Here is a 782165-nt window from a genome sequence, read left to right as displayed (position 1 = left end):
AAGTAGCCGGTGCCGTAAGCGTCGCAGACGCGAACATATTCAACCGGTTCCGGCTCGGCAGCAACGATAGCGTCAGCTGCAAGAACCGGCGTCGATGCAGCAAATGCTGCTGCTGATGCGAGCAAAACCATTCTGATGTTCATTTACCAATCCATTCCTTTGTCGATCGGGGCTGGCTTCCAATCGGGTAGTCGATTTGAAGCCGGCCCAGTTTGAACAGCCATCTCGGCGTGCGGATCGATCGAACCGCCAAACCGTCATCACATACAAGGCTCTCTCAGGCAATTCTCGATGCAGGCGAGAAGGGTCAGGTTCAGCAACTTTCCCCGCAAACGTGATTTTTATACAACAACTCCAGATATTTAGCCAAAAAAAACACAACAAGCGGTCCCGCGACGGAAACCTCCATCGCCGGCCGCAAACGCTACCTGCATCGTCAAATTCTTCACCGCCCGACCCCCTGTCGGACATATTGGTAAAGCCTAAAATCTACCGCCCGCTAATGAACATATACAAGGCAGCGGTGTAGAACATGGTGTCCTGAATTCGATACCAATGAGACAAAATGATGACATGACGCTCACTGATGTCACACACCATAACCTCGCAATCGTTACTAGGCTATATACTTTTCAGAGATTTTGGCGAAAACGGAGCCATTTTTCGCGTTTTTTCCGGCTTTTACTGCAGTTGCGACCGCTTTCTCGGGAAAGCCGCATTTCGCCCTGCACATTCATGCATGCAGTCGAATCGCCTGAGCGGCCAGACTCAGGCGTGACATACGCGACCGCGCCTATCGTCCCGATACAACCTGCCGGACACATTCGCGCAATCGCAAATCACACCGGCGTCAATCCTCGTTGGACTTGGCGTTCTCGAGAATCATGTAGTCCAGCGGCAACTGCGTCGAATACTTGATCTGCTCCATCGCGAAGGCGGAGGAGACGTCGCGAATCTCGATCTTTGCGATCATCCGCTTATAAAAGGCGTCATAGGCTGCGATATCGGGCACGACGACTCGCAAGAGATAATCGACATCACCGCTCATCCGGTAGAATTCGACAACTTCGGGGAATTCCGCGACCACCTCGGAAAAACGGCGCAGCCACTCGATCGAGTGGGTAGCCGTGCGAATCGACACGAAAACCGTGACCTTGGTGTTGACCTTCTCGGGATCGAGGATGGCAACCCGACGCTTTATGACGCCGTCTTCCTCCATTTTCTGGATGCGGCGCCAGCATGGCGTCGTTGACAGCCCCACTTTCTTGGCGAGGTCGGCAACGGCAAGGGTCGAATCTTCCTGCAAAAGACGCAGTATTTTTCGGTCGAGGCGGTCCATGCGCACGTCAGTCCTTTCGAATTATTTTCTTTGTATACCTCGATTCCGCGCGACGAAAAGAATTTTGTTTCAGGAAAGCAGCATTTTCGCCCGTGCCCGCAAGACAGGAAGCAATTCTTCCTCGAACCAGGAATTGCGTTTCAGCCAGCCGCTGTTGCGCCAGCTCGGATGCGGCAACGGCAGCACCGCCGGCGATCGGCCGGACATAAGGCTGTCGCGCCACCTCCGTACCGTCTCGGTCATACCGGCCTGCCTTCCGCCGGCCATATGCCAGGCCTGTGCATATTGACCGATGACCAGCACCAGTTCGATCTGCGGCATCGCCGAAATGACTCTTTGCCGCCAGAACGGCGCACATTCGCGACGCGGCGGCAGATCTGCCCTCTTGCCGTCGTAGCCGGGAAAGCAGAAGCCCATCGGCACGATGGCGAACCGGTCGCGGTCGAAGAATGTTGCCCTGTCAACATCGAGCCACGATCGCAGCCGGTCGCCCGAAGCATCGTCGAATGGCAGGCCGCTCTCATGCACGCGAAGTCCGGGCGCCTGCCCGGCGATCAGGATGCGGGCGTTCGAAGAAATCACGACCACCGGCCGCGGCTCGTGCGGCAACCGCCGCGCGGCGCCCTTTGCCGGCGCGTCGCGACAGATGCGGCAGGCGGCGATTTCACGTCGCAAAGTTTCCAGCTCGGCTTCGTCGGTCATCGCTTTACTCCCATCCGACGATCCGCCCGATGAGGCGCAGCGCCGCGTCGAAACCGGAATTCTGGCGGGCATGGTCGCGCACATCGCGCGGCCGCTCGAAACTTCCGGCCCACATCCCCGCTTTGGCAACCCTCGCTTCGGCCTCCTCCTTGCCGTACCCGCCATAGGAGATGGCCATGCCCCGCCGGACCATGGCGGCATTGATGTCTCCGCCTGCTCCATCGCGGCAGACGACGAGCAGCCTCTCGTAACGGTCGCGCCGGCTGCCCTGGCAAAGCGTTCCCGATACCAGCACCATCTCCTGCAGCGCCTGGCGCGCAGCGCGCCCGCAAGCCCAGACCGCTCCCGCCCGCTCGCAGCTCTGATTAAGCTCCGGTGCATCGATGCCTTCGAGACGGAAGCGTTCCCGCCCCAAAGAAAGACTGTCGCCATCGGCGGCATGAAAGGCGCCCACATGCTTTGTGGCCGCAGTATCGTTGACCTTGGCGGCGATCAGCGCCAGGAGCGCCAGGAGGGCAAAAGCGGTTACGCCGTCGCGAATCAGGCGCAGGCCCCGTGTCACGCTTTCGCCTCCTTAAAAAACAAATCCTTGGCAAAGATGGCAAACATCTTCTTAAGAATTGCCGGTTAAGCTCTTATCCACCCTGGGATGAAGTTTCAACGTGCACATGAGTACCGGCGTAAGCACATCGACCGACAAGATTATCGTCGACAGGTCGCGCAGCCACCGCAACAAGGCCGTTTCCAAGGCCGTGCGGCAGACGCGCGAACGTCTTCAGTCCGGCCATGCGTCCAATTCCTCCTTCGACCGTGATGTACTTAAGATGTACATCGCGTCGATGCTGCAGGGCGCGACGATCATGCCGCTCTTTGTCGTCATCATTACCGCCCTCGGCGTTTATTTCACCCAAGATACTCGATTGCTCTTCTGGGCGCTGCTGACGCTCACCTGCCACACTGGCAATATTCTGTTGGCGCGGCGCGCGCGCCGCCAGGAAATCACCTCCGAGAGCGCCCGCAAATGGCGCCGCCTGCTGCTCTCCGGCCAGTTCCTGGTCGGCTGCTGCTGGGCCGTCTTCGCGCTGCAGAGCTGCGACACCTGCGAGCCGTCGAGCTTCATTCTCTATAAGGGCGCAACATTGCTGATTGCGCTCTCCGTCACGGCGATGTCGAATTTCATGCTGACGCCTGCCGTGCTGGTCGCCTTCGCACCGGCGGTCCTGGCGCTTGGCGCCAAGAGTGGCCTGTCGCGCGACCTCCTCGAAATCAGCCTGACCGGGTTGTTCACGACCACCTTGGTCTTCTTCAACTACATCAGCGACCGGCTCTTCAAATCGAACCTCAGGATCCTCTCCTATCAGTCGGAGAAAGACGACCTGATCGCCGAGCTGGAAGTGGCGAAATCGATGTCTGACGAGGCGCGTCGTCGCGCCGAGGAGGCAAACCTCGCCAAGTCCCGCTTCCTTGCCTCGATGTCGCACGAACTCAGGACCCCGCTCAACGCCATTCTCGGCTTTTCCGAGGTGATGTCGGCCGAAGTCATGGGGCCGCTCGCCAATCCGACCTACAAGGAATATGCCGGCGATATTCATCGCTCCGGCCAGCATCTGCTTGATCTCATCAACGAAATCCTCGACCTGTCGCGCATCGAGGCCGGCAAATACGAACTGAGCGAAGAGGCGATCTCGCTTCTCGATATCACCGAAGATTGCATCGGCATGGTCCAGCTGCGTGCGCGCGCCAAGAATATCGCCATTTCGGATCAGTTCGAGCGGCAGTTGCCGGCCATCTGGGCGGACGAGAAGTCGATGCGCCAGGTGGTGCTCAACCTTCTCTCCAATGCCGTCAAATTCACGCCGCAGGGCGGCGAAATCCACGTCAAGGTCGGCTGGACGGCCGGCGGCGGCCAGTACATCTCGATCAAGGATAACGGACCCGGCATTCCGGAAGAAGAGATTCCCGTTGTGCTCTCGGCCTTCGGCCAAGGCTCGATCGCCATCAAGAGCGCCGAGCAGGGCACCGGCCTCGGCCTGCCGATCGTCCAGGCGATCCTTGCCAAGCATGACGGACAGTTCCTGCTGAAATCGAAGCTGCGCGAGGGCACAGAGGTCATCGCCATCCTGCCCGCCAAGCGCGTGCTCCAGAGCCTGCCGGCTGTCGAAGAGGCTCAGGCCGTCGCGCGCAAGCGCAAGAGCTTTGCCTGATTCAACCAAAAAACAGGTGTTTGCCGAGAACGAATCCGAGATAGAGACAGCAGGCGGCGATCATGCAGGTCACCGCGAAGGAGCCGAGATCCTTGGCATGTTTGCCGACGATCGAAATCTCCGGCGAAATCCGGTCGATCACTTCCTCGACGGCTGTATTCATCGCCTCCATCGAAAACAGCCCGAGAAATAGCAGAACCGCGACGACGATCTCGCCGGCGCTTGCCCCGACCAGCGCCAGCGCCACGAGCGACACGAAGAAAAATCCGAGCTCCTGGCGGAAGGCCGCCTCTTTCAGCACACGCAGAAAGCCCGCCCAGGAATAGCTGGCAGCGGCGATGAAATGCCGAAATCCGGTCTCTTTCGTCACCGCAGGCTTGGTCAAGACGCCCTCTCCTCTTCCCGTTGCGCCCCAGACCCGGGAAAGTCTTCGCCATCTCCCCCTTTGGTGAGCCAATAGGCAAATAGCGAATCCGACTGAACGGCGCAAGCGAACCGGAGCCCGCATCGCCGGTGCCGGCCGCAGCCTCAATGTTTGCCGCTAACACCCGCCTGCGCAAAGGTTGCCATGCCGGAATGGCAGGCGGCCGCCGCCTTGACGATGCCGGCGGCCAGTGCCGCACCGGTGCCTTCGCCGAGCCGCATCCCGAGCGCCAGAAGCGGCGTCTTGCCAAGCATCTCGATCGAGCGCAGATGCCCGGGTTCGGCCGAGACGTGGCCGATCAGGCAATGATCGAGCGCGGTAGGATTTGCGGCTTTGAGAATCGCAGCCGCGGCAGTCGCGACATAACCGTCAATCAGCACCGGAATGCGCTCCATGCGGGCGGCAAGAATAGCGCCGGCCATCGCTGCAATCTCGCGCCCGCCGAGCCGCCGCATGATCTCGAGCGGATCATCGAGATGGTCGCTATGCAGCGCCACTGCCTTTTCCACCGCCGCGATCTTGCGCTCCAGCATGTCGCCTTCAGAGCCGGTGCCGGGCCCCACCCAGTCGCGCGCCGAACCGCCATAGAGGGCATAATTGATCGCAGCCGCAATCGTCGTATTGCCGATGCCCATCTCGCCGATGCAGAGCAGATCGGTGCCGCCGGCGATTGCTTCCATGCCGAAGGCCATGGTCGCGGCGCAGTCACGCTCGGACAGAGCCGCCTCCTCGGTAATGTCGCCTGTGGGATAATCGAGTGCCAGGTCGAAGACTTTCAGGCCGAGATCATAAGCGACGCAAATCTGGTTGATCGCCGCGCCGCCGGCTGCAAAATTCTCGACCATCTGCTGCGTCACCGCCGGAGGAAAAGGGGTAATGCCGTGCCTGGTGACGCCGTGATTGCCGGCGAAGATTGCCACCAGCGGCCGGTTGACGGCCGGTGGGCGACCGGTCCAGGCGGCGAGCCAGAAGGCGATTTCTTCGAGCCGTCCGAGCGCACCCGGCGGCTTGGTCAGCTGCGCATCGCGTTCGCGTGCGGCCACCAGCGCGCGGGCATCCGGCCCCGGCAGGTCGCGGAGCAGGGTACGGAAATCGTCGAACGGCAGGCCTGAAACGCTCATCTGTGCGGTATTCCTATGAATCGGCTATTCTTGTTTTCACGCAAACCACTTGTTTGCGTCGAGCAAATCAGCTTCTTTGCGGTGGCTCTCTCTCTTAAAGCCGGCGAACGAAGCGAACAACACCAAAAGCGCCGCCGGGGCCTCCGGCAGAACGAAACAGAATGAAGATCAAGGATTATGCGGTCGATACCGCCCGCGCCGTCGCCTTCCTCAGCCGCCTTCCCATGCCGCCAGCGCTGTTCCACGGCTATGACGGCAGGCTCGGCCGCCTGGTGCGCGCCTTTCCCTTCGCCGGCCTTCTCATCGGCTTTGTCCCAGCCCTCGCTCTCCTCCTTCTTCTAGGCCTGCAAGCCGATCCACTGGTGGCCGGATTGGTCGCACTTGCAGTCCAGGCTCTTGCCACCGGCGCGCTGCACGAAGATGGCTTAGCCGATACGGCCGACGGCATCGGCGGCGGCAAGAGCCGCGAGCAGAGCCTCATCATCATGAAAGACAGCCGGATCGGCACCTATGGCGCCATCGCGCTCATTCTCTCCTTAGCGATCCGCGCAGCAGCGCTTGCCGCCATTGTCCGCCATTCCTCGCCGCTCGCAGCAGTCCTTGCCATTCCCGCCGTCGCGGCGCTGAGCCGCGGCGCGATCGTCTGGCATTGGCAGCGGCTGCCGCCGGCAAAGGCCGATGGCGTGGCCGCCTCCAACGGTCAGCCGGATGAGGCGGCGATGCATTTTGCGCTCGTTTCGGCCGGTCTCCTCGCAGCGCTTTTGATCTGGCCGGCCTTCGGCCTGCAGCCGCTCGTCGCCAGCCTGCTCGCCACCGGCATCGCAGGATTTGCCTGCACCGTCTTCATCCGCCGCCGGCTTGCCGGGCACACGGGCGACACGCTGGGGGCAACGCAGCAGATTTGCGAAATCGCCACTTTTTGCGCCCTTGCCACGGCTCTTTGAAACTCCGATATATCCTCCATGCAAACACCCTGCATTCACGTCTGTTCCATGGTTTCAGCCACCGGTTTTTGCGCCGGATGCGGCCGCACTCTTGAGGAAATTGGCGGCTGGATGACCTATACCGATGCCGAACGCGGCGGGATCATGGCGGTGCTGCCGGCGAGGCTCGCGGCTGCCACAAGGACCCACATGAAATCAAACCTCGCCGAACAGCCGGAGCGGCTCTGATGATCCGTTTGACTGTTTTTCTCGTCGTGATCGGCATCGGCCTTGCCGTGCTGATCCTCAACAATGACGGCAGCCGCATCCTCGGCCTGCAAAGCGACGATTTCGGCCGCGTCGTTTACCTGCTGCCGATCGCGCTGATGCTGTCGGCCGGCATCTGGGGAAGCCGGCGCCGCGTCGGTGAAACCATGCGCCAAATGATGATCTGGCTGGTGATCATCCTGACGCTGGTCACCGTCTATCTTTATCGCCAGGAAGCACTCGGAGTCGGCAACCGCGTGCTCGCCGGCCTCGTTCCCGGCCACGCCGTCGTCGTCACGACGAGCGAGGGCGGCAAGGAAATCATCCTGCACAAGCTGTTGAGCGGCCATTTCGAAGCCGACGTCAATGTCAATGGCCGAACGGTCGAGATGCTTGTCGACACCGGCTCCAGCATGGTGGCGCTCTCGCACGAGGATGCCGAACGCATCGGCATCGATCTCACCGGGCTCACCTACTCGATGAGGGTCATGACCGCCAACGGCCGCAGCCGCGCAGCCCCGATCACCCTCGACGAGGTGGCGATCGGTCCGATCATCCGCAACAACGTCGCAGCCAGCGTCGCCGAGGACGGCCGACTCGACCAGAGCCTGCTCGGCATGAGCTTCCTGGAAACGCTAGGCTCCATGCAGATGCAGACCGACGAATTGCGCCTGCGGGATTGAACCGGCGGATTAATTTATCCCCGATCCGCTTTCTGCAGGCTCTTGATGAGGAGCGTCGATAAAAGCTGCGAAAAGCGCTGCCGACAAAGCAAGCGACGCCGATGTCAGTAACATCGCGAACAGCGTCGGAATCGCGCCGGCCTCCCGGAGAAAAAGTCCGGCGATCGAAGCGATCAGCGCTCCGCCGGCGATCGACATGGCGGCGGCAAGTCCGGCAGCGGTACCTGCGAGATTGGCGCGAACCGACATCACGCCCAGATTGGCGGCGGGAAAGGTCAAACCGTTGCCGATGCCGATGAACATGCAGGGTCCGAAAAACGCCAGGACATGCGTGACGCCTGAGATCGACAGGATCAGCCCCAGCAGCAGGCCCATGCACGTCGACAGGCGCGCAATGACAAGTGTGGTGCCGAGCGATTTCCCCGCCAATCGGGCAGCGAGATAACTGCCGAGAATGAACCCTGCGGGAACCATTCCCATGAAGAAGCCCAGTTTTGCGCTCGATCCGCCGAACGAACCAACGGCCAGGGATGCGCCGCCGAGGAAGATATAGAGAGTGCCGGTGGAGCAGGCCATGCACAGCGTATACGTCCAGAACCGTGATGAGCTGAGAAGCTGCCGATAGGAAGCAAAGTAATTGCCTCTCGATCTTGAGGCGTGTCCGGCCGTTTCCTTCAGCTCGCGCATGGAGATGGCGAGGATGGCTGCGCCAAGCAGCGCCAGAGCGACGAAGATCGCCCGCCACCCAAACGCTTCATCCAGAACGCCGCCGAAGCTCGGACCGAGCATCGGCGCGATGGCCCATCCCATGGCGGCGTGGCCGATCCTGTTGGCGGCCTGGCGGTCACCCGCCGTCTCCTTGATGACGACGAGGGCAACGCAGAAGCAGGCGGCGATCGACGCCTGCATCACGCGAAACAACAGGAAAACACCGATATTGGGAGCTAACGCGCAGCCGATCGACGCAACGATGAAAATGGAAACGGCGATCAGCGCAACCGGGCGGCGGCCGTAGCGATCCGACATCGCGCCCGCGATAATTTCCGTCACGGCGTTGATGATCGCATAACCCGCAATCGAAAGATTGACGAGCGCGAAATCGGCCTGAAACGTGATTGCGATGTTTGGCAGCGCCGGCAGATATATGTTGACCGGCAAGACCGAGAGCGCCGTCAGCAGGAGAAGGATCGTGCGTCGGGGCGCCGCTGTCGGTGTCATGACCGTTTTCTCGGTCAGGCGGTTGCCGGGAGTCTGAACGGAATTGTCGCGTGTCATGGTCTTACCCGTCTTGTCAGCGAGATTTGTGGGAGAGTCTGACGAGGCGAGGCGCAAATTCAGGGCACAAAAAAAGCCCCGTCAGGAGCTTGATTTACCGCGCATGGGGCCGATCGCCGGATGGTTACACCATCCTGCCCATGCGCGTTATCACCACGACAAGAACCATAGCGATCTTCATGACCGCTATGGCTAGACCAATATTTCCACCTCGTCAACGTGAGGTTTCACCGTCTGTTGGAAATGCAATCCGGCGAACCCGTGCGGCCAATGGCGTAATGCGCACTTTACGGTAACGGCCGGATCTGTCACCTTCGCTCGCAAAACAACAAGACCACAAAGAGCAAGAAGAAACTCCTAGTCTGGTGGCACCCCGCATGTTCGATCGGCCTTGGCCTGAGGCGAAGGCTTGACCTATGAGTGCGACAGGAGTTTCGCGATGAATTCACTCTGGCCGATCGTCATCGGCGGCATTCTGCCCGCCATTTTCTGGGGCATTACCGCCATCTTCCAGAAGCAGAGCGCCATGTCCGCCACAGGCTCCGCCGTCTATCTGATCGCCTTCGGCGCCGCCTGTGCTCTCGCCGGCTTGGTCGCCGCGCTGATCTGGCGCCCCGCTCCCTGGAGCATCGAGGGCCTCGGTTTTGCCGCAACCGCCGGCGCCTGCTTCGCCCTCGGTACCGGCCTGATCAGCTTCGCGCTCTTCGCTTACGGCGTTCCCGTCTCGAAACTCGCGCCGATCTGGAGCTGTAACGTGCTGGTGACGCTGGCAATCGGCGCCCTTTACCTCGGCGAAGCCTCAGAGATCAACACACTCAAGCTCGCCGCCGGCACCCTCCTCATTCTCTCAGGCGCTCTCCTCGTCAACAGCGCCTGAGGGGAAATGCGCAAGATAAGACAATCAATAGGAGACAAGGGCTTCGCCGAAAATAGGTCGCCGCCTTACAACAAGCGGAACCGCAATACCGAAGTCAGACTCGCCTAAAGATGTCGGCCGTAACTCGCCGGCTTGAAAAATCGATGCGCGATCGCGAACCCCTGAAGGAACGGGGATCAGACCAGCAATAGATGCGCAGCTCACCCCCTTCAAGTCCGAATACATCGTAATCGCGAGATGGACGGCGGGATCGGCATGGTCGACAAGCTCGCAAGCAACATCCGGGGGGCATGATACCTCAGCAGAGATCGGCTCGTTTTGCCCCATGACCACGGCATAAGTAACTTTGACGGGTGCTGCGGCGTCGTGCGACCTGCTTTCTTGTGGATTTAAGCAGAGGAGCGTGGCGATCGCGAAGAATTCAAACACGCTGCTGATGATCATCCCTTGCCCCCGCGATCGATGACAGCAACGCTGGAAATTTTCCGTGTTAAAATTGCGGCGCGTCCTCATTGCCGCTCGGTCCTCTTTGTTTGTATTCTGCGCCTGCGCAATGCCGGAACCAGACATGACCCCACGACAACTGAAGACATTCCTTGCGGTCATCCGCCACGGAAACCTCACGCGCGCCGCTTCCGAGGTCAACCTCGCCCAGTCGAGCCTCAGCGACCAGATACAGGCGTTGGAAGAGGAATTGGGCGCCGAGCTCTTTGTTCGATCCCGGCAAGGTGTCGTCCCCACGCCGGCAGGGGCAGCTTTGAAGGCCTATGCGGAAGAGATCTTGGCGCTGAATGGCGAGGCGAAGGACGCGGTCCGCTCGGCCGCCGGCAACGCCGAACAATCGGTCATATTGGGCACGCTCGAAACCATCGCCGCTGAAAGGCTGGCGCCCTGGCTCTCCAGATTCCGTCGGCAGAACCCTGGCCTTGCTCTCAAACTCAAGGTTGGCGGCAGTGGCGAGTTGCACGCGCATTTGCAGCACGGCTCGATCGACGTCGCCTTCACTTTCGATCGCGGCCATGAGGACGAGCGGTTCGCGACGCGCCATATCTGCAGCGAACCGCTGGTGTTGATCGCGGGCCACAACTCGCAGCTATCCTCATTTGATAGCCTGGCGGCGCTGAGTACCGCACCCTTTGTTGCGACTGAGGCAGGCTGCGTCTATCGCCATCTGTTCGATACGGCCTTTGCAGAAGCGGGCGTGACGCCGCCGCCCATTGCGACGGAAGCAGACAGTATTGCGACGATCATTCGCCTCGTTGCCTCCGGCACCGGCTATGGGCTTGTCCCGCGCCTCGCGATCGGGTTGTCTCCGGCGCGTGGCGAAATCGTCGAATTGTCGTGGCCGGGCAAACCGCCAGCCGCTTCGCTGGTGATGACGTGGCGGCGCCGGCGCGTTCAGCCGCCTGCGCTCGCCCTTATCCTGCAGTCGGCAAGCGAAAATCTCTCGCAGGTCAAACCAGCCGATGTCCACCTTCGACGTGCAGGATCGTGCCTGTAGTGAAGCCGTTGCCGATGAGAAAACGGATTGCGTCGGCAATATCCTCCGGCTGCCCGACCCGACCTACCGGCAGGCGCTCCGCCATCGTGTTCAGCGTCGCATGCTTGGCGTCGCCGGCGACAAAGCGCCAGATCGGCGTATCGACCCATCCGGGTGATACGGCGTTGATACGGATGGGCGCCAACTCGACGGCAAGCGCTCTCACCAGGCCTTCGAGCGCCGCGTTGACGGCTGCGACCACCGCGCCACGCGCCGCCGGTCGATAGGCGGCGACCCCTGAGGTGTAGGTGATGGATCCCCCTGGCGGCAGGCCGATGGCGCCATGCTTCGCCAGAAGCAGCGGCCCGTAAAGCTTGCTTTCGACCACCCGCTGCGCCGCCGCAAGCTCGATCGACGGCAGAAACTGATAGGCGCCTTCGATATCGGCCGCCGTGCTGACGATATGATCCAGTGGTTCGCCGTCCTGAAACAGCGCGGCGACCTCCTGCTCGCGGGTTATATCGACGGCACGCGTCGCAAGGTTCGGATGATCGCCGAGGTGGCGGCGGGCTGCCGCGAGCTTCTCCCTGCTGCGCCCCACGATCGTCACCGACGCTCCCTCGGCAAGCAGGCGCATGGCAAGCGCCAGTCCCATGCCGGAACTGCCGCCGACGATCAACACCTTCACACCTTCAATCCTGATAGCAGTCATCTCGCATCTCCATTCGAATGAGACAGTAGATGCCCGAGACCGCAGCGGAAGAAAAACGGAAGAAATCGATAGCGTCATCGGAGTTTCCGATGAGCACGGTCAGTGTCAGTTGCGCAGCCGGTAACCGGTCTTGAAGATCCAGCCGAGCGTGCCGAGGCAGATCGCCAGGAACACCGTGATCATCGCCAGGCTGGTCGCCGGATTGACATCGGCGATCCCGTAGAAGCTCCAGCGGAATCCGCTGACGAGATAGAGGACTGGATTGAAGTGACTGACTGCCTGCCAGAAGGGCGGTAGCATGTTGATGGAGTAGAAGCTGCCGCCGAGGAAGGTCAGGGGCGGCACCACCAGCATCGGAATAAGATTCAGCTGCTCGAAATTACCGGCCCAGATGCCGATCATAAAGCCGAACAAGCTGAAGGTGACGGCCGTCAGCAGGAAGAACAGGATCATCATGAAAGGATGCTCGATCCTGACGTCGACAAAAAGATTGGCAGTCAGCAGGATAATGAAACCGATGATCATCCCCTTGGTCGCCGCCGCCCCGACATAACCGAGCAGGATTTCCGTCATCGCCACCGGCGCCGACAGCACCTCGTAGATCGTGCCGGTGAATTTCGGGAAATAGATGCCGAAGGAGCCGTTGCTGATGCACTGGCCGAGCAGCGTCAGCATGATCAGGCCGGGTGTGATGAAGGCGCCGTAGGATACCCCCTCCACTTCCTGTATGCGGGAGCCGATCGCCGCGCCGAAGACGATGAAATAGAGCGATGTCGAAATTACCGGCGAGATCACGCTCTGCAGCAGGGTGCGGCGCGTGCGCGCCATCTCGAAGAAATAGATCGATTTGATTGCTTCGACGTTCATTTTGCCGCTCCCACCAGCGCCACGAAGATGTCTTCGAGCGAACTCTGCCGCGTCGAGAGATCCTTGAAATGGATATTGTTCTCGCTCAGCCGGGTTAGCAGGGTCGCGATGCTCTCCTGCTCATTATCGGTATCGAAATCATAAGTCAGCCGGCAGCCATCAGCTTCCAGCGTCAATCCGTTGCCGGCAAAGCAGTCCGGCAGCCGCTCGAGCGGTTCGATGAGATCGAGAATGAGTTGCTTGCGGCCAAGCTTGGCCATCAGCGCCGCCTTGTCCTCGACGAGCAGCAATTGCCCGCCGTTGATGACGCCGACCCGGTCGGCGATCTCCTCGGCCTCTTCGATGTAATGTGTTGTCAGGATGATGGTGACACCGGAAGCCCGCAGCTGCTCGACGACATTCCACATATCCTTGCGCAGCGTCACGTCGACGCCGGCGGTCGGCTCGTCGAGGAAAAGGATCTCCGGCTCGTGGGAGAGCGCCTTGGCGATCAGCACACGCCGCTTCATGCCGCCGGAGAGCTGGCGCAGCATGTTGTCCTTCTTGTCCCAGAGCGAGAGCGCCCGCAGCACCTTCTCGATATGGGCGGGGTTGGCCTTCTTGCCATGCAGCCCACGGGAAAAGCTCACCGTATTGAACACTGTCTCGAACTGATCGGTCATCAGTTCCTGCGGCACAAGCCCGATCATGGAACGCGTGGCGCGGAAATCCTTGACGACGTCGTGACCGGCGACCAGCACCTGCCCCCCGCTCGGATTGGCGATGCCACAGATGATCGAGATCAGCGTCGTCTTGCCGGCGCCGTTCGGTCCGAGCAGCGCCAGAATCTCGCCCTTCTCCACGTCGAGGTTGATGCCTTTCAGGGCCTCGAACCCATTGGCATAGGTCTTGGTCAGGTTCTGAACGGAAATAATGGGCGCCATGCGGAACTCTTAAGGATTCTCGAAGTATTCGGCCCGCTATATAGTTCGTCTGTGACGATTTGACATCCTTCGGGAACGTGAACACTGCATTCACGCAGCGCCAACACCGTTACTGGCGACGACGGAGTCACCCGCTGGAGATATGGCCAAGATGCCAGCTTTTCGACTATCATCGCAATGACCAACCCGGGGAAAAGAAAGGTAACAGCCGGTTCGGAATGTCATCATATGGTGATCTTGATGCCCGATAAGAGAGCCGAGGCAAGCACCGGCATCCGCCCCGCCGCCCATCCCTTTGCGGAGCCGTTCTTCGGCGTTCTTGTTGCGCCCTTTACCGCTGCCTCGGCTTGTAGTGAAAGTTATTGTTCAGTCACGAAGTGTTTGGAGCCGGCGAGTATCACCTGTCCAGCCGCGTTCGTCTCAGCCGGCCGCTGCGCCGGCTTTCTTTTTATCGGTTCCCCGTAGCCGAGCCACCCTCACAACTCCTCGTAATTAAACCAATCAAAATCCGCGACCTTTCCCCGCCCCGACGTGTCGAAGGCAAACAGGCCGGCGAAAGCGCCGGTGAAGGAGCCGTGTTCGCCGCGTCCACCCTCGTCGGAGATCATCCCGGCGTCCAGCACCGGGCCGATCGGCTGCCAGGCGCCCTTGCCTTCGGTCTGCCAGAAGAACTGCAGGTCGTTCTCGCGAATCTCCATGGCGAGCTGAACGCGGCCCTCGGCGGCGATCGCCACCCCGCTTTCAGCCGGAAAGCTCAGGCGTCCGTTCGGATAGTCGCCATTGCAGGAAAGGATGGTGACGCAGCGGCCGAGTGTTTCATGCAGCGTGACGGCGAGCGCGTGGAACTTGTGGCGGTTATAATAATGTGTCAGCCCCGCGACCTGCTGATAGGTGTCGGGCGAAAACTCGATCACCGTCTCGGCGCGGAAGCTGTGATGCTCCTGCCGGCGGGCTACCAATGCCTGTTCGAACCAGGAACCGATGCTTTCGCGCCCGATCAACCGGAGATGGCCCGGACGGTCCGTCTGGTTGAAGATACGTTGCGGCTCGGGCGTGCGCAGCCACTGGAAATCAGTCGGCAGCGCCGTACCATCGAAACTGTATTCACTGCGCATCGGCTTTTCCACCGGCGCAGCACCAAAAAGACTCGGCACATCGACATCAGGCACGCGAGTTCCATTTTCGAGATAGAGCCAGTCATCGTCGCGCCAGACGCATTTCTGCAGGCTCGTCTCGCGCCCCAGCGTGCAGCGCCGCTTCGGCGGCAGCGGCCGGCCGCAGAGATGGGTGTGATAGGCCTGACCATCCGGCGTCTCGACGTATTGGCCGTGGCCGGCCCGCTGCAGCACCGCACCGGGGTGATCCTTGGAGGTGATGAGATGCATGTTGGGATGCATCTCATAAGGCCCTTCGATGCGGCGCGAGCGTGCCATGGTGACGGCGTGGTCGTAGCCGGTACCGCCTTCGGCAGTCGTCAGGTAATACCAGCCGTTCTTTTTGAAGAGATGCGGGCCTTCGACGAGGCCAAGCGGACTGCCGGCAAAGATGTTCTTGATCGGCCCCTTCAGCGCCTTCGCTACCGGGTCCCATTCCTGCAGCAGGATCCCATCGAAGGCGGGCGATTTCGGTGAGCCGCCGAAGCTTTCGGTGCGGTGGTTCCACTGCATGTTGACGAACCACTTGCGGCCGTCATCGTCGTGGAAGAGCGAGGGATCGAAGCCGGAGGAATTGACATAGACCGGATCGGACCATTCGGCCTCGATCGAAGGCGCGGTGACGATGTAGTTCGGCGCATCCTTGAAATTGCCGTCGAAGCGCTTGACGTCGGTATAAACAAGCCAGAACTGCCCGTCGGCATAGGAAAGGCACGGCGCCCAGATGCCGCAACTGTCAGGGTTCCCCCGCATGTCGAGTTGCGACCGCCGCTCGAGTGGCCGGCGCACCAGCGTCCAGTTTACCAGATCGCGTGAATGGTGGATCTGCACGCCGGGATACCACTCGAAGGTGGAGGTGGCGATATAATAATCCGCGCCGACGCGGCAGATCGACGGATCGGGGTTGAACCCGGGCAGGATGGGATTGCGGATCATAGTTGCGGCCTCCTCCTAGAGTATTTTGTGGTACGTACGTCATATACGGGGCTCACTTCTCGCCCTCATTCCTGTGCTGGTCACAGGAATCCAGCCGCCGCGCGTCTGCGCGGCGAAGGAGTCCCTTCAGCCCAAGGACTTAGGATGGGTGGATCTCTGTGACATCCCTCGGGCATGCCTGAGTTCACAGAGATGAAGGAGGGTGTGGCAACCAACTGCCCGAACTCCGGATCTTAAATTGCCCGACCTTCCCTATTCCCGCTCCGCCGACTTCGCCCAGAGATTGATGTCCGCCTCGCGTGCGTAGACGTCTATCTCGGCCAGTTCCTCGGTCTTGAATTCAAGATTATCCAGCGCCTTGACGCAATCGATGATCTGTGACGAGCGGCTGGCGCCGATCAGAGCCGAGGTCACGCGGCCGCCGCGCAACACCCAGGCGATCGCCATCTGCGCCAGCGTCTGACCGCGCCTTTCGGCAATCGCGTTGAGCTTGCCGATATTGTCGATGATCGATGGACGGATGAAGTCGCGCTTCAGGAAATGGTTCTGGGCTGCGCGGCTGTCGGCTGGGATACCGCCGAGATACTTCGTGGTCAGCATGCCCTGGGCCAGCGGCGAGAACACGATCGAACCCATGCCGACTTCGTCAAGCGTATCGAGCAGCCTGTCGTCTTCGACCCAGCGGTTGAGCATCGAATAGCTCGGCTGGTGGATCAGGCAGGGCGTGCCGAGATCCTTGAGAATCGCGGCCGCTTCGCGGGTGCGCTGCGAATTGTAGGAGGAGATGCCGACAAAGAGCGCCCGGCCGGAGCGGACGATATGGTCGAGCGCGCCGCAGGTTTCCTCGAGCGGCGTGTCTGGGTCGAAACGATGCGAATAGAAGATATCGACATAGTCGAGGCCCATGCGCTTCAGGCTCTGGTCGCAGGAGGCGATCAGGTACTTGCGGCTGCCCCATTCGCCATAAGGACCCGGCCACATGTCGTAGCCGGCTTTCGAGGAGATGATCAGCTCGTCGCGAAGCCCGGAAAACTCGGACCGCAGGATCTCGCCGAAAGCGGTCTCGGCGCTGCCGGGAGGCGGGCCGTAATTATTGGCGAGGTCGAAATGGGTGATGCCGAGATCGAAGGCCGTGCGGCACATGTCGATCTTGCGATCATGCGGCGTGTCGCCGCCAAAATTGTGCCAGAGACCGAGGGAAACGGCGGGAATCTTCAGGCCGGAACGGCCCGTGCGGTTATATTTCATCTTCGAATAGCGGTCTTCGGCCGGCTGCCAGCTCATCTGAAGGTCTCCTGAACCTGTCTTAAATCGCTTCCCCTTCGTATCCGCCCTAAGTGGCGGCCGAAAGCTAAAAACGTGTCCACGGTCCGACGCCGTCATCCTCGGGCTTGTCCCGAGGATCTACTGAAAGCGCGGCAAATCCTCGGGACAAGCCCGAGGATGACGAGACTATTGGAACAACCGCGCCGATACGGCAAGCGCACGGCGCGGGCCTCAATCACTTCAACAGCGCCTGCGCCTCTTCGATGCCAAGTGCCGCCGGCTGGGTGCAGGTCGTGGTGAGATCGATGAAACGGCCCTCCTCGCCCGATTTCAGGATCGAGGTCATGACGTCGACGCCGTGCAGCGTGCGGTCGAGCGAGCAGCGTGCGTCACGTCCCTCGATCAGCGACATCGCCATATCGGCAAGGCCGGCTGTGCGGTAGTTGGCTCGCGAACCGTTTGGGCTTTCCTGGTTGATCTTGCCGAAGGGATGGTCCCAGTATTCCAGCGGCTTGATATCCTTGTCGCGGCCGCTTGCCTCGACGGTGCCGCCGAAGAAGTTCGGGTCCGGCACGTAGAGCGAGCCGTCGGTGCCGTAGAGTTCCATGTTGGCATGGCGATGCGACCATACGTCCCAGCTTGCCGACAGCGTCACCGTGGCTCCGTTGACGAATTCGAGCAGCGCCTGGATCGTCGTCGGCGTCTTGACCGGGATGATCTCTCCATGGCGCGGTTGGCTGGTAATCGTGCGGGTCTCCGATGCCATCGAGGTCATGGCGCCGACGCGCTTCACCGGCCCGATCAGGTTGATCAGGTTGGCGATGTAATAGGGGCCGAGATCGAGGATCGGGCCGCCGCCTGGCAGGAAGAAGAAGTCCGGGTTCGGATGCCACATCTCCATGCCGGGGCTCATCACATAGCAGGCCCCCGAGGTGACCCGGCCGATGCCGCCGTCGTCGATGAACTTGCGGGCAAGCTGATGGGCGCCGCCGAGGAAGGTGTCCGGCGCGCAGCCGACGGCGAGATTCTTCGCCTTGGCGATGCGGCGAAGCTCCTCACCCTGCTCCAGCGAAAGCACCAGCGGCTTTTCCGAATAGACATGTTTTCCGGCTTCGAGGATCGCTTTCGACACCGGAAAATGCGCATCCGGGATCGTCAGGTTGACGACGACGTCGATCTCGTCATTGGCGAGAAGCGCCTCGATCGTCTGTGCCTTCACGCCATATTCCTTGGCGCGGGCCTCAGCGGCCTGCACGTTGATATCGGCGCAGGCCAGCACCTTCAGCCCTTTGAAGAGCGGTGCGAGCGAGAAATAGGTAGTGGAGATGTTGCCGCATCCGATGATGCCGACGCCAAGTTCCCTGGTCATGATGTGCCTCAATAAGTCTGGAAGGATGCGATCGAGCGGCTGATGTTGCGGTCGATGTCATTAGGATTGTCATGTTCGACGACGAAATGCTTGGCCCTGGTGCCGCGAAGCGCTGCAATCAACTTGGCCCACTCGACCTTGCCATGGCCGACGTCAGCCCAGCCGTCCTCGTCCTTCGCTTCGCCTGCCGGCGCAATGTCCTTGACGTGAACTGCGGTGATGCGCGGTCCGAGTTTCTCGATCCAGGCGAAGGGATCGGCGTCGCCGCGGATGACCCAGGCGATATCGGCTTCCCAGGAAATGTCAGGCGCGCCTTCGAAAATGCGCTCGATCGGCAGCGAGCCGTCGGCGAGCTTGACGAACTCGAAATCATGATTGTGCCAGCCGAACTCGTAGCCGGCGTCCTTGTAAGGCTTGCTCATCTCCTGCAGGCGCCTGCCGAAAGCAGTCCAGCCGGCGGCGTCGGCGGGACGCTGGTCGGCCGCCAGATGCGGCGCATAGATCGAATCCACGCCGAGAATCTTGGCGATGTTGAGCGATTTCTGAACGTCCTTTTCCAGGAAATCAGGGCTGAAATGGCCGCTCGCCATGACGAGGCCGTTCTTGTCGAGCTCGGCGCGAAGGCTCTTCAAGCCGGCATCGTCGAGGTCGGCATAGATGCCTCCGAAGCCCTCGACTTCCGCATAGCCCGCCTTGCCGAGCTTCTCGAAAATTGCCGAATAGGGCTGGAAATTACGCGCGCTGTAGAGCTGGTAGCTGAGTTTCGTCATCATATTCTCCTTGGGCCTCGTGCCCTCGCTTGGGAAGGATCAATCCGCCGATTGGCAGGAATGCAGGTCGTAGAACCGGAAATCCGGCAGCTTGCCGCGTTCAAGCGGCTCTGCCGGGGTGAAGGTGATGCGGCGGCTTTCTCCGGCCGCAAGATCGAAGGCATTGTCGGAATATTTGCCGTCCGTCTCGCTCTCGATCATCACGAAGAGCGCAAGTCCCTTAGCGGTGACGTTGATGTCGATCGCGCCGCTCGTCTCGACATATTCATGCGTGACGACAAGCCCTGACGGCTCCAGCTCCAGCGCCTTGTAGGTGCCGTTGACGTGGTGCCCCTCGCCGCCCATGCCGTTCGAGGCAGTGAAACGCCAGGCAAGCAGCGTTCCCTCGCCGATTTCTGCAACGTCGATGGTCGCGGCCGTCACCGCCGCATCCGGAGAGCAGACCGCCTGCACATCTTTCAGGTGCTTCCGCTCGCCTTTCATCGTCAGAACCGAGATCGAAAGATCGACGCTGACATCGGCGAGCGTGTCGTTGACCAGCGAGAAGCGGATCGTCTTGCCGTCCTCGGAAGGAATGGCCGCGACCGCCACCGGCTGGAAGAAGCGCTTGACGAGATAATGCATCGCCTTCCAGCGTCCGCCATAATCGAGGCTCGACCAGGAGGCGACCGGCCAGGTGTCGTTGAGCTGCCAGTAGATCGTGCCCATGCAATGGGGTTTCAGCGAACGCCAATATTCCACCGCCGTCTTGATCGCCAGGCCCTGCTGGATTTGGGAGAGATAGACGAAATTCGGAAAATCCTTGGGGAAGCGGAAATAGCGGAACATCGTGCCGGCGATGCGCTCGTTGCCCCCGGCATTCTTCTGATGCAGTTCCATGACGGGAGAAGCGATATTCATATCCTTCTCCTCGGCATAGGTCCTGATGACAGGCAGCGAGGTATAGGACTGGAAGCCGAATTCCGAGCAGAAGCGCGGCCGCACCGATCGGTAATTGTCGAATGACTTGTTCTCGTGCCAGACCGACCAGTAATGCATGTCGCCCGAGCCATCGGCATGCCAGGCATCGCCGAAATCGAGATAGCCGGAAGCCGGGCTCGACGGCCACCAGAGCGCGCCGGGCAGCGCCTTCTTCACCGCCTGCTCGATCGTCCGGTTGAGCCGATCATAGGAGACGAGATAGCGATCGCGATCCTTCCTCGATTCCTCGAACCAGGTCAGCGCCCCGACCAGCTCGTTGTCGCCGCACCAAAGCGCGATCGAAGGGTGCGAGGAAAGCCGGCGCACCTGGTAATTCACCTCGATCGCCACGTTCTCGAGGAAGTCTTCGGTCGAGGGATAGAGGTTGCAGGCGAACATGAAGTCCTGCCAAACCATCAGGCCCAGCCGGTCGCAGAGATCGTAAAAATGATCCTGCTCGTAGAAGCCGCCGCCCCAGACGCGGATCATATTCATGTTGGCGGCTTTCGCCGATTGCAGCAGGTCTTCTGTCTTCTCCGGCGAGGAGAGTGAATAGAGCGCGTCCGCGGGGATCCAGTTGGCGCCGCGGCAGAAGATCTCGCGGCCGTTGACCTTGAAGGCGAAACGGGCGCCTGACGCATCCGGGGTGGTGATCAGCTCGATGGTGCGAAGGCCGATCTGCCTCGTCACCGCCTCGTCGGACAGCTCGACGGAAAGCATATAGAGCGCCTGCTCGCCGCTGCCGGAAGGCCACCAGAGGCGCGGCTTGTCGATGTGGAAGAGATGGTTGACATGGGTCTCGCCATGGACGCCGACATCGAGGCGCACCCGCTCGCCATCGAGATCGAAATAGACCTGGGCAATGCTTGGCCCCTTCGAATACAGCGTTGCCGTGACCGTCAGATCGACCGAACCGTCGAGATTATGCGTCTGGCGGGTGACGACATGTTCGATGCGTGCGCTCTCAAGCCTTTTCAGGGCGATCGTGCCGTAAAGGCCGAGCGGCGCAATGGCGATATTCCAGTCCCAGCCGAAATGGCATTGCGGCTTGCGCAGCATGTTGCCGTCCGGGATCGGCGAATTGCCCGTGCTGTAAGGAACATAGAAGGGCTGCTGCTTCTGCCGCTCGGCGCCGACGGCGGGGTTGGAGGCAAACACGATGCGGATGACGTTGTCGCCGGATCTCAGCATGCTCGACACGTCGGGCCGATAGCGGCGGAAGCTGTTGTCGGCTTCGAGTGCCAGGAAGCCGTTGACATAAACGGAGGCGACTGTGTCGAGATAGTCGATATCGAGATACCAGTCGCCCTCGGCCTCTTGCAGCGTGAAGCTGCGCTCGACTGCCCATTCGCGCTCGGCGACCCACTGCACTTTCTCCTCGTTGCGGCCGAAATAGGGATCGGGGATCAGGGCCGCGCGATAAAGCGCCGTATGCACGTCGCCCGGCAGCGTGATGACGCTTTTGATCTCGCCATCGACGGAGGTCAGCTGCCACGAACCGGAAAGGTCAATGTTGAAGGGGGGCGGTTGTTGCGTCACAATTTCATTTCCGATTCACGTTTTTAAGATGGACGGCGCAGAGCCGCCGTCGGCAATTGTCGTTCGCTGCGCCCCCTTCGCCTCCGTTATGCTCGGGCTTAACCCGAGCATCTACTCGGCATCCGACGACCGCCGCGAGCATGGATCCTCGGGTCAAGCCCGAGGATGACGGAGAGCGGAGTTGGCCTCTTGCCAAGCTCGCGCCAGCTTGGGTGGAGCGTCGGTCGAATTCATTCAAACAGCCCTACGGCAAGCAGGCGGCGGCGCCATCCCCGGCCCCCGTCCGCAGAACCCTCTAAAGCCGCAACTCGCTCTCGGCATCGAACAGCGAGGCAACCGTCATGTCGAAGCTGAGCTTCACCTTGGCGCCGACGTTAAAGCGGCGGGCGCCGTTGACGCGGACCGACATCGTGTGACCGGCATGTTTCAGCCACAGAAGATTGTCCGCGCCCATCGGCTCCTCGATGTCGACGGTCGCGTCATGTTCCTCGCCGCCGGCGTTCTCGTTAACCTTGATGTGCTCGGGACGAACGCCGAGCACCACCTTGCGGCCGGGCTGCAGTGCCTCGTTGGCGTCATAGGCAGCCAGCGAGAAGTTGACGCCGTTGGCCGTAAAGGCGATCCCCTCGGCCGTCTTGACCAGCTCGCCACGCAGGAAATTCATCGACGGCGAGCCGATGAACCCGGCGACGAAGAGGTTGCGCGGCCGGTTGTAGATCGTCGTCGGATCGTCGAGCTGCTGGATGATGCCGCTCTTCATGATGGCGATACGGTCGGCGAGCGTCAGCGCCTCGATCTGGTCGTGGGTGACGTAGATCATCGTATTCTGCAGCGACTGGTGCAGGCGCTTGATTTCGACGCGCAGCTCCGAGCGCAGCTTGGCGTCGAGGTTGGACAGCGGCTCGTCGAACAGGAACACGTCGACATCGCGCACCAGCGCCCGGCCAATGGCGACGCGCTGCCGCTGACCGCCGGAAAGTTCGGCCGGCTTGCGCTTCAGGAGCGGCTGGATCTGCAGGATCTCGGCCGCGCGCGCCACGCGCTTGTCGATCTCGGCCTGCGGCACCTTGGCAACGCGAAGACCGAAGGAGAGATTCTTTTCGACCGTCATCTGCGGATAGAGCGCGTAGGACTGGAAGACCATCCCGATGCCGCGGTCCTTCGGCTCCTCCCAAGTGACGTTCTTGCCCTTGATGAAGATCTGGCCTTCGGAAGCATCGAGCAAGCCGGCAATGCAGTTCAGCAAGGTCGACTTGCCGCAGCCGGATGAGCCGAGCAGCACAAGGAATTCGCCGTCGTTGATGTCGAGATTGAGATCCTTCAGCACGCTGACCGATCCGAAGTTCAGCGACAGATCCCTGATCGAGACGCTCGAATTGGAGACAGTAGAATTCATGTTCATGTGATCACCCCTTCACTGCGCCGGCGGCGATGCCGCGAACGAAAAGCCGTCCGGAGACGAAATAGACGATCAGCGGCACCAAGCCGGTCAGGATCGTCGCCGCCATGTTGACGTTGTATTCCTTCACGCCCTGGACGGAATTGACGATGTTGTTGAGCTGCACAGTCATCGGATAGGTATCCGGCCGGGTGAAGACCACGCCGAACAGGAAGTCGTTCCAGATGCCGGTCACCTGCAGGATCATCGCCACGACGAAGATCGGCAGCGACATCGGCAGCATGATCTTCAGGAAGATCTGCCAGAAACCCGCGCCGTCGACGCGCGCCGCCTTGAACAGTTCTTCCGGCAGCGACACGAAATAGTTGCGGAACAGCAGCGTCAGGATCGGCATGCCGAAGATCGAATGCACGATGACGAGGCCGGTCAGCGTACCGTAAATGCCGATTTCGCGCAGGATGATGACGATCGGATAGATCATCACCTGATAGGGAATGAACGCCCCGATGATGAGGATCGAGAAGAAAAGCTCGGATCCCTTGAAGCGCCAGTTTGCCAGCGCATAGCCGTTTACCGAGGCGATGGCGATCGAGATGATGACCGACGGCACGGTGATGCGCACCGAATTCCAGAAGCCGCGCGACAGGCCATCGCAGTTCAAGCCCGTGCAGGCCTCCGCCCAGGCTTTCACCCAGGGCTCGAAGGTGATTTCCATCGGCGGCGAGAAGATGTTGCCGAGGCGGATTTCCGGCATGCCCTTCAACGACGTCACCACCATCACATAGAGCGGCAGCAGATAGTAGAGCGCCGCGATGGTCAGCGTGCCGTAGAGCATGATGTTGCGTGGCGACAGCGCCGGGCGCGGCTTTGGGCCGGTTGGTCCGTCGCCGAGCCTCCCCGAAACGGCATCGATACCGGCCGCCGTGGTGTTGAGAGTTGCAATATTAGCCACGCTTGCGCCCTCCTCCGAATTCCAGATAGGCCCACGGAACGATGATGATGGCGACTGTGACCAGCATCATCGTCGAGGCGGCAAAGCCCTGCCCCAGGTTCTGCGCCTGGAACATGTAATCATAGACGTATTTCGCCGGCACTTCCGAGGAGATGCCGGGGCCGCCCGACGTCTGTGCCACCACGAGGTCGTAGACCTTGACGATACCGGAAGCGATGATGACGATCGTCGTGATGAACACAGGCCGCATCATCGGAATGACGATGAGCAGATAGGTCTTCCACATCGGGATGCCGTCAACGCGCGCGGCCTTCCAGATATCCTCGTCGATGCCGCGCAGGCCGGCGAGCATCAGGCACATGACCAATCCGGTCCCCTGCCACAGCGCCGCGATCAGAATACCGTAAATGACGATTTCAGGCGTATAGAGCGGATTGAAGGTGAAGCTCGTCCAGCCGAGCGAACGCACCACCGACTGCACGCCAAAGTCCGGGTTCAGAACCCATTGCCACACGAGCCCCGTCACGATGAAAGACAGCGCGAAGGGATAGAGGAAAATAGTGCGGAAGGTGTTTTCGAAACGGATCTTCTGATCCATCAGCGCGGCGAGCACAAAGCCGATGACAAGGCTGAAGATCAGCGAGAGCACGCCATAGAGCGCCAGATTCTCGATCGCCGTCACCCAGCGAGGTGCCGCCCAAAGGCGCTCATACTGATCGATGCCGACGAAGCTCAACCGCGGGAGGAGCTTGGAATTGGTAAAGGAATAAAAGACCGTCCAGAATGTGCCGCCGACAAAGATCACCAACGCCGTCAGGATCATCGGGATGGATGCAATCTTGGCATTCAGATTGCGCAGTAACTTGATTGGCCGGCCGGCTTGCGCTTGACCCGTCATGAACACTTCTCCTCAAATCGCAACTGCGACCGCGGCAGAGCGGATTTGCCGTCTGCCATCCCCGCCCCGGTTTTCCGGGATGCCGGAGACACGCCACCGGCCGAACATTTATCCGGGAACGATCCGGCCCTTGCGGAGCCGGATCGCGAAGGCAGCGACTCTATCGATCAGTCAGCCGAAGCGATGATCTCAGCGAAACGCTTCTGCGCGTCTTCCGGCGTCATCGACGGATTGGCGAAGAATTCGGAGAAGAGGTCCTCCTTCTGCTTCTGGCTGTCGGCCGAAAGCAGCTGGTCGGTACCCTGGATCACGTTGCCTTTGGACAAAATATCGAGACCCTTCTTCATGCAGTCATTTGCGGCGGCGAGATCGACATCACCGCGCACCGGCAGCGAACCCTTCTTCAGATTGAAGGCAACCTGGGTCTTGGGGTCAAGCAGCGTCTTGGCAAGCACAGCCTGCGCCTTGGATTTCTCCTCATCCTTCAGCAGCGGGAAGTAGAAGGCATCGCCGCCGGTCGAAATGATCTCGTTGACGCCGAGGCCCGGCAGGCAGGTATAGTCGGTGCCGGCCTTCTGACCGGCGAGCGCGAATTCGCCCTGCGCCCAGTCGCCCATGATCTGACCGCCGGCCTTGCCCGTGATGACGAGGTTGGTCGCCTGGTTCCAATCCTGGACATTGGTGCCCTTGGACATACGGCGTGCATCGTCGGCGGCCTTGAAGACCTTGGCGATTTCAGGGCCGGCCGCAGCTTCCGCATCCTTGTCCTTGAAGACCTTGTTGAACGTGTCCTTGCCGGCAATCGCCACCATCAGTACGTCGAAGGCGCCTGCAGCCTGCCATGGCTGACCGCCGACGGCGAGCGGAAGGATACCGGCCTTTTCGAGAGCCGGGGCGGCGGCGACGAATTCGTCCCAGTTCTTCGGAACCTCGACGCCGGCCTTCTTGAAGGCGGCATTCGAAAGCCACAGCCACTGCCAGGAGTGGATGTTGACAGGTGCGCAGTAGATCTTGCCGTCGATGGTGCAGGAATCGAGCAGGCTCGACGGACGAATGATGTCCTTCCACTTCTCGGCGGTCGCGACATCGGTCAGGTCGCGCATCAGACCGGCCTGGACAAGTTCCTCTGCCTGACGGCCATGGTTGAACTGGGTGGCGCCCATCGGATCGCCGCCAGTGATGCGGCTGATCATGATCGGACGAGCAGTGCCGCCGGAGCCGGCGATCGCGCCGTCAACCCAGTGGTTGCCGGTGGCGTCGAATGCCTTCGCCAGCTCGGCGACGGCGGCGGATTCGCCGCCGGACGTCCACCAGTGCGTGACCTCGAGATCGGTGGCATTGGCGGCGCCGAACGGAAGCGCGACCGAGGCGGCAAGCAAGGCCGCCATCATACGGATTTTCATGAGTTCTCCTCCCTCACTGAAACGTTGCCGGAAAAACTTAGATCAATCGATTTCGCCACGCAACCGTCCGCCCGCAAATTTTTCGACGAAGGCCGGCATTGCTGTTTCTAGCTGTTCTGGGCTGCATCATTACTCCTCCTCACACCGCCGTTTCATTAAGCGATGCCGCATATGCACAATCACCTTATCACATTGTGAAAACATGATTATTACAGAGTTCTCGATCTACGGCTCGCTTTGCCCTTTTCGCTACCGCGGAAAAACGGGGCGTAAATGGCGGATTCAACCTGCGGGGACATTGCCGCAATGCACACAAGAAAAAGCGCTCGACATTTCTACTGTATCGTTACAGATTGCACTCTTTAGGGAGGCGCGATTTTGGCAGGCGGCGCACTTACGGCGCTTGAAAAAGCCTTTATAAGCGACACCAATTCGCGCGAGACAGGCCCACAGGGATGGAAAACAAAAGAAATTTCGGACAAGCAACATCGGCGCCGGCGGCGCGCGAGCGCCCGACATTGAAGACGATCGCCTTCATGACCGGCCTTGGCGTAACGACGGTGTCACGTGCGCTGAAAGACGCGCCTGACATCGGGGCCGAAACCAAGGAGCGAGTGCGCATGGTCGCCCGCCAGCTCGGCTACCAGCCGAACAGGGCGGGCGTGCGCCTGCGCACCGGCAAGACCAACGTCATCGCCCTTGTCCTCAGCATCGACGAGGAGATCATGGGGTTCTCAAGCCAGATGGTCTTCGGCATCTCCGAAGTCCTGTCCGGCACGCCCTATCATATCGTCGTCACGCCGCACTCCCACAGCAAGGACCCAATGCTGCCGGTGCGCTATATCCTCGAGACCGGCTCGGCCGACGGGGTCATCATCTCGCGCATCGAGCCGGACGATCCGCGCGTGCGGTTGCTGACCGAGCGCGGCATGCCCTTCGCCACGCATGGGCGCACCGACGCCGGCCTGACGCACCCCTTCCACGATTTCGACAACGAGGCCTTCGCCCATCAGGCGGTGGAGCGGCTGGTCAAACGCGGCCGCCGGCGCATTGCCCTGCTGCAGCCGCCGAGCAAGCTCACCTATTACGCCCATATTCGGATCGGCTTTCAGACCGGCCTGCACGATTACGGCGCCGAGGAAGTGCCGCTGCGCATCAACACCGACGCGCCGCTTGCCGATATCCGCGACGTCGTCGAGGTGATGATGCGCTCGGCGAACGCCCCTGACGGCATCGTCTGTTCGGCCGGCAGCGCGGCGATCGCCGTCAATGCCGGCATCGAGGCCGCCGGCAAGGCGCTGGGGCGCGATCTTGATATGGTGTCCAAGCAGTCGGTGCCGATTCTGAACTGGATCCGTCCCGAGATCATCACCGCCCAGGAAGATGTGCGCCAGGCCGGCCGCGAAATGGCCAAGGCCGTCATCGCCCGCATCGACGGCGTCGAGCCGGAACTGCTGCAAAGCATCAGCCAGCCGATCTGGCCGGAGAACGGCCGATAGGCGGGAGAATGAACCCTGCCCAGGATTCGCAAGCAGGCATCGGCTCGAAAAAGCCAAGATTGCCCGTCATCTCACAGCGAGTCACGGGGATATCGACAGAATGCAGCAAAGCGGCGTGCCCTATTTCAGCCAATGGGAAACACCCGGCATGACGCTGCCGGTACTTGCCGAGGGCTCGCAAGCCCTGCTCAGCGATCCGCTCTGGCGTCATTCGGGAGCCGGCACCATTGAGGAATATGCGCGCTGGGCCGTCAATGTCTGCGGCATGGCCTGTCTGAAGATGATCCTTGCCGCCCGTGGCGAAATCCGTCCGACCCTCGAACTTGCCCGTGTCTGCACCGCCTACGGCGGTTATGTCGTCAACGAGATCGACGCTTCGATCAAGGGGCTGATCTACGCGCCCTTTGTGCGCTTCGCAACCGAGCGTTTCGGGCTCGACGCCGAGACGATAACCGGCGTGGAAACCTCGGCCATTCCTGATCTTCTGTCGAAGCGCCGGTTCTTCATCGCCTCGGTGCATTCGGCCATTCGCTGGCCGGAGCGCGAACCGCCATCGAAGGGCGGCCATCTGGTGCTGGTGACGGCAGCCTTGCAGGAAACGGTCCGCTTCCACAATCCATCCGGCCACGACGAGGCGAGCCAGGCAGATGTAACGCTGCCGCTTGCCGTCTTCGACCGCTTCTTCGCCAATCGCGGCATATCTGTCGACGCCTGACCCTTTCAAAACCTGATCCTTCCGGAGGCTTGCATGACCCCTTCCCCCAACAGGCCGCGCATCGCCGTGCTTTTCGGCGGCCGCTCGGCCGAGCACGACGTGTCCGTGCTCTCGGCAACCAACGTCATGGGCGCGCTCAAGCCCGAAAAGTATGACGCCTTTCCGATTTTCATCACCCGCGAGGGTCGGTGGCTCACGAGCAGCTTCGTGGACGGCGCCTTGGCGACACCTTCATCGGGCACGGAAATCTGCCTCGTGCCGGGCGGCTGCGGCCGGGTGATGGCGATCCCCGCCAATGGTGCACCGCATGAGTTGGCGGCGATCGACATGCTGTTTCCCGTGCTGCACGGCCTCCATGGCGAAGACGGATCGGTACAGGGTGTGGCGCAGGTGGCGCGTGTGCCGCTTGCAGGCTGCGGCATCCTCGGTTCGGCCGCAGCGCTCGATAAAGAAATCGCCAAGCGGCTGCTCAGGGCGGCAGGCCTGCCGGTCGCCCGCGCCGTAACGATCCATGATGGGACGACCCCGTCGCTCGCAACGCTCGAGGCCGAACTCGGCCTGCCGCTGTTCATCAAGCCGGCGCGCCAGGGATCGTCGGTCGGCGTCGCCAAGGTCCATGCCAACCAGGAATTCGCAGGCGCTCTTGCCGAGGCCTTCCGCCACGATCGCACCCTACTCGCCGAGGAATTCATCGCCGGCCGCGAGATCGAATTCAGCGTGCTGGAGGATGCGGCTGGAAAGCTTTTCGTTTCACGCCCCGGCGAGATCGTCCCGGCGGAAAGCCACGGCTTCTACAGTTACGACGCGAAATACATCGACGAGTCCGGCGCGGCGCTGAAGGTGCCGGCCGAGCTGCCGCCCGAGGTTGAGGCCGCCATGCGCGACGCAGCGGCAGAAGCCTTCCGGGCCGTGGGCTGCGACGGGATGGCGCGCGTCGATTTCTTCCTGACCCCGGACATGCGCTTCGTCATCAATGAGCTCAACACCATCCCCGGCTTCACAGATATCAGCATGTATTCCAAGGCGATGGCGGCAAGCGGCGTCAGCTATGCCGAAGTCATCGACCGTCTTGTGGAGCATGGCATGGCGCGCGCCGGCCGGACTGTCTGAGGCAATGTCGGACAGCAGATGTCGGCGAGGTAAACCTCACCGTCTGCGAAAGATACACCACTGAAAGGACTGCCGGCCGCCGCCAGGTGTCGTGTGCTCCTCGCGCCAGTCGCGTTCGAGCGCGAAGGCGGAGGAAAATTCGGTCGCAAGCGCTGCCGCGTCGTAACGCTGGACCGGCAGGCCGCTGCACCGTTCCGGCCCGTCCGGCGCGAAGGTCGCGATGATCATGATGCCTCCCGGCGCCGTACCGGTTTCGAGCGCATGGCGATAGGCCAGCCGCTGCCCGGGATCGGTCAGGAAGTGAAAAACGGCACGGTCGTGCCATACATTGTATTGGCGGTCAGGTTTCCATGCGGTGACGTCGGCAACCAACCAGGTGATTCGAAGGGCGTCGTCCCCGAGCCGCGCCTTGGCGACGTCGAGCGCCGGCGCCGCGATATCGAGCACGGTGAGATCGGACCAGCCGCGCTCAACCAGACGGTCGACAAGGCTCGATGCCCCCCCTCCCACATCGATCAGCGAAGCCGTAGCCGTCAGCTGCAGCTCATCGAGCGCATGTAAGGAAGGACCCGGCGTCGGCTGATACCAGCTGACGCTGTCGGCAGCTTTCGTGCGATAGACCTCGTCCCAATGTTCCCGTTTCGCGTTCGTCATCCGGCACCCCATCTCTTGCGGATCCCGATCCTGACCCATTAAGATGTAAGGATTGAGATGTCCGCGAACCGCCCTACGCCGCGAATGTGACCTGAAGCCCGCGCCGCGATAGACGTCGGGACTGCCGATCAGCGCGCATCCGCTGGCGCCCATCTCCTCCAGCAGTCCGAGCCCCTTTGCGATCAGCGCCTTGCCGATACCCGGCCGCCGTCTCTCCGGCCTGACCGATATCGGACCCAGCCCAAACCAGCCCGTCACGCACGCCGCTGATCGTCACCGGCGAAAACGCCACATGCCCCAGCATCGCGCCTTCCTCATCGGCGACCAGCGATATCGTCAGGTCGCCGCTTGCGCGAAGTCTCCGGATGATCCCTGCCTCCGTGCCGTCGCGATAGGGCATGGGCGTGAAGGCAATCGACGTCAGATCACGGATCGGGTCGATATCCTCCGGCGTCTCGTATGGATGAGCATCTCAGCCCATTCCTCGGGGTGCACCAGATTAAATCCTACACTTTTCCCTGCTTGCGCGCTGGTATTGCACGCGCGCGGCACGCATAACCACGGAAAAGCCCGACGCAACGGCCGGGCTCTTCCTCGATCTCTTCTCGGCAAACCTCAGAAGGTCGCCGCACCGCTGCCCCAGGGGCCGTGGTGGAAATCCTTCCCGTCCAGGCGGTCGAAGCCGTGGGCGCCGAAGAAATCGCGCTGGGCCTGGATGAGGTTGGCTGTTCCCCTGCCCTGGCGGTAGGCGTCGAAATAAGTGAGTGCCGAGGTCAGCGCCGGCACCGGCAGGCCGGCGGAGATGGCGGCGGCAACGACGCGGCGCAGCGCCGGGATCGATTCCTTGACCATCTCGGAGAAGGCGGGCGTGACGATGAGGTTCGCAGCGTCCGGCGCCTTGGTAAAGGCCGAGGTGATCTCGTCGAGGAACTGCGAACGGATGATGCAGCCGGCGCGCCAGATCCGGGCAATGGTCGGCATCGGCAGCGACCAGTTGAACTCGCGCGAGGCTTCCGCCATCACCGCGAAGCCCTGGGCATAGGCGCCGATCTTGGCGGCAAAGAGCGCCAGCTCCAGATCCTTGTTCAGCTCAGGACCGTAAGCGATCGGGAAAGAAACGGCCTGCGTGCCGAAGATCTTTTCCGCCGCTTCGCGCTGCGACTTCATCGAGGAGAGGCTGCGGGCGGCAACTGCGGCTTCAATTGCCGTTGCCGGAATGCCCATGTTCTGCGCTTCGATCGCCGACCATTTGCCGGTACCCTTCTGGCCGGCCTTGTCGAGGATCATGTCGACCATCGGGCCGCCGGAAACCGGATCGGTCGCCGCAAGCACCTTCTCGGAAATCTCGATCAGGTAGGAGTTCAGCCGGCCCTTGTTCCATTCCCCGAAGATGCCGGAGATGTCGGAGGCACTCTTGCCGAGGCCGTCGCGCAGGATGCCGTAGATTTCGGCGATCATCTGCATATCGGCATATTCGATGCCGTTATGAATGGTTTTGACGAAATGGCCGGCGCCATCATTGCCGAGCCAGGCGACGCAGGGCTCGTCATTGTAGCGGGCGGCAATCGAGGTCAGCACCTTCTCGACGCGCTTCCAGGACTCTTCGGTGCCGCCGACCATGATCGACGGACCATGACGCGCACCTTCCTCGCCGCCGGAAACACCCATGCCGATGAAGGTGAGATCGGTATCCTTCAGGCGGTCGAAGCGGGCGACGGTGTCGCGGAAATTGGCGTTGCCGGCATCGATCATGATGTCGCCCTTGGAGAGGTGCGGGCGCAGCGCCTCCATCTGCTGGTCGACGGCATCACCTGCCTTGATCATAATGATGATCGGTCGCGGCGGCCGGATCGCGTCGACGAACTCTTCGATGGTCTTGCAGGGAATGATCTGCTTTTTCAGATCGCCGGCGCTTTCGTAGAATTCGTCGGTTTTCTCAGGCGTGCGGTTGAACACCGCAATTTTATTGCCTTTCTCCGCGATGTTGAGCGCCAGGTTGGAGCCCATGACCGCAAGGCCGATCAGTCCGATTTCTGCCTTTTCCACGACAAACCTCCGATGTGTCATTTGGACCGGTGTTGTGGCACTGTCTCGCTCAAACGGCAAGTCTGCCAAGGGTCTAATCGGTTCGCAAAAGCCAATGAAATGAAGCTTGCCGCGCCCGCTTGTCCGACAACCTGCCATCTGATCGGCAAGCAGCGATGTGGCGTGACCTGCCCGTAGCGCATCCGCAATGCCTATCTCATGCTATCATGGGTCTTTCGGGAGATAGTGCGTGGCAATTCTCCTGGCGGCCCGCGCCGGCCGCTATCGCGAATATGCGCCACCGCCGGCGTTGCGGCGCCATTTCAGTCGGCTCTGGTCGAATTCGCTTCACGACGGTCCACCGGCAACGGTGGCGATCGTGCCGGACGGCTATTGCGATCTGCTATGGATCGACGGCCGACTGGTCGTTGCCGGGCCTGACAGAACGGCGGCTTTTCCCCTTATCCGACCGGGCACAACCGTCATTGGTGCGCGGTTTGCACCCGGCGCCGCCGCACCCTGGCTGAAGACGCCGCTCTCGGCGCTGGTCGGCTGCTCGGTGCGGCTCAGCGACATCGGCCGGAAGGGCACGGCGGAGTTTGAGGCGCGGCTGGAAGATTGTCGCGACGCTGCGGACGCGATGGCGTTGTTCGCCCGACTGCTCGAAGAAGCCGCGCGCGTAGAGGAGGAGCCCGCCCCCGACGCCGCGGTGATTTTTGCCGCCGCCGAAAGCGGCTGCTCCCCGTCCAGCCTGCCCTACCGGCTCGACATCAGCGAAAGACAGCTGCGCCGCCGCTGCCACCAGCATTTCGGCTACGGCGCCAAGACGCTGGAACGCATCCGCCGGTTTCAGCGTTTCCTCGATCTCTGCCGCAGATCGCACGCGATGCCGCTGGCCCATCTTGCGCTCGAAGCGGGTTTTGCCGATCAGGCTCACATGACGCGCGAAGTCGGCGAACTCTCATGCCTGACGCCCGCCGTCATTTGCGATCAGCTCAACGCGCGGGAACTGCCGGATGACCGTTTTCGGGTCGGGCTGTTACTCTCGCTCGACCACTATCAAGGACCTGCAAGCCATGTCGACGATGCCCGCAAAAATCATCCACCAATCGATCGAGCGTGACTGGCGCGACGTCTACGACTTCGCCGGCAAGCCGGAGAATATGCCGCTCTGGGCCTCCGGCCTTGCGACCGGTCTCGAGCCCAATGGCGCCGACTGGGTCGCCCATGGACCTCTCGGCACCATCAAGGTGAGCTTCGTGCCCGCCAATGAATTCGGCGTGATCGACCATACGGTGACGATAGAATCCGGTCTCAGGGTCTATAATGCGTTGCGCATCGTGCCGAACGGCGATGGTTGCGAGATCATGTTCACGCTGCTGCGTCTGCCCGGCATGACCGACGCGCAGTTTTCCGCCGATGCCGCCCATGTCGAGAAGGACCTCGCCATGCTGAAAGCCCTGATGGAGAGATAGATGGCCGATAAGTCAGAAAACCACGATCGCCGCATCGATTATGTCGAGTTCAACGTCGCCGACATCGCCGCCGCCAAAGCCTTTTACGGCTCGGCCTTCGGTTGGCGTTTCACCGATTACGGGCCAAACTATTGTGAATTCGACGATGGCCGTCTGAAGGGCGGCTTCACCGATTTCGGGCCCGTGCGCCCGGGCGGCCCGCTTGTTGTCGTCTATGCCAATGACTTGGAGGAGGTGCTGACCTCAGTGGAAAGGGCCGGCGGCACGATCTGCCGGCCGATCACCGACTTTCCCGGCGGCCGCCGCTTCCATTTCCTTGATCGAGACGGTTATGAGCTCGCCGTTTGGGCGACTGCATAAGTTGAATCACCGATCCATCACGATCAGAGCGCCGATCACCGTGCCGCCCGCTTCGCGCAGCGGCGACATGCGACAGCGCACCTGCCGCGATGCGCCGCCGGTCGCCCGCTCATAAGTGTAGTCGATCTGCTCGCCGGCAAAGCAGGCATCCAGCTTACGTTTAGCGCATCCGGCAAAGCGTTCTTCGCCGATGAATTCGGAAATATGGCGGCCGATGAGGTCCATCGGCTTCCTGTTGAGATGGGCGCTGTTGGCCGCATTGGAATAGAGATAGCGATAGTCCCTGGTCAGCACCGCTACCCGATCCGGCAGGCTTTCGAGGATCGCCGCATTGAGAAACTGGCCGTTGTCGGTGTCGGGCACATAGGCTGCCGGCGGCTCGATGCGGACATCCTGCGGTGACGGCACCCGCCAGTCCGGCGCATGCGTGCCGAAATAGCCATCAAGCAGGTAGGAAAGCACCGCCGTATATTCCCGGACGCTTGCGCTGTCGTCGGCGTCCCGGGCGATAAGATGGCTGACGAACTGCAGCTGCATGTAGACATCCAGTAGATTGGCTGCCCGGCATGCGAGGATCGCCTCGACCAGCGGCTCGACATGCCGGTCGAGCGACATGACGCGCTGGTCGTCGCCCAGGCGTATGGCTTCTTCTATTTGCGTGCAACGCAAGGAAAAGGCTCGAAACAGCTCCAGCAAGACGCCTCTCACTCCCATTGTCCCAAGCGGTGTGTCCATAAACCGATATGGCTGCATGCGCCTTACGGTAGATTTTTCTCGCGCCCTGGTGGTGACGGGTAACATGAAGTGTACTCGGTTTCAATCCGAGAGCACCTGCCGCTTTTCACCGCTGATAAATTGGGGGGTGGACCTTCTTACGCGAGCGTCTTCTTGATCTGCCAGCGGTCGTGATACCAGAGCCACTGTTCCGGATATTCCCGCACCCAGCTTTCCACCTTGTCGTTGAGCAGCTGGGCCGCCGCCGGCAGGTCGAGATTGCCTTTTTCGTCGCGCGGCATATCGAGTCGTGGTTCGATTTCCAGGCGGTAGCGGTTTCCCGGCAGGCGAATGCAGCGCGCCGGATAGACCTCGCAATCGAACTGGCGCACCAGTTTCGGCAGCAGCGGATTGGTCTTCACCTCGCGCCCGAAGAAGGTGCCCTTCAGCCCCTTGCTGAATTTCTGGTCGACGAGCACGCCCACGCCCTGGCCCGCCTCCAGCTGACGCGCGAGCGCGAAGGAGGAACCGGCATGAGACGGCACCAGCTTGCCCATGCGGGCGCTGCGGAAATCGAACACTTTCTTGGCGACGTAAGGGTTGTTCGGCGGCCGGAACAGCACGGTCACCGTCAGCCCGAAGGCAGCACCCGCCACCGGCAGCAGCTCGAAATTTGCGGTATGGCCGGTGAACACGATGAAGGGGCGCGGATTGTCGCGCAGGTCAAGGAAGATCGGAATGCCCGAGACCTCTACCCTGCCCGGCTCCGACTTCTCGGGATCGTAATCGAAAAGTTGGTCGAGGAAGACGTATTCGGCCGCAAGCCTTCCCATATTGCCCCAGCTGGCCAGCGCGATCTCCTGGATCTCGGCCTCGCTCTTCTCGGGAAAGGCGTTGCGCAGATTGGTGAGCATCAGCCTGTGGCGGCGGGTGCGCCGGCCGAGGCGGCGCATCACCCTCTCGGCAAAGCGGATCGCGCCGTCGGCCGGAAACAGCTTCAGCAGGTTCAGGAAGCCGAACATCGCCTGCGCCACCAGCCATTGCTGGGAATTCCTGAGCGCCAAGACGATCCGGGTGATGATCAGCTTCACGAGCACTCAATCCATCTTCAGGATGATCTTGCCGAAGATCTGGCGCGATTCCATCCGCTCCAGCGCCCGATCGATATCGTCGAAGCCGACTTCGGTATCGATGACGGGATGGACGAGCCCACGGCCCATCTTCTGCATCGCATCCGCCATGTTTTCGATGCGGCAGCCGAAGGAGCCGAGGAGCTTCAATTGCTGCTGGAACAGCATCATCAGGTTCATTTCAGTCGAAACGCCGGAGGTCGAGCCGCAGGTGACGAGACGCCCGCCGCGCTTCATGCAGAGCATCGAACCGGCCCAGGTATCCTTGCCCACGTGTTCGAAAACGACGTCGACGCCCTTCTTCTTGGTGAGCTTGCGCACGACGCCTTCGAAGCGGTCGGTGCGGTAGTTGATGACGTGATCGGCGCCGAGCGCCTTCGCCTTCTCGATCTTGTCGTCGGAGCCAACAGTGGTGATGACGGTGCAGCCGATCTTCTTGGCAAGCTGGATCGCCGCCGTGCCGATGCCGGAGCCGCCGGCATGGACGAGGATCGTTTCGCCGGGCTCGAGCTTGGCATTATCGAACAGCATGTGCTCGACCGTGCCGAAGGTGACGGGCGCAAGCGCAGCCCCAATGGCATCGACGCCGGGAGGAGCCGGAACGAGCAGGCGCGCCGGCAGATTGACCTTCTCCTGCGCGAAACCGTCGAGATGGAAACCGTGCACGCCGGAAACGTGTTCGCAGAGATTGTCACGGCCTTCGCGGCACGGGCGGCAGAGCCCGCAGGTACGCGCGCCGTAGATCGAGACCAGCTGACCCGGCAGCACGTTGGCGACGCCAGGGCCGATGGCTTCGACGACGCCGGAGGCCTCCGCGCCGATGACGAGCGGCATCTTGCGCTTGGCGAATGCCATGCCGCGCCAACCCCAGACATCGATATGGTTGAGCGCCACCGCCTTGACGCGCAGCGTCACCTCGCCGGCGGCAGGCGCCTCCGGTTCCGGCAGGTCGGTGATCTCAAGCTTGCGGTCATCGATCAGTTGCAGCGCGCGCATGATGTATAATTCTTTCTTCTACGTGGATCGTCGTCATGCTCGGGCTTGTCCCGAGCATCTGCCAGCGGTCATTGAGTGACGAAAGTAGATCCTCGGGAAAAGTCCGAGGTTGAGTCAAAAACCGCTTCGTCCAAAAATCAAGGAGGGTCTCTAAGCCGGTTCGAGCGCCATGACAAGGCTGGCATTCTGCCCGCCGAAGCCGAAGGAGTTGGAAAGTACGGCCGAAACCTGGGCTTCCCTCTTCTTGTTCGGCACGACATCGAGCACGATCGACGGATCGGGATTGTTGTAGTTGATCGTCGGCGGCAGCGTGCCCGTCAGCATCGTCTGCAGCGAGAACACCGCCTCGACCGCTCCTGCCGCCGTCAGCGTATGGCCGATCATTGACTTGTTGGACGACACCGGAATGCCGACCAGCTTCTCGCCGAAGACGGCGGACATCGAGCCATATTCCATCTTGTCGTTCTCAGGCGTCGAGGTGCCGTGCGCGTTGATGTAGCCGATGCCGCTTTCGTCGATACCCGCATCGGCAAGCGCCGCGCGGATCGTCGCGATCGCGGGGCCGCCGTCGGGCGAAGACCGGGTGCGATGGAAGCTGTCGGCCTTGTCGCCGGCGCCCTTCATGATGCCGAGCACCTTGGCGCCGCGGGCGACCGCCGATTCCAGCGATTCCAGCACCAGCGTGGCAGCGCCTTCAGCGATGACGAAGCCGTCGCGATCCTTGCTGAACGGCTTGGAGGCCTTGGTCGGCGGATCGTTCTGCGTCGAAAGGGCCGACAGCAGCGAGAAGCGGATCAGTGCTTCGGCGCTTAGCGATCCATCCGTCGCAACGGTCAGTGCGCGGTCGGTACGGCCCTGGCGGATTGCCTCGATGCCGAGCTGGATCGCCGTCACGCCGGAAGCACAGGCCGTCGACAAGGTCACGGGAAGGCCGCGCGTGCCGAACCGGTCGGCGAGGCGCTCGGAAATCGCGCCGAACAGGGCCGCCTCGTGAAAGGCAGGATCCGGCCGCTGACGCAGCGCCGTCAGGAAGCGCTCATAAGCATCGCCGGGATGGTCGGCAGCCGGCGAACGGTCTGCAAGTTCGAAACGGGCGCTCCATTCCGGCTCGATCGGCGGCGCGGCAAGGAACAGCGGGCCGTTGAAATCGCCTGATAGACCGGCATCGGCCAGCGCCTCGATGGTCGTCTCGCGCGCAAAGGCATAGGAGCGCTCGACGGCGTTCGGCACGGGAATCTCGATGAAATCGACGGTGCCGGCGATCCGGGTCGACAGGCCTTCGGTCGGAAAGCGGTTGATCGCGTGGATCCCCGAGGTGCCGGAAGAAAGGGCTGCCCAATTGTCCTTCAAGCCCTGGCCCAGCGACGTGATGATGCCCATACCGGTCACTGCGACGATCGGCCGGCCGAGATGATCCTTGTAAGCGGAAGCTGTCATATCTCTATCCTCACGCCTCTGCGGAAAGAACGGCGACGCCCTCGCCGCGCTGGTGTCCGACCGTCGTTACGACGGCGGCCCTCGTGCCCGCCTTCATCGGCGCTTCATGAGCAGCGTCGAAGGGCGGAACCTTGGCCTTGGCATCGATGGCAAGGGCTGCGAGCGCCAGCCCCAGCGGGAAATGCGCCTCGATCGTGTGACCGGACACGCCGCCGAAGCCGCGGATTGCAGCACCGGGAAGCTGATGTTTCAGCACTGCCTTTTCGCGGGCGGCGATTTCATGCATGCCGGTCGAGCCCGAGAAGATTGCCGTGCTGTCCGGCGGCAGGTCGGCGGCAGGCTTCAGCAGCCGCTCCATGCGCACTTCGAAATTGCCGGCGCTACGGCTGCCGCGGTCGCCCTCGACGGCGCTGATCGTCGCATAGATATGCGCGCCGCGCTCTTCCGCATGCTTGCGCGATTCCAGCACCAGGAAGGCGCCGGCCGAACCGGTGATCATGCCGCCGCCTTCAAGGCCGGAGCGCGACCAGAGCGGTGCCCATTCGTCGCGCGTATGCGCGCCGATCGCTTCAGTGAGCAGGATCATGTCGGGACGTTCGGCAGCAAAGGCGCCGCCGACGAGCGCATGGGTGGATTCACCGGAACGGATGCGCCAGAACGCCGTCTCGACGGCGGAAACGCCTGAGGCTTCCTCGCCCATGAAGGTGCGCGAGGAGCCGGTGACCTTGTGAACGATGGAAATGTTGCCGGCCAGCAGGTTGGAAAGCTGCGCCAGGAAAAGCGTCGGCCTCAGCTCCGTCGTCAGCTTCTCATTGAGCAGCAACTCCCGGTCGTTGCGCTTCAGGCCCTCGTCGACGATCAGCGTATCGACGTTGATGTCGCGCTCGCCGCCGCCAGCCGCCACGATCATGTCCATCGTGCCGCATGCCTCGATATTGTCCTTGAAGCCGGCATCGTCCAGCGCGAGCCCTGCGGCGAAGACGCCGATGCGCTGCCAGTTTTCCATTTGACGCTGGTCGCCGCGCTTGGCGATCTGCTGCGACCAGTCGATCTCAGGCAGCGGATGCACCGGATAGGGTTTGAATTTCTCGGTCTCGACGATCACCTTCGGCGCACTTTCGGCCGAAAGCAGCGCGATATGTGCCTCCTTGCCGACGCCCTGACAGGTAACGATGCCGACGCCCGAAATGACGACGTCGTTTGCAGCCTTGCTCATCCAATCACTCCCTGCGCTGCGATCGCGTCGAGAAGCCTGACTTCGCCGGCGCGTTTTTTCACGATGTCGCCGAGCGGCACCTCGCTGAAGGGCATGGTGCGCAGTTTCAGTTGCGCATCGCAGACCTTCTTGCCGCCGCTGGTGATCTTGGCCTTGGTGACCGCGAAACCCGAACCGTCATGCTCCAGCACAGCTTCGATATCAAGCACGGCTTCCGGCTCGACAAAGGTGCGCATCTTGGCGCCGTCGACCGACATCAGGAAGGGCATGGCGGCGAAATTGGTGGCGGCAAGCACGAGCATGCCCGAAGCCTGCGCCATGGTCTCGATCAGGAGCACGCCGGGAACCAGCGGCATGCCGGGAAAATGGCCTTCGAAGACGGGGCTCTTGGCCGGCACGACGGATCGCGCCGCAAGCGTCCCCTTCTTCAGGTCCACCGCTTCGACGCGGTCAATCATCTGGAAATATTCCAGCAGCATTCGGATCCTCCGGCCCGACGGGCAAAATCTGCCCGCCGGTGACGCCTACTTAGGAACGAAACCGCCCGGCCGCCATATTCAGGGCGGCAGGGCGTTCGAAAAAAGACTGATATGTCGCTCAGGCCTTGGCCGCTTTGAGCTCGTCGATCTTGGCGCACAGGTTCTTCAGCACGAAATACTCTTCAGTGGAAACCTTGCCCTCATTGACTTCCTGCGTCCACTTTTCGAGCGGAATCTTGATGCCGAATTCCTTGTCGATCGCAAAGACGATGTCGAGGAAATCGAGGCTGTCGATACCGAGGTCGTCGATCGTATGGCTCTCCGGCGTGATCGTGGCACGATCGATCTCGCTGGTTTCTGCAATAATGTCGGCAACTTTATCGAATGTAGCGGTCACGCGCTGTACCTCATGAAATGACGATTTAGACCTCCTCATAGGCAAATCCACTTCAAAAGCCAATGCTTTCGTCCGGGCGTTGCGGCAATTTGGCAATGAGGTGTTGCCTAAACAGCAATGGAGTGCCGGACGTTGCGGAGTGTTGCACGCCCACGAAATGCGATGCAAGGCCGTCTCGGCGCGAGAGGGGCGGCTGTCCGAATCGAATAGATGACTTCCTTGGCCGAGGCGGCCACCGTCGCCGAAATTTGTGTTTTCCCCCGCACCCTGCTCGACCGCATGACAGCGGAGACGCCGGAGCTGCAGCGCAGCCTTCACGATCAGGCGCTCAACGAACTGGATGTTGCGCGCGAATGGATGTTGGCGCTCGGCCGGCGCACAGAGGAGGAAGAGGTCGCAAGCCTGCTCCACGTCATCGCCACCCATGCGAGCCGCAGACCGCCATCAGCACCATCCTTGACCCGCCGCTGTCGCGCACCGAAATTGCTGATTTTCGTGGGCTGACGATCGAAACCGTGAGCCGGCAGATGACCAGACTGCGCAAGCGGGGTGTCATCCCGAACGAGAACTCTAGACATATCGTCGTTCCCGATATGGATGAACTGCAGAAGGTCAGCGGATAACGGTCTCAACCGCGGGATTCAGAGCCAGATCAGCGCGTGATGACCACCCGGGTATTGGCGAGACCTGCCTCCCGCGCCAGTGAAAAGAACTCCGCCGCATTATCGGGATGCAGGCGAACGCAGCCATGCGAGGCCGGCCGGCCGAGACGCTCCAGATCGAAGGTAGCGTGAACCGCGTAACCGCCGTTGAAAAATACCGCGTAAGGCATCGGCGCGTTGTCGTATTTGCGGGAGCGGTGATCGCGCGACAGCCATTTGGCGCTCCACGAGCCGGTCGGCGTGACATAACCATTGCGCGCGGTCGAAACCTTCCAGCGATACTTGACGAAGCCGTTCTCGGTGACGGTCATCGTCTGCTTACCGATGCTGACATTGGCAACGAGCGTTGCTGCCTCAGCCGCCACCGGAGAAAACTGCAGCAATAAACTTGTGGCCGCGGCCGCAAAAATCGCCTTCATGATAACCCCTCTTCGCACCCGCGCAGTTTGATTGCGCCCTCACGACAGAGAGACTACGACGATACTTATTATATAGCTTTAACCCGAATGGTAATCACAATTCTAACGAGCGAAAGCGTAACCGAGACGCCGCAAGAGGGCGGCGCTTGTTCACTGAAGCTTACGCGCCGCCGACGGCCGCTTGAGCTGCTGGTAAGCCTTGTTCATCTTCTCGCGGATCGAGGCCATCGTCCCGAGATTATGGCCGCACGCCGCGCAGGTGATGATGTCGGCCTCCCGGATCTCGGGGCGCTCGAATTTCATCTTGGTGCTCTTGCACTTCGGGCACGGCAATTCAACCTGGACTGTCATTGCTCTTTTCCGGTCTGATTAGAGATGGGAGGCGCTTCGCATAAACCTTTGCGGCGGGAGTGTCCACTGCGGTGCCTCACGGCACATTCTACAGGAAACATAAAAACAGTCCGAAGATCAGACCGGTAAGCACCATGCAGCTGGCATAGAACACCGACACACCGTCCTCGATATCGCCGGCGGTGGCAACGTCCCGGCCGGCGTTGTTGATCATCGGCTCAGTCACGATGACACCGCCGTAGATGCGCGGGCCGGCGAGCTGGACGTTGAGAGCACCGGCCATTGCCGCCTCCGGTCGGCCGGAATTCGGCGAGCGGTGCAGGCCGCCGTCGCGCATCGCCACCCGGATCGCCTCGCGGCAGGGGCTCATGCCGCGCCGGATCCAGGCGCCGGCGGCAATCAAAAGGACGGAGAGCCGCGCGGCCGGCCAGTTGGCGATATCGTCCAGCCGAGCCGCGGCCCAGCCGAAATCGATGTATTTTTCCGACCTGTGGCCGATCATCGAATCCGCCGTGTTCAGCATCTTGTAAGCGAGCAGGCCCGGCAGCCCGAGGACGGCATACCAGAGGGCCGGCGCCACGACGCCGTCGGAGAAATTCTCTGCAAGGCTTTCGATTGCCGCGCGGCAGACGGCCGGCTCGTCGAGAGTCTCGGGATCGCGGCCGACGATGCGGGAGACGGCGTTCCGGCCCCCGGCAAGCCCCTCGCCGCGCAGGGCCGTGGCGACGGCCGCGACATGATCGGCCAGGCTCTTTTGCGCCAAGAAGATTGCCACCAGCCCGGCCTCCAGCACGAGGCCGGCGAGGCCGAAGAGCGCGAAAAACCGGTCGAACACGAAGCCTGCAGCAATCGACAGGACAAGCAGCGCCAGGATCGCCGCCACGCCGTTCATCCGGCGCTGAGAGCCCGTGAGGCTTGAGGGATTGAGCTGCTGGTCGGCGTAAGAGATCGCCGCGCCGAAGATGACGACGGGATGTGGCACCCGTGACCACAGCCATTGCGGATCGCCGACGATCCGGTCGAGCAGCAGCGCCAGAAGCAGCACGAGGAGGTTTTCGTCGATCATCATCGCTCAAATCCTTGAAGGGCTGCGCCAAGCCGCCTGTCCGCCGCCGGATCGGCTGTCAACCCGAAACGCAGCCAATCCGGCGCATAATCGAACTTGCGGACGAGAATATGATGCCGGCAAAGATGCGTGTAAATGTCGCTCGCCCTGCTATCGGCGACAAGCGTGAACAATGCCGTTCCCCCCCTGATCCGCAACCCGGCCGCGCTCAGCGCCGCCTGCAGCGCGGCGCTGCGTTCATCGAGACAACGGCGAATCGCAGCCACATCCGAACCAAGCAGCGAGGCGGCAAGCGACAGCGCCGGGCCGGAGACCGCCCACGGGCCAAGCCAGTCCTCGAACCGCGCGAGAATATCGTCGCGCGCGATTACAAAACCGAGCCGCAGGCCGGCAAGCCCGAAGAACTTGCCGAACGAGCGGAAGATTATCAGATTGGAAAGGTCTTGCGCGCGGGCCGCGAGGCTTAGCACCGGATCAGTATCCCCGAAAGCCTCATCGACAACAAGCAGCCCGTTTGCCGATTTCATCCGGTCGTGTAGAGCTGCCAACGCTTCGGCCGGCCATATCCGCCCGTCGGGATTGTTCGGATTGACGACGACGGCAAGCCGATATTGACCGCCGATCGCAGCGATATCGTCGACCGAGTCGACGGCAAAACCGGCCGAGGCGAAGGCGCGCGCATATTCGCCATAAGTCGGCGACACCACGGCGACTTTGTCGTCCGTCACGGCAATCCTATTGTCCGTCACGGCGACTTTATCGTCCGTCACGGCGACCCTATCATCCGTCACGCCGAGCTGGCGTCCCTGTCGAAGCAGGCGCGGCAGAAGCTGAATCACTGATTGCGTGCCCGGCACCGGCAGCGGCAGCATCTCGCCGCTGTCATAATAATCCTGCGCCGCCCGCCTTGCCTCGTCGACCAGATAGCTGTCCGGCAGACGGTGCCAGGCCCTTGTCGGGATCTCCGGCAGGGCGAGCGGGCATGGATTGATGCCGGTGGAAAGGTCGAGCCAGTCCTGCGGCCTGCCGCCAAAAGCGGCGGCTGCGGCGGTGATGCCGCCGCCATGAGCGATCGGCGCGCTCATCCGGTCGCTTTCGCAAGGTCGATCAGATGCATGTAGGAGCCCGCCACCTGGCCGCGCCGGAGCCCGACAGCACCGAGATCAGTGCCGAGCGCATCCTGCGCAGTAAACAGCCGCTTCCCCTCCCCCTCGGAGACGACTGTTGAATAGTGGAATTCATGCGCCGTCATGGTCCGCGCGAAGAAGGCGCCGTCGAGCGGGGTCACGCGGCGATAGCCGAGATGGCGCCGGCGCTTGGCATAGCTGGTGACAACAGGCAGCAGGCCGAGCATTTCGTGGCGCCTGCCCTCCGCATCGATCAGCCCATCGCCCAGCACCATGTAGCCGCCGCACTCACCGTAGATCCGAATGCCGCGCGCCGCCGCATCGAGCATGCCGGCGCGGAAATTCTGCGCTTGGGAAAGCCGCCCGGCATGCAGCTCGGGATAACCGCCCGGCAGATAGATCGCATCGGCATCAGCGGCCGGCGCCTCGTCGGCAAGCGGCGAGAAGAAGGAGATATCCGCCCCGCGCCGCCGCCAGCCCAGCAGCATATGCTCATAGGAAAAGGCGAAGGCAACATCGCGCGCCACGGCAACCCGGGCGCCGATCGGCATCAGTCGGTCGATATTGGCCGCAGACGGCCGGTTGAGGCCCTGCCTCGCGATGCGCAGCAGGAATTCGAAATTGCATTCCTCGGAAACGGCGTCCGCCGCATGGTCGATGAAATTCTCGAGGGTGGCATGTTCGCCGGCCTGGACAAGGCCGAGATGGCGTTCCGGCAAGGCCAGCGCCTTGTCGCTGCCGATCACCGCGATAACAGGCATGCGGATCGCTTCGAGCGCCTGACGCAGCATCGCCTCGTGCCGCTCGCTGCCGACCTTGTTGAGGATGACGCCGGCAACGCGCACATCGGCGCGGAAGCCGGCAAAACCTGATACCAGCGGCGCCACCGACTGCGACATGCGCGAGGCATCGACGACCAGCACGACGGAAAGACCGAGCTGGGCGGCAAGATCGGCCGCCGTCCCCTTCCCGTCCGCCGCCCCGTCGAACAGCCCCATCATCGCTTCGACCACGAGAATGCGGTCACCGGAACGGTGGAGCGTGGCATTGGCCGAGATCAGCTCCGGTCGCATTGCCCAGGGGTCGAAATTCAGGCAGGCCGTTCCGTTTGCCGCCGCATGGAAGGCGGGATCGATGTAATCGGGCCCGGCCTTTCCCGGCGCGACCGCGATGCCGCGCCGGCGAAGCGCCCTCAGCAGCCCAAGCGTTACCGTCGTCTTGCCGGCGCCGGAGGAAGGGGCTGCGATCAGGAGTCCGCTCATGCCGTCACCTTGCCGGAGCGCCCAAAAGGATCAGGCTGCAGCCGCCTGCCTGCAAGGGCGCCGAGCCAGTCGAGCGAGGCCCGCAGCCGCACCACTTCACCGACCACGACGATCGCCGGCGGCTCGAGCCCGGAGGCTTCAGCTGCATCGGTCGCTGCGCCGAGCGTCGTCTCCAGCACCTGTTGCGCGCCGGTCGCCGCGTTGCAGACGAAAGCCACGGGCTCGGACGCCGAGCGGCCCGACGCCATTAGATTGGCGCTGATCTGGGCGATATGCTTCATCGCCATATACATGACGATGACGGGAGAACCCTTGCCGATCGCTTCCCAATTGATCGCATCGGGCACAATTCCGGAGGAATCATGGCCGGTGAGAAAGGTCACGGCATGATTGATCTCCCGATACGTGACCGGAATGCCGGCATAGGCAAGCCCGCCGATGCCGGCGGTAATGCCCGGCACGATGCGGAAGGGTATGTTGTGCTCGACCAGCGTCAGCGCCTCTTCCCCGCCCCGCCCGAAGACAAAGGGATCTCCGCCCTTCAGCCGCAGCACTCGCTTACCGGCGCGCGCCAGCTTCACCAGCCGGAGCGAAATATCCCGCTGCTTGGCAGACGGCTTGCCGCCACGTTTGCCGGCATATTCCAGTTCCGCGCCTGGCCGTGCAAGCTTCAGACAGTCCTCGTTGACCAGCGCGTCGTGTACGACCACATCCGCCTCTGCCAACCCCTTGGCGGCAAGCAGCGTCAACAGCCCGGGATCGCCGGGACCGGCCCCAACGAGCCAGACACTGCCCGGCTCCAGCGCCGGCAAATGTGAGAATGGGCTGTTCATCATTTTGTTGATCTAGGCCCACCAAGGATCAAGGTCAACGCCGCCCGCGCCACCTCACTTGAAGTTGCTGAGACGGCAATGACTCACTTTACGAGGAAACGGATTCGAGTTCTCGGAAAAGCCGGGCAAGGCTATGAATGTTATAATGAATAACGCTCACCTCCATCGCATCGTCATCCTCGGCCTTGTGCCGGTCTGCTGCCCTAACAAACGGAGGCAGATGCTCGGGACAAGCCCCAGCATGACGAAAGAGGCGTTGGCAGCCCTTGTCAGCGGTGTGTAACCGACCTTCTACCGTATCAAGCCCGAAGCAATGTATCACGGATCAGCTCGAGCACCTTTTGCGACTCGATTCCCGTAGCGACGATCTGGCTCGGCAGTCCATCCCAGTCGCCCGGAGGGAAACGGCGGCCATCCGGTTTGACCACCGTCTGGCCATCGGCGATGCCGCCGCAGACGACGCGCACCGCGCCGGTGATGGTGGTGAAAAGCTCGGGCGCCACGACGTAAACAGCGGCGCAGCTGTCATGCACCATCATGCCGTCATCCACCGCATGGGTGTAGAAATCGATGTAATGCTGCGACAGCCCGTCGAGCAGCTTCACCGCGCCGTCGCCCTTGGCCGCCATTGCGCCGAGATAGCTGCGGCTCATCGTGGTGATCGAGGTGACGTCGAGGCCGATGACGACCACTTTCCACGGCGCCGTCATGACGATGTCTGCCGCTTCGGGATCGCCGTGAATATTGGCTTCGGCGACCGGCGAGACATTGCCCGGCACGTAGAAATTGCCGCCCATGATGACAACATCCTTCACCAGGCCGGCAATCTCGGGGTCTTCCTTCAGCGCCATCGCCAGATTGGTCATCCGCCCGACGGCCACCAGCCTGACTTCGCCGGGATTGGCCCGCACCGTGTCGATGATGAAGCGGTGTGCCGGCCGGGAATCGAGCGGCAGGTCGATTGTGTGAGGTACCTCGATATTGCCGAGGCCGTTGTCCCCATGCACCATGGCCGGCCATTCCCGCTCGGCGCGCGCCGCATCGATGGTGACGCTCGCGCCCTTGGCGACCGGTGCCGGAATATCCCATTCGCGCTTGAGGAAAAGCGCATTGCGCGTCGTCGTCTCGACCGAGGCATTGCCGAAAACGGTGGTGATGCCGATCAGATCGATCTCGGGATGGCGGTGCAGGAAAAGAAGCGCCATGGCGTCATCGACGCCGGGATCCGTGTCATAAATGACCTTGTGCATGATTGTCCTCTAGATATGATCGCTGACTTGCCGGTCGGCGCCGCGAGTTGCCGCCAACATAACGACCGTCAGGCTTTCTGCAACCCGATGCGGGCAATCGCCGCTGTCGAATGCGTGGATTTGATCTTGCCAAGCACCAGTTCGGCATCTGCGCCGATAGCCGCAAGCGCTGCCGATTCCGCCACGCCATGGCAGCCGACGCGGGCAAAGACGACGGCGGAGGGATTTTTGAGCCGCGGCGTTTCCTGCTCCAGCCGCAGTGCATCGAAGAAAACGGCAGGCACGGCAAAATGCACCGCAACGGCAAGGATCGCCGCTTCTTGCCCGCGGCTGTCGACGGAAGCGACAGCAGCAAGCTCCGACCCGCCGATGCCAGCCACCTTCAACGCCTCGCCGGCAAGCGCCAGCATCTCCGCAGGCGGCGTTCCGCGCTCGCAGCCGAGCCCGAGCACATGTCGCCTTGTGCTATCGAAAGAAATATCACTCATGGAAACCGTCGAATGCGCCCTCGCTGTGTCCTCGCAGCCATTGCAGCTTGGAAGGGGAAATGCAACAAGACCGGCGGAACGCTCTCCTGGAATAGCCTTTTGCCTGACATCGCCCTCCATCTGCTTCTGCTGCTCTGCGCGGCTGCCTTCTTTGCCGGTTTCGTCGATGCCATTGCCGGCGGCGGCGGCCTGATCACCGTCCCCGCCATGCTGATTGCCGGCATTCCGCCGCTGCAGACGCTCGGCACCAACAAGGTGCAGTCGATCTTCGGCGCCGCCTCGGCAACACTCGCCTATGCCCGCAAGGGCCATGTGCAGCTGCACGAACAGCTGCCGATGGCGCTGATGGCCGTGATGGGCGGGGCGATCGGCGCCGCCCTTGCCACCATCGTGCCCGGACAGGTGCTGCAGGCGATCATGCCGGTGCTGCTCCTGGCGATCGCGATCTTCTTTGCCGTCAAGCCGAACCTCAACGATCTCGACAAACACCGGATCATCACGCCTTTCGTCTTCGGCCTGACCTTCGTGCCAGCCATCGGCTTTTACGACGGCATCTTCGGCCCCGGCACCGGTTCCTTCTTCATGCTCGCCTTCGTCACGCTGGCCGGCTTCGGCGTGCTGAAGGCGACCGCCCATACCAAGCTTCTCAATCTCGGCTCCAACCTCGGCGCGCTCATCGTCTTCGCGAGTTTCGGCGCGATCCTGTGGAAAATCGGTCTGTTGATGGGTATCTGCCAGTTCCTCGGCGCGCAGCTAGGCTCACGGCTTGCCATGCGCATCGGCGCCAAGCTGATCAAACCGCTGCTCGTCATCGTCTGCCTGGCATTGGCGGTAAAGCTGCTCGCCGATCCCGCGAACCCGTTGCGCGTCTGGCTCGGCGCCTAACCGCCGACCCTCCAAGCGCCTCAGAACTCGACGCCTGCCTGGCCCTTGATCCCCGAGCGGAAGGGATGCTTGATAAGCTCCATCTCGGTCACGAGATCGGCAATCTCGATCAGCTCATCCTTGGCGTTGCGCCCCGTCATCACGACGTGCGTCGTGTGGGGCTTCTCTGTTTTCAGGAACGCCACCACCTCGCTGATATCGAGATAGTCGTAGCGCAGTGCGATGTTGATCTCGTCGAGCAACACCATCGAATTTCGCTCGTCGCGGATCAGTTCCTTGGCCTTTTCCCAGGCGGCCGAGGCGGCCGCAACGTCGCGGGCGCGGTCCTGCGTTTCCCAGGTAAAACCCTCGCCCATCGTGTGGAACTGGCAGAGATCGGAGAAATGCTTCTCGATCAGATCGCGTTCGCCGGTCCACATCGCCCCCTTGATGAACTGGACAACGGCTGATGGCTTGCCGTGGGCGATGTGGCGGAAGATCATGCCGAAGGCGGCCGACGACTTACCCTTGCCCTTGCCGGTATGGACAATGATCAGCCCCTTGCCGTCCGTCTTTGTCGCCATGATCTTGTCGCGTGCAGCCTTCTTCTTCGCCATCTTCTCGGCGTGGCGTGCATCATCCTTGGCCGCTTCGTTTTCCGGAGTTTCGTCGTTCATCGCTGCACCTCATTCAGTTGCGTGGCGACCAGGTCGAACCGGGCCGAATTGCTGCGCGGCGCCCAGAGCTCGCGGTCGATCGCCTCGCGCAGCCGCTCCTTCATCTCGTCGAATGCCGCAGGGTTCTTCTCGACCATGAAATCGCGCACGGCGGGATCGGCGACGAAAGCCTGATGGACCGCTTCGAAATGATGCGCGCCGACCGCCCCCGTCGTCGCCGCGAAGGCGAAGAGATAGTCGACCGTGGCGGCGATTTCGGCCGCTCCCTTGTAGCCGTGGCGCATGACGCCGGATATCCATTTCGGATTGACCACGCGCCCGCGCACCACGCGGCCGATCTCTTCCTCCAGCGAACGGATCACCGGCCGCTCGGGTCTCGAATGATCATTATGATAGATTGCGGGACGCGCGCCGCTCAGTGACTCGGCCGCAGCCGCCATACCACCCTCGAACTGGTAATAGTCGTCGCTGTCGAGCAGGTCATGCTCGCGGTTGTCCTGGTTCTGAACGACGGCTTGCACCGATCGTAGCCTCTCCTCGAACAAGCCGCGTTCGGCCTTGCCTTCCTCGCCGGCGCCATAGGCATAGCTGCCCCAGACGAGATAGGCCTCGGCGAGATCGGCGCGCCGCTCCCAGCCCTTTTCGTCGATCAGCGCCTGTAAACCGGCGCCGTAAGCGCCGGGTTTGGAGCCGAAGACCCGGTAACCCGCCCGCCGTTTCGCCGAGGCGGCGTCGAGGCCGGCGGCAGCAAGCCTTGCCGCTTCGCGGCGCATGCGCGCTGCGACCGGATTGTCGGCATCGTCCTCTTCGAGCGCGCCGACGGCGCGAACCGCCTTGTCGAACAAGGCGATCTGCTCGGGAAAAGCGTCGCGAAAGAAGCCGGAAATTCTGAGAGTCACGTCAACGCGAGGCCGCCCAAGCACCGCCTGCGGTATGATCTCATAACCGGTGACCCGCCGCGAGCTCATATCCCAGAGCGGCTTGACGCCGATCAGCGCCAGCGCCTGGGCGATATCGTCGCCGCCAGTGCGCATGTTCGACGTCCCCCAGGCCGTCAGGCCGAAGGTATCAGGCCATTCGCCGTGGTCCTGCACATAGCGGCGTACCAGCAGTTCTGCCGATTTCCTGCCAAGTTCGTAAGCCGCCGGCGTCGGCACCGCGCGGCTGTCGACCGAATAGAAATTGCGGCCTGTCGGCAGCACATCGGGCCGCCCGCGCGTCGGCGCACCGGAGGGACCGGGTGCGACGAAGCGGCCGTCGAGGCCGGCAAGCAGGCCGGATATCTCCGCCGGGCCGCAGGCAAGGATCGAGGGCTTGATACGGATCTCGATCTCGGAGAGCACCGCCTGCGTCGCCGTCCATTCCGCGGGGCAGACAATCTCGCCGCAGACGAGCCTGGCCGCCAGCAGTTCGATCCGCTCGACGGTGTCTCCGTTGGTCCGCCAGGGGGTGTCCAGGAGGTCGGCCAGGATTGATGGACGTGGGCCGGCCCAGGCAGCGGCCATGTCGCAGTCGAGAGGGTCAAAAGAAGGCCCCTCCCCAACCCCTCGCCACAGGTGGGAGGGGCTTGCTGGGCGCGCTATCTCGTCATCGACTTTGATCTCAGAGGTAACCGCGCGCTCAACGGTAAGTCCCTCCCCCTTGTGGGGAGGGGTTGGGGATGGGTTTTCCAACACATCCCCAGCAATCGCCCGCTGCAGGCTCGCGTCCCCGCCCTCACCCAGCCCGCGCGGCACCCGTGCCAGCGCCACGGTCAGATCCGTCAGCAGCCGCCCCTCGGGCGACACCCCGAACACATGCAGCCCGTCGCGGATCTGCATTTCCTTGAGGTCGCAGAGATAGGCGTCGAGCTTCTTCAGCGCCTCGCCTTCGCTTTCGCCGCTGCCGATGCCGGCATCCCGGTCGAGGCCGATGTCGGTGACAAGATCGAGAATCTGCCGGCTGAGCAGCCGGATGCGGCGCGGGTCGCCGCCGGAGGCCTCGTAATATTCGTCGACCAGCGCTTCCAGATCCTTGAGCGGTCCATAGCTCTCGGCCCGCGTCAAAGGCGGCGTCAGATGGTCGATGATGACGGCGGCAGCCCGCCGCTTGGCCTGTGTGCCCTCGCCCGGATCGTTGACGATAAAAGGATAAAGATGCGGCAGCGGTCCGAGGATCACCTCGGGATAACAGTTCTCCGACAGCGCCAGCGCCTTGCCCGGCAGCCATTCGAGATTGCCGTGTTTGCCCATGTGGATGACGGCGTCAGCGCCGAACTCGTGACGTAGGAAAGCGTAGAAGGCAAGATAACCGTGCGGCGGCACGAGATCCGGCGAATGGTAGCTTTCCTTCGGATCGATATTATAGCCGCGCGCCGGCTGAATGCCGACGAGAACGCCGCCGAAGCGGGCGAAAGGCAGGGCGAAGACGCCGTCGCGAAAATACGGATCGTTCTCGGGATCGCCCCAGCGAGCCCTCACCTCATCCTGAATCTGATTGGGAAGAGACGCCAGGAAACTGTTGTAACGACTCAGAGATAACGTCTCGCGGATCACCCGGCCGTCATGCCCTGAATTGGTCGGCCCCCGCATCAGATGTCGGATCAGCGCGTCGCCGTCGGCCGGAATATCGGCGGCCGGATAACCCGCTGCTTCCATCGCCCGCAGCACCTCGATGCTGCCGGCCGGCGTATCCAGGCCGACGCCATTGCCGAGCCGGCCGTCGCGATTCGGATAATTCGCCATGACAAGAGCAATGCGCCGGTCACGCGCCGGCGTGGCGCGCAGCCGCGCCCAATTGGCGGCGAGTTCCGCCGTATAGCGCACCCGGCCGGCGTCCGGTTCGCTGGCGACGATGCTCGTCTCGACCGCCGCGTCGTAACGCGCTGCCGTCTTGAAGGAGACCGCCCGCGCCAGCACCCGGCCGTCGACCTCTGGCAGCGCCACGTTCATGCCGAGATCGCGCGCCGACAGGCCTTGTGAGGAGGCGGCCCATGCCTCCCGCGACGAGGCCGACAGAATCGCCTGCAGCACTACCGCGCCGTTTGCCTCCAGCACCGTCGGCTGCCGGTCGGCTCCCGGTGCGGAAACCGCAAAACCGGTCGTATTGATCACGACATCGGGTTTCAGCGCCGAGAATACGCTCTCGAGAATGCCTGTGGAGACAGGATCCTTCAGGCTATAGGCAAATACCGGCAGCGGTCGTAGACCAAGTGCCTGCAAGGCGTCGATTATCGCTTCGATGGGGCGGGTTTCGCCGCTTTGGACGAGGGCGCGGTAGAAGCTGATGGCGACGATGGGGGATGTGGGTTCGAATTCCACCTTCTCCGACCCACGCTTGGCGGCCGAAGGTGGCGCAACATGCGAACCGGCAACCTGCCGCCACTCCTCCGCGCCGATTAGCCCCCGCTCCGGCCACCAAATTCCCGCCTTCATCAGCGGCACCGCCGGTGCCGGCTTCTCTCCTCCCGAAAGCATGGCCGAAGCATAATCGAGAAAGGCGCGTGCATTGGCATCGCCGCCCTCGATCAGATAGGCCCACAGGGCATTGAGATCACCGAGCCCGATGTTGGAAAACGGCGTCAGGCCCGCATCCGGTCTGGCATCGCCCGGCAGCACGGCAATCAGCGCGCCGACGCGGGACGCTGCCGCATGCAGGGCCTCCAGCGCATAATGGAAATAGCTGGCGCCGCCGAGTGCGCGCACGATAATGAGCTTTGCATGCCGTGCCGTCCGCTCGACATAGGTATCGACGGACATCGGGTGCTTGAGGCTCATCAGGCTGGCAAGCCTCAGCGACTGTGGCACACCACGCGCGCGATGGGCGGCCGCGATCGCCGCCAGCTCGTTGTCGGCCGCCGACAGGAACAGGATCTCGCCCGGCGTCTGCCCGAGGTCGATCGCCTCCTCGCCGTCGCTGATCGTTCCCTGCTGGGCCAGAAGCAGATGCATCGGTTAAGCCAGCGCCTCGATCGCCGATCTCACGGCGTCCTCATCCATCTCATGCAGGCCGATAACGACGAGGCGCGTAGCGCGCCTTTCACCAGTTGCCCAGGCACGATCGAAATAGTGATCGATGCGGCTGCCGACCGCCTGAAGCTGCAGGCGCATCGGCTTCCCGGAAACGTCGACAAATCCCTTGAGGCGCAAGACGTCGTGAGCAGCGATGATCGTCTTCAGCCGTCCGACGAAGCTGGCAACATCGACGATCGGGCCCAACTCGACGACGAAGCTGTCGAACTCGTCGTGATCGTGCGGCGTGCCGTCCTCATGCTCCAGTTCGTGGTGCGACTTGCGGTTGGCCAAATCATTTTCCGTGCCGATACCGAGGCCGAGCAGGATGCCGGCCGGAACCTCACCATTTCTCGCCTCGATCATCACGGGCTTGCGCTGTGTGCGGGAAGCGACCTCGTCGCGCACGCGGCCGAGACCGGCCACATCGATCAGATCGGTCTTGTTGAGCACGATCAGATCGGCGCAGGTGAGCTGATCCTCGAACAGCTCTTCGATCGGGCTTTCGTGATCGAGCGATTCATCCTCGCTGCGCGCTGCCTCGACGGCATCGTGGTCGTCGGCAAACCGCCCGGCGGCAACCGCCGCACTGTCGACCACAGTGATGACGCCGTCAACGGTCACCTGGGTGCGGATGTCAGGCCAGTTGAAGGCGGCGACCAGCGGCTGCGGCAAGGCGAGGCCCGAGGTTTCGATGACGATATGGTCGGGCCGCTGTTCACGTTCCAAGAGCTTTGTCATCGTCGGAATGAAATCGTCGGCAACTGTGCAGCAGATGCAGCCATTGGTGAGCTCGATGATATCGTCCTCGCTGCAATTTTCGGCGCCGCAGCCCTTCAGCACGTCGCCATCGACGCCGAGATCGCCGAACTCGTTGATGATGAGCGCGATTCTTTTGCCGCCGGCATTGGTGAGCAGGTTGCGGATCATCGTCGTCTTGCCGGCACCGAGAAAGCCGGTGATGACGGTTGCGGGAATCTTCTGGCTCATGAAATTTTAACCCTTCATTTTCAGCGGCAGGCCTGCCGCGATGAAATAAACTTCGGCGGCTTTCGCGGCGACCATCTGGTGCAATCGGCCTGCATGATCGCGAAAATCCCGCGCCATGCGATTTTCCGGCACGATGCCGAGCCCTACTTCGTTGGAAACGATGACAAGTTTCGCCTTTGTCTGCGGCAGCCACGCCGCGAGCGCGGCAGCTTGTAGCGCTATATCGCGCTCTTCCATCATCAGATTGGTGAGCCACAGCGTCAGGCAATCGACAAGGATCGCCCTGCCCGCCCCATCGATGGCCGCAAGCTTGCCGACAAGATCGAGCGGTTCCTCATGTGTCGTCCAGGACGGGCCGCGATCAGCCCTGTGCTGGTCGATACGCGTCTGCATCTCATCGTCCCATGCCCGGCCGGTCGCGATGTAATGGCACTCGAGGCCGCTCGATGTGACGAGGTTTTCGGCGAAGCGGGATTTCCCAGAGCGCGCGCCACCGAGGACGAGGGTGGAATTGGCGAGGAGATCGGTCATGCCTCGACCCTCCGGCCAGGGAGGGCGGTGCTTCGGTTTGCTCCGCTTATACTATAGCGGACCGACGAGGACGTAATACCCCCCTCTGTCCTGCCGGACATCTCCCCCACAGGTGGGGAGATCGGCAAGTCGGATGACCTTCGCCCAACATCGATTGTTTGGGGAAGCCGGTGCACCGATCCGATCTCCCCCCTTGTGGGAGAGATGTCCGGCAGGACAGAGGGGGGTGCCACATACTCGACGCAGGGGGCTGAAAGCCCTCCATCTGCCGCACGAGGCAGCGCCGAATTCAAACGTTCAGCCAAAACAACCTCCGTGCTGGCAGCGGGTCTCTTACCCAGGGTGAGCTTTTCGCCCGGCACGGAAGGCAGGTCTCCTGGCTCGCAGTTATCGGCCGCGATCAGGGCGGACCGGAAAACCGGTCGCCCCCGATCGTGCCAGCGGATCCGCCTCGCCTTCCCGGCTGCATCGGTGAAAAGGTGGACGATTCGTAGAAATAGAGGCGTCCGACCCCGGTTGATCACCATGCATTTCCAGTGGCTTTTCCGGCACGTCGCTCATCCCGCCCGCCTGCACGATTGCAGGTCGCCGGCCGGAAGGGCTTGATGCCGGATGGAAGACCCTGACCGCTCTACAGTCGCGGGGTCGGCTGTGATGAAGGCGCCCGGCTTGGGTCCGCCCCGTCACATTCCCTTTTCATCCGGAAGGACAACTGCCGATCCGGAACCATCCGTTATGTCAGGATGATCAGGCGACCATCCGTTGAGAGATGGTTAGGCAAGCCAGAGGATAGAGTCAACCGGCGTTGACGACCGACGCGCCGGCCGGGGACAGAAAGCTTCCAACAACACGACTTACTCTACCAAAACATCGTCTTTAATCAGAGACTTACCTCATAAGAATTTATCCCGCGCGCCGGCTTTTCGCCGCAATTGCATCGCAAGCGGACAGCACCGCCGCCCTTGACCGGGACTCTCCCCACCTAGTTGTCTAGCCATGCTTATGAAATTGGATCGGCGCCGTTTGCGCGCGCTGCGTGTTTTCTTCGACCCGGGACGGCTGCGCGCGCTGACCCGCCGCAGTGAAGTCGGCCTGTCGCTGGCGGGCGCCGTCGTCGGCATCGCCTCGGGGCTTGCCGTCACCGGCATGAGCTACGTTTCCAACCAGCTGCACCAGCTGGTCTTCGGCATTCCCGACACCGAAAGGCTGAGCGCGTCGGTCATCGAGGACAAGATGCTGCTGCTCACCGCGCCGGTCGTCGGCGGCGTTCTGCTCGGCATGCTGCTCCTGGTGCTCGCCAAACGGCGCAAGAAGCCGATGATCGACCCGATCGAGGCCAATGCGCTGCATGGCGGCCGTCTCTCCCTGACGGACAGCATCATCGTCGCGGTGCAGAACCTGATCTCCAACGGCTTCGGCGCTTCCGTCGGCCTGGAGGCCGGCTATACCCAGCTTGCCGCCGGCATTGCCTCCAAATTCGGCCTGAAGCTGCAGCTGCGCCGCTCAGACCTTCGCATTCTCGTCGGCTGCGGCGCGGCCGGCGCCATCGCCGCCGCCTTCAACGCGCCGCTGACGGGCGCCTTTTACGCCTTCGAGCTGATCATCGGCACCTATACGATCGTCTCACTGACCCCGGTCGTCGTCTCCGCCCTCGCTTCCACCCTCATCGCGAGATTGCTTGCCGAGGGCGATTTCACCATCGATATCGGCAGCTTCGGCTCGGTCGTGCCGGCCGATTATGTCCCGGCGCTGCTGCTCGGTGTCTTCTGCGCCGGTGTCGGCATTCTTCTCATGCAGGGCGTGGCCTTCGTCGAGGAGCTTGCGCGCAAAAGCTCGATCGCCCCGCCCTTTCGCCCGGCGCTCGGCGGCATCATCGTCGGACTTCTCGCGATGATCTCGCCGCAGGTGCTATCGGCCGGTCACGGCGCACTGCACCTCAACCTTTCCCGCGACGTGACGATCCCGGCCCTGATCAGCCTCTTTCTGCTGAAATCGCTGGCCTCGGCAATTTCGATCGGTTCCGGCTTCAGGGGCGGCCTGTTTTTCGCCTCGCTGTTCATGGGCGCCCTGCTCGGCAAGCTCTTTGCCTATTGCGGTCCCTATTTCGCCGACGCCACGCTGACGCCGGTCATCTATGCCGTGGTCGGGATGAGTTCGCTGGCCGTCGCGGTCATCGGCGGACCGCTGACGATGACCTTCCTGGCGCTCGAGATCACCGGCGATTTTCCGATCACGGCGCTGGTGCTTGCCGCCGTCATCACCTCCTCGCTCGTCGTGCGCTCGACCTTCGGCTACTCCTTCGCCACATGGCGCTTCCATCTGCGCGGCGAAAGCATCCGCAGCGCCCATGACGTCGGCTGGATTCGCAACCTGACCGTCAACAAGCTGATGCGCGCCGACGTCAAGACTGCAAAGGCGGGCATCTCTTTGGAGGAATTCAAGAAGGCCTTCCCGATCGGCTCGACCCAGCGTGTCATTCTCGTCGAGGAGAACGACAAATATGCCGGGCTCGTGCTGGTGCCCGAGATCTACGCCAACCCGACCGATGTCCAGGACGAGAGCCAGACGCTTGCCGATTTCGTCCGCTACCGCAATGACTTCCTGCAGCCGCAGATGAACGCCAGGCAGGCCGCCGCGATCTTCGACAAGAGCGAAAGCGAAGCGCTCGCCGTGGTCATCTGATCGAGCGCAAGGTGGTCGGCCAGCTCAGCGAAAGCCACACGCTGCGCCGCTACAGCGAAGAACTCGATCGCCGCCGCCGCGAGGTGTCGGGCGAGATCTGAGCCGCTATGAGGCGGCGCCGGCCAGCCTGAAGACGTCGGCCCTCTTCGAAACGCCGCGCAGCTCGAAAGACCCGAGATAGTCACAGGGCACGGAACAGGTCGCCGCGAAGCTCTCCGAGAGCAACAGGTGCTGCTCAAGCGTTCCGCAAAGCTTTTCCAGCCGCGAAGCCTCGTTGACGGCTCTGCCGATCACCGTGAAATCCAGCCTGCCGTGAGCGCCGACATTTCCGTAGAAAACCTCGCCGAGATGCAAAACGACATCGATGCCGATATCCGGCCCCCCGTTGCGCGTGCGCTCGCGATTGAGCTCTTCGTTTGCTTTCAGCAGACTTTCGGCCGAAGTCAGCGCCGCCTTGCAGGCCTTCTGCGGGTCATCGGCCTCTGTCGGAAAAATCGCCAGCACGCTGTCACCCATGAATTTCAGAATCTCGCCGGAATTTTCCTCGACATGCCGGTCGATCAGCTCGAAATGCTCGTTGAGAAACCCGACGATCTCCGCAGGCTGGTATACTTCGGTCAGCGCCGTGAAATTGCGCAGGTCGGCGAGCAGGATGGCGGCATCGATGGAGCCGCCCATTCCCCTGCGGGTTTCGCCTGCAAGGATACGCGCACTCGTTCTGGCGCCGGTATAAACCGCGAGGATTTCCGTCGCGGTTTTCGAAACCGCGACACGGTAAGCCGCCAACCCCAGAGCCGGCAACAGCCCCTGGATGATCCCCATCTGGTCGTCGGAAAATCCGCCGGGCGCATCGCTAGTGAGCGAAAAGCCCAGTCCGCGTAACGCGACCTCCTTCGGGAATTCGAAAATGCTGATGACGTGATCCGTGCCGCCGGCAAGCGCGAATTCGTGAAGCTCGGCATACTCGAGCCCCTCGCCTTTCGCCAGGTTCCATCGGCCGGTTTTTTCGCCGCGGCTTAAAAGGTGAAAGATCGGCGTCTTCTCGAAGCTGCGTTCCGTCTCGCTGCCATGCTCGGCATTCTCGAGAACGATTGCACCGCCCCGCTCGAAATTGGCGGCGACGCCGCGATACATGGGATGGAGGGAAGGCATTCTGATGCTTGCACGCCAGATCGAAACGCCGTCTGTGATCAGCCGGCCGCATAGACCGGCGACGAGATCGCCAATATTCTCACAGGTGATTCCTTGCTCGATAAGCCACTGAATATGATTGTTAATTTTTTCAATCTCCGAATGAGGGCGGCAACCCGAAGGAATCTTTCCGACCGTCGGGGCCGGCAGCCCGAGTGGCCGGGCAGGCGATGAAAGAGCGATATCGCGCGCTTCCGATTCATTAGCCTGCTTCCTGTCGCGATGCTACTCCCGGTCGAGTGAAAGCGATGCGCAATTCGGCCGCACCGCTGCGGCTAACCGAGCAGCCCCGCCAGCCAGTGCGGATCGAGGTGACGTTCCAATTCCCCGGCTATCTCATCGAGCGCCTGTTCGACGCTGTAACGGTAATTCCGCCGCTCAACGGATAGGCCGAAGCTCTGAAGCAGCCGGGCGCGGTAGGCGTCGCTGCCGAAAAGCCCATGCAGATAGGTGCCCATGATCCGCCCGTCGGCCGACACCGCTCCGTCAGGCGCACCGTCGACGATCGCCGATGGCCGAACGCAATCCGGGCCGCGGGTGACGCCGAGATGGATCTGGTAGCCGGCGAGCGATACGTCGTATTCGGTCGAACGGGCCTGGCTGTTGCGCACGGTCTTCTCAGGTGCCATTTCGGTCTCGATGTCGAGTAGCGCAAGCCCCGCCGCCTCGATTGTCCCGCCTTCGATGCCAAGCGGATCGCGTAACGTGCGACCGAGCATCTGGTAGCCGCCGCAAATGCCGATCACCCGGCCACCGCGCCGGACGTGCGCTGCAAGATCGCGGTCCCAGCCTTGAACCCTGAGAGCGGCGAGATCCGAAATCGTCGATTTCGACCCGGGAAGAATGACCAGGCTCGCATCGACAGGCAGCCGCTCGCCTGATCGCACGAAGACCAGTTCGACATCCGGCTCCGCTCTCAGCGGATCGAGATCGTCGAAATTGGCAATGCGCGGCAGCATCGGCACGGCGATTTTCAGTGCCCCCGTCCCACCCCTCACCAGCCGTTCGAGCACGACCGAATCTTCGGCCGGCAGGCGCGCGGCATCCGGCAGCCACGGCACGATGCCGAAGCAGGGCCAGCCGGTGAAGCCTTGGATGGCGCGGATGCCATCGTCAAACAGCGAAACATCACCGCGGAACTTGTTGACGATATAGCCCGCGATCATCGCCCGGTCGGCATCGTCGAGGATCGCATGGGTGCCAACCAGCGAGGCGATGACGCCACCGCGGTCGATATCGCCGACGAGCACGACGGACACGCCCGCCTTCGTCGCAAAGCCCATATTGGCGATATCACCGGCTCTGAGGTTGATTTCAGCCGGCGAGCCGGCACCCTCGACGACGACGAGGTCGGCGCCGGCAGCCACTGTTTCGAAGCTCTCGAGCACTGCGCCGAGCAGTCGCGGCTTCAGCCGTTGATAATCCCGCCCCTTCGCCTGTCCGAACACGCTGCCCTGCACGATGATCTGGCTGCCGTTTTCCGATTGCGGCTTGAGCAGCACCGGATTCATATGCACCGAGGACGGCGTCCGCGCGGCGAGCGACTGCAGCCATTGCGCCCGGCCGATCTCGCCGCCGTCGTCGGCAACCGCCGCATTGTTCGACATGTTCTGAGGCTTGAACGGACGGACTGCCAGCCCGCGATTGGCCGCCAGCCGACAGAGACCCGCGACCAGCACCGTCTTGCCGACATCCGAGCCGGTTCCCTGCAGCATGATCGCTCTTGCCATGGCCGTCGCCTTTCGTTGAGGCGAGGCCTACAATGGCCGCCGATCCCGGGTCAAGACTGGCCCCGATTAAGGCCTGGGGCCAATCAGACTTCAGCGAGGTCAAGACCTGGCATGTCCCCGCAAAAACGCGAAAACCGCGCATGGCCTTGGCTCTGCGCGGTTTGCCGAAAACTCAGGCGTCTTCGCCCCTACACGGCGAAGCTCGCTTCCTCCGGTACGCACTACCTGAACCGGAGAAGCAGCGGTTGTTCCAGCTGCGACCTCACTGATAGCGGCACATTCTTACCGGAGAGTTATTGAAGGCTTTCGCAAAGGTTAATTTTGACTTTTTTCAGCAGTCCCGGCGAATTTTCTTCCGAAAACCTTTCGGTGATCGCGAGTCCATCGGCGGCGCCAATTTCGGGCCATTGACATAAATTCTTCAAATTCAACTATTTAGGCTCGTAACCATGAGCAAAATGAGGTTGATTTCTGCGGGCGAACGCGTAGGCTTGATCAAAATGCACCATTGTTGAACATGACCTGCGATCCGCCGCCGAAGCCGCCAGGATGAACGGCGTCCGTGAACAGGACGGCTTGTTGTGGCATCGCCCGGCAGGCATCCTCCTCGGGCGCACCAAGCTTTGCAGATATTTTCTTCGGACCCAGCGGCGCGTCCGAGCAAAGAAAATTCGGGGAATGACAATGAAGACGCTTCTGATTTCGGCCGTCTTTGCCGCGGCCTTTTCCATTGCTGCGCCGGCTGCTGCCGACGATTGCGGCCAGGTGTCGATCGCCGAGATGAAATGGTCCTCGGCCGGCATCGCGGCAAACTTCGACAAGATCATTCTGGAAAAGGGCTATGGCTGCTCCGTCACCATCGTCGCCGGTGACACATTGCCGACTTTCGCCTCGATGAATGAGAAAGGCACGCCCGACATCGCTTCGGAATATTGGATCAATTCCGTCAGGGCCCTGCTCGATCAAGCCGTCAAAACCGGCCGGGTGGTGCAAGGCGCCGAGATCCTCGCCGACGGCGCCGTCGAGGGCTGGTTCATCCCGAAATTCATCGCCGACGCCAATCCCGACATCCGCTCTGTCGAGGACGCGCTAAGACATCCTGAGCTTTTTCCAGCCGAAGACGATACATCCAAGGGTGCAATCTACAATTGCCCGGCCGACTGGAGCTGCCACATATCGACGACCAACCTTTTTAGGGCGCTTGCCGCGGACAAGAAGGGCTTCGAGCTCGTCGAGACCGGCACTCCCGAACGGCTCGATGCGTCGATCGCCCGCGCCTTCGAGAACAAGGTCGGCTGGCTCGGCTACTATTGGGCGCCGACCGCCATCCTCGGCAAATACGACATGACGCGTCTGAGCTTCGGCGTCGGCCATAACAAAAGCGAATGGGACGGCTGCACCGCCGTTGCCGGCTGCACCAGGCCCCAGCTCAATTCGTACCCAGTCTCGCGCGCTTTCACGCTGATGACCAGATCCTTCGCCACCCGCTCCGGGCCCGTCACGGCCTATCTCAAGGCCCGCAAATGGGACAACGCGACGATCAACCAGGTGCTCGCCTGGCAGGACGAAAACCGCGAAAGCAACGAGGATGCCGCGATCCACTTCCTGCGCAATTACGAGAATCTTTGGACGAAATGGGTGCCGGCCGATATAGCCGAGAAGGTCAAGGCGAGCTTATAACCGCGGGACACGATCAACGACCGGACGATTCGAATGACCGCCAGCGTTCCCTTCCCCGACCGCGATACCGTCGCGGAAAAGCTCGCCGCGCTGTCGGAGCCAGACAAATCCTACCTGACGCTCGTCATGCAGAATGCCGTCCAGGACGACAATCTGCTCGACGGCCTGCGCCGCCACCTCGATTTTGCCGCGGGCTCGCCTTTCCTGAACTCGCTGAAACTCGAAAATCTTGGATTGTGGCTTGGGACCCAGGCGCCGGACCGCCTTCAAATCCGGCTGATGGAAACGGCGCGCTCCAGCCAGCATCCCGCATATCAGGCCTTCCGGACCGGGCTCAGCCGATCCGGCGGCCTAGAAAGGGCACATCCCCCGGCCACTCGTTAGAGTGGTCCGGACCCGGCCGTTCGATAGAATGGTCCGGCTTTAGGCGTCAGCCAGCCTGATAAGCCCGGCAAACCTGCCTACCGCTTACTTCTTCGCAGCGCGATCAACCGAGCGGCCGGCATCCTGCGTGGCATTCACCGTGTTTGCCGTGTCCTTACCTATGCCGCGGATCGTGTTGCCGCAGGAGGAAAGAGCAAGAAGAACCATAAAGGCTGCGGCAATTTTGGCCGTTGTCGTCATATCGAATATCCTTGTTTGAAATCAACCCCGAACGGCTGCTATGCCCGTTCGCGCCGATAACGCACAAGGGAACAAAAGGTTCAACCGCTGAAAGATATCCTTAGGCGGCAACAGCCTTCGCTCTTTCGGCAAAAGCGCTACGGATGCTGTCGGCCACCGTCTCGATCGGGCCTGACACCTGGGCGGCGGTCAGCAGCCGGATATCGAAGGAGCCGAGCTCCGGCAGCCCTTCCTGCAGTCCGAGGATCGCCATGTCCTCGCTTACATAAGAAAGCGGCAGCGGCGCGATGGCGAGATCAGAGAGCACAGCGGCGCGCTGCGCCATCGTGTGGCCGCTGAGATAGGCGACACGATAAGGACGCTTGTTGCGTTCGAGCTGGGAGAGCGCCTCCTGGCGCCAGATGCAGCCGTCCTCCCAGATCGAGATCGGCAGAGGATCGCGGCGATGCGCCGAACCGCAACGGGCGCCGGCCCAGACCAGCCGCTCGCGGAACACCACCTCGCCGCCGGTCGGGAACGGCCGCGTGGCGCAGTTGATCAGCGCCAGGTCGAGCCGCTGCTCCTCCATGCGCTTCTTGAGGCCAACGCTCATGTCGATCGTCACGTCAACCATGATGCCGGGATAGCTTTCGGCAAAGCTCTTCAGAATTCTCGGCAGCAGCCGCTCGCCGATATCCTCCGGGGCGCCGAGTCTCACGACACCGGTCAGCTCTGGCATGATGAAGCGCGATACCGCTTCGTTCGACAGCGCCAGTATGTTGCGGGCGTAAGAAAGCAGCATCTCGCCATGACGCGTCAGCGTCACCGAGCGGGCGTCGCGCAAAAACAGCGTCGCGCCGAGCTGTTCCTCGAGCTTCTTGATCTGCATCGAGACGGCCGACGGCGTGCGGAAGACGGCCTCGGCGGCCGTGGAAAAATTGCCCGTTTCGGCGATGGCGACGAAAGTGCGCAGCACATCGTTGTCAAGCAAAGGAATGGGACGGCGAAAGGGTAGGCTCATCGTCGCACCTTTCAATTTTTCTGATTTATAACCCCATATCATTTTGTTTGATTGAATGTCAATCGCTCCCCATAGTGTGTGTATCGGAAACGATGCAGCAAAGGAGGCTCAACATGGCGCAAACAAGCACCTGGAATATCCTACAGACCCTTTCCGCATTCAAGTCGCGCTGGCGCAGAGATGCAAACCACGAACATGCCCTCCGCGAATTGAAACGCTTCCCATCGCACCTGCTGGCCGATTGCCAGCATGAGGAGTTGCCTTTGCCGAGCGTAGCCGCTCGGCCGAGTCGCCACCTGAGGATCGTGGAATCGCGCGCCTAAATGTGCGCAGCCGAGGTTTTTTCGGATCTTGGCGCAAGGCCACAACGGCTGTCGGAAACACTCGCCCGTCAAAAGCTTTCCGCCCCCCCATTGATCCAGCCAGACCCTGCCGCCGAGACGTCGCGATCGGTATGATCCTTCCGTCGAACAGCGATCACATCCCGCCCATGAGCTTGAAGGCGATGATCCACATGGTCGCAGCGACCAGTGTTTCCAGCATCCGCCAGGCCGATGGCTTCGAGAAGAGCGGCCGCAGCCATGTCGCGCCATATCCGAGGGAGAAGAAGAACAGGAAGGAACCGGTCACGGCGCCTGCGGCAAAGGAAGCCTGCTGCCCCGGAAAACGCGTCGAGATTGTGCCGAGCAGCACCACCGTGTCGAGATAGACGTGCGGATTGAGCCAGGTGAGCGCAAGGCAGGTTGCGAGCGTCTGCCTGAAGCTTGCCGTTTTGGCCTCGGCCGCCGCGAGAGCGGCGTTCGACCGCAAGGCGGAATAGAGGCTTTTTGCTCCATACCAGGCGAGAAACGCGGCTCCTCCATAACGCATGACCGGGTCGAGCCAGGGCATGAACCTGGCGATCTGCTGCAGGCTGGTGACGCCGAGCACGATCAGTACCGCGTCGGACAGTGCGCATGCGAGGCAGACGGCAAACACATGCTCATTGCGCAGGCCCTGGCGGAGAACGAACGCATTCTGAGCGCCGATCGCGACAATCAGGCTGAGGCCCATCATCAGGCCGGTAAAATAGATTGAAAAATTCATCGCTTCGCCTTTCGCTTTCGACGAGACTTCGCTATCGCGGCGAGGCGAATTAGGGTAATTAATTTGCCTAACCTCAATTAAGCAGCGCTAATCCATGCTCGACTACCCCGCCCTCCGTACCGTCGCGACCGTTGTCCAGACAGGGAGCTTCGAACGCGCCGCGACCGTGTTGAACGTCACCCCTTCGGCCGTTTCGCAACGCGTCAAGCAGATCGAAGAACGTCTCGGCGTTGTGCTGGTTGTTAGAGGCACGCCGTGCACGGCGACCGAAAAGGGAGAATGGTTGTGCCGCCATATGGAAAATGTCGGTATGCTCGAAGCCGAACTCTTCGGCCACCTGCCCGCACTCGTTGATCCCGGCGAACCACGCCAGAGGGTGACGCTTCAGATCGCCACCAATGCCGACAGTCTCGGCACTTGGTTCGTGGAAGCGATGTCGACCTTCGCCAGAAACTCCTCTTATCTGTTGAATATCGCCGTCGACGATCAGGATCACACCGCCGAATGGTTGCAGCGCGGCCGTGTGATCGCGGCCGTCACCAGCCTGGAAAAGCCGATAAGGGGCTGCCGGCGTTTCGCGCTTGGCGTTCTGCGCTATCATGCGACGGCAACGCCCGACTTCGTCGCCCGTAACTTTCCCAACGGTGTGACCGCCGAGGCGATCCGCAACGCTCCGGCTCTGACCTTCAGCCAGAAGGACAGGCTGCAGAGCACCTGGGTCCGCCAGACCTTCGGACGCGATCTCGACTATCCGACCCATTGGCTCCCCTCGCCACAAAGCTTTGTCGAGGCAACCCTCTCAGGCATGGGATGGGGAATGAACCCGACTCAGTTGACCCGCGAGCATCTCGCGTCCGGACGACTGGTCGAACTGATTGCCGACACCCCCCTCGATGTTCCCCTATTCTGGCAGATAAACCGCTTTGCCGCCGATCGACTGGCGGAACTGACGCGCGAAGTCATCACCGTAGCAGGGCGCAATCTCGGAAAACACAGATCGAAAACCGATTCCCCGGGCCTCTGATCGCGCCTAGAAAACACCTGGAGCGATCAAACGTATGCCGCACGCGCTCCCTCTCGCCGGAGAATTCTCCAGGAACTGCGGCAGCCGACTTTGACGAGGCTGATGCCTGGCCCTTGCCGCTCTCGGTCGCTTCGATCTTGGCGATCTTCGCTTCCAGCGTCTCGATCGATTTCTCGATTGTCGCCTTCTCTTGCTCGTCCTTGTATCCGCGACAGAGCCGCCTACTTTTCGGCAAGCTGCGCTTCGAGAGAGGCAAGGTCATCCGACGAACTGGAAGACGAGGTTGAAGCGGCTGAACTCAAAATGGTGCCTTGACCATGAACATGACTTTCGATGATGAATGTCACCTTCTAGCCGCGGGTGGTAAAGGCCCATAAAAATAAAGTACCAGACAGTACTGATTAATCCGACGGTTTTGACCGCCTTCTACGCGATGGCGATGATCTCCAGCTCCTGGCCACCCGCCTCCACGGCATCGCCGGCAGCCTTGCCCATCAGAAGCCGCGCTACCGGCGAGACGTAGGAAATCAATCCGGCCTTGGGATCAGCCTCATCCTCTCCGACGATCCGATAAGTTTGCACGCGCCCATCGTTACGGCGGAAGGTCACCGTGCTGCCGAAGGCAACCACGTCTGTTGACGTAGGGTCAGGCATCAGCTGGGCGGTGCGAAGTCTTGCCGCTAAGTAGCGAAGATCACGCAATGGATTGGCAGTCTGCCGTCGCCTTTCATTCACATCTTCAATGATGCTCGCGGCATCATAGGCCTCACGCGCCTGCTGGAACTGCAGTTCGAGAGCCTTCAATCCCGCTTCCGTAACGAGATTCGGATGCGGCGAAACCGGACGGTCGGGCAATAGGGTTTCCGACGCGGTTTCGAAACTCTCTTCCTTGGTAAAGGCAACGGCCAATCAAAACTCCATGTCAGGCGCAGTGCGCGCCAATAACCGACGGGCAACATCGAGACCATACAATATACCGACTGCGAACGAACCGCCAATCTCCCCCATCGGCAGCGGCTTTCCCGGGCACGACCTCGGGAACGTCCCGCCGCGCACAGCGTTTATCGCCGCAGAGTGTCCTGGAGGATCGAATGTTCGGCCAACGGCGAAATGTCTGCGACAAGGATTGGAGCGAAATATGCCTTCGTTCCTGACAGATAGCATGCCGCTGACACCGAGCTGGTGGGATATCGCAGCGCGGATCGCACTGACGGTGCTCGCCGGTGGCCTCATCGGCCTCGATCGCGAGCGCGGCGGCCATGCGGCCGGCTTCAGGACGACAATCCTTGTGGCGCTTGCCGCCTGCCTGGCGATGGTCCAGGCCAATCTCCTTCTGTCCACTTACGGGAAAACCTTCAGCTACTTCACGCAAATGGACGTATTGCGCTTCCCCCTTGGCGTCCTGACAGGCGTTGGCTTCCTCGGCGGCGGAGCGATCCTCAGGCGCGGCGACATGATGACCGGCCTCACCACGGCGGCGACCCTGTGGTTCATGACGGTCGTCGGCCTCTGCTTCGGCGGTGGCCAGATTGTCACTGGAACAGTGGCGACGGCTGTCGCCTTCATCGTCCTGTCGCCAATGAAGCAGCTGGACGCCTGGCTGACCTGCGAACGCAAGGCGACGCTCGTCATCCACAGCTCTGAAGTCGATGTACCGGACTTATCGGCGGTGCTGAACCCCTTGGGATGCCGTGCCCTCTTTGTGGCATACGGGCCGACGAGCGATGGCCGAACAGGCGTGACGTTCGAGCTCCGATGGATGGCAAAGGACCGTGAGGCGTCATCCCGGGCGATTTTGAACGCACTTTCCGTCCATGATGTCGCGGGTTTCTCAATGCAATCGACGACGACCTGAGATCCCGGATGGCTTTCCTATTTGGAGGCGTGCTCGGGCTTTCCCTTTCTCTTGGTCGAGGCGAACTCCTCCAGCTGCTTTTCGCTCATGGACTCGACCATCTGTTTCGAAGCGCCCTTCAGTTCTTTCTTGGGCGTCTCGCCGCGCTTGGCCGAGAGTGCGGCGCCTGCCGCCTTCTGTTGGGCCTTGGACTTGGCTGGCATATTGAATCTCCTTCAGGTTTGGATCAACCGTCCCCAAGCTGGTACCCCAGCTCACCTCGTCGCCCTCCTTCACTTCCTTAGGTCATATGAAGTCCCTTGCGGCGAGCAGGCTGCGGCCGAAGCCGCAGCCGATTGCCCGTCAATTGATGGTGGCCCACTGGCTGCGGACGTCCCTGGCGTTCTTCGACAGGTGAACGTGAGCGTCGACATGATCGACCCAGTCGAGCGGAATCAGGTGATGCTTGCCGTCTTCAGAGTCGGTCTTCGTCAACTTGATGCGCGTAGGACCGTCGAGATGATCGACCGTGCCGACATGGGTACCATCGGCAGCCCGCACTTCCATATGTTCACGGATCTGATCTGCGGAAATCATTGTTTCCTCCTTTGCATCATTGTCAGTTACCAGACGGCAACGATGCGGCGCAGACTTGGTTCCAAAGCTTCTTGTCCCGCGTCGGAAACAGCGGCAGCGTGAGTGCCTTCGGGTCTCGGCGCAAGGGCTGCCCGATGCAGCGGCTACCGCTCATTAAGAGGTCGGCAGATAGCTGACATGCCGAGGACGGCCCTGATGGGTTTCCGCGATCTGCGTGAGTCTGCGATCACCGCATGTTTTCTCAGCTGATCTGGCCGCATATGGAAAGCCTGCCCGGGAGGCCACGGGCACATTCACCCGCTTCACTTCCGCGACGATAACGCGTCGGACATCCGTTGCAGGCCGCTCTGGAGGATACTTTTCGGACACCCGACATTGAGGCGAATGAAGCCCTCGCCACCCGGCCCATATACGCGGCCGTCATAAAGATTCACGCCGGCGTTTTCGACGAAGAACCTCTGGATCCCGTCCACCTTCCGGTCGAGCTCACGTGCATCGAGCCACACGAGAAATGATGTTTCGGGCAACATCGGCGTGATCCCCGGGAGATGCGCGAGGGCAAACTCCCGGACGAGCCGGACATTCTCGCCGATATAGATTGTCGCTTGATCGACCCATTGATCTCCAGTGCTGTAAGCGGTCTCAAGAGCAAGCCTGCCGAAATAATTGGCGTTCACCATGAACGACGTTTGCATGGCGAAAAGCAATGCCTCCCGGCGCGCCTTGTTGGCCACGGATAGGGTCGCCGACGGCACGCCAGCCAGATTGAAGGTCTTGGTAGGCGCAGTACAAATGAAAGACCGGTCCGCCGCATCTTCCGAAATCGAGGAAAACACGACATGAGGCAGGGTCGATAGTCTAATGTCGCAATGGATGTCGTCCGATATGACGAGCAGGCCATAGCGTGCGCAGATGTCGTTCAGTGCTTCGAGCTCCTCACGCGTCCAGGCTTTGCCGGCGGGGTTGTGCGGGTTGCACAGAAGGAAGACCTTGGCCCCGTTCGCAGCGAGCCTTTCGAAATCGTCGAGGTCCGGCTCGTATCGGTTGTCCCGGAGAAGCAATCGGTTGGTCAGCAAGGTTCTCTGGTTGCCGCGCACCACTTCGAAATATGGCGAATAGACGGGCGTCTGGACGATTACGCCGTCGCCGGGCTTGGTGAAGGTCCGCAGGATCACGGCGACAGCGGGCATGATGGCGGGTGCCGGCAGCAGGCTCTCCAACGCCGGAGCCCAACCGTGCCTTCGCTCGAACCAGGCTCGCACGATCTCATAGTGACGCGGATCCCGACGCGTATAGCCGTAGATTCCGTGATTGACAGCTTCGCGAAGCCGTTCGATCACGGTTTCTGGTGCGCGAAAGTCCATGTCCGCAGTCCAAAGCGAAAGCAGGTTCTCGCCTTCTACCCGTGGCGAGAATTCGTCCCATTGGTTTGCCCATTTCACGGATCCGAATTGCCTGCGGTCATAGATCCGATCAAAATCATACACTTTGGCAGCACCGTGACGAGACGCTGCCTTGGGTGAAGCCTTGCTGGCCATCGTTGTGTTTCCTCGTATTCTTCTTGTGGTGTCAGCGCGGGAATCTGCGGGCCGCGTGCTACTGACAATGTGCAAGGAGTCGCCCGCCCGCTCGGGCGAACCGCTCCGAATTCCTAGTGTTTGTGGCCGCGGGCCAATCGACGCTCCATGAACTGCGAGTAGCGCGACATGCCAAAACAGAAAATCCAGTAGACCAGTGCCGCAAAAAGGTAGCCCGTCGTCGAGATCGTTGGACCGGCCCAGCTCGGATCGACCCGAGCGGCCTCGACCGCCCTTAGAAAATCGGCGATCCCGACGACTGCCACCAATGTCGTATCCTTGAACAATCCGATGAAGGTGGAGACGATGCTCGGGATGACCACCTTGAGCCCTTGGGGGAGGATGATGAGCCGCATCGCATTGAAGTAGCCGATGCCAAGCGATTTCGCGGCTTCATGCTGGCCCTTCGGAATGGCTTGAAGGCCCGCGCGGACCACTTCTGCCATGTAGGCGGATGAAAACAGCGCAATGGCGATAAGGGGACGAAGCAGTCTGTCCGGCGTCAAATAGTCCGGCACGAAAAGCGGCATCATGAAATTCGCCATGAATAGCACGGTGATGAACGGCACCCCGCGCACGACTTCGATATAGATGACGCAAACCGCCCGCACGATTGGCAGCTTCGACATTCGGCCAAGCGCCAGTAAAACGCCGAGTGGTAGCGAAAAGACGATTCCGACGACCGACATCAGAAGGGTGATCAGGAGGCCGCCCCATAAAGTGGTGTCGATCACCGGCAGGCCCAGCATCGCCATGCCGCGCAGCAGCACAAGGGCCAGAATGGGATAGGCAATGAAGAACAGGAGCGCGGCCACGTCGCGACGGGGAGCTAGGTTCCAGAGGAGCCAGCCAATCAGAATGGCGCCGACAGCTTCCGTCAGATCGACGCGCCAACGTTGCTCTACAGGATATGCGCCGTAGCGCAGGTAATCGAATTTCTCGGCGATGAAGGGCCAGCAGGCACCGTCCGGATTTGCAAGGCATGCTTCCTTGCCACCCATCCAGGCCGCCTTGAATATCGCGAAGCTGAGAAAATCGTGAAGCAGCCACATCGCGATCACTGAAGAGGCGATCGTGAGCGTTCCCGAGAATGGGCTGGAGAACAGGTTCTTCCTCAGCCAACCACCCATGGCAAGACGGGCATCGACCGGTGGTTTCATCGATGGCAGGATGGAACTGTCATCATATGTCAGCGCGTGCTTGTCCATGGGTCACCTCTCTACGATCGCAAGCCGCTGGTTGAAGAGGTTCATTGCCATCGACGTGAGCAGGGAGATCGCGAGATAGACCGAGAGCGTGATGGCCATCACCTGGATCGCAGCGCCCGTCTGGTTCAGCACCGTGCCCGCAAAGACCTGCACCAGGTCCGGATATCCGATGAATACAGCGAGCGAGGAGTTCTTGATCAGATTGAGATACTGGCTCGTCAAGGGAGGAACGATGATACGCAGAGCCTGCGGAATAATGACGAGGCGGAGAGTCTTGCCGGGTGGCAGGGCGAGTGCATATGCGGCTTCGGTCTGTCCCCTGGGTATGGCCAGGATCCCTCCCCGGACGATTTCGGCGATATAGGATGCCGTGTAGACAGATAGGCCAATAAGGAGCGCTGCGAACTCCGGATACAGCTGATGTCCGCCCCTGAAGTTGAAGCCGACCAGTTTGGGCTCCAGGAACGACACCGGGTTTCCGATCGTAATAACAGCAAGTAGCGGCAAGCCAATCATGAGCCCGGCGCACGAAGCCAAGATCGGAAGCTGCCTGCCGGTTCGCTTTTGAACGCCCTGTGCATACATGTAGGATGCAGCCGACAAGACCACGGCGACCAGGATTGCGAGGCCGACCACACCGGCACCCGGATGAAGCTGGATTTCGGGAAAGATCAGTCCGCGGTTGTTGAGGTAGATGCCGCCCGGGATCGCGATGGACGCCTTTGGAGCCGGTAGCGGCTTCAGAACCGCGTTGTACCAGAAGAGAAGTTGCAGCAGGAGCGGAACGTTGCGGATAATCTCGACATATGATGCCGAGACCTGAGCGACGATCCAATTGTCGGAGAGTCGCGCCACGCCGAGGACGAAACCCAATATCGTGGCGAACAGAATGCCGAGACCGCCGGCGACGAGAGTGTTCACGACCCCCACCCAGAACGCGCGTCCATATGTCGATAGCGAGTCGTATGGGATGAGGGTTTGGTTGATGGCGAACCCGGCTGTTTCATTCCAGAAGTCGAGCGACAGCGGAATGCCGCGCGCGCTCATATTGGACACCGTCTGGATTCCGATGGCGGCGGTCAGCGCCAAGAGGCTGCCCGCGAGCAACGCCTGGTAGACAACACCTCTGACCCTTGGATCGTCAACGGACAGGTTCCGGCGCAGTTGGGAAGGGAGTGAAAGATCGGACATTTGTCATCCACCTGTCTTGAAGGAACTGGCGCGGCGATCCGCGCCAGCCTGTCAAAATTCCAACTAGCGGATGGGAGGGGCGTATTGCAGCCCGCCCTTGTTCCAGAGGTCGTTCGCGCCGCGGCTGATCTTCAGCGGCGAATCCTTGCCGATCGAACGGTCGAATATTTCTCCGTAATTGCCAACCTGCTTGATGACATCCGCCGTCCAAGTGTCCTTGAGGCCGAAATCCTTTCCGATGCTTCCCTCGACACCGAGAAGGCGGCCAATATTCGGATTGGCGGAGGATTTCATTTCGTCGACATTTTGCGACGTGACGCCGAATTCCTCTGCAGCGACCAGGATGTAGAGAGTCCACTTAGCGATATTGAACCACTGGTCGTCGCCCTGGCGTACGACCGGGCCAAGAGGCTCCTTCGAAATCAGGTCGGGCAGCACGACGCTGTCATCGGGCTTGGCCATGCGCATGCGGGACGCGTTCAAGGTCGAGCTGTCCGCCGACATGGCGTCGCACCGCCCTTCCTCGAAGGCCTTGACGACGGATTCTTCGTCCGCGAAGCCGACGCTCGTATAGGTGATATTCTGCCCTCGGAAATAGTCGGCGATGTTCAATTCCGTCGTCGTGCCCTGCGTCACGCAGATGGAGGCGCCGTTGAGGTCCTTGATCGCAGCGATGTTATCGGATTTGCGGACCATAAATCCTTGGCCATCATAGAAATAGGTGCCGGCGAACAGGATGCCGAGGGTCGAGTCACGCGACGATGTCCAGGTTGCGTTGTGCGCCAGGATGTCGATCTCCCCAGACTGCAGGGCCGTGAACCGGTCTTTCGGCGTGAGCGGAATGAACTTTACCTTCTGGGCATCCCCGAGCACGGCCGCCGCGACGGCCCGGCAATAGTCGACCACAAAGCCGGTCCATTTGCCGTCGTTGTCGGGAAGGCTGAATCCCGCAGTCGCCGCATTCGTGCCGCAGGTCAGCACCCCGTTTTTCTGCACTTTTTCGAGAGTCGTCGCCTGCGCGGCCGTGGCGCACAGCACGGTGGAAAGGCCGAGAAATGCTTTTATGATGGTTTTCATGGCAGGTCCCCTTTTGTTGATTACAGGGAGCGTCGCCGAAAGCCATTCATCAGTCAAATTCATATTCGTCATCACGAACATGAATAAGGTTCATTGTCTGGACATGATGGTCATCCCGTGCCGCTCACAGCACCTGGGCCTTCATGATTTCGACTTTTGTCTTTTGTGACCCGTCGTAGATTTGCGAGATGACTTGCGTGAGCCAAATCATGCCGGGATCTGTTGCCATGTGATGCTGAAGCAGCAATGACGTGCTTACGTTTTCGATCTTGAGCGGCGGCGCCACTACCTTCACCTCGCTCGCATCGTCGAGGATATGGAGAATTCCGTCCCCGCAGTGGGTAATGAATTCCGTTCCCCTGAGGACCCAGGGCAGTATGAGATAGTTCGATATCGTGGCGACGATATTCCGCTTCAATCCCGCCGCCTTGAGCGCAATATCTGCCAGGCCGGACGAGACGCCGTCGGCGGAAATCTGCAAATGGGACGCGGCAAGATAGGCATCCAGGGTCAAGCCATGCTTGGCGATGGCGCTGCCGCTCCAAACTGCGCAGAGCAGGCGGTCCTGGCCCAGTTCTATTCTCGCTACACGTGGATCGTCTCGGATCGAAGCACCGGTCAGGGCGCAATCTACCTGCCTGAGGTGGATGGCGTTGAGTATTTCGATGCCGTTGGCCGGTATGATGTTGAGCGTTGCGTGCGGGGCCTGCCGGGCAAATTCCCGCAACAATCCCGGGACAAAGACCATCGCATGGTAATCGGTGAGTCCCACACGGAAGTTGCGACGCGTCGATGCCGGATCAAATATTTGGTGCCTGTCGATCGAGGAACGTATCGTGCTCAGCGCGCCTGAAATCTCCGAGAGAAGCTCCACGGCGCGCGGTGTGGGACACATGACTGAGCCATCTCGCGTGAACAGGTCGTCGCGGAAGAGCATCCTCAGCCTTCCCAGTGAATGACTGATAGCAGACTGCGTTCTGCCCAGACGCTCCGCCGTGCGCGTGACGCTTCGTTCACGCATCATGATGTCGAAAACTCGGAGCAAATTCAGGTCCAAATCGTCGAATTGCATGGAGCCCCTCTGAAGTTGGTGCGTCGGCCCAGACCGATGTTCGTAGACGACTTTCTGCATGAAGGTAAGGCAAGCAACGGCACGGATCTTCGTTTCGCGGCTCTTTCGTGAGGTCCGGCATATTGCGGGCTCACTGGTGGGGCAGTCTTTCCTATCGGCGGAGGAGCTTCCGTCCCTGATGAACGACCATCAACAAGGCCGACCAACCGTTTGCGATCTAGGCCGGAAGCGGGGCTTTCCACCGCGCTAAGGAGATGCCAAGCTGGACCCCGTTTTGAGAGACTGCCAAGGTGCCTGATGAAACTGACTATTTACGACTGCGATGGCGTCCTTGTGAATAGCGAGGAGATTTATCTCGCTGCCGAACTTGAATTTCTAGCAAATGGGAAGCCTGCGCCGGACCTCTTTCTCCATGCAGCCACGGTAGAAAGCGGCCGGCATGCGTGTCATCGGCTTTACCGCTGGCAACCATTGCTCGGCAGATCCTGGTGAAAGCCTATTGCGATCCGGCGCGGATGATATTGTCGAAAACTACGACGACTTGGCAGCGGCGATTGAACGGTTCGCACGACCACATTGAGCGTCGCTTGCCGCTGGGTATTTTCTAGTCGCATCGTCCAGGAGGTACGCTGCCCGCCTGCTGGAGGTTCGAAGTGTCGATGAGTCCGAGAGCTGGCATCAAGGATATGCAGGCCAAGGAAGTGCCCCCGCGCGCCGAAGCAGTTGTCGTTTGGACGGAGAGCCGTACCCAGGCGGCCCACATGCGTCATCGCCCTCATTCGACATCGTGCAGCAGCTGGCGGACCGTTCGTTGCAGGTCAGCGTCCAAGGCTGCCGGCGGCAGTGATGATCTCCGCCGCGGTCGGGAAGATGCAGAGGCTGTTCGGCCCGTCGAGCGCTTCGATTTGTGCCCAGCCGATGGTGCCGTTCGCATCGACCAGGAAGTGCCCGACAAGCTGAGTAGCGTGCTTCTCGAATATTGCGTTATCGGCTTCATCAAGCTCGAAGCGGTCCTTGGCGTTGAGGATGGTGTTGGCTTCCATCGGCTGTACCGGTTCTGGCAGCTCGCCCGTTGGGTTGATGCGTGCCGCTTGGAATTGCGCCATCGTTGCGCCATATGGCCATTCGGGCTGTTCGCTGCTCGCATCGGGCAAGAACTCTGCATGCGGCACGCCGTAGGCGCGATGTGTGCGGCAGTCGGGGTCACACAGAAGCGTTACCGGCGTCGGCCGGTGGCGGAAATACAGGCGGGCGCGTTCCACCGGCGTGTTGATAACGGCCACGGTCTCCAGCCCGGCGGCGCGCAGGGTTGGCTGCACGCCGGCGAGCTGTTCTACCTGACGCCGGCAGAACGGGCAGTGCAGCCCGCGAAAGAAGCCGATCAAGAACGGGTGACCCCTCAAGTCGGCGAGCGAGACCGTTCCGTCGAAATTGGCCGTGGCCAGCGCAAACGCCGGCGCGGATTCTCCAGGCTGCAGCGGGCGCTTCTGGTCTGCCATGGGAATAATTCCTCTTTCTCCAGCTGAACGACCGAAATTCAACTGTATCACTTGTCGCAAGAAGGCCAAACGCTCGATGTTGAGTGACGAGGGCGGTTCGGGATGCCATTCGCAGCTCCGACCGGTGTCGAAGCCGCCCCCGGCCTCTTGCCAGCATCGGCCCATCAATCCGTGGCCACCCTGTCCTTCCCAGCGGTCCTGCTGCTGTCCGATCACCATGGATCATCCTTTTAGCGACAAAGCTGCCCCCGGGAGTGGGCACCGGATCATTCAAAATCGTTGATGTTATCCATAAACTCTATTCGTTTGAATGATGGGTTCGCGAAGGCCATATTAGCAGCATGGACATGGACGAACCTCCCATCGCCACCATGTCCCGGCTCAAGAAAGGAACCGAAAAATGACCACGCTCACCTATCGGGGTGGTGGCAAGACCCTCACCTCCAGCGAAGGCCGCTTCGATCTGGGCCATTATGCCCGCAAGCTCCTGCTCGCCTGGACGCGCTGGCAGACTGCCCGCGAAATCGAAGCCATGCCGTTCGACGTCCGCAAGGATATCGGCTGGCCGAGCACCGACGACAGCAAACACCGGACCATGTAATGAATGCGACATTCCTCCTGAGATGAGGGCGGCGTCTGCATCTTGCAACGCCGCCTTTTTCGTGTCCGCCATCTCGTTCCCCATTGGACTTCAGCCCCTGAATTTCAGTTGGCTGTGAGCTCTCTTCCACCCCGCCGGCGCCCTCGCCCGGGACTTGGCCGGTCAAATCGCGGTCAATGTCGCATATTTGCTCTTCCCGGCCGCATTTATCCATGCCAGTGTCGCTTTCAGGACATCGGCGCGACGCATTCCGCGCAACGAATAGTCATCGTCCCTCGAGCATGGATTTCGCTATGAACAGGATGCAGATCAAGAAGCGTTCACTGGTCTTCTTTATGGTACCGCAATTCACCATGCTGCCCTTCTCGGCCGCCGTGGACACCTTGCGCATCGCCAATCGCATGCTCGGCTATCCGGCCTATACCTGGCGGCTCGCCTCCCTCGACGGGGAAAAGGTCTATTCCTCCTGCGGCATCGGGGTCGAGGCGAATTCCTCGCTCGCCGAGGAACGCCGCCATCTCGGCGGCGAAAACCGGCCGGGCATGGTGCTCGTCTGTTCCGGCATCGATGTCGAGCAGTTCAACAACAAATCGGTCAATGCCTGGCTGCGCGAATGCTATAATCGCGGCGTTGCCGTCGGCAGCCTCTGTACGGGCGCACATGTGCTGGCCCAGGCCGGGCTCTTGAACGGCAAGCGCTGCGCCATCCACTGGGAAAACCTGCCGGGCTTCTCCGAAGCCTTCCCGCAGGCGGAGGTCTATGCCGATCTCTACGAGATCGACGGCAATCTCTATACCTGCGCCGGCGGCACTGCCTCGCTCGACATGATGCTGAACCTCGTCGGCGAGGATTTCGGCGAGAGCCTCGTCAACCGGATCTGCGAGCAACACCTGACCGATCGTGTGCGCAATCCGCACGACCGTCAGCGCCTGCCGTTGCGCGCCCGCCTCGGCGTGCAGAATGCCAAGGTGCTGTCGATAATCGAGCTGATGGAAGGCAATCTGGCCGAGCCGCTGTCGCTGATCGAGATCGCCGACGGCGCCGGCCTCTCCCGCCGCCAGATCGAACGGCTGTTCCGCCAGGAGATGGGCCGCTCGCCTGCCCGCTACTATCTCGAAATCCGCCTCGATCGCGCCCGCCACCTGCTGGTGCAATCCTCGATGCCCGTCGTCGAAGTCGCCGTCGCCTGCGGCTTCGTCTCGGCCTCGCATTTCTCGAAGTGTTATCGCGAACTCTACCATCGCTCGCCGCAGCAGGAGCGCGCCGAGCGCAAGATGACGATGGCGACGGCAAGGCAGGCGGTCGCCGCCTGAGGTGGCCGCAATACAAGAATCTGACCATTCCCTCTTCATGCTCGCCCTTGTGCCGAGCATCTAGCCACGGGTTGATAGGGCAGCAGATCCTCGGCACAAGGCCGAGGATGACGACCGGTGGCGACAGGTCACCCTACTGTGCTGCCTCCCCCGTCATCCTGGCGTCGGAATAGACCTGGTTGCGGCCCCGGTGTTTGGCCATGTAGAGGAACTGGTCGGCCGCGTTGAGGTAATTCTCGAAGGTTTCATAGCCGCCGATCTCGGCGATACCGATCGAAATCGTGACGCCGAGTTCCTCATCGTCGGCGGTGACCTTCAACCGCGATATATCCGAGCGGATCTCGTCGCAAAGCTTGGTCGCGGCAGCCGAATCCATCTGCGGGAAAAGGATGGCGAATTCCTCGCCGCCAAGCCGCGAGAGAAGATTGTCGCTGCCCTCGAAAATCGTAAACAGCCGGTTTGCGACCGCCTTCAGCACCTTGTCGCCAATTTCGTGACCGTAGGTATCGTTCAGACGCTTGAAATGATCGATATCGAGGATGGCGACGGAGCTCGGCACTTTCAGCCGCAGGCATTCGTTCACCAGCTTCGGGCCGTTGTCATAGAAGTAACGGCGATTGTAGAGGCCGGTCAGGTAGTCGCATGCCGCCGCCGCCCTCAGCTGCCGCATCTGCGCCAGCGTCTCGGCATTGTTGGCGATGCGGCATTGCAGCTCCTCGGCGACAAAGGGCCGGTAGAGGAAGTCGCTGGCGCCCGCCTTCAGGAAACTGGCTGACAGCATGCGGTCGTTGGACGAAGACACGCCGATCACGCGCAGCCGGTCCGAGCCGAAGCGATGGCGAATGCGCCGCGTCAACTCGTAACCGCTCATATCGGGCATATGGTGATCGGTAACGACGAGCTCGATATCGCTGTAGGCTTCGAGCGCGGCCAGCGCCTCCAGTCCCGAGCTTGCCTCGACGACGAGATATTGCTGCGCCTTCAAGAGGTCGACGAGCACCTGGCGTGCCGAGACGACATCGTCGACGACGAGCACCCGTGTCTTGCGGTTGGAGATCGCCCGGCGGACGGTAGCGACCAGATTGTCGAGCGCGAACTCATTGTCCTTCAGCACGTAATCGATGACATTGCGCTCCATGATCCTGTTGCGCGTGTTGAGATCGAACGTGGCGGTAAAGACGATCGCCGGGATATCGTGCTCGATCGTGCAGTCGAGCGCCTCGCCGTAAGGCGAATCCGGCAGGTTGAGGTCGACGACGGCCATGGTGTAGCCATGACCATCTTCAGCAAGTTCCCGGCGAAGCGCTTTCAGCGACGCGCAGGATTTGACGGCAAGCCCAAGTTCCGTCTGGAACCGGTGACAGAGCACGGCGGAAAACATCCGGGAATCCTCAACCAGAAGTATTTTGAGCCCGCCGGAGCGCAGCCCGATTCCATCCCGCTGAAAATCCGCTTGAAAGGCCACAGCCGCTATTCCCCCCTGCGCCGCACGGGCTCGACTCGGCCCTCCCCCCGGCGGGGCGGACGATAACCGAGAGGCCTGTGCGCGTGAAGGGGACAAATGGTGTTGTTACTTATAATTGCAAAAACTCGATGCCGGTCCCCGACCGGCATCTCCGCCTCACTGAAAATACTCAAGCTATGAGAGCCGTCAGGCAACCGCCCGCTCCTTGCGCATCGACTGGATTTGCAAAAGCGTATCGAGATTCTGGTTGACGCGGCAGTAGAACTCCTCGTCAATGAAGGGGCGCAGCATGAAATCATTGCCGCCGGCTTTCAGGAACCGCGCCGAAAGCAGCCGGTTCGATGAGGAGGAAACGCCGATGATGCGCAGCTCGTGCGAGCCGATATTCGCGCGGATGCGCCGTGTCAGTTCGAAGCCGTCAATATCGGGCATGTTATAGTCGGTGATCATCAGGCCGATATCGCGATTGGCCTTCAGGATCTCCAATGCCTTGCCGCCGCTTTCGGCAACGCTGACGCGGAAATTATAGCGTTTCAGCCGGCTCGACAACAACGCGCGCGCCGTCGCGCTGTCGTCGACGATCAGCACATGGTGGCGATGATTGGTCAGGAACCGGCAGATCGATTCCGCCAGCAGATCGACCGCGAAGATATTATCCTTGAGGATATAGTCGACGATGTCCTTGGCCATCAGCTTGTCGCGCATGCCGTCGTGGAAGGTCCCGGTGAAGACGATGGTGGGAATGGAAAGATCGACCAGATATTCGAGCGCTTCGCCGTTTTCGGCGCCGGGCAGATTGATGTTCGAAATCGCCAGCGTGATCGGATCGGAAGATCTGTCGTAGGCAAGCTGCAGATCCTCGAAGTTGCGGCAGATCTCGACGTCAATGTCGAACAACTCCTTGAGGCGTTTGCTGATCATCGAAGTGAACACGTTTGAATCTTCGGCGACAATAATTCGCGCGCCGGCAAACATCTCTCCGGAATATTGCATTCCCGAAATACCTAAAAACGCCATCGTAAACCTTTAATGTAAAATCCGTCCCCAGTTCCAACGGATACATCAATTGATTTGACTAATTATTAATCAGCACTGTGGATGCGAAAACGAAGAGACGACCCGATGACGCCGCTGCTGATTTTCTTGCAGATATGATTAAGAAATCAGGCGCGAAGCGCCGCGTTCTAGGCATTGAACGCTTTCGCCGACGACGATCAGATTTTCCTCTTGTCAATCGGGTTCCGACTGTCCGTCGCAGAGGCGGCGCGGCGGTCAACTCTCCACAACACCGATGGGGCGGTGGCTGATAAGGCTGAGACGCTGAAGCCCGCGCAGGCACTCGGCTGGCAGCGCGCGGGCGAAGCGATTATAAACGGGTAGTCGACCGACCCGCCGAGAGGTTTCCCATGACCCAATCCGACCCGGTGATCGAATGGCTTCTCGACTCCGACCCATCGATATCCGATGGCAGGTCATGCGTGACCTGCTTGACGCCCCGCAGCGGGAATGGATGGCCGAGCGGGCGAAAGTGGAGACCAAAGGTTGGGGCGCAAGGCTGCTTGCCTGCCAGGACGAGGACGGGCAATGGGCAGGTGGCGCCTTCCTGCCTGCCGGTTTTGACCCTTGCGAGTGGCGCGAGTACGGTCAGCCTTGGACGGCCACGACCTTTTCTCTTTCGCAACTGCGGGAATTTGGTCTCGATCCCACCTGTGAGCGGGTGAGGCGCACCGTCGAATTGATCGGCGCCAATGCCTATTGGGAAGAGGGCGGCCAGTCCTATTGGAAGGGCGAAGTCGAGGAGTGCATCAATGGCCGTACCGTCGCCGAGGGCGCCTATTTCGGTGTCGACGTCTCTTCCATTGTCGAGAGGCTGACCGGCGAGCGCCTCGAGGATGGCGGATGGAATTGTGAACGGTGCAACGGCTCCATTCGATCGTCCTTTGCCAGCACCATCAACGTGCTGGAAGGTCTGCTGGAGTTCGAGCGAGCGACCGGCGGTACGCCGCAATCCCGGGAGGCACGTAGAACGGGCGAGGAATTTCTGCTGAAGCGCAACCTCTTCCGCCGTCTCGGCACCGGCGAGCCGGCTGACGAACGCTTCCTGTACTTCCTGCACCCGAACCGTTGGCGCTACGACATCGCTCGCGCCCTCGACTATTTCCGCTCAAGCGCCCTCCTCACCGGCTCCACTCCCGATCCACGCCTCGGCGCGGCGATCGACCGTCTTCGCTGCCACCGCCTTCAGAACGGCAGATGGCCGCTCGACTGCACCCTGCCGGGGCGTGTCTGGTTCGAGATCGACGAGGGAGAAGGTCAGCCCTCGCGCTGGATCACGCTCCGGGCGATGCGGGTGCTCAGATGGTGGGATGCCCACGCCTCAGTCAATGCCTGATGCAAATCGAGCGCAGGACATGCAGACCGCTCCGCTGCTGCCCGATTCCCGCAGGTCTCTAGGCACAGCAGCCGCTCCCCGCCGCCGCCGGACCGCAGCAGGCTGCAGCCTTTCTGGTCTCCTCAGCGAGCCAGCGGTCGCGCGGTTTGCAGCTTGCCGGCCGCGGCGAAAGATCGACATGCACGGCCCCGCCACGCAAGATCGGCATTGCCGCGCAATAAAGCTGCATCGGCCGCACGCCGTCGCTCACTTCGAAGGTAAGCTTGGCCGAACCGTCGAGCTGCACATGCTCCGCCACCTTACGGACGATCGCACGGAATTTTCCGGCCGGCATATGCGTGCGATCCCCGTCGTCGATGTCCCAGAGCTGGATGAAGATCTCAGTCCAGGCCTCGGGATTGGCACCGCAATCAAGCGCCGAGAATTGGCCCGCCTTGACCTCGGTGATATGATAGCCCGGCTTCACCGGCTGGCCGTCGTAATGGAAAACCAGCGGCGCGTCCTTTTCACCGAAGAGCGCATCAAGCAGCAGGCCGAGGCTTATCTCCTCCGCCTGAATTTTATTGTTGTCGATGGCGTTCATCTGCGCTAATCCTCGTTTCAACTATTCAAGGATTATTGAAATATGGATCAACGTCAAGCCCTCGCCGCATTCGGCGCGCTTTCGCAGGAAACGCGTCTCCATATCATTCGCATGCTTGTCGTCTCGGGTCCTGACGGAATGGCGGCGGGCGCTATCGCCGAAAAGGCCGAGGTTTCGCCGTCCAACGTCTCCTTCCACCTAAAGGAGCTGGAACGATCCGGGCTGATCACCCAGCAGCGTGAATCGCGCTCGATCATCTACACCGCCAATTTCGAGGCGCTTGGCGGGCTGATCCGTTTTCTGATGGAGGATTGCTGCGGAGGGAACGCCGAAATCTGCGCGCCCGCCGCCGCCGTCGCCGCATGCTGTGCACCTGCAGCCAAGGAGGAACTGCAATGACCACAGACCGCGTCTACAATGTGCTCTTTCTCTGCACTGCCAATTCTTCACGCTCTATCCTGGCAGAGTCGATCCTCGAGACCGAGGGCAAGGGCCGGTTCAAGGCCTATTCCGGCGGCAGCCAGCCGAGGGGCGAAGTCAATCCATTGGCGCTGAAGGAACTGCAGGCGCTGGGTTATCCCGCAACCGGATTCCGCTCGAAGAGCTGGGACGAATTCGCCAAACCCCGCGCACCGGAGATGGATTTCATCTTCACCGTGTGCGACACCGCCCACGGCGAAGCTTGCCCTGTCTGGATCGGCCATCCGATGACCGCTCACTGGGGCGTCGAGGATCCGGCCGCCGTCGAGGGCAGCGAGGTCGAGAAGGGCCGCGCCTTTGCACAGGCCGCCCGTTTCCTGAAAAACAGGATCATGGCCTTCCTCAGCTTGCCCTTGGCCTCGATCGACAAGCTGGCGCTGGAGCAGCACCTACGCCAGATCGGCGCGATGGAAGGCACCACGGCGCAACCGACAGGAGCCGGCTGATGGCCTCATACGATCTATCGCGGCGACTGGTCGCGGAGGCGCTCGGCACCGCCATGCTGGTCTCAACCGTCGTTGGCTCCGGCATCATGGCGACATCGCTGACTGCGGATGTCGGCCTCGCTCTGCTCGGCAATACGCTCGCGACCGGCGCGATCCTGGCGGTGCTGATCACCGTGCTGGGGCCGATTTCCGGCGCCCATTTCAACCCGGCCGTCTCGTTGATCTTCGCCATGTCGGGCTCGCTGCAAAAACGCGACCTTGGCTTCTACGTGCTGGTGCAGTTTGCCGGCGGCGTGGCTGGCACGATCTGCGCCCATCTGATGTTCAACCTGCCGCTCCTGGAATTGTCGAGCAAGGTCCGCACCGGCGGCGCGCAATGGTTTTCCGAGGGGATTGCGACCTTCGGCCTCGTCGCGGTCATTCTCGCCGGCATCCGCTTCGAGCAGAAGGCAGTGCCATGGCTGGTCGGGCTTTACATCACCGCTGCCTACTGGTTCACCGCCTCGACCTCGTTTGCCAATCCGGCGGTGGCCTTCGCCCGCTCCCTGACCGACACTTTCTCCGGCATACGACCGATCGACCTTCCGGGGTTCTGGCTTACCGAAATCGCTGGTGCGGTCGCAGCCCTCCTCCTCTTCAACTGGCTGCTGCAGCCAGCCGAGACATCGTCAATCCTATCTTCCGAGGCAAAATTATGAAGGTCACCATCTATCACAACCCCGCTTGCGGCACCTCGCGCAACACGCTGGCGATGATCCGCAATGCCGGTATCGAGCCCGACATCATCGAATACGTCAACACGCCGCCGTCGCGCGCAGAGCTGGTCAAGATGATCGCCGATGCCGGTCTGACCGTGCGCCAGGCCTTGCGCGAGAAGGATACGCCCTACACCGAACTCGGCCTCGGCAATCCCGATCTGAGCGACGATCATCTGCTTGACGCCATGCTCGCCCAGCCGATCCTGATCAACCGGCCGTTCGTCGTCACCCCGCTCGGCACACGGCTGTCGCGGCCCTCCGAGTTGGTCCTGGAAATCCTGCCGGAGACGCACAAGGGCGCCTTCACCAAGGAAGACGGCGAGAAGGTGCTCGATGCCGAAGGCAAGCGCATTGTCTGACCTTCCAGCCACTTCGCCGGCCCATCTTCGCCAGCCGGATCCGGCGGCCTTGCGGCCGCGCTTCTCAACGCACAAGCCGCGCATCCTCATCCTTTACGGCTCGCTCAGGGCCGTGTCCTACAGCCGTCTGCTCGCGCATGAGACATCACACCTGCTGGAGCATTTCGGCTGCGAAGTGCGCATCTTCGATCCCGAAGGCCTTCCTCTTCCCGACGCAGCGCCGGTCGCCCATCCAAAGGTGCAGGAATTGCGCGAGCTCTCCGCCTGGTCGGAAGGACAGGTCTGGGTCAGCCCCGAGCGGCACGGCGCAATGAGCGGGATCATGAAGGCGCAGATCGACTGGATACCGCTATCGGTAGGTTCGGTGCGGCCGACGCAAGGCAAGACGCTCGCCGTCATGCAGGTATCCGGCGGGTCGCAGTCGTTCAATGCCGTGAATCAAATGCGCATCCTCGGCCGGTGGATGCGGATGATCACCACTCCCAACCAGTCGTCGGTGGCCAAGGCTTTCCAGGAGTTCAACAGCGACGGGCGCATGAAGCCCTCATCCTTTTACGACCGCGTGGTGGACGTCTGCGAGGAACTGGTGAAATTCACATGGCTGACGCGCGACGTCTCGGCCTACCTTACCGACCGCTACGGCGAGCGCAGGGAAGAAGCCGAAAAGCTTGAACGAGGCGTGGGCCTCAAATCCATATGACGCCCGTCGCTTCCGAACGGCCGCCCGTTGCCGCCATCCTCGCGCTCGGCCTGACGCAGGTCATCGGCTACGGCACCCTCTATTACAGCTTCAGCATCCTCGCGCCCGATATGGCGCGCGGGCTCGATTGGTCGGCGGAATGGATCTTCGGCGCGCTGTCGGCGGCACTGCTGGTCGGCGGCCTGGCGGCGCCCGCAATGGGCAGGTGGATCGACCGCTTCGGCGCTGGCCGGGTGATGACCATGGGCTCGGCCATTGCGGCGATCGCACTTGCCGGCTGCGCCTTTGCTCCCGGCAAGGCCGCTTTCGTCGTCGCCCTGATCGCTGTCGAGACAGCGTCGAACCTGGTGCAATATGGCGCGGCCTTCGCCCTGCTGGTTCAGATAAGGCCGCAGGTGGCCCAGCGCAGCATCACCTATCTCACGCTGATCGGCGGTTTCGCCTCGACCATCTTCTGGCCGATCACCACCGCGCTGCATGCCCACTTCTCCTGGCAGAGCGTCTATCTCATCTTCGCCGCGATCAATCTGCTCGTCTGCCTTCCCATCCATGCCTGGCTGGCGCGCAGTGCGGGCAATGGCAGCATCGGCGGGAAGAGCAGCGCGACGAGGCGCATCGAACCCAGCCTTCCCGCCGCCGCGCGCAGGCCGGCCTTCATCCTGATGGTGACCGGCTTCGCGCTGGAAAGCTTCGTCAACGCGGCACTTCTGGTCCATATGGTACCCGTCATGTCGGCGCTCGGCCTCGGCGCCATGGCCGTGATGGTCGGCACGCTCTTCGGTCCGTCGCAGGTGCTGAGCCGCTTCATCAACATGGTCTTCGGCGGCAGCCTGCCGCAGCTCATGCTCGCCGTCATCTCCGCCGTGCTCCTGCCGGCGGCTCTCGTCATTCTCCTCCTCACCGCGCCGTCGGTTCCCGGCGCAGTGGTCTTCGCCGTGATCTTCGGCCTCGGCTCCGGCCTCAGCAGCATTGTGCAGGGAACGCTACCCTTGGCACTCTTCGGAAGCGAGGGCTATGGCCAGCGGCAGGGAAAAGTGATGTCGGCCCGCCTCGCCGTCTCCTCGACGGCGCCGTTCGCGCTGGCCTTCCTGATAGGCAATATCGGCGTATCCTGGTCGCTGTCCATTACCGCCGCGCTCGGCGCCGCGGCCGTGGCGGCATTTCTCGCCATCCGACCGCTGATGCGGATGTCCGTGCCGGCGCACACGGCTCAGGCGCGCGGAGAGCCATAAGCCCCACGCCGCCGCTGCCTTATTTAACGACGGCCGAGCCCTTGATGATGTCGATCGTCTCGCCGCCGTCGAGGCCGATGCGGTCGCCGTCGGGCGTCGTCATGAAGCAGCCGGAAGGGCAGAGACTTTCCGAAGCCCCGGCATCGACCACGACCTCGACGCGCTGGCCGCCCTCGGTGATGACGAGCACCACGGCGGCAGGATCGGTATTGGTGACAGATGCCGCATGGACCGCCGGCGCGGCAAGCAGCGGGATAAGCAGAACGGCGGCAAATCTTGCCATCATGTGCGGCGGCGCGGGTGCGCCCTCCCCTCGAACGATCGGTGCTGCCCTCGGCAGCGATCCCAATGCAAGGGATCATGCACATAGACCTGTGAATGATGGCTGAATGACCCGTTCAGCTCTCCGCCGCCCGCCCGCGCAGCTGCCGCACCGGCCGATCCCCCTCCTCCATCGGCTTGTCCTTCGCAGTTTCCTCGCTCTCCGCCGGCTCCTTGCGTGCGGCCGGAAGGCTGGGCGCGGCATCGCGATGAATGGTGAGATCGCTCTGCGGCAGCGGGATCTCGATGCCTTCAGCCTTGAAGCGCCGGAGAATTTCCATCCTCAGATTGTTGCGCACCGTCATGCCGTCGCCCATGTCGGCCAGGAAGAAGCGCAGCTCGAAATCCAGCGAGTAGGGACCGAAGCGCAGGAATTCGACATGCGGCTCGGGATTGCGCATGACGAGCGGGATCTTCGCCGTCAGCTCCAGCAGAATATCCATCACCTTCTGCGGATCCGCGTCGTAGCTGACCGAAACCGGAATTTCCGAGCGGCCGATCTTGTTACGGTGCGTCCAGTTGCCGACAAGGCCGTTGATCAGCTCCGAATTCGGCACGATGATCGACTGTTTGCGGAAGGTCTCGATCTCAGTGGCGCGCACCGAGATGCGCTTGACGATGCCTTCGGCCGTGCCCGAGACGACATGGTCGCCGACCTTGAACGGCCGCTCGACCAGCAGGATTAGGCCGGAGACGAAGTTGGAGACGATGTTCTGCAGGCCGAAACCGATACCGACCGAAAGCGCCGAGGCAACGAGCGCCAGGCTCGACAGATCGATGCCGGCCGATGAAACGCCGATGATCGCCGCCAGGCCGACGCCGAGATAGCCGATGCCCGTCTTGACCGAATTGCGCACGCCGAGATCGACATGGCTGCGCGCCATCACATTGCTGTCGAGCCAGCGCTGCAGCCAGCGCGACAGCAGATAGACGCCGGCAAACAGCAGGATGCCGGTGCAGATGCCGAGCAGCGAGATGCTGATGCCGCCGAGCTTGACCTCGGTGAACAGCCGGTAGGCGATCAGCTGCAGGTCCTGCACATGGAAGCCCCAGAGCAGCAGGATTAGCGGCACGCCGACGACGAGCGCCACCGCATAGATGGCAAGGCCGACGAGCAGGCCGAACTGGTCGATCGCCACCGGCCCGAGATTAAAGCGGCGCGTCAGGAAGCGCGCGAAGAAGGTGTCGCCGAAGCTCTCCTGCCGCGAGATCGCCTTGCCGGAGAGCAGGCCGACATACATGGTGGCGACCACTGCGCCGGTGATGATGAGCTGCGTCGCGACGAAGCGCGCCAGCCCGACATAGCCTGCGAGCGCCGTGACGATGAGGCCGGCGCCGACGACGCGCAGGATGATCGCCATGCCGCGCGGCCAATGCCGGCCCGGCGCATCCGGATCGCCGCTTCTTGCCAGCATTGGCTTGCCGAAGGAGGCAGCGATCAGGATGATGCCGATGATCAGCGCGGCGATCAGGCTGCGGACCACGGTCAGCACCAGCGGCGAACCCATCGCCTCGCTGACCGTGCCGAACAGATAGTCGAGCCCGTTGACGACAGCCATCGCCAGCAGGCAGTAGCCGATCGAGCGGGCGCCGAGATTGGAAAGCTTCACCAGCCGCCAATGCGGTTCATACGGCGCGAAGATGGCGTTGACGAAGCGGCCGACGAAGTAGACGAGTCCGATCGTGCCGAACAGCGCGCCGATGACGGGTGCGATATCGGGCCGCAGCACGTTGAAACTGTTGAGGAAGAAGAAAGAAGTGACGAGCAGCACCGCAAGCGCCAGCGTGCGGATCAGCGTCGACCAGAAGGCGATCGACAGCCGGCCGATATAGGACGGATTCTCGACCGCCTCATCGCGGCGCAGATACGCGCCGAACAGCCGGTAGCTGCCGGAGAGCAGAATGAGCGCCGAGGCGAGCGACAGGAAGATCGCCGCAAACAGCGGGAAGCGCTTGAACTTCCAGACGAAGGCGGCCCAGCTCGACAGGGCCTGCGAGAATTCGCTGACCTCGTGCACGAAGGCGCCGGCGGCATCGTCGAGCACCGAGACGGAGATTTCGGTACGTCTGAGAAGCGTATCGGCGAAAAGCCGCCGTCGCATCTCGATAATCTCGTTGACAAGCTTCGTCACCGCGATCGACAGATTTTCGGCATCGCCTGTCACCGCGTTGATCTGCGCACGCTCGGCGGCAAGCGCATTGCGCTCCTGGGTGACGATCTCAGCCTCGGGCGGCTGTCCATCCTTCGGCGGATCGCCGATCTCGCCAAGGCGGTTTTTGATCTGATCGAAACGCGGCCTGAGATTGACCGAGATCGTGATGACGGCGCGGCTGAGTTCGTCGGCTTTGGCAGCAATCCCGACCAGCGCATCATCATTATCGGCATTCTGCTTGACGCTGTCCTGAAGCGAACCAAGCTGGACCTTCGCCTTCTCGAGTTCCTTCGCCGCCTGATCGGATGGCGTATCGACAAGCGGCGTCTCTGCCGCCGCCTGCGTCTGCGACTCCTGCGCCAAGGCTGCGGCACTCTCGAAATGGGCACCGGCAAGCGCCAGCGTCATCAGAAGAATGGTGCGAAGCAGGATCGTTCTCAGCCGCAAAAGCGCCTCCGGGACGGTTGTCGTCAGGATAGAATGTCAGCTTTTCATTGCAAACAAAGGCGACAGAAAGGCGGGAAATGCCTAAACGGCGCGCAGCGAACTTGAAAGACCTGCATGATAAGCGCTCAGAAGCCGGCGCCGGGCCGGGAGAGATAGTCACGCTCCGCAGCCGTCGCCTCCCGCCCGACGATGGCATTGCGGTGCGGAAATCGGCCATAGGCGGCAATCACATCGCGATGACGGATGGCGTAATCCAGGTATTCCGCGTCGCCGAGAGCCGTGAACAAGGCCACCGAACGTTCCTGCTCGTCGAGGTTTTCGGCATGTTCGAACGGCAGGTAGAAGAAGGTGCGACAGGCGGGCTCCACCGCCTGATCGGCGCCCGCTGCAAGCGCGAGCTTGGCTTCCCGCAGCGCCAGTCCGTCGGTTGCGAAGGCGAGTGGCGTGCCGCGATAGATGTTGCGGGGGAACTGGTCGAGCACGATGACCGCCGCCAGCCGGCATATCGGATCGGCCCGCCATTCGTCACTGATGCCTGCGGCCAGCGCCAGATGCGTGTCGCGGAAAACATCGCGGATCTCCACGTCGAGTTCCGGCGGCGGCTGGAACCACAGCTCCCGGCCGCATCGAACGAACCAGAAATCATAGACTTCGCGGGGCGCGCGGATCGTCGTCATGTCTGTCCTCCCCTTGCGTTAGGTTTGATGATGCGATGTCACTAAGCTATCGCGGAAAAGGATAATGCTGTGCCGTGCGGCCCCTGCCGGCACCTCTCCCCGAGGGTAGAAGAGACTCGTGACAACGTCTCGATTCCCCGTCTCCCTTCGGAAGAAGGTGCCCCTAGGGCGGATGAGGGGCGGCACGCCCTGCACCACATATCCTACTTCCCCTCATGCAACGAAAACACCAGCGTCGCCCTCGTTCCGTCATGACTGGGATCATAGGCGAAATCCGATTTCAGGCTGGCGGCCATCGCCGTCAATATTCGCGTCCCGAGCCCCGTCCCTCTGGCCGGGCTCTCAGGATCAAACCCCACGCCGTCATCCTCAACGATGACCCTCAGCACCTCTTCCGTCTGGTCGACACTGACCCGGATCTCACCCGTCACGCTGTCCGGATAGGCATATTTGAAGGCATTGGTGACGAGCTCGCTGACGATCAGTCCGAGCGTGATAACCTTGTCGGTCGCCAGATTGACCGGCGCCGCAGTCAGCATGATGCGATGCGGCCGCTTGTCGTCACGCATCGACGCTTCGAGTTCGGTCAGCAGGCTGTTCAGATATTCATCGAGCTGCACCGATCCGACCTGCCGGTTTGTATAGAGCCGGCGGTGCACGCTGGCGATGGCGTTGATGCGCATCTGCGTTTCGTGCAGAGCATCGATCGCCACCTGGTCCTTGGTCATCGAGGATTGCATGCGGATCAACGCACCGACCAGCCCGAGACTGTTGGCAATGCGGTGATTGACTTCGGCAAGCAGCATCTCGGCGAGATCGCGCTGCTGGCGGATCACCTCCTGCGCCTGCGCCGTCTCGCGGCGAAAACGCGTCCGCTCCAATGCCTGTTCGAGAGCAGCCGCGAGCAGATCAAAATAATCGGCCGAAATCCCCTTCAGCACGTAGTCATCGGCACCCGCCTTCAGCGCCGCGACCGCGATGCTGGTATCATCTGAACCCGTCGCATAGATGACCGGCGGATGATCGGGCATCGCTGTGATGCAGGGCAGAATGTCGAGGCCGGTTTCGTCGGCCAGCACGTGATCGAGCACGACGGCATCGATTCCGCCTTCGCCGAGCCTCGCCAGACCGGCAGCGCCGTTCTTAGCCCACTCGACCGAAAAGCCGCGCCTAAGCAGGTTTTTCTGCATCAGCAATGCCAGCCCCTCGTCGTCGTCGATATAGAGGATGTGGATCAGGCCGTCCGCATCGCCGCTAGAATTGCTCATTCCGTCTCCCGGCGTTCTCCCGCAGCGACGATGGACCGCAAGCGCCCGACTCGTCCGCATGGCAAAGTCGTATTGCATTGACCGCCCGAGGTAAACAGCCGCTACCCCTCGCTCTTGTCGCAGGCGACGCGAAAGGACAACAACGGAAAACCGGTACCGCAGAGCGGCCTGATTGTTTTCGTCGGCAGGTTAGTTTCTCTGAAATTTCCGATGACCCGAAACTTCCGCGCCCGCCTCCGACGGCAATTGCAGGAAGCGCAGCGACGAGACGACCCCGATCGCTCCGACCAAGACGAAGGCCCAACGAAAGTCCGCAAGAACGGCGGTTTCGGCCCCTCTGAGAGCCGCGGCAATGTTGAGCACGGCGGCCGCCACGGCCACGCCGAGCAGCATCGACACCTGCTGCAGCATGCTGGACAGCGTCGAGGCCGAGCTGCGCTGCGCCGGGCCTATATCGGCGAAAGCCAGCGTGTTCAGCGCGGTGAATTCCATCGATCGCGACAGGCCGGCGAGAAAAAGCAGCGCATGGATGAAAAACTGCGACGTATCAGGCGTCAGAAAACCGCAGGCGACGATCGAAAACGCTGCGATCAGCCCATTCAGCACAAGCACCGTGCGGAAACCGAAGAAGCGCAGGAGCGGCGTCGTCACCGTCTTCATGCCGAGATTGCCGAGGAAATAGACAAGCAGATAAGTGCCGGCGGCAATTGAACTCAGCCCGAATCCGAGCTGGAACAACAGCGGCAACAGGAACGGCGTCGCGTTGATGGCCACCCTGCAAGCCGTGCCCGCCGACAGCGTTGACATCGAGAAGGTCTGGACGCGGAAGGCCGAAAGGTCGAGAAGCGGATTATCGATAGTGAGGAAATGTCGCGTTGCCATGACGGAGAGCACGATGCCGGCTGCGAGCATTGATATGACCGGCAGGAGCCCGCCTTCCCATTTGACCGAGAGTTCCAGGGCGGCGAGCAGGAAGGTGAGCCCTGCCGCACTGAGCACGAAGCCGACGAGGTCGAGACGGCCGGCATCGGCCTCGCGCTGCTCCGGCACGAAGCGCAACACCAGTCCCATTCCGAGAACGCCGATCGGGATGTTGATGAGAAAGTTCCAGTGCCAGCTGGCATAGGTGGTGATGAAGCCGCCGAGCACCGGGCCGATCACCGGCGCGGTCAGCGCCGGCCAGGTGATCAGCGCGATCGCCTGGACGAGTTCGGACTTGCGGGCGTTCTTCAGCACGATGATACGTCCGACCGGCGTCATCAGCGCGCTGCCCGCCCCTTGGACGGCGCGCCAGAGCACGAATTCCGTGAGGTTGCCGGAGAACGCGCAGAACAACGACGCGACCGTGAAGACGCCGATCGACGTCAGGAAGACACGCCGCGCCCCGAACCGGTCGCCGAGCCAGCCCGACAGCGGAATGAAGGCGGCCATCGTCAGCATATAGACGGTGATGCCAATGCTCATCGACACTGGCTGAACGCTGAAGCTCGCCGCCATCTGCGGGAGCGAGGTGGCGACGATCGTGCCGTCGAGGATCTGCATGAAGAAGGAAACTGCAACGACCAGCGCCACGATCTTCGCCTGGCGGCCGCCCGCCACCTCTTGCCCCTGCTCGCTCGTCTCTGCCGTGGTCATCGATCTGCCAATGGAAATTCCGGGTGTCGCGACAGGGAACGGAAAGGAAGCTGATCGGAGGTCCGCCGCGGGAGGCGCGGACAAACCGCGCACTGGCTGAATACGCCTGTTGCCTCAGTCCGGAAAGGGTAAATCTCGCACTGCGACGGAATATTCTCGATGCGGCCCGTCCACTCAAGAAAAAGGCCCCACCGAAGCGAGGCCAAGTTTGAACCGTTCCGGGAAAACAGGAGCGGCGTTGAGGTCCATATCCCGCGAGCTCTCCCGCAGCGAGGCCAGATTTCGCCGTATCGGTACGCTTGCGAATGAAATTTCCCCAGATCACCCGAAAGACCGCTCCTGGAGATAGGTGAACTACCTGTGCACTGCAGCAACGATTGTCACTTGCAATGTTTATAAAAATAGATATCACTAAACATATTGCTAAACATGATGAGTGAGGAGTTCATGTGAGCATTCTCTGAAATGGGTGAACGTGCGACGCTGGCGGGAGCCGGCCTTGGTTCTGGGAGGAACTTATGCAGAAAACATCGAAAGCCCTTTTGGGGCTGGCCACGGCGCTTGTCACGTCGTCGGCATTGCCCAATCTCGCCAAAGCCGATGAACTGACGCTGTGTTGGGCCGCCTGGGACCCCGCGAATGCGCTGGTCGAGCTATCGAAGGACTTCACCGCCAAGACTGGCACGCAGATGAAGTTCGAATTCGTTCCCTGGACGAGTTATGCCGACCGCTTCCTCAACGAACTGAATTCCCATGGCAAGCTCTGCGACCTCATTATTGGCGACAGCCAGTGGATCGGCGGCTCGGCCGAGAACGGCCACTACGTCAAGCTCAACGACTTCTTCGACAAGGAAGGCATCAAGATGGATGACTTCGTGCCGGCGACGGTCGTCGGCTACTCGGAATGGCCGAAGAACACGCCGAACTACTGGGCGCTGCCGGCCATGGGCGATGTCGTCGGCTGGACCTATCGCAAGGACTGGTTCGAGAAGCCGGAACTGCAGAAGGAATTCAAGGCGAAATACGGCCACGATCTCGCGGCACCGAAGACCTATGACGAGCTGAAGCATATCGCCGAGTTCTTCCAGAAGCGCCAGATCGACGGCAAGACCGTCTATGGCGCCTCGATCTATACCGAGCGCGGCTCCGAAGGCATCACCATGGGCGTGACCAACGTCCTCTACGACTGGGGCTTCCAGTACGACAATCCGAAGAAGCCTTACGACATGGAGGGCTTCGTCAACTCGGCCGACGCGGTCAAGGGCCTCGAATTCTACAAGTCGCTCTATGATTGCTGCACCCCGCCCGGCAGCTCCAACGTCTACATGGTCGAATCCGCCGACGCCTTCAAATCCGGACAGGTCGCCATGCAGATGAACTTCGCCTTCACCTGGCCCGGCCTCTACAAGGACGAGAAGGTTGGCGGCGACAGGATCGGCTTCTTCCCCAATCCGGCTGAAAAGGCGCATTTCGCCCAGCTCGGCGGCCAGGGCATCTCGGTGGTTTCCTACTCCGAGAAGCGCGACGCCGCCCTGCAATACATCAAGTGGTTCGCACAGCCCGATGTGCAGGCCAAATGGTGGGAGCTCGGCGGGTTTTCCTGCCTGAACTCCGTCGTTAACGCGCCGGATTTTGCCAAGAGCCAGCCCTATGCCCAGGCCTTCCTGGACTCGATGGCGATCGTCAAGGATTTCTGGGCCGAGCCGAGCTATGCTTCGCTGCTGCAGGCCATGCAGAAGCGCGTCCACAACTACGTGGTCGCGGGCAACGGCACCGCCAAGGAAGCGCTCGACGGCCTGGTGAAGGACTGGAGCGACGTCTTCAAGGACGACGGCAAGATCTAGTGTCGGACGACGGGACAGGCGGAATCCCTCCGCGCGCCATCCTCACCAGGATGGCGGCCCGGATCGGCAGACGAGCCGGGCCGCCAGATCTTCCAAATCGCAATAGACTGGGTGAAGAATTGACAATTTCCCATTCCTCCATTGTCGAGAAGGCGGCCGATGCGACAGCAAGGGTAACGCCGGTCTCGGTCGCCCGGCGCGTCCGCGGCCTCTCCGACAGGGCAATCGCCTGGCTGTTCATTGCGCCGGCCATCACATTGCTGCTGGCGATCAACATCTTCCCGCTGCTATGGGCGCTCTATCTCTCCTTCACCAATTACCGCGCCAATCGGCCGAATGCGCCGGTGCAGGGCGTCGGCCTCGGGAATTACGAGCGCGTCCTCAACGATCCCGACATCTGGCAGGCGATGCAGACCACCGCACATTTCGTCTTCTGGACGATCCTGCTGCAGACGGTGATCGGCTTCACGCTCGCCTACCTGATCGACCGCAAGTTTCGCGGCCATGCCTTCTGGACGACAATCATCCTGATCCCGATGATGCTGTCGCCCGCTGTGGTCGGCAATTTTTGGCGCTTTCTCTATGAGCCGCAGATCGGGCTCTTCGCCTATGCCGTGTCGCTGGTCTCAGGCATTCCGACTTCCGATATCCAGATGCTCGGCAATGTCTCTTTGGCGCCCTGGGCGATCATCATCGTCGACACCTGGATGTGGACGCCCTATGTGATGCTGATCTGCCTCGCCGGCCTGCGCTCGATCCCTGACTATATCTACGAGGCGGCCGAGGTCGACCGCGCTTCGCCGGGGCGCCAGTTCTGGTCGATCACCGTCCCGATGGCCCTGCCCTTCATCATGCTCGCCGTGCTCTTCCGCGGCATCGAGAATTTCAAGATGTTCGACATGGTGACACTGCTCACCGGCGGCGGGCCAGGCTCGGTCACCGAAGTCGCCTCGATCACGCTTAAGCGCGCCGCGTTCGAAAGCTGGGCGACCGGCCGGGCCTCGGCCTTCGCCATCATCCTCTTCGTCGCGGTGTTCGGCCTCGCCAACATTTACGTCAAGGCATTGAACAAGGTGAAGCAACGATGAGTGCCGCTAACTCCGCCCATTCGGTCGTTGAACCGAGCCTGTCCAACAAGCGCATCGCCGGCACCATCGTCGTACTGTACGCGCTGATCACCCTCATCCCGCTCGTCTGGATCTTCCTGACCAGCGTCAAGTCGCCGCCGGATTCGATCAGCTATCCACCCAAGATCGTCTTTACCCCGTCGCTCGAGGGCTATTGTAACCTGTTCACGACGCGCACCCGGCAGACGCCGGATTATATCGCCTCGCTGCCGGCGCCGGTCGGCACTTGCGATGAGGTGACGCGCAAGCGGAACATGGTGATAGCAGGCCCGTCGAATTTCGTGCCGCGCTTCGTCAATTCGCTTGTCATCGCCTTCGGCTCCACCTTCCTCGCGGTCTTCCTCGGCACGCTCGCCGCCTATGGCTTTTCCCGCTTCAAGGTGCCACTCGCCGACGACCTGCTGTTCTTCATCCTGTCGACGCGCATGATGCCCCCGATCGCCGTCGCCATCCCGATCTACCTGATGTATCGCGAGCTCGGCCTGTCGGACACGGCGCTCGGCATGATCCTGCTCTACACCGCGGTCAACGTCTCGCTCGCCGTCTGGCTGCTCAAGGGCTTCATCGACGAGATCCCGCGCGAATATGAGGAAGCGGCGATGATCGACGGCTATACGCGGCTGCAGGCCTTCCGCAAGGTCGTGCTGCCGCAGGCAACGACCGGCATCGCCGCCACCGCGATCTTTTGCCTGATCTTCGCCTGGAACGAATATGCGTTTGCCGCCCTGCTGACCTCAGGCGACGCCCAGACCGCACCGCCCTTCATCCCGACGATCATCGGTGAGGGTGGGCAGGACTGGCCGGCCGTTGCCGCCGGTACGACGATCTTCCTGATCCCGATCCTCGTCTTCACCATCCTTCTGCGCAAGCAGCTGCTGCGCGGCATCACCTTCGGAGCCGTCCGCAAATGAACCATCTGATCCAAACACGCACCCCTGCCCGTCCGAAACGGCCGTTCTTCCTGCGGCGCGGCCCGATGGAGGCCATCGCCACCGTGCTGATCGGGCTCGGCTTCCTGATGCTGTTCCAGCCCTTCCTGCTGGTGCTCTACACCTATTCGCTGGTCACCCTGCTTGCAGGCACCGTCATGTTCATCATCGTTTCGAAATTCGCGGAGTGAACCATGGCGGACATCCGGATTGAAAATCTCCGCAAGGAATTCGGCAGCTTCGTTGCCGTTCAGGATTCGAGCTTCACCGTCCATGACGGCGAGTTCCTGGCGCTGCTCGGTCCATCAGGCTGCGGCAAGACGACGACGCTTCGCATGATCGCCGGCCTCGAGCTGCCCTCGAGCGGCAAGATCTATCTCGACGGGGAGGACGTCACCTTCAACCGCGCCAGCGCCCGCGACATAGCCTTCGTCTTCCAGCTTTTTGCGCTCTACCCGCATATGAATGTGCGCAAGAATATCGGCTTCCCCTTGCTGTCACAGGGCATGCCCAAGGCCGAAATCCGTCAGCGCGTCGACGAGACCGCGCGGCTCCTACAGATCGATCATATTCTCAACCGCTCAGTCTCCGGCCTTGCCGGCGGCGACCGGCAGCGTGTGGCGCTCGGCCGCGCCATCGTCCGGCGCCCGAAATGCTTCCTGATGGACGAGCCGCTCGGCACGCTCGACGCCGAGTTCCGCGAGGTCATGGTCCACGAGCTGCGCGAACTGCACAACCGCATCCATGCCACCACCGTCTACGTCACTCATGACCAGCACGAGGCAATGGCGATGGCCGACAAGATCGCCGTCATGAACCATGGCGTCATCGAGCAGTTCGGCACGCCGCAGGAGATCTATGCCAAGCCCGCGACCATGTATGTCGCCGATTTCATCGGCTCGCCGCCGATGAACTTCATGCGCTTCACCTCGGGCCTGAAAAGCGGCGACACGTCCATCCTGCTCGATGGCGTCGATGTCGCTGTTCCCGAGATCCATCAGGACATGGCCGAGAGCGAGCTGGCGCTCGGCGTGCGGCCGGAGCATATCCGCTTCAGCGATGCGTCGCCCCTTCGCGGCGCCGTCTACGGCAGCGAATATCTCGGCACCAATCAGGTCGTGGCTGTCGAAACTCGGGGCAGCCTTATAAAGGCCCGCGTTCCCGCCAATCGCACCTTCCGGATCGGCGAGACCGTCGGCTTGGAATTCAACCCGGTAAAACTCACGCTCTTCGACTGCACGTCGGGCCGCGCGGTGCCATCGCAGCTTTATCAGGAGACCCGGCATGGCTGACGTCGTCCTTCGGAACCTCGCCAAGCGCTTCGGCGATACTCAGGCTTTGGCCGATCTCGATCTGTCGATCCGCGACGGCGAATTCGTCGTGCTGCTCGGTCCCACAGGCGCCGGCAAGACCACGACGCTGCGGCTGATCGCCGGCTTGGAAAAGCCGGACAGCGGCCGCATCGAAATCGGTGGCCGCAATGTCGCCACTGAGGCGCCCGCCGAACGCGATGTCGCCTTCGTCTTCCAGCAATATTCGCTCTATCCGCACATGACGGTCTACGACAACCTCGCCTTCCCGCTGAAGGCGCCTGTGCGCAAGCTGAGCGCCGAGATGATCGACCGCCGCGTGCGCGAGGTCGCGCGCATGGTCCGGATCGACCATAAACTCGCCAACCGCTCGACCAGGCTTTCCGGCGGCGAGATGCAGCGTGTCGCGATCGGCCGGGCACTGGTGCGCCGGCCGGCGATCTATCTGATGGACGAGCCCCTGTCTTCGCTCGACGCCAAGCTGCGCGCCGAACTCCGCCTGGAGCTGAAGCGCATCCAGAAGGAGTTGGGCTCGACGCTGCTCTATGTCACCCACGACCAGGTGGAAGCCATGACCATGGCCGACCGTATCGGCATCGTTGCCGAGGGCCGGCTGATGCAGGTCGGAACGCCGCGCGAAATCTACAGCAATCCCGCCAACCTGCATGTCGCCGCCCGCCTCGGCCAGCCGCATATCAACCTTCTGCCGGCGGACCTGCTTCCCGGCGGCCAGCCGCCGGCTGGTACAAAAACAGTCGGCGCCCGCACCGAACATCTCGATATCATTGTCGGCAAGGACGCCAATGCCGAGATCGACTGGATCGAGCATCTCGGCGACCAAAACCATCTCCATATTAGAGCTGGCAATCACAAGCTCGTCACACTTGCAGATCCATATCTGGCGATCGCGCCGGGCGACCGGATCAGCCTGACGCTGCGCGATCCGCTTTATTTCGATGCGGCTGGACAGCGCCTATCCTGACCGGCAAACACACATGACGACGGCATGAAAAACAAACAGACGGGTCTCAATCGATGAAACACTTTTTCAACCGCAGGGAAACCATCGTTACCGAAGCTCTGGACGGTCTGCTTTTGACGAGCGGCAACGGTCGTCTCGCCCGCCTCGACAGCTTTCCCGACATCAAGGTGATCCTGCGCGCGGACTGGGACAAGTCGAAGGTGGCGATCATCTCCGGCGGCGGCGCCGGCCATGAGCCTTCGCATGCTGGCTTCGTCGGCAAGGGCATGCTGACGGCAGCCGTCTCCGGCGAAATCTTTGCGTCCCCGAGTGTCGATGCCGTGCTGACGGCGATTCGGGCCGTGACGGGCCCGAAGGGCGCCCTGCTGATCGTCAAGAACTACACCGGCGACCGCCTGAATTTCGGCCTCGCCGCCGAAAAGGCGCGCGCCGAAGGCTTTGACGTCGAGATGGTCATCGTCGCCGACGACATCGCCATCCCCGGCATCAACCAGCCGCGCGGCGTCGCCGGCACGCTGTTCGTCCATAAGATCGTTGGCTATCACGCCGAAAGGGGCGAGGACCTGACAACGGTCACAGCCCAGGCCAGAAGTGCGGCTGGCGATATCGTCTCGCTCGGCATGTCTCTCTCCACCTGCAGCGTGCCCGGCCAGGCGCATGAGGACCGTCTCGGCGCTGATGAAGGCGAACTCGGCCTCGGCATCCATGGCGAGCCCGGCCTTGAGCGTATCGCCATGCAGCCAGTCGCCGATATCGTCGCCACCATGGTGGCGCGCCTGTCGCCTGCGCTGCGCGAGGGGGCAAGTCACGCCCTCCTCATCAACAATCTCGGCGCCGTGCCGCCGCTCGAAATGACCGTCATCGCCAATGCCGTGCTGTCGTCATCGCTTGGCCGCCGCATCCGGCTGATCATCGGCCCAGCGCCGATGATGACTGCGCTCAACATGAACGGTTTCTCGCTGTCGCTGATCCGGCTGGATGCCGCGCGTGAAGCGGCGCTGACGGCTACGGTCGAACCGCATGCCTGGGTGCCGGCCGTCGAGCTCCACGAGATCCAGATCATCGCCGCGCCGAAAACATCAGCCGGATTGAACGGCGCGGCAGTGGCCGGGGAGAACAGCCGCAACCGTCGCCTGATCACGGCGCTCTGTGAGCATCTGATTTCGCAGGAAAGCGAACTCAATAGGCTGGACGGCCGCGTCGGCGACGGCGATACCGGCTCGACGGTGGCGACGGGCGCCCGCAGCGTGCTTGCGCGCCTGGACATGCTGCCGCTCGACCGGCCGGCGGCAACGCTCGCCTCGCTTGGCGATATTCTCCGTACCAGCATGGGCGGATCGAGCGGCGTGCTGCTGTCGATCTTCTTCACAGCGGCGGCAAAGGCGATGGCCGACAAGGCCGATATATCGGCAGCCCTTCTTGCCGGGCTCGACAGGATGACGTTCTATGGTGGAGCCTCAGTCGGCGACCGGACGATGGTCGATGCGCTCTCACCTGCCCTGCAGGCGCTCGCATCCGGCGATGTCGGCGCAGCCGCAAAGGCAGCCGCAGCGGGTGCGGAGTCGACGAAGACGATGACGAAGGCGAGAGCCGGACGCGCCTCCTATGTCGGAGAAAGGGATCTGGCGGGGGTTGCCGATCCCGGTGCGGTCGCCGTTGCTGGCGCGTTCGGCGTGGTGGCAAGCCTGGCCTGAGCGGCGTAAAGTTTGAGAGCCGCGCGGGAGATGTGGCGACAGGGAGGACGGCAGTGCAGGCGGAACCGATGCTGGTGGCAGGATTGATCGAGGTGTGCCGCGCGACGATCGCGGAGAATACCGATCACCTTTGCGCGCTCGATCGCGCCATCGGCGATGGCGATCACGGAACCAATATGCGGCGCGGCTGCGAGGCGGTGAGCGCCGAGGGCGAGAGCCTGTCCAACCTGCCCTTCCCCGACGCGGTGGAAAAGATCGGCCTGGCGCTGGTGATGAATGTCGGCGGTGCGGCCGGCCCGCTTTACGGCACGTTGCTGATGGAGATCGGCCGCGAGCTTCGCAAAAGTGAGGAAGCGGCCGATTTTCCGCAGGTGCTGAAACAGGCGATCGACGCGGTGGCAAGGCGCGGACGCGCCCATACGGGCGACAAGACCCTACTCGACGTACTCTATCCCGTGCATGCGGCACTGGCGAAGCGATCACCACTCGGTGACATCGCCCGCAAGGCCGAACGCTCCGCCAATAGGACCGCCGCGATGAAGGCGATGCGCGGGCGTGCGGCTTATCTCGGCGACCGTTCGATCGGCCACGTCGATCCCGGCGCGTGGAGCTGCGCGTTGCTGACCACTGCGATCTGCCGCTATCTCGGGGAGCAGCGGCCCCAATGAATGCAAGGACCGACATGACTGCTAAGACCGCAAACGTGGGTATCGTGATCGTCTCCCACTCGCCGCTGGTGGCACGCGGCATAGCCGACATGGTGCGCCAGATGGTCGGCGACTGCGTGCCGCTCGCCTGGTCGGGCGGCAACGTCCACGGCGAACTCGGTACCGATGCCGGCGGCATCCTGAGGGCGATCGAAGCCGCCTGGTCCGATGCCGGCGTCGCCGTCTTCGTCGATCTCGGCGGCGCCGAAACCAACAGCGAGATGGCGATCGAAATGCTGGGGCTTCCCCGTTCGGCGCTCGTCTCCATTTGCAACGCGCCTTTGGTCGAAGGCGCCGTGATCGCTGCTGCCGAAGCGTCGGGGGGCGCGTCACTGGCCAAGGTCGTCGCTACAGCCGAGGAACTGTCCCCCTGATGACGAACGGATTGCGTATTGAAAAACAGGAGCCTGGTCCATTGCATGTGAACTGCCAGACGGAGGTGGAAGTCAAGCACGGCGTCGGGCTGCATGCCCGCCCCTCCGTCACCTTCACGCGGCTTGCCAAGTCCTTCCCTTGTTCGATCGAGGTCGCAGTCAACGGCAGCGACGTTTGGCTGAACGGCAAGAGCATCATCAAGATCATGAATGCGAGAATCCGCAAAGGGTCTGTCCTCCGGATCCGCGCCGACGGCATTCTCGCCGAAGAGGCGATCCGTGCGCTGAAGGAACTCATCGAGCGCAATTTCGATGAGGAAAAGAAACATGGCCGAACCGCTTAGGCTGAAAGCAAAGAGCGCATCCCCGGGCGTCGCATCCGGCCCGGCCTTTCTCGCGGAGGAGCCGAAAGCTCCTTCCGCCGCCGAGCGGCCGGACGCCGGTCTCCCGCCTCAAATGGCCGGCGGATTCGGCGCGCTGGAAAAGGCGATCGATATCTCGATCGGCGAACTCGAGCGCCTTGCCGAGGGCGCCGATGCCGAAAGCCGCGATATCATCGATTTTCAGATCGAGGTGCTGCGAGATCCAACGATCGCGGAAGCGACCGGCGCGCGTATGGAAAAGGACCAGAACGTCGTCTTCGCCTGGGTCGCCACGCTCGACGCCTATATCAGCGAACTCGAAGCGGCCGACGAGGAACAGATGCGGGCGCGTGCCGTCGATATTCTCGACATCAAGAACCGTGTGCTCGGCGCGCTCGCCGGCACCCCGGTTGCCGATTTCCCGGCCGGCTCGGTCTTCGTCGGCAAGGACATGGAGCCAAGTCGCTTTCTCGCCCACGACTGGTCGAAAGGCGGCGGCATCGCGCTGTTTGCGGGCAGCACCGCCGGCCATGTCGCCCTGCTCGCACGGGCGAAATCCGTGCCGATGGTTGTCGCCACCGGGCGCTTTTCAGCCGCAGACGGCGATCCTGTCAGTGTGGATGGCGACGCCGGTGCGGTCATTCTGCAGGCGGGCGGCATGCTGATCCCGCCGCCGGCACCCACTCAAGTGCCTGCCGTCGACACGCAAACCGTAAGCGGCGAGCTCCGCACGGCGGACGGCGTGCCGATCCTCATCTCCATCAACATCAACGATCCCGCCGAGATCGACGCGCTCGATCCGGCAACGGCGGGCGTCGGCCTGATGCGCTCGGAATTTTCGGTCACTTCGCTCGCCGATGCCGCCAACGAGGAAAGGCAAGAGGCGATCTATCGCCGTGTGCTGGAACAGGCGGGGGAAAAGCCAGTGATCATAAGAATGCTCGACATCGGCGGCGATAAGCCGCTCACCGGCCTCGAAGACATGCCGATTCTCGAACCGGGCCTGCGCGGCATCCGGCTGCTGCTTGCCCGGCCGGAAATTGCCCGTGTGCAGGCCCGCGCCCTGCTGCGCGCCGCCGTCTACGGCAAGCTCTCGGTGATGCTGCCGATGGTGACTTTTCCCGAGGAAATCGACAGGATGCGCGAGATATTCCGGGAAGAAGCCGAAAGGCTCGGCCGCCGTTCGCTGCCACACCGGATGCCGCCGATCGGCATGATGGTTGAGGTACCATCGGCCGCATTGATGCTCGACACCTTCGGGTCGGCGGCGTTCTTCTCGTTCGGAACCAACGATCTCACACAGTATCTTGCCGCATCCGCCCGCGACGACATCAACGTCGATGCCGGCAAGGCCGCACCCGCCGTGCTCCGGCTTATTGCCCAGGCGGTGAAGCTTGCCGCCGGCAAGCCCGTTAGCATCTGCGGCGATATGGCCGGCGATCCCCGCTATCTCTCCGGGCTGCTCGCCGCTGGCCTCCGGCATTTTTCCGTGGCGCCGGCCCGGCGTCCCGCGATAAGCTCGGCAATCATCGGTCTCAATGCCGATGGCACAAAGGCAGCCGGAGAATAGAATGGCGCGCGAAGACACCGAAGACGCCATTATCGTCTACAAGTCCATTCTGGCGCAGATCATCGACAACAGGCCATCGGGCACGCGCCAGCGCCTGGCGACGGCGCTTGGCAAACATCGCAGCTTCGTTACCCAGATCACCAGTCCGACATATGCGACCCCGCTGCCGGCGCGCCATCTGGCAACCATCGTCCGTGTCTGCCATTTCAGCGCCGCTGAAGAGGAGCGCTTTCTCGAAGCCTATCAGGCTGCCCATCCCGGCAAGCTGCCGGATCTCGGCCATTCTGAGAAATTGCGGCACCTGTCGCTGATGGTGCCTGACTTCGGTGACGATCGCAAAAACCGCCTGCTCGAAGAGGCGATCTCCGATCTTGTGCAGAAGATCGTCGCGATTTCAGAAGCGAGTGAGCAGTGAACTGACGTGGCGTAATGCTTGGCTCTGGGAGGGGCTTGATGAAGAAGTTCATGAACACTGCGGAAACCATGGTCGCCGAAAGCGTCGAAGGCTTCGTGCGCGCCCATGAGGCCGTCGTGGTGTTCGGGGCCGAGCGCAAATGCATCCGCCGCCGCCACCTCACGTTGGGCAAGGTGGCGCTCATCTCAGGCGGCGGCGCCGGCCATGAACCGATGCATATCGGCTTCATCGGCCAGGGAATGCTGGATGCCGCCTGTGTCGGCCATATCTTCACCTCGCCGACACCGAGCCAGATCATTGCCGCCATTGAGGAGGCGGACACCGGCGCCGGCTGCCTGCTCGTGGTCAAGAATTACGATGGCGACCTGATGAATTTCGAAATGGCGATCGAGATGGCCGGCGACCGCCACAGCCTCGACATGGTCGTCGTCAGCGACGATATCGAGACGTCGAGAACAGGCGAAGGCCGCGGCCGGCGCGGCGTCGCCGGAACGCTGATCGTCGAAAAGCTCATAGGTGCCGCGGCCGAACGCGGCATGTCGCTTGCCGAATTGAAGCAGCTTGGCGAGGGATTGAACAGACGCTACCGCTCAATGGGTGTGGCCCTGAACGGCGTGACAGTGCCGCAGACCGAACGCAAGACATTTGCGCTCGGACCCGGCGAAATGGAAATGGGCGTCGGCATCCACGGCGAGCCCGGCCATGTCAGGCAGCCCTTCGCCGCCGCCGACGCCATCATCGGACATCTCTGCGAAACCATCGCCGATGACATCGCGGCAGCGCCGGGCATGCGAGCCCTGCTGTTCGTCAACGGCCTCGGCGGCACGCCGCCCGCCGAACTTTACCTCGCCTATAACAGCGCCCGCCGTTTCATCGAGGAAAGAGGCATTCCGATCGAGCGCTCGCTTGTTGGAACCTACGTCACCTCGCTCGACATGCAGGGGCTGTCTGTCACCCTTGCTTTGCTGACCGACGAGGAAATCGCTCTCTGGGACGCGCCGGTGGCAACGGCGGCACTGCGTTGGCCGTAACCGCAATCCAGAAATATCAGATGGAAAGCGGCGCCGAGGCCGCACCGCACCTGCCCTCCCGCGGCAGCGGCAGCCAGCCGCCGATGCGAAACGCGCCGGTCGAGAGATAGACGAGGTCGAGCACGTGCCAGTCGGCATGGCTGAGCTCGCTGCGGGAAAGCACCGGCTGCGGATCGACCGTCAGCGCCCTTCAATACCGCTCATCCCAGAATGCGTCGAACCATCCGGCTCCTCCGGCGGCTTCACCGCTGCGACGGAGAAATTCGCCTAAGCCTGGGCCGACGGCACCGGCCTTTTCGAAACACCACTTGCACCGTTGCGATTTAATCGGATGCGATATATATAGTTATTAAAACCCCGGACAGGATAGAGCCATGATCAGGTCTAAAACCGCAGAAAAGCCCGACACGGCTGCGCCCGCCTTCAAGGAGGCCGGCAGCAGGAAGCTGTCGACCTTCCTGTGCTTCGCGGTCTATTCGGCCAATCTCGCCTTCGGCCGCGCCTACAAGCCGATCCTCGACGCGCTCGGCCTGACCTATACGCAGTATATTGCCATGGTGGCCCTCTGCGAGGAGGACAACCAGACTGTCAGCATGCTGGGAGAAAAGCTGTTCCTCGAATCCAACACGCTGACGCCAATTCTGAAGAAGCTGGAGTCGGCCGGCTTTATCACCCGCCACCGCGATCCCGCCGATGAACGCCAGGTGCGTGTCAGCCTGACGCCAGCGGGGCGCGATCTTCTCGAAACGAATCCCGGCTCAGCCCTGATCGACGCCACCGGCCTCGGCGACGATTTCCCCGTCGTGCAGAAATCGGTGACGCGGCTGCGCGACAACCTGCTACGGGCGCAGGCGGAGCTGCAAAAATCATGATCGCCGCACATGTCTTCGCCTGGTGACATGCCCGAGATCGCAATCGGTGCATTGATCGGGAATGGGAGCGTTCTTTTCGCCAGGCGAAGTTCGGAGCGCAGGATGCACCCGGATCGGTGGAGCCTGCCGGGCGGTCACGTCGAAGACGGCGAAGATGCCGAAACCACACTGCGCCGGGAATTGCTGGAAGAAATCGGCGTGACGCCGCAGCACTGGCTGTTGGCCGGAGAGTTCGCTTCGGAAAGCCCGCCCGGGGCATCCGCCACCTTCCATGTCTATCACGTCGACCGATGGCAGGGCTCTCCGCGACTTATCGGCGATGAACACACGGCGCTCAGATGGTTTACCGCCGCGGAGATGGAATGCGAAACCGAACTGGCGCCGCCTCAGCTTGCTGAAATGCTTTTAAAATTGCTCAGACCGAAAACGAACCAAAAGGCATGATGACGCAGCAGAAGTGGCGCGCCCCTACAGCGCACGCTGCCGAGCTTCTTCAAGCGCGCCCTCCTCCATCATCTCGGCCGCCTTCGCGTAACCGCCTCCCATTCCATCGAGGAAATGCAGATGCGAACCCGGCCGCCCCGATGGCACGAGGCAGGTCATCAGCGCGTGAGACTGGCGGTGCAGCCCGAAGTCGATCTCACCGCGCGCTCGCGCTGTAATGAGCATGGCTTCGACGCTGTCGATCTGGTCCGGCGCGCAGTCCAGCGTCACGCGCAGGCCGTCGTCGAACTTGCGGAAATCCGAATTGGAGGCGACCTCCGACCAGCGTTTCGCGCTGACCTGCTTCTCTCTTGCAATACCCGTCCCTCCGGCAAGCGGATGGGACCGGCGCGGCGCGGCATCGAATACCGCGAGCACGCGTCTTGCCAGCGCCGCAAAGACCTCGGGGCGCGTGTGGTCGCGCGGCTCGACCAACAATGACAGGATCTCGCCGCGCTGGCTCGGGAACGGCGCCCAGTCGCAGCTCAGACCCGTCAGGTCAGGCTTCATCGCATAACGGCCCGGCTTGACCAGAAAGCGGCCATTCTTGATCTGCTGCTCCGCCCATTTGAGCCCGCCTCCGGCAAACATCGCATAGGTCGCGCTCTCGGAGGCGGCATAGCGCGCGATCCTGACGTCGCGCCCGTTGGCACGGATTTCGCCGACGGTGACGAGCCCGACACGCAAGTCGAGATGAAGCTTGGCTTTGGCGAAGCCCGCGACGTCACGCAAGGCCGATGTCGCCGCCATGATGCCGCTCGCCGGCAAGGCGAAGGCTGCTCCGTCTCCGCGAAACACGAAGGGAAAATCGAACGAACCCCGGGCATTGCCGAGGGCGGCGATGATCGATGCGCCGGCATAGTTGACGTCTTTATAGCGCCCCGACCGGATAGCTGCGGTCGACCTGGCGACATCGGTGATGCCGATCAGCCAATCGTCAGGCAATGGCTCGTAGACATCGGGATCGAGCACCAGCGAAAACTCGTCATAGGCCCGGTGCGACCCGGCGTGGCTGTTGATCATTGCAGGTTCTCCGGATCGGCAGGTCTGGCTGCTGGCTCAGAAACGGGTCTGCCGCCAATCGGCAGACCCCCGCTTGAAGCTCACGGCGCAAGGCCGGCCTTCCTGTTCAGATAAGCTTGGTTTCGACTTCGATATTGCCGCGAACCGCCTTGGAATAAGGGCAGATGCCGTGGGCCGCCTCGATCAGTTCCTGTGCGATCTCGCGGTCGATGTCTGCAAGGCTGACATTGAGTCGTGCACGCAGGAAGTAGGAGCCATTATCGCCGTTGAGCGTAATCTCGGCATCGACCTCGGGACCGGCTGGCAAGGTGATCTTCCGCTGCGCAGCGGCGAGCTCGATGGCGCCGATATAGCAGGCTGACCAGGCGGCCCCGAACAGGTTTTCGGCCGCCGGGTGCGGCTGCGGCAGCTTAATGTCGAGCGTGCCGTCGCTGCTGCGTGCATAGCCGTTGCGACCGCCGGCGATGTGGGTCTTGCCGGCGAAAAGAAGCTTCTCAGTCATTGTCGTATCCTTCGGTTTGGAAGTTCTTATCGTATCCGCTTAAATCGGATGCGCGTTAATATGCCGGATTGAATTTAAAGTCAACACTATTCCGATTTAATCGGATACGAGTTTATTTTCCTCAAGACTTGCCAGCCGCCCAGCCAGGCTCGACCGGTTGCGCATTCACGTCTTGTCCGGGAAGGAGGCCCGCTATAGGCTTGCCTCGAGACTCGGGGCTTCACGAGGAAGGTGGAGAGATGTCCGCCATAACCGAAGGCAATGCGGGACAATATGGCGACAGCCGCAAGCTCGCCGCCCGCGCCAGGCTCCATACCGAATACACCATCGCCGAAACGGGCTGGTTTCCATGGGTTGCCGCGCAGCTGCCTTTGAAACCGGCGGATCGCGTCCTCGACCTCGGCTGCGGGCCGGCATGGTTCTGGGCGGCAACGGCGGGTCTGCTGCCAGAGAATCTGCACCTGACGCTCGCCGACCTTTCGCCCGGCATGGTCGACGAGGCAGTGGCGCGCTGCGGCGCGCAGCCCTTCGGTTCCGTTCGAGGCTGCCGGGCCGATGCCGCCGCACTTCCCTTCGAAGACGGCGCCTTCGATCTAGTGATCGCCATGCATATGCTCTATCACCTGCCCGACCCTGCCGCCGGCATCGCGGAGATGGCGAGGGTGCTGGAACCGGGTGGATTTCTCGCGGTCACCACCAACGGGATCGGCAATATGCGCGAGATCTATCGCCTGACGACCGTCTTCGGCAGCGCGCCGGCCGATCCGGCCGCCGCAGCCTTTGGATATGACGCCGCCGAGCAAATGATGCGGACGCAATTCGGAAACGTCGCCATGTCGCAGTATCCGGCAAGCATGCGGATCACCGAGCCCGAGGATGTCTTCCTGGCTCTGACCTCTTATCCGCCCGGCGAAGGCGCCGGCGAGCCTCAGCTCAGCGGTTTCCGCCGGGCGATCGCCGATGCCTTCAGGCAAGGCAGCGGCGCGCTCGATGTCAGCAAGGAGACCGGGCTGTTCCTCAGCAGGAAGACGGCCTGATCGGATCGCCCTCTTTCAGGAACGCGACGGGCCGGAACAGAGCGGCCCTCAGACCTTCTCTTTCTTCCTGACCTTTTCCTTTGGCTCCACCGGTGCATCGGGCGTCGGGGCGAGCAGCTTGCGCAGTGATGCGATCTTGTCCTTCACCAGCGGCCGGAAGCGCGTCGCGCGGTAGGGCATGTCGGCCGCCCCGTAACCTTCCGGCCCGTCATCATTGCCGCGATGGATTTCCGCGAGCTTCACCCCGATGAACGTGCCGTCGACATAATGGGTATATTCGCCCACCCAGCGGATCGTATAGATCTCGCCCTTGCGGATCAGCTGGTCGATGCTGACATGCTTGAAGGTGTCGTTGATGCAGACGACCTTCTGGCCGACATGAAATTCATAGCTCGTGGATCAAACTCTCAAAAGGCAATCCGCCTCGCCGATCTATAGCGCGCCCGGCGACGAGGATGAACCCTTTTCTGCCGGCGGACTTCATGCCGCGTGAGCGCCTCTTCCTCTCAATGCAACAAGCTCAGTCGCAATAGACCTTGCCGCTCTTGCGGGAGCGCAGATCGAAGTGGAAGTGGTTCCAGTGTTCCGGGTTGCTGCCCGGCCCGAGCACCGTGCTGAAATAGCGGCAGCTATCGGTGCGCACCGCCTTCAGCAGCCGGCCCTCGCGCAGCGAGAACAGACCCTTCTTGCGCACGTCGATCTCGTGGCCATTCTTCAGCACGAACTTGCCGACGTCGATGGCGTTGCCGCGGGCATGTTCCGACATCGGATTGTATCGCTGACGGCTGTTGTTCATGCGCCGGCAGGAATAGCCGCCGAGCGGCTGGATCGTTCTGATGCCGCTCCAGTAGCGGAAGCGCGCGGATGGAGCGAGCTCATTCTTCACCCATTTGGCGAAGGCGAGCGTCACCTGACAGTTCAGCGTCACGGCCGGCTTCACGCCGATATTGCCGGAAAGTCCCTTCAGCGATACCGGATAAGGCACTTGGCAGGCCGGCCCTTGCGAGATCGGCGGCTTTTCGTCGAAGAGCACTCCCATGCGCTTCAGTTCGCGCCGGCAGGCAAGCTCGGAAGCCGGCATGACGCTCGGGTCGACCGGTGCGGCGGGCTCGCTCATCATCGGATAGTTCGGCCGCAGCATCGCCACTTCCTCGGCCTCGTCCTCTTCAGGAACGCGGGATGGCGCCGTGACCGGACTGCCGTCGCTCCAAGTGGGCGCACGGCTCATCTGCGACTGCGCTGCCGGCTGCGGCATTTCCCGCGGTGCCGGCTGGTGCATTGGTTGGTTGAGCTGCAGCGGATTGTCGGTGCCGATGCCGTCGACGACCGGCTCGGTGGCGTTGCCCTCGGCGATCTGCTGCTGTTGCTCCTGCGCCAGCCCGACGACGGGCTCTGCTCCGAGCTCATCATCCATGTTGACGCCGCCGGAAGGGATCGCAAGGTTTTGGGTGCCACCCCAGTTGCCGTTCGGCTGGCCGGCCGCCATCGCCTCGTCACTGTCGATCATCGGCAGTTTTCGCCCCTGCGCCCTCGGCGCGCGAGCCGCATGGCCGGCACCGGCAAGGTTCGGCGTATCGAGATAGTCGACCGAACCTTGCGTATTACCGACCGGGGCGCTGGCAACCGGATAGGACGCCTGGCTTTCCACGGGCGCCATGCGCACGGCCGGCGCCATGTGCGCAGCACCCCGAGACGGCGAAATCGAACTGACCCTGGTGCCGTTGTCGACATTGGCCGGCGGCACCAGTCCGTCGCTGATCGAACAGGTCGTCAGCGCAGCCGACAGCAGCACGGGCAGGAAGGCTCGCCGAGGAAAGGAAACAAACGCCATACTCTTATCGCTTCCGTGGGCCGGCCGCAGAGTGACCGAAAAAACTCGGTTCAATTTTAATTAAAAACGGTGAATGAAAACTTACCGGCACAATCTGGACGCGACGGGAATGAAAAAGGCGGCTTTCGCCGCCTTCCAACTTGCTGTGAACTCACGCTGCCCGTGTGTAACGGGTGTCCCGCTGCTGCTCCGCTCCGCGCAGGCGAAAATTCGCAAGCAGCGTCTTCAACTGAGTACTTTCGTCGGCGAGCGTGCGGCTTGCCGCCGTCGTCTCCTCGACCATCGCCGCGTTCTGCTGCGTCATCTGGTCCATGTGGTTGACGGAACTGTTGATCTCGTTCAGTCCGGTCGACTGCTCGCGCGCCGCCGTCGCGATCGAGGCGACGTGATCGTTGACCTGATTGACCAAGGCCTCGATTTCCAACAGCGCATCGCCCGTCGAGCGCACCAGTGCCACCCCGCCCTCGACTTCGGTCGCCGACCGGCTGATCAGTTCCTTGATCTCCTTGGCGGCGTTGGCCGAGCGCTGCGCAAGCTCGCGCACTTCCTGGGCAACGACGGCAAAGCCGCGGCCCGCCTCGCCGGCCCGCGCCGCTTCCACGCCGGCATTGAGCGCCAGAAGGTTCGTCTGGAAGGCGATCTCGTCGATGACCGAGATGATCTGGTTGATGCGGCTTGAGGATTCCTCGATCCGACCCATCGCCGTCACCGCATTGCGGACGATCTCGCCGGAGCGTCCCGCGCTCGCCTTGGTCTCGGCCACCATCTCGCGCGCCTCGTTCGCGCGCTCCGATGCCGTCTTGACCGTCGCGGTAATCTCGTCAAGGGCTGCGGCCGTCTCTTCGAGAGCCGCCGCCTGCTGCTCCGTACGTTTCGACAGGTTGCCGGTCGCTTCACTGATGTCGGAGGCGCTGTCGTTGACCACGCGGCTCGATTCGGCAATCGCGTGGATGACGCCGTTCAGCGCATCGACGGCCGCATTGAAATCATTCCTGAGCTTGGCGTAATCCTCGCCGATATCGTCGATCGCAACCGTCAGATCGCCGCCCGCCAGCTTCTCCAGGCCGACGCCGAGCGCCTGCATGGCGCGGCTCTGCCGCTCGGAGGCCGAGCGCAGGCTCGCCTCGTTGCCGCGGCGTTCGTCCTCGATCTGCCGTTGGCTTTCGTCTTCACGCCCACGCAGCGCGCTGCGCTCATCCACGGAGTCGCGCAGCACCAACAGCACCTTGGCCATCTGGCCGATCTCGTCGCGGCGATCGCTGCCGGCGATCTCCACCGACGCCTCTTCGGCGGCAATCGCATTCATCGCCGTCTTCAGCCGGGCGATCGGCGCCGTGACGCTGCGGACGATGGCATAAGCAATGGCAATCGTGGCAGCCGCACCGAGCAGGCAGAGCGCCGCCGCCCAGATCGCATTCTGGCGATAGAGCGCGGCGAGGTCGTCGGCGTAGACGCCCGTGCCGACGATCCAGCCCCAGGGCTCGAAACCGGCGACATACGAATATTTCAGCACCGGCTCGTCGGCGCCCGGCTTCGGCCAGTAATAATCGACGAAGCCCTTGCCGTCCTTCTTCACCTTGTTGACGAATTCGACGAACAGGAACTTGCCGGTCGGATCCTTCATCTGCGAGATATCGGTGCCGTTCAGCGCCGGCTTGATCGGATGCATCACCATCGCGGGACGCATATCATTGATCCAGAAATAGCCGTCGTCGCCGTAGCGCATCGCGCCGATCACGTCCTTGGCGGCCGTCTGGGCCTGTTCGCGGGTCATCGTGCCCGCCTGCTCCATCTTGTAATATTTGTCGAAGATGCCGAGCGCCGTCGCCTCCATCTTCTCCAAGCCCGCCTTCCGCTCCGCTTGCAGTTCGGAATAGGAGTAGTTCAGAAAAAAGATCATCGTCGCCGCCAATACGGCAAGCGTGAAGCCGACGAGGCAATAAAGGCGGGTGGAAATCTTGACGTTACGCATGAGGTTCCCGGCGATTCTTGGAGATGAGACCGATCCCATTGTGAACGACCGGAATTACTGGAGCGTAAAGCTTTATTAGAAAATTATTAAATAACGTAAGGGGATGCGCTGGTTGCATAATTCAACCGACTGAAATCGATGAAGATTTATCTTGGCGCCGACCGCAACATGCGTCGCGCCTCCGGTGCCGGGACCGAAAGGGATTGGTCTGCACACCGAGTTCGCCTAACCTTGGCTGCAGAATCGCAACGCACAGCCCGAAGGAACCCTCGATGACTGAAACAAAACCCAGAGGCGAACTGACGCTGCGCACCCTCGCCATGCCGGGCGATGCCAATCCGGCCGGCGATATCTTCGGCGGCTGGGTCATGGCGCAGATGGACCTTGCATCGGGCATCCGTGCCGCCGAGCGTGCGAGGGGCCGCGTCGTCACCGCCGCCGTCAAGGAGATGGCTTTCGAGCTGCCGGTCAAGATCGGCGACACGCTGTCGGTCTATACCGATATCGAGCGCGTAGGGCGCACCTCGATCACACTCATTGTCGAAGCCTGGGCGCATCGCGCCCGTTACGCCAAGATGGAAAAGGTCACCGCCGGCACCTTCATCATGGTGGCGCTCGACGAAGAGGGCAAACCGAAGGCCGTCCCCGAGGAGTGACAAGCTTCGGGGCGGAGGATCAGGGATGGAAACGGTCAGCTCGCCGGAGGTCTTCCTTCACATCAAGGGTGGTGATGGGCATGGTCATCAGCCTTTCTCTTGCTCGGGCTGCTCCCGATCGCAACTCACCCTCACACCTTCAAAAACTGCGACCCCTTGTCAAACCCCAACCCCGGAAAGATCTTCCCCGTCAGATCATCCACACCGACATCGAACTGCCGGTAGAGCATCGCCGCCGCCACCTCGCGCACGTCGGCAGTCGGCATCAGGTCGCGGTCATCGAGCAGCTGGCCGTCACTAAGCCCGGGCCACTTGCCGAGGATGCGGCCGCCGTTGATGGCGCCGCCGGCAATCAGGGCGCAGCCGCCGGTGCCATGGTCGGTGCCGGCCGAGCCATTCTGGCGGACCGTGCGGCCGAATTCGGTCATCGCCAGCACCACCGTCTTTGCCCATATCTCCGGTCCGAGCGTCGCCTTCAGCGTTTTGATCGCCTGCGTGAGATTCTGGGCCGGCTGCTTGAACTGGCCGGCCTGGCCGATATGCGTATCCCAGCCCGTGATCGAGAAGCTGGCGATGCGGTAATCGTCCTTCAGCATGTTGGCAGCGAGTGCCGCCACATCGGCCACCTTGTCGCCGCGCTGACCATCCTGTTCGGCCATTATCGAGGCGATATCGGCCCGTGTCGCCTCGGCAAGTGCTGCGGCAAACGGCGGATCGCCGGCATAAAGCCGCGCCAGGAACTGCATCTCGTCACGCGCCGGCGCCAGGTTGGAATCCGACGCCCAGACATCGACCTCGTTCGGCCCGGAGAGGATCAGCTCCGTCGACGTATTGACGTCGATCGCCTTGCGCGCGTCCGATCGCGGAATGACGGCGAGCGCCCGGTTCAGCCAGCCGGTCCTTTCCTCAGCGACGTGCTCGCCGCCTGACTCCAGCATGTCCTGCCCGTCGAAATGGCTGCGCTGGTCGCGATAGGGTGTGGAGACGGCGTGTACGAAGGCGAGCTCCTTGCTCTTCCACAGCGGCATCAGATCGGCGGCGGCCGGGTTAAGCCCGAAGTGCCCATCAAGATCGAGAAGCCCGGTCTCGGGCGTCAGCGCCAGCGTCGGCCGGAGCGCGGCAAAACCGGCATCGCCATATGGCTGCACCAGATCCAGCCCATCCATCGCGCCGCGCAGCACGATGGTGACGAAGCGGTTATCACCTGGCATCGCCGCGAAGGTGACCGGCGTGAACACCGGCGCGGCGGCAAGACAGCAGGCCGACGTCAGAAAGCCGCGGCGAGAAAGCGATATGCGGTTCATTGACAGCGTCATGGGCGGGGGCTCCAGAGCAAGTTCCGGAAAAGTGTCCAGCGGATTTCCGGTCAGAACCTGCGACAAAACAAATGAGCTAAGTAGACGAAGCGTTGGCTTGCCAACGAAAGTCTGCTTAGCGGCGGTTGAATTCCGGCGATGCCAGCACCAGCGTCAGGCCGCTGACCTTGTTCGGCGCCTGCGACACTACGCGGATCGTCTCGTCGCGCGCCGCATCGGCGAGCGTCGACTTCAGGAATTCGCGCGGGTCTTCATCGCGGCCGAACTGTGCTGCGGCCCGCCTTGCCCAGGCCAGCCGCTCGGCGAGCTGACTGCCGGTGATCCAGGCGGAAAAGCCCTCCTCGAAACCGGCCGGGCTCGGCGGCAGCCAGGTCGGCTGGCCCATGCGCTTCAGCGCGCCCTGCCCCAGCGCCCGCGCCGTCCGGAAGGCCTTGAGCCGCTTGTCCCTCGCCTCGCCGGCGGGATCGGTCGTTACCGGCGCCCCTGCCATGCCGGGCGTATTCGCCGCCATATCGCCGTCATCGGTGCCCTGCTGGTTGGCGGCCAGGAAGCTGCCGACGACGCCATTGACAGGGCCTGCATTCAGCGCCCTGAGACCGGCGACGACATAATCGAAGGGCTGGCGCGCCTTGGCGCCCTCGTTCTGCCACGCGGCGGGATGGTCGAGCATGGCTGTATAGACGGCTGTGAGATCGCCATCTGTGTTCTTCCAGGCCGCGGTCATGTCCGAGACCATTCCCTCGTCAGGCTGATCGGCAACGAAGTGAACCGCGAGCTTGCGGCTGATATGCGCGGCCGTCTTCGGATGAACGGCAAGATCATCGAGCATGTCGAGATAATCGTCGCGCGAGCGTTGGCGTCCGCCATAGCTGACGCCGAGCACCTCATGGGCGCCGGGCTCGGAAATATTGGGCCGGAAGGCGATGTCCATCTCCTTGCGGTCGATGGTGAGCCCCGTGAGCACCTTGGCCGCAGCGGTGACGTCCGCCTGGGTATAGCCGCTGCCGGCGCCGAGCGTGTGCAGTTCCAGAAGTTCGCGGCCGAGATTTTCGTTCAGTCCCTTGTTGCGCTTCATGCCGCCGGGCGAATCCGGCCCGAGCGAATCCGCCTGGTCGAGATAGATCAGCATGGCGGGATGGGCCGTGGCGCTGCGCAGGAGATCGCCGAACCTGCCGGATATGAACGGCCGGATCGCCTCGGCCTCATACAGCGGCACGATAAGGCGCATCGGCAGGCTTTTGTTGGCGCTGGTGGAGAAATGATCGGTCCAGAAGGTCGAAAGCCGCTCGTAGAAGCCGTATGGCGACAGCACTGCCTGCATCAGCCGCAGGTTCGCGTCATGCTGGAATTGCTGCTGCGCCTGACGCTGCACGCCCTTGCGCATCTCGCGCCGCGCCGGATCGTCTTCCGTCGTCTTCGCCTCCTGGCGAATCTGCTTCAACTGCTCCTGCAGGCTTAGGATTGCGCGGTGACGCATGTCGGGGCCACCAAGCGGAAAATCCGGCGTGGCCGCCGCCCCAATTGATAGCTGGCCAATCAGCTCATCCTTGCTTTGCGGCTGCGCCTCGCCGGGCCGGAATCCATAACCGAACCGGATCGTCGCCATCGTCGGAAAAGAGAGGCTCATGGCCGGTCAACTCCTGATCAATGAATAGTGATAGGCTGCCAGCCGATTACGACGGCAATCTGTAAGAAATGCGGCGATATCAAGACATGGACGATTTGTAATCTATTGAAAAAACTACCGTTTAAGCCCGAAAGATGAAGGATGCTCCGATTGCGATCAGCGCGAAGCCGATGGCGTGGTTCCATGTCAGGTTCTCGCCGAGCCAGAAGATCGAGAAGCCGGAAAACACGATCAGCGTGATCACCTCCTGCATCGTCTTCAGCTGCGCCGTCGTATAGACCGCCGAGCCGATGCGGTTGGCCGGCACCGCCAGGCAATATTCGAAGAAGGCGATGCCCCAGCTGACGACGATGGCGAGGAAAATGGCGCTGCTCTTGTGCTTGAGATGCCCGTACCAGGCAAAGGTCATGAAGATATTGGAGGCAAACAGCATGACGACGGGCCAGACGGCGGCAGGAGAAAATAACATGGAGAAACTCGGAAGCTGTGGAGGAAAACCGATCCGGCGGGGAGACGCCGGCCGGCCTTAACTACCATGCCGCCGCTTGACGGCAAGCCCCGCAAGCTCGCGCCAATTGTCTCAGGCGACACCGTCCGGGCGCAAAATCGCAGCCGTACCCGGCGAACAGGGCTGCCTATCTGGATCGCGGCATCCACCGACATCCGTCATGCTGAGGTGCGCAGCCCGGCAGGCCGAAGTCTCGAAGCACGCCGCAACGCTGCTTCTTGCATCCATCTGACGCCGAGCACCCGCCTCGTCCTTCGAGGCCCCTGCGGGGCACCTCAGGATGAGGCTCTCTGAAGCGATGGCGCATGCTTGCTATCTCGCGGTCGTCAAACCGCTGCCCTAGCCAGCCGCCACCCTGCCCCGGCACGCCCATGCCACCGACGCGAACGACCGCGGCCCATCCGGCTCCCCGGCCTCATAGGCCGCCCTCAATGCAGCATCGACCGCCTCCCGCTTGCCTCCCGCCAGCCCAGCCACATACTTCCCGAGAGGTCCCTCGCCGGCGGCGATCGGCTGCCAGTAATCATCGAAGCAGAGATAATCCATCCTGATCAAGAGCGAGGTCTCCTCGACGTCGACGAGGCCATGCGCGACGAAGCTTTCTCTCATTTCGCCCGGCCGCATCATCGGCTGGAAGCAATATTTGCGGCGCAGAGGCAGCGCGTTGTCGTCGAGCATGACGACCGTGTCCCACATCATCCGCATGCCCGACATGCCGCCATAATGATCCCAGACGGCGGCCGCGACCACGCCGCCAGGGCGCACCACGCGGGCCATCTCGGCCACCGCCTTGCCCGCCTCCGGCACGAAATGCAGAACCAGCAGCGATATCGCCCGGTCGAAGCGATCGTCATCGAAAGGCAGCGCGCAGGCATCGGCTTGCCGAATGGTAATGCGCGGATCGGTATTGCGCCGCATTGCCGCCTCCACGAAAACCGGCGAATAATCAATGGCGGCGATTTCTTGCAGGCCTGGCTTTTCCGCCAGCGTAAATGTCAGGCTGCCGGTGCCGCAGCCGACGTCGAGCACACGCTCGCCATCCGCAACACCGGCAAAATCGATCAGCATCGGCGCCAGCCTTTTGCTCCAGCGCCCCATCAGCCGCTCATAACCATCCGCATTTTCGACATTGAAACTAGACGGCATCGAAGCCTCCCTCTTCAACAACGATGGTCTATCGCCGCAGAGCCGAGCGATCCGTCGCCTTGCGCAAGGCGGGTGAGGCTCTCCGTCGTCCCCGGTTTGGGCCGGGAACGACGGAGAGTGTATCAGGTGGATGCCTTGCCGAGAACGCTCCAGTTGAAGCCGCGTGCCCAATCGGCATAGCTGTGCCAGCCGACATCGGGAAAATCCCGGCGCAGGGCGGCGATATCGGCGTCGTAGCCGGTGCGATCGAACCATTCGAACATCAGCGCCGCGTCCTCGCTCTGCTGCCGCATCGCGGCGATCGGCAGTTCCTGGTAGCGTATCGGCCGATCGAGCGCCTCGGACAGGATTTTCGCCTGCTGCTCGCCAGACAATTCGTCGCCGGCAATATCGAAACGCTTGCTGAATACCTGTTCGCGTCGCTCGGCCAGGGCTGCGACGAACGCCCCGATATCCTTGATGGTGACCTGTTGCAGCACACGTGCGGGCGGCAGCGCTGCCGCATAGACGCCCTGTCGGAGCCCATCGATCGCCCAAGGTGCCACCGTGTTTTCCATGAAGGCGACGGGCGCGCTGACCGTATAGGGGATGCCGAGGCCGGCGACATGCTTCTCGACAAGATACTTGCTGTCGAAATGCGGAATGCCGGTCTTCTTGTCGGCATCGCCGACGGAGGAATAGATCAGGTGACCGACGCCGGCGGCCTTCGCCGCATTGGCGACCGTGATGCCCTGGCGCGTTTCCGCTTCCGTCCCGGCCTCGTAGCTGTTGCCCATCAGGAACATCGTGTCGACGCTGCTTGCCGCCTTCGCCACAGATGCGCCGTCATCCAGGTCGCCGGCAACGACCTCGACCCCTGCCGCGGCCAACCGCCTTGCGCCGTCGCTGTCCGGCCTGCGTGAGATCGCCTTGACTCGGTGTCCCCGTGCGAGAAGCGCGTGCACGACCGCGCCACCCTGCTGGCCAGTGGCGCCCGTCACCAGAACGCTTCGTGTATTGCTCATTTGTCTGCTCCTTGTTGTGAACGATAGAGCAAAACTAAGGCCTGTCGGATTGAGCCATAATAGCATATAGTTGGGAAACATCGTACCATCTCAGGCTACAATGCTCGATCTCAACGACATTATGATTTTCGCCCGCGTCATTGAAGCCGGCAGCTTCACCGCCGCGGCGCGCCTGCTCGGCATGCCGAAGACAACCGTCAGCCGACGCATTGCCGCCCTCGAGCGCGAACTCGGCGTGCGCCTGCTGCAGCGCACGACCCGCAGCCTCAGCCCGACGGATGCCGGCCGCCTCTATTACGAGGAAAGCAGCCACGCGCTCCGCACGATCGAAGGCGCCAACCTGCGTCTTGCGGAAGCAAGGACGGAGCCCGCCGGCACGATCCGCATATCGGCGCCGGTCGGCTTCGGCGGCCACTTCCTGCAGGATGCGATCTTCGATCTTCTGGCGACCTACCCCAAGTCGAGGGTCGAGCTGCGACTGACCGACGACAGGCTGAACCTCGTCGAAAAGGGCATAGATCTCGCCTTCCGCACCGGCATCCTGGAGGATTCCACGCTGATCGCCCGCAAGCTAGGCTCTACCCATCGCTTGCTCTGCGCGAGCCCCGACTATCTCGCCCGCTGCGGCGCGCCCGATCGCCCGGCAGATCTCGTTCGCCACGACTGCATTATCGCCGGCCAATCCACCCATGCGCAATGGCTGCTCGAAGGCCCGGAAGGACAGGAAACGGTCACGGTCTCGGGGCGCTTCGCCGCCAATGAAATGCAGGCGGTCATGGCCACAGCGATCGCCGGCTATGGCATTGCCCGACTGCCCCATGGGGTCGCCAATGCTTTCATTAGGGATGGGCGGCTGTGCCGCGTTCTCGACGGTTACACGACCCCGGCCGGTGGCCTCTACGTCGTCTATCCCAGCAGCCGCCACCTTCCGCCTCTGGTCAAGACCTTTATCGAGCTTGCCGCCAGACGGTTAACCGCAGGAGCCGGCAGCAGCGACGACTTCGCCATTATATAGCGGTGGCCCGTCACGCTTCCTTCAGCACCACTTGCCGTCGAGGCTTTTCGATCAAGGTGGCGCTGACTTCATCGATGCCCGACGTCGACCGTGGTGCCCCGTGCCCGCGCGATCTTCAGAATACGCGGAGGGAACGCCGTGAGTTATTGCCAGAGAAAATCCGGTCCCGTACTCTGGGACGTCAGCTTGAAGGTGCCATCCGGCTGGATGACATATGTCTCGAATACGCGGTAGCCGAACTGGCCGAGAAAACTGTTCTTGACTACCGTTCCCGGCCGATAAGGCGAATGGACGACCTTGCCGCCATAGGTAATGCTGCCAGGAAGAGGCTCGGGAGGGCCGGCCGCGCTGGCACAGGCAGTGAGCGCGAGGACACTGGCGATAAGGGCGTGCTTCATCCGGCAATCCCCTGCATGTATGGGGGCAGGACGTTGCTCTCGACGCCCCCGCGTCACATTATAGCATTGCTGCCATCGAAATCCCTGCGCAAAGCCTGCGCCCGCGAGAGCGCGCCGGCAATCCTGTCATCGGTGAAAGGCTTTGGAATGACGTCCAGCGCGCCTTCAATGCCGTTTCCAATGTTCTCCGGGTTGCCGGTCACGAAGATGACATCGACGCCATAGCGGTCGATCAGCCGGCGGGCAAGCTGGGCGCCGCTCGGGCCGTCGGAGAGGCTGAGATCGACGAGAGCGACATCGCTTTTCGGTGCATAGGCCAGAGCCTGCTCGACCGTCGAAACCGGCCCGACCGTTTGGTGGCCGGCATCCTGCGCGATGCGTTCGAGTTCCAGGGCGATAACACCCTCGTCTTCAACTATCATCACTTTCATGGATTATCTCCTCCCGGCAAGCACGCCGGCGGACACAGCCCCGGCGACCCGCCCAACGCAACTCTCGCTCGAAAGTTTCCGTCTGAAGAGACATTCCTGTCGAAAATGGTAACCGATTCCGCAACACTATCGCGGGCTGCCGCTCGATGTGCGCAGCATGCCGTCCAGCGACCGTCACGGATACTTGTCGAGGAACCAGCCGAGGCGGGAATCGCTGCGGCATCGGGAAAACGGCAATTGGCACACGGAACGAATGCGGCTGATACCCCTCGCCATCCGTGTCGACCTCCATGCAGGCACAGGCATAACCATGGACGCCATGGGGGTAGACATATTCGCCGCTCGTCAGATCAGCAATATGATCCATTCCCTCGGCCTTGTAGCCGCTGCCGTTCTTCATGATGATCCAGCCGCCGGCAGCGTCATTGAGAGACCAGGTGGCTGTCGCCGGATTGTCCCGCCAGCCGCAGCGTTTTTCCGCCTGTGCTGCGGCGGGCACGAGAAGCATCATCAAATCAGTCGCATGCAACCTGGCGATCGGGTCCTCCGCACCCCCACCACTATGCACGGCCTGCGGCCGGCGAGGCGATCGTCTTGCCGGCCCATTCTCGGTTGCAGATCCGCAGCAGCCGCAGCGGATTTCGCTCAAGGCTTCTCGTTGGCGCTCTCGGCCCGGAACGCCGCCTCACCGGCATCGGAGACCTCCACCCATTTCTTGTCCGGCGCCGCATCCGGAACGTAGCTGTCGTGCCAGTTCCACCATTTATAGGTCGGCGTCTGCGGATAGCCGGCAGGCGAATCCTCCCAGACCTCCTGCCGGCCAAGCGGCGTGATGTCGAGGTAGTTCCAGGTGCCGCCCATCTGTTCGTCGCCGCGGTTATTGACGAAATAGGTGCGGAAGACGCGTTCGCCGTCGCGGTAGAACACGTTGGTGCCGTGCCATTCGTCGACGCCGAAATCCTTGTCGAAACTGTCGGTGATGGTCACCCACGGCATGCTCCACCCCATCCGCGCCTTCAGCCGCGCGATCTCGGCCTGCGGCGCGCGCGAGGCGAAGACCAGGCTCGTGTCGCGGGCGTTGAGATGGGCGACATGCGCGACCTGGTCGGCCACCATCGAGCAGCCGCGGCAGGCATGGTCGGGCCAGCCGAAGACACCGGGCTCGTAAAAGGCGCGGTAGACGATCAACTGGTGCCTGCCCTCGAACAGGTCGAGCAGGCTGACCTTGCCGTCAGGCCCTTCAAAGACATAATTCTTCTCGACGGCCATCCACGGCATGCGCCGACGCTCGGCGGCGAGCGCATCACGGGCACGGGTCTGCGCCTTCTCTTTCACCAGCAGTTGCTTGCGGGCCGCCTCCCACGCATCCGGCGATACCACCGCGGGGTTCTGCATGGACTGTCCGCCCGTTCTATTGTCGGCTGTTGCAGTCATCGCTTCGATCTCCTCATTGGGGCGAATTTCCGCGCCTCTTTCATCGAACCGCGGTTCTTCGCGCATTGGTCGGACATAGTTTCGCAGCGGAATTCGAACAGTGGGAGTAACAAGTGTGACCGTATTTTCGCCGCCGTCCACTGCAGCAACAGCCCGCGCCGAGAGGTCGGGCAGAGACTCGGGTGCGACGATTCTGACCCCGAGCCAAATGGAAGAGTTGCCAAAAGCCGCGGACTGACGGAAGCTTGGTGTCGGCCAGTGTGAACGGATTGCGTGAGATGACGACAGAATCCACTTACGGGGAGCCGGCCAGGCAGGGCAGCGCCAGGATCTGCCGCGGCTGCTGGGACCAGATGCATATGCCGATCCCCATCGGCGGCCCGCTCGCCTTGCCCTTCCGCGCCTTCGGCATCACCCGCAGCAAGATGAATCCCGATATCTGCACGATCTGCGAGCGCTCTTTCCAGTACGTCAAGAAGCAGCGCCAGATCACCGTCGACGCCACCATCCTGTTTGCCGATATCAGGGGGTTCACGGACCTGTCGGAGCGCATCGAGGCGGTGCAGCTGAGCGAGATCGTCAGCCTATTCCAGGATCGCTGCGCCCAGGCGATCTGGGCGCACGACGGCATCGTCAACAAGCAGATGGGCGACGGCCTGATGGCAATTTTCAACTTCCCGATCGTCAGCAAGGATCACGCCGCCGCCGCAATCCTGGCCGCCCAGGAGATCCAGCGCAACTGCGCCGCGACGCTGAGAGGCCTGGCGCTCGAGGCCCTGCCCGGCCGCACGCTCGGCGTCGGCGTCGGCGTCCACTCCGGCGAGGTCCAGATCGGCGAATTCTCAAGCTTCCGCAGCGATTTCACCGCAATCGGCGGCGTCGTCAACCAGGCCGCCAGGCTGGAATCCCAGGCCGCGGCGGGCGAGATCCTGGTCTCGGCGGAAACGGCGGCGAAGGCTCCCGACCTGGCGGCAGGCGCCGAAACCCGCATGCTGGCCCTGAAGGGCATCGAGCAGCCTGTGCGGGCACGTGTACTGGTCAAGCACTGAGCGACGGCGATTGCGGCCTGCCTTAAGCATCATCCCGCCGCCACCATGGCAGCCGCGATTTCTCACGCTGTGGTTGCGAAACATATTCGATTACCAGCCGGTTAATCCTCCGGAAACAAACATCGCTTATCTGTAAGCCGTTTTAACAGCTGGGGTTTCTCATGGGCAGTTTTTCTCTGTTTCACTGGTTGATCGTCTTGATCCTGTTCGGCGTGCCATTGTTCTTCGTCTTCAGAAAACCGCTGGTTGGGCCGAACCGCTTCGGCGGCCGGCCGCAGGCCATGGGTTTCGGCCAGGCGATTGGAAGCTATTTCAAGAACTATGTGAACTTCAGCGGCAGAGCGAGCCGATCGGAATTCTGGTATTCGGTACTCTTCGTCTTTCTCGTCGCCATCGCTTTGCTTGTCGTGGATCGGAGCGAAACCTTGAGCCGGATCTGGTCGCTTGCCACGTTTCTTCCGTGGATCGCCGTGGCCGCCCGACGCCTTCACGACATCAACCGAAGCGGATGGTGGCAGCTTCTTGGACTATTACCTCTCGTTGGATCGGTCGTTGTGCTCGTATGGTACTGCAGGGCGTCGACAATGGATGATTCCAGGGAAGCTGTTTTTGCTTGAGCAAGGTGTGAGGATGGTCCTCGCGGGTTGAGCGGGTCCGAGGCACCGGTCATCGTCGATACGCGGACTGCGGGGTGCGCGGTCCGCTTCTGACGACATCCGGAAGGGACCGGCCAGGTTGGCAAAAGCCCGCCTCTGCCTCAGTACTTCATGTTTCGCAATTCAGGAAAATCATAGTAACGCAGCCGCTTGTCGTGGCAGCGAGGGGCATTTTTTTTCAGGTCCACAATCATGTTGTTTTTCAAGGTAAGGCCGATATAGGACCAGTTTGAGTTGCTCCGCTCCGTGGTGCGCGTGCAATAAGCATAGATCTGCTTTTCCGGATCAAGCAGAACCAGGCTGGAAATCTCGGCCTTCACGAAGTTCCCCGGTTTAATGGTTCCCCGCAGAGCGTCAACATACTCGTGTCGAACTGCGCTGGAAGGCGGCCGCTGGGAGTCTGCAACGGATTGCGCCATCGCGGTTTGGCCGCCGGCAAGTGCCAGCAACGCAGCGCCAGCAAGGAATTTGATCTTCATTCAGTTGAATCTCCCGTATCGAGGTCGATAGACCGGCCTTTTCCAAAAGGGCTGTGGCTGCAAACAGCACCTCACAGCCCGTACTTCGAGGCTCCGCCCTGCAGGCCGCGCACCGCCGCATGAGGAAGGCTGGGAAGCCGCGCCGCCGCTCGCCAAAGCCTGGAGCGGCGACGCGGCCCGAGCCTTCGCGCCTGCGTCAGGTCTTCATACCGTTCATCTCAGGAAACGGGTAGTAACGCAGCCGCTTGTCTTTGCAGCGATTATCATTCGCCGTCGCGCCTAGGATTTGGCCCTCCGTGAAGGAGACGCCGAGATAGGCCCAGTCTCCCCAGCTGCGCTTAGGCACCACGCGTACACAGTAAGCATAGATCTTCTTTTCGGGATCAAGCAGCACAACGCTCGAAATGCGCGCCCAGACGACCTCACCCGCTTCGTGTCTATAACTTCTCTTGAATACGATGTTGATGAAGTTTCTGCCGGACGTCCTTCGAGGGAGGCCGCTGGGAATCTGCAACGGATTGCGACACAGGTGCGTTGCAGCCGGCCAGCATCAGCAGGACATCGCAAGCAAGGACTTTTATTCTCATTCAGTTGGATCTCCCAGAATCGAAGCGCAATAAACGCCGCTCATTCCTACAAACACAGCGGGAACAATATTTGCAATACACGAAAATCAATCACCCTGCGAATGTGACTGCACGACCGTGGATATGGCTGCGTCGCTCGACTTATACCGGAGGGTTCGAAATGGAGCTTGCGGTCCCATTCTCATCGTCGGCGATCGCCACGCCGGCTTCCAGCGCCGCGAGAATAAAAGCCTGTCGCACCGTCTCCGCCGGCATCCGCCCGGCAAGCCAGGCACGGCAGAAATCGATCGCCCTCTGCTGATGGACGCCGCCATTGACCGGCCAGTCGGAGACCAGTGCGTAAAGCGCGTCCTGCGGTGAGCGGAGAACCAGCCGTTCGCCCGTATCAAGATCGATCGAAATCGGTTTCTTCCAAACGGCGGAATGGTCGCTAATGGCAGTCGCACCTGAGGCTGAATTGAGAGGAAACTAACGGCGAAGGGCCGTTCCAGTTCCGGTGCGACACGGGACCGTGAACGGCGGCGGCGTTCTTCGGCAAGAGCCGGCTTACAAAAGCTTGTCATGCCGGCCGGACGCGGCAAGGCGTCGCTGGTTGCCCCGCTTGCGTGCTTGACCGGATGCCGCACCTCGCGGCCGCGTGTGGAAACTTCCAAAAGCTCGTCTTGCAAAATTCTATTGCAAGTAGATAGTCGCGCCCCGGGGAAATCCTATTGACGCGGAATGACTCGCTTGCGATGGCAGTGAGCGTGCATTCCAGTGGACACATTTCAGTGAGAATTTCGAATGAAGCCGGAAGAATTGCGCAGCACTGAATATTTCTACAACAAGGGCAAATTGCTGCGGGTTGTCCTGATCATACTTGCCGTCGTGACGCTCTGTACCTGGATCGGTTACAACCCGCCGGAGCACAAGGACCCGCGCGTGGTCAGACTCTTCGGATTGCTGGGCGCAGGGTTCTTCGGCCTGCTCGCATTGCTGCTCTCGAGCAAGCTCCTCTCCAGAGGCCCCGGCTTGGCGATATCGACAGCTGGTATCCGGCTTCCGACCTTCCCCGATCAGATCGTGCCATGGTCGGCCATCCGCCGCTTCGAAAGGGTCTGGAGCAAGAGATCGGATTTTATTGTCCTTCACCTTGATCCTGCTGCCACCAAGACTTTGATCAGGCGGGGGCTTGCGCCAATTCTCCCGGAATGGCTCGTCGGCTCACCTCTCAAGGTCAATATTCCCTTGCATATTCTGCATGGCCAGCCGAGCTCCATCTTCGACCAGTTTTCGGAGCTGGCAGCCGAAGCGAAGGAAGTGAAGCGGCTGGAAAGTCTGGACGCACAGCTTGCTCCGCAGGACGAAGACGAACCCCAGGCGCCAGCGCCGGTTCTCAACGAAGCCCGTTATCCCGTCTTCACTTACGCTCTTCTTGCCATTCTCATCGCTGTCTATGCCGGTGAGCTCGCCTTTGGCGTCGAGCCGACCGAAGCCGGCTCTCCTACCATTCGTACACTCTGGCTGCTCGGCGGCACGTTTCGCCACAACATCGTCGGCAACGGCGAATGGTGGCGGCTGTTCACTGCGCCGTTCATGCACGCAAGCATCATCCACCTTGCGCTCAATTGCGTTGCTCTCTGGGTCGCGGGGCGGCTGTTCGAGCGGCTGATCGGCTGGCGCTGGTTTGCAGCAATCTTCTTCGTCAGCGCCCTTGGCGGGTCGATCGCTTCCGTCTGGCTCAATGATGCCGGCACGGTGGGCGTCGGCGCCCCCGGCGGCATCGTCGGGCTTTTCGCGGCCGTGATCGCCGCGAGCTTTCGATTCCGGTCGACGCCGATCGCATCTACGCTGCAGGCTGGCGCGGCCCAGATACTGGTCCCTTCGCTGCTGCCGATCTTCTCTTCCACAAGAGACGGTCAGACCATCGATTATGCAGGCCATTTCGGCGGCGCCCTGACGGGCGCGGCGCTGTCGCTTCTGCTGTTGACCTTCTGGCCGCGCGCGCGGCCCACGCCGCGTTACGATAGGGTGGCGATCGCCGTCAGCGCCGTGTTCGTGATCATCGCGATGGGAGCGCTCTGGCCCATCATCAACGCGCGTCAGCTCTATCTCAACGATCCGATGGCCAACTATTTCGGCGGCAGGTACCAGCAGTTGATCGCAGCACTTGATATAGAGGCAAATCAGAACGGAACCACGGCCCCTTATGCCCGCATCTGGCGCTATTTCGCGCAAATGAGAGTCGGTAATCCGAAGGCCCTCGACGAACTCAGGGCAGCGGCGGGCAAGAGCGATCGGGCGGCATGGCCCTATCCCGTCTATCAGCTCTTTCTCGGCGAATTGAAGCCGGAGGATTTGGCGCTGAAGGCGGCCGACAGCAACCAGATCTGCGAGGCGATCTTCTACAGCGGCGAATGGTACCTGTTTTCAGGCGCCGCCGAGGAGGCGCGCCGACGGTTCCAGGCCGCCTTGCTGTCCTGCCCGGCAACCTTCATCGAGTACGAGGCGGCGGGATACGAACTGGCCAAGCTCGAGGTGAAATGATCACATGCCGCCGGCGCCCCACCTCAATAGAGCCTCATCCTGAGGCGCCCCGCAGGGGCCTCGAAGGGGAGACAGGTGCGCTGACATCGATGGCTGCAAGGAGCAGCGTCGCGGCGTGTCCTTCGAGGCTTCGCCCTACGGGCTACGCGCCTCAGGATGAGGAGCCCTGGTGGATGCCGCACCGATGATCATGGGCGCGGGAGGACACTGCCAACGCGGAAGCGGAAGGCTGTAGCCTCGAACGACGAGGCGGGTGCGCCGGTGCCGGATGAATGCAAGGCGCAACGTCGCGGTGTGTCCTTCGAGGTTTCGCCTACGGGCTAAGCGCCTCACGATGAGGAACGTTGGAGGATGCCGCGCCGTTCTCTTCACTCGAGCCCGCAAACGTCAGCTGCATTGTTGAGGAAAGCCGAACGATTCATTCGTTTCCCTTTTGTACTCTTTCCCTCTTCCCTTTCGCGCTGACTCTCTCCATATTCCCGCCATGGCCAAATCTCCGAAGAAATCCCCCGCCCCGAATGGCTTCGAGGAAGCTCCGCAATCGTCCTTCGAAGGCGCCCCGCTTTCAGGCTCCGTTGCCGACTGGGTGAAGCAGTTGGAGGCGGATGCGGAAGCATCGGGCGTCGAGAGCCAGCGTGATATCGCCTCCAAGGCCGGCAAGCATCGCAAGGCGGTGGAAAACGCGGCGCGCAAGCATTCCGAAGCCGTCAGCGTCAACAAGAAGGCGACGGTGGGCAAGACCGCCCGTGGCGTCTCCATCGGCGGCTCCAGCGATCCGAAGACGCGTGCCGCCGCCGGGCTCAACCCGGTCGCCGGCCTCGATATCTCGCTGGAGGATGCCGGCAATATTTCGCCTGGCGGCGTCACCGCCACGGTCGAGGCACTGTCGAAGCTGATCGAGAGCGGCAATCCGCTGCACAAGAACGGCAAGATCTGGACGCCGCACCGCCCTGCGCGCCCCGACAAGTCCGAAGGCGGCATTCGCATCCTGATGAAATCGGATTATGAGCCGGCGGGCGATCAGCCGACGGCGATCCGCGATCTCGTCGAGGGGCTGGAGAATGGCGACCGCAGCCAGGTGCTGCTCGGCGTCACCGGCTCCGGCAAGACCTTCACCATGGCCAAGGTGATCGAGGCGACGCAGCGCCCGGCCGTCATCCTGGCGCCGAACAAGACGCTGGCCGCCCAGCTCTATTCCGAGTTCAAGAACTTCTTCCCCGACAATGCGGTGGAATATTTCGTTTCCTACTACGATTATTACCAGCCGGAAGCCTATGTGCCGCGCTCGGACACCTATATCGAGAAGGAAAGTTCGATCAACGAGCAGATCGACCGCATGCGCCACTCGGCGACGCGCTCGCTGCTCGAACGCGACGACTGCATCATCGTCGCCTCGGTCTCCTGCATCTACGGTATCGGCTCGGTCGAAACCTATACGGCGATGACCTTCCAGATGTCGGTCGGCGACCGGCTGGACCAGCGCCAGCTGCTGGCCGACCTCGTCGCCCAGCAGTACAAGCGCCGCGACATGGATTTCACCCGCGGTTCTTTCCGGGTGCGCGGCGACACGATCGAACTCTTCCCCGCCCACCTTGATGATGCCGCCTGGCGCATCTCGATGTTCGGCGACGAGATCGACGCCATCACCGAGTTCGATCCGCTCACCGGCCAGAAAGTCGGCGATCTGAAATCGGTGAAGATCTACGCCAATTCCCACTATGTCACGCCGCGCCCGACGCTGAACGGCGCCATCAAATCGATCAAGGAAGAGCTCCGCCTTCGTCTTGCCGAGCTGGAAAAGGCCGGGCGCCTGCTGGAGGCCCAGCGCCTGGAGCAGCGCACCCGCTACGATATCGAGATGCTGGAAGCGACCGGCTCCTGCCAGGGCATCGAGAACTATTCGCGTTATCTCACCGGCCGCGACCCCGGCGATCCGCCGCCGACCCTGTTCGAATATATCCCCGACAATGCCCTCGTCTTCATCGACGAAAGCCATGTCACCGTGCCGCAGATCGGCGGCATGTACCGCGGCGACTTCCGCCGCAAGGCGACGCTGGCCGAATACGGGTTCCGCCTGCCCTCCTGCATGGACAACCGGCCGCTGCGCTTCGAGGAATGGGACGCCATGCGCCCCGACACCATCGCCGTCTCGGCCACCCCGGGCGCCTGGGAGATGGAACAATCCGGCGGCGTCTTCGCCGAACAGGTGATCCGCCCGACCGGCCTGATCGACCCGCCGGTCGAGGTCCGCTCGGCTCGCACCCAGGTCGACGACGTGCTCGGCGAGATCCGCGAAACCGCGGCCAAGGGCTATCGCACGCTGTGCACCGTGCTGACCAAGCGCATGGCCGAGGACCTGACCGAATATCTGCACGAACAGGGCGTGCGCGTGCGTTACATGCACTCCGACATCGACACCCTCGAGCGTATCGAGATCATCCGCGATCTGCGCCTCGGCGCCTTCGACGTGCTCGTCGGCATCAACCTCTTGCGCGAAGGCCTCGACATTCCCGAATGCGGCTTCGTCGCCATTCTCGACGCCGACAAGGAAGGTTTTTTGCGCTCGGAGACCTCGCTGATCCAGACCATTGGTCGTGCCGCCCGTAACGTCGACGGCAAGGTCATCCTCTATGCCGACCAGGTGACCGGCTCGATGCAGCGCGCCATGGACGAGACCGCCCGCCGGCGCGAAAAGCAGATGGCCTATAACCTCGAAAACGCCATCACGCCGGAATCGGTCAAGGCCAAGATCTCCGACATCCTCGACAGCGTCTACGAACGCGACCACGTCCGCGCCGATATCTCGGGCGTCTCGGGCAAAGGCTTCGCCGACGGCGGCAACCTGGTCGGCAACAACCTGCAGACCCATCTCAATGCGCTCGAAAAAAGCATGCGCGACGCCGCTGCCGATCTCGACTTCGAAAAAGCCGCCCGCCTCCGCGACGAAATCAAGCGCCTCAAGGCCGCCGAGCTGGCGGTCATGGACGACCCAATGGCGCGCGAAGAGTCGAAGGCGATGGAAGGCATCAAACGGAACGCCAAGGCCTCCCGCGAATCCCTTCTCCCCGCCGGGGGTCCGGAGGACGGGTCGAGACAAGCGGCTCGACCCCGGTCGGTGCCCGACAGGGCGGATGAGGGGGCCACATCCTCCTACTTCTCGCGCCCCTCCCTTGACGACATGGGCCCAGGCACCGACACGACCACGCCCCTCTTCCGCAAACCCCATCTCGACGAAATGGGCCGCGACCCCACCACCCCCGCCGGCAAGAGCCTCTTCCGCAAGAACGACCTCGACGAGATGACGGTCGGCCGCACGGAAAAGCCGGTGACCGGGCGCGTGCCGGAAAAGCCGGAGGCCTCAAAGGGCACAAAGCACTTCTCGCCATTGCTTGAAGGCCAGCCGGAACGCGATGACGGCGTGCGGCCGGTGGTGCGTGGACGCGTCGGCGCCGGGAGCTACGAGGAGCCGGGCGAGCAGAAGCGCAAGGGGCGGACGAAGGGAAAGACCGGGCGGCCGGGGCGGTGAACTTCAACGTTAAAAACGCACCGTGATCTCGGCAATTTTCTTTGCTCCTGAAAGACCGGCGACGTCTTCCTCGGTCGCCGCCCCATTCTCCTCCGTCATTCCTGTGCTTGTTACGGGAATGACGGAGGAGAGTGACCCGCCTCATGTCAAGGCAGAGAGGAGTTTGCCCGCCGCCGCGATGAAACCTATTTGCGAAGTGACCGCAATCGGCAGAAAAACCCAGCAAGCACGGCGACGAACAAACCGGTCCCCACCCATGCCCGAATTCCGCATCGACCCCTTCCCCTCGCCCGCTGACCTCAGCACGCTCTGGTCCGCCGCCTGGAGCACACCCGAAGCACCTGACTTCTCCCGAATCCTGCCCCGCAGCCTCGCGCATGTCGGCGCCTATCACGACGACAGCCTCGTCGGCTTCGTCAACGTCGCCTGGGACGGCGGCGTTCATGCCTTCCTTCTCGACACCTGCGTTCACCCCGACATGCGCCGGCAGGGCATCGCCACGCAACTGGTCAGGGAAGCCACGCGGATTGCCCGCGAGCGCGGCGCCGAATGGCTGCATGTCGATTTCGAGCCACACCTGACCTCCTTCTATCGCGCCTGCGGCTTCCGGCCGACAGAAGCCGGCCTCATCAAGCTGGCCTAGCCTCCCCCTCACCCAAACCCCATCCTCTCCTCGCCCTTCGCCAGCGCAAAATAAATCCGCTCCACGCGACAGGCCGCACTCCTCGCCCTCGCTTCATACCCCGCCGCCGGCCAGCCGCGCCGGGGGCTTCCATCGGCCGCGATCAGCCAATACCAGCGCTCACTTGAATCCATCAGGTCGATCTTGAAGATCCGTCCCATGCAGACGTCGCCGTCAAAGCCGATGAAATCGTCGCCGGGCTTTTCCTTCCAGGCGTGGCGCCATTTGCCCTTCGGCTTCTCACCGCTGGTGATCAACTCCCAGCTCTTCCAGCCATTATAGTCCGATTGCGCGGTCAGGGAGCCGTCATAGGGCCTATGATCGATCTGCAGGCAGCCCTCCAGAAACTCCGCCACAGAATGACAGAGGGTCGTCCACGCCTCGTCACCGTGCCGGGTCAGCTTGAAGGCAAGCTCGTCGGAGACGTTCCTCAAGGCTGCGGCGATGGCGGAGGCAACGCCTTCCTTGCTCGCCGGTTCGCCGCGCAGGCTGATGCAGAGATAGGTGCAGAGAAATTCCGCGGTATCCCGCGCGATCGGTTCGATGACATGCAGGTTGCGGCGCTTGCCGACCTGATAGCCGCCGAAATCCCGAATGCGGCGCTGAGACTGTTTGCGAAGGGCATTGTTGAGGAACGACCGCAGGAGCGTTCCGATATCATCTTGCATGCGTGGTCCTCTCCTCGTGAGGATGTGTTTGCCGCATGGTTTCGTGAATGGCTCCCGCCCGAGCCGGTGACATCAGAGCAATTCCGGACGCAAGACCGCCGCGGCTTGCCGGAACTGCGCTAGATCAGCGTCGGCTCGGGATCGTCCTCGACCTCGTCAATGATCTCGGGCCTGTCGTTCTTCGGCGAGCCGACATCCCGGCCGATTTTCCACATCACCATCAGTTCCGCCGGGAAAGGTTTCATCAGATCGTTCGGGTCCGGCTCGGGAGACAGCCAGCGCTCATAATCCTCGCGATGCAGGATAACAGGCATGCGATCGTGAATCTCCGCCATCATCGCGTTCGGCGCGCAGGTGACGATGGCGAAGTTGCGGATGGACACGCCCTTTTCGTCCTTCCACGTCTCCCAGATGCCGGCGAGCGCGAAGGCCGAGCCGTCCTTCATGGCGATGGCATAGGGCTGCTTGTTCTTGCCGGTGCCGTGAATGTCCTTCCACTCGAAGAAACCGTTGATCGGCACTAGGCAGCGACGCGAGCGGTAGGCGGCACGGGACATGCCGTTGGAACTGATGCCCTCGCAACGGATATTGACCGGCGGCGGCCGACCGCCGGGCTTTGCCCAGGGGGGCATCAGGCCCCATCGCCCTGCCACGAACATGGGACCTGACGTATCCGGTTCGCGCACGAGATCCCTCACGATGATCGGATAATCCTGCGACGGCGCGCCATTCCAGCGGGGAAAGCGATTTCCAAGCCCATCAATATCTCCGCCCTTCACGGCAAAGGGAAAATTGCTGATCAATTCTTCAAGCGACGTCTTGACGAAAATGCGTCCGCACATGGGTCCTCGCTGCCGGTAGAATATTGATGTTCCCATTATGTTCCGGAACGAAGTCCGGTCAACAAAGTCTCAGTTGTGTCTTCACCGCTATGCCCTTCCTGCCTTAGCACCGGGGCGGAGGGCCGATTTGCACTTGTAGCGAGAATTATATACGGCAGGAACGGGTATAAATTAAAAGACTAAAATACGACTTTTGGTTTGCAAATTCAAAGTTATTTTCCAGTATTTCGGCCTTAGTTTTCCGTTAAAAAACCAAGAAAAAATCACAATTTTTCATTGAAAACATCATTAATGGTTGGCATAGATCCCCGTGGGGTTATCTTCCGCCGAACCAATAAAACAGTTCTGCCGCGGAGTTCTGATTTTTCGAAGTACACGCATCTGTTTGGGGGTAATTTTAAATATGGCCTTGAATATACTAGACACCAACGGCGCCACAGTCACCAAGACCGGCGCCGAGTTCGAAGCCTACGACGTCATCCGCGACTCCGCAACCAATCCTTCCGCACCTGTCTCTCTCACTATCTCCGATTCCTCGGCCGCAGATCTGGCCGACGAATTGGGCTCAGTCTCGGCAACCGTGAACGGCTCGAGCGGCGACAACACGATCACGACGGGCGCGGGCAACGACAGCATCTCCGGCGGCGACGGTGCGGATACGCTGAATGGCGGAGCCGGTGATGACACGATCTACGGTAATGCTGGCAATGACACATTGATCGGCGGCGACGGCAACGATAGAATCACCGATGGCGGCTTTAACTTTGGGCCGGACGGCTTAGTGCCGGAAATCCTGAACATTGACGCCGGCAACGGCGACGACGTCATAACCATCGACAGCTTCGCCGCATTTACATCAGGAACGATTGATGGCGGTGATGGGATCGATGCGTTGCGCGCCTGGTCGCTCCATGGCCTGACACTCAACAATGTGGAAAACCTTGAAACGGCAGAGTTTCAGATCAGCGGCTCGAGCGCAGAGTTCGAGAGCTTTGATAGGATCGTCAGGTCTACCGACCCTTTCTTCAGCTATGACCCCTCGCTGGTGGTGACGGACAGCGCCCATCTCGATCTTTTCGACGAACTGGGAGATCTTGGGACTCTTGTCCGCGGCTTCTCCGGCATCGACGTCAAAACCGGCGACGGCGACGATGAGTTTGCGGGCAGCGAGGTCAACGACATTCTCGACGGCAGCGGCGGCAGCGACCTCATCAACGGTAACGACGGCAACGATAAACTGACCGGCGGCGCGGGCAACGATACCATCAATGGCGGCGCCGGCATCGACACGGCTGTCTTCGCAGGCGATTTCGCCAATTACTCCCTCGCAGTCGACAATGGCAGCCGCGTCGTGACGAGCGCGCTGGAAGGCACAGATAGGCTGACAGGTGTCGAGTTCGCGCGCTTTGCCGATGGCGTCTACGACTTCGCGACAGAAATCTTCACGGTCAACAGCACCGGGCCGGGTACCCCGCTGAATATCCTGGACACCAACGGCGCGATAGTTACCAAGACCGGCGCTGAGTTCGAAGCCTACGACATCATCCGTCACTCCGAAAGCAATCCTCTCGTCGCGGCTGACCTGGCCATCTCAGATTCCGGGACAGTTGACCTTTCCGACGAACTGGGCTCGGGCTCCGCAAACGTGACCGGCTCAAGCGGCGACGATGTGATCACGACAGGTGCAGGCAGCGACGCTATCGCAGGTGGCGACGGCACTGACACGCTGAACGGCGGCCTCGGAAACGATCGGATCAATGGCGGAGCTGGCAACGACACGCTGATTGGCGGTGACGGCAATGACCTGATCTCCGGCGGCGTGGGAAACGACGTCATCAGAGGCGGCGCAGGCAATGATACGATCAACGATGGTGAGCTCTTCGGCTCGACGCCGGAGGTCATCGACATCGATGCTGGGGACGGCGACGATTACATAGGCATAGAATCATTCGTTCCATGGAATTCCGGAACAATTGATGGCGGCGCAGGGATCGATATCTTGCGTGTCACGTCGCTCCAGGGCCTGACGATCAACAACATCGAAGTCCTTGAGACGGCAGGAGTGGCGGTCGCCGGTTCGAGCGCGCAGTTCGAAAGCCTCGACAAAATCGTCTGGTCGACCGATCCATTCGGTGATTTTCGCGCCTCTGTCGCGCTGACGGATAGCGCTCACCTCGATCTCTCCGATGAACTCGGAAATCTCGGATCGTTCATCGTCGGCGATACCTTCGGCATCGACGTCAAGACCGGCGACGGCGACGACGAGTTTACCGGCACCGACGGCAACGACATTTTCGACGGCAGCGGCAGCAATGACATCCTCAACGGCAATGCCGGCGATGACAAATTGACCGGCGGCACCGGCAACGACACCATCAACGGCGGCGCCGGCATCGACACGGCGTTCTTCGCAGACAATTTCGCCAATTATTCCTTCGCGGGGAACAGTGGTGATCGCATTCTGACAAGCGCTGTGGAAGGGACGGATACGCTGACAGACATCGAATTCGCCCGCTTTGCCGACGGCGTCTATGATTTCGCGACGGAAACGTTCAAACCTAACAATACTGCACCGACCAATATTCAACTCTCGAAAACCGCCCTCTCCGAGGATACGCCGATCTGGACGACGGTCGGCCTGCTCAGCGCCAAGGACGCCGATGGCGACGCCCTCACCTATACGCTGATCGACGGCGCCGGCGATCACTTCCGGCTGAAGGGCAATCGCATCGTCACCTCGAAGGCGCTGGATTACGAGACGGCGAAGTCGCACACGATCAAGGTGGCGGTCTCCGACGGCAAGGTCACGGTCGAGAAGGACATCACCATCAACGTGCTCGACGTCAACGAGGCCCCGGTCAACCAGGCGCCGATCAAGCTCGCCTTCTCGCGCAGCTCGATCTCCGAAAATGTCGCGATCGGCACCTCGGTCGGCCTGCTCTCGGCCGTCGACCCGGAAGGCGGCGTGGTCAAGTGGCGGCTGACCGATAATGCTGACGGCATCTTCAAGCTCGTCGGCAACAAGATCCAGACCAAGGCGGCCATCGACTACGAAAGCACCCATAGCCTGACCTTCACCGCGGAAGCCTATGACGCGGCCGGCAACGCCACCAGCCACGACTTCACGCTTGCCGTGAAGGACGTCTTCGAGCCGATGTCATCGAGCCTGGGGCATGAGGCGTTGATCTAGCACGACAGTTGCCGCCGACACAGAGATGCGTAGTTGGCGGCCTTCAACATTGGTGGGGCTAGCAGTCTTGAAAGCCCCACCGGTGAGACTCTTCCGGCGGTCGTCGCGGGCACCACCCGGAAACGGCAAGGCCGGCGGCCATGTCCGGCACCCTCCGAAAATGCCGCTCCACGTCGACGCTCGTTTCGGCTATGATTCTCCACCCATCCGAGGAGAGCCGCATGCGTCTGCCCACATTCATCCTCGCCCTCGCCGTCTCGGCTTTCGCGGCTCTGCCCGCCTCGGCGGAGACCTACAAGACGCCGAAAGCGCTGCTCAAGGCGCTTTACAGCTACGACACCGATAGAAGCGACGCCGAGGCGCCCTCGCCCTATTCGATCTTCTTTTCCGACCACCTGAACAAGCTTCTCCAGGCCGATCTCGACAACACGCCGGAGGGTGATGTCGGCGCGGTCGATTTCGACCCTGTCATTGCGGGCCAGGACGGCGAAGCGAGCAACGTCCGGATCGGCCAGCCGATCCTGCTGGGCGACAAGGCCGAGGTGGAAGTGCAGTTCAAAAACGGCGAAGAGGTGACGCTGTTCTACACTTTGGTGCGCGAGCACGGCGGCTGGAAGGTCGACGACATCGCCAATCAGAAAGGCGATGCTCCCTGGAGCCTGACCGCGCTGTTAGGGGATGCGCAGTAGGCGGCGGCAGACCCAAGCGCGCCGCCCCTCTTCTGCTCGTCAGAGAAGCGTGCCCGGCATGTCGGCAACGATAGAGCGCATGCACCGAGCGCGAGCAAAGAGCAATGCAGGGTTGCTGCGCACCGCCTCGTTCCGTTTCGACACGCCGATACCGCTATGGCACAGCCGTGCGAGCATCTGCCAACTTTTCGTCAAGTAACTGAATCTTCGGCATTTCCTGTCACGATAAACCGCATGCCACAATAATGGCGCTTGCCTTTTGACCGAAATGATGGCACGAATCCACCTACTCGGGCATTAGCATGCCGGTGACTGGACTGATGTGGCAATCCCTTCCGTTACGGAAGGAGACGCGGGAATACCCGCCTGCGTAGACGTTCTTTCCCCGTACGTGACTTCTCCGACTGACCCTTCGTCCCATCGATTCGGGGCGAAAGCTAAAGCCGTCCGCTTCCCCTCGGGGGCGCGGATACTAGACAGACTAAGGGAAAAGGACGATCCCAATGGCCACCAAAGGCACCGTAAAATTCTTCAACCAGGACAAGGGTTTTGGTTTCATCACGCCGGACGGCGGCGCAAAGGACGTTTTCGTCCACATCTCCGCGCTGCAGGCTTCTGGCATCCAGTCGCTGCGCGAAGGCCAGCAGGTTACATTCGACACCGAGCCCGACCGCATGGGCAAGGGCCCGAAGGCCGTCAACATCTCGGCTTCGTAAGTCGGATTTCCGCTTTCTGCGGCATGAACGGCGCTCCGCTAGGGGCGCCGTTTGCGTTTGCGCTTGCGAATTTGTCGATCGCACCGGCAAGTGTTATATGCGCCTTTGACGATAATCCGCCCGCGCGCGGCAGGAGCGGCACCCTGCCGCGGCAGCCTGCGAACACAGGAACAATGAAACGCCGATGACGCAGAAAAGGCCGATTTTTGCGGTCGCCCCGATGATCGACTGGACGGATCGGCATTGCCGCTATTTCCACCGCCAGATCAGCCGCCGGGCGCTGCTCTATACCGAGATGGTGGTCGCCGATGCGATCATCCACGGCCCGCGCGAGCGGCTGCTCGGCCATGACGTGGCGGAACATCCGCTGGCGCTGCAGCTCGGCGGATCGGATCCGGCCAAGCTTGCCGAGGCGGTGAAGATCGCCGCACCCTATGGCTATGACGAAATCAACCTCAACGTCGGCTGCCCCTCCGACCGCGTGCAATCGGGCACCTTCGGCGCCTGCCTGATGCTGACGCCGGAGACTGTGGCCGCATGCGTCGCGGCGATGAAGGCGGTCGCGACCGCGCCGGTGACGGTGAAATGCCGCATCGGCGTCGACGAGCAGGAGCCAGAAGAGGCCCTGCCCGCGCTTATTTCTCGTGTTCTCGATGCCGGCGCCGATGCGATCTGGATCCATGCGCGCAAGGCCTGGCTGAAGGGCCTCAGCCCGAAGGAGAACCGCGAGATCCCGCCGCTCGACTACGAGATCGTCTACCGGATGAAACAGCGCTGGCCCGAGGTCTTCATCGGCATCAACGGTGGCATCCGCACACTCGACGAGGCTGCGAGCCACCTCGCCCATGTCAACGGCGTCATGCTCGGTCGGGCGGCCTACCAGAATGCGGCGGTGCTTGCCGACGTCGACCACCGCTTCTTCGGTGCGCCGGCTGCAGAACCCGACTGGCCGGCGCTCTGTGAGCGGATGATGGCCTATGCCGAGCGCCATATCGCCGGCGGCGGCCGGCTGCAGCACGTCGCCCGCCACATGGTTGGCCTCTTCACCGGCCTGCCCGGCGCCCGGCGCTACCGCCAGATCCTCTCCACCGACGCGGCAAAAAGCGGCGCCGGACCGGAGGTGCTGGCGGCAGCCTTCGCGGCCGTGGATTTTTCCGGGACGGAGCAGGAAGCGGTCAGCGCCTGACCTAACGTTATCTCTTCGTCGCCACCCACGGCTTAAGACCGCGCCTTCGGCAGCAAGATCTTCTTCTCGATCCGGCCGGCCACCGAGAACACAAGGATTTCCGTTTCTCTGCCGATCCGGCTGCCATCCATCAGCCTGACAATATCGTCGACGCCGCCGACCGGGTTGGCGTCGATGGCAAGGATATAATCGCCCTCCTGCAACCCGCCCTTTGCCGCCGGCCCGTCCGGCTCGACACGCCGGATGCGAACGGAGGTCGTCTGCACTGTGCCCGCTGCAAGCGCCACCCGGCGAGGCAGCACGATCGTGTCGCCGGCAATCCCGATAAAAGCGCGCCGGACCTGGCCATAGCGGAGGATTTCCGAAACGACGAAATTGGCCGTATTCGACGCCACGGCAAAAGCGATGCTCTGCGCGCCCTGAATCACGGCGGTGTTGACGCCGATAACCTCGCCACCCGAGGACACCAGCGGCCCGCCGGAATTGCCGGGATTAAGCGCGGCGTCGGTCTGGATGACATCCTCCATCAGCCTGCCGCTTGCCGCCCGCATCGAGCGGCCGAGCGCCGAGACGATGCCGGCAGTGACGGTCCATTCGAAGCCTAGCGGGTTTCCGATCGCGATCGCGATATGACCCCTGCGCAAGCGCTGGGAGTCGCCGAGCGTCGCCCAGGCCCCCGTGCTCGCATTGGCCCGAACAAGAGCGATATCAGTGTCGATATCGCGGCCAAGCACACGCCCCTCGGTAATTAATCCGCCCGGCGTCGTGATGCGAACGAGCTTGGCGTCGTCGACGACATGGCTGTTGGTGACGATCAGGCCATCGGGCGAAACGGCAAAGCCCGAGCCGTGCCCCTGCCGGCCTCCCACCCGCTCGATCCGGCTGACCGCCGGCCCGACCATGTCGACGGCGGCTGCGATCGATTGCGAATAGGCATCGATCAGCGCCCGGTCGTCCCCGGGGGCGATGTCCTTATCCATGTAGCCCATGATCTGATCCTCTGACGGCAGCAACGGCCGTCCCGTCGCCGGCAAAGCAATCGCGGTTGTGATCGTTCGCCATGGCGGTGTCCGAGAGAAATAGATGGTTGGGCGTCGACCCGCGTTCAAGTGAGCGCCAGCGGAGCCCCGCAGCCCGACGCAACAGGAGGGAACGCGACCTAGCCGGACAGATATGTGGAACTATCGCGAGAGACAGGTTGAACGAATGGAAATAAAATGGCTCATTGCTGATATCAGCCCGCATTCGGCAGCTTGCCACAACCGAGATACGGGGATCAAAGGAATGTTCGCATCGCGTAGCAGTCAGGAAAAGCGCGCCATGTTCCGTCGTCACGACGGGAGGATGGGCACATAGCACGAAGATACGCCTATCAAACATCTGTTATATCAATGGAATAGAACCAGGTGTTCAATAAGAACATCATCATATCTTGAGTCGATGTTGATCCCCGCAGGCGCGGTCCCTGGCCCTAGCGTAACGCCGCTCGTGGCTTTGCCGATCCAGCCTGCAACGGTTTTAGTCCAATCCAACCAATCAAGGAGTCATGACATGAGCACAGTCACAACGAAGGACGGCGTCGAGATTTTCTACAAGGATTGGGGGCCGAAAACCGCCCAGCCGATCATGTTCCACCATGGCTGGCCGCTGAGCGCCGACGACTGGGATGCCCAGATGCTGTTCTTCCTCGGGAAGGGTTACCGCGTCGTAGCCCATGATCGGCGCGGCCACGGCCGCTCCACCCAGGTCGGCGACGGTCACGACATGGATCATTACGCCGCCGATGCCGCAGCCGTCGTCGAGCATCTCGATCTCAGAAATACCGTCCATGTCGGCCACTCCACCGGCGGCGGCGAAGCGACCCACTATGTTGCCCGCCACGGCGAACCGCAGGGCCGCGTTGCCAAGCTCGTCATCATCGGCGCCGTACCGCCGCTGATGGTAAAAACCGAAGCCAATCCCGGCGGCCTGCCGATCGAAGTTTTCGACGGTCTGCGCCAGCAGCTTGCCGCCAATCGCTCGCAGTTCTACTATGACCTCCCAGCCGGTCCGTTCTACGGCTTCAACCGGCCGGGCGCGAAAGTGTCGGAACCGGTCATCGACAATTGGTGGCGCCAGGGCATGATGGGCGGTGCCAAGGCGCATTACGACGGAATCAAGGTGTTCTCGGAAACCGACTTCACCGAGGATCTGAAGATCATTACCGTGCCGACCTTCGTCATGCATGGTGACGACGACCAGATCGTGCCGATCGCCGCCTCCGCCCTGCTCTCGTCCAAGCTGCTGCAGAACGCCACGCTCAAAGTCTACGAGAAATTCCCGCATGGCATGTGCACCACCCATGCCGATATCATAAACCCCGACATCTTCGCCTTCATCAAAGGCTGATACCCAGGCCGTCGGGCGCTGACGAGGCGCCCGACGGCCATGCCGTTTTCCGGTAAAACGGCTTTCGCATGAAACCGTTTTCGCCGATTTGCGTTTAGCGGCCATGAAAAGAGAACGCGAACCCTCATCAAAGGCTTACCGGCAGGATCGTTTCGAAAATACCGAGCGAGCCGCCAAGGAAACCATCGAGGCGGAGCAGCGGGCTCGTCGGGAAAAGACCCAGCGGCTAAAAGAGCTGCGCCTGTCGCAGCAGGGCGGCAAGGACCCGGCAACCAGGTAGATCTGTGCTGGAGCCGTCAGCCCGCCCATCTCCATGCCCTCGCCCGCGTCTTCGCGCGCCTCGATTTCAACGCCGCGCGTTTTTTTCAGAGGGGCATAGGGCGCTGCAACATCTTGAACCGTCACATTGGTTTTTCATTTCAGACGTTCGCCCATCTTGCGGAGCAAGGTCTGCGAAATTATCTTTTTTCGCAATAGCGATTCACGGCATCGAAAAAAGGGCAGACTGCGATGTCAGACAAGCTGTTCAGCACGCGTGACGAACCGCTCGCTTCGGAGGACCTCGCTGTTTGCAGACGTGTCCACGAAGCCCTTTGCAACAGGCTCGACATCGACAGATCAAGCGAGGAAGCCCATCGTCTCGGCGCCCTCATCATCGAGCTTTACCGGCAGGGCGTGCATGACGAGACCCAACTTTGCCTGCTTGCCGGCGGCAAGCAAGGCTGATCGGGCACGTCATCCCAGGTGTGCGATCAGAGGCCGGTGGTTTCCGCGCTCATCGATGCGGAGGTTTCAGTCGGATCGATAACCGGCGCGGATTCGGTCGTTCCCGATACCTCTTCCGCGCTGCCGGTGTCGGCTTCCGGCGTTTCCGCGGTCACGGCAGGATCTGTCGTCTCGCTGCCCTCGACCGCATTCTCGGTTTCGGTTCCCTCTGCAGGGGTTTCCGTCGCCGGGGCCTGCCCCGCCATGGTCTCCCGCATCTGGTCAATCGTGCCGACCGCCGTGCCGACGCCGAGTGCGTCCTTTGCCCAGCTCAAAACTTCCGGAGTGACCGTGCCCGTCTTGGTCGCGGCCGCAAGCGCTGCCGTGAGCGCCGCATCGCCCAGAAGCGGATCGTCGGCTGGCGGAGCAACGCCGTTCGCCATCTCATACTGCGCATAGGCAGTTGCGAATGCCGCGATCCCAGCCATGCGCGGATCCGCGGTCTTCATGAGGGCATGGAAATTGCGCTTTAGGGAGTTGAGACCGGCAAGCTGTGCCGCCGGTTTCTTTGCCGGCTTTTCCGCGGGCGCTTTAACAGAAGTCGCCACCTTGCCGACGCTCTTCGCAGTCACACCCCGCTTGGTCGTGTTTGTCTTGCCCGTCTTGCCGGTGGACTTGTTGGCACCGCGGCCGTTTTCAGCCTTTCCTCCCGATTTGCTGCTTCCGTTTCCGCCGCCGCTGCCATGGCTGCTGCCGCCGCCATGGCCACCACTCCCGCCGCCGCCTCCGTTGCCGCCGCCTCCGCCGTTGCCGCCACCACCGCCGTTGCCGCCACCGCCACCGCCGCCGTTGCCACCACCCTTGGCGAAGGCAGGCGAAAGATCGGTAAATACGATGTTGAGCGGCGCAAGCGCCAGGGTCGTAGAGAGACAGAGAAGGCCGATAATTCTGGAGAGCTGCATGGGTGGTCTTTCAGACATGAGAGTGACGCCGTTACATGCAGGTATTGAAGCAGCATCGCCATAAGGACTGGTTTAGCATCTACTTGCAATTTGAACTTCTTGCCGAATTTCGGCACGATCCATCTTCTGCTGATATTCGCCCAGAACCGCAGGATGCTGGAATATCGCGCAGAGTTTTATGCTTAGCGAGACCGTCGGAGCGTCATGCATAGGAGAAGCGGAGTCCCTGATCAGGTCTCTGCCACGGCCCCGACTGCGTTAGCAAAGACGCACATAGTCAGGGTCCCGCATCCCAAAAAGAAACTTATTTCCTTAATCCGCGTTATCCCCTCGATACATCCGTGACTCAAGGTGAGTGACATGAACAGATTCGCCATCATTGTCCTGTCGATAGCGACGGCCCTCTCCGGAACGCCGGCTTCGGCAGGCCCGGCCTTCGTGCCGAGCCCGATTCAATCGGCGGCCCAGCCGGCGCCGGGCGATGCCGATGCCCGGATCATGACCGTCGGCTGCAACAGGTTCTCGATCGTCTGCTCGCACTATGGCGACAGGCGCAGACATTACAGCGATCGCAGTTACTACCGTGACCGTCACTACTATCGCGACGACCGCTACGGCTGGGATCGCCGCTATCACCGGCGGTATCACCGTCATGACAATACCGGGGCCATCATCGGCGGCCTGGCAGCCGGCGCTCTGATCGGCGGCATCATCGCCTCGCAACCGCGAGCCTATGGTTCGCGTGGCTATAGCTCGCATGCCGAATATTGCTACGCCCGCTATCGGTCGTACCGCGCTTACGACAATACCTATCAGCCAAATTACGGCCCGCGCCGTCAGTGCCGCTGATCGGGTATGACAATCCCAACTGCTAGCCCCGCATCAGGATGCGGGGCTTTTTGCTGCGTGAGCGCAGGGCCCCACGTTACCGAGCAACGGTAACCGAGCACCTCGCCAGACTTCCCATCGGCCATGGATTGTGTTTGTCTTGCGGCTCCAGCCGGAGGATCTCACCTTCGGGGATTGGGAGGCACAGCTGCGCGATGACAGTCAAAGCTACAGCAGAGGCCGCCGGCCGTGTCGTCCTGCTTTCGCCCGATCTCGATAACTTGTCGGGTTTTGAAACGGCGCTTGCCGCCGGCTGGTCGCCCGATCCGCGCCGAGCCGGAGACGAGACCTTTATCATGGGCGAGCTTCGACGGCTGCGCCGGGACAGATCACGCTTCCTCGACGCCCTCAATCCTGATCCGAAGCGAGCCGTCCGATTGGGACGGGAGTCTCTGTGCACGCAGCTATTCTGGATCTGGGACGGCCTTCGTTTTATACCCGGCACAGAAGAGCTGCCGCCCGAGGTGTCGGGTCATGTCGGATATTCCGTCGTGCCATGGAAACAGGGCAATGGCCACGCAACCAGGGCGCTCAGGCTGCTGCTGGCCGTGGCGGAAAAGCACGGCCTCGCCCGTCTCATCATTCTCTGCAACGAGGATAACGACGCGTCACGGCGGGTGATCGAGCGCAATGGCGGCGAACTGTTCAAGCGCGGATCGCATCCATCTGACCGGCCCGATCGCACCAAATTATATTTCCGGCTACGGCCAGCGCCGGCTGACTAAAACCGAATGGCAAAAGGCGGACGGAGCGAAGCTTGCCGCCTCTGCCCGTCCGCCTGGGGCGTGGCTGAGCACTCGGTCAATCAGCGGCGGCCGGCTTCGGCTTCTTCTCCGTACATTGCGGCGGCGCACCATATTTGGCGGCGACGACGCCGACCAGGCTCGCGGCCGAAGGCATCGCAGGCGACGTATTCGGTTTGCCGCCGAGCCAGGATTTCATCCGCTGGCGCGAGGGAAGCGAGAGGTCCAACCCCTTCGGCTCCTTGCCTGCGATCACCATCGCCCGGTCGGCGGGCGATTTGATGCGGCTCGCAGCAGCGAAGCCGAAGCGCGTCGCCTCGATGGTGGCGTAAGCGAGGGGCGATATTGGAAGGTGTCCCGTGCAGCCCCCTCATCCGACCCTTCGGGCCACCTTCTCCCCGTTGGGGAGAAGAGGGAGAATGCCGCTTCCCCAGCGATATATCAGGCAACGCGCCTTTGAATAGACGCATCGTTTGGCACTGTACGCAGGCCTTGCTACCTCTTCTCCTTAGTGCGGGGAACGTGGCCCGACGGGTCGGGTGAGGTCGCACGGCACGCCTTCCACCTTCGCTGGCCGGAAAAGCAATTACGGTCAACGCGCTGGCCGTGGCTGTGGCCGGGTGCAGCTCGGTACCGCTCAAGGAGAGCGGGACGCTCTCCACCTATTCCAATCTCGGTGCGCCGAAGGGCCAGCTTTCGAAATCGCGCCTCTATCTCGATGGCCTCAGTCTTGCCCCGATCAAGACGGTCGCCATCCCACGCGCCATCTTCTCCCGCACCTCCAGAAACGCCGCCGTCAGCCGCGCCAGCACCGGCGAAGTCACCGTCCCGTTTGCTCCGCCCACCGGATCGGCAATGTGGATCTGTCGGAGATCCTCCATTAATTCGTCCCAAAGCGGCTGCCCGCCCTCTTCCAGAAGCTGCGCTCGAATGCTCAGATCCTCCGTCACCGGCAGGTGACGCCTCCCCCAGGCGCCGATCATGGCGAAGAGGGGCACGAGCTGGATCGCCGGCTCCGTCAGGCTGTAGATTGCCTTCTGGCTGTGGCTCGGGTCGTCCCGCTTGCTGATGAAGCCGAGCGAGAGCAGCCGTTTCAGTCGGGCCGCCAGGATATTGGAGGCGATGCCCTCCTCCGAATTGGTGAGCAGATCGCGAAAATGCCGGCGGTTGCCAAACATGATGTCGCGGATGATGATCAGGCTCCACCGGTCACCCAGCACTTCCATCGTCAGGTTGATCGGGCAGCCGGACCGCAACTCAATATCCACGGAGCATCTCCTATAAAAACCAGTTGCATTATAGGATCGCTTGTGAGAGAAAACAACTAGTTTCATATTGCAATCATGTGGAGGAGAGCATGGCCAAGGTGCGCGTTGCAGGGTTTTCCATTTCCGTGGACGGTTTCGGCGCCGGCCCGGAGCAAAGCCTGAATGATCCCCTGGGAAAGCGGGGGCCGGAAATGTTCGAATGGTTCTTCCATACCCGCACCTTCCGCGCCATGACGGGCAAGGACGACGGCTCTGAAGGCATTGACCAGGATTATGCCGCCCGCGCCATGGCCGGTTTCGGCGCCTTCATCCTCGGCCGCAACATGTTCGGCCCGATCCGCGGCGAGTGGCCGGACGATGCCTGGAAAGGCTGGTGGGGTCCGAACCCGCCTTACCATGCGCCGACTTACATCCTCACCCATTATCCGCGCGAGCCGATCGTCATGGAAGGCGGCACGACCTTCCACTTTATCACCGGGGGCATCGAGGAAGCGCTCGGCAAGGCGAAGGCCGCGGCGGGCGACAAGGACGTCAAGATCGGCGGCGGGGTCAGCACTGTGCGGCAATATCTGCAGGCGGGCCTGATCGATGAACTGCACTTCGCCATCGCTCCCGTCGTGCTCGGCAAAGGCGAAGCGATGTTTTCAGGCATAGACCTGCCGGACCTCGGCTTCCGCGTCACCGAACATGTCGCCAGCGAACACGCCACCCATATCGTGCTGGCGAAATAATTGCCGGCTCAGGCCGTCCGGGCAAGGCGGTCGCAAGGGTCGCCTGCTCGCGTCAGATCTAACCCGGCATCACTCGGTATACGCATGCCGTTCCCTCGACGCCCCGCAGCGGGGCCTCGAAGGCGGCCAGCCGGTGGCTGGAAAGCAACTGGGCGACACCAGCTGCCGAAAACAGCGCTTCGGAAATGCAGATCTCGCCGGCATCGGCCAGTGACTGCACCCGGGCAGCGACATTGACCGTCTGTCCGAAATAATCGAGGTTGTCGTTCAAGGTCACGGCGATGGACGGGCCGCAATGGGCGCCGATCTTCAGGATGATGCTGGGATCGCCATGTTCGCTGTTGAAGCGCTCGATTTCCCCAAGCATACGCAACGCCGCCGAAACCGCATCGGCCGGGCGGGAGAAGGCAGCCATCACAGCATCGCCGATCGTCTTGACGATTGCGCCCGAATGCTCCTGCACCGTGGCGCCGAGCAAGGCGAAATGTTCACGCACCAGCGCATAGGCGTTGAGATCGCCGAGCCGTTCATACATCGCCGTCGAGCCCTTGAGATCGGTGAACAGCAGCGTCACCTGGCGGATGCCGAGCCCTTCCCTCTCGTCGACGCGCTCGGAGCGGAACAGCCGCCGGAAGGTCTGGCGAGCCAGCAGCATGCCGCCCGACATGTAGGGATCGAAGTCGAGAACCGGCTTGGTGGTCTGCGCCAAGATTTCCGGCGGCCAGTTGATCAGCAGCAGCGACCCGCGCACAGCCGCCGAGTTCTCGATTTCGACGATGACAGGGCCCGGCCGCACCGCCGGCAGCGAAGCGGAGAACCGCTGCCCGTCATATCGAACGCGCAGGAGCGTCGGCACCGTCACGGGCTCGCCTGTCACCGGCAGCGCGAAGCTCGCCTGGGTCTGCACATTTATGCCGGCGAGCGCCCCGGCGCCGAGCTCCGCCCTCACCGTCGTGACGGATGCGGGGGCCAGGAAGGTCAGGCCGCGCACCATCCCCTTGAGGACATCGAGAAAGCGGGCCTGCTGGCCGGGCAGCCGCGCATCGCTCAGAAACCGCGCCTTCCAGTGAAAATCCTCGACCGAAAGCGAGCCGGGATCGTGAAACGGCAGCCGGCGCAACTGCGGCGACACCGTGAAGGTCACTTCGATGAAGTCGTCGAGGTCGGTTTCGCCGGAGACGTCGCAAAGGCCGCAGACATAGTGGGTCTTCAGCGTCCGCAGCGCGCCGAAACTGTCGAGCACCATGCCGGATTGGGGACAGACGACGTCCCAGCTCATCTCGAACAGACCGCTGCGCGTCGCATGGAGAAAGAGATCGATGCTTTCGGCCTCGGAGATCGCTTGGTCGCGCGCGAAAGCCAGCGGGTTGATGCGGTAGAGCGAGAAATCGTCGCCGCCGCGGATCAGGCTTTCGAATTTGGCGATGACGCGCGGGCTCCAGGACCGGGCAAGCTCCATCTCGGTCATCTTGCTGTCGAGGAGTCGTTCCTGAACATCGCTCATCTCACCTACGCCTCGATTCGCCAGGCCATGGGATCCACCGCGGCTCCCGCGATTATAGCAAAAAACAGGCGGTGCGTCCGCCTTCGGCAGCCTTGGACGCGGCAACGGCAAGGCTCGCCCGGCGGCCGCCGGATCGCGCCAAAATAGCTGTAGCTTTGCCTCGGAATAAGCGTAGAGTCGCTACGTCGGCCCATCGGATCATCGGCGAGACCGCTTGAGAGACCATATATGCTCTCGCCGCTTCAGGGGGAACGACCGTGCTCCTGTGCCAAATCCCGCTCGACGATTGCGAGATAGCCACTGTCACCGACGCCGTCCGGCAATGGTGCGAAGAGAGGAAGCTCGACATCGACAGCATCGAAGGCCGCCGTGCCATCACGCTTGCCGTCGATATCATCCAGGCCAACCCCGGCCACGGCCACGACCAGCTTCTTGCCGAACTGTCAAAACGGATTGCCCGTCAATAGCGGGCGGCCATCGACGCCAGACACGGCGCTGCGGGAATCGACAGGTGAACTGTTCAAGCCGCACCGATTATGCGCTGATGTGGAAACATGCCGTGACTTTTCTGGGAAACGGCCGCTTCCTTCGCCGAAGCCTGCCGTCCCCGGCTCTGCTTCATCCGAGCCTTTCCACATAGGCGCAGAACATATCCGCCATCGCGTCCGCATAGGCCTCGATCTCCGCCGAGCTGCGTGGAACCTCCGAAAACTGCTTTCCCACCGTGCCAAGCGTCGTGCCGATCAGGTCGCCGGCCAGCGCCCGGGTCGACTCCGGCGCCGATGGCAGCGCTTCGCGCATGAAAAGCTCGACGATCCGGTCGCCCGACGCCCTCGCCGCCTGTGCCTCCGGTGCATCGCGATAGAGCGGTGCCGCATCATGCAGCGCCACCCGCATCGCCGCCTCCTCGCACTCGGAGCGGAGAAAAGCGTGGACAAGGCGGCGCAGCCGGTCGAGCGGCGACCTTTGCCCATTCTCCAGGATCGTCGCGAGCAGGCCGGTCGTCTCGCGCCACTCGTCGCTCTGCAGCCGGAAGAGGATCGCCGCCTTGTTGGGAAAATACTGGTAGAGCGAACCGATGCTGACGCCCGCCCTTTCGGCCACCCGCGCCGTGGTAAAGCGCTGGGCGCCTTCCCGCGCCAAAACCTGAGCAGCGGCATCAAGGATCGCCGCCACGAGCTCGCTGGAGCGAACCTGAAATCCGGGCACTTGGCTGGTCTATCATGGCGGCGTCCTGCAATGCGATTAGCCGACGCGACGAATTATTCGTATTTTTTCGTCTCGCCCGCGTGCGCACCCTCGCCGCCGGCTACCTCTCGACACCGTTCGCCGACGATATCGAGCTGTCGATGCGGGTTTAAGATCGGGGGCGGCGGCATGGAGAGTGTTTGCCTTCGCTTACGCTCAGAGCACTCGCTCCCCCAGTCGCTCGCCCCTTCATCCGCCTGCCGGCACCGTCCCCCCGCTCGCTGGGGAGAAGGTGCAAGCCGCTTTGCCGCCATTCCGCTTCTCCCCTCGGGGGTCCGAAGGACGGGCGAGACCCGTGGCTCGCCCAGGCTGATGCCGGCAGGCAGATGAGGGGGCCACACGGCACATCCCCATTGGCTTGGGCAAAGCGAACAACCCACCGCCCCCTCCTCACACTCGCAGCCCATCTTGCACATCCCCACTCCCTCGCCTAAGGCAATGCAACCTCCCTTCCGCAAGGCCGCCCGGTGCTCCGCCTCATCCTCCACGCCCTCGCCGCTCTCATCCTGACGCTGCTCACCCAGATCGGTGGCGTCGCCTATCTCTTCGCCCTCGCCGCCGCGCGCATATGCGGCCTTAGGCGATTTCCTGCCAAACTCGCGCTCTTCCTTTTGTGCTACGCCGCCGCGACCGTCGCCACACAGTTTGCGGCACCGGCGTTCGGCCGCGTCCCACTCTCCTGCATGGCAGGCGCCGAAGACAGGCTCCTTGTCCACTCGCCTATCTACTGCGCGCTCAACCGCAACTACATCACGCCCAAACTTCGCGATCTCGCAGAGGCCCTCGCCACTCACATGGACCAGCAATTCCCCGGCACCGTCACCGTCGCGCTGGATGCGAATTTCCCCTTCGTCAACGGTTTCCCGCTGCTGCCGCATCTCTCGCATGCTGACGGCAAGAAGCTTGATTTCGCTTATTATTACAAGAATGCCGGGGGTGCCTTCCTGAATGGCGCCACCCGCTCGCCGATCGGTTATTTCGCCTTCGAGGAGCCCGGCCCGGGCGAGGAACTGCCCTGCGCGGGCCACCATGACTGGCTCACCACCCGCTGGAATTTCGATGCGTTGCAGCCATTGTTCCCGGCCTACCGGATCGAGGAGCAGCGCACTGCGGCGGCGGTCGCCTGGCTAACGACGGAAGGGGTCGCACGCTTCGGTCTGCAGAAGATCTTCATCGAACCGCATCTGAAGAACGCGCTCGGTATCAGCGACGCCCATGTCCGCTTTCAGGGATGCCGGGCCGCCCGCCACGACGACCACATCCATGTCCAGATCGAGTGCGAGCAGCCTCTGGCGACCGCCTATGGACATGGCCTGCTGGCCTATATCGAGACGGAATATTTCGGCGGAGCCGGTTCCCAGGCAGCCGCCGCATTCGCGGACGGAGACATGATATTCAGCGCCGCAAAACCGGATACGCGGGACCCGATCGGCCCGGACGACCCAATCAACCCAGCCTTACGACGTCTCGGCGTCGAGGCCACCGGCCATGTCGACGCGTTCGCTGCCCTGGGGCTCGGCCGCTTCCGCAGCCTCGAACACCTCGGCCTTGACGAAGACGAGGATGATTAGAGTCTGGTAAAATCTTTGCTTTGCCGCCGGATCGAACCCCGGCCGAGTGATGCGCCTGCCATTTTGATCGGGCGCCGCAACCATCCGTGGCAGCGCCTCTTTCCAGCTGCCGCCCGATTGACTATTTTCGCTGTCCATATCCCTAAACGAGAGGTTTGCTTGTGAGTGTCGGCCTGATTGCCCTGCTTGACGATGTTGCCGCGCTTGCAAAGGCGGCCGCTGCTTCCCTGGACGACGTGGTCGCTCAGGCGGGCAGAGCCGGCGCCAAAGCTGCCGGCGTCGTGATCGACGACGCTGCCGTCACGCCGCGTTATGTGACCGGCCTGTCGGCGGCGCGCGAACTGCCGATCATCGCGAAGATCGCCGTCGGCTCCCTCAAGAACAAACTTCTGTTCCTCCTGCCGGCAGCACTCGTCCTCAGCCTTCTGGTGCCGCAGGCGGTGACGCCGTTGCTCATGCTCGGTGGGCTCTACCTCTGCTACGAAGGCGCCGAAAAGGTCTACGAGCTCGTTGTGCCGCACGCAGCCCATTCACACGAGGCGGGGCTCGAGTCGATCAGCGTCGATCCGAAGACCTTCGAGGACGAAAAGGTCGCGAGCGCCATCAGGACCGATTTCATCCTGTCCGCCGAAATCATGGTGATCACGCTCGGCTCGCTGTCCGAGTCGGGGCTGGCGATGCAGGCGCTGGTTCTCGCCCTGGTCGGAACTATCATCACGGCTGCAGTCTACGGCGTCGTCGCTCTGATCGTGAAGGCGGACGATTTCGGCCTCTGGCTTGCCCAGCGCTCCTCCCCTTCTCAAGCAGGCGCGCCCCTGCGCATACTCGGGCGCGGCCTGGTGAAGGGCATGCCCTATCTTCTCAAGGTGCTCGGCCTGATCGGGACAGCGGCGATGATCTGGGTCGGCGGCGGCATCATCGTGCACGGCGCCGAAACCTTCGGCCTCGCCTGGCTGAGCCATCTCCTCCACGATACCGGGGAAGCCGTCGCCCATGCAGTACCGGCCGGCGGCGCCGTGCTTTCCTGGCTGGTTCAAGCGACCGGTGCGGGTCTCGTTGGCATCCTCATCGGGCTCGCGACAATCCCGGCCGTCGGCTATATCGTTTCGCCCTTATGGCAGTGGTGCGCGACACGCCTGCGCCGGATCAGGACCGCCTGAGCGAGCGGCAGCAGTTTTGACCGCGCCACGGGTGGCGGAGCAGGCACCATGATGGCTCCGAACCCACCACCTGCCGGTCGGGCGAGCAGGCAAGCGCATTGCGGCCCGACCGGATGTCCCGACGACTTAAGCATCATCAGCCGGCATCCCTTTCATCGTAAGCACGCTGCGCCGCAAAGATTGCGTCCATGTTCTTCTCCGCCAGCTCGGCCGCGCTCTGCGCCCAGTCCTTCGCCCTTCTCGGAACCCTGGTCGGCGCTTTTACCATGGTTATCGGCGCCGGCCCCCAAACGGCGCTGGAGTACCTCACCCACGCCGTTCATGATGCTGCTTTGATCACCGGCCTCGTCTGGCTAACACGGCGCCGCGCGTAAGCGGCGCCTATCGCAGCGGCAGCTCGTAGCTCCGTTTCAGCGTTTCCATCGGCACGTCGGTCTTGACGCTGAGCACGCTTGGAATGCGGGTCAGATGATCGGCCTGGAAGCGCCAGTAGCTGTGCAGATCGGCGGTGACGATGCGCAGCACGGCGTCGCATTCTCCTGTCGAAAGGTAGCATTCCATCACCTCCGGAAACCGTCGCACCGCCTCGGCGAAGCGCAGCGTCACCTCTGCATCCTGAGTCCGGAAGCACACGCGGGCGAAAACCGTCAGACCCGCCCCGACCTTTGCCGGGTCGAGCACGGCGACATAGCGATCGATGATGCCTGCCTCTTCCAGCAGCCTCACCCGGCGTAGACATGGCGAAGGCGACAGCCCCACCTCCCTTGCCAGCTCGACATTGGAAATGCGCCCGTCGCGCTGGAGCACGCGCAGGATATGCCGATCGATCGCATCCAAGGTGAGTGACATTTTAAAGCTCCGTAACACAGAATATTGGCATATCATGCCAAACTTTCGCAATTTCAGGGACGCTTCGCAAGCTTATTGCGTGAGCTTTGGCCTATCGTTCCAACGCATCGATATGGAGAAGAGCTGATGGCAAGAAAGATGGGAAAAATCGTGCTCGCTTATTCCGGCGGGCTGGATACGTCGATCATTCTCAAATGGCTGCAGGAGACCTATGGGTGCGAGGTTGTCACCTTCACCGCTGACCTTGGCCAGGGCGAGGAACTCGAACCGGCCCGCGCTAAGGCGAAGATGCTGGGTGTTCGGGACATTCGCATCATCGATCTGCGTGAGGAATTCGTCGGAGATTTCGTCTTTCCCATGCTGCGGGCCAATACGCTCTATGAGGGCCAGTACCTCCTCGGCAGTTCCATCGCCCGCCCGCTGATCGCCAAACACCTCGTCGCTGTCGCCCGTGAGGTCGGTGCCGACGCCGTCGCCCACGGCTCAACCGGCAAAGGCAATGACCAGGTCCGCTTTGAACTCGCCGTCAATGCGCTCGACTCCTCAATGGAGGTCATTGCCCCCTGGCGCCAATGGGATATCCGCTCCCGCGCCCAGTTGCTGGAATATGCCGCAAGGCATCAAATCCCCGTGCCGAAGGACAGGCGCGGCGACGCCCCCTTCTCGATCGACGCCAACCTGCTGCACACCTCTACCGAAGGTAAGGTGCTTGAAGACCCGGCGGAGATCGCACCCGATTACATCTATCAGCGCACGGTCGATCCTGTCGACGCTCCGGATCGGCCCGAGACTGTCGCGATCGGCTTCGAAAGCGGCGACCCGGTTTCGGTGGACGGCAGGCCGATGACGCCGGCCGCATTGCTCGCCGAACTCAACGAGCGAGGCGGGCGACACGGCGTCGGGCGGCTCGATCTGGTGGAAAACCGCTACATCGGCATGAAGTCGAGGGGCGTTTACGAGACACCCGGAGGCACGATCCTGCTTGCGGCTCATCGCGGCATCGAATCGATCACCCTCGATCGCGCCGCCGCGCATCTGAAGGATGAGCTCATGCCCCGCTACGCCGAGCTGATCTATAATGGGTTCTGGTTTTCTCCCGAGCGGGACATGCTGCAAGCCCTCATAGACCGAAGTCAGGCCTTCGTCAGCGGTGAAGTCACGCTGAGGCTCTACAAGGGAAACGCCTCGGTCATATCCCGAGTCTCCCCTTCCTCGCTCTATTCCCCCGATCTCGTCACTTTCGAGGAAGGGCGGGTCGCCTATGACCACCATGACGCCGAAGGTTTCATCAGGCTGAACGGATTGCGCCTCAAAAACTGGGCCGCCCGTAACGGAAGATACCGCGCCTGAGCTCGCAGCGGCGAGCCTGGTTGACCCGCTTCTGCCACCGATCAATCCGATCGGTAATCGCCACAGAATTTCAAACGATTTTAAAAATCAGCATCCCAGAGTTAATCGATTTTATTTTATTATTAAAATTTTTTTGTTGCGGCGCAAAAGAAACTCGGCATTAACTTTTACCAATGCTCAGTTTGTCGTTTGGAGAACTCGCATGACTGTGACATTTCCGCTGACCGAGAAGCGCGACGCAGAAGCGTTGCTCAAGCATTTGACGCTGCACAAACTCACCTATCCCGGAAACTGTGTCGTATCGCTCAAGGCGCACGTCGCCCAGGTTTCATCCTCGCACACGACAGCCCTCGGCACCGCCCGTACCGCCTGGTAGAAACTGCCGCTGACGATCCCCACCCTCACCTGCTTGCCGGCGGCCAGGTGGGGGTGACTTAGCCCCGGCACCCGGCATCCACCCGATAGCGCCGAGAAACCCATCGAGGCATTCGGGCTGAATCCATTGCACCGGTAGTTGCGTAGACATTCAGACGCCACCCAGCAGAAATCATCGGCTGCCAGTCACAGAAAAGCGATCATTGCGGTATTTACGGAGTTCCCACTCCCCGCAGTGCCGCCAGGGCGGAAACCGGATCCAGCTCGTGGCGGCAAATCGGATGCCTGACCCAAATGACCTATCTGAAACATGGCATGCTCGCTCTGGCATTAGTGCTGGCAGCCTTATTGCCCCTTCACCACGCGCAGGCCGAACAATGCGAAAAGGTCACCTTCGATGAGGCGAAATACGTCATCTGCACCTTGGAAGTGGGGAAAGTCGACCTGCGTCTATTCTGGAAGGGCGCCGACGGCGAGCCATACCGCGCCTTTTCAAACCTTGCCGAAGCCGTTCGCGCCGAAGGGCGAAACCTGACTTTCGCCGTCAATGCCGGCATGTACCGGGCCGACTTTTCGCCGATGGGACTGTATGTCGAGAACGGCAGGGAACTGAAACCGGCCAACATGGCAGCTGCCGAAAGCGCCGCCGGCCAGGTGCCGAATTTCTACAAGAAGCCGAATGGCGTGTTCTTTCTTGGTGAAGCAGGCGCTGGGATAGTACCGACCGGAAAGTATTTGAAGCTCGCCACCAAGCCGCGCTTTGCCACGCAGTCCGGTCCGATGCTCGTCATCGCCGGCAACCTCAACCCGATCTTCATCGCAGGCTCGACGGACCGAACCCGCCGAAGCGGTGTCGGCGTCTGCGAAAACGGAACTGTTCGCTTCGCAATCAGCGACGAGAGCGTGAATTTCCACGATTTCGCGCGGCTTTTCCGCGATCGCCTGAAATGCCGCGACGCCTTGTTTCTCGATGGCGGACGCGGCGTCGGAGTTTACAATCCGGCGATGGGACGCAACGACTGGTCCTGGCACGGCGGCTACGGCCCGATCTTCGGGCTGGTGGAATAGCGCTCCGTGGGAGGTGCGGCGCCCGATATGACAGGCAATCTTTCGGCTTCGTTCAAGTCTCAGGCAAAGCCGGCAAGGCTTCGTCGATGTCTTCAGGAATAAAACCGCCGGTCTGGCGTTTCCACAGGCGGGCAAACAGGCCATCCCGTTCGACCAGTTCGTCCGGCCTGCCTTCTTCCACGATCCGCCCGTGATCGAGCACCACGATCCGGTCCATCCTGGCAATGGTTGAAAGCCGATGTGCAATGGCGATCACTGTCTTTCCCTCCATGACGAGGTTCAGCCTTTCCTGGATGGCGGCCTCGGATTCGCTGTCGAGGGCGGAGGTCGCTTCGTCAAGCACCAGGATCGGCGCGTCCTTCAGCAGCACGCGGGCAATGGCGACGCGCTGGCGCTGGCCGCCGGAGAGCTTGATGCCACGATCGCCGACGAAGGCGTCATAGCCCTTGCGGCCCTCGCTGTCGGCAAGATCGGCGATGAAGGCATCGGCGCTCGCCATCTTCGTCACCCTTTCGATCTCTTCCTGCGTCGCCCCTGGCCGGCCGTAACGGATATTGTCGCCGACCGAGCGGTGCAGCAGCGCGACGTCCTGCGCGATGACGCCGATGGCGCGGCGAAGGCTTGTCTGAGTGACCGTGCGAATATCCTGTCCATCGATCAGGATCGCGCCCTCCTTAATGTCGTAGAAGCGCAGGAGCAGGTTTGCGAGCGTGGTCTTGCCGGCCCCCGAGAGGCCGACCAGCCCCACTTTCTCGCCCGGCCGCACCGTCAGCGACAGGGCGTCTATCACGGGCTTGCCCGTTTTATAGGTGAAGCGGACATTCTCAAACCGGATCTCGCCCTGTTGCACGGCAAGTTCGCTCGCATCCGGCCGGTCGCTGATCGTCGGCGGCGTCGTCATGACGGGCATGGCGTCCTTGATCGTGCCGATCGCCTGGAAGATCTGCTGGCCCATCTGCAGGAAGACGAAGATCTGCGAGGACAGGCGGTGGAGGATGTAGACCGCGCCGACGAACTCGCCGACCGTGAGGAAGCCTTTGACGAGGCCGGAAAATCCGATCGACAGCATGGCCAGCCACAGCAGGGTGTTGAGAACCACAACGGTTACTTCCGACGAGCGATAGATACGCTGCTCGCTATGCTGCGTCTGCACGGCCTTCTGAATGATGCGGCGGATTGCGCCTGCCTCACTGTCTTCGGCCGCAAACTGCTTGATCATCTGCATGTTGGTATAGAGATCGGTGATGGCGCCGGCCACCATGCTGCGCTGCTTGGCGGTGCGGCGCGAACGCTCGACGAAAACAGGCACGACCTTGGCGGTGAATGCGACGTTGAGCGCGATCCAGACGACAACCGGCACGGCAAGCTGCCAGGCCAGAGCGCTCAGCAGGATGACGGAGCCGACCAGTTGCATCAGGAAACGCGGGATGGACTGGAAGCCGGCAAGGATCTGCTGCTGGACGGCGGAAGACACCTGCTGCAGCCGCGAGGAAACCTGGCCGGCATAGAGATCATGGAAGAAGGCAAGGTCCTGGCGCTCCACCGCCTTGTGGCCCTGCCACTGAATGGCAGCCGGCATGGCGATGCCCAATGTATGCGAACTCAGCGTGTTGAGCGTGAACGAAACGATCGGCATCACGGGAAAGATCAGGAAGCCGAGGACAGCAAGCAGCAGCCACTCCTTCTCCAGGAAGGCGGCAGCACCCTGTTGCGTCACGCCATCGACGATGACCGAAAGCCCCCAGACGATCGTCAGGTTGATCACCTCGAACACCATGGAGCAAAGCGCAAGGGTGATCAGCACGCCGCGAAACATCGAAATGAAATGCAGAAGGACGGCCACGGGCCCCTTGGACGGCAGCGGCCGATAGGCAATATCGAGCGGCCTGATCCAGGTTTCGAAAGGACGATAGATCGCATCTGAAATCGACATTGGCCACCGGATCAAAGGGGGAAGAGACGTGGACTCAACTACGCCAGGTCGCATGGGATCATCTTCCGGCCTCAACCTCAATTAGAAATTTCAAAATGATCGAGTGGGCGTTATCGCGAATGGCTCGGGCCTGGGAAGCAACGTCGCAATGTCCAATTGCCGTCCCTATCCGATTGAGGCAGGATGCGGCGTGTGAAGAGGCGCAGAGGTTGAACGCACGCGCATGCTGACGGGCTCATGTCATTGCGGCAAGACGAGCTGGACGCTCGAGGGCGATCCCGGCTCGATTACCGCGTGCAACTGCACCCTCTGCCGACGCTACGGCGTTCTGTGGGCCTATGACTATGAGGGGGAGCGTATCGCTCTGATCGGGCAGACCGCGTCCTATACCCGCGCCGGCAGGGAGAACTCATCTCTCGAAATCCTGTTCTGCCCCTCCTGCGCCTGCATTTTGAGCTGGCGCGGCCTGCGGCTTCAAAAGGATGGCCGCCGCCGCATGGCCGTCAACATTCGGCTTGCGCCCCCGGATCTCGTGGCCGATTTGCCCATCGATCACTTCGATGGGCTTGAGACATTCGAAGACCTTCCCTCCCAGGGACGCCGCGTGCGCGATCTCTGGTTCTGAAACCCGCCATGCACCGGCCTAGGCCGAACAAAGATCGTCCGGGCGGCTCAGCCGCGCCGGGCGGCCTCGATCGCGGCAACGTCGATCTTCCGCATGGTCATCATCGCATCAAAGGCGCGCTTTGCCTCGTCACCACCTGCGGCCAGCGCCTCGGTCAGCACCCGAGGCGTAATCTGCCAGGACACGCCCCATTTATCTTTACACCAGCCGCATTGGCTTTCCTGGCCGCCATTGCCGACAATGGCGTTCCAATAGCGGTCGGTTTCTTCCTGATCCTCGGTTGCGATCTGAAATGAGAAAGCTTCGCTGTGTTTGAATGTAGGACCGCCGTTCAGTCCAACGCAAGGAATACCCGCAACGGTGAATTCGACAACCAACACGTCTCCCTGCTTGCCCTCGGGATAATCTCCCGGCGCACGAATGACAGCACCGACGGCGCTGTCCGGAAAAGTCGCGGCATAAAAGCGGGCGGCCGCCTCAGCCTCTTTGTCGTACCAGACGCAAATCGTATTCTTCGCCATCGCGAGGCCCCTTCGCTGTTCGTTTCCTGCTCCAACTGAAGTAAGAGCCGAACCGTCTTTCTCCAGCCTATGCAGAATTATTTCCTGCAGATGAGGATCGAGCTGCCACATCGGCGGTGCTGGCCATGGCAACGCATCGAGCCGCGGCCTCAAATCAACGCGGCAGAAGTCCGAGCCGGCATCGAATGGGGCCCGAAGCCGTCACATGAATCAAATTCCACGCGGCGTGGTTTTTGTGTCCCCAACACAAAACTCGTGTCAGACTGCCATACCTGCGCGACCATCGAGAGGCCGAAGCCATGCACAAGTACACCGTATCAATTACCCGCGAGATCGAGGCCGATAGCGCCGAGGAGGCCGCTCTGCTTCTGTATCAGGAATTATCAAAGGGGCCGATCCCTGACGGCTACTCGGTCACCGACGAGACGAACGTGACGACCGAGGTCAGGCTGGACCGGCATAAAGCTGACGAGTTTGCCAGCATCGATCATACCGCCGACCCCGGCAACTGGTAGATGCCAGGCAGCCCCGAGAAGACGCCGGGCCCGGCGCCCGCATCATTCTGATCCCGTCTCGCGGAAATACCGATCTCACTCGTTGTCTACACCATCGCTCTGTTTTATGTGCGTTCAGCGCGAAAAACCCCTCCGCCTCGCGCTCACCCTCCTGAGTTAGGAAAGAACGTGACCACACCAATCAAAGTAGCCGTCGCCGGCGCGAACGGCCGCATGGGTCGAGCCCTCTTGTCACTGCTGGCAGCCGATCCGGATTTTGCCTTCGTCGGCGGCATCGGCCGTGAGGCCGCCGCGGGCGCCGGGTTGATCGATCGTTCGGCCGCGATGGCGGCAGCCGACGTGATCCTGGATTTCACGACGGGAGCTGCTGCCGCCGAACTTGCCGGCTTATGCGCCGCGGCGGGCGGGCCGGCTCTGGTGATCGGCGCCACAGGTTTCGAGCCGGACGAGCTCGAGCGGATCGCCGAGGCCGCGGGCACCATTCCGATCCTGCGCTCCGGCAATTTCTCGATTGGCATCAACATGCTCGTTGGCCTCGTCAGCCAGGCCGCGCGCGCCCTTCCTGCCCATGGTTGGGATATCGAAATCCTGGAAGCGCATCACAACCAGAAGATCGACGCGCCGTCCGGCACGGCACTGATGCTCGGTGAAGCGGCCGCTGAAGGACGCGGCGTTTCCCTCGCCTCCGTCGAGCGGCGCGGCCGCGACGGCATCACCGGCGGGCGGCCGCCCGGCGAGATCGGCTTCGCCGTGCTGCGCGCCGGCGGGCTCGTCGGAGAACACGCGGTGCTGTTTGCCGCCGCCGAGGAAGTTCTCACGCTTTCGCATTCGGCTCTCGATCGCGGCATGTTCGCCCGCGGCGCGCTTGCCGCCGCCCGCTGGATCGCAGGGCGCGCGCCCGGCGAATACAATATGCGGGACGTCCTGGGCCTGACGTGAGAAGGGCGAACACACGCTGCCCGCACCACGACCAGCCCTCATCCTGAGGTGCTCCGAAGGAGCCTCGAAGGATCATCCTGAGGAGGTGCCTCGAAGGACGAGGGCGGGTGATCGGAGTATCGCCGAGGCGACAACGACTTCCGTTCCAGCCAGACCCACCGAGCAGAACAGCGTTATCTCCTCGGACGATCGCCGTCCGGGCGCTTTCCCGGCGATGATGTCGGCGAGATCGGCCATGCGATCATTGTTGCCGGAGCCAGTGAGGAAAAACGGCGAAGCATAGGCACGTGCCTGTTCGGGAGAATCCGTCGCGATCACGGCGGCGACATCGGCGACATCCAAGCTGAGTTCGTATCCTTGAAGCGTTTTCGGGCCAACGGTGTTGACGTGCACGCCGGGCTTCAAATCCCGCGCATGGACGACAGGTGTTTGACTCGTGGTCGCGCAGATGACGATGTCGGCGTCGTCAACTGCTTTCGAGGCGCTGTCGACCGGCTCCACGTCAAGCCCCAGGGCGTGTTGCATCTCGCTTGCGAAGGCTGCGCGATTTGTCTCGTCGCGGCTATAGACGCGGGCGCGGTCGAGGTTGCGAACGGCGACCGCCGCGGCAAGCTGGGATTGCGCCTGCGCCCCACTGCCGATGATCCCGACGATCCTGGCATCAGGCGCGCTGAGATGCCGGATGGCGAGCCCTCCGATGGCGCCGGTCCTCAGGCTGCCGAGGCGCTCGCCTAGAATGACGCCCTCGAGCCTGGCGTCATCGGCCGACCACACGGCGACGATCTGCGTATGCTCCGCCCCATTGAATGTGTCGTAGACGCGAAAACCCGCGATCGGCTTCTCACCCATGAGGCCTCCAACCGTGAAAACGAGATCGCCTCGATCGGGAAACGAAACATGATGCCGAGGTGGGGAGATCAAGCGATCGCCGGCTCTCGCGAGAAAGGCGGCCTCGAGCGCGTCGATGGCGATGGACATCAACGCGCCGCCCACCAGATCCTCGTCTCTCAGAATTCTCGTCATGGCACAGCTCCCGCTCATGTCCGCATCCTGCGACCCCAACCGCGGCTGAGGTCAAGAGCTGAGATAAACCTTTACGCGAAAAAGTCCGTGTGACGCCTAATCGACGATACGGCGCGCCATCATCACGTCATCGATCTCCCTGCCCTCCTCGAGCACCCCACCGGGAATCCTGCCGACCTCCGAGAAGCCCTGGCGCTGGTAGAACCGAATTGCCGCAGTGTTCTCCGCGCTGACGAAAAGTTCGAGCTGCCGAATCCCTGTCGCGCGCGCATGATCGGTAACCACGTCCAGCAATCTGCCCGCAAGACCGGTCCCGCGCAGGCTCTTGCTGATGTAGACCATGATGACCGTCGCACGATGGGACATTTTGCTCGAGCGCTGCCGAACTAGGCCGGTTACGCCGACAGGTTCGCCGTCCTGAAACGCCACGAACACCGGCTCATTCAGGCGATTGCGCCAGTCTACCTCCGAAAGAGCCTCCCAATCTTCGAGGCGGCTGGCAAAGGAGGATGGTTCCACACGAAGCGCTTCCAGTCGGATGCGCCGGAAAGATTCCACCTCGTCTGCCTCGATAAGCCTGATCGTCACACAGCTCACATCCATCGCAACCTCCTGCAAGCAACGCGATACTGTCAATATTGACAGTTCGGGCCGCTGCAATCGAGGCCGATGACGATAATAGTGATGCGGCACCGCAGCCGTGTTGATCCCCGACCTCAGCTCGCCGGCACCGGGCGGGGCGGGCAGCCTGAAATTACCGGCTGTTACTCTTTAGGCTGTATAATAGTGGCATCAAGCATGAGGAGCGTTACCAGTCTTCTGCTGGCAGTGGCGCGGATTTTGCAACGGACGCTGAAACAGTGGCGCCTCTCGTATCAACTCGATTTTTGGGCTGTGTTTGGGGTCCAGCAGCCATTGCGCGGTGCTCCCCTGGTCACTGCATCGGCGTTCCCACCCGACCGCCCTTTCGTGCAACCGATGAATTGAATGGATCCTCCGCCGGCGAATTCGTTGGCCGGAGGTCCCATTGGTCGGACCGTTGGACGGGCGGTTGATTGGGCGAAGGAGTTGACCCTACAACCAGGTCATCTGGCCGGGTCGGCGCACTGCCGACCGTCCCGGTCGCAGTGTCGTCGATCATTCGCTCGGCGACAAAATGGTTCGGCCCGTCCGTGTCGAACGGTGCGATCTGATGGATGACGACGAGAAGGACTACCCCAACCGTCGAGCACACCAGCGCGTAGACAACAAAATACTTCAGTGCATATCCCCCGCTGATTGGCAGAACGACATTGACAGAACTGCGAATGATATTTCCATATCTTTGGTGGATACTTATAGAAAAGGCAATAGATTTTAAAGTTACCCGGAGTGATTAAAAGCTACAGCAGGAAATCGCTAACAATATTTAAAATCAGCTCACGTATTGATCGATTTTATCCTAGGTGTCGCGGAAAAGGCGAAGGATCCTCATATAACGGCAATTTCCCGCGCCGCTCACATCCTCCGGTACCGCGCCCGAAATTGGCTTGGGCTGCAGCTTTCACGCGCGTGAAAGAGGCGCGAGAAATAAAACGGATCGTCGATGCCGATCCTGGCGGCGATGGTTTCAATCTTTTCATCGCTAGTGGCCAGCAATTGCTTGGCATGGTCCATGCGGACCCGGAGCTGAAATGCCTTAGGCGGCAAACCCGTTTCAGCCACGAATTTGCGGCGCAGCGTGGCCGGCGACATCCCGTGCTCCACGGCGAAAGCAGCAAGGTCGAGCGGCTGTAGCGCTCTCCCCCGCAACATCTCAATGATGTCGCCGGCATCAACCCGGCCCCCGCTCGCCGCAGCGCTCGCCTCCCTTGCGGCCGAGATCACGATGTTATGCAGCGCCGATGCCGCTGAGGCCTGGCCGAGAGGGGTGTCGTTGATGAGATCGACGTGCAGAGATGCGAAGAGTCGTACCACCTCCTCGACGTGGCGCAGCGCCACGACGGGCTGCCGCTCGGCGATCAGGCGCAGGCGCACGAAATCCCGCGTGAACGAACCGTCGAACAGCGCCCATCGCTCATCCCAGCCGCCCTCGTCCGGCCCATAGGAATGGCGGCGATTGGGAAAGAGCCAGAAGAGAGCTGGTCCCTCGATATGCCGGCGCCCGCCGGCGGCGGTTTCCAGGAAGCCCTGCCCGCGCTCCACCAGCACGACCGCAAAACTCGGCAGCCTCCTCCCCTTCACGGCATGGCATGCATGTTGCCTGCCGCTTCCGGTGACCGTAAGCCCGCCGGCCGCGTCCAGCGGCGACCGATAGATGGCCTCAGCCGCTCTCATGTTGAGCGAAAAGTCCAGCCATGACTTTCCTCCATGTCGTCCAGTCCTTCTCATCGGCTATTCAAAGGCACAACAAACCAAGAGATGGATGGACGAAATGTCAATTGCTGTAAATACCGAAGCGCGAAAAACCGATCTTTCCCTTGCCGCCCATGGCCGGACGATCCCGGCGGAAAGGCTTGGCCTGCTTCGGCCGACCGACCCGGCCATCGGTGTCGAGGCCATCCGCCGCGGCTATGAGGAAGACGGCTATGTCTGGCTGAAGGGCCTTCTGCCGCGCCCCGAAGTGATCGATTTTCGCCGCTGGGTGTTCTCCTGCCTTGCCGAAACCGGACTGTTGGCTACGGGCCATGATTTTGCTCTCGGCATCGCCGCCGCCGGAGAAGTCGATTGGAGCCTCGCCGACCGGCGGCTGATGTCGATCGTCCGCTCGGCCGCCTATGAAGGCTTCTGCGCCCAGCCGCCGCTCGTGCGCTTCATGGACGCGTTTCTCCAAGGCATTTCCTATCTCCATAAGCGCAAGCTGATGCGCTATACCAGACCGGGCACGACGACGGCCACCCCGGCCCATTACGATCTGGTCTATCTCCGCGGCGGCACCAACCGGCTGGTGACTGCCTGGATTCCGATCGGCGACGTCCCCGTCGAAATGGGCGGTCTCGTCTATCTCGAAGGCTCGCACGCCATCGGGCGGGGGATGGAGGCCGAATTCCGGCTCCGCAGCGGCGATCTCTCGCCGGAGGAGCGGATCAGCGCCTATAACAGCCATATGGCCGAAGGCGGCTGGGTCTCGAAGGATCTCCCCGGTATGGCCGAACGCTTCAACGCCCGCTGGCTCGCCGCCGATTACGAAGCCGGTGACGTGGTCCTGCACTCGCCCTACATGATCCATGCCGCCACGATCAACCAGGATCGCGCCGGACGCCTGCGCCTCTCCACCGACATCCGCTACCAGAACGTCGATGACGAAATCGACGCCCGCTGGAACAATCACTGGAGCCTCGGGGATATGCTGTAGCGCCGATGGCCGCGCAGGAAACGGAGGCGCCATCCGTTTGCTGATGTCCGGCTGAATGCCTCACGAAGCCATGCCCGCGTGGCGTCGTGGCCGCCCGTTCACAGGAGCGGCAAGACAGCGTCGGCAATATCGGCTAGACTGCGTGCGTCAACAGATTGCTTTGAGGAGGTTCTCTCAAGGGCCGGCAACCGTTGGCGCGGGGGATCCGATGTCGGCAATCGCAACTCTGTTTCAGGAGGCCGCCCGGCTTGCGGCCGGATTTCGGGAAACGGCCTTTGCCCGCCATGTGCCAAGTAACGATTACGCCGCCTGCCTTGCCGTCTTCGATGAACCGCTTTCGGCGGCCGGCTCCGATATGCTCGATGTCATCCGGCAGCTCTCCGATGGCGCCGAACCCGGGCTGCATGCAACCACCGGCCCGCGCTTTTTCGGCTGGGTCATCGGCGGCTCTCACCCGGTCGGCGTCGCAGCCGATTTCCTCACCAGCGCCTGGGGCCAGAACGCCGGAAACCATTTCGCCGCTCCGGCTGCGGCTGCCGTTGAAGCCACGGCGGCACGATGGCTTCTCGATCTGCTGAAACTGCCGGCTGAAAGCTCGGTCGGCTTCGTGACCGGCGCCACGGTGGCAAATTTCACCTGCCTTGCCGCCGCCCGAGGCGACGTGCTGCGAAGGGTCGGCTGGGATGCCGATGCCGACGGCCTGTTCGGCGCGCCGGCAATCACCGTGCTGATCGGCGACGATGCCCATACAACCGTCTTCTCCGCGCTCCAGTTCCTTGGTCTCGGGCATGACCGTGTGGTGCGCCTGCCCACCGACGCGATGGGCCGGATCGACCCGGCGGCACTTCCCGGAGCGGTTGACGCGGTCGCCGGCCCCTTGATCGCCGTTCTTCAGGCCGGCCAGATCAATACCGGCGCTTTCGACCATTTTGACAGGCTCATCCCACCGCTGAAAGCGAAAGGCGCCTGGGTGCATGTCGACGGCGCCTTCGGCCTGTGGGCGCAGGCATCGGCGAAGGTGAGCCATCTCAGTCGCGGCATTGAAGGGGCCGACAGCTGGGCGACCGACGGCCATAAATGGCTGCAGACGCCCTTTGATTGCGGCTATGCGATCGTCCGCGACGAACTCGCCCATCGCCGCGCCATGACGATCGCTGCAAGCTACCTGCCGCTCGCCGGCGAAGGCGAGCGGGATCCTTCCCATTACGTGCCGGAGCTTTCGCGGCGCGCACGCGGTTTCGCCACCTGGGCGATGCTGAAACATCTCGGCCGCGACGGCATCGAGTTCCTCGTCGACCAATGCTGCGCCTCGGCCCACCTGATGGCCGACCGGCTCGCGCGCGAACCCGGCATTGCCATTCTGAACGCGGTGGCGCTGAACCAGCTCGTCGTCCGTTTCGGAGCCGATCGCCCGGACAACGAGAGCAACGCGCTGACGCGAAAGGTGATCGAAAAGATCCAGGCGGACGGCATCCTCTTCGCCAGCGGCGCCAAATGGCGCGGCGGCGACGTCCTGCGCCTCTCCGTCAGCAATTACCAGACTACGGCGGACGAGGCGCGGCTCGCGGCGGAGAGCATCATCGCCGCTTACAAGAGCGTGAGCGATCCTGCCGGTCGCAGCGCAGGATAGGACTGCTCGTTAGGCCATCCCGCCATAGCTCGCAGCGAGCCAGCGACTCTCTCTCTCCGACCTCATCCTGAGGCCCTCGAAGGACGAGGACGGCCACCCTCGCCATCATCGTCGCACGGCGACGACCGAGCTGGCGCGGTAACGCGACAGCTGCACCCGGTTGGATTGGTTGCCGCCGAAGAGGTAGACGTACTGACGCCGCTGGTCGAAATGGTCGAACAGGCTGACGTGGAAACGCCTGCCGCTTCGGATCACCACTACGTCGCCGCGCCTGGCCGAGCGGGCGAAGACCGGCTTGCCGAACTTCATCCAGGACCGCGCCAAGTTGGGATTGTCAGGCGGCTGCCGCGAGGATCGTTTGGCGACAAAAGCCAGGAACGCGCCGCACCAGGATATTCTCCGCGGATTTACGCCGAGGAACGAGATCGAGCGCTCGTGCATGCGGTCGTATTTGGAAGCTGTACCCAGCATGTCGGCCTTACAGGGGACGGTAAATAGCGTGAGGGCTATGACGAGAATAATTTTCATTGTTTCTCACCATTGTTTGGATAATTTGGAACATCAGAAATGTGGCGAAGAAAAAATCGCGGCCGGGAACGTATATTCGAATCATGGCGGCAATTAGAAACAATCTGACGGGGAATTTTTCTAAAATACACAGACAATCGCCGCAGCATTCAAGGGCAATACTGTCTCAGAAAGGTCATCTCGAAACGTTCGGCCTATCGCAGAGAAAACCTGAATTCTGCGGTAGAAGGGGCCAATCATCGACAAGCCGCATTGGATGACGTCGCATAGCGCCGTCATCACCCGCACGACTTATATTTCCAACGACACAGATAATACTTTCGGCGCAGAAAGTAATACTTCGTCAGCTTTGAGACTTGTGGGATCAGGCCTTGGCAGAGATCGCACTCAGCTCCTCTAGATCGAGATCCCGCTCCAGCTCGTGCAACGTCTCGTCATCGATCTCGCCGGCGCGATGGAGCCGGATGAGTTCCCGGCGACCTGCTGCAACGGCTTCGAGGACGACATCGAAATGAGCATGAAGCGCCGGCATGTAGTGCTCCGTCCTCGCGGCGTAGTCGACGATCGCGGTCGCCCGGCGCTGATATCGTTCCAGCAATTGAGGATGGATGAGCTTGCCCTCTGCGTCATACGCCAGGTTTTGGACGATCCCGAGCTGCGCCTGCGCCATGGCCGCTTCAGCCTGGCTCATCGTCAGGCGCGCTCTTTCCGACGGGGGTTCAGCCAGCCGCGCCCAGGCAATCACCCGTCCCAATGTCGTGCCCTGGACGAGCACGGTTCCGAGAATGAGGGCGAACGACGTGACGAGGATGAAGTCGCGGCCCGGGAATGTCTCGGGCAGGCTGAGGGCGAGAGCGAGCGTCACCACGCCGCGTACACCCGCCCAGCCAAGCACCACAGCGCCGCCGGCGCCGATCGGCTGAACCCGTTTTAAGCCGAAGGCGGCACAGAACCCGATGACGAGATCGGAGCCAAAGACCCAGGCAAAACGCGCGATCACCAGCGTAACGAGGATCGCCAGCATCGGCAGCCCCATGGTCGCGATCACAGTGGCGAAGCCGCCGCCGCGTTCGACCACGTCGCGAAGCGACAGCCCGATCAATGTGAAGACCGCCGCTTCCATCAGGAAGATCATCACGGTCCAGAACGACGTGCCGCGCATCCGCATGGCCGCTGAAAGGACGGTGTGCTGGTGCCAGGACGCGATCAGCCCCGTGGTCACGGTGGCGATGACGCCAGAAACATGCAGCAGTTCGCCGAGCAGATAGGAAATCCACGCAAGCAGCACCGTGGCGGCGATGATGAGATATTCGTCGCCGAGACGCCGGACAAGCTTGACCCACGTCGCTCCCACCACCAAGCCGACGACGGCGCCGCCCAGCGCCAGCTCGAAGAAATCGCCGACCGCCTCCACCGCGCTGAATGTTCCGGTTGCCGCGGCGGCAACGGCGAAACGGAAAAGAACCAGACCGCTTGCATCATTGAGCAAGCTCTCGCCCTCGAGCAGGATCTGAAGCCGCCGCGGCAGCCTGACACGCTCCAGCACGGCGCGGGCCGACACCGCATCGGGCGGCGAAACGATGGCGCCGAGCGCCGCGCAGGCGGCCCAGGGAAGTGATGGGAAAAAGAGATGCGTTGTCATGGCCACGATGGCGCAGGTGAACAATACCGCGCCGACGGCGAGCGAGGCGATGCCGATCATATGGCGCCGCAAGCGCGCCAACGCGATCGACCAGGCGCCGTCCATCAACAGCGGTGGCAGGAAGATGACGAGCACCAGCCCGGGATCGACGGTGATCGCCGGCAGACCTGGCACGAAGGCAAGCAGCGCGCCGCCTGCCAGCAGCGCGACGGACGGCGGCAGTCCGAGCCTGCGGGCGGCATAGTGCAGCGCGATGATCGCAAGAAACATCGCGATGACAAGCTCGAACAATTGGGTTGGTTCCATCTGCCTCGCCCCCGGCCCGGAAACTGATTTCGAATGCCTACAACAAAATTTTCCCAGATCGAAATCGTTTCATCCTGGCCGTGATCCGGGCCGTGATACCAGCCCGCAATTGGCGCCTGGCCGTCACGAAAAGTTTGCATCGGCGCCAATTTACTTGCCGTTCTCCAATGCGGCATATGTTTCTGCTTGTAAGCAAGCTCCATGAGCGGGGAACCATGACTCCAACACATGCAGACAAGACCGGTGACGCTGGCAGCCGCAACGGTTTTGTCGGACTGGTTATCGGCGCAATCGGCGTCGTCTACGGCGATATCGGCACCAGCCCGCTCTATGCCTTCCGCGAAGCGCTGAGGCCCTTTGCCGCCGATGGCATACACGAGCCGGAGGTGATCGGTCTGATTTCGCTGATGGTCTGGACCCTGACCGTCATCGTGACCTTCAAATATGTGCTGTTCCTGCTGCGGGCCGACAATGACGGCGAAGGCGGCACGCTCTCGCTTCTCGCCCTTCTGATGAAGAAGATGGGACGAAACGTGCCGGTGCTTTTTTTCGCCGGGCTGATTGGGGCGGCCCTTTTCATCGGCGATGCGATGATTACGCCTGCCCTCTCGGTCATGTCGGCGCTCGAAGGCCTGAAACTGATCACGCCGACCTTTGCCGACTATGTTCCTCTCGCGTCGGCGGCGATCATGATCGTCCTCTTCGCCGCGCAGTCGAGGGGGACGGCTGCTGTCTCGATGTTTTTCGGGCCGGTTACCGTCTTGTGGTTTTTAGCCATGGCAGCCGGCGGCCTCATCCATATCGGCGACGACTGGAGAATCCTGGCCGCGCTCAATCCGCTCAACGCGCTCTCGTTCCTCGCCCATGCTGGTACCGTCGGCCTGATCGTGCTCGGCGCCGTCTTTCTGACGGTGACAGGTTGCGAAGCGCTCTATGCCGATCTTGGACATTTCGGACGGCGGCCAATCCAGACGGCATGGTTCGTGCTCGTCTTTCCGGCCTTGCTATTGAACTACCTCGGCCAGGGCGCGCTCGTTCTCGCCCATCCCGAAACGGCCTCCAATCCGTTCTTTCTGATGTTTCCCGATTGGATTCTGCTGCCAGTGGTCATTCTGGCGACGATGGCAACGATCATCGCCAGCCAGGCTGTCATAACAGGCGCGTTTTCGTTGGCCCGCTCGGCGGTTCATCTCGGCTTCCTGCCGAGACTACGGATCAAATTCACCTCGGAGACCAACACCGGCCAAATCTACGTGCCAAGCGTCAATCTTCTCCTGCTGATCGGCGTGCTGATGCTGATCTTTTCATTTGGCGACTCGGAGTCGCTGGCGACCGCCTACGGCATCTCGGTGACCGGTACCATGGTCATCTCGACGATGCTGGTCTTCCAGTTCCTGCGGGCCGTGTGGGGCTACTCCCTTGTGCTCGCCGCGGTCCTGCTGCTGCCACTCTTCACTATCGAGGTCATGTTCCTCGCCGCCAACCTGTTGAAGATCTATGATGGCGGCTGGGTTCCGGTCGCACTGGCGCTGGCGATCATGATTTTGATGTGGACATGGACCCGCGGGCAGGCCTACCTGAAGAGACTGCGGGCCAACAATGAGATCCCGCTCGATTCCTTCATCAAATCGATCGAGCGGAAGTCGGAGCATGCGCCGGTCACCGTGCCGGGAACGGCGGTCTTTCTGACCAGCGTCCCCGATCGGACGCCGAATGTTCTGCTGCACAATCTCAAGCACAATCATGTGCTCCACGAACAGAACGTCATCCTGACCGTCTGGACCGAGGACGAGCCTTATGTCCCCGACAGCAGACGCATCAAGATCAGCCAGCTTTCGCCGCGATTTGTCCGCCTGGACATCATCTTCGGCTTCATGGACGATCCGGATGTCACCAGGGCCTTGGCTCTCTGCCGGGAGGGCGGCTTCAAGTTCGAGATCATGAAGACCTCCTTCTATCTCGGTCGCCGCAACCTCGTGAGGACGCCGAATACCGGGCTGCCGGGCTGGCAGGAACGGATCTTCATGGCGTTGGAAGGTTTTGCCATCGACCCGTCCGACTATTTCAACCTGCCGTCAAATCGCGTCGTCGAACTCGGCGAACAGGTCGCCATCTGAGGCGTGAGGATCGTCTCGCTGCAGTCGTCATTGCCGGGATTTAACTCTTTACACGCTCTTCTGCGGCAAAGGAGGACAGATGAAGAGGCGGACCCTTATGCTGGGCGGTGCGACCATTGTCGCATCATTGGTCGCTGCGGCGGCATTCTGGCCGCGGCGACAAATCGTCGTGGCCGCCAGGACATTCGACTGGAAGGGCACTGATTTCCTCAGCGGCGGCACACGGTCCGTCGCATTGGAAAAGCTCCCCGCGCCGCTCTTCCGGACGCGCCCGAATTGCGTCGCAACTAACGCCCAGACCCTTGGCCCCTGCCATGTTAACGACATCCCGGCCCGGCAGGACGTCACCGAAGGAAAGGCTGGGCTGCCCTTGCGGCTGGCTGTCCGCATCGTCCACGCAGCCGATTGCCGACCTGTCGAAAACGCCGATATCGAAATCTGGCATACCGATCACCGCGGCATCTATTCCGGCCGGGAAGCGGCCAACATGTGTACGCTCGACGACGCCGCGGCGATCAGCGGGCTTGCCTTTCGCGGCCGCCAGTTGACGGATGCGGCCGGGCAGGCAAGCTTTCTGACGGTCTATCCCGGATGGTACAAGGGCCGCACGCCGCATGTTCACTGCCGCATCCTTGCCGAAGGTAGGGAACTTCTCGTCAGCCAGATCTATTTCGACGATGCGCTGAGCGACATCGTCTATGGCGGGCATCCCGACTATCGCCGACGCCCTCCCCGCGATACGCGCAACGATCAGGACGGCCTCATCCCGCAGGACGCCGTCGATCACATATTCGATTTCGAAAAGCTCGACGGCGGCGTGCTTTCCGCCACGATTACGATCGGTCTTTCCTCCTGAGCCGATAGGAGCGAGAACCTTTCCTGCATCAGGCATGAAACCAGACGCAGTATTTCTGCGTACTACCTCTCGACAGCAGAACCTCACTAGATTGAGGCAGCGAGGGTTGATGGCATGATCAGCAAGGAAGGCATCGCTCCCATCGCCAGGCATGCCGCCGAACGGGGACTGGCCAGGTTGATGATGAGATTGCCGGTGACGCGGGCGACGATCAGAGTCGCCGCAGCGAGACGGTCCGATCTCTACGAATTGTGCGGCGCCTATGGCAAAGCCTGCTACGTCCTCGACCGCATGCGCAAGGATAGATCGGCCGATCCTGCGATTATCACTGAATACGAGAGCATTTGTGCGGAAATCGAAGCCGACGTCTTGCGAATCCTGCTCGGCGACCGCTGAGCGCCCTTGCCTCCAGCGCATTTAGCCGTGGCAACCAGGCGCCGCTCAATCAGTGCAGCAGGCCGTCTTGAAGGATCGAGAAGACCGGCCCATCCACTGGTGAATGATGCAACGGCTGAGGTGCGGTCTCATGATGGAAAATCCCGCTGCCGTTTTCCGGGCCGGCGAGATCCGCAGCTTCGATCGTGAAGGCGTGATCGCCGTTGCCAAGGGCCGGCCCGTGCTTTTCGAAGGCAGCCTTGCCGAAGTCACGAAGCAGCAAAGTTCCATCCGACACACCGTTTTCCCCGATAGGATTGTTGTGATGGGCGCCGGCCTTGTCTGATGCGGTTTTGTCGGGGTTAAGTTTCAGGCCGTCATGGGATGTGAACCCGGTGTCCGACACGAGGCCGATACTGGCATCCGTGACGACCAGACTGTCGGCGGTTGCAGGCGTGGCAGCACCTTCTTCGATGGTCGTGTTGTCGCTGACGGGAAAGGTGCCCGCGGCAATGATCGAGGGGGAAATGCTGTAGGGCGTAACATCGCTCGCAATGAAATTGTCGTGGAAGGATCCGGATGCCGGCCGGTCGACCTTCAGCGCCGCCTGCGTCAGGTCGTCAAAAAAATTGCCGTAAATATCGATGTGCTCACGAACATAGGTCGTTGTGCCAGCTGCGCTGACCGACACGCCCCACACGCCGTCATGGAAATAATTGCCGGAGATATCGTAGTTGCGGGTATCGCCCTGGTCACCCAGGCCGACGGCGTAAGACCAGCTGTAGCCGCCATAGCCGGAAATATCGTTATCCTGGATGGCGACATTTGTGCCGGCCTGCGCGCTGATCCCGAAGCCGCCGCCGATAATCGTATTTCCCTCGATTACCGCATCCACGGGCCGCACCAGCGTCAGCACGCCTTTTGGCGTCACCGCCCCCGTCTGATCAAAATAATTGCCGCTGATGACGATGTTGCTGCTGTCGTTCAGCTGGACGGCATCCGCCGCGGTGCCGTGAGCGTTGGTGACAGTATTGTTGAGCAGAGTGACGCCGGTGATCTTCTCGATCCAGATGCCGTCGCCGTTGACGTCGTTGATCGTGCTGTTTTCGATGGTGATGTTCGAGCCGGTCCGGAAGGTGATCGAACCGGACTTGGACAATCCGGTATGGTCGACCTCGACATTGCGCACGGTCCAATTTGAGACGTAACCGGCATAGATCGCTGCGCCTGATGTGTCGGAGATAGTGATATTCTCGATGACGATGTTCGACGCATAGAGGCTGTGAATGCCGTCGTTGGGGCTATGGATGACAGGGGCATCGCCGACGCCGTAACTGCCGATGGTGATCGGGGCAGCGACAGTGCCGGAATATTTAAGGTCGAGCTGGTCGTTGAACACGCTTCCAGCGGCGAGCAGGACACTGTCGCCGGGCTGCAGCTTCAGGCTTTCCACCGCCGAGAACGACGCAAAGGGCGCGTCCTCACTGGTTCCGGCGTTCGTGTTCGCGCCCGTCGCTGAATTCACATAATAAATTGTCATATCGCCTTGTTCTCATTGTCGCTCAGCCGTCTCAAACGGCTGCAGCGAGTGGATCGGATGCGGTCGGGGGCTGAGGCCATCCAGGATGGCCTTCGATTGCCGTTACGGCGGCTGCAGGCCATGGGCCTGCCTCGCTCCCCGCGCCTGGCGGTGGCTGCATCCTCAACGATACAACTTATAAGAAAATAATCTAGAAAACAACGACCGGAAGGTGAACGAACGGTAACATAGCGCCGGACAATTCACGTTAGGCAAGTCACAAAAGAGGTCGACAACGCTCGATGGCCGCCGGCCGCGCTGCGGCTGAGCACCCTAAACCCTTGGAGGCGCCCCTCACAAGGCGCCTCAGGAGAAGGTCGGAGAGAAATCGGGCTGAATTGTCGCCCTCAGCTCAGCAGACCATCCATATGGATGAAGACGGTCAGCGTATCCCCGTCGCTATGCTGCGAGGTGCCATCGTTGATCCCGTAGCCAAAGGTTTCGCTCACATGCCCGTCATGATCGGCAGGCAGCTTTGTGTCATCGAGCGTATAGGCATAGCTGCCGTCCCGGTCGATATGGATGGTGCCGTATTCCCCGGTCAGGGTCAGGCCATGCTTGCCGACGCTTTCGTTCCCGAAGCGCCGAAGCACCAGGGTTCCATTGTCGGAGCTGTCGTTTTCCAGGAGATTGCCGCGATGGGACTCGCCCGTATCCGTGAAGATCTTCAGATTGTCATGAACTGCAACAACCGCCGGATCCGCGACCGCGTCCGTCGTTGCCGCCACCTTGGTGGCAGTGGATGCCAGCGCCGTCGCGACATTGGCGACTATATGGTTGTTGCTGATGGAAAAAGCATGCGCGTCGGCGATGGCAGGCGATATGCTGTAGGCGTTGACGCCGCTTTCGATGGTATTGTCGTAGAAAGAGCCGAATGCCGGCCGGTCGACTTTCAGCGCCGACTGCGTAAGGTCGTCGAAGACATTGTCATGGACCTTGATGCCGCTGCGGACATAGCTGGTGCCATCGACGGGAGCGGTGACGACCACGCCCCACGGCCCGTCATGGATATGGTTGCCGGCGATATCGTAATCTCTGGTATTGCCCTGATCGCCGAGACCGACGGCGAAGGACCAGTCGTAACCGTGAAAGCCCGATATGTCGTTGTCGCGTATGGCGACATTCTTGCCCGCGGGGGCGCTGATGCCGAAGCAGCCGCCGGTCAGCGTATTGTCCTCGATCACAGCATTGGTGGCCCGCACCAGCGCTATGACGCCTTTCGAACTATCGGCTTGCGTCTGATCGAGATGATTGCCCTGGATCAGAATATTACTGCTGTCGTTCACCTGGACGGCATCGGCCTTGGCGCCATGACTGTTGGTCACCGTATTGTTGAGGAGTTTGACGCCATCGACCTTTTGGATCCAGATGCCGTCGCCTTTGACGCCTGAGATCTTGCTGTCTTCGATCGTTATGTTCTTGCTGTTGCGAAAGGTCACCGAACCTGCTTCGGCCGACGATCCCGCCTTGTCGATCTCGACGTTGCGCACCGTCCAATTCGAGACATTGCCGCCATAGATGGCCGCACCGCCGCTGTTTGATATCTTGAGGTTCTCAATGACGATGTTCGAGGCGTAAAGACTGTGGACGCCGTCATTGCCCCCATGGATGACAGGCGCCTCACCCGTTCCGTAACTGCCGATCTTGATCGGCGCATCGGCGCTGCCGGAATGTTTGATATCGAACTGCTCGTTGAAGACGCTTCCCTTGGCGAGAAGCACGCTGTCGCCCGGTTTCAGCGTCAAGGATTCCACTTTGGACAAAGTCGCAAAAGCCGAGTTCTGGCCCGTCCCGCTGTTGCGGTCGGAGCCAGTCGCTGAGTTCACATAGTAGATTGTCATATCGCCATGTTGCCCTGTTCGTCGGATCGCTATGTCGCCGCGCGATCGGCCAGGGTCGGCTGATCGGAACGCGGCGGGGGCAACCGTCCATGGCAAGAAGGCGAGAAGATGTTGTCAATGCGGCAGCGGCTAAGTTCGCGGGTCTTCTTCCACAGCCAATGGCGCGAGCTCCGTTCAATTGCAAGATAGCTGCAACCCAGCTTCATAAACTGACGACCCGAGGGCGAATAAATCGCGGTTGTACGCTATCGCACCTTCCCTTCCCTTGAGCGCGCCGCAGACCTCGCTTCATTCAGCAAGACCCACTTCCGCGATTTCGCCACCAGATCGGCGGAATGGCCCACGGCCCAGATCTGTGGACCGGGCGCTGTGCGGCGATCCTCTCGCTCGCCATCGTCGAAAGCAAAATGGGGGCAGCCGCGACAGTCGCCGCGGCGCTGACACTTGGCCGGGTTGCCGGCCTCGCCGTTTGGTTTGCACATGGTTCTTCTCTTGATATTCAAAGGATGCCACGGGCGGAGCCTCGGTCCTCCCGCCCGCAGCCGTCTTCTCAGGCCGCCAGCTTCAGCGCGTCGGCAAGCTTGGCGAAGTCGCCAGCCGAGAGCCCCGGACGGACGGCGAAGTCGATGACCGCCTGGAAGATTTCCGGCGGCGCATCCTTCTTCATGGCGCCGAGGAGTGCGGCACGCTCCGCCGGATTGATGGCCGGGATCATGATGCGCATGAAGGCCATGCTCTTCTCCGGCGGCAGAGAGCCGATGATGCGCATCTCGATGCCGAATATTTCTTCGTCGTTGAAGTTTCGCCACAGCAGAGGGCCGGTTACGGCCTCCTCCTCATGCATATGCGCGAGGTCGTCGGCGAGATAGGCGGCAAAGGCGAGATAAAGCTTGCGGCCGCTGGCCGCCTTGTGCAGCGGCGAGGCTTTTTCCCAGGCGACGATCAGTTCTTCCAGCTCCTGGAATGCGGTGCGGTGGTCGTCATGCTGTTCGTCGAGCGTGACGGTCGACACGCCCTTCTCGGCAAGCGCCACGTGGATGTTGTCGTCCTCGTGAGTGACGTGGGAGGCGGCCAGCATCAGGTAATGGCGCAGGTCGCCGGTCAGGAAGAGCGCCTCCTCGACATTCTGGAAATCGGCCGTGCCGAGGCGCCCGAGCAGATCGCAGCCGGCCTTACGCAGGCCCTTGTGTATGGCGCCGTAAATGTCGTAACGGCCGTTGAGATCGGGAATGCTGGTAAGCGAGAATTCATGGCTCATGATGGTTTCCTCTCATTGGCCGGCGCCTCTTTCTGTGCGCCGGGCTGATGACCGGGAGATAACCGAGGCCTGTGCGCGGCGCTTCCTAAAACCATCCTAAGCACTTGGAACGATTGCTAAGAATATCCTAACCAACTATCATCGCCTGAATTCGAGGTGGGGAAAAAGCATTGCTGGGGCCGGAACTCGCAGAATTCATAGAAAGTCCCGTCATGATGCTGTTCGCGACGCGCGACGAGGCTGGCCGACCGATGATTGGCCGCGGCTCCGGCGTGCGCGTCGACCGGCAGAGCGGGCATCTGCACTTTCTCGCCTCCCGCTGCCAATGGCCGAAAGCGGTAAGCGAGGCGCTGCCTGGCCGGCCGATTGCCACGACCTATGTGCGTGCCGCCGACTACAAGGCCTGCCAGATCAAGGGCTGGGTACTGGAAGCAAGGCCGGCGGACGCCGCCGGCCGCGCACGGGGCGAGGCCTATGTCGCAGAACAGCTGGCGCGAATGCTGGCACTCGGGGTCACCCGGATGCAGCTCTCCAGCACACTGTCGGACCGGGAACTCATCTGCCTGACGATCGAGCCGCAGGAGATCTTCGAGCAGACGCCGGGCCCGGGCGCTGGGCGCAGGTTGACGCCGGAAGCCGCTGCATGATCCCGCTCGAAAGGCTGCGCGACAGCCTTGAGGGAGTCATTCCCTCCATCATCGCCACTACTGATGCCGACGGGATGCCTAATATTTCCTATCTCTCGCACGTGCATTATGTCGACGAGACGCATGTTGCGCTCTCCAACCAGTTCTTCTCCAAGACCGCCGCCAATGTGGCGCGCAACGGGCTTGCGACCGTGATGGTGGTCGATGGCTATAGCGGCCAGCAGCACGTACTCGACTTAGTGTTCGATCGCTCCGAGACGGAGGGCGAGACGTTCGAGCGGGTGGCGATCCATCTGGCGATCCTGGAAAGCCGGATGAGCGGGATCATGAAGCTGCGCGCCGTCGACATCTACCGGGTGGAGGACTGTCGGGCCGTGCCGGCGGCCCATCCGCTGGTCGAGCCGGCGCCCCTCGTCCTGCCCGATTTGATGAGTAAGGTGGCGCGGCTGACGGCACGGATGTCGGATTGCGGCGATCCGGAAACGCTGCTCGACGCGACACTCGAAGGCATGGGCGAACTCTTCGGCTACCGCCATTCCATGGTCCTGGTGCCGGACGGCGAACGCGGCGGGCTGACGACGATCGCCAGCCGCGGCTACGACCAGTTCGGCTTCGGCGCCGAGGTTCCGGCCGGACGCGGCGTTATCGGGCTTGCGGCCGAGCGGCGACGCAATGTGCGGATCACCGATCTCAGTCGCGGCCAGCGCTACATCCAGGCGGTGCGGGCCATGGCGGGCGTCGAGGATGCGACGCCGATCCCACTTCCGGCGCTCGACAAGCCGCTCAGCCAGATCGCGCTGCCGCTTGTCGCGCGGGGAAGGCCTGTCGGCGTGCTGTTTTCGGAATCGACCGAGCGCTTCACCTTCCGCCATCGCGACGAGGAGGCGCTGATCGTGATCGCAGCGCATCTCGCCACCGCGCTCTCCTTCCTGTCCGAGGAACGCGAGCGGGCGGAGACGAATGGGCGGGAAAGGGCGGAGGCCCCGGCCGACCAGGCCGGCAGCATGCAAGCCGACCGGCGCATCGCCGTGCGCTTCTATCCGCGCGACGGCTCTCTGTTCGTCGACGAAGACTATCTGATCCGCGGCGTGCCGGGGCGGCTGCTCCTGCACTTCCTCGAAGACTATATGCGGACCGGCAAGCGGGACTTTCTGAACCGCGAGATCCGCCGCGACCGGCGCCTGCAACTGCCCGACTTCAAGGACAATCTGGAAACCCGCCTGATCCTCCTGCGCCGGCGACTGGATGAAAAGGCGGGTCCGATCATGCTCGAACGCGCCGACCGGGGCCGTCTGCGGCTGACACTCGCCGGGCGGCCGGAGATTGAGGTGGTGGAGGAGTGAGCGGGTGGCGAGGTTTCGCTGCTTGGCGCATTTCGTGCCTTTAGGCATTGGAAAGCGGCAAGTTATCCGAAAAAATCCGGAGCGGGAATTGCAGGAACTCGCAACGTGTAAGGATGGGGGCGGCAATAGAGACAGCTAGAATCGTGTTCCTACCCCCTCGCCCGCAGCGCCACCCTCATCGGCAGCCGCGCGGCGGCCAGCGCCGGCAGTGCGCCGCCGATCACGCCGACCGCCAGCCCGAGCAGACCTGCCGTCCAAATCACATCCGGCGTCACGACGAGCTGAAATGCCATCTTCGTATTGTTGGCGCCCATCGTGCTCGCCTGCCAGCCGTCGAAGGCGAGCCGGGAGGCGATGGCGCCGGCGGCCGCTCCGAGGGCCGAGAGCAGCACCGCCTCCACCCAAGTAGCGGTGAAGGCCGGCAGGCGGGCAAAACCGAGGAGCCGCAGCGTGGCGATTTCCCGGGCGCGGTCTGAGACCGAACTCATCATCGTATTCAGGGCTCCAGCCGCAGCACCCACCGCCATCAGAAGCGCAATCGGCCAGCCGAACAGGCGGATCAGGCTTTCGGTCCGCTCGGCCTGGCCGGCATAGAGATCGGCCTCGGGGACGGCGGCAAGCGGCGTGCCGGGCAAGCTGGAGAGCCGTTCGCGCAGAGCCGCCAGCGCCCCGGGCGGATCACCGTCGAGCCGTACCCGCAGGCTCTGCACCTGCCCATGCCGGTCGAAAGCCGATTGCACCGCTTCCAGATCCGCCCAAATCTCCGATTCAAAGGCGCTGCCGCCTGACGTGAAATGCCCGACGATCCTCCAGTCGAGCGCGCCAAACCGGATCGTGTCGCCGACCGCAAAGCCGGGAAAGGTGTCCGCGATGCGGGCGCCGACGACGATCTCGCGCGCACCCGGCGAAAACAGCCGTCCTTGCGAAAGCCCTGCGCGCTCGCGCAAGGCAGGGCCGGCCACGTCCATGCCCCTCAAAGACAGCGTATGCTCGGCGCCGTCGCCTTGCCGGACATCGACGGGAACGACGATCTCGCGCGACAAAGCCAGCTCGCCTGCTCCGTCGCGGGCGATCCCAGGGTTGCGAGTGATCCCAGGGTTGCGAGCAATCCCGGTATCGCCGCTCATGGCGGCAAGGCTGCGGATTGCTTCGGCCGGCACCTCCGAGCCGGTCTCCTGAGTGGTCCCTCCGCCGAGAACGACGGCGATATCGGGCGAGCCGGCGCCGGCAAGCGCGGCCTCGAAGCCGCGCGCCATGGCCAGAAAGCCCGCCAGCACCGCCACGACGAGGGCGACCGACAGCACCATCGACAGCGAGATCCAAAGCCGCCGAGGCAGACTGCCGAGATTGACTCTGATCATGAGAAATATCTGCTTGAGCACTGATGACATTGGACTATCTCGTTCTGAAGGCATTGATGATCGGGAGACGCATGGCGCTGATCGCAGGCAGCAACCCGGTCAGCAGGCCGAGCCCCGCGATGATGGCCAAAGATTTCATGAGAAGGGTCGCTCCGAAGACGAGGCCGAATTCCGGCCCGATCGAAAGCGTCGCGAGCTTGGCGAGAACGAGCCCGCTTGCGCCGCCGACAACGAAGATAAACAGCGTCTCGCCGACGACAAGCGCCATGATCCGCCCACTGGAAAAGCCGAGCACCTTAATGACGCCGATCTCGAAACGACGCTCGCGCACGGCAAACAGCATAGTGTTGATCACGATCATCAGGATGGTGACGAAGGCCGCACCGACGACAAGGCTGACGATAAGGCCGACATCGGCGAATTGCCTGAGAAACGCCTCGAGGAATTGCTTTTCCGATTGCGTCCTTGTCTGCGCCGCCGAATTGGCAAACAGTGCGTCGATCCGCGCCGCCAGTATTCCTGGCGACACGCCCGGGCGCGGACGCACCACAAAGGCGTCGACCGTATCCTTGTCGCGCGCACGAGAGGCATTGAGCGCGTCATAGCGAGCCAACATGAAATAGGTGTCGGTGCCGGCATCAGCGCCCTCGAAGATGCCCGCGATCGTGAAGCTCCAGTTCCGGCTGCCGTCGGTCCTGGTCAGCTGGCCGGTAAAGCCGATGCGCTGGCCGATTGACCAGCCCTGAGCCTCCGCCAGCGTCCGGCCGACCAACACCCGGTCGCCGCCCTCTTCGAGCGCCGCGGTCAGCTCCGGCGTCAGCCCGAGCTCTTCTCCGTTGGCCGCAGCAATGGCCTGCGGCTCGACGGCGCTGACGACAACCACATTCCTCTCGACCTCGACAAAACCCCGCATGCGCGCGGTATAGGCGACGGCAGCGATATCGGGGTCGGCCGCGATGCGATTGATATAGGCAAGCGGCAAGGGCAGGCCTCGTCCCGACTTGTTGAAGACGCCGAGCAGATTGTCGCTGGCGCCGGTAGCGCCCTGGCTGCCGGCAACGAAGCTCGCCGTCAGCCCGTAGATCAGAAAGGCGACGCCGACCGAGAACATCAGCAGGATGGCGCGCAGCCGCTTGCGCCAGGCATTGCGCCGCATGAGCTCGAAAAAGGTCATCGGCCCGCCCTTTCCTCGTTGACGAATTCGCCCTTGTTCAGATGCAGCGTACGCCGGGCGAAGGAAGCGGCCTCGGGATCATGCGTGACCATGATGATGGTCTTCTGAAGCTCGCGATTGAGAAAGCTCAGCATGTCGAGGATATCATTGGCCGATTTTCGATCGAGATCGCCGGTCGGTTCGTCGCAGAGAAGAAGATCGGGATCTCCGACGATGGCGCGCGCGATGCCGACACGCTGCTGCTGCCCGCCGGACATGCTGGAGGGAAACTGCCGCTGCCGGCCGGCAAGCCCGACGAGTTCCATGACAGTATCGACGCGGGCCCGCCGCTCCTTGCGCCCGAGGGGTTTCAGAAGCAGCGGCAGCTCGATGTTTTCCGCCGCATTCAGCATCGGCAGCAGGTTGTAGAATTGGAAGACGATGCCCATGCTGTGTGCTCGCCAGGCCGCCCTGGCCCCTTCGCCCATCTGTTCGAGATGGCTGCGCCCGATCCGGATCTCGCCGGCATCGGTGCCGTCGATACCGCCGAGCATATTCAGCAGCGTTGATTTCCCCGAGCCGGACGGCCCCATGACAGCGACGAAGTCGCCGCTCGGAATCGAAAGGTCGAGTCCGGAGAAAATCGGGATCGTCTCTGTCCCGATCCTGAACGCCTTTCTGACGCCGGCAAGCGCGATGAAGGGGGCTTGGCTGTCGATCATTGCTTTGCTCCTTGGTGATGGGTTGTCGATATCGCAGAGGCCGCTCTCGTCCTTCGAGGCCCCTGTGGGGATCTCTGTGTGAGAGCGGAGAGAGGGAGGGCCACGGAGTACGCCGGTCAGCCACCGCCCCACGGCACCACGATCAGTCCTCATCCCCGGTGCGTAGGCCAACGGCCGGGGCACCTCAGGACGGCGGCGGGTGAAGAGCGCCCGCGCTCCCCTCACCCACGACAAGCCGAATGCGCGCCGCCATCGCAGGCCGCATGCCGGAAGGTGTCGACCTGAGCGACAGGCGCAGCGTCACCGTCCCCTTCTCCCGCGAAATCAGGGGCGCGACCTTCGACACCTCAATCGTAAAAGGCTGATCGGGAAAGCCATCGAGCACCGCCTCGCCTGACAGGCCCGGCCGCATCAGCGCGATATTGGCTTCGGCCACATCCGCATCGATGACCATCTTCGTCGTATCGGTAATCGCAAGCAGGCTTTCATTCTCCCGCACGCTGTCCTCGCGCGACAGCACGGTGTCGCCGACATGCGCATCAAGCCGCGTCACGGTGCCCGAAATCGGTGCGGTCACGACAAGCGCCTCGACCTGCTCGCGCGCCCTGTCGATATCGAGCCTAGCCTTTGCGAGATCCTGCTGGGCTTGCTCCGCGCCATTCTCGGCCGTTTCGAAAGCCGTCTTCGCCTCCTCCAGGGCTTGCGCCGACATCGCATCCCGCCCGACCAGCCGTTCGGTACGTGTCAGGGATGACCGCGCCTGCGCAAGCTCGATATTCCTCGCATCAAGCGCCAGCTCCGCCGCCCGCTCTGATATCTCCGCACCCCGGAGCGCAAACCGGGCGCCGGCATCGTCGAGTCGCACCAGCACCTGCCCCGCCTCGACCTTGTCGCCCGCCTCGACCTCGACGGCGATAACCCGGCCCTCATATTTGGAAAAGACGATGGCGGTGTCGGGCGCCACGACGTAGCCGGAGCCGGTAACCTCACGGGACGGCGCGGCGCTACTCTTCGCCCCATCGTCGGCCGGAGGCCGCATTCCCTCAACAATCGCACCGCCCCTGGCCGGTGCCTCATGAGCGGATATCGCCGCGTGGTCGCCCACCCTCCCCGCGATCGCTACCTCGATACGCTCCAGCGTCTGAGGTCCATAGAAAGCGACCACCGCCAGCGATGCCGTCGCCGCAATGACAAATATTGCGCCAGGGATCATGCGCCGCCGGGCACGAGGCTCCGGCAACTGCGTCTTGAAGGCCGCGGGCTCGATCGAAAGCGATCTCAGTTGGGCGGCAAGGGTTCGATCATGTTCTGATGTCGTGTTCATGCCGGCCAACATCGCCGACCCGGCAGAAATCGCGACCTCGAACACGATCTGCGACGTTCTCGATCGCGATTGTGTACCTGGCAGCGGTCGCCCTCGTCCTTCGAGGCCCCTGCGGGGCGCCTCCGGATGAGGGCGGAGAGAGGGGCGCGGCTTGCCTCACTGGCGAACGCGAGCGGGTACAACAACCAGCCCTCATGGTGAGGAGGCCCGCACGGCCGTCTCGAACCATGACGGCGGGCGGCTGGCACTACAGCTTGTCTATCGCCGACGAACCGCCGCCCTCCGCCCTCTTCTGCCGCCAGGCAAGCGGCGTCATATCCGTCACCCGGCGAAATTCGCGATTGAAGTTGGACTTGGTCTGGAAGCCGACGTCGAACATCACTTCGGTCACTGATTTCTCGGTGGCCGAAAGCAGGCGGCAGGCCTCGCCGATCCTGTAATCATTGACATATTGCGAGACGTTCTTGTCCATTGCCCGGTTGATCGCCGCCGAGATCTGGCGTGCGGGGATGCCGGCCTTGCGGGCGAGCCGGTCGAGATTGAGATTGGCGTCGCGATAGAGCTTCCTTGTCTCCATCAGCGCGTCCACGGTAGCGATCGTCTCCTTGTCTTCGCTCGTCTCCGGCCTCGCCACAGCCTCCGCCGTTTCAGCAGGCGCCCGGCTTCGGCTGGCGGCGGCCGCCGCAGTGCCGAGAATGACGAGGGCGGCGAGATTGCCGACGCTGATCACGGTCAGCGCGTGCTCGCCATGCGCCCAGGTGAAGTCGAAGAAGACGAAGGTATCGACCGCGGCCGACAGGCAGAGCGCCGCCGCCGCGAAGATGATGGCTCGATAGGCCGGCACCGCTCCCTCGAAAGGCGCGAGCCGAAGCGCATCTGCTCCCGGGCGCATCAGCAGCAGGATCGCCAGGGCGTAACCGACGAAGATCAGCACCAGCGCAACGTCGATCGCCTCCCGCCAGAACTCCACCAACAGCAGAATGAGGACGGCGGGCACGGCATGCAGCCCGAGGCGTCCCACAAGCGGCCGCCAGCTCGTCCTCACCAGTCGGGAAACGCCGGCATAGGCGAGCGGCGGCACCGTCGCCGCGATGACAGGAGCGATCACGCCGACCACCTGCATCCCATAGCCCCAACGCAAGCCGGAGAGGACCGATTGCAGCGCGCTCAGCAGGATGAGCACCAGAAACGGCCGGTTGGGTTGCCCCTCCTCGTCGCGTCTGAAGACGATGACGAAGAGGATGAGCAGAAGGAGAGCGACGACGAAGGGAAGCGGAATGAACAGCATGGCCTGGCGGGGTCGGGGTCACGGATAGACGGCCATCATTGCCGACATCCTCATTCGAAGCGACCTCCATCGTGTTTTAGAACGCGTTTTCAGGAGAAATTCTTTTGAATTGGCGCGCCGGACCGGGCTAGCCATGAACGCCGGCATCAGACGCGTTGCAGAAATGCAAGCACGCGCGCAGTGAGGAGCGCGGTCGCATCCGCGTCGTAGGACGGAAGCGAGCTGTCGGCGAAATAATGCTGGTCGCCGGGGTACAGAAAAAGCTCCGCGTCCGCGACCTTCGCGACGATCTCGCGGGCGGCATCGATATCGCCCTCGCCGACGAAGATCGGGTCGTTGTCCATGCCGTGGATTTGCACCGCGACACCATCCGGCCAGGGTCCGAAGGACCATTCGCCGGTGATCGGCAGGCAAGAATAGAAAAGCAGAGCTCCACGGGCTCCTGGCCGCGTTTGCGCCAGCTTCTGCGTCGGCAGCACGCCGAATGAGAAACCGGCATAGACAAGTTCGGCAGGCAGTTCGTCGGCAACCCGGACGCCGCGCTCCCTAATGGCGTCGAATCCGTTCTCGCCGATATAGGCGAGCCCCTCCTCGAGGCTTCCGAACGTGCGTCCATCGAACAGGTCAGGCGTGTGCACGATGTGGCCGGCAGCCCTGATATTGTCGGCGAAGGCGCGCACTCCAGACGTCAGCCCCTGTGCGTGATGGAACAGCAAGATTTTAGCCATAGGCGCCCCCGGTCAAGATGTCGGTACACTTTGATAAGTTCGAAGCAGTCCGATTGAGCCCGCGGCAGTCGTCTCCGATGTCGCAGCTTGCCCCGATGACCGGTTCTACGGCGTTGCGCCGAAGAAGGCGAGCCGGGTGAAGATCGTATAGTGCGATTCCGATACCATTAGCGCGACGAAGACCAGCACCAGCACCGGCGGCAACAGGATGGCGTAGACGAGCGCCAGCCGTTCCCAGGCCATGTGCATGAAGACGGCGACGATCAACCCGGCCTTCAGCATCATGAATAGCAGGATCAGAAACCACCGGAGATAGCCCTGGATGCCGAGATAATCGACCATGTAGGAAAAGGCGCTGAGGACAAAGAGCAGGCCCCAGACAACGAGATAGAGCCGGATCGGGTGCTGCTGTCCCTGGACTTGTGAATGCAGGACTTGTACCTGCGGGCTTTGCCCATGCGCCGTTGTCTCGCTCATGACGACCTCACCACAGATAGAAAAATGCGAAGATGAAGACCCAGACCAGATCGACGAAGTGCCAGTAGAGGCCCATGATCTCGACCGCCTCGTAGCGGCCTTTCCGGCTGGTGAAAAAGCCGCGCCGCTCGACGTCGAAGTCGCCTCGCGAGACCTTGCGGGCGATGATCAGCAGGAAGATGACGCCGATCGTGACGTGGGTGCCGTGAAAGCCTGTGATCATGAAGAAGGTCGATCCGAATTGTGCCGCCCCCCACGGGTTCTCCCAGGGGCGCACGCCTTCGGTGATCAGCTTGGTCCATTCGAAGGCCTGCATGCCGACGAAGGTTGCGCCCAGCAGCGCCGTTACCAGCATCAGTATCGCGGTCACGCGGCGGTCGCGACGATAGCCGAAATTGACCGCCATCGCCATCGTGCCGCTGCTCGAGATCAGCACGAAGGTCATGATCGCGATCAGGATCAGCGGTACGTCCTCACCGCCTATATGCAGCGCGAAGACCTCGCTCGGATTGGGCCATGGAACCGGCGTCGACATGCGGGCGGTCATATAGGCGATCAGAAAACAGCCGAAGACGAAGGTGTCGCTGAGGAGAAAGATCCACATCATCGCCTTGCCCCAGGAGGCGGTCTTGAAGGCGCGCTGATCCGAGCTGAAATCGGCGGCGACACCGCGAAGGCCCGCCGGCCTGAGGTCTTCCCCGCCGTGTGTCTCGATAGTCTGTGCCATCTGCAAACCCCTTAGTTCAGTAATGTGCGGCAGAGATCGACGAAGTCGTTCGCCCAGCCGGCAAAGAGCGCGAAGAGCAGTAGCCAGACGGCGAACATGAAATGCGAATAGATGGCGGAAAGATCGACGCTGAGGCGCAGCCCGTCCGGCGCGACCTCCGTCGAAAATGCCCTGACCGTCGTGTGCGCGAGCACGGCAAGCCCGCCGAGAATATGCAGGCCATGCAGGCCGGTGAGCATATAGAAGAAGCTGTTGGCGGGATTGTCGGCCAGCACGTAGCCCGCCGCCGTCAGCTCCCGCCAGGCCTGGATCTGCCCGGCGAGAAAGAAGACGGCGAGGGCAAATGCGGCGACAAGCGCCGGCCGCAGGTTTTCCATGCGGCCATGCGCCGCTTCATGTCTCGCCCATTGCAGCGCAGCACTGCTGAGCGCAAGTGTTGCGGTATTCACCCAAAGGAGCCGCGGAACCGGCATCCCCCACCAGTCCGCCGACGCCGCACGCATGAAGTAGGCGCTGACGGCAAGGCTGAAGAGCGCGCCGACGACGCCGAGAAACACGAAGAGGCCGATCTTTACCGCCGGCACCGGCGGCCGGTCGGCCCCGTCATGAGCCGGCAGCTGAACCGATCCCGTTTCGAGCCACGGCTTGGAGGTCAGCCGCTGCCCGGCCAGCCACCAGATGATGATGGCGGCGATGGCGGCCAGGAAAATCAGCATGATGCTCATGCCGGAACCTCCCGGGTGACGCTGTCGCTTGCCGGAACATTCTGCGGAATGAAATCCTCGGCCGCCCCCGGCACGCTGTAATCATAGGCCCAACGGTAGACGACCGGCAGATCCCTGCCCCAGTTGCCGTGCGCGGGCGGCGTCTGTGGCGTCTGCCATTCGAGCGTCGTTGCCCGCCAGGGATTGCCGCCGGCCTCCCGGCCGCGGAAAAGGCTCCAGACCAGATTGAACAGGAAGACCACCTGGGCTGCTCCGACGACAAGCGCCATGACAGATATGAAGATGTTCAGCGTATGGGCCGATGGCGGAACGAAGGCGGTCTCTCCCATCTCGAAGTATCGGCGCGGCACACCGAGCAGGCCGAGATAATGCATCGGAAAGAAGATCGCATAGGTGCCGAGGAAGGTGGTCCAGAAGTGGATCTGGCCGAGCGTCTCGTCCAACATGCGCCCGGTCACCTTCGGATACCAGTGATAGATCGCCCCGAAGATGACGAGGATCGGCGCCACGCCCATCACCATGTGGAAATGCGCGACGACGAACATCGTATCCGACAGCGGCACGTCGACGACGACATTGCCAAGGAAGAGGCCGGTCAGACCGCCATTGACGAAGGTGACGATGAAGGCGAGCGCAAAAAGCATGGGAAGCGTCAGGTGGATGTCGCCGCGCCAGAGTGTCAGCACCCAGTTGTAGACCTTGATCGCCGTCGGAATGGCGATGATCAGCGTCGTGGTGGCAAAGAAGAAGCCGAAGGCCGGGTGCATGCCGCTGACATACATGTGGTGCGCCCAGACGACGAAGCTTAAGCCACCGATGATGACGATCGCCCAGACCATCATGCGGTAGCCGAAGATGTTCTTGCGCGCATGCGTGCTGATCAGGTCGGAAACGATGCCGAAAGCCGGCAGCGCGACGATATAGACCTCCGGATGACCGAAGAACCAGAACAGGTGCTGGAATAGGATCGGACTGCCGCCGCCATGCTGCAGTTGCGTGCCCATCTCGACGATGGCGGGCATGAAGAAGCTCGTGCCGAGCACCCGGTCGAAGAGCATCATGACGCAGGCGACGAAGAGTGCCGGAAAGGCAAGCAGCGCCATGACGGTCGCGGTGAAGATACCCCAGACGGTGAGCGGCATCCGCATCAGCGTCATCCCCCGCGCCCGCCCCTGCAGCACCGTTACCACATAGTTCAGCCCGCCCATGGTGAAGCCGATGATGAAGACGATCAGCGAGGTGAGCATCAGCAGGATGCCCCAATCCTTGCCGCCGGGCGTGCCTGACAGAACGGATTGCGGCGGATAGAGTGTCCAGCCGGCTCCAGTCGGGCCGCCGGGGGCGAAAAAGCCCGCCACCAGGATCAGCACGGCAAGCAGGTAGATCCAGTAGCTCAGCATGTTCGCATAAGGGAACACCATGTCGCGCGCACCGACCATCAGCGGGATGAGGTAGTTGCCGAAGCCGCCGAGGAAGAGCGCGGTCAAGAGATAGATCACCATGATCATGCCGTGCATCGTGATGAACTGATAATAGTGATCGGCGTCGATGAAGGCGAAGTAGCCGGGAAAGGCGAGCTGAATCCGCATCAACCAGGAGAGCACCAGCGCCACCAGACCGATCGAGATGGCGGTCACCGAATATTGCACGGCAATGATCTTGGCGTCCTGGCTGAACACATATTTCGTCCACCAGCTTCTCGGATGATAGAGCTCGACGTCCTCGACTTCGGCGGACGGGATTACACCTACACTGCCGGACGGAATCTCGACCATGATATCTCCTCCTATACCCGCCGGTTGGTTAAACCGGCCTGCGGCCTCCGGCCGTCTTGCCGCCAGTTCAGTTCGCCGGCGGCGGCTCTCCCGATGACGCCGTCAGCTGGGTGAATGTCTGCTGCTGCCCGAGCCAGGTCTGGTAGTCCGCGTCATTATCGACCACGACGGTGCCCCGCATTTGCGGATGACCGACGCCGCAGAGTTCGGCGCAAAGGATCTCGAAGGTGCCCGTCCGGGTCGGCGTCAACCAGAAGTAAGTAACCATGCCGGGGATCATGTCCATCTTGGCGCGGAACTCCGGCACGTAGAAATCGTGGAGCACATCAACGGAGCGCAGCAATATGTGCACCGGTTTGCCCACGGGCAGATGCAGCTCGCCGCCCTCGATGATCACGTCGTCGAGACCGCTTGCATCATTCTTGTCGAGGCCGAGCGGGTTCTCTGGCGTGACGTCACGCGTCTCGGCGCGGCCGAGTTTTCCGTCCGCCCCCGGCAGCCGGAAGCTCCACAGCCATTGCTGGCTGACGACCTCGACCGATGCAGCATCGGCCGGCACCGATATGAACTGGTTCCAGACGATGAGGCCGGGCGCCAGCATGGCGGCGACGCCGACCGCCGTTCCCGAGGCGAGCAACACCTCCAGCTTGCGGTTTTCAGGCTCGTAATGCGCGCGGTTGCCCGGTCTGTGCCGGAAGCGCAACACGCAATAAGCCATGAACGAAATCACCGCCACGAAGACGATGCCGGTGATCCAGAAGGTGATGACGAGGGTAGTGTCGATATAGGTCCAGTTGGACGCGATCGGCGTCCACCACCACGGGCTCAGCACATGGAACAGCACGGAGCCGACGACAATCAGGACGAGGATCAGCACGACAGCCATTTCCGCTCCTCCTCGAGCAGGTTGACCCGTGAAACCGCATTCCGCAAAAAGTCCGTGTTTATTATCGCACAGATAGAAAATATCGCAATTACGGCGATTTAGCCATGCGTCGCCGACCGCGAACCCGTCATTCGGAGTATTGCCATGGCAATATTCCCGTCACTGCGAATACTGTTTGAGATAGGCGATGAGATCGGTGATCTCCTTTTCGTCCTTCAGGCCGACAAAGGCCATCTTCGTGCCCTTCACCTTCGCCTTCGGATTGTGCAGATAGTCGCGCAGCACCGTCTCGTCCCAGACGAGACCGCCTTCGCCGGCCGCCTTCATTCCGGGCGAATAGGCGAAATTGGGATGCGTCCCGGCCTGCCTGCCGAACAGTTTGTTCAGAGACGGGCCGACCTTGTTCGTATCGGACTCGACGACATGGCAGGTCGCGCACTTCTTGAAAACCACGGCGCCCGCCGCCGCGTCGCCCTCCTGCGCCCCGGCGTTAGCGGGAGCAAGGGCAATCACAGCTGCACCAATCAGCAGAACGACACGATAATCCATGGCAAACCTCATCCTCCTCAAGGTCGCCAGCCACTCACACCGTCCACTATCTCTCGCGTGTGGGTGGTGGTTGTTATACCAGGCAGATTAGCCCTTCGGGGATGCAAGTCAATCGCTTCCACAGTTGGAGTGACCTGAACGCATCTGATATCAGGTAGATCCGATGCGGATAACGGCGCTACACCCCGATCGAAAGAGCCTCCTTGACCGCCAATTTGGCCATGGCAAGCGCCGCCCCGCGGCTCCTGGCGGCGGCTATGAAGCGGCCGTTATGGCAGAAGCTCGCGGCCTCTATGCCGCAAACCGCCGCCAGATCTCCATTGGCAAGACCGGCCCATGCCGCAGGCAGGTCGGCCCTGGAAAGACCCGAGAGGGGACGACGGCGGCGGTCGGAGCATCCCCTCGGCAGTTCCAGAATATGGCCCTGCCCCGCAGCCTTGATGGTCTCGTGCACGATCGCCTCGGCCCGCAATTTTCCAGCGCTCTGAGCGATTTTGGCCTCGACGAAACTGCGGGCAATAGCAAGGGCCGCACCCGATCATCGGCATCCGTTTCCGCTTCGTCGAAAACCGGTTTCAGGGTCTTAGCAGTGCCGGCAGCGTCAAGCCAGCCAACGGCCCCGAGGGGCTGAGCGCCCGGCCGTTGCGGAAGACGCGCGGCGGTTTTGGACCGGCGACAACTGTGAAGACGAAGACCTAAAGCAGCACCGGTGCCGGCCGCGCCGCGACAAGCGCGCGGCTGGCCGCCGCGCCGGCATGCAGGCAGACTAGTCCGACCGCGGCCAGAGAGTTGATCAAAAGAACCTCGGCGACAACAACTGCCGAAAACGCCCCGTCGCCGGACGGAAGCACCGCCGTTGCGGCAAAAAGCACGCCCTCGTAAGCAGCGAACCCGGCGATGAAGGCGCCGGCCATAGTGACGACAGGGCCTGTGGTCAGGCGCAGCGCCACGAGCGCCGCCGCAAGCGCTGCAAATGCCGCAATCCCGATCGCCAGCCCCCAGGAAAAACTGTCGAAGGTCTGGGGATAGCCGAGGACGAGATAGCCGACCGTCTGGTTGGCAAGCCAGGCAAGCAGCACCGCCATCAGCGCCATCCGCCGGGGAAGCACGACTGCCGAGACCGCCGCCAAGGCAACAAAAGGCGTGACGCAGGCCAACAGCAGGCTGAGAGCAACGCTGGCACTGGCAATGACGACGACCCAGGCGACAGCGAAAACGGGAGCTGCCGGGCGCAAGGGAAGTTGGTTTCGTTCGAGCATGGCAGAACTCCGTCTGACCGGGCGTGGCCAGAAGAATCATAGCGAAATTGCAGGAAAAGGCCAGCGAGCGCGCGTGGAAGCGGATCAATCGGCATCGACCCGCGAGGGCTCCGCATTTGGACTACTCTGCTTTGTAAATATCTGCCTGTAAGCGGTAGCCAACTTGGCGATTTTGCAGGAGCTTTTGATGGAAGCACGATATAGGCTTGGCGGCGTTCTCTGCCTCCTCCTGGCCGGCGCGATTGCCTGGCGCCGATAGCATCACTCTGATGCCGCGCGCCACCGTCGTTCTGCCTGGTATTCGGCGTCTATTTTCTGACAACCGGCAATCGATGTCCCCTATCATGACGTCGCGCGGCAAACGCTGACGCCGGTTGGCTGCGTGTTGTGATGCGGCGATCGGCATCGTCGCTTGGCCGGTTTTTTCGGTGTGGACATGCTGCCGCGGTCGATGGAGTATGAGTGACCTACGAAACTGCACGTTGAGTAGATGTCTTGCGTCGTCGTTTGCCACTACACAGGAGCACCGCCCCACTACGTCGCTCCTTGCAATCCTACAGCCGATCCAACGGGATCTTCAAATACCGCCTGCCATTCCCCTCCGGCTCCGGCAATCTGCCGCCCCGAATATTCACCTGCAGCGCGTGCAGCATCAGCTTCGGTTTCGGCAGTGTGCGGTCGCGCGCCTGCCTGAGTGCGACGTAGCCGGCTTCGTCCTTGCCTGCTATGTGGGGATTGTCGCGTTTCTGGGCGGCGACCGTGCTCTCCCAGCGCGGGTGGCGCCCATTCGGCTGGTAATCGTGGCCGGAAAAGAGGCGAGTCTCGTCGGGCAGCGACAGGATCGCCTGGATCGAACGCCACAGAGCGGCCGCGCTGCCGCCGGGAAAATCGGTGCGCGCCGTGCCGGAATCGGGCGTGAACACCGTGTCGTGCACCAAGGCGGCGTCACCGATCACATAAGTCACCGAGGCGAGCGTATGGCCGGGCGAAAACATGACGCGAGCTTCAAGCCCGCCGATCTCGAACCTGTCGCCATCAGCAAACAGCCGGTCCCATTGCGAGCCGTCTGTTGCGAGAGCCGGCCAGTTATAGATCTCCTTCCAGAGGATCTGCACTTCGGTAACATGGGCGCCGATCGCTATCGGCGCACCGGTCTTTCCCTTGATGTAATGGGCGGCGGAAAAATGATCGGCATGCGGATGCGTGTCGAGGATCCACGCGACCGTCAGCCCGCGGCTTTCGATATCGGCAAGGATGGCATCCGCGCTTGACGTGCCCGTCGCCCCCGAGGTCTCGTCGAAGTCGAGCACAGGGTCGATGATGGCGCAGCGCCTCGTGGCGGGATCGGCAACGACATATTGCACGCTCCAGGTAGCGGGATGGAAGAAGGCCTTCACATCCGCCGTCTGCGCCGCCCGCCTCTCCAGCCAGCGGCGCGCGGCGGCAAGGTCGAAGCCGAGACTTTGGCCGAAGGGCTCGACATCGCCGGGCTCCATCCGCCCGTCGAGCACCTCACCCAGTGTATAAAGTGTCAGCGCCCGTATGCCGCTCTTGCAATGGGCGATGACGGGCCCCTTCGCCTCGGCCATCGCCGCCTGAAAGGCGCGTATGTCTGCCTCGGTGATCTCGCTCCCCTTCACCGGCACGAAGCTATAGGAAAGCCCAGCGGCGGTGGCGGCAACCTTTTCCGCCACATTGCCCGGCTGCCCCGGCTCCTCGCCATCCGGTCGGGCATTGATGACGGCGGCAAAACCTTCATCCGCGAAAGCGGCAAGGCCAGCCGCATCGGGCTGCCCTGCCACCGATATAAGCTCATTGACCCTCACGGACGTCATTGAAGCCTCCGCGCCGCCCTCATCACGCGGCATCACATGTATAAGTGTACAATCTCACGAGTATATTGCCGAATGCAAGAATAGTCGCTGGCATATGCCTCCCACCCGGTCTGACTGATCAAAACGACAGCGTCGCGGCACCTTGCCTGATCTCGGCATGCATGGCGCTGGCGCCGACGATGACGACGCCATCGAGCAGGTCCTCCTGCGTATAGCCGCGCGAAGCCACACAGGGTGGGCAGGCCCAGATCGAGCCCCCGCGCTGCTGGAAATTCTCAATCAACGTCGAGAGCGGATCGAGCGGCGGCACATGCGTCATCCGCTGGCCGCTTTTGCGCACTAGGTCGATCCCGGTACTGGTGAGGAATACCGAAACCTTGAGCCCGGCGGCAATACCGCCATTGGCAATGGTGAAGGCCACGGAGGAAAGTTCGGATTCGATGCCCTTGGTGACGAGCACGACCAGTTTATCGCTTTCGCTTTGCATAGTATTCTCCCAGTTGAATTCAAGATTACTTGGACTGAACGTGTCCATAATAGGAGGGTGCGCTGCGCGCGTATTTGGCCGGAATGCGTGAAGCCTTGTCCGAAAATCCAGGTGCTGAGGGCGGCGTCACCCGTGATGACGTGCTGTCGGCGCTGCTGTCGACGATCCGTCTTTCGGGATCACTGCAGTTCTGCTTCATGCCGACGGGCGATTGGCAGACCGATGCGGCGCCGTCGCTTGCGGGCCTCTCGGCAAAGGCTACGGACACCATGCCGTTCCATATCGTCGTGGCAGGCAGTTGCTGGTTGAAAGCGGAAGGCGAAGAGACCGATCTGGAAGCCGGCGATGTCCTGGTCTTTCCCTTCGGCACCGGACACCAGCTGGGTGTCGGAAAAAATGGCACGCTGGTGCAGCCGACCCGCGACTTGCCGCAGAAGCCGTGGCGGGAGATTCCGGTGCTGCGCTACGGCGAGGCGGCGCAAAGCGTCCGGCTGCTCTGCGGCTATCTGCAATGGGATGGGCTGAGCTTTGCGCCGCTGCGCCAGGCGTTGCCGAAAATGATCCACGTCAGGACGCGGGCGGCCAATAACGGCGACTGGCTGCGCGCCACTATCCGCCAAATGGTCGAGGAGGTGGACAGGCCGCGTGCCGGCGGCGTCTCGATGCTGCCGCGGTTGACCGAAATCGTCTTCATCGAGATCCTGCGCCATCAGATCATGATGGCCATACCCCACGCGATTGGCTTGCTGGCAGCGCTGGCCGACCCTGCGCTCTCGCGCTGCCTCTCCCTCATCCACGACGATCCCCAACGTGACTGGTCGCTGGAGCTACTGGCGGCGGCATCGGGATCGTCGCGCAGCGCGCTGACCGAACGCTTTCAAACGATGCTCGCGACATCGCCGATCCGCTATCTCAGAGACTGGCGACTCTATCTGGCAAGCGTGGCACTTGCCACGACAAGCCAGCCGATTGCAGCGATTGCCTATGACGCCGGCTACGCCACCGAAGCTGCCTTCAACCGCGCCTTCTCTCGCACCTTTGCAACACCTCCGGCCGCCTGGCGGGCTGCACGCAGCTGAACACGGTATGCCTCGACGCACTCACACCCGATGACGATGCCCCATCCCCTTCGACCGCTCGCCAGTGAGCTTGGCCATCGCTAACGTCCGGGTAACGATGGATTGGATCATGCCCCCATATGCATGCCCCGCCAATCATTGGCAGGGCTGTTCATGCTGAAAATGGTCCCCGTTAAGTCCTGGGAAGAATCAATGATTGGCTTCTGCCAACCGAAGCTGGCGCGAGGCTTGCCCAGTCAATGCTTTCAACCGCGCGGCAACATCCGCTGCCTCGAGTTCGAGCAGCAGTGATCAGCGCCCCTTCACCGGTCGCAAACGCGGCGGCCGAAAAAGGCTAGTTCTGGCCCTGCAGGCGGTCGATCACCTCTAGCAGCAGATCAGCGCAGGCCTTCATTGGTTCGTCCTCCGCGCATTTCAGATCGATCCGTGTGTTTCCGTCCTCAATTTGGAAATGGGCGGCCTTCGACGGCCGCGGCATGCGATGGCCCCGGAAATCGCGGAAGCCCATGTCGCCCCTCGAACCATGCCACCGGTAGTCGGGGCGATCTCCGGACCGTTCGTCCGGGCTGCCCGTCATCCGCTCGTTATCATCGGGAGCGGGCTGAGGCGGCGGGGCTGGCGGCGGCGGAGGCGAGCTGGGCTCAGTCGCGGTGGGTGGCGTTGCGGCGGATGGTGGAGGCGGCGATTGTTGTGCGAAGGCGGAGCCGGTAAGCGCGGCAAGGACAATGCCTGATAGAAGAACTCTTTGCATGGGTCGGTCCTTTCGGAGAGGTGAGGCATGTCTGTAAACACCGCCGCAGACCTTTGGTTCACACCCTCTCAAAGCTTCTGATCGAAATCCGCAAAGAGCGGTGGCGATCCTCATGAGAGCAACAATCATTGGAACGTCGCCGCTCCTGACTCCTTTCGCCTCGCCTCCGCCTTGTTGCGCGTTTATCCTCACCGTCGATTCGCTGTCCGCGACGAGGGCGCGGCGCAAGATTGCATCATTAAGGAGAGTGCGATGACGGACGCCAAGAGCGGCATTTCGGGATTACGGCCGCATATTACTGTTATCGGCGTCGGCGGGGGCGGCGGCAACGCCATCAATAACATGATTGCGGAAAAGCTGGCGGGCGTCGAATTCGTCGCCGCAAATACGGACGCCCAGGTTCTCGCCACCTCAAAGGCGTCGCGCCGCATTCAGCTCGGCGCGAATGTGACGGAAGGCTTGGGTGCCGGTTCGCTGCCTGAGGTTGGTCATGCAGCCGCCGAGGAGTCGATTGACGAGATCATGGATCACCTGGCCGGCTCGCATATGTGTTTCGTTACCGCCGGCATGGGCGGCGGTACGGGCACCGGTGCAGCTCCCGTCATCGCGCGTGCCGCACGCGCGGCCGGCATCCTGACGGTTGGCGTCGTCACCAAGCCCTTCACCTTCGAGGGCAATCGCCGCATGCGGACGGCCGAAGTCGGCATCGAGGCGCTTCGTCAGGCCGCCGATACCGTCATCGTCATTCCCAATCAGAATCTCTTCCGCATCGCGGACGCAAAGACCACCTTCGCCGATGCCTTCATGACGGCCGACCGCGTGCTCTTTGCCGGCGTCGGCTGCATCACCGACCTCATCGTCAAGGAAGGCCTGATCAACCTCGATTTCGCCGACGTGAAATCGGTCATGCAAGGCATGGGCCGCGCCATGATGGGCACCGGCGAAGCCGCCGGCGAAAGCCGGGCGATGAAGGCGGCGGAAGCGGCAATCGCCAACCCGCTGCTCGACGATATTTCCATGAAGGGCGCCAGGGGCGTACTGATCTCGATTTCCGGCGGGTCTGATATGACTCTGTTCGAAGTCGACGAGGCGGCAAGCCGCATTCGCGACGAAGTGCAGGACGACGCCGACATCGTCGTCGGGGCGATCTTCGACCGCAGCCTGGACGGCAGGTTCCGCGTCTCGGTCGTGGCGACCGGCCTGGAAGCCAGCGCCCCACCGCTATCCGCGCCCAATCACGCGGCTGAACAAGTCCAGACGCGCACGCTGCAATAGCACGACCGCAATATCCTGACTTGCTCACGCCGGCTCTGGCCGGACTCCGCCGTATTAAAAACGGGACGCGGCGACGTCAACGTTCGTGCGCTAATGCATGTCGCCCGGAAGGGTGCAGCGGTTCCGGGACAACGACATGCATCAAAACAGGGCTAAAGCGCGTCGCATGAATCAAATTTGACGCGACGCGCTTTAGGCCCCATCAGGCGAACAATATCCCCGAGATGTTGTGCACCACGGAGATTTCATCGGTCTCGGAGTTGGTGATGTAGACGGAATCCGCCGCCGCGTCATAGGCCACGTTGGTGGTGTAGTCGTCTCCTGGTATGGAGATGTTGACGTCGATTGCCGTCTTGACCCCGGTTTCGAAATCGAATGCCGTGCCGATATGCTCGCTGCCGAAGGAATCGCCGAAGAACAAGGTGCCGTCGACGGCAAAGCCATAGCCGAGCCCGCCCGCCGCGAAGGTCTTGGATTCGATCGCGTTCAGCGTGTCGGGATCAATCTTGGAGACCTGCCAGGTGGAATCATCGATGCGGCCGACGACGTAAATGCCGGTCGAATCCTGGATCGTGTTGACGGCGGTGAACCCGCCCCAGTCGAACGTACCCGCCCCGTTCTCGCCGATAAGGCCTGGGATCGGGTCGCCCTTCTGATCGAGCGATCCATCTGAAGCATCCCACTTTGCGAGATAGGTCTGATCGGGGAAAGGATTCTCTTCGCCCCTCGCCTCGTTGGTTCTTCCGATGATCTCCCCGCCGCGGACCGCAAAATAGGTTCCGCCGATGTCATATTGGCCAAGGTCATAGTCGCCAAGAGAGATGGCGCCGCTGGCGGTGTCGGCTTCAAATGCCGCGGCGTTGTCGTAAATGTACACCATGGAATCGTCCGGGAAACCATGGCCGGAACTGACGTAATACTTGCCCGTTAGCGGATCGACCGCGACCCCCTGGAGTTCGTAATGGTCCAGGAAGGGCCGCACGACCGCCGCCTGTGCCTCGACATGATTGGTGTTCACCGACTTTCTGTCCGTCACGCCTTTGACTGTCAGGGTGATCACGCCGGCATCCGTGTGACCCGCGCCGTCGGAGATCTTGTAATATTCAAGCTTCTCCGTGACATGCTCGCCATCGTTCAGGCTCGCCTTGACAGCCGGGTCGAGATCATAGGTGAAGCTTCCGTCGGCCGAAAAGTGGAAGATGCCGAACTCGCCGGCGACATCGGTGCTCCGATCGGCGCTGACACTGGCGCCCGCGGCCGAGCGCAAGAAGAGATGACCCGCCTCCCCGGCGATGTCGTTGGCAAGCACGTTGCCCGCCATCGCGCCGCCCTCGCGAAAGCTGTAGGCATCGTCGACGGCGACCGGTGGGCTGGTCACCCCATGAATGTCGAGCGTGAAATGGCCGAAATCGGTATTGCCGGCACCATCGGACATCTTGTAGCCGATCGTCTCGCGCAGCGTCATCCCGTCCCGGAAATCCAGCTTGGCCGCCTCGTTCAGCGTGTAGGTATAGGAACCGTCGGCCTTGACGTGAAACGTGCCATACTCGCCGGCGATATCGGTGACCTGCCCGCTCTGCTTGGCGACAACCCGCGCGCCGTCAAAGAAGCTGAGAGCCATATGGCCGCTGGCGCCGACCACGTCATTGGCCAGCAGATTGCCGGAAATCACGTCGTTTTCGGAGGCACGGAGGTAATCGTCGCTCGCTACGGGTGCAGACACTATCATGGATATCTCCTTCAAGATCCATTTCGCTGGTCGGCCGGAAGGAAAGCAGCCGAGGCAGCGCTGGTCAATTATTTTCTATTGAAAGTAGTATTTTAGCTTTTCACAGCCTTCTTGTGCTGTGGATGTCTGCATGAGAAACGTAGGACGATGCCGCGCCTGATGGCAGACGATGAAGGATGCTGCAACCCTTAAGAGAGCCTCATCCCGAGGCGCGGAAGCCGAAGGCCGGAGACTCGAAGGACGAGGCCGGTACACCAGGCTTGACGTCGCGATCTTGCCGGCAACGAAGGTAATAGGGCCACGAGTTGCAACGAGTCGATAAGGCAGGCGAGGAGTCTTTCGCACCTCCCTCTCCCCACGTCCACCAGACCCCTCATCTTCTCCATACCCGCCGCGAACTAAGCGGAAGATCGCCCAATCCCCCGAACGCGGAAACTCAGCTCTTCGCGAAGTCCGCCGCCGTTAGCGGAATGGGCCTGTAGCCGTCGATGTCGGCGATGTCATATTCCCGGCCCAGCTCTGCTGCCACCAGCACCCGCCCGGATTTCGACATCAGCGCCGTGTCCCGCCATAAACCCGCAATGACATGGCCGATGAACTCCGGGGACTCGGAGTTGGACATGTCGAAATATTCGGCATTCTCCAGGACGGCTTCGGTGCGGACCAAGCCGGGATAGAGCGAGACCGCCGCTACATTGTGTGGACGCAGCTCATGCGCGAAGTCCGCGGCCATCTTGTCGGCGGCAGCCTTGGCCATGCCATAGATGGCGTTTCCCTCGTAGACCTGCGCTGCCCAGAAGGAAATATTGACGATGAGACCGCCCCGCGCCGAGACCATCATCGGTGCCACCGCGCGTGCTGTCATGAAAGCCGCCCTCAGCGCCGTGCCGGCCATCGCGTCCCACCGCCGGATGGGCTGCTCCCAGAAGGGCCGAGGCCAGGTAAATTCGCCATTCTCGACCATGTTCTCATAGCCGGGCCATGCGTTGTTCACCAGAATATCCAGCCTGTTGCCGGCTCGGATCTCCTCGGCCACACGCTCGGTTTCGGTGTCGTTGCTGTGGTCGCATCGATGAAGGACAACGGCTCCGGGCAGCGCCGCAGCCTCGCGCGCGAGCCCCGCCAGCGATCCCGCGCTTTTGCCTCCCTCGCTTGCCTTCGCCTCGGAAAGCGTCCGGCCGGTCACATGCACCGTGGCTCCCTCGGCAAGCAGAGCAAGCGCGATCCCGCGGCCGATACCGCGGCTTGCGCCCGTCACCAACGCGACGACATCTTTCATGTCAGCTAGCCTCCTCGGTGGTGGTGAATGTCAATCATCGTATGCTTTCAGTACATACAACATAAGTGTCACCCCACACACACCACCCGCCTGATCTTCTCCGCATCCTCCGCCGTCGCCGGATTGTACACCACCATGCTGAGGTCCGGCCGGCCATCCACCTGGAAGGCCGAATATTCGAAGGAAAGCAGCCCGAGCATCGGGTGTTTGATGTGCTTGACGCCCTCGCCATGGGTGCGAACGTCGTTGTCGCGCCACATGGCAAGAAATTCCGGGCTTTTCCGGCAGAGTTCGTCGACCAGCGGCTCGACTTGCTCCGCAGCCCCCGCGCGGGCGGCATCCACTCGGAAGGCGGCGACGACGAAGCGGGCGACACTTTCCCAGTCATATTGGGCGGCACGCACCCGCGGATCGAGGAAGATGAAGCGGAGCACGTTGCGCTCCTCTGGCGGCAGCGCACCGTAATCGGTGAGCAGCGCGGTCGCCGCCCGGTTCCAGGCGATGACGTCCCAGATGGGGTTGCGGATCAGGGCCGGGCTCGGATCCAGCGCATCGAGCACGCCCTGCAGGCGCGGCGTCACGCCGTCCTGTCTGCGATAGCGCACTTCGGGCGGGCGGCCGAGGCCGATGAGGAAGAGATGCTCGCGCTCGATATCGGTCAGCATCAGCGCCCGCGAGATCCGGTCGAGCACGTCGGCGGACGGCGCGCCGCCGCGGCCCTGCTCCAGCCAGGTATACCAGGTCGGGCTGATATTGGCGCGGCTCGCCACCTCCTCGCGACGCAGGCCCGGCGTGCGGCGGCGCCCGCCGGCAAAGCCGAAGGCGGCCGGATCGAGCTTGGCGCGGCGATCCTTTAGATAAGCGCCCAGCCGGTTTTCGGAGGTGATGAATTCATCCATCCTGTTAGCCATTATACCATGATAATGTCACTACTTTACCAGGATACAACATTGATCGATATGTGTCTCCATCCAAAACGGGAGATATCGACATGCGCGTATTCGTCACCGGAGCCACAGGTTGGGTCGGCTCGGCCGTCGTCAGCGAATTGATCGCCGCCGGCCATCAGGTGCTTGGCCTTACCCGATCGGAAAAGGGTGCTGAAGAATTGGCGGCCGCCGGTGCGGCCATCCACCGGGGCACCCTTGAGGATCTGGAAAGTCTGAAGCGCGGCGCGGCCGAGGCCGACGGCGTCATCCACACCGGCTTCAACCATGATTTCTCGAAATTCGCCGCAAACTGCGCCCTCGATCGCCGCGCCATCGAAGCGCTCGGCGAAGCCCTACAGGGCTCGGATCGTCCCCTGCTGGTCACGGCAGGCCTCGGCCATGCGCCGGGCCGCACCGGCACCGAGAAGGATCCGCCGATGCCGACCACGGAGACCTATCCCCGCGCCTCCGAAATCACTGCGGTATCGCTTGCCGCGCGCGGACTTCGCGCCTCCACCGTGCGGCTGCCGCCCTCGGTGCATGGCCATGGCGACCACGGCTTCGTACCGATTCTGATCGATATCGCCCGGCGCACGGGCATGTCCGCCTATATCGGCGAAGGGCAAAACCGCTGGCCGGCGGTTCACCAGCGCGATGCCGCCCGCGTCTACCGCCTGGCGCTGGAGCGCGGCGCCGCGGGCGGCCCCTTCCTGGCGGTCGCAGAAGAAGGCGTCCCCTTTCGCGAGATCGCCGAACTCATTGGGCGGCGGCTGAACGTGCCGGCAGTCTCGCTGTCGCGGGAAGAGGCTGCAGAGCATTTCGGCTGGTTCGGAATGTTCGCCGGCTTCGACGTGCCGACGTCGAGTGCCCCCACGCGCGCACTGCTCGACTGGGAGCCGGAGCAGCCGGGGCTACTCGCGGACATCGATCATCCGGCGTATTTTGATCGTCATGAGGCCATCTCAAAAGCTTCGTCCTGAGACGCGGCGGGCTGGGTGCACGATGGCCGAGGAAGGCGGGAGGAGGATGAAAACGCTTCCTCACCTCATCCTGTGCTTGTCGCAGGAATCCAGCGCGCCCAAGTCCTTGTAAGAATTTTCTCGACGTCCACATGTCATTAACGCCACGGACGCGTGTGGCTGGATTCCTGTGACAAGCACAGGATGAGGGATGAGGGGTGTGACCATCCCGCGGACCTCGAAGCACGAGGCCGGCGCGCCGCCAGTCTCCTACCGCATGCGCCCTTCATTCATATCGGCCGGATCGTAATTAACATCCCAATCCTTCTCCGGCTTCTTCTTGCCCGGCGGGTTCCGGTTGACGGTCGCGTCCTCCGAGCCGGTGATGACTGTCGGCTTGGCGCTCGCAACGCCGCTGGCCTTTCGGTCGGCGCGGGATTTGGCGAACTGGCCGGCCGCGTCTTTCTCGGGATTGCCCATCTCATTCGCCTTTCTGCTTCATCGCGTCGCTGAAATCCTTCATTTCAGGGTCGCGGTTGTTTTCGTCGTTGGCGTCGCGGTTCTTGTCCGGATCGTCCTTGGCCTTCAGGTAGCCGCGCGGCCTATTGCCCTTCGGTCCTTCCCAGCGGGGGGACTGGTCGGTGGTGCCGGGAGCGCCGTCCTTGGGTGTCGTCATGCCCATCGTCGTTTCTCCTTTGTTGAGTAGGAAGAACCGCAAAAGGACGGAACAGTTCCAGCCCTATGAGATCGCGGCGGGAGCAGTCGGCGCAAAAATATGGAACAGTGTCGCCGCCCATCGGTTGGTGAGAGGTCGCAACCCTGAAACATGGAGCCGAAAATGAGCAAGACCAACGTTCGTGATCTTCAGAAACGCGCCGAACAGCAGGTTAAAAATACCAGCGCTGGCGGCCACCTCGGCGGCACCTATTCGGCCAGCAACCCGACGGCAAAACCACCTCGGACAGCAGCAATGACAGCGCCAAGGCTCGGCCGAACGATGGGAGCAATTGAAGCGATAGCTGATGCTGCGTCTGGCCGGTTAATAAGGCCATCCGCTCAATAAATCCTTTGCGCCCAGCGGAACCTGGGCGCACTCCTACGAACGCCGCGATCCCGACGAAGACTGGGGCGCAACGAGGTGCGCCCCGTCGCTCGCGAACCGTGGATAGAGCTTTAGACAAGCTCAAGGCGCGTAGCGTGTGAAGACAAAATCATGGTCTTTCACATTGCCGACATGGCAGGAAAGACAGGTTTCGTGCTGCGCGGCATCAACCGGCTTGTCGTTGACGAACCTTCCGAAGCCCCAACCATGGCTGTCGGGATATTTCTTGGAGTCTTTCACCATCACCTGCACCGTGGTCGAAGCCCCCGGCACCGTTGCCGGCGCAAATTCTGTCGATTGTTCGCGTTTGTAGGCAAGCTTCACCAGGATCGACCCGTCGGGAAACGGCAGGGTGCCCTTCTTATATGCCTCGACGGCAATATCGTTGCCAAGGACGGCGGGCAGTTCGTCGAGCGGCGGCGCCTCCTGTGCCGGCGCGATGAATCTCCAGTCCCTGTAGCCATCAGGAATGGTGACGCCGTAGATCGGCGAGGCGTTTTCCGGCGGGACGCCCGACGCCGCGGAAGAGAAGACGGCGGCGCTGAGGGCGAGACTGGAAATGGCAAATACGCCAAGGAGAGCAAGCTTCATCGAAAACTCCTGCCGGACGATGATCTGCGGCAGGATCGTTCCGGATTGTATCTGACGAATGTCAGTCTGCGGCCGAAATGTATCGAAGTGTAGCCGTGTTCCCCTCCGGCTGAGTACTCCTGTCCCTCGGCCTCTCCCGAGGGATACCTCAGGAATGGCGGAAGGCGAGGCAGAGCGCCAGGTTACGAGGAGACGCAGCAATCCGCCGCGTGTGCCATCTTTCGCAAACCTGGCGCAACGCGCATTATTCGTTGATATCCGGCTCGACGACCTTGGCGAGATTGCGCAGCGATTCCTGCCAACCGAGGTAGCAGGCCTCGGGCGGAATGACATCGGGCACGCCGGCCTGGGTGATGTCAACTTCGGTGCCGACCGAAACCTTCTTCAGCGTGACGGTGACGTCCATTTCGCCCGGCAGGTTCGGGTCTTCGAACTTGTCGGTGTAGCGGACGCGTTCACCCGGAACGAGCTCGAGGAACTCGCCGCCGAAGGCGTGGCTGTTGCCGGTCGTGAAGTTGCGGAAGGACATTCTGAAGGTGCCGCCGACAGCCGGTTCTAGATGATGCACGGTGCAGAGAAAACCATTCGGTGGAAGCCATTTGGCGAGCGCGTCGGCCTCGATGAAGGCGCGATAGACCTTTTCCGGGCTGGTCGCGAAGACGCGGTGCAGGCGTATGGTGCTTGGCATGGTGGTGATCCTTTGTGAACGGAATGAACGAGCTAAGGACGGATAAACCGTCGCCGACCCGACAGGGAACCGATCTTTTCTTCGAGAAAAATCACGCGAAGCTGAATTGCGCCGCGCCGCAGACACGTTTTTCCCTGCGCGTCAGGCAGCCGCCTCATTGCCCAGCGCATTGAGCAGCAGGCGGGCGGCCTGTTTCGACGACGCCGGGTTCTGTCCGGTGATCAGCTGATCGTCCTGGACAACATGCACGGCCCAGTCCTCCGTCGCTGAGAACTTAGCCCCCTGCTCTTTCAGAACGTCTTCGAGCAGATACGGCACGACTTCGACGAGTTGCACGGCTGCCTCCTCGGAATTGGTGAAGCCGGTCACCGTCCGCCCCTTGGCGATCGGCCCGCCATCCGGCGCCTTGACCTTGGTCAGGATCCCCGGCGCATGGCAGACGAGCGCCAGCGGCTTGCCTGCCGCGAGCGTCTCCTCGATCAGTGCATGGGCGTTGCGGTCGTTTGTCAGATCCCAGAGTGGGCCATGGCCGCCGGGGAAGAACACGGTGTCATAATCGGCCTGGCCAACGTCAGACAGTCGCAGCGTATTGGCGAGCGCGGCTATTGCGGCCGGATCCTGTTCGAAGCGTCGCGTGTCTTCCGTCTGAAACGCCGGCTCATTGCTCTTCGGATCGAGCGGCGGCTGGCCTCCTTTTGGCGAAGCGAGCGCGACCTCGGCCCCGGCATCACGAAAGACGAAATAAGGAGCAGCAAGCTCCTCGAGCCAGAAGCCCGTTTTCTTGCCGGTATTTCCCAGCTGATCATGCGATGTGAGAACCATGAGTATTTTCATTGCCAGCTCCTTCGGCCCGGCCGGCCGGACAAAGCCTTCGCGTCCGGTTTAACGGTGAAATACTGCCTGCAATCTCATGCTGAATGCCGAAATCATAGATCGGCCGCCCCCGCGACTCAAGCCTTCTGGCCTCGGCTGGATCCTCCCGAATACCGCTGTGAGTTTTAAGGCCGAGGTGTATGAAGAACGACAGCTTGCGCATACGATCGCCGACATCGCGCAAGCGTCCGGGGGTGTTGGAAATGAGCAAGCCGAATTATCGGGATATCGCCCGCCACGCTGGCGTCGGAACCGCCACCGTCGAGCGGGTCCCGCGGAGGTGTGCGCCCGGAGCTGGTCGAGAAGGTCATATCCGCCGCGCGCAGCCTGGATTACCCGCGCAAACTTCCCGACGCCCATCGCGGCCTTCTCCGGATAGCAGTGCTGATGGTGCGGCCGGAAACGAGCTTCTATCGCCGCCTTTCCCTCGCCTTCGAAAGAATTGCGGCGACCCTCGACCCGTTGGTCGTCGTGCATCGCAGCTTCACCGACGTGATGAATGCCGAGGCGATCGCATGCGAGTAGGTCCTAAACCCTATGCGATTACCGGCAGAGACGGCAACGATTCGACGGACAGATGGGCCGAGGATCTGACGCTGCGCTAGATGGTGCGTGACCTGTGGGATGCCATTGCCCGAGCCTGCGCGAACGAAGATCGAAGCCAATTCCTTCTCTCGCCCGCCCCTCGCGGCAGCGTCTCGTTGGCCGCCATCGACTCAGTCTCATCGGTGCCTCATCTGTACGTGCGTCCACAGCGGAGATCAAATCCCGCGCGGCGGTTGGGGATTGTTAATCAGAAATGCCTAATGTAAATCTTACCGAGCACAAGTTGTGTACGAATGGAGTTGCTATAATATCTGGTAGGATATTCGATTAAGGAGAGCCTCCTACATGCGGAAAATTCCTGCTGCCCGCCTAGCCCTCGGAAAGCCGGAGGCAGAAGCTTCGAGCTTAATCGACCGGCTTTTGTTCTTTGACCGCGATTTCAATCCCATCGAGGATCTGCTCGGCAATCCGCTGCCTTCGTCCGTCAAACCGGCTGCCTCCTTCTGGGAGCATTTTCCGGAGTTGGACAAATCAGCAATTACGCTCGCTTTCCGTTCATTGGATGATAATTCCCAGCCTTTGCGAATATCGGGCAATCTCGGCGTCCCCGGCTCACATGGCCTGACGATCTATCGGATCGGCGACCTGTTTGCCGTAGTCCGATCCGAGGAACAGTTCGACGATGAGCGAGCAACGCTTTTGCATCTCGCAACCCATGATCCGCTGACTGGACTGCCGAACCGGCGCCAGTTCAGCGAAGACCTGACCACCCTGTTGCAGGAAAACGCTGGCTCGAGCGAGACTTTGTCGCTGATGCAGCTCGACCTCGACGATTTCAAACCCGTCAACGACACGCTCGGGCACGCCGCCGGCGACAAGCTTCTTCAATCGGCGGCAAGGCGTATTCTTGCCTGCCTTTCCAGCGATGACAGAGCCTATCGGCTGGCCGGTGATGAATTCACGGTGGTTTCCGTAGGGACGGGACATCCAGCGAGAGCCCACCGCCTGGCGGAAGATCTGGTTGCTGCGTTCAAAAAGCCCTTTACGATAAACGGCATCCCGGTGTTTGTCGGCACCAGCATCGGCATTTCAAGCGCTCCACTGGACGGGACAAGTCCGGAGCAGCTGATGAAGGCTTCCGACCTTGCGCTCTACACTGCCAAGAAAGAGGGGCGCGGCCGGGCAAAAGCCTTCGACCCGTCAATGCTTGAATTACTGGAGCAACGGGAAATGCTGCGCCGCAGCCTGCGCATGGCCTTGGCCCAGCAGCAATTCTATGTCGAATACCAGCCGATCGCCGAGGACGGCTGCATTGTCGGCTTCGAAGCATTGCTGCGATGGCACCACCCCCTGCTTGGAAAAATTCCACCGGCGGTATTCATTCCGATGGCCGAGGCGGATGGAATGATGCCTGACATAGGCGCGTGGGTCTTGGAGCAGGCATGCCGTGAGGCGGTGAAGTGGCCGGAGAACTACCTGGTCGCCGTCAATCTGTCGGCGGCCGAATTCCTCACGAGCGGCCTCACCGACCGGATTTCCCAGACGCTGGACCTCGTCGGACTTCCGCCCGATCGTCTGGAGCTCGAAATAACCGAAAGCGTGCTGCTCGAGCGGACCGTTAACAACATCGACACCCTGAACACTCTCAACGTGCTGGGCATCCGAATTTCGCTTGATGATTTCGGGACGGAATATTCGTCCCTGAGCTATCTGAAAACATTCCCTTTCGATACGATCAAAATCGACAAATACTTTATCACTGATCTCGAAACCGATCTCAAAAGCCAGGCAATCGTGCGCTGCATCGTGAACCTTGCACATGACCTCGACATGCAAGTGACAGCCGAGGGGGTCGAGACGCCGGGTCAGGCGGAATGGTTGCACAGCGTCGGCTGCGACAGGCTACAGGGCTATCTGATGAGCAGGCCACTTGCCGTGGAGGCAATTGACGAATTCATTACCCGCGCGGAAGTATCCAAGATCCACGCTCGACAATAATGCTTTACCAATTTTTCGCCGTGCTTTTAGATCGCATGCAAATCTGACGCTCCAGACAGACGAATGGAGGGTGTATTGGAAGAGGAAGCATCCCGCTTCGACGACCACGCATTTGTGCCAATGGTATCGCTGGAAATGAGCGTTACGGTGTTCAAATCTCAATGGCAGTTTTGCGACGAGATTACCGAATATCTCTCCGACATTCTCGGCCAGGGTCACAGCGATCCCGCTCGGTACGCCAACTTTCTGTCAGTCGCGGCAAACGAGCTCATCGAACTCGCTTTTCGTGCGACGAACGGACGGGGCACGATAAGTTTCAGCCTCGCCCGCAGCGCGACGTACAATCGGCTGCGAATTGCGTTTCCTTGCGATGAGGAGTTTCGCGACAAACGCGTGAAGACGGGATCAGGCAAAATCCGGCCTGGCTCCGACCGCGGGTTCGATCACCCGGTCACGCAGTCCGAAGAGGCTTTGCTCAACAATTTGGCGACAATATTCGGCGCCGCCATCCACATCGAGAAAGACGGCGCGGACAGGATCGGCATCATTGCCGACTTCCCCTCGGCCGAGGATTTTCAATGAGTCTGCTTTCCATGCCCTTCACCGTGCAGTTTGATCCGACAAATCAGGAGCTCGTGCTGTCCGGCAAGATGCGGCCCGAAAGTGCTGGTGACATTGCCGATGCGCTCGAGCTGGTGCGGCAGAGTTTGGAAAAATACAGCGGCATCGTTTACCTCAACGTCAAACGTCTGACGCACATCAACATGACGGCCTTCACTGCTCTGTGCGATATCCTCGCGGCCGGCTGCCGAACGAGGCCGGAACGGAAGATCAAGATCATCACCTCGAGCGTGATGGCATGGTCTGCTTCGCTGTTCGAGATGTTGGCGGCATCGCTGCCGAACCTGTCGGTCGAAGTCTATGATTCGGCCTTTTATCCCGGCCAGAGCTTTGTCGAGGACGAGTCGTTCATTCCCATCCTGCGCACGCAGACGAAAATGACCTGGAGGCATGAGCGCGAACTCTTGCCGCGCCACGGTCTGCGCAGCGGTGTTGCTGCCATGGCAGATATCTGCTGCGGCATCGGTGATTTCGCAACTCTGGTGCAACGGGAATTCAAGCCGACGCGCCTCGTCGCACTTGACCACTCGGTGCGCAGTCTCGACTATGCCCGCAAGGTCGCCGCCGACTTCGGTCTGGAAGGCATCGAATACACTTACGGCGATGCTTCACAGATGCTGCTTCGAGACAATCAATTCGACTTTGTGACCTGCCGGCACTCGCTGCAGATTTTCAACCGCCCCGAAATGCTGCTGCGGGAGCTTTATCGCATCTGCAAGCCCGGCGGCCGTGTCTACATCACCAACGAAAAGAATTCGCATTGCCTGGGGGAGCCGCATGCTGAATCGATAAGATGGACTTACGAGGAAGTCGCGAAACTGTTCAGGCACTTCGACATGGATGTCGAGATGGGGCCGAAAAGCCGCCATCTGCTGCTCAACGCCGGATTCGATGACATCAAGCTCGACTGCTTCATGGTGACGAATCTTGACGGCGATCCCCAGGACTTCGCAGACATCATCGAAGCCTGGGAAAATGTCTATGCGGGCGAGATGGCCGTGCGCCGCGGCGACTCTCCGGATTTCATTCGCAGGTTCCGGCAAGGATTCAGAGATCACGTTTTTGCCGCTCTTCACCCCAAAGGTTATGCCGGCTGGCCGATCTGGGCAGCCTCTGGTCGAAAGCCGCTGTGATGGATGGAGGATTATCGAAAAAACCGGTAGGACTGCGCTCGTTTCGGGCGAAATTCATCCTGGTCGTCGGTGGCGCCGTCCTCTTCGACTTGCTGGTCAGCGGCGGCCTGGCGCTGTGGAATGTTCAGAGGCTCTCGCGTGATGCAACCCTCGAAGTCGGCCAGGGGCTTGAAGCTGCAAGCCAGGAATATATACGCACCTACGCCGATTCGACCGCAGCTCAGGTCAGTCTTCTCCTCAAGCAGGTTCATAACGACGTCGACACCTTGGCAGGCGTGCTCCAGGCGCAGATCGACAATCCTGCCCGCAATTCCGATGTGGGCGCGGCGATCGCCCGCACATCCCCCGCCAGTGTCATCCTGTCTTACGATGAGAAGGGAAAATGGTCTCAGAACGCGCCCGGCTCCGCTTCGGTCGTCAGCGTGTGGGGTTACCTGCTCGGACAGGACCATCAGCCGAAACCCGACATCCAGCGCGATCTAGAGACGAGCGCGGTTCTCGACCTCGTTGCGCCGAGCCTGCTGGACCACGGCGCTTCAAAGCTGCAGATGTATTACATCGGGCCGAGGGAACGGCCGATCTTCAGGACGGCGCCTTACACCGACCAGGCTCAGACCTTCGACCGCCTTTATCCGGGGCACAACGAGGCCGATTTTTGGGATTTCTTCTTTCCCGGGCTTTATGAGTCCTGGCAGGGCTGGGCCAGGGATCCGAAAACGCGACCGGTCGCGGACGATATCACCCAGACAGCGCCCTATACCGATGCTATTACCGGCAAGCTGATCGTCAGTTTCTTCCATCCATTGTGGACAGCCGACAGGAAGGACGTTGCCGGGACGGCCGGCGCCGACATCACACTCGACCAGCTCGCGCAGATTGTTGAGAATGTGAAAGTGGCCCAGTCCGGCTTTGGATTTCTCGCAATGTCCGACGGAAACGTCGTGGCGATCAACGGCACAGGAGAAAAAACCCTCGGTCTGCGTTCTGCGAGCGATGCGGGCGGAGCCGGCGCCTTGACCGGCCTGCAGCGCTCGCTGAAGGGAAGCTCCCAGCCTGCCATCGCCAAACTGGCTCTTGACCGAGAACAGGGCATTCAGCACCTGCTGTTGCAGCAGGACGGCAACGAGGTCCCCTATATCGCCATCGTCAAGAAACTGCCGGCGACCAGTCTCTGGGTCAGTGGCCCGGTTCGGCAAGAGGCGATGTTGCTGGGGGTGGTTGTGCCCGAGCGAGAAATCGAGGCCTCGCTCTATGCGGCCCAGGCCAAGATTTCCGAGGCGACGAACCGGATCGTGCTCTACCAAATCCTAGCGATTTTGATGTCATTGCTGATCGTGACCATCGCGGTATTTGCCGCCTCGAAACGAATAACCAGCGGCATCAGTGCACTGGCAGGTGCCGCCAAGCGGATTCAGGCGCAGGACTATTCCGTCAGAGTGGCGATAACAAGCAAGGATGAGGTCGGTGCGGCTGGTGAAGCGTTCAATCGGATGGCCGAACAGATCAGCTATCACACCGAAAATCTCGAGCAACTTGTCGAAGAACGAACGGCCCAGATCGAAGATGCGAAGGAAGAGATTTCGATGCTGAACGCACAGCTCGAGCGGGAAAATCGCCGTCTTGGAACGGAACTGGCCGTCGCCGAGAGAATCCAGCTCATGGTTCTTCCGTTGCAGCAGGAGCTGGAGGAATTCGAGGACATCGAGATTGCAGCCTATATGAGACCTGCGGAAGAAGTTGGCGGCGATTATTACGACGTCTTGAAGCACGGACGGCGGTTGAAGATCGGCATCGGCGACGTCACCGGCCACGGCCTCGAAAGCGGCGTGTTGATGTTGATGGTCCAGTCTGTCGCCCGCGCCCTGCAGGAAGCAGGAAACACCGACGCCGTCGAATTCCTATCGAATCTGAACAGCGCCCTGTTCAAGAACATAGTCAGGACGAGAATCGACAAGCATCTCACCCTGGCTTTTCTCGACTATGACGGCAAAGAGATGATCCTGTCGGGACAGCACGAGGAGGTTGTCATCGTGCGGGCGAATGGGGAAATCCAACGCATCGACACCATGGATCTCGGCATACCGATCGGGTTGGAAGCCGATATTTCTGCGTTTATCAAAACCCGTGAAATAGCGTTTGAAAAAGGCGACCTCATCCTCCTGCATACCGATGGCGTAACGGAAGCCGAAAACGATGCGGGAGAACTGTTCGGCATCGAACGCCTCTGCAGGGAAGCGCTCCGCTTGAAGGATCAGAGCGCTGAGAAAGTCGTTTCGGAAATCGTCGCGACATTAATGCTCTTCATCGGATCACAGAAGATTTATGACGACATCACGCTTCTCGCAGTGCGGCATAGGTGAGACATGACGGCCAAAATCTACGGTCTCGAATCTCTGGTGGACATCAGACTGGATTCAGGCCCTCGCCTCACGTTGAGCGATGGGCCACTTCAGCTTGGATGGAGGCATTCGGGAATGACGTCGGACTTCATCGCGGAGATCATGGCCATGCCCTATTCCCGTTCGAAGAAGGATTACCTGCAGGCGCATCATGACATCGGATATCTCAGCAATGAGCTGATCGAAAATGCCGTGAAATTTCGACAGCCCGGCGAGATCCTGATCGAAGCTGGCATGGTCGAGGGAAGCTTTTTGATCAGGGTGCGGAACGCCATCGACAGCGCGACAGCGTCTCGCTTTCAGCAGCTCCTGCAACGCCTGCAATCGAGGGAACCCGGCGTTCTGCTTCTTGAGCAAATCGAAACTAACGCCATTTCGTCAGCAGGCGGTTCCGGCTTGGGTTTGCTCACCCTTCTGAGCGATTACGATGCAAGAATGGCATGGACATTTGAAGAGAATAACGACCAGCACATCATACTGACGACGACGGCAGCTGTGGCGATGCCACCCTCCTCCAATTTGTGAGCCAAGAATGGAAATCAGCGACGAAAACTTCCGCGTATGGGCGGAAAAAAATGAAGTCTTTTTCGACGGCGTGTTCCGCCTGGCGGGACCCGATGCCTATGCACCGATTTATTCATTGATAACAACCCTCCTTCACGAGGGGCACAAACAGGTGACCTTCGACCTGACCGGTCTCGAATTCCTCAATTCCTCGGGGATCAATCTCCTGGCGAAACTGACGATCGATGCCAGAAAAATGGGCGACCTCCTCCTCGTTGTGAAGGGCACCAACCAACATCCCTGGCAAACGAAATCCCTTCCGAATCTGAAGAAGTTGCACCCGCTTCTCGATTTGCGCCTGGCGTGAGATGGGCGAGGAACCTCTCCGTCCTCAATCCTGTGCCTGTCACAGGAACGTGGTTCATCACGGCGCAGGCGCTCCGTGGCTGGATTCCGTGATAGGCACAGAACGAGGATGAAGATGTTGGCGCAGCGAACGGCCTGCGGCAATGCCCCAGCGCAGCGCCCCCTGACTCTCCGCTATGCCCGCCCCACCCTCCGTCATGCTCGGCCTTGAGCCGAGCATCCACGCGGCACCCACCAGCGCCAGCGGCATGGGTCCTCGGGTCAAGCCCGAGGACGACGGAGATTGGGGTTGGCGTCTCGCCAGACTCAGCCGACTTACGAAGCGCACCGCCTCGCTGAGCTACATCATGCGGCTACCATCACGCTCATCTTGTCCTCCCGTCGTGACCCTGGGAATGCCTGGAGTGTGAGCTGACGACGATTCACTCCCACCTCCGTCATGCTCGGCCTTGCGCCGAGCATTCACACGGCGGCCGCCAACGCCTGCGGCATGGGTCCTCGGGTCAAGCCCTGGGATGACGGAGAGTGTGGCTGGCGTCTCGCCAAACTCAGCCGACTTACGAAGCGCACCGCCTCGCTGAGCTACATCATGCGGCTACCACCACGCTCATCTTATCCTCGCGTCGTGCTCTGGGAATGCCGGAGTGTGAGGTGACGATGTCCCCCACCTCCGTTATGCTCGGCCTGTTGAACCGAGCTCCACACGGCCCACGCCAGCGGCACGGGTCCTCGGGTTCAAGCCCTGGGATGACGGAGATTGGGGTTGGCGTCTCGCCAAACTCGGCAACCTCACAAGGCATGCCGCATCTTGGATGGTAACGGGTGCGCCGCTCCCAGTTCTCTCGCCGCCCTAATCCGCGGCCGCGGTTCCATGAACGAGCAACGGGCTATCTCCATGGTACTGCATGCTGCATAGCAGGCACGATCTCTCACCCAACCGGATGATTGCAATCACTGGTTCGGACTATAGTTTAGAGCAGGTTTCCGGCGACTCAATGCGAGATGTCGTCGATTGGGCTTCGATCTTCGCGACGAACTCTTTTTTAAGAGCATGCCCGAGCAAGCAGATGTGGCTGGTTTAAAGGAACCTTCACGGCTCGAGCAGCTTTGACGGGTCCATAGACCCATCGGGATGTTGCAAAGGGAACGACATGCGCAAAACAATAGCAATAGGCCTGGCCGCCTTGATCGCCATCTACTTTGTCGGCGGCATGAGCGCGAGACATGAGATTTTTCCTTGGCCGCAACTTTCCGCGCTGACGAAAATGGTTGGCGGCGAGAAGCCGGCGGCTCCAAGCCGTTATACTTTCAACGACAAGGAGCGACTCATCGGGGATGAATCAAAAACGCTTGTGACCTGCCCAGCTCAAACCGATCGAACTGCTGTCTTACTGCTTCTTGGCCAATCGAACGCTGCCAACTACGGTGGACAACGGCACCGGTCAGATTATGGCGCGCGTGTTGTAAACGCCTTTGACAAACGGTGCTTCATCGCGGCGTCGCCACTTCTTGGATCGACCAACACCAAGGGAGAGTACTGGACGCTTCTCGCCAACAAATTAATCGCATCGGGACAAAACGACAACGTCATCCTCGCACCTCTCGCATATGGCGGATCAGAGGTCGCACGATGGGCGGCAGGCGGTGACCTCAATCCGGCGCTGGTCGATACAATGAAACAGCTTCAGGATTCCGGCTATCGGGTAACGAGCGTGCTCTGGATGCAAGGAGAGGCCGACCTCGTTTTGGGCACCACTGCGGAGGACTATCAGGCACGTTTCGTGTCGATGGTCGACACATTGCGCCAGCACGGCGTCGAAGCACCGGTTTACATTTCGATCGCATCGAAATGCCTCGAACCGAGCAACGGCGGCTTCAAGGAGCATATTCCAGACAATGCCATCGTACGGGCGCAACTGGCCCTATCAAAAAGCGGCCGCGGTATTCGAGAGGGCGTAAACACCGACGCGTTGCTCAATGGAGACGACCGCTACGACGATTGCCATATTGGGGGCTCAGGCGCGGAGAAAGTGTCGCGGGCCTGGCTGGACCTTCTGAGCGGCGATCGCCGCCTAGAAACCTCCGGGTAGTCTTATCAGCAAATTCCCCCAAATCCGTGCCCATTCCTGCAGTAGCGGAATCCGAACAGCGAAATGCCCCGCCAGGACGGGGCATTTCGTATTAGCTGATGCCGCCCTAATCAGCGATGCCACACCGGAGGGAGCGACAGGTACAAGGATGACATAGTTCGGAAAATCTTCAATTTACCTGTACTTACTAATCCTACCGCGGAACCTGTTTTGGATTGAGATCAACTCGACTTAAGACCTCAGGTCCAGGTTTTCGCGCCTTCGCGCGTTTCGGCCGTGGCTGCCCGCGCGGCGCGGCGCGCCGCTGTGCTTCATCTAAGACCATAGCCGCTACCCTGAACCGGACCTCAGTCCGATGTGCAACGCGCGATAGCAACCTATCTTTCGAGTCAGTTCACGTCGTGCAGTGCACGGCATCTGATGGTCTCATTCGGAGGAAAACGATGCGGATAGCAACCTTAGCGTCCCTGGCCGTGCTTTCGCTGGCGCTTGCAGCGAGCCCCGCAACGATTGTCGGGCTGGACATGGCCGCACTTGCAAAGGACGGCGGAAACGGCGGCGGCAATGGTGGCGGGGGCGGCAACGGCGGCGGTCATGGCGGCGGCAACGGAAATGGTGGCGGCCAGAACAGCGGTTCAGATCACGGCAGTTCCAAATCGCAATCCGTGAGAGGCAAATCGTCAGAGGCAGCCGGCAAGAACAAGTCCGGCAAGACAGACACCGCAGCCAAAAGCACGAAAGAGAAGAACCTGTCGGCGCAGCTTAAGGGCCTGAATTCCTTGAAACGGAATTACCGGGCACTGATGAACACATCGGACCCGCGCATGGCTGCCATTTCGGCCTACGCCGTGGCCTACGCCCAGTATGAGCTCGACAACGGAATCGAGCCCGCAGCCGACGACCCCGTACTGGGCGATGCGGCGCTGGAGGATGCCTTGGCTTCAGCCACCAAAACCGGCGAGGTCAGCCCGGCGGTTCTGGACGAAGCCAAGACCATTCTCGGAGTTGGCGACGCCGACGGCAAGATTGATCAGATCCGCACCTCGCTCGAGAACGCCGCGTCGACGACGTCAGATGAATAGCCACGAGTGAGTTGCGAGCGGTGCGAAGCCACCGGAATAGCTTCGCACGAACTATAAGAGCATTTCCGATTTTGTTTGAGTTCGGAAATGCTCTATTTTTTTGCCAACTCACTGGCAGGCCCTAAGGCTGGACCGCCATGTTCCGCATATTCTAATCCGCTTTCCCGGGCATGGGCCTCGCTGCCGCGCAAGGTCAGATCAGCCGGCGCCGACATTGTTTGGTTGAATTGCCGGATGGCAATGCCTGATGTGGCACATCGGCTGCAATGGCTCTCGTCGGTCCGCCTCACCCTCCGTCATGCTCGGCCTTGAGCCGACCATCCACACCGCCCCATCGACACCAGTGGCATGGATGCTCGGCTCAAGGCCGATCATGACGGAGTATGGGATTTGTATTCCCGCCTAACCCGCCGCCACCGCTTTGGGGACCGCCGTGCCGCCTTGACAGCGTGGCTCGCATGACCGGCTCCTCGTCGTTCGCCTCGTCTTCACGCGCCTCATCGTCTCGCGTCTAATCCCTAAAACTCCCCCGCACACCGGATACAGATGGGCGCGATCCCGCCGCTCCCCCAAGCCGCTTCAAGCCGCCTTCCCAAGCACCGCCTCGCCCATCGCCTGCGGCTTTCCGAGCAGATAGCCCTGCGCCTCGTCGCATTGCTCCTCGCAGAGTGTATCGAGCTGCGCCTGCGTCTCCACGCCTTCAGCCAGCACCGGCACCTCCAGGCTCCGGCCGAGCGCCAGGATGGCGCGGACGATCGCCTTGGACTGCGGGCTGGTCTCGACCTCGGCCATGAAGCTCTTGTCGAGCTTGATTTTGTCGAAGGGGAAGGAGCGCAGCGTTTCGAGCGAGGAATAGCCGGTGCCGAAATCGTCGATGGCAATCGACACGCCGAGCGCCTTGATCGCGCGCATCGTCCGCAGCGCCTTCTCCTTGTCGACGATGATCGAGCTTTCGGTGATCTCGATTTCGAGGCGGTGGGGGTTCAGCCCGGTTTCGGAAAGGATGCCCGCGATCACTGTCGCCATGTCGGCATGGCCAAGCTGGACCGGCGAGAGGTTGACGGCGATCTTGTGGTTGTTGTTCCACCTTGCTGCCTCCCGGCAAGCTTCGCGCAGCACCCATTCGCCGATCGGCAGGATCGCGCCGCATTCCTCAGCAAGGCCGATGAAATCCATTGGCGGGATGTTGCCGCGTGCGTGATGTCGCCAGCGCAGCAGCACCTCGTAGCCGGTGATCTCGCCGGTGCGCACCGATTTCTGCACCTGATAGTGCAGATGCAGCTCATTGCGGTGGATCGAGGCCCAGAGGTCGTTGGCAAGCGCGCGGCGGTGGCGCGCGGTCTCGTCCATCGCGGCCTCGTAGAAGCAGACCTTCTCCAGCAGGGATTGCTTGGCGCGGTACATGGCAAGGTCGGCATTGGCGAGAAGCCCGTCGACGCTCTCGGCGTCACCAGGGTAGATCGCAACACCGAGGCTGGCACCGGTCTTGATCTCGAAGCCGTCGACGGAGACGGATCCACCGAGCGCGCCTTCCAGACGGGTGATGAAATCATGGAGCGCGCTCAATTCGTCGAAGCGCTTGATCGCGGCGAACTCGTCGCCGCCGAAGCGGGCGACGAACTCGCCCTCCTGCTGCACCTCGGCGAGACGGCGCGTCAGCTCGACGAGCACCATGTCGCCGGTGCCGTGCCCGTGTTGGTCATTGACCTCCTTGAACTTGTCGAGGTCGATGCCGACGACCGCCACCTTGCCCCTCACCCGCTCCGCGACCATCAGTTCCTCAGAGACCCGCTCGCCGAAATGCAGCCGGTTCGGAAGGCCCGTCAGCGCATCATGCTTGGCTAGGAAGGCGACCTGCTCCTCGGATTTCAGCCGATCGGTGATGTCTTCGAAGGTGATGACCCAGCCGCCATTGGGCAGCATGTTGACATTCTGCTGGAGCGATTTGCCGCTCGGATATTTGTGAACCGCGCTGCCGGCCCCGCCCCTGATCAGCGCCATGTTCCTGGTATAGTGCGCCTCGGCCCGCGCGGCCGCTTCCGCCGCGTCCTCGGTGTTGGCAGCATAGCCAATTTCGACCATCTGCCGGTAGCCCATTCCGGGGCGCACCGATCCCTCGGGGAAGCGGAAGATTTCGAGATAGCGCTTGTTGCAAAGCACTAGGCGCTCATCCCCGTCGAACAGGCAGATGCCCTGCCCCATATTCTGCAGCGCGACGTCGAGATTGTGGGTTACCTCCTTGATCCTGTCGGCATCCGCCTTCTGCTTGCTGTTGTCCTTGGTGATCTTCGCAAAGCCGATCAGCGCGCCGCTCTCGTCGTGAATTGCATCGATGACGACATGGGCCCAGAAGGAGGATCCGTCCTTGCGATAGCGCCAGCCCTGGGTTTCGAATCTGCCTTCCCTGCGGGCGGTCTTTAGCGCCCGCTGCGGCAGGCCGTTCCGGCGGTCTTCCTCGGAATAGAACAGTGAAAAATCCTTGCCGACGATATCATCGGCGCTATAGCCTTTGGCGCGCTCGGCGCCGGCATTCCAGTTGCTGACCTTGCCGTTAGGGTCGAGCGTGCAGATGGCGTAGTCGGTCACGCCCTGGACGAGGAGCTTGAAGTTGCGCTCCGCCCTTGCGGCCTTGGCCTCCGAACGCACGGCGAATATGGCGGCCGCAAAACCCGCGGCCAGCAACGAAAAGGTGACGGCGGCGATCGTCACCACCATGACATCAGGCGAAAGCAGCGTCGCCGGATCGAGCGCGGCAAAGCCTGGCGTTACGGTGACACCGGCCATCGCGGTGAAATGCAGGGCGACAACGCCGAGCGTCAACAGAAGCGCTGATGCGAACCTGGCCAGAAGCGAACGCCTGCCCCTGCTCGCAAATCGAAAAGCGGCAATCGAAAAGGCGATGCCGAGAACGATCGACGCCGCCACGAAGCGCCGGTCCCAGGCAATCTCTCCCGGAGATTCTATAGCCAGCATGCCGGTGAAATGCATCGAGCCGATGCCGGCGCCGAAGAGCACGCCCGCGCCGATATTCGCCGCCCACCTGCCATAGGCGATCTTCGCCGCAACGGCGCCCGTCGTCGCCACGATGGCGACCAGCAGCGAAACCAACGTCAGGCCGGGATGATATCCGACGACGATACCGGGGTCATAAGCAAGCATCGCGACAAAATGGGTGGCCCAGATCCCGAAACCACCCGCCGCCCCCGCCGTCAGCATCCATATCCACCGCGCAGAGCCACCCGACGACATCGCCCGATCAAGCAGAACCATCGCGCAATGGCTGGCGAGAAAGCAGATCAACCCCGCAAGACCGACGAGCGAAAGATTATGCTGCTCGGTGATGCATGTCAGAACGGTGAACATTGAATGGGCCCCCTCAATTCGAGGGGTTACGCTATGCGGCGGGTGTTTAAGGAAGGTTGAAGTACGTGGGGTGGTCAGCGGGAATGGGGGGCAAAATTGGGTCGCTGGGGCGGGTTGTTCAATGGGTTGTGGGATTAGGGTTTACGGTGGGTGTGTTGGTATGGTGAACGGATTTGTGTCGTCATCAATTGCCGACCGGAATGCCGCTTGAACTTCCTGGCTTTGTTCGACAAGTGAATTCTACTCGAGTAGCCGTCGCACGCCGGCCCAACTGTTCGCCATTGGGCCGATACTTTTCGAACCAGGGAACCGGCTAGAGGAATTTAAAACGCATTGGGTGCAGCCGGCCGATCAGGAACGCGCTGGTCTGGATTGCCACCGCATTGTCCGCCTACGGCAGTATCCTCGCCCGGATCGCAACCGTCATCTCCTGTTTCAGATCTTCTGCAGAGAACGGCTTGGATATGACAGGGCAGCCGGCATATTCCTGAGGCAGACTGGCGCTTCCGTAACCTGTGCTGAACATGAAGGGGATCCCCCGCTTGCGCAGGATCTCGGCGACCGGGAAGCTCGGCTGGCCGGCCAGGTTGACATCGAGGACGGCCAGATCGAACTCGCTGCCGGCGGCGGCGGCGCATGCTTCGGGCAGCCGCGCGACCGATGCCGCAATTCTGCAGCCGAGGTCTTCGAGCATGTCTTCGATCAGCAGTGCCACGACGCCCTCATCCTCGACAACAAGCACCTTGAGGTCGGAAAATTCACCCATCTGTCGATCCGCGCAACGGTATCGAGATCCTGCAACTGACGCCGGCGGGTTCATAGGCGAGGTCGATTGCGCCGCCGAGATCCCGTTCGATGCAGCGCTCCATCAGGCGGCTGCCGACGCCGCGTCGTGTCGGTGCCTCTACCATCGGGCCTCCCTGCTCCTGCCAATCGAGAAGCAACTCCCGTCCGGACCCGGTTTCATCAGCCAGGTGCCAGTTCAGCGAAAGCGTGCCTGTATTGGATGACAGGGCTCCGTGTTTGATGGCGTTCGTCGCGAGTTCGTTGAGAACCACCGTCAGGCTGAGCGCCGTCCGAGGATCGAGATCGGCCGAAGGGCCGGCGATCGTCACGCGGCTTGCCGCCCCTTCCACAAGCGGCATCAACACCTCGCCGGCAAGGCCATCCAACGGCGTGTCCTTCCAGTGCCGCTTCGTCAGCAAATCATGGGCCCGCGACAGAGCAAGAACGCGCGTTTCGAACCGATGCAGGAAATCGTCCAGATTATCCGCATGCCGCGCCGTCTGCCCCGCCAGCGACTGCACTGTCACAAGCGTATTTTTGACCCGGTGATTGAGTTCGTCGATCAGCAGCTTCTGCCGGCTCTCGGCCTGCTTGCGCTCGGTAATGTCGACGAGCATGTTGATCGCGCCGACCAGCTTGCCGTCGGCATCGTGGAGCGGCGTCGGATAGGGTGTGAACGGCACCCGGCTACCGTCGGGGCGTTCGGCGATCGCTTCGGCCCCGCCGACCGGGCGGTCTTCTTTCAGCGCGATGGCCATCGGGCACTGGTCATGCGGTAGAGGCGTTCCATCCGTGTTGTACAGACGCCAGGTGACGCACCACATATCGCCGGGTTGAGGCAAGCGGCCTGACATTTCGACTGCCGCCTTGTTGTAGAAGGTGATGCGGCCTTCGGCGTCGGTTGTATAAACGGCCGCTGGCAAAGCTTCCAGAAGGTCGCGCATGCGTTGTTCGCTGGCGCGGATTTGGTCTTCCATCTGCTTTGCCGCGGTGACGTCCTGGATTACCCGCACGCCATAACGGAAATGACCGGTTTGATCGCGCACAGACGAGCTATGAACGTCAAGGTAAATCGTCTGCCCATCCGGCGTCGTCGAGCGTTTTCGGAAGGAATAGCTGTCCAATTCGCCACGCACCTGGCGCTCGTAAAGCGCGCCATCCTCGTCCCTATCGCTTTCGTGGGTATAATCGAAGAAGCTCATGCTGAGCAGTTCCTCGCGCGACCGCTTCAACATCTTGCAGAGGGCGTCGTTCACCCGCAGAAGCCGGCCGGAGGCATCGGCTTCCGCGATCCCGATCGTCGCCGCATTATATGTTGCCGCCAGCCGCTCCTCGCTTTCGCGCCGAGCACTTTCGGCCTCGTAAAGCTCGGTCACATCGGTCGTGAAGCAGCGGGTACTGACGAATTTGCCGTCCTGGAGGCGGCTGTTCGAAGTAATCAGCACATGCTTGACCGACCCGTCCTTTGCCCGCAGCCGCGCGGGATAGCGGTCCAGCTTCTCGCCGCATGACAATCTCTGAAGGATATCTCCGATGACAGGCGCATCGGCGTGAAACTCGGCTATGTGGCGGCCGACATATTCGTCGGCGCTGTAGCCGAGCAGAGCAAGCTCAGCCTTATTGGCGCGGCGGATGATGCCGTCACCGCTGACAATATGAAGGCCAACCGCGCTGTTTTCGAAGAAGTCCTCGAGCTCCACGATCTTGCGGCGCACCTCTTCCTCGGCCGCTTTATGCGCCGAGATGTCCTGGAAGCAATTGATCGCACCCTGGATATTTCCCTGGTGATCTCTGAGCGCGCGAATGTTCACCAGTGCGGGAAAACGAAAACCATCCGGTCGCTCGATGATGACTTCGGCATTGTGCGCGGACGTGCCCAGGGAAACAGCCGCCGCCATCGGGCAATCGCCATGCGGCAAGGGCGCGCCGTCGGGCAGAAAAAGGCGGTAAGATCCGCAGAAACGGTCGTGCTTCCCATCGAGCGCCGGCGCGCGCCCCCAAAGCTCGGCAGCCTCCGAGTTGTAGCGCACCAGCCAGCCTTCATGGTCGCAGACGTAGACGGCGCCAGGTATGGCATCAAGCACGCTCGGCGCCAGACTGAGAAGGACCTCGAATTCACTCAGCTTTCGTGAGGCGGTGGCAGGGAATTCTTCTACATTCGACATCAAACGTCCTAACTCAATGCCTCCGCCAGCCTTCAGCTATCGCAGACAGGAACAGCAGCGGGATATTGAGAGTCCGCCCTGCATGACTCCACAACGGGTCAACAGCCACAAACGCGTGACTCGGGGATTGGTTTCAACGACTGGCGAAGATTTATTCAGTGTGGCGCCAACGACCCAGGGCAGCCCCTCCGAAATCCCTGTCGGCCGAAGCCGCCGCCGAACTGGCTATCTAGCCGCCATGATCCTGAGCCGCGAACCCGCTCGGGATCACCCTTCCACTTCACTCGCTATCATTGGTAGTCGGGAAGGCTGACCTTCCCTGGCGTATCAAGCCAAGTCCGAAAGACTTCGTAAGTCACCGCGCCCGAAGCGATCCCCTTGACCATTCTGCGGCAAAGTTCCCTGGCCGTTTCGATTTGTAGCGCTTCATCTTGTGCTTGGTGGGCGGCTTTGCGCTCACAGCTGGGATTGGTACGTCAGGTCGATCAAACGGCTTCGACTTTCAGCGAAGATTTCGGGCCCAAATTCTACTGGGCCGATCGAGGAGCTGATGATGATTGCGTATTGATGAAGCCGAGAGAAGTTCTCGTTCGCCTTGCCTCTTTCGTGTTGGCGACCTCTGCTTTGTTGATCTTCTTGGTTTTAGGTTTGACGCGAGTTATTTAGCCTCACTTCGGTTGCAGACTGTAGCGCTTGAGAATTGTTCCAGGTCATAAACCATTGCGTTATCCTGCCCGCGCAGCCCCTGGATGAGGGGAATCACTGGGATGTCGATCTTGCTAAGAAGTTTGTCGCTACTGGTTGGAATAACATTGGCTGTACCAGCCTTTGGCGATTGCTTAACCGCTAAAGAAACCAAACAGGGCGTGCTGCTGACCAGAGAAGTGCCTTTCTATTCCGTATTCTACAAGCCGGACGGCCCGGGTCTCACCGAACAACGGCTGATGGAGCGCGACGGTTCACTGCAGCCGGTGTCGGCTGTATATGTGCACCCCTTGCTCGTCGAAAAGAGAGTGAGTGCCAGCGGGACGCATGAGCTGAAATACGCGAATGCGATTGCGCTAGACGATCTACCACAGAAGAAGAACTGGCAATCCGCCACCACGCTTTTCATCAATGGCAAAAAATCCGTTTCCGGCACAACTTTTATTCGGTTCGACGGCTTGGGAGAGGAAACGATTGCATCCTGTTCCTACAAGGTTTGGGCCATCAACAGCCGTCTCGAACTGACGGAATTGCCTCCGATTATTTTCGAACACTACTATTCCCCCGAGCTTCATCTCGTTCTTCGTTCGGTAACGCTAAGCCCCTCCAACCGGCCGTTGAGCGAGGTTCGATTTGATCGGTTCCAAGTTGGCTGGGGCAACTAGGGCTTTGGCTGGGGCAACTAGGGCTATTGTGTCCCTCTATCAACCGGAGCCTAGTTAGCATGAGACCCGCAACCCATTAAATGGCGGCTTTCGGGCTTGACCAACGGCTCGTCGGACGGCCGGAATGGAGGCGCAAAGCAGCCTTGTCTCTCAATAATGAGATAGCTCGGAGCCATCAGTTGCTGCCGGTTGATATCGGCGAATTGCATCCGATCCCAATGCCACTTAGATTTGAACCACCACCGGAGCTACAACTCTCCACAGCCGCGCGCCAAGAACGCGCGCAACACCTTTCTTCATGGTTGGCGCCTTCCCCTCACCCCTCCAACTCCACAATCGCACACCCATACCCCCCAAGCTCCAGCCTCCCCGCCACCTTCTTCTCCCCATCCAGCAGATCCCGCCCGGCAGGCACCCCACCCACCGTCACAGCCTGATCCATATAATTCTGCACGAACAGCAGCCGCCGCTCGTCGTTCATCCGCATCGTGACCTCCACGCCCTCGGGCAGCCCGCCAACCAGCGGTTCGATGCCCGCCGGCGCAAACAGCCGCTCCGTCAGCGCCTCGGTCAGCTTAGGCGTCAGATACGTCCCGAGATAGACCACCTGCCCCTTGCCCACCTTGCGGGAGGTCGCCATCGGCTGGCCCTCGGCGTAGCGGTTGGACCAGGCGGCGATCACTTCGACGTCGGGCGCGATGGTGAGGTTTTCGTAGAAATGGCCGGCGGCCAGTTCGCGGTTGCCGATCTTGAAGCGGCGGACGCGGCGGTGGCTTTCGGCCGGCCTGTTCGGCGGGATGACCAGGCCGCCGGAGCGCTCCATCACGTCGAAGAGGCCGTTGGCGCCGGGGGCGGCGAGACGGCCGAAATCTTCGACGCGCACGCCGGTGAGCTTCGAAAGCGCAGTGCCGGGTGCGGTTTCGCGGATGACGTGGTTGTCCTCAGTGCGGGTGCCGGTGCGCGCGCCGATGATGACGGTGCCGCCGGCTGCGGCGAAGGCTTCGAGCCTCGCCGTCCATTCGTCCTTCCACATCACCCAGTGCGGGACATAGAAGAGCTTCAGCTTCGAAAGATCGTCCTCGGGGTGGATGAAGCCGCAGGCGATGCCGCGATCGTAGCAATGCTGGTGCAGCAGGATCGCATCGTCCTGCGGGCTCGGCAAGCCGATCGGATAGGTCTTGTGGGCTTCCTGATTGTCGAAATCGGAGCCGGCGATGCCGACATCCATGCGCACATAGGTGCCGAGGATCTTCGGCTGCAGCGCGACCATCTCGGCCGCGAACCGCTTAGCCTCCTCATAGCGGTGGCGGCCAATATCGTCATGGTCGATGATGCCCATCCAATAGATCTCGGCGCCGAAATGGGCGGGCCGCCAGCGGAAGAACATGAGGCCGTCAGCACCATGAGCAACGGAGGAAAGCGCCATGCGACGCAACTCGCCCGGCTCCGGCGTCAGGGTGCAGAAGCCCGGCTGGCTGCCGAAGCCCGATTGCTGCTCGGGTACGATGTAATTGCCGGAAAAGCCGCGGCAGATATCGAGGTGTAGCGCCTGCACCTTGGCATGGTTGCCGAGCCGCTGGAACTCGTCATAGAGCATTGGGTAGATGTCATAGCCGACGAAATCGAGATCCTTGCTGAACTGGCCGCGGAAATCGATATCCCGTAAGCCGCCGAGATTGTGGAAGACGAACCAGGAAGGCTTCACCGCGCGCAATATCTCCACCTGGTCGTGCTGGAAGCGCGCCGTGGAGAAGGCGAGGAAGCGGTGGTAATCCTGCAGGTGGCCGGGGCTCGGGAAGGTCGGGCCGAACTCGATCGGCAGCACCACCTGGTCGAAGCTGTCATAGGCCGTTGCCCAGAAATCGCCGCCCCAGGCTTGGTTGAGCCTGGCGATCTCGCCGTATTTATCGGCGAGGAACAGCTGGAATTCGCTGAGCGTCGCTTGGGAAAAGCTCTCCGGCATGCTGGTGTTCAGCTCATTGTCAGTCTGCCAGCCGACAACGAAGGAGTTCTCGCGATAGTGCTCGGCCATCGCCCTGGTGATGCGCTTGCTGTGCTCGCGGAAGACGGGGCTTGCCGTGTCGCAATGCTGGCGCGAGCCGTGGCTCATCGGCCGGCCTTTGCCATCAACCCTTAAAATTTCGGGGTGCGCCGCCGTCAGCCAGCGCGGCGGCGTCGCCGTCGGCGTGCACATGATCGTATCGATGCCGTGGCGGCCGAGGATCGCGATGGCGCGGTCGAAGAGATCGAAGTCATAGGCGCCGAGCTTCGGCTCGAGGATATGCCAGGCGAATTCGGCGATGCGCACCACGTTAAAGCCGGCTTTCGCCATGCGCTCGGCATCGCGCTCCCAATAGCTTTCGTCGACATGCTCGGGATAATGCGGAGCGCCGACGAGAAAGCGGTCGGTCTTGACGGTGTTCCATACGGAGAGGGTTTTGTCGGACACGGGCTGGTCTTTCCTATTTGTCGAGAATGGTCTTGCGGGCGCTGATCGTGCGGCCGCCGTCGGGAGAGAAGAGATAGAGTTCGCGCGCATCGAGCTTCAGCGCCACCTTCTGGCCGGCGGCAAAGGGCGCGACGTAGCTGAGCTGCGCGGTGATGTTGCCGGTGCCGCTTTCGGACGCGATGGTGCTGAGATTGCCGGCATCGACATAGAGAATGGTCTCGCGGCCGAGATGCTCGACGAGGCGGACCTCGCCATGCACCGCGCCGCTTTCGCTGCCCTCGGCCACCACGGAGATCGCTTCCGGGCGCACGCCGAGCGTCAGGCCCGCACCCTTGGTGAGTGTCGTGGGATGCGAAAGTTCCACCGTCAGCGGCGACAGGCCGGGCGCCGAAACGGTGACATCCAGGCCGGAGACGGCATCGACGGTGACGCCGAGGAAATTCATCCTTGGCGCGCCGAGGAAGCCGGCGACGAACAGGTTCTCGGGGTTGCGGTAAAGCTCCAGCGGCGAGCCGACCTGCTCGATGATGCCCTGATTGAGGACGACGATGCGGCTTGCCATGGTCATCGCCTCCACCTGGTCGTGGGTGACGTCGATCATGGTGGCGCCGAGTTCGGCATGCAGGCTGCTGAGTTCGACGCGCATCTGTGTTCTGAGCGCCGCATCGAGGTTCGACAGCGGTTCGTCGAACAGGAAAACCTCGGGCGAGCGGGTGATCGCCCGGCCGATCGCCACGCGCTGCCGCTGGCCGCCTGATAGTTGCTTCGGCCGCTTGTCGAGCTGGTCGGTGATCCGGAGGATCTTGGCGGCGCGCGCCACGGCGGCGTCGATCTCGGCCTTCGGGCGCTTGGCCATGCGGAGGCCAAAGCCCATATTTTCGGCCACCGTCATATGCGGATAGAGCGCATAGGACTGGAAGACCATGGCGATGCCGCGATCGCCCGGCTCCTGCCGCGTCACATCGCGGCCGTTAATCACGATCTGGCCCGAGGAAATCGTCTCCAGGCCGGCGATGGATTTGAGCAGCGTGGACTTGCCGCAGCCGGACGGGCCGACCATGACGATGAACTCGCCTTGCGCGACCGAAAGATCGATGCCGCGCAGCGCATGATAGGCGCCGTAATTCTTGTTGATCTCTCGGAGTTCGAGACTGGTCATATCCTGGCCCTCTCTTGTTGAAACGGAAGACGCCGGCTCATCCCTTCACCGCGCCCATGGTGAGGCCAGCGATGAAGTGCCGCTGCATCAGGAAGAACATCACGACGGGCGGCACGGCGACGATGATCGTGCCCGCCGAAACCAGGTTCCAAGCCGAGACCCATTCGCCACGCAGATTGGCAAGGCCTGCCGTCACGGGCTTGACGCTGTCGCTGACGGTCAGCACGACGGCCCAGAAATAATCGTTCCAGACGAAGGTGAAGATCAGGATGGCAAGGGCGGCGAGCGCCGGCCGCACCAGCGGGATCACCACATGGATCAGCGTCTGGAACGGCGAGGCGCCCTCGGCGCGGGCCGCCTGGAACAGCTCATCCGGCAATGCGGCGATGAAATTGCGCATGAAGAGTGTCGCGAACCCCGTTTGGAAGGCGACATGGAAGATGATCAGCGCCACGGTGGTATCGATCAGGTCGAGTCGCACCATCAGGTCGCGCACCGGGATCATCATGATCTGGTGCGGCAGGAAATTGCCGCCGACGAAGAGCGCGAAGATCAGCATGTTGCCGGGAAAGCGATAGCGCGACAGCACGAAGCCCGCGAGCGTCGACAGCACCAGCACGCCGATCACGGAAGGGATGGTGATGATCAGGCTGTTCAGGAAATAGCGCGCCATCGGCGTGTCGGTGAAGACGGCCCGGTAATTGTCGATGAGGCCGATCTCGGTCGGCCAGCCCCAGAGATTGCCGCCCATCACGTCCGCCGTCGAGCGGAAGGACGTGAGGATGATCGCAAAGAGCGGGCAGAGCCAGAGGATGAGCACAAGGACGACGGCCGAGACATAGAGCCGGCGCTGCCAGATCGCGCTTTCGGGAATGGGACGAGGATACATCAGCCTCCCCTCTCTTCGCTGCGGATGATGTGGGTGAGATACCAGGCGATGAAGACGGCCATGATCACGAAAAGCACCGAGGCGATCGCCGCGCCGTAGCCGAAGCGGTAGGAGAAGATCGACTGCTCGTACATCTGGTAGGCAAGCACCGAGGAGGATCCGAACGGCCCGCCCGCCGTCATCACCGAGATCATGTCGAAGGAGCGCAGCGCACCGACGACGGTGACGGCAATGGCGATGAAGGTGACCTGGGTGAGCTGCGGCAGCACGATGTGGCACAGCATGTTCCAGCCCCTCGCCCCATCGACGCGCCCTGCCCCGATCAGCTCTTCGCTCAGATTGTTGAGGCCGGCGAGATAGAGCACCATGCAGAAGGTGATCTGCGGCCAGAGGGCTGCGGTGACGATCGCGAAAGTGACGAAATGCTCGTCGGAAAGCACGGCCGGCGCCACCGCCCCGAAGGCCCTGAAGATTAGCGCCAGCAGCCCGAACTCCGGCGTATAGACCCAGGTGAAGACGATGCCGACGGTCACCGACGCCAGCACCAGCGGAATGAAGAACAGCGACTTCAGGAAGCGCATGCCTGCAATCTTCTGGTTGACCAAGAGCGCAATGGCGAGCCCGATCGGCGGCGCGGCCATGAACATCATGAGCCAGATCAGGTTGTTCTTCAGCGACACGTAGAATTGCGGATCGCTGTAGAGCTCGACGTAATTGCCGAGCCCGATCCACACCATCGGCCCGAACCCGTCCCACTCGTGAAAACTGATCCACACACTCCTGACCGCCGAGAGCAGGATGACGGTGAAGAACAGCGCGATCGCAGGCGCGATAAGCAAAGTCGGGGTAAGCCACCAACGCTGGCGGCGCCATAATGTCTGCATGTCGAGAACCTTGTTTAGGATAAGAGCAAGCGGTGAAGCTTGCCCTTCATCCGGCTGCCGCCACCTTCTCCCCGTAAACGGGGCGAAGGGGAAACGCCGCAACCTCTCCGTCCCTCGCCAACATCTCGCAGGGCACGTCCCCTCTCCCCGCAAGCGGGGAGAGGGTTAGGGTGAGGGGCAAACCTCAGAACACGCCAGCCTCAGATCTTATAAATTCGCTTCCGCGTCCCCTCGAGCCGCGTCAGGACCGCCTTGCGCCGGTCGGGCTTGGCCATGAACTCCTGGAAGCCGACGAGGCCGGCCTGGGCCATGTCGGGGTCGCTGTCGCGGTCGTAATATTGCGAGGTGCCCTGCACCGTCTTCATCGTCTCGACGGCGACGTTGACGAGCGGATCCTTGCTCGGCGGCAGGTCGTGGCGCGGCGGCACGTTGCCGCCCGGCTCCAGATAGGCTGCCAAATTCTCCGGCCTGTAGAAATAGGCGAGGAAATCGCGCGCGCCCTGCTTGTTCTTCGCCTTGGCGGGAATGTGGATCGAATTGACCGAGAACTCCTCGAAATGGCCGACCTTGGCGTCGAGCACCGGGAAGGTGGCATAGGCGAGCTGCGGCAAATCCGCTTCGGTGAAGGCCGAACGCAGGAAGGCGCCGAGGTTCATCATGCCGGCCTTCTTCTGCGCCAGAAGTGCGGCGGCCTCCTGCCAGCCGAAGGAGGTGTGGTTCGGCGTGAAGAAACCCTTGCCGATCATCGCCTCCCACTGATCGAAGACATCAGTCAGCGACGGATCGAGATAGCTCATCTCGCCGTTCATCAGCGCCATGTGCTTGTCGAGCCCGTTGATGCGCAGGTTCATCTGGTCGAACCAGCCGGCCGCCGGCCACAATTCCTTGGTGCCGATCGCGATCGGCGTGATGCCGGCCGCCTTGCACTTGTCGCCATAGGCCATGAAGTCCTCGGCTGTCTTCGGCACTGTAAGGCCATGCTGCTCGAACACATCCTTGCGATAGAACATTCCCCAGAGCGTGCCGCCCGTGGGAAGTCCATATTGCTTGCCGTCCTCGGTGACGGCGCCGGCCGTCGCACCCAGCACGTCCTTGTATTTTTCCTTCTCGAACAGGTCGGAAATATCGTCGAACAGGCCGCGCTTGACGAAGGCACGCATGCGGTTGCCCGAGAACCAGGAGCAGACATCCGGCGCGCCCGCGACGAGATAGTTGCGGATCGCCGTCGTGTGCGCCTCGTGATCCATGTTGTTGATGACGACGTTGACGCCGGATTCCTTGGTGAAGCCCGCCGCGATCGCTTTCAGCGCGTCGAGTGCCGCACCGTTGTTTTCGGCCGAGATCATCGTGACCTCCTGCGCCTGCGCGATCGCCGGGATCGGAAGGCCGCCGACCGCCGCACCGGTGACCGCGGCCGCGGAAACAGCGCCCGCCCCTTTCAGGAAGTTTCTGCGGGTGGTTTCGGGAAATTGCTTCGAAAATGCCATTGAATTCCTCCCAGTTGATCGATCAACACCGCCCGGCTCAAGCGACCCCTCCTTGGAACGCGCTCGATCAGGCATTCAACGCGCCGTTCGCCCTGCGATGCCTGGCGTACAATCGCCCCGGCTTCAGTTGATCGGCGGGCGAACTTATGCATAGATTGAACGAGCCCGCAATAATTAATTTACAAAATTAAGGAATGCATCGTGAAGCTGAAAGGCGACCAGACCACGGCGAGAGCCATGAACCGACGCCTCATCCTCAACCTTCTCAGACGCGAAGGGCCGAGGAGCCGCGCCGATATCGCCACCGTCATCGGCCTCTCCCCGGCCGCCGTCACCTTCGTCGTCGCCGACCTTCTGGAGGAAGGCATCGTCACCGAGGGCAAGGCCGTGCCCGGCCCCGCCGGCCGCCGGCCGATACCCGTCGAGATCAATTACGAGCACTCGCTCGCGCTCGGCTTCAAGCTGATGGTGGATTCGGTGGAATGCGTGGCGACCGATCTCGCCACCAATCCCGTCGCCGCCATGCGCATCGGCCTGGAGGGCCACGATCCCCATTATGTCGCCGATCTCCTGGCCGGCACCGTGCCCGCGCTGGTCAAGCTAGCCGGCCGGCCGAAGGCCAAGCTCGCCGGCATCGGCATCTCCATGCCCGGTGTCATCAACCACGAGCAGACGGCCTGCGTACGCAGCCACCGCTTCCAATGGGACAACGTTCCGCTCGCCTCGCTGGTGGCCGCCCGCGTCCACGTGCCGGTCTGGCTGGAGGACGATACCAACGCCTACGCCATCGCCCAGCAGCTCTTCGGCCTCGGCCGCCAGCACCGCAACATGGCGGTGCTCGCCGTCGGCGTCGGCATCAGCTGCGCCCTCGTCATCGACGGCAAGCTCTATCGCGGCGCCAATGGCGCTGCCGGCAAATTCGGCCACACGCTGTTCGAGGAAGGCGGCCGCCTCTGCGAATGCGGCAAGCGCGGCTGCCTGATGGCCTACCACTCCGAACTGTCGATGCTGCGCCGCTGGCGCGAAACGACCGGCAGCGAGGACCTCGGCCTGCCCGAACTCCGCACCGCCCTCGCCTCAGGCGATGCCACCGCCCTCACCCTCGTCGGAGATTCCGGCCGCGGCATCGGCACCGCGCTCGCCAACCTCGTCAACATCACCGACCCCGAAGTCATCGTCGCCGGCGGCGAAGCCGTCTCCCTCGGCGACGCCTTCCTCACGCCCCTGCGCGAAGCCCTCACCGCCCGCACCTTCCGCACCGCACCGCCGCTGCTGCCCGACTGGGAGGACAACTCCTGGGCCCGGGGAGCGGCGGCGCTGGTGACGCAGAAGATATTTGATTTCGAGTCATCCGGCGGGGTGACGGATATAGCGACGCTGGGCGTCAGAGGCTCGACGTCGGCGGCTTGAAGTGCGGCAGAACGGCAGATTGTTTATCGGACGGTGTGCGGCACCCGCTCTTCCCTGCCGGGCATCTCCCCCACAAGGGGGAGATCGGCAAGTGGGATTTCGCGCCCACTCGCCACATGGACTTTCAGCTTGCCCGCCCCTTCGTCCGACTTAGGGACGTTACATGGCCGCGCTGCCTATTGCTGCTGTTGCGACTGCGCCGGCGGCGGTGTTCCGATCTTGTCCAGGACCTTCTTGGCCAGGGCCGGGTCGCTCTGCGCGGCCGTCAGGATCGAGGAATATTCCTCGACCGAGATGTCGTTGGAGGACTGGACGGTTTCGACCATCTCCTTCTTGGCCTCTTCCTGCAGCTTTTGCTTTGCTGCCTGATCCTTCGTTGCGTCGATCTTGGCCGAATATTGCTGCCGGACCTTATCGACCTGCAGGTAGGCGACGGCAAAGGCTTCGAGTTTTTGATCGCTGACGGCCGCCGGCGCAGCCGTGCCGCCGCTCTGCCCCTGCATCGGCGCCTGGCCCTGCGCGGCCGGCTGCTGTTGCGCTTGCGCCATCTCGACAGCCGAAGCCGGGCTGAACGCCAGCAGGCTGAAGACCGCAGCGGTCATCATTGCAACAGGTGTGTAACGAGTGATCATATTCGTTCCTTTTTCACGTGCGTGATTTGACGGCAGCAAGACCGCCTCGGTCGATCGCTCGGCCGCTGAAAAGGCCGGCGAGGTCGCGACGATGAAGCCTGAAAAGGGCACGATGCGGCGGTAACAGGGCTATTTACTGACGATTGAGCGGCGGCTTTGTGACCAACGGAGGCCGGCCCAGCCCTACCGCGCAAACTTCCTCGCCCCCGCCACGCACAGAATTACGGCGATCGTTACAGCCAGCATGCTCCACGTCACCGTCTCACGCAGCAGGGTGGCGGCGAGCGCAAGGCCGAAGAAGGGCTGGAGCAGCTGCAACTGGCCGACGGCGGCGATGCCGCCCTGGGAGAGGCCACGATACCAGAAGATGAAGCCGATCAGCATGGAGAACAGCGAGACATACGCAAGGCCGACGAGCGCCGGGGTTTCGATGCCGGCAAAACTCGCTGGCCGGTATAGAAAGGCGGCCGTGACCATCAGCGGCAGCGACAGCACTAGCGCCCAGGAAATCACCTGCCAGCCGCCCAGCGTGCGCGACAGCCTGCCGCCTTCGGCGTAACCGAGACCGCAGACAAGGACACCCGCCAGCATCAGGACGTCGCCGACCGGCGATGCGGTCACCCCTTGCGCCAAGGCAAAGCCCGCCACCAGCGCACTGCCGAGAATGGAAAAGAGCCAGAAGGCCGGCTTTGGCCGCTCGCCGGCGCGGATGACGCCGAAGGTCGCGGTTGCCAGCGGCAGAAGACCAATGAAGACGATGGAATGGGCCGAGGTGACATGCTGCAGTGCCAGCGCCGTCAGCAGCGGAAAGCCCACCACGACGCCGAGTGCGACAACGACGAGCGAGACGATATCGCGCCCTGACGGCCGTTTCTCACGAAAGATGATCAGCAGGCAGAGCGCCAATGCCCCGGCGATCGCCGCGCGCGCGACGGTCAGGAACACGGGATCAAACTGCGCCACTGCGACGCGCGTTGCCGGCAGCGAGCCGCTGAAGATCACCACGCCGACCAAGCCGTTGATCCATCCTGCCGTCATGCGTTCCATTATGCACTCTTCCTTCCTGATCCATGCCGTCCAAAGCACCCTCAGGTTTGGACGGCATGTATGAAAACAACCACCTAAGGCGCGTCACTTGAATCAAATTCGCAGCGACGCGCTTCAGCCTTTATCGATCAGGACGGATGGCCAGGACAGTGACAGTCTGATACGATTTCAACAAACTGTTATGGTTCGAAAAGCAGTACAGATGGGCGAAGAACTGGCAGGACGCACACGCGTCGAGATGGTGATGGCAACGATTCGGCAGCGCATTGCCGGCCGCAGCCTGACGCCCGGCGCAAGGCTGCCGTCGGTGCGGGGATTGGCGGCGACGTTGAAGCTGTCGACGTCGACCGTGGTCGATGCCTATGAGCGCCTGGTTGCCGAAGGCGCGATCCTGGCGAGACCAGGCTCCGGCTTCTATGTCGCCAACCAGGCAGCACCCTTTGCGCTTGCGCAGGCCGGGCCGAAGCTCGATCGCGCCCTCGATCCGTTCTGGATATCGCGGCAATCGCTGGAGGCCGGCGAGAGTGACCTGAAGCCCGGCTGCGGCTGGCTGCCGCCCTCCTGGCTGCCCGGCGAAGCCATGCGCCGCGGGCTCAGAACGCTTGCCCGCGCCGACGGGCAGGCGCTTGCTGACTACGGTTCGCCCCTCGGCCTGCCGCCGCTGCGCCAGCTGATTTCGCGGCGCATGGGCGAACGCGGCATCGAAGCCTCCCCCGACCAGATCATGCTGGCGGATTCCGGCACGCAGGCAATTGATCTGCTCTGCCGCTTCCTGTTAGAACCCGGCGATACCGTGCTGGTCGACGACCCCTGCTATTTCAATTTCCATGCCCTGCTGCGCGCCCATCGGGCAAAGATCGTCGGCGTGCCCTACACACCGTACGGTCCCGATATCGAGCTGTTTGCGCAAGTCGTCGCTGAACACCGGCCGCGCCTCTACATCACCAATTCCGCCATCCACAATCCCACCGGTGCAACGCTGTCCCCGGTGACGGCACACCGGCTTCTGAAACTCGCCGACCAGTTCGACCTCGTCATCATCGAGGACGATATCTTCGCCGATTTCGAATACACCCCGGCGCCCCGCCTTGCCGTTTTCGACGGGCTCGAGCGGGTCATCCATATCGGCAGCTTTTCGAAGACGCTCTCAGCCTCGGCCCGCTGCGGCTTTATCGCCGCCAAACCGGAGTGGGTCGACGGACTGACCGATATCAAGATCGCCACCGCCTTCGGCGGCGGCCGGCTGACGGCGGAACTGGTGCTGAACGTCTTGAACGACGGCAGCTACCGCAAACACATGGAGACGCTGAGACAGCGGCTTTCCCGGGCGATGGGCGAGGTCTCGGCCCGGCTAAAAGGGTTGGGGATAATGCCCTGGCTGGAGCCGCCGGCCGGGATGTTCCTCTGGTGCCGGCTGCCAGACGGCGTCGATGCGGCCGACGTGGCGCGGGCCGCGCTGGAAAGGAAGATCGTGCTTGCCCCCGGCAATGCTTTCAGCCTGTCGCAATCGGCGACGAATTTCATGCGGTTCAATGTGTCGCAGATGTTGGATCGGCGGGTGTTCGAGGTGCTGGAGGAGGTATTGGGGAGGCTGAGGAAGTGAGAGAGAACACGCTCGCCGTTGCCGCACGGCACCCCTTCGTCCTCATCTCGTCAACGCCACACCTCAAAACGACCGATTGACCGCCGTGTCGTTCTCCAGCCGCGTCACGCAGCCTTCGAGCTTGGCGAGCAGCAGGTCGAAATCGAGCGGCTTCGTCAGGTAGTCCGCCGCCCCGGCCCGCAGGCCGGCGAGCGTATTTTCCCGGTCGGTCAGCGCCGTCAGCAGGATGAAGGGGATGTTGGAGAGCTCTGGGTGGTTGATCTGGATTTCCGCCAGAAGCTGGTGCCCGTGCATGACAGGCATGGAAATATCGCTGATGACGATGTCCGGCCATTGTATCATTTCCAGGCCTTCGGCGCCGTTCGAGGCCTTTGCGCCCGCGCGTCACTCTTCGATGCGGTAAAATGCAATCCTTCGAGCCGCGCATAATGGGCGACGCTTTCGACTCGCCTTTCCATCGAGGAACTTGACCGAGACGGCGATGAACTCCTGGCCGGCCTCGATTTGCATCCTTGTCGAGCTCGGCAGAATGGGGCGCGTGCTTATTATCGCCGGCCGGTTGCCGATCATGATCGTGCGGACCCTGGCGAACTGACCAAGCGGTTCGGCGCCGGGCTTTTTGCTCTCGAGGAGAGCAGCCCGCATCTCGCCCGCCAGCGCCGTCATCTCCTGGCCGTTGTCGCTGCCGAGGCGCGGCGGCATAGTGTCCGTTCCATCGCGAACGGCAAACATCAGGCGATTGGTATCGTCAAAGACGTAGGTTCTGTCGTGCCCGAAATATTGGCTCGTCCAGCGGCCGACATTGTCAAGCAGCCATTCATGGTTCCGCTGCTTGGCATAAAGAAGGCGTCGTCCCATTTGGTGACACTTTCCTGTTCCCGGGGAAGCGCATTGATCTGCGCTTCCAATCCTTGGGTGACGAAGTCGGCCTGCCGGCGCAAATAGAGATCATCGACCTTCACCGCGGCGAGCCACGCAAATCCGCACAACAATACGGCCATCGTGCAGGTGAGCGTCACCAGGACGAGCGTGATGTGCGATGCCTGCAATCTTTTGATGGCATTTACTACGCGACGTTGACACGCAAAAGTTGACGGACGATGAATTGCGCTCGTCACCAAGCTTCAGCCTGGCCATGGAAGATCACCCTTGCTTGCGCTCCGGCCCAGCCGCAATGGTACCCTCCGGCGTAATCGAAGGAGAAGAACATGGACGCAGGAGCGTCACCTGATATGTCGGGCATCAGAATCGAAGCGATCACTGCAGCCCATATCGACAGCTTTCATCGCACGCTCGACATCGTCGCACGGGAGAAAAAATACCTGTCGATGACCGAAGCAACGCCACTGCCGCAGACACGCGAGTTCGTGATGGGTATGATTGCAAAAGGCAATCCGCAATTCGTTGCCGTCACTTGTGAAGAGGTCGTCGGCTGGTGCGACATCAGCCGGCATTTTTTCCCATCGCACGCCCACCGCGGAAACCTCGGAATGGGAATCCTTCCCGCCTATCGCGGCCAGGGTCTGGGACGGCGGCTGATGGAGACGACATTAAGAGCCGCACAAAAGACCGGTTTCGCCAGAGTCGAACTCGATGTTTACGAAGACAACAGCCGGGCGATCGCTCTTTACGAAAAATTGGGCTTCGTGCGCGAGGGCATAATCCGGCGCGCTGCACGCATCGACGGCCGGTTCATCGATGCGATCGGCATGGCGCTTTTGTTCGATGAGGATGGGTCGGCATAAAAAAGGCAGGCGCACCGGCACCGGAGAATGCAAGGAGCAGCGTTGCGGCGTGCTTCGAGGCTCAGCCCGATGGCTGCGCACCTCAGCATGAGGAAGGTCGGGGATGCCGCGCTGCAATTGCGGGCATATAAGGATGCGGGAGGTGTCCTCACTTACCCCGGCCGGCGCACAGCCCGGATTTTACCGCTGCCGCCTCCGCCGCAGAAGAAGCGATCGGCGCCGTCGGATTCGAGGCCGGAGACGCCGGTGCCTTCCGGCATATCAAGCCGCTCCAGCACTTCGCCGGTTTCCGGATCGATGCGCCTGACGTCGCTGTCGTCGCCCTCCCAGGTGCCATGCCAGAGCTGCCCGTCGATCCAGGTGACGCCTGTCACGACGCGGTTGGACTCGATGGTGCGCAGGATCTTGCCGGTCTCTGGATCGATCTGGTGGATCCTGCGCCCGCGATGCTGGCCCACCCAGAGCGTGCCCTCGGCCCAGGCAAGACCGGAATCGCCGCCATTGCCGGGTGCGGGGATGGTGGAAAGGATGCGGCCGGTCTTCGGATCGATCTTGTGAATGACGTCCTCGGCGATCTGATAGAGGAATTCGCCGTCGAAAGCCGTTCCGGCATGGGAGGCGACCTCGATCGAGCGCACCACCTCGCCGCTTTCCGGATCGAGCGCGTTCAGCCTGTCGCCGGAGGCGAACCAGACGTGCCGGCCGTCGAAAGTGACGCCATTGACGCGCTCGGCGCCGGGAAACGGCCCGTATTCACGCAGGATATTCGCTGCTGATTTTTTCATCGCTTCCTTCCCTCCAGTTCGGCTCATCCTAATCGGTTAGCAGTGGCCCGGGGAGTAACAAGATCGTCGGGAAACCCGGCAGCGGCGGGCTCATCCAGCGCCGTGCACGACCGCGCCCGAGCGACTGCACCCTGCCTTCGCCGGCAAGGGCATCCAGCGCACGCTGCACGGTGCGGGGGCTGGCCGCAAGCGCGATCGCCAGGGCCGAGCTCGACCACGCCTCGCCATCGGCCAGGAATGCGAGCACGGCCCCATGCTGACCTTCGACCAGCGGCGCCAGCACTGCGATATCGCCGGCGGCGCGTGGCGAAAGGGCAAAACCGCGCTTCGTCGCCGAGACCTCCGCCAGTCCGGCAAGTGCTGCGCGCAGCCGGCCGATCTCGACGCGCAGCCGGGCGCGATGTGATTCATCGGCATGTTTGCCACGAAAGGCACGCGCGATGAGCGTACCCCTTGCCACATCCGCCGGCCAGGCTTCGGCGAGCGTACGGGCGAGTGCAAACAGCACCGGCCGCGTCGCCAGCGAAACGGCATTGCCCGCGCTCCAGACCACATGACGGCAGGCATCGACGACGAGCGTGCGGGAGGAAAGCAGGGCTTCCACCTCCGCAAGCCGCAGCGAACGCTCCTGCCCACGCGAAACCAGCCGTGCCGCCGGGGTCGCGAGCACCAGCGCGGCGGCTTCGACCTCCCGGGTCAAAGCGGGGATGTCGGCCGTGCGCGCGGCAAGCCTCGCCCGGTCGAAGGCAGATCGTGCCGCCTCGGTTCGCAGACGCCGGACGGCAATTCCTGATACCACCAGCTCGTGGGCGGCCCGCAAAGCCGGCGGCAGCGGCGTCGGATCGAGCGCTGCGAGCGCGCGTTCTGCCTCGTCGAGGCGGCCGATCAGCACCAGCCTGCGGATGGCGACATTGCCCGCATGGGCGGCGTTGACCCTGTCGCCATGCGCCTCCAGCACTTTGCGCGCCGCGTCCAGCGCCTTGACCGGCCAGGTCAGATCGCGCGAGATAAGCGCGATCTCGGCCTCGGCGACCACGCAGCGCGCCCGCGCCACAGCCTCCCGCGGACCGAAGGCGCGCGCCGCATTCTTCAAGAGCGCCTTGGCGCGCGCGAGATCGCCGAGCTGCGCCATGGCGATGCCTCGCAATGCCAGCGCCGGCGGGTCGTCGCGCAGCGCCACCCGCTTCAGTGCGCCCAGTGCATCGCCCGATGCCAGCGCCAGCGCCGCGGCCGTGATCAGCGAGTCCATTCAAATCCCGTCACACTTGTCACTCCCGCCATTCCCCTGTCCGGCCGTAATCTGCTCGGCGCCGGCAGACAATCCGCGCCGGATGGTACGACGACAGACAGGCAAAGGAGAAGACCCATGACGGCACAGCTGAATGCAACGCGCGAGCAATGGCTGGCAGCAAGGCTCGATCTGCTCGAGGAGGAGAAGGAACTGACCCGCCGAAGCGACGCGCTGGCTCTGAAGCGCCAGCAATTGCCCCGCGTCAGGATAGAAAAGGAATATCGCTTCGACACCGAAAGCGGCGATGCCTCGCTGAAGCATCTCTTCGGCGGGCGCTCGCAACTTCTCGTCTACCACTTCATGTTCGGACCGGATTACAGCGCCGGCTGCCCCTCCTGCTCCTCGATCGCCGACGGCTTCAACGGTTTCTTCGTCCATCTCGAAAATCACGACGTCGCCTTCTGGGCCGTTTCGCGCGCGCCGCTTGCAAAACTTCTGGCGTTCCGACAGCGCATGGACTGGCGCTTCCCCTGGGCATCCTCCGGCGGCAGCGATTTCAACAGCGATTTCGGCGTCTGGTTCAGCGACGAGCAGCAGCGGCTGGGCGGCGTGGAATATAATTACCGCCGCGAACCGCCCGCCCCCGAACCAATGCCCAGCCGGAACATTGAGGATTGGCAGCAACGCGGCAGTGACGAGCCGATCACCCAAATCGCCGCCATGACCGGCACCGATGTGCCTACCTATGTCCGCGACCGGCCGGGCGTCAGCGCCTTCGAGCTCATCGACGGCGCCGTCTACCACAGCTATTCCAGCTATGCGCGCGGATTGGATGGCCTCTGGGGCGTGTACCAATGGCTCGACCGCGCGCCGAAGGGTCGCAACGAAACCGGCATCTGGTGGCGCCATCACGACCGCTACGGCAAGGAGTGACGGTGATGCTGCTCTCTTGCCACAGCTCGAAAAGCGGCAGCGAACACGCTGCGCCAGACGGCGGAGCCGCCTTCTATCCAGCCGAATGGCTGTCTGTATCGGCCGCCGCCGACGAAGCGGCCGGCAGACCGGGCGAATCCGCCCGGAGTTTGCCCGCCGCTGACTGGCTGTCGCTTGCTGCTGCGCCGACCTTCGCAATCATGGCATTACTGACGGCCGCGACCGGCAGTACCGACACGATCTGCATGAGCGCGCCCGAGACCTTCCCGATCGGCGGAATGGTGCCGATGTATCTGCTAATGAGCGGCTTTCACCTGGCGCCTTGGCTGCGGCTTGTCGCAGGTTGGCAGCGCGTGAGCCGGAGGTAATCGATCAGCTTCACTCCATACGGTCCTGACCGATCCTTCGAGACGACTGAAAAGTCCCTGCCCGATATCACCGACATCAGGCTGCCGAATCCGCTTGACCTGAAGCTGTTCGACAAGACGTGTTTCTTGAAAAACGGAAAGATGGCCTTCGCCGCGGCGCTTTAGGAAACTGTGTTGCCCCGGTCGCAGGTCTCACGCCTGACCCGCGACCGGGTGTTTGCCGGCGGAACAGTTCGCACCTCCGGCGTGAACGCAAGAGGGTGGAACTTGCTCCGCTGAGCCCGATTAATCATAGTGCCGGCATGAGCGGATACGATAGCCCTTTCGAGTATTATGGTCGATGTCGCTAGCCGTAGAGCTCGCCACCGTGGCCTGACGCCCCGACGATGGACCGGAGAGAGACCGAGGGAAGGCTCGGCAACAGGCATATGATAGCGCCGATGCACCGCGCCTCAGTTCCGATTGTCATGCAACCCGAAACTGTGCAATGACCTGTCGACCCCAGACACAACGGATCAAGGTGCGTATCAGCATGAAAAAGATCGGATTCCTTTCGTTCGGGCACTGGACGCCCTCGCCGCAATCGCAGACCCGCTCGGCGGGCGACGCGCTGCTGCAGTCGATCGATCTTGCCGTCGCCGCTGAAGAGCTCGGTGCCGACGGCGCCTATTTTCGCGTACACCACTTCGCCCGGCAGCTGGCCTCGCCCTTCCCGCTCCTGGCAGCCGTCGGTGCTAAGACCAGCCGGATCGAGATCGGCACGGCCGTCATCGACATGCGCTACGAGAATCCGCTCTATATGGCCGAGGATGCGGGTGCCGCCGATCTGATCGCCGGCGGTCGGCTGCAGCTCGGCGTCAGCCGCGGTTCGCCCGAGCAGGTGATCGATGGCTGGCGCCATTTCGGCTATGCCCCGCAGGAAGGTCAGGACGAGGCCGGAATGGCGCGGCGCCACGCGGAAGTCTTCCTTGAGGTGCTGCGCGGCGAAGGCTTTGCCAAGCCGAACCCGCGGCCGATGTTTCCCAACCCGCCCGGTCTCCTGCGTCTCGAACCGCATTCGGAGGGTCTGCGCGAGCGGATCTGGTGGGGCGCCAGCTCCAACGCCACCGCCGTCTGGGCGGCAAAGCTCGGCATGAACCTGCAGAGTTCGACGCTGAAGGACGACGAGACGGGAGAGCCGTTCCACGTCCAGCAGGCCGATCAGATCCGCGCTTACCGCGAGGCCTGGAAGGCCGCCGGTCACACCCGCCAGCCGCGCGTCTCGGTCAGCCGCAGCATCTTCGCGCTGGTCGACGAGCGCGACCGCGCCTATTTCGGCTATGGCGGCGACGAAGGCGACAAGATCGGCTTCATCGACGAGAAGACTCGGGCAATCTTCGGCCGCAGCTACGCCGCCGAGCCCGATGTACTGATCAAGCAGCTCGCCGAAGACGAGGCGATCGCCGAGGCCGACACGCTGCTGCTCACCGTCCCCAACCAGCTCGGCGTCGAATATAATGCGCATGTCATCGATGCGATCCTGACCCACGTCGCACCGGCGCTCGGCTGGCGGTGAGAGAACTTAAGACGGCCGCGATAGCGGCTTAGTGGACGAGCGATGATGCGAGGGCGGGCCGTTTGCCCCCCTCTGCCCATCTCCCGGCAAGGAGGGAGATGGGCAAGAGGTTCGGCCATCCGTCCCTTTTTCCGTAGCGAACGAACTATGCGGCAGTTGTTTGGGAAAAACCAACGCGCCCAGCCGATCTCCCCCTTGTTGGGGAGATGCCCGGCAGGGCAGAGCGGGTGTTATACGGCCCGCCCTCTCTTAACCTGTGCCCCACGTACCCATAGCGGCCGCGCCGGAGAGCGCATCTGCCATCCCACCGCCGCGTGAACGAAGCCTCGGGACCTTACTGCCGCGCCGGACGTTGATGGTGCGAACCTTGAATCGGCTGCAGCACGACCGAATTAAGGCCGTAGCCCGAACCGCGAGTTGCCCCATGCCGCGCACGAACCTCAACGATATCCTGATCTTCATGGCCGTCGTCGATGCCGGAAGCTTCATCGGCGGCGGCCAGGCTATGGGCCTGTCCCGATCGGCAGCAGGAAAGGCCGTCATCCGCCTGGAAGACCGCCTCGGCACGCGCCTGCTCAACCGCACCACGAGAAGGCTGAGCCTGACCGACGAAGGCCGGGTATTCTATCAACATGGTCTGGAAGTCCTCGCTTCGGTCGACGAGGCGGAGGCGAGCGTGGCGGGTCAGAGCGCCGCGCCGCGGGGCGTTCTCAGACTCACCGTTCCCGATGCCTTCGGGCGGCTCGTCGTGCTGCCCATCGTCGAAAAATATCTTCTGGCCTGGCCCGGCATCCAGGTCGAAGTGAACTTCACCGATCGCAAGGCCGACATCCTCGAAGAAGGTTTCGATTTGGCGATTCGGATCGGCACGATGCCGCCGGCATCCGACACCCGGCTGGTTTCGCGGGTGATCGCAGCCGACAGGGCGCGGCTCTGCGCCTCGCCATCTTATCTCGCCGACCGTGGCGAACCGCGCGACATTGACGATCTCGCCGCCCACGATTGCCTGGTCTTTTCCAGCCGCGATCAACGGCAAGGCTGGCGCTTTCGCGGCGAAGGCGAAGCCTGGGTCAAGGCGCAGGGCCGCAGCCGCCTAAGGCTCGACAGCGACGAGGCGATCCGCGACGCCGCCGTCGCAGGCCTCGGCATAGCTCTGCTCCCCGACTTTCTCGTCGCAGGCGATCTCGTCGCCGGCCGCCTCCGCCACGTCCTGCCGGAGCTCGAAACCGATGACGTCAAGATCGTCACACTCTATCCCGACAAGCGCCTGCTGGAACCGCGGGTGCGCCGCTTCATCGACCTGATGACCAAGGAGCTCGGGCATCGGTGAGTGCAGCGATCTCCCTGTCAAACCCGCGAAAACTCTTCAGCGCCAGCGGCGCAAGCGTGGTCGCGAGATAGGCAATCCCCATCAGGAACAGGGCGGCGGCAAGGCCGAGCGTGCTGATCAGCGCGCCGCCGGCGAGGCCGCCGAAGGGGATGAGGGCGAAGCAAAGGGCGGTGTTCAATGCGGTGACCCGACCGGTCAGCGGCTTGGGGATGCGCTCGAAGATGACCGCCGACAGGATCGGGTTGAGAAAGCCCGACGCGAATCCTGCGATGGCGAGCGTCGCAAAGACGAGGCCGATGGACGCATCCAGCGCGGGAGCGAGAAAGCGCGGAAAGCCGGTCAGGAGGAAGGCCACGGTATAAATCGTCAGGCGCGGCATGCGCTCGCCGATCGCCGCGGCAATCGCAGCACCCGCGATCGAGGCGCCGGCGAAGACGGCGAACATCGCCCCGAGCAGCTCGGGCCCATGGCCGGCATCCCGTGTCCAGACCGGCAGTAGCACCGCATGATAGGCCTGGTCGAATAGATTGGTGACCGCCACCATGGTGACGATGCTGACGAGCACGGCATCGCTGCGCAGAAAGTGCCAGCCCTCCCGGAGATCGTCGAGATAGGAAGGCAGCTTGCCCGACGGAGCGACGGACCGATCGGGAGCGCGCCGCATGCCGGGTATGCCGGTCGCGACGACCAGCGCTGCGGCGGCGAAGGTGCCGGCGTTGACGAGGAGCGCCTGACCCGGGCCTATCAACCCGATCAATGCGCCAGCGCCGGCAGCGCCTACCGTTGAGGCCAGTCGTTCGATGGCGCTGGAGGTGCCGGTCACCCGCTCGAGCGGCACGGCTGCCAGCGCAGCGATATCGGGAACCATCGCCTGCTTGGCGGCATCGGAGGGCCCCCGCAACAAGCCCATGGCGAAAACGACGGGCAGCAGCACCGGCACTGTCAGCACGCCGAAGAGATCGAGAAGCGGCACCAGCCCGACCGCGATCACCGAGGCCATGTCGCAGACGATGGCGATGCGCTTGGCGCCGATGCGGTCGATCAGCGGCCCCCCGAGCGCTTTGGCGAGCACATAAGGCAGCATCTCCATCATCGCCGTCAGCCCGGTCAGCACCGGGCTGCCTGTGGCGCTCAGCACCAGCCAGGGAATGGCGATGGTCGATAGCCGGGTGCCGGAAAGCGAAAGTGTCTCTGCGGCGGCAAGCGCCAGAAATGGCTTGCCTTCTCTCACCGCTCGTCCTCCCGCTCGCGGTGCGGCAGGCGGCCCGGATAGGGAAAGGCATGCAGCATGACATAGAAAGGAACCATGCCAGGATTCCGGGACGCCGCCTCCCCCAGCGGTGGGGCGGCCCGCATGGCTTCCAGGATGATGCCGGTCAGCCGCTTCGTTAGGGCCTCGGCCTGTTCCGCCGTCATCGGGATGATGATGTCGTCGGCCGCCGTCGCCTTGCGCCATTCCGTCGGCAGCTCGGCATATTCCTCCAGCGCCTGCTGCATCTGGCCGACCTGCAGCGAGAGGGCCGCCTGGTTGAAAGCGATGTCGAGATCGAGCGCCTCCCCCTCGGCTTCGCTTGCGGGCACCGAGGTCAGCTCGTGGCTGGCACGCCACCAGCGGTCGCGCCGCGAGGCATGCGGCGCATCCTCGATGAAACCGTATTGGGCGAGCTGGCGCAGGTGATAGCTGGTCGCGCCGCTGTTCAGGCCCAACCGAACGGCGAGCTGCGTCGCCGTGGCGGGGCCCTCGATCCTCAGCATGCCGAGCATGCGCAGCCGGACGGGGTGGGCCAGCGCCTTCAGCGCGGACGGTTCGGGCACGACACGGCTGACGGTACGCGAGGCAAGAGCATCTGCGGCAGGTTCGGAGTTCTGCTCTTTCATGACCTGATCATATAATCGCAAACATATCTTTGCAAAGATTTCTTTGTAAAATTATTCGACTTTGGAAAGGCATTTGAAAACCAGCGTCGGCCCTAGCCAAGCATCATCACGCGCCCTAAGACCATCCCCACGATCCGCATGAAACGAGGGGGCAAGGGATGTCTGAGGAAGCGCAGAAAAACATCGGCACGTGGTACATCGACCCCGATGCCGAAGACAGGATGGCCGATGGACATGCGCCCATCTGGCGCCACCTATTCGATCTCATTCTGGAGCGCGACCTCTCCGACAAAAGCGTGCTCGATTTCGGCTGCAATCAGGGCGGCCTGCTTCGGCATCTCTATGCGATCCGCCCATTCCGCAAGGGGCTGGGTATCGACATTGCCGAAACCTCTATTGCCAAGGCCGAGACGCTGAGAGGCAATCTGCCGATCCAGCATCAGGTCGGCGGCAGGCTGGAGGGCTGGAGCGACGAATTCGATCTCGCCCTCAGCCACGAAGTCATTTATCTCGTCCCCGACATCGACGCGCACGCTGCCAATATTCGCCAGGCACTGAAGCCGGGCGGCGTCTATTATGCGGTGACCGGCTGCCACACGGACAATCCGCTCTGGCCGAAATGGCGCGAGCTCGTAGCCAACCGCACCAATACCGTCGTTCAGGATCGGTCGATCACCGATTACGGCCGCGCCTTCGAAAAGGCAGGCTTCGACGTTTCCGCCCGCAAACTCGAATATGACGGATTCATTCCCTTCGTCGCGGATGGCTGGACGCCGGACTTTGCCGATGCGCTGAATTACTACACGCAGACAAAAATCGTCTTCAGGCTGGTGAAGCGCTAAACACTGCCGGCTGAAGTTTCATCAGCTCCACATCGAAATGCGGCGCACTATTTGGAGCGACCTGGACGAAACGGCCCCTGACGCGGAAGATGTCCTGGATGAGGTTGCGCTCGGCAAGCTCGCGGGGCGCGCCGTCGAACCTGAGCTGCCCCTTTTCGAGCAGGGAGATGCGGTCGCTGACGGCGATCGCCTGGTTGATGTCGTGGATCGCCATGACGACGGTCACGCCCTTTTCCCGGCTCAGCCGATGCACGAGATCGAGCACTTCGACCTGATAGCCGATGTCGAGGAAGGAGGTCGGCTCGTCGAGCAGCAGGATCTCCGCTTCCTGGGCGAGAGCGGCCGAAATCCACGCCCTCTGTCGCTCCCCGCCGGACAATTCGCGCAGGCTGCGATCGGCTAAATCAGACAGGTCGGTGCTTTCGAGCGCCCATTCGATCGCCTCTTCGTCGCGGCTGTCATAAGAGCGGAACAAGCCGACATGGGGATAGCGGCCCTGACGCACGAGTTGGGCGACGGTCATCTCGTCCGGTGCGGTCGGCTGCTGCGGCAGGAAGGCGAGCTTCTTCGCCAGCATCCGGCGCGACATGGAGGCGACGGCAACGCCGTCGAGCGACGCCCTGCCCTCCGCCGGGCGGATGAGCCCGGCCAGCGCATGCAGCGCCGTGCTCTTGCCAGACCCGTTCGGCCCGATCAGCGCCCGGATCTCGCCTTTTTCGAGCGAAAGGCTGAAACCGCTGAGGGCCTTTCGCTGGTTGTACATCACTGAGAGGTCGGAACAGGACAATGGCATTTCGGCCTCACATGGTTTTGCGCAGCAGCGCGAGCAGAAGCGGCACGCCGAAAACGGCCGTGACCACGCCGATCGGGATTTCCTCGGCCTGGCCAAGCAGCCGGCCGATGAGATCGCCAAGCGTGACGATGACGGCGCCGAGCACGATCGTCAGCAAAAGCGACAGCCTGAAATTCCGCCCAGCCAGGAAGCGGGCGAGATGGGGCACGATGAGGCCGACGAAGACGATCGGCCCGACCGCGCCGACGGCACTTGCCGCAAGCGCGCAGGAGACGATCAGCACGATCGAGAACTGCCTCCGATAACCGAGCCCGAAGGAGCGAGCGACGGGCGCATCGAACTGCAACAGCATCAGCGGCCGGTAGATGACCGGCAGCATGGCGAGGCCGGCGATGGTGAAGGGCAGCAGGAAGAACGCGTGATCCCAGCTGCGGGCGTAAAGACTGCCTGACAACCATTCGAGAATGATCTCGATGCGGGCCGATCCCCATCCGGCGATGAGGCCGATCGCAACTGCATGCAGCACCGCGCCGACCGCCACGCCGCAGAGGGTGATGCGCAGCGCACTGAGCCCGAGACGGAAGGCGAGCAGATAGATCACGCCGCCGGCAAGCAGGCCACCGGAAAGGCCTGCCGCAGGCAGCCATGCGACCGGCAGTTCGGCCAGCGTATTCGAGCCCGGCTCGAAAATATAGACGGTAAAGAGCAGGAAGATCGTCACCGACAGTGTCGCTCCCTGCGACACGCCCATCAGCGAGGGATCGGCCAGCGGGTTGCGGGTAATGGTCTGCAAGAGATATCCCGCCAGCGAAAAATGGATGCCGGCGAGAATGCCGGTGGCGATGCGTGGCAGCCGGATATCGAGAATGATCAGCCGCGCTTCCGCCGATCCGCCGCCGGTCAGCACGGCCGCGACGTCACCCATGGGAATATCGGCGACGCCGAGGAAGATCGCCGCCGCAAGCGACAGGACGGCCAGGACGGCGAACGCGGCCGCCATGCCAAGGCTTGCCGGGCCGGCCGATGTCGATGCCCAGGTGCTCATCGCGCCTCACCTGCGAGGCTGAGCCGCCCCCGCTGAATGAGATAGATGAAGATCGGGCCGCCAAGCAGCGCGGTGACGATGCCGACCGGCAGCTCGCGCGGAATGGCGATGCTGCGCGCGAAAACATCGGCGGCGGTCACGATCAGCGCGCCGAGGGCCGCACTCAACCCGATCTCCCATCCGGTGCCGCGGGGTTTCAGCAGCCGGGCGATGTGGGGAGCGGCAAGGCCGACGAAGGCGACCGGCCCGGCGATCGGCGCGATACCCGCGACCGGGATGACGGCCAGAATGAGGATGAGCGGCTTCCACAGGCCAAGCTGCAGGCCCATGCCGGCTGCCGCATGGTCGCTCAGCATGAACATGCCGATCACCCGCTGCAGAAGGAGCGCCCCGGCGACGCCCGCGATCGTCCAGGGCAGCATATAGAGGAGATGCGACCAGGTGCGTCCCTGGAAGCCGCCGGCGAGCCAGAAGAGCAGCGATGCCGATTGCGGCCCGGTCAAAAGCAACACATAGGTGGTGCTCGCGCCCAAAAACAGCGAGACGCTGACGCCGCCAAGCGCAAGCTGCAACGGCCGCCCTTGCCCGCCGCGCGAAGCCCAGAACGTCACGGAAGCCGCGGCAAGCCCTCCGGCAAGGCCGATGAAGGGATAATAGGCAGGCGAAAGCCAAGGCAGAAAGACGAAGCAGCAGACGATCGGTGCGACCGCCCCCGACGTCACGCCGGTAATACCGGGATCGGCCAGCGGATTGCGCGTCAGCGTCTGCAGCACGTAGCCGGAAACGGCAAGTCCGGCGCCGCCGGCCGCCGCCGCCAGGCTGCGCGGCAGGCGCAGCGTCCAGACGAGAACGGATTCGAGCTTACCGTCGGGCACCAGGAGCACGCGAACCGCGGTCTCGACCGAAAGCGTCTTGGCGCCGACCAGCAAGCCGAACATCGCCGCCAGCATGGCGGCGACGACGATGAGCCCTATGGCCAGAAATGATTGACGGGGGCTCATCGCAGGCCTGTCCTTGGACTTAGTTCTGCAGTTCGGCCGGGATCAGCTTGGCGGCTTCGGCCTTGACGTCGACGGCCGGGAACGTGTCGGGGTAGAGGTAATGCGCGGCTTCGCGCAGCACGATTTCGCGGGCGATCGGGCCGTTGGTCTCGACCCACTGGTCGCCGACATAGAAGACGCGGTTATTCTTGACCGCCGACAGCTGCGACCAGATCGGGTTGCTCTCATGCGGACGATCCGAGCCGGAATCATAGACGAAGATGACCTCCGGGTCCTTCTCCAGCATGGTTTCGAGACTGAGGTCGATGCCGAACTCACCGCCCGGCGTCTTGGGGCCGGGAACATTGTCGCCGCCAATGGCAGCGACGATCGAGGCCGAGGTATTTTCCGTGTGGAAGGCAAAAGGCGTTGCGCCTCCCCACATGATCAGGAAGCGCGGATGAACGTCCTTCGGCGCCTTGGCGGCGAACTCCGCAAGATGCTTGCGGAAATCGGCGTTCAGCTGTTCGCCGCGCTCGGGCTTGCCGAGCAGCTTGGACAGCGCGGCCGTCTCGCTGTAGCTCTCTTCGAGCAGTTCCATGTTATAGGCGACATAAGGTGCGATGTTTTGAAGCTGCGCCGCATTGCCGACCGTATAGCGGCGGATCGCGACGATCAGATCCGGCTTGGCTTCGGAGAGAAGTTCCAGATTGGGCTTGGCGCGCTGGCCGATCTGCTTCATTCCGGAGGTCAGGCCGAGCAGGAATTCGGGCTCGCGGCCTTTCGTCATATAGGTGCTGGCGACCGGCTTGATGCCGAGTGCCAGCGCGACGTCATCTGCGAAATAGGAAATCGAGGCAATGCGCGTCGGCTGTGCCGGAACTTCCACGGTGACGCCGCGGTCGTCGACGATCGAGACTTTCTTGTTGTCGTCGGCGTGCGCGGACCCTGCCACTAGCACTGCGGACAGGCCGAGCGCCGTGAAAAATTTATGTGCGTATCGAGTCATATCTGAAAACTCCCCTCTGACGGGCAGAGGCTTTAACCAAAAAAGCGGAGTTTAACAATCATGATTCTTTTGCGCGGTTTCGGGGAAGAGACGGCACTGCATGCACAAGCGGACAGTACCCATCTCAGGGCTCAATCCTCAGCCAAGGTGAAGACGGCGCAGGGCGCGGCGATGCCGCGCAGGGCGTGTTCGCCGAGCGGCGTCAGCGCGGCCTCGGTTTTCGCCGCCACGGCACCTGAGATCAGCACGCTGTGGCCGAGCGGCTTGCAGAGCCCTTCCAGCCGGCTGACCAGGTTGACTGCCGGGCCGATGGCCGTGAAATCAAGCCGGTCGGCGGCGCCGATATTGCCCCAGAGAATCTCGCCGAAATGCAGGGCAGCGCCGAAGGGCAGCGGCGCCAGCCCCTGCGCCCGGCGCATCTGGTCGAGATGGGCCATTCCGGCGCGGCAGGCGGCGACAGCCCGAAGTGCCGCCTCGCAGGCCTCTCGATCAGCCCCGGCCTCGTTGCCGGAAGCCCTCGTGACAGGAAATATCGCCAGCACGCCGTCGCCGATGAATTTCAGTACCTCGCCACCGAAGGCGTGCACGGCGCCGGCGACGCGGTCGAAATAAGCGTCGAGCGCAGATATCATCGCCTGCGGCTCCGTCACCTGGGAAAGCGCGGTGAAATCCCGCAAATCGGCGCAGAGAAGGGCCGCGCGAATGGTTTCGCCGGTGCCGCGGGCAAGCGCACCCGACTGAACCCGAGCCGCACTGCGCCGACCGAGATAGGCTTCCAGCAGTGCTGCCCGCGCCTCCCGCGCCGCAAGGGCTGCGAGCGGCGCGGCGGCAAAACGCGCGACCTCCTGCAGCCGCGCGGCTTCATCAGGAGCAAATTCGTCCGCCCCTTCCCCTTTGCCGATGCCTGCCCAGCCAAGCATGGCGCCGTCCTGAGAAGCTCCAACCCTCTCCTCCCAAACCGGCCCGAGCCCAATCAGCCATTCGCGCCCGGCATCGCTTCGAGGTGCGGCGGCAAATCCCAGCGCCTCGATGACGGCCCCGGTTTCGGCCCGCCACAGCCAGGTGCGCCGCGCGATGATCGGATGCGGCACCGAAAGTGTCAGCGCGCCGCCGGAAAGCGCCAGGCCATCGGCCAGCAGCCGGCGCCCAAGCTCGGCCAGAAACCGTTCGGGACCGGGCGAAGCCGTAGCCTCGTCAATCAACCAGGCAAGGGAAGGAGGCAGATCCATGTGCTAACATTGGCATCGCCCTGAGAGGTTCGCAAGCGAACGTTGCCGCAGCCCGGCAGGACACCTCCGGTGTCCACAGGCCTTGGCAAACGACTGCGAAACCCGAGACGTCATCCTCGGCCTCGTTGTTGTGCCGAGGAATTGCGCCGTTTTCTCGTCAAGCAATTGCGTCTTCAGATGCTCGACACAAGGCCCAACATGACGGAGGAGACTTTGTCGGCAAACTGAGGCCACCTCCGATGTCCAGGAGCGCCCTCATCGGCTCTTGCCGCTCGGGGCATCCGCCACGGCCTCCCCACATCCTTGTCAACCCCACCTCCGAAGAACCCTGTGGAAAACCATTCACCACGGTGGAAAACAATGAAAAAAACACTTTAAACTTGCGCGGCTTTGATTCCATTATGTGCCAGCTTGTCATCGACGATTGAGGGGTTGCGATGGGCACGACATATTGGCCGAAAGACCCGCTTGACGGGAATGACATGACGCTATTGACGTCGATCCTTCGGCGGTGGTGCGCGCGCTATGGGATCGAGTTTACGGCCGAGGAAAGCAAGCGGAAGGCGAAGGAACTCGTCGAATGGTTCGAGTTCGGCGTCAAGGATCCGGCCGAGCTCGAAGAGCTGATCGACGGAAAGCACTGGCTCGTCTGCCGCATCTGAGCGCAGCCGGGCGAAACATCGCACCGGCCCTCGTTCGTCTGCCTCTGTCAAAGGCTTTTAGTAGTCGTCCCGCCAGCGGCGTTCACGATCCCAGCGCCGCTCATAGCGCCAACGTGGGCCATCCCAGTCGCGATGACGCCGTTCCCAGCCCCAGCGGGGCGGACCGCCATAGAAAGCTACAGGCGGCGGGCGTCGCCAGTTGCGCCGGCATTCGCCCCAGCGGGTCAGATGCCAGCCGCGACCGCAGGCGTAGTCGACCTTTGTGACAGTGCTCTCAACCTTGATTGCCCCAATCGGCATCGCCTGAGCCGTGCCGATCGAGAGGCTGCCAGCGAGCAAGGCAGCCGCGATAGAAAGTGCCTTCATCGAAAACTCCATTTCATCCAGCCACAAACACCTTAGGACCGCCAAATTGAACTGGAGATGAATTGCACGTTCATGTTTGCGGACGAAAAAGCAGCACCTTTCGGCCGCCGGCGGACCGTTCTTCCCGCAACGTCAAGCGCTTGAGGAGCGTCCCGCCGCCTGCCGAAAGCCGTTCATCTCCTGCCGTAAAATGGATCGGGACCGGGGTCCCGCCCGGCAGCGACCTCCGTGAGCCGTCCGAGGTAATGCGCCCAGCCTTCCTCATGGCCGGCGCATTGCTCCGCACTCGGCAGGCCGCTATGGGTGAGCCGCAAAAGCGTCCCGCCCCCCTGCTCGATCAGGTCAATCTCGACCAGGCTCGATCCCGGCGGCACCACCTCGCTGCCGTCCCAGCCGAAGCTGTAGGCAAGCCGATGCACCGGCACCACCTCGCGAAACGAGCCGCGCGCAAAGCGGGCGCCGGTGACATTGACGAGATAGAGCCCGCCGGGCTCCGGCTCGACCTCGGCCTCCGTCCCCATCCAGCGCAGGATCTTTTCCGGATCGGTCATCAGCGCAAACACCGCCGCCGGCGGCGCCGCAAGATGCGCCTCGCGGCGCACGACGAAAGATTCTGGCATCGCTTTCTCCAAGGTTGCCGCCCCGTCTCGGGAACAGCGTATCATGCTATATTGACGTGGGTGCCCTCAATGGAAGCATGTAGGCTTGAAGATGTGTCCAGCAAGGGCGGGCGACAACCTCCAACCTCGCTCATCCTGAAGCGCGCAGGCCGAAGGCCGAAGCCTCGAAGGACTCTCTCCAGCGCTGCATCCAGCGTTCACTGAGATTGATGCTCCCAGCTCGCTCTCTTCGGAGCCTGTAAGGGGCACCATCTCTCCACCTCATTCCTGTGCCTGTCACAGGAATCCAGCCGCGGCGGATCCATTCCCCTATTGCCAGCCCGCCGCCTTGCCCCTATTGTCCGCGCCGTTCTCAGGGCGGGGTGAAAGTCCCTACCGGCGGTATGCAGTTCGATTGCGAGCCCGCGAGCGCCTTCCTCGGAAGGGTCAGCAGATCAGGTGAGATGCCTGAGCCGACGGTCATAGTCCGGATGAAAGAGAACGTGCGCTGCCGCTGCCCTTCGGGACTGGCTGCGGATGCTCGTGATCGCCTTGGGTGACGTGTCTGTACGCCAAAGGAGATTACCATGACACCCACCCGTTATGCCTTCGTCAAAGCCGGCTGGCACGCCGATATCGTCGACCGTGCGCTTGAAGGCTTCCAACAGCTTGTTCCCGCCGAACAGATCGACGTATTCGACGTCCCCGGCGCTTTCGAAATGCCGCTGTTGTCGCGCGATCTTGCCGCCACCGGACGTTATGCCGCCGTCATCGCCGCCGCCTTCGTCGTCGACGGCGGGATCTACCGCCACGAATTCGTCGCCCAGGCCGTCGTCGATGGCCTGATGCGTGCCGGCATGGATACGGGCGTCCCGGTGCTGTCTGTTTCCCTGACACCGCACCACTATCAGGAAACGGAGCACCATACCCAAATCTACCGCGCGCATTTCGTCGAGAAAGGCCGCGAGGCCGCACGCGCCGCCCTGATGATCGGCAAGACACGCGCCGCTCTTGCGGCCTGAAGCATGCCGCGCAAGAGTGTGCAGCGGTTTTGCGGCAACGACATGCGTGAAAACAAAAACCTAAAGCGCAAAGAGCGAATCCGAAAGATCGCGATGCGCTTTAGCTGCCCGCGCGACAGCGGCGGGATCGGCCCGCCGTCTCTTCTGCACCGACAGAATAATTGATTCGACGCACTTACCGCGCTGTGGTCCACTCGAGCCTGACATGTATCGCCATTCTTAATGCGTCCAAACCCTAAGGGAGCTGAAGATGAGCAATGCAATGCGCAGTGAAACCTCCATTGAATCCATGAGAACGCGACCGGTCGACACCAAGCTCGAAGTGATCGTCATCCCCGTTTCCGACGTCGACCGCGCCAAACGCTTTTACGAAAAGCTCGGCTGGAGGCTCGACGCCGACTTTTCTAATGATGCCGATTTCCGCGTGATCCAGTTCACCCCGCCTGGCTCCGGCTGCGCCATCATCTTCGGAAGGAATGTCACCGCTGCCGCCCCCGGCTCCGCCCAAGGCCTCTATCTCATCGTCTCCGACATCGAGGCCGCGCGGCGCGATCTCGCTGCCCGCGGCGTCGAAGTGAGCGAGGTTTTCCATGATGCATCGGGCGTCTATGCCGGCAAGGATGAGCCCTATCTCTTCGGGCGCCTGCGCATCGCCGGCTGCGACCCCGAGCATCGCAGCTACCGTTCCTTCGCCTCCTTCAAGGATCCGGATGGAAACGGCTGGCTGTTACAGGAAGTCACGACCCGCCTGCCGGGACGCATCGACGCCGATGAGACAGCATTTTCAACTTCGAGCGACCTGGCAGCCGCACTCCGTCGCGCCGCCCACGCCCACGGCGAACACGAGAAACGCAACGGCGGCAAACACGACGAGAACTGGCCGGACTGGTACGCCGAATATATGGTCAGCGAGCAGGCCGGCAGGCAACTGCCGTTGTAGTGGCTGCGGCAGATGCTGGGAGCACCGGCCTCGCCATTCGATATCCCCTGCGGGCACTCGGGGTGAGGCTTTCTTGGGCGGGAGATACTTTCTTCCTTGCTTTACAGGCGTGCCGTGTGGCCCCCTCTGCCCTCTCATCCCAAGTAGCGCTCACAGCCGCACGTTACCGGTCGAAAATGTCCCGCCACTGCTTCTCGCCGATCAGACAATCCGTCGTCGGCGGGTCGGCGGCGATCCTCTCCACCGTCGGCGAGGGTGAAATGCCGCTGATCTCCATCACCAGCTTGCGGCGAACGGCGACGGCGAAGTCCTCGATCTTGCGGACCGGCAGCACGAAGGCGCCGGGGCCGCCGATGACGCAGTCGGCATAATATTTGTCGAGCCCATCGGCCGCATCGGAAGGCCGCAGCATGAGGGCGAGGCCGTTGATGACCATGCCTGATGCCACCGCCTTGTCGCGGACGGGCGTGACGGGATTGCCGGAATTGTTCGGGCCGTCGCCGGAGACATCGATCACCTCCCGCCTGCCCCGGAAGGGGCTGGCGATGATCATGCTGACGCCCTGAGCGATCGCGGTGGAAATCGAGGTGCGCCGCTGCGTGGCGATCGGCCGGGCGTCGAGCTTGTCGGCAAAGGCGATCGCATCCTGCTCCGTCGCGATCACCTGCCAGTCGATCACCGAACCCTGGACGACATAACCCGCCCATTCAAAATAACTGATGGCGATGCGGCCGGTGAGCCCGCCCTTCACCGCGTCGATGAATTCCTTGTGTTTCAGCGCCTCGACATAACCGTCGCGCTGGATGCCGATCTCTTCGAAATCCATCGACCGCGAGGTGTCGACGGCAAGCACCAGCGTCACGTCGACCTCGTTTGCCGCAGCCTGCGCCGTCGGCACGACACCGGAAAGACCCATGAGCACCGCAAGTGACGTCAGCATCGGCAGATCCCCGCGCCATTCCCAAGCCGGGCGACTCTAGCACAGCTTGATCGGGGCAGAACGCGCCGCCACGCGTTGGGCTTCAATTTTCGGTGATGGCCCCCTCAATGCAACGGCAGCCACAAAGGACTTTTCCATGCCTTCAGCGCGTCGAGGAAGACCTGCAGGCGCAGGGGCAGGAAGCGGCGCGTGGGATAGACGGCGTGCACGAAGATTTCCGGCGACGACCAGTCCGGCAGCAGGCGGATGAGCGCGCCTCTTCGGATCTGCTCGTCGCAATAGGTCGAAGGCAGGAGACCAATGCCGTGGCCACGATAGGTGAAGGCGCTGACCGCATCAAAATCGCGGCTCGATGCCGGCCCCGACACGCGCACGTCGACCGATTTGCGGCCGCTGACGAGATGCCATTCCGCTTCGCCGTTGCGCCCGTTCAGGAGCACGCACCGATGGTCCTTGAGATCTGCGGGCTTTGTGGGAAGCGCCCTCTCCTTCAGATAATCCGGGGCGGCGACCAGATAGCGTACGCTCTTGCCGAGCCGCTGCGCGACGATGGTGGAATCCTTGAGTTCGCCGAAGCGTATGCCGAGATCGATATTCTCCGCGACCAGATCGAGGAACAGGTTAGTGACGAAAAGATCGACTTGGATCTCGGGATAGGCCTTCAGGAAATCGGAAATGAATTCGTAGAAGACCTCTTGGCCCAAGATGACCGGCACCGAGATCTTCAGCAGGCCTTCCGGCTTTCTCTGCGTTTCAGTCAGCGCCTGCTCGGCGTCGATGAGATGAGCAAGCGGCTCGCTGCACCTGTCGTAATAGGCCCGGCCCTGCGCGGTGAGGCTGAGCTTGCGGGTCGTGCGCTGGATCAGCGTCACGCCGAGCTGCTCTTCGAGCGACGTCACCTTCCGACTGACGGTCGAAACAGGCATGCCGAGCGAATGGGCGGCGCGGCTGAAGCTGCCATATTGCGCCACCTTCACGAAGACGGCGATGTCGTTGAGATCGGCCATGCCGGCATTTTTGCACTGATGCAAAAGAGAATCCAGATATTTCCATCTAATCGAGCAATGAGGTTTTCGCCATATTCACCTTGCGAAAACAACCAACAACCCGATGGCGGCGCGATCGCGGCGGCCTCATCTCGAGCGACCACCTTGCCAGGTCTGCGTTGCCCGAACCAGATTATGGAGTTCAACATGACCAAGCAAAGGACTGTCATCGTCACGGGCGCCTCCCAAGGTATCGGAGCAGGGCTCGTCAACGCGTTCGTCGAGCGCGGCTACAACATTGTTGCCACCTCGCGTCAGGTCAGCGCTTCGGATGCCTTCCAGGCTTCCGACGGGCTGGCTCTGGTCGACGGCGACATCGGCGATCCCGAAACAGCGGCCCGCGTCGCCAAAACCGCAATCGACCGGTTCGGTTCGATCGACGCGCTCGTCAACAATGCCGGCATCTTCTTCACCAAGCCGTTCGTCGATTACACGATGACTGACTTCCGTAAGCTCTCGTCGACCAATCTTGAAGGCTTCCTGCACCTGACGCAGCGGGTCATCAGGCAGATGCTCGCCCAGAAGACGGGCGGCAGCGTCGTCAGCATCACCACCCCGCTGATCGACCATCCGATCGCCGGCATGCCCGCTTCCGTGGCGATGATGACCAAGGGCGGCATCGACGCGATTTCGAAGAACCTTGCGATGGAGTATGCAAGCGAGGGAATCCGCGTCAACACGGTCGCCCCCGGCGTCGTCGACACGCCCCTTCACAAGGACAATCCGAAGGAGTTCCTGAGGACGCTGTCGCCGATGACAGGCATTTCGAATGTCGATGAAATCGTCGACGCGGTGGTCTTCCTCACTGAAGCTCCGCGCATCACCGGGGAGGTGCTGCACGTCGATGGCGGCGCACATCTGGGCAAATGGTAAACCGTGAGAAAGCGCAGGCAGCCGGCGCGGAACGGCGGCTGCAGGAACTCGGCATCCCCCTTCCCCCGCCGCCGACACCCTTTGGGGCCTATGTCGAGGCGACGAGAACAGGCAATCTGGTCTTCTTCAGCGGCATGCTGCCGGTTGTCGGCCACGAGCCCCGCTATATCGGCCGTCTCGGCGGCGCGCTGACATCGGAAGACGGCCGCAAGGCAGCCGAGACGGCAACGCTGAGCGCGCTTTCCGCCGCCAAGGATTATCTCGGCTCGCTGGAGAGCGTCTTGAGGATCGTGAAGCTCGGCGTCTATATCGCCACCGAAGGCGATTTCCGCGACCACCCCAGGGTCGCCGACGGCGCGTCCGAATTGCTGCTTGCGGTCTTCGGCGAGGAAAAGCTCTCCGGCCGCGTCGTCCTCGGCGTCGCCAGCCTGCCCCTCGGCATGCCGGTCGAGATCGAGCTCGTGATCGAAGTCGCGGATTGAATGAGCGGGGCGCGCGTCTTCAGCGCGCCCCGCCTTCTTGCCTTCGCTTGCGCTCAGCCTGCCGCCAACAGCAGCACATAGGCAATGACGCTCACCATCAATCCGCGAAAGGCGACAGTGACGCAGCGATATTTGCTGCGGGCGATGCAGGAAAGAATTTCGGCGTTTTCGAGATACTGATCGAAAAGATAGCGCTCGTCGCGCCGCAGGGCCGCTTCGAAGAACAGGTCGCGGTGCTTGGGCCAGGCGCCCCAAAAGAGCGAGGTCGATGTGCCCAGACGACGGGGCAGCACGACGAGAATGGCCGAGAGGATGGAGAAGACCGAGGCTGCGGCAAGCAGGCCCGAGAACAGAATGCTTCCCGGCGCGGCTCCGATATAACGTGCCGGGCTGAAGACTGCCCTCACCTCGCTGGAACTCACCAAAAAGGCGAGCATGAAAGTAAAGATATAGGCGGCCTTCTGGTCGGATATCTTGATCTGATCATAACATATGTCGTTGATTTTCTTGATGTGATCGAAATACTGAGTGCTGACATCTCCGCTCGACGGCCTGCTCAGCATAACCTCCGTGACATTTTCGAATTCGCTCACCTGAATACTCCAGCCCCTAAAGTGTTTCCCTGATATTACACTTTCAAACGAAAGCAAGAACACGTGTGCAACATGCTTGACTTTTCCGCTCTGCGCGGACAAAGGGGAAGGCGGGGAATGGGGTCGAGATCATGCGGAGTTATTCCAATAACATCTGTCGCGTCGGGATGGCGCTGGCGTTTGCCGTGCCCGGTTTCGGGCTGCCGGCGATGGCCGATCCCGTGCAGCGTGCAACCCCGGTCGCGGGCTCCGTCATCGCCCGCAAGACCGGCGAGGAGGTCCGCTTCATCGACGTGTCGGACTGGCGCATCGTCGACATCAACCAGGATCTTCTGACCGGCGACGTGCTGCGCACCAATGCCAACGGCCAACTCGCCATCGTCTTTTCCGATCACACCCAGGTCCGCCTCGGCCGCAATTCCTCGCTGCAGGTCAAGAAGATGGCGGCGAGCGGCGACACGATCCTCAATCTGCAGTCCGGTACGATCTGGGCGCGCGCCGAACGCGGCGGCCAGGGCCTGGCGGTCGAGACCCCCGCGGCGGCCGCCGCCATCCGCGGCACGGACTGGACGATGACCGTAGAGGGCTCCAAGACCTCTATGATCGTACTCGAAGGCCGCGTGGCGCTCTCCAACCCGCAAGGCACCGTCGAGGTTAGCGAGGGTGAAGGGGCGGTCGCCACCATCGGCCAGGCGCCGCACAAGATCATCAGCGTCAATCCCGATGATCGCGAACAGATGCTCTTCTATCTCGATCTGCGCGACGGCTTCGATCTGATGCCGACGTCACCACTACGGGCGGACCGTATGGCGACCGAGCGTCGCCGTCTGCTGGCGCTGCCGCCGGAGCGGCGTACGACCGAAGACTGGTTGGAACTTGCCGAAGTGCAGAGCGCCTTCGAGGGTCGCCAGGCAGCCGCCGCAACCTTGCAGAATATCCGCGGCCACAAGCTGACGGTGGCCCAGCAGGCGCGAGTCGATCTGATCGACGCCGCTATCGCCGGCTCGGAAAAGCGCTATTCCGATGCCGCCAGGCTCTTTCACAAGGCATTGCCGCACCTCGACCCGACACGCCGCAACATGGCGCAGTATGGCGGCTATTTTGCGAGATCGCTCGCCGATCCCAAGCATGCCGAGCAGCCGCCCGCCAATACCGCCGGCCCCTATGGCGCGATCATGCAGGCCTATACGACAGGCTTCCTCGAGAATCCGCGCGCAGCACTCGAGATCATTAAGAAGGCGGAACAGCGCTATCCCGATGATCCGACCCTGCCAGCGGTTCGCGCCGAGCTGGCGGAGCTTATCGACGATCGCGAGCAGATGAAGGAAGCGGTGGAACGCTCGCTTGCCCTCGACCCCGACCATCCCATGGCGCTCGCCGCCCGCGCCAGTTACAAGGCAGCCTACGAAAGCGACATTGATGGCGCGCTTGCCGATCTGAACCGCGCCATCGAGCTTGCCCCCGGCGCGTCCAGCACGCTGAATTCGCTCGGCCTGCTGCAGAGTTCGCGCGATGCCAATGGTGAAGCGGAAAAGGCTTTCAAGAAGGCGATCGAGCTCGATCCGCAGGACCCGCTGCTGCATGCAAACCTGGCGATCCTCTATCTCGACCAGGACCGGATGAAAGAGGCCAAGCGCGAGATCGACACAGCAATCGCCCTCGATCCGTCGTTTGACATCGTGCTTCTCGCCCGCGGCCGCTATTACCTGCAAACCGGCGAACGCGACAAGGCGCTGCAAGACCTGCTCGCCGCCAGCACCGCCAATCCGGCGCATTCGCAATCCCAGCTGCTGCTCGCCGCCGCCCACTATGAAAAAGGCGACCGTATCCCTTCCCAGCAGGCGCTCGACAACGCCGACCGGCTCGACAACAACGATCCTTCTATCTCGGCCTTCCGCACCGCCGTCGATATCGACGATTACGACACCGACGGCGCGATCCGCAACGCGCAGGAATACCTGCGTCGCTCCCGCGCCCGCGGCGGCGATTACAGTGCGCTCGGCGCCAATGCGAGCGCCGGCTCGACGCTCAACAACGCCTTCCGCCTGCAGGGATTGGATGCCTGGGGCCGCTATTACGGCGATGCTGTCTTCGATCCCTTCAAGGGCACCGGTTATATCGACCAGTCGATCAAGGGCAGCATCTTTCCTTTCGTCAACGCGACGAGCTTCAGCGACGACAATATCATCCAGAACCGTGGCAACGCATCGAGCTACTCATCCTTCATCCAGGGCCTGCTGCTCTCTCCGCACATGCTGTCGGGCCGTTCGCGCTCGGCAACGCTGTTCGACGTGCCCTTCATCGAAGGCTCGCTCGGCGGCGGCATCAACAGCGTCGACGGCCATACGAGGCGTATCGGCGAGGCCGAAATCCAGGGCTACTCCAATGAGACGATCCCGATCAGCTTCTATGCCAACCTCAACTGGGAGGAGATTGCCCGCGACGGCAACTATACGGATTTCGGAGGCTTCTCCACCGACAACAAGATCCTTGGCGGCAACGGCTATCTCACAGCGACGATCACGCCGGACGATCGCGTCGTCGCTTATGTCAACAGTGGCAGACGCGATTATAATCTCGATACTTTGAGTGAGAACTCTCAGCTGTCGACGCTTTTGAACGCCGGGCTGTTCCGACCCATTTTCGGCCCCGGCGGTCTCGCGGCACCTGATGACTTGCCGCTTTACCTGAACCGGCGAGATATAACCACAGCAACCAATGCCGGCCTCGGCTGGAGCCACACATTCGGCTACGAAAACATAATGAACGCTGCACTGCTTTATTCCGCGGCAAGAACAAAGACGACGACAGACCTGCAATTCGACTGGGAGACGGTGCCGATCCTCGGTGGTCCAGGCACCGACATTCGCCCCTTCGGCCAAACGATCGAGGATCAGAGTTCGAAGACCTATGTCGCAGCCCTCAACCACAACATCGGCACCGGGCCGTTGACCTTCCGCTACGGCATCGAGGGCGGCTGGATCGACGCCCGCAACACTAGCTACTTCAATCTCGAAGAAATCTTTCCCGTTCTCCTGCCGGGAGTTACTCTCGGCCCGACGGAAGCCGAAAATCGTGTTGACATCGCCCGCGCCTACATCGACATGCTGCACGAGATTACGCCTGATCTGAAGGCCGAATATGCGCTGTTCGGCACGCAGATGAGCGGTGGCAGCATCGATGTCAACCGACTCGAGCCGCGCGTCGGCCTTGCCTGGTCGCCCGTCGAGAACCACTGGCTGCGCGCCGCTTTCATGCGCCATGGCGTCGATACCGGCGTTCCCACCCTTGCCCCGATCGGCGTTCTCGGCCTGCAGCCGAACCAGTTCGCGGTCGGCATCGACGGCTATACTGATACTGTCGCGTTGCAATGGGATGCCGAATGGACCGACCGCTTCTTCACCTCGGTCGAATACCAGCACCAGGATTTGCATGATTTCTCGATCGACCTGCCGCTGATCTCGCTGCCCTCTTCGGATAGTCTGCCGCTGTCGCGCGGCAGCCTCGACCGCGCCGCCATCACCGCCAACGTCGTGCTCGAGCATGGTTTTGGCCTTTCCGCCACCTATGCCTATATGGAATCCGAGAACAAGGATCCGCTCGAGCCGAATTACGGTGGCTCCCTGCCCTATATCCCGAGGAATTCCGGCCAGATTGCGCTGACCTGGGTCAACGAGGCCAAGGTCAAGGCGACGGTGGCGGCGAATTACATCGGCGAGCGCGACGGCGACGATCTCGGCACCAAGCTCGACGACTATTGGAGCCTCGACGCCCACCTTGTCTGGGAACCCTTCGACAAGCGCATCGAGCTCGAGGCTGCCGCCTATAATCTGCTCGACGAGGATTTCGAGATCACGCCCGGCGTGCCCGGCTGGGGCCGCGCCTTCAAGGGCACGCTCAAAGTCCGCTTCTGATGCGGGCGGAGCACAAGTCGCGGCAGGCCGGACTGGACAGCGGCCAGGCCGGAAGCCGCCGCCTCCGGCTGCTGGTGCTGTCGCTCACCGTGTTAATCGCCATATCGTTGCTGTCGCGCCTGCCCGCCTGGTCGCTGCTGGAGCTTAGAAGCTTCGACTACCTCTCGACGTTCGACGATCCGCGTCCGCCGCAGGGCGGACCCGTCATCGTCGCCATCGACGAGCCCTCACTCGCCGATATCAACGCGCAATGGCCCTGGCCGCGCAGCCTGCATGCGGAACTTGTCAGCCAACTGCGCGCTGCCGGCGCCCGCGTCATCGGCCTCGACATCATTATGGCCGAACCATCCAACCCCGAGAACGACGCGGCAATCGCCAAGGCGGTCGGTCCCGATGTTGTGCTTGCCGGCGATGAAACGCTGATCGAGACGCCGCAAGCCTCGCAGCTGATCCGCGCCACGCCACTGCCGGCGCTGACCGACGCGGGCGCGGTGACCGGCATTGCCTCGATCGATCTCAGCGGCGACGGCATCTTCCGCCGTATTCCCGGTTATGAGGACGGCTTTGCCGCCATGCTGGCGAAAGCCTCGGGGGCAGCGGCGGAGATCCTGCCGGCCGGCCGGCTGATCCAATCCCTCGGCCCGGCCCGCAGCTATCCCACGGTTTCCTATTATCAGGCGCTTGATCCTCAGAATCTGCTGCCGCCGGGCTATTTCAAGGACCGCGTCGTCCTCGTCGGGCTCAGCCTGCAGAATGCTCCTGAAATCGACAAGGGCGGCGTCGATGCCTTCGCCACGCCTTACACCGTTCACACCGGCAAGCTTGTCCCCGGCGTCGAAATTCAGGCGACCATATACGACAATATCCGCTACGGCCTGTCGATCCGCGAAGCGCGCCTGCCGGCGGTCGCCGCCTGCATCCTGATCTCGGTGCTGCTTGCGGCCCTTACCGTCTGGCGCTCGACGGGATGGCTGACGATCGTCACCAGCGCGGCCGCCCTCCTCGCCTTCGCGGCGGCCAGTTTCGCCGGCATCCGGCTTGGCCGTGTCTTCGTTTCGCCGCTCGGGCCGACGGTCGCCTATATCGCGGTCGCCTTCGGCCAGGCTGCCTTCGACTATGCCGAGGAGCGCCGCAACAAACGCCAGATCATCCGGGCCTTCGCCCAATATATCTCGCCCGACCTCGTCCGGCGCCTGTCGAACGACCCCTCTCAACTGAAGCTCGGCGGCGAGCGGCGCACGCTGTCGGTGCTATTTTCCGACGTACGCGGCTTCACCACCATCGCCGAGACGCTGAAGGACGATCCGGAACAGCTGACCGGCCTGATCAACCGGCTTCTGACGCCGCTCTCCGATGTGGTGATGGATCACGGCGGCACGATCGACAAATATATGGGCGACTGCATTATGGCCTTCTGGAATGCACCGCTCGACGATCCCGACCATGCGCTTCACGCCGTGCGCGCCTCGCTCGCCATGCAGGCGGCGATATCGAGGCTGAACGGCCAGCTGGAGCGTGAGGCGGCAGCCCTTGGCCGCAAGCCGCACGTCCTGAAGATGGGCGTCGGCATCAACACCGGCGAATGCATCGTCGGCAACATGGGCTCGACCCGCCGCTTCGACTATTCCTGCCTCGGCGACAGCGTCAACCTCGCCTCGCGCCTCGAAGGCGCCTCGAAGAATTACGGCGTAGCGCTGCTGCTCGGCGAGGAAACCGCAAGGCTGGTCGCCGATACTTACATCATCGTCGAACTCGACCGCATCATCGTCAAGGGCCGCACGGTCCCCTCGCCGATCTTCACCGTCGTGCACAAAGCCGACGCCGAAGCGCTGGCGGCTCATCAGGCCTTCATCGACGCAAAGTATGCCGGGACGCTTGCACCATCGCATGTCATCTTCGAAAAACTGGCCGGCGATATCCCCGAGCTTGCCGCCTATTACGCGATCGTGCAGGATGCGCTGGTTGGCGATGGTGGGGAGTAAGTCGGGGACTAATTCCACCAGCGGGCGGCTAAGTGGATGAGACTTTTCGATCTAACGGTAATGATGGGGTCTTTCAATCTGCCCTCATTAGCGTGGGAGACCGCTATCTATTCGGAGCCACCAGACCGGAGCTCAAGGATCACCTTTCCGGAAACCAGCTTTTCGATGGCCACCATGTTTTCGGCACCCGATGTTTTCGCTGGGAATTCGATCTGAAGCTGCCGTCCAGAAAACAGAACCGGGTCATTTAGGTGCGGCGATAAAACGATATTATGGTCAATCAAGACATCTATGTTCTTGCCGACATGACGCGCGGTAAATTCGGAAAAATTTCGGGAGCCGTCAGAGGTAAGGGTCAGCCGAAGTCGATTCTCTTGGCTTGACCGCGCAACCACTTCTCCGCTCGCGACCTGCAATTGAACAGTTTCTGCTATCGCGAGACCCGCCCATGAAACTGAGCAAGAAAAGATAAACGCAGCTATTTTTGTTCTCATTCGATCACTCCGATCCCGGCCTTAATCTGCTCGCATGCCTCGTTGACGGCAGTGCCTTAAGGAGTAATTGCCCGCAACTTCGCGACCTCTGGTCCAACCACCGCGATGAACAATCCAGGATCGCCGAGACCCCGCGCCGACAGCATCGCCCCATGAACGGAAGCCATCAGCATCTGGGCCTGCTCTTCCGGCCGCCTGTCCAGCCGGAACAGCCCCTGCTCGACGCCGGCCTTTAGCACCGAGGTCAGCCATGCCGCCAGGTTTCGGAAATGGGCGCGCACCCGTGATGCCACCTCGTCGGGCAGCATCTGCATTTCGCTGGCGAGCATGGCGCAGACGCAGAAAGGCTGCGAGGCGTTCTCGATGCAGGAACGCCAGTAGTCGACGTAGAACTGCAACTGATCGGCAGGGCTTGCGGTTCGCTCGCGCAAAGACTGCAAACCCGCCTCCGCCTGCTTGGCATAACGATTCACCAGCACCGCGACCAGCTCGGCCTTCGCAGGAAAATGGTGGTGGATACTCGCCTTCCGGATGCCGATCGCGGCCGAGATGTCGGCATAGCTGAAGCCGTTATAGCCGCCCGCCACGATGAGCGACTCGGCGACGTCGAGAATTTTGTCCGAGGTGGAGGCCATTGATTTCATAACGCCGCCTACCTTTTGGTAGGGAGATTGTCAAGCCCTGGCGCTCCGCTCTCCCCTTTCACACGAAGGTGTCCGCAAACCACGTTGACTTCATCTTGTTACCTTCCTACTAGTAGGTAGACAAAACAAGGAGAACCTTCCCATGCAAACCGAATCTTACAACCAGTCCGAGTGGCTGCGATCCTATTATTTTACCCGCGCCGCATTCTCGGTCATCTGGATTGCCGCCGCCATTGCCTTTGCCGGACAGCCGGGCGCGGCGGCCTTTCTGCTGGTGAGCTATCCCTTGTGGGATGCGCTTGCCAATCTGGTCGACGCCCGGGTCAATGGCGGCCTGCGCTCCAACCCGTCGCAGACTTTGAACGTCGCGGTCAGCACGGTCACGGCGCTCGCCGTCATTATCGCTCTTGGCGTCGGCACCCATGCCGTCCTCGCCGTCTTTGGGGCCTGGGCCATTCTCTCCGGTCTGTTGCAGCTCTATACCGGCGTGAGGCGCTGGCGCACCCAGGGCGCCCAATGGGTGATGATCCTCAGTGGCGCGCAATCCGTCCTCGCTGGCGGCTTCATGATCGGCCGATCGCTTGGCGCCGCCACGCCGACGATCCTCGATATAGTGCCCTATGCAGGCTTTGGCGCATTCTACTTCCTGCTCTCCTCGGTCTGGCTCGCGGTCGCAGTCTACCGCAGGGCGCATTCATAGGCGCCATCCCGTTCTTGTGGCGGCAAACTTGCCGCCGCAGCAGGCCGCATCGGCCCATTCCAAGATCTCGGCGATACAGGAGATTTGCTGGAGACGATGACATTCTTTCGCGCTATGAAGGGTGATCACAGTCCCCGCCCATAGACCCCGAGGTCACTCCCATGGCTTTGAAAGTTCTCTTCGTCGGCGGCACCGGCCAGATCTCCTATCCCTGCGTCGAGCGCGCCGTCGCCGCGGGCCACCATGTCAGCGTCTACAATCGCGGTTTGAGAGATGCCGCCCTGCCCGCCGGCGTCACCTCGATCGTCGGCGAACTGGGATCGAGCGCCTACGCCGATCTCGCCAGGGCCGGATATGACGTCGTCTGCCAGTTCATTGCCTTCACGGCCGATCAAGTCGCCCGTGACATCGAGGTCTTCTCGGGCAATTGCGGCCAGTACATCTTCATCTCCTCAGCCTCGGTCTATGAAAAGCCGCCGCGTCACTATGTGATCACCGAGGAGACGCCGGCGATCAATCCTTACTGGCCCTACAGCCAGGCCAAGATCGCCTGCGAGGAATTACTGAAGAAATCCGCCAACCTCGCCTGGACGATCGTCCGCCCCAGCCACACCGTGCGCACCGGCCTGCCGATAATGATGGGGGACAGCGACATCATGGCAAGGCGCATGCTGGATGGCGAGCCCATCATCGTGGCGGGCGACGGCCACACGCCCTGGACGCTGACCCGCTCAGTCGATTTCGCCGTGCCTTTCGTCGGCCTGTTCGGCAAGCAGGCGGCGCTGAACGAGATTTTCCATATCACCTCCGACCGCGCGCATATCTGGGACGACATCCAGAAGACGATCGCAAGGCTGCTCGGCGTCGAGGCGAAGATCGTCCACGTGCCGACGGACACGCTGATCCGCTACAACGCGGAATGGATCGGCCCGCTCCTCGGCGACAAGGCGTGGACTGCCATCTTCGACAATTCGAAGGTCAAGCGCGTGGCGGGCGACTTCACCTGCGCCGAAAGCCTCGACGAAATCCTCGCCGACTCGATCATGCACCTCAAGCAGCGCCTGGCCAAAAGCCGGCCGCCAAGGGGTGAGCTGGATGCCCTGATCGACAGGATTTGCGCCGATCAAGGCGCTTTAGGCTAGGATATTCCGCGGGCGTGAACAGATGGCGACAACCGGCCGCGGGAGGCGCCACCGCCTCGTCTGTCGATGAGAATGGCCGGCCGAAAAAGGCCCGCCCTGCTCTATTTCTTTCTTACATTGATATTGACCGTGACGTCCTTGATTGTCCCTTCGCCGTAGGAGACCCTCACCTTATACATATCCTTTCCGGAATATCCGCTATTGGAAGTATAATATTCGGACACGCCAGGAGATTTCCTGGAATTGCACCTGATCTGAGGGGCGCCTGTCGGATAATGTGAGAGAATCTTTTCGCTGACGAATTCTACCGATCCATGCGCGGGAGGCTGCACAAGTTTTATGCTCGGCATTGTCGAAGCGGTGCAGTCTGCATTCAGATTGTAAGACTGGCCCATTTTTGTCCGCTCTCCACTCACGGCGCGGCTATGATCGGTAGAGACTTGAACACCATCCTTGCTGGTAACGCATCCGGACAGACCCAAAGTTACGGACGGTATGGAAATTAGAATATGGCTTGCTCTGAACAATCGCGAACCCGGCATTGTTCTTCTCATCCTATGGTTTTAACAATATTACAATTCACCTTATCCAATCGGCAGCTCATTGCAATGGCGCGGGCCGCCTCACGGCTGGTCCGGCAGCAGACATCCTATCCTTGCCCAGATCCGAGATCTTGCCTGTCTGTCGAGGGTAAAGCGGCATTCTCCGATGCCTATGCTTAGGCGGGCATCCTCCAAGGTTCCTCATCCTGAGGTGCGCAGGCCAAAGGCATGAGCCTCGAAGGACACGCGCCAACGCTGCTCCTTGTCTCCATCACCCCGGTGCACCCGCCTCGCCCTTCGAGGCCCCTGCGGGGCACCTCAGGATGAGGCTCTCGTGGACGCAAGCGCCTTGGCAACGCCCTCGGACGAGACCAATGGCGCGGCTTCCTCGTCCCTATTCAGCCGCCGCGCCTCCAGCGGGGCCTCCTGCCTGAAGCCGTCGAAACAGCGGCCGCCGTGCAAAGCGAGCTCGCGGTCAGCCAATGCGAGGATCTGGCTGCCGTCACCCTGCGCCGCCAGCCTGAATGCAGCGTCGAACTCGGCTGCGAGCTGCACATCGAGCTTCCTGATGAGACGCGGCGCCCATTTGCCGCGGCCGCTCCATGCGCCGCGCCCGAGCAAAATCAGATCGGCGAGCTTCTGGTAGAGAGCTGCGGCGATGGCGGCGATTTCCTCCGGCGAGCGGTCACCGCGCAGGTCATCGGCCAAATCGGTGACCTGATAGCGCAACATGTCGTAGCTTGCGCCGGCAAGCAGCTTCGGTCCTGCGGCCAGCACACCCGCCGCCTTTGCCTGGATCAGGCGCGCACGCTCGATATCCGACCCCACGATGCGACCCGTGGCGACCATGTTGACCATGATCGGGCAGCCGCTCTCGGCATCGGCATGAAGATAGTGCGCCAGCGTCTCTTCGTCGTGGATGAAGGCTTCGACCGGGAAGCCCTCATGCGTGAAGGATTCCCGCCAGGCCCTTTCCAGCGACGGAAACACGACGACGAGATCGATGTCCGAAAACGCCGTCCCTTCGCCGCGCATCAGGGAGCCGGTGGCGTAAGCGAAAGCCGCCCCGACGTAACGGTTGGTGACGCAGCGGCGGGCGGCAGCGAGCACCTGCTCCGCAAGATTGTCTCTTTGCAATTCGTCCATGATCTCGTCCTTGAATGCGGGAGGCGAGCGGGCAAACAAAAACCCGCTCGTTTCCGGCGGGTTGGGCCTCAGCAGCAATGAACGGAATTCAGTTCACGCGTCGCCACCCACCGCCGAGGCGGTGGTCGTAGACGTCGAAACTGCAAACATCCTTTTCATGGCGGCGAGGATATCGCGCGGCAGCGATAGCGTCAATCTGCCGAGAATGCTTCCCCGCCCCGCCGTTTTCCGTCTAAGATGAGGGAAAGACTCGTCAACAGGAAGAGCCCGCCCATGTCCGATCCCGCCACCGTCATCCCGCTTCCGCAACCGGTTCTGCTGCCGGTGGACGGCAGCGACGAGCGCTTTCCGGTGCGCCGCGTTTATTGTGTCGGCCGCAATTACGCCGACCATGCGATCGAGATGGGCCATGACCCCAGCCGCGAGCCGCCCTTTTTCTTCCAGAAAAATGCCGACAACCTGCTGCCGGCCGGGCAGGCCTTTCCCTATCCGCCGCTCTCGAACGACGTACATTACGAAGTCGAATGCGTGCTGGCGCTGAAATCGGGCGGTGCAAACATCGAAGCCGGCCGAGCGCTCGACTGCATCTACGGCTATGCCGTCGGCATCGATTTCACCCGCCGAGATCTTCAGGGTGAGGCAAAGAAGCTCGGCCGCCCCTGGGAACTGGCCAAGGCCTTCGAACATTCCGCGCCCGTCTCGCCGATCGTGCCGGCCAGCCGCATCGGCCATCCCGGCGAAGGCCGGATCTGGCTGGAGCAGAACGGCAAGCGCGTCCAGGACGGCAATCTCAACCGGATGATCTGGAAGGTGCCGGAGATCATCGCCGAACTCTCGAAACTCTTCGTGCTGGCGCCCGGCGATGTCATCATGACCGGCACGCCAGCCGGCGTCGGCGCGGTGTCGAAGGGCGACCGCGTTACCTGCGGCATCGACGGCGTCGCGACGCTGTCTGTCGAGGTCGTCTGACCGGGAGGAAATCATGCCGATCTACGCTCTTGGCGGATTGACGCCGAAACTGCCGCCTGCCGGGCTTCACTGGATCGCCCCAGATGCCCATGTCATCGGGGATATCGAACTCGGCGAGAATGTCGGCATCTGGTTCGGCGCGGTGCTGCGCGGCGACAACGAGAAGATCACCATTGGCGCCGGCACCAACATCCAGGAAGGCGTGACGGCCCATACCGACATGGGCTTTCCGCTGACGACGGGAGAGAGCTGCACCATCGGGCACCACGCCATCCTGCACGGCTGCACGCTCGGCGACAATGTGCTGATCGGCATGGGCGCGACCATCCTGAACGGCGCCAAGATCGGCAATAACTGCCTGGTCGGCGCCAATGCACTCGTCACCGAAGGCAAGGAATTTCCGGATAATTCACTGATCGTTGGCGCCCCCGCCCGTGTCGTGCGGGGGCTCGATGAGAAGGCTATCGAAAGCATCCGCCGCTCGGCGGAGAATTATGTGAAGAATTGGCAGCGTTTTGCGCGGGATCTGAAGCAGATCGGGTGATCGGCGGGGGCTGGTGCCGCCCTCGCCTTTCGAAGCCCTGCGGGCGCTTCAGGATGAAGGCGGAGAGAAGCGCGGCCTGCCTGCCGGAGAACATAATCGCCGCCCGGCAATCGATTTGCGTGACGTCGACGCTGATTTCAGCGCCGCCTCCGTAGTCAACAGCCACGTTGTCCGCAGTTGCCGTTGAGGTAATAAGCAATAACGCTGAAAAAAATCCTTATTCGGCGGCTTCCATGAACTGGCTCGCTCCAGACGAGGCGACGAGCGCCCGAACCCTGGCTTCCGTCTTGGCTATCAACTGATAGAATTCGTCCTGCGCTTCGACATCCAGTTGAATGACCGCATTGACATCATCGGGCGTATCGCAAACACAGGCGACCGCCGAAATGGGACAGATGCCACCGGGGTAACGCTTGCCGGTCCCCGTATATGCGCGACGGCCCCAACGCTCGGAATAGACCGTTTCCTCCCGATCGAGGTGGAGGATCGTTCCCTTGCAGGCGGTCACAATGGCCGCCTTGCCGTAAGCGAACCAATGATAGTTCAGCTTGCGGAGAATATATTTGCCAGTGATGTCTTCGCCAGCCAGTTCGGCAGGGTCTTCTATCATTCTGATCATGACGGCGTCCTCAACGTCTGGGCAATATCCTTCAAGTCCTCTTGCGCAGCAAGTCAAAAAACGCTGCTTTTGGAGGCACTTAGTCACAAAGTGTTTCCGATTCTTACATCGTCCACGTTTTACGCCGCTTTCGGATGCACAATTCTTCGTCGAATTTACAGCGACCTGCACCCGTTTCACCCTCTCGCGCGCAGCAATGTTCATGCGCCTCGCCACTCAGGCTTGAAATGTCCCGATAAGGCCGAAAGCCGCACCAGTCTCCGCCGTTCGGCGGCATCGAGACACCGCGGAATGGCGCAGGAGACTTTCGATCCGCAAGACGGGGCCAGTTTGCAGTCGAGCGCACTGGCTCGCCAAGCATCTTGCGTTTGCACGACGCGCGGGGTTCAGGAGAATTCGCCGGCGCGGGGACCGGCAAGTGTCACCCGCCAGCCGGTTCGCGACTGAAAATCCTGGGTGGCCAAAAACGTATAGCCCGTCATGCGCCAGAGCCTGACGGCGCTGGACAGATTATCGAGCACGTAATCGCCACCGTCTGTGCGGGCAATAAGAACGACGTGATTTTGATCATGCGGGCCAATGACCACTGAAAGCGCCAGCCTGTTTGACGGAAAACCAGCGTCGATCAGGTCTTTCATCTTCTGGAGGGCATAGTCCTCACAGTCGCCCCGGCCGGCAACCGGCAGAGACCAGACATCTCCGTGGGAAGACGGACGATCTTCCGCGGGAATGATGCGTCCATTGACCGCCCGATTGACCTTTTGAAGCAGCGCTATGCCTGCCGCGTCGTGCGGCTGTTGAGCCGCCACCCTGCCGCACAGCCACTTGTACTTGGCGCAGGCCGCCGCAAACCCCACGGGCGCGCCGATACTTCTCATCACAGGCAAAGAGGATCCAGCAACAGCCTGAAAAGGCACAAGAAAGGACAAAATGACAGCGAGAGAAAGTAGACGCTTCATAGCCGATTCCCTTATTTCCGCCTTCACAATAACACGGTCGGGATAAAAATTTATTAAAATTTTATACTTGCGAATTTAACCGTAATATCTAATCAAGACAGATTAACCATCGTTTATTCTTTCCGTTAATAGATCGTTAGTATAGAAGCTCTCCCCATTAACCTCCAGTTAACCCTTGGGAGACGATTGAAATGCGCAGCAGAGCATCGAAATTCAGCGTCGCCGTTGCTTTCCTTATGGCAAGTAGCAGCTTGACCATGGCAGCCCCGGCAGTCGTTAATTGCAATACCGCCGTGCGCGGCACGCTCGAATACCGGTTGTGCATGCCGACCAAATCAATTGCCGGCAGCAAATTCAACCCGAACGACAGCGATCGCGGCAGCCGAGGCATCGGCGGCGGCCAGAAGACGTCGAGCACCAGTCCTACTGCCGAGTCCAGTGGCAATAGTGGCAGTGGCAATCAGGTTGCGGATGATGGCGGAAACGACACCGGCGACAACACTGGTGACAACACCGGTGATAATACTGGTGACAACACCGGCAACACCGGCGGCAATACCGGTGGTAACACTGGCGACAATACTGGTGACGACACCGGTAACAACACCGGCGACAACGACCACGGCCACGGCCATCACGGCGGCAAGGGCGGCAAAGATCACGATCATGGCAAAGATGGCCATGGGAAAGGCAACCACGGCGACAAGGGCGGCAAGGATCACGGGCACGGCAAGGACGGCCATGGAAAGGACATCCACGGCGGCAAGGAAGATCACGGTAGAGGTGGGAACGACGGTCGCGGCAAGGGCGACAATGGCGACTCTGGCAAGAACGAGAACGGCGGTTCCGCCAAGAACGACAATGGAGGCTCCGACAAGAGCGACAATGGCAGCTCTGGCAAGAACGAAAACGGCGGCTCCGGCAAGAGCGACAATGGCGGTTCCGACAAGAGCGACAACGGCGGTTCCGGCAAGAGCGACAACGGCGGTTCCGACAAGAGCGACAATGGCGGTTCCGACAAGAGCGACAACGGCGGCTCCGGCAAGAGCGACAATGGCGGCTCCGACAAGAACGACAATGGCGGCTCCGGCAAGAGCGACAACGGCGGTTCCGAAAAGAGCGACAATGGCGGCTCCGACAAGACCGACAACGGCGGTTCTGGTAAGAGCGACAAAGGCGGTTCCGGCAAGGGCGGACCGAACTGAGCTTGTCATCGTAGAAACGCAAAAGGTAAGGCCGGTCTCCGGCCTCACCTTTCCTGGATCATCGGCTTGAACCTCAATCGCCGGCCATTACCGTTCTCTGAAAAAGGACATGGCGGCGAACCAGGCGGGCTGCTCAGGCAGATTCCAGACCATAGTCTGGCGATCGACCTTGTGTTTTGCCGCCCGCGCTCGATATGAGTCTCATCGGCCAGACGCCCGCTCCCCTGCTTAAATCCTGGGAACAGCGGGCCGGCGCCCTGCCAGCAGGAGACTCTCATAGTCGAGGCGATCAACCCGATCTCCGCCACCGCCGCATCCGAGCCTGACGACATGCCCTTTGGCGAGCGCCAGGCGATCGTCTAGTCTGACCTAGGCAAAAAGCTGTCTTCCTTCGCCACAGTAGATCTGGCGGACAACACACATCCCCACTCACTCTGTGCTCGTCACAGGAATGAGGTGGGAGGTGAGCACTCCCCCTTAATATTCGCTCGGCGTGATGGGATAAGATGCCGACGACAGTTTTACCACTTACGCCGCACAAGCCTCGCACAGGCCACGGATCTCAATCGTTGTCTTCTCGGGCTTGAACTTCTGCCCGCGCACCCAGGCCATCAGCCGATGGTCAACTTCATGGTCGTGGAACTCCATCACCTGGCCGCAGCTTTCGCAGATGGCGAAAGCGACAATGCCGTGGCTGTGGCAATTCTCGCCCGGGTGGGCGCAGGCGACGAAGGAATTGATGCTTTCCAGCCGGTGCACGACGCCATATTCGAGCAGTTTCTCCAACGCACGGTAGACCTGCAGCGGCGCGCGAAAGCCATGATCGCGAAGCTTGTCGAGGATGGTGTAGGCGCTGAGCGGGCCTTCCGCCTTTTCGAGCACGTCGAAAACCAGCGACTGGTTCTTGGTGAGTTGCGGTGTCGTCATGAGCCTTGTCCTTGCGCGACCGCGCGATGGCGCCTGACGGGAAGCAGGCTGAGAATGAAGAGAATGAGCGCCGCAACCACGATCGAAGGACCTGACGGCGTGTCATAGGTGAGCGAACCGAACAGCCCACCGACGACGGCCGCCGCGCCAATCAGCGAGGCGAACACTGCCATGATCTCCGGAGTGACCGAGAAACGCCGTGCCGCCGCCGCCGGAATGATCAGCAGTGAGGTGATCAGCATGATACCGACGATCTTCATGGCGATGGCGATGACGATGGCCATCAACAGCATGAAGAACAGCCGCGCCCGCTCGGGTCTCAGCCCCTCGGCCTCGGCAAGCTCGGCATTGACGGTTGCCGCCAGAAGCGGCCGCCAGAGCCAGGCGAGCGCCGCGAGCACGAACAAGCCGCCGCCCCAGATCATCGCGATGTCTGTCCTGGAGACGGCAAGGATATCGCCGAACAGGAAGGCGATGAGATCAATCCTGACCCAGCTCATGAAGGCGACCATGACGAGGCCGATCGCCAGTGTGGCATGCGAGAGGATGCCGAGCAGCGCATCGGCCGACAGCGCCTGACGCTTCTGCAGGAAGAGCAGCAGCACCGAGACGAGGGCGGCGACGGCGAAGACGGCGAGCGTCAGGTTGAGTTCGAAAAGCAGCGACAGCGCCACGCCGAGCAGCGCCGAATGGGCGATCGTATCGCCGAAATAGGCCATGCGCCGCCAGATGATGAAGCACCCGAGCGGCCCCGTCGTCAGCGCCAGGCCGACACCGGCAAGGACGGCGCGCACGAAGAAATCGTCAAGCATGGCGGCCCTCCCCGCTGCGGGAATGGGCGTGTTCATGCGCATGATCGTGTGCGTGCTCATGGGTGCCATGAGCGTGCCCATGCCCGTCATGTGCGTGATGGCCGTCCTCGGGATGGCAATGATCCGTCACGGAACCATCGGCATGCCGCACGCGCCCGTCCGGCAGATGCGTGTGATCGTGGTGATGGCTGTAGACGGCAAGCGTCTGGGCAGCACGGCTGCCGAACAGGCGCACGTATTCCGGGCTGCGGCTGACGGCCTCTGGGGTGCCGCGGCAGCAGACATGGCCGTTGAGGCAGATCACCGTGTCGGTCTCCGCCATGACGACGTGCAGATCGTGCGAGATCAGCAGGATGCCGCAGCCGCTGGCGTTGCGGATCGATTTGATTAGGTCGTAAAGGGCGATTTCGCCGGAAAAATCCACGCCCTGCAGCGGCTCGTCGAGCACCAGCAGATCGGGCTTGCGGGCAATGGCGCGCGCCATCAGCGCCCTTTGGAACTCACCGCCGGAGAGATGCTGCACCTCGGCATCGATCATATGGGCAATGCCGGCGGCTCCGAGGGCTGCCTGCATGTCGCCCTGCGGCAGCGGGCCGGTCAGCGTCATCAACCGGCGCACCGAAAGCGGCAGCGTCCAGTCGATCGAAAGCTTCTGCGGGACATAACCGACCTTGAGGCCGGCCAGCCGCTCGACCCTGCCCTCGTCCGGCTTCAACACGCCGATCGCCGCCTTGGCGCTCGTCGATTTGCCGGAGCCGTTCGGCCCGATGAGCGTGACGATTTCGCCGCGTGACACGGAAAACTCGACGCCGCGCACGAGCCACCGGCCGCCGCGCAGGACGCCGACATTCTCGAGCGAAACCAGCGATTCGCCCTTCTTGTTTGCGGGAGAGAGCATCAAATTTTCCGACAGCGCTGTTGCATCCTGCTATTGCACACGTTATAGCATAACGCAATTGATGTAATAACATAACACTTGCAGTTCAAGCGGAGCACCTGATGAAACGCGCCCTGAGGCCTCTGAAAACGTGGGCCTTCAATATCCCGGCAGTCCTCTCCATTCCGGCTTTGGCGATCCCCGCTTTGCTCTTTGCCGGCACGATGCGGGCGGCCGACGCGCCTGTTGTCGTCACCTCGATCAAGCCGATCCATTCGCTGGTTGCGGCGATCATGCAGGGCGTCGGCGAACCGGAGCTGATCGTCGATGGCGCCGCCTCCCCGCATACCTACAATCTGAAGCCCTCGAACGCGCGCGCCCTGCAGGAAGCCAAGGTGATCTTCTGGACCGGCCCCGGGCTCGAGGCCTTCCTGGAAAAGCCGTTGCAGGCACTGGGCTCGAAGGCAAGCATCGCGGAGCTCGACAAGGCGCCCGGCCTCGTCAAGCTGCCCTTCCGCGAGGGCGGCGCTTTCGAACCGCATGACGATGGTGATGGCGATGATCACGACCATGCCGCCGAAACCAGGCATGACAATGAGCATGATCATGACCACGACCACGGCGCCTTCGACACGCATCTCTGGCTCGACCCGATGAATGCCAAGGCGATGGCCGCCGAGATCACCACGACGCTGGTCGCCGCCGACCCCGCCAATGCGCTGACCTATCAGGCCAATGCCAAGGCGCTGGACGACAGGCTGACGGCGCTGGACAAAGAGATCGCGGCCACTATCGCGCCCGTCAAGGACAAGCCTTTCGTCGTCTTCCACGACGCCTACCAATATTTCGAGCACCGCTATGGCATCCGCGTCGCAGGTTCGATTACAGTCAGCCCGGAAACCATTCCCGGCGCCGAGCGCGTTTCGGAAATCCACCGCAAGGTCGGCGAACTCGGCGCAACCTGCGTCTTTGCCGAGCCGCAATTCGAGCCGCGCCTCGTCAATGTCGTCATCGAGGGCACCAGCGCCAGATCCGGCGTGCTCGACCCCGAAGCGGCGACGCTGAAGGCCGGCCCCGACCTCTACTTCACTCTCATGCGCGGCATCGCCGAGAGCATGAGGGCTTGCCTCTCCAGCGCATGATTGCCGTGCAATCTCCTGGAGACAGCTGAGGCGGAAAGAGGCGGATGACCCCGTTCCGCCTTTTTTCGGCTTAGCGTAAGTTATGATATAACATTAATATCAACGAGGTACCCATGGACGACAGACTTCCGGTCACGGTGCTTTCCGGCTTTCTCGGCGCCGGCAAGACGACGCTGCTCAACCACGTGCTCGCCAATCGCGAGGGCCTGCGCGTCGCCGTCATCGTCAACGACATGAGCGAGGTGAATATCGACGCCGCCCTTGTGCGCAACGGCGGCGCCAATCTCTCGCGCACCGAGGAGCAGCTGGTCGAGATGACCAATGGCTGCATCTGCTGCACGCTGCGCGACGACCTTTTGAAGGAGGTCCGCGACCTCGCCAACCAGGGCCGCTTCGATTACCTGCTGATCGAATCGACCGGCATTGCCGAGCCGCTGCCCGTCGCCACCACCTTCGAGTTCCGTGGCGAGAACGGAGAAAGCCTTTCGGATGTCGCGAGGCTGGACACGATGATAACGGTGGTCGACGCCGCCAATCTGCTGGCCGACTACGCCTCCGCCGATTTCCTCGACGACCGCGGCGAAACCGCAGGTGACGGCGACAACAGGACCCTCGTTGACCTGCTGGTCGAGCAGATCGAATTCGCCGATGTCGTGGTGCTGAACAAGATCGGCACGGCAAGCGACGAGCAGCGCGACGCCGCGCGCAGGATCATCATCGGCCTGAACCCCGATGCCAAGCTGATCGAGGCAGATTTCGCCAAGGTGGCGCTGAAGGACGTACTTGGCACCGGCCGCTTCGATATCGACAGGGCCGAGACCCATCCGCTCTGGTACAAGGAGCTGCACGGTTTCAAGGACCATGTGCCCGAGACCGAGGAATACGGCATCCGCTCCTTCGTCTATCGCGAGAAGCGGCCGTTCCATCCGGCCAAGCTCCAAGCCTTTCTCGACAAGACCTGGCCGGGCGTGGTGCGCGCCAAAGGCTTCTTCTGGCTGGCCACTCGCCCGCACCATGTCGGCGAGATCAGCCAGGCGGGCGCGATCGTGCGCACCGGCAAGATGGGCCTGTGGCGGGCGGCCGTCCCCCGCGAACAGTGGCCGCAGGTGCCTGGCTTCCTCAACGCCCTCGGCCCTTATCTCGATCCCGTCTGGGGCGACCGCCGCCAGGAAATCGTCTTCATCGGCGCCGACCCGATGGACGAGGGCTGGATCAGGAGAGAACTCGATGCCTGCCTGGTGGAAGGCGATTCCTTCATGCCGGAGCGCTGGCGCAACCTGCCCGACCCTTTCGCCAGCTGGAACAGGGAGGCCGCATGAAGGCGGCGGCGATCAAGCGCTACCGCTGCAGCTGCGAGGAATGCGATCCCCTGCCGCCGATCGAGGGGCTGCATCCGCTGACCTATGAGCGGGAGGCTGAGGTTGCGGCCGAAAGGCCGAAAGGGTTGCTCGGGATCATTGCCGAGCGGGTGATGTCGTCACGCCGGCAGGGGTGACGATTTGTCTGTGCAGGAAGCGCGCCTGATTTTGCGCAATTCTCGTACTTCTCTCCTTCTCGCGTCGGCGTGCTGTAGCACCCCCTCTGACCTGCCGGGCATCTCCCCACAAGCAAGGGGGAGATCGGCTGGGCTGATGACTTTGCCAAACAATAACGGCCTGATGTTTCCGCACGACGGCGGAGAGGGACTGGCGGGCCAACCCTTTGCCGATCTTCCCACCTGTCGGGGAGATGCCCGGCAGGTCAGAGGGGGTGCTACACGGCACGCCTTCTCTCTCAGAATCTAAAAAGGGCGGCCGAAGCCGCCCTTGCCATATCCTGCCATCAGCGCCCGGCGATGATGCCGGAGATGATGCCGCTGGTAACGCCGATCAGCAGGAAGTCGTTGTCGGCGCGGACCCAGCGATAGCCGCGCGGCGGAGGCGCGAGCCGGTAGCGGCGGTAGTCGTTGACGTCGTGAAACCGGCGGCGTTCGCTGGCGTTGACGCGGTATCCCTTCTTCCAATGCGGCCTCACGACCGTTTTCTTGACGATCACCTCTTTCTGAACGACGACGGGCGGACGGCGGAAATCATCCGCGCTCGCCTGGGAGGCAACGATCGGCGAGAGAAGGAAGGATGCGGACAGGAGAGCTGCAAAGATCTTTTTCATGTGCGGTTCCTCGTGTTGGGCACGGGAGAAAACTAGGGCCGAAAAGATGAACCGAAACTGAAAGCTAGATTAAACTTCCGTAATGAAATCCGCGGCTTCCGCGGCGTGTCTTCCATTTTAGATAAAGCTCATATACCAACATTGGTGGCCGCCTCGCCCTTCGAGCCCCCTGACGGGGCACCTCAGGTGAGGTAGGAGAGAAGCTGCGGCCGCCATCGTCGTCTTCGTCGGCGGATCATTCGGCCAGATCGACGCGATTGCGCTTGGAGCGGCGGCGGGGCTCGTTCTCTGTCGCGCCGATGCGCCCGCACTTGCCGGCCGTCTCGGCTTTCCCGGAACGCGCCGTGCCGGCGCGATCGCGCTTGTCATCGTCCTGCTGCTGGCAGCAGGTTCGGCCTCCCTCGCCGCGACCGGCGGATAGCCCAAGCTCGGATTCGATTTTCGGAACGATTGGGCGCAGATTTGAAACAGGAGCGTCCGCCGCACCGTCGCGTGCAGCGCTCCACGACAGCGGAAACACCATGGAGGAAACCATGCCCGGCATCAGCATGCGTTATATCGTCGACGACGTCGACGCCGCGGTGGAATTCTACACCAGGCATCTCGGCTTCTCCGTCGCGCTTCACCCGGCACCAAGTTTTGCCATCCTGACCAGGGACGGCTTCCGGCTGCTTGTCAGCGGCACGACGGGTCCGGGCGGAGCTTCCCAGGCCATGCCGGACGGACGAACACCGGAACCCGGCGGATGGAACCGCATCCAGATCGAGGTCGCCGACCTCGAGGCGGAAGTCGCCAGACTGCGCCAGGCCAGCGCGCGTTTTCGCAATGACATCGTGCAGGGCATCGGCGGCAAGCAGATCCTGCTCGAAGACCCCGCGGGTAACCCGATCGAGCTCTTCGAAGCGCCGAAGAGATGACCGCCGCGGCAGCGCAAGAACGACGGCTGCGCCTTGTCAGCCGTCCCCGAGCGTGTAGTTTCGGACTCGCGTCAATTCAGAGGTAGGCAAAATATGTCCGAATTCGCGGGCGGGCTCTTCGACTATGTCGGGATACTAGCCGTGTTCTTTCTCGTCGCCGCCAACGGCTTTTTCGTCGCCGCCGAATTTGCATTGGTGTCGGTGCGGCGCAGCCGGGTCGCCGAGCTTGCCGCAGCCGGTCGCATGAATGCCACTGCGCTCCAGCGGGCCGTCGACAATCTCGACGCCAATCTCGCCGCCACGCAGCTCGGCATCACCATATCGTCGCTGGCGCTCGGCTGGGTCGGCGAGCCGGCGCTCGCCCATCTGATCGAGCCCCTGCTCTCCTGGCTGCCCGAACCATGGGCGACGACCGGCGCCCATACGGTCGCCATCGTCGTCGCCTTCGTGATCATCACGGCGCTGCATATCGTGCTCGGCGAGCTCGCACCCAAAAGCCTGGCGCTACAGCGCAGCGAGGCCACCTCGCTGGCCGTCGTGCGTCCGCTCGGGCTCTTCCTTGTATTGTTCAAGCCTGCGATCTTCACCCTCAACGGCATGGGCAACCTCGTGTTGCGGGCCGTCGGCCTTCGCGCCGGAACCGGAGAATCCTCGTTCCACTCGCCGCAGGAACTGAAATTGCTGGTCGCCGAAAGCCAGGAAGCCGGGCTTTTGAACCCGGTGCAGCAGCAATTGGTCGAGCGGGTATTCAACATCGGCGACAGACCGGTCTCCGACATCATGACCCCACGTCTCGACATCGAATGGTTCGATGCTGACGACAGCGAGGCGGAGATTCTGAAAACGATCCGCGAATGCAGCCACGAGCAGCTGCTGGTCGCCCGCGGATCGATCGACGAGCCGATCGGCATGGTGTTGAAGAAGGATCTTCTCGACCAGGTCCTTGATGGCGGCAAGGTCCGGCCGCTGGAGGTAATCAAGCAGCCCCTGGTGCTGCACGAGGGTACCAAGGTCGTACGCGTCATCGACAGCTTCAAGGCTTCGCCCGTGCGCCTCGCCATCGTCGTCGACGAATATGGCAGCCTCGAGGGCATCGTCACCCAGACAGACCTGCTGGAAGCCATCGCCGGCGATCTGCCGGGCGCCGATGAGGAGCCCGACATCGTTGTTCGGGAAGACGGCTCGCTGTTGATCGACGCGATGATGCCTGCCTTCGACGCCTTCGAACGGTTGGGCCTCAAGGATCGCCCCGACGCCGACTTCCATACGCTCGCAGGCTTCGCGCTGCACCAGCTTCAGCACATCCCCGAAGCCGGCGAAACCTTCCTCTTCGACGGCTGGCGCTTCGAGGTGATCGATATGGACGGCATGCGCATCGACAAGATGCTCGCGACGCGCATTGCCGCCGAGGGGGCAGAGGTTTAAAGCATGTCGCGCAAAAGTGAGCAGCGGTTTTGCGGCAACGACATGCGTGAAAACAAAGTGCTCAAGCGCAAGGAGCGAATCTGAAAGATCGCGATGCGCTTTAATCAGTTCATCGCCAGCGTCCAGACCATGCCGGCGGCGGCGCAGCTGAGCAGCGTCGCGATAACGGAGGTCTTGAACCGGAAGATCGCGATCGCGGCGACGGCAGACAGCGCCATTGCCGCCGGCACCGCCGATTGCAGCACCGGAATGTCGAGCCGCAGGCCGGCAAGGCGGACGACAGCAACTTCGGCAAACAGCGTATGTAGACCAAACCAGATGGCGAGGTTGAGAATGACCCCGACCACCGCCGCCGTGATCGCCGACATCGCCCCTGCCAGCGCGACGTTGCCACGCAGTTTTTCGATGAACGGCGCCCCCAGGAAGATCCACAGGAAACAGGGCACGAAGGTCACCCATGTCGTCAGCATCGCTGCAAGCGTGGCAGCCAGCATTGGATCCAGCGACCCTGGATTGCGATAGGCGCCCATGAAGCCGACGAACTGCACCACCATGATCAGCGGTCCCGGCGTCGTTTCGGCCATGCCGAGGCCATCGAGCATCTCGCCCGGCTTCAGCCAGCCGAAATGCTGCACAGCTTCCTGGGCGACGTAAGCGAGAACAGCATAGGCCCCGCCGAAGGTGACGACGGCCATCTTGCTGAAAAACAGACCGATCTCGGCGAAGACGCTGTCCGCACCGAAGACTGCGTAGACGGCAGCGACCGGAATGAGCCACAGGGCAAACAGCACCGTCGAGATGCGCAAGGACCAGGCGAGGTTCGGACGCACATGCGCCGGTATGGCCTCGCCCAGCACTGAATCGGCATCCGAAAGCACCGGTCCGCTGCCGGCCTTGTGCCCGCCGCCCGTCTTGAAGGCGGCAAGTCCGAACCGACCGCCGAAAAAGCCCATAATGCCCGCTGCAAGTACGATCAGCGGAAACGGCACATGAAGGAAAAAGATGGCGACAAAGGCTGCACCCGCGATCGCGACCATGACCTTACTCCTCAAGGCCCGTCCGCCGATCCGAATGACGGCCTGCACGACGACGGCAAGCACGGCTGCCTTCAAACCGAAGAATAGGCCGGCGACGATGGCAACGTTGCCATAGGCGGCATAGATGAAGCTGAGACCGAGAATCGACAGAAATCCCGGCAGAACGAACAATATGCCGGCAACAAGGCCGCCCGGGGTCCGGTGCATCAGCCAGCCGATGTAAATGGCGAGCTGCTGCGCCTCGGGGCCGGGAAGCAGCATGCAATAGTTGAGCGCATGCAGGAAACGGTGCTCGCCGATCCATCGCTTTTCGTCGACGATGATCCGGTGCATGACGGCGATCTGACCGGCGGGGCCGCCGAAGCTGAGCGCCGCGACGCGGAGCCAGACCTTGAAGGCTTCGCCGAACGAAACGCCGTGATGACGCTCCTCGCCTGCCTGTTTCTCCGCCATTTTTCCGGCCAACGCATTTCCTGTCATCTCGACCATCTCATGCCCGCTTCTTCGGAGCGGGCCAATTGTGGGTCTCATCGGTCGCATCGCGGCACCAGCGGAAGAAGGCGTCATAGAGAAGCATGCCGGCCTCGAGCTGCTCCAGATCGTCGGCGTACATCCTGGAGAGGCCAAGCGACGCGGCAAGCAGGCCGGGCGCCTCGGGCGCAAGATCGAGCCTTGCAGTATCGGCGGCCCGGATGATCCGCGCCAGGCGCAGGAGCGGTTCCGACCCCAACCCGAACTCCTCAACCATCACGTCGAAGGTGCAGAGCTCACCGCGATGGCTCCAGAACACCTCTTCGATATCGAATGGTGTTGCCCCGAAGCGCGCGCCGACCTCCAAAACCTCGGTCGTCGGCACGAACAGGAACAAGGCGTTCGGATCGACGAAACGCCGGATCAGCCATGGACAGGCAATGCGGTCGATCTTCGGGCGCGCCCGCGTCACCCAGACCGTGCGTCCCTCGAGGTCGCGCCGCGGCAGCTTTTCCTCCGGTACCGCCAACCCCTCAGCGGTCCAGGATTCGAAACCGCCTTGAAGACTCTCGGCGTCGATCCCGGCATGGCGAAGATAAGCGGCTACACCATGGCTGAGCTTGCCGCCCCTCTGGCAGACTACGACGACGGCATCAGCCTCGACGCTGCTTGCCCAGGAGGCGACATCGGTATGGCTGCGCCGGATGGAGCCCGGCACCAGCCGAGGATCGAGCGCAAAGTCCTCTTCCGTGCGAACATCGATAATACAGGGCGCAGCCGGCGTTCCGATGAGCCGGCTGAGTTTGTCGGGAGAAATTTCAAGAAATGACGGCATGACGCGTCCTCCGTTAATCGGGTTTACTGGACGCGATTCTTCAGCATGGCGCCTCGTGGGGTGATCGCGACCCCATGGCAAAATCATGCGCAAAGAGACCCACCCATGTCAAGCGCTCAGCCCGCCAAGACGGCGGTGCGCTGACATCGCCCTCCGGCCGCGCTGCAGATTCAAACGCCGATTCTGGCAGGTTGCAGGCGGAAATCCCTGATATTGCTCGCCTCGCGGCGCCAGAATGGAACAAAATGCTCTTTGCTCCATTTCCTTGTCACCGCAAGAGGAGAAAGTACCATGACGTACGACCCCAATAATGCCAACGACCCGAACCGCCCGCTGAATCCGAATCTAGATCTGCGCACGACTCCGACCGCGCGCAGCAGTAATACGTGGGTTGTCTGGGTCGCTGCATTGGCCGTGATCGCTGTCGCTGCATTCGCCTATTCGCAGTGGAGCAGCACCCCCGGCACCTCCCCGGACACGACGGCCTCCACGACCCAATCCGAGCCGGCGCCGGCCAAGCTGATCGCTCCGACCGACAACAGCGCAACGCCCGCACCCGCACCGGCACCAGCCCCGGCCACGCCGCCGGCTGCCCCTGCCCAGCAGTAAGCGCAGCGTCGCAGAAAGAAGCCGACCCAATGCCGGCTTCTTTTCCGCGCCAGGGCCTTGAACGTCGCCACGCAAGTCCTATCTAAGGGCCATAGAATTTGTCTCTGACGGTTGACCACGGAGGTACTGGCAGCTGTTGTCGAGACAAATCGAGGAAGGGTCGGTGCGAGTTTCGCCCGGCCTTTTTTCTTGCCCTATCGGTCGGCGCGCAAAGCATACCTTCTCGGTGCCCGCATCCCGATCTTATTTGGGGATCCTGTTGTAGAAGGATTGGGGATCGTACACGCACTCATAGTCGAGAAGGCACATTTTACCGTTCGCATCCCTGACCGTTGCCGTGTCGTATTTGTCACCCAGATTGCATCTGGCCGGCGGATAACGGAAGCTGCGACCGCCGATCCCCATGCGCACGAAGACCTTCTTGTTCTGACGGATGATCTGCGCAAGCTCGCGGCAGCTGTGATCGCCCGCTCTGACCTCCATTGCGCCTGCGCAAAGGCCGGCAGCGGCAACAATAAAGCGACGGCAAAAACGACGATTCTCATGACCCCTCCGTTGGCAAAGAAAGACAAGGCGCGTATCAACCGCCGTTGCCAGTCCTAAGCATGCGGCCCGCTTCGGCGCAAGACCTGGCCTTGACCTCTAATATGTCAATCTTATCAAGAGATTTGGTGGGTGATGTAGGGCTCGAACCTACGACCCGCTGATTAAGAGTCAGCTGCTCTACCAACTGAGCTAATCACCCGTTCGCGCTTGGCTGCGCGGTGTGACGGGGCGTATAAACAGGATCGGCAGGCTTGTCCAGCGCATCGGCGAAAATTCTTTGGTTAATCTCAAAGATTTTTCCGCATGGCCGAAATGCAGCGCGTGATCCTGAAGCCGCGCCGATCCTCGGAAAGGATTATGCGCAGATTCAAAGTGATAAAGCCTCCACAGCGCGTCCTGCCGGACGCAGCGGCGCTCTTATGAAATCAAAGGTCGAGGGTGCCGCTGGCCAGCCGCACCGCCTGACCGCCGATCCGCGCGTTGGAAATCGCCCCGCCTTCGACATCAATATGCAGGTGAATGAAGGAGGGGCGACCCATCTCGACACCCTGCTCGATCATGATCGGGTGGTGCCCGTCCGTCAGCCGGTCGAAATGGCGGATGGCACCAGAGAGTGCGGCTGCCGCCGCGCCGGTAGCCGGGTCTTCGACAATGCCCATGCCGCTGGCGAACATGCGCGCATGGAACTTCGCCACGTGGTTGACGCCGCCGCGGCAATAGACATAAGCCGAGGCCAGCGCGCCATCGACGAAGGGCACGATCTTTTCCCAGAGCTGCGGATCGAATTCCACCCGCTGCGCCGTGCCGACATCGTGCACCGGAATGAGCAGGAACGGCACCCCGGCGCTCCAGAGCGAAGGCACGTGATTTTCAAAGCCGATCTCGGTGACCTTCAATGATAAAGCGTCGGCGATGCCGAGCTTGTCGAGCGGCATCACCGCCTGCTGCGATTTGCGCGGCAGGTCGAATTCGGCAAAGCTCGCCTCGCCCTCCCTCAGTCGCACGGCGCAACGCACCGGCCCGACATTTTCCTCAAGCACGGTAACGAGATCGACCGCCGCTGCGCCATGAGCCCGCTCGGCCAGCGCGATCGCCGTGCCGACGGTCGGATGGCCGGCAAAGGGCAGCTCGCGGCCAGGCGTGAAGATCCGGAGCTTCGCCGCATAGGCGGGATTGATCGAAGGCTGCACGAAAACCGTCTCGGAGAGATTGATCTCCCGGGTGATCGCCTGCATCGCCTCGTCGCTGAGATCGTCTCCGTCGAAGACCACCGCCAGCGGGTTGCCGGCAAGCTTTCGATCGGTGAACACGTCATAGACGCTGTAGCTTCGCGCCACATCGGCCTCCCTGAATCGTCATCGCGCCGCCAACCTGCCCGACCAAACGGTCGAGTGCAAGGCGCTAACGCCGGTTACCCTTTCCGAAATACCAGTCGATGACGGGCAGCATGGCGACGTTATAGGGATGGGCGGCGGGATCGGCCGAACGGATCGCCGCCGCACCTGCGATTTCCTTGTCCGTGGCGACCAGCATGTGGGCCTCGATCCGTTTCACCATCTCGTCCGCCGTCAGGTCGAAGCGGAAGAGCCTGAGCAGCGTCACCGTGCGTCTGGCATGGCTGGCAAAGAGCCCTTCCGCCGCGACCGCGTCGGCCAGATCCAGTCCGGTCTCCTCGTGAACTTCGCGGCGCATATTGGCCTCGATGTCGCAGCGCCCGTCGATGATATCCTCCGGCTCCAGCGAGCCGGCCGCGAAATAGACCTGGCCGGGATTGGCGGTATGCGCCCCCATGCGGATCGCCACGAGCGCGCCGTCCGAGCTTTCGAGCACCGGATAGGCGAAGATGTGCAGGCCGCCCTGGCGCTGCGGCTGCCGGCGCCAATACATGAAGGCGGAAAATGGAGTGACGTAGCCCTCGCCCACAATCCCCTCTTCACTGAACGACAACCGCTGTTGGAACACCAGGCGGCCGTCGAACAGCGCCGGGTTGGCGGCGGTTTCCTTCGCCCAATTGTCTCGGATCGCCGCTTCCTCGGCGATGACGAAGGGATGGGTGCCGGGCAGCACACGCAGGTCGACGCCGGCGATCGGGAAAACCGTTGCTTCCGGCGGCCAGTCCACAAAATCATCGGAAATATCGCCGGTCGGAAATTTCATGTTCAAATTCGTTTTCATGGGAGATCCAGTGTCATGACGACGGGGCAGTGATCGGATGCTTTCGGCCGGTCCCAGCCGGTACGTGGATATCGCTCCACCTCCTGGCCCGGCGGAAAGACCGTGCGGTAGGGTTGGCCGTTGCGGATGATTTCGGGCAGACGGCCGCTATTATGGGCGGCAAGTGCGGGCGAAAGCCAGATATAATCGAGCTGGCAAAGGTGCTGCTCCTGCGGTCCGCGCGCGTGATAGAGCGTCCAGCGGTCAAGCGGCTGGCGACGGACCACGACATTTTCGGCAAAGCCGTCATGACTGAACACGTCAAGCGCGCTTTCGGCCTCCGTCTGATGCTCGAAACGATAACCGGCGCCGCGCCGGCCGACCACGTCGACGCGCTCCTGATAATCGTTCATATCACCACAGATGGCGAAGCTCTTCTTGGCTGTGCGGCCGGCGCCGAACCTGTCCTCGATGATGCGGCGCACCGCGCGCGCCTCGGCGCGACGGAGCGGCAGCGTCGATTGCCGCCCGTCCAGCCCGTCGCGAGGATTGCCCATCGATTTGAAATGCACGACATAGAGCGAGAGCGGCCGGCCGCCGATCAGAAGGTCGAGCTCCAGGCAATCGCGCTTGAAGATCTTGTCGTCGATGCGGTTGGTGAGCGCCAAGTCCTCATCGAAGAGATCGAAGTCGCGATAGGTCGTCATCGCGTGGCTTCTGATGTCCCTGAGCTCGATTTTCTGGCCGTCGCGCGTTTCCTCGCGCATCAGGACGGCGACATCGATGCCGCGGCCGTCATTGCCCTCGACCAGGAATTTCTGGCGGTAACCGTTCCCGACCATGCGGAAGAGATAGCCGTATTCGAAGGCCTGCAACGCGGCCATATTGTCGATTTCCTGCAGGCAGAGAATGTCGGCGTCCGCATCGGCGATCGCCAGCGCCGTCATCTGCCGGGTGTCGTCGGTGGCGGCAATCACCCGCGCCTGCTCGAGCTGCTGATAGACGCCCTCGCTATTGACCTCGAAAAGCTTGATGACACGATCCTGGCGCAACTGGTTGCGGAAGCCGGTAAAATCGAAACGGGTCAGCAGGTTTTCGACATTGAAGGTGGCGAGGCGAAGCGACATGACGGGAATCCGGTTGTGGGCAGTACCTTATCCGGCAATTGCCACAGGGAAAGGTGGCGGGGCCAAGAAAGTTGCGGACTACCAGCCTCTTTGAGCCGAAATGCGATTGCCGGTGTCAATCAAAGCCGCTAGCCCGCGCGGATGACGGCGCGTACCGCCTCGCCGGCCTCGACGGCCACGCGGCTGAAGGCGCGCAGCGTCTGGCCATTGCGGAGGGTCAGCTTGACGGCATAACGCTCGCCCTCGAACAGCACGGATTCGACGGTTGCCGGAGCGCCCTCGCCGCCGATGATCACATCTTCCGGCCGCACGAGGATATCGGCGCCATCGGTATTGGCCGCCTGGAGCGCATCCTGCAGTTCATTCCATTCCAGATGGCGTTCGCCGCCCATGACAGGCAGCGTCAGGATCGCGCCGCGCCCGATCAGGCCGCCGACGATGCGGCCCTGCGGCCGGGCATAAATCTCGGCCGGCGGCGCCACCTGCAGCAGGCGCCCTTCGAACATGACGGCGACGTCGGTCGCCAGCGCCATTGCCTCGCTCTGGTCATGGGTCACGTAGATCATCGTCGCACCGGAGCGCTGGTGAAACTCGCGAAAGGTCTCCTCCATCTCCTGCTTCAGGTGCCGGTCGAGATTGGCGAGCGGCTCGTCGAGCAGCACGAACATCGGGCGAAGTCACCAGGCAGCGGGCGAGCGCGACACGCTGGCGCTGGCCGCCGGAGAGATCGGTCGGCTGCCGCCCGGCATAATCGGCAAGCCTGACGGTGGAAAGCGCCTCGCCGACCTTCGTCCGGTATGCCTCGCCCGAGACACCGCGCACCTTCAGGGGATAGCCGACATTGTCGGCGACGCTCATGTGCGGCCAGAGCGCATAGGACTGGAAGACCATCGCCATGTTGCGCTTCTCGGGCGGCAGCGATTGGGCAGCATCGGCAAGCAGCCGCTCGCCGAGATGGATCGAGCCGTCGGAGGGCGTCTCGAAACCGGCGATCATGCGCAGCACCGTCGTCTTGCCGCAGCCGGAAGGCCCGAGCAGCGCCAGGAAGCCGCCCTCGCGCACATCGAGCGAGACATCGCTGACGGCAGCGCGGCCGGTGCCGAAATCCTTGGCCACCCGGTTGAGGATCAGTTTCGCCATGGGACCACTCCTTTCGGCAGGTGTTTCGCCAGGAGTTCCAAAAGCAGCATCATGACGACGACCATCAGGACGACGAGCACCGACAGCGCCGAGGCAAGGTCGGAGCTGCCGCTGTCGTCGAGATTGTAGATGGCGACGCCGAGCGTCTGGGTTCCGGCCGACCAGAGCAGCGCGGAGATCGTCAGCTCGTTGCAGGCGATCAGGAAGACGAGGATGACGGAAGCCCCGGCGGCGGGTGCAATCAGCGGCACGATGATATCGGAAAGCCGCGGGAAGAAGCCGGCGCCGGAAAGACGCGCCGCCTCCTCCAGCGCCGGATCGAGCTGGTGGAAGGCGCTGACCACGGGCTTCAGGCTAACGGCGAAGAAGGAAGAGAAATAGGCGATGAGGATGATCCAGATCGTGTCGTAGAGCGAGATGTGGAGGAAGGGGATGGGCGATGCCAGGATGAAGGCGACCGCCATAACGATGCCGGGCAGCGAATAGGGTATCTCGATCAGGCTCGCGATGATGCGGGACGCCGCATCCTTGCGCCGCGTCAGCACATAGGCCGCAAGCACGGTCACCACCAGGAGACACAGGGCGGTGGCGCCTGCAAGCGAGATCGAATTGACGAAAGCCGTGCGCGTCACCGCCTGCCGGAAGAGAATCTCCTCGAAGGCATGCAGCGACATGGTCTTGAAGGTGAGCGGCACGCCGTAGGCCGGAACCAGCGCGCCGGCGACGAGCGCGAAGAAGGGTGCGGCGAGCATGAAGAACAGGATCGCCCAGAGGAGCGGCGTGAAGGCGAACCGCCAGGCGCCGAGCTCGAAGGCGGCGCTCGCCCCGGACAGGCCGATGACGCGGTAATCGCGGCCTCTGAGCGCCCTATCCTGGATCATCAGCCCGGCGACCGAAATCATCGCGATGATTGCCGACAGCACGGCGACATCGCCGAAGGTACGGCTGGTGAAGGCGGAAAACTTGGTGAAAATCAACGTCGGCAGCGTGAAGATCGAGGCGGGTATGCCGAGAATGGCGGGAATGCCGAAATTGCCGGTGCAGGAGACGAAGGAGATCGCCGCACCCGCGATGATGCCGGGCAGCGACAGAGGCAGGATGATGTCGCGGAAGACCCGAAAGCTGGAGGCGCCGGAAAGCCTTGCGGCCTCGACGCCGTCGCGCGGCAGCGTCATCAGCCCGGCCCTGAGCGCGAGATAGACCAGCGGCGCATGCTGGACGCCATAGAGCAGCGCGATGCCGCCCACCGAATAGAGCGGCTGCGGCGAGCCGAGCGGCGGAGCGATCGCGAGCGCCTTCAGCAGCGGGCTCGAAGGCCCCGACATCTGCACCCAGGCAAGGGCCGTCACCTGCGGCGGGATCATCATCGGCAGCACGAAGAAGAAGCTGAGCAGCCCCTTGCCCGGGATGTCGGTCAGCGTCAGCAGGAAGGCGAAGAGGCAGCCGATGAGAAGCGAGACGATCGTGCCGAGAACGGAGGTGACGACGGTGTAATAGGTGGCCTGCCAGAGCGCCGGGTCGGCGAGCACATCGGCGACGCCGCCGCTGGCAAACGCCGCGATCCCGGCTATGGCGAGGCGGGCGAGCGGCAGCACGCTGAGGATGAGCACGGTCATGACGATAAAAGGAAACAGCCAGGCGGGCTGGCTGTTTCCTGCTCTGAGACAGCCTGGCATGAAGAGATCAGTTCGAGCCGTAGATGCCCGAGAAGGTCTTCAGGTCCTGGTCGGTATTCTTCAGCGCTTCTGCGGCATTGACCGGCAGGAGCTTGATCGTGTCGCGCGCCGGGAAGCCTTCCGGCACCGTCATGCCGTTGCGGGCCGGGATATAGCCGAGCTTGAGGAAGCCTTCCTGGCCCTTTTCGGAGAGCACGTAATCGACGAACTTCTTGGCGGCCTCGGCATTCTTGCTGCTGGCGAGAATGCCGACCGGCTCGGTGACGGCGGAAACGCCTTCGCTCGGGAAGACGAATTCGACCGGGGCTCCCTTGGCCTTTTCGCGGATCGGCAGGTAGTCGACGACCATGCCTAAGCCTTCTCGCCCGAGGCGACAGACTTCAGGACGGCGCCATTGCCGCCGGCGGCGATCGCGCCGTTTTCGGCGAGCGACTTGTAGAAGTCCCAGCCGAGGCCGGGAACGGCCGCAAGCGTCTGGGCATGGATGAGTGCGGCACCCGAAGCAAGCGGGCTCGGCATGGTGACGAGGCCCTTGGCTTCCGGCTTGGTCAGATCCTTCCAGCTCGCCGGCTTCATGCCGGCCGAGGTGTTGTACATGATGCCCGTGGTGATCAGCTTGGTCGAGTAATAGTAGCCGTCGGCGTCATAGAGCGTAGCGTCGTACTGGGCGGCTTCCGGCGACTTGTAGGCAAGCAGCTTGCCCTCTGCCTTCAGGCGCTCCAGCGTCACCATGTCGGCGATCAGGAGAACGTCGGCGACCGGGTTGCCGGCCTGGATCTCGGCCTGCAGCTTGGCCATTATCTTCGGCGTGCCGTCGCGCACCCAGTCGACCTTGATATCGGGATTGGCGGCCATGAAGCCATCGACCGTCGCCTGCGCGTCTTCGTTCGGCTGGCTGGTATAGAGAACGAGGTTGGCGGCCGAAGCCGGAATGGCAAAAAGGCTCGTGGCGAGAAGGGCTGCGGCGGAAACGATCGTTTTCATGGGAGGGGTCCTCGGGATTGCGTTGACCCTCCCTTATTAGGGGTCGTTGACAGCGATGTGACAGGCGGCGGCAGGCTCCGCTTGCCGGCATTCGGGCCGCGGCACTTGCGCGCCGCGGCCCGTCAGAAAACGCTACTTCGCAGCCTCTTCGATCAGTTCGGCAACCTTATCAGGATGCGAAACCATCACGACATGGGAGGCGCCATCGACGACGACTGTCCGCTTGGACCCTGCCCGCTCGGCCATGAAGCCAAGGGCTGCGGCCGGGATATTCTTGTCGCCGGTGCCGTAGACAAACCACGACGGCAGCTTCTTCCAGGCGGGCGCGCCGGATTTGTCAATCAGGGCGGCCTCGGTGACCGGGCGTTGGCCAGCCGCCATCAGGGCCGCCTGTTCGGACGGCACGTCGCTGGCGAACTGATCATGGAACTTCGCCTGGTCGATATAGAGATCGACACCGCCGCCGCTGAGTTTCACCGGGGCCGCCAGCGCCCCGCTCAGCGTGCCGCCCGGAAACTTGCCGGCGAGATCGGCAACCGATTCTCCTGCATCAGGGGCGAAGGCCGCGACATAGACCAGCGACTTGACGTTGTCGTGGCCGTTGGCCGCGGTCGAAATGACCTGGCCGCCATAGGAATGGCCGACGAGAACCACGGGGCCGGCGATGCTGCCGACGACGTCGGAGACATAGGCAGCATCATTGGCAACGCTGCGCAGCGGATTGGCGGCAGCCACGACCGGAAAGCCGTCCTTGCGCAGGATTTCGACGACGCCGTTCCAGCTGGATGAATCGGCAAAGGCGCCATGGACGAGGACGACGGTCGGCTTGGCCGGCTGGGCAACGGCAGCACCGGAGAACAGAGCGCACGCCAGGGCGACGGCAACAGCAAACTTGAACATTGGTCATTTCCTTTCGTCGGTTGAGTGTCGGAGGAGCCGAAGCGGGGTTGACGTGCTTTTCGGCTCTTAAATTCGTCATTTAATTTGTAAGCGATTTATTTGTACACGATCTATCTAATCCATCTCTTCTGGCGCGTCAATAGCTTGCAAACAGATCGCGCACAAATTATATTGAAGCCGAAGGAGAGCGTGATGAAAAACACCACACCGAATGATCTCGCCGCCGTGCCCCAGATCAATGAAATGCTTTGCTTTTCAATCTATTCGGCCGGCCACGCCTTCAACCAGCTTTACCGTCCCCTGCTCGACCAATTGGATCTCACCTATCCGCAATTCCTCGTCATGACCGCCTTGTGGGCGCGTGAAGACCGCACGGTGAAAGATCTCGGCGAGACGCTTTTCCTCGATTCCAGCACCCTCACCCCGCTGCTGAAGCGGCTGGAAAATGTCGGCCTCGTCACCCGCAACCGAAATCCCGCCGACGAACGCCAGGTGCTGCTGCGCCTGACGCAAGAGGGACAGACGCTGAAAAGCCGCGCCACCCACGTGTACGACTGCATCGGCAAAGCCGTCGGCCTCGACGCCGAGACTGTCGGCAAGATTCGGGACACGGTCGCTTCGATCCGCGACACCATTCACAACAGGGATAAGGACGAGGCCTGACCCTGGCAGGCACACTGCGTCGCTGCACCAAACGATTTTCTTCGACAAGCCGGTGGCATGTTGTACGATCCCTCTGCTGCCGCCGCGCGCGATCGGTCATCACCGCCACGCGGCGCGAAGATGCCGGCGCTCGCTGTCTTGCCTGAGCCTCACGCAGGACGCGCCGCCATTGCCATTCGGCCGCGCTGAGGTGCGTCAATCCTGTTTTGATGAAGGAGGAGTTTCAATGGAATATCGTCTGCTCGGCCGCTCCGGCCTGAAAATCTCGACTTTGACCATGGGCACGATGACCTTCGGCGGCGTCGGCTGGGCGAAGATGGTTGGCGATCTCGGCGTCTCCGAGGCGAAGAAGATGATGGATATGTGCATCGATGCCGGCGTCAACCTGATCGACACCGCCAACGTCTATTCATCAGGCGAATGCGAAAACATCATCGGCGAAGCGCTCGCCGGCAAGCGGCCGCAGGGCGTGCTGCTCGCCACCAAGGCCCGCTTCGGCATGGGCGACGGCCCGAACGACCGCGGCCTCTCGCGCTACCACTTGATCCGCGAATGCGAGGCAAGCCTGAAGCGCCTGAAGACTGATGTCATCGATCTCTACCAGGTGCATGAATGGGACGGCCAGACGCCGCTCGAAGAGACGATGGAAGCGCTCGACACGCTGATCAAGCAAGGCAAGGTCCGTTACGTCGGCTGCTCAAACTATTCGGGCTGGCATATCATGAAGGCACTCGGCATCGCCAACGAGCACCGCTACCAGCGCTTCGTCAGTCAGCAGATCCACTATACGCTCGAATCCCGCGACGCCGAGTACGAGCTGCTGCCGATCTCGATCGACCAGGGCCTCGGCGTGCTGGTCTGGAGCCCGCTGGCCGGCGGCCTGCTCTCCGGCAAGCACCGCCGCAACCAGGCAGCACCCGAGGGCACGCGCCAGTTCGCCGGCTGGACCGAGCCGCCGATCCGCGACGAAAACCGCCTCTGGAACATCGTCGAGACGCTGGTCGCGATCGGTGAAGAGCGCGGCTTCTCGGCCGCTCAGGTGGCGCTCGCCTGGCTCATCGGCCGCAAGGCGGTGACTTCCGTCATCATCGGCGGGCGCACCGAGGCCCAGTTCCGCGACAACATCGCCGCTGCCGATCTGAAGCTCGCCGATGACGAGCGCAAACGCCTGGACGCCGTCAGCCTGCCGCCGGTTCTCTATCCCTATTGGCACCAGTTGAACACGGCAAGCGACCGGCTGGGCGAAGCCGACCTTGAGCTCTTCGGTCCGCACCTCCAGCAATAGAAAGCGGACTCGCTGGGGGAGAAGCGCAATCGTGGCAATGTCTCGTCTTCTTCTGTTGTGAAAACGGGAGCAAGCGGCTTGCTCCTGTCCTCTCCCCAGCGGGGAGAAGTGGCCCGAGGGGTCGGATAAAGGGGCTGCGGGCACGACGTTCATTGCACTTCGCTTACGCTCAGCGCACTCGCTCCTCTCGTCTTCAGCCCTCATCTGCCTGCCGGCATCTTCTCACCGTGGGGGAGAAGGGGGATGTGGCTAACTCTCACCCCTTCCCTCACCTGCTCCAGCTCACCCGCCGATCTCGTCAGCGATCAGCTTGCCCAAGCGGCCGATCCCATCCTCGATCATCTGCTCGTTGGCGCACGAGAAACTGAGGCGGAAGGTGTTGGCGCCGGAGCCGTCGGCGAAGAAGGCCTTGCCGGGCACGAAGGCGACCTTGGCGGTTTCGAGCGATTTCCCCAGGAGCTTGGCGCCATCCATGCCCTCCGGCAACGTGATCCAGATGAACATGCCGCCTTCCGGCTTCGTCCAGCTGGTGCCCTTGGGCATATATTTCTCAAGCGCCACCAGCATGCAGTTGCGCCGATGGCTGTAGGCGGCCTTGATCTTGGCAACCTGCGCATCAAATCCACGCTCGGCAACATGGCTGATCGCGATCTGGTTGATCGTCGAGGAATGCAGGTCGGCCGCCTGCTTCATCAGCACCAGCTTGCGGATAACCGGCGCATTGGCGACGACGAAGCCGACGCGCAGGCCGGGCGCCAGCGTCTTGGAGAAGCTGCCGCAATAGATCGTGCGCGTGTCGTTGATATGGCCCTTCTCGGCAATCTCCAGCGCCAGGATCGGCGGGATCGGTTCGCCGTCGTAGCGCAGCGACTGATAGGCGGCGTCCTCGATGACGGCGATATCGAGTTCTTCGGCAAGCGCCAGCACCCGCTTGCGGCCGGCGAGATCGACCGTTTCACCGGTCGGATTGGAGAAATCGGCGGAGAGATAGGCAAAGCTCACCCTGCCGCCGGCGGCGGCTGCCGCCGCGCGATAGGATTCCGGCGTCCGGTTGCCGCCTGGCGTCAGCTGGTCATAGGCCGGCTCATAAGCGTTGAAGGCCTGCAGCGCTCCGAGATAGGTCGGCCAGGTCACCAGCGCGGTGTCGTTCGCAGACAGGAACAGCTTGCCGAGATAATCGAGCCCCTGCTGCGAGCCGGAGACGATGAAGACATTGTCGAGTTCGCAGGGAATGCCGAGGGCCGCCACCTGCTTGGCCAGCCATTCGCGCAATGGCTTGTAGCCTTCGCTGACCGAATATTGCAGCGCCGAATTGACGGCAGGACCGGCAAAGATGTCGGCGTAGGCCTGCTTGAATTCCTGATCCGGAAACAGCGCCGGATCCGGAATGCCGCCGGCAAAGGAGATGATGTCGGGCCGGTCGAGAAGCTTCAGGAGCTCGCGGATTTCGGATGCGCGCATGCGCGACGAGCGCGATGCGAACATGGTGTCCCAGTTCAGCATGGGGTTTCCTCATATTTTCTAGATCCCCGACAAACCATGCGATGGAAATTATGTCAATAATGCTGACCTATTTTCTTGTCATGGTGACATGTCGGAGATCTTATATTCCAGAGCTTTGGATGTTCCGGATATTCCTTAATATTGGCGCCATCCGACATCGAAGCCGCTCGGTCCCGGATTTGCCGCTCGACAGCAGCCACATCAAGCGATTATTCCTCCGGTCAAAGCCGAAACCGGCTGATTCAGATCTTTCCAAGACCGGCTCGGCGGCGGTAGTGTCGCCGCCACTCTTCAATTTACTATCAAGGTGCAGCAATGACCGTGACGTCGGCCTCTCCTGAAATCAAAATCGAACTCCACAAATCTCCCGTCCCGGACGCCGAACGTATCCAGGCGCTGGAGACGCCCGGCTTCGGCAAGCTCTTCACGGATCACATGGTCTTGGCACGATGGACTGCCGACAAGGGCTGGCACGACGCGAAGGTTACGCCCAGGCGGCCCTTGGAGCTCGATCCGGCGAGCGCCGTGCTGCACTACGCGCAGGAAATCTTCGAGGGCATGAAAGCCTACAAGGCGGACGATGGCCGAATTCTGCTCTTTCGGCCTGAAGAGAACGCACGCCGCTTCGCGCAGTCGGCGACCCGCATGGCAATGCCTCCCGTGCCGGAAGAACTCTTCCTGAAGGCGGTCGAAGAGCTGGTCCGTGTCGACAAGGCCTGGATACCCTCAGGCGACGCCAGCCTCTACCTGCGCCCCTTCATGTTCGCCAACGAGGCGTTTCTCGGCGTTCGTCCGGCGCAGGAATATGTCTTTTGCATCATTGCCTCTCCGGTCGGCGCCTATTTCAAGGGCGGCGCTAAGCCCGTCTCTCTTTGGGTCGAGACCGAATACACCCGTGCAGCCAGCGGCGGCACCGGTGCTGCAAAATGCGGCGGAAACTACGCAGCCAGCCTCGTGGCGCAAGCCGAGGCGACGAAGAAGGGTTGCGATCAGGTCGTCTTCCTTGATGCCGCAGAGCATCGCTGGGTCGAAGAACTCGGCGGCATGAACGTCTTCTTCGTGATGAACGATGGATCGGTGGTGACCCCACCGCTTGGCGGCACGATCCTGCCTGGCATCACCCGGGCTTCCGTGATCGTGCTCGCCGAAGAAAGAGGCTTGCGGGTCGAGCAGCGCCCCTACTCGTTTACGGAATGGCAAGACGACGCTGCCAGTGGCAGGCTCGCCGAAGCGTTCGCTTGCGGCACTGCCGCAGTCCTGGCGGGCATCGGCCTGGTCCGACATGCCGGCGGTGAGTTTCTGGTCGGTGACGGACAGACCGGCAAGCTGACCAGCGAACTGCGCCAGCAGCTCGTCAGTCTGCAGAAGGGCGTAACGAACGATGAGCACGGTTGGACGCGCCTCATCCCAGTCTGAACTCGGTCGTGCGCCGACCCGCCTTCGGAAAGCCACCTTCAATCAAACCGACTTTCGGATCGGCCGCTCCGCATGCACAGTGACAGCACCTCCACCTTCTACGACGAAAACGCCGAGGCTTATGCAAGCCGGGCGCGCAGCCTGCCAAAGCAACAGCTCGATGCCTTCCTCGCGCGGCTTGCACCAGGTGCCGCAATCCTCGAACTCGGCTGCGGCGGCGGGCAGGATAGCGCCTACATGTTGTCGCAAGGCTTCGACGTGACACCGACCGACGGCTCCCCCGAGCTTGCAAGACAGGCGGAGATGCTGATCGGCAGGCCTGTCAGGGTCATGCTGTTCCAGCAGCTCGACGCCGAAAACGCCTACGGCGGCGTCTGGGCGCATGCGAGCCTGCTCCATGTTCCGAGATCCGGGCTCGCCGACGTCTTCGCCCGTATCCATAATGCGCTGAGAACCGACGGCATCCTCCACGCAAGCTTCAAGGCGGGAGAAGCCGAAGGTCATGACGGTTTCGGGCGCTACTACAACTACCCCTCCGCCGATTGGCTGTCGGCGCTTCTGTCGGCGGGCGGCTGGCGTAACCTCGCCATCGAGGAAAGCGAAGGCACGGGATATGACGGCAAGCCAACGCGCTGGCTGATCGTCAGTGCGCAACGATAAAGGTCGCGCTCAGTTCGGCCCATAGGCTGCCAAACCGCGAAGCGCGCATCGTCCGGTCACGCGAAGCACTTCGCGGACAAAGGATTCGATCCGTGACAGAATTATTTCTATTGTCGACTGCGGCAGCGGTCGTTTCCGATTTTTTTCTTCAACGGGAACAGAAAACCATCGAGAGGGTTCGATCACAATCTGACGAAGCCGGCTAAGCTGAACATGCCGCAGGTATCTCAAAAGCGGACGAAGATTGGTGGGGGAGATACCGAAGATCTCTTGCTGACCACCTGTCTCCCTGGATGGATCGCCCGTTCTCTCGCCAGAAGTGGAATCCATCGGATGAGCCAATTGGCAGACATGAAGAATGCCGACCTCCTCCAGCTCCCCGGGATTGGCCCCAGATCCGTCGAGCAGATACGGTCGGCGATCAGAAAATTCAAACGTAACCGAGCACACATCTCGGCGACGCGTTCGAAACAATGACCGACGCTTGCGGATTGGAGTAGGGAATGAACGAGAAGGCTCGTCTGGAAAGCGACATCGCAGCCCTGGGGCCATGGTTTCACAATCTGCGAATTAACGGCGTTCAAACCGCGCCGGATCATTTCCTTGGCGACTATCCGTCCTTCAAATGGGCCCACTTTCAGCAGGTGGTGCCTGAAGATCTCCGCGGCTGCAGCGTGCTGGACATCGGCTGCAACGCTGGGTTCTACTCGCTTGAAATGAAAAGAAGAAAGGCCGGGCGGGTCGTCGGAATCGACTCTGACCCCCGTTATCTCAGGCAAGCCGAGTTCGCAGCCAGACAGATAGGTGAGGATATCGAATTCAAGCTGATGTCGGTCTACGAGGTGGAAAAACTGAAGGAGAGATTTGATCTGGTCCTTTTCATGGGTGTTCTTTATCACCTGCGGCATCCGCTACTGGCGCTCGACCTTCTGCATGAGCATGTCGTCGGCGAAAATATGCTGTTTCAATGCATGCAGCGGGGGGAAGAGGAAGTCGCCGAGCTCAGCGAAAATTACGACTTCTTCGACGCGGCGATTTTTGAGCAGCGCGGCTTTCCCAAGGTTTATTTCGTGGAAGAGCGGTACGCTGGCGATCCCACCAACTGGTTCATTCCGAACAAGGCGGCCGTCGAAGCGATGCTGAGAAGCGCCGGGTTTGTCATTCGTGCCAATCCCGAACGCGAAGTTTATCTGGTGGAACGTGGAACCCGCCACCCGATGGCGGAAGCACCCCCGATGCTTGGCTGATCAAATTTCCCTCCACCCACTTCCGCAGTCAGGGTCCAACCAATTCCGCCAAGCGGTCCAGGTAACGCTTTACGGTGCTTCCGATGCGCTCCGTCTCGGCGCAATCGGCGCTGGCTTTCGCCTGCGACCATAGACCGATCTGGAAACCAAGATAACATGCCTCGAAAAACCTGAGTACATCGTCGCGCAAATCACAATCCGCTTCTCGACCGACGAGATTGGCGAGATGCTCGCGCTCCTTGCTCGAGAGTTGAAATTCCACACATGCACCCGCGACGTCCCAGGCGATGTCCTGACACCCAATCAGATCGTGGGCCGCATTGTGGTCGAGCGCATCCGTCTTCATGATGCGCCCGGCCGTGGTAGTCAGCCATTCCCATGGGTGAAGCCGGTTGTCCGTATTGACACGTCGCAATCGTCCAGACAGGCGGTCGGGCGTGTCTATCACGCGCCTCAATTTCGCTGCTGTATCCGGTCCTGCCGCTTCCGCGACATTGAAAACAGCCATTTCGGAAAGTGTCTGTATCGACGCGCCGCCGTTTAGTGCCGGGAGGTGACGGGCACGAAAACCGAGGTAACGTCCGAGGTGATCCACGATGTGGTGCCGGGTTGGACCGCTATTGACGAGGGGTACTCCCTCCAGCCATTCCTCGACGATAAAGCCGTAACACGTGCCGGCAATCTTGGGAATGAAGCCAGCTTCGCTCAGCAACGAGCCTCGTCTTGCCTTCTCCACGTCGCTGCCGCAAAGGCCGGCAAACTTGACATGCCATGCCCCGCCTTCGGCTTCCATCAGGAATTTGCGTTTTTCCATCTGCATAAAGCTCGGCGGCCAAGCTGACGGATCGCGATAGCGAACAGAACGCCATGCGCCGCCTGACAGGTCCCGCCAAGAGGATCTCGCCACTCCGACAACGTCGGCCGCCCATGTATGCAGACGATGTCTTGGGTCCTCGGCCTCGCTGGTAAAATCGTCGAAGCTGACAACATGCCGTGGCCGGTCTCGCCAACGGGTCCGGTGTGGCTCGCTTGCATGCGGGCCTGGTTCACCTGCGTGGCTCGGGAAGAAATGAAGCCGACCAGATGCCACACCGTTAGCCTGCAGCCAGTCCCCGACGCAGCCGAATGAACTCCCCGACAGCCCTGGTCCTTCATCGACGATGGCAAAATCGGTTTCAGGATCCGCAAGAATGCGCCTGGAAAGAGCCGCTGTGACCTGTAGCTGCCGCTCGAAGGGGTGACCCGTTGGCCGTACCGAATAGGCAGGCTCGGCACCCAAGGCTGCGGAAACCAGAGCCGCGAGGCCGGTCCCGATGCTGCGTATGCCTATGACGACCGTTTTAGGCGTTAGATTTGAGATCGAAGCCGCCTCGATATAGCTCTCGGGATACAAGGCATAAAAGGCGTAGCCCTCTGCACGCTTCATCCGCACCGGATCGGCGCTGTCTAGAGACTCGAGTTTGGCTGCCCAATCCTCCTGGAAGGACAAAATCCCGGCAAATCCATTTCGCCAAGAGTGCATGATCGCGCGTGATTGCATGAGCAGAAATTTCGCGCCTGCGTCCTGAAGCTCGGACAGATCGTCCGCGCCTTTGCTTGCGAATTCCTGATCGGCTAATCCCTGGACTAGTTCTCCAGTCAGGATGAAGGCTCGAACCAGGGTTTCGTGGCGCTCACGGCTTGGCTCCATTTCGGCGCAGGCCATCATCAGTCTTGAAATGGATGCGCGCACTGCTGCCGCGCTCTCGATGTGCTCGACATCACCATAGACAAGCATTCGGGTTCTCCTTCCTTACCGCAATTCCTGCTCGAATTGGAGATCGTCAGACGTGATCGAAAAATTCGAAAACCCGGGAACCCCTGCGGTTCCCGCTTGTTAGCTTTGTAGATGCCGCAGCAAGCAGCCCCTGGAGGGAGCCATGCGTTCTAAATCCATTCGCGTTGGACTGGTGGGAGTTGGCAATTGCGCCTCGTCATTGGTGCAAGGAGTTACCTACTATAAGAACGCCCGGGAAAACGAGCCGGTTCCAGGCCTGATGCACATCGATCTCGGTGGATACCACGTCCACGATATTGAGATATCTTCTGCCTTCGATGTCGCGGCTTCAAAGGTTGGGCGTGATGTCGCGGAAGCGATTTACGCCGAGCCAAACAACACCCAACGTTTCGCAGATGTCGCTCCGACTGGGGTCGAGGTGAAACGCGGCCGGACGATGGATGGGATAGGCAAGTACCTTCGAGATCGAATCGAGGAATCCACGGCGCCTTCCGTTGATGTGGCGGAAATCCTTAGGCAAACCCGGACGGAAGTGCTGGTTTCCTATCTTCCCGTCGGCTCGGAAGAAGCAACGAAATGGTATGCCGAGCAGGCGCTGGCGGCAGGTTGCGCCTTTATCAACTGCATTCCGGTATTCATTGCCTCCAAACCGGATTGGCAGCAGAAGTTCGCTTCCCGAAAGCTGCCGCTCATCGGCGACGATATCAAAAGCCAGGTGGGGGCAACGATCGTCCACAGAATGCTCGTCAATCTTTTCCGCGAACGGGGCGTCCATGTGGATCGCACCTATCAGCTCAATTTTGGCGGAAACACCGATTTTCTCAATATGCTGGAGCGCGAGCGGCTGGAATCAAAGAAAATCTCCAAGACCCAGTCGGTCACCAGCCAATTGGATATTCCGCTTCCTCCAGACGATGTCCATGTCGGGCCAAGTGACCACGTCCCGTGGCTCACCGATCGGAAATGGGCCTATATTCGTCTCGAGGGCACGACTTTCGGAGGCGTGCCGCTCAATGCAGAGCTCAAGCTTGAGGTGTGGGACTCCCCCAATTCCGCCGGTGTGGTCATCGATGCAATACGCTGCGCGAAACTGGCCCTCGACCGAGGCTTGGGCGGAGCCCTGACAGGGCCGTCAAGCTATTTCATGAAATCGCCGCCGCAACAATTCACCGATCACGAGGCCCGCCGTCGAACGCAGAATTTCATCGATGACCAGGAAGATGTTCTGCGCGGAGCCGCGGAATGACGGCAACGTACTTCCTTGTCCGCCACGCCGCGCACGACAATGTCGGGAATTTTCTGGCGGGCCGTACAGCTGGCATTACGCTTGGCGAAGCCGGTCGCGCGCAAGTTCAGCGTCTTGGGCAGAGGCTGCGCCGCGGGGACATCGATGCAATCTACACCAGCCCGCGCGAACGAACACTGGAGACGGCAGAAGGTATCGCATCAGCCTGCGGTCTGGCTCTGCCGCAAACAGACGCGGCTTTGGACGAGGTGAACTTCGGCGACTGGTCCGGTAAGACGTTCGAAGTTCTCAATGACGATCCCCGCTGGCGCCGCTGGAACACCACACGCAGCCTCACCCGCACGCCGGGAGGCGAGACAATGCTGGACGTCCAAACTCGGATTTTCGGCCTTATGGAGACTTTGGCCAGCGGCGGTAACGATCGGCGGATAGCCCTGGTGTCTCATGCCGATGTCATTAAGGCGGCTGTGAGTCATGTTCTGGGACTGCCGATCGATGCTTGGCCTAGATTTGATATTGCGCCTGCCTCCGTCACGACGGTTGTGATTGGCGACTGGGGTGCAAAAGTGATGACGCTCAACGAAGTGATCTTTTAGCCCGTCCGTTAATTCCTGCCACGGGGAAGTCAGATGATCGAAGCTGCAATGATCTGGAACGAGCCGAACAACAAATCGCACTGGGATCCTGAGATCGATCCTGAATGGAGCCTGTTTGCGCAAATGGCGATCCTCGCTGCCGACGCCATCGCAGCCAAGAATCCGGAACTGACGAAGGTGCTCGGCGGTATATCGCCAATCGACCCCTTCTTCATCAGCCGCATGAAGAATTACGGCGTGCTCGATCACCTCGACGCGGTCGCGTTGCATGGTTTCCCGCTCGACTGGAACCTCTGGCAAATTCATGAGTGGCCGGAGAAGATCAACGAAATACGCGCTGTCACCGATCTGCCGATCTGGGTCAGCGAAGTGGGTGTCTCGACCTTCGGTGCGGAGGAAGTGCAGTTGTGGGGTTTGCAACGAACTGCCGAATTGCTCAAGGGTAAAGTCGAGCGCTGCCAATGGTACAGCCTCTACGACCTTCCCCGATCATGGGAGGCAACAACGCGTCATCGCGAAGCCGAAGGCTCCTCCTACTATCGGCACTACTATATGGGCATTCTGCGCGAAGACGGAACGCCAAAACCGGCGCTTGAGGAGTTTGCCAAGCACACTCCGGATTTGGGGCTGGTGCAATGGTTCCACTTCGAAGACCCGCGGCTGGATGAGGCTGCTGCCTGGATGAGGCGGCTGGGCGTGAAATCTGTGCGCACCGGGCTTTCCTGGGCGGACCGATTCCGGCCCAATGCCCTCGATTGGTTCGACCGACAGATGCAGGCCCTCGAAGATTTCGACGTAACGGTGACATTCTGCTTCACGCCGGAGCATAGAGGCATCGCGCCGCACCATACCAGCGCGCCCCTGGTGCCCGAAGAATTCGCCGGGTTCTGCGAAGAAATGGTCGAACGTTACGCACCGCGACAAAACAGCGGATATGTGTCACGCGGTGCCAAGTCAGCCCGGCTACTGGGGCTTGAATCACGTGCGTCCCTCGGAGCCGGCTAAACCCAGGCTCTGGGCTATCCGCCCGATCGGTCCTCGGGAATAAGCGACCCCCTGATAGCATGCCAAGGCAGCACGAGCCCACACAATGTAAAGTCTGGGGCTACGCAAGAAAACGGCCATTGAAAAGACGCGATGACTCCAGAAGCTGATCCAATAGCGCATGATATAAACCGCCATGCGCTGACGAGACAGGCCCTGGCGGCAGGCACGGACGCGTTTTCGCGGGCGCATGCCCATACGAGGCCAGGTCAGCCGGAATGCGAGACCCTCGCGACGCTGGCGGAATCCGGCGGCCTGGGCGGCTACGACAAAGTCGGAATTGACATGAGAGAGTACGATCCTCTTCTGACCGATCCCCGCATGGATCGCATCCAGAAGTACTGTTGAGCGGACGATCACAACGTTCGTTCCTCTTCCATCAGAGGAGTAGGGCTCCTTCCAGGCATCGCCGAAAGCGATATCCGCCGTTTCTGCAACGACGTCATCGCAGAAATTGCAGGCGGAGTTCTGAAAAAAGCCGGCACCCCAGTCCCCATCGACCAGATGCCACCAGTCCTGGGCACACGTCTCTCCGTTTTCGAGTGTCAGCTCAGCCCGATACCAGTTCGCAGGCCGATCCTGGGCTTTCTTCCTGTAGTCGAGCCGTTTAACCTTCCCGATGTCCTGCCCCATCTGCCATGCGAAGCTCTCGGCCATGCGTGCGCTTTTCATATGGCCGCAAAACAACCCAAGCGTGAAGGCAATTCGCTCCTTCAATATTGGGTCATCGGCACAAGCCAGGCGCACCGCCTTGATGAAACAGGGAATGCCAACCACGGCATACCGGCCGGGCGCCTCGCGCATGGTCTGAAGCACTCCGGAAAGCTCGATCGGATAATACCGAGATTTGGCGCCCGCCTGAAGTTCCTGCAGATTTCGTGACAGCGAGTAGTGAAACAGGCGCCCTTCCGATCGCCGATCATCGCTCTCCTTGACGTGAGCGACACCGTCGACAAGCCCCAGGCGCAGCAGTTCAGCCGCCACCCAGGTGACCATGCCGCCGGAGCTGCCGTTCGAACGATATTCGCCTTCCTCGACATGGCCGACAAAAGCAGCTTCGTAGCGCCCCAAAAGAGGGTCTCGGTTTTTCGCACGGGAGAAATACTCGGCCGCCAATTCGTCCTCGTCCCGAGCCACCGGCGAAAACGGGCAGATTCGGGCAAACTCCTTATCGCGGCCCCGCAACCAAGTCTTCGGACCGGTCGGCTTCATCTGCCCGTACCGATCGAGTTCCATGTGCACATCAGGTCTCGCTGACCTTGCGACACAGGAGCCGCAGCCGATGCAGAAACCGGAGCCTGCAATATCGGTGGGAGCGATGCCCGGCGTGAGCCGATTCTGTTGACCGGAGCTATTGCAAGGCATGGCTGAGATAGGCGTTGGATGTATCGCGCAGCGAAGATATCCGCTGCGAAATACCCGGAGGGAGCGGGTTGCCGAGGATAACATCCAGATTCGAGAGGGCCGTATCTTCGGTCAGAACATGATGTTCAGCTCGGACGAGCCGCATCAGGTCGCGAATCTTGTTGGAGCGGTAATCGGAGAAGACACATGCAAACGGCTTCTCGTTGACAAGCGAGAACACGCATCCATGGAAAAAGTTCGTCACGACAGCCTTTGCTTCGGAAATGAAGCTGGCGAAGTCCTCCGGGCCGGCATCAATCCATTGCTCGTCGGCCCAGTCGTTCCGATAGCCGATGCTGACAAGCGGATAGTCCCGGTTTCCTGCCCATCGGCGCACGGTATCCTGAAACCATGTGGGAAAACTGTGCCCGTAGACGGCTATATAGGCTGCCGCCTCCCCGTCATCCCTGCTCGCCTTCATCGTCAGCGGAAATTGCAGGCACGGGTCGAGAACCAGTTCGGGCTCCAGTCCCAATGTCTCGCGAATGATCCGCTCCGAATGCAGGTCCCGGACCGAGATATGAGAGAACTTTCGCAGCTTTTCCGCCCACCCCTCCAGTCGCGCCGATGAGGCCAGACTTCCAAAGGTCGCGGCATAGGAGACAATTCGCCGGCATCGCAGGCCGTCTCCATAGAACACTGGATAGCCCCCGTACCAGGGATGGCGAAGGTTCCACACCTCATCGCTGCCGACGACTATGAGCGAATAATCGTCCATTGCGGCTGGGTTCTCCAACGGAAATGACGGTGAAAGAGGCAAGCTGGCGAACGATTGAAAGAATTTCCGCATCTTCGCTTTGTAGAGCGGGTAATCTTCCGTCGGCGTTGCGGCAGGAAGCAGCGGTTGCAACGCGCATCGCCATTCCGCCCGGTTTACGCGATCGGACATATGTTCCAGTAACACGGCATCCACACCCATGGATGCGAGGCCTTCGGCCAAACAGCGAGCCTGCCAATAGGAGCCGTAGTTTATACAGCGATGAAAGGTTAGAATTCCGACCTTAGACATTTGGCCCCTGAAGTAGATCGAATATTTTCCACTAACCGAGCAACTCAAGTTACGTTCCCAATAAACGGAAAGAGCACCTCCTAGTTCGAGATCAGATGTTTTGCTGAGCGGCAATTCCCATAGAGCCGGCAGCGCGGCCATCGCTGATTGAGGTGACCACCACCCCAGCCGGTGTTCGACTGGCGGCAGCTCCTCGCAGACCCTCTGGCCGCGCCAAATCTTACCAATCCGTATGTTGTGGCCGCGGCATCCCGTCGGTTAGGTATTGGCCTCCACAGCTGCGGGAACGATCAGGCTGATGAAAATCCTGCTTATCGAGGACGATGCCAAGACATCGGATTACGTCTCCAAGGGCTTTTCGGAGGCGGGCCATGTCTGCGATGTGTTCGCCGATGGCCGCGACAGCCTCTTTCAGGCGCAGCGGGAAGCCTATGACGTCATCGTCGTCGATCGCATGCTGCCGGGCCTCGACGGTCTTGCGATCGTCCGCTCGCTGCGCGCCGCCAAGGTCGGCACGCCGGCGCTGTTTCTGACCTCGATCGGCGGCGTGGACGATCGCGTCGAGGGGCTGGAAGCAGGCGGCGATGACTATCTGGTCAAGCCCTTCGCCTTCTCTGAGCTTCTCGCCCGCGTGAATGCCCTCGGCCGCCGGCCGCCAGTGCAGGAGCAGAAGACCGTCCTGAAGGTCGCCGATCTCGAGCTCGATCTCATCCGGCGCGAGGCCCGCCGCGCCGGGCAGATTATCGAGTTGCAGCCGCGCGAATTCACCCTGCTCGAAGTGCTGATGCGCGGCGAAGGCCGGGTCATCACCAAGACGATGCTGCTGGAGCGGGTCTGGGATTTTCACTTCGACCCGAAGACCAGCGTCGTCGAGACCCATATCAGCCGGCTGAGGGCAAAGGTCGACAAGCCCTTCGAAACGCAGCTTCTGCACACAGTCCGCAACACCGGATACAGCCTGCATGCGCCTCGCTAAGCTGCGCCGGAGCACGCCGTTCCGGCTGGCCGTCACCTTCGGCGTCCTCTTCGTCGCCACCTTCATCTTCAGCGGTGCGATCATGTACCACATGCTGCGCGCCGGCCTCGACCGCGATCTGGAACAATCGCTTCATGAGATGAATTCGCTGATCGCTTCGGCCTACCAGCCGCACGATACCGAAGATCTGATCAACGCGCTGGACAACTATGCGAGCTTCCAATCGACCTCCGATGGGCTCTACTCGCTGATGGATGCGGGCGGGCGCAAACTGGCCGGCAATTTCGCCGCGCCCCGCATCCCGAACGGCGTCTATACCGTAACCTCGGGAGACGTCGGGCTGAAGGGGCACGAACGCTACCGCATGCAGGTTTCGGCGATCGGTCCCTATACCCTGGTGGTCGCCGAAAACTTCAACGATGTCGACGAAATGCTGAGAATCGTCCTCGTCAGCTTCGAATGGGCTGCCGCGATTGCGGTGGCGACCGCCATCGGCGGCGGCGTCTTCCTGGCATTTCGCGCCCAGGCGAGACTGGACAGGGTTGCCAACACCATGAACGACGTCGCCCACGGCGCGCTGCAGGCCCGCATTCCGATCACCGGAAACGGCGACGATCTCGATACGGTGGCCATCCAAATCAATGCCGCCCTGGAACGGCTGCAGACATTGGTCGAGAGCATGCGGCAGGTCAGCGCCGATATCGCCCATGATCTCAAGACGCCTCTCAACAGGCTGCGTCTGACGCTGGATGCCGCCGTGGCGCGGAACGACCGGCAGCTCGACGTCTCGGCTCTCCTCGACGAGGCGAGAAGCGAGAGCGACCGGATCAACGCGACCTTCGCGGCACTCCTGCGCATTTCGCAGATCGAGGCCGGCGCCCGCAAGGAGCGTTTCCAGGCGACCGATATCGACGATGTGCTGGCCGTCATTTCCGAGGTCTATACCGATGTTGCCGAAGACGCCGGCCGTTCTCTGTCAATCGCTGAGCGCTGTTCCGCGCTCGTCTGGGGCGACCGCGATCTGCTGACGCAGATGATCGCCAATCTGGTGGAGAACGCCATCAATCACTGCCCCGCCGGGACGGCGATCACGCTGTCGCTGCGGCGGCAGGACAATCGCGCCATATTGGCGGTCGCCGACAGCGGGCCGGGCATTCCCGCCGAGGAGCGCGAAAAGGTGTTCCGGCGTCTCTATCGCCTCGATAAGAGCCGGACGACTGAAGGAAGTGGCCTTGGTCTCAGCCTGGTCAGGGCGGTCGCCGACCTGCACTCGGCGGAGATCGCCATGGGCGACAACCATCCCGGCCTCACCGTTTCGATAGGCTTCCCGCTGCTGCCGGCTCCTCTTTCCAGCCCCGCATCCGCAGCGCCGCAAGCCTGACGAAGCGCACGGCGAAACGGCGCACCTCGGCCGCCGCGCGATACGGCAGGACGCTCCAAGGCCGGCGGCGGCCAAGGCGGTAGGTCGAGAGGCCTGCCTGTATCTGGGAATGCCGATCGGCCCGCTGGCTGACCGGAACCGGATCGACGAAGCAGGCCCGCAGCCCCTCGTCGAATTCCAGATCGAGCGCGAGATCATAGGGCAGCCGCATCGGAACCAGCCCATCGGCAATCCAGCCGGCAGCCTTGCGATTGATGAGATAAGCGCCCGAGCCCTTCTCGCGGGTGAGCGCGATCGCCAGAGAACGGGATGCCGTCAGCGGCTCCACCCTGTGCTTGCGGCCCGAATTCACCGTCGAAAGCCGCAGGATATCCCAGGATTCGCAGTGATCGAGCGCGGCGGCGAGCACCTCGGCGAAGTCGTCGTCGAAATCGAGATCGTCTTCGAGAATGAGAGCAAATTCGCCGTTGCCGGCGAGGAACCTTCTCGCGCACTCGACATGGCTGAGATAGCAGCCGATCTCGAAAGGATTCGGCTTTCGGCCATGCCGGCGCAGATAGGATTGCCCGTCGAAATCGCGGCGCGGCAGGGAGATGCCGACCCCGTCGACCGCCGCCACGCGCTCGAAGCCTATGCCGATCTCGGACAGCAGTCGCTCCATGCGAAACCGGCGAAGCTCCGCCCGGTCAAGATTGATGAGATAGGTGTTGATCCGCAGGCTGACCGGATGGACTGCCGTGGCGATGGCGGCGGTTGCGGCGCGCATGTTCATGAGAGCTGGCCTCGACTTCTATAGTGACGACGACTCCAAGCTGCGCCCGAAAACTCACAGGCACTTCGCCCGAACCATACAAATTCGTAAGACGCCGGTCTTTCGCCGAGCCGGGGCAACCGGCTCTGCCCTGCGGCGCGAATGATGGGTTGAGGTGACGCTCGCCAACGGCTATCTCAGGCGGTTCCCGCAAACGACAAGGCCACGGCTTCCATGATCCCCGACTTCCTCGTCACCCATTCCGGTGGCTTCCATGCCGACGAATTGCTGTCGAGCGTCATCCTGACCCGGCTGTTCCCGCAGGCGCGCATTGTCCGCAGCCGCGCGCCGGAATGGATCACGCCGGGGAAAGACCGCATCATCTATGATGTCGGCGGCGCCTATGACGCCGAAGCTGGGATTTTCGATCACCATCAGCGCGGCGCGCCGCTGCGGGACGATGGCCAGCCCTTGAGTTCCTTTGGCCTGATCTGGAAGCATTACGGCCATGATTATCTCGCCGCCGCGGGTATTCCCGAAGAGAATATCGCCGAGCTCCATGCTTCCTTCGATGCGAGCTTCGTCCTGCCGATCGATCTGACGGATAATGGCGCGCTCAGCCCCTCCGGACCGCTCGCCGGTCTCACCCTGCCCGCCCTGCTGGAAACCCTGAAGCCGGTCTTCGATGACCGCGCCCCCGAGGCAGACGACCGCGCTTTCCATGCAGCGCTTGCCATCGCCAGCAGCTTCGTCGAGGCAAAGATCGCCCAGAGCGCCGCGAAATTGCGAGCCGAAGCGATCGTGCAGCAGGCAATCCGCTATACCGGTGAAGGCCGCGTTCTCGAATTGCCGCTGGGCATGCCCTTCCGCCCCGCGATCGTGAAGGCAGGCGCCGATCACCTGCTCTTCGTCGTCCACCCGCGCGAGAAGGATTGGTGCGTGACCGGCATCCGGCGCGCCGACGAAGGCTTCGAGCTGAGAGCCGATCTGCCCGCCGCCTGGGCCGGCCTGACCAATGGCGAACTGGAGGCCGTCTGCGGCGTACCCGGCGCCAGCTTCTGCCACAACGGCCGCTTCATCGCCGCTGCCAGGACCCGCGAGGCAGCCCTCGCCATGGCCGGGCTTGCGGTCGAGGAGGCGGTTTCTATCGGAAAGGTCTGATCGCGGCCAGGGACGTTGAACAGAAGATGCCGGAGCCTTCAACCCTGCCGAGATTGTTGGCAGGCCGGCCCACCACCCTCCGTCATGCTCGAGCTTGTCCCGAGCATCTGCCTCCGGTCGACAGGGCGGGAGATCCTCGGCACAAGGCCGAGGATGGCGCCGAGTTGAGAATGAGGGCTATCAAAGCAAGAAAGGCCGAGCTTTCAGCCCGGCCTTCCGTTCAATATCAGCGAAGTCGCTTAGTTCACGCTCTTGTCGACCAGCTTGTTCTTGCCGATCCAGGGCATCATGCCGCGCAGCTTGGCGCCGACTTCCTCGATCTGGTGGCTGTCGTTGTTGCGGCGGATACCCTTGAAGCGGGCCGCGCCCGAGCGGTATTCCTGCATCCATTCGGAGGTGAACTTGCCGGTCTGAATGTCCTTGAGGACGCGCTTCATCTCGGCCTTGGTTTCTTCGGTGATGATGCGCGGACCGGTGACGTATTCGCCCCACTCGGCCGTGTTGGAGATCGAGTAGTTCATGTTGGCGATACCGCCTTCATAGATCAGGTCGACGATCAGCTTCACTTCGTGCAGGCACTCGAAATAGGCCATTTCGGGCGCGTAGCCTGCCTCGGTGAGCGTTTCGAAACCGGCGCGGATGAGCTCGACGAGACCGCCGCAGAGAACGACCTGTTCGCCGAAAAGGTCGGTTTCGCACTCTTCGCGGAAGTTGGTTTCGATGATGCCCGAACGGCCGCCGCCGACGCCGCAGGCGTAGGAGAGAGCGAGTTCGAGCGCGTTGCCGGATGCGTTCTGGTGAACGGCAACGAGGCAGGGAACGCCGCCGCCCTTCTGGTATTCGCCGCGAACCGTGTGGCCCGGGCCCTTCGGCGCGATCATGACGACATCGACCGAAGCCTTCGGCTCGATCAGGCCGAAGTGAACGTTGAGGCCGTGAGCAAAGGCGATGGCTGCGCCGTCGCGGATGTTCGGCGCGATGTCGGCCTTGTAGATGTCGGCCTGCAGCTCGTCCGGCGTCGCCATCATCATCAGGTCGGCCCAGCCGGCGGCTTCGGCAACGGTCATGACCTTGAAGCCGTCGGCTTCAGCCTTCTTGACGGTGGGCGAACCGGCCTTCAGAGCGATGACGAGGTTCTGAGCGCCGCTGTCCTTGAGGTTCAGCGCATGGGCACGGCCCTGCGAGCCGTAGCCGATGACGGCGACCTTCTTGGCCTTGATGAGGTTGAGATCGGCATCACGATCGTAATAGACGCGCATTTGAAGTTCCTTCCCTTGTGCTTGTCCTGTTGACTGTCATTCAGGCGAAATCAGCCGAGAGCCGGCATCTCCGCCAGTACCTTTTCCGTGCCGTAGAGCCGGAGGAAGGCGGTCACCGCCTTCTCCGCCTGGCGCGCGGTATCCTTGAGGCCGGGTTCGCCGAGCAGCATGCGCACATGCAGGTCGGAGACCACAAGGCCGTAGAGCGTATGATAGGCCTCGTCGGCATCGGCAAAGCGCAGCAGCCCTGCCCTCTTGCCGGCATCGATCAGCGCCATGGCGCGCCGGTCGATCTGGCGGCGGCCGCGCTCCAGCAGCAGCTTGCCGAGCTTCGAGCCGTCGCGATGCGACTGGCCGATCGCCAGCCGGTTCAGCGCCAGCGAGACGTCGCCGGCCAGCACCTCGAGCAGGTCGCGCGCGAAGATGACGACATGGTCGTGCAGGCTCGCCGCCGTCAGCCGCTCGCCGTTGCGCTCGAAGGTGCGCACCTTGCTCGCCTGATAGGCGATCATCGCAGACAGCAGACCATCGCGGTCGCCGAACCACTTGTAGAGGCTTTCCTTGGAGCAATTGGCGGCGCGCGCCACACCCGAGGTCGTCAGCGCCTTCTCGCCGCCATCGACGAGCAGCCGCAGCGCCTGTTCCAGAACGGCGTTCTGGCGCGGCGAAAATTCGCTCGGCTCTGCAGTATCGACGGACACGATCACGGCTCCCATATACGTACCGTACGGTACGGTTCGTGAGCTTTATGCGGCAAACCGATCGGGCCGTCAAGCCGGGCCCGGCAGATTTTTATACGGGAAAGCGGGCCCGGCACCAGAATTGGATAGGCGGACACTGATGGCGATTGCATAATGCTTGTCGAACGTCATTTGCCGGGAGCCTTCCATGCCGCGCCATTCTGCTGCCCTTCTCCTGGCCGGAGCGCTGCTCCTGGCGACGGCGCCCTTCACCGGCCGCGCCACCGCGCAGGATAGCGAGGTCTATGACCGCATCGAGGAATTGCACGGCGATGCCGCGGGCTTCGACCGGCCGCTGCGCCAGCTCGTTCTCGCCATGCGCTCCGGCGACACCGAGACCATCGCCGGCCTTGCCGAATATCCGCTAAGCGTGAAGGCCAATGGCGAGACTTACGATGTCGAGAACGCCGAGGATTTCGTCGAGAATTTCGACGATCTGGTGACGCCTGAGACCCGCCGCGCCGTCGGCCGCCAGCAATATCAGGATCTCTTCGTCAGCAGCGAGGGCGTCATGCTCGCCAACGGCGCCGTCTGGATGGGCGCGGTCTGCGACGACAACGCCTGCGACGAGAGCCATTGGGCGATCATCGCCATCAACAATTAATCTCGCGCAGCCATGTCAGCCATCGCTGCGAAGCTTGCGCGCCAGCGTCTGCAGCTCCTTGAAGGCTTCGTAACGCTTGCGGTGGAGATCGGAAACCTCGCCGTCCGACGGCTGAAAACGTGTCTCCACCCTGGTGAGCTCGCTCATCGCCGCGCGCACATCGGCAAATTGGCGGCCGGCGACGGCCCCGAGAATGGCCGCGCCGAGCAGCACCGGCTCTTCGGCCTTCGTGGCGACCACCGGCTTGCCGCTCGCATCGGCAAGCACCTGGCGGACGAAATCGTGCTGGCCGGCGCCGCCGCTGATGACGATGTTTTCGACGGTGACGCCCGCCTCGGCCTGCGTTTCGATGATCTGCCGGAGGCCGTAGCCGATGCCGCAAAGCCCGGCGATGTAGAGCGCAACCAGGCTGTCGAGATCCCGCTCCATGCCGAGACCGGCGATAACAGCCCGGGCGTGCGGATCGGCAAAGGGCGCGCGGTTGCCGAGGAACTCGGGAACGACATGCAGCCCGGCCGCCAGCTTGACCGCATCGGAAGCACGGCCCGCCTTGCCGGCGGCCATGTCGGCAAGCAGGACCGGCAGCGCAGTGCCGGCGCTCGTCGCAAGCTCCCTCGCCTCGCCGGCCGCCGGATGGAAGGAGAGGAGCTGGTCGATCGCCGCGCCGGCGGCACTCTGGCCGCCCTCGTTCAGCCAGAGGCCCGGCACCATCGCCGAATAATAAGGTCCCCAGACTCCGGAAACGAAAGACGGTTCCGCCGTCGAGGTCATCGTGCAGGAAGAGGTCCCGAAGACATAGGCGAGATTGGCCTGCGGATCGGCGCCGACGGTTCCGACGCCGCCGGCATGGGCATCGATCAGCCCGGCCGCAACGGCCGTGCCCGGTATCAGGCCGAGGTCCTCTGCCGCAGCAACGGTCAGTCCTTGACCAAGCGCCGAGCCGGGCTCGACGATGGAGGTGCCGATGCGGGCAAAACCTTCGTCCGCCAGCACGCCGAGGCCGATCTGATGGAAATAGCTGCTGTCCCAGCGCTTTTCATGGGCGAGATAGGTCCACTTGCAGGTGACGGTGCAGGTCGAACGCGAGAGGTCGCCGGTCGCCCGCCAGGTGAGGAAATCCGCAAGGTCGAAGAATTGCCAGGCGGCATCGAACACCTGGGGGCGGTTTTCCCTGAGCCAGAGAAGCTTGGGCGTTTCCATCTCGGGCGAGATGCGGCCACCGACATAGCGCAGCACATCATGCCCGAAGGCGTTGATGCGCTCCGCCTGCGGGACGGCACGGTGGTCCATCCACACGATGATGTCCCGGTCCGGATCTTCCGAAGGCCCGACGGGCAGCGGCTTGCCGCCTTCGCCGAGGACGACGAGCGAGCAGGTGGCGTCGAAGCCGAGCCCGACCACGGAAGCCGGATCGACGCCGGCTGTGGCAACCGCCTCCCGCACAGCCGCGCACACGGCGCGCCAGATTTCGCTGCTCGACTGCTCGACGATGGAACCGGCTTCATGAAACAGGCTGATATTGCGCTTGGCGGAGGCCAGCATGCTGCCGGCCATATCGAACAGGCCGGCCCGGGCGCTGCCGGTGCCGACATCGACGCCGATGACGTATCTGGCATCCGCCTCCGGGGTGTGGAATGTGTCGCTCATGGTCTCTCGCTTCAGATCGCCTGCGATCGGGGTTGATGGGCAGTTTCAGCCCGATTTCAAACTCTACGTCTGGAAAGATCGCCTCCAGGGAGGCTGACATTACGCAGTCGCGGCGCCATGGCAAGGAGGCCAACGCGCTGGGCAGATGCCGTCACAGCCTTCCTCCGACATTTTCGAGAATGGCGGTGAGCTCCCCCGCCCCTGTCGCAACGGCGGCCGCTCCGGCGGCATCGAGCACCGCGCGGCGGCCGGGCCTCGGATCGGCCGGATCGACAAAACCGATGGCCGTCATGCCGGCGGCGATTGCCGCCGCCACGCCATGGACGCTGTCGTCGATCATGACTGATTTGCCCGGGCGGGCCTGGAAACGCTCGGCGCAATGCAGCAGCAGGTCGGGCGCGGGCTTCGGTCGGGAAACGAATTCGGCGCTGAACACGTCTTCGCCGAAGGCGCACCAGAGATCGAGCTTGCCGAGGCTGTTGCGCAGCCGCCGCATCGTGCTGTTCGATGCGACGCATTTCGGGCGGTCGAGATTGTTGACGACCTCGGCAATGCCGGCAATCGGTGTCAGCGAGCGTTCGAATTCCTGGAACAGATGGCGATGCCACCTCTCGAACAGCGCCTCGACATCGCTGATTCCGTATTCGCGCCGGCACATTTCGGCGATGATGCTTTCCGAATTGCCGGTGAATTTGACATGGGCCTCCGCCGCGCTGATCGCAATACCGGCGCCTTGAAGCGTTTCCGCGAGCGTACGGCTGGCGATCGGCTCGCTGTCGATCAGCACGCCGTCGCAATCGAAGATCACGAGGTCGATGCTGTCCATGGCGCTTCGCGTGCCGGGATGATCGATGCGGCTATCGAGCATGCCTCACCTCCGCGCTTGCAGGGCGAGATCCGGCCGGTCCGTGGTGATCTGCCGGATCGGTTTGGCGAGCCAGTATTCGAGATCGCTCGTTTCGTTCGGAACCCAGGCGCCGAGCCGGTCGAGCGGCACGTGCTGGGTGATCTCGTCCCACTTCGCCTGAAGCAGCGACTTCTCGATCGCGATAATATCCGAGCACTGCTTCATCAGGCGGAGGCCGCTCGCAAGGCCGAGGCGCTCGGCCGACTTGGCGTCGAAGGACGACAAGGTGCGAATTCCGGGCGCGGCCTTGCGAATATCGGCAAGCACGTCGGGATGAAAGCTCGTCAGGATCGAGCGCTCCTTTAGACCAAGCCGCTCGACGGCGGCGAATGCCTTGGCCGCCAACCCCTCGTAAGGCGTCCCGTCGGCGTGCGTCTTCAGTTCGATGTGAAGTTCGAGCGGCGTGTCCTTGAAGACGGCAAGGACCTCTTCCAGTGTCGGGATCGCCTCCCCGTCGCTGTCCTTGAGGCTGATTTCCCGATGTTTGCCGGGTCCGAGATCGGCGACCGGCCCATGTGTATCCGTGGTGCGTTCGAGCGTCGGGTCATGAATGACGAGCATTTCGCCAGACCGCGTCAGGTGGATGTCGAATTCCACGCCATCGACCGGCATTTGCGCAAGTTTTCGGAAGCCTGAAAGACTGTTTTCAGGCCAGAGATTGCGGCCACCGCGGTGGCCGATGATATGCACCATCGTCTGAATATCCTTGAGATCTTCGTGTTATTTTCCGGAGTCCACCAGCCCTTTGGTGAACCAGCGTTGCATGAAGAGAATGACGGCCGCAGGCGGCAGCATGACGAGCAGCGCAGCGCTCATCGCAATGTTCCAGGCAGGCGCGGAGTCCGAGACCGGAACGAGCTGCTTCAGCCCGAGGACGGCCGTTCCCATCTCCTTGTCGGTGGTGAAGAGCAGCGGCCACAAATACTGGTTCCAGCCGTAGAGAAACAGAATGATCGACAGCGCCGCGATGTTGGCGCGCGACAGCGGCAGCAGGATATCCTTGAAGAACTTCAACGGACCGGCGCCGTCGAGCTTGGCCGCCTCGCAAAGCTCGTCGGGAACGGTCAGGAAGAACTGCCGGAACAGAAAGGTCGCCGAGGCAGAGGCGATCAGCGGCAGGATCAGCCCGGCATAGCTGTTGACCATGTTCCATTTCAGCGAGGCTTCGATGCTGTATCCGGTCAGCCGTTCGACGACGCCGGAAAGGCCGATCGTGCCGGCAAGCCAGCGGATCGGCCCGGCAGCATCGGCGACCGCTTCATAGGTTGGGATGATGCGGACCTCGACCGGAAGCATCAGCGACACGAAGATCAGCCAGAACGCCGTCATGCGGAACGGGAAGCGGAAATAGGTGACGCCGAATGCGGCGATCAGCGAGATCGCCAGCTTGCCGACGACGATGCCGGCGGTGACGATGATCGAATTCAGGAATAGCTGGGAGAACTCGCCCTGCTGCCAGGCGGCGGCCAGGTTTTCGAAGAAATGCGAGCCGGGCAAGACCGGGAACGGCGCCTGCTGAACCTCCTGCAAGGTGAGCGAGCCGGCGACGAAGGCGAAATAGAGCGGCAGGCAGACGAAAACCGCGCCGATCAACAATATGGCGTGGCAGAAGATCGATAGACCGAGATGGCGTTCGGGCATGGCTACACCTGGTAATTGACCTTGCGCTCGAGCGCGCGGAATTGAACGATGGTGAAGAGGATGGCGATCAGCATCAAAAGCACCGACTGGGCGGCCGACGAGCCGAGGTCGAGCTGCACGAAACCGTCCTGATAGACCTTGTAGACCAGGCTGTTCGTCGCCCCCGCCGGACCGCCGCGGGTGACCGCGTCGATGATGCCGAAGGTTTCGAACAGGCCGTAGACGAAGTTCATCACCACGAGGAAGAAGATCGTCGGCGAGATCAGGGGAAGCGAAATGGTGAAGAAGCGCCGCACGGGCCTTGCGCCGTCGAGCTTTGCCGCCTCCAGCAGCGAGGCCGGCACGGCCAGCAAGGCCGCGACGAGAAAGATGTAATCGTAGCAGACATTCTTCCAGACCGAGGCGATCGTCACCAGAAGCTGCGCATCGAAAGGCCGCCGGTTCGGGTCCCATTCGAAACCGAACCCATGCAGAAGCTGCGCGACCGGCCCCACCGCCGGATTGAACAGGAAGGCCCAGATCACCCCCGATATGACAGGCGCGATCGCATAGGGAAGCAGGATGATGCTCTTGTAGATCCCCCGGCCCCTGATCACGAAATCGGTCGCGAAGGCAAAGAGACCGGCAAGCAGAAGCGTTGCGGCGTTCTGGGCCACGGTGAACCAGAGCGTGAACAGCGCGCTGCCGCGATATTCCGGGCTTGCGAATAGATTGTAGAAATTCGTGAGCCCGACGAAAATCTCGGTGCCGCCGAAGGGATCGACCTGCACGAAGGCCAGCGACAGCGCCTTGTAGGAAGGAATGAAAAAGAAAAACAGCAGGATCAGCAGCTGCGGCGCGACCAGCCCGAAGGCAAGCCACGGCCTATTGAAGTGGGCGGACTTCAACCCGGCCTCCGACGGCTGCGCGACCGAGCGGCCCGTCGACAGAAGATCCGGGATGCGAAGGCGCCGGGCGGCGCCTTCCATCTTTCCCATGGTTCTACTTTGCTGCATGAAGCTGCTCGTACTGGCGAAGGATCTGGTTTCCGCGCACCGCCGCCTCATCCAGCGCCTCCTGCGGGGTTTTCTGGCCGGTCCAGACGCCCTGGATCTCTTCCACCAGAAGCGCCATCGACTGGTTATGGTTGCCGAAGCGGAAGCCGCGCGAATTGTCGGTCGGTGTTCCGCGCGTGAGCTGGAGAATGGCGATCTCGCGGGTCGGGTGATCCTTGAAATAGCCCTCGGACTTGGCCTGTTCATAGGCGGCGTTGGTGACGGGCACATAGCCGGTCTGCTTGCTCCACCAGACCTGCGTCTTCGGTGAGGCGAGGAAATTCAGGAAGGCGGCGGCACCGGCATATTCCTCATCCGACTTGCCTTTCAGGACCCAGAGCGCGCCGCCGCCGATAGTGCTGTTCTTCGGCTCGATGCCTTCCTCATGCGGCAGGAACGTCGCACTCCAATTGAATTTCGCACCGCTTTCGACGGCAGCATGCGCCGCGGTGGAAGCCACATAGGTCGAGCAGGTGCCCGAGGTGAAGAGCTGGTCGGGCGAGAGGCCCTGCCCAGCGATCTGCAGGATGCCGGCGTCGAGCCAGGTCTTGAGGCGCGTCACCTGGCCGACGACCAGCGGACTCTTGTTGAAGATGAATTCGGTGTCGAGGCCGCCGAAGCCATTCGCCTTGGTGCCGTAAGGCTGGTCCTGGATCGCCGCGTAGTTCTCGATCAGGCTCCAGTAGAAGTCGTTCGCCAGCGCCATCTGGCACTTCGAAACGCCCTTCTCCTTGATGGCACGCAACTGCTTGTCGAGCTCCTGCCAGGTCTCGCCCGGCTTGTCGAAACCGGCTGCCTTGAAGTGATCGGCATTGTACCAGAAGATCGGCGTCGAGCTGTTGAAGGGCATCGCCACCGGCTTGCCGTCGACCAGATAGAAACCGGCGACCGGCGCTACGAAATCGTTCCAGTCGATCTTGTAGCCTTCTTTTTCCATCAGGTCCGGTACCGGAATAATGGCGCCGGAATTGTACATGGTGAGAAAACCCCGCTCGGCCGCCTGGATCAGCACCGGCTGCTGGCGGACGCGGTAGGCGGCCACCATTGCCGCCATGGTCTCCTCGTAATTGCCTTTGCCGATGCCGACGACCTCGTATTTGTCCTGCGAGGCATTGAAGTCGGCGATCAGCTTGTTGGTGATTTCGGCGAGGCGCCCGCCTGCCGCATTCCACCATTCGATCTTGACGCGATCGGCTGCGCTCACCTCACCCGCAGCTGCCAATCCAAGCGTCGCCAGTCCAGCACCCGCCGCGAACGAGCGGATCGCCCGCCGCAAGCGGGCGCCCATCGAAGACTCTGCCGTCATTTCGTTTTCCTCTCCATAGCCGTTGTTCGCCGACCGGCGCGCTTGCGCCGATCAACCCCTCCCAGAGTGGCGATAAAACAAGGTTGGGGTTACTTGTTACAAATGTCAATAGCATGTTACAAATGTATGACGACGGCGAAGGAGGATGCCATGGCAGCGATCGAACTCATCGATTTGAAGAAGAATTACGGAGCGGTTCCCGCGGTGAAAGGGATCAATCTCAGCGTCGCCGACGGCGAGATGATCGTGCTGGTCGGGCCTTCGGGATGCGGGAAATCAACCCTGCTGCGGATGATCGCCGGCCTTGAAGCCATAAGCTCGGGGCACTTGAGAATCGCTGGAAACGATGTCGGCCATGTCGATCCGGCCGACCGCAACATCGCCATGGTCTTCCAGAATTACGCGCTCTATCCCCACATGACTGTCCGTGAGAATCTCGAATACGGCCTCAAAAATCGCCGCGTGCCGCGCGACGAGATCGACCGGCGGATCGCCAATGCCGCCGGCGTTCTCGAGATCGGCGAGTTCCTGGAGCGGCGCCCTCGCCAGCTCTCGGGCGGCCAGCGCCAGCGCGTCGCCATGGGCCGCGCCATCGTCCGCGATCCCGCCGCCTTCCTGTTCGACGAGCCTCTATCCAACCTTGATGCGAAGCTTCGCGTGCAGATGCGCGTCGAAATCCGCAGGCTCCAGCGGCAGCTGAAGACCACGAGCCTCTACGTCACGCACGACCAGCTCGAAGCTATGACGCTCGCCGACCGGCTCGTGGTCATGAACGGTGGCCGGATCGAGCAGATTGGCACGCCGATCGAGGTCTACCGCCGTCCCGAGACCGTCTTCGTTGCCGGCTTCATCGGCTCTCCGCCGATGAACCTGATCGATCTGGACGAGCTCGGCCCCTGTGACCTCGCGCTTCCCAGAGACACGGATCTCATCGGCATCAGGCCGGGTGCGGTCAATCTCGGCGACGGATCGGCGCACGATCTCCGGTTCGACGCCCTTGTCGAATTGATCGAGACTGTCGGCGACGAGAACAACGTACATCTGCGCATCGATGGCAGCGACAAGCGCATCGTCGCGAGCGTTCCCACCGATCGGCGGCTGCAGGAGGGCGACCGCATTTTCTGCCATGTGCGAAGGGGTGATCTGCACCCCTTCAACAGGACGACGGGGCGGCGAACCGATTGACCGGCTGACGGCGGGCCCCTGCGATTGACAAGCGCCGGGGATTTGAGATCCATGGCGTCGAAGCGGAGGCGCAGTTTTATCGCATGTCACAGAACAGAAGTGCTTCTCTTGCGCCCGTAGCGCTGCCCGACGAGCAGATGCAGGTGCGCGTGGTCTGGCTCTATTACATGGAGGGACGCACGCAGGGCGAGATCGCCGAAGCGCTATCGACCAACCGGCTTCGCGTCAACAAGATCATCGCCGAAGCGCGACGGTCCGGCCTCGTGACGATCACGCTCAATTCCCGGCTAACCTCCTGCGTCGCCCTGGAACAGCAGCTGGCGGCGGAATTCAACCTCACTCGGGCGATCATCGTTCCGACGCCGGAGGACGCGGAACTCATCCCTGTTCTCCTCGGCCAGGCGGCCGCCGATTATCTCACGCAATTGCTGAACGGCGGCAATATCCGCGGCGTCGGCGTCGGCTGGGGGGCGACGCTGCGCGAAATGGTGCGCCACATGCCGTCGCTGAGACGGCCCGATCTCTGCGTCAATTCGGTCATGGGTGGGCTGACGCACGGCATCGAGATCAATACGTTCGACATTGCGAGCGATCTCGCCCGCCAGCTCAATGCCGAATGCGCCTATCTCGCAGCGCCGATCTATGCCGGCAGCCCGGCGTCGCGCACCGCGATCATCAAACAGGACGTTTTTGAAACGGCCTTTCGCCAGATCGAGGCCAATGACGTCATCGTGCTCAGCATCGGCGACATGACCGAGCGCTCGCTGCTGATGCGCTACGGCCTGCCGAGCAACATCAATATCGAGGAGCTGCTCGCAGCCGGCGCCTGCGGCGATATTCTCGGCCAGTTCATCGACAAGACAGGGCGGCCGATCGAACATGCGATCAACAGATGCGCGATTGCTCCTGAGCTCGAAGCGCTGCGCGCCATTCCGAACGTCGTCTTCGCCTCCGGCGGCCTGAACAAGGCGCAGGCTATCGCCGCCGTGCTGCTGTCCGGTCTGGGCAACGTGCTGATCTGCGACGAAGACACGGCCCGGCAAGCGCGACAGCTTGCACTCGATCTGAGGGCAGGCAACGGCTCATAGAGCCGCCGGACAACCGGCAGGAACCGAAAGGGACTCTTGCGGCACCACCTTCTCGATCGCGTAGAGCTTGGCGAAACCGGCATCCTCGACCAGCGTCAGGCCGACCGGCATCACAGTGCCTACATACCGGTCGGAAGTATCCGCATTGACGGCGAGGATGAAATCAAAACGTCCGCGCCAGTCCAACAGATAGGGTGTGAAGTCTTCATAGGCCTGCATCATTGCCGGGCACAAAAGCACGCCGATCGACAGCAGATTGCCTTCGGGGACCGCGATCTCAGACCATGGTGTCAGAACCGATAGCGGCTGCTTGCCTTTCGCGGTGAAGAGGGTCGGCACGAACGCATGCGCGAAAGGCGTGGCAAGCGTTGGAAGGTGCCAGAAAGTCTCTTCTCTGAAGAAAAAATACCGGCTGGAGTGCGCAAGGCCGCTCACCGTCTTGGGATCATGCTCCAGAGGCAGAACGGCCGCGCCGACCGGCACCTTTTTAAGCACGGTCTCGACGGCAGCAATGTCCTTTTGTGCAAGCCACCAGTTCCAACCGATCCAGCCCGTCCGGCCGAAAACCGCGAGATTGACGACGAGCGCCAGCAACAGCGCCTGGCGGCGCGTCAGATTGGCGAAAGGACACACCATCGCCATGGCAACGAGTGCCGTCATGATCGGAAAGCGCCAACTGATCCATCCAGTTCCGAGCATATGGCGAGGCGATACACAGGAGAGCAGCAGCAGCCCGCTGGCTGCCACGGCAAGCCCCGCATGCACGCGGATATCGCCCGCGCGTGCGGCACGCGTGCAGATGAGAATCAACGGCAGAACCATCACCACGTCTACCGCCGGAATGTATGTGGTGATCGCGGAGAGCAAATTCATGACAATCAGGACGACGCCGTCATTCCAGGCAAGGGCAAGGCCGTTATCACCGGCATTGGGCAAAGCTGGCGAACGGAGATAGAGTGCCAACGGCGGCAGAACGCATGCGCCCAGCGCCAGCGTTAACCGGCTGGCGAGCCTCACCAGGCCGGACTTCGATCGCAAGACATCGAAACGCCAGGAAAATTCGAGGCCGCAGATAATCGCCATATAGAAGCCGAGCGAGAAGATGTGCATCACCGTCAGCATCAGCATGGCGGCAAGCCGCCAGGCGAAAAGCAGCAAGGGATTGCGGCGCTGTAGTCGCAGGTCGGCGCAGGCGAAGAACAAGGCCATGCCAAGGCCGATCTGGAAATTGATGAATCCACCGATCATTGTAGCGCACCAGCCAAGCGACAGCATGGCGATCTGCCAATAGTGCCGGCCGCCGAACAGCGCCCGGTGCAAACTGATTGCGCCAAGCGGCGGCAGTACGATCGCCAGGAAAAGCAAAGCCCGCGCCAGCCTGTCTGCGCCGACGAGCGGCCCCATCCAGGCCGCCAGAAGGTCGATGCCGACATTGGTGAAGGTGCGGTTCCAATCGACCGTATAGACCTCCGGAAAAGGCCGCTCGCCGATGCCCCCGGATAGCAGCCAGATACGGGCGTAGTGATTTGCGTAATCAAGAATCGGCGGAAAGCGGAACAACACGACCAGGGTGGCGACAAACGCCACGAAAACAGCGATCGCAACGGTGGAATCCTGCCGGGCCACCAATTCATCAGACCCGGCTGCCGCTACAGCAGGCGTGGAAATCCGGTCCATTATCCGATCCGATTGCTCTTGTGCGACGATGCCAACGCTTCGAATCCGAAGGCAGTATCCAGCGCGGCGCGCTTGTCGCCGGCATTCATCTCGGAAAAAGCAGTCGGCAGCTCGGCGCGTTCGCGGCCCCGCAGGATCGTTTCGATCATGAACATCGGCCGCTTCTTGCTTTCCTGCACGAGACGGCCGAGATATTCGCCGATGATGCCGATGCAGATCAGCTGGATGGCGCTGAAGGCGCTGACGGCGGCCATGATCGACGACCAGCCGGTGACCGTCTCGCCCTGCAGCCAGCGAACGAAGGTATACACGAGCAGCGCCATCGCGATGCTGGCGCTGATCATGCCGAGCCATGTAGCGATGCGCAGCGGCGTCGTCGAGAAGCTGGTGATCGCATCGAGCGCGAAGTTGATCATCTTGCGCAGCGGATATTTGGTCGTGCCGGCGAAGCGGGCATCACGCTCGTAGGGCAGAGCGACCTGCCTGCCGCCGATCCAGCTGACCATGCCGCGAATGAAGCGATCGCGCTCCGGCATCGCCAGCAGGATATCGACGACGCGCCGGCGCATCAGCCGGAAATCGCCGGTATCGTGCGGGATGGTCACGGAAGCGAGCCTGGAAAGCGTGCGATAGAACAGCGAAGCGATGGCGAGCTTGAACCAGGTCTCGCCCTCGCGGCGCGTGCGTTGGCCGTAGACGACGTCTGCGCCGCGCTCCATTATCGGCATCATCATCAACAGCAGCTCGGGCGGATCCTGAAGATCGGCGTCGATCAAAAGGACGCGCTCGCCGCGCGATGCGGAAAGGCCGGCCGTCGACGCCAGCTGGTGGCCGTGATTGCGCAACAGACGGACGCCGAGCACCTGCGGCAGCTTCGCCGCCAGTTCCGAAATGATCTCCCAGGTGCCGTCGGACGAGCCGTCATCGACGAGGATAATCTCGAAGGCATCGCCGGCAACGCTCTGAGCAGCGGCGGCCGCACGGCGACAGAACTCGCGCAGTCCCTCTTCCTCGTTATGGCAAGGAGCGACGATGGAGAGAAGTGGTGCTTGCGTCATGCGCTGGTCAGTGCCTACTGGATGTTTGGCGCCAGACTAGCCGCGAAAAGTCAAACATCCTTTAATACAGAGCAAAGCAAGTATATCGCGCCGGGCGCGGCGTCTATTCCGCCGCCATCATCTCGCGCACGCCGTCGATGTAGCGGACCGGCGAAGCGCCGTAGAGGCGGCTGTATTCGCGGCTGAACTGCGACGGGCTCTGATAGCCGACGCGATGGCCGGCGGTGCCGGCGTCCAGTCGCTCCACCAGCATCAGCCGGCGCGCCTCGTGCAGGCGAAGCTGCTTCTGATACTGCACCGGTGTCATCGCCGTCACCGACTTGAAGTGGTGATGGAAGGACGACACGCTCATGCTGACGCGTTCGGCAAGGTCCTCGATGCGCAGCGGCCGTGCGAAATTCTCCTTTAGCCAGGCGACGGCACGGGCGATCCTGTTGCTGTGGCTGTCCGATGTGGCGATGTTGATCAGCCGCGCGCCGTGCGGCCCCGTCAGCACCCGATAGAGGATCTCCTGCTCGATCAGCGGCGCCATGGCCGGAATGTCGCCTGGACAATCGAGCAACCGGAGCAGACGGACGGCGGCATCCATGAGCTCCGGTGGCGCGACGCTCACGACCATACCGCGCTGTCCGTCGCTATCGGCGGCCGGGCGCGGAATATCGGTGCGGCTGAGCAGCTCCAGAAGCTTTTCGGAATCGATCGCCAGCCCCAGACAGAGATGCGGAACCTCGGGGCTAGCCTCCGTGACACGCCAGGCGACCGGCAGGTCGAGCGAGGTCAAGAGATAGTCTCCGGTTCCGTAGCTGATGCGTTCTGTGCCGAGCTGCAGGCTTTTGGCCCCCTGCAGCACGAAGGCAAAACAGGGACGGTACCTGCTGTGAAAGGGATCGCTCGGCCTGGAACGCCGGCTGATGCGGAGATTGCCGATCTCGGTCGAGAACTCGCCGTCGTCGGTCGCGAAGCGCATCGCTATATCGACGATTTCCTGATAGGGGTTGAAAGGCAAAGTCATGCGGCAACTCTTTCTGTCTAACGCCTGCTGAACGGCTCTTATCCGAAGTGGCTTCTATCTAGGTTCGCCCAGGCAATTCGAAAACAGGCCATCGGCTCATTTTTGCAGGATCGTGCAAGAAGCTTGGAGGATCACTCTACCTCCCTGGCCGCGTTCGGAGCAATAGTGCGCCATCCCGCTCAACCCCACCTCAAAAATCGAAAAAGGATGGTTCCCATGCCTATTGCAAGAGGCTACGCCGCGACTGATGCTTCCAAGCCGCTGACCCCTTTCACCTTCGAACGCCGCGAGCCGAACGCCGACGACGTCGTGATCGACATCAAGTTTGCCGGCATCTGCCATTCGGACATCCACACCGTGCGCAACGAGTGGAAGAACGCCGTCTACCCGATCGTGCCGGGCCATGAGATCGCCGGCATCGTCTCGGCAGTCGGCTCCGCCGTGACCAAGTTCAAGGTCGGCGACCGCGTCGGCGTCGGCTGCTTCGTCGATTCCTGCATCGGCTGCGCCGAGCGCGACCTCGACCGCGAGCAGTATATGCCGGGTCTCTGCGGCACCTACAACGACTTCGAAGCCGACGGCAAGACGCGGACGCAGGGCGGCTATTCTGACTCGATTGTCGTTAGGGAAGGCTACGTCATGTCCATTCCTGACAACCTTCCGCTCGATGCTTCCGCGCCGTTGCTCTGCGCCGGCATCACGCTCTATTCGCCGCTGCGCCACTGGAATGCCGGCCCCGGCAAGAAGGTCGCGATCGTCGGCATGGGCGGCCTCGGCCACATGGGCGTCAAGCTCGGTTCGGCCATGGGCGCCGATATCACCGTTCTCTCCCAGAGCCTTTCCAAGAAGGAAGACGGGCTGAAGCTCGGCGCCAAGGAATATTACGCCACCAACGATCCCGAGACATTCACGAAGCTCGCCGGCACGTTCGACCTGATCATCTGCACCGTCAGCGCCGAAATCGATTGGAACGCCTATCTCGGCCTTCTCAAGGTGGATGGTTCTTTCGTGGTCGTCGGCGCGCCGGAAAATCCAATCCCGGTGCATGCCTTCTCGATCATCCCCGGCCGCAAGAGCATCTCCGGCTCGATGATCGGCTCGATCAAGGAAACTCAGGAAATGCTCGATTTCTGCGGCAAACATAACATCGTCTCCGAAATCGAGAAGATCAACATCGATCAGGTCAACGAAGCTTATGAACGCGTCCTGAAAAGCGACGTCCGCTACCGCTTCGTCATCGACATCGCCTCACTGGCGGCTTGAGGAACAAGAGCGGCTCCTTCGGGAGCCGCTTTTTTATTGGCGGCACATTCAAGCTTCCTCTGCGCACCTCAGCATGAGGCTCTCTTGGACTGCAACCGCAACAAATATTCCACAGGGTTGAACGGATCAGGCCCCGACCGTGGACGCAGGCGCGGCGGCCCTGATATCGCGGCATGGTGATCGAAAGCCGTCTCCATCGTCCCTGCCCCGCTCGTCAGCCCCGGCAATTGCTGCTGGACACGCTGGACCATCGCTGACACCAGAGTGCCTTCCAAATGCGCCATGCCATCGGCAATCACCGAATCCGTCGTCGTAGCGGCGGATTTCGCAAGCAGGGTCAGCACGCCGCCCAGACTCTCGGCCGGCGTTTCCAGATGAAAGCGGTCTACCGGTTCGCAGAGCACGGTTTGCGCGGCCGAGAGCGCCGTTGCCAGCACCCAGGGCGTCAGCTGCCGGAAGTCGGCGGCAGTGCTTGCCGGTGAGCTGTGGCGCGCTGCCGTCATCGCCACATGGCAATCGATGACCTGCCAACCGAAAATGCCTTTCAGCGTCTCGAACACGGCCTCCTCGACCGCCCGATAAAAGGCGACCGGCATCTGGCCGACATCCACTTCGAGCGCGAAGCTGTTGCCTGCGCCGGCGGGACGCGGCTCGACCCGCAGGCCGACAGTCGCAAGAAACGGATTGGGCTCCTTGAAGAGGATCTGCAGGCCGCTTCCTGTTGCCGCCGGCGTCTCGGCCAGGATGGCCGTGCTTACCTCGAAGCTGGCATCGAGGCCGAAATCCGCCAGCAGGGTCGATTGGATAACCTCCTTCTGCACCTCGCCGTAGAGCGAGACGAAGACCTCGTCGGCATCTTCGTTCCGGTGCAGGTTGATCAGGGGATCCTGTTCGGCCATCTGGCTTAACGCCAGCCACAGTGCTGCCCTGTCCGAAGGCCGTCGGGCAAGGACGCGGGTTTCGAGCGTCGGCGGCACGAAGTGGGCCCTTCCGGTCGGGCCCCGATCGCCGCCCACGGCATCGCCGATCCGGGCGCCGGCAAGCCCGCTGACGCGCGCGATCTGTCCGGCGATAAAGCTCTCGGCGCCATGACTGCGCCCGGCCTGAAAGAGCTGGATTGCGGTCACCCTTTCCGGGCCCTTCGGCAGATCGAGATATTGCCGAAGCCGCACCGTGCCCGCCGTCAGATACACATAGCTCAGCTTCTCGCCGCCCCAGCCGCGCTCGATCTTGAAGATCTTGCCGGCGACCGGCCCATACGGGTTGGGGCGCCGCTCGGGCAAGATCGCCGTGATGGCCGAAGCTAGCGCCGGCACGCCGGCGCCGGTCATGGCCGCCCCCGCGAAGACGGGATGCACCAGGCCGCGCGCCACCTGATCGGCCAGAGCGTTGCCGAGCCTTTCCTCCGTCAGGCGCTCAGGGGCGAGCACATAATCATCGAGCAACACTTCGTCGTTTTCCCCGAGCGCCTCGCAGAGTGCCGAAAAAAGTGGCTCGTTTCCCGGGTCCAGGGCTTCCACCCGGGTAAGCTTGCTGCCGGCATCGATGACCGAAGACATGGGGATGGGGCGCACCGCGAGCTGCGAGGCAAGCGCCTCCATCACCTCCCCATACCGGGCGCCGAGGCGATCGACCTTGTTGATAAAAAAGACGAAGGGAACGCCGAGCCGCCGCAGCGCCCGCACCAGCACGCGCGTCTGCGCCTGCACGCCTTCGACCGCCGAAACTACGACCACCGCCGCATCCAGCAATCCCAGCACCCGTTCCACCTCGGCGATGAAATCCGGATGGCCGGGCGTATCGATCAGATTGACGGTCCTGCCGCCGATCGCAAACGACACCACCGCGGCCCGGATCGTGATGCCGCGATGCCGTTCGAGTTCGAGCGTATCCGTCTGTGCATCGCCGCTATCGACGCTGCCGAGCTTGTCGATGACGCCGCTGTTAAAAAGCAGTCTTTCGGTAAGGCTAGTCTTGCCAGCATCCACATGGGCGAGGATGCCCAGATTCATAGTGCGCATGAACCACCAACTTCTCAGAAATTCGGATGTGATTTTCGTGAGAAGTGACTCGGCGCATTGGAACCTCTATCCGTTGATACGGCTGGATGCGGCGCCCACTGATGGGAAGACGCGGGTGGGATGCTACGGGCGTTTGGGGAGATGTGTCAAGGTTGGGCGTGTGCGCCGGGCACAACGATCAGCCCTCATGGTGAGGAGGCCCGTAGGGCCGCCTCGAACCACGAGGGCGGGTGGCTGGGCGGCAAGCGATATCGCCAGATGAAGCGGCGGCGGCCGGCCTCGTCCTTTGAGGCCCCTTCGGGGCACCTCAGGATGAGGCCGGAGAGACGGCGCGGAATGCCTACCCCTCCTCCCGCATCGTCTCCCGCTGCGTAATGAGTCGGGCGCTGTGCTGGCCGCTCAGATAGATCCACAGCCAGTTCCAGGCGACAGCAAAGCGCGAGCGGGTGCCGATCAGGAAGTAGATATGGGCGATGCCCCAGATCCACCAGGCGATCCAGCCCTTGAGCTTGATCCGGCCGAAATCGATGATTGCCGCACTCTGGCCGATCGTTGCCAGGCTCCCCTGATGCCAATATCTGAAAGGCGCAGGCGCCGGTTTGCCGGACAGGCGGGCGCGGATGACTTTTGCCACGTAGCCGCCCTGTTGCTTGGCGGCGGGCGCTATGCCGGGCACGGGCTTGCCATCCTCCCGCATGACAGAGGCCGTATCACCGATAATGAAGACATCAGGCAGGCCCGGCGCGCTCAGATCCTTCTCGACGATGGCGCGCCCTGCACGGTCGGCTGGAATATCGAGCCACCGCGCCGCCGGTGAGGCGGTGACGCCCGCCGCCCAGACAATCGTGCGGCTGGGCGTGAAAGTCTCGCCGATTCGGACACCGTCGGCGCTGCACTCGGTGACCGGCTTGCCAAGAAGCACCTCGACCCCCAGTTTCTCCAGCGCCTTTTGCGCATAGGCCGAGAGCTCTTCGGCGAAGATGGGCAGCACCCGCGGGCCAGCCTCGACGAGCACCACACGGGTCTTGCGCGTATCGATATTGCGGAATTCCTTCGGCAGCGTGAAATGCGCGAGCTCGGCGATGATGCCGGCGAGCTCGACCCCGGTCGGCCCGGCGCCGACAATGGTGAAGGTCAGAAGCGCGTCGCGCACGGCGGGATCGGCCTCCATCTCCGCCTTCTCGAAAGCGAGCAGCACGCGGCGGCGGATCGTCGTTGCATCTTCCAGCGTCTTCAGGCCCGGTGCCACCGGCTCCCATTCGTCACGGCCGAAATAGGCATGTGTTGCCCCGGTCGCCAACACCAGCGTGTCATAACCGAGGGTCATGCCGTTGCGTAATGACACCGTCTTGGCGCCGCTATCGACACCGGTGACCTCGCCGAGCAGCACTGTCACGTCGGGCCGGTCGGCATAGAGGCGGCGGATCGGCCAGGCGATCTCCGAAGTGGAGAGAATGGTCGTCGCCACCTGATAGAGCAGCGGCTGGAAGAGATGATGATTGCGCCGATCAACCAGCGTGATCTTCGCACCAGCGCCCTTTAATCCGTTGACGAGTTGCAGCCCGCCGAAACCGCCGCCGACAACGACGACATGGTGATCGCTCATGCCTTGCCCCTTTGCGCCATCTTGCTGAAAGTCAATTTGGTCCTCGCCGCAAAGGTTGCAACCACCGTTTCGAAATGGCTCCCCTGCGCCGACCGCAGTCGACGGAGGCGTTTCGCGCGAAATACGCAGCGATTTTCGGGCGAGCACCGCATGTCGAAAATTAAAAATTTAATGCACGAGGAGCGCATCTGCGCCGCGCCGTAAATCCGAGATTACATATTCCTGCAATCCCCGCCAGCAAAGCTGGCCGAGCGGAAGTCACGTGTAGTGATCGCTGTCCGGCCGGCCTCATCTCTGCAAGCCGACATTGGTCGGCTTGCACGCAGTTCCGAGCGCCGCTGCGCAAGCGCCAATCAATAAGGACTGATGCACTGGCGACGGGGTCCATAATAGGGCTGGAACGTGTTATCGAAAGCCCTGTACGAACGATAACGCGCGTAGCACCAGCTCACATGGCTGCCGCCCCGCCCATAATAGACGGTAGAAGCATAGTTCCGGTAGGGCGGGGCATAATACCGTCCATAGTAGCGGTAGGGCGGGCCATAGTAGCGGTAAGGCGAGCCATAGTAGCGGTAGGGCGGGTCGTAATACCGGTAGGGTGGGTCGTAATACCGGTAGGGCGAGCCGTAATAGGGCTGGGACAATGCGCTGCCAATGATGGTGCCGACGGCTAGACCACCCAAGGCCCAGCCCCAATTATCCCGCCGATGATGCCCGCCTCTGCCACGCCACCGTACCTGCTCTATCTGTTGCTGCTGCGCCTCGATCTTGGGTGGGTTGATAGCGGGAAACGCCTGAGCCGGCGTGATCCCAGGGGCACCTATGATCAAGCATAACGCGGCGACGGTTAGCTTTCTCATGACTGTTCTCCTCTGTCCTCCAACTGGAGGAAATATCCTCCCCTCATCCTGAACCAAAGGTGAACGCAATATGTCGAAAACCGTTCCACAAAGAAACGAAATTAATCGCGATCGATGGCAAATTACGACTGATATCGCTATCGCCCATGCTAGTGCAGCTTCTCGGAGCGATGGCTCACCGCGCGTAGCCCACGGGTATCGCCATTCCATGTTTCAATTCTTCCATCGAGATCGACGCTGAAACGTCGAAGAGTTCCAGCTTGCGCACGATCTGCTTATAAATCACGTCGTAATGCTCGACGCGCGGCAGCACGATCTTCAGGATGTAATCGTGGTTTCCGGTCAGCCGGTGCGCCTCGACGATCTCGGGGATGTCGCTGATGATCCGGCGGAAGGCTTCCGTCCACTCGTCGGAATGGTGGGCCGTCTTGACGAGGGCGAAGACCGTCGTCGGCACGCCCATGCGTTCGCGGTCAAGCACGATGATGCGCCGGGCGATATGGCCGCTTTCTTCCAGCCGCTGAATGCGCCGCGAGCAGGCCGACACCGACAGCGCCACGCGCTCGGCAAGATCGGTTACGGATATGCCGGCATTCTTCTGCAGCATATCGAGAATGCGTCTGTCACGATCATCAAGCATGTGTGAAATGAACCCCTGCGCTCTCAATTTGCGTCATTTGGCCAATCGATGCAAAATAATAGCACCCCTTCCTCATAAAGGACAAACAATGCAAACGCGCCGCGCGACCATTGAGGCATCATTTTCGAAACTCGAAGCATGGGAGCACGGAGAGATGGAAACGATCGGCCTGATAGGCGGCATGAGTTTCGAAAGTTCGGCGGTTTATTACCGTCTGATCAACGAGATGGTGCGCGCGCGCCGCGGCGGCCTCGCCTCGGCAGAACTCATTCTGCATTCAGTCAATTTCGAGGAGATCGTCGCGCTTCAGAAGGCCGGCGACTGGGCTGGAGCGTCCCGCCGTCTCGGCGAGGTGGCCGAGCGCCTGCAGGCTGCCGGCGCCGGCTGCATTTTGATCTGCACCAACACCATGCATCTGATCGCCGATAAGGTCGCCGCAAAACTCTCCGTGCCGCTGATCCACATCATCGACGAAACGGCGAAATCGCTGCGTGCCGCTGGCCACAAGCGGCCGCTGCTGCTTGCAACCCGCTACACGATGGAGCACGGCTTCTATACCGACCGCATGAAAAGCCTTGGCCTCGATATCATGGTGCCAGACGCTGCCGACCGCGCCACCGTGCACGACATCATCTTCAACGAACTCTGCGCCGGCCAGGTGCGCGACAGCTCGCGCGACAAGCTGCTCGACATCATTGACCGCGCCGTGGAGCACGGCGCCGATAGCATCATCCTCGGCTGCACCGAGATCTGCCTGATCCTCGACCCCAATCGCCTGCCGCTGCCGGGCTTCGACACCACCGCGATCCACGCAAAGGCTGCAGTCGATTTCGCCCTTGGCACGGAGGACGCGGAGGCGGAAGAGGCTGCGTGAGGCAGCTTTAATTTAGTTGACTAGGTCAACTAAATGCATGACAAAGATGTTCTATCCGCAGACCTTGGTTGGTTCGCGAGCCTGATCTTCTTACTCGACGTCATCCTCGGCCTTGTGCCGAGAATCTGTTGCCCTATCGACCGGAGGCAGATGCTCGGGACAAGAGCATGACGGAAGGGTGAGTGGCCAACTTGCCATCAGCATGAGGTCTTCTTCCGGAGATCACCATGCCCGATACCGCCCTCATCGAAACCGCCCGCGATTTCAACCGCTTCTATACGAATTTCCTTGGCCTGCTGAACAAGGCCTATCTCGACTCGCCCTACACGCTGACGGGCGCCCGCATTCTCTTCGAGATCGGTTCGCATGACGGCATCAGCGCCACCGCGCTTGTCCGCGACCTGCATCTCGATCCGGCCTATCTCAGCCGCATCCTCAAGCGCTTCCGCGCTGAGGGACTGATCGAAACCAGCCCCGATCCGGCCGATCTGCGCAGCCAGATCATCACGGTCACCGAGCGGGGATATACACAATTCGAGGAACTCGGCCGGCGCGCCAATGCGCAGATCGCCGCCCGTTTCGACAATCTTGCGACCGGCGAGCCGCAGGCGGTCGTCTCCGCCATGGACACGATCCGCACCCTGCTCGACCCCGCGGCTAAACCCGCCCCCGCCGTCATCCGCGCCCACCGCGCCGGCGATATCGGCTGGATCGTGCAGAGCCAGGGGCGATTCTATGCCGAAGAATATGGCTGGGACCTGCGTTTCGAGGCGCTGGTCGCCGAAGTCGCCGGAAAATTCCTCGCCAATTTCGATCCCGAGAAAGAATATTGCTGGATCGCCGAACGTGGCGGCGTCAATGTCGGCTCCGTCCTCGTCGCCAATGGCGGCGACGGCGTTGCCAAGCTGCGGCTGCTCTATGTCGACAAGGCGGCCCGCGGTCTCGGGCTCGGCAAGCTGCTGGTCGACGAATGCATCCGCTTTTGCCGCCAGAAGGGTTACCGCGAGCTTTCGCTCTGGACCAACGACATGCTGGAGACCGCCCGCGCCATCTATATCAAGGCCGGATTCCGGCTTGTCTCCGAGGAGAGACATCGCATGTTCGGCCCCGAGACAAACGGTCAAACCTGGGTTCTCACCCTCTGAATCTTCTGCGTCGCAAAAGTTTCGCTTGATTTGGAAACGATCATTCCCTAATTAGGGAGACATGAACGCAACGACCCTTCACGAGAAGACCCGAAGCCGCGGCCGCCCGCGGGAATTCGACGCGGAGGCTGCACTCGATGCCGCCCTGCGCGTCTTTTCCGAGCGCGGCTACCACGCCGCCTCGATCAGCGAGCTCACCGAAGCCATGGGGCTCGCCGCCGGCAGCGTCTACAAGGCGTTCGGCGATAAGCGCGGCATCTTCCTCGCGGCATTCGACCGTTACCGCGCCGTGCGCCGCGGCCTGCTCGACGCCAGGCTCGCCGACGCCGAGCGCGGCCGCGACAAGCTCCATGCACTGATCACCTTCTTTGCCGGCTCGTCCCATGGTGAAATCGGCAGGCAGGGCTGCCTCGTCGTCGGCAGCGCCGGTGACCTCGCCCTCTTCGACGAGGAGGCGGCCGAACGCGTCGCCACCGCCTTCATCACCGACGAGGCGTTTTTGGCCGACCTGATCCGTCTCGGCCAATCCGACGGCTCGATTTCTTCGGATGTCGATGTCTCTGCCACATCGCTGGCGCTGCTCTGCCTCACCAAGGGCATGCGCGTCATCGGCAAGACGGGCCGCAGCGGCGAAGAAATGGCGGCCGCCGCCGAAGCCGCGATGAAACTGGTGACATGACACCCCGGAGGGTGCTCGGCACTCCAGGAGTTCCCAGCATTCCCAGGAGTGCTCGGCACTCCGGGAGTGCTCGCCCTCGCGCCGCGGCAGGAAGCGGGCCGGCGGCAAGACGATTTTACAACTAGTCCTTTCAATCATACCGGAGTTTTTGATGAGCATTTCAGCCACTACGCCGGATAATGCCATTCCACGCGCGCTACCCCCCTGGCTCACCTTTCTTTTCGCCTCCGCCTGCGGGCTGGTGGCCGCCAATCTCTATTACGGCCAGCCGCTTGCTGGCCCGATCAGCGCCGATCTCGGCTTCACGCCGGCCGCAACAGGGCTGATCGTTACGCTGACGCAGATCGGCTACGGCCTCGGCCTGCTGCTGATCGTGCCGCTCGGCGACCTCACTGAAAACCGCCGGTTGGTGCTGGCGTTGGTCGCCGTCTCCGCACTCGCCTTGATCGGTGCTGCGCTGTCGACAACACCCGCCATGTTCCTCACCGCCTCGCTGTCGATCGGCCTTGCCTCGGTCGCCGTCCAGGTGCTCGTGCCCTTCGCCGCCAACATGGCGCCGGATGCGACGCGCGGCCAGGTGGTCGGCAACATCATGAGCGGCCTGCTCTGCGGCATCATGCTCGCCCGCCCCTTCGCGAGCTTTCTCGCCGAGGCAGCCTCCTGGCACACGGTCTATTACGTCACCGCGGCGTTGATGATCGTGCTCGCCGTCGTACTGCGTGCCAACCTGCCCGTCCGCGTGCCGAAGACGAAGGTCGGCTATGGCGAACTGCTTGCCTCCATGGCGCATCTGGCGCTGACCTCGCGCGTGCTGCAGCGCCGCGCCCTCTACCAGGCCGGCATGTTCGGCGCCTTCAGCCTGTTCTGGACGACGACGCCCCTGTTGCTCGCAAGTCCCGCCTTCGGCCTGACGCAGAACGGCATCGCCCTCTTCGCGCTTGCAGGTGCGGCCGGCGCCGTCGCTTCACCGATCGCCGGCCGGCTCGCCGATCGCGGCATGACGAGGATCGCCTCGACGATCGCCATGCTCCTCGCCATGGCCTCCTTCCTGATCAGCCATCTCGCAGCCGACGGCTCGCTCACCGCGCTGATCCTGTTGACGGTCGCGGCGATCATGCTCGATTTCGGCGTGACGACCAATCTCGTCTGTGGCCAGCGCGCCATCTATGGGCTGAACCCGGAACATCGCAGCCGGCTGAATGGCCTCTTCATGGCCACCTTCTTTACCGGCGGCGCGATCGGCTCGGCACTCGGCGGCTGGGCCTATGCGACCGGCGGCTGGTCGATGACAGCCTGGATCGGCTTCGCCTTCCCGGCGCTCGCCTTCCTGCTATTTTTGACGGAAGGGCGCGGGAGGTAAGCCTACCGACGCACAATCCCGGAAATCGGAGTCGATCTCAGGATCATACGTGAGTTAAAGTCAGAGGACGACAGGGTTTTCTCATTCTTGGAGGGAGGCATTCGTTATGGAAATCGATGAAGAAAAGATCGACGACGCCGTTCTCGCTTTGCTCTAGCTGACGCTCCATGACGGCGATCGCGCCTGGAAAGGCTTCGACTGGGATGTCATGGATCGCCTGTACAAGAAGGGACTGATTGCCAATCCGCGAGGCAAGTCCAAGTCGGTCGTTCTGAGCGACGAAGGGTTGCAGCGGTCGGAGGAACTGTTTCGCGCGCTGTTTACGCGCGCGAAGTGACAGAGGCTCTCGCCACTCTAGCTTTCGGCTGAATCGAATCGCGAGCGGGCGGCGCGGACCGCATCGTGGTTCGCCTCCGCCCAGTTCAACAGCTGCGACAGCGGCTGGTAGAGCGAACGGCCGAGATCGGTCATCGAATATTCGACGCTCGGCGGCTTGGTCGGGAAGACCTCCCGAGCGATATAACCGTCCCTCTGCAGGTCGCGCAGCGTCTGCGTCAGCATGCGCTGCGAGATATCGGGAAGCATCCGCCTGAGCTCGCCGAAGCGGCGGGGCTCGGCCGCCAGCACCTCCAGCAGCAGCGTCGACCACTTGCCGCCGATCTGCTGCATCATGTCCCGGACCGGGCAATTGGAAAAATCGAGGCCGGCAAGATCGATCTCTCGCCGCCCCCCCGGCATCCTGTTCTTCAGACTGAGGACTGCGCCGCTCATCTGCTGGTTCCCTTCTGGTAACTTACAGCCGAAAAACTGCCTTCTTTACACCGCGAAGTCAATTCCTATTCTAGTGTTAGTCTCTTTTTGAGACCACCTCGCACAATGCAAAGGGAACGACCCATGAGCGAAACCATCCTGGTCACCGGCGCCGCCGGACAGCTCGGCCAGCGCGTCATCCATCACCTCATCGAAACCTACAAGGTCGCCCCCGGCCAGATCGTCGCGGCGACACGCAGCCCGGAAAAGCTCGCCGGGCTCGCCAGCAAGGGTGTCGCCACCCGCAAGGCCGATTTCGATGATGCCGCCAGCTTGGAACAGGCCTTCACCGGCATCGACCGCCTGCTGATTATCAGCACCGATGCGCTCGACACCCCCGGCAAGCGCCTCGCCCAGCACAAGGCCGCCGTCGCCGCCGCCGCCAAGGCGGGTGTCAAGCACATCGCCTACACCTCGATGCCGGCGCCCGACAATTCGCTCGTCACCTTCGCGCCTGACCATCTCGGCACTGAAAACGCTATTAAGGCAAGCGGCATCGCCTACACGATCATCCGCAACGCCTGGTACCACGACAATTACCTGCACAGCATGCCGCACAACCTGCAGGGCGGCAAATGGTACAGCGCCACCGGCGACGGCAAGGTCGCGACCATCTCGCGCGACGACTGCGCGCTGGCGATCGCCGCAGCCCTTGCCGCCGGCACCTCCGAAAGCGCCACCTACACGCTGACCGGCGCGGAGTCGCTGAATAACCGCGAGATTGCGGTCATCGTCTCCGAAGCATCAGGCAAGCCGCTCGAAGTAGTCGACGTCAATGACGAACAGCTCGGCCAAGGCATGCGCGGCGCCGGCCTCCCTGGCTTCGTCGCCGACATGCTGGTCTCCGCCGACGCCAACATCCGCGCCGGCAACTTCGACATCGTCACCGAGGATTTCACCAGGCTGGCGGGCAAACAGCTGCAATCGCTGAAGGATTTCTTCGTGGCGTATAAGGCCGCTTTGACTGCTTCGGACAATGCCGGAGGTCATTGAGCTTTTCGTACCTCCCTGCGCTGCGCAGGGATGAACGAGCTCAAATTTCAGGCGCTGAAAATCTCATCAGGTGTGTGAGTCACTCACGGCGCAGACGCGCCGTGGCTGGATTCCTGTGCTTGTCACAGGAATCCAGCGCGCCCAAGTCCTTGGGCGGAAAAGACTTTTCTTCACCTCCCATTGAAGCGCGCATCGCAAAGGCGATGACGGGCTTCGAAGGAACCAACCCTTCCTTAAACCACCTGTCCGCAAGCCCGGCAAAACCGCCGCACCGTCTCGGCCATCCCATACTCTAGCGCATCGGCGGTCAGCCCGTGGCCGATCGAGACTTCGGCAAGGTCGGGAATCCGCTTAACCAATGCCGGCAGGTTCGCGACCGTCAGATCGTGCCCGGCGTTGACGGCAAGACCGATGGCGAGCGCGGCATCCGCCGTCTTCCCGAGCGCTTCGAGGATCGGCGTTGTCCGTTCCGGCGCGTCATAGCAGCCGCCATAGGGACCAGTATAAAGTTCGATCCGGTCGGCGCCTGTTTCTTTCGCCAGCTTTACCGCGTCCGCATTCCCATCGCCGTCGGCAAAGAGCGAGACGCGATATCCCATCTTCTTTAACCGCGCGACGACATCGGTCAGGAACCCGTGGTGCTTGCGGAAATCCCAGCCGTGGTCGGAGGTTGCCTGCGCGGGATCATCGGGCACCAGCGTCACCTGCTCGGGTGCGGCGCCGGCGCAGAGTTCGAGGAATTCCTCGGTGGGATAGCCCTCGATGTTGAACTCAGCCTGCGGGAATTCGTCGTCGATAAGATTGCGGATCACGGGCAGGTCGGAAAAGCGGATGTGGCGCTGGTCGGGACGCGGATGCACGGTCAGGCCGCTGGCGCCTGCGGCAAGGGCGATTCGCCCGAGCGCTTCGACGCTCGGCCAGGGCAGGTCGCGCCGGTTGCGCAGCATGGCGATGGCATTGAGGTTCACGGAGAGCTTGGCGGGCATGGCTGGCATCCATCGGTCACGGAAACGGAAGGTCCGCTTTTAAGCCAAGTGCCTGGCGATGGCCAACGAGATTCGCAGATAGATGCGATGCCGGTCGCTGATGAAAGCCCAGCATTTCCAACAAGCATTGACCGGGAAGAGTATTTACCGTCGCCTTTCAAGGCGACTGGCTGATGCGGCGGCGCAACACATGTTTTGCGGCAGCACACACGAAATCACGCCGTCACGTTGCTATCCCATTTAAAAGAGATTATTTTTAGCACTTATAAAAACAATCGTTCACGCATAACGTGGACATTGTATCGCGTAATCGTACGCCGCGTACTGCTTCTTTCCCCACGAATAAGACCGCCTAGAGGAAACCCCACTCGCCGCGCCCGGGAAGCAACTGGCAAATCCGCGTGAGGTGCAACAAGATGCCCTAGGAGGGTTCATGCCAGACGGTTCCAAACGCCTGTTTGCTGCCGCCGGTTTCGCTTCGGAGGCCCGGTCGAAATACCGGTTCCTGCCTTCGGCCGCGCTGCCGCCGGATCTACCGGAAGGTCCAGTGCCCATTGCCGATATGGCCAACGCTTTCGGCGTTACGCACAGGACGCTGCATTTCTATGAAGAGAAGGGATTGATTTCGGCCAACCGCATCGGCCTGATGCGGGTCTACGGCCAGGACGAAGTGATGCGCATGGCCGTCATCACCGTCTGCCGCGAGACGGGCATGCCGATTGCCGTGATCCAGGAATTGATGGACGAGCTTCGCAAAGCCGATTCGCAGGAAAGGGCCGAGGCAATGTTCCGCGAGGCCTTGCAGGTGCGTCGGCGCGAGCTGACGGCGGAGATGTCGACGCTGCACCGCCAACTCCAGCAGGTCGGCGACCTCCTTGATTACGACGGCAGCATCGAGACGCAGCCGCTCAACGACAATCAGGACAGTTCCAGCCTGACCCCGCAGGAAAAGCGCTGCCTGGAATTAATGGCGGAAGGCTATTCCACCCAGCGCATCGCCCGGGCACTCGACCTGAAACACGACGAGACGAGGGATCTCGAAGCCGCAATCATCCTGAAATTCCGCGCCAACAACCGCTTTCAAGCAATCGCCAAGGCAATCCTGCTCGGCATCGTGCAAGCCTGATAGACTCGAACCCGATGGCCGCCACCGTCCTTTCCCGCCGAACCCGGATCAGCGAACGATCGTCAAGGTCTCCGCCGCGCGAGTGATCGCTGTATAGAGCCAGCGTTCGCGCGTGTCGCGAAAGGCCCAGCTCTCGTCGAACAGCACGACATCGTTCCATTGTGAGCCCTGCGCCTTGTGAACGGTCAGCGCATAGCCGTAGTCGAACTCGTCGTAGCGCTTGCGGGTATTCCAGGGAATCTCGCCTTCGACATCCTCGAACGCCTGTTTCAACAGCTTGATCTTGGCCGCCCCCCGGTCCATGTCGTCGTCCTCGGGACGGACGAGCAGGTTGATGCCGGGTTTTGTCGTTTCCTTCGACGAGGTCATCACCTGCCACAGCGAGCCGTTGAGCAAGCCCTTGGCGGGGTCGTTTCGGAGGCAGACGAGCTTGTCGCCGGTCTGCGGATAATCGGCGTTAAAGCCTTTCAGCTCGCGCAGGCGCTGATTGTAGCGCCGCCGGGTGCGGTTGGTGCCGACGAGCACCTGGTCGGCATTAAGCACCAGCTGCTGCGTCACCTCGTTCTTCGAGATCACCTTGGCCGTGCCGTAGTCGCCGTACATCACCTCATTGCCTTCGCGCACCTGCATGGCGAGCTTGATAATCGGATTGTCGCGCGCCTGGCGGTGAATATCGGTGAGGAGGTAATCCGGTTCTTGATTGGTGAAGTAACCGCCGCCCGAAACCGGCGGCAGCTGGCCGGGATCGCCAAGCACCAGGATCGGCGTGCCGAAGCTCATCAGGTCCTTGCCGAGCGCCTCGTCGACCATCGAACATTCGTCGACGATGATCAGTGCGGCTTTCGCGACCGGGCTCTGCCGGTTGATCGAAAACATCGGCGCGATGGAGGTCTTGCCGGTTTCCTCGTCCTCCACCGCCTCCTCGCCGCGTGGCCGATAGATCAGCGAATGGATCGTCTTGGCATTGGAGGCGCCGCGCGAGCGCAGCACCTGCGCGGCCTTGCCGGTGAAGGCGGCAAACAGCACATCGCCGTCGACATTCTCGGCGAAATGCCTGGCAAGCGTCGTCTTGCCCGTTCCGGCATAGCCGAACAGGCGAAAGAGCGGCGAGCGCCCTTCATTCAGCCATTTCGAAACAGCCTTCAGGGCTTCGTCTTGTTGCGGCGCAAATTGCATGGCCCGCCGACTTGGCAGGATTCGCAGCCGTTAGGCAAGGCGGAAAACGGCAAATCACCGGCCCGAACGATCATCCGTTCCATTGGCGGTCCGCCCCGCTCACACACATCGACGGGTCCTGGCCGACGACATCGGTCAGAAAGTCCAGAACCGTCCTGACGCGCAGCGGCATGTTCCGCCTCGAGGGATAGACGACCGTGATCGGCAGGCGGCTCGGCTGAAAATTCTCCATCACGGGAATCAGTCGGCCGGCGGCGATGTCGTGCACGGCGATGATATGGGAAAGCACCGCCAGGCCGGCGCCGGCGAGCGCCGCCCTATGAATGGCAATCGCGTTGCAGGCGGTCAATCGCGGCGTGATCCTGACCGGAATGTCTTCCGACCCGTTCGAGAAGGACCATGTGCACGTGTCGCCTGCCCTATCATAGCACAGGCATTCATGTTCCCTGATATCCTTTGGCACGCGCGGTGCCGCCTTGCGCGCGAGATAAGCAGGCGACGCGACGAGGAACGCCGTCGTCCAACCGATCCGGCGACAGACGAGGCTGCTGTCGGCGACCGAACCGAGCCGCACTTCCAGATCGAGGCGCTCCTCGATCATATCGGAGCTCTGTTCCCGGAAGATGAGTTCGACTGAAAGCTTCGGGTGGGCGGCAAGAAGATCGCCGAGCCTTTCGCTCAAATAGAGGCCGAGCGGCGCGGGCACGCTGAGCCTCACCTTCCCCGAGGCCGTGGCGCCGTTCGAGCCTGCCGCATCGCCAAGCTCCTCCACCGCTTCGAGAATTCGGAGCGCCATCGGCAGCATGCGCTCCCCTTCCGCCGTCAGCGACAGGCCGTTCGTCGTACGATGCAGGAGGCGGGTGTTGAAATGGCTTTCGAGGGACGCAACCTGCCGCGAAACCGCCGGCTGCGTCACGTCGAGGTCGTGCGCCGCCGCCGAGAAGGACCCCGTCTCCACGACGCGCTGGAAGGTCCGCAACGCCGAAACGATATCCATCCCTGCCCCCTCATACTTTTGCGCATAGGCTTTATGCAGGCAGACTAAGCGAGAATGGCTTTACAGTCCAGCGATTACGGATATCTTTTATCCATAAGGATACATAATATCCTTAATGGAAGGAGAAAGACATGACTCAGCGATTGAACTACGCCCAGCAATCCCCCGAGCTTTTTAAGAAATTCATGGAATTCAGCATGGCGCTGAAGAGCAGCGTCATTGACGAGAAGCTGCAGGCGCTCATCGAGATCCGCGCCTCGCAGCTCAACGGATGCGGCTTTTGCCTCGACATGCATGTGAAGCAGGCAAAGATCCACGGCGAGACGGAATTGCGGCTCCACCACGTCGCCATCTGGCGAGAATCGAACCTGTTCGTCCCGCGCGAGCGCGCAGCCCTTGCCTGGACCGAAGCCCTGACGAAGCTTCCCGAAGGCGGTATTTCCGACGAGATCTACGAACGGGTGCGCGGCCAGCTTTCCGAGAAGGAAATCTCCGACCTGACCTTCGTCGTCATGGCCATCAATGCCTGGAACCGCGTTAATGTCGGCTTCAAGACCGTGCCCGGCTCGGCCGACAAAGCCTATGGCCTCGATAAGGCGGGCCTGAACTAGCCCTCGAACTTCATTGAGAAGATTCAGCTTTGACGCTGTCGCACCGCGGCAGCGAATGGAGATCTGTTATGAAAATCGTCGTCATCGGCGGAACCGGCCTCATCGGTTCAAAGACTGTCGAACGCCTGCGCAAGCGCGGGCATGAGGTGATCGCCGCCTCACCGAACTCCGGCGTCAATACGATCACCGGAGAAGGACTGGCCGAAGCGCTCGCCGGTGCCGAAGTCGTACTCGACCTTGCCAATTCGCCCTCCTTCGAGGACAAGGCCGTGCTCGAATTCTTCCAGACCTCGGGGCGCAATCTGCTCGCCGCCGAAAAGGCCGCCGGCGTGAAGCACCATATCGCGCTTTCCGTCGTCGGCACCGAACGCCTGCAGGACAGCGGCTATTTCCGCGGCAAGCTCGCCCAGGAAAAGCTGATCACGGCATCAGGCATTCCCTACACCATCGTGCATTCGACGCAGTTCATGGAATTTCTCGGCGGTATCGCCCAGTCGGGCACCATCGGCGGTACAGTCCGCCTGTCGCCGGCCTATGTGCAGCTGATCGCGTCCGACGACGTCGCCGATGCAATGGCTGATGTGGCGCTTTCGCCGGCCGTCGACGGGATGATCGAAATCGCCGGCCCAGAACGGGTCCGTCTCAGCGAACTCGTCGCCCGCTATCTGAAGGCGATGAAGGACCCGAGGACCGTCGAGGCCGACGCCGAGGCGAAATATTTCGGCGCCAGGCTGAACGACCAGTCGCTCGTTTCCGACGACGATCCGCGCCTCGGCTCGATCACCTTCGAACAGTGGTTCGCCACATCCGCTCGGCCGAAATGATAGGCCTCTTCACCCAGGCAATAAGGAGATTCCCATGATCAAGTCATCATTCCTCGCCGTCGCCCTCGCCCTTCTGGCAACGACCGGCGCTTCCGCCCATGACAGCAGCAAGTCCGCCAAGGTAGCGCTCGTCTATGAGCACGAACTGCCGAACGTGCCGGGCAAGAGCATCAAGGGCGTGCTGGTCGAATACGGGCCCGGCGGCTTCTCCGAAGGCCATACCCATCCGGACTCGGCCTTTATCTACGCCACCGTGCTGGAGGGATCGATCCGCAGCCAGGTCAATGACGGTCCGGTCAAGACCTATCAGGCCGGCGAGAACTTCTCGGAAATGCCGGGCGACCGCCATGGCGTCAGCGCCAATGGCAGCGAGACGCAGCCAGCTCGCCTGCTCGCTGTCTTCGTCGTCGACACCGACCAGAGAGAATTGACCTACCCCCTCAAGAAGTAGGCAACCTCCAAGCCTGTCCGCGCGGGACCGATGCTTGCGCGGACAGCCGACATGCTCAATCATGTGCCGCCCGCCCTCCCGGAGACAGAGAGATGATCTACGACGCGCTCTTCGGCAAGCCGCTGAATTCTCTCATTACAGTCGGCTGCGCCGGCATCGTGGTCTGGTATTTCCTCTCCAGCCAGCGGCCGACGACGCGGCTGGTGGTGCAGATCCTCTTCTTTGCAGTGATGACGCTTATCCTCATCGCAAGCGGCATCGACCCTCACCGGTTTCAGAGATACGATTCCCTGGATCCGCAGGCCCTGCTCGTCATTCTGGCGAAATCGCTCTGGTGGGTTCACCTGGCTTGGGCGGTCATCGGCTTCATCCGGCTCTATCTCGTGCTGGAGGGCAACCCGCGCGAGGCGCGCCTGCTGCAGGACCTCGTCGTCGGCGTCGTCTATATCGGCATGGCGCTCTCAATCCTGGCCTTCGTCTTCGGCGTGCCGATCGGAACCCTTGTCGCGACCTCAGGCGTCGTCGCCATCATCCTTGGCCTCGCGCTGCAGAACACGCTCGCCGACGTCTTCTCCGGCATCGCGCTAACCCTCGGCCGGCCCTATGTCATCGGCGACTGGATTCTTCTGAGCGACGGCACGGAGGGACGCGTCGTCGAGAGCAACTGGCGCGCCACACACATCCTGACCGGTGCAAGCAATGTCGTCGTTCTCCCGAACAGCTTCATGGCGAAGCTGGGACTGACCAATATCAGCCGGCCGGACGAAACCCATCTGCTGGCCCTCACCATCCGCGTCGCCCCAACGCGCATGCCTGCAGCGATCCAGCAAGTTATGGGAACAGCACTGGCAAGCTGCAATTCGATCTTGCGCGAGCCGCCACCCGTCGTCGCGCTCAAGGGACTTGATGCCGCAGCACTGGAAATCGATCTCTATTTTCGAGTGACGAGCCCGAACCAGCGCGCCACGGCGCGAAGTGAGGTGCTCGATCTGGTCTACCGCCATTGCAAATCGGCCGGCCTACTGCTGGCAGCACCGGCCGGCGCCACGATCGTAACGACTGGCCTGCCGACGGAAGAGGGCGCGCGCCCGCCCGGCGTGACACCGCTCGAATTGATCGAGGCCATTCCGGTCTTTGCGACGCTGACATCAGAGGAAAAGGCAAAGCTCGCCGAAACGACCGCTATCCGGCAGTTCCGCAAGGGCGACGTGATCGTGCGGGAGGGCGAAATGCTGCCCTCGTTGATGATGGTGCGCGCCGGCATCATCGCCGCCCGGCATGCGGACGAGGAGCGCGGACGGCTGGCGCCCGGCGATTTCTTCGGCGAGACCGGCCTGCTCGCCGGCATGCAGGAAGGCTGCACCCTAGAGGCGCTGACGCCGGTGACGGCCTATGAAATCAATCAGGAGGCCTTCGCCCCGCTGCTCGCCGAACGCCCGGCCCTGGCCGAAGAAATCGCCGAACAGCTTGCCGGCCGCGCCGAGCGCTTCCGCGACGGCGTCGCCCTGCCGGCGGAACAGGTGCGCAGCGCCCATGCCATCCTGAAGACTATAAGGACGATTTTCAGGGCGTAGGTTTCACCCTCAGCCGGCGCGCTTCAGCACCCACTCGAACGTGTCCCGCCAGATATCCGGCGGAACCTCTTCGGATAGGGTGCCGACGAGATCGGAGAGGCGGACACGACGCAGCGTGTTGCGCCAGGCCTCGTCGGCTTCCCACATGACGCGGGCGACCGCGCAGGGCTTGCTGTCGCAATAGCCGGCCGGTCGGCAGGGATTGTTCTCGCGGATATTTGTGCAGGTGAAGCTGCGCGCCTTGCCCTCGACAGCCTCGACGATGTCAAGGAAACTGATCTCCGACGAGGGCCTGGCAAGCCTGTAGCCGCCGCTCGGGCCGAGCGTGGTTTCGACGAGGGAAGCCTGAGAAAGGCTCTGCAGCGCCTTGGAGAGATATTCCTTCGGCAGGCCATGAAGCTCTGCGAGCGCCTTGGTGGAGAGATACCTGCCGTCGGGCAGGCCCGCGAGAATGGCGCAGCAGTGAAGCGCCCACTCGACCTGGCTTTTCAGGATCATTCAGCAACTCATCATGGCTGGCTCTGCGAGCGGAATTAAGGATATATGTTATCCGCGAATGGCCATGATGTAAATGACCTGTAAAAGCAGGGTGTTGTGTGGCGAATGATAATTCGCCTGCCAGAAAACTTTCTCCACTTGGGAATAAAACCGCCTCGCCTCGTGTCTCATCTCAGGTAGCGCGAAATCGCGTGCCTAACCCGAGGAGAAACATCATGAAGTCCGTGAAATTCCTATCCGTCGTCGCAGCTGGCGCCCTTGCCGCAGCCGCCGCTTTCGCAGCCGCGCCCGTCAAGGAAGTCGAATCCGCCAAGGGTAAGGTTCTCGCCGGCGAAAACGGCATGACCCTCTACACCTTCAAGAAGGACGCCAAGGGCGTTTCCAACTGCTACGACGATTGCGCCAAGAACTGGCCGCCGCTAATGGCCGCTTCCGATGCCAAGGCCGATGGTGCATATTCAATCATCGATCGCAAGGATGGCACGAAGCAATGGGCCAAGGACGGCATGCCGCTCTATTACTGGGTCAAGGACAAGAAAATGGGCGACATCACCGGCGATGGCGTCGGCGGCAACTGGGACCTTGCCAAGCCCTGATGTGACGGCAAGAGAGCTGGCGTGAAGACACCCGCACCCGAAAGTTTCGAGGGCCAGATCCTGGCCCTCCTTCCCTCGCTCAGGCGCTATTCGCGCAGCCTCACGCGCTCGGATGCCGATGGCGAGGATCTGCTTCAGGATTGCGTCGAGAAGGTTCTGGCGCGCCGCGGTCAATGGCGCGGCCTCAACTTGCGCGGCTGGGTCCTGACCATCATGACCAATCTTTACCGCAACGGCCGGCGCGGCAAGGCGCGCGACGGCATGCTCGAGCTCGACGCCGCAGGAGATATGGCAGCACCTGAAGCGCCGGCCGATCCGCTGGAACGCACCCGGCTCGATAACGCGCTGAACAGCCTTTCGGAGGAGCACCGCGCCGTGCTGATGCTCGTGGTCATCGAGGGATATAGCTACAGCGAGGTCGCCGCCGCGCTCGATATCCCCATCGGCACCGTCATGTCCCGCCTGTCGCGCGCGCGCCGGCGCGTCGCTGAACACCTGAAGGCCGATAACATCATTACGCTTCGGAGACCGAAATGAACGAGACCAACCCGATCGTCACCGAAGCCGATCTCCACGCCTATGCCGACGGCCAGTTGCCAGAAACGGCGCGCGCCCGTGTCGAGGCCTTCCTTGCCGACAATCCCGACGAGGCGGCGATGGTCGCTGAATGGCAGGGGCAGAATACGGGCATCCGCTCGCTCTTTGCCGGTTACGAGAAAGCCAGAGATAGCGATCCCCTGCTCGTATCACCGCCGCGCACCCTCTCGCCGGTGACGAACCGCTGGGCAGTCGCCGCCGCAGCGCTCGTCGTCTTTGCGCTCGGTGCCGTCAGCGGCCATTATGGCCCGGCCCTTCTGGCAAAGCCGGACCTGCAGCTAGCCGGTTCCGAAACCCTGCCGAAACAGGCCGAGACCGCCTTCACCGTCTATGCCGCCGAGGTTCGCCACCCGGTCGAAGTCTTCGCCGACGAGGAGGCCCATCTCGCCACCTGGCTCGGCAAGCGGCTGGCGATCCAGAACCTGAAGATCCCGAACCTGCAGCCGCTCGGCTTCAAGCTGGTCGGCGGACGCCTGCTGCCGGTCGACGGCAAGCCGGGCGCCATGTTCATGTATGAGAACGAGGCCGGCGAACGCCTGACCGTGATACTCGGCCGCAAGAAGGAAAACCGCACGACGAGCTTCCGCTTCGCCTCATCGGGCAATCTCGAAACCTTCTACTGGATCGACGGCGAACTCGGTTATGCCGTCACCGGCGAAATCTCGCGCGAAACCCTGCGCGGTGTGGCCGAAGAATGCTACCGGCAGTTTCCGTCGTGAGGATCAGCGCAGCGGATCGTTGACGAGCTCGATCGGTTGCCCATGCGGTGTGGCTTCAGCCGCCCGCTGCCAGCTCTGCTGCAGGTCGAGGATCTCGTGCACATCGACGATGCCGTGGTTGGAAAGCGCTTCCACCCAACAGTCGAAATAGTCGCTGCCGTCTTCGGCCCGACCGCGGCTGTTCAACTGCATCGAGAGCGCATGGGTCCATTCGTCCCAGTCGAAGAGGCCTTTTTCATATAGCCCGACCACCATGGCGAAGGCATCGGCCATCCATGGCTCGGCAAAGACCGGCTCGCCCTCCGGTGACTTCGGCAGGCCGGGTGATTGCGTCAAGGGCGTCGTTTCATGCTCGTTCAAGATAACTCTCCCACGCGTCTATAGAGACCGTCAGCGACGGGTCCGCGCCCTCGCCCCAAATCTCGCCGCCGTCGAAAACGACGGTATAGAGCCATTGCGGATTCTCGCCCTTGCCATGGGCATTATCATCGGGAAAGACGAAGGAGCCCTGCACCGCTTCAACGACGCCGGCCTTGGCACGGGCATAGCGCGGCAATCGCGTATGGGTCGCCGGATTGAAATTCTTCGTCTTCACCCGCTCGCCGACAGCAAATCGCGGCTCGTCATCCACCGGCCTGTCGCAAGGGCCGCCCTTGGCGAGCACAGCTGGCACCATCTCCGCCTTCAGCACCCGTTTCGGCGCCGTGCCCTCCTGCAGCTTGTGGCCGAACAAGAGCTCCTCACGCGTCGCAAAGCCGTGCCGTTCCAGCAGCGTCTCGACGCCGCGGTTCCAAATCTCGTAATAGCTCGCCGACAGGTAGTCGGCCGGCGGGATTTTCTCGCGCGCATGTCGGCTTTCATCGATCGTCCACGCGCCGAAAGCCCCGCAGGAGAGCGTGATGCCGAGCGCACGCTTTTCCCATTCGCCATGGAAATAGGGCTCGTCCTTCTCAGGCGCGACAGGACCGAAGCCCATCTGCCCGCCGAGATCGTGCGGTCCGTTCATGACAGTGCCTCCGGGCTGTCGGCCACGGCCGTGCCGATCATCGCATCGCGGCTGACGAGACCGGCAAGTGCTGTCTCATCCATTCCTTCCGTGCCTTCGGGGCGCTCCGGGATCACGAGATAACGCAGCTCCGCCGTCGAATCCCAGACGCGGATCTTCTTGCCCTCCGGCAGGGTCAGCCCGAATTCGGCGAGCACGCCGCGCGGATCGATCACCGCCCGCGAACGATAGGCCGGCGCCTTGTACCAGACCGGCGGCAGGCCGAGCACCGACCAGGGATAACAGGAGCAGAGCGTGCAGACGACTAGATTATGGGTCTCGGCCGTATTGAAGACGGCGCGCATATGCTCGCCTTGCCGGCCAGTGTAACCGAGACTGGCGATCGCCGCCGTCGCATCGCGCCTCAGCCAGTCGGCAAAACCGGGATCGCTCCAGGCCTTGGCGACGACCTGCGCGCCATTCCTCGGCCCGACCTTGGTTTCGTAAGTCTCGACGATCGCATCGATGGCATGAGGGTCGATCAACCCTTCTCCGTCAGCAGCGTTTCCAGCGCCTTCACGCGGGCCTGCATGTCGGAGTAGTGGTTGTCGTGATCGTGGTGATGGTCGTGGTCGTCGTGCATCGCAAAATCCTCCCGGGACGGCAATCGGCCGCCCTGTTTCCTTAATGCGTGCGGCTCGTTCCTCCTCCTCTTCTCCCCAGCGGGGGTCCGAAGGACGGGTTGAGACCAGCGGCTCAACCCCGGTCGGTGGCCCGACGGGTCGGATATGGGGGCCACACGGCACACCCGTCATTGTTGCCCCTCGCTTGCGCTCCGTGCATTCGCGGCTTTCGCCGCTCACCCCTCATCTGCCTGCCGGCATCTTCTCCCCGCTGGGGAGAAGGGGTAACGAAGCGACGCCTCGCCTTCCCTCAAAACATCCTTCGGGGAAATATTCACTGCTCTTTGTACTATACACCACTACCCCGCCAAGCCCTCCTATCCCGCTCACACTTTTTCGCTAATCTCCCGCCATGAACATCCTGATTCTCGGCGCAACCGGCTTCATAGGCTCCGTCGTCGCGGCCCGGCTCGTTGCGGACGGGCACGCCGTGACCGGGCTCGGCCGCAATCCCGCGCGAGCCCGCCTGAAGCAACCGGCGATCGACTGGCGGCAGGCTGACCTCTCGCGGATGACAAAGCCCGAGGGCTGGGAGGGTTTCCTCAAAGACCAGCACGCCGTCGTCAACTGCGCCGGCGCCCTGCAGGACGGGCTCTCGGACGATGTCGCTGCGACCCAGGGGGATGCGATGCTGGCGCTCTATGCCGCGGCGAAACGGTCCCGTCCCCTAATCGTGCAGATATCGGCAAGGACCGCCGGCGCGGCAGGCGAACTGCCCTTCCTCGCAACCAAGCGGCGGGCCGACGAGGCGCTGGCGGCAAGCGGCCTGCCTCATCTCATCCTGCGCCCTGCCCTCGTGCTCGGCCGCAATGCCCATGGCGGCTCGTCATTGCTGCGAGCGCTCGCCGCCTTTCCGCTGGCGCTGCCGCTCGTCCATGCGGAGAGCCCGGTCGAAACGCTTTCGGTGGATGATGTGGCGGAGTCCGTGTCGCGGGCGATCGCAAGCGACCTTCGCGGCGATATCGATCTCGCATCCAGCGAGGTGCTGACGCTCGCCAAACTTGTCAGCCTTCACCGGCAATGGCTGGGCCTGGCGCCTGTCCGCGTCTTTTCGCTTGCTCCCTGGCTTACGCGACCGGTGACCTGGCTTGCCGATATGGCAGGCCTGCTCGGCTGGCGTTCGCCGCTGCGCTCGACCGCGATGACCGTGATGTCGGAGGGCATACGAAGCAAGGGAGAAAGCGGACTCACCGCGACATCGGCGGCGGCGACGCTCGCGGCCAATCCCTCCGGCGTGCAGGATCTCTGGTTCGCCAGACTCTATCTCCTGAAGCCGCTCGTCATATCGGGCCTGTCGGCCTTCTGGCTGCTCTCCGGCCTGATCCCGCTGCTTTCTTTGGAAAGGGCCTCCGCGCACTTCCTGCCCTTCATGCCCGAAGCGGCGGCAACGGCGCTGACGCTCGCGACCTGCCTCATCGATGTGGCGCTCGGCGCCGCCGTGCTTGTTCGCCCGCTCGCCAGACGCGCCCTTCTCGGCATGCTCGCCGTCTCGTTGGCCTATCTCGCTGGCGGCACCCTTCTCGAACCCGCGCTCTGGCTCGATCCGCTCGGCCCCCTCGTCAAGGTGCTGCCGTCGGTCCTGCTGACGCTGACGGCGCTTGCCACCCTGGATGAACGCTGATGCTCGAGGAATGGCTGCTGCTTGCCCATGTCATAGGCGCGACCGTGCTCTTCGGCACCGGTGCCGGCATCGCCTTTTTCATGGTGATGGCGCACCGCACGCGTGATCCCGCCCTGATCGCTCATGTCGCCGAAACGGTGGTGATCGCCGATACAGTCTTTACCGCCACCGCCGCGATTCTCCAGCCGGTGACCGGCTATCCCCTCGCCCGCATGATCGGCTGGGACCTGTCGGAAGGCTGGATAGCTCTCTCGCTACTGCTTTACGTCATCACCGGTCTCTTCTGGCTGCCGGTCGTCTGGATCCAGATCCGCCTGCGCGATCTCGCCCGCGCCGCTGCGGCATCGGCAAGCGCCCTGCCGCCGTCCTATTTCAGCCTCTACCGCGTCTGGTTTGCTTTCGGCTTCCCGGCCTTCTCAGCCGTCATCGGCATTTTTTGGCTGATGCTGACGAAACCGGCGATCGCATTATTTTAACATCGGCCAGAGGCTCGCCACCAGAAGCGCCGCCATGGTGATGTTGAACCACTTCAGCCGCACGGGATCGGAAAGCCATTTCCTGAGTGCCGAGCCGAAGCCCGCCCAGGTCGAGACGCTCGGCACGTTGACCACCGCGAAAGCCAGGCCGACGATCAGCACGCTGGCAAGGTAGAGTTCGGGATTGGTGTAGGTCGCCATTGCCGTGACCGCCATCACCCAGGCTTTCGGGTTGACCCACTGGAAGGCCGAGACGAAGGACATCGGCGCCGCACTGCTCCTGCCTTCGCTCAGCGAACGCGAGGCGGCGATCTTCCAGGCGATCCAGACAAGATAGGCGCCGCCGGCGAACTTCAGAACCGTATAGACCAGGGGCATCGTGTGCAGCAGCGCCCCGAGCCCGAGGCCGACGCCGATCAGCAGCGGAAAGAAACCGGCGCCGATGCCGGCCATATGCGGGATCGTCCTGCGGAAGCCGAAATTCACGCCCGAGGCGAAGAGCATCATATTGTTCGGCCCCGGCGTGATCGACGTCGTGAAGGCGAAGAGAACAAGGGCGAGAAACGTATCCAGCTGCATGCGACCTCCCGAAGCCGGCTTTATTTAGGTCAGCGTAACTGCCCTAAACTCCTGACGCCATTACATGATTGTCATGGTGACAGGATTGGTTGAAAGATAAGAACGCTACGCAATCTCCTGAAAAATGGATAAAATCATGCAGGGCGACCCCATCCCTTCCGTCAAATTCCCAAACGGCACGGAAGTGCCGGCGCTCGGCCTGGGAACCTGGGCCATAGGCGAGGATGCCGGCTATGCCAAAATGGAGATTGAAAGCCTCATGGCGGGCATCGATCTCGGCATGACGCTGATCGACACCGCCGAAATGTATGGCGACGGCGGCGCCGAGGAGATCGTCGGCCAGGCGATCCGGGGACGGCGCGACGAGGTCTTCCTCGTCAGCAAGGTCTATCCCTGGAATGCCAGCCTGAAAGGCACGGTCGAAGCCTGCGAACACAGCCTGGAACGGCTTGGCACCGACCGCATTGACCTCTATCTCCTGCACTGGCGCGGCAACCATCCGCTGGCCGAGACTGTCGCCGCCTTCGAAATGCTGAAGGCATCGGGCAAGATCGGCGCCTGGGGCGTCTCCAACTTCGACACCGACGACATGGAGGAACTGCTCAGGGTCCCCGACGGCGCCAATGTCGCCGCCAACCAGGTGCTCTACAATCTCTCCCGCCGCGGCATCGAATATGATCTCCTGCCCTGGTGCCAGAGCCGCGGCATTCCCATCATGGCCTATTCGCCGATGGAGCAGGGACATATCCTGCATCATCCCGAACTCATCCACATCGCCAAGGCCTATCAGGCGACTCCCGCCCAGCTGGCGCTCGCCTTCCTGCTCGAACGCGACGGCGTCATCGCCATCCCGAAGACGTCGAATGCCGAACGCGTGGCGGAGAACCGCGACTGCGTCTCGCTTGAGATCACCGATGAGGACTGGCAGGCGCTCGACGCCGCCTTCCCGCCGCCGGCAATGAAAAAGCCGCTGGAGATGCTGTGATCTCCAGCGACTCGAACTGCTGACAAGCCCGCCAACTCCTCTTTCGTCATGCTCGGGCTTGTCCCGAGCATCTGCGCCGCTCGATACGTGGGCAGATCCTCGGCAGAAGGCCGAGGATGACGCCGAGGAAGGGATGAAGCTTTTGTGCCTCACATTCCCTGCGCGCCGCGGTTCATCGCCGCGATGCCGGTGCGGCAGACTTCGATGAGGCCGAGCGGCTTCATGATCGCGATGAACTGATCGATCTTCGAGGACTTGCCTGTGATCTCCAGGATGAAGTGATCGATCGTTGCATCCACGACCTTGGCATGGAAGGCATCGGCAAGGCGAAGCGTCTCGGCGCGCATCTCGCCCTCGCCGACCACCTTGACCAGCGCCACTTCACGCTCGATCGGCCGTTCCTGGCCAAGTTCGCGGGCGCGCACCGTCAGATCGACGACCCGGTGAACCGGCACGATACGATCGAGCTGCGCCTTGATCTGCTCCAGCACGTGCGGCGTGCCGCGGGTGACGATGGTGATGCGGGAGAGATGCGCCTGATGCTCGGTCTCGGAAACCGTGAGGCTTTCGATATTGTAGCCGCGGCCGGAGAACAGGCCGATCACGCGGGCAAGAACGCCCGGTTCGTTATCGACGAGCACCGAAAGCGTATGGCTCTCAATCGCCGTCGTTTCCGGCGAGATGAAGTAGGCAGAGCCCGTGGGCTGAAGATGTGCGTTCATGGTCCTGGGTTCCTACCTTATCGTTATACGAGCTGACGGCCTTTGGCGTCGATCGCGTTGGCGACCGCTTCATCAGTGGCTTCGTCGGGCAGCAGCATTTCGTTATGGGCCTTGCCCGATGGGATCATCGGGAAGCAGTTGGCGAGATTGGCGACGCGGCAATCGAAGATGACGGGCTTCTTGACCTCGATCATCTCGGCGATGGCGTCGTCGAGCTCATCCGGCTTGTCGCAGCGCAGGCCGACCGCGCCATAGGCTTCCGCCAACTTGACGAAATCAGGCATCGCCTCGGTATAGGAGTGCGACAGGCGGTTGCCGTGCAGCAGCTGCTGCCACTGGCGCACCATGCCCATGTACTGGTTGTTCATGATGAAGATCTTGATCGGCGCATCATACTGGATCGCCGTCGACATTTCCTGGATGCACATCTGGATCGAGGCGTCGCCGGCAATGTCGATGACGAGACTGCCGGGATGGGCGATCTGGACGCCGAGCGCCGCCGGCAGGCCGTAGCCCATCGTGCCGAGGCCGCCCGAGGTCATCCAGCGGTTCGGCTGTTCGAAGCCGAAGAACTGGGCTGCCCACATCTGATGCTGGCCGACCTCGGTCGTGATGTAGGTGTCGCGGTCCTTGGTATGCGCATAAAGACGCTCCAGCGCATATTGCGGCATGATCACGTCGTTGCTCTTGGTGTAAGCAAAGGAGTTGCGCGCCCGCCAGCGGGCGATATCGCTCCACCAATCGGCGAGACGGTTCTTCTCCGGCCTCTTCGGCAGCGCCCGCCACAGGCGGACCATGTCTTCCAGCACATGGCCGACATCGCCGCGAATACCGATATCGACGCGAACGTTCTTGTTGATCGACGACGGATCGATGTCGATGTGGATCTTCTTCGAATTCGGCGAGAAGGCGTTAAGACGGCCGGTGATGCGGTCGTCGAAGCGGGCGCCGATGCAGACCATGACGTCGCAGTCATGCATCGCCATGTTCGCCTCATAGGAGCCGTGCATGCCGAGCATCTTCAGCCAGTTCTTGCCCGACGCCGGATAGGCGCCGAGGCCCATCAGCGTTGAAGTGATCGGGAAATCGGTGAGCTCGACCAGCTCGCGCAGCAGCTTGGAGGCTTCAGGCCCGGAATTGACGACGCCGCCGCCGGAATAGATGATCGGCCGGCGCGCATTGGCCATCAGCTCGATTGCCGCATGGATCTGGTTGAGATCGCCCTGGATCTTCGGCTGATAGCTCTTCTGGATCGGGTAATCGGCGGGCGGCGTATAGGTGCCGGTCGCAAACTGCACGTCCTTCGGAATATCGACGACGACGGGGCCCGGACGGCCGGACTGGGCGATGCGGAACGCCTCATGAATGATGGCGGCGAGCTCGTTGACGTCCTTGACCAGCCAGTTGTGCTTGGTGCAGGGCCGGGTAATGCCGACCGTGTCGCATTCCTGGAAGGCGTCGGAGCCGATCAGCGAGGTCGGGACCTGGCCGGTCAGGCAGACGAGCGGGATCGAATCCATCAGCGCGTCCTGCAGCGGCGTGACCGCATTGGTGGCGCCGGGACCCGAGGTGACCAGCATGACGCCGACCTTGCCGGTGGAACGGGCGTATCCTTCGGCCGCATGGCCCGCCCCCTGCTCGTGGCGCACGAGGATGTGCTTGACATCGTCCTGCTGGAAGATCTCGTCATAGATCGGCAGAACCGCGCCGCCGGGATAGCCGAAAATATGTTCGACGCCGTTGTCCTTCAGCGCCTTGAGAACGATCTCCGCTCCCGTCATCCGATTGCCTGCCGCCTGATTGTCCGTGCTCATCTGTCTGTTCCGTTTGATGCTGGGATTTGCGTTTGTGGCCGGAAGCCCGAAATTCGGGCACAAAAAAAGGCCCCGGAGGAGCCTGTCATCTAGCGCATGGGTGGCTGTCGCCGGATGGTTACACCATCCTGCCCATGCGCCTTCCCACCACGATAAGAGCCGTTGCGATTTTCATGGCCGGAAGTGATAGACAGAAAATTTCGCAGCGTCAACGCATGCCGCAATAAAAAACTGCCCCGCGCCTTCGCCCCTGAAAGTCGATAGGATGAAGGATTTGTTAAAGGATCAACTTTATTCTTTAACGCTACCGCAGGGAGTAGCCTTTGCTCAACAACGACTTGCGCATGTCTGGCAAGGCAAGCGAGCACGACAGACGCGACGGCGATGCGCCGGGAAATCGCTTTCTCGGCCGCGTCGTTGCATGCAGCGGATCGAGAGCCACGATTGCCGCCGTCGCCGTCGAGGGCAACACCGATCTCACCGAACTCTGGTCCGTCGGCCGGCTGATCTCGATCAGCGTCGGCCGCAACCGGGTCGTCGCCCTCGTCTACTCCATGAACACCGGCAGCCACGCCTGGGGCGAAGGCGAGGACAATACTTTCAAGATCGAGACCGAGCTTCTCGGCGAAGTTCGCGTTGATGAGGACGGACGCGAGGAATTCTCGACCGGCATCTCGCGTTATCCCTATCTCGGCGCCATCGCCCACCGCATCCGCGCCGCCGACCTGATGCGCATCTACGATGCCGGAACGGGCACGACCGCCGTCATCGGCAAGCTGACGCAGGACGAAAGCATCGATGCGGCGATCCACATTCCCTCGATGCTCTCCAAGCATTTTGCCGTCGTTGGCTCGACCGGCGTCGGCAAGTCGACGGCCGTATCGCTGCTGCTGCATAAGGCGATCGTGGCCGATCCGAAGCTGCGGGTGCTGATCCTCGATCCGCACAATGAATTCGCCGCCGCCTTTCCCAAGCACGCGGTTACCATCGATACCGATACGCTCGACCTGCCCTTCTGGCTGATGCGGCTCGAAGAATTCGCCGAAGTCGTCTTTCGCGGCCGCCCGCCGGTGCCCGAAGAGCTCGACATGCTGCGCGACATCATGCCGGAGGCCAAGCGCGCCTTCCGCGGCAGCGACAACTCACTGGTGCGCCGGACAACGGAAAAAAGCTCGATCACCGCCGATACGCCAGTTCCCTATCGCATGGCCGATCTCTTGGCGCTGATCGATGAGCGCATCGGCCGCCTCGAGGGCCGCGCCGAAAAACCCGCCCTGCGGTCGCTGAAGATGCGCCTTATCGCCGCGATCAACGATCCGCGCTATCACTTCATGTTTTCCAACAACACGATCAGCGACACGATCACCGACACCATCGCGCAAATCTTCCGCATCCCCGGAGACAGCAGGCCGATCTGCACCTTCCAGCTTGCCGGCATTCCTTCTGAAGTGGTCAATTCGGTCGCCTCCGTGCTCTGCCGCATGGCCTTCGAGGTGGCACTCTGGAGTGACGGCGCCATCCACATGCTCGTCGTCTGCGAGGAAGCCCACCGCTATATCCCCTCCGATCCCAGCCTCGGCTTCGTGCCGACGCGCCAGGCGATCGCCCGCATCGCCAAGGAAGGCCGAAAATACGGCGTCTCGCTTGGGATCATCACCCAGCGGCCGGGCGAGCTCGACCAGACGATCCTGTCGCAGTGCTCGACGCTGTTTGCCATGCGCCTGGCCAACGACCGCGACCAGGAAATCATCCGCTCGGCCATCCCGAATTCGTCGATCTCGACGACAAGCTTCATCTCGTCGATCGGCAATGGGGAGGCGATCGCCTTCGGCGAAGCGATCAGCGTGCCGATGCGCATGCGCTTCTCTCGCGTCGAGGAAAATCTGTTGCCGAAGGCTGCCAGCGCCAATAGCAAACACAGCGAGGAAGATCCGGATACGGTCGATCTGCGCAAGATCGTCACCCGCATGCGGGCGGTGACGGTCACGCCCGACATTTCGAATTTCCAGCAGAGCTTCGGCGCATCGGCGGCAGGTTCCGACGAGGAGAATGACGCCGACGAGCTTCTCGAGGCCAAACCCTACGCACCGCCTCCACCGGCCTCGCCACCCCCGGCTTCAGCGCCTCTCGAATCCTACCGGCGCGAACTGCTGCCGCAGACGCCGCGGCTGGACCCGGCCACACCTTCATCCGTCGATCCGCGGCTCGATGCGCTGCGCCGCGAGATGCGCCGCGAGGAACCGATCTTTCCGCGACCTGCGCCGCAGGCGGACCAACCGGCCATCACCCGCCGGGAACCCGGCGCGTCGCTGCGCGAAAGCATTTTGAAAAAGCCGCTGAGCAGCCTTTACAACAAGGACTGAGCCTTCCGTCCGCCCTCCAGAGCGATCAGCGGCTCGACGATCTCCAGCACAAGCTGGCGATCTGCTGATTTCAGCGGCAAAAGCGGTCGCGGAAGCTCCGCCCGGGCGAGTGAGAGATGCTCGAGCAGCATATAGACCACGCGGATGCTTCCGAATGCCTTGAAGGTTTGCCATAGCGGCTCGAGCAGCTTATCGAGCCGGCGTGCCTCATCGACGTCGCCGGCCATGGCGGCCTTGGTCAGGCCGAGAGCCGTGCGCGGCAGCAAACCGCCGATGACGCTGTACCAGGCGTCTGCGCCGGAAAGCAGCGCATCGGCCGCGCCCCAATCGCCGCTGTAACCGATCGCGAGATCAGTCTTCTCCCGCAAGGCCGCAAGTTCCACTGGCAAATCGCCGTCAACAGGCAGCGGCATCTTCACCGCCCTGATCGTTTCGATATCGGAGAGGCGCTGCAGAAGCTCCCGGCTGAAGGTGAAATGGGTCGTGCCGGGATTGTTGTAGATGCAGACCGGCAGCTTCGTTGCCTTCGCCACCGCCAGGAAATGCTCATAAGCTTCTTCCTGCGTCAGCGGCGTATAGGAGACCGGCGCCAGCAGAAGAGCATCCGCACCGGCCGCCTCGGCATCCCTGGCAAGACCCACGGCGTGGTCCGTTCTGAGAGCCCCGGCTCCGACGATGAGAGGAATATGGCCGGCGACGCATTCGGCCGCGGCCTTGACGGCGCGCAACCGCTCCTCGCGCGTGAGGTAAGCATAGATCCCGGTGCTGCCGAGAAGCCCGATAGAGGCGACGCCTGCGTCGCACAAGCGTTCCAGAAGGCGGCCGAGGGCTTCGGTGTCGACGCGCCCGGCGATATTCGCGGGCGTTGCCGGAAAGGCCGAAAGGCCGTGAAAGGGAGAAGCCGAAGACATGATGTGATCCTGAAAAGGGTCAGTTTGATAACAGCAGCCGCGATCCGGCGCCCGCGAAGAACACGGCGAGGCCTGCCTCGATCCAGCGGCGCGCCCTGGCATAGCCGCGCACCATCGGCGCTGTCGAGAACAGCAGGGCATAACCGGCGAATATCGATATCCCGAGCAGCACACAGCCACCGAAAGCCGTCATCGCCATCTCGGGCGAAGCGCCCGGTTTGAGGCCGAGCGACATGATCGCGACCCAGGCCAGAACGGCTTTGGGGTTTCCGAGATGCATCAGGATCCCACGGCGGTAGAGCACGCCGAAGTCCGTCGACGGCCGGGCTGGTTCGCCTACCGGCGCATCCGCGGCAGCCGCCGAACGAGCCGCCCTCCAGGCGAGCCAAAGAAGGTAAAGCCCGCCCGCGATCTTGAGGAACAACAGGGCATGAGCATAGCCTACCAGCAGGGTCGAAATGCCGGTGACGGCAATCAGTCCCCAGCATGTCGACATCGTTATCACGCCGGCGGCAAGCGCCAGGGCCGGTCGGCGTCCCTGGCTCATCGCGACATTCATGATCGCCATGTTGCTTGGCCCCGGGCTTCCGGCTGCGATGACATAGGCGATATAGACGACGAGAAGATCCTGCATGTCCGTTTTCCAGAAGTCGCTGAGGCCTTCCTTCTCTTCTAAAATTGGTTCATCATGAAGCGCCATTTTCAAGAATCTTTATGGACCATTCCGCATGTCCAAGCGGCGGGCGACCATCGAAATTCCATCTCTCCACGGGATCGACAGATCGGCCCATGTCGGCCGCCGGCTTGCACAGGCGCTGCGGCACGCCATTGCCTGCGGCGAACTGAGGCCTGGCGAGCGCCTTCCTTCGACGCGCAGCCTTGCCGCCTCTTTGAAGATCGCCCGCGGCACCGTCGTCGAAGCCTTCGACCAGTTGACCGCCGAAGGTTATCTCGAAGCGAGAGTGGGTGCGGGAACCCGTGTTGCCGCCACCCTGACGGACATGGCGTCGGTACTCCCGCCGCCACCGCCCGCGCCGGCGTCGGCAGAGGCGATGGAGCTGCCTGCCCCGGCTGCCCGGCTGATATCGATCGCCCGTGCGCTGACCCCTCACCCGCCCGTTCCCTTCGCCATCGCCGTGCCCGCTTCCGGCATTGCGCCCGACGACAATTGGCGCCGTGTCGGCAATCGAATGCGCGCCTCAAGACGGGCCGCACCCGCGGGCTACCACGATCCGATGGGCGTGCTCGAGCTGCGCATCGCCATCGCTGACCACGTCCGCCGCGCGCGGGCCGTTCATTGCGAACCCGAGCAGGTCATCGTTACGTCAGGCACCCAGCAAGGCCTCTACATGGCTGGCCGGGTTCTTCTGTCGCGTGACGACCCGGTATGGGCCGAGGATCCCGCTTATCCCGGCCTGACGGCGGTGCTCGACGATCTCGGCGTTCGGACGCATCGGATCCCGGTCGACGCACAAGGGATGGATGTGGAGCGCGGCCTCGAACTCTGCCCGGAAGCGCGCGCCGCATTCGTCACGCCTTCACACCAGTATCCGGTCGGCATGCCGCTCAGCATGGCACGGCGCAACGCCCTGATCGCCTGGGCCGACCAGAACCGAGCCTGGATCGTCGAGGACGACTACGACAGCGAACTGCGTTATGCCGGACACCCTTTTCCCTCCATGCAGGGGCTGCGTCCGTCGCGCGTTGTCTACCTCGGCACCTTCAGCAAGGTGCTCTTTCCATCATTGCGCCTCGGTTACGTCATCGCCCCAGCACCACTTGCAGAAGCCTTCGCCGGCGCACGCGCCATTCTCGACCGGCATTCGCCGATATCAGAACAGCACGTTCTGGCCGCCTATATCAGGGAAGGCTATTTCGAGGCGCATATCAGGCGCATTCGGGGTCTTTATGCCGAACGCCGCGCTGTTCTGCTCGCGGCGCTCGAGCGGGTTCTGCCGGAAGGGTGCCATGTTCAGCCGAGCGACCAGGGCATGCACATCCTTCTATGGCTGCCCAAGGAAGCCGACGACGTGCGGCTGGCAGGGCGCGCCCTTTCGGCCGGCCTCGCAGTGCGGGCGATCTCCCCTATGTATGGCGCGCAGCCGGCGCGCCCCGGCTTGATGCTGGGTTTCGGCGGCTTTCCGCAGGAGCAACTACAGGCGGCGGTGGCCGAACTCGCCAAACTGTTGCACCGCAGCTCGTAACCGCACCTGCAGGGCAGGCCCGGACCTGCGCACTATAGGGGCAGCCGCTCCCAGCTCTCGTCCATCTGATTGCGGAACCAGGTCATTTGCCGCTTGGCGTATTGCCGTGTCGTCGCAGCCCCCTTCTCCAGCACCTCCTCGCGCGTCATCTCACCCTTCAGCATCGCCGCGATCTGCGACACCCCGATCGCCTTCATGACAGGCGCCTCGGCCGGCAGGCCGAGGGAAAGCAGCGCCCTCACCTCGTCTTCGGCGCCCTGCTGCAGCATCTTTTCGAAACGGCCGTTGATGCGGGCATGCAGTACCGCCCGATCCGGCAGCACGACAATCTTTCGAGCCTTCTCCGCGTCGATCAGAACTGGTCCGGACCGCCCCTGAAAATCGGCGATCGACCGTCCCGTCGCCTGGATCACCTCCAGCGCCCGGACGATGCGCTGCCCATCCTGGCGGTTAAGGCTTGCCGACACGATAGGGTCAATTGCGGCAAGTTCGCTATAGAGTCTTTCCGGCCCCTCCTCCAGCAGTCGCGTCCTGAGTTTCTCCCGAAGCGCCTCGGGTATCGCGGGCATGTCGGAAAGGCCGCCGGTCAGTGCCTTGAAATAGAGCCCGGTGCCGCCAACGAAGACCGGCAGTTGCCCAGCGGCTTTCAGTGCCGGCAACAACGTCGAGACGTCGCGCAGCCAGGCGCCGGTGGAATAGGCGACCCCTGCCGGCACGTGGCCGTAGAGATGATGCGATACGCCTTGCATCTCCCATTCCGACGGGCGTGCGGTCAGCACCCGCAAGGTGTCGTAGACCTGCATGCTGTCGGCATTGACGACCGCGCCACCACAGCGCTTGGCTAATTCGACGGCGAGCGCGGACTTGCCGCTGGCGGTCGGCCCGGTTATCAGGATCGCGTTCTCTACGCTCAGAAGGTTTTCCATCATGGCCCTCGTTGCCACGCTTGTTGCCAGTCCGTCAAATCCTGTCCTGACCCCTGCTATCGCCGAACAGGCGGCCGAGGCCGTGGAAGCCTCCGGTCTCTACTGGCTGGCCGACGGCGTCGCCTGCGACATCGCGCTGCGTGACGGTACGGATGGGCAGGCGGCCGAGGCCAATATCCTCGCCGTCATCGCTGGCGCGCCGATCGACCTCGTCATCCAGGAGCAGGAGACCCGCCGCAAGAAGCTGCTGATCGCCGACATGGATTCGACGATGATCGGCCAGGAATGCATCGACGAACTCGCTGCCGAAGTCGGCCTGAAGGAGAAGGTCGCCGCCATCACTGCCCGCGCCATGAACGGCGAGATCGCCTTCGAGCCCGCTTTGCGTGAGCGTGTCGCTCTGCTGAAAGGCCTGCCGATCTCAGTCGTCGACGAGGTCATCGCCCGGCGTATCACGCTCACCCCGGGCGGCCCGGAGCTGATCGCGACCATGAGGTCGAAAGGCCATTACACCGCCCTCGTCTCCGGCGGCTTCACCGTCTTTACGGGCCCTATCGCCGCTACGCTCGGCTTCGATGAAAACCGCGCCAACACGCTTCTCGAAGATGGCGGAATCCTCTCCGGATTCGTCGCCGAACCGATCCTCGGCAAGCAGGCGAAAGTGGATGCGCTGAGCGAAATATCGGCACGTCTCGGCATTTCGCCGAAGGAGGCGATCGCCGTCGGCGATGGCGCCAACGATCTCGGCATGCTGCAGCTCGCCGGCTCCGGCGTCGCCCTCCACGCCAAACCCACGGTCGCCGCCCAGGCGCAGATGCGCATCAACCACGCCGACCTGACGGCGCTGCTCTATATCCAGGGCTATCGGAAGACGGATTTTGTGATGGGTTAACGCCGACACGGCACACACTCCCGCCTTCACCCGTGTGCCGTGGCCGCCCCCCTCTGCCCTGCCGGGCATCTCCCCCACAGGTGGGGAGATCGGCTGGGCGCACCGGCTTCCCCAAACAATTAAGGTCCAGCACGGTGAAACGATAGATAGGTAGAAGGCGCAGGCCATATCCGATCTCCCCTTGTGGGGGAGATGCCGGGCAGGGCAGAGGGGGGTGCCACACGGCACACCCTCTCTTCCCTCATTCCTGTACTCGTCACAGGAATGAGGGGGAACAGGAGACCTCGGCGGCTCGTTCATCACCGCCGCAGCCCCCTACTCCATCGGCACTGCCACGAACCGAAGATCGCCGTTTGCCGATGCGATCATCAGCTGAGCGTTGCGGCGGCCTTCCTGTTTCAGCGATTTCACTTTAGCCGCGACCGCGTCCGGTGACTTCATGAATTCCTGCGCCACCTCAACGATCACGTCCCCTGGCTTCAGGCCCTTTTCGGCCGAGGCGGAATCGGGCGCCACCTCGGTCACGACGACGCCGTCGACGCTCTCGGCGATGCCGAAAGCTTTGCGTGTCTCTGGGCTCAACAGCGACAGCGACAATCCGAGCACGTTCTTGGGTGTTGCCGCATCCGGCGATACCTGGCCCTGATTCTGGTCCGGCGCCGGCGCGCCCGGGACGGGCTGCACCTGATCGCCGGTATCCGGCTGGTCCATATCGTCATTCTCGTCGGGATCAGGGGTGATCACGCCGTCGTCCTGCGAGCCATCGGGCGCCGCGCCACCGGATGCCGCCTGATCGCTGTCCTCGAGGCGGCCAAGCTTCACCTTGACAGTCTGCTCCTTGCCGTCGCGCAGCACCACGATATCGACTTCCTTGCCGACCGTGCTTTCCGCCACGACACGCGGCAGATCGCGCATTTCATTGACGGCCTTGCCGTCGAATTTCAAAATCACGTCGCCCGCCTTGATGGAGCCGTCGTCGACGGGGCCGCCCTTGATGACGCCGGCAACCAGCGCGCCCTTGGCTGTATCGAGGCCGAGGCTATCGGCGATATCGTCGGTCACCGGCTGGATGCGCACGCCAAGCCAGCCGCGCCGCGTCTCGCCATATTGGCGCAACTGCTCGACAACGCCGGAAGCCAGTTCGGACGGCACGGAAAAGCCGATGCCGATCGAGCCGCCGCTCGGCGAGATGATCGCCGTGTTGATGCCGATCACCTCGCCCTTCATGTTGAAGAGCGGGCCGCCGGAATTGCCCTTGTTGATCGCCGCATCCGTCTGGATGAAATTGTCGTAGGGACCGGCATTGATGTTGCGGCCACGCCCGGAAATGATGCCGACCGTCACCGAACCGCCGAAGCCGAACGGATTGCCGATCGCCATGACCCAATCGCCGATGCGCATCTCGCTGGAATCGCCGAATTTGACCGCTTTCAGCGGCGCTTTCGGCTCGACCTTCAGCACCGAAAGGTCGGTCTTCGTATCCGTGCCGATCAGCTTCGCCTTGAGCTTCGAGCCATTGGCGAAATTGACCTCGATGTCGTCGGCACCCTCGATCACGTGATTGTTGGTGACGATATAACCGGTCGGGTCGATGACGAAGCCGGAGCCGAGCGAGCTGACATTGTGGTTGGGGCCTTTGCCGCCCTGCTGCTTGTTGAAGAAGTCGTTGAAGAATTCCTGGAATGGCGATCCGTCGGGGGCGCGCGGCGCCGGGCCGACGCCCTCGTCGTCCTTCACATTCTGCGAGGTCGAGATGTTGACCACCGCGTCGAGCAGCCCTTCGGCGAGATCGGCGACGGAAGCCGGACCGTTGTTCGGCACGACGCCCTGAATGGGTGGGACCTGCTGCGGTGCCGCGGGGGCAGCCGGAATAGGCGCGGCAACCCCGGGTGCTGCTGTTTCAGGCGTTGTTTGCGCAAACGCAATCCCGCTCACGCCGGCTTGCGCCAGAATTGCAGCGCCGGCCATAAGCGCGAGCGTTCGTCTGAAGGGCGAGCCAATCGTGGGGGCCATCAAGCTTCCTCATAAGCGGTAAATGCGCACATTGAGCACCAGCATAAGGCGGAATGATGGAGGGCGAAATCACCTTTTCGCGAAATCCCCGTGCAATCGGACACCTCCTCGCCAAAGCCCGATTGTCTCAATCAGCGCATGAAAAAAGGGCCGGCGCGGGCCGACCCTTCCAATTGTGCGACAGCGCCCGCGGTGTCAGTTCGCCGCGGGGGCTGCGGGCGCAGCCGTGCCGGGAACGGCCGCAGCCGGCGCACCTGGATTTGTCTGCGGCTGCAGAGCGCCGGCGGCGTTGTCGAAATAACGGAAGAATTCCGAATTGGGCGACAGCACCAGCGTCGTATCCTGTGAGGAAAGCGCCGAGGAATAGGCCGCCATCGAACGATAAAACTCGAAGAAGGCGGGGTTCCTGGAAAAGGCGTCGGCGAACACGCGGTTGCGTTCGGCATCGCCCTGACCGCGCAGGATTTCCGCATCGCGCTGGGCATCCGCGGTGATCTCGACCACCTGGCGATCGGCGATCGCCCGGCGGCGCAGGCCGTCTTCCGTGCCCTGGGCGCGCAAGAGTTCGGCCTCGGCCAGACGCTCGGAGCGCATGCGGTTATAGGTGTTCGGCGCCACATCGGCCGTCAGATCGGTGCGGCGGATGCGTACGTCCTCGATGTTCAGTCCGAGAAGCTCGGCATCCGGACGCAGATCGTCACGCACCTCGAGCATCATCGACACGCGCTCGTCGGAAAGTGCGGCATCGAATTCCCGCAGACCGTAGACGCGGCGCAATGCCGAATCAAGGCGGGTGCGCAGCCGGGCTTCGGCCGCATCGCGATCACCGGAGACCGTTTCGCGGAAGCGGCGGGCATCGTTGATCGAATAGATCACGAAAGCGTCGACGTCGAAGGTCGCACCGCCCTTGACCTGCACCTGGATGTTGTCGAGGTCGAGACGCAGCTTCTGCTTTTCGACGAGCTGAACGCGGTCCGCGTCCATGAAGCTGAACGGCAGCTTGAAATAGATGCCGGGCTCGGTCTTGACCGACTGGATCTCACCGAAGCGTACGACAATCGCCTGTTCACGGGCATTGACCACGTAAACCGATGAATAAAGCCCGACCAGCACGACTGCGAGGATGACGAGAATGACGGGAAGCCTGTTCGAAGTCATGGCTCAACCTCCCTGCTGCGACGGTCTGGAGATCTCGTTGAGCGGCAGATAGGGTACGACCCCCTGCTTCTCATCGATGATGACCTTTTTGGAATTCTTCAGCACCTGTTCCATCGTTTCCAGGAACAGCCGCTTGCGGGTGACGTCGGGCGCCTTCGAATATTGTTCGTCGATGGCTATGAAGCGCTGCGCCTCGCCCTCCGCTTCCTTGACGACGCGGTCCTTGTAAGCGGCTGCATCTTCGCGGATGCGAGCACCATCACCGCGTGCCTGACCGAGCTTCTGGTTGGCGTACTGATTGGCTTCTTCCACCAGGCGCTGCTTGTCCTGGTCGGCGCGCTGCACTTCCTGGAAGGCATCGGCCACTTCACGCGGCGGCGCCACGTCCTCGATCGTCACCTTATTAACCGAAATGCCTGAATTGTAACGCGACATCGTATCCTGGATGATATTGGCGACTTCGCTGGCGATCTCCAGGCGCCGGTCGCGGAACGCATCCTGCGCCGGACGGCGACCGACCACTTCGCGCATCGCGCTTTCGGAAACCTGCTGCAACGTCTGCGCCGGGCTTTCGACGTTGAAGAGATAGGCGCGCGCATCGCTGATCTGGTAGAGCACGTTGAAGCGAACGTTGAGGATATTCTGGTCGCCCGACAGCATCAGCCCACCGGCCGTATTGCTGCTGCCCTGCGTGCCGCCGACATTCAGCAGCTGCTCGGTGACCTTGACGATCTCGACAGTATCCATCGGCCAGAAATGGAAATGCAGACCAGGCATCGACACCGTTTCCCGCGGCTTGCCGAAGCGCAGCTCGACGCCGCGTTCGTCCGGCTGGACGGTGTAGACGCACTGGATCAGCCAGAAGACGGCGACGATCGCCAAAACGATCACCGCCACGCCGCCGTTGAAACCGCCGGGAACGATGTTGCGCAGCTGATCCTGGCCGCGCCGGATAATATCTTCCAGATCGGGCGGTCCGCCCTTGCCGCCGCTGCCGCGTGGTCGGTTCGGCCCCTGACCCCATGGCCCCTGATTGTTACCGCCGCCGCCCCAAGGGCCGCCGCCGCCATTCTGATTGCTCCAGGGCATCAAAACCTCGTTGTTCGTTAAAGTCTTCCCCGCATCCTGGACCGTGGGGGCTAACCGGCGGATGCGTTGGTGACCGTTATAGGTATCACCGCACCGGCTTTCAACGCAGCGTGAGAAACTTGGTCAATTTAATTGGAAAATAGTTCGTTCCTAGCCACGGCGGCGGTCATAGACGACGTAGCGGGTGGGATAGCTGTCCCTTTCGCCGGCCGGCACCGCGATCGTCTCTCCCACCTGCCAGAGATCGGGATTGATCTCGGGAAACGACGCATCGCCATCGAGATCGGCCTCGACATGGGTGATGCACAGCCGGTCGGCAAGATTGATCGCCTGCGCGTAGATCTGGCCGCCGCCGATGATGCAGATCTCGTCGGCGGCCGTTTCGAGCGCCAGCCTTTCAGCCGCGTCTATCGCCTCGGGCAGCGAATGCGCCATACTGATAGCGGGATGGTCGATCGCCGCTTGCCGCGAGATGACGACGTTCGGCCGTCCCGGCAGCGGCTTGCCGATTGAATCGTAGGTCTTGCGGCCCATCACGACAGGTTTGCCCAATGTCAGCGCCTTGAAGCGCTTGAGGTCGCTCGACAGCCGCCACGGCATGTCGCCCTCGCGGCCGATGGTGCCGTTGCGGGCAACGGCGGCGATGATGGTCCTGCGGATATCGGCCATGAACTGTCCCGGATCAGACGGCGATCGGCGCCTTGATGCTGGCATCGGCCTCGTAGCCGATCAGCTCGAAATCATCGAAGGTGAAGCCGAAAATGTCTTTCACGTCGGGATTGATGCGCATGAAGGGCAGTGGCTTCGGCCGGCGCGTCAACTGCAGCTTCGCCTGGTCGAAATGGTTGTGGTAGAGATGGGCGTCGCCGAGCGTGTGGACGAAATCGCCGGGTTTGAGCCCCGTCACCGCAGCCACCATCATCGTCAAAAGCGCATAGGAGGCGATATTGAACGGCACACCGAGGAAGATGTCGGCGGAGCGCTGGTAGAGCTGACAGGAGAGCCTGCCGTCGGCGACATAGAATTGGAACAGACAATGGCAGGGCGGCAGCGCCATATTGTCCACTTCGGCCGGATTCCAGGCCGAGACGATGTGGCGGCGCGAATTCGGATTGTTGAGGATGCCTTTAACGAGATTGGCGATCTGGTCGATATGGCCGCCATCCGGTGCCGGCCAGGAGCGCCATTGGGCGCCATAGACCGGCCCGAGGTCGCCGTTCTTATCGGCCCACTCATCCCAGATCGAGACGCCGTTCTCCCTGAGATAGCGGATATTCGTTTCGCCCTTCAGGAACCACAAAAGCTCGTGGATGATCGAGCGCAGATGCAGCTTCTTCGTCGTGAGGACGGGAAATCCTTCTTCGAGGTCGAAGCGCATCTGGTAGCCGAAGACCGAGCGGGTGCCGGTGCCGGTGCGGTCGCCCCGGTCGGAGCCCTTTTCCATCACGTGCTTCAGGAGATCGAGATATTGCTGCATGTCGCGCTGATTCCGTTTTCTCCAATTTAAGCCTTCGCCTTCAGGAAACCAATCGCCGGCAGGCATTTTTCCGTGCTTTCTGCTGCCGGAAATAAAGCTTTTGTGACGATTACCCTTTCCTTGGGCGAAGGAAATCACTATATCAGCCTTGCCGGCTTTCGGGCCGGCTATGGCAATAAATGAGCGGTGTAATAAACCTATTGGACCCGGGGGCGGTACCCGGCGCCTCCACCAAAAACCGGCGGCAAAGGAAGGCCGGCTTTTGATGGGGGCGAAACAGGATCGACAAGGGTGTAAAGATCGACTTTTTGCTCGGCATTGTACCGCCGTTATCGGGCTAAAATTGTAGTTGCAAACGACAACTATGCGGAAGCTCGTCTCGCTGCTTAATCGCGGTGTGACACTTCAATCAAAGTCCTAGTGGTTCGCACCTCTAGGCGGGGTCCGAAGGCACCTGGCAACAGAAGCCTTCACCTTCTCCCTGCTGACGAAATCATGTATGCTGCGAAAAAACGTGACTCGGCTCCGGTCTTTCCCAAGGCGCCCGGACGTGGCATATAACCTTGTGAAAAGACTTCCGAACCGACGAAAGACAGGAAAAGCATGGGGCAGGATCATATCCGCTACGACATTCTGGCGCAGGATGCACTTCGCGGCGTCATCCGCAAGGTTTTGGCGGAAGTCGCAACGACGGGCCGTCTGCCCGGCGACCATCACTTCTTCATCACCTTCCTGACGGGTGCGGCCGGTGTGCGCATTTCCCAGCACCTGAAGTCGAAATATCCAGAGCAGATGACCATCGTCATCCAGCACCAGTTCTGGGACCTGAAGATCACCGAGACGCATTTCGAAATTGGCCTTTCCTTCTCCGACGTTCCGGAAAAGCTGGTCATTCCGTTCAATGCCATCCGCGGTTTCTACGATCCCTCCGTCAACTTCGAGCTCGAATTCGACGTGCCGCTCGCTGACGGCGAGGAGCTGCCGTCCGGCGAGATTACCGCCTATCCGGTCGATGCCGCAGGAAAGACTGACGAAACCGCCGGCGCAAAACCGGCCGACGGCGAAGAGAAGAAACCCGGTTCCGTCGTCTCGCTCGATTCCTTCCGCAAGAAGCAGTGATTTCAAAGGGAGGCCCAGCCTCCTTTTTTCTTAAGGGATTTCAGCCACCGCATGAGCGCCGAAATCATCAATCTGCGCCAGTTCCGCAAGAAGCAGGCCCGCTCCGAGAAAGAAAAACAGGCCGAGCAGAACCGCGTTTCCTTCGGGCGCACCAAGGCCGAAAAGCAGCTCACCCGCAGCCTGAACGAGAAGGCCGACAAGGCGCACCGCGACGGCCGGATCGAGACGGATGACGACGGCGCATGAGGCTTCACGCAAAGCTTGAAAAGCCGAAAACGAATCTGCGATCAGCCACTTGCCCGATTTGCTTGAATCGACCTTCGAAGCCGATTGCGATGTGAACGTCCTTCATGATCCGGAAGCACTCGGCAACACTGCATGGCCATCGCACCAGTTTTTCGCTGGAAGATGAATTCTGGGCCGAACTGAAGACGATCGCGGCAGGCCGCTCGATGTCGCTGGCCGCCCTCATTTCCGAGATCGACGACCACCGCCAGCCAGACAGCAACCTGTCCTCGGCGCTGCGGCTCCATGTGCTTTCCTGGGCGAAGGCCGGCGGTGGCCGCCAGCCGTGACGCAGATATAAAGGCGATTTCGCCGACACGATGACCTGCAGCGCCTCAGGTCAATCAGACGCGCCGTCATTGCGCCTGAACGTCCGGCAGCTGATCGAAATTGAGCGGACCGGGCTGCGCCTGCCCGCTCCGCCGCGCCGCTTCCGCAGCCGCTCTCGCCTGCGCATCGGCCTTGTCCCTGGCTTCTGCCGCGCGCGCGGCCTCGGCCTCGGCGGCCGCCTTCTGCGCCGCCGCTGCCTGTGCCAGTGCGCGCAGCCGCTCTTCCTCCGCATGCCGTTGCTGCTCGATCTCGGCGGCCCTGACGCGCTCGGCGTCATTGAACCGATAGAGCGCGGCCTCGCGACGCAGCCGCTGCTTTTCGAGCACGATTGCCTGCAGCCGTTCGACGCGCCGCCGTTCGCGTTCGAAGGCGCGCAGCGACAGGTAGCTGGTGATATCGGTCACATCCATCGTCTTGCCGGGGGACGGCAACAGGCCGGAAAAATTCAGCCTGAGCGCCGGCTCGGCGCCGGGAAGCGTTTCGGTACCGGGATTGAGGCCGATACCGACCGTCGCGCTGATCCGCTCTTCCGGCAGCGCAATCTGCGCATCAGCGGTGACGCGGGCCAAATCGTTGGCGACGGTGACATTCTGCACCCTCAGCGTCCCGTCGGTAATATTGAAAGGAATGCCGAGCGGCGGCAGCTTCGCTTCGCCGTTGCTGAGCAGCGTCTCGACGATCGGGTGCACCTTGCCGGCATTGATCTGTTCCTGCATCGTGTCGGTCGCGGCAAGCAGCGGCGGAAGAATGGCAAGGTTCAGCCCGCGTATGCTGGTGTCGCCGAGCCGCAGTTCACCCGAACCGTTAAGCGAGCTGGCGATTTCGCTGACGGTCTTGCCCGAGGCCTCCATCGACAGCGACAGGCCGAACTTACCATTGGCGATCGGCGCACCGTCACGCAGCCAGACGACGCCGGCAAGATCGGAATCGGCAAGCGCAAGCTTCGTCTGCAGGAAGCCGGTGCCGTCGGCATTGGTAAAAAGCAGGTTGCCGGAGAGCTTGCCACCGTCCCAGTTGCCGGCCATGTCGTTGAGCTGAAGTTCGTCGCCCTTATAGGCGACGTTGCTGGTAAAATCGGATACCGCCGTTTCCGGCAGGCCGGGCCAGAACTCTTTGGCCGAAAGTTTCAGCTTAACGTCGAGATCCTTGAAGACGGGCAAGCCCAGCGGGGCCTTCGTCAGCGCACCGTTGGCGGGATCGACGATCTGGCCGAACACGGCCTCGCCAAGCCAGCCGGCATCGACTTTGGAGAGCGTCAGCGCGCCGCTCGCCGTCGTCTTCGCGGCCTTCCGATCGAAGTCCAGTGCCCCTGAAAATGCGTTGTCGGCCGCATGCCCCTTGATATCGGACAAGGCGATCTTGTCGCTGTCGACGGCGGCATTGACCTGCAGGCTGAACGGCAACCCCGTTCCGGTCTGCGGCAGGGCGATGCCGTTCATGATGAGATAGGGGTCGATATCAGCGCTATCGAGCGAAAGCGCGATCTGACCATTCATGAAACTCTCCGGCCGGACATCGACCTTGCCGTTAGCGGTAAACGAAGTCCGGTCGGTGGCGAAGGTCAGCGCCGCATCGGCAGGATCATTGCCCGATGCCTTCACCTTAAGCGTCAGGCGGCCGTTGGCGCCGACATCGACCGGCAGCGGGTCGAGCCCGGCCTGGCCGAAGAGGATGGATGGCACGGCGTTTTCGAGCGTCGCCTCGAGGCTCGTGCTGCCGTTGCCGGTCAGTGCCAGCAGATCGGACATGCGATAGTCGAGATTGACGCGGCTGCCGTTCGCGACACCGGCCAGTGTCACCGTCAGCGCATTGCCTTCCTCGCCACCGAGCGTCAGCGCGCCGCGCAATGCCGTATTGCCGTACCAGCCGGCATTGCGCACAAGCCGGTCGAGCACTGGGTGGTGCGGCAGATGCTCGCGCAGCATGGTGAAGAAGCCGCCGGGATCGGCCGACTTGAAGGTGATCTCACCCGTACCCTTGTAGTCGAGCAGCGAGCCTTCCGCCCGGCCCGTCGCCGTCAGCTCGGCGCCGGCGAGATTCTTGACCGACAACCGGTCGACCGCAAGCGCCCCGTCGGCGATCGTGAAGGTGGTTTCGACATTCTCGGCTTCGACACCGAAGGCGGTGAACTTGTCGGCCTTCAGCTGGGCGGCGATCTTGTGATCGAGGACATTGTCGCCGCTGTCCTGGCCTGTCGCGAGGCCGGCCAGCGCCTGTAGCGCGTCAAGATCGAGCGTGTCGCCGTTCAGCGCCACCGACAGGGTCGGCGTCTGACCGGAGATCGCCTGTCGCTCAAGTCTGCCCTTCAGCGTCGCCGACCCGACGGCGATTTCGAGGTTTTCGAACCGCTGCAATTCATGAGTGAGGCTGACATTGGCGGAAAAACCCGCCTGCCGCAATTGCCGGATGGCCGGATCGACTGAGCCCGCCAGCCAGGAGGCAAGCCCCGTGGGCTGGCTTGAGGCCAACACGATCTGGCCGTTGAACGAGGGCTCACCCTGAAGCAGGAGCTTGCCCTTGCCCTCCACCAGTGTGCGCCCCGGCAGCGTGCCGATGGCCCTGTCGATCATCCAGCCGGTGCCGGCCGGCTGCAGCTCCAGTTGCACGTCGCGCAGCGTCGTGTCGCCGGCGACGATCGCCGGCAGCTTGACGCTCGCCTTGCCCGGCACTTGCGGGATCGGCACCTGCGCGACGATATCGATCAGCGAATTCAATCGCTGGCGCGCCGAAACCGCGGGATCCCGCGTTGTCTTGCCGGCCGCGCCTTCATTGCCGATGCGGTTGACGTCGATTTGCTGACCGTCGGCCGTCAGCAGGAATTCCGGCGCGTTGCCGGTGTCGAGCGTCGCCTCGCCTGTTATGACATAGGGATCGTCCGTCGGGCCGATCTCCATCCGGTATTCGGGAATACGGATGCGTTCATTGGTGAGTTCGAAGCGGCCCTTGACCCGCGGCGGCTGCTCGTTCTTGTTGGCCGATTTGGCGCTGTTGCGGTTTTCGATCGCCGCTGAAAGCTGGCCCTGGTAATTCGGCTTGCGATCGACGAGCTTCAGCTCGCCGTCAAGATCGATGCTGACCGGGAGCTTATCAGGGGAAAGCTTCGTGCGCATGCGCAGCACGCCCTTCTCGTCCGGCTGGCTGCTCGAGATCGAGAAATTCCCGTGTTCGCCGTCGAGCGCCGCATCGCCCTCGATGCGCCAGGGGCCGGCGAGCGACTTGGCGGACATCTCTGCATTCAGGCCGGTGATGCGGCGGCCCCGGCCCGACTGGTCATCGATGAATTCCACCTCGCCGCCGCTGACATGCACATTTTCGAGGACGACCGTTTTCGCCGGTATTTCGGCGCGGCTGCCGCGCATCCAGTCGAGGGTGCCGTCTTTGAGCAATCTGAGGCGCACCTTCGGATTGACGACGCGCATGTCGAAGATCAGCGCCTCGCCCGACAGGAAAGGCGCAAGCTCCGCATCCATGGAAAACTGTTCGACCTTGACGATCGGCGTGCCGTCGGCTTCCTGGCCGACACGCACGTCATGCAGCGTGACCGACGGAAACGGCAACAGGCGGGCATCGACCGTGCCGTGGACGGTGACTTTTTTGCCGATGATGCGGCTTGCCTGATCCTCGAAGTTCTTGCGGAAATCCGTCCAGTCGATGAACAGCGGCGCAAGCAGCGCCACAAACAGCGCTACGACGATCACTCCCCCCAGAAAGACGAGGAACCGGCCTACCAATGCAAGGATTCTCCATTCGGGATTCTGTTGCCGACACTAGCGCTATTCATGCCGGGGGCAAGGCCCAAGTTCATGGGAATATTCCGTTTTCAGCCGTGATGGAAAATCTTGCCGGGATTGAAGATGCCGTCCGGATCGAGCGCCTTCTTCACCTGTCGCATCAGATCCACCGTCCCTCCCAGCTCCTGCTCCAGAAAGGCCATCTTTCCCTGCCCGATTCCATGTTCGCCGGTGCATGTCCCGTCCATGTCGAGTGCCCGGCGGTTGAGCCGCTCAACAAAGCCTTCGGCCCTGGCTATGTCTCCGGCGCTTTTGTCGTCGAACAGCAGCAGCACATGGAAGTTCCCGTCGCCGGCATGACCGACGATCGGGCCGAGCAGCCCGTGTTCCTCGATATCCGCCTGCGTTTCGGAAACGCAATCGGCAAGCCGCGATATCGGAACACAAACATCCGTCGAAAGTGCGGCAAGCCCTGGAGCCAGAGCCCTGGCCGACCAATAGGCATCGTGGCGCGCCTTCCAGAGTTTGGTCCGCTCCTCGGCATTGGCGGTCCAGAGGAATTCGCCGCCACCGCATTCGGTGGCGATCTCTCCAAAGGCTGCCGATTGCAGCGGCACCGTTTCGTCAGTGCCGTGGAATTCGAGGAACAGCGTCGGGCTCTCGGCATAGGAAAGCCCGGAATAGGCGTTGCACGCCCGCATCTGCACCGCATCGAGCAACTCGATGCGAGCCACCGGAATGCCCATCTGGATCGTCATGATAACGGCGTCGCAGGCCGCCTTGATACTTGGAAAGGCGCAGACGCCGCCGGCTATTTTCTGCGGGATCGCTTGCAGGCGCAGCGTCACCGAGGTCAGGATACCGAGCGTGCCTTCGGCGCCGACGAAAAGCCGCGTCAGGTCGTAGCCGGCCGAGGACTTGCGGGCACGCCGGGCCGTACGGATTTCCTCGCCGGTGGCGGTGACCGCCGTGACGGCGAGCACATTGTCCTTCATCGTCCCGTAACGTACGGCATTGGTGCCCGACGCCCGTGTCGACGCCATGCCGCCGATCGAAGCATTGGCACCGGGATCGATCGGGAAGAAGAGGCCGGTATCGCGCAGGTGGATATTCAGGGCCTCGCGGGTGATACCGGGCTCGACCGTGCAGTCGAGATCCTCGGGATTGACCTCGAGCACGCGGTTCATGCGGCTGAAATCGATCGAAATACCGCCATTGGCGGCATTGACCTGTCCCTCCAGCGAAGAGCCGGTGCCGAAGCCGATCACCGGCACCTTGTGGGCCGCGAGACCCTGACCGCCATCTTCACATCCTCGACGCTCTCTGCAAAGAGCACACCGTCTGGCAGCTGCGACGGGATATAGGTGGTCGTGTGGGCATGCTGCTCACGGAGGGATTGGCCAGTCTGGAAGCGCTCGCCGAAGCTTTGCCTGAGAATGTCGAGCACAGCGGCAATGCCCGCCTCGTTGCGTGTGCCGGCCTTTGCGTCCTTCAGCGCCATCCCTTTGATCTCCCTGCCATGCCGCGTAGACGAGATCGCATCCCGCAGACTCCAGCGCTTCCCGCCCGCTCGGACGCACAAGGACGCTGTAGAACTTTAAAATTGCTGCATAATTTCATCTTACATCGATTCCGATCTAAGGAGATATGCAGCAGGCTGGGTATGGGGCAAGTCAAAGCGGCTGTCCAGCTAAGAATGGGAGAAGATTTCATTCCCCTTTTGTCATAGGACGGTCCGCTTTGTCCGACACCTCAGACGATCGGCGGATTGAGCCGGGCGAAGCCCTCCTGCCGTCGATACGGGAAATAGGGATAGGGCGCCGTCGCGGCGCTGACTGCGTCGAGCCTTTCGATGTGCTCCTTCGACAGGCTCCAGCCGACGGCACCGAGGTTCTGCCTGAGTTGCTCTTCGTTGCGGGCGCCGATGATGACGCTCGACACCGTCGGCCGGCCGAGCAGCCAGTTGATGGCGATCTGCGGCACCGTCTTGCCCGTCTCCGTTGCGACGGCGTCCAGCACCTCGACGATGTCGTAGAGCTTCTCGTCGTCGACAGGCGGGCCGTATTGCGCCGTCTCGTGCAGGCGGCTTGCCGCGGGCAGCGGTTCACCGCGGCGGACCTTGCCGGTCAGCCGCCCCCAGGCGAGCGGGCTCCAGACGAGAGCGCCAACACCCTGGTCGGCTCCGAGCGGCATCAGCTCCCATTCGTAATCCCGTCCCGCCAGCGAATAATAGACCTGATGGGCGACATAACGCGGATGGCCGTGGCGCTCGGCGGTCGCGAGCGACTTCATCAGTTCCCAGCCGGCAAAATTGGAAACGCCGATATAGCGGATCTTGCCGGAGGCGATGAGCCCGTCGAGTGTCGACAGCACCTCCTCGACCGGTGTTGAGGCGTCGAAAGCGTGAAGCTGCAGAAGGTCGATATAGTCGGTCCCAAGCCGGCGCAGCGCCTGCTCGGTCGCGCGGATCAGCCGCGCCCGCGACGTTCCCCAGTCCTGCGGTCCCTCGCCCGTCGGCAACGCCATCTTCGTCGAGATCAGCACGGCATCGCGCCGGCCGCGGATCGCCTGGCCGAGCACTTCTTCGGAGGCGCCGGCCGAATAAACGTCCGCCGTGTCGAAAAGATTGACGCCGGCTTCGAGACAGATGTCGACGAGCCGTCGCGCCTCCCCGGCATTGGTATTGCCCCATGCGCCAAACAGCGGCCCACTGCCACCGAAAGTGCCGGCGCCAAAACTCAAGACCGGCACCCTCAGGCCGGATGCGCCGAGATTTCTAGATTCCATGGCTCTGTCTCCTGTGTTTCTCCAGAGATAGACCCGGGCCGTGTGGTGATATAGATTGACCTTCAGCAAAGTATTTGTGATTTGAATTCATCATGGGCCGCCAGGATATTAACCGCTCCGGCGAGATGGAAGTCTTCGTCAGCGTCATCGAGCGCGGCGGCTTCTCCGCGGCCGCCACGGTGCGGTGCATGACGCCGTCCGCCGTCAGCAAGCTCGTCGCCCGGTTGGAGGCGCGTCTCGGCGTTCGCCTCGTCAACCGCTCCACCCGCAGACTGCAACTGACACCGGAGGGCTGCGCCTTCTACGAGCGCAGCATCGCCATCCTTGCCGATATCGCCGAGGCCGAACGCCAGGCCTCATCCGGCGAGGACGCGGCAGGCCGCATCCGCATCAACACCAGCGGCTCCTTCGGCAATCATGTGCTGGCGCCGCTCGTGCCTGCCTTCATGGCGCTTCATCCCTATGTGACGCTGGATATTGCCCACACCGACAAGGTGATCGACCTGATGGAGGAGCGCGCCGACGTCGCGATCCGCGCCGGGCCGTTGAAGAGTTCCAGCCTGATCGCCCGCAAACTCGGCGCCACCGGCAAGATCATCGTCGCCTCACCTGATTACCTCGGCCGTCATGGCGAACCGCACACGGTCGCCGATCTCCGTCGCCATTGCCGCATCGGCTTTTCCTATGCCCGCGCCATCGAGGGCTGGCCGATGCGGGAAAGCGGCGAGACGGTGACGATCCCGATCACTCCGGGCATTCAGGTCGCAGACGGCGAAGCCATGCGGCATCTCGCTCTGTCGGGTGCCGGCCTTGCCCGACTGGCCGCCTTCACCGTGCGCGCCGATATCGAGGCCGGTCGCCTGGTGCCGGTGCTCGAAGAGGCGAATCCCGGTGATCTGGAGGAGTTCTACGCCGTCTATATCGGCCAGGGTGGACCACTGCCGGCGCGCGTCCGCGCCTTGCTCGATTTTCTCGCCGGCCATGTGCGGCTCTGAGGCATCGAACAACGTCCTTATGAAAACAGCGACTTAAGCCGGCCACTTGAATCAAACTCGCACCTGAGATGGCCGACAAGCCCGATTTCGCAATTGACCGCGCTCACGGTCCCCGCCTATACCGAAGCCGCCGACCGGCCTTGCAGCCGGCCTCTCTTCGTCGTGCCGGAGCTTCTTCGACCTTCAGCCTCCGGGCTTGGCACCGGCCAGGAAAGACATGGGGAATCATGCCGATCAGCCACGCACGCCGCCTCCTGCGTGATGCCGGCCTGCCCAAATGGGCGCTGCTGCTCTCGCTCTCGACCGCCTTCACCGTCTTCCTCGAACTCTTTGCCTTGCCCGCCTCGCTGCTGATCGGACCGATGGTGGCCGCCATCGCGCTGGCGCTGACCGTCGGCAAGGGAAAGCTTCGCGTCCCGCTCTGGCCGCTGCAACTCGGCCAGGTGCTCGTTGGCCTGATGATGGCGCGTACCATCACCCCCGACATTCTCGGCACCATGGCGAAGGATGCGCCGCTCTTCCTGCTGTTCATCTTCTCCGTCATCGCCATCGCCACCGGCCTCGGTTGGCTCCTGACGCGCTGGCAAGTCCTGCCCGGAACGACTGCTGTCTGGGGCTCCTCGCCGGGCGGCGCCTCGGCGATGGTCATCATGTCGGAAGCCTATGGCGCCGATGCCCGGCTCGTCGCCTTCATGCAGTATCTGCGTGTCGTCTTCGTCGCCGTGGGCGCCTCGGTGATTTCACGCCTGTGGGTGGCAGCCGACGGCGCCGAGCCGCCGCCGCTCATCCTCTTTCCCGAAGTCGACTGGCCTGCCCTTGCAGCGACGATGGCCTTTGCCGCCCTCTGCGCCTACAGCGTGCGGCGCCTGCGCATCCAAGGCGGGATGATCATCGTGCCGCTCTTTCTCGGCGCCTTCCTGCAAGGCGTCGGCGTCTTGAAGATCGAGCTGCCAATGTGGCTGCTCGCCATCGCCTATGCGCTCGTCGGCTGGAGCATCGGCTTGCGCTTCACCCGCTCGATCCTCTCGCATGTGGCGCGCGCCCTGCCGCGAGTGTCGGCTTGCATCGTGCTGCTGATGGCGCTTTGCGGCGGCATGGCAGCCGCCCTTCACGTCTTCGCCGGAATCGACCCGCTGACCGCCTATCTCGCCACCAGCCCCGGCGGCGCCGATTCCGTCGCCATCATCGCCGCCTCCAGCGATGTCGACGTGCCCTTCGTGATGGCGATGCAAACCGGCCGTTTCCTTGTCATCCTGCTGATCGGCCCGATGCTCGCCCGTTTCATCGCCCGCCGCTCCGGTCTTGCGGAAAGTCCCGTATGAAGAGGCCTCAACACATAAACCTGTGCCTAGCTGCCGGAATTGCGCGCCAGCGCCGCCCACTGCCCGGGCGTCATGCCGTAGGCCTTCTTGAAGTGGCGGTTGAGATGGCTTTGGTCGGCAAAGCCGGTCGCCGCCGCCGTATCCGAAATGCCCTCACCCGCGCCGATCATGGCGCGGGCCTGCTGCAGCCGGCGCATCAGGAGGTAGCGATGCGGGCTCGTGGCGAATGCCGCTCGGAAGTGCCGCGACAGCGCAAAACGATCGAGCCCGGTGACCGCTTCCAATTCGCCGGAATGAACCGGCCGCGTGGCATGCGCTTCAAGATAATCGCGCGCCGCCCGTGTCTGCCGCCAGGCGATCGCTCCGAGCGGCCGGCGCGGCAAGCGCGCGTGCCGCGACAAGCCGCCCGTCACCCGCGACACGAAATCATCGACGAAGAGCTCGTCCAGTTCGCGGTCGAGTTCGCCGAGCGCGGCAAGCAGCACGCCTGCCAGCGCCGGATCGCTGATGACCGGTTCATCGACGAACGGCAGGCCAAGGCCTTCCGCCTCCAGGCATTCGAGCAGCAGCGCCGGCTCCAAATAAAGCATACGGTATTGCAGCCCGTCCTCAGTTCCCGCCCCGCCGTCGTGTTCCTCGTCGGGGTGCAGCACGATCACCTGTCCCGGCAGGCTGAACCGCCGCTCTCCGCGATAACGAAAGGTCTGCACGCCTTTCACGGTGACGCCGAGTGCATAGGTGTCGTGGCGGTGCGGCTCGAAGGCATTGCCGGAGAATTGCGCGCCGATGCGCTCGATGCCGGGAAAGGCGGGCCCGGTCAGAATGCCGTTGCCGGATGGCCCGGTGCACAAACGTTCAAGACCTTCGAAGACCTGCGGATGTAGATCCTGGCTCAATGCCCTCGATACTCCTATTCCATGCAGAGGTGAAAGACTGTCTGATGTTTGATACCAAAATCGCCGTCGTCCTGCGAAACAATCTTGCCGCCTGGCAGAAGCTGAATGTCACCGCCTTCCTGATGACCGGCGTTGCCGGCGGGCATCCCGAGATCATCGGCGAGCCCTACCGCGACCGTGCCGGCAACATCTACAACCCCTTGTCGATCCAGCCGATCATCGTGCTTTCCGCCGACGAGGCGACGATGTCGACAATCCACCGCCGCGCGCTGGAACGGGATGTCACCGCCTCGCTCTTTATCGAGGAGATGTTCGCGACCGGTCACGACGCCGCCAATCGCGCCGTCTTCGCCGAATATGCGCCCGACGATGCCAAGGTCGTCGGCATCGCGCTGCGCGCCGAAAAGAAGATCGTTGATAAGGTCACCAAGGGCGCGACGATGCAACATTGAACACATGTCAGCGGGCCTGGACAAGATACGAACAAAGCAACGACGTAAACACCTTGACGCTTTAACAGAAAAAGGCCGGGAGCGACCCGGCCTTTCGTATACTCTGTCGAAACAGGCTCAGCCCTGGGTGATCGGCGCGATCTGGATTTCGACGCGGCGGTTCTGGGCGCGGCCCGCCTCGCTTGCATTGGAGGCGACCGGCTGCGAGGGGCCAAAGCCGACGGCGGATACGCGGCGCTGGTCGATGCCCTGGCCGCTGAGATAATCGGCAACCGAAAGCGCACGGCGCTGCGACAGATCCTGATTGTGCTGCAGGCTGCCGGTCGAATCCGTATGGCCGTTGACGTCGATCAGCGTGCGGTTGAACTTGCGCAGCACGATCGCAACCGAATTCAGCGTCGGATAGAAGCCCGGCTTTACCGCATCCTGGTCGACGTCGAAGGTGATGTTCGACGGCATGTTGAGAATGATGTTGTCGCCGTTGCGGGTCACCGAAATGCCGGTACCTTCGAGCTGGGCACGAAGCTCTGCTTCCTGCTGGTCCATATAATTGCCGATCGCACCGCCGGCGAGAGCGCCGATGCCGGCGCCGATGAGCGCCGCATTGCGCTTGCCGTGCCCGCCGCCGCCGACGGCGACACCAACGAGAGCGCCGCCGAGCGCACCGAGCGCCGCGCCGCCCGCCGTATTGGAAACCTTCTGTTCACCGGTATAGGGATCGGTCGTCGTGCAGGCGCTGAGATAGCTTGCTGCGACAGCCAGAAGTATGAATTTCTTGATCATGGACAGGACGGTCTCCGTTCAAAGCTGATGCGAGCAAAAGGCAAGGATTACGGCAAGAAAATGAAGAGGTTCCCTTGATAGGGGAATTTCAGGCGCCGAAATAGCAGCCATGTTGCTTGAATGCGCGAATATCACCAGTTTTAGCAACTCGATCAGGCTGACGGGCAGCAGTCGCGACGATCAGCCCTCATGGTAAGGAAGCCCGGAGCGTCTCGAACCGCGGGGGCGGGTGGCTGGGTGATCTCACCTCTTAGAAATTCTGGAACAGCTGCCGCACCGTATCGTAGGTCGCGTTGGCGATGTTCAGCGACTGCAAGCCGAGCTGCTGCTGCGTCTGTAATGCCTTGAGCTTGCTGGCCTCCTCCTCCATGTCGGCATCGACCAGCCGGCCGATGCCAGCGGTGATGTTGTCGTGCAGTTTTGCGGCGAAGTCGTTTTGCAGTTCGATGCGTTTTTCCAGCGCGCCGAAGGCCGAGCCCACCGTCGTCAGCTGCGTCAGCGCCGCATCGACGACACTTATCATCTCGCCGATCTGCCCCTGCGTCGTCGCCGCTGATAGCGAAATGACGACCTGCCCGGCAGTGGTGCCGTTCTTGCTGGTCATCAGCACATAATTCTGCGAGGTCCCGAGCTCGCTGGCGAAATGAGCCGAGGTCAGTACGCCGTATTCGCCGGAGCCGGTCGCCCGGTCATCGATGAGATAGCGCGCATCCTTGGAGCTCGTGGCTCCAACCGGCGTATTGTCGATATGGTAGCTCAGCATGCCGACTGAAATCGTGCCGTCGCCATTGCGGATAAAGGAGGCCGGAATTTGCCGCGGTTGCGTCGGCGTGGCGTCGTTGTTGAGGACGACCCAGTTGTCGCTGTTGAAGGTCGCCGATTCGGAAACGCTACGCAGTTGCTCCTGCAGTTGCGTGAGTTCTTCGTTGATCTTCGTCTTGTCGACCCCGTCCTCGGTCGCGGCGACCAGCTTCGCCTTGATTTCTGACACGAGGTCGACGACGTTCTGGACGCCGGTATAGGCGGTGCCCATCGTCGCCGCCGCCATGCCGAGCGCATCCTGGACAGCCGAAATCGCCTTGTTGTCGGTCCGTGCTGTGGTGGCGATCGACCAGTAAACCGCATTGTCGGCCGCTTTTGCGACACGCATGCCCGTCGTGATGTGGTTCTGCGTGACGGTCATATTGCGGTTGATATCGCGCAGCACATGGAGCGCCGCATCGACGGAGACGCGCTGATAAATACTCACGGGAATAAACTCCAAAAACACAACAGAACGCAACTGAACCAGGAATGAACCGTCCGCGCGGACACTCATGTCCGGGGTCGCTGAATCCAGCGCGTTGCGGCCTTCGAGAAACGGAGAAGACCAGTTGGTTCCTGGTCACGATCATTGCCGCTTGTGCTTAACAAACGGCTAATCTTCAGACGAAATTTATCTTATTTGGCAAGGCTTGATATGCCATAAGAAACCCCCTTGAATGGGAACCCGGCGGGGGATTCAGTCTGATGCAAGCCTCATTCTGCGGCTTGCAGTTGCTCTTCATCTGGTGCGGCGCGAGGCCGGGTGGCGATCGCCATCTCCTCGTGCAGGCGCGCTTCTTCATGGGCGTGCGGCTTGGCAAAACGAGCGAGCAGCAGATAGGCGACCGGGGTGATGAACAGCGTCACCAGCGTCGCGAAGCCGAGGCCGCCGACGATCACCCAGCCGAGCGCCACGCGCGCTTCCGCACCGGCGCCATGGGCAAAGACCAGCGGCACACCGCCAAGAATGGTGGCGATCATCGTCATCATGACGGGGCGCAGGCGTAGCGCGCAGGCTTTCTCGATCGACGCGCGCACGTCCTCGCCCCGGTCGCGCAGCTGGTTGGCGAATTCGACGATCAGAATGCCGTTCTTCGCCATGACGCCGACGAGCAGCACCAGGCCGATCTGGCTGTAGATGTTGAGGCTGGAGCCGGTGATAACCAGCGCGAAGACGGCGCAGGCAAGGCCGAGCGGCACCGTCGACATGATGATCAGCGACGACAGCACGCTTTCGAACTGCGCCGCCAGTACCAGGAAGATGATGACGATGGCGAAGCCGAAGGTCAGCGCCATGCCGTTCGAGTTCTCTTCCAGCGTCGCAGCTTCGGCAAGCGGCAGCAGGCGCGCGCCCGGCGGCAGCAGCGGCTCGGCCAGTTCGGTCACCTGCTTGACGGCATCGCCGAGCGACATGTTTCTCTTCAGCCCAGCGGTGATCGCCACGGAGGCGAGCTGCTGCTCGCGGTTGAGCTGTGGCGCGACCGAGCCCTCCTTCATCGTGGCGATGACCGACATTGGCACGATCTTGCCGTCGCCGGTCTTCAGGAACACGTTTTCGAGGTCGGTCGGATCGTCGATCGGCCGCGTCGTCGAGGTCAGAAGCACAGGATAGGATTCGCCGTCGACGAAAACGTCGACCACCGAGCGTCCTTCGAGCAGCGACTGAATCGCCGTCGAAAGCCCGGTGATGTCAATGCCGAGATCCGAGGCACGCTCGCGGTCGATCGCCACCGACACCTGCGCCTGGCTCGGTTCGTTGGTCAGGCGCGGCGTATCATATTGGCCGGTGGCTTCGAGAGCCTGCACCAGCTTGGCGGCAGCCGCCGTCAGCGCCGCATGATCATTGCCGACCAGCGCCATCTGCACGCCGCTGCCGGCGCCGCGGATACGCAGGCTATTGGAGGAGATCGCGTTGCCGCGCAGCGCCGGCACCTTCGCCGCCGCCTGGTTGATGTCGGCGACGATCTCGGCCTGAGTCCGGTGGCGTTCACCCCAAGGGGCAAGGGTCAGCACCATGAAACCGCTGTTCAGCGAGCCGCCCTGGCCGGAGATCGAGAAGACGTTGCGGATGTCGCCGCCGTCGACCAGCGGCTGCAGATATTCCTCGACGAGCTGCATCTTGTCGCGGGTATATTCGAGGCTCGATCCCTGCGGCGTCGTCAGCCGCATCATCACCATCGACCGGTCCTCTTCCGGCGTCAGCTCGCTCTTGACCGTGGAAAAGGCGATGACCGCTGCACCGGCAAAGATCACCGAGAACAGCATTACGACCACGGGCGCGTTCAGACAGCCATGCAGCGCCCATTTATAGAGACGGGCGAGCGCCCCGCCGAAGCGGCCGAGCGCACCGTGATCCTCAATCATCGGCCTCGTCAGCATGCGCGAAGCGAGCATCGGACACAGCGTCAGCGCCACGATCGACGACAGCCCGACCGAGAAGGCGAGCACGAAGCCGAATTCGCGGAACAGGCCGCCGACCTGACCCGGCAGGAAGGAGAGCGGAATGAACACCGCCGCCAGCGTCGCGGTCGTGGCGACGACGGCGAAGAACACCTCGCGCGTGCCGAGCACGGCCGCCGCCCGCGGCCCCATGCCCTCGGCCCGCCGGCGCACGATGTTTTCGAGCACTACGATCGCGTCGTCGACGACGAGGCCGGTCGCCAGCACGATGGCGAGCAGCGTCAGAATGTTGATCGAGAAGCCGACCATGTAGATCGCCGCCAGCGTCCCGATCAGCGCCACCGGCATGCTGACCGCCGGGATCAGCGTCGCCCGCCAATCGCGCAGGAAGAGATAGATGACGGCGGTGACGATGACGGCGGCAAGCACCAATGCCAGCACCACCTCATGGATCGCGCCCTGGATGAAGACGGCGTCGTCGCTGGTGATTGCGATCGTCGTTCCCTCGGGCAGCGTCTTCGACAATTGCTCGACGGCGGCCTTGATGCCGGTCGAGATGTTCAGCGTGTTCGACTGCGCCTGGCGGATGATGCCGAGGCCAATGCCGGGCTTGCCGTTGGAACGCAGCGTAGTATCCCCGTCGCGGGGCCCAAGCGTCACCGTCGCGACGTCGCCCAGCCGGACGCGGTCCTGCAGCATAACGTTGGAAAAATCGGCCGGCGTCTGCAGGTTGGCGGTGGCCCGCACGACGATATCCTGCGTCGTGCTCTTCAGCGAGCCGGCCGGCACATCGAGCGCGGCATTGTCGAGTGCCTTCGTCAGATCGCCGATCGTCAGTCCGCGGCTTGCCAGCGCGCCCTGGTCGACATCGACACGGAAAACCTTCTCCTGATCGCCATATTCCTCGACATCGGCCACGCCGTCGACGGAGGCCAATCGATCGATCACCTCGTTCTCGACGAGCTGCGTCAGGTCGTCCATGTTGAGCTTGGTGGAGGTGACGGCTAGGCGCATGATCGCCGAGGAGTCCGAATCCGCCTTGACAATCTGTGGCGCGTCCGCCTCGTCGGGAAGGTTCTGGGTGATGCGGCCGATCGCGTCGCGCACGTCGTTGGCGGCGACTGCGAGATCGATCGCATCGGAAAATTCGAGCGTCACCCGGCTCTGGCCGAATGAAGAGGTCGACGAGATCGATTTCAGGCCGCTGACGCGGGCGACCGCGCCCTCGATCACCTTGGTCAGTTCCTGGTCGATCGTCTGCGGCGATGCGCCGTCGAAAGTGGTGCGCACGGTGACGACGGGACGATCGACATCCGGCAGCTCGCGGACCTCGACGCCGACATAGGCCGCAAGGCCGGCGACGACCATCAGCGTGTTGAACACCAGCGCCAGAATCGGCCGGCGAACGAAAAGCGCGGTGAAGCTCTGCTTGCCCGACGATCCGCCCTGATCAATCTCAGTCACGCTCATTCGGTCGCGACCTCCCCGTTCGCGGCGACATCGGCGGAAACACGCACCGCCCCGCCCTCACGCACCCGCTGCAGACCCTGCGTCACGATCTTGTCGCCATCCTTGAGGTCGGCCTTGACGAGAATGAAGTCGGGATTGCGCTGCACGATGCTGACCCGCACCTTGTGTGACTTGTCATCGGCCACTTGCCAGACGAAGGAGCCTTGCGAATCCCACTGCACGGACTGCGGATCGACCGCCGGATATTTGTCGCCGGGGAATTTCATGCTGACGCTGAAGGACATGCCGGCGCGCAGCTCGTCCGACGAGTTGTCGATCCGGGCGCGCAGGCGCAGCGTGCGGCTCGCCGCATCGACGCGGTTGTCGACGGCCTCGATCACCCCCGAGAACACCTGCCCCGGCTTTGCGACCGACATCGCCTCGACCGGCTGGCCGACCGCAACCGTATTGGAGAAGCGCTCCGGCACCCAGAAATCGACGAGGATCTCCGAACGGTCGTCGAGGGTGACGATCGGCGTCGTCGTCGTGACGTTGTCGCCGATATTGACCGGCACGATGCCGACGATGCCGTCGATCGGCGCGATGATATTGCGCCGGGCGAGGTTGAGCTCGGCGGCCTGGAGCTGCAGGCGGGCACCCTGTTCGGCGATCTCGGAATCGAAGACGTCCATGCGCGACACGCTGGACTTGATGTTGTGATAGAGATTGGATTTTTCCACGGCGGCCCTAACCGCCACATCCGCCTGGCCGCGGGCGATCACCTGCTCCTCGCTGTCGAGCTTGGCGATCACCTGGCCGGCCTTCACCATGTCGCCCGACTTGATGAGAATCTCGCGAATAGTCCCGGATGCCTGCGGCGTCACCGCGACCGAACGGATCGCGTCACCCGTGCCGATGGCGTTCAGCCGATCGTTGACGACGCCCTGGACGACAGCCTCGGTCGCGACGAGAATCGCGCTATTGCGCCCGCCGCCACTACGGCGGTTCTGTCCTTGCCATTGACCTTGCCCGTGCAGCTGCACCTCTGCACGGGCAAAAGCATCGGCATTGGCCGTCTCAGGAGTTTTGGGCGCGATCTTGGAAACGAGGTTCTCTGGAATGCCTGCATCGCGCATCATATCGCCGGCACCAGGCACAAAGAAAACCCATGCGGCAAAGCCGGCAATGATGACGATGAGCGAAAGTATGAACTGCTTCCAAAAGGCCATTCACGTCTCCGGAGGGACTCGAGGTTGGACCAGGGTCGGTCGAAAGAGGCGCTGCGGGATCGAAGTCCCCCCAGGGATCAAGAACCCCTGTTGATGCGACAATATCGCGCGTTTACAGCTTAACGGCAAGCATAAGCACCCGGCATTACCGATTTGTAATATCAGCAAAGAATGGAAATAACCCGAGCGCTCACTTTTGCTTGAACGAAGCTCGCAAACGTCTTGACGAAGCCGGTTTCGAGGCAAAATTGCTCGGCAAACCAGGACCCGTAAATGTCTACCGACGCATTGACCACCGCAGACCCAGCACCGCCGCCAGGCCCAGCACCGGCCACACCGCCCAGAAGCGTCCTTCCCAGGTGAAGAGGTTGATGCCGATGATGCCGAGTGCCACGATCGCCAGCGCCGCGAGCTTACGATCGAAGAGGGCCTGGCCACGGTTCCAGGCCAGCGCCGCCACGACGGCGAGCGCAAGGACGGGAAAGCGCGCCCAGAAAACGCCCTGCCACGACAAAAGATTGATACCGATCAGCACGGCGGCGATGACGCCGAGCACGGCAAACAGCCTCCGTCCGCCGGGTGCCGGCCTTGCCTCCTCCGTGACCGTGAGTGCGGGCGATGGCCGGGCAGCGGCAGATCGCTCGGCAGACGGCGCCTCGTTGCTTCCGTCGCCGATCCTCACCGCATAGCTTGGCACACCTTCCTGGACATTCTTGACCATCAGCGGCCCGAGAAACTCGAAACCGACCGCCACCTTGTTACGAACCTGGTCGTAGACCGTGCTCGATATGACGATTCCGCCCGGCGCGGCCGAAGCCTGCAACCGCGCGGCGATGTTGACGCCGTCGCCATAGATGTCGTCGCCCTCGACGATCACATCGCCGAGATTGATGCCGATACGGAAGAGCATGCGCCCGTCGTCCGGGCGGCGGGCGTTGAAGCCGGCAAGTTCGTTCTGCGTGTCGACGGCTGCACGCACGGCCTCGACCACGCTCGGGAAATCGGCGATCAGCCCATCGCCCCAAGTGTTGACGACACGGCCGCCATGGCTTTCGATCAGCCGGCCCATCGCCTCCCGGCAGCGCTTCAGCGTCGCAAGCGTCCCCTCCTCGTCGGCTCCCATCAGCCGCGTATAATCCTGCACGTCAGCACAAAAGATCGTCGTCAGCTTTCGCCGCGTTTCATCCATGGTCCCTCGTCTCCGCACCATCCGATCCGGAAGCTTCGCTGCAGAGGCTGAATCCGTTTGAATAAGATCGATAAAGCGATCGCAGCGGCGGCAGATTACGAAGGCTTGGCCCTTGTTGCCACCGATAATTGCGGATCAGCGCCCTTTCAGGAGCGAAAGATTCGGCGGCTTGCGCTCGCCCCGTCCTTGCCTCTTGAAGGCGCTGAAATACGCGCAAGTCCTTCTCACGCGTAACGACGATCGCCGCGGTCGCGACTGCATCGGCGGCAAATCATTCCTGCCCAGGGATTACTGACCGATCTTGCGTGGGCTCGCCGTATGTTCCCTGGCGACGGTGCTCGAACCGTCGATTTCCTGGAGCAAGACGTCGTAGCCCCAGAGATCGGCGAGATGTTGCAGGACGAGCTTCGTGTCGTTTTCCTGAAGATAGCAGCCGTTCATGACGATATGCTGCAGCAGCAGCCGGCGATCGCCGGCGAGGTCGACATCAACGATGTCGATGGCCGGATCGGTCCAGCCGATATCATATTCGCGGGAGAGCTGGCGGCGGATGCGCAGGTAGCCCCGCTCATTGTGGATCGCCGAAACCAGCACACCCTCGGCCTGTTCCGGATCGTCGTACAGGTGAAACAGGCGCAGCTGCCTGATGAGGTTCGGGCTCAGGAACTGGCTGATGAAACTTTCGTCGCGGTAATTGGCCCAGACGTCGCGTAGGACTGCCATCGCATCGCCGCGGCCGGCGATATCGGGGAACCACGCGCGGTCCTCCTCCGTCGGCTTGGTGACGATCCTCTCGATATCCTGCATCATCGCAAAACCAAGTGCATAGGGATTAAAACCCGAAAACCGCCGATCGTCGTAGCTCGGCTGGAAGACGACATTGGCGTGAGACCTCAGAAATTCGAGGAAGTTCCCATCACTGATCTGCCCCCGCTCGTGAAGCCGGTTCATGATCCGATAATGGACGAAGGTGGCGGTTCCTTCATTCATGACCTTGGTCTGCCGCTGCGGATGGAAATATTGCGCGACATGGCGGACGATGCGAAGAATCTCGCGCTGCCACGGCTGCAGCCGCGGCGCCGATTTTTCAAGAAAATATAATATGTTGTCCTGCGGGAGACCGAGCGCGGCACGGCGCTTTTCCAGGCCGACGTCACCCGCCTTTTTCGCCTTGCCGACGGGAACCGTGCGCCACAGATCGTTGAACATCTGCTCCTCGTGGGCGCGGCGCTCCTGCTGCCGCTTCTCCTCCTGGCGAAGGTCGATGGTGGTCTTGCCGGCATATCGATGCACGCCATGCGACATCAGTGCATGCGCCGCGTCGAGCGTTCTTTCGACGGCCGTCTCACCATAACGCTCTTCGCAGCGGGTGATATAACCCTTGGCGAAATCGAGGTAATCGAGAATTCCCTCGGCATCGGTCCAGAGCTTGAAGAGATAGTTGTTCTTGAAGAAGTGATTGTGGCCGAAGGCCGCATGGGCGATGACGAGCGTCTGCATCGTCGCCGTGTTTTCCTCCATCAGATAGGAGATGCAGGGAGAGCTGTTGATGACGATCTCGTAGGCCAGGTCGCGCATCCCGCGGCGGTAGAAGGTTTCGTGATGGGCGAAGTGTTTTCCGAAGGACCAATGGCGGTAAAAGAGCGGCATGCCGGTTGAGGAATAGGCATCCAGCATCTGCTCCGAGGTGATAACTTCAATCTGGTTCGGATAGACATCGAGGCCGAGTTCACCGAGCGCGATCTCCTCGCACGCATCGTGGATGCGCTGCAGCGTTGCAAAGTCCCAGTCGGCCCCCTCGAACAAGAGCCGCTCCCTTGGTCTCACCGTGGTGGTCATGGCGTCACCTTCGACTGTGCGTCACGTTTCTGGAAGAGATCGTGGAAAACAGGGAATATTTCGCTCCGCCGGCAAACTTTGCGCATTGAAAGCGGCAGCGGTTCGGAACGGATCCCGTCATAGAGCATCCAGAGAGGCGATCGCGATACTGAAGAGTCGCCTCCTTCCTCGCCGACTTCAATATAGGCAAAATACTGGCACAGCGGCAAAATCTCGCGCAGCAACTGCCCTGTCAGGTTTCCGTCGGAATGGGCGTTGTCGCCGTCCGATGCCTGGGCGCCATAAATATTCCACTCGGCCGGATCGAACCGCGCCGCGATGATCCCGCGCATCGCAGCTAGCGCGCTGGAGACCAGCGTGCCGCCCGTTGCCGGGCCGTAGAAGAAGGTTTCCTCGTCGACTTCCTCTGCCCTGTCGGTATGGCGGATGAAGACGATTTCCACCTTCTTGTAACGCTTCGACAGGAAGAGGTAGAGCAGCAGGTAGAACCGCTTCGCAAGGTCCTTCATGTGCTCCGACATGGAGCCGGAGACGTCCATCAGGCAGAACATCACCGCTTTCGCCACAGGCTTCGGCTCGTTTTCGAAGCGGCGATACCGAACGTCGAGCGGATCGATATAGGGAATGCGCCGGCTTTTCTCCGTCAGCAATTTGAGCTTTGCCTCAAGCGCCAGACGGCTCTCGTCGTCTTCGCATTCCTCGATCTGCCGGTGCAGCACTTCGATTTCTTCGCGGCGTGGGCGTCCCAGCGCGACGCGGCGCATCATCGCAAGTTTTGTCGTGCGGCCGACGGCGATGTTGGAGGGCGATCCCGAGACGGAATAGCCGGCTCGAAACGGAGTTTCCTCCTCGGTTTCCGCTAGCCGCCGCTTGGCAAGGTCGGGCAGTTCGAGATCGTCAAGGAACACATCGAGAAATTCCTCCCGCGTCAGCACGAAACGGAAGCCGTCCTCGCCATCGCCCTCGCCCGCATCCTTTGGTTTTCCACCCCTCCTGCCCGGCGGCCGCGGAATGATGTCGCCTTCGACGAAGGCCCGGTTTCCGGGCAGGATGTGATCGGCGATGCCGCCTTCACCCTTTCGAAAGCTTGGTTCGGCCATTCCATCGATCGGCAGGCTGATCTCCCCTCCGTCGAGCACGTCTCGAATGTTTCGGTTTTGCAGAGAGCGTTTGACCGCCTGCTGCACGGCTCCCTTCATGCGTCGAAGGAAACGCTGACGATTTTCCAGACTTTTACCGCGCGGATTTAGCCGCCGGTCGACAATGTGCATAATGGCTCCGCATTAACTTGCCTGTTTGACGCGCATGTACCACTCGACAAGGCGCCGAACCTGCCGCTCGGTGTAACCTCGCGCGGCCATGCGCGAGACGAATTCGCTGTGCTTCTTTTCGGTTTCCGAATCCTTCTTCGATCCGAAGGAAATGACCGGCAAAAGATCTTCCACCTGCGAGAACATACGCTTCTCGATGACTTCCCGGATCTTCTCGTAGCTCGTCCATGACGGATTTTTTCCGCCGTTGGCTGCCCGCGATCTCAGTGAGAACTTGACGATTTCGTTGCGGAAATCCTTCGGATTGGCGATTCCCGCCGGCTTTTCGATTTTCGTCAACTCCTGATTGAGGAGCTCGCGGTCGAGAAGCTGGCCGGTATCGGGATCCTTGAAGTCCACATCTTCAATCCAGGCATCGGCATAATCTACGTAGCGGTCGAACAAATTCTGTCCGTAGTCCGCATAGGATTCAAGATAGGCCTTCTGGATCTCATTGCCAATGAACTCTGCGTAGCGCGGTGCAAGATCGGCCTTGATGAATTCCAGATAGCGCTTCTCGACATCGTCGGGAAATTGCTCGCGACGGATCGCCTGTTCCAGCACATACATCAGATGGACGGGATCGGCGCCGATATCCGTGGTATCGTGATTGAAGGTGGAGGCGAGCACTTTGAAGGCGAAGCGGGTCGAGATCCCGTCCATGCCTTCGTCGATACCGGCAGCATCGCGGTATTCCTGGACGCTGCGGGCGCGCGGATCGCTTTCCTTCAGGCTTTCGCCGTCATAGGTGCGCATCTTCGAGAAGAAGGTCGAGTTCTCATGCTTGCGCAGGCGGGAAAGAACGGAAAAACGAGCCAGCATTTCAAGCGTTGCCGGGGCGCATGGCGCATCTGCCAATTCCGATCCCTCGATCAGCTTTTCGTAGATCTTCTGTTCTTCCGTCACCCGCAGGCAATAGGGCACCTTGATGACGCAGATACGGTCGATAAAGGCCTCGTTGTTCTTGTTGGCCTTGAAGGTTTGCCACTCCGCCTCGTTCGAATGCGCAAGGACGATGCCGGAGAAGGGTATGGCACCGATATTTTCGGAGCCGATATAGTTGCCTTCCTGCGTCGCCGTCAGCAGCGGATGCAGCATCTTGATCGGCGCCTTGAACATCTCGACGAATTCGAGAATGCCCTGGTTGGCGCGGTTGAGCCCGCCCGAATAGCTGTAGGCATCGGGATCGTTCTGGGAGTAGGTTTCCAGCTTGCGTATGTCGACCTTGCCGACCAGCGACGAGATATCCTGATTGTTCTCGTCTCCAGGTTCGGTCTTGGCAATTGCGATCTGGCGCAGCCGCGAAGGTTGTATCCTGACGACGCGGAATTGGGAAATGTCGCCGCCGAAGTCGTCGAGCCGCTTCAGGCACCATGGGCTCATCAGCCCGTTCAGGCGCCGCAGCGGAATGCCGTACTGCTCCTGGAGGAGCGAGCCCATTGTCTCAGGATCGAAGAGGTTGAGCGGGCTTTCGAACACAGGACTGATCTCATCACCCGCTTTCAGCACGTAGATCGGATGAACTTCCATCAACTGCTTCAGCCGCTCTGCGAGCGACGACTTGCCGCCGCCGACCGGGCCGAGCAGATAGAGGATTTGCTTGCGCTCCTCGAGCCCCTGCGCCGCGTGCCGGAAGAAGGATACAATGCGTTCGATGGTCTCTTCCATGCCGTGAAAGCCGGCAAATGCTGGATAGACCCGTATGGTCCGGTTCATGAAGATCCTGCCGAGGCGCGCATCCCTGGCGGTGTCGACCATTTGCGGCTCGCCGATCGCAGCGAGCAGGCGCTCCGTCGCATTGGCATAGGCGATCGGTTCTTTTTTACAGAGGTCGAGATATTCCGAAACCGACATGTCGGCCTCGCGTCGCGCTTCATAACTGCGCGTGAACGCATCGAATACGGATTCACTCAGCATGGGACCTCCATTAAGGTTATGCCGCAGGCTCTAAGCCGTATAACCATCGAGATGGCCACGGCGTTCCTAAGAATCAATAGTTTCGTAGGTATATTCGACGCTCACCGGCGGTTTGAAGCAATGCACAAAAAATTGCATGCACCGGTAATTTTTTACTCTACGAAACTGTTTCATATTGTAGTTGAAAAAAGGCCTATTGCGATATCAGCACATTTAGCGACGTGACATGAATGTCAAAAAGGTGTGCAATGGCGCCCGTGATTCGAGAATGCGAGAACACAGCGATCGGCAGCCGATAAGGGCAGCCTCGATCGAGCGGACGCCGGTACGCCGCCAGTAAATTCGGTAAATTTCAGGGGAAAGGCGCGTGGCGATCACGCGCCCGATTCCTAATCGCGCCTCCAACGGCCTCAGCCGTTGAACGCCCTCTCCAGCGCGGCAAGATCAATCTTGACCATGCCGAGCATCACCTCGGTGACGCGCTTGGCCCGCTCTTCATCGCTGTCGGCGATCATCTCGGAAAGGACCCGCGGCACGATCTGCCAGGAAAGGCCCCACCGGTCCCTCAGCCAGCCGCAAGCCTCCGGCGTGCCGCCATTGGCGAGGAAGGCGTCCCATATCCGGTCGATCTCGGCCTGGCCTTCCAGAAGAACTGCAATCGAAAAAGAATGGTTGAAGCTGTCGAGCGGGCCGGCCTTCATCGCCAGGAAGGCTTGATCGCCCAGCGTGAATTCGATCAGTTCGACGCTGCCCGGAGGTCCACTCGGCGTTTCCGCCGGCAATATGGTGGTGTGGCCGATCCTGGAATCCGGAATGACCGATACGTAGAATTCGACGGCTTCGCGCGCTTGCTCCGCGAACCAGAGATTTGAAACGACCTTCGGCATAGATAGCTTCCTGTTGGCTAGGGCTGCCGGACTCCTGTCCGATGCCCCAAGGACGTCTCGTCGGCCTTGGTTCCGACAGGCGAGGCTCGGATTTTTTTGCTGCGCGTCCGTACGGCGATCGCAGTCACACCCAGCGGCGGCCCTGCCGCCCGATCGGTCTGCAATAGCGGTGGTTCAAGAATGAAAGCAGAACATCTTTTCTGGTCTTTCCCTCCCGAATCACTACATTACGCGCCATGAGCAATAGTTTCGACGATATTCCCTTCTTCGACGAAGAGCCGAGCGAGATGGCGCGCAAGCCGCAGCCGTCTGCCGCATCCGCCGAAAGGGCGCCAGCCGGTATCGCCGCCCGCGCCATGGCGGCACGCGACGGCGGCAAGCGACCGGATTACCTCGCAGGCCTTAATCCCGAACAGACGGAAGCCGTGGAAACCCTGGAAGGGCCGGTTCTCGTCCTTGCCGGCGCCGGCACCGGCAAGACACGGGTGCTGACCACGCGCATCGCCCACATCCTCAACACTGGCCGCGCCTTCCCCTCGCAGATTCTCGCCGTCACCTTCACCAACAAGGCCGCGCGCGAGATGAAGGAGCGCATCGCCCTGCTCGTCGGCGGCGCCGTCGAAGGCATGCCCTGGCTCGGCACGTTCCATTCGATCGGCGTCAAATTGCTACGCCGCCATGCCGAGCTGGTTGGCCTAAGTTCCGATTTCACCATTCTCGACACCGATGACGTCGTCCGTCTGATCAAGCAGCTGATCCAGGCCGAGGGACTCGATGACAAACGCTGGCCGGCCAAGCAGTTCGCCGGCATGATCGACACCTGGAAGAACAAGGGTCTCGGCCCGGCCGATATTCCCGAAGGCGACGCGCGCGCCTTCGCCAATGGCCGCGGTCGCGATCTCTACTTCGCCTATCAGGCGCGCCTGTCGACGCTCAACGCCTGCGATTTCGGCGATCTGCTAATGCATCCGATCGCGATCTTCCGCAAGAATCCGGATCTTCTGAAGGAATATCACGGCCGCTTCCGTTATACCCTCGTCGACGAATATCAGGACACCAACACCGCCCAGTACATGTGGCTGAGGCTGCTGGCCCAGCGCAGCAAGGGGGAGCCGCAGAATGTCTGCTGCGTCGGCGACGACGACCAGTCGATCTACGGTTGGCGCGGCGCCGAGGTCGACAATATCCTGCGCTTCGAGAAGGATTTCCCTGGCGCTAAGGTAATCAAGCTCGAACGCAATTACCGCTCGACCGAACATATCCTCGGTGCCGCCGCCCATCTGATCGCCCATAATGAAGGCCGCCTGGGAAAGACGCTGTTCACTGACCGCGCCGATCCCGACGACGTCAAGGTACAGGTCCACGCCTCCTGGGATTCGGAGGAGGAAGCCCGCGCCATCGGCGAAGAGATCGAGCAGCTCCAGCGGGGCAAGCATCTGCTGAACGACATGGCGATCCTTGTGCGCGCTTCCTTCCAGATGCGCGAGTTCGAAGACCGCTTCGTCACCCTCGGCCTCAACTATCGTGTCATTGGCGGCCCGCGTTTCTACGAGCGCCTGGAAATCCGCGACGCCATGGCCTATTTCCGCCTGGTCGCGCAGCCGGCCGACGACCTTGCCTTCGAGCGCATCATCAACACGCCGAAGCGCGGCCTCGGCGACACGACAGTACGCGCCCTGCACGACTACGCGCGTGCCCGCGACATCCCGATGCTGGCGGCAGCCGCCGACATGATCGAGACGGATGAGTTGAAGCCGAAGGCGCGCAAAGCCCTCTTCGACGTGATTCAATCTTTCCGCCGATGGCAGGAACTGCTTGAAAATACGCCGCACACCGAACTTGCCGAGCAAATCCTCGAAGAGTCCGGCTATACCGATATGTGGAAAAACGACAAGAGCGCCGAAGCGCCGGGCCGCCTCGAAAACCTGAAAGAACTGATCCGCTCGATGGAGAGCTTCGAGTCGATGCGCGGTTTCCTCGAGCACGTCTCCCTCGTCATGGATGCAGAAACCAACGAAAACCTCGACGCCGTCTCGATCATGACGCTGCATTCGGCCAAGGGCCTGGAATTCGATACCGTCTTCCTCCCCGGCTGGGAGGAAGGCCTCTTCCCCCACCAGCGCTCGCTGGATGAGAGCGGCCGCGCCGGTCTGGAGGAAGAACGACGGCTGGCTTATGTCGGCATTACCCGCGCCAAGCGGCGCTGCCATATCTGGTTTGTCTCCAACCGCCGCATCCACGGCCTCTGGCAATCGACGCTGCCCTCGCGTTTCCTTGACGAGCTGCCGGAAACCCATGTCGAGGTCGCCGAGATGGAGCAGAGCTACGGCGGTTACGGCCGCGGCGGCTACGGCCAGTCCCGCTTCGACAAGGCCGAACCCTTTGCCAACTCCTACTCCACGCCCGGCTGGAAACGCGCCCAGGCCAACAGGACCGACGCCACACGGGACAACTGGGGCACTCGCTCCGGCCACGCCGTCGAACGCATCGGCTATGGCGAAAGCGGCCCGAAGGGACGCACGATTGAAGGCGAACTGGTCGCAAAGTCGACCTCGTCGGAGCCATCGCGCTTCACCCTCGGCGATCGCGTATTCCATATGAAATTCGGCAACGGCAACATTACCGGCATCGAAGGCAACAAGCTGACGATCGACTTCGACCGGGCGGGGCAGAAGCGGGTGCTGGACGGTTTCGTCGAGCGTGTCTGACCGCGCGAAGATATTGCAGGACAGTCACCCGAACATCCGCATACTGCTGAGCCCGAGGATGTCGTTCAGCAGCGCGATCCCCATTCCGATGGCAACAATCGACAATCCGATCAGGAACAGCCGGCGGGCTCGGTCGTATTTGACGGCGAGCAGCGAGTCTCGCGCCAAAAGATCGGCAAACACCTTCACCTGAATGGCGATGCCGACGGTCAGAAATACCATCGGCAGCAGATCGACGCGGCTCCAGTCATTCGGGTTGGAAACCCACAGACTGATGAAGTTGAGCGAGAAACCAAGAATGATTCCGGTTGCCGTTAACGATCCGTTGCGGAAGGTTGCATCGATTTTTTCATCTGTCTGGGGTTCGGACATGGTCTCGCTCTCGGCTTGCTGCTGAGGCAAGAAAGGCAGAAATCGGGGCGTCCGGCAAGGCCGGCTCTTTGCCGGATTTCTGGGACGCAACCGCACCCTATCGCATTGGTTGCATTAGCGAATTCTTTTTCCGCCGACTGCTACCAACAGTGACAGAATTAACGCTTGCATGCGGGCTTGCGGGAATTCACTAGTGATGCATTCGGTGCATTTGGCATTAGCATCGCCATAACGCGAAGGGATTGGCCTTGATGAAAGCGCTGCTGCTCGTCGATATCCAGAATGGCTTCTGTCCGGGTGGAAACCTGCCGGTGCCGGACGGGGACAAGGTCGTTCCTGTCGCAAACAGGCTGATCGACAGCGGCAAATACGACCTGATCGTCGCCTCCCAGGACTGGCACCCGCCCGGTCACGGCAGCTTCGCCTCCGCCCATCCGGGTGCCGCCCCCTTCGAAATGGGCGAACTGTCCGGCAAACCGCAGATGCTGTGGCCCGACCACTGCATCCAAGGCACGCTTGACGCCGAACTGCATCCGGCGCTTAAATCCGAAGAAATCGACCTGATCCAGCAGAAGGGCGAGGATCCCGGGATCGACAGCTATTCGGCCTTCCGCGACAATGACCGCGACTCTTCGACCGGCCTTTCCGATTTCCTCGAAGATCAGGGTGTGACCGATCTCGACGTCTGCGGTCTGGCGACCGATTACTGCGTCAAGTTCTCCGCGCTCGACGCGCTCGAGATGATGCCGGGCGTGCGCGTGCGCTTCATCGAGGACGCGAGCCGCGGAATCACGCCTGAAGGCGTCGCTGCTGCCATCGACGAGATGCAGGCGCATGGCATCGCGGTGATCAACAGTGCGGATGCCTTGCGCGAATAAACCGCCGATCCTTATTTCAAGAGATACGCATCGAATGTCTCATCGCTGCCGGCAACGGGGCCGAAGCGCTTGAGGAGGGTCGTCTCGCTCCGGAATGCGGCAATCTCCTCTGGCGTCAGAGACAGCAGCCAATTGTAACTTTCGTGCAATGAGACGGGCCCGGCAATTCGGTCAAGCCGATGTGAGAGAAGAATGACAATGGGCGCGTGCTCACTCTGCTGCAGTTGCCGCGCCGTCTGCAGTATATCGGCAAGGCTGAGCGAAAGCCGCGCACTGCGAGTATACCGCACGATCGCGCCGAACCGCTGCTCCCGTAGAAGATAGGTGCGATTGAGGATGTAATAAGGCAAGGGTTCCACGAGGTAATCGGGATCCGCCATGATGATCGCATCCTTGAGGTCCGGGCGCGATTGAATGAACGACCCGAGATCCCGGGCTCGGCCCAGCGGAATGTCGGTGAAGAGGAACTGATGGATCTTTTCGATACCGGAGGCGACCTGCAGCGCCAGCAATATCATGAAGCACAGACGCCCGATCTTGACGACGCCACCGGCTGTCTCGCCACAGGCTATGCCCGCGGAGCCGGGCCGAGGGAACGTGGTGAAAGCAGTGATGCCGATCATGAAGACCAGCCACAAGGCCTGATGTCTGTAACTACCTGGGTAGACAAGCGTAAAAAGCAGCGAAAACCCTAGGAGAACCGATGCGGCCGCGAACATCGCCGGCCGCCGGTTGGCCAGCCCAAGCAGACTGCCATAGATGAGCACCGCCATCAGCGAGGCGAAAACCCGAGCAAGCGATGGCTCGGCCACGACCAACCGAAGGATCCTGTCGGGGTAGAACTCCATGAAATAGGAAGGCGCCGCGGCAAAGGCATGAAGGACAAGCGGGACGAAATTCTTGCCTGCGAGATTGTTCTGCCCGGCATCGTTGAATGTGGGATAGACCGTCATGACGCACAGAACAACGCCGACTGCGGCAATGACCGCGGCTGTCGCAAAGGCCCGATATGCCGACAGAGAAGGTCTCGGACGCGCCAGGACCAGATCGAAAAACCAATAGGCAAGAAAGCCGCCGACCAGCACGACCGAATGGACGTTGGTATTTGCCAGCAAGGCAAACAATAGGCCGAGCACCATGCCGTTGCGCATTCCCCTCTCCCAGCTCAGGACGATAAGGAAGACCAAAAGCATGCTGATGCCGTAATTTCGCGACATCGCGGCGTAGTCGAAAACCGAAAAGCTGCTGAACAACGACAGCAGCATGATCGAGCGCGGCAGTTCAAGCCTGAAAACAAGAAGGTAGGCCGAGCCGGCCGCAATCGTCAGCGCGACGACCTTCAGGACGACGGGAGAGCCGACAACAAGATGAGCGGCGCGCAACAGGATATACCAGAGAGCCGGATGACCTTCGCCATGCATCTGGCGAAGCATATCGATGAAACTCTCTCCCTGAAGAGCGAGCGACAAGGCGCGAACCTCATCGCGCCACACGGTTTCTGACCAGCAAAGCGCGGATGCCAGCGCAAGCCACACCACAAAGATCAACGTCTTGGCGAGCGTTGTTGATCGAGGTTCATCGATTTTAGAGACAATAACAGCCAACGGACAGCAACCCGGTCATCGAAAATGCCGCGACCATAGCGGCGCCCCGATAATTTGACGTTAAGGTGAAATATCCTCGCGGGAATAATGCGTCGGTGTCGGTTCGGCTTATATCGATCCGTCCTTGCTTCTGAACAGACCAAACATGGGAGTTGAGAGATGAGAAAGCTTGTAACTGCGGCCTTCGTGAGCCTCGACGGTGTTATGCAGGCGCCTGGCGCGCCCGAGGAAGATCCGACCGGCGGCTTCAAACTTGGCGGCTGGACCGTCAATTACTGGGACGAGCCGATGGGGGAGTTCATGGACGGGATCTTTACAGATCCCTTCGCTCTGCTGCTCGGCCGCAAGACCTACGAGATTTTCGCCGCGCACTGGCCTTTGTCGGGCAAGACGACCCCATCGGAAAGGCTCCTTCAATGCCGCGATCAAATATGTCGCGACGACATCGCAAGAGCCGCTCACCTGGGAAAACTCCGTTCCGCTGCGCAGCGACGCCGTCGCCGAAATCGCCCGGCTGAAACAGGAGGACGGTCCCGACCTGCTGACGCAGGGCAGCAGCGCACTGTTGCAATCGCTGCTGGCGCACGACCTGATCGACGAACTCCGGCTCCTGACTTTCCCGCTCATCCTCGGCCCCGGTAAGCGCCTGTTCGGCACGGGTGCCACACCGGCAGCGCTGAAGGTCACCGCTAACTCGATATCGACGACGGGCGTCATCATGAGCGTCTATCAGCGCGCCGGCGAGGTCAAAGCCGGCAGCTTTGCGATGCATGAGCCCTCGCAGGCCGAACTGGCGCGCCGGGAGCGGATGAAGCGCGAGGGATGAGGCCGGTCGCTCAGGCGCCCGCAGCCTTGTTCGTCTCGTCACGCTCGAGCAGATAGATGTCCTCTGCAAGGTCCTCCATCTTCTTCGAAAGGGCGGCGTGTGCATCGCGAAGGCCCTGATTGTAATAGTGAGCGCCGATCTCCTCGGCGAAGAAATCGAGCAGGAACTCCGCCGGCAGCGCGCCGATCGGCTGGTCGAGTTCCGTCTCGAAATAGCGGCGGATGCGCGAGACGATCGCCGCTTTTGCTTCCTTGGTAAATTCGATCCTCTTCATTGGCATCGTCTCCCCCGGTTGTGATCAGCACGTTGATGCTTCAGCGAAATCGATTGATCAATCAACGAAATTCAATTGCCGCTGCAGATCGCAGACCATAAGGGAAAGCTGAATTTCCAACAGGATCACCCAGATGAATCGCGCCGACTTTGTTGAAGGTTTGCGGGGCGGCTCCGCCGTTGCACTGGCGTCGGCGCCCTTCGGCGCGCTGTTCGGAGCGCTCGCGGTCGAAAACGGCATGTCGCTTTCCGAAGTCGCCTTCATGAGCGCCACCGTCTATGCCGGCGCCAGTCAGATGGTCGGCATCGAGCTCTTCGGCCACAATGTCCACGCCTGGCTGATCGTGCTGTCGATCCTCGCGGTCAATTTTCGCCACGTGCTGTATTCGGCGGCGCTGGCGCGCTATATCGGCCATTTCACGCCCGTGCAGAAATTCTTCACCTTCTTCCTGCTGGTCGATCCGCAATTTGCCGAAGCGGTAAAGCGCAGCGAGGCTGGCAAACCGCTGACCTTCGCCTGGTATTTCGGCTTCGGCATCATCATCTACATTCCCTGGGTGCTGATCAGCGTCGCCGGCGGCATGCTTGGCGGCTTCATCGGCGATCCGAAGGCGATCGGCCTCGATATCCTGCTGCCGGCCTATTTCCTCGGCATCGTCCTCGGCTTCCGCAAGCGCGATAATTTCCTGCCCGTAGCACTCGTCAGCGCCGTCGCTTCGGTGCTCGCCTATCGCTATGTCGGCTCGCCCTGGCATGTGAGCCTCGGCGCTGCCGCCGGTATCGTGCTCGCCGCCCTGCTGCCATTGGCGCCGCAAGAGCCCGATCTCGAAGCCGACGCCCTTCAATCCGAAGTGCATGAGGTCTGAGCCATGGAATTCGATCTTCACATGGCGCTCGTCATCCTCGCCGCCGCTGCCGCCACCTTCGCCACCCGTATCGGCGGCTACATCCTCATTACCCGGATGAAGAGCATTCCGCCGCGCATGGAGGCGGCGCTGAATGCCGTCCCGGCGGCCGTGCTGACGACGCTGGTGGCCCCCGCCTTCTTCATCGGCGGCTGGGAGTCGAAGCTGGCGCTGATCGTCGCCCTCTTCGTCGGCCTGCGCGTCTCCCATAGCTGGATGCTGGTCGCCGCCTGGATCGTCGTGATGATCTGGCGCCACGCCGGCGTTTAGCGCGGCCGGCATGGCCCCCTCTCCTAATATTCCAGCGGCAGCGTCGCGTTTTCGAGCCACGTCCTAACATCGTGATCGTGGATCAGCGGCATCAGCGCTTCGCGCGTGCGGCGATGATAATCGTTGAACCAGTGCAGCTCGTCATGGGTAAGCAGCTCGGGGATGACCAGGCTGCGGTCGATCGGGCAGAAGGTCAGCGTCTCAAAACCGAGCATGGCCAAATCGCCGCCCTCGACCTCCTCGGCCTCGCGCACATAGATCAGGTTCTCGATGCGGATGCCGAAGCTGCCCGGCCGGTAATAACCCGGCTCGTTCGAAAGGATCATACCGGGCAAAAGTTCCTGCGTCGAAAGCCTGGAGATGCGCTGCGGCCCCTCGTGCACCGAGAGATAGGAGCCCACTCCATGACCGGTGCCGTGGGCGAAATCGGCCCCCGCCCGCCACAGCGCGATGCGCGCCAGTGGATCGAGGTCGCAGCCGCGCGTACCCCTAGGGAAACGCGCCGTGCTGATCTGGATCATGCCCTTCAGCACCAGCGTGAAGAAGCGGCGGTGTTCCTCCGAAACCGCGCCTATGCCGACGGTGCGGGTGATGTCGGTCGTGCCGTTGATATATTGCGCGCCGGAATCGATCAGGAATAGTTCGCCGGCCTCGATTATCCGGTTGGACTCGGTCGTCACGCGGTAATGCATGATCGCCGCATGTTCGCCCGCACCCGAAATCGTATCGAAGGAAATGTCCTTCAGCGGGTTCTGCATGCTCTGGCCGACGCGGGCGCGCGCCGCTTCGAGATGCTGGGCCGCAGCGATCTCGCTGACCGTGCCGGGTTTTTCCTGCGACAGCCAATAAAGAAATTCCACCATCGCCGCCCCGTCCTGCAGATGCGCGGCGGCCGAGCCGTTGATTTCGACGTCGTTCTTCACCGCGCGCGGCAGCTTGGCGGGGTCGATACCTTCCACAGCCTCTCCGCCCGCCTTGCGAATGATCTCGACGAGCGCATGGGAAGCGATATCGGGATCGATCAGCACGCGGCCGCCATCCCTGGAAACAGCGGCGAGCCGCTCTTCCAGAGCCGAAGGCGGCAGCTGGGTGCAGATCTGCCCGAGATAGGCCTCCGGTTCGATGCCGGTCTTGCGCTTGTCGAGAAAAAGCTCGGCCCGCCCGTCGGCATGGACGATGGCCCGCGCCAGCGGATGCGGCGTGTGCGGCACGTCGGCGCCCCGGATGTTGAAGATCCAGGCGACCGACGAGGGATCGGCGATCAGCACCGCCGCGAGCTCCTTCTTCGAAAGATTGGCGGCGATTGTCGCGATCTTTTCGCTCGCCAGCACTCCGGCCTGGGCGACATTCTGGATGGTCACGGCGCCGAGCGGCTCGGCCGGCCGGTCGCTCCAGAGCCTGTCGAGCGGATTGTGCGGCAGGAAGACGAGGTTGCCGCCAATCTCCGAAAGCGCCCTTTCCAGACGGCGCACTTCGGCACCCGCATGCAGCCAGGGATCGATGCCGAGCCGCAAGCCCTTGCCGCCGTTCGCGGCAAGCCAGGCATGCGGCGGTTCGTTGACGAGATCGCCGCCCGAAAACACCGAACCGTCGACCTGTTCGGCAAGCTGCGTCACATAGCGGCCGTCGACGAAAACGATCGCCTGCGTGCGCAGGATCAACGCAACACCCGCCGAACCGGTGAAGCCCGTCAGCCATGCCAGGCGCTCGGAGCAGGCGGGAACATATTCGCCGTTGAATTCGTCGGCGCGCGGCACGAGGAAGGCGTCGATGCCGAGCGAATCGAAAGTGGCACGCAACGCCGAAACTCGATCCTTACCGAAGTGCGGAGTGGAGGTAACCTCGAAAGACTGGAACATGCTGGAAACCCGAATGATTGAAACGAATCCGGCTAATGGGATGCCGGCCATGTTAGCGAAATTTCAATCGATGGGGAGAAAAAGCGACGAAACGAGTCGAAAGCGTTCAGCCCGCTCAGCATTTTGACAGAACTGTGGCGACAAAAGTTTATCTGGCACGCTTTATGCATTGGCCGCATGGCTCCCATGAGCAAAACCCTCTGCCTCCGCATTTCAGAATAGCTATATAGGCGCCATCGAACGGTTCGGACGAACCAGCAAACAAAGGATTTTTTTGAAATGACCGCCTCTCTCTCGCGCTTCGCATACAGCAGCCCGGTGCAGGCTGGCGAACGCCAGACCGTGCGTCACGTGATCGGCGCCCGCCGTCCGCAGAGCGAAGACAGCCTCAAGCTGCTCGGCGCCGGCCAGCGCGTCACGCGCCACCAGGGCTCCACAAGCTACGCGTTCTGAACCTGAAAGCCCGTCCGTCTCCTCCCTCCCGGACCGGCCTATTGGAATGCAGTAGAGCCCGCTCGAGCGCTCCTCCTCCTTCGAGCTCGCGGGATTGGCCGGATAGACCGGTCCAAGGCGGTGCCACTGGCACCGCCTTTTTTGTTCGGGAAATCAGGAAAGGTGGTCAAGATCGCGGTTTGCTTCCTCTTCTCCGCAGCGGGAAGAAGGTGGCCCGAAGGGTCGGATGAGAGGGCCACGCGGCACACCCTATCTAGCCTTACGCTACGCTCAGCGCATTCGCGGCTTTGCCGCTCACCCCTCATCTGCCCTTCCGGCATCTCTCCTCGCTGGGGCGAAGAGGGAGCAAGCCGCGCTGTCAGGCCCAATTTTCTACCTCGTCACGGCCGATCCAAATGGATCGTCACCCAGCCGTTTCGCCAGATGGTCCTAACGTGCCGGAGCCTCGCACCGCTATAGGCGGCAATCACCTTCCACCGCTGCGCGGCCAGAATCCCCGACAGGATCACCGAACCGCCGGGCGCAAGGTGGGCGGCGAGCTGCGGCGCCATCCGGATCAGCGGCCGGGCGAGAATGTTTGCGATGATGAGATCGAAGGGGCCGTGCTCGGAAAATGCCGTCGAATGAAAGCCTGGCGCGGTTCTGGTCACGATGCCCGAGGCAATGCCGTTACGGCGGACGTTTTCGGCGGCGACCCGTGTGGCGACCGGGTCGATGTCGGTCGCAAGCACCGGTATGTTTTTCAATTTGCGCACCGCAATCGCCAGCACGCCGCTGCCGGTGCCAAGATCGAGCGCGTTGCGCACCTGGCGCGAACGCACGACGGTATCGATCACTTCGAGGCAGCCGGCCGTCGTGCCGTGATGGCCGGTGCCGAAAGCCTGGCCAGCATCGATCTCGATGGCGATATCGCCGGGACGGACCTTGTCGCGGTCATGCGAGCCGTGCACCAGAAAGCGCCCTGCCCTGACGGGCTTCAGCCCCTCCAGCGACCTCACCACCCAATCGACGTCGGGAATGACCTCCCGCAGCAACTGCGCATCAGGAAAGGGGCTTTTCAGCGCCGTCTCGACACGGGAGCGCACCCGCGCCTCGTCCTCTGCCATCATGTAGACGGAGGCTTCCCAGATATCCCTCTTCTCATCGACCTCAGTGGTGCCGATGGCAAAATCTTCTTCGCCGAAGACCTCGCTGAGAAGGTCGAGAATCTGTTCGGCCTTGCTCTCGGTCGTCGATACGTAAAGGCGGATTTCACTCACGATAGGCGGTCTTTCCCGTTTCCGTTGCCCGCCACCGGTCGGGCCAGCGCCCTATCACGCTGAAGCCGTCACCCTTTGTTGACGAGATTCTCCAGCTTCTTTACCGCCGTGTCCGGGTTTTCGCCATAGGCGATCGTTCCGGAAAACCGGCCGGCCGAATCGAGCAGGAAAACCGAGGCGGTGTGGTCCATCGTATAGGCGCCGTTCGGCTCCTTCTCATCGACAGGCACCTTCTTTGCATAGACGCGGAACCCCTTGATGACTTCGGCGATCTTCTCCGGCGGGCCTGAAATGCCGGTGATACGCTTGGACACATTGGAGACGTACGCGTTCATGATTTCGGGCGTGTCGCGCTCGGGGTCGACGGTCACGAAATAGGCCTGCAGCTTGCCACCCGAGGGATCGACCTTCTCCAGCCATCCGTTCAGTTCGAACAGTGTCGTTGGGCAAACTTCGGGGCAATGGGTGAAGCCGAAGAACAGTGCTGTCGGCTTGCCGCGCAGCGCTTGCTCGGTGATCGGCTGTCCGCTCTGGGACACCAGGGTGAAGGGCACGCCGAACGGCGCCTCCGCTACGACATCGGAAGACTTCTTGGGATAGAGCGTGATTGAGCCGAGAACGCCGGCAACGATCAGCACGGCGACCCAGATGACGATACGAAATGTCTTCATTTTATGAACCTCGATCGCGACGCGCTTGCGCGTTCCGCGTGATTATAGTCTTGGCCCCATACACGCAATTAAAGAATATGTTTTCTGACCCGTGATTAATTGTCTCATCGGATAGGGAAATCGCTTGCGGAACATCAGCCCGCCCCCTTGGCAAAGGTCAAACTATCTCATGTTTTGAATAACATGCTTCGCAGCGTGGCAGGCAACGGCGAAAGACATATCGTTAGGAAAGACTTAAGCCGTCATATCTATATTTAACGGTGCGTGCGGCCCATCATGCCGTTCTGACATGAAGTCTGCCGAGTGGCGAACCCCCGGACGTCCGCATGAGGGTAGGTAAAACATGAACCCAAGCGGTTTGTGGAGGGGGTTTTTCATGACGAATTCAGCAGTGCCTAAGAGCCTGTCGGTCAGCCAACGGCTCTGGACGCTCGGCGGCGCGGCCTTTCTCGGGTACGGAACGATGCTCGGCGTCGGCTGGTACGAAAATGCGCGGGTTGACGCCGGCCTGCGCCGTGCCAGCGAGATCCAGGCAAGCGTCGACCGTGTCGACGAAATGCGGCTTGCCAATCTGACGCTGGTGCTGGCCGCCATGGACGTCATCGTCGACAAGGACGACAAGGCGGTGCCGCCGGAACGCATCAAGCTGATCGGCAACTCCCTGACCACGCTTTCCAAAGGCGCCAAGGATATGCGCCTGCTTGCAGAAGACATGAAGGCCGGCGCGCTGCTGACGAGCTACGACGCCGACGTCGCCGACATGGGCAGGGCGATCCAGACCGACCTAATCGCGCTGGTTCAGCAGGGCGCATCCGACGCCGAATTTGACAAGATCGACGACAAGATCGACGGCGCCGGCGAGAATCTGACCCAAACCCTCGACGAGCTCGCCGCCGAAGGAGTCAACTACGCCCACCATCATGTCGAAGCCGCCAATGCCATATCGCAGCGAGCTCTCTTCCTGCAGATCGGCCTCGGCGTCCTAGCGATCCTCTCCATGGGCGTGCTGCAATATATCCATGGCGGCTCGATCCGCCGCGGCATCGGTGCCGTGCGCGAAAGCATGCAGCGCGTCATGAACGGCGATCTTGCCAGCGACATTGGCGAAAAGAACCGCGGCGACGAGATTGGCGAAATGGCCCGGGCTGCCGATGCCTTCCGGCTCGCCGCCATCGAGAAGCGCGACCTTGAAGTACAGACCCAAACAGACCGCCAGCGCAGCGATGCCGAGCACCGCGCCCGCGAAGCCGCCAAGTTTGCCGACGCAGAGGCGCTGAACGCCGCCGTCGCCGCTCTCGGCGCCGGCCTCACCCGTCTGTCGGGTGGCGACGTCGCCGTTACGATCGACCAACCGTTCCGCGAGGAACTGGAGCGTCTACGCCTGGATTTCAACCAGACGACGGCGACGCTGCGCAAGGCGATGAGCGACATTGCCCTCAACAGCAGCTCGATCGAAGCCAACAGCCGCCAGATGCGCGCCGCCGCCGACGATCTCGCCAAGCGCACCGAGCAGCAGGCCGCGTCTCTCGAAGAAACGTCGGCGGCCCTCGACCAGATCACCGCTACCGTCCGCAACGCGACCAACCGCGCCGAGGAAGTCGGCCACATGGTCTCCCATACCCGTGAGAATACCGCGAAATCCGATCTCGTCGTCGGCGATGCGATGGCCGCCATGCAGCGAATCGAAGGCGCTTCCCGAGAGATCGGCAAGATCATCAACGTCATCGACGAGATCGCTTTTCAGACAAACCTCCTGGCGCTCAACGCCGGCGTCGAGGCGGCGCGTGCCGGCGAGGCCGGTAAGGGTTTCGCCGTCGTAGCCCAGGAAGTGCGTGAACTCGCCGGCCGTGCGGCGGGCGCAGCCAAGGATATCAAAGCCTTGATCGAAAAATCCGGCGCGGAAGTGAAGATCGGCGGCGAACTGGTGACAGCCGCTGGTGAAGCGCTTCGCCAGATCGGCGAAGATGTTCTGCGCATCGACGAACATGTTAAATCAATCGTAACCTCTGCGCGCGAACAATCTGTCGGACTGAACGAAATCAACACGTCGATCAGACAGATGGATCAGGTCACGCAGAAGAACGCGGCCATGGTTGAAGAGACGAACGCCGCAAGCCATACGCTCGCCATCGACGCGGAAAACCTGACGCAGCTGATCAAGCAGTTCAAGACCGACGAGGGCATGAGCGCCAGGCAAACGCCGCGAGAGGCAACCGCCGCTTCGCATTCGAGACCTTCTCCCGCGCGTAGCCTGATCGGCAAGGTCGCGGGCGCATTCAACGGCGGTTCTGCCGCCAAAGTCATCGCCTCTCCCGCCGGGGACAACTGGGAAGAATTTTGACCATGAACAACAACACCATCAAGCAGTCGGGCGCATATCTCGAAATCGTTTCGTTCCACCTGGGTGATCAGGAATTTTGCATCGACATCATGGCCATCCGCGAAATCCGCGGATGGGCGCCGGTGACGCCGATGCCGCATACTCCGCCTTACGTGTTGGGCCTCATCAACCTGCGCGGCGCGGTGATCCCGGTCATCGACATGGCCTGCCGCCTCGGCATGAAGATGACCGAACCTTCCGAGCGCTCAGCGATCATCGTCACCGACATCGCCGGCAAGCTGGTCGGGCTGCTGGTCGAGCAGGTTTCCGATATGATGACCATCAAGAGCGAAGACCTGCAACCGCCGCCGGAAATCATCCCCGAAGCCCAGCGCGCCTTCTGCCGCGGCATCGTCGCACTTGAGAAGACCATGGTCTGTTTCCTGAACCTCGATACCGTCATTGCCGACGAGTTGAACCAGGCGGCTTGAGATTTATTTGGAAAATGGAATGCGAAGGCCCGGCTCGTCCGGGCCTTTTTGTTTGATGCGCCTGGCATGGTTCCGATCTTCGAAAAACCCCTCCCCACAAGGGGGAGGGACTACCCTGTGACTCCGCCGCGCTCCTCCCGAAACATCGAAGATCTGGAGAGCCGGTGCGGCAGGTTAAGCCCCTCCCCCTTGTGGGGAGGGGTTTGGGGCGGGTCTTCAGCAACGAGGACCAGATATCCGACGTGCTTGGCCCTACGGCTTCCCATTCTTCCAGGTTACGTTCTGCCCATAGAGCGGAACCGTCGAAATCGACATCTTCGCCGAGCCATCCGTCAGCTCCCGGGAATGGGCGAGGTAGATCAGAGTGTCGTTCGCCTTGTCATAGATCCGGTTGACGACCAGTGTCTTCCAGATCAGCGACATGCCTTGGCGAAACACCTCGCTGCCGTCCTTGGACAGGTCGATATTGCCGACCTCGATCGGCCCCGTCTGGCGGCAGGCGATGGAATTGTTGGACGGATCTTCGAACCAGTTGCCGTTCTTGAACCTGTCGATCAGGCTGCGATCGAAATAGGTGACGTGGCAGGTAACGCCCTTGACCTCGGGATCGGAGAGCGCCTCGACGATGATGTCGTTGCCGATCCAGTCGACGCCGACCTTGCCGACGACTTCGGCCGAGACGGCGCCCGCTGAGAGCGCGAAAAGAGAGAGGGCAGCAAAGAAAAGATTGCGCGGCTTGAACATGGCGGCTCCCAGGAGCGCCGCGCGTCCGACGGGACGTGCCAAAGGCGCTCTATCGCTTGATCGGCGCTTTCTAGATAAGTACGCGCTCATGCTTTGCAAGAAACCGCTCAGGGCTTCCGGCACGTGCAGGGCGCATAACCGCGGGCCGTCAGCCGCCCCGGCGTCATGCCGATCAGCGCCGGGATCGCCTCCACCGCTTTCGCCTTGACCGCCTTCGCCATCTCGATCGCCGCTGCGGCGCAGACCGCCGCATCCTCGGCGGCGTTGTGGTGCATGAAGCGCAGGCCGAGATGTTCGGCGATCAGGTTCAGCCGGTGTGACAGGAAATGCGGCCAAATCCGCTGCGCCATCTTCAGGCTGCAGAGATAGGTGAGTTCGGGATAGGATTGCCGATAGAAATCGAGGCTCGCCCGCCAGACGCTGAAATCGAAGGCGGCATTGTGCGCGATCATCGTCGCGCCCCTGAAATCGTCATGGAACTCATCCATCACCTCGGGAAACTCCGGCGCGTCCTCGACATCTTCCGGCCGAATGCCGTGAATGGCTATGTTCATCCCGGAAAAGCGCATGTCGCGGGGCCGGATCAGCCGTTCCTCGACGCGTGTCACCCTGCCCTCCTCGATCCAGGCAAGGCCGACGGAACAGGCGCTGCCGCGCTGCTCGTTCGCCGTCTCGAAATCAATCGCAATGGTCTTCAATGCTGCCTACCGAATCGTTTCCCCGGCCAGAGAAATACCGCCGCGCGTGCGGTCGCGCAAATTGCACACGCCCTGTGGTTGACATTTCGGCGAACATATCCAAGATTGCTACCCATGATCAGTTCCGTGACCATGGCAGCGCTCATCCATCACACCACGACCCTTGCAGGGTATGCGGGAGCAATGGCGCGTTAACAGCGATCCGATCATCCCGAAACCCTGCCGAGGCGAGCAGGGTTTCGAAACCGGCTCTCCTCCTGAACCCCAAGGAGAGCATCCAATGTCCGAAAATGAAGAAAAGGAACCGAACCGCCGAGCGCGGCTGCCGGACGGCATCCTGGTGCGTTCAGTCCGCCTTTCCGACGCGGAAGAACTCACCGATCTCATGAACTTGCCGGGCTACCGTGCCGGCACGCTGCGGCCGCCCTACCAAAGGGTCGAAGAGGTTCGCAAAAATATGGAAAATCCCTCGCCGGGCGCGCTCAATCTCGTCGTCACCCTGAACGGCAAGATCGTCGGCAATTGCGGCCTCAACCGCCTCGGCGGGCGCCGGCAGCACGTCGCCAGCGTCGGCATGGGCGTGCATGACGATTTCACCGGCCGCGGTTTCGGCCGCATCCTGCTCGGCGCCATGGTCGAGGCCGCCGACGACTGGCTGGACGTCAAGCGGCTGGAACTGACCGTCTATACCGACAACGACGCCGCCATCGGCCTCTATGAGAAATTCGGCTTCGAGCGGGAAGGCCTGCTGAGGGCCTTCGGCTTTCGATCGGGAGAGTATGTCGACGCCTATACCATGGCGCGGTTGAGACCTTGAACGAACGAGGCTGACGCCCGCCGTCAGCCTCTCACCCGCTGATCAGCGCCAGCCACTCGTCCTCATCCATGGTCTGCACGCCGAGTTCGCGCGCCTTGTCGAGCTTGGAGCCGGCGCCGGGACCGGCGACGACGATGTCTGTTTTCTTCGAAACCGAGCCCGCCACCTTGGCGCCAAGGCTTTCGGCCCTCGCCTTCGCCTCGTCCCGCGTGAATTTCTCCAGCGAACCGGTAAAGACCACTGTCTTGCCGGCGACCGGGCTTCCTGCCGTCACCGGCTGTTCAGCCTCCTGCGGCGTGACTTCGTCGAGCAGGCGGCCGATCACCTCGACATTGCGCGGCTCCTTGTAGAATTCGACCATGGCTCGCGCCACGACCTCGCCGATGCCCTCGATGGCGTTGAGATCGTTCCAGGCGTCGCCGGAAAGCGGTGCTGCTTCCTTCATCGCCGTCGCAAAGGCTTCGTAGGTGCCGTAGGAGCGCGCCAGCAGCTTAGCTGTGGTCTCGCCGACATGACGGATGCCGAGCGCATAGATGAAGCGGTGAAGCGCAATGCTGCGTCGTTCGTTGATCGCTGCATAGAGCTTGCCGACACTGACTTTGCCGAAGCCGTCGATATTCTCCAGCTTGGTCAGCGAGTCCTGCTGCCGTTTCTCCAGCGTGAAGATCTCGGGCGCCGTGCGGATCTGCAGCGACGGATCCTCGTTTTCGAAAAAGAAGTCGACCTGCTTGGAGCCGAGCCCCTCGATATCGAAGGCGTTACGCGAGACGAAGTGCTTCAGATGCTCCGTCGCCTGCGCCCGGCAGATGAAGCCGCCGGTGCAGCGGCGCACCGAATCCATCTTGCCGGTCTTCTCGTTGACCTCGCGCACGGCATGCGAACCGCAGACCGGGCAGGTCTTCGGAAACTCGTACGAGCGGGCGTCGGCGGCGCGTTTTTCCATCACCACGTCGAGAATTTGCGGAATGACGTCGCCGGCGCGCTGGACGATGACCGTATCGCCCTCGCGGATGTCATGTTCCTCCGGCCGGACGCGCTCGCCGCTATTGCCGATGCCTTTGATGTAATCTTCGTTGTGCAGCGTAGCATTGGTGACGACCACACCGCCGACCGTGATCGGCTTCAGCCGCGCCACCGGTGTCAGCGCGCCGGTGCGGCCGACCTGGATTTCGATCTTCTCGACCTCGGTGAAGGCCTGCTCGGCCGGGAATTTGTGCGCCGTTGCCCACCGCGGGCTGCGCGAGCGAAAGCCGAGGCGCTGCTGCAGTTCGAGGCTGTCGACCTTGTAGACGACGCCGTCGATGTCGTAGTCGAGATCCGGGCGCTTCAAACCGATCTCGTCGTAATGCGTCAGGATATCGGCGACGGAATTCAGCCGCTTCATCAGCGGGTTTACGGGAAAGCCCCAGTCCTTGAAGGTCTGCACCATGCCGAATTGCGTATCTTCCGGCATCTCCGACATCTCGCCCCAGGCATAGGCGAAGAATTTCAGCTTGCGGCTCGCCGTCACCTTGGCGTCCAGCTGCCGGAGCGATCCGGCGGCCGTATTGCGCGGATTGACGTAGGTCTGCTTGCCCTCCGCCTCCATCTGCCGGTTGAGAGCCAGGAAATCGCTTTTGGCCATATAAACCTCGCCGCGGATTTCCACCACGGCGGGAACGCCCTTCGGCAGCTCGTTGGGGATCTCGGCGATCGTTCGGATGTTGGCGGTGACGTTCTCCCCCGTCGTGCCGTCGCCGCGCGTAGCGGCTGTTACCAGCCTGCCGTTTTCGTAACGAATGGACATCGACAGACCGTCGATCTTAGGCTCCGCGGTAAAGGCGATCGACTGGTCCGGCAGGCGGCCGAGGAAGCGATAGACGCCGGCGACGAAATCCTGCACGTCCTCCTGCGAAAACGTGTTGTCGAGCGACAGCATCGGCCGCGCATGAATGACCGGCGAGAAGGTGACGGAAGGAGCGGCTCCGACATGCCGCGACGGGCTATCCTCGCGGATCAGCTCGGGAAACCGCGCCTCCAGCGCATCGTTGCGGCGCTTCAGCGCGTCGTAATCGGCATCCGATATCTCCGGCCGGTCCTTGCCGTGATAGAGCGCATCGTGATGCGCGATTTCCTTTGCCAGCCGCTCAAGCTCGGCGGCAGCCTCTTCGATCGTCAACGCGTCGACGGCGGAACCTTCGGTGGACATGCAACCTCACTCCAGGGAATCTGGCCAGAAAATCTGCATTGTTTTTAGACCAAAATTTCCGGATGAAAAGAGAGAGCGGATATGCTGCATGCCGGATGGCGCGGGCTATCGGACAGGGCCGCCCACCTCTCCGCCTCATCTCTGTGTTCGTCACAGGGATCCAGCCACGGCGCGTCTGCGCGGTGAATGACTCTCATACAGGCAAGAAGTCTCTCGCGCTCAAGGACTTGGGCGCGCTGGAATCCCTGTGACGAGCACAGGGATAAGGGAGATTGGGGTCACCGTTCGCGACAAATTCATATGTGTGGGACGCTTGTCATGGCCTCCGGCCCGGCGGGTCTGACCGGCCTATTCCCAGTCTCGCGCATTCCGCAGCCGAATGCCGCTGACATGCAGGCCGGTGTTCCAGAGGTCCTTCAACGGCCGCAGGTTATCGACCACCCGGAGATCCACCTGGCGTGGCGCAAACTCCTGGTCGAGCTGCGACATGGCGGTCCGCTTGACAGGAACGACGCGTCTGCTGGACACCCACATGCCTGCATCCTTGAGCTCTTTGAAGCCGTCGGACGCCATTTCATAGCGGTGGAGGGTCTCCACCTCGAGCCTTTCCAGCCAATGACGCTCGACGAAGGCAACGGCGCGCCAATCACCGAGCCAGCGCCGGCGTTCGGCCTCGGGCGTATCCGGCGTCCCCCACAGTAGGATACGCGGACAGTCTCGCGGAAAGAGGTACATAAAGTCATGATCGCCTTCGATCGCCCAGACGAGCGGGTCATTCAACCATTCCCGACCAACCGGGCGAACCGAGGGAATGAGAACAGGGCGCGGCTCGAACACCGCGATATCGGGATCATCGCTGAAATGGAAAAGACGCATGGCAAAGGATTACCACTGATCGGGACTTCTTGTCACCGCAACCGGCCGGCCGATCAGCCGTTGCCGGCCAGCAGCCGCTTCGCCGCCGCCCTCGCCTCTTCGGTGACCGAAGCGCCGGCGAGCATGCGGGCGATTTCTTCGGTGCGGTCCGTCTGCGCCATCGTAGCCACGCGCGTCGCGATCTTTTCCGAACCGTCAGTCGTCGGCCCTTTGGAGATCAACAGATGCGTTGCCGCCCTTGCCGCGACCTGCGGTGCATGGGTGACCGACAGCACCTGGACACGATCGGAGAGCCGCTTCAGCCGCTGGCCGATCGCATCGGCCACCGCACCGCCGACGCCGGTATCGATTTCGTCGAAGACGAGCGTCGGCGCCGATCCGCGATCGGCGAGCGCCACCTTCAGCGCCAGCAGGAAACGCGACAGTTCACCGCCGGAAGCGACCTTCATGATCGAGCCTGGCCGCGTGCCCGGATTGGTCTGCACATGGAACTCGACGACGTCGATGCCTTCTGCCAGCGCCTCCTGCGCATCGGTGGTGATCTCGACCATGAAACGAGCGCGTTCGAGCTTCAGCGCCGGCAGCTCGGCCATGACGGCCGCGGCCAGCGACGTGCCGGCATGATGGCGCTTGTCGGAGAGTGCGCGTGCCGCGGTATCGTAATTCTCCCGCGCCAGGCCGACCTCGGCTTCCAGCCGCGCAAGCTTCTCTTCGCCTGCATCGAGATCGGCAAGATCGGCGATCATGCGGACGGCCAGCGCCGGCAGCTCGGTGACCGGCACGGAATATTTGCGCGAAGCGGCCCGGAGCGCGAAAAGTCGCTCCTCCACCCGCTCCAGCTCGCGCGGATCATATTCGGTCTTGCGTAGCGCCGCCTCGACTTCCATCTGGGCGTTGGAAAGCTGATCGAGCGCGGCATCGAGCAACGTCACAGTGTCTTCGAGCAGTCCCGGCGCCTCATGGCTCTTGCGCTCCAGCCGGCGTACCAGCGAGGCGATATGGGGCACCGGCGAGGCATTGCCGTTCAGGAATTCGGAGGCTTCGGCGATGTCGCCGGCGATCCGCTCGGCCTTCATCATCTTCTGCCTGCTTTCGGCGAGTTCGTCCTCCTCACCGTCCTGCGGCGAGAGTTTCTCGAGCTCTTCGACGGAGGAACGCAGATAGTCGGCCTCGCGCGCCGCGCTTTCCACCTTCTCGCGATGCTTCTTCAGGGTCCGCTCGCTGTCGCGCCACAGACGATACAGCCGGGAGACTTCTGCAACTTCATCGGTCAGTCCGCCGAAGGCATCGAGAAGGGTACGATGGGCGTTGGTATCGACCAGGGCGCGATCGTCGTGCTGGCCATGGATCTCGACCAGCATCTGGCCGGCCTGGCGCATCAGTTGCACGCTGACCGGCTGATCGTTGACATAGGCCTTGGTGCGCCCGTCTGCCGATTGCTGCCGGCGGAAGATCAGATCGCCCTCGTCGTCGATGCCGTTTTCACGCAGCAGCGCACGGGCGCCGTGATCCATGCCGACGTCGAACACGGCCGTCACCTGGCCCTTATCTTCGCCATGGCGCACCAGGCCGCCGTCGCCACGCCCGCCGAGCGCCAGCGACAGACTGTCGAGCAGGATGGATTTGCCCGCCCCAGTCTCGCCCGTCAGCACGGAAAGGCCGGTCTCGAAGGCAAGATCCAGCCGCTCGATCAGGACGATATCGCGGATCGAAAGCTGGATCAGCATTGGACTTAGGAACCGAGCAGGAGTTTCTTGCCTGCCGCAGCGATCCACGAGCCCTTGTTTTCACGCGGCTCGGCGCCACCGGTCTGCAGCAGCTTGTAGGAATCGGCGTACCACTGGCTGTCGGGATAGTTGTGACCAAGAACGGCTGCCGCGGTCTGAGCCTCGTCGACGATGCCCATCGCATAATAGGCCTCGACGAGACGGGCGAGCGCCTCTTCGATCTGGTTCGTGTTCGGATATTTCTCGACAACGATGCGGAAGCGCGAGATCGCGGCGAGATATTCCTTCCGCTCCATGTAGTAGCGGCCGATCTGCATTTCCTTGCCGGCCAGCTGGTCGCGCGCATAGCGGATCTTCGCCTGCGCGTCGTCGACATATTCGGAGTTCGGGTAATTGTCGACGACAGCCTGCATCGCCTCGATCGTCTTGGCCGAGGCGCGCTGGTCCTGCGTCACGTCGACGATCTGCTTGGAATAGGTGAGGCCGATGAGATACTGTACGTAGGCGGCATCCTGGGACTTCGGATATTGCGCCATGTAGCGGTTGCCCGACGCGAGCGCATCATCGAGCTTGCCCTGGCGATATTTGACGAAGGTGCTCATCACAAGCGCCTTGCGCGCCCACTCGGAGAATGGGTTCTCGCGGTCGATGGCGTCGAACTTGCGCGCCGCTTCCGCCATGTTGCCGGCCTTCATATTGGCAAGGCCCTGGGTGTAGAGCACATCAGGCGGATCTGTTTCGAGGCCGAGCTTGGTGATGTCGATATCGGGGTCCGACTGGCAGCCGGATATCGAGGCGCCTGCGCTGAGCACCAGAAGCGATGCGAACAAAGCGCGCGCTGTCTTCATCATACCTTCAGATCCTGCATAAGCCATTCGAAAGAACCCCACTGCCGCCGCCCGCTCCACGGCAGCCACGCCTCGCTGGCGTTTCTAGCCACAAATGTGCATCGAGAGCAACGCAATGATAAGGCATTAACGCATTTTTGTGGCAGCCGCGGCCGGAAATGCTCGGCTTTTCACCTTCTTGGCGACCTGTTGCAGCTAAGCACCTGCCGTAAAATGCCTATCGCCGCAAACTCGGGCGACATAAAAAAACCGCCTCCGGGAAAGAGGCGGCCTGGTCTTTGAGAATATGCTGGAGGTCATGCCGACCAGGGAGCGAATTCCGCAGCGCTGACGGCGATCAGTTCCCGAGCAGCGACGCGCTGGCGCGGCGTCGAGGTCTCAACCACTTCATAAGCGGAGGGATCGGCGAGCAGCGCCTTCAATGCATTGGCATTCATCTTGTGGCCGCCACGATAGGAACGGTAGCAACCGATAAACTGGACGCCGGCGAGCGACAAGTCGCCGACGGCATCGAGCGTCTTGTGGCGGACGAACTCGTCCTTGGCGTAGCGCAGTCCTTCGACATTGATGACGGTGTTGTCGTCCGAAATGACGACGGAATTTTCGAGCGACGAGCCGAGCGCATGTCCGGAAGCCCAGAGCCGCTCGACATCGCGCATGAAGCCGAAGGTACGGGCGCGAGAAAGCTCGGTCTTGAAGACTGCGGCGCTCATGTCGCCGGCCCATTTCTGTCGGCCGATCAGCGGGCAGTCGAAATCAATCTCGACCTCGAAGCGCGTGCCGTCATAGGGACGGAATTCGCTCCAGGAACCGCCATGCTCGATCCGCACCGGCTTGGTGATACGGATATAACGGCGCTTGACGCCGAGCGAGACGAGACCGGCCTGCTCGATCGCGTCGACGAAAGGCAACGAGCTGCCGTCCATGATCGGCATTTCTGCGCCCTGCACTTCGATCACCACATTGTCGAGGCCGAGCGCATAGATGGCGGCCATGACATGTTCGATCGTCGCGACCGAATGCGTCGGCGAAAAGCCGAGTACGGTGCAGAGATCGGTATGGCCGACCTGCGACGAAACGGCCTTGAGTTCGGTAATATCGCCATTGTCATGCAGGCGCTGGAAAACGACGCCGGTGTCCGATTCGGCCGGGTTCAGCGTGATCGAGACATTGGCACCCGAATGAACCCCGATGCCCGAGAGCGTCACGGGACGCGATACGGTCGTTTGAAAACCCAGCAAGCCAATTGCCATAAAATCTGCCTTTATTTTTCCGCTCCAGCGATCTGTTCCACGGTGCGGTTTTCATTCGTTCTGCAGAAGGAGCCTCGTTGAGGGGTCTCCTAGGGCAGTTTCCTTGCACCATACTTACGTGCGCCGGCGCTCCAATCCAAATCACTGTTTCTTTCGGTTTGTTACGAAGTCACACGATTGATATCGCTCAGCAATTCGGGGCTGAAAAACGCAAATGCCCGGGACCTGGATCCCGGGCATGAAGGGTGTCGGATCGCAGCCTCAGTTCGACTGGCGACGCAGGAATGCTGGGATTTCCAGCTGGTCGTCTTCCTGCATCATGCGGGCCTGCGGAACCGCACGACCCTGATCGTCGAGATTGCCGCGGCGCGGTGCGTAGAGGCTTGCCTCCGGCGACAGCGGACGCCGCTGCTGCGAAGCGGCCGGCGGCGCGGCGGTCATGTCGGCGGCGACAGCGTCATCGTCGCGGCGCCCCAGCGAATTGGTGATTCGCTTGAGCAGGCCCATTGGGCCGCGCTCTTCCTGGCCATGGGCGGAAGCCGCCTGCGTGCGGTGGTCGAGTTCGGCCTGAACGACCGGCGGGAAATCCTCCACCTTCGGCATGCGGACGGGTTCCGCCGCCTGACGGATGATCGGCTCCTGCCGGACCGGCTGCGGCTGGATCGGCTGCTGCTGCTGGATGGGCTGGCTCATCACCGGCTGGCTCATCACCGGTGCGGGAGCCTGCTGCTGCACCTGAGGACGCATGGCGGGAGCCTCCGGTGCAGGCGCGAAAATCTTGCTCTGCGGACGGAAGACTTCCTGCTGCGCAGCAGGCTGCTGAAGCGGCGCGGCGGCACGCGGGGCCGGAATCTCAAGCTCGCGTTCCATCTCGGCTTCGCGGATGGTCTGGGCGATCGGATCAACGGCCTTGGGTGCCTGCATCACCGGCGCAGGCTGAACTGCGGCCGCTGCCGGAGCAACAGCCGCGGAGGGACGGATAGCGGGCTTGGCGGCCGGCTGGTAGTTGCGCTCGGCAGCTTCGCTGATCGCCCGGTCGATACCGGTTGCGACGACCGAAACGCGGATGATTCCTTCAAGCGATTCATCGAAGGTGGCGCCGAGTATGATGTTGGCGTCCGGATCGACTTCCTCGCGGATACGGGTTGCGGCTTCGTCGACTTCGAAGAGCGTGAGATCGCGACCGCCCGTGATCGAGATCAGCAGGCCCTGGGCGCCCTTCATCGAGGTTTCGTCGAGCAGCGGGTTGGCGATCGCCGCTTCGGCGGCCTGCAGTGCGCGGCCGGCGCCGGAAGCTTCGCCGGTGCCCATCATCGCGCGGCCCATTTCGCGCATGACCGAGCGGACGTCGGCGAAGTCGAGGTTGATGAGACCCTCCTTCACCATCAGGTCGGTGATGCAGGCAACGCCCGAATAGAGAACCTGGTCGGCCATGGCGAACGCGTCGGCGAAGGTCGTCTTATCGTTGGCAATGCGGAAGAGGTTCTGGTTCGGAATGACGATCAGCGTGTCGACAGACTTCTGCAGTTCCTGAATGCCCATCTCGGCGAGACGCATGCGGCGGCCGCCTTCGAAATGGAACGGCTTGGTGACCACGCCGACCGTCAGGATGCCCTTGTTACGGGCGGCCTGCGCGACAACAGGAGCAGCACCGGTGCCGGTGCCGCCGCCCATGCCGGCGGTGACGAAGCACATATGCGTGCCGTTCAGGTGATCGACGATCTCGTCGATGCATTCTTCAGCGGCCGCGCGACCGACTTCCGGCTGCGAACCGGCACCGAGGCCTTCGGTAACGTTGACGCCGAGCTGGATGATGCGCTCGGCTTTCGTCATCGTCAGCGCCTGCGCATCCGTATTGGCAACGACGAAGTCGACGCCCTGTAGGCCGGCGGTGATCATGTTGTTGACGGCGTTGCCGCCACCGCCACCAACGCCGAACACGGTGATGCGCGGCTTCAGCTCTGTGATGTCAGGCTTTTGCAGCTTGATGGTCATGGTACCTGTTCCTTCTCTCTCTGGCCGCATCGCCACGCCGGCCAATTACTCAATTTCAGAAGCTTTCCTTCAACCACTGGCCCATCCGGGCTATGCGGCTGTTATTTCCCCCAAGCGACATGAGCAGACCGCTCTGTGACGCATGTGTCTCCATGTCCGCGACCTGCGGATAGATCATCAGACCGACGGCCGTCGAAAAGGCCGGGCCCTTGGCCGCCGTCGGCAATCCCGACACGCCCATCGGGCGGCCGATGCGGACGTTGCGGGCAAGAATGCGCCGCGCCACTTCGGCAAGGCCGGTCAGCTGGCTTGCGCCGCCCGTCAAGACGACGCGCTTACCGACGATCGGGCTAAAGCCGGAGCGCTGGATCCGGTCGCGTATCAGTTCCATCGTCTCTTCGATTCGCGCCGAAACGATGCGCGAAACCAGCGCCCGCGGCACTTGCGACGGCTGGTCGCGATCATCCTCGCCGATCGGCGGGATCGAGATCAGCTCGCGCTCGTCGGAGGAATTCGAAAGTGCCGAGGCATGCACGACCTTCAGTCGTTCCGCATCCTCGATGCGGGTCGAGAGGCCGCGCGCCAGGTCGGTGGTGACGTGATGGCCGCCGAGGCCGACGGCGTCGGTGTGAACAAGCTTGCCCTCGGCAAAGACCGAGATCGTCGTCGTGCCGCCACCCATGTCGATCGCCGCGCAGCCGAGCTCGACTTCGTCATCGACGAGAGCGGCAAGCCCGGATGCATAAGGAGTAGCGACGATGCCTTCGACCGACAGATGCGCACGATTGACGCTGAGCTCCAGGTTCTTCAGCGCCGAGCGCTCCGCGGTGACGACATGCATGTCGACGCCGAGCGCGTCGCCATACATCGCCAGCGGATCGCGGATGCCGCGCTCGCCATCGAGCGAGAAGCCGGTCGCCAGCGAATGTAGCACCGAGCGGTCCTGGCGCAGCGACTGCTGGCAGGCGGCCGACAGCACTTTTTTGAGATCGTTGAGCTCGACTTCCTGGCCGCCGAGATCGATGGTCGCCGTGTAAATGTCGCTGCCGAGGCGGCCGGCCGTCAGGTTGACGATCAGGCTCTCGACGGTCAGCCCCGCCATGCGCTCGGCCGCATCGACGGCGAGCCGGATGACGCCTTCCAGCGCGTCGAGGTCGGCAATGACGCCGGTCTTGATGCCGCGGGACCGCTGGTGGCCGATGCCGATGATCTCGATATTGTGCGTGCGGCCCGGCAGGATCTGGCTTTCCTCGCGCGGCGTCAGCCGGCCGATCATGCAGACCACCTTGGTCGAGCCGATGTCGAGCACCGAAACGATATGCGACCGCTTCGACGAAAGCGGCTTCAGGCGCGGCAATCCGAAATGGGATGAACCGAACAAGCTCATATATTCTGCCCCGCCTTCTTCAATTCTTTCGTACGCTCCGTTACTGCCGCCTGCCGGCGAACCGCCGCTTCCGGCGTCAGCTGGACGGCGGTTCTGTCCGGCAATCTCAGGTCGACCGCAGCGATGTCGCGCTCCAGTAGCTGATGCTGCTTGTCGAAGGCCGACAGCGTCGCTAGCGCCTGGTCGATACCGTCTTCCGGCAGCTTGACGACGACGCCATTGTCCATGTGGAGGTCCCAACGACGACCCGATATCCAGACATAGGCCTTCACGCGCGCTTTGACTTCGGGCCACTTCGCGAAGGCGTCGTCGAGCGAAGCCGCAGCCGTTTCCGCATCGCGGCCGACGACGAGCGGCAGCGACGAAAACTTGTTGTCGCGCAGCGGCGCAATGACGCTGCCGTTCTTTTCGATCAGCGAAAGCTCCTGCCCGTGCTGCCAGATCGCATAGGCCTGGCGCTCCCTGAGCTTCACTTCGATCGTCTTCGGATAGACCTTGCGAACCTCGACGCTTTCGACCCAGGGAAGATGGGCGATCTGCCGGCGGGCGGCATCGACGTCGAGCGCGACCAGCGAGGTCGTGCCGTCGAGGCCGATCAGCTGCAGAATTTCGATTTCGGAAGTTTCGGAATTGCCGGAGACCTTGACGTCCTCGATCGCAAAACCCGCCGCCGTCGTCGTCGCCTGGGCGCCGGCTTCCGTGTGACCGCCGAGCGACATGCCGTAAAGTCCGGTCGCGCCTAAAAAAGCCAGCGCCGAAACTGTGCCCGTATGGGCCGGGATGTAGATGCGGCCGCTGCCGAGGCTAATCAGGAAACGAGTGACGCGGCGCAGCGGACGCGGCAGGACGAATCGCTCTTCGGCTTCCAGGGTCGGAAGCACGGCATGATGGCTGGGACGCCCTATCCTCTTGACCGTCAACGCAAACAAGACGCGTCCTCCACCATCCACCGGAGAAACTCACCAAAGGAATAGCCGGCATGGCCGGCCATTTCGGGCACGAGCGAGGTTGGAGTCATGCCAGGCTGGGTATTGACCTCCAGCCAGATGATTTCGCCGTCTTCGGAGAAACGATCGTCGTAACGAAAGTCGGACCGACTGACGCCGCGACAACCGATTGCCTGATGCGCCCTTAGGGCCAATGTTTGTATTTTTTGGTAAATATTCGGTGAAATTTTAGCCGGGATGACGTGTTTTGAACCGCCCGCCGCATATTTGGAATCGTAATCATAGAAATTGTGTCCCTGCGGCACCACCTCGGTGACACCAAGCGCCGTCTCGCCCATGACGCCGCAGGTGAGCTCGCGGCCATAGACATAGCGCTCGACGAGAACGTCCTCGCCATAACGCCACTCGGTCGAGCTGACGACCTGGGGAGGATGCGCTTGATCTTCCGTGACGATGACGACGCCGAAGCTCGACCCCTCGCGAACCGGCTTCACCACATAGGGCGGCTTCATTGGATGCACGGAGGGAAAGGCGAAACGGTTGACGACCTGCGATTCGGCAACCGGAATGCCGGCAGCGGCTGCGACAAGCTTCGCCTTGTCCTTGTCCATCGCCAGCGCCGAGGCAAGCACACCCGAATGCGTATAGGGAATTTCGAGATATTCGAGGATGCCCTGGATGGTGCCGTCCTCGCCAAAAGGTCCGTGAAGTGCGTTGAAGGCGACATCGGGCTTCAGCGCCGCAAGCCTCTCGGAAACGTCGCGCGCCACATCGATGCACGTCACCTGGAAGCCTTCGGCTTCGAGGGCTGCTGCGCAAGCCTTTCCCGAGGAAAGGCTGACGGGCCGTTCCGAGGAAAATCCGCCCATCAGGACAGCGACATGCTTGCGACTCATCAACACCCCCAAAAATAACTTTCACTTTTGAAAACGACGCTTGCGCGAGCCTGTCTGCGCCGTTTCGGGCCTTTGTCCGATCTGCATGCATTAGAGCATCATTATGGTTAATGAAGTGTTTACTTTCGTTAACTCCTGCCCCGGAAATTCGCGATCTTTTACCCTTTGCTCATTTCGCTATCATTCCCCCGCCGTCCGGGGATGACGCGAACAGAGGAGAAAAATCCTATGTTTTCAAAAAGATATCGTGCCGCGCTGAACCGCGATGGGCTCAGTCAAGGGACCGGGATGTTATCCGTCAAAGGCGGCTGGCGGCTTGATTGATTAATGCGGAGAGCGGCAACGCTCGGTCAGCCCTGCTTTTCTATTGATGCGGATCTGACTTCCGGTTAGCGAAGGCTCATGGATGAGCAGGGAGAAGATCATGCGATGCCTCGTCACCGGCGCTGCCGGCTTCGTCGGTAGTCCACTTGTCGAGCGGCTGCGCGCAGAGAAGATTTGCGATCTCGTCGTCACCACCAGATCGGTAATCTCTGCCTTTCCTGATGATGTCAGGCATTTTCCAAGTGACATAACCGACAGGACCGACTGGGCGGCGGCACTTGCAGGCGTCGACGTCATCCTCCATCTTGCCGCCCGCGTTCACATCATGAACGATCGCGCAGCCGATCCGCTGGCGGAATTCCGCCGGACCAACACCGCCGCTACTCTCAACCTTGCCGAACAGGCGGCCCGCGCAGGCGTGAAGAGATTCGTCTTCGTCAGCACCATCAAGGTCAATGGCGAAGAGAACGATCGGCCGTTCCGGAATGACGACACGCCGAAGCCGATCGACCCCTACGGCATTTCGAAACTGGAAAGCGAAATCGGTCTGCGCGAAATCGCCGCCCGCACCGGCATGGAAATCGTCATCATCCGGCCGCCGCTGGTCTATGGCCCCGGCGCCAGAGGCAACTTCGCTCTTCTCCTCGGGCTAATCCGCAAGCGGATACCGCTCCCTTTCGCTTCGCTGAAGAACCGCCGCACACTGGTGGCGGTGCAAAATCTCGTCGATCTGATCATCACCTGCGCGGCGCATCCCGCCGCCGGCGGTGAGATTTTCCTCGCCGGAGATGGTGAGGACCTGTCGACTCCGGAGCTCATCCGGGGAATTGCCGCGGGGCTCGGCATCAAGCCGATACTGGTCCCCTTCCCCTCCGCATTGCTGCACATGGCGGCGAAGGCAGTCGGGAAGGAAGCCGTCTATCAACGCCTGTGCGGTTCGCTGCAGGTCGACATCTCCCAGGCGCACAAGGTTCTCGGCTGGACGCCGGTCGTCACGCCGCGCGAAGGCCTGAAACTGGCGGTGAAGTAATCGTTATTCGCTGGTCACACCCTGGAACGGGCGCACTTCGCGGCCGGGCATGAAGACGCCGAGGCGCTTGATTTCCCATTCGAGCTTGATGCCCTCTTTCTCGAAAACCTCGCGACGCACCTGCTCGCCGAGATATTCGAGATCGTAGCCGGTCGCCTGCCCCATATTGATCATGAAATTGCAGTGAAGCGACGACATCTGGGCGCCGCCGATGACGAGGCCGCGGCAGCCCGCCTCGTCGATCAGCTTCCAGGCCGAATGGCCCGGCGGGTTCTTGAAGGTCGAGCCGCCGGTCTTTTCACGCACCGGCTGCACCGTCTCCCGGTGATTGCGCACGGCGTCCATTTCGGCGCGGATCTGGGCGCGATCTTCAGGATAGCCCTCGAACAGCACCGAGGTGAAGATCAGATCGCCGGGCGCTTTTGAATGCCGGTAGGAATACCCCATCTCCGCATTGGAAAGCACATGCTTGTTGCCCTTGCGGTCGACGGCGTTGACCTCGATCAGCCGCTCGCGCGTCTCGACGCCGTTAGCGCCGGCATTCATGCGCGCCGCGCCGCCGATACCGCCTGGAATGCCATAGAAAAAATGAAAACCGCCGATGCCGTTGTCCATCGCCATCGCCGCGACATGCTTGTCGGGGCAGATTGCGCCAGCGAGGATGCGGTTTTCGCCGGCCAACTCGACGAAGCCGAAGCCCTTGGCCGACAGGCGCAGCACGACTCCGGGAATGCCGCCGTCGCGCACGAGGATATTGGAGCCGACGCCGACCACCGTCAGCGGCACCTCTTCCGGCAGGATCTTCAGGAAGGCGATGAGATCGTCGACGTCATGCGGCTGGAACATCAGTTCGGCCAGACCGCCGGCCCGGAACCAGGTGACGCGATCCATGGGGGCATCCGGCGTGATACGGCCGCGGATATCCTTTACACCGTCTCCGAGAGACGCGAGAAGCTTTTCCCCATTCACCTGTTTCATGCGGACTTTCCCGATAGGCCTTCCAGTTGTCTGGGCAGTGCGGCTGCCCAGGATGTGATGCTTCCAGCCCCCAACAGAACCACGAAATCGCCAGGCTTTGCAACCTCTGCAACCATCTGCGGCAGAAGCTCGGCCGAAGACAGGAAGCGGGCGTCGCGATGGCCGCCGGATTTGATGCGCGAGACGAGCGACGTGGAGTCGGCGCCTTCGATTGCATCCTCGCCTGCCGCATAGACGGGCGCCAGAAAAATGCTGTCGGCATCGTTGAAGCAGGCCGCGAATTCCTCGAATAGGCTTGCGAGACGGCTGTACCGGTGCGGCTGGTGGACGGCGATGATGCGGCCCTTGCAGGCCTCGCGGGCCGCGCGCAGCACCGCCTTGATCTCGACCGGATGGTGGCCGTAATCGTCGAAGATCTGCACTCCGTTCCATTCGCCCGTCAAGGTGAAGCGGCGCTTGACGCCGCCGAAGGAGGCAAGCCCCTTGGCGATATCTTCACTCGATATGCCAAGCCGGTTGGCGACCGCGATCGCCGCCGTCGCGTTGGAAATATTGTGCCGCCCGGGCATCGGCATGACCAGCCCCTTGAGCTCGGTCACCTGGCCGGTGCGGCGGCGGCGGATCTCGACATCGAAGATCGAGCGCGTGCCGTCGATTCGCACATTCTTGAAGCGCACGTCGGCCTGCGGGTTCTCGCCATAGGTGATGATCTTGCGGTCCTCGATGCGGCCGACCAGCGATTGCACTTCGGGGTGGTCGAGGCACATGACGCCGAAACCGTAAAACGGCACGTTCTCGACGAACTGCCGGAAGGCGGCGCGCACCGCATCGAAATTGCCGTAATGGTCGAGATGTTCGGGGTCGATGTTGGTGATGACGGCAACATCGGCCGGAAGCTTCAGGAAGGTGCCGTCCGATTCGTCGGCCTCGACCACCATCCACTCGCCCTCGCCCATCCGGGCATTGGTGCCGTAGGCATTGATGATGCCGCCGTTGATGACGGTCGGGTCGAGCCCGCCGGCTTCGAGCAGGGTCGCCACCAGCGAGGTCGTCGTCGTCTTGCCGTGGGTGCCGCCGATGGCAATTGCATTGCGAAAGCGCATCAGTTCTGCAAGCATTTCAGCGCGGCGCACCACCGGCAGCAGCTTTTCACGGGCGGCGATAAGTTCCGGATTGCTCTTCTTGATCGCCGTCGAGACGACGACGACTTCGGCATCGCCCAGATTTTCGGCGCGATGGCCGACGAAGACCTCAATGCCTTTGTCGCGCAGGCGCTGCACATTGGCGCTGTCGGCCTGATCCGATCCCTGCACCTTGTGGCCGAGATTGTGCAGTACTTCGGCAATGCCGCTCATGCCGATGCCGCCAATGCCAATGAAATGGACGAGACCGATCGCCTTCGGCAGTTTCATGCGCGTGCCCTCTTGAATTCTGAGACTGTCTTACCGGCGGCAATAGCCTCAACCAAGTCGGCAAGCAAGTTTGCCGCATCCGGTTTCCCGGCAAGCTTCGCCGCCGCCGCCATGTGCGACAGCTTTTCCGGATCGTTCATCACATGGCTCAGTATAGAGGCGATACGTTCCGGCGAAAGCTCGGATTGAGTGATTACCTTTGCCCCGCCGGTCGCAGCCAGTGCGGCGGCGTTCGCCGCCTGATCGTGGTCGAGCGCATGCGGATAAGGCACCAGGATGGCCGGGCGGCCTATGACGGAGATTTCCGAAACCGTGGACGCGCCGGAGCGGCAGATCACCAGATGCGCTTTGGCAAGACGCTCCGCCATATCATTGAAAAACGGCGCGATATCGGCACCCATCTGCAGCTGCGCCACGCAGCCGCGCACCATCTCCATATCCTCCGGCCGAACCTGTTGCGTCACCCTGAGCCGCGCCCGCAGCTCTTCGTCGAGCAAGCTGATCGCCGTCGGCATGGCCTTGGAGAAATACTGCGCGCCCTGGCTGCCGCCGAAGACGACGAGATGGAATGGTTCTCCGGAAAGCGAGGGATGATAGGGCTGTTCGGCCGCGGCAAGGATAGCCGGGCGCACGGGATTGCCGGTCGCAACTGTCTTGTCGGAAAAAGCATCGCCGCTTTCCGGTAGAAAGCCGCCGGCAATCGCCTTGACGCGCGGGGCCAACGCCTTGTTGGCGCGCCCCATGACGGCGTTCTGTTCATGCAGCATCGAGGCGACACCGAGCCGCGTGGCGGCCAGCAGCGGCGGCACCGTGGGATAGCCGCCGAAACCGACGACGATGACAGGCTTCAGCCGCTGGATCAGCTTTTTGGCCGCCCGCATGCCGCTCCACAGCGTCCACAGCGAGCGGGCGACGGCGACCGGGTTCTTCGAACCGATCGTCGCCGACGGTACGACATGGATCTCCTCGGCCGGGAATTTGCCGGCATAACGCTCGGCCCGGCTGTCGGTGACGAGATGCACCGAATAGCCGCGTTCCTTCAGCTTGAAGGCCAGCGCCTCCGCCGGAAACACATGGCCGCCGGTCCCCCCGGCGGCAAGCAGCACGATGCCTTTGCTCATGATCATTACTCCGCCGGCATGCCGTGCGGGACGCGGAAGAGGCTTCGGTCCTGCGCGCGCTTTTCCGGCCGATGGCGCGTCAGCGCCAGAATGAAGCCGGCGGTGACGCAGATCGCCACCATGGACGAACCTCCGTAGGAAATCAGCGGCAGCGTCATGCCCTTTGCCGGCAGCAGTTCGAGGTTGACGCCGATATTGATGATTGACTGGATGCCCATCTGCAGCACCAGACCGGCGACGGCAAAGCGGTTGAAGTCGTTGCGCTCACGATACGCATGCGACAGGCCGCGCAGCACCAGCACGGTGAACAGCGCCACGAGCGCCATGCAGAAGACGATGCCGAATTCCTCGGCCGCAACCGAGAAGATGAAGTCGGTATGGGCGTCGGGGATGATCCGCTTGACGATGCCCTCTCCCGGTCCCTGGCCGAACCAGCTGCCGCGGATGATCGCTTCGCGCGCCGTGTCGATCTGGAACGTGTCGCCCTCGCCGGTCATGAACTTGTCGATACGCAACGCCACATGCGGGAAAACGTAATAGGCGCTGAGCAAGCCGCCAGCGCCGCCGATGCCGAGCAGCATGATCCAGATCCATGGCATGCCGGCCATGAAGAACATGCCGCCCCAGACGGCCGTGGTCAGGATGGTCTGGCCGAGGTCCGGCTGCGCGACGAGAAGGGCCGCGACGATGCCGAACAGAATGATGGCGAAGAGATTGCCGGGGATCTCCGGCTGGCGCGCATGTTCGGCAAAAAGCCAGGCGCAGACCACGACGAAGGCGGGCTTCATGAATTCCGACGGCTGGATCGAAAGACCGGCGATCCAGATCCACCGCCTGCCGCCCTTGACCTCCTGCCCGACGAACAGCACCAGCACCATCATGGCAAGCGAGATGATCAATAGCAGAATCGCGGTCCGCCGCACCTGGCGCGGTGTCAGGAAGGACAGCCCGAGCATGACGGCGATCGACGGGATCATAAAGGCCGCATGGCGCTTGACGAAGTGGAAAGGTTCCAACCCGATGCGCTCGGCAACCGCGGGAGAAGCGGCGAAGGACAGCATGAAGCCGATGCCCATCAGGAAAATGAACATTGCCAGGAAGAAGCGGTCGATGGTCCAGAACCAATCGGCCAGAGGCCCACGTTCCGCGCGGCTTACCATGTCATTTCTCTCCTGCTACAGGACCGATCAGCATCGTCATTCCGTCAAGTGCGGCCACGTGGGCGACGAAGGCATCGCCCCTGACTTCGAAGTTCTTATACTGGTCGAAGCTTGCGCAAGCCGGGGATAACATCACGGCCGAAGCAGCCGCCTCGTCGCAATCCGCGTCGGCTGCAGCATGCGCGACCGCGCGCTCCAGCGTGCCCGAAATTTCGTAGGGCACGGCCTCGCCCAGCGTCGCCGCGAATTCCGCCGCCGCCTCACCGATCAGATAGGCCTTGGCGATGCGCGGAAAATGAGGGGCGAGCGTCGTGATGCCGCCGGATTTCGCCAGACCGCCAGCAATCCAGTAGATACGGTCGTAGCTCGAAAGGGCGGGTGCTGCCGCATCGGCATTGGTGGCCTTGGAATCGTTGACGAAGACGACACGGCCGCGCCGGCCGACCGGCTGCATGCGATGTTTAAGGCCGGGGAACGAGGCAAGGCCGGCACGGATGTCGTCAGCGGAAACGCCGACCGCAAGGCAGGCGGCGATGGCGGCCGCGGCATTCTGCGCATTGTGGCTGCCGCGCAGCGTCTGAATGCCGTCGAGATCGACGAAGGGCAACATTGCGCCGCCGGCGGCCTGGACGAGTTTCGTGCCCTCGGCATAGATGCCTTCGGCCACCACGTTGCGGCGGGAGATGCGGACCACCTTGACGCCTGCCCGCTGGACGCGGTCGGCGATCAGCGCCGAATGGCTGTCGTCGACGCCGACGACCGCGACGTCGCTGCCGGCGACCAGCCGTTCCTTGACCTCGGCATAATGCTGCATCGTGCCGTGACGGTCGAGGTGGTCGGGCGTCAGGTTGAGCAGAATGCCAGCCGAGGGGTTCAGCGTCGGCGCCAGATCGATCTGGTAGGACGAGCATTCGACGACGAAATAACGCCCCGCTTTCGGCGGGTCGAGCGTCAGCACCGCCGTGCCGATATTGCCGCCGAGCTGCGTGTCGTAGCCTGAGGATTTCAGGATATGGGCAATCAGCGCCGTCGTCGTCGACTTGCCGTTGGTGCCCGTGATGGCGATGAACGGGCAGTCTGGTGCATGGGCGCGGCGCTCGCGCACGAAAAGCTCGACGTCGCCGACGACGTCGACGCCGGCCGCGCGCGCAAGATCGACAGTCCAGTGCGGCTTGGGATGGGTGAGCGGCACGCCGGGCGACAGCACGAAAAGCGCCTGCTGACCCCAGTCGATGCTGTGCAGGTCCTCTGTTCGGATGCCTTCGGCGGAAGCCTTGGCGACGCTGTCGGGATTGTCGTCCCAGGCAGTGACTTCGGCGCCGCCCGCAATCAGCGCCCGGGCGGTGGCGAAACCCGAGCCGCCGAGCCCGAAGAGCGCAACCTTCTTGTCCTTGTGCGTCGTGACCGGGATCATCGCCTCACCGCAGCTTCAGCGTCGAGAGGCCGAGCATGGCAAGGCCGACGGCGATGATCCAGAAGCGGATCACCACCTGGCTTTCGGTCCAACCCTTCTTCTCGAAGTGATGGTGGATCGGCGCCATCAGGAAGACGCGCCGGCCGGTCATCTTGAAGAAGCCGACCTGGATGATGACCGACAGCGTCTCCATGACGAAGAGGCCGCCGATGATTGCCATGACGATCTCGTGCTTGGTGGCGACGGCGACGGTACCGATCGTGCCGCCAAGCGCCAGCGAGCCGGTGTCGCCCATGAAGATGGCGGCCGGCGGCGCGTTGAACCAGAGAAAGCCGAGACCGGCCCCGATGACGGCGCCGAGCACGACAGCAAGCTCGCCGGTGCCGGGCACGAAATTGATCTGCAGGTAGTTCGCAAACACCACGTTGCCGGCGAGATAGGCGATGACGCCGAAGGAGGCGGCTGCGATCATCACAGGCACGATGGCGAGGCCGTCGAGCCCGTCCGTCAGGTTGACGGCGTTGCCGGCGCCGACGATGACGAAACCGCCGAAGACCACGAACATGATGCCGATATTGATCAGGAAGTCCTTGAAGAAGGGAAAAGCGATCGAGGAGCCGAAGGTCGAGCCGGCGGTCCCCGAGGCAAGAGCCGTGCGCATCATGAAATATACGGCGATGCCGGCGATGACGAACTCGATGCCGAGGCGGGCCTTGCCGGAAAAGCCCTTATGGCTCTGCTTCGTCACCTTGAGATAATCGTCGTAGAAGCCGATCGCGCCGAAACCCAGCGTCACCAGCAGGGTGGCGACGACATAGACGTTCGAAAGGTCGGCCCAGAGGAGCGAGGCCCCAACGATGCCGGCCAGGATCATCAGTCCGCCCATGGTCGGCGTGCCGGCCTTCTTGAAATGCGTCTGCGGCCCATCGGCGCGGATCGGCTGGCCCTTGCCTTGCCGGATGCGCAGCGAATTGATGATCGTCGGCCCGAACAGGAAGACGATCAGTGCGGAGGTGAAAAGAGCGGCGCCCGTGCGGAAGGTGATATATCTGAACAGATTCAGAAACTTGAAATATTCCGACAGTTCGACAAGCCAGATCAGCATTCAGGGCCCCTTGTTACCCGATCAAAGTTCGCGTTGCGTGTCGGCAAATGCCGGGAACTTGTCAAGAAGCGCGGCGACGATCTTGCCGAAACCGATGCCCAGAGACGATTTCACCATCAACACATCGCCCGGGACGACCGAGTTCAACACGTAGTCCGTCAATTCGTCCGTCTTTTCCCGGTATTCGACATGGACGCTTTCCGGCAGTGATTCCTTGAGCGCAGTCATGTCGGCGCCTGCAAGCCAGACATGTTCGATGCCGGCAGCAAGCAGCGGTCCGGCGAGATCGGCATGAACCTTCTCGGCGTATTCGCCCATCTCGAGCATGTCGCCGAGCACGGCGATGCGGCGGCCGCGGCCGGTCGGCTCGGCGGCCGCCAGCAGCGCGATCGCCGCCCGCATCGAGGCGGGATTGGCATTGTAGCTCTCGTCGATCAGCGTGAAGCCGTCGTTGCCGCCGCCGATCGACAGGCGGTGACGCTTGCCCCTGCCCTTTTCCGGCTTCAGCGTCGCAAGCGCTTCGATTGCCTTGCCCATGTCCGCGCCGACGATCCTGACGACGCCGAGTGCTGCCAGCGCATTCTCCGCGATATGGCGGCCGGGCGCGCCGAGCGCGACCTCCAGCGTCTCGCCGCCGATCGTCAGCCACAGGGTTGAATTTTCGTCCGAGCCGTTGAATTCCGCCAGCCGAAATTCGGCCTTGGCATGCTGGCCGAAGGAATGAATATGCTCGATGCCGAGCGACTGCGCCGTGCGGTCGAGGAAATTGAACTGATCATTGTCGCGGTTGAGCACGACATGACCGCCGGGTTCTAGCCCCTCGAAAATCTCCGCCTTGGCGGCGGCGATCTCCTTGATGCTCTTGAAATTGCCGAGATGGGCCGGTGCGATCGTCGTGATCACGGCAATATCGGGGCGGATCATCGCCACCAGCGGCCGGATCTCACCCGGATGGTTCATGCCGACTTCGAAGACGCCGTAGTCCGTATCGTCAGGCATGCGCGCCAGCGTCAGGGGAACGCCCCAATGATTGTTGAACGAGGCAACAGACGCATGCACCTTGCCGGAAGGCGACAAAACTTGCCGCAGCATTTCCTTGGTGGTGGTCTTGCCGACCGATCCCGTCACCGCGATGATCCGGGCCTGCGAGCGCTCGCGCGAGGCAAGGCCGAGTTTCCCAAGAGCCGCAAGCACGTCTTCCACGACGATCATCGGCACCGTCAGGCGGCCCATGGCGGGGAGCCTTGCCTCGCTGACGACAAGCAGGGAGGCGCCGTTCGCCATCGCCATCGACGCGTAGTCGTGACCGTCGACTCGGTCACCCTTGATGGCGAAGAAGGCTTCGCCTGATGTGATCGATCGGCTGTCGATGGAGATACCGGTGATGCCTTCGGGCAGCGTGCCGAAAGGGCGCCCCGCCATCGCTGCGATCATGTCGTCGGTCGTCCAGAGCCAGCTCACGATTTCAGTTCCTCCAACGCCTTGCGCACCTCCGCATGATCGGAGAACGGCAAGGTGACGGCGCCAATCGTCTGCCCTTCCTCATGTCCCTTGCCGGCAACGATCAGCGTATCGCCCGATTTCAGCATGGCGACCGCCTCGCGGATGGCGGTGGCGCGGTCGGCGATTTCCGAGGCGCAGGGCGCTGCTGCCATGATCTCCGCCCGGATCGCGGCCGGCTCCTCCGAACGGGGATTGTCGTCGGTGACGATCACGACATCGGCAAGACGGCAGGCTATTTCGCCCATGATCGGCCGCTTGCCGCGGTCGCGGTCGCCGCCGCAACCGAAGACGACGATGACGCGGCCGGTCGTGAATGGCCGGACCGAGTTCAACACGTTTTCCAGCGCATCCGGCTTATGGGCATAATCGACATAGGCGAGCGCGCCGTCCTTGGTATGCCCGACGAGCTCGAGCCGGCCGGATGCTCCGACGAGTTTCTCGAGCGCGGCCATCGCAGCTTTCGGCTCGACGCCCGTCGACATGGCAAGGCCTGCGGCGACCAGTGTATTGGCGACCTGGAAATCGCCGGCCAGCGGAATGTCCACCTCGAAGATCTCGTCGCCGATATGGATCTCGGCAGTCTGCTTGTGACGGAAATGCTCGACGCGTTTCAGCGTGAGGTAATCGCCCTTGCGGCCGACGGTGCGCACATCGTGACCGGCATCGGCAGCGGCCTTGACCGCCTGCGCCGACCAGGCATCGTCGGCGAATATCACCGCCGGCGCACCCTTCGGCAGCAGCCTATCGAAAAGCCGCATCTTGGCGGCCATATAGGCCTCAACGGTCGGATGATAATCCATGTGGTCGCGGCCGAGATTGGTGAAGGCGGCGGCGGCAAGCTTCACGCCATCGAGCCGGCTCTGGTCGAGACCGTGGCTGGAAGCCTCCATCGACGCATGCGTGACGCCTTCGTCGGCAAGTTCGGCCAGGAGCTTGTGCAACGACACAGGATCCGGCGTCGTCAGCGCACCATATTCGTTGCGCGTCGGCGAAACCACGCCCGTTGTGCCGATCATCGCGGCCGCATGGCCTGCATGCGCCCAGATCTGCCGGGTGAACGAGGCGACGGAGGTCTTGCCCGCCGTGCCGGTCACTGCAACCATGGTATCGGGCTGCCTGCCGTAGAACCGCGCGGCGGCGATCGACAGGAAGCGGCGCGGCTCTTTAACCGCAAGCACCGGAATGGAAGCATCGACCGGCTGGGAGGCGATCACGACGGCAGCGCCTCGGCCGGCGGCATCGACGATGAAGCCCGCGCCGTCCGCCTTTGTGCCGGCGACCGCGATGAAGGCGTTGCCCGGCGCCACATGACGGCTGTCCGAAGACAGGCCTGAAATATCAAGCAGGCCTGCCGGGCCTTCGAGCTGTGCTTCAAGTTCCGGAAACTGATCTCCGGCCAGGTCTCGCAATTTCATCGAATGCACTTTTCCCTCTTGAAGCCGGTCCGCCCCTCGCGAATCGGCGTCGATATTCATTCACGCTCAATAAGACACCAGCAAGGCCGAACCACCTTCTCCGAATTTCGGCTCGATGCCGAGAATGGGAGCGGCGCGGCTGATGATCTCGCGGGCAATTGGGCCGGCGGTACCGGCGGAGATCGTTCCGCCATATTGTTTCTCGCCGGTCTTCGGCTCGTCGCAGAAGGTGATCACCGCATATTTGGGATCGTTGATCGGGAAGGCAGCGATGAAGGAGTTGAAGTTCAGCGTCGAGGAATAACGCCCGTTCACCACCTTGTCGGCCGTGCCGGTCTTGCTGCCGACGGCGAAACCGGGCACGCGCGCGACGCGCCCCGAGCCCTTGTAGCCGTTGAAATCAAGGAGATAGCGGACGGCGTCGCTGGTCGACTTCTTGAGGACCTGCGTGGCGATCTGATCGGCCTCTTCGCGCGTGCGCGGCAGGAATGTCGGCTCGATCAGCTTGCCGCCGTTAACGAGGGCGGCCGCCGCCACGCCGGTCTGCAGCGCCGTCGTCGAAACCCCGTGACCGAAGGAAATCGTGATCGAATTGATCTTCTTCCAGACGCGCGGCTGGCTCGGCATCTTCACTTCGGGCAGTTCGGTCTGCATCTTCGTCAGCAGGCCGAGCTTGGTAAGATAATCCTTCTGCGCGTCGATGCCGACGATGTCGATCACGCGCGCCGTGCCGATATTCGACGAATACTGGAAAATTTCAGGCACGGTCAACCAGCGGCGCTGCCCATGAAAATCGTGGATGGTGAAGCCGCCGATATAGATCGGCTTGCTGGCATCGAACGTATCGGTCATCTTCACCTTGCCGGTGTCGAGCGCCATTGCCAGCGAAAAGGTTTTGAAGGTCGACCCCATTTCGAAGGTGCCGTTGGTCATCCGGTTGAGCCAGCCCTCCTTGGCGCCCTCCTGCGGATCGTTCGGATCGAAATCCGGCGCCGATGCCATTGCCAGCACTTCTCCGGTATGCACGTCGATGACAGCTGCACCCGCACCCTTGGACTGGAAATTGTTTACGGCGTTGACGACCGCGTCCCGGACGATGTTCTGGACGCGCAGATCGATCGACAGCCGCACCGGCTCGAGCGGCTGATCGCTGGTCATGCCGACCGAGGCGAGATCGGCGAGCCCCTGGTCGTCGATGAACTTCTCCATGCCGGCAACACCACGGTTGTCGATGTTGACGTAACCAAGAATGTGCGCGGCGGTCGATCCGCCCGGATAGAAGCGGCGCTTCTCCGGCCGGAAGCCGATGCCGGGAATACCGAGCGCCAGGATCTGGCTCTGCTGCTTTGGCGTCAGCTGCCGGCGCAGCCAGGCGAAATGCGATGTCTTGACCGAGAGTTTCTTGTAGGTGTCCTTGACGTCGAGCTCGGGCAGAACCGTTGCAAGCTTCTCGACCGCCTCGTCGGGATCGACGATCTTGTTCGGCTCGGCAAACAGCGAGACGGTGCGGATATCGGTCGCCAGCACCTCGCCGTTGCGGTCGAGAATGTCGGGGCGCGAGGCCATCAGCCGGTCGGGAGGCAGGATGCTGGAGACGACCTCCTGATCCTTCATCGCATATTCGACGAGGCGGCCGCCGATGACGACATAGACACCCATGAAACCGAGGATCAGCAGGCCGACACGGCTCTTCGCCTGTCCCGACTTCTTCTTGCGCGTCCCCTCGATCGCCACGCCGGCGGAGGGGCCGCCGAAACGATTATAGACGCCGGCGGAGAAATGCGCCTGGCTCTTCAAAACCATGATGCGGGAAAGAAACGACATTATTCCACCGACCCCGTTTCGATCTCGTCTGCTTCATCCTCGGCCTCGCCGCGCGGCGCGGCCTTTGGAACGGGCTGACCCTTGGCCGCCACGGTCGCGCCCTTGGCGCTGGCCGCGGTAGCGCTGGCCCCGGTCGCGCCTTTCGCGCCGGCTTTGGCCTCCGTCACATCAGGCACGGGAACCTCGGATTTCAGCATCGGCAATTCCTTGGCATGCACCAGCGCCGTCGATTCCGTCGGCTGCAGTTGCAGCTCGTCATTATAAGCTTTGACCAGCCGCTCCAGCCGGTTCGGCTGCGATTGCAGCGCCCAGTCGGCCTTGAGAAGGTCGATCGTATCCTTCTCCAGTTTGATTTCGGCTTCGAGGCGATGAACCTCCTCGAGCTTCAATTCGGCGCGGTGCTTGATCGTGTAGGTGATGGCGGCAGTTGCCGTCATGACGCCGATAAGCACGAGATCGAACGTTTTCAGCATATCAACCTCCAAGCTTTCCAAGGCTGGCAAGATTGGGAAAACCGAAGAGCGACATATCCGCAGCCTCCGCGGCGGCGTCCGTTCTTCGGCCGGCGCGCAACTTGGCAGAGCGGGCGCGCGGATTGGCCTCAGCCTCCGCCTCGCTTGCCGAAACCATCGACTTGCCCACAGCCGTAAAGGTTGCCGCCCGCTCAAGTGCGGCCGGCAGGTGCCGCGAACCCGATGCCTTGCCGGCGCGATCGGAAAAGAACTTCTTGACGATGCGATCTTCGAGCGAATGGAAGGTGACGACGACGAGCCGCCCACCGGGCTTCAACACCGCTTCTGCCGCAAACAATGCCTGCGCGAGTTCGGCGAGTTCATCATTGACAAAGATGCGAAGTGCCTGAAAGACGCGCGTCGCCGGATGGATTTTGTCTTTCATCTTGCGCGGCGTGACCTGTTCGATGAGGCCGGCGAGATCGCGTGTCGTCTCAAATGGCTTTTCGACGCGGCGCTTCTCGATCGCATGCGCGATGCGCGGCGCCTGACTCTCCTCACCGAGAAAATGGAAAATGCGGATGAGATCGGAGACCTTGGCGCGGTTGACCACATCGGCGGCCGAAACACCTGTCGCCGACATGCGCATGTCGAGCGGACCGTTCTTCTGAAAGGAGAAGCCGCGCTCGGCCTCGTCGATCTGCATCGAGGAAACGCCGATATCGAGCACGACGCCGTCGAGGCCGCCTTTCGGCGCATGATCGGCCAGATGCGAGAACTGCGAATGAACGAGCTTGAGATGGCCGCCATGGGCGGCAACCATCGCCTGACCCGACGCAATCGCCGTCGGATCGCGGTCGAGCGCAATCACCTCGGCGCCGGCAGCAAGAATGGCCGACGTATAGCCGCCCGCACCGAATGTACCGTCGAGGATGAGTTTGCCGGGCGCCGGCGCCAGCGCCGCGAGAACCTCATCAAGAAGAACCGGAATGTGACGAACCGGTCCGCCACCGGCATCAGTTGAACCTCCGCCAGGATTCGCCGCCATTCCGTTCCCTCGCTCTTTCAGGAACGCTTGCCCGCCAGCTTGCGCTCCCCTCGTGCCTGCGTCTGCGCAGCCATAAAAGCCTGCGGCTGCCAGAGCTGAAAATGATCTGCCCGACCGACGAAGGTCACTTCGTCCGAGATACCGGTGAAGCCGCGGATGAAATCCGTGACCATCAACCGCCCCTCGGCATCGAGCCGCATGAAGACCCCGCCCCCGTGAATTAGAAGCGACATCTCGTTCGCATCCGGCGAAAACGGATCCTCCGCAGCAATCTGCCGTTCGAATCTTTCGAGAAGATCCGGACCGCCGACACTGATCGCCGGAAACACAAAGTCCTGGAAGCAATAGAGCTCCTGGACATTGCGCTGCGCCAGCACGGAACGAAACGCCGAAGGCACGGAAACCCTGCTCTTGGCATCGATCCTGTTGGTCGCATTCGAGAGGAAGCGGCTCATCACACGAAACATCCGTTCCCGCAGGGATCCGGACCAAAAGACGTCCGAAACCCCCAATATCAGGCACAGCTTCGCAAGCCGGATGAGTAAAAACCCCTCCGACGTTTCCAGAGAGGAAGACGCCTTTGCTTTGCGATGAATGGGCAGGTGATTGCCCTGATGCAGTGCATGTTTGGGATAGCATGGGACCATATGGGCGTCAATGGGATGCGCCTGTTTTGCAATAGACGCATGATCAAAAATTTATAAGCCGTTAAGTTTAACAAAGGGTTAGGATCACCCTCCCGCAAGAGACGCGCGACGGTGCTTTCGCAAAAGCAATTTTCGCGCAGAGGATTACATGAGCATCCGCTTGAAAACTGTCGATTTCAGCGGCTTACCTGAGGTGATTCGTCAAATCGGAGGTTTTCGCGCCACGAAAGTTAATCGCCAGTTGGCCTGTAAGCCGGGTTCTGTATGGCTCCGGCGTGAACCGGAACGTGGCAGCCATTCCTCTGGGACAGCGTTCGCACGCTGCCTCGCGCAACCCACCCGGATGACTGGCCTGGAAACCGGCCGGAAGGCCTTTCGGCCCGCCACGTCATCCCTATTCGGTCTTGCTCCCGGTGGGGTTTACCGTGCCATATCCGTTGCCGGAAATGCGGTGGGCTCTTACCCCACCCTTTCACCCTTACCTGTCATGACAGGCGGTTTGCTTTCTGTGGCACTTTCCCTGAGGTCGCCCTCGCCGGACGTTATCCGGCACCGTGTCTCCGTGGAGCCCGGACTTTCCTCACCCTACCGCCTTTCGGCATTGGTAAAGCGCGGCTGCCCGGCCAACTGGCAGGGCTCCCATAAACGAGAGAGAGCGCAATTTCCATCAAAAATGATAGTTTCAGGAAAATTGCGGTGTGAAATCCGTGGAATAGCCCTGCTGGCTGATCCTGCCTGACAAAAGCAGCTCCGCCCCGAGCCGTCCGATTTCGTCCGAACTCTTGGCCGACGTGCCGGCACAACCCGTCAGCACGGCAATGGCAGGCGACGAGGTGTAGCCGATCATTGGGTAGCCGCTTTCCGTATAGGACACAACGCAGGCGGCCGTCGAAATCGAAAGCGGCGCCAGCTCGGGTACCAAGTCGGCAGCGATGCGCTGAAGATGCGTCCGCACGGTTGCGCGCCCCTCCGTTCTGAACCAGGCGCGTATCTCCGCCTCGTCACCGAGCACCAGATCGTCCGGATCGCCGCCGATCTTCAGATAGAATTTGCCGTCGGGATAACGGATCGGCGGCAGCAGATAGATATGGATGCCGGGCATATCGAGAATGAGCGACGGCATGGTTGCGAGACGCTCGGCATCGGCCTCGCTCACCTCGAAAAGCGTGACCGTCCGGCCATAAACCGTCATAGCAACGGGACGCGGCAACAGATTCTCCGCAATGGAAAATCCGCCCGCGGCGAGCAGCACCTTTTCAGCGCGATAGGTCAGGCCACCGGCAGTTCTGACGACAGCCGACCCGCCCTCCTCGCGGATGGAAACGGCATGGTCGGGGATGACGGCGGCACCCGCCTTTTCCGCCAGCAGCGACTGCGCCTTGACCAGCTTGCGCGGGCTGATATGTCCGGCACCCCTCGCCTCGAAAACCCCGGCGCAGTCATCGGGAAGGGCAAAGAAAGGAAAGGCGGCCTTCAGCCCCGCCTGGTCGAGAAGGCTGGTTTCGATGCTGAGCGAAACGGCGGCCTGCCGCGTCTCCTCGAGGTATTCGCTTCCACCAAGCGCGGCGACGACGCAGCCGACCTCGCGATAAAAATCGATGCCGCTGTCGCGAGCGATCTCGCCATAACGGCCGATCGAGCGGTTGGCGAGCAGAGCCCAGTTGCCGTTGGGATCGATGGTGCGGGTGATGCGTCCCTCGTCGTAATGGCTGGCGAAGACGCCCTGATGTGCCTTGCGATCGGCCGGCTCGTCCGGGCCGATCACCGCCACGCCATCCACTTGGCGCGCCAGATGCCGCGCGGCTGCAGCTCCCATCAACCCGCGGCCGACGACGATATATTTGAAATCGACTGCCATGATGCTCCCTTTCAGGCAAAGACCGGCGTCAGTTCGCCGCCGAAATCCGTGTCGCCAAGCCGCCCTTCAGTCAGAAGCACCGCTCCCAATCGTCCAAGTTCGTCGGAGGATTTGGCGGCGACGAAATTGCCGCCGGTCAGCACCGCGATGCGCGGCGACTGCGTATACCCGACGTACGGATAACCGGTCGGCGTGAAATTCGCCACGCACGGCCCTGATGTCACCGGGCAGCCGGCAAGCGCCGGCATCAGTTGCAGGGCGATGCGGCAGAGATGATCGCGCTCGGCAGCGCTGCCGTCGGAACGGAACCACGCGCCGGCATCCTCCAGCCGATTGATGGAAAGCATCTCGGTATCGCCGCCGAGCTTCAGATAGATTTTGCCGTCGGGATAGCGCACCGGCGGCAGAATATAAATGTGATCCTCTTCGCGGTCGCCGAGCACGATCGTCGACGGCATGTCCCCGAAGACCGCCATCTCGCGCTCACCGATTTCATAGAAAACGACGGTGCGCGCCATCACCTTGGTGTCGACGGGACGCGGCAGCAGCGCATGGAAATTGCTGAAGCCGCCAGCCGCCACCAGCACCCTCTCGGCGCTGCAGCGCCTTCCGTCGATCGTCACCTCGACGTGGGTACCGGTGTCGCGCACGGATGTCGCGGTTGCCTCGACCAGCGTAACGCCACCCTGTTCCGCGAGCATAGCCTGGGCGCGCACGAGCGCCCGCGGATTGATATAGCCGGCGCGCTTGCGTTCGAAATAGCCGCTGAAATCGGCATCGACGGCAAGATAGGGAAAGCGCCGCGAAAGGTCCGACGATCCGATGGTCTCGATGTCACTGCCGAGCGTCCGGCTGACGGTCAACGCCCGATCGATATAATCCTGCTCGCTCTTGTCAGGGGCCGCAAAGAGGCAGCCGACTTCAGAAAAGAAGGAAATGCCGCTCCTTGCCTCGATCGCACGGTAGCGATCGAGCGCGCGGGCGGCGAAACTTCCCCAGGCCAGATTGCCGTCGAATGTCCGCGTGATGCGCGCCTCGTCGTAATGGCTGGCGAAAACGCCCTCATGCGATTTGCGCTCATTCGGCTCTCGCGGACCAATCAGCGCGATGCCGTCGGCCATTGAAGAGAGATGTCGCGCGGCCGCGGCACCCATCATGCCGCGTCCGATGATGATGAACCTGAAATCGACTGCCATATCCCACCTCGCTAAATCCCAGCGATACCATGGCAATCATCTTGAATCATCCGGCTCTTTGTCAGGGATAAGCGCTTCAGGCTTAGAGCATTGCGAGAACCTTGCCGCAATAGGACTTGGACACCGGGTTCATGCGCGTGGCGCCATGACCGGCATTGTATTTGAGGATGGTGTTGCAGGTCTCGCCACCACCGAGATCATGGGCGGCAGCCAGATATTTCATGCCGTACTTGATGTTGGTTTCCGGATCGAACAGGCCCTTGGCGCTCCCGGAATAGCCCATCATGCGGGCAGTTGCAGGCTTTATCTGCATCAGGCCGATTTCACCGTGGCTGCCGCGCGCATTCGGATTGAAATTGCTTTCGATACGGATGACAGCGGTCGCAAGCGCAACCGGTACATCATATTGATTCGCATATTTGCTGATCAGTGCGGAATAGGAATTGCCGGAAACATCGGCGACGGGATAACCGCTCTGGCGCTCGACCGTCTTCAGTGTGCGTTCCGCCGTCTTGAGCGGACGCTTCGCCGGCTTGACCGAACGCTCCGCTTTCTTCAACGGGCGCTCTATCTTCTTCGAAGGTCGCTCGACTTTCTTCACCGGCGCATCAGCTCGCACACCCCAATCATTCGCAAACGCAAAGCTACTTCCGGCCAGCACCATGCCAACGCATGTTGCAGCAACAACAATCAGTTTTCTCATGTAGTCTTGAACACTCCGACCCAAAGAATTTCCGGACGGCGCGCCTCGCTGTCATAATGAATACCAGATCAATGACCGATTTGGATTCGCGGCAATTCTTATCGTTTCACATAGCGCCCGTGGTTTAACTCGAAAAAAACCCCGAGTACCGCTTGGCGGAGGTTCTTAGACCATCGCAATGAGGAGATAATAGGGAAATGATGTGGCAGGCCGAATTTCGCGCTGCAGTGCGAATTCGGCGTTTCATCAATTGTCGAGGAATCAGGAATAACGCGGCAAAGCCGACAGTAGCCGGTGCAACGTGTCGATCGTCGAGAAATCGGCGATGCCATCTATCCGTTCGGGCCGAAAATGCCGCTGGAAAGCTTCCACGTCGCCTGCCGTCTTTTCTGAAAATTGCCCTGTGATTTCAGTGCTATAACCATAGAGCGACAGCATCGACTGCAGTGCTTCGACGGGTTGGCCGGCATCGCCGCGCTGGAAGAAGCGTCCGCCGGTGATCGTTGCCGGCTCGACCCAGTGCCCGATACCCGCCCGGTGGAGCTCCGCCCAGGGGAACTTTTCACCCGGATCGACCTTTCGAATCGGGGCGACATCGGAATGCCCAAGCACCCGTTCCGGCGCGATCGACCAACGTTTGACACAGTCCCGACACAATTCGATCACCGCCGCGATCTGCTCTTTCGGATAGTCGGGTAGGCCGCCGGGATGGCCGGCATTGGCGATCTCAATTCCGATCGACAGCGAATTGATGTCGCTCTCGCCATGCCAGCTGCTCTTCCCGGCATGCCACGCCCGCCTGCCCTCCGGCACGAGTTGGATTACCTCGCCGCCCTCATGCACGAAATAATGGCTGGAGACCTGGCTTTCGGCGCAACAGAGCCAGTCGAGCGCGCCATCCGGTGTCGGCATGCCGGTATAGTGCAGCAAGATCATATCCGGGAGACGCCCGTCGGCCCGCTCTCCGTGATTGGGCGACGGCCGGACGCAAGCTCCCGCGTAATCCGCCTCGAAGGAGGTCATGCGGCGCGGCGTTCCTTCTCGATTGCCGCATAGGCTGCGTTGAGTGCCGCCATGCGCTCATTGGCAATCACATGGAATTCCTTCGGCACGCCGCGCGAAATCAGTCGATCTGGATGATGTTCGCTGACGAGACCGCGGTAACGGCGGCGGATCGTCGGAAAGTCGTCGGAAGGCGACACGCCGAGCACCTTGTAGGGATCACCACCGGACGAGACATGGCGAGCGGCGATCTGCTCGAAGCGGGTCTCGCTCATCTGGAAGATCGCGCCGATGTGACTGAGGAAATTCAATTCCTTCTCATGAATCAGTCCGTCGGCCTTGGCGATATGAAAGAGGCCGTCGAGCACGTCTTCCAGCACCGTGCAATTGGCCGCACAGGTAATGCAGAGCGTCGAGAGACGTTCGGCATAGGCCTCATAACCGGCGACATCCTGACGCGCGAGATTATAAAGTCTGGCGACGTTCTTTGCTTGATCCTGCGGAAACTCGAAGATTTCCCGGAAAGCCTCGACCTCCTTCTCGCTGACGATACCGTCGGCCTTGGCCATCTTCGCCGAGAGCGCGATGATCGCCACCGAGAAAGCGACCTTCCGTCGTGTCTCCGGATCGCCTTCGAAAACCGTGCGGATGGCCTCGACCACCGCGGACAGCGCATTGCCCGCAGTGTTGCCAATGGCATTCACCAGCTTTTCCCAAAAGGACATCGAAAATCTCGCGTACTTATCAACCTATAAGAAACAGCTTGACCAAAGAATCGTAGCCTTTGCAAGGCGACGATTGGTCCCAAGCGCGAACACAGTTTTCACGATTTGGTAATTGTCGCACCGCAACAAACGATTCACCCCTTCGATTGGGGAATGGCGCCCCCTGCCCCACCGGTCTCACCTGGCTCCCGACGCGACGCCGAAATTTCCACAACCGTTCCCGGTCCGCGTATCGGGCTTGAAACGATTATATCAGCTCTTCCGCCCACAAAGCGTGAAAAGGCGTCGTTTTTCGTAAATTCTTTACTTTACAGGCCCCTTTCCCTGCCGCATCCATGCGCTGATGCATGTCGCCCGGAACTCTACGGCGGCACCGGGACACGGCATGCACAAGCAACAGGCAAACGCATCGCATGAGCGAAGGTCGATGCGATGCGCCTTAGCCAGCGCCGCCGCATCGAAACGCCATAGGAGGAATCATGGCCAAGCAGAAAGTTGCAATGCTGACCGCCGGAGGCCTCGCACCCTGTCTTTCCTCCGCCGTCGGCGGCCTCATCGAACGCTACAGCGACGTTGCGCCCGAGCTCGATATCGTCGCCTATAAGTCCGGCTACCAGGGCGTACTGCTCGGCGACAGCATCGAGATCACCCGTCAGATGCGTGAACAGGCGCCGCTGCTGCACCGCTATGGCGGCTCGCCGATCGGGAACAGCCGCGTCAAGCTCACCAATGCCGCCGATTGCGTCAAGCGCGGCCTCGTTAAGGAAGGCGAGAACCCGCTGAGGGTCGCCGCCGAACGCCTTGCCGATGACGGGATCACCATTCTCCACACGATCGGCGGCGACGACACCAACACCACAGCCGCCGACCTTGCGGCCTACCTCGCCGCCAACGGCTACGATCTGACCGTCGTCGGCTTGCCGAAGACCGTCGACAACGATGTCGTGCCGATCCGCCAGTCGCTGGGTGCCTGGACGGCCGCCGAAGTTGGCGCCCATTTCTTCGACAACGTCGGCAACGAGCAGACCGCCGCCCCACGCACCCTCGTCATCCATGAGGTCATGGGACGCCATTGCGGCTGGCTGACGGCCGCCACCGCTCGCGCCTATCTCCAGCGCACCAGCCGCAATCAATATGTCGACGGCCTGATGATGGATGCGCAGCTGAAGGGTATCGACGCGGTCTATCTGCCCGAAATGGCGTTCGATCTCGATGCCGAGGCCGCCCGGTTGAAGGAGGTCATGGATCGCACCGGCCATGCCACCGTCTTCGTGTCGGAAGGCGCTTGCCTCGACGCCATTGTCGCCGAGCGCGAAGCCGCCGGCGAGACCGTTAAACGTGATGCCTTCGGCCACGTAAAGATCGACACGATCAACGTCGGCGCATGGTTCCAGAAGCAGTTTGCCAGCCTCCTGAACGCCGAGCGTTCCCTCGTGCAGAAATCGGGCTATTTCGCCCGGTCGGCGCCGGCGAACGGCGACGACCTCAGGCTGATCCAGAGCATGGTCGATCTTGCCGTCGAAAGCGCACTCAATAAAGTGTCCGGCGTCACCGGCCATGATGAATCGCAGAATGGTAAATTGCGCACTATAGAATTCCCACGCATCAAGGGCGGGAAGGCTTTTGACCTTTCGACGGCATGGTTTGCCGAAGTCATGGACAATATAGGCCAGAAATACAAAGAAGCATGATTGACGGATGGTTAATAAGGTGTCTTTGCTTGTTCCTGAGGAATGGGAGGAGACACCATGTCGTTTGAAGCCTGGCTCGCTTTTGCAGCCGCATCCGCCATTATGCTGGCCATACCGGGACCGACGATACTGCTAGTCGTCTCATATGCGCTTGGCCATGGACGCAGGATGGCGTGTGCGACGGTGAGCGGCGTGGCGCTCGGCGACTTCACCGCGATGACGGCTTCACTCTTCGGTCTCGGCGCCGTCCTTGCCGCCTCTGCCACTCTTTTCACTGTCCTCAAGTGGATCGGCGGCGCCTACCTGATATGGCTCGGAATCAAGCTCTGGCGGGCTCCTGTCATCGGTGAGCCGGTTGCCGACAACGACAATCTTCCGGAGGAAAGATCGCTCAGGATTTTCCTCCACGCCTACGTCGTCACCGCCCTCAATCCGAAGAGCATCGTCTTTTTTGTCGCCTTCGTGCCGCAGTTTCTCAACCCGGCCCTTCCCTTCTTCGGGCAGATGGCAATCATGGAAGCGACCTTCCTCGTGCTGGCAATCCTCAACGCTTCCACCTACGCATTCCTCGCCCATAGCGCGCGCGGACTGATTCGCAAGGCGAGCGTCCAGCGCGCCGTAAACCGAACAGGCGGCACCCTGCTGATCGCTGCCGGCGCCGTGACGGCCGGCTATCGCCGTATTGCGGCTTAGAGCCTTTCCCAGTCAGATTACAGCATTCTGCCGGAGCAGGTTTTTGTCAGGGCAGAGGCGATTGGCGATGGGCATCCCCTGGTATGTCCGAGCCGATCGCCTCTGATCCTGGCGAAAGATGCCTGACCTTTCAGGTTGGCTGATACGAGCCGGGGCCGGTCGCATCCGCCTCCCTTTGAGCCAACAGAGTGATGCAATCTGACCGGGAACGGTTCTAAAAATTTTCCGTGGTTGCCGGAATGCCACGAATACGTTAATGGGGTCGGCAGGGTTTAAGCTTTTTAGTAACTTTTATAACGCTGCTGGGGCGGCGCGATTTCACGAAAGTGACGGAATGGTAGCGATCGGATTGTCCGGCCTGAAACGCAGTCTTGTCGTTTCTACGGTGCTCTGCTGCGGCGTGATGACCGGCTGCACGAGCGTCGAATACACCTCTCAGGCCGAATTGACCGCCGCTCAGACAGTCGTGCCGACACCCAAGCCCGGCGAAGACGCCACACTGGCCGCAATCCCGACGGCCGAGGGTGCATCTGGCCAGGCGGTCGCGGGCGCCATGCTTCCGCAAACGCAGACATCCCCCTCGCTGACCGCAGCGGCAATGCCGACGGTTACGGCGTCTCAGCCCGCCGATCTCACCATGCAGGCCGGTATACAGCCGGCAGCCTATGCGCAGATCCCGCTGACGCCCGAGATGACGGCGATCCAATCTGTCGTGCCGACGCCGCGTCCGGTGACCCCGGCACAGCCGGCGACGCAGCTTGCCTTTGCCGCGACGCCACAGAACAATGCGCTTGCAGCGCTTGCGGCAGTCGACACGACGCCGCGTTCCAGCATGGATTACGGCTTCGACGAGTCAGGGCCGATCGATCCGCCGACGGCTCCGCCAATGTTCAGCGATGACGATAAGGACGACGCGCCGACCGTCGAGAAGAGTTTCGTCACCAAGCTCATCCAGAAATATTCGAAGATTTACGCGATTCCCGAGACGCTGCTCCACCGCATCGTCCATCGCGAGAGCCGCTACAATCCGAAGGCTTACAACAGGCGCGGCTATTTCGGCCTTATGCAGATCAAGTATAATACTGCCAAATCGATGGGCTATGACGGTGCGCCGGGCGGCCTCTTCGATGCCGAGACCAACATCAAATATGCCGCGAAATATCTGCGTGGCGCCTGGCTCGTCTCCGACAACAAGGAAGATGATGCCGTCCGCCTCTATGCGCGGGGCTATTATTATGACGCCAAGCGCAAGGGCATGAACGACATTGCCCAGGGCAATTACTGATAACCACAAAAAAACGGATTCGATGCTGCCGCCTATGGCTGCGTCTCGACCTGCCGCTCTGATCCGGCCTGCTGTTGCGGCACCCGCGATTGCGGCGACGCCCCCAGGACCGCCTTGAGAAGCGCCTGCGGCTGATAGCCGAGCCAGCCCGGCGTCAGGCCCAGCCGGACGACGACCAGATTGGCGGAAGGCACGATCGCCATGCTTTGCCCGTCATGCCCCGTCAGCCAGAACGTATCCTCCGGCAGCCCGAACGCGGCGTTCGAGCTGCCGGGCGCAAGCCACGCCTGGCCTTGCGTATAGCGGCCGTTCGACGCTGCCGTCGGCGTCCGCATGGCGCCGACGAACCCCTCCGGCAGCAGTCGCCGGCCATTCCAGACACCATCCTGCAGCAGGAACTGTCCGAAGCGCGCCCAGTCATGCGCCGTCGCGTAGAGATAGGAGCTTCCGACAAAGGTGCCGCGCGCGTCGAGTTCGAAGACGGCGCTGCTCATGCCGAGCGGGAAGAAGAGCGCGTCATGCGGATAAGAAAGGGCTGCTTGCGCATTGCCGACCTTGTTCATCCAGATGCGTGACAAGAGTACCGCCGTGCCGCTCGAATAGCGGAAGCGCTGACCGGGTGCCGCCTCCATCGGCGCATTGGCCGGCAGCGATACCATGTCGGGATCGAGATAAAGCATACGCGTCACATCGGCGACGCTGCCATAATCCTCATTGAAGGCAAGGCCGCTCTCCATGCCGAGCAGGTCGGAGACCTTGATCCTGGAGCGCTGATCGTCCTTCCATTGCGCCATCAAGTGATCGTCGTCGAAGGAAACCTTTCCATCGAGCATCAGCCGGCCGAGGATGGCTGCGTTCACCGTCTTCGTCATCGACCAGCCGATTAGCGGCGTCTTCGCCGAAAATCCGCGGCCATAGGCTTCGGCGACGATACGGCCGTCGCGCACCACCACGATCGCCCGCATCGCCGGGCCGGCAAAGCGGGCATCGGCCAGCACCGCGGCGATCTTGGCATCCGGCTGATTGCCGCTGCCCTCGCCTTGCGGCCATACCGCGTCGCTCGCCTGCATCTTGGCCGGTGCATCGAACGGCACCGCGTTCATCGCCGCCTCGAAATTGCCATCCGGCACGCTGGTGCAGCCGAGACTGCCGCGATAGAGCGCATAACTCGATGCGAACAGCCCCATGAAGCGCGCCGTCACCCGGCCGCTGTCGCGCTCGACACTGACGCGCACCAGCCTCAGCAGCGGATTTCCCGGCGCCTGGACGTCGTCATGCAGCACATCGTCGGCATCCCGGCCGGCAATGAAGACATTCGAGCAGACGATCTTGGCGGCGTAGCCATCCCCGACGCGCAACAGCTCCGGCGGCCGGGCGAAGAGCCAGCCGGTCCCGGCGGCGATGATGAGAACCACAAGGAGAGCAAGCGCCTTCAGGATACGCAGCACAAATCGCATGGCATTCCTCCATGACGGGAGAGAAGCAGGAATTGCGCCGGTCGGAAAGAGGCCGGCGCGAAGAAGGCGCGCCATTCCGATCACTCTTCATTGATGCCGGAGGCCTCCCGAACCGGCGCCCACAGCCCGCGTCATCAAACTGTAGCAGTGGCGCGCTACACGCCCTGAACGCTAAAAAGGTGACAGACTCATGTCAGAATTTGCACCGGATGCCGGCTTCCGCAAGAACCGGAAACTTAAGGACGCCCTTCTCCGCCACAAGGCTTTTTCGAAGGAAGGTTTTTCCGAGCGTCTCTTCGGCCTCCTCTTCTCCGGCCTCGTCTACCCGCAGATCTGGGAAGATCCGGATCTCGACATGCAGGCGATGGAGCTGAAGCCCAACCATCGCATCGTCACCATCGGCTCCGGCGGCTGCAACATGCTCGCCTATCTCTCTAAGGCGCCGGCCTCGATCGACGTCGTCGATCTCAACCCGCACCATATCGCGCTGAACCGTCTGAAGCTTGCCGCCTTCAAGCATCTGCCGGACCATGCCGACCTCGTCCGCTTCCTGGCTATGCCGAACGAAAAGTCGAACAGCCGCGCCTACGACCGGCATCTTGCCGCCAGGCTCGACGAGGCGACCCGCAGCTACTGGAACGGCCGCAAGTTCGGCCGCCGCCGCGTCACCGTCTTCGACCGCAACATCTATGAAACCGGCCTGCTCGGCCGCTTCATCGGCGCAGCCCACCTTCTTGCCCGCCTGCACGGCGTCAAGCTGCGCGAGATGACCAAGACCCGCTCGATCCGCGAGCAGCGCCAGTTCTTCGATGAGCAGATCGCGCCGCTTTTCGAAAAGCCAGTCGTTCGCTGGATTACCGGCCGCAAGAGTTCGCTCTTCGGCCTCGGCATTCCGCCGCAGCAATATGACGAACTTGCAAGCCTCGCCGCCGATCATTCGATCGCGCCGGTGCTGAAGCACCGCCTGGAAAAGCTCGCCTGTCATTTCCCGATGCGCGATAACTATTTCGCCTGGCAGGCCTTCGGCCGCCGCTACGGCACGCAAGAAGAAGGCCCGCTGCCGACCTATCTGAGGCCGGAGCACTATGAGGTAATCCGCGCCAATGTCGACCGCGTCAACGTTCACCACGCAAGCTTCACCGAGCTTCTGGCCCGCGAACCTGCCGCCTCGCGCGACCGCTACATCCTGCTCGACGCGCAGGACTGGATGACCGACGGGCAGTTGAACGATGTTTGGCGGGAAATCACCCGCACGGCGCGCGACGGCGCCCGGGTGATCTTCCGTACCGCCGCCGAAAAGAGCGTCATCGAAGGCCGCGTGTCTCCGTCGATCTGCGACCAGTGGGACTATTTCGAAGAGAAGTCCCGCGAACTGACCGCGCTCGATCGCTCGGCGATCTATGGCGGCTTCCACATTTACGGGAAAAAGGCGTGAGCGAGATCGGCACCGAGACGGCGGGAATGAGCGACGAACATGCCAGCCTGATGGATGGCATGTACCGCTACCAGCGCCATATCTACGACCTGACGCGCAAGTATTACCTTCTCGGCCGCGACAGCACGATCCGCAATCTTGACGTGCCCGAGGGCGGCACCATGCTCGAAGTCGGCTGCGGCACCGGCCGCAACATGGCCTTCGCTCACAGGCATTTTCCGGCCGCCAAGCTGTTCGGCCTCGACATTTCCCAGGAAATGCTGATTTCGGCCCGCAAGACCTTCGCCACCAAGTCGACGATTCCGGAATTCCGCGTCGCCGACGCCACGGCCTTTACGCCGCGCGAATTCGGCGTCAGCGGTTTCGACCGCATCCTGATCTCCTATGCCCTGTCGATGATCCCGGACTGGGAGCGCGCCCTCGATGCGTCGATCGCCGCGCTCAATCCCGGCGGCCAGCTTCATATCGTCGATTTCGGCCAACAGGAAGGTCTGCCGCGCTGGTTCCGCCGCATGCTGCAGTCCTGGCTTGCAAAATTCCACGTCACCCCGCGCTCCGATCTGCGGGAGGTTCTGGAAGCGCTGGCTGAGGAGCACAATGCGCGGTTGTCGTTCGAAACCGTCGGCGGCGGTTATGCCTGGCGGGCGGCTATTATCAGCAAGCGCGCATAATTCGCTTGAAACTAACCGATTTTTTACGTTGATATGGTGAAAAGAGGGTTATTCCCTCTGCGGGACTTGTCTTTTTCGAAGGTCAGGCTGTGGGGCAAAGAGATCATTCGGTTTACGACGGGATACCCATGCGCCGGCTTTTGTTTTGCGTTGTGCCCCTGGCCATCCTCCTGGCGGGCTGCTCCTCTTCCGGCCACGACTATCTTGAAACCGCATCAATCAAGCCGAAGACGCGCTTCCAGGACACCGATCCGCAGGATTTTGGCCCTAAGCATCCGCAGCAGAACGCGATCCACGGCATCGACATTTCCAAATGGCAGGGCGATATCGATTGGGCGACGGTGAAGAATTCCGGCGTCGCCTTTGCCTTCATCAAGGCGACGGAGGGCAAGGACAGGGTCGATCCCCGATTCGACGAATACTGGCGCGAAGCCCGCAATGCCGGCATTCCGCATGCCCCCTATCATTTCTACTATTTCTGCTCTTCGGCCGATGAGCAGGCCGACTGGTTCATCCGTAACGTGCCGAAGGAGGCCATGCGGCTGCCGCCGGTGCTCGACGTCGAATGGAACGCCGAATCGAAGACCTGCCGCTACCGCCCCGACGCGGAAACGGTGCGCGCCGAAATGCAGCGCTTCATGGACCGGCTGGAGGCCTATTACGGCAAGCGCCCAATCATCTACACCTCGGTCGATTTCCACCGCGAGAATCTTGCCGGCTATTTCCAGGATTATCATTTCTGGGTCCGATCGGTGGCGAAACATCCCGAGGTGACCTATTCCGACCGCCGCTGGGCCTTCTGGCAATATACCTCGACCGGCGTCATTCCCGGCATCAAGGGACCGACCGACATCAACGTCTTTGCCGGCAGCGCAAAGAACTGGAACAATTGGGTCGCCGCCGTTTCCAAGGATAGAAATTCTTAGTAACGTCTTTCAATGTTTCTTGCTTCCGTCACATTCCTCTGGGAAAGCGGCGGACATCCAATTGCTATAAGGACCGCATCCATGCACCGCTCGCTCACAAGCCGCTCTGCACTCGCCCTCCTGTTTGCCTTTACTTTTGCCGGCGGCGCGGCCGCCCAGCAGGCGCCTGCTGCCTCCGCCCCCTCGGCAGCGCCCTGCGGCGGCGATCTGTCCACCTTCCTTGAAGGCGTCAAGACCGATGCGATTGCCGCCGGCGCCAGCGCCGCGGCCGCTGACGAGGCGCTTGCCGGCGCCGAGATTGATCCCAAAGTGCTCAGCCGGGATCGCGCCCAGGGCGTCTTCAAGCAGACCTTCCTCGAATTCTCCCAGCGCACCGTCAGCCAGGCCCGCCTCGACATCGGCCGCCAGAAGATGAAGCAATATGCCGACGTCTTTGCCCGGGCCGAGCAGGAATTCGGCGTTCCCGCAGGCGTCATCACCGCCTTCTGGGCAATGGAGACCGATTTCGGCGCCGTCCAGGGCGATTTCAATACCCGCAACGCGCTGGTGACGCTGTCACACGATTGCCGTCGCCCGGAGCTCTTCCGCCCGCAGCTGATCGCTCTCGTCGAGATGGTCCAGCACGGCGACCTCGATCCCGCCACCAACACCGGCGCCTGGGCTGGCGAGATCGGCCAGGTGCAGATGCTGCCGCGCGACATCATCGCCTACGGCATGGATGGCGACGGCGACGGCCATATCCGCCTGAAGCAGAGCAGCCCGGACGCCATCCTGACGGCGGCGAAATTCATCGAGCATCTCGGCTTCGAGCGCGGCCAGCCCTGGCTGCAGGAAGTCACCGTGCCCGATAACCTGCCCTGGGAGAAGTCCGGCCTCGGCGGCACGATGAAGGCCGGCGAATGGTTCGCGCTCGGCGTCAAGCCGCGCGACGGCAACACCGGCTTCGGTGATCTCGAAGGCGACCTCATCCTGCCGCAGGGCCGCATGGGACCGGCCTTCATCGCCTATCCGAATTTCAAGATCTATCTCGAATGGAACAAGTCGTTCATCTACACGACGTCGGCCGCCTATTTCGCGACTCGGCTCTCCGGCGCCCCGACCTATCTCAAGGGCACGCCTGAACAGGGTCTTGCCAGTGACCAGATGAAGACGCTGCAGACCAAGCTCCAGTCACTCGGGCACGATGTCGGCGAGATCGACGGCATCCTCGGCTCCGGCACGCGTATCGCAATCCAGAAGGAACAGCAGCGCCTCGGCATACCGGCCGACGGCTGGGCAACGCCGGCGCTTCTCAACGCTCTCTGATCGCCGCTGCCGCTCCGCCGCTCGCTTCGCAAGAAACGGGTGGCGTCACGCGCCGTCGGCGTTAAAGCTGATGATGAGGATCCGCGATCGCGTTTCGACGCGACGGCGGCGACGCGGCTCGGGATGGAGGAAGGCGGCATGGACAACAGAATGAATGCCTGGACCTGGAGCCTGCTGCTCCTGCTCGGTCTCATCTGGGGCGGCTCTTTCTTCTTTGCCAGCATCGCCGTCCAGCATGTCCCGCCGTTGACCCTCGTCTTCCTCCGTCTGCTGCTGGCCGGGATTGCGCTGCACATCTACATCGCCAGCCGTTTCGGCATCTATCCAATCCTGAAGGCCCGCTGGCGCGAATTCCTGATCCTCGGCCTTATCAACAATGCCCTGCCGCACGCTCTGATCTTCTTCGGCCAGACCCGCATCGGCGGCGGACTTGCGGCGATCCTGAACGCGACGACGCCGATTTGGACCGTGTTGATCGCCAACTACGTCACATCAGACGAGAAGCTGACATCTGCCAAGATTGCCGGCTGCCTCGTCGGCCTGGTCGGAACGATCGTGCTGATCAGCCCCAGCCTGTCGGCCAGTGGCGAAGCGCCGCTCTGGGCGCTGCTGCTTCCAGTACTTGCCGCCGTCTCCTATGGGTTTGCAGCCACCTACGGCAAGCGGTTCAAGAATATTCCGGCCCCCGTCACCGCAGCCGGCCAGCTGACGGCGTCCTCGTTGATCACTTTGCCGTTGTCGCTCTTGGCCGATCGCCCCTGGACGCTCCCCATGCCGTCGCTCGATATCGTCGTCGCCGTGCTGGCGCTGGCGCTGGTGTCGACCGCCTTCGCCTATATTCTCTATTTCCGGATCATGGCGGCGGCCGGCGCCACCAACGCCTCGCTCGTCACGCTGCTGGTGCCGCCGAGCGCAATCCTTCTCGGCGTGCTTTTCCTCGGCGAGCGGCTCACACTTGCCGAATTCGCCGGGATGGCGCTGATCGGTTTCGGCCTCGTCATTCTCGATGGCCGTGCTTATCGCCTTTTGGCCAGGGCAGCGTGAAGAATGGTTGCAAATCCCGCGTGATTTCAACCGCTTGGCTCCACGCCATGTTTCAGGCGCATAGGTAAATCGGCAATCGCCCGATTTAACCGCATGTTAAATTCTGTGAATAAGATTTTGTGGCGAATAGGCCTTGAACTTCAACAGTTTGCAGATTCACTGTTCGATTTATCCACCGCCTCGTTCTGCGGTGCAGCATAGATTCCGCTTCCCAACCGACACATTTCCGACATATTATTGGCAGGTTAACGCGAGGAGACAGACATGGGACTCACGCAATCCTTGAATGTTCTGTTGGTCAGTGCAGCGTTTGTCTTCGTCCTGTCCATGCTCTTTATCTGAGCTGGCCGGCGGGGTTGACGACTGGTAGTACCTGAACTCCCCTGATCAATCCGCCAATGAAAAAGCGCATGTCCCGCCCGACATGCGCTTTTCACTTTGATGGACGCGGAAAATCAGGCAGCTGCGCCGGCGTTTTTTGCCGCCCGGCGGGAGAGGCCGAGATTGTCGAGCACGGCGGAAACCAGCGGCGAACGGTTCATCGTATAGAGATGGAAATCGCGGATGCCGCGCCGGACGAGATCTTCGATCTGCTCGGCGGCGACATCGGCTGCCACCTTCGCCCGCTCTTCGGGTTTGTCGTCAAAGCCCGCAAAACGCTCGTCGAGGAAGCCGGGGATGATCGCGCCGCAGGCGCCGGCGAAACGCTTGAGCTGCGTCAGGTTCTGGATCGGCATGATGCCCGGTATGATCGGGATCGAGATGCCGGCCCGGCGCACCCGCTCCAGGTAACGCTCGAAATTGTCGTTGTCGAAGAAGAACTGCGTCAGCGCGCGGTCGGCGCCGTTGTCGGCCTTACGTTTCAGCATGTCGATATCGGCGGCTGTATCGCGGCTCTCCGGATGCTTTTCCGGATAGGCGGAGACTGAGATTTCGAAATCGCCAATCGCCTTGAGGCCGGCCACGAGCTCGGCCGCATTCGCGTAACCGCCCGGATGCGGCTGGTAGGGCGCGCCGGCGCCGCCCGGCGCATCGCCGCGCAGCGCCACGAAATGCGTCACGCCGACCTTGCGGAAGGTCTCGATCATCTGATGCGTCTCTTCCTTCGTCGCACCGACGCAGGTCAGGTGCGAAGCGGTTGCAAGCGGCGTCTGCGACAGGAAACGCGTGACGGCGGTCAGCGTCGGCGCCTTGGTGGTGCCGCCGGCGCCATAAGTCACCGAGACGAAATCCGGATCCCAGTCCTGCAGCTCGCTGACGGTATTCCAGAGCTGGCCTTCCATCTCTTCCGATTTCGGCGGGAAGAATTCGAAGGAGATCCCGATGTCGCGCGCCTGCGCTTCGTTTTTCAAAGCCATGTCATACTCTCCCGGCAAATGTAGGTTCGGCGCCTTCGCTCGTCTGCGAAGCCATGAGGCGCCTCGGATCGCGCGCGAGCCAGACGGTGACCGTCAGCCCCTGCCCGCTCTGCTGACCCGGATGAAGATCGACGACCTGCTCGACATCGAGCCCGGCCTTGCGCAGCCAGTCGGACATCGTCTGGTGCGAAAAGCCGAGACGCACATGCGCATGCTCGTCGCGGAGATATTCGAGCGTATGCGGCGCAAGATCGATGACCACAAGCCGGCCGCCCGGCCGCAGCATGCGCGCCGCTTCGGCGATGGCAATCTCCGGCTGATCGAAGAAATGCAGTACCTGATGGATCGTCACCAGGTCGAAATCCTGTCCCTCGAACGGCAGGTTCAGAATATCGGCGTGGCGCACACTGGCTTTGGTGATGCGGGACTTGTCGAGATTGGCGCGCGCCACGCTCAGCATGTCGCGGCTGGCGTCGACGCCGATCGCCCGGCGGTAGAGCCCGGACAGAAGTTCGAGGATGCGGCCTGTGCCGGTGCCGAGATCGAGCAGCGAATCGATCGGCTGGCTGCCGAGCAGCCGAATGACCGCCGCATCGACTTCCTCGTCGGCCGCATGCAGGCGGCGAAGCTCGTCCCATTCTGCCGCGTTGCGGCTGAAATAGGCCTGTGCCCGCTCGGCCCGTTGGCGTTTGACCGCCGACAGCCGCTCGCCGTCGCGCAGGACGGTCGGATCGTTCTCAGAGACATGCTTCAGCAGCGCTCGCACGAGCATTGCCGCCTTGCCGTCCTGCTTGAGGCGGAAATAGGCCCAGGCGCCCTCCTGGTAGCGTTCTATCAGCTCGGCTTCGCCGAGCAGCTTCAGATGGCGGGAGATACGCGGCTGGGACTGGCCGAGAATTTCGGTCAGATCGGTCACCGTCAGATCGCCGGCGTCGAGAAGCGCCAGAAGACGCAGGCGCGTCGGTTCGCCGGCCGCCTTCAAGACGTCCACCAGGCCATCCAGTCCAAGCTTCAGGGGTTCACTCATCACTCGCCCAATCAACATATAAAGATATCTTTATGTGATTTGAAAAGCGGTGGCAAGCGTCAATTCGCACTCTCCGCGAAATTGCCTGCTCAAATTGCGACAGAGCCTGATACGAAAAAGCCCCAGCCGAATGAACTGACCCCCGAAAGTTGGACATCAACCTTCGGGGGTCAGTTCAGAACCGGGGCTTTCGCAATCGAAAAAGGGACGATCAGCGCGTCAGACGCTTATGGGCCTGGCTGCCCGGGTTGAGCGCGTCCGGGCCGAGGCGGCGGACCTTATCCTCTTCATAATCCTCGAAGTTGCCTTCGAACCATTCGACATGGCCTTCGCCTTCGAAAGCGAGAATGTGCGTCGCCAGACGGTCGAGGAACATGCGGTCGTGGCTGATGATGATGGCGCAGCCGGCAAAATTCTCCAGCGCGTTTTCAAGCGCGCCCAGCGTTTCCGTGTCGAGGTCGTTGGTCGGTTCGTCGAGCAGCAGGACATTGCCGCCCGCCTTCAGCATCTTGGCGAGATGAACGCGGTTGCGCTGACCGCCAGAGAGATTGCCGACCTTCTGCTGCTGATCGCCGCCCTTGAAGTTGAAGGCGCCGCAATAGGCACGAGAGTTCATGTCGAACTTGCCGAGCTTGATGATTTCGGCGCCGCCGGAAATTTCCTCCCAGACCGTCTTGTCGCCGGCAAGCGCGTCACGGCTCTGGTCGACATAGCCGAGATGCACGGTCTCGCCTATGCGGATCGTACCGCTGTCCGGCTTTTCCTGGCCGGTGATCATCTTGAACAGCGTCGTCTTGCCGGCGCCGTTCGGGCCGATGACGCCGACGATGCCGCCCGGCGGCAGCTTGATCGACAGGTCGTTGATCAGCGTGCGGCCCTCGAAGCCCTTGGTGATGCCTTCCATCTCGATGACCACCTGGCCAAGCCGTTCGCTGACCGGGATGATGATCTGCGCGTCGCCGGGACGCTGCTTCTCGGCGGCATCCACCAGCTGCTCGTAAGACTTGATGCGGGCCTTCGACTTGGCCTGGCGGGCCTTAGGGCTGGAGGCGATCCATTCCCGTTCGCGGCTGATCGCCTTCTGGCGCGAGGCCTCCTCGCGACCCTCCTGCTCCATGCGCTTGGCCTTCGCCAGCAGATAGGCCGAATAGTTGCCTTCGTAGGGGATGCCGCGGCCGCGGTCGAGTTCGAGGATCCATCCGGTGACGTTGTCGAGGAAGTAGCGATCATGGGTGATCATCATCACCGCGCCGGGATAGTCGCGCAGATGCTTTTCGAGCCAGGCGATGGTTTCGGCGTCGAGATGGTTGGTCGGTTCGTCGAGCAACAGCAGATCCGGCTGCGAAAGCAGCAGGCGGCAGAGCGCGATACGGCGGCGTTCACCACCGGACAGGCTGGTGACATCGGCGTCGCGCGGCGGGCAGCGCAGCGCTTCCATCGCCATCTCGACCTGGCTTTCCAGGTCCCAGAGGTTCTGGCTGTCGATGATGTCCTGCAGCTTGGCGCCCTCTTCCGCGGTCTCGTCGGAATAGTTCATCATCAATTCGTTGTAGCGATCGAGGATCGCCGTCTTCGAGGCAACGCCTTCCATGACGTTTTCGAACACCGTCTTGTTCGGGTCGAGACGCGGTTCCTGCTCGAGATAGCCGACCGTGGCACCCTCGGCCAGCCAGGCTTCGCCGGTATACTCCTTGTCCTGGCCGGCAATGATGCGCAACACAGTGGATTTACCGGCGCCGTTCGGCCCGAGGATGCCGATCTTGGCATCCGGGTAGAAGGAAAGGTGGATGTTCTCCAGGATCTTCTTGTTGCCATAGGCCTTGTTGAGGCCGGACATATGATAGATGAATTGACGTGCCATGCTGCGCTGCTCCGGGCGGGAAACTTCGTTTCGTGCCGCTATGTAGGCGAAACAGCGCCTGTGGGCAACGCCGAAACCCGGTTTAGGCCGGATTCCGGTCAGAAGCCCGCCGCATCGACGACACCTTCATCGCAGCCGAAAGAGGTTTTTCCCGCCCCCTGGATCAGATCGCCGAGGCCGGCGCTTTTCGCCGACGCCGATCCGGCAGCCTCCGAAAGCCCGATCGTCAGGCCGCTGATCATCTTGACATTGCCGGCCCGCCGGCAGCTCATCTTGACGCGGTCGCCGGCGCCCTGCCCGAAGCTCTTGTCGAAAGCCGCCTTGATCGCCTCGGCCTTGACCGGTTTGCCGATATTAGCAGCGAAAAGCTCGCGCACCGCCGACGCGTTGAGCCCACCCAAGAGATGCACGCCGACGCCAAAATAATCCTCGGCGCTCATTTTCGTGCAGGTGCCATGCTTCGTCCATTCATGCCGTTCCAGGCCCGATTGCGTGCCTGGCATCGCCTTTACCAGCGCCGCCTGTGTCTCAGCCGAAAGCGTGACCTGAGGCAAGCTAGCCCATTTGCCGTCCTTGTCAGCGGCCTTCTGATCGTCGCTGACGCCGCAATAGTTCTGCCGCATCGGCCAAAGCCCGTGCAGCGAGAAGTTGGTAGCGTCATGGCGTTCGCCGGTCTGGCTTGCGCATTCGGCCTTCTTCTGGTTCGTCTGGCAGAAGGCGGGCTGCCAGCTCGCCGCAAGAATGAAACGGGTGCGCCCGTCGGGCTCCTGCGCCATGGAGGCGCCAGCAAGGGCCATGGATACGGCGAATGTCAAGGTACGCAACTGCATGCTGCTCATTTCAACCCCCATAGAAGAACAATGCGGGAACAGATAAGCACAAAGAGTAAACGTCCGCAACCCTGAATCGCAATACTCCTGTAATTTGTTATCGGTTGTTTCAAAGGCTTTAAAGCCACACCAAGGGACGCTCTGTCACTTTGAGTTGAAGCATAATACCTCAAATCGATTTCGCTTTGCGGAATTATGCGGTAGCGATCTGCTGTGCGGCTGGGAGAATCCGGATGTTTTCTGAAACGCAATGGCTCTCCGTGCCGGGAGCATCGCTGGCCTATCACCATGCCGAGGCCACCGGTCTCGCATGCGGCATTCTGTTGATATCGCACGGCCTGGCGGAGCACTCGAAGCGGTATCGCCGCTTTGCCGAGGCGATGGCGGCGCGTGGCTATCACGTCTATGCCCATGATCACCGCGGCCATGGCGAGACGACGGCGCCCGACGCTCCGATCGGCCGCTTCGCACGGCGGGACGGCGTCGAACGGGTGATCGGCGACATCATCGCCATGCGCACTAATGCAGCCTCGCGCCATCCCGGCCTGAAGGTGATCCTCTTCGGCCATTCGATGGGCGGCCTCATCGCGCTCAATGCCGCCGTCGCCGCACCGGCCGAATTCGATGCGGTCGCCGTCTGGAATGCCAATTTCGCCGTCGGTCTTGCCGGCCGCGCCGCCCAGGCGATCCTCATCGGCGAACGGATGCTGAAAGGTTCGGACGTGCCGAGCGGCCTCCTGCCGAAACTCACCTTCGCCGCCTGGGGCCGGTCCATTGCCGACCGCCGCACGGAATTCGACTGGCTTTCGCATATTCCCGACGAAGTCGACAAATATGTCGCCGATCCTCTTTGCGGCTTCGACGCCTCGGTTTCACTCTGGCTCGATGTCTTCGAACTGAGCTTCCGCGCACCGCAAAAGGTCCATCTCGACAGGCTGCGGCGCGACCTGCCGATCCATCTGGTCGGCGGCGCAGAAGATCCGGCGACCGAGCGTGGAAAAGCCGTGCTGTGGCTCTCAAACCATTTGAAACGTCAGGGCTTCTCCCGTATCAGCACGAAGATATATCAGGACATGCGGCACGAAACGCTGAATGACATCGGCGCAGAGGTAGCCGTTGCCGCCTTCGCGGACTGGTGCGATGGCGCGGTCGCCAAGAGCTGGAACGGCCAAAATCCCCGATGACGAGAATTCCACCATGAGCAGCACCTCCACCCGGCCCGTTTCATCCCCCTCCGACGTGACGATGGGGCTTGCGCTGATGTTTCTTTCGGTGATGTTCTCGCCGCTCATCGATATCTTCGCCAAGCTTGCAGTGGTCACCGTGCCCTCCGCCGAGGTCACCGCCGGCCGCTTTGCGGTGCAGGCGCTCTGCATGCTGCCGGTCGTCATCTGGCGGCGCAGCTTTGCCGATTTTTCCTGGCGCCAGAGCCTGTTCCACGCCATCCGCGGCGTGATTATCACCATTTCGATGATTTCCTTCGTCACCACCCTGAAATACATGGCGGTAGCCGACGCGATCGCGATCTTCTTCGTCGAGCCGATCATTGTGACGATCCTCGGCGGCATTTTCTTGAAGGAAACGATCGGCTGGCGGCGTTACACCGCTTGCGGCGTCGGCTTCTTCGGGGCGATGCTGATCATTCAGCCCAGTTTCAACGAAGTCGGCTATGTCGCGCTCCTGCCCGTCCTCACCGCCTTCTGCATCGCCATTTTCGTGCTGATGACCCGCGTCCTGTCCCACAAGGAAGATCCTTGGGCGATGCAGTTCCAGATGGGCATCTGGGGCCTGATTTTCTGCGCCGTCCTGCTTTTTGCCGGCGATGGCAGCGGCTCGGATGTCTTCGATCCCGTCATGCCCCAAGGCAACGCCTGGTTCTATGTCGCCGGCGTCGGCGCCATGGCCGCGATAGCCGGCATCTTCGGCGTCTACGCCTATCGCGCCGCACCGGCGTCGACGCTGGCGCCGCTGCAATATTTCGAGATCGTCTCGGCCACGATCTTCGCCTGGCTTGTTTTCGGCGACTTTCCGGATGCGATCAAATGGCTCGGCATCATGATCATCATCGCCTCCGGCATCTACATCCTGTGGCGCGAGCGCCGCTTTGCTTCCAAACCCGTATCCGATACATCTGAGGCGACGCTGGCGCCGTAGATTGCCTGGGAGGACCATGACCGAGAGCCTGACGAAAAAACCGCCGCTTGCCGGAATCCGGGTGATCGAGCTCGCCCGCGTACTGGCCGGCCCTTGGGCGGGACAGATGCTCGCTGATCTCGGCGCCGATGTCATCAAGGTCGAAAATCCCGACGGCGGAGACGATACGCGCCAATGGGGCCCGCCCTTCGTCGAAGGTGCCGACGGCGAAAATCTCTCGGCCGCCTATTACCACGCCGCCAATCGCGGCAAACGCTCCATTGCCGCCGACCTGAAAAGCCCCGAAGGCCAGGATCTCGTCCGCCGCCTGGTATCCACTGCCGACGTGGTGATCGAGAACTTCAAGCTCGGCGGTCTCGTCAAATACGGGCTCGATTACGAGAGCCTGCGCGGATTGAACCCGAAGCTCGTCTATTGCTCGATTACCGGCTTCGGCCAGACCGGCCCCTATGCAAGCCGCGCCGGCTACGATTACATCGTTCAGGGCATGTCCGGCTTCATGTCGATCACCGGCGAGCCGGACGGCCAGCCGATGAAGGCCGGGGTGGCGATCGCCGATATCTTCACCGGCATCTATGCCGTCTCGGCAATCGAGGCCGCCCTGATCCATGCCTTGAAAACCGGCGAGGGTCAGCTCGTCGACATGGCGCTGCTCGATGTGCAATCGGCCGTGCTCGCCAATCAGAACATGAACTACCTCGTCTCCGGCGCTGCACCGACCCGGCTCGGCAACGCCCATCCGAATATCTCGCCCTATGAGGTCGTGCCGGCGGCCGATGGCTACCTCATTCTTGCCGTCGGCAATGACGGCCAGTTCGCTCGCCTCTGCACCATTCTCGGCCTAGAGACGATCGCCGGCGACGACCGCTTCGCCACCAACAAGGCCCGGGTCGGCAATCGGGCCGAGCTGCGCCGGCTCGTTTCGACCGAGACGCTGAAATGGCAGAAGGCGGGCCTGTTGAAGGCCTGCGAAGAGAACGGCGTACCTGCCGGCGCGATCAATACGATCGAGGAGATGTTCGCCGATCCGCAGGTGCGCGCCCGCGGTCTGCGCATCGACCTTGCCGATGCCGCCGGCACGCTCATCCCCGGGGTCAGGACGCCAGTGGTGCTGTCCGAGACGCCGCTGCATTACGTCCGGCCGAGCCCGCGCCTCGACGAACACAGGGAAGAAATTCTGGCGGAGCTCGCCGAGCGCGAGAGGGAGGCATCGTCATGAAGAAGACCGGTGGAGAACTGATCGTCGAGGCGCTGAAGGCCAATGGCGTCAAACGCCTCTCCTGCGTGCCCGGCGAGAGTTTCCTCGCCGTTCTCGATGCCCTGCGTGACAGCGATATCGATGTCCTCGTCTGCCGCCAGGAGGGCGGAGCGGCGATGATGGCGGATTGCTGGGGCAGGCTGACCGGTGAACCCGGTATCTGCATGGTCACCCGCGGCCCCGGCGCCACCAATGCTTCCGCCGGCCTGCATATATCAAGACAGGATTCGATCCCGATGATCCTCTTCATCGGCCAGGTGCAACGCGAAGCCCGCGAGCGCGAAGCCTTCCAGGAAGTCGAATTCCGCCGCGCCTTCACCGAATTCGCCAAATGGGTGGGTGAGATCGACGATGCCGCCCGCATTCCCGAGTTCGTCACCCGCGCCTTTGCGATCGCAACCTCCGGCCGCCCCGGTCCCGTCGTGTTGACGCTGCCGGAGGATATGCTGCGCGACGAAGTCGAGGCGCCCCGCCCCAAGCGTTACATTAGCGTCGAGGCGCATCCCGGCCGCAGCCAGATCGACGATCTCTATGTCAGACTGCTGAAGGCCGAGCGGCCGATGGTGATCCTCGGCGGCACGCGCTGGGATGCCGATGCCGTCGCCGATTTTGCAGGCTTTGCCGAGCGTTTTCAGCTTCCCGTCGGCTGCTCCTTCCGCCGGCAAATGCTGTTCGATCATCTCCACCCCTGTTACACCGGCGATGTCGGCATCGGCATCAACCCTGTCCTCGCCAAGGAAATAAGGGAAAGCGACCTGCTGATCCTTCTTGGCGGCCGCATGTCGGAAATGCCGTCCTCGTCCTATACGCTGATCGATATCCCCTACCCCCAGCAATCGCTGGTGCATGTCTATCCCGATCCTTCCGAACTGGGACGCGTCTACCGCCCGGATCTCGCCATCTGCGCCGCTCCTTCCGATTTCGTCGCCGCACTCGCCGATCTCGAAGCACCGGCCCAGCCGCACTGGGCGGAGCGCACACAGCGCCTGCACCAGGCCTATCTTTCCTGGTCGAAGCCGCCGGCGACAGGTCCGGGCGCCGTCCATATGGGCCTGATCATGGAATGGCTGGAAGCCAATACCGGGCCAGAGACGATCTTCACCAATGGCGCCGGTAACTACGCCACCTGGCTGCACCGCTTCCATCGTTTCCGTCGTTTCAACACCCAGGCCGCCCCCACCTCGGGCTCGATGGGCTACGGCCTGCCGGCGGCGGTGGCCGCCAAGCGGCTCTTTCCCGAGCGCGAGATCATCTGCTTTGCCGGCGACGGCTGCTTCCTGATGCATGGCCAGGAATTCGCCACCGCCATCCGCTACGGCCTGCCGATCATCGCAATCGTCGTCAACAACGGCATGTACGGCACCATCCGCATGCATCAGGAACGCGAATATCCCGGCCGCGTCAGCAGCACCGATCTGACCAATCCCGATTTCGCCGCCCTTGCCCGCGCCTATGGCGGCCATGGCGAGACGGTGGAGCGTACGGAGGAATTCGCCGCAGCCTTCCAGCGGGCGCGCGATAGCGGCAAGCCGGCGATCATCGAGGTCAAACTCGATCCTGAGGCGATCACGCCGACCCGCACGCTCTCGGAAATCGCGCAAACAAAAAGCCGGTAGACGGGTGACCGACCCCATTCGGGTTGGTCACGCACTTACCGGCTTTCACACATCCTGCAGCGACCTTAGTCGATCGCGGCCGTGACGATGAACTCGACTTTGTATTTCGGCGCAGCGAGCTTGGCTTCGCTGGTGGCACGGGCCGGCGGATTGGCCGGATCGATCCAGGCTTCCCAGGCGGCGTTCATCTCCGCGAAATAAGCAATGTCGGAGAGATAGACGAGGGTCTGGAGGATCTTCGACTTGTTGCTGCCTGATGCAGCCAGCAGGCGATCGACTTCGGCAAGCGCGGATTTGCACTGATCGGTGACGCTTTCGCCCTCGCCGACCTGGCCTGCGAGATAAACCGTGTTACCGTGAATGACGGCGCCGCTCATGCGCGCGCCGATGTCGATACGCTTAATGCTCATCATAGTCTCCTAAGTGAATGGAAGGTGGCTGCGCTGCGGTGCAGCGCCGGAAAATCGGCAGCCGGACCGGGGCCTAGCTGCGGATATGGTGGGTCTTCTGATAGATCGCCGTCGAGCGGGCGCCGGAGCGGCAATAGCCGAGCATCGGCCGCGGGAATTCATCGAGCGCGTCGACCATGCCCTGCACCGCCTCCTCGGTCACGCCCATCGGTCCAACCGGCACATGGGTGATCTCGAGGCCGAGTTCTCGCGCGCGCGCCTCGATGACTGAGAACGAGGTCTGATCCGGGCTCTCATGGTCGGGGCGGTGGCAGACGATCGATTTGAACCCCAGCGCCTTGATCTCGTCGAGATCCTCGAGCGTGATCTGCCCCGAAACCGAATATTCATCGTCGATCTGGCGAATATCCATCGTCCTGTCTCCTCATAAATCCTGGGCTGAAGATCTACGCCGGAGGCCGGCGAGCGTCAACAATACTTCACTCACAGGAAGGCGAAGGTCAGCACGTAGCTACGGCGTTCGCCGGGCGCCAGCATATTGAATTCGCCGGCCGCCTCGAGCTCATCCCGCAACACCCAGCGATGCGAGACCGGCTCTATTCCGATGATATGGGCCGGCGCCTTCTGGTTCCGCCAGACCTGCAGATAGGGCAGCGTATCGGTACGGAAACGCACGCTCAGTGTCCTGTCGCCGATCGCGGCGATCGGTCCGAGACGGACTTCCGCCAGGCCCGCCTCCGTCGCCGGCGCCGACACGCAGAAGATACCGCCCGGCTCGTCGCCGAATGCCCAGGGGAAACCGCCATTTTCCAGCATTCGCCCTTCGAGCCGCGTGCCCGCGTCCAGCCATTTGCCGCCGGTGTTGATGTGATACATCAGGAAGGTCGGCACCGTCCGGTCGCTGATATTGACGACCCGGTCCTCGAGCCGCACTTCGCCGGTTGCCCCGTCGATCCGCCATAGCCGTTCGATGCGCTGCGGCAGTCCCTCGACGGTTACAATATCGATATCGGCGCGGCATTCGGCATTGCCGTTTTCGTATTTCGTCCACAGCACCTTGGCCGGATGGCCGGAGGCCGATCCGTGCAGCGGATAGACCTTCCCGTCGGCCCGATCGGCAATCGGCTGGCGATGGCGGATATGATCCGGCCCGCAGGTGAAGAGGAAGCCTTCGAGCGAGTGATCGATTCGCGGATCGCCGTCATCGGGAATAGCGCGCTTCGGCGCGATGTCGACGCCTTCGACGATGCATCCTGCGATATCCAGCACCGATGTTTCATCGAGCATCAAACGCGGCCCGCTTGCGGCGGCAAATTCGATCATCTTGGGGTCTCCTCAGGGATTTATCGGCCGCCGTAGGGTTAGGTTTCGCACCACCATTCGTCAATCCGCGCCGTTTCCATCTTGTGTTTTTGCCGCAACCATGGATTTTGCGGAACTGACGCAGAGACGCAAACGTTTATGAGTAAAAGGAAATCTTAGTGATTTTCATATTTTGTTCAGCACGGCTTCATAAATTCCACACTAGCGTCAAAATTCGCGGGTGTGTGTCGGCCCAGTCACTGTTCGAGGTGTGAGACGTGAATCGCTTTTTGAAATCGGCATTTTCGCTTGCGGCCGTGCTGGCAGCCTTTGCCGTTACAGCGCCTGAGGCAGGCGCACAGCAGTTCCGCGACCGCCGCCAGAGCGATATCGTGCTGGTCACGCCGAACGGCGAAATCCTCGATTATGTCCCCCGCGGCTTTGCCTATGCCCGCGATCGCAGCGGCAACCGTGTGTTGATCGACGCCTACGGCAACGTCGTCGCCACCGAGATGCGCGCCCGCGGCTACTATCCGCCCCGGCCCGGCCCGCGCGAGGTCTATGCCGACCAGGGTGGCAACGATCCCTATTATGCCGATGACAACCCCTATGGCGACACACGTTATTCCGAGCGCGGCGCCGTCACCGGCGGTATCCCGCGCGATGCAGCGATCGAGCGTCTGCCGCTCGGCGAGGAGCCCTATCCGGACGACAACAGTATCGGCAATCCGCAATCGGGAGACGATTACGCCTCGATCGATCCCGATCAACAGATCCCGCCCGCCGATGCGCCGAAGTCCGCGCCTGACGAGCCCGTGATCACGCTGAAGAACAAGTCAAAGCCCGAGATCGTCGCGCTGCAGGTCTTCCTCGACCGCGCCGGCATTTCTCCCGGCGTCATCGACGGGCATATGGGCTCGAACGTCACCAAGGGCATTTATGCTTACAACCAGATGACGGGGTCAAAACTCGACCCCAACGACACCGATGCGATTCTCGAAGAGCTGCGCATGAACGGCGGTCTGCCCGTTGTCAGCTATACGATCACGCCGGCCGATGCCGCTGGCCCCTTCGTCGCGGAGATTCCGGAAGATTATTCGCATAAGGCGCTGCTGCCGTCGCTCGCCTATACCTCGATTACGGAAATGCTGGCCGAGCGTTTCCATATGGACGAGGCCTTCCTCAAGGAGATGAACCCCGGCGCCGATTTCAGCGTTCCCGGCACGGTGATCAAGGTCGTCAATCCCGGCGAAGCGAAGACCGGGGAGGTCGCCCGCATCATCGCCGACAAGGGGCGCAAACAGGTTTTCGCCTATGACGGCGCCGGCAATCTCATCGCAGCCTACCCGGCTTCGATCGGCTCAACCGACACCCCTTCGCCGTCCGGTACGGTGACGGTCGAGCGCGTCGCGTTCAATCCGGGTTACACCTATAACCCGAAGATCAACTTTCAGCAGGGTGCCAACGACAAGATCCTCAACATTCCGCCCGGCCCGAACGGCCCGGTCGGCACCGTCTGGATGGCACTTTCCAAGCCGACCTACGGCATCCACGGCACGCCCGAGCCCTCCAAGATCGGCCGCACCCAGAGCCACGGCTGCATCCGCCTGACCAACTGGGACGCGACCGAGCTGGCCAAGATGGTCAGGCCGGGCGTGACGGTCGAATTCGTCGACTGAACCACAGTGCAGCCATATGAAAAGCCCGTCGGATCGCTCCGGCGGCCTTTTTCGTTTCATCGCAGGGGATAGTCAGGCGGCCGCCGCCATGCGGGCCGAGGCCGTCAGCCGGACCGGCAGTTTGCGCATCATTTCCTCGGCAAAACAGGTTGCGTTCTCACGCGCCTTGTCGAGATTGCTGACGCGCGCCGGGTCGATCGTATGCAGCGTGCCGCCGCAGTCGAAGATGTCGCGGAAGGCCGAGCGTTCGATGATCGCGGTGTCGAGCACTGGCACGTGCCGCTCGCTGAGCAGCGACTTGACGAGTTGCAGCGCCCGGGTTGTCACCATCGAATTAACGCGGGTCAGCACCACCGAATGGCCGATCTTGATGCCTGCCTTCTCATCCAGGTACTGGAGCAGTTCAAGCACCTGCGCGCCGCCGCGCGCATCCATCGCACAGCCCTGGATCGGGATCAGCACGTGGTCGGAAAGGCCGACGGCGGTGGCGAGCAGCGGATTGCGCGCACCCGGCAGGTCGACGATGAAGTAGTCGGTATTGTGCTTGTTCTCGCTGATATGCTGCGGCAGTGAGGCGGTGGTCACGAAATCGATCACCGAAACATTCGGCACGTGACCTGAGATCTCGTACCACCGCGAAATCCAGTGCTGCGGGTCGGCGTCGAGAATGGTGACTCGGAAACCCTTGCGGGCAAGCTCGGTCGCGAGCAGCAGAACAGCGGTCGTCTTGCCGGCGCCGCCCTTGGTATTTGCGAATGTGATGACAGGCATGTTCGGTCCTCGGAAGGAAATGGTGCGAGCCGGAATTGCTCTTTTACGCACCATCGGAGCATCGTGCGGTTCATCCATCCTTTCTAATCATGGTTAACAAATTCCAAACACACGCGGCGAAATTGCAGCCGGTATTTTTCACATCCCTAAAATTCAGGATCTTCCCAAAACTGAAAAAGCCCGGAAGGCTAAAGCTCTCCGGGCTAATCTGCGGGACAGCTACTCTGATCTCAGAAGCAGTCCCTAAACAGCGCCTTGGTATTTTCGAGCGTCATGGCCACCGGGTTGCCACCCGCGCTCGGATCCTCGATCGCCATGGCCGACAATTCGTCAATGCGGTCGGGGGCGATTCCCATCGCCGTCAGCGTCTCCGGCACGCCGAGTTCGGCGCGAAGCTTCAGCACATAATCGTAGAAGCCGTCGAAACCACCTGAAATGCCGAGATAGGCGGCGGCGCGGCCGATCTTCTCCTCGATCGCCTTGCGGTTGAAGCGCAGCACCGCCGGCATGACAACCGCATTGGTCATGCCGTGATGGGTGTTGTAGACGGCGCCGATCGGGTGTGACAGCGCATGGATGGCACCGAGCCCCTTCTGGAAGGCGACCGCGCCCATGGCGGCGGCGGCCATCATATTGGCCCGGGCTTCGATATCCGTGCCCTCCCTGTAAGCGCGCGGCAGGAATTCCTTGACGAGCCGCATGCCTTCGAGCGCGATGCCAGCCGACATCGGATGATAGAAGGGCGAGGAATAGGCCTCCAGGCAATGGGCGAAAGCGTCCATGCCGGTGCCGGCCGTGATGATCTTCGGCATGCCGACCGTCAATTCAGGATCGGAGATCACAACGCCGGGCAGGAACTTCGGATGGAAGATGATCTTCTTCACGTGCGTGACGGAGTTGGTGATGACGCTGGCGCGGCCGACTTCCGATCCGGTCCCGGCCGTCGTCGGCACCGCGACGATCGGCGCAATGCCCTCGAGGCTCGCCCGCGTCCACCAATCGCCGATATCCTCGAAGTCCCAGACCGGCCGGGTCTGCCCGGCCATGAAGGCGACGCACTTGCCGAGGTCGAGGCCCGAGCCGCCGCCGAAGGCGACGACTCCGTCATGGCCGCCATCCTTGAAGGCCTTGACGCCGGCTTCGAGGTTCTTCTCGTTCGGGTTCGGATCGACGTCGGCGAAGATCGCCCGGCCGAGGCCGGCATCTTCGAGGATGTCGAGTGCGTTCTTGGTAATCGCCATCGAAGCGAGACCGCGATCGGTGATCAGCAGCGGCTTTTTGATGCCGAGGCTCTTGCAGGCGTCGGCCAGTTCGCTAATGCGGCCCCGGCCGAGCTTGACGGACGTGGGATAGCTCCAGTTTGCGGTGATGTTGCTGCTGCTCATGCTGTGACTTTCTTCAGGTGGAAGGATTTCGGACGGGTCAGATTCTGGAAGCCTATGATCGACAGCGAGCCGCCCCGGCCGGTTTCCTTGACTCCGGTCCAGCAAAGCGCCGGATCGAGGTAGTCCGCGCGGTTCATGAAAACGGTGCCGGTTTCGATCTCGCGGCCGAGACGCCCTGCGCGCTCGGCATCTTTGGTCCAGAGCGAGGCCGTCAGCCCGTATTGGCTGTCGTTCATCAAGGCGAGTGCTTCCTCGTCGCTCTTCACCTTCATAATGCCGACCGCCGGGCCGAAGGTCTCTTCGCGCATGAAGCCCATGGAATGTTCGACATCGACGAGAACCTGAGGTGCAAGGTAGGCGCCGCCGTCATCCTCAGGGAAAAGCTTCGGATCGACCAGCGCCTTCGCACCCTTGGAAACTGCATCGGCGATCTGCTCGCGAACCACCTTGGCGAAGCGCTTGTTCGCCATCGGCCCCAGCGACGTCTCGGGATCGAGCGGATTGCCGAGCTTGTAGTTCGACACCCAGGCAACCGACTTCTCGACGAAGGCATCGTAGAGGGATTCGTGCACATAGATGCGTTCGATGCCGCAGCAGCACTGGCCGGAATTGTAAGTGGCGCCGTCCATCAGTGTATCGACGGCCGCCTCGAGATCGGCGTCCTCCATGACGTAACCGGGATCCTTGCCGCCGAGTTCGAGGCCAAGACCGGTGAAGGTACCGGCAGCCGCCCGCTCCATCGACCGCCCGCCTTCGACCGATCCGGTGAAGTTGACAAAATTGAAGCTGCCGGCGGCAATCAGCGCCGAGGTCGTTTCGTGATCCAGGAAGACGTTCTGGAACACGTCCTCGGGAACGCCGGCCTCGACAAAGGCCTGCACCAGCCGCTCGCCCACGAGCAGCGTCTGCGAGGCATGTTTCAGCACCACCGTATTGCCGGCCATCAGCGCCGGCGCGATCGTGTTGATCGCCGTCATATAGGGATAGTTCCACGGCGCGACGACGAAGACGACGCCATGCGCTTCACGCTCGATGCGACGCTCGAAACGATTGCTCTCCTCGACCACCAGCGGTGCCAGCGCATCGGCCGCAATCGAGGCGACATAGTTGGAACGCTCGTTGAAGCCCTTGTATTCGCCGCCGTACTTGACCGGCCGGCCCATCTGCCAGGCAAGCTCCGGCACGACGGTGTCGGACATCTCGTTCAACCGCGCGGCGCCCTTCAGCACCAGCTGCACACGCTCTTCGAGCGGTCGCTTCGCCCAGGCTTTCTGCGCCTTGCGGGCTCGCGCCACCACGTCCTTGGCGGCATCGAGCGAAAGCGCCGGACGCTCCGCGTAAACCGATCCATCGACCGGTGAAATACATTGGATCATTGGCATGATCGATTTCCGTCCTCGTATTGATCAAAAATTCCGTCGAGGGCCATAGCCCCTCATCCGCCTGCCGGCACCTTCTCCCCCCTTGCGGGTCGAAGGGGGATGGCCGCTACCTCTCCATGCCCAGCCCACCTCTCCGATGGCACGTCCCCTCTCCCCGCAAGCGGGGAGTTAGGGTGAGGGGCAGCTAGCCGCAATCTCGTACTAGGCTCTTTCGAACCCGCGCGCCACTTCCCAATCGGTGATGCGGCGGTCGTATTCTTCCTGCTCCCACTCGGCGGCACGGGTGTAATGGTCGATCACATCGTCGCCGAAGGATTTGCGCAGCATCGCCGATTCCGTCATCGCCGTCGTCGCCGCGCGCAGCGTGCGCGGGATTTCGCGAATATCCTTGCCGCCATAGGCGTCGCCGACGAAGGGCGCTTCCAGCTCCATCTTGTTCTCGATCCCATCGATGCCGGCGGCAAGCAGCGCGGCGAAGGCGAGGTAGGGGTTGAGATCGGAGCCGCCGACGCGGCATTCGATGCGGATGCCCTTGGTTTCCTCGCCGCAGAGGCGGTAGCCGGCAGTGCGGTTGTCCTTGCTCCAGATCGCCTTGGTTGGCGCAAAGGTGCCGGCCATGAAGCGCTTGTAGGAATTGATGTAGGGCGCCAGGAAATAGGTGATCTCGCTTGCATGGGCGAGAAGCCCGGCAACGTAATTATGCATCAGCGGCGACATGCCGTATTTGCCGGTATGGTCGAAGAAAAGCGGCTTTTCCTCCAGGCTCCAGAGCGACTGGTGGATATGCGAGGAACTGCCGGCGGCGTTGTAATTCCACTTCGCAAGGAAGGTGATGGCCTTGCCTTTCGACCAGGCGATCTCCTTGCAGCCGTTCTTGATGATCGCATGCCGGTCGGCCATGGCGAGCGCATCGGCATAGCGCACGTTGATCTCCTCCTGGCCGGCGGAAGCCTCGCCCTTGGAGTTCTCGACCGGAATGCCCGCACCCTGCAGCCCGGTGCGGATCGCCCGCATCACCTCTTCCTCCTTGGTGGTCTGGAAGATGTGATAGTCCTCGTTATAGGCGCTGGCGAGCTTGAGGTTGCGGTAGCCCGCCGTATGCGCCGCCTCGTAGCTTTGGTCGAACAGGAAGAATTCGAGCTCGGAGGCCATGTAGGCCTTCATGCCCATGTTCTCGAGGCGTTTCACCTGCTTCTTCAGGATCGCCCGCGGCGAATGGGCGACTTCCTCATGCGTGTGATGGTCGAGCACATCGCACAGCACCAGCGCAGTTCCGTCAAGCCAGGGGATGCGCCGCAAGGTCGAAAGATCCGGCTTCATCGTATAGTCGCCGTAACCCTTTTCCCAACTCGTCGCCTTGTAGCCGGAGACGGTCTCCATCTCCATGTCGGTGGCGATCAGATAGTTGCAGCTGTGCGTCTCCTTCCAGGCACTCTCGACGAAATATTCCGCCTGGAAACGCTTGCCCATCAGCCGGCCCTGCATGTCCACCTGGCAGGCCAGAACCGTATCGATGCGCCCTTCGGCGACATCCTTCCTGAGATCTTCGATTGTGTAGCTGCTGCTCATGTTTGATCCGCCTGACATTGGAATTGAGAAGGTCGGGGCGACGAAAGAGCATGCGCTCGGCCGGATGGCGAGCCTGATGCCTTTTCGTCGAACCGGTGGCGGGGCCGCAGGAGCGGCCCCGCCATTCGAGAGGGAAGTGTCGACGCCTAGTTTTCGCCGCTTTCGCCGACAGCCGCTTCGGCCGCCGCGATCACGGCTTGGCGCTTTGCCACTTCAGCACCGATCGGCGGCCCCTTGAAACGGCGGCTTTCGAAGCCGAACCAGACGATCGCAGTGACCACGAGGAAACCGACGGTGATATAGAGCGCCCACTCGTTCGGCGGCTGGATGCCGAGAACGAAGATCAGGATCATCGCGATGACGCTGAGCACTGCGAAGAGCTTGAACATGCCTTCGCCGAGATTCCACGGTCCCATCTTGTCCCACTTCGCTGTCCCCCAGGCGAACAGACCGAGCGTGATCGGAATCGCGAAGGAGAAGAACAGGAAGATGACCGTGCACGAGACGACGATTGTATAGACCGGCGTATCACCGATCGACACCAGCGAGGAACCCCAGACGAACAGGACCGACAAGATCGAGCCGGTCCAGATCGCAGCCACCGGCGTGCGGTACTGTGGGCTGACTTTCGACAGCGCCTTCGACGCCGGCAGGCCGCCGTCACGCGAGAAGGCGAAGATCATGCGGGAGACCGAGGTGACGGTCGCAAGGCCGCACAGCCACTGGCTGACCAGGATCGCGAGATAAAGGATATCTTTCACGAAGGGAGTGACCTGGCTGTCCATCGCCCAGAAGAACACGTTCCAGCCCTGTTTTGCCGCTTCGTCCATGTTCGGCAGCATCAGAACGAAGGCGCACAGCATGATGTAGCCGAAGAGCGCCGACCACAGCACCGAGGACACCATGCCGCGCGGAACCGATTCTGCGGCTTTGACCGTCTCCTCTGAGGTATGCGCCGAGGCGTCATAACCGGTGATGGTGTAGATCGGCAGCAGCAGTCCGAGCAGGAAGACCCAGGCGCCCGAGGTGGAGGGCCAGACGTTGCCGCCGAGTTCGCCGGAATAGTTGGCGAAGGTAAAAAGGCGGCCGATCTCGTAGGAGGGCGCCGCAATGAGGCAGACGGCCGCCAGGGCGATCGACGTCGCAAAGATCAGATAACCGGAAAAGTCGGTCAGCTTCGCGGTCAGTCCGATGCCCATGTGGTTCACGAGCGCTTGAGCGCCGGTGATGATCACCAGGAAGACGATGCGTACCGTCGTCGTGTCGGTCAGCCCGAGATAGCTGGTGCCGAACGAACCCATAAAGAAATAATAGGTGCCGACATTGATGGCGCCGAGCACGGTGACGAGACCGAGCAGGTTGAACCAGGCGGTCAACCAGCCGGTGAAGCGGTTGCCGAGGATTGAACCCCAGTGATAGAGCCCGCCGGCCGTCGGATAGGCCGAGCTGATCTGCGCCATGGCGATGGCGAAGACGAGCGAGATGAAGCATCCCACAGGCCAGCCGATACCGATCGCCGCTCCACCGGCGCCCGAAGTCGCCTGCGCCAGCGAGTTGATGCCGCCGGAGAGAATGCAGATGATGGAGAATGATACGGCGAAATTCGAGAATGAGCTCATTCGCCGTTCGAGTTCCTGGGCATAGCCCATGGAATGCAGGATGTGCACATCCTGCTTCTTGTCCAGTTCGGTATAGTCCGACATGACTTCCCCCTGTTCACGACCGGCCGCGGAATTGCGGGCCCGTCCAGTGCCAATTGCCCGCGGCGTTTTCGCCGTACGGACGTCCGCAGTTAAACTGCTCCCTCGGGTCTTCTTTTTATCAGGCGTCCAGGCTTTGCTGGAGCAGCCCTTTTAGATAGTCGGCCATGACCCCTTGGCCGACATCGTCTGAAATGAGGTCGTTGCGGACCTCGATCATTACATTGCGCAAGCCGTTCGAAAGCCCGTGCAGGATCAGCGTGTGGGTCACGCCATCCTCGGGTCCGTAAGGTTGGTTGCGTTCCGTCCTGTAGAGCGGCGCCTCGACGGCGGCGTCCAGCATGCGGTCGGCAAGCCGGCTGTCCTCGTCGTGCAATATGCCGAGCTCAACCGGGCGTTCGCGACCGTGATAAACCGGTGTGAAGCTGTGGATCGTCACGATGACGCTGTCCTGCCCCCTCGCCCGGCGATCGCGGATCAGCCCGCGAACGGCATCGTGAAAGGGCACGTAGAGCGCGTCGGTGCGCGCAAGCTTTTCCTCGGCGGTCAAATCCTTGTTGCCGGGAATGGCATAGATCTCGCTTTTCTCAGGCATGGCGCCAGGCGAGCTCGGCGGCCGGTTGCAATCGTAGATGAGCCGGGAGAAACGCTGATAGACAAGCGTCGCATCGAGCCCCTGCGATATGCCGCGAGCGACCGAAAGAGCCCCGGGGTCCCAGGCAATATGGCTTAAGAGCGCTTCGCTGGGCAGGCCAAGATCGCCGAATTGGGTGGGAAGCGTATTCGAAGCATGCTCACAGACGAGAAGCACCGGGCTCCGGCCGCCGGCGCGTTCGATCCCGACGCAATCGCCGTCGGCTTCACTGAGGATTTTCGGCCGGGCCAGCACCAAAGGCGCCACTCCTTAACAAATTCCTTATTAGAAAAGAATTCTTCAGGTTCCGGCGAGTGTCAAGCATCCTCTGAAAATTTCTTTTCATGACAGCAGTTGACATGGATTGTGACAGCGTTGTTAACTTCGATTGGGAAAATGGCGCCAGACCATCCCGGGGAGCGTATCAGGTGACAGTTGCGTCGAAGACGGTTTCGGACGTCATACACTCGCATTTCGGGATGCTGACGCGCGCTGAAAAGCAACTGGCCGAAAGCCTTCTCGACAATTATCCGGTATCCGGTCTCGGCAGCATCACCACCATCGCCGAGAATGCCGGCGTCTCGACGCCGACCGTGGTGCGCATGGTGCAGAAGCTCGGCTTCAAGGGCTATCCGGACTTTCAGGCGCATTTGCATCTGGAGGTCGAGGCGACGATATCGAACCCGATCGCCAAACATGACCGCTGGGCCCAGAACGCCCCGGGCACCCACATTCTCAACCGCTTCGCCGATGCCATAATGGGCAATCTGCGCCAGACGCTGACCGATCTCGACACCGCGACCTTCGACAGCGTCGCCTCGCTGCTCTCCGACCGCAAGCGCGGCCTCTATTTCGTCGGCGGCCGCATCACCGGCGCGCTTGCCGAATATTTCTTCACCCATATGCAGGTGATCCGGCCGGCGACGACGCTGCTGTCTTCCAATTCCAGCAGCTGGCCGCAATATGTCCTCAACATGAATGCCGGCGACATTCTGATCATCTTCGACATCCGCCGCTACGAGCAGGAGATGGTAAGCCTCGCCACCGCCGCCCGCAAGCGCGGCGCCGAAATTGTCGTCTTCACTGACCAATGGGGTTCACCCGCCGCCAAGCTCGCCCGCCACGCCTTCCGCGTCCGGATCGAAGCGCCCTCGGCCTGGGATTCCTCCGTCGTCACTCTTTTCATCGTCGAGGCGCTGATCGAGGCCGTTCAGAACTCCACATGGGACGAGACAAAGGAACGCATGAAGACACTGGAGGGTCTGTTCGAGCAGACCAAACTCTTCCGCAAACCGGGTTAGGAGGGCAAGACCAAGAGGGAGAAAACAATGGCGGATTTTTGCGGAAACAAACCGCGCTGTCGCAAATGGCACATCTGTCACAAGCGCCTGCTATTCATGCAAAATCGCCGTCACGCAGCCGTCACACAAGCTTCATGTAAGCTGATTAACAGATCGCCAGACACTGAAAACCCGAAGGAGAACAACAGTGATCTCTAACATTTCTCGACTTCTGTCGCTTTCTACTGCGATGATCGTGGCTTCGACCGCGATTGCCGCCGCAGAACCGAGCGCTGAACTGATCGCCGCCGCCAAGAAGGAAGGCACGCTGACCACAATCGCTCTCCCGCACGACTGGTGCGGCTACGGCGAGGTCATCGCCGGCTTCAAGGCCAAGTATGGCCTCGAAGTCAACGAGCTGAACCCGGATGCCGGTTCGGGCGACGAAGTCGAAGCCATCAAGGCCAACAAGGGCAACACCGGCCCGCAGGCTCCTGATGTCATCGACGTCGGCCTCTCCTTCGGCCCCTCTGCCAAGAAAGATGGCCTGATTCAGCCTTACAAGGTCTCCACCTGGGATTCGATCCCGGATACGGCCAAGGATCCGGAAGGCTACTGGTACGGTGACTACTACGGCGTTCTCTCGTTCCTCGTGAACAAGGATCTCGTCAAGGAATCGCCGGCCGACTGGGCCGACCTGAAGAAGAGCGACTATGCAAACAGCGTCGCGCTGGCAGGTGACCCGCGCACCGCCAACCAGGCTGTCCAGGGCGTTTATGCCGCTGGTCTTTCCGCATCGGGCGGCGACGCCGCCAAGGCAGGCGAAGAAGGCCTGAAATTCTTCGCCGAACTGAACAAGAACGGCAATTTCGTGCCTGTCGTCGGCAAGGCCGCTCCCTTCGCACAGGGCTCCACGCCGATCATCGTCGCCTGGGACTATAACGCGATGTCCTGGGGTGAAAGCCTGAAGGGCAATCCGCCGTTCGAAGTCGTCGTTCCGAAGACGGGCGTCGTCGCCGGCGTTTACGTCCAGGCAATCTCCGCCTTCGCTCCGCACCCTAACGCTGCCAAGCTCTGGATGGAATATCTCTATTCCGACGAAGGTCAGCTCGGCTGGTTGAAGGGCTATTGCCACCCGATCCGCTTCAACGATCTTGCCAAGAACAACAAGATCCCGAAGGCACTGCTCGACAAGCTGCCGCCGGCAGCAGCCTATGAAAAGGCTGTCTTCCCGACGCTCGAAGAGCAGGCCGCCGGCAAGGAAACCATCACCAAGAACTGGGATAGCGTCGTCGGCGCCAACGTTAAGTAAACTCCGATCCGGCCTCCCCGCCCCTAAAGGCGGGGAGGTTTTCTCACTCCGATGCCCAGGATGAGCTTTTCATGAGTACCGTTTCAACGCCGATGGTGAGCAGCGCCCCCTTGATCAACAAAGACCGCGTGATCGACTGGCTGGGCATTGCACCCTTCATCATTTTTTCTCTGCTGTTCCTGATCATCCCCACGCTCTATCTCGTGGCGGGCGCATTCCTGACGCCCGAGGGCGATTTCACGCTGAAGAATATCGGCGATCTCTTTACTCCATCGATCATGAGCGCCTACTGGATCAGCATCAAGGTCTCGGTGGCGTCCGCTCTCGGCGGCGCGCTGATCGGCTTCTTCCTCGCCTGGGCCGTCGTGCTCGGCGGCCTGCCCGCCTCGGTGCGCTCGACGCTGCTGACCTTTTCCGGCGTCGCCTCGAATTTCGCCGGCGTGCCGCTTGCCTTCGCCTTCCTGGCAACGCTCGGCCGCACCGGCCTCGTGACGGTCTTCCTGCGGGAATGGTTCGGCTTCAATCTCTACGGCACCGGCTTCAACCTGCTGTCCTTCTTCGGCCTCACCATTACCTATATGTATTTCCAGATCCCGCTGATGGTACTGATCCTGACGCCGGCGCTCGACGGCATGAAGAAGGAATGGCGCGAAGCCTCTGAGATTCTCGGCGCCACCAACCGCCAATATTGGACGATGGTCGCGCTGCCGATCCTCTGGCCGAGCCTGCTCGGCACCACGCTGCTTCTCTTTGCCAACGCCTTCGGCGCCATCGCCACCGCCTTCGCGCTGACCGGCAGCTCGCTTAACATCGTGCCGATCCTGCTCTATGCGCAGATCCGTGGCGACGTTCTGCACAATGCCAACCTCGGTTACGCCATCGCGCTCGGCATGATCGTCATCACCGGCGTTTCCAACGTCCTTTACCTCATGCTGCGCGTGCGCGCTGAGCGGTGGCAGAAATGAAAACACAACGCCTTGGAGCCTGGATCGCCATCATTCTTGGCGCATCCTATTTTGTCATTCCGCTGATCGGCACGATCGAGTTCTCACTGCGAATGCGCCGTGGGGAATACAGCCTCGACGCCTATGAATCGGTTTTCTCGGACGCCCAGTTCCACCAGACCTTCGGCTATTCCATGCTGATGGCGCTCCTGACCATCATCTTCGGCATGCTGCTCGTCGTACCGACGGCCTATTGGGTGCGGCTGCGCCTGCCGCAGATGCGCCCAGTCGTCGAATTCATCACGCTGCTGCCTCTGGTCATTCCGGCAATCGTCATCGTCTTCGGCTACCTCAGAATGTACAACTCGTCGTCCTACCTGCCCTTGACGGGTTCGACGACCGGCACCAATGCCCTGCTGGTCTTCTCCTATATCACGCTGTCCCTGCCCTATATGTACCGTGCCGTCGATACCGCCATGCGCGCCATCGATGTCCGCACGCTGACGGAGGCGGCCGAAAGCCTCGGCGCGCGCTGGACGACCATCATGTTCCGCTGCATCTTCCCGAATGTGATGAGCGGCGTGCTCTCCGGCGCCTTTATCACGCTGGCGATCGTCATGGGCGAGTTCACTTTCGCCGCGCTGCTCAACCGCCCGGCTTTCGGCCCGTACCTGCAGCTCGTCGGCGCCAACAAGGCCTATGAGCCTTCGGCGCTCGCCGTCATCGCCTTCTCGATCACCTGGCTCAGCATGGGCCTGCTCAATCTCGTTTCCCGCTTCGGCAAAGCCCGCCCGGCAAAGGCTTAAGGTAACCGGCTCATGTCTTTTCTCACACTGAACAACCTCCAGAAATCCTTCGGCCCGGTTCAGGTCGTCAAGAATTTCAACATGAACATCGAGAAGGGTGAATTCATCTCCTTCCTCGGGCCGTCGGGCTGCGGCAAGACGACGGTTCTGCGGATGATCGCCGGCTTCGAAACGCCGACCGGCGGCACGCTATCCATCAATGGCAAGGACCAGAGCGCGCTGAAGCCGAACCAGCGCAATATCGGCATGGTCTTCCAGGCCTATGCCCTGTTCCCCAACATGTCCGTGCACGACAACGTCGCCTTCGGCCTCAAGGTCGCCGGCGCCCCGAAGCCCGAGATCGACGCGCGCGTCAAGGAAATGCTCGGCCTGATCAAGCTCGATCACCTGGCCGGCCGCTATCCCTACCAGCTTTCGGGCGGCCAGCAGCAGCGCGTCGCGCTTGCCCGCGCCCTCGCCGTCAAGCCGCAGGTGCTGCTGCTCGACGAGCCCCTGTCTGCCCTCGACGCCAAGATCCGTGTGTCGCTGCGCGAGGAAATCCGCCAGATCCAGCAGCAGCTCGGCATCACCACCGTTTTCGTCACCCACGACCAGGAAGAGGCTTTGTCGATCTCCGATCGCATCGTCGTGATGAACGCCGGCAAGGCCGACCAGATCGGCTCGCCTTTCGAAATCTACAACAAGCCGGCGACCCGCTTCGTCGCCTCCTTCGTCGGCACACTGAACCTGATCGAAGCCGAGGTCGTCGATCCCGACGCCAATCTCATCCGGATCGGCGATCAGAAGATCACCCTGAAGCAGTCGGTCGCAGCCCACAAGGCCGGAGAAACCATCTCACTGGCGCTGCGCCCGGAAGCCGGCTCGCTCTCCGACACCGCCAGAAGCGATACGGCGCTGACCGGCCAGGTCGTCTCGGCCCACTTCCTGGGCTCGGTCATCCGCACCCGTATGAATGTCGGCGGCAATGTCATCTCCTTCGACATGTTCAACAGCCCCAGCGTCACCCCACCGCAGGCCGGTGAGACCGTGACGCTGCGTTTCATGGCGGCCGACTTGCTCGTCATCAGCGATTGATTTTGCCGATCCCGCTCATGAAAAAGGGCGCCGCGGAAGCGGCGCTTTTTGTTGAATGACGGAAGAAGGTCAGCGCTGATGCATCTCGCCCGCTAGCGTGCAACGGTTTCGGGAAACGGCGAGCTAAAGCGCGTCGTTGAGTCACGTTTCAGGCGACGCGCTTTGTCTGACGAAGCACCGGCACGGTGTCTCTCTGTGCGCCAGGGGCGAGTTTAACAGAAACGCACCCCAAACTCCGTCATCCTCGGCCTTGAGCCGAGGATCCATCCCCTCCGCTGATGGATGCCTGCATGGATGCTCGGCACAGCGCTGAGCATGACGGAGGATGGGGCGGGCGAAAGGAGCCACAATACCAGCTCATGGCTGAGCGATTGATGCTTCATTTCCCTCAGCGGATCGCCCGGTCATCCACATCGAAGCGATGCACCCGCGCCTGATCCGGCGTGGCGTAGACGATCTCGTCCGGCTCGTACTGGTGTTCGCCGAAGAGGCGGGCGGTCAGCAGGCCGCACTGGTCGGATTCGAGATAGATGATCGTATCAGCGCCGAGATGCTCGACATGCACGACCTTCGCCACCCAGCTCCCCTGCTCGCGCGACAGCGTCATATGCTCGGGACGCACGCCGATTGTCTTGGCGCTGTGATCACCAACCTTTTCGCCCGCGATGAAATTCATCTGCGGCGAGCCGATGAAACCGGCGACGAAGACGTTGGCCGGACGGTTGTAGAGCTCCATCGGCGAGCCGATCTGCTCGATCGTGCCGGCATTCAGCACGACGATCTTGTCGGCCAGCGTCATCGCCTCGACCTGGTCATGGGTGACATAGATCATCGTCGCCTTCAGGCTGCGGTGCAGCCGGGCGATCTCGAGCCGGGTCTGGACGCGCAAGGCGGCATCGAGGTTCGACAGCGGCTCGTCGAACAGGAAGAGTTCCGGTTCGCGCACGATGGCGCGGCCGATCGCGACGCGCTGGCGCTGGCCGCCTGAGAGTTCGGCCGGCCGGCGCGCCAGATACGGCGCCAGCGACAGCATGCCGGAGGCCTTGCTGACGCGCTTGTCGATCTCGCCCTTGGGCGTGCCGGCCTGCTTGAGGCCGAGGCCCATATTGTCCTTGACCGTCAGGTGCGGATAGAGCGCATAGGACTGAAACACCATCGCGATGCCGCGCTTGGCGGGCGGCGTCAGCGTCTCGTCGCGGCCATTGATGACGACGGCGCCCGAGGTGACGTCCTCGAGGCCGGCAATGCTGCGCAAGAGCGTCGACTTCCCGCAGCCCGACGGCCCGACGAAGATGACGAATTCGCCGTCTTTGACTTCAAGGTCGATGCCCTTCAGCACCTCATGCGTGCCATAGGTCTTGCGGATGGATTTGAGTTGAAGCGATCCCACTGATTTTTCCTTACAATCTGACCGGCTGGCCGGTACGCACGCTCTCGTCGGCGGCAAGGCAGATGCGCAGCGACGCCACTGCATCCGCCATATGGCGGTCGAGGTTGAGATCCTCGCGGATCGCCCTCAGCATGAAGGCCTGTTCCAGGTCGCAGAGCGCCTGATGACCGGGCTCGCCCGTCATCCTCATATCCTGGTCGGGCCGGATAAACTTGCCGTCAGGGCCGGTTTCGGCCGTGTGCAGACGGATCACTGATGTCTTGGTGTGGGTGTCGATATCGTCGGACTTGGCGTTCGGATCCATGACGATCGACACGGCGCCCTTCGGTGACATCACGTCTTTCACGAAGAAGGCTGTCTCCGAAATCATCGGCCCCCAGCCGGCCTCGTACCAGCCGACCGAACCGTCTTCGAATAGCACCTGCAGGTGGCCATAATTATACATGCCAGCGGCGATCTCGTCGGAGAGGCGCAGCCCCATGCCGCGCACCTCGACGGCCCTCGCATCGGTGATTTGGCACATGACGTCGACATAGTGCACGCCGCAATCGACGATCGGCGAGGTCGTGCGCATCAGCGACTTATGCGTCGCCCAGGTTGGGCCGCTGGACTGCTGGTTGAGGTTCATGCGGAAGACGTAAGGCGGGCCGAGTTTGCGCGCCTCTTCGATCAGCTTCATCCAGGACGGGTGATGGCGAAGAATATAGCCGATCACCAGTTTGCGCCCCGCCCTCTTAGCCGCCGCCACGACCCGCTGGGCATCGGCGACGTTCGTCGCCAGCGGCTTTTCCACGAACACATGACAGCCCGCCTCGAAGGCGGCGACGGCATAATCGGCATGGCTGTCGGAATAGGTGTTTATCGAACACAGGTCCGGCTTCAGTTCGACAAGCGCCGTCGCGAAGTCGGGATGAATGGTATAGCCCTGGAGCTCGGGCTCCAGCTCCGGCGCCGAGCGGTTGACGAGACCGACGATCTCGAAACCGGGATTGTTATGATAGGCAAGCGCGTGGCTGCGGCCCATGTTGCCGATGCCGGCAACGAGGACTCGGATCGGTTTTTCGTGGCTCATTTGACGGCTCCCGACGTGATGCCGCGGATCAGCTGCCGCGAGAAGATGACGTAGAGGATCAGGATCGGCAGGATCGCGAGCGACAGCGCCGCCAGCACCGCGTTCCAGTTTGTAACGAACTGGCCGATGAATATCTGCGAACCGAGCGTCACCGTCTTGGTCGCTTCGGCGGGCGCCAGGATCAGCGGAAACCAGAGATCGTTCCAGATCGGGATCATCGTGAAGACCGCAACCGTCGCCATGGCGGGACGCACCAGCGGCAGCACCAGGCGGAAGAAGATCGCGTATTCGGATAGTCCGTCGATGCGCCCGGCATTCTTCAGATCGTCAGAAACGGTGCGCATGAACTCCGACAGGATGAAGATCGCCAGCGGTATGCCCTGCGCGGTATAGACGAGGATCAGCGCCGTCAGCGTATTGACGAGACCGGCCTCCACCATGCCCTGCAGGATTGCCACCGTGCCGAGACGGATCGGGATCATGATGCCGATCGCCATATAGAGCCCAAGCAGCGTGTTGCCGCGAAAGCGATATTCCGAAAGAGCGAATGCGGCCATGGCGCCGAACAGCAGCACGAGCAGGATCGAGATAATCGTGACGATGAAGCTGTTCTGGAAATAGGTGGCGAAATCGCCCTGTCCCAGCACCGTCTGGTAGCCGACGAGGCTGAAGGTCGACGGCGTCGGGATCATCAGCGGCTCGCGGAAGATCGAGGCGCGATCCTTGAACGAGTTGACGATGGTCAGGAACACCGGGAACAGCGCGACCAGCGTATAGGCGGAGAGCGCCAGATGCACGAGGCCGGTGCGGATGGGAGATGTGCGTGCCTTGGACATGCGCGCTCCTCAGAACTGGTAGCGACGCATGCGCCGCTGGATGACGAAGAGATAAAGCGAGACGCCGGCGAGGATGATGAGGAACATCACGGTCGCGATGGTCGCGCCCATCGAGCGGTCGCCGAGCTGCAGCTGGAAACCGAAGAAGGTGCGGTAGAGCAGCGTGCCGAGAATATCGGTCGACATGTCGGGGCCGGCGAGCGCCCCCTGCACTGTGTAAATCAGGTCGAAGGCATTGAAATTGCCGACGAAAGTGAGGATCGAGATGATGCCGATCGCCGGCAGGATGAGCGGCAGCTTGATCTTCCAGAATTGCGCCCAGCCGGTGATGCCGTCGCATTCGGCCGCCTCGATCACCTCTTCGGGAATGCTCAGAAGCGCGGCATAGATCAGCATCATCGGGATGCCGATATATTGCCAGTTGGAAATCAGCGACACGGCGATCAGCGCGGAACCGGGCTTGCCGAGCCAGGGTGCGAACAGGAATTTCAATCCGATGAGATCGAGCATCCAGGGCGCCACGCCCCAGATCGGCGACAGGATCAGCTTCCAGATGAAGCCGACGATGACGAAGGAAAGCAGCGTCGGCAGGAATATCGCCGTGCGGTAGAAGGCCACCCCGCGCAGTTTCGGCACTGAAAGCAGGGCAGCAAGCGCAATGCCGATCGGGTTCTGCACGCACATATGGATGGCGAAGAAGATCAGGTTGTTGACGAGCGCATTCCAGAAATCATGCGCCCAGCGCGGATCGCCGAACAGCACCTTGAAATTCGCGAGCCCGACGAAGGCCGGCTGCCCGTCGACCGTATTGTAAAGCGAAAGCCTGAGCGTCTCGATGAGCGGCAGCACCATGACCGCGGAATAGACGATCACCGCAGGTAGCATGAAGACGAAGATGTGCCAGCGGACCGGGCGCTTGATCGGGGCGATATCGATCGCCTTTTCGGTTTCGCTCATGGCTTTTGCCTGTCCTTGTCGAATGGCCGCGAGGCGCAGCTGAGATGGAAAATATGCTCCCGCCCTTACCCTCTATCTGCCTGGAAGAGGGTACGCGCCCTGATGAGATTGGGCTTTGGGAGGTCCCTGCGAGTCTCCTTCTCCCCGCAAGTGGGGAGAAGGTGGCCGGCAGGAAGGACGAGGGGCTAGACGCCGCCCCTGATCACATCACTTGGCCGGCTTGTACCAGCTGTCGAGCCCCTTCTGGAGCTTTTCGGCTGCGACCTGCGGCGTATCGGTGCCGTTGATCACGTTGGCCGATTCGACCCAGGTCTCGTTTTCGAGGTTCGGCGTGCCGCGCGACAGGATCTGGTAGGTCGAACGCACAGTCGACTTGTACGGGCCACGCCAGGAGACGAATTCCTGTGCGAGCGGATCGGACATCTTAACCGGATTGGAGTTCAGGCTGAAGAAGCCTGGCAGCGCGTTGGCGTAGATATCGGCGAACTCGGGCGAAGCAACCCAGCTGAGGAACTTCTTGGCCTCTTCAGAATGCGTGCTCTTCGCGTTCAGCGCGACGCCGATATCCGGATGATCGGAGATGTAGCCCTGGTCGCCAGCCTTCGGAACCGGTGGCGGGAAGGCGCCCATCTTGAACTGCGCCTGGCTGTTGAACAGGGCAATTTCCCACGAACCGGCCGGATAGATGGCGGCGCGTCCGAGCGTGAACAAGTTCTGGCTGTCGGAATAGGTCTGGGCTTCGAAACCGTCGCCGAGATACGGCTTCCACTTGGCAAGCTCTTCATAAGGCTTGACCCATTCCGGATCGGTCAGCTTCTGCTTGCCTTCGATCAGCGCCTTGCGGCCTTCTTCGCCCTTCCAGTAGTTCGGGCCGATGTTCTGATAGCCCATGGTGGCGGCTTCCCAGAGGTCCTTCGTACCCATGGCGAGCGGGATGTAGGTGCCGTCGGCCTTGATCTTGTCGAGTGCGGCGTAGAACTCGTCCTGCGTCTTCGGCACGGAGATGCCGAGCTTGTCGAAGGCATCCTTGTTGTAGATGAAGCCGTGAATGACCGAAGCCATCGGCACGCAGAAGGTGGACTTGCCGTCATCTGTCGTCCACGCGGCCTTGGCGACCGGCGAGAAATTCTCCATGCCTGGCAGGCTGGTGATGTCGACGAGCTGCTTCTTGTTGAACAGTTCGAGCGAAGCATCGAACGGACGGCAAGTGATGATGTCACCTGCAGAGCCGGCATCAAGCTTGGCGTTCAGCGAGGCATTGTATTCGGTCGGCGCGGTCGGCGAGAAGACGATCTTGATGCCCGGGTTCTTGGCTTCGAAGGCCGGAATGATTTTCTCCTGCCAGATCTGCAGGTCGTCGTTACGCCAGCTTTCGACCGTCAGCGTAACGTCGGCAGCGTGGACGAGACTCGCCGGCGTCAGCAGGCTGGAGGCAAGCAGCAAGCTTTTCAGAGCAGTGTTTTTCATTTCCCTCTCCTGTTTTTAGCGCCGAAGGCGCCGTTTTCAATCTAAAACAAGCAATTGGCGCGTCTGAGAAAACACCCAATGCCCCTTGGAGGGCCGCCAGCGGCTGCCGGCCCCGAAAGCTCGATGGACCGAAAGCGGAGCGCCTACGGTCGGACTGCGCACCTTGCAGGGTAGCCTGCGCCGGCGCGGCGAAAGAAATGGACAGCCGATGGATCCGTGAATTCGCCGCCCGCATATAAGCCGGCGGATCATTCCCTGATCATCCTCGAAGCGATTCCGACTTAGCTTTGCTGCCGGTTTTCGCGGGCTTCGATTGCTGTTCCCTTTTGTCAAATTAATGCCAAAAAAATACCAATTGTCCAGCCAAATTTAACTTTTCGGCCGCCAAAAATTGCTTAAACAAATTTACCCTGCAATATCAATAAGATAAAAAGATGAATTTTTGCCGCCGTCCCCACTTGGTAAATGGTATTTTTTTGGTATTGTATGAAAAACCCGAGGGAACGGCGTATCGGAGGGCCCGATGAAGGAGCTTGCAATCGGCATAGACGGCGGTGGAACGAGCTGCCGGGCAGCGGTCGCAGATAGAGACGGCAACGTCCTTGGCCGTGGTAAGGCCGGCCCTGCCAACATCCTGTCTGACCTGGAAAACTCTCTGCTCAACATCGTCGAATCCGCCCGGCAGGCGCTCAGCGACGCTGGCCTTGACGCTGAATCCGTGGCCTCTGTTGTATCAGTCGTCGGCGTCGCGGGCGCAAACGTCATGGATTACGGCCAACGAATCGAAAGAGCCCTGCTCTTTACCGAAGGTCGTGTCGTCACCGATGCCTTGATCTCCCTGCAGGGCGCGCTCGGCGATGCCGACGGCATCGTCGGCGCTTTCGGCACCGGTTCGGTCTATAGTGCCCGGAGAAATGGCCGGCTCAAGGGTATCGGCGGCTGGGGCTTCATCGTCGGCGACCAGGCAAGCGGCGCCCGCCTCGGCCGCGATCTCATGGAACGTTCGCTGCTCGCCCATGACGGAGTGCGCCCGGCATCGCCGATCACCGAAGCGGTCATGACCGAATACGGCAACGACCCGGAGCGGATCGTCGAATTCGCCCATACGGCACGGCCGAAGGATTTCGCCAGTTACGCGCCCATGGTCTTCAAGCACGCCGCTGAGGGTGATGTGGTTGCGGTCGGCATCGTCAGGGATGCCGCAACGGCGATCGGCGAAAGCCTCGACGCGCTGCTCTGGCCGGAATGCCCGTCCATCTGCCTGCTCGGCGGCCTTGCGGAAGCCTACGAGCCCTGGCTTTCCGAACGCTACAAGCCGCTGCTCGCCAGGCCGAAGAACGATGCCCTGCAGGGCGCGGTGGAGCTTGCGGTCAAGCTTCTGAACGATAAGCAGAGAGGTGCGGCATGACCGACGACCTCGCCACCCTCCTGTCCTTGCAGCGCCTGCAGGCGGCCGGCACCGGCCCGCTCTACGTCAAGCTCCGCCGGACGCTCGAAGAGGCCATGCGCACCGGCACACTCGGTCACGGCGATGCGCTGCCGCCGGAACGTGATATCGCCGAATTTGCCGCCGTCAGCCGCGTCACCGTGCGCAAGGCGATCGACGAACTCGTCGCCGACGGCCTCTTGGTGCGCCGCCACGGCTCCGGCACCTTCGTCGCCAAACCGGTTTCCAAGGTCGAGCAGCGCCTGTCGCAGCTCACCTCCTTCACCGAGGACATGGCGCGCCGTGGCATGTCCTCCCGCTCCGAATGGCTGCACAAGGGTATCCACACCCCCTCACCCGACGAGATGATGATCCTCGGCCTCGGCACCGACGTGAAGGTTTCGCGTCTCTCCCGCCTGCGCATCGCCGACGACCAGCCGCTGGCGATCGAAAACGCCAGCGTCTCCGGCGAATTCCTGCCGGACCCCTCCGCCGTCACCAATTCGCTCTACGCCGTACTCGAACGCCTCAACGTCCGTCCGGTACGCGCCGTACAGCGCATTTCGGCGACCAATATGAAAGAAGCCGACGCCCAGCTTCTCGGCGTCCCCGTCGGCGCCGCCGGCCTGTCGATCGAGCGCATCTCCTATCTCGGCTCCGGCCGCGCCGTCGAATTCACCCGCTCGCTCTATCGCGGCGATGCTTATGACTTCGTGGCCGAACTCACCATCGGGGTGAGCTGACTGCTTGAGCCCATCCAAATTATACGGATAATCCAGTGATCGAACGCTGGAAACCTATCAAGCAGAAGCAAACTCAACCGATCCCTTTCCAGACCGCGAGTGCGCCCTCATCGATCGGCTCAAAGAAATCCGGCCCGTCTCCGATGACTTGCCCTTTGAGCAAGCCGATTTGGAAAGAGGACCGTACAACCGGAACAAGCTTCACCACGGGCTTGCGCCCTTTGGCGATCACCACCTCCTCACCGGAAAGAGCGGCATCGATCAATTTCAACAGATTGGCCTTTGCGGCAGGGATTGTCACTTGCATTGCGGCACCCGTTGCTAGCTTGCCTAAGAATGCCATTCCATCGTCATTTCCGCTATCGAATTCAAAAAGCCTGACCACGGAAATTATCGAGCCACATAAAAAGCATGAAGCCGGAAAATTAATCACTTTCCGGCTTCAATGTCTCTTGATTCATCACATTAAGAACGGCGAGCGCGTCTCTACGCCGCGTCCTCTATCTCCTCATCCGCCTTGCGCGGCACGTAGTTCAGCACCGGTCCGAGCCAGCGCTCGACTTCGGAAACTTCCATGCCCTTGCGCTTGGCATAGTCTTCCACCTGGTCCCGCTCCACCTTGGCGACGCCGAAATAATAGGAGTCGGGGTGCCCGATATAGAGACCGGAGACCGAGGAGCCCGGCCACATTGCATAGCTTTCGGTCAGCTTCACGCCCGCGGCGCGTTCCGCATCGAGCAACTTGAAGAGCGTCTTTTTTTCGGTGTGGTCGGGCTGAGCGGGGTAGCCTGGCGCCGGACGGATGCCGGCATAGGCTTCGCCGATGAGATCCTCGTTGCTGAGGTGCTCATCCCTGGCATAGCCCCAATATTCGCGCCGCACCTGCTCGTGCATGCGCTCGGCAAAGGCTTCGGCAAACCGGTCGGCCAGCGCCTTGACGAGGATCGAGGAATAGTCGTCGTTCGCCCGTTCGAAACGTTCGGCGATCGCGATCTCCTCGATGCCCGCCGTCACCACGAAGCCGCCGACATAATCCTGCACACCGCTTGTCACAGGCGCCACAAAGTCGGAGAGCGCCACATTCGCCCGCCCGTCCCGCTTCGAAAGCTGCTGGCGCAAGGTGTAGAAGGTGGCCAATTCCTTGCTGCGGCTTTCATCGGTGAACAGGCGGATGTCGTCGCCGACGGCGCCGGCCGGCCAGAAGCCGATGACGGCGCGCGGCCGGAACCACTTCTCGTCGATGATCTTCTTCAGCATCGCCTGCGCATCGGCCCAAAGCGCACGCGCCGCCTCGCCCTGCTTCTCGTCTTCGAGGATGGCAGGGAAACGGCCGCGCAGTTCCCAGGTCTGGAAGAACGGCGTCCAGTCGATGTATTTCGCAAGCTCGGCCAGATCGTAATCCTCGAACACCCGCGTACCGAAGAACTGCGGCCTAGTCGGCTGGTAGGCCGACCAGTCGATCTTATGGGCATTCTCACGCGCCCGCGGCAATGGCAGCCGCACCTTCTCGGCTTCGCTGCGCGCATGCGCGGCCGCCACCTTGGCATATTCGGCTCTTATATCGTCGACATAGCCCTGGCGCGTCTCCGGCGACAGCAGCGCCGAGACGACGCCGACGGCGCGGCTCGCATCGGTGACGTAGATCGCCTGTCCTTTGTTGTAGCCGGGGTGAATCTTCACCGCCGTATGCACGCGGCTAGTGGTCGCGCCGCCGATCAGCAGCGGGATCTCGAAACCCTGCCGCTCCATCTCAGCTGCGACATGCACCATCTCATCGAGCGACGGCGTGATCAGGCCGGAAAGGCCGATGATATCGACCTTCTCGGCGATCGCCGTTTCGAGGATCTTCGTCGCCGGCACCATGACGCCGAGATCGACGATCTCGTAATTGTTGCAGGCGAGCACGACACCGACAATGTTCTTGCCGATATCGTGCACGTCGCCCTTAACCGTCGCCATCAGGATCTTGCCCGCCGACTGCCGCTCTTCGCCGCCGTTGAGACGCTTTTCCTCTTCCATATAGGGCAGCAGCACGGCGACCGCCTGCTTCATCACGCGCGCTGACTTGACCACCTGCGGCAGGAACATCTTGCCCGAGCCGAAAAGGTCGCCGACGACGTTCATGCCCGCCATCAGCGGCCCTTCGATAACATGCAGCGGCCGGGCGGCCTGCTGGCGGGCCTCCTCGGTATCGGCTTCGATATATTCGGTGATACCGTTGACCAACGCATGTTCGAGGCGCTTCTCGACACTCCATTCGCGCCAGGAGAGATCCTGGACGCGGCCTTCCCTGGCGCCGGCGCCGCGGAACCGCTCGGCCACTTGGAGCAGCCGCTCGGTGCCGTCAGGACGGCGGTTTAGCACCACGTCTTCGCAGGCTTCACGCAGTTCGGGATCGATGTTGTCGTAAACCGCCAGCTGGCCGGCATTGACGATGCCCATGTCCATGCCCGCCTGGATGGCGTGGTAGAGGAAGACGGCATGCATCGCCTCGCGCACCGGCTCGTTGCCGCGGAACGAGAACGAAAGGTTGGAGACGCCGCCGGAGATATGGACGAGCGGCATGCGCTCGCGGATCGTCCGCGTCGCCTCGATGAAGTCGACGCCGTAATTATTGTGCTCTTCGATGCCGGTCGCGACCGCAAAGATGTTCGGATCGAAGATGATATCCTCGGGCGGGAAGCCGATCTTTTCGGTCAAAAGCTTATAGGCGCGGGTGCAGATTTCCACCTTGCGCTCATAGCTGTCGGCCTGCCCCGTCTCGTCGAAGGCCATGACGACGACGGCAGCGCCGTAATTGTGCAGCAACCGCGCCTGGGCGAGGAAATTCTCCTCGCCTTCCTTCAGCGAGATCGAGTTGACGATCGGCTTGCCCTGCACCCGCTTCAGGCCGGATTCGATGATCGAGAATTTCGACGAGTCGATCATGACAGGCACGCGGGCGATATCGGGCTCGGCGGCGATCAGGTTCAAGAACTCGACCATCGCCTTTTCGGAATCGATCAGGCCCTCGTCCATGTTGATGTCGATCACCTGGGCGCCGTTCTCGACCTGGTCGCGGGCGACATCGAGCGCTGCCGTGTAATCGGCATTGGTGATCAGCTTGCGGAACTTGGCCGAGCCGGTGACGTTGGTGCGCTCGCCGACGTTGACGAAGGGGATGTCCTTGGTCAGCTCAAAAGGCTCGAGGCCCGACAGAGACATGAAGGGGCGGTGCTCGGGGATCGGCCGCGGCTTGTACTTGGCGACGGTCTCGGCAATCGCTCTTATGTGCTCAGGCGTCGAGCCGCAGCAGCCGCCGACGATGTTGACCAGGCCTTCGCGGGCGAAGCTGTCGATCTGGGCCGCCATCAGCTCGGGCGTTTCGTCATACTGGCCGAATTCATTCGGCAGGCCGGCGTTCGGATAGGCGCAGATGAAGGTGTCGGCGACGCCCGAAAGCTCCTGCAGATGCGGGCGCATCGCATTGGCGCCGAGCGCGCAGTTCAGCCCGATCGTGAAGGGATTGGCGTGGCGCACCGAGTTCCAGAAGGCCGACGGCGTCTGGCCGGAGAGCGTGCGGCCGGAAAGGTCGGTGATCGTGCCGGAGATCATCACAGGCAGGCGCACGCCCTTGGCCTCGAAGCGCTCGTCGCAGGCAAAGATCGCCGCCTTGGCGTTCAGCGTATCGAAGATCGTTTCGATCAGGATGATGTCGGCGCCACCGTCGATCAGCCCGTCGATCTGTTCGCCATAGGCTGAACGCAGATCGTCGAAGGTGACGGCGCGGAAACCGGGATTGTTGACGTCGGGCGAGATCGAGGCGGTGCGGTTGGTTGGGCCGATGGCGCCGGCGACGAAGCGGCGGCGGCCGTCCTCGCGCTCGGCGCGCAGGGCCGCGCGGCGGACGATCTCGGCGCCTTCCTTGTTGAGGTCGTAAACCGCGCCTTCCATCTGGTAATCGGCCTGCGCGATGCGGGTCGAGGAGAAGGTGTTGGTCTCGAGAATATCGGCGCCGGCCTTGGCATAGCGGTAATGGATCTCTTCGATCGCATCCGGCTGGGTCAGGATCAGAAGGTCGTTATTGCCTTTCTGATCGCAGGCGCAGCCGATGAAGCGGGTGCCGCGGAACTGGTCTTCGTCATAGCCGAGCCCCTGGATCTGCGTGCCCATGGCGCCGTCGAGGACGAGGATGCGTTCGCTCGCGGCTTTGCGCAGCGCTGCGAAAACTTCATTGCCGTCACGCTTGCCCGTTTCCGGACCAAAGAGGTTGTCAAACACGGGAGGCTCCTTGACGTCGTAAGACCAGACAGTCCAAATCACATAAAGATATCTTTATGTCAATATATGCCTGTCGATTTCGTGCTTTGCAAGCCTCGCCAGATGACAGGCTTGAACGGCCTCTATATAGGCAATTGATACGCATTGCCCACGAAATCGGAGGAGTATCATGGCACCCGCAACCGGTAACGCCGCGCTTGGAAACTGGACGAGCCGCGCCTATCACCGCGCCTGGCTGCTTGACCAGGCAGACGGGCTCTTCGATTTCTTCCAGCACAATTCGGTCAATCCCAAGGGCGGCTTCTACGATCTCGACGATACCGGCAAGCCGCTCGACGCCGAGGGTCAGATTCGCAATATCCATATCGCAGCGCGCGCCGTACATTGTTTTGCCATCGGCGCCCTGCTCGGCCGTCCGGGTGCTGCCGACGTCGTCGACCACGGCATGGACTATCTCTGGAACAATCACCGCGACCGGAACAATGGCGGCTATTTCTGGTCGCTCGACAAGAATGGTCCGGTCGACACCAACAAGCAGGGCTACGGCCACGCCTTCGTGCTGCTCGCCGCCTCATCCGCCAAGACGATCGGCCATCCGCTCGCCGACGGCATGCTCGCCGACATCACCGAGATCCTGAACACCAAGTTCTGGGAACCGCGCCACGGCGCGATCGCCGAGGAGTTCACCGCCGACTGGCAGCCGCTCGACGGCGGCGCCTATCGCGGCCAGAACTCCAACATGCACCTCACTGAAGCGCTGATGGCCGCCTTCGAGGCGACCGGCGACAAGCAATATCTGGCCAAGGCCGAAAGCATCGCCGATCTCCTCATCCGCCGTGCGGCCGGCTCGGTGGACTGGCGCGTCGCCGAACACTTCGACGCCGAATGGAAGCTCGACAAGCAATATTATCATCCGAACGAAATGTTCCGCCCGGCCGGCACGACGCCCGGCCACTGGCTGGAATGGGCCCGTCTCATCCTGCAGCTCTGGGTGCTCGGCGGCAAACGCATCGAATGGATGCCGGATGCGGCGAAGGCCCTCTTCGAGCAGTCGATGGCACTCGGCTGGGACAGTCACAAGGGCGGCTTCTTCTATACGCTCAACTGGGACGACAAGCCCGCCAAGCGGAACAAGCTCTGGTGGCCGGCCTGCGAGGGTGCCGCCGCCGCCCATTTCCTCAACGAGCATCTGCCGAGCGACTATCACGAGGAATGCTACCGCAAGATCTGGAACGTGATCGAACGCGCCTTCATCGACCACAAGAACGGCGGCTGGCACGAGGAACTGACGGAGGATCTCGTCCCCTCACATTCGCTCTTCCCAGGCAAGGGTGACATCTATCACGCGCTGCAGGCCTGCCTTATCCCGCTCTTCCCGGCAACCGGCAGCCTGACGAAGGGCATCGCCGAGGCCGGCGGCAGGGTCTGACGGCTGTCTCAGCAGCAGCGAGCGCCGGCAGGCCGGCGCTCGGATTGTTCCGGCAGATGCGGCCGCGTCACAGCGGAGAGAGCCGCAACGTATCGAGATCCTTCGCCAGCATCAGCGCCAGCGCTTCGACCACGAGATTGTGGTCGTCGCGCTGCGGCAGGCCGGAGACGGTGACGGCGCCGATGCAGCCGGTGCCCTTGACGTTGATCGGGAAACTGCCGCCATGAGGCGCATAATCGTCGCCGGAAAGTCCGTTGTCCTCGACGGTCTTGCCGTCTTTTTTCAGCTTCAGGCCCGAGGCATAGCTGCTGCGGAAATAGCGCAGCACCATGTTGCGCTTGCGGCGAACCCAGTTGACGTTGTCGGGCGTCACGCCGGGCAGCGCTGCATAGAAGACCGGCATCGAATGAAGGGTCACATCAATTGCGACACCGAGGCCGCGCTCGGTGGCGAGTTCCTGCAGGAGTTTGCCGAGCTGCCATGCCGTCGTCAGGTCGAAGGCATCGAAGCTCAGCGCTTTTTCCTGCTCCGCGATCCGGTTGAGATCGTCGTCGAGTGTCATGATAAGGCGCTCCTCTGCCGCAATGATCCGCTGCAGACCATTCTCGCCGGAGGCGAAAAAGTAAAGCAAAACTTGGACCTGCCCTGATGTCAAAGCTTAGGCGTCAGCATCTCGAAACGGTCGCGTGTTGTGGCACAGGTATCGCCGCCGAGGCGCGCAATGGCATCGATCGCGGCCGGATCGACATGCAGCCGCTGCGGATCGACGACACCGTCGCGGTAATGTGCATAGACGATCTCACCCATGACGATCTGCCGCGAGCGACCAAGCTCCAGCGTCACATGCCGCCGGCATTCGAAGGCGGCCGGCGTCTCGGCGATATAGGGTGACGCCACCTTCTCGCCCGGCATCGCCGTCAAGCCTGCCTCCTTCAGTTCATCGACGCCGCGCGGATAGCGGGCACCGCAGACATGCATCGCCTCGGCGATGGCGAAGGAGACGATGTTGACGGTAAAAACCTCGGTCATGCGGATATTGTGACCGGTGTCCTTGAACGACATGTCGGCATTGTTTTCGACGCCGATCGCCAGAATCGGCGGATCGGCCGAAAGGCAATTGAAGAAGCTGAAGGGCGCGGCATTGATCCGCCCATGTTCGTCAACCGTCGTCACCAGCGCGATCGGCCGCGGGATGATCGTGCTGATCATCAGCTTGTAGCGCTCGCGTTCGGAAAGCTCTTTGAAATCGAAGGAAACCGCCATGATCAACCGTCCGAGCGGATCGGCGAGAAGGCGCTCATCGCCCCCATGAAAGGTTTCGGCAGCGGCGAGGCGTAGGAGCCGCGCTTGCTGGTGGAAAGCCCGAGGGAGACCAGCGCCTCGGCCTGCTTGACGGCGGCCGAGACACCGTCGACGACGGGCACGCCGTAGATCTCCTGAAGTTGACGCGCCAGATCCGTCATGCCGGCGCAGCCGAGCACGATAGCCTCGGCGCCGTCCTCGGTCAGCGCCCGCTCGATCTCTGCCCGAAGCTTGCCGATCGCGCCCGAGGCCGCGTTCTCTAATTCCAGCACCGGAATGTCGGAAGCCCGCACCTTGGCGCGCTCGCCCATGCCGTAGCGGCGCACCAGATTGTCGATCAGCACCCGCGAGCGCTCCAGCGTCGTCACCACGGTAAAACGCTGCGCCAAGAAGCCCGCCGTTGCGATCGCAGATTCGCAGAGCCCGAGGATCGGGACATCGGCCAAGCTCCGTGCCGCTTCGAGGCCGGTATCGTCGAAGCAGGCGATGACGGCCGCGTCATAGCCCGCCGCCTGCCGCTCCTTCAGTTCGGAAAGCAGTCCGGGGATCGCCAGCGCCCCGTCATAATGGCCCTCGATGGAGACCGGTCCCATGCGCGAGGTGGCGGCGATGATTTCCGTCCCGGATGCGGCCACCACACGCGCCGCGGTCGCCGCCTTCTCGGTCATGGAGGCGGTGGTGTTCGGATTGACGATGAGAATGCGCATGTCAGTTGATCTTTGCCTGCCGCCGGCTGAGCATCGTCATGATGCCAAGGGCGATGAGAATGATGGTGAAGGAAAACATTGTCGTCACCGTGCCGAGCGCATAGAGCACCGGCGTCGTGACATTGGTCGTCATGCCGTAGATTTCGAGCGGCAGCGTATTGTAAGTCCCAGACGTCATCAGCGTGCGGGCAAATTCGTCATAGGAAAGTGTAAAGCCGAACAGGCCGACGCCGATCAGGCTCGGCGCGATCATCGGCAGCACGACATGGCGGAAGGTCTGCCAGGAGCTGGCGCCGAGGTCGCGCGCCGCCTCTTCATAGGCCGGCGAGAAGCGATTGAAGACGGCAAACATGATCAGCACGCCGAAGGGCAGCGTCCAAGTCAGATGCGCGCCGAAGGCCGAGGAATACCAGGCAGGCTTCAACCCTCCCTCCTGGAAGACGACGCCGATTCCGAGCGAGACGATGATCGACGGCACGACGAGGCTCGCGACCGTCGCGTAGAACAGCACGGTCGAACCGCGGAAGCGGCGGCGGAAGGCAAGGCCGGCAAGCAGCGACACGGTGACGGTCACGACCATCACCATCAGCCCGAGCGAGAACGAGCGCCGGAAGGAGGCGCCGAAATCGCCGACCGCCTGCTTTTCGAAGAGGTTGAAGAACCAGTGCGTGGAAACGCCATTCATCGGGAAGGTCAGGCCACCGTCCGGCCCCTGGAAGGAGAGGATCAGGATCGCCGAGAGCGGGCCGTAGAGGAATAGCACGAAGATGATGAAGAAGATCGCGAGCAGATAGAATTCGAGGCCGCGTTTTTCGTGGTTCATCTCAAAGCTCCTTGCGGATGTCAACGACGCGCAGGATAGCCGCGACCATCAGCAGCACGACGGCAAGCAGCACGACAGCATTGGCGGCAGCTGCCGGATATTGCAGCAGCGACATCTGGTTCTTCATCATCAGCGCCACCGAGGCGCTCTGGCCGCCGGACATCACCTGCACCGTCGAGAAATCGGCCATGACGAGGGTGACGACGAAGATCGTGCCGATCGCCATGCCGGGCTTGACCAGCGGAATGACGACATTCCACAGCACCTGCCAGCCGGAAGCGCCGGCATCTCGCGCCGCCTCGAACAGCGACCGGTCGATGCGCATCAGCGTGTTGAAGATCGGCGTCACCATGAACAGCGTATAGAGATGCACCATCGCGAGCACGACGGCGAAATCCGAATAGAGCAGCCATTCGATCGGCTGCGGGATGACGCCCAACTTAATCAGCGTCGAATTGACGAGGCCATTGCGACCGAGGACCGGGATCCAGGAGATCATGCGGATGATGTTCGAGGTCATGAACGGCACGGTGCAGACGAGGAATAGGATCATCTGCGTCGAGGTCTTGCGGATGTGAAAGGCCAGGAAATAGGCGACCCAGAAACCGATGAGAAGCGTCAGCCCCCAGACGATGGCGGTGAATTTCAGCGTGTTGAGATAGGTCTTCCACGTCACCCAGGAACCGAGCGTATCGGTGTAGTTCATGGTGAGGAAGTCGGGATAGAGGCCGGCGAAATCGTAGTCCCAGAAGCTGACGACGGCGATCATGGCGATCGGCAGCAGGAAGAAGAAGCCGAGAATGGCGATCAGCGGTGTCGCCTGCAGGTAGGAGATGGCGGAGGGGGAGAGACGGAAGGCGCGGCGTGTAGGCTGCTTGCTGTCTTCCGTTGCCGCTGCGATGGTCGCCATGATCGGTTCTCCGTTTCCTCATTATGCAGGTCGGGCAAGGAGCCCCCTCATCCGCCCGCCGGCACCTTCTCCCCGCTGGGGAGAAGAGAATCGTGGCAGCGTCCCCGCCGCCACAACTTCGCTATCGTCACGCGGCCAGCCGCAAACTCTTCTCCCCAGCGGGGAGAAGATGCCCGAAGGGCAGATGAGGGGGCGGAGCGAAGCGACGTCTTGAGCATCAGCGAAAGACAATGCTCAAGAAAGACCCCTCCCCAACCCTCCCCACAAGGGGGAGGGAGTCTTTTTTGCCGCGCCCTCGCCGGACTCCCTGCCCCTTGTGGGGAGGGTTGGGGAGGGGAAAGCGGCAATCGCTTACGCCGCGATGAACTCGTTCCAGCGGCGGACCATGTAGCGGTCTTCGTCCATCACGGAGTTCCAGCAGGCCACAGCACCCATGCGGGCTTCGAAGGCGCCGCCGTCGCGCACGGCTCCTGCCTTCTCCATGACCTTGCCTTCGGGCGACAGGATATCGCCCTCAGCCGGCTTGCCCTCGATCCAGTAGCCCCATTCGTCTGCCGTCATGAAGTTCTTGGCGGTCTCCATGCAGGCGGAGTAGTAGCCCTGGCGGTTGAGATAGCCGCCGACCCAGCCTGATGTGTACCAGTTGATATATTCGTAGGCCGCATCGAGCTCGGCGCCCTTCAGATGCGAGGCAAGGCCGAGGCCGCCGCCCCAGGCGCGGTAACCTTCCTTGAGCGGCTGATATTTGCAGGCGATGCCCTTGGAGCGGACGGCGGCGACAGCCGGCGACCACATGGACTGGATGACGACTTCGCCCGATGCCATCAGGTTGACCGACTCGTCGAAGCTCTTCCAGAAGGCGCGGAACTGGCCGTCGCCCTTGGCCTTGATCAGGAATTCGATCGTCTTGTCGATCTCTTCCTTGGTCATATTGCCTTTGTCGGCATATTTGATGTTGCCCATGGCTTCCATGATCATTGCCGCATCCATGATGCCGATCGACGGGATGTTGAGGATCGAGGTCTTGCCCTTGAACTTCGGGTCCATGATATCGGCCCAGCTGGTGATGTCGCGGCCGACGAGGTCCGGGCGGATGCCGAGCGTATCGGCGTTGTAGATGGTCGGAACCATCGTCATCCACTGCGTCGGCTCCTTGGCGAACTTCTTGGAGCCCTGCGCCTCGACGAAGCCGACCGTGTGCGGCGCCGTGCCCTGGGCGATGACGCTGTCCGGCTTCATCTTGCCGTTGATGAACAGCGGCACGATCTTGTCGTAATATTTCAGCTTCTTAACATCCATCGGCTGCAGCACGCCCGTCGGGAACACCTTCTTGGCGATCCAGTATTCGATGTCGGCAATGTCGTAGCTGTCGGGCTGGGTGACGGCGCGCTGGGCGGCGGCGTCGGAATCGGTTGCCGTCATCTCCAGGGTGATGCCGAGATCGGCTTTGCACTTCTCGGCGATGGCATTGATGTTGGAAACGCCGGTGCCGAACTGGCGAAGCGTGATGTTCGTCTTCGCCCAGATGGTGGGAAAGCCGGTGATGGCGCCGGAGCCGGCGATGGCGCCGACGGCGGCGGCACCCGTCTTCAGCAGCGTGCGGCGGGACAGGCCCTTCGCAGTCTTGGTCGATGTCGTTTCAGTCGTCATGTCAGTTCCCCTTTTTGTTGACGCGGAAGGTTGGTTGTTGATGATGATGGTTCATGCGGAAGAGCGGCCAAGAAGCACGGCGTCATCGAGTTCCCAGCTGAGCGCGACGGTCTCGCCGACGGCGACCGGCCGAGCGAAATAATCGCTATCGTCGGTTATGACGGTGAAGTCGTCGCTACCGGCGCCGACGACGGTGATCTTCACCGAAGAGCCGCGATATTCGACGTTGGAGACGATGCCGTTGAAGCCGAGCGTCCATTCGCTCGCCACCTGCAGCCGCACGCGGTCGGTGCGGATGCCGATATCGACTGATACACCGACCGCCTTGCCCGCCCCGCGCACAGAAAAGCTCTGCCCCTCCGGCACGGTCATGACGAGCACGCCGTCCGCGCTCGATGTCACCCGGCCGGTGAGCACATTGTGATCGCCCATGAAGCGGGCGACGAAGGCAGTCGCCGGCTTCTCGAAGACCTCGCGCGGGGCCGCCGCCTGCTCGATCCGGCCGTCATTCATGATGACCATGATATCGGCGAGCGCCATCGCCTCTTCCTGGCTATGGGTGACGTGCACGAAGGTGATGCCGAGTGCTTTCTGCAGCTTCTTGAGTTCGGCGCGCATACGGATTTTCAGGAACGGATCGAGCGCCGACAGCGGCTCGTCGAGCAGCAGCGCCTCCGGATCGGTGATCAAAGCGCGCGCCAGCGCCACACGCTGCTGCTGGCCGCCGGAAAGCTGGGCCGGGCGCCTGCTGGCATAGGACTCCATCTGCATCAGCTTCAGCATTTCGAGCGCCTTGGCCCGCCGCTCCGTCTTGTCGACGCCCTTCATCTTCAGGCTGAAGGCGACATTGTCGATCAGGTCGAGATGCGGGAACAGCGCATAGGACTGGAACATCATCGCCGTGCCGCGCTTTGCCGGCGGAAAGTCGGTGACGACAGTATTGCCGAGCCGGATATCGCCGGACGAAATGCTCTCGTGGCCGGCGATCATGCGCAGCGTCGAGGTCTTGCCGCAGCCCGACGGTCCGAGGAAGCAGCAATAGGAGCCGGCCGGAATCTTCAGGCTGATGCCATGGACAGCGGTTGTCGCCCCATAGACCTTCGAAACGGATACTATATCGATCTCTGCCGCTTTCGACATCATGCCTTCCCCTGTTTGGAAGAAGACGATGCATCTGCCGTGCCAATCCGACTTCAGCAGCTCAAACTATTGTAAATTAACGACCTCACCGAAAACGTCCCGGCAAGAGCAAATTATGAGCACGGCATCGTCTGCACATCATTTAGGCTATTGTTCGCAATTTGCGCAAAAAATTGTATACAATTTCGCCGCCGCTTCGGTCACAAATTCCGTTTAACTTTTACCGCGAAGCCGGATATGGTTTGCCCGTCATCAGGGAACAGGAATTTCATGAAATCCGCCGTCAAGGCTCAACAGGCCGAAGACTCCGCCGAAACCGGCGCGCAGCAGATCCGCGACGCCATTCGCGAGGCGATCGTCGAGCGTAGGCTTTCCCCCGGCACCAAGCTTTCCGAAAGCGAAGTCGGCAATCTTTTCAACGTCAGCCGCACGCTTGCCCGCGCCGCCCTCCAGGCGCTCTCCTATGAGGGTCTCGTCAGCGTCGAGAAGAACCGCGGCGCCTTCGTCGCCTATCCCTCCCCCGACGAGGCCCGCCAGATCTTTGCCGCCCGCCGCCTGGTCGAGCCGGGCATATTGCGCGAGGCGGCAACGCGGATCACGCCCGCCGACATCAGCCAGTTGAGACAGCTTCTGCTGGAGGAAGGCCGACTGATGAGCGAGCCCGGCCAGACGGCGCGGCGCGCCGAGATTAAGGCGTCAGGCGATTTCCATCTGATGCTGGCGGAAATCTCCGGCAATGCGATCATGCAGCGCTTCATGGAGGAGCTCGTCGCCCGCTCGTCGCTGGTGATCGCGCTTTACGGCCAGTCGACGGCCTCAAGCTGCGGCCATTCCGAACATGGCGACATCATTGCGGCGATCGAAACCGACGATCTCGACCGGGCCTGCCAGCTGATGCTGCATCACATCGCCCACATCGAGGCCGATCTCGACCTGCGCGAGCGTAAAAGCCTCGGCCTCAAGGAGGCGTTCGAACTCTGACGGGAGCGCCCGCGCGGCTGCCTTCAGCCACACCGCGCGGCAGTCACCAGGGCGTCGCCTTCGGCAGGCTGTCCAGAGCCTCGAAAATCTCCTCGGCCGTGCGCGGCTCGCTCGAACGCAGCTTCACCGTTCCGTCACGCCCGATCAGGATCAGCCCGAACTCGCCCGACGGCGGCCCCTGCAGCCGCTCTCTTACATCGTCGGCATCAAGCTCCCAGGCATCGTCGAACAGCGAGAAGGCGCCGCCGCCGGCAATGATGAACACTTCGACATCTTCTTCGATGAGACGCATATGGGCGTTCCGCAACCATTCGTCCTGGATCACAGCGCGATCGTCCTGCGCATCGGCGAAGATGATCAGTACCCGCTTGTTGTCGCGACACTGTTCGAGCGATTGCGGAAGTTCCGGCTCACGCCGCGGTGTGCCGATGATTTCTTGAACGATCGATTTCAGCATGGTGCTATTCCTCGCCCGTCATCTTGCTACGGGCTGTGTCTGTCGCATTTCCAGCGCCCTTGCGAAGAGGCGCAGAGAACGCTGTAACGCGCTGAATGACTGAATAATTCCCAATCCAGGTGTGAATTGGGATATGGAAATAAACGGCTGGGAATAAGGGAGGTTCCGCCGAAACAGAAAAGGAGCGCAGGCCTAAAGCGTGTCGCGAACTTTAGATTCGCTTGTCACGCTTTAGGTCCTTGATTCCAGCATGTCGTAATCGCAAAACCGCTGCACGCTTTTGCGCGACATGCTCTAAAGCGCGTCGCGATCTTTGAGATTCGCTCTTGCGCTTTAGGTGTTTATTTTCTCGCATGCCGTTATCGCAAAACGGTCGCACAGTTTTGCGCGATATGCGTGTCGATCCTTTGCCTGTCAGTCGCGGCTTTGGTCTTCGGCCGCATGCGCCGAAACGGCGACGAGATCCGCCGTGCCGTTGGCGAGAAGACGTTTGCGCACCAGCACGCGCATGACGCGTGCCGCCGTCGAGAAGGTCATCTGGTCGAGCGGACCTTCGCCTTCCCACGGCTTGGTCAGCCGCTCGGTGACGGCGCCGACTATATTCATCGGCACAATGTCGGTGCATTCGCGCATGGCTTCGAAAACGAAGCTGATCGGGATGACCCGTCCTTCGTGGGTCACGATCGGTTCGGTCAATTCACTGTCCCATTCCTCGAAGGCGTAAAGTGCTTCGCGGAACAGCTGCTGGAGGGTAAACGGCGCGTGGCCGTCATGAAGTGGCGGCAGGGCATTCATCATGTCTGTCTCCTCTTGATGGATTGAAGCCAAGGTCCTCCTGGATCGGTCGGCTTCGGTGCGGGGAACGCAGCTTTTTGCCCCTCGCGGGACCGAATAACACGATTGATTCTATAGAGTAACGCGCCTGGGATAAAGCCCATTTCTCCGCCGAAACGGAAGCCGTTTGCTTAACGGTATGAAATTCCTGCATGTTTTAGGCGAAATTTTCTCAACACTCGGCATTATTGAAAATCCATCTCAGCCGCGCCAGAACGCTCCGGAATAGTGCAAAAGGCCGAAAAAACCGTGAAAAATCACGGAACTTTTGCGGCTGTAATCTGTTTTGTTCCCGCATTTCGCAAAAGTAGATGGGGTTATCAACCAATGACGCAAATCCGTGAACCGGAGCGGCGGGCCAGGGTCCTGCGCGGCCGCCCCTATAGTCTCGACGAATTCGCCGCCAAATATGGCCTGCGCAGGGAGCAGGCCGAAAGCCTGTTCACCCGTTTCGGACCTTCCTCGATTGAACTCGATTTGCTGATGGCAGCCAAGCGCCGCGCGCCTGTTCTGCCGGACAGAATTGCCCAATAACGCCTTTTACGGGAACCGATATGATGAGCGACAGACGCCACGAATGGATCAGCAAGCGGGCCTACGCGATCTGGGAGGAACAGGGCCGCCCTGACGGCCGGGACGACGAACACTGGCGCCAGGCGGTTGCCGAGCGCGACGCGCTGGAACGCACGCAGGCCTCGATCGACGGCCGCGAGGTGCTGGTCAAATTCCGTCCGAAGCCGCCACGGCCGGAACTGCCGCGCCAGGATTGGATCAATCCTTCGACAAAGGTCGGTTGAGGGGGGCATACGATTTAACAATCAGCCCAGCCACACGCACCTCGACCAGCGGGGGGGCTGGGCGCTTCAACCCACATTTATTGCCGGAGCAGACGCCGGTGGCCAACCCTCGTCCTTCGAGGCCCCTGCGGGGCACCTCAGGATGAGGTTGGCCACCCGCAGCCCGAAGGGCGGAGCCTCGAAGGACGGGGGCAGGCCAATCCAGCGCCGCCCGATTGCTGCCCGTTCACTCCCCATGCTAGCCTGCCGTCATGGAAGTCACCGTCTACATCCTCCGCTGCAGCGACGGCTCATACTATACCGGCCTCACCAAGCAGGAGATCGAGGCGCGTGTCTGGGAGCACAATGCCGGAACCTATGACGGCTACACCTCCAAGCGCCTCCCCGTCGAACTCGTCTTTACCGAAACCTATGACAGCATCATCGACGCCATCGCCTGCGAGCGGCAGATCAAGGGCTGGTCGCGCCGCAAGAAGGAAGCGTTGATTGCCTTGGAATACGAGACCTTGCCGGATCTGTCGAAACGCGGACCGGTCAGGGCCGAGTGAGCGGGTGGCCCGGGTGGCCGACCCTCGTCCTTCGAGGCCCCTGCGGGGCACCTCAGGATGAGGGCGGAGAGAGGGCCTGACCTGCCTCCACCGGAGGGCAGAGAGAGCGGCCAGCCTCAACGGGAGGCGGAGCGGCAAGCCAGAGCCCTTGACATTGACACCTCACCTCGATCAGCCCACCTGCCGCGCGGCACCGCGATCAGCCCTCATCCTGAGGTGCGTAGGCCGAAGGCTGGAGCCTCGAAGGACGGGGGCGGGTGGCTCAGCGCTTTAAGCGTATCCATTGCCGGAGTAGACATGGTGGCCGACCCTCGTCCTTCGAGGCCCCTGCGGGGCACCTCAGGATGAGGGCGGAGAGAGGCTGCGGCCCGTGCAACCAGAGGGTGGAGACAGGGGCCCAACTGTCTCACCGGCGGGCGGGAGAGCTTAACGAGTGCCGCTCTCGCGGAGTAATGCTTTCCAAGCCGACCGATGGAAATCTCGCTCTTTCGCCAGGAAGTGTCAGTAATGGCACAGTGCAGCCACTTGCGGGAACGCCAACTGTTCCCGCTCGAAACGCTTCGTCAAGCATATTGGCACAAAGACGGGGGATAAACGCTATCCCCCTCCCCGCCGGCGACATTGCCGCTCGACACCCTCTTTGCAAAATCGGAAACGGGTAGGAATGAAAACCGACTCATGGCGGAGCGCGGGTTTCATCTTGCCGGGGGGCCGGTTTCAATGCCAGCCGATGCTGTCATATCGGGGAAAAGACTGAAATCGTCCGCCGGGGCAGACTTGTCAGAAAGCCTTGCGTTCCTGGCAAAGCGCCCGATGGACCTCGGTCCAGAACAGCGCCAGCGGACTGTCGCCGTTGCGTTCGGCAACGAGGGCGCGGATCAAGGCTTCGGAACCTGCCATGTCCTGCCAGCTGGATTTCAGGCCTTTGGCGGCCTGTTGGCATTCGGCAATCTCGAATGGTCTCGTGCTGTCCATATGAGGCCTCCCTATGAAGGCGCTATCAGGTGGTGCCCGGATTGTCACTCCCGCATATGTGGGGATGCCTTGTATTTTAGACGGTACTCACGGTAGGATTGAGGCAAGTGGGACGATGGAAATGAACGAGAGTACTTACAGCGACAAGTTCGAATCCGCTTTCGAACAGATCAAGGCTGCGCCCAATGTGGATGCCGCCATCCGTATTCTCCAGGCGGAATACGGCCTCGATTTCGTCACCTACCATCTCGCCCAAACCATTGCGAGCAAGATCGATTCCCCCTTCGTGCGCACAACCTATCCGGATGCCTGGGTCTCGCGCTACCTCCTGAACAGCTATGTGAAAGTCGATCCGATCGTCAAGCAGGGCTTCGAACGCCAGCTGCCCTTCGACTGGAGCGAGGTCGAGCCGACGCCGGAGGCCTATGCCATGCTGGTCGACGCCCAGAAGCACGGCATCGGCGGCAACGGCTATTCCATCCCCGTCGCCGACAAGGCGCAGCGCCGCGCGCTGCTGTCAATGAACGCCCGCATTCCGGCCGAGGAATGGGCCGAACTCGTGCGCCGCTACCGCAACGAATGGATCGAGATCGCCCATCTGATCCACCGCAAGGCCGTCTATGAGCTCTATGGCGAGAACGATCCGGTGCCGACATTGTCGCCACGCGAGATCGAGTGCCTGCACTGGACCGCACTCGGCAAGGATTACAAGGATATCTCGGTGATATTGGGCATTTCAGAGCACACCACCCGCGACTATCTGAAGACCGCCCGCTTCAAGCTCGGCTGTGCGACGATCTCGGCGGCCGCCTCGCGGGCCGTGCAGCTGCGCATCATCAATCCATAGCGCATTTCCGTTTTCCTCGATCCCCGCCCCTGTTTTCGCAAGCGAGATTCAAGAAGACGTGAAGCGTTGCCGTGCTTCAGCGCCTTGCTTGCGCAGGGCCTAACCCCAATCCCCATACTTTTGGGCTAATCCCCACATCTGGGGGGGCCTATCTGAGGGAATTTCCGATGCGGCACGCCTGAACCATTGTGCCTTCCACGAACTGCAAACGCTGGAGGGCAAAATGTTCGTTATCATTCAGGCGCATGAGTATCAGAAATACGCTGCCGTACTCGACCAGATGTTCCGCCTGCGCAAGAAGGTCTTCGCCGATACGCTCGGCTGGGACGTTCCCGTCATCGGCCCCTACGAACGCGACAGCTATGATGCGCTCGCCCCGGCCTATCTCGTCTGGTGCAACGACAGCCGCACCCGCCTTTACGGTGGCATGCGCCTGATGCCGACGACCGGCCCGACCCTGCTCTACGACGTCTTCCGCGAGACGTTTCCCGCCGCCGCCGATCTCGTTGCTCCCGGCATCTGGGAAGGCACGCGCATGTGCATCGATGAAGAGGCGATAGCCAAGGATTTCCCGAATATCGATGCCGGCCGCGCCTTTTCGATGATGCTCCTCGCGCTGTGCGAATGCGCACTCGATCACGGCATCCATACGATGATTTCCAACTACGAACCCTATCTTAAGCGCGTCTACAAACGCGCAGGCGCCGAAGTGGAAGAACTCGGCCGCGCAGACGGCTACGGCAAGTACCCCGTCTGCTGCGGCGCCTTCGAAGTGTCGGATCGCGTGCTGCGCAGGATGCGCGCCGCCCTCGGCCTGACCCTACCCCTTTATGTCAGACATGTTCCGGCCCGCTCGGTCGTGACGCAATTCCTGGAGATGGCAGCATGAACCGCCTCGTTGAAACCGCAATGCAGAAAGATATCAGCGCCTTGGAGCGCCACGTGCTCGCATCCCGCGACATCGCCACGCAGATAGGAGATCCCTTCCTCTCCTATCTGCTCTCGATGGCTCTGTTTACGATTTACGAAAAGAAGGCCCAGCACGAGAACGAGGCGCTGAAGAGCAGCTTCCGCTGAGGGTGCGGTTCCCTCCGCCCCGCCTGAAGAGGAGCATGGCTCCCGGCGCCTCGCGCGCAGCCGCAAAACCTGTCCCCGTTTTGCGGCTGCGCGCATCACGTCATCAACGAATCGATCGTCGTAATCAGCGTATCGTGCATATAGGGTTTCGGCAGGAAGGCTGCGTTGGCGGGCAGCGCCATCGGATCGAGCCGCACCATGCCGGAGGTGATGATGATGCCGATATTCGGCCGCATCGCCCTCACCCGCTTGGCAAGCTGGATGCCGTCCATCGACCCGGCCATATTGACGTCGGTGAACAGGATATCGACATCCTGCCGGCCCTGCAGCACCACCATCGCCTCATCGGCATTCGCCGCCTCCAGCGCCACGTGTCCGACATCCTCCAGCACATCGAGGATATTGAACCGGATCAGCGGTTCATCCTCCACGATGAGCACTACGGCCCTGTTCGAAGCCACCATCTGCAAACGCCCTTTTCAAGCGGAATCTGATTCGAATAAATGTACCCCGCGCGCCAAGGTTCCAGTGCTTTGGCCCGTGAACCATGCTTCATCCACAGATGTTGCCCTGCCCGCTTGTGGCTCCCTGCAATTTGGGCTAGAGCGAACCAATGCTGCGGGAACCATTGCCCCGGCATCACGGTGCCGATCTTCGGCACCACGGCGCCGGCCACCGGCGTCAGGGCCTGTAGCTCAATGGTTAGAGCCGGCGGCTCATAACCGCTTGGTTGGGGGTTCGAGTCCCTCCGGGCCCACCATTTCTGTCTTCGGACGTTGTTTTTCCATCATTTTTTCCTTGTTTTGTCTCACCGGAATTCCGGCTCGATGAAAGTGGGACATTTTTGCGGGCCACGTAGGTTTTGCGGCGCTCGAAACCGGCATCAATGATGCGCTTGGATTGGGCGGCCTTGGTGTAGTGCTGCGCCATCTTGGAATCAGACCAGCCGAAGATCGCCATCAACTGATGTTCGGTCGCGCCGGCCTCGGCGAGGATCGTCGCAGACGCCTTTCTCAGGCCGTGCGACGAGCATTCCGGTAAATCAGCATCATTGCACCACTGGCGCATCTTGTTTCCGAAGCCATTTCCGCTGAACGCCTTGCCGTATTCGGTGATAAGGAACGTTGGCTGATCATGCGTGATCGCCTCCAGCGCCTCGCGTAGTTCGTCTGTGACGGGTAGGCTAAGGGACTGCGCATATTTGCCGGAGCCCTTCTCCGGCATAAATTCGATACGGTCGCCGACCAGGTTCCGCCAACCGAGCTTGACGAGGTCGGAGCGTCTGACGCCCAAATTCAGCATCAGTTCCATTGCAAGCCGGGCCATCGAGCCGAGCGGATAGGCTGCGCGATAGCGCGCCAGCTCTGCTTCGCTCCAGGTATGGAAGCCGGGCGACTTATGAATTTTGGTGACGCCGTTCGCGGGATTGAACGTCGCCAGCTCGGCGCTGATAGCCCAATTGAAGAGCGCCTTCAGATACTTCACCAGCTTGTCAGCAGCGCCAGGCGTGCCGACACGCTTCATTTGGCTGGCTTCGATGTCCGATTTGCGGATTTTCTTGAAGGGTAGCTCACCCACATTGCTGCAATAGCGATTGAGGACGCTCTTTTTGTCTTTCTGGGTGGCTGGCGACTGGCTTTGGAACGCCTTGGATCGATAATGGGTCTCTACGAGCCAGCGAACCGAACCGGGCTCCAGTCGTGAAATCGGGACAGTTTTGTCACCACGATCGCCAGCCAACACGCGATGATATTCCTCGGTAAACGCTTGGGTGATGCTGCCCGCCTCGTCCAGATAGGCGGACGTCATGCGGTATTTCGGCATGCCTGGCAGGCGGAGATAGAACCGCTCGTTGCCGTGCCGATCGATATCCCGCGAGCAATATTTGAAGGGGACGCGCTGCTTACCCGACCGCGTAATCAAACGGGTTTTCGCCATCGTCTTCGTCTCCGCTCAAGCCCTGTTCCTTCATGTCGAACCAGGATGCGCGGATTTCCTCCGCATCCCAACGGCGCAGCGCGCCGATCTTCACGCCCCGGGGCATCAGGCCACGGCGGACCCAATCGTCAAAGGTGCCTGGCGAGACGTCGAGAAGTTCCGCAGCACGGACGCGGCTTACCGCGACTTTGTAAATAGGGCGTGGGGCCAGCGCTTCAGTTTGCTGCTTCATGTGCCGCTCCTCACGTTCTTGAGGCGCTATCAGCAAGCGCCAAAGCCTTCTGCTTGGGCTCGACCATATTGGCCGCCAGATACTCATCGACGGCATTTTCCGGCAGGAAGAGGCTCCCACCGATCCGAACATGCCGGATTTCCCGCTTCGCAATCAAATTGCGAATGCGTGCGACCGGCCATCCGGAGCGGTCTGCCAATTGCTTCGGTGATAAAAGCTGAGATTGCATAACTGCTCAACTCCCTAGAGATAATTCGACACAGGACAGAACGAATCATATAATCGCGCTAGCCGCAACAATTTTATCGCATTCGAGATATTTTCATGCAAGACGGATTCATGGAGGCGATGGGGCAACGGCTCGGAAAAATTCGGAAGGATTCCGGGCTCAAGCAGGTGCCCTTTGCCGAAGCGCTTGAGGTGTCGCAAAGCGCTTACAACACTTACGAGCGCGGAAATCGCGAGATGCCCGCGAAGCTTCTCCGCCTTCTGCATGTGAAATTCAACGTGAATCCCGCGTGGATGCTCACGGGAGAAGGAAGCCCCTACAATCGGGACAAGGTCGACCTGTATCACCATGTCACGGGGGCGGTTGACGCTTTCATTGCAAGGGAAAACTGTCAGGTGGAACCGGAGAAGCGCTTGAAGCTCATCCGGTTCCTAATCGACTACGTCGAACAACACGGCGAATTCACAGAGGAAATTGCAGAAAAATATCTGAGGTCAGCGATATGAGTAAATCGAGCTTCGAAGAGCAGGTAATGCAGGGCGTATACGTGCTTGGACGCCAGCGCGATCAACTGGCATCCGAGAAACGAAAGTTGGCAAGGCAGTTGCGCTATGCCCGGCATTCGGCCCGCCTCACGAGCCTTTCAAAGCAATACGATTTCGGGATGGTCTTCTTCGCGGCGATCGGCGCGGTTCTCCTCATCATGTTTGATGGGCAAAGCTCTTCACTTGCTTGGCTGCTTCCGACGCTGAGTTTTTCACTGATGCTGTTTTCATGTGGGATTGCATTGCGAGGTCGAAAGATGCTCACTCGGATCAGAAGCTTTCACGACCGCTTTGGCAGCTGGCAATTCGGATGAATGGCTCCATCTTCAACAAGATGATAAGTGTATGATTATGAACGATATTATTCATCTGTGCGGAGATCGGCACGCTGGCGTCGGTCGCCTGCTCACAATGCGGTTCGCTCCTAACGGCCATGACACCTCTTGTACTTTAAACCGCTGCCGCACGGGCACGGATCATTCCGCCTGGGCTTCTTAGTCTTCACCGGAGAGATGACATTTTTTAGCTGGTTGAGATTTAGCGCCCGTGCGGGTTGAGCCATTCGCGCGGCGTCCTCGAAAACGTGGGCATTTTCTTCCGTTTGCGCTGTCGGTATGTGGACCGTGAAAGACTGCGCCCTGTGGTAGGTTCCATCGGCACTAACCTCTGCCACGACGCCGATAGCCTTGGAAGCTTTGACGGCCAACGCAGCTGCGCTGGCCTTGTCGTTCACCTTGCTCCAGTCAATTTGATGCTCGTGTTGTTGCAGCCAAACGAAGAGCGGCTCGCCGTCACCGGAAATAACAAAGTAGCGAGCGGGATGCTGGTTCAGGGTTTGACGAAGGTCGGACAACATCTTGGCCAAATTATTCCGGCCATCCTCTCCAAAGTCACGGATATGGCTCTCTGCAGAAAGCCATCCGCGTGTTCGAGTGGCATCAAGGGCTCTGAGCAGCTTCAGCACCTCCTCCGGGAAGTCCTGCGTTGGAAACGGACCGCTTTCCCAGTCTTCCCCCTCGAAACTCCTGTCGACGATGTCACTCATGCCGTCCCAGAGGAGCATGTTTGCCTTACCGCTCTTTAGCTGATTGGCAATGTCCTGGTCGAAGCGGTTCTTCTTCAGGTACGCGCCCAAGTGGTCTAACTCGTCGAACAGATGAGCCCGGCGCATCCCCGCTACCGCCTGCCGCACCTCCATATAGTGGGCAAATTCGCCGGGGGTGGGAAGGAGTCGTTTGATTACGAATAGGTCGTCAATGGACAGCGAAACGAAGGCATACTTCCCAAGAAGTGGCTCAACCTGCGATAGTTCCTTGCAGTATGCGGAAAAGGGAGAGAAAGACTCGATCGTCAGACCGATCGGCACCATTACGCGGTAGTCTGAACGGCGGACTCGTGCGCATTCCTCGTATTTGCTGTCTAGCAAATGATAGAGCGGCACTTCATCCGCCGAATTCAGGTAATTGAAGAAACGCTCACATTGTTTGTAGGCCTTGAATACTAGGTCCTGTACGGACTGGGCATGGCGGCCGAAATCAAGTGCAGGCGACGCGATAGTGGCGGCCGCTCCTGCCTTGGCTTCAACCAAGAATAGAACGTCATCGATCAGGATAAGGGTGTCGTTTTCGGACCACTGCTTGCTGGCGGGGTCCTTGTAGTAGATCTCCTGGAAAACCGTGGCGCCGGGAAGCTGGGCGGCCAGAATGTCGGCGAAGGCAGCTTCGCTCATCGTCTTCTGCCGACTTTCAAAAGTCTTCTTGTAGTCCGGCTTTCGCTGCAGGAGGTTGTGGAGAAGTGCACGATACCCCGCGTCGCGCGTGAAGCAGGGGTCGACGGCGTAGTAATCCGATCCAAGTTGGATTAAGGGCTTCTTCCTGGCGGGGAGGGTCCGATAAGGGGTCCCTGCAAAGTCGCCCGCAGCGAAAAACTCGGTTTCTTCACCGCGTTGATACGCCAAATCCGCCAATAGCTTAGGCGGCAAGTTCGTATGACGGCTTACATTGGCGATGCCCCCCCGGAACATATCATCCATTGCCTGCCCAGCGGCTTTCGACTGGTCCGGGTTTGTCGCAACCCACGCCTCCATCACGTCTTGCAGGGGCTTTTTCTGCTGTGCTGCAAACACCTGTGCCGCCTCGAATTGCTTCATCATCTCACCTATGGCGTCTGCATGCCCCGAACGTGTAGCATCGGCCATATCCTGGAACCCCGCAGCGATGTTGTCGGCGCCAACGCCATAGACCTCTTTCAGGACATCATCGTGAGGCGCGAGCACGTAATGGTAGAATTCGCCTTCCAAGACCTGATAGCGGTTTCCACGGAGCAGTACCCACGTCGATTTTGCGCGGAACTCAATATCGGCCGTATCAGGCCCGAAAACCCCGTCTTTTGTGTTGGTGGACGAGGCCATGCCGAAAAACATGGCCTGTTCCCGGAGCTTGCGGCCAAGTTCAAATAGCTCGGCGCATCGCGACTCATCGAATTTTACGTCAGCTGGAGCGGCATCTGACGCCAAGACTGCGTGTACGTACTCCAGCAGGAACTGATTTTCATTGATCGTGTCATCGGGGCCCTCCACGCCGTTTTCCGTCGAGGCTTTATGAAGACCCACTACTGCTTTCATCATGTGCTGGGCGTAGATGTAGCCGAGCAGATCATGCGGGGGCATGGCAACGATCAGCTCGCGCATTCGAGCTGCGGTCTTTTCCATATCTTTTAACAAGGAAGCGGCGGCCTCTTTTTGCTTTTTCTCGTTCATAACTTCCCGTGCCTGACATTTTTGGAATCACAATACTGCACAATGCATCCTAGATGTGCTGGAAGTAATTGCTAGCAGCGGTAGTGATCGTCGGTATGCGTAAATGGGGATTGTTCGACCGGCAAGAGCGAGGGAAGAGCGTTGACTAACGAGACACGCAAGCCAGTCTTGCAGGACCATGTAGCCGTCAAACGTAAGCTCGTGCCGTCCTTTTTGCATAAGCTCGGAGGCAAACTGTCGCAATATTCCTGGACCCGTCAGCTTGTGCCCGAGGCTCTCTGGCTTGGTCTGTTGATCGACGATTGTGGATACGAGGCAGCTCGGGGCCATTCCCGTACTTTATGCCAAGCGGCTTGTGCGGCGATGAATGGGGGTGAATGTCCCATGTTCGTCAAGTTCAGCACGTTCGCGGAGCTTTCAGACGCAGTAAATGAAGCGGTGATATCTACACTAGATCAGAGCAGTCTAGCTGCCATCCGCCGATCTCTGGCTCCGCTGGCGGCCGTAATGCCCGACCATCCTTTGGCATTCCTAGGAAAAGTGGATGCTGTCTCGGGGCAAAATGCTCGCTTGCCTGAACTGCTCCGCGAGTTTTACGACCGCAACAGTCGCGCAGCCGTGCTGTCATCGGCCCTTGGATATGAGTTGGGGCTCGACCAAGGAAAAATCCATGTCGCTGCGCATCTGATCGATGACCTTATCGAACGATTCAAGGTTATTGGTGGCTATCCAGAGACGGAGGAATCGCGTCGCGCTGCTGGTGCTTTTCGAGCGGCTGCCCCGACATTGTTCATGGCAGTGAATATTAAGGACGCTGGCTTTGAAGACGACGCACCGTGGGTTGAGGCATTTTGGGACCATATTTCCGGTTTCGGTCCGTGTCTGTTCCCCGATACGCTCGAGGACGAAACTATCGATAGTGAAGATCCGCTTGAGCAGTTCATCGTCGACTATCAAAATGCGGTGCGGGCAGATCTCCGTGCCAGGCTGGCGAACTGGCCGCTGGATCTAAACGAAATTGAGGTCTTCGAGGTAGTTACGGCGCTCCTTTGCCGTCAAGCGACTCTGGCCATGGAAATAGCATCGTCTCCAGGCATATGGACGGCGCACACGGCGCCCATTCTGCTACGCGCAGTTGCCGACGTCTTCATTAATTTAGCCTGGATTCTCAAAGATCCTCGCCCACGCGCTAGGCTGTATGTTGAGGATGGACAAGGCGCAATTAAACTGCAGATCGCCCATCAAAAACGAGCTTTGGAGGCAGCGACGGACCCCAACGACGCTGACGAACTGCGGCAGATGATCGAGGTTTGGAGTGACTGGCTAGCGGGGCAACGGATTGAGGCTCTTGTTGAGGTGAACCTCGGCAGTTGGTCCGGCCTCAACACTCGAAAGATGGCCGAGGAGGCTGGCTTTATCGATTTCTATAATTACGTCTACCAGCCTTTTAGTAGCGTTGTGCATTCAAACTGGGCACACGTGAGCATGTTCAATACGGTCCACTGCCAAAACCCGGCTCATCGGTGGCATCGTGGTGCAGCGATTGCTCCAGCGCCAGTTGATATCAACTGGCTGTACTTAGCGTCGAAGTATCTCAGCAAGACGTTCGGACATTTTGATGACGTTTACGGTCTCAATCTACCTCATACGGCGTTCAACCTTGTTGCGGACCAACTGTCCGAGACGGTGAAAGACGCCGAAAGCTAAGATCGAGCCTTCGATTCACAGCAAGTGTCTTGCAGTATTGAACGCATGCGGATCTCTGAAGCTGAGCAGATCAAGCTGAATAACTTGTTGGAGACCGAAAGTGGAACGTCAGCCCTCGGATAGGCCCTCTCAGGAAAGAAAGGTAGAGCGTGACAATCTCGAAAAACTGCGCGAGCGCTCGATCGTCAAGCTTGATGACACCGCTGCTCTCGACCATGTCGGTACGTTAATCGATGCTTCACATGACGCGGGTTTCGAGCGGGGCGCGGACCGTGCAATCTACCTTCTCGACGAGTTCGCAAAACGCAATCTGAACGCACGAGATTCAGTGATCCTTGAATATTTCCGAGCCAATGCATGGGCAGTGAAAGAGGAGACTTCGGGCGGCCGTGGATCTTGGGCTTGGGAGCATCCTGAACGGGAGCAGCAGATTCTTGCCTTGTCCCGCGCGGTTGCCCATTCGGGTTTTGCCGAACTTGATTTCTTGCGTCGCTGCCAGATCCTGACCAATCGAGCGAACCAACTCAATACCATGGGGCGCTTCATCGACGCGATTGAAGGATGGGACTCAGCGCTGGGCATCGTCCCCAAGTTTGCAATGGCGCAAGCCAATCGTGGCTATGGCCTCAAGCATTATGCTGGGTTACTGGATGACGATCGAGAACGCGCGATCGTATTGCTGCACGCCCATGATGGATTGATCGCCGCTACCGCCGCCGATGCGGTATACGACTCCATTTATCCAGATGCATTGGTACAAAGGTTCGCTGATGAGGCGAAAACATATGCGGCGGCCGTTAATCTGGATCGAATACGCGAGTTACAGGGCCTCGACGTACCACCACTCGGACGCAGCAAAGCGGAGCAGAAGTACCGGCAGTGGTGTCTAGACCACCGCTTATTCCTGAATCCGCTCAATGACCTCGGGCCGCATGAGGGAGCGGCATGTGACGATCTCGTCCTACCGCCCATAAGCGAAAGGTTCGACGAGCGGCCGGGCGCCATGACGCCGCCGCCAGTGATCGGTTTCTTTAACCAGATGAAACAGGAATATGCGTCGGCTCGCTTCATGCTGTACGAGGGCTTACACGACACGAAGCTGCACTTTTCTGATCGTGGCGTTAGGTTGTTCGACACGCTGGACTATCCGATGCATTCGCTGGCTACCGAACGCGTGCGCACGGCCTATCGCATCGCCTATTCGCTGCTCGACAAGGTGGCGTTCCTCGTCGACAACTATTGGAAGCTGGGAAAAATCGGTAATCGCATCAATTTCAAGAATGTTTGGATGGCAGAAGGCAAGCCTCGGCTTCTCGACCGCTTCAAAGAATACCCGAACTGGCCGCTGCGCGGACTTTTCTGGCTTTCGAAGGAGTTGTTCGACGATCAACTTAAGCAAACGACCGGACCCGATGCGCGAGAGCTGCACGACATCCGTAACACTCTCGAACACAAATTCCTCCAGGTCCATGAAGGCTGGGCACGGACGCTTATGTGGGCGGCACCAAGCAGCGATGGCCTGGGGCTTTCCATCGACAGCGATCTTCTCGAAACGAAGGCTCTTCGTGTGGTGAAGATAGCGCGATCCGCACTGATTCACCTCGCATTGGCAATCGGTGTTGAGGAACGGGCCCACTCTCGAAGTGGAGCTGATACTCATGTCGTTGGGTCGATGCCGCTTTACGATCTCGACGATCACCGCAAACGTCGTGACCCGTCGTTTTAGTGGCGCGGCAGTCGCCTTGTAGGAAATGGCGTAACCCGTGTCGAAGTCCGGAAAACGCGAGAGCTAGCAGGGGCTTAAACTGTCGATGCCCCCGCCGTTGCGACAGGCTGTCAGGTCTTGATGTTCGCAATTTGGGGCCAAATCGAGCTAAGATCATTTGCTGCCGCCCACGAGTCGGCAAATCTGAGTAACCCGCGCTGATGGCAAGAAACAGCAACAGAGACAATTTCACGCCAAAGACAAAGCTCCAGATCGCGAAGCGCTCTGGATGGCTTTGCTCAGACCCGGAATGCAGGCGTCCCACGGTCGGCGCGACTTCCGATGGCGACGGCGAAATCATGCTAGGCGAAGCGTCGCACATCTGCGCCGCTGCGCCGGGCGGTCCCCGCTACGATGCCGGAATGAGCGAGGCCGAGCGCCGTTCGGCCAAGAACGGGATCTGGATGTGCAAGCTGCACGCAAAGTCGGTCGACTCGGAGGACCCGAAGTTCACCGTTGAACTGCTGCGTTGCTGGAAGAAGCAGGCGGAAGAGCATTCTCATCGCAGCGTTCTGTATAATGACGCCACTCGGCCCGCCAAAATCTCGAAAGGCGACCTCGCAAAGCGCCTGCATGCTTCGGCCGCGGCCGATGTCGCTATCTTCCGTCGCTCTGAGAGATGGCCATCGACGGACGTCGCGTTGACTGTCCAAATGGCGGAGCTGGACAAACCCGTGCAGACTTCGGCGCTGGCGCGCGCTTTGACTGAGCTTGGCGATCTCGTCCTCGTCGCGCCACCCGGCATGGGTAAAACCTCGACACTGCTGCAGGTTGCTGAAGGTCTGGTCGCTCAAGACGAAACGCCAATCTTCGTTTCGCTTGCGGACTGGGGTACCGAAAACAAGACGTTGCTTGATTCCATTCTGGGCCGCGCGACCTTTCGTGGAAAAATTTCCGAAGACGATTTCCGCGCAGTGGCCCAAGAGCCCGGCATCTACCTGCTGCTCGATGGCTGGAACGAACTTGACGGTGAAGCACGGCGGCGCGCGACCGCTGAATTGAAGCGACTTCAGGCAGACTTGCCGGAGCTTGGGCTTTTCGTATCGACGCGTAAGCAGTCGCTCGACGTTCCCTTCGAAGGAGCGGCGGTCGAGCTTCAGCCTTTGGGTGAAACAGAGCAAATGGAAATCGCGCAGGTATTGCGCGGCGACGACGGAGCGAAGCTTGTCGATCAAGCGTGGCGCACGTCGGGCGTGCGCGAACTGGTCAGCATCCCGCTCTATTTGACCGCATTGCTCTCGTTGCCGGACGGCCAGCCATTTCCGAAGACCAAGGAGGAAATTCTGCGCCGCTTCGTGCAGGCGCACGAACATGACGCGGATCACGCCGAGCCCCTGAAGGAAGCCGTCAAGGACCTCCAAGCCGAGTTTCTCAGTGCGCTAGCGGTGACCGCCATGCAAGCAGCGAACACCTCGATCTCGGAGACGAACGCTCGCCGTTCGATCGCGCAGACGGACGACTGGCTGGTCAAGGACGGGCAGCTTGCAACCAAGCTGCAGACCACGGACGTGCTAGATGCGCTGGTTAGCCACCATGTGCTGGTGCGGACGGGAGAGCCCGCCGGGTACTCATTTCAGCATCAACAGTTTCAGGAATGGTATGCTTCTAACGAGGTCGAGCGCGTGATGCTCGAAAGCGTCGCCGGCGCGGAGGCGCTTCAAAAGCTGAAAGCGGGCATTCTAGACGTGACCTTGTGGGAAGAAGCGATCCTATTCGCCGTGGAGCGCATGGCGCGGGGCGACGAGCGTCAGCAGCAAGCTTGCGGCGTCGCGATCCTTGCTGCCTTCGAGGTCGATCCGATCTTGGCAGCGGATATGATTTTCCGCGCGACCGACACGGTGTGGGCGCGGATTTCCGAGGAAATCCAGAAACTGATCCGGCGGTGGCACACTCCCGGAAAAGTTGATCGCGCTGTGCGATTCATGGTGACGTCGGGCCGCTCTGAATTCCGCGATATGGTGTGGCCACTCATCACGAACGAAAACGACCAGAAAAGCCTTCCGGCCTTGCGCGCTGCGCGCCGCTTCCGCCCGTCAGTGCTCGGACCGAATGCCGTCAAGGATATTCTCGCGCTGCCCCTGAAGGTCCGGGAGACGGTCGTTTCCGAGATTGCCTACAGGAGCGGGGTGGATGGACTCGACCTAGCTGCGCTGATTGCGAAGAGCGATTCCGACCCGGAACTGAAGGCAGCAGCCGTCGGCGGAATGTCTTTCCGCCGCGCAGACCGTCATGTTGCCGATGTGCTGAGCACAGCGAACGACGATACGTTCGATATTGTCTACCGAAAGAGCCATCTCGAAGAGTTTGATGACAAGACCGTTCAAGATCGGCTCGCGGCGGCGCGTGCCCGCGCCGCGAAAGAAACATCCGATTACGAGCGGTTGCGCGGCATCGTGTACGCACTTGATGGCAAGGATCATGGCCCGGAGCTAATTGAACTCATCGCAACCATCGAAATTGAACACAAGCGGGACGCCGAAGTCGGGTTGATCTACGAGGCCCGCAAGCAGTACGAGCAAGCGGTCGCGCAGGGACTGCTTAAACGGCTGCGCGAAGGGCGTGAGTTGTTCTACGGCGCGGACAACATCTTGGCCGCGTCCGGAATCGTCGTTGAAGACGAAGAACTTCTGGAGATGGTTATGTCTCCGCAAGAGCGGATGGATAGCCGTGCCGAAGCCGCCGCCTCGGTCCTCGCCCCTGTCAGTGTCGGCAAACTCATCGACGCCAAGCTCGCCGGATTCGCCGAGATCGAGAAGAGCGGCAAGTACGAGAAAAGTCTTAGCGACCGATACTATGGTTTTAGGGATCGCATCGCGCACGCGCCCGGCACCAGCCTTATCGCTGCCGTCCAGGAGCGCGCTGCGGCGGCTAGAAATGAAGACATCCGCGAACTCGCGGAATTGTTGTGCCGCCGTGATGAGGAAGGCGATAGAGCGCGCCCGTTTCCGCGGGAAGCGCATACGACGGTTGGACAGATGGCCGAAGAATGGGGCGAGCGGTTGATCGCGAGCGGCGATAACGCAACACGCGGCCAGCTGTCCGCAGTGGCCGATCTAATAGGACACTTCCCATCTGTCGCGCTGTTGCCGATGCTCAAGCGGCTGCTCGATGATGAATTGCGCCGCTACCGGGTCTTCCGCCAGCAGGCCGAGGTGGAGCGCTGGCAAGGCAACGCAGCGAACGAAGCGCGCATGCTATATACGAACAGGTATCAGCAAGCTTTCACGGCGATTAATGCGCCGGAAACGACAGCGCTGATGATCAGCTATTTGCCGGACGAGCATTTCGGCGAAACTGCCGCGCTTGTACTTAAGGTGCAATGGATTCTCACCAACGAGCCCAAGGACGACCGCCGCTTCCGGGGGAGCGTGGACTTTACGCGTGTGGAGGAAATGCGCGCCGAACGGGCCCGTTGCCCCACGGTCACGTGCGGTGAAGCGGAGGCCATATTCGAGGCCATTGCGCCGCTCATCGCCGAGAGCGCAACCGAAGCGGAGAAGAAGCATGCGATTAAGCTGGCGATTCAGGCGGTGCGCCTCCCGCATGGCGAACGCGGCGACACCATAAAGGCGCTCTTATCGATTGCGCCGCAAACGGCGCGTGCGAAGCTGGTGTTGAATCTGATCCTCTCCGGGGAAACGATCCCGTTCAGTGTCGTGCAGGCCGGGATCAATGATGTTTTCGAGGATGCGAAGAAATACACTTGGATTCTGAATGAAGGCTGGCAGTTGAAGGCGTGGCTTCTTTTGCTGCCGTTCACCGACCATCCCGCGCAGCTCGCCGACACAGTCGCGGCATTGCCGACCCGGCAGCGCGAGCCGCATTTCCTCGAAGAGCTGATCCGTGCCAGCGAGTCGGTGCAGACGCCAGAGATTGAAGAAGCGCTGTTCAAACTCGCTGAAAATGATGCCGCCTTCTATGGCAATCAGGCATGGCGTGATGCCATGCGGCGTCGGGGCACGCTCTCCTCGGCGCGCCGTTACCTGGATCTTGTTATAGACGGCAAAATCGACACCCGCGAGGGCTGGCACACGTCGCAGCAAATAGCTGGTTTGCTGGACATGCATTCGGAGCTGCGCGACTATGCTTATGGTCTATTGAAGGACCGCACGTCGCCCAAGACTGCGATGCTGGCGAACGCCGTCGCCGAGGGAGATGACCCTGATGGTCTGCTCCTGCTCGTGGAGTTGGAAAACAAGCTTCAGCGTCCGCTCATCTCATGGCGAACCATTCGAGGAGCCGTCACGGAGCACGTTCCCTCCGAACACTGGCGCGGTGCGTTCGACGTGCTTCCCGTTGCAGCGACGGAACTTCGGCGGAAGCTCTTAGCTATGACGGCGGACGGCGGTTCTCGCGACTCCGCCGCGCGTGTGCTTCGCGAAATCGACCGCGTCCGCGATGAAAGCGGCGCACCCGAAGACGAGCCGCGGCATCCCGATCTGTCGTCCGGAAAGCCTTGGCCTATTCTTGTGCCCGATCCCGACGTGGAAGACAGCGGCTAAATCGACACCCTGACGAGTTTGGCGCGGCCTGCGATCAAATCCGCAAAGTGATTTATCCTAGCGGAATCGATGCAGAGGTCTGAGATGTCTTCCAATACTCTCGCTACGGCTTCAGCGGTGGAGTCGACCAAGTCTGTAATTCTGCGGCGCACCAAAGGTAAGCCAACTCCAGCTTCCTTCGCAAAAGTCTGCCATCCAACAGCGTCCATCTCGGCAAGCGTGGCACGTTTCCCGATCCTCATGGCCATTTTCGGTGAAAGGTCTGGATAGGCGATCGTAGAAAGCAGATCGTACAACGGGGCCATTCTTGGTCCCTGATCGTCGTAGAGGATCGAGAAATTCTTGCCGTGGGCGTCGGCGTTTCCGACAACCAGGTTGAAGATCGCGGCGTCCAGTAGCTTAAGCACATCAGTTGCAGGGCGCGCCGACACTCGTCGCAATAGCTCGAAGCAGTCCTTGAAAGTGGGGCCGCCTTCGCTCGCATATTTCGTTTCGGGTGGCACGCCGAGCGCTTGGCAGAAGTCTTCCTGGTGGATGCGATGCACCACGCCGCGTCCATCGCGCGCGCGGTCATATCTTTCAACCAAGAGAAACGAACGCCCCTCAACAGACCTTGGCTCCACTGGGGCTACATCGAGGCCGATGGTGGCGGCGAGCCTCATCACAAATGCTTCGTTTTCGGTTGTTCCCTCGAAGCGTGCGATAGGCGGCTTCAGGATATGCGTGGTCGCCTGGCCGGGAAGCGGAAGTGCGATCTGCTCGCCGATCAGAACAATCGGCACCTTGGATTGCGCACCGGCCAAAGACAGCCTCAAGCCTTCTTCGCCGGCCAGGAGAGGTCGCATCGGAAGTGCGTCCAAAACTCGAACGATTCCTGCATCATCAAGGGGAGTCGGCAGTCGCTTTGCAAGCGGCGCTATCTCAATTGGCTTTTGATTTTCAGGCAGGAGCTGAAGAGCGCCTGCAACGTCACCACCTAAGCGGTCGAGAAGCGCAAAGTCGTTCGCAGGTGAAACACCCAATGCCTGGGCGGCGACTTGGCGTTGGCTCTCCTCGGGCAAAAGGCCGCCGAAGAACGGGCGGCATTCTCGGCGGGAGAATTGCTCTGGCCGCTTCGGGAGTGATGCTGAAAGCGGAAGCGCTTTTTCGTCATCAAGCCAAGCTTGAGAATAGGTGAAACTAATGTCGCCGTGCCTGTCTTGCGTGAACTGACCGACAAAGCTGCCATCCCACCAAACGTTGAGAGTTTTTGCCGTCATTGCCTACGCTCGCCAGGGGACAGAATATCGACGGAGCAGCCGAGCGTTTGCAGAACCTGCAAGACCTTCCCAATCTGGGCCGTTGGCTTGCCGGCTTCGAGATCGACAATGAAGCGAAGACCGACGCCAGCAACTCCGGCAAGCTCATCCTGCCGCAAGTTTTGCTCCTTGCGTGCGCTGCGTATCAGGGCGCCGATATCCGATGTATTTCTGACTTGTTTTGCCATCTTCATTTTCCCGATCGGGAAAATAGCAAGATATCAGGCGCCTTGTCGAGAAGAATTTCCCGATCGGGAAAATAGACGGCTACTGATGGCTTTCATCCATGAAATCTTCCCGATCGGGAAATTCGTTTATAGATGTCTCCTAGGCAAGGTCATTCCGTTTCTCGGTGGTCAACAAGAAAAAGCACTTTGGATTAAACAATGTTTGGAGAGTCGAATTTACTCGGGTACGTGTGCCCAAGCCAAAATTGACTTCGGTGTCTGCCCCTGTAAAAACTTCACGAGCGCTTCAGACACCTCTGCTCCCGTTGCAGCGTCCGGAGCGGACATCGAAAATCCTAACTGGTTTAGCAGTCGTAAAACCGCTCCGGGCCGATCCACAGGATCTTTTCCCCAAACACTGATGGCTCGACGCATTCTAGTTTGCTCAATCCGTTCATTCGGTCTCTGACTGCTGCCAAGATACGCCCATAGGGCGTTCTTCAAGAACCGCTCGACATCGAGAGCTTTGAGCAATCGAGCATCCAGCTCTGCCACAAGATGGTGAGCGGCATTGATTAAAGACGCGACCTCTTTGAAGGTCGTCGGCCGTACAGCCTCATACCCACCCAGCAGCATTTCCACATCAAGCCCGCGAAATCGGTCTGAAAGTTCGATAGCCTTATCTTGCAATACGTCGAGATGGTGTTGCGGCGCATCGAGATCAGCTTCGGAATGAGCACTACGGTTGCGCCAAGCCACTATCAAGAACACAATCGCAAGCGGCAGCGTGTCGAGATTTGGTAAATGGCGTTCAACGGCCTGCAGTTTCTTGAAAATGCTCAAGCCTGCGGAATCCAAGTCTCGCCGAAAATCTGAGGATTGGATCAGGGCAGGTTTACGAACAGCTTCTCGAAGATATACGTCAACCGCGTCGATAGCCCTAATCAGCACCATGTCTAAAAGCAGCCGGCGACTACGTTTTGCCGAGATCTCAGCGTCTTTCGGCGACCATGCAGCGTGCAGATCCTCCGGCACCTCAGTTACTATGCCGCGTTCGACTGCATCCAGACCAACGAGTGCAGTAATGATTAGATGATTGGCGTTGCCGAGAAGATCTTTGAATGCACTTCTTGGCCGGCTTCGGGAAATGTAGAGTGTCATTCTTAATCCAAATGATTGCGTGCTTGGCGCGTTTCGAACGCACATCATCCGCTCTGAGAAAGCCAAGACTTCATAAAGGCGGATGCTCTACCACTTGAGCTACAAGCACAATCTCGAATTGCACAATTTGGCATATACTGTCAACCGAGGCACTGCGACCGAATTGCCGAAGTACCTAGAGTTGCGCCTGTAGTCACGCGACCATCGGATTCCGGTCCAGCTTCCCCCGATATGCCGGATGCCGATGCGAAACGATCGCGTCGACGAGTGCCGGCGGTTTTGACCCCGTCAGCAACAGCATCTTGCTCGTCTTCATTTCCAGAATCTGGTCAGCGGTCATGAGCTTCTGGCGCTGTTCGGCGGTGGACGTCTTTCGGCTCTCGCCGAATTTCGCGGCTGATTGCTTCGTACGGGTTAGCACCGTCTGATCGCCAAGCGCGTTCGCAGCCCAATTGGCGGTTTCAAACTCGGCGCGGCCGAGGCCGAAAATGCGAGTGGTGACGCAGGAGCCGAGAATGCTGGCGGTGTCGCCTTTGCCGTAGACGCTTTCGATCTGGCCCTTGTCCTGGGTGATAAACAACGCCTCGATGCCGCAGCCGGCGGCGACGTTGGCAATATTGATCAGCTTTTCCATGCGACCGAGACGGACGAATTCGTCCAGCACCAGAAGCACATTCTTTTTTGGCTTCTTCGCACCCTCCAACCGAACGGCCATGCCGAGAATGATGTTCGTCAGCAGCCGGAGAAAGACGGCCTGGGCGTCCACCTGGTCGAGCGGTACGACCATAAAGAGGTCGGCGCGACCCTCGAACATGTTTTCGAGCGAGCACGTGGAAGTGTCGAGAAAGCTGCGCAGTTCGTCAGAGCGAGCCCAATCGAAAGCCTTTTTGATCGTCGTCTTGATCGCGCCGCGCTCGTTCTCGCCTGCTGCGAGGAAGGTGGCAGCGGCGGCGGCCGGACGGGTGCCGAATGTCTCAGGCGCTCCGGCCCATTCTGTCAGCGCCTTCTCAAAACCTGCGGAAAACAACAGGTCCATGACGGTGATGAGGTTGCGATCGGCCTCGGCGCGCCTGGTCATGACGACCTCGATCACGGCAGCAATCATGGATTTCGCCATTTCGGCGAAGTGCGCGCCGTTCCCACTTTCCGGTCGAACAAGCCCCTCGGCGATGACCTCGATGTCGCGGACGAGATGCGCTTGCCGGATATAGTCGAGCGGGTTGAAACGATCCTTAGACAGCTCGATGACACCGAATGGATTGAGAACTACGACCTGACGGCCGAGCGACTGCCGATAGCGGCGCGTCACGGCGAAGTTTTCGCCCTTGATGTCGAGGACGGCGACCGGGCCGTCATGGTCGATGATGGCGGGAATGACGACGGACACGCCTTTCCCGGCGCGCGTGCCTGCGATGGCGACATGATGGCCGGCGCGCCATCCGGTCTTCGGGTTGGGGCGGTAGCGTAGTATTGCGCCGCCGGAGAGACCGAGCGGCAAGCCGGCATCGTTGTGGCGAAGCTGGCGCAACTCCTGGAGGTTCATCCACCGGGCGCGCCACGGCCCTTGTTTGGAAATGCGGTTCGATGATGCCGGCGCGGCGATAGAAATTGCGCGCAGAATGAAGAACAACGGCACGGGCAGTCCGATGGCAAGGCTGGTTTGCAAACCCAGCCTCTGGGCCTCGGTGAAGCGATCCCAGGTCGATACCATGCCCCGGATGCTCTCGATACCGGAGTAGCCGGCATTTCGCCAAGCCTTGAAGCTGTCGAGCAGGACGCCTGCCGCAATGGTCGGGTCGGTAAGGGCGAGAGCAGAAGCGGCAAGGAGGGCAGCCCCCACAGCTAAGCCCGACGCGCTGCGGATGCGGCCCTGGGTGTCTCCCGCCAAGGTCAGCAGCGCAAACCCGGAAAACATGACCAGGATCGCGGCGCGCGCGTTCTGGTAGATGGCTGGCCAGAACAACGGCGCGGTTTCCATCAGCAGGAAACCCGCCGCAAAGACGGCGATGGAAAGGGCATAGCGATAGGGCTGAATGATCAAATTCATCGATCGAAACTCCAAACGGAAATGAAAATCAGACGCGGCCGCGACCGGGCGCGGGCGATCGGGTTGTCACATCGTTGGCGAGACCGCCTCCAGCATCGCTTCGGCTTGCTCCAGCAGGGCGAACGCTTCCGCAATCTCGGTCGAGGCCGTGTCGCCGGAATGACTGCCGGAGGCGAGCCAGGCGTCCATGAAGGTAGCTTGTGACGCGATGAGCGATTTCAGCGATCCTTCCAAAGCCGCTTGCCGATTTTCGATCATATCGGTCGAGCGTTTCTCCAGCGTCTCGAACTGCGCGGTCCCGCTGCTCAATGCGTTCATCAACGTCTCGACGTAACCCAGCAATTCGCGCTCGAGCGGCGAAAGGGTCTCGGGCATCGGTGGTCTGGCGGGTGTGGTCATTGGTCAATCTCCCTGGACGATCTTCAGGCATGGGGTTTTGTCGGTCCCGGCCTGGCAGGTGATCAGCTGAAGGCGGTTCACGTCCCAGGTCAGGACTTTGCCGGTGTTGGTCTGGTTGATCTGCAAGCCCATTTGCCAGAGGCTGGCGCTCTGGGCGCGGTCGATCATTAGCCCCGCCCAAAACCAGCTCGCGGTGAAGCTCAACAGGACGATCAGCAACGCCATTGCGCCCATGGTCAGGAAGTATGGCTGCACCATCGACCGGAGCCGGTTCACGTCCACCTCGGTCATCGCCAGCGCCTCGTTCAAGTGCTGGCGGTTCGCGTCCGTGAAGCTGCGGATATCGGTCTCGATTGTAGCTTGCGCGCGCTTCAATGCTTCGCTCCAATCGGTCTCGAAGCTCGTCGAGGGCGATGGCGTCGAGCCGGCTTCCGGAGCGGCTGAGCTCGCCAGCCGATCTTTCAATCGCTCGCGCAAGGGTATTCTCTCGGGTCCAGTCTTCACGGAACAGGTCTCCTTTCAAACGCCAGCGCTCGTCCGTCTCCGGATCGCGCACGGTGATGTAGTTTTTGCCGACGCGCGGCAGATCGAAACCTGCCGCCGTCAAAGCCTCGGTCATGCTCGGGCGGTCGCGGATGTCGCCGGTCTCGATGCGCTGGACGATCCAGTCATGGATCAGCTCGCGGGCATCGCCGCGCCTGACGCTTTCGATGAGGCTGACGGTCTCGCGGGCGCGCTCCGGCGCCATTGGGTCATTCCAGCCGTGTTCCTTGTTCAGAACATCGCGCAGGGCGTCGTAGTGCTTCTGGTAGCCGGGTGGCGCGATATTGAGGCTGCGCCCGCTCGCAAGCTCCATGCGTGGCGTCACGAAATGCAGCTCGACGCGGCCCTCATGGGTGTGGCGCACCCACAGCATATCGCGCCGGTCGGGTTCGAGGCCGGCAAAGGCAAGGCTCTCGAAGGCGTCCATCACCTGCCGTTGCTGGATAGGGCTCGGTGCGTCTTCTGCCGTGAAGGCGATGACGCCGGCGCGATATGTCCACTGGTGCGGGCAGGCGTCGATCAGCCCGCGCATGCAGTCTGCATCGCCACGCAGCACCTCCGGTAGAGGCTCGCGGGCAAACAGCATGACGTTGCCGCGCTCGTCGCGGATCGCGTTGCGGCTCTGGTCGTAAGCGACGACGTCGCGCTCGACCAGATAGTCAACCGGTCCCGATCCGCCGCCCTGGCCGTTTCGGAAAAACTTGATCAGCACCGCGCGCCATCCTTGGCCGTGAACTGCTCAAGGGTTTCCGATAGCGCCCGCTCGATGGCGACCAGGCGCGCGGCAACCGTGATTGCGTCGATAGCGGACACCTGGCCCTGAACCTGGGCCGCATTCAGCCATCGCGCGATCTGGTTGAGGTTGCCGCCGATCCGCGCGACGGCGCGCACCAGCTCCGGGTCCACCTTGGGAACCGGACGGCGGCGGCGCGCCTCGGTGAGGCCGAGCGCTTCCCGCATCAGCGTGGCGAAGGGCAGACCGGCCCGCGCCGCACGTGCGGTCAGCGCCTGCTTTTCCGATGCCGTGCAGCGGAAAACCACGACGGCATTGAGGTCGCCTTTGGGCGATCGCCGCGTGCTCTCGGTGGGGTTTGAAGGGGAGGCCTGCCTCCCCTCACAAGGCTCCCTGTCAGAAGGCTCGCCGTATGACAGGGGTCGCCTTGCTCCCTTCAAATCGCCGTCCGTCATGACGCCCTCCGATGGTCGGTTTGTTGGGCAGTTTCGGTGGCAATGTGGTCACGGCGGCGGCTGAAGAAAGCGATCCAATCCAGCGCACTCGGGCTCGTCTCGTCCGGTGGCCAATAGCTGGGCAAGGCATAGCCGGGCTTTCCGGTTTTCACCGTCCGCATGCCCAAAGCATCGATCGACGGAAAACCGTGACGTCGCAACCAATTGCGCCATTGCTCGACCTGATCCGCTTTGGTTTCGGCTACGAAAACGAGCGGGACGGCTCGCCGCGTCTCGACGCGCGGCGGGGCGTCCTCGCGCGGGGTAGGTTTATATATTTTTTCTTTCTCTAAGTTTGGTAGACATATTTGTCCACCTTCGCCGGACACATCTGACCGCCTTTCCGGACGATTTTGACCGCCTTTGTCAGGGTAAAGGGTGACAACTTTGTCCGTCTTTTCGCGGGCGTCCGATGCGCGTAAAATCGACGCCGCTGAGGGACGATATTCTGTGTTGTGCCCGACGCCATTTCCGCGCTGGACCTCGAACCATCCTTTGACCTCAAGTTCACGGACGGCGCGCTGAATGGTCTTGACGCTCTTGCCGGTCGCGTCGGCAATCGTTTGATAGGACGGCCACGCCTTTTCGGTGTGGCCGTTCAAATGCGTGGTGATGATGTAGAGCGCCACAGACCGCGCGCTGTCGCTTAAATTCTTATCGCAGCTCAACTGCTGAAGCCATTGCAGCTTCACGTCCCGAAATGGCCGCGCCCCGCTCATGCGCGCCTCCCTGGCCGCAATACGACCGGGAAAGAAGGGGCAGAAACGGCCGGAAAAAGTGGGACGGCGGCTTTACTAAACCATTGATTTTTATAAAATGGGGTCTTTGTCCCACACGGGGTTAAGCTGCTGATTTTCTTGGAATTCGGCAGGCCCTCCGGTTCCACAATTATTTTGTCTTTTAAGGCACTTGAAGAATGGTTCGCCGTTGGTTTTTGGCCCGGTAGTCAATTTTCGCGGCACTCAAGGATGACCACGGCGGTGCAGATGAATTGGCCATCAATCCCAGGAGTTTCACTTGCACGGCGGGAGTGGCCCAATATGGCGCTTGGCTAAGCCGCCGCGCGACCTCTCTGACCGGCGCTGCCGGACGGCGTGCAGGCCGAAATGACCGTGGGCGATAGGACTCAGTCAGATCAAATCGGGCCACCGCGCCGAGTCGGCGCTCGCGACCGTCTATTTCGAACCTTGCATCGAAGGTTTGAGCTTGATCGCCATGCTGATCTGGCCGCGGACAGAAATGAAACCGTCGCGGTTGTTGCCGCGTTGCATGTCGACGTTGTTGGTGATCCCGGTGATTTTGCAATCTTCCGCGATTGTCTCCACGACGACCGAGCAGTTCCTCGACGCGATGTTGTATAGCGCCTTCTGGGCTTTTTGGACCTGCTCATCCATGTGAGCGCTTTGATCAAAGGGCAGCGACAGCGAGATGCTCGACTGAGCCGTGATATATCCCTCGGGTATCGTCCCGTTTCGCGGGAGTGGGGTTTGGGCAAAAGCGCCGGTTACGGTGAAGGTAAAAACGGTAACGGCAGTACAAAAACGGGTAGCGATCATCAAAACCCCCATGATCCGCTACGCATCGCATGAGGCGATTAACTCTGGCTGATACATTTACCTAAAATTGCACTCGTCGTTGCCAATCACCCCTGAAACGGTACGGCCATGCGACGGGTCGCCGTCCCAATCCGCATGTTGAATGCGTGGTCCGCCAAGGGCCGTGGCGGGCAAAGCCATCCTAGTAACTGCAGGAACGCCCATCGCTCGGCCTGAACCCATCCGTGCAAGCCGGATTAAGCGGGCGACTTTCCTGATAGTAACCGCCGTTGATCGACGACGTCTGATCGAGGTCAGGGGACGAAGTGCAGGCCGAAGTGATCGTGGCAAGGCTGATCAGCGTTCCGGTCGCGACAAGTGCGAAAAAGCGGTTCATCTGAGCTTCTCCTTCGGAGGGCTTGGGTTTAGCCCAAGCGCTCAGTCTACCACGCCACGTCGGCAGCCGCCGAGGATTTATAGTGGCAGCGTTCCCCGACGGGCTCTTCTAACGCCAATGTGATCATCCACTGTCACATAACTGTCATGCAAAATTGCCCATTGCGACGGCAGCTTGGGCAAAATATATGCTGGCGGCTAACAAAAAAAAGAATGAGTGAAATGCCATGAGTGCCATACAGAAACTTTTCAACCGCAATCTTCTGTCCCGTTTCGTGACCGGTCTCGGTGCGGTTCCCCAGCGTTTCCGCGAAGCCCGCGAAGAGCGCAAGCCTGCCATCCATCCGTCTTTCATGGACGATTTCGGCGCTTAATTCAGCGCTGCATCCTTTAGCGGTCACGCCAAATCCGGTTCCGGATAATGTATGGCTTTCCGCCAGGGATAGCGAAGTAAGAACCGCAGGAAAGAATGCGCTCCACCACGCAGTTGCGGTCCTAGCCACACAAGCTCCCCACCCTCCGTCGTCCTCGGGCTTGACCCTAGGATCCATAGCCCCAAGCAATGCGTTGGCGTTCGTACTGACAATGGCGACCGCAGACCGGTAGCTCGTGCGCGTGCGGCATGGATACTCGGGTCAAGCCCGAAATGACGGAGGGTGGGAGACGCGGTTGGCAGGAAGCGGGACGCCCGGAGGAATTCCAGCAAACTGCGCGAGCTGTTTTGGACAAGAACCGCTTAAAAGGGCGGTAATTCCTAAAACCAGCGTGGACTTGCGATCCTTGCAGCGCAGACTCCCCGCCCTCCGTGGTCTCAGGGCTTGACCCGCGGAACTGCGGTTGCGCGTTCTCAGTTGACCGCGGGTGCCGCCGGTTCACCCCAGCTCGATACGGGTTGGCCGGCTTTGGTCGCCACGCTGATATCGTGGAGCGCGAGCGAAGCCTGCAGCTGCCGCATGTCGTTGCAGCGGTTGATGATGCCGCCGATATATTGCACGCAGTCACTGGCGCTGCCCTGTACAGAGCCCGTCGCCCAATCCTTAACGATGCCGTCAGTGCCCACCAGGAAATAGGAAAGCCGGTTGTTTTGCGACACGGTCGAGCTGCCGACCAGGCCGACGAAATTCGTGCCGGTCTCGGTCTTGGCGGCAGGCGCCATGTGCCGGTAGATCGTCATGCCGTTTTTCAACGGCATCGCGCCGATCATCGGGCCGTAAGTGGCGTCAGAGCCGGAAAGCAGCGCCATCGGGGACTGGCCGAGATTGGCGATCTCCGCGTAGGGTTTGCCCAGCGCATAGCTGGTGAAGGAGCGGTTGGCGGCGTTCTCCACCTTTTCCGCCACCTGAGTGCAGCCCGCCAGGCCGATGGCGAGGCCGATTGACGGAATTGTTATGATGCGCATGTCGTCCCCCTTGCCGGGCACAGCGTGTCCAAAAGCCCCAATTTCTTAACCCGCCGTATTTGCCATCAGGTTTGAAGATTTGGGAAGGTGGTGCGCCCTTAACAAACCCGCAGGAATGGAGAGGCTGTGCCGTGGCCGCCGCCTCTGCCCTGCCGGGCATCTCCCCCACAGATGGGGAGATCACAAGGGGCCAAACCTTCGCACCCGTTTACCGCTTCGTCGGGCTGTGACGTTCGTTGTTGAGATGGACATCGCGCCCAGCCAACCTCCCCACCTGTGGGGGAGATGCCCGGCAGGGCAGAGGGGGCTCACACGGCACACCCTCCCTGTCACCCGCCGCCCCGCAGATTTTTCTCTCGCCACACACTCGCCCTTCCCTTCCGCCGCAATAGCTTCACAATCAACCGACAGAAAGTTCATCCGGGAAACGACAACTAGGAAATGAAACATGGCGCCGATTCTGTCCAAGACTGTTCTGATGACTGCCCTTTTGGCCCTGCCGATGGCGGCGGCAGCGCCTGTATTGGCGCAGGAGGCAAAACCGCGCGAGGTGATCTCGGTGACGGGCGATGGCGAATCGTCCATGGCGCCCGACATGGCCATCGTTACTCTTAGCGTCGTCAAGCAGGCGAAAACCGCCCGCGAAGCGCTCGACGAGAACAACAAGGCGATGAAAGACGTGCTCGACTCGCTGAAGAGCGGCGGCATCGCCGAGCGCGATCTGCAAACCTCCGGCTTTTCCATTCAGCCGCAATATAATTATCCGCAGCCGGTCGACGGCCAGCAGCAGCAGCCGCAGCTGATCGGCTATCAGACGATCAATGCGGTCACCGTCAGGCTGCGCGATCTTGCCAAACTCGGCCAGGTGATCGACCAGTCCGTCACGCTCGGCATCAACCAGGGCGGTGACATCCAGTTCACCAACGACAAACCGGAAGCAGCGCTCGAAGAGGCGCGCAAAAACGCCGTAACCGAGGCGGTCAAGAAGGCGAAGACGCTGAGCGAAGCCGCCGGCGTCAAGCTCGGTCGTATCATCGAGATCAACGAGAATGAGCCTCGCCCGCTGCCGCAGCCGGCCTATCGCGCCACAATGATGAAGGAAGCCGACGCCGCCGTTCCCGTCCAGGGCGGCGAGACCACTTACCATGTCAGCGTCACGGTGACGTTTGCGATCGAGCCGTGAAATGGAGGCGCGACGCGTCCTTTCCGACGTGCGGCGTCCGAAGTCGGTCAATTGCTCTGTCGTCATGTTTGGGCTTGGCCTGCCAAGACCCCTCCCCCCTCCCCAAAAGGGGGGAGGGGCTAGCTGCAACCCGTGGCGCTCAAACAAGAGACGTCTTTCTGGCTGTCAGCGTTCTAAGGATGCTACGAGGGAAATTATGCGAAGCGGTTGGGGAAGGGTCTACCGCGCGCACAAAGCAATCCACAAAAAGAAAACCGCCTTGCCGATCCGGGGGATTGGCAAAGGCGGTTCTTGCCGCCGAGGCGGTATTGCAGCTGATATCAGCGACGCAGCGCCGGGCAGCCGCGGACGTTGCCGAAGCTCATTTCGTCGGGGCCGCGGCGGGTCCAGCCCTGGACGATGACGCGGCGCGGGGTGATGTCGACGACGCGGGCGCGGCGGAGGCCGTAATCGCGGGCGAGATCTTCGGCGAGCCTGGGATCACAGCCGCGCGGACGGCGATCGAAGCCCGGAGGCGGACGGCGGTAATCGCGCGGCGGCTCACGCTCCGGATCGCCGATAATGATACTGAATTGCGCAGCGGCCGGGGCCGCGGTGCTGGCAAGGGTGCCTGTTATCAGCATGGCGGCAAGACCCGCCTTTGCCAGAAACTGCATCATCGAAAAACCTTTCGTTTTAAAGTCGGTGCGGCCAAGCCGCCGTCCCCATCACGCCTGAGGCATCTCCGGGAATCACTTATACAGAGCAGAGAAGAGACGGCTGAAAGTGTCGCCGTCAAGGCAAAATGGCCGGCAGGCCTCGTATCAGCGCTTGCCGGCCGGGTTCGCAATGCCCGCGTGTCTTTTTGAAACACACAAAGGCAGCCCGTTCGGACCGGTTCGTCAGCGGCGGATCAGCGGGCAGCCGCGGACATTGGCGAAGACCATCCTGTCCCAGCCGCGGCGGTCACGCCCGGCAACGACGACGACGCGCGGCGACATGCGGGTGATATGGGCTCTGCGCAGGCCGAAGTCCCGCGCCTTGCGCACCGCATACATCGGCGAGCAGCCGCGGATCGGGCGATGATATTGCGCCTCGACGATGAGGTTCGTCTGCGGCCCGGCGGCAGCGGCCGGGGAGATCGTCGCCGGAATGGATGAAAGGGCAAGCACTGCGGCAAGGCAAGCCTTGGTGAGGAAATGCGTCATCAGCTGTCTCCGTCGATTGGTCTTTGTTTTCAACCTCTCCCTGAGGGGATTGTCTCGACAGTAAACGCTGCAAGCTGAATGGCGTTCGAACCGGCCATTCAGTTTGCATTCACAAGAAGATGAGCAGTTTTTCGCCCGATGGGTGTCGAGCGATCACTTGCGTCCGGCGCCGCTTTCTCTCAGGAACCGAGATGCAGCACGATCTCGCGCCGGTGCGGGCGGTCGCGATGTTCGAAGAGGTAGATGCCCTGCCAGGCGCCGAGCATCAGCCGGCCGCGCGCGACGGGAATGCCGATCGACACCTGCGTCAGCGCCGCCTTGATATGGGCCGGCATATCGTCAGGCCCTTCGGCCCTGTGCACGACCCAGCCCATCGACGGATCGGAGGCCGGCGGCACGAGGCGGCGGAAGAAGGAAAGAAGGTCGCTACGCACATCCGGATCGGCATTTTCCTGGATCAGCAGCGAGCAGGAGGTGTGGCGGACGAAGACGGTGAGAAGCCCCTCCTCCCGCCCGGAGGCGCCGACGAAGGCTTCCGCCTGATCGGTGAATTCGTAAAGGCCCTGGCCGCGGGTGGCCAAGGTGATTGTCTGGGGCACGGGCGCTCTCCGTCTCGCAATGATTTCTCCCGCGAATTGACGCGCCATGACGGCCGAGTCAATGCCTGGCTCGGCAGGTGACGGCGCCGGTGTCAGAGCTTCAGCAGCGTCTCGAAACCGCCATAGATCATCCGCTTGCCGTCGAACGGCATCTGCCATTCATCGCCCTTGAGCCGCGGATCGGCCATCACCTTGGCATTGATTTCGTCGCGCTCCTGCCTGGACCGATAGGTGATCCAGGAGAAAACCACCAGCTCTTCCTCCTTGGCCTGCACGGCGCGGGGAAAGGAGGTCAGCTCGCCATAGGGCACGTCGTCGCCGATGCATTCGACATATTCGAGTGCGCCATATTCCTTCCACAGCGAGCCGGCGAAGGTCGAGAATTTCTTGCAGGCCTCGATATTCTCCCTCGGCACCGCCACGACGAAACCATCGACATAGGACATTGCACGTCTCCTCGATCCATACTCGTTAGCGGGAGAGATAGGAAGTCAGAGGGGCCGGTCCAGGAGTGGAGCGGCAAGCGGGCTTATCAGGCAGTCACGGCCCGTTCACCAGCTTGAGGATGAGCTGCTGGATATTGCCGCCTTCGCCCATTTCGACCTTGTCGAAGTCGCGGCCGCGCTGGCGCTGCCGTGCGGAGATTTCGCCGAGACGCCGCGTCAGTTCGACCCTGATCTTCTTGCAGTCGGGATCGTCGGCAGCGGTCAAGCCGATGCTCGTCGCCTCGATTTCCCTGACCATCTCCTTGATGGTCTCGCCGTGCACCCGCTCATGTGCGGCAACGCCTGATATGAAACCTTCCCAGCTGCCCTTGACGGCCGGCGGCAGCGCGGTCGAGGGCTTGGGCAGCGTGTAGGTGATGATGAGCTTCGGCTTGTTGGTCGTGATCACGCAGGCGTTGCCCTGCGGTTCGTATTTGCGCGTCCAGGTAAGCTTGAACGTCGTGTGCGCGATCACCCGGCCGGTGACCCCGGCCTTCGGCCCGTGCTCGCCGATCGATTCGTAGAGCGCAGCACCCGACGTGCCCGAGATCGCATAGGGCCGCACCTCTTCCACCGCCTGCCATCCCTCGGCCAGTGCTGCCGCCGGCAGCGAGGCGAAAACCGCCGCCAACATGAAAGATATGAATTTTGACCTCACGCGCATCCCCAAACAATGTTTTGGCGCGACCGTAGAGCCTTTCCTGGTCAAATTGAAGCATTCTGCCGGAGCAGGTTTTCGTCGGGGCAGAGGCGATTGGCGACGGGCATACCCAAGGTACGTCTGAGCCGATCGCCTCTGATCCTGGCGGAAAGATGCCCGGCCCACCGGCCGCACCGCTTCGCCGTGGCGAAGCGATCAGTGCGTCCGGCGATTCTGAGTCTCGCAGATTTGCCAGGCAAATCTGCGAGAGGGTTGGCTGAAACGGGCCGGCTGATCGACCGGCCGGCTTGGCCGTAGAGCTGGGCTACGACGCGCGCCGGCCGGTCGACCATCCGACTCCGTTTGAGCCAACAGAATGCTTCAATTTGACCAGGAAATGCTCTAACGAGAGCCGTCGAAGCCTTCAACGCATCATGCGTCGGCAGGCATCATTCCAAGGTCAGCAGCAGGACGGCGAAACCACGTCGATCCGCCCAGCATTTTCCATAGGGATCAATGGCTAGCCCCGGGAACAATTGTCTTCATCGGTGATTTCCCCTCTGACGCGCAGGAAAGAACATGGCTCGCTACTATTTCGATCTACACAACGGGGAAGGTCCAACCCGCGACGAGCACGGAACCGAGCTCAAATCTCGTGAGGACATTCCAAAAGAGGTGACCCGCATCCTGCTGGATGTGGCCCGCGACGAACTGCCCGCGGGTGATCGCATGACGATCGCCATCACCGTCCGCGACGAAAGCGGCGAACCAGTCACGGTTGCCAGCCTCGTCTTCAGCAATGAATGGCTCGACGTCCTGCGATAACGGCTGTCGTCGGCCGCCTCAGAAGGTGCCGGCTTCCGGAGAGGCCATTTCCTCGATGCTGTCGACGCGGTCCGGATAGAAGGCGAGATGGCCCTTGATGTTGCTGACGGCGGCATTCGGCGCCTCATAGGTCCAGACGGCATTCTCGGCGCGCTCGCCCCCCGGAATGATGCTGTAATAGGTCGCGTTGCCCTTATAGGGGCAATGCGTGCGATGATCGGTTCGCTGCAGCAGCGACATGTCGACATCCTTGCGCGGAATATATTGCACCGGCGGATAGGAGGCTTCGCGCAGCGTCAGCGCGTCGCGGCTGTCGGCGACCGTCCTGCCGCCGAGCGTGACGACGACGCGGCAGGGATTGTGCTAGACGGTGATCGGGTGATCCGGCCCGGGGATCTTGATCGATTTATCTGACATGCGGTTCGTCTCCAGAAGCGATCGATCCCCGGAAGATAGGGCGGGCATGCCGCCGACCCAAGGTGTGAATGCTCCGTCCGGGCGCGATCCGCTTCAGAATTCGAAATGCGGCGATGCTGCACTGAGCAGCGCCGCTTTCGGCGCCGCCGGCCAGGCCTTCGCCAGCTGATCCGCGAGCGTTGACACCAGCCTACCGATATCCGCCTCGGCCGAGGCATGCAGCGCCTCGGCAACGATCAGCACCGACCGCGTCGTCTGCCGCACCGCCGAAAGCCCGCTCTGCCGGTTCGTCCAGCGCCGCGCATGGGCCCTCGCCTCGCCATCGGCGAAGATCACCTCGTTCGGCTCGGGATGTTCGATGTCGCCGCCGAAGGTCAGATAGGTCTCGTCACCCGTCGCCGGCCGAACCTCGAGATCGCCGGCGATCTTTTCGACATCGAAGACGGCAATGGGAATAGCGAAGGCGAGCGAGACCGCATTGCAGAGATCGACGAGCGGATGCAGGCGCGGCAGCGCGTGCTCCTGGCGGAAGCGGCGCAGCAGCGCTTCGGAGGCCGAGCGATATTGCGTCGGCTTCAACCCCATGCGGGAAAAGCCGCGCCGCCAGGCCTGGATCTCCGGAAATTCGCTTTCCTGAGCGCCGGCAAGCCGGGCCTCGGCAATCGCCCCGAAGCTTGTTATCGCCGCCTCGACGTCCACATCGGCATCGATCCCGGTGGCATGGAGCGCGCCGGCGTGAAGCTCGGGAAAGCTCTGCCACAGGGCGGCGGAATGGTTGAAACGCATGCCTATCTCCCCTCGGCCGGCTGAGTTGCTGTGCGATTTCCAGCCAGACCGAGCCCGAGCACCGCCCCAAGCACGCTGGCAATACCGGCAAGCTGGCTGACGCCGACCGGCTCGCCGAGCGTGGCGAAGGCGAGCACGACGGCGGACACCGGCGCGAGCGCGGTAAAAAGCGAGGCTTCCGTGCCGCTCACGCGCTTCGCACCGGCATACCAGAGCAGGAAGCCGGCGACGGTCGGCACCAACGCATAATAGACGACCGCCGCCGCAGCGCTTGCGGAAATGCCCTGGGCGGAAGGCGCCTCGAAGACGGCCGGGATGACGGCGACGGCGAAGCCGATGCCGGTCATCAGCGTCGATTGGGCAAGCGGCGGAATATCGGCGGTCAGCCGCTTGTTCAGCAGGATGAACAGCCCCTCGCAGACGACCGCCAGCAGGATCAGCGCATTGCCGGCGAGCGAACCGCCCGCCGCCTCCGGCTTGAAGGCGATCGAAAACACCCCGGCGGTCGCCAGCGCCACAGCAAGAAGCAGGGCGGGCTGCGGCCGCTCACCGAGCAGCAGGATGGAGATTCCCGCCGAGACCACCGGCAGCGTGCCGATGATGACGCCGGCATCGGCCGCCGAGGTCAGGCTGAGGCCGGAGATCAGCAGCGTCGTATAGCCGACGCTGCCGGCCCCGGCCTGGATGAGGAGAATGAGGCGGTCACGGCGAGAGAGCTTCGGCAGCCGCACGCCGGTTGCCCGCATCAGCACGAGAAAGACGGGAAAGGCGAGCGCGAAGCGCAAGGCGGTGGCGGTAAACGGCCCCAAGCCGGCGGCAATGAGTTTGCTCGCAATGACGGTGCTTCCGACCGTCAGCATGGCCAGCGTCAGATAGACATAACCTTGAACCTGTCTCGACATTCCGCATCTCCGATTGGATGCGTCGAGAAAACAGCAGGGGCCGGCTGCGGTCTTGAACGAAATTGCAGGGCGGAGGCGGCGTTCGGCCAGCCCCGTCCTTCGAGGCCCCTTGCGGGGCGCCTCACGATGAGGCTGGAGAGAGGTCGCAGCCCGCGGCACCTGCGATCAGCCCCGATCCTGAGGTGCGCCGCAAGGGGCCTCGAAGGACGAAGCGGGCGCTTGAAGTTCGATGAATGCAAGCGGCGTTGAGCGTGCCCTTCGAGGCTTCGTCCTCACGGGCTACGCGCCTCAGGATGAGGGGCGTTGGAGGATGCCGTGCCTTTCACCGTGGACGGCAGAAGGATGGACGGCCTTCAAGAGAGCCTCATCCTGAGTGCCCCGCAGGGGCCTCGAAGGACGAGGCGGGTGGCTCGGCCTCGGACGCCCGGTGACGAAGCGCGCCATGCCGGCACCGCTCAGACAAAGGCGCCGGCATAGAGCCGCGGCGACAGGCCGTATTTGCGCACGAAGACGCGCGTCATGTGGCTCTGGTCGGCAAAACCGCTGGCAAAGGCGGCTTCGGCAAGCGGCGTGCCCTGAGCGATCAGCCGGCGGGCGCGATGGATGCGGGCCTGGAGGAGATAGGCATGCGGCGTCAGCCCCGTCGCCTTGGCAAAGCCGCGCAGCACCTGGAAGCGGCTGAGGCCGCTTTCCCGGGCGAGGTCGGCAAGCGAGACGGCGACAAGAGGATCGTCGTCGATCAGATCCCGCGCCGCGCGGATGGACGCCGGCACCGCTGGCCGCTCCTGGCGATCCCCCCGTTCCCGCATGACATCGGCGACGAGCTGCAGCAGCAGTTGCTCTGAGAGCAGCCCGTCGGCTCCGCCACCGGTGACCGCGCCAAACAGTATCTCGAAGCGGACGGCGATCGCCGCATTGCGGATGACCGGATAGGGGATTTCCTGTCGCCCTGCCCCGCCCTCGCCGATTTCCCGCGACAGGCTGGCGACGATCTCGGGATCGAAATAGAGAATGCGCCACGATCGACCTGCGCCGATCGGCGCACCGTCATGCACCTCGTTCGGATTGACAGTGATGATATCGCCGGCCGCAGCCTCGACCATGCCGCGCCCGCTGAGCGACTTCTGCGCCCCTGATGAGACGAGGCCGATGCCGAACTGCTCATGCGTGTGCCTGCTGAAACTGTGATGCGTTGCCGCTTCCACCGCCTCGACGCCGGCCAGCGCCGAGCGTAACATCCTGAACTGATTTTTCGCCATCATCCGTCCGCAGATCCGATGCCGGCCATCTTGCCAGCCGGATGGAGCGGGCGCAACGCTTGGCAAGCGCAACGCGTCTTTGAAGCGTCAGAAGAACTCGTCGAGCAGCTGGTAATAATCGAGGCGCGCCGGATCCGGCGCCGTCAGCTCATAACGATCGAGGAAGGGTTGCACCAGCGCCGCACCGAAATTACCGGCGATGCTGCGGCAGGCGAGCGCAATATCCTGATAGCGGTCGGCGACGCCGAGGCGACCGCAATCGATATAGCCGGAGAATTGGCCGCCGGAGGCGACAAAATTGGGCAGGCAGGCATCGCCATGGGTGACGACGAGATGCTCACGGTCCGGCCGCCGGCCTTCGAGTTCGGCAAACAGTGTTTCGGCGCTCTTTCCGAGCCGCGTCTCGTCGAAATCGGTCTCGTCGACGATCCCGGCCTGCATGCGCGCCCTTGCGGCCGGCAGGCGCTTTTCTAGACGATGATCGAACGGGCAGGAGGCGATCGGCAGGTGATGGAGATCGGCAAGTGCGGCCGCCAGCAGTCCGACTCGCGCCAGCGGCGTCAGCGCCGATGCGCTGGCGAGATCGGTTCCCGGCAGCGCCCCGATCAGCAGCCAGTTGCGCTCGCCGTCGCTTTCGCAGGCGATGACGTCGGGACACGGCAGGCCGGCGGCCTTGAGCCAGGAGAGCCGGGCGGCTTCATCGGGAAGCTCGCCGAACGGCCCCGCGGCCTCGACCTTCAGATAGAGCGCCGGAAGGCCCTCGCCCTCCAGCCGGAAGACGCTTGCGGCGGAACGGCCAAGCGCATCGCGTTCGAACCGGTAGCCGGACAGCCGCTCGCCGAGCGCTGCCGGCAATGTCTTGAAATTTGTCAATGCAGCGTTTCGGCGGGTGCTGCTTCGAGCAGGATCTCGAAGGCCTCTTCAAGCGCCGCCACCAGAATATCGGTCAGCTCGTCGCCCCTGTTTTCCAGGAACAACGCGCTGACGGCTTCATCCTGGCGCTCCAGAAAACGCTCGATCTCGTTCGACATATCATTGTCCCTTCTTCACCGTACCATCACGGCCATAGGAAGAGGCTAGATGCGGTTCCTTGCGTGTGGCTTGTTGCGGGCGGGAAAGATCACAGCGCGCTTTATTCATCAATATCATACTTCGAATACTGGCCGCGGGGGATCGGCCCACCGACCTGGTGGGCAAAGGACATCACTTTGGTAGCCCCCTCATCCACCACGCAGCGGAAACGAACTTGGAACCAGCCCTTGGCTGTGCCAAAGGCTGCATCCTTCACATCGAGAATGGTACCGGCTCGCAACCCGAAACTCGGCAATGCGAGCGGAAAATAGGCCGGCGAACCGTGAACAAGCTGGCCCTGAAGCTCGGTGGTACAGAGCGTTGCCACTCGCTCCTTGCGTGAAAGCCCATCCATCGCGGTCTGCGCAAACACATTGCCATCTGCAGCCCGTGAAAACAGGGTTTTTGCCGCGGGCAGATCGTTGGTGTCAGGCAGCGTTTTCGGTTTGTCAGCGCTCTTCTGCTCAGGCGGCTTGGCCTGTTCGAAGGTGGTCTTGGCTTCGCCAGACGCTTGTGTCGGCGGTCCGTTACGCTCCGGAGAAACGTCCATCACAGCCACTTCGGGAAGCTTCACATCATCCGGTACGGGTTTTGATGGAGGCGGCTCAGCTTTCGGCCCTTCCGCAACGGCTTTCGCAGGCAGCCGCTCTAATGCTCGATCGCGCTGCGGAGCAGTTGTCGCCGGTTTTCTTTCACCCTCGGAAGAATTTCCCGCCAGGAATTTGTCAGGGCCGCTATTTTTGCCCCCGAACTCGGTCACAGGGTTGAGAGTCGGCATCGGCCTCGATTTAGCTTGCTCAGAAGCCTTCTTTGCTGGCGGTGGCGGAGGAGGCGGTGGAGGCAGCGGTTGCTTCTTCGCCTGTTCCGGCGGTTTCGGCTCCGGCGGTTTTTCCTCAGGCTGCTTTTCTTCCTGCTTCTTCTCCTCTGGCGGCGGAACGAGTTCCACCTTCACGCTCTCGTCTTCAGGAGGTTTCGGCTCGATCTTCGGCAGCCCGAAAATCAGAAGGGCGATGAGCGGCACATGCAGAAGCGCGGACGCGCCGACGCCCCAGCGGATATCAGGCCGCTGTTTTGCCGCTTCATGCGCTTCTTCCGGTTCGACGTCTTCTTCTGTCACAGCAGCGATGTGGCCTTTAAAGCCGGCAGCATCAAGCCACAAATACAAAAAACCGCGTGATCGCTGCCGCGGTCATTGGTCGGCGGGTCCATCATCATTCAACGCCACGCGGTCTCGGAGAGCCGTGCATTGGTATCCGAACTGGTTTGAGCAGTGGTCAGCCGAGCGAGCCGATGAGATCCCGATAGGCAGCCTCCGGGAACGCCTTCAGCGTCTCGGTGCGGACATTGCCCGCCATGGCGAGCGACAGTGTAAAATGCGCCATCACCGCGTCGTCGGGCGCCTCGCAGACGGCGACCATGTCGTGTCCGCCCATCGTCAGATAGAACTGGTTGATGGAGCCGCCGACGCCTGCGAGCAGTTTCTTCGCCGCGTCCAGCCGTTTTGCCGAGTCGCGAACAGTACGGATGCCTTGGTCTGTCCAGTCGATCAAAAGAATGTAATTGGTCATGTCGCACCTCCCGACGGAGGATCGCTCACGCAGGCATACGATCTCGCGTATGTCGCGATCGATCCTTTCCACGTGGCCGGATTATAGGCCTGTCACCATACAGGGACAAGAAAGCCGCGAGGATCATTGGTGTTAATCACAAAACAAAAGCCGGGCGTAAAGCCCGGCTCTATTTGATGATAAACCTCGCTCGCCACCTGGCTTCATCCTCGGCTTAGTGCAGGGGATCTGCTGCCCTACGAAACGGAGGCAGATGCCCGGGACAAGCCCCGGGACAGGCCCGAGCATGACGAAAGAAGAGTTGGCCGGCTTCGTCAGCAGGCTGAGCCGGGCATAAAGCCCGGCATTCCCATCAAGAAGTCATCGAAGCTTAGCTGTCGAGGAACGAGCGCAGCTTGCGCGAACGGCTCGGATGCTTCAGCTTGCGCAGCGCCTTGGCCTCGATCTGGCGAATACGTTCGCGGGTGACCGAGAACTGCTGCCCGACTTCTTCGAGCGTGTGGTCGGTGTTCATGCCGATGCCGAAGCGCATCCGCAGGACACGTTCCTCGCGGGGCGTCAGCGAGGCGAGAACGCGGGTGGTCGTCTCGCGCAGGTTCGCCTGGATGGCGGCGTCGATCGGCAGCAGCGCGTTCTTGTCCTCGATGAAATCGCCGAGATGCGAATCCTCTTCGTCACCAACAGGGGTTTCGAGCGAGATCGGCTCTTTGGCGATCTTCAGGACCTTGCGGACCTTTTCGAGCGGCATGGCGAGCTTTTCGGCCAGTTCTTCCGGCGTCGGCTCGCGGCCGATCTCGTGCAGCATCTGGCGCGAGGTGCGGACGATCTTGTTGATCGTCTCGATCATATGCACCGGAATGCGGATGGTGCGAGCCTGGTCGGCGATCGAACGAGTGATCGCCTGACGGATCCACCAGGTCGCATAGGTCGAGAACTTGTAGCCGCGGCGGTATTCGAACTTGTCGACCGCCTTCATCAGGCCGATATTGCCTTCCTGAATGAGATCGAGGAACTGCAGGCCGCGGTTCGTGTATTTCTTGGCGATGGAGATGACGAGGCGAAGGTTCGCTTCGACCATTTCCTTCTTGGCGATGCGCGCTTCGCGCTCGCCCTTCTGCACCATGTGCACGATGCGGCGGAATTCCGAAATCGAAATGCCGGTCTCGGTCGCCAGATTCTGGATTTCCTGGCGGATGTCGCGGATCGTCGTGTTCTCGCCCTTGGCGAATTCCTTCCAGCCGCGGGCGGCCAGATTGCCGATCGACTTCATCCAGTTCGGATCGAGCTCGGCGCCCTGATACTGTTCCAGGAAGCTATCGCGCTTGACGCCGTAGGATTCGGCCAGACGCAGCAGGCGGCCTTCGTTGGAGACGAGGCGCTTGTTGATGTCGTAGAGCTGCTCGACCAGGGCGTCGATACGGTTCTGGTTAAGCGACAGCGACTTGACGGCCTTGATGAGCTCATCCTTGAGCTCCTTGTAGCGCCGCTCCTGGGCGGAGGAAAGCGTGCCGGACGCCGACAAGCGCTGCTCGACCTGCTGGTCCTGCAGCTTGCGCAGCTTCTTGTAGGTCTCGGCGATCGTATCGAGCGTCTCCATCACCTGCGGGCGAAGCTCGGCTTCCATCGCCGCCAGCGAAAGATTGGATTCGTCCTCGTCCTCTTCCTCCTCCTCGGGAGGCAGGCCTTCGCCGCCGACATCGGTGATGTCGTCGTCGCCGGAGCGGGCGCGGCGGGTCTTTTCCTTCTCTTCGGCCGCCTTGCGGTCTGCCTCGATCTTCTCGGGGCTCTGAAACTGCGGCGCAGCCTTGGCCTCAGGACCGGAATAGGTCGTTTCGAGATCGATGATCTCGCGCAGCAGCGTCGTGCCTTCGTTGAGTTCGTCGCGCCAGATGATCAGCGCCTGGAACGTCAGCGGGCTCTCGCAGAGGCCTGCGATCATCGTCTCGCGGCCGGCCTCGATGCGCTTGGCGATGGCGATTTCGCCCTCGCGGGAGAGCAGTTCCACCGAGCCCATTTCGCGCAGATACATGCGCACCGGATCGTCGGTACGGTCGGTCGGCTCTTTCTTCTTGGCGGTCGCAAGCGCGGTGCCGCCGGAAGGCGCGAGTTCGCCGCCTTCGCTGTCCTCGTCGCCGCCGGCATCATCGTCATCGCCGCCGCCGGAAGCGCCGGCTTCCTCGGCTTCTTCGTCCTCGATGACGTTGATGCCCATGTCCGAAAGCATCGACATCGTGTCTTCGATCTGCTCGGACGTCACTTCCTCGGACGGCAGAACGGCGTTGAGCTCATCCATCGTCACATAGCCGCGCTTCTTGGCGGCCTTGATCATCTTCTTGACCGCGTCGTCGGAAAGATCGAGAAGAGGGCCGTCGCTTGCGCCGTCGCGTTCGACTTCCGCGTCTTCGTTCTCTTTGACCTTGGTTGCCATTTATATCGTCGCCTTCCTGACGCTATCCAATCTCGCTACGGTGAATGGGCCGTCTCAGGGCTTGACGCGCCGCTCGCGCCGCCCTTGAATCACCTGAGCCCACCTAACGGGATGACATTTAAAGTCTGATTAACCACGATCGCCGGTACCGGACAGCAAAGCTTTCTTGCCTTTGGATTTCCGGCCATGGTTGCGCGATCCGCCTTGACCCAGTTCACCGTTTCAACAAGTCGAACGGTGATTCCCACATTTTTTGTTCTCGTCAAGCTTTTCCATAAAAAAAGCTCACGAATCATCGGAAAAAGCCTTATCCACAGGCTTTGAACCGCGGCTGCGATTGCGAACCTTATTTAAGAAGCGGCAAACAAAAGACAAGAGCAGCATGAATTTTGCATGCCGCATCAGTTGTTCGGTCGTCTTTTACAATTGTGCCGACGTTATATTGCCGTCTCTAACGCGCCGCACCGTCATAGGCCGTCACCTTCAGCGCGCCGGGGTCGATCGCAGGAATGCAGCGCAGGTTGATCGAAGCCATCGCCGAGCCATCGGGCGCGACACCCTCGCCGAAGGGCGCAATACCGCACTTGGCGCAGAAGTGATGGCGGATGACATGCCTGTTGAAGGTATAGGTCGAGATATTCGCGTCGGACGTTTTCAGCACCAGCTTCTCACGCGGCACGAAGGCCAGAAGCCCGCCGCGCCGGCGGCAGAGCGAACAGTTGCAGTCGAGCGCCTCGCTGAATTCGCCTTCGACCTCGAAAGCGATATTGCCGCAATGGCAGCTTCCTTCATAAATCATCTCGTCCTCCTCACATCCAATCCATGACGACTTTGCCGGAGTTGCCCGACCGCATCGCCTCGAAGCCCTCGCGGAAATCGTCGATCTTGATGCGATGGGTAATAATAGGTGCGAGATCCAGGCCACCCTGGACGAAGGCGATCATCTTGTACCAAGTCTCGAACATCTCGCGGCCGTAAATGCCCTTGAGATTGAGCATCTTGAAGATCACCTTGTTCCAGTCGATCTCGAAGCCCGCCGGCGCAATGCCGAGAATGGCGATCTTGCCGCCATTGTTCATCTTGTCGATCATGTCGCGGAAGGCGGGTGCCGCACCCGACATTTCGAGCCCGACATCGAACCCCTCGGTCATGCCGATCGCCTTCATCACGTCGGCGAGATTTTCCTTCGAGGCGTCGACGACGTGGTCGATGCCGAGCTTGCGCGCCAGATCCAGCCGATGCGGATTGATATCGGTGATGACGACCTTGCGGGCGCCCGATCGTTTGGCGACCAGCGCGCCCATGATGCCGATCGGCCCGGCGCCGGTGACGAGCACGTCCTCGCCGACGAGATCGAAGGAAAGTGCGGTGTGCACGGCATTGCCGAACGGATCGAAGATCGCCGCGATCTCGCCGGAAATATCGTCCGGGATCGCCACGACATTGCTCTCGGGAATGCAGACGAACTCGCCGAACGAACCCGGCCGGTTGACGCCGACGCCGAGCGTATTGCGGCAGAGATGCCCTCTGCCCGCCCGGCAGTTGCGGCACTTGCCGCAGACGATATGGCCCTCGCCGGAAACCCGCTCGCCGACATGATAGCGGGTGACGGCAGAGCCTATCTCAGCGATCTCGCCGGAAAATTCATGGCCGACCACCATCGGTACCGGAATGGTCTTCTGCGCCCACTGGTCCCAGTTCCAGATATGCACGTCGGTGCCGCAGATCGCCGATTTCTTGACCCGGATCAGCACATCATTCGGCCCGACTTCCGGCACCGGCACATTCTCCATCCAGAGCCCGACCTCGGGCTTCGATTTGACCAGCGCCTTCATCATGTTCGACATGTCTGCTCCCACCTCTGCTTGACGCCAGCGTCGCTATTCCCTCTTCTCCCCAGCGGGGAGAAGGTGCCCGTAGGGCGGATGAGGGGACACGGCGCACAGTCAAATCCTCGTTTGTTTCTTGCTTACCGCTCGAAACGTCGCTTTGCTCCGCCCCTCATCCGACCCTTCGGGCCACCTTCTCCCCGCCGGGGAGAAGAGGGAGCAAGCCTCGCTCAAATCACACCCAGCTCCCGCCCAGCTTCCGCAAAAGCGGCAATCGCACGCTCCACATCCGCCCTGGAATGCGCCGCCGACATTTGAGTGCGGATGCGGGCCTGGCCTTTCGGCACCACGGGGAAGGAGAAACCGATCACATAGATGCCCTTCTTCAGCATCAGGCCCGCCATATCCTGGGCAAGCTTGGCGTCGCCGAGCATGACCGGGATGATCGGATGGAATTCGCCGGCGAGCGTGAAGCCGAGCTTCGTCATCTCGGTTCGGAAGAGATCGGCATTGTCGGAAAGGCGCTTGCGCAAGGCGTCGCCATTTTCGATCAGGTCGAACACTTTCAGCGAGGCGGCGGCAATGACCGGCGCCAGCGTGTTCGAGAACAGATAGGGCCGCGAGCGCTGCCGCAGCCATTCGATGACCTCGGCCTTCGCCGAGGTATAACCGCCCGAGGCGCCGCCGAGCGCCTTGCCGAGTGTGCCGGTGATGATGTCGATCCGGCCCTCGACGCCGCAATGTTCGGCCGAGCCGCGGCCATTCCTGCCGACGAAGCCGACCGCATGGCTGTCATCGACCATGACCATGGCGCCGTATTTCTCGGCGAGATCGCAGACCCCGCCCAGATTGGCGATGATGCCGTCCATCGAGAAGACGCCGTCGGTGGCGATCAGCTTGAAGCGGCTGCCTTCGGCCTTCTTCAATTCCTCTTCGAGTGCTGCCATGTCGTTGTTGGCGTAGCGGAAGCGCTTGGCCTTCGACAGCCTCATGCCGTCGATGATCGAGGCGTGGTTCAGCGCATCCGAGATGATCGCGTCCTCCTCGGAAAGCAGCGTCTCGAACAGGCCACCATTGGCGTCGAAGCAGGAGGAATAGAGGATGGTGTCTTCCATCCCGAGGAAAGAGGAAATGCGCGCTTCGAGCTGCTTATGCTCCTCCTGGGTGCCGCAGATGAAGCGCACCGAGGCCAAGCCGTAGCCGTAGCGGTCGAGCGCCTGCTTGCCGGCCTCGGCCAGTTCCTCATTGTCGGCAAGGCCGAGGTAGTTGTTGGCGCAGAAATTCAGCACCCGCTCGCCGGTGGAAATCGCAATTTCGCCCGCCTGCTTGGAGCTGATGACCCGTTCGGACTTATAGAGGCCGGCATCCTTCAGCGCCGAAATCTCGGCGCGGAGATGGGAGAGAAATGGCGAGGTCATGGGCGGCCCTTCCTGATGTTTTTTATAGCTTCGGAGTTAGCATATCGCCACCGGATTGTCTTGTTCAGCGCTGGGCCCAAATCGGGAGGCACATCGCCCGATCCATTCAGTCGTCATGCGCCAGGATGATCTCCAGGAAGGCGTCGCCATAGCGCTCGAGCTTTGCCTGACCGACGCCGGATATAGCGAGCAGTTCCTTGCGGCTGCGCGGCCGTTCGGTGGCGAAGGCAATCAGCGTCGTATCGGGAAAGACGACATAGGGCGGCACGCCGAGCGATTTGGCGATCGCCATGCGCTCGGCCCGGAGCGCCTCGAAGAGGCTGCCGTTGGCGCCCGACAGGGCCGATTTGCGCTCCCTTCGTTCCGTCTTCTTCGTGCGCCGTTCCGAGGCAGGCCGATCCTTGCGGAAGAACACCTGTCGCTCGTGCTTGAAAACGGCGCGCGCCTCAGGCTCCAATTTCAGCGCCCCATAGGCCTCGTGATCGACGCGGATCAGCCCCATGGCGAGCAACTGCCGGCAGACGGATTGCCAGGTCCGCGCCGGAATGTCCTTGCCGGCGCCGAAGACGGGCATATCGACGTGGCCGAAACGCTCGGTCTTGTCGTTGGCATTGCCGACGAGCACGTCGATGACGTGGCCGGCGCCGAAACGCTCGCCGGTGCGATAGATGGCGGCCAGCGCCTTGATCGCCGCTTCCGTGCCCTCCCAGGTCTCGACCGGCTTCAGGCAAGTGTCGCAATTGCCGCATTGGCCGGCATGTGCCTCCCCGAAATGGGCCAGGATCGCCTGCCGGCGGCAGGAGGCGGTCTCGCAAATCGCCAGCAAGGCATTGAGCTTGGCGCGTTCGACCCGCTTGATCTCCGCGGCGGCATTGCCCTCGTCGATCATCCGGCGACGCTGAATGACGTCGGTCATGCCATAGGCCATCCAGACCTCCGACGGCAGGCCGTCGCGGCCGGCGCGCCCGGTCTCCTGGTAATAGGCTTCCACCGAACCCGGCAGGTCGAGATGGGCGACGTAACGCACATTCGGTTTATCTATGCCCATGCCGAAAGCGACGGTGGCAACCAGGCAGAGATTCTCTTCCTTCAGGAAGGCATCCTGATTGGCGTCGCGAAGCGCCCGGTCCATGCCGGCATGATAAGGCAGTGCACGAACCCCCTGCCCGTTCAGCCAGTCGGCCGTGTCCTCGACCTTGGCGCGCGACAGGCAGTAAACGATGCCGCTGTCGCCCTTATGGTCCGACAGGAAGCGTAGAAGCTGCTGGCGCGGCTGATCGCGCTCGACGATCTCATAGCTGATGTTCGGCCGGTCGAAGCTGGTGGTGAAGATCTCGGCAGAATCGAGCCCCAGCCGCTCGACGATATCGTCGCGGGTATGCGGATCGGCCGTTGCCGTCAGCGCTATTCTGGGCACACCGGGATATTGCTCGCCGAGCCGGCCGAGCTCACGGTATTCCGGCCGGAAATCATGGCCCCATTGGGAGACGCAATGGGCCTCGTCGATCGCAAACAGCGCGATCTTCTCATTGGCGATCAGCTCGCGGAAGCCGTCGGTCAGGATGCGCTCCGGCGTCACGTAGAGGAGATCGAGCTTGCCGGCCGAAAGAGCGCGGCGAACCTCGACGAACTCCTCGCGCGAGAGCGACGAATTGAGTGGGGCAGCACGAATGCCGAGCTGCTTCATCGCCTCCACCTGATCGCGCATCAGGGCAATCAACGGCGAAACGACGATGCCGACGCCTTCGCGGCAGAGCGCCGGGATCTGGAAGCACAGTGATTTGCCCGCACCTGTCGGAAAGAGCACCACCGCATCGCCGCCTGACACGACGTGCTCGACCACCTGCTGCTGCTTGCCGCGGAAAGAGGAATAGCCATAGACCTGCTTCAGCACCTCGAGTGGCGAGCGGCCGGCGGAAAACAGCGCATCGGAGGCGGAAAAGCCAGCTTCGTTGCCTTCGGTCAGCGACATCAGTGGTTCGCCGCCCCTTTGACGCGACCGGAAAGCACGCCGAATCCGTCGATGATCGCCTCCTGGTTCTCAAGGCGCACGCCTTCCAGATGCACTTCCTGCTGGGCCCGTATCAGTTGAACGATCGCCTCGCCGTCGCCGGCCTCGGTCGCCAGCGCAATCTCGCGTTCGAGCTCCAACTTCTGCCGACGCAGCGCCTTTGCCCGTTTGTGGAAGGCGAGTGCCTGGCGATAGCCCTCACGTGCATCCTCCATCGCCGCCTCCTCGGTGGCCGTCCAGAGCCGGGCATTGCGCACCTGCTGGTCGAGGCTCTTGATCAGCGGGCCGAAGCCCTCGAATTCCAGCCGTTCAGTCAGATAGTCACGCGTCAGATGCGGGCCGGCGACGGCAGCCGCTGCCCCAAGCACCGCCGACCACAACCGTTGCAGCTCGCGGCTGTCGTATTCGATCGCGGCGATCTCGTCATAATCGTCGATCATCAGTGCCGGATGATTGACGATGGTGAGCGCCAGCACGCTTTCGCGCAGCGCCGTATTGTCCCGATGGCCGCGCACCGGGCCCGAGCGGGCAAGCCGGTCGGAAATCAGGCTCGGGCTTTTCGGCCCCGCCTTGCCGGGATTGTCGCGGCCAGCCCGGGAGTTGCCGCCGAAACCGCGCCGCTCGCCATTATTGCGGTTCTGGAACTGCGGCTGGAAGAAGGCGTTCAGCCGGTCGCGAATATCTTGCTGGTAATGACGGCGCACATTCTCGTCAGCAATGACGGCCACAAGCTGCTTCAGCCGCGCCTCGAGCTCGGCGCGTGCCTCGGGCGTGTCGAACTTGCCGGTGTTGATCTCCCGGCTCCACAGCATCTCCGAAAGCGGCTTTGCCTGGCTCATCACCTTGTCGAAAGGCGCGCGGCCCTCGTCGCGCACGAGATCATCAGGGTCTTTGCCGTCGGGCAGCAGCGCGAAGCGGACGGAGCGGCCAGGCTTCAGATGCGGCAGCGCCAGTTCGGCGGCGCGATTGGCCGCACGGATGCCGGCGCCGTCGCCATCGAAGCAGAGCACCGGCTGCGGCACCATCTTCCAGAGCAGCTCGAGCTGATTTTCGGTAAGTGCGGTGCCGAGCGGCGCAACGGCGTTCTCGATACCCGCCTGATGGAGCGCGATCACGTCCATATAGCCTTCGACGGCAATGATGGTGCCGCTCGCATTCTCGTCCTGCTGATCGCCGCGGCCCGGCCCCTGGATGGCGCGGCGGGCGCGGGCGAAATTGTAGAGAACATTGCCCTTGTGGAAGAGCTCCGTCTCGTTCGAGTTCAGGTATTTCGCCGGCGCCTCGGCCGACATGGCACGGCCGCCGAAGGCGATCACCTTTTCCCGCGACGAGAGGATCGGGAACATGATGCGGTCGCGGAAGCGATCATAGGACACCGGCACGTTTTCATGAACGACGAGGCCGCAGGCCTCGATCTGCTCTTTGGTGACGCCCTTGCCGGCGAGGAATTCCTTGAGCGCATTGCGGCTGTCGGGCGCATAACCGAGGCGGAACGTCTCGATGGTGCGCCCCTTCAGCCCGCGATCGCGCAGATAGGCGCGCGCCTTCGCGCCATTGGCGGTCTGCAACTGGTCCTGGAAGAAGGCCGTCGCCATTTCCATGACGTCGATCAGCGAGCCGCGCTCCTTCTCGCGCTTTTCCATGACGGGATCGGCAAGCGGCATCGGCACGCCGGCCATATCGGCGATCTGCTGCACCGCCTCGGGAAAACTCAGGCCTTCGAGCTCGGTGAGGAAGCGGAAATGGTCACCGGTCACGCCGCAGCCGAAGCAGTGATAGCGGCCCTTCCGGTCCTCGCAGTGGAAGCTCGGTGATTTCTCGCCGTGGAACGGGCAGCAGGCCCAGTAATCGCCGCGCGAGACATTGGTCTTGCGCTTGTCCCAGCTCACACGGCGCGCGATCACGTTCGAAATCGGAACGCGGTCACGGATCTCATCGAGAAAGGTGTTGGAAAAGCGCATTTATACCTCTTGGCCAGCCTCCATATAAGCTGCTTTGCCGCACCATGCCACGAAACTTGTCACGAAAACCCGCTATTCACAGGCAAGTGCACCCGTCTCCGATTGCGTCGCTTATCCAATCAAAAACACGTTATCGCCCCTGCGACAGGGGTGCGACATTATTGTCCCCGGGAGACCAGAATTCCGCTGTCGCGCAAGCTTCGGCAAAGACGGACATTTTCCATGAGCCTCAAATAAATCGTTTGAAAACAAATTATTATCACCCTCTGTCACGATCCGCTCTGCTCTTTGCGCCGCCATCCGAGCCTCCGCTTCGACATCTCCAAAACCGACATTTTCGGCAATCATTATTTTTTTGTAATTTGAACAGGCCGCCGCACCGCAATAAGTTCGATCTCAACAAAGCGATCCCCGAGCGAAGCACCATCCCTACCCCCGGCGCCGCTTCGCAAGGGTGCCTTTGCAAATACCCTCCGGCTTGGGCTTCGGCCCTGCGTGCCGGCGGAAGCAAAGTGCAAGAAGGCAGGAGCGCCCCCAGCTCCTGCCTTCTTAAATTTTTGGCCTGCCCTGATACAAATTCCCTTTTGAAATTAACCGATTATTGACAAATCCGTTGACAGGCGGCGCGTGCGTGAAGGAAGTATGCGCCGAATTTCCTGGACTCCTTCCCCATGGCCTTTACCGCTGAAACTCTTGCAGCAGACGATCGCTTTCTCGCGGCAATCCTCCACTGCGCCGATCAGATGCTCGCGATCTATCGTGAGAGCCCGCGCATCGCCTCGATTTTCGCCGCACAGCAGCGCTGGCTGATGGCCCATGCCGGCTTTGCACTTCATTATGGCCATCCCGACTATGAAAAGAGCGGCCTCTATTCCGGCCGCTTCATCGATTTTGCGGTCCAGAACGACATCGCCAGCCGCAACACGGCAGCGGCGTTCATGCAGGAAATGCTGGCCTATCGCTTCCTGCGTCCGGCTCCTGGTGCCGACAAGCGCACACGCTATCTGGAACCCACCGAAATCGCGGAGCAGCATTTCACCCGATGGCTCGTCACCCACATGATGATCCTCGACAGCCTCGACGGCGGTAAGCGCGCCGACAGGATCGCCACAGATCCCGCGGCGATGATGGCAGCGATCCAGCCCCGCATCGCTAAGGCGATCATCGGAAGCCAGGCGGTGCGCAGTCCGGGCCCCACCTTCAACCTCTTCAACTGGGCAAATTCCGGCGGGCTGGTGATGGACTACCTGATCTCGCGCCTTCCGGAATTTCCCGAGACGGCCGAGCGCGTCGCGGTCGGCCCCCTGTCGCTGCGGGAAATCCGCGACCAGTTCATGATATCGAACACCCACCTGAAGCGGCTTCTGACGCAGGCCGCGACCATGGAAAGCGTCGGCTGGACGGAACCATCCCGCAAGGGCGACTTCTGGCTGTCACGCCGCTTCATCCTTGAATACTGGAATTATCAGGCTTCCAAATTCGCCATCGTCGATGCCGCCGCCGAGGCGGTGCTCGGACCCGCGGTCCTGGACGAACCGTAGGCGCGACGCGTGGTCTAGTGCCTTCCCTGGTTGGATTGATGCATTCTGTTGGCTCAAACGAAGTCGGATGGTCGACCGGCCGGCGCGTGTCGTAGCCAAGCTCTACGGCCAAGCCGGCCGGTCTATCAGCCGGCCCGTTTCAGCCAGCCCTCCCGCAGATTTGCCTGGCAAATCTGCAAGACTTCGAATCGCCGGACGCACTGACCGCTTCGCCGCGGCGAAGCGGTGCGGCCGGTGGGCCGGGCATGTTTCCGCCAGGATCAGAGGCGATCGGCTCGGACGTACCTTGGGGTATGCCCGTCGCCAATCGCCTCTGCCCTGACGAAAACCTGCTTCGGCAGAATGCTTCAATCTAATCAGGAAAGGCTCTAAATTAGTTCAGCAGTTCCTTGACGGTCGCCGACGCCTTGGCGAAATCCATCTGGCCGGCATAACGCTCCTTGAGAGCGGCCATCACCTTGCCCATGTCCTTGGCGCCGGCAGCACCGGTCTCGGCGATGATCGCCGAGACGTTGGCGCGCACTTCGCTCTCCGACAGCTGCTTCGGCATGAAATCCTGGATGACGGTGATTTCGGCGCGCTCCTTGGCAGCGAGTTCCGGCCGGGAATTCTCCTCGTAAATCTTTGCCGATTCGTCGCGCTGCTTCACCATCTTGGCGAGAATCTGCAGGATCTCGTCGTCGCTCGCCTGCTCCTTGCCGGCACCGCGATTGGCGATATCACGATCCTTGATAGCGGCCTGAATCAGCCGGACGGTGGAAAGCCGCTCCGAATCCTTGGCCTTCATCGCCTCTTTCAGCTGGGTGGCGAGTTGATCGCGCAGCATGGTCTTTTCTCCGTTTTTGATGCCGCTTCATAAACCACGCTGATGCGGGGGATCAAATAAATTGCGCGATCGGCGCGATAAAGCGCAGGAAAACGGCCGCAATCCCGGTTACAAAGATTGACGCTCAGCGATTGCGTGGCTATCTACCGCCACCTGCACCAAAATTCGTGATCAGGCCTGAAGCGCGCAGCATAGCCGCGTCCACACGCCTGCGAGATCAAATGGCAGCGAGCGCGGCAACGCGCATCGGCCGCCGGAAACGGGATGAAGATGACCGCGACAGCACCCTGGACAATCGAAAAGCCGACCGCCCTGCTCGTTATTGCCGACGGCACGGTGATCGAAGGCAAGGGCATCGGCGCCACCGGCAAGGTCCAGGCCGAGGTCGTCTTCAACACGGCGCTGACCGGCTATGAAGAGATTATGACCGACCCTTCCTACCTCGGCCAGATCGTCACCTTCACCTTTCCCCATATCGGCAATATCGGCACCAATGATGAAGACATCGAGGATCTGACGCCTGCCGCCCGCCACGGCGCTGTCGGCGTCATCTTCAAGGCCGACATCACCGAACCCTCGAACTACCGCGCTGCCAAACATCTCGACCAATGGCTGAAGGCGCGCGGCATCATCGGTCTCTGCGGCATCGACACCCGCGCTCTGACTGCCTGGATCCGCGAGAACGGCGCTCCGAACGCAGTGATCGCCCACGATCCAAACGGCGTCTTCGACATCGAGGCGCTAAAGGCCGAAGCCAAGGTCTGGAGCGGCCTCGAAGGTCTCGACCTCGCCAAGATCGCGACGTCGGGCCAGTCCTCGCAATGGACCCAGACGCCCTGGATCTGGAACGAAGGTTACGGCGAGCTCGGTGCGGCCGACGCCAAGTATCACGTCGTCTGCCTCGACTACGGCGTCAAGCGCAACATTCTGCGCCTGTTTGCCGGCCTCGACTGCAAGGTGACCGTCGTGCCGGCGACAACAAGCGCCGAAGACGTGCTCGCCATGCAGCCGGACGGTATCTTCCTGTCGAACGGCCCGGGCGATCCGGCGGCGACCGGCGAATATGCCGTGCCCGTGATCAAGACGCTTGTTAAGACCGATATCCCGGTCTTCGGCATCTGCCTCGGCCACCAGATGCTCGGCCTCGCCCTCGGAGCCAAGACCGAGAAGATGCATCAGGGCCATCACGGCGCCAACCATCCCGTCAAGGACCACACGACCGGCAAGGTCGAGATCGTCTCGATGAACCATGGCTTTGCGCTTGACTCGAAGTCGCTGCCCGATGGCGTTGAAGAGACTCATATTTCGCTTTTCGACGGCACCAATTGCGGTCTGCGCGTGCTCGGCAAGCAGGTCTTCTCCGTCCAGCACCATCCCGAAGCCTCCCCCGGCCCGCAGGACAGCCACTATCTCTTCCGCCGCTTCATCAACATGGTGCGCGAGAAGAAGGGCGAACCGGCGCTCGCCGAACGCTGATTTCAAGAACTGCCGATTTCGCAAAGGCCCGCTAACCGGCAGCCGCTAACGTGATGTGGAATCTCTTAAATCCTGAGGGCGGCAAGAAGAGCAAGGACCGCTATCTGCCGAAGCGGTCTTTTTTCGCTATAGGAATTTGGCTGCTTTGCGCCAAAAGCCGCCATCCGCCCCTTGCGGGTGATTAGATCACGAATTCCTCCTCGTACGTCTGTGGCTCGGGAACGACCGTAACCTCCACCGGAACGATCCAATTGGCCGCGTAGCTCTCGCAGTCGGAACGCTGGAGGTCGGGCTGCACGCACCCCGCACCATCGGTCGCGCGACATCGCAGTATATATCGCCCCGCTTCTTCAGGGGTCCACATGTACTCCCACAAGCGCCATGCGAAGCGACGTTCTGTTTCGAGGAGCCTCACCTCGCGCCAGCCCCTGCCATCTCCGGTGCAGACCTGCACCTGCCGGATAACGGCTTCTCCGCTCCAGGCGGCTCCGAAAATCCGATATGGTTGACCGGCGACGAGACGCGCGCCCTGCACGGGACGGGCGATCTGCGCTTTGACCTCCATCTCCGCGAGGGGGACCAGCCTGGGTTCCCCGAGGCTGCGCTCCCAACGGAAATAGTCGCGCGCCTGCCAGTAGCCAAGGAAAGGTTGCTCCAGAACCGTGATATGCGTGATCCACTTGACCCAAGCCATGCCGAACCAGCCACCCACGATCGCGCGTAGCGGGTAGCCGTGATCGCGCGTCAACGGCTCCTCGTTCATCGAATAGGCAAGGATCGTGCCGTCAGCGATGGCCTTCTCAAGCGGTAAACTACGCGCAAAAGCGATGGGGCCCGGAGAAGCCGTTTTCTTGTTCGGGTCGACGACGCCGCTGTCTGCGCCTACGAGCAGAACCTCACGTGCGGTTCGCTTAACGCCCGCCATTTCTAAAATCTCGCGCAGAGGAACACCTGTCCACGCGGCATTGCCGACGGCTCCGTTCTGCCACTGCAACCCCTCCCTCGGCGGCACATAGTAGACGCGCCCGTTCCCCGCGCACTCGACGACGGCGGTGAAAGTCGTGCTCCGCATCGCCTTGATGCTGTCGAGGTCAAGTTCGATCGGCCGCTCCACCGCCCCGCCAACGCGCAATCTCCAGTCTCGTGCATCGAGTTCCGGCGACGGGAAATGGTTTCGCACGAAGAACAGCTCGGTTGGGATCAGCCAATCGGAGAGTGACGCAAACGGAAACTCGATGTTCGGTGGGGATTTCTGTCGAACTATTAGACTGGGTTGCTCTGGTGTCGGCATCGTCCTCGTCTCCCCTTCAAAGAGCACAACGTTGGCACTCGGTCGCGCGACTTCCAGTTTGATTACACCGCCCCTCGCAGTGCGTCTGTCGCGTTCCGTCCTCATTCTAGCACATACAGCACACGCCCCTCGGATCGATCTCGAACGGCAGCAAAAGGGACCCAATGCTGCTATGGGCCTGACGTCTCTTTCGCCCCTCATTTTCGGACTTACACGGTCTTGGATGCACGCCCCTGAAAGCGGACGCCGTGGTTTTAGATTTCCAAGGTCAGCAATGCGGACTTTCAAGACGTTCGGATTCGTGGCTGGTAGAGACGAGTTCGACCCCAAGCGGCCCCTGGAGGAAAACTCCGCCATGTCCGGTGCTGTCCCGAGAAGCGGTGCCCTGCGGCTCACGTCTGCCACTACCTTGTAATGGTCTCAGCGTCCGGTCTGGCTGACTTAGTCCGTAATGTTTCGCGAGTTGCTTTCAGGAATTCCGCTACTTTTGGCAGATCACCTAATTGCTGATGATACAGGTAATAGAGGGGCACAGGAGGCCCCGACCAGCCCGGAAGGACCGGAACGAGCTGGCCGGTCGCGACGCCGTCGGCTGCAAGCACATCACTCAGCAGTCCGATGCCAAGGCCCTGACTGAGCAGGCCTTCGACAAGGATGGGATCGTCAACTACGATAGCAGGAGGCTGCTCGACCGTGAAGTGCCGGGTGCCATTCGACAATGTCCAGTGGACCAGCTCTCGCCGCATGCGGGTCCGGTGCGCGACCAGTGCCACATCCCTCAAGTCCTCGGGCCCGGACAAAGCCAGCCCGGAGCAAAAGGCCGGAGCGGCGTATAGCCGCTGCTCGACGATTCCAATCTTCCGGTAGATCATATCGCTATCGGCGGGCTGCCCCATCCGAAGCGCCACGTCCACGCTTTCACCGATCAGATCGATATTCTGATGCGTCGTCTGCACGTCGACCTGGACCTCCGGGCACAGCTCTGCATAGCGCGCCAGAATCGACGGGAGGAAGGCGCGCCCGAAGCTGAAGGACGTCGCAACCCGAAGGCGCCCGCGGACCGCTCCGTCTACTGGACGGAAGTTAGCAATGCCGCGTTCAACAGTCTCCAGAGCCCCGCTGATCGAATCGAGCAACTGTCTCCCGGCCTCGGTCAATGAAACGCGCCGTGTCGAGCGCAACAACAGCGCCGTGCCGAGAACGGTTTCGAGCTCCAGCAGACGCCGACTGACCGTGCTCGGCGGAAGGTGGAGACGGTGCGCCGCTGACGAAAAGCTCTCCGTGCGGGCGACCTCGAGGAAAATCCGCAGGCTGTTGAGATCGGGAGATTGGGTGGATTTCATGCGATTCCGGAACAGTGACTTCCATGGACACAGGATAATCGACGGAGGAGCGAATTGATACCTTGATCGCATCCAAATGAGGGAGCTGATCATGACTACTCGCAGACAGACACTGGGCCTTCTCGCAGCCGCAGCTTTGCTGCCGATCGCGCCGCGCTTCGCATTTTCCGCCGCACCGTTTTCGAATGTCGCAAATGCCGGATATTACAGATTTCACTTCGGCAACTTCGAAGTCACGGGTTTGTCGGACGGCACGATGGCGCTGCCCATGGCGAAAATCTATCAGAACGAGCCGATCGGCGCGCTGCAACGCAAGCTCGACGAGTATTTTCTCGGCAAGGAGCCGCACATTTCCATCAACGCCTATCTGGTGAACGACGGCGAGCGTCTTGTTCTGATAGACGCAGGAACTGGTACCCTATTCGGGCCTGGGGCTGGCAAGCTTATTCAGCACCTCGAGCGCTCGGGATACCGGGCTGATCAGGTCGATGCGGTCATCCTAACTCATATCCATGCCGATCACTCCGGCGGCCTCACCGTAGATGGCAAGACACAGTTTCCGAATGCAACGATTCACGTGGCCGACCGGGAGTACAGATTCTGGATCAATCGCGAAGGTCTGACGTCCGTTACAGAAGAGATAGGCAAGGACCTTCAACGCGCACTTGATGCCCTCGCTCCGTATATCGCAACGGGCAAGGTTGCGCGTTTCGCCGACGACGCCGATCCCCTGCCGAACTTCGGCTCGATCCTGAGGCCCGGCCATACGCCGGGGCACAGCTCGATCGTTCTAAAGGCCAACGATGGTCAGCGGCTGGTCTTCTGGGGGGATGTGATCCATGGTGACTACGTCCAGTTCGATGAGCCCGACGTGTTCGTCACGTTTGACGTCGACGGAACTGCCGCGGCAGCAACCCGTGCGGTGGCCTTGGCAGACGCCGCTGATGGACGTTATCTCGTCGCGGGCGCTCATCTTCCGTTCCCCGGCATCGGACACGTAGCCAGAGACACAACTCTCTACCGCTTCATCCCCTGGAACTACGTAGAGTAACGAGACGGCACCTGCGGCGCATTCGAGCCTCAGACTTAACCAGGTGCATTGGCTGGTACCGGAGCCGCTCGGCCCCGTCGAGAAAGGAGCCCCCGACGGGAACTTCGAGTTCTTTGCCACGATAAGTGCCCGCAGGCGGCCGCCTCGGTGATGATCAGCGAATAGCTGTCGTGGGTGTTGGCGCGCAAATTCTGCGGCGTGCGAATGACGTGATTAACGGTGCCGACCGTCTTTGCATAGCTGATCGCCCCGATCGGCAGGGCTTCGATCGTCGCTTGGAACGGGCTGTGTTCCGAGGTGCCGAACTCCAGCGACCCGATCGTCGCCGCATAGATATCGCGCCATAGATTGAACCGCGCCTTATCGTTGAGATCCGATGGCAGATTGTCGGACGAAAATATCGTTTTCTGCACGTCGAGTTCCCTAACTTCCAGTTCAAACGCTTCGTGCTGACGGCATACGTGTCTCGGCCCCTCCCCACAGCTTGCCTCGCGTTGTTGGGACGGGGCAGACCAGGTCAGCGTACTATCGGTTCGACGCAAAGCCGGAATCGACCGCCCCAAACAATAATCGTGCGCATCTATCCATCTTATCACCGAAAAGTATGACATTATCGGCTTCGGGTCATTCGTATCCGTTTTATCTCCTTTATTGAAGAGATGACCCACAAGCTGCTGGAGGCGCAAGACAGGTCGCCGGTCCCGGCGAATTCAATTTCGTCACCATTGCCGAATGGGAAAATACCGAGGTCGTCGAGCGGGCGCGGGCAGCCGTCGCGGCCGCCCACAAGGCCGCCAATTTCGATCCGCAGGAGATGTTTGCCCGTCTCGGCATTCGCGCCGATATCGCCAGCACAAGCCTGGCGCGGCTTAAAATAACGCGCCGGCTCAGGCGCCGGCCGGCGCGCGTTCCCGGCGAAGGAGAAGATAGAAGCGTGCGCAGAGCATGACGGCAGCAGTTGCCAGCCCGACGAGGAAGCCGAACCAGATGCCGATGCCGCCGAAGCCGAGAGGGAAGGCAAAGGCCCAGGCGAGGAAAAAGCCGATCGGCCAATAGGCGATCAGCGCCATGATCATCGGCACGCGCGCATCTTTCAGGCCGCGCAGCAATCCGTTGGCGATCACCTGCAGCCCGTCGACGAGCTGGAAGAGCCCGGCAACGACGATCAGCGGGCCGGCATAGGCCAGAACTTGCGGCGCCTCGGGCGAGTTGACGTCGAGAAACCAGCTGCCGAGGAATTGCGGCATGGTGGCAAAGAGCACCGAACCCACTGCCGAGATCGCACAGGCGATGACGACAACCATGATCGAAGCGCGCGCCAGTCCGTCATGATCGCCCTGCCCGTGCGCCACACCGACGCGCACTGTCGCCGCCTGGCTGAGGCCGAGCGGAATCATGAAGGCGATCGAGGCCCATTGCAGGGCGATGCCATGCGCGGCAAGCTCGATGGTGCCGATATAGCCCATCAAGAGCGATGCCACCGTGAACAGGCTGACCTCGGCGAGCACGGTGACGCTGATCGGCAGGCCGAGCCGGATGACCTCGAGCAGCGCATGCCAATCGGGCTTCCAGAACCGCACGAATATCTCATACCGGCGCGTCTCCTCCCGCCCCTGGACGAAAGCGAGAATGAAGAGGAAACCAGCTGCCTGCACCACGACCGACACGATTGCCGCGCCCTCCAGCCCCATCGCCGGAAAGCCGAAATGGCCGAGCACCAGGGCATAGGCAAAGATCGCGTTCATCACCAGCGTGACGATGGTGACGTTGAGGATGATGCCCGCCTTGCCGATGGCGCTGACAAGCGCCCGCATGACGTTGAAAAGCAGGGCCGGCAGCACGCCGAACTGGCCGATCAGAATATAACCGTGCGCGAGCCTGGCCACCTCCGGCTTCTGCTGCGCAAACAGCAGGATCTGTTCCGCATTGAAAAAGGCCGGTTGCACGACGATCCAGAACCCGATCACCACCCACAGACCCATGCGCAGCGATCGGCGCACCGAGACGACGTCGCCGCGGCCATAGGCTTGCGCCACCATCGGAATGACGGCGATGGCAAAGCCCGAACCGAAGATCAGGATCGTGAACAGGAACTGTGCCGACAGCACCATGGCCGCCAGCTGCTCGGCGCCGAGACGCCCGACGATCATCACGTCGGTCGTGTGTATGCCGAGCTGGGCAAGCTGCGCGCCGATCAGCGGAATGCCGAGCGCCAGCGTCGCACGGAAATGTGCGCTCCAGCGATTATCGTTTGTCGGCGCAAGCCTGCGCGCGTCGATCGGCGTGTCCATGACACCAGTCCTGTGATTGAAATCTGCAACGCCGCGTAATGAAGCGGCAAAATATCATTCGGACTTAGATCAAAGCCTCGCAAAGAACTACCCCAGAACGAGAAGATGATGAAAAATTCATCACGACATCACTATTTCTGATTGATCAGCCCGCCGCTTCCAGCGCCTCGGCCGGCTCACGGAGCCTAACCCTGGTGAGGAATACCCCGGCAGCCAGCAGGATGAGCACGGCGGCGGTGAGATAAGGCGCACCGGCAAAGGTGACGGGTGCCTCGGGCCGCGTGAAATAGCCGAACATCTGCGTGAAGATCAACGGCCCGACGATCGTGGTGATGCTGCTGAGGCTGGTCAGGGCGCCCTGCAGCTCGCCCTGCGCCGAAGGCGGCACTTTGCCGGCGGCGATGCTGCGCAGCGGCGGATCGGCGACGTTTTCGATGACGGTCGCGACGATGACGACGTAGACGACCCACCCCTCCCAGGCGAAGGCATAGCCGGTCAGTCCCGCAGCCGAGAAGCACAGGCCGAGGAGAGCGGTCTTCCACTCGCCGAGCAGGGGCACGATCCGCGGCAGAACGAACCCCATGATGAGCGCGGCACCGATCCCGTAGATACCGAGCGACAGGCCGATCTGGCCCTCGCTCCAGCCGTAACGATAGGTCGAGACGAACGACCAGACGGAGGGATAGACGGCATGCGCCAGGAAAAACAGGAACATCACGAGGCTGACCCAGCCGATGCCGGGGTAGTCGCGCATCTGGCGAAGCGCGCCGAGCGGGTTGGCGCGCTTCCACTCGAAGCGGCGGCGGTTCTTCGCTTCCAGCGTTTCTGGCAGCAGGAAACAGGCGGCAATAAAATTGAGAAGCGACAGCGCTGCCGCGCCAAGAAACGGCACGCGCGGTCCGAACTCTCCGAGGAACCCGCCGATGACGGGGCCGATCGTGAAGCCGACGCCGAAGGCGATGCCGATCAGGCCGAAATTCTTCGCCCGGTTCTCCTCGGTGCTGATATCGGCGATATAGGCCGAGCAGGTGGCGAAGCTGCCGCCGCTGATGCCGGCAAGCACGCGGCCGACAAACAGCATCCAGAAGCTGGTGGCGATGCCGCAGATGAAATTGTCGATCGCAAAGGTCAGCACCGACAATAAAAGGATCGGCCGGCGGCCGAAACGGTCCGACAAGTTTCCGAGCAGCGGCGCGAACAGGAACTGCATGCCGGCATAGACGAGCATCAGCCAGCCGCCGTCGATTGCCGCATCGCTGACGCTGCCGCCGGTCAGCTGTTCCAGATAGGCCGGCAGCACCGGCATGATGATGGCGATGCCGATAATGTCGAGGAAGAGGATGATGAAGACCAGGAAAAGGCCGCGGCGAACGAACTTCGGATCAAGCATGAGCCATCTCTACAGCGATTGTTTCTGAGAAGACGATCTCGTCGCCGCTAAGGTGACATAGCTCAGAAAGAAACCTGAAACAATACGTGAACATTTCAAAGTTTTTTGATTTAGCCATACGGGAAGTTTACGAAAGCCCTCAACCGCCGGGCGCGCCCGGGTGGTCGGCGCCTCATCCCGAACACATGCTGCGGCATATGGATAGTGAGAAGTAAGTATGGGCCGAGAGGCCCGAAGCGAAGGTCCTGCCGTGAGGCCCCCTCATCCGCCTGCCGGCACCTGCTCCCCGAGGGGAGAAGAGGTCAAGCCGCAAGCTCCGTTCTCACTACGAACGCTTCTATTGGAATGCAACATCGCCACGAATCTCTTCTCCCCGGCGGGGAGAAGGTGGCGGCAGCCGGATGAGGGGGCGACACGCGCAAACCTTCGCGAAGCAACCTCAAACCGGCCCAGAGAACGTATCGCAGGCCGACAGCTGACCGCTGTCGAAACCGCGCTTGAACCATCTGACGCGCTGTTGCGAGGTGCCGTGGTTGAAACTCTCGGGCACGACGTAACCCTGCGACCGTTTCTGCAGCGTATCGTCACCGATCTGCTGAGCGGCGTTCAGCGCCTCCTCCAGATCGCCGGATTCCAGCAGGCCCTTCTGCTCGGTATATTTACCCCAGATGCCCGCGAAGCAGTCGGCCTGCAGCTCGACGCGCACCGACATCTTGTTGGCTTCGTCCTCGCTCATACGCTGGCGGGCCTGATTGAATTTCGGCAGGATACCGAGCAGATTCTGAACATGGTGGCCGACCTCGTGCGCGACGACATAGGCTTCGGCGAAATCGCCCGAAGCGCCGAACCGGTCGGAGAGTTCCTGGAAGAAATCCGTGTCGAGATAGACCTTGTGATCGCCTGGGCAGTAGAATGGACCGGTCGCGGCAGAGGCAAAGCCGCAGGCCGATTGCGTTTGTCCCGAGAAGAGCACGAGGCGCGGCTCCTGGTAATTCTGCCCCTGCGCCTGGAAGATGCCGTTCCATGTATCCTCGGTCTCGGCGAGCACAGTGCGCATAAAGGCGGTCATCTCGTCATTGGCGGGCGTGCGTGTTCCTTCGGACTGGCTCTGCTCGTAGCCGGGCCCGCTGGTCATGCTGCCGGTGTCGAGCACCTGCAGCAGGTCGATGCCCATCAGCTTGAAGATGAAATAGATGACGACGAGGAAGATGATCGTGCCGATGCTCAAGCCGCCGCCGGCGCGGCGAACGCCGCCGCCGGAAGGAAAGTTGAAGCCGCCGCCGCGGCCGAACCCGCCGCCGCCCGGATCGCCGCGGCGATCCTCGATATTGTCGGACTGACGCCGGCCTCTCCATTCCATCTTCGTTCTCCCCGACAAATGCCCATGCTTCTTACTTCAGGAATCTATATATCCGTCGATGGCCGGAATTCCAGCGACTTCATCGGGCGACAGGCCTGCTCTTTTGGGGCATACGATCGTGGCGAGCGCGCAGCCGATCGGCACACCGCTTCAGATAAAGAAGGCGCCCTAAGCGCTTGACGGGAGTCCCGCTTTGGCTCTTCCTGATCGGGAGAAGAATTCGGGAGGACAAGCCGATGAAGGCCGTACGGCTGGAAGCAACCGGAAAATTGCAGCTCTGCGAGATCAGCAAGCCCGTGCCGAGGCCGGGCGAATTGCTGGTCCGCATTGAGGCTTGCGGCATCTGCGGCACCGACCGCCATATCTTCCATGGCGAATTTCCTTCCAAGCCGCCGGTGACGCTCGGCCATGAATTTGCCGGTATCGTCGAGGCGGTCGGCAGCGGCGTGACCGATTTTCTCCCGGGCATGCGCGTGACCGGGGATCCCAACATTTCTTGCGGCGGCTGCGAGGAATGCCGGCGCGGCCGCGTCAATCTCTGCCGGAAGCTGCAGGCGATCGGCATCCACCGCGACGGCGGCTTCGCCGAATATGTCTGCATGCGTGAAAGTCAGGCCTTCGCTCTGCCGACCGATCTCGACCCACTTCACGGCGCCTTCTGCGAACCGCTGGCCTGCTGCATTCACGGCGTCGATCTCGCCGGGCTGAGAACCGGCGCGTCGGCCATCGTGCTCGGCGGCGGCGTCATCGGCCTGCTCACCCTGCAGCTGGCCAGGCTTGCCGGGGCGACCCGGATCGTGCTGGTGACGCGCAGTGCCGAAAAGCGGCGGCTGGCCGAAAGCCTCGGCGCGACGGCAACGGCCGATCCCGGTAACGGCGACATCGTTGCCCGCATCATCGCCGAAGACGGACTGCTGCCCGGCGGCGCCGATGTCGTCTTCGAATGCGCCGGCGTGGCCGAGACCATGCAGCAGGCGCCCCGGCTTGCACGGCGCGGCGGCACTGCCGTCATTCTCGGTGTCATGCCGCAGGGCGCGACGATCGAAATCGAACCCTTCGATCTGCTTTTTCGCGAAGTCGCGCTGATAAGCTCCTTCGTCAACCCCTTCACTCATGGCCGCGCCGCCGACCTCATCGCCTCCGGCAGGATCAAGGTCGAGCCGCTGATATCCCGGCGGATCGGGCTCGATGAAGCCCCGGAATCGATCACGAATCCGGCGCGCGGCGGCGAAATCCGGGTGCTCGTCGTGCCGAACGGGAAATAGCTTTCACGCCATATCCGGATTCCTGTCGATTCCGCGATTTATGGGGTTCCGTTTGCAAATACATTTGCCTATAAGCCGCTTCTAGCCTGAAAAGACCTTCAATGCGCGACCCGACCTGGTGATCTCCCACCCTGGCCGGCTTTTTGCGCAGCCAGACAATGGATATCGCCCATGCCGAAGCGCCAAGACATCAAATCGATCCTCATCATCGGCGCGGGACCGATCGTCATTGGCCAGGCTTGCGAATTCGATTATTCCGGCACCCAGGCCTGCAAGGCGCTGAAGGAGGAAGGCTACCGCGTCATCCTCGTCAACTCCAACCCGGCAACGATCATGACCGATCCGGGCCTGGCCGACGCCACTTACGTCGAGCCGATCACCCCTGAGGTCGTCGCCAAGATCATTGCCAAGGAGCGCCCGGACGCGCTATTGCCGACCATGGGGGGCCAGACGGCGCTGAACACCGCCCTTTCCCTGAAGCGCATGGGCGTCCTCGACCGCTACAATGTCGAGATGATCGGCGCCAAGCCCGCCGCCATCGACATGGCCGAGGATCGGGCGCTGTTTCGCGAGGCCATGGCCCGCATCGGCCTGGAAACACCGCGCTCGATGCTGGCGAACGCCACCGACATCAAGGACCTCGACCGCAAGACGCACGAGGCCGAGCGCAGCAAGCTGCGCGAGAGCCTCTCGGGCTCCGACCTCGACAAGGCGCTGGACGAGCTGGAAAACCAGTGGAACCTCGGCGAGAGCGACCGCAAGCAGCGCTATATGAACCACGCCATGGCGATCGCCGCCCAGGCGCTCGACCATGTCGGCCTGCCCGCCATCATCCGCCCCTCCTTCACGCTCGGCGGCACCGGCGGCGGCATTGCCTACAACCGATCGGAATTCTTCGAGATTGTCGGCGGCGGCCTCGATGCGTCGCCGACGACGGAAGTGCTGATCGAAGAATCGGTGCTCGGCTGGAAGGAGTATGAGATGGAGGTTGTCCGCGACAAGGCGGACAACTGCATCATCATCTGCTCGATCGAAAACATCGATCCGATGGGCGTCCATACCGGCGATTCGATCACCGTCGCTCCGGCGCTGACGCTGACCGACAAAGAATACCAGATCATGCGCAACGCCTCGATCGCGGTGCTGCGCGAGATCGGCGTGGAGACCGGCGGTTCGAACGTGCAGTTTGCCGTCAACCCGAAAGACGGCCGCCTCGTCGTCATCGAAATGAACCCGCGCGTCTCGCGCTCCTCCGCGCTCGCGTCCAAGGCAACCGGCTTCCCGATCGCCAAGGTCGCTGCGAAGCTCGCTATCGGCTATACGCTCGACGAACTCGAAAACGACATCACCGGCGGCGCCACGCCCGCCTCCTTCGAACCTTCGATCGACTATGTCGTCACCAAGATCCCGCGTTTTGCCTTTGAAAAATTCCCCGGCGCCTCGCCGGTGCTGACCACCGCGATGAAATCGGTCGGCGAAGTCATGGCGATCGGCCGCACCTTCGCCGAATCGCTGCAGAAGGCGCTGCGCGGCCTGGAAACCGGCCTGACCGGTCTCGACGAAATCGAAATCCCCGATTTCGAGGAAGGCGAATCCAGCCAGAACGCCATCCGTGCAGCGATCGGCACACCCACGCCCGATCGCCTGCGCATGGTCGCCCAGGCGCTGCGCCAGGGTCTCAGCATCGAAGAGGTGCACGAGGGCTGCAAGATCGACCCCTGGTTCATCGCCGAGCTCAAGAACATCGTCGACATGGAAGCCCGCATCCGCGAGCACGGCCTGCCCGGCGATGCCGCCAACCTGCGCATGCTGAAGGCAATGGGCTTTTCCGACGCGCGTCTGGCAACGTTGACCGGCAAGCGCCCGAAGGAAGTTGCCGAACTGCGCAACGGCCTGAACGTCCGCCCTGTTTTCAAGCGCATCGACACCTGTGCGGCCGAATTCGCTTCGCCGACCGCCTACATGTATTCGACTTATGAGACGCCCTTCGTCGGCGCCGCCCGCTCGGAGGCTCAGGTTTCGGACCGCAAGAAGGTCGTCATTCTCGGCGGCGGCCCGAACCGTATCGGCCAGGGCATCGAGTTCGACTATTGCTGCTGCCATGCCGCCTTCGCCTTGAAGGATGCAGGCTATGAAGCGATCATGATCAACTGCAATCCGGAAACCGTCTCCACCGACTACGACACGTCCGACAGGCTCTATTTCGAGCCGCTGACGGCGGAAGACGTGATCGAGATCCTGCGCGCCGAGCAGGAAAAGGGCGAAGTCGTCGGCGTCATCGTCCAGTTCGGCGGCCAGACGCCCCTGAAGCTTGCCGAGGCGCTGGAAAAGAACGGCATCCCGATCCTCGGCACCGCGCCCGATGCGATCGATCTCGCCGAAGACCGCGACCGCTTCCAGAAGCTTCTGATGAAGCTCGACCTCAACCAGCCGAACAATGGCATCGCCTATTCGGTCGAGCAGGCCCGTCTCGTCGCTGCCGAAATCGGCTTCCCGCTGGTCGTGCGCCCGTCTTACGTTCTCGGCGGCCGCGCCATGCAGATCCTGCATTCGGAAGGCCAGCTGCAGACCTACCTGCTCGACACGGTGCCGGAACTGGTGCCCGAGGATATCAAGCAGCGCTATCCCAACGACAAGACCGGCCAGATCAACACCCTGCTCGGCAAGAACCCGCTGCTCTTCGACAGCTATCTCACCCACGCCATCGAAGTCGACGTCGACTGCCTCTCTGACGGCACCGATGTGTACGTCGCCGGCATCATGGAGCATATCGAGGAAGCCGGCATCCATTCCGGCGATAGCGCCTGTTCGCTGCCGCCGCGCTCGCTGCCCGTCGAGCTGCTCGACGAGCTGGAGCGCCAGGCAAAGGCGATGGCCAAGGCGCTCAATGTCGGCGGCCTGATGAACGTCCAGTTCGCCATCAAGGACGGCACCGTCTACGTGCTCGAAGTCAATCCGCGCGCTTCGCGCACCGTGCCCTTCGTCGCCAAGACCATCGGCGCGCCGATCGCCAAGATCGCCGCCCGCGTCATGGCCGGCGAGAAACTCGACGCCGCCTTTGCCGCCTACGGCGCGAAGCCCGATCCGCGCAAGCTCACCCACATCGCCGTCAAGGAAGCCGTCTTCCCCTTCGCCCGCTTCCCCGGCGTCGATACGCTGCTTGGGCCCGAAATGCGCTCGACCGGCGAAGTCATCGGCCTCGATACCGATTTTGCGCTGGCCTTCGCCAAATCGCAGCTTGGCGCCGGCGTCGAACTGCCGCGTGACGGCACGGTCTTCGTCTCGGTGCGCGACGAGGACAAGCCGCGCGTACTGCCGGCGATCCGCATTCTCGTCGAACAGGGCTTCAAGGTATTGGCGACCGGCGGCACCGCCCGCTTCCTCGGCGAAAACGGCATAACCGCCACCAAGATCAACAAGGTTCTAGAAGGCCGTCCTCACATCGAGGATGCAATCCGCAACCGCCAGGTCCAGCTCGTCATCAACACCACCGACGGCAACAAGGCGATCTCGGACTCCAAGTCGCTGCGCCGCGCGACGCTGATGCAGAAGGTGCCCTATTACACGACGATGGCCGGCGCCGAGGCCGCCGCCCAGGCGATCAAGGCGCTGAAGGCGGGCAATCTGGAAGTGCGGCCGCTGCAGAGCTACTTTGCCTGAGATCAGAGCAATTCCAGCAAACCCGTGCCGCGGTTTTGCGTCCGGAATAGGGTATGAACTGGAACAGCGTCGGCGCTCCTTGAGCGCTGACGCTGAGCTCAACCAGAATCAACTTATGCGGCTGCCTTCATAAGTCCCTGAATTCTCTTCATATCCTCGCGAAAGCGCGCCATCTCCTCCGCCTTCAGCCGTTCGTCGGGAATGCGCAGCAGATAGGACGGATGCACCGTCACGAAGAGCGTGCGCCCTCCTTCGGTTGCCATCGCCTTTCCTCTGACGTCCTGCAGGCGTCCTTTCACATCGGTCAGCGCCGCAAGTGCCGTCGCCCCCATGGCGACGATCACCTTCGGGTTGACGAGCGTCAATTCCAGATCGAGCCACCAGCGGCAATGCTGCACCTCACCCATATTGGGCTTCTGGTGGATGCGCCGCTTGCCGCGCGGCTCGTATTTGAAATGCTTGACGGCATTGGTGACGTAGAGCGTCGATCGGTCGATGCCCGCTTCCGCAATCACCTGATCGAAAAGCCTGCCCGCCGGACCGACGAAGGGGCGCCCTGCAATATCCTCCTGATCGCCCGGCTGCTCGCCGACGAACATCACCGCCGCATCGCGCGGCCCCTCCCCAAAGACCGTCTGCGTCGCATTGGCGTGAAGGGGACAGCGCGTGCAGACGGCAGCCTCCGCGCGGAGCGCCTCCAGCGTCCCCGCCGGAAGCTCGGGCTCGGCGGGAAGATTGCGCGCAGCCTGCTGCAGCCGATCGTGAAAAGGCAAAGATTGCGTTGCCTCCCTTGCCGCCATCTCCCGCACCTTGCTTTCGGCCGATGCAATCAAGCCAGGAATGAGATCGGCCTCCGGCAGGTTCTTCCAGTATTTCTTCGGCATCTCCGCCTGCATCGCCTTCAGCTTCAATCGCGCCGGATTGAAGATGCTGGCATAATAGGTGCGCCAGAGCTCATCGGTTACGTCGGTAAGATTGGGCTTCTCGCAAGGTTCGTCGCTGATCGTCAGCCGCTCGCCGTCCCAGGTGGCCGATCCCTTGGGCGTGGCGATCAGCCAGTCCATATCGGTGAAACGTCGCTGGAAGAAGGGTGCCGTCCGCCTGACGATATGATGGTCCGGCTCGAACCAGGCGATGAATTTTCGCCGCTCTTCGGAAACCGCGCCAACCTCCTTGAAGCGGACGAAGGCCGTCATCTTGTGCGCGTCGCGATGAACGTTTTTCGCCATCAGCCTGGCACGCACGACATCCTCGTCGGAGGTCACCTCAAGCAGCTGCCGGTCCAGCTGCAGCCGCCAGAGCAGGCGGTACAGCAGCGAGAAGCGCGCCGGATCGGAATGGCATAGCACCGTCTCGGCAAGCTCGATGAAAACGGGCGGCACTGTCATCGGCTTGCGTGATGCCGCCGGCGCCGGCGGCATGGCGTCGCGCTGAAAGGAAAGGTCCGCCTCCGCACTTCTTTCGCGCCACTCGATCTCCTCAGGCAAAATACCAGCCGCCGCTAAGGCGCGCGCGGCATCACGCCATTCGGCAAGATCTCCGCGCCCTGCGAGCACGACCCGGCGCATCACAGCAACGACAATTGTTCAGGCTGCGGCTCAAACATGGCGCGAAGATCCGGCCTATCGAGCAGCCGTCGCGGCGACCAGCCTTCCGCCGAGATGAACGCCTGGACCTTGTTGATCGAAACGCCGAGCCGCGAGAGATCATCGAGCCGCAGACGGCGAAAACGGCGCGCCGAAACAATTGCTTTGACCGTCTTGGTGCCAAGGCCGGGCACGCGCAGCAGCCGTTCACGCTCGGCCATGTTGATATCGACGGGGAATTCAGCCCGGTTGGCAAGCGCCCAGGCAAGTTTGGGGTCGAGGTTGAGATCGAGCATGCCGCCCGCCTGATTGGCGGTGATCTCGTCGATGCCGAAACCGTAGAAACGATAGAGCCAGTCGGCTTGGTAGAGCCGGTGTTCGCGCATCAGCGGCGGCTTGATAAGCGGCAGGTTTTTCGAGGAATCCGGAATCGGGCTGAAGGCGGAATAATAGACGCGCTTGAGGCCATAACTGCTGTAGAGCCGGCCGCTGGTCGCAAGGATGGTCGCGTCACTCGCGCCGTCGGCGCCGACGATCATTTGCGTGCTCTGCCCGGCCGGGACGAAACGCTGGCGTTTCTTGCTTTTCAGCGTCGGTTCGCCGGCGGCCTCGATCTTCAGCCTCAGATCAGCCATCGATCGCCGGATATTGGCAGGCTTCTTTTCCGGTGCGAAGCGGCTGATGCCGTTATCCGTCGGCAGCTCGATATTGAGCGACAGCCGGTCGGCATAAAGCCCCGCCTCCTCGATCAGCCGCGGCGACGCCTCGGGGATCGATTTCAGATGGATATAACCGCGGAAAGCATGCGTCACGCGCAGTTCACGCACGATGCGGACCATCTCCTCCATCGTGTAATCGGATGAACGAATGATGCCGGAAGAAAGGAAGAGGCCTTCGATATAGTTGCGGCGGTAGAATTCCAGCGTCAGCCAGATCACCTCCTCCGGTGTAAAACGCGCCCGTTCGACATTGCTCGACGAGCGATTGACGCAATAGGCGCAGTCATAGATGCAGAAATTGGTCAGCAGGATCTTCAGAAGCGAAATGCACCGCCCATCCGGCGCATAGGCATGGCAGATGCCGGATCCCTCGGTCGAGCCGAGCCCGCCGCTTGTGCCCGAATCGCGCTTTACCGTGCCGCTGGAGGCGCAGGAAGCGTCATATTTCGCGGCATCGGACAGGATGGCCAAGCGTTCGGCAAGCGATCTCTTCATTTCTGTGTTCACTATATGTTCTAATATACAAAGTCAATCCGATCCATCCCACCCCGCTCAATTTTCAGGCATATCACCTGATATCGCGGGGGTTGCGCTGCATTTACGCGAATTTTCTGGAAATCGGCCTTGGCGATCTGCTATAAGCACTTAACTAGGATTGTGGCACGGTTCCGAAGCTCCCCTTCGGGACCTGTTTTCTTTTGTGTTTGCGCCTGACGTGCCGATACAAGGAGTGAAGGACAGAAAAATGGTTGAAAAGGTACCGATGACACAGGGTGGTTTCGTCAAGCTGCAGGAAGAACTGCGCTGGCGTCAGCAGGAGGAGCGCCCCCGAATCATCGAGGCGATCGCCGAAGCCCGTGCCCATGGCGACCTTTCCGAAAACGCCGAATATCACGCTGCCAAGGAGGCCCAGAGCCACAATGAAGGCCGCATCAGCGAGCTCGAAGATCTGACGGCGCGCGCCGAGGTCATCGACCTCACGAAGATGTCGGGCGACAAGATTAAGTTCGGCGCCAAGGTGAAGCTCGTTGACGAGGACACCGAGGAAGAAAAGACCTACCAGATCGTCGGCGACCAGGAAGCCGACGTCAAGGCAGGCCGCATCTCCATCTCCTCCCCGATCGCCCGTGCGCTGATCGGCAAGGAAGTCGGCGATTCCATCGAGGTCAACGCGCCGGGCGGCTCCAAGGCCTACGAAATCCTCCAGGTTTCCTGGGGCTGATCGCCCGCCACAAACGAGCCCCCCTTGCCTGATATGCGTGACGTCGAGATCATCGCGCCCAATTTCAAGCGCCGGCTCTCCGGCGTCACCTCGACTATCGTCCAGCTCATCCCATGCCAGATCCGGCTCGGCATGCGCATAGCAACGCTTGGCCCCGGCCTGCCGGAAGGCCTGCCGAAACTGAAATGGGCGCAGCTTTTCGGGCTCTGGCGCCCGACGGCACGCCGGCGCCACCGTGTCTGGCACGCCCGCCGCAACAATGAGATGGCCGTCGGCATCCTGCTCCGCCATCTCCTGCGCATGCCGCTGAAGCTCATCTTCACCTCGGCCGCGCAACGCCGCCACACCGCCTACACGAAATGGCTGATCCGCCGCATGGACGCGGTGATTGCGACCAGCGACCGCTCCGGCTCCTTCCTCGAGGTGCCGCACACGGTCATACAGCATGGGGTCGATCTGTCCTTGTTCCACCCGCCGCAAACGGCGGAAGACGGCATTGCCGCGACCGGTCTGCCCGGCCGCTATCTTGTCGGCTGTTTCGGTCGTGTGCGCCATCAGAAGGGCACCGATCTCTTCGTTCGGGCGATGATCGAACTCTTGCCGCAGCACCCCGAATGGACGGCCGTCGTCTCCGGCCGGGTGACGGCGGAGCACACCGCCTTCGGCGAAAAGCTCAAGGCCGACGTCGCCGCCGCCGGGCTCGCTGATCGGATCCTCTTTCTCGGCGAAGTGCCTGACATCAAGGTTTGGTATCGCCGCCTGACGCTTTACGTCGCCCCTTCCCGCAACGAGGGCTTCGGCCTGACGCCGCTCGAAGCCATGGCTTCGCGGACGGCGGTCGTGGCATCGGATGCAGGCGCCTATGCCGAACTCATTGCCGAGGGCGAGACCGGCTCGATCGTCGCCGCCGGCGACGGTGAGGCGCTGACGCGGGCAATCGCCCCCTATATCGCCGATCCCGCGCTGGCGATCGCCCATGGCGAGAATGCGCTGCGCCACGTCCGGGCGAATTTTGCCCTGGAAAAGGAAGCAACTGCAATCGGTGCTGTCTACGACCGCCTTCTCGGCGACAATCGCGGCTGACGCGGAGCGAAAAACGCCCGTTGGGTAACGGGCCATCGGGCCGCTGCAGAGGTCCCCTCCCTCCGTCATGCTCGGGGTTGTCCCGAGCATCTGCCTCGGATCGATAAGGGCAGCAGATCCTCGGCACAAGGCCGAGGATGACGATGAGTAGAAAACGAGCTTACTCAATAAGCGAACGGCCCATTGGATGACGGGCCGCTGCAAATATCCAAGAATGGCGAACAGGTCAGCCTGTTATTCCGCCGGCTGAAGTCCGGCAGCCGGCGCGCCCTCTTCTGCCTGGCCACCCAGCGCTCTAGCGAGCTGCGCCGTATCCAGCTCGTTTTCCCAGCGCGCCACGACGATCGTCGCGACCGCATTGCCGACCAGGTTGGTCAGTGCCCGGCACTCCGACATGAAGCGGTCGATGCCGAGGATCAGCGCCATGCCGGCGACCGGCACGGAAGGCACGACGGAGAGCGTCGCGGCGAGCGTGATGAAGCCGGCGCCGGTGATGCCTGCGGCACCCTTGGAGCTCAACATCGCCACCAGCAGTAGCAGGATCTGGTCGCCCCAGGAGAGATTGATGCCGGTTGCCTGAGCGATGAAGAGCGCTGCCAGCGTCATGTAGATGTTGGTGCCGTCGAGATTGAAGGAATAGCCGGTCGGGATGACGAGGCCAACGACCGAACGCTTGCAGCCGGCCTTTTCCATCTTGTTCATCAGGCCCGGAAGTGCGGCCTCCGAAGACGAGGTGCCGAGCACCAGCAGCAGTTCTTCCTTGATGTAACGCAGCAGCGCCAGGATCGAGAAGCCGTTGTAGCGGGCAACCGCGCCAAGCACGACGAGAACGAAGAGCAGTGAGGTGATGTAGAAGGTGCCGATCAGCATCGCGAGATTGGCGATCGATCCGATGCCGTACTTGCCGATGGTGAAGGCCATGGCGCCGAAGGCGCCGATCGGGGCGGCCTTCATCAGAATGGCGACCAGTTTGAAGATCGGAGCCGTCAGAGCGTTGAGGAAAGTCACGACCTGCTCGCCCTTTTCGCCGACCATGGCAAGCGCGATGCCGAAGAGCACCGAGAAAAACAGCACCTGCAGAATATCGCCGTCGGCAAAGGCGCCGACGATCGTCGTCGGGATGATATTCGTCAGGAAGCCGACGATGCTCTGCTCATGCGCCTTATCGGCAAAGGTGGCGACGGCCTTCGGATCGAGCGATGCCGGATCGATGTTCATCCCGGCGCCGGGCTGGACGACGTTGGCGACGATCATGCCGATGACGAGCGCCAGCGTCGAGAAGGTCAGGAAGTACAGCATCGCCTTTCCGGCGACGCGGCCGACCTTCTTCAGGTCACTCATGCCGGCAATGCCGGTCGCCACCGTCAGGAAGATGACCGGAGCGATCACCATCTTCACGAGCTTGATGAAGGCATCGCCAAGCGGCTTCAGCTGGGTGCCGAGTTCGGGATAGAAATGGCCGAGCAGGATGCCTGCGGCGATAGCCGCGAGAACCTGGACGTAGAGATGGGAATAGAAGGGCTTCCTGCCCTTGCTGTCTGCGACTGCATCGAGTGGTGCTGCGATCATGATGTCCTCCTAAAGGCTCGTCCGGAACGAACTCCGGCCTCCCGAGCCGTTCGCTTCAATCCAACAGCTCAGCCGTTGTCGCGCTCTTCTTCGCAATCGCCGTGCCAGTTTCGCCCCTTCCGCCTAAGTGATTGTGTTTATGTCGTAAAAAATGTCTGACGGGCCAGCAGCCTACCCTGCCAATGCGAAAACCCACACAAATCCATTTGCGTCTCGTGCGGAAAAATGCACAAATCCGCCATGTCCTTGTCAGTCTCGCAAAGGCTTTGGCCCTCCCTGCCCTTGCACCACCGCATTCGCAGAATGTGGTGGACCTATGCGGTGCTCGCCCTCTCGGCCGTCGCCGCAAGTCTATTGGTGAGCGGCGAGGTCGGCCGGCGCCGGGCGGAAGCTGCCCTGGAGGAACAGGCCCGCACCGATGCGAGGATGAACGTGGCGCTGCTGCGCACGGTTCTCGAGAAATACCGGGCGCTGCCCTTCGTGCTGTCGCAAGATACCGCGCTCGCCGCCGCCCTGGCGGAACGCGACGCCGGCACCTTCGAGCAGTTGAGCCGGAAGCTTGAGACACTGGCCGCCGGTACGAAGGCCGCCGTCATCTATGTCATCGACAAGGATGGCATCGCGGTTTCGGCCAGCAACTGGCGCGAGCCGACGAGCTTCGTCGGCAGTGACTATCGCTTCCGCGAGTATTTTCAAGGCGCCGTCGCTCAAGGGCAGGCCGAGCATTTCGCGCTCGGCACCGTCAGCAAGAAGCCCGGCCTTTATATTTCCGAGCGGATATCAGGCCGCAACGGCCTCCTGGGCGTCGTCGTCGTCAAGGTCGAATTCGACGATGTCGAGGCGGATTGGAATGCCTCGGGCGCCCCGTCCTACGTCATTGACGATCGCGGCATCGTCCTCATCACCAGCATTCCTTCCTGGCGGTTCATGACGATCGGCCGCATTGCCGAGGATCGGCTGACCGCGATCCGCGAGAGCCTTCAATTCGGCGACGCGCCGCTCCAGCCGCTGCCACTCGATATCGTCCGGCAGCTTGACGACGGGCTTGCTGTCGTCGAGATCGTCACGCCCGGCGGCGCCGGTAAGACCAGCTTTCTCAATGTCGGGATGCCGATCCCTGCGACCGGCTGGCATCTGCAGCATCTTGTTCCATTGGGGCCGTCCGTCGATGCGGCGGTCCGCGAAGCGCGCATGCTGGCGGTGCTTTTGCTTTTGCCGCTCCTGGCGGGCGCAGCCTTCCTCTTGCGCCGCCGCCAGACGATTACCCTGAGGATTTTCAGGGAGCAGCAGGCGCGTGAAGAACTGGAACTGCGCGTGGCCGAGCGGACGCTGGATCTCAGTCAGGCGCGGGATCGGCTGCAGGCCGAGATCGCCGGTCACCGCAGCACCGAGCAGAAGCTGCAGGCGGTGCAGCAGGATCTGGTGCAGGCCAACCGGCTGGCAATCCTGGGCCAGGTTGCCGCCGGTGTCGCCCATGAGATCAACCAGCCGGTGGCGACCATCCGCGCCTATGCGGACAATGCCCGCACCTTCCTCGACCGCGGCCAGACGGCGCCCGCCGGCGAAAATCTGCAGAACATCGCCGCACTGACGGAGCGCATAGGCTCGATCACCGAGGAGTTGAAGAGCTTCGCCCGCAAAGGCCGCGGCAGCGCCGAGCCGACAGGCTTGAAGGACGTTATCGAGGGGGCGGTGATGCTGTTGCGCAGCCGCTTTGCCGGCCGAATGGATACGCTCGACATCGCACTGCCGCCGGCCGAGTTGCAGGTCATGGGCAGCAGGATCCGTCTCGAGCAGGTGCTCATCAACCTGCTTCAGAACGCGCTCGAGGCCGTGGCGCCGAAGGCCGAAGACGGTCGCGTTGAAGTCAAGACATCGGTCGATGCGGAAACGGTTACGCTGACGGTTGCCGACAACGGCCCCGGCATTTCGCCTGAAATCCGCAAAGGCCTGTTCACGCCGTTCAACACCTCGAAGGAAAAAGGTCTCGGTCTCGGGCTTGTCATCTCCAAGGATATCGTTGGCGATTACGGCGGCCGGATGGAGGTGGAGAGTGATGGGAGCGGGACAAGGTTCATCGTTCATCTGAGGAAGGCTTGATCATGGCCACACCGATGCCAGTTGCGCTAATCGACGACGACAGTGATTTGCGCCGCGCCACGGCCCAGACCCTCGAACTCGCCGGGTTCTCCGTCTCGGCCTATGACGGCGCAAAAACCGCCCTGGCGGAGCTTACGGCCGATTTTACCGGCCCTGTCGTCACCGATATCCGCATGCCCGAGATCGACGGGCTGCAGCTGTTCGCCACGCTCAAAGACGTGGATGCCGACCTGCCCGTCATTCTGATGACCGGCCACGGCGATATCCCGATGGCCGTACAGGCCATCCAGGACGGCGCCTATGATTTCATCGCCAAACCCTTCGCAGCCGACCGCCTCGTCCAGAGCGTCCGCCGCGCCAGCGAAAAACGGCAGCTCGTTCTGGAAAACCGCATGCTGCGCAAGGCGGCCGACGATGCGCAGGAGACCTTGCCGCTGATCGGCCAGACGCCTGTCATGGACAATCTCAGGAAGATCCTTCGCCATATCGCCGATACCGATGTCGACGTGCTGGTCGCCGGCGAAACCGGCAGCGGCAAGGAAGTCGTTGCCCAGATCCTGCATCAGTGGAGCCATCGCCGAAACGGCAATTTCGTGGCGCTGAACTGCGGGGCGCTGCCCGAAACCGTCATCGAAAGCGAGCTGTTCGGCCACGAAGCCGGCGCCTTTACCGGCGCCCAGAAGCGCCGGACCGGCCGCATCGAACATGCAAGCGGCGGCACGCTTTTCCTCGACGAGATCGAAAGCATGCCTGTCGCCACGCAGGTCAAGATGCTGAGGGTGCTGGAGATGCGCGAAATCACCCCGCTCGGCACCAACGAGGTGCGCCCGGTCGACCTGCGCGTCGTCGCGGCAGCCAAGATCGACCTTGGCGATCCCGAGGTGCGCGGCGATTTTCGCGAGGATCTATATTATCGGCTGAATGTCGTGACGATTTCGATTCCGCCGCTGAGGGAACGTCGCGACGATATCCCGCTGCTGTTTTCCCACTTTGCCGCCCGCGCCGCCGAGCGCTTCGGCCGCGATGTGCCGCAGCTTTCGGAGGCGGTTCGCCGCCACCTTGCCTCGCATCCATGGCCCGGCAACGTTCGCGAACTCTCCCATTATGCCGAACGCGTGGTGCTTGGCCTCGAAGGCGGCGGAGCGCCGTCCCTTCCCCCGCAGCCGACCGGCGGCACGCTGCCCGAGCGGCTGGAACGCTACGAGGCGGAAATCATCCGCGACGCGCTCGCGAGCAATGACGGCGACGTGCGACGCACCATCGAGGCGCTCGGCATTCCGAGAAAGACGTTCTACGACAAACTCCAGCGGCACGGCATCAACCGCGGCGGTTATGCCTCGCGCAAATAGTTCAGACTTCCACCAGGCCGAGCTTCTTCACCTGCCGGATCGTCAGCATGGTGCGCACGGTATCGACATGTTCGTTCGCCGTCAGCACCTCGATGACGAAATCCTGGAAGTGGGTCAGATTTTCCGCCACGCAATGCAGCAGGAAATCGCTGTCGCCCGAAACCATCCAGGCCTGGCGTACCAGCGGCCATTCGGTAGTCGCCGCGGCAAACGCCTTGAGGTTTCCTTCAGACTGGTGTTTGAGGCCGACCATGCAGAAAGCGACCAGATCGAAGCCTAGCTTCGGGCTGTTCAGCATGGCGTGATAGCCTTCAATGATGCCGGCTTCCTCGAGCTTGCGCACCCGGCGCAGGCAGGGCGGCGCCGAAATGCCGACGCGATCGGCGAGCTCGACATTGGTCATGCGGCCGTCGGCCTGCAGCTCGCGGAGGATCTTTATGTCGATGACGTCGAGTTCGGTGCGACCCACATCATGGCCTTTCTTTAATTCTCCGCGGCGAGCTTCTATATAAAGCCGCGGAATACGCAAGAAAGTTTCACGCTGATGACGGATTCTTGCACAACAGGGTGATTTGCCTTGTTGGTAATGCAAGGCTGCCCTTGAATAAAAGCATTGGTCGTTCATAAATGGCGCATGGACCGCGAAACGGCCGCATTCGCTATTTAGCCGCCGCCCTCCTGCCAGTCGAAAGGAAATAACATGCCCGCCCGCCACACCAAGGTGCTCATCATCGGTTCCGGACCCGCGGGCTATACCGCCGCGGTCTATGCCGCGCGCGCCATGCTGAAACCGGTTCTGATCGCCGGTCTCGAACAGGGCGGTCAGCTGATGATCACCACCGATGTCGAGAACTATCCGGGCTTTGCCGATCCGATCCAGGGTCCCTGGCTGATGGAGCAGATGCTGCAGCAGGCAAAACATGTGGGCGCCGAGATCGTCAACGACCTCGTGACCGAGGTCGACATGAACCAGCGTCCCTTCGTCGCCCGCACCGACAGCGGCCAGGTCTGGACCGCCGATACGCTGATCATCGCCACCGGCGCCAAGGCCAAGTGGCTCGGCATCGAAAGCGAGCAGCATTTCCAAGGCTTCGGTGTTTCGGCCTGCGCCACCTGCGACGGCTTCTTTTATCGCAACAAGGATGTGATCGTCGTCGGCGGCGGCAACAGCGCTGTCGAAGAGGCGCTCTATCTCTCCAACATCGCCAAGTCAGTCACATTGGTACACCGTCGCGATACCTTCCGCGCCGAGAAGATCCTGCAGGAACGTCTGTTCGCCAAGGAGAACGTCAAGGTGCTGTGGAACACCGAGGTGGCCGAAATAACCGGCACGCCGGCCAAGCCCCCGATGCCGCAATCCGTCTCCGGCGCCCGCCTGCGAAACGTCAGAACCGGCGCGATGACCGAGATGGCGATCGACGGCGTCTTCGTCGCCATTGGTCACGCGCCGGCAACCGAGCTCTTCAAGGACAAACTGAAGCTGAAGGATAACGGCTATCTCTGGACCGCGCCGGATTCGACCGCGACCAGCCTCGAGGGTGTCTATGCCGCTGGCGACGTGACCGACGACACCTTCCGTCAAGCCGTCACTGCCGCCGGCATGGGGTGCATGGCAGCGCTCGAGGCCGAGCGGTATCTGACGGGCCACATGCCCGTCGCCGTGGCCGCGGAGTAAGATCGGCATGAGAGGCGGGGGAATGCCACTGGATTGGGACAAGCTGCGTATTTTCCACGCAGCGGCCGAGGCGGGTTCATTCACGCATGCGGCGGATAAACTCCATCTGTCCCAATCCGCCATCAGCCGCCAGGTGAGCGCGCTCGAGCAGGATGTCGGCACCAAGCTGTTTCACCGCCATGCTCGCGGCCTGATCCTGACAGAACAGGGCGAACTACTGTACCGCACCGCCCATGACGTGCTCCTGAAGCTCGAAACCGTAAAGATGCAGCTCACCGAGACGACCGAGACGCCGTCCGGAAAGCTGCGTGTGACGACGACCGTCGGTCTCGGCCAGGGCTGGCTGACCGACAAGATCCAGGAATTCCTGCAGCTTTACCCCGATGTGCAGATCCAGCTGATCCTCGACAATGAGGAAGTGGATGTGAACATGCGCCACGCCGACTGCGCAATCCGCCTTCGTCAGCCGCAGCAATCCGACCTCATCCAGCGCAAACTCTTCACCGTGCACATGCACGTCTATGCGGCGCCCTCCTATATCAATCGCCATGGCGAACCGCAGAAGATCGAAGATCTTGACAATCACCGCATCATCACCTTCGGCGAGCCGGCGCCGAGCTACCTGCTCGACGTCAACTGGCTCGAAGTCGCCGGCCGCTCGTCGGACAATAAGCGCATCCCACATCTGCAGATCAACAGCCAGACATCGATCAAGCGCGCCTGCCTGCTCGGCATCGGCGTCGCCTGCCTGCCGGATTACATCGTCGGCCGCGATCCCGGCCTGATTCAGCTGGCGATCAATGCCGACGTCCCCTCCTTCGACACCTATTTCTGCTATCCCGACGAGATCAAGAACGCCGCCAAGCTGAAGGCCTTCCGCGATTTTATCGTCAGCAAGGCCAGAAACTGGAATTTTTAAGCCAGATTAATGGAATGTTTTCCATACTATGCAAAGAGCGCATGACTGGCATGCACAAATGTGGGTTGCCGTTTGCCCATTAAACCACCATATCGCACATAGCTGATGCACATGGTGGCTTTTCCTCCCAGTTCCACCGCATTAGCTGTTCCCCTCTGGAGGTTTTTGACCTTCACACTTATAAGGGCCCTGGTTTTCCAGCGGCCCTCTTTTTTTGCCTTGACGCGCTTGGCAATGCTGCGTCGCAAAAAATTTGTGCGGCGCATAGCAGGCATGCACAAAAAAGCATTGAAACCTGCCTAAGGAAGCACCATATCCCTACCAGCTGATGCATTTCGTGGTTTCTCTCCCAGTACCACCGCATTAGCTGTTCCCCTCTGGAGGTTTTTGACCTTCACAATTAAAAGGGCCCTGGTTTTCCGGTGGCCCTCTTTTTTTTGCACAAAATTTGCGCACCGCCGGACCGCCGCCCCCTCACGCCTCCGTGATTTGCATATCGATGAGCATCGATCCATATATCGAGAAAATACGATTTATGGATCGACAAACCTCGATGGACAAAGACGAGATCATTAAGGCGCTCGCGCATCCCACCCGGATGGCCATTCTGAACTGGCTGAAAAATCCGGAGGAACATTTCCTCACGCAGGAGCATCCTTTCGAAATGGGGGTCTGCGCCAGCCAATTCGAACGGTGTGGCCTGTCGCAGTCGACGGTTTCGGCCCATCTCGGGACACTGCACCGCGCTGGTCTCGTCACCACCAAACGCGTGGGACAGTGGATCTTCTACAAGCGCAACGAAGACACCATCGCAGCCTTCCTCAACCAGCTGACACAGGATCTTTAAAATGCCCGCCGCAGCCCCGCTGGCTGATCGGCGTGGCGTAACGGCGTTCGACCATCTCTCCGCCAGGGGCCAGGCCACCCTTGCCCCTGCCGAGTGATCCTCCCGCAAAAGAAAGGACCATCATGGCCAAGCTTTTCGAACCCACCAAGGTTGGCGACATCACCGTCAAGAACCGCATCGTCATGGCGCCGCTCACCCGCAACCGCTCACCGGGTGCGGTGCCGAACGACCTTAATGTCGAATATTACCGCCAACGCGCCACGGCAGGGCTGATCATCACCGAGGCGACGGCGATCACTCATCAAGGCCAGGGTTATGCCGACGTGCCCGGCCTTTATAGCAAGGCAGCGCTCGAAGGCTGGAAGCGTGTGACCGACGCCGTTCACGCCGCGGGCGGCAAGATCGTCGTTCAGATGTGGCATGTCGGCCGTATTTCGCACACGACGCTGCAGCCGGGCGGCGGCAAGCCCGTCTCCTCGACCAATCGCGTCGCCAAGGCCAAGACCTATCTGGTCAACGCCGACGGCAGTGGCAGCTTCGCCGACACCTCCGAACCGCGCGCGCTCGAAACCGCCGAAATCCCTGGGATCATCGAGGATTACCGCAAGGCCGCCCGCGCCGCCATCGACGCCGGCTTTGACGGTGTCGAAATCCATGGCGCCAACGGCTATCTGCTCGACCAGTTCATTCGTGACGGCGTCAATGACCGCACCGACCCATATGGCGGCTCGATCGAGAACCGCACGCGGCTCGCCTTCGAAGTCGTGGATGCCGTCGTGAGAGAAGTCGGTGCCGGCCGCACTGCGATCCGCATTTCACCAGTGACGCCGTCGGGCGAAAGCTACGATTCCAATCCGCAGGCCACCTTCGCCCATGTGGTCGAGGGATTGGCCAGATACGACCTCGCTTATATCCACGTCATCGAAGGCCAGACGGGCGGCGACCGTGATTACCAGCAGGGCGACAATCCTCCCTTCGACTACAAGGCGCTGCGCCGGACCTATGAAAAGGCCGGCGGCAAAGCCAAGTGGATGGTCAATAACGGCTATGATCGCGACCTGGCGGTCGACTCCGTCGAAAGCGGCCGCGCCGATCTCGTCGCCTTCGGCAAGCCCTTCATCGCCAATCCCGACCTCGTTGAACGGCTGGCAAAGAACTTGCCGCTCAACACGCCGGACCAGTCGACCTTCTACGGCGGCACCGCCAAGGGTTACATCGACTATTCCGCTGTCGAGAAAGTCGCCTGAGCCTTTCGGATCCGAATTGCGAAATCCCGCTGAGAGGCGGGATTTCCATTTCCGCTCCATCTTTGTACGGTGTCGCCATGTTCGCTCCCTATCTCGATCGCTGGTCGCTCATTGCCGACGGCGAGCCGATCCTCACCCATTCGAGCCGCCTGCTGCCGGTCCTCTGGCAGGATAGGCCCGCCATGCTGAAGGTCGCGACCGACAAAGACGAACAATATGGCGCGCTGCTGATGCAATGGTGGGACGGCGACGGCGCGGCCCATGTCTACGCCCATGAGGACGACGCCGTGCTTCTGGAACGGGCAACGGGCAAACGCTCGCTCCTTGCCATGGCGATGAATGGCGAAGACGACGAGGCAAGCCGTATTCTCTGCCGGACGGCCGCAAGGCTGCATGCGCCGCGCCAAAAGCCGCTTCCCGATCCAATACCTCTCACCCGCTGGTTCCGTGAACTGGAATCGACGGCCGATAAAGCTGGCGGCACATTTGCCGATTGCTCGACGGTCGCCAACGCCCTTCTTTCCGATCCGCGCGAAGTCACCATTCTCCACGGCGACATTCACCACGGCAATATTCTCGATTTCGAGACACGCGGCTGGCTGGCGATCGATCCGAAGCGCCTTCATGGCGAGCGCGGCTTCGATTTCGCCAATATCTTTGCCAATGAGGAGCTGCCAACCATCACCCATCCCAGCCGTTTCCACCGCCAGCTCGCCATCGTCTCGATGGAAGCGAGGCTGGAACCGAAGCGGCTTTTGCAATGGATTGCCGCCTATTCCGGCCTTTCCGCCGCCTGGTTCCTCGGGGACGCAAACACGCCTCAGGTCGAGACGGCTCTGACGGTCGCCCGGCTCGCCCTTTCCGAACTTGCGGCTTAACCTCCGCCCTGCAGTGAATAAGGGCCGGCGCTACCTGACGATGCTGCGGTTCGGACCGGCAGCCGAGCGCCACGAGCGTCACCTTTGACCGGCAGACGGCGTTTGGCGGATAGTCACAAAATCGGAATCGATTTCCGAAAAGAATCGTGCATAATTCGATGCATCCCGCGTATATCCACCGGAATGTGGCGTCCCGTTATACCTTTGCTTTTCATGCCATTCCTGACACCAGCCGCGTCACCATTTTGCAGAAATTGCTCTAATCAGGATAATCATGACACCTCACAATCTGGTTGAACTGGTGCCTTACGACCCGCAATGGCCGACGCATTTCCGGCGCATCCGCAACCGGTTGCTTACCTGGCTGCCGCAGGCGCTCTTCATCGATCATATCGGCAGCACGTCGATACCAGGCATGATCGCCAAGCCTCTCATCGATATCGACATCGTTCTTCCCAGCCTCGAGCATATCGCAGATGCCACAGCGGCGCTGCTGGCGGAAGCCTATGAACCGCGCGGCAATCGCTATGACGACGAGGTCTGGGCATTCTTATCGAGAGGTTCGGTACCGGCGGAGCGTGTCTACCTTTGCCCGGCCGGCAACGGCACACATCGAAACAGGCTGGCTTTCCGGGATTATCTCATCGCGCATCCGGAGTCGGCGAGCAAGTATGCCACGCTCAAATGCAGACTGGCAGCCAAGTTCAGAACGGACGGCGATCGCTATACCGCGCAGAAGCGTGAATTTGTCGACACGATCGTTGCGCGGGCATTGAAGGGCAATGCTTAGCGTTACGCGCCGTGCGGGGCTCCGGCCGCGCGATCCTGCCACAGGCCGTCTACCACTTCCGTTTCCGGCCGGTCTCCGCCCTCGGCGTATTCCTCATGCCACTTGCCGTTTTCATCCTGCCAGCTGATCTCGGCGGAATCGCCGCCGACTTGCTGTTCGGCCGCGACGATACGCGCAGCTTCAAGCGCCTCGGCATGGCTTGGAAACGCTTCGGAATAGACGCCTCCCAACCTGTAGGCCCATCCGCCGTCATGCGGCACGACTTCGTAGACCACCTTGATCATGCATCCGTCTCCTCATTTTTTGCGCATAGACACGCTTCCGGACAGGATCCGGATCATCGCGACCGCTTGACGAGAATACGAGGATGCCGCGATCTGTTTCCGGCCCCGACGGCGGTCAGTATTCCATTAAACGCCGAAGACTGCAAATAGCAGTGCGCCGTGGCGCGCTTCCCATCCGGAATCAGTGACTTAGTTAAGAGGCATGGATCGGAACCGGAGCTGAAACTTGGCCATCGCTTCACGCTTAAAAGAGGAAAAATATCTGGTCGCCGCACTTGCCGCTGCGGCGATCGCCTATCTCCTGGAGCATACGGTGCTCGAAATGGGACGCGGTGTCGCGCTGCTTGCCGCCGCGGCCTTGGTCGCCACCATCGTGCTTGCGTCGATCCGCGTTGCCCATCATGCCGAACTGCTCGCCGTCAAGGTCGGCGATCCCTACGGCACGATGATCCTGACACTTTCAGCACTCGCCGTCGAAGTCATCATCCTCGCCATCATGATGACGGGCGAGAGTTCTCCGACGCTGGTGCGCGACACGATCTATTCGGCCCTGATGCTCGACATCAACGGCATCCTCGGCCTCGCCGCCCTTCTCGGCGGTCTTAAACACGGCGAGCAGCCCTATAACGACAATTCGGGCAAGACCTACGGCGTGATGATCCTCACCGCTATGGGCATCTCCATGATCGTGCCGGAATTCGTGCCGAGGGATAAGTGGCACTACTATTCCGCCTTCACGATCGTCGCGATGATTGCGCTTTACGGCCTCTTCCTGCGCATGCAGGTCGGGCAGCACAGCTATTTCTTCAGTTACAGCTACCCGCGCTCCGAGCGGAAGAAGGAAAATCACCGCGAGCACGACACCGAGGAGTCGGCCGCGGTCTCGATCGTGACCATCCTCGCAGGCGTCGTCATCATCGGCCTGCTGGCGGAGTTCATGTCGGCTTTTATGGCTGAGGGCCTTCGCGATAGCGGCGCCCCGATCGCAGTGACCGCGGTCGTCGTCGCGGCGATTTCGGCCGCACCCGAGATATTGACCGCCTTGAGGGCGGCGTTGAGGAACCGCATGCAGGCAACGGTCAACATCGCCATGGGCGCCTCGCTGTCGACGGTGATCCTGACTGTGCCCGTCATGGAAGCGATCGCGCTCTACACCGGCCAGCCCTTCATCATGGCGATGACCCCGGTGCAGACGGTGATGGTCACGATCACGCTGATTGCCGCGGCAATCAATCTCAACGACGGCGAGACCAACGCCATCGAAGGCATGACGCATTTCGTCCTTTTTTCCGCCTTCGTCATGCTGACGGCGCTGGGGCTTTGAAGACAGAACACTGCGGTGAAGCAGCTTATCCCTTCGACTTTTCGAGGAAGCGCTCTTTCCGGGTTTTCGGCTTGAAGCGCCGGAAGAAATTCTCGATGGCGCGAATGGATTTGGTGACCGACATCAGCCTGTCGATCTGGCCGTTGGCATTGTGGAGCCGCTCGGACAAGACTTCGGCCGCCGTCATGGCGATCTCGATCGGCGGGACGTCAGGAAATCTTTTGGCGAGCGCCGAATAGGGGCTGGCGTCGACGCCGCCCATCATCGAGATCGAGCCCATTCTGGCAAAGAGGCGCAGAAATATCTGCTCGAACGTCCAATCGTGCACGTCGAAGACCTTCCACTTCTCGCTTCTCTTAGCCGAAAAGCCGGCAAGCAGGATCTTGCCCGGCAGTTGCAGGTCGGCGAGCCAGAACGCCATCGCAAAGCCGCTGGTGGCGATTTTGCCCGTCGGATAGAGATCGTCAAGCATTTGCGTCAAGTCGAGGTGGCGGGCCTTGGCGCCTTTGAAGCGGCTTTCCTCGCTGAAATTTTCCTCCGGGGAGACGCGAAGATTGATGACACCCAGGAAGTCATCGCCGGCAAAGAAGCGCAGAACATCGCCCACTTCGCGCCGATGGACGATATTGGCGCCCATGACGCCGCTACGGGCAACCAGCACCGCACGACCGGCGAAAGGCTCGTCCAGCACCTTGTAGACATTGTTGAAGAAGACGTAGAGCGCGGTCTCCGGCAGCTCGCTTCTGAGCCGTTCGAAATCGACCGCTTCGCTATTCGCCACAAGCACGATGTGGGAATAGCGCGACAGCAGCGCCTTCCACGCTTCCGGTGTCAAAAGATTCACTCCGCCATCTTCGGCGGCCGTAGTCCTGATATCGCTCGGAATTGATTCCATCGGCTCACATGCACTTTCCAAGAACGATCTAGCTGTTGCTGAAATAGGCGCGCATCCGTGCAAGCCGCGTCAGCCCGCCGATCTGCTTTCCCACATGCGAGAAGAAACCGCCAACCCGGCCCGCCGCCGACGGCTGCTTGCAGAAGGAAGCCCACGGCGTGTTGCGGAGATCCTCGACATAACGGTTTGCCATCTGCCGATGCACCCAAGGCACGGTGGGTTGCCACGGTTTCTTGCGGCCGGTGAAATGGAGGATCGCCGGCCGGGCGACGAAAGGCAGCAGTCCCGTCTGCGTGTTCCAGCACGGATCGAGCACCAGCCAGTCGCCGTTGAATGTGACGTTCAGCGCATCCTGATCGTTGTTTTCGAACAGATGCGAGCGCTCCTCGAAGATCTCCCGGGTTTTGGCAAAAAGCCCCTTCGCCCGGCAGACCGACCAGTCGAACAGCAAGACGCCGGCGTTGAAGTAGCGTCCGCCCTCGCCCATGCCGATCTTGCGCTGCCGCGCGCCCGCCTTCTCGGGAAAGGCCATGACATAGTCATCAACGGCGGCAAGCGCCTTGCCGTGAAGATCCCTGGTGAAGAGTTCGTCGACGGACGCTACCGCCAGCACATCGGCGTCGAGGTAAAGCAGGCGCTCGATATTCTCGGGAATTTGCAGATCCATATAGAGCCGCGCCAGGGTGGCGGCGGACCAACGGCCCCGCGCCTGCAGTCCGGCATCGGGCGTCGCATAGGGCAGCACGGTGATCGTCATGTCGTTCAGGCGCGCGAAGCTTTCGACCTCGCCGACCTCGTTCGGCTTCAGGTCGATGCCGAGAAGCAGGAACTCGACGCCGGCCTTCGCCAGATTGCGCTTGACGGAAAGCAGGGTGCAGCAGGCAGCCGGCAGCATGTTGACGTCGGAACAGACGATGACGGCACTCTGCTGCAAAATCCGGCCTCCCCAAAGCGGCAACTTGAACTTGATGCCAGGATATCTAGTTGGTTTGGCGGCCGCCCGCAACCTGAGATCACCCGCGCCGTTGGCGCTCCCCGGCACGATTTGAATCGGAATTCAACGGCTTGCGAGGCAAAGCGGAATCGATGCCGCAAGGTCTTCAATCCGGATGTAAGCCTATAGCCGCAGCGCCAGCGGATGATTGACAAGCAATCGGTCGACCGTCGCAAGCTGCAAGCCCTCGACCTTGCACTGTGCCAGCAGCAGGCGGTCGAAGGGATCACGCATCTCCGGCTCCGGGTCGGCGGCGGTGATGACGTGCTGAATTTCGATCCGCAGCAGTATCAGCCCTATTTCTTCGAGTGACCCCGCAATGTCTTCAAGCGGCATGCCTGGATCCAGCTTTCCCAGACGAGCCTTGATCGCCGTTTCCCACAGGCTTGCGACGCTGACGAAGCCTACAGTTTTGCTGTCGCCAAGCAGCGAGGCGATCTCAGGAAATCGCTGGCCAGCGTCTTTCCGCAGGATCGCCAGAGCGATGTGGGTATCAAGAAGAAGCCTCATGGCTCCGGCAACGGCCTCAGAAGAAAATCTTCAGGCAGCGGGTCGTCGAAATCGTCCGCGATGAAAGGCACTGGGTTGGTGATACCCCGAGCACGAAGATAAGCCTGACCGGCCTCCAAGTTTAAACCGCCACGCTTCTGATGCGGCACGAGATCGAAAACCGGCTTGCCGTTGCGGGTCACGATAATGGTCTCGCCTTCCTCGACCTCGCGGGCAAGCTCGGTCAGGCGGTTCTTCGCGTCGCGGATCGTCACGGTCTTCATGCCACAAATGTAGCCACATGCAGCCACATCGTCAACGCGCAAACAAAAAGGCCCGCCGTTGCCGGCGGGCCTTCGATCGATGTTATCGCAACCGGCTTACTTGCAGGCGGCGCAGAAGCGCTGGATGCGGCGGCAGGCTTCCTCGAGCAAATCCTCCGAGGTTGCGTAGGAGATGCGGAAGTTCGGGCCGAGACCGAAGGCCGAACCATGAACGACGGCCACACCTTCCGATTCTAGAAGCTCGGAGACGAAATCCTCATCCGTCTCGATGACCTTGCCGGAAGGTGCGGTCTTGCCAATCAAGCCCTTGCAGGACGGGTAGACGTAGAAAGCGCCCTCCGGAACCGGGCAGACGATGCCCTTGGCCTGGTTCAGCATGGACACGACGAGATCGCGGCGGCCTTCGAAGATCTTCTTGTTCTCAGGGATGAAGTCCTGCGTGCCGTTCAGCGCCTCGACCGCCGCCCACTGGGCGATCGACGTCGCGCCCGAGGTCTGCTGGCCCTGGATCATGTCCATCGCCTTGATGAGCTGGATCGGGCCGGCCGCATAGCCGATACGCCAGCCGGTCATTGCATAGGCCTTGGAGACGCCGTTCATCGTCAGCGTGCGGTCGTAAAGCTTTGGTTCGACTTCAACAGGCGTGACGAACTTGAAATCGCCATAGGTCAGGTGCTCGTACATGTCGTCGGTCAGCACCCAGACATGCGGATGCTTCATGAGCACGTCGGTCAGCGCCTTCAGCTCGGCATGCGTATAGGCAGCACCCGTCGGGTTGGACGGCGAGTTGAAGATGAACCACTTGGTTTTCGCCGTGATCGCCTTTTCGAGATCGGCGGCCTGGAGCTTAAAATTGTGTTCCTGGGTCGCCGAAACGAAAACCGGCGTGCCGCCGCACAACGCCACCATTTCAGGATAGGAAACCCAGTAGGGCGCAGGGACGACGACTTCGTCGCCCGGGTTCAGCGTCGCCATGAAGGCGTTGAACAGGATCTGTTTGCCCCCGGTGCCGACGATCGTCTGCTCCCAGGAGTATTCCAGGCCGTTTTCGCGCTTGAACTTGGCGGCGATCGCCTTGCGCAGTTCGGGTATGCCGGAAACCGGCGTGTACTTTGTCTCGCCGCGGTTGATCGCGTCGATGGCGGCCTTCTTGATATTCTCGGGCGTATCGAAATCCGGCTCGCCGGCGCCGAGGCCGATGACGTCGCGTCCTTTTGCTTTCAGCTCGCGCGCCTTCTGAGAGACGGCGATAGTGGCTGAAGGCTTCACACGGGAAAGAGCATCGGCAAGGAAGGCCATGATATCGGTCCTAATGGTTGAAACGGGCAGAAAGCCGGGACCGGAGTTCTGCGGTTAGCTCTATGTCCAATGTATGACGGCATTTCAAGCGCAAAGGCGTGATGGGGCAATGATTCTTATTGATCGTTTTCGCCACACAGGGCGAGCCGGGGTTCTTGCCATCTTAGCACGAGGAGGAGGGTCAATACTCAATTTGGATGAATTGCTTTTTAAGCCGCTGCTGATGAACTGCCGGCATGAGAAAGCCGCCCCGCAAGCCCTCCGCACCACTGCGTCTCGCGCCGGACGAACTGGAATTGAATCGGCCCGGAAGTCGGCAATACCCGCAGGAGACGATCGACCGGGAAATGGGTGCCCGCAACTATCTGAACCTCGACACGGCGATCTTGCTGGGGATCCTGATTATTGCGATCGTCTTCAGATTCCACAGGATCACCTTGCCGCTGGTCGACGGCTTCAGTTGGCGTGAGATAAGCACCGCCATGATGGCCGACAACTTCCAGCAGCGCAGCTGGAACATCTTCTTTCCCGAGGTCAGCTGGACCGGGCCTGGGCCAAGCTATCAGGGCCGCGAGTTCCAGATCGTCAGCTACATTACAGCCCTGCTCTACCAACTCTTCGGCTGGCACGACTGGTTCGGCCGCGTGGTTGCAGCCCTCTTCGGCCTGCTGACCGTGTTTTCGCTACACAGGATGACGGCGCTGTGCTGGGGCGAGATGCACGGGCACGCGGCAGCATTGGCCTACACGCTGATGCCGGCGGCAATCCAGATTGACAGCTCGTTTCTTCCCGATCCCGCGATGCTGGCGTTGGTCACTCTTGGTGTCTGGCTGTTCGCCAAATACTGGGTCGGCGGCAGAGGCTGGCTCTTGCCCCTCGCCACGGCCAGCTTCTCGCTCGGCGTGCTGTCAAAGCCTCCGGGCATCGCCGCCGGCGCCGTCATCGTCTATCTGATGGTGTGCTGGATTCTGGAGAAGAGATGGAAGCAGGCGAGCTTGGTCTTGCTGTCAGGGCTTTTTAGCCTGGCCATTATCGGCGCTTATTTCAACTGGGCGATCTATCTCGCCCGCAGCTATCCGCCGTTTCATTTCGCCGGCAGCGGCGGCTATATCTGGGATTACGGCTTCTGGACATATGTCAGGGACAGGTTCTACTTCAAATCCGCATGGAACACTTCGGTCTTATGGTTCTACGGCTATCCATTCATGGTGCTGTTCGCCGTCGGCATGTGGATGCCGCCTAGACCGGCCGAAGACCCGAAGCAACGCATCCTTTCGGCCATTCCCTATGTGTGGCTGGCTGCGGCGTTAATTCTTTATCTGGCGGCGGCGGGCGAGATCACCAGCAATGTGTGGAACTTCCACATCTTCCACGTGCCGGTCGCGATATTCTGCGGCCATGGCGCGCTTCTTCTGGCTAGGCTTTCATCGAGTACCTTTCTGACGCCGGCGGTGATGCTTCGTTCGATCTGTATCGTGGCCATAGCGCTCGGCTGGTCGACCCTTCCCCTCGTCAGGACGATGAAGAAGCCAATCGCGATGAAGGGCAAGCTTCTTGGCGAGGAACTGGCGCGGCTGACGCAACCGGGCGACCTCGTCGTCGCCATCGCGCCCGACGTCGGTGATCCCGTCGCAGTTTACTACAGCAGGGCGCGCGGCTGGGTATTCCCGCCTGGCGGAGGCGATTCCGAATGGTCGAAATTCGTCGCGGATGACGCCACCGCGATCGCACAGCTCGAGGAACTGCGCGCGCAGGGCGCGGATCTGTTCGGCGTCGCGAAGAACGCCATGGACAAGCAGGGCCTGCTGTTCGTCGAACATCATAAGGGCGTGATCGATTATCTGGACAGGACCGCAACCAAGCTTACGGATTCAGAGGACTTGCTGGTCTACAGGATCACCCCTCCATGAGAGCCGCGACAAAAGTGGATGCTCGGTGACCCCTCCGACCACCGACACTTTCGCATCGCTTTTAGTCACCTATGTCCTTTTAAATCAGACAGATCGTCGGGTTTCGTCATCGCCACGAATAAGCCTCAACAAATGCCGCACGCCGCCGCAATTCGGTCGCGAGCGCGCCGAGATCGAAGCCGCATCATTGCGTCATCCGAAATTGGTTATTGAGGGTACGCCAATGTTTCTGGAAGATGAGCTCGCCATCGGGCGCATGCGCATGCGCCGGATTTCCATTTCATTTCTTGTCGCCGCCACCGCCTTTGTCGCCTGCCTCGCAGCCATGCTGGGACTTGCCTCCGCCGCGCGCGCCGAGGCGCAGCAGACATCCGGTCAGCTCGCGGCCCTTGTCCGGCCGAATGATGTCAACAGCGGCTCGCTGCTCTTCCCGTCGAAGGAGCCCGGCTTCTACGTCGAAGCGCCGCGGCTGAAGACCGACGTCGCCATCGACGTTTCTGGCCCGATCGCCAGGGTGAAGGTGACGCAGCGCTTCCAGAACCCGAGCCAGGGTTGGGTCGAGGGCACCTATGTCTTTCCGCTGCCGGAGAATTCCGCCGTCGACGCGCTGAAGATGCAGATCGGCGAACGCTTTATCGAAGGCCAGCTCAAACCGCGCCAAGAAGCCCGCGATATCTACGAGCAGGCCAAGGCCGAAGGCAAGAAGACGGCATTGCTCGAACAGCAGCGGCCGAACATCTTCACCAATCAGGTCGCCATATCGGCCCCGACGAAGAGATTGTCGTGCAGATTGAATATCAGCAGACGGTCCGCCAGTCGGGCGGCGAGTTCTCGCTGCGCTTCCCGATGGTCGTCGCGCCGCGATACAATCCAGCGCCGATCGTCCAGACAGTCGAGTTCAACAACGGCGCCGGCTTCGCCACGCCGCGCGATCCGGTGGAAAACCGCGAGAAGATCGAAGCGCCGGTGCTCGATCCGCGCGAGAATGCCAAGATCAACCCGGTCTCGCTGACCGTCAACCTCAAGGCGGGTTTTCCGCTCGGCGACGTCACATCGTCCTTTCACGCGGTCGATATTGGACAGGACGGCGACCAGGCGAGGACGATCAGCCTGAAGGGAGATGCCGTCCCCGCCGACAAGGATTTCGAGCTCACCTGGAAGGCTGCTCCCGGCAAGATGCCGAGTGCCGGTCTCTTTCGCGAGGTCAAGGACGGCAAGACCTATCTGCTCGCTTTCGTCACTCCCCCGACGGCGCCAGACGCGGGAGTATCACCGGCAAAACGCGAGGTCATCTTCGTCATCGACAATTCCGGCTCCATGTCCGGCCAGTCGATCGAGCAGGCAAGGCAGAGCCTGGCGCTCGCCATCTCCAGATTGAGTAAGGACGACCGCTTCAACGTCATCCGTTTCGACGATACGATGACCGACTATTTCAACGGCCTCGTCGCCGCCACCCCTGATAACCGCGAAAAGGCCATTGCCTATGTCAGGGGCCTGACCGCCGACGGCGGCACGGAAATGCTCCCTGCCCTTGAGGATGCGCTGCGCAACCAGGGTCCGGTCGCAAGCGGCGCGCTGCGCCAGGTCGTGTTCCTGACCGACGGCGCGATCGGCAACGAACAGCAGCTCTTCCAGGAAATCACCGCAAACCGCGGCGATGCCCGCGTCTTCACCGTCGGGATCGGCTCGGCGCCGAACACTTATTTCATGATCAAGGCCGCCGAAATCGGCCGCGGCACCTTCACCCAGATCGGCTCGGCCGATCAGGTGGCAAGCCGCATGGGCGAGCTCTTTGCCAAGCTGCAGAACCCCGCAATGACCGATATCGCCGCGACCTTCGAAGGCACGCAAGCCGAGGACATCACGCCGAACCCGATGCCCGACCTCTACAGCGGCGAGCCCGTGGTGCTGACGGCGGAACTGCCGCAGGACAAGCCCGCCGGCAAGCTGCAGATCGTCGGCAAGACGGGCGACCAGCCCTGGCGCGTCGAGATGGATATCGCTCACGCAGCCGACGGCAACGGCATCTCCAAGCTCTGGGCGCGGCGCAAGATCGACGATTTCGAAGCCCGCGCCTATCAACGCCAGGATCCTGCCGCGCTCGACAAGGATATCGAGACGGTGGCGCTTGCCCACCACCTAGTCTCCCGCGTCACCAGCCTCGTCGCCGTCGACGTCACCCCGTCACGGCCGGCAAACGAGCCGCTCGGCGCGGCGAAGCTGCCGCTCAACCTGCCCGACGGTTGGGATTTCGGGAAGGTGTTCGGCGAAAATGCTGTGCCGCCTGGCGGCGGGCAGCACCACGGCTCCATCATGCCGACGGAGGGTTTCGGACCGCAGCAGGCTGCCGCCGTCATCCAGGGGCGCGGCCCATCGCCCGGGATCGCAAACCTGATGGCCGCAGCTCCGACCGCGAAGGCCGCCACTATGATCGCGCAGAAAACTTCGACCGTGAATCTGCCGCAGACGGCGACCCGCGCCGACGAACAGATCATGCGCGGGCTTACCATGCTGCTCTTGGCGCTGATGGCGGCAAGCGGCCTGGCAGTGTGGCGCCGGCGCCTCAAAGGCGTCTTCATTGTCGGAGGCAGGCGCAATGGCCGCTAGTCGCCCTGCCGATAGGAACGAGGGGGCGGCTGAATTCGAGCCGCTTCCGACCTACCTGGAACTCGCCATGGCCGCGGCCACAGCCCACGACAGACCGAAGGCGCGCCAGAAGAAGGGCTTCTTCCTCTGGCGTCTTTCGTCGATCGAAAAGGCGATCGCCATTGGGATTGCCGGCCTTGCGCTCTACGGCCTGGCGCTGATCGGCGACGGTTTCCTGCTGAAGGCGAAGGCGGAGCTTTCCCAGGTGCTGCTGAGACACGCCTTCGCTGCCGAACTGCGGGGCGAAGCGACGAAACCCTGGCCTTGGGCGGACTTCACCACGGAGGCCAAGGTGCGCGCACCGCGCCTCGGCAAGGAGGCAATCGTGCTTTCCGGCGCTTCCGGCGAAGCGCTCGCCTTTGGTCCGGCCTGGCTCGCCAACACGCCGCAGCCAGGCGATCAAGGCACCGCGGTGATCGCCGCCCATCGCGACACTCACTTTCGCTGGTTGCAATATATAAAACCGGGCGACGCCATCGAAGTCACCCGCCGTGACGGCAAGGTCCTGACCTTCAAGGCCGGCGAAGGCCGCGTCGCTCCCTGGAATGCCAGCGGCATCGATCCCGCCTCCGACGGCCGCCACTTGGTGCTGACCACCTGCTGGCCCTTCGACACGACCGAACGCGGGCCGCTGCGCTACATCCTCGAAGCCGAACTGGTCGATAGCGAGGCGACAGGTTCCGTTCAACGGGCGAACACAAAGTCGTTATTGCAGGCCGAATGAGGGTTGAAGCCCTCCCCTGTCCGCTCCAGCTTTGAGGCTGGAGAGACGACGGGGAAACAAGATGAAGAGACTGTCCGCCTTCCATTTCGCCGCAGCGCTTTTTTTGTTCGGTGCCGTATCGGCTGAAGCCGCCGACACCGTCAACACACAAGGTCCCACGGTCCGTGTCGAAAAGCTCGCCGACGGGCTCGACCATCCCTGGGCGGTCGAGGTCTTGCCCGACGGCGCCTATCTCGTCACGGAGCGGCCGGGCCGCATGCGCATCATCCGCGACGGCAAGCTCTCCGAGCCAATCGGCAACGTGCCCAAGGTCAGCGCCCGTGGCCAGGGCGGGCTGATGGATGTGGCGCTCGCCCCGGATTTTGCGACATCAAGAAAGCTCTATTTCACCGCCGCCGTTGCCAATGCCAAGGGGTCCGGCACCGAAGCCTTCAGCGCCACGCTGTCCAATGACGAAAAGCGACTCGACGCCGTTACACCTGTTTTCACCATGCGGCGCTTCACCTCGGGCAATATTCAGTATGGCTCGCGCATCGCGATCGCCCCTGATGGCACGCTGTTCATCAGCGTCGGCGACCGCGGCGACCGCGATCGATCGCAGGACTGGCAGGATGATGCCGGCTCGATCATCCACATCAATGCCGACGGCAGCATTCCCGCCGACAACCCCTTCAAAAACGGCGGCAAGGCGCTGCCGGAAATCTGGTCGAAAGGCCATCGCAACCCGCAGGGCATCACTTTCGACGCCAAGGACGGCAAGCTTTACACCGTCGAACACGGCGCGCGCGGCGGTGACGAGATCAACCAGCCCGAGGCGGGCAAGAATTACGGCTGGCCGATCATCACCTATGGCCGCGACTATTCCGGCGCCGAGATCGGCGAAGGCACCGCTAAGAAAGGGCTGGAACAGCCGCTGCATTATTGGGATCCGTCGATCGCACCCGGCGCACTCGCCGTCTATCGCGGCGCCATGTTTCCGGAATGGGACGGCGATTTCATCGTCGCTGCGCTGAAATTCCAACTGCTCTCGCGCATGCAGCGCGACGACAGCGGCGCCTTCGTCGCGGAAGAGCGCCTGTTCGAGGGCGAATATGGCCGGATCCGCGATGTCGTCGTCGCACCCGACGGCGCGTTGCTGTTTGTGACTGATGAGGATGATGGCGCGCTGCTCAGGGTTTCCAGAGCACAAGCCGACAACGGCTGAGACGTCACAAGGCTCCGCGCAGCTCCTTGCGGATGACGAATTTTAACCCTGACCAGGTTTCTTCGACAGCGCAGACCTTGACGTCAACCAGACCTATTGGGAGCAGAATTTCCCGCAGCACATCCTCTGTGACATCGGTCGGCACCCGCGAACTCTTTTTCGGCCAGGAGATCCAGAGCACACCTTCCGGCTTTAAAACATCGATGAGCTTAGTCGCGACAGCCTCCAGCGCCGCCCGTTCGGTCACAAACAGATGCACATAGTCGAACGCCCGCCGAGGCGTCTCCGGAAGCGCAAGGGCGACCGAGGCAAAACCATCGAAGTCATGGATGTCGTCAATCGTTTCGGGAACGCCGAGAAGAGCAGCCGCCTGTCCGCGCGCAAGCCCGAGCTTTCTGGCAAGCGGCGTGCCGGAATAGCCTGCCGTCTTTAGAGCCGCTCTATCCCCGGTCGACCGCCCCTCTCCGCGTCGCATGCCCCCGCCTTCGTCCTCAGGCATCAAGTCTTCACCCTTGCCGAAAGGAAACGCAACTGTTAACCGCTGGGGATATACCCATCCCATAGAGGTCGACATGACGCGCGTTCAGGCGAATCTCCTCCTATTGCTTGCAGCCGCCATCTGGGGCGGCGGCTTCGTCGCGCAGTCGACGGCGATGAAGGCGATCGGCCCGTTCTGGTTCATCGGCCTGCGTTTTGCCGTCGCCACATTTGCCGTGCTGCCTTTCGCCTTTTTCGAAGCGCGCAAGGCCAAGGCGAAGACAAGCAAGCGGCATGCGAGACTCTACATGCCGGTCTTGCCCTTTTCGGCGGCGCCGCCACGCAACAGGTGGGGCTGCAGACGACGACAGTGACGAACTCCAGCTTCATCACCGGCCTCTATGTCGTCTTCGTGCCGCTGATCGCCGTGTTCTTCCTGCGCCGTGCCCCGCATTGGATCATCTGGCCGGGCGCACTGATGGCCGTCGCGGGCATTTACCTGCTGTCCGGCGGTCATCTCTCGGCGCTGACGTCAGGCGATTTGCTGACCGTCGTCTGCGCCGTCTTCTGGTCGATCCAGATCACCCTTGCCGGCACGACGGTCGCCGAGACCGCAAGGCCGCTGGCGCTTTCCGTCACGCAATTCGCCATCACCGCGGTCTGCGCGCTGGCAATGGCGGCCGCCTCCGAACCGATCAGTCTCTCCTCAGTATGGGCCGCAGCCCCGCAGATCCTCTATGTCGGCATCTTCTCCTCTGGTCTGGCCTTCGTGCTGCAGGTGATCGGCCAGCGCTACACGACGCCCTCGCAGGCGGCGATCTTCCTCTCTTCCGAAGCTCTTTTCGGCGCATCGCTCGCAGCGCTGCTGCTCGGTGAGTCGATGTCGGCGACGGGCTATACAGGTTGCGCGCTAATGTTTATCGCTATGCTTGTGGTCGAACTCGTGCCGAGCTTCACCCGCCGGGGCCTGCGGGCCGCCTGAACACGCTTTCAAATATGGGTGGATGGGCAATCCAAAAAAAATTCACTGCACCGGAACAACGCGTTCCCGTTGCATTTTTGGCAAAATCTGCTCGAAATTTATATTGCAGACGATACAAAACGTTAATCATGTTCCCTTCGGCGAAGGAAATTTTGTGTTTTGCGCAAATTGGCTGTCGGCGGGAGTGTGCCCTGAATGACACGTTAAAAAACTTTTGCTTGCCAAAATCCCGGAAACGCCGCACTCTCGCCTCGTTCGGGCATTTTGCGAGCATGGGAAGTCCTTAAGTATTTGCGCGCCGGAAACGCTAATATTCCGGTCAGCCGGTTCCGAAAAAGGCAGGCGAAAGTCCTGCCTGGGGCAGGCCGAGGTAGAGGGGACCTTTTTCTCACATTTCAAGAATTGCCTGCCAACGCCTCCCGCAAGGAGGCAATGCTATGATGCTGCCCGTGTGGATGGCGGGCAGAGAGAAAAGGACCTGACGCATGGCCGAGACTGGCACTGTAAAATTCTTCAATACCGACAAAGGCTTCGGCTTCATCAAGCCGGACCGGGGCGGCGCCGATATCTTCGTTCACATTTCTGCCGTCCAGGCCTCCGGGCTGGCCGGTCTGACGGAAAACCAGAAGGTAAGCTTCGACACGGAGCCGGATCGCCGCGGCAAGGGCCCCAAGGCCGTCAATCTGCAGATTGCGGGCTGAACCCTTAACAAGGCTGTCGAATTTCGAGTTGAAGCCCGGCAGCAATGCCGGGTTTTATCATTCAGCCTTCGTTCAGCTAGCAAACGGTAGGACTAGCATCATCGAGAAAGGAACCGGGGTTCGGTTCCCGGGATTAGGACTCTCTGCTCATGAACAGGCTCGCAAAAACTCTTCTGCTGACGGCAACGGCTGCCGCACTTACCCTCTCCGCCATCGGCGAGGCATCTGCTCGCGATCGCCATTGGCGCCGGCACGGCGGCAACGATGCGCTTGTCGGCGGCGCGGTCGGCCTTGCGACGGGCCTGATCGTCGGCTCCGCCATAGCCAATGCCAATAACGGCCCCGTTTACGAAGAGCGCCGTTATATCGACCCGGCCTACGAGCCGGATTATTATGAGCCGGCACCGGTCTATCGCGCGCCACGCCGTGTCTATGTCGAAGAGCCACGATATGTCGAACAGCCGCGATACTATGCGCCGGTCCGCACGGCGGTGGAGCCCTGGTCGCCGCAATGGGAGCGTTATTGCTCCTATCGCTACCGCTCGTTCGATCCGCGCACGGGCACCTATATCGGTTATGACGGCCGCAGCCACTTCTGCACCGCCGGCTGAACGCTCGACTATCTCTGGTACAAAGCGCCGCTTCTCAGCGGCGCTTTTGCTTTTTTGGACCCCTTCACCCGGCCTTCTTTTCCCAAGGCATCGGTCCCACCTCGGCATCAGGCTCTAAATCGGTCGAGACGCTGACGGCGCGCCATTCCCGGTCGGCTGCGATGCGCGCTGCATCCGCCTTCTCGACGTTGCGCACCGCATCGCTGCCAAGCAGCAGCCGGAACGGCGGCTCGTCGAGACCGGCAATGTGGATAATGACCGCAGCCGCTTTGGCGGGATCGCCGGGCTGACGGCCGTCATACTCGCGCTGAAAGCGCACCGTGGCGCCGACCGTTTCCGCATATTCCGCCCGCCCCTCGGCAAGCACTGTCGAAGCGCCGGCGAAATCCGTCCTGAAGCCGCCGGGCTCAACCACCGTCACCTTGATGCCGAATGGCGAAACCTCCTTCGCCAGCACTTCGGAGAAACCCTCGATACCGAATTTTGCCGCCGAATAAGCGCCGCGGCCGGCAGGCCCGATACGCCCGCCGACGGAGGAGAACTGAATAATATGGCCCGCCCCCTGCCCACGCATCAAGGCGATCACCGCCTTGCTCATGATGATCGTGCCGAACAGGTTGGTTTCGATCTGGGCGCGGAAATCGGCAAGGCTGGTATCCTCGATCGAGCCGACATTGCCATAGCCCGCATTGTTGACGAGCACGTCGATACGGCCGAACCTCTTGACGGCTGCCTCGACGGTTGAGGCCGCTGCCGCCTCGTTCGTCACGTCAAGCGCCAGCGTCAGCACCTGCCCGCCATAGCGCTCGGAAAGATCGGCAAGCTGGGCCGGATTGCGTGCCGTCGCCACCAGATTGTCACCGGAGGCCAGGACTGCCTCCGCCAGCGCCCGGCCGAGACCGCGCGAACTCCCCGTAATCAACCAAACCTTCGACATCGGAAACCTCTTCTTCATTGGTTCCCTGCCCATGTATGATCTATCGTTTCCAATCGAAAGAAGGCACCAACACGATCCATACGCACCCCGAGGTAACAAAGGTGACCGGCGACATATTCGATTTCTGCAGCAACATGACGGATGAACAGGATGCGCGAGCGCGCGCCTTGATCGAGCGGGCGGCGGCAAAATGGCCGCTGCGCATCCTGCACGTGCTCTCCGATGCCGGCGCGCCTTTACGTTTCTCGCGTCTGATGGAGCGGGTCGAGGGCATCAGTCAGAAAGTTCTGACGCAGACGCTGCGTACCCTCGAAAGCGACGGCCTCATCATCCGCACACTCTATCCCGAGGTGCCGCCGCGCGTCGAATATGAATTGACGCCGCTCGGATTCGACCTTCTCATGCAGGTCGCAACGCTTTGGCGATGGATCGTCGAGCGCCTCGGCGATTTCGATGCACGCAATGCCGTAAAGCTCACGGCAACGAGTGTTTAAGCCGGAATGCGGATCGTCGCCCTCAAGCCTCCAAGCGGGCTGTCGCCGAGCGTGACGTTGCCGCCATGGCTGCGGGCAATGTCACGGGCGATCGCAAGACCGAGCCCGGTGCCCGACGCATCGAGGTTGCGCGCCGCGTCCAGCCGGAAGAACGGTTTGAACACGTCCTCGCGATTCTTCTCCGGAATGCCCGGCCCGTCATCGTCAAAGATAACGGTCAGCCATTTGGCGTTGTGTTTGGCTTCGATGTCGAGCCTGTTGGCATAGCGGCGCGCGTTCGAGGCCAGGTTGGTGACGAGACGCATAAAGGCGTTCGGCCTGACCGATATCTCGTCGTCGCCTTCAATCGAATAGGCGAATGTCTTGCCGTGCAGGGCGAAATCGGCTTCCAGTTTGGCGAAGATCTCGCTGAGCTTCAGTTCGCCGACATCCTCTTCGACCTCGCCGCGCGCGAAAGCCATGTAAGCCTCCAGCATCGTCTGCATATCATTGACGTCATCGTTCAGACCATGCAGGTCGGGATTGTCGCCGGCGAGCGCCAGTTGCAGTTTGAAGCGAGTGAGGATGGTGCGCAGATCGTGGCTGACGCCGGAGAGCATCGCCGTACGCTGCTCGATCTGCCGCTCGATGCGCTCGCGCATCAGAATGAAGGCAAGGCCGGCGCGCCGGACCTCGTCGGCGCCGCGCGGATAGAAATTGTCGGGCTTCTGCCCCTTACCGAAGCTTTCGGCCGCCCGCGCCAGCATTAGGATCGGGCGTATCTGTCCCCGCAGGAAGAGGATCGAGATACCGATTAGCACCAGCGAGGTGCCGACCATCCAGACGATGAAGATATGGGTATTCGAGGCATAGGTCTGACTGCGTTTGGCCAGTACCCTGAGGATCTTGTTTTCCAGCTTGATGCGGATCTCGACCAGATTCGAGTTGCCGACCGTGTCGATCCAGAAGGGCCGGTGGATCTCGTCGGTGATCTCGTCGCTGAGGATGCCGTCAAGGATCGAGAAGAACGGCTTGACCCGCGGCGGCGGCAGGTCGCCGTCGGGCTCGATCGAGATCTGCAGGTTGAGCTGATCACGCGCGATGCGGATAATCTCGCCATAGTCCGAATTCTGCGGATAGGTCTCAACGATCTCGATGATCGCGGCGATGTCGCGGGTGACGGCGAGCGACAGCCGCTCCGTCACCATCTGCCAGTGGCGCTCCATGAAGACGGCGGCGACGACGGATTGCAAGAGCACCATCGGAATGATGATGATCAGCAGCGAGCGTGCGTAAAGCCCGGTGGGCAATCGGCGCCGCAGCCAGCGGACGATCCAGCGCCAGCCCGCAGCAGGAGCGCGGTCTTCCCGCCGCAAGCTGTCGATTGTCGCCATCAAGGTCGGCCCTGGCCTTTCAGAGCATTGTGCCGGAAAGTGTGAACCTTTATCGGCATCATGCCCGTTTCCTCAAATCTAAAGCATGTCGCGCAAAAGTGTGCAGCGGTTTTGAGATGCGACATGCGCAAAAACAAAGATCTAAAGCGCGACAAGCGAATCTGAAAGATCGCGCCGCGCTTTAGTCGATGCTCAGCCTGTATCCGATCCCGCGCACTGTCTGCAGCCAGACGGGGTTGGCCGGATCCTCCTCGATCTTGCGCCTGAGCCGGTTGATCTGCACGTCGATCGTGCGCTCGCCGACCTCGGTGTCGTTGCCGATCAGCTCGTGCCGGGGGATCGTGTCACCGGCGCGCCGCGCAAAGAGCAGCATGATTTCCTGCTCGCGGTCGGTGAGTCGGATCACCTCGCTGGCCTTCTTCAACTCCTTGCGGGTCAAGGAGAAAGTATAGGGCCCGAACATCACCTGTTCGATCTTCAGCCCCTCTCCGCCGGCGTTACGACGCAGGATGTTGTTGATGCGCAGCACCAGCTCGCGCGGATCGAAGGGCTTGGAGAGATAGTCGTCGGCGCCGGCCTCGAGGCCTTCGATGCGGTTGCCCGATTCCGCCAGCGCCGTCAGCATGATGATCGGCACGTTCTTGATGGCGCGAAGCCCGCGGGTGACGTCGATGCCAGATTCACCAGGCATCATCACATCCATGATGATGAGATCGAAATCGAGACCCGCAAGCTTACGCTGCGCCTCGGCGCCGTCGGCCGCGACGGTGACGCGAAAACCGTTCTCCGCAAGATAACGATTGAGCAGCGCGCGGATGCGGGAGTCGTCGTCAACCACCAGCAGATGCGCCGCATCATCGGAAATACCTGTCTTGACCGCCATTCAGTCCGCCTTCTTTCTATCCCGCATGCCCCCGAGGAAGGCCTTCACCCCCTCCCGCACCTGCGCGGAGGCTCCTTCGAATGCCCGCTCAATGCGGCGCGATTGCGGCTCTGCGAGCGCAAGCGCCAGCTCGCGCCCCGATTTCGTCGGATAAAGCTTGCGCTGCCGCCGGTCCTCAGGCCCCGCCACCTGGCGAATATAGCCTGAATCGATCAGCTGTTTCAGCACCCTTGCAAGACTCTGCTTGGTGATCTTCAGCGTGTCGAGAAGATCGGCCACCGTCATGCCGGGATTGCGGTTGACGAAATGCACGACACGATGATGCGCCCGGCCGAAACCGCTCTTTTCGAGGATGGCGTCGGGATCGGAAACGAAGTCGCGATAAGCAAAGAAGAACAGCTCGATGATCTCGAAATCGATCGTCTCGGTATCTTCCATCGGCGTGGCCAACGGCTCCGGCTTGCCCGTTTTCGGACCGGTCTGTCGTGACACTCGGCTTTCCTTTCTCTTCTCCGCACTGCGGGACGTTTCGCGGGGATAGGTCAGTTTTATTGACTTAAATTTGCGTCACTGCCGGCTTTCCGAACCCTGCGGCAGCCCCGCAGGGACCTTTATCTGCTTGGCATTTCTTGGAACCAAGGCCCATCCGGCGCACCGCGCAATTTCCCCCTGCATCTGTGGATAAAACGTAATGGGGACAACAATCAACAGGCATGGCGCGTGGAGCGCCGGAGGTGTCAGGCCGATCGCCTGGCGCGGCAGCGGGATGATGGGCGTTTCGGCGCAGGCCGACTGCATTCTATCCGGCGGCGATCGCCGCCGGATAAGCCCTTCACATGATCGGTGCGGTCGGGCTACCTATGCGCCCGCCCGCGCCATCACCAGTCCGGCGAGCGTCGAGAGAATGCCGCCGCCGATCAGGCCGCCGATACCCTCGGCAATCAGCCCGGTCGCTGCAACGTCCCCGCCGACCATGCCGAGCAGCATGCCGCCGCCGACACCGCCGATCGCGCCGGCAATCGTACGGGCGACGACATTGATCGCATGCTGCTTCAAGGCGGCGCTCGCAGCATTGCCGCCGATGGCACCGGCAATCAATTGGACGATGAACGGAAGTAGGGCTTCCATGATTTCCTCCTCTGGCGATCTCCCCGATCGCCGCCAATATGCCGAACCTTCGGCATATCAGCATTTTGTCATATTCGAGAAAAAAAGCGTGAAGAAAAATCAACCGATGCGGGATTAAGGCGAAGAGCCAGCGACCGCCGGGGTCGCGAAGTCTTCTCAAACGAAAGGCGGCCCGGTGGCCGCCTCGATTCAGCTTGATCGACCATTTTATTGATAGACATAGACGATCCGGCGCGTGCCGGGATCGACCAGCACGGGACGGTCGTTGATCCTGGTATAGCGGTATTCATAATCGGGGATGGTCTGGAATGTGACATCATCCGGCACTTCGGCACCGACGACGACATCGCCGCCGAGCCGCACCGTATCAATTGGATTGGTTTCGATATAGGTGCGCACAGTCTCCGGCGGAGTGATGGTCTCGACAGCCCCGACCGGGCCGATCAGTTCGTCGCCTGGCGCCGGCTGCGGGTCAGCCGGGACGACGCTGGCGGTCGACTCGTAAGTGACGACGGGAACGCCGATTTCGGCGCGGTGCTGCTCGACGATCACCTGGTTGCCGCCATAATCCATCTGCAGATAATCGGCATAGACCCAGCCGCGCATGCCGTTGACGTCGACGCGGCACCAGCGGCTGCCTTCGATGCAGCCATCGAGCACTGCGGTCGAGCCGCGGGTAGCAAGGCCGACTGTAGGATATTGCGGACCCGGACCTGCGCGGACGTTGAGGTCGTTGACCGTGGTCGCGACCATCTCCGCCTGCGCCAGACCGCCGGTCGCCAGGAGCACGGCTCCAGCCAGTAGGATGTTTCTCTTCAAGGTCATGTGAGCGTCTCCTTGGTTTCGATGGCCGGACAACGCGCGGCGTTCCACGATGTTCCCCTGGCCGCCGCCCGACAAATGGGCGACATCAGAGAACCACGGACAAGCATTTGAAAAATACAGAAAAAGCCTAATTCTACCGCTGCATGGGAGAAGCGGCGAACCCTATAAATTTGTGTTGCAGCTTGTTTTTTTGCCGTGAAACAGCTCGCGCACCAGCAGATTCAGGCTGTCCTTGCCGTCGTTTCGAACTATACCTGAGCACCCGAGACACCAAGCGAGGCGCTTATGGGCATGCTCCAGGCCGGCATCATTCCGGTGACACCTTTTCAGCAGAACTGCACGGTCTTCTTCGATCCAGATACCCTGGAAGGCGTCGTCGTCGATCCGGGTGGCGACGTGCCGCTCATTCTCCAGGCGATCGAGAAGAGCGGCCTGACCATCAAGGAAATCTGGCTGACGCACGGCCACCTCGACCATGCTGGCGGCGCCAAAGAGTTGAAGGAAGCCCTCGGCGTCGACATCGTCGGCCCGCACCAAGACGACCTGCCGCTGTTGCAGCGCATCGAGACCCAGGCGGCGAACTACGGCATATCAGGACTGCGCAACGTCCTGCCCGACCGCTGGCTCAAGGATGGCGACAAAGTTTCCTTCGGCGTCCACGAGTTTGAGGTCTATCACGCGCCCGGCCATGCCCCCGGCCATGTCATCTATTTTAATCGCACACAGAACTTCGCCCATCTCGGCGACGTGTTGTTCAACGGCTCAATCGGCCGCACCGACCTGCCCGGCGGCAATCATCAGCAGCTTCTGGATTCGATCCGCGATAAGGTGCTGCCGCTCGGCAACGATGTCGGCTTCATCTGCGGCCACGGTCCGGGCAGCCGCATCGGCGATGAACGCCGCAGCAATCCGTTCTTGCAAGAAATCCGAGCCGATGGGCTAGCTGGCGCGGGTTCGTCAGGCGAAACCACCCGATAAAACGGTGTGAGCTGACACTCACATCATTTTCCGACCGTTCGGTACGCCTTGTTCGACAGCCGCAAGCACGATCGCGCCGTTCTCGTCCTCGAAGCCCAGCGTCAGCACTTCCGAGCGAAACGGACCGATCTGGCGCGGCGGGAAGTTGACGACGCCGAGCACCTGCCGGCCGACCAGGCTTTCCGGCGTATAATGCACGGTGATCTGCGCCGAGGATTTCCTCGTGCCGATCTCGGGACCGAAATCGATCACCAGCTTGAACGCCGGTTTGCGCGCTTCCGGAAAGGGACTGGCCTCAACGATGGTGCCGACACGTATGTCGACACGATCGAAATCGGCGTAGGTGATCTCTTCGGCCATAAGTGGCTCCGTCAGCCGGCCAGTTCTTCGGCCCGCTTGCGCGCTGCCGCGAGTGCCGAGTCGAACAAGGGCTGCATGCCGTTTTCGGCCATCAGCACCGCCAACGCCGCCGCCGTCGTGCCGCCCGGAGAAGTCACGTTCTGCCGCAGCCGCGAAGCATCGTCGGGGGACTGGTGCAAGAGTTCACCAGCCCCCGCGACAGTTTCCCGCGCAAGACGCATGGCGAGGTCCGCCTGCAGGCCGAGCTTACGGCCCGCCTCCGCCATACATTCGACGAGATAGAAGACATAGGCCGGGCCACTGCCGGAAAGCGCCGTCACGGCATCGATATCGGCTTCCGCGGGCACCCATTCGACCGGGCCGGAAACGCGCAGAAGCGAATGGACGCGCTCGCGCTGCTGATCGCTGACCGCTGAATTGGCATAGGCCCCGGTGACCCCACGACCGACCATGGCAGGCGTGTTCGGCATGGCCCGTACCATGGCGGCTTTCCCGAGATGCTTTTCGAGAAAACCGAGCGTCTTGCCGGCAGCGACCGAGACGACGACCGTCTCCGGCCCGACAGCGCTTTTCACCGCCGGCAACACCGCCTCCATCACCTGCGGCTTCACCGCAAGGAACAAGACGCCTGCCTTCAACCCTGCCGGAAGCGCTGCAAGATGGGTCGCTCCCGCCTCACCGATCGTCGCCAGCATCGCCGGCGACGGGCGGGGATCTACGACGATGACGGCCGAGCCCGGAACGCCGCTCTTCAGCCAGCCGGAGAGCATCGCGCCACCCATATTGCCGGCGCCGATCAGAACGACGGGATGCTTCGAGGAGAAAGCCTTGGCTGGCATCTTATGCCTCGCCGACCGTTTCGAACAGCACGGCTTCCATTGCCTTGGACGCATCCATGCCGGACCACACGACGAACTGGAAAGCCTGGAAATAGGCCTCGCAGGTGTCGAGCGCGCTGGAAAGCAGCACCTCCACCTGGCGGTTGGTCGGCTCGGCGCCGCCGGCAAGCAGCAGCGACTGCCTGAAGATGACGACGTCTTCCTGGCGCCAGAGGTCGAAATGCCCCATCAGCACCTGACCGTTGATCGCCGAGAGCAGCTTGACCACCTCGTTGACCCTGATGTCGGGGACTTTGATATCGAATGCGCAGCCAAGATGCAGCGCCTCGAATTCCTCCATCCAGGAGAAGGAGACATGATAGTCCGTCCAGCGCCCCTCGACCGTCATCGCGATCTCGTCCTCGCCGGACCGTTCGAACGACCAGTCATTGTTGGAGGCCACGTACTCGATCATATCGACCGGGTTCGACTGACGCTCGACTTCCAATTCCATCAGGTTCATGCAGCACCTTCTTGACCGGAATGAATGCGACTTAACTTCGTGTACGAACACAAGAAAGACACACGCAAATACCGGAAACTACCACCGGATGATCGTTGAACCGCTGCCAGACTTAACGCAGATAACCTGCCCGGAGCTTACCAAGTCGCTTCGAATCATCATTTAAAATCAGTGTATAATGACCCTTGCCACCTGCCAGCCCCCTGAGAGGAAAATACGGACGGGCCGTTGTGGAAAGCTCTTCGAAACTCAATTGAGAAGGGAGAATAAGCGACTCTGCGAATTGGCTTTTTTGGCAGTGTCCACAGGTGGAAAACTCACCTGGAATTTTTTGTGACAGACGCGACGTGTGACATGAAGGCAACGCCGCGTCTGCACCATACCGGGATATCAGTGACCCTCGCCGGCAAGCTTCGCTTCCAAAGCCGTGATGCGGGCGGCAAGCGCCTCGTTTTCGTCGCGTGCCTTGATCGCCATCTCGCGCACGGCCTCGAATTCCTCGCGCTTGACGACGTCCATGCTGTTCAGCCAACGCTCGGCCTGGGCGTTGAAAGCCGTCTCGATCTCCTTGCGGACTCCCTGGGCAGCACCTGCCGCGTCGGTCATCAGCTTGGCGAACTCATCCATGATGCGGTTCGTTCCGTTCGTCATGGCGTTTTTCTCCCTTCGCATGCGGTGAATCCGGCCCTTCAGGGCCTCGAAGACTGAGGTAGGGCTTCGCCATCGGCGATGCAAGCGCTTTGCACGGGATAGTCCTCGCCGGGCCGGGCTGTGAAAGCGAGATCACGAACAATGGACTTGACCGTCCGGGATCGCAGCGGCATGTTCCGCCGACTTCAACGGATGGGAAAACCTTGCCGATAGCCGCCGATCTCCTTGCCATCATGCCTTTCCCGGACATCGATCCGATCGCCTTTTCGATCGGTCCGCTGGCGATTCACTGGTACGGTCTCGCCTATGTCGCCGGCATTCTGCTCGGCTGGGCCTATGCCCGCCGCATCGCCGCCAATGACAGTCTTTGGCCTGGCAACGCGTCGCCGATATCAAGGGTGCAGCTCGACGATTTCATCGTCTGGGCAGCTCTCGGCGTCGTCCTCGGCGGTCGCCTCGGCTATATTTTCTTCTACGATCTTACAGCCGTCCTGCATGATCCCGTGCGTGCGGTTCAGATCTGGAACGGCGGCATGTCGTTCCACGGCGGCCTGGCCGGTACGACGATCGCCATGATCCTCTTTGCCCGCCGCCACGCCATTCCGATCTGGAGCCTGTTCGACATCGTCGCCACGGTCGTTCCCTTCGGCCTGTTCTTTGGCCGCATCGCCAATTTCATCAATGGCGAGCTCTGGGGCCGCTTGACCGACGTGCCCTGGGCCGTGGTCTTCCCGACCGGCGGTCCGTTCGCCCGCCACCCGAGCCAGCTCTACGAGGCCGGCCTCGAAGGCATCGTTCTGCTTCTGGTTCTGGCCGCCCTCGTCTACGGCATGCGGGCGCTGAAAACCCCGGGCTTCGTCACCGGCGTCTTCGTCTGCGGCTATGCGCTGTCGCGCATCTTCGTGGAATTCTTCCGCGAGCCCGACGCCCAGCTCGGCTACCTCCTCGGCACCACCTGGATGACCATGGGCATGGTTCTCTCCTCGCCGATGATCCTGCTCGGCCTCTGGGCGATGCTGCGCGCCCGTCGCCAGGCTGCGTTGCAGCTCTGACACGGCGGATAAACGACATGAACACCGCTCTCGGCGAAAAGATCAAGGCGATCATCCAGGCCAACGGCCCGATCAGCGTCACCGATTATTTCTCGCTCTGCCTGGCCGATCCCGAACATGGCTATTACCGCACCCGTGAGCCCTTCGGCCGCTCCGGCGACTTCGTCACCGCGCCGGAAGTTAGCCAGATCTTCGGCGAAATGATCGGCGTCTTCATCGTCCATGCCTGGCAGCGTCATGGCACGCCGGCGGATGTGCGCCTCGTCGAGATCGGGCCCGGCCGCGGTACGATGATGGCCGACATGCTGCGCGTCATCGCTCGCATCGCCCCACCGCTTTTCGACACCATGAGCGTGCATCTTGTCGAAACCAGCGAGCGTCTGCGCGACGTCCAGAGCCAGACGCTCGAAGCCTATGGCGAGAGAATCGCCTGGCACGACGGCTTCGATGAAGTCCCGCCCGGCTTCACCCTGTTCGCCGCCAATGAATTGTTCGACGCGATCCCGATCCGCCAGTTTGTCCGCACGCAGACAGGTTTCCGCGAGCGCATGGTCGGGCTCGACGCAGACGGCGAGCTGACCTTCGCAGCCGGTGTCGCCGGCCTCGATCCCGCGCTGCTTCCCGAACCGGCGCAGAACCTGCCGCTCGGCACGCTCTTCGAGATTTCCCCTGCCCGCCAGGCGGTGATGATGGCGATCTGCGAGCGGCTGCGCGCCTTCAGCGGCACGGCGCTTGTCATCGACTACGGCCATCTCGTCACCGGCTTCGGCGATACGCTGCAGGCGGTGCGCATGCATGAATTCGACCCGCCGCTTGCCCATCCCGGCGAAGCCGATCTGACGAGCCATGTCGATTTCCAGCAGCTCGCCGAAACGGCGCTGACATCAGGCCTGCATCTGAACGGCGCCGTGCACCAGGGCGACTTTCTGACCGGCCTCGGCATTCTCGAGCGCGCCGCCGCTCTCGGGCGCGACCGCGAGCCGCAGACCCAGCAGGTCATCCAGACGGCAGTTGATAGACTTGCCGGCGCCGGTGAGGGCCGGATGGGCGAACTCTTCAAGGTCATGGCCGTCTCGCACCCGGCCGTCGATCTCATGCCCTTTCGTCCGGTGGATTGACAGGGCGCACGCGGCTGAGCCAACATCCCCGCGAACAGCAACTTGAAGCGCGCCGCCGATGCGATGCGCTCGGGACAATAACAAACCTCTCGAAAAGCCCGGAATCACAGATGCAGGACGCGGCCTCTCCCGCACCGATCGAAAGCGTGCTGCTGAACGAAGCGGCTGGCGCCGCCATCCGCCACGGTTATTTCACCCGCGCTGGCGGCGTTTCCGAAGGGATCTATCGCGGTCTCAATGTCGGCCTCGGCTCCAGCGACGAGCGGGGCAAGGTGATGGAAAACCGCCGCCGCGTCGCCGCCTGGTTCGATCTGCCGATCGAGCGGTTGGCAACCGTTCATCAGGTGCATTCTCCCGATGTCGTGACGATCGGCGCCGACTATGACGGCGCTCGCCCCGATGCCGATGCAATGGTGACGGCAGTCCCCGGCATTGTGCTTGGCGTGCTGGCCGCCGATTGCGGCCCAATCCTCTTTGTCGATCCCGAAAATCGCGTCATCGGCGCCGCCCATGCCGGCTGGAAGGGTGCACTGACCGGCGTGCTCGAAAACACCGTCGCAGCCATGGAAGCCCTGGGTTCCGACCGCGGCAGCATACTGGCCTGCCTCGGCCCCTCGATCAGCCAGGAGAGTTACGAAGTCGGACCGGAATTCGTCGATCGCTTCATCGCCGAAAATCCCGATTACGAGCGGTTCTTCATGCCGTCGGCAACGCCGGGCCACGCCATGTTCGATCTGCCGGCACTGACCATCGACAGGCTGACCCGGGCCGGCGTTCGGGCCGAAAGCCTCGGCCTCTGCACCTATCCGGACAGCGAGCGCTTCTTTTCCTATCGCCGGACGACGCATCGCAAGGAGCCGGACTACGGCCGCCAGATTTCAGCGATATCAATCAGGGAGACTTGATCAGAATGGCACTGCACTTCGAAAAGGCCGAGTTCGCAAGCCGACTGGCGCGCCTCACCGAGAAGATGAAGGAAGAAAAGCTCGACGCCCTGCTGCTCTTCGCCCAGGAAAGCATGTACTGGCTGACCGGCTACGACACCTTCGGCTACTGCTTCTTCCAGACGCTCATCGTCAAGAGCGACGGCAGCATGGCGCTGATCACCCGCTCGGCCGATCTTCGCCAAGCCAAGCACACATCGATCCTTGAGGATATTCATATCTGGGTCGACAGGGTCAATGCCGATCCGACCCTCGACCTGAAGAACCTGCTGGTCGAGATGGATCTGCTCGGCGCCCGCATCGGCGTCGAATATGATACGCACGGCATGACCGGCCGCGTCGCCCGCCTGCTCGACGCGCAGCTGACCACTTTCGGCCAGATCGTCGACGCCTCCTATCTCGTCAGTCGTCTTCGTCTGATCAAGAGCCCGACCGAGGTCGCCTATGTCGAACGGGCTGCAGAGCTCGCCGACGACGCGCTCGACGCCGCGATCCGGCTGACGAAACCGGGCGCTGACGAGGCCGACATCCTCGCCGCCATGCAGGGAGCGATTTTTTCCGGCGGCGGCGACTATCCCGCTAACGAGTTCATCATCGGCTCCGCAGCCGACGCGCTGCTCTGCCGCTACAAGGCCGGCCGCCGCAAGCTCGACGCCAATGACCAGCTGACACTCGAATGGGCCGGCACCTACGCGCATTATCATGCCGCCATGATGCGCACGATCGTCATCGGCGAGCCGCTGCAACGCCATCGCGAGCTCTACAATGCCTGCCGCGAAACCATCGAAGCGATCGAGACCGTGCTGAAGCCCGGCCACACCTTCGGCGACGTCTTCGATATGCATGCCAGGATCATCGACGACCGCGGCCTCGCCCGCCACCGGCTGAATGCCTGTGGTTATTCGCTCGGCGCCCGCTTCTCGCCCTCCTGGATGGAGCATCAGATGTTCCATGTCGGCAATCCGCAGCCGATCGAGCCGAACATGTCGCTCTTCGTGCACATGATCATTGCCGATTCCGATACGGGAACCGCGATGACGCTCGGACAGACCTATCTGACGACGGCGGATGCGCCGCGCGCATTGTCTCGTCATCCGCTCGATTTTATCGGCCGTTGAAGCTCGGCATTGACGGATGAGAATCCGGAATTGACAGACGACCATCCCCGCCCGCATAAATTCGGGCGGGCTGATGCGATTGTGGGAAGGACGGATTACGGGATGACGCGAGCTGCGACTGCGCCCACGCTCCTGTTCGTCATGGCCCTGCTTACCGCCTGCAATACCACCGACGCGCTGACGCCGCAGGTCGGCATCGGCGATTCCTCCGGAGGCGCGCCGTCAAGCCCGGTGACCCAGCGTGAGGCCGAAAGTTTGGCGGGCACGCGTCAACCGGTTTTCGCCGCAGGCTCGCAGCCGAATGGCTATCATCCGGCCTATAATCAATCGCCCGGAGCCTATCGGCCCGGCAGCGGCGCCCCACCGACAACGATGCAAGAACAGGCCGACGCCCTGTCGAGGAACAGCACCTCGCCCGCTGCCTCCGCCCCGATCGAGGGACAGACGCTGCCGCCGGCGGCCACCGGTCCCGGGTTTCAGGCGCAGACCAGTCAGGCGCTCGACGCGCAGCCGCAGCAGACCGCCGCCCTCACGCCGGGCGCCTCTTCCGCCCGCGGCAATACCGTGCGCTTCCTGCCGATCATCGGCGCGCCGGTGCAAGCCGTCACGCCCCTCTCGCGCCAGCTTGGCGCCGAGGCGCGGGCGCACGGCCTTTCCATCAAGAGCTCGAACGATACGAGCAGCGACTACATCCTCAAAGGCTATCTCTCCGCCTTCAGCGACGACGGCAAAGTCACCGTGGTCTATGTCTGGGACATTCTCGACAGTGGCGGCGCCCGCCTGCACCGCATTCAGGGGCAGGAAAGCGTACCGACGGCCGCGGCCGACCCCTGGGCAGGCGTCCCGGCTTCGGTGATGCAGCAGATCGCCTCGAAAACCATCGCGGAATTCACCACTTGGCGGCAGGCACAGGGTGGTTAGTCACAAACTTTTTGCAAATATGGAAGCCTGTGGCGCCTTTGCCCTTGCATTCACAGGGAAGCTGACTAAAAAGCGCGGCTATCAGCGCATAACAGGCGGACCAACATGAAGGTTTTCGCAGGCAATTCGAACCGGCAACTCGCCGAAGCGATCTGCAACTATCTCAACGTTCCCTTGGGGAAAGCCAGTGTCCGAAGGTTTGCCGATCAGGAAATCTTCGTGGAAATCCAGGAAAACGTCCGCGGCGAGGACGTTTTCCTCGTACAGCCCACGTCCTATCCTGCCAACGACCATTTGATGGAACTGCTAATCATGATCGACGCTATGCGTCGTTCGTCAGCCCGCCGCATCACCGCCGTCCTCCCCTATTTCGGCTATGCCCGCCAGGACCGCCGCGCCTCCGGCCGCACACCGATTTCGGCCAAGCTCGTCTCGAACCTGATCACTGAAGCCGGCGCCGACCGCGTCATGACGCTCGATCTCCACGCCGGTCAGATCCAGGGCTTCTTCGATATTCCGACAGACAATCTTTACGCGCTGCCGGTCCTGACGCGCGACATCAAGAGCCACTATGACCTCAGCAACGTCATGGTCGTCTCGCCTGACGTCGGCGGCGTCGTTCGCGCCCGTGCGCTCGCCAAGCGGCTGGACTGTCTTCTGTCGATCGTCGACAAGCGTCGCGACCGGCCGGGTGAATCCGAAGTCATGAACATCATCGGCGACGTTACCGGCAAGGACTGCTTGCTGATCGACGATATCGTCGATTCCGGCGGCACGCTCTGCAATGCAGCCGATGCGCTGCTCGCCAAGGGCGCTTCCAGCGTCACCGCTTATATCACCCACGGCGTGCTGTCGGGCGGCGCCGTCACCCGCGTCGCATCGTCCAAGCTGCGCGAACTTGTCATCACCGACTCGATCCAGCCGACGACGGCCGTGCAGTCCGCCCATAATATCCGCGTCGTGACGACCGCTCCGCTGATCGGCGAAGCCATCAGCCGTACGAGCCAGGAAGAATCCGTCTCCAGCCTGTTCGATTAAAAAGAGCCGGCGTTCACAAAGCAGTAGAAAAGTGTGGCCCTGCGCGAGCGCCGCCCGCCCCGCAGGCAGGGCGAAGGGTTATGCCGCACCGGCTTTCCTTACCCCGACGCTGCGTTCGGCACGTCCCCTCGCCCTATTTACGGTCCGCAGGACGGGTCGAGATCCGTAGCTCGACCCCGGCAAGGCCAGGGTAAGGGGCAGCCGTCGGACCAACCGGACAGCCGTGGCTCAACGCCGAGTCAAGAACGCAATTGGTCAATACGCTGAAGCCGGCGCAAGGCCGGCCTCTTTCTTATCCCGATCGACGACGCTCAAGGCTGCTGCGGCGGCTCAGGTACAGCCTTCTGGCCCTGATCCGGTTCCTGCTCCTGCTCCTGGTCTGGCTCCAGCCCCTGATCTTGATCCGGAGCGTCCGGCCCCTTGACCATCTGGCCGTTGACCGTGAAGGCGCCGTCGCGGCTGATGCCAATGTCCCAGCGCGAACGACCGTCGGGATCGGTCTTGGCAAAGCCCTTCACCATCATGATACCGAAGGAGACCTGGTTGAGATCTGGATCCGTCTTGGCAAGTTCCTGAACTGCTGCGATCGTCTTGTCGAGATCGCGCGCCAGGATCGTCGCCTCCATAGAATAGTCTTTTTCGGTGTCGACCCGGCCTTCGATCTTGCCCGTCATGTCGACGTCGTAAACAGCCGACTTGGCACTGACCTTCGGGAACTCCACCCTAAGCAGGCCGTCGCGGAAGAGCTTCTTCGCCATCTCCTCGCCGGTCTTCTCGGGTGCCTTATCATTGAAATCCACCGCCATCAGGTCGTTGCCGAAGCTTGCGAAATCCAGGTTCGGAACGGCGAGCTGAAAATCGAAATTGGTCGGCATGAATGTCGCGTAGTTTGCCGGCATTAACGGTGTGTCAAGGCTGATCTCCTGCGCGTTCATGCCGAAGCCGAAGCGCATTGCATTGCTTGGCCCGTCCATGGCCAGGTTGTAACCGAATGCTTTGGCGCCGCCCTTACCCATTTCGGTGCTGACGGTCAGGTTATTGACCCCGATCGTCTCGTTGAACGAGGTAAGAAGCGGGAAGGCCTCCTTCAGTATCCCCTTGAGCTTATCGCTGTTTTCGGGGCTCAATTTATCCTCGTGGATGTGGTCGAGAACGAAGAAGATCGTATCGCGGATCTGTTTGGCCGGCAGGCCGTTCACCTTACCCTCGAAATTGATCGCATCGGCCCGGACTTCGACGGGCGGCATCTGCTGGGCGGAAACCTGCTCCAGGAAAGTCGACATCGAGCCGCCGATGACGAAATCGATGCGCCCGTTGCCGCCGGCGCTGTCCGTGGAATTCAGCGTATGTTTCATGCCGCCGAAGCTGACGTTGACTTCCTCGGTATCCGTCTTGCTCGTGAGCTTGATGTCCTTGGCCGTCGCGTCACTCGCGCGCAGATAGGTGATGGCAGGATCGAAGACCCCGTTATAAGCGAGCGAAGCGATGGAATAAGTGAAATCCGTCCGCTTCTGGTCCTTGTCCTTGAAGTGGCCGGAGACGTTGAGCTTATTGTCGCCTTCGATATTCCAGAACCCGCTGTCGGTGGGAGTGGCGAACATCGACCAGGGCGTCAGGCCACTGATCGTGAAGGTCGCAGGATCGACCTTGGTCAGCAGCTTTGCCAGATCGTAGATGATCTCGTAGCGCGTACCCGCCGGATTGACGGTGATCAGGCCATTCTTTGCCAGATCCTCCGGAAGCAGCTTCGTCAGGGTGCCCTTGAGCGCATCGGCGCCGGCCCGGTTGATCTCGACGCCCTGAGCCGTCGTGACAAGGCAAAGTGCCAGCAAGCTCGTTGCCGTGACAAGGTTGAGACGCATGGTCTTATTTTCTCCTCAGCCGCTTTTTTGATTGGGCATCCAAAGAGGTGAAGCGCGCCGATGTCAACATCGGCTGAAGCGGCAGTGCTGAATATTTCCGCGCGCACAACGTCGATGCGATCTGGCTTACCGAAGCGGCTATATCGCCGGAAAACAGCCTGAATCGGCAACTTGCGTTTACGAGCGACTTATAATATAGGCCACCGGTCCGCGTAGACACCCTTGGAGGCAACGCGGATGAGGCTGGGAAAACCCGCCTCCGGTTCGACGGAACAAGGCTCCTGCCCGCCGCCGGACTCTCCAAATAACCTCGAAAGGAATAGCCATGAGCCAGGAAACTTACGAGCTCAAGGCCGAGGCGCGCGAACGGGTTGGTAAGGGGTCCGCCCGTGAACTTCGCCGCAACGGTTTGATTCCCGCTGTCATCTATGGTGACAAGCAGGCCCCCATTGCCATCGCTCTCAACACCAATGAGGTGACGAAGCGCATTCATGCCGGCGGTTTCATGACCACCGTGGCAACGATCGAAGTCGACGGCAAGAAGTACAAGGTTCTGCCGAAGGACTACCAGCTCGATCCGGTCCGCGATTTCACGATGCATGTCGACTTCCTGCGCGTCTCCGGCAACACCCAGGTGAGCGTCGAAATCCCGGTTCACTTCACCAATGAAGCGAAGTCCCCGGGCCTCAAGGTCGGCGGCGTACTGAACATCGTCCGCCACTCGGTCGAAGTTCACTGCCCGGCCGATGCGATCCCGGAATTCTTCAACATTGACCTCAGCGGCAAGAAGATCGGCGACAGCATCCATATTTCGGATGTCACCCTGCCGAAGGGCGTGACCCCGGTCATCGACCGCGACTTCACGATCGCGACCATCGTCGCTCCGGCGGCCGGCGTCGACGAGAGCGCAGTGGAAGCTGAAGGCGAAGGCGAAGGCGAAGCCTGATCGCTTCGACCAATTTGTAAAGCATATGGCCCGCCTTCCCGTGAACTGGGGAGGCGGGCTTTTCGTTGCCCGCAAGGCGTTTCAGCAACATTTAACGTATTCGTGAAAGCATGCCCCGTCAGCTGCGATGAAGCCGGCCCGAACGCGCGACAGCAAATATGGCCGGTCTGGGGGAGAAGACGGAACCATGAACAATTCCGTTGAGAACAGGTTTTTTGGGATTGTTTGCGGAGCGCTGCTTGTTTTTGTCGCTCCTCTCTTTGTTCTCTTTCTTTTTCTTTCCTCGGAGCGAGCCGACAAGGAAATACGCGACCATATCTCGGTTCTTCTTGTCGCCAATGCCCAGGCGCTGGCAAAGCCCCTCTGGGATCTCGATGAAGAAAGCGTCACCCAGATCAGCGCGACGGTCGTTTCCCAGGGCGCCATTGTCAAGGTCGATGTGCGCGACCAATCCGGCCAGCTCGACGTCAGCCAGTCCACCATTCCGCGCTCCTTCGATGGCAAGCTCGTGCAGGTGTCGCGCGCCATCATCTACAACACCATCGATGGCCCGAAGAATCTCGGCAGCATCAGTGTCTACTATCCCGCCCTCGGCCTGTTTTCCGGCCTGAAGCAGGAAGAGGTCGTCTTCATTTCGATCTTCATTTTCGCGGTTCTGACCGTTTTCGGCACCGCGCTGATCGGCAACCGCTTCTTCGTCATCCAGCCGCTGATGCGGCTGACGGCGGCGATCGAGGCGACCCGTCAGCTCGGCTCCCGCCATCACGTCGATTGGCAGTCGAACGACGAGATGGGACGGCTTGCCCGCAGCTTCAACGAGATGCAGACCAAGCTTGAAAGCGAGGAGAAGGAGCTGAAGCTCGCCCATCGCCGCGCCACCGATATCTACAATCTCACCCCCGCCATGCTCTTCTCGCTCGACGAGGAAGACCGCATTACTGCCGTCAGCGACTATTGGCTGCTAGCCACCGGCTATGATCGCGCCGCCGTCATCGGCCGCAACTTCGCCGATCTCGTCACGGCAAATACCCGCGACAAGTTCGTCAAGCGTCGCCGGGCCGAAAGCGGTATGGCGGTTACCGTCAAGTTCGTCTGCCTGGACGGCCGCACCATGGACGTCCTTATCATGGAATCGGAAGCCGGCGCCGGCGCTCACGATCGCCTTTCACTGTCGGTCATGACCGATGTGACCGAGCTCAAGGCCTCCGAGGATCGCAACCATCGTCAGGCAATCACCGATCACCTGACCGGGCTTCTCAATCGCCAGGGTTTCGAAGCCGTGCTCGACAGCAAGATCGCCGCGGCAGACGCCGTCGGCCAGGAGCTCGCTTGCCTCTTCGTCGATCTCGACCGCTTCAAGTGGATCAACGACAATATGGGCCATGCCGCCGGCGACAGGGCATTGATCGAGCTGGTTGCCCGCCTGAAGACCCATCTTGCTCCCTTCGACGAGGCAGCTCGTCTCGGCGGCGACGAATTCGCCATCCTGCTGCCGGCGAAGGACGCCGAAAGGCGCGCCAAGGCGATGTGCGAGCAGATCGCCTCGATCTTCGAAACGCCATTTGCCCCGGACATGCATCTGAGCGCCTCCATCGGCATCGCTATCTATCCGCATCATGCCGCGACCGCGGCCGAGTTGCTGCAGAAATCCGACATGGCGATGTATGCCAAGAAGCGCGACGGCAAGAATGGAGCACAGCTCTTCAACAATGCCATGCTCGACCGCGCCCGCAGCCGCGCCGAGATCGAGGCCAATATCGAAGCCGGCCTCGTCGACAACTGGTTCGAGGCCTTCCTGCAGCCGATCGTCAACTTGAACGGCCGCGGTATTGCCGGTTTTGAAGCGCTGATGCGCCTCAACCATCCGCAGAAGGGCTTGATGCCGCCGGCCGAGATCATCAGCGTCGCCGAGGAGACAGGAAAAATCGTCCGCGTCGGCAACATCATCATGGAAAGGGCGATCTCTAATCTCGCCAAGATTTCCCGCATATCAGGCATGCAGGATACCTATCTCGCCATCAATTTCTCGCCGCTGCAGTTCGATCCGGCTCTGCCGGCCCGGCTTGCCGCCATTGTCGGTCGCCACGGCATCCGCCCCGAACGCATCGTCGTTGAAATCACCGAAGCCGTGCTGATGCACGATAACCCCGAGATTCGCATGATCGTCACCGAGCTTCGCCGCTTCGGCTGCCGCATCGCGCTCGACGATTTCGGAACCGGCTATTCGTCGCTCAGCTACCTCAACCGCTTCCCTGTCGATATCATCAAGATCGACCAGTCCTTCACCCGCGCGATCAACGACGGCGACGATGACGTCCGCCAGAAGAGCCGCATGCTGATCGAAGGCATCACCACGCTGTCCCACAAAATGAACTGCACCGTCATCGCCGAGGGCATCGAGACTGAAGAGGAATGCCGCACGCTCCATCAGATGGGGCTGGACTATGGCCAAGGCTACCTCTTCCATCGCCCGCAGCACGCAGCCAAGCTCATCGAGGAACTGATGGCCCCGCAATCGGCCGTCGCGCGCGCCTCGTAAACGAAGAACGAACGAGATGATCCGATGAAAAAGCTCCTGCTTCTCGCATGCCTGGCGTTGCCCTGCGCCGCCCATGCGCAGACAATCAATTTCACGACCGAGGATTACGCCCCCTTCAACTATCGCGAAGGCAAGGAGATCAAGGGCGCGACCGTTGAGCAGGTCGAAAAGGTGATGGCGGCGATCGGGGTCGACTACGCGATTGAGGTCTTGCCCTGGGCGCGCGCTTTCGGCCTCGCCCGCACGGCGCCAATGACCTGCGTTTTCGCCACCGCCCACAACAGCGCCCGCGACCCGCTGTTCAAATGGATCGAGCCGCTACTGATCGATCGCAATATCCTGATCACCCGCAAGGGCTCGGGCGTCACCGCCGGCAATCTGGACGAGGCGAAGAAATATACGATCGGCACGCAGCGGGAGGACTACACCGAGACGATCCTGAAGGAGAAGGGCTTCACCAAGCTCGACGTCGCGAGCGACTTCAACGCGACGTTGCGCAAGCTGCTGAGCGGCCGCATCGACATGATGCCGATCTCCGAACTCTATTTCGACAAGCTGAAGGCCGATCAGCCGGTGGAGATGGTGACGGTGCTCTCCGCTCAGCCGATGGGCATTGCCTGCGAAAAGAGCTTTCCGGACGATCTGCGCGCCAAGATGCAGGCCGCTCTCGACCAGCTGATCGCCGATGGCGACCAGAAAGAGATCTTCCTGAAATACGGCATGAATCTGCCGGACTGATGCTGCCCTTTCCGCTTGACATCGCGCGGTTTTCCGGGTGGTGAACAGCGGGAAAGCTTAAGCGAGGAAGACAGGCCATGCTGATGATCGCGGGTCTCGGCAATCCCGGCGCCAAATACGCCGGCAACCGTCACAATATCGGCTTCATGGCCGTTGACGCCATCCATCGGCGCCACAGCTTTTCGCCCTGGTCGAAAAAGTTCAGGGGCGAGATCGCCGAAGGCGAACTCGCCGGCGAGAAGGTGCTGCTGATCAAGCCCCAGACCTATATGAACCTCTCCGGCGAGGCCGTCGGCGAGGCGATGCGCTTTTACAAGCTCCAGCCCGCCGACCTTGTCGCAATCTATGACGAGCTCGACCTTCCCGCTGGCAAGGCGCGGCTGAAGACCGGCGGCGGCCATGGCGGCCACAACGGCATCAGGTCGCTGGACGCCCATTGCGGCAAGGAATACCGGCGCCTGCGCCTCGGCATCGGCCATCCCGGCGTCAAGGAAATGGTGCAGAACCATGTACTCGGCGATTTCGCCAAGGCCGACAGGGACTGGCTGGAACCGCTGCTCGACACGCTCGCTGACAATGCCGAGATGCTGGTGCGGAACGAGGATTCGCAGCTGATGAACAAGATCGCGCTGGCGCTCGGCGGCCAGGCCGAGGAGGAAAAGCCGCGCCGAGAAAGCAAGGATGGCGAAAAGAAGCCGGCCGGCCAGTCGCATATCCGCCAGGCCCGCAGCAGCAATCAGCCGAAACTCCCCGCCACCGGGCCGATGGCCGAGATGCTGAAGAAGATGTTCGGCAATAAGGGGGAATGAGGCCGGTGCCGGACCATGATTTCGCCATCCGCCCCGCAACTGCCGGCGATCTTCCGGGACTGGCCGTCCTCTACCGCCATTTGAACCCGACAGATCCCGTTCTTGACACGGCCATGGCAGAAGAGCGCTTCTCCGCCATCCTCGCCCATCCCGGCATGACCGTCTTCATTGCCTCTGCCGGCGATGTCGCCGCCGCCACCGCCACGCAGATCGTCGTGCCGAACCTGACGCGGGGCGGCGCCTCCTATGCGCTCATCGAAAACGTCGTCACCCACGCCGACCACCGTCGTCAGGGTTATGCCGGCGCCGTTATCGGCCATGCGGTGGAGCAAGCCTGGAAGGCCGGCTGTTACAAGGTGATGCTGCTGACCGGCTCCAAAAATCCTGCGACGCTTCGCTTCTACGAGAATTGCGGCTTCATCCAGGACAAGACCGGCTATCAGATCCGCCGAGCCTGAGCCCGGCTATTCCTCGGGCTCGGTCGTGAACATCAACGGAAAGCCCATCTCCTTGGCAAGATCGATGCCCTCCTTGGCCTTGGTCTCGGCAATGTCCTTGGCGCAGACCACGACCACGCAGGAACCGAGCTTGTGCGCCGTCATCATCACCCGATAGCCGGTCTCCTCGCTCATGCGGAAGACAACCTTCAGGATCACGATGACGAATTCGCGCGGCGTATAATCGTCGTTGACGAGGATGACCTTGTAGAGCTTCGGCTTGTCCAGCTTCAGCTTCACCTTGGTCTTCGGCTTCAGGGCAACGTCGTTGTCACTCATCGGAAATTCTACCGGTTGATGACATGAGAAAGCAGAAAAATATCCGCGGTAATATATTGCACCCCCGGTACGGCAGTTCAATGATGGATATCACTCCGCCGATAGCAGCAAGCAAGCCCGCCCGGCACTTTCGACGATCGCGGCGGCCTTTCTGTCGAAGGTCGCGAATATTTCGCCGCCAAGCCTGCGGCCTTCGAAGACGATGACGCCATCGGCGAAATCCCCGCCGGCATCGAGGAAGGACAACCCAGCCTCGATAGCTGCTCTGTCGTAGACGACCTTCCTGTCCGATATCAGCAGCCGGATGGTCGCTGATATCTCGGAGGCGCTCTTGCGATAAATCCGGCCGACGACCCAGACGAACTCGCAAAATGGCAGGCTGGAAACGAACAGCCTTTCGGCCTCGCGCATCAATATCCTTGCACGTTCCGTTTGCTTCGGGTCGTCGTCCACGGCCGCCCGCACAAGCACATTCGTATCAACGATCATCGCCGCTGCCGACCTCGCCTGCCCAGCCTGCTCTTATGGCCTCGTCGATCTCCTCGAGCGTCGCATGGATATTCTCGTTGTTCCTGAGGCTTCCGAAGAAGCTTTCGATCGAGCCGGCGGCGGGCGGCGTTTTTACCGCAGCGACCTCGACTTTGCCACCAGGCAGGAGATCGACATCAATCTTATCGCCGGGCCTGATCCCGAGGTGCTGAAGCACCTCCTTTTTCAGGGTGACTTGCCCCTTTGCGGTCACTGTCAGGGTCGCCATGTTCGATATGTCCTTTTTTCTAAAGGTAAGGCTAAATCGCCTTACCTTCAAGCCGGGCGCCATTGCTTTTTCAATTCATACCGCGAACCCTTGACCCGAGCCGACCATTCCCGCATAGGCAGGGCAAAGTTACCAATAGATATGGATCAAGCCATGGGCTTCAAATGCGGCATCGTCGGTCTGCCGAACGTCGGCAAATCGACCCTTTTCAACGCGCTCACCAAGACGGCGGCGGCACAGGCGGCGAATTATCCCTTCTGCACCATCGAGCCGAATACCGGCGAAGTCGCCGTACCTGATCCGCGCATGCGCAAGCTTGCCGACATCGCCAAGTCCAAGGAATTGATCCCGACCCGCATCTCCTTCGTCGATATCGCCGGCCTGGTGCGCGGCGCCTCGAAAGGTGAAGGCCTCGGCAACCAGTTCCTCGCCAACATCCGCGAAGTCGACGCGATCGTGCATGTGCTGCGCTGCTTCGAAGACAGCGACATCACCCATGTCGAGGGCCGCATCAACCCCGTTGCCGATGCCGAGACGATCGAGACCGAGCTGATGCTCGCCGACCTCGAAAGCCTGGAGCGCCGCACCGAGCAGACGCGCAAGCGCGCCACCGGCAAGGACAAGGAGTCGATGGCGATGCTGCCGATCATGGAAGCGTCGCTGAAGCTGCTCAATGAGGGCAAGCCGGTGCGAACGCTGCTGTCGACGCTCGATACCGAGGAGATCGCCACCCTCAAGGGCCTCAACCTCCTGACGTCGCATCCGGTGCTCTATGTCTGCAACGTCGCCGAGGGCGATGCCTCGACCGGCAATGAATTCACCGAAGCGGTGGCCGCGATGGCCAGGGAACAGGGCGCCGAAACCGTCATCATCTCGGCGGCGATCGAAGCCGAAGTCGCCCAACTGGCCGAGGAGGAAGCCAAGGAATTCCTGTCCGCCCTCGGCCTTGACGAGGCCGGCCTCGACCGCCTGATCCGCGCCGGCTACAAGCTGCTCGACCTCATCACCTATTTCACCGTCGGCCCGAAGGAAACGCGCGCCTGGACGATCGAGCGCGGCACCAAGGCGCCGCAGGCCGCCGGCGTCATCCATTCGGATTTCGAGCGCGGTTTCATCCGTGCCAACACCATCGCCTATGACGACTACATCAAATTCAACGGCGAAGTCGGCGCCAAGGATGCCGGCAAGGCGCGCGACGAAGGCAAGGAATACGTCGTCCAGGACGGCGACGTCATCCATTTCCGCTTCAATACCTAAATAAAAGAGGCTGCCGCCTTAACCCGGCGGCAGCCTGTTTGCGATGGCCGGCGGCAGTGCCCTGAGCACCAGTCGTCGAAGCGGCATCCAGCCGGTGCCGATGATCAATACAATCGCACCGACAATAATCAGCGTCGTGAAGATGTAGGTGTCGACCGTGGCGCTTCCCTGCCGGAAGACGCTGAAGATCGCAACGCCGAGCGACAGCAGCCCCGAAGTGACGAAGGCGCGCCGGTCGATGATGAGACCGATCAGCATCAGCATCGCCACCGTCGCGACGACCACAGGTGTCCGCGACGACATGTTCGCGACGTCGAAGATGCGAACGTCTTCCCCGAACGACAGCAGGGAAACAGTGCTGTAGAGCAGGGCTGGCGCCGCGCCGAGATGCAGCCAGAAAGCGATATCCGAACGCATTGTCCGCCGCAGCCGGTCGCCAATATCGAAATATAGCGCCACCGCAAACAGTCCGAGCGCGCAGACGAGGGCAACCTGCGCCAGCACGATGGGATGATCGAGGAAAAACGCCGGATTGCCGCTTGCCCACTGTACCACGCGCAAAAGCAGGGTGAGGACGAAGGCAAGCGCCGACATGATCGAGAGCGCCAGCGAAAGCGGTACCCGGTAGCGGGCATAATAGGCGCCGAGAATGATCGGGAAACCGGCGACGAACTGCGTCGCCTCCGCTCCGAAGGATGTAGCGGTCGGCGTCCACGGGGGGAAGAATCGCGACATCAGCAGGCAGGTCCAGCAGAACAGCGCGATCGTCAGGCTAACGGCTGGCAGAGCGAGCCGCTGGCGGCGCACCAGGATTTCCGAAAGGACGATGATCGCGGGAAGCACAGCATAAAGTGCCGAAAGCCCCCAGAGGCCGCCGAGCGCCACGACGACGCCGATGGTGATCAGCACGTCGTGAAACCCGCGCACGAAGCGCGGCGTCTCCGTGTCCGACCAAGCCAGCCCGTCGGCGGCTGTCGGCTGCGGCTCGACAACAACCGCCACGCCGCGCTCAGTCAGAAAAGGCAGAAGCCGCCCGCCCGCCTCCTGCGAAATCAGCCCCTGGCGCGCCGCCTCGTCGAGTATCGACTTCAGTTCCGTCATGCCGGTTTATCTCCCCGGAATCATTGAGCCCGCGCGGATGCTATTGTAAGCAATAGAGCATGATGCCGAAAAGTGTGAGCGGTTTTCGGGCGACATCATGCTCTAACTCTTTAATGTAGAATAGCATTCAGATTTTTAGGGCCGATTCGGCCTAAAATCATCCTGTTCTAGGCGCTGCATATGACGGAGGAGCGAATGTCGGCGGAAAAGCTTTCCTTCGAGGATTTTGAGCCCGGCCGCCGCTTTCCCCTCGGCCCGAAGCTGGTGAGCGCCGGGGAGATCATCGAATTCGCCAGCGAATTCGATCCGCAGCCGATGCATCTCGACGAGGCTGCTGGCCGCGCCAGCCTTCTCGGCGGTCTCGCCGCCTCCGGCTGGCATACGTCCGCGATGCTGATGCGCATGATGGCCGACAGCTACATCCTGAACGCACTCTGCGAGGGTGCGCCCGGCATCGATCTGATGGAATGGCGAAAGCCGGTACTGGCCGGCGACACGCTGCAGGGCCACTCGACGGTGCTTGAAGCCCGGCCGATGCGCTCGCGGCCCGGCATCGGCATTGCCAAGTTCCGCCACGAAGTGGAAAATCAGCGCGGCGAACTTGTTTGTCTCTCGGAAAACTCGGTCATGATCCGCATGCGCCCTGCCCCAGGCATCAGCATGAGCCCGGAGATTACAGCATGAGAATGTCCGAACTTTACGCCGTCGGCGAAAAGGCCGTGATCGGCAGCTACGTCTTCACCGAGGAAAACATCATCCACTTCGCGACGCGCTACGATCCGCAGCGTTTTCACGTCGACAAGGAAGCCGCCAAGGAAACCCTGTTCGGTGGTCTTTGCGCCTCGGGCTGGCACACCACCGCCGCCTGGATGCACACCTTCCTCGCCTTCTGGAAACGTCAGAGCGTCGCCCTCGCGCAGAGAGGGCTGGCGGCACCGAACCTCGGCCCTTCGCCGGGTTTCCAGAAACTGCAGTGGCTGCGGCCGATCTTCCCAGGCGACGTCGTGACGTACTCCGTCGCCCTCCTCTCCAGCCGGCCCCTCGCGTCGCGGCCGGGCTGGCATCTCAACACCATCCTTTGCGAAGGCGTCAATCAAAACGGCGATCCCGTCATGCGCTTCGAAAGCGGCGTCCTCGAGTACGACTGAGGCCGCCAGCAACGAGGGCGGGCTCAGTGTCCGGAAAATTCGACCAGCGTGTGCACGCTGACGCCGAGTTCTTCCAGCTTCCGGCGGCCGCCGAGATCGGGCAGATCGATGACGAAGCAGGCGCCGACCACCTCCGCGCCGATCTGGCGCAGCAACTTCGTAGCCCCGACAGCCGTGCCGCCGGTGGCGATCAGATCGTCGACCAGAATCACTTTCTCGCCGGGCTCGATCGCATCGCGATGCATCTCCATCTCGTCCACGCCATATTCCAGGCTGTAGGCGATGCGAACAGTGTCATGCGGCAGCTTGCCCTTCTTCCGGATCGGCACGAAGCCCGAGGAAAGCTGATGCGCCACCGCGCCGCCGAGAATGAAACCGCGCGCCTCCATGCCGGCAATCTTGTCGATCTTCGTTCCCGCATAGGGCTGCACGAGTTCATCGACCGCCCGGCGGAAGGCGCGGGGATTGCCGAGCAGCGTGGTGATGTCACGGAAAATGATTCCGGGCTTCGGATAGTCTGGGATGGAACGGATGCTGGCTGCGAGCTCCGACGTCGTATTATCCATGGAAAGTCCATATCTGCGAGGGCATGAAACGGCCCGCACCCTACTGCATAATTCCTCAAATCGAAATCGATTTAGGGATAAAATTATCCGGCAGTTCAAGGCGCTACGGCGCCCTTGCGCGTCAGAAAAGACGCGCGTCGCTGCAGTGCATGACCTGGGCGTGCAAGCGGCTTTCGGAGACGATCCGTCGGCCGAGCCGATGGAATCGCCGGCCACAAAAAAGGCGGCCCGTGAGCCGCCTTTCGAATTCAGACAAGGAGCGCTCAATGCTCCTTGTTGGCGTAGACCGAGCGCTTCGTCAGGTAGATCAGCACCGTGAAGATCGCCAGGAAGATCATCACCATGAAGCCGGTGCGCTTACGCTCCTCCAGATGCGGCTCTGCGGCCCACATCAGGAAAGCGGAAACGTCCTTGGCATACTGGTCGACGGTCGCCGGCGCGCCGTCGTCATAAGTGACCTGGCCGTCGGAGAGCGGCTTCGGCATGGCGAGAACGGCGGCAGCATGGAAATACGGGTTATAATGCGCGCCCTGCGCCACTGCGAAGCCGGCCGGCGGCTCTTCATAGCCGGTCAGAAGCGAATAGATGTAATCCGGGCCGCTTTCCTGATACTGCGTGAAGATGTCGAATACGAATTGCGGGAAGCCGCGCTCGACTTCGCGGGCCTTGGCGATCAGCGAAAAGTCAGGCGGAGCCGCACCGTTGTTGGAAGCGGCCGCGGCTTCGGCATTGGCGAAGGGCGACGGGAAATGATCCGAAGGCACGGCCTTGCGGCTAAACATTTCCCCGGCCGAGTCCGGACCGTCCTGAACTTCGTAATTCGCCGCGAACGCCTTCACCTGTGCTTCGGAATAACCGAGCTCGTCGAGCATGCGGAAAGGCACCAGGCTCATCGAATGGCAGGCCGAACAGACTTCGGTGTAGACCTTGAGGCCGCGCTGGAGCTGAGCCTTGTCGTAATGGCCGAACGGGCCGGCAAAGGTCCATTCCTGCTCCTTCGGCTCCTTCAGCGGATAGTGCGGCGTCGCACCTTCCTCGTGATGGGCGGGGGCGGCGCCATTCGCAGGAGCCGCTTCCTCAGCGAAAGCGGCGCTGCCGAGCAGGGCGGCGACGGCGAGCGGCAGAATGCTTGCAACAAGCGTTTTCATGGTTCTATTCCCTTCCGTCGCTCGCTTAGGCATTGGCCGCCGCACCGGCAGCAGCAGTCTTGTTGCGCTTTTCGAGCACCGCTTCGGTGATCGAGTTCGGAATGCGGCGCGGTGTTTCGACCAGGCCGAGAACCGGCATTGCGACTAAGAAGAATGCGAAATAGAGAAGCGTGCAGATCTGCGAAACGATCACGTAGCTGCCCTCCGCCGGCTGTGAGCCAAGCCAGCCGAGGATGATCGCGTTGATCACGAACAGCCAGAAGAACAGCTTGTACCAGGGGCGGTAGACCGCCGAGCGAACTTTCGACGTATCGAGCCAGGGCAGGAAGAACAGCACGATGATCGCGCCGAACATCACGAGGACGCCGCCGAGCTTGGAGTCGATCGGGCCGATGTTGAAGGTGATCGAACGCAGCATCGCGTAGAACGGCAGGAAGTACCATTCCGGCACGATGTGAGCCGGCGTCTTCAACGGGTCGGCCGGGATGTAGTTGTCTGCATGGCCGAGGAAATTCGGCAGGTAAAAGACGAAATAGGCGTAGACCAGCAGGAAGACGGAGACGCCGAGCGCATCCTTCATCGTCGCATAGGGCGTGAAACGCACCGTGTCCGTCTTCGTCTTGACTTCGACGCCGGTCGGGTTCGTCTGGCCGGTGACGTGCAGGGCCCAGATGTGAAGGACGACGACGCCGGCGATCATGAAGGGCAGCAGGTAGTGCAGCGAGAAGAAGCGGTTCAGCGTCGGCTGATCGACGGCAAAGCCGCCGAGCAGGAACTGCTGCACCCATTCGCCGACCAGCGGAAAGGCCGAGAAAAAGCCGGTGATGACGGTCGCGCCCCAGAAGGACATCTGTCCCCAGGGCAGGACGTAGCCCATGAAGCCCGTCGCCATCATCAGCAGGTAGATGACCACACCGAGAATCCAGAGAATTTCGCGCGGCGCCTTGTAGGAGCCGTAATAGAGACCGCGGGCGATGTGCAGGTAGACGGCGACAAAGAAGAAGGATGCGCCGTTGGCATGCAGGTAGCGCAGCAGCCAGCCATGGTTGACGTCGCGCATGATCTTTTCAACAGAGTTGAAAGCGATCGTCGTGTCGGCCGAATAATGCATGGCGAGCACGACGCCCGTCAGGATCTGCACGATCAGCATGACGGAAAGCATGGCGCCAAAGGTGTAAGCATAGTTCAGGTTCCTGGGAACCGGATAGGCCACGAAGCTGTCATAGACCATGCGCGGTAGCGGCAGGCGCGCATCGACCCATTTTTCGAAGCCGGTTGATGGTTCGTAGCTGGAATGGCCACTCATAAATCAGTCTCCCCTCAACCGATCTTGATTTTGGTATCGGACACAAATGAAAAGGTCGGAATCGCCAGATTCTGCGGCGCAGGGCCTTTGCGAATGCGGCCGGCCGTGTCGTAGACCGAGCCATGGCAGGGACAGAACCAACCATTGTACTCACCGGCCTGACCGAGCGGAACGCAACCGAGATGGGTGCAGGTGCCGATCATGACGATCCAGTTTTCCTTGTCCTTGCCCCCGGAACGGTCGACACCGGTTGCCTGCGCCTCAGGCGGAAGGTTCGCATTGCGGGCGATCGGATCCTTGAGATCCGTCAGCGGAACATCGGCTGCCGCCTTCACTTCCTCCGGCGTGCGGTTGCGGATAAAGATCGGCTTGCCGCGCCACTTGACCGTCAGTGACATGCCGGGCTCGAGGCTCGCGACATCGACTTCGATGGAGGCAAGCGCCAGCGTCGACGCATCCGGACGCATCTGGTCGATAAACGGCCATGCGAAAGCAGCGGCCCCGACAGCGCCCGCCATACCAGTGGTGAGATAAAGGAAATCACGGCGAGTGGGCTCTGCTGAAGCCTCGCTTGTCGTTACGTGTTCGCTCACGGCTTAACCATCCTCTGCGCAATTATCGCGGAATTCCGCCCTGCCCCCTCTGCCGGCGAATCGATCTGGACACATTTCGGCCATAGATTCCCCGGCAATCCGGCGCGTTCTAAGCTTGATCGCAAATTATGTCCAGCCTTGACAAGGGGACGGGGGCACAATGTCGCGGGAAATTTCGGATGATTTTTTAAGGCAAACACGAGCTTGCCGGTATGTTGCATTGCAACAAAAAAGCTGCCGTGATAGGCGCAGTCGCAATCACGCCAGCGAGCCGGACCGAAGCGGATGAGAGACACGATTTTTTGCGTATTCAGTGTCCTCACGACCCTGGTCCTCGCCATCATCTCGTTGCGGTATGTCACCGATTTTTATCTCCTTTCCTTCTTTTACAGCTTCCAGCTCCACCTGGCGGCGGCCGCTGCACTCGCCTCCCTCGCGGCCTTGCTTGTCAAACGCCATTGGTACGGCCTGCTGATGCTCGGCACATCGCTGGCTCTTGCCGTCCATGGCATCGTGATGACCCGCGAATTTGCTCAGCCCGCCGTCGATGATAACCGCCCGGTTCTTTTCCGGCTGATGTCCTTCAATATCGAAAACGATAATTTCGCAAACGGTGCCGCGATCGCCGACATGGCGATTGCCTCAGGCGCCGACGTCGTCAACATCCTCGAGGCCGAGCCGGTTCTGTCGGAACTGCCGCGGCTTCTGAAAACCTATCCCTATTATGTCGGCTGCGGCATCGGCATGAAGGAATGCGATACGCTGGTCCTGTCGAAGCGCCCGCTCATCGAGCCGCGCATCCGCAGTCTCGGCCTGCTGTGGCGCAACCGGCTGACGATCTCGACGGTCGATTTCGACGGCCACAAAGTCAACTTCCTGACCGCGCACCTGACCAAACCTTATTACGACGAGTTCTACGGTCTGGAGCTCGAAGACCTCGCCGCGATCGCGCCTACCCTGCCGGGGCCGCTGGTGCTGGCGGGCGATTTCAACTCCTCTATCCTGACGCCGGGCGTACAGGACCTTCTGCGCAAACAAGGCTTCGCCACCGTATCGGTGGAGCCCGCAACCTGGCCGATCGCAGCCAGCGCCTTCGGCATTCCGATCGACCACGTCTTTGCGAGGGCGCCCTTGCGGCTGAAATCGGTCCGCCGCATCGCCGACAGCTACGGGTCAAACCATTTTGGTCTCGTGGCGGAATTCACCATCGACCCCTGAGCCGAGATCCTCGTCCGCCGCAAGGAATCCACCGGACTGGCGCGCCCAGAGTTCGGCATAGAGCCCGCCCTGGCGAAGCAGCTCGTCGTGACTGCCCTCCTCGATGATTCGGCCGAGATCGACGACGATCAGCCGGTCGAGCGCAGCAATCGTCGACAGCCGGTGGGCGATCGCAAGCACGGTCTTGCCCTCCATGATCCGATGGAGATTGGACTGGATCGCTTCCTCTACTTCCGAATCGAGCGCCGACGTCGCTTCGTCGAGAACCAGGATCGGAGCGTCCTTCAGCATCACCCGGGCAATGGCAATGCGCTGCCGCTGGCCGCCCGACAATTTGACGCCGCGTTCGCCGACATGCGCGTCGAAGCCTCTGCGGCCCTGCTGATCCTGCAGACGGGTGATGAAGTCGATGGCTTCGGCGCGCCGGGCCGCCTCGACCACCCGCTCCTCGCCGGCATCCGGCCGGCCGAACAGGATATTGTCGCGCACCGAACGGTGCAGCAGCGAAGTATCCTGGCTGACGACGCCGATCTGCACCCGGAGAGATTCCTGCGTCACGGCCGCTATATCCTGGCCGTCGATGAGGATGCGGCCCTCCTGGAGGTCGTAGAGGCGCAGCAGCAGGTTCATCAGCGTCGATTTTCCAGCGCCCGAACGGCCGACGATCCCGACCTTCTCGCCGGGGCGGATGGTCAGGGAGAAATTGTCGACGACCGGCTCCTGCCCCTTGCCGTAGCGGAAGGAAACATTGTCGAAGCGAATGCCCGGCCGGCGGATCACCAGGCTCTGCGCATCGGCGCGATCGACAAGCCCGAGAGGCTGGGAGATCAACTCGGCGGCATTCTGGATGGTGCCCAGATTGCGCATGATGCCGTTGAATTGCGTCATCAGCCGCCCGAGCAGGAAATTCAGCCGGAGCACCAGCGCCAGCGAGAACGCCACCGCGCCGGCGCTGACGAGGCCGCGCAGCCAGAGATCGACGCTCAAACCCGCCATCGTCACGATCATCAGGCCGGAAAGCAACGCCATCGAGGCCCTGACGCCGGTGATGAATCGAGTGAAGCGCAGCACCGTATCCTGATAGATATCGAAGCCCTGGCGCATGTAGCGGTCGCTCTCTTCGTCGCGGGCGAACAGCTTCAGCGTCTGCATATTGCTATAGGTGTCGACCATCCGGCCGTTCAACATCGATCCGGCTTCCGCCGTCTCGCGGGAATGATGTCGAATCCGCGGGACGAAGTGGCGGGCAAGCAGGCTGAAGGCGCCAAGCCAGAACAGCACGACGGCGGCAAGGGAAAAGTCCAGCCGAGCGACCAGCACCAGCGTCGTGACCGCATATATTCCGACAAACCAGACGCTTTCCATCAGCGAGGTGACGAGATCGCCGGTTGCCTGGCCGGCCGACCAGACCTTTGTGACGATGCGCCCGGAAAAATCACTCTGAAAGAACGACAATGATTGCCTTGAGACGTGGAGATAAGATTGCCAACGTGCTAGATTGTAGAAGCCCGGGGTGATCACCTGCTGATCGACGAGGGCAATCAGGAAGGCGACGACGAAGCGCACCAGCCCGATCAGGGCGAGCATGCCAAACAGTTCGCCGCCATGGGCCGCGAGAAGACCGCTCCAGCCGGCACCGGGCGTAATACTGGCGAGAATATCGACGAGGCGTCCGACGAACCAGAAAAGTGCGGCTTCGATTGCCGCCGATGCGCCGCCAAGTATGAGCATGGCGATGAACGGCATCCTCGTCTGGCCGATATAGAACCAGATGAAGCCGAGCGTCGCCTGCGGCGGCTGAAGATTGGCGCGCGGGCGGAATGGATCAATCCAGGTCTCGAACACGCGGAAGATGGGTCGCAGAAACATGGAAGCGATATAGGCGGAATGGGCAGAGCGGCAAAGGGAACGATGAGCGGTCGCAATCTTATATTTTTGTAATGATCGATAACATCGGCGGCATCGCCACTAATTGCTCGCCAACCGGTCACAATCTGACGATAGGATCGCGCTTCAACGGAGGGAAAGCCATGGAAACGATAATGCTCGATGCGCATATTCCTCTTCCGCTCGCGGCAAGGTTGGACGCCCTGGCCGCCGACCTGGCGCTGCCGCGCGACGTGATCGTCGCCGAGGCCATCACCGCCTGGCTCGACAGCGAGGAACGCCGCCGCATCGCTACGCTGCGCACGCTCGCGGCTGCCAACACCATCGTCGTCGTCGAACACGACCGGGTGATCGACTGGGCCGACAGCCTTTGAACAGGGGAAACGGCGCCCTGTTCCCCATTGGCAACTAGAAATCAGTTTAACAATTCAAAAGGCCCTCCCTGCTCTCCCAGGGAGGGCCTTTTGATCATTCCGCCGCCTCTTCCGCTTCCTCGGTGTGATCGGACAGGAAGCCGCCGGACTGGCGGTTCCAGAGGTCGGCATAGATGCCCCCGCTCCCGATCAGTTCGGCGTGCGAGCCGGCCTCGACGATCCGCCCCTTGTCGAGCACGATCAGCCGGTCCATCTCCGTCAATGTCGACAGCCGATGGGCGATCGCGATCACCGTCTTGCCCTCCATCAGGGCGAAGAGGTTTTCCTGGATCGCCGCTTCGACTTCCGAATCGAGCGCCGAGGTCGCCTCGTCGAGCACCAGGATCGGCGCATCCTTCAGGAAGACGCGGGCGATCGCGATGCGCTGCCGCTGACCGCCGGAGAGCTTGACGCCGCGTTCGCCGACCTGCGCGTCGAGTCCCTGACGGCCCTGCATGTCAACGAGCCCTTCGATGAATTCCCAGGCATTGGCGCGCTTTGCGGCCTCAATCACCTGGGCGTCAGTGGCCTCCGGTCGGCCATAGGCGATGTTGTCGCGGATCGAGCGGTGCAGCAGTGACGTATCCTGCGTCACCACGCCGATCAGCGAACGCAGGCTCTCCTGCGAGACGCCGGATATATCCTGCCCGTCGATGGTGATGCGGCCCGCCTCCAGGTCGTAGAAGCGCAGCAGCAGGTTCATCAGCGTCGTCTTGCCGGCGCCGGAACGACCGACCAGACCGACCTTCTCGCCCGCCTTGATGTCGAGCGACAGATTGTCGATGACACCTTTGCCCTTGCCATAGTGGAAGCGGATGCGCTCGTAGTGGATCGCGCCCTTCTTCGCCGTCATCGAAGGCGCGCCCGGCTTGTCGATGATGTCGTGCTGCTTGCTCATCATCTCCATGCCGTCATAGACCGTGCCGATATTCTCGAACAGCGCCGAGACTTCCCACATGATCCATTGCGACATGCCGTTGACACGCATGGCAAGACCGATGGCGATGGCAATCGCGCCGACCGAGATCGCCCCGTTCAGCCAGAACCAGATCGACAGGCTGGAGACGACGAAGAGCGCGACGCAGTTGTTCAGGTAGACGCTGATATGGAACAGCGTCACCTTTCGCATCTGTTTGTGCACGGTCTGCAGGAACTCGTCCATGCCCTGTTTGGCATAGATCTCCTCACGTCCCGCATGCGAGAACAGCTTGACCGTTGCGATGTTCGTGTAGCTGTCGACCACGCGCCCCGTCATCATCGAGCGCGCATCCGCCTGCTGGGCAGCGATCTTGCGAAGCCGCGGCACGAAGTAAGACACGATGCTGACATAGATGGTGAGCCAGACGAGGATCGGGATCATCAGCCGCCAGTCGGCCGCGGCAATCACGATGATCATCGTCAGAAAATAGCTGACGACATAGACGAAGACGTCGAGGATCTTCATCACCGTTTCGCGCACGGCAAGCGAGGTCTGCATTACCTTGGTCGCGACGCGCCCGGCAAACTCATTGGCGAAGAACGTCATGCTGTGGCGCAGCAGGAAGCGGTGCATCTGCCAGCGCGCCATCATCGGATAGTTGCCGAGCAGCATCTGGTGCATGATGAGGGAATCGAGCCCGGCCGCCAGCGGCAAGCCGACCAGCACCAGCGCCGCCATCCAGAACAGCTTGTGGCCTTCCGTCTGCAGGAAGGTGGCGCGGTCGGCATTGGTCAGCCAGTCGACGATGTCGCCGAGAAACTGGAAGAGCGCCACCTCACCGACCGCGATCGACGCCGTCAGTCCGGCCATCAGGGCGAGCCAGGGCGCTGCCGGCTTGCTGTAATGCCAGCAGAAAGCAAAGAGACCTTTCGGGGGCGCAACGGGCTCCTCGGTCGGAAAGGGATTGAGTCGCTGTTCGAACCAGCCAAACATGAAATTGCTCCGAAACATCAGCGTTCCGGCTCCCCGGCTTCGCGCCATCTCGGCGCACTGCAAGCACATATGGGAAGCGGACGTTCAAGGGGCGAGGCTGAATCAGCCGCGCAATGGATCAAAGGGAAGTTTTAGAAAGAAGACCGCTCTAGCGGCGCCGTGTTGCCTTGATCGGCATCACGGCGGGAAAGCGCATAATGAGCATAATATTCATGCGGCCCTCCCGGCTGGCGTTCGAAGATGTGCATGCATAACGCGAAAATTGCCAAATTTCCAGCCCTGAACCGGCGCAATTGGAATGTTTCCGGGCCCGATAGCGCCCTGTTGCGCCGAAATCACAGTTGTATTAGGCCTCCCTGCATTGAAACGAACAAGCTGCGCCTGAATGACGAACCTCAGACTGGCACTCTACCAGCCGGACATTCCCGGCAACACCGGCACGATCCTGCGCCTTGCCGCCTGCCTGGGTTTTGCCGTCGACCTGATCGAACCCGCCGGCTTCGACGTCTCCGACCGCAATCTGAAACGATCGGGCATGGATTATATCGCCGCAGCTGCGCTGACCCGCCATGTGAGCTGGGACCGCTTCGAGGCCTGGCGCGCCACGACCGGGCGGCGCCTGATCCTCGGCTCCACCAAGGCCGCCAAACGCTACACAGACTTCGTCTTTCGCCCGGACGATGTCCTGCTGTTCGGACGCGAAAGCGCCGGCGTGCCGGATCACGTGCACGAGAGAGCCGACGCCCGCATCCTCATCCCGATGGTCGAGGGCCAGCGCTCGATTAATGTCGCAATTTCGGCAGCCATGATCGTCGGCGAGGCGATGCGCCAAACCGTCTGGGCTTGATTGGCCCTGCCCGAAACGGATGGCCGAATATATCGGGAAGTATCGAAAATCGACATTGTCAATCGATCAAACCGGCGTATATTTATTAGCCGGACAATCAAACAGCCCACACGACCTTCACAATTTCAATAGCTTGGGAAGATTTGCCATTAGGCCGACGCCCTTAGACCGATGAAAGCAGAATAAAACAAGAAAATGGATTCCACGATCATCATGATCAACCTGTTCGGAGCCGTGGCGCTGCTGCTGTTCGGCCTCGCGCAGGTGAAGGACGGCGTGTCCAGGGCCTTCGGCGCCCGGCTGAGAACGGGGCTGGCGACCGGCACGCGCGGCGGCCTTCGCTCATTCCTGTCGGGGCTGGTCGCGACCGTCGCGCTGCAGAGCTCGACGGCAACGGCGCTGATGACCGCCTCCTTCGTCGAACGCGAACTGATCAAGCCGCGCATGGCCCAGATCATCCTGCTCGGCGCCAATGTCGGCACGGCGATCACCGCATGGATCGTCGCTACCGGTATCGAATGGCTCTCGCCCCTCCTGATCCTTGTCGGCATCGTCCTTTATCGCGGCCGCTCCAGCACCCGCCAGGGCGGTGGCGCAGCATTGATAGGCATAGGGCTGATGCTGTTGTCGCTGCATCTCCTTGGTCTTGCGACGGAGCCGATGCGCGCCTCTCCGGCTCTCGCCGCTTTCATCAGCCTGCTGGACGGCGCCCTGCCCGTGGCTCTCCTCTTCTCGGCAGCGCTCGCCTTCCTCTCGTCATCGAGCCTGGCGGTGGTGGTGCTCATCCTGTCGCTCGCCTCGGCCGGTCTGATTTCAGCCGAGCTGGTCATCGTGCTCGTGCTCGGCGCCAATCTTGGCGGCGCGGTACCGCCTGTCGTCGCGACGATGTCCGGCCCGGTCTCGGCGCGGCGCGTCACCTTCGGCAACCTGGCCGTGCGTGCGCTCGGCTGCATCATCGCCCTTCCGCTCGCGGGCTACGGCGCGGAATTAATCCAGATGCTGCCCTTCGGACCGTCAAAGCTCCCGGTCGATGCGCATCTGCTCTTCAACCTTCTGCTCGCCGCTCTCGCCTGGCCCTTCTCAAGGCCGCTCGCCACCCTGATGACCCGGCTGGTCCCGGATCAGGCCGAGCCGGACACCGCGCCTAAATATCTAGACGCACATGAACTTTCGACGCCCGTCATTGCCCTGACCAGCGCCACCCGCGAAGTGCTCGGCATCGGCGACCTTATTGAGCGCATGCTGATCCGGGTCTCCGACGCCTTCGAACGCAATGACGCTTCCAAGCTTTCCGAAATCGCGACCCTCGAAGAGCGCGTCGACAAGCTTCAGCAGGCGGTGAAGGTCTATCTCTCAAAGCTCGGACGCGAGGGGCTCAGCGACGAAAACGCCCGCCGCTCGATCATTGTCATCGATTATGCAATCAATCTCGAACATATGGGCGACATCATCGAGAAAGGGTTGCTGGAGCAGGTATCCAAGAAGATCTCGCTTGGTCTCAGGTTTTCCGACGACGGTCATCAGGAATTGCGGAAGCTGTTCGACCTGACGATTGATAATCTTCGTGTAGCGCAGACGATCTTCGTCACGCGCGATTTCAATCTTGCGCGTCAGATGATGGAGACAAAGGTCGAGGTCCGGCGGATGGAGAAACAGTCGGCCGAACACCATCTCGAGCGCCTGCGTGACGGACGCGCCGACAGTCTGCAGACAAGCTCTCTGCATCTCGATATGCTTCGTGACCTGAAGAGGATCAACGCCCACATCGTCTCGGTGGCGCATCCGATACTGGATGAAAGCGGCCTGCTGATCGAAAGCCGTGTGCGGACTGCCGTGGAATGAAGGTCAGTCCGCCGAAGGAAGGCGGCGCATGGTGAATTCGATCCGGTCGCCGTCGAGCTGACGCCAGCTCTCCACCTCGGTCCAGTAGGCCGCTTTCGGATATTCGTCAAACCATTCGCGCGCCTTGGCGCGTGCGTCGATCAAACCGAGGCAATATGTCTGACGCACGAAATGGTCTCTCTTGGCGGTCGGATTTTCCGCCCGGTGTTTCGCCATTCTGCGCTTCAGACCGTCGAAGGACGGAGGTCCTGGAATTTTTGCCATCAAACCTACCTCTTCGGAAAAGGTAGTATCGAAATACTCGATTTGCGAGTCGAATTTTGCCTGCCCATGTCCGCGCCGGCCTGCTTGGCGAGACGCGGCGCCACCTGCTAGACCGGAGGTGCAATCAAGAATGAGCGAGTCGTTTCCCTAGCGGAGGCTGACCGCCGGAGGCGCAAATGGAAAGACCGGAACTGCCGATCGGCTTGCCTGAAGATATCGAGGAGAAGAAGGAGGCCGCCCGCAAGTGGTTCGAAGGACTGCGCGATACCATCTGCGCCTCCTTCGAGGCGCTTGAAGACGCGTTGGAAGGCCCGCTCTCCGATCAGGAGCCCGGCCGCTTCGTCGCCAAGGATTGGTCGCGCGAAAACGGCGCCGGCGGCGGTGGCCGGATGTCGATGATGGAAGGCCGTGTCTTCGAGAAGGTCGGCGTGCATACCTCCACGGTTTACGGCGAATTCTCCCCGGAATTCCGGGCACAGATCCCCGGCGCCAAGGACGATCCGCGCTTCTGGGCCTCCGGCATCTCGCTGATCGCCCATCCCGTCAATCCCAACGTTCCGGCGGTGCATATGAACACCCGCATGGTGGTCACCACCAGCCGCTGGTTCGGCGGCGGCGCCGACCTGACACCGGTACTGTCGCGCCGCCGTACGCAGGAGGACGACGACAGCCAGCTGTTCCACAAGGCCATGGAGATCGCCTGCCGCAATCATGCCGTTGCCGACTACGATGCCTACAAGGCTTGGTGCGACGACTATTTCTTCCTGAAGCATCGCAACGAGCCGCGCGGCATCGGCGGCATCTTCTACGACTGGCTGCGTTCGAGCGATGAATCCGGCGGCTGGGACGCCGATTTCGCCTTCACCCGCGATGTCGGCAGGGCCTTGGCCATGGTTTATCCGAAGATCGTCCGTTCCAACTTCAACAAGCTGTGGACGGAAGCAGATCGTGACGAACAATTGATCCGCCGCGGCCGGTACGTCGAATTTAATCTGCTGTATGATCGCGGCACGATCTTCGGCCTGAAAACCGGCGGCAACGTCGAATCCATTCTCTCCTCGCTGCCACCAGTCGTACGCTGGCCGTGAGACTGTGAGATCTCATCGATAAATTCGAGCTGAGGGACCTTCATAAAAATGCAGTGAGTCCTATCTTTATATGTACGTGCGTAACAATCGGAGGAGGATTGTCATGATGACACAAAGCGGCTCGCCTGCGTCCACGGATGTCCAGGAAACATTCCGTGCAGTCGACACGCCCGAGTTCCTGATACGCATCGCCGAGAAACTGCGGGCCAAGAGCGGCTCGGATCTGCCGCTGTCCTGCTTCATCGAGCAGGTCAAGCTACAGCTGGCCGGCGGAAAGTCGCCGGAAGAGCTGCAGAACGCCGCCAACAGCAACACACCCAGCCATCTCTCGGATACCTACAAAGCCTGGGCCATGCCCGACTGAAAGACCTTCTCCGGTCGTCACCTGATGCCGGCCGGAACCTTCGCTTCCTCCGCACATTTCATCAATCGCGTGCAAACGCGATGGCCGTTGTGTTTCAGACAGAGGAGAAGACCATGCGACTTTTCGAATGCGGCACGCTTGTTCCCGGCTGCGCCTGGCACACCCGGGCGGATAACGACGCGGAAGTCGTCCGTCGCGCCGTCGAGCACCTGAAGACCGCTCACGGCGAAACCACCATACGCGAAAACATGGTTGACAACATCAAGGCCCGCATCCGCGACGAGGCGACCGCTGCCTGACGGCCGGGCGGCCAAGTTCTGCCACCAACGATAGCTGCGCCGCGTCCACCGGACGCGACGCGGGATACCTATTGCACAAGTTGCCGCAGCCGAGCGAGCAACGCTTCTCTGTCGGAAGCGAAGTTTTCCTCCACCCACTGGTTTTCAAGCTCCGCAAGCACTTCGCCGACGCGCGGGCCGGATGGGGTGCCGGCTGCGATCACGTCTGCGCCATTCACGGGAAACTGCGGCTTCTTCCACGTTATGGCCTGATCCAGAAGCTTGCCGAGCCGTGCCGTGCGCGCCATTTCGTCAAGATCGCTCTCGGCCTTCCGCCGTGCAACGCCGAGCGCCAGCTTCAGGCGCATCGTGATGCCGTCCGCGCCGTTGCGGTAAAGCAGCCTTTCGAAGGCGGCTGACGTCATTTCGTCGTTGACCGGTGCCGTTATCGCCCAGGCCTTGAGAGTGGCAGCTTCCGCATTCGAGAGCTTCAGCCGAGCCGCAAGCGCTTCCAGCCGCGCCGCATCGGGCGGCACGATCGCCGCAAGCCGCAGCAATGGGTCGGGCGCCCAGCCGAGCGCCTTTTCGGTCGCGACCAGCGAAGGGATCGCATCGATCCCCCATCGTTCCGATTCCGGCAGGATCTCCGTCAGCACCGCCACCTGCCGCATCCAGAGCAGCGCCCGGCCGGGATCGGCGGCGCCAAGCAGTTTTCTGAGCTCCGACCAGACGCGTTCTGCCGACAGCGTCTTCAGCTTCGAACGCGCCGCCGCACAGGCCTTTAGCCCTTCGGCATCCGGGCGCCCCGAACCGTAATAGGCAAAGAAGCGGAAGAAACGCAGGATCCGCAAATGGTCCTCGGCAATACGCGTTGCCGCGTCGCCGATGAAGCGGATGTTGCGCGCCTCGATATCTGCAAGCCCGCCTACGAGATCGACCACCTCTCCTTCCGCATCCGCATAGAGCGCATTGATCGTCAGGTCTCGCCGCTCGGCATCTGCCTTCCAATCGGTGCTGAAGGCGACCTTGGCGTGGCGCCCATCGGTCTCGACGTCGGTGCGCAGTGTCGTCACCTCGAACGGCTTGCCGTCGATGACGAGCGTCACCGTGCCATGTTGCAGGCCCGTCGGAACCGCCTTGACGCCGGCCGCCGCCGCCCGCTCCATCACCGCCTCCGGCCTCAGGGTCGTGGCAATGTCGATATCGCTGACCGGCAGGCCCATCAGGCTGTTGCGCACAGCGCCGCCGACCACCCGCGCCTCCCCCCCTTCGGCCCCACCCCCATGATCGGCGTTCAGAAGTGCGAGGATCCGGCCGAGCGCCGGATCGCGAAACCATGCTTGGTCGGCAATGCCGGTCATGCATAAAGCCTTTCGTAAAGCGTGCGGACGATGCCCGCGGTAATGCCCCAGATCATCCTGGTTTCATAGGGCATGCGGTAGAAATGCCGGTCGATGCCATCGATGACGCGCTTGTCGCGGCTGTGATTGTCCGGGTTCATCAGGAAGGAAAGCGGCACTTCGAACACATCGTCTACCTCCGCCGGGTTCAGCGTCAAATCGAAGCCCGGCGTTACGACGCCGAGCACCGGCGTGATGCGGAAGCCCGTTGAGGCGAGATAGTTCGGCAGTCGCCCGACGGTCTCGACGAAGGAGCCGGCAAGTCCGATCTCCTCTTCCGTCTCACGCACCGCCGCCATTTCGGGCGAGATATCGGCGGGATCGATCGAGCCGCCGGGAAAGGCGATCTGTCCGGAATGTTTGCGCAGCGTCGCCGTTCGCTTGGTGAAGATCACCTGCGCCTCCTCGCCGTCGTCGACGACGGGCACGAGCACGGCGGCATCGCGCAGCTTGAAGGTCTCGACCTCGGCGACGATATCGGGGTTGAGGACATGGTCGCCGTGATCGCGCCAGGCATGGTCGATCGGACCGCCATTCTGATTGAGTGCACGGCGGCGGAATTCAGCTGCTGAGAACAGCGGATAACGGTGGGTGATCGCATCATTCATCGGGAAAGCGCATCCAGTTCGTCGGCCGGCATGACGGGGAAGACCTCGCCGGCGGAGCGGATCGCAAACATCGCCCGCCCCTCCACGTCGAGGATCTCGCCGAGTGCCACCAGTTCATACATCACCGCACGCGACACCAGCGCCTCCAACCGCCCGCGCACATGCAGATAGGGTTTCAGTTCGGCATTCCCGCCCGCAATGGCAAAGCGCAGCCGATGCTCTCCTCCCGCCTCCACGACATCTCCGACGTTGGTGCGAAATGTCAGCACCTGTTGACCTTTCCCCCCCGTCACGCTCACTTCCACGGCGATGAACGGAGCGTCGGCGACTCTGATCCCGACCTTTTCCACAGGAGTTACGAGATAGGTCTTCTCATCCTCATCCTTGCGCAGAACCGTCGAGAACAGCCGCACGAGGGCCGACCGGCCGATCGGCGTGCCCATGTAGAACCAGGTGCCGTCGGCCCTGATCTCCATGTCGATATCGCCGCAGAAAGGCGGATTCCACCGCTCAACGGGCGGAAGCCCACGTTTTTTGCCGCTGTTTTCCGCGGACGCGCGTGAAATCAGCGCGGCAAGTCCCGCTGCATCCGCCTGTCCGCTGATTTCCTCGGCTGCCATTCTTCCGTCCCGGTTTGTCCTTAACGAAGTAAAGTCACGAGATAGTCATTCGCAACGAACTTGTCAGCCCGTCGCATCTCCATAACTCTATCGAGTATGAGGCAGATGTATAAGTCCGCCGATTCGCTGCCGAATGATTTCAGCCGTTGGAGTTGCCCATGGGTATGATGAAGACCGAAGCCAGCCTCGATGAAAAGGCGATCGTCGCCGCCGCCGAGAAGGCGCTCGCCGATATCGCCGCCATCCGCATAGAAGTCTCGAAGGTGATCTTCGGTCAGGAAAGCGTCGTCGAGAACACCATTCTCGCCGTGCTCTCCGGCGGTCATGCCCTGCTCGTCGGCGTTCCCGGCCTTGCCAAGACCAGGCTGGTGACGACGCTCGGCGAAGTACTCGGCCTTGCCGCAAACCGCATCCAGTTCACGCCCGACCTGATGCCTTCCGATATTCTTGGCTCCGAAGTCATGGACCAGGACGACAGCGGCCGCCGCTCCTTCCGTTTCGTCAAGGGCCCGGTCTTCGCCCAGCTGCTGATGGCCGACGAGATCAACCGCGCCTCGCCGCGTACCCAGTCGGCGCTCCTGCAAGCGATGCAGGAGTATCATATCACGATTGCCGGCCAGCACTATGACCTGCCGGCGCCCTTCCATGTGCTCGCCACCCAGAACCCGCTGGAGCAGGAAGGCACCTATCCCCTGCCCGAAGCCCAGCTCGACCGTTTCCTGCTGCAGGTCGACGTCAACTATCCCGAGCTCGCCGCCGAGCGCCAGATCCTGCTCGAGACGACGGGCCTCGGCGAAACCCGGCCGCAGGCGATCATCAATGCCCAGCGGCTGATTGAAATCCAGACCCTGGTGCGCCAGATGCCGGTGAGCGAGACGGTCGTCGACGCCATCCTTTCGCTGGTGCGCTCCGCCCGTCCCGGACAGGGCAATGCTTCGACCGACAAGAACGTCGCCTGGGGCCCAGGTCCTCGCGCCGGGCAGGCGATGATGCTCTGCGCGCGCGCCCGCGCGCTCTACGAAGGCCGTCTCGCCCCATCTCTCGACGATGTCTTCGCGCTTGCCGAACCCATTCTCCAGCACCGCATGGCGCTGACTTTCGCCGCCCGCGCCGAAGGCATGTCGGTGCGCGACGTCATCGCCGGACTGGTGAAGCAGGCAAAGGGATAAGGAAGCCGGACGCGTGGCATCTATCGGACAGATCGTCAACCCGACGTCAGGCAGCGATGCCCTTTCCCGCGCCAGGCAGCGGGCCGCCCTGATGCCTGACTGCCTGGTGGAAGCCAAGCGCATCGCCAACACTGTCATCGCCGGCTGGCATGGCCGCCGCAAGCGCGGCATCGGCGAGAATTTCTGGCAGTTCCGTCCCTATGCCGAGGGTGAGAGCCTGTTGCGCATTGACTGGCGCCGCTCCGCCCGCGACGACCATACCTATGTGCGCGAGCGCGAATGGGAGGCAGCGCACACGATCTGGCTCTGGTGCGACATGTCGCCTTCGATGATGTACAAGTCGAGCTATGGCAGCGCCTCCAAGGAAGGTCGGGCGCTGGTAATCATGCTGGCGCTGGCCGAAATCCTCTCCCGCTCCGGCGAGCGCATCGGCTGCCCCGGCATCATGGAGCCCGCCTCAACGCGCAACGCCGCAGAACACCTCGCCTCCGCGCTCATGCACGCGCCGCTGACCGGCGGCCTGCCGGAAACGGGGATGATCCGCGGCTGGAGCGATCTCATCCTCATCGGCGATTTCCTCGACGACGCGCCGGCGATAATGGAGCGGCTCGGCCCGCTTGCCCGCCGCGGCCTGCGCGGCCACGTGGTGGAGATATCAGACCCCGCCGAGGAAATCTTCCCTTATAGCGGCCGCACCGAATTCACCGATCCTGAGACCGGCGCCAAGCTGATCTCCGGTCGCGCCGAACATGTCCGCGAGGTCTATCGCAACGCCTACCTCGCCCGTAGGGAGAGCCTCGGCCAGTCGCTGCGCCATCTCGGCTGGACCTTCACGACCCACCGCACCGATCATCTCGCCTCGGAGGCACTGGTCGCGGTGCACATGTATCTGTCCGGCATGCCGGCCAAGGCAACGCATGGAGGGCAGCTGTGAACGCCCTTCCCTTCGCTTTCGCCTATCCCGCCATTCTCGGCGCCCTCATCGCCCTGCCGGTGATCTGGTGGCTGCTGCGACTGATGCCGCCACGCCCGAAGAGCGAGATCTTTCCTCCGCTGAAGATCCTCGCGTCGGTGCTGAAGCGCGAAGAGACGCCGGCTCAGAGCCCCTGGTGGCTGACGCTGCTGCGCATGCTGCTCGCCGCCACCATCATCTTCGCGATGGCCGATCCGGTCTTCAATCCGCGCACCAGTTCGCTCGCATCGGGCGGCCCGCTCGTCCTCTTCGTCGACAACAGCTGGGCTGCCGCACCCGACTGGGAGCGCCGCATCCAGACTGCCGACGCGCTTATAGACGATGCCGAATCCGCCGGCATGCCCGTGTCGATCGCCTTCACCGCCGAGCCGACCAACGACGCCGTGCCCGGCACTGCGGCGGCCGCCCGCGACAAACTGCGCGCCGTCGAACCACGGCCGCTGGTGCCGGACCGCGAGCGTGCCTTCCAGGCGCTGCGCTCCGCCCTGAACGGCATCAAGCCCGGCACCCTCGCCTTTCTGACCGACGGCGCCGCCGCCAAGGCCGACGACGCCACGGTACGTCGGCTGGCCGAACTCCAGCCCGCTGATCTGCGCGTGATCGAGGGAGACGCCGCACGGACGATTGCGATCACCGCGGCCAATAACGCGGCTGATGCCATGACCGTCAAGGTCACGCGCCTCAACGCTTCGCATGCCGCATCCGTGGCGCTGAACGCCGTCGACAGCCAGGGCCGCTCGATCGCCAACGGCAGGGTGGACTTCCGCCCCGGCCAAAGCGTCGCGACGAGTTCGATTGCCGCTCCTTTCGAGATGCGCAACGATTTCGCCCGCATCAGCGTCGACAACGGCGCGACCTCAGGCGCGGTCCATCTTCTCGACGACGCGTTCAAACGCCGTCGTGTCGTCCTGCTGTCGGGTGCCGGCGGGGATGAGTTCCAGCCGCTGCTGTCGCCGCTTTATTATATCCAGCGGGCGCTACAGCCCTATGCGGATCTGATCCTGCCCGGCGATTCCGATCTTTCGGTCGCCATACCGAAACTTCTCGCCAGCAATCCCTCCATCATCATCATGGCCGATATTGGCCGGCTGCCGGAGGACACCTACGAACCCCTTACGCGCTGGATATCGAATGGCGGCATGCTCTTGCGCTTCGCCGGTCCGCGCATGGCGGCAGCGCCGGCAGACGATCCTCTCATCCCTGTCATCCTGCGTCAGGGAGAACGGGCGCTGGGTGGCACATTGTCCTGGAGCGAACCGCAGTCGCTCGCCGAATTTCCGAATTTCGGGCCTTTCTCGGGCATAGCACGTCCTGCCGACGTCCTCGTCAAGCGGCAGGTGCTTGCCGAACCCACCCCCGATCTTGCCGAACGCACCTGGGCGAGCCTCGCCGATGGCACGCCGCTCGTGACGATGAAGCCGCTCTCATCCGGCCAGATCGTGCTGTTCCACGTCACCGCCGAAGCGACATGGTCGGATCTGCCGATTTCGGGCACCTTTGTCGACATGCTGCGCCATCTCCTCCAGATATCGCGCTCGGGCGGCGTGACCTCGGAGGCCCGCGGCAATGCACGCGTGGCCGAGACTCTGCCGCCGTTCCGCATGCTAACGGCCAAGGGCACCCTCGTCTCCGAAACGGGTTCGGCGCGACCGCTCACTCCAAAGGCCGGAACGGCGCCGACGGCAAATTTCGACAATCCGCCCGGGCTTTATGGTTCAGAAGATGGTTTTACCTCTTTGAACGTGCTGCCTGAGGAGGCCGAACTGAAGCCGCTCGACACGGCAGGGACGACAGCTGCGCGCGAAGGCTTGATCGGCGGCGAGAGCTGGTCGGCAAAACCCGCTCTCTTTCTCGCCGCCTTTCTGCTGCTGCTGGCCGACAGCCTGATCGTCCTCTTCATGAACGGCGCCTTCTCGCGCTTGCGCCCGGCTGCCCGCACCATGAGCGTGATCGCAATAGCGCTCGGCGCCGGCTTCCTGCTGCAGCCCGGCACGCTCCACGCCAATGACTCTCAGCCCGGCGACGACCTCATCTTGCAAAGGCTCGACAACACCCACCTCGCCTATGTCGTCACCGGCGAACAGGAAGTGGACAATATATCCGAGCGCGGCCTCGAGGGCCTCACCCAGTTCCTGACCTTCCGCACGACGCTCGAGCCGGCGCCGCCCGTCGGCATCGACCTCACCAAGGACGAACTCGCCTTCTATCCGATCATCTACTGGCCGGTTTCGGCAACGGCGCCGATGCCGTCGTCGGCGGCGATCAGCCGCATCGACGCCTATATGCGCAACGGCGGCACCGTGCTTTTCGATACGCGCGATCAGATCAGCGCATTGGACAATGGCGGCAATGTCAGCGCCAACGGCCAGAGGCTGCAGGCGATCCTCGCCAATCTCGACATTCCGCCGCTCGAGCCGGTGCCATCAGATCACGTCCTGACGAAATCCTTCTACCTCCTGTCGAGCTTTCCCGGCCGTTATGCCGGCAGCCCTCTGTGGATCGAGGCCCGGCAGGGCGGCGGCCGTGAAACGACCGAAAAATCGGCGGCGACAGCCGACGGCGTTTCGCCGATCCTGATCACAGGCAATGATTTCGCCGGTGCCTGGGCGGTCGACGACAACGGCGTGCCGATGCTGCCGACCGTGCCCTCCGACGAAGGGCAGCGCGAATATGCCTATCGTTCCGGCGTCAACATCATGATGTATATGCTGACCGGTAACTACAAGACCGACCAGGTTCATGTTCCCGACCTCCTTGAACGGTTAGGACAATGAGATGACCTTCGACTTTTCACCTTTTCTGCCCTGGCCGGTTCTGGCCGCGCTGGCCGCCATCGGCGCGGTTATCGCCGTTTTCGCGATCTGGCGTGGCATCCGCGGCGCCTGGATCAGGACGCTGGCGGCACTCGCCCTGCTAACCGCGCTCGCCAATCCCGTGCTGCTGCAGGAGGACCGGGATCAGTTGTCGACGATCGTCCCCGTTCTCGTTGACCGGAGCCAGAGCCAGCAGACATCCGACCGGGTCCAGATGACCGACGACGCGCTGGCAGCCCTGAAGGGCCAGCTCGCCCGTTTTCCTCAGATTGAGCCTCGCTTCATCGATGTCGAAGGCGACGTCAATTCGGACGTGCCGTCGACGCGCCTGTTCGACGCGCTGGCGGCCAACGTCGCCGATGTCCCGCCGTCGCGCATCGGCGGTGCCATCATGCTGACCGACGGCGAAGTCCACGATGTTCCGGCCGCCAATCAGGCGCTCGGGTTCGATGCGCCGGTCCATGGCCTCATCACCGGCAAGGCCAACGAATTCGATCGCCGCATCGAAGTCGTCAAGGGACCGCGCTTCGGCATCGTCAGCGAGGAGCAGCAGGTGGTCCTGCGCGTCTTCGACGACGGCCCGAGTCCCGGCGGCACTGCCGACGTCACGGTGAAGCTCAACGGTGATGAAATCGCCACCCTGCAGGCGACACCAGGCCGGGATACGCCTTTCTCTTTCAAGGTGCCGGGGGGCGGCAGCAACGTGCTCGAATTCTCGGTCGCGGCACTTCCCGGCGAAGTCACCACGGCCAATAATCGCGCTGTTCACGTCATCGACGGCATCCGCCAGAATCTGCGTGTCCTGCTGGTCTCCGGCGAGCCGCATGCCGGCGAACGCGCCTGGCGGAACCTCTTGAAATCCGACGCTTCGGTCGATCTCGTCCACTTCACCATTCTGCGCCCACCTGAAAAGCAGGATGGCACGCCGATCAACGAGCTGTCGCTGATCGCTTTCCCGACACGTGAGCTGTTCATCGACAAGATCAAGGATTTCGACCTGATCATCTTCGACCGCTATCAGGACCGGGCGAATGTGCTGCCGATGCTCTATTACGACAACATCGCCCAATATGTGGAGAATGGCGGAGCGCTGCTGATCGCCGCCGGTCCGGAACATGCAAGCCCGGAATCGATTGCGATGACGCCGCTCGCCTCCGTGCTGCCGGCAGAGCCGACCGGCCAGATGATCGAGAAGGCTTTCTACCCCCGCCTCTCCGAGGAAGGCCGCAAACATCCCGTCACCCGCGGCCTGGACGGCTCGGGCGAGGATCCGCCGCATTGGGGGCGCTGGTTCCGCAGCGTCGACGTCGAGCGGCCGCAGGGCGAGACGATCATGGTCGGCGCCGACAACCACCCGCTGCTGGTGCTGAACCGTGCCGGCCAGGGCCGCGTCGCCATGCTGCTCTCCGACCAGGGCTGGCTCTGGGCCCGCGGCTTCGAAGGCGGCGGTCCGAACGTCTCGCTCTATCGCCGCATCGCCCATTGGCTGATGAAGGAGCCGGCGCTCGAGGAAGAAGCGCTGACGGCGCGCGCCTCCGGCCGCACCCTTGAGGTCACCCGCCAGACGATCGGCGACAATCCGGGCAACGCCACTGTGCGCTACCCCTCCGGCAAGACCGAAAGCCTGCCGCTTACCGAGTCCGAACCCGGGCTCTACAAGGCCGAGAAGCGGATGGACGAGATCGGCCTCTTCGAAATCCGCAACGGCAAACTGTCGACGCTGGTCCATATCGGCGCCGTCGACGCGCCTGAGTTCAAAGCGATGATCTCGACGACAAATGTGCTGAAGCCGATCGTCGAGAGGAGCAAGGGCCTGGTGACCCGCGTCGCCAGTGAAAAGGGCACTATCAGCGTGCCGCCGATCCTGCCGGTGCGCGGCCAGATCCGCGTCTCCGACAATGACCGCATGATGATCCGCATGACCAGCGAGACGGTCCTGAAGGGCATCAATACGCTGCCGCTCTTTGCCGGTTTTGCCGGCGTCGGCATATTGCTGCTCGCCTTTGGCGCCATGTGGTGGCGCGAGGGGCGGTAATTCTATGGTGGTATTCGAGCTCACCGCTTCGCCCTCATCGGAGGAGCTCGCGGCGATCACCGATGCACTTTCGGCCTTCAACAAGGCCGATGTCGGTCCCGCTGACCGGCGGCCGCTTGCCATCCTCGTTCGGGATAAGGACGGCAAGGTCACCGGCGGTCTATCCGGCTTTACCGCCTGGGGCTGGCTTTTCACCCAGATGCTCTTCATCCCCGACACGTTGCGCGGCACTGGCACTGCAGGCAGGATCCTTGCACAGGCGGAGCAGGAGGCGAAAGTCCGGGGGTGCCGCGGCGCCTGGATCGACACGTTCAGCCCGCAGGCTCTGCGCGCCTATCGGCGCCAGGGTTATGAAGTCTTCGGGGAACTCGAAGATTTTCCTGAAGGCCGCACGCGCAGCTTCCTCCGGAAGGCGCTCTGATCACGCGCGCCAGGCGATCACGCCCTTCAGCCGTTCATGCGCGCCCTCGGCGATCGGAACGACGAGCACACGACCGGGATCGACGGGGCCCGGAAAGGTAAGCGCGTTATAAGCGACCTTCTCGAAGCCGAGCGGGCCATAATAGGGCGGATCGCCGACAAGGATGACGGCTTCCGAGCCCTTGCGCCGCGCCGCTTCCACTGCGATCCGCACCAGTTCCCGGCCGATGCCCATATTCTTGTGCGAGGGGCGCACTGCAAGCGGGCCGAGAAGATGACCTTTGACGGTGCCTGCTAGAACCGGCGTCATCCGCACGGAGGCGATCGTTTCACCGTCGTCGGCGCAGATGAAGGAAAGCGACAAGTCATGCGGCCCCTGCTCGCGAATGCGTGCGGCCGCCCGCGTGAAACGGCCGGGGCCGAAGGCTTCTTCGTTGATGTGTTCGATGGCGGCGTCATGGGACGCGTCTTCGGTGAGGTAGACGAGATCGTGCTTGTACATGATGACAGAAACCGGATGGACAGATTGATAGGTCTCGAAAACGCCTTCGGCGTTCGGGAGCATCAGCGTCGTCGCGGGTTTCTGGAAATGAACATCAGTCAGGGAATCCTAAAATCGTGAAAAGGCCGATAGCAGGAAAAATTTCCGTCGTCCAACGCAAAATTCACACCTGCAGCACTCTGAATGATGCAGTGCCTGAACGGCGTGACGCACTGTTCAACCTTTGCCACCTGCAAAGCCCCGCTATCTCAGCTAACTTCGGCTCCGATACGCAATCAGGAACGAAGATCATGGGAATGCTGGTGGACGGTGTCTGGAATGATGTCTGGTACGACACGAAGGAGAGCAAGGGCCAATTCAAGCGGCAGCCCTCGCAGTTCCGCAATTGGGTAACGGCAGACGGCGCGGCCGGCCCCACCGGCAGCGGCGGCTTCCAGGCAGAGCCCGGCCGTTACCATCTCTACGTCTCGCTTGCCTGCCCCTGGGCGCACCGCACGCTGATCTTCCGCAAGCTGAAGAAGCTGGAGGAATTGATTTCGGTTTCCGTCGTCGATCCGCTGATGGTCGAGAACGGCTGGGAGTTCAAGATCGGCGACGGCGCCACCGGCGATCACCTCTTCGGCGCGGCGACACTCTGGCAGATCTACGTCAAAGCGGATCCACACTATTCCGGCCGCGTGACCGTGCCGGTCCTCTGGGACAAGAAAACCAGCGCAATCGTCAACAACGAATCCGCCGAGATCATCCGCATGTTCAACAGCGCCTTTGACGGGCTAACCGGGTCGAAGGCAGATTTCTACCCGGAGGATCTGCGCGCTGAAATCGATGCCCTGAACGCCATCGTCTACGACACCGTCAACAACGGCGTCTACAAGGCGGGCTTTGCCACCGCCCAGGAAGCCTATGCGGAGAATGTCGGCAAGCTGTTCGAAACGCTCGACAGGCTCGACGAACGCCTGGGCAAGGGCCGGTACCTCTTCGGTGACCGGCTGACCGAGGCGGACTGGCGCCTGTTCACCACGCTGGTGCGTTTCGACCCCGTCTATGTCGGCCATTTCAAGTGCAACATCCGCCGTATCGCCGATTACCGCAACCTTTCCGGTTACCTAAGAGATCTCTACCAGACGCCAGGCATTGCCGAGACGGTGAACCTCACGCACATCAAGCAGCACTATTACCGCAGCCACAAGACGATCAATCCGACCGGCATCGTTCCCGTCGGCCCGGCGCTCGATCTCGACAGCCCGCATGGACGTGCGACAGCGCCGCACGTCTTTTCAGACGCGAGGACGCTGTAGGCCCTTAAATTGCTTGCTGCGGCCTAAAAAACTGTGCAGCCCTCACCAGCGATGGTCGGGCTGTTCCTCGCCGCGAAGTTCGGCAAGACGGCGATGCGTCGCCTCGGTCGTGCCTGCGGGCAGGCTGTCGAGCGAAAAGAAGCCGCTGTCGGAAATCTCCCAGTCTGGCGGACGCGGTGCCGTCTGCTCGACGGTAACCCGATAGAACACGACATGGTCGCGCCGCGTGGTCGAGGTGTTGAAATAGACCTGGATCAGCTGCGGCTTGCCGATGATCCTGAGATTGCCCTCCTCGCGCAACTCCTTGACCAGCGCTTCCTCGACCGTCTCGTTGCGTTCCAGCCCGCCGCCCGGCATATGCCAGCCGCCGACATAGCTGTGACGCACGAGAAAAATCCGCCCCTCCGCATCAAAGCAGGCGGCTCTGACACCCATCGTCATACCCCGGGCGAAAGAGAAATAGACATGCAGAAGGCGCAGGGCCGCCCTGATATGAAGGGGCCGGTTTTCTTTATCCACCATCGCTCCGTTTCAGCTCTTCATCGCGCCGGATGTGTTTGATTTGTCAATAAGCTGGTCTATGTCTCGTAGCATGTTCAAGCTCGCGCATATCTCCGACGTCCATCTCGGGCCGTTGCCCCGTCTTTCCATCCAAGAGCTGTTTTCAAAACGCATAACGGGCTTTGTGAACTGGCATCGAAATCGGCGCAAGCACCTTTTCGGCAGCACGCTCGATCTTCTGCTCGATGACATCCGCACCCATCAGGCCGATCACTTGGCCGTCACCGGCGATCTTGTCAATCTGGCGAGCGGCATCGAGATCCGCGCCGCCGCCGCCTGGCTGCGCGCGCTCGGCGATCCCGCCGATACATCGGTCGTTCCCGGCAATCACGACGCCTATGTGCCTGGCGCCTATGAGAAATCGATGCGCGCCTGGTACGACTACGTCCGTGGCGATCTCGCCCCGCCGCAATGGCAGGAAGACCGCCACATCTTTCCCTATCTGCGCGTCCGCGACAAGGTCGCAATCGTCGGCTGCTCGACGGCGGTGGCCACCCCTCCCTTCGCGGCCTCCGGTTTCTTCGGCGCCCGTCAGGCCCGCGACACGGTGAACATGCTGCGTGCGGCCGGCGAAGCCGGTCTCTTTCGTGTCGTCATGATTCATCATCCTCCGATCCGCGGCGCCACGACCTTTTACAAGCGCATGATCGGCATCCGCCGCTTCGCCGCCGTAATTTCCACCGGCGGCGCCGAACTCGTATTGCATGGCCATACGCACCTGAACACCCTGCACTGGCTGCGCGGCCAGGTGCAACCGGTGCCTGTCGTCGGCATCGCATCGGCCTCGCAGGGACCGGGCAGCATCAAGCCGGCCGCAGCCTACAACCTCTTCTCCATCGACGGCTCTCCTGGCGCCTGGGAACTGAGTGGCGAGCGCTTCAGCCTGAACCGGGCCGGCGACGCGGTGATTCAGGAAAGCGTTGATATTTTCGCGCCTTAGCGCCGTATCCGGACTCCTTATATTCAGCACTTGAATCGATCTGCGAAGATAGCGAATCATCGTCGCAACATTCGCCATGGAGGTTTCTTACCCTCTTGGTATTTTCGGCGGTAAGCGTACAATCCGCGCAACTGCATCGCCCAACGGAGCCCACTCATGATCTTCTCCTTCCATCGCCTTGGCAGAATCTCGCTTGCGGCCGGCTTCGCTTTCGGCATCGCCACGGCCGCCTTCGCGGTCGGCGGTGGCAACGACGACACCAACCCGCCGCCGAAGACCGAGACGACCAAGACCTGCACCGGCGGCAAGGTCTGGGACAAGAACAAGAAGGAATGCGTCACCCCTAAAAAGAACAGCTTCAACGACGACGATCTCTACAAATTCGCTCGCGAATTTGCCTATGCCGGCCAGTATGAGAATGCCATCACCGTGCTCAATCTCGCCCGCAACCAAAACGACCCGCGCATCCTGAACTATCTCGGCTTTTCCAACCGCAAGGCCGGCCACATGGAACTCGGCATGTCATATTACCGCAAGGCGCTTCAGGCCGATGAGAACTACATCCTCGCCCGCTCCTACATGGGCATAGCGCTGGTCGAGCAGGGAGACATCCAGGGCGCCCGCGTCCAACTCGTCGAAATCCGCGATCGTGGCGGCGAAGGCACCTGGGCCTATCGCGCTCTGCTGCAAAGCTTGAACGGCTACAGGACATATTGACGCAAGCTTTGCGGGCTAGACTACGAAAATTCCCCCGGGAAAGGGGACTGGAAACGACCGGATGCTTGCGAAGTGGAGGAGAGTTGTTCCATAAAGCGCATGCATTACCGGCGACAATAAAGCCGGATTCGCGTCCGATGGCGGAAGCTTCGTCCGCGAAACCACTGTGAATGCTTCTGGATAGACAATGCGTCAGCCCGCAACGACCATCGACCTCCGCCGTGATCTCGTCGGCCTCCTGCCTCGCCTTCGCCGTTTCGCGATCACGCTCGCGGGCGAGGCGACTGCGGCCGACGAGCTGGTTCAGGCCGTCTGTCAGCGGGCGATCTCCAGGGGTCATCAGTGGAGCGGCGAAGGCCGGCTGGAAAGCTGGGTGTATACGCTTGCCCGCCAGCAATGGGCCGACGACAGCCGCAAGCGCAAGCCGAAAGCCTCCGTCCGCGGCAACATCACCGATATTCGTGAGGCCGCGCGCGAACGCTCGGCCGCGGTCGATCCCGACGCCATCCATCGCATGATCGCCGATATGCCGGACAGCGTTTCCTCGATCTTCTTGCTCGTCGACGTCGAAGGCCACAGCTACCAGCAGGCGGCCGACATCATGGGTATTCCCGCGGCGAGCGTCGCCTCGCAGCTCGCCACCGCAAGGCTGCATTTCGCCGGGCTTGCCGACACCCACCCGATCCACAGGTACTGAATTGCTCGACCTCAGGAAATTGTCGCTCGAAGCCCAGCTCACCGCCCTCCTCGATGGCGAAGTCTCGCCCGAACAGCGCCACGAATTGGAGCAGCGCCTGGCAAGTGACGAGAATGCGCGCCGGCTGCATGAAAAACTGCGCCATGGCGCCGATTTCGGACGCCGCCGCCTCGACGACGTCCTGAAGGAGCCGGTGCCACTCGCCCTCGTCCGCTCGATCAAGAGCACGCAGCCGCCGAAGACGCCGATCGCCCAGCGCGCCACGCGACCGCAGGTGAAACTGGCGCCGAGCGGCCCGCAGGCGCTGGCTGCCGCCCTCATCCTCTTCGCCCTCGGCTGCGGCATCGGCTACTTTGCAGGCACAGCCCCGGACGCAGACGAAATCGCAACCACGACCTCAACCTCAGCGCCGGCCAATACCAGCGACTGGCTGGGCGATGTCACCGCCTATCAGCGCCTGCTGATCCGCCAGCCCCGTCACCTTGTCGAAGTGCCGGCCTCGCAGGCAGAGGAAATCTCCAGCTGGCTGACAACGGCCATCGGCGTGCCCTTCCGCGTGCCGGATCTCAGCGCCAAGGCCTGGACCTTTCAGGGCGCCCGCGTGATCCTGGGCGACAACCGCCCCGTCGGTCAGCTCGTCTATTCCAATACCGACGGCGACATCATCTCCATCTGCTTCCGCAAGGACGCGCAGCCGCCGGAAACCGATGACTTCAAGGAAACGATCAGAGACGAGATCGGCTTGGTGACTTGGCACAATGCCGGCACCTCCTACGTGCTCGCCGGCCCATCGTCCGAGGCAGCCCTCGGCCAGCTCGCCATGGAAATCGCTACGGCTATCTGACGGCGGCTATCGCATATATCGAACGATTGCCGCCAGCGGAGCTGGCGACACTATGGCGAAATCGACCATCAGCATCAGCAGCCCCTCATCCGCCTGCCGGCACTTTTTCCCCGAGGGAAGAAGAGATATGCCGCAATGCTTTTCTCGCCAGCGGGGAGAAGGTGCGCGTAGGGCGGATGAGGGGGCCGCACGGCGCTTCTTTCATTGCGTTTCGCTGGCGCTCAGCGAAGCCAACCTCGTCATCAGGCCGCGCCGCCCCGAAGCGATCGCGGCCTGAAACCTATCTGATCAGACCTTGCCGGCCTTCACATCGAGCACGCGGTTTGCCGCCGAGACGATCGCCTCCAGCGACGCCGCGACAATGTTGGTATTGATCCCGGCGCCGAAGAGCTTGCCGCCGGGATAAGAGGTCTCGACATAGGAGATCGCCGCCGCGTTCGAGCCGTGCTGCAGCGAATGCTCGGAATAGTCCTCGACCGACATCTCGATGCCGAGATAATGCGACAGCGCGTTGATGAAGCCGTCGATCGGGCCGTTGCCGCGCCCTTCGATGCGCTTGATCTCGCCATTGTCTGATATCTCGGCCGCCACGATCCGCTGACCTCTGCGTTCCGTATCGGGATAGGTGTGGTGATCGACGAACTTGAGACGCGCTTCGGGCTGCGTCACGTATCGCTCGATGAAGCGATCATAGATGCGCTTCGACGGAAGCTCCTTGCCCTCGACGTCGGTGATACGCTGGATGTCCTCGCGGAACTCGACCTGCAGGTTGCGCGGCAGGTTGAGCCCATAATCCTGCTGCAGGATATAGGCGATGCCACCCTTGCCGGACTGCGAATTGATGCGGATGATCGCCTCGTACGAGCGGCCGACATCGCGCGGATCGATCGGCAGGTAAGGCACCTCCCAGATCGGATGGTTGGCGACCTGTGCGGCCTTCATGCCTTTGTTGATCGCATCCTGGTGCGAACCGGAGAAGGCCGTATAGACCAGCTCGCCGACGTAAGGGTGACGCTCGCTGATCGCCATCTGGTTCGAATATTCGAACACCTCCTTGATGCGCTCGATGTTGGAGCAATCGATCCCAGGATCGATCCCCTGCGTGAACATGTTAAGCGCCATGGTCACCACGTCGACATTGCCGGTGCGCTCGCCATTGCCGAACAACGTGCCTTCGACGCGGTCGGCGCCCGCCAGCAAGGCCAGCTCGGCAGCGGCGATGCCGGTGCCGCGGTCGTTGTGCGGATGCAGCGAGACGATCAGGTTCTCACGGTTGTCGAGGTTGCGGCACATCCATTCGATCTGGTCGGCATAGACGTTCGGCGTGGCCATCTCGACAGTCGACGGCAGGTTGATGATCAGCTTGTTGTCGGGCGTCGGCTTTACCACCTCGATGACGGCATTGCAGATCTCCAGCGCCACCTCCAGCTCGGTGCCGGTAAAGCTCTCCGGAGAATATTCGAAACGATAACCGCCACCGGCCTTGGCGGCCATATCAGTGATCATCTTGGCGGCATCGACGGCAATCTGCTTGATGCCCTGCACATCCTTGGCGAAAACGACGCGACGCTGTAACTCGCTGGTAGAGTTGTAGAAATGAACGATCGGCCGGTTTGCCCCTTCCAGCGCTTCGAAGGTACGGGTGATGAGTTCAGGCCGGCACTGCACCAGTACCTGCAGCGAGACGTCTGCGGGAACATTGCCCTCCTCGACGCACCAGCGGGCGAAGTCGAAATCGGTCTGCGAAGCCGAAGGGAAACCGATCTCGATTTCCTTGAAGCCCATCTCCAGCAGCAGATGGAACATGCGCGCCTTGCGGTCATGGCCCATCGGATCGACGAGTGCCTGGTTGCCATCGCGAAGGTCGACCGAGCACCAGACGGGCGCCTTGGTGATGGTTTTCGTCGGCCAGGTGCGGTCGGGAATGCTTACCTGCGGATAGGGCCGGTACTTCACCGCGGCATCGGGCATGCCCTTGGCACCTGCGGAGGATCGGCTGGTGGTGTTGTCCATTGTCTTGTCTCCTCGTCCCGGCATTCGTTCCGCCTCTTAGCCGATCGCATCGGGCTTGGCGATAAACAAATGCGGACCTTCGTCGGTCGTTAGGTCAATTTTGAAAGGGAGTCGCGAGGAGCGATGCCGGGCGGGCTTTCGGCCGCCGGGCGCTCCTCAAAGGACCCGGCAACCGCGCGTAAGGCCGAGGAGAAGAAGCGAGGTCAGGGCGCGTGTATTGTCACGCAGGGCGATGCGGCCGCGTGCAATCGTGTCGGAAATCTTGGCCCCAGAGGTCTTCATGGCCGCGCTTATAACCTTGGCCAGCGAAACTGGCAAGCCCTCGCGGCTCGCCGGCTTCCTCTACCTGCTGAGCTCAAGCCTTTGATAAGTTCACCAGCCGCGACAGGGCAAGCATCAACCCGCCAGCAATCAATCCCCAGAAGGCGCCTGAGATGCCGCCGAAAGAGACGCCAGATGCCGTGACGAGAAAGGTGATCGCCGCCGCTTCGCGCGATTCGGGCGCCTGGAAGGCCGACATAGCCGAGGACGAGAAGGCGCCGACAAGCGCCAGCCCCGCCACTGCCTCGATCAGAATCGGAGGCGCCAAGGCAACGAAGGCCGTCACCGCGCCGGCAAGCAGCCCGAGGACGATGTAACCGACGCCGGCGATCAACGACGCCCAATAGCGCCGCTTCGGATTGGCATTTGCGTCCGGCCCGGCGCACATGGCTGCAGTGATGGCCGCCAGATTGACGGCGTGACCGCCGAATGGCGCGGACAGCAGCGAAAAAAAGCCGGTGACGGCAAAGAGCGGACCGGGCTTCGGGTCGTAGTGATTGACCTTCAGCACCGCGATACCGGGAATGTTCTGCGAAGCCATGGTGACGATGAAGAGCGGCAGCGCGATTGACACGAAACCGGCAAGGTTGAACACCGGCCGGACGATTTCCGCAGCCGGCACCAGCGATCGCTCGAGCGAGGCGAAGGTACCATCGGGAATATCGACGCCGAAGGCCAGCACCAGCACGAAGGCCGCCAGTGCCGCCGGCACCGCCCAGAGCCGCTTGAAGGCACCGACGACGATCCAGGCGAGAACGATCGGCAGGCCGAACAGCGGATTGAAGCCGATTGCCTTCACCGGCGCAAAGCAGAGGCCGATCAGCACGCCGGATAGCATCGCATTGGCAAGCGGCGCAGGAATGGCGGCGACGGCGCGGCCAAGCGGCTTGAACAGCCCGGCGATGACGATCAGCACGGCGCAGATCAGGAATGCCCCGACCGCGGCATTGAAGCCGCCCTCGACCGTCCCGGTACTTGCAAGCAATGCCGCACCCGGCGTCGACCAGGCGATGCTGATCGGCAACCGCGTCGCGGCGCTGAGCACGATCGCGCAGACTCCCATGGAGATCGACAACGCCATCAGCCCGGAGGCCGCCTGCGCCTCCGTCGCGCCGACCGCCCGCAGCCCGTGGAGGACGACTGCAAAGGAGCTGGCAGAGCCGACGAAGGCGGTCAGCAGCCCCATGAACAGGGCCTGGACGGAAAAATCTTTGAGCATGGCAAGACTCTGGGCTGCGGGAATGGCGCATGGAGCATGATGGCCGTTGTATACGCAAGCCCGGATTAAGCCCTTTCCGCCCAGCGCCGGCATACCGGCGAAATAAAAACGCCCTCGACTGCTTGCTGCAGGCAAGGGCGTTTTGACGGCTTTGGCTGAGAAGACTCAGATATCGACCTGTGACGTTACGATCCGCGACACGAGGCCATAGTCCTTCGCCTCTTCGGCAGAAAGCCAGTAGTCGCGATCGGTATCCTTGGCGATCTTGTCGAGCGGCTGGCCGGTGGCCTCCGCCATGATTTTGTTCAGGCGCTCGTTCATCTTGATGATTTCACGTGCCTGGATCTCAATGTCGGATGCCATACCGCGCGTGCCGCCCGACGGCTGGTGCAGCAGGAAGCGCGTGTTCGGCAGGCACAGGCGTCTTTCCCTCGGAGCCGCGACATAGATCAGCGCGCCGGCCGAAGCGACCCAGCCGGTACCGATCATCCAGACCTTCGGCTTGATGAACTTGACCATGTCATGGATGGAGTCGCCGGATTCGACGTGGCCGCCGGGCGAATTGACATAGATGCGAATGTCTTCGTCGCTGGCCGCCGCGAGTGCAACAAGCTGCGAGCAGACCTTCTGCGCCAGTTCCTGGTTGATCGGTCCATAGATGAAGATCGAACGCGACTTGAAAAGATTCGCCTCCGTTTCCTTGCCGAGCGGCAGTTCCTTCGTCTTGTCGTCCTGTTCTTCGTCGTTCATTCGAACCTCTCGGAGATGAATTCGGGTTCCTCGCACATAGTGCGACTCAATGCCTAAAACAATGCGGGAAAAACACAAGGCACCGCAGCGGTGGAGATATCCTTAAGAAGCCACGCACCATTCCGCAAGCCTTACTGAAATGTAACGGTGGAAGGCTTTGAAAAGCCGGAATCGGTTCCTACCTCACCTCTCACACGGCAACCGCCATACGAGATCAACAGGAGACCGGACATGTCACCGGAAGAACGTCAATTGCTAACCGCCCTCTTCGACCGAGTGCGCACGGCGCAAGCCCAGCCGCGCGACCGCGAGGCCGAAGCCCTAGTCGATCAGGCGACGCGCGAGCAGCCGTCCGCCACTTATTATCTCGCCCAGGCCGTCATCGTGCAGGAAAAAGGTCTGGAAGCTGCCGCCAATCATATCAAAGAATTGGAAGAGCGTGTCCGGCAGTTTGAAGCCGGAGCCAGCGAGCACCACCAAGCCGAACAGGGCGGCGGCTTCCTAAGCTCGATCTTCGGCAATACCCAGACGCAACAGCCCGCGCCTGTGCCCTCCAACCCCGGTCCCTGGGGCCACCCGTCCCGCGCCTATGACGAGCCGCGCGGCTACGATCGCCAGACGCTACAGCAGCCCACTGGCCCCTGGAGCCAGCAGACCTACGCGCCGTCTGCCGGCGGCAGCTTTCTGCGCGGCGCCCTCGGCACGGCAGCCGGCGTTGCCGGCGGCATGCTGCTTGCCAACTCGCTGAGCGGCATCTTCAGCAACCATATGTCCTCGCTCGGTTGGGGCTCGCCCTTCGGTGCCAACCCGTTCGGCAATGCCACCGCACCGACCGAAGAGACCATCATCAACAACTATTATGGCAATGACGACGTCCGTCAGGCCGCGGATAATGCCGGCAATGACAATGACGACAACCTGCAGCAGGCCGATTACGATGACGGCGATGATTATAGTGACGATTCGTCTGGCGACGACGTCACGGATGTTTGAGGTTTAACGAGCAGAAATGGGCGGCAGTTGGCTTTACGTTGCCGCACCGTTGCCCGGCGCTTCGCCTAGGCTCAGGGCGTTCGTCGTTGCGATCGATTCACTGGATCGATGCAAGGCCTTTGCCCGACCGCTCCTCACCCACGGCCACGATAGGTGGCGACGCCCTGCTCGGGCAGCCACACACCTTCCGGCGGCTTGCCCGTCTGCCAGAAGACGTCGATCGGAATGCCGCCGCGCGGATACCAATAGGCTCCAATTCTCAGCCATTTGGGATCGAGCAGTTCGACGATGCGCTTGGCGATATAGATCGAGCAGTCCTCGTGAAAGGCGCCGTGATTGCGGAAGGAATGAAGGAACAGCTTCAGCGACTTCGATTCCACCAGCCATTCACCCGGAATGTAGTCGATGACGATATGGGCGAAATCCGGCTGTCCGGTCATCGGGCAGAGCGAGGTGAATTCCGGCGCGGTGAAACGCACGACGTAATCGGTGCCGGCATGGTTGGACGGCACTTTTTCGAGCACCGCCTCCTCCGGCGAATGGGCGGTTTCGGTTTGCTGGCCCAGCATCGACAGGCTGGAAACATCGGTATTCGGCATCATGCCTCCTTGACGACTTTGACGCGGATGCCATGGGCCTTCTCGCCCTCCGGCTCCACATGAATGGCTATTTTGGCGCCCTCATGCACTGTCCTGATGGCATCCTCAAGGCGGTCGCATATATCATGCGCCTGCCGCACGGACATAGTCCCCGGCACCACCATGTGAAAATCGATGAAGGTGACGGTACCCGCCCGCCTGGTCTTCAGATCATGCACGCCGATCGAGCCCGCCGCATGGGTGGCAATCGCCTGCTTGATCGCCTCCTCCTCCTGCGGCTCAACCGCCTGGTCCATCAGGCCGCCGATCGATTGCGAGATCACCTTCCAGCCCTGATAGAGAATGTTGACGGCGACGAGAATGGCAAGCACCGGATCGAAGATCGCATAACCGGTCGCCAGCGCCAGCAGCAGGCCGGCGAGCACGCCGATCGAGGTCACCACGTCGGACATGATATGCTGGCCGTCCGCCGCCAGGGCCGCCGAGCGATGTTTGCGGCCCGCCCGGATCAGCAGCCGCGCCCAGACCGCGTTGATAATGCCGGCCGCGAAATTGATCGCAAGGCCGAGGACCGGCGCATCGAGCATGCGCGGTTCGGAGAGATAGCCGATCGCTTCGTTGACGATCAAAAGGGCAGCGACGACGATCAGCACGCCTTCCGTGACGGCAGAGAGGTATTCCGCCTTATGATGGCCGAAGGGATGGTCGTGATCGGCCGGCTTCTGCGCATAGCGGATGACGAAGAAGGCGAGGAAGGCGGCGACGACGTTGACCGTCGATTCAAGCCCGTCCGAAAGCAGCGCCACCGAGCCGGTCACCCACCAAGCCGCCATCTTCAGCCCCATGACGCCGAGCGACAGCGGAATCCCCCACATCGCCAGCTTTCGAACCGTAAGATCGCCGTCGTCGCTCATATCGTCCTCCTGCGGTTGCGAATGAATTGCAGGGTCCAAGCCATTGAAACGCAAAACCGCCCACGCGAATGTCGCGCAGGCGGTCCAGTTGAGGGTGATATGGGCGATGTTTCAGGATTTGTCAAAAAGAATGACGCGTCCTTCACAGCTGTTGCCGCCGGAGACGCGAATCCGGCTTCAGCTCAAGAGCATGATGCCGAAAAGTGTGAGCGGTTTTCGGACGACATCAGCTCTAGTTCTTTAATTTAGAACAGGATTCAGATTTTAGGCCGATCGGGCCTAAAATCATACTGTTCTAGGGAGCGGGATCGGCGACAGGCTGCGGCCAGCGCAGGAGCGCGGCCTGCCCGGCCGGCGTCAGCGCGTAGACGCCCTTCTCCCTGCGCTCGAACCATCCGTAGACATTGTCGAGCAGGATCCGGCTCGCATTGGGTGTAAGCGCCTTCATATCCCGCGGCCGCGCCACGCCCTGGTCGAGCGCCGCCGCGCAGAGCAGCGCCTGCTGACGATAGGCGGTCATGATCGGCGCCCGTGAGCCGCCGCCGACAGCGGGATCGCCGCGACGGCGCTGGTGCTCCTTGACCAGACGCGTGCGCCGCTTCGGATTGGTGCGCGGCATCGGCGAGACGGAACTGACGATGACGCTGACCTCGCCGCCATCCGAGACACCGAGCATCCCGATCCCGAGCCGCCTGCAGAGGTCGCGGTAGCGCTTGTCGGCTTCCCGCCCGCGCCCCTTGGCCGAAACCCGCGCCGCGATCCAGACTTCATCGCTCATAGCGGCCCGGTCGACGGCCTGGAGCAGCAGTTCGAGATTGAAGGAGAGCTTGAGCTCGCACACGACCACGATCTGCGGCTCACCATCGCTCAGCCCCACGAGATCGCAGCCGCCGACCTCACCCTTGACGACATAACCGGCCGCCTCCAGGAATGCTTTGACCGGCAGGTAGAGCGACGTCTCCATGGGAAAATCACGCCTCAGGCGGCGTTGAGATCGGCAATCTCGCCATATCGGGCAAGCAGTCGCGGCGAGGTCATGTCGCCGGTTTCCTCGTCGACGATCACGGCATAGGCCGCAACGCCGACGAAACGCTCGGCCATCGCCGAAGCGATCTTTTCCGCGCTGACGGCATTCGATGCCTGACGCATTTCGCCGGGCATGAGATTGCCGCGGTTTTTGCGGTAAGGAAGGACGATGAACTTCTCGGCATTGGCCACGGTGATAATTCCCGGTTGATCGTTCCGGAAATGTTCTGATTTGCCAGAAGAAGTCAACCCGCCCTTCCCGCTGGCGGGAAGGGCAGACAGAATGGCCGTCAAGCAGCCTTGGTCTTCACCTTGCGCGCCAGATGCGCCACGACATTCTCGATCATCCGCATGCCGGCATCGCCGCCGAGCGTCATGATCGATTCCGGATGGAACTGCACAGCGGCGATCGGCTCCTTGGCATGTTCGATGCCCATGATCGTGCCGTCCTCGCTCTCTGCCGTGATGATGAACTCAGCCGGCAGCGTCGAAGGATCGGCGAAGATCGAGTGGTAGCGGCCGACCGTCACCTCCCTGGCGAGACCGGAGAAGACGATGCCCGGCTCCAGCACGCGGATGCGCGAGGGCTTGCCGTGCATCGGCAGCGCCAGATGGCGCAGTTCCCCGCCATAGGCCTCGGCGAGCGCCTGCAGGCCGAGGCAGACGCCGAAGATCGGCAGGTTGCGGGCCCGCGCCTTCTTGATCGTCGCCTTGCAGTCGAAATCCTTCGGCGTTCCGGGCCCGGGCGACAGCACGACCAGATCCGGATTCAACCGATCGAAAATCTCCTCCGGCACCGGCGTGCGCACGGTCGAAACCGTCGCCCCCGTCTGGCGGAAGTAATTGGCGAGCGTATGGACGAAACTGTCCTCATGGTCGATCAGAAGGATGCTGACGCCCTTGCCGACGCTTGCGACGTCGCGCTGGATCTTGCCGGAATTGCCGGTCTTGGCGTCTCGGATGGCGGAAAGCATGGCAGAGGCCTTCAATTCGGTTTCGGCTTCTTCTTCCTCCGGAATGGAGTCGTTGAGCAGCGTTGCGCCGGCGCGCACCTCGGCGATACCGTCCTTGATGCGCACGGTGCGCAGCGTCAGGCCGGTGTTCATGTCGCCGTTGAAGCCGACCATGCCGATTGCCCCACCATACCATGCACGCGGGCTCTTTTCATGGCTCTCGATGAAGCGCATCGCCCAGAGCTTCGGCGCGCCGGTGACGGTGACCGCCCAGGCGTGGCTGAGGAAACCGTCGAAGGCGTCCATGTCGTCGCGCAGCCGACCCTCGATATGATCGACGGTATGAATGAGGCGCGAATACATCTCGATCTGCCGGCGGCCGATAACCTTGACGGAACCCGGCTCGCACACGCGGCTTTTGTCGTTGCGGTCGACGTCCGAGCACATGGTCAGCTCGGACTCGTCCTTCTTGGAATTCAAAAGCTTCAGGATCTGCTCGCTATCGGCGATCGGATCGTCGCCACGCTTGATCGTCCCCGAAATCGGGCAGGTCTCGATACGGCGGCCGGAGACACGCACGAACATTTCGGGCGAGGCCCCGACCAGATATTCCTGATTGCCGAGATTGATGAAGAAGGAATAGGGCGACGGATTGATCGCCTTCAGCCGCTTGGAAATGTCGGAAGGCTTGCTTTCGCAGCGCTCCATGAATTTCTGCCCGGGCACGACTTCGAAGAGGTCGCCCTTGCGGAAGCTTTCCTTGGCCTTGGTGACGAGTTCGGCATATTCGCCGGGCCGATGATCGCTCTTCGGCGGAATGGCATCCGTGTGTTTGAAAGGCTCCGACGCGATCTGCTCGGCCTTGCCCTCGGTCGTCACGCCGCCTTTCTCGAAATCGTAGCGGTCGATCCAGGCTTTCGCGGCGTAATTATCGACGACCAAGATCTCGTCCGGCAGGTAAAGCACCATGTCGCGCTGGTCGGAGGGACGCTTCAGCTTCAGATCGATCGCGTCGAACTGGAAGGCGATGTCGTAGCCGAAGGCGCCGTAAAGCCCGAGGCTCGCATCCGCCTGCGAATAGAAGAGGTCGGTCACGGCGCGCAGCACGGTGAAGACCGTCGGCATCTTCGAACGCTCCTCCTCGGTGAACACCCGGTCCGGCGTCTTGACGGAGAGGTCGAGGCGGCGGGCGGAGGCAGCGCCGAGCACGAGGTCGGGCACCGTCCGCAACCGTTCGGTCACGAATCCGAGAAGCACCTCGCCGCGTTCGTTATAGGCTTCGATCCAGACGTCGCGCCCGAAGGAGGAGATGCCGAGCGGCGGATCGACGACGGCGGTGTCCCAGCGCGTATAGCGGCCCGGATATTCGTAGTTCGATGAAAACACCGCGCCGCGGCGCTCGTCGAGCTTGTCGACATAGGAAGAGACCGCATCGCTGTAGGGGATCGCCCGCCGCTGCCGCGTGACCGATATGCCGCCCTTGGTCTCGTAAATTTCCGCACCATCATCCCGCAGGATCGTTACCATAATTCCACTCCGTTATCGGGGCCCGGACGACAGGCGGCGATAAAACAAAAAAGCCGCCTCGAAGTTTCGGGCGGCTCACTCGTCGTCGTCTTTGGACACGATTGGTCGAGGCCGCCTCAGCGAGCCCACCACCAAACAGCGATGTTCAAGGACTTGATCATGGAAAATTGTTAGCCTGAGATCAGCCGCCGCGCAAGAGGCGATCGCACGAATGAAAAGGGCGGCCCGAAAGCCGCCCCTCCCCCAGCCTTGAAGGCATGACTGGCTCAGAAGGTCTTGGTGAGCGAGACCTTGAATGTGCGGCCCGGCTCGGAATACCATTCCCGTGGCTGCGACGTGGTCGCCGAGCTGAGATTGACGTCGCGCACGGCGAGCGCGTTGTAGTGCTCCTGGTCGAAGATGTTGTAGACACCAGCTTGGACGCGCAGGCCCGGCAGCTCTTCCGGTGTCCACCAGCCGGTCAAATCGACGATGGCATAACCAGGCGCATCGAAGGTCGTGTCGGCGGTGTTGGTGATTGGTGTATCGAGGTGGTCGGTCAGGATACCGGACGAAAGCGTCGAGGAAAGATCGAAGCCGAAAGTCTCATTGCTCCAGCCGCCGCCGACGATCGCCTTGAACGGCGCCACCGAGCGCAGGCGCTGCGTCGTCTCTTCGTTCCTGCCATAGGCATAGGCAAGCGAAGCATGCAGATTGATGCCGCTGTTGAACGTCTTTGCTGCACTGGCTTCAATGCCGGAGATCGTGGCCGCAGCCACGTTCGTATAATTGAACTCCGTGAAACCGGTTGAGTCGACGCTCGTCACCGTCTCGATGAAGTTCTGATAACGGGTATGGAAAGCCGCGACCCTGCCGGTAAAATCGCCCATGTCGAAATTGGCGCCGACTTCGATGCCGCGGCCGATTTCCGGTTGCAGATCGGAATTGCCGAGCTGGGCGTAGCGGCCCGTGGGGTTGTAGAAGCGGCTATAGAGCTCGTCGACGGTGGGCGCACGGAAGCCGACCGCCAGCTGCATATAGAGCTCGACATCATGCGTCAGATCGTATGTCGCAAGGATCTTCGGCGACATGGCGGCTTCCGTCCGGTCGCGAAGATCGCCGAAACGGGCAAGGCCGTTATTGTTGGCAAAACCGCCGCCGGTCGAGGGGTCGTAGTTGAACCAGTCGAAGCGGAAACCGGGCGTCAGCGTGAAGCCAGTATTGCCGATCTCGATCTTGTCTTCGACCACTAGCCCAAGGGTCTGGCTGTCCACATTAGGAACTTCCGCCTGATTGTTCAGCGATGGGCAAGTCGTCGACGTGGGGCACAGAGCCCAGCTATATTGGCTCCAGCTGGAGACGCCGACGTCAAGGCCGACGCGAACGGAGTGGCTGAGACCGGAATATTCGAAATCCTTCGTCGCGATGCCGCTGAAGCCCCAGGTTTCGTTTTCGACCTCGTTGTTGCGGCCATAGGCAACATTGGCGGTCGTACGGCCCCCGCTGCCCGCTTCCTTCTTCAAATCCTGCCAATAAAGCGTAGCACGCGCGCTGCTGAAGAACGCGTCGGAAGACTGCGCTTCATAATCATAGTCGAGCGATACGCGATCGCGGTCACGCTGTTCGCGACCGTCATAATTGTCGATCATGAAGTTGCGCGGGCTGGTTCCCCCCTGAAGGTGGCGGAGATCGGTTTCCAGGTCGCGGCGGAACCGTTCCGCCGTCAAGCCGATGCGATGACCGCCTTCCAGCTCCTGGCGAAGTTTGAAAAGCAGGTTGTTCTGGTCGAAATCAGCCGGGTTCGCCACGGTGCGAAGAGCGCCGTAAACATCATTGTTGCCCATGTTTGCCCGCTCATGGCCTTTGCGGTAGCCGCCCTGGAACAGGATCGAGGTGCTGCCGATCTTCTTGGCGGCGGCGGCCGAACCGGAGAGGCTGCGGTCTTCGCTGTCATAGGTCGACTTGACGATCGCGCCCCGGTCACGACCCTCAGGGATCAGATCCTCCGGTTCCAGCGTATTGAGAACGATAGCGCCGCCGAGCATGCCCGAACCGCCCTTGCTCGAATCCGCGCCGCGCACGATATCGAGCGAAGACAGCGAATCAAAATCGAAAGTGTCGCCGCCGCCATTGGCGTTGGCAGGCGCAAAAGCACCCTGGCGCGAGCTGTTCGAGATGTAAGGGATCGGAATCCCGTCGATCGTCGTCAGGATGCGAGCGCCGGAAAGGCCGCGCAGGTTAAAGCCCGCATCGGCGCGCGAATAGTTGACGCCTGCATCGACGCTGCGGCCGATGTCGTCGTAATTGGTGACCTGCTTCTCTTCCAGCTGTTTCTGGGTGATCTCTGTCGCGAGCGGCGTATCGGCAACACTGCCCGGCGCCACGCGCTTGCCCTTGACGACGATCTTCTGCAGGACGGTGCTGTCATCCGCCGTCGCTTCCGGCGTGGTGACCGGAGCGCTCTGCGCGAAAGACTGCGAAACAGGAAGAACAGCTGCAACTGCCGTGCAAACCATTAGAACCGAGCGCCAATGCCGGACGATCATACCCTACCCTCTCATGATGATTACCGGGCTGGCTGGTCGTGGCGCGTCGAACGCTCGATGGGCTGGCTGGGCTATTGCGGATAAGACGGAGCAGAAATCCGCCTTCTTTTTGCCGCTTAAAAAACATGAGAATGGTTGTCAACATAATCGACTGGTTTATGTTGAAGCTTGTTTTCAAGTTTTTAATGATCTTCCAGGACGTTGCGCAATTGCAACGAAACCCGCCATAGTGCGTTATCCCTTCTGTGCTATCGACACCAGGGAATAGGATGCGTTGAGAAAACTTTCGATACTGGCAATCCTTCTCGCCGCTACCGCCTTTCTTGCTGGCGCCCGCCTGCCCCCGCATGGTCCTTTACCCCAACCTCGCCCGGACACCGGGTCTGCAACCAGTCCTACGCCGCTTCCCGACAAGACTGAGCCACCCGCGTCGGCGGATGTGCCGGCGCCGCAGCCGAAGCCCGATGTGAAGGAGCCATCGGCGCCCCAAACCGAACAAGGAAAGTCCGAACCGGCAAAGCCCGAACAAGCAAAGCCGGAGCTGGCAGAACCGATGCAAGGCCCGCCGCTGCCGGGCGGGCTAAAAAGCCCGCAGACGCCGGCGGAAGAGAACAAGCCGCCTGCCGAGCAGACGCTCGAGGAGCAACATCTGACGATCGAACCCGAAAGCGACTCCGAACACGCAGAATGCACAGCCGCACTCCGAGCCTTGGGCGCCGTCTTCAAGGACACGCCGCGCATCGACGACGGCAACGGCTGTGGCATCGACAAACCGATCATCGTCTCCGAAGCCCTGGCCGGCATTGCGCTCAAGCCGGAGGCGACAATCCGCTGCCCGGCGGCACTCGCCCTCGCCCGCTGGCTGAAAGAGAGCGTCATCCCGGCCGCCTCCGCTGCCCTGCCGGAACAGGGGCGCCTCACGACCGTCAACCAGGCTACATCCTATATGTGCCGTCTGCGCAACGGCGCTGAAACCGGCAAGATCTCCGAGCATGCGCGCGGCAATGCCATCGATATTGCAAGCTTCCATTTCGAGAAAGGCGAAGACGTCGCCGTCCGCGCCCGCCGCGAGGACCCGACGCTGACCGGCGCCTTCCAGCGTACCGTCAGCGCCGCCGGCTGCATCTATTTCACCACCGTGCTGGACCCCGAAAGCGACGCCGCCCACGAGACCCATTTCCATCTCGATGTGATGGATAGGAAGGGCGGCTATCGTTATTGTCATTGATCATTTAGTGCCCCCATCCTGGACGAGCCCTCTCCCCGTAAAAATGGGGCGAGGGGACGTGCCCCGCGAGAGGTAGATCTGAACCCGCGGCATATCCCCTTCGCCCCGCAAGCGGGGGTCCGAAGGACGGGTCGAGGCGCGTGGCTCGACCCGGGTCGGTTGCCGGCAGGCGGAAGAGGGGCTGGTCGCGCGAATCTCGTGAATCAGGGTGTCACACGCCGGATCAGAACAACCCTTCGATATAACCCTGCTCGTTCAGGAAAATCCGCTCCGCCGACGGTGATTTCGGCAGGCCGGGCATCGTCGTGATCTCGCCGGTGATGGCGACGACGAAACCGGCGCCTGCCGAAAGCCGCACCTCGCGCACGGGAACGATATGTCCTTCCGGCGCGCCGCGCAGGTTTGGATCGGTGGAGAAGGAATATTGCGTCTTCGCTATGCAGACCGGCAGCTTGCCGTAGCCCTGTTGCTCCCATGTCTGCAGCTGATCGCGCACCGCCTTGTCGGCCGTCACCTCGCCGGCATGGTAGATCTTCGAGGCGACGATCTCGATCTTCTCGAACAGCGAAATGTCGTCGCCATAGAGCGGCTGAAATTTCGCCTGGCCCGATTCGGCCAGTTCCACCACCTTGTGCGCCAGCTCCTCTATGCCGGCCGAACCCTTCGCCCAATGCTGGCAGAGGATCGCCTCGGCGCCGAGCCGTGAGACAAATTCCTTCACCGCCGCGATCTCGGCGTCGGTGTCCGAGACGAAGTGGTTGATCGCGACGACCACGGGCACGCCGAAACGGCGCACATTGGCAACGTGCCGGCCGAGATTGGCGCAACCCTTCTTCAGCGCCACGACATCCTCCGTGCCGAGCTCCTCCTTTTTCACCCCGCCATTCATCTTCAGCGCCCTGACGGTCGCGACAATGACCGCCGCATCCGGTCTTAGCCCGGCCTTGCGGCATTTGATGTCGAAGAATTTCTCGGCGCCGAGATCCGCCCCGAAACCTGCTTCCGTCACCGCGTAGTCCGCAAGCTTCAGCGCCGTCTTCGTCGCCGTCACCGAATTGCAGCCATGAGCAATATTGGCGAAAGGGCCGCCATGCACGAAAGCGGGATTGTTCTCCAGCGTTTGCACGAGGTTCGGCTGCATCGCATCCTTGAGCAGCACCGCCATTGCGCCGTCGGCCTTCAGGTCGCGCGCATGCACCGGCGTCCTGTCGAAGCGATAGCCGATGATGATATCGCCGAGCCTCCGCTCCAGATCTTTCAGGTCAGTGGCGAGACAGAGGATCGCCATCACTTCGGAGGCGACGGTGATGTCGAACCCGCCTTGGCGCGGGAAGCCGTTGGCTACGCCGCCGAGCGAGGAGACCATGCTCCTGAGCGCCCTGTCATTCATGTCCATGACCCGCCGCCAGGCGATGCGGCGGACGTCGATATTCTCTTCGTTGCCCCAATAGATGTGGTTGTCGATCATCGCCGCCAGCAGATTGTGCGCCGAGGTGATCGCATGAAAATCGCCGGTGAAATGCAGATTGATGTCTTCCATCGGCACGACCTGCGCATAACCGCCGCCTGCCGCTCCGCCCTTGGCGCCGAAGCAGGGACCGAGCGAAGCCTCGCGTATGCAGATCATGGCCTTCTTGCCGATCCGGTTCAGCCCGTCGCCGAGCCCGACGGTCGTGGTCGTCTTACCCTCTCCTGCCGGCGTCGGGTTGATCGCCGTGACGAGGATCAGCTTGCCATCTTTCTTGCCCGCCTGCGCCGCGATGAACTCGGCGCTGACCTTGGCCTTGTCGTGGCCATAAGGAGCGAGCTGATCGGCTGGTATGCCGAGTTTCGCTCCGATCTCGAAGATCGGTTTCTTGGCCGCCGCGCGCGCGATTTCGATATCGGATTTGATTGACGGCATGGATGCTCCCCCCGAGCTCCGCAGCAGCGGAGCCGATGTTTCCTCTTCATCGGGATAGCGAAATATCGGCAGGGTGTGAATAGCGCGACGTGTCTTGCGGCTGCCGCGCTCGGTGTTTATCTGGCGCATAACGATTGCCGCTACGGCGTGCCTTCACACCCCGATGTCAATTTACAGTGGCTGCGACAGGGCCTGCTTCTGCCTCCGGCTTTCCGGGGCACCGGAGACTTTCCTTCGTCTCCGGCCCGCAGACATGCAATCCGGGCTCTTCATTATAGGGAATGATGCCATCGATGATGCCAAGTTCGAGGGCCTGAGAAGGAAGTATGATCCTTCCTCGCTCAGTTGATATGGCAGGCATTACCGTCTCGTATCTCTCAGCATTGATGCCCATCTCGTCGAAATAGGCGAGGAATTTCGTATATTCGGCCGTCGTGGGTCTAACGAGGCCGATAGACGAATAGCCGACAATCCGCGGCGTTCCGCTCATCAGGACAAGAGTACAGGTCGAAAGGCAATAGGCACGGGAGGCAAAGACCTCGCCCTTGGTCGGTCCGTTTTTGGCGATACTGGCCTTGCAACGCGGATCCAGCTCTGGACAATTCGGCAACTGCGTTCTGCCAATGGAGGTCTCCAGACCTGCCGTACGGATCATCCGCCCCATTGCGAAAGCCGCGTCCATGTCACCGCCGTTAGACTGAAGGACCACCGGCAGCTTTCTTCCGCCGAGCGTCTTCAGGATCGCTTCCAGCCGCGCCGGCGTATCCGGCGTGATGTCTCCATCCGCAGCAATCCACTGCATGCACTCTTCCTGACAATTGCCATTGTACATCAGGAGAAAGTCCATCGGCCTGGTTTTCGGCAGGCTCTCGCCCGTGGTTGCGGCCGCATCCTGCACAGGCATCTTGGCTACCGGCGTTTCGACCGGGCGATGGCCATGGCAGACGGCCTCGGCCGCCACATCCGGCCCGCAGGCAGGCATGCCGGGCCATTCGTTGTAGGCTAGCATATCGGTCACGAGGCCCATGCGGAGGGAATCTGCGGCCGGTACGATGTTGATGCTGTCAGGCGTGGCGCTCATCATCAGGCCGACCAAATCGGCGCTGACGCCCATTTCCTTCAAGTAGCCCGTCAGGGCCGCGGTGGCCTTCTTGCCGAGCTTGGTGGAACTGCTCTGCCCTGCTGACTTGCGTCCAACTTCCTTGCGGGAGATTTCCTTCTTCTTGCCATTCACGATCTTGTATTCGATGCGGTAAGAGACTCGCACCTTATTATAGATTGTCGTGATCTGGTGGACGCCGATCAACGCCCATTGCGAGGCGACACGCTCCGTACCGCCGGCGAATGCCAGCGGACAGGCGGAAAAACAATATGCACCGACCGAATAGGTGTTGCCAAGCGCGGTCCCATCCTTTGCGATAGCTGCATTGCAACGCAGATCGTCCGCCGGGCAATCCTTCAGCCGCGTGCCGCCTACCGCCGTCTCCAGACCGGCTTTGCGGATCATCCGGCCGATCGCATAAGCGGCTTCGACATCACCGCCCTCGGACCGGAAGACGATCGGCAATTTCCGGCCGCCGATCTTTTTCAGAATTTTTCGAAATTGGCCTGGCGTATCGGAGGTTATGCGTCCCTCTGCCGATATCCATCCCGGACAGTTTTCCACGCAGAGGGGATGGTGAACGAGGATGAAGCGCATCGGCGGCTGCCCTGCCGGCTGGTTCTGCCCGGCAGCCTGCGAGGTCGCAGCACCGAACGGCAAGCTTAAAAGAAGAAAAACAAGTAACACCAGAAAAAGCAGATACTTCAGACGCAATTTGCTTGCAAACCGCACGATTAGGTCGCCTCAGTTATACATGCGAATACGCTTAGCAATTGCATCGGGCGGCAGCAAGCCGGATTTCGGCGTCTCGCGCCGCCCCGCCTCTTCCGCCATGATTCTCTTCCTGCCCGGCCTGGGCGAAATCCACAGCTACCCTGCCGCAGGAGAAGTCAAAAATACCACAACGCTACTTGCGCCGGCGGCAACTCAACCGGGACGCGCGCAACTGTGACTATTTCTTCACGATTCGGATTAATCGGCGCGAGATTAGGCAATTGGGACTAGCATCCGCCGCAGTTTCTGTATTTGATAGCGATAACATCGGGGCTGCCGGAGGCGTACAAATGTCTTACATGACCACCTCTGAAAGACAGTCGTTACTTTCGGCGGAGCTTGCAGTTGCAGGGACGCGTGGCCTGTTTGCGCAGGCTCTCGGCAGGGTGGCTACAGCCTTCGGATTGTCTCATGCGACGCTGATGCACGCCCCTTCTCCGGAAGATCTCCTGCTGAAGCCGCTGTTGATCGAAAGCTCGCTTCCCGCCGCCTACGTCCGCGATTTCGACCGCGCCAATATGATGCGTGGTTGTCCTTTCGGCCTGCGGTTGAGGGAGTCGGCCGTGCCGCTAGCGTGGCACCTCAACGATGCCGTCAATGGTCAGGCCTTTCCCGCCGAACTGCGTGCCCTGATGCTGCACCATGCGATCCCGGCGGGGGTCGCCATGCCGACCATTGCAGTCGACGGCCGCCGCCTGGTCTTCTGGTTTTGCGGCGAACGCGCCGCGCTCGGCCAGACCGAGGTCAACGAGCTGGCGATCATCATCCTCCACGCCCTCGACGCATATAATGCCGTCAGACGTAACGAGGAAAGCGTCCACAATGCGCTGTCGGCGCGCGAACTTGAAGTCGTGCGCTGGACCGCACAGGGCAAGACCTCGATCGAGATCGGTCAGATCCTGACGCTGTCTGACCATACCGTGAACGCCTACATGACCAACGCGATCAAAAAACTCGATTGCGTCAACCGCACCCAATTAGTAGCAAAAGCAATTCGATTGAAGCTAATCAACTGAGCAATCAGACGAGAGTCAGAACGCCGTCCCTAAGTTGAGGGAATCGTGTCTCTTCGCTTTGAACAGCCTGTCGTTGACAAGATAGTACAGTCCCGCGCCCATATCGGCATCACCGATGCCGAAATCGTCCAGATGCTCGCTGCCTATCGCCTTTTCGGCTTCTGGCGTATCGACATCAAACCTGACATTTCTTCGCAAGCGAGGATGTGCACGCAAGCTTCGATCTGCCCAATAGCGACGGACCGGTTAACCTGGCGGAACTGATGTCGCGTATTCACGCCGAAGACCGCAGCTTGATCGCCCAAATCTTCGAGGAGGCAAGCCTTCACGGCTTCCACTTCGTTTACCGCGTCGACAATCGGCTTGGCGGCTACAAACTGGTGCGCAGCATCGGCCGCTTCTGCGACGATGCGAGCGGTGGCGGCATCGTTGGCCTCACCTGCGATTCGTCGAAAAGCTGCGAGTCCTCGGCTTCGAGGATCATACGGCGCCCCACTGACCACCCTCGAGGCGCGGCGCTTAACGATCGAGCACCGAACGGATTTCCACGAGGTTCGAGCGCACCCTCAAAATGTAGAAGCCCATGGTGGCGAGATGGCTCGGCATGATCCAACCGTCCTCGCGCCCGTTCGAGATGATCGCCGGCTGAATGCGGAGCGCCGCCTGGAACTGTCGCATCGTGCCGCCCCAGACCGCGCCGAGATTGCGCTCCTGCACCACCTGGGAAAAATCCGCCTGTGCAGCGGCAAGAATGGCGTAATAAGCATAGAGCTGACCGTAGGCGAACCAGAACCGGTCGTCGGCGCGCGTATCGAACCAGCCGCGATTGTGGTGCTCCGAGCGCTCGGCAAGCATGTCGGAGGTCCCGCCAAGATCGTTGGCGACGCGGTCGATGAACTGCATGAGATTGTCGGCGCGGCCGTCGAAAATGACGTTGCAGGCGGAAAGATCGGTGTTGAATTTGCGCAGGCTGCCGATCGCCGACCGGTAATAGGAGGGCGTCGGTGTCTTTGGCCCGAAAGGATTGAGACCGAAATACCAGCTATGTTCGTCGAACTGCAGATTGCCGCGCGCGCTCTGCAGATCATTATTGATGCCCGATGTGCCGCGCACGCGCCCGAGCGTATCGACAAGCTCCGCCGAAGTCCGGCGAACCGCCTGGTTGATGCCACGCTGGAACGACGCTTTATTATCGAGGAGGGGCGTGTGATCCCAGTCGATACCGAAGAAGCCCATCTTGTAGAGCAGCATGGAGGATATCCATGCATTCTGGTCGACGTTGAAATCGGTCAGGTCGGCCGTGACGTCGACGATGGCCGAGCGCTGGCAGGTCTTGGCGGCGGCAGCGCCGCTCGCCTCGGCGACAGGCAGTTCCTGCCCGGCGGGAACCTTGCGTTCGGAAAGCCGGTATTGGTCGACGAAAGCGGTGTTGAAATTGGTCCAGACCTGCGTCTGCCAAAAGAAATAGCCGTAGAGCACGACGAAGAGCGCTACGAATGCGATGACCGGCAAGCGGACCATCCAGCTCCGGCGCTGATACCACCCATGCGCGGCAAGAAAGGGCCAGAAGGCCCAGGCGAAAAACAGGCGGGCCCAGCGGCCGATCGTCTGGCCGATCAGCCTGAAGAAACCGGCTATCCGGTCAAGCATCGTCGTCTCCTGTCAGGCGGGGCGAACACTACAGCGCCGCGCGTCAAACGCGCTATGGACGCTGTAGCACTTTGAGTCGCTGCATAATTCCTTAAATCGATTCCGATTTAAGGAATTATGCAGTAGGACATCGCCGCCCCGTTGCATCCACATATGCGCTCGGTGGGCCGAGCACAACACAAGCCCTACGATTTTTGAGAATGAAAGCAGCGCAGACCGCGCTTCACGGCTCAGGAACGTAGGAAAGGCAGACTGAAGCGGAAAGGCCTGCGGGCCGTATCGATGAGCGGCGTTCCCGAAGTTTCCGCGAACGGCTCGGCATAAGCAGGAAACTTTCCTGCCGCGTCGAGATCGGCGCGGCTCTTGCGCCGCTCCAGATCCTGGGCGACCAGCATACCCTTCTCGAACAGCCTGATCGGCGCCGCGATATCGGGAAAGAATTCCGGCTTGATCCTGACCTTCATGCCCGGCCGGTCGGTATCGACCTGCGCCTGATAGATGAGCAGCCGCTCCTCGACATCGATCATCAGCTTGCGAAGCAGCACATTGCAGGCACCGATCCGGCCGTTCAGTGAATCGACGAATGCCTGGAACTGGCCGATGAAGCGCTCGCGCCGCTGGCTGTCGTCCCGCATTACATGCTCTTCGGCGGAAATGCGCTCTGCCTCCGCCTTCAGCGCCCGCCGCTCCGCCTCCATCTGCTCCCAATGCGCTCTGTTGCCGTAGACGCCGATGCGGCCCTGCGTCGTCAGCGCCTTGGCGTTGAGCTCCTTCATCTTGAGGCGGGCGATATCGATGGAATCGACCAGCCGGCGCCGTTGCTCGACAATGCCGATGAGACTGTGTTCGGCTGCCTTGTGGCGTTCGATGACCGCAGCGCGCTGGCTGGCGATCAGCCCGGCGAGCGCGTCCGATTTCGCCAGGAGGTCGAGCAGCTGATCGATGACTGGCGCCTCGCGCACGCGTTCGGTATACATGCGCCACATTCGCTGGCGGGACGTCCAGCCGGCCATTTTCTCGCGCAGCGTCAATCCGCGGAAACTGTCGAGATCGGCGGAAACCTCTGCAGTCATCCGATCGAGCGAAAAGACCAGTTCGGCAAGCAGCCCATCCAACGCCGCGCTATCGGCGATATGGGCCTGGAAGCGGGCGTTTTGTTCGAGGAAGACCTCGTCGGCCGAATGTATTTCATCGCTGCTGAAGGCGCGGATGCAGGCTGCGCAAAAGGCTCCCTCGGCCGCGATTTTCTCGGCGAGGCCGCCTGCGGCTTCGTACTGATTGTCGAATGGCGGGGCTTTGCGCACCTGATCTCTCCGGGAATCTCCTGCTTCAAGCTAGCCGCTCGCGGCTCCGAAGAAAACAGGCGAGCCGCTCCGCATCAGACCGGCTTTGCGATCCAGGCCCCGTTCATTTCGTCGTCCCAGTGCCTGCGGCAGAGCGAGACATATTTTTCGTTGCCGCCAACATCGATCTGCGCGCCTTCGTGCAGCACCTTGCCTTCGGCGTCGAGCCGCACCACCATCGTCGCCTTACGGCCGCAATGGCAGATCGTGCGCACTTCGCGCATCTCGTCGGCAATCGCCAGCAACTCCTGCGAGGCCGGAAACAGTTTTCCCTGGAAGTCGGTCCGGAGCCCATAGACCATGACGGGGATGCCGAGCCGATCGACGACACGGGCAAGCTGCCAGACATGGACTGCCGTCATGAAATGCGCCTCGTCGACGAAGACGCAGGAAATCGGCGCCCCCTCGCCGCGCAGCCCGGCGATGAGCTGGAACAGATCTTCGTGTGGCTCGAAGGGGATGGCGCTCGCTTCCAGCCCGATCCTCGAGCCGATGACGCCCCGGCCGGCGCGCTCGTCGAAGGCGGCGATCAGCTGCACCGTCCGCATGCCGCGCTCCTGATAATTGTAGGAGGCTTGCAGCAGGAGCGTCGACTTGCCGGCGTTCATTGTCGAATAGTTGAAATAGAGTTTTGCCATCCGATGTCTCCTTGCTCGGCTTATTGAAAGCTCACAACCACGAAGAAAAGCCCCGCGCCCGCGATAATCACAAGAATCAGCACCTAAAGACCCACGAAAGCCGCCAAAACGAGACACTGCGAAAAAATCGCCGACGTCGCAATCGCACCCGTCGATACGACGCAAACACACTGAGGTCGCTTGTCAAACTGGGCTATTGGTGATTGGCTTGGGGACCTGAAGACTGGGAGTCTAAAATGAAAACAACAAGCACATTCAAACTCGTTACTGCAACTGCCGTCGCCGCCCTTTCCGTTGCGACCGCCGCCTTCGCCGCCGATCCCGACAGCTGCTCCACCGTTCGTTTCTCCGACGTAGGCTGGACTGACATCACCGCCACGACGGCGACCGCCTCCGTCGTCCTGAAAAGCATCGGCTACCAGACCGATATCAAGGTTCTCTCGGTGCCGGTCACCTATACCTCGCTGAAGAACAAGGACATCGACATCTTCCTCGGCAACTGGATGCCGACGCAGGAAAAGGACGTCCGCCCCTATATCGATGACAAATCGGTCGAATCCTTCGGCCCCAACCTCGTCGGCGCCAAGTACACGCTTGCCACCAACGCCAAGGGTGCCGAGCTCGGCATCAAGGACTTCAAGGATATCGCCGCTCACAAGGACGATCTCGACGGCAAGATTTATGGCATCGAGCCCGGCAATGACGGCAACCGTCTCGTCATGGATCTGATCGAAAAGAACACCTTCGGCATGAAGGATATGGAAGTCGTCGAATCCTCCGAACAGGGCATGCTCGCCCAGGTCGCCCGTGCCGACAAGTCAGGCAAGCCCGTTGTCTTCCTCGGCTGGGAACCCCATCCGATGAACACCAACTTCAAGCTGACCTACCTCACAGGGGGCGACGACGTCTTCGGCCCCGACTTCGGCGGCGCCAAGGTCTACACCAATGTCCGCGCCGGCTACCTCGGTGAATGCCCGAATGTCGGCGCGATGCTGAAGAACCTGACGTTCTCCCTCGACATGGAGAACCAGATCATGGGCAAGATCCTGGACGACGGCAAGGAACCGGAAGCTGCGGCTACCGAATGGCTGAAGGCCAACCCTTCCGCGCTAGAGCCCTGGCTCGCCGGCGTCAAGACCCGTGACGGCAAAGGCGACGCGCTCGCGGCCGCCAAGACCGGCCTCGGTCTCTGATGATATGAATGGGGCGGCTCGCCGCCCCGTTTCATTTTTGTCCGATTGTTAATTTTTGGATAGGCGCGCCCTTGAACTGGATCACTGAATTTAAGATTCCGATCGGCCCCTGGGCCAAATCCTTCGTCGATTGGCTGACCTCGAACGGCGAGTGGTTCTTCAACCAGCTTTCCTTCCTGCTGTCGAGCGCCATAGACGGCCTGCTCTTCGTGCTGCAGAAGCCCCATCCGCTGATCGTCATCGCAGCTGTTACCGCGCTTGCCTTCTGGCTTCGCCGCTCGATCGCCGTCGCCCTCTTCACCTGTCTTGGCCTGCTGCTCATCGTGAACCAGGATTATTGGAAGGAGACGACGGAGACGCTCGCCCTCGTACTCGCGGCCACCTTCGTGTGCATGGTAATCGGCATTCCGCTCGGCATTGCGGCCGCCCGCCGCGCCTGGGTCTATGCCGCCATGCGCCCGGTGCTCGACCTCATGCAGACGATCCCGACATTCGTCTACCTGATCCCGGCCCTTATCCTCTTCGGCCTCGGCATGGTGCCGGGCCTGATCGCGACTGTCATCTTCGCGATCCCCGCCCCCATCCGGCTGACACGCCTCGGCATCATCTCGACGCCGCCTTCCCTCGTCGAAGCCGCCGTCGCCTTCGGCGCGCGGCCGATCCAGGTGCTGCGCAAAGTCGAGCTTCCGTTCGCCGCGCCGCAGATCATGGCGGGTCTCACCCAGACCATCATGCTGTCGCTGTCCATGGTCGTCATCGCCGCTCTCGTCGGCGCTCCAGGTCTCGGCGTGCCGGTCGTGCGCGCGCTGAATACTGTCAACATCGCCAAGGGCTTCGAAGCCGGTTTCTGCATCGTCATCCTGGCGATCGTTCTCGACCGCATATTCCGCGCAGGCGACGAAGGAGACGGCACATGACAGCGATAGACTTCAAGAATGTCAGCATCATCTTCGGCGACCGGCCGGAAGCCGCCCTTGCCATGGCCGACCAGGGCAAAACGCGCGACGAGATCGGCGCCGCGACCGGCCTGGTGCTGGGCGTCGCCAATGCCTCGCTGACGATCGAGGAAGGCGAGATCCTCGTGCTGATGGGCCTTTCCGGTTCGGGCAAGTCGACGCTGCTGCGCGCCGTCAACGGGCTCGCTCCAGTGGTGCGCGGCGACGTCGCGGTGTCCACAACCACGGGCCTCGTCAATCCTTACAAATGCAATGCCAAGGCGCTGCGCGAACTGCGCACCCACACCGTCTCCATGGTGTTCCAGCAGTTCGCCCTCCTGCCGTGGCGCACCGTCGCCGAAAATGTCGGCTTCGGCCTCGAACTCGCCGGCATGCCGGAGGCGGAACGCAAGGCCCGCGTCGGCGAGCAGCTCGAACTCGTCAACCTGACGAAATGGGCAAACCGCAAGGTCAACGAACTGTCAGGCGGCATGCAGCAGCGTGTCGGCCTTGCCCGTGCCTTTGCCACCGGCGCCCCGATCCTGCTCATGGACGAGCCGTTCTCTGCGCTCGACCCGCTGATCCGCACCCGTCTGCAGGACGAACTCCTGGAGTTCCAGCGGCGGCTGAAGAAGACCATTCTCTTCGTCAGCCACGATCTCGACGAGGCCTTCCGCATTGGCAACCGCATCGCCATCATGGAGGGCGGCCGGATCATCCAGTGCGGAACGCCACACGACATCGTCAAGAACCCCGCGGACCAGTATGTCGCCGATTTCGTGCAGAACCTCAATCCGATCAACATGCTGACCGCCGCCGACGTCATGCAGCCCGGCCTCGGCCAGACGGCCGCCGGCATGAGCGTCAGCGCCACGGCCCGCGCCGCGACCCCGCTCGTCGATGTCCTCGACGTACTCGCCCGCCAGCCGGGCAGCATCGGCATCGTGGAAAACGGCACGGTCATCGGCACCATCACGGCCCAGGATATCGTCGCCGGCCTTACACGCCATCGCCGCAAGGAGGACGCTTGATGTTTTCAAGCCGCTTTGCCACAAAGCGGTTATGAAAGATCAACCCTCCCCCTTACGCGAAACCGACGACGAGGCCCGCAAACTCGCCCGCGTGCTGCTGCGCTCCGCCCGGTACGCGGCGATCGCCGTTCTCGACCCCGAGACCGGTTTTCCTTTCGCCAGCCGGGTCCTTCTCGCCACCGATATCGACGGCACGCCCGTCATCCTCGTTTCGAGGCTTTCGGCTCACACCAAGGCGCTGGCAAGGGACCCACGCGCCTCGTTGCTCACCGGCGAGCCGGGCAAGGGCGATCCCCTCGTCTATGGCCGGCTGACGACCCAATGCGTGGCGGAGCCGGTCGAGCATGGTCATCGCTTCCACGAGCGCATTCGCACGCGTTTTCTCGATCGCCATCCCAAGGCAAAACTTTATATCGATTTTCCCGACTTCCTCTTCTTCCGTCTCAAACCGGAGCAGGCGAGCCTCAACGGCGGCTTCGGCCGCGCCTACCATCTCGACGGAAGTGACCTCGTGATCCAATCGCCGGCAATCGAGGCGATCGCCGCCAAAGCGGCCGAAACAGTGCGAGATTTAGTAGAGCGCCATCCCGATGTGGCGGACATCCTTGCAGTGCGCTTAAACGCACCGGAATCGGGCTCTTGGCGCATCTGCGGGGTAGATCCGGCGGGCTTCGACATTATTTCCGGGGACTTTTTGGTGCGACACGAGTTCGAAACTCTCGCTGTGGATTGCGATCACATTTGTTCAAACATATCTAAAATAGCATACTCGATACCTTAAATTTAGGTATATACAATCTTCAAGCCTAGTTGCTAATTTCGGCCGCCCGCTCCGGCAGACGGCCTGTATCACACAGATGATGTACGTTTCGCATTAGGAAGATAACAATATGGAAACCCCTGATTTGGCTGACCACACGAATGTGGCGGCGGCACTATTGTCAGCTATGGCCAACCCCAAAAGATTGCTGATCCTGTGCAGCCTGGTGAAAGGTGAAGTCGCCGTCGGCGTCCTTGCTGCACAAGTAGGCCTCAGTCAGTCGGCTCTCTCACAGCACCTTTCGAAACTGCGTGCGCAAAAACTGGTCAAGACCCGTCGCGACGCCCAAACCATCTACTACTCAAGCACATCCGAGCCGGTCATGAAGATTCTGGCGACGCTCGAAGACATCTACCTCGTTCCGAACAGAAGCAGATCTGCGGCCTGATGATAGCGCTGACATGACCGTCAGCCGTGCCGGTGCCGCCCGGGAATCCTCCCGAAGCCTCGGCAACGGTATTTCAGCACGTGAACCTTAACGGCACGACCGGCAAATCTGGCGATTTGCCGGTCGTGCCTTTTGGCGAGTTTTTCTGAGCGGAAGCATGTCGGGACTTTTCTCGTTGACGCCTTGAGATGCCCTGATAATTTGACCGGGCAGTAAAAATTCGGGCGACAAGCCCTCGGAAACGGGCCGTCGACGGCCAGGAGAACAGCATGTCCAACCGCCTCAATGCACCGAACGATCTTCGCGCCTTCTGGATGCCGTTTACGGCAAATCGCCAGTTCAAGAAGGAGCCGCGGTTGTTCGTCGGCGCCAAGGACATGTATTACACCACCCATGACGGCCGTCAGGTATTGGACGGCACGGCCGGCCTCTGGTGCGTCAACGCCGGCCACTGCCGTCCGAAGATCACCGAGGCAATCCGCGAGCAGGCGGGCGAACTCGATTACGCCCCGGCCTTCCAGCTCGGCCACCCCAAGGCCTTCGAACTGGCGAACCGTCTGGTCGACATCGCTCCGGAAGGCATGAACCACGTCCTCTACACCAATTCCGGCTCCGAATCCGTCGAGACCGCGCTCAAGGTGGCGCTTGCCTATCACCGCGTGAAGGGCAACGGTTCGCGCTTCCGTCTGATCGGCCGCGAGCGCGGCTATCACGGCGTCAATTTCGGCGGCATCTCCGTCGGCGGCATCGTTGCCAACCGCAAGATGTTCGGCACGCTGCTCACCGGTGTTGATCACATGCCGCACACCCACCAGCCCGGCAAGAACAGCTTCACCCGCGGCGAGCCCGAGCATGGCGGCGACATCGCCAGCGAACTCGAGCGCATCGTCACGCTACATGACGCCTCTACCATTGCCGCCGTCATCGTCGAGCCGGTCGCCGGTTCTACCGGCGTCCTCATCCCGCCGAAGGGTTATCTGCAGAAGCTGCGTGAAATCTGCACCAAGCACGGCATCCTGCTGATCTTCGACGAAGTCATCACCGGTTTCGGCCGCCTCGGCGCCCCCTTTGCCGCGCAATATTACGACGTCAAGCCCGACATGATCACCACCGCCAAGGGACTGACTAACGGCGTCATTCCGATGGGCGCCGTCTTCGTCACCTCCGAGATCCATGATGCTTTCATGAACGGTCCGGAGCACATGATCGAATTCTTCCACGGCTATACCTATTCCGGCAACCCGATCGCCTCCGCCGCAGCGCTTGCCACGCTCGACACCTACAAGGAAGAGGGTCTGCTGACCCGTGCTGCCGAACTTTCCGACTATTGGGCCGACGCGCTGCATTCGCTCAAGGACTGCCCCAACGTCATCGATATCAGAAACACCGGCCTGATCGGCGCAATTGAACTCGACCCGATCGCCGGCGAGCCCACCAAGCGCGCCTTTACGGCCTTCCTGAAGGCCTATGAGAGCGGACTTCTGATCCGCACGACCGGCGACATCATCGCGCTCTCCCCGCCGCTGATCATCGAAAAGCACCATATCGACGAACTTTTCGGCAAGCTCAGGACCATCCTTCAGAACAACATCTGAAGAGGCGATCGAAGATCCTCAAGACCCGCGATGGACAATGCTCTCGCGGGTCTTTTCGTCTGAAGATACAAGAAACTCAGCTCACAGAAGCGACCGAAAGGCAGAGGGCAAATTTTTTCAGGAGCTGGCGATCGAAATGCCCTTCAGCGCCGAGCATCCATTTCAGTGCCTCGCTGGCGCTCCATGGCGCCTTATACGGCCGAACCGAAGTGATGGCGTCGTAAACATCGCAGATCGTCGCAATCCGCGAGTGAAGGCTCACCTCGCTGCCGGACAAGCTGCGCGGATAGCCTTTGCCGTCGATGCGCTCGTGATGATTGCGGCAAACGTCGAGAACGATCTCCGACATGCCCTCCTGCCGCGACAGGATCGCATGCCCCTTCTCCGGATGGCCACGGAGCAAGCTGATCTCATCCCTTTCCAGGGGCCCTGCCTTGTTGAGGACCTCAAGCGGAATTTCAAGCTTGCCGACGTCGTGCAGCAAACCCGCAGTGCCGAGCATCTGAATCGTATGCTCATCGAGTGCGAGATGACGACTGAAAAGAATCATCAGCGCGCTCACCGAAACGGAATGCAGGAAGGTCACTTCGTCTTTTGATTTCAGGCGTGTGACGCTGAGGAAAACCGAAGGGTTTTCATCCATCGACTTGGAGACGGAAGAAATGACCGGCGTCAGGTGATCGACACTGATTCCGTCGCCGTTGCGCAACCGCCCGAAAGCATCCGCCAGCAACCGCACGGATTTCTGGACGGTCTCGCGCGCCGCCTGAATGGCGACCTCAATGTCACGACCCGGCAGGCCGTTGATGTCGAGCCCCTTGCTAGTATTGATGACGACGCTGGCGGTGCCGCATTTACGAATTTTTGCCGCATCGACCTCGTGCCGCAGGGAAAATCTGCGCTTCGACAAAAGCGGGTCCTGCCACAGGCCCTCGACAGCCTCCACAAACATTCCGATCCGCACCTGACCGGCATCGATACGCTTGAGCATCCAGATCTCTGTCCCGATGTGTTTATGTAATTCTTTATGTAGTCTCTTTTTCAATGCTGCGGTGTTTGGGTATCGTGGGATCCTACTGTCATTGGCCAAACTAACGGTTAATGGGAAAGATAAAGACAACCGGGCGGAAGTATTTTCGTCCGGCGGAGGCCCGCCCATGCGACCTCGCCTCTGAAAGATCCCTGAAAGCGTAGAAGATGGTCCGATCAAGCACATTTTCGGGTCGGATCGACCGGATTTTCCGTCCATTTTGTTATGAACTTGCGCAATCTCATCAAAATTCCTAGAAATCTCGCCATGAGCTTCCTCGAGTCAAACATGGCCGGCGGGCTCGCTGACCGCGCCGTTACCGATCGTCCTTGGCACGGCCCCGAAGGGCTGTTGAATGATCGGGAAGGCCGGCGCGGCACCTCATCGCGGGTCGAAGACCCCATCCAAGGAGATAGACAATGACCCTCAAGACATTGACGGCGACCCTCGTCGCGTCACTCGCTTTTGCACCGCTTGCCCATGCCGATATCACCATCGGCCTGATCGCGCCGCTGACCGGTCCGGTCGCCGCCTATGGCGATCAGGTGAAGAACGGTGCTCAGACCGCCGTCGACGAGATCAACAAGAAGAGCGGAATTCTCGGCGAGAAGGTCGTCCTCGAGCTGGCCGACGATGCCGGCGAACCGAAGCAGGGCGTTTCCGCCGCCAACAAGGTCGTCGGCGACGGCATCCGCTTCGTCGTCGGCCCGGTGACGTCGGGTGTCGCGATCCCCGTTTCGGACGTGCTGGCTGAAAACGGCGTGCTGATGGTCACCCCGACGGCGACCGCCCCCGACCTGACCAAGCGGGGCCTCACCAACGTGCTGCGCACTTGCGGTCGCGACGACCAGCAGGCGGAAGTCGCCGCTAAATACGTGCTGCAGAACTTCAAGGACAAGCGCATCGCCATCGTCAACGACAAAGGCGCCTATGGCAAAGGCCTCGCCGATGCCTTCAAGGCGACGCTGAACGCCGGCGGCGTTACCGAAGTCGTCAATGACGCGATCACGCCCGGCGACAAGGATTTCAGCGCGCTCACCACCCGCATCAAGTCTGAGAAGGTCGATATCCTCTATTTCGGCGGCTACCACCCGGAAGGCGGCTTGCTAGCCCGCCAGTTGCATGACCTTTCCGCCAACGCGACGATCATCGGCGGCGATGGCCTCTCCAACACCGAATTCTGGGCCATCGGCACAGATGCGGCGGGCGGCACGCTGTTCACTAACGCCTCCGACGCCACCAAGAACCCCGACTCCAAGACTGCCGTCGATGCGCTTGCCGCCAAGAACATTCCGGCCGAAGCCTTCACGCTGAACGCCTATGCCGCCGTCGAAGTTCTGAAGGCCGGCATCGAGAAGGCCGGCAGCGCCGAGGATGCTGAAGCCGTCGCGGCCGCGCTGAAAGACGGCAAGGAGATCCCGACGGCCATCGGCAAGGTCACTTACGGCGAAACCGGCGACCTGACTTCGCAGAGTTTCTCGCTCTACAAGTGGGAAGGCGGCAAGATCGTCGCGGCCGAATGAGCCGCGATATGAGAGACTACGATCGGGCGCCATTCGGCGCCCGATCGCGTTTGCAGGCATCGCATGTCGACGCAGATCGGTTATAACTTCGGAATCGGTTGCAATGTGAGCGGTGCCATGACCAGCAGACTCGAACGTCTTATCGACCAGGGTGTGGGCCGTGTGCCCGCCGATATCGTGCTGAAGGGCGGCTGCTTCTTCGATCTCGTCACCGGCGAAGTCGTCCGCTCCGATATCGCCATCGGCGCCGACCGCATCGTCGGCACATCAGGCACTTATGCGGGCGAAACCGAGATCGACATATCGGGCCGAACAGTCGTTCCCGGCTTCATCGACACGCATCTGCACATCGAATCCTCGCTCGTCACGCCGCATGAATTCGACCGCTGCGTCCTGCCCTATGGTGTCACCACCGCGATCTGCGATCCGCACGAGATTGCCAATGTGCTCGGAACCACCGGCATTGAATTCTTTCTCGACTCCGCGCTGGAGACGATCATGGACATCCGCGTCCAGCTGTCTTCCTGCGTGCCGGCGACCCATCTCGAAACCGCAGGCGCCGATCTGCCGATCGAGCGTCTCCTGCCCTTCCGCGACCATCCGAAGGTCATCGGTCTCGCCGAATTCATGAATTTCCCCGGCGTGATCCACAAGGATCCCGTCTGCATGGCCAAGCTCGACGCCTTCCAGGGCGGCCATATCGATGGTCATGCGCCGCTTCTTTCCGGCAACGGCCTCAACGGTTATCTCGCAACCGGCATCCGCACCGAGCATGAATGCACCACGGCCGGGGAAGCACTGGAAAAGATCCGCAAAGGCATGCATATCCTCGTGCGCGAGGGTTCCGTGTCGAAGGATCTCGCCGCACTGATCCCCATCATTACCGAGCGGCTTTCACCATATCTCGCGCTTTGCACCGACGACCGCAATCCGCTCGACATCGCCGAACAGGGTCATCTCGATCACATGATCCGCACAGCAATCGCCAACGGCGTCGAGCCCTTGGCGATCTACCGCGCCGCCTCGATTTCGGCCGCCCGCGCTTTCGGTCTCAGCGATCGCGGTCTCGTGGCGCCCGGCTGGCGCGCTGATCTCGTGGTTCTCGACAGTCTGGAAGGCTGCCGCGCCGACATGGTCTTCTCAGCCGGCCGCCGCGTCACCGATGCGCTCTTTTCCACGCGCAAACCGGTCGCTCCGATCGGCCTCGACAGCGTCAAGGCCCGGCCGGTCAACGCCGCCCATTTCGGTGTGCCGGTCGCTGAAGGCGAAACGCCGGTTATCGGCGTCATGCCGGGCAAGATCATCACCGAGCATCGCCGCTACCGGCTGCCCGTCAAAGGCAACGAGACGGCCGTTGATCTTGCCAACGACATCATCAAGGTCGCCGTCATCGAACGCCACGGCAAGAACGGCAACCACGCCAACGGCTTCGTCCAGGGCTTCGGCCTGAAGAAGGGCGCAATCGCCTCCACCGTCGGTCATGACAGCCACAATATCTGCGTCGTCGGCGTCAGCGAGGATGACATGGCGCGTGCCGCAAACCGCCTCGGCGAGATCCAGGGCGGCTTTGTCGTCGTGGAGGATGGCAAGGTCACCGGCGAAATCGCCCTGCCCATTGCCGGCTTGATGAGCCTTGAGCCTTACGAAAAGGTTCGCGATACGTTGCATGATTTGCGCAAGGCCGCCTTCGCGCTCGGCGCAACGCTGGAAGAACCCTTCCTCCAGCTCGCCTTCCTGCCGCTTCCCGTCATTCCGCACCTGAAGATATCCGACCGCGGTATGGTCGACGTGGACAAATTCGCGCTGATCGGGTGAGCAGCGCCAGGACTATGGGTGCCTACCGCCAGGCTTCCGGTATTCGCCCTCAACAGGTTTCGCATAGGACACCTTGTCGAGCAATTTCGCGAGGCCACTGACCCGCGCACAAAACCCATCCAGGGCTGCAAGTTTCACCGTACCCGCATCGTTCACGGCCTCGTAGCCCGGCATGGCCAACGGCTCCCCGAGCACGATACCGTCAGGCAGGCGGAAATCGGCCGGTTTGCGCGTCAGGTTGAAAACGAACAGCAGTTTTTCCCCGCCCTTTTCGCGGGTGAAGGCGAGCAGGTCCTGGTTGGTGCCGACAAAGGTCATTTCGCCGTCGATCAGCGCCGGGTGGCTCTTCCGGAAGGCGAGCGTCCTGCGGTAGTGGTGCAGCACCGAGTAGTAGCTCTCCTCCTGCGTATCCACGGAAAGCGCAGCCTGCTCATAAGGCACCGGCAGCCAGCTCTTTTCCGCCGAGGTGAAGCCCGCATGCGCCTTGCCCGCCTCCCAGGGCATCGGCGTGCGGCATCCGTCGCGGCCCTTGAACGCCGGCCAGAAACGGATGCCGTAGGGGTCCCGCAGATCCTCGAAAGCAAGCTCCGCCTCCGGCAGGCCCAGCTCCTCACCCTGGTAGAGGCAGATCGAACCGCGCAGCGCCGCAAGCACTGAGATCGCGAGCTTGGCGATGACAGGCCGCTCTTCTTCCGTGCGTGCGAAACGGCTGACATGGCGCATGACGTCGTGATTGGAGAAGGCCCAGCAGACCCAGCCATCGGTCACCACCTTCTGGAAGTCCTCGACGCAACCGCGAATATGCTCTGCGGTGAACTCCGGTCCGAGCAGGTCGAAGGTGTAGCACATGTGCAGCTTGTCGCCGCCGCTCGTATAGGCGCCGACCGTCTTTAGCGAACGCGCCCCATCGCCGACCTCGCCGACAGTCGTGCGATCCTCGTACTGGTCGAGCAGTGCCCGGAAGCGCTTGAGGAAATCGACATTTTCCGGCTGCGTCTTGTCGTAGAAATGGCTCTGCATGCCGTACGGATTGCTGTCGGGCGCATCAAGGCCGGCGTCATCCTCGTCGGGCTCATGCGGCGGATTGCTTCTCAGCTGCTTGTCGCAGAAATAATAGTTCACCGTATCCAGCCGGAAGCCGTCGACGCCGCGGTCGAGCCAGAACTTCACCGTCTCCAGCACCGCATCCTGCACTTCTTCGCAATGGAAATTGAGGTCCGGCTGCGAGGTCAGGAAATTGTGCTGGTAATATTGCCGGCGCACGCCGTCCCATTCCCAGCCCGGACCGCCGAAGATCGACAGCCAGTTGTTCGGCGCCGTCCCGTCCGGCTTCGGATCGGCCCAGACATACCAGTCCGCCCTGGGATTGGTCCGGCTCGCCCGGCTCTCGACGAACCAGGGATGCCGGTCCGATGTGTGCGAGATCACCTGGTCGATGACCACCCTGATGCCGAGCCTGTGCGCCTCGGCCATCATCTCGTCGAAATCGGCGAGCGTGCCGAAGATCGGGTCGACATCGCAATAGTCGGAGACGTCATAGCCCATGTCGGCCATCGGCGACTTGAAGAAGGGCGACAGCCAGATCGCATCGACACCGAGGCTGGCAATATACGGCAGCCGGCGGGTGATCCCCTTGAGGTCGCCGAGGCCATCGCTGTTGGTGTCTTGAAACGAGCGCGGGTAGACCTGATAGATTACCGCGCCGCGCCACCAATCCGCATTCCCGCCTGCCTGCAATGCCATCGGCTAGCTCTCCTGTTTCGTTTGCGACCGCCACACTAAAGCGGACGGGGCAAAAGACAACCGGGTGAAGCCTGGAGCAGCGGTCCAAAACGGTCCGCGACAGTTCGTCGCGATCCGGCAAGAGGAGGGCGTATATAAGCTTGTCCACAACCGGAATCCGGCCTCCGGATTTGGGGTTGCAACGCAAAGCCTTTGCGATAAGGTGCGCACTGACCTGCACGTAAGAGGTCAAATGTCGGGAACAGATGTCTAATAAAGGCGCAAAGCCTAGAAAGGTGGACCCACGATGAACCAGTTCACGAAAAAATTTCTCGCCTCCGCAATGCTTGGCACATTGCTGGCGTTTTCTGCGCATGCTGCCACGCTCAACATTCACAATGGTGGCGATCCGCAGTCGCTCGATCCGCAGAAGCTTTCCGGCGATTGGGAGAATCGTATTGCCGGCGACATTTTCGAAGGCCTCGTCACCGAGGACGCCAAGGACAATCCGATTCCCGGCCAGGCCGAAAGCTGGACGATTTCGCCCGACGGCAAGGTCTACACCTTCAAGCTTCGCGACGGCATCAAGTGGTCCGATGGCCAGCCGGTAACGGCAGGAGACTTCGTCTTCGCCTTCCAGCGCCTCGTCGACCCAAAGAACGCCGCCGATTATGCCTATCTGCAGTTCACCATCAAGAACGCCGAAAAGATCAACAAGGGTGAGATCACCGACCTCAACCAGCTTGGCGTCAAGGCGATCGACGACAAGACGCTCGAAATCACACTGGAAAATCCGACCCCCTATTTCATCAACGCTCTGATGCACTACACGGCCTATCCGCTGCCAAAGCACGTGGTCGAAGCCAAGGGTCAGGACTGGGTCAAGATCGGCAACATCGTCACCAACGGCCCCTATAAGCCGACCGAATGGGTTCCGGGCTCGCATGTCACCACCGTTAAGAACGACCAGTGGTACGGCACCAAGGACCTGAAGATCGACGGCGCCAAGTTCTTCGTGCTCGAAGATCAGGAAGCCGCGCTGAAACGTTACCGCGCCGGCGAATTCGATATCCTCACCGACTTCCCGACCGATCAGTACGAATGGATGAAGAAGAACCTGCCGGGCCAGGCGCACGTCGCCCCCTTCTCCGGCCTCTATTATTATGTCGTCAACTCGCAGAAGCCGCCCTTCAGCGACAAGCGCGTCCGCCAGGCACTGTCGATGGCGATCAACCGTGAAGTGATCGGCCCGCAGATCCTCGGCACCGGCGAACTGCCGGCCTATTCCTGGGTTCCGCCGGGCACCGCCAATTACGGCGAGCCCGCCTATGTCAGCTGGAAGGACCTGCCCTATAAGGACAAGGTCGCCGAAGCCAAGAAGCTGCTCGCTGAGGCCGGCTTCGGTCCGGACAAGCCGCTCCATGCCGTCCTCAGCTACAACACCAACGACAACCACAAGCGCATCGCGGTGGCAATCGCCTCCATGTGGAAGCCGCTCGGCGTCGATGTCGAGCTCGTCAATGCCGAAACCAAGGTGCATTACGACCAGATGCAGCGTGGTCAGGTCGAAATCGGCCGTGCCGGCTGGCTTGCCGACTATAACGACCCGGACAACTTCCTGAATCTCCTGGTCACGGGCGTGCAGATGAACTACGGCCGCTGGTCCAATCCTGATTACGATAAGATGATCAAGGACGGCAATGCGGAGACGGATCTGAAGAAGCGCGCCGAGATCTTCAAGAAGGCCGAGCAGCTGGCGCTTGATGAATCCGCCGCCCTGCCGATCTACTACTACGTCTCGAAGAACGTCGTTTCGCCGAAGGTCGAAGGCTTCGTCGACAATATTCAGGACATCCACCGCACGCGCTGGCTGTCGATGAAAGAGTAAGGGAAAACGGCTCTTCCCGCCTCTCGCGGGAAGGGCCGGCCCACGACCATGATCAAATACGCCCTCCGTCGCCTGCTATCGACGATCCCGGTTCTGTGGATCGGCGTCACAGCCTGCTTTTTCGTTTTGCGCCTTGCCCCCGGCGGTCCCTTCGATGGCGAAAGGCCATTGCCGCCGGTGATCCTGAAAAACCTTGCGGTTCACTACAACCTCGATAAGCCGCTGATCCAGCAGTACCTGATCTACGTCGGCGACCTGCTCCGCGGCGATCTCGGCCCCTCCTTCGCCAGCGAGGACTTCACCGTCGCCCAGCAGATCATGATCGGTCTGCCTTATACCTTCACCATCGGCACGGCTGCCTTTCTGATCGCCATCATCGTCGGCGTGGCCGTCGGCTGTCTTGGCGCGCTCTACCAGAACAAGTCGCCGGATTACATTCTCGGCGCGCTGATTCTGGTCGGCGTCGTGCTGCCGAACTTCCTCATCGCGCCGATCCTGCAGCTGATCTTCGGCATTCACCTCGCCTGGTTTCCGGTCGGTGGCTGGGGTGACGGCTCGATCAAATATCTGATCCTGCCGATCGTCGTTCTGGCCCTGCCGCATGCGGGCCGCATCTCGCGCATCACCCGCGGCTCGATGATCGAGGTGATGAACCAGAACTTCATCCGAACCGCCAAGGCCAAGGGCATTGGCCCACGGCTGACCGTCATGCGCCATGCGCTAAAACCGGCCATGATGCCCGTCGTCTCCTATTTGGGTCCGGCTGCAAGCTACCTTCTCACCGGCTCGCTTGTTGTCGAAAGCATCTTCGGATTGCCCGGCATCGGCCGCTATTTCGTCAACGCAGCCCTCAATCGCGACTACGGCATGGTTCTCGGCACGGTCATCTTCTACATGGTGCTGATCGTGTTTCTGAATCTTCTCGTCGATATCGCCTATGCCTGGCTCGATCCGAAAGTGAGAAACCGATGATCCTCAACCCCGCAAAACGCGAGCTGCTCGCTGAGGAGCTTTTGCAGGCGGAGGGCTTGGCGCCCGAAGGCCGTTCGCTCACCAGGGATGCACTGCGCCGGCTCGGACGCAACAAGGCGGCCGTGCTGTCGATCGCCGTCCTGGCGCTCTTGATCCTCGCCGCTTTCCTCGGCCCCTGGTTCATTCCATTCAACTATGAGGATCCGGACTGGGCGGCCTTCCGCATTCCGCCGTCGATCGAGACCGGCCACTATTTCGGCACCGACCCGAACGGCCGCGACCTTCTTGCCCGCGTCCTCTACGGCACCCGGGTCTCGCTTGCGGTCGCACTGACGGCAACCGTCGTGTCGGTGGTCATCGGCGTGCTTTACGGCGCGATCTCGGGCTATATCGGCGGCAGGCTGGATGCGATCATGATGCGCTTCGTCGATATCATGTATGCGCTCCCGTACATCCTTTTCGTCATTCTCTTGATGGTGATCTTCGGCCGCAACGTCTATCTGCTCTTTGCCGCGATCGGCGCGCTCGAATGGCTGACCATGGCCCGCATCGTGCGCGGCCAGACCCTGTCGATAAAGCATCGCGAATTCATCGAGGCGGCGCGCGCCTCCGGGCAGCGGCCGTTCAAGATCATCGTCAAGCACATCATTCCGAACCTCGTCGGCCCTGTGGTCATTTTCGCGGCGCTGACCGTGCCCGAAATCATCGCCACCGAAAGCTTCCTATCCTATCTCGGCTTCGGCGTGCAGGAACCACTGACCTCGCTCGGGACGCTGATCGCCGAGGGAACCGACGCAATGGAAAGCATGCCCTGGCTGCTGATCTTCCCCGCCAGCTTCCTCGTGGCCCTGCTGCTCAGTCTGCTCTTCATCGGCGACGGTCTGCGCGACGCGTTCGACCCGAAGGATCGATAGAATGCTCCAGGAAAAAGACATCCTGCTCGAACTCAACGACTACTCAATCACCTTCGCGACGCCTGACGGCGAGGTGAAGGCAGTCTCGAATATGAACCTCACCGTCCGGCGCGGCGAGCGCGTCGCGATCGTCGGCGAGTCCGGCTCCGGCAAAAGTCAGACCTTCCTCGGCATCATGGGTCTGCTGGCCAAGAACGGCGCCACGACGGGCCAGGCGCTGCTCGAAGGCAAGGACGTGCTGTCGCTGAAACCGCGCGAGCTCGATCAGATCCGCGGCAAGGACATGGCGATGGTCTTCCAGGACCCGATGACCGCGCTCAATCCGTCGCTGAAGATTTCGAGGCAGCTGACCGAACAGCTCGAGGTTCATCGCGGCCTGACGGCCCGCGCGGCATCGGACGCTGCCCTCGATATGCTGAAACGCGTCGGCATTCCGGATCCGACCCGGCGGTTCCACCTCTATCCGCACGAACTCTCCGGCGGCATGCGCCAGCGCATCGTCATTGCCATGGCGCTGCTGACCAAGCCGAAGCTTCTGATCGCCGACGAACCGACGACGGCACTCGACGTCACCATTCAGGCGCAGATCCTCGATCTTTTCAACGATCTGACGGCAGAGATGAACACGGCGCTGGTGATGATCACCCACGATCTCGGGGTGGTCGCAGGCCTCGCCGACCGCGTCGCCGTCATGTATGCCGGCCGCATCGTCGAGGAAGCGCCAGTCGACGAACTCTTCGACAACCCGGCCCATCCCTATACGGCGGCACTGCATGCCTCCATCCCGCGGCCGGACCAGGATGTCGACGACCTCGTCGTCATTCCCGGCCGACCGCCGAACCTGCAGCACCTGCCGAAGGGCTGCAATTTCTCGCCGCGCTGTTCGCAGGTCCAGAATGATTGCATCGACCGTCCGCCGCCGCTCGAGACGCTGGCGCCGCGCCATTGCGCCGCTTGTTACCACCCGTTCCCGCGCCGTGAGGAGTTGCTGAACCATGGCTGAGCGATCGCTGCTGAGGGTCGAAAACCTGACGACCCAATTCGAACTGCCGGCGAAAGGCCTCTTCAAGCCACCGGTCTTCCTGACTGCGGTCAACAATGTCAGCTTCGATCTCGCCGAAGGCCGTACCCTCGGCATCGTCGGCGAATCCGGCTGCGGTAAATCCACGCTCGGCCGCTCGATCCTGCGGCTCTTGAAATCGCAAAAGGGCCGCGTCCTCTGGCAGGGACGCAATCTTCTTGACCTCACGGAGGAAGAAATGCGTGCCGCGCGCCGCGACATGCAGATCATCTTCCAGGATCCGATCGCCTCGCTCGACCCGCGCATGACGGTTGGAGACATCATCGCCGAGCCGCTGACCGTCTTCGAAACGAAGCTTTCGAAGGCCGAGCGTACCCAGCGCGTGCGCGAAATCATGAGCGCCGTCGGTCTGGTGCCTGAGATGATCAACCGGTATCCGCACGAATTCTCTGGCGGCCAGGCGCAACGCATCGGGATAGCGCGGGCGATCGTCACCAAACCGAAGCTCATCGTCTGCGACGAGCCGGTTTCGGCTCTCGACGTTTCGATCCAAGGTCAGGTCATTACGCTCCTGCGCAGGCTGCGAAAGGAATTCGGCCTGACGCTGATTTTCATCAGCCACGACCTCTCCGTCGTGCGCCTGATCTCCGACGATGTGCTGGTGCTCTATCTCGGCCGCGTAGTGGAATCAGGCGACTGCGCCACCGTCTTCGATCATCCCGCCCATCCCTATACCCAGGCGCTCTTTTCCGCGGCGCCGATCCCGGATCCGAAGCTTGCGCGCCTGCGCACCCGCATCCGCCTGCAGGGGGATCCGCCCTCGCCGCTCAACCCGCCGAAAGGCTGCGTCTTCTCTCCGCGCTGCTGGAAGGCGACCGACATCTGCCGCACCGAAATGCCGCCGACCGAGGAAGTCCGGCCCGGCCAGAGGGCCGCCTGCTATCATATGGACAGGCCGTGAATGGATGAGGGCCGCATGAAGCGGCCTTCGCTTTTTCGAAGCGCTTGTCACGTCTCATTTGCGGCGAAACGGACAAAACACAGTTACTTCCGAATCTATAGTCTCCGCTAAGAAAGATTTAGATGCGCATATGCTATGCCTTTCTCCGCCTAATCATGGGCTTGGGGAACCGCAAATATGAAATCGAAACTGCCCGGATTGATCGTGCTTGCCGCCGCGATTATTGCCACCTCCGCCGTATCGTCACAGGCCGAAGATCTGAAATTCCAGCTCACCAACGGGACCAAGTCCGTCCTGACGCGCTTCTACAGCTCGCCGACGGGCGTCAACAGCTGGGAAGAAGACGTGTTCGGCGAGGATGTCCTCAATCCGGGCGAGACCGTGAACATCACCATCGCCGACGGCCGCACCGTCTGCAAATATGACATGCGCTTCGAGTTCGACGAAGACTCGGACCTCGACACCACCGAAGACACGCAGGATCTTTGCGCGCTCGGCAGCTACACCATCCACGAATAAACACCTTTCGCGATCGCCGCCTTCGCTTGACCGCCAAGGCGGCTTTCGGTTCCTTGTCACAATGGCGCTCGCAATATCGACGCTTGTCACTCCGCGCGGCTCCGCGTATCAGCGGATGGAGCATTAATTCAAAGCGATAGAGCGGCCTGTTGCATCAGCGGCGCTCCAATGCCGGGAGGACAAGGTGAACGGAAGACGGTTTCTGTCGATCGGTGAATGTATGGTGGAGCTCTCGCAGGCCGGCGACGGCCTGCTGCGCAAGGGCTTTGCCGGCGATACCTTCAATACCGCCTGGTATGCCCGCGCCTGCCTTGGCCCCGATTGGTCGGTCGATTATTTCACCGCGCTCGGTGACGACGCCATGTCGGACGAGATGGCTGCTTTTATCGCCGGAGCGGGTATCGGCACGAACCTCATCCGCCGCATCAAGGGCAAGACGCCCGGCCTCTACATGATCAACCTGAAGAACGGCGAACGCTCCTTCAGCTATTGGCGTGACAGTTCGGCCGCCCGCAGCTTGGCGGCCGATCCGGATCATCTGCGCGAGGCGGTGGAAAGCGCTGAAGTCATTTATTTCTCCGGCATCACCCTTGCCATCCTGCCGCAGGAGGATGCCGCAACGCTGCTCTCCGAAATCCGCCGCGCCAAGGCCGTCGGCAAGCTCGTGGTTTTCGACCCCAACATCCGTCCACGCCTCTGGTCAAGCTACGACGTGATGCATACGACGATCAGTGAAGGCGCTCGCTCCTCCGTGCTCGTCATGCCGAGCTTTGACGATGAGGCCGCTCATTTCGGCGACGATTCCATCGAGGCGACCATTCATCGCTACCGCGCGCTAGGCGCCCTCGACGTTGTGGTCAAGAATGGCGCAGACGGTGTCAACTTGAATTTCGGCGGCGAGGAGAGCTTCGTTCCGGCCGAAAAGGTCGAGAAGGTCGTCGACACCACCAGCGCCGGCGATAGTTTCAACGGCGCCTTCCTCGCACGCTATCTGGAAACCCAGGACGCGCCGGCCGCCGCCCGCTTTGCCGCGAAGGTGGCAGCCCGCGTCGTCAGTGAACATGGCGCCTTGGTCGCAAAGGAAAAGCTCGGATTGAGGGGGCGTTAAGCCCGCGCATGACGACGAACATACGAACGCCATGCGCGGGCGCTCCCCGCGCCGTGTCGGCGTTACCTGCCGTGGGAATCAAGAATCAGGACTTCGTCGGCCGATCGGACTCGCGAACCGCCTCGTCATGATACCAGCAGCTGTCGAGCGCCGCGTCGCAGACATCGGCTGCCTCGCGCTCCATCAGCCGGGCGCGTTCGAACCGGCTGGGGCTCCGCGCCGGCTTGACGGGAAACTGGTAGATCGTTGCGGATTCACGATGGAAACCGGTGGGCATAAGATCGCCTCCATTCCGTTCGGCGCATCAACATTCGACGTCACGACCTTAGCACGATGCATATAGTTTATGCAAATTGCATAAAATATATGCACGCATATATTGTGATTGATCAATATGCTGTCTCCGCGCCCAGCGTCCGCCTATTTGTTCAACACTTCATCACCTCAGGCTAACGCCGAAATTTTCATCCGGTTCCAAAGCCGAAAATTCGTTTTCCCGCGGAAAGTGGGCATTTCCAACACAGCGAAATGCGTGTCGGCCGGCTGATGTGCGATTTTTCTGGTACCGGCGGCCGAACTGGCACGCTACGTGCTTTTAAAGGTGCATCCCCTGGCGGTTGGATGCGCTTGCGCGCCGAGATCGTCTCCGGATTTGCTCACCTTCGTAGCATTGAGAGAGTCACGATGACAAAATATAAGCTCGAGTATATTTGGCTCGATGGGTACACTCCGGTACCGAACCTGCGTGGCAAGACGCAGATCAAGGAATTTGACGCATTCCCGACGCTGGAACAGCTTCCGCTCTGGGGCTTCGACGGTTCGTCGACCATGCAGGCCGAAGGCCGCAGCTCAGATTGCGTGCTGAAGCCCGTCGCAATCTATCCCGACCCCGCCCGCACCAACGGCGTTCTCGTCATGTGCGAAGTCATGATGCCCGATGGCGTCACGCCGCACCCGAGCAACGCCCGCGCCACCATCCTTGACGATGAAGATGCTTGGTTCGGCTTCGAGCAGGAATATTTCTTCTACCAGAACGGCCGTCCGCTCGGTTTCCCCGAGCAGGGCTATCCGGCGCCGCAGGGCCCCTACTACACCGGCGTCGGCTATTCGAACGTCGGCGATGTCGCCCGCGAAATCGTCGAAGAACATCTCGACCTCTGCCTGGCTGCCGGCATCAACCACGAAGGCATCAACGCCGAAGTGGCCAAGGGCCAGTGGGAATTCCAGATTTTCGGCAAGGGCTCCAAGAAGGCCGCTGACCAGATCTGGATGGCGCGTTACCTGCTGCAGCGCCTGACCGAAAAATACGGCATCGACATCGAGTATCATTGCAAGCCGCTCGGCGACACCGACTGGAATGGTTCGGGAATGCATTGCAACTTCTCGACCAAGTACATGCGCGAAGTTGGCGGCAAGGCCTATTTCGAGGCGCTGATGGCCCAGTTCGAAAAGAACCTGATGGATCACATCAACGTCTACGGCCCGGACAATGACAAGCGCCTGACCGGCAAGCACGAAACCGCGCCGTGGAACAAATTCTCCTACGGCGTTGCAGACCGTGGCGCCTCGATCCGCGTGCCGCACTCCTTCATCAAGAACGACTACAAGGGTTATCTGGAAGATCGCCGCCCGAACTCGCAGGGCTGCCCCTACCAGATCGCTTCCCAGGTACTGAAGACGATCTCGGAAGTTCCGCTCTCCGGTTCGGCTTCCGCTGCCGCCTAACAACCTCCCAAGCGGCGCCGGCCTCCCCGCCGGCGCCGTTCCTCCTTTTGCCTACCCCTTCATTGTCGGCATACGGCTCGTACGGCCCTAACCTCCTGTAATCGCTCATACAGGTTTGTAATATTTCCATCATGCACTTCCGCCAAAATAAGAGAGCGGGAATCGCCAATCCGGAACCCCGCCAGGGTCGCGGGTCGCCATACTAAGCGACGCTGATGGAAACGAGATATGCTGCAACGTCCGGCAAACACTTATAGCGGCGAGAGCTGGGCCAATGCCGCAGCCGCCGGAAATCTGCCGGAACGGCTGGTGATCGTCACCGACGCCTGGCACCCGCAGGTCAACGGCGTCGTGCGCTCGATCGAGAACACCAATCGCGAATTGGCGAAGATGGGCGTTGAGGTTTCGATGGTGACGCCGGAGCGCTTCAACAGCATCCCCTGCCCGACCTACCCGGAGATCCGCCTGTCGATCGCCAGTTACCGCCGCGTCGCGCGCGAGATCGAAAAGCATAATCCCACCTATGTGCACATCGCCACCGAAGGTCCGCTGGGGCTGACCGCCCGCCGCTGGTGCCTGCGCAAGGGCATGCCCTTCTCCACCAGCTATCACACCCGCTTTCCCGAATATGTTTCCGCCCGCCTGCCGATCCCGCAGAGCTGGCTCTATGCTTTCATACGCTGGTTCCACAATGGCGGCGCCGGCTGCATGGTCGCGACGCCGAGCCTGGCCCGCGAGCTGTCAGCCCGCGGCATCAAGAATTTGATGCCCTGGACCCGCGGTATCGACGCCACGCAATTTCATCCCATGCCGCTCGAACAGCAGCCATTCGGCCTACCGCGCCCGATCTTCATGACCGTCGGTCGCGTCGCGTTGGAAAAGAACCTGCCGGCCTTCCTCGATCTCGACTTGCCTGGCTCGAAGGTGGTGGTCGGCGATGGCCCGGCACGCGCCGAACTGGAGCAGCGTTATCAGGACGTGCATTTTACCGGCGTGAAATTCGGCGAGGATCTGGCGGAGGCCTATGCTCAGGCCGACGTCTTCGTCTTTCCGTCGCTCACCGACACCTTTGGCAACACCATCCTCGAAGCGCTGGCATCGGGCGTGCCGGTTGCGGCCTATCCAGTCACTGGGCCGCTCGATATTATCGGCGAGGATAGTCAGGTCGGGGCGCTGAATGCGGACCTGCGCACCGCCTGCCTTGCCGCCCTTTCCGCTTCGCGCGAGAAGGCGCGCACGCTGGCCACGCAATATTCCTGGGAAGCGGCGACGACGCAGTTCATCAACAATATCCGCGCCGCCAATGGCGTGATCACGCCGAAATGGAAGAAGGCCTGGCAATTTGCCAAGTCGCTTCCGAGAAGCAGAAAGCCCGGCGAAACCACCGGGCCCTTGCCGTCCGTGGACTGATCCGGCTCACTTCTGAAGCGCGCTGCGAAGTGTGTCGTTCGCGACCTTGATCGCGCTGCGGACCGCGGGCGTTTCGGCAATCGCATTTAGCAGCACGAAATCGTGGATCGTACCGTTGTAGCGGATCGAGGTGACCTTGACGCCGGCCTGGCTGAGCTTGCGGCCATAGGCTTCGCCTTCGTCGCGCAGCACATCGTTTTCATCGGTGATGATAAGGGCCGGTGGCAGGCCGTTGAGCTGTTCGAGCGATGCCTGCAGCGGTGAAGCCGTCGGCTCCTTGCGCTTGGCCCCGTCAGGCAGATAGGCGTTCCAGAACCACTTCATCGCTTCCTTGGTCAGCCAGGGGCCATTGGCGAACTCATTATAGGAACCATTGTCGAAATTGGCGTCGGTGACCGGGTAGAACAGCACCTGCTGGTCGATGGTGGGACCGCCGCGCTCCTTGGCAAGCAGCGTCACCACCGCCACCATGTTGCCGCCGACGCTGTCACCTGCGACCGCGAGCCTGCCGGCGTCGATGTTGAATTCCTTGGCATGCTCGGCGACATATTTGGTCGCGGCATAGGCCTGCTCGATGGCCACGGGGTAACGGGCCTCCGGCGAGCGTTCGTAGTCGACGAAGACGACGGCGGCATCGGCGCCATTGGCGATTTCCCGCACCAGTCGGTCATGTGTATCCGCATCGCCGAGCACCCAGCCGCCGCCGTGGAAGTAGAGAACGACCGGCAGCGCGCCCTTGGCATGTTCCGGGCGGACGATGCGCAGCTTGATGCTGCCGGTCGGGCCTGTTTTGATGACCTTATCCTCTTCCTTTGCGGCGAGCTTTTTGACCTCGCCCTTCTGCGCGCCGGACAGAACGTTACGGGCATCGGCCGGCGATAGCGTGTAGATCGGTTTGCCGCCGGCAAGACCGTCGATGAACGTCTGCGTTGTCGGCTCGAGCACCGGGTCGGCAAGCGCGCCGACTGCGGAAGCTGCCAGGAGTGCTGCTGCGGAAACTGCGGTCTTGATGGTCGACATTGTCTGGTCCTCTCGGTTTTTCGATGTTAGTTCTGAACATAGATTTTATATCGCGCACGATTATTTATCGCGCAATTTTAATTTCGACATACCTGCCATGCATAAAGATCGCTTGCGATTATTTATCGCACGATTAACATCAGCCGGTTTGGAGATCCCCATGCTCGAGCCGCTGAAGCTCGACCTTTTCGTCTGCTTAGCCGTCTATAAAGCGGGCCACGCGCTGAACCGCGTCTACAAGCCGCTTCTTGACACGCTCGGCCGCTTGGGAACAAAAAGGGCCAAACGGTCGGCGGCCTCGGCGAAAAGCTCTTCCTGGAATCAAGCACGCTGACGCCGCTGCTGAAACGCCTCGAAAGCGCCGGCTATATCAGCCGCGAGCGCAGCAACGCGGACGAACGCGTCGTCGTCATCCGCTTGAGCGAAGCAGGCATTCGCCTGAAGGAAAAGGCGATCGGCATTCCCGGCTGAATCGCGGAAGCCAGCTGCCGCGATGCGGCGGATCTCACTCGGCTGCAGGCTGAGGCCGTGGCGTTGCGCGAGGCGCTGAATAAGAGCGTGGTTTCAGTTCCCGGCGATCAAATAGATGCCGTTCGAGGAGGCCTCCCTCTGCCCGGCAGGGCAGAGGGGAGTGTCCCAAACACCAGCGCCAAAAACCTACGTCCGCTTCTTCTTCGATTCGTACGGATTATCAGGGGAACGGAAATGGATGCGGATCGGCACGCTCGGCATGTCGAAATCGGCACGCAACCCGTTGATCAAGTAGCGCGTATAAGATTCCGGCAGCGCGTCGGAACGGGTGCAGGAAATCATGAAGGCCGGCGGGCGGGCCTTGACCTGGGTCATGTATTTCAGCTTGATGCGCCGACCGGACACGGCCGGTGGCGGATGCTGGATCTGCTGCGTTTCCAGCCATCGGTTGAGCCGCGCCGTCGAGATGCGCTTGTTCCAGACCCTGTCGGTGTCGATGATCGATTGCATCAGCTTGTCCAGCCCCCAGCCGGTCTGGCCGGAGATCGGCACGGCGCGAATGCCGCGCGCCTGCGGCAGCAGACGGTCGGTCTTTTCGCGCAGGTCGGCAAGCACTGCCTGCCGGTCCTCGATCATGTCCCATTTGTTGAAGGCGAGGACGGCGGCGCGCCCCTCGCGCAGCACGAGATCGACGATCTGCAGGTCCTGCTTCTCGAAGGGGATCGTCGCGTCGAAGACGATAACGACCGTCTCGGCGAAGCGGATGGCGCGCAGAGCATCGGCGACCGAAAGTTTCTCCAGCTTCTCGGTTACCCGCGCCTTGCGGCGCATTCCTGCGGTGTCGAACATCTTGATGGTGCGGCCGCGCCAATCCCATTCGACCGAGATGGAGTCCCGGGTGATACCGGCCTCCGGCCCGGTCAACAGCCGGTCCTCGCCGAGGAAACGGTTGATCAGCGTCGACTTGCCCGCATTCGGCCGACCGACGATCGCCACCCTGAGCGGCCTGGTGTCGTCATAGATCGGCTCTTCATCCTCTCCGTCGGCCTCGTTTTCGCCCGGCGGAATGTCGACATCGGTAACCGCGACATCGTCCTTGGCATAGGCACGGTCCTTGCCGATCGCCTCGACGATCGCGTCGCGCAGGTCGAGCATGCCCTGCCCGTGCTCGGCCGAAATCGGCGTCGGCTCGCCAAGCCCCAGCGTATAGGCGTCGTAGAAGCCGCTGTCGGAGCCGCGCGCTTCGGATTTATTGGCGACGAGCACCACCGGCTTGCCGCGTCGGCGCAGCATTTCGGCAAGAGCGGTATCAACAGGTGTCAGCCCGTTCTTGGCATCGACGACGAAAAGCGAAAGATCGGCCTCGTCGATCGCCGCTTCCGTCTGGGCGCGCATCCGGCCCTGCAGACTTTCCTCGTCGGCTTCTTCCAGACCTGCCGTGTCGATAATCGTAAAGGTCAGGCCCATCAGCCGCGCATCACCCGGCCGGCGGTCGCGCGTCACGCCGGGCGTATCGTCGACGAGCGCAAGCTTCTTGCCCACCAGGCGGTTGAAAAGCGTCGACTTGCCGACATTCGGACGACCGACGATGGCGACCGTGAAACTCATTCTTTTTCCTTAAAACTCAGCCCTGCGCGGCGGGCGCCTTGCCGGATGCGGTAATGAGATCAAGCATCATCTGGGCGCGATTGGCAACAGGACGCGGGCTTTCGGCGTCATCGATAATCGACTGGAACCACTGCCGCGCCTGCGCCATATTGCCGGCCTTGTAGGCGGCCAGGCCGAGTGCCTCGCGCGCCGAATGGCGGAAGGCGTTGCCCGGCACGGCCATTTCCTCGATCGCGGCCGAAACTTGCTCATAGGAGCCGTTTTCAATCAGCAGCCAGCCGGCTCGCATTTTGGCGGCATCGCGCACGGCAGCCGGAACGCCGTTGTCTTTGCCGATCTCGTTGAAGGCGGCGATTGCAGCGCCGGCGTCACCCTTCTGCGCCTGAACGGTGGCAGCTCGCATGCGCGCCAGCACCGGATAGGCGCCATGGCCCTCCTTCTCCAGCTTGTCGAGCGCGGCCAGCGCTTCGTCGTTCTTGTTCTCGTCGGCGAGTTTCATTGCTGCCAGGAACTGGTCGCCGGCGCTGGAGGAGCGCGTATCGTCCCAATATTCGTAGAGAACCTTGCCGGCGGTGCCGACGACAATCAGGATGGCGACGACGATGATATAGCGTCCGAACCGGCGCCATACGCCTTTCATCTGGTCGGATCGCAATTCCTCATTGACTTCACGGATGAAGCTGTCGTCGTTGAATGCCATTCTCGTCTCCGGCCGCGGCAATACCCATAGGCTGTGCGCTACGCACATTGCCGGGCCTTCTACCGCATTTTGCCGCGGTTGTAAGGGGGATATGAAAGATTCGTTACACGACCAGCGGTGAAACGCCGATCAACCATTCGTGCAGCTTCCAGATAATCAGCGCCCAGGCAACGATGCCGATGACGACGGCATAGAGATCGTATTTCGCCGAAACGAAGGGGCGCAGCGTGATCTCGCCTGCGCGCTCGCGCCGCTTCAGCGAGATGCGCAGGATGACGCCCCAGGCTAGGAAAGCGGCAAACAGCAGGACCGACGACGTCTCGCCGTTGGCGAGCAGATGCGCCAGCGCCCAAATCTTCACCGACAATACCATCGGATGTTTCGTCTTGGTGGCGATATGCCCCGCCGGCAGCAGCGAGGCGACCAGGCAGATCATCGCGAGCAGCATCAGCGTGATCGCGATATGCGCCGTCCAGACCGGCGGATTATAAAGCATGCCCGTCACCTGACGGGCCTGCCCGAATCCGTAGATCAAGAGGATCAGTGTGAGGATGCTCGCGATCGAGTAGCCGGCCCGCCAGCCCCTTTCGCCGAAGCTTGCGATCATCGAGCGGCGTAGGCCCGGTGCCACCACCCGCACCAGATGCACACCGAGAAAAAGTATGATGCCGACGATAAGCAGTGCCATTGCGGTCCCTTCCGTGCAATTTGTCATGGCTTAGCGGCTGACGGGAAAAAATACCAGTTGAGACCGCAGCTTCGCCGCAATTCTATAGGAGGGAAACCGCGATCAAATTATCGCGGTGTCCATGTCCCGTCTTCTCCTCTCCACTTGCCTGACGGCTTCGTTCCTCCTCCCTGTTATCGCCGAGGCGGCCGACCGGCCGAAACAGCTCGTCATCATTTCCTTCGACGGCGCCCACGACAATGCGCTCTGGCTGAAAAGCCGCGAGATGGCGGCGAAAAATGGCGCCCACTTCACTTATTTCCTCTCCTGCACCTTCCTGATGAACGAGGCGGCGAAGAAGGCCTACCAGGCGCCGCATCAGAAACGCGGAAAATCCAATGTCGGCTTCGCCCAGAGCGATGACGAAATCCGCGAACGGCTCGGCAATATCTGGCATGCCCATCTCGAAGGCCACGACATCTCGAGCCATGCCTGCGGTCATTTCGACGGCCGCCTCTGGACCGAAGCCGACTGGTCGGCCGAATACGCCACCTTCCACGCGACGCTGAAGAATGCCTGGAAGAGCGTCGGCCTCGACGAGCCGGTCGGCTGGCAGAACCTTGTCGATCATGGCATCAAGGGCTTTCGCGCCCCCTATCTCTCGGCAACCGCGGGCGCCGATATGATCGCCGCCGAAAAGAAGGCTGGCTTCACTTACGATGCAAGCCTCGTCACCAAAGGCCCGGCCATACCGGTCGAAGAAGACGGCATTATCCGCTTCGGCCTACCGCTGATCCCCGAAGGTCCGAGCGAAAAGCCGATCATCGGCATGGACTACAATCTTTTCGTCCGGCACTCCAAGGGCGAAGAAGATTCCGCGGACAGCGTCGCCTTCGAGCAGCGCGCCTATTCAGCCTTCTCCCAGGCTTTCGACCGCCAGTACAACGGCAGCCGCATCCCCCTCCAACTCGGCTTCCACTTCGTCGAAATGAACGGCGGCGCCTATTGGCGGGCGCTGGACCGCCTGGTCAGCGACGTCTGCCATCGAACCGATGTCGCCTGCGTCAGTTATTCCGAAGCGATACCGATGATCGAGGCCCGCGGCAAACTGCAGCTGACATCAGGTTTGTAACGCATTTATATTACCGCGATGGTGTACAGTGCGGCACAGCGGGCCTTAAAGCCACGACCTACCCGTTCAGCCTGATCAGCCATCAACATGAACAACGCCAGCTTCCCGCTCCAGATAATGCTGGTCGATCGCCGGCAGCGGCTCGTCGTCGATAGCAGCCTCGAAGGCCTTGAGGCGCTTGTGGATGGAGAGCAGTTCGATGATCGTCGTCCAGGAGTTGACCAGATACTGGAACGAGTTGCTGACCTGGCCGAAGGCGGTCGAGATCTGCTGGAAGATACCATAGGTGATCGTGCCTGCAACGATCGTCGGGACCAGCATGAAGACCACGAAGAGCGCGTCTGCCTGAATGTAGAAATAGCGGGCGACGTTGAAATACATGTAGTGGAAATACATGCGGAAATAGTTCCGCCGAACGTTGTTGAAGAGCTCCCTGACCGTCAGCGGTTGCGCCCTCTCCGCATGATCCTCGCCGTAGACGAGTTCCTTACGATAGGCGGCTTCGACGCGTTGATTCCGGAAGTTCAGGCCCGGCAGCTTGATACCGGCAACCGCCAGGAGCAGCGTGCCGAATGCCGACCAGAAGAGCGCCAGCCAGAAGAGCGAATTTGCCAGAGGGCCGATGACCGGCAGTTCGGTCACGTAGTGCGAGAGCGCCAGAAGAATCGGAAGAAAGACCACGAGCGTCATCACTGAGTTGATGAGGCTGATGCCGAGACCTTCGAGCGTGCTCGAAAAACGCATCGTATCTTCCTGAACGCGCTGCGAGGCGCCTTCAATGTGACGCAGCTTTTCCCACTTCGACATGTAGAAGTCGTTCATCGCCGCGCGCCAGCGGAAAATGTAGTGGCTCGTAAAGAAGTCGGTCATGATCGACACGAACATGCTGAGGAACGCGATCTGACAGAAGACCCACATCAGGCTGTAGAAATTATCGACAGAAATGCCCGGCTGCTTTGACAAGGCGTTCTGGAGAAGATCGCCGAAGGGCCGGCGCCAGTTGTTGATCACGACCGTGATCTGGACGCCGAAATAGGTAACGAAAATGATGAGTGCCGACCCCCAGATCGACCACAGCTTCCAAGGATGGTTCCGCGCTATCAGATGCCATGCGCCACAGAAGATCACCGCCGAGAGGAAGAAGTAGCTGTAGAACCAGACATTCTCGGGCAGCAGGAAGAAAGAAAGGTCAATCGGCTGCTGGTCTTCCGCAACCGGCACAAAGCCGAGCGACGCGCCGAGACCGGCAGCGAAAAAGTACCAGCCGAAGATTGAAATCAGCGTCCACACGACAAGCGAAATGAAGAAAGGTTTCGGCTGGGGAAAAAAGGAATGAAACACGGGGGGCTTTGCTTTCCTGAACTGGGAGTCTCGGGAGTGTCTTGGAACACTGATTGTGCCGGAAACTAAGGCAGTTCGAAGGAAGCAGCAATGGGTTCGCCCGATTGTTACGGAGATGTAACCGGTTAGGCGACTTTCTTGATCACGGGCATCACCAGGGCGGCACAGACCAGAAGTGCGGCGGCGGCGATCACCGTCGGGACGGTGAAACTGCCTGAGCGCTCTGCAATCCAGCCAGCAACAACAGGCCCGACGATCTGGCCGAGACCGAAGGCAGCGGTCATCATCGCCAGAATTCGCCGCGGGCTCTCGGGTGAAAGCTTGCGGCCGATCTGCAGCCCGTAAGCCGTGATCGCGAGGAACGTCGCGCCGAACAGTGCACCGCCGATCAGCGGTGCGACCGAAGGCGGCAGCGCCACGGTCGCCAGCACGCCGGCCGCCTCGACCAGAAGCGCCGCGATATAGACGCCGCCGAGCCCGAGGGGCCTCACCAACGGCCTCCAGGCAAACAGCGCCACCGCCGCCGTCAGACCGGCGATGAACCAGCAGAGAAATTCAACGAAAGCTCCCGTTGCCGACAGGCGGGCGATGGTGACGAGGAAGGTCGCGGTGATGACATAGCCGAAGCCGAACAGGCCATAGGACAGGGTTACCAGCACCATCGGCCGGCTCCAGTAGAGCGCCGGCTCCTTACCCGCCTGCACCTTTTGCGCCGGCGCCGACGGCAGCAGAAGGTAGACGACGACCAGGCTTATCGCACAATAGATTGCCCCGCCGATCCAATCGGCGCGCCAGCCGCCCGGCCCGTCGTGAAAGCCGAGGCCGATCACCAGCACCATCACCGAGGACAGCGCAATACCCGCCCCCGGCCCACCGAAATGCGCCGCCTGCACATGGTCATTGCCGGCCGCCGCTCCGTGGCTGAGCACGATCGACGACGTGAAAACCATCGCAAAGGCGCTGGCGAGGCCGGCCAGGAAGCGGATGACGGCGAAGCCCGCGACGGAATCGGTGGCGGCCATGGCCGCGAGCAGGATTGCCGTAGCAAGCAGCGCCGAGAGCGCCACCAGCCGCTCCCGCCCCGCCGCCCAGCCATAGGCCGCCAGCACGGCGCCGACGAGATAACCGACGAAATTCGCCGAGGCGATGAAGCCAGCATCCGCTGCCGAAAGCGGCACGCCGCTCATCATCCCGGGCAGGATCGGCGTATAGGAGAAGCGCCCGAAGCCCATGGCCGCCGCCATTGCAACGGCCCCGGCAGCAGCGGTAGCAGCGAGGTTCGGCTGGGAGCAAGGCGGGCGGGAAAGCATGCAGCGCTTATCGCGCCGCAGTCGCAGCAGCGCAAACAACTATTTCTGATCGATCGATCAATTTCCGGAAAGGTCGAAAAAATCCCGGTTCGCCTTGAAAGTAATTATCTTACGATATATGTTTTACGACATAGCCAAAGATACATCTGACGATGAAAGGAAAAGCCATGAGAGGTTTTAAAGGCGGCATGTTCGGCGAAGCATTTCGCATGGGCCGCAAATTCGCGGCAGGCGATCTGCAGCTCGTCATCCTGGCCCTGCTCGCCCAGCAGCCGCGCCACGGCTACGAGTTGATAAAGCTGCTGGAGGAGCGATCCGGCGGCTTCTATGTGCCGAGCCCCGGCGTCATTTATCCGGCACTCACCTTTCTCGAGGAAACCGGCCTTGCGGAAGTGGAGAATGAGGGCACCAAGAAGCTCTACCGCATCACCGAGGCCGGACGCCGCCGCGTCGAGGAAAACCGCGAGATGATCCTGCACACGCTCGCCAAGCTCGAACGTATCGGCGAGAAGATGGCCTATGTGAAGCGTGTTTTCGAAACCGATCGTCACGGAGCCGATAACGATGAGGGCGACTTCATGCAGGACGGCGGCGATATCCGCGCCGCCCGCATGCTGCTGCGCTCGGCCCTCAGGATGCGTTATCCCTGGTCGAAAAGCGAGGCCGCCCGCATCGCCGGGATATTGGAACGCGCTGCTACTGAAATCCTCCAAGGTGGCAGGCCGGAAACGCGCGGCTGAAGACGGGACGGCGCCAAGGATGGGGCTCACGGTGACACGCGCAGCCCAAGGGAGCCTCATCCTGAGGTGCCCCGTAGGGGCTTCGAAGGACGAACCGGGTGCGCTGACGCCGGATGATGCAAGAAGCAGCGTTGCGGCGTGCTTCGAGGCTCCGCCCTATGGGCTGCGCACCTCAGCATGAGGGACGGTGGAGAGTGCCGCCCTTATAATAGCGGGCCTGGAAAACACGCGCAGCCTCCAAGAGAGCCTCATCCTGAGGTGCCCCGAAGGGGCCTCGAAGGGCGAGGTGGGTGCGCCAAACCCGGAGAGCTCCCCTACGCCCGCCCGTCCGGCAAGGTCAAAATCACCGGTCCGTTCCGCGTCGCAACCACCGTGTGTTCATATTGCACGGTCGGCGCCTTCGGATCGGCATAGAGCGTCCATGCATCGTCGCCGCCCTCGGCCCATGTGGCGCCGAGAGAAAGGAATGGCTCGACCGTGAAGACGAGACCATCCGTCATGACGCGCTTTTCCGAAGGATCCGGCCACGTCGAGAGTTCGGTGGGTTCCTCGTGCAGCGAACGGCCGACGCCGTGGCTCGCCAGATTGGCAACCAGCGTATAGCGGTTCTTCTGGGCGAAAGCGCCGACGGCGGTGCCGATCTTTGCCAGCGGCTCACCCGATTTCACTTGGTTGAGCCCAACCCATAGCGCCCGCCTGCCGTCGCGGCAGAGCCGTTCGATTTTCGGTTTGACCGGCGGCATCGTAAAGGAAGCGCCGGTATCGGCGAAGAAGCCGTCCTTCTCGGCCGAGACGTCGATATTGATCAGGTCGCCGGCCTGAATGACACGTGGCCCGGGAATGCCGTGGGCGATTTCCTCGTTGACGCTGATGCAGGTGGCGCCGGGAAACTGGTAGCAGAACTCCGGCGCCGAGCGCGCGCCGGAATCCTCGAGCACCTTGCGGCCGATCCGATCGAGCTCCAGCGTCGTCATGCCCGGCTCCATCGCTGCCGCCATCACCTGGATGGCGTTGGCGCAGATCCGGCCGATCTCCTTGAGCTTTGTCAGTTCATCGTCGTTTGCGATAACCATTCGTCTCTTCCGGCCTTGCGCGGGCGCGGCGCGGCCGCCTCAAGCCGTGGCTTTCGCCCCTTCGCCCTTTTCAGTCAATGCCTTTCTGACGATCGGGGCGACTTTCGTCCCGTAGAGTTCGATGCCGCGCATGATCTCAGCATGCGGCATCAGGCCGATCGCCATTTGCAGCAGGAAGCGGTCGTTCCTGAAAAGCGTGTGATGGGCGATGATCTTTTCCGCGACCACCTCGGGATCGCCGACGAAAAGCGCGCCGTTCGGCCCACGCGATAGATCGAAATGCGCGCGGCTGGTCGGTCCCCAGCCGCGCTCGCGGCCGATGCGGTTCATCACTTCCGCCTGCGGCCCGTAAAACTGGTCGGCGGCCGCCTCGGTCGTATCGGCGATGAAGCCATGAACATTGATGCTGGTCTTCAGCTTCGCCTGATCCTGCCCTGCGCGGCGCGCCGCCTCACGGTAGAGATCGAAAAGCGGCGCGAAACGGCGCGGCTCGCCGCCGATGATGGCGAGCGCCACCGGCAGTCCGAGCGCGCCGGCGCGCGCCACCGACTGCGGCGTACCGCCGACCGCGACCCACAACGGCAGCGGATCCTGCAGCGGCCTCGGATAGACGCCGCGCCCACGGATCGGCGCGCGAAGCTCGCCCTCCCATTCCACCGTCTCGCTGTTGCGCAGCGCCAAAAGCAGATCGAGCTTCTCCTCGAAAAGCTGGTCGTAATCCTCGAGATTGTAGCCGAACAGCGGGAAAGACTCGATGAAAGAACCACGCCCCGCCATGATCTCGGCCCGGCCGTCCGAAATCAGGTCGAGCGTCGAAAATTGCTGGAAGACCCGCACCGGATCATCGGAGGAAAGCACGGTGACGGCGCTTGTCAACCGGATGTTTTTGGTCTTGACGGCCGCGGCCGCCAACGCCACCGCAGGGGCTGACGCCGCATAATCCGGCCGATGATGTTCGCCGAGCCCGAAGACATCTAGGCCCACCTGATCGGCGAGCTCGATCTCCTCGATCAGATGTTTTAGCCGCTCGGCCCCCTCCGCCCCCTTGCTGCGGGAAGGATTGGGATTGACGTCGGCGAATGTGTAAAGACCCAGTTCCATCATCGAAATCCTGTTGAACTCGATCCGGAGATAAGGATGGCGGTGATGGAGCGCAAACACAAATTGTGGAACGGATCGTTCGAGAATCTTGATAGGGGGCGGATGTCTGGACGTCGATGAGCGCCACCACCTGCAAGGTATGATCGGGTAGAGATCAAGGATGATTAGAGAGTCTTTGCGCCGTAGACACGGCGCTGCTGGATTCCTGTGACAGGCACAGGAATGAGGGAGCAAGTGGTGGGCACCTCGCCATCCATATCCCGTATCATTAAAGCGTATTGTCAGAAGCTAAACTGCGTAAACAGTTGTTGCTGAACTCCGCGAGTGCCAGGAACTCCCTCATTCCTGTGCTTGTCACAGGAATCCAGCAGTCGCGCGTCCGCGCGACAGGAGACTCATCCTCTCACAGGCCCAAGAGATGAAACGAAATGTCCTCCCATTCGGGATTCTCGCGCTCGATCAGATTGAGCTTCCACAGTCGCGGCCATTTCTTAATCGTCTTTTCACGCGTGATCGCTGTCGTCAGCAGATCATGTTCCTCGAACCACACCAGCATCTTGACACCATACTTCGACGTAAAACCCGGCGTCAGCTCATTCTGATGCTCGTATAGCCGGCCGGCAAGATCACGCGTCACGCCGGTATAGAGCGTGCCGTTGCGTCCGGATGCGAGGATATAGACGTACCCTTTCATACCAGCAGATTGGCACAGGATAGACCCCACGTCGACAAAGACACCGACGCGCCCGAATCCTCTGAATTCAACGACTTCGAAGCGTCAGCGGAATCATCTTCCAAACCGCCTCGCACCGCACTTGAAGCGTCGGGAAGGCGAGGCCTACCCCTCGCCGCCCCGGCAATCACATCTTCGCCAGCAACTCGGCCAATTGGTCCGCGGCTTTGCCCCATCCCTCATGGAAGCCCATCTTCTCATGCGCTTCCTTGTCCTCGGCGCGCCAGTGCAGCGCCTTAGCCGTATACTTCGTGCGGCCATTGCCGAGATCTTCGAGCAGGATGACGCCGGTGAAGAAGGGTTTTTCAGCGGGCACCCAGGCGCTGGTATAGGCGTCGGTGAAAACGATCTTCTCGTTCTCGACAATCTCGAGATAAACGCCGCGGTTCGGATACTGATTGCCCTCGGGATCCTGCATGACGACGACATTGGAGCCGCCGGGGCGGACGTCGAGCGTCGCTTCCGCCACGCCCCAGGGGCGTGGTACGAACCACTTCTTCAGCAGGTCGGGATCGGTCCAAGCCTTGTAGATCTTCTCGCGCGGGGCGTCGAATTCGCGAACCAGGGTGAGTTCATGTTGCGTGCTTGCGGTCATTTCGAAGCTCTCCATTTGAGTGAACCTGTTTCCTGTCGGGTTGTTACAAGGACGTGTCGAACTTCGCCGTTCCGACAGCGCGCCAATTTTTCCTGATTTAATTTGCGAGATGCTGCACGGCCTCTGCCTGCATCTTGTCGATCTGACGGCGGATATGGGCCGCCTCCGCCGCCGAATGGGCAAGCGCGATTGCATGGTCGAAGGCTTCGCGCGCCTGGCGGGTCAAGCCAAGCTGCTTCAGCAGCCCGCCTCGCAGACCGTGATAATAGAAATAGCCGCCGAGCTTCTCGCCCAGCGGATCGATGAGATCGAGTGCCTGCTGCGGCCCGTGCAGCTTGGAAACAACGACCGCGCGGTTAAGCGTCACGACAGGCGAAGGCTGCACGCGTTCCAGCGCGCGGTAGAGCAGATCGATCTCCACCCAGTCGGTATCCTCGGCACGTTTCGCGCGGGAATGGATGGCGGCGATGGCCGCCTGGAGCTGATACGGGCCGGGCCGGCGGTGCCGCAGCGCCTTGTCGAGCAGCGCCAAGGCTTCGTTGATGAAGGGCTGGTTCCAAAGAGAGCGGTCCTGATCTTCAAGCAGCACGATTTCGCCCTCGGCGCTGAAGCGCGCCGGCCGGCGTGCGATTTGCAGGAGCATGAGCGCGAGCAGCCCCATCAGCTCCGGTTCCGCCGGGAAAATATGCAGCATCAGCCGTGCCAGCCGGATCGCCTCGTCACTGAAGGCGGCCGCCTCATGCTTGGGGTCGGCCTGGCTGTAACCCTCGTTGAAGATGAGATAGATCATCGTGCTGACGATCAAGAGACGTTCGGCCCTCTCCTCAGGGCTCGGCGTTTCGAAAGGCACGCCTGCCTTGGCGACACGCGCCTTCGCCCGGGTGATGCGCTGCTCCATGGCGCTTTCCGAAACCAGGAAAGCGCGAGCGATCTGCTGCACGGAAAGGCCGGACACGATGCGCAGCGCCAGCGCGATCTGCTGGGTGGCCGGCAGATCCGGATGGCAGCAGATGAAGAGAAGCCGCAGGATGTCGTCGCGATAATTGGAATCGTCCAGCCGATCGGCGATATCGCTTTCGGCATCCTCGGTATCGGAAATGACCTCCTCGTCCGGCAGCGCCTGGAGCTTCGTCCGCTTGCGCACCGCATCGATACCGCTGTTGCGGCCGACGAAAATGAGCCATGCTGTCGGATCGCGCGGCGGTCCTTTCTCCGGCCATGTCCGGATCGCCCTCAGACATGCCTCCTGAAACGCCTCTTCCGCCGTGTCGAGATCGCGGAAATAGCGCAGCAGCGCGCCAAGCGCCTTCGGGCGGGCCGAGCCAAGGGCAAGGTCGATCCAGGCAATATCGGTCATGATGTAGTATCTCCCGGCCTGAAGACGTAGAAAGGCCGAATTTCGTAAGAGGTGGAACCTGGATTGACGGATGAAAGCTGCTTCGAGAAGGCGACCGCCTCGTCGAGGGTTTCGAAGTCAACCACATAGAAGCCGAGAAGCGCCTCTTTCGTTTCCGCAAAAGGCCCGTCGATGACCAAGGGCTCGTCCTTGCCTTTGCGCACGGTGGTCGCAGCCGTCGTCGGCATCAGCCGCCCGACGGGGCCGAGCTTGCCGGATCTGGCCAGCGGCTCCTGCACGGCGTAAAGCTTCTCCATGACGGCAGCCTCTTCCTCCTGGGTCCAGGCGAAGACGGTTTCCTCGTGAGCGTAACAAAGGATTGCATAAAGCATCGGGTCACTCCTCTTTCCGAATGACGAAGGAGTAACCGCTTAGCCGACAGGCCGCATCAAAAAATTATCAAGAGAGAGGCGCTGAGAGCCGGGCCCCGCCCGCCGAAATAGGCAGAGCTATGGTGCGGTTCCGATCGCGCCTCACCCCTCGCTCAGCGTCCGCCGGACCGCGCTCTTCCAGCCCTTGAGCTTGGCCGCCCGCACCTTGTCATCCATGTCGGGCTCGAAGCGCCGGTCGCGTTTCCACCTTGCCGAAAAGCCATCCCTGTCCGGCCAGACCCCTGCCCGGCTGCCGGCGAGCCAGGCCGCACCGAGGGCGGTCGTTTCGAGAATGACCGGGCGGTCGACCGGGGCATTGAGCAGATCGGCGAGCCGTTGCATCGTCCAGTCGGAGGCCACCATGCCGCCATCGACGCGCAGCACCGTGTCGTCGCCGCTGTTCTTCCAATCCTTCTGCATGGCGTCGAGGAGATCGCGGGTCTGGTAACAGACGGCTTCGAGCGCGGCCCGCGAAAGCTCTGCCGGGCCGCTGTTGCGCGTCAGCCCGAAGATGGCACCGCGCGCCTTGGCATCCCAGTGCGGTGCACCAAGGCCGGTGAAGGCGGGCACGAGATAGACGTCCTGCGTCGGATCGGCCTTCTCGGCAAGCGCATTGGTCTCGGCGGCGCTGCCGATGATCCCGAGCCCGTCCCGCAGCCATTGTACCGCCGCCCCGGCGATGAAGATCGAACCCTCGAGCGCGTAGGTCGTCTCACCGTTCAGCCGATAGGCGATGGTGGTCAGCAGCCGGTTTTTCGAACGGACCATATCGGCGCCGGTGTTGAGCAGCGCGAAACAGCCGGTGCCATAGGTCGATTTCAGCATGCCCGGTGCAAAACAGGCCTGACCGATGGTCGCCGCCTGCTGATCGCCGGCAACCCCGAGGATCGGGATCGCGGCGCCGAAGATATCGGCGTCGACCGTCCCGAAATCGGCGGCGCAATCCTTGACTTCAGGCAGCATGGCGGCCGGCACCCTGAGAATATCGAGCAGATCCTCGTCCCAGGTATTTTCGGCGATATTGTACATCAGCGTACGCGAGGCATTGGTCGCGTCGGTGACGAAGCTCTTGCCGCCTGTCAGCCGCCAGATCAGGAAGGTGTCGATCGTACCGAAGCAGAGATCGCCCCTTGCGGCACGCGCACGCGCGCCCTTCACATTGGCGAGCATCCAGGAAAGCTTCGTTCCGGAAAAATAGGGGTCAAGGAGCAGCCCGGTCTTCCTGGTGAACAGCCGCTCGAGATCCTGCCGTTTCAGATTATCGCAATAGCTCGCGGTGCGCCGATCCTGCCAGACGATGGCATTCTGGATCGGCCGGCCGGTCTCGCGCTCCCAGACAACGACCGTCTCGCGCTGATTGGTGATGCCGAGCGCAGCAACATCCCTCGCGGTAATCCCGGCGTCCCGCAAGGCCATGTTGACGGTGGAGATGACCGACTCCCAGATCTCCTCGGGATCGTGCTCGACCCAGCCGGAGCGCGGATAGATCTGGGTGAATTCCTTCTGGCCCTTGCCGGCGACATGCATGTCGCCATCGAAGACGATCGCCCGTGTCGACGTCGTTCCCTGATCGATCGCCAGAACATATCTGCTCATTAAATCCTCCCGAGGCATGTCGATTCTCGAGGCAAATCAATAGGACAGGGATGCGGACGAGAAAAGCGAATAAAGCGGAATTGCCAGCCTGCCGGCTTTGGGCATAACCTCGCCAAAACGTTGCAACGCAGCATCGCGATGTCAGGAGAAAACAGCATGAGCAGATCAGTCATTGTCACCGGCTCCACTAGCGGCATCGGCCTGGCGATCGCCACCGCTTTTGCCGAAACCGGCGACAATGTCGTCATCAATGGTTTCGGAAATGCCGATGAAATCAAGGCGATCGTCAAGCGGCTTGAATCGGTTTCGAAGGGCCGGGCGATCTATCATGCGGCCGACATGACCAAGCCCGCCGAGATCGCCGACCTGATCGAAACGGCGGCGAAGAGCTTCGGCACCGTCGATGTCCTCGTCAACAATGCCGGTATCCAGCATGTCGAGAAGATCGAGGATTTCCCGATCGAGAAGTGGGATCAGATTATCGCCATCAATCTGTCGAGCTCCTTTCACACCATGCGCGCCGCCATCCCGCTGATGAAGGCGAGAAAGCATGGCCGCATCATCAATATCGCCTCCGCCCATGGGCTCGTCGCCTCCCCCTTCAAATCCGCCTATGTTGCGGCAAAACATGGTATATTAGGCCTGACAAAGACGGCCGCCCTGGAGCTTGCCGAATTCGGCGTGACGGTGAACGCCATCTGCCCCGGCTATGTGCTGACGCCGCTGGTCGAAAAGCAGATACCGGATACCGCCAGGGCCCGCGGCATGACCGAGGAGCAGGTTAAGAGCGAGGTCATTCTCAAGGCGCAGCCGACCCGTGAATTCGTCAAGGCCGAAGAGATCGGCGCCCTGTCGCTCTACCTCGCCAGCGACGCCGCCCGGCAGGTGACCGGAACGCATATCTCGATTGACGGTGGCTGGACGGCGGCTTAACCATTTGGAAAAAACAACCGGGAATATCATGAACGAGAGCATCCGCTTCATCCTGAACGGCGAGGATATCGCGCTCGCCAATCTTGGGCCGACCGAGACACTTCTCGATTTTCTCAGGATGAAGCGACGGCTGACGGGCACCAAGGAAGGATGCGCGGAAGGTGACTGCGGCGCCTGCACCGTGCTTGTCGGGCGGCTGGCCGACGGCAAGCTCGCTTACGAATCGGTCAATGCCTGCATCCGTTTCATGGGCTCACTGCATGCCACGCACGTGGTGACGGTCGAGCATCTGGCCGGCCGGGACGGCGCGCTGCATCCGGTGCAGCAGGCGCTGGTCGACTGTCATGGATCGCAATGCGGCTTCTGCACCCCGGGCTTCGTCATGTCGCTCTATGGCCTGTGGCTGACGAAGGAAAAACCCGGCCGCCGCGAAATTGAAAAGGCGCTGCAGGGCAATCTCTGTCGCTGCACCGGCTACGAGCCGATCGTCAAGGCCGCCGAGCAAGTCAGCCTGCAGCGGCCGAGCGCGCTCTTCGACCCGCTGCAGCGGACGCGCTCAGAAATCGTCGCGCGGCTCTGGGCAATGCAGGCGAGCGGCACCATCCGGATTGCCAGCGGCGAAGACCGGCTGATCGTTCCGGGGTCTGTTCAGGCTCTGGCGGAAGTCCTCTCGCAGGAACCCGAGGCGACTATCGTTGCCGGCGCGACCGATGTCGGCCTCTGGGTGACGAAGCAGATGCGCCGGCTGAGCCCGGTCGTTTTCATCAACCATCTGAGCGAGTTGCAGTTGGTGACGGAAAGTGATGATGGCGTCACCATCGGCGCCGGCGTCAGCTACAGCAGGGCCTTCGAGGCGATTTCCGGCAAGATCCCAGCGCTCGGGCGGCTGATAGACCGGATCGGCGGCGAGCAGGTGCGCAACATGGGCACGATCGGCGGCAATATCGCCAACGGTTCGCCGATCGGCGACAGCCCCCCGCCGCTGATCGCCCTCGGCGCGACGCTGACCCTGCGTTCCCTGGAACGGCAGCGCCGAATGCCGCTCGAAGATTTCTTCATCGCCTATGGCAAACAGGATCGCAGACCCGGCGAATTCGTCGAAAGCGTCTTCGTGCCCTATCCCAAGGTCGCCAGCCGCTTTGCCGCCTACAAGATCACCAAGCGCCGTGACGAGGACATCACCGCCGTGCTTGGCGCCTTTTTGCTGATGCTCGACGAGGCCGAGACCATCACCGACATCCGCATCGCCTTCGGTGGCATGGCGGCGACGCCGAAGCGCGCGCCGACAGTCGAGGCCGCGCTGATCGGCAAACCATGGACGGAAGCGACGATCGAGGCGGCCCGCCCCGCCTTCGACACCGACTTCCAGCCGCTGACCGACTGGCGCGCCACGGCGGAGTATCGCCAGCTGACGGCGAAGAACCTGCTGACACGGTTCTATCTTGAGACCGTCGGCGCACCGGCGGAACTGAAGCGGTTCGAGGAGGTGGCGTGATGGTTTGTTCCGCTAGCCGGCCCGCGGCAGTCACCACTTTGCCCCTCACCCTAACCCTCTCCCAGCCTGCAGGCAGAGGGGACGTGCCCTGCGAGAGGTGGCGAGGAACGGAGACGGCGCGGCATGTCCCGTCTCCCCGCAAGCGGGGAGAAGATGGCGACAGCCGGATGAGGGGCCACCGTCAAAACGGTGCCGGCCATAGAGGACACGGCTAATGGACAAGTCCACCTTCGAAAATCCCAAAGTCGTCATCTCCGGTCCCATGCACGGCTCCCTGCGCCATGACTCAGCGCACAAGCATGTCACCGGAACCGCCGATTATATCGATGACATTCCCGAACCCGCCGGCCTGCTGCACGGCGCGCTCGGTCTCTCCGACCGGGCACATGCCGAGATCCTCAGCATCGACCTTTCCCAGGTCGCCGCCTATCCGGGCGTGGTCTGGGTTTTCACCGGCAAGGACGTGCCCGGCGTCAACGACACCAGCTCCAATGGCAGCCATGACGAGCCGCTGCTTGCTGAAACTCTAGTTCAATTTCACGGCCAGCCGATCTTTGCCGTCATCGCCGAAACACGCGACGCGGCCCGCCGCGCCGCGCGGCTAGCGAAGATCGACTATCGCGACCTCACGCACTGGCACGATATCGATGGCGCGCTCGCCAATGGCGGCCCATTGGTCATCACCCCGATGACGCTCCAGCGCGGTGAGCCGGAAACGGAAATGCCGAATGCGGCCGTGCGGCTGAAGGGGCAGATGCGCATCGGCGGACAGGAGCATTTCTATCTCGAAGGCCATATCGCCGTGGCCATTCCCGGCGAGGACGACGAGGTCACCGTCTGGTCCTCGACGCAGCATCCGAGCGAGATCCAGCATATTGTCGGCCACGTGCTCGATATCCCATCGAACGCGGTCACCGTCAACGTGCGTCGCATGGGCGGCGGCTTCGGCGGCAAGGAGACGCAGGGCAGTCAGTTCGCGGCCCTTGCAGCGATCGCCGCCAAGAAGCTCGGCCGCGCGATCAAATTCCGCCCGGATCGCGACGAGGATATGAGCGCCACCGGCAAGCGCCATGATTTCCTGGTCGATTACGAAGTGGGCTTCAATGCCGAAGGCCGCATCCACGCGGTCGACGCCACTTACGCGGCGCGCTGCGGCTTCTCTTCCGACCTCTCCGGACCGGTAACCGACCGCGCGCTGTTCCATGCCGATTCCAGCTATTTCTATCCGCATGTGCATCTGACCTCGAAACCGCTCAAAACACACACTGTCTCCAACACCGCCTTCCGCGGCTTTGGCGGGCCGCAGGGCATGCTCGGCGCCGAGCGCATCATCGAGGAGATCGCCTATGCCCTCGGCAAGGATCCTCTCGATATTCGCAAGCTGAATTTCTACGGCCAGCCGGGCTCCGGGCGCACGCTGACGCCTTACCATCAGGAGGTTGAGGACAATATCATCGCCCGCGTCGTCGACGAGTTGGAGGATACGTCAGACTACCGGGCGCGGCGCAACGCCATCATCGGCTTCAATCGCGACAGCCGCTATATCAAGAAGGGCATTGCCCTGACGCCGGTCAAATTCGGCATCTCCTTCACCATGACCGCCTTCAACCAGGCCGGCGCCCTCGTTCACATCTATCAGGATGGCTCGATCCATCTGAACCATGGCGGCACCGAAATGGGCCAGGGTCTCTATACCAAGGTGGCGCAGGTGTTGGCCGACAGCTTCCAGGTCGATATCGACCGGGTGAAGATCACCGCGACGACGACCGCCAAGGTGCCGAACACCTCGGCGACCGCCGCCTCCTCCGGCTCGGACCTCAACGGCATGGCAGCGCACGACGCCGCCCGCCAGATCAAGGAACGGCTGGTGGCCTTTGCCGCTGAGAAATGGGAAGTGGCGCCGTCCGACATCGTCTTCCTGCCGAACCGCGTGCGGGTCGGCGAGAGCGAGATCCCCTTCCCCGATTTCATCAAACAAGCCTATTTCGCCCGTGTCCAGCTGTCCGCCGCCGGCTTCTACAAGACGCCGAGGATTCACTGGGACCGCAAGGCCGGCCGCGGCACGCCCTTCTATTATTTCGCCTATGGCGCCGCCTGCACCGAGGTCTCGATCGATACGCTGACCGGCGAATATCTGATCGACCGCACCGACATCCTCCACGATGTCGGCCGCTCGCTGAACCCGGCGATCGACCTCGGCCAGGTCGAGGGCGCCTTCGTCCAGGGTCTGGGCTGGTTGACGACGGAAGAACTCTGGTGGGACGACAAGGGACGGCTGCGCACCCATGCGCCATCCACCTACAAGATCCCGCTCGCCTCCGACCGGCCGAAGATCTTCAATGTGCGTCTCGCCGAATGGTCGGAGAACGCCGAAGCCACTATCGGCCGCTCCAAGGCCGTCGGCGAACCGCCCTTCATGCTGGCGATTTCGGTGCTGGAGGCACTGTCGATGGCGGTGGCCAGTGTCGCGGATTACAAGGTCTGCCCCAGGCTCGACGCGCCGGCGACGCCGGAACGGGTGCTGATGGCCGTGGAGCGGATGAAGCGGGTGTAGAAGATCGTTCGCATGTCTGATCTCGAAGACATTAGGAAGAGGCGCCCAGGCAAAACTCTCCAAGCACGCAAGTTGCGCCGAACCGAAACCGAGGAAGAATTCGGCTCTGGGGTGACCTGCGAAATCGGCAGTTGAATGGATATAAGTTTGCGCGGCAGGTTCCGCTCGGCGTCTATATCGTCGAATTTTCTATTCCGGGAAGAACAGTTGGTTGTTGAGATCGACGGATTTCATCACGCCGACAATATGTCTGACGAAGCACGGACCCAATGGTTGAATGGCGCTGGGTACTCTGTCTTGCGTTTCTCGAATCGTGAAATAACCAAGGAACGAAGAGCGGTTCTTGAAATGATCCTTGCCGCACTTGAAAAGCGGCTATTCCAGCGGGATGATATCCTTCGCTTCTATCCTGCGATCGTTCATACGGAGAACTTGAGAAAGTAATGCGCTTGAACCAAGCCCCCTCATCCGACCCTTCGGGCCACCTTCTCCCCGCTGGGGAGAAGAGGGGAGCAAGCCTATTATGCCGCCTTCCCGTTACAGATGTTGAGGAGTGGAACGTTGCCACATACCTCTTCTCCCCAGCGGGGAGAAGGTGCCGGCAGGCGGATGAGGGGGTCTTCGCGGCATACACCAAAGGTCACGAGCGCCTCTTCTCATGACCGACCTCCCCACTTTCCTCGCCGCCTACCCCGATAGCATCCTCGTCGACATCACCGGCACCCAGGGCTCCACCCCGCGTGAAACCGGCACCTTCATGCTCGTCTCTCAAACCGCTTTATGGGGCACGATTGGCGGCGGCCAGTTCGAATTCATGGCAATCGCGAATGCCCGGGAGATGCTGGCGGGAACCGGCGGAGCAGCGACCATGGATATTCCGCTCGGCCCTGAGATCGGTCAGTGCTGCGGTGGGCGTACACAATTGCGGTTCCGCCAACTGACGCCGACGTTGAAAGACGAGCTCGAAGCGAGACTTGCCGGCGAAATCGAGCGCCTGCCCGAGGTGCTTCTCTTCGGCGCCGGTCACGTCGGTCGCGCGCTGGCAGCTGCTCTTGCGCCGCTGCCGCTGTCGGTCACGGTGGTCGAAACCCGTCAGGAAGAACTCACCAATCTACCGGCGGCCACGAAAACCCGCCTCGTTCCGATTCCGGAAGCGCTGGTGAAGGATATTGCCGCCGGCGGCGCGGTCGTCATCCTGACGCACGACCATGCGCTGGACTTTCTCATCGCCCGTGAAGCGCTGGCAAGGGAGGATCTCGCCTATACCGGCATGATCGGTTCCGCAACCAAACGCGCAACCTTGGCAAGCTGGCTTTCCCGCGAAGGCGGCGAACGCGCCTGGATGGAGCGATTGACGCTGCCGATCGGCGGCACGGCGGTCAGGGACAAACGCCCCGAAGTGATCGCCGCAATGACCGCCGCCGAAATCCTGACGGCGCTGGCGGCCTATCGTTTGCAGGCGTCCTCGTAAAACGGATCGCGTCCATCCAGGAAACCAAGATCGCGCTTGACGCGGTCAGGCGCAGCATCGAGATCGAGGCGGGGCAGCCGGCAGAAACGGCCGACCAGCCGTCCGGCGAGACGCTTGAACACACCCACGCTCGGCTGCGAGCGCTTCTCTTCGATAGCAAAGCAATCCATGACATCACCTCGTCAGTTTGATGGTATGGGTTGCAGTTTGCCGCCAAAAATGCTGCAATTCCAATCGAAGGACCGTCTGCCTGCATCAAGAGAACTTATCCATGAAACTTTCGAAACAGTTTCCGCTGAATGCGTTGCGCGTCTTTGAGGCCGCTGCCCGGCTCGGTAATTTCACCAAGGCCGGCGACGAGCTCGGCATGACGCAGACGGCCGTCAGCTACCAGATCAAGCTCTTGGAGGAGAATGTCGGCGAGCAGCTCTTCCTGCGCCGCCCCCGCCAGATCGCACTGACGGAGACCGGCGAGCGGCTGGCGCCGAAGGTGACGGAAGCCTTTGCCATGCTGCACGACGCGATGGCGACGGCGCGCGACAGCGTCGAAGGCACGCTCGCCATCAGCTCGACCCACACCTTCGCCTCGAAATGGCTGGCGCCGCGCCTCGGCTCCTTCCATTTGAAGCATCCGGCGATCGCTGTGCGCTTTCAGGCGACCTCCGATATCATCGACTTTTCCCGCGAGCAGATCGATGTCGGCATCCGCTGGGGCGACGGCAACTGGCCGGGGCTGGCGCTGCACCGGCTGATGGGGCTTGAGTTCACCCCGATGCTGAGCCCGAAGCTGGCGGAATCGGCCGGCGGCATCAAGGAGCCGCGTGATCTCCTGAAGTTCGATCTCTTCGACGCCGGCGACATCTGGTGGAAACAATGGTTCGAGGCAGCCGGCGTCACCGACACGGATCTCGATCGCCGCCCGCGCAACCAGCTCGGCTCCCAGGCGGTGGAAGCCGATGCGGCGATGTCAGGCCATGGCGTCGCCATCCTCAACCCGGCCTTCTATGCGGCCGAGATCGCGCTCGGCCGGCTCTATCAGCCCTTCGAGCTGACCCGCAGCGACGGCAAGGCCTACTGGCTCGCCTATCCCGAAAACCGCCGCAACGTGCCGAAGATCAAAGCCTTCCGCAACTGGATCCTCGAAGAGATTAAGGCGGCCGGGGATTAGAAGCAGGCATCGCAATAGCCTCAGAATCCCATCTCCGGCGCATAGAAGCAGCGCGGCGTATCCTCATTCGGAAAAAGACAGAGATGGTAGTCCTCGTCGCCGGATTGCATCGCTTTGGTCATCGGCAGCAGGAAGACATGCGCATGCGTGACCAGCCGGTGGTCGCCCGGCAGCAACGTTACACGATATCCGCCCGGCGTCACCGCCACGCTTTTCGAAGGGATCATCTGGCAGTCGCCATTATGACTGTCGCCGTTGCAACAATAGGGGTCATAACTCCACCCCGAGGGTGCGTCATGAGCCGTCGCCAGCGACGCATATGCAATCATCACACACGTCAAAATGCTGCGCATGGCATCTTCTCCGTCGATGAATGCGCCGCCGCTGATCACTGTTCTTATTTCATTCCGGCGGCCTTAAACATAACTGTAACCGGATCGTCATGGTTTCAAGACCCGCTGTATTAGCGGAGCGAGTATAAGCTAGAGATAATACACGCCTTCTCGGCAGCTTTTAGGCACGGGACAGCAGTTCGATGATGTGGCCGCGATCGGCAGTTTCGACCACACCGTCGGAAATCATCAGCGGAGCGCCAAAGACCTCGACGAGCCCGTTGCCGAGGATCAGACCTTCACCGTCCCTGCATGCGAGAATGTAATTTGCAGTCGCCTCGCTGTAGCGCAACAGCGAAGGGAGGTAGCCGGGATCGTCGTTCACATGCGGAAAGAACTCGAAAGGAACCAGATCGAGAGCCGCGCCATCCCGCCGGCATCCAGCGAACCGCCGGAAAACAGCGCGTCGGCGGCGATCGTCGGCGTCATCAAAATCGCCCCGGCGCTGCGGCAAGCCGCCGGTCCATCGGCGCGTTTTCGGCGATGAACTGATCGCTGTAAAGCGCGGTGATCATGCCATTCCCCCCGGGTTCACCACCGTTGCCAAAATCGGCGTCCTGTGCGGTTCTTCAATCTCCTCTTCCCTCCCCGCCAAAATTTCCGCAATGTCACGAGTCGGAGGAAGTTAGGGGAATTCGATGTATGAATATGCCATAGCATGGGAATGGCTCGCCTTTGCGGCGCGCTGGTTCCATGTCGTCACCGCGATCGCCTGGATCGGATCGTCCTTCTATTTCATCGCGCTCGATCTCGGACTGGTGAAACGCCCGCATCTGCCGCCCGGCGCCTATGGCGAGGAATGGCAGGTCCATGGCGGCGGTTTCTATCATATCCAGAAATATCTGGTGGCGCCCGCGCAAATGCCGGAGCACCTGACCTGGTTCAAATATGAGAGCTATTTCACCTGGATATCCGGCTTCCTGATGCTCTGCATCGTCTATTACGGCGGCGCCGACCTCTTTCTCATCGATCGCAATGTGCTCGATATCAGCCCGCCGGTGGCGATCCTGATCTCGCTTGCGTCGCTCGCCTTCGGCTGGATCGTCTACGACCTGCTCTGCAAGTCGCCGCTTGGGCGCAACACCTGGGGACTGATGGCGGTGCTCTATGTCCTGCTCGTCTTCATGGCCTGGGGGTATACGCAGCTTTTCACCGGCCGCGCCGCCTTCCTGCATCTCGGCGCCTTCACCGCAACGATCATGTCGGCCAACGTCTTCATGATCATCATCCCCAACCAGAAGATCGTCGTTGCCGATCTTATCGCCGGCCGCACGCCCGATCCGAAATACGGCCAGGTCGCCAAGCAGCGTTCGCTGCACAACAACTACCTGACGCTCCCCGTCATCTTCTTCATGCTGTCGAACCACTATCCGCTGGCCTTCGGCACGGCATTCAACTGGGTGATCGCGGCCCTGGTCTTCCTGATGGGCGTCACCATCCGCCACTGGTTCAACACCACGCACGCCAGGAAAGGCCGGCCGACCTGGACCTGGATCGTCACCGTCATCCTCTTCATCCTGATCATGTGGCTTTCGACGGTGCCGAAGCTGCTGACCGGCGAAAAGGATACGGCGGCGGTGGTGCCCGCCTTCCAGCAATTCGCCGGCGATCCGCATTTACCCGCCGTCAAACAACTGGTCGCGACGCGCTGTTCCATGTGCCACGCCGCCGAGCCCGTCTATGAGGGCATCGTGCGACCGCCGAAGGAGGTGATGCTCGAAAACGACGCGGAAATTGCCGCCCATGCTCGGGAAATCTATATACAGGCGGGGCGCAGCCATGCCATGCCGCCCGGCAACGTGACCGATATGACGCCCGACGAACGCAAGCTGCTCGTCGCCTGGTTCGAAAGCGCAGTCGAAGGCAAGAAACAATGACGACGACACTCCTGCGCGGCCGCCTGCTGTCCTTTCATCGGGCGCCGCTGAGCCTGGCCGATAGCCAGAGTTATCTCTACGAGGAGGATGGCGGTCTGCTGATCGAAGATGGGCTGATCGCCGCAGTCGGCCCCTATGCCGACATCAAGGCAAAGGCAGCCGCGGATCTGGCCGAGATCGATCACCGCCCGCATCTGATCCTGCCCGGCTTTATCGACATGCACCTCCATTTTCCGCAGATGCAGGTGATTGCCTCCTATGCCGCCAACCTGCTCGAATGGCTGAACACCTATACCTTTCCCGAGGAGTGCCGTTTTGTCGAAAGCGCGCATGCGCAAAGGATCGCCACGCATTTCTACGACGAGCTGATCCGCCACGGCACGACGACGGCGGTCGCCTATTGCTCAGTGCACAAGGCCTCGGCCGACGCCTTCTTCGCCGAGGCGATGAAACGCAACATGCGCATGGTCGGCGGCAAGGTGATGATGGACCGCAACGCGCCGCAGGGCCTGCTCGACACGCCCGAGATGGGCTATGACGAGACCCGCCAGGTGATCACGGAATGGCATGGCAAGGGCCGCAACCACGTCGCCATCACTCCGCGCTTCGCCATCACCTCGACGCCGGCGCAGATGGAGGCGACAGCAGCCCTTGCCCGCGAATTTCCCGATTTGCACATCCAGACGCATCTGTCGGAAAATCACGACGAAATCAAATTCACCTGCGAGCTCTATCCCGAAGCGATCGACTACACCGACATCTACGCCCGTTATGGCCTGCTCGGGCCGAAAAGCCTCTTCGGCCATGCCATCCACCTCTCGGAGCGCGAAGCAGATGTCATGAGCGAGACGGGTTCGGTCGCCGTCCACTGCCCGACTTCGAACCTCTTCCTCGGCTCCGGCCTGTTCCCGCTGAAGGCGCTGGCGCGGCGCGAAAAGCCGGTGCGCATCGGTGTGGCGACCGATATCGGCGGCGGCTCCAGCTATTCGATGCTGAAAACCATGGACGAAGCCTACAAGATCCAGCAGCTGCTGGGAGAACGGCTGAACCCGCTGGAAAGCTATTACCTGATGACACGCGGCAATGCCGAGGCGCTGTCGCTGGCCGACCGGATCGGCACGCTGGACCCCGGCACCGAAGCCGATCTCATCGTCCTCGATGCGGCCGCGACCCCGGCCATGGCGCTGAAGCTGGAAGCGGTGAAGACCTTGCCCGAGGAACTCTTCCTCTTGCAGACGATGGGCGACGACCGGGCCGTCGCCGAAACCTATGTGGCGGGCGTCGCTTCGAAAGCGGGGCTTCGATGACACCGCCTGCCCCCAATAAAAGCCTTCCGAGGACTGTACGAACATCTTTCATTCCGTTGAATATTCTCTTTCCACCGATCCGCGGCGGAAAGCAGCCTGACGCGCCCGATTTCCCGTAACGCTCCTTGAAATTTCGTGTTAGGCCGGCTGATCGCATTCAGATGTGAAGGTTCAATTCATGGCCACTCCGCTCACGATCGCCGATCTGAAGCAGCTCGCACAACGCCGCGTGCCGAAAATGTTTTTCGACTATGCGGATTCAGGCGCCTGGACCGAATCCACATATCAGGCGAACGAGAGCGATTTCAGCCGGATCAAGCTGCGCCAGCGGGTGCTGGTCGACATGACCGACCGAACGCTGGAAACGACGATGATCGGTCAGAAGGTGTCGATGCCGGTGGCCTTGGCGCCGACCGGCCTGACCGGCATGCAGCATGCCGATGGCGAGATGCTGGCGGCGCGCGCCGCCGAGGAGTTCGGCGTTCCCTTCACGCTGTCAACGATGAGCATCTGCTCGATCGAGGACGTCGCATCGGTAACGACGCGCCCCTTCTGGTTCCAACTCTACGTCATGCGGGACAAGGATTTCGTCCTCGGCCTGATCAACCGCGCCAAGGCCGCCAAATGCTCGGCGCTGGTGCTGACGGCCGATCTGCAGATCCTTGGCCAGCGTCACAAGGACCTACGCAACGGCCTGTCGGCGCCGCCGAGATTCACGCCGAAACATGTCTGGCAGATGGCGACCCGGCCCTTCTGGTGCCTGGATATGCTGAAGACCAAGCGCCGCACCTTCGGCAATATCATCGGCCATGCCAAGAACGTTTCAAATATCACCTCGCTCGCCGCATGGACGCACGAGCAGTTCGATCCGCGGCTCTCCTGGGCCGACGTCGCCTGGATCAAGGAGCAATGGGGCGGCCCGCTGATCATCAAGGGCATCCTTGATCCGGAGGATGCGAAGGCCGCCGCCGATACCGGCGCCGATGCGATCGTCGTCTCCAATCACGGCGGTCGGCAGCTTGACGGCGCTCCCTCGTCGATCAGCATGCTGCCTTCGATCGTCGATGCCGTCGGCGGCCGCATCGAAATCCATCTCGACGGCGGCATCCGCTCCGGTCAGGACGTGCTGAAGACGATAGCACTCGGCGCGAAGGGCACCTATATCGGCCGCCCCTTCCTCTACGGCCTCGGCGCCATGGGCAAGGAAGGCGTCACGCTGGCGCTCGGCATCCTCCGCAAGGAGATGGACATCACCATGGCGCTTTGCGGCAAACGCGACATCAACGACGTGAACGCGTCGATCATATCGCGGCAAGGCTCAAACAGAGAAATCGGCACCGGCTGAACGCCCGATGGCGCGGGCAAGACCTGCCAGATAAACAACGGCAGGCTAATCAGCATGGCGGCTGGCCGCCGCTCGCATTGAGCTGAAGAACCGCGAAAATCACGAGATAGAGGACGAGCGCAAACCGCTGCTGCCAGATGATGCGGCGGGATCCGGCGATCCGCCTCTCGAGGCCACGCGGCGTCCTGTCGGGCTTTCGAAGCTGCATCCGGGACAGCAGGTCGTCGACGGCGGCAAGACCGGCGGCCTCTGTCTCATGGCTCGACGCGAGGCGAAACAACAGCGCATCGAAGAGGAGATGGATCGCCAGCGCAAGGACAATCCCGCATAAGACAAACATCAGCAGCCAGCCGAGCATTGGAGCAAAACCCCGATATCCCGCGGTGACGGGGCCGGCAATCAGTGGCAACAGTGTTATCAGCCCGCAGAAGATTGAATTGCGGCCGAGATTTCGCGCCGTCGCGGAGGCCACGGTTTTCCACTGCGTCATTGCACGCCTTCCTTCGCAGCATGGACACTTTCCACAGGCAGATAAACACGCCGCCCCGCGCGTTCGATCAGCTGCAAGGCTTCGGCCGGAGTTTCGCAACGTCGGCTGCTGACCAGCCAACGCACGATGACGCAGGCGCTACGCTGGAAACCGAGCGCACAGCAGACGAGGACTGGTCCCTGGTGACGCGCAGCCTCGATGGCATCAGCCGCGGCTCGCGCCTGGATCTTGTCGAGACCTGTAAGATCGAGGGCGGGAAAACTGCACCAGCGCGCAAGCGTCCCGCTCGGGCGCTGAAGTTCGCCGGTGATGTCGATCACCGTGGCAAAACGGTTGGCCTCGTGGCGACGCGGAAAACGACCGAGATGAACGCCATCAGCGATCACCACCGATGCCGGCATTTTGCGTGTCCAGAGCCAAACATTAATGGTCGCGCCGAGCCGGTAGGGTGCCAGCAGCCAGCGGCTGGCAAGCGCGGCCCGGCCATCGGCACGTTTCAGGAATATCTGCGGGCCGGCGCCGAAATATCCGATTGCGATGATCGCCAGCGTAACGGCGGGCCAGAGCAACAGAAGTGCCGCGGCCGTCAGAGGCGTACAGAGCACTGCAAGCGCAAGAAATGCGGCGGCACCACACAGATAGCAGATGCCAAGACGGCGCGACTTTGGATCGCGGCTCAAAGTGAAATTCGCAAGAGGGGAACCAGCATCGCGCGGAAAAAGCCAGGCGGCGAACAGACCGAGGAGCATGCCGGTCGGTATATCCATGACGTGATGCTGCCAGGTCGTCAGCACGGAGACGCCGATCAGGAAGCACCAGACGTGCCAGAGAAGCCGCGCCCGGCGCGGCAACCGGCCGCGCAGATGGTCCCAAATCACCACCAGCAGCGCGACATGCAGCGACGGCGCCTGGTTGAATGGCTTATCGAAGCCACCGAGGACGGCGAACATGAAACCGGGCAGACCGCTCGTGGCCGGTCGTACAAAGATTGCTTCGAGCGGAAAGGCGATAAAGCAGACAATCGCTATCATCTGGATCGTCAGATAGCGCCTTGCGAGCCTATCCACATCGCGCGGCGTCGTGTTGATGAACAGGCAGAGTGCGTAGAACAAGTTGATTGACCAGTATGGAATGATTGTCCATGCCAGGAACGGAATGGCGCTTTCCCATGCGAAGGCGATGTTCGGCACATGAGCGCGTTGCGATGCCAGCCAGTTGGCGCCGCCATAGGTCAGATAGAAGAACGGCGCCAGGACGGCGAGCCAGAGCGCCGCCCGCTTCGCGACCGGCGCCGTCTGGAAAAGAGTGGAACCTGCCTGCCCCAACGGCTTGCCCTCAAATTCTTTCCGCCAGCGAGACGGTGAAAATGCCCCACTGGTCGATGCGCTGTTCGATCTTGCGGAAACCGGCTGCGGCGACCAGTTGGTCCATTTCTTCTTGCGTCCGCCGCCGCATCACCCACGCTTGGCCGCCGCGGTGGGAGGTCAGGGCGCGGGCGATCATCTCCAGTTGCGGATGCCATGGCTGGTTGGTGTAGACGAGCAGACCACCGGGCCGCATCGCGCGGGCGATCCCGTTGAGCGAGGTAGAAATCATCCCGTTGTCGGAGAAAAGCTCGTAAAGGCCGGAGATGATTGCGAGATCCGGAGCCGGCGTGATTGCAGCCAGCCCCTCGCCGTTAAAGGCATCCTGCTGGTGAAAGCTCACGCAATCACTGAGGCCGCGCGTGGCAATGCTGTTGCGGCCGGCGTCGACGTTGATGGGGGAATAATCCTGCAGTCGCGCACTATCGGGACGCACGGCAGCCGCCTCGATCGCATCGAGGACATACCGGCCGTGCCCAGCCGCTATGTCGAGCATATGAGTGCTGCGGCCGGCTGCTTTCAGGCGCTGCAGCCCGTCCTCGATCAGCTCCTGCAAATGCAGCTTGCGCTGCCTGATGCCGCGCCAGCCGATCGCCTCGAGGAACACCTTGTCGATCAATCGCCCGCCGGCACCGAGCCCCCGCGGCTTGTTCTCATAGACGTAATCGAGCGTCGAACCAGAATCGAAACCGGTCTTGACCCCGATCTTTATGCCGTCCGACACGAGCGCGCCGAGCCTGATGTTCAGACGGCTGAGCGCCCAGTAGATGCCGCGTGGGGACGTGGCGTCGAGAGGGCTCGCGAGCCGGTCGGCCTCATCCTTGGTATAGCCCTGGACATGGGCAGTGCGAAGATCAGCAGGCGCCCGGGACTCGGCGAACCGCGCATCGATGAAACGGCGGACCTCGGCGAGCGCAATCGCGCGATCCCTCTCGCCCAGCGTGTCATGATAGAAGCCGGCAAGCACATGCCGCTCCTTGAGGCGGCTGCCGAGGTTTTCGTAGAACCGATGCTGCGGCGCGTGTCGCACCACCCAGTCACTGCCGGAGATCAGCAGCTGGGTCGGAACCGTGATGGCACGGGCGTCATCGACGACACGGGCCGCGGCTTCGTAAAGCTGCAACAGAATGTTGGAGGCGATCGGCCGGGTGATCAGTGGGTCGGCTTCAAAGGAAGCGATGCGCTCCGGATCGTGCGTCAGAAACCTCGCCTTGACGTAGGAATTGACGAAGAATGTCCCCTTGAGCTTCTCCCAGAGCGCAATGCCTTCTCTCGCAAAGGGCACGTAGAGCTTGACGCTGAAGGCGGGTGAGGCCAGCACGAGCGCACGGATCTGTGGCGCATAGTCGTGCACCCAGGTGGTGGCGAGGACCGCGCCGACGCTCTGCGCAATAACAGCGATGTTTTCAACAGCAGTACCGCTTATCTCGCTGACATGGCGGACGAAGCAATCGAGATCACGCACCGAGGCAGCGAAGGATGGCGAATAGCCGCGCTCTCCCGGTGAACGTCCGTGACCGCGTGCGTCCCAGGCGTACAAGGCAAAATTATCGAGACCGAGCTCGGTGGCAAGATGCGCGACCCGGCCGCTATGCTCGTGGCCGCGATGGAGAAGAATGATTGCGCCCTTTGGTTCAGCGCCGGTCGCGGGCCAGACCCGATAAAAAAGACGAGTACCGTCATACGACACAAATTCGGATTCACGCACTGGTCTGGCCGTCGAGGACGGTTGCACGCTGTCGGCAGTTTGCAGCACGGTCTTCTCCAATTCTGCTTGGTGGATGGGTTGCAACCACTGGCGCAACAGTGATTTGAATTCATTGCAGAAGTCTAGTCGCAAATGTAAGTCTTATGCGAGAACCAGTGTGAAGTATGGGCTTGCCACAACGACGACGAACTGCACCGCCGGAGCCCGGATTGATTTTTCCGATACCACGAAAGTTCACTGAGGTAGCATGTCTATTTATCAATTGAAGTCCGGATTTCAGAATATTCTTCGCCCACTCGTGCGCTCCCTCGCGGCGCGAGGTATAACCGCCAATCAAGTGACGTCTATTGCCGCCGCCGTCTCGGTTGCACTTGGCCTGTTTCTGAGCGTCGCGCCGCTTCCGCATTGGTTCCTGCTGGTGCCTGTATGGTTCCTGCTGCGCATGGGCCTGAATGCCATAGACGGCATGCTCGCCCGCGAACATGGGCAGAAGAGTATTTTAGGCGCTTATCTGAACGAGATTGGTGATGTCGTGTCGGATGTCGCCTTGTATTTGCCCTTTGCGCTGATCGATCCGAACGGCTTGATGCCGGCATTATCGGTCATATTTCTCTCGGCGCTTACGGAATTTGCCGGCATCCTGGGCCAATCGGTCGGAGCAAGCCGGCGTTACGACGGACCGCTGGGTAAGAGCGACCGTGCGGTGCTTTTCGGCGCCCTCGGCATCTATGTCGGAGTTGGTGGCGGGTTTGCGGGATGGACCTCGTGGCTTTGGGCAGTGGTGGCTCTATTTCTCATCTGGACCATCATCAACCGTATCAGCGCCGGCATTCGCGAGGCGCAAGCGGCCGCTCGATAAACGCGGAGCTGATCCGTTCTCCACTTGTGACGTGACCGGGAAGCTGCGCCGAACTCTGCTCCCTCTTTTCAACTATACGTTAAGTAAGGCTGTATTTTTTCGCGCACCCTCCTTGAAAGCACAAAAGCGGTGCTTTATGTTTCCGTCATGGCAATCACGAGCAAGACACCGCACCCATCGCTCCTGCGCTACATGCTGGCTCCTGACGAGCAGGCCCGGCAAGCACTCGACGACACCATTGCCGCGTATCGCAGGATGATCGGGATCCTGACCGAACTCGTCGACGACAGGGCCGGCGCCAATCTCGTCGTCCTGCATGAGCTTGCCTATGAAACCGTTCGCGAGCAAACGGGTCTGCCGGCAAGACTGGTGACACTCGGCCTTCGCGATTTCGCAACCAATCGCGGCACCATCGCCGACCCGCCGCAACTGCCACTCGACGACAAGCTCTTTGCCATCAAGGGGCCCGCCGACCTGACCATCGCCACGGTGCACGGACGCGTTGCCGTGCCCTTCGATGTCGCCGGATATTCCCGCGGATGGGAGAGCATTTTTCCGGCCTACCTCGTTGCAGGACCGGATCATTACGAAATTCATATCGGCGTCACGCCGAATTCCGCTCGAATGGAGGAAAACATGACGAATGAAGGCATTCTTTCACGCATGGGCCGCCTGATCGCGGGTATCGCGAATGCGGCGATCGACAAGGCGGAAGGTGTCAACAAGATCGCCGTGATCGAACAGGCGATCCGCGAGATCGATGCGGCGGCGGACGAGGCCCGCAGCGACCTCGGCAAGGCGCGCGCCGAGGAATACCGCATCCAGAGCCGCAAGGATGAAATCGCCGAAGACATGAATGCGCTCGATGGGAAGATCCGCTTGGCGGTCTCCTCCGGGCGCGACGATCTCGCAAAGGCCGGCGTCGCCCGTCAGATCGATCTCGAATCCCAGATCGCAGCACTCGACAAGGCGCTGGCCGATGCCAGGGAGCAGGTGGATGAGGGCCAGAAAGCCCTGCAGGCCGTGCTCGCCACGCGCCGCGAGGCCGACGCCCGTCTTGCCGATTTCAAGCGCAGCATCGCCAGGCATCCCGAAGAGGCTCTCGCGGGCCACGACAGACCGACGCCGGGCGCGGACGCCGCCCGCGCCGCCGCGGCGGTCTCACGGCTGACCGGCGTTCCATCAGGCGAACATGCCCATAGTTCCGAACTGGACGAACTCGACCGATTGCACCGCGAGCAGGCGATAGAAGCCCGCCTTGCGCGCTTCAAAGCGGATAACCGGTAACGCCGATGGGACTTTTTCTCGCTCCTGAATGCCTTCCCTTTGCGATCGCCGCCGCCGTGCTTGCCGGTCTGACCGTGATCGAGATGCTCGCGACCGTCATGGGCTTTTCGATCACGGAGCTTCTCGGAAAACCGGATCTCCACGGCCATGACGGCATTGCGGGCTACCTGTCGTGGCTCAATGTCGGCGGCGTTCCCCTGCTCATTCTCCTGATGATGGCGCTCGGCTTCTTCGCCATTGCTGGCTTTGCCGTACAGGCGGTCGCCGGCGCTTTCTGGGCTCCGCTGCCCGCCGCTATAGCCGTCGTTCCCGCCTTGACGGTCACCTTCCCCATGGTGAGGGCATCGAGCCGGACGGTGGCGCGGATCGTCCCGCACGACGAGACCTATGCCGTCGATCTGGATACCCTTATCGGCCGGACAGGAGACGTGTCGCTCGGCCCGCTCGATCAGGGACTGCCCGGTCGCGTCCGGGTCAAGGACCAGCACGGGAACTGGCATGTTCTGAGAGCCAAGGCTGCCAAGGGCCAGGACCCGCTGAAGATCGGCACGCAGGTTCTCCTCGTCGATCGCAGGGCAGATGTGTTTATCGCCATTCCCGCACTGGTGGACCCCATCGGTGCAAGCAATCAATCTTTCAGGGAGCAGCCATGATGTACGACATTCTTCTACCGGCCGGCATTACCATCGTCCTGATCTTTGGTATCGGTTTTGTCCTCGCCTCTCTCTACACGCGCTCCAGCCGTGACGAGGCCTATGTCCGCACCGGTCTCGGCGGTCAGAAAGTCGTGCTCGACGGCGGCTCCGTCGTCCTGCCGATCTTCCATTCGATCGCCAGGGTGAACCTGAAGACGCTGCGCCTTGAAGTCCGCCGCGGCGAAGGCGATGCCCTGATCACCAAGGACCGCATGCGAGTCGATATCGGCGCCGAATTCTATGTGCGCGTGAAACCCGACGCCTCCTCGATCGCGCTTGCCGCCCAGACACTCGGCAGCCGCACCAACGATGCCGAAGCGTTGCGCATCCTGATCGAAGCGAAATTCGTCGACGGCCTTCGCTCGGTGGCGGCCACCATGAATCTCGACGCGCTCCAGGAACAGCGCATGGACTTCGTCAAGGCCGTGCAGGAAGCCGTCGGCGCCGATCTCCAGTCGAACGGTCTCGAGCTCGAATCCGTATCCCTGACGCGCCTCGACCAGACCGATATCAAGCATTTCAACGCCAACAACTTCTTCGATGCACAGGGTCTGGCCGCGCTGACGCGCATCACCGAGGGCCGCAAGAAGGAGCGCAACGAGATCGTCCGCGACACCGAAGTCGCCATTGCGCAGAAGGATCTGGAGGCCCGCCAGCAGTCGCTCGCCATCGAGCGGACGAAGCGCGAAGCTGAGCTCAGCCAGGAACGCGACATCGCCAATAAATCCGCCGCGACGCGCGCCGAAACCGCCCAGCAGGAGCAGGCGGCAAAACGTGCCGAAGAAGAAGCCCGCATCGCCTCCGAGCAGGCGATCGCCGAACGCGAGGCGGCCGCCAAGCAGGCCCGCGAAAGCGCAAACATCGATGCTGCCCGCGCCGTCCAGCAGCGCGACACCGAGGCGAAACGTGACCTTCAGATCGTGGCCCAGGAAAGCGCCATCGCCGTCGCCAACAAGAGCCGCGAAGAATCCGAGGCAAAGGCGACTGCCGAAATGGCCCGCGCCCGGGCGATCGCGGCAGAGGAAAAGGTCGGCACCGCCAAGGCGATCGAGATTGCCGAGCGCGAAAAGCAGATCGCCGTGATCGACGCGCGCAAGAAAGCCGAAACCGAAGCGACTGCCGTGACCGTCGGCGCGGAGGCCGAAAAGCAGGCCGCGATCGATCAGGCGGAAGCCATCAAGACGCTCGCGACCGCCGAAGCCGACGCGGCCATCATCAAGGCCAAGGGCGTTCTCGAAACCGGCAAGGCCGCCGCGGAAAGCGAGGCCTTGCTCAATGAAGCACGCAACAAGCTCAGCCAGACCATCATCGAGTTCGAGATCACCCGCGAGCGCATCCGCATCATTCCCGAAGCACTCGCCGAGGCGGTCAAGCCGATCGAGAAGATCTCCGACATCAGGATTTTCGACACCGGCGGCATGCTCGGCCGCGGTGGCGCGAACGGCGACAATGGCATCGGCATGGGCGACGGGCTGGCCGGCCAGCTGCTCGCCTACCAGGCCAATAAACCGATCCTCGACAAGCTGTTGAAGGAAGCCGGCTTCGACGGCGACAATGCGATCTCATCCCTGCTTGGAAGTCTCGACAGCGCCAAGCCCGCGGCCCTACCAGTCGCACCGGCCGCGCCCGCCGCACCTGGGCAGGCGGTTATCGCCGCTGCACCTCCGAAGGAGTAATCTCCTGTTCGCGCGCGAAGGCGGCTGGCTACCGCAGCCAGCCGGTCGCCAGCGCACTCGCCCAGTCTGGCCGGCGGTTTTCCGCCGCCAGTCTCGACATCGCAAGATTGTCATAGGCGACATTGCGGAACTGCCACGTCCATCCCGCAAGCGTCTTTTCCAGAATGGCATAGCCGGCCAGCGGGTGGCCCGCTTCGACCTTGTGGTAGCAGGGCAGATCGTCGTCATAGGCAGGGCAGCCGACGCTGCCGGGGTTGACGATCAGACGGCCGTCGGAGAGACGGACGGCGCGAGGAATGTGCGTGTGCCCGCAAAGGATCAGCGGCAGGTCTATGCCCTCAGCCAACGCCTCGATCGCTTCGATCGGCTTCGGGAAAACGATGCCCTCCGGCGAGACGGACTCCAGCCAGTAGAGATTGTCGTCTTTCGGCGTTGCATGGCAGAGATAGGCCTCGCCGCGATAGACGACATCGAATGGCAGGCCGCGCAGCCAGTCGAGCTGGGATGGCGACAATTGCCGATAGGCGGCGGCATCCGAGGCATGCATGGAAGCCGGATCCTGCTCAGTGAGATAGCGGTCGTGATTGCCGCGCACCGACGTCAGGCCGAGCGGTTTCAGCAGATCCGCCGTCCGGCCGGCCTCCAGCGGCCCGCTGAAGAAATCGCCGAGATTGACAATCTCCTCGATGCCTTCGGCACGAATATCGGCCAGCACCGCCTCGAGCGCCAAGTGGTTGCCGTGGATATCGGCGATGGCGGCAAAGCGCATCTCTAACTGCCTCGATACGTGGAATAACCATAAGGCGAGATCAGCAGCGGCACATGGTAATGGGCCGTGACGTCGGCAATGCCGAAACGGATCGGCACGAGATCGAGGAAGGCCGGATGCGGCAGCGGGGTGCCGCAGGCCCTGAGATACTCGCCGGCGTGGAAGATCAGCTCGTAGGTGCCAACGTGAAAATTTTCACCAGCGAGGATCGGGCCACCGTCAACTCTGCCGTCCGCATTGGTCTGAACCGTTTTCAGATGTCTGCGAATCTCGCCGTCGAGTTGGAAAAGATCGATTTTGAGGCCCCTGGCCGGCTTGCCGAGGGCGGTGTCGAGAACATGTGTCGTCAGTCCGGTCATGGCGCTGGCTCTTTGATGACATAGGGGGTTTCGAAGAAGAATTCCTCCAGATTATTCCCAGGGCCGTCGCGGTCGATGACCAGGAAATCGGAGGTCTGGCCGAGCGCCATCAGCGGATGATGCCAGATATTCCGGCGGTAGTTCACGCCCTGGTCCCCCCGCGCGAAGAACACCTGCGGCTTGCCCGGACGTCCGCCCTCGTCCTCGGAGACGACGACGAGGAAGGGCCGGCCGGAAATCGGCGAGAAACTCTGACTACCGAAGGGATGGCGCTCCATCATGTCGACATCATAGGGAAAGCGGCGCGGTTGACCGCGAAAGAGATTGATGATGACGCGCGCGCCCTCACCCGCCGCCTCGGCTGCCGCGAGCGCGTGAAAACGTTCGGTCGTGCCGCCATTGATCAGCCGCATCGAGGCCGGGTCGGCTTCGATCACCTCGCCGAAAGGGGCGAAAGCCGATCTGGTGAGTGGGCGGATGTCGAGAAATTCGGGCAACGGCTTCACTCACCTTCCGCATGCCAGTGACGAATGGCGTCGATCTCGACAAGAAGTTCCGGCAGGGTGCGATAGGTTGCATGCCAGATGTCGGAAGGATCAAGGGCGAAGACGTCTTCGAGGATCCGGTTGCCGGTGCCGCAGATTTTCGTCCATGGCAGGGTCGGATGCTCGGTCGCGAATTCCGGATGAGCTACGAGCAGTCGGGATGCCGCCGCGCCGATGGTAAAATGACAAAAGGCAACGGCCTTGAAGGTGAGATTGTCCTCGGCGAAGGCCGCCTCATCCATTCCGCCGACAAAATACAATGCCTCGGCGGCCGCCTTCTGCATTTCATTGAGATAGTCGATAGCACGCGGCTCGCTCATTCACCCTCCGGCAACATCGATGTCAGGCGCAGCAGTGCGATCCGTTCAACCTGCGCCGCTGCGGTCGCGAATTCTTCATCCCGGCCATTACGGATCCTCCTCTCGAAAGCCGAAAGGATGTCGTCTTTGCCGAGTCCTTTGACGGCGATGATGAAAGGAAAGCCGAATTTTTCGACATAGGCCGAATTGAGTTCATTGAAGCGGGCATGCTCGGCCGGGCTCAGCCGGTCGAGACCGGCTCCCGACTGCTCCTTGCGGCTGTCTTCTGTGAGTTCTCCTGCGATCGCCAGGCGCCCGGCGAGATCCGGATGGGCTCTGAGCACGCCAAGACGCTCTTCCCTGCTTGCCGCCCGAAAGACGGCGGCAAGCGCCGCATGCACGCCTGATGCTGTCAACGGCTCCCTCACACTGCCTTTGTCATAGGCACGCTCAGCGATGAAAGGCGAATGTTCGAAGACGCCGCCGAAGCGAGAGACGAAATCCTCGCGCGACAGCATCAGAGCGCGTCCGGTTGGTGGTGCTGATGCCAATGCTCGGCAATCTCGATGCGGCGCGGAATCCAGACCTTATCGTGCTTCAGCACATATTCGATGAAGCGCTTCAGCGCCGCCGCCCGGCCGGGCCGTCCGACGAGGCGGCAATGCAGGCCGACCGACATCATCTTCGGGCTGCCCGCCTTGCCTTCTTCGTAAAGCGTGTCGAAGGCATCCTTCAGATAGGTGAAGAACTGATCGCCGGCGTTGAAACCCTGCGGCGTGGCAAAACGCATGTCGTTCGTTTCGAGCGTATAGGGAATGATCAGGAAGGGTTTCCCGTCGACGCCCTTCACCCAGTAAGGCAGGTCGTCGGCATAGGAATCGCTGGAATAGAGGAAACCGCCCTCCTCCTGCACCAGCCGCAGCGTATTGTCGGAAGGCTTACCCTGATACATGCCGTAAGGCCGCTCGCCGGTCAGTTCGGTGTGCAGGCGCACGGCTTCGAGAATATGCTTGCGCTCAAGATCCTCAGGGAAATCCTTATATTCCAGCCAGCGGTAGCCATGGCTGGCGATCTCCCAGCCCGCCTCCTTCATGGCGGCAACGGCCTCGGGGTTTCGCGCCATCGCCAAGGTCACGCCGTAGACGGTCGCCTGCACCTTGAGATCGGTGAACATCCGCCAGAGCCGCCAGAAGCCGGCGCGCGAACCATATTCGTAGATCGATTCCATATTGAGATTGCGCTGCCCCGGCCAGGCGGCTGCGCCGACGATCTCCGACAGCAGGTTTTCGGACGCCGGATCGCCGTCGAGGATCGAGCTTTCGCCACCCTCCTCGTAATTGATGACGAACTGCACGGCAACGCGTGCCTCGCCCGGCCATTTCGGATCGGGCGTCTGACGCCCATAACCGACGAGATTGCGCGGATAAGTCTCGGATACCATCAAATCACCTTCTGAAAAGACGGGGAACGGTATCATCCGCAGCCGGAATGTCGAGACGGAAACTGCGCGGCAGAATTTATCCTTTCAGGACAGTCACTTAGCTTAACGCCACTCAGGCGATCCTGCGCGCGCTGACCTTGCCCATAGGGTGCAGCGAGTGGACGCGGAAGGGACCGCCGGTACCCTCTTCGATCATCAATGCCACGTTCGAAACCATCACCGGCTCCTTCAGGACGGGTTCAAAGATCGTTCGCAGCGCCGGTTCGATGCGGGGCATGTCGATCGCATTGATGGAGCCTGTCACCGGCATATGAAAGCGGAACTCGTCCATAACATAAGGATTGCCCCAACGATGTAGATTGGCGAACTGCGCCGCCGACAATCCATCCGGATCGCTGCGCTCGATGTCGGCCTCGCTCAGCGGCGCGCGGTAGCGATCGAACTCCTGGACGATCGCCGAAGCCAGATACTGGATCTGCTCACAAGGAGCGCTCGGCATCAGGCTGTAGAAACTGCCGAGCCGGGCAATTTCGAGACGTGAAATCTGGAAGGGAGCGAATGTCCCGGTAAAACGCATGAGATCGCGCAGGAGTTGCGGTTCGGACATATCGCCGGACAGATGGAACGGCGCCTTCAGAACGCCGTGGAAACCATAGCGCCGCGGCACGGCGGTATGGAAGGCGATCTCGTGAATGCCGAGGCCGCGGACAGCCGGAGGCTCCAGCATATCGCCGGAAAATACGTTTCGACCGAGCCAATTGGCGGCCACGAGCGACAGCGGGTCGCTCGCCGGAGGCGTGAAGCAAATGGCATAGCGCATGCAATTTCCTCCATCAAGGAAGTGAGCGCCGCTGAAATTGGGCGCTGCCGATGCGCAAGCAGATAGGTGATTTGCATGACAGAATAACGAAACACAGCTGTACCTAACTCACGTTTAACGTGAAGCCGCAGCGATATGGCTTGAAATCGCAAAGCTTTCCGGCAGGAAAAAATCGCAATCTGTATCGCATGCGATACAAACCGCCGCCTCCGCCAGCCGGTGGGCAAGGCCGAAGCTGACCTTGAAACCGCCGGTCAATGCGATGAGCCGCGGGTGGTCGGGATGGCGGCCGATCATCGGATCGCGGTCGATGGCCTTCGGGCGAAGCCCCGCCCAGCGTTCGACGATCGGCGCGTCGCGAAGGATCGGAACGATGGTGCGGGCCGCCTCGATCAGCGCGTCGAGCTGGGCATCGGTGGAAAAGGGATCGTCGAAGCGGTTCTCGCTGGTGCTGCCGATCGCCGCATGCCCGCCTTCATGCGCGACGACATAGAGACCGTCGAGGAAGATCGTCGGCAGTGCCGGATTGATCTCCGCCTTCAAGAGCGCCGCCTGCCCCTTCACCGGCTGGCCGAGCGGCTGTTTCAGCCCAGGCGTCAGATCCTGCAGCAGGGGAAAAGACCGATGGCCGGCGGCCAGGATGCAGCGGCCGAAGCTGACGATTTCACTGCCTATCGCGGCCGTGCCTCGGTCCGGATCGAGATCGGCAACATCGGCGTTTTCCATGATGCGCACATGTTTTGCTTGCTGCAGGAAGGCGATGAGCACTGAGATCAGCGAGCGGGGGGCGACGCGGCCGGCAAGCGTATCATGTACGAAACCGCTTTCGCCGGCAGAGGCCTCGACCCAGCCATCTACATCGGGCCTGTCGAGCACATGCCAGTGGAACCGGCGCTCGCCTGCCCGCCAGTGGCGCTCGGCGTCCTCGGAATGGCCGCGGGCTATACGGTTGAGATGCGGTTTCGGCAGCGGGATCAGCCTTCCGGACCTGTTATAGCAGGCGGAAAGCCCGGTTGCCGCTTCGAGCGCCGCGATTTCGGCTTCGAGCGAGACCAGCGCATCGAACTGGAACTGCTTCTTCTGCGACCAGCGGTCCGGCATATGCGGCATCAGCGCCCCGAGCAGGCCACCGCTCGCACCTCTGCCCAGCCTGCCGGCATCGGCAAGAAGGGCGCTTATGCCGCGCCGCTCGGCATGCACGGCCGCCCAGAGGCCCATGATACCGCCGCCGACGATCAGCAGGTCGCAAGAAGATTGACCGGACGCCGGCACAGGACTATCGGCTTTTTCCATGACAGACGTGAACCCAGATCAGATTGGGGCTGGCGCGCCGCAGCCGCTCGAATGGCGCGACGGCGATATGCCCTATTCCACCGCCTTTGGCGATCATTTTTATTGCCAGACGGACGGACGGCTGGAATGCGGCCACGTCTTCCTCACCGGCAACGGCCTGCCGAAGCGCTGGAGCGGGCGGCACACATTCGTGATCGGCGAACTCGGCTTCGGCACCGGCCTGAACTTCGCCGAGACCTGGCGGCAATGGAAGCGGCATCGCGCCGCCGGCCAGCATCTGCATTTCATCTCCTTCGAACTCCATCCGATGCGCGGCGAAGAAATCGGCCGAGCGCTCTCGCACTGGCCCGAGATCGATGCCGAGCGTGACGCGCTGACAGCGGCCTGGCCGCAAACGCCTGATGGGACCGTCTCGCTCGACCTCGACGATCAGACGAGGCTCAGCGTCGTCTGCGGCCCGGCCCTCGACGGCGTCAAGACGGCGAAGCCGGGCTTAGACGCCTGGTATCTCGACGGCTTCGCCCCGTCGCGCAACGGCGACATGTGGTCGGAGGAACTGATGCGTGAGGTCTGCGAAAAAACCATCGCCGGCGGCACCTTCGCCACTTATGCCGCGGCCGGCTTCGTGCGCCGTAATCTCATCGCCGCCGGCTTTGCCGTGGAACGCCGCAAGGGGTTCGCCGGCAAGCGCGAAATGCTCTGCGGCGTCAAGGCGCCTTCCAGCTAAAGATTGTCGGCATTCGTCGGTTCGGATCAGTAACTCGTACGTCCCGGTTGCTGGTCGTCCTTGCCGAGCCACTGCCGGATCTTTTCTTCCAGCAGCTCCGGGCTGATCGGCTTCGACATGTAATCGTCCATGCCGGCGTCGAGGCAAGCCTCCCGGTCGCTTTCCAGCGCATGGGCAGTGACGCCGATGATCGGCACCCGCTGGCCCTGCCCCTTTTCCTGTTCGCGGATCGTCCGGGTCGCCTCATGGCCGTTCATGACGGGCATCGAGACATCCATCATGATGATGCGTGGCGTGTGGCTCTCCCAGGCCGCGACTGCCTCCTGCCCGTTATTGACAACAAGAAAGGAAAGCCCCGTTCCCTGCAGGATCTGGGTGAAGACGATCTGATTGACCTCGTTGTCTTCGGCGACGAGCACGTCGATAAATTCAGCTGCCCGCTTCTGCGGCGCAGGCGCCGGTGCCGGCACGGCCGTTTCGGCCCGCAACCGGGTGATTTCGGCCTGCGAAGCCTGCTTCACGCGCCGGGCGCGAACCACCTCGACGACGGTGTTACGCAGCACGTTGGCGCGCGCCGGCTTCATCAGATGCGCCTGGCCGTTCAGCGCCGCGAACTCCTTTTCCGTGCCTGAGATATCCATCGACGTCAGGAAGATGATCGGCAGCTCGACAAAGCGGGGATCGGCGCGCAGCCGGCGGGCGACATTGGCGCCGTTCATGTCCGGCATGTGATAGTCGAGTATGACGGCATCGACGGTAACACCGAGATCGGCCGCCGCCTCCAGGATAGCAAGACCGGTGCCGCCGCCTTCGGCAGCAACGCCGTCGAAGCCCCAGAGCGAAAGCTGCTCGGTGAGGATGCGCCGGTTGACCTCATTGTCGTCGATGACGAGGATGCGCGCGCCCTGCACGTTGATCGGCAGCGGCTTCGGCTCGAGGTGGGCGGCCGCCACCGCAAAGGGCAGTTTGACGGTGAAGACCGAGCCCTTGCCCCATTGGCTCTCGACCTTGATATATCCGCCAAAGAGGTCGACGAGCCCGGCCGTGATCGCAAGTCCGAGGCCTGTTCCCTCATGCCGGCGGGTCGAGGAGGCGTCGACCTGCGAGAACTTGTCGAACACCGATTCCAGCTTTTCCTGAGGAATACCGATACCCGTATCCTCGATCCGGATATTCGCCATGATCTCGCCGCCGGCGACGGTCTCGAAGCCGACATCGACGAAGACATGGCCGCGCTCGGTGAACTTGACGGCATTGCCGACGAGATTGGTGACGATCTGGCGGAAGCGGCCGGCGTCGCCGATCACGGCGGCGGGCAGATCGGGTGCGGCCCGCACCAGCAGCTCGATGTTCTTCTCGGCGGCATACGAGGAGAGAAGCGTCGCCACGTCCTCCACCGCTTCCGTAATATCGAAAGCCGCTTTGCGCAGCGTCATCTGTCCGGCATCGATCTTCGAGAAATCGAGAATGTCGTTGATGATCGTCAGCAGCGCATTGCCCGACTTGACGATGATGTCGATGAAGGTTTTCTGGCGCGTATCGAGATTGGTCTTGGCCAGCAGCTCTGCCATGCCGAGCACGCCGTTCATCGGCGTGCGGATCTCATGGCTCATATTGGCGAGGAATTCGGATTTAGCGCGGTCGGCAGCTTCGGCGCGCGACAGCAGCTCACGCAATTCCTCCTCACGGCTCTTGAGCTCGGTGACATCGGTAAACAGCGCCACCCAATGCTGCCCGGTGCTGACCGTCGCATCCATATTCACCCAGCGCTCGCCGGCGACATGGAAGACGGTGGAGATCGGTTGCCTGGCCGCGATATTGGCGCGCCACTCCTGCAGGATTTCGGCCGCCGCATCGTGAAAATCGCCACGCGCCGCGCAAAATTCGAACATGCCGAGCCAGCCCTGGCCGGCCGCGATATAATGCGCTGGGATCTGCAGGATATCGGCCATCGCCTCGTTGGACATCCTGATGATGCCGTCCTGGACGATCGCAAGCCCTTGCGACATGGCGTGCGTGGCATCGCGCATCATTTCGCCGACCCGCTCGAGCGCGGCGCGGGTCTCGTGAATTTCCTTCTCCCGCTCGCGCACCGCCGAAATATCGGCATAGGTCAGCAGGATGCGGTCGTTGGAAATGCGCCGGCTGTCGAAGATAACGGATTTGCCGCCCGCCCAGCCGACCTCGATCGGCTCCGGCTCCTCGGCTTCGAACAAGTGCTTGCGAAAGGCGTAGAGCTCTTCCGGTGTTCGCGTCCCGTCGTAGCGCCCGAGTTCGTAGTTCCGGCGAATGACATCGATGAAGGGGCGCCCGTCGAAACGATCCTCGCGCGGCAGCTCCCAGATGCTGTAGAATTCGTCGTTGACATAGAGAATCCGATGGTCGTTATCGAGGATCAGCACGCCGATCGGCAGCGAACGCAGGATGCTCTCGATATCCCGATGCAGCACTTCTTCCTGCTTGCGCGAGGCGATCAGCGCCTTCTCGCGCTCCTTGAGCGGCGAGATGTCGGAAAAGGAGCCGACGACATAGGTTCGTCCATCCGCGGTGATGACGCGGTTGACGCGCGAGATGACGGGATAGACGTGGCCGCCCTTGCTCGGCATCTCGCTCTCGAGCTCCACCGAAATGCCATCCCTGAGCGCCAGCAGGTTTTCCTGGTAGATCGGCTCAGCACCTTCCGGCTCGAACATCTCGTGTTCGGTCATTCCCAGATACTCGGAGCGGGCGCGGCCGCTGAAGGTCTCGTAGTATTTGTTGGCATAGATCAGGCGATGCTTGTCGTCGCGTACGAAAACGGCAACCGGTAGATCTTCCAGCACTGTGCGCAGCGCGTCGAGTTCGCTGACGCTGTCACCCCAGGCCGAATCGCCGGCGGGCGCAGGAGGTGCGCCCTTGCGATGAGCGGCGTTGACAACCAGCGGGCGGCCGTCTGCGGCGAAGATGCCGATCGGGTAATCGAGCTTTTCCAGCGCCTCGCGCACCTGGGCGAAATCCGCGGCGACTCCAGAATCGTTTACAGTCCGAGAGCTCCCGCCGTTAGCCCTGTTACCAGTGGCGCGGCGCTCACCGGGTTCGAACATGCCGAGCACATAGATCCGGTCCGGCGACGGCGAGAAGCTTTCGATCTGAATGCGCTCATGGGTAAGGTTCGCCGCGTCGAAGCAGATGGCGTTCTCCTCGGTGCCGAACACAAGTGCGAGGCGTTCCTTGTCCTCGCGGTGCTCTTCTTCAGGGCGATCGAAGAGTTCGCGGCTTCGCCTGCCGATGAAATCGGAAATCTCTCGGCCGAGGAATTTCGCATAAGCCTCGTTGACGGCGACATAGCGCAACTCGCTGTTCTTGACATAGGCCGGGGTATCCAGATCAGCGATCCGGCGGCAAGCCAACTCCAATATGTCCCCGGCTGATTTCAAGAAATTGTCGCTCCCGCAATAAATGAAATATCAACGACAAAGACTATAACGCCAAGGCTTTTAACAAGGTTTTAACCATAAATTTGCAAAGCGCAATTTTGCGAACCAGCTCACCTATCTTGAGACAGCTCATATGGGCAGCCCTGCTCCAGGCGGCTGAAAGGGCTCCACCAGCAAGCTGCGATCCTGCAACCCCGGATCGTTTCCTGCCACGTCCGCTCCATTGAAATCATGACGAAAATTTAATCCTCGAAGCGCTTGCGCGGCCATCGCTCCGCCGCGATCCGGGCAGAGTCTTGAATTGGCTTTATGGAAGCCAGTCCAAATTGAGGAAAATACCATGTCCGTTCTTCATAAGACCATGGCGACGGGCCTGACCGCGCTGATCCTTGCCGGCGCCTCGCTCGCTACCGCCACCACTGCCGATGCCCGCCCGCGCGATGCCTTCTGGGGCAGCCTTGCCGTCGGGGTCGTCGGCGGCGCTCTCCTGTCGGAGGCCGCCCGCCCCGCCTATCCGGTCTATCCGACCTACCCTGTTTATCGGCCCTATCCCGTCTACCGGACCTATTACCGGCCGCACTATTGTCATATCGAATGGCGGCACGATCGCTGGGGCGAGCCTTATCGCGTCAAAGTTTGCCCTGAATAGAGCCCCCGCATCCGGCGCCGCTTGACCTCCCGGCGGCGTCGGTCCAAACCTCCCGCAGAGGGAGGATCAGAATGCCGGAACCGCTCAAGAACCTGCTGCATGACGCGTTGATTGGCGATATGGCCGATCGCCTCGCCGCCAACGCGCCCTCCTTCGAGAAGGCCCGGTTCGTGAAGCTCGCGACCGACGGCCTCGTGGCGCTGGAGCTGATGGAACGCTCGGCGCTGATCCGCGACGCGCTTTTCGCCACGCTTCCCGAGGATTTTCCTGAAGCAGCCGCCATCCTGAAGGCAAGCCTGCCTGCGTCAGGCAGGCCCGGTCTGACCGGCTGGATGCTGCTGCCGGTCAACCAGTTCATTGCCGCCCGCGGCCCCGATCATTTCGAACTCAGCCTCGATCTCCTCAAGGCGCTGACACCGCATTTCACCGCCGAATACGGTATCCGTCCCTTCATCCATCGCGACCAGCAGCGGGCGCTTGCCATCATCTCCGGCTGGATCGGCGATCCCGACCAGCATGTGCGCCGGCTGGCGAGTGAGGGAACGCGGCCGCGCCTGCCCTGGGCCATGCGCCTGCCGGAGCTCATCAAGGACCCGGCGCCGATCCTGCCGATCCTGACCGCCCTGATGGATGATCCGGAGGATTATGTCCGCCGCTCGGTCGCCAACAGCCTCAACGATATCGCCAAGGATCATCAAGATCTGGTCGCCGCCTTCATTGCCTGCCATATTAAGGGTGCCTCTTCCGAGCGGCGCCGCCTGCTGAAGCACGCTTCGCGCACGCTCCTGAAGAAGGGCCATACGCAGGCGCTCGCCAATTTCGGGTTCGCCGCTGCCGCGTCGCTCCAATGCGAACTGCGCCTGGTTAAAGGGGAGGTGATGTTCGGCGAAGGGTTGGATTTCGCAATCCGAGTGACCAATGGCAGCAAGGCCGCGCAATCGGTGATGATTGACTACGCCATTCACCATGTGAAGGCTGATGGCTCGCTGTCGCCGAAAGTCTTCAAGTGCAAGACGATCATGCTTGCGCCCTGGCAGAGCCAGGCGATCGAGCGCTGCCACGCCATGCGGCCGATCACGACGCGACGCTATTATCCCGGGCAGCATCGCATCGCCATCCTTGTCAACGGTGCGGAAAGCGCGTCGGAAAGCTTCATCCTGAAAATGCCGTCGTCCAACCCGGGCTAAGGCTTTTTGTGCACCGCACTTGACTTTCCACGCGAAATAGCCCAAATGCGGCTCAGCTTTCACCCTTCCGGCCGCCGCGTGAGCGTGCCCCTGCTCAAAAATACGAAACGCAGGAAGAAGGGACAAAAGCGCATTTCGATAGAGCGCCGCACTCCCAAGAGCGGCCAGAAGCGCTGGAAAGCTTTTTCCAACTCACAAGTTCCCACTTCACGCGGGGTTCTTGACGCCAGAATGAAACCGGATCGCATGGTGCGTTCCGGCCATAGTCATTGTGGCGCCCCGAAAGGTTATGCCTTGACTAATTTTGAATCGCTTGGTGTCTCCAAGCCGATCGTCGCCACCTTGTTCCAGCTCGGCATCGAAACGCCGACGCCGATCCAGGAACAGGCCATCCCCCTCCTCCTCCAGGGCCGAGACCTGATTGGCCTTGCCCAGACCGGCACCGGCAAGACCGCCGCCTTCGGCCTGCCGCTCATCGAAAAGCTGCTTGCCGACGAGCGCCGCCCTGACAACCGCACGACGCGGACGCTGATCCTGGCGCCGACCCGCGAACTGGTGAACCAGATCGCCGACAATCTGAAGAAGTTCATCCGCAAGTCGCACCTGCGCGTCAACGTCGTCGTCGGTGGGGTCTCGATCAACAAGCAGCAGCTGCAGCTCGAAAAGGGCACCGATGTCCTGGTCGCAACGCCCGGCCGCCTGCTCGATCTCGTCAATCGCCGCGCCATCACCCTGACCACAGTGCGTTATCTCGTGCTTGATGAGGCCGACCAGATGCTCGACCTCGGCTTCGTGCACGATCTGCGCAAGATCGCCAAGCTGGTGCCGAAGAAGCGCCAGACCATGCTGTTTTCGGCCACCATGCCGAAGACGATCGCCGATCTCGCCGGGGAATATCTCGTCGATCCCGTCAAGGTCGAAGTCACGCCTCCGGGCAAGGCTGCCGACAAGGTCGAGCAGTATGTCCATTTCGTCGCCGGCAAGAACGACAAGACGGAACTGCTGCGCAAGTCGCTGACCGAAAATCCCGACGGCCGCGCCATCGTCTTCCTGCGCACCAAGCACGGTGCGGAGAAGCTGATGAAGCACCTCGACAATATCGGCTATTCCGTCGCCTCGATCCACGGCAACAAGAGCCAGGGCCAGCGCGAGCGGGCGCTGAAGGCCTTCCGTGACGGCAGCATCAAGACGCTGATCGCCACCGACGTTGCCGCCCGCGGAATCGACATCCCTGCCGTCAGCCACGTCTACAACTACGACCTCCCGGAAGTGCCCGACGCCTATGTCCATCGCATTGGCCGCACGGCGCGCGCCGGCCGCGACGGCATCGCGATTGCCTTCTGCGCCCCCGACGAAGCCAAGCTGCTGCGTGACATCGAGCGCCTGATGGGCATCGACATCGCAGTCGCAAGCGGCGAACCGCCGGCCAATATCGGCAATAGCGGCCCCCGCCGCGGCAACGGAAATGGCAACAACCGCAACCGCGGTGGCGGCCAAGGTCGCGAAGGTCAAGGTCGCGGCGAAGGCCGTGGCGATGCGAACCGTTCGGAGCATCGCGGCAGCCGTCAGGAACGCCGCCCGCGTCCCGAACGCACAAGCCGCAACGAGGATTTCCGCGGCCAGCGCCGCGGCGAAGCGACCCCGGATCTCGGCCCCGACAATGATCTAGTCTCGACCTCCGACTTCCGCCCTTCGGCAAAGCCGCAGCGTCCCGCACATCAAGGCGCTCACGCCAATGGCGAACCGAGTGGACATCACCGCGGCAATAACCGTCACGCGCACGGTCGCCCGGCCCGAAAGCACGGCGAAGACCGCGGCCAGCACCAGGCCCAGGGCGGCGAACCGCGCCGCGAGGGCAATGGCGGCAATCGCCGCGGCGGCTCCGGCTCGCGCAACGGCGGCCAGCGCCGCGAACGCGCCTGATCAGCGGTTGATTGAAAGTGCAAAGGCCGGGGTATTCTCCGGCCTTTTGCTATTTATGCTTCCGCGGCTTTGCGGCGTTCGACCACCTTGCGGTTGGTCAGATAGACGCCGACGACCACGATCACTGTGCCGAGAATCAACGGCACGGTCAGCGGTTCCCCGAAGGCGATGAAGGCTTCGAACGCGACGGCTGGCGGCATCAGATAGATCAGCGAGGCGGCGCGAGAGACCTGTCCCCGGCGGATCAGATAAAGCAGCAGCCCGACGCCGCCCATCGACAGTCCGAAGACCGACCAGATCAGCGCGGCAAAGGCCTGCGGGGTGCCGTCGAATTGCTGATGCTCGAAGATCAGCGAGAGCGGCAGGGTGAGAATCAGTGCCCCGACATATTGCAGCGTCGCAATCGACCTGAGGTCGCCGGATTGCAAGTGCTTCTTCTGGTAAAGCGTGCCGTAGGTGACGGCCCCCATGGCGATGAGGTTGATCGCCAGCGGCAGGGCCGCATGCGTGAGATCGGCGGTCGCCGGATCGAGGAGTTTCGGCGAAATGGCAATGGCAATGCCGATGAAGCCGAAGACAAGGCCGAGCTTCTGCGCCTGTTGCAACCGCTCGCCGACGAGAAACGGAGCCGCCATCGCCGTCAACAACGGCTGCAGCGCCGCGATGATGCCCGATATGCCGGCCGGCACGCCATTGGCGATCGCCCACCACAGGCCGGCGAGATAAAACCCGTGCAGGAAGAAACCGGAATAAACAGCCCGCAGCGCCGTCGCCCGGCTTTTCGGCCATTGCGCCCCGGTCGCCACGCAAAAGGCGAGGAACGCCAAGGCCGACAGCGCGTAACGTATCGAAAGGAAGGTAAAAGGCTCGGAATGCAGCGCCGCATATTTCGCCACCACCCAGCCAGTGGACCAGAGCAGGACGAAGACGGCGGGGGCGAAGCGGTCGAGGGACATGGGGCTGCTCAGCGGAAAGGAGTTCGCCGTGCTGATAGCTGCACCCAAGGGCCGCGATCAAAGGCGAAGCGTTGATGCTTATTTGAAATTTCGTTGATGGTTGGACAATTCAATGTGACCAAAGAGTCATGTCGGAAGCTCGCCAGTATGTTCCCGCAGTGAGGATTCTTCGGCGCTTCCCCGCACTCTACCTCATTCCGGTGCTCGTCACAGGAATCCAGTGAGCCCAAGTCCTTTGGCGCGATAGACCCTCTTCACTTTAGAAGTCATTCACGGCGCGGACGCGTGTAGCTGGATTCCCGTGACAAGCACAGGATGAGGGAGCGTGTCGGAAGTCCATGCCCCAAATATCCGCCGAGCGAAAAACCACCACTTGCCCAAATTTTGCGCAATCTTTGCGAAACCCCATTTGCTGCATCACCTCAAATGGCCGGAATTCTGCCTCTTTCCCGCAACGCAAAATCTTTTCCACGAACTGCGCATGGTTCTTGCATTGCAATTTGCGTTGTATTCAAATGAACAAAAAAGGGGAGCCGCACCTTTGGCATTTGACGAAATGATTACCGGGGACGAAAGTCCTCGCCCGCCTTATGAAAAATATTTTGAGTGGTACAATAGCCAAGACCGGTCGCATCTGATTGCCAAGTCCCGCGATGCGGAAAACATCTTCCGGAAGACCGGCATCACCTTCGCGGTCTATGGCCATGCCGACAGTTCCGAAAAGCTCATTCCCTTCGATATCATTCCCCGCATCATCTCCGCCCGCGAATGGCGCAAGCTTGCCCAAGGCATCGAACAACGGGTGATCGCGCTCAACGCCTTTCTCGACGATATCTACCATAAGCAGGAGATCATCCGTGCCGGCCGCGTTCCGCGCGAGTTGATCGAGCACAATGTCGCCTTTCTGTCCGAGATGATCGGCTTCCGCCCGCCCGGCGGCGTCTACACCCATATCGTCGGCACTGACATCGTGCGCACCGGCGAGGATCAGTTCTACGTGCTGGAGGATAATGCCCGCACGCCTTCCGGCGTCAGCTACATGCTGGAAAATCGGGAAACCATGATGCAGATGTTCCCGGAACTCTTCCATGAGAACAAGGTGCAGCGCGTCGAAGACTATCCCTATCTGCTGCGCCAGAGTCTTGCTTCGCTTGCGCCTCCCGGCTGCACCGGCAAGCCGCGCGTCGCGGTGCTGACGCCGGGCATCTATAATTCGGCCTATTACGAGCATTCCTTCCTCGCCGACATGATGGGCGTCGAACTGGTCGAGGGCTCTGATCTGCGCGTCATCGACGGCAAGGTGAAAATGCGCACGACCCGCGGCTACGAGGCGATCGACGTGCTTTACCGCCGAGTCGACGACGACTTCCTCGATCCCCTCACCTTCCGAGCCGATTCTGCGCTCGGCATCCCCGGCATCATGGACGTCTATCGCTCCGGCAACATCACCATTGCCAACGCGCCCGGAACCGGCATTTGCGACGACAAGGCGATCTATTCCTATATGCCGGAGATCGTCGAATTCTACACTGGCAGCAAGGCGCTGCTCGAAAACGTGCCGACCTGGCGCTGCTCGGAAGCATCAAGCCTGAAATACGTGCTGGAGCACCTGGAGGAACTGGTCGTCAAGGAAGTCCACGGCTCCGGCGGCTACGGCATGCTGGTCGGACCGACGGCGTCGAAGAAAGAGCGTGCCGACTTCGCCGAAAAACTGAAAGCCAAGCCGAACAACTACATCGCCCAGCCGACGCTGTCGCTCTCCACCGTGCCGATCCTCGTCAATAAGGGGATTGCGCCGCGCCATGTCGATCTGCGCCCTTATGTGCTCGTGTCGGACAAGGTTCAGATCATACCGGGCGGGCTCACCCGCGTGGCGCTGAAACAGGGCTCGCTCGTGGTCAATTCCAGCCAGGGCGGCGGCACCAAAGACACCTGGGTATTGGAGGACTGATGCTCGGAAGAACTGCAAACGGCCTCTACTGGATGTTCCGTTACATCGAGCGCGCCGAAAATATCGCCCGCCTCGTCGACGCCGGGCTGCGCATGTCGCTGACCCGCAGCAGCGCCGGCGACGACAACTGGGATGGCGTGCTGCAAAGCGCCGGCGTGCGCGAAGCTTATGACGAAGGCCACGCTAAGCTGACGAATGCCGATGCGATCGACTATCTCCTGCGCGATCGCTCTAACCCGTCGAGCGTAATGTCCTGCATCGAGTCCGGCCGCAACAATGCCCGCATGGTACGCACCGCGCTGACGCGGGAGACCTGGGAAGCGACCAACGAATGCTGGATCGACCTGAAGGCGCTGCTTGAAAAGCGTGTGAAGGCCGCCGACCTGCCTGAAGTGATCGACGTCATCAAGCGTCGGGCCGGCCTCATCCGCGGCGCCTTCCACGGCTCGACGCTGCGCAACGAGCTCTATAACTTCGCCCGTATCGGCACCTTCATTGAGCGGGCCGACAATACCAGCCGCATCCTCGACGTGAAATATTACGTGCTGCTGCCCTCGGTCTCGGCGGTCGGCTCCTCGCTGGACAATGTGCAGTGGGAATCGATCCTGCGCTCGGTCTCCGCCCACCGCGCCTATAGCTGGGCCTATGACGGCGAATACCGGGCGATGAACATTGCCGACTTCCTAACGCTGAACGTCCAGATGCCGCGTTCGCTTGCCTATTGCTACGAAAAGATCGTCAGCAATCTGGGCTATCTCGCCCAGGATTACGAGGCGCGGCTACCTGCCCACGACACCGCCGACGCGATCCGCACGACGCTGCAGACCCGTGCGATCCGCGACATCATGGATCAGGGCCTGCACGAATTCCTGGAGGATTTCGTCTCGCGCAACAACCAGCTCGGCGCGGAGATTTCCGACGGCTACCGGTTCTACGTTTAAGCGGATCAGACCATGAGACTGAAGATCAGCCACCTCACAGAATACCGCTACGACGAACCGGCGCACTTCTCGCTGCAACGCCTCAGGCTGACGCCGCCGACAACCGCTGCTCAGAAGGTGCTCGGATGGTCGCTGAACGTCGAGGGCGCCACGCCCGAGGTGGAGTATGACGACCAGTACGGCAACCACGTCAATCTGGTCTCGCTGGAGGGCGTGCAGCATGTGACGCGCATCTTGGCCGAGGGCGAGGTCGAGACGGCGGACAATAACGGCGTCACCGGCCCGCACACCGGCTTCTGCCCGCTTTGGCTCTTCCTGCGCGAGACGCCGCTGACAAGGGGCGGCAAGCTCATCAAGGAACTCGTCAGGAGCGTCGGCGGCGACAACGAGCTTGCCCGCATGCATGCGCTGATGGCGGCAATCCATGAGACGGTCGACTATAAGCCCGGCACCAGCAACGCCGCGACGACGGCCGAACAGGCGCTGGAGAAGAAGAGCGGCGTCTGCCAGGACCACGCGCACATCTTCGTCTCCGCCGCCCGCGCCCTGCAGGTCCCGGCCCGTTACGTCTCCGGCTATCTGATGATGGAGGAGAAGATCGAACAGGCGGCGACTCATGCCTGGGCCGAGGCCCATATTCCCGGCCTCGGCTGGGTCGGCTTCGATCCCGCCAACGAGATCTGCCCGGATGCCCGCTACGTCAGGATCGCCTCCGGCCTCTGCTACCGCGACGCCGCGCCGATCTCCGGCATGCGCATCGGCACGCCGGGCGAAACGCTGTCGGTGACCGTCAAGGTGAAAGATAGTGGGCAGATGCAGAACCAGAGCCAGAGCTGAGCGACATCGGCCAATTGTGAATCTATGCCCCCTGCGGCCCGGCCGGGGAGCCGGCGACTGGCGCATCCGGCATTCCGACACATACTCCGGCGCGTTAAACTCCATACCCAGGCAGCAATCAATCTGCTGCAAAAACCTGGAGGTGGCCACGCCCGCCATAGCCGAGGATCTCTTGATCGGCCGTCATTAACGGTACGCGATGGAAACGGGCTGTAGCGACGATGAGGCGGTCAGCAGGATCGGCATGAAAAGCACCGGGCAACCGAGCGCTATCCACCGCAATCGATGGCTCAATTGGTGCAAGTTCAATTCCCGGCAGAGCCAACGCACTATCGATCCACCGCCCGACATCGTCGCCGAGAGCCAAGCGTCCTTTCTGCACAAGCATCACGATTTCCCAAGGTGTAATAGCCGAAATCAGGATCCGGCTTTTCTCCGTCATCTCGTCGATGATGCGCCGGGCCTGTGAACCGAGACGCGCATCGTCATGCATCGCCCAGATCAGGATATGGGTGTCAATGACAATCAACGGACGGCTTCCCAATCCTCCGGCTCGCCTGCCGGGGATAGCGGATCGTCATAGCGTAGGACGCTGCCCTTCATCGCGCCAATAATGCTTTTCCGCTCGTTTGCCTCGCGTGCCGGTGAGAGCACCGCAACAGGCCTGCCGCGCTTGGTGATCACGATGGTTTCGTCATCGCTCTGCATCTGATCGATAAGGTTCAGGCATTTCGCCTTGAACTCGGCAGCGCCGACCACCTTCGACATGACCATATCTCCTGTACATATGTACGGAATATAGATATTTTCGGAGCAAGCGCAAAGAAAAAGGCGGGACGAAATGCCCGCCTTTTTCCAGCTTCGAATATATGCCCTGTCAGTGGCTATCCTTGCCGACAGCATTGCCGCGACATCCCTTGAGGAAGTCGAGGTCGGCTCCGGTATCGGCACCTTCGACATGCTGCTGATGCAGGAAGGCATAGCCCGAGGTCGGTAGATCGTGGTTCGGCTGCCATTCGGCAAGCCGCCGCGCCAGCTCCTCGTCGGAAATGTCGAGATGCAGACGTCGGTTGGGCACGTCGAGCTCGATCATATCGCCGGTCTTGACGACCGCGAGCGGGCCGCCGACGGCGGCTTCCGGAGAGGTGTGCAGAACAACTGTGCCGTAGGCCGTTCCGGACATGCGGGCATCGGAGATGCGCACCATGTCGAGGATGCCCTTCTTGAGCACCTTGGGCGGCAGTCCCATGTTGCCGACTTCGGCCATGCCGGGGTAGCCCTTCGGTCCGCAATTCTTCATGACCATGACGCAGGTCTCGTCGATGTCGAGGCTGTCGTCGTTGATCTTGGCCTTGTAATCGTCGATATCCTCGAACACGACCGCCCTGCCCTTATGGACCAGGAGATGCGGCGAGGCGGCTGAAGGCTTCAACACGGCGCCCTTCGGCGCGAGATTGCCGCGCAGAACGACGATGCCGCCCGACGAGGTCAGCGCTTTTTCGGCCGGCAGAATGACGTCTTCGTTCCAGTTGACGACGTCCTTGACCTCGTCCCAGACGGTTTCGCCGGAGACCGTCAGTGCGTCCTTGTGCAGCAGGCCGGCCTCACCGAGGCGCTTCAGCACGACAGGCAGGCCGCCGGCATAGAAAAACTCCTCCATCAGGTATTTGCCCGACGGCATCAGGTTGACGATGGTCGGCACGTCGCGGCCGCAGCGGTCCCAGTCGTCGAGCGACAGATCAATGCCGACGCGGCCGGCGATGGCGAGCAGATGGATGACGGCATTGGTCGATCCGCCAATCGCCGCGTTGGTGCGAATGGCATTTTCAAATGCCTGTTTCGTCATGATATCCGACGGCTTCAGATCATCCTTGACCATCTGCACGATGCGCCGGCCGGTCAGCTGCGCCATCACCTTGCGGCGGGAATCGACACCCGGGATCGCGGCGTTGCCGGAGAGTGCCATGCCGAGCGCCTCGGCCATGGATGCCATGGTGGAAGCGGTGCCCATGGTGTTGCAGGTGCCCGACGAGCGGCTCATCGAGGCTTCCGCCTCGAGGAACTCGGCCTGCGTCATCTCGCCGGCCTTCACCATTTCGGAGAACTTCCACAGATGCGTGCCGGAGCCGACGCGTTCACCGCGGAAATAGCCGTTCAGCATCGGCCCGCCGGTGACGACGATCGACGGCAGATCGCAGGAGGCCGCACCCATCAGAAGCGACGGCGTAGTCTTGTCGCAGCCGACCAGCAGCACGCAGCCATCCATCGGCTGACCGCGGATCGCTTCTTCCACTGCGAGTGCCGCGAGGTTGCGGTACATCATCGCAGTCGGACGGAAGGTGTTTTCCGAAGCCGAGAACACCGGCACCTCGAGCGGGAAACCGCCGGCCTCCCATACGCCCGCCTTCACCTTCTCGGCGAGCTCTCTCAGATGACCGTTGCACGGGGTCATATCCGACCAGGTGTTGAGGATGCCGATCACCGGCCGGCCGTCGAACAGGTCGTGCGGATAACCCTGGTTTTTAAGCCAGCCGCGATGATAGATCACGTCGCGGCTCGTGCCGCCGTACCATTCCTGCGACCTCAGCCTGCGCGGCCATTCCGCTTTCTTTTTCATTTTCTCTGTCCTTCAGTGATTGCCGGGCCGCCTCGTACGGCCCGGGTCAGCGGATATGTCTCAAGCCAGCGTGTAGGCCGTCTTGACCACGGTAAAGAATTCGCTCGCATACTTGCCCTGCTCGCGCGGACCGTAGGACGAACCCTTGCGGCCGCCGAACGGCACATGGAAGTCGACGCCTGCCGTCGGCAGGTTGACCATGACCATGCCGGCCTCGGAATTGCGCTTGAAGTGCGTCGCATGCTTCAGGCTGGTCGTGGCGATGCCGGCCGAAAGCCCGAACGGTGTGTCGTTGGCGATGGCAAGCGCCTCGTCGTAATCCTTCGCACGGATTACCGAAACGACAGGTCCGAAGATCTCTTCGCGCGAAATCCGCATCTGATTGGTCGCTTCGGTAAACAGCGTCGGCTGCAGGTAGAAGCCGGGCGTCTCGCGGGAAATGACTTCGCCGCCGAAGGCGAGCTTGGCGCCTTCCTTTTTGCCGATCTCGATATAGTCGGTATCGGTCTTCAGCTGCCGCTCGTCGACAACGGGGCCGATATGAGTGCCGGCCTTCAAAGCATTGTCGACGACCAGCGTCTTCAGCTTGTCGGTCAGCGCCGCGACGAACTTGTCGTGAATGCCTTCGGTGACGATCAGGCGCGAGGACGCGGTGCAGCGCTGGCCGGTCGAGAAGAAGCCGGAATTGGCGGCAGCTTCGACGGCGACGGAAAGGTCGGCGTCGTCGAGCACCACCATCGGATTCTTGCCGCCCATTTCGAGCTGGAACTTGCGGTTATGCTCGATCGAGGCGGCGGCGACGCGCCGGCCGGTACCTGTGGAGCCGGTGAAGGTGATGCCAGCAACGTCGGGGCTTTCGAGCATGGCCTGACCGACGACCGAGCCCTTGCCCATGACGAGGTTCAACACGCCCTTCGGCAGGCCGGCGCGGTTGAGGATATCGACGATTGCCCAGGAGCAGGCCGGCACCAGTTCGGCCGGCTTGAAGACGATGGTGTTGCCGTAGCAGAGCGCCGGCGCGATCTTCCAGGCGGGGATGGCGATCGGGAAATTCCAGGGCGTGATTATGCCGATGACGCCGAGGGCTTCGCGGGTGATCTCGACGCCGATGTTCGGGCGAACCGATGGGATGACCTCGCCGGCGAGCCGCAGCGCTTCACCTGCGAAGAATTCGAAGATCTGCGAAGCACGGATAACCTCGCCGGTCGCTTCCGGCAGGGTCTTGCCCTCTTCACGGGCGAGCAGCGCGCCGAGCTCGTCCTTGCGCGCCATGATCTCGTCGCCCGTCTTCTTCAGGATGACATGGCGTTCCCAGATGCCCGAGCGCGACCAGGCCGGAAAGGCGGCCTTGGCAGCGGCGATGGCGTTCTTGGTGTCTTCGGCGCTGCCGTCGGCATAGAGACCGACGACTTCGTTGGTGTCCGACGGGTTGATGTTCTTCGTCGCGTTCGTGCCGACCCATTCGCCGGCGATCAGGTTTTGATAAATGGTCATGGGCTCAACAAGCCTCCTTTACCGTTTACAAACACGGCCCGGCTGCGGACGCAGCCCGGCCTCGAAAATCAGAGCTGCTTGACGGAAATCTCTTCTTCGGCCGCTACCTTCAGGGGATTCCTGAGCGGCAGGCCGAATTCGGCGACTTCGATCTCGAAGAGGTCGCCCTCTTCCGTCTTGATGCCGTCGGCAAAGGAAAGTGTCGCCGTGCCGAACATATGGACATGAACATCTCCCGGAACCCGGAAGAGGCCATATTTGAAATGGTGATATTCCAGATTGGCGAACGTGTGCGACATATTCGCCTCGCCCGAAAGGAAGGGCTTTTCGAAGATCACCTTGTCGCCGCGCTTGATGCGCGACGTGCCGCGAATATCTTCCGGTGCTGCGCCGATGCGGATCTCAGGGCCGAAGCTTGCCGGGCGCAGCTTCGAATGGGCAAGGAAGAGATAGTTCATCCGCTCGGTGACGTGGTCGGAAAATTCGTTCGACAGCGCAAAGCCGATACGGAACGGGGTTCCGTCTTTGGCGATGACGTAAATGCCGGCCATTTCAGGCTCTTCGCCGCCGTCGAGCGCAAACGAAGGCGAGACGAGCGGCGCGCCGGGGGCCGCCGCGCCATAGCCGTTGCCTTTGTAGAACCATTCGGGCTGCACGCCCTTTTCGCCTGCTTTCGGCTTGCCGTTCTCAAGACCCATCTTGAACATCTTCATCGAGTCGGTCAGCGTTTCCTCGGCCGCCTCGGTGGTCTTCTTGTGCATTGAATCGCGGGTGGCGGCCGAACCCAGATGGGTAAGGCCGGTGCCGGTCAGATGCAGATGGGCGGCGTCCGGATGGGTGATCGGCGGCAGGAAGCTGCCTTCCGCATAGGCTTTCTCGAGATCGACGGCATCGCCGAAGCCATGCGCCTCGATGACCGCGGCCAGCGACTTACCGCCGTCGGCGGCTTCCATCGCCAGCTGATAGACGCTGCCGGCATTGTTGACCGATCTCGCCGCGCCGCCCTGCTCGCGCACGGCGACGACGATCTCTCCGTTGGCACCCTTGATCTGGGAAATAAGCACGACTTTGATCCTTCTCGTTTCCGCGAAGACAGAAAAGCTCCGCCTGTCCGGCCCCATCAGGAGCCGGAATCCATCTTTCATACGACTGCGAATGCCGGGGCTGGCGCCTGTCGGCGCTCAGCCCTTGTTCTTGTTGTAAACGTCGAAGAACACGGCTGCGAGAAGCACCGCACCCTTGACCATCTGCTGGAAGTCGATGCCGAGGCCGACGATCGACATGCCGTTGTTCATGACGCCCATGATGAAAGCACCGATGACTGCGCCGGTGATCTTGCCGACGCCGCCGGACGCCGAAGCGCCGCCGATGAAGCACGCCGCGATCACGTCAAGCTCGAAGCCAACGCCGGCCTTCGGCGTTGCCGAGTTCAGGCGGAGCGCGACGATCATGCCGGCAAGACCTGCGAGCACGCCCATGTTGACGAAGGTATAGAAGCTGAGGCGCTGCGTGTTAATGCCCGAAAGCTTGGTCGCCTTTTCATTGCCGCCCATGGCGTAGATGCGCCGGCCGACCGTCGTGCGCTTGGTGACGAAGGCGTAGATCGCGATCAGCACCAGCATGACGACGAGAACGTTCGGCAGGCCCCTGTAGCTGGACAATTGATAGCCGAGCCACCAAATGGCGCCCGAAACGACCAGGTTCTGGCCAATGAAGAAGCCCAGCGGCTCGACATCGATGCCATGGCTTTCATTCACCTTGCGGCGGCGCCAGGCGAGGTAGAAGAGGATGACCGGCAGGATGACGGTCAGGATCAGCGAGGTCGACTGGACGGGCGTGCCGAAGACGTCGATCATGTCGCCCGGCAGGAAGCCGGTGCTGATGACCTGGAATTCCCTCGGGAACGGGCCGATGTTCTTGCCGGCCAGCACCGTCAGCGTCAGGCCGCGGAAGACGAGCATGCCGGCGAGCGTCACGATGAAGGACGGGATGCGGTGATAGGCGATGAAATAGCCCTGCGTAGCGCCGATAATGCCGCCGACGATCAGACAAATCAGGCCGGCGACCCAGAAATTCATGCCCCATGTCACGGTGAAGATTGCCGCGAGCGCGCCGACGAAGGCGACGATCGAACCGACCGACAGGTCGATATGCCCAGCCACGATGACGAGCAGCATGCCGAGCGCCATGATGACGATGAACGAATTCTGCAGGACGAGGTTCGTCAGGTTGACCGGCTTGAAGAGAATACCGCCGGTGTAGAACTGGAAGAATACCATGATCGCGACGAGCGCGATGAGCATGCCGTATTCACGAATGTTGCCGCGGATGTAATCGGCAACTGAAACGACGTTGCTTTCCTCGGTTGTCGGGTTGACCGGAGTCATTGTCTCTTCTCCCCTGAGCGCATGATAGCGCGCATGATGGTTTCCTGGCTTGCTTCTCCCTTCGGCAGTTCGGCGACGATGCGTCCTTCGTTCATCACGTAGATGCGGTCACAAGTGCCAAGCAGTTCGGGCATTTCCGATGAGATCATCAGAACGCCCTTTCCATCGGCGGCAAGCTGGTTGATGATAGTATAAATCTCGTACTTTGCGCCAACGTCGATGCCGCGAGTGGGCTCGTCGAGGATCAAAATCTCGGGATCGGAAAACAGCCACTTCGACAGCACGACCTTTTGCTGGTTGCCGCCGGAAAGATTGACCGTCTCCTGGAAGATGCCGTGCGAGCGAATGCGCAGTTTAGACCGGTAATCGGTCGCAACCTTCATCTCCGTGATGTCGTCGATGACGCTGTTCTTCGAAATCCCTTCGAGGTTGGCGAGCGTCGTATTGTGCAGGATCGTGTCGTTGAGCACGAGGCCGAGCTGTTTGCGGTCCTCGGTGACATAGGCAAGACCCGCATCGATCGCCTTGCGCACGGTGCTGACATCGACAGGCTTTCCCTCGACGAAGACCTCGCCGCTGATCTTGTGTCCGTATGACTTGCCGAACACGCTCATGGCGAATTCGGTGCGGCCCGCGCCCATCAGGCCGGCGATGCCGACGACCTCGCCCTTGCGGACATTGACGTTGATGTTGTGCAGCACCTGGCGGTCGCGGTGATGCTGGTGATAGGCGTTCCAGTTCCTTACCTCGAAGATCGTCTCGCCGATCGGTACTGAGCGCGGCGGATAACGGTCGGCAAGGTCGCGGCCCACCATGTTCTTGATGATAATGTCTTCGCTGATCTCGTCCGCGTGACAGTCGAGCGTCTTGACCGTCATGCCATCACGTAGGACCGTGATCTGGTCGGCGACCTTGCGGATCTCGTTTAGCTTGTGGGAAATGATGATCGAGGTGATGCCCTGATTGCGGAACTCGATCAGCAGATTGAGCAGGGCATCGGAGTCCTTCTCGTTCAGCGAGGCTGTGGGCTCGTCGAGGATGAGCAGCTTCACGCTCTTCGACAGCGCCTTGGCGATTTCGACGAGCTGCTGCTTGCCGACGCCGATATCGGTCACCAGCGTATTCGGGGATTCGCGCAGGCCGACCTTCTGGAGCAGCTGCTTCGTGCGGTTATAAGTCTCTTCCCAGCTGATCACGCCGCTCTTGGCATTCTCGTTGCCGAGGAAGATGTTTTCGCCGATCGACAGCAATGGCACGAGCGCCAGTTCCTGGTGAATGATGACGATGCCGATTTCTTCAGAGTCCTTCAGCACTCTGAAATGGCGCGTCTCGCCTTCATAGACGATTTCGCCGTCATAGCTGCCTGTGGGATAGACGCCTGAGAGCACTTTCATCAGGGTCGATTTGCCGGCCCCGTTTTCGCCTACCAATGCGTGAATTTCACCCTTGCGAACCTTGAGGTTCACGTTCTCCAGCGCCTTGACGCCCGGGAACGTCTTGGTGATGCTCCGCATTTCTAGGATGGTGTTGTCCATAGTCAAAGTTCCAGCGCCGGCAGCTTGAAACAGCTGGGGCGATCATAAAATCGAAGGCCGGAACCCGCAAGCACGCGGGCTCCGGCCTCCTGTTTAACTTACTTCAGCTTGTCTTCGGTGTAGTAACCGCTGTCGATGAGGACCTGCTTGTAGTTGGTCTTGTCGACGGAAACCGGCTTCAGCAGATAGGACGGAACGACCTTGACGCCGTTGTCGTAAGTCTTCGTGTCGTTGACCTCGGGCTCCTTGCCGGACATGACGGCGTCGACCATGGCAACAGTGACCTTGGCGAGTTCGCGGGTGTCCTTGAAGATCGTCGAGTGCTGTTCGCCAGCGATGATCGACTTGACTGACGGGATTTCAGCGTCCTGACCGGAAACGATCGGGAGCGGCTGGTCAGCGGAACCGTAGCCGACGCCCTTCAGCGAGGAGATGATGCCGATCGAGAGGCCGTCATAGGGAGACAGGACGGCGTCGACCTTGGCGTCGGTGTAGTTGGCCGAGAGCAGGTTGTCCATGCGGGCCTGGGCCGTTGCCGCATCCCAACGCAGGGTGCCGACCTTGTCCATGCCGGTCTGGCCGGACTTCACGACGAGCTTGCCGGAGTCGATGTAGGGCTGCAGAACGGACATCGCGCCATCATAGAAGAAGAAGGCGTTGTTGTCGTCCGGCGAACCGCCGAAGAGTTCGATGTTGAACGGGCCCTTGCCATCCTTGAGGCCGAGGGCGTCAACGATGGAGGTCGCCTGGAGAACGCCGACCTGGAAGTTGTCGAAGGTGGCGTAGTAGTCGACGTTGGCCGAGTCGCGGATCAGGCGGTCATAAGCGATGACCTTGATGCCGGCGTCGTGAGCCTTCTGGAGAACGTCGGAAAGCGTCGTACCGTCGATCGAAGCAATGACGAGAACCTTGGCACCCTTGGTAACCATGTTTTCGATCTGCGACAGCTGGTTCGGAATATCGTCGTCAGCATACTGCAGGTCGGTCTTGTAGCCGGCGGCCTCAAGCTGCTTGACGATGTTGTTGCCGTCGTCGATCCAGCGAGCGGAGGACTTCGTCGGCATCGCGATGCCGACGAGCCCCTTGTCCTGCGCCATAGCAGGCATAACGAACGAAGCGACGCCGAAGGCAGCCGCAGCCATCAATGAGATAATGGATTTCATTTCTCTCTCCCTTGTTAATAGAGCAGCGGACGAAAAATCGCCCGCCCCGAAACTGTGGCAGGTTCCGTATTGGATAGTTACTTCAGATGGTGAGAAACGAAGTAGGTCTCCTCCACGATCTCACACGTGTTGAGTGCCAACCAGCACACGGCGGCAAACTGGTATGGATTCCTATAACTGTCAAATAGAATAAGTGGTAAAGTGCATAACAATTTTGGTATATCGATAAAAAGTATTACTTTTGATGGAGCGCAGCGGGGAGGCTGCAACCATGACGATCGTTTCAGAGCCCATTTCCATGGATCACGTCGATATCCACAGCGACAATTTCGGTGATGACAACCTTTTACGGGCGGGACTTAAGCTGAATCACCTGCGCATGATCGTCGCAATCGAAGATAGCGGACAGATTTCCGCAGCCGCGGATGTCCTCAACATTTCGCAGCCCGCCGCATCGCGCATGCTGTCCGAAATGGAATCGATCACCAAGGCTCAGCTCTATGAGCGGGTGGCCCGCGGCGTGGTGCTGACGACCTTCGGCGCGGCCCTTGCCAGACGTGCCAGGAAGATCCTGCTGGAGCTGCGCGAAGCGAGCCGCGAGATCGGCGAATTGAAGAGCGGCAAGGGCGGCTCGGTCTTCATCGGCGCGGTGACGGCGCCGGCCATGAGCCTTGTCGTGCCGGCGATCAACAGGGTGCGCAAGGCCTATCCTGGCATCGAGATCAACATCCAGGTGGAGACCAGCAACGTGCTCGCCCGCGAGCTGCTCGCCGCCCGCCACGACTTCATCATCGGCCGCATTCCCGACGATCTCAATCCGCGCCTGTTCGAGGTCAAGGAGATCGGCATCGAGCGCGCCTGCCTGATCGTGCGCAAGAGCCATCCGCTTTTAAAGCACAAGGTGAGCAGCCTTGCCGATGTCAGGGATTACGACTGGGTGTTCCAGCCGCCGGGCACGCTCTTACGCCGGACGATCGAGGACATTTTCCTGGCGCGCGGCGTGGCGCTGCCGGAAAATATAGTCAATACCTCCTCGCTGCTGCTGACCTGCGCCATCGTCTGCGAAACCGATGCGATCGCCCCCGTCGCCGTCGACGTCGCCCATTTCCTCGCCCGCCAGGGCGCCAAGGCCTCCGACGTGCGCGTGCTGCCGATCGATTTCGACATCAACGTCAAGCCCTACAGCCTGATCGCGGCAAGCGAACGGGCGCTGCCGCCGAGCGCACGACTGCTCTACGATATAATCCTCGAGGAAAGCCTGAAGCAGGCGGGATGAGCCCGCAAGCCCGGCGCCATCTTGGCCGGTCTTAATGTGCGCCGGAGCAATTTCGGCAAATGCGCAGCGGTTTTTTGCGTCCGGAAATTGCGTGAAAAAATAGAGCACGTCGGCCGATCGCAGACGCCGGAATGCTCTTCAAGGAAGCGGGATGCTGTTCGGACAGTCGGTATTTCAATCAGTGCTCGAGCGGCTGAAGGCGCAGGACGAGACGGCGGAAGACGACGCCGAAGCGTCGGCCGCCCACCGTGTTGCGGGCCTCGGCTCCGGCTTTGCCTTCGATGTCATGGAGAGTGTCTCTGTCGCCTCGCAGCGGATCGGCGAAGCCTATTTCGACAATCTGGAACACGAAGCCACAGCCCGGCCCGCGGAAAAACCGGGGCCTCTGCTTCCACCCGAGCCTGTGATGCCGGATCACCTCACCCGCACGGCCCCGCAAGAGGTTGCCGCCGAACTGGCGATCTCGGCGACCGATACGCCGCTGACGCTCGGCGAGAAGCGCCGCGCCTTCGCACGCGCCAATCATCCCGACGGCGTCGCCCTGCCCTTCCGCGACAATGCGACAAAGCGGATGATGCTGGCCAATCTCCTGATCGACGAGGCGCTCAGGCGATTGCGCTGACTATTCCGCCTGCCCGTCCTTCGAAGGCTTGTCCGCAGCCGGCGCCGCGGGCTCTTCGTCGTCGTCAGCGTCAGGCACGGCTGCGGGCTCCGCGACCTCGGGCTGCGGATTGAAGCTCCAGAACAGCATATAATACGCATAGGCGCCCGCCCCGGCGGAGATAACGGCCCAGAAGGGATCGCCGCCGATAATCTCGACCGTGGCCCAGCTGAAGCAGACGGCAACGATGGCAATCCGCACCCAGAGGCGCCGGTATGCCGGATGGTTCGGATCGATCAGTTGCATCTGTGCCCCGCGGTCGGATATGTCCCACATGCCCCCGGCATGCGTCGCACGGCCCACGGCCTGTGCCGCGCTTGTCTTTAGTTCGAATCTTGCAATTGTGAAAGAGCCGCGGGCTTGACGCGACGCAGAGAAGATGGAATGAAAATTCCAGTTTTTGGGTAATTCGGTTTATTTGTTCCGAATCAAGGGAGGTTCCTATGACAGTGAGATTCGGTCTTCTCGGCGCCGGCCGCATCGGCAAGGTTCACGCCAAGGCCATCAGCGGCGACGCCAATGCGACGCTGGTTGCGGTGGCGGACGCCTTTCCGCAGGCCGCCGAAGCCATCGCTTCGGCCTATGGCTGCGAGGTCCGCACCATCGAGGCAATCGAGGCCGCGAGAGATATTGACGCCGTCGTCATCTGCACTCCGACGGACACGCATGCCGACCTGATCGAGCGCTTCGCCCGCGCCGGCAAGGCGATCTTCTGCGAAAAGCCGATCGACCTCGACGTCGCCCGCGTCAAGGCCTGCATCAAGGTGGTGGAAGAGACCGGCGCCAAGCTGATGGTCGGATTCAACCGTCGCTTCGACCCGCATTTCATGGCGGTGCGCAAGGTCATCGACGACGGCAAGATCGGCGATGTCGAGATGGTGACGATCACCTCGCGCGATCCCGGCGCCCCGCCGGTCGACTACATCAAGCGCTCGGGCGGCATCTTCCGCGATATGACGATCCACGATTTCGACATGGCCCGTTTCCTGCTCGGCGAAGAGCCGGTCTCGGTGCTGGCGACCGCGGCCGTGCTCGTCGACAAGGCGATCGGCGAAGCCGGCGACTATGACAGCGTCTCGGTGATCCTGCAGACCGCCTCGGGCAAGCAGGCCGTCATCTCCAACTCCCGCCGCGCCACCTATGGCTACGACCAGCGCATCGAAGTGCATGGCGCCAAGGGCATGGCGGCGGCTGAAAACCAGCGCCCGGTCTCGATCGAGGTCGCCAACGGCGACGGCTACACCCGCCCGCCGCTACATGATTTCTTCATGACCCGCTACACCGAAGCCTACGCCAACGAGATCGCCGCCTTCATCGCCGCGATCGAGAAGGGCTCGAAGATTTCGCCGTCCGGCGCCGATGGTCTCGCAGCGCTGGCGCTTGCCGATGCGGCGGTGCAGTCGGTCAAGGAAGGCAAGCTGATCAAGATTGGCTGACGGCCCTCTCCCGACCGGCAACCATGCATGAGATGGCCGGGCAGACGCCCGGCCATTTTGCGTTTGTCTGGTAAAGGCGGCGGTGTGGATGCCCGGCTCAAGGCCGAACGGGGCGGAGGGTGCGGCCCTGGATTCCAGGCTCAGGGCCTGGAATGACGGAAAGTGAGGGTTGCGTTTGCAACAAAATCGCCGCCGGCGCAGCGGATGAGGCGTCGCAGTTGCTGGTCGAAGGCGGCTATACCGGGCACCGGACACGACCCGCCTGCCGAAACGCCGACCGCTCGTTTAGCAGTAACCCGCCCCCAACCTCCGTCATTCCAGGCCTTGAGCCTGGAATCCAGCCACCGCGCGTCTGCGCGGTGAATGAACCCCATAAGGCCTTGAAGGGAGTTACCCGCGCCCAAGGACGCGATGGATTCCTGTAACGAGCACAGACATGAGGGAGCAAAGGAGGCGCGATTTGCCCGTTGTTGAGGATGCGGTGTAGGTGCTCGGCTCAAGGTTGAGCGGGATGGAGGGTGGGGGCCGTGGATTCCAGGCTCAAGGCCTGGAATGACGGAGGGTGAGGGGTGCGTTGCGCCAGAAACCTAGCCGTCGCTGCAGTTCTCGGCGCTAATCCCCGCCCTGAACGCCCGAGATCACGATGTCCTGATCGATCACCGACAGTGCCCTGTTGAGATGGCCTTCGAAGACGAGGATGGATTCTTCGGGGACGATGCGGATTTCCGGCATGCCTTCCATGCGCACGATATGCGACTGGCCGAGGCCCTCTTCGATGCCCTGGCGCAGCAGGTCGTAATAGCGGGTGCCGGGGCCGGTGATGGCGATGGGCATGCGTTCGGTAAGGCTGAGCATGCGCGACAGCCCGTTGCCGAGGGCGAGCCCCGCCTGGCGGAAGGCGAAGGCGGAGGTGCGGTGGCCCTGGCGGGCCTTTGCGGCGATCTTGTCGAGCTCGGCGACGGGGACGAATTTGGCTGGGATCGTGTCGAGCGGCACTTCAAAGGCGCTGCGCAGGATCGCGTAGAAGCCGGCATAGGCCTCGATACAGCCGCGGGTGCCGCAGCGACAGAGGCCGCCACCCGCCATGTGCAGCATGTGGCCGAAATTCGGCGCCGAGACCTCCTGGCCGGTCTGGCCGCCGCGCCGGACGATTCCGAGCCCGATGCTGTGGCCGAGCGACAGCGCGGCGAGCGAACGGAAATCGGCGCCCTTGGCGATCTCCTCACGGGCGCCGAGCGCGGCCGCGACGAGCAGCGTCTCGTTGTCGAGAATGACCTTCGTCTGCCAATCCGGCCGCAGCGCCGATTCGAAATCGATCTGATCGCTGCCGAAAATCGGCGACCAGATGAGCACCGGCTCCGTGGAATCGACCAGGCCCTTGCTGCTGATCGAGATCAGCAGCACTTTTTCCTGGGAAATGCGGGAGCGATCGAGGATGCGCGAAAGGCCGGCGCGCACGCCTTCCATGAAGCGGGCAGCGCCTGAGGGATCATGCGAACGCTCCTCGCTGAACCGGTCGATCAGCTTGCCGGCATAATCGACCAGCGAATATTGCACGGCGTCCGAGGAGATTATGACGACGATGAGATAGCCGCAATCGCGCCGCTGGCGCAAAAGCACACGCGGCCGGCCACGGCCGCTCGCCGCCTGCTGCTCTGATTTTTCGATGATCTGGGCGCGTTCCAGATCGGCTGTGATCGCCGAGATGGTGGCCGAGGAAAGACCGGTGAAATCGGAAATTTCGGTATGAGCGAGCGCGCCGTGACGGCGCAGCACGGAGAGCACGAGCACGCTGTTTCTCTTACGGACCAGCTCCGTGCTCGACTTGGTCAGCATGAATGCCGCCCTCTCCTCCTGCTTATCCGCCCCTGATTTCCACTGCATGTCCGGCCGCCCTTCCGCAAGAGGCTGAGGCCGAAAGTCAGTGTTGACAGCTGAAAAAATCTCTGACATCAAATTTCTCGACTGTCGAGAAAATAATCCGAACTTTCCTCGACAGGCGTATCGCGGTGGCCGGAGGAAGCATGGGCTGGGCCGGTCGCAACTCACTCGGGAGGACACTATGAAGTCTATTTTGAAATTGATGGCAGGCGCCGCCATCCTTGTTTCCGTGCATACTGCTGCCATGGCTGCTGATCTCGTCGTCGGCGTTTCCTGGTCGAATTTCCAGGAAGAGCGCTGGAAGACGGACGAAGCCGCCATCAAGAAGGCTCTCGAAGCCAAGGGTGCTAAGTATATTTCCGCTGACGCGCAGTCTTCGGCCGCCAAGCAGCTGACCGACGTCGAATCGCTGATCTCGCAGGGCGCCAACGCGCTGATCATCCTTGCCCAGGACTCCGACGCCATCGGCCCGGCCATCGAAAAGGCTGCCGCTGAAGGCATCCCGGTTGTCGGCTACGACCGTCTGATCGAAAACCCGGCCGCCTTCTACATCACCTTCGACAACAAGGAAGTCGGCCGCCTGCAGGCCGAAGGCGTCTTCAAGGCGAAGCCGGAAGGCAACTACGTCTTCATCAAGGGCTCGTCCTCCGACCCGAACGCAGACTTCCTTTTCTCGGGCCAGCAGGAAGTGCTGAAGGCCGCGATCGACGCCGGCAAGATCAAGAATGTCGGCGAGGCCTATACGGACGGCTGGCTGCCGGAGAACGCCCAGCGCAACATGGAGCAGTTCCTGACCGCCAACAACAACAAGGTTGATGCCGTCGTCGCCTCCAACGACGGCACGGCCGGCGGCGCGATCGCAGCGCTCGACGCCCAAGGCCTCGCCGGCTCCGTTCCGGTTTCCGGCCAGGACGGCGACAAGGCGGCGCTGAACCGCATCGCGCTTGGCACGCAGACGGTATCGGTCTGGAAGGACAGCCGCGAACTCGGCAAGCGCGCCGCTGAAATCGCTCTCGACCTCGCCGGCGGCAAGGACATGAGCAAGATCGAAGGCGCACAGGCCTTCAAGGGCGGCCCGAAGGGTGTTGAAATGCAGTCGGTCTTCCTGAAGCCGCTTGCCATCACCAAGGACAATCTGAACGTCGTCATCGACGCCGGCTGGATCTCCAAGGCTGAAGCCTGCCAGGGCGTGAAGGCCGGCACGGTCGCCGCCTGCAAGTAAGCAAGCTTCGAACGAAATCCGGCGCCGCAGCGGAGAGACCGTTGCGGCGCCGGATGCGGATGCGAACTCCAAGAATGCAGTTCCTCCGCCCGCCGCACCATCGCGGATTTGCATTCCCTGCCGGAAGGGTGTCGCGACGCCAGGCGACCGGTTTCCGGAAGCATCACGATGGTCATTTGAAGAACAGACGATGACGCCGCCCACAACTCGGGCATGCCGGCGCAGCCGTCCAAACACAATGGGGGAACGGCAAAACCCATGGCCGAAATGGTAAAATCCACCACATCAAGCGGGCCGCGAACGGCGGAAGCCAACCCGGTGACCCGCTTCTTCCGCGCAACCGAGATCGACACACGCCTGCTCGGCATGATCGGCGCGCTCATCATCATCTGGATCGGTTTCCACATCATCACCGGCGGCCTGTTTCTGACCCCGCGCAATCTCTGGAACCTCTCGGTTCAGACGACCGATATCGCGATCATGACGACCGGCATGGTGCTGATCATCGTCACCCGCAACATCGACCTTTCGGTCGGTTCGGTGCTCGGCCTCTGCGGCATGATCATGGGTGTGACGCAGGCGAAGATCCTGCCTGAGTATATCGGCTTCGACAGCCCCTTCACCTGGGTGATTACGCTTGTCATCGGCCTGATTGCCGGCGGCCTGATCGGCACATTCCAGGGCTTGATCATCGCCTTCCTGAACGTTCCCTCCTTCATTGTCACCCTCGGCGGCCTGCTCGTCTGGCGCGGCGCGACCTGGCTCGTCACCAGCGGCCAGACGGTTGCCCCGATGGACCAGACCTTCCGCATCATGGGCGGTGGGGCGGAGGGCTCAATCGGCGCCACCTGGAGCTGGATCGTCGGCATCGCCGCCTGCCTCTTCGTCATCGCCAGCATCGTCGGCTCGCGCCGCCAGCGCCGCCGCTTCGGCTTCCCGCGCCGGCCGATGTGGGCGGAATATTTCCTCGCCATCCTGAGCTGCGTGCTGATCCTCGGCGCCGTCTCGATCGCCAACAGCTATTATTGGCCGATCAACATCGCAAAGAAATATGCCGAAGCCAACAACATCCCCTGGCCCGAAACCGGCCTGGATATTCCCTACGGCATCGCCGTGCCGGTGCTGATCGCCATCGTCGTCGGCATCATCATGACCTTCATCGCCACCCGGCTGCGCTTCGGCCGCTATGTCTTCGCGATCGGCGGCAACCCTGAAGCGGCCGAACTGGCCGGTATCAAGACCCGCTGGGTGACGGTGCGCATCTTCGCGCTGATGGGCATTCTGGCCGCGATCGCTGCTGCGATTTCCACCGCCCGCCTCAATGCGGCAACCAACTCGCAGGGCACGCTCGACGAGCTCTACACCATCGCCGCCGCCGTGATCGGTGGAACGTCGCTGGCGGGCGGCACCGGCACCATCGCCGGCGCCATGCTCGGCGCGCTCGTCATGCAATCGCTGCAATCCGGCATGGTTCTCGCCCATGTCGACACGCCGCTGCAGAGCGTCGTCGTCGGCACCGTCCTCGTCGTGGCGGTCTGGCTCGACACCGTCTATCGCGCCCGTGCCAAGTGAGAGGAGCCTCAAACATGACTGATCACCGCACTCCCCTCGTGGAACTGAAAAACATCTCGATCGCCTTCGGCGGCATCCACGCCGTGGACAATGCCTCGGTCGATCTTTACCCCGGGGAAGTCGTCGCCCTGCTCGGCCACAACGGCGCCGGCAAATCGACGCTGATCAAGATCCTCTCCGGCGCCTACAAGCGCGACTCCGGCGAGATCCTGATCAATGGCGAGCCGGCCGACATCCGCAACCCGCGCGATGCCAAGAAATACGGGATCGAGACGATCTACCAGACACTCGCCGTCGCCGACAATGTCGACGCCGCCGCCAACCTATATCTCGGCCGCGAGCTGAAAACCCGCTGGGGTACGCTCGACGACGTGGCGATGGAGGCTTCCGCCCGCGAAGTAATGGGGCGCCTCAACCCAAACTTCAAGCGCTTCAAGGAGCCGGTGAAGGCGCTTTCGGGCGGCCAGCGGCAATCGGTGGCGATTGCCCGCGCCATTCTCTTCAACGCCCGCATCCTGATCATGGACGAGCCGACGGCAGCGCTCGGGCCGCAGGAGACGGCACAGGTGGGCGAGTTGATCAAACAGTTGAAGAAGGAAGGGATCGGCATCTTCCTCATCAGCCACGACATCCACGACGTCTTCGACCTCGCCGACCGCGTCTCGGTGATGAAGAACGGCCAGGTGGTGGGCCACGCCCGCACCGAGGATGTGACCAAGGACGAGGTGCTCGGCATGATCATCCTCGGCAAGGTGCCGCCGAAAGCCATCCCCGGCCCCGGCGCCATGCAGATCTGAGCGCTGCAAGCTCATCGCCCGACGACCGCTCCGCCGCCCGCAAGGCCGGCGGAGTTTTTTATACGCACCGAGAGGCTGACACACAAAAACACGTGCCAAACCGCAAGCATCGGTATTTCTGAGAATTTCACGATTGAAGCCGGCCGCAAGCTAGGCTAAGAACCACCCATCGGACAGGCGATTCAACGCCTCAGGCATGCACCCGTAGCTCAGCTGGATAGAGTGTTGGATTCCGATTCCAAAGGTCACAGGTTCGAATCCTGTCGGGTGCGCCATATTTCTCAGGTCCATTCTGGACACATAGCATGAACTGGAGAGGAACACCTATCGGCCGGTGCATGAACTGGACGAGGATGGCCATGTGGATGGAACAGCATTAATATCGATGTGACGAACCCGACGACTAGCGGGAAAATAAATCATCCGGGAACTTGTGATAGCTGCAGTTGTTCATCGAATAGAGTTCCAAACCAGGACCTAGTTCGTTCCGTGAAAGTTCCCATTCGAACGTGTCGTCACCACCGAGGCCGGTAATCAACGCCATCGTGGCCAGTTCCATTTCCAAATCGATCCGTATCATCCGGGTCGAATCGTTGGGGTCCGTCGGCAGCAAACGTGATTCTCCGATCGATAGCGACTTCACGCGTTCCTCAACGACGACCGTCGCCTTCGCCAGTAATTCGTTCCGGGGAGGACACGGAGGCGTAGCGGCTGCTGGCTTCAACCCAATAGCTGCCAGAAGAAAAATTGCTTTTAAGCAGACTTGCATACGTGTGTTCAGAAGCGCCCGCAGCATCGTTATTTTTCCTTTCGTGCAGGATGCCTAAGCTGCCTCAATTGCGTGAGGCTGTAATTCTCATTCCATCTCATAAACCGCGGCGTGATCCTGCGCCTCCCGCTCCCTTATACGACGCATGTCGCAGCTTCGCGTCATGAGTCCATCCTAGATGTTCGCATCTCAGCAACAAGCTCCGGACGCATGTAGACAGTATTGCGCTTTCTGCTGGTATCGACTGCGGGCTTGCCGATAAACAGCTTGTCCATCTGCTCACGGAGCTCGGCGGCGGAACGCTTCATGAAGCCGGTTCCCACTCCCCGACAAAGACGAACTCATTACCTCTGCGAGCGGCGAGCAGAAACCGGCTGATGCCGCCGGACGATGCTGTCGACTTCTCGTAGCCAGTGACCAGCTTCGCCGAGCCGGACCCGGCCAGCAAGGAAGAGGGTGGAAAGTCAAAGACGGTCTAACGAGACGATCTTTATGCCTTTCTGACGACCGATCCCAACGGTGTCGTCAAGCCGATCCAAATGCCTGTCCTGCTGCTGACGCAAGAGGAAGTCGACGTTTGCATGCGCGCGCCATGGGAAGAGGCAAAGGCGCTCGCTCGCGCGCTGCCGAACGATGCAATCAAGATGGTATCGCGCGAGGCCTATGGCTCGAGCATCATCAACAAGGCGGGGAACCGGTGCAAACGAGTTTGCTATATACGCCATGAGCATTACCAACCATTCGACCGCGCCCGGCGCGCCAATGGACACTTTGAGCATTATTGCGAGGAGGAAGGCTGCCGAGAGTGCGGAGGATTCGGCCACAGTCCATCCAAGGCAATTCCGGTCCGCTGGTGGTGCTGGGAGCATTTCCCGCACAAAACCTATGAGCAGGAACAGGCGCTGAGGAGCAAGCTCGAGGCGGCCGAGCACGGGGACGTTGACCGATGATTGCTGGATTGATCCTCTGCACCTCGCTGACGGCCGTCGACTGCGACACTGCGAATCCGACGTCTCGGCGGCGGAATGACCGATGTAGCTGATGATCCTTTTGCCGACTGAGGTAACGCCGTTTCTTCGGTCTTTCAGAAGAGCCCGGTCATTAGTCGACGGTACTCTGACTCGGGTATGCCGTAAGCATCGTGAGCGAATTCTTCCAACGCCTCGCGGTTCCTGATGACGACAATGCCGCGCTCGGATCGGATGAAGCCGTTGCCTTCCAGCACATGTAATGCCGTCGTCGCGCTGGCGCGCCTGACCGACAACATCATGGACAGGAATTCATGGGTAACAGGCAACCGATTGCCAGATATGCGGTCGTCGCACATCAGCAGCCATCGCGCCAAGCGCTCGTTGACGTCATGGACTGCGTTGCAGACTGCGGTGTAGGCGAGTTGGACCGAGAAGGCCTCAATGGAGCGGATGATGACCTTCCAAAGGTTGCGGTTCTCCTCCATCGCGACCCGGAAGTTTTCATAGCTCATGCGGTAGGCTTCACCATCCCATTGCATGCTGATGTCATGGGTGCTGCTGTCAACACCGGCAATGGCTGTGGTCGGGACATAACCTTCGAACCCGAAGACGCCCGCCTCCGCTTGGTTGCCCGCGGGAGTGGTTGCAACAAGAGAGGCAATGCCGCTCTCCAGGAAATAGACGTGCTCGAAGTTCTCACCTCTTTTGGCAATTATCGAGCCCCGTGGAAGGGCCACCAGTTCCAGATGCGGTGCAAGAGGGACGAAGTCGTGCTCAGGCAAAATGTTCAGAAGCTTGTTCTTTAAAAGGTGCTGTCTGGGAGCCGATCGCAACATCCTCTGTTAGTGGGAAAGGTCAACGCAGGTCCAGCCTAGAGCCAAGTATAACGGTTGATACATTGCGAGTACGTACGCTTTCATCCCGTTACGCACGACCAGATCAAGCGGCCGCTCAACGCACAGGAGAGAGAATAGGGGACAGTTTTACTTTTGTTACCCAGGCGAGGACTTTTGTCACGAACCGCACACATCGAAAATCGACCGCTTTACCTTTGAAGAGCGAAAGGAAACTTAACATCGAATTAATCTGAATTTCAAAATAACCTCATAGATTTATCATGATGCAACCAGTTGCTGTTCTGCTTAGAAAACCACCCCCTCCGTGCACTCCCCGCCCCGGCCGGGGTTTTTCCGACGAGCGGAATTCGCCGAGGCGAATGTAACTTTCTTTCAATTACCTTGTTCGGGGCCCGGAAGTGCCGCGGAGCTGCGGCCTATCCACCTTTCCAACACACACTCGACAAAGCCCCCAGGTGAGGGGCTTTTCTGTCCGGCATCGTACCGGAACCGCATTGGGACAGCAGAGTTAACTCACCGGATCGCGGGAGAAAGTCAGTACTTTCGGATCGCATAGTGCCTTTCTCTTGGCGATCCACCTCATCCAAGAGTTGGGTCGTGCGGAGGCAAGTTTTCCGGTCCGCTCCCAAGCGACTCTCCGCGCGGCCCGACACTTTCGAAAATTCACAGAAAGCGCAAGGCTTAGTGGCGCACCCGATCGCTCCTAATCAGACTCCGATCTTTTTCATCCTTTGCCACTCTTCCAGGGTCGGCTGAGTGGCGGCATGATCCAGTTTCTCACTTCAAACGAAGCGACCTCAAGGTTGATGAAGGATGCCGGATTCCTTCGCCGCAGCCTCGAACGCAGATCGCGCTTCCGCATCGGGAACAACGCCACTCGCCGCGTCCAGGCATACCTTCCACACTGTCGCATAGGTCGCGCTTCTCTTGTCGGGCCAGTATTTCTTCAAGAATGCGACCGCCTCTCTAGCGTTCCTGATGACGTGAACACGATCATCTATCTTCAATTCGACATTCGCGTCCCAGATGCTGATCATGGCGTCCTCCGTGGGGCAGGCTTCCCACAAACGTACATTAGGAAGATCTGTTCCAAGCGAACGATATTGCCGAGGCGGCATGATTGGAGCCCGCCCACAATTGCCCCGCGAAGATGCGGGACTTTGCTTGAGTCAGAGGGGCGCCGTTTTTCGTGACCCCGCCACGCAACGTGAGAATGACGCCTGGCGGGCGGTGACCATTTGGAACGAGGGGATCATTCCGCAATGAGTATTGAAGGACATTCGACAGCGCCGGGAGCGAACGTGATCGTCGAGCACTATTGCTGTGTCGCCGGCGGCACGAAGTGGTCTTAAGGGGACGATGACATAAGTAAACATCATGGATCATCCAAACCAAACAATTGGCTGGCTTCTCGATGCTGAATAGTCTCGACACCTTCGTGATTAAGCTGATGGGTCAATATTCATCCAAGTCGATTATATCGAATAAGCTCATTATTCGTTTTCTCGATTTGAACACTGTAAAATTTCTGCCTCTTTTTATATTATTATGGTTTCTATGGTTTTTTCGAAATAAATGGAAGCCAGTTGTTGTCGAATGCGTCATCGATATGTTCTTCGGAATTGGCTTATCTCGGCTCATACAACTGTTTCTGCCCGAGCGTCTCAGGCCGCTGCATTCAGGCAATCCCGACTTCGTGCTGCCTTTGGGCGTTGATCCGAAAACGCTTGAGCATTGGAGTTCCTTCCCCAGTGACCATGCTGCGCTGACCTTCGCGGTATCGACAACGATGTGGCGCGCATCCCGACCGCTTGGTGCGGCCTGCTTCATCTGGTCGACGTTCGTGATTTGCCTACCGCGCATCTATGCTGGCTATCATTATGCGACCGACATCCTGGGTGGCGCTTTTGTAGGCGTGTGCGCAGCCCTTCTGGTAGCGCGCCCTCTTCAGAAGCTATTGATGCCGCATGTGCTAACGGTTGAGGAGCGCTTTCCAGGTTTGTTCTTCTCTGGTTTCTTTGTCATATCCTATGAATTTGTGACGCAGTTCGACGAACTGCGGCTCGTTGGAAGGGCCATTCAACACCTCATCTCGTGATTGCGAGTTTGACGAACTCGGATAAACGGCCCACCCTCCCACTGCAGGCCGCAACGCGTCGGAATCCACGCCCTCTCGGATACCTTGGCCGCTTCTTGACAGCGCCAGTTGCGCCCGCACGACCGGATTATCTGGAATATGCTCTTTGAAACCGCCATTGCTCGGTTCCAGGCATTTCGATGCGATCGAAATATAAACGGGTGCTTCCACGCCGTGCTGACGCAATGTGTTAACCATCGACAGGAAACGTTCCTGATATGCCTCCGCAGTGGTGCCTAGAACGAGGTCCGCCTCTCCTTGCACCCAGAGGACGCTTGTTATCCGATAGCCGGACCTGGGCGTCGACGCCGGAAGGTGAGCATGGCAGAATAGGATTCAGCCAGTCTCGATTGCTGGTAAGTTCGGAGCGAATGGCAGCATTGGTTTTGGCCTGATGCAGCCGCTGCCCCGTTAGCGTCGCACAGTCAGCAAGGCCACGGGCTCCCGTTCGTTGTTCGGATGATCTACATTCCCTGTGAAACGTTGTAACGCGATTCCGGCTGCCAAATTCCTTGGTGCGAAGACACATTGCATCAGTCCCCCCGTTCCTATGCGTGTGGCCCGAAGGTATCTATTGTCCACGAATGCCGAGCGTTGGGAGTATGTATGTAATGTCGGCAGTGCCTTTCTCAAAGATATCGACGCCGCTCAACGCGCTGTTCGCTACAATCGGTCTCTTGGTCGTTGCGGCGCTGACGACGCAGGGCCTTACTGGACAGGAGAGGCTTGTCTTTGAGCTGCTACTTGCGGCAATTTGGCTGGCCTATGTTCTCCAACTGAGCGGCACATTGCTTTCACGACGACGCCGCTTGTCGGGGGGGATGACGGCCCTCGTGATCGATTTGCTCGCGGTTCTGGTTCCGGCTGCTGCATTCTTGTTCATTGGGTCCCGTGACCGAGACCTTTATTGCGCCATCTGGCTTCTCAAACCGTTGCGCGACTCGACCTTCTTCAGGCTGCTGGCAAAGGTGGTCGCGAATGA

At 61.6% G+C, this 782165-nt stretch carries 717 protein-coding genes, 4 tRNA genes, 2 other RNA genes, 39 pseudogenes and 2 riboswitches; of the genes and pseudogenes, 327 read left to right on the top strand and 435 right to left on the bottom strand.

Annotated features, from left to right (window positions below; all coding sequences use genetic code 11):
• From PYR71_RS12705 to PYR71_RS12690, 4 genes are all read right to left on the bottom strand, one after another.
• A partial coding sequence (locus PYR71_RS12705; protein WP_170960099.1) for a porin occupies positions 1-143 on the bottom strand: 143 nt, incomplete at its 3' end.
• A 707-nt stretch (positions 144-850) separates the two neighbouring features.
• Positions 851-1339 carry an Lrp/AsnC family transcriptional regulator gene (locus PYR71_RS12700; RefSeq protein ID WP_004678404.1) on the bottom strand — a complete coding sequence of 163 codons (489 nt, stop codon included), beginning with the start codon at positions 1337-1339 and terminating at the stop codon, positions 851-853.
• Positions 1340-1408: 69 nt separating this feature from the next.
• Entirely contained in the window at positions 1409-2041 is a 633-nt protein-coding gene (locus PYR71_RS12695) for a uracil-DNA glycosylase family protein (RefSeq protein ID WP_275619589.1), read from the bottom strand.
• Positions 2042-2045: 4 nt separating this feature from the next.
• Positions 2046-2603, bottom strand: a complete 558-nt coding sequence (locus tag PYR71_RS12690; RefSeq protein WP_275619588.1) for a thermonuclease family protein — start codon at positions 2601-2603, stop codon at positions 2046-2048.
• A gap of 106 nt (positions 2604-2709) precedes the next feature.
• Here PYR71_RS12690 and PYR71_RS12685 point away from each other — a divergent pair, with 106 nt between their 5' ends.
• On the top strand, positions 2710-4245 hold the full coding sequence (locus tag PYR71_RS12685; protein ID WP_275619613.1) for a sensor histidine kinase: 1536 nt from the start codon (positions 2710-2712) through the stop codon (positions 4243-4245).
• Position 4246: 1 nt separating this feature from the next.
• Here PYR71_RS12685 and PYR71_RS12680 read toward each other — a convergent pair whose 3' ends face one another.
• Positions 4247-4630, bottom strand: coding sequence for a diacylglycerol kinase (locus tag PYR71_RS12680; protein ID WP_275619587.1), 384 nt, complete (start codon positions 4628-4630; stop codon positions 4247-4249).
• A 143-nt stretch (positions 4631-4773) separates the two neighbouring features.
• On the bottom strand, positions 4774-5790 hold the full coding sequence (cobT, locus tag PYR71_RS12675; RefSeq protein ID WP_064682377.1) for a nicotinate-nucleotide--dimethylbenzimidazole phosphoribosyltransferase: 1017 nt from the start codon (positions 5788-5790) through the stop codon (positions 4774-4776).
• Positions 5791-5951: 161 nt separating this feature from the next.
• Between cobT and PYR71_RS12670 the strand changes: the two genes are divergently transcribed.
• Genes PYR71_RS12670 through PYR71_RS12660 form a run of 3 tightly spaced genes read left to right on the top strand, consistent with a single transcriptional unit; the run spans position 5952 to position 7663 of the window.
• Positions 5952-6734 (top strand): adenosylcobinamide-GDP ribazoletransferase, encoded by a 783-nt coding sequence (locus tag PYR71_RS12670; protein ID WP_275619586.1) that lies wholly within the window; start codon positions 5952-5954, stop codon positions 6732-6734.
• 18 nt (positions 6735-6752) lie between these two features.
• Positions 6753-6962, top strand: a complete 210-nt coding sequence (locus tag PYR71_RS12665) for a DUF1289 domain-containing protein (RefSeq protein WP_183913328.1) — start codon at positions 6753-6755, stop codon at positions 6960-6962.
• Positions 6962-7663 (top strand): TIGR02281 family clan AA aspartic protease, encoded by a 702-nt coding sequence (locus PYR71_RS12660; RefSeq protein ID WP_275619585.1) that lies wholly within the window; start codon positions 6962-6964, stop codon positions 7661-7663. The genes PYR71_RS12665 and PYR71_RS12660 overlap by 1 nt, the downstream gene beginning before the upstream one ends.
• 9 nt (positions 7664-7672) lie before the next feature.
• Here the strand turns inward: PYR71_RS12660 and PYR71_RS12655 are convergent, their stop codons facing one another.
• Positions 7673-8938, bottom strand: a complete 1266-nt coding sequence (locus PYR71_RS12655) for an MFS transporter (RefSeq protein ID WP_275619584.1) — start codon at positions 8936-8938, stop codon at positions 7673-7675.
• 439 nt (positions 8939-9377) lie between these two features.
• Between PYR71_RS12655 and PYR71_RS12650 the strand changes: the two genes are divergently transcribed.
• Complete coding sequence (locus tag PYR71_RS12650) at positions 9378-9815, top strand: EamA family transporter (RefSeq protein WP_275619583.1); 438 nt, start codon at positions 9378-9380, stop codon at positions 9813-9815.
• Between the two features lie 24 nt (positions 9816-9839).
• Here the strand turns inward: PYR71_RS12650 and PYR71_RS12645 are convergent, their stop codons facing one another.
• Positions 9840-10259 (bottom strand): hypothetical protein, encoded by a 420-nt coding sequence (locus tag PYR71_RS12645; RefSeq protein WP_275619582.1) that lies wholly within the window; start codon positions 10257-10259, stop codon positions 9840-9842.
• Positions 10260-10383: 124 nt separating this feature from the next.
• Here PYR71_RS12645 and PYR71_RS12640 point away from each other — a divergent pair, with 124 nt between their 5' ends.
• The gene (locus PYR71_RS12640; RefSeq protein ID WP_183913320.1) at positions 10384-11316 is read left to right on the top strand and encodes a LysR family transcriptional regulator; all 933 of its coding nucleotides are present in this window, start codon (positions 10384-10386) and stop codon (positions 11314-11316) included.
• Here PYR71_RS12640 and PYR71_RS12635 read toward each other — a convergent pair.
• The 12 genes from PYR71_RS12635 to PYR71_RS12580 form a co-directional block, all read right to left on the bottom strand.
• A complete protein-coding gene (locus PYR71_RS12635; protein WP_275619581.1) occupies positions 11270-12007 on the bottom strand; it encodes an SDR family oxidoreductase in 738 nt (245 codons plus the stop codon). The two genes, PYR71_RS12640 and PYR71_RS12635, sit on opposite strands and share 47 nt — an antisense overlap.
• Positions 12008-12112: 105 nt before the next feature.
• Positions 12113-12874 carry an ABC transporter permease gene (locus PYR71_RS12630; protein WP_004678436.1) on the bottom strand — a complete coding sequence of 254 codons (762 nt, stop codon included), beginning with the start codon at positions 12872-12874 and terminating at the stop codon, positions 12113-12115.
• Positions 12871-13797, bottom strand: a complete 927-nt coding sequence (locus PYR71_RS12625) for an ABC transporter ATP-binding protein (protein WP_275619580.1) — start codon at positions 13795-13797, stop codon at positions 12871-12873. The genes PYR71_RS12630 and PYR71_RS12625 overlap by 4 nt, the downstream gene beginning before the upstream one ends.
• Positions 13798-14273: 476 nt before the next feature.
• Complete coding sequence (locus PYR71_RS12620) at positions 14274-15887, bottom strand: glycoside hydrolase family 43 protein (RefSeq protein ID WP_275619579.1); 1614 nt, start codon at positions 15885-15887, stop codon at positions 14274-14276.
• A 252-nt stretch (positions 15888-16139) separates the two neighbouring features.
• On the bottom strand, positions 16140-17171 hold the full coding sequence (mgrA, locus tag PYR71_RS12615) for an L-glyceraldehyde 3-phosphate reductase (RefSeq protein ID WP_275619578.1): 1032 nt from the start codon (positions 17169-17171) through the stop codon (positions 16140-16142).
• Positions 17172-17388: 217 nt separating this feature from the next.
• Complete coding sequence (locus PYR71_RS12610) at positions 17389-18522, bottom strand: Gfo/Idh/MocA family protein (protein ID WP_275619577.1); 1134 nt, start codon at positions 18520-18522, stop codon at positions 17389-17391.
• Between the two features lie 8 nt (positions 18523-18530).
• Complete coding sequence (locus tag PYR71_RS12605; protein ID WP_275619576.1) at positions 18531-19292, bottom strand: sugar phosphate isomerase/epimerase family protein; 762 nt, start codon at positions 19290-19292, stop codon at positions 18531-18533.
• Between the two features lie 39 nt (positions 19293-19331).
• On the bottom strand, positions 19332-21791 hold the full coding sequence (locus tag PYR71_RS12600; RefSeq protein ID WP_275619575.1) for a beta-mannosidase: 2460 nt from the start codon (positions 21789-21791) through the stop codon (positions 19332-19334).
• Positions 21792-22086: 295 nt separating this feature from the next.
• Positions 22087-23193 (bottom strand): ABC transporter ATP-binding protein, encoded by a 1107-nt coding sequence (locus PYR71_RS12595; protein ID WP_275619574.1) that lies wholly within the window; start codon positions 23191-23193, stop codon positions 22087-22089.
• Between the two features lie 4 nt (positions 23194-23197).
• The gene (locus PYR71_RS12590; protein ID WP_275619573.1) at positions 23198-24142 is read right to left on the bottom strand and encodes a carbohydrate ABC transporter permease; all 945 of its coding nucleotides are present in this window, start codon (positions 24140-24142) and stop codon (positions 23198-23200) included.
• On the bottom strand, positions 24135-25040 hold the full coding sequence (locus PYR71_RS12585) for a carbohydrate ABC transporter permease (protein WP_064822201.1): 906 nt from the start codon (positions 25038-25040) through the stop codon (positions 24135-24137). Before PYR71_RS12585 ends, PYR71_RS12590 begins: the two co-directional genes overlap by 8 nt.
• 167 nt (positions 25041-25207) lie before the next feature.
• Positions 25208-26443 carry an ABC transporter substrate-binding protein gene (locus PYR71_RS12580; RefSeq protein ID WP_275619572.1) on the bottom strand — a complete coding sequence of 412 codons (1236 nt, stop codon included), beginning with the start codon at positions 26441-26443 and terminating at the stop codon, positions 25208-25210.
• A gap of 455 nt (positions 26444-26898) precedes the next feature.
• Between PYR71_RS12580 and PYR71_RS12575 the strand changes: the two genes are divergently transcribed.
• From PYR71_RS12575 to PYR71_RS12565, 3 genes are all read left to right on the top strand, one after another.
• Positions 26899-27942, top strand: a complete 1044-nt coding sequence (locus PYR71_RS12575; protein ID WP_275619571.1) for a LacI family transcriptional regulator — start codon at positions 26899-26901, stop codon at positions 27940-27942.
• A gap of 100 nt (positions 27943-28042) precedes the next feature.
• Positions 28043-28657: a cysteine peptidase family C39 domain-containing protein gene (locus PYR71_RS12570; RefSeq protein WP_275619570.1), complete on the top strand. Its 615-nt coding sequence runs from the start codon at positions 28043-28045 to the stop codon at positions 28655-28657.
• Between the two features lie 33 nt (positions 28658-28690).
• Positions 28691-29767: a D-alanine--D-alanine ligase family protein gene (locus PYR71_RS12565; protein ID WP_275619569.1), complete on the top strand. Its 1077-nt coding sequence runs from the start codon at positions 28691-28693 to the stop codon at positions 29765-29767.
• Between the two features lie 36 nt (positions 29768-29803).
• Here the strand turns inward: PYR71_RS12565 and PYR71_RS12560 are convergent, their stop codons facing one another.
• From PYR71_RS12560 to gndA, 3 genes and pseudogenes are all read right to left on the bottom strand, one after another.
• Entirely contained in the window at positions 29804-30421 is a 618-nt protein-coding gene (locus tag PYR71_RS12560; RefSeq protein ID WP_275619612.1) for a class I SAM-dependent methyltransferase, read from the bottom strand.
• Between the two features lie 87 nt (positions 30422-30508).
• A pseudogene (locus PYR71_RS12555) lies at positions 30509-30863 on the bottom strand (GNAT family N-acetyltransferase); the annotation flags it as partial.
• 173 nt (positions 30864-31036) lie between these two features.
• Positions 31037-32488, bottom strand: a complete 1452-nt coding sequence (gene gndA / locus PYR71_RS12550; RefSeq protein WP_197486810.1) for an NADP-dependent phosphogluconate dehydrogenase — start codon at positions 32486-32488, stop codon at positions 31037-31039.
• 208 nt (positions 32489-32696) lie between these two features.
• Between gndA and PYR71_RS12545 the strand changes: the two are divergent.
• From PYR71_RS12545 to PYR71_RS12535, 3 genes and pseudogenes are all read left to right on the top strand, one after another.
• Positions 32697-33464: pseudogene (locus tag PYR71_RS12545) on the top strand (helix-turn-helix domain-containing protein); the annotation flags it as partial.
• Between the two features lie 58 nt (positions 33465-33522).
• Positions 33523-33921, top strand: coding sequence for a hypothetical protein (locus tag PYR71_RS12540; RefSeq protein ID WP_064682402.1), 399 nt, complete (start codon positions 33523-33525; stop codon positions 33919-33921).
• On the top strand, positions 33922-34281 hold the full coding sequence (locus tag PYR71_RS12535; protein WP_004669769.1) for a VOC family protein: 360 nt from the start codon (positions 33922-33924) through the stop codon (positions 34279-34281).
• A 6-nt stretch (positions 34282-34287) separates the two neighbouring features.
• Here PYR71_RS12535 and PYR71_RS12530 read toward each other — a convergent pair whose 3' ends face one another.
• From PYR71_RS12530 to PYR71_RS12500, 7 genes are all read right to left on the bottom strand, one after another.
• A complete protein-coding gene (locus PYR71_RS12530) occupies positions 34288-34977 on the bottom strand; it encodes a PAS domain-containing protein (protein ID WP_275619611.1) in 690 nt (229 codons plus the stop codon).
• Positions 34978-35153: 176 nt separating this feature from the next.
• On the bottom strand, positions 35154-36086 hold the full coding sequence (locus PYR71_RS12525) for a lipid A biosynthesis lauroyl acyltransferase (protein ID WP_275619610.1): 933 nt from the start codon (positions 36084-36086) through the stop codon (positions 35154-35156).
• Positions 36087-36092: 6 nt separating this feature from the next.
• Positions 36093-37121: a zinc-binding dehydrogenase gene (locus tag PYR71_RS12520; protein ID WP_183913284.1), complete on the bottom strand. Its 1029-nt coding sequence runs from the start codon at positions 37119-37121 to the stop codon at positions 36093-36095.
• Between the two features lie 150 nt (positions 37122-37271).
• A complete protein-coding gene (locus tag PYR71_RS12515) occupies positions 37272-38558 on the bottom strand; it encodes a beta-ketoacyl-ACP synthase (protein ID WP_097579746.1) in 1287 nt (428 codons plus the stop codon).
• A gap of 10 nt (positions 38559-38568) precedes the next feature.
• On the bottom strand, positions 38569-39774 hold the full coding sequence (locus PYR71_RS12510; RefSeq protein ID WP_275619567.1) for a beta-ketoacyl-ACP synthase: 1206 nt from the start codon (positions 39772-39774) through the stop codon (positions 38569-38571).
• Positions 39771-40253, bottom strand: a complete 483-nt coding sequence (locus PYR71_RS12505) for a 3-hydroxyacyl-ACP dehydratase FabZ family protein (protein ID WP_275619566.1) — start codon at positions 40251-40253, stop codon at positions 39771-39773. The genes PYR71_RS12510 and PYR71_RS12505 overlap by 4 nt, the downstream gene beginning before the upstream one ends.
• Before the next feature lie 118 nt (positions 40254-40371).
• Complete coding sequence (locus PYR71_RS12500; protein WP_003540486.1) at positions 40372-40650, bottom strand: acyl carrier protein; 279 nt, start codon at positions 40648-40650, stop codon at positions 40372-40374.
• 213 nt (positions 40651-40863) lie between these two features.
• Between PYR71_RS12500 and PYR71_RS12495 the strand changes: the two are divergent.
• A pseudogene (locus tag PYR71_RS12495) lies at positions 40864-41273 on the top strand (helix-turn-helix domain-containing protein); the annotation flags it as partial.
• A gap of 29 nt (positions 41274-41302) precedes the next feature.
• Here the strand turns inward: PYR71_RS12495 and PYR71_RS12490 are convergent.
• From PYR71_RS12490 to PYR71_RS12455, 8 genes are all read right to left on the bottom strand, one after another.
• The gene (locus PYR71_RS12490; protein WP_275619565.1) at positions 41303-41731 is read right to left on the bottom strand and encodes a L,D-transpeptidase; all 429 of its coding nucleotides are present in this window, start codon (positions 41729-41731) and stop codon (positions 41303-41305) included.
• Positions 41732-41881: 150 nt separating this feature from the next.
• Positions 41882-42082 carry an ECs_2282 family putative zinc-binding protein gene (locus PYR71_RS12485; RefSeq protein ID WP_275619564.1) on the bottom strand — a complete coding sequence of 67 codons (201 nt, stop codon included), beginning with the start codon at positions 42080-42082 and terminating at the stop codon, positions 41882-41884.
• Between the two features lie 88 nt (positions 42083-42170).
• Positions 42171-43151: an adenosylcobinamide-phosphate synthase CbiB gene (gene cbiB, locus PYR71_RS12480; protein ID WP_077989322.1), complete on the bottom strand. Its 981-nt coding sequence runs from the start codon at positions 43149-43151 to the stop codon at positions 42171-42173.
• Entirely contained in the window at positions 43148-44233 is a 1086-nt protein-coding gene (locus PYR71_RS12475; protein WP_275619563.1) for a threonine-phosphate decarboxylase, read from the bottom strand. The genes cbiB and PYR71_RS12475 overlap by 4 nt, the downstream gene beginning before the upstream one ends.
• Positions 44230-45537, bottom strand: a complete 1308-nt coding sequence (locus PYR71_RS12470) for a cobyrinic acid a,c-diamide synthase CobB (RefSeq protein ID WP_183913273.1) — start codon at positions 45535-45537, stop codon at positions 44230-44232. Before PYR71_RS12470 ends, PYR71_RS12475 begins: the two co-directional genes overlap by 4 nt.
• Positions 45534-46373 (bottom strand): uroporphyrinogen-III C-methyltransferase, encoded by an 840-nt coding sequence (gene cobA, locus PYR71_RS12465; protein WP_275619562.1) that lies wholly within the window; start codon positions 46371-46373, stop codon positions 45534-45536. Before cobA ends, PYR71_RS12470 begins: the two co-directional genes overlap by 4 nt.
• A gap of 296 nt (positions 46374-46669) precedes the next feature.
• Positions 46670-47620, bottom strand: coding sequence for a nucleoside hydrolase (locus PYR71_RS12460; protein WP_183913269.1), 951 nt, complete (start codon positions 47618-47620; stop codon positions 46670-46672).
• Positions 47621-47688: 68 nt separating this feature from the next.
• Positions 47689-48108 carry a cobalamin biosynthesis protein gene (locus tag PYR71_RS12455; RefSeq protein WP_275619561.1) on the bottom strand — a complete coding sequence of 140 codons (420 nt, stop codon included), beginning with the start codon at positions 48106-48108 and terminating at the stop codon, positions 47689-47691.
• Positions 48109-48207: 99 nt separating this feature from the next.
• Between PYR71_RS12455 and PYR71_RS12450 the strand changes: the two genes are divergently transcribed.
• Positions 48208-48993: a TSUP family transporter gene (locus tag PYR71_RS12450; protein WP_064682417.1), complete on the top strand. Its 786-nt coding sequence runs from the start codon at positions 48208-48210 to the stop codon at positions 48991-48993.
• 20 nt (positions 48994-49013) lie between these two features.
• Here PYR71_RS12450 and cobO read toward each other — a convergent pair whose 3' ends face one another.
• From cobO to PYR71_RS31000, 5 genes and pseudogenes are all read right to left on the bottom strand, one after another.
• Positions 49014-49649 carry a cob(I)yrinic acid a,c-diamide adenosyltransferase gene (cobO, locus tag PYR71_RS12445; RefSeq protein WP_275619560.1) on the bottom strand — a complete coding sequence of 212 codons (636 nt, stop codon included), beginning with the start codon at positions 49647-49649 and terminating at the stop codon, positions 49014-49016.
• Positions 49646-53578 carry a cobaltochelatase subunit CobN gene (cobN, locus tag PYR71_RS12440; protein WP_275619559.1) on the bottom strand — a complete coding sequence of 1311 codons (3933 nt, stop codon included), beginning with the start codon at positions 53576-53578 and terminating at the stop codon, positions 49646-49648. The genes cobO and cobN overlap by 4 nt, the downstream gene beginning before the upstream one ends.
• A gap of 3 nt (positions 53579-53581) precedes the next feature.
• The gene (cobW, locus tag PYR71_RS12435) at positions 53582-54628 is read right to left on the bottom strand and encodes a cobalamin biosynthesis protein CobW (protein ID WP_275619558.1); all 1047 of its coding nucleotides are present in this window, start codon (positions 54626-54628) and stop codon (positions 53582-53584) included.
• A gap of 6 nt (positions 54629-54634) precedes the next feature.
• Complete coding sequence (gene cobU / locus PYR71_RS12430; RefSeq protein ID WP_275619557.1) at positions 54635-55159, bottom strand: bifunctional adenosylcobinamide kinase/adenosylcobinamide-phosphate guanylyltransferase; 525 nt, start codon at positions 55157-55159, stop codon at positions 54635-54637.
• Positions 55160-55230: 71 nt separating this feature from the next.
• Positions 55231-55452: pseudogene (locus PYR71_RS31000) on the bottom strand (hypothetical protein); the annotation flags it as partial.
• 269 nt (positions 55453-55721) lie between these two features.
• Positions 55722-55905, bottom strand: a riboswitch (cobalamin riboswitch).
• A gap of 250 nt (positions 55906-56155) precedes the next feature.
• On the opposite strand from PYR71_RS31000, the pseudogene PYR71_RS12420 reads away from it, so the two are divergent.
• Positions 56156-57942: pseudogene (locus PYR71_RS12420) on the top strand (chloride channel protein).
• A gap of 4 nt (positions 57943-57946) precedes the next feature.
• Here PYR71_RS12420 and PYR71_RS12415 read toward each other — a convergent pair.
• On the bottom strand, positions 57947-59182 hold the full coding sequence (locus PYR71_RS12415; RefSeq protein ID WP_275619609.1) for an adenylate/guanylate cyclase domain-containing protein: 1236 nt from the start codon (positions 59180-59182) through the stop codon (positions 57947-57949).
• A 125-nt stretch (positions 59183-59307) separates the two neighbouring features.
• Entirely contained in the window at positions 59308-60762 is a 1455-nt protein-coding gene (locus tag PYR71_RS12410; protein WP_275619556.1) for a cobyric acid synthase, read from the bottom strand.
• Positions 60763-61440: 678 nt separating this feature from the next.
• Between PYR71_RS12410 and PYR71_RS12405 the strand changes: the two genes are divergently transcribed.
• Together PYR71_RS12405 and PYR71_RS12400 are read left to right on the top strand one after the other, a co-directional pair.
• Positions 61441-62442, top strand: a complete 1002-nt coding sequence (locus PYR71_RS12405) for a glycine betaine ABC transporter substrate-binding protein (RefSeq protein WP_275619555.1) — start codon at positions 61441-61443, stop codon at positions 62440-62442.
• A gap of 33 nt (positions 62443-62475) precedes the next feature.
• Positions 62476-62826 (top strand): hypothetical protein, encoded by a 351-nt coding sequence (locus PYR71_RS12400; RefSeq protein WP_183913249.1) that lies wholly within the window; start codon positions 62476-62478, stop codon positions 62824-62826.
• A gap of 84 nt (positions 62827-62910) precedes the next feature.
• On the opposite strand, the gene PYR71_RS12395 is transcribed toward PYR71_RS12400, so the two are convergent.
• Positions 62911-63066 (bottom strand): entericidin domain-containing protein, encoded by a 156-nt coding sequence (locus PYR71_RS12395; RefSeq protein WP_003560194.1) that lies wholly within the window; start codon positions 63064-63066, stop codon positions 62911-62913.
• Positions 63067-63166: 100 nt separating this feature from the next.
• A complete protein-coding gene (locus tag PYR71_RS12390; RefSeq protein ID WP_275619554.1) occupies positions 63167-64108 on the bottom strand; it encodes a LysR family transcriptional regulator in 942 nt (313 codons plus the stop codon).
• A 71-nt stretch (positions 64109-64179) separates the two neighbouring features.
• Here PYR71_RS12390 and PYR71_RS12385 point away from each other — a divergent pair, with 71 nt between their 5' ends.
• Positions 64180-64389 carry a hypothetical protein gene (locus PYR71_RS12385; RefSeq protein WP_275619553.1) on the top strand — a complete coding sequence of 70 codons (210 nt, stop codon included), beginning with the start codon at positions 64180-64182 and terminating at the stop codon, positions 64387-64389.
• A gap of 154 nt (positions 64390-64543) precedes the next feature.
• Here the strand turns inward: PYR71_RS12385 and PYR71_RS12380 are convergent, their stop codons facing one another.
• A complete protein-coding gene (locus PYR71_RS12380; protein ID WP_275619552.1) occupies positions 64544-65152 on the bottom strand; it encodes a LysE/ArgO family amino acid transporter in 609 nt (202 codons plus the stop codon).
• 94 nt (positions 65153-65246) lie between these two features.
• On the opposite strand from PYR71_RS12380, the gene PYR71_RS12375 reads away from it, so the two are divergent.
• Positions 65247-66176, top strand: coding sequence for a LysR family transcriptional regulator ArgP (locus PYR71_RS12375; RefSeq protein ID WP_275619551.1), 930 nt, complete (start codon positions 65247-65249; stop codon positions 66174-66176).
• Positions 66177-66602: 426 nt separating this feature from the next.
• On the opposite strand, the gene greA (PYR71_RS12370) is transcribed toward PYR71_RS12375, so the two are convergent.
• Positions 66603-67085, bottom strand: a complete 483-nt coding sequence (gene greA / locus PYR71_RS12370) for a transcription elongation factor GreA (RefSeq protein ID WP_275619550.1) — start codon at positions 67083-67085, stop codon at positions 66603-66605.
• Positions 67086-67314: 229 nt separating this feature from the next.
• Here greA (PYR71_RS12370) and PYR71_RS12365 point away from each other — a divergent pair, with 229 nt between their 5' ends.
• Positions 67315-68031 (top strand): MgtC/SapB family protein, encoded by a 717-nt coding sequence (locus PYR71_RS12365; protein ID WP_275619549.1) that lies wholly within the window; start codon positions 67315-67317, stop codon positions 68029-68031.
• Positions 68032-68048: 17 nt separating this feature from the next.
• Here the strand turns inward: PYR71_RS12365 and PYR71_RS12360 are convergent, their stop codons facing one another.
• From PYR71_RS12360 to PYR71_RS12330, 7 genes are all read right to left on the bottom strand, one after another.
• Positions 68049-68234: a DUF3008 family protein gene (locus PYR71_RS12360; RefSeq protein WP_003564288.1), complete on the bottom strand. Its 186-nt coding sequence runs from the start codon at positions 68232-68234 to the stop codon at positions 68049-68051.
• A 139-nt stretch (positions 68235-68373) separates the two neighbouring features.
• Positions 68374-68607 carry a DUF2171 domain-containing protein gene (locus tag PYR71_RS12355; RefSeq protein ID WP_010033775.1) on the bottom strand — a complete coding sequence of 78 codons (234 nt, stop codon included), beginning with the start codon at positions 68605-68607 and terminating at the stop codon, positions 68374-68376.
• 302 nt (positions 68608-68909) lie between these two features.
• Entirely contained in the window at positions 68910-70220 is a 1311-nt protein-coding gene (locus PYR71_RS12350; RefSeq protein ID WP_275619548.1) for a MalY/PatB family protein, read from the bottom strand.
• 38 nt (positions 70221-70258) lie between these two features.
• Positions 70259-71392, bottom strand: coding sequence for an amino acid ABC transporter permease (locus PYR71_RS12345; protein WP_275619547.1), 1134 nt, complete (start codon positions 71390-71392; stop codon positions 70259-70261).
• 3 nt (positions 71393-71395) lie between these two features.
• A complete protein-coding gene (locus PYR71_RS12340) occupies positions 71396-72583 on the bottom strand; it encodes an amino acid ABC transporter permease (RefSeq protein WP_275619546.1) in 1188 nt (395 codons plus the stop codon).
• 63 nt (positions 72584-72646) lie between these two features.
• Positions 72647-73660: an amino acid ABC transporter substrate-binding protein gene (locus PYR71_RS12335; protein ID WP_183913233.1), complete on the bottom strand. Its 1014-nt coding sequence runs from the start codon at positions 73658-73660 to the stop codon at positions 72647-72649.
• A 124-nt stretch (positions 73661-73784) separates the two neighbouring features.
• On the bottom strand, positions 73785-74732 hold the full coding sequence (locus PYR71_RS12330; protein WP_275619545.1) for a LysR family transcriptional regulator: 948 nt from the start codon (positions 74730-74732) through the stop codon (positions 73785-73787).
• A gap of 439 nt (positions 74733-75171) precedes the next feature.
• Between PYR71_RS12330 and PYR71_RS12325 the strand changes: the two genes are divergently transcribed.
• Entirely contained in the window at positions 75172-75312 is a 141-nt protein-coding gene (locus PYR71_RS12325; protein WP_275619544.1) for a hypothetical protein, read from the top strand.
• A 238-nt stretch (positions 75313-75550) separates the two neighbouring features.
• On the opposite strand, the gene PYR71_RS12320 is transcribed toward PYR71_RS12325, so the two are convergent.
• On the bottom strand, positions 75551-76231 hold the full coding sequence (locus tag PYR71_RS12320; protein ID WP_275619608.1) for a redoxin domain-containing protein: 681 nt from the start codon (positions 76229-76231) through the stop codon (positions 75551-75553).
• Positions 76232-76631: 400 nt separating this feature from the next.
• Here PYR71_RS12320 and PYR71_RS12315 point away from each other — a divergent pair, with 400 nt between their 5' ends.
• Entirely contained in the window at positions 76632-76832 is a 201-nt protein-coding gene (locus PYR71_RS12315) for a hypothetical protein (RefSeq protein WP_097579710.1), read from the top strand.
• A gap of 293 nt (positions 76833-77125) precedes the next feature.
• Complete coding sequence (locus tag PYR71_RS30995; protein WP_416340291.1) at positions 77126-78145, top strand: GlxA family transcriptional regulator; 1020 nt, start codon at positions 77126-77128, stop codon at positions 78143-78145.
• A 133-nt stretch (positions 78146-78278) separates the two neighbouring features.
• On the opposite strand, the gene PYR71_RS12295 is transcribed toward PYR71_RS30995, so the two are convergent.
• Together PYR71_RS12295 and PYR71_RS12290 are read right to left on the bottom strand one after the other, a co-directional pair.
• Entirely contained in the window at positions 78279-79610 is a 1332-nt protein-coding gene (locus PYR71_RS12295) for a diguanylate cyclase (RefSeq protein ID WP_275619543.1), read from the bottom strand.
• 186 nt (positions 79611-79796) lie between these two features.
• Entirely contained in the window at positions 79797-80627 is an 831-nt protein-coding gene (locus tag PYR71_RS12290) for a response regulator (protein ID WP_183913222.1), read from the bottom strand.
• A gap of 389 nt (positions 80628-81016) precedes the next feature.
• Here PYR71_RS12290 and PYR71_RS12285 point away from each other — a divergent pair.
• A pseudogene (locus PYR71_RS12285) lies at positions 81017-82002 on the top strand (squalene cyclase).
• 58 nt (positions 82003-82060) lie between these two features.
• On the opposite strand, the gene PYR71_RS12280 reads toward PYR71_RS12285, so the two are convergent.
• On the bottom strand, positions 82061-82585 hold the full coding sequence (locus PYR71_RS12280; protein WP_275619542.1) for a DUF6428 family protein: 525 nt from the start codon (positions 82583-82585) through the stop codon (positions 82061-82063).
• Positions 82586-82627: 42 nt separating this feature from the next.
• Between PYR71_RS12280 and PYR71_RS12275 the strand changes: the two genes are divergently transcribed.
• Genes PYR71_RS12275 through arsK form a run of 6 tightly spaced genes read left to right on the top strand, consistent with a single transcriptional unit; the run spans position 82628 to position 86560 of the window.
• Positions 82628-82984: an ArsR/SmtB family transcription factor gene (locus tag PYR71_RS12275; protein ID WP_275619541.1), complete on the top strand. Its 357-nt coding sequence runs from the start codon at positions 82628-82630 to the stop codon at positions 82982-82984.
• Positions 82981-83511 carry an arsenate reductase ArsC gene (locus PYR71_RS12270; RefSeq protein WP_275619540.1) on the top strand — a complete coding sequence of 177 codons (531 nt, stop codon included), beginning with the start codon at positions 82981-82983 and terminating at the stop codon, positions 83509-83511. Before PYR71_RS12275 ends, PYR71_RS12270 begins: the two co-directional genes overlap by 4 nt.
• A complete protein-coding gene (locus PYR71_RS12265) occupies positions 83511-84209 on the top strand; it encodes an aquaporin (RefSeq protein WP_275619539.1) in 699 nt (232 codons plus the stop codon). Before PYR71_RS12270 ends, PYR71_RS12265 begins: the two co-directional genes overlap by 1 nt.
• Positions 84206-84628, top strand: coding sequence for an arsenate reductase (glutaredoxin) (gene arsC, locus PYR71_RS12260; RefSeq protein WP_275619538.1), 423 nt, complete (start codon positions 84206-84208; stop codon positions 84626-84628). Before PYR71_RS12265 ends, arsC begins: the two co-directional genes overlap by 4 nt.
• A complete protein-coding gene (gene arsH / locus PYR71_RS12255) occupies positions 84603-85328 on the top strand; it encodes an arsenical resistance protein ArsH (RefSeq protein WP_275619537.1) in 726 nt (241 codons plus the stop codon). Before arsC ends, arsH begins: the two co-directional genes overlap by 26 nt.
• Entirely contained in the window at positions 85325-86560 is a 1236-nt protein-coding gene (gene arsK, locus PYR71_RS12250) for an arsenite efflux MFS transporter ArsK (protein WP_275619536.1), read from the top strand. Before arsH ends, arsK begins: the two co-directional genes overlap by 4 nt.
• A 19-nt stretch (positions 86561-86579) precedes the next feature.
• On the opposite strand, the gene PYR71_RS12245 is transcribed toward arsK, so the two are convergent.
• The 5 genes from PYR71_RS12245 to PYR71_RS12225 form a co-directional block, all read right to left on the bottom strand.
• Positions 86580-86846 (bottom strand): hypothetical protein, encoded by a 267-nt coding sequence (locus PYR71_RS12245; RefSeq protein WP_275619535.1) that lies wholly within the window; start codon positions 86844-86846, stop codon positions 86580-86582.
• Positions 86847-86958: 112 nt separating this feature from the next.
• Positions 86959-89481: a mechanosensitive ion channel family protein gene (locus PYR71_RS12240; RefSeq protein ID WP_275619534.1), complete on the bottom strand. Its 2523-nt coding sequence runs from the start codon at positions 89479-89481 to the stop codon at positions 86959-86961.
• A gap of 125 nt (positions 89482-89606) precedes the next feature.
• Positions 89607-90158, bottom strand: a complete 552-nt coding sequence (locus PYR71_RS12235; protein WP_183913202.1) for a DUF924 family protein — start codon at positions 90156-90158, stop codon at positions 89607-89609.
• A 203-nt stretch (positions 90159-90361) separates the two neighbouring features.
• Positions 90362-91426 carry a sensor histidine kinase gene (locus tag PYR71_RS12230; protein WP_275619533.1) on the bottom strand — a complete coding sequence of 355 codons (1065 nt, stop codon included), beginning with the start codon at positions 91424-91426 and terminating at the stop codon, positions 90362-90364.
• A gap of 189 nt (positions 91427-91615) precedes the next feature.
• Positions 91616-93061: an MFS transporter gene (locus PYR71_RS12225; RefSeq protein ID WP_275619532.1), complete on the bottom strand. Its 1446-nt coding sequence runs from the start codon at positions 93059-93061 to the stop codon at positions 91616-91618.
• 518 nt (positions 93062-93579) lie between these two features.
• Between PYR71_RS12225 and PYR71_RS12220 the strand changes: the two genes are divergently transcribed.
• From PYR71_RS12220 to PYR71_RS12160, 13 genes are all read left to right on the top strand, one after another.
• On the top strand, positions 93580-94905 hold the full coding sequence (locus tag PYR71_RS12220) for an ABC transporter substrate-binding protein (RefSeq protein WP_085859755.1): 1326 nt from the start codon (positions 93580-93582) through the stop codon (positions 94903-94905).
• A gap of 119 nt (positions 94906-95024) precedes the next feature.
• Entirely contained in the window at positions 95025-95993 is a 969-nt protein-coding gene (locus PYR71_RS12215) for a carbohydrate ABC transporter permease (RefSeq protein WP_275619531.1), read from the top strand.
• The gene (locus PYR71_RS12210) at positions 95990-96943 is read left to right on the top strand and encodes a carbohydrate ABC transporter permease (protein WP_275619530.1); all 954 of its coding nucleotides are present in this window, start codon (positions 95990-95992) and stop codon (positions 96941-96943) included. Before PYR71_RS12215 ends, PYR71_RS12210 begins: the two co-directional genes overlap by 4 nt.
• Positions 96940-97152 (top strand): hypothetical protein, encoded by a 213-nt coding sequence (locus tag PYR71_RS12205; RefSeq protein WP_064803280.1) that lies wholly within the window; start codon positions 96940-96942, stop codon positions 97150-97152. The genes PYR71_RS12210 and PYR71_RS12205 overlap by 4 nt, the downstream gene beginning before the upstream one ends.
• Before the next feature lie 3 nt (positions 97153-97155).
• Positions 97156-98253: an ABC transporter ATP-binding protein gene (locus tag PYR71_RS12200; protein ID WP_183913192.1), complete on the top strand. Its 1098-nt coding sequence runs from the start codon at positions 97156-97158 to the stop codon at positions 98251-98253.
• Complete coding sequence (locus tag PYR71_RS12195) at positions 98246-99253, top strand: ABC transporter ATP-binding protein (protein WP_275619529.1); 1008 nt, start codon at positions 98246-98248, stop codon at positions 99251-99253. The genes PYR71_RS12200 and PYR71_RS12195 overlap by 8 nt, the downstream gene beginning before the upstream one ends.
• A 53-nt stretch (positions 99254-99306) precedes the next feature.
• Positions 99307-100947: a dihydroxyacetone kinase subunit DhaK gene (locus PYR71_RS12190; RefSeq protein ID WP_064810609.1), complete on the top strand. Its 1641-nt coding sequence runs from the start codon at positions 99307-99309 to the stop codon at positions 100945-100947.
• Positions 100948-101015: 68 nt separating this feature from the next.
• Complete coding sequence (gene dhaL / locus PYR71_RS12185) at positions 101016-101615, top strand: dihydroxyacetone kinase subunit DhaL (protein ID WP_064806195.1); 600 nt, start codon at positions 101016-101018, stop codon at positions 101613-101615.
• A gap of 14 nt (positions 101616-101629) precedes the next feature.
• Complete coding sequence (gene dhaM, locus PYR71_RS12180; RefSeq protein ID WP_064806193.1) at positions 101630-102028, top strand: dihydroxyacetone kinase phosphoryl donor subunit DhaM; 399 nt, start codon at positions 101630-101632, stop codon at positions 102026-102028.
• Positions 102028-102372, top strand: coding sequence for an HPr family phosphocarrier protein (locus PYR71_RS12175; RefSeq protein ID WP_064803287.1), 345 nt, complete (start codon positions 102028-102030; stop codon positions 102370-102372). Before dhaM ends, PYR71_RS12175 begins: the two co-directional genes overlap by 1 nt.
• Entirely contained in the window at positions 102356-103960 is a 1605-nt protein-coding gene (locus PYR71_RS12170) for a putative PEP-binding protein (protein WP_275619528.1), read from the top strand. The genes PYR71_RS12175 and PYR71_RS12170 overlap by 17 nt, the downstream gene beginning before the upstream one ends.
• 1 nt (position 103961) lies before the next feature.
• Positions 103962-104375 carry a hypothetical protein gene (locus tag PYR71_RS12165; RefSeq protein ID WP_064803291.1) on the top strand — a complete coding sequence of 138 codons (414 nt, stop codon included), beginning with the start codon at positions 103962-103964 and terminating at the stop codon, positions 104373-104375.
• Between the two features lie 38 nt (positions 104376-104413).
• A complete protein-coding gene (locus PYR71_RS12160) occupies positions 104414-105406 on the top strand; it encodes a dihydroxyacetone kinase subunit DhaK (protein WP_275619527.1) in 993 nt (330 codons plus the stop codon).
• A 49-nt stretch (positions 105407-105455) separates the two neighbouring features.
• Here PYR71_RS12160 and PYR71_RS12155 read toward each other — a convergent pair.
• A pseudogene (locus tag PYR71_RS12155) lies at positions 105456-105655 on the bottom strand (acetylxylan esterase); the annotation flags it as partial.
• 125 nt (positions 105656-105780) lie between these two features.
• On the opposite strand from PYR71_RS12155, the gene PYR71_RS12150 reads away from it, so the two are divergent.
• Together PYR71_RS12150 and PYR71_RS12145 are read left to right on the top strand one after the other, a co-directional pair.
• Positions 105781-106278: a MarR family winged helix-turn-helix transcriptional regulator gene (locus PYR71_RS12150; protein WP_275619526.1), complete on the top strand. Its 498-nt coding sequence runs from the start codon at positions 105781-105783 to the stop codon at positions 106276-106278.
• Between the two features lie 27 nt (positions 106279-106305).
• On the top strand, positions 106306-106722 hold the full coding sequence (locus PYR71_RS12145; protein WP_275619525.1) for an NUDIX hydrolase: 417 nt from the start codon (positions 106306-106308) through the stop codon (positions 106720-106722).
• A 24-nt stretch (positions 106723-106746) separates the two neighbouring features.
• Here the strand turns inward: PYR71_RS12145 and PYR71_RS12140 are convergent, their stop codons facing one another.
• Complete coding sequence (locus PYR71_RS12140; protein WP_275619524.1) at positions 106747-107784, bottom strand: DUF3095 family protein; 1038 nt, start codon at positions 107782-107784, stop codon at positions 106747-106749.
• Between the two features lie 106 nt (positions 107785-107890).
• Entirely contained in the window at positions 107891-108286 is a 396-nt protein-coding gene (locus PYR71_RS12135; RefSeq protein WP_183913177.1) for an Ohr family peroxiredoxin, read from the bottom strand.
• 239 nt (positions 108287-108525) lie between these two features.
• Here PYR71_RS12135 and PYR71_RS12130 point away from each other — a divergent pair, with 239 nt between their 5' ends.
• On the top strand, positions 108526-109323 hold the full coding sequence (locus tag PYR71_RS12130) for a class I SAM-dependent methyltransferase (RefSeq protein ID WP_275619523.1): 798 nt from the start codon (positions 108526-108528) through the stop codon (positions 109321-109323).
• A 48-nt stretch (positions 109324-109371) separates the two neighbouring features.
• Here the strand turns inward: PYR71_RS12130 and PYR71_RS12125 are convergent, their stop codons facing one another.
• The 3 genes from PYR71_RS12125 to PYR71_RS12115 form a co-directional block, all read right to left on the bottom strand.
• Positions 109372-109680: a CAP-Gly domain-containing protein gene (locus PYR71_RS12125; RefSeq protein WP_275619607.1), complete on the bottom strand. Its 309-nt coding sequence runs from the start codon at positions 109678-109680 to the stop codon at positions 109372-109374.
• A 163-nt stretch (positions 109681-109843) separates the two neighbouring features.
• Positions 109844-111154: an extensin-like domain-containing protein gene (locus PYR71_RS12120; RefSeq protein WP_275619522.1), complete on the bottom strand. Its 1311-nt coding sequence runs from the start codon at positions 111152-111154 to the stop codon at positions 109844-109846.
• A 151-nt stretch (positions 111155-111305) separates the two neighbouring features.
• Entirely contained in the window at positions 111306-113126 is a 1821-nt protein-coding gene (locus tag PYR71_RS12115) for a methyl-accepting chemotaxis protein (RefSeq protein WP_275619521.1), read from the bottom strand.
• Positions 113127-113398: 272 nt separating this feature from the next.
• Between PYR71_RS12115 and PYR71_RS12110 the strand changes: the two genes are divergently transcribed.
• Positions 113399-113782 (top strand): acyl-CoA thioesterase, encoded by a 384-nt coding sequence (locus PYR71_RS12110; RefSeq protein ID WP_183913166.1) that lies wholly within the window; start codon positions 113399-113401, stop codon positions 113780-113782.
• Between the two features lie 131 nt (positions 113783-113913).
• On the opposite strand, the gene PYR71_RS12105 is transcribed toward PYR71_RS12110, so the two are convergent.
• From PYR71_RS12105 to PYR71_RS12085, 5 genes are all read right to left on the bottom strand, one after another.
• Positions 113914-115098 (bottom strand): DUF1501 domain-containing protein, encoded by a 1185-nt coding sequence (locus PYR71_RS12105; RefSeq protein WP_275619520.1) that lies wholly within the window; start codon positions 115096-115098, stop codon positions 113914-113916.
• Positions 115099-115213: 115 nt separating this feature from the next.
• Complete coding sequence (locus PYR71_RS12100) at positions 115214-116725, bottom strand: DUF1800 domain-containing protein (RefSeq protein WP_275619519.1); 1512 nt, start codon at positions 116723-116725, stop codon at positions 115214-115216.
• A 121-nt stretch (positions 116726-116846) separates the two neighbouring features.
• Positions 116847-117194, bottom strand: a complete 348-nt coding sequence (locus tag PYR71_RS12095; RefSeq protein WP_275619518.1) for a DMT family protein — start codon at positions 117192-117194, stop codon at positions 116847-116849.
• 378 nt (positions 117195-117572) lie between these two features.
• A complete protein-coding gene (locus PYR71_RS12090; RefSeq protein WP_275619517.1) occupies positions 117573-118379 on the bottom strand; it encodes a class I SAM-dependent methyltransferase in 807 nt (268 codons plus the stop codon).
• Between the two features lie 122 nt (positions 118380-118501).
• On the bottom strand, positions 118502-119383 hold the full coding sequence (locus tag PYR71_RS12085) for an NmrA/HSCARG family protein (protein ID WP_275619516.1): 882 nt from the start codon (positions 119381-119383) through the stop codon (positions 118502-118504).
• A gap of 100 nt (positions 119384-119483) precedes the next feature.
• Between PYR71_RS12085 and PYR71_RS12080 the strand changes: the two genes are divergently transcribed.
• Positions 119484-120398, top strand: a complete 915-nt coding sequence (locus PYR71_RS12080; RefSeq protein ID WP_275619515.1) for a LysR family transcriptional regulator — start codon at positions 119484-119486, stop codon at positions 120396-120398.
• Between the two features lie 143 nt (positions 120399-120541).
• Here the strand turns inward: PYR71_RS12080 and PYR71_RS12075 are convergent, their stop codons facing one another.
• The 4 genes and pseudogenes from PYR71_RS12075 to PYR71_RS12060 form a co-directional block, all read right to left on the bottom strand.
• Positions 120542-120796 carry a hypothetical protein gene (locus PYR71_RS12075; protein ID WP_183913151.1) on the bottom strand — a complete coding sequence of 85 codons (255 nt, stop codon included), beginning with the start codon at positions 120794-120796 and terminating at the stop codon, positions 120542-120544.
• A gap of 53 nt (positions 120797-120849) precedes the next feature.
• Positions 120850-121227 (bottom strand): response regulator, encoded by a 378-nt coding sequence (locus PYR71_RS12070; protein WP_275619514.1) that lies wholly within the window; start codon positions 121225-121227, stop codon positions 120850-120852.
• Positions 121228-121401: 174 nt separating this feature from the next.
• Positions 121402-121765: pseudogene (locus tag PYR71_RS12065) on the bottom strand (DUF4087 domain-containing protein).
• A 107-nt stretch (positions 121766-121872) separates the two neighbouring features.
• Entirely contained in the window at positions 121873-122661 is a 789-nt protein-coding gene (locus PYR71_RS12060) for a DUF899 domain-containing protein (protein ID WP_275619513.1), read from the bottom strand.
• A 278-nt stretch (positions 122662-122939) separates the two neighbouring features.
• Here PYR71_RS12060 and PYR71_RS12055 point away from each other — a divergent pair, with 278 nt between their 5' ends.
• Together PYR71_RS12055 and PYR71_RS12050 are read left to right on the top strand one after the other, a co-directional pair.
• Positions 122940-123710 (top strand): adenylate/guanylate cyclase domain-containing protein, encoded by a 771-nt coding sequence (locus tag PYR71_RS12055; RefSeq protein WP_275619512.1) that lies wholly within the window; start codon positions 122940-122942, stop codon positions 123708-123710.
• A gap of 161 nt (positions 123711-123871) precedes the next feature.
• Positions 123872-124327 (top strand): DUF805 domain-containing protein, encoded by a 456-nt coding sequence (locus tag PYR71_RS12050; RefSeq protein ID WP_064825369.1) that lies wholly within the window; start codon positions 123872-123874, stop codon positions 124325-124327.
• A gap of 140 nt (positions 124328-124467) precedes the next feature.
• On the opposite strand, the gene PYR71_RS12045 is transcribed toward PYR71_RS12050, so the two are convergent.
• The 3 genes and pseudogenes from PYR71_RS12045 to PYR71_RS12035 form a co-directional block, all read right to left on the bottom strand.
• Complete coding sequence (locus PYR71_RS12045) at positions 124468-124845, bottom strand: hypothetical protein (RefSeq protein WP_275619511.1); 378 nt, start codon at positions 124843-124845, stop codon at positions 124468-124470.
• Positions 124846-125041: 196 nt separating this feature from the next.
• A pseudogene (locus tag PYR71_RS12040) lies at positions 125042-125432 on the bottom strand (hypothetical protein).
• 141 nt (positions 125433-125573) lie between these two features.
• The gene (locus PYR71_RS12035; RefSeq protein WP_245344857.1) at positions 125574-125804 is read right to left on the bottom strand and encodes a DUF982 domain-containing protein; all 231 of its coding nucleotides are present in this window, start codon (positions 125802-125804) and stop codon (positions 125574-125576) included.
• A 411-nt stretch (positions 125805-126215) separates the two neighbouring features.
• Here PYR71_RS12035 and PYR71_RS12030 point away from each other — a divergent pair, with 411 nt between their 5' ends.
• The 3 genes from PYR71_RS12030 to PYR71_RS12020 all read left to right on the top strand — a co-directional run bounded on the left by PYR71_RS12030 (position 126216) and on the right by PYR71_RS12020 (position 132127).
• A complete protein-coding gene (locus PYR71_RS12030; RefSeq protein WP_275619510.1) occupies positions 126216-127958 on the top strand; it encodes a rhomboid family intramembrane serine protease in 1743 nt (580 codons plus the stop codon).
• Positions 127959-128442: 484 nt separating this feature from the next.
• Positions 128443-131484 (top strand): excinuclease ABC subunit UvrB, encoded by a 3042-nt coding sequence (uvrB, locus tag PYR71_RS12025; protein ID WP_275619509.1) that lies wholly within the window; start codon positions 128443-128445, stop codon positions 131482-131484.
• 256 nt (positions 131485-131740) lie between these two features.
• Positions 131741-132127 (top strand): GNAT family N-acetyltransferase, encoded by a 387-nt coding sequence (locus PYR71_RS12020; RefSeq protein ID WP_183913133.1) that lies wholly within the window; start codon positions 131741-131743, stop codon positions 132125-132127.
• An 8-nt stretch (positions 132128-132135) separates the two neighbouring features.
• Here the strand turns inward: PYR71_RS12020 and PYR71_RS12015 are convergent, their stop codons facing one another.
• Positions 132136-132834, bottom strand: a complete 699-nt coding sequence (locus PYR71_RS12015) for a hypothetical protein (RefSeq protein WP_275619508.1) — start codon at positions 132832-132834, stop codon at positions 132136-132138.
• Between the two features lie 119 nt (positions 132835-132953).
• Positions 132954-133676, bottom strand: coding sequence for an SOS response-associated peptidase (locus tag PYR71_RS12010; protein WP_275619507.1), 723 nt, complete (start codon positions 133674-133676; stop codon positions 132954-132956).
• A gap of 403 nt (positions 133677-134079) precedes the next feature.
• On the opposite strand from PYR71_RS12010, the gene PYR71_RS12005 reads away from it, so the two are divergent.
• From PYR71_RS12005 to dusA, 4 genes are all read left to right on the top strand, one after another.
• A complete protein-coding gene (locus tag PYR71_RS12005) occupies positions 134080-136866 on the top strand; it encodes a metal-binding protein (protein ID WP_275619506.1) in 2787 nt (928 codons plus the stop codon).
• Between the two features lie 221 nt (positions 136867-137087).
• Positions 137088-137555 (top strand): DUF3828 domain-containing protein, encoded by a 468-nt coding sequence (locus PYR71_RS12000; RefSeq protein WP_275619505.1) that lies wholly within the window; start codon positions 137088-137090, stop codon positions 137553-137555.
• 503 nt (positions 137556-138058) lie between these two features.
• Entirely contained in the window at positions 138059-138271 is a 213-nt protein-coding gene (locus PYR71_RS11995) for a cold-shock protein (RefSeq protein ID WP_003540801.1), read from the top strand.
• Positions 138272-138455: 184 nt separating this feature from the next.
• Positions 138456-139457, top strand: a complete 1002-nt coding sequence (gene dusA / locus PYR71_RS11990) for a tRNA dihydrouridine(20/20a) synthase DusA (RefSeq protein ID WP_275619504.1) — start codon at positions 138456-138458, stop codon at positions 139455-139457.
• A gap of 32 nt (positions 139458-139489) precedes the next feature.
• Here the strand turns inward: dusA and PYR71_RS11985 are convergent, their stop codons facing one another.
• On the bottom strand, positions 139490-140446 hold the full coding sequence (locus tag PYR71_RS11985) for a S1C family serine protease (RefSeq protein WP_275619503.1): 957 nt from the start codon (positions 140444-140446) through the stop codon (positions 139490-139492).
• A 562-nt stretch (positions 140447-141008) separates the two neighbouring features.
• On the opposite strand from PYR71_RS11985, the gene PYR71_RS11980 reads away from it, so the two are divergent.
• The 3 genes from PYR71_RS11980 (at position 141009) to PYR71_RS11970 (ending at position 142571) form a co-directional block, all read left to right on the top strand.
• The gene (locus PYR71_RS11980; RefSeq protein ID WP_275619502.1) at positions 141009-141845 is read left to right on the top strand and encodes an alpha/beta fold hydrolase; all 837 of its coding nucleotides are present in this window, start codon (positions 141009-141011) and stop codon (positions 141843-141845) included.
• 103 nt (positions 141846-141948) lie between these two features.
• On the top strand, positions 141949-142125 hold the full coding sequence (locus PYR71_RS11975) for a hypothetical protein (protein ID WP_183913121.1): 177 nt from the start codon (positions 141949-141951) through the stop codon (positions 142123-142125).
• A 230-nt stretch (positions 142126-142355) separates the two neighbouring features.
• Entirely contained in the window at positions 142356-142571 is a 216-nt protein-coding gene (locus PYR71_RS11970; protein ID WP_275619501.1) for a hypothetical protein, read from the top strand.
• Between the two features lie 26 nt (positions 142572-142597).
• Here PYR71_RS11970 and PYR71_RS11965 read toward each other — a convergent pair whose 3' ends face one another.
• Entirely contained in the window at positions 142598-143512 is a 915-nt protein-coding gene (locus PYR71_RS11965; protein ID WP_275619606.1) for a hypothetical protein, read from the bottom strand.
• 360 nt (positions 143513-143872) lie between these two features.
• Here PYR71_RS11965 and PYR71_RS11960 point away from each other — a divergent pair, with 360 nt between their 5' ends.
• Complete coding sequence (locus PYR71_RS11960; RefSeq protein WP_275619500.1) at positions 143873-144361, top strand: BA14K family protein; 489 nt, start codon at positions 143873-143875, stop codon at positions 144359-144361.
• Positions 144362-144555: 194 nt separating this feature from the next.
• The gene (locus PYR71_RS11955; protein ID WP_275619499.1) at positions 144556-145125 is read left to right on the top strand and encodes a GNAT family N-acetyltransferase; all 570 of its coding nucleotides are present in this window, start codon (positions 144556-144558) and stop codon (positions 145123-145125) included.
• Between the two features lie 76 nt (positions 145126-145201).
• Here PYR71_RS11955 and PYR71_RS11950 read toward each other — a convergent pair.
• Positions 145202-145402, bottom strand: a pseudogene (locus PYR71_RS11950) (DUF3313 domain-containing protein); the annotation flags it as partial.
• A 311-nt stretch (positions 145403-145713) separates the two neighbouring features.
• Between PYR71_RS11950 and PYR71_RS11945 the strand changes: the two are divergent.
• A pseudogene (locus tag PYR71_RS11945) lies at positions 145714-145950 on the top strand (hypothetical protein); the annotation flags it as partial.
• Here PYR71_RS11945 and PYR71_RS11940 read toward each other — a convergent pair.
• The gene (locus tag PYR71_RS11940; RefSeq protein WP_275619498.1) at positions 145854-146411 is read right to left on the bottom strand and encodes a winged helix-turn-helix transcriptional regulator; all 558 of its coding nucleotides are present in this window, start codon (positions 146409-146411) and stop codon (positions 145854-145856) included. The pseudogene PYR71_RS11945 and the gene PYR71_RS11940 overlap by 97 nt on opposite strands.
• A gap of 89 nt (positions 146412-146500) precedes the next feature.
• On the opposite strand from PYR71_RS11940, the gene PYR71_RS11935 reads away from it, so the two are divergent.
• The gene (locus PYR71_RS11935) at positions 146501-147142 is read left to right on the top strand and encodes a dihydrofolate reductase family protein (protein WP_275619497.1); all 642 of its coding nucleotides are present in this window, start codon (positions 146501-146503) and stop codon (positions 147140-147142) included.
• A 58-nt stretch (positions 147143-147200) separates the two neighbouring features.
• Here the strand turns inward: PYR71_RS11935 and PYR71_RS11930 are convergent, their stop codons facing one another.
• Entirely contained in the window at positions 147201-148646 is a 1446-nt protein-coding gene (locus PYR71_RS11930; RefSeq protein ID WP_275619496.1) for an adenylate/guanylate cyclase domain-containing protein, read from the bottom strand.
• A 257-nt stretch (positions 148647-148903) separates the two neighbouring features.
• Here PYR71_RS11930 and PYR71_RS11925 point away from each other — a divergent pair, with 257 nt between their 5' ends.
• Positions 148904-149113 (top strand): hypothetical protein, encoded by a 210-nt coding sequence (locus PYR71_RS11925; protein ID WP_275619495.1) that lies wholly within the window; start codon positions 148904-148906, stop codon positions 149111-149113.
• 151 nt (positions 149114-149264) lie between these two features.
• Here the strand turns inward: PYR71_RS11925 and PYR71_RS11920 are convergent, their stop codons facing one another.
• Positions 149265-149855, bottom strand: a complete 591-nt coding sequence (locus PYR71_RS11920; RefSeq protein ID WP_416340290.1) for a TetR/AcrR family transcriptional regulator — start codon at positions 149853-149855, stop codon at positions 149265-149267.
• A gap of 71 nt (positions 149856-149926) precedes the next feature.
• Between PYR71_RS11920 and PYR71_RS30820 the strand changes: the two are divergent.
• From PYR71_RS30820 to PYR71_RS11905, 4 genes and pseudogenes are all read left to right on the top strand, one after another.
• Positions 149927-150007, top strand: a pseudogene (locus tag PYR71_RS30820) (O-methyltransferase); the annotation flags it as partial.
• 354 nt (positions 150008-150361) lie between these two features.
• A pseudogene (locus PYR71_RS11915) lies at positions 150362-151171 on the top strand (hypothetical protein); the annotation flags it as partial.
• Positions 151172-151626: 455 nt separating this feature from the next.
• Entirely contained in the window at positions 151627-152625 is a 999-nt protein-coding gene (locus PYR71_RS11910) for a DUF808 domain-containing protein (RefSeq protein WP_275619494.1), read from the top strand.
• 188 nt (positions 152626-152813) lie between these two features.
• Positions 152814-152999 (top strand): hypothetical protein, encoded by a 186-nt coding sequence (locus tag PYR71_RS11905; RefSeq protein ID WP_275619493.1) that lies wholly within the window; start codon positions 152814-152816, stop codon positions 152997-152999.
• Between the two features lie 7 nt (positions 153000-153006).
• Here the strand turns inward: PYR71_RS11905 and PYR71_RS11900 are convergent, their stop codons facing one another.
• A complete protein-coding gene (locus PYR71_RS11900; RefSeq protein ID WP_275619492.1) occupies positions 153007-153474 on the bottom strand; it encodes an Lrp/AsnC family transcriptional regulator in 468 nt (155 codons plus the stop codon).
• Positions 153475-153600: 126 nt separating this feature from the next.
• On the opposite strand from PYR71_RS11900, the gene PYR71_RS11895 reads away from it, so the two are divergent.
• From PYR71_RS11895 to PYR71_RS11885, 3 genes are all read left to right on the top strand, one after another.
• Positions 153601-154824: an argininosuccinate synthase gene (locus tag PYR71_RS11895; RefSeq protein WP_275619491.1), complete on the top strand. Its 1224-nt coding sequence runs from the start codon at positions 153601-153603 to the stop codon at positions 154822-154824.
• A gap of 202 nt (positions 154825-155026) precedes the next feature.
• The gene (locus PYR71_RS11890; protein ID WP_016733396.1) at positions 155027-155200 is read left to right on the top strand and encodes a hypothetical protein; all 174 of its coding nucleotides are present in this window, start codon (positions 155027-155029) and stop codon (positions 155198-155200) included.
• 293 nt (positions 155201-155493) lie between these two features.
• Positions 155494-156267 (top strand): phosphodiester glycosidase family protein, encoded by a 774-nt coding sequence (locus tag PYR71_RS11885; RefSeq protein WP_275619490.1) that lies wholly within the window; start codon positions 155494-155496, stop codon positions 156265-156267.
• Positions 156268-156319: 52 nt separating this feature from the next.
• Here PYR71_RS11885 and PYR71_RS11880 read toward each other — a convergent pair whose 3' ends face one another.
• On the bottom strand, positions 156320-158200 hold the full coding sequence (locus PYR71_RS11880; RefSeq protein WP_275619489.1) for an ABC transporter ATP-binding protein: 1881 nt from the start codon (positions 158198-158200) through the stop codon (positions 156320-156322).
• Between the two features lie 223 nt (positions 158201-158423).
• Between PYR71_RS11880 and PYR71_RS11875 the strand changes: the two genes are divergently transcribed.
• Positions 158424-158825: a GFA family protein gene (locus PYR71_RS11875; RefSeq protein WP_275619488.1), complete on the top strand. Its 402-nt coding sequence runs from the start codon at positions 158424-158426 to the stop codon at positions 158823-158825.
• Between the two features lie 47 nt (positions 158826-158872).
• Here the strand turns inward: PYR71_RS11875 and PYR71_RS11870 are convergent, their stop codons facing one another.
• Positions 158873-159346 carry a VOC family protein gene (locus PYR71_RS11870; protein ID WP_275619487.1) on the bottom strand — a complete coding sequence of 158 codons (474 nt, stop codon included), beginning with the start codon at positions 159344-159346 and terminating at the stop codon, positions 158873-158875.
• A gap of 299 nt (positions 159347-159645) precedes the next feature.
• Between PYR71_RS11870 and PYR71_RS11865 the strand changes: the two genes are divergently transcribed.
• Together PYR71_RS11865 and dapB are read left to right on the top strand one after the other, a co-directional pair.
• On the top strand, positions 159646-159861 hold the full coding sequence (locus PYR71_RS11865) for a hypothetical protein (RefSeq protein ID WP_183913091.1): 216 nt from the start codon (positions 159646-159648) through the stop codon (positions 159859-159861).
• A 168-nt stretch (positions 159862-160029) separates the two neighbouring features.
• Entirely contained in the window at positions 160030-160800 is a 771-nt protein-coding gene (gene dapB, locus PYR71_RS11860; protein ID WP_275619486.1) for a 4-hydroxy-tetrahydrodipicolinate reductase, read from the top strand.
• A 72-nt stretch (positions 160801-160872) separates the two neighbouring features.
• Here dapB and PYR71_RS11855 read toward each other — a convergent pair whose 3' ends face one another.
• From PYR71_RS11855 to PYR71_RS11845, 3 genes are all read right to left on the bottom strand, one after another.
• Positions 160873-161823: an ornithine cyclodeaminase family protein gene (locus PYR71_RS11855; RefSeq protein WP_275619485.1), complete on the bottom strand. Its 951-nt coding sequence runs from the start codon at positions 161821-161823 to the stop codon at positions 160873-160875.
• A 96-nt stretch (positions 161824-161919) separates the two neighbouring features.
• A complete protein-coding gene (locus PYR71_RS11850; protein ID WP_275619484.1) occupies positions 161920-162426 on the bottom strand; it encodes a GNAT family N-acetyltransferase in 507 nt (168 codons plus the stop codon).
• An 894-nt stretch (positions 162427-163320) separates the two neighbouring features.
• The gene (locus tag PYR71_RS11845) at positions 163321-164139 is read right to left on the bottom strand and encodes a helix-turn-helix transcriptional regulator (RefSeq protein ID WP_275619483.1); all 819 of its coding nucleotides are present in this window, start codon (positions 164137-164139) and stop codon (positions 163321-163323) included.
• A 97-nt stretch (positions 164140-164236) separates the two neighbouring features.
• Here PYR71_RS11845 and PYR71_RS11840 point away from each other — a divergent pair, with 97 nt between their 5' ends.
• Both PYR71_RS11840 and PYR71_RS11835 read left to right on the top strand, forming a co-directional pair.
• Positions 164237-165157 (top strand): phytanoyl-CoA dioxygenase family protein, encoded by a 921-nt coding sequence (locus tag PYR71_RS11840; RefSeq protein WP_275619482.1) that lies wholly within the window; start codon positions 164237-164239, stop codon positions 165155-165157.
• Positions 165158-165365: 208 nt separating this feature from the next.
• Entirely contained in the window at positions 165366-166787 is a 1422-nt protein-coding gene (locus PYR71_RS11835; protein ID WP_275619481.1) for a pyridoxal phosphate-dependent decarboxylase family protein, read from the top strand.
• 105 nt (positions 166788-166892) lie between these two features.
• Here PYR71_RS11835 and PYR71_RS11830 read toward each other — a convergent pair whose 3' ends face one another.
• Both PYR71_RS11830 and PYR71_RS11825 read right to left on the bottom strand, forming a co-directional pair.
• Positions 166893-167315, bottom strand: a complete 423-nt coding sequence (locus PYR71_RS11830; RefSeq protein ID WP_275619480.1) for a TIGR02594 family protein — start codon at positions 167313-167315, stop codon at positions 166893-166895.
• A gap of 364 nt (positions 167316-167679) precedes the next feature.
• The gene (locus PYR71_RS11825) at positions 167680-169263 is read right to left on the bottom strand and encodes a Na+/H+ antiporter (protein WP_275619479.1); all 1584 of its coding nucleotides are present in this window, start codon (positions 169261-169263) and stop codon (positions 167680-167682) included.
• Positions 169264-169478: 215 nt separating this feature from the next.
• Between PYR71_RS11825 and PYR71_RS11820 the strand changes: the two genes are divergently transcribed.
• From PYR71_RS11820 to PYR71_RS11810, 3 genes are all read left to right on the top strand, one after another.
• The gene (locus PYR71_RS11820; RefSeq protein WP_183913081.1) at positions 169479-171380 is read left to right on the top strand and encodes a potassium transporter Kup; all 1902 of its coding nucleotides are present in this window, start codon (positions 169479-169481) and stop codon (positions 171378-171380) included.
• A 79-nt stretch (positions 171381-171459) separates the two neighbouring features.
• Positions 171460-172236, top strand: coding sequence for a dioxygenase family protein (locus PYR71_RS11815; RefSeq protein ID WP_275619478.1), 777 nt, complete (start codon positions 171460-171462; stop codon positions 172234-172236).
• A 114-nt stretch (positions 172237-172350) separates the two neighbouring features.
• Positions 172351-172632: a nodulation protein gene (locus PYR71_RS11810; RefSeq protein WP_275619477.1), complete on the top strand. Its 282-nt coding sequence runs from the start codon at positions 172351-172353 to the stop codon at positions 172630-172632.
• Positions 172633-172681: 49 nt separating this feature from the next.
• Here the strand turns inward: PYR71_RS11810 and PYR71_RS11805 are convergent, their stop codons facing one another.
• The 3 genes from PYR71_RS11805 to PYR71_RS11795 all read right to left on the bottom strand — a co-directional run bounded on the left by PYR71_RS11805 (position 172682) and on the right by PYR71_RS11795 (position 177289).
• The gene (locus PYR71_RS11805; RefSeq protein WP_275619476.1) at positions 172682-174151 is read right to left on the bottom strand and encodes a right-handed parallel beta-helix repeat-containing protein; all 1470 of its coding nucleotides are present in this window, start codon (positions 174149-174151) and stop codon (positions 172682-172684) included.
• 386 nt (positions 174152-174537) lie between these two features.
• Positions 174538-176031: a right-handed parallel beta-helix repeat-containing protein gene (locus PYR71_RS11800; protein WP_275619475.1), complete on the bottom strand. Its 1494-nt coding sequence runs from the start codon at positions 176029-176031 to the stop codon at positions 174538-174540.
• A gap of 550 nt (positions 176032-176581) precedes the next feature.
• A complete protein-coding gene (locus tag PYR71_RS11795) occupies positions 176582-177289 on the bottom strand; it encodes a hemerythrin domain-containing protein (RefSeq protein WP_275619474.1) in 708 nt (235 codons plus the stop codon).
• Positions 177290-177501: 212 nt separating this feature from the next.
• Here PYR71_RS11795 and PYR71_RS11790 point away from each other — a divergent pair, with 212 nt between their 5' ends.
• Entirely contained in the window at positions 177502-177936 is a 435-nt protein-coding gene (locus PYR71_RS11790; RefSeq protein ID WP_246720285.1) for a hypothetical protein, read from the top strand.
• Positions 177933-179279, top strand: coding sequence for a GAF domain-containing protein (locus tag PYR71_RS11785; RefSeq protein WP_275619473.1), 1347 nt, complete (start codon positions 177933-177935; stop codon positions 179277-179279). The genes PYR71_RS11790 and PYR71_RS11785 overlap by 4 nt, the downstream gene beginning before the upstream one ends.
• 149 nt (positions 179280-179428) lie before the next feature.
• On the opposite strand, the gene PYR71_RS11780 is transcribed toward PYR71_RS11785, so the two are convergent.
• From PYR71_RS11780 to PYR71_RS11705, 16 genes and pseudogenes are all read right to left on the bottom strand, one after another.
• Positions 179429-180670, bottom strand: coding sequence for an ABC transporter permease (locus PYR71_RS11780; RefSeq protein ID WP_275619472.1), 1242 nt, complete (start codon positions 180668-180670; stop codon positions 179429-179431).
• Positions 180671-180674: 4 nt separating this feature from the next.
• Positions 180675-181814, bottom strand: coding sequence for an ABC transporter permease (locus PYR71_RS11775; RefSeq protein ID WP_275619471.1), 1140 nt, complete (start codon positions 181812-181814; stop codon positions 180675-180677).
• The gene (locus PYR71_RS11770; RefSeq protein ID WP_275619470.1) at positions 181811-182515 is read right to left on the bottom strand and encodes an ABC transporter ATP-binding protein; all 705 of its coding nucleotides are present in this window, start codon (positions 182513-182515) and stop codon (positions 181811-181813) included. The genes PYR71_RS11775 and PYR71_RS11770 overlap by 4 nt, the downstream gene beginning before the upstream one ends.
• 184 nt (positions 182516-182699) lie before the next feature.
• Positions 182700-183884 carry an efflux RND transporter periplasmic adaptor subunit gene (locus PYR71_RS11765; protein WP_275619469.1) on the bottom strand — a complete coding sequence of 395 codons (1185 nt, stop codon included), beginning with the start codon at positions 183882-183884 and terminating at the stop codon, positions 182700-182702.
• A 202-nt stretch (positions 183885-184086) separates the two neighbouring features.
• A complete protein-coding gene (locus tag PYR71_RS11760) occupies positions 184087-185127 on the bottom strand; it encodes a helix-turn-helix domain-containing protein (RefSeq protein ID WP_275619468.1) in 1041 nt (346 codons plus the stop codon).
• A 146-nt stretch (positions 185128-185273) separates the two neighbouring features.
• Complete coding sequence (locus PYR71_RS11755) at positions 185274-185855, bottom strand: dienelactone hydrolase family protein (RefSeq protein WP_275619467.1); 582 nt, start codon at positions 185853-185855, stop codon at positions 185274-185276.
• Positions 185856-185960: 105 nt separating this feature from the next.
• The gene (locus PYR71_RS11750) at positions 185961-186332 is read right to left on the bottom strand and encodes a cytochrome C oxidase subunit IV family protein (protein ID WP_275619466.1); all 372 of its coding nucleotides are present in this window, start codon (positions 186330-186332) and stop codon (positions 185961-185963) included.
• A 7-nt stretch (positions 186333-186339) separates the two neighbouring features.
• On the bottom strand, positions 186340-187059 hold the full coding sequence (locus PYR71_RS11745) for a heme-copper oxidase subunit III family protein (RefSeq protein WP_275619465.1): 720 nt from the start codon (positions 187057-187059) through the stop codon (positions 186340-186342).
• Positions 187060-187070: 11 nt separating this feature from the next.
• The gene (locus PYR71_RS11740; RefSeq protein WP_275619464.1) at positions 187071-187784 is read right to left on the bottom strand and encodes a cytochrome c oxidase subunit 3; all 714 of its coding nucleotides are present in this window, start codon (positions 187782-187784) and stop codon (positions 187071-187073) included.
• Complete coding sequence (locus PYR71_RS11735) at positions 187781-189559, bottom strand: cytochrome c oxidase subunit I (protein ID WP_183913048.1); 1779 nt, start codon at positions 189557-189559, stop codon at positions 187781-187783. Before PYR71_RS11735 ends, PYR71_RS11740 begins: the two co-directional genes overlap by 4 nt.
• A gap of 67 nt (positions 189560-189626) precedes the next feature.
• Positions 189627-190445, bottom strand: a complete 819-nt coding sequence (locus tag PYR71_RS11730; protein ID WP_183913046.1) for a cytochrome c oxidase subunit II — start codon at positions 190443-190445, stop codon at positions 189627-189629.
• Between the two features lie 159 nt (positions 190446-190604).
• Positions 190605-190994, bottom strand: coding sequence for a c-type cytochrome (locus PYR71_RS11725; protein WP_275619463.1), 390 nt, complete (start codon positions 190992-190994; stop codon positions 190605-190607).
• A gap of 178 nt (positions 190995-191172) precedes the next feature.
• A pseudogene (locus tag PYR71_RS11720) lies at positions 191173-191629 on the bottom strand (MYG1 family protein); the annotation flags it as partial.
• Between the two features lie 60 nt (positions 191630-191689).
• Entirely contained in the window at positions 191690-192253 is a 564-nt protein-coding gene (locus PYR71_RS11715; RefSeq protein ID WP_275619462.1) for a hypothetical protein, read from the bottom strand.
• Between the two features lie 554 nt (positions 192254-192807).
• Complete coding sequence (blh, locus tag PYR71_RS11710; protein ID WP_275619461.1) at positions 192808-194088, bottom strand: bifunctional sulfur transferase/dioxygenase Blh; 1281 nt, start codon at positions 194086-194088, stop codon at positions 192808-192810.
• Positions 194089-194206: 118 nt separating this feature from the next.
• Positions 194207-194575: a DsrE family protein gene (locus PYR71_RS11705; protein ID WP_275619460.1), complete on the bottom strand. Its 369-nt coding sequence runs from the start codon at positions 194573-194575 to the stop codon at positions 194207-194209.
• A gap of 83 nt (positions 194576-194658) precedes the next feature.
• Here PYR71_RS11705 and PYR71_RS11700 point away from each other — a divergent pair, with 83 nt between their 5' ends.
• On the top strand, positions 194659-195654 hold the full coding sequence (locus PYR71_RS11700) for an AraC family transcriptional regulator (protein ID WP_275619459.1): 996 nt from the start codon (positions 194659-194661) through the stop codon (positions 195652-195654).
• 334 nt (positions 195655-195988) lie between these two features.
• On the opposite strand, the gene PYR71_RS11695 is transcribed toward PYR71_RS11700, so the two are convergent.
• The gene (locus tag PYR71_RS11695; protein WP_275619458.1) at positions 195989-196405 is read right to left on the bottom strand and encodes a hypothetical protein; all 417 of its coding nucleotides are present in this window, start codon (positions 196403-196405) and stop codon (positions 195989-195991) included.
• Between the two features lie 252 nt (positions 196406-196657).
• On the opposite strand from PYR71_RS11695, the gene ftsZ (PYR71_RS11690) reads away from it, so the two are divergent.
• Entirely contained in the window at positions 196658-197680 is a 1023-nt protein-coding gene (ftsZ, locus tag PYR71_RS11690) for a cell division protein FtsZ (protein WP_183913028.1), read from the top strand.
• A gap of 202 nt (positions 197681-197882) precedes the next feature.
• Here ftsZ (PYR71_RS11690) and PYR71_RS11685 read toward each other — a convergent pair whose 3' ends face one another.
• The 3 genes from PYR71_RS11685 to PYR71_RS11675 form a co-directional block, all read right to left on the bottom strand.
• Complete coding sequence (locus tag PYR71_RS11685; RefSeq protein ID WP_275619457.1) at positions 197883-199409, bottom strand: cadherin-like domain-containing protein; 1527 nt, start codon at positions 199407-199409, stop codon at positions 197883-197885.
• A gap of 436 nt (positions 199410-199845) precedes the next feature.
• Positions 199846-200688 carry an SDR family NAD(P)-dependent oxidoreductase gene (locus PYR71_RS11680; RefSeq protein WP_275619456.1) on the bottom strand — a complete coding sequence of 281 codons (843 nt, stop codon included), beginning with the start codon at positions 200686-200688 and terminating at the stop codon, positions 199846-199848.
• Between the two features lie 68 nt (positions 200689-200756).
• Positions 200757-201587, bottom strand: a complete 831-nt coding sequence (locus tag PYR71_RS11675; RefSeq protein ID WP_275619455.1) for a helix-turn-helix transcriptional regulator — start codon at positions 201585-201587, stop codon at positions 200757-200759.
• Positions 201588-201679: 92 nt separating this feature from the next.
• On the opposite strand from PYR71_RS11675, the gene PYR71_RS11670 reads away from it, so the two are divergent.
• Entirely contained in the window at positions 201680-202597 is a 918-nt protein-coding gene (locus PYR71_RS11670) for an SDR family oxidoreductase (protein ID WP_275619454.1), read from the top strand.
• 249 nt (positions 202598-202846) lie between these two features.
• Here PYR71_RS11670 and PYR71_RS11665 read toward each other — a convergent pair whose 3' ends face one another.
• Together PYR71_RS11665 and PYR71_RS11660 are read right to left on the bottom strand one after the other, a co-directional pair.
• Positions 202847-203056, bottom strand: coding sequence for a hypothetical protein (locus PYR71_RS11665; protein WP_183913021.1), 210 nt, complete (start codon positions 203054-203056; stop codon positions 202847-202849).
• A gap of 1 nt (position 203057) precedes the next feature.
• The gene (locus tag PYR71_RS11660) at positions 203058-203258 is read right to left on the bottom strand and encodes a hypothetical protein (protein ID WP_009992991.1); all 201 of its coding nucleotides are present in this window, start codon (positions 203256-203258) and stop codon (positions 203058-203060) included.
• A 156-nt stretch (positions 203259-203414) separates the two neighbouring features.
• On the opposite strand from PYR71_RS11660, the gene PYR71_RS11655 reads away from it, so the two are divergent.
• Positions 203415-203639 (top strand): hypothetical protein, encoded by a 225-nt coding sequence (locus PYR71_RS11655; protein ID WP_275619616.1) that lies wholly within the window; start codon positions 203415-203417, stop codon positions 203637-203639.
• 120 nt (positions 203640-203759) lie between these two features.
• Here PYR71_RS11655 and PYR71_RS11650 read toward each other — a convergent pair whose 3' ends face one another.
• From PYR71_RS11650 to PYR71_RS11640, 3 genes are all read right to left on the bottom strand, one after another.
• On the bottom strand, positions 203760-204269 hold the full coding sequence (locus PYR71_RS11650; RefSeq protein WP_275619453.1) for a cytochrome P460 family protein: 510 nt from the start codon (positions 204267-204269) through the stop codon (positions 203760-203762).
• A 244-nt stretch (positions 204270-204513) separates the two neighbouring features.
• Positions 204514-204957 carry an SRPBCC family protein gene (locus PYR71_RS11645; protein ID WP_097584244.1) on the bottom strand — a complete coding sequence of 148 codons (444 nt, stop codon included), beginning with the start codon at positions 204955-204957 and terminating at the stop codon, positions 204514-204516.
• 141 nt (positions 204958-205098) lie between these two features.
• Positions 205099-205791, bottom strand: coding sequence for a type 1 glutamine amidotransferase domain-containing protein (locus PYR71_RS11640; protein ID WP_275619452.1), 693 nt, complete (start codon positions 205789-205791; stop codon positions 205099-205101).
• Between the two features lie 242 nt (positions 205792-206033).
• Between PYR71_RS11640 and PYR71_RS11635 the strand changes: the two are divergent.
• The 9 genes and pseudogenes from PYR71_RS11635 to PYR71_RS11595 all read left to right on the top strand — a co-directional run.
• Positions 206034-206346 (top strand): annotated as a pseudogene (locus PYR71_RS11635) (LacI family DNA-binding transcriptional regulator); the annotation flags it as partial.
• A gap of 375 nt (positions 206347-206721) precedes the next feature.
• Positions 206722-208374: a putative bifunctional diguanylate cyclase/phosphodiesterase gene (locus tag PYR71_RS11630; RefSeq protein WP_275619451.1), complete on the top strand. Its 1653-nt coding sequence runs from the start codon at positions 206722-206724 to the stop codon at positions 208372-208374.
• 75 nt (positions 208375-208449) lie between these two features.
• Positions 208450-208956 carry a hypothetical protein gene (locus PYR71_RS11625; RefSeq protein ID WP_275619450.1) on the top strand — a complete coding sequence of 169 codons (507 nt, stop codon included), beginning with the start codon at positions 208450-208452 and terminating at the stop codon, positions 208954-208956.
• Positions 208953-210128 (top strand): class I SAM-dependent methyltransferase, encoded by a 1176-nt coding sequence (locus PYR71_RS11620; protein WP_096770940.1) that lies wholly within the window; start codon positions 208953-208955, stop codon positions 210126-210128. The genes PYR71_RS11625 and PYR71_RS11620 overlap by 4 nt, the downstream gene beginning before the upstream one ends.
• On the top strand, positions 210125-212488 hold the full coding sequence (locus PYR71_RS11615; RefSeq protein WP_096770941.1) for a SpoIIE family protein phosphatase: 2364 nt from the start codon (positions 210125-210127) through the stop codon (positions 212486-212488). The genes PYR71_RS11620 and PYR71_RS11615 overlap by 4 nt, the downstream gene beginning before the upstream one ends.
• A 3-nt stretch (positions 212489-212491) precedes the next feature.
• Positions 212492-213052, top strand: coding sequence for a slr1658 superfamily regulator (locus tag PYR71_RS11610; RefSeq protein ID WP_275619449.1), 561 nt, complete (start codon positions 212492-212494; stop codon positions 213050-213052).
• A gap of 7 nt (positions 213053-213059) precedes the next feature.
• The gene (locus tag PYR71_RS11605; RefSeq protein WP_096770943.1) at positions 213060-213398 is read left to right on the top strand and encodes a slr1659 superfamily regulator; all 339 of its coding nucleotides are present in this window, start codon (positions 213060-213062) and stop codon (positions 213396-213398) included.
• Between the two features lie 1150 nt (positions 213399-214548).
• Positions 214549-215487 (top strand): sialate O-acetylesterase, encoded by a 939-nt coding sequence (locus PYR71_RS11600; RefSeq protein ID WP_275619448.1) that lies wholly within the window; start codon positions 214549-214551, stop codon positions 215485-215487.
• 443 nt (positions 215488-215930) lie between these two features.
• Positions 215931-216569, top strand: a complete 639-nt coding sequence (locus PYR71_RS11595) for a hypothetical protein (RefSeq protein ID WP_096770945.1) — start codon at positions 215931-215933, stop codon at positions 216567-216569.
• A 579-nt stretch (positions 216570-217148) separates the two neighbouring features.
• Here the strand turns inward: PYR71_RS11595 and PYR71_RS11590 are convergent.
• The 3 genes from PYR71_RS11590 to PYR71_RS11580 form a co-directional block, all read right to left on the bottom strand.
• Complete coding sequence (locus PYR71_RS11590) at positions 217149-219932, bottom strand: EAL domain-containing protein (RefSeq protein ID WP_096770946.1); 2784 nt, start codon at positions 219930-219932, stop codon at positions 217149-217151.
• Positions 219933-220323: 391 nt separating this feature from the next.
• Complete coding sequence (locus PYR71_RS11585) at positions 220324-220698, bottom strand: response regulator (protein WP_096770947.1); 375 nt, start codon at positions 220696-220698, stop codon at positions 220324-220326.
• Positions 220691-222883 (bottom strand): PAS domain-containing sensor histidine kinase, encoded by a 2193-nt coding sequence (locus PYR71_RS11580; RefSeq protein WP_275619447.1) that lies wholly within the window; start codon positions 222881-222883, stop codon positions 220691-220693. Before PYR71_RS11580 ends, PYR71_RS11585 begins: the two co-directional genes overlap by 8 nt.
• Before the next feature lie 767 nt (positions 222884-223650).
• On the opposite strand from PYR71_RS11580, the gene PYR71_RS11575 reads away from it, so the two are divergent.
• On the top strand, positions 223651-224253 hold the full coding sequence (locus PYR71_RS11575) for a hypothetical protein (protein WP_096770949.1): 603 nt from the start codon (positions 223651-223653) through the stop codon (positions 224251-224253).
• A gap of 316 nt (positions 224254-224569) precedes the next feature.
• Here the strand turns inward: PYR71_RS11575 and PYR71_RS11570 are convergent, their stop codons facing one another.
• From PYR71_RS11570 to PYR71_RS11550, 5 genes are all read right to left on the bottom strand, one after another.
• The gene (locus tag PYR71_RS11570; protein WP_096770950.1) at positions 224570-226702 is read right to left on the bottom strand and encodes a beta-galactosidase; all 2133 of its coding nucleotides are present in this window, start codon (positions 226700-226702) and stop codon (positions 224570-224572) included.
• 13 nt (positions 226703-226715) lie between these two features.
• Positions 226716-227861, bottom strand: coding sequence for an ABC transporter ATP-binding protein (locus PYR71_RS11565; RefSeq protein WP_275619446.1), 1146 nt, complete (start codon positions 227859-227861; stop codon positions 226716-226718).
• A 37-nt stretch (positions 227862-227898) separates the two neighbouring features.
• The gene (locus tag PYR71_RS11560) at positions 227899-228750 is read right to left on the bottom strand and encodes a carbohydrate ABC transporter permease (protein WP_275619445.1); all 852 of its coding nucleotides are present in this window, start codon (positions 228748-228750) and stop codon (positions 227899-227901) included.
• A complete protein-coding gene (locus tag PYR71_RS11555; protein ID WP_275619444.1) occupies positions 228750-229634 on the bottom strand; it encodes a carbohydrate ABC transporter permease in 885 nt (294 codons plus the stop codon). Before PYR71_RS11555 ends, PYR71_RS11560 begins: the two co-directional genes overlap by 1 nt.
• Positions 229635-229834: 200 nt before the next feature.
• Entirely contained in the window at positions 229835-231121 is a 1287-nt protein-coding gene (locus PYR71_RS11550; RefSeq protein WP_275619443.1) for an ABC transporter substrate-binding protein, read from the bottom strand.
• A gap of 201 nt (positions 231122-231322) precedes the next feature.
• Here PYR71_RS11550 and PYR71_RS11545 point away from each other — a divergent pair, with 201 nt between their 5' ends.
• Positions 231323-232531: an ROK family protein gene (locus PYR71_RS11545; RefSeq protein ID WP_275619442.1), complete on the top strand. Its 1209-nt coding sequence runs from the start codon at positions 231323-231325 to the stop codon at positions 232529-232531.
• A 176-nt stretch (positions 232532-232707) separates the two neighbouring features.
• Here PYR71_RS11545 and PYR71_RS11540 read toward each other — a convergent pair whose 3' ends face one another.
• Together PYR71_RS11540 and PYR71_RS11535 are read right to left on the bottom strand one after the other, a co-directional pair.
• Positions 232708-233163, bottom strand: coding sequence for a DUF4168 domain-containing protein (locus tag PYR71_RS11540; RefSeq protein WP_183912993.1), 456 nt, complete (start codon positions 233161-233163; stop codon positions 232708-232710).
• Between the two features lie 183 nt (positions 233164-233346).
• On the bottom strand, positions 233347-234210 hold the full coding sequence (locus PYR71_RS11535; RefSeq protein ID WP_275619441.1) for a DMT family transporter: 864 nt from the start codon (positions 234208-234210) through the stop codon (positions 233347-233349).
• Positions 234211-234391: 181 nt separating this feature from the next.
• Between PYR71_RS11535 and PYR71_RS11530 the strand changes: the two genes are divergently transcribed.
• The gene (locus PYR71_RS11530; RefSeq protein ID WP_275619440.1) at positions 234392-235813 is read left to right on the top strand and encodes an aminotransferase-like domain-containing protein; all 1422 of its coding nucleotides are present in this window, start codon (positions 234392-234394) and stop codon (positions 235811-235813) included.
• A gap of 63 nt (positions 235814-235876) precedes the next feature.
• Here the strand turns inward: PYR71_RS11530 and PYR71_RS11525 are convergent.
• Both PYR71_RS11525 and PYR71_RS11520 read right to left on the bottom strand, forming a co-directional pair.
• A pseudogene (locus PYR71_RS11525) lies at positions 235877-236185 on the bottom strand (response regulator); the annotation flags it as partial.
• Positions 236179-236814: pseudogene (locus PYR71_RS11520) on the bottom strand (CHASE4 domain-containing protein); the annotation flags it as partial. The pseudogenes PYR71_RS11525 and PYR71_RS11520, both read right to left, overlap by 7 nt.
• A 207-nt stretch (positions 236815-237021) precedes the next feature.
• Here PYR71_RS11520 and PYR71_RS11515 point away from each other — a divergent pair.
• A complete protein-coding gene (locus tag PYR71_RS11515; RefSeq protein WP_275619439.1) occupies positions 237022-237558 on the top strand; it encodes a GNAT family N-acetyltransferase in 537 nt (178 codons plus the stop codon).
• A 152-nt stretch (positions 237559-237710) separates the two neighbouring features.
• Here the strand turns inward: PYR71_RS11515 and PYR71_RS11510 are convergent, their stop codons facing one another.
• Positions 237711-238343: a Vgb family protein gene (locus PYR71_RS11510; RefSeq protein WP_097578944.1), complete on the bottom strand. Its 633-nt coding sequence runs from the start codon at positions 238341-238343 to the stop codon at positions 237711-237713.
• A gap of 28 nt (positions 238344-238371) precedes the next feature.
• Positions 238372-239592, bottom strand: coding sequence for a helix-turn-helix domain-containing protein (locus PYR71_RS11505; RefSeq protein WP_275619438.1), 1221 nt, complete (start codon positions 239590-239592; stop codon positions 238372-238374).
• A gap of 117 nt (positions 239593-239709) precedes the next feature.
• Between PYR71_RS11505 and PYR71_RS11500 the strand changes: the two genes are divergently transcribed.
• The 5 genes and pseudogenes from PYR71_RS11500 to PYR71_RS11480 all read left to right on the top strand — a co-directional run bounded on the left by PYR71_RS11500 (position 239710) and on the right by PYR71_RS11480 (position 243760).
• Positions 239710-240507, top strand: a complete 798-nt coding sequence (locus tag PYR71_RS11500; protein ID WP_275619437.1) for a DUF899 domain-containing protein — start codon at positions 239710-239712, stop codon at positions 240505-240507.
• 5 nt (positions 240508-240512) lie between these two features.
• Positions 240513-240875 (top strand): hypothetical protein, encoded by a 363-nt coding sequence (locus tag PYR71_RS11495; RefSeq protein ID WP_275619605.1) that lies wholly within the window; start codon positions 240513-240515, stop codon positions 240873-240875.
• Between the two features lie 27 nt (positions 240876-240902).
• Positions 240903-241040 (top strand): annotated as a pseudogene (locus tag PYR71_RS11490) (DNA helicase); the annotation flags it as partial.
• Between the two features lie 367 nt (positions 241041-241407).
• A complete protein-coding gene (locus tag PYR71_RS11485; RefSeq protein WP_275619436.1) occupies positions 241408-242430 on the top strand; it encodes an LLM class flavin-dependent oxidoreductase in 1023 nt (340 codons plus the stop codon).
• A 424-nt stretch (positions 242431-242854) separates the two neighbouring features.
• On the top strand, positions 242855-243760 hold the full coding sequence (locus PYR71_RS11480; protein WP_275619435.1) for a LysR family transcriptional regulator: 906 nt from the start codon (positions 242855-242857) through the stop codon (positions 243758-243760).
• Here the strand turns inward: PYR71_RS11480 and PYR71_RS11475 are convergent.
• Both PYR71_RS11475 and PYR71_RS11470 read right to left on the bottom strand, forming a co-directional pair.
• On the bottom strand, positions 243723-244991 hold the full coding sequence (locus tag PYR71_RS11475; RefSeq protein ID WP_275619434.1) for an MFS transporter: 1269 nt from the start codon (positions 244989-244991) through the stop codon (positions 243723-243725). The two genes, PYR71_RS11480 and PYR71_RS11475, sit on opposite strands and share 38 nt — an antisense overlap.
• Positions 244988-245638 (bottom strand): ArsR/SmtB family transcription factor, encoded by a 651-nt coding sequence (locus tag PYR71_RS11470; RefSeq protein ID WP_275619433.1) that lies wholly within the window; start codon positions 245636-245638, stop codon positions 244988-244990. Before PYR71_RS11470 ends, PYR71_RS11475 begins: the two co-directional genes overlap by 4 nt.
• A 158-nt stretch (positions 245639-245796) precedes the next feature.
• Here PYR71_RS11470 and PYR71_RS11465 point away from each other — a divergent pair, with 158 nt between their 5' ends.
• Positions 245797-246480, top strand: coding sequence for a class I SAM-dependent methyltransferase (locus PYR71_RS11465; protein ID WP_275619432.1), 684 nt, complete (start codon positions 245797-245799; stop codon positions 246478-246480).
• On the opposite strand, the gene PYR71_RS11460 is transcribed toward PYR71_RS11465, so the two are convergent.
• The 5 genes from PYR71_RS11460 to PYR71_RS11440 all read right to left on the bottom strand — a co-directional run bounded on the left by PYR71_RS11460 (position 246461) and on the right by PYR71_RS11440 (position 251536).
• Positions 246461-247273 (bottom strand): ABC transporter ATP-binding protein, encoded by an 813-nt coding sequence (locus PYR71_RS11460; RefSeq protein ID WP_275619431.1) that lies wholly within the window; start codon positions 247271-247273, stop codon positions 246461-246463. The genes PYR71_RS11465 and PYR71_RS11460 overlap by 20 nt on opposite strands.
• A 7-nt stretch (positions 247274-247280) precedes the next feature.
• Complete coding sequence (locus PYR71_RS11455; protein WP_275619604.1) at positions 247281-248273, bottom strand: FecCD family ABC transporter permease; 993 nt, start codon at positions 248271-248273, stop codon at positions 247281-247283.
• A gap of 41 nt (positions 248274-248314) precedes the next feature.
• Entirely contained in the window at positions 248315-249319 is a 1005-nt protein-coding gene (locus tag PYR71_RS11450) for a FecCD family ABC transporter permease (RefSeq protein ID WP_275619430.1), read from the bottom strand.
• Between the two features lie 19 nt (positions 249320-249338).
• Positions 249339-250307 carry an ABC transporter substrate-binding protein gene (locus tag PYR71_RS11445; RefSeq protein WP_275619429.1) on the bottom strand — a complete coding sequence of 323 codons (969 nt, stop codon included), beginning with the start codon at positions 250305-250307 and terminating at the stop codon, positions 249339-249341.
• Between the two features lie 131 nt (positions 250308-250438).
• The gene (locus tag PYR71_RS11440) at positions 250439-251536 is read right to left on the bottom strand and encodes an adenylate/guanylate cyclase domain-containing protein (protein WP_275619428.1); all 1098 of its coding nucleotides are present in this window, start codon (positions 251534-251536) and stop codon (positions 250439-250441) included.
• 437 nt (positions 251537-251973) lie between these two features.
• Here PYR71_RS11440 and PYR71_RS11435 point away from each other — a divergent pair, with 437 nt between their 5' ends.
• On the top strand, positions 251974-252198 hold the full coding sequence (locus PYR71_RS11435; RefSeq protein WP_275619427.1) for an alpha-amylase family protein: 225 nt from the start codon (positions 251974-251976) through the stop codon (positions 252196-252198).
• A gap of 57 nt (positions 252199-252255) precedes the next feature.
• Here the strand turns inward: PYR71_RS11435 and PYR71_RS11430 are convergent, their stop codons facing one another.
• Positions 252256-252564 carry a GCG_CRPN prefix-to-repeats domain-containing protein gene (locus tag PYR71_RS11430; protein ID WP_011425935.1) on the bottom strand — a complete coding sequence of 103 codons (309 nt, stop codon included), beginning with the start codon at positions 252562-252564 and terminating at the stop codon, positions 252256-252258.
• Positions 252565-252737: 173 nt separating this feature from the next.
• Positions 252738-253184, bottom strand: coding sequence for an SRPBCC family protein (locus PYR71_RS11425; protein WP_041678693.1), 447 nt, complete (start codon positions 253182-253184; stop codon positions 252738-252740).
• A 344-nt stretch (positions 253185-253528) separates the two neighbouring features.
• A riboswitch (FMN riboswitch) is annotated at positions 253529-253670 on the top strand.
• Between the two features lie 80 nt (positions 253671-253750).
• On the opposite strand from PYR71_RS11425, the gene PYR71_RS11420 reads away from it, so the two are divergent.
• Together PYR71_RS11420 and PYR71_RS11415 are read left to right on the top strand one after the other, a co-directional pair.
• The gene (locus PYR71_RS11420; RefSeq protein WP_011425937.1) at positions 253751-254185 is read left to right on the top strand and encodes a 6,7-dimethyl-8-ribityllumazine synthase; all 435 of its coding nucleotides are present in this window, start codon (positions 253751-253753) and stop codon (positions 254183-254185) included.
• 250 nt (positions 254186-254435) lie between these two features.
• Complete coding sequence (locus PYR71_RS11415; protein WP_275619426.1) at positions 254436-255125, top strand: VOC family protein; 690 nt, start codon at positions 254436-254438, stop codon at positions 255123-255125.
• Positions 255126-255288: 163 nt separating this feature from the next.
• On the opposite strand, the gene PYR71_RS11410 is transcribed toward PYR71_RS11415, so the two are convergent.
• Both PYR71_RS11410 and PYR71_RS11405 read right to left on the bottom strand, forming a co-directional pair.
• Positions 255289-256065, bottom strand: coding sequence for a DUF1194 domain-containing protein (locus PYR71_RS11410; RefSeq protein WP_275619425.1), 777 nt, complete (start codon positions 256063-256065; stop codon positions 255289-255291).
• Positions 256066-256169: 104 nt separating this feature from the next.
• A complete protein-coding gene (locus tag PYR71_RS11405) occupies positions 256170-257072 on the bottom strand; it encodes a LysR family transcriptional regulator (RefSeq protein ID WP_275619603.1) in 903 nt (300 codons plus the stop codon).
• Positions 257073-257258: 186 nt separating this feature from the next.
• Between PYR71_RS11405 and PYR71_RS11400 the strand changes: the two genes are divergently transcribed.
• Complete coding sequence (locus tag PYR71_RS11400) at positions 257259-257984, top strand: SDR family NAD(P)-dependent oxidoreductase (RefSeq protein WP_275619424.1); 726 nt, start codon at positions 257259-257261, stop codon at positions 257982-257984.
• Complete coding sequence (locus PYR71_RS11395; RefSeq protein ID WP_275619423.1) at positions 257978-258466, top strand: RidA family protein; 489 nt, start codon at positions 257978-257980, stop codon at positions 258464-258466. Before PYR71_RS11400 ends, PYR71_RS11395 begins: the two co-directional genes overlap by 7 nt.
• A gap of 53 nt (positions 258467-258519) precedes the next feature.
• Here the strand turns inward: PYR71_RS11395 and PYR71_RS11390 are convergent, their stop codons facing one another.
• On the bottom strand, positions 258520-259059 hold the full coding sequence (locus PYR71_RS11390) for a Pycsar system effector family protein (RefSeq protein WP_275619422.1): 540 nt from the start codon (positions 259057-259059) through the stop codon (positions 258520-258522).
• Between the two features lie 131 nt (positions 259060-259190).
• Between PYR71_RS11390 and PYR71_RS11385 the strand changes: the two genes are divergently transcribed.
• Together PYR71_RS11385 and PYR71_RS11380 are read left to right on the top strand one after the other, a co-directional pair.
• The gene (locus PYR71_RS11385) at positions 259191-262973 is read left to right on the top strand and encodes a FecR domain-containing protein (protein ID WP_275619421.1); all 3783 of its coding nucleotides are present in this window, start codon (positions 259191-259193) and stop codon (positions 262971-262973) included.
• Positions 262973-264955 carry a CHASE2 domain-containing protein gene (locus PYR71_RS11380; protein WP_275619420.1) on the top strand — a complete coding sequence of 661 codons (1983 nt, stop codon included), beginning with the start codon at positions 262973-262975 and terminating at the stop codon, positions 264953-264955. The genes PYR71_RS11385 and PYR71_RS11380 overlap by 1 nt, the downstream gene beginning before the upstream one ends.
• 107 nt (positions 264956-265062) lie before the next feature.
• Here PYR71_RS11380 and PYR71_RS11375 read toward each other — a convergent pair whose 3' ends face one another.
• Together PYR71_RS11375 and PYR71_RS11370 are read right to left on the bottom strand one after the other, a co-directional pair.
• Complete coding sequence (locus tag PYR71_RS11375; RefSeq protein ID WP_275619419.1) at positions 265063-265449, bottom strand: SecDF P1 head subdomain-containing protein; 387 nt, start codon at positions 265447-265449, stop codon at positions 265063-265065.
• A gap of 56 nt (positions 265450-265505) precedes the next feature.
• Positions 265506-266093 carry a TetR/AcrR family transcriptional regulator gene (locus PYR71_RS11370; protein ID WP_275619418.1) on the bottom strand — a complete coding sequence of 196 codons (588 nt, stop codon included), beginning with the start codon at positions 266091-266093 and terminating at the stop codon, positions 265506-265508.
• A gap of 142 nt (positions 266094-266235) precedes the next feature.
• On the opposite strand from PYR71_RS11370, the gene PYR71_RS11365 reads away from it, so the two are divergent.
• Both PYR71_RS11365 and PYR71_RS11360 read left to right on the top strand, forming a co-directional pair.
• Positions 266236-266793: a DUF308 domain-containing protein gene (locus PYR71_RS11365; RefSeq protein ID WP_275619417.1), complete on the top strand. Its 558-nt coding sequence runs from the start codon at positions 266236-266238 to the stop codon at positions 266791-266793.
• Positions 266794-266954: 161 nt separating this feature from the next.
• On the top strand, positions 266955-267935 hold the full coding sequence (locus PYR71_RS11360; protein ID WP_275619416.1) for an SDR family oxidoreductase: 981 nt from the start codon (positions 266955-266957) through the stop codon (positions 267933-267935).
• 941 nt (positions 267936-268876) lie between these two features.
• Here the strand turns inward: PYR71_RS11360 and PYR71_RS11355 are convergent.
• Positions 268877-269623 (bottom strand): annotated as a pseudogene (locus PYR71_RS11355) (nucleotidyltransferase domain-containing protein); the annotation flags it as partial.
• Between the two features lie 273 nt (positions 269624-269896).
• Between PYR71_RS11355 and PYR71_RS11350 the strand changes: the two are divergent.
• Positions 269897-270592 carry a fumarylacetoacetate hydrolase family protein gene (locus PYR71_RS11350; RefSeq protein ID WP_275619415.1) on the top strand — a complete coding sequence of 232 codons (696 nt, stop codon included), beginning with the start codon at positions 269897-269899 and terminating at the stop codon, positions 270590-270592.
• Positions 270593-270605: 13 nt separating this feature from the next.
• Entirely contained in the window at positions 270606-271136 is a 531-nt protein-coding gene (locus tag PYR71_RS11345; RefSeq protein WP_183912936.1) for a gamma carbonic anhydrase family protein, read from the top strand.
• A gap of 217 nt (positions 271137-271353) precedes the next feature.
• Here PYR71_RS11345 and PYR71_RS11340 read toward each other — a convergent pair whose 3' ends face one another.
• Both PYR71_RS11340 and PYR71_RS11335 read right to left on the bottom strand, forming a co-directional pair.
• On the bottom strand, positions 271354-271755 hold the full coding sequence (locus PYR71_RS11340; protein ID WP_275619414.1) for a hypothetical protein: 402 nt from the start codon (positions 271753-271755) through the stop codon (positions 271354-271356).
• A 386-nt stretch (positions 271756-272141) separates the two neighbouring features.
• Positions 272142-272714, bottom strand: a complete 573-nt coding sequence (locus PYR71_RS11335; RefSeq protein WP_275619413.1) for a transglutaminase-like cysteine peptidase — start codon at positions 272712-272714, stop codon at positions 272142-272144.
• 191 nt (positions 272715-272905) lie between these two features.
• Here PYR71_RS11335 and PYR71_RS11330 point away from each other — a divergent pair, with 191 nt between their 5' ends.
• On the top strand, positions 272906-273919 hold the full coding sequence (locus PYR71_RS11330) for a putative sodium/potassium/calcium exchanger (RefSeq protein WP_275619412.1): 1014 nt from the start codon (positions 272906-272908) through the stop codon (positions 273917-273919).
• Between the two features lie 528 nt (positions 273920-274447).
• Here the strand turns inward: PYR71_RS11330 and PYR71_RS11325 are convergent.
• The 3 genes from PYR71_RS11325 to znuC are packed head-to-tail and all read right to left on the bottom strand — an operon-like array spanning position 274448 to position 276556.
• Positions 274448-274846: a Fur family transcriptional regulator gene (locus PYR71_RS11325; RefSeq protein ID WP_004679676.1), complete on the bottom strand. Its 399-nt coding sequence runs from the start codon at positions 274844-274846 to the stop codon at positions 274448-274450.
• Positions 274843-275658, bottom strand: a complete 816-nt coding sequence (gene znuB, locus PYR71_RS11320) for a zinc ABC transporter permease subunit ZnuB (RefSeq protein WP_275619411.1) — start codon at positions 275656-275658, stop codon at positions 274843-274845. The genes PYR71_RS11325 and znuB overlap by 4 nt, the downstream gene beginning before the upstream one ends.
• On the bottom strand, positions 275651-276556 hold the full coding sequence (znuC, locus tag PYR71_RS11315; protein ID WP_275619410.1) for a zinc ABC transporter ATP-binding protein ZnuC: 906 nt from the start codon (positions 276554-276556) through the stop codon (positions 275651-275653). The genes znuB and znuC overlap by 8 nt, the downstream gene beginning before the upstream one ends.
• A 101-nt stretch (positions 276557-276657) precedes the next feature.
• Here znuC and znuA point away from each other — a divergent pair, with 101 nt between their 5' ends.
• The 3 genes from znuA (at position 276658) to PYR71_RS11300 (ending at position 279172) form a co-directional block, all read left to right on the top strand.
• Positions 276658-277677 carry a zinc ABC transporter substrate-binding protein ZnuA gene (gene znuA / locus PYR71_RS11310; RefSeq protein ID WP_275619409.1) on the top strand — a complete coding sequence of 340 codons (1020 nt, stop codon included), beginning with the start codon at positions 276658-276660 and terminating at the stop codon, positions 277675-277677.
• Between the two features lie 113 nt (positions 277678-277790).
• On the top strand, positions 277791-278996 hold the full coding sequence (locus tag PYR71_RS11305) for a GTP-binding protein (protein ID WP_275619408.1): 1206 nt from the start codon (positions 277791-277793) through the stop codon (positions 278994-278996).
• Positions 278993-279172, top strand: coding sequence for a hypothetical protein (locus PYR71_RS11300; RefSeq protein ID WP_275619407.1), 180 nt, complete (start codon positions 278993-278995; stop codon positions 279170-279172). Before PYR71_RS11305 ends, PYR71_RS11300 begins: the two co-directional genes overlap by 4 nt.
• A gap of 326 nt (positions 279173-279498) precedes the next feature.
• Here the strand turns inward: PYR71_RS11300 and PYR71_RS11295 are convergent, their stop codons facing one another.
• On the bottom strand, positions 279499-279825 hold the full coding sequence (locus PYR71_RS11295) for an RcnB family protein (protein ID WP_183912927.1): 327 nt from the start codon (positions 279823-279825) through the stop codon (positions 279499-279501).
• A 235-nt stretch (positions 279826-280060) separates the two neighbouring features.
• Positions 280061-280375: a hypothetical protein gene (locus tag PYR71_RS11290; protein ID WP_275619406.1), complete on the bottom strand. Its 315-nt coding sequence runs from the start codon at positions 280373-280375 to the stop codon at positions 280061-280063.
• On the opposite strand from PYR71_RS11290, the gene PYR71_RS11285 reads away from it, so the two are divergent.
• Positions 280359-280742 carry a VOC family protein gene (locus tag PYR71_RS11285; protein WP_275619405.1) on the top strand — a complete coding sequence of 128 codons (384 nt, stop codon included), beginning with the start codon at positions 280359-280361 and terminating at the stop codon, positions 280740-280742. The two genes, PYR71_RS11290 and PYR71_RS11285, sit on opposite strands and share 17 nt — an antisense overlap.
• Before the next feature lie 93 nt (positions 280743-280835).
• A complete protein-coding gene (locus PYR71_RS11280; protein ID WP_275619404.1) occupies positions 280836-282167 on the top strand; it encodes a hemolysin family protein in 1332 nt (443 codons plus the stop codon).
• 104 nt (positions 282168-282271) lie between these two features.
• Here the strand turns inward: PYR71_RS11280 and chrA are convergent, their stop codons facing one another.
• The gene (chrA, locus tag PYR71_RS11275) at positions 282272-283693 is read right to left on the bottom strand and encodes a chromate efflux transporter (RefSeq protein WP_275619403.1); all 1422 of its coding nucleotides are present in this window, start codon (positions 283691-283693) and stop codon (positions 282272-282274) included.
• A gap of 1 nt (position 283694) precedes the next feature.
• On the bottom strand, positions 283695-284510 hold the full coding sequence (locus tag PYR71_RS11270) for a sulfurtransferase/chromate resistance protein (protein ID WP_275619402.1): 816 nt from the start codon (positions 284508-284510) through the stop codon (positions 283695-283697).
• Positions 284511-284801: 291 nt separating this feature from the next.
• Here PYR71_RS11270 and PYR71_RS11265 point away from each other — a divergent pair, with 291 nt between their 5' ends.
• Entirely contained in the window at positions 284802-285119 is a 318-nt protein-coding gene (locus PYR71_RS11265) for a hypothetical protein (protein WP_275619401.1), read from the top strand.
• Positions 285120-285362: 243 nt separating this feature from the next.
• Here PYR71_RS11265 and PYR71_RS11260 read toward each other — a convergent pair.
• The 9 genes and pseudogenes from PYR71_RS11260 to PYR71_RS11220 all read right to left on the bottom strand — a co-directional run bounded on the left by PYR71_RS11260 (position 285363) and on the right by PYR71_RS11220 (position 293646).
• Positions 285363-285664, bottom strand: a pseudogene (locus tag PYR71_RS11260) (hypothetical protein).
• 124 nt (positions 285665-285788) lie between these two features.
• A tRNA-Lys gene (locus tag PYR71_RS11255) sits at positions 285789-285864 on the bottom strand.
• A 226-nt stretch (positions 285865-286090) separates the two neighbouring features.
• The gene (locus PYR71_RS11250) at positions 286091-287002 is read right to left on the bottom strand and encodes a PhzF family phenazine biosynthesis protein (protein WP_183912915.1); all 912 of its coding nucleotides are present in this window, start codon (positions 287000-287002) and stop codon (positions 286091-286093) included.
• A gap of 64 nt (positions 287003-287066) precedes the next feature.
• Positions 287067-287840, bottom strand: coding sequence for an NUDIX hydrolase (locus tag PYR71_RS11245; RefSeq protein ID WP_275619400.1), 774 nt, complete (start codon positions 287838-287840; stop codon positions 287067-287069).
• Positions 287837-288946: an endonuclease/exonuclease/phosphatase family protein gene (locus PYR71_RS11240; RefSeq protein ID WP_275619399.1), complete on the bottom strand. Its 1110-nt coding sequence runs from the start codon at positions 288944-288946 to the stop codon at positions 287837-287839. Before PYR71_RS11240 ends, PYR71_RS11245 begins: the two co-directional genes overlap by 4 nt.
• A 128-nt stretch (positions 288947-289074) precedes the next feature.
• Positions 289075-290086 (bottom strand): annotated as a pseudogene (locus tag PYR71_RS11235) (ABC transporter ATP-binding protein).
• Complete coding sequence (locus PYR71_RS11230) at positions 290074-291762, bottom strand: ABC transporter permease (RefSeq protein WP_275619398.1); 1689 nt, start codon at positions 291760-291762, stop codon at positions 290074-290076. Before PYR71_RS11230 ends, PYR71_RS11235 begins: the two are co-directional and overlap by 13 nt.
• 7 nt (positions 291763-291769) lie before the next feature.
• Positions 291770-292746, bottom strand: a pseudogene (locus PYR71_RS11225) (ABC transporter substrate-binding protein).
• A 132-nt stretch (positions 292747-292878) separates the two neighbouring features.
• Complete coding sequence (locus PYR71_RS11220; RefSeq protein ID WP_275619397.1) at positions 292879-293646, bottom strand: alpha/beta fold hydrolase; 768 nt, start codon at positions 293644-293646, stop codon at positions 292879-292881.
• 192 nt (positions 293647-293838) lie between these two features.
• On the opposite strand from PYR71_RS11220, the gene PYR71_RS11215 reads away from it, so the two are divergent.
• Both PYR71_RS11215 and PYR71_RS11210 read left to right on the top strand, forming a co-directional pair.
• Positions 293839-294309 carry a MarR family winged helix-turn-helix transcriptional regulator gene (locus PYR71_RS11215; RefSeq protein ID WP_275619396.1) on the top strand — a complete coding sequence of 157 codons (471 nt, stop codon included), beginning with the start codon at positions 293839-293841 and terminating at the stop codon, positions 294307-294309.
• A gap of 226 nt (positions 294310-294535) precedes the next feature.
• A complete protein-coding gene (locus PYR71_RS11210) occupies positions 294536-295594 on the top strand; it encodes an aldo/keto reductase (RefSeq protein WP_275619395.1) in 1059 nt (352 codons plus the stop codon).
• A gap of 282 nt (positions 295595-295876) precedes the next feature.
• Here the strand turns inward: PYR71_RS11210 and PYR71_RS11205 are convergent, their stop codons facing one another.
• Complete coding sequence (locus tag PYR71_RS11205) at positions 295877-297097, bottom strand: aminotransferase-like domain-containing protein (RefSeq protein WP_275619394.1); 1221 nt, start codon at positions 297095-297097, stop codon at positions 295877-295879.
• Between the two features lie 315 nt (positions 297098-297412).
• On the opposite strand from PYR71_RS11205, the gene PYR71_RS11200 reads away from it, so the two are divergent.
• The 4 genes from PYR71_RS11200 (at position 297413) to PYR71_RS11190 (ending at position 300420) form a co-directional block, all read left to right on the top strand.
• A complete protein-coding gene (locus PYR71_RS11200; protein WP_275619393.1) occupies positions 297413-298513 on the top strand; it encodes a branched-chain amino acid aminotransferase in 1101 nt (366 codons plus the stop codon).
• Between the two features lie 72 nt (positions 298514-298585).
• The gene (locus PYR71_RS11195; RefSeq protein WP_275619392.1) at positions 298586-299173 is read left to right on the top strand and encodes a class I SAM-dependent methyltransferase; all 588 of its coding nucleotides are present in this window, start codon (positions 298586-298588) and stop codon (positions 299171-299173) included.
• Between the two features lie 213 nt (positions 299174-299386).
• The gene (locus tag PYR71_RS30990; RefSeq protein ID WP_409527246.1) at positions 299387-299650 is read left to right on the top strand and encodes a DNA-directed RNA polymerase subunit alpha C-terminal domain-containing protein; all 264 of its coding nucleotides are present in this window, start codon (positions 299387-299389) and stop codon (positions 299648-299650) included.
• Positions 299651-299676: 26 nt separating this feature from the next.
• Complete coding sequence (locus PYR71_RS11190; RefSeq protein ID WP_275619391.1) at positions 299677-300420, top strand: TIGR04290 family methyltransferase; 744 nt, start codon at positions 299677-299679, stop codon at positions 300418-300420.
• 28 nt (positions 300421-300448) lie between these two features.
• On the opposite strand, the gene PYR71_RS11185 is transcribed toward PYR71_RS11190, so the two are convergent.
• Positions 300449-302197 (bottom strand): hypothetical protein, encoded by a 1749-nt coding sequence (locus tag PYR71_RS11185; protein WP_275619390.1) that lies wholly within the window; start codon positions 302195-302197, stop codon positions 300449-300451.
• 142 nt (positions 302198-302339) lie between these two features.
• Between PYR71_RS11185 and PYR71_RS11180 the strand changes: the two genes are divergently transcribed.
• The 3 genes from PYR71_RS11180 to PYR71_RS11170 are packed head-to-tail and all read left to right on the top strand — an operon-like array spanning position 302340 to position 305044.
• Positions 302340-303443: an inositol-3-phosphate synthase gene (locus PYR71_RS11180; RefSeq protein ID WP_275619389.1), complete on the top strand. Its 1104-nt coding sequence runs from the start codon at positions 302340-302342 to the stop codon at positions 303441-303443.
• Positions 303440-304039 carry a histidine phosphatase family protein gene (locus PYR71_RS11175; RefSeq protein WP_275619388.1) on the top strand — a complete coding sequence of 200 codons (600 nt, stop codon included), beginning with the start codon at positions 303440-303442 and terminating at the stop codon, positions 304037-304039. Before PYR71_RS11180 ends, PYR71_RS11175 begins: the two co-directional genes overlap by 4 nt.
• A 33-nt stretch (positions 304040-304072) precedes the next feature.
• Positions 304073-305044 (top strand): beta-xylosidase, encoded by a 972-nt coding sequence (locus PYR71_RS11170; protein ID WP_275619387.1) that lies wholly within the window; start codon positions 304073-304075, stop codon positions 305042-305044.
• Here the strand turns inward: PYR71_RS11170 and PYR71_RS11165 are convergent.
• Both PYR71_RS11165 and PYR71_RS11160 read right to left on the bottom strand, forming a co-directional pair.
• Positions 305018-306319, bottom strand: coding sequence for a Coenzyme F420 hydrogenase/dehydrogenase, beta subunit C-terminal domain (locus tag PYR71_RS11165; RefSeq protein ID WP_275619386.1), 1302 nt, complete (start codon positions 306317-306319; stop codon positions 305018-305020). The two genes, PYR71_RS11170 and PYR71_RS11165, sit on opposite strands and share 27 nt — an antisense overlap.
• A gap of 115 nt (positions 306320-306434) precedes the next feature.
• Positions 306435-307496 carry a polysaccharide pyruvyl transferase family protein gene (locus tag PYR71_RS11160; RefSeq protein WP_275619602.1) on the bottom strand — a complete coding sequence of 354 codons (1062 nt, stop codon included), beginning with the start codon at positions 307494-307496 and terminating at the stop codon, positions 306435-306437.
• Positions 307497-307794: 298 nt separating this feature from the next.
• Here PYR71_RS11160 and PYR71_RS11155 point away from each other — a divergent pair, with 298 nt between their 5' ends.
• Together PYR71_RS11155 and PYR71_RS11150 are read left to right on the top strand one after the other, a co-directional pair.
• On the top strand, positions 307795-308472 hold the full coding sequence (locus tag PYR71_RS11155; RefSeq protein ID WP_183912875.1) for a winged helix-turn-helix domain-containing protein: 678 nt from the start codon (positions 307795-307797) through the stop codon (positions 308470-308472).
• Positions 308459-309853: a HAMP domain-containing sensor histidine kinase gene (locus PYR71_RS11150; RefSeq protein WP_275619385.1), complete on the top strand. Its 1395-nt coding sequence runs from the start codon at positions 308459-308461 to the stop codon at positions 309851-309853. The genes PYR71_RS11155 and PYR71_RS11150 overlap by 14 nt, the downstream gene beginning before the upstream one ends.
• On the opposite strand, the gene PYR71_RS11145 is transcribed toward PYR71_RS11150, so the two are convergent.
• Positions 309780-310625, bottom strand: coding sequence for a glycosyltransferase family 25 protein (locus tag PYR71_RS11145; protein ID WP_275619384.1), 846 nt, complete (start codon positions 310623-310625; stop codon positions 309780-309782). The two genes, PYR71_RS11150 and PYR71_RS11145, sit on opposite strands and share 74 nt — an antisense overlap.
• A gap of 213 nt (positions 310626-310838) precedes the next feature.
• On the opposite strand from PYR71_RS11145, the gene PYR71_RS11140 reads away from it, so the two are divergent.
• Positions 310839-311765, top strand: a complete 927-nt coding sequence (locus tag PYR71_RS11140; RefSeq protein ID WP_275619383.1) for an MYG1 family protein — start codon at positions 310839-310841, stop codon at positions 311763-311765.
• Positions 311766-312004: 239 nt separating this feature from the next.
• Here PYR71_RS11140 and ilvC read toward each other — a convergent pair whose 3' ends face one another.
• Both ilvC and PYR71_RS11130 read right to left on the bottom strand, forming a co-directional pair.
• Positions 312005-313024, bottom strand: a complete 1020-nt coding sequence (gene ilvC, locus PYR71_RS11135) for a ketol-acid reductoisomerase (protein ID WP_004668557.1) — start codon at positions 313022-313024, stop codon at positions 312005-312007.
• Between the two features lie 50 nt (positions 313025-313074).
• A complete protein-coding gene (locus PYR71_RS11130) occupies positions 313075-313740 on the bottom strand; it encodes a TetR/AcrR family transcriptional regulator (protein ID WP_275619382.1) in 666 nt (221 codons plus the stop codon).
• Positions 313741-313912: 172 nt separating this feature from the next.
• Here PYR71_RS11130 and PYR71_RS11125 point away from each other — a divergent pair, with 172 nt between their 5' ends.
• The gene (locus tag PYR71_RS11125; protein WP_275619381.1) at positions 313913-314368 is read left to right on the top strand and encodes a hypothetical protein; all 456 of its coding nucleotides are present in this window, start codon (positions 313913-313915) and stop codon (positions 314366-314368) included.
• 15 nt (positions 314369-314383) lie between these two features.
• Here PYR71_RS11125 and PYR71_RS11120 read toward each other — a convergent pair whose 3' ends face one another.
• The 6 genes from PYR71_RS11120 to PYR71_RS11095 all read right to left on the bottom strand — a co-directional run bounded on the left by PYR71_RS11120 (position 314384) and on the right by PYR71_RS11095 (position 320903).
• On the bottom strand, positions 314384-316015 hold the full coding sequence (locus PYR71_RS11120; RefSeq protein ID WP_275619380.1) for an FGGY-family carbohydrate kinase: 1632 nt from the start codon (positions 316013-316015) through the stop codon (positions 314384-314386).
• 151 nt (positions 316016-316166) lie between these two features.
• Positions 316167-316883, bottom strand: coding sequence for an HAD family hydrolase (locus PYR71_RS11115; protein ID WP_275619379.1), 717 nt, complete (start codon positions 316881-316883; stop codon positions 316167-316169).
• 3 nt (positions 316884-316886) lie between these two features.
• A complete protein-coding gene (locus tag PYR71_RS11110; protein ID WP_275619378.1) occupies positions 316887-317615 on the bottom strand; it encodes a glycerophosphodiester phosphodiesterase family protein in 729 nt (242 codons plus the stop codon).
• Between the two features lie 27 nt (positions 317616-317642).
• A complete protein-coding gene (locus PYR71_RS11105; protein WP_275619377.1) occupies positions 317643-318563 on the bottom strand; it encodes an ABC transporter permease subunit in 921 nt (306 codons plus the stop codon).
• Positions 318564-318565: 2 nt separating this feature from the next.
• On the bottom strand, positions 318566-319531 hold the full coding sequence (locus PYR71_RS11100; protein WP_275619601.1) for an ABC transporter permease subunit: 966 nt from the start codon (positions 319529-319531) through the stop codon (positions 318566-318568).
• Positions 319532-319544: 13 nt separating this feature from the next.
• Complete coding sequence (locus PYR71_RS11095) at positions 319545-320903, bottom strand: extracellular solute-binding protein (RefSeq protein WP_275619376.1); 1359 nt, start codon at positions 320901-320903, stop codon at positions 319545-319547.
• A 150-nt stretch (positions 320904-321053) separates the two neighbouring features.
• Here PYR71_RS11095 and PYR71_RS11090 point away from each other — a divergent pair, with 150 nt between their 5' ends.
• Positions 321054-322088, top strand: coding sequence for a sn-glycerol-3-phosphate import ATP-binding protein UgpC (locus tag PYR71_RS11090; RefSeq protein WP_275619375.1), 1035 nt, complete (start codon positions 321054-321056; stop codon positions 322086-322088).
• Positions 322089-322171: 83 nt separating this feature from the next.
• A complete protein-coding gene (locus tag PYR71_RS11085; RefSeq protein ID WP_275619374.1) occupies positions 322172-323176 on the top strand; it encodes a sugar-binding transcriptional regulator in 1005 nt (334 codons plus the stop codon).
• Here the strand turns inward: PYR71_RS11085 and PYR71_RS11080 are convergent.
• The 3 genes from PYR71_RS11080 to PYR71_RS11070 form a co-directional block, all read right to left on the bottom strand.
• Positions 323171-324853, bottom strand: coding sequence for a hypothetical protein (locus PYR71_RS11080; protein WP_275619373.1), 1683 nt, complete (start codon positions 324851-324853; stop codon positions 323171-323173). The genes PYR71_RS11085 and PYR71_RS11080 overlap by 6 nt on opposite strands.
• Positions 324853-325911: a glycosyltransferase family 2 protein gene (locus PYR71_RS11075; RefSeq protein ID WP_275619372.1), complete on the bottom strand. Its 1059-nt coding sequence runs from the start codon at positions 325909-325911 to the stop codon at positions 324853-324855. Before PYR71_RS11075 ends, PYR71_RS11080 begins: the two co-directional genes overlap by 1 nt.
• Positions 325912-326014: 103 nt before the next feature.
• A complete protein-coding gene (locus PYR71_RS11070; protein ID WP_275619371.1) occupies positions 326015-326923 on the bottom strand; it encodes an AraC family transcriptional regulator in 909 nt (302 codons plus the stop codon).
• A gap of 216 nt (positions 326924-327139) precedes the next feature.
• On the opposite strand from PYR71_RS11070, the gene PYR71_RS11065 reads away from it, so the two are divergent.
• Positions 327140-328186, top strand: a complete 1047-nt coding sequence (locus PYR71_RS11065; RefSeq protein WP_275619370.1) for an NAD(P)-dependent alcohol dehydrogenase — start codon at positions 327140-327142, stop codon at positions 328184-328186.
• Positions 328187-328254: 68 nt separating this feature from the next.
• Here PYR71_RS11065 and PYR71_RS11060 read toward each other — a convergent pair whose 3' ends face one another.
• From PYR71_RS11060 to PYR71_RS11045, 4 genes are all read right to left on the bottom strand, one after another.
• Positions 328255-330207, bottom strand: coding sequence for an elongation factor G (locus PYR71_RS11060; protein WP_275619369.1), 1953 nt, complete (start codon positions 330205-330207; stop codon positions 328255-328257).
• 340 nt (positions 330208-330547) lie between these two features.
• On the bottom strand, positions 330548-331813 hold the full coding sequence (locus tag PYR71_RS11055; protein ID WP_275619368.1) for an NAD(P)/FAD-dependent oxidoreductase: 1266 nt from the start codon (positions 331811-331813) through the stop codon (positions 330548-330550).
• 353 nt (positions 331814-332166) lie between these two features.
• Entirely contained in the window at positions 332167-332673 is a 507-nt protein-coding gene (locus tag PYR71_RS11050; RefSeq protein WP_275619367.1) for a BA14K family protein, read from the bottom strand.
• 175 nt (positions 332674-332848) lie between these two features.
• Positions 332849-333313, bottom strand: a complete 465-nt coding sequence (locus PYR71_RS11045; protein ID WP_097579000.1) for an Lrp/AsnC family transcriptional regulator — start codon at positions 333311-333313, stop codon at positions 332849-332851.
• Positions 333314-333467: 154 nt separating this feature from the next.
• Between PYR71_RS11045 and PYR71_RS11040 the strand changes: the two genes are divergently transcribed.
• From PYR71_RS11040 to PYR71_RS11020, 5 genes are all read left to right on the top strand, one after another.
• Positions 333468-334187 (top strand): aspartate/glutamate racemase family protein, encoded by a 720-nt coding sequence (locus PYR71_RS11040; protein WP_275619600.1) that lies wholly within the window; start codon positions 333468-333470, stop codon positions 334185-334187.
• Positions 334188-334414: 227 nt separating this feature from the next.
• Positions 334415-335332: a bifunctional helix-turn-helix transcriptional regulator/GNAT family N-acetyltransferase gene (locus PYR71_RS11035; RefSeq protein WP_275619366.1), complete on the top strand. Its 918-nt coding sequence runs from the start codon at positions 334415-334417 to the stop codon at positions 335330-335332.
• Between the two features lie 61 nt (positions 335333-335393).
• Positions 335394-336011, top strand: a complete 618-nt coding sequence (locus tag PYR71_RS11030; RefSeq protein WP_275619365.1) for a TetR/AcrR family transcriptional regulator — start codon at positions 335394-335396, stop codon at positions 336009-336011.
• A 151-nt stretch (positions 336012-336162) separates the two neighbouring features.
• The gene (locus PYR71_RS11025) at positions 336163-337371 is read left to right on the top strand and encodes an MFS transporter (protein ID WP_275619364.1); all 1209 of its coding nucleotides are present in this window, start codon (positions 336163-336165) and stop codon (positions 337369-337371) included.
• A 157-nt stretch (positions 337372-337528) separates the two neighbouring features.
• A complete protein-coding gene (locus tag PYR71_RS11020; protein ID WP_246723830.1) occupies positions 337529-337708 on the top strand; it encodes a DUF6429 family protein in 180 nt (59 codons plus the stop codon).
• Positions 337709-337725: 17 nt separating this feature from the next.
• Here the strand turns inward: PYR71_RS11020 and PYR71_RS11015 are convergent, their stop codons facing one another.
• Entirely contained in the window at positions 337726-338142 is a 417-nt protein-coding gene (locus PYR71_RS11015; RefSeq protein WP_183912829.1) for a winged helix-turn-helix transcriptional regulator, read from the bottom strand.
• Between the two features lie 123 nt (positions 338143-338265).
• On the opposite strand from PYR71_RS11015, the gene PYR71_RS11010 reads away from it, so the two are divergent.
• Positions 338266-339174, top strand: a complete 909-nt coding sequence (locus tag PYR71_RS11010) for an SDR family oxidoreductase (RefSeq protein WP_275619363.1) — start codon at positions 338266-338268, stop codon at positions 339172-339174.
• 233 nt (positions 339175-339407) lie between these two features.
• Here the strand turns inward: PYR71_RS11010 and PYR71_RS11005 are convergent, their stop codons facing one another.
• Entirely contained in the window at positions 339408-340160 is a 753-nt protein-coding gene (locus PYR71_RS11005) for a pyridoxine 5'-phosphate synthase (RefSeq protein WP_275619362.1), read from the bottom strand.
• 433 nt (positions 340161-340593) lie between these two features.
• On the opposite strand from PYR71_RS11005, the gene PYR71_RS11000 reads away from it, so the two are divergent.
• Complete coding sequence (locus tag PYR71_RS11000; protein WP_275619361.1) at positions 340594-341286, top strand: MerR family transcriptional regulator; 693 nt, start codon at positions 340594-340596, stop codon at positions 341284-341286.
• A 48-nt stretch (positions 341287-341334) separates the two neighbouring features.
• On the opposite strand, the gene PYR71_RS10995 is transcribed toward PYR71_RS11000, so the two are convergent.
• Together PYR71_RS10995 and PYR71_RS10990 are read right to left on the bottom strand one after the other, a co-directional pair.
• On the bottom strand, positions 341335-342462 hold the full coding sequence (locus tag PYR71_RS10995; protein WP_275619360.1) for an ATP-dependent DNA helicase: 1128 nt from the start codon (positions 342460-342462) through the stop codon (positions 341335-341337).
• A gap of 70 nt (positions 342463-342532) precedes the next feature.
• Complete coding sequence (locus PYR71_RS10990; RefSeq protein ID WP_275619359.1) at positions 342533-343459, bottom strand: LysR family transcriptional regulator; 927 nt, start codon at positions 343457-343459, stop codon at positions 342533-342535.
• Between the two features lie 131 nt (positions 343460-343590).
• On the opposite strand from PYR71_RS10990, the gene PYR71_RS10985 reads away from it, so the two are divergent.
• The 4 genes from PYR71_RS10985 (at position 343591) to PYR71_RS10970 (ending at position 346919) form a co-directional block, all read left to right on the top strand.
• Positions 343591-344070 carry a carboxymuconolactone decarboxylase family protein gene (locus PYR71_RS10985; RefSeq protein ID WP_275619358.1) on the top strand — a complete coding sequence of 160 codons (480 nt, stop codon included), beginning with the start codon at positions 343591-343593 and terminating at the stop codon, positions 344068-344070.
• Between the two features lie 68 nt (positions 344071-344138).
• A complete protein-coding gene (locus PYR71_RS10980) occupies positions 344139-344894 on the top strand; it encodes an SDR family oxidoreductase (RefSeq protein WP_275619357.1) in 756 nt (251 codons plus the stop codon).
• A gap of 34 nt (positions 344895-344928) precedes the next feature.
• On the top strand, positions 344929-345345 hold the full coding sequence (locus PYR71_RS10975) for a cupin domain-containing protein (RefSeq protein ID WP_275619356.1): 417 nt from the start codon (positions 344929-344931) through the stop codon (positions 345343-345345).
• A 92-nt stretch (positions 345346-345437) separates the two neighbouring features.
• Positions 345438-346919 (top strand): cyclic nucleotide-binding domain-containing protein, encoded by a 1482-nt coding sequence (locus PYR71_RS10970; RefSeq protein ID WP_275619355.1) that lies wholly within the window; start codon positions 345438-345440, stop codon positions 346917-346919.
• Positions 346920-346928: 9 nt separating this feature from the next.
• Here the strand turns inward: PYR71_RS10970 and PYR71_RS10965 are convergent, their stop codons facing one another.
• Positions 346929-347417, bottom strand: a complete 489-nt coding sequence (locus tag PYR71_RS10965; RefSeq protein WP_275619354.1) for an RrF2 family transcriptional regulator — start codon at positions 347415-347417, stop codon at positions 346929-346931.
• A gap of 215 nt (positions 347418-347632) precedes the next feature.
• Here PYR71_RS10965 and PYR71_RS10960 point away from each other — a divergent pair, with 215 nt between their 5' ends.
• From PYR71_RS10960 to PYR71_RS10950, 3 genes are read left to right on the top strand one after another with little or no spacing between them, the layout of a single operon-like run.
• Entirely contained in the window at positions 347633-348013 is a 381-nt protein-coding gene (locus PYR71_RS10960; RefSeq protein WP_275619353.1) for a COG4315 family predicted lipoprotein, read from the top strand.
• Between the two features lie 21 nt (positions 348014-348034).
• On the top strand, positions 348035-348550 hold the full coding sequence (locus tag PYR71_RS10955) for an RNA polymerase sigma factor (protein WP_275619352.1): 516 nt from the start codon (positions 348035-348037) through the stop codon (positions 348548-348550).
• Entirely contained in the window at positions 348547-349329 is a 783-nt protein-coding gene (locus PYR71_RS10950; RefSeq protein ID WP_275619351.1) for an anti-sigma factor family protein, read from the top strand. Before PYR71_RS10955 ends, PYR71_RS10950 begins: the two co-directional genes overlap by 4 nt.
• A 3-nt stretch (positions 349330-349332) precedes the next feature.
• Here the strand turns inward: PYR71_RS10950 and PYR71_RS10945 are convergent, their stop codons facing one another.
• From PYR71_RS10945 to nthA, 3 genes and pseudogenes are all read right to left on the bottom strand, one after another.
• Positions 349333-349689: a nitrile hydratase accessory protein gene (locus tag PYR71_RS10945; RefSeq protein ID WP_275619350.1), complete on the bottom strand. Its 357-nt coding sequence runs from the start codon at positions 349687-349689 to the stop codon at positions 349333-349335.
• Positions 349676-350335, bottom strand: coding sequence for a nitrile hydratase subunit beta (nthB, locus tag PYR71_RS10940; protein ID WP_275619349.1), 660 nt, complete (start codon positions 350333-350335; stop codon positions 349676-349678). The genes PYR71_RS10945 and nthB overlap by 14 nt, the downstream gene beginning before the upstream one ends.
• Positions 350332-350957: pseudogene (nthA, locus tag PYR71_RS10935) on the bottom strand (nitrile hydratase subunit alpha). The gene nthB and the pseudogene nthA overlap by 4 nt, the downstream one beginning before the upstream one ends.
• Positions 350958-351349: 392 nt before the next feature.
• Here nthA and PYR71_RS10930 point away from each other — a divergent pair.
• A complete protein-coding gene (locus tag PYR71_RS10930) occupies positions 351350-352618 on the top strand; it encodes an SDR family oxidoreductase (RefSeq protein ID WP_275619348.1) in 1269 nt (422 codons plus the stop codon).
• Entirely contained in the window at positions 352618-353094 is a 477-nt protein-coding gene (locus PYR71_RS10925; protein ID WP_275619347.1) for a DUF2269 family protein, read from the top strand. The genes PYR71_RS10930 and PYR71_RS10925 overlap by 1 nt, the downstream gene beginning before the upstream one ends.
• On the opposite strand, the gene PYR71_RS10920 is transcribed toward PYR71_RS10925, so the two are convergent.
• On the bottom strand, positions 353086-353673 hold the full coding sequence (locus PYR71_RS10920; RefSeq protein WP_275619346.1) for a LysE family translocator: 588 nt from the start codon (positions 353671-353673) through the stop codon (positions 353086-353088). The genes PYR71_RS10925 and PYR71_RS10920 overlap by 9 nt on opposite strands.
• Before the next feature lie 136 nt (positions 353674-353809).
• On the opposite strand from PYR71_RS10920, the gene PYR71_RS10915 reads away from it, so the two are divergent.
• Entirely contained in the window at positions 353810-354658 is an 849-nt protein-coding gene (locus PYR71_RS10915; RefSeq protein ID WP_275619345.1) for an aldo/keto reductase, read from the top strand.
• A 149-nt stretch (positions 354659-354807) separates the two neighbouring features.
• On the opposite strand, the gene ilvN is transcribed toward PYR71_RS10915, so the two are convergent.
• Positions 354808-355380 (bottom strand): acetolactate synthase small subunit, encoded by a 573-nt coding sequence (gene ilvN, locus PYR71_RS10910; protein ID WP_275619344.1) that lies wholly within the window; start codon positions 355378-355380, stop codon positions 354808-354810.
• A 23-nt stretch (positions 355381-355403) separates the two neighbouring features.
• Positions 355404-357194 carry an acetolactate synthase 3 large subunit gene (locus tag PYR71_RS10905; protein ID WP_275619343.1) on the bottom strand — a complete coding sequence of 597 codons (1791 nt, stop codon included), beginning with the start codon at positions 357192-357194 and terminating at the stop codon, positions 355404-355406.
• A gap of 323 nt (positions 357195-357517) precedes the next feature.
• On the opposite strand from PYR71_RS10905, the gene PYR71_RS10900 reads away from it, so the two are divergent.
• Positions 357518-359557, top strand: coding sequence for an ATP-binding protein (locus tag PYR71_RS10900; RefSeq protein ID WP_183912792.1), 2040 nt, complete (start codon positions 357518-357520; stop codon positions 359555-359557).
• Here the strand turns inward: PYR71_RS10900 and PYR71_RS10895 are convergent.
• Positions 359542-360468 carry a dihydrodipicolinate synthase family protein gene (locus tag PYR71_RS10895; RefSeq protein WP_275619342.1) on the bottom strand — a complete coding sequence of 309 codons (927 nt, stop codon included), beginning with the start codon at positions 360466-360468 and terminating at the stop codon, positions 359542-359544. The genes PYR71_RS10900 and PYR71_RS10895 overlap by 16 nt on opposite strands.
• 19 nt (positions 360469-360487) lie before the next feature.
• The gene (locus PYR71_RS10890) at positions 360488-361102 is read right to left on the bottom strand and encodes a LysE family translocator (RefSeq protein ID WP_275619341.1); all 615 of its coding nucleotides are present in this window, start codon (positions 361100-361102) and stop codon (positions 360488-360490) included.
• A 94-nt stretch (positions 361103-361196) separates the two neighbouring features.
• On the opposite strand from PYR71_RS10890, the gene pdxR reads away from it, so the two are divergent.
• Complete coding sequence (gene pdxR, locus PYR71_RS10885) at positions 361197-362672, top strand: MocR-like pyridoxine biosynthesis transcription factor PdxR (RefSeq protein ID WP_275619340.1); 1476 nt, start codon at positions 361197-361199, stop codon at positions 362670-362672.
• Between the two features lie 32 nt (positions 362673-362704).
• Here pdxR and miaA read toward each other — a convergent pair whose 3' ends face one another.
• Entirely contained in the window at positions 362705-363601 is an 897-nt protein-coding gene (gene miaA / locus PYR71_RS10880) for a tRNA (adenosine(37)-N6)-dimethylallyltransferase MiaA (protein ID WP_275619339.1), read from the bottom strand.
• Here miaA and serB point away from each other — a divergent pair.
• Entirely contained in the window at positions 363600-364490 is an 891-nt protein-coding gene (serB, locus tag PYR71_RS10875) for a phosphoserine phosphatase SerB (protein WP_275619338.1), read from the top strand. The genes miaA and serB overlap by 2 nt on opposite strands.
• 315 nt (positions 364491-364805) lie before the next feature.
• Here the strand turns inward: serB and PYR71_RS10870 are convergent, their stop codons facing one another.
• From PYR71_RS10870 to PYR71_RS10850, 5 genes are all read right to left on the bottom strand, one after another.
• Positions 364806-366503 carry a Do family serine endopeptidase gene (locus tag PYR71_RS10870; protein WP_275619337.1) on the bottom strand — a complete coding sequence of 566 codons (1698 nt, stop codon included), beginning with the start codon at positions 366501-366503 and terminating at the stop codon, positions 364806-364808.
• 195 nt (positions 366504-366698) lie between these two features.
• A complete protein-coding gene (gene hflC / locus PYR71_RS10865) occupies positions 366699-367661 on the bottom strand; it encodes a protease modulator HflC (RefSeq protein WP_275619336.1) in 963 nt (320 codons plus the stop codon).
• A 3-nt stretch (positions 367662-367664) separates the two neighbouring features.
• A complete protein-coding gene (gene hflK / locus PYR71_RS10860) occupies positions 367665-368750 on the bottom strand; it encodes an FtsH protease activity modulator HflK (RefSeq protein WP_183912779.1) in 1086 nt (361 codons plus the stop codon).
• Positions 368751-368900: 150 nt separating this feature from the next.
• A complete protein-coding gene (locus PYR71_RS10855; RefSeq protein WP_275619335.1) occupies positions 368901-369419 on the bottom strand; it encodes a dihydrofolate reductase in 519 nt (172 codons plus the stop codon).
• A gap of 13 nt (positions 369420-369432) precedes the next feature.
• Positions 369433-370227 carry a thymidylate synthase gene (locus PYR71_RS10850; protein ID WP_183912775.1) on the bottom strand — a complete coding sequence of 265 codons (795 nt, stop codon included), beginning with the start codon at positions 370225-370227 and terminating at the stop codon, positions 369433-369435.
• Positions 370228-370338: 111 nt separating this feature from the next.
• Between PYR71_RS10850 and ssrA the strand changes: the two genes are divergently transcribed.
• The 4 genes from ssrA (at position 370339) to PYR71_RS10830 (ending at position 371921) form a co-directional block, all read left to right on the top strand.
• Positions 370339-370702, top strand: a transfer-messenger RNA (tmRNA) gene (gene ssrA, locus PYR71_RS10845).
• Positions 370703-370830: 128 nt separating this feature from the next.
• Positions 370831-371346, top strand: coding sequence for an SspB family protein (locus PYR71_RS10840; protein ID WP_183912773.1), 516 nt, complete (start codon positions 370831-370833; stop codon positions 371344-371346).
• A gap of 51 nt (positions 371347-371397) precedes the next feature.
• The gene (locus tag PYR71_RS10835) at positions 371398-371592 is read left to right on the top strand and encodes a DUF4169 family protein (RefSeq protein WP_183837131.1); all 195 of its coding nucleotides are present in this window, start codon (positions 371398-371400) and stop codon (positions 371590-371592) included.
• A gap of 104 nt (positions 371593-371696) precedes the next feature.
• Positions 371697-371921: a ribbon-helix-helix domain-containing protein gene (locus PYR71_RS10830; RefSeq protein ID WP_064682680.1), complete on the top strand. Its 225-nt coding sequence runs from the start codon at positions 371697-371699 to the stop codon at positions 371919-371921.
• 66 nt (positions 371922-371987) lie between these two features.
• Here PYR71_RS10830 and PYR71_RS10825 read toward each other — a convergent pair whose 3' ends face one another.
• From PYR71_RS10825 to PYR71_RS10815, 3 genes and pseudogenes are all read right to left on the bottom strand, one after another.
• Positions 371988-375692, bottom strand: coding sequence for an AsmA family protein (locus PYR71_RS10825; protein ID WP_275619334.1), 3705 nt, complete (start codon positions 375690-375692; stop codon positions 371988-371990).
• Positions 375693-375781: 89 nt separating this feature from the next.
• Positions 375782-377193: pseudogene (locus PYR71_RS10820) on the bottom strand (FAD-binding oxidoreductase).
• Between the two features lie 251 nt (positions 377194-377444).
• Positions 377445-378479 (bottom strand): aldo/keto reductase, encoded by a 1035-nt coding sequence (locus PYR71_RS10815; protein ID WP_275619333.1) that lies wholly within the window; start codon positions 378477-378479, stop codon positions 377445-377447.
• Positions 378480-378571: 92 nt separating this feature from the next.
• Here PYR71_RS10815 and PYR71_RS10810 point away from each other — a divergent pair, with 92 nt between their 5' ends.
• Both PYR71_RS10810 and PYR71_RS10805 read left to right on the top strand, forming a co-directional pair.
• Positions 378572-379474: a LysR family transcriptional regulator gene (locus PYR71_RS10810; RefSeq protein ID WP_275619332.1), complete on the top strand. Its 903-nt coding sequence runs from the start codon at positions 378572-378574 to the stop codon at positions 379472-379474.
• Between the two features lie 227 nt (positions 379475-379701).
• Complete coding sequence (locus PYR71_RS10805) at positions 379702-380796, top strand: AbrB family transcriptional regulator (protein ID WP_275619331.1); 1095 nt, start codon at positions 379702-379704, stop codon at positions 380794-380796.
• Positions 380797-380822: 26 nt separating this feature from the next.
• Here the strand turns inward: PYR71_RS10805 and PYR71_RS10800 are convergent, their stop codons facing one another.
• Positions 380823-381692: an AraC family transcriptional regulator gene (locus PYR71_RS10800; protein WP_275619330.1), complete on the bottom strand. Its 870-nt coding sequence runs from the start codon at positions 381690-381692 to the stop codon at positions 380823-380825.
• Positions 381693-381736: 44 nt separating this feature from the next.
• On the opposite strand from PYR71_RS10800, the gene PYR71_RS10795 reads away from it, so the two are divergent.
• Positions 381737-382144 carry a DUF2000 family protein gene (locus PYR71_RS10795; protein ID WP_275619329.1) on the top strand — a complete coding sequence of 136 codons (408 nt, stop codon included), beginning with the start codon at positions 381737-381739 and terminating at the stop codon, positions 382142-382144.
• 117 nt (positions 382145-382261) lie between these two features.
• Here the strand turns inward: PYR71_RS10795 and PYR71_RS10790 are convergent, their stop codons facing one another.
• The 9 genes from PYR71_RS10790 to PYR71_RS10750 all read right to left on the bottom strand — a co-directional run bounded on the left by PYR71_RS10790 (position 382262) and on the right by PYR71_RS10750 (position 395951).
• Positions 382262-382927, bottom strand: a complete 666-nt coding sequence (locus tag PYR71_RS10790; protein ID WP_275619328.1) for a YiaD family glycine zipper/OmpA-like lipoprotein — start codon at positions 382925-382927, stop codon at positions 382262-382264.
• A gap of 250 nt (positions 382928-383177) precedes the next feature.
• Complete coding sequence (locus tag PYR71_RS10785; protein WP_275619327.1) at positions 383178-384176, bottom strand: flagellin N-terminal helical domain-containing protein; 999 nt, start codon at positions 384174-384176, stop codon at positions 383178-383180.
• A gap of 269 nt (positions 384177-384445) precedes the next feature.
• Positions 384446-387601 carry an efflux RND transporter permease subunit gene (locus PYR71_RS10780; protein ID WP_275619326.1) on the bottom strand — a complete coding sequence of 1052 codons (3156 nt, stop codon included), beginning with the start codon at positions 387599-387601 and terminating at the stop codon, positions 384446-384448.
• Positions 387598-388809: an efflux RND transporter periplasmic adaptor subunit gene (locus PYR71_RS10775; RefSeq protein WP_275619325.1), complete on the bottom strand. Its 1212-nt coding sequence runs from the start codon at positions 388807-388809 to the stop codon at positions 387598-387600. The genes PYR71_RS10780 and PYR71_RS10775 overlap by 4 nt, the downstream gene beginning before the upstream one ends.
• A 277-nt stretch (positions 388810-389086) precedes the next feature.
• Positions 389087-389998 carry an adenylate/guanylate cyclase domain-containing protein gene (locus tag PYR71_RS10770; RefSeq protein WP_275619324.1) on the bottom strand — a complete coding sequence of 304 codons (912 nt, stop codon included), beginning with the start codon at positions 389996-389998 and terminating at the stop codon, positions 389087-389089.
• Positions 389999-390286: 288 nt separating this feature from the next.
• Positions 390287-391837, bottom strand: a complete 1551-nt coding sequence (locus PYR71_RS10765) for a SpoVR family protein (RefSeq protein WP_275619323.1) — start codon at positions 391835-391837, stop codon at positions 390287-390289.
• Positions 391834-393108 (bottom strand): YeaH/YhbH family protein, encoded by a 1275-nt coding sequence (locus PYR71_RS10760; RefSeq protein ID WP_275619322.1) that lies wholly within the window; start codon positions 393106-393108, stop codon positions 391834-391836. Before PYR71_RS10760 ends, PYR71_RS10765 begins: the two co-directional genes overlap by 4 nt.
• A gap of 12 nt (positions 393109-393120) precedes the next feature.
• The gene (locus PYR71_RS10755; RefSeq protein WP_183912745.1) at positions 393121-395064 is read right to left on the bottom strand and encodes a PrkA family serine protein kinase; all 1944 of its coding nucleotides are present in this window, start codon (positions 395062-395064) and stop codon (positions 393121-393123) included.
• A gap of 410 nt (positions 395065-395474) precedes the next feature.
• Complete coding sequence (locus tag PYR71_RS10750; RefSeq protein ID WP_275619321.1) at positions 395475-395951, bottom strand: VOC family protein; 477 nt, start codon at positions 395949-395951, stop codon at positions 395475-395477.
• A gap of 236 nt (positions 395952-396187) precedes the next feature.
• Here PYR71_RS10750 and PYR71_RS10745 point away from each other — a divergent pair, with 236 nt between their 5' ends.
• Entirely contained in the window at positions 396188-398659 is a 2472-nt protein-coding gene (locus PYR71_RS10745; protein ID WP_275619320.1) for an ATP-dependent helicase, read from the top strand.
• Positions 398660-398683: 24 nt separating this feature from the next.
• Here PYR71_RS10745 and PYR71_RS10740 read toward each other — a convergent pair whose 3' ends face one another.
• A complete protein-coding gene (locus PYR71_RS10740; protein WP_275619319.1) occupies positions 398684-399031 on the bottom strand; it encodes a hypothetical protein in 348 nt (115 codons plus the stop codon).
• Positions 399032-399282: 251 nt separating this feature from the next.
• Here PYR71_RS10740 and pncA point away from each other — a divergent pair, with 251 nt between their 5' ends.
• Entirely contained in the window at positions 399283-399909 is a 627-nt protein-coding gene (pncA, locus tag PYR71_RS10735) for a bifunctional nicotinamidase/pyrazinamidase (RefSeq protein WP_275619318.1), read from the top strand.
• A gap of 11 nt (positions 399910-399920) precedes the next feature.
• Here the strand turns inward: pncA and PYR71_RS10730 are convergent, their stop codons facing one another.
• Positions 399921-401513 (bottom strand): hypothetical protein, encoded by a 1593-nt coding sequence (locus PYR71_RS10730; RefSeq protein WP_275619317.1) that lies wholly within the window; start codon positions 401511-401513, stop codon positions 399921-399923.
• Between the two features lie 159 nt (positions 401514-401672).
• Here PYR71_RS10730 and PYR71_RS10725 point away from each other — a divergent pair.
• A pseudogene (locus PYR71_RS10725) lies at positions 401673-402339 on the top strand (dihydrofolate reductase family protein).
• A 10-nt stretch (positions 402340-402349) separates the two neighbouring features.
• Here PYR71_RS10725 and PYR71_RS10720 read toward each other — a convergent pair.
• Positions 402350-402613, bottom strand: coding sequence for a DUF2164 domain-containing protein (locus PYR71_RS10720; RefSeq protein WP_275619316.1), 264 nt, complete (start codon positions 402611-402613; stop codon positions 402350-402352).
• 133 nt (positions 402614-402746) lie between these two features.
• Between PYR71_RS10720 and PYR71_RS10715 the strand changes: the two genes are divergently transcribed.
• Positions 402747-403478, top strand: coding sequence for an AzlC family ABC transporter permease (locus PYR71_RS10715; protein WP_183912732.1), 732 nt, complete (start codon positions 402747-402749; stop codon positions 403476-403478).
• A 3-nt stretch (positions 403479-403481) separates the two neighbouring features.
• A complete protein-coding gene (locus PYR71_RS10710) occupies positions 403482-403787 on the top strand; it encodes an AzlD family protein (RefSeq protein ID WP_183912730.1) in 306 nt (101 codons plus the stop codon).
• 23 nt (positions 403788-403810) lie between these two features.
• Here PYR71_RS10710 and PYR71_RS10705 read toward each other — a convergent pair whose 3' ends face one another.
• Entirely contained in the window at positions 403811-405646 is a 1836-nt protein-coding gene (locus tag PYR71_RS10705; protein WP_275619315.1) for an aminopeptidase P family protein, read from the bottom strand.
• Between the two features lie 279 nt (positions 405647-405925).
• Here PYR71_RS10705 and PYR71_RS10700 point away from each other — a divergent pair, with 279 nt between their 5' ends.
• Entirely contained in the window at positions 405926-406099 is a 174-nt protein-coding gene (locus PYR71_RS10700; RefSeq protein ID WP_275619314.1) for a hypothetical protein, read from the top strand.
• 380 nt (positions 406100-406479) lie between these two features.
• Here PYR71_RS10700 and PYR71_RS10695 read toward each other — a convergent pair whose 3' ends face one another.
• Both PYR71_RS10695 and PYR71_RS10690 read right to left on the bottom strand, forming a co-directional pair.
• Complete coding sequence (locus PYR71_RS10695) at positions 406480-407358, bottom strand: 50S ribosomal protein L11 methyltransferase (RefSeq protein ID WP_275619313.1); 879 nt, start codon at positions 407356-407358, stop codon at positions 406480-406482.
• Positions 407359-407426: 68 nt separating this feature from the next.
• Positions 407427-408029, bottom strand: coding sequence for an SCO family protein (locus tag PYR71_RS10690; RefSeq protein WP_275619312.1), 603 nt, complete (start codon positions 408027-408029; stop codon positions 407427-407429).
• Positions 408030-408405: 376 nt separating this feature from the next.
• Between PYR71_RS10690 and PYR71_RS10685 the strand changes: the two genes are divergently transcribed.
• Both PYR71_RS10685 and PYR71_RS10680 read left to right on the top strand, forming a co-directional pair.
• Positions 408406-410370: a methyl-accepting chemotaxis protein gene (locus PYR71_RS10685; RefSeq protein WP_275619311.1), complete on the top strand. Its 1965-nt coding sequence runs from the start codon at positions 408406-408408 to the stop codon at positions 410368-410370.
• Between the two features lie 2 nt (positions 410371-410372).
• Positions 410373-410840, top strand: a complete 468-nt coding sequence (locus PYR71_RS10680; protein ID WP_183912719.1) for a chemotaxis protein CheW — start codon at positions 410373-410375, stop codon at positions 410838-410840.
• A gap of 252 nt (positions 410841-411092) precedes the next feature.
• On the opposite strand, the gene PYR71_RS10675 is transcribed toward PYR71_RS10680, so the two are convergent.
• A complete protein-coding gene (locus tag PYR71_RS10675) occupies positions 411093-411584 on the bottom strand; it encodes a CreA family protein (RefSeq protein ID WP_275619310.1) in 492 nt (163 codons plus the stop codon).
• 107 nt (positions 411585-411691) lie between these two features.
• The gene (locus PYR71_RS10670; protein ID WP_275619309.1) at positions 411692-412282 is read right to left on the bottom strand and encodes a 3'-5' exonuclease; all 591 of its coding nucleotides are present in this window, start codon (positions 412280-412282) and stop codon (positions 411692-411694) included.
• Positions 412283-412562: 280 nt separating this feature from the next.
• Between PYR71_RS10670 and PYR71_RS10665 the strand changes: the two genes are divergently transcribed.
• A complete protein-coding gene (locus PYR71_RS10665; protein WP_275619308.1) occupies positions 412563-413099 on the top strand; it encodes a GNAT family N-acetyltransferase in 537 nt (178 codons plus the stop codon).
• A gap of 31 nt (positions 413100-413130) precedes the next feature.
• Here the strand turns inward: PYR71_RS10665 and ligA are convergent, their stop codons facing one another.
• The 9 genes from ligA to PYR71_RS10620 form a co-directional block, all read right to left on the bottom strand.
• Positions 413131-415287, bottom strand: coding sequence for an NAD-dependent DNA ligase LigA (gene ligA, locus PYR71_RS10660; RefSeq protein ID WP_275619307.1), 2157 nt, complete (start codon positions 415285-415287; stop codon positions 413131-413133).
• A gap of 348 nt (positions 415288-415635) precedes the next feature.
• Positions 415636-416163, bottom strand: a complete 528-nt coding sequence (locus tag PYR71_RS10655; protein ID WP_275619306.1) for a DUF6886 family protein — start codon at positions 416161-416163, stop codon at positions 415636-415638.
• A 53-nt stretch (positions 416164-416216) separates the two neighbouring features.
• Positions 416217-417890 carry a DNA repair protein RecN gene (recN, locus tag PYR71_RS10650; protein WP_275619305.1) on the bottom strand — a complete coding sequence of 558 codons (1674 nt, stop codon included), beginning with the start codon at positions 417888-417890 and terminating at the stop codon, positions 416217-416219.
• 5 nt (positions 417891-417895) lie between these two features.
• Positions 417896-418765: an outer membrane protein assembly factor BamD gene (locus tag PYR71_RS10645; protein ID WP_183912705.1), complete on the bottom strand. Its 870-nt coding sequence runs from the start codon at positions 418763-418765 to the stop codon at positions 417896-417898.
• 269 nt (positions 418766-419034) lie between these two features.
• Positions 419035-419991 (bottom strand): UDP-3-O-acyl-N-acetylglucosamine deacetylase, encoded by a 957-nt coding sequence (lpxC, locus tag PYR71_RS10640; RefSeq protein ID WP_275619304.1) that lies wholly within the window; start codon positions 419989-419991, stop codon positions 419035-419037.
• 261 nt (positions 419992-420252) lie between these two features.
• Positions 420253-421986: a cell division protein FtsZ gene (gene ftsZ, locus PYR71_RS10635; protein WP_183912702.1), complete on the bottom strand. Its 1734-nt coding sequence runs from the start codon at positions 421984-421986 to the stop codon at positions 420253-420255.
• Between the two features lie 55 nt (positions 421987-422041).
• Positions 422042-423373 (bottom strand): cell division protein FtsA, encoded by a 1332-nt coding sequence (gene ftsA / locus PYR71_RS10630; RefSeq protein WP_004668807.1) that lies wholly within the window; start codon positions 423371-423373, stop codon positions 422042-422044.
• A complete protein-coding gene (locus PYR71_RS10625; protein ID WP_275619303.1) occupies positions 423370-424302 on the bottom strand; it encodes a cell division protein FtsQ/DivIB in 933 nt (310 codons plus the stop codon). Before PYR71_RS10625 ends, ftsA begins: the two co-directional genes overlap by 4 nt.
• The gene (locus PYR71_RS10620; protein ID WP_183912700.1) at positions 424290-425216 is read right to left on the bottom strand and encodes a D-alanine--D-alanine ligase; all 927 of its coding nucleotides are present in this window, start codon (positions 425214-425216) and stop codon (positions 424290-424292) included. The genes PYR71_RS10625 and PYR71_RS10620 overlap by 13 nt, the downstream gene beginning before the upstream one ends.
• Before the next feature lie 424 nt (positions 425217-425640).
• Here PYR71_RS10620 and PYR71_RS10615 point away from each other — a divergent pair, with 424 nt between their 5' ends.
• On the top strand, positions 425641-426570 hold the full coding sequence (locus tag PYR71_RS10615; RefSeq protein WP_275619599.1) for a UDP-glucose 4-epimerase family protein: 930 nt from the start codon (positions 425641-425643) through the stop codon (positions 426568-426570).
• A 3-nt stretch (positions 426571-426573) separates the two neighbouring features.
• On the opposite strand, the gene murB is transcribed toward PYR71_RS10615, so the two are convergent.
• The 18 genes from murB to PYR71_RS10525 form a co-directional block, all read right to left on the bottom strand.
• Positions 426574-427548 (bottom strand): UDP-N-acetylmuramate dehydrogenase, encoded by a 975-nt coding sequence (gene murB, locus PYR71_RS10610; protein ID WP_275619302.1) that lies wholly within the window; start codon positions 427546-427548, stop codon positions 426574-426576.
• Entirely contained in the window at positions 427545-428960 is a 1416-nt protein-coding gene (gene murC, locus PYR71_RS10605; RefSeq protein WP_183912694.1) for a UDP-N-acetylmuramate--L-alanine ligase, read from the bottom strand. The genes murB and murC overlap by 4 nt, the downstream gene beginning before the upstream one ends.
• Entirely contained in the window at positions 428957-430081 is a 1125-nt protein-coding gene (gene murG, locus PYR71_RS10600; protein ID WP_275619301.1) for an undecaprenyldiphospho-muramoylpentapeptide beta-N-acetylglucosaminyltransferase, read from the bottom strand. Before murG ends, murC begins: the two co-directional genes overlap by 4 nt.
• Positions 430082-430086: 5 nt before the next feature.
• The gene (gene ftsW, locus PYR71_RS10595; RefSeq protein WP_183912690.1) at positions 430087-431241 is read right to left on the bottom strand and encodes a putative lipid II flippase FtsW; all 1155 of its coding nucleotides are present in this window, start codon (positions 431239-431241) and stop codon (positions 430087-430089) included.
• Position 431242: 1 nt separating this feature from the next.
• Entirely contained in the window at positions 431243-432655 is a 1413-nt protein-coding gene (gene murD, locus PYR71_RS10590) for a UDP-N-acetylmuramoyl-L-alanine--D-glutamate ligase (RefSeq protein ID WP_275619300.1), read from the bottom strand.
• Between the two features lie 4 nt (positions 432656-432659).
• On the bottom strand, positions 432660-433760 hold the full coding sequence (gene mraY / locus PYR71_RS10585; RefSeq protein ID WP_183912686.1) for a phospho-N-acetylmuramoyl-pentapeptide-transferase: 1101 nt from the start codon (positions 433758-433760) through the stop codon (positions 432660-432662).
• A gap of 21 nt (positions 433761-433781) precedes the next feature.
• Entirely contained in the window at positions 433782-435221 is a 1440-nt protein-coding gene (locus PYR71_RS10580) for a UDP-N-acetylmuramoylalanyl-D-glutamyl-2,6-diaminopimelate--D-alanyl-D-alanine ligase (protein WP_275619299.1), read from the bottom strand.
• Positions 435218-436738 carry a UDP-N-acetylmuramoyl-L-alanyl-D-glutamate--2,6-diaminopimelate ligase gene (locus tag PYR71_RS10575; RefSeq protein WP_275619298.1) on the bottom strand — a complete coding sequence of 507 codons (1521 nt, stop codon included), beginning with the start codon at positions 436736-436738 and terminating at the stop codon, positions 435218-435220. The genes PYR71_RS10580 and PYR71_RS10575 overlap by 4 nt, the downstream gene beginning before the upstream one ends.
• A 6-nt stretch (positions 436739-436744) precedes the next feature.
• The gene (locus PYR71_RS10570; RefSeq protein WP_183912680.1) at positions 436745-438502 is read right to left on the bottom strand and encodes a peptidoglycan D,D-transpeptidase FtsI family protein; all 1758 of its coding nucleotides are present in this window, start codon (positions 438500-438502) and stop codon (positions 436745-436747) included.
• The gene (gene ftsL / locus PYR71_RS10565; protein ID WP_275619297.1) at positions 438502-438975 is read right to left on the bottom strand and encodes a cell division protein FtsL; all 474 of its coding nucleotides are present in this window, start codon (positions 438973-438975) and stop codon (positions 438502-438504) included. The genes PYR71_RS10570 and ftsL overlap by 1 nt, the downstream gene beginning before the upstream one ends.
• 1 nt (position 438976) lies before the next feature.
• A complete protein-coding gene (gene rsmH / locus PYR71_RS10560) occupies positions 438977-440002 on the bottom strand; it encodes a 16S rRNA (cytosine(1402)-N(4))-methyltransferase RsmH (protein ID WP_275619296.1) in 1026 nt (341 codons plus the stop codon).
• A 17-nt stretch (positions 440003-440019) separates the two neighbouring features.
• Positions 440020-440457 (bottom strand): division/cell wall cluster transcriptional repressor MraZ, encoded by a 438-nt coding sequence (gene mraZ, locus PYR71_RS10555; protein WP_275619295.1) that lies wholly within the window; start codon positions 440455-440457, stop codon positions 440020-440022.
• Positions 440458-440882: 425 nt separating this feature from the next.
• An RNA gene (gene rnpB, locus PYR71_RS10550) (RNase P RNA component class A) lies at positions 440883-441280 on the bottom strand.
• A 51-nt stretch (positions 441281-441331) separates the two neighbouring features.
• Complete coding sequence (locus PYR71_RS10545; protein WP_275619294.1) at positions 441332-442507, bottom strand: NAD(P)/FAD-dependent oxidoreductase; 1176 nt, start codon at positions 442505-442507, stop codon at positions 441332-441334.
• A gap of 11 nt (positions 442508-442518) precedes the next feature.
• Complete coding sequence (locus PYR71_RS10540; RefSeq protein WP_275619293.1) at positions 442519-443703, bottom strand: NAD(P)/FAD-dependent oxidoreductase; 1185 nt, start codon at positions 443701-443703, stop codon at positions 442519-442521.
• 82 nt (positions 443704-443785) lie between these two features.
• Complete coding sequence (locus PYR71_RS10535) at positions 443786-444406, bottom strand: lytic transglycosylase domain-containing protein (RefSeq protein ID WP_275619292.1); 621 nt, start codon at positions 444404-444406, stop codon at positions 443786-443788.
• Positions 444407-444667: 261 nt separating this feature from the next.
• Positions 444668-445429, bottom strand: coding sequence for an N-acetylmuramoyl-L-alanine amidase (locus PYR71_RS10530; RefSeq protein WP_275619291.1), 762 nt, complete (start codon positions 445427-445429; stop codon positions 444668-444670).
• Positions 445426-446133 carry a J domain-containing protein gene (locus tag PYR71_RS10525; protein ID WP_275619290.1) on the bottom strand — a complete coding sequence of 236 codons (708 nt, stop codon included), beginning with the start codon at positions 446131-446133 and terminating at the stop codon, positions 445426-445428. The genes PYR71_RS10530 and PYR71_RS10525 overlap by 4 nt, the downstream gene beginning before the upstream one ends.
• Positions 446134-446612: 479 nt before the next feature.
• Between PYR71_RS10525 and PYR71_RS10520 the strand changes: the two genes are divergently transcribed.
• The 3 genes from PYR71_RS10520 (at position 446613) to PYR71_RS10510 (ending at position 449802) form a co-directional block, all read left to right on the top strand.
• Positions 446613-447824: a pyrophosphate--fructose-6-phosphate 1-phosphotransferase gene (locus PYR71_RS10520; protein WP_183912662.1), complete on the top strand. Its 1212-nt coding sequence runs from the start codon at positions 446613-446615 to the stop codon at positions 447822-447824.
• Positions 447825-447881: 57 nt separating this feature from the next.
• Complete coding sequence (locus PYR71_RS10515) at positions 447882-448517, top strand: LysE family translocator (RefSeq protein ID WP_275619289.1); 636 nt, start codon at positions 447882-447884, stop codon at positions 448515-448517.
• Between the two features lie 334 nt (positions 448518-448851).
• A complete protein-coding gene (locus PYR71_RS10510; protein ID WP_275619288.1) occupies positions 448852-449802 on the top strand; it encodes a lytic transglycosylase domain-containing protein in 951 nt (316 codons plus the stop codon).
• 32 nt (positions 449803-449834) lie between these two features.
• On the opposite strand, the gene PYR71_RS10505 is transcribed toward PYR71_RS10510, so the two are convergent.
• Positions 449835-451259 carry a serine hydrolase domain-containing protein gene (locus PYR71_RS10505; RefSeq protein WP_275619287.1) on the bottom strand — a complete coding sequence of 475 codons (1425 nt, stop codon included), beginning with the start codon at positions 451257-451259 and terminating at the stop codon, positions 449835-449837.
• 190 nt (positions 451260-451449) lie between these two features.
• On the opposite strand from PYR71_RS10505, the gene PYR71_RS10500 reads away from it, so the two are divergent.
• From PYR71_RS10500 to PYR71_RS10480, 5 genes are all read left to right on the top strand, one after another.
• Complete coding sequence (locus PYR71_RS10500; RefSeq protein WP_275619286.1) at positions 451450-452694, top strand: BtaA family protein; 1245 nt, start codon at positions 451450-451452, stop codon at positions 452692-452694.
• Entirely contained in the window at positions 452691-453365 is a 675-nt protein-coding gene (locus PYR71_RS10495) for a class I SAM-dependent methyltransferase (RefSeq protein WP_275619285.1), read from the top strand. The genes PYR71_RS10500 and PYR71_RS10495 overlap by 4 nt, the downstream gene beginning before the upstream one ends.
• A 128-nt stretch (positions 453366-453493) precedes the next feature.
• Positions 453494-454291: a glycoside hydrolase family 25 protein gene (locus PYR71_RS10490; RefSeq protein WP_183912651.1), complete on the top strand. Its 798-nt coding sequence runs from the start codon at positions 453494-453496 to the stop codon at positions 454289-454291.
• An 81-nt stretch (positions 454292-454372) separates the two neighbouring features.
• The gene (locus PYR71_RS10485) at positions 454373-455596 is read left to right on the top strand and encodes a lytic murein transglycosylase (RefSeq protein WP_275619284.1); all 1224 of its coding nucleotides are present in this window, start codon (positions 454373-454375) and stop codon (positions 455594-455596) included.
• Between the two features lie 138 nt (positions 455597-455734).
• Entirely contained in the window at positions 455735-456640 is a 906-nt protein-coding gene (locus PYR71_RS10480) for a DMT family transporter (protein ID WP_275619283.1), read from the top strand.
• A 455-nt stretch (positions 456641-457095) separates the two neighbouring features.
• Here the strand turns inward: PYR71_RS10480 and metF are convergent, their stop codons facing one another.
• The 4 genes from metF to PYR71_RS10460 all read right to left on the bottom strand — a co-directional run bounded on the left by metF (position 457096) and on the right by PYR71_RS10460 (position 461725).
• A complete protein-coding gene (gene metF, locus PYR71_RS10475) occupies positions 457096-457998 on the bottom strand; it encodes a methylenetetrahydrofolate reductase [NAD(P)H] (protein WP_183912648.1) in 903 nt (300 codons plus the stop codon).
• 1 nt (position 457999) lies between these two features.
• A complete protein-coding gene (locus PYR71_RS10470; protein ID WP_275619282.1) occupies positions 458000-459025 on the bottom strand; it encodes an ArsR/SmtB family transcription factor in 1026 nt (341 codons plus the stop codon).
• Between the two features lie 211 nt (positions 459026-459236).
• The gene (ettA, locus tag PYR71_RS10465; RefSeq protein ID WP_183912646.1) at positions 459237-460886 is read right to left on the bottom strand and encodes an energy-dependent translational throttle protein EttA; all 1650 of its coding nucleotides are present in this window, start codon (positions 460884-460886) and stop codon (positions 459237-459239) included.
• A gap of 98 nt (positions 460887-460984) precedes the next feature.
• Positions 460985-461725: a ribonuclease T2 family protein gene (locus PYR71_RS10460; protein ID WP_275619281.1), complete on the bottom strand. Its 741-nt coding sequence runs from the start codon at positions 461723-461725 to the stop codon at positions 460985-460987.
• 224 nt (positions 461726-461949) lie between these two features.
• Here PYR71_RS10460 and PYR71_RS10455 point away from each other — a divergent pair, with 224 nt between their 5' ends.
• Genes PYR71_RS10455 through PYR71_RS10440 form a run of 4 tightly spaced genes read left to right on the top strand, consistent with a single transcriptional unit; the run spans position 461950 to position 466744 of the window.
• The gene (locus PYR71_RS10455; protein ID WP_275619280.1) at positions 461950-462900 is read left to right on the top strand and encodes an alpha/beta fold hydrolase; all 951 of its coding nucleotides are present in this window, start codon (positions 461950-461952) and stop codon (positions 462898-462900) included.
• 13 nt (positions 462901-462913) lie between these two features.
• Positions 462914-463870 (top strand): DMT family transporter, encoded by a 957-nt coding sequence (locus PYR71_RS10450; protein WP_275619279.1) that lies wholly within the window; start codon positions 462914-462916, stop codon positions 463868-463870.
• A 16-nt stretch (positions 463871-463886) separates the two neighbouring features.
• Positions 463887-465089 carry a succinate--glutarate CoA-transferase gene (caiB, locus tag PYR71_RS10445; protein WP_275619278.1) on the top strand — a complete coding sequence of 401 codons (1203 nt, stop codon included), beginning with the start codon at positions 463887-463889 and terminating at the stop codon, positions 465087-465089.
• Positions 465086-466744, top strand: coding sequence for a thiamine pyrophosphate-binding protein (locus PYR71_RS10440; protein WP_275619277.1), 1659 nt, complete (start codon positions 465086-465088; stop codon positions 466742-466744). Before caiB ends, PYR71_RS10440 begins: the two co-directional genes overlap by 4 nt.
• A gap of 65 nt (positions 466745-466809) precedes the next feature.
• Here PYR71_RS10440 and PYR71_RS10435 read toward each other — a convergent pair whose 3' ends face one another.
• From PYR71_RS10435 to PYR71_RS10425, 3 genes are all read right to left on the bottom strand, one after another.
• Positions 466810-467154 (bottom strand): RidA family protein, encoded by a 345-nt coding sequence (locus PYR71_RS10435; protein ID WP_275619276.1) that lies wholly within the window; start codon positions 467152-467154, stop codon positions 466810-466812.
• A gap of 73 nt (positions 467155-467227) precedes the next feature.
• Positions 467228-467566: a protein tyrosine phosphatase family protein gene (locus PYR71_RS10430; RefSeq protein ID WP_012484529.1), complete on the bottom strand. Its 339-nt coding sequence runs from the start codon at positions 467564-467566 to the stop codon at positions 467228-467230.
• A gap of 71 nt (positions 467567-467637) precedes the next feature.
• Positions 467638-468477, bottom strand: a complete 840-nt coding sequence (locus PYR71_RS10425) for a DUF4432 family protein (protein WP_275619275.1) — start codon at positions 468475-468477, stop codon at positions 467638-467640.
• A 257-nt stretch (positions 468478-468734) separates the two neighbouring features.
• Between PYR71_RS10425 and PYR71_RS10420 the strand changes: the two genes are divergently transcribed.
• Positions 468735-470135, top strand: coding sequence for a L,D-transpeptidase (locus PYR71_RS10420; RefSeq protein WP_275619274.1), 1401 nt, complete (start codon positions 468735-468737; stop codon positions 470133-470135).
• 72 nt (positions 470136-470207) lie between these two features.
• On the opposite strand, the gene PYR71_RS10415 is transcribed toward PYR71_RS10420, so the two are convergent.
• The 6 genes from PYR71_RS10415 to PYR71_RS10390 all read right to left on the bottom strand — a co-directional run bounded on the left by PYR71_RS10415 (position 470208) and on the right by PYR71_RS10390 (position 477834).
• Positions 470208-470906 (bottom strand): ParA family protein, encoded by a 699-nt coding sequence (locus PYR71_RS10415; protein WP_275619273.1) that lies wholly within the window; start codon positions 470904-470906, stop codon positions 470208-470210.
• Positions 470907-471136: 230 nt separating this feature from the next.
• Positions 471137-472291: an iron-containing alcohol dehydrogenase gene (locus tag PYR71_RS10410; RefSeq protein ID WP_183912629.1), complete on the bottom strand. Its 1155-nt coding sequence runs from the start codon at positions 472289-472291 to the stop codon at positions 471137-471139.
• Complete coding sequence (locus PYR71_RS10405) at positions 472288-473673, bottom strand: aldehyde dehydrogenase family protein (protein WP_275619272.1); 1386 nt, start codon at positions 473671-473673, stop codon at positions 472288-472290. The genes PYR71_RS10410 and PYR71_RS10405 overlap by 4 nt, the downstream gene beginning before the upstream one ends.
• A 201-nt stretch (positions 473674-473874) precedes the next feature.
• Positions 473875-475242 (bottom strand): glutamine synthetase family protein, encoded by a 1368-nt coding sequence (locus tag PYR71_RS10400; protein WP_275619271.1) that lies wholly within the window; start codon positions 475240-475242, stop codon positions 473875-473877.
• 146 nt (positions 475243-475388) lie between these two features.
• On the bottom strand, positions 475389-476945 hold the full coding sequence (locus PYR71_RS10395) for an amino acid permease (RefSeq protein WP_275619270.1): 1557 nt from the start codon (positions 476943-476945) through the stop codon (positions 475389-475391).
• 118 nt (positions 476946-477063) lie between these two features.
• Positions 477064-477834: an N-formylglutamate amidohydrolase gene (locus PYR71_RS10390; RefSeq protein WP_275619598.1), complete on the bottom strand. Its 771-nt coding sequence runs from the start codon at positions 477832-477834 to the stop codon at positions 477064-477066.
• Positions 477835-478004: 170 nt separating this feature from the next.
• On the opposite strand from PYR71_RS10390, the gene PYR71_RS10385 reads away from it, so the two are divergent.
• The 5 genes from PYR71_RS10385 to PYR71_RS10365 all read left to right on the top strand — a co-directional run bounded on the left by PYR71_RS10385 (position 478005) and on the right by PYR71_RS10365 (position 482992).
• Complete coding sequence (locus PYR71_RS10385; RefSeq protein WP_275619269.1) at positions 478005-478877, top strand: MurR/RpiR family transcriptional regulator; 873 nt, start codon at positions 478005-478007, stop codon at positions 478875-478877.
• 187 nt (positions 478878-479064) lie between these two features.
• Entirely contained in the window at positions 479065-480168 is a 1104-nt protein-coding gene (locus tag PYR71_RS10380; RefSeq protein WP_275619268.1) for an ABC transporter substrate-binding protein, read from the top strand.
• Between the two features lie 71 nt (positions 480169-480239).
• Positions 480240-481133: an ABC transporter permease gene (locus PYR71_RS10375; RefSeq protein WP_183912622.1), complete on the top strand. Its 894-nt coding sequence runs from the start codon at positions 480240-480242 to the stop codon at positions 481131-481133.
• On the top strand, positions 481130-481918 hold the full coding sequence (locus tag PYR71_RS10370; protein ID WP_183912621.1) for an ABC transporter permease: 789 nt from the start codon (positions 481130-481132) through the stop codon (positions 481916-481918). The genes PYR71_RS10375 and PYR71_RS10370 overlap by 4 nt, the downstream gene beginning before the upstream one ends.
• A gap of 12 nt (positions 481919-481930) precedes the next feature.
• The gene (locus PYR71_RS10365) at positions 481931-482992 is read left to right on the top strand and encodes an ABC transporter ATP-binding protein (RefSeq protein ID WP_275619267.1); all 1062 of its coding nucleotides are present in this window, start codon (positions 481931-481933) and stop codon (positions 482990-482992) included.
• Between the two features lie 388 nt (positions 482993-483380).
• Here the strand turns inward: PYR71_RS10365 and PYR71_RS10360 are convergent, their stop codons facing one another.
• From PYR71_RS10360 to PYR71_RS10340, 5 genes are all read right to left on the bottom strand, one after another.
• On the bottom strand, positions 483381-484382 hold the full coding sequence (locus PYR71_RS10360; protein ID WP_275619266.1) for an ABC transporter ATP-binding protein: 1002 nt from the start codon (positions 484380-484382) through the stop codon (positions 483381-483383).
• A 10-nt stretch (positions 484383-484392) separates the two neighbouring features.
• The gene (locus PYR71_RS10355) at positions 484393-485454 is read right to left on the bottom strand and encodes a Gfo/Idh/MocA family protein (RefSeq protein WP_275619265.1); all 1062 of its coding nucleotides are present in this window, start codon (positions 485452-485454) and stop codon (positions 484393-484395) included.
• The gene (locus PYR71_RS10350) at positions 485451-486290 is read right to left on the bottom strand and encodes a carbohydrate ABC transporter permease (RefSeq protein ID WP_275619264.1); all 840 of its coding nucleotides are present in this window, start codon (positions 486288-486290) and stop codon (positions 485451-485453) included. The genes PYR71_RS10355 and PYR71_RS10350 overlap by 4 nt, the downstream gene beginning before the upstream one ends.
• A gap of 9 nt (positions 486291-486299) precedes the next feature.
• The gene (locus PYR71_RS10345; RefSeq protein WP_275619263.1) at positions 486300-487247 is read right to left on the bottom strand and encodes a carbohydrate ABC transporter permease; all 948 of its coding nucleotides are present in this window, start codon (positions 487245-487247) and stop codon (positions 486300-486302) included.
• A 207-nt stretch (positions 487248-487454) separates the two neighbouring features.
• On the bottom strand, positions 487455-488714 hold the full coding sequence (locus tag PYR71_RS10340) for an ABC transporter substrate-binding protein (protein ID WP_183912615.1): 1260 nt from the start codon (positions 488712-488714) through the stop codon (positions 487455-487457).
• 523 nt (positions 488715-489237) lie between these two features.
• Between PYR71_RS10340 and PYR71_RS10335 the strand changes: the two genes are divergently transcribed.
• Both PYR71_RS10335 and PYR71_RS10330 read left to right on the top strand, forming a co-directional pair.
• Positions 489238-490122: a glucosamine kinase nucleotide-binding domain-containing protein gene (locus tag PYR71_RS10335; protein WP_275619262.1), complete on the top strand. Its 885-nt coding sequence runs from the start codon at positions 489238-489240 to the stop codon at positions 490120-490122.
• Positions 490119-490883, top strand: coding sequence for a GntR family transcriptional regulator (locus tag PYR71_RS10330; RefSeq protein ID WP_275619261.1), 765 nt, complete (start codon positions 490119-490121; stop codon positions 490881-490883). Before PYR71_RS10335 ends, PYR71_RS10330 begins: the two co-directional genes overlap by 4 nt.
• A 73-nt stretch (positions 490884-490956) precedes the next feature.
• Here the strand turns inward: PYR71_RS10330 and PYR71_RS10325 are convergent, their stop codons facing one another.
• Both PYR71_RS10325 and metH read right to left on the bottom strand, forming a co-directional pair.
• Positions 490957-491190: a type II toxin-antitoxin system Phd/YefM family antitoxin gene (locus PYR71_RS10325; protein ID WP_275619597.1), complete on the bottom strand. Its 234-nt coding sequence runs from the start codon at positions 491188-491190 to the stop codon at positions 490957-490959.
• Between the two features lie 179 nt (positions 491191-491369).
• A complete protein-coding gene (metH, locus tag PYR71_RS10320) occupies positions 491370-495143 on the bottom strand; it encodes a methionine synthase (protein ID WP_275619260.1) in 3774 nt (1257 codons plus the stop codon).
• A 169-nt stretch (positions 495144-495312) separates the two neighbouring features.
• On the opposite strand from metH, the gene PYR71_RS10315 reads away from it, so the two are divergent.
• Positions 495313-496572 carry an AGE family epimerase/isomerase gene (locus PYR71_RS10315; RefSeq protein WP_275619259.1) on the top strand — a complete coding sequence of 420 codons (1260 nt, stop codon included), beginning with the start codon at positions 495313-495315 and terminating at the stop codon, positions 496570-496572.
• A gap of 67 nt (positions 496573-496639) precedes the next feature.
• Here PYR71_RS10315 and PYR71_RS10310 read toward each other — a convergent pair whose 3' ends face one another.
• The 7 genes from PYR71_RS10310 to PYR71_RS10280 all read right to left on the bottom strand — a co-directional run bounded on the left by PYR71_RS10310 (position 496640) and on the right by PYR71_RS10280 (position 503104).
• Positions 496640-497134 (bottom strand): heme-degrading domain-containing protein, encoded by a 495-nt coding sequence (locus tag PYR71_RS10310; RefSeq protein ID WP_275619258.1) that lies wholly within the window; start codon positions 497132-497134, stop codon positions 496640-496642.
• 89 nt (positions 497135-497223) lie between these two features.
• Positions 497224-497835, bottom strand: a complete 612-nt coding sequence (locus tag PYR71_RS10305) for a flavin reductase family protein (RefSeq protein ID WP_275619257.1) — start codon at positions 497833-497835, stop codon at positions 497224-497226.
• Between the two features lie 2 nt (positions 497836-497837).
• Positions 497838-498581, bottom strand: a complete 744-nt coding sequence (locus PYR71_RS10300) for an aspartate/glutamate racemase family protein (RefSeq protein ID WP_275619256.1) — start codon at positions 498579-498581, stop codon at positions 497838-497840.
• Position 498582: 1 nt separating this feature from the next.
• Entirely contained in the window at positions 498583-499404 is an 822-nt protein-coding gene (locus PYR71_RS10295; RefSeq protein ID WP_275619255.1) for an ABC transporter permease, read from the bottom strand.
• Between the two features lies 1 nt (position 499405).
• Entirely contained in the window at positions 499406-500314 is a 909-nt protein-coding gene (locus PYR71_RS10290; protein WP_275619254.1) for an ABC transporter permease, read from the bottom strand.
• Between the two features lie 351 nt (positions 500315-500665).
• Positions 500666-501964: an ABC transporter substrate-binding protein gene (locus PYR71_RS10285; protein ID WP_275619253.1), complete on the bottom strand. Its 1299-nt coding sequence runs from the start codon at positions 501962-501964 to the stop codon at positions 500666-500668.
• A gap of 51 nt (positions 501965-502015) precedes the next feature.
• Positions 502016-503104: an ABC transporter ATP-binding protein gene (locus tag PYR71_RS10280; RefSeq protein WP_275619252.1), complete on the bottom strand. Its 1089-nt coding sequence runs from the start codon at positions 503102-503104 to the stop codon at positions 502016-502018.
• 270 nt (positions 503105-503374) lie between these two features.
• Here PYR71_RS10280 and PYR71_RS10275 point away from each other — a divergent pair, with 270 nt between their 5' ends.
• Positions 503375-504085: a GntR family transcriptional regulator gene (locus tag PYR71_RS10275; RefSeq protein ID WP_275619251.1), complete on the top strand. Its 711-nt coding sequence runs from the start codon at positions 503375-503377 to the stop codon at positions 504083-504085.
• Positions 504086-504128: 43 nt separating this feature from the next.
• On the opposite strand, the gene PYR71_RS10270 is transcribed toward PYR71_RS10275, so the two are convergent.
• Entirely contained in the window at positions 504129-504542 is a 414-nt protein-coding gene (locus PYR71_RS10270; RefSeq protein ID WP_275619250.1) for a DUF4174 domain-containing protein, read from the bottom strand.
• A gap of 414 nt (positions 504543-504956) precedes the next feature.
• Positions 504957-505340: a BRA0787 family protein gene (locus PYR71_RS10265; protein WP_183836963.1), complete on the bottom strand. Its 384-nt coding sequence runs from the start codon at positions 505338-505340 to the stop codon at positions 504957-504959.
• A 363-nt stretch (positions 505341-505703) separates the two neighbouring features.
• On the opposite strand from PYR71_RS10265, the gene PYR71_RS10260 reads away from it, so the two are divergent.
• From PYR71_RS10260 to PYR71_RS10250, 3 genes are all read left to right on the top strand, one after another.
• Positions 505704-505910: a hypothetical protein gene (locus tag PYR71_RS10260; protein ID WP_183913863.1), complete on the top strand. Its 207-nt coding sequence runs from the start codon at positions 505704-505706 to the stop codon at positions 505908-505910.
• A 23-nt stretch (positions 505911-505933) separates the two neighbouring features.
• Positions 505934-506173: a DUF2934 domain-containing protein gene (locus tag PYR71_RS10255; protein ID WP_097578722.1), complete on the top strand. Its 240-nt coding sequence runs from the start codon at positions 505934-505936 to the stop codon at positions 506171-506173.
• A 251-nt stretch (positions 506174-506424) separates the two neighbouring features.
• Entirely contained in the window at positions 506425-506721 is a 297-nt protein-coding gene (locus tag PYR71_RS10250) for a GIY-YIG nuclease family protein (protein WP_275619249.1), read from the top strand.
• Between the two features lie 780 nt (positions 506722-507501).
• Here PYR71_RS10250 and PYR71_RS10245 read toward each other — a convergent pair.
• Complete coding sequence (locus tag PYR71_RS10245) at positions 507502-507696, bottom strand: hypothetical protein (RefSeq protein ID WP_183912587.1); 195 nt, start codon at positions 507694-507696, stop codon at positions 507502-507504.
• A gap of 121 nt (positions 507697-507817) precedes the next feature.
• Here PYR71_RS10245 and PYR71_RS10240 point away from each other — a divergent pair, with 121 nt between their 5' ends.
• The 3 genes from PYR71_RS10240 to PYR71_RS10230 all read left to right on the top strand — a co-directional run bounded on the left by PYR71_RS10240 (position 507818) and on the right by PYR71_RS10230 (position 509620).
• Entirely contained in the window at positions 507818-508543 is a 726-nt protein-coding gene (locus PYR71_RS10240) for a LuxR family transcriptional regulator (protein ID WP_275619248.1), read from the top strand.
• A gap of 223 nt (positions 508544-508766) precedes the next feature.
• Positions 508767-509432, top strand: a complete 666-nt coding sequence (locus tag PYR71_RS10235; protein ID WP_037140360.1) for an acyl-homoserine-lactone synthase — start codon at positions 508767-508769, stop codon at positions 509430-509432.
• The gene (locus PYR71_RS10230) at positions 509429-509620 is read left to right on the top strand and encodes a hypothetical protein (protein ID WP_275619247.1); all 192 of its coding nucleotides are present in this window, start codon (positions 509429-509431) and stop codon (positions 509618-509620) included. Before PYR71_RS10235 ends, PYR71_RS10230 begins: the two co-directional genes overlap by 4 nt.
• A 95-nt stretch (positions 509621-509715) precedes the next feature.
• Here PYR71_RS10230 and PYR71_RS10225 read toward each other — a convergent pair whose 3' ends face one another.
• Positions 509716-510084 carry a response regulator gene (locus PYR71_RS10225; RefSeq protein WP_275619246.1) on the bottom strand — a complete coding sequence of 123 codons (369 nt, stop codon included), beginning with the start codon at positions 510082-510084 and terminating at the stop codon, positions 509716-509718.
• Between the two features lie 220 nt (positions 510085-510304).
• Between PYR71_RS10225 and PYR71_RS10220 the strand changes: the two genes are divergently transcribed.
• Positions 510305-510380 (top strand) — tRNA-Ile (locus PYR71_RS10220).
• A gap of 200 nt (positions 510381-510580) precedes the next feature.
• Here PYR71_RS10220 and PYR71_RS30985 read toward each other — a convergent pair.
• The 3 genes and pseudogenes from PYR71_RS30985 to PYR71_RS10210 form a co-directional block, all read right to left on the bottom strand.
• Positions 510581-510922, bottom strand: a pseudogene (locus PYR71_RS30985) (tyrosine-type recombinase/integrase); the annotation flags it as partial.
• Positions 510923-511523: 601 nt separating this feature from the next.
• Entirely contained in the window at positions 511524-511790 is a 267-nt protein-coding gene (locus PYR71_RS10215; protein ID WP_058899290.1) for a helix-turn-helix transcriptional regulator, read from the bottom strand.
• Positions 511791-511800: 10 nt separating this feature from the next.
• On the bottom strand, positions 511801-512019 hold the full coding sequence (locus PYR71_RS10210) for a helix-turn-helix domain-containing protein (protein WP_275619245.1): 219 nt from the start codon (positions 512017-512019) through the stop codon (positions 511801-511803).
• A gap of 95 nt (positions 512020-512114) precedes the next feature.
• Between PYR71_RS10210 and PYR71_RS10205 the strand changes: the two genes are divergently transcribed.
• Together PYR71_RS10205 and PYR71_RS10200 are read left to right on the top strand one after the other, a co-directional pair.
• Entirely contained in the window at positions 512115-512525 is a 411-nt protein-coding gene (locus PYR71_RS10205; RefSeq protein WP_275619244.1) for a helix-turn-helix domain-containing protein, read from the top strand.
• Positions 512522-512878 carry a hypothetical protein gene (locus tag PYR71_RS10200; RefSeq protein WP_275619243.1) on the top strand — a complete coding sequence of 119 codons (357 nt, stop codon included), beginning with the start codon at positions 512522-512524 and terminating at the stop codon, positions 512876-512878. The genes PYR71_RS10205 and PYR71_RS10200 overlap by 4 nt, the downstream gene beginning before the upstream one ends.
• Before the next feature lie 110 nt (positions 512879-512988).
• Here the strand turns inward: PYR71_RS10200 and PYR71_RS10195 are convergent, their stop codons facing one another.
• Positions 512989-515322, bottom strand: a complete 2334-nt coding sequence (locus tag PYR71_RS10195; protein WP_275619242.1) for a YecA family protein — start codon at positions 515320-515322, stop codon at positions 512989-512991.
• Positions 515323-515706: 384 nt separating this feature from the next.
• Between PYR71_RS10195 and PYR71_RS10190 the strand changes: the two genes are divergently transcribed.
• From PYR71_RS10190 to PYR71_RS10180, 3 genes are all read left to right on the top strand, one after another.
• Positions 515707-517029, top strand: coding sequence for a DUF5677 domain-containing protein (locus PYR71_RS10190; protein WP_275619241.1), 1323 nt, complete (start codon positions 515707-515709; stop codon positions 517027-517029).
• A gap of 100 nt (positions 517030-517129) precedes the next feature.
• Entirely contained in the window at positions 517130-518755 is a 1626-nt protein-coding gene (locus PYR71_RS10185) for an LA2681 family HEPN domain-containing protein (protein WP_275619240.1), read from the top strand.
• Positions 518756-518955: 200 nt separating this feature from the next.
• A complete protein-coding gene (locus PYR71_RS10180) occupies positions 518956-523296 on the top strand; it encodes an NACHT domain-containing protein (protein ID WP_275619239.1) in 4341 nt (1446 codons plus the stop codon).
• Here PYR71_RS10180 and PYR71_RS10175 read toward each other — a convergent pair.
• The 7 genes from PYR71_RS10175 to PYR71_RS10145 all read right to left on the bottom strand — a co-directional run bounded on the left by PYR71_RS10175 (position 523293) and on the right by PYR71_RS10145 (position 528872).
• Positions 523293-524555, bottom strand: a complete 1263-nt coding sequence (locus PYR71_RS10175) for a type II toxin-antitoxin system HipA family toxin (RefSeq protein ID WP_275619238.1) — start codon at positions 524553-524555, stop codon at positions 523293-523295. The genes PYR71_RS10180 and PYR71_RS10175 overlap by 4 nt on opposite strands.
• On the bottom strand, positions 524552-524782 hold the full coding sequence (locus PYR71_RS10170; protein WP_112517401.1) for a helix-turn-helix transcriptional regulator: 231 nt from the start codon (positions 524780-524782) through the stop codon (positions 524552-524554). Before PYR71_RS10170 ends, PYR71_RS10175 begins: the two co-directional genes overlap by 4 nt.
• A gap of 216 nt (positions 524783-524998) precedes the next feature.
• Positions 524999-525922, bottom strand: a complete 924-nt coding sequence (locus PYR71_RS10165) for a hypothetical protein (protein ID WP_275619237.1) — start codon at positions 525920-525922, stop codon at positions 524999-525001.
• A gap of 18 nt (positions 525923-525940) precedes the next feature.
• Positions 525941-526031, bottom strand: a tRNA-OTHER gene (locus PYR71_RS10160).
• Between the two features lie 84 nt (positions 526032-526115).
• The gene (locus PYR71_RS10155; protein ID WP_275619236.1) at positions 526116-527969 is read right to left on the bottom strand and encodes a type IV secretory system conjugative DNA transfer family protein; all 1854 of its coding nucleotides are present in this window, start codon (positions 527967-527969) and stop codon (positions 526116-526118) included.
• A 66-nt stretch (positions 527970-528035) separates the two neighbouring features.
• Positions 528036-528368 carry a hypothetical protein gene (locus tag PYR71_RS10150; RefSeq protein WP_275619615.1) on the bottom strand — a complete coding sequence of 111 codons (333 nt, stop codon included), beginning with the start codon at positions 528366-528368 and terminating at the stop codon, positions 528036-528038.
• A 3-nt stretch (positions 528369-528371) separates the two neighbouring features.
• Positions 528372-528872, bottom strand: a complete 501-nt coding sequence (locus PYR71_RS10145) for a hypothetical protein (protein WP_275619614.1) — start codon at positions 528870-528872, stop codon at positions 528372-528374.
• 166 nt (positions 528873-529038) lie between these two features.
• Between PYR71_RS10145 and PYR71_RS30980 the strand changes: the two genes are divergently transcribed.
• Entirely contained in the window at positions 529039-529476 is a 438-nt protein-coding gene (locus tag PYR71_RS30980) for a hypothetical protein (protein WP_416340286.1), read from the top strand.
• A gap of 140 nt (positions 529477-529616) precedes the next feature.
• Here PYR71_RS30980 and PYR71_RS10135 read toward each other — a convergent pair whose 3' ends face one another.
• The 4 genes from PYR71_RS10135 to PYR71_RS10120 form a co-directional block, all read right to left on the bottom strand.
• Positions 529617-530099 (bottom strand): MobC family plasmid mobilization relaxosome protein, encoded by a 483-nt coding sequence (locus PYR71_RS10135; protein WP_275619235.1) that lies wholly within the window; start codon positions 530097-530099, stop codon positions 529617-529619.
• Positions 530096-530857: a helix-turn-helix domain-containing protein gene (locus PYR71_RS10130; protein ID WP_275619234.1), complete on the bottom strand. Its 762-nt coding sequence runs from the start codon at positions 530855-530857 to the stop codon at positions 530096-530098. The genes PYR71_RS10135 and PYR71_RS10130 overlap by 4 nt, the downstream gene beginning before the upstream one ends.
• A gap of 456 nt (positions 530858-531313) precedes the next feature.
• A complete protein-coding gene (locus PYR71_RS10125) occupies positions 531314-531694 on the bottom strand; it encodes a hypothetical protein (RefSeq protein ID WP_275619233.1) in 381 nt (126 codons plus the stop codon).
• Positions 531695-531875: 181 nt separating this feature from the next.
• Positions 531876-532070, bottom strand: coding sequence for a hypothetical protein (locus PYR71_RS10120; RefSeq protein ID WP_096763347.1), 195 nt, complete (start codon positions 532068-532070; stop codon positions 531876-531878).
• 226 nt (positions 532071-532296) lie between these two features.
• Here PYR71_RS10120 and PYR71_RS10115 point away from each other — a divergent pair, with 226 nt between their 5' ends.
• Positions 532297-532443: a hypothetical protein gene (locus PYR71_RS10115; protein ID WP_004677729.1), complete on the top strand. Its 147-nt coding sequence runs from the start codon at positions 532297-532299 to the stop codon at positions 532441-532443.
• Between the two features lie 473 nt (positions 532444-532916).
• Here the strand turns inward: PYR71_RS10115 and PYR71_RS10110 are convergent, their stop codons facing one another.
• Positions 532917-533468 carry a hypothetical protein gene (locus tag PYR71_RS10110; protein ID WP_275619232.1) on the bottom strand — a complete coding sequence of 184 codons (552 nt, stop codon included), beginning with the start codon at positions 533466-533468 and terminating at the stop codon, positions 532917-532919.
• Positions 533469-533916: 448 nt separating this feature from the next.
• Between PYR71_RS10110 and PYR71_RS10105 the strand changes: the two genes are divergently transcribed.
• A complete protein-coding gene (locus PYR71_RS10105; protein ID WP_275619231.1) occupies positions 533917-534651 on the top strand; it encodes an SIMPL domain-containing protein in 735 nt (244 codons plus the stop codon).
• A gap of 320 nt (positions 534652-534971) precedes the next feature.
• Here the strand turns inward: PYR71_RS10105 and PYR71_RS10100 are convergent, their stop codons facing one another.
• The 5 genes from PYR71_RS10100 to PYR71_RS10080 all read right to left on the bottom strand — a co-directional run bounded on the left by PYR71_RS10100 (position 534972) and on the right by PYR71_RS10080 (position 537586).
• Entirely contained in the window at positions 534972-535310 is a 339-nt protein-coding gene (locus PYR71_RS10100) for a hypothetical protein (RefSeq protein ID WP_183912569.1), read from the bottom strand.
• A 222-nt stretch (positions 535311-535532) separates the two neighbouring features.
• Positions 535533-535838: a hypothetical protein gene (locus PYR71_RS10095; protein ID WP_275619230.1), complete on the bottom strand. Its 306-nt coding sequence runs from the start codon at positions 535836-535838 to the stop codon at positions 535533-535535.
• Positions 535839-536017: 179 nt separating this feature from the next.
• Positions 536018-536437 carry a secondary thiamine-phosphate synthase enzyme YjbQ gene (locus PYR71_RS10090; protein WP_275619229.1) on the bottom strand — a complete coding sequence of 140 codons (420 nt, stop codon included), beginning with the start codon at positions 536435-536437 and terminating at the stop codon, positions 536018-536020.
• Between the two features lie 92 nt (positions 536438-536529).
• Complete coding sequence (locus PYR71_RS10085) at positions 536530-536883, bottom strand: DUF1428 domain-containing protein (protein ID WP_275619228.1); 354 nt, start codon at positions 536881-536883, stop codon at positions 536530-536532.
• A gap of 94 nt (positions 536884-536977) precedes the next feature.
• Positions 536978-537586 carry a DUF922 domain-containing Zn-dependent protease gene (locus tag PYR71_RS10080; protein ID WP_416340285.1) on the bottom strand — a complete coding sequence of 203 codons (609 nt, stop codon included), beginning with the start codon at positions 537584-537586 and terminating at the stop codon, positions 536978-536980.
• Between the two features lie 555 nt (positions 537587-538141).
• Here PYR71_RS10080 and PYR71_RS10075 point away from each other — a divergent pair.
• Positions 538142-538387, top strand: coding sequence for a DUF6894 family protein (locus PYR71_RS10075; protein ID WP_183912561.1), 246 nt, complete (start codon positions 538142-538144; stop codon positions 538385-538387).
• An 18-nt stretch (positions 538388-538405) separates the two neighbouring features.
• On the opposite strand, the pseudogene PYR71_RS10070 reads toward PYR71_RS10075, so the two are convergent.
• The 14 genes and pseudogenes from PYR71_RS10070 to dnaG all read right to left on the bottom strand — a co-directional run bounded on the left by PYR71_RS10070 (position 538406) and on the right by dnaG (position 554037).
• Positions 538406-538804 (bottom strand): annotated as a pseudogene (locus tag PYR71_RS10070) (DUF427 domain-containing protein).
• 93 nt (positions 538805-538897) lie between these two features.
• Complete coding sequence (locus PYR71_RS10065) at positions 538898-539590, bottom strand: B3/B4 domain-containing protein (protein ID WP_275619226.1); 693 nt, start codon at positions 539588-539590, stop codon at positions 538898-538900.
• Between the two features lie 2 nt (positions 539591-539592).
• Entirely contained in the window at positions 539593-540492 is a 900-nt protein-coding gene (locus PYR71_RS10060) for a DMT family transporter (RefSeq protein ID WP_275619225.1), read from the bottom strand.
• A gap of 455 nt (positions 540493-540947) precedes the next feature.
• Positions 540948-541751 (bottom strand): AraC family transcriptional regulator, encoded by an 804-nt coding sequence (locus PYR71_RS10055; protein WP_275619596.1) that lies wholly within the window; start codon positions 541749-541751, stop codon positions 540948-540950.
• 87 nt (positions 541752-541838) lie between these two features.
• The gene (locus PYR71_RS10050; RefSeq protein WP_275619224.1) at positions 541839-542624 is read right to left on the bottom strand and encodes an APH(3')-II family aminoglycoside O-phosphotransferase; all 786 of its coding nucleotides are present in this window, start codon (positions 542622-542624) and stop codon (positions 541839-541841) included.
• The gene (locus tag PYR71_RS10045; protein WP_275619223.1) at positions 542621-542782 is read right to left on the bottom strand and encodes a hypothetical protein; all 162 of its coding nucleotides are present in this window, start codon (positions 542780-542782) and stop codon (positions 542621-542623) included. The genes PYR71_RS10050 and PYR71_RS10045 overlap by 4 nt, the downstream gene beginning before the upstream one ends.
• A gap of 101 nt (positions 542783-542883) precedes the next feature.
• Positions 542884-543981 carry a DUF930 domain-containing protein gene (locus PYR71_RS10040; RefSeq protein WP_275619222.1) on the bottom strand — a complete coding sequence of 366 codons (1098 nt, stop codon included), beginning with the start codon at positions 543979-543981 and terminating at the stop codon, positions 542884-542886.
• Positions 543982-544096: 115 nt separating this feature from the next.
• A complete protein-coding gene (locus PYR71_RS10035; RefSeq protein WP_275619221.1) occupies positions 544097-544390 on the bottom strand; it encodes a GYD domain-containing protein in 294 nt (97 codons plus the stop codon).
• Positions 544391-544760: 370 nt separating this feature from the next.
• Positions 544761-546818 (bottom strand): RNA polymerase sigma factor RpoD, encoded by a 2058-nt coding sequence (gene rpoD / locus PYR71_RS10030; RefSeq protein ID WP_004677699.1) that lies wholly within the window; start codon positions 546816-546818, stop codon positions 544761-544763.
• A 451-nt stretch (positions 546819-547269) separates the two neighbouring features.
• A complete protein-coding gene (locus PYR71_RS10025; protein ID WP_275619220.1) occupies positions 547270-547617 on the bottom strand; it encodes a GFA family protein in 348 nt (115 codons plus the stop codon).
• A 10-nt stretch (positions 547618-547627) separates the two neighbouring features.
• The gene (gene tdh / locus PYR71_RS10020; protein WP_275619219.1) at positions 547628-548665 is read right to left on the bottom strand and encodes an L-threonine 3-dehydrogenase; all 1038 of its coding nucleotides are present in this window, start codon (positions 548663-548665) and stop codon (positions 547628-547630) included.
• A gap of 212 nt (positions 548666-548877) precedes the next feature.
• A complete protein-coding gene (locus tag PYR71_RS10015) occupies positions 548878-550065 on the bottom strand; it encodes a glycine C-acetyltransferase (protein ID WP_275619218.1) in 1188 nt (395 codons plus the stop codon).
• A 106-nt stretch (positions 550066-550171) separates the two neighbouring features.
• Positions 550172-552037, bottom strand: a complete 1866-nt coding sequence (recQ, locus tag PYR71_RS10010) for a DNA helicase RecQ (RefSeq protein ID WP_275619217.1) — start codon at positions 552035-552037, stop codon at positions 550172-550174.
• Positions 552037-554037, bottom strand: a complete 2001-nt coding sequence (gene dnaG, locus PYR71_RS10005; protein ID WP_275619216.1) for a DNA primase — start codon at positions 554035-554037, stop codon at positions 552037-552039. Before dnaG ends, recQ begins: the two co-directional genes overlap by 1 nt.
• 671 nt (positions 554038-554708) lie before the next feature.
• Between dnaG and PYR71_RS10000 the strand changes: the two genes are divergently transcribed.
• Positions 554709-555578: a hypothetical protein gene (locus PYR71_RS10000; protein ID WP_275619215.1), complete on the top strand. Its 870-nt coding sequence runs from the start codon at positions 554709-554711 to the stop codon at positions 555576-555578.
• Between the two features lie 373 nt (positions 555579-555951).
• On the opposite strand, the gene PYR71_RS09995 is transcribed toward PYR71_RS10000, so the two are convergent.
• The gene (locus PYR71_RS09995) at positions 555952-556404 is read right to left on the bottom strand and encodes a GatB/YqeY domain-containing protein (RefSeq protein WP_183912537.1); all 453 of its coding nucleotides are present in this window, start codon (positions 556402-556404) and stop codon (positions 555952-555954) included.
• 270 nt (positions 556405-556674) lie between these two features.
• Here PYR71_RS09995 and carA point away from each other — a divergent pair, with 270 nt between their 5' ends.
• Positions 556675-557880 (top strand): glutamine-hydrolyzing carbamoyl-phosphate synthase small subunit, encoded by a 1206-nt coding sequence (gene carA / locus PYR71_RS09990; RefSeq protein WP_275619214.1) that lies wholly within the window; start codon positions 556675-556677, stop codon positions 557878-557880.
• A gap of 181 nt (positions 557881-558061) precedes the next feature.
• Here carA and PYR71_RS09985 read toward each other — a convergent pair whose 3' ends face one another.
• Both PYR71_RS09985 and PYR71_RS09980 read right to left on the bottom strand, forming a co-directional pair.
• Positions 558062-559171: a sulfite oxidase gene (locus tag PYR71_RS09985; protein WP_275619213.1), complete on the bottom strand. Its 1110-nt coding sequence runs from the start codon at positions 559169-559171 to the stop codon at positions 558062-558064.
• 404 nt (positions 559172-559575) lie between these two features.
• Positions 559576-560514 (bottom strand): LysR family transcriptional regulator, encoded by a 939-nt coding sequence (locus PYR71_RS09980; RefSeq protein WP_275619212.1) that lies wholly within the window; start codon positions 560512-560514, stop codon positions 559576-559578.
• Positions 560515-560605: 91 nt separating this feature from the next.
• Here PYR71_RS09980 and PYR71_RS09975 point away from each other — a divergent pair, with 91 nt between their 5' ends.
• Positions 560606-561565 carry an MBL fold metallo-hydrolase gene (locus tag PYR71_RS09975; protein WP_275619211.1) on the top strand — a complete coding sequence of 320 codons (960 nt, stop codon included), beginning with the start codon at positions 560606-560608 and terminating at the stop codon, positions 561563-561565.
• 35 nt (positions 561566-561600) lie between these two features.
• Here PYR71_RS09975 and PYR71_RS09970 read toward each other — a convergent pair whose 3' ends face one another.
• The gene (locus PYR71_RS09970) at positions 561601-562251 is read right to left on the bottom strand and encodes a hypothetical protein (protein ID WP_275619210.1); all 651 of its coding nucleotides are present in this window, start codon (positions 562249-562251) and stop codon (positions 561601-561603) included.
• On the opposite strand from PYR71_RS09970, the pseudogene PYR71_RS09965 reads away from it, so the two are divergent.
• Positions 562225-562418, top strand: a pseudogene (locus PYR71_RS09965) (antibiotic biosynthesis monooxygenase); the annotation flags it as partial. The gene PYR71_RS09970 and the pseudogene PYR71_RS09965 sit on opposite strands and share 27 nt — an antisense overlap.
• Positions 562419-562452: 34 nt before the next feature.
• On the opposite strand, the gene PYR71_RS09960 reads toward PYR71_RS09965, so the two are convergent.
• The 3 genes from PYR71_RS09960 to ypfJ form a co-directional block, all read right to left on the bottom strand.
• A complete protein-coding gene (locus tag PYR71_RS09960; protein WP_275619209.1) occupies positions 562453-563856 on the bottom strand; it encodes an MATE family efflux transporter in 1404 nt (467 codons plus the stop codon).
• A 145-nt stretch (positions 563857-564001) separates the two neighbouring features.
• The gene (locus PYR71_RS09955; RefSeq protein ID WP_275619208.1) at positions 564002-565246 is read right to left on the bottom strand and encodes a TCR/Tet family MFS transporter; all 1245 of its coding nucleotides are present in this window, start codon (positions 565244-565246) and stop codon (positions 564002-564004) included.
• Positions 565247-565685: 439 nt separating this feature from the next.
• Positions 565686-566606: a KPN_02809 family neutral zinc metallopeptidase gene (gene ypfJ, locus PYR71_RS09950; RefSeq protein WP_275619207.1), complete on the bottom strand. Its 921-nt coding sequence runs from the start codon at positions 566604-566606 to the stop codon at positions 565686-565688.
• 236 nt (positions 566607-566842) lie between these two features.
• On the opposite strand from ypfJ, the gene PYR71_RS09945 reads away from it, so the two are divergent.
• Together PYR71_RS09945 and carB are read left to right on the top strand one after the other, a co-directional pair.
• Positions 566843-567871, top strand: coding sequence for a zinc-dependent alcohol dehydrogenase family protein (locus PYR71_RS09945; RefSeq protein WP_275619206.1), 1029 nt, complete (start codon positions 566843-566845; stop codon positions 567869-567871).
• A gap of 171 nt (positions 567872-568042) precedes the next feature.
• The gene (gene carB, locus PYR71_RS09940) at positions 568043-571531 is read left to right on the top strand and encodes a carbamoyl-phosphate synthase large subunit (RefSeq protein WP_275619205.1); all 3489 of its coding nucleotides are present in this window, start codon (positions 568043-568045) and stop codon (positions 571529-571531) included.
• 113 nt (positions 571532-571644) lie between these two features.
• Here the strand turns inward: carB and PYR71_RS09935 are convergent, their stop codons facing one another.
• Together PYR71_RS09935 and PYR71_RS09930 are read right to left on the bottom strand one after the other, a co-directional pair.
• Positions 571645-573099, bottom strand: a complete 1455-nt coding sequence (locus tag PYR71_RS09935) for a UdgX family uracil-DNA binding protein (RefSeq protein ID WP_275619204.1) — start codon at positions 573097-573099, stop codon at positions 571645-571647.
• The gene (locus PYR71_RS09930) at positions 573099-574331 is read right to left on the bottom strand and encodes a putative DNA modification/repair radical SAM protein (RefSeq protein ID WP_275619203.1); all 1233 of its coding nucleotides are present in this window, start codon (positions 574329-574331) and stop codon (positions 573099-573101) included. Before PYR71_RS09930 ends, PYR71_RS09935 begins: the two co-directional genes overlap by 1 nt.
• A gap of 250 nt (positions 574332-574581) precedes the next feature.
• Between PYR71_RS09930 and greA (PYR71_RS09925) the strand changes: the two genes are divergently transcribed.
• Both greA (PYR71_RS09925) and PYR71_RS09920 read left to right on the top strand, forming a co-directional pair.
• Complete coding sequence (greA, locus tag PYR71_RS09925; protein WP_017965278.1) at positions 574582-575058, top strand: transcription elongation factor GreA; 477 nt, start codon at positions 574582-574584, stop codon at positions 575056-575058.
• Between the two features lie 24 nt (positions 575059-575082).
• Positions 575083-576141 carry a glycosyltransferase family 4 protein gene (locus PYR71_RS09920; protein ID WP_275619202.1) on the top strand — a complete coding sequence of 353 codons (1059 nt, stop codon included), beginning with the start codon at positions 575083-575085 and terminating at the stop codon, positions 576139-576141.
• A 234-nt stretch (positions 576142-576375) separates the two neighbouring features.
• On the opposite strand, the gene PYR71_RS09915 is transcribed toward PYR71_RS09920, so the two are convergent.
• Positions 576376-577710, bottom strand: a complete 1335-nt coding sequence (locus PYR71_RS09915) for a dicarboxylate/amino acid:cation symporter (RefSeq protein WP_275619201.1) — start codon at positions 577708-577710, stop codon at positions 576376-576378.
• Between the two features lie 225 nt (positions 577711-577935).
• Here PYR71_RS09915 and PYR71_RS09910 point away from each other — a divergent pair, with 225 nt between their 5' ends.
• Both PYR71_RS09910 and PYR71_RS09905 read left to right on the top strand, forming a co-directional pair.
• Positions 577936-579810 (top strand): ATP-binding protein, encoded by a 1875-nt coding sequence (locus PYR71_RS09910; RefSeq protein ID WP_275619200.1) that lies wholly within the window; start codon positions 577936-577938, stop codon positions 579808-579810.
• 2 nt (positions 579811-579812) lie between these two features.
• On the top strand, positions 579813-581159 hold the full coding sequence (locus PYR71_RS09905; RefSeq protein WP_183912511.1) for a sigma-54-dependent transcriptional regulator: 1347 nt from the start codon (positions 579813-579815) through the stop codon (positions 581157-581159).
• 1 nt (position 581160) lies between these two features.
• Here the strand turns inward: PYR71_RS09905 and PYR71_RS09900 are convergent, their stop codons facing one another.
• Entirely contained in the window at positions 581161-581628 is a 468-nt protein-coding gene (locus PYR71_RS09900; RefSeq protein ID WP_009992419.1) for an Lrp/AsnC family transcriptional regulator, read from the bottom strand.
• 231 nt (positions 581629-581859) lie between these two features.
• Here PYR71_RS09900 and trxB point away from each other — a divergent pair, with 231 nt between their 5' ends.
• The 6 genes from trxB (at position 581860) to PYR71_RS09870 (ending at position 587515) form a co-directional block, all read left to right on the top strand.
• Positions 581860-582834 carry a thioredoxin-disulfide reductase gene (gene trxB / locus PYR71_RS09895; RefSeq protein ID WP_275619199.1) on the top strand — a complete coding sequence of 325 codons (975 nt, stop codon included), beginning with the start codon at positions 581860-581862 and terminating at the stop codon, positions 582832-582834.
• Positions 582835-582856: 22 nt separating this feature from the next.
• Positions 582857-583753, top strand: coding sequence for a LysR family transcriptional regulator VtlR (locus tag PYR71_RS09890; RefSeq protein ID WP_004671024.1), 897 nt, complete (start codon positions 582857-582859; stop codon positions 583751-583753).
• A gap of 553 nt (positions 583754-584306) precedes the next feature.
• Positions 584307-584600 (top strand): ArsR/SmtB family transcription factor, encoded by a 294-nt coding sequence (locus PYR71_RS09885; protein ID WP_275619595.1) that lies wholly within the window; start codon positions 584307-584309, stop codon positions 584598-584600.
• Positions 584601-584722: 122 nt separating this feature from the next.
• Complete coding sequence (locus tag PYR71_RS09880; RefSeq protein WP_275619198.1) at positions 584723-585847, top strand: alkene reductase; 1125 nt, start codon at positions 584723-584725, stop codon at positions 585845-585847.
• A gap of 77 nt (positions 585848-585924) precedes the next feature.
• Positions 585925-586725, top strand: a complete 801-nt coding sequence (locus PYR71_RS09875) for an aminoglycoside phosphotransferase family protein (RefSeq protein WP_275619197.1) — start codon at positions 585925-585927, stop codon at positions 586723-586725.
• Positions 586726-586999: 274 nt separating this feature from the next.
• Positions 587000-587515 carry a GrpB family protein gene (locus tag PYR71_RS09870; protein ID WP_275619196.1) on the top strand — a complete coding sequence of 172 codons (516 nt, stop codon included), beginning with the start codon at positions 587000-587002 and terminating at the stop codon, positions 587513-587515.
• Between the two features lie 2 nt (positions 587516-587517).
• Here the strand turns inward: PYR71_RS09870 and PYR71_RS09865 are convergent, their stop codons facing one another.
• Positions 587518-587799: a DUF2188 domain-containing protein gene (locus tag PYR71_RS09865; protein WP_004671042.1), complete on the bottom strand. Its 282-nt coding sequence runs from the start codon at positions 587797-587799 to the stop codon at positions 587518-587520.
• 226 nt (positions 587800-588025) lie between these two features.
• Between PYR71_RS09865 and PYR71_RS09860 the strand changes: the two genes are divergently transcribed.
• Positions 588026-589123 (top strand): calcium:cation antiporter, encoded by a 1098-nt coding sequence (locus PYR71_RS09860; RefSeq protein ID WP_275619195.1) that lies wholly within the window; start codon positions 588026-588028, stop codon positions 589121-589123.
• Between the two features lie 25 nt (positions 589124-589148).
• On the opposite strand, the gene PYR71_RS09855 is transcribed toward PYR71_RS09860, so the two are convergent.
• From PYR71_RS09855 to PYR71_RS09835, 5 genes are all read right to left on the bottom strand, one after another.
• On the bottom strand, positions 589149-590018 hold the full coding sequence (locus tag PYR71_RS09855) for a 3-deoxy-manno-octulosonate cytidylyltransferase (RefSeq protein ID WP_183912498.1): 870 nt from the start codon (positions 590016-590018) through the stop codon (positions 589149-589151).
• A gap of 28 nt (positions 590019-590046) precedes the next feature.
• Positions 590047-590952 carry a glycosyltransferase family 8 protein gene (locus PYR71_RS09850; protein ID WP_275619194.1) on the bottom strand — a complete coding sequence of 302 codons (906 nt, stop codon included), beginning with the start codon at positions 590950-590952 and terminating at the stop codon, positions 590047-590049.
• A gap of 183 nt (positions 590953-591135) precedes the next feature.
• Positions 591136-591522: a type II toxin-antitoxin system VapC family toxin gene (locus PYR71_RS09845; RefSeq protein WP_275619193.1), complete on the bottom strand. Its 387-nt coding sequence runs from the start codon at positions 591520-591522 to the stop codon at positions 591136-591138.
• Positions 591519-591785: a type II toxin-antitoxin system Phd/YefM family antitoxin gene (locus tag PYR71_RS09840; protein ID WP_088690111.1), complete on the bottom strand. Its 267-nt coding sequence runs from the start codon at positions 591783-591785 to the stop codon at positions 591519-591521. Before PYR71_RS09840 ends, PYR71_RS09845 begins: the two co-directional genes overlap by 4 nt.
• A gap of 96 nt (positions 591786-591881) precedes the next feature.
• Entirely contained in the window at positions 591882-593084 is a 1203-nt protein-coding gene (locus PYR71_RS09835) for a pyridoxal phosphate-dependent aminotransferase (protein WP_275619192.1), read from the bottom strand.
• 236 nt (positions 593085-593320) lie between these two features.
• Here PYR71_RS09835 and PYR71_RS09830 point away from each other — a divergent pair, with 236 nt between their 5' ends.
• From PYR71_RS09830 to PYR71_RS09815, 4 genes and pseudogenes are all read left to right on the top strand, one after another.
• A complete protein-coding gene (locus PYR71_RS09830) occupies positions 593321-594994 on the top strand; it encodes an ArnT family glycosyltransferase (RefSeq protein WP_275619191.1) in 1674 nt (557 codons plus the stop codon).
• Positions 594995-595217: 223 nt separating this feature from the next.
• A pseudogene (locus PYR71_RS09825) lies at positions 595218-597601 on the top strand (marine proteobacterial sortase target protein).
• Positions 597591-598364, top strand: a complete 774-nt coding sequence (locus PYR71_RS09820; protein WP_275619190.1) for a class GN sortase — start codon at positions 597591-597593, stop codon at positions 598362-598364. Before PYR71_RS09825 ends, PYR71_RS09820 begins: the two are co-directional and overlap by 11 nt.
• 61 nt (positions 598365-598425) lie before the next feature.
• Positions 598426-599568, top strand: a complete 1143-nt coding sequence (locus PYR71_RS09815) for a PQQ-dependent sugar dehydrogenase (RefSeq protein ID WP_275619189.1) — start codon at positions 598426-598428, stop codon at positions 599566-599568.
• A gap of 4 nt (positions 599569-599572) precedes the next feature.
• On the opposite strand, the gene PYR71_RS09810 is transcribed toward PYR71_RS09815, so the two are convergent.
• Positions 599573-600043 carry a DUF3052 domain-containing protein gene (locus PYR71_RS09810; protein WP_275619594.1) on the bottom strand — a complete coding sequence of 157 codons (471 nt, stop codon included), beginning with the start codon at positions 600041-600043 and terminating at the stop codon, positions 599573-599575.
• Between the two features lie 97 nt (positions 600044-600140).
• Between PYR71_RS09810 and PYR71_RS09805 the strand changes: the two are divergent.
• The 3 genes and pseudogenes from PYR71_RS09805 (at position 600141) to PYR71_RS09795 (ending at position 602339) form a co-directional block, all read left to right on the top strand.
• A pseudogene (locus PYR71_RS09805) lies at positions 600141-601027 on the top strand (DMT family transporter).
• A gap of 485 nt (positions 601028-601512) precedes the next feature.
• Positions 601513-601728 (top strand): cold-shock protein, encoded by a 216-nt coding sequence (locus tag PYR71_RS09800; RefSeq protein WP_003561293.1) that lies wholly within the window; start codon positions 601513-601515, stop codon positions 601726-601728.
• 149 nt (positions 601729-601877) lie between these two features.
• Positions 601878-602339, top strand: coding sequence for a BA14K family protein (locus tag PYR71_RS09795; protein ID WP_275619188.1), 462 nt, complete (start codon positions 601878-601880; stop codon positions 602337-602339).
• Positions 602340-602403: 64 nt separating this feature from the next.
• On the opposite strand, the gene PYR71_RS09790 is transcribed toward PYR71_RS09795, so the two are convergent.
• Positions 602404-603276, bottom strand: a complete 873-nt coding sequence (locus tag PYR71_RS09790; protein WP_275619187.1) for an oxidoreductase — start codon at positions 603274-603276, stop codon at positions 602404-602406.
• Positions 603277-603311: 35 nt separating this feature from the next.
• Between PYR71_RS09790 and PYR71_RS09785 the strand changes: the two genes are divergently transcribed.
• Positions 603312-603770 carry a winged helix-turn-helix transcriptional regulator gene (locus PYR71_RS09785; RefSeq protein WP_275619186.1) on the top strand — a complete coding sequence of 153 codons (459 nt, stop codon included), beginning with the start codon at positions 603312-603314 and terminating at the stop codon, positions 603768-603770.
• On the opposite strand, the gene PYR71_RS09780 is transcribed toward PYR71_RS09785, so the two are convergent.
• From PYR71_RS09780 to PYR71_RS09760, 5 genes are all read right to left on the bottom strand, one after another.
• A complete protein-coding gene (locus tag PYR71_RS09780; protein ID WP_183912476.1) occupies positions 603767-605143 on the bottom strand; it encodes an ATP-binding protein in 1377 nt (458 codons plus the stop codon). The two genes, PYR71_RS09785 and PYR71_RS09780, sit on opposite strands and share 4 nt — an antisense overlap.
• A gap of 181 nt (positions 605144-605324) precedes the next feature.
• On the bottom strand, positions 605325-606026 hold the full coding sequence (locus PYR71_RS09775) for a response regulator (RefSeq protein WP_004680166.1): 702 nt from the start codon (positions 606024-606026) through the stop codon (positions 605325-605327).
• Positions 606027-606518, bottom strand: a complete 492-nt coding sequence (locus tag PYR71_RS09770; protein ID WP_183912474.1) for a MarR family winged helix-turn-helix transcriptional regulator — start codon at positions 606516-606518, stop codon at positions 606027-606029.
• 366 nt (positions 606519-606884) lie between these two features.
• Positions 606885-607154, bottom strand: coding sequence for a hypothetical protein (locus PYR71_RS09765; RefSeq protein ID WP_275619185.1), 270 nt, complete (start codon positions 607152-607154; stop codon positions 606885-606887).
• Between the two features lie 207 nt (positions 607155-607361).
• Positions 607362-607979, bottom strand: a complete 618-nt coding sequence (locus tag PYR71_RS09760) for a DUF1236 domain-containing protein (RefSeq protein ID WP_183912472.1) — start codon at positions 607977-607979, stop codon at positions 607362-607364.
• Positions 607980-608264: 285 nt separating this feature from the next.
• Here PYR71_RS09760 and PYR71_RS09755 point away from each other — a divergent pair, with 285 nt between their 5' ends.
• Complete coding sequence (locus tag PYR71_RS09755) at positions 608265-608957, top strand: MBL fold metallo-hydrolase (protein WP_275619184.1); 693 nt, start codon at positions 608265-608267, stop codon at positions 608955-608957.
• A gap of 18 nt (positions 608958-608975) precedes the next feature.
• On the opposite strand, the gene PYR71_RS09750 is transcribed toward PYR71_RS09755, so the two are convergent.
• From PYR71_RS09750 to PYR71_RS09735, 4 genes are all read right to left on the bottom strand, one after another.
• Complete coding sequence (locus tag PYR71_RS09750) at positions 608976-609317, bottom strand: tRNA-binding protein (protein ID WP_183912468.1); 342 nt, start codon at positions 609315-609317, stop codon at positions 608976-608978.
• A gap of 11 nt (positions 609318-609328) precedes the next feature.
• Positions 609329-610156, bottom strand: a complete 828-nt coding sequence (gene proC, locus PYR71_RS09745) for a pyrroline-5-carboxylate reductase (RefSeq protein WP_275619183.1) — start codon at positions 610154-610156, stop codon at positions 609329-609331.
• A 1-nt stretch (position 610157) separates the two neighbouring features.
• The gene (locus tag PYR71_RS09740; RefSeq protein WP_183912464.1) at positions 610158-610658 is read right to left on the bottom strand and encodes a type III secretion system chaperone family protein; all 501 of its coding nucleotides are present in this window, start codon (positions 610656-610658) and stop codon (positions 610158-610160) included.
• Between the two features lie 390 nt (positions 610659-611048).
• Positions 611049-611309 (bottom strand): accessory factor UbiK family protein, encoded by a 261-nt coding sequence (locus PYR71_RS09735; RefSeq protein ID WP_275619182.1) that lies wholly within the window; start codon positions 611307-611309, stop codon positions 611049-611051.
• A gap of 203 nt (positions 611310-611512) precedes the next feature.
• On the opposite strand from PYR71_RS09735, the gene lgt reads away from it, so the two are divergent.
• The 6 genes from lgt to PYR71_RS09705 all read left to right on the top strand — a co-directional run bounded on the left by lgt (position 611513) and on the right by PYR71_RS09705 (position 617500).
• On the top strand, positions 611513-612361 hold the full coding sequence (gene lgt / locus PYR71_RS09730; RefSeq protein WP_275619181.1) for a prolipoprotein diacylglyceryl transferase: 849 nt from the start codon (positions 611513-611515) through the stop codon (positions 612359-612361).
• Positions 612362-612378: 17 nt separating this feature from the next.
• Positions 612379-613479: a class I SAM-dependent methyltransferase gene (locus tag PYR71_RS09725; RefSeq protein WP_275619180.1), complete on the top strand. Its 1101-nt coding sequence runs from the start codon at positions 612379-612381 to the stop codon at positions 613477-613479.
• Positions 613480-613589: 110 nt separating this feature from the next.
• Entirely contained in the window at positions 613590-614384 is a 795-nt protein-coding gene (pgeF, locus tag PYR71_RS09720) for a peptidoglycan editing factor PgeF (protein WP_275619179.1), read from the top strand.
• Between the two features lie 5 nt (positions 614385-614389).
• Positions 614390-615541 carry a M24 family metallopeptidase gene (locus PYR71_RS09715; RefSeq protein ID WP_183912455.1) on the top strand — a complete coding sequence of 384 codons (1152 nt, stop codon included), beginning with the start codon at positions 614390-614392 and terminating at the stop codon, positions 615539-615541.
• Between the two features lie 102 nt (positions 615542-615643).
• Positions 615644-616462 carry a hypothetical protein gene (locus tag PYR71_RS09710; RefSeq protein ID WP_275619178.1) on the top strand — a complete coding sequence of 273 codons (819 nt, stop codon included), beginning with the start codon at positions 615644-615646 and terminating at the stop codon, positions 616460-616462.
• A gap of 105 nt (positions 616463-616567) precedes the next feature.
• Complete coding sequence (locus tag PYR71_RS09705; RefSeq protein WP_183912451.1) at positions 616568-617500, top strand: ribose-phosphate pyrophosphokinase; 933 nt, start codon at positions 616568-616570, stop codon at positions 617498-617500.
• 311 nt (positions 617501-617811) lie between these two features.
• On the opposite strand, the gene PYR71_RS09700 is transcribed toward PYR71_RS09705, so the two are convergent.
• The gene (locus PYR71_RS09700; protein ID WP_275619177.1) at positions 617812-619362 is read right to left on the bottom strand and encodes a hypothetical protein; all 1551 of its coding nucleotides are present in this window, start codon (positions 619360-619362) and stop codon (positions 617812-617814) included.
• Between the two features lie 325 nt (positions 619363-619687).
• On the opposite strand from PYR71_RS09700, the gene PYR71_RS09695 reads away from it, so the two are divergent.
• The 5 genes from PYR71_RS09695 (at position 619688) to PYR71_RS09675 (ending at position 624852) form a co-directional block, all read left to right on the top strand.
• Positions 619688-620308, top strand: coding sequence for a 50S ribosomal protein L25/general stress protein Ctc (locus PYR71_RS09695; RefSeq protein ID WP_275619176.1), 621 nt, complete (start codon positions 619688-619690; stop codon positions 620306-620308).
• A gap of 187 nt (positions 620309-620495) precedes the next feature.
• On the top strand, positions 620496-622847 hold the full coding sequence (locus PYR71_RS09690; RefSeq protein WP_275619175.1) for an EAL domain-containing protein: 2352 nt from the start codon (positions 620496-620498) through the stop codon (positions 622845-622847).
• A 24-nt stretch (positions 622848-622871) separates the two neighbouring features.
• Positions 622872-623585 carry a substrate-binding periplasmic protein gene (locus PYR71_RS09685; RefSeq protein WP_275619174.1) on the top strand — a complete coding sequence of 238 codons (714 nt, stop codon included), beginning with the start codon at positions 622872-622874 and terminating at the stop codon, positions 623583-623585.
• A gap of 77 nt (positions 623586-623662) precedes the next feature.
• A complete protein-coding gene (pth, locus tag PYR71_RS09680; protein WP_275619173.1) occupies positions 623663-624394 on the top strand; it encodes an aminoacyl-tRNA hydrolase in 732 nt (243 codons plus the stop codon).
• Positions 624391-624852, top strand: coding sequence for a GNAT family N-acetyltransferase (locus PYR71_RS09675; protein WP_275619172.1), 462 nt, complete (start codon positions 624391-624393; stop codon positions 624850-624852). Before pth ends, PYR71_RS09675 begins: the two co-directional genes overlap by 4 nt.
• A 6-nt stretch (positions 624853-624858) precedes the next feature.
• Here the strand turns inward: PYR71_RS09675 and clpS are convergent, their stop codons facing one another.
• From clpS to PYR71_RS09660, 3 genes are all read right to left on the bottom strand, one after another.
• Positions 624859-625170: an ATP-dependent Clp protease adapter ClpS gene (gene clpS / locus PYR71_RS09670; RefSeq protein WP_183912441.1), complete on the bottom strand. Its 312-nt coding sequence runs from the start codon at positions 625168-625170 to the stop codon at positions 624859-624861.
• A 90-nt stretch (positions 625171-625260) separates the two neighbouring features.
• On the bottom strand, positions 625261-625659 hold the full coding sequence (locus PYR71_RS09665) for a type II toxin-antitoxin system VapC family toxin (RefSeq protein WP_275619171.1): 399 nt from the start codon (positions 625657-625659) through the stop codon (positions 625261-625263).
• On the bottom strand, positions 625649-625927 hold the full coding sequence (locus tag PYR71_RS09660) for an AbrB/MazE/SpoVT family DNA-binding domain-containing protein (protein WP_097605064.1): 279 nt from the start codon (positions 625925-625927) through the stop codon (positions 625649-625651). The genes PYR71_RS09665 and PYR71_RS09660 overlap by 11 nt, the downstream gene beginning before the upstream one ends.
• 153 nt (positions 625928-626080) lie before the next feature.
• On the opposite strand from PYR71_RS09660, the gene ychF reads away from it, so the two are divergent.
• Positions 626081-627184 (top strand): redox-regulated ATPase YchF, encoded by a 1104-nt coding sequence (ychF, locus tag PYR71_RS09655; RefSeq protein ID WP_183912437.1) that lies wholly within the window; start codon positions 626081-626083, stop codon positions 627182-627184.
• Positions 627185-627202: 18 nt separating this feature from the next.
• Here ychF and PYR71_RS09650 read toward each other — a convergent pair whose 3' ends face one another.
• Complete coding sequence (locus PYR71_RS09650) at positions 627203-628285, bottom strand: hypothetical protein (RefSeq protein WP_275619170.1); 1083 nt, start codon at positions 628283-628285, stop codon at positions 627203-627205.
• Between the two features lie 195 nt (positions 628286-628480).
• Between PYR71_RS09650 and PYR71_RS09645 the strand changes: the two genes are divergently transcribed.
• Together PYR71_RS09645 and PYR71_RS09640 are read left to right on the top strand one after the other, a co-directional pair.
• Positions 628481-628969, top strand: coding sequence for a MaoC family dehydratase (locus tag PYR71_RS09645; protein WP_275619169.1), 489 nt, complete (start codon positions 628481-628483; stop codon positions 628967-628969).
• Complete coding sequence (locus tag PYR71_RS09640) at positions 628966-629433, top strand: MaoC family dehydratase (protein ID WP_275619168.1); 468 nt, start codon at positions 628966-628968, stop codon at positions 629431-629433. Before PYR71_RS09645 ends, PYR71_RS09640 begins: the two co-directional genes overlap by 4 nt.
• A gap of 23 nt (positions 629434-629456) precedes the next feature.
• Here the strand turns inward: PYR71_RS09640 and PYR71_RS09635 are convergent, their stop codons facing one another.
• The 4 genes from PYR71_RS09635 to petA form a co-directional block, all read right to left on the bottom strand.
• Positions 629457-629999, bottom strand: a complete 543-nt coding sequence (locus PYR71_RS09635; protein ID WP_097578578.1) for an adenine phosphoribosyltransferase — start codon at positions 629997-629999, stop codon at positions 629457-629459.
• A 263-nt stretch (positions 630000-630262) separates the two neighbouring features.
• Positions 630263-631147 (bottom strand): cytochrome c1, encoded by an 885-nt coding sequence (locus PYR71_RS09630; protein ID WP_183912429.1) that lies wholly within the window; start codon positions 631145-631147, stop codon positions 630263-630265.
• 25 nt (positions 631148-631172) lie between these two features.
• Positions 631173-632453, bottom strand: a complete 1281-nt coding sequence (locus tag PYR71_RS09625) for a cytochrome b (protein ID WP_275619167.1) — start codon at positions 632451-632453, stop codon at positions 631173-631175.
• Between the two features lie 14 nt (positions 632454-632467).
• Positions 632468-633046 carry a ubiquinol-cytochrome c reductase iron-sulfur subunit gene (petA, locus tag PYR71_RS09620; RefSeq protein WP_275619166.1) on the bottom strand — a complete coding sequence of 193 codons (579 nt, stop codon included), beginning with the start codon at positions 633044-633046 and terminating at the stop codon, positions 632468-632470.
• A gap of 285 nt (positions 633047-633331) precedes the next feature.
• Between petA and PYR71_RS09615 the strand changes: the two genes are divergently transcribed.
• Positions 633332-634264, top strand: a complete 933-nt coding sequence (locus tag PYR71_RS09615) for an endonuclease/exonuclease/phosphatase family protein (RefSeq protein ID WP_275619165.1) — start codon at positions 633332-633334, stop codon at positions 634262-634264.
• Here the strand turns inward: PYR71_RS09615 and PYR71_RS09610 are convergent.
• The gene (locus PYR71_RS09610; RefSeq protein ID WP_275619164.1) at positions 634220-636133 is read right to left on the bottom strand and encodes an ABC transporter ATP-binding protein; all 1914 of its coding nucleotides are present in this window, start codon (positions 636131-636133) and stop codon (positions 634220-634222) included. The two genes, PYR71_RS09615 and PYR71_RS09610, sit on opposite strands and share 45 nt — an antisense overlap.
• A 161-nt stretch (positions 636134-636294) precedes the next feature.
• On the opposite strand from PYR71_RS09610, the gene PYR71_RS09605 reads away from it, so the two are divergent.
• Entirely contained in the window at positions 636295-636525 is a 231-nt protein-coding gene (locus PYR71_RS09605; RefSeq protein WP_183912419.1) for a CopG family transcriptional regulator, read from the top strand.
• Positions 636526-636619: 94 nt separating this feature from the next.
• Here PYR71_RS09605 and PYR71_RS09600 read toward each other — a convergent pair whose 3' ends face one another.
• On the bottom strand, positions 636620-638476 hold the full coding sequence (locus PYR71_RS09600) for an ABC transporter ATP-binding protein (RefSeq protein WP_183912417.1): 1857 nt from the start codon (positions 638474-638476) through the stop codon (positions 636620-636622).
• 385 nt (positions 638477-638861) lie between these two features.
• Between PYR71_RS09600 and PYR71_RS09595 the strand changes: the two genes are divergently transcribed.
• A complete protein-coding gene (locus PYR71_RS09595; RefSeq protein WP_183912415.1) occupies positions 638862-639323 on the top strand; it encodes a tRNA (cytidine(34)-2'-O)-methyltransferase in 462 nt (153 codons plus the stop codon).
• Between the two features lie 195 nt (positions 639324-639518).
• A complete protein-coding gene (locus PYR71_RS09590; protein ID WP_183912413.1) occupies positions 639519-641165 on the top strand; it encodes a Na/Pi cotransporter family protein in 1647 nt (548 codons plus the stop codon).
• 3 nt (positions 641166-641168) lie between these two features.
• On the opposite strand, the gene PYR71_RS09585 is transcribed toward PYR71_RS09590, so the two are convergent.
• Positions 641169-641429, bottom strand: coding sequence for a hypothetical protein (locus PYR71_RS09585; RefSeq protein WP_010029910.1), 261 nt, complete (start codon positions 641427-641429; stop codon positions 641169-641171).
• Positions 641430-641605: 176 nt separating this feature from the next.
• On the opposite strand from PYR71_RS09585, the gene hemF reads away from it, so the two are divergent.
• From hemF to PYR71_RS09570, 3 genes are all read left to right on the top strand, one after another.
• Complete coding sequence (hemF, locus tag PYR71_RS09580) at positions 641606-642517, top strand: oxygen-dependent coproporphyrinogen oxidase (RefSeq protein ID WP_275619163.1); 912 nt, start codon at positions 641606-641608, stop codon at positions 642515-642517.
• 103 nt (positions 642518-642620) lie between these two features.
• Complete coding sequence (locus PYR71_RS09575; protein ID WP_275619162.1) at positions 642621-642881, top strand: hypothetical protein; 261 nt, start codon at positions 642621-642623, stop codon at positions 642879-642881.
• Positions 642882-642994: 113 nt separating this feature from the next.
• Positions 642995-643180 (top strand): DUF1059 domain-containing protein, encoded by a 186-nt coding sequence (locus tag PYR71_RS09570; RefSeq protein ID WP_010029983.1) that lies wholly within the window; start codon positions 642995-642997, stop codon positions 643178-643180.
• Between the two features lie 68 nt (positions 643181-643248).
• Here the strand turns inward: PYR71_RS09570 and PYR71_RS09565 are convergent, their stop codons facing one another.
• From PYR71_RS09565 to PYR71_RS09555, 3 genes are read right to left on the bottom strand one after another with little or no spacing between them, the layout of a single operon-like run.
• Positions 643249-644520: a CCA tRNA nucleotidyltransferase gene (locus PYR71_RS09565; protein WP_275619161.1), complete on the bottom strand. Its 1272-nt coding sequence runs from the start codon at positions 644518-644520 to the stop codon at positions 643249-643251.
• Complete coding sequence (locus tag PYR71_RS09560) at positions 644517-645167, bottom strand: CoA pyrophosphatase (RefSeq protein ID WP_275619160.1); 651 nt, start codon at positions 645165-645167, stop codon at positions 644517-644519. Before PYR71_RS09560 ends, PYR71_RS09565 begins: the two co-directional genes overlap by 4 nt.
• Entirely contained in the window at positions 645164-645787 is a 624-nt protein-coding gene (locus PYR71_RS09555; protein ID WP_275619159.1) for a DUF1285 domain-containing protein, read from the bottom strand. The genes PYR71_RS09560 and PYR71_RS09555 overlap by 4 nt, the downstream gene beginning before the upstream one ends.
• Before the next feature lie 158 nt (positions 645788-645945).
• Here PYR71_RS09555 and PYR71_RS09550 point away from each other — a divergent pair, with 158 nt between their 5' ends.
• The 5 genes from PYR71_RS09550 to PYR71_RS09530 are packed head-to-tail and all read left to right on the top strand — an operon-like array spanning position 645946 to position 653198.
• Positions 645946-646956: an AAA family ATPase gene (locus tag PYR71_RS09550; protein ID WP_275619158.1), complete on the top strand. Its 1011-nt coding sequence runs from the start codon at positions 645946-645948 to the stop codon at positions 646954-646956.
• 13 nt (positions 646957-646969) lie between these two features.
• A complete protein-coding gene (locus tag PYR71_RS09545; RefSeq protein ID WP_183912396.1) occupies positions 646970-647890 on the top strand; it encodes a DUF58 domain-containing protein in 921 nt (306 codons plus the stop codon).
• Positions 647887-650703, top strand: coding sequence for a DUF4159 domain-containing protein (locus PYR71_RS09540; RefSeq protein WP_275619157.1), 2817 nt, complete (start codon positions 647887-647889; stop codon positions 650701-650703). The genes PYR71_RS09545 and PYR71_RS09540 overlap by 4 nt, the downstream gene beginning before the upstream one ends.
• 1 nt (position 650704) lies before the next feature.
• Positions 650705-652777, top strand: a complete 2073-nt coding sequence (locus tag PYR71_RS09535; protein ID WP_275619156.1) for a hypothetical protein — start codon at positions 650705-650707, stop codon at positions 652775-652777.
• A 4-nt stretch (positions 652778-652781) separates the two neighbouring features.
• On the top strand, positions 652782-653198 hold the full coding sequence (locus PYR71_RS09530) for a GNAT family N-acetyltransferase (RefSeq protein ID WP_275619155.1): 417 nt from the start codon (positions 652782-652784) through the stop codon (positions 653196-653198).
• On the opposite strand, the gene PYR71_RS09525 is transcribed toward PYR71_RS09530, so the two are convergent.
• A complete protein-coding gene (locus PYR71_RS09525) occupies positions 653199-653762 on the bottom strand; it encodes a GNAT family N-acetyltransferase (protein ID WP_275619154.1) in 564 nt (187 codons plus the stop codon). It abuts the gene before it with no gap.
• Between the two features lie 227 nt (positions 653763-653989).
• Between PYR71_RS09525 and PYR71_RS09520 the strand changes: the two genes are divergently transcribed.
• Entirely contained in the window at positions 653990-654997 is a 1008-nt protein-coding gene (locus PYR71_RS09520; protein WP_275619153.1) for a glutathione S-transferase family protein, read from the top strand.
• Between the two features lie 42 nt (positions 654998-655039).
• Here the strand turns inward: PYR71_RS09520 and PYR71_RS09515 are convergent, their stop codons facing one another.
• On the bottom strand, positions 655040-655519 hold the full coding sequence (locus PYR71_RS09515; RefSeq protein WP_183912385.1) for an NUDIX domain-containing protein: 480 nt from the start codon (positions 655517-655519) through the stop codon (positions 655040-655042).
• A 70-nt stretch (positions 655520-655589) separates the two neighbouring features.
• On the opposite strand from PYR71_RS09515, the gene PYR71_RS09510 reads away from it, so the two are divergent.
• From PYR71_RS09510 to PYR71_RS09495, 4 genes are all read left to right on the top strand, one after another.
• Positions 655590-656498 carry a metallophosphoesterase family protein gene (locus tag PYR71_RS09510; RefSeq protein WP_275619593.1) on the top strand — a complete coding sequence of 303 codons (909 nt, stop codon included), beginning with the start codon at positions 655590-655592 and terminating at the stop codon, positions 656496-656498.
• Between the two features lie 156 nt (positions 656499-656654).
• Positions 656655-657215, top strand: coding sequence for a tetratricopeptide repeat protein (locus PYR71_RS09505; protein WP_275619152.1), 561 nt, complete (start codon positions 656655-656657; stop codon positions 657213-657215).
• A gap of 187 nt (positions 657216-657402) precedes the next feature.
• Positions 657403-657912: an RNA polymerase sigma factor gene (locus PYR71_RS09500; protein WP_183912381.1), complete on the top strand. Its 510-nt coding sequence runs from the start codon at positions 657403-657405 to the stop codon at positions 657910-657912.
• A gap of 1 nt (position 657913) precedes the next feature.
• The gene (locus PYR71_RS09495) at positions 657914-658756 is read left to right on the top strand and encodes an anti-sigma factor family protein (RefSeq protein ID WP_183912379.1); all 843 of its coding nucleotides are present in this window, start codon (positions 657914-657916) and stop codon (positions 658754-658756) included.
• 288 nt (positions 658757-659044) lie between these two features.
• On the opposite strand, the gene leuA is transcribed toward PYR71_RS09495, so the two are convergent.
• The 3 genes from leuA to PYR71_RS09480 all read right to left on the bottom strand — a co-directional run bounded on the left by leuA (position 659045) and on the right by PYR71_RS09480 (position 663059).
• Positions 659045-660769 carry a 2-isopropylmalate synthase gene (gene leuA, locus PYR71_RS09490; protein ID WP_275619151.1) on the bottom strand — a complete coding sequence of 575 codons (1725 nt, stop codon included), beginning with the start codon at positions 660767-660769 and terminating at the stop codon, positions 659045-659047.
• Between the two features lie 355 nt (positions 660770-661124).
• Positions 661125-662309, bottom strand: coding sequence for a benzoate/H(+) symporter BenE family transporter (locus PYR71_RS09485; RefSeq protein ID WP_275619150.1), 1185 nt, complete (start codon positions 662307-662309; stop codon positions 661125-661127).
• Positions 662310-662474: 165 nt separating this feature from the next.
• A complete protein-coding gene (locus PYR71_RS09480) occupies positions 662475-663059 on the bottom strand; it encodes an ATP-dependent Clp protease proteolytic subunit (protein ID WP_275619149.1) in 585 nt (194 codons plus the stop codon).
• A 231-nt stretch (positions 663060-663290) separates the two neighbouring features.
• Here PYR71_RS09480 and PYR71_RS09475 point away from each other — a divergent pair, with 231 nt between their 5' ends.
• Entirely contained in the window at positions 663291-664052 is a 762-nt protein-coding gene (locus PYR71_RS09475) for a DUF2076 domain-containing protein (RefSeq protein ID WP_275619148.1), read from the top strand.
• A 134-nt stretch (positions 664053-664186) separates the two neighbouring features.
• Here the strand turns inward: PYR71_RS09475 and queF are convergent, their stop codons facing one another.
• From queF to PYR71_RS09445, 6 genes are all read right to left on the bottom strand, one after another.
• The gene (gene queF / locus PYR71_RS09470; RefSeq protein WP_064684379.1) at positions 664187-664651 is read right to left on the bottom strand and encodes a preQ(1) synthase; all 465 of its coding nucleotides are present in this window, start codon (positions 664649-664651) and stop codon (positions 664187-664189) included.
• Complete coding sequence (emfA, locus tag PYR71_RS09465) at positions 664651-665565, bottom strand: CDF family cation efflux transporter EmfA (protein WP_275619147.1); 915 nt, start codon at positions 665563-665565, stop codon at positions 664651-664653. The genes queF and emfA overlap by 1 nt, the downstream gene beginning before the upstream one ends.
• A gap of 295 nt (positions 665566-665860) precedes the next feature.
• The gene (locus PYR71_RS09460; RefSeq protein ID WP_275619146.1) at positions 665861-666529 is read right to left on the bottom strand and encodes a DUF2161 domain-containing phosphodiesterase; all 669 of its coding nucleotides are present in this window, start codon (positions 666527-666529) and stop codon (positions 665861-665863) included.
• A gap of 14 nt (positions 666530-666543) precedes the next feature.
• On the bottom strand, positions 666544-666783 hold the full coding sequence (locus PYR71_RS09455; protein ID WP_183912365.1) for a hypothetical protein: 240 nt from the start codon (positions 666781-666783) through the stop codon (positions 666544-666546).
• Between the two features lie 98 nt (positions 666784-666881).
• Positions 666882-669071, bottom strand: a complete 2190-nt coding sequence (locus PYR71_RS09450; protein WP_275619145.1) for an anthranilate synthase — start codon at positions 669069-669071, stop codon at positions 666882-666884.
• A gap of 266 nt (positions 669072-669337) precedes the next feature.
• Positions 669338-671596 carry a TonB-dependent hemoglobin/transferrin/lactoferrin family receptor gene (locus PYR71_RS09445; RefSeq protein ID WP_275619144.1) on the bottom strand — a complete coding sequence of 753 codons (2259 nt, stop codon included), beginning with the start codon at positions 671594-671596 and terminating at the stop codon, positions 669338-669340.
• Positions 671597-671870: 274 nt separating this feature from the next.
• Here PYR71_RS09445 and PYR71_RS09440 point away from each other — a divergent pair, with 274 nt between their 5' ends.
• Positions 671871-672824, top strand: a complete 954-nt coding sequence (locus tag PYR71_RS09440; RefSeq protein WP_275619143.1) for an extensin-like domain-containing protein — start codon at positions 671871-671873, stop codon at positions 672822-672824.
• Positions 672825-673047: 223 nt separating this feature from the next.
• On the opposite strand, the gene PYR71_RS09435 is transcribed toward PYR71_RS09440, so the two are convergent.
• Together PYR71_RS09435 and PYR71_RS09430 are read right to left on the bottom strand one after the other, a co-directional pair.
• Positions 673048-674727, bottom strand: coding sequence for a formate--tetrahydrofolate ligase (locus tag PYR71_RS09435; RefSeq protein ID WP_275619142.1), 1680 nt, complete (start codon positions 674725-674727; stop codon positions 673048-673050).
• 166 nt (positions 674728-674893) lie between these two features.
• Positions 674894-676426: a COG3904 family protein gene (locus tag PYR71_RS09430; protein WP_275619141.1), complete on the bottom strand. Its 1533-nt coding sequence runs from the start codon at positions 676424-676426 to the stop codon at positions 674894-674896.
• Here PYR71_RS09430 and PYR71_RS09425 point away from each other — a divergent pair.
• The 3 genes and pseudogenes from PYR71_RS09425 (at position 676416) to PYR71_RS09415 (ending at position 678118) form a co-directional block, all read left to right on the top strand.
• Complete coding sequence (locus PYR71_RS09425) at positions 676416-676781, top strand: hypothetical protein (RefSeq protein ID WP_275619140.1); 366 nt, start codon at positions 676416-676418, stop codon at positions 676779-676781. The two genes, PYR71_RS09430 and PYR71_RS09425, sit on opposite strands and share 11 nt — an antisense overlap.
• A gap of 112 nt (positions 676782-676893) precedes the next feature.
• A complete protein-coding gene (locus PYR71_RS09420; protein ID WP_275619139.1) occupies positions 676894-677619 on the top strand; it encodes a helix-turn-helix transcriptional regulator in 726 nt (241 codons plus the stop codon).
• A 45-nt stretch (positions 677620-677664) separates the two neighbouring features.
• A pseudogene (locus PYR71_RS09415) lies at positions 677665-678118 on the top strand (PAS domain-containing protein).
• A gap of 20 nt (positions 678119-678138) precedes the next feature.
• Here PYR71_RS09415 and PYR71_RS09410 read toward each other — a convergent pair.
• From PYR71_RS09410 to PYR71_RS09400, 3 genes are all read right to left on the bottom strand, one after another.
• Positions 678139-679269, bottom strand: a complete 1131-nt coding sequence (locus PYR71_RS09410; protein ID WP_275619138.1) for a DUF2333 family protein — start codon at positions 679267-679269, stop codon at positions 678139-678141.
• A 230-nt stretch (positions 679270-679499) separates the two neighbouring features.
• Complete coding sequence (locus PYR71_RS09405) at positions 679500-680573, bottom strand: hypothetical protein (protein WP_275619137.1); 1074 nt, start codon at positions 680571-680573, stop codon at positions 679500-679502.
• Positions 680574-680647: 74 nt separating this feature from the next.
• On the bottom strand, positions 680648-681250 hold the full coding sequence (locus tag PYR71_RS09400; protein WP_183912351.1) for a thymidine kinase: 603 nt from the start codon (positions 681248-681250) through the stop codon (positions 680648-680650).
• Positions 681251-681486: 236 nt separating this feature from the next.
• Between PYR71_RS09400 and PYR71_RS09395 the strand changes: the two genes are divergently transcribed.
• The 6 genes from PYR71_RS09395 (at position 681487) to aptA (ending at position 687212) form a co-directional block, all read left to right on the top strand.
• Positions 681487-682443, top strand: a complete 957-nt coding sequence (locus tag PYR71_RS09395; RefSeq protein ID WP_275619136.1) for a choline ABC transporter substrate-binding protein — start codon at positions 681487-681489, stop codon at positions 682441-682443.
• A 71-nt stretch (positions 682444-682514) separates the two neighbouring features.
• Positions 682515-683360 (top strand): choline ABC transporter permease subunit, encoded by an 846-nt coding sequence (choW, locus tag PYR71_RS09390; RefSeq protein WP_275619135.1) that lies wholly within the window; start codon positions 682515-682517, stop codon positions 683358-683360.
• On the top strand, positions 683357-684409 hold the full coding sequence (choV, locus tag PYR71_RS09385; RefSeq protein WP_183912345.1) for a choline ABC transporter ATP-binding protein: 1053 nt from the start codon (positions 683357-683359) through the stop codon (positions 684407-684409). Before choW ends, choV begins: the two co-directional genes overlap by 4 nt.
• A 31-nt stretch (positions 684410-684440) precedes the next feature.
• Positions 684441-685190, top strand: coding sequence for a HugZ family pyridoxamine 5'-phosphate oxidase (locus PYR71_RS09380; RefSeq protein ID WP_183912343.1), 750 nt, complete (start codon positions 684441-684443; stop codon positions 685188-685190).
• A 109-nt stretch (positions 685191-685299) separates the two neighbouring features.
• Positions 685300-685617, top strand: a complete 318-nt coding sequence (locus PYR71_RS09375; protein WP_183912342.1) for an ArsR/SmtB family transcription factor — start codon at positions 685300-685302, stop codon at positions 685615-685617.
• Between the two features lie 269 nt (positions 685618-685886).
• Positions 685887-687212: an omega-aminotransferase AptA gene (aptA, locus tag PYR71_RS09370; protein ID WP_275619134.1), complete on the top strand. Its 1326-nt coding sequence runs from the start codon at positions 685887-685889 to the stop codon at positions 687210-687212.
• Positions 687213-687288: 76 nt separating this feature from the next.
• Here the strand turns inward: aptA and PYR71_RS09365 are convergent, their stop codons facing one another.
• On the bottom strand, positions 687289-688203 hold the full coding sequence (locus tag PYR71_RS09365; protein ID WP_275619592.1) for an HD-GYP domain-containing protein: 915 nt from the start codon (positions 688201-688203) through the stop codon (positions 687289-687291).
• Positions 688204-688661: 458 nt separating this feature from the next.
• On the opposite strand from PYR71_RS09365, the gene PYR71_RS09360 reads away from it, so the two are divergent.
• Together PYR71_RS09360 and ade are read left to right on the top strand one after the other, a co-directional pair.
• Positions 688662-689765, top strand: coding sequence for a branched-chain amino acid ABC transporter substrate-binding protein (locus PYR71_RS09360; RefSeq protein ID WP_275619133.1), 1104 nt, complete (start codon positions 688662-688664; stop codon positions 689763-689765).
• A gap of 117 nt (positions 689766-689882) precedes the next feature.
• Complete coding sequence (gene ade, locus PYR71_RS09355; RefSeq protein WP_275619132.1) at positions 689883-691580, top strand: adenine deaminase; 1698 nt, start codon at positions 689883-689885, stop codon at positions 691578-691580.
• 12 nt (positions 691581-691592) lie between these two features.
• On the opposite strand, the gene bglA is transcribed toward ade, so the two are convergent.
• The gene (gene bglA / locus PYR71_RS09350; RefSeq protein WP_275619131.1) at positions 691593-693323 is read right to left on the bottom strand and encodes a beta-galactosidase BglA; all 1731 of its coding nucleotides are present in this window, start codon (positions 693321-693323) and stop codon (positions 691593-691595) included.
• Positions 693324-693609: 286 nt separating this feature from the next.
• Between bglA and PYR71_RS09345 the strand changes: the two genes are divergently transcribed.
• From PYR71_RS09345 to PYR71_RS09315, 7 genes are all read left to right on the top strand, one after another.
• Entirely contained in the window at positions 693610-695190 is a 1581-nt protein-coding gene (locus tag PYR71_RS09345; protein WP_183912332.1) for a peptide ABC transporter substrate-binding protein, read from the top strand.
• A gap of 48 nt (positions 695191-695238) precedes the next feature.
• Positions 695239-696162, top strand: a complete 924-nt coding sequence (locus PYR71_RS09340) for an ABC transporter permease subunit (protein ID WP_275619130.1) — start codon at positions 695239-695241, stop codon at positions 696160-696162.
• The gene (locus PYR71_RS09335) at positions 696159-697076 is read left to right on the top strand and encodes an ABC transporter permease (RefSeq protein ID WP_064840112.1); all 918 of its coding nucleotides are present in this window, start codon (positions 696159-696161) and stop codon (positions 697074-697076) included. Before PYR71_RS09340 ends, PYR71_RS09335 begins: the two co-directional genes overlap by 4 nt.
• A 1-nt stretch (position 697077) precedes the next feature.
• Positions 697078-698079 (top strand): ABC transporter ATP-binding protein, encoded by a 1002-nt coding sequence (locus PYR71_RS09330; protein WP_183912326.1) that lies wholly within the window; start codon positions 697078-697080, stop codon positions 698077-698079.
• Positions 698072-699058 carry an ABC transporter ATP-binding protein gene (locus PYR71_RS09325; RefSeq protein ID WP_183912324.1) on the top strand — a complete coding sequence of 329 codons (987 nt, stop codon included), beginning with the start codon at positions 698072-698074 and terminating at the stop codon, positions 699056-699058. Before PYR71_RS09330 ends, PYR71_RS09325 begins: the two co-directional genes overlap by 8 nt.
• Positions 699059-699235: 177 nt before the next feature.
• Complete coding sequence (locus PYR71_RS09320; protein ID WP_183912322.1) at positions 699236-699577, top strand: hypothetical protein; 342 nt, start codon at positions 699236-699238, stop codon at positions 699575-699577.
• 184 nt (positions 699578-699761) lie between these two features.
• A complete protein-coding gene (locus PYR71_RS09315; protein WP_183912319.1) occupies positions 699762-700685 on the top strand; it encodes a sugar kinase in 924 nt (307 codons plus the stop codon).
• An 85-nt stretch (positions 700686-700770) separates the two neighbouring features.
• Here PYR71_RS09315 and gstI read toward each other — a convergent pair whose 3' ends face one another.
• Positions 700771-700962, bottom strand: a complete 192-nt coding sequence (gene gstI / locus PYR71_RS09310; RefSeq protein ID WP_183912317.1) for a glutamine synthetase translation inhibitor GstI — start codon at positions 700960-700962, stop codon at positions 700771-700773.
• 407 nt (positions 700963-701369) lie between these two features.
• On the opposite strand from gstI, the gene PYR71_RS09305 reads away from it, so the two are divergent.
• Complete coding sequence (locus tag PYR71_RS09305; protein WP_038690487.1) at positions 701370-702410, top strand: glutamine synthetase beta-grasp domain-containing protein; 1041 nt, start codon at positions 701370-701372, stop codon at positions 702408-702410.
• Between the two features lie 228 nt (positions 702411-702638).
• Positions 702639-703820: a glycosyltransferase family 4 protein gene (locus PYR71_RS09300; protein WP_275619129.1), complete on the top strand. Its 1182-nt coding sequence runs from the start codon at positions 702639-702641 to the stop codon at positions 703818-703820.
• 6 nt (positions 703821-703826) lie between these two features.
• Here PYR71_RS09300 and PYR71_RS09295 read toward each other — a convergent pair whose 3' ends face one another.
• Positions 703827-704840 (bottom strand): alpha/beta hydrolase, encoded by a 1014-nt coding sequence (locus tag PYR71_RS09295; RefSeq protein WP_275619128.1) that lies wholly within the window; start codon positions 704838-704840, stop codon positions 703827-703829.
• Positions 704841-705000: 160 nt separating this feature from the next.
• On the opposite strand from PYR71_RS09295, the pseudogene PYR71_RS09290 reads away from it, so the two are divergent.
• Positions 705001-705401 (top strand): annotated as a pseudogene (locus PYR71_RS09290) (MarR family winged helix-turn-helix transcriptional regulator); the annotation flags it as partial.
• A gap of 96 nt (positions 705402-705497) precedes the next feature.
• Here the strand turns inward: PYR71_RS09290 and der are convergent.
• The 3 genes from der to PYR71_RS09275 form a co-directional block, all read right to left on the bottom strand.
• Positions 705498-706919 (bottom strand): ribosome biogenesis GTPase Der, encoded by a 1422-nt coding sequence (der, locus tag PYR71_RS09285; RefSeq protein ID WP_183912311.1) that lies wholly within the window; start codon positions 706917-706919, stop codon positions 705498-705500.
• A gap of 16 nt (positions 706920-706935) precedes the next feature.
• Entirely contained in the window at positions 706936-707619 is a 684-nt protein-coding gene (locus PYR71_RS09280) for a tetratricopeptide repeat protein (protein WP_183912309.1), read from the bottom strand.
• A 103-nt stretch (positions 707620-707722) separates the two neighbouring features.
• A complete protein-coding gene (locus PYR71_RS09275; RefSeq protein WP_275619127.1) occupies positions 707723-708307 on the bottom strand; it encodes an NnrU family protein in 585 nt (194 codons plus the stop codon).
• Between the two features lie 121 nt (positions 708308-708428).
• On the opposite strand from PYR71_RS09275, the gene PYR71_RS09270 reads away from it, so the two are divergent.
• Complete coding sequence (locus PYR71_RS09270; protein ID WP_275619126.1) at positions 708429-709418, top strand: polysaccharide deacetylase family protein; 990 nt, start codon at positions 708429-708431, stop codon at positions 709416-709418.
• 75 nt (positions 709419-709493) lie between these two features.
• Here PYR71_RS09270 and sbmA read toward each other — a convergent pair whose 3' ends face one another.
• Positions 709494-710759, bottom strand: coding sequence for a peptide antibiotic transporter SbmA (gene sbmA, locus PYR71_RS09265; RefSeq protein ID WP_275619125.1), 1266 nt, complete (start codon positions 710757-710759; stop codon positions 709494-709496).
• Positions 710760-710884: 125 nt separating this feature from the next.
• The gene (locus PYR71_RS09260; RefSeq protein WP_275619124.1) at positions 710885-712069 is read right to left on the bottom strand and encodes a YbfB/YjiJ family MFS transporter; all 1185 of its coding nucleotides are present in this window, start codon (positions 712067-712069) and stop codon (positions 710885-710887) included.
• Between the two features lie 167 nt (positions 712070-712236).
• Between PYR71_RS09260 and PYR71_RS09255 the strand changes: the two genes are divergently transcribed.
• Entirely contained in the window at positions 712237-712809 is a 573-nt protein-coding gene (locus PYR71_RS09255; protein ID WP_275619123.1) for a PadR family transcriptional regulator, read from the top strand.
• A gap of 314 nt (positions 712810-713123) precedes the next feature.
• Here PYR71_RS09255 and map read toward each other — a convergent pair whose 3' ends face one another.
• From map to glpK, 7 genes are all read right to left on the bottom strand, one after another.
• Positions 713124-713882, bottom strand: a complete 759-nt coding sequence (gene map / locus PYR71_RS09250; protein WP_183912299.1) for a type I methionyl aminopeptidase — start codon at positions 713880-713882, stop codon at positions 713124-713126.
• A 39-nt stretch (positions 713883-713921) separates the two neighbouring features.
• On the bottom strand, positions 713922-714983 hold the full coding sequence (locus tag PYR71_RS09245) for an LLM class flavin-dependent oxidoreductase (RefSeq protein WP_183912297.1): 1062 nt from the start codon (positions 714981-714983) through the stop codon (positions 713922-713924).
• A gap of 403 nt (positions 714984-715386) precedes the next feature.
• Positions 715387-715677, bottom strand: a complete 291-nt coding sequence (locus PYR71_RS09240; protein ID WP_275619122.1) for a GIY-YIG nuclease family protein — start codon at positions 715675-715677, stop codon at positions 715387-715389.
• A gap of 166 nt (positions 715678-715843) precedes the next feature.
• Positions 715844-716311 carry an SRPBCC family protein gene (locus PYR71_RS09235; protein WP_275619121.1) on the bottom strand — a complete coding sequence of 156 codons (468 nt, stop codon included), beginning with the start codon at positions 716309-716311 and terminating at the stop codon, positions 715844-715846.
• Positions 716312-716408: 97 nt separating this feature from the next.
• A complete protein-coding gene (locus tag PYR71_RS09230) occupies positions 716409-717668 on the bottom strand; it encodes an RNA polymerase sigma factor (protein WP_275619120.1) in 1260 nt (419 codons plus the stop codon).
• Positions 717665-718039 (bottom strand): YciI family protein, encoded by a 375-nt coding sequence (locus tag PYR71_RS09225; RefSeq protein ID WP_275619119.1) that lies wholly within the window; start codon positions 718037-718039, stop codon positions 717665-717667. The genes PYR71_RS09230 and PYR71_RS09225 overlap by 4 nt, the downstream gene beginning before the upstream one ends.
• A gap of 141 nt (positions 718040-718180) precedes the next feature.
• Positions 718181-719674 carry a glycerol kinase GlpK gene (gene glpK / locus PYR71_RS09220; RefSeq protein ID WP_275619118.1) on the bottom strand — a complete coding sequence of 498 codons (1494 nt, stop codon included), beginning with the start codon at positions 719672-719674 and terminating at the stop codon, positions 718181-718183.
• Between the two features lie 156 nt (positions 719675-719830).
• On the opposite strand from glpK, the gene PYR71_RS09215 reads away from it, so the two are divergent.
• The 5 genes and pseudogenes from PYR71_RS09215 to xdhC all read left to right on the top strand — a co-directional run bounded on the left by PYR71_RS09215 (position 719831) and on the right by xdhC (position 726127).
• Positions 719831-720607 (top strand): 3-hydroxybutyrate dehydrogenase, encoded by a 777-nt coding sequence (locus PYR71_RS09215; RefSeq protein ID WP_183912287.1) that lies wholly within the window; start codon positions 719831-719833, stop codon positions 720605-720607.
• A gap of 28 nt (positions 720608-720635) precedes the next feature.
• On the top strand, positions 720636-722102 hold the full coding sequence (gene xdhA, locus PYR71_RS09210) for a xanthine dehydrogenase small subunit (RefSeq protein ID WP_275619117.1): 1467 nt from the start codon (positions 720636-720638) through the stop codon (positions 722100-722102).
• A 214-nt stretch (positions 722103-722316) separates the two neighbouring features.
• On the top strand, positions 722317-724656 hold the full coding sequence (gene xdhB, locus PYR71_RS09205) for a xanthine dehydrogenase molybdopterin binding subunit (RefSeq protein WP_275619116.1): 2340 nt from the start codon (positions 722317-722319) through the stop codon (positions 724654-724656).
• 24 nt (positions 724657-724680) lie between these two features.
• A pseudogene (locus tag PYR71_RS09200) lies at positions 724681-725100 on the top strand (endonuclease domain-containing protein); the annotation flags it as partial.
• A gap of 214 nt (positions 725101-725314) precedes the next feature.
• On the top strand, positions 725315-726127 hold the full coding sequence (xdhC, locus tag PYR71_RS09195) for a xanthine dehydrogenase accessory protein XdhC (RefSeq protein ID WP_275619115.1): 813 nt from the start codon (positions 725315-725317) through the stop codon (positions 726125-726127).
• Here the strand turns inward: xdhC and PYR71_RS09190 are convergent.
• Entirely contained in the window at positions 726103-726297 is a 195-nt protein-coding gene (locus PYR71_RS09190) for a hypothetical protein (protein ID WP_239791560.1), read from the bottom strand. The two genes, xdhC and PYR71_RS09190, sit on opposite strands and share 25 nt — an antisense overlap.
• Positions 726298-726398: 101 nt before the next feature.
• On the opposite strand from PYR71_RS09190, the gene PYR71_RS09185 reads away from it, so the two are divergent.
• Positions 726399-727295: a LysR substrate-binding domain-containing protein gene (locus tag PYR71_RS09185; protein WP_275619114.1), complete on the top strand. Its 897-nt coding sequence runs from the start codon at positions 726399-726401 to the stop codon at positions 727293-727295.
• A 20-nt stretch (positions 727296-727315) separates the two neighbouring features.
• Here PYR71_RS09185 and PYR71_RS09180 read toward each other — a convergent pair whose 3' ends face one another.
• Positions 727316-727648, bottom strand: coding sequence for a hypothetical protein (locus PYR71_RS09180; RefSeq protein WP_183912274.1), 333 nt, complete (start codon positions 727646-727648; stop codon positions 727316-727318).
• 160 nt (positions 727649-727808) lie between these two features.
• A pseudogene (locus PYR71_RS30975) lies at positions 727809-728137 on the bottom strand (Type 1 glutamine amidotransferase-like domain-containing protein); the annotation flags it as partial.
• Positions 728138-728325: 188 nt separating this feature from the next.
• On the opposite strand from PYR71_RS30975, the gene PYR71_RS09170 reads away from it, so the two are divergent.
• The 3 genes from PYR71_RS09170 (at position 728326) to PYR71_RS09160 (ending at position 732216) form a co-directional block, all read left to right on the top strand.
• On the top strand, positions 728326-729564 hold the full coding sequence (locus tag PYR71_RS09170) for a urate hydroxylase PuuD (RefSeq protein WP_275619112.1): 1239 nt from the start codon (positions 728326-728328) through the stop codon (positions 729562-729564).
• Entirely contained in the window at positions 729561-730871 is a 1311-nt protein-coding gene (gene guaD, locus PYR71_RS09165; RefSeq protein ID WP_275619111.1) for a guanine deaminase, read from the top strand. The genes PYR71_RS09170 and guaD overlap by 4 nt, the downstream gene beginning before the upstream one ends.
• 178 nt (positions 730872-731049) lie before the next feature.
• Complete coding sequence (locus PYR71_RS09160) at positions 731050-732216, top strand: alpha-hydroxy acid oxidase (RefSeq protein WP_275619110.1); 1167 nt, start codon at positions 731050-731052, stop codon at positions 732214-732216.
• 49 nt (positions 732217-732265) lie between these two features.
• Here PYR71_RS09160 and PYR71_RS09155 read toward each other — a convergent pair whose 3' ends face one another.
• The 3 genes from PYR71_RS09155 to PYR71_RS09145 are packed head-to-tail and all read right to left on the bottom strand — an operon-like array spanning position 732266 to position 735826.
• Entirely contained in the window at positions 732266-732706 is a 441-nt protein-coding gene (locus tag PYR71_RS09155) for a hypothetical protein (RefSeq protein WP_275619109.1), read from the bottom strand.
• On the bottom strand, positions 732703-734031 hold the full coding sequence (locus PYR71_RS09150) for a phosphatase PAP2/dual specificity phosphatase family protein (protein ID WP_275619108.1): 1329 nt from the start codon (positions 734029-734031) through the stop codon (positions 732703-732705). Before PYR71_RS09150 ends, PYR71_RS09155 begins: the two co-directional genes overlap by 4 nt.
• A gap of 10 nt (positions 734032-734041) precedes the next feature.
• Positions 734042-735826 carry a bifunctional alpha/beta hydrolase/class I SAM-dependent methyltransferase gene (locus PYR71_RS09145; protein WP_275619107.1) on the bottom strand — a complete coding sequence of 595 codons (1785 nt, stop codon included), beginning with the start codon at positions 735824-735826 and terminating at the stop codon, positions 734042-734044.
• A 199-nt stretch (positions 735827-736025) separates the two neighbouring features.
• Between PYR71_RS09145 and PYR71_RS09140 the strand changes: the two genes are divergently transcribed.
• The 4 genes from PYR71_RS09140 (at position 736026) to PYR71_RS09125 (ending at position 740295) form a co-directional block, all read left to right on the top strand.
• The gene (locus tag PYR71_RS09140) at positions 736026-736637 is read left to right on the top strand and encodes a CDP-alcohol phosphatidyltransferase family protein (protein WP_183912263.1); all 612 of its coding nucleotides are present in this window, start codon (positions 736026-736028) and stop codon (positions 736635-736637) included.
• 147 nt (positions 736638-736784) lie between these two features.
• Positions 736785-737924 carry a PspA/IM30 family protein gene (locus PYR71_RS09135; protein ID WP_275619106.1) on the top strand — a complete coding sequence of 380 codons (1140 nt, stop codon included), beginning with the start codon at positions 736785-736787 and terminating at the stop codon, positions 737922-737924.
• A 5-nt stretch (positions 737925-737929) separates the two neighbouring features.
• A complete protein-coding gene (locus tag PYR71_RS09130) occupies positions 737930-738577 on the top strand; it encodes an OB-fold-containig protein (protein ID WP_275619105.1) in 648 nt (215 codons plus the stop codon).
• Positions 738574-740295, top strand: a complete 1722-nt coding sequence (locus PYR71_RS09125; protein WP_275619104.1) for a flotillin family protein — start codon at positions 738574-738576, stop codon at positions 740293-740295. The genes PYR71_RS09130 and PYR71_RS09125 overlap by 4 nt, the downstream gene beginning before the upstream one ends.
• A 28-nt stretch (positions 740296-740323) precedes the next feature.
• Here the strand turns inward: PYR71_RS09125 and PYR71_RS09120 are convergent, their stop codons facing one another.
• The 8 genes from PYR71_RS09120 to PYR71_RS09085 form a co-directional block, all read right to left on the bottom strand.
• Entirely contained in the window at positions 740324-741064 is a 741-nt protein-coding gene (locus tag PYR71_RS09120; protein WP_096762288.1) for a metallophosphoesterase family protein, read from the bottom strand.
• 2 nt (positions 741065-741066) lie between these two features.
• Positions 741067-741423, bottom strand: coding sequence for a hydroxyisourate hydrolase (gene uraH, locus PYR71_RS09115; protein ID WP_275619103.1), 357 nt, complete (start codon positions 741421-741423; stop codon positions 741067-741069).
• Positions 741420-741920: an ureidoglycolate lyase gene (locus tag PYR71_RS09110; RefSeq protein WP_275619591.1), complete on the bottom strand. Its 501-nt coding sequence runs from the start codon at positions 741918-741920 to the stop codon at positions 741420-741422. Before PYR71_RS09110 ends, uraH begins: the two co-directional genes overlap by 4 nt.
• Before the next feature lie 5 nt (positions 741921-741925).
• Entirely contained in the window at positions 741926-742288 is a 363-nt protein-coding gene (locus tag PYR71_RS09105) for a HepT-like ribonuclease domain-containing protein (protein WP_275619102.1), read from the bottom strand.
• Positions 742285-742785: a 2-oxo-4-hydroxy-4-carboxy-5-ureidoimidazoline decarboxylase gene (uraD, locus tag PYR71_RS09100; RefSeq protein WP_275619101.1), complete on the bottom strand. Its 501-nt coding sequence runs from the start codon at positions 742783-742785 to the stop codon at positions 742285-742287. The genes PYR71_RS09105 and uraD overlap by 4 nt, the downstream gene beginning before the upstream one ends.
• Positions 742785-743708, bottom strand: a complete 924-nt coding sequence (gene puuE, locus PYR71_RS09095; protein ID WP_096762285.1) for an allantoinase PuuE — start codon at positions 743706-743708, stop codon at positions 742785-742787. The genes uraD and puuE overlap by 1 nt, the downstream gene beginning before the upstream one ends.
• Before the next feature lie 112 nt (positions 743709-743820).
• Positions 743821-744528 (bottom strand): DUF1045 domain-containing protein, encoded by a 708-nt coding sequence (locus tag PYR71_RS09090; protein WP_275619100.1) that lies wholly within the window; start codon positions 744526-744528, stop codon positions 743821-743823.
• Positions 744529-744642: 114 nt separating this feature from the next.
• Positions 744643-745821 carry an NAD(P)/FAD-dependent oxidoreductase gene (locus tag PYR71_RS09085; RefSeq protein WP_275619099.1) on the bottom strand — a complete coding sequence of 393 codons (1179 nt, stop codon included), beginning with the start codon at positions 745819-745821 and terminating at the stop codon, positions 744643-744645.
• Here PYR71_RS09085 and mnmC2 point away from each other — a divergent pair.
• The gene (mnmC2, locus tag PYR71_RS09080) at positions 745820-746548 is read left to right on the top strand and encodes a tRNA (5-methylaminomethyl-2-thiouridine)(34)-methyltransferase MnmC2 (protein WP_275619098.1); all 729 of its coding nucleotides are present in this window, start codon (positions 745820-745822) and stop codon (positions 746546-746548) included. The genes PYR71_RS09085 and mnmC2 overlap by 2 nt on opposite strands.
• A gap of 26 nt (positions 746549-746574) precedes the next feature.
• On the opposite strand, the gene PYR71_RS09075 is transcribed toward mnmC2, so the two are convergent.
• Entirely contained in the window at positions 746575-749964 is a 3390-nt protein-coding gene (locus PYR71_RS09075) for a response regulator (RefSeq protein WP_275619097.1), read from the bottom strand.
• Between the two features lie 129 nt (positions 749965-750093).
• Positions 750094-750306 carry a hypothetical protein gene (locus PYR71_RS09070; protein ID WP_275619096.1) on the bottom strand — a complete coding sequence of 71 codons (213 nt, stop codon included), beginning with the start codon at positions 750304-750306 and terminating at the stop codon, positions 750094-750096.
• Here PYR71_RS09070 and PYR71_RS09065 point away from each other — a divergent pair.
• The 3 genes from PYR71_RS09065 to PYR71_RS09055 all read left to right on the top strand — a co-directional run bounded on the left by PYR71_RS09065 (position 750305) and on the right by PYR71_RS09055 (position 753723).
• Positions 750305-750613 carry a hypothetical protein gene (locus tag PYR71_RS09065; protein ID WP_275619095.1) on the top strand — a complete coding sequence of 103 codons (309 nt, stop codon included), beginning with the start codon at positions 750305-750307 and terminating at the stop codon, positions 750611-750613. The two genes, PYR71_RS09070 and PYR71_RS09065, sit on opposite strands and share 2 nt — an antisense overlap.
• A gap of 71 nt (positions 750614-750684) precedes the next feature.
• Positions 750685-751800: a DNA alkylation repair protein gene (locus PYR71_RS09060; protein ID WP_275619094.1), complete on the top strand. Its 1116-nt coding sequence runs from the start codon at positions 750685-750687 to the stop codon at positions 751798-751800.
• Between the two features lie 246 nt (positions 751801-752046).
• Positions 752047-753723: a DEAD/DEAH box helicase gene (locus PYR71_RS09055; RefSeq protein WP_183913844.1), complete on the top strand. Its 1677-nt coding sequence runs from the start codon at positions 752047-752049 to the stop codon at positions 753721-753723.
• A 53-nt stretch (positions 753724-753776) separates the two neighbouring features.
• Here PYR71_RS09055 and PYR71_RS09050 read toward each other — a convergent pair whose 3' ends face one another.
• Entirely contained in the window at positions 753777-754679 is a 903-nt protein-coding gene (locus tag PYR71_RS09050; protein WP_275619093.1) for a DMT family transporter, read from the bottom strand.
• Positions 754680-755220: 541 nt separating this feature from the next.
• Here PYR71_RS09050 and PYR71_RS09045 point away from each other — a divergent pair.
• Genes PYR71_RS09045 through PYR71_RS09035 form a run of 3 tightly spaced genes read left to right on the top strand, consistent with a single transcriptional unit; the run spans position 755221 to position 758408 of the window.
• Positions 755221-756630, top strand: a complete 1410-nt coding sequence (locus tag PYR71_RS09045; RefSeq protein WP_038690624.1) for a circularly permuted type 2 ATP-grasp protein — start codon at positions 755221-755223, stop codon at positions 756628-756630.
• Positions 756630-757571 carry an alpha-E domain-containing protein gene (locus PYR71_RS09040; protein WP_183912235.1) on the top strand — a complete coding sequence of 314 codons (942 nt, stop codon included), beginning with the start codon at positions 756630-756632 and terminating at the stop codon, positions 757569-757571. The genes PYR71_RS09045 and PYR71_RS09040 overlap by 1 nt, the downstream gene beginning before the upstream one ends.
• A gap of 12 nt (positions 757572-757583) precedes the next feature.
• On the top strand, positions 757584-758408 hold the full coding sequence (locus PYR71_RS09035; RefSeq protein ID WP_275619092.1) for a transglutaminase family protein: 825 nt from the start codon (positions 757584-757586) through the stop codon (positions 758406-758408).
• A gap of 118 nt (positions 758409-758526) precedes the next feature.
• Here PYR71_RS09035 and PYR71_RS09030 read toward each other — a convergent pair whose 3' ends face one another.
• The 8 genes from PYR71_RS09030 to chvE form a co-directional block, all read right to left on the bottom strand.
• The gene (locus PYR71_RS09030; RefSeq protein WP_275619091.1) at positions 758527-758937 is read right to left on the bottom strand and encodes a type II toxin-antitoxin system VapC family toxin; all 411 of its coding nucleotides are present in this window, start codon (positions 758935-758937) and stop codon (positions 758527-758529) included.
• Positions 758934-759176, bottom strand: a complete 243-nt coding sequence (locus PYR71_RS09025) for a type II toxin-antitoxin system Phd/YefM family antitoxin (RefSeq protein WP_275619090.1) — start codon at positions 759174-759176, stop codon at positions 758934-758936. Before PYR71_RS09025 ends, PYR71_RS09030 begins: the two co-directional genes overlap by 4 nt.
• A gap of 109 nt (positions 759177-759285) precedes the next feature.
• Positions 759286-761025, bottom strand: coding sequence for an L-arabinonate dehydratase (araD, locus tag PYR71_RS09020; protein WP_275619089.1), 1740 nt, complete (start codon positions 761023-761025; stop codon positions 759286-759288).
• A 60-nt stretch (positions 761026-761085) separates the two neighbouring features.
• Positions 761086-762519: an aldehyde dehydrogenase family protein gene (locus PYR71_RS09015; protein ID WP_275619088.1), complete on the bottom strand. Its 1434-nt coding sequence runs from the start codon at positions 762517-762519 to the stop codon at positions 761086-761088.
• A 68-nt stretch (positions 762520-762587) separates the two neighbouring features.
• Positions 762588-763583 (bottom strand): AraD1 family protein, encoded by a 996-nt coding sequence (araD1, locus tag PYR71_RS09010; protein WP_275619087.1) that lies wholly within the window; start codon positions 763581-763583, stop codon positions 762588-762590.
• 117 nt (positions 763584-763700) lie between these two features.
• A complete protein-coding gene (gene mmsB, locus PYR71_RS09005; protein WP_275619086.1) occupies positions 763701-764906 on the bottom strand; it encodes a multiple monosaccharide ABC transporter permease in 1206 nt (401 codons plus the stop codon).
• Positions 764903-766441, bottom strand: a complete 1539-nt coding sequence (mmsA, locus tag PYR71_RS09000; protein WP_275619085.1) for a multiple monosaccharide ABC transporter ATP-binding protein — start codon at positions 766439-766441, stop codon at positions 764903-764905. Before mmsA ends, mmsB begins: the two co-directional genes overlap by 4 nt.
• A gap of 98 nt (positions 766442-766539) precedes the next feature.
• Positions 766540-767604, bottom strand: a complete 1065-nt coding sequence (gene chvE / locus PYR71_RS08995) for a multiple monosaccharide ABC transporter substrate-binding protein (protein WP_275619084.1) — start codon at positions 767602-767604, stop codon at positions 766540-766542.
• Positions 767605-767875: 271 nt separating this feature from the next.
• On the opposite strand from chvE, the gene PYR71_RS08990 reads away from it, so the two are divergent.
• On the top strand, positions 767876-768880 hold the full coding sequence (locus PYR71_RS08990; RefSeq protein ID WP_275619083.1) for a LysR family transcriptional regulator: 1005 nt from the start codon (positions 767876-767878) through the stop codon (positions 768878-768880).
• Between the two features lie 151 nt (positions 768881-769031).
• On the top strand, positions 769032-769502 hold the full coding sequence (locus tag PYR71_RS08985; protein ID WP_275619082.1) for a hypothetical protein: 471 nt from the start codon (positions 769032-769034) through the stop codon (positions 769500-769502).
• Here the strand turns inward: PYR71_RS08985 and PYR71_RS08980 are convergent, their stop codons facing one another.
• Positions 769503-769787: a hypothetical protein gene (locus PYR71_RS08980; RefSeq protein ID WP_275619081.1), complete on the bottom strand. Its 285-nt coding sequence runs from the start codon at positions 769785-769787 to the stop codon at positions 769503-769505.
• Between the two features lie 197 nt (positions 769788-769984).
• Here PYR71_RS08980 and iolG point away from each other — a divergent pair, with 197 nt between their 5' ends.
• Positions 769985-770977 (top strand): inositol 2-dehydrogenase, encoded by a 993-nt coding sequence (gene iolG, locus PYR71_RS08975; RefSeq protein ID WP_275619080.1) that lies wholly within the window; start codon positions 769985-769987, stop codon positions 770975-770977.
• 612 nt (positions 770978-771589) lie between these two features.
• Here iolG and PYR71_RS08970 read toward each other — a convergent pair.
• Entirely contained in the window at positions 771590-772813 is a 1224-nt protein-coding gene (locus PYR71_RS08970; protein ID WP_275619590.1) for an ROK family transcriptional regulator, read from the bottom strand.
• Between the two features lie 226 nt (positions 772814-773039).
• Here PYR71_RS08970 and xylF point away from each other — a divergent pair, with 226 nt between their 5' ends.
• The 4 genes from xylF to PYR71_RS08950 all read left to right on the top strand — a co-directional run bounded on the left by xylF (position 773040) and on the right by PYR71_RS08950 (position 776724).
• Positions 773040-774080 (top strand): D-xylose ABC transporter substrate-binding protein, encoded by a 1041-nt coding sequence (gene xylF / locus PYR71_RS08965; protein WP_183912206.1) that lies wholly within the window; start codon positions 773040-773042, stop codon positions 774078-774080.
• A gap of 258 nt (positions 774081-774338) precedes the next feature.
• Positions 774339-775652, top strand: a complete 1314-nt coding sequence (locus tag PYR71_RS08960) for a sugar ABC transporter permease (protein WP_275619079.1) — start codon at positions 774339-774341, stop codon at positions 775650-775652.
• Between the two features lie 14 nt (positions 775653-775666).
• Positions 775667-776449, top strand: a complete 783-nt coding sequence (locus PYR71_RS08955; RefSeq protein WP_183912202.1) for an ATP-binding cassette domain-containing protein — start codon at positions 775667-775669, stop codon at positions 776447-776449.
• A gap of 198 nt (positions 776450-776647) precedes the next feature.
• Positions 776648-776724 (top strand) — tRNA-Arg (locus tag PYR71_RS08950).
• A gap of 128 nt (positions 776725-776852) precedes the next feature.
• On the opposite strand, the gene PYR71_RS08945 is transcribed toward PYR71_RS08950, so the two are convergent.
• Together PYR71_RS08945 and PYR71_RS08940 are read right to left on the bottom strand one after the other, a co-directional pair.
• Positions 776853-777245: a hypothetical protein gene (locus tag PYR71_RS08945; protein ID WP_275619078.1), complete on the bottom strand. Its 393-nt coding sequence runs from the start codon at positions 777243-777245 to the stop codon at positions 776853-776855.
• A gap of 60 nt (positions 777246-777305) precedes the next feature.
• Positions 777306-777639: pseudogene (locus tag PYR71_RS08940) on the bottom strand (ATP dependent DNA ligase); the annotation flags it as partial.
• On the opposite strand from PYR71_RS08940, the pseudogene PYR71_RS08935 reads away from it, so the two are divergent.
• Positions 777629-777910: pseudogene (locus PYR71_RS08935) on the top strand (SOS response-associated peptidase); the annotation flags it as partial. The pseudogenes PYR71_RS08940 and PYR71_RS08935 overlap by 11 nt on opposite strands.
• 31 nt (positions 777911-777941) lie before the next feature.
• A pseudogene (locus PYR71_RS08930) lies at positions 777942-778168 on the top strand (hypothetical protein).
• A gap of 134 nt (positions 778169-778302) precedes the next feature.
• On the opposite strand, the gene PYR71_RS08925 reads toward PYR71_RS08930, so the two are convergent.
• On the bottom strand, positions 778303-779025 hold the full coding sequence (locus PYR71_RS08925; protein WP_275619077.1) for a Crp/Fnr family transcriptional regulator: 723 nt from the start codon (positions 779023-779025) through the stop codon (positions 778303-778305).
• Between the two features lie 818 nt (positions 779026-779843).
• Positions 779844-780083, bottom strand: a complete 240-nt coding sequence (locus tag PYR71_RS08920) for a DUF982 domain-containing protein (protein ID WP_275619076.1) — start codon at positions 780081-780083, stop codon at positions 779844-779846.
• A gap of 377 nt (positions 780084-780460) precedes the next feature.
• Here PYR71_RS08920 and PYR71_RS08915 point away from each other — a divergent pair, with 377 nt between their 5' ends.
• Positions 780461-781144, top strand: a complete 684-nt coding sequence (locus PYR71_RS08915; RefSeq protein ID WP_275619075.1) for a phosphatase PAP2 family protein — start codon at positions 780461-780463, stop codon at positions 781142-781144.
• A 51-nt stretch (positions 781145-781195) separates the two neighbouring features.
• Here the strand turns inward: PYR71_RS08915 and PYR71_RS08910 are convergent.
• A pseudogene (locus tag PYR71_RS08910) lies at positions 781196-781477 on the bottom strand (sialate O-acetylesterase); the annotation flags it as partial.
• Positions 781478-781794: 317 nt separating this feature from the next.
• On the opposite strand from PYR71_RS08910, the pseudogene PYR71_RS08905 reads away from it, so the two are divergent.
• A pseudogene (locus tag PYR71_RS08905) lies at positions 781795-782165 on the top strand (hypothetical protein); the annotation flags it as partial.

The sequence above is a fragment of the Rhizobium mulingense genome (assembly GCF_029194105.1).
Lineage (GTDB): Bacteria > Pseudomonadota > Alphaproteobacteria > Rhizobiales > Rhizobiaceae > Rhizobium > Rhizobium mulingense.
Note: the sequence above shows the minus strand (reverse complement) of the source record. Positions and strands in the feature narration are given on the sequence as shown.

What these genes read in the sequence shown, in the direction of transcription:
- lpxC (WP_275619304.1), bottom strand. Translation starts at nt 419,991, where the DNA reads ATGGCAATTGGCTTGCTGGGTTTTCAAACGACCGTATCGCGTCCCGTG.
- PYR71_RS11380 (WP_275619420.1), top strand. Translation starts at nt 262,973, where the DNA reads ATGCGGGCGGAGCACAAGTCGCGGCAGGCCGGACTGGACAGCGGCCAG.
- PYR71_RS09935 (WP_275619204.1), bottom strand. Translation starts at nt 573,099, where the DNA reads ATGCGCCGGGTCGTGCTCGCAGGGCGCGGAGATCTTGCCGAATGGCGT.
- PYR71_RS10130 (WP_275619234.1), bottom strand. Translation starts at nt 530,857, where the DNA reads ATGAGCGGGGCGCGGCCATTTCGGGACGTGAAGCTGCAATGGCTTCAG.
- aptA (WP_275619134.1), top strand. Translation starts at nt 685,887, where the DNA reads ATGTCCAACCGCCTCAATGCACCGAACGATCTTCGCGCCTTCTGGATG.
- tdh (WP_275619219.1), bottom strand. Translation starts at nt 548,665, where the DNA reads ATGTCGAACATGATGAAGGCGCTGGTCAAATCGAAGCCCGAGGTCGGG.
- PYR71_RS12510 (WP_275619567.1), bottom strand. Translation starts at nt 39,774, where the DNA reads ATGAGCAAGGCTGCAAACGACGTCGTCATTTCGGGCGTCGGCATCGTT.
- PYR71_RS09140 (WP_183912263.1), top strand. Translation starts at nt 736,026, where the DNA reads ATGTCTATTTATCAATTGAAGTCCGGATTTCAGAATATTCTTCGCCCA.
- PYR71_RS09795 (WP_275619188.1), top strand. Translation starts at nt 601,878, where the DNA reads ATGAACAGGCTCGCAAAAACTCTTCTGCTGACGGCAACGGCTGCCGCA.
- ftsL (WP_275619297.1), bottom strand. Translation starts at nt 438,975, where the DNA reads ATGCTGAAAACGTTCGATCTCGTGCTTATCGGCGTCATGACGGCAACT.
- PYR71_RS09420 (WP_275619139.1), top strand. Translation starts at nt 676,894, where the DNA reads ATGTCTTACATGACCACCTCTGAAAGACAGTCGTTACTTTCGGCGGAG.
- PYR71_RS11420 (WP_011425937.1), top strand. Translation starts at nt 253,751, where the DNA reads ATGACACCCACCCGTTATGCCTTCGTCAAAGCCGGCTGGCACGCCGAT.
- PYR71_RS09230 (WP_275619120.1), bottom strand. Translation starts at nt 717,668, where the DNA reads ATGACCGATATTGCCTGGATCGACCTTGCCCTTGGCTCGGCCCGCCCG.
- PYR71_RS11455 (WP_275619604.1), bottom strand. Translation starts at nt 248,273, where the DNA reads ATGGCGGCCGCGTTCGCCGTCCTGGCCGTCCTGTCGCTTGCGGCGGCG.
- PYR71_RS11210 (WP_275619395.1), top strand. Translation starts at nt 294,536, where the DNA reads ATGGAATATCGTCTGCTCGGCCGCTCCGGCCTGAAAATCTCGACTTTG.
- PYR71_RS11435 (WP_275619427.1), top strand. Translation starts at nt 251,974, where the DNA reads ATGGGCACGACATATTGGCCGAAAGACCCGCTTGACGGGAATGACATG.
- PYR71_RS12325 (WP_275619544.1), top strand. Translation starts at nt 75,172, where the DNA reads ATGCGTGTCATCGGCTTTACCGCTGGCAACCATTGCTCGGCAGATCCT.
- PYR71_RS10035 (WP_275619221.1), bottom strand. Translation starts at nt 544,390, where the DNA reads ATGACCAATTACATTCTTTTGATCGACTGGACAGACCAAGGCATCCGT.
- PYR71_RS09320 (WP_183912322.1), top strand. Translation starts at nt 699,236, where the DNA reads ATGAAATCGAAACTGCCCGGATTGATCGTGCTTGCCGCCGCGATTATT.
- PYR71_RS10895 (WP_275619342.1), bottom strand. Translation starts at nt 360,468, where the DNA reads ATGTCTTCGGCTTCTCCCTTTCACGGCCTTTCGGCCTTTCCGGCAACG.
- PYR71_RS11385 (WP_275619421.1), top strand. Translation starts at nt 259,191, where the DNA reads ATGCGGAGTTATTCCAATAACATCTGTCGCGTCGGGATGGCGCTGGCG.
- miaA (WP_275619339.1), bottom strand. Translation starts at nt 363,601, where the DNA reads ATGATGGAAAACCTTCTGAGCGTAGAGAACGCGATCCTGATAACCGGG.
- ypfJ (WP_275619207.1), bottom strand. Translation starts at nt 566,606, where the DNA reads ATGGAATGGAGAGGCCGGCGTCAGTCCGACAATATCGAGGATCGCCGC.
- PYR71_RS09645 (WP_275619169.1), top strand. Translation starts at nt 628,481, where the DNA reads ATGTCGGCGGAAAAGCTTTCCTTCGAGGATTTTGAGCCCGGCCGCCGC.
- araD (WP_275619089.1), bottom strand. Translation starts at nt 761,025, where the DNA reads ATGAAAAAGAAAGCGGAATGGCCGCGCAGGCTGAGGTCGCAGGAATGG.
- PYR71_RS10365 (WP_275619267.1), top strand. Translation starts at nt 481,931, where the DNA reads ATGTCTTTTCTCACACTGAACAACCTCCAGAAATCCTTCGGCCCGGTT.
- PYR71_RS10490 (WP_183912651.1), top strand. Translation starts at nt 453,494, where the DNA reads ATGCGCCGGCTTTTGTTTTGCGTTGTGCCCCTGGCCATCCTCCTGGCG.
- PYR71_RS10765 (WP_275619323.1), bottom strand. Translation starts at nt 391,837, where the DNA reads ATGACCACCACGGTGAGACCAAGGGAGCGGCTCTTGTTCGAGGGGGCC.
- PYR71_RS08915 (WP_275619075.1), top strand. Translation starts at nt 780,461, where the DNA reads ATGCTGAATAGTCTCGACACCTTCGTGATTAAGCTGATGGGTCAATAT.
- PYR71_RS12605 (WP_275619576.1), bottom strand. Translation starts at nt 19,292, where the DNA reads ATGACGAAACTCAGCTACCAGCTCTACAGCGCGCGTAATTTCCAGCCC.
- PYR71_RS11575 (WP_096770949.1), top strand. Translation starts at nt 223,651, where the DNA reads ATGTCGATCTTGCTAAGAAGTTTGTCGCTACTGGTTGGAATAACATTG.
- dusA (WP_275619504.1), top strand. Translation starts at nt 138,456, where the DNA reads ATGACGCAGAAAAGGCCGATTTTTGCGGTCGCCCCGATGATCGACTGG.
- PYR71_RS12645 (WP_275619582.1), bottom strand. Translation starts at nt 10,259, where the DNA reads ATGATCATCAGCAGCGTGTTTGAATTCTTCGCGATCGCCACGCTCCTC.
- PYR71_RS11025 (WP_275619364.1), top strand. Translation starts at nt 336,163, where the DNA reads ATGAGCATTTCAGCCACTACGCCGGATAATGCCATTCCACGCGCGCTA.
- PYR71_RS09845 (WP_275619193.1), bottom strand. Translation starts at nt 591,522, where the DNA reads ATGAGGCTTCTTCTTGATACCCACATCGCTCTGGCGATCCTGCGGAAA.
- PYR71_RS12570 (WP_275619570.1), top strand. Translation starts at nt 28,043, where the DNA reads ATGCAGCAAAGCGGCGTGCCCTATTTCAGCCAATGGGAAACACCCGGC.
- metF (WP_183912648.1), bottom strand. Translation starts at nt 457,998, where the DNA reads ATGGCTTTGAAAAACGAAGCGCAGGCGCGCGACATCGGGATCTCCTTC.
- PYR71_RS11665 (WP_183913021.1), bottom strand. Translation starts at nt 203,056, where the DNA reads ATGGGCAATCCCGAGAAAGACGCGGCCGGCCAGTTCGCCAAATCCCGC.
- PYR71_RS11645 (WP_097584244.1), bottom strand. Translation starts at nt 204,957, where the DNA reads ATGCCAAGCACCATACGCCTGCACCGCGTCTTCGCGACCAGCCCGGAA.
- PYR71_RS09135 (WP_275619106.1), top strand. Translation starts at nt 736,785, where the DNA reads ATGGCAATCACGAGCAAGACACCGCACCCATCGCTCCTGCGCTACATG.
- PYR71_RS10215 (WP_058899290.1), bottom strand. Translation starts at nt 511,790, where the DNA reads ATGAAGCAGCAAACTGAAGCGCTGGCCCCACGCCCTATTTACAAAGTC.
- PYR71_RS11125 (WP_275619381.1), top strand. Translation starts at nt 313,913, where the DNA reads ATGCCGCGCCATTCTGCTGCCCTTCTCCTGGCCGGAGCGCTGCTCCTG.
- PYR71_RS09630 (WP_183912429.1), bottom strand. Translation starts at nt 631,147, where the DNA reads ATGAAAACGCTTGTTGCAAGCATTCTGCCGCTCGCCGTCGCCGCCCTG.
- PYR71_RS09515 (WP_183912385.1), bottom strand. Translation starts at nt 655,519, where the DNA reads ATGGTGGATAAAGAAAACCGGCCCCTTCATATCAGGGCGGCCCTGCGC.
- PYR71_RS09705 (WP_183912451.1), top strand. Translation starts at nt 616,568, where the DNA reads ATGAAGGTTTTCGCAGGCAATTCGAACCGGCAACTCGCCGAAGCGATC.
- guaD (WP_275619111.1), top strand. Translation starts at nt 729,561, where the DNA reads ATGACGACGACACTCCTGCGCGGCCGCCTGCTGTCCTTTCATCGGGCG.
- PYR71_RS12540 (WP_064682402.1), top strand. Translation starts at nt 33,523, where the DNA reads ATGTCGACGATGCCCGCAAAAATCATCCACCAATCGATCGAGCGTGAC.
- PYR71_RS09525 (WP_275619154.1), bottom strand. Translation starts at nt 653,762, where the DNA reads ATGCTCCCGAACGCCGAAGGCGTTTTCGAGACCTATCAATCTGTCCAT.
- PYR71_RS12655 (WP_275619584.1), bottom strand. Translation starts at nt 8,938, where the DNA reads ATGACACGCGACAATTCCGTTCAGACTCCCGGCAACCGCCTGACCGAG.
- PYR71_RS11410 (WP_275619425.1), bottom strand. Translation starts at nt 256,065, where the DNA reads ATGCTGACGTCACTTGCGGTGCTCATGGGTCTTTCCGGTGTCGTGCCG.
- PYR71_RS11480 (WP_275619435.1), top strand. Translation starts at nt 242,855, where the DNA reads ATGCCGCGCACGAACCTCAACGATATCCTGATCTTCATGGCCGTCGTC.
- PYR71_RS09665 (WP_275619171.1), bottom strand. Translation starts at nt 625,659, where the DNA reads ATGATCGTTGATACGAATGTGCTTGTGCGGGCGGCCGTGGACGACGAC.
- PYR71_RS30990 (WP_409527246.1), top strand. Translation starts at nt 299,387, where the DNA reads ATGCCGCAGGTATCTCAAAAGCGGACGAAGATTGGTGGGGGAGATACC.
- greA (WP_017965278.1), top strand. Translation starts at nt 574,582, where the DNA reads ATGGTTGAAAAGGTACCGATGACACAGGGTGGTTTCGTCAAGCTGCAG.
- PYR71_RS09820 (WP_275619190.1), top strand. Translation starts at nt 597,591, where the DNA reads ATGGCCGCTAGTCGCCCTGCCGATAGGAACGAGGGGGCGGCTGAATTC.
- PYR71_RS09560 (WP_275619160.1), bottom strand. Translation starts at nt 645,167, where the DNA reads ATGAATGATGCGATCACCCACCGTTATCCGCTGTTCTCAGCAGCTGAA.
- PYR71_RS10265 (WP_183836963.1), bottom strand. Translation starts at nt 505,340, where the DNA reads ATGATGAATGCCCTGCCGCCACTTCATGACGGCCACGCGCCGTTTACC.
- PYR71_RS12000 (WP_275619505.1), top strand. Translation starts at nt 137,088, where the DNA reads ATGCGTCTGCCCACATTCATCCTCGCCCTCGCCGTCTCGGCTTTCGCG.
- PYR71_RS12165 (WP_064803291.1), top strand. Translation starts at nt 103,962, where the DNA reads ATGGCGCGCGAAGACACCGAAGACGCCATTATCGTCTACAAGTCCATT.
- PYR71_RS10805 (WP_275619331.1), top strand. Translation starts at nt 379,702, where the DNA reads ATGCCGATCAGCCACGCACGCCGCCTCCTGCGTGATGCCGGCCTGCCC.
- PYR71_RS10965 (WP_275619354.1), bottom strand. Translation starts at nt 347,417, where the DNA reads ATGATCCTGAAAAGCCAGGTCGAGTGGGCGCTTCACTGCTGCGCCATT.
- PYR71_RS10340 (WP_183912615.1), bottom strand. Translation starts at nt 488,714, where the DNA reads ATGAAAAACACTGCTCTGAAAAGCTTGCTGCTTGCCTCCAGCCTGCTG.
- PYR71_RS11610 (WP_275619449.1), top strand. Translation starts at nt 212,492, where the DNA reads ATGACGGCCAAAATCTACGGTCTCGAATCTCTGGTGGACATCAGACTG.
- PYR71_RS11890 (WP_016733396.1), top strand. Translation starts at nt 155,027, where the DNA reads ATGACTGTGACATTTCCGCTGACCGAGAAGCGCGACGCAGAAGCGTTG.
- PYR71_RS09065 (WP_275619095.1), top strand. Translation starts at nt 750,305, where the DNA reads ATGTCCGTTCTTCATAAGACCATGGCGACGGGCCTGACCGCGCTGATC.
- PYR71_RS10950 (WP_275619351.1), top strand. Translation starts at nt 348,547, where the DNA reads ATGAACGAGACCAACCCGATCGTCACCGAAGCCGATCTCCACGCCTAT.
- PYR71_RS09345 (WP_183912332.1), top strand. Translation starts at nt 693,610, where the DNA reads ATGAACCAGTTCACGAAAAAATTTCTCGCCTCCGCAATGCTTGGCACA.
- PYR71_RS08955 (WP_183912202.1), top strand. Translation starts at nt 775,667, where the DNA reads ATGACTGATCACCGCACTCCCCTCGTGGAACTGAAAAACATCTCGATC.
- PYR71_RS12080 (WP_275619515.1), top strand. Translation starts at nt 119,484, where the DNA reads ATGCTCGATCTCAACGACATTATGATTTTCGCCCGCGTCATTGAAGCC.
- PYR71_RS11780 (WP_275619472.1), bottom strand. Translation starts at nt 180,670, where the DNA reads ATGTCATCAGTGCTCAAGCAGATATTTCTCATGATCAGAGTCAATCTC.
- PYR71_RS11875 (WP_275619488.1), top strand. Translation starts at nt 158,424, where the DNA reads ATGCTGACGGGCTCATGTCATTGCGGCAAGACGAGCTGGACGCTCGAG.
- PYR71_RS10410 (WP_183912629.1), bottom strand. Translation starts at nt 472,291, where the DNA reads ATGAGCAGCAGCAACATCACCGCAAACTGGAGCTATCCCACGTCCGTC.
- PYR71_RS11535 (WP_275619441.1), bottom strand. Translation starts at nt 234,210, where the DNA reads ATGGAACGCATGACGGCAGGATGGATCAACGGCTTGGTCGGCGTGGTG.
- PYR71_RS12175 (WP_064803287.1), top strand. Translation starts at nt 102,028, where the DNA reads ATGACGAACGGATTGCGTATTGAAAAACAGGAGCCTGGTCCATTGCAT.
- PYR71_RS12280 (WP_275619542.1), bottom strand. Translation starts at nt 82,585, where the DNA reads ATGAACGCCATCGACAACAATAAAATTCAGGCGGAGGAGATAAGCCTC.
- PYR71_RS10025 (WP_275619220.1), bottom strand. Translation starts at nt 547,617, where the DNA reads ATGATTTATGAAGGAAGCTGCCATTGCGGCAATATCGCTTTCGAGGTC.
- PYR71_RS12070 (WP_275619514.1), bottom strand. Translation starts at nt 121,227, where the DNA reads ATGAAAGTGATGATAGTTGAAGACGAGGGTGTTATCGCCCTGGAACTC.
- PYR71_RS11655 (WP_275619616.1), top strand. Translation starts at nt 203,415, where the DNA reads ATGAGCAAGACCAACGTTCGTGATCTTCAGAAACGCGCCGAACAGCAG.
- PYR71_RS11005 (WP_275619362.1), bottom strand. Translation starts at nt 340,160, where the DNA reads ATGCCCGCCAAGCTCTCCGTGAACCTCAATGCCATCGCCATGCTGCGC.
- PYR71_RS09890 (WP_004671024.1), top strand. Translation starts at nt 582,857, where the DNA reads ATGCCACTGGATTGGGACAAGCTGCGTATTTTCCACGCAGCGGCCGAG.
- PYR71_RS10250 (WP_275619249.1), top strand. Translation starts at nt 506,425, where the DNA reads ATGGAAGTCACCGTCTACATCCTCCGCTGCAGCGACGGCTCATACTAT.
- PYR71_RS11495 (WP_275619605.1), top strand. Translation starts at nt 240,513, where the DNA reads ATGCTGCTCTCTTGCCACAGCTCGAAAAGCGGCAGCGAACACGCTGCG.
- xdhB (WP_275619116.1), top strand. Translation starts at nt 722,317, where the DNA reads ATGGACAAGTCCACCTTCGAAAATCCCAAAGTCGTCATCTCCGGTCCC.
- PYR71_RS11285 (WP_275619405.1), top strand. Translation starts at nt 280,359, where the DNA reads ATGCCCGGCATCAGCATGCGTTATATCGTCGACGACGTCGACGCCGCG.
- PYR71_RS11970 (WP_275619501.1), top strand. Translation starts at nt 142,356, where the DNA reads ATGTCAGACAAGCTGTTCAGCACGCGTGACGAACCGCTCGCTTCGGAG.
- PYR71_RS10280 (WP_275619252.1), bottom strand. Translation starts at nt 503,104, where the DNA reads ATGTCGAAAGCGGCAGAGATCGATATAGTATCCGTTTCGAAGGTCTAT.
- PYR71_RS10045 (WP_275619223.1), bottom strand. Translation starts at nt 542,782, where the DNA reads ATGTCGAACGAGATCGAGCGTTTTCTGGAGCGCCAGGATGAAGCCGTC.
- PYR71_RS09765 (WP_275619185.1), bottom strand. Translation starts at nt 607,154, where the DNA reads ATGGAAGCCCTACTTCCGTTCATCGTCCAATTGATTGCCGGTGCCATC.
- PYR71_RS10210 (WP_275619245.1), bottom strand. Translation starts at nt 512,019, where the DNA reads ATGCAATCTCAGCTTTTATCACCGAAGCAATTGGCAGACCGCTCCGGA.
- PYR71_RS09610 (WP_275619164.1), bottom strand. Translation starts at nt 636,133, where the DNA reads ATGTTTCTGCGACCCATCTTCCGCGTGTTCGAGACCTGGATTGATCCA.
- PYR71_RS10510 (WP_275619288.1), top strand. Translation starts at nt 448,852, where the DNA reads ATGGTAGCGATCGGATTGTCCGGCCTGAAACGCAGTCTTGTCGTTTCT.
- PYR71_RS09700 (WP_275619177.1), bottom strand. Translation starts at nt 619,362, where the DNA reads ATGCGTCTCAACCTTGTCACGGCAACGAGCTTGCTGGCACTTTGCCTT.
- PYR71_RS11565 (WP_275619446.1), bottom strand. Translation starts at nt 227,861, where the DNA reads ATGACCAGTCTCGAACTCCGAGAGATCAACAAGAATTACGGCGCCTAT.
- PYR71_RS11155 (WP_183912875.1), top strand. Translation starts at nt 307,795, where the DNA reads ATGAAAATCCTGCTTATCGAGGACGATGCCAAGACATCGGATTACGTC.
- PYR71_RS11030 (WP_275619365.1), top strand. Translation starts at nt 335,394, where the DNA reads ATGAACGCAACGACCCTTCACGAGAAGACCCGAAGCCGCGGCCGCCCG.
- murC (WP_183912694.1), bottom strand. Translation starts at nt 428,960, where the DNA reads ATGAAACTGCCGAAGGCGATCGGTCTCGTCCATTTCATTGGCATTGGC.
- PYR71_RS09240 (WP_275619122.1), bottom strand. Translation starts at nt 715,677, where the DNA reads ATGAAAGGGTACGTCTATATCCTCGCATCCGGACGCAACGGCACGCTC.
- PYR71_RS10855 (WP_275619335.1), bottom strand. Translation starts at nt 369,419, where the DNA reads ATGGCCGATATCCGCAGGACCATCATCGCCGCCGTTGCCCGCAACGGC.
- PYR71_RS12395 (WP_003560194.1), bottom strand. Translation starts at nt 63,066, where the DNA reads ATGACGACAACGGCCAAAATTGCCGCAGCCTTTATGGTTCTTCTTGCT.
- PYR71_RS09735 (WP_275619182.1), bottom strand. Translation starts at nt 611,309, where the DNA reads ATGACGAACGGAACGAACCGCATCATGGATGAGTTCGCCAAGCTGATG.
- PYR71_RS09425 (WP_275619140.1), top strand. Translation starts at nt 676,416, where the DNA reads ATGAAGCGCATCGGCGGCTGCCCTGCCGGCTGGTTCTGCCCGGCAGCC.
- PYR71_RS11045 (WP_097579000.1), bottom strand. Translation starts at nt 333,313, where the DNA reads ATGCTTGATGATCGTGACAGACGCATTCTCGATATGCTGCAGAAGAAT.
- PYR71_RS10755 (WP_183912745.1), bottom strand. Translation starts at nt 395,064, where the DNA reads ATGCTGAGTGAATCCGTATTCGATGCGTTCACGCGCAGTTATGAAGCG.
- PYR71_RS09830 (WP_275619191.1), top strand. Translation starts at nt 593,321, where the DNA reads ATGAGAAAGCCGCCCCGCAAGCCCTCCGCACCACTGCGTCTCGCGCCG.
- PYR71_RS10235 (WP_037140360.1), top strand. Translation starts at nt 508,767, where the DNA reads ATGTTCGTTATCATTCAGGCGCATGAGTATCAGAAATACGCTGCCGTA.
- PYR71_RS11980 (WP_275619502.1), top strand. Translation starts at nt 141,009, where the DNA reads ATGAGCACAGTCACAACGAAGGACGGCGTCGAGATTTTCTACAAGGAT.
- PYR71_RS10985 (WP_275619358.1), top strand. Translation starts at nt 343,591, where the DNA reads ATGACTCAGCGATTGAACTACGCCCAGCAATCCCCCGAGCTTTTTAAG.
- puuE (WP_096762285.1), bottom strand. Translation starts at nt 743,708, where the DNA reads ATGGTATCCGAGACTTATCCGCGCAATCTCGTCGGTTATGGGCGTCAG.
- PYR71_RS11185 (WP_275619390.1), bottom strand. Translation starts at nt 302,197, where the DNA reads ATGCTTGTCTATGGTGATGTCGAGCACATCGAGAGCGCGGCAGCAGTG.
- PYR71_RS11485 (WP_275619436.1), top strand. Translation starts at nt 241,408, where the DNA reads ATGAAAAAGATCGGATTCCTTTCGTTCGGGCACTGGACGCCCTCGCCG.
- PYR71_RS12640 (WP_183913320.1), top strand. Translation starts at nt 10,384, where the DNA reads ATGACCCCACGACAACTGAAGACATTCCTTGCGGTCATCCGCCACGGA.
- PYR71_RS09365 (WP_275619592.1), bottom strand. Translation starts at nt 688,203, where the DNA reads ATGCTCAAGCGTATCGATGCCGGTCAGGTGCGGATCGGAATGTTTGTG.
- PYR71_RS09275 (WP_275619127.1), bottom strand. Translation starts at nt 708,307, where the DNA reads ATGGCACTGCTTATCGTCGGCATCATACTTTTTCTCGGTGTGCATCTG.
- PYR71_RS09520 (WP_275619153.1), top strand. Translation starts at nt 653,990, where the DNA reads ATGGGAATGCTGGTGGACGGTGTCTGGAATGATGTCTGGTACGACACG.
- PYR71_RS11115 (WP_275619379.1), bottom strand. Translation starts at nt 316,883, where the DNA reads ATGCTCGATAGCCGCATCGATCATCCCGGCACGCGAAGCGCCATGGAC.
- PYR71_RS09480 (WP_275619149.1), bottom strand. Translation starts at nt 663,059, where the DNA reads ATGAACGACGAAGAACAGGACGACAAGACGAAGGAACTGCCGCTCGGC.
- PYR71_RS09715 (WP_183912455.1), top strand. Translation starts at nt 614,390, where the DNA reads ATGGCACTGCACTTCGAAAAGGCCGAGTTCGCAAGCCGACTGGCGCGC.
- PYR71_RS09785 (WP_275619186.1), top strand. Translation starts at nt 603,312, where the DNA reads ATGATCTATCGTTTCCAATCGAAAGAAGGCACCAACACGATCCATACG.
- uraD (WP_275619101.1), bottom strand. Translation starts at nt 742,785, where the DNA reads ATGCTGTCGCGCGAGGATTTCGTCTCTCGCTTCGGCGGCGTCTTCGAA.
- PYR71_RS10170 (WP_112517401.1), bottom strand. Translation starts at nt 524,782, where the DNA reads ATGGCAAAACAAGTCAGAAATACATCGGATATCGGCGCCCTGATACGC.
- PYR71_RS11065 (WP_275619370.1), top strand. Translation starts at nt 327,140, where the DNA reads ATGCCTATTGCAAGAGGCTACGCCGCGACTGATGCTTCCAAGCCGCTG.
- PYR71_RS11340 (WP_275619414.1), bottom strand. Translation starts at nt 271,755, where the DNA reads ATGATCAGAATGATAGAAGACCCTGCCGAACTGGCTGGCGAAGACATC.
- recN (WP_275619305.1), bottom strand. Translation starts at nt 417,890, where the DNA reads ATGCTGATCCAGCTTTCGATCCGCGATATCGTCCTGATCGAGCGGCTG.
- PYR71_RS09625 (WP_275619167.1), bottom strand. Translation starts at nt 632,453, where the DNA reads ATGAGTGGCCATTCCAGCTACGAACCATCAACCGGCTTCGAAAAATGG.
- PYR71_RS09130 (WP_275619105.1), top strand. Translation starts at nt 737,930, where the DNA reads ATGGGACTTTTTCTCGCTCCTGAATGCCTTCCCTTTGCGATCGCCGCC.
- emfA (WP_275619147.1), bottom strand. Translation starts at nt 665,565, where the DNA reads ATGAGCGACGACGGCGATCTTACGGTTCGAAAGCTGGCGATGTGGGGG.
- PYR71_RS11605 (WP_096770943.1), top strand. Translation starts at nt 213,060, where the DNA reads ATGGAAATCAGCGACGAAAACTTCCGCGTATGGGCGGAAAAAAATGAA.
- PYR71_RS09585 (WP_010029910.1), bottom strand. Translation starts at nt 641,429, where the DNA reads ATGGCAAAAATTCCAGGACCTCCGTCCTTCGACGGTCTGAAGCGCAGA.
- PYR71_RS09780 (WP_183912476.1), bottom strand. Translation starts at nt 605,143, where the DNA reads ATGGCGACAATCGACAGCTTGCGGCGGGAAGACCGCGCTCCTGCTGCG.
- ftsZ (WP_183913028.1), top strand. Translation starts at nt 196,658, where the DNA reads ATGACGGACGCCAAGAGCGGCATTTCGGGATTACGGCCGCATATTACT.
- PYR71_RS09555 (WP_275619159.1), bottom strand. Translation starts at nt 645,787, where the DNA reads ATGGCAGCCGAGGAAATCAGCGGACAGGCGGATGCAGCGGGACTTGCC.
- PYR71_RS11050 (WP_275619367.1), bottom strand. Translation starts at nt 332,673, where the DNA reads ATGAGAAAGCTAACCGTCGCCGCGTTATGCTTGATCATAGGTGCCCCT.
- mgrA (WP_275619578.1), bottom strand. Translation starts at nt 17,171, where the DNA reads ATGAGCTGGCAGCCGGCCGAAGACCGCTATTCGAAGATGAAATATAAC.
- PYR71_RS11620 (WP_096770940.1), top strand. Translation starts at nt 208,953, where the DNA reads ATGAGTCTGCTTTCCATGCCCTTCACCGTGCAGTTTGATCCGACAAAT.
- PYR71_RS10325 (WP_275619597.1), bottom strand. Translation starts at nt 491,190, where the DNA reads ATGCAAGTGACAATCCCTGCCGCAAAGGCCAATCTGTTGAAATTGATC.
- PYR71_RS10350 (WP_275619264.1), bottom strand. Translation starts at nt 486,290, where the DNA reads ATGTCCAAGGCACGCACATCTCCCATCCGCACCGGCCTCGTGCATCTG.
- PYR71_RS12400 (WP_183913249.1), top strand. Translation starts at nt 62,476, where the DNA reads ATGACCGCCAGCGTTCCCTTCCCCGACCGCGATACCGTCGCGGAAAAG.
- PYR71_RS10615 (WP_275619599.1), top strand. Translation starts at nt 425,641, where the DNA reads ATGCGATGCCTCGTCACCGGCGCTGCCGGCTTCGTCGGTAGTCCACTT.
- PYR71_RS09120 (WP_096762288.1), bottom strand. Translation starts at nt 741,064, where the DNA reads ATGCGCTTTGCCGCCATCGCCGATATCCACGGCAACCACTTGGCGCTC.
- uraH (WP_275619103.1), bottom strand. Translation starts at nt 741,423, where the DNA reads ATGACCGGACTGACGACACATGTTCTCGACACCGCCCTCGGCAAGCCG.
- PYR71_RS11960 (WP_275619500.1), top strand. Translation starts at nt 143,873, where the DNA reads ATGAACAGATTCGCCATCATTGTCCTGTCGATAGCGACGGCCCTCTCC.
- PYR71_RS12635 (WP_275619581.1), bottom strand. Translation starts at nt 12,007, where the DNA reads ATGACTGCTATCAGGATTGAAGGTGTGAAGGTGTTGATCGTCGGCGGC.
- PYR71_RS10690 (WP_275619312.1), bottom strand. Translation starts at nt 408,029, where the DNA reads ATGAAGACATTTCGTATCGTCATCTGGGTCGCCGTGCTGATCGTTGCC.
- PYR71_RS11885 (WP_275619490.1), top strand. Translation starts at nt 155,494, where the DNA reads ATGACCTATCTGAAACATGGCATGCTCGCTCTGGCATTAGTGCTGGCA.
- PYR71_RS11330 (WP_275619412.1), top strand. Translation starts at nt 272,906, where the DNA reads ATGCGCAGCAGAGCATCGAAATTCAGCGTCGCCGTTGCTTTCCTTATG.
- PYR71_RS09180 (WP_183912274.1), bottom strand. Translation starts at nt 727,648, where the DNA reads ATGCGCAGCATTTTGACGTGTGTGATGATTGCATATGCGTCGCTGGCG.
- PYR71_RS09880 (WP_275619198.1), top strand. Translation starts at nt 584,723, where the DNA reads ATGGCCAAGCTTTTCGAACCCACCAAGGTTGGCGACATCACCGTCAAG.
- PYR71_RS09910 (WP_275619200.1), top strand. Translation starts at nt 577,936, where the DNA reads ATGCACAAATCCGCCATGTCCTTGTCAGTCTCGCAAAGGCTTTGGCCC.
- PYR71_RS10525 (WP_275619290.1), bottom strand. Translation starts at nt 446,133, where the DNA reads ATGTCCTTTTGGGAAAAGCTGGTGAATGCCATTGGCAACACTGCGGGC.
- PYR71_RS12595 (WP_275619574.1), bottom strand. Translation starts at nt 23,193, where the DNA reads ATGAACATGAATTCTACTGTCTCCAATTCGAGCGTCTCGATCAGGGAT.
- PYR71_RS10975 (WP_275619356.1), top strand. Translation starts at nt 344,929, where the DNA reads ATGATCAAGTCATCATTCCTCGCCGTCGCCCTCGCCCTTCTGGCAACG.
- PYR71_RS10305 (WP_275619257.1), bottom strand. Translation starts at nt 497,835, where the DNA reads ATGGCGGTTTCCTTCGATTTCAAAGAGCTTTCCGAACGCGAGCGCTAC.
- PYR71_RS11145 (WP_275619384.1), bottom strand. Translation starts at nt 310,625, where the DNA reads ATGAACATGCGCGCCGCAACCGCCGCCATCGCCACGGCAGTCCATCCG.
- PYR71_RS09060 (WP_275619094.1), top strand. Translation starts at nt 750,685, where the DNA reads ATGCCGGAACCGCTCAAGAACCTGCTGCATGACGCGTTGATTGGCGAT.
- PYR71_RS09505 (WP_275619152.1), top strand. Translation starts at nt 656,655, where the DNA reads ATGATCTTCTCCTTCCATCGCCTTGGCAGAATCTCGCTTGCGGCCGGC.
- pdxR (WP_275619340.1), top strand. Translation starts at nt 361,197, where the DNA reads ATGTCCAAGCGGCGGGCGACCATCGAAATTCCATCTCTCCACGGGATC.
- PYR71_RS12585 (WP_064822201.1), bottom strand. Translation starts at nt 25,040, where the DNA reads ATGACGGGTCAAGCGCAAGCCGGCCGGCCAATCAAGTTACTGCGCAAT.
- PYR71_RS10290 (WP_275619254.1), bottom strand. Translation starts at nt 500,314, where the DNA reads ATGGCGACCATCGCAGCGGCAACGGAAGACAGCAAGCAGCCTACACGC.
- PYR71_RS12170 (WP_275619528.1), top strand. Translation starts at nt 102,356, where the DNA reads ATGGCCGAACCGCTTAGGCTGAAAGCAAAGAGCGCATCCCCGGGCGTC.
- cobW (WP_275619558.1), bottom strand. Translation starts at nt 54,628, where the DNA reads ATGAGCCAGAAGATTCCCGCAACCGTCATCACCGGCTTTCTCGGTGCC.
- trxB (WP_275619199.1), top strand. Translation starts at nt 581,860, where the DNA reads ATGCCCGCCCGCCACACCAAGGTGCTCATCATCGGTTCCGGACCCGCG.
- PYR71_RS11120 (WP_275619380.1), bottom strand. Translation starts at nt 316,015, where the DNA reads ATGAGCGACACATTCCACACCCCGGAGGCGGATGCCAGATACGTCATC.
- PYR71_RS30980 (WP_416340286.1), top strand. Translation starts at nt 529,039, where the DNA reads ATGGATCAGCTCGCGGGCATCGCCGCGCCTGACGCTTTCGATGAGGCT.
- cobN (WP_275619559.1), bottom strand. Translation starts at nt 53,578, where the DNA reads ATGCATCTGCTTCTGGCCCAGCAGGGAACGATCAGCGACGGCGAGGAG.
- PYR71_RS09025 (WP_275619090.1), bottom strand. Translation starts at nt 759,176, where the DNA reads ATGTCGAAGGTGGTCGGCGCTGCCGAGTTCAAGGCGAAATGCCTGAAC.
- PYR71_RS09015 (WP_275619088.1), bottom strand. Translation starts at nt 762,519, where the DNA reads ATGACCATTTATCAAAACCTGATCGCCGGCGAATGGGTCGGCACGAAC.
- PYR71_RS11685 (WP_275619457.1), bottom strand. Translation starts at nt 199,409, where the DNA reads ATGATAGTGTCTGCACCCGTAGCGAGCGACGATTACCTCCGTGCCTCC.
- PYR71_RS09640 (WP_275619168.1), top strand. Translation starts at nt 628,966, where the DNA reads ATGAGAATGTCCGAACTTTACGCCGTCGGCGAAAAGGCCGTGATCGGC.
- dhaL (WP_064806195.1), top strand. Translation starts at nt 101,016, where the DNA reads ATGCTGGTGGCAGGATTGATCGAGGTGTGCCGCGCGACGATCGCGGAG.
- PYR71_RS10375 (WP_183912622.1), top strand. Translation starts at nt 480,240, where the DNA reads ATGAGTACCGTTTCAACGCCGATGGTGAGCAGCGCCCCCTTGATCAAC.
- PYR71_RS12320 (WP_275619608.1), bottom strand. Translation starts at nt 76,231, where the DNA reads ATGGCAGACCAGAAGCGCCCGCTGCAGCCTGGAGAATCCGCGCCGGCG.
- PYR71_RS10575 (WP_275619298.1), bottom strand. Translation starts at nt 436,738, where the DNA reads ATGAATATCGACGCCGATTCGCGAGGGGCGGACCGGCTTCAAGAGGGA.
- PYR71_RS11735 (WP_183913048.1), bottom strand. Translation starts at nt 189,559, where the DNA reads ATGGTCGAGATTCCGTCCGGCAGTGTAGGTGTAATCCCGTCCGCCGAA.
- PYR71_RS11160 (WP_275619602.1), bottom strand. Translation starts at nt 307,496, where the DNA reads ATGTCTAAGGTCGGAATTCTAACCTTTCATCGCTGTATAAACTACGGC.
- PYR71_RS09335 (WP_064840112.1), top strand. Translation starts at nt 696,159, where the DNA reads ATGATCCTCAACCCCGCAAAACGCGAGCTGCTCGCTGAGGAGCTTTTG.
- PYR71_RS12485 (WP_275619564.1), bottom strand. Translation starts at nt 42,082, where the DNA reads ATGACAGTCCAGGTTGAATTGCCGTGCCCGAAGTGCAAGAGCACCAAG.
- PYR71_RS12455 (WP_275619561.1), bottom strand. Translation starts at nt 48,108, where the DNA reads ATGAGTGATATTTCTTTCGATAGCACAAGGCGACATGTGCTCGGGCTC.
- PYR71_RS12100 (WP_275619519.1), bottom strand. Translation starts at nt 116,725, where the DNA reads ATGAGCCTCTCTTTTCCGACGATGGCGACGATCCGGTTCGGTTATGGA.
- PYR71_RS09955 (WP_275619208.1), bottom strand. Translation starts at nt 565,246, where the DNA reads ATGCTTGATCCGAAGTTCGTTCGCCGCGGCCTTTTCCTGGTCTTCATC.
- PYR71_RS11555 (WP_275619444.1), bottom strand. Translation starts at nt 229,634, where the DNA reads ATGCAGACATTATGGCGCCGCCAGCGTTGGTGGCTTACCCCGACTTTG.
- PYR71_RS12470 (WP_183913273.1), bottom strand. Translation starts at nt 45,537, where the DNA reads ATGAGCGGACTCCTGATCGCAGCCCCTTCCTCCGGCGCCGGCAAGACG.
- leuA (WP_275619151.1), bottom strand. Translation starts at nt 660,769, where the DNA reads ATGGACAACACCACCAGCCGATCCTCCGCAGGTGCCAAGGGCATGCCC.
- pgeF (WP_275619179.1), top strand. Translation starts at nt 613,590, where the DNA reads ATGCAGGACGCGGCCTCTCCCGCACCGATCGAAAGCGTGCTGCTGAAC.
- PYR71_RS09615 (WP_275619165.1), top strand. Translation starts at nt 633,332, where the DNA reads ATGAGAGACACGATTTTTTGCGTATTCAGTGTCCTCACGACCCTGGTC.
- PYR71_RS11705 (WP_275619460.1), bottom strand. Translation starts at nt 194,575, where the DNA reads ATGCAAAGCGAAAGCGATAAACTGGTCGTGCTCGTCACCAAGGGCATC.
- PYR71_RS10125 (WP_275619233.1), bottom strand. Translation starts at nt 531,694, where the DNA reads ATGATCGCTACCCGTTTTTGTACTGCCGTTACCGTTTTTACCTTCACC.
- PYR71_RS09905 (WP_183912511.1), top strand. Translation starts at nt 579,813, where the DNA reads ATGGCCACACCGATGCCAGTTGCGCTAATCGACGACGACAGTGATTTG.
- PYR71_RS09595 (WP_183912415.1), top strand. Translation starts at nt 638,862, where the DNA reads ATGACGAACCTCAGACTGGCACTCTACCAGCCGGACATTCCCGGCAAC.
- PYR71_RS11790 (WP_246720285.1), top strand. Translation starts at nt 177,502, where the DNA reads ATGATGCTGTTCGCGACGCGCGACGAGGCTGGCCGACCGATGATTGGC.
- PYR71_RS11035 (WP_275619366.1), top strand. Translation starts at nt 334,415, where the DNA reads ATGCCCGATACCGCCCTCATCGAAACCGCCCGCGATTTCAACCGCTTC.
- PYR71_RS12290 (WP_183913222.1), bottom strand. Translation starts at nt 80,627, where the DNA reads ATGGCGTTTTTAGGTATTTCGGGAATGCAATATTCCGGAGAGATGTTT.
- PYR71_RS09600 (WP_183912417.1), bottom strand. Translation starts at nt 638,476, where the DNA reads ATGTTTGGCTGGTTCGAACAGCGACTCAATCCCTTTCCGACCGAGGAG.
- PYR71_RS09685 (WP_275619174.1), top strand. Translation starts at nt 622,872, where the DNA reads ATGAAAAAGCTCCTGCTTCTCGCATGCCTGGCGTTGCCCTGCGCCGCC.
- PYR71_RS12700 (WP_004678404.1), bottom strand. Translation starts at nt 1,339, where the DNA reads ATGGACCGCCTCGACCGAAAAATACTGCGTCTTTTGCAGGAAGATTCG.
- PYR71_RS12145 (WP_275619525.1), top strand. Translation starts at nt 106,306, where the DNA reads ATGCCCGAGATCGCAATCGGTGCATTGATCGGGAATGGGAGCGTTCTT.
- PYR71_RS09400 (WP_183912351.1), bottom strand. Translation starts at nt 681,250, where the DNA reads ATGGCAAAACTCTATTTCAACTATTCGACAATGAACGCCGGCAAGTCG.
- PYR71_RS12110 (WP_183913166.1), top strand. Translation starts at nt 113,399, where the DNA reads ATGACTGAAACAAAACCCAGAGGCGAACTGACGCTGCGCACCCTCGCC.
- ettA (WP_183912646.1), bottom strand. Translation starts at nt 460,886, where the DNA reads ATGGCACGTCAATTCATCTATCATATGTCCGGCCTCAACAAGGCCTAT.
- PYR71_RS12535 (WP_004669769.1), top strand. Translation starts at nt 33,922, where the DNA reads ATGGCCGATAAGTCAGAAAACCACGATCGCCGCATCGATTATGTCGAG.
- PYR71_RS08990 (WP_275619083.1), top strand. Translation starts at nt 767,876, where the DNA reads ATGACGATCGTTTCAGAGCCCATTTCCATGGATCACGTCGATATCCAC.
- PYR71_RS10795 (WP_275619329.1), top strand. Translation starts at nt 381,737, where the DNA reads ATGTTTGATACCAAAATCGCCGTCGTCCTGCGAAACAATCTTGCCGCC.
- PYR71_RS12210 (WP_275619530.1), top strand. Translation starts at nt 95,990, where the DNA reads ATGAGTGCCGCTAACTCCGCCCATTCGGTCGTTGAACCGAGCCTGTCC.
- ilvN (WP_275619344.1), bottom strand. Translation starts at nt 355,380, where the DNA reads ATGAACGCACATCTTCAGCCCACGGGCTCTGCCTACTTCATCTCGCCG.
- PYR71_RS12580 (WP_275619572.1), bottom strand. Translation starts at nt 26,443, where the DNA reads ATGAAAATCCGTATGATGGCGGCCTTGCTTGCCGCCTCGGTCGCGCTT.
- PYR71_RS09575 (WP_275619162.1), top strand. Translation starts at nt 642,621, where the DNA reads ATGATGACACAAAGCGGCTCGCCTGCGTCCACGGATGTCCAGGAAACA.
- PYR71_RS09090 (WP_275619100.1), bottom strand. Translation starts at nt 744,528, where the DNA reads ATGCGCTATGCCATTTGCTTCACGCCTCCGGCGAGCGACCCGCTGTCG.
- PYR71_RS11400 (WP_275619424.1), top strand. Translation starts at nt 257,259, where the DNA reads ATGACCAAGCAAAGGACTGTCATCGTCACGGGCGCCTCCCAAGGTATC.
- PYR71_RS11775 (WP_275619471.1), bottom strand. Translation starts at nt 181,814, where the DNA reads ATGACCTTTTTCGAGCTCATGCGGCGCAATGCCTGGCGCAAGCGGCTG.
- PYR71_RS10485 (WP_275619284.1), top strand. Translation starts at nt 454,373, where the DNA reads ATGCACCGCTCGCTCACAAGCCGCTCTGCACTCGCCCTCCTGTTTGCC.
- PYR71_RS09360 (WP_275619133.1), top strand. Translation starts at nt 688,662, where the DNA reads ATGACCCTCAAGACATTGACGGCGACCCTCGTCGCGTCACTCGCTTTT.
- PYR71_RS10570 (WP_183912680.1), bottom strand. Translation starts at nt 438,502, where the DNA reads ATGTCGTTTCTTTCCCGCATCATGGTTTTGAAGAGCCAGGCGCATTTC.
- PYR71_RS09040 (WP_183912235.1), top strand. Translation starts at nt 756,630, where the DNA reads ATGCTCGGAAGAACTGCAAACGGCCTCTACTGGATGTTCCGTTACATC.
- PYR71_RS10240 (WP_275619248.1), top strand. Translation starts at nt 507,818, where the DNA reads ATGAACGAGAGTACTTACAGCGACAAGTTCGAATCCGCTTTCGAACAG.
- PYR71_RS11440 (WP_275619428.1), bottom strand. Translation starts at nt 251,536, where the DNA reads ATGGATCTGCCTCCTTCCCTTGCCTGGTTGATTGACGAGGCTACGGCT.
- PYR71_RS11230 (WP_275619398.1), bottom strand. Translation starts at nt 291,762, where the DNA reads ATGCCAGGCTGTCTCAGAGCAGGAAACAGCCAGCCCGCCTGGCTGTTT.
- glpK (WP_275619118.1), bottom strand. Translation starts at nt 719,674, where the DNA reads ATGAGCAGATATGTTCTGGCGATCGATCAGGGAACGACGTCGACACGG.
- PYR71_RS09800 (WP_003561293.1), top strand. Translation starts at nt 601,513, where the DNA reads ATGGCCGAGACTGGCACTGTAAAATTCTTCAATACCGACAAAGGCTTC.
- PYR71_RS09930 (WP_275619203.1), bottom strand. Translation starts at nt 574,331, where the DNA reads ATGAAGAGATCGCTTGCCGAACGCTTGGCCATCCTGTCCGATGCCGCG.
- PYR71_RS11350 (WP_275619415.1), top strand. Translation starts at nt 269,897, where the DNA reads ATGTCCGATCCCGCCACCGTCATCCCGCTTCCGCAACCGGTTCTGCTG.
- PYR71_RS11290 (WP_275619406.1), bottom strand. Translation starts at nt 280,375, where the DNA reads ATGCTGATGCCGGGCATGGTTTCCTCCATGGTGTTTCCGCTGTCGTGG.
- PYR71_RS11955 (WP_275619499.1), top strand. Translation starts at nt 144,556, where the DNA reads ATGACAGTCAAAGCTACAGCAGAGGCCGCCGGCCGTGTCGTCCTGCTT.
- PYR71_RS10255 (WP_097578722.1), top strand. Translation starts at nt 505,934, where the DNA reads ATGAGCGACAGACGCCACGAATGGATCAGCAAGCGGGCCTACGCGATC.
- gndA (WP_197486810.1), bottom strand. Translation starts at nt 32,488, where the DNA reads ATGACACATCGGAGGTTTGTCGTGGAAAAGGCAGAAATCGGACTGATC.
- carA (WP_275619214.1), top strand. Translation starts at nt 556,675, where the DNA reads ATGACCGCGACAGCACCCTGGACAATCGAAAAGCCGACCGCCCTGCTC.
- PYR71_RS11240 (WP_275619399.1), bottom strand. Translation starts at nt 288,946, where the DNA reads ATGTCGCTTCGCCTCGCCACCTTCAATGTCGAAAACCTGCTGACCCGT.
- PYR71_RS10980 (WP_275619357.1), top strand. Translation starts at nt 344,139, where the DNA reads ATGAAAATCGTCGTCATCGGCGGAACCGGCCTCATCGGTTCAAAGACT.
- mnmC2 (WP_275619098.1), top strand. Translation starts at nt 745,820, where the DNA reads ATGACAGACGTGAACCCAGATCAGATTGGGGCTGGCGCGCCGCAGCCG.
- PYR71_RS11395 (WP_275619423.1), top strand. Translation starts at nt 257,978, where the DNA reads ATGGTAAACCGTGAGAAAGCGCAGGCAGCCGGCGCGGAACGGCGGCTG.
- PYR71_RS09485 (WP_275619150.1), bottom strand. Translation starts at nt 662,309, where the DNA reads ATGCTCAAAGATTTTTCCGTCCAGGCCCTGTTCATGGGGCTGCTGACC.
- PYR71_RS10150 (WP_275619615.1), bottom strand. Translation starts at nt 528,368, where the DNA reads ATGACCACACCCGCCAGACCACCGATGCCCGAGACCCTTTCGCCGCTC.
- PYR71_RS10110 (WP_275619232.1), bottom strand. Translation starts at nt 533,468, where the DNA reads ATGCGCATCATAACAATTCCGTCAATCGGCCTCGCCATCGGCCTGGCG.
- blh (WP_275619461.1), bottom strand. Translation starts at nt 194,088, where the DNA reads ATGACGTCCGTGAGGGTCAATGAGCTTATATCGGTGGCAGGGCAGCCC.
- PYR71_RS11375 (WP_275619419.1), bottom strand. Translation starts at nt 265,449, where the DNA reads ATGAGAACAAAAATAGCTGCGTTTATCTTTTCTTGCTCAGTTTCATGG.
- PYR71_RS10065 (WP_275619226.1), bottom strand. Translation starts at nt 539,590, where the DNA reads ATGCGTTTCAACCATTCCGCCGCCCTGTGGCAGAGCTTTCCCGAGCTT.
- PYR71_RS10775 (WP_275619325.1), bottom strand. Translation starts at nt 388,809, where the DNA reads ATGGCCTTTTGGAAGCAGTTCATACTTTCGCTCATCGTCATCATTGCC.
- PYR71_RS10655 (WP_275619306.1), bottom strand. Translation starts at nt 416,163, where the DNA reads ATGCGTCTTTTCCATTTCAGCGATGATCCCGATATCGCGGTGTTCGAG.
- choV (WP_183912345.1), top strand. Translation starts at nt 683,357, where the DNA reads ATGACAGCGATAGACTTCAAGAATGTCAGCATCATCTTCGGCGACCGG.
- PYR71_RS10055 (WP_275619596.1), bottom strand. Translation starts at nt 541,751, where the DNA reads ATGGCGAAAAATCAGTTCAGGATGTTACGCTCGGCGCTGGCCGGCGTC.
- PYR71_RS11975 (WP_183913121.1), top strand. Translation starts at nt 141,949, where the DNA reads ATGAAAAGAGAACGCGAACCCTCATCAAAGGCTTACCGGCAGGATCGT.
- PYR71_RS11245 (WP_275619400.1), bottom strand. Translation starts at nt 287,840, where the DNA reads ATGAAAACGAATTTGAACATGAAATTTCCGACCGGCGATATTTCCGAT.
- PYR71_RS10115 (WP_004677729.1), top strand. Translation starts at nt 532,297, where the DNA reads ATGAGTGCCATACAGAAACTTTTCAACCGCAATCTTCTGTCCCGTTTC.
- PYR71_RS11195 (WP_275619392.1), top strand. Translation starts at nt 298,586, where the DNA reads ATGCACAGTGACAGCACCTCCACCTTCTACGACGAAAACGCCGAGGCT.
- ftsW (WP_183912690.1), bottom strand. Translation starts at nt 431,241, where the DNA reads ATGGTAAGCCGCGCGGAACGTGGGCCTCTGGCCGATTGGTTCTGGACC.
- PYR71_RS12610 (WP_275619577.1), bottom strand. Translation starts at nt 18,522, where the DNA reads ATGACCAGGGAACTTGGCGTCGGCATCATCGGATGCGGCAACATCTCC.
- PYR71_RS11055 (WP_275619368.1), bottom strand. Translation starts at nt 331,813, where the DNA reads ATGAGCGATCACCATGTCGTCGTTGTCGGCGGCGGTTTCGGCGGGCTG.
- PYR71_RS12620 (WP_275619579.1), bottom strand. Translation starts at nt 15,887, where the DNA reads ATGATCCGCAATCCCATCCTGCCCGGGTTCAACCCCGATCCGTCGATC.
- PYR71_RS11865 (WP_183913091.1), top strand. Translation starts at nt 159,646, where the DNA reads ATGCACAAGTACACCGTATCAATTACCCGCGAGATCGAGGCCGATAGC.
- gstI (WP_183912317.1), bottom strand. Translation starts at nt 700,962, where the DNA reads ATGCCCACCGGTTTCCATCGTGAATCCGCAACGATCTACCAGTTTCCC.
- PYR71_RS09430 (WP_275619141.1), bottom strand. Translation starts at nt 676,426, where the DNA reads ATGCGCTTCATCCTCGTTCACCATCCCCTCTGCGTGGAAAACTGTCCG.
- cobU (WP_275619557.1), bottom strand. Translation starts at nt 55,159, where the DNA reads ATGACCGATCTCCTCGCCAATTCCACCCTCGTCCTCGGTGGCGCGCGC.
- znuB (WP_275619411.1), bottom strand. Translation starts at nt 275,658, where the DNA reads ATGCTTGACGATTTCTTCGTGCGCGCCGTCCTTGCCGGTGTCGGCCTG.
- PYR71_RS10970 (WP_275619355.1), top strand. Translation starts at nt 345,438, where the DNA reads ATGATCTACGACGCGCTCTTCGGCAAGCCGCTGAATTCTCTCATTACA.
- PYR71_RS12515 (WP_097579746.1), bottom strand. Translation starts at nt 38,558, where the DNA reads ATGACAGCTTCCGCTTACAAGGATCATCTCGGCCGGCCGATCGTCGCA.
- PYR71_RS12665 (WP_183913328.1), top strand. Translation starts at nt 6,753, where the DNA reads ATGCAAACACCCTGCATTCACGTCTGTTCCATGGTTTCAGCCACCGGT.
- PYR71_RS11510 (WP_097578944.1), bottom strand. Translation starts at nt 238,343, where the DNA reads ATGAAAAAATCAGCAGCGAATATCCTGCGTGAATACGGGCCGTTTCCC.
- mmsB (WP_275619086.1), bottom strand. Translation starts at nt 764,906, where the DNA reads ATGACTCCGGTCAACCCGACAACCGAGGAAAGCAACGTCGTTTCAGTT.
- PYR71_RS10705 (WP_275619315.1), bottom strand. Translation starts at nt 405,646, where the DNA reads ATGTTCCAGTCTTTCGAGGTTACCTCCACTCCGCACTTCGGTAAGGAT.
- PYR71_RS10315 (WP_275619259.1), top strand. Translation starts at nt 495,313, where the DNA reads ATGGCACCCGCAACCGGTAACGCCGCGCTTGGAAACTGGACGAGCCGC.
- ftsZ (WP_183912702.1), bottom strand. Translation starts at nt 421,986, where the DNA reads ATGACCATCAAGCTGCAAAAGCCTGACATCACAGAGCTGAAGCCGCGC.
- rsmH (WP_275619296.1), bottom strand. Translation starts at nt 440,002, where the DNA reads ATGGCGGCGAATCCTGGCGGAGGTTCAACTGATGCCGGTGGCGGACCG.
- PYR71_RS10770 (WP_275619324.1), bottom strand. Translation starts at nt 389,998, where the DNA reads ATGGATGAAACGCGGCGAAAGCTGACGACGATCTTTTGTGCTGACGTG.
- PYR71_RS12265 (WP_275619539.1), top strand. Translation starts at nt 83,511, where the DNA reads ATGGCCTCATACGATCTATCGCGGCGACTGGTCGCGGAGGCGCTCGGC.
- PYR71_RS11335 (WP_275619413.1), bottom strand. Translation starts at nt 272,714, where the DNA reads ATGAAGCGTCTACTTTCTCTCGCTGTCATTTTGTCCTTTCTTGTGCCT.
- ychF (WP_183912437.1), top strand. Translation starts at nt 626,081, where the DNA reads ATGGGCTTCAAATGCGGCATCGTCGGTCTGCCGAACGTCGGCAAATCG.
- PYR71_RS10830 (WP_064682680.1), top strand. Translation starts at nt 371,697, where the DNA reads ATGATCCGGAAGCACTCGGCAACACTGCATGGCCATCGCACCAGTTTT.
- PYR71_RS10285 (WP_275619253.1), bottom strand. Translation starts at nt 501,964, where the DNA reads ATGACGACTGAAACGACATCGACCAAGACTGCGAAGGGCCTGTCCCGC.
- mmsA (WP_275619085.1), bottom strand. Translation starts at nt 766,441, where the DNA reads ATGGACAACACCATCCTAGAAATGCGGAGCATCACCAAGACGTTCCCG.
- PYR71_RS10835 (WP_183837131.1), top strand. Translation starts at nt 371,398, where the DNA reads ATGAGCGCCGAAATCATCAATCTGCGCCAGTTCCGCAAGAAGCAGGCC.
- PYR71_RS11805 (WP_275619476.1), bottom strand. Translation starts at nt 174,151, where the DNA reads ATGACAATTTATTATGTGAATTCAGCGACGGGCGCGAACACGAACGCC.
- hflK (WP_183912779.1), bottom strand. Translation starts at nt 368,750, where the DNA reads ATGCCCTGGAGCAATCAGAATGGCGGCGGCGGCCCTTGGGGCGGCGGC.
- PYR71_RS12010 (WP_275619507.1), bottom strand. Translation starts at nt 133,676, where the DNA reads ATGTGCGGACGCATTTTCGTCAAGACGTCGCTTGAAGAATTGATCAGC.
- PYR71_RS11905 (WP_275619493.1), top strand. Translation starts at nt 152,814, where the DNA reads ATGTTCTTCTCCGCCAGCTCGGCCGCGCTCTGCGCCCAGTCCTTCGCC.
- PYR71_RS11505 (WP_275619438.1), bottom strand. Translation starts at nt 239,592, where the DNA reads ATGGACTCGCTGATCACGGCCGCGGCGCTGGCGCTGGCATCGGGCGAT.
- PYR71_RS12695 (WP_275619589.1), bottom strand. Translation starts at nt 2,041, where the DNA reads ATGACCGACGAAGCCGAGCTGGAAACTTTGCGACGTGAAATCGCCGCC.
- PYR71_RS09270 (WP_275619126.1), top strand. Translation starts at nt 708,429, where the DNA reads ATGTCCCGTCTTCTCCTCTCCACTTGCCTGACGGCTTCGTTCCTCCTC.
- PYR71_RS11700 (WP_275619459.1), top strand. Translation starts at nt 194,659, where the DNA reads ATGCGTGAAGCCTTGTCCGAAAATCCAGGTGCTGAGGGCGGCGTCACC.
- PYR71_RS12650 (WP_275619583.1), top strand. Translation starts at nt 9,378, where the DNA reads ATGAATTCACTCTGGCCGATCGTCATCGGCGGCATTCTGCCCGCCATT.
- PYR71_RS11785 (WP_275619473.1), top strand. Translation starts at nt 177,933, where the DNA reads ATGATCCCGCTCGAAAGGCTGCGCGACAGCCTTGAGGGAGTCATTCCC.
- PYR71_RS09945 (WP_275619206.1), top strand. Translation starts at nt 566,843, where the DNA reads ATGAAGGCCGTACGGCTGGAAGCAACCGGAAAATTGCAGCTCTGCGAG.
- PYR71_RS10455 (WP_275619280.1), top strand. Translation starts at nt 461,950, where the DNA reads ATGTTTTCTGAAACGCAATGGCTCTCCGTGCCGGGAGCATCGCTGGCC.
- PYR71_RS10440 (WP_275619277.1), top strand. Translation starts at nt 465,086, where the DNA reads ATGAAGAAGACCGGTGGAGAACTGATCGTCGAGGCGCTGAAGGCCAAT.
- bglA (WP_275619131.1), bottom strand. Translation starts at nt 693,323, where the DNA reads ATGGCATTGCAGGCAGGCGGGAATGCGGATTGGTGGCGCGGCGCGGTA.
- PYR71_RS12660 (WP_275619585.1), top strand. Translation starts at nt 6,962, where the DNA reads ATGATCCGTTTGACTGTTTTTCTCGTCGTGATCGGCATCGGCCTTGCC.
- PYR71_RS09675 (WP_275619172.1), top strand. Translation starts at nt 624,391, where the DNA reads ATGAGGCCGGTGCCGGACCATGATTTCGCCATCCGCCCCGCAACTGCC.
- PYR71_RS11465 (WP_275619432.1), top strand. Translation starts at nt 245,797, where the DNA reads ATGTCTGAGGAAGCGCAGAAAAACATCGGCACGTGGTACATCGACCCC.
- PYR71_RS12505 (WP_275619566.1), bottom strand. Translation starts at nt 40,253, where the DNA reads ATGCTGCTGGAATATTTCCAGATGATTGACCGCGTCGAAGCGGTGGAC.
- PYR71_RS11215 (WP_275619396.1), top strand. Translation starts at nt 293,839, where the DNA reads ATGAAAAACACCACACCGAATGATCTCGCCGCCGTGCCCCAGATCAAT.
- znuC (WP_275619410.1), bottom strand. Translation starts at nt 276,556, where the DNA reads ATGCTCTCTCCCGCAAACAAGAAGGGCGAATCGCTGGTTTCGCTCGAG.
- PYR71_RS09840 (WP_088690111.1), bottom strand. Translation starts at nt 591,785, where the DNA reads ATGAAGACCGTGACGATCCGCGACGCGAAGAACCGCCTGACCGAGCTT.
- PYR71_RS11810 (WP_275619477.1), top strand. Translation starts at nt 172,351, where the DNA reads ATGATCAGCAAGGAAGGCATCGCTCCCATCGCCAGGCATGCCGCCGAA.
- PYR71_RS11840 (WP_275619482.1), top strand. Translation starts at nt 164,237, where the DNA reads ATGTCAATTGCTGTAAATACCGAAGCGCGAAAAACCGATCTTTCCCTT.
- PYR71_RS10450 (WP_275619279.1), top strand. Translation starts at nt 462,914, where the DNA reads ATGAGCAGCACCTCCACCCGGCCCGTTTCATCCCCCTCCGACGTGACG.
- PYR71_RS11540 (WP_183912993.1), bottom strand. Translation starts at nt 233,163, where the DNA reads ATGATCACTCGTTACACACCTGTTGCAATGATGACCGCTGCGGTCTTC.
- ftsA (WP_004668807.1), bottom strand. Translation starts at nt 423,373, where the DNA reads ATGAGCTTGTTCGGTTCATCCCATTTCGGATTGCCGCGCCTGAAGCCG.
- ilvC (WP_004668557.1), bottom strand. Translation starts at nt 313,024, where the DNA reads ATGCGCGTCTATTACGATCGTGATGCCGATCTCAACCTCATCAAGGCC.
- PYR71_RS12045 (WP_275619511.1), bottom strand. Translation starts at nt 124,845, where the DNA reads ATGAAGATCAAATTCCTTGCTGGCGCTGCGTTGCTGGCACTTGCCGGC.
- PYR71_RS09215 (WP_183912287.1), top strand. Translation starts at nt 719,831, where the DNA reads ATGAGCAGATCAGTCATTGTCACCGGCTCCACTAGCGGCATCGGCCTG.
- PYR71_RS12235 (WP_183913202.1), bottom strand. Translation starts at nt 90,158, where the DNA reads ATGACGACGATCCGCGCGCCCCGCGAAGTCTATGATTTCTGGTTCGTT.
- PYR71_RS12385 (WP_275619553.1), top strand. Translation starts at nt 64,180, where the DNA reads ATGGCGCAAACAAGCACCTGGAATATCCTACAGACCCTTTCCGCATTC.
- PYR71_RS11995 (WP_003540801.1), top strand. Translation starts at nt 138,059, where the DNA reads ATGGCCACCAAAGGCACCGTAAAATTCTTCAACCAGGACAAGGGTTTT.
- PYR71_RS09750 (WP_183912468.1), bottom strand. Translation starts at nt 609,317, where the DNA reads ATGGCCGAAGAGATCACCTACGCCGATTTCGATCGTGTCGACATACGT.
- PYR71_RS09375 (WP_183912342.1), top strand. Translation starts at nt 685,300, where the DNA reads ATGGAAACCCCTGATTTGGCTGACCACACGAATGTGGCGGCGGCACTA.
- caiB (WP_275619278.1), top strand. Translation starts at nt 463,887, where the DNA reads ATGACCGAGAGCCTGACGAAAAAACCGCCGCTTGCCGGAATCCGGGTG.
- PYR71_RS09590 (WP_183912413.1), top strand. Translation starts at nt 639,519, where the DNA reads ATGGATTCCACGATCATCATGATCAACCTGTTCGGAGCCGTGGCGCTG.
- PYR71_RS12055 (WP_275619512.1), top strand. Translation starts at nt 122,940, where the DNA reads ATGACGACAGAATCCACTTACGGGGAGCCGGCCAGGCAGGGCAGCGCC.
- PYR71_RS08985 (WP_275619082.1), top strand. Translation starts at nt 769,032, where the DNA reads ATGCTGTTCGGACAGTCGGTATTTCAATCAGTGCTCGAGCGGCTGAAG.
- mraZ (WP_275619295.1), bottom strand. Translation starts at nt 440,457, where the DNA reads ATGAGCCGCTTCCTCTCGAATGCGACCAACAGGATCGATGCCAAGAGC.
- PYR71_RS09995 (WP_183912537.1), bottom strand. Translation starts at nt 556,404, where the DNA reads ATGCTGCGCGATCAACTCGCCACCCAGCTGAAAGAGGCGATGAAGGCC.
- PYR71_RS11680 (WP_275619456.1), bottom strand. Translation starts at nt 200,688, where the DNA reads ATGAAAGATGTCGTCGCGTTGGTGACGGGCGCAAGCCGCGGTATCGGC.
- PYR71_RS09915 (WP_275619201.1), bottom strand. Translation starts at nt 577,710, where the DNA reads ATGATCGCAGCACCACTCGATGCAGTCGCAGACAGCAAGGGCAGGAAG.
- PYR71_RS09960 (WP_275619209.1), bottom strand. Translation starts at nt 563,856, where the DNA reads ATGGACACGCCGATCGACGCGCGCAGGCTTGCGCCGACAAACGATAAT.
- PYR71_RS10300 (WP_275619256.1), bottom strand. Translation starts at nt 498,581, where the DNA reads ATGCGCATTCTCATCGTCAATCCGAACACCACCGCCTCCATGACCGAG.
- proC (WP_275619183.1), bottom strand. Translation starts at nt 610,156, where the DNA reads ATGCCAGCCAAGGCTTTCTCCTCGAAGCATCCCGTCGTTCTGATCGGC.
- PYR71_RS10060 (WP_275619225.1), bottom strand. Translation starts at nt 540,492, where the DNA reads ATGTCGAGACAGGTTCAAGGTTATGTCTATCTGACGCTGGCCATGCTG.
- PYR71_RS08925 (WP_275619077.1), bottom strand. Translation starts at nt 779,025, where the DNA reads ATGTTGCGATCGGCTCCCAGACAGCACCTTTTAAAGAACAAGCTTCTG.
- PYR71_RS12020 (WP_183913133.1), top strand. Translation starts at nt 131,741, where the DNA reads ATGCCCGAATTCCGCATCGACCCCTTCCCCTCGCCCGCTGACCTCAGC.
- PYR71_RS12090 (WP_275619517.1), bottom strand. Translation starts at nt 118,379, where the DNA reads ATGCCGTCTAGTTTCAATGTCGAAAATGCGGATGGTTATGAGCGGCTG.
- PYR71_RS11430 (WP_011425935.1), bottom strand. Translation starts at nt 252,564, where the DNA reads ATGAAGGCACTTTCTATCGCGGCTGCCTTGCTCGCTGGCAGCCTCTCG.
- PYR71_RS12520 (WP_183913284.1), bottom strand. Translation starts at nt 37,121, where the DNA reads ATGCGCGCGCTGCAACTGATCGATGACCGCAAGCTTGAGATCACCGAC.
- der (WP_183912311.1), bottom strand. Translation starts at nt 706,919, where the DNA reads ATGAGTTTCACGGTCGCCATCGTCGGTCGTCCGAATGTCGGCAAGTCG.
- PYR71_RS09255 (WP_275619123.1), top strand. Translation starts at nt 712,237, where the DNA reads ATGAGAGGTTTTAAAGGCGGCATGTTCGGCGAAGCATTTCGCATGGGC.
- PYR71_RS10205 (WP_275619244.1), top strand. Translation starts at nt 512,115, where the DNA reads ATGCAAGACGGATTCATGGAGGCGATGGGGCAACGGCTCGGAAAAATT.
- PYR71_RS12475 (WP_275619563.1), bottom strand. Translation starts at nt 44,233, where the DNA reads ATGAGCGCGCCGATCGCTCATGGCGGCGGCATCACCGCCGCAGCCGCC.
- PYR71_RS11600 (WP_275619448.1), top strand. Translation starts at nt 214,549, where the DNA reads ATGCGCAAAACAATAGCAATAGGCCTGGCCGCCTTGATCGCCATCTAC.
- PYR71_RS10675 (WP_275619310.1), bottom strand. Translation starts at nt 411,584, where the DNA reads ATGTTCAAGCCGCGCAATCTTTTCTTTGCTGCCCTCTCTCTTTTCGCG.
- mraY (WP_183912686.1), bottom strand. Translation starts at nt 433,760, where the DNA reads ATGCTGATCTGGCTTGTCGAACTGTCGGAATATTTCAAGTTTCTGAAT.
- PYR71_RS11280 (WP_275619404.1), top strand. Translation starts at nt 280,836, where the DNA reads ATGTCCGAATTCGCGGGCGGGCTCTTCGACTATGTCGGGATACTAGCC.
- PYR71_RS11930 (WP_275619496.1), bottom strand. Translation starts at nt 148,646, where the DNA reads ATGAGCGATGTTCAGGAACGACTCCTCGACAGCAAGATGACCGAGATG.
- PYR71_RS11825 (WP_275619479.1), bottom strand. Translation starts at nt 169,263, where the DNA reads ATGGAACCAACCCAATTGTTCGAGCTTGTCATCGCGATGTTTCTTGCG.
- PYR71_RS12220 (WP_085859755.1), top strand. Translation starts at nt 93,580, where the DNA reads ATGCAGAAAACATCGAAAGCCCTTTTGGGGCTGGCCACGGCGCTTGTC.
- PYR71_RS09635 (WP_097578578.1), bottom strand. Translation starts at nt 629,999, where the DNA reads ATGGATAATACGACGTCGGAGCTCGCAGCCAGCATCCGTTCCATCCCA.
- PYR71_RS12375 (WP_275619551.1), top strand. Translation starts at nt 65,247, where the DNA reads ATGCTCGACTACCCCGCCCTCCGTACCGTCGCGACCGTTGTCCAGACA.
- PYR71_RS10930 (WP_275619348.1), top strand. Translation starts at nt 351,350, where the DNA reads ATGAACATCCTGATTCTCGGCGCAACCGGCTTCATAGGCTCCGTCGTC.
- recQ (WP_275619217.1), bottom strand. Translation starts at nt 552,037, where the DNA reads ATGTCGCTGACCGAAGGCAACGAAGCTGGCTTTTCCGCCTCCGATGCG.
- PYR71_RS09660 (WP_097605064.1), bottom strand. Translation starts at nt 625,927, where the DNA reads ATGGCGACCCTGACAGTGACCGCAAAGGGGCAAGTCACCCTGAAAAAG.
- PYR71_RS11415 (WP_275619426.1), top strand. Translation starts at nt 254,436, where the DNA reads ATGAGCAATGCAATGCGCAGTGAAACCTCCATTGAATCCATGAGAACG.
- PYR71_RS12195 (WP_275619529.1), top strand. Translation starts at nt 98,246, where the DNA reads ATGGCTGACGTCGTCCTTCGGAACCTCGCCAAGCGCTTCGGCGATACT.
- hemF (WP_275619163.1), top strand. Translation starts at nt 641,606, where the DNA reads ATGGAAAGACCGGAACTGCCGATCGGCTTGCCTGAAGATATCGAGGAG.
- PYR71_RS10470 (WP_275619282.1), bottom strand. Translation starts at nt 459,025, where the DNA reads ATGAGTGAACCCCTGAAGCTTGGACTGGATGGCCTGGTGGACGTCTTG.
- PYR71_RS12270 (WP_275619540.1), top strand. Translation starts at nt 82,981, where the DNA reads ATGACCACAGACCGCGTCTACAATGTGCTCTTTCTCTGCACTGCCAAT.
- PYR71_RS11850 (WP_275619484.1), bottom strand. Translation starts at nt 162,426, where the DNA reads ATGGATGTGAGCTGTGTGACGATCAGGCTTATCGAGGCAGACGAGGTG.
- PYR71_RS09340 (WP_275619130.1), top strand. Translation starts at nt 695,239, where the DNA reads ATGATCAAATACGCCCTCCGTCGCCTGCTATCGACGATCCCGGTTCTG.
- PYR71_RS10190 (WP_275619241.1), top strand. Translation starts at nt 515,707, where the DNA reads ATGTTCGTCAAGTTCAGCACGTTCGCGGAGCTTTCAGACGCAGTAAAT.
- PYR71_RS11090 (WP_275619375.1), top strand. Translation starts at nt 321,054, where the DNA reads ATGGCAGCGATCGAACTCATCGATTTGAAGAAGAATTACGGAGCGGTT.
- PYR71_RS10500 (WP_275619286.1), top strand. Translation starts at nt 451,450, where the DNA reads ATGTCAGAATTTGCACCGGATGCCGGCTTCCGCAAGAACCGGAAACTT.
- PYR71_RS09190 (WP_239791560.1), bottom strand. Translation starts at nt 726,297, where the DNA reads ATGGATTGCTTTGCTATCGAAGAGAAGCGCTCGCAGCCGAGCGTGGGT.
- PYR71_RS12160 (WP_275619527.1), top strand. Translation starts at nt 104,414, where the DNA reads ATGAAGAAGTTCATGAACACTGCGGAAACCATGGTCGCCGAAAGCGTC.
- PYR71_RS10345 (WP_275619263.1), bottom strand. Translation starts at nt 487,247, where the DNA reads ATGAGCGAAACCGAAAAGGCGATCGATATCGCCCCGATCAAGCGCCCG.
- PYR71_RS08960 (WP_275619079.1), top strand. Translation starts at nt 774,339, where the DNA reads ATGGCCGAAATGGTAAAATCCACCACATCAAGCGGGCCGCGAACGGCG.
- murD (WP_275619300.1), bottom strand. Translation starts at nt 432,655, where the DNA reads ATGATCCCGGTCACGACGCACAAGGACAAGAAGGTTGCGCTCTTCGGG.
- PYR71_RS09500 (WP_183912381.1), top strand. Translation starts at nt 657,403, where the DNA reads ATGCGTCAGCCCGCAACGACCATCGACCTCCGCCGTGATCTCGTCGGC.
- PYR71_RS11470 (WP_275619433.1), bottom strand. Translation starts at nt 245,638, where the DNA reads ATGAAAGAGCAGAACTCCGAACCTGCCGCAGATGCTCTTGCCTCGCGT.
- PYR71_RS09460 (WP_275619146.1), bottom strand. Translation starts at nt 666,529, where the DNA reads ATGGAGACGTCGCTCTACCTGCCGGTCAAAGCATTCCTGGAGGCGGCC.
- PYR71_RS09380 (WP_183912343.1), top strand. Translation starts at nt 684,441, where the DNA reads ATGAAAGATCAACCCTCCCCCTTACGCGAAACCGACGACGAGGCCCGC.
- PYR71_RS12460 (WP_183913269.1), bottom strand. Translation starts at nt 47,620, where the DNA reads ATGCACAAGGTCATTTATGACACGGATCCCGGCGTCGATGACGCCATG.
- PYR71_RS10225 (WP_275619246.1), bottom strand. Translation starts at nt 510,084, where the DNA reads ATGGTGGCTTCGAACAGGGCCGTAGTGCTCATCGTGGAGGATGAACCG.
- PYR71_RS11750 (WP_275619466.1), bottom strand. Translation starts at nt 186,332, where the DNA reads ATGAGCGAGACAACGGCGCATGGGCAAAGCCCGCAGGTACAAGTCCTG.
- PYR71_RS11585 (WP_096770947.1), bottom strand. Translation starts at nt 220,698, where the DNA reads ATGGGTGAATTTTCCGACCTCAAGGTGCTTGTTGTCGAGGATGAGGGC.
- PYR71_RS09055 (WP_183913844.1), top strand. Translation starts at nt 752,047, where the DNA reads ATGGTGCGTTCCGGCCATAGTCATTGTGGCGCCCCGAAAGGTTATGCC.
- PYR71_RS09185 (WP_275619114.1), top strand. Translation starts at nt 726,399, where the DNA reads ATGAAACTTTCGAAACAGTTTCCGCTGAATGCGTTGCGCGTCTTTGAG.
- PYR71_RS12390 (WP_275619554.1), bottom strand. Translation starts at nt 64,108, where the DNA reads ATGATATGGGGTTATAAATCAGAAAAATTGAAAGGTGCGACGATGAGC.
- PYR71_RS11080 (WP_275619373.1), bottom strand. Translation starts at nt 324,853, where the DNA reads ATGGACCGGATTTCCACGCCTGCTGTAGCGGCAGCCGGGTCTGATGAA.
- PYR71_RS12560 (WP_275619612.1), bottom strand. Translation starts at nt 30,421, where the DNA reads ATGACGAACGCGAAACGGGAACATTGGGACGAGGTCTATCGCACGAAA.
- PYR71_RS10665 (WP_275619308.1), top strand. Translation starts at nt 412,563, where the DNA reads ATGTCCGAAAATGAAGAAAAGGAACCGAACCGCCGAGCGCGGCTGCCG.
- cobO (WP_275619560.1), bottom strand. Translation starts at nt 49,649, where the DNA reads ATGAACGACGAAACTCCGGAAAACGAAGCGGCCAAGGATGATGCACGC.
- PYR71_RS11200 (WP_275619393.1), top strand. Translation starts at nt 297,413, where the DNA reads ATGACCGTGACGTCGGCCTCTCCTGAAATCAAAATCGAACTCCACAAA.
- PYR71_RS11305 (WP_275619408.1), top strand. Translation starts at nt 277,791, where the DNA reads ATGGACGACAGACTTCCGGTCACGGTGCTTTCCGGCTTTCTCGGCGCC.
- carB (WP_275619205.1), top strand. Translation starts at nt 568,043, where the DNA reads ATGCCGAAGCGCCAAGACATCAAATCGATCCTCATCATCGGCGCGGGA.
- PYR71_RS12150 (WP_275619526.1), top strand. Translation starts at nt 105,781, where the DNA reads ATGATCAGGTCTAAAACCGCAGAAAAGCCCGACACGGCTGCGCCCGCC.
- PYR71_RS12130 (WP_275619523.1), top strand. Translation starts at nt 108,526, where the DNA reads ATGTCCGCCATAACCGAAGGCAATGCGGGACAATATGGCGACAGCCGC.
- PYR71_RS11130 (WP_275619382.1), bottom strand. Translation starts at nt 313,740, where the DNA reads ATGGGAGCCGTGATCGTGTCCGTCGATACTGCAGAGCCGAGCGAATTT.
- chvE (WP_275619084.1), bottom strand. Translation starts at nt 767,604, where the DNA reads ATGAAATCCATTATCTCATTGATGGCTGCGGCTGCCTTCGGCGTCGCT.
- PYR71_RS09790 (WP_275619187.1), bottom strand. Translation starts at nt 603,276, where the DNA reads ATGTCGAAGGTTTGGTTGATTACGGGGAGTTCGCGCGGTCTCGGCCGG.
- PYR71_RS09695 (WP_275619176.1), top strand. Translation starts at nt 619,688, where the DNA reads ATGAGCCAGGAAACTTACGAGCTCAAGGCCGAGGCGCGCGAACGGGTT.
- PYR71_RS09725 (WP_275619180.1), top strand. Translation starts at nt 612,379, where the DNA reads ATGAACACCGCTCTCGGCGAAAAGATCAAGGCGATCATCCAGGCCAAC.
- PYR71_RS11175 (WP_275619388.1), top strand. Translation starts at nt 303,440, where the DNA reads ATGACGGCAACGTACTTCCTTGTCCGCCACGCCGCGCACGACAATGTC.
- queF (WP_064684379.1), bottom strand. Translation starts at nt 664,651, where the DNA reads ATGCCGAATACCGATGTTTCCAGCCTGTCGATGCTGGGCCAGCAAACC.
- xdhA (WP_275619117.1), top strand. Translation starts at nt 720,636, where the DNA reads ATGAACGAGAGCATCCGCTTCATCCTGAACGGCGAGGATATCGCGCTC.
- PYR71_RS12120 (WP_275619522.1), bottom strand. Translation starts at nt 111,154, where the DNA reads ATGGCGTTTGTTTCCTTTCCTCGGCGAGCCTTCCTGCCCGTGCTGCTG.
- PYR71_RS12565 (WP_275619569.1), top strand. Translation starts at nt 28,691, where the DNA reads ATGACCCCTTCCCCCAACAGGCCGCGCATCGCCGTGCTTTTCGGCGGC.
- PYR71_RS11755 (WP_275619467.1), bottom strand. Translation starts at nt 185,855, where the DNA reads ATGGCTAAAATCTTGCTGTTCCATCACGCACAGGGGCTGACGTCTGGA.
- PYR71_RS09235 (WP_275619121.1), bottom strand. Translation starts at nt 716,311, where the DNA reads ATGACCGCAAGCACGCAACATGAACTCACCCTGGTTCGCGAATTCGAC.
- PYR71_RS11170 (WP_275619387.1), top strand. Translation starts at nt 304,073, where the DNA reads ATGATCGAAGCTGCAATGATCTGGAACGAGCCGAACAACAAATCGCAC.
- PYR71_RS12095 (WP_275619518.1), bottom strand. Translation starts at nt 117,194, where the DNA reads ATGTTATTTTCTCCTGCCGCCGTCTGGCCCGTCGTCATGCTGTTTGCC.
- PYR71_RS09530 (WP_275619155.1), top strand. Translation starts at nt 652,782, where the DNA reads ATGGTGGTATTCGAGCTCACCGCTTCGCCCTCATCGGAGGAGCTCGCG.
- PYR71_RS11365 (WP_275619417.1), top strand. Translation starts at nt 266,236, where the DNA reads ATGCAAACCGAATCTTACAACCAGTCCGAGTGGCTGCGATCCTATTAT.
- PYR71_RS12575 (WP_275619571.1), top strand. Translation starts at nt 26,899, where the DNA reads ATGGAAAACAAAAGAAATTTCGGACAAGCAACATCGGCGCCGGCGGCG.
- PYR71_RS11190 (WP_275619391.1), top strand. Translation starts at nt 299,677, where the DNA reads ATGAACGAGAAGGCTCGTCTGGAAAGCGACATCGCAGCCCTGGGGCCA.
- PYR71_RS12405 (WP_275619555.1), top strand. Translation starts at nt 61,441, where the DNA reads ATGACAATGAAGACGCTTCTGATTTCGGCCGTCTTTGCCGCGGCCTTT.
- PYR71_RS10260 (WP_183913863.1), top strand. Translation starts at nt 505,704, where the DNA reads ATGACGCAAATCCGTGAACCGGAGCGGCGGGCCAGGGTCCTGCGCGGC.
- PYR71_RS10195 (WP_275619242.1), bottom strand. Translation starts at nt 515,322, where the DNA reads ATGAACGAGAAAAAGCAAAAAGAGGCCGCCGCTTCCTTGTTAAAAGAT.
- PYR71_RS10165 (WP_275619237.1), bottom strand. Translation starts at nt 525,922, where the DNA reads ATGACACTCTACATTTCCCGAAGCCGGCCAAGAAGTGCATTCAAAGAT.
- PYR71_RS09815 (WP_275619189.1), top strand. Translation starts at nt 598,426, where the DNA reads ATGAAGAGACTGTCCGCCTTCCATTTCGCCGCAGCGCTTTTTTTGTTC.
- PYR71_RS11295 (WP_183912927.1), bottom strand. Translation starts at nt 279,825, where the DNA reads ATGAAAAAGATCTTTGCAGCTCTCCTGTCCGCATCCTTCCTTCTCTCG.
- PYR71_RS11835 (WP_275619481.1), top strand. Translation starts at nt 165,366, where the DNA reads ATGTCGGCAATCGCAACTCTGTTTCAGGAGGCCGCCCGGCTTGCGGCC.
- PYR71_RS11220 (WP_275619397.1), bottom strand. Translation starts at nt 293,646, where the DNA reads ATGTTCAAGTTTGCTGTTGCCGTCGCCCTGGCGTGCGCTCTGTTCTCC.
- PYR71_RS09035 (WP_275619092.1), top strand. Translation starts at nt 757,584, where the DNA reads ATGAGACTGAAGATCAGCCACCTCACAGAATACCGCTACGACGAACCG.
- PYR71_RS12275 (WP_275619541.1), top strand. Translation starts at nt 82,628, where the DNA reads ATGGATCAACGTCAAGCCCTCGCCGCATTCGGCGCGCTTTCGCAGGAA.
- PYR71_RS12075 (WP_183913151.1), bottom strand. Translation starts at nt 120,796, where the DNA reads ATGAAGCACGCCCTTATCGCCAGTGTCCTCGCGCTCACTGCCTGTGCC.
- PYR71_RS10920 (WP_275619346.1), bottom strand. Translation starts at nt 353,673, where the DNA reads ATGCAGCTGGATACGTTTCTCGCCCTTGTTCTCTTCGCCTTCACGACG.
- PYR71_RS10295 (WP_275619255.1), bottom strand. Translation starts at nt 499,404, where the DNA reads ATGAACCACGAAAAACGCGGCCTCGAATTCTATCTGCTCGCGATCTTC.
- PYR71_RS11580 (WP_275619447.1), bottom strand. Translation starts at nt 222,883, where the DNA reads ATGTCGAATGTAGAAGAATTCCCTGCCACCGCCTCACGAAAGCTGAGT.
- PYR71_RS10530 (WP_275619291.1), bottom strand. Translation starts at nt 445,429, where the DNA reads ATGACCTCCTTCGAGGCGGATTACGCGGGAGCTTGCGTCCGGCCGTCG.
- PYR71_RS11760 (WP_275619468.1), bottom strand. Translation starts at nt 185,127, where the DNA reads ATGCTGTTCATTCCGCTTCCCTTCGTCGTCGCTCTCCTTCTGCTCATC.
- PYR71_RS11745 (WP_275619465.1), bottom strand. Translation starts at nt 187,059, where the DNA reads ATGGCACAGACTATCGAGACACACGGCGGGGAAGACCTCAGGCCGGCG.
- PYR71_RS10275 (WP_275619251.1), top strand. Translation starts at nt 503,375, where the DNA reads ATGAAATCCGCCGTCAAGGCTCAACAGGCCGAAGACTCCGCCGAAACC.
- PYR71_RS10840 (WP_183912773.1), top strand. Translation starts at nt 370,831, where the DNA reads ATGGGGCAGGATCATATCCGCTACGACATTCTGGCGCAGGATGCACTT.
- PYR71_RS08920 (WP_275619076.1), bottom strand. Translation starts at nt 780,083, where the DNA reads ATGATCAGCATCTGGGACGCGAATGTCGAATTGAAGATAGATGATCGT.
- PYR71_RS10155 (WP_275619236.1), bottom strand. Translation starts at nt 527,969, where the DNA reads ATGAATTTGATCATTCAGCCCTATCGCTATGCCCTTTCCATCGCCGTC.
- PYR71_RS10425 (WP_275619275.1), bottom strand. Translation starts at nt 468,477, where the DNA reads ATGATCGAATTTGCCGCCGCAAGCGGGCCGCGTTTGATGCTCGATGAA.
- PYR71_RS12365 (WP_275619549.1), top strand. Translation starts at nt 67,315, where the DNA reads ATGCCTTCGTTCCTGACAGATAGCATGCCGCTGACACCGAGCTGGTGG.
- PYR71_RS10330 (WP_275619261.1), top strand. Translation starts at nt 490,119, where the DNA reads ATGACCGACGACCTCGCCACCCTCCTGTCCTTGCAGCGCCTGCAGGCG.
- PYR71_RS09330 (WP_183912326.1), top strand. Translation starts at nt 697,078, where the DNA reads ATGCTCCAGGAAAAAGACATCCTGCTCGAACTCAACGACTACTCAATC.
- serB (WP_275619338.1), top strand. Translation starts at nt 363,600, where the DNA reads ATGGCCCTCGTTGCCACGCTTGTTGCCAGTCCGTCAAATCCTGTCCTG.
- PYR71_RS09085 (WP_275619099.1), bottom strand. Translation starts at nt 745,821, where the DNA reads ATGGAAAAAGCCGATAGTCCTGTGCCGGCGTCCGGTCAATCTTCTTGC.
- arsH (WP_275619537.1), top strand. Translation starts at nt 84,603, where the DNA reads ATGCCGAAGGCAAGCGCATTGTCTGACCTTCCAGCCACTTCGCCGGCC.
- PYR71_RS10400 (WP_275619271.1), bottom strand. Translation starts at nt 475,242, where the DNA reads ATGAGCAGCAGCTACACAATCGAAGATCTCAGGAAGGATGTCGCCGAA.
- PYR71_RS11360 (WP_275619416.1), top strand. Translation starts at nt 266,955, where the DNA reads ATGGCTTTGAAAGTTCTCTTCGTCGGCGGCACCGGCCAGATCTCCTAT.
- PYR71_RS10435 (WP_275619276.1), bottom strand. Translation starts at nt 467,154, where the DNA reads ATGAGCATTAAGCGTATCGACATCGGCGCGCGCATGAGCGGCGCCGTC.
- PYR71_RS11560 (WP_275619445.1), bottom strand. Translation starts at nt 228,750, where the DNA reads ATGTATCCTCGTCCCATTCCCGAAAGCGCGATCTGGCAGCGCCGGCTC.
- PYR71_RS11820 (WP_183913081.1), top strand. Translation starts at nt 169,479, where the DNA reads ATGACTCCAACACATGCAGACAAGACCGGTGACGCTGGCAGCCGCAAC.
- PYR71_RS09325 (WP_183912324.1), top strand. Translation starts at nt 698,072, where the DNA reads ATGGCTGAGCGATCGCTGCTGAGGGTCGAAAACCTGACGACCCAATTC.
- PYR71_RS12115 (WP_275619521.1), bottom strand. Translation starts at nt 113,126, where the DNA reads ATGCGTAACGTCAAGATTTCCACCCGCCTTTATTGCCTCGTCGGCTTC.
- PYR71_RS09050 (WP_275619093.1), bottom strand. Translation starts at nt 754,679, where the DNA reads ATGTCCCTCGACCGCTTCGCCCCCGCCGTCTTCGTCCTGCTCTGGTCC.
- PYR71_RS11800 (WP_275619475.1), bottom strand. Translation starts at nt 176,031, where the DNA reads ATGACAATCTACTATGTGAACTCAGCGACTGGCTCCGACCGCAACAGC.
- PYR71_RS11405 (WP_275619603.1), bottom strand. Translation starts at nt 257,072, where the DNA reads ATGGCCGATCTCAACGACATCGCCGTCTTCGTGAAGGTGGCGCAATAT.
- PYR71_RS09535 (WP_275619156.1), top strand. Translation starts at nt 650,705, where the DNA reads ATGACCTTCGACTTTTCACCTTTTCTGCCCTGGCCGGTTCTGGCCGCG.
- PYR71_RS11060 (WP_275619369.1), bottom strand. Translation starts at nt 330,207, where the DNA reads ATGCGCACTATGAATCTGGGCATCCTCGCCCATGTGGATGCTGGCAAG.
- PYR71_RS09605 (WP_183912419.1), top strand. Translation starts at nt 636,295, where the DNA reads ATGGAAACGATAATGCTCGATGCGCATATTCCTCTTCCGCTCGCGGCA.
- chrA (WP_275619403.1), bottom strand. Translation starts at nt 283,693, where the DNA reads ATGGTCGAGATGACAGGAAATGCGTTGGCCGGAAAAATGGCGGAGAAA.
- PYR71_RS10480 (WP_275619283.1), top strand. Translation starts at nt 455,735, where the DNA reads ATGGACAACAGAATGAATGCCTGGACCTGGAGCCTGCTGCTCCTGCTC.
- murB (WP_275619302.1), bottom strand. Translation starts at nt 427,548, where the DNA reads ATGAAACAGGTGAATGGGGAAAAGCTTCTCGCGTCTCTCGGAGACGGT.
- PYR71_RS11900 (WP_275619492.1), bottom strand. Translation starts at nt 153,474, where the DNA reads ATGTCACTCACCTTGGATGCGATCGATCGGCATATCCTGCGCGTGCTC.
- PYR71_RS12330 (WP_275619545.1), bottom strand. Translation starts at nt 74,732, where the DNA reads ATGCAATTCGACGATTTGGACCTGAATTTGCTCCGAGTTTTCGACATC.
- PYR71_RS11675 (WP_275619455.1), bottom strand. Translation starts at nt 201,587, where the DNA reads ATGGATGAATTCATCACCTCCGAAAACCGGCTGGGCGCTTATCTAAAG.
- PYR71_RS09475 (WP_275619148.1), top strand. Translation starts at nt 663,291, where the DNA reads ATGTCACCGGAAGAACGTCAATTGCTAACCGCCCTCTTCGACCGAGTG.
- PYR71_RS10740 (WP_275619319.1), bottom strand. Translation starts at nt 399,031, where the DNA reads ATGTCCGAACCCCAGACAGATGAAAAAATCGATGCAACCTTCCGCAAC.
- PYR71_RS10180 (WP_275619239.1), top strand. Translation starts at nt 518,956, where the DNA reads ATGGCAAGAAACAGCAACAGAGACAATTTCACGCCAAAGACAAAGCTC.
- PYR71_RS09260 (WP_275619124.1), bottom strand. Translation starts at nt 712,069, where the DNA reads ATGCTTTCCCGCCCGCCTTGCTCCCAGCCGAACCTCGCTGCTACCGCT.
- znuA (WP_275619409.1), top strand. Translation starts at nt 276,658, where the DNA reads ATGAAACGCGCCCTGAGGCCTCTGAAAACGTGGGCCTTCAATATCCCG.
- PYR71_RS11445 (WP_275619429.1), bottom strand. Translation starts at nt 250,307, where the DNA reads ATGACTCGATACGCACATAAATTTTTCACGGCGCTCGGCCTGTCCGCA.
- PYR71_RS09755 (WP_275619184.1), top strand. Translation starts at nt 608,265, where the DNA reads ATGGGCATGCTCCAGGCCGGCATCATTCCGGTGACACCTTTTCAGCAG.
- PYR71_RS10680 (WP_183912719.1), top strand. Translation starts at nt 410,373, where the DNA reads ATGAACAACAACACCATCAAGCAGTCGGGCGCATATCTCGAAATCGTT.
- PYR71_RS11460 (WP_275619431.1), bottom strand. Translation starts at nt 247,273, where the DNA reads ATGCCATTGTCCTGTTCCGACCTCTCAGTGATGTACAACCAGCGAAAG.
- PYR71_RS09975 (WP_275619211.1), top strand. Translation starts at nt 560,606, where the DNA reads ATGACTACTCGCAGACAGACACTGGGCCTTCTCGCAGCCGCAGCTTTG.
- PYR71_RS11695 (WP_275619458.1), bottom strand. Translation starts at nt 196,405, where the DNA reads ATGCAAAGAGTTCTTCTATCAGGCATTGTCCTTGCCGCGCTTACCGGC.
- PYR71_RS12670 (WP_275619586.1), top strand. Translation starts at nt 5,952, where the DNA reads ATGAAGATCAAGGATTATGCGGTCGATACCGCCCGCGCCGTCGCCTTC.
- PYR71_RS09245 (WP_183912297.1), bottom strand. Translation starts at nt 714,983, where the DNA reads ATGGAACTGGGTCTTTACACATTCGCCGACGTCAATCCCAATCCTTCC.
- PYR71_RS08980 (WP_275619081.1), bottom strand. Translation starts at nt 769,787, where the DNA reads ATGCAACTGATCGATCCGAACCATCCGGCATACCGGCGCCTCTGGGTG.
- PYR71_RS12630 (WP_004678436.1), bottom strand. Translation starts at nt 12,874, where the DNA reads ATGAACGTCGAAGCAATCAAATCGATCTATTTCTTCGAGATGGCGCGC.
- PYR71_RS09170 (WP_275619112.1), top strand. Translation starts at nt 728,326, where the DNA reads ATGTATGAATATGCCATAGCATGGGAATGGCTCGCCTTTGCGGCGCGC.
- PYR71_RS11870 (WP_275619487.1), bottom strand. Translation starts at nt 159,346, where the DNA reads ATGGCGAAGAATACGATTTGCGTCTGGTACGACAAAGAGGCTGAGGCG.
- PYR71_RS11670 (WP_275619454.1), top strand. Translation starts at nt 201,680, where the DNA reads ATGCGCGTATTCGTCACCGGAGCCACAGGTTGGGTCGGCTCGGCCGTC.
- PYR71_RS11550 (WP_275619443.1), bottom strand. Translation starts at nt 231,121, where the DNA reads ATGGCATTTTCGAAGCAATTTCCCGAAACCACCCGCAGAAACTTCCTG.
- PYR71_RS12105 (WP_275619520.1), bottom strand. Translation starts at nt 115,098, where the DNA reads ATGACGCTGTCAATGAACCGCATATCGCTTTCTCGCCGCGGCTTTCTG.
- PYR71_RS10415 (WP_275619273.1), bottom strand. Translation starts at nt 470,906, where the DNA reads ATGCCTGTCATCACATTCGCAAATACCAAGGGCGGCGCCGGCAAGACG.
- PYR71_RS10620 (WP_183912700.1), bottom strand. Translation starts at nt 425,216, where the DNA reads ATGAGTCGCAAGCATGTCGCTGTCCTGATGGGCGGATTTTCCTCGGAA.
- PYR71_RS10105 (WP_275619231.1), top strand. Translation starts at nt 533,917, where the DNA reads ATGGCGCCGATTCTGTCCAAGACTGTTCTGATGACTGCCCTTTTGGCC.
- PYR71_RS11140 (WP_275619383.1), top strand. Translation starts at nt 310,839, where the DNA reads ATGATCCCCGACTTCCTCGTCACCCATTCCGGTGGCTTCCATGCCGAC.
- PYR71_RS09835 (WP_275619192.1), bottom strand. Translation starts at nt 593,084, where the DNA reads ATGGCCTTCCTTGCCGATGCTCTTTCCCGTGTGAAGCCTTCAGCCACT.
- iolG (WP_275619080.1), top strand. Translation starts at nt 769,985, where the DNA reads ATGACAGTGAGATTCGGTCTTCTCGGCGCCGGCCGCATCGGCAAGGTT.
- PYR71_RS11830 (WP_275619480.1), bottom strand. Translation starts at nt 167,315, where the DNA reads ATGAAAATTATTCTCGTCATAGCCCTCACGCTATTTACCGTCCCCTGT.
- PYR71_RS10520 (WP_183912662.1), top strand. Translation starts at nt 446,613, where the DNA reads ATGGCCAAGCAGAAAGTTGCAATGCTGACCGCCGGAGGCCTCGCACCC.
- PYR71_RS11660 (WP_009992991.1), bottom strand. Translation starts at nt 203,258, where the DNA reads ATGGGCATGACGACACCCAAGGACGGCGCTCCCGGCACCACCGACCAG.
- PYR71_RS10850 (WP_183912775.1), bottom strand. Translation starts at nt 370,227, where the DNA reads ATGCAGCAATATCTCGATCTCCTGAAGCACGTGATGGAAAAGGGCTCC.
- PYR71_RS10535 (WP_275619292.1), bottom strand. Translation starts at nt 444,406, where the DNA reads ATGAGAAAACTGATTGTTGTTGCTGCAACATGCGTTGGCATGGTGCTG.
- PYR71_RS12005 (WP_275619506.1), top strand. Translation starts at nt 134,080, where the DNA reads ATGGCCTTGAATATACTAGACACCAACGGCGCCACAGTCACCAAGACC.
- PYR71_RS11500 (WP_275619437.1), top strand. Translation starts at nt 239,710, where the DNA reads ATGACGGCACAGCTGAATGCAACGCGCGAGCAATGGCTGGCAGCAAGG.
- PYR71_RS09855 (WP_183912498.1), bottom strand. Translation starts at nt 590,018, where the DNA reads ATGGAATCAATTCCGAGCGATATCAGGACTACGGCCGCCGAAGATGGC.
- PYR71_RS11425 (WP_041678693.1), bottom strand. Translation starts at nt 253,184, where the DNA reads ATGCCAGAATCTTTCGTCGTGCGCCGCGAGGCGCATCTTGCGGCGCCG.
- xdhC (WP_275619115.1), top strand. Translation starts at nt 725,315, where the DNA reads ATGACCGACCTCCCCACTTTCCTCGCCGCCTACCCCGATAGCATCCTC.
- PYR71_RS09865 (WP_004671042.1), bottom strand. Translation starts at nt 587,799, where the DNA reads ATGATCAAGGTGGTCTACGAAGTCGTGCCGCATGACGGCGGATGGGCC.
- PYR71_RS09295 (WP_275619128.1), bottom strand. Translation starts at nt 704,840, where the DNA reads ATGTCGACCATCAAGACCGCAGTTTCCGCAGCAGCACTCCTGGCAGCT.
- PYR71_RS11105 (WP_275619377.1), bottom strand. Translation starts at nt 318,563, where the DNA reads ATGCCCGAACGCCATCTCGGTCTATCGATCTTCTGCCACGCCATATTG.
- PYR71_RS12085 (WP_275619516.1), bottom strand. Translation starts at nt 119,383, where the DNA reads ATGAGCAATACACGAAGCGTTCTGGTGACGGGCGCCACTGGCCAGCAG.
- PYR71_RS10540 (WP_275619293.1), bottom strand. Translation starts at nt 443,703, where the DNA reads ATGGCAGTCGATTTCAGGTTCATCATCATCGGACGCGGCATGATGGGT.
- PYR71_RS30995 (WP_416340291.1), top strand. Translation starts at nt 77,126, where the DNA reads ATGAACAGGATGCAGATCAAGAAGCGTTCACTGGTCTTCTTTATGGTA.
- PYR71_RS09280 (WP_183912309.1), bottom strand. Translation starts at nt 707,619, where the DNA reads ATGGCATTCAACGACGACAGCTTCATCCGTGAAGTCAATGAGGAATTG.
- arsK (WP_275619536.1), top strand. Translation starts at nt 85,325, where the DNA reads ATGACGCCCGTCGCTTCCGAACGGCCGCCCGTTGCCGCCATCCTCGCG.
- cobT (WP_064682377.1), bottom strand. Translation starts at nt 5,790, where the DNA reads ATGAGCGTTTCAGGCCTGCCGTTCGACGATTTCCGTACCCTGCTCCGC.
- PYR71_RS08970 (WP_275619590.1), bottom strand. Translation starts at nt 772,813, where the DNA reads ATGCTGACCAAGTCGAGCACGGAGCTGGTCCGTAAGAGAAACAGCGTG.
- PYR71_RS11085 (WP_275619374.1), top strand. Translation starts at nt 322,172, where the DNA reads ATGTCACAGAACAGAAGTGCTTCTCTTGCGCCCGTAGCGCTGCCCGAC.
- PYR71_RS12060 (WP_275619513.1), bottom strand. Translation starts at nt 122,661, where the DNA reads ATGACTGCAACAGCCGACAATAGAACGGGCGGACAGTCCATGCAGAAC.
- nthB (WP_275619349.1), bottom strand. Translation starts at nt 350,335, where the DNA reads ATGAACGGACCGCACGATCTCGGCGGGCAGATGGGCTTCGGTCCTGTC.
- PYR71_RS12315 (WP_097579710.1), top strand. Translation starts at nt 76,632, where the DNA reads ATGACCACGCTCACCTATCGGGGTGGTGGCAAGACCCTCACCTCCAGC.
- PYR71_RS12245 (WP_275619535.1), bottom strand. Translation starts at nt 86,846, where the DNA reads ATGATGGCAAGATTTGCCGCCGTTCTGCTTATCCCGCTGCTTGCCGCG.
- PYR71_RS10200 (WP_275619243.1), top strand. Translation starts at nt 512,522, where the DNA reads ATGAGTAAATCGAGCTTCGAAGAGCAGGTAATGCAGGGCGTATACGTG.
- PYR71_RS11075 (WP_275619372.1), bottom strand. Translation starts at nt 325,911, where the DNA reads ATGACGCAAGCACCACTTCTCTCCATCGTCGCTCCTTGCCATAACGAG.
- PYR71_RS11815 (WP_275619478.1), top strand. Translation starts at nt 171,460, where the DNA reads ATGAAGAGGCGGACCCTTATGCTGGGCGGTGCGACCATTGTCGCATCA.
- PYR71_RS11150 (WP_275619385.1), top strand. Translation starts at nt 308,459, where the DNA reads ATGCGCCTCGCTAAGCTGCGCCGGAGCACGCCGTTCCGGCTGGCCGTC.
- PYR71_RS11270 (WP_275619402.1), bottom strand. Translation starts at nt 284,510, where the DNA reads ATGCCGTCATTTCTTGAAATTTCTCCCGACAAACTCAGCCGGCTCATC.
- PYR71_RS10995 (WP_275619360.1), bottom strand. Translation starts at nt 342,462, where the DNA reads ATGCAATTTGCGCCGCAACAAGACGAAGCCCTGAAGGCTGTTTCGAAA.
- PYR71_RS09305 (WP_038690487.1), top strand. Translation starts at nt 701,370, where the DNA reads ATGACAAAATATAAGCTCGAGTATATTTGGCTCGATGGGTACACTCCG.
- PYR71_RS10750 (WP_275619321.1), bottom strand. Translation starts at nt 395,951, where the DNA reads ATGCCGAAGGTCGTTTCAAATCTCTGGTTCGCGGAGCAAGCGCGCGAA.
- PYR71_RS12380 (WP_275619552.1), bottom strand. Translation starts at nt 65,152, where the DNA reads ATGAATTTTTCAATCTATTTTACCGGCCTGATGATGGGCCTCAGCCTG.
- PYR71_RS09435 (WP_275619142.1), bottom strand. Translation starts at nt 674,727, where the DNA reads ATGCCGTCAATCAAATCCGATATCGAAATCGCGCGCGCGGCGGCCAAG.
- PYR71_RS10230 (WP_275619247.1), top strand. Translation starts at nt 509,429, where the DNA reads ATGAACCGCCTCGTTGAAACCGCAATGCAGAAAGATATCAGCGCCTTG.
- PYR71_RS09445 (WP_275619144.1), bottom strand. Translation starts at nt 671,596, where the DNA reads ATGATCGTCCGGCATTGGCGCTCGGTTCTAATGGTTTGCACGGCAGTT.
- PYR71_RS10245 (WP_183912587.1), bottom strand. Translation starts at nt 507,696, where the DNA reads ATGGACAGCACGAGACCATTCGAGATTGCCGAATGCCAACAGGCCGCC.
- PYR71_RS09410 (WP_275619138.1), bottom strand. Translation starts at nt 679,269, where the DNA reads ATGCTTGACCGGATAGCCGGTTTCTTCAGGCTGATCGGCCAGACGATC.
- PYR71_RS12340 (WP_275619546.1), bottom strand. Translation starts at nt 72,583, where the DNA reads ATGTCCGATCTTTCACTCCCTTCCCAACTGCGCCGGAACCTGTCCGTT.
- PYR71_RS09740 (WP_183912464.1), bottom strand. Translation starts at nt 610,658, where the DNA reads ATGAACCTGATGGAATTGGAAGTCGAGCGTCAGTCGAACCCGGTCGAT.
- PYR71_RS12625 (WP_275619580.1), bottom strand. Translation starts at nt 13,797, where the DNA reads ATGGCGCCCATTATTTCCGTTCAGAACCTGACCAAGACCTATGCCAAT.
- PYR71_RS09565 (WP_275619161.1), bottom strand. Translation starts at nt 644,520, where the DNA reads ATGACCGGCATTGCCGACCAAGCATGGTTTCGCGATCCGGCGCTCGGC.
- PYR71_RS10000 (WP_275619215.1), top strand. Translation starts at nt 554,709, where the DNA reads ATGGCCTTTACCGCTGAAACTCTTGCAGCAGACGATCGCTTTCTCGCG.
- PYR71_RS12050 (WP_064825369.1), top strand. Translation starts at nt 123,872, where the DNA reads ATGGGCAGTTTTTCTCTGTTTCACTGGTTGATCGTCTTGATCCTGTTC.
- PYR71_RS12190 (WP_064810609.1), top strand. Translation starts at nt 99,307, where the DNA reads ATGAAACACTTTTTCAACCGCAGGGAAACCATCGTTACCGAAGCTCTG.
- PYR71_RS10505 (WP_275619287.1), bottom strand. Translation starts at nt 451,259, where the DNA reads ATGCGATTTGTGCTGCGTATCCTGAAGGCGCTTGCTCTCCTTGTGGTT.
- PYR71_RS12030 (WP_275619510.1), top strand. Translation starts at nt 126,216, where the DNA reads ATGAAGCCGGAAGAATTGCGCAGCACTGAATATTTCTACAACAAGGGC.
- ade (WP_275619132.1), top strand. Translation starts at nt 689,883, where the DNA reads ATGACCAGCAGACTCGAACGTCTTATCGACCAGGGTGTGGGCCGTGTG.
- hflC (WP_275619336.1), bottom strand. Translation starts at nt 367,661, where the DNA reads ATGACTTCGAACAGGCTTCCCGTCATTCTCGTCATCCTCGCAGTCGTG.
- PYR71_RS11040 (WP_275619600.1), top strand. Translation starts at nt 333,468, where the DNA reads ATGGAAACGATCGGCCTGATAGGCGGCATGAGTTTCGAAAGTTCGGCG.
- PYR71_RS12205 (WP_064803280.1), top strand. Translation starts at nt 96,940, where the DNA reads ATGAACCATCTGATCCAAACACGCACCCCTGCCCGTCCGAAACGGCCG.
- PYR71_RS10925 (WP_275619347.1), top strand. Translation starts at nt 352,618, where the DNA reads ATGCTCGAGGAATGGCTGCTGCTTGCCCATGTCATAGGCGCGACCGTG.
- PYR71_RS12345 (WP_275619547.1), bottom strand. Translation starts at nt 71,392, where the DNA reads ATGGACAAGCACGCGCTGACATATGATGACAGTTCCATCCTGCCATCG.
- PYR71_RS11300 (WP_275619407.1), top strand. Translation starts at nt 278,993, where the DNA reads ATGAAGGCGGCGGCGATCAAGCGCTACCGCTGCAGCTGCGAGGAATGC.
- PYR71_RS10790 (WP_275619328.1), bottom strand. Translation starts at nt 382,927, where the DNA reads ATGATCAAGAAATTCATACTTCTGGCTGTCGCAGCAAGCTATCTCAGC.
- PYR71_RS11895 (WP_275619491.1), top strand. Translation starts at nt 153,601, where the DNA reads ATGGCAAGAAAGATGGGAAAAATCGTGCTCGCTTATTCCGGCGGGCTG.
- PYR71_RS09550 (WP_275619158.1), top strand. Translation starts at nt 645,946, where the DNA reads ATGGGTATGATGAAGACCGAAGCCAGCCTCGATGAAAAGGCGATCGTC.
- PYR71_RS11450 (WP_275619430.1), bottom strand. Translation starts at nt 249,319, where the DNA reads ATGAGCCCCCGTCAATCATTTCTGGCCATAGGGCTCATCGTCGTCGCC.
- PYR71_RS11650 (WP_275619453.1), bottom strand. Translation starts at nt 204,269, where the DNA reads ATGAAGCTTGCTCTCCTTGGCGTATTTGCCATTTCCAGTCTCGCCCTC.
- PYR71_RS09570 (WP_010029983.1), top strand. Translation starts at nt 642,995, where the DNA reads ATGCGACTTTTCGAATGCGGCACGCTTGTTCCCGGCTGCGCCTGGCAC.
- PYR71_RS09775 (WP_004680166.1), bottom strand. Translation starts at nt 606,026, where the DNA reads ATGGCGGTCAAGACAGGTATTTCCGATGATGCGGCGCATCTGCTGGTG.
- PYR71_RS10815 (WP_275619333.1), bottom strand. Translation starts at nt 378,479, where the DNA reads ATGGAATCTAGAAATCTCGGCGCATCCGGCCTGAGGGTGCCGGTCTTG.
- PYR71_RS10085 (WP_275619228.1), bottom strand. Translation starts at nt 536,883, where the DNA reads ATGTCCTATGTCGATGGTTTCGTCGTGGCGGTGCCGAGGGAGAATATC.
- cbiB (WP_077989322.1), bottom strand. Translation starts at nt 43,151, where the DNA reads ATGATGATCGACGAAAACCTCCTCGTGCTGCTTCTGGCGCTGCTGCTC.
- PYR71_RS11770 (WP_275619470.1), bottom strand. Translation starts at nt 182,515, where the DNA reads ATGATCGACAGCCAAGCCCCCTTCATCGCGCTTGCCGGCGTCAGAAAG.
- PYR71_RS09125 (WP_275619104.1), top strand. Translation starts at nt 738,574, where the DNA reads ATGATGTACGACATTCTTCTACCGGCCGGCATTACCATCGTCCTGATC.
- PYR71_RS12335 (WP_183913233.1), bottom strand. Translation starts at nt 73,660, where the DNA reads ATGAAAACCATCATAAAAGCATTTCTCGGCCTTTCCACCGTGCTGTGC.
- PYR71_RS11595 (WP_096770945.1), top strand. Translation starts at nt 215,931, where the DNA reads ATGCGGATAGCAACCTTAGCGTCCCTGGCCGTGCTTTCGCTGGCGCTT.
- PYR71_RS12135 (WP_183913177.1), bottom strand. Translation starts at nt 108,286, where the DNA reads ATGACTGAGAAGCTTCTTTTCGCCGGCAAGACCCACATCGCCGGCGGT.
- PYR71_RS10015 (WP_275619218.1), bottom strand. Translation starts at nt 550,065, where the DNA reads ATGACCTCGCCATTTCTCTCCCATCTCCGCGCCGAGATTTCGGCGCTG.
- PYR71_RS10370 (WP_183912621.1), top strand. Translation starts at nt 481,130, where the DNA reads ATGAAAACACAACGCCTTGGAGCCTGGATCGCCATCATTCTTGGCGCA.
- PYR71_RS10545 (WP_275619294.1), bottom strand. Translation starts at nt 442,507, where the DNA reads ATGGCAGTCGATTTCAAATATATCGTCGTCGGCCGCGGGTTGATGGGA.
- PYR71_RS12015 (WP_275619508.1), bottom strand. Translation starts at nt 132,834, where the DNA reads ATGCAAGATGATATCGGAACGCTCCTGCGGTCGTTCCTCAACAATGCC.
- PYR71_RS11515 (WP_275619439.1), top strand. Translation starts at nt 237,022, where the DNA reads ATGGACGCAGGAGCGTCACCTGATATGTCGGGCATCAGAATCGAAGCG.
- PYR71_RS10080 (WP_416340285.1), bottom strand. Translation starts at nt 537,586, where the DNA reads ATGCGCGTGAGGTCAAAATTCATATCTTTCATGTTGGCGGCGGTTTTC.
- PYR71_RS10175 (WP_275619238.1), bottom strand. Translation starts at nt 524,555, where the DNA reads ATGACGGCAAAAACTCTCAACGTTTGGTGGGATGGCAGCTTTGTCGGT.
- pth (WP_275619173.1), top strand. Translation starts at nt 623,663, where the DNA reads ATGCTGATGATCGCGGGTCTCGGCAATCCCGGCGCCAAATACGCCGGC.
- PYR71_RS12685 (WP_275619613.1), top strand. Translation starts at nt 2,710, where the DNA reads ATGAGTACCGGCGTAAGCACATCGACCGACAAGATTATCGTCGACAGG.
- PYR71_RS10715 (WP_183912732.1), top strand. Translation starts at nt 402,747, where the DNA reads ATGAATCGCGCCGACTTTGTTGAAGGTTTGCGGGGCGGCTCCGCCGTT.
- PYR71_RS11845 (WP_275619483.1), bottom strand. Translation starts at nt 164,139, where the DNA reads ATGAGAGCGGCTGAGGCCATCTATCGGTCGCCGCTGGACGCGGCCGGC.
- PYR71_RS11740 (WP_275619464.1), bottom strand. Translation starts at nt 187,784, where the DNA reads ATGAGCATCATGCTGATTTTCCTGGCCGCCATCGCCGCCATCATCATC.
- PYR71_RS12140 (WP_275619524.1), bottom strand. Translation starts at nt 107,784, where the DNA reads ATGATCAACAGCCACGCCGGGTCGCACCGGGCCTATGACGAGTTTTCG.
- PYR71_RS09160 (WP_275619110.1), top strand. Translation starts at nt 731,050, where the DNA reads ATGGCCACTCCGCTCACGATCGCCGATCTGAAGCAGCTCGCACAACGC.
- PYR71_RS10120 (WP_096763347.1), bottom strand. Translation starts at nt 532,070, where the DNA reads ATGAACCGCTTTTTCGCACTTGTCGCGACCGGAACGCTGATCAGCCTT.
- PYR71_RS11015 (WP_183912829.1), bottom strand. Translation starts at nt 338,142, where the DNA reads ATGAGCGGCGCAGTCCTCAGTCTGAAGAACAGGATGCCGGGGGGGCGG.
- PYR71_RS12225 (WP_275619532.1), bottom strand. Translation starts at nt 93,061, where the DNA reads ATGACCACGGCAGAGACGAGCGAGCAGGGGCAAGAGGTGGCGGGCGGC.
- PYR71_RS11630 (WP_275619451.1), top strand. Translation starts at nt 206,722, where the DNA reads ATGCGGAAAATTCCTGCTGCCCGCCTAGCCCTCGGAAAGCCGGAGGCA.
- PYR71_RS09760 (WP_183912472.1), bottom strand. Translation starts at nt 607,979, where the DNA reads ATGACCTTGAAGAGAAACATCCTACTGGCTGGAGCCGTGCTCCTGGCG.
- PYR71_RS10905 (WP_275619343.1), bottom strand. Translation starts at nt 357,194, where the DNA reads ATGAGCACGGACAATCAGGCGGCAGGCAATCGGATGACGGGAGCGGAG.
- PYR71_RS11325 (WP_004679676.1), bottom strand. Translation starts at nt 274,846, where the DNA reads ATGACGACACCGCAACTCACCAAGAACCAGTCGCTGGTTTTCGACGTG.
- PYR71_RS11855 (WP_275619485.1), bottom strand. Translation starts at nt 161,823, where the DNA reads ATGACGAGAATTCTGAGAGACGAGGATCTGGTGGGCGGCGCGTTGATG.
- arsC (WP_275619538.1), top strand. Translation starts at nt 84,206, where the DNA reads ATGAAGGTCACCATCTATCACAACCCCGCTTGCGGCACCTCGCGCAAC.
- PYR71_RS11965 (WP_275619606.1), bottom strand. Translation starts at nt 143,512, where the DNA reads ATGCAGCTCTCCAGAATTATCGGCCTTCTCTGTCTCTCTACGACCCTG.
- PYR71_RS09980 (WP_275619212.1), bottom strand. Translation starts at nt 560,514, where the DNA reads ATGAAATCCACCCAATCTCCCGATCTCAACAGCCTGCGGATTTTCCTC.
- murG (WP_275619301.1), bottom strand. Translation starts at nt 430,081, where the DNA reads ATGAGCAAAGGCATCGTGCTGCTTGCCGCCGGGGGGACCGGCGGCCAT.
- PYR71_RS10915 (WP_275619345.1), top strand. Translation starts at nt 353,810, where the DNA reads ATGCAGGGCGACCCCATCCCTTCCGTCAAATTCCCAAACGGCACGGAA.
- PYR71_RS10100 (WP_183912569.1), bottom strand. Translation starts at nt 535,310, where the DNA reads ATGATGCAGTTTCTGGCAAAGGCGGGTCTTGCCGCCATGCTGATAACA.
- PYR71_RS11345 (WP_183912936.1), top strand. Translation starts at nt 270,606, where the DNA reads ATGCCGATCTACGCTCTTGGCGGATTGACGCCGAAACTGCCGCCTGCC.
- PYR71_RS11640 (WP_275619452.1), bottom strand. Translation starts at nt 205,791, where the DNA reads ATGAAAATACTCATGGTTCTCACATCGCATGATCAGCTGGGAAATACC.
- PYR71_RS09395 (WP_275619136.1), top strand. Translation starts at nt 681,487, where the DNA reads ATGAAAACAACAAGCACATTCAAACTCGTTACTGCAACTGCCGTCGCC.
- PYR71_RS10720 (WP_275619316.1), bottom strand. Translation starts at nt 402,613, where the DNA reads ATGAAGAGGATCGAATTTACCAAGGAAGCAAAAGCGGCGATCGTCTCG.
- PYR71_RS09870 (WP_275619196.1), top strand. Translation starts at nt 587,000, where the DNA reads ATGACACCTCACAATCTGGTTGAACTGGTGCCTTACGACCCGCAATGG.
- clpS (WP_183912441.1), bottom strand. Translation starts at nt 625,170, where the DNA reads ATGAGTGACAACGACGTTGCCCTGAAGCCGAAGACCAAGGTGAAGCTG.
- map (WP_183912299.1), bottom strand. Translation starts at nt 713,882, where the DNA reads ATGGTTATCGCAAACGACGATGAACTGACAAAGCTCAAGGAGATCGGC.
- cobA (WP_275619562.1), bottom strand. Translation starts at nt 46,373, where the DNA reads ATGATGAACAGCCCATTCTCACATTTGCCGGCGCTGGAGCCGGGCAGT.
- PYR71_RS12360 (WP_003564288.1), bottom strand. Translation starts at nt 68,234, where the DNA reads ATGCCAGCCAAGTCCAAGGCCCAACAGAAGGCGGCAGGCGCCGCACTC.
- PYR71_RS09810 (WP_275619594.1), bottom strand. Translation starts at nt 600,043, where the DNA reads ATGCGACGCGGAGAGGGGCGGTCGACCGGGGATAGAGCGGCTCTAAAG.
- PYR71_RS10685 (WP_275619311.1), top strand. Translation starts at nt 408,406, where the DNA reads ATGACGAATTCAGCAGTGCCTAAGAGCCTGTCGGTCAGCCAACGGCTC.
- PYR71_RS10335 (WP_275619262.1), top strand. Translation starts at nt 489,238, where the DNA reads ATGAAGGAGCTTGCAATCGGCATAGACGGCGGTGGAACGAGCTGCCGG.
- PYR71_RS12355 (WP_010033775.1), bottom strand. Translation starts at nt 68,607, where the DNA reads ATGATTTCCGCAGATCAGATCCGTGAACATATGGAAGTGCGGGCTGCC.
- xylF (WP_183912206.1), top strand. Translation starts at nt 773,040, where the DNA reads ATGAAGTCTATTTTGAAATTGATGGCAGGCGCCGCCATCCTTGTTTCC.
- PYR71_RS10760 (WP_275619322.1), bottom strand. Translation starts at nt 393,108, where the DNA reads ATGCACATTGTCGACCGGCGGCTAAATCCGCGCGGTAAAAGTCTGGAA.
- PYR71_RS09155 (WP_275619109.1), bottom strand. Translation starts at nt 732,706, where the DNA reads ATGACGCAGTGGAAAACCGTGGCCTCCGCGACGGCGCGAAATCTCGGC.
- PYR71_RS11530 (WP_275619440.1), top strand. Translation starts at nt 234,392, where the DNA reads ATGGTTCGAAAAGCAGTACAGATGGGCGAAGAACTGGCAGGACGCACA.
- PYR71_RS11730 (WP_183913046.1), bottom strand. Translation starts at nt 190,445, where the DNA reads ATGGCTGTCGTGCTGATCCTCGTCCTGATTGTCGTCGGCTCCGTGCTG.
- PYR71_RS11265 (WP_275619401.1), top strand. Translation starts at nt 284,802, where the DNA reads ATGACGTACGACCCCAATAATGCCAACGACCCGAACCGCCCGCTGAAT.
- PYR71_RS10270 (WP_275619250.1), bottom strand. Translation starts at nt 504,542, where the DNA reads ATGCTGAAATCGATCGTTCAAGAAATCATCGGCACACCGCGGCGTGAG.
- PYR71_RS11165 (WP_275619386.1), bottom strand. Translation starts at nt 306,319, where the DNA reads ATGGAACTCGATCGGTACGGGCAGATGAAGCCGACCGGTCCGAAGACT.
- PYR71_RS11590 (WP_096770946.1), bottom strand. Translation starts at nt 219,932, where the DNA reads ATGTTCACCGTTCTGACATGCATCACCGAGCAGCATAATCTTTCGCTC.
- PYR71_RS09070 (WP_275619096.1), bottom strand. Translation starts at nt 750,306, where the DNA reads ATGGTATTTTCCTCAATTTGGACTGGCTTCCATAAAGCCAATTCAAGA.
- PYR71_RS10355 (WP_275619265.1), bottom strand. Translation starts at nt 485,454, where the DNA reads ATGAGCCACGAAAAACCGATCCGAGTCCTCGTTGCCGGCATCGGCAAC.
- PYR71_RS10810 (WP_275619332.1), top strand. Translation starts at nt 378,572, where the DNA reads ATGGGCCGCCAGGATATTAACCGCTCCGGCGAGATGGAAGTCTTCGTC.
- PYR71_RS11180 (WP_275619389.1), top strand. Translation starts at nt 302,340, where the DNA reads ATGCGTTCTAAATCCATTCGCGTTGGACTGGTGGGAGTTGGCAATTGC.
- PYR71_RS10870 (WP_275619337.1), bottom strand. Translation starts at nt 366,503, where the DNA reads ATGGCCCCCACGATTGGCTCGCCCTTCAGACGAACGCTCGCGCTTATG.
- PYR71_RS12490 (WP_275619565.1), bottom strand. Translation starts at nt 41,731, where the DNA reads ATGAAGGCGATTTTTGCGGCCGCGGCCACAAGTTTATTGCTGCAGTTT.
- PYR71_RS10430 (WP_012484529.1), bottom strand. Translation starts at nt 467,566, where the DNA reads ATGGATATTCGCCAGATCGACGATGAATATTCGGTTTCGGGGCAGATC.
- PYR71_RS09710 (WP_275619178.1), top strand. Translation starts at nt 615,644, where the DNA reads ATGACGCGAGCTGCGACTGCGCCCACGCTCCTGTTCGTCATGGCCCTG.
- PYR71_RS09690 (WP_275619175.1), top strand. Translation starts at nt 620,496, where the DNA reads ATGAACAATTCCGTTGAGAACAGGTTTTTTGGGATTGTTTGCGGAGCG.
- PYR71_RS09985 (WP_275619213.1), bottom strand. Translation starts at nt 559,171, where the DNA reads ATGCCGACACCAGAGCAACCCAGTCTAATAGTTCGACAGAAATCCCCA.
- PYR71_RS10700 (WP_275619314.1), top strand. Translation starts at nt 405,926, where the DNA reads ATGACCGCCTCTCTCTCGCGCTTCGCATACAGCAGCCCGGTGCAGGCT.
- PYR71_RS11095 (WP_275619376.1), bottom strand. Translation starts at nt 320,903, where the DNA reads ATGACGGCAGAGTCTTCGATGGGCGCCCGCTTGCGGCGGGCGATCCGC.
- PYR71_RS12200 (WP_183913192.1), top strand. Translation starts at nt 97,156, where the DNA reads ATGGCGGACATCCGGATTGAAAATCTCCGCAAGGAATTCGGCAGCTTC.
- PYR71_RS09650 (WP_275619170.1), bottom strand. Translation starts at nt 628,285, where the DNA reads ATGACGGAACTGAAGTCGATACTCGACGAGGCGGCGCGCCAGGGGCTG.
- PYR71_RS12230 (WP_275619533.1), bottom strand. Translation starts at nt 91,426, where the DNA reads ATGAGCAATTCTAGCGGCGATGCGGACGGCCTGATCCACATCCTCTAT.
- PYR71_RS10710 (WP_183912730.1), top strand. Translation starts at nt 403,482, where the DNA reads ATGGAATTCGATCTTCACATGGCGCTCGTCATCCTCGCCGCCGCTGCC.
- PYR71_RS12410 (WP_275619556.1), bottom strand. Translation starts at nt 60,762, where the DNA reads ATGGCAAGAGCGATCATGCTGCAGGGAACCGGCTCGGATGTCGGCAAG.
- PYR71_RS10515 (WP_275619289.1), top strand. Translation starts at nt 447,882, where the DNA reads ATGTCGTTTGAAGCCTGGCTCGCTTTTGCAGCCGCATCCGCCATTATG.
- PYR71_RS11070 (WP_275619371.1), bottom strand. Translation starts at nt 326,923, where the DNA reads ATGACTTTGCCTTTCAACCCCTATCAGGAAATCGTCGATATAGCGATG.
- rpoD (WP_004677699.1), bottom strand. Translation starts at nt 546,818, where the DNA reads ATGGCAACCAAGGTCAAAGAGAACGAAGACGCGGAAGTCGAACGCGAC.
- PYR71_RS09450 (WP_275619145.1), bottom strand. Translation starts at nt 669,071, where the DNA reads ATGGTAACGATCCTGCGGGATGATGGTGCGGAAATTTACGAGACCAAG.
- PYR71_RS10135 (WP_275619235.1), bottom strand. Translation starts at nt 530,099, where the DNA reads ATGACGGACGGCGATTTGAAGGGAGCAAGGCGACCCCTGTCATACGGC.
- dnaG (WP_275619216.1), bottom strand. Translation starts at nt 554,037, where the DNA reads ATGCGCTTTTCCAACACCTTTCTCGATGAGATCCGTGACCGCGTTCCG.
- dhaM (WP_064806193.1), top strand. Translation starts at nt 101,630, where the DNA reads ATGACTGCTAAGACCGCAAACGTGGGTATCGTGATCGTCTCCCACTCG.
- PYR71_RS10745 (WP_275619320.1), top strand. Translation starts at nt 396,188, where the DNA reads ATGAGCAATAGTTTCGACGATATTCCCTTCTTCGACGAAGAGCCGAGC.
- PYR71_RS09300 (WP_275619129.1), top strand. Translation starts at nt 702,639, where the DNA reads ATGCTGCAACGTCCGGCAAACACTTATAGCGGCGAGAGCTGGGCCAAT.
- PYR71_RS08945 (WP_275619078.1), bottom strand. Translation starts at nt 777,245, where the DNA reads ATGCTGCGGGCGCTTCTGAACACACGTATGCAAGTCTGCTTAAAAGCA.
- PYR71_RS09225 (WP_275619119.1), bottom strand. Translation starts at nt 718,039, where the DNA reads ATGCTTTATGCAATCCTTTGTTACGCTCACGAGGAAACCGTCTTCGCC.
- uvrB (WP_275619509.1), top strand. Translation starts at nt 128,443, where the DNA reads ATGGCCAAATCTCCGAAGAAATCCCCCGCCCCGAATGGCTTCGAGGAA.
- PYR71_RS09105 (WP_275619102.1), bottom strand. Translation starts at nt 742,288, where the DNA reads ATGAGCGAGCCGCGTGCTATCGACTATCTCAATGAAATGCAGAAGGCG.
- PYR71_RS09510 (WP_275619593.1), top strand. Translation starts at nt 655,590, where the DNA reads ATGTTCAAGCTCGCGCATATCTCCGACGTCCATCTCGGGCCGTTGCCC.
- ligA (WP_275619307.1), bottom strand. Translation starts at nt 415,287, where the DNA reads ATGTCCACCGAAGGTTCCGCCGTCGACGCGTTGACGATCGAAGAGGCT.
- PYR71_RS09875 (WP_275619197.1), top strand. Translation starts at nt 585,925, where the DNA reads ATGTTCGCTCCCTATCTCGATCGCTGGTCGCTCATTGCCGACGGCGAG.
- PYR71_RS10645 (WP_183912705.1), bottom strand. Translation starts at nt 418,765, where the DNA reads ATGGCTTATGCAGGATCTGAAGGTATGATGAAGACAGCGCGCGCTTTG.
- PYR71_RS10780 (WP_275619326.1), bottom strand. Translation starts at nt 387,601, where the DNA reads ATGAGCGTGACTGAGATTGATCAGGGCGGATCGTCGGGCAAGCAGAGC.
- PYR71_RS11715 (WP_275619462.1), bottom strand. Translation starts at nt 192,253, where the DNA reads ATGCTCGAACGAAACCAACTTCCCTTGCGCCCGGCAGCTCCCGTTTTC.
- PYR71_RS11935 (WP_275619497.1), top strand. Translation starts at nt 146,501, where the DNA reads ATGGCCAAGGTGCGCGTTGCAGGGTTTTCCATTTCCGTGGACGGTTTC.
- PYR71_RS10405 (WP_275619272.1), bottom strand. Translation starts at nt 473,673, where the DNA reads ATGCCAATGATCCAATGTATTTCACCGGTCGATGGATCGGTTTACGCG.
- pncA (WP_275619318.1), top strand. Translation starts at nt 399,283, where the DNA reads ATGAAAGCGCTGCTGCTCGTCGATATCCAGAATGGCTTCTGTCCGGGT.
- PYR71_RS10960 (WP_275619353.1), top strand. Translation starts at nt 347,633, where the DNA reads ATGAAGTCCGTGAAATTCCTATCCGTCGTCGCAGCTGGCGCCCTTGCC.
- PYR71_RS11985 (WP_275619503.1), bottom strand. Translation starts at nt 140,446, where the DNA reads ATGGGCTACATGGATAAGGACATCGCCCCCGGGGACGACCGGGCGCTG.
- PYR71_RS11725 (WP_275619463.1), bottom strand. Translation starts at nt 190,994, where the DNA reads ATGGATTATCGTGTCGTTCTGCTGATTGGTGCAGCTGTGATTGCCCTT.
- PYR71_RS11370 (WP_275619418.1), bottom strand. Translation starts at nt 266,093, where the DNA reads ATGAAATCAATGGCCTCCACCTCGGACAAAATTCTCGACGTCGCCGAG.
- PYR71_RS10310 (WP_275619258.1), bottom strand. Translation starts at nt 497,134, where the DNA reads ATGACACTCGACGACGATCTCAACCGGATCGCGGAGCAGGAAAAAGCG.
- PYR71_RS11010 (WP_275619363.1), top strand. Translation starts at nt 338,266, where the DNA reads ATGAGCGAAACCATCCTGGTCACCGGCGCCGCCGGACAGCTCGGCCAG.
- PYR71_RS11205 (WP_275619394.1), bottom strand. Translation starts at nt 297,097, where the DNA reads ATGCTGAACTGGGACACCATGTTCGCATCGCGCTCGTCGCGCATGCGC.
- PYR71_RS10890 (WP_275619341.1), bottom strand. Translation starts at nt 361,102, where the DNA reads ATGCAGGATCTTCTCGTCGTCTATATCGCCTATGTCATCGCAGCCGGA.
- PYR71_RS10460 (WP_275619281.1), bottom strand. Translation starts at nt 461,725, where the DNA reads ATGAGCAGCATGCAGTTGCGTACCTTGACATTCGCCGTATCCATGGCC.
- PYR71_RS11880 (WP_275619489.1), bottom strand. Translation starts at nt 158,200, where the DNA reads ATGTCGATTTCAGATGCGATCTATCGTCCTTTCGAAACCTGGATCAGG.
- PYR71_RS09885 (WP_275619595.1), top strand. Translation starts at nt 584,307, where the DNA reads ATGGACAAAGACGAGATCATTAAGGCGCTCGCGCATCCCACCCGGATG.
- PYR71_RS10095 (WP_275619230.1), bottom strand. Translation starts at nt 535,838, where the DNA reads ATGACGCATTTCCTCACCAAGGCTTGCCTTGCCGCAGTGCTTGCCCTT.
- PYR71_RS11795 (WP_275619474.1), bottom strand. Translation starts at nt 177,289, where the DNA reads ATGAGCCATGAATTCTCGCTTACCAGCATTCCCGATCTCAACGGCCGT.
- PYR71_RS11110 (WP_275619378.1), bottom strand. Translation starts at nt 317,615, where the DNA reads ATGGTGCATATCATCGGCCACCGCGGTGGCCGCAATCTCTGGCCTGAA.
- PYR71_RS11100 (WP_275619601.1), bottom strand. Translation starts at nt 319,531, where the DNA reads ATGGAAGGCGCCGCCCGGCGCCTTCGCATCCCGGATCTTCTGTCGACG.
- PYR71_RS10075 (WP_183912561.1), top strand. Translation starts at nt 538,142, where the DNA reads ATGGCTCGCTACTATTTCGATCTACACAACGGGGAAGGTCCAACCCGC.
- PYR71_RS10990 (WP_275619359.1), bottom strand. Translation starts at nt 343,459, where the DNA reads ATGGATATCGTTTCGGCGTTGCGGACCTTCCAGCGCGTCGTGGAGACG.
- PYR71_RS10395 (WP_275619270.1), bottom strand. Translation starts at nt 476,945, where the DNA reads ATGTCGGACTATACCGAACTGGACAAGAAGCAGGATGTGCACATCCTG.
- PYR71_RS11000 (WP_275619361.1), top strand. Translation starts at nt 340,594, where the DNA reads ATGCCAGACGGTTCCAAACGCCTGTTTGCTGCCGCCGGTTTCGCTTCG.